This is a genomic window from Frankia alni ACN14a (genome assembly GCF_000058485.1).
GTDB lineage: Bacteria > Actinomycetota > Actinomycetes > Frankiales > Frankiaceae > Frankia > Frankia alni.
The window spans coordinates 1264113-2186858 of record NC_008278.1; the positions used below are offsets into that span (position 1 = coordinate 1264113).

Annotated in this window: 721 protein-coding genes, 7 tRNA genes, 1 other RNA gene, 3 pseudogenes and 1 CRISPR repeat array (2 of these 733 running past the window's edge); of the genes and pseudogenes, 416 read left to right on the forward strand and 316 right to left on the reverse strand. The window is 73.3% G+C overall.

Translation table 11 applies throughout. From position 1 onward, the window contains the following. Both FRAAL_RS05190 and FRAAL_RS05195 read right to left on the reverse strand, forming a co-directional pair. On the reverse strand, nt 1-1507 hold the 5' portion of the coding sequence (locus tag FRAAL_RS05190; protein WP_011602394.1) for a serine/threonine-protein kinase. The gene continues 518 nt to the left of window position 1, outside the view; the window shows 1507 of its 2025 coding nt (coding positions 1-1507); its start codon is at nt 1505-1507; its stop codon lies beyond the left edge, outside the window. A gap of 93 nt (nt 1508-1600) precedes the next feature. Continuing rightward, the gene (locus tag FRAAL_RS05195; protein WP_011602395.1) at nt 1601-5095 is read right to left on the reverse strand and encodes a serine/threonine-protein kinase; all 3495 of its coding nucleotides are present in this window, start codon (nt 5093-5095) and stop codon (nt 1601-1603) included. Nucleotides 5096-5331: 236 nt separating this feature from the next. Between FRAAL_RS05195 and FRAAL_RS05200 the strand changes: the two genes are divergently transcribed. The 4 genes from FRAAL_RS05200 to FRAAL_RS05215 all read left to right on the forward strand — a co-directional run bounded on the left by FRAAL_RS05200 (nt 5332) and on the right by FRAAL_RS05215 (nt 9086). Beyond that, nucleotides 5332-5883 carry a cytidine deaminase gene (locus tag FRAAL_RS05200; RefSeq protein ID WP_256788324.1) on the forward strand — a complete coding sequence of 184 codons (552 nt, stop codon included), beginning with the start codon at nt 5332-5334 and terminating at the stop codon, nt 5881-5883. Further along, nucleotides 5880-7223, forward strand: a complete 1344-nt coding sequence (locus tag FRAAL_RS05205) for a thymidine phosphorylase (RefSeq protein WP_011602397.1) — start codon at nt 5880-5882, stop codon at nt 7221-7223. The genes FRAAL_RS05200 and FRAAL_RS05205 overlap by 4 nt, the downstream gene beginning before the upstream one ends. A gap of 109 nt (nt 7224-7332) precedes the next feature. After that, nucleotides 7333-8436 (forward strand): adenosine deaminase, encoded by a 1104-nt coding sequence (locus FRAAL_RS05210; RefSeq protein WP_011602398.1) that lies wholly within the window; start codon nt 7333-7335, stop codon nt 8434-8436. 56 nt (nt 8437-8492) lie between these two features. Then, nucleotides 8493-9086, forward strand: a complete 594-nt coding sequence (locus FRAAL_RS05215) for a DNA-3-methyladenine glycosylase I (protein ID WP_041940183.1) — start codon at nt 8493-8495, stop codon at nt 9084-9086. A gap of 32 nt (nt 9087-9118) precedes the next feature. Here the strand turns inward: FRAAL_RS05215 and deoC are convergent, their stop codons facing one another. Next, nucleotides 9119-9898 (reverse strand): deoxyribose-phosphate aldolase, encoded by a 780-nt coding sequence (deoC, locus tag FRAAL_RS05220; protein WP_231861673.1) that lies wholly within the window; start codon nt 9896-9898, stop codon nt 9119-9121. Nucleotides 9899-9935: 37 nt separating this feature from the next. Here deoC and upp point away from each other — a divergent pair, with 37 nt between their 5' ends. Beyond that, nucleotides 9936-10574 (forward strand): uracil phosphoribosyltransferase, encoded by a 639-nt coding sequence (upp, locus tag FRAAL_RS05225; RefSeq protein ID WP_041938874.1) that lies wholly within the window; start codon nt 9936-9938, stop codon nt 10572-10574. Between the two features lie 86 nt (nt 10575-10660). On the opposite strand, the gene FRAAL_RS05230 is transcribed toward upp, so the two are convergent. Next, a complete protein-coding gene (locus FRAAL_RS05230) occupies nt 10661-12613 on the reverse strand; it encodes a phospho-sugar mutase (protein WP_011602402.1) in 1953 nt (650 codons plus the stop codon). Between the two features lie 39 nt (nt 12614-12652). Then, complete coding sequence (locus tag FRAAL_RS05235; protein WP_011602403.1) at nt 12653-13465, reverse strand: purine-nucleoside phosphorylase; 813 nt, start codon at nt 13463-13465, stop codon at nt 12653-12655. A gap of 39 nt (nt 13466-13504) precedes the next feature. On the opposite strand from FRAAL_RS05235, the gene FRAAL_RS05240 reads away from it, so the two are divergent. The 4 genes from FRAAL_RS05240 (at nt 13505) to FRAAL_RS05255 (ending at nt 18544) form a co-directional block, all read left to right on the forward strand. Beyond that, on the forward strand, nt 13505-13894 hold the full coding sequence (locus FRAAL_RS05240; protein WP_041938875.1) for a hypothetical protein: 390 nt from the start codon (nt 13505-13507) through the stop codon (nt 13892-13894). A gap of 238 nt (nt 13895-14132) precedes the next feature. Continuing rightward, nucleotides 14133-15989 (forward strand): aspartate--tRNA ligase, encoded by a 1857-nt coding sequence (gene aspS, locus FRAAL_RS05245; protein WP_011602405.1) that lies wholly within the window; start codon nt 14133-14135, stop codon nt 15987-15989. Between the two features lie 99 nt (nt 15990-16088). Beyond that, nucleotides 16089-17237 (forward strand): glutamate--cysteine ligase, encoded by a 1149-nt coding sequence (locus FRAAL_RS05250; protein WP_011602406.1) that lies wholly within the window; start codon nt 16089-16091, stop codon nt 17235-17237. A gap of 89 nt (nt 17238-17326) precedes the next feature. Continuing rightward, nucleotides 17327-18544 carry an amidohydrolase gene (locus FRAAL_RS05255; protein ID WP_011602407.1) on the forward strand — a complete coding sequence of 406 codons (1218 nt, stop codon included), beginning with the start codon at nt 17327-17329 and terminating at the stop codon, nt 18542-18544. Between the two features lie 19 nt (nt 18545-18563). On the opposite strand, the gene FRAAL_RS05260 is transcribed toward FRAAL_RS05255, so the two are convergent. Next, nucleotides 18564-19004 carry a gamma-glutamylcyclotransferase family protein gene (locus tag FRAAL_RS05260; protein WP_011602408.1) on the reverse strand — a complete coding sequence of 147 codons (441 nt, stop codon included), beginning with the start codon at nt 19002-19004 and terminating at the stop codon, nt 18564-18566. A gap of 190 nt (nt 19005-19194) precedes the next feature. Between FRAAL_RS05260 and FRAAL_RS05265 the strand changes: the two genes are divergently transcribed. Then, a complete protein-coding gene (locus FRAAL_RS05265; RefSeq protein ID WP_011602409.1) occupies nt 19195-20676 on the forward strand; it encodes an NAD(P)H-quinone dehydrogenase in 1482 nt (493 codons plus the stop codon). Between the two features lie 555 nt (nt 20677-21231). Beyond that, a complete protein-coding gene (locus FRAAL_RS05270; RefSeq protein ID WP_231861515.1) occupies nt 21232-22497 on the forward strand; it encodes an HNH endonuclease signature motif containing protein in 1266 nt (421 codons plus the stop codon). A 46-nt stretch (nt 22498-22543) separates the two neighbouring features. Here FRAAL_RS05270 and FRAAL_RS05275 read toward each other — a convergent pair whose 3' ends face one another. From FRAAL_RS05275 to FRAAL_RS05285, 4 genes are all read right to left on the reverse strand, one after another. Further along, nucleotides 22544-22942 carry a DUF5313 family protein gene (locus tag FRAAL_RS05275; RefSeq protein WP_041938876.1) on the reverse strand — a complete coding sequence of 133 codons (399 nt, stop codon included), beginning with the start codon at nt 22940-22942 and terminating at the stop codon, nt 22544-22546. A 61-nt stretch (nt 22943-23003) separates the two neighbouring features. Next, complete coding sequence (locus tag FRAAL_RS05280; protein WP_011602412.1) at nt 23004-24764, reverse strand: acetyl/propionyl/methylcrotonyl-CoA carboxylase subunit alpha; 1761 nt, start codon at nt 24762-24764, stop codon at nt 23004-23006. A 116-nt stretch (nt 24765-24880) separates the two neighbouring features. Next, entirely contained in the window at nt 24881-25186 is a 306-nt protein-coding gene (locus FRAAL_RS31335; RefSeq protein WP_306280639.1) for an acyl-CoA carboxylase subunit epsilon, read from the reverse strand. An 88-nt stretch (nt 25187-25274) separates the two neighbouring features. Continuing rightward, complete coding sequence (locus tag FRAAL_RS05285; protein WP_041938877.1) at nt 25275-26870, reverse strand: acyl-CoA carboxylase subunit beta; 1596 nt, start codon at nt 26868-26870, stop codon at nt 25275-25277. Nucleotides 26871-27171: 301 nt separating this feature from the next. On the opposite strand from FRAAL_RS05285, the gene FRAAL_RS05290 reads away from it, so the two are divergent. Continuing rightward, nucleotides 27172-28128: a biotin--[acetyl-CoA-carboxylase] ligase gene (locus FRAAL_RS05290; RefSeq protein ID WP_308204172.1), complete on the forward strand. Its 957-nt coding sequence runs from the start codon at nt 27172-27174 to the stop codon at nt 28126-28128. A 63-nt stretch (nt 28129-28191) separates the two neighbouring features. After that, nucleotides 28192-28725, forward strand: coding sequence for a PH domain-containing protein (locus FRAAL_RS05295; RefSeq protein ID WP_011602416.1), 534 nt, complete (start codon nt 28192-28194; stop codon nt 28723-28725). A gap of 31 nt (nt 28726-28756) precedes the next feature. Here FRAAL_RS05295 and FRAAL_RS05300 read toward each other — a convergent pair whose 3' ends face one another. The 5 genes from FRAAL_RS05300 to FRAAL_RS05325 form a co-directional block, all read right to left on the reverse strand. Then, nucleotides 28757-29470, reverse strand: coding sequence for a hypothetical protein (locus FRAAL_RS05300; protein WP_050997013.1), 714 nt, complete (start codon nt 29468-29470; stop codon nt 28757-28759). Nucleotides 29471-29498: 28 nt separating this feature from the next. Then, nucleotides 29499-30332, reverse strand: coding sequence for a hypothetical protein (locus FRAAL_RS05305; RefSeq protein ID WP_083866709.1), 834 nt, complete (start codon nt 30330-30332; stop codon nt 29499-29501). 1666 nt (nt 30333-31998) lie between these two features. Then, a complete protein-coding gene (locus FRAAL_RS05315; RefSeq protein WP_011602420.1) occupies nt 31999-33528 on the reverse strand; it encodes a hypothetical protein in 1530 nt (509 codons plus the stop codon). Between the two features lie 362 nt (nt 33529-33890). After that, nucleotides 33891-34613 (reverse strand): TetR/AcrR family transcriptional regulator, encoded by a 723-nt coding sequence (locus FRAAL_RS05320; RefSeq protein WP_231861516.1) that lies wholly within the window; start codon nt 34611-34613, stop codon nt 33891-33893. 390 nt (nt 34614-35003) lie between these two features. Then, on the reverse strand, nt 35004-35486 hold the full coding sequence (locus FRAAL_RS05325) for a GtrA family protein (protein ID WP_011602422.1): 483 nt from the start codon (nt 35484-35486) through the stop codon (nt 35004-35006). A 388-nt stretch (nt 35487-35874) separates the two neighbouring features. Here FRAAL_RS05325 and FRAAL_RS05330 point away from each other — a divergent pair, with 388 nt between their 5' ends. Further along, nucleotides 35875-36525 (forward strand): beta-class carbonic anhydrase, encoded by a 651-nt coding sequence (locus FRAAL_RS05330; RefSeq protein ID WP_173402677.1) that lies wholly within the window; start codon nt 35875-35877, stop codon nt 36523-36525. Nucleotides 36526-36553: 28 nt separating this feature from the next. On the opposite strand, the gene FRAAL_RS05335 is transcribed toward FRAAL_RS05330, so the two are convergent. The 3 genes from FRAAL_RS05335 to FRAAL_RS05345 all read right to left on the reverse strand — a co-directional run bounded on the left by FRAAL_RS05335 (nt 36554) and on the right by FRAAL_RS05345 (nt 40478). Continuing rightward, complete coding sequence (locus FRAAL_RS05335) at nt 36554-37897, reverse strand: UDP-glucose dehydrogenase family protein (protein WP_011602424.1); 1344 nt, start codon at nt 37895-37897, stop codon at nt 36554-36556. A 122-nt stretch (nt 37898-38019) separates the two neighbouring features. Next, nucleotides 38020-38961: a TIGR03089 family protein gene (locus FRAAL_RS05340; protein ID WP_011602425.1), complete on the reverse strand. Its 942-nt coding sequence runs from the start codon at nt 38959-38961 to the stop codon at nt 38020-38022. Further along, nucleotides 38958-40478, reverse strand: a complete 1521-nt coding sequence (locus FRAAL_RS05345; RefSeq protein ID WP_011602426.1) for an LCP family protein — start codon at nt 40476-40478, stop codon at nt 38958-38960. The genes FRAAL_RS05340 and FRAAL_RS05345 overlap by 4 nt, the downstream gene beginning before the upstream one ends. Nucleotides 40479-40540: 62 nt before the next feature. Between FRAAL_RS05345 and FRAAL_RS35740 the strand changes: the two genes are divergently transcribed. Continuing rightward, nucleotides 40541-40966, forward strand: coding sequence for a hypothetical protein (locus tag FRAAL_RS35740; protein WP_157734200.1), 426 nt, complete (start codon nt 40541-40543; stop codon nt 40964-40966). Between the two features lie 320 nt (nt 40967-41286). Beyond that, nucleotides 41287-43206, forward strand: a complete 1920-nt coding sequence (locus FRAAL_RS05355) for a glycosyltransferase family 39 protein (RefSeq protein WP_011602428.1) — start codon at nt 41287-41289, stop codon at nt 43204-43206. 126 nt (nt 43207-43332) lie between these two features. Here the strand turns inward: FRAAL_RS05355 and FRAAL_RS05360 are convergent, their stop codons facing one another. After that, nucleotides 43333-44409 (reverse strand): glucose-1-phosphate thymidylyltransferase, encoded by a 1077-nt coding sequence (locus FRAAL_RS05360; RefSeq protein WP_041938879.1) that lies wholly within the window; start codon nt 44407-44409, stop codon nt 43333-43335. A 424-nt stretch (nt 44410-44833) separates the two neighbouring features. On the opposite strand from FRAAL_RS05360, the gene FRAAL_RS05365 reads away from it, so the two are divergent. The 5 genes from FRAAL_RS05365 to FRAAL_RS05385 all read left to right on the forward strand — a co-directional run bounded on the left by FRAAL_RS05365 (nt 44834) and on the right by FRAAL_RS05385 (nt 52151). Beyond that, nucleotides 44834-46357, forward strand: coding sequence for an LCP family protein (locus FRAAL_RS05365; protein WP_011602430.1), 1524 nt, complete (start codon nt 44834-44836; stop codon nt 46355-46357). Between the two features lie 97 nt (nt 46358-46454). Next, a complete protein-coding gene (rfbD, locus tag FRAAL_RS05370) occupies nt 46455-47363 on the forward strand; it encodes a dTDP-4-dehydrorhamnose reductase (protein ID WP_011602431.1) in 909 nt (302 codons plus the stop codon). Between the two features lie 336 nt (nt 47364-47699). Continuing rightward, nucleotides 47700-48371, forward strand: coding sequence for an acyl-CoA-like ligand-binding transcription factor (locus FRAAL_RS05375; RefSeq protein WP_041938880.1), 672 nt, complete (start codon nt 47700-47702; stop codon nt 48369-48371). Between the two features lie 172 nt (nt 48372-48543). Beyond that, nucleotides 48544-50325, forward strand: a complete 1782-nt coding sequence (locus FRAAL_RS05380; RefSeq protein WP_011602433.1) for an MDR family MFS transporter — start codon at nt 48544-48546, stop codon at nt 50323-50325. Between the two features lie 380 nt (nt 50326-50705). Beyond that, the gene (locus FRAAL_RS05385; protein WP_011602434.1) at nt 50706-52151 is read left to right on the forward strand and encodes a hypothetical protein; all 1446 of its coding nucleotides are present in this window, start codon (nt 50706-50708) and stop codon (nt 52149-52151) included. Between the two features lie 1784 nt (nt 52152-53935). On the opposite strand, the gene FRAAL_RS31345 is transcribed toward FRAAL_RS05385, so the two are convergent. The 5 genes from FRAAL_RS31345 to FRAAL_RS05415 form a co-directional block, all read right to left on the reverse strand. Further along, nucleotides 53936-55072: a glycosyltransferase family 4 protein gene (locus tag FRAAL_RS31345; protein ID WP_083866712.1), complete on the reverse strand. Its 1137-nt coding sequence runs from the start codon at nt 55070-55072 to the stop codon at nt 53936-53938. A 50-nt stretch (nt 55073-55122) separates the two neighbouring features. Then, entirely contained in the window at nt 55123-56742 is a 1620-nt protein-coding gene (locus tag FRAAL_RS05400) for a glycosyltransferase family 4 protein (RefSeq protein WP_011602437.1), read from the reverse strand. Then, nucleotides 56739-58178 (reverse strand): glycosyltransferase family 2 protein, encoded by a 1440-nt coding sequence (locus FRAAL_RS05405; RefSeq protein ID WP_011602438.1) that lies wholly within the window; start codon nt 58176-58178, stop codon nt 56739-56741. The genes FRAAL_RS05400 and FRAAL_RS05405 overlap by 4 nt, the downstream gene beginning before the upstream one ends. After that, entirely contained in the window at nt 58175-59725 is a 1551-nt protein-coding gene (locus FRAAL_RS05410; protein WP_011602439.1) for an ABC transporter ATP-binding protein, read from the reverse strand. Before FRAAL_RS05410 ends, FRAAL_RS05405 begins: the two co-directional genes overlap by 4 nt. A gap of 116 nt (nt 59726-59841) precedes the next feature. Continuing rightward, complete coding sequence (locus FRAAL_RS05415) at nt 59842-60783, reverse strand: ABC transporter permease (protein WP_041940191.1); 942 nt, start codon at nt 60781-60783, stop codon at nt 59842-59844. A 490-nt stretch (nt 60784-61273) separates the two neighbouring features. Here FRAAL_RS05415 and FRAAL_RS05420 point away from each other — a divergent pair, with 490 nt between their 5' ends. From FRAAL_RS05420 to FRAAL_RS05430, 3 genes are all read left to right on the forward strand, one after another. Beyond that, the gene (locus tag FRAAL_RS05420) at nt 61274-63862 is read left to right on the forward strand and encodes an HAD family hydrolase (protein ID WP_011602441.1); all 2589 of its coding nucleotides are present in this window, start codon (nt 61274-61276) and stop codon (nt 63860-63862) included. After that, on the forward strand, nt 63859-65616 hold the full coding sequence (locus FRAAL_RS30205; RefSeq protein WP_157891991.1) for a class I SAM-dependent methyltransferase: 1758 nt from the start codon (nt 63859-63861) through the stop codon (nt 65614-65616). The genes FRAAL_RS05420 and FRAAL_RS30205 overlap by 4 nt, the downstream gene beginning before the upstream one ends. A 199-nt stretch (nt 65617-65815) precedes the next feature. Next, nucleotides 65816-66172 carry a VOC family protein gene (locus FRAAL_RS05430; RefSeq protein WP_011602444.1) on the forward strand — a complete coding sequence of 119 codons (357 nt, stop codon included), beginning with the start codon at nt 65816-65818 and terminating at the stop codon, nt 66170-66172. A 15-nt stretch (nt 66173-66187) separates the two neighbouring features. Here FRAAL_RS05430 and FRAAL_RS05435 read toward each other — a convergent pair whose 3' ends face one another. The 3 genes from FRAAL_RS05435 to FRAAL_RS05445 form a co-directional block, all read right to left on the reverse strand. Continuing rightward, entirely contained in the window at nt 66188-68662 is a 2475-nt protein-coding gene (locus FRAAL_RS05435; protein ID WP_011602445.1) for a WD40 repeat domain-containing serine/threonine protein kinase, read from the reverse strand. A gap of 745 nt (nt 68663-69407) precedes the next feature. Beyond that, nucleotides 69408-71720, reverse strand: a complete 2313-nt coding sequence (locus tag FRAAL_RS05440) for a DUF2142 domain-containing protein (protein WP_231861517.1) — start codon at nt 71718-71720, stop codon at nt 69408-69410. A gap of 308 nt (nt 71721-72028) precedes the next feature. Continuing rightward, complete coding sequence (locus tag FRAAL_RS05445) at nt 72029-72703, reverse strand: acyltransferase (protein ID WP_173402678.1); 675 nt, start codon at nt 72701-72703, stop codon at nt 72029-72031. Between the two features lie 222 nt (nt 72704-72925). Here FRAAL_RS05445 and FRAAL_RS05450 point away from each other — a divergent pair, with 222 nt between their 5' ends. The 10 genes from FRAAL_RS05450 (at nt 72926) to dnaN (ending at nt 85761) form a co-directional block, all read left to right on the forward strand. Further along, nucleotides 72926-73909 (forward strand): glycosyltransferase family 2 protein, encoded by a 984-nt coding sequence (locus tag FRAAL_RS05450; protein ID WP_011602449.1) that lies wholly within the window; start codon nt 72926-72928, stop codon nt 73907-73909. Nucleotides 73910-73911: 2 nt separating this feature from the next. Continuing rightward, nucleotides 73912-75105, forward strand: coding sequence for a glycosyltransferase family 4 protein (locus FRAAL_RS05455; RefSeq protein ID WP_011602450.1), 1194 nt, complete (start codon nt 73912-73914; stop codon nt 75103-75105). A 205-nt stretch (nt 75106-75310) separates the two neighbouring features. After that, the gene (locus FRAAL_RS05460; protein WP_011602451.1) at nt 75311-76024 is read left to right on the forward strand and encodes a class I SAM-dependent methyltransferase; all 714 of its coding nucleotides are present in this window, start codon (nt 75311-75313) and stop codon (nt 76022-76024) included. A gap of 4 nt (nt 76025-76028) precedes the next feature. After that, nucleotides 76029-76409, forward strand: coding sequence for a hypothetical protein (locus FRAAL_RS05465; protein WP_011602452.1), 381 nt, complete (start codon nt 76029-76031; stop codon nt 76407-76409). Between the two features lie 141 nt (nt 76410-76550). Continuing rightward, on the forward strand, nt 76551-78011 hold the full coding sequence (locus FRAAL_RS05470; protein WP_011602453.1) for a glycosyltransferase family 4 protein: 1461 nt from the start codon (nt 76551-76553) through the stop codon (nt 78009-78011). An 82-nt stretch (nt 78012-78093) separates the two neighbouring features. Then, nucleotides 78094-79224, forward strand: a complete 1131-nt coding sequence (locus FRAAL_RS05475; protein WP_041938882.1) for a glycosyltransferase family 4 protein — start codon at nt 78094-78096, stop codon at nt 79222-79224. Between the two features lie 328 nt (nt 79225-79552). Then, complete coding sequence (locus FRAAL_RS05480) at nt 79553-80473, forward strand: glycosyltransferase family 2 protein (protein WP_041940195.1); 921 nt, start codon at nt 79553-79555, stop codon at nt 80471-80473. Nucleotides 80474-80623: 150 nt separating this feature from the next. Next, nucleotides 80624-81685: a mannose-1-phosphate guanylyltransferase gene (gene manB / locus FRAAL_RS05485; RefSeq protein ID WP_505474304.1), complete on the forward strand. Its 1062-nt coding sequence runs from the start codon at nt 80624-80626 to the stop codon at nt 81683-81685. 67 nt (nt 81686-81752) lie between these two features. Beyond that, nucleotides 81753-84515 carry a sensor histidine kinase gene (locus FRAAL_RS05490; RefSeq protein ID WP_050997015.1) on the forward strand — a complete coding sequence of 921 codons (2763 nt, stop codon included), beginning with the start codon at nt 81753-81755 and terminating at the stop codon, nt 84513-84515. A 40-nt stretch (nt 84516-84555) separates the two neighbouring features. After that, on the forward strand, nt 84556-85761 hold the full coding sequence (dnaN, locus tag FRAAL_RS05495) for a DNA polymerase III subunit beta (protein ID WP_041938884.1): 1206 nt from the start codon (nt 84556-84558) through the stop codon (nt 85759-85761). A gap of 61 nt (nt 85762-85822) precedes the next feature. Here the strand turns inward: dnaN and FRAAL_RS05500 are convergent, their stop codons facing one another. From FRAAL_RS05500 to FRAAL_RS05515, 4 genes are all read right to left on the reverse strand, one after another. Beyond that, nucleotides 85823-86635 (reverse strand): thioredoxin-like domain-containing protein, encoded by an 813-nt coding sequence (locus FRAAL_RS05500; protein WP_011602459.1) that lies wholly within the window; start codon nt 86633-86635, stop codon nt 85823-85825. A gap of 162 nt (nt 86636-86797) precedes the next feature. Next, nucleotides 86798-88129, reverse strand: a complete 1332-nt coding sequence (locus FRAAL_RS05505; protein ID WP_083866980.1) for a coenzyme F420-0:L-glutamate ligase — start codon at nt 88127-88129, stop codon at nt 86798-86800. Between the two features lie 46 nt (nt 88130-88175). After that, nucleotides 88176-89246: a 2-phospho-L-lactate transferase gene (gene cofD / locus FRAAL_RS05510; RefSeq protein WP_041938885.1), complete on the reverse strand. Its 1071-nt coding sequence runs from the start codon at nt 89244-89246 to the stop codon at nt 88176-88178. A gap of 57 nt (nt 89247-89303) precedes the next feature. Beyond that, complete coding sequence (locus tag FRAAL_RS05515; protein WP_011602462.1) at nt 89304-89912, reverse strand: TetR/AcrR family transcriptional regulator; 609 nt, start codon at nt 89910-89912, stop codon at nt 89304-89306. Nucleotides 89913-90280: 368 nt separating this feature from the next. On the opposite strand from FRAAL_RS05515, the gene FRAAL_RS05520 reads away from it, so the two are divergent. From FRAAL_RS05520 to FRAAL_RS05540, 5 genes are all read left to right on the forward strand, one after another. Next, nucleotides 90281-90577, forward strand: a complete 297-nt coding sequence (locus FRAAL_RS05520) for a hypothetical protein (RefSeq protein ID WP_011602463.1) — start codon at nt 90281-90283, stop codon at nt 90575-90577. A gap of 309 nt (nt 90578-90886) precedes the next feature. Beyond that, complete coding sequence (locus FRAAL_RS05525) at nt 90887-93643, forward strand: bifunctional FO biosynthesis protein CofGH (RefSeq protein ID WP_011602464.1); 2757 nt, start codon at nt 90887-90889, stop codon at nt 93641-93643. A gap of 449 nt (nt 93644-94092) precedes the next feature. Continuing rightward, entirely contained in the window at nt 94093-94722 is a 630-nt protein-coding gene (locus FRAAL_RS36010) for a WhiB family transcriptional regulator (protein ID WP_041938886.1), read from the forward strand. A gap of 90 nt (nt 94723-94812) precedes the next feature. Then, the gene (locus tag FRAAL_RS05535; RefSeq protein WP_231861519.1) at nt 94813-98793 is read left to right on the forward strand and encodes a glycosyltransferase; all 3981 of its coding nucleotides are present in this window, start codon (nt 94813-94815) and stop codon (nt 98791-98793) included. Next, on the forward strand, nt 98790-100442 hold the full coding sequence (locus FRAAL_RS05540) for a DUF5719 family protein (protein ID WP_011602467.1): 1653 nt from the start codon (nt 98790-98792) through the stop codon (nt 100440-100442). Before FRAAL_RS05535 ends, FRAAL_RS05540 begins: the two co-directional genes overlap by 4 nt. Nucleotides 100443-100537: 95 nt before the next feature. On the opposite strand, the gene FRAAL_RS05545 is transcribed toward FRAAL_RS05540, so the two are convergent. Together FRAAL_RS05545 and FRAAL_RS05550 are read right to left on the reverse strand one after the other, a co-directional pair. Continuing rightward, nucleotides 100538-101914, reverse strand: a complete 1377-nt coding sequence (locus FRAAL_RS05545; protein WP_083866713.1) for a type I phosphomannose isomerase catalytic subunit — start codon at nt 101912-101914, stop codon at nt 100538-100540. A 74-nt stretch (nt 101915-101988) separates the two neighbouring features. Then, nucleotides 101989-102459, reverse strand: coding sequence for a metallopeptidase family protein (locus FRAAL_RS05550; RefSeq protein ID WP_231861520.1), 471 nt, complete (start codon nt 102457-102459; stop codon nt 101989-101991). Between the two features lie 363 nt (nt 102460-102822). On the opposite strand from FRAAL_RS05550, the gene FRAAL_RS05555 reads away from it, so the two are divergent. From FRAAL_RS05555 to FRAAL_RS05600, 10 genes are all read left to right on the forward strand, one after another. Next, complete coding sequence (locus FRAAL_RS05555; protein ID WP_011602470.1) at nt 102823-103224, forward strand: DUF3499 domain-containing protein; 402 nt, start codon at nt 102823-102825, stop codon at nt 103222-103224. A 283-nt stretch (nt 103225-103507) separates the two neighbouring features. Beyond that, nucleotides 103508-104866, forward strand: coding sequence for a phosphomannomutase/phosphoglucomutase (locus FRAAL_RS05560; protein WP_011602471.1), 1359 nt, complete (start codon nt 103508-103510; stop codon nt 104864-104866). Further along, entirely contained in the window at nt 104866-105069 is a 204-nt protein-coding gene (locus FRAAL_RS05565; RefSeq protein WP_011602472.1) for a Trm112 family protein, read from the forward strand. Before FRAAL_RS05560 ends, FRAAL_RS05565 begins: the two co-directional genes overlap by 1 nt. 16 nt (nt 105070-105085) lie before the next feature. After that, entirely contained in the window at nt 105086-106249 is a 1164-nt protein-coding gene (locus FRAAL_RS05570; RefSeq protein ID WP_011602473.1) for an SIS domain-containing protein, read from the forward strand. A gap of 241 nt (nt 106250-106490) precedes the next feature. Next, nucleotides 106491-107342 (forward strand): STAS domain-containing protein, encoded by an 852-nt coding sequence (locus FRAAL_RS05575; RefSeq protein WP_050997325.1) that lies wholly within the window; start codon nt 106491-106493, stop codon nt 107340-107342. Beyond that, a complete protein-coding gene (locus FRAAL_RS34630; RefSeq protein ID WP_050997016.1) occupies nt 107342-107857 on the forward strand; it encodes an STAS domain-containing protein in 516 nt (171 codons plus the stop codon). The genes FRAAL_RS05575 and FRAAL_RS34630 overlap by 1 nt, the downstream gene beginning before the upstream one ends. Then, on the forward strand, nt 107847-108293 hold the full coding sequence (locus FRAAL_RS05585) for an ATP-binding protein (protein WP_011602477.1): 447 nt from the start codon (nt 107847-107849) through the stop codon (nt 108291-108293). Before FRAAL_RS34630 ends, FRAAL_RS05585 begins: the two co-directional genes overlap by 11 nt. Further along, the gene (locus FRAAL_RS05590) at nt 108281-109390 is read left to right on the forward strand and encodes an ATP-binding protein (protein ID WP_157891993.1); all 1110 of its coding nucleotides are present in this window, start codon (nt 108281-108283) and stop codon (nt 109388-109390) included. The genes FRAAL_RS05585 and FRAAL_RS05590 overlap by 13 nt, the downstream gene beginning before the upstream one ends. Nucleotides 109391-109399: 9 nt before the next feature. Continuing rightward, nucleotides 109400-111256: an ATP-binding response regulator gene (locus FRAAL_RS05595; RefSeq protein ID WP_011602479.1), complete on the forward strand. Its 1857-nt coding sequence runs from the start codon at nt 109400-109402 to the stop codon at nt 111254-111256. Then, the gene (locus FRAAL_RS05600) at nt 111253-112386 is read left to right on the forward strand and encodes a PP2C family protein-serine/threonine phosphatase (RefSeq protein WP_011602480.1); all 1134 of its coding nucleotides are present in this window, start codon (nt 111253-111255) and stop codon (nt 112384-112386) included. Before FRAAL_RS05595 ends, FRAAL_RS05600 begins: the two co-directional genes overlap by 4 nt. A 75-nt stretch (nt 112387-112461) precedes the next feature. Here the strand turns inward: FRAAL_RS05600 and FRAAL_RS05605 are convergent, their stop codons facing one another. Beyond that, complete coding sequence (locus FRAAL_RS05605; RefSeq protein WP_231861676.1) at nt 112462-114753, reverse strand: transglycosylase domain-containing protein; 2292 nt, start codon at nt 114751-114753, stop codon at nt 112462-112464. An 88-nt stretch (nt 114754-114841) separates the two neighbouring features. Here FRAAL_RS05605 and FRAAL_RS33945 point away from each other — a divergent pair, with 88 nt between their 5' ends. Continuing rightward, a complete protein-coding gene (locus FRAAL_RS33945; RefSeq protein WP_193790340.1) occupies nt 114842-115081 on the forward strand; it encodes a hypothetical protein in 240 nt (79 codons plus the stop codon). Nucleotides 115082-115721: 640 nt separating this feature from the next. Here FRAAL_RS33945 and FRAAL_RS05610 read toward each other — a convergent pair. Next, nucleotides 115722-116240: a MerR family transcriptional regulator gene (locus FRAAL_RS05610; protein WP_011602482.1), complete on the reverse strand. Its 519-nt coding sequence runs from the start codon at nt 116238-116240 to the stop codon at nt 115722-115724. A 209-nt stretch (nt 116241-116449) separates the two neighbouring features. On the opposite strand from FRAAL_RS05610, the gene ahcY reads away from it, so the two are divergent. Then, complete coding sequence (ahcY, locus tag FRAAL_RS05615) at nt 116450-117775, forward strand: adenosylhomocysteinase (protein ID WP_011602483.1); 1326 nt, start codon at nt 116450-116452, stop codon at nt 117773-117775. A gap of 53 nt (nt 117776-117828) precedes the next feature. Here ahcY and FRAAL_RS05620 read toward each other — a convergent pair whose 3' ends face one another. Continuing rightward, nucleotides 117829-118893, reverse strand: coding sequence for an RDD family protein (locus FRAAL_RS05620; RefSeq protein WP_011602484.1), 1065 nt, complete (start codon nt 118891-118893; stop codon nt 117829-117831). 772 nt (nt 118894-119665) lie between these two features. Between FRAAL_RS05620 and FRAAL_RS05625 the strand changes: the two genes are divergently transcribed. The 5 genes from FRAAL_RS05625 (at nt 119666) to FRAAL_RS05645 (ending at nt 130550) form a co-directional block, all read left to right on the forward strand. Beyond that, the gene (locus FRAAL_RS05625) at nt 119666-120361 is read left to right on the forward strand and encodes a response regulator (RefSeq protein WP_011602486.1); all 696 of its coding nucleotides are present in this window, start codon (nt 119666-119668) and stop codon (nt 120359-120361) included. A 196-nt stretch (nt 120362-120557) separates the two neighbouring features. Continuing rightward, on the forward strand, nt 120558-121889 hold the full coding sequence (locus tag FRAAL_RS05630; RefSeq protein ID WP_041940204.1) for a beta-ketoacyl synthase N-terminal-like domain-containing protein: 1332 nt from the start codon (nt 120558-120560) through the stop codon (nt 121887-121889). Between the two features lie 199 nt (nt 121890-122088). Further along, entirely contained in the window at nt 122089-128934 is a 6846-nt protein-coding gene (locus tag FRAAL_RS35745) for an acyltransferase domain-containing protein (RefSeq protein WP_308205975.1), read from the forward strand. Nucleotides 128935-129050: 116 nt separating this feature from the next. After that, nucleotides 129051-130061: a stage II sporulation protein M gene (locus FRAAL_RS05640; RefSeq protein ID WP_011602489.1), complete on the forward strand. Its 1011-nt coding sequence runs from the start codon at nt 129051-129053 to the stop codon at nt 130059-130061. 9 nt (nt 130062-130070) lie between these two features. After that, entirely contained in the window at nt 130071-130550 is a 480-nt protein-coding gene (locus FRAAL_RS05645; protein WP_011602490.1) for a PPOX class F420-dependent oxidoreductase, read from the forward strand. On the opposite strand, the gene FRAAL_RS05650 is transcribed toward FRAAL_RS05645, so the two are convergent. Next, nucleotides 130551-131468, reverse strand: a complete 918-nt coding sequence (locus tag FRAAL_RS05650) for an alpha/beta fold hydrolase (RefSeq protein ID WP_011602491.1) — start codon at nt 131466-131468, stop codon at nt 130551-130553. A 68-nt stretch (nt 131469-131536) separates the two neighbouring features. Next, on the reverse strand, nt 131537-131917 hold the full coding sequence (locus FRAAL_RS05655) for a VOC family protein (RefSeq protein ID WP_011602492.1): 381 nt from the start codon (nt 131915-131917) through the stop codon (nt 131537-131539). 184 nt (nt 131918-132101) lie between these two features. Between FRAAL_RS05655 and FRAAL_RS05660 the strand changes: the two genes are divergently transcribed. The 3 genes from FRAAL_RS05660 (at nt 132102) to FRAAL_RS05670 (ending at nt 134302) form a co-directional block, all read left to right on the forward strand. Then, nucleotides 132102-133232 carry an alkene reductase gene (locus FRAAL_RS05660; protein ID WP_041938888.1) on the forward strand — a complete coding sequence of 377 codons (1131 nt, stop codon included), beginning with the start codon at nt 132102-132104 and terminating at the stop codon, nt 133230-133232. A 73-nt stretch (nt 133233-133305) separates the two neighbouring features. Further along, nucleotides 133306-133728 carry a nitroreductase family deazaflavin-dependent oxidoreductase gene (locus FRAAL_RS05665; RefSeq protein WP_041938889.1) on the forward strand — a complete coding sequence of 141 codons (423 nt, stop codon included), beginning with the start codon at nt 133306-133308 and terminating at the stop codon, nt 133726-133728. 97 nt (nt 133729-133825) lie between these two features. After that, nucleotides 133826-134302, forward strand: coding sequence for a DUF5990 family protein (locus FRAAL_RS05670; RefSeq protein WP_041940206.1), 477 nt, complete (start codon nt 133826-133828; stop codon nt 134300-134302). Here the strand turns inward: FRAAL_RS05670 and FRAAL_RS05675 are convergent. The 5 genes from FRAAL_RS05675 to FRAAL_RS05695 form a co-directional block, all read right to left on the reverse strand. Beyond that, nucleotides 134274-135569 carry a DUF58 domain-containing protein gene (locus FRAAL_RS05675; RefSeq protein WP_041938890.1) on the reverse strand — a complete coding sequence of 432 codons (1296 nt, stop codon included), beginning with the start codon at nt 135567-135569 and terminating at the stop codon, nt 134274-134276. The two genes, FRAAL_RS05670 and FRAAL_RS05675, sit on opposite strands and share 29 nt — an antisense overlap. Nucleotides 135570-135574: 5 nt before the next feature. After that, nucleotides 135575-136564 carry an AAA family ATPase gene (locus tag FRAAL_RS05680; RefSeq protein WP_011602497.1) on the reverse strand — a complete coding sequence of 330 codons (990 nt, stop codon included), beginning with the start codon at nt 136562-136564 and terminating at the stop codon, nt 135575-135577. Between the two features lie 227 nt (nt 136565-136791). Next, nucleotides 136792-138252, reverse strand: coding sequence for a DUF4350 domain-containing protein (locus tag FRAAL_RS05685; RefSeq protein ID WP_011602498.1), 1461 nt, complete (start codon nt 138250-138252; stop codon nt 136792-136794). Continuing rightward, on the reverse strand, nt 138249-139010 hold the full coding sequence (locus tag FRAAL_RS05690) for a DUF4129 domain-containing protein (protein WP_011602499.1): 762 nt from the start codon (nt 139008-139010) through the stop codon (nt 138249-138251). Before FRAAL_RS05690 ends, FRAAL_RS05685 begins: the two co-directional genes overlap by 4 nt. Continuing rightward, entirely contained in the window at nt 139007-140098 is a 1092-nt protein-coding gene (locus FRAAL_RS05695; RefSeq protein ID WP_011602500.1) for a hypothetical protein, read from the reverse strand. The genes FRAAL_RS05690 and FRAAL_RS05695 overlap by 4 nt, the downstream gene beginning before the upstream one ends. Nucleotides 140099-140550: 452 nt before the next feature. Here FRAAL_RS05695 and FRAAL_RS05700 point away from each other — a divergent pair, with 452 nt between their 5' ends. The 3 genes from FRAAL_RS05700 to FRAAL_RS05710 all read left to right on the forward strand — a co-directional run bounded on the left by FRAAL_RS05700 (nt 140551) and on the right by FRAAL_RS05710 (nt 143329). Then, complete coding sequence (locus FRAAL_RS05700; RefSeq protein ID WP_050997018.1) at nt 140551-141360, forward strand: ComF family protein; 810 nt, start codon at nt 140551-140553, stop codon at nt 141358-141360. Nucleotides 141361-141688: 328 nt separating this feature from the next. Then, a complete protein-coding gene (gene hpf, locus FRAAL_RS05705; RefSeq protein ID WP_041938891.1) occupies nt 141689-142483 on the forward strand; it encodes a ribosome hibernation-promoting factor, HPF/YfiA family in 795 nt (264 codons plus the stop codon). Nucleotides 142484-142615: 132 nt separating this feature from the next. After that, nucleotides 142616-143329, forward strand: a complete 714-nt coding sequence (locus FRAAL_RS05710) for a response regulator (RefSeq protein WP_009740324.1) — start codon at nt 142616-142618, stop codon at nt 143327-143329. 1 nt (nt 143330) lies between these two features. Here FRAAL_RS05710 and FRAAL_RS05715 read toward each other — a convergent pair whose 3' ends face one another. Then, nucleotides 143331-143903, reverse strand: a complete 573-nt coding sequence (locus FRAAL_RS05715) for a GNAT family N-acetyltransferase (protein WP_011602503.1) — start codon at nt 143901-143903, stop codon at nt 143331-143333. Nucleotides 143904-144222: 319 nt separating this feature from the next. Here FRAAL_RS05715 and secA point away from each other — a divergent pair, with 319 nt between their 5' ends. Continuing rightward, nucleotides 144223-147186 carry a preprotein translocase subunit SecA gene (gene secA, locus FRAAL_RS05720; RefSeq protein WP_011602504.1) on the forward strand — a complete coding sequence of 988 codons (2964 nt, stop codon included), beginning with the start codon at nt 144223-144225 and terminating at the stop codon, nt 147184-147186. Nucleotides 147187-147280: 94 nt separating this feature from the next. Here the strand turns inward: secA and FRAAL_RS05725 are convergent, their stop codons facing one another. Next, entirely contained in the window at nt 147281-148138 is an 858-nt protein-coding gene (locus FRAAL_RS05725; protein WP_011602505.1) for an Rv3235 family protein, read from the reverse strand. A gap of 27 nt (nt 148139-148165) precedes the next feature. Continuing rightward, the gene (locus FRAAL_RS05730) at nt 148166-149611 is read right to left on the reverse strand and encodes a LysM peptidoglycan-binding domain-containing protein (RefSeq protein WP_011602506.1); all 1446 of its coding nucleotides are present in this window, start codon (nt 149609-149611) and stop codon (nt 148166-148168) included. A gap of 160 nt (nt 149612-149771) precedes the next feature. Here FRAAL_RS05730 and FRAAL_RS05735 point away from each other — a divergent pair, with 160 nt between their 5' ends. Next, the gene (locus tag FRAAL_RS05735; protein ID WP_011602507.1) at nt 149772-150341 is read left to right on the forward strand and encodes a hypothetical protein; all 570 of its coding nucleotides are present in this window, start codon (nt 149772-149774) and stop codon (nt 150339-150341) included. Between the two features lie 65 nt (nt 150342-150406). Here FRAAL_RS05735 and FRAAL_RS05740 read toward each other — a convergent pair whose 3' ends face one another. Beyond that, nucleotides 150407-150643, reverse strand: a complete 237-nt coding sequence (locus tag FRAAL_RS05740) for a helix-turn-helix domain-containing protein (RefSeq protein ID WP_041938892.1) — start codon at nt 150641-150643, stop codon at nt 150407-150409. Nucleotides 150644-151147: 504 nt separating this feature from the next. Here FRAAL_RS05740 and FRAAL_RS05745 point away from each other — a divergent pair. From FRAAL_RS05745 to FRAAL_RS05770, 6 genes are all read left to right on the forward strand, one after another. Continuing rightward, nucleotides 151148-151930, forward strand: a complete 783-nt coding sequence (locus FRAAL_RS05745; protein ID WP_011602509.1) for an SAF domain-containing protein — start codon at nt 151148-151150, stop codon at nt 151928-151930. Continuing rightward, the gene (locus FRAAL_RS05750) at nt 151927-153258 is read left to right on the forward strand and encodes a CpaE/TadZ family protein (protein WP_011602510.1); all 1332 of its coding nucleotides are present in this window, start codon (nt 151927-151929) and stop codon (nt 153256-153258) included. Before FRAAL_RS05745 ends, FRAAL_RS05750 begins: the two co-directional genes overlap by 4 nt. A gap of 489 nt (nt 153259-153747) precedes the next feature. Next, entirely contained in the window at nt 153748-154248 is a 501-nt protein-coding gene (locus FRAAL_RS05755) for a transcriptional regulator (RefSeq protein ID WP_041938893.1), read from the forward strand. A 252-nt stretch (nt 154249-154500) separates the two neighbouring features. Then, on the forward strand, nt 154501-155679 hold the full coding sequence (locus FRAAL_RS05760; protein ID WP_041938894.1) for a patatin-like phospholipase family protein: 1179 nt from the start codon (nt 154501-154503) through the stop codon (nt 155677-155679). A gap of 136 nt (nt 155680-155815) precedes the next feature. Further along, the gene (locus FRAAL_RS05765) at nt 155816-156310 is read left to right on the forward strand and encodes a DUF6912 family protein (RefSeq protein WP_011602513.1); all 495 of its coding nucleotides are present in this window, start codon (nt 155816-155818) and stop codon (nt 156308-156310) included. 451 nt (nt 156311-156761) lie between these two features. Further along, the gene (locus FRAAL_RS05770; protein WP_011602514.1) at nt 156762-158750 is read left to right on the forward strand and encodes a helix-hairpin-helix domain-containing protein; all 1989 of its coding nucleotides are present in this window, start codon (nt 156762-156764) and stop codon (nt 158748-158750) included. A 211-nt stretch (nt 158751-158961) separates the two neighbouring features. Here the strand turns inward: FRAAL_RS05770 and FRAAL_RS05775 are convergent, their stop codons facing one another. Beyond that, on the reverse strand, nt 158962-160599 hold the full coding sequence (locus FRAAL_RS05775) for a PAS domain-containing protein (RefSeq protein ID WP_011602515.1): 1638 nt from the start codon (nt 160597-160599) through the stop codon (nt 158962-158964). Between the two features lie 592 nt (nt 160600-161191). Here FRAAL_RS05775 and FRAAL_RS05780 point away from each other — a divergent pair. From FRAAL_RS05780 to FRAAL_RS05805, 6 genes and pseudogenes are all read left to right on the forward strand, one after another. Continuing rightward, nucleotides 161192-162499, forward strand: coding sequence for a TadA family conjugal transfer-associated ATPase (locus FRAAL_RS05780; protein WP_041938895.1), 1308 nt, complete (start codon nt 161192-161194; stop codon nt 162497-162499). Continuing rightward, nucleotides 162499-163353: pseudogene (locus tag FRAAL_RS05785) on the forward strand (type II secretion system F family protein); the annotation flags it as partial. The gene FRAAL_RS05780 and the pseudogene FRAAL_RS05785, both read left to right, overlap by 1 nt. A gap of 215 nt (nt 163354-163568) precedes the next feature. Further along, nucleotides 163569-164519, forward strand: a complete 951-nt coding sequence (locus FRAAL_RS05790; RefSeq protein ID WP_011602519.1) for a type II secretion system F family protein — start codon at nt 163569-163571, stop codon at nt 164517-164519. Between the two features lie 166 nt (nt 164520-164685). Continuing rightward, nucleotides 164686-164946: a hypothetical protein gene (locus FRAAL_RS05795; RefSeq protein ID WP_011602520.1), complete on the forward strand. Its 261-nt coding sequence runs from the start codon at nt 164686-164688 to the stop codon at nt 164944-164946. 19 nt (nt 164947-164965) lie between these two features. Beyond that, entirely contained in the window at nt 164966-165448 is a 483-nt protein-coding gene (locus FRAAL_RS05800) for a TadE/TadG family type IV pilus assembly protein (protein WP_157734199.1), read from the forward strand. Further along, a complete protein-coding gene (locus FRAAL_RS05805; RefSeq protein WP_011602522.1) occupies nt 165445-166017 on the forward strand; it encodes a hypothetical protein in 573 nt (190 codons plus the stop codon). Before FRAAL_RS05800 ends, FRAAL_RS05805 begins: the two co-directional genes overlap by 4 nt. A 368-nt stretch (nt 166018-166385) precedes the next feature. On the opposite strand, the gene FRAAL_RS05810 is transcribed toward FRAAL_RS05805, so the two are convergent. Further along, nucleotides 166386-166739, reverse strand: coding sequence for an RDD family protein (locus tag FRAAL_RS05810; RefSeq protein ID WP_011602523.1), 354 nt, complete (start codon nt 166737-166739; stop codon nt 166386-166388). Between the two features lie 616 nt (nt 166740-167355). On the opposite strand from FRAAL_RS05810, the gene FRAAL_RS05815 reads away from it, so the two are divergent. The 4 genes from FRAAL_RS05815 to FRAAL_RS05830 all read left to right on the forward strand — a co-directional run bounded on the left by FRAAL_RS05815 (nt 167356) and on the right by FRAAL_RS05830 (nt 170078). Then, complete coding sequence (locus tag FRAAL_RS05815; protein WP_231861523.1) at nt 167356-168144, forward strand: MTB12 C-terminal domain-containing protein; 789 nt, start codon at nt 167356-167358, stop codon at nt 168142-168144. A 234-nt stretch (nt 168145-168378) separates the two neighbouring features. Beyond that, nucleotides 168379-168894 (forward strand): SigE family RNA polymerase sigma factor, encoded by a 516-nt coding sequence (locus tag FRAAL_RS05820; protein WP_041938896.1) that lies wholly within the window; start codon nt 168379-168381, stop codon nt 168892-168894. Nucleotides 168895-169133: 239 nt separating this feature from the next. Next, nucleotides 169134-169694: an MTB12 C-terminal domain-containing protein gene (locus tag FRAAL_RS05825; RefSeq protein ID WP_231861524.1), complete on the forward strand. Its 561-nt coding sequence runs from the start codon at nt 169134-169136 to the stop codon at nt 169692-169694. 159 nt (nt 169695-169853) lie between these two features. Beyond that, nucleotides 169854-170078, forward strand: coding sequence for a tautomerase family protein (locus FRAAL_RS05830; protein ID WP_041938897.1), 225 nt, complete (start codon nt 169854-169856; stop codon nt 170076-170078). A gap of 117 nt (nt 170079-170195) precedes the next feature. On the opposite strand, the gene FRAAL_RS05835 is transcribed toward FRAAL_RS05830, so the two are convergent. Then, nucleotides 170196-173561, reverse strand: a complete 3366-nt coding sequence (locus tag FRAAL_RS05835) for an aminoglycoside phosphotransferase family protein (protein ID WP_231861525.1) — start codon at nt 173559-173561, stop codon at nt 170196-170198. 493 nt (nt 173562-174054) lie between these two features. Between FRAAL_RS05835 and FRAAL_RS05840 the strand changes: the two genes are divergently transcribed. From FRAAL_RS05840 to FRAAL_RS30215, 3 genes are all read left to right on the forward strand, one after another. Then, nucleotides 174055-175281, forward strand: a complete 1227-nt coding sequence (locus FRAAL_RS05840) for an RCC1-like domain-containing protein (RefSeq protein WP_011602531.1) — start codon at nt 174055-174057, stop codon at nt 175279-175281. 433 nt (nt 175282-175714) lie between these two features. Next, on the forward strand, nt 175715-176026 hold the full coding sequence (locus FRAAL_RS05845) for a hypothetical protein (protein ID WP_011602532.1): 312 nt from the start codon (nt 175715-175717) through the stop codon (nt 176024-176026). 305 nt (nt 176027-176331) lie between these two features. After that, nucleotides 176332-177324: a terpene synthase family protein gene (locus FRAAL_RS30215; RefSeq protein ID WP_050997019.1), complete on the forward strand. Its 993-nt coding sequence runs from the start codon at nt 176332-176334 to the stop codon at nt 177322-177324. A 15-nt stretch (nt 177325-177339) separates the two neighbouring features. Here FRAAL_RS30215 and FRAAL_RS05855 read toward each other — a convergent pair whose 3' ends face one another. Then, a complete protein-coding gene (locus FRAAL_RS05855; protein ID WP_231861526.1) occupies nt 177340-179484 on the reverse strand; it encodes a serine/threonine-protein kinase in 2145 nt (714 codons plus the stop codon). Nucleotides 179485-179655: 171 nt separating this feature from the next. Then, nucleotides 179656-183708, reverse strand: a complete 4053-nt coding sequence (locus FRAAL_RS05860) for an NACHT and WD repeat domain-containing protein (protein ID WP_011602536.1) — start codon at nt 183706-183708, stop codon at nt 179656-179658. 134 nt (nt 183709-183842) lie between these two features. Between FRAAL_RS05860 and FRAAL_RS32770 the strand changes: the two genes are divergently transcribed. The 5 genes from FRAAL_RS32770 (at nt 183843) to FRAAL_RS32775 (ending at nt 187945) form a co-directional block, all read left to right on the forward strand. Then, on the forward strand, nt 183843-184094 hold the full coding sequence (locus FRAAL_RS32770; RefSeq protein WP_011602537.1) for a hypothetical protein: 252 nt from the start codon (nt 183843-183845) through the stop codon (nt 184092-184094). A 15-nt stretch (nt 184095-184109) separates the two neighbouring features. Then, nucleotides 184110-184772 carry a response regulator transcription factor gene (locus FRAAL_RS05865; RefSeq protein ID WP_011602538.1) on the forward strand — a complete coding sequence of 221 codons (663 nt, stop codon included), beginning with the start codon at nt 184110-184112 and terminating at the stop codon, nt 184770-184772. 1 nt (nt 184773) lies between these two features. Then, a complete protein-coding gene (locus FRAAL_RS05870) occupies nt 184774-186348 on the forward strand; it encodes a sensor histidine kinase (protein WP_041938898.1) in 1575 nt (524 codons plus the stop codon). Continuing rightward, nucleotides 186345-187280: a TAXI family TRAP transporter solute-binding subunit gene (locus FRAAL_RS05875; RefSeq protein ID WP_041938899.1), complete on the forward strand. Its 936-nt coding sequence runs from the start codon at nt 186345-186347 to the stop codon at nt 187278-187280. Before FRAAL_RS05870 ends, FRAAL_RS05875 begins: the two co-directional genes overlap by 4 nt. A 311-nt stretch (nt 187281-187591) precedes the next feature. Beyond that, nucleotides 187592-187945 carry a hypothetical protein gene (locus FRAAL_RS32775; protein ID WP_193790323.1) on the forward strand — a complete coding sequence of 118 codons (354 nt, stop codon included), beginning with the start codon at nt 187592-187594 and terminating at the stop codon, nt 187943-187945. A 140-nt stretch (nt 187946-188085) separates the two neighbouring features. Here FRAAL_RS32775 and FRAAL_RS05885 read toward each other — a convergent pair whose 3' ends face one another. Further along, nucleotides 188086-188895: an ABC transporter permease gene (locus FRAAL_RS05885; RefSeq protein ID WP_197537249.1), complete on the reverse strand. Its 810-nt coding sequence runs from the start codon at nt 188893-188895 to the stop codon at nt 188086-188088. Beyond that, the gene (locus FRAAL_RS05890; protein WP_011602543.1) at nt 188888-189901 is read right to left on the reverse strand and encodes an ATP-binding cassette domain-containing protein; all 1014 of its coding nucleotides are present in this window, start codon (nt 189899-189901) and stop codon (nt 188888-188890) included. Before FRAAL_RS05890 ends, FRAAL_RS05885 begins: the two co-directional genes overlap by 8 nt. 140 nt (nt 189902-190041) lie before the next feature. Here FRAAL_RS05890 and FRAAL_RS05895 point away from each other — a divergent pair, with 140 nt between their 5' ends. Next, nucleotides 190042-190914 (forward strand): TetR/AcrR family transcriptional regulator C-terminal domain-containing protein, encoded by an 873-nt coding sequence (locus FRAAL_RS05895; protein ID WP_231861527.1) that lies wholly within the window; start codon nt 190042-190044, stop codon nt 190912-190914. 235 nt (nt 190915-191149) lie between these two features. On the opposite strand, the gene FRAAL_RS05900 is transcribed toward FRAAL_RS05895, so the two are convergent. Further along, nucleotides 191150-192697: a serine/threonine-protein kinase gene (locus FRAAL_RS05900; RefSeq protein WP_011602545.1), complete on the reverse strand. Its 1548-nt coding sequence runs from the start codon at nt 192695-192697 to the stop codon at nt 191150-191152. Between the two features lie 70 nt (nt 192698-192767). Here FRAAL_RS05900 and FRAAL_RS05905 point away from each other — a divergent pair, with 70 nt between their 5' ends. Then, the gene (locus FRAAL_RS05905) at nt 192768-193352 is read left to right on the forward strand and encodes a pilus assembly protein TadG-related protein (RefSeq protein ID WP_231861528.1); all 585 of its coding nucleotides are present in this window, start codon (nt 192768-192770) and stop codon (nt 193350-193352) included. Here the strand turns inward: FRAAL_RS05905 and FRAAL_RS05910 are convergent. Then, the gene (locus FRAAL_RS05910; protein WP_011602547.1) at nt 193294-194412 is read right to left on the reverse strand and encodes a hypothetical protein; all 1119 of its coding nucleotides are present in this window, start codon (nt 194410-194412) and stop codon (nt 193294-193296) included. The two genes, FRAAL_RS05905 and FRAAL_RS05910, sit on opposite strands and share 59 nt — an antisense overlap. Nucleotides 194413-195192: 780 nt before the next feature. Here FRAAL_RS05910 and prfB point away from each other — a divergent pair. Together prfB and FRAAL_RS05920 are read left to right on the forward strand one after the other, a co-directional pair. After that, the gene (prfB, locus tag FRAAL_RS05915) at nt 195193-196293 is read left to right on the forward strand and encodes a peptide chain release factor 2 (protein WP_041940213.1); all 1101 of its coding nucleotides are present in this window, start codon (nt 195193-195195) and stop codon (nt 196291-196293) included. 569 nt (nt 196294-196862) lie between these two features. Further along, complete coding sequence (locus FRAAL_RS05920; protein WP_011602550.1) at nt 196863-197699, forward strand: polysaccharide deacetylase family protein; 837 nt, start codon at nt 196863-196865, stop codon at nt 197697-197699. 203 nt (nt 197700-197902) lie between these two features. Here FRAAL_RS05920 and FRAAL_RS05925 read toward each other — a convergent pair whose 3' ends face one another. Beyond that, on the reverse strand, nt 197903-199090 hold the full coding sequence (locus FRAAL_RS05925; RefSeq protein WP_011602551.1) for a uroporphyrinogen-III synthase: 1188 nt from the start codon (nt 199088-199090) through the stop codon (nt 197903-197905). Nucleotides 199091-199403: 313 nt separating this feature from the next. Between FRAAL_RS05925 and nirB the strand changes: the two genes are divergently transcribed. The 4 genes from nirB to FRAAL_RS05945 all read left to right on the forward strand — a co-directional run bounded on the left by nirB (nt 199404) and on the right by FRAAL_RS05945 (nt 204807). Then, on the forward strand, nt 199404-202064 hold the full coding sequence (gene nirB, locus FRAAL_RS05930; RefSeq protein ID WP_083866982.1) for a nitrite reductase large subunit NirB: 2661 nt from the start codon (nt 199404-199406) through the stop codon (nt 202062-202064). After that, nucleotides 202061-202402, forward strand: coding sequence for a nitrite reductase small subunit NirD (nirD, locus tag FRAAL_RS05935; RefSeq protein WP_011602553.1), 342 nt, complete (start codon nt 202061-202063; stop codon nt 202400-202402). The genes nirB and nirD overlap by 4 nt, the downstream gene beginning before the upstream one ends. A 234-nt stretch (nt 202403-202636) precedes the next feature. Further along, nucleotides 202637-203470 carry a uroporphyrinogen-III C-methyltransferase gene (cobA, locus tag FRAAL_RS05940; protein WP_011602554.1) on the forward strand — a complete coding sequence of 278 codons (834 nt, stop codon included), beginning with the start codon at nt 202637-202639 and terminating at the stop codon, nt 203468-203470. 308 nt (nt 203471-203778) lie between these two features. After that, entirely contained in the window at nt 203779-204807 is a 1029-nt protein-coding gene (locus tag FRAAL_RS05945) for a glycoside hydrolase family 26 protein (protein WP_011602555.1), read from the forward strand. A gap of 45 nt (nt 204808-204852) precedes the next feature. Here FRAAL_RS05945 and FRAAL_RS05950 read toward each other — a convergent pair whose 3' ends face one another. Beyond that, nucleotides 204853-206052: a PQQ-dependent sugar dehydrogenase gene (locus FRAAL_RS05950; RefSeq protein ID WP_231861529.1), complete on the reverse strand. Its 1200-nt coding sequence runs from the start codon at nt 206050-206052 to the stop codon at nt 204853-204855. Nucleotides 206053-206229: 177 nt separating this feature from the next. After that, entirely contained in the window at nt 206230-206415 is a 186-nt protein-coding gene (locus FRAAL_RS05955; RefSeq protein ID WP_011602557.1) for a hypothetical protein, read from the reverse strand. 307 nt (nt 206416-206722) lie between these two features. Here FRAAL_RS05955 and ftsE point away from each other — a divergent pair, with 307 nt between their 5' ends. The 4 genes from ftsE to FRAAL_RS05975 all read left to right on the forward strand — a co-directional run bounded on the left by ftsE (nt 206723) and on the right by FRAAL_RS05975 (nt 210512). After that, the gene (ftsE, locus tag FRAAL_RS05960) at nt 206723-207592 is read left to right on the forward strand and encodes a cell division ATP-binding protein FtsE (RefSeq protein WP_011602558.1); all 870 of its coding nucleotides are present in this window, start codon (nt 206723-206725) and stop codon (nt 207590-207592) included. Further along, on the forward strand, nt 207592-208464 hold the full coding sequence (ftsX, locus tag FRAAL_RS05965; RefSeq protein ID WP_041940216.1) for a permease-like cell division protein FtsX: 873 nt from the start codon (nt 207592-207594) through the stop codon (nt 208462-208464). Before ftsE ends, ftsX begins: the two co-directional genes overlap by 1 nt. Nucleotides 208465-208596: 132 nt before the next feature. Then, nucleotides 208597-209076 carry an SsrA-binding protein SmpB gene (smpB, locus tag FRAAL_RS05970; protein ID WP_011602560.1) on the forward strand — a complete coding sequence of 160 codons (480 nt, stop codon included), beginning with the start codon at nt 208597-208599 and terminating at the stop codon, nt 209074-209076. A 62-nt stretch (nt 209077-209138) separates the two neighbouring features. Beyond that, nucleotides 209139-210512, forward strand: coding sequence for a class I SAM-dependent methyltransferase (locus FRAAL_RS05975; RefSeq protein WP_011602561.1), 1374 nt, complete (start codon nt 209139-209141; stop codon nt 210510-210512). Nucleotides 210513-210689: 177 nt separating this feature from the next. Here FRAAL_RS05975 and FRAAL_RS05980 read toward each other — a convergent pair whose 3' ends face one another. Both FRAAL_RS05980 and FRAAL_RS05985 read right to left on the reverse strand, forming a co-directional pair. Further along, complete coding sequence (locus FRAAL_RS05980) at nt 210690-211430, reverse strand: YoaK family protein (RefSeq protein ID WP_083866714.1); 741 nt, start codon at nt 211428-211430, stop codon at nt 210690-210692. A gap of 154 nt (nt 211431-211584) precedes the next feature. Continuing rightward, entirely contained in the window at nt 211585-212058 is a 474-nt protein-coding gene (locus tag FRAAL_RS05985; RefSeq protein WP_011602563.1) for a VOC family protein, read from the reverse strand. A gap of 217 nt (nt 212059-212275) precedes the next feature. Between FRAAL_RS05985 and ssrA the strand changes: the two genes are divergently transcribed. From ssrA to FRAAL_RS33470, 3 genes are all read left to right on the forward strand, one after another. Next, nucleotides 212276-212646: a transfer-messenger RNA gene (gene ssrA / locus FRAAL_RS30920) on the forward strand. 213 nt (nt 212647-212859) lie between these two features. Next, complete coding sequence (locus tag FRAAL_RS32780; RefSeq protein WP_011602564.1) at nt 212860-213009, forward strand: hypothetical protein; 150 nt, start codon at nt 212860-212862, stop codon at nt 213007-213009. A gap of 216 nt (nt 213010-213225) precedes the next feature. Next, complete coding sequence (locus FRAAL_RS33470; protein WP_011602565.1) at nt 213226-213789, forward strand: hypothetical protein; 564 nt, start codon at nt 213226-213228, stop codon at nt 213787-213789. Between the two features lie 105 nt (nt 213790-213894). On the opposite strand, the gene FRAAL_RS32785 is transcribed toward FRAAL_RS33470, so the two are convergent. Further along, nucleotides 213895-214143, reverse strand: coding sequence for a hypothetical protein (locus FRAAL_RS32785; RefSeq protein ID WP_011602566.1), 249 nt, complete (start codon nt 214141-214143; stop codon nt 213895-213897). A gap of 923 nt (nt 214144-215066) precedes the next feature. On the opposite strand from FRAAL_RS32785, the gene FRAAL_RS36015 reads away from it, so the two are divergent. From FRAAL_RS36015 to FRAAL_RS06000, 3 genes are read left to right on the forward strand one after another with little or no spacing between them, the layout of a single operon-like run. Beyond that, nucleotides 215067-215276 carry an effector-associated constant component EACC1 gene (locus FRAAL_RS36015; RefSeq protein ID WP_372667006.1) on the forward strand — a complete coding sequence of 70 codons (210 nt, stop codon included), beginning with the start codon at nt 215067-215069 and terminating at the stop codon, nt 215274-215276. Beyond that, a complete protein-coding gene (locus FRAAL_RS05995) occupies nt 215234-215518 on the forward strand; it encodes an effector-associated constant component EACC1 (RefSeq protein ID WP_011602569.1) in 285 nt (94 codons plus the stop codon). The genes FRAAL_RS36015 and FRAAL_RS05995 overlap by 43 nt, the downstream gene beginning before the upstream one ends. A gap of 11 nt (nt 215519-215529) precedes the next feature. Next, entirely contained in the window at nt 215530-216105 is a 576-nt protein-coding gene (locus FRAAL_RS06000; protein ID WP_011602570.1) for a caspase, EACC1-associated type, read from the forward strand. Between the two features lie 5 nt (nt 216106-216110). On the opposite strand, the gene FRAAL_RS32790 is transcribed toward FRAAL_RS06000, so the two are convergent. Beyond that, nucleotides 216111-216425 carry a hypothetical protein gene (locus tag FRAAL_RS32790; protein WP_157891995.1) on the reverse strand — a complete coding sequence of 105 codons (315 nt, stop codon included), beginning with the start codon at nt 216423-216425 and terminating at the stop codon, nt 216111-216113. A gap of 24 nt (nt 216426-216449) precedes the next feature. Here FRAAL_RS32790 and FRAAL_RS36255 point away from each other — a divergent pair, with 24 nt between their 5' ends. Both FRAAL_RS36255 and FRAAL_RS32795 read left to right on the forward strand, forming a co-directional pair. After that, nucleotides 216450-217844 carry a zinc-ribbon domain-containing protein gene (locus tag FRAAL_RS36255; protein ID WP_306281658.1) on the forward strand — a complete coding sequence of 465 codons (1395 nt, stop codon included), beginning with the start codon at nt 216450-216452 and terminating at the stop codon, nt 217842-217844. Nucleotides 217845-218147: 303 nt separating this feature from the next. Next, nucleotides 218148-218713: pseudogene (locus FRAAL_RS32795) on the forward strand (type I restriction enzyme endonuclease domain-containing protein). Nucleotides 218714-218994: 281 nt separating this feature from the next. On the opposite strand, the gene FRAAL_RS30220 reads toward FRAAL_RS32795, so the two are convergent. The 7 genes from FRAAL_RS30220 to FRAAL_RS06035 form a co-directional block, all read right to left on the reverse strand. Further along, nucleotides 218995-219561: a hypothetical protein gene (locus tag FRAAL_RS30220; RefSeq protein ID WP_157891997.1), complete on the reverse strand. Its 567-nt coding sequence runs from the start codon at nt 219559-219561 to the stop codon at nt 218995-218997. 125 nt (nt 219562-219686) lie between these two features. Further along, the gene (locus tag FRAAL_RS36315) at nt 219687-220121 is read right to left on the reverse strand and encodes a type II CBASS E2 protein (protein ID WP_011602575.1); all 435 of its coding nucleotides are present in this window, start codon (nt 220119-220121) and stop codon (nt 219687-219689) included. Continuing rightward, entirely contained in the window at nt 220118-221143 is a 1026-nt protein-coding gene (locus tag FRAAL_RS06015; RefSeq protein WP_011602576.1) for a nucleotidyltransferase family protein, read from the reverse strand. The genes FRAAL_RS36315 and FRAAL_RS06015 overlap by 4 nt, the downstream gene beginning before the upstream one ends. A gap of 141 nt (nt 221144-221284) precedes the next feature. Further along, on the reverse strand, nt 221285-222151 hold the full coding sequence (locus FRAAL_RS06020) for an ImmA/IrrE family metallo-endopeptidase (RefSeq protein ID WP_157891998.1): 867 nt from the start codon (nt 222149-222151) through the stop codon (nt 221285-221287). Nucleotides 222152-222333: 182 nt separating this feature from the next. Next, nucleotides 222334-223293 (reverse strand): hypothetical protein, encoded by a 960-nt coding sequence (locus tag FRAAL_RS06025; protein WP_041938901.1) that lies wholly within the window; start codon nt 223291-223293, stop codon nt 222334-222336. Nucleotides 223294-223378: 85 nt separating this feature from the next. Next, on the reverse strand, nt 223379-224392 hold the full coding sequence (locus tag FRAAL_RS06030) for a hypothetical protein (RefSeq protein ID WP_157734383.1): 1014 nt from the start codon (nt 224390-224392) through the stop codon (nt 223379-223381). A 455-nt stretch (nt 224393-224847) separates the two neighbouring features. Then, on the reverse strand, nt 224848-225660 hold the full coding sequence (locus FRAAL_RS06035; RefSeq protein ID WP_011602580.1) for a hypothetical protein: 813 nt from the start codon (nt 225658-225660) through the stop codon (nt 224848-224850). A gap of 590 nt (nt 225661-226250) precedes the next feature. Here FRAAL_RS06035 and FRAAL_RS06040 point away from each other — a divergent pair. Together FRAAL_RS06040 and FRAAL_RS06045 are read left to right on the forward strand one after the other, a co-directional pair. Beyond that, nucleotides 226251-226538 (forward strand): DUF1330 domain-containing protein, encoded by a 288-nt coding sequence (locus FRAAL_RS06040; protein ID WP_011602581.1) that lies wholly within the window; start codon nt 226251-226253, stop codon nt 226536-226538. A gap of 113 nt (nt 226539-226651) precedes the next feature. After that, entirely contained in the window at nt 226652-227125 is a 474-nt protein-coding gene (locus FRAAL_RS06045) for a nuclear transport factor 2 family protein (RefSeq protein WP_231861530.1), read from the forward strand. Nucleotides 227126-227391: 266 nt separating this feature from the next. Here FRAAL_RS06045 and FRAAL_RS06050 read toward each other — a convergent pair whose 3' ends face one another. From FRAAL_RS06050 to FRAAL_RS06060, 3 genes are all read right to left on the reverse strand, one after another. Further along, nucleotides 227392-228213: a mycofactocin-coupled SDR family oxidoreductase gene (locus FRAAL_RS06050; RefSeq protein ID WP_011602583.1), complete on the reverse strand. Its 822-nt coding sequence runs from the start codon at nt 228211-228213 to the stop codon at nt 227392-227394. A gap of 62 nt (nt 228214-228275) precedes the next feature. Beyond that, nucleotides 228276-229733 carry an aldehyde dehydrogenase family protein gene (locus FRAAL_RS06055; protein WP_011602584.1) on the reverse strand — a complete coding sequence of 486 codons (1458 nt, stop codon included), beginning with the start codon at nt 229731-229733 and terminating at the stop codon, nt 228276-228278. Between the two features lie 114 nt (nt 229734-229847). After that, complete coding sequence (locus FRAAL_RS06060) at nt 229848-230549, reverse strand: response regulator (RefSeq protein ID WP_011602585.1); 702 nt, start codon at nt 230547-230549, stop codon at nt 229848-229850. A gap of 351 nt (nt 230550-230900) precedes the next feature. Between FRAAL_RS06060 and dctA the strand changes: the two genes are divergently transcribed. After that, nucleotides 230901-232418 carry a C4-dicarboxylate transporter DctA gene (gene dctA / locus FRAAL_RS06065; protein WP_050997022.1) on the forward strand — a complete coding sequence of 506 codons (1518 nt, stop codon included), beginning with the start codon at nt 230901-230903 and terminating at the stop codon, nt 232416-232418. A gap of 16 nt (nt 232419-232434) precedes the next feature. Here the strand turns inward: dctA and FRAAL_RS06070 are convergent, their stop codons facing one another. Both FRAAL_RS06070 and FRAAL_RS06075 read right to left on the reverse strand, forming a co-directional pair. Continuing rightward, nucleotides 232435-233313 carry an SAM-dependent methyltransferase gene (locus tag FRAAL_RS06070; RefSeq protein WP_041940220.1) on the reverse strand — a complete coding sequence of 293 codons (879 nt, stop codon included), beginning with the start codon at nt 233311-233313 and terminating at the stop codon, nt 232435-232437. A 103-nt stretch (nt 233314-233416) separates the two neighbouring features. Continuing rightward, nucleotides 233417-234454, reverse strand: a complete 1038-nt coding sequence (locus FRAAL_RS06075; RefSeq protein WP_083866717.1) for a DMT family transporter — start codon at nt 234452-234454, stop codon at nt 233417-233419. Nucleotides 234455-234528: 74 nt separating this feature from the next. Here FRAAL_RS06075 and FRAAL_RS06080 point away from each other — a divergent pair, with 74 nt between their 5' ends. Together FRAAL_RS06080 and FRAAL_RS06085 are read left to right on the forward strand one after the other, a co-directional pair. After that, nucleotides 234529-235434 carry a LysR family transcriptional regulator gene (locus tag FRAAL_RS06080; RefSeq protein ID WP_011602589.1) on the forward strand — a complete coding sequence of 302 codons (906 nt, stop codon included), beginning with the start codon at nt 234529-234531 and terminating at the stop codon, nt 235432-235434. 363 nt (nt 235435-235797) lie between these two features. Beyond that, entirely contained in the window at nt 235798-236058 is a 261-nt protein-coding gene (locus FRAAL_RS06085; protein WP_011602591.1) for a hypothetical protein, read from the forward strand. Between the two features lie 137 nt (nt 236059-236195). Here FRAAL_RS06085 and FRAAL_RS06090 read toward each other — a convergent pair whose 3' ends face one another. Continuing rightward, a complete protein-coding gene (locus FRAAL_RS06090) occupies nt 236196-236996 on the reverse strand; it encodes a DUF429 domain-containing protein (RefSeq protein WP_011602593.1) in 801 nt (266 codons plus the stop codon). A 12-nt stretch (nt 236997-237008) separates the two neighbouring features. Then, complete coding sequence (locus FRAAL_RS06095; RefSeq protein ID WP_041938904.1) at nt 237009-237671, reverse strand: hypothetical protein; 663 nt, start codon at nt 237669-237671, stop codon at nt 237009-237011. A gap of 89 nt (nt 237672-237760) precedes the next feature. On the opposite strand from FRAAL_RS06095, the gene FRAAL_RS06100 reads away from it, so the two are divergent. Continuing rightward, nucleotides 237761-238603 carry an NUDIX hydrolase gene (locus FRAAL_RS06100; protein WP_011602595.1) on the forward strand — a complete coding sequence of 281 codons (843 nt, stop codon included), beginning with the start codon at nt 237761-237763 and terminating at the stop codon, nt 238601-238603. A 35-nt stretch (nt 238604-238638) separates the two neighbouring features. On the opposite strand, the gene FRAAL_RS06105 is transcribed toward FRAAL_RS06100, so the two are convergent. The 5 genes from FRAAL_RS06105 to efeU all read right to left on the reverse strand — a co-directional run bounded on the left by FRAAL_RS06105 (nt 238639) and on the right by efeU (nt 243205). Then, the gene (locus FRAAL_RS06105; RefSeq protein ID WP_041938905.1) at nt 238639-239121 is read right to left on the reverse strand and encodes an HIT family protein; all 483 of its coding nucleotides are present in this window, start codon (nt 239119-239121) and stop codon (nt 238639-238641) included. Between the two features lie 237 nt (nt 239122-239358). Then, a complete protein-coding gene (locus FRAAL_RS33475) occupies nt 239359-239514 on the reverse strand; it encodes a hypothetical protein (protein WP_157734384.1) in 156 nt (51 codons plus the stop codon). Nucleotides 239515-239601: 87 nt separating this feature from the next. Continuing rightward, entirely contained in the window at nt 239602-240858 is a 1257-nt protein-coding gene (gene efeB / locus FRAAL_RS06110; RefSeq protein ID WP_041938906.1) for an iron uptake transporter deferrochelatase/peroxidase subunit, read from the reverse strand. Between the two features lie 161 nt (nt 240859-241019). Then, nucleotides 241020-242177, reverse strand: a complete 1158-nt coding sequence (gene efeO / locus FRAAL_RS06115) for an iron uptake system protein EfeO (protein ID WP_041938907.1) — start codon at nt 242175-242177, stop codon at nt 241020-241022. Nucleotides 242178-242296: 119 nt separating this feature from the next. Beyond that, nucleotides 242297-243205, reverse strand: a complete 909-nt coding sequence (gene efeU / locus FRAAL_RS06120) for an iron uptake transporter permease EfeU (RefSeq protein WP_011602600.1) — start codon at nt 243203-243205, stop codon at nt 242297-242299. Between the two features lie 1114 nt (nt 243206-244319). On the opposite strand from efeU, the gene FRAAL_RS06125 reads away from it, so the two are divergent. Then, entirely contained in the window at nt 244320-245057 is a 738-nt protein-coding gene (locus tag FRAAL_RS06125; protein WP_231861532.1) for an NUDIX domain-containing protein, read from the forward strand. Between the two features lie 119 nt (nt 245058-245176). On the opposite strand, the gene mtnC is transcribed toward FRAAL_RS06125, so the two are convergent. Both mtnC and FRAAL_RS06135 read right to left on the reverse strand, forming a co-directional pair. Then, complete coding sequence (gene mtnC / locus FRAAL_RS06130) at nt 245177-245887, reverse strand: acireductone synthase (protein WP_011602604.1); 711 nt, start codon at nt 245885-245887, stop codon at nt 245177-245179. Next, nucleotides 245884-246504, reverse strand: a complete 621-nt coding sequence (locus FRAAL_RS06135; RefSeq protein ID WP_041938908.1) for a 1,2-dihydroxy-3-keto-5-methylthiopentene dioxygenase — start codon at nt 246502-246504, stop codon at nt 245884-245886. The genes mtnC and FRAAL_RS06135 overlap by 4 nt, the downstream gene beginning before the upstream one ends. Nucleotides 246505-246628: 124 nt before the next feature. Here FRAAL_RS06135 and mtnA point away from each other — a divergent pair, with 124 nt between their 5' ends. After that, entirely contained in the window at nt 246629-247633 is a 1005-nt protein-coding gene (gene mtnA, locus FRAAL_RS06140; protein ID WP_041938909.1) for an S-methyl-5-thioribose-1-phosphate isomerase, read from the forward strand. A gap of 145 nt (nt 247634-247778) precedes the next feature. Here mtnA and FRAAL_RS06145 read toward each other — a convergent pair whose 3' ends face one another. Continuing rightward, on the reverse strand, nt 247779-248591 hold the full coding sequence (locus tag FRAAL_RS06145; protein ID WP_011602607.1) for a class II aldolase/adducin family protein: 813 nt from the start codon (nt 248589-248591) through the stop codon (nt 247779-247781). 181 nt (nt 248592-248772) lie between these two features. Here FRAAL_RS06145 and FRAAL_RS06150 point away from each other — a divergent pair, with 181 nt between their 5' ends. Further along, complete coding sequence (locus FRAAL_RS06150; RefSeq protein WP_041938910.1) at nt 248773-249549, forward strand: aquaporin; 777 nt, start codon at nt 248773-248775, stop codon at nt 249547-249549. Between the two features lie 90 nt (nt 249550-249639). Here FRAAL_RS06150 and FRAAL_RS06155 read toward each other — a convergent pair whose 3' ends face one another. Next, nucleotides 249640-250968 (reverse strand): aminotransferase-like domain-containing protein, encoded by a 1329-nt coding sequence (locus FRAAL_RS06155; protein ID WP_041938911.1) that lies wholly within the window; start codon nt 250966-250968, stop codon nt 249640-249642. 283 nt (nt 250969-251251) lie between these two features. Between FRAAL_RS06155 and FRAAL_RS06160 the strand changes: the two genes are divergently transcribed. The 9 genes from FRAAL_RS06160 (at nt 251252) to FRAAL_RS06200 (ending at nt 261948) form a co-directional block, all read left to right on the forward strand. Then, nucleotides 251252-252091, forward strand: coding sequence for a nitrilase-related carbon-nitrogen hydrolase (locus tag FRAAL_RS06160; RefSeq protein ID WP_041938912.1), 840 nt, complete (start codon nt 251252-251254; stop codon nt 252089-252091). A 27-nt stretch (nt 252092-252118) separates the two neighbouring features. Further along, complete coding sequence (gene hydA, locus FRAAL_RS06165; RefSeq protein WP_011602611.1) at nt 252119-253588, forward strand: dihydropyrimidinase; 1470 nt, start codon at nt 252119-252121, stop codon at nt 253586-253588. A gap of 77 nt (nt 253589-253665) precedes the next feature. Further along, a complete protein-coding gene (locus tag FRAAL_RS06170) occupies nt 253666-255156 on the forward strand; it encodes a CoA-acylating methylmalonate-semialdehyde dehydrogenase (RefSeq protein ID WP_011602612.1) in 1491 nt (496 codons plus the stop codon). 4 nt (nt 255157-255160) lie between these two features. Continuing rightward, a complete protein-coding gene (locus FRAAL_RS06175; protein WP_041938913.1) occupies nt 255161-256306 on the forward strand; it encodes a TIGR03842 family LLM class F420-dependent oxidoreductase in 1146 nt (381 codons plus the stop codon). Next, complete coding sequence (locus FRAAL_RS06180; protein ID WP_011602614.1) at nt 256303-257307, forward strand: ABC transporter permease; 1005 nt, start codon at nt 256303-256305, stop codon at nt 257305-257307. The genes FRAAL_RS06175 and FRAAL_RS06180 overlap by 4 nt, the downstream gene beginning before the upstream one ends. A gap of 40 nt (nt 257308-257347) precedes the next feature. Then, nucleotides 257348-258349, forward strand: coding sequence for an ABC transporter ATP-binding protein (locus FRAAL_RS06185; protein ID WP_083866718.1), 1002 nt, complete (start codon nt 257348-257350; stop codon nt 258347-258349). Next, on the forward strand, nt 258346-259140 hold the full coding sequence (locus FRAAL_RS06190; RefSeq protein ID WP_011602616.1) for an ABC transporter permease: 795 nt from the start codon (nt 258346-258348) through the stop codon (nt 259138-259140). Before FRAAL_RS06185 ends, FRAAL_RS06190 begins: the two co-directional genes overlap by 4 nt. Nucleotides 259141-259291: 151 nt before the next feature. Beyond that, on the forward strand, nt 259292-260434 hold the full coding sequence (locus tag FRAAL_RS06195; RefSeq protein ID WP_231861533.1) for an ABC transporter substrate-binding protein: 1143 nt from the start codon (nt 259292-259294) through the stop codon (nt 260432-260434). A 119-nt stretch (nt 260435-260553) separates the two neighbouring features. Continuing rightward, nucleotides 260554-261948, forward strand: a complete 1395-nt coding sequence (locus FRAAL_RS06200; protein WP_011602618.1) for an aspartate aminotransferase family protein — start codon at nt 260554-260556, stop codon at nt 261946-261948. A 90-nt stretch (nt 261949-262038) separates the two neighbouring features. Here the strand turns inward: FRAAL_RS06200 and FRAAL_RS06205 are convergent, their stop codons facing one another. Then, nucleotides 262039-264327, reverse strand: coding sequence for an MMPL family transporter (locus FRAAL_RS06205; RefSeq protein WP_011602619.1), 2289 nt, complete (start codon nt 264325-264327; stop codon nt 262039-262041). Between the two features lie 159 nt (nt 264328-264486). On the opposite strand from FRAAL_RS06205, the gene FRAAL_RS30225 reads away from it, so the two are divergent. The 10 genes from FRAAL_RS30225 to hpnH all read left to right on the forward strand — a co-directional run bounded on the left by FRAAL_RS30225 (nt 264487) and on the right by hpnH (nt 278823). Next, the gene (locus FRAAL_RS30225) at nt 264487-265452 is read left to right on the forward strand and encodes a TetR/AcrR family transcriptional regulator (RefSeq protein ID WP_011602620.1); all 966 of its coding nucleotides are present in this window, start codon (nt 264487-264489) and stop codon (nt 265450-265452) included. A 1052-nt stretch (nt 265453-266504) separates the two neighbouring features. Continuing rightward, on the forward strand, nt 266505-267341 hold the full coding sequence (locus FRAAL_RS06215) for an SDR family NAD(P)-dependent oxidoreductase (RefSeq protein WP_041938915.1): 837 nt from the start codon (nt 266505-266507) through the stop codon (nt 267339-267341). Between the two features lie 454 nt (nt 267342-267795). Next, nucleotides 267796-268794: a squalene synthase HpnC gene (gene hpnC / locus FRAAL_RS06220; protein ID WP_011602623.1), complete on the forward strand. Its 999-nt coding sequence runs from the start codon at nt 267796-267798 to the stop codon at nt 268792-268794. Then, nucleotides 268791-269702, forward strand: coding sequence for a presqualene diphosphate synthase HpnD (gene hpnD / locus FRAAL_RS06225; RefSeq protein WP_041938916.1), 912 nt, complete (start codon nt 268791-268793; stop codon nt 269700-269702). The genes hpnC and hpnD overlap by 4 nt, the downstream gene beginning before the upstream one ends. Next, nucleotides 269699-271477, forward strand: coding sequence for a hydroxysqualene dehydroxylase HpnE (hpnE, locus tag FRAAL_RS06230; RefSeq protein WP_041938917.1), 1779 nt, complete (start codon nt 269699-269701; stop codon nt 271475-271477). The genes hpnD and hpnE overlap by 4 nt, the downstream gene beginning before the upstream one ends. After that, the gene (locus FRAAL_RS06235; protein ID WP_011602626.1) at nt 271474-272490 is read left to right on the forward strand and encodes a polyprenyl synthetase family protein; all 1017 of its coding nucleotides are present in this window, start codon (nt 271474-271476) and stop codon (nt 272488-272490) included. Before hpnE ends, FRAAL_RS06235 begins: the two co-directional genes overlap by 4 nt. A 208-nt stretch (nt 272491-272698) precedes the next feature. After that, entirely contained in the window at nt 272699-274813 is a 2115-nt protein-coding gene (locus FRAAL_RS06240) for a terpene cyclase/mutase family protein (RefSeq protein WP_011602774.1), read from the forward strand. Further along, nucleotides 274810-276792 (forward strand): 4-hydroxy-3-methylbut-2-enyl diphosphate reductase, encoded by a 1983-nt coding sequence (gene ispH / locus FRAAL_RS06245; protein ID WP_050997023.1) that lies wholly within the window; start codon nt 274810-274812, stop codon nt 276790-276792. The genes FRAAL_RS06240 and ispH overlap by 4 nt, the downstream gene beginning before the upstream one ends. 94 nt (nt 276793-276886) lie before the next feature. Then, nucleotides 276887-277435, forward strand: a complete 549-nt coding sequence (locus tag FRAAL_RS06250; protein ID WP_041940225.1) for a PaaI family thioesterase — start codon at nt 276887-276889, stop codon at nt 277433-277435. 383 nt (nt 277436-277818) lie between these two features. After that, nucleotides 277819-278823 carry an adenosyl-hopene transferase HpnH gene (gene hpnH, locus FRAAL_RS06255; protein ID WP_009740212.1) on the forward strand — a complete coding sequence of 335 codons (1005 nt, stop codon included), beginning with the start codon at nt 277819-277821 and terminating at the stop codon, nt 278821-278823. Nucleotides 278824-279028: 205 nt separating this feature from the next. On the opposite strand, the gene FRAAL_RS06260 is transcribed toward hpnH, so the two are convergent. Continuing rightward, on the reverse strand, nt 279029-279703 hold the full coding sequence (locus FRAAL_RS06260) for a TetR/AcrR family transcriptional regulator (RefSeq protein WP_011602629.1): 675 nt from the start codon (nt 279701-279703) through the stop codon (nt 279029-279031). Nucleotides 279704-280091: 388 nt separating this feature from the next. Between FRAAL_RS06260 and FRAAL_RS06265 the strand changes: the two genes are divergently transcribed. Then, the gene (locus tag FRAAL_RS06265; protein WP_041938918.1) at nt 280092-281648 is read left to right on the forward strand and encodes a glycosyltransferase; all 1557 of its coding nucleotides are present in this window, start codon (nt 280092-280094) and stop codon (nt 281646-281648) included. A gap of 30 nt (nt 281649-281678) precedes the next feature. Here the strand turns inward: FRAAL_RS06265 and FRAAL_RS06270 are convergent, their stop codons facing one another. From FRAAL_RS06270 to FRAAL_RS06280, 3 genes are all read right to left on the reverse strand, one after another. Beyond that, a complete protein-coding gene (locus FRAAL_RS06270) occupies nt 281679-282575 on the reverse strand; it encodes an urease accessory protein UreD (protein WP_041938919.1) in 897 nt (298 codons plus the stop codon). A gap of 152 nt (nt 282576-282727) precedes the next feature. Next, nucleotides 282728-283582 (reverse strand): helix-turn-helix transcriptional regulator, encoded by an 855-nt coding sequence (locus FRAAL_RS06275; protein ID WP_041938920.1) that lies wholly within the window; start codon nt 283580-283582, stop codon nt 282728-282730. A 152-nt stretch (nt 283583-283734) separates the two neighbouring features. Next, on the reverse strand, nt 283735-284352 hold the full coding sequence (locus FRAAL_RS06280; RefSeq protein WP_011602634.1) for an urease accessory protein UreF: 618 nt from the start codon (nt 284350-284352) through the stop codon (nt 283735-283737). An 867-nt stretch (nt 284353-285219) separates the two neighbouring features. On the opposite strand from FRAAL_RS06280, the gene FRAAL_RS06285 reads away from it, so the two are divergent. Beyond that, entirely contained in the window at nt 285220-286254 is a 1035-nt protein-coding gene (locus tag FRAAL_RS06285) for a phytanoyl-CoA dioxygenase family protein (RefSeq protein WP_231861535.1), read from the forward strand. A gap of 7 nt (nt 286255-286261) precedes the next feature. Here FRAAL_RS06285 and FRAAL_RS06290 read toward each other — a convergent pair whose 3' ends face one another. Genes FRAAL_RS06290 through FRAAL_RS06300 form a run of 3 tightly spaced genes read right to left on the reverse strand, consistent with a single transcriptional unit; the run spans nt 286262 to nt 288737 of the window. Further along, entirely contained in the window at nt 286262-287989 is a 1728-nt protein-coding gene (locus FRAAL_RS06290; protein WP_011602637.1) for an urease subunit alpha, read from the reverse strand. Then, nucleotides 287986-288438, reverse strand: coding sequence for an urease subunit beta (locus tag FRAAL_RS06295; protein ID WP_011602638.1), 453 nt, complete (start codon nt 288436-288438; stop codon nt 287986-287988). Before FRAAL_RS06295 ends, FRAAL_RS06290 begins: the two co-directional genes overlap by 4 nt. After that, nucleotides 288435-288737 (reverse strand): urease subunit gamma, encoded by a 303-nt coding sequence (locus FRAAL_RS06300; RefSeq protein WP_011602639.1) that lies wholly within the window; start codon nt 288735-288737, stop codon nt 288435-288437. Before FRAAL_RS06300 ends, FRAAL_RS06295 begins: the two co-directional genes overlap by 4 nt. 406 nt (nt 288738-289143) lie before the next feature. Between FRAAL_RS06300 and FRAAL_RS06305 the strand changes: the two genes are divergently transcribed. The 5 genes from FRAAL_RS06305 (at nt 289144) to FRAAL_RS06325 (ending at nt 294967) form a co-directional block, all read left to right on the forward strand. Further along, complete coding sequence (locus tag FRAAL_RS06305; RefSeq protein WP_011602640.1) at nt 289144-290187, forward strand: ABC transporter substrate-binding protein; 1044 nt, start codon at nt 289144-289146, stop codon at nt 290185-290187. Beyond that, nucleotides 290184-291068, forward strand: coding sequence for an ABC transporter ATP-binding protein (locus tag FRAAL_RS06310; RefSeq protein WP_041938922.1), 885 nt, complete (start codon nt 290184-290186; stop codon nt 291066-291068). The genes FRAAL_RS06305 and FRAAL_RS06310 overlap by 4 nt, the downstream gene beginning before the upstream one ends. Further along, on the forward strand, nt 291065-291979 hold the full coding sequence (locus FRAAL_RS06315; protein WP_011602642.1) for an ABC transporter permease: 915 nt from the start codon (nt 291065-291067) through the stop codon (nt 291977-291979). The genes FRAAL_RS06310 and FRAAL_RS06315 overlap by 4 nt, the downstream gene beginning before the upstream one ends. Next, nucleotides 291976-292878: an ABC transporter permease gene (locus FRAAL_RS06320; protein WP_157891999.1), complete on the forward strand. Its 903-nt coding sequence runs from the start codon at nt 291976-291978 to the stop codon at nt 292876-292878. The genes FRAAL_RS06315 and FRAAL_RS06320 overlap by 4 nt, the downstream gene beginning before the upstream one ends. A gap of 388 nt (nt 292879-293266) precedes the next feature. Further along, nucleotides 293267-294967, forward strand: coding sequence for an adenine deaminase C-terminal domain-containing protein (locus FRAAL_RS06325; protein WP_041940228.1), 1701 nt, complete (start codon nt 293267-293269; stop codon nt 294965-294967). Nucleotides 294968-295074: 107 nt separating this feature from the next. Here the strand turns inward: FRAAL_RS06325 and FRAAL_RS06330 are convergent, their stop codons facing one another. After that, nucleotides 295075-296286, reverse strand: a complete 1212-nt coding sequence (locus FRAAL_RS06330; protein ID WP_063822599.1) for an ATP-binding protein — start codon at nt 296284-296286, stop codon at nt 295075-295077. 232 nt (nt 296287-296518) lie between these two features. Then, nucleotides 296519-297670 carry a Rieske 2Fe-2S domain-containing protein gene (locus FRAAL_RS06335; protein WP_011602646.1) on the reverse strand — a complete coding sequence of 384 codons (1152 nt, stop codon included), beginning with the start codon at nt 297668-297670 and terminating at the stop codon, nt 296519-296521. A gap of 587 nt (nt 297671-298257) precedes the next feature. Between FRAAL_RS06335 and FRAAL_RS06340 the strand changes: the two genes are divergently transcribed. The 6 genes from FRAAL_RS06340 (at nt 298258) to FRAAL_RS06365 (ending at nt 306062) form a co-directional block, all read left to right on the forward strand. Further along, nucleotides 298258-299184: an FAD binding domain-containing protein gene (locus tag FRAAL_RS06340; RefSeq protein ID WP_050997024.1), complete on the forward strand. Its 927-nt coding sequence runs from the start codon at nt 298258-298260 to the stop codon at nt 299182-299184. Then, entirely contained in the window at nt 299181-299882 is a 702-nt protein-coding gene (locus FRAAL_RS06345) for a (2Fe-2S)-binding protein (RefSeq protein WP_063822601.1), read from the forward strand. Before FRAAL_RS06340 ends, FRAAL_RS06345 begins: the two co-directional genes overlap by 4 nt. Then, nucleotides 299872-302304 (forward strand): xanthine dehydrogenase subunit D, encoded by a 2433-nt coding sequence (pucD, locus tag FRAAL_RS06350; RefSeq protein WP_011602649.1) that lies wholly within the window; start codon nt 299872-299874, stop codon nt 302302-302304. Before FRAAL_RS06345 ends, pucD begins: the two co-directional genes overlap by 11 nt. After that, nucleotides 302301-303671: an allantoinase AllB gene (gene allB, locus FRAAL_RS06355; protein ID WP_011602650.1), complete on the forward strand. Its 1371-nt coding sequence runs from the start codon at nt 302301-302303 to the stop codon at nt 303669-303671. Before pucD ends, allB begins: the two co-directional genes overlap by 4 nt. A gap of 276 nt (nt 303672-303947) precedes the next feature. Then, nucleotides 303948-305498, forward strand: coding sequence for an allantoicase (locus FRAAL_RS06360; protein ID WP_041940230.1), 1551 nt, complete (start codon nt 303948-303950; stop codon nt 305496-305498). Nucleotides 305499-305681: 183 nt separating this feature from the next. Then, on the forward strand, nt 305682-306062 hold the full coding sequence (locus FRAAL_RS06365; protein ID WP_041938923.1) for a hydroxyisourate hydrolase: 381 nt from the start codon (nt 305682-305684) through the stop codon (nt 306060-306062). A gap of 160 nt (nt 306063-306222) precedes the next feature. Here the strand turns inward: FRAAL_RS06365 and FRAAL_RS06370 are convergent, their stop codons facing one another. The 5 genes from FRAAL_RS06370 to FRAAL_RS06390 all read right to left on the reverse strand — a co-directional run bounded on the left by FRAAL_RS06370 (nt 306223) and on the right by FRAAL_RS06390 (nt 310554). Further along, nucleotides 306223-306540: a DUF3349 domain-containing protein gene (locus FRAAL_RS06370; RefSeq protein ID WP_041938924.1), complete on the reverse strand. Its 318-nt coding sequence runs from the start codon at nt 306538-306540 to the stop codon at nt 306223-306225. 132 nt (nt 306541-306672) lie between these two features. Next, nucleotides 306673-306936 (reverse strand): hypothetical protein, encoded by a 264-nt coding sequence (locus tag FRAAL_RS06375; protein ID WP_041940231.1) that lies wholly within the window; start codon nt 306934-306936, stop codon nt 306673-306675. A gap of 95 nt (nt 306937-307031) precedes the next feature. Continuing rightward, a complete protein-coding gene (locus FRAAL_RS06380) occupies nt 307032-308180 on the reverse strand; it encodes an inorganic phosphate transporter (RefSeq protein WP_041938925.1) in 1149 nt (382 codons plus the stop codon). 94 nt (nt 308181-308274) lie between these two features. Continuing rightward, nucleotides 308275-309609: a DUF6986 family protein gene (locus FRAAL_RS06385; protein ID WP_011602656.1), complete on the reverse strand. Its 1335-nt coding sequence runs from the start codon at nt 309607-309609 to the stop codon at nt 308275-308277. 111 nt (nt 309610-309720) lie between these two features. After that, nucleotides 309721-310554 carry a TetR/AcrR family transcriptional regulator gene (locus tag FRAAL_RS06390; protein WP_011602657.1) on the reverse strand — a complete coding sequence of 278 codons (834 nt, stop codon included), beginning with the start codon at nt 310552-310554 and terminating at the stop codon, nt 309721-309723. Between the two features lie 93 nt (nt 310555-310647). On the opposite strand from FRAAL_RS06390, the gene FRAAL_RS06395 reads away from it, so the two are divergent. Then, nucleotides 310648-311070, forward strand: coding sequence for a VOC family protein (locus tag FRAAL_RS06395; protein WP_011602658.1), 423 nt, complete (start codon nt 310648-310650; stop codon nt 311068-311070). 16 nt (nt 311071-311086) lie between these two features. On the opposite strand, the gene fdxA is transcribed toward FRAAL_RS06395, so the two are convergent. Both fdxA and FRAAL_RS06405 read right to left on the reverse strand, forming a co-directional pair. After that, a complete protein-coding gene (fdxA, locus tag FRAAL_RS06400) occupies nt 311087-311509 on the reverse strand; it encodes a ferredoxin (protein ID WP_011602659.1) in 423 nt (140 codons plus the stop codon). 8 nt (nt 311510-311517) lie between these two features. Beyond that, complete coding sequence (locus tag FRAAL_RS06405) at nt 311518-313167, reverse strand: amidohydrolase/deacetylase family metallohydrolase (protein ID WP_011602660.1); 1650 nt, start codon at nt 313165-313167, stop codon at nt 311518-311520. 210 nt (nt 313168-313377) lie between these two features. Between FRAAL_RS06405 and FRAAL_RS06410 the strand changes: the two genes are divergently transcribed. Together FRAAL_RS06410 and FRAAL_RS06415 are read left to right on the forward strand one after the other, a co-directional pair. After that, nucleotides 313378-314289, forward strand: a complete 912-nt coding sequence (locus tag FRAAL_RS06410; protein WP_011602661.1) for a LysR family transcriptional regulator — start codon at nt 313378-313380, stop codon at nt 314287-314289. Between the two features lie 127 nt (nt 314290-314416). Further along, the gene (locus FRAAL_RS06415) at nt 314417-314920 is read left to right on the forward strand and encodes a ferritin-like domain-containing protein (RefSeq protein WP_011602662.1); all 504 of its coding nucleotides are present in this window, start codon (nt 314417-314419) and stop codon (nt 314918-314920) included. Between the two features lie 38 nt (nt 314921-314958). Here FRAAL_RS06415 and add read toward each other — a convergent pair whose 3' ends face one another. Both add and FRAAL_RS06425 read right to left on the reverse strand, forming a co-directional pair. Next, the gene (gene add / locus FRAAL_RS06420) at nt 314959-316092 is read right to left on the reverse strand and encodes an adenosine deaminase (protein WP_231861538.1); all 1134 of its coding nucleotides are present in this window, start codon (nt 316090-316092) and stop codon (nt 314959-314961) included. Nucleotides 316093-316103: 11 nt separating this feature from the next. Beyond that, nucleotides 316104-317642: an 8-oxoguanine deaminase gene (locus FRAAL_RS06425; RefSeq protein WP_306282351.1), complete on the reverse strand. Its 1539-nt coding sequence runs from the start codon at nt 317640-317642 to the stop codon at nt 316104-316106. 107 nt (nt 317643-317749) lie between these two features. Between FRAAL_RS06425 and FRAAL_RS06430 the strand changes: the two genes are divergently transcribed. Next, nucleotides 317750-318670, forward strand: a complete 921-nt coding sequence (locus tag FRAAL_RS06430; RefSeq protein ID WP_041940236.1) for a TrmH family RNA methyltransferase — start codon at nt 317750-317752, stop codon at nt 318668-318670. Between the two features lie 76 nt (nt 318671-318746). On the opposite strand, the gene FRAAL_RS06435 is transcribed toward FRAAL_RS06430, so the two are convergent. From FRAAL_RS06435 to FRAAL_RS06450, 3 genes are all read right to left on the reverse strand, one after another. Further along, entirely contained in the window at nt 318747-319235 is a 489-nt protein-coding gene (locus FRAAL_RS06435; RefSeq protein WP_083866719.1) for a DUF2752 domain-containing protein, read from the reverse strand. Between the two features lie 103 nt (nt 319236-319338). Next, nucleotides 319339-319752 (reverse strand): hypothetical protein, encoded by a 414-nt coding sequence (locus FRAAL_RS06440; RefSeq protein ID WP_011602667.1) that lies wholly within the window; start codon nt 319750-319752, stop codon nt 319339-319341. 1551 nt (nt 319753-321303) lie between these two features. Then, on the reverse strand, nt 321304-322611 hold the full coding sequence (locus tag FRAAL_RS06450; protein WP_011602669.1) for an acyltransferase family protein: 1308 nt from the start codon (nt 322609-322611) through the stop codon (nt 321304-321306). A 700-nt stretch (nt 322612-323311) separates the two neighbouring features. On the opposite strand from FRAAL_RS06450, the gene FRAAL_RS06455 reads away from it, so the two are divergent. Together FRAAL_RS06455 and FRAAL_RS06460 are read left to right on the forward strand one after the other, a co-directional pair. Next, nucleotides 323312-324592, forward strand: coding sequence for a MarR family transcriptional regulator (locus FRAAL_RS06455; RefSeq protein WP_011602671.1), 1281 nt, complete (start codon nt 323312-323314; stop codon nt 324590-324592). Between the two features lie 115 nt (nt 324593-324707). After that, a complete protein-coding gene (locus FRAAL_RS06460; RefSeq protein WP_011602672.1) occupies nt 324708-326057 on the forward strand; it encodes an ABC transporter substrate-binding protein in 1350 nt (449 codons plus the stop codon). Between the two features lie 87 nt (nt 326058-326144). On the opposite strand, the gene FRAAL_RS06465 is transcribed toward FRAAL_RS06460, so the two are convergent. From FRAAL_RS06465 to FRAAL_RS33480, 8 genes are all read right to left on the reverse strand, one after another. Beyond that, nucleotides 326145-326843: an ABC transporter ATP-binding protein gene (locus tag FRAAL_RS06465; protein ID WP_011602673.1), complete on the reverse strand. Its 699-nt coding sequence runs from the start codon at nt 326841-326843 to the stop codon at nt 326145-326147. Then, the gene (locus FRAAL_RS06470; RefSeq protein ID WP_011602674.1) at nt 326840-327688 is read right to left on the reverse strand and encodes an ABC transporter ATP-binding protein; all 849 of its coding nucleotides are present in this window, start codon (nt 327686-327688) and stop codon (nt 326840-326842) included. The genes FRAAL_RS06465 and FRAAL_RS06470 overlap by 4 nt, the downstream gene beginning before the upstream one ends. Continuing rightward, nucleotides 327685-329976, reverse strand: a complete 2292-nt coding sequence (locus tag FRAAL_RS06475) for an ABC transporter permease (RefSeq protein WP_011602675.1) — start codon at nt 329974-329976, stop codon at nt 327685-327687. Before FRAAL_RS06475 ends, FRAAL_RS06470 begins: the two co-directional genes overlap by 4 nt. A 101-nt stretch (nt 329977-330077) precedes the next feature. Continuing rightward, nucleotides 330078-330566, reverse strand: a complete 489-nt coding sequence (locus FRAAL_RS06480; protein ID WP_041938927.1) for a hypothetical protein — start codon at nt 330564-330566, stop codon at nt 330078-330080. Between the two features lie 685 nt (nt 330567-331251). Then, nucleotides 331252-331713 carry a hypothetical protein gene (locus tag FRAAL_RS06485; protein ID WP_063822686.1) on the reverse strand — a complete coding sequence of 154 codons (462 nt, stop codon included), beginning with the start codon at nt 331711-331713 and terminating at the stop codon, nt 331252-331254. A gap of 290 nt (nt 331714-332003) precedes the next feature. Beyond that, complete coding sequence (locus FRAAL_RS06490; protein ID WP_011602679.1) at nt 332004-332999, reverse strand: NAD-dependent epimerase/dehydratase family protein; 996 nt, start codon at nt 332997-332999, stop codon at nt 332004-332006. Nucleotides 333000-333007: 8 nt separating this feature from the next. After that, nucleotides 333008-334504, reverse strand: a complete 1497-nt coding sequence (locus tag FRAAL_RS06495) for a helix-turn-helix domain-containing protein (protein ID WP_011602680.1) — start codon at nt 334502-334504, stop codon at nt 333008-333010. 169 nt (nt 334505-334673) lie between these two features. Further along, nucleotides 334674-334868, reverse strand: coding sequence for a hypothetical protein (locus FRAAL_RS33480; protein WP_041940238.1), 195 nt, complete (start codon nt 334866-334868; stop codon nt 334674-334676). A gap of 261 nt (nt 334869-335129) precedes the next feature. Between FRAAL_RS33480 and FRAAL_RS06505 the strand changes: the two genes are divergently transcribed. The 8 genes from FRAAL_RS06505 (at nt 335130) to FRAAL_RS06535 (ending at nt 341919) form a co-directional block, all read left to right on the forward strand. Beyond that, on the forward strand, nt 335130-336698 hold the full coding sequence (locus FRAAL_RS06505) for a nicotinate phosphoribosyltransferase (RefSeq protein WP_011602683.1): 1569 nt from the start codon (nt 335130-335132) through the stop codon (nt 336696-336698). An 82-nt stretch (nt 336699-336780) separates the two neighbouring features. Continuing rightward, nucleotides 336781-337545: an NUDIX hydrolase gene (locus tag FRAAL_RS06510; protein ID WP_372666580.1), complete on the forward strand. Its 765-nt coding sequence runs from the start codon at nt 336781-336783 to the stop codon at nt 337543-337545. Between the two features lie 141 nt (nt 337546-337686). Then, entirely contained in the window at nt 337687-337977 is a 291-nt protein-coding gene (clpS, locus tag FRAAL_RS06515; RefSeq protein WP_041938928.1) for an ATP-dependent Clp protease adapter ClpS, read from the forward strand. Between the two features lie 231 nt (nt 337978-338208). Beyond that, nucleotides 338209-338391 (forward strand): hypothetical protein, encoded by a 183-nt coding sequence (locus tag FRAAL_RS33485; RefSeq protein ID WP_055752057.1) that lies wholly within the window; start codon nt 338209-338211, stop codon nt 338389-338391. Nucleotides 338392-339243: 852 nt separating this feature from the next. Further along, nucleotides 339244-339783, forward strand: coding sequence for a DUF2017 domain-containing protein (locus tag FRAAL_RS06520; protein WP_011602687.1), 540 nt, complete (start codon nt 339244-339246; stop codon nt 339781-339783). Nucleotides 339784-339891: 108 nt separating this feature from the next. After that, nucleotides 339892-340296, forward strand: coding sequence for a M67 family metallopeptidase (locus tag FRAAL_RS06525; protein ID WP_011602688.1), 405 nt, complete (start codon nt 339892-339894; stop codon nt 340294-340296). 333 nt (nt 340297-340629) lie between these two features. Further along, nucleotides 340630-340950, forward strand: coding sequence for a MoaD/ThiS family protein (locus FRAAL_RS06530; RefSeq protein ID WP_011602689.1), 321 nt, complete (start codon nt 340630-340632; stop codon nt 340948-340950). Between the two features lie 21 nt (nt 340951-340971). After that, a complete protein-coding gene (locus tag FRAAL_RS06535; RefSeq protein ID WP_011602690.1) occupies nt 340972-341919 on the forward strand; it encodes a PLP-dependent cysteine synthase family protein in 948 nt (315 codons plus the stop codon). Between the two features lie 153 nt (nt 341920-342072). Here the strand turns inward: FRAAL_RS06535 and rdgB are convergent, their stop codons facing one another. The 4 genes from rdgB to murI are packed head-to-tail and all read right to left on the reverse strand — an operon-like array spanning nt 342073 to nt 345155. Beyond that, nucleotides 342073-342681: an RdgB/HAM1 family non-canonical purine NTP pyrophosphatase gene (gene rdgB / locus FRAAL_RS06540; protein ID WP_011602692.1), complete on the reverse strand. Its 609-nt coding sequence runs from the start codon at nt 342679-342681 to the stop codon at nt 342073-342075. A gap of 11 nt (nt 342682-342692) precedes the next feature. After that, the gene (gene rph, locus FRAAL_RS06545; RefSeq protein WP_041938930.1) at nt 342693-343436 is read right to left on the reverse strand and encodes a ribonuclease PH; all 744 of its coding nucleotides are present in this window, start codon (nt 343434-343436) and stop codon (nt 342693-342695) included. A gap of 55 nt (nt 343437-343491) precedes the next feature. Continuing rightward, the gene (locus tag FRAAL_RS06550; RefSeq protein ID WP_041938931.1) at nt 343492-344238 is read right to left on the reverse strand and encodes an MBL fold metallo-hydrolase; all 747 of its coding nucleotides are present in this window, start codon (nt 344236-344238) and stop codon (nt 343492-343494) included. Continuing rightward, nucleotides 344235-345155 carry a glutamate racemase gene (murI, locus tag FRAAL_RS06555; RefSeq protein WP_011602695.1) on the reverse strand — a complete coding sequence of 307 codons (921 nt, stop codon included), beginning with the start codon at nt 345153-345155 and terminating at the stop codon, nt 344235-344237. Before murI ends, FRAAL_RS06550 begins: the two co-directional genes overlap by 4 nt. A 927-nt stretch (nt 345156-346082) precedes the next feature. On the opposite strand from murI, the gene FRAAL_RS06560 reads away from it, so the two are divergent. After that, nucleotides 346083-346460, forward strand: coding sequence for a hypothetical protein (locus FRAAL_RS06560; RefSeq protein WP_011602697.1), 378 nt, complete (start codon nt 346083-346085; stop codon nt 346458-346460). A gap of 32 nt (nt 346461-346492) precedes the next feature. Here FRAAL_RS06560 and FRAAL_RS06565 read toward each other — a convergent pair whose 3' ends face one another. From FRAAL_RS06565 to FRAAL_RS06575, 3 genes are all read right to left on the reverse strand, one after another. After that, a complete protein-coding gene (locus FRAAL_RS06565) occupies nt 346493-346921 on the reverse strand; it encodes a DUF3307 domain-containing protein (RefSeq protein WP_011602698.1) in 429 nt (142 codons plus the stop codon). A 340-nt stretch (nt 346922-347261) separates the two neighbouring features. Further along, nucleotides 347262-348134 carry an NAD(P)-dependent oxidoreductase gene (locus FRAAL_RS06570; protein WP_011602699.1) on the reverse strand — a complete coding sequence of 291 codons (873 nt, stop codon included), beginning with the start codon at nt 348132-348134 and terminating at the stop codon, nt 347262-347264. Between the two features lie 101 nt (nt 348135-348235). Next, the gene (locus tag FRAAL_RS06575) at nt 348236-348556 is read right to left on the reverse strand and encodes a putative quinol monooxygenase (RefSeq protein WP_011602700.1); all 321 of its coding nucleotides are present in this window, start codon (nt 348554-348556) and stop codon (nt 348236-348238) included. Nucleotides 348557-348952: 396 nt separating this feature from the next. Between FRAAL_RS06575 and FRAAL_RS06580 the strand changes: the two genes are divergently transcribed. Beyond that, nucleotides 348953-349990 carry a hypothetical protein gene (locus tag FRAAL_RS06580; protein WP_041938932.1) on the forward strand — a complete coding sequence of 346 codons (1038 nt, stop codon included), beginning with the start codon at nt 348953-348955 and terminating at the stop codon, nt 349988-349990. Between the two features lie 49 nt (nt 349991-350039). On the opposite strand, the gene FRAAL_RS06585 is transcribed toward FRAAL_RS06580, so the two are convergent. Beyond that, on the reverse strand, nt 350040-350549 hold the full coding sequence (locus tag FRAAL_RS06585) for an NUDIX hydrolase (protein WP_041938933.1): 510 nt from the start codon (nt 350547-350549) through the stop codon (nt 350040-350042). A 232-nt stretch (nt 350550-350781) separates the two neighbouring features. Between FRAAL_RS06585 and FRAAL_RS06590 the strand changes: the two genes are divergently transcribed. Together FRAAL_RS06590 and FRAAL_RS34650 are read left to right on the forward strand one after the other, a co-directional pair. Then, nucleotides 350782-351228 (forward strand): winged helix-turn-helix transcriptional regulator, encoded by a 447-nt coding sequence (locus tag FRAAL_RS06590; RefSeq protein ID WP_011602703.1) that lies wholly within the window; start codon nt 350782-350784, stop codon nt 351226-351228. Nucleotides 351229-351342: 114 nt separating this feature from the next. Continuing rightward, on the forward strand, nt 351343-352719 hold the full coding sequence (locus FRAAL_RS34650; RefSeq protein ID WP_011602704.1) for a cytochrome P450 family protein: 1377 nt from the start codon (nt 351343-351345) through the stop codon (nt 352717-352719). Here the strand turns inward: FRAAL_RS34650 and FRAAL_RS06600 are convergent. The 3 genes from FRAAL_RS06600 to FRAAL_RS30235 all read right to left on the reverse strand — a co-directional run bounded on the left by FRAAL_RS06600 (nt 352700) and on the right by FRAAL_RS30235 (nt 354148). Then, nucleotides 352700-353290 (reverse strand): hypothetical protein, encoded by a 591-nt coding sequence (locus FRAAL_RS06600; protein ID WP_231861539.1) that lies wholly within the window; start codon nt 353288-353290, stop codon nt 352700-352702. The genes FRAAL_RS34650 and FRAAL_RS06600 overlap by 20 nt on opposite strands. A gap of 169 nt (nt 353291-353459) precedes the next feature. Continuing rightward, nucleotides 353460-353879 carry an RNA polymerase sigma factor gene (locus FRAAL_RS30230; protein ID WP_050997026.1) on the reverse strand — a complete coding sequence of 140 codons (420 nt, stop codon included), beginning with the start codon at nt 353877-353879 and terminating at the stop codon, nt 353460-353462. Next, on the reverse strand, nt 353864-354148 hold the full coding sequence (locus FRAAL_RS30235; protein ID WP_011602707.1) for an RNA polymerase sigma factor: 285 nt from the start codon (nt 354146-354148) through the stop codon (nt 353864-353866). Before FRAAL_RS30235 ends, FRAAL_RS30230 begins: the two co-directional genes overlap by 16 nt. Nucleotides 354149-354392: 244 nt before the next feature. On the opposite strand from FRAAL_RS30235, the gene FRAAL_RS06610 reads away from it, so the two are divergent. Both FRAAL_RS06610 and FRAAL_RS06620 read left to right on the forward strand, forming a co-directional pair. Next, the gene (locus FRAAL_RS06610) at nt 354393-355730 is read left to right on the forward strand and encodes an esterase-like activity of phytase family protein (protein ID WP_041938934.1); all 1338 of its coding nucleotides are present in this window, start codon (nt 354393-354395) and stop codon (nt 355728-355730) included. A gap of 520 nt (nt 355731-356250) precedes the next feature. Next, nucleotides 356251-357459, forward strand: a complete 1209-nt coding sequence (locus tag FRAAL_RS06620) for an RCC1 domain-containing protein (RefSeq protein ID WP_162137457.1) — start codon at nt 356251-356253, stop codon at nt 357457-357459. Between the two features lie 82 nt (nt 357460-357541). Here the strand turns inward: FRAAL_RS06620 and FRAAL_RS06625 are convergent. Next, nucleotides 357542-357622: transfer RNA gene (locus FRAAL_RS06625), tRNA-Leu, on the reverse strand. Between the two features lie 318 nt (nt 357623-357940). On the opposite strand from FRAAL_RS06625, the gene FRAAL_RS33950 reads away from it, so the two are divergent. Beyond that, entirely contained in the window at nt 357941-358669 is a 729-nt protein-coding gene (locus FRAAL_RS33950; protein ID WP_193790324.1) for a hypothetical protein, read from the forward strand. A 190-nt stretch (nt 358670-358859) separates the two neighbouring features. Here FRAAL_RS33950 and bcp read toward each other — a convergent pair whose 3' ends face one another. The 5 genes from bcp to FRAAL_RS06655 form a co-directional block, all read right to left on the reverse strand. Further along, the gene (gene bcp, locus FRAAL_RS06635) at nt 358860-359351 is read right to left on the reverse strand and encodes a thioredoxin-dependent thiol peroxidase (protein WP_011602713.1); all 492 of its coding nucleotides are present in this window, start codon (nt 359349-359351) and stop codon (nt 358860-358862) included. A 158-nt stretch (nt 359352-359509) separates the two neighbouring features. Then, the gene (locus FRAAL_RS06640) at nt 359510-360484 is read right to left on the reverse strand and encodes a DsbA family protein (protein WP_041938935.1); all 975 of its coding nucleotides are present in this window, start codon (nt 360482-360484) and stop codon (nt 359510-359512) included. Then, entirely contained in the window at nt 360468-361007 is a 540-nt protein-coding gene (locus FRAAL_RS06645; RefSeq protein WP_011602715.1) for a MauE/DoxX family redox-associated membrane protein, read from the reverse strand. Before FRAAL_RS06645 ends, FRAAL_RS06640 begins: the two co-directional genes overlap by 17 nt. Next, complete coding sequence (locus FRAAL_RS06650; RefSeq protein ID WP_231861540.1) at nt 361004-361909, reverse strand: SCO family protein; 906 nt, start codon at nt 361907-361909, stop codon at nt 361004-361006. The genes FRAAL_RS06645 and FRAAL_RS06650 overlap by 4 nt, the downstream gene beginning before the upstream one ends. Before the next feature lie 239 nt (nt 361910-362148). Further along, on the reverse strand, nt 362149-363066 hold the full coding sequence (locus tag FRAAL_RS06655) for a hypothetical protein (protein ID WP_231861541.1): 918 nt from the start codon (nt 363064-363066) through the stop codon (nt 362149-362151). 521 nt (nt 363067-363587) lie between these two features. Here FRAAL_RS06655 and FRAAL_RS06660 point away from each other — a divergent pair. Both FRAAL_RS06660 and FRAAL_RS06665 read left to right on the forward strand, forming a co-directional pair. After that, entirely contained in the window at nt 363588-364004 is a 417-nt protein-coding gene (locus tag FRAAL_RS06660; RefSeq protein WP_011602719.1) for a DUF3618 domain-containing protein, read from the forward strand. After that, nucleotides 364001-364603, forward strand: a complete 603-nt coding sequence (locus FRAAL_RS06665) for a histidine phosphatase family protein (RefSeq protein WP_011602720.1) — start codon at nt 364001-364003, stop codon at nt 364601-364603. Before FRAAL_RS06660 ends, FRAAL_RS06665 begins: the two co-directional genes overlap by 4 nt. A gap of 36 nt (nt 364604-364639) precedes the next feature. Here the strand turns inward: FRAAL_RS06665 and FRAAL_RS06670 are convergent, their stop codons facing one another. From FRAAL_RS06670 to FRAAL_RS06685, 4 genes are all read right to left on the reverse strand, one after another. Then, nucleotides 364640-365875, reverse strand: a complete 1236-nt coding sequence (locus FRAAL_RS06670) for a lysylphosphatidylglycerol synthase transmembrane domain-containing protein (protein ID WP_041938936.1) — start codon at nt 365873-365875, stop codon at nt 364640-364642. 181 nt (nt 365876-366056) lie between these two features. Then, nucleotides 366057-366503, reverse strand: a complete 447-nt coding sequence (locus FRAAL_RS06675; protein ID WP_011602723.1) for an ATP-binding protein — start codon at nt 366501-366503, stop codon at nt 366057-366059. A gap of 242 nt (nt 366504-366745) precedes the next feature. Next, nucleotides 366746-369505, reverse strand: a complete 2760-nt coding sequence (locus tag FRAAL_RS32805) for a hypothetical protein (protein ID WP_041938937.1) — start codon at nt 369503-369505, stop codon at nt 366746-366748. Between the two features lie 233 nt (nt 369506-369738). Further along, complete coding sequence (locus FRAAL_RS06685; protein ID WP_011602726.1) at nt 369739-370401, reverse strand: hypothetical protein; 663 nt, start codon at nt 370399-370401, stop codon at nt 369739-369741. Between the two features lie 468 nt (nt 370402-370869). Between FRAAL_RS06685 and FRAAL_RS06690 the strand changes: the two genes are divergently transcribed. From FRAAL_RS06690 to FRAAL_RS32810, 3 genes are all read left to right on the forward strand, one after another. Further along, entirely contained in the window at nt 370870-371262 is a 393-nt protein-coding gene (locus FRAAL_RS06690; RefSeq protein WP_011602728.1) for a GroES family chaperonin, read from the forward strand. 443 nt (nt 371263-371705) lie between these two features. Next, a complete protein-coding gene (locus FRAAL_RS06695) occupies nt 371706-372005 on the forward strand; it encodes a DUF4193 family protein (protein WP_009740125.1) in 300 nt (99 codons plus the stop codon). A gap of 922 nt (nt 372006-372927) precedes the next feature. Beyond that, nucleotides 372928-377022, forward strand: a complete 4095-nt coding sequence (locus FRAAL_RS32810; RefSeq protein WP_050997029.1) for a winged helix-turn-helix domain-containing protein — start codon at nt 372928-372930, stop codon at nt 377020-377022. 64 nt (nt 377023-377086) lie between these two features. Here the strand turns inward: FRAAL_RS32810 and FRAAL_RS06705 are convergent, their stop codons facing one another. Beyond that, nucleotides 377087-377596 carry a hypothetical protein gene (locus FRAAL_RS06705; protein WP_193790325.1) on the reverse strand — a complete coding sequence of 170 codons (510 nt, stop codon included), beginning with the start codon at nt 377594-377596 and terminating at the stop codon, nt 377087-377089. A 942-nt stretch (nt 377597-378538) separates the two neighbouring features. Here FRAAL_RS06705 and FRAAL_RS06710 point away from each other — a divergent pair. The 7 genes from FRAAL_RS06710 to FRAAL_RS06740 all read left to right on the forward strand — a co-directional run bounded on the left by FRAAL_RS06710 (nt 378539) and on the right by FRAAL_RS06740 (nt 399832). Further along, the gene (locus tag FRAAL_RS06710; protein ID WP_041938938.1) at nt 378539-379417 is read left to right on the forward strand and encodes a helix-turn-helix transcriptional regulator; all 879 of its coding nucleotides are present in this window, start codon (nt 378539-378541) and stop codon (nt 379415-379417) included. A 2056-nt stretch (nt 379418-381473) separates the two neighbouring features. Next, complete coding sequence (locus FRAAL_RS06715) at nt 381474-389933, forward strand: type I polyketide synthase (RefSeq protein ID WP_011602737.1); 8460 nt, start codon at nt 381474-381476, stop codon at nt 389931-389933. After that, on the forward strand, nt 389926-395364 hold the full coding sequence (locus tag FRAAL_RS06720) for a type I polyketide synthase (RefSeq protein WP_011602738.1): 5439 nt from the start codon (nt 389926-389928) through the stop codon (nt 395362-395364). The genes FRAAL_RS06715 and FRAAL_RS06720 overlap by 8 nt, the downstream gene beginning before the upstream one ends. 5 nt (nt 395365-395369) lie before the next feature. Further along, entirely contained in the window at nt 395370-395714 is a 345-nt protein-coding gene (locus FRAAL_RS06725; RefSeq protein WP_011602739.1) for a phosphopantetheine-binding protein, read from the forward strand. A gap of 99 nt (nt 395715-395813) precedes the next feature. Beyond that, on the forward strand, nt 395814-396716 hold the full coding sequence (locus FRAAL_RS06730; protein WP_011602740.1) for an alpha/beta fold hydrolase: 903 nt from the start codon (nt 395814-395816) through the stop codon (nt 396714-396716). Nucleotides 396717-396726: 10 nt separating this feature from the next. Continuing rightward, on the forward strand, nt 396727-397917 hold the full coding sequence (locus FRAAL_RS06735) for a glycosyltransferase (RefSeq protein ID WP_011602741.1): 1191 nt from the start codon (nt 396727-396729) through the stop codon (nt 397915-397917). Between the two features lie 52 nt (nt 397918-397969). Continuing rightward, nucleotides 397970-399832, forward strand: coding sequence for a class I SAM-dependent methyltransferase (locus tag FRAAL_RS06740; protein WP_041938939.1), 1863 nt, complete (start codon nt 397970-397972; stop codon nt 399830-399832). Between the two features lie 256 nt (nt 399833-400088). On the opposite strand, the gene tenA is transcribed toward FRAAL_RS06740, so the two are convergent. From tenA to FRAAL_RS06770, 6 genes are all read right to left on the reverse strand, one after another. Next, on the reverse strand, nt 400089-400805 hold the full coding sequence (gene tenA / locus FRAAL_RS06745; RefSeq protein ID WP_011602743.1) for a thiaminase II: 717 nt from the start codon (nt 400803-400805) through the stop codon (nt 400089-400091). Further along, nucleotides 400802-401818, reverse strand: coding sequence for an ABC transporter substrate-binding protein (locus tag FRAAL_RS06750; protein ID WP_041938940.1), 1017 nt, complete (start codon nt 401816-401818; stop codon nt 400802-400804). Before FRAAL_RS06750 ends, tenA begins: the two co-directional genes overlap by 4 nt. Further along, a complete protein-coding gene (locus FRAAL_RS06755; RefSeq protein ID WP_041938941.1) occupies nt 401815-402579 on the reverse strand; it encodes an ABC transporter permease in 765 nt (254 codons plus the stop codon). Before FRAAL_RS06755 ends, FRAAL_RS06750 begins: the two co-directional genes overlap by 4 nt. Nucleotides 402580-402584: 5 nt before the next feature. Continuing rightward, nucleotides 402585-403421 carry an ABC transporter ATP-binding protein gene (locus FRAAL_RS06760; protein WP_011602746.1) on the reverse strand — a complete coding sequence of 279 codons (837 nt, stop codon included), beginning with the start codon at nt 403419-403421 and terminating at the stop codon, nt 402585-402587. A 729-nt stretch (nt 403422-404150) separates the two neighbouring features. Continuing rightward, nucleotides 404151-405080 carry a type IV toxin-antitoxin system AbiEi family antitoxin domain-containing protein gene (locus tag FRAAL_RS06765; RefSeq protein WP_041938942.1) on the reverse strand — a complete coding sequence of 310 codons (930 nt, stop codon included), beginning with the start codon at nt 405078-405080 and terminating at the stop codon, nt 404151-404153. Nucleotides 405081-405178: 98 nt separating this feature from the next. Continuing rightward, complete coding sequence (locus FRAAL_RS06770; protein WP_231861543.1) at nt 405179-407590, reverse strand: hypothetical protein; 2412 nt, start codon at nt 407588-407590, stop codon at nt 405179-405181. Nucleotides 407591-408004: 414 nt separating this feature from the next. On the opposite strand from FRAAL_RS06770, the gene FRAAL_RS06775 reads away from it, so the two are divergent. Further along, entirely contained in the window at nt 408005-408988 is a 984-nt protein-coding gene (locus tag FRAAL_RS06775; RefSeq protein ID WP_041938944.1) for a hypothetical protein, read from the forward strand. Nucleotides 408989-409004: 16 nt separating this feature from the next. Here FRAAL_RS06775 and FRAAL_RS06780 read toward each other — a convergent pair whose 3' ends face one another. Continuing rightward, nucleotides 409005-412292: an ATP-binding protein gene (locus FRAAL_RS06780; protein ID WP_041938945.1), complete on the reverse strand. Its 3288-nt coding sequence runs from the start codon at nt 412290-412292 to the stop codon at nt 409005-409007. 658 nt (nt 412293-412950) lie between these two features. On the opposite strand from FRAAL_RS06780, the gene FRAAL_RS06790 reads away from it, so the two are divergent. Then, nucleotides 412951-413727, forward strand: a complete 777-nt coding sequence (locus tag FRAAL_RS06790) for a L,D-transpeptidase family protein (protein WP_083866984.1) — start codon at nt 412951-412953, stop codon at nt 413725-413727. 15 nt (nt 413728-413742) lie between these two features. Here FRAAL_RS06790 and gnd read toward each other — a convergent pair whose 3' ends face one another. Further along, nucleotides 413743-414768, reverse strand: coding sequence for a phosphogluconate dehydrogenase (NAD(+)-dependent, decarboxylating) (gene gnd, locus FRAAL_RS06795; RefSeq protein WP_011602754.1), 1026 nt, complete (start codon nt 414766-414768; stop codon nt 413743-413745). 311 nt (nt 414769-415079) lie between these two features. Between gnd and FRAAL_RS06800 the strand changes: the two genes are divergently transcribed. Then, the gene (locus tag FRAAL_RS06800; protein WP_231861544.1) at nt 415080-416717 is read left to right on the forward strand and encodes a dihydrolipoyl dehydrogenase family protein; all 1638 of its coding nucleotides are present in this window, start codon (nt 415080-415082) and stop codon (nt 416715-416717) included. Nucleotides 416718-416768: 51 nt separating this feature from the next. Here FRAAL_RS06800 and FRAAL_RS33690 read toward each other — a convergent pair whose 3' ends face one another. Both FRAAL_RS33690 and FRAAL_RS06805 read right to left on the reverse strand, forming a co-directional pair. Continuing rightward, complete coding sequence (locus tag FRAAL_RS33690) at nt 416769-416912, reverse strand: GPGG-motif small membrane protein (RefSeq protein WP_165699166.1); 144 nt, start codon at nt 416910-416912, stop codon at nt 416769-416771. A gap of 38 nt (nt 416913-416950) precedes the next feature. Then, nucleotides 416951-418729, reverse strand: a complete 1779-nt coding sequence (locus FRAAL_RS06805) for a glycerol-3-phosphate dehydrogenase/oxidase (RefSeq protein ID WP_011602756.1) — start codon at nt 418727-418729, stop codon at nt 416951-416953. 383 nt (nt 418730-419112) lie between these two features. On the opposite strand from FRAAL_RS06805, the gene FRAAL_RS06810 reads away from it, so the two are divergent. Together FRAAL_RS06810 and FRAAL_RS06815 are read left to right on the forward strand one after the other, a co-directional pair. Then, nucleotides 419113-420234, forward strand: a complete 1122-nt coding sequence (locus tag FRAAL_RS06810; RefSeq protein WP_231861680.1) for an acyl-CoA dehydrogenase family protein — start codon at nt 419113-419115, stop codon at nt 420232-420234. Nucleotides 420235-420382: 148 nt separating this feature from the next. After that, nucleotides 420383-421558 (forward strand): acyl-CoA dehydrogenase family protein, encoded by a 1176-nt coding sequence (locus tag FRAAL_RS06815; RefSeq protein ID WP_011602758.1) that lies wholly within the window; start codon nt 420383-420385, stop codon nt 421556-421558. Between the two features lie 2901 nt (nt 421559-424459). Here FRAAL_RS06815 and FRAAL_RS31395 read toward each other — a convergent pair. Both FRAAL_RS31395 and FRAAL_RS06825 read right to left on the reverse strand, forming a co-directional pair. Next, nucleotides 424460-426106, reverse strand: a complete 1647-nt coding sequence (locus FRAAL_RS31395) for a glycerol-3-phosphate dehydrogenase/oxidase (RefSeq protein WP_011602760.1) — start codon at nt 426104-426106, stop codon at nt 424460-424462. Continuing rightward, nucleotides 426103-426801, reverse strand: a complete 699-nt coding sequence (locus FRAAL_RS06825; protein WP_011602761.1) for a TetR/AcrR family transcriptional regulator — start codon at nt 426799-426801, stop codon at nt 426103-426105. Before FRAAL_RS06825 ends, FRAAL_RS31395 begins: the two co-directional genes overlap by 4 nt. Nucleotides 426802-427065: 264 nt before the next feature. Here FRAAL_RS06825 and FRAAL_RS06830 point away from each other — a divergent pair, with 264 nt between their 5' ends. The 5 genes from FRAAL_RS06830 (at nt 427066) to FRAAL_RS06845 (ending at nt 434855) form a co-directional block, all read left to right on the forward strand. After that, nucleotides 427066-428733, forward strand: coding sequence for an FAD-binding oxidoreductase (locus FRAAL_RS06830; protein ID WP_011602762.1), 1668 nt, complete (start codon nt 427066-427068; stop codon nt 428731-428733). Nucleotides 428734-428836: 103 nt separating this feature from the next. Beyond that, nucleotides 428837-428992, forward strand: coding sequence for a hypothetical protein (locus FRAAL_RS33695; RefSeq protein WP_011602763.1), 156 nt, complete (start codon nt 428837-428839; stop codon nt 428990-428992). A gap of 67 nt (nt 428993-429059) precedes the next feature. Continuing rightward, nucleotides 429060-429794 (forward strand): SDR family NAD(P)-dependent oxidoreductase, encoded by a 735-nt coding sequence (locus tag FRAAL_RS06835; protein WP_041938946.1) that lies wholly within the window; start codon nt 429060-429062, stop codon nt 429792-429794. Between the two features lie 589 nt (nt 429795-430383). Further along, on the forward strand, nt 430384-431493 hold the full coding sequence (locus tag FRAAL_RS31400) for an LmeA family phospholipid-binding protein (protein WP_231861545.1): 1110 nt from the start codon (nt 430384-430386) through the stop codon (nt 431491-431493). Nucleotides 431494-432299: 806 nt separating this feature from the next. Then, entirely contained in the window at nt 432300-434855 is a 2556-nt protein-coding gene (locus tag FRAAL_RS06845) for an FHA domain-containing protein (protein ID WP_011602768.1), read from the forward strand. A gap of 91 nt (nt 434856-434946) precedes the next feature. Here FRAAL_RS06845 and FRAAL_RS30245 read toward each other — a convergent pair whose 3' ends face one another. Further along, nucleotides 434947-435900: an endonuclease domain-containing protein gene (locus FRAAL_RS30245; RefSeq protein ID WP_050997032.1), complete on the reverse strand. Its 954-nt coding sequence runs from the start codon at nt 435898-435900 to the stop codon at nt 434947-434949. Nucleotides 435901-436067: 167 nt separating this feature from the next. Beyond that, nucleotides 436068-438401, reverse strand: a complete 2334-nt coding sequence (locus FRAAL_RS06855) for a protein kinase domain-containing protein (protein ID WP_041938947.1) — start codon at nt 438399-438401, stop codon at nt 436068-436070. Nucleotides 438402-438725: 324 nt separating this feature from the next. Here FRAAL_RS06855 and FRAAL_RS06860 point away from each other — a divergent pair, with 324 nt between their 5' ends. Then, the gene (locus tag FRAAL_RS06860) at nt 438726-440402 is read left to right on the forward strand and encodes a hypothetical protein (protein ID WP_231861546.1); all 1677 of its coding nucleotides are present in this window, start codon (nt 438726-438728) and stop codon (nt 440400-440402) included. 353 nt (nt 440403-440755) lie between these two features. Here the strand turns inward: FRAAL_RS06860 and FRAAL_RS06865 are convergent, their stop codons facing one another. Continuing rightward, nucleotides 440756-441973 carry an acyl-CoA dehydrogenase family protein gene (locus tag FRAAL_RS06865; RefSeq protein WP_011602772.1) on the reverse strand — a complete coding sequence of 406 codons (1218 nt, stop codon included), beginning with the start codon at nt 441971-441973 and terminating at the stop codon, nt 440756-440758. Between the two features lie 10 nt (nt 441974-441983). Then, nucleotides 441984-443018, reverse strand: a complete 1035-nt coding sequence (locus FRAAL_RS06870; protein WP_041938948.1) for an Acg family FMN-binding oxidoreductase — start codon at nt 443016-443018, stop codon at nt 441984-441986. A 247-nt stretch (nt 443019-443265) separates the two neighbouring features. On the opposite strand from FRAAL_RS06870, the gene FRAAL_RS06875 reads away from it, so the two are divergent. Both FRAAL_RS06875 and FRAAL_RS32350 read left to right on the forward strand, forming a co-directional pair. After that, nucleotides 443266-443928 carry an HhH-GDP family DNA glycosylase gene (locus tag FRAAL_RS06875; protein ID WP_011602778.1) on the forward strand — a complete coding sequence of 221 codons (663 nt, stop codon included), beginning with the start codon at nt 443266-443268 and terminating at the stop codon, nt 443926-443928. 540 nt (nt 443929-444468) lie between these two features. Then, a complete protein-coding gene (locus tag FRAAL_RS32350; protein WP_041938949.1) occupies nt 444469-447183 on the forward strand; it encodes a HelD family protein in 2715 nt (904 codons plus the stop codon). Nucleotides 447184-447240: 57 nt separating this feature from the next. On the opposite strand, the gene FRAAL_RS06885 is transcribed toward FRAAL_RS32350, so the two are convergent. Continuing rightward, nucleotides 447241-447705, reverse strand: coding sequence for a VOC family protein (locus tag FRAAL_RS06885; protein ID WP_011602780.1), 465 nt, complete (start codon nt 447703-447705; stop codon nt 447241-447243). Nucleotides 447706-447806: 101 nt separating this feature from the next. Here FRAAL_RS06885 and FRAAL_RS06890 point away from each other — a divergent pair, with 101 nt between their 5' ends. From FRAAL_RS06890 to FRAAL_RS06920, 7 genes are all read left to right on the forward strand, one after another. Further along, the gene (locus FRAAL_RS06890; RefSeq protein ID WP_231861547.1) at nt 447807-450950 is read left to right on the forward strand and encodes an FAD-binding and (Fe-S)-binding domain-containing protein; all 3144 of its coding nucleotides are present in this window, start codon (nt 447807-447809) and stop codon (nt 450948-450950) included. Nucleotides 450951-451469: 519 nt separating this feature from the next. Further along, nucleotides 451470-452918, forward strand: a complete 1449-nt coding sequence (locus tag FRAAL_RS06895) for a glycosyltransferase (RefSeq protein WP_011602782.1) — start codon at nt 451470-451472, stop codon at nt 452916-452918. After that, complete coding sequence (locus tag FRAAL_RS06900) at nt 452905-455763, forward strand: PA14 domain-containing protein (RefSeq protein ID WP_011602783.1); 2859 nt, start codon at nt 452905-452907, stop codon at nt 455761-455763. The genes FRAAL_RS06895 and FRAAL_RS06900 overlap by 14 nt, the downstream gene beginning before the upstream one ends. A 119-nt stretch (nt 455764-455882) precedes the next feature. Continuing rightward, the gene (locus FRAAL_RS06905; protein ID WP_173402679.1) at nt 455883-456395 is read left to right on the forward strand and encodes a hypothetical protein; all 513 of its coding nucleotides are present in this window, start codon (nt 455883-455885) and stop codon (nt 456393-456395) included. Nucleotides 456396-456453: 58 nt separating this feature from the next. Then, entirely contained in the window at nt 456454-457188 is a 735-nt protein-coding gene (locus tag FRAAL_RS06910; protein ID WP_011602785.1) for an SCO family protein, read from the forward strand. Nucleotides 457189-457279: 91 nt separating this feature from the next. Beyond that, nucleotides 457280-459331: a glycosyltransferase family 2 protein gene (locus tag FRAAL_RS06915; RefSeq protein WP_011602786.1), complete on the forward strand. Its 2052-nt coding sequence runs from the start codon at nt 457280-457282 to the stop codon at nt 459329-459331. Continuing rightward, on the forward strand, nt 459328-461298 hold the full coding sequence (locus FRAAL_RS06920) for an ArnT family glycosyltransferase (RefSeq protein ID WP_011602787.1): 1971 nt from the start codon (nt 459328-459330) through the stop codon (nt 461296-461298). The genes FRAAL_RS06915 and FRAAL_RS06920 overlap by 4 nt, the downstream gene beginning before the upstream one ends. A 128-nt stretch (nt 461299-461426) precedes the next feature. After that, a CRISPR array of direct repeats spans nt 461427-462846; the repeat unit is 30 nt; unit sequence GTCGCTGATCATCCCTGGAGGGATCGCAAC. 30 nt (nt 462847-462876) lie between these two features. On the opposite strand, the gene FRAAL_RS31415 is transcribed toward FRAAL_RS06920, so the two are convergent. The 7 genes from FRAAL_RS31415 to FRAAL_RS30930 form a co-directional block, all read right to left on the reverse strand. Beyond that, nucleotides 462877-463506: an FHA domain-containing protein gene (locus tag FRAAL_RS31415; protein WP_011602792.1), complete on the reverse strand. Its 630-nt coding sequence runs from the start codon at nt 463504-463506 to the stop codon at nt 462877-462879. Nucleotides 463507-463563: 57 nt separating this feature from the next. Continuing rightward, nucleotides 463564-464094, reverse strand: coding sequence for a Rieske (2Fe-2S) protein (locus FRAAL_RS06930; protein WP_011602793.1), 531 nt, complete (start codon nt 464092-464094; stop codon nt 463564-463566). A 36-nt stretch (nt 464095-464130) separates the two neighbouring features. Beyond that, entirely contained in the window at nt 464131-464703 is a 573-nt protein-coding gene (locus FRAAL_RS06935; protein ID WP_041938951.1) for a DUF6529 family protein, read from the reverse strand. Nucleotides 464704-464833: 130 nt separating this feature from the next. Then, nucleotides 464834-467443, reverse strand: a complete 2610-nt coding sequence (gene pepN / locus FRAAL_RS06940; RefSeq protein ID WP_011602795.1) for an aminopeptidase N — start codon at nt 467441-467443, stop codon at nt 464834-464836. 57 nt (nt 467444-467500) lie between these two features. Further along, a complete protein-coding gene (locus FRAAL_RS06945) occupies nt 467501-467977 on the reverse strand; it encodes a hypothetical protein (protein WP_041938952.1) in 477 nt (158 codons plus the stop codon). Then, nucleotides 467970-468347 carry a hypothetical protein gene (locus FRAAL_RS06950; RefSeq protein WP_011602797.1) on the reverse strand — a complete coding sequence of 126 codons (378 nt, stop codon included), beginning with the start codon at nt 468345-468347 and terminating at the stop codon, nt 467970-467972. The genes FRAAL_RS06945 and FRAAL_RS06950 overlap by 8 nt, the downstream gene beginning before the upstream one ends. A gap of 582 nt (nt 468348-468929) precedes the next feature. Next, complete coding sequence (locus FRAAL_RS30930) at nt 468930-469682, reverse strand: helix-turn-helix domain-containing protein (RefSeq protein WP_011602799.1); 753 nt, start codon at nt 469680-469682, stop codon at nt 468930-468932. Between the two features lie 58 nt (nt 469683-469740). On the opposite strand from FRAAL_RS30930, the gene FRAAL_RS06960 reads away from it, so the two are divergent. Both FRAAL_RS06960 and FRAAL_RS06965 read left to right on the forward strand, forming a co-directional pair. Next, complete coding sequence (locus tag FRAAL_RS06960; protein WP_050997033.1) at nt 469741-470688, forward strand: LLM class F420-dependent oxidoreductase; 948 nt, start codon at nt 469741-469743, stop codon at nt 470686-470688. A 140-nt stretch (nt 470689-470828) separates the two neighbouring features. After that, complete coding sequence (locus tag FRAAL_RS06965) at nt 470829-471695, forward strand: ABC transporter permease (protein WP_011602801.1); 867 nt, start codon at nt 470829-470831, stop codon at nt 471693-471695. A 94-nt stretch (nt 471696-471789) separates the two neighbouring features. Here FRAAL_RS06965 and FRAAL_RS06970 read toward each other — a convergent pair whose 3' ends face one another. Next, nucleotides 471790-472230, reverse strand: a complete 441-nt coding sequence (locus tag FRAAL_RS06970; RefSeq protein WP_011602802.1) for a nitroreductase family deazaflavin-dependent oxidoreductase — start codon at nt 472228-472230, stop codon at nt 471790-471792. A 66-nt stretch (nt 472231-472296) separates the two neighbouring features. Here FRAAL_RS06970 and FRAAL_RS06975 point away from each other — a divergent pair, with 66 nt between their 5' ends. Further along, nucleotides 472297-473364 carry a winged helix DNA-binding domain-containing protein gene (locus FRAAL_RS06975; RefSeq protein WP_011602803.1) on the forward strand — a complete coding sequence of 356 codons (1068 nt, stop codon included), beginning with the start codon at nt 472297-472299 and terminating at the stop codon, nt 473362-473364. Between the two features lie 29 nt (nt 473365-473393). Here FRAAL_RS06975 and FRAAL_RS06980 read toward each other — a convergent pair whose 3' ends face one another. The 6 genes from FRAAL_RS06980 to FRAAL_RS34655 all read right to left on the reverse strand — a co-directional run bounded on the left by FRAAL_RS06980 (nt 473394) and on the right by FRAAL_RS34655 (nt 478847). Beyond that, entirely contained in the window at nt 473394-473711 is a 318-nt protein-coding gene (locus FRAAL_RS06980; protein ID WP_011602804.1) for a TFIIB-type zinc ribbon-containing protein, read from the reverse strand. A 67-nt stretch (nt 473712-473778) separates the two neighbouring features. Then, nucleotides 473779-475101 carry a phosphotransferase family protein gene (locus tag FRAAL_RS33955; RefSeq protein ID WP_083866726.1) on the reverse strand — a complete coding sequence of 441 codons (1323 nt, stop codon included), beginning with the start codon at nt 475099-475101 and terminating at the stop codon, nt 473779-473781. 7 nt (nt 475102-475108) lie between these two features. Beyond that, on the reverse strand, nt 475109-475957 hold the full coding sequence (locus FRAAL_RS06990; RefSeq protein WP_011602806.1) for a class I SAM-dependent methyltransferase: 849 nt from the start codon (nt 475955-475957) through the stop codon (nt 475109-475111). Nucleotides 475958-476308: 351 nt separating this feature from the next. Further along, nucleotides 476309-476827 carry a DUF5666 domain-containing protein gene (locus FRAAL_RS06995; RefSeq protein ID WP_041938953.1) on the reverse strand — a complete coding sequence of 173 codons (519 nt, stop codon included), beginning with the start codon at nt 476825-476827 and terminating at the stop codon, nt 476309-476311. Nucleotides 476828-477050: 223 nt separating this feature from the next. Next, on the reverse strand, nt 477051-477440 hold the full coding sequence (locus tag FRAAL_RS07000; protein ID WP_011602808.1) for a PPOX class F420-dependent oxidoreductase: 390 nt from the start codon (nt 477438-477440) through the stop codon (nt 477051-477053). A gap of 570 nt (nt 477441-478010) precedes the next feature. After that, nucleotides 478011-478847, reverse strand: a complete 837-nt coding sequence (locus FRAAL_RS34655; protein ID WP_011602809.1) for a phosphatase domain-containing protein — start codon at nt 478845-478847, stop codon at nt 478011-478013. Between the two features lie 96 nt (nt 478848-478943). Between FRAAL_RS34655 and FRAAL_RS07010 the strand changes: the two genes are divergently transcribed. Next, nucleotides 478944-479405, forward strand: a complete 462-nt coding sequence (locus FRAAL_RS07010) for a MarR family winged helix-turn-helix transcriptional regulator (protein ID WP_011602810.1) — start codon at nt 478944-478946, stop codon at nt 479403-479405. Between the two features lie 188 nt (nt 479406-479593). Here the strand turns inward: FRAAL_RS07010 and FRAAL_RS07015 are convergent, their stop codons facing one another. Then, nucleotides 479594-481072 carry an NAD(P)/FAD-dependent oxidoreductase gene (locus FRAAL_RS07015; RefSeq protein WP_011602811.1) on the reverse strand — a complete coding sequence of 493 codons (1479 nt, stop codon included), beginning with the start codon at nt 481070-481072 and terminating at the stop codon, nt 479594-479596. 264 nt (nt 481073-481336) lie between these two features. Between FRAAL_RS07015 and FRAAL_RS07020 the strand changes: the two genes are divergently transcribed. Both FRAAL_RS07020 and FRAAL_RS07025 read left to right on the forward strand, forming a co-directional pair. Beyond that, nucleotides 481337-481951 (forward strand): pentapeptide repeat-containing protein, encoded by a 615-nt coding sequence (locus FRAAL_RS07020; RefSeq protein ID WP_011602813.1) that lies wholly within the window; start codon nt 481337-481339, stop codon nt 481949-481951. A 98-nt stretch (nt 481952-482049) separates the two neighbouring features. Then, the gene (locus FRAAL_RS07025) at nt 482050-483207 is read left to right on the forward strand and encodes a sulfite exporter TauE/SafE family protein (RefSeq protein ID WP_011602814.1); all 1158 of its coding nucleotides are present in this window, start codon (nt 482050-482052) and stop codon (nt 483205-483207) included. Here FRAAL_RS07025 and FRAAL_RS31430 read toward each other — a convergent pair. From FRAAL_RS31430 to FRAAL_RS07035, 3 genes are all read right to left on the reverse strand, one after another. Then, a complete protein-coding gene (locus tag FRAAL_RS31430) occupies nt 483112-484155 on the reverse strand; it encodes an NAD-dependent epimerase/dehydratase family protein (protein ID WP_011602815.1) in 1044 nt (347 codons plus the stop codon). The two genes, FRAAL_RS07025 and FRAAL_RS31430, sit on opposite strands and share 96 nt — an antisense overlap. A gap of 78 nt (nt 484156-484233) precedes the next feature. Then, on the reverse strand, nt 484234-485373 hold the full coding sequence (locus FRAAL_RS07030) for a sensor histidine kinase (protein WP_041938954.1): 1140 nt from the start codon (nt 485371-485373) through the stop codon (nt 484234-484236). A 31-nt stretch (nt 485374-485404) separates the two neighbouring features. Next, on the reverse strand, nt 485405-486139 hold the full coding sequence (locus tag FRAAL_RS07035) for a response regulator (protein ID WP_011602817.1): 735 nt from the start codon (nt 486137-486139) through the stop codon (nt 485405-485407). 243 nt (nt 486140-486382) lie between these two features. Between FRAAL_RS07035 and FRAAL_RS07040 the strand changes: the two genes are divergently transcribed. Genes FRAAL_RS07040 through FRAAL_RS07050 form a run of 3 tightly spaced genes read left to right on the forward strand, consistent with a single transcriptional unit; the run spans nt 486383 to nt 488621 of the window. Continuing rightward, entirely contained in the window at nt 486383-487084 is a 702-nt protein-coding gene (locus tag FRAAL_RS07040; protein ID WP_041938955.1) for a glycosyltransferase family 2 protein, read from the forward strand. 11 nt (nt 487085-487095) lie between these two features. After that, nucleotides 487096-487785, forward strand: a complete 690-nt coding sequence (locus tag FRAAL_RS07045; protein ID WP_011602819.1) for a TIGR04282 family arsenosugar biosynthesis glycosyltransferase — start codon at nt 487096-487098, stop codon at nt 487783-487785. Then, nucleotides 487782-488621, forward strand: coding sequence for a methyltransferase domain-containing protein (locus FRAAL_RS07050; RefSeq protein WP_231861549.1), 840 nt, complete (start codon nt 487782-487784; stop codon nt 488619-488621). The genes FRAAL_RS07045 and FRAAL_RS07050 overlap by 4 nt, the downstream gene beginning before the upstream one ends. Here FRAAL_RS07050 and FRAAL_RS07055 read toward each other — a convergent pair. Both FRAAL_RS07055 and FRAAL_RS07060 read right to left on the reverse strand, forming a co-directional pair. Next, nucleotides 488518-489081, reverse strand: a complete 564-nt coding sequence (locus tag FRAAL_RS07055; RefSeq protein WP_011602821.1) for a hypothetical protein — start codon at nt 489079-489081, stop codon at nt 488518-488520. The genes FRAAL_RS07050 and FRAAL_RS07055 overlap by 104 nt on opposite strands. Then, entirely contained in the window at nt 489078-490232 is a 1155-nt protein-coding gene (locus FRAAL_RS07060; protein WP_050997330.1) for a molybdopterin-dependent oxidoreductase, read from the reverse strand. Before FRAAL_RS07060 ends, FRAAL_RS07055 begins: the two co-directional genes overlap by 4 nt. 200 nt (nt 490233-490432) lie before the next feature. On the opposite strand from FRAAL_RS07060, the gene FRAAL_RS07065 reads away from it, so the two are divergent. The 7 genes from FRAAL_RS07065 (at nt 490433) to FRAAL_RS07095 (ending at nt 500085) form a co-directional block, all read left to right on the forward strand. Beyond that, nucleotides 490433-491962 carry a glycosyltransferase 87 family protein gene (locus FRAAL_RS07065; protein ID WP_011602823.1) on the forward strand — a complete coding sequence of 510 codons (1530 nt, stop codon included), beginning with the start codon at nt 490433-490435 and terminating at the stop codon, nt 491960-491962. Between the two features lie 9 nt (nt 491963-491971). Then, nucleotides 491972-492697 carry a TetR/AcrR family transcriptional regulator gene (locus FRAAL_RS07070; protein WP_011602824.1) on the forward strand — a complete coding sequence of 242 codons (726 nt, stop codon included), beginning with the start codon at nt 491972-491974 and terminating at the stop codon, nt 492695-492697. 84 nt (nt 492698-492781) lie between these two features. After that, nucleotides 492782-493582, forward strand: coding sequence for a DUF1918 domain-containing protein (locus tag FRAAL_RS07075; protein ID WP_011602825.1), 801 nt, complete (start codon nt 492782-492784; stop codon nt 493580-493582). 169 nt (nt 493583-493751) lie between these two features. Continuing rightward, nucleotides 493752-494837, forward strand: a complete 1086-nt coding sequence (locus FRAAL_RS07080) for an NAD(P)-dependent alcohol dehydrogenase (RefSeq protein WP_231861550.1) — start codon at nt 493752-493754, stop codon at nt 494835-494837. 318 nt (nt 494838-495155) lie between these two features. Then, entirely contained in the window at nt 495156-495977 is an 822-nt protein-coding gene (locus FRAAL_RS07085) for an SAM-dependent methyltransferase (protein ID WP_231861551.1), read from the forward strand. A 14-nt stretch (nt 495978-495991) separates the two neighbouring features. Next, nucleotides 495992-498436: a putative bifunctional diguanylate cyclase/phosphodiesterase gene (locus FRAAL_RS07090; RefSeq protein ID WP_011602828.1), complete on the forward strand. Its 2445-nt coding sequence runs from the start codon at nt 495992-495994 to the stop codon at nt 498434-498436. 101 nt (nt 498437-498537) lie between these two features. Next, nucleotides 498538-500085 (forward strand): acyl-CoA synthetase, encoded by a 1548-nt coding sequence (locus FRAAL_RS07095; RefSeq protein WP_011602829.1) that lies wholly within the window; start codon nt 498538-498540, stop codon nt 500083-500085. A 106-nt stretch (nt 500086-500191) separates the two neighbouring features. Here FRAAL_RS07095 and FRAAL_RS07100 read toward each other — a convergent pair whose 3' ends face one another. Next, entirely contained in the window at nt 500192-500971 is a 780-nt protein-coding gene (locus tag FRAAL_RS07100; protein WP_041938957.1) for an enoyl-CoA hydratase, read from the reverse strand. Nucleotides 500972-501203: 232 nt separating this feature from the next. Here FRAAL_RS07100 and FRAAL_RS07105 point away from each other — a divergent pair, with 232 nt between their 5' ends. Then, nucleotides 501204-501683 (forward strand): MOSC domain-containing protein, encoded by a 480-nt coding sequence (locus tag FRAAL_RS07105; RefSeq protein WP_041938958.1) that lies wholly within the window; start codon nt 501204-501206, stop codon nt 501681-501683. A 430-nt stretch (nt 501684-502113) separates the two neighbouring features. Here FRAAL_RS07105 and FRAAL_RS32815 read toward each other — a convergent pair whose 3' ends face one another. Beyond that, the gene (locus FRAAL_RS32815) at nt 502114-502353 is read right to left on the reverse strand and encodes a hypothetical protein (RefSeq protein WP_157892005.1); all 240 of its coding nucleotides are present in this window, start codon (nt 502351-502353) and stop codon (nt 502114-502116) included. A 92-nt stretch (nt 502354-502445) separates the two neighbouring features. Here FRAAL_RS32815 and FRAAL_RS07110 point away from each other — a divergent pair, with 92 nt between their 5' ends. From FRAAL_RS07110 to FRAAL_RS07135, 6 genes are all read left to right on the forward strand, one after another. Then, nucleotides 502446-502937: a hypothetical protein gene (locus FRAAL_RS07110; protein WP_011602834.1), complete on the forward strand. Its 492-nt coding sequence runs from the start codon at nt 502446-502448 to the stop codon at nt 502935-502937. A gap of 28 nt (nt 502938-502965) precedes the next feature. After that, entirely contained in the window at nt 502966-503310 is a 345-nt protein-coding gene (locus FRAAL_RS07115; protein WP_162137458.1) for a hypothetical protein, read from the forward strand. Continuing rightward, entirely contained in the window at nt 503307-504269 is a 963-nt protein-coding gene (locus tag FRAAL_RS07120) for an ATP-grasp domain-containing protein (protein WP_011602836.1), read from the forward strand. The genes FRAAL_RS07115 and FRAAL_RS07120 overlap by 4 nt, the downstream gene beginning before the upstream one ends. Next, nucleotides 504262-504954, forward strand: coding sequence for a hypothetical protein (locus FRAAL_RS07125; RefSeq protein ID WP_011602837.1), 693 nt, complete (start codon nt 504262-504264; stop codon nt 504952-504954). The genes FRAAL_RS07120 and FRAAL_RS07125 overlap by 8 nt, the downstream gene beginning before the upstream one ends. Before the next feature lie 218 nt (nt 504955-505172). Continuing rightward, a complete protein-coding gene (locus tag FRAAL_RS07130) occupies nt 505173-505622 on the forward strand; it encodes a hypothetical protein (RefSeq protein WP_157892006.1) in 450 nt (149 codons plus the stop codon). Between the two features lie 160 nt (nt 505623-505782). Beyond that, a complete protein-coding gene (locus FRAAL_RS07135) occupies nt 505783-506265 on the forward strand; it encodes an SRPBCC family protein (protein ID WP_041938960.1) in 483 nt (160 codons plus the stop codon). Here the strand turns inward: FRAAL_RS07135 and FRAAL_RS36320 are convergent. The 3 genes from FRAAL_RS36320 to FRAAL_RS07150 form a co-directional block, all read right to left on the reverse strand. Further along, on the reverse strand, nt 506183-507043 hold the full coding sequence (locus FRAAL_RS36320; protein WP_083866985.1) for an arsenate reductase ArsC: 861 nt from the start codon (nt 507041-507043) through the stop codon (nt 506183-506185). The two genes, FRAAL_RS07135 and FRAAL_RS36320, sit on opposite strands and share 83 nt — an antisense overlap. Nucleotides 507044-507420: 377 nt before the next feature. Continuing rightward, nucleotides 507421-508206, reverse strand: a complete 786-nt coding sequence (locus FRAAL_RS07145) for a TIGR01458 family HAD-type hydrolase (protein ID WP_011602841.1) — start codon at nt 508204-508206, stop codon at nt 507421-507423. A gap of 11 nt (nt 508207-508217) precedes the next feature. Beyond that, nucleotides 508218-508757, reverse strand: coding sequence for a nuclear transport factor 2 family protein (locus FRAAL_RS07150; RefSeq protein ID WP_041938961.1), 540 nt, complete (start codon nt 508755-508757; stop codon nt 508218-508220). Between the two features lie 109 nt (nt 508758-508866). On the opposite strand from FRAAL_RS07150, the gene FRAAL_RS07155 reads away from it, so the two are divergent. From FRAAL_RS07155 to FRAAL_RS07170, 4 genes are all read left to right on the forward strand, one after another. Beyond that, on the forward strand, nt 508867-509370 hold the full coding sequence (locus tag FRAAL_RS07155; RefSeq protein WP_011602843.1) for a winged helix-turn-helix transcriptional regulator: 504 nt from the start codon (nt 508867-508869) through the stop codon (nt 509368-509370). A 150-nt stretch (nt 509371-509520) separates the two neighbouring features. Then, complete coding sequence (locus tag FRAAL_RS07160) at nt 509521-510510, forward strand: enoyl-CoA hydratase/isomerase family protein (protein WP_231861552.1); 990 nt, start codon at nt 509521-509523, stop codon at nt 510508-510510. A gap of 438 nt (nt 510511-510948) precedes the next feature. After that, nucleotides 510949-512220: a helix-turn-helix transcriptional regulator gene (locus FRAAL_RS07165; RefSeq protein WP_041938962.1), complete on the forward strand. Its 1272-nt coding sequence runs from the start codon at nt 510949-510951 to the stop codon at nt 512218-512220. Then, nucleotides 512217-513488, forward strand: a complete 1272-nt coding sequence (locus FRAAL_RS07170) for a helix-turn-helix transcriptional regulator (RefSeq protein ID WP_011602847.1) — start codon at nt 512217-512219, stop codon at nt 513486-513488. Before FRAAL_RS07165 ends, FRAAL_RS07170 begins: the two co-directional genes overlap by 4 nt. Nucleotides 513489-513510: 22 nt before the next feature. Here FRAAL_RS07170 and FRAAL_RS07175 read toward each other — a convergent pair whose 3' ends face one another. Beyond that, entirely contained in the window at nt 513511-514728 is a 1218-nt protein-coding gene (locus FRAAL_RS07175; protein ID WP_050997035.1) for an acyl-CoA dehydrogenase family protein, read from the reverse strand. Between the two features lie 347 nt (nt 514729-515075). Here FRAAL_RS07175 and FRAAL_RS07180 point away from each other — a divergent pair, with 347 nt between their 5' ends. From FRAAL_RS07180 to FRAAL_RS07225, 10 genes are all read left to right on the forward strand, one after another. Beyond that, nucleotides 515076-515540 (forward strand): ketosteroid isomerase-related protein, encoded by a 465-nt coding sequence (locus tag FRAAL_RS07180; RefSeq protein ID WP_041938963.1) that lies wholly within the window; start codon nt 515076-515078, stop codon nt 515538-515540. Between the two features lie 48 nt (nt 515541-515588). Next, entirely contained in the window at nt 515589-516158 is a 570-nt protein-coding gene (locus FRAAL_RS07185) for a ketosteroid isomerase-related protein (RefSeq protein WP_011602850.1), read from the forward strand. A 101-nt stretch (nt 516159-516259) separates the two neighbouring features. After that, a complete protein-coding gene (locus FRAAL_RS07190) occupies nt 516260-517918 on the forward strand; it encodes an AMP-binding protein (protein WP_011602851.1) in 1659 nt (552 codons plus the stop codon). Nucleotides 517919-518043: 125 nt separating this feature from the next. Continuing rightward, nucleotides 518044-518529: a flavin reductase family protein gene (locus tag FRAAL_RS07195; protein ID WP_011602852.1), complete on the forward strand. Its 486-nt coding sequence runs from the start codon at nt 518044-518046 to the stop codon at nt 518527-518529. 52 nt (nt 518530-518581) lie between these two features. Then, complete coding sequence (locus FRAAL_RS07200) at nt 518582-520177, forward strand: aldehyde dehydrogenase family protein (protein ID WP_011602853.1); 1596 nt, start codon at nt 518582-518584, stop codon at nt 520175-520177. Further along, the gene (locus FRAAL_RS07205) at nt 520164-521318 is read left to right on the forward strand and encodes an acyl-CoA dehydrogenase family protein (protein ID WP_041938964.1); all 1155 of its coding nucleotides are present in this window, start codon (nt 520164-520166) and stop codon (nt 521316-521318) included. Before FRAAL_RS07200 ends, FRAAL_RS07205 begins: the two co-directional genes overlap by 14 nt. A gap of 12 nt (nt 521319-521330) precedes the next feature. Continuing rightward, nucleotides 521331-523088, forward strand: a complete 1758-nt coding sequence (locus tag FRAAL_RS07210) for an acyl-CoA carboxylase subunit beta (RefSeq protein ID WP_011602855.1) — start codon at nt 521331-521333, stop codon at nt 523086-523088. Between the two features lie 5 nt (nt 523089-523093). Further along, nucleotides 523094-525196, forward strand: a complete 2103-nt coding sequence (locus tag FRAAL_RS07215; protein WP_011602856.1) for an ATP-binding protein — start codon at nt 523094-523096, stop codon at nt 525194-525196. Then, nucleotides 525193-525960: an enoyl-CoA hydratase-related protein gene (locus FRAAL_RS07220; RefSeq protein WP_011602857.1), complete on the forward strand. Its 768-nt coding sequence runs from the start codon at nt 525193-525195 to the stop codon at nt 525958-525960. The genes FRAAL_RS07215 and FRAAL_RS07220 overlap by 4 nt, the downstream gene beginning before the upstream one ends. After that, nucleotides 525960-527765 carry an acyclic terpene utilization AtuA family protein gene (locus FRAAL_RS07225; protein ID WP_011602858.1) on the forward strand — a complete coding sequence of 602 codons (1806 nt, stop codon included), beginning with the start codon at nt 525960-525962 and terminating at the stop codon, nt 527763-527765. Before FRAAL_RS07220 ends, FRAAL_RS07225 begins: the two co-directional genes overlap by 1 nt. 262 nt (nt 527766-528027) lie before the next feature. Here the strand turns inward: FRAAL_RS07225 and FRAAL_RS07230 are convergent, their stop codons facing one another. After that, on the reverse strand, nt 528028-529233 hold the full coding sequence (locus FRAAL_RS07230) for an acyl-CoA dehydrogenase family protein (RefSeq protein WP_011602859.1): 1206 nt from the start codon (nt 529231-529233) through the stop codon (nt 528028-528030). Nucleotides 529234-529798: 565 nt separating this feature from the next. Between FRAAL_RS07230 and FRAAL_RS07235 the strand changes: the two genes are divergently transcribed. The 4 genes from FRAAL_RS07235 to FRAAL_RS34665 all read left to right on the forward strand — a co-directional run bounded on the left by FRAAL_RS07235 (nt 529799) and on the right by FRAAL_RS34665 (nt 541097). After that, nucleotides 529799-530221, forward strand: coding sequence for a TOBE domain-containing protein (locus tag FRAAL_RS07235; protein WP_011602860.1), 423 nt, complete (start codon nt 529799-529801; stop codon nt 530219-530221). 416 nt (nt 530222-530637) lie between these two features. Next, the gene (locus tag FRAAL_RS07240) at nt 530638-531999 is read left to right on the forward strand and encodes an SDR family oxidoreductase (protein ID WP_050997036.1); all 1362 of its coding nucleotides are present in this window, start codon (nt 530638-530640) and stop codon (nt 531997-531999) included. A 119-nt stretch (nt 532000-532118) separates the two neighbouring features. Next, the gene (locus FRAAL_RS07245) at nt 532119-533720 is read left to right on the forward strand and encodes a PfaD family polyunsaturated fatty acid/polyketide biosynthesis protein (RefSeq protein ID WP_041938965.1); all 1602 of its coding nucleotides are present in this window, start codon (nt 532119-532121) and stop codon (nt 533718-533720) included. Between the two features lie 57 nt (nt 533721-533777). After that, on the forward strand, nt 533778-541097 hold the full coding sequence (locus tag FRAAL_RS34665) for a type I polyketide synthase (RefSeq protein ID WP_011602863.1): 7320 nt from the start codon (nt 533778-533780) through the stop codon (nt 541095-541097). A gap of 168 nt (nt 541098-541265) precedes the next feature. Here the strand turns inward: FRAAL_RS34665 and FRAAL_RS07255 are convergent, their stop codons facing one another. After that, nucleotides 541266-541622: a hypothetical protein gene (locus FRAAL_RS07255; RefSeq protein ID WP_011602864.1), complete on the reverse strand. Its 357-nt coding sequence runs from the start codon at nt 541620-541622 to the stop codon at nt 541266-541268. A gap of 411 nt (nt 541623-542033) precedes the next feature. Between FRAAL_RS07255 and FRAAL_RS07260 the strand changes: the two genes are divergently transcribed. Further along, on the forward strand, nt 542034-542273 hold the full coding sequence (locus FRAAL_RS07260) for a hypothetical protein (protein ID WP_157892008.1): 240 nt from the start codon (nt 542034-542036) through the stop codon (nt 542271-542273). Between the two features lie 54 nt (nt 542274-542327). Here the strand turns inward: FRAAL_RS07260 and FRAAL_RS07265 are convergent, their stop codons facing one another. The 3 genes from FRAAL_RS07265 to FRAAL_RS07275 form a co-directional block, all read right to left on the reverse strand. Beyond that, on the reverse strand, nt 542328-543161 hold the full coding sequence (locus FRAAL_RS07265; RefSeq protein WP_231861553.1) for a YihY/virulence factor BrkB family protein: 834 nt from the start codon (nt 543159-543161) through the stop codon (nt 542328-542330). A 145-nt stretch (nt 543162-543306) separates the two neighbouring features. After that, nucleotides 543307-545805 carry an ABC transporter permease gene (locus tag FRAAL_RS07270; protein WP_011602867.1) on the reverse strand — a complete coding sequence of 833 codons (2499 nt, stop codon included), beginning with the start codon at nt 545803-545805 and terminating at the stop codon, nt 543307-543309. Between the two features lie 113 nt (nt 545806-545918). Next, nucleotides 545919-546767 carry an ABC transporter ATP-binding protein gene (locus tag FRAAL_RS07275; RefSeq protein ID WP_231861554.1) on the reverse strand — a complete coding sequence of 283 codons (849 nt, stop codon included), beginning with the start codon at nt 546765-546767 and terminating at the stop codon, nt 545919-545921. A gap of 303 nt (nt 546768-547070) precedes the next feature. On the opposite strand from FRAAL_RS07275, the gene FRAAL_RS33495 reads away from it, so the two are divergent. Beyond that, nucleotides 547071-547220, forward strand: coding sequence for a hypothetical protein (locus FRAAL_RS33495; RefSeq protein ID WP_157734413.1), 150 nt, complete (start codon nt 547071-547073; stop codon nt 547218-547220). 295 nt (nt 547221-547515) lie between these two features. On the opposite strand, the gene FRAAL_RS07280 is transcribed toward FRAAL_RS33495, so the two are convergent. Both FRAAL_RS07280 and FRAAL_RS07285 read right to left on the reverse strand, forming a co-directional pair. Beyond that, nucleotides 547516-548082: a hypothetical protein gene (locus FRAAL_RS07280; RefSeq protein WP_041938967.1), complete on the reverse strand. Its 567-nt coding sequence runs from the start codon at nt 548080-548082 to the stop codon at nt 547516-547518. A gap of 1104 nt (nt 548083-549186) precedes the next feature. Further along, nucleotides 549187-550125: a quinone oxidoreductase family protein gene (locus tag FRAAL_RS07285; protein ID WP_041938968.1), complete on the reverse strand. Its 939-nt coding sequence runs from the start codon at nt 550123-550125 to the stop codon at nt 549187-549189. 160 nt (nt 550126-550285) lie between these two features. Between FRAAL_RS07285 and FRAAL_RS07290 the strand changes: the two genes are divergently transcribed. The 3 genes from FRAAL_RS07290 to FRAAL_RS07300 all read left to right on the forward strand — a co-directional run bounded on the left by FRAAL_RS07290 (nt 550286) and on the right by FRAAL_RS07300 (nt 560728). Beyond that, a complete protein-coding gene (locus FRAAL_RS07290) occupies nt 550286-551875 on the forward strand; it encodes a hypothetical protein (RefSeq protein WP_041938969.1) in 1590 nt (529 codons plus the stop codon). Between the two features lie 136 nt (nt 551876-552011). Continuing rightward, on the forward strand, nt 552012-554606 hold the full coding sequence (locus FRAAL_RS07295) for a CHAT domain-containing protein (protein ID WP_231861555.1): 2595 nt from the start codon (nt 552012-552014) through the stop codon (nt 554604-554606). Next, nucleotides 554603-560728: a hypothetical protein gene (locus tag FRAAL_RS07300; protein WP_011602873.1), complete on the forward strand. Its 6126-nt coding sequence runs from the start codon at nt 554603-554605 to the stop codon at nt 560726-560728. Before FRAAL_RS07295 ends, FRAAL_RS07300 begins: the two co-directional genes overlap by 4 nt. 53 nt (nt 560729-560781) lie before the next feature. On the opposite strand, the gene FRAAL_RS07305 is transcribed toward FRAAL_RS07300, so the two are convergent. The 4 genes from FRAAL_RS07305 to FRAAL_RS07320 all read right to left on the reverse strand — a co-directional run bounded on the left by FRAAL_RS07305 (nt 560782) and on the right by FRAAL_RS07320 (nt 564838). After that, a complete protein-coding gene (locus tag FRAAL_RS07305; protein ID WP_011602874.1) occupies nt 560782-561849 on the reverse strand; it encodes a hypothetical protein in 1068 nt (355 codons plus the stop codon). A 75-nt stretch (nt 561850-561924) separates the two neighbouring features. Beyond that, nucleotides 561925-562386: a Zn-ribbon domain-containing OB-fold protein gene (locus FRAAL_RS07310; RefSeq protein ID WP_050997037.1), complete on the reverse strand. Its 462-nt coding sequence runs from the start codon at nt 562384-562386 to the stop codon at nt 561925-561927. Further along, the gene (locus FRAAL_RS07315) at nt 562383-563531 is read right to left on the reverse strand and encodes a thiolase C-terminal domain-containing protein (protein ID WP_157892009.1); all 1149 of its coding nucleotides are present in this window, start codon (nt 563529-563531) and stop codon (nt 562383-562385) included. Before FRAAL_RS07315 ends, FRAAL_RS07310 begins: the two co-directional genes overlap by 4 nt. A gap of 155 nt (nt 563532-563686) precedes the next feature. Continuing rightward, entirely contained in the window at nt 563687-564838 is a 1152-nt protein-coding gene (locus FRAAL_RS07320; RefSeq protein WP_011602877.1) for a phosphotransferase family protein, read from the reverse strand. 496 nt (nt 564839-565334) lie between these two features. Here FRAAL_RS07320 and FRAAL_RS07325 point away from each other — a divergent pair, with 496 nt between their 5' ends. Further along, complete coding sequence (locus FRAAL_RS07325) at nt 565335-566516, forward strand: epoxide hydrolase family protein (RefSeq protein ID WP_011602878.1); 1182 nt, start codon at nt 565335-565337, stop codon at nt 566514-566516. Here FRAAL_RS07325 and FRAAL_RS07330 read toward each other — a convergent pair. Further along, complete coding sequence (locus tag FRAAL_RS07330) at nt 566484-567122, reverse strand: TetR family transcriptional regulator (RefSeq protein WP_173402680.1); 639 nt, start codon at nt 567120-567122, stop codon at nt 566484-566486. The two genes, FRAAL_RS07325 and FRAAL_RS07330, sit on opposite strands and share 33 nt — an antisense overlap. Before the next feature lie 26 nt (nt 567123-567148). Then, entirely contained in the window at nt 567149-568189 is a 1041-nt protein-coding gene (locus FRAAL_RS07335) for a DUF7064 domain-containing protein (RefSeq protein WP_011602880.1), read from the reverse strand. Nucleotides 568190-568706: 517 nt separating this feature from the next. Between FRAAL_RS07335 and FRAAL_RS07340 the strand changes: the two genes are divergently transcribed. Together FRAAL_RS07340 and FRAAL_RS07345 are read left to right on the forward strand one after the other, a co-directional pair. Continuing rightward, nucleotides 568707-569573 carry an SAM-dependent methyltransferase gene (locus tag FRAAL_RS07340; protein WP_041938970.1) on the forward strand — a complete coding sequence of 289 codons (867 nt, stop codon included), beginning with the start codon at nt 568707-568709 and terminating at the stop codon, nt 569571-569573. 100 nt (nt 569574-569673) lie between these two features. Beyond that, nucleotides 569674-570159 (forward strand): universal stress protein, encoded by a 486-nt coding sequence (locus FRAAL_RS07345; RefSeq protein WP_041938971.1) that lies wholly within the window; start codon nt 569674-569676, stop codon nt 570157-570159. A gap of 111 nt (nt 570160-570270) precedes the next feature. On the opposite strand, the gene FRAAL_RS07350 is transcribed toward FRAAL_RS07345, so the two are convergent. Beyond that, nucleotides 570271-571323, reverse strand: a complete 1053-nt coding sequence (locus FRAAL_RS07350; RefSeq protein ID WP_011602884.1) for a cation diffusion facilitator family transporter — start codon at nt 571321-571323, stop codon at nt 570271-570273. 291 nt (nt 571324-571614) lie between these two features. Between FRAAL_RS07350 and groL the strand changes: the two genes are divergently transcribed. From groL to FRAAL_RS07370, 4 genes are all read left to right on the forward strand, one after another. Further along, nucleotides 571615-573243: a chaperonin GroEL gene (gene groL / locus FRAAL_RS07355; RefSeq protein ID WP_011602885.1), complete on the forward strand. Its 1629-nt coding sequence runs from the start codon at nt 571615-571617 to the stop codon at nt 573241-573243. A gap of 96 nt (nt 573244-573339) precedes the next feature. Further along, nucleotides 573340-574554: a glycosyltransferase gene (locus FRAAL_RS07360; RefSeq protein WP_011602886.1), complete on the forward strand. Its 1215-nt coding sequence runs from the start codon at nt 573340-573342 to the stop codon at nt 574552-574554. Further along, complete coding sequence (locus tag FRAAL_RS07365) at nt 574551-575570, forward strand: hypothetical protein (protein ID WP_011602887.1); 1020 nt, start codon at nt 574551-574553, stop codon at nt 575568-575570. The genes FRAAL_RS07360 and FRAAL_RS07365 overlap by 4 nt, the downstream gene beginning before the upstream one ends. Next, nucleotides 575558-577096: a glycoside hydrolase family 130 protein gene (locus FRAAL_RS07370; protein WP_231861556.1), complete on the forward strand. Its 1539-nt coding sequence runs from the start codon at nt 575558-575560 to the stop codon at nt 577094-577096. The genes FRAAL_RS07365 and FRAAL_RS07370 overlap by 13 nt, the downstream gene beginning before the upstream one ends. Nucleotides 577097-577168: 72 nt before the next feature. On the opposite strand, the gene FRAAL_RS07375 is transcribed toward FRAAL_RS07370, so the two are convergent. Continuing rightward, the gene (locus tag FRAAL_RS07375; RefSeq protein ID WP_041938972.1) at nt 577169-578170 is read right to left on the reverse strand and encodes a glycosyltransferase family 4 protein; all 1002 of its coding nucleotides are present in this window, start codon (nt 578168-578170) and stop codon (nt 577169-577171) included. 280 nt (nt 578171-578450) lie between these two features. Between FRAAL_RS07375 and FRAAL_RS07380 the strand changes: the two genes are divergently transcribed. After that, on the forward strand, nt 578451-579161 hold the full coding sequence (locus tag FRAAL_RS07380; RefSeq protein ID WP_041938973.1) for an effector-associated domain 2-containing protein: 711 nt from the start codon (nt 578451-578453) through the stop codon (nt 579159-579161). A gap of 71 nt (nt 579162-579232) precedes the next feature. On the opposite strand, the gene FRAAL_RS07385 is transcribed toward FRAAL_RS07380, so the two are convergent. Then, entirely contained in the window at nt 579233-580006 is a 774-nt protein-coding gene (locus FRAAL_RS07385) for a pirin family protein (protein WP_011602891.1), read from the reverse strand. A gap of 46 nt (nt 580007-580052) precedes the next feature. On the opposite strand from FRAAL_RS07385, the gene FRAAL_RS07390 reads away from it, so the two are divergent. Then, the gene (locus FRAAL_RS07390) at nt 580053-580541 is read left to right on the forward strand and encodes a MarR family winged helix-turn-helix transcriptional regulator (protein WP_050997038.1); all 489 of its coding nucleotides are present in this window, start codon (nt 580053-580055) and stop codon (nt 580539-580541) included. Nucleotides 580542-580662: 121 nt separating this feature from the next. Beyond that, the gene (locus tag FRAAL_RS07395; protein ID WP_041938974.1) at nt 580663-580866 is read left to right on the forward strand and encodes a hypervirulence associated TUDOR domain-containing protein; all 204 of its coding nucleotides are present in this window, start codon (nt 580663-580665) and stop codon (nt 580864-580866) included. Between the two features lie 43 nt (nt 580867-580909). Here the strand turns inward: FRAAL_RS07395 and FRAAL_RS07400 are convergent, their stop codons facing one another. Then, nucleotides 580910-581425 carry a DUF6328 family protein gene (locus FRAAL_RS07400; protein ID WP_011602894.1) on the reverse strand — a complete coding sequence of 172 codons (516 nt, stop codon included), beginning with the start codon at nt 581423-581425 and terminating at the stop codon, nt 580910-580912. A 214-nt stretch (nt 581426-581639) separates the two neighbouring features. On the opposite strand from FRAAL_RS07400, the gene FRAAL_RS07405 reads away from it, so the two are divergent. From FRAAL_RS07405 to FRAAL_RS07420, 5 genes are all read left to right on the forward strand, one after another. After that, nucleotides 581640-582362, forward strand: a complete 723-nt coding sequence (locus tag FRAAL_RS07405; RefSeq protein WP_011602895.1) for an HAD family hydrolase — start codon at nt 581640-581642, stop codon at nt 582360-582362. A 209-nt stretch (nt 582363-582571) separates the two neighbouring features. Then, nucleotides 582572-583825 (forward strand): ATP-binding protein, encoded by a 1254-nt coding sequence (locus tag FRAAL_RS07410; protein WP_011602896.1) that lies wholly within the window; start codon nt 582572-582574, stop codon nt 583823-583825. Between the two features lie 77 nt (nt 583826-583902). Next, nucleotides 583903-584217, forward strand: coding sequence for an antibiotic biosynthesis monooxygenase family protein (locus FRAAL_RS07415; RefSeq protein ID WP_011602898.1), 315 nt, complete (start codon nt 583903-583905; stop codon nt 584215-584217). 134 nt (nt 584218-584351) lie between these two features. Continuing rightward, complete coding sequence (locus FRAAL_RS32825; RefSeq protein ID WP_011602899.1) at nt 584352-584501, forward strand: hypothetical protein; 150 nt, start codon at nt 584352-584354, stop codon at nt 584499-584501. Nucleotides 584502-584721: 220 nt separating this feature from the next. Further along, nucleotides 584722-585924, forward strand: a complete 1203-nt coding sequence (locus FRAAL_RS07420) for a beta-1,3-glucanase family protein (RefSeq protein ID WP_041938976.1) — start codon at nt 584722-584724, stop codon at nt 585922-585924. On the opposite strand, the gene FRAAL_RS34670 is transcribed toward FRAAL_RS07420, so the two are convergent. After that, nucleotides 585870-586877 carry an NsdA family TPR-like regulatory protein gene (locus tag FRAAL_RS34670; protein ID WP_505474301.1) on the reverse strand — a complete coding sequence of 336 codons (1008 nt, stop codon included), beginning with the start codon at nt 586875-586877 and terminating at the stop codon, nt 585870-585872. The two genes, FRAAL_RS07420 and FRAAL_RS34670, sit on opposite strands and share 55 nt — an antisense overlap. Here FRAAL_RS34670 and FRAAL_RS07430 point away from each other — a divergent pair. Both FRAAL_RS07430 and FRAAL_RS32830 read left to right on the forward strand, forming a co-directional pair. Next, nucleotides 586822-587058: a hypothetical protein gene (locus tag FRAAL_RS07430; protein ID WP_505474302.1), complete on the forward strand. Its 237-nt coding sequence runs from the start codon at nt 586822-586824 to the stop codon at nt 587056-587058. The two genes, FRAAL_RS34670 and FRAAL_RS07430, sit on opposite strands and share 56 nt — an antisense overlap. Beyond that, nucleotides 587055-587222, forward strand: a complete 168-nt coding sequence (locus FRAAL_RS32830; RefSeq protein ID WP_157892011.1) for a hypothetical protein — start codon at nt 587055-587057, stop codon at nt 587220-587222. The genes FRAAL_RS07430 and FRAAL_RS32830 overlap by 4 nt, the downstream gene beginning before the upstream one ends. A gap of 2124 nt (nt 587223-589346) precedes the next feature. Here the strand turns inward: FRAAL_RS32830 and FRAAL_RS31445 are convergent. The 3 genes from FRAAL_RS31445 to FRAAL_RS07440 form a co-directional block, all read right to left on the reverse strand. Next, nucleotides 589347-590264 (reverse strand): hypothetical protein, encoded by a 918-nt coding sequence (locus FRAAL_RS31445; RefSeq protein ID WP_011602908.1) that lies wholly within the window; start codon nt 590262-590264, stop codon nt 589347-589349. After that, complete coding sequence (locus tag FRAAL_RS32835) at nt 590261-590917, reverse strand: Fe(II)-2OG oxygenase family protein (protein WP_011602909.1); 657 nt, start codon at nt 590915-590917, stop codon at nt 590261-590263. The genes FRAAL_RS31445 and FRAAL_RS32835 overlap by 4 nt, the downstream gene beginning before the upstream one ends. Nucleotides 590918-591446: 529 nt before the next feature. After that, the gene (locus FRAAL_RS07440; protein ID WP_050997039.1) at nt 591447-592550 is read right to left on the reverse strand and encodes a DUF1152 domain-containing protein; all 1104 of its coding nucleotides are present in this window, start codon (nt 592548-592550) and stop codon (nt 591447-591449) included. 93 nt (nt 592551-592643) lie between these two features. Between FRAAL_RS07440 and FRAAL_RS07445 the strand changes: the two genes are divergently transcribed. The 11 genes from FRAAL_RS07445 (at nt 592644) to FRAAL_RS34680 (ending at nt 600733) form a co-directional block, all read left to right on the forward strand. After that, nucleotides 592644-593396 (forward strand): GntR family transcriptional regulator, encoded by a 753-nt coding sequence (locus tag FRAAL_RS07445; RefSeq protein ID WP_041938977.1) that lies wholly within the window; start codon nt 592644-592646, stop codon nt 593394-593396. A gap of 74 nt (nt 593397-593470) precedes the next feature. Continuing rightward, complete coding sequence (locus FRAAL_RS07450; RefSeq protein WP_041938978.1) at nt 593471-593959, forward strand: hypothetical protein; 489 nt, start codon at nt 593471-593473, stop codon at nt 593957-593959. 324 nt (nt 593960-594283) lie between these two features. Beyond that, on the forward strand, nt 594284-594694 hold the full coding sequence (locus FRAAL_RS07455; protein ID WP_041938979.1) for a hypothetical protein: 411 nt from the start codon (nt 594284-594286) through the stop codon (nt 594692-594694). Next, the gene (locus FRAAL_RS07460) at nt 594691-595005 is read left to right on the forward strand and encodes a hypothetical protein (protein ID WP_011602916.1); all 315 of its coding nucleotides are present in this window, start codon (nt 594691-594693) and stop codon (nt 595003-595005) included. The genes FRAAL_RS07455 and FRAAL_RS07460 overlap by 4 nt, the downstream gene beginning before the upstream one ends. A 122-nt stretch (nt 595006-595127) precedes the next feature. Further along, complete coding sequence (locus tag FRAAL_RS07465; RefSeq protein ID WP_041938980.1) at nt 595128-596699, forward strand: FtsK/SpoIIIE domain-containing protein; 1572 nt, start codon at nt 595128-595130, stop codon at nt 596697-596699. Next, the gene (locus tag FRAAL_RS07470) at nt 596696-598399 is read left to right on the forward strand and encodes a replication initiator (RefSeq protein WP_011602918.1); all 1704 of its coding nucleotides are present in this window, start codon (nt 596696-596698) and stop codon (nt 598397-598399) included. The genes FRAAL_RS07465 and FRAAL_RS07470 overlap by 4 nt, the downstream gene beginning before the upstream one ends. 33 nt (nt 598400-598432) lie before the next feature. Next, nucleotides 598433-598618, forward strand: a complete 186-nt coding sequence (locus tag FRAAL_RS07475) for a helix-turn-helix domain-containing protein (RefSeq protein WP_011602919.1) — start codon at nt 598433-598435, stop codon at nt 598616-598618. A gap of 145 nt (nt 598619-598763) precedes the next feature. Further along, nucleotides 598764-599051, forward strand: coding sequence for a hypothetical protein (locus FRAAL_RS07480; protein WP_011602920.1), 288 nt, complete (start codon nt 598764-598766; stop codon nt 599049-599051). A gap of 246 nt (nt 599052-599297) precedes the next feature. After that, on the forward strand, nt 599298-599507 hold the full coding sequence (locus FRAAL_RS07485; RefSeq protein ID WP_041940273.1) for a hypothetical protein: 210 nt from the start codon (nt 599298-599300) through the stop codon (nt 599505-599507). After that, the gene (locus tag FRAAL_RS34675; RefSeq protein ID WP_231861559.1) at nt 599507-600241 is read left to right on the forward strand and encodes a site-specific integrase; all 735 of its coding nucleotides are present in this window, start codon (nt 599507-599509) and stop codon (nt 600239-600241) included. The genes FRAAL_RS07485 and FRAAL_RS34675 overlap by 1 nt, the downstream gene beginning before the upstream one ends. 3 nt (nt 600242-600244) lie before the next feature. Beyond that, a complete protein-coding gene (locus FRAAL_RS34680; RefSeq protein ID WP_231861560.1) occupies nt 600245-600733 on the forward strand; it encodes a tyrosine-type recombinase/integrase in 489 nt (162 codons plus the stop codon). 169 nt (nt 600734-600902) lie between these two features. Here FRAAL_RS34680 and FRAAL_RS07495 read toward each other — a convergent pair. Then, nucleotides 600903-600975: transfer RNA gene (locus tag FRAAL_RS07495), tRNA-Lys, on the reverse strand. Between the two features lie 647 nt (nt 600976-601622). Here FRAAL_RS07495 and FRAAL_RS07500 point away from each other — a divergent pair. Further along, on the forward strand, nt 601623-605609 hold the full coding sequence (locus tag FRAAL_RS07500) for an ABC transporter ATP-binding protein (RefSeq protein ID WP_011602925.1): 3987 nt from the start codon (nt 601623-601625) through the stop codon (nt 605607-605609). A gap of 109 nt (nt 605610-605718) precedes the next feature. Then, complete coding sequence (locus tag FRAAL_RS07505) at nt 605719-606036, forward strand: hypothetical protein (protein ID WP_041938981.1); 318 nt, start codon at nt 605719-605721, stop codon at nt 606034-606036. Nucleotides 606037-606056: 20 nt separating this feature from the next. Here the strand turns inward: FRAAL_RS07505 and FRAAL_RS07510 are convergent, their stop codons facing one another. The 3 genes from FRAAL_RS07510 to FRAAL_RS07520 all read right to left on the reverse strand — a co-directional run bounded on the left by FRAAL_RS07510 (nt 606057) and on the right by FRAAL_RS07520 (nt 611269). Continuing rightward, nucleotides 606057-606920, reverse strand: a complete 864-nt coding sequence (locus FRAAL_RS07510) for a DUF459 domain-containing protein (RefSeq protein WP_041938982.1) — start codon at nt 606918-606920, stop codon at nt 606057-606059. A gap of 329 nt (nt 606921-607249) precedes the next feature. After that, complete coding sequence (locus FRAAL_RS07515; RefSeq protein WP_085949664.1) at nt 607250-609145, reverse strand: phospholipase D family protein; 1896 nt, start codon at nt 609143-609145, stop codon at nt 607250-607252. A gap of 189 nt (nt 609146-609334) precedes the next feature. After that, complete coding sequence (locus FRAAL_RS07520; RefSeq protein WP_011602929.1) at nt 609335-611269, reverse strand: TerD family protein; 1935 nt, start codon at nt 611267-611269, stop codon at nt 609335-609337. Nucleotides 611270-611448: 179 nt separating this feature from the next. Between FRAAL_RS07520 and FRAAL_RS07525 the strand changes: the two genes are divergently transcribed. Next, entirely contained in the window at nt 611449-612210 is a 762-nt protein-coding gene (locus tag FRAAL_RS07525) for a polysaccharide deacetylase family protein (protein ID WP_041938983.1), read from the forward strand. A 112-nt stretch (nt 612211-612322) separates the two neighbouring features. Here FRAAL_RS07525 and FRAAL_RS07530 read toward each other — a convergent pair whose 3' ends face one another. Both FRAAL_RS07530 and FRAAL_RS07535 read right to left on the reverse strand, forming a co-directional pair. Continuing rightward, nucleotides 612323-613129 carry an isocitrate lyase/PEP mutase family protein gene (locus FRAAL_RS07530; protein WP_011602931.1) on the reverse strand — a complete coding sequence of 269 codons (807 nt, stop codon included), beginning with the start codon at nt 613127-613129 and terminating at the stop codon, nt 612323-612325. 327 nt (nt 613130-613456) lie between these two features. Further along, entirely contained in the window at nt 613457-615028 is a 1572-nt protein-coding gene (locus FRAAL_RS07535) for an aldehyde dehydrogenase family protein (RefSeq protein WP_041938984.1), read from the reverse strand. A gap of 465 nt (nt 615029-615493) precedes the next feature. Here FRAAL_RS07535 and FRAAL_RS07540 point away from each other — a divergent pair, with 465 nt between their 5' ends. Both FRAAL_RS07540 and FRAAL_RS07545 read left to right on the forward strand, forming a co-directional pair. Then, entirely contained in the window at nt 615494-616210 is a 717-nt protein-coding gene (locus tag FRAAL_RS07540; protein ID WP_041938985.1) for a response regulator, read from the forward strand. Nucleotides 616211-616250: 40 nt separating this feature from the next. Beyond that, a complete protein-coding gene (locus FRAAL_RS07545; RefSeq protein ID WP_256790121.1) occupies nt 616251-616460 on the forward strand; it encodes a GNAT family N-acetyltransferase in 210 nt (69 codons plus the stop codon). A 217-nt stretch (nt 616461-616677) separates the two neighbouring features. Here FRAAL_RS07545 and FRAAL_RS07550 read toward each other — a convergent pair whose 3' ends face one another. The 3 genes from FRAAL_RS07550 to FRAAL_RS07560 form a co-directional block, all read right to left on the reverse strand. Further along, complete coding sequence (locus FRAAL_RS07550; RefSeq protein ID WP_011602936.1) at nt 616678-618162, reverse strand: toll/interleukin-1 receptor domain-containing protein; 1485 nt, start codon at nt 618160-618162, stop codon at nt 616678-616680. Nucleotides 618163-619555: 1393 nt separating this feature from the next. Next, nucleotides 619556-621118 (reverse strand): toll/interleukin-1 receptor domain-containing protein, encoded by a 1563-nt coding sequence (locus FRAAL_RS07555; RefSeq protein ID WP_011602937.1) that lies wholly within the window; start codon nt 621116-621118, stop codon nt 619556-619558. A 310-nt stretch (nt 621119-621428) separates the two neighbouring features. Beyond that, nucleotides 621429-622886, reverse strand: coding sequence for an NsdA family TPR-like regulatory protein (locus tag FRAAL_RS07560; protein ID WP_011602938.1), 1458 nt, complete (start codon nt 622884-622886; stop codon nt 621429-621431). Between the two features lie 559 nt (nt 622887-623445). On the opposite strand from FRAAL_RS07560, the gene FRAAL_RS07570 reads away from it, so the two are divergent. The 3 genes from FRAAL_RS07570 (at nt 623446) to FRAAL_RS36025 (ending at nt 625414) form a co-directional block, all read left to right on the forward strand. Next, the gene (locus tag FRAAL_RS07570; protein ID WP_011602940.1) at nt 623446-623949 is read left to right on the forward strand and encodes a hypothetical protein; all 504 of its coding nucleotides are present in this window, start codon (nt 623446-623448) and stop codon (nt 623947-623949) included. Continuing rightward, nucleotides 623946-624305, forward strand: a complete 360-nt coding sequence (locus tag FRAAL_RS07575) for a hypothetical protein (RefSeq protein WP_011602941.1) — start codon at nt 623946-623948, stop codon at nt 624303-624305. Before FRAAL_RS07570 ends, FRAAL_RS07575 begins: the two co-directional genes overlap by 4 nt. Nucleotides 624306-625096: 791 nt before the next feature. Next, entirely contained in the window at nt 625097-625414 is a 318-nt protein-coding gene (locus FRAAL_RS36025) for a helix-turn-helix domain-containing protein (protein WP_011602942.1), read from the forward strand. On the opposite strand, the gene FRAAL_RS07580 is transcribed toward FRAAL_RS36025, so the two are convergent. From FRAAL_RS07580 to lon, 5 genes are all read right to left on the reverse strand, one after another. Then, the gene (locus FRAAL_RS07580) at nt 625403-626620 is read right to left on the reverse strand and encodes a tyrosine-type recombinase/integrase (RefSeq protein ID WP_011602943.1); all 1218 of its coding nucleotides are present in this window, start codon (nt 626618-626620) and stop codon (nt 625403-625405) included. The genes FRAAL_RS36025 and FRAAL_RS07580 overlap by 12 nt on opposite strands. Before the next feature lie 123 nt (nt 626621-626743). Continuing rightward, nucleotides 626744-626819, reverse strand: a tRNA-His gene (locus FRAAL_RS07585). Nucleotides 626820-626977: 158 nt separating this feature from the next. Then, nucleotides 626978-627706 (reverse strand): oligoribonuclease, encoded by a 729-nt coding sequence (orn, locus tag FRAAL_RS07590; protein ID WP_050997041.1) that lies wholly within the window; start codon nt 627704-627706, stop codon nt 626978-626980. A gap of 85 nt (nt 627707-627791) precedes the next feature. After that, nucleotides 627792-628268 (reverse strand): hypothetical protein, encoded by a 477-nt coding sequence (locus FRAAL_RS07595; protein WP_011602945.1) that lies wholly within the window; start codon nt 628266-628268, stop codon nt 627792-627794. Nucleotides 628269-628810: 542 nt separating this feature from the next. Further along, a complete protein-coding gene (gene lon / locus FRAAL_RS07600; protein ID WP_041938986.1) occupies nt 628811-631402 on the reverse strand; it encodes an endopeptidase La in 2592 nt (863 codons plus the stop codon). A gap of 377 nt (nt 631403-631779) precedes the next feature. Between lon and FRAAL_RS07605 the strand changes: the two genes are divergently transcribed. The 5 genes from FRAAL_RS07605 (at nt 631780) to FRAAL_RS07625 (ending at nt 636033) form a co-directional block, all read left to right on the forward strand. Next, nucleotides 631780-632748 (forward strand): pirin family protein, encoded by a 969-nt coding sequence (locus tag FRAAL_RS07605; protein ID WP_011602949.1) that lies wholly within the window; start codon nt 631780-631782, stop codon nt 632746-632748. A 383-nt stretch (nt 632749-633131) separates the two neighbouring features. Then, entirely contained in the window at nt 633132-633806 is a 675-nt protein-coding gene (locus tag FRAAL_RS07610; protein ID WP_011602951.1) for a Crp/Fnr family transcriptional regulator, read from the forward strand. Between the two features lie 71 nt (nt 633807-633877). Further along, nucleotides 633878-634642: a hypothetical protein gene (locus tag FRAAL_RS07615; RefSeq protein ID WP_011602952.1), complete on the forward strand. Its 765-nt coding sequence runs from the start codon at nt 633878-633880 to the stop codon at nt 634640-634642. Between the two features lie 37 nt (nt 634643-634679). Next, the gene (locus FRAAL_RS07620; protein WP_041938988.1) at nt 634680-635591 is read left to right on the forward strand and encodes a HipA family kinase; all 912 of its coding nucleotides are present in this window, start codon (nt 634680-634682) and stop codon (nt 635589-635591) included. Further along, entirely contained in the window at nt 635584-636033 is a 450-nt protein-coding gene (locus FRAAL_RS07625; RefSeq protein ID WP_011602954.1) for a DUF3037 domain-containing protein, read from the forward strand. The genes FRAAL_RS07620 and FRAAL_RS07625 overlap by 8 nt, the downstream gene beginning before the upstream one ends. Before the next feature lie 74 nt (nt 636034-636107). On the opposite strand, the gene FRAAL_RS07630 is transcribed toward FRAAL_RS07625, so the two are convergent. From FRAAL_RS07630 to FRAAL_RS07650, 5 genes are all read right to left on the reverse strand, one after another. Beyond that, complete coding sequence (locus tag FRAAL_RS07630) at nt 636108-640970, reverse strand: alpha-(1->3)-arabinofuranosyltransferase domain-containing protein (protein ID WP_011602955.1); 4863 nt, start codon at nt 640968-640970, stop codon at nt 636108-636110. A 25-nt stretch (nt 640971-640995) separates the two neighbouring features. Continuing rightward, nucleotides 640996-642360 carry a glycosyltransferase family 4 protein gene (locus tag FRAAL_RS07635; RefSeq protein WP_011602956.1) on the reverse strand — a complete coding sequence of 455 codons (1365 nt, stop codon included), beginning with the start codon at nt 642358-642360 and terminating at the stop codon, nt 640996-640998. After that, the gene (locus FRAAL_RS07640; protein ID WP_231861561.1) at nt 642357-644075 is read right to left on the reverse strand and encodes a polysaccharide biosynthesis protein; all 1719 of its coding nucleotides are present in this window, start codon (nt 644073-644075) and stop codon (nt 642357-642359) included. Before FRAAL_RS07640 ends, FRAAL_RS07635 begins: the two co-directional genes overlap by 4 nt. Nucleotides 644076-644196: 121 nt before the next feature. Continuing rightward, a complete protein-coding gene (locus FRAAL_RS07645) occupies nt 644197-645198 on the reverse strand; it encodes a GDP-mannose 4,6-dehydratase (protein ID WP_041938989.1) in 1002 nt (333 codons plus the stop codon). A gap of 63 nt (nt 645199-645261) precedes the next feature. Continuing rightward, a complete protein-coding gene (locus tag FRAAL_RS07650; protein WP_308204184.1) occupies nt 645262-647319 on the reverse strand; it encodes a DUF459 domain-containing protein in 2058 nt (685 codons plus the stop codon). 828 nt (nt 647320-648147) lie between these two features. Here FRAAL_RS07650 and FRAAL_RS07660 point away from each other — a divergent pair. The 3 genes from FRAAL_RS07660 (at nt 648148) to rpsA (ending at nt 653495) form a co-directional block, all read left to right on the forward strand. Then, nucleotides 648148-649485 (forward strand): ArnT family glycosyltransferase, encoded by a 1338-nt coding sequence (locus FRAAL_RS07660; protein WP_011602961.1) that lies wholly within the window; start codon nt 648148-648150, stop codon nt 649483-649485. Nucleotides 649486-649599: 114 nt separating this feature from the next. Further along, entirely contained in the window at nt 649600-651489 is a 1890-nt protein-coding gene (locus tag FRAAL_RS07665; RefSeq protein WP_011602962.1) for an acyltransferase, read from the forward strand. 524 nt (nt 651490-652013) lie between these two features. Next, complete coding sequence (gene rpsA, locus FRAAL_RS07670) at nt 652014-653495, forward strand: 30S ribosomal protein S1 (RefSeq protein ID WP_041938992.1); 1482 nt, start codon at nt 652014-652016, stop codon at nt 653493-653495. A gap of 87 nt (nt 653496-653582) precedes the next feature. Here the strand turns inward: rpsA and FRAAL_RS07675 are convergent, their stop codons facing one another. Then, nucleotides 653583-653765, reverse strand: coding sequence for a Trm112 family protein (locus tag FRAAL_RS07675; protein ID WP_009739962.1), 183 nt, complete (start codon nt 653763-653765; stop codon nt 653583-653585). 222 nt (nt 653766-653987) lie between these two features. Here FRAAL_RS07675 and FRAAL_RS07680 point away from each other — a divergent pair, with 222 nt between their 5' ends. Next, nucleotides 653988-654524 (forward strand): glutathione peroxidase, encoded by a 537-nt coding sequence (locus tag FRAAL_RS07680; RefSeq protein WP_011602965.1) that lies wholly within the window; start codon nt 653988-653990, stop codon nt 654522-654524. Between the two features lie 108 nt (nt 654525-654632). Here FRAAL_RS07680 and FRAAL_RS07685 read toward each other — a convergent pair whose 3' ends face one another. The 4 genes from FRAAL_RS07685 to FRAAL_RS07700 all read right to left on the reverse strand — a co-directional run bounded on the left by FRAAL_RS07685 (nt 654633) and on the right by FRAAL_RS07700 (nt 657742). Then, entirely contained in the window at nt 654633-654878 is a 246-nt protein-coding gene (locus FRAAL_RS07685; RefSeq protein ID WP_011602966.1) for a hypothetical protein, read from the reverse strand. A gap of 48 nt (nt 654879-654926) precedes the next feature. Continuing rightward, nucleotides 654927-655868, reverse strand: a complete 942-nt coding sequence (locus tag FRAAL_RS07690) for a transglutaminase-like domain-containing protein (RefSeq protein WP_083866729.1) — start codon at nt 655866-655868, stop codon at nt 654927-654929. A gap of 8 nt (nt 655869-655876) precedes the next feature. Continuing rightward, nucleotides 655877-656590, reverse strand: a complete 714-nt coding sequence (locus FRAAL_RS07695; protein ID WP_050997042.1) for a DUF5994 family protein — start codon at nt 656588-656590, stop codon at nt 655877-655879. A 141-nt stretch (nt 656591-656731) separates the two neighbouring features. Next, nucleotides 656732-657742 (reverse strand): NAD-dependent epimerase/dehydratase family protein, encoded by a 1011-nt coding sequence (locus FRAAL_RS07700; RefSeq protein WP_050997334.1) that lies wholly within the window; start codon nt 657740-657742, stop codon nt 656732-656734. A gap of 157 nt (nt 657743-657899) precedes the next feature. Between FRAAL_RS07700 and FRAAL_RS07705 the strand changes: the two genes are divergently transcribed. Beyond that, nucleotides 657900-658958: a GlxA family transcriptional regulator gene (locus FRAAL_RS07705; RefSeq protein ID WP_083866730.1), complete on the forward strand. Its 1059-nt coding sequence runs from the start codon at nt 657900-657902 to the stop codon at nt 658956-658958. Nucleotides 658959-659052: 94 nt separating this feature from the next. On the opposite strand, the gene FRAAL_RS07710 is transcribed toward FRAAL_RS07705, so the two are convergent. After that, the gene (locus FRAAL_RS07710) at nt 659053-659571 is read right to left on the reverse strand and encodes an anthrone oxygenase family protein (protein WP_041938993.1); all 519 of its coding nucleotides are present in this window, start codon (nt 659569-659571) and stop codon (nt 659053-659055) included. A gap of 151 nt (nt 659572-659722) precedes the next feature. Between FRAAL_RS07710 and FRAAL_RS07715 the strand changes: the two genes are divergently transcribed. After that, nucleotides 659723-660652 carry an AraC family transcriptional regulator gene (locus tag FRAAL_RS07715; protein ID WP_011602972.1) on the forward strand — a complete coding sequence of 310 codons (930 nt, stop codon included), beginning with the start codon at nt 659723-659725 and terminating at the stop codon, nt 660650-660652. Between the two features lie 100 nt (nt 660653-660752). Next, nucleotides 660753-662609: a lysine--tRNA ligase gene (gene lysS / locus FRAAL_RS07720; protein WP_050997043.1), complete on the forward strand. Its 1857-nt coding sequence runs from the start codon at nt 660753-660755 to the stop codon at nt 662607-662609. A gap of 173 nt (nt 662610-662782) precedes the next feature. Here the strand turns inward: lysS and FRAAL_RS07725 are convergent, their stop codons facing one another. The 3 genes from FRAAL_RS07725 to FRAAL_RS34685 all read right to left on the reverse strand — a co-directional run bounded on the left by FRAAL_RS07725 (nt 662783) and on the right by FRAAL_RS34685 (nt 666951). Further along, a complete protein-coding gene (locus FRAAL_RS07725) occupies nt 662783-663784 on the reverse strand; it encodes a glycoside hydrolase family 26 protein (RefSeq protein ID WP_011602974.1) in 1002 nt (333 codons plus the stop codon). Next, nucleotides 663781-665085 carry a hypothetical protein gene (locus FRAAL_RS07730; RefSeq protein WP_231861563.1) on the reverse strand — a complete coding sequence of 435 codons (1305 nt, stop codon included), beginning with the start codon at nt 665083-665085 and terminating at the stop codon, nt 663781-663783. The genes FRAAL_RS07725 and FRAAL_RS07730 overlap by 4 nt, the downstream gene beginning before the upstream one ends. 156 nt (nt 665086-665241) lie before the next feature. Then, entirely contained in the window at nt 665242-666951 is a 1710-nt protein-coding gene (locus FRAAL_RS34685; RefSeq protein WP_231861564.1) for an MATE family efflux transporter, read from the reverse strand. A 30-nt stretch (nt 666952-666981) separates the two neighbouring features. On the opposite strand from FRAAL_RS34685, the gene FRAAL_RS34690 reads away from it, so the two are divergent. Continuing rightward, nucleotides 666982-667617 carry a ribosomal eL19 family protein gene (locus FRAAL_RS34690; protein WP_231861565.1) on the forward strand — a complete coding sequence of 212 codons (636 nt, stop codon included), beginning with the start codon at nt 666982-666984 and terminating at the stop codon, nt 667615-667617. A 799-nt stretch (nt 667618-668416) separates the two neighbouring features. Here the strand turns inward: FRAAL_RS34690 and FRAAL_RS30945 are convergent. Then, nucleotides 668417-670132: an ABC transporter ATP-binding protein/permease gene (locus FRAAL_RS30945; RefSeq protein WP_011602977.1), complete on the reverse strand. Its 1716-nt coding sequence runs from the start codon at nt 670130-670132 to the stop codon at nt 668417-668419. 206 nt (nt 670133-670338) lie between these two features. Here FRAAL_RS30945 and FRAAL_RS07745 point away from each other — a divergent pair, with 206 nt between their 5' ends. Further along, nucleotides 670339-671298 (forward strand): LLM class F420-dependent oxidoreductase, encoded by a 960-nt coding sequence (locus FRAAL_RS07745; protein WP_231861566.1) that lies wholly within the window; start codon nt 670339-670341, stop codon nt 671296-671298. Nucleotides 671299-671328: 30 nt separating this feature from the next. Here the strand turns inward: FRAAL_RS07745 and FRAAL_RS07750 are convergent, their stop codons facing one another. Continuing rightward, nucleotides 671329-671571 carry a type II toxin-antitoxin system RelE family toxin gene (locus FRAAL_RS07750; protein ID WP_011602979.1) on the reverse strand — a complete coding sequence of 81 codons (243 nt, stop codon included), beginning with the start codon at nt 671569-671571 and terminating at the stop codon, nt 671329-671331. 68 nt (nt 671572-671639) lie between these two features. Further along, nucleotides 671640-672431: an AAA family ATPase gene (locus FRAAL_RS07755; protein ID WP_011602980.1), complete on the reverse strand. Its 792-nt coding sequence runs from the start codon at nt 672429-672431 to the stop codon at nt 671640-671642. Nucleotides 672432-672594: 163 nt separating this feature from the next. On the opposite strand from FRAAL_RS07755, the gene FRAAL_RS07760 reads away from it, so the two are divergent. Together FRAAL_RS07760 and FRAAL_RS07765 are read left to right on the forward strand one after the other, a co-directional pair. Then, nucleotides 672595-673128 carry a phosphotransferase gene (locus FRAAL_RS07760; RefSeq protein ID WP_011602981.1) on the forward strand — a complete coding sequence of 178 codons (534 nt, stop codon included), beginning with the start codon at nt 672595-672597 and terminating at the stop codon, nt 673126-673128. Further along, the gene (locus FRAAL_RS07765; RefSeq protein WP_011602982.1) at nt 673125-673757 is read left to right on the forward strand and encodes a class I SAM-dependent methyltransferase; all 633 of its coding nucleotides are present in this window, start codon (nt 673125-673127) and stop codon (nt 673755-673757) included. The genes FRAAL_RS07760 and FRAAL_RS07765 overlap by 4 nt, the downstream gene beginning before the upstream one ends. A gap of 59 nt (nt 673758-673816) precedes the next feature. Here the strand turns inward: FRAAL_RS07765 and FRAAL_RS07770 are convergent, their stop codons facing one another. After that, nucleotides 673817-675604, reverse strand: a complete 1788-nt coding sequence (locus FRAAL_RS07770; protein WP_011602983.1) for a thiamine pyrophosphate-requiring protein — start codon at nt 675602-675604, stop codon at nt 673817-673819. A gap of 313 nt (nt 675605-675917) precedes the next feature. On the opposite strand from FRAAL_RS07770, the gene FRAAL_RS07775 reads away from it, so the two are divergent. After that, complete coding sequence (locus tag FRAAL_RS07775; RefSeq protein WP_041938995.1) at nt 675918-676568, forward strand: DUF2461 domain-containing protein; 651 nt, start codon at nt 675918-675920, stop codon at nt 676566-676568. A 96-nt stretch (nt 676569-676664) separates the two neighbouring features. Here the strand turns inward: FRAAL_RS07775 and FRAAL_RS07780 are convergent, their stop codons facing one another. From FRAAL_RS07780 to FRAAL_RS07790, 3 genes are all read right to left on the reverse strand, one after another. Next, entirely contained in the window at nt 676665-678515 is a 1851-nt protein-coding gene (locus FRAAL_RS07780; RefSeq protein ID WP_011602985.1) for a choline/carnitine O-acyltransferase, read from the reverse strand. Nucleotides 678516-678849: 334 nt separating this feature from the next. Further along, on the reverse strand, nt 678850-679872 hold the full coding sequence (locus FRAAL_RS07785; protein ID WP_011602986.1) for a class I SAM-dependent methyltransferase: 1023 nt from the start codon (nt 679870-679872) through the stop codon (nt 678850-678852). A gap of 67 nt (nt 679873-679939) precedes the next feature. Then, nucleotides 679940-680809, reverse strand: a complete 870-nt coding sequence (locus FRAAL_RS07790; protein WP_041938996.1) for a HalD/BesD family halogenase — start codon at nt 680807-680809, stop codon at nt 679940-679942. Between the two features lie 568 nt (nt 680810-681377). On the opposite strand from FRAAL_RS07790, the gene FRAAL_RS07800 reads away from it, so the two are divergent. Further along, nucleotides 681378-682745, forward strand: a complete 1368-nt coding sequence (locus FRAAL_RS07800; protein ID WP_011602989.1) for a cation:proton antiporter — start codon at nt 681378-681380, stop codon at nt 682743-682745. Between the two features lie 161 nt (nt 682746-682906). On the opposite strand, the gene FRAAL_RS07805 is transcribed toward FRAAL_RS07800, so the two are convergent. From FRAAL_RS07805 to FRAAL_RS07825, 5 genes are all read right to left on the reverse strand, one after another. Further along, entirely contained in the window at nt 682907-684133 is a 1227-nt protein-coding gene (locus FRAAL_RS07805) for a styrene monooxygenase/indole monooxygenase family protein (RefSeq protein WP_011602990.1), read from the reverse strand. Between the two features lie 95 nt (nt 684134-684228). Next, on the reverse strand, nt 684229-684768 hold the full coding sequence (locus tag FRAAL_RS07810) for a GTP-binding protein (protein ID WP_011602991.1): 540 nt from the start codon (nt 684766-684768) through the stop codon (nt 684229-684231). A gap of 47 nt (nt 684769-684815) precedes the next feature. Then, nucleotides 684816-685187: a DUF742 domain-containing protein gene (locus FRAAL_RS07815; RefSeq protein WP_011602992.1), complete on the reverse strand. Its 372-nt coding sequence runs from the start codon at nt 685185-685187 to the stop codon at nt 684816-684818. After that, nucleotides 685184-685621, reverse strand: coding sequence for a roadblock/LC7 domain-containing protein (locus FRAAL_RS07820; protein ID WP_041938997.1), 438 nt, complete (start codon nt 685619-685621; stop codon nt 685184-685186). The genes FRAAL_RS07815 and FRAAL_RS07820 overlap by 4 nt, the downstream gene beginning before the upstream one ends. 8 nt (nt 685622-685629) lie before the next feature. After that, nucleotides 685630-687099 carry a sensor histidine kinase gene (locus tag FRAAL_RS07825; RefSeq protein WP_041938998.1) on the reverse strand — a complete coding sequence of 490 codons (1470 nt, stop codon included), beginning with the start codon at nt 687097-687099 and terminating at the stop codon, nt 685630-685632. A gap of 650 nt (nt 687100-687749) precedes the next feature. Here FRAAL_RS07825 and FRAAL_RS07830 point away from each other — a divergent pair. Then, nucleotides 687750-688190 (forward strand): hypothetical protein, encoded by a 441-nt coding sequence (locus tag FRAAL_RS07830; protein ID WP_041938999.1) that lies wholly within the window; start codon nt 687750-687752, stop codon nt 688188-688190. Nucleotides 688191-688207: 17 nt separating this feature from the next. On the opposite strand, the gene FRAAL_RS07835 is transcribed toward FRAAL_RS07830, so the two are convergent. Further along, nucleotides 688208-689809 carry a protein kinase family protein gene (locus FRAAL_RS07835; protein WP_041939000.1) on the reverse strand — a complete coding sequence of 534 codons (1602 nt, stop codon included), beginning with the start codon at nt 689807-689809 and terminating at the stop codon, nt 688208-688210. Between the two features lie 598 nt (nt 689810-690407). Continuing rightward, the gene (recQ, locus tag FRAAL_RS07840; RefSeq protein ID WP_011602998.1) at nt 690408-692381 is read right to left on the reverse strand and encodes a DNA helicase RecQ; all 1974 of its coding nucleotides are present in this window, start codon (nt 692379-692381) and stop codon (nt 690408-690410) included. A 237-nt stretch (nt 692382-692618) separates the two neighbouring features. Between recQ and FRAAL_RS34170 the strand changes: the two genes are divergently transcribed. Continuing rightward, nucleotides 692619-694406 (forward strand): serine/threonine-protein kinase, encoded by a 1788-nt coding sequence (locus FRAAL_RS34170; RefSeq protein ID WP_011602999.1) that lies wholly within the window; start codon nt 692619-692621, stop codon nt 694404-694406. A 93-nt stretch (nt 694407-694499) separates the two neighbouring features. Here FRAAL_RS34170 and FRAAL_RS31460 read toward each other — a convergent pair whose 3' ends face one another. The 10 genes from FRAAL_RS31460 to FRAAL_RS07890 all read right to left on the reverse strand — a co-directional run bounded on the left by FRAAL_RS31460 (nt 694500) and on the right by FRAAL_RS07890 (nt 705679). Beyond that, nucleotides 694500-694769 carry a hypothetical protein gene (locus FRAAL_RS31460; RefSeq protein WP_162137459.1) on the reverse strand — a complete coding sequence of 90 codons (270 nt, stop codon included), beginning with the start codon at nt 694767-694769 and terminating at the stop codon, nt 694500-694502. A gap of 188 nt (nt 694770-694957) precedes the next feature. Continuing rightward, entirely contained in the window at nt 694958-696073 is a 1116-nt protein-coding gene (gene hypE, locus FRAAL_RS07850; protein WP_041939001.1) for a hydrogenase expression/formation protein HypE, read from the reverse strand. Further along, nucleotides 696070-697215, reverse strand: a complete 1146-nt coding sequence (gene hypD / locus FRAAL_RS07855; protein WP_011603002.1) for a hydrogenase formation protein HypD — start codon at nt 697213-697215, stop codon at nt 696070-696072. The genes hypE and hypD overlap by 4 nt, the downstream gene beginning before the upstream one ends. Next, nucleotides 697212-697478 (reverse strand): HypC/HybG/HupF family hydrogenase formation chaperone, encoded by a 267-nt coding sequence (locus tag FRAAL_RS07860; RefSeq protein ID WP_011603003.1) that lies wholly within the window; start codon nt 697476-697478, stop codon nt 697212-697214. Before FRAAL_RS07860 ends, hypD begins: the two co-directional genes overlap by 4 nt. A gap of 4 nt (nt 697479-697482) precedes the next feature. Beyond that, nucleotides 697483-699957 (reverse strand): carbamoyltransferase HypF, encoded by a 2475-nt coding sequence (hypF, locus tag FRAAL_RS07865; protein ID WP_011603004.1) that lies wholly within the window; start codon nt 699955-699957, stop codon nt 697483-697485. Beyond that, nucleotides 699954-701135, reverse strand: coding sequence for an NHL repeat-containing protein (locus tag FRAAL_RS07870; RefSeq protein WP_083866732.1), 1182 nt, complete (start codon nt 701133-701135; stop codon nt 699954-699956). Before FRAAL_RS07870 ends, hypF begins: the two co-directional genes overlap by 4 nt. Then, a complete protein-coding gene (locus FRAAL_RS07875; RefSeq protein ID WP_011603006.1) occupies nt 701132-702451 on the reverse strand; it encodes a hypothetical protein in 1320 nt (439 codons plus the stop codon). The genes FRAAL_RS07870 and FRAAL_RS07875 overlap by 4 nt, the downstream gene beginning before the upstream one ends. After that, nucleotides 702444-703016 carry a hydrogenase maturation protease gene (locus FRAAL_RS07880; RefSeq protein ID WP_063822609.1) on the reverse strand — a complete coding sequence of 191 codons (573 nt, stop codon included), beginning with the start codon at nt 703014-703016 and terminating at the stop codon, nt 702444-702446. The genes FRAAL_RS07875 and FRAAL_RS07880 overlap by 8 nt, the downstream gene beginning before the upstream one ends. 14 nt (nt 703017-703030) lie before the next feature. Then, entirely contained in the window at nt 703031-704638 is a 1608-nt protein-coding gene (locus tag FRAAL_RS07885) for a nickel-dependent hydrogenase large subunit (RefSeq protein ID WP_041940290.1), read from the reverse strand. 69 nt (nt 704639-704707) lie between these two features. Next, nucleotides 704708-705679: an NADH-quinone oxidoreductase subunit B family protein gene (locus tag FRAAL_RS07890; RefSeq protein WP_041939002.1), complete on the reverse strand. Its 972-nt coding sequence runs from the start codon at nt 705677-705679 to the stop codon at nt 704708-704710. Nucleotides 705680-705887: 208 nt separating this feature from the next. On the opposite strand from FRAAL_RS07890, the gene FRAAL_RS07895 reads away from it, so the two are divergent. The 3 genes from FRAAL_RS07895 to FRAAL_RS30265 all read left to right on the forward strand — a co-directional run bounded on the left by FRAAL_RS07895 (nt 705888) and on the right by FRAAL_RS30265 (nt 712111). Then, the gene (locus FRAAL_RS07895) at nt 705888-706304 is read left to right on the forward strand and encodes a hydrogenase maturation nickel metallochaperone HypA (RefSeq protein WP_231861567.1); all 417 of its coding nucleotides are present in this window, start codon (nt 705888-705890) and stop codon (nt 706302-706304) included. A 138-nt stretch (nt 706305-706442) separates the two neighbouring features. Continuing rightward, the gene (gene hypB / locus FRAAL_RS07900) at nt 706443-707159 is read left to right on the forward strand and encodes a hydrogenase nickel incorporation protein HypB (RefSeq protein ID WP_011603011.1); all 717 of its coding nucleotides are present in this window, start codon (nt 706443-706445) and stop codon (nt 707157-707159) included. A 500-nt stretch (nt 707160-707659) separates the two neighbouring features. Beyond that, entirely contained in the window at nt 707660-712111 is a 4452-nt protein-coding gene (locus tag FRAAL_RS30265) for a toll/interleukin-1 receptor domain-containing protein (RefSeq protein WP_011603013.1), read from the forward strand. Between the two features lie 63 nt (nt 712112-712174). On the opposite strand, the gene FRAAL_RS07910 is transcribed toward FRAAL_RS30265, so the two are convergent. Then, the gene (locus FRAAL_RS07910; RefSeq protein WP_041939003.1) at nt 712175-712552 is read right to left on the reverse strand and encodes a hypothetical protein; all 378 of its coding nucleotides are present in this window, start codon (nt 712550-712552) and stop codon (nt 712175-712177) included. Between the two features lie 179 nt (nt 712553-712731). Here FRAAL_RS07910 and FRAAL_RS32845 point away from each other — a divergent pair, with 179 nt between their 5' ends. Then, nucleotides 712732-713490, forward strand: a complete 759-nt coding sequence (locus FRAAL_RS32845) for a hypothetical protein (protein ID WP_011603015.1) — start codon at nt 712732-712734, stop codon at nt 713488-713490. 390 nt (nt 713491-713880) lie between these two features. Beyond that, nucleotides 713881-715158 carry a glucans biosynthesis protein MdoC gene (gene mdoC, locus FRAAL_RS07920; RefSeq protein WP_011603016.1) on the forward strand — a complete coding sequence of 426 codons (1278 nt, stop codon included), beginning with the start codon at nt 713881-713883 and terminating at the stop codon, nt 715156-715158. Between the two features lie 159 nt (nt 715159-715317). Here the strand turns inward: mdoC and FRAAL_RS07925 are convergent. Together FRAAL_RS07925 and FRAAL_RS07930 are read right to left on the reverse strand one after the other, a co-directional pair. Next, nucleotides 715318-715390: transfer RNA gene (locus FRAAL_RS07925), tRNA-Arg, on the reverse strand. Between the two features lie 238 nt (nt 715391-715628). Continuing rightward, nucleotides 715629-716528, reverse strand: a complete 900-nt coding sequence (locus FRAAL_RS07930) for an aldo/keto reductase (protein ID WP_011603018.1) — start codon at nt 716526-716528, stop codon at nt 715629-715631. Nucleotides 716529-716927: 399 nt separating this feature from the next. On the opposite strand from FRAAL_RS07930, the gene FRAAL_RS07935 reads away from it, so the two are divergent. Further along, nucleotides 716928-717647 (forward strand): single-stranded DNA-binding protein, encoded by a 720-nt coding sequence (locus FRAAL_RS07935; protein ID WP_011603019.1) that lies wholly within the window; start codon nt 716928-716930, stop codon nt 717645-717647. An 89-nt stretch (nt 717648-717736) separates the two neighbouring features. Next, the gene (locus FRAAL_RS07940; RefSeq protein WP_231861568.1) at nt 717737-719989 is read left to right on the forward strand and encodes a DUF7846 domain-containing protein; all 2253 of its coding nucleotides are present in this window, start codon (nt 717737-717739) and stop codon (nt 719987-719989) included. Here the strand turns inward: FRAAL_RS07940 and FRAAL_RS07945 are convergent, their stop codons facing one another. After that, a complete protein-coding gene (locus FRAAL_RS07945) occupies nt 719990-721324 on the reverse strand; it encodes a DUF1254 domain-containing protein (protein WP_011603021.1) in 1335 nt (444 codons plus the stop codon). 195 nt (nt 721325-721519) lie between these two features. Between FRAAL_RS07945 and ettA the strand changes: the two genes are divergently transcribed. Beyond that, nucleotides 721520-723202 (forward strand): energy-dependent translational throttle protein EttA, encoded by a 1683-nt coding sequence (gene ettA, locus FRAAL_RS07950; protein ID WP_011603022.1) that lies wholly within the window; start codon nt 721520-721522, stop codon nt 723200-723202. 78 nt (nt 723203-723280) lie between these two features. Here the strand turns inward: ettA and FRAAL_RS07955 are convergent, their stop codons facing one another. Together FRAAL_RS07955 and FRAAL_RS07960 are read right to left on the reverse strand one after the other, a co-directional pair. Beyond that, nucleotides 723281-723718, reverse strand: a complete 438-nt coding sequence (locus FRAAL_RS07955; protein WP_041939005.1) for a globin — start codon at nt 723716-723718, stop codon at nt 723281-723283. 19 nt (nt 723719-723737) lie between these two features. Continuing rightward, the gene (locus FRAAL_RS07960; protein ID WP_011603024.1) at nt 723738-725528 is read right to left on the reverse strand and encodes an alpha-amylase family glycosyl hydrolase; all 1791 of its coding nucleotides are present in this window, start codon (nt 725526-725528) and stop codon (nt 723738-723740) included. Nucleotides 725529-726031: 503 nt separating this feature from the next. Between FRAAL_RS07960 and FRAAL_RS07965 the strand changes: the two genes are divergently transcribed. Then, nucleotides 726032-728293, forward strand: coding sequence for an ATP-binding SpoIIE family protein phosphatase (locus tag FRAAL_RS07965; RefSeq protein ID WP_011603025.1), 2262 nt, complete (start codon nt 726032-726034; stop codon nt 728291-728293). A 45-nt stretch (nt 728294-728338) separates the two neighbouring features. On the opposite strand, the gene FRAAL_RS07970 is transcribed toward FRAAL_RS07965, so the two are convergent. Both FRAAL_RS07970 and FRAAL_RS07975 read right to left on the reverse strand, forming a co-directional pair. Further along, a complete protein-coding gene (locus FRAAL_RS07970; RefSeq protein WP_011603026.1) occupies nt 728339-730006 on the reverse strand; it encodes a DUF2867 domain-containing protein in 1668 nt (555 codons plus the stop codon). 66 nt (nt 730007-730072) lie between these two features. Next, nucleotides 730073-730588 (reverse strand): HNH endonuclease, encoded by a 516-nt coding sequence (locus tag FRAAL_RS07975; RefSeq protein WP_009739884.1) that lies wholly within the window; start codon nt 730586-730588, stop codon nt 730073-730075. A gap of 475 nt (nt 730589-731063) precedes the next feature. Between FRAAL_RS07975 and FRAAL_RS07980 the strand changes: the two genes are divergently transcribed. From FRAAL_RS07980 to FRAAL_RS36030, 7 genes and pseudogenes are all read left to right on the forward strand, one after another. Further along, the gene (locus FRAAL_RS07980) at nt 731064-732356 is read left to right on the forward strand and encodes a mechanosensitive ion channel family protein (protein WP_011603027.1); all 1293 of its coding nucleotides are present in this window, start codon (nt 731064-731066) and stop codon (nt 732354-732356) included. A gap of 176 nt (nt 732357-732532) precedes the next feature. Further along, nucleotides 732533-733264, forward strand: a complete 732-nt coding sequence (locus FRAAL_RS07985; RefSeq protein ID WP_041939006.1) for a response regulator transcription factor — start codon at nt 732533-732535, stop codon at nt 733262-733264. A gap of 326 nt (nt 733265-733590) precedes the next feature. Beyond that, nucleotides 733591-735135, forward strand: coding sequence for a HAMP domain-containing sensor histidine kinase (locus FRAAL_RS07990; RefSeq protein ID WP_372667014.1), 1545 nt, complete (start codon nt 733591-733593; stop codon nt 735133-735135). A 104-nt stretch (nt 735136-735239) separates the two neighbouring features. Continuing rightward, nucleotides 735240-737618 (forward strand): 4-alpha-glucanotransferase, encoded by a 2379-nt coding sequence (gene malQ / locus FRAAL_RS07995; RefSeq protein WP_011603030.1) that lies wholly within the window; start codon nt 735240-735242, stop codon nt 737616-737618. 10 nt (nt 737619-737628) lie between these two features. Beyond that, a complete protein-coding gene (locus tag FRAAL_RS08000; RefSeq protein ID WP_231861569.1) occupies nt 737629-738069 on the forward strand; it encodes a hypothetical protein in 441 nt (146 codons plus the stop codon). Beyond that, nucleotides 738056-738487 carry a DUF5130 family protein gene (locus FRAAL_RS08005; protein WP_011603032.1) on the forward strand — a complete coding sequence of 144 codons (432 nt, stop codon included), beginning with the start codon at nt 738056-738058 and terminating at the stop codon, nt 738485-738487. Before FRAAL_RS08000 ends, FRAAL_RS08005 begins: the two co-directional genes overlap by 14 nt. A 259-nt stretch (nt 738488-738746) precedes the next feature. After that, nucleotides 738747-738896, forward strand: a pseudogene (locus tag FRAAL_RS36030) (flavin reductase family protein); the annotation flags it as partial. A gap of 42 nt (nt 738897-738938) precedes the next feature. Here the strand turns inward: FRAAL_RS36030 and FRAAL_RS08010 are convergent. Then, a complete protein-coding gene (locus tag FRAAL_RS08010) occupies nt 738939-739259 on the reverse strand; it encodes an ArsR/SmtB family transcription factor (RefSeq protein WP_011603033.1) in 321 nt (106 codons plus the stop codon). A gap of 192 nt (nt 739260-739451) precedes the next feature. On the opposite strand from FRAAL_RS08010, the gene FRAAL_RS08015 reads away from it, so the two are divergent. Then, the gene (locus FRAAL_RS08015) at nt 739452-740936 is read left to right on the forward strand and encodes an MFS transporter (protein WP_011603034.1); all 1485 of its coding nucleotides are present in this window, start codon (nt 739452-739454) and stop codon (nt 740934-740936) included. Between the two features lie 177 nt (nt 740937-741113). Here FRAAL_RS08015 and pepN (FRAAL_RS08020) read toward each other — a convergent pair whose 3' ends face one another. Then, the gene (pepN, locus tag FRAAL_RS08020; RefSeq protein WP_011603035.1) at nt 741114-743663 is read right to left on the reverse strand and encodes an aminopeptidase N; all 2550 of its coding nucleotides are present in this window, start codon (nt 743661-743663) and stop codon (nt 741114-741116) included. A gap of 1099 nt (nt 743664-744762) precedes the next feature. On the opposite strand from pepN (FRAAL_RS08020), the gene FRAAL_RS08030 reads away from it, so the two are divergent. The 3 genes from FRAAL_RS08030 to FRAAL_RS08040 are packed head-to-tail and all read left to right on the forward strand — an operon-like array spanning nt 744763 to nt 747170. Next, nucleotides 744763-745944, forward strand: coding sequence for an AI-2E family transporter (locus FRAAL_RS08030; protein ID WP_050997338.1), 1182 nt, complete (start codon nt 744763-744765; stop codon nt 745942-745944). Between the two features lie 46 nt (nt 745945-745990). After that, entirely contained in the window at nt 745991-746662 is a 672-nt protein-coding gene (locus FRAAL_RS08035) for a mycothiol-dependent nitroreductase Rv2466c family protein (RefSeq protein WP_011603038.1), read from the forward strand. A gap of 19 nt (nt 746663-746681) precedes the next feature. Then, a complete protein-coding gene (locus tag FRAAL_RS08040) occupies nt 746682-747170 on the forward strand; it encodes a ribose-5-phosphate isomerase (RefSeq protein WP_041939008.1) in 489 nt (162 codons plus the stop codon). On the opposite strand, the gene FRAAL_RS08045 is transcribed toward FRAAL_RS08040, so the two are convergent. Then, nucleotides 747113-747568, reverse strand: coding sequence for a hypothetical protein (locus FRAAL_RS08045; protein WP_041939009.1), 456 nt, complete (start codon nt 747566-747568; stop codon nt 747113-747115). The two genes, FRAAL_RS08040 and FRAAL_RS08045, sit on opposite strands and share 58 nt — an antisense overlap. 836 nt (nt 747569-748404) lie before the next feature. Here FRAAL_RS08045 and FRAAL_RS30270 point away from each other — a divergent pair. The 3 genes from FRAAL_RS30270 to FRAAL_RS08060 all read left to right on the forward strand — a co-directional run bounded on the left by FRAAL_RS30270 (nt 748405) and on the right by FRAAL_RS08060 (nt 754841). Beyond that, nucleotides 748405-749892 carry a glycosyltransferase gene (locus FRAAL_RS30270; RefSeq protein WP_231861687.1) on the forward strand — a complete coding sequence of 496 codons (1488 nt, stop codon included), beginning with the start codon at nt 748405-748407 and terminating at the stop codon, nt 749890-749892. 298 nt (nt 749893-750190) lie between these two features. Then, a complete protein-coding gene (locus FRAAL_RS35755) occupies nt 750191-754210 on the forward strand; it encodes a DUF3367 domain-containing protein (protein ID WP_011603042.1) in 4020 nt (1339 codons plus the stop codon). Nucleotides 754211-754274: 64 nt separating this feature from the next. Further along, entirely contained in the window at nt 754275-754841 is a 567-nt protein-coding gene (locus FRAAL_RS08060; RefSeq protein ID WP_050997045.1) for a RyR domain-containing protein, read from the forward strand. A gap of 24 nt (nt 754842-754865) precedes the next feature. On the opposite strand, the gene FRAAL_RS08065 is transcribed toward FRAAL_RS08060, so the two are convergent. Further along, nucleotides 754866-755381: a hypothetical protein gene (locus tag FRAAL_RS08065; protein ID WP_011603044.1), complete on the reverse strand. Its 516-nt coding sequence runs from the start codon at nt 755379-755381 to the stop codon at nt 754866-754868. Between the two features lie 767 nt (nt 755382-756148). Here FRAAL_RS08065 and FRAAL_RS08070 point away from each other — a divergent pair. Beyond that, on the forward strand, nt 756149-757579 hold the full coding sequence (locus FRAAL_RS08070; RefSeq protein WP_231861571.1) for a condensation domain-containing protein: 1431 nt from the start codon (nt 756149-756151) through the stop codon (nt 757577-757579). Nucleotides 757580-757632: 53 nt separating this feature from the next. On the opposite strand, the gene FRAAL_RS08075 is transcribed toward FRAAL_RS08070, so the two are convergent. Next, the gene (locus tag FRAAL_RS08075) at nt 757633-759462 is read right to left on the reverse strand and encodes a glycosyltransferase family 4 protein (RefSeq protein WP_011603047.1); all 1830 of its coding nucleotides are present in this window, start codon (nt 759460-759462) and stop codon (nt 757633-757635) included. Between the two features lie 143 nt (nt 759463-759605). Here FRAAL_RS08075 and FRAAL_RS08080 point away from each other — a divergent pair, with 143 nt between their 5' ends. Continuing rightward, nucleotides 759606-761051 carry a lipopolysaccharide biosynthesis protein gene (locus FRAAL_RS08080; protein ID WP_011603048.1) on the forward strand — a complete coding sequence of 482 codons (1446 nt, stop codon included), beginning with the start codon at nt 759606-759608 and terminating at the stop codon, nt 761049-761051. 142 nt (nt 761052-761193) lie between these two features. Further along, a complete protein-coding gene (locus FRAAL_RS08085; RefSeq protein ID WP_011603049.1) occupies nt 761194-763740 on the forward strand; it encodes a hypothetical protein in 2547 nt (848 codons plus the stop codon). Between the two features lie 13 nt (nt 763741-763753). Here the strand turns inward: FRAAL_RS08085 and FRAAL_RS08090 are convergent, their stop codons facing one another. Both FRAAL_RS08090 and FRAAL_RS08095 read right to left on the reverse strand, forming a co-directional pair. Further along, a complete protein-coding gene (locus FRAAL_RS08090) occupies nt 763754-764242 on the reverse strand; it encodes a GNAT family N-acetyltransferase (RefSeq protein WP_041939011.1) in 489 nt (162 codons plus the stop codon). Nucleotides 764243-764302: 60 nt separating this feature from the next. Then, nucleotides 764303-764572 carry a type II toxin-antitoxin system TacA family antitoxin gene (locus FRAAL_RS08095; RefSeq protein WP_041939012.1) on the reverse strand — a complete coding sequence of 90 codons (270 nt, stop codon included), beginning with the start codon at nt 764570-764572 and terminating at the stop codon, nt 764303-764305. A gap of 75 nt (nt 764573-764647) precedes the next feature. Here FRAAL_RS08095 and FRAAL_RS08100 point away from each other — a divergent pair, with 75 nt between their 5' ends. Then, the gene (locus FRAAL_RS08100) at nt 764648-765493 is read left to right on the forward strand and encodes an aldo/keto reductase (RefSeq protein ID WP_011603052.1); all 846 of its coding nucleotides are present in this window, start codon (nt 764648-764650) and stop codon (nt 765491-765493) included. A gap of 4 nt (nt 765494-765497) precedes the next feature. On the opposite strand, the gene FRAAL_RS08105 is transcribed toward FRAAL_RS08100, so the two are convergent. Both FRAAL_RS08105 and FRAAL_RS08110 read right to left on the reverse strand, forming a co-directional pair. Next, a complete protein-coding gene (locus FRAAL_RS08105) occupies nt 765498-766283 on the reverse strand; it encodes an ABC transporter permease subunit (RefSeq protein ID WP_011603053.1) in 786 nt (261 codons plus the stop codon). After that, entirely contained in the window at nt 766280-767479 is a 1200-nt protein-coding gene (locus FRAAL_RS08110) for an ABC transporter ATP-binding protein (protein WP_011603054.1), read from the reverse strand. The genes FRAAL_RS08105 and FRAAL_RS08110 overlap by 4 nt, the downstream gene beginning before the upstream one ends. A 510-nt stretch (nt 767480-767989) precedes the next feature. On the opposite strand from FRAAL_RS08110, the gene FRAAL_RS08115 reads away from it, so the two are divergent. Further along, on the forward strand, nt 767990-769939 hold the full coding sequence (locus FRAAL_RS08115; RefSeq protein ID WP_011603055.1) for a PP2C family protein-serine/threonine phosphatase: 1950 nt from the start codon (nt 767990-767992) through the stop codon (nt 769937-769939). Nucleotides 769940-769986: 47 nt separating this feature from the next. Continuing rightward, on the forward strand, nt 769987-770691 hold the full coding sequence (locus tag FRAAL_RS08120) for a DUF4230 domain-containing protein (protein ID WP_011603056.1): 705 nt from the start codon (nt 769987-769989) through the stop codon (nt 770689-770691). A gap of 87 nt (nt 770692-770778) precedes the next feature. Here FRAAL_RS08120 and FRAAL_RS08125 read toward each other — a convergent pair whose 3' ends face one another. Further along, on the reverse strand, nt 770779-773610 hold the full coding sequence (locus FRAAL_RS08125; RefSeq protein WP_231861572.1) for a non-ribosomal peptide synthetase: 2832 nt from the start codon (nt 773608-773610) through the stop codon (nt 770779-770781). Between the two features lie 1077 nt (nt 773611-774687). On the opposite strand from FRAAL_RS08125, the gene FRAAL_RS08130 reads away from it, so the two are divergent. After that, nucleotides 774688-775305 (forward strand): Hsp20/alpha crystallin family protein, encoded by a 618-nt coding sequence (locus FRAAL_RS08130; protein ID WP_050997046.1) that lies wholly within the window; start codon nt 774688-774690, stop codon nt 775303-775305. 160 nt (nt 775306-775465) lie between these two features. Here FRAAL_RS08130 and FRAAL_RS08135 read toward each other — a convergent pair whose 3' ends face one another. Next, nucleotides 775466-776362, reverse strand: a complete 897-nt coding sequence (locus FRAAL_RS08135; RefSeq protein ID WP_011603060.1) for an exodeoxyribonuclease III — start codon at nt 776360-776362, stop codon at nt 775466-775468. 59 nt (nt 776363-776421) lie between these two features. Between FRAAL_RS08135 and FRAAL_RS08140 the strand changes: the two genes are divergently transcribed. The 8 genes from FRAAL_RS08140 to FRAAL_RS08175 all read left to right on the forward strand — a co-directional run bounded on the left by FRAAL_RS08140 (nt 776422) and on the right by FRAAL_RS08175 (nt 785555). Further along, the gene (locus FRAAL_RS08140) at nt 776422-777159 is read left to right on the forward strand and encodes a RibD family protein (protein WP_011603061.1); all 738 of its coding nucleotides are present in this window, start codon (nt 776422-776424) and stop codon (nt 777157-777159) included. Between the two features lie 128 nt (nt 777160-777287). Further along, a complete protein-coding gene (locus tag FRAAL_RS08145; protein WP_041940298.1) occupies nt 777288-778157 on the forward strand; it encodes a DUF1206 domain-containing protein in 870 nt (289 codons plus the stop codon). Between the two features lie 171 nt (nt 778158-778328). Then, nucleotides 778329-779699 (forward strand): MFS transporter, encoded by a 1371-nt coding sequence (locus FRAAL_RS08150; RefSeq protein ID WP_011603063.1) that lies wholly within the window; start codon nt 778329-778331, stop codon nt 779697-779699. Between the two features lie 161 nt (nt 779700-779860). Then, complete coding sequence (gene glnT / locus FRAAL_RS08155) at nt 779861-781249, forward strand: type III glutamate--ammonia ligase (RefSeq protein ID WP_231861573.1); 1389 nt, start codon at nt 779861-779863, stop codon at nt 781247-781249. Between the two features lie 69 nt (nt 781250-781318). Further along, on the forward strand, nt 781319-782119 hold the full coding sequence (locus FRAAL_RS31470) for a class II glutamine amidotransferase domain-containing protein (protein WP_083866734.1): 801 nt from the start codon (nt 781319-781321) through the stop codon (nt 782117-782119). Further along, on the forward strand, nt 782107-782847 hold the full coding sequence (locus FRAAL_RS08165; RefSeq protein WP_197537254.1) for a glutamate synthase: 741 nt from the start codon (nt 782107-782109) through the stop codon (nt 782845-782847). Before FRAAL_RS31470 ends, FRAAL_RS08165 begins: the two co-directional genes overlap by 13 nt. A gap of 12 nt (nt 782848-782859) precedes the next feature. Continuing rightward, nucleotides 782860-784305 carry an FMN-binding glutamate synthase family protein gene (locus FRAAL_RS08170; protein WP_011603067.1) on the forward strand — a complete coding sequence of 482 codons (1446 nt, stop codon included), beginning with the start codon at nt 782860-782862 and terminating at the stop codon, nt 784303-784305. Further along, nucleotides 784302-785555: an NAD(P)/FAD-dependent oxidoreductase gene (locus FRAAL_RS08175; protein ID WP_041939013.1), complete on the forward strand. Its 1254-nt coding sequence runs from the start codon at nt 784302-784304 to the stop codon at nt 785553-785555. The genes FRAAL_RS08170 and FRAAL_RS08175 overlap by 4 nt, the downstream gene beginning before the upstream one ends. Before the next feature lie 29 nt (nt 785556-785584). Here FRAAL_RS08175 and FRAAL_RS08180 read toward each other — a convergent pair whose 3' ends face one another. Together FRAAL_RS08180 and FRAAL_RS08185 are read right to left on the reverse strand one after the other, a co-directional pair. After that, on the reverse strand, nt 785585-786181 hold the full coding sequence (locus tag FRAAL_RS08180) for a helix-turn-helix domain-containing protein (RefSeq protein ID WP_011603069.1): 597 nt from the start codon (nt 786179-786181) through the stop codon (nt 785585-785587). 1157 nt (nt 786182-787338) lie between these two features. Next, entirely contained in the window at nt 787339-788868 is a 1530-nt protein-coding gene (locus tag FRAAL_RS08185) for a hypothetical protein (RefSeq protein WP_231861574.1), read from the reverse strand. A 189-nt stretch (nt 788869-789057) separates the two neighbouring features. On the opposite strand from FRAAL_RS08185, the gene FRAAL_RS08190 reads away from it, so the two are divergent. Both FRAAL_RS08190 and FRAAL_RS08195 read left to right on the forward strand, forming a co-directional pair. Further along, entirely contained in the window at nt 789058-789807 is a 750-nt protein-coding gene (locus tag FRAAL_RS08190) for an Hsp20/alpha crystallin family protein (protein WP_041939014.1), read from the forward strand. A gap of 125 nt (nt 789808-789932) precedes the next feature. Further along, on the forward strand, nt 789933-792635 hold the full coding sequence (locus FRAAL_RS08195; RefSeq protein ID WP_085949707.1) for an ATP-binding cassette domain-containing protein: 2703 nt from the start codon (nt 789933-789935) through the stop codon (nt 792633-792635). Here the strand turns inward: FRAAL_RS08195 and FRAAL_RS08200 are convergent. Continuing rightward, entirely contained in the window at nt 792571-792999 is a 429-nt protein-coding gene (locus FRAAL_RS08200) for a DUF962 domain-containing protein (protein ID WP_050997047.1), read from the reverse strand. The two genes, FRAAL_RS08195 and FRAAL_RS08200, sit on opposite strands and share 65 nt — an antisense overlap. Nucleotides 793000-793136: 137 nt before the next feature. On the opposite strand from FRAAL_RS08200, the gene FRAAL_RS08205 reads away from it, so the two are divergent. Further along, the gene (locus FRAAL_RS08205; protein WP_011603075.1) at nt 793137-794513 is read left to right on the forward strand and encodes an MFS transporter; all 1377 of its coding nucleotides are present in this window, start codon (nt 793137-793139) and stop codon (nt 794511-794513) included. Between the two features lie 34 nt (nt 794514-794547). Here the strand turns inward: FRAAL_RS08205 and FRAAL_RS08210 are convergent, their stop codons facing one another. After that, entirely contained in the window at nt 794548-795960 is a 1413-nt protein-coding gene (locus FRAAL_RS08210) for an aminotransferase-like domain-containing protein (protein WP_011603076.1), read from the reverse strand. A 74-nt stretch (nt 795961-796034) separates the two neighbouring features. Here FRAAL_RS08210 and FRAAL_RS32850 point away from each other — a divergent pair, with 74 nt between their 5' ends. From FRAAL_RS32850 to FRAAL_RS08220, 3 genes are all read left to right on the forward strand, one after another. Then, nucleotides 796035-796211 carry a hypothetical protein gene (locus tag FRAAL_RS32850; protein WP_011603077.1) on the forward strand — a complete coding sequence of 59 codons (177 nt, stop codon included), beginning with the start codon at nt 796035-796037 and terminating at the stop codon, nt 796209-796211. Between the two features lie 393 nt (nt 796212-796604). Continuing rightward, nucleotides 796605-797852: a glycosyltransferase family 4 protein gene (locus FRAAL_RS08215; protein WP_041939015.1), complete on the forward strand. Its 1248-nt coding sequence runs from the start codon at nt 796605-796607 to the stop codon at nt 797850-797852. An 85-nt stretch (nt 797853-797937) separates the two neighbouring features. Next, nucleotides 797938-798894, forward strand: a complete 957-nt coding sequence (locus FRAAL_RS08220; RefSeq protein ID WP_011603079.1) for a beta/alpha barrel domain-containing protein — start codon at nt 797938-797940, stop codon at nt 798892-798894. Between the two features lie 17 nt (nt 798895-798911). Here the strand turns inward: FRAAL_RS08220 and FRAAL_RS08225 are convergent, their stop codons facing one another. Then, nucleotides 798912-799472, reverse strand: coding sequence for a DUF3291 domain-containing protein (locus FRAAL_RS08225; protein WP_011603080.1), 561 nt, complete (start codon nt 799470-799472; stop codon nt 798912-798914). Between the two features lie 49 nt (nt 799473-799521). After that, nucleotides 799522-800292 (reverse strand): L,D-transpeptidase, encoded by a 771-nt coding sequence (locus FRAAL_RS08230; protein ID WP_231861575.1) that lies wholly within the window; start codon nt 800290-800292, stop codon nt 799522-799524. Nucleotides 800293-800928: 636 nt separating this feature from the next. Between FRAAL_RS08230 and FRAAL_RS33500 the strand changes: the two genes are divergently transcribed. Then, nucleotides 800929-801420, forward strand: a complete 492-nt coding sequence (locus FRAAL_RS33500) for a peptidylprolyl isomerase (protein ID WP_162137460.1) — start codon at nt 800929-800931, stop codon at nt 801418-801420. A gap of 203 nt (nt 801421-801623) precedes the next feature. On the opposite strand, the gene FRAAL_RS08245 is transcribed toward FRAAL_RS33500, so the two are convergent. Continuing rightward, nucleotides 801624-803624, reverse strand: a complete 2001-nt coding sequence (locus FRAAL_RS08245; RefSeq protein WP_308204155.1) for a class I SAM-dependent methyltransferase — start codon at nt 803622-803624, stop codon at nt 801624-801626. A gap of 405 nt (nt 803625-804029) precedes the next feature. Further along, nucleotides 804030-804100: transfer RNA gene (locus FRAAL_RS08250), tRNA-Gly, on the reverse strand. Nucleotides 804101-804147: 47 nt separating this feature from the next. Here FRAAL_RS08250 and FRAAL_RS08255 point away from each other — a divergent pair. The 5 genes from FRAAL_RS08255 (at nt 804148) to clpX (ending at nt 809146) form a co-directional block, all read left to right on the forward strand. Continuing rightward, a tRNA-Pro gene (locus tag FRAAL_RS08255) sits at nt 804148-804220 on the forward strand. 55 nt (nt 804221-804275) lie between these two features. Then, on the forward strand, nt 804276-805757 hold the full coding sequence (gene tig / locus FRAAL_RS08260; RefSeq protein WP_011603084.1) for a trigger factor: 1482 nt from the start codon (nt 804276-804278) through the stop codon (nt 805755-805757). Between the two features lie 273 nt (nt 805758-806030). Continuing rightward, nucleotides 806031-806672, forward strand: a complete 642-nt coding sequence (locus FRAAL_RS08265; RefSeq protein WP_011603085.1) for an ATP-dependent Clp protease proteolytic subunit — start codon at nt 806031-806033, stop codon at nt 806670-806672. 55 nt (nt 806673-806727) lie between these two features. Beyond that, entirely contained in the window at nt 806728-807408 is a 681-nt protein-coding gene (locus tag FRAAL_RS08270; protein WP_011603086.1) for an ATP-dependent Clp protease proteolytic subunit, read from the forward strand. Between the two features lie 439 nt (nt 807409-807847). Then, on the forward strand, nt 807848-809146 hold the full coding sequence (gene clpX, locus FRAAL_RS08275) for an ATP-dependent Clp protease ATP-binding subunit ClpX (protein WP_011603087.1): 1299 nt from the start codon (nt 807848-807850) through the stop codon (nt 809144-809146). 81 nt (nt 809147-809227) lie between these two features. Here clpX and FRAAL_RS08280 read toward each other — a convergent pair whose 3' ends face one another. Beyond that, entirely contained in the window at nt 809228-810520 is a 1293-nt protein-coding gene (locus FRAAL_RS08280) for a bifunctional folylpolyglutamate synthase/dihydrofolate synthase (protein WP_011603088.1), read from the reverse strand. A gap of 154 nt (nt 810521-810674) precedes the next feature. Here FRAAL_RS08280 and FRAAL_RS08285 point away from each other — a divergent pair, with 154 nt between their 5' ends. From FRAAL_RS08285 to FRAAL_RS30280, 10 genes are all read left to right on the forward strand, one after another. Then, the gene (locus FRAAL_RS08285) at nt 810675-812192 is read left to right on the forward strand and encodes a folylpolyglutamate synthase/dihydrofolate synthase family protein (protein ID WP_011603089.1); all 1518 of its coding nucleotides are present in this window, start codon (nt 810675-810677) and stop codon (nt 812190-812192) included. Between the two features lie 104 nt (nt 812193-812296). Then, nucleotides 812297-812710, forward strand: a complete 414-nt coding sequence (gene ndk / locus FRAAL_RS08290; protein WP_011603090.1) for a nucleoside-diphosphate kinase — start codon at nt 812297-812299, stop codon at nt 812708-812710. Nucleotides 812711-813333: 623 nt separating this feature from the next. Beyond that, nucleotides 813334-814365, forward strand: coding sequence for a rod shape-determining protein (locus FRAAL_RS08295; RefSeq protein ID WP_009739818.1), 1032 nt, complete (start codon nt 813334-813336; stop codon nt 814363-814365). A 278-nt stretch (nt 814366-814643) separates the two neighbouring features. Next, nucleotides 814644-815639, forward strand: a complete 996-nt coding sequence (gene mreC, locus FRAAL_RS08300) for a rod shape-determining protein MreC (protein WP_050997048.1) — start codon at nt 814644-814646, stop codon at nt 815637-815639. Between the two features lie 6 nt (nt 815640-815645). After that, complete coding sequence (gene mreD, locus FRAAL_RS08305) at nt 815646-816188, forward strand: rod shape-determining protein MreD (RefSeq protein WP_011603092.1); 543 nt, start codon at nt 815646-815648, stop codon at nt 816186-816188. After that, nucleotides 816185-818602 carry a penicillin-binding protein 2 gene (gene mrdA / locus FRAAL_RS30275; protein ID WP_011603093.1) on the forward strand — a complete coding sequence of 806 codons (2418 nt, stop codon included), beginning with the start codon at nt 816185-816187 and terminating at the stop codon, nt 818600-818602. Before mreD ends, mrdA begins: the two co-directional genes overlap by 4 nt. Before the next feature lie 151 nt (nt 818603-818753). Beyond that, on the forward strand, nt 818754-819989 hold the full coding sequence (gene rodA / locus FRAAL_RS08315) for a rod shape-determining protein RodA (protein WP_041940304.1): 1236 nt from the start codon (nt 818754-818756) through the stop codon (nt 819987-819989). A gap of 187 nt (nt 819990-820176) precedes the next feature. Continuing rightward, a complete protein-coding gene (locus tag FRAAL_RS08320) occupies nt 820177-822258 on the forward strand; it encodes a TIGR03960 family B12-binding radical SAM protein (RefSeq protein WP_083866735.1) in 2082 nt (693 codons plus the stop codon). Beyond that, the gene (locus FRAAL_RS08325; protein WP_041939018.1) at nt 822242-823003 is read left to right on the forward strand and encodes a TIGR03936 family radical SAM-associated protein; all 762 of its coding nucleotides are present in this window, start codon (nt 822242-822244) and stop codon (nt 823001-823003) included. Before FRAAL_RS08320 ends, FRAAL_RS08325 begins: the two co-directional genes overlap by 17 nt. A 115-nt stretch (nt 823004-823118) precedes the next feature. Next, nucleotides 823119-827240: a ribonuclease E/G gene (locus tag FRAAL_RS30280; RefSeq protein WP_011603097.1), complete on the forward strand. Its 4122-nt coding sequence runs from the start codon at nt 823119-823121 to the stop codon at nt 827238-827240. 144 nt (nt 827241-827384) lie between these two features. Here FRAAL_RS30280 and FRAAL_RS08340 read toward each other — a convergent pair whose 3' ends face one another. After that, nucleotides 827385-827978: a hypothetical protein gene (locus FRAAL_RS08340; protein WP_011603098.1), complete on the reverse strand. Its 594-nt coding sequence runs from the start codon at nt 827976-827978 to the stop codon at nt 827385-827387. A gap of 468 nt (nt 827979-828446) precedes the next feature. On the opposite strand from FRAAL_RS08340, the gene rplU reads away from it, so the two are divergent. The 4 genes from rplU to proB all read left to right on the forward strand — a co-directional run bounded on the left by rplU (nt 828447) and on the right by proB (nt 832009). Beyond that, the gene (gene rplU / locus FRAAL_RS08345) at nt 828447-828764 is read left to right on the forward strand and encodes a 50S ribosomal protein L21 (RefSeq protein ID WP_041939020.1); all 318 of its coding nucleotides are present in this window, start codon (nt 828447-828449) and stop codon (nt 828762-828764) included. Nucleotides 828765-828769: 5 nt separating this feature from the next. Then, a complete protein-coding gene (rpmA, locus tag FRAAL_RS08350; RefSeq protein WP_009739808.1) occupies nt 828770-829039 on the forward strand; it encodes a 50S ribosomal protein L27 in 270 nt (89 codons plus the stop codon). 214 nt (nt 829040-829253) lie between these two features. After that, a complete protein-coding gene (gene obgE / locus FRAAL_RS08355; protein WP_011603100.1) occupies nt 829254-830888 on the forward strand; it encodes a GTPase ObgE in 1635 nt (544 codons plus the stop codon). Between the two features lie 8 nt (nt 830889-830896). Further along, nucleotides 830897-832009, forward strand: coding sequence for a glutamate 5-kinase (proB, locus tag FRAAL_RS08360; RefSeq protein ID WP_041939021.1), 1113 nt, complete (start codon nt 830897-830899; stop codon nt 832007-832009). 175 nt (nt 832010-832184) lie between these two features. Here the strand turns inward: proB and FRAAL_RS35530 are convergent, their stop codons facing one another. Together FRAAL_RS35530 and FRAAL_RS08370 are read right to left on the reverse strand one after the other, a co-directional pair. After that, a complete protein-coding gene (locus tag FRAAL_RS35530) occupies nt 832185-835391 on the reverse strand; it encodes an AAA family ATPase (RefSeq protein WP_011603102.1) in 3207 nt (1068 codons plus the stop codon). After that, nucleotides 835391-836614 carry an exonuclease SbcCD subunit D gene (locus tag FRAAL_RS08370; RefSeq protein ID WP_011603103.1) on the reverse strand — a complete coding sequence of 408 codons (1224 nt, stop codon included), beginning with the start codon at nt 836612-836614 and terminating at the stop codon, nt 835391-835393. Before FRAAL_RS08370 ends, FRAAL_RS35530 begins: the two co-directional genes overlap by 1 nt. Before the next feature lie 192 nt (nt 836615-836806). Between FRAAL_RS08370 and FRAAL_RS08375 the strand changes: the two genes are divergently transcribed. From FRAAL_RS08375 to FRAAL_RS08385, 3 genes are all read left to right on the forward strand, one after another. Next, the gene (locus tag FRAAL_RS08375; protein WP_041939022.1) at nt 836807-838066 is read left to right on the forward strand and encodes a glutamate-5-semialdehyde dehydrogenase; all 1260 of its coding nucleotides are present in this window, start codon (nt 836807-836809) and stop codon (nt 838064-838066) included. A gap of 163 nt (nt 838067-838229) precedes the next feature. Next, a complete protein-coding gene (locus FRAAL_RS08380; RefSeq protein ID WP_041939023.1) occupies nt 838230-839117 on the forward strand; it encodes an AAA family ATPase in 888 nt (295 codons plus the stop codon). A gap of 12 nt (nt 839118-839129) precedes the next feature. Then, on the forward strand, nt 839130-840560 hold the full coding sequence (locus FRAAL_RS08385) for a vWA domain-containing protein (protein WP_011603106.1): 1431 nt from the start codon (nt 839130-839132) through the stop codon (nt 840558-840560). Between the two features lie 144 nt (nt 840561-840704). Here FRAAL_RS08385 and FRAAL_RS08390 read toward each other — a convergent pair whose 3' ends face one another. Both FRAAL_RS08390 and pgm read right to left on the reverse strand, forming a co-directional pair. Then, nucleotides 840705-842036, reverse strand: coding sequence for an acyltransferase family protein (locus FRAAL_RS08390; protein ID WP_011603107.1), 1332 nt, complete (start codon nt 842034-842036; stop codon nt 840705-840707). Nucleotides 842037-842235: 199 nt separating this feature from the next. Next, the gene (pgm, locus tag FRAAL_RS08395) at nt 842236-843903 is read right to left on the reverse strand and encodes a phosphoglucomutase (alpha-D-glucose-1,6-bisphosphate-dependent) (RefSeq protein ID WP_011603108.1); all 1668 of its coding nucleotides are present in this window, start codon (nt 843901-843903) and stop codon (nt 842236-842238) included. Between the two features lie 250 nt (nt 843904-844153). Between pgm and nadD the strand changes: the two genes are divergently transcribed. From nadD to FRAAL_RS30285, 5 genes are all read left to right on the forward strand, one after another. Beyond that, complete coding sequence (gene nadD / locus FRAAL_RS08400; protein ID WP_173402737.1) at nt 844154-844726, forward strand: nicotinate-nucleotide adenylyltransferase; 573 nt, start codon at nt 844154-844156, stop codon at nt 844724-844726. Between the two features lie 277 nt (nt 844727-845003). Further along, the gene (gene rsfS, locus FRAAL_RS08405; protein ID WP_011603110.1) at nt 845004-845453 is read left to right on the forward strand and encodes a ribosome silencing factor; all 450 of its coding nucleotides are present in this window, start codon (nt 845004-845006) and stop codon (nt 845451-845453) included. Then, complete coding sequence (locus FRAAL_RS08410; protein WP_011603112.1) at nt 845450-846151, forward strand: histidine phosphatase family protein; 702 nt, start codon at nt 845450-845452, stop codon at nt 846149-846151. Before rsfS ends, FRAAL_RS08410 begins: the two co-directional genes overlap by 4 nt. Before the next feature lie 79 nt (nt 846152-846230). After that, nucleotides 846231-846304 (forward strand) — tRNA-Ala (locus FRAAL_RS08415). 827 nt (nt 846305-847131) lie between these two features. Continuing rightward, complete coding sequence (locus tag FRAAL_RS30285; protein ID WP_011603115.1) at nt 847132-848211, forward strand: ice-binding family protein; 1080 nt, start codon at nt 847132-847134, stop codon at nt 848209-848211. Nucleotides 848212-848292: 81 nt separating this feature from the next. Here FRAAL_RS30285 and FRAAL_RS31475 read toward each other — a convergent pair whose 3' ends face one another. Then, the gene (locus FRAAL_RS31475; RefSeq protein ID WP_197537255.1) at nt 848293-848901 is read right to left on the reverse strand and encodes an AraC family ligand binding domain-containing protein; all 609 of its coding nucleotides are present in this window, start codon (nt 848899-848901) and stop codon (nt 848293-848295) included. Nucleotides 848902-849152: 251 nt separating this feature from the next. Between FRAAL_RS31475 and FRAAL_RS08425 the strand changes: the two genes are divergently transcribed. The 5 genes from FRAAL_RS08425 to nhaA all read left to right on the forward strand — a co-directional run bounded on the left by FRAAL_RS08425 (nt 849153) and on the right by nhaA (nt 852693). Further along, a complete protein-coding gene (locus FRAAL_RS08425; RefSeq protein WP_011603117.1) occupies nt 849153-849638 on the forward strand; it encodes a class I SAM-dependent methyltransferase in 486 nt (161 codons plus the stop codon). 90 nt (nt 849639-849728) lie between these two features. Further along, a complete protein-coding gene (locus tag FRAAL_RS08430; protein WP_041939024.1) occupies nt 849729-850115 on the forward strand; it encodes a hypothetical protein in 387 nt (128 codons plus the stop codon). A gap of 530 nt (nt 850116-850645) precedes the next feature. After that, the gene (locus tag FRAAL_RS08435; RefSeq protein ID WP_011603119.1) at nt 850646-850948 is read left to right on the forward strand and encodes a hypothetical protein; all 303 of its coding nucleotides are present in this window, start codon (nt 850646-850648) and stop codon (nt 850946-850948) included. 148 nt (nt 850949-851096) lie between these two features. After that, nucleotides 851097-851321, forward strand: a complete 225-nt coding sequence (locus FRAAL_RS08440; RefSeq protein ID WP_041939025.1) for a hypothetical protein — start codon at nt 851097-851099, stop codon at nt 851319-851321. A gap of 82 nt (nt 851322-851403) precedes the next feature. Beyond that, nucleotides 851404-852693, forward strand: coding sequence for a Na+/H+ antiporter NhaA (gene nhaA / locus FRAAL_RS08445; RefSeq protein ID WP_011603121.1), 1290 nt, complete (start codon nt 851404-851406; stop codon nt 852691-852693). A gap of 14 nt (nt 852694-852707) precedes the next feature. Here the strand turns inward: nhaA and FRAAL_RS08450 are convergent, their stop codons facing one another. The 6 genes from FRAAL_RS08450 to FRAAL_RS08475 form a co-directional block, all read right to left on the reverse strand. Continuing rightward, a complete protein-coding gene (locus tag FRAAL_RS08450) occupies nt 852708-853652 on the reverse strand; it encodes an acyl-CoA thioesterase (RefSeq protein WP_011603122.1) in 945 nt (314 codons plus the stop codon). Between the two features lie 187 nt (nt 853653-853839). After that, entirely contained in the window at nt 853840-855339 is a 1500-nt protein-coding gene (locus FRAAL_RS08455) for a class I adenylate-forming enzyme family protein (RefSeq protein ID WP_011603123.1), read from the reverse strand. A gap of 12 nt (nt 855340-855351) precedes the next feature. Further along, on the reverse strand, nt 855352-855666 hold the full coding sequence (locus FRAAL_RS08460; RefSeq protein WP_011603124.1) for a hypothetical protein: 315 nt from the start codon (nt 855664-855666) through the stop codon (nt 855352-855354). A gap of 769 nt (nt 855667-856435) precedes the next feature. Further along, nucleotides 856436-858946 carry a sensor domain-containing protein gene (locus FRAAL_RS08465; RefSeq protein ID WP_011603127.1) on the reverse strand — a complete coding sequence of 837 codons (2511 nt, stop codon included), beginning with the start codon at nt 858944-858946 and terminating at the stop codon, nt 856436-856438. Between the two features lie 149 nt (nt 858947-859095). Next, entirely contained in the window at nt 859096-859749 is a 654-nt protein-coding gene (locus FRAAL_RS08470) for a TetR/AcrR family transcriptional regulator (protein WP_063822615.1), read from the reverse strand. Next, the gene (locus FRAAL_RS08475) at nt 859742-860791 is read right to left on the reverse strand and encodes an NADPH:quinone oxidoreductase family protein (RefSeq protein ID WP_050997049.1); all 1050 of its coding nucleotides are present in this window, start codon (nt 860789-860791) and stop codon (nt 859742-859744) included. The genes FRAAL_RS08470 and FRAAL_RS08475 overlap by 8 nt, the downstream gene beginning before the upstream one ends. 118 nt (nt 860792-860909) lie before the next feature. Between FRAAL_RS08475 and FRAAL_RS08480 the strand changes: the two genes are divergently transcribed. From FRAAL_RS08480 to FRAAL_RS08490, 3 genes are all read left to right on the forward strand, one after another. Continuing rightward, nucleotides 860910-861155, forward strand: a complete 246-nt coding sequence (locus tag FRAAL_RS08480; RefSeq protein ID WP_041939026.1) for a DUF2630 family protein — start codon at nt 860910-860912, stop codon at nt 861153-861155. Nucleotides 861156-861255: 100 nt separating this feature from the next. Continuing rightward, the gene (locus FRAAL_RS08485) at nt 861256-862053 is read left to right on the forward strand and encodes an SDR family oxidoreductase (RefSeq protein ID WP_041939027.1); all 798 of its coding nucleotides are present in this window, start codon (nt 861256-861258) and stop codon (nt 862051-862053) included. A 25-nt stretch (nt 862054-862078) separates the two neighbouring features. Beyond that, nucleotides 862079-863461 (forward strand): glycosyltransferase, encoded by a 1383-nt coding sequence (locus tag FRAAL_RS08490; RefSeq protein ID WP_011603132.1) that lies wholly within the window; start codon nt 862079-862081, stop codon nt 863459-863461. Nucleotides 863462-863649: 188 nt separating this feature from the next. Here FRAAL_RS08490 and FRAAL_RS08495 read toward each other — a convergent pair whose 3' ends face one another. Together FRAAL_RS08495 and FRAAL_RS08500 are read right to left on the reverse strand one after the other, a co-directional pair. Continuing rightward, nucleotides 863650-865128 (reverse strand): ATP-binding protein, encoded by a 1479-nt coding sequence (locus tag FRAAL_RS08495; RefSeq protein WP_011603133.1) that lies wholly within the window; start codon nt 865126-865128, stop codon nt 863650-863652. 43 nt (nt 865129-865171) lie between these two features. Then, nucleotides 865172-866890 (reverse strand): NAD(P)/FAD-dependent oxidoreductase, encoded by a 1719-nt coding sequence (locus tag FRAAL_RS08500; RefSeq protein WP_011603134.1) that lies wholly within the window; start codon nt 866888-866890, stop codon nt 865172-865174. A gap of 472 nt (nt 866891-867362) precedes the next feature. Between FRAAL_RS08500 and FRAAL_RS08505 the strand changes: the two genes are divergently transcribed. Further along, nucleotides 867363-868391 carry a CE1 family esterase gene (locus FRAAL_RS08505; protein ID WP_231861577.1) on the forward strand — a complete coding sequence of 343 codons (1029 nt, stop codon included), beginning with the start codon at nt 867363-867365 and terminating at the stop codon, nt 868389-868391. A gap of 53 nt (nt 868392-868444) precedes the next feature. Here FRAAL_RS08505 and FRAAL_RS08510 read toward each other — a convergent pair whose 3' ends face one another. Further along, nucleotides 868445-868741, reverse strand: coding sequence for a hypothetical protein (locus FRAAL_RS08510; protein WP_041939028.1), 297 nt, complete (start codon nt 868739-868741; stop codon nt 868445-868447). Nucleotides 868742-868962: 221 nt separating this feature from the next. Here FRAAL_RS08510 and FRAAL_RS32860 point away from each other — a divergent pair, with 221 nt between their 5' ends. Further along, complete coding sequence (locus tag FRAAL_RS32860; protein ID WP_011603138.1) at nt 868963-871188, forward strand: WD40 repeat domain-containing protein; 2226 nt, start codon at nt 868963-868965, stop codon at nt 871186-871188. An 18-nt stretch (nt 871189-871206) separates the two neighbouring features. On the opposite strand, the gene FRAAL_RS30295 is transcribed toward FRAAL_RS32860, so the two are convergent. Beyond that, nucleotides 871207-871773, reverse strand: coding sequence for a MerR family transcriptional regulator (locus FRAAL_RS30295; protein ID WP_157734320.1), 567 nt, complete (start codon nt 871771-871773; stop codon nt 871207-871209). 67 nt (nt 871774-871840) lie between these two features. Between FRAAL_RS30295 and FRAAL_RS08525 the strand changes: the two genes are divergently transcribed. Together FRAAL_RS08525 and FRAAL_RS08530 are read left to right on the forward strand one after the other, a co-directional pair. After that, on the forward strand, nt 871841-872554 hold the full coding sequence (locus FRAAL_RS08525) for an MBL fold metallo-hydrolase (RefSeq protein ID WP_011603140.1): 714 nt from the start codon (nt 871841-871843) through the stop codon (nt 872552-872554). A gap of 25 nt (nt 872555-872579) precedes the next feature. Beyond that, nucleotides 872580-873455: a carbon-nitrogen family hydrolase gene (locus tag FRAAL_RS08530; RefSeq protein ID WP_231861578.1), complete on the forward strand. Its 876-nt coding sequence runs from the start codon at nt 872580-872582 to the stop codon at nt 873453-873455. Here FRAAL_RS08530 and FRAAL_RS08535 read toward each other — a convergent pair. Beyond that, nucleotides 873440-874687 carry an ammonium transporter gene (locus tag FRAAL_RS08535; RefSeq protein WP_011603142.1) on the reverse strand — a complete coding sequence of 416 codons (1248 nt, stop codon included), beginning with the start codon at nt 874685-874687 and terminating at the stop codon, nt 873440-873442. The genes FRAAL_RS08530 and FRAAL_RS08535 overlap by 16 nt on opposite strands. 226 nt (nt 874688-874913) lie before the next feature. Here FRAAL_RS08535 and FRAAL_RS08540 point away from each other — a divergent pair, with 226 nt between their 5' ends. Beyond that, nucleotides 874914-875333, forward strand: coding sequence for a pyridoxamine 5'-phosphate oxidase family protein (locus FRAAL_RS08540; protein ID WP_011603144.1), 420 nt, complete (start codon nt 874914-874916; stop codon nt 875331-875333). Between the two features lie 85 nt (nt 875334-875418). Here FRAAL_RS08540 and FRAAL_RS08545 read toward each other — a convergent pair whose 3' ends face one another. Next, nucleotides 875419-876153 carry a TetR/AcrR family transcriptional regulator gene (locus tag FRAAL_RS08545; RefSeq protein WP_011603145.1) on the reverse strand — a complete coding sequence of 245 codons (735 nt, stop codon included), beginning with the start codon at nt 876151-876153 and terminating at the stop codon, nt 875419-875421. A gap of 407 nt (nt 876154-876560) precedes the next feature. On the opposite strand from FRAAL_RS08545, the gene FRAAL_RS08550 reads away from it, so the two are divergent. After that, nucleotides 876561-878135, forward strand: coding sequence for a DHA2 family efflux MFS transporter permease subunit (locus FRAAL_RS08550; RefSeq protein ID WP_041939029.1), 1575 nt, complete (start codon nt 876561-876563; stop codon nt 878133-878135). A 44-nt stretch (nt 878136-878179) separates the two neighbouring features. Here the strand turns inward: FRAAL_RS08550 and FRAAL_RS08555 are convergent, their stop codons facing one another. Next, entirely contained in the window at nt 878180-879406 is a 1227-nt protein-coding gene (locus tag FRAAL_RS08555; protein ID WP_041939030.1) for a sensor histidine kinase, read from the reverse strand. 204 nt (nt 879407-879610) lie between these two features. Between FRAAL_RS08555 and FRAAL_RS08560 the strand changes: the two genes are divergently transcribed. Next, nucleotides 879611-880024, forward strand: coding sequence for a DUF7715 family protein (locus FRAAL_RS08560; protein ID WP_041939031.1), 414 nt, complete (start codon nt 879611-879613; stop codon nt 880022-880024). A 290-nt stretch (nt 880025-880314) separates the two neighbouring features. On the opposite strand, the gene FRAAL_RS08565 is transcribed toward FRAAL_RS08560, so the two are convergent. After that, nucleotides 880315-881253 (reverse strand): PAC2 family protein, encoded by a 939-nt coding sequence (locus tag FRAAL_RS08565; protein ID WP_011603149.1) that lies wholly within the window; start codon nt 881251-881253, stop codon nt 880315-880317. 402 nt (nt 881254-881655) lie between these two features. On the opposite strand from FRAAL_RS08565, the gene FRAAL_RS08570 reads away from it, so the two are divergent. Together FRAAL_RS08570 and FRAAL_RS08575 are read left to right on the forward strand one after the other, a co-directional pair. Beyond that, nucleotides 881656-882831: a hypothetical protein gene (locus FRAAL_RS08570; protein WP_011603150.1), complete on the forward strand. Its 1176-nt coding sequence runs from the start codon at nt 881656-881658 to the stop codon at nt 882829-882831. A 10-nt stretch (nt 882832-882841) separates the two neighbouring features. Further along, the gene (locus tag FRAAL_RS08575) at nt 882842-883810 is read left to right on the forward strand and encodes an SDR family oxidoreductase (RefSeq protein ID WP_011603151.1); all 969 of its coding nucleotides are present in this window, start codon (nt 882842-882844) and stop codon (nt 883808-883810) included. Between the two features lie 106 nt (nt 883811-883916). On the opposite strand, the gene FRAAL_RS08580 is transcribed toward FRAAL_RS08575, so the two are convergent. Further along, on the reverse strand, nt 883917-884828 hold the full coding sequence (locus FRAAL_RS08580; RefSeq protein ID WP_011603152.1) for a 2-hydroxyacid dehydrogenase: 912 nt from the start codon (nt 884826-884828) through the stop codon (nt 883917-883919). Between the two features lie 538 nt (nt 884829-885366). Between FRAAL_RS08580 and FRAAL_RS08585 the strand changes: the two genes are divergently transcribed. Beyond that, entirely contained in the window at nt 885367-887010 is a 1644-nt protein-coding gene (locus FRAAL_RS08585) for an LCP family glycopolymer transferase (RefSeq protein ID WP_011603154.1), read from the forward strand. Nucleotides 887011-887154: 144 nt separating this feature from the next. Here FRAAL_RS08585 and FRAAL_RS08590 read toward each other — a convergent pair whose 3' ends face one another. The 4 genes from FRAAL_RS08590 to FRAAL_RS08605 all read right to left on the reverse strand — a co-directional run bounded on the left by FRAAL_RS08590 (nt 887155) and on the right by FRAAL_RS08605 (nt 890809). Next, the gene (locus FRAAL_RS08590; RefSeq protein ID WP_011603155.1) at nt 887155-888318 is read right to left on the reverse strand and encodes an acyl-CoA dehydrogenase family protein; all 1164 of its coding nucleotides are present in this window, start codon (nt 888316-888318) and stop codon (nt 887155-887157) included. Nucleotides 888319-888358: 40 nt separating this feature from the next. Next, entirely contained in the window at nt 888359-889261 is a 903-nt protein-coding gene (locus FRAAL_RS08595; RefSeq protein WP_041940316.1) for a 3-hydroxybutyryl-CoA dehydrogenase, read from the reverse strand. Between the two features lie 316 nt (nt 889262-889577). After that, nucleotides 889578-890480, reverse strand: coding sequence for an AEC family transporter (locus FRAAL_RS08600; protein WP_041940317.1), 903 nt, complete (start codon nt 890478-890480; stop codon nt 889578-889580). A gap of 104 nt (nt 890481-890584) precedes the next feature. Continuing rightward, on the reverse strand, nt 890585-890809 hold the full coding sequence (locus tag FRAAL_RS08605; RefSeq protein ID WP_011603158.1) for a hypothetical protein: 225 nt from the start codon (nt 890807-890809) through the stop codon (nt 890585-890587). A gap of 218 nt (nt 890810-891027) precedes the next feature. Here FRAAL_RS08605 and FRAAL_RS08610 point away from each other — a divergent pair, with 218 nt between their 5' ends. Continuing rightward, nucleotides 891028-892191 (forward strand): alkane 1-monooxygenase, encoded by a 1164-nt coding sequence (locus tag FRAAL_RS08610; RefSeq protein ID WP_041940318.1) that lies wholly within the window; start codon nt 891028-891030, stop codon nt 892189-892191. Here the strand turns inward: FRAAL_RS08610 and FRAAL_RS30300 are convergent. From FRAAL_RS30300 to FRAAL_RS08625, 3 genes are all read right to left on the reverse strand, one after another. After that, a complete protein-coding gene (locus FRAAL_RS30300; protein WP_011603160.1) occupies nt 892188-892736 on the reverse strand; it encodes a hypothetical protein in 549 nt (182 codons plus the stop codon). The genes FRAAL_RS08610 and FRAAL_RS30300 overlap by 4 nt on opposite strands. 126 nt (nt 892737-892862) lie before the next feature. Then, nucleotides 892863-893549 (reverse strand): hypothetical protein, encoded by a 687-nt coding sequence (locus FRAAL_RS32375; RefSeq protein WP_011603161.1) that lies wholly within the window; start codon nt 893547-893549, stop codon nt 892863-892865. A gap of 692 nt (nt 893550-894241) precedes the next feature. Continuing rightward, on the reverse strand, nt 894242-894973 hold the full coding sequence (locus FRAAL_RS08625) for a lysophospholipid acyltransferase family protein (protein ID WP_041939032.1): 732 nt from the start codon (nt 894971-894973) through the stop codon (nt 894242-894244). A gap of 255 nt (nt 894974-895228) precedes the next feature. Between FRAAL_RS08625 and FRAAL_RS08630 the strand changes: the two genes are divergently transcribed. The 3 genes from FRAAL_RS08630 (at nt 895229) to FRAAL_RS08640 (ending at nt 898015) form a co-directional block, all read left to right on the forward strand. Further along, entirely contained in the window at nt 895229-895942 is a 714-nt protein-coding gene (locus FRAAL_RS08630; protein WP_011603163.1) for a M50 family metallopeptidase, read from the forward strand. Nucleotides 895943-896038: 96 nt separating this feature from the next. Continuing rightward, nucleotides 896039-896992, forward strand: coding sequence for an SOS response-associated peptidase (locus tag FRAAL_RS08635; RefSeq protein ID WP_041939034.1), 954 nt, complete (start codon nt 896039-896041; stop codon nt 896990-896992). 228 nt (nt 896993-897220) lie between these two features. Further along, a complete protein-coding gene (locus tag FRAAL_RS08640; protein ID WP_011603165.1) occupies nt 897221-898015 on the forward strand; it encodes a tyrosine-protein phosphatase in 795 nt (264 codons plus the stop codon). Between the two features lie 128 nt (nt 898016-898143). On the opposite strand, the gene FRAAL_RS08645 is transcribed toward FRAAL_RS08640, so the two are convergent. The 3 genes from FRAAL_RS08645 to FRAAL_RS08655 all read right to left on the reverse strand — a co-directional run bounded on the left by FRAAL_RS08645 (nt 898144) and on the right by FRAAL_RS08655 (nt 899710). Next, complete coding sequence (locus tag FRAAL_RS08645; protein WP_041939035.1) at nt 898144-898707, reverse strand: HdeD family acid-resistance protein; 564 nt, start codon at nt 898705-898707, stop codon at nt 898144-898146. 122 nt (nt 898708-898829) lie between these two features. Then, complete coding sequence (locus FRAAL_RS08650; protein ID WP_041939036.1) at nt 898830-899024, reverse strand: ferredoxin; 195 nt, start codon at nt 899022-899024, stop codon at nt 898830-898832. Nucleotides 899025-899149: 125 nt separating this feature from the next. After that, nucleotides 899150-899710 (reverse strand): YceI family protein, encoded by a 561-nt coding sequence (locus tag FRAAL_RS08655; protein WP_011603168.1) that lies wholly within the window; start codon nt 899708-899710, stop codon nt 899150-899152. Nucleotides 899711-900369: 659 nt separating this feature from the next. On the opposite strand from FRAAL_RS08655, the gene FRAAL_RS08660 reads away from it, so the two are divergent. From FRAAL_RS08660 to FRAAL_RS08675, 4 genes are all read left to right on the forward strand, one after another. Next, nucleotides 900370-901203, forward strand: a complete 834-nt coding sequence (locus FRAAL_RS08660; RefSeq protein ID WP_157892017.1) for a ComEA family DNA-binding protein — start codon at nt 900370-900372, stop codon at nt 901201-901203. Between the two features lie 7 nt (nt 901204-901210). Beyond that, a complete protein-coding gene (locus tag FRAAL_RS08665) occupies nt 901211-903859 on the forward strand; it encodes a ComEC/Rec2 family competence protein (protein WP_011603170.1) in 2649 nt (882 codons plus the stop codon). 13 nt (nt 903860-903872) lie between these two features. Next, nucleotides 903873-904871 (forward strand): DNA polymerase III subunit delta, encoded by a 999-nt coding sequence (gene holA / locus FRAAL_RS08670; RefSeq protein WP_231861579.1) that lies wholly within the window; start codon nt 903873-903875, stop codon nt 904869-904871. Between the two features lie 65 nt (nt 904872-904936). After that, nucleotides 904937-905245: a hypothetical protein gene (locus tag FRAAL_RS08675; RefSeq protein WP_231861580.1), complete on the forward strand. Its 309-nt coding sequence runs from the start codon at nt 904937-904939 to the stop codon at nt 905243-905245. A gap of 168 nt (nt 905246-905413) precedes the next feature. On the opposite strand, the gene rpsT is transcribed toward FRAAL_RS08675, so the two are convergent. Further along, nucleotides 905414-905683 carry a 30S ribosomal protein S20 gene (gene rpsT, locus FRAAL_RS08680; protein WP_041939039.1) on the reverse strand — a complete coding sequence of 90 codons (270 nt, stop codon included), beginning with the start codon at nt 905681-905683 and terminating at the stop codon, nt 905414-905416. Nucleotides 905684-906010: 327 nt separating this feature from the next. Here rpsT and lepA point away from each other — a divergent pair, with 327 nt between their 5' ends. Further along, nucleotides 906011-907858, forward strand: coding sequence for a translation elongation factor 4 (lepA, locus tag FRAAL_RS08685; RefSeq protein ID WP_011603175.1), 1848 nt, complete (start codon nt 906011-906013; stop codon nt 907856-907858). Between the two features lie 84 nt (nt 907859-907942). Here lepA and FRAAL_RS33710 read toward each other — a convergent pair whose 3' ends face one another. After that, complete coding sequence (locus FRAAL_RS33710) at nt 907943-908107, reverse strand: hypothetical protein (RefSeq protein ID WP_173402681.1); 165 nt, start codon at nt 908105-908107, stop codon at nt 907943-907945. Nucleotides 908108-908336: 229 nt separating this feature from the next. Here FRAAL_RS33710 and hemW point away from each other — a divergent pair, with 229 nt between their 5' ends. The 9 genes from hemW to era all read left to right on the forward strand — a co-directional run bounded on the left by hemW (nt 908337) and on the right by era (nt 917406). After that, on the forward strand, nt 908337-909572 hold the full coding sequence (hemW, locus tag FRAAL_RS08695) for a radical SAM family heme chaperone HemW (protein ID WP_011603177.1): 1236 nt from the start codon (nt 908337-908339) through the stop codon (nt 909570-909572). Nucleotides 909573-909872: 300 nt separating this feature from the next. Further along, nucleotides 909873-910892 (forward strand): heat-inducible transcriptional repressor HrcA, encoded by a 1020-nt coding sequence (hrcA, locus tag FRAAL_RS08700; protein ID WP_011603178.1) that lies wholly within the window; start codon nt 909873-909875, stop codon nt 910890-910892. Beyond that, nucleotides 910892-912037, forward strand: coding sequence for a molecular chaperone DnaJ (gene dnaJ, locus FRAAL_RS08705; protein WP_011603179.1), 1146 nt, complete (start codon nt 910892-910894; stop codon nt 912035-912037). The genes hrcA and dnaJ overlap by 1 nt, the downstream gene beginning before the upstream one ends. A 101-nt stretch (nt 912038-912138) precedes the next feature. Next, nucleotides 912139-912906: a 16S rRNA (uracil(1498)-N(3))-methyltransferase gene (locus FRAAL_RS08710; RefSeq protein WP_011603180.1), complete on the forward strand. Its 768-nt coding sequence runs from the start codon at nt 912139-912141 to the stop codon at nt 912904-912906. 148 nt (nt 912907-913054) lie between these two features. After that, nucleotides 913055-914104 carry a PhoH family protein gene (locus FRAAL_RS08715; protein WP_011603181.1) on the forward strand — a complete coding sequence of 350 codons (1050 nt, stop codon included), beginning with the start codon at nt 913055-913057 and terminating at the stop codon, nt 914102-914104. Nucleotides 914105-914132: 28 nt separating this feature from the next. Next, nucleotides 914133-914678: an rRNA maturation RNase YbeY gene (gene ybeY / locus FRAAL_RS08720; RefSeq protein ID WP_011603182.1), complete on the forward strand. Its 546-nt coding sequence runs from the start codon at nt 914133-914135 to the stop codon at nt 914676-914678. 19 nt (nt 914679-914697) lie between these two features. Further along, the gene (locus FRAAL_RS08725; protein ID WP_041940321.1) at nt 914698-916059 is read left to right on the forward strand and encodes a hemolysin family protein; all 1362 of its coding nucleotides are present in this window, start codon (nt 914698-914700) and stop codon (nt 916057-916059) included. Further along, nucleotides 916056-916460, forward strand: a complete 405-nt coding sequence (locus FRAAL_RS08730; RefSeq protein WP_011603184.1) for a cytidine deaminase-like protein — start codon at nt 916056-916058, stop codon at nt 916458-916460. Before FRAAL_RS08725 ends, FRAAL_RS08730 begins: the two co-directional genes overlap by 4 nt. Nucleotide 916461: 1 nt before the next feature. After that, nucleotides 916462-917406: a GTPase Era gene (gene era, locus FRAAL_RS08735; protein ID WP_011603185.1), complete on the forward strand. Its 945-nt coding sequence runs from the start codon at nt 916462-916464 to the stop codon at nt 917404-917406. Nucleotides 917407-917601: 195 nt separating this feature from the next. Here era and FRAAL_RS08740 read toward each other — a convergent pair whose 3' ends face one another. Then, entirely contained in the window at nt 917602-918849 is a 1248-nt protein-coding gene (locus FRAAL_RS08740) for an NUDIX domain-containing protein (RefSeq protein WP_231861581.1), read from the reverse strand. A gap of 152 nt (nt 918850-919001) precedes the next feature. On the opposite strand from FRAAL_RS08740, the gene recO reads away from it, so the two are divergent. The 4 genes from recO to FRAAL_RS08760 all read left to right on the forward strand — a co-directional run. Next, nucleotides 919002-919781, forward strand: a complete 780-nt coding sequence (gene recO / locus FRAAL_RS08745) for a DNA repair protein RecO (RefSeq protein WP_173402682.1) — start codon at nt 919002-919004, stop codon at nt 919779-919781. 335 nt (nt 919782-920116) lie between these two features. After that, the gene (locus FRAAL_RS08750; protein ID WP_011603189.1) at nt 920117-920914 is read left to right on the forward strand and encodes an isoprenyl transferase; all 798 of its coding nucleotides are present in this window, start codon (nt 920117-920119) and stop codon (nt 920912-920914) included. After that, a complete protein-coding gene (locus FRAAL_RS08755; protein WP_011603190.1) occupies nt 920907-921506 on the forward strand; it encodes an antibiotic biosynthesis monooxygenase in 600 nt (199 codons plus the stop codon). The genes FRAAL_RS08750 and FRAAL_RS08755 overlap by 8 nt, the downstream gene beginning before the upstream one ends. 336 nt (nt 921507-921842) lie before the next feature. Beyond that, nucleotides 921843-922746 carry the beginning of a glycine--tRNA ligase gene (locus tag FRAAL_RS08760; protein ID WP_011603191.1) on the forward strand. It continues 2306 nt past the right edge of the window, so 904 of the gene's 3210 nt are visible here — the first part of the coding sequence; it begins with the start codon at nt 921843-921845; its stop codon lies beyond the right edge, outside the window.

Consider the following 922746-nt stretch of genomic DNA (forward strand, 5'->3'; position numbering starts at 1 on the left):
GACCACGCTGATGTGCGGCCTCGGAGCGTCGGCGGGCCTCGTCGAGCGGGACGAGCCCGGCGGCGTGATCGTCGTCGAACATCCCGAGGCTGGCCGTCGACGCCACGACGGGGACCACGCCGATGCGGGTCTCGTCATCGTCTCCACCGTGCGTCGGTCCTGTCGCCTGGGCGGGCGGCCCGATCCTCGTCTGCGCATCGTGATCGACCTGGGGCCGGGTCCGGTTCGGCGCGGTGGATCGGAGCGGTTCGTACCGGGGCGGCCGGGGACCGCCACCGGTGGCGGGCGAGATGGCGGTCTCGTCCAGCGCCCCGAGCACCGGATCCGCAGTGATCTCCGAGTCGGCGGACTCGGCTGGCCCGTCGGGCGAGACGGGGCCGCCGGGGGGCGGTACCAGACCACCCGTGGCGCGCGGGCCGGTGCCGCCGTGCTGGCCGGACGCCGCGGCACCCGTCATCGGCCCGCTCCACGCCGAAGGGCCGGTCCGGCCGGCGCTGCGACCCGCCGCCGATCCGCCGCCGCCGCCGTCGGTCGATGCCGACGGAGCCGCCGGTTCGTCGAGGTTCTCCAGACCGACGTCGGCGGCGCTCGCACCCGCGTCGTCGTCCTCGGAGCGCGGCCGGGCGTGCATGACGGAGGCCGGCACCGGGTTGGCGTTGCGGGCCACGGGAATCAGCCGCCGGCGGATCTCCGTGACGTCCGGGCGTTCCTCCGCCGGCCGGTCCATCAGATCGCTGAGCAGGTTGCGCAGGGGCCCCGCCAGCCGGAAGGCGCGGCGGCGGCCCTCGACCACGGCGGTCAGCACCGCGTAGGTCTCCGGGCCCTCGAACGGTGGCTGGCCCTCGACCGCCGAGTACAGGGTCGCGCCGAGGCCCCACAGGTCGCTCGCCGGGCTGCCCGAGGAGCCTCGGACCCGCTCGGGGGCGATGTAGGCAGGGGAGCCGACGAGTGCGCCGGTCCCCGTCAGGGTCACATCACCTTCGGTCGCGGCGATACCGAAGTCGGTGAGCCGAACCCGGCCGTCCCGGCCGAGCAGGACGTTGCCGGGCTTGACGTCGCGGTGCAGCACGCCGGCGGAGTGCGCCGCGGCGAGCGCGTCGGTCAGCGCCAGCCCGATCGCCGCGACCTGGTCGAAGGGCAGTGGGCCGTGGCTTCGAATCACGTCGCCGAGGCTGTCCGCGTCGACGAGTTCCATGATGATCCAGTGTCGCTGGTGCTCCTCGACCACGTCGTACACCGAGACGATGGCGGGGCTGTGCAGGCGGGCCAGCGCGCGGGCCTCCCGCAGCACCCGGGCCCGGATCGCGTCGCGCTCGTTCTGCGCCCCGGCCATCGGGACGAGAATCTCCTTGATGGCCACCGGGCGCTGGAGTAGTTCGTCCTCACCGCGCCAAACGACACCCGCTCCACCACGCCCGATGGGCGTGTCGAGACGGTAGCGCTGAGCTACGTAACGAGGCGTGCCGTGCCGAGAGGTGTCCGGGGGCACGCTTGCCGATTTGGCCATCGTGTCAAGTCTGACAGACGGATGGATCCGCGCGCCCGACGGCTGGCGTGTTTCCGGCCGCCGCGCGAGTCGGAAACCCGACGAATGCCGACATCACGGACCGGGCCGGAAGGTGCTGAAGAGCTGGTGCATCAATGCTTGATCCTGCAACCACAGATCCTCCCGGGTATGCCAGTAGAGGGCATATCCGTGGCCGTTGCGAATCGCGCCCCGGTTGAGCACATGCACCATGACCCCGTCCGACCTGCGGTACCCGAACTCCCAGTCGGCCTGCTCGGTGCCATCCCCACCGTCGCTGGGAGCCAGCCGTACGCGCCGATAGTCCTGCACACTCCGAACGAAACCGGCCTCGTTGTGTTGCCAGTCACCGATCGCGGAGGTGTTTGCCCGACTGACGCTACCGACCCGCAGGAACGCCCTGGTAGCCGGGTCCACGAAATCGACGTTTCCGGGGCCGCCGGGGCCCTGCTGGCGCTGCCAGGTCGACGGGTAGGCCACCGACCAGCCGGCATCGGGATCGACGTAGGAGACCCAGCCCGCAGGCGCGGTGACCGGGCTGGTGTCCCTGGCCACGGGATCGGCGGCTCCGGTCGGGGGATCGGCCGGACGGATGCTGGCCGCGCCGCTGACCGCCGCGGTCCCCCCGACTCCGGGCGTCCTGGCGGTGGCGCCGGAGCCTGGGCCGGTCGTTCCCGCGGGTGCGCCGGCTCCGTCGCGCCCGGCGGAGACACCGGCGGTCCCGGAGCTCCCCCCGCCGCTGATCAGGATCAGGACCGCGATGATGATCGCCGCGGCCAGCACGGCGAGCGCCGACACCGCGACGAGGCGGCGGCGCGGGTCGGCCTCGCGGTCCGCAGGCAGGCTGTCGTCCATCGGTCCTGCCGGCGTGGACGGCCTGCCGCTCGGACCGCCCGCCCGGCCCGCCGCGGTGCCGCCGGGAGGAGTCGGTGCCCCGGCAGCGGCCGGTCTGATCTGTTGTGGGACGCCACCGGCAGCCGAGCGGATCTCGCCCCCCTCCGCGGCGCCGGCCGGCTCCATCGGCATGACCGCAGCGGCGGGCCGAGCGGTCGTCGGGGTCGACTCGGCGGCGGGCCGAGTGGCCGTCGCGGGGAGCCCGGAATCGGTCGCCAGGGCGGCGGGTCCGGCGGCGGCCGCGGTGCGTGGTCGGGTCCACGGCTGGCCGAGCCGTCCGCGCCGCGCTGCAGCGGCGGGCGCGGCCGTCGCAGCCCGTCCCGCGCCGGCGTTCCCCGCAGCCGCGTCGCCGGACGCCGTCGCAGCTGCCAGGCCGGGGCCCGGGGTGGTCGGGAGCGGACCGTCGCTCGTGCCGGGTGCACCACTCGCGCGGCGTGCACCACCGGTTGCGGCCGTAGAGTCCCAGGACTCACCCTGCCGAGCCGCTACCCCGGCGCCGGACCCACCGCCAGCCCCGGCGCCGGACCCACCGCCGGTCCCGGCATCGGACCCGGTGCCGCGACCCACCAATCGCGCCCGCGCGGGAATCCCGCCGAGTGCCCGCATCCGGTCCATCGAACGCATGCGCTCGAGCGGGCTGGTGAGGCGAGTGCGCATCGGCTGCGCGCGCGGGGGCGCGGGGGGCGCGGCCGCCACAGGCCCAGCCGTCGGTTCCACCGACTGCGCAGGTTCCACCGACTGCGCAGGGGCCGCCGACTTCGCAGGGGCCGCCGCCGGTGGAGGGGCCGCGGGTGGCGGATTCTCGGCCGGACCCCGCGCCGGTGCCTGTCCGGCGGAGCCGGCCGGCGGTGCAACGGCTGCGCCCACTCGGTCCTCGTCGAGCTCAGGCCGGCTCGCCGGGGCCTCGGCCGGTTCGGCCCCGGCCGGTCCGGTCCCGTCGGCGTCGGTCTGTCCCCTGTCGGTCCATTGCGTGTCGGTCCGCTGCGTGTCGGTCCGCTGTGTGCGGGTCAAGGCCGCGCCGGTCGGGGTTGTCGCAGTCTCGGCTGTCCGGACCTCGGCGATGTTGGTGGCGACGGGATTCAGCCCGTGGGTCTCACGTGCACCGCTCTCACTCGCGACGGTCTCGTCTGTGTAGGCCTCGGCCGCAACGGTCTCCGTAGCTGTGCCGGGCGGGGCGGGGGCGCCGCCCGCAGACGCGGAGAGCGGCACGGCGGCCGATTCGATGTTTCCCGTTGGGGAGACCGTCGGTAGGCCGATCATCGGCGCCGGGGGCGCCCATGCCGTGACCGCCGGTTCGGAATACCCGGGGCCGGCGGCGCCCGCCGAGGAGCTCGCGGTCGAGGCGGGCGCGACGGATTCCGCGACGTCGGGGTGTTTCGTGGCCAGCGTCTCGCCACTGTCGTCCCGACGGCTTTCGACCGCGCCGCGTTGTTCGGCTGCACGGCTTTCATCGTCAGTGCTGTGCTCTTTGGTTGCCTTCGATCGCTGCCGAGGGTGAGCGGTGTCCCTGCCGTCAGGGTGGGGCGTGTCGTCGCCGGGAGCCTCGTCGAGCATCGGCCGCGGGCCGTGGCCGGTGGCATCGCCGCCCGGCTCGTCCAGGGCTGCTGCATCGTCTCCGCCGTGGGAGCGACCCGCGCCACCGGGATCGGCCTGGCGGTGCGGATCGTCCGTGCCCTGCGCAACGGTCCCCTCGGGGAGCTCGTCGACCGCCTCGACGGGATCGGGGCGGTCGGCCGCGTCGGGCGGCCCGGTGGAGATGCTGCGGGCAGACGGGCGCGGCCGGGTGGGGCGCGTCGGTCGGCCCGTCCGGGACGAGCGCCGCTCGCCGCCACGCTCCAGGATCTCACGCAGCCGCTTGCGCACGATGGACAGCGGGGGCCGGCTCAGCTCGTGCGGCGCCATCAGATCGTCGATCACCGGTGCCAGTGGGCCGGCGAGGCGGAAGGGCTGGCGCCGCCCCTGCATGAGTGCGGCGAGCACCGAGATCGGGTCGCTGCCGGCGAAGGGCGGGCAGCCCTCGACCGTGGTGAACAGCGTGGCGCCCAGCCCCCACCGGTCACCGGTGGCGCTGCCCGCGTCCCCGCGAGCTCGCTCGGGCGGCAGGTAGGCCGGCGAGCCGAGCACCATCCCGGTGCTGGTGAGCCGGGGATCACCGTGGCTGACCGCGATGCCGAAGTCCGTCAGCCGGGCCCGACCGTCGGGGGTGACCAGCACGTTGCTCGGCTTGACATCCCGGTGGACGATCCCGAGCCGGTGCGCCGCCTCCAGGGCGTAGGCGAGACTGATGCCGACGCGGCAGGTCTCGTCGACCGGCCGAGGGCCGAGATCCGCGATGATCCGCGACAGCGACTGCCCCTCGACGTACTCCATGACGATCCACGGCAGATCGCCGTCGTCGATGACGTCGAGCACGGCGACGGCTCCGGGATGGTGCAACCGCCCGGCGGCGCGCGCCTCGCGCAGGACCCGCTCCCGAGCCCGGTCGCGCTCCAGACCACTTTCGGTGATCGGCAGCCGCACCTCCTTGACGGCCACCACCCGCTGGAGCAGCTCGTCAGTGGCCCGGTGCACGACGCCGAAGCCGCCATGCCCGAGGACGCCGTCGAGCCGGTAGCGCCCTCCGACGAGGGCCACCGCCCCGGCCGGACCCGGGTTGTCCGGGGACTCGCCTGCCATCCCTTCGTCCCTTCCCGATCGCCAGTGAGGCTCGCGTCAATGGGATCACATCGTGGCCGGCCCGCGGAGGTCGGGCATGCTGGCGTCAGCGCCCGATCGGACCACGGACTCCGACGAGAACACGAGGTGGCAAGGCCGCGGGGTGTCGCGAGGCCGCGGAGTGTCGCGACGCCGCGGAGTGTCGCGAAGCCATGAAGTACGGCGGGACCAGGGGGTGCAGGAACATGGGGTGGAGTGTGGACGACAGAGACTGGGAACGGCTGCGGAACGCCGCTGTCCGTGTCGCGCAGAGTGCCTACGCGCCGTATTCGGGCCTCCGGGTCGGCGCGGCGGCGCTGGTCGTCGACCGTCCGGATGCCGAGGGCCGCACCACCGGGGACGAGCCGTGGATGGTCGTCGGCTGCAACGTCGAGAACGCCTCGTACGGCCTCGCGCTGTGCGCCGAGTGCGGCCTCGTCTCGGCGCTGCACGCCCGGGGAGGCGGCCGCCTGGTGGCGTTCGCGTGCGTCGACGCGGACGGACGGCCGCTGGCGCCCTGCGGCCGGTGCCGGCAGCTCCTCTACGAGCACGGCGGCCCCGACCTGCTCGTCGCGACCGCTGACGGCGTGCGGCGGTTGGCGGAGCTGCTGCCCGGCGCGTTCGGTCCGCTCGACCTGCCGGTCCCGCCGCGGCGGGCGGATCTTGCGGCGGTGGCGGCCGGCGATCCGCCCGTTCCGCCCGGCCCTCCCGTTCCGCCCGGCCCATCCCCCACCGGTGCTACCCCGTCCGGCGGATCGGGGGCGTCGTGAGCGCCGACTTCGACGTCGTCGATCTCATCCGCGCCAAGCGGGATGGCCGCTCGCTACCGCTGGCGGCCGTCGACTGGCTGGTCGACGCCTACACCCACGGCCGGGTCGCCGACGAGCAGATGTCGGCCTACCTGATGGCGGTGGTGTGGCGGGGAATGTCCCCGCCCGAGCTCGACCGCTGGACCGCGGCAATGATCGCCAGCGGCGAGCGGCTGGACCTGGCCGGAGTCGGCCGTCCGACCGTGGACAAGCACTCGACCGGCGGGGTCGGCGACAAGGTCTCGCTGGTGCTGGTGCCGCTGGTCGCCGCGTGCGGCGTCGCCGTCCCGCAGCTGTCGGGGCGGGGCCTCGGGCACACCGGCGGGACGCTGGACAAGATGGAGTCGATCCCGGGTTGGCGCGCCGACCTGCCGGTCGAACGGATGCGCCGTCAGCTTGCCGAGGTGGGCGCGGTGATCTGTGCCGCCGGGGCCGGACTGGCTCCCGCCGATCGCCGGCTCTACGCGCTGCGGGACGTCACCGGGACGGTCGAGTCGATCCCGCTCATCGCCTCGTCGATCATGAGCAAGAAGATCGCCGAGGGAACGTCCGCGCTGGTCCTCGACGTGAAGGTCGGCTCGGGGGCGTTCATGACCTCGCTGGACGACGCCCGGGAGCTGGCGCGGACCATGGTCGGGCTCGGCGCGGCCGCCGGTGTCCGGACCGAGGCGGTGCTGACCCGCATGGACCACCCGCTGGGGCGGACCGCCGGCAACGCGCTGGAGGTGGCCGAGGCGGTCGACACGCTGCGTGGCGGCGGGCCCAGGGACCTGGTCGAGGTCACCGTCGCCCTGGCTCGGGTGATGATCCAGCTGGCGGGCGCGGGGCGGGCGGTCGGCGCCGGCGGGGCGCCGGCGGCTCCGGACGCGGGCGGGCCGCGGGCGGTTCGTGATCCGGCCGAGGTGCTGGCGGCCGGGGACGCCTACCCGGTGTGGCGGGAGATGGTCGCGGCGCAGGGCGGCGATCCCGACGCGGTCCTGCCACGGGCGACCCACATCGAGACCGTGCCCGCCCCGGCGTCCGGCTACCTGGCGCATCTCGACGCCCGGGCGGTCGGCATCGCGGCCTGGCGGCTGGGCGCGGGGCGGGCTCGCAAGGAGGACGCGGTGTCCGCGACGGCGGGTGTGCGCTGGCGGGCGGGCATCGGCGACCGGGTCACGGCGGGGGAGCCGCTGCTGGAAATGCACACCGACGATCCGACGACCCTCGGCCGCGCGCTGGCCGCGCTCGCCGGCGCGGTGACGGTCACCCCGCAGCCGCCGCCGCCCACCCCGCTCGTCGGAGACCACATCCGCGCCTGATCTGCTCCTGAGCGCGTCCGCGGGGGAGGGAGACGGCCCGGCCGCCCTCGCGGCGTCGCGGTTCTGTCGGACCCGTGGCCTACGGTCTGCGCAGGAGACGGAGGAGCCGATGACGAACGACGCACCGCCCGGTCCGATCACGGTCGACGAGATCCGCCGGGTGCCGAAGGTCCTGCTGCACGACCATCTCGACGGCGGGCTGCGGCCGGCCACGGTGGTCGAGCTCGCCGACGAGACCGGTTACCGGGACCTGCCGTCCACGGACGCGAAGGCCCTGAGCACCTGGTTCCGCGGCGGGGCGCACAGCGGCTCGCTGGTGCGCTACCTGGAGACCTTCCGCCACACCGTCGGCGTGATGCAGACCCAGGAGGCGATCCGGCGGGTGGCGCGCGAGTGCGCCGAGGACCTCGCGGCCGACGGCGTGGTCTATGCCGAGGTGCGGTTCGCGCCCGAGCTGCACGTCGAGCGCGGCCTGTCGCTGGACGCGGTCGTCGAGGCCGTCCTCGACGGCTTCCGTGCTGGCTCGGCCGGCACGCCGCTGCGCATCCGCGCGCTGCTCACGGCCATGCGTCACCAGGCCCGCTCGCTGGAGATCGCGGAGCTGGCGGTGCGCTGGCGCGACGCCGGAGTGGTCGGTTTCGACATCGCCGGCGCCGAGGCGGGCAACCCGCCGACCCGGCACCTCGACGCCTTCCAGTACATCCAGCGGGCGAACGGGCACTACACCATCCATGCGGGAGAGGCGTTCGGGCTGCCGTCGATCTGGGAGGCGGTCCAGTGGTGCAACGCCGACCGGCTCGGCCACGGGGTGCGCATCGTCGACGACATCACGGTCGATCCGGACGGCAAGGCGACCCTCGGAGACCTCGCCAACTACGTGCGCGACGTCCGGGTGCCGCTGGAGATGTGCCCCACCTCGAACGTGCACACGGGTGCCGCGCCGAGCATCGAGCGCCATCCCATCGCCCTGCTGCGCCGGCTGCACTTCCGGGTCACCGTGAACACGGACAACCGGCTCATGAGCGACGTGTCGCTGTCGAGCGAGTTCGCGACGCTCGTCGACGTCCACGGCTACGACTGGTCGGACATCCGCTGGCTCAGCCTGAACGCGATGAAGTCGGCCTTCCTGCCCTTCGACGAGCGTCTCGACCTGATCAACGATGTCATCAAGCCGGGCTACGCGCCCTACGTCCGTGAGGAGCTCGCCCGATGAGCACGAGCGTGGCAGGAACCGAGCCCCTCGGCGCCCTGACGGTGCCCGCCGGCCCGATGCCGAACCGGCCCGCCCCCGCGGGCGCCGTGGTCGGAGCCGACGGGCGGGCGCGTTGCCCCTGGGGCCTGTCGGCGCCGGAATACGTCGAGTACCACGATGAGGAGTGGGGCCGCCCGGTCCGGGACGAGGTGAGTCTGTTCGAGCGCCTCACCCTCGAGGCGTTCCAGTCCGGGCTGTCGTGGTTGACGATCCTGCGCAAGCGACCGGCATTCCGGTCGGCCTTCGCCGGGTTCGACCCGAGTGTGGTCGCCGGGTTCGGGGCCGCCGACGTCGAGCGGCTGCTCGGCGACGCCGGCATCGTGCGTAACCGCCGCAAGATCGAGGCCACGATCGTCAACGCCCGGGCGGTGCTCGCCCTCGACCGGCCGCTGCCCGAGCTGATCTGGTCGCACCGGCCGCCGCAGCGGGCCAGGCCGGCCACCCTCGCCGACGTCCCGGCGAAGACCGCCGAGTCGGTGGCGCTGGCGAAGGGGCTGCGCGCGACCGGCTTCGTGTTCGTCGGCCCGACCACCGCGTACGCGCTCATGCAGGCCTGCGGTCTGGTCGACGATCATCTGGCGGCCTGCTGGGTTCCCCAGATGTCCGCGTAGCCGCGTCCCGGGGCGGGGACGCCGGGGTCGGATCAGGCGGGGAAGCCGGCGAGGACGTCGGCGGAGGCGGACAGCCCGAGGCGGGTTGCACCGGCCTCGAGCATGTCCTTCGCCTTCTCCGCGGTCCGGATGCCGCCGGAGGCCTTGATTCCGAGCCGTCCCCCCACCGCCTCGGCCATCGCCCGCACCGCTCGCACGCTGGCCCCCCCGGCAGGGTGGAATCCGGTGGACGTCTTGACGAACTCGGCGCCGCCGGCCTCCGCCGCCCGGCAGGCTGCGATGATGTTCGCGTCGGGCAGCAGGGCGGTCTCCAGGATCACCTTGAGGATCACATGCGGCGGCACCGACAGGCGGACCTCGGAGATCTCGGTCTCGATCGCCCGCCAGTTCTCGTCCAGCGCGTTGGCGATGTCGATGACCATGTCGATCTCCGTCGCGCCGTCCGCGACGGCCCGGCGGGCCTCCTCGGCCTTGATGACGGTGAGATGCGTGCCGTGCGGAAAGCCGATCACCGAGGCGACGGCGAAGGCGGGCTCGGCCTCGTGGCTGCTGCGGTACGTGCTCGCCGCGGCGAGGTAGACGTGGGTCGGGGCCACGCAGACCGCGCCGACGCCCAGCCTGGCGGCCTCGGCACACAGCGCGAGCACCTCCTCGTCGGTCGCGGCCGGGGCCAGCAGGGTGTGGTCGATCAGCCGGGCGACCTCGGCCCGCCGCAAGGTGGGCCGGGCGCCCTCGGCCGTGGTGGGGGCGCCGCCCGCCGCTTCCTCGGCGGGACGGTCGGGTCCGGCGGGGTCGGTTGTCATACGTTGCATCATTGCCGATCCCGTCCCGCGCTCGAGGAGTCAGTCCGTGCATCTGCACGTCGTGGACCATCCCCTGGCGGCCTCGTCGCTCACCGTGCTCCGCGACGAGCGCACGCCGCGCTCCCGTTTCCGGCCGACCCTGCACGACCTGGCGACGATGCTGGTCTACGAGGCGACCCGGGCGCTGCCGACCATGCCCGTGACGGTGACGACGCCGCTGGCGACGACGGCCGGGGTGCGACCGGCCGCCGAGGCGGTCGTCGCCCCGGTGCTGCGCGCCGGCCTCGGCATGCTGCCGGCGGCGCTCGGCCTGCTGCCGGACGCCCACACCGCCTTCATCGGCCTGGCCCGGGACGAGACCACGCACCGACCCACCGTCTACCTGGAGGCCGTGCCCGCCGATCTGACCGGCCGGCCCGTGCTGCTGCTCGACCCGATGCTCGCCACCGGTGGTTCGGCGTTGCACTGCCTGCGGTTGCTGCTCGACCGCGGGGCGCGGGGCATCACGGTCGTCGCGGTCGTCGCCGCGCCGGAGGGGCTGGCGGCGCTGGAGTCCGGCCTGCCGGTCGCGGCGGCGGCGGAGCTGACTGTGGTGGCCGCAGCCGTCGACGAGCGGTTGAACGACACCGCCTACATCGTCCCCGGGCTCGGCGACGCCGGCGACCGGATCTACGGGGAGATGTGATCCACGGGAAGATGTGCGGAGTGCGGAGTGCAGCGGTGCCGGCGGACGGCCTGGGCGTGCACGGTTGGCTGCGGGTCACGGGGCGGCTACCCGAGCTGGCCGAGTAGATCGTCGACGGCGGCGGTGAGCTCGGCCAGCCGGGACCGGGCTCGCTCGCGGGCCGCGGTGACGGCGCTGACCACCGTGTTCTCGGTGTTCTCGGTGTTCTCGGTGTCCTCGGTGTCCTCGGTGTCCTCGGTGTTCTGGGGGGTCGCTGTGTCGTCGACCGGCTCGACGACCTCGAGGTAGACCTTCAGCTTCGGCTCGGTCCCGCTCGGCCGGAAGGTCACCCGGTCGTCGCCGAGGAACAGGACGAGAATGTCGGCCGACGGCAGGGCATCCGCCGTCGGCAGGGCATCCGCCGTCGGCGGGACGCCGTCGTCGAGGAGATCGCGCCGGCCCGTCACCGCGCGGTCCGCGAGTCGAGGCGGGGGCTGGGCGCGCAGTCGCCGCATCGCCGTGGCGATCCGGGCGGCGTCGGCGAAGCGGACTGAGCGCTGCCCGGTCTCGTGTACGCCGATCCGCGCCGCCAACTCGTCGAGGAGATCCAGCAGGGTCCGGCCGCGCCGCTTCGCGGCGGCGGCGATGAGCGTGACGGCCAGCGCCGCGGTGATGCCGTCCTTGTCGCGCACCAGGTCCGGGACGAGGGCGTAGCCGAGCGCCTCCTCGTAACCGAAGACGAGTCCCGGATCCGCCCGCATGATCCACTTGAAGCCGGTGAGCGTCTCGCGGTATTCGACCCCCCAGCTCCGCGCCAGCGCGCGCAGGCCGGACGAGCTGACCAGGGTGGTCGCCACCGGGCCGGGCCGGTGGCGGAGCACCTGATCGGCGAGGAGCAGGCCGATCTCGTCGCCGGTGAGCAACCGCCCGCCCACCGCGACGGCGCAGCGGTCCGCGTCGGGATCGGTTGCCAGCACCAGATCCGCGCCGATGCGGTCTCCGAGAGCCAGCGCCCGGTCCATCGTGCCCGCCTCCTCGGGGTTCGGCCGGGAGACGGTCGGGAAGTCCGGATCGGGTTCGGCCTGCTCGTCGACGAGTGCCGGGGCCGCGAGCCCGGCGGCGGCGAAGACGGCGGCGAGAGTCCGGGCGCCGACCCCGTGCAGCGGGGTGTACGCGACGATCGCCGGCACGGGCACGGGCACGGGCTCGGGCTCGGGCTCATCCGGGCCGGCCGTCGGCGCAGGGTCGGCCGTCGGTGCCAGGTCGAGGACTGCCGCCACGGCGGCGTGGATGTAGTCCTCGACGAGCCGTCCGTCGAGCTGGCGCCAGGTCTCGGCCATCGGTATTGCGGCGGCCGGACCGGCGGCGGCGATGCGCCGTTCGATGTCGGCGTCGGCGGGGGCGACGAGTTGCGCACCGCGACCCGGGTCCGGCTCGGCGCCACCCAGGTAGACCTTGTAGCCGTTGTCGGTGGCCGGATTATGGCTGGCGGTGACCATCACGCCGGCGTCGGCGCGCAGGTGACGCACGGCGAAGGCCAGCACCGGCGTGGGCAGCGGCTCGGGCAGGACCAGGGCGCGCAGCCCGGCCCCGGCGAGGACCCGCGCGCTGTCCAGCGCGAACGCCTCGCTGCGGTGCCGAGCGTCGTAGCCGATGACGACCAGGGCAGGCGCGGCCGGGGTGCCACCCCCCGCTCCCGCCTGCGCTCCCGCCCGCGCCGTCGTGTCTGCCTGGGCGCCCGCCGGCGCGACCGCCTCTGCCGGCACCGTGGCGCGCAGCCAGGCGGCCAGGCCGGCGGCGGTACGGCGCACCACGGCCGTGTTCATCCCGCCGGGTCCGGCCCGCAGCGGCCCGCGCAGCCCCGCCGTCCCGAACCGCAACGGCGCCCGGAACCGGTCGGCGAGTTCGTCGAGCGCCGCCGGGTCGCGGACGGCCTCGGCGCACAGCCGGGTCAGCTCGGCCCGGTCCGCGTCGTCCGGGTCGTCGGCGAGCCAGGCCCGGACCCGTCCGGCCAGCGGATCGGGCAGCCCCGGCGGCAGGTCGGTGGCCGACGCCGTCATGGTCTCGCCGTGGCCGGTGCCGTCACGATCTCGCCGTCTCTAGAGCCGGGCGGCGACGTCGGCGAGCAGAACCCCCATGCGTTCCGCCGCGGCCGCCCCGGCGGCCAGCACTTCCAGGTGGTTCAACGGCTCGCCGGTCATGCCCGCCGCAAGGTTGGTCACCAGTGACACGCCCAGCACCTCGGCGCCGGCGGCCCGGGCGGCGATCGTCTCGTGCACCGTCGACATGCCCACCAGATCGGCGCCCAGCACCCGCAGCATCCTGATCTCCGCGGGCGTCTCGAAGTGCGGTCCGGGCAGGCCGGCGTAGACACCCTCCGACAGCGACGGGTCGACCTCGCGGGCCAGGGCGCGCAGCCGTGGCGAGTAGGCGTCGGTGAGATCGGTGAAGGCGGGTCCCACGAGCGGTGATCGTCCGGTCAGGTTGAGATGGTCGGAGATGAGGACCGGCTGGCCGATGGTCATGTCGGCGCGAAGCCCGCCGGCGGCGTTCGTCAGCACGACCGTCGACGCACCCGCGGCGCAGGCCAGCCGCACGGCGTGCACCACCTGTGACAGCGCGTGGCCCTCGTACGCGTGCACCCGGCCCAGGTAGACGAGCAGCCGGCGGTCCTCGAGGCGCAGCGACTGGGCGACCGGCCGATGACCGGGCACCTTGGTGCCCGGTGGAAAGCCCCCGAGCTCGGCGAAGGTGACTTCGGTGACCTCCCTGGCCCGTCGCGCGAGCACGTCCGCGGCCGGGCGCCACCCCGAGCCCAGCAGAATCGCCACGTCGTGCCGCCCGGCCCCGGTCAGCTCCGCCAGCCGCGCGGCCGAGGCCGCCGCATCCGGTTCCTCCGCCTGCTCTCGCACCCGGCGACTGTACGGGGTGCGTGGAGGAGACTGGCGTGCGTGCCCCTGTTGCCGTCCCACCGCCGGCTCCCGTCCGTGCCGCTGGAGTCCGGTGAGTTCACCGAGGTCGTGTTGCGGGGACGGCTGACCGATCCCGACGGGCCGGGACGGCTGACGTCGAAGGTGGAGACGTTCGTCGGCCATCGGGTCGGTGCCTCCCGGTGGATCGTGCTCACCGACAGACGGCTGCTCGTCGTCGCGCCGTTTCCCCGGGACGGCGACTGGTTCGACGTCGTGTTCGACCGTCGCGAGGTGAGCGCCTCCCGCGGGGTCAAGCACGGCGACGTCATCACGGTGGAACTCAGCACGCCGCGCGGACGCCAGGTCCTGCGCGTCCCGGCCCGGCTGCGCACCGAGGCCGGCCGCTTCATCCGCGCGCTGCGTCGCTAGGCGACCGGTCGGGCGCGCCGGACGGCGGACGACCGGGACCACCTTCTCGGGTGGGGGCGAGCCTCTCGCGTGGGTGCGCGACCTGACGCGAGGCGCGGCGGCCTGACCGGACCGTCCCGACGCAGCGGCCGATAAGGTCGGGACGGGATCCCGCGGCGGGCGTGACGATATCGCCACAGCACTGGCGTGACACCGCGCCCGGTGGGCCGAACCGGACAGCGATGGGAACAACGGACCGATGACTACAACCCAGCCGGCCACCGGCGAGCTACCGATCCCGGAGCCGGGGGTCTCCGCGGCCAGCGGGCAGCGTACGGCCATGCGCACGCATCTGTGCGCTGACCTGCGGGCCGATCACGTCGGCCGGACCGTGTCGGTGTGCGGCTGGGTGGCCCACCGCCGCCAGCACGGGCAGTCGCTGACCTTCGTCGACCTGCGGGACCACTCCGGCCTCCTGCAGGTCGTCGTCGACGGATCCGTCGACGTCCGCTCCGAGTACGTGTTGCGAGTCACCGGCACGGTGGCCATCCGGCCGGAGGGCACGGCGAACCCGGCGCTGGCGACGGGGGAGGTCGAGCTGCGCGACTGCGCTGTCGAGATCCTGTCGGTCGCCACCCCGCCGCCGTTCCCCCTCGACGACCGGGCCGACGCCGTCGACGAGTCCACCCGGCTGGCCTATCGCTACCTCGACCTGCGTCGGGAGCGGATGCAGCGCAACCTGCGGACCCGCTCCGCGGTGCTGGGCGCGATGCGCGCCGCCCTGGCGCCCCTCGACTTCGTCGAGGTGGAGACGCCGCTGCTGATGCCGTCGACGCCGGAGGGTGCCCGGGAGTTCATCGTCCCGTCCCGGCAGTTCCCGGGAAGCTTCTACGCCCTGCCGCAGTCGCCGCAGCTGTTCAAGCAGCTGCTCATGGTGGGCGGGACCGACCGCTACTTCCAGTTCGCGCGTTGCCTGCGGGACGAGGACCTGCGCGCTGACCGGCAGTACGAGTTCACCCAGCTCGACCTCGAGATGAGCTTCGTCGACCAGGACGACGTGCTCGACGTGATCTCCGCCGCGGTGCTGGCCGCGGCGCGGGCGGTGCGGACCGACACGGTGCCGCCGATCGAACGGATCACCTGGCACGAGTCGATGAACCGCTTCGGCGTCGACAAGCCGGACCTGCGATTCGGGATGGAGCTCGTCGAGCTCACCGCGATCTTCGCCGGCAGCGGCTTCAAGGCGTTCGCCGGCGCCGAGGCGATCAAGGGCATTCGGGTGCCCGGTGGCTCGGCCGCGCACAACCGGCGCCGGCTGGACGATCTCACCACGCGGGCCAAGGCACTGGGCGCCAAGGGCCTGGTGTGGATGCGGGTGGGCGCCGGTGGTGAGCTGGAGTCGCCGGTGGCGAAGTTCCTCTCGGCGGACGAACTCGCCGGGATCGTCGCCGCGACCGACGCCGTCGAGGGCGACCTGCTGCTGCTGGTCGCCGACGCGTGGGCGACCACCTGCGAGGTGCTCGGACAGCTCCGCAACGATCTCGGTCGCCCGCCGGCCGGCCAGGGGCCGCTGCGGTTCGTGTGGGTGGTGGACTTCCCGCTGTTCGTCGGCGTCGACCCGGCCACCGGGCGGCCCAAGCCCGGGCACCACCCCTTCACCCGCCCGCATCCCGACGACATCGCGAAGCTGGAGAGCGAACCGCTCGCGGTGCGCAGCCGCGCCTACGACCTGGTGCTCAACGGCTGGGAGCTCGGGTCCGGTTCGATCCGGATCCACGAGAGCGCCCTGCAGCAGCGCATCTTCGGCCTGCTCGGGATCACGCCCGACGAGGCGAACGCCCGGTTCGGCTTCTTCCTCACCCCGTTTGGCTACGGTGCGCCGCCGCATGGCGGTTTCGCGGTCGGCATCGACCGGTTGGTCGCCATCCTCGCGGGTGAGGAGAACATCCGTGAGGTCATCGCCTTCCCGAAGACCCAGTCCGGTCTCGACCCGCTGACGGGGGCGCCCACCCAGGTGACCGACCGTCAGCTTCGTGAACTGGGCGTACGAGTCATTGCCGCGGCCCCCCCGGCTACGGCGGCTGCGCCGGCCTCCGCGGGAGGGGAGCGGGGGTAGGAACGGCTCGAATGGGTACTCAGCTCCTGCTGTCCGTGAGCCGAGCGGAACGGTGACGGCCGCCCGACACCGGCATCGGCCCCGATCCGAGGAGCCCAGGTGCAGATTCCCTTCTCGTCCTCGACGAGCTCCAGTCTCGGCATCGAGTGGGAACTGCAGCTCGTCGACCAACAGTCCCGCGAGCTGCGCGGCGAGGCCACCCTCATCCTCGACGAGCTGCGGGCGAAGGTCGGCGAGCGGGAGGCGGCCAAGGCGAAACACGAGCTGTTCGAGTCGACCGTCGAGGTCATCACCGGGGTCTGCGGGTCGGTGGGGGAGGCGACCGCCGACCTGGCCGGCACGGTGTCGCTGCTGCGTGACCTGGCGGAGCGGCGCGGGGTCGGCCTGATGTGCAGCGGCACCCATCCCACCAGCGACTACGCCGGGCAGCGCATCACCGACGACAACCGGTACTCGCGGCTGGTCAGCCAGATGCAGTGGCTGGCCCGCCGGCTGCTCATCTTCGGCGTCCACGTGCACGTCGGGGTTCGTTCGCCGGACAAGGCGATGCCGATCATGAATGCCCTGATGGTGTACATCCCGCATTTCCTCGCCCTGTCCGCCTCGTCGCCGTTCTGGCTGGGCGGGGACACGGGCCTGGCCTCGTCGCGCTCCCAGGTGTTCGCCAGCCTGCCCACCGCGGGCCTGCCCTACCCGCTGGAGGACTGGCCGCGCTTCGAGTCCTTCATGGAGACGCTCATCGCGGCGGGCACGATCGAGACGATCCGGGAGGTCTGGTGGGACATCCGGCCTCATCCCAACTTCGGGACCGTGGAACTGCGGATCTGTGACGGGCTGCCGACGCTGCTGGAGGTCGGTGCGGTCGCCGCCCTCGCACAGTGTCTCGTCGACCGGATGAACACCCAGATCGACCGCGGATACCGGCTCCCGACACCGCAGCGGTGGCTGGTGCAGGAGAACAAGTGGCGGGCGGCCCGTTACGGCCTTGACGCGCAGATCCTGATCGACGACCGCGGCGGGGTGCGATCGGTCCGCGACGACCTCGTGGACCTCGTGGAGGATCTGCTTCCGGTCGCCCACCGGCTGGACTGCGCGCAGCAGCTCGCCGACGTCCTGGTGATCCTCGAGACCGGGGCGAGCTACACCCGGCAGCGGGCGGTGGCCCGGCGGGCCGATGGAGATCTCACCCGGGTCGTCGATACCCTGCTGGAAGAGATGAATACCGGCCGTCCGGTCGTTGCCGGATAGGTGCGTCGGCGCGCACCCGACGGTCCGGTATCCGAAACGGCGCGCGTCAGGGCCCGTGCGGCGCCCGCAGGGAGGAGCCCGGCCGGCAGATGGAGGCCAACGAGACCGCGGCCGTCGCCCGATGGGTGACCGCGCATGAATCCGAGCTGGTCGCGCTGCGCCGTGACCTGCACGCCCACCCCGAGCTCGGCCGGCAGGAACGGCGGACGGCCGGGCAGGTGGAGGCGAGGCTGCGCGCCGCGGGACTGTCCCCGCACCGGTTGCCGGACGTGCCGGGGCTGTGGTGTGACATCGGCGTCGGGGCGGATCGCGATCCGGCGGCCCCGGTGGTGGTCGTCCGGGCCGACATGGACGCGCTCCCGCTGCCGGACGGCAAGGACGTCGTGTATCGCTCGACGGTGCCCGGCGTGGCCCACGCCTGTGGGCATGACGTGCACACCACCGTGGTGCTGGGCGTCGGTCTGGCTCTCGCCGAGTACACGCGTACGGCGTCGCTGCCGGGGACCGTGCGTCTTGTCTTCCAGCCGGCCGAGGAGCTCATGCCCGGCGGGGCGCTGGACGTGATCGACGCCGGCGCGCTGAAGCCCGCCTCGGCGGCGATCGCCGTGCACTGCGATCCCGCGCTGGACGTGGGCACCATCGGGCTGCGGACCGGGCCGATCACCTCCGCGGCCGACGCCATCGAGATCACGATGGCGGGGCCGGGTGGCCACACCTCGCGACCACAGAACACGGTCGACCTGGTGTACGCGATCGTCCGGCTGGCCGCCGACCTGCCAGCCGCGCTTGGCCGGCTGGTCGATCCACGGTCGGCGTTGTCCCTGGTCTGGGGGCAGGTGCAGGCCGGCACCGTCGCCAACGCCATCCCCCGCACGGGGCAGCTGCGCGGGACCATCCGCACGCTGTCCCGAGAGACCTGGGAGTCCGTCCCCACCCTCGTGACCCGGGTCGCCGAGCAGCTCGTCGCCCCCTACGGCGCGCAGATCGTGGTCGACTACCGGCGCGGCGTGCCTCCCGTCGTCAACAGTGCGGAGGTCGTCGACGTGTTCCAGAGCGTCGTCGATCGCGCCCTTGGCCATGGCGCGTCCACCACGGTGGCGCAGTCCCTGGGCGGGGAGGACTTCGGCTGGTATCTCAACCACGTGCCCGGTGCGCTGGCCCGGTTGGGTACCCGCGTTCCGGGGGGTCCCACCTACGATCTGCACCAAGGGGCCTTCGACGTCGACGAGCGGGCCGTCGGCGTCGGGGTGCGGCTGCTGGCCGGCGCCGCCCTGGAGCTGCTGCGCCGCCCACCGGCCTCCCTCTGACCTGCGCTCGCCCGGCCGACTATGCCGTCGGCCGGGTGCGGAGCTCCTTGACGTAGTCGGCAGGAGCCCCTGCCTTCTCGGCGGAATCGGCGATCATGTCGAGGTACCACCGGGAGGGCAGGCCGCCCTCGTAGGAGTTCAGCACGTAGGTCCAGGCGAGAGCCTCGCCGTCCAGGGTGGACACCCTGACGCGGATGCGGGTGTACAGGCCGGTGTCCGCGCCTTCCCACACGTCGAGCCGCTCCAGGTCATAGCGGTCGAGGTCGTACAGCAGCACATACGCATGGTTGCCGGGTGACTCGACGATCGTGGCCAGCGCCCCGTCCCAGCCCACGTTCTCACCGCCGAAGGTCAGGCGCCAGCCGTTGATCCATCCAGTGCCGGTGACGGGCGAGTGGGGGGCCCGCTCCTTCATCTGCGCCGGGTCGAGATTGCCGGCGTACGCCGCGTACAAGGTCATCGTCGTCTCTCGGGGTGACGGTGCGTGGCTATAGCTGCTATTTCCGTCTCAAAGGTGGAAGAAGGATGTCTCGTGGACTTCGCGCATGGTGGCTTCCGCCTGTGATCCTACGGAGCTCTCCGCACCGGGAGGAGCGCAGCCGCCGAGGCAGGGGAAGATGAAAGGAGGAGATGTCAGATCGGGAGGGCACGTGACGCGCATCGTCATTCTCGGTGGAGGGCCTGGCGGCTATGAATCGGCGCTCGTGGCTGCGTCGCTGGGCGCGACGGTCACGGTCATCGACTCGGATGGGATCGGCGGCGCCTGTGTGCTCACCGACTGTGTTCCTTCCAAGACGCTGATCGCGACTTCGGAGACTATGACCAATATCGCACTGGCGCCGGGGCTCGGTATCCGCCCGCATGGACCGGGCGCGGGGACCGAAGCGGTGCTGCCCGCCGTGGCGTGGGGCATGCGAAGCGGTCTGGACGGGGGTGTTCCTCCGCTCACGCCGCCGGAGGTCGTCAGTGTGGATCCGGAGCAGGTGTACGAAAGGGTTCGGGAGCTTGCAAAGGCCCAGTCCCTGGACATCGAACGCCGACTCGAGCGAGAGAAGGTCGAGGTGGTCCACGCGGCGGGCCGACTGGTCGGGCCGCATGCGATCGAGACGAACACCGGCGAGACCTTCGTGGGTGACGTGATTCTCGTCGCCACCGGGGCGAGCCCGCGGGATCTTCCGACCGCCCGCCCGGACGGCGAACGCATACTCACCTGGCGCCATCTCTACGATCTCAAGGAGATTCCGGAGCATCTGGTCGTCGTCGGCTCCGGCGTCACCGGCGCCGAGTTCGCCAGCGCCTACCGGGCGATGGGCGCGGAGGTCACCCTCGTGTCGTCCCGCGAACGGGTCCTGCCCGGCGAGGACCCGGACGCCGCGCGCGTCATCGAGGATGTGTTCGTGCGGCGTGGCATCGAGGTGCTCAACCGCTCGCGCGCCGCCTCGGTCCGCCGCATCGGCGACGGCGTGATCGTCGAGCTCACCGACGGTCGCACCGTCACGGGGAGCCACGCTCTGATGGCGGTCGGATCCGTTCCCCGCACGAAGGGGCTCGGCCTGACCGAGGTCGGTGTTCGCCTCGGTCCCGGCGGGCACGTGAACGTCGATCGGATGTCGCGCACCTCCGTGCCCGGCGTGTATGCGGCCGGCGACTGCACCGGCGTTCTGCCGCTCGCTTCGGTGGCCGCCATGCAGGGCCGGATAGCAATGTGGCACGCCCTCGGGGAGGCGGTGAGCCCGCTGCGACTCGGGACCGTCTCCTCCAACATCTTCACCGAGCCGGAAATCGCCACGGTCGGAGTCACCCAGGTGATGAAGGACACGGGTGCCGTCGCGGCCGAGGTGACCACCGTGCCACTCTCGCGCAACCCTCGCGCGAAGATGATGGGGATTGAGGACGGTTTCGTCAAACTGTTCTGCCGGCCGGGCAGCGGCAGCGTGCTCGGTGGCGTGATTGTCGCCCCGCGCGCGTCGGAGCTCATCCTTTCTGTCTCGCTCGCGGTCGAACACGGTCTCACCGTCGATCAGATCGCGCACACCTTCTCCATCTACCCCTCGTTGTCCGGATCGATCACCGAGGCTGCCCGGGTTCTGCGCCCCCGGGACTTCTTCGCGGGCTTCGACAACGCGGGGTGAAATCGACTTCGGCCGGCGTCGACCTTCGGTGGAGTGATGGCGACGGCCGCGCCGGTCGGCGCGGCAGCGGTCGGTGCTCGCTCCTCGCCGCCGGGACTGGTTCGGATGACGGTGTGAGCATAGGCCGCTCCCGCCGCCGGATCCACCGCCCGCCGCGTTTTCGGCACCGTCTCTAGGTTGTGGTCGCCCGCTGGTCGGTCCCGAGTGCACTGGTCGAGCATCAATGATGGCTCGAGCATTTTCTAGGGGTTGTGGTCGTGCATCTCGCAGGGCGCTCGTCGTGGATGCGGAACCTGCTTGGCGGAGGCGGCCGGCATCGACTATGCTTGCGAACGTGTGTTCGATGGCTGGAGTCGATGCTCTCGCGCGACTCCCGGCCGCCGATCGCGCAGACATGGATCGGGCGTATCTTTTCCGGAGCCTGACCCTTCCGGCGATCTACCCGCGGCAGGTGGCGCAGTGTATTCATTTTCTGAATTCTGGAAAGCGAATGATCCGGGCGGAGGGTCCGGCGGGGAGAAAGACGCTGGTGCCCCGGATCCGCAAGCAGCGGCTGTGGACGAACGTGACGTGGCCGGCATACTGGAATCGCCGTTCGCGCAATGGGTGGAGAATCTCGACGCGAGCGCCTGTCTGCATCTCGACGTGCAGATCGAGCGGGAGATCGCGCGCTGGGAGGCCGCCCGGCTGGTTGTCCGGGCGAGGTTTGCTCGGCTACGGCCGCCCGAACTCGACGGCGGCGAACAGCGCTACCAGGCCTTCGACGAGTTCGCCGGGGACGAACTGGCTGCCGAGCTGAGGCTGTCGCCGGCGGCGGGCGGCAGGCGGCTGGCCTTCGCGGTCAGCGCGGTTCGCCGCATGCCCGCTGCGGTCAACGCTCTCGGCTTCGGATCCATCGACCTGGAGCGTCTGAGCGCGCTGGAGCGACTGACGGCGAACCTCACGGACGAACAGGCGGACGAGGTCGCCGGAGGAGTGCTGAGCAACGGCGGCGGCCGCCCCAGTCACAGCGCCTTCGCCGCCGCCGTGCGGCGCCGCGTCATCAAGGTGGACCCGGAGGGTGCCGAACGTCGGCGTCGAAAGGCGGCGAACGCACGTCGGGTGACGATCCGGGCCGAGGCCGACGCGATGGGACGCCTCTCGGCCCTGCTGCCCGCAGACCGCATGGTGGCGGCCTTCCAAAAGGTCGACGGGCTGGCGAAGAAGGCCGGAACGACGCAGGACGAGCGAGACCTCGACCAGCGGCGTGCCGACGTCCTCTACGACCTGATCATGGGAGATGACCGCGATCGCATCAATATCGAGATGCAGGTCATCGTGCCGGTGGAATCCCTGGCGGGCCTGTCGGAGAAGCCCGGCGAAATCCCGGGCTACGGGCCGATACCCGCCGAGATCGTCCGCGAGATGGCGGCCAACCCGCGATGCACCTGGCGGCGGATCCTCACCGACCCGGCGGAGGGACGGGTGGTGGAGACGGCGAGTCGGCGATTCCCATCCGCCGCGTTGGCCCGGTATATCCGGGCTCGTAATCCCACCTGTGTCTTTCCAGGTTGCGACAAACCGTCAGCCGCCTGCGATCTCGACCATACTCGGCCGCGCAGCCACAGCGGCAGGACGGAGGAAGGCAACCTTGGCCCGGCGTGCCGCCGCCATCACCGGCTCAAGCACGCCGCGGACCGGCCGCGCGGAGCCGCACCTTCCGCCACGACCAGCCCGGTGACGCGGTGGAAGGTTTGCCAGGTCAGACCCGGACACTTCATCTGGACGAGTCCGGAAGAGCGCACCTATCACGTCGGCCCGGTGCACCATGAGCAGGAATGATCATCCTTGGGCGCCGGTCAGGCCGGGGACGGCGTGGAGCCGACGGTTACTCGTCATCCTCGTCCTCGTGCGGCGGAATCACGGGTGGCAAGCCGTGTTGTTCAAGCCGCCGGTTCCGGAAGAAGCCGCTGGTGGCGAAGCCCAACCCCGCCCCGGCGACCAGGAGGAACGCGACCGTCGCCGCGCGAACGGCCAGCTCGCCCGGAAGCAGAGCGAAGACCACGGCAAACGGCAGCATCAGAACGAAGGGGCGTGCCGCCTGCCGCGTCCGCCAGCCTGGGGCGGTCAAATCCTGGGAGATCCACGCGTTGTAGGTCGGAGGAAGTGTCCCGCCGAGGAGATAGTGGACACGGCCGGTCAGCGGTGGCCGTCGCGCCACCGCCGGCGGGGCTGTCGCCCCCGTGTCCTGCCCGCGCACCGTCGCGCTGTCTTCGCCGCCGTCCATACCCCGCAGCTTATGAAGTGGACGGCCGGCAGGAAGACAGCGCGGCGGGCGGAGAGGCAGATCAGTCCTTGATCTCACAGAGAACGGCACCACTGGTGACCACCGCGCCCACGGCTGCGGTCAGACCGGTGACGGTGCCGCCGCGATGAGCATTGATCGGCTGCTCCATCTTCATCGCTTCCAGCACGATGATGAGGTCGCCGGCGGCGACCGTGTCGCCGTCGTTGACAGCAACCTTCACGATGGTGCCCTGCATGGGACTGGTCAGGGCGTCACCGGTCACCTTGGTGGCCGCCGCGCCGCGGGAAGACCGCTTGGGCGCGGCACCACGCGACGCGGACGAGGTCGAGGTGGCGCCGAGCCCCGCCGGCAGCACGACCTCGAGACGCTTGCCGCCCACCTCGACGATGACCGACTCCCGGGGCTCGGGCGTGGTGTCGGCGTCCGTGCCACCGCTGAAGGCCGGGATGGTGTTGTCGAACTCGGTCTCGATCCACCGGTTGTGGATGCGGAACGGCTCCGCGGCGTCCTCGGGAGCGAAGGCCGGGTCCCGCACGACCGCACGATGGAACGGCAGTGCTGTGGCCATGCCGTCGACAACCATCTCGTCCAGCGCACGCCGGGCACGCTCCAGCGCCTCCTGGCGGGTCGCACCGGTGATGATGAGCTTGGCGAGCAGGGAGTCGAAGGCGCCCCCGATCACGCTGCCGCTCTCGACTCCGGTGTCGAGACGTACGCCCGGACCGGCCGGCGAGACGAACGTGGTCACTGTTCCCGGAGCGGGAAGGAAGTTGCGGCCGGGGTCCTCCCCGTTGATCCGGAACTCGATGGCGTGGCCGCGGGGAGCGGGGTCGGTGAAGTCGAGCGCCTCACCCTCCGCGATCCGGAACTGGGCGCGGACGAGGTCCACGCCGGACACCTCTTCGGTCACCGGGTGCTCGACCTGGAGCCGGGTGTTCACCTCGAGGAAGCTGATCATGCCGTCGCGGGCGACCAGGAATTCCACGGTGCCAGCGCCGACGTAGCCGGCCTTCTTGCAGATCGCCTTGGACGCCTCGTAGAGCTCGGTGAGCTGCTCCGCGGAGAGGAACGGCGCCGGCGCCTCCTCGACGAGCTTCTGGTAGCGCCGCTGCAGCGAGCAGTCCCGGGTGCCGACGACGACGACGTTGCCGTGGCTGTCGGCGAGGACCTGCGTCTCCACGTGCCGGGGCTGGTCGAGGTAGCGCTCCACGAAGCATTCGCCCCGGCCGAAGGCGGCGACCGCCTCTCGGACCGCGCTGTCGAACAGTTCGGGCAGTTCCTCCGCGGTCCAGGCGACCTTGAGCCCGCGGCCACCGCCACCGAACGCGGCCTTGATGGCGACCGGCAGGCCGTACTGCTCGGCGAAGGCGACGACTTCATCGACGCCGGCAACGGGATCGGCGGTGCCCGGCGCGAGCGGCGCGCCGACGGCCAGTGCGATGTGGCGGGCCGCCGTCTTGTCTCCGAGGCGGCGAATGGCCTCGGGCGGCGGACCGATCCAGGTAAGGCCGGCACCGATCACAGCCTCGGCGAAATCCGCGTTCTCCGAGAGGAAGCCGTATCCAGGATGAACAGCATCCGCTCCGGACGACTTGCAGGCATCGAGTATCTTGTCGATGCGTAGATAGGAGTCGCCAGGGGTCGTACCACCCAGCGCGAATGCCTCGTCGGCGACGCGCACGTGCAGTGCGTCGATGTCCGGTTCGGCGTATACCGCAACGCTCGTGTATCCGGCGTCGCGGCATGCGCGGGCCACCCGAACCGCAATCTCTCCCCGGTTAGCAATGAGGATCTTACGCACGTTGCTCCCGTCCTCGTCCGGCCTGCCTGAAGTCTAGGCGAGTCGGGCCGCACAGTTCGCTCTTGTTGTGCCTGGATGTGATGCCACCGACATCCCGGCGTCACCTGTCGGTTCGGTTACCAACCAGCTCGGGTGCGTACACCCGGGCTCATCCCGGAGCGTCGCCACGAACCTGCTCCGGTAGCGAGTGGGGCACGCAGCGCCTGAGCCGGATCCGCCCAGGCGGAGCGCACGGGAGACGGACCTTCCACCGGAACCGCGCGCGCCGCCAGAAGCGCGACCACCGCGGCAATCTCTTCGGGTGTCGCGTTCCCACGGATCAGACGTAGCCGGGGCCGGCTGGTCTGTCCGTCGTCGTCCTGGGCCACGGTCCTCTCCTCACTCGACCTCCGGCCGCGCACCGTGCGCAGCCTGCCGTCCATCGTCGTCCCTCGTCGCGTGTTCGCTCGTCCAGCGGGTGCGCGCGTGGGAAGCGGACCGGCTGCGTGCCGGCGAAAGTCCGGGGCCGAACTACAGCGGGATGTTGCCGTGCTTCTTCGGCGGCAGGGACTCCCGCTTGGTACGCAGCAGGCGCAGGGCTCGAATGATCTCCCGGCGGGTCTCGGACGGGTTGATCACCGCGTCGAGGTACCCGCGTTCCGCCGCGATGTACGGGGTCGCGAAGTGATCGTTGTAGTCCTCGATGAGCTCCGCCCGGCGGCTGTCCGGAGACTCTGCCTTGGCCAGATCGCGCCGGTAGATGATGTTCACAGCGCCCCGGGCACCCATGACGGCGATCTCGGCGGTCGGCCAGGCGAGGTTGATGTCGGCCCGCAGGTGCTTCGACCCCATCACGTCGTACGCGCCGCCATACGCCTTCCTGGTGATGACGGTGACCTTGGGGACGGTCGCCTCGGCGTAGGCGTAGATCAGCTTGGCGCCTCGCCGGATGATCCCGTTCCATTCCTGGGAGGTACCGGGCAGGAAGCCGGGCACATCGACCAGGGTCAGCACCGGAATGTTGAAGGCGTCGCAGGTCCGGACGAAGCGTGCGGCCTTCTCGCTGGCGTCGATGTCGAGGGTGCCGGCGAACTGCATCGGCTGGTTCGCCACGACCCCGACCGATCGGCCGTCCACTCGCCCGAAGCCGACGATCAGGTTCTGGGCGAACTGGGCGTGGACCTCGAGGAAGTCCCCGTCGTCGACCAGGCGCTCGATGATCTGATGCATGTCATACGGCGTGTTCGGCGAGTCCGGGATGAAGGTGTCGAGCTCGGGATCGATCTCGGCGCCCGGGTCGTCCACCGCGTCGTAACTCGGGGTCTCGTCGAGGTTGTTCGACGGCAGGAACGACAGCAGTGCCCGCGCGAGCTCCAGGCACTCCGTCTCGTCGGCGGCCTGGAAGTGCGCGACCCCGCTGCGCGAGTTGTGGGTGGCGGCACCACCCAGCTCCTCCATCCCGACGTCCTCGCCGGTGACCTCTTTGATGACGTCCGGGCCGGTGATGAACATGTGGCTGGTCTGATCGACCATCAGCGTGAAGTCCGTGATCGCCGGGGAGTACACGGCGCCGCCGGCGCACGGCCCCATGATCAGGGAAAGCTGTGGGACGACACCGGAGGCCATGACGTTGCGGTAGAAGATCTCGCCGTACAGGCCGAGCGAGACGACACCCTCCTGGATGCGGGCCCCGCCGGAGTCGTTGATACCGACGACCGGGCAGCCGGTCTTCAGCGCCAGATCCATGATCTTGACGATCTTCTCGCCGAAGACCTCGCCGAGGCTCCCCCCGAAGACCGTGAAGTCCTGGCTGAACACGCAGACCTGGCGGCCGTCGACGGTGCCGTACCCCGTCACCACGCCGTCGCCGTACGGGCGGTTGGCCTGGACGCCGAAGTCGTGCGCCCGGTGCCGCGCGAACGCGTCGGTCTCGACGAACGAGCCCGGGTCGAGGAAGGCCTCGATCCGCTCACGCGCGGTCATCTTGCCCTTGGCGTGCTGGGCGTCTACCGCCCGCTGCGACCCGGCGTGGACCGCGTCTTCGTTCACGCGCCGCAGTTGGGCAAGTCGCCCTGCGGTGGTGTGCGGGTCGGGAGCAGAATCCTCGGCGGACGCGGGAAGAGCCATAGGCCGCAGCGTACGACCCCTGTGGGCTCACGTGCGCGACTGTTGTGGAGTTGATCTCATCGATTGACCGGAATCTGGGGCTCGCCTCCGGTGGGCCGTATCGAAGGTCACAGCATCCCACTTCTGGTATCCCCGGTCGGGTACCAGGAGCGCTCTGCACGTCGGCGCACTGGCCGACTCGTGGCATCCGGCACAGATCGGACGACGTGAGGTTGGTCTCGTATCGCCCGGACCATCGGTGTGTCGATGCGCGCCCCGAGCCTGCGCTCGTGAGACGAACCGCTCTGGCAGGCTGTCTGCCGTGAGCTCGACGCCGGATTCCGCCCCTGCGGAACCGCTCCAGGATCCAGCTGCGCCCGCCGCCGCCGCCGCCGACGACGCCGCCGACGCCGGCCGAGGTCGGTCACCAGGCCCGGCCGGTGACCGGGGTCCCCTCGACGCCACGCGGCTGACGGCTGCCGCGGCGGCGGCCGGGATGGACCTGACCGTGATCCAGGAGATCGACTCGACGAACGCGGCCCTGGCCAGAATCGCGCGGGGGGAGACCGGCGATCCGGCTCTGGGCGGGCTCTCGCGACAGTGGCGCGAAGGCTCAGAGCCCGGGGTCGCCCCCCACGGCCGCGCTCTGGTCCTCGCCGCGGAACGGCAGACCGCCGGGCGTGGGCGGCTCGACCGCTCCTGGGAGTCCCGACCCGGGGCCGGCCTGACCGTGTCCCTGCTCATCCGACCGCGGACCGCGGTCTCCCGGCTCGGCTGGCTGCCGATGGTCGTCGGCACGTCGCTGGTCGCCACGGTGCGGGCCGTCGCCGGCGTGCCCGCGGTCCTCAAGTGGCCCAACGACGTCCTGGTCGAGGGCGGGAAGCTGGCCGGCATCCTGGTAGAGGTTGTTCCGGTGCCGGCGTCCGCGCCATCGGTGGTCATCGGCTTCGGGCTCAACGTCAACGCGGAACCGGACGAGTTGCCGGCCCGGTCCACGAGTCTGCTGCTCGCCGGCGCCCATCCGGTCGCCCTGGACCGCACCGAACTACTCGGACGGATCCTCACCGGGCTCGTCGACGCGCTTGCCGCCTGGGAGGCCGATCCTCAGGCGGCCCGCGCCGCCTATCTGGCGGTGTGCGCGACGATCGGTCGGGAGGTCCGCGTCGAGCTCCCGGACGGCTCGGCCGACATCGGCAGGGCGACGGATGTCGATCTCGAGGGGCGGCTCGTGGTGGCCGGTCGTGCTTACAGCGCCGGAGACGTCGTCCACCTGCGGTGACGGCGGGCAGGGCGGACTCCGCAAGCCGGCCCGCCACGCGACGGACCCGAATGTGGCCTGTCGGTGCCGGATGCGACGATCGTCACCGTGGCGTTCCCCGACGACATCCTCACCCAGGACGAAGAGGTTGTCCTGCATCTGCACCCGCACTGGGTCAGCCTGATCATTCCGGCGCTCTGGACGGTGGTGGCTCTCGTCCTCGCGGTGCTGGGCGTCTTCTTCGCGCCTGGTGGCGTGGTGCAGAAACCCGTCCAGTACCTGGTGCTGTTCCTCGCTCTCGGGGCGATCGCCTACCTCGGCGCGATGCCCTGGCTGCGCCAGCTCACGACCCACTACGTCGTCACCAGTCAGCGGCTCGTGATCAGAGAAGGCCTGATCACCCGTGCCGGCCGGGACATCCCGCTCGCCTGGCTGGTCGCAGCGACGGTGCGGCAGAACGCCATCGACCGCCTGCTGGGATCGGGCAGCCTGATCGTCGAGACGGCCGGTCAGCGCGGCCGGGTCGTTCTCTCGTGCATGCCGCACGCGCACAGGGTCCAGGAGACCCTCGCCGAGCTCTCGGCGCCGTACCGGCCGCGGGGCCGTCCCGACTACTGAGACCACCCCGTCGACCAGGTCAGGGCTCTGTTCAGAGCGGGTCGTACTCGCGCCACCAGGCCAGGAGCCGGCCTGCATCGGGATCCTCGGTGGCGAAGCCGACCAACTCGTCGTCCACGGTCCAGAACACCGCGAACCGGTCCGCCTCGGCCGTGCAGAGGAAGGTGCCGCGGCGCCGAGCGCTGTGGGCCCAACGCTCGATGCTGGTCTGACCCCGGGCGCAGTCCCCGGCGTCGGTGAGCTTCGCCGACCGGCGTTCGACGTCGCCTTGCAGCGCGGCAGCGTCCCGGTACCGCAGGACCGACAGCCGCGCCGGCGCCGGGGTCTCGGTCGAGACCCCGGGGGCGCAGGTCAACGCCGCCGCCACCCCGTCACCATCACGAGGGGCGGCCCGGCAGTCGGTGACCGCGAACGGCCGCAGCGAGGCCAGCAGCCGGGCATCGGCCGGATCGAACGTCACGCTCGGCGCCGGGCTCCCGACCGTGCGGCCGCCGCTGGAACGATCAGAACCCGAAACGGCGGTGCTCGGGGCGGGCCGCCCGGTGGAGGCCTGATCCGAACCGCCGCTCACCAGCAGCCCGACGGCGACGCCCGCACCGATGATGACCGCGCCGGCGAGGCCGGCCACAACGGCTCGCCGCCGTCCGCCGCCGGTGCCCGCAGCGCGGTGATCCCCGTCCCCGACCAGCGACCCCTCGGGGTCGTCGACCGGTTCCGGCGAGGTGGTCTCGTCGGGATCCTGCATGCCGTCCGCCCTCCCGAACGATTGTCACTCAGCGGCGCAGCGGGGTGAACGAGTGCCACCAGTCGTTGATGCGAGCAGCCGTCGGATCGTCGGCGGAGAAGGCGATCAGATGGTCGTCGTACGTCCAGAACTCGTAGAACCTGTTCGCGAAGAAGTAGCACAGGCGGCTGCCACCGGTAGCGTCGGCGGGCGAGCTCCACCGTTCCGAGCTCTGCTGCCCGTCGTCGCAGTTTCCTTCGTCGAAGTAGAACGTTTCCCGGGCGCCGATCTGTCGATCCAGTGCGGAACGGTTCGGGAAGTGGAACGCGCTGACCTCCATCCCCGACGGCGCTTTGCAGATGAGGGTGGCGTCGGCGTAGGCGCTGTCGCTGCGTGCCGGAGCAGTACAACCGGTCATGACGGCGGGATTGAGCAGAGATCGCAGGATCTCCCGCGGATCGCCCCCGGCCTCGGCCCCCGTGCCCGTGGTGGCCGTCCCGGCGCCCGCGGGGCGGCCCTGGGCGGCGGTGGTCGACTCACCGCCTCCGTTGCCCCCGGTGAACGCCAGGACTCCGAACACGATCACCAGGACCAGCAGCAACCCGCCGCACCCGATCAACAGGCGCCGGTCGACCAGCACCTTGTTCCGGTCGGCTGCGGGCCGGCGGGCGCCCTCCCGGGCTCCACCGGCCGTGGGCTCGGAGCCGTCGCCGGCCGGTGGCGGCAGTCCGGGCAACAGGCCCGGCAGGGACGCCGGGCGACCCCTGTCCGGGACGGGCGCGGTGGGGGCGGCGGGCAGGGGGAAGGCGTTGTCGCGGCCGGGTACCGCGCCCGGCGGGAACCCGTTCGGACCGGCCCCGGCCGGGAACGGGCCATAGGGCACGGGACGGTGCTCCGGCACCGCACGGGGACCGGCGCCGGCCGGCGGCGGGTACCCGCCGATCGGCCCGGGCGTGGGAAAGCCGGGCGGGGGAGCGCCGCCACCCCGGGCAGCGCCAGCGGCCCTCGCGGCGTCGAACGCGCCAACATCCGGGGTCACCGTTCCGGCGGCGCTGGACACTCCGGGGCCGGGGCCGGGGCCGGGGCCGGGGCCGGGGCCAGGGCCGGGGCCGGGGCCAGGGCCGGGGCCAGGGCCGGTGGGCGTGTCGCGCGCACCGCCGGCGGGTCCGGTGGCTCCACCGCGGGCCCCGAACGGTCCGAGGAAGGTCGTGTCGCCGTCGCCGTCGCCGTCGCCGACCAGGCTTCCCCTGGGCTCGTTCACCTGGTGGGCGGGTCCGGGCTGGGGACCGGCGGGCGGCCGGACACCCGGACGTCCGGGAACGGTCGAGCTGGGTGGGGTCAGCCGGTAGGTGAGGTCACCGTCACCCTCCCAGGGCGGGACCGTGCCGCTGGGACCAAGCCCTGGCGCAGCGCCGGGCGAGGCCGGTCCGCCGAGGTCGGAGCCTGGTGTGGGAGTGCCTCCGGGGCCGGCGGGGAGCGGTCGGGCGGTGAAGGCGGGGTCGGCCGGCGGGGTGAGGCTCCCGGGAAAGCCGACCGGCGGGGGGCCGGGCGTGGGTGTCCCGGGTGCCCCTGCTGCGCCGGGTGGGAGGGAACCGGGTCTGATCGGCGGAGCGTAGTAGAGCGGACCGGGCGGTCCGGCCAGTCCGCCGGGCGGACCCGGGGGAGCCGGTGGCCCGGGCGGACGCGGCTCCGAGCCGACGGCCCCGGGTAGACCGGTGATGGGCACCTGTCCAGGCTGCCCGGGCGGTCCGACGGACTCCCGTGGACCGCCGGGCCCGGTCGGGGAGCTCGATCCGGATCCAACGCCGGGCGTGGGCGCTGGGAAGCTCCCCGGCCCGACCGGCCCGACCGGCCCGACCGGCCCGACCGGCCCGACCGGCCCGACCGGCCCGACCGGCCCGACCGGCCCGGTCCGAGGCGGGGCGGCGGGCGGCGCCGGCGGTGACGGCCAGGCGGGTACTGCGGAGGCCAACGGGCCGGGTGGCCCGCCCGGACCGGTCAGGCCGCCGAACCGGGGCGGTGCCGACGGGATGGGCGGGCCGGGCGGGTAGGCCGGCCCGCGCGCGGCGGTGTCGGCTGCCGGGTCACCGAGCGGTGAGCCCGGTCCCGCGTAGGGCGGCGGCCATGAGACGTGCCCAGGCCCGGGGCCCTGGCGCAGCGGGTCCGGGGCCGCGCCCGCCCGGCCCGCGCCGCTCGCCGGGTCGGCCCCGAACCGGTCGCCGGGTCCTGCCGGGGCGGGTCCTGCCGGGGCGAGGCCCCCGGGAGGCATGGTGCGTTGGGCATCGTCGAGGTCCGAGCCCGAGTCCGGATCGTCGCCGAGGCGCGGCCCCGGTGGCGACTGCTCGGGTGAGCGCGACGTCTCGTCGTCGCCATAGCCGGGGCTCGGCACGGTTCCTCCCGAGATGGGTGACGGTTGCGGTCCCCAGAGTAGGCGCACCACCCTGCGAATACCGGTGGTATTGGGCTACTGCACAACAAATGCGGCCCTATCGCCACCCGCCCGGACGCGTGGCAGCAGGCTTGCGGCGCGACAGCGCGCCCCGGCCGGATCAGCTCTGCGGCACCGGATCGAACCCGCTCCACCATTCATACAAAGCGACGCCGTCGGTTCCGGTCGCCATGAACGAGACCAGCTTGTCGTCGTAGGACCAGAAGATGAAGTGACTGCTGTCCCGGACCGTGCAGACGGCGGTGCCCTGGGTCTTTCCCTGGTCGAAGTTCCAGGTGAAGACCTCGCTGCCGCCGGTCTTGCACGTGCCGCCCGGAGCGGTGGCCAAGGACTTGCGGACGTCGACGTCGCTGGTGAGGTCACCGGCGGTGGCGTAGGCGTAGGCGGCGACGACCTTGCCGTCGTCGGAGTCGCAGAAGAGCGCGGCCAGGATGTGGTCGCTCTCCGCATCCCTGTTGGGCTTGCAGTCGGTCATCGCCGACGAGTCCAGCTTGGCGACCAGCTCGTTCTCGGCCGGGGTGAGCGTCGAGGATGCGCTGGGTGACGCGCTCGGTGACGGGCTCGGTGAGGACGAGAGCGTGGCGGAGGGGCTCGCCGGCGCGGTCGGCGGCGCGCTGGGTGAGACCGAGTCGGCCGCCGCCGGCTTCCCGTCGTCGGACCCGCCGGTGAGCAGCACGACCGGGATGATGATGAGGAGCAGCACGACGACGACGGCCGCGCCGATGATGACCGCCCGTCGGCGACCGGAGCCGCCGGGCCGAGGCCCACCCGCGGGTCCGGTACCGGCCGGCGGGTACGCCCCGTACGCCCCGGCCGGCGGGTAGCCCTGCTGGTAGCCACCGGCCGCCGGATAGCCCTGCTGCTGGTAACCCTGCTGGTAGCCCTGCTCCTGATAGCCGGGCCCCGGGTACCCCTGCTGGTAGCCCTGCTGCTGGTAGCCCTGGTCGTAGCCCGCGGCCGGTTGCGCGTAGCCACCCGGCGGTGGGTATCCGGTGGGTGGGTAGCCGGGTGAGCCGCCGTAGCCGCCGCTGGCAGGACCGCTCGGGCCGCCGGCCCCCGACGCCGCGCCGTAGCCCCCTGCCGGCGGGTAGGCGGCGGTCGGCGGGTACTCCTCCGGAGCCGGGCTTCGACCCTGTCCGGCGGACGTTCCCGGCGGCCATCCACTGCCCGCGCCGTCAGGAAGTATCCGAGTCTGCGCCTCTTCGCCGTATTCGTCCTCGCCCTGTTGGGGCCCGCCACGACCGTAGGGATCCGGGCCACCTTGGGGATCGTCACGTCCGTAGGGATCCCGGTGGCCGCGGGGATCTGCCGGGCCGTAGGGCGCCGTCTGGCCGTAGGGGCTGGCCGGAGCGTGGGGCTCCGTCTGGCCGTAGGGATCGTTGCGCGGGCGGCCCGCCGCGACGGGCGGGAATCCCGGGCCCGCGGGCGGCTGGACGACCGTCGGCCAACCATCAGCCTGGCCCGGTCGTTGGCTGCCGGAATCCTCGCCGGCCAGACGAGTCCGCTCCGCGTCGTCGTACGGCGCGGCGCCGCCCGGGTCAGCCGGGTCCGGGTGGAAACCGGCCGGTGTGCCGTGTACCCGCTGGGTCTCGGCGTCCGGGTCCTGGGGGCCTAGGCCCGGTGACTGCATGAGATCCTCCTGTGCCGCGCGAAGGCGCCCCCGGCGTCGCGCCCCGTCCCTGCCCGCCAGCGGTCGGGGCAGCCCTGTGTTGGCCGGTCCCCTCGCTCCGCCCGCGCCCACCGCGGCTGGGACAGGATAAACCGCGACTTCCGCCCCAGATCGGGCCCGCTGCTGATGGTAGGGCCTTTGCTGCTGGAACGAAGGGGGGGTCGCCTTCTCGACAGGCCCACGGGGTCGGGTCGCCCCCTCCCGCCCTCGTGGAGGCGATCGCCGGCGGCGGTCCGCCCGACCGCGGGACTCACGCCGGTTCACGTGGGCCGGCCGGGGTGGACCGGTGGTGCCGGTGCAGTCCCCCGGCGCTGTGGATGGGATCAGGCGGCGTAACGGATGACGATGTCGTCCACGATCGATTCCAGGAACGGCCGGTCGACAGTCTCGCCGGTGAGGAGCACACGCTGCAGGATGATGGCGGTGCCGATCTCCATGAGTATCGCGTGATCGATGTCCGGGCGGAGTTCCCCGCGGGCGATCGCGTGCTCGACGATGGCGTGGGAACTCGCCTCGCGTTGTGTCCAGAGCCCGCCACGCAGCGCGTTTCGCAGATCGGGATTGCGGGGCATCTCCGAGATCAGTTCGGCGATGATCCGCCCGCGGCCGCCCCGGATGGCCTCGTGAAAGGAAGTCAGGAACTCGACGATGTCGAGGCGCAGTGAACCCGTGTCGGGAGTCGGCATGCGTTCCTCGGCGAAGGCGTTGATCGCGTCCATCACCATCGCCAGTTTCGACGGCCAGCGGCGATAGATCGTGGCCTTGCCGGCGCGGGCGCGGGCGGCCACCCGGTCCATCGTCACGCCGTCGTAACCGAGTTCGGCGAGCAGGTCCAGGGTGGCCGATCGGATCGCGTGGTCCCGGCTCTCGTCGCGAGGCCGGCCGCCCGGGCGCGGCGACGCGAGCGAGGACTGGGTCACGGCATGTTCTCCCGACGGCTGCGGGGCGGCCGGCGCCTGCCGCGTGCGTTCCGAGAGTCGAACAGTGACGCATGGTAGATGACCGCGAACGCGCAGCACCGGTTGGGCCCGCAGAGCGTAACTCACCAGGGATGCTTCGAGTACGGGTTGGCACGTGCGCGGATGGAGCTTCCCGGTGTCCGGACGGGACCAGACGTGCCCTTCAGTCGGGCGGCCGGCCTGCGACGTACAACCATTCGTGGTACCCACCGGACGTGCGGTGGGACGCGTCGAGGCCGAAGCGGCGGGTCCGGATTGGGGTGCCCATCGGTGGGCCGTCCCGAGCCGAGCCGGGAGCTCCGAGCCGAGCCGGGATTGTCCCGCCGCGGCCACGCCCGCCGGGCGGTAGGGCCTACAGGCATGATCAACTCTGGTGGGCGATGCCAGCTGACGGACCGCCCGTGCGGCATCGCGGTCCTGGATGGTGACGCACGGCAGTCGCCTCGGAGCAGGCCGGCTACCGGGGTGGGACGGCGGTCAGAGCCGGCCGGCGTGCTCCGGGATCGGACGGTGGTTCTCCTGGTCGGCGCCGGTGTTCACGACGGCCTTGGGGTGGTCGGGGTGTAGGAACACCCACTTCTTGTACGCCCAGAAGCGGAACACCGTGCCCAGGCCGGTGCCGATGACGTTGCCGAACAGGTTGAAGGCGAGCACGCCTCGCAGGTCCAGCACGTACCGGGCGAACCCGAGGCAGCCGAGCGCGATCAGCAGTCCGACGGTATTCAGGATCACGAAGAGGGTGTACTCGCGGCGCAGACCGGTCCGGGCGCGGTGGTTGAAAGACCACTGCCGGTTTCCGATGTACGAAAAGGTGGCCGCAACCACCGTGGAGACGGTCTTCGCGCTGAGTGGACCCATTCCGAGGAGCGTGTGACACAGGTTCGAAACCAGGAAGTCGATGGCATAGCAGACGCCGCCGACCAGCCCGAACTTGCCCATCTCGTGGATGAGTACCTGCATCGGCGAGCGTGACTGCCGGTGCCTCACCACACGCGACCTCGTTCGATTCTTACCACCCGAGGAGAGTACCGGCTGCCTCCCCCTGGGTTCGGGGCCACCCCCTCGGACGGGGTTGGCCCGGCGACCCTCGCCGGGACCGGGGCCGGGACCTCGACTGCGAGCGGTGACCGAAAACTTACCGAGGTGTGGTGGGGGCACTGAGGAGGTGTTCCCCGTCCTACGATGAGTGATGCGACCGTCTCGCTGCGACCGGCAACGTGAGTGGCGCAACCTAGCCGAATGTGGGGAACATCGACGAAGGTGGGTAGGTGGCCGGCATCCTGACAACACGGCAGTTGACAACACGGCAGTTGACAGCACGGGAGCACGGTCACCATCGATCGGGAGGATGGACCACCATGATCTCCTTCACCAGTCGGTCGCGCGGCTGATGACGACGTCGACCGAGTACCAGAGCCCAGCCGAGGCGGCCGAGGCGGCCGCCGACGCGCACGCCGACCGGGTCCGTCCGGCGGGACCGGTGGGCGGCACGGCCACCGTGACGGAGCTGCTGCTGACCCACGCGGCCGGGAATCCGGCCCGGCGCCAGGAGGCCGGGCTGCCCGCCTCCCCGGCAGCGCGTCCGCGCCTGGGCGTCGCGGTCGTCGCGTGCATGGATGCCCGGATCAACGTCGAGTCGCTGTTCGGCCTGACCGAGGGGGACGCGCACATCCTGCGCAACGCCGGCGGCGTCATCACCACGGACGTCGTGCGCTCGCTCGCGGTCAGCCAGAACGTGCTTGGCACCACGGAGATCATCCTCCTGCACCACACCGGGTGCGGCCTGGAGAAGATCACCGACGACGGCTTCCGGGACCAGTTGGAGCGGGACACCGGCGTGCGTCCCGAGTGGTCGGTCCAGGCGTTCGCCAACGTGGAGGACGACGTGCGCCTTTCGCTGCGCATCCTGCGCTCCTCGCCGTTCCTGCAGTCCACGACCTCGGTGCGCGGCTTCGTCTACCAGGTCGAGACGGGTGGGCTGGTGGAGGTCCCGGCCTGACCGCGCGGCGCGAGGTGATCGGTCACGGTCATCGTGGCGGCCGGCCCAGGGCCCGGTAGGTCCAGCCGGCTGCCCGCCACCGATGCGGATCGAGGGCGCCGCGCCCGTCGATGACGACGGGTCGCGCGACGTGTGGTCGCAGCACGGCCGGATCGAGCTCCCGGAACTCGTGCCACTCGGTGAGCACGAGCACGACCTCGGCACCGGCCACCGCGCCGACCACCGAGTCGGCGAAGCACAGGTTCGGGTGACAGGCCCGCCCGTTCTCCACCGCGGCCGGATCGTAGACCGACACGTGGGCTCCGGCCCGGCGCAGCGCCTCGGCCACCTCCAGGGCGGGCGAGTCGCGGATGTCGTCGGAGTTGGGTTTGAACGCGGCGCCGAGCACCCCCACCGTCCGGTTCGCCGGCGAGTCGCCCAGGACCTCCCGGGTCAGCGCCACCGCGCGTGCCCGCGCCCGGATGTTGACGGCGTCGACCTCGCCGAGGAATGCCAGGGCCCGGCCGACGCCCAGCTCGTCCGCGTGGGCCTGGAACGCCCGGATGTCCTTGGGCAGACAGCCGCCACCGAATCCGATGCCGGCCTGCAGGAAGCGGTGCCCGATCCGGGCGTCGTGCGCCAGTGCACCGGCCAGTTCGACGACATCGCCGCCGGTCGCCTCGCACACCTCGGCCATGGCGTTGATGAAGGAGATCTTGGTGGCGAGGAAGGCGTTCGCGGCGACCTTGACAAGCTCGGCGGTGGTGAGGTCGGTGACGACGACCGGGACATCGTCGCCGATCATCTGGGCGTAGACCGCTCGCAACCGTCGCTCCGCCATGCCCCGTGGGGCGACCCCGAAGACCAGCCGGTCCGGCCGTAGGGTGTCGTCGACGGCGAAGCCCTCCCGGAGGAACTCGGGATTCCAGGCGAGCTCGGCGCCGGGCGCGCCGGCCGCGAGCCTCGCCGCGAGGCGGGTGGCCGTTCCCGCGGGCACCGTCGACTTGCCGACCACGAGGTCGTCCGGACCGAGCCCCGCGGTGATCAGGCCGCTCACCGCCGCGTCGACGTGGCGCAGGTCCGCCGCGCCGCTGTCGGGCCGCTGGGGCGTGCCGACGCAGACGAAGTGCACGTCGGCCCGCTCGACCGCCTCGGCCAGCGAACCCGTGAACGTGAGCCGGCCGGCCTCGAGGTTCTTGCGCAGCAGCGCCTCGAGACCCGGCTCGTAGAACGGCACCTCCCCGGCGGACAACCGCCGGACCCGGCGGGTGTCGATGTCGACGCCGATGACGTCGAAGCCCAGCTCGGCCATGCACACGGCGTGGGTCGCACCGAGGTAACCCGTGCCGATGACGCTGATCCGCGGATCAGTGGACCTGCTCACGATCGGCACCTCCGCTGCGCAGGGGATCGGCGTGGATCCCCTGCGCCCCGCTGTCGCGCACCGGGAGCCACCGGCTGGCGAGAGTAGTCACTACCCTGCGGTGTCGGCGGCCACGTCGGCCCGAGCGGGCATCACCCGAGGTGGGGGAGCTGGAGTGTCCGCACGCCCGGGCCCGTGGGTGGGTTGGCCTCGGCGCCGGCCCCGTCCCCGGCGCCGGCCGCCCCCGGTCCGCCGATCGAGGCTGGTGCGGCGGCGATGGCGGTGATCCGCTCGCTGTCGATCCGACGGGTGAGCGCCGCGGGGTCGAGGTGGCGGCAGAGCACCATCGACGCGCCCGCCACCAGCGGGGCGAGCAGCCCGCCGAGGAGCCCCTCGGCCGTGGCCGGCGGCGCGGTGGACAGGACCCGGTCGGCGGGACCGAGTCCCCAGGCCGTCGCGACCCGCGCGCCGGCCCGCAGCAGTTCGGCCTGCTCCGGTGGGGGCGGCGGCGGAGCGAACCGGTCGCCGTGCGGGGGAACCTCGGCGGAGTAGTCCAGCACGCCGGGGACGGGTCGTAGCATCCGGCCGCCCAGCGGGCGCAGCGACAGGGCCACCGTCTCGTCGACCACCAGGCCTGCGGTCGCGTCGAGCCGGTCCTCGGCTACGAACAACGCGCCGAGGCGGGTCGCCGGTGGCAGCGACGCGTCCGCGGCCAGGGCACGCGCGCCGGCGTCGGCGAGGACGACCTCCAGCCCCGCCAGCCAGCCGGCGAGCGGGATGACCAGGCCCAACCAGTGGGTCGGCAGGTCGACGCCGATGCGGTCGCCGGCACCGAGGCCGAGGGTGTCGACGAGCATGTTCGCGGTCTTGGCGATCCAGTTGTCCAGGGTGATGGCGGAGAACTCCACCCGCTCGCCGGTCGCGTCGTCGTAGAAGGTCACCAGCGGCCGGGCCGGGTCGGTGGCGAGCCGATGGGCGAGCAGTCCGGCGATGCCCCGCACTCCCGCGGGAACGTCTCCGTCCGGCGTGCCGGCCGCGCCCGCCGATCCCAGCAGTCGGGCCGCGGGCACCAGCCGCGGTGGCGCCCCGGTCACGGCGTGCAGGAGGTGTTGACGGGCGCCGGCGTGGCCGTGCCGACCGTGCCGCTGCCCGTCGTCGTCGGGACGGCACCCGTCCCCACCGAGCCCGGAGCAGCCGGCGTGGCTGCCGCCAGCCCGGCGAACGCGGTGCCGAGGACGACGACGAGTCCGTCCCCGACCCGGGCGGGGTCCTCGACGGGCAGGGCGCCGGGCAGCCGGGCGGCCAGGGTGCGTGCCGCGGCCTGGTGGCCCGGAGGGTAGTGAATCTCGGTCGGTTCCTGACCGGTCGTCGTCGCCGTCGTCATCGCTCCAGTGAATCCGAGCGACCGCAGTGCGTCGACTGTGGCGGCGGCGAGCCCCGTCCGCCCCGAGGCGTTGCGGACGGCGGCGACGCTGACATCGGCGGGTCCGACGCTGACACCGGCGGGTCCGACGCTGACACCGGCGGAGCCGACGCTGACATCGGCGGGTCGGACGCCGATGTCGGCGGGGCTGATGGTGGTCCCTGCGGGGCCGGCGGCGGTCCCGGCTGGTTCGGGGGGCGGCGCCGTGGCCGGCCGGGTCGTACCCGCGGGCCGCAGCGGCGCCAGCACCTGGGCGAGGCCGGCCTGATCGGCGACCAGCACGGCGCCGTGTGGTGGGACGGTCCCCATCCCGTCGACGGCGCCGTCGGCCGGCAGGGCCACCCGGGTGGGGACCGTGACGAAGCGGACCCCGCCGGAGCTCAGCCCGCTGGCTCGCTTCGCGAGGGTGAGCAGAGCGGTCTGGTCGAGTCCCGCGTCCACCCTGAGCGCCCCGCCGACCGCGCCGAGCAGGGCGGTGATCTTCGCCGGGTTGGTGAGCACGCCCGCGCCGGTCGCCGTCGCCAGGAGCTTGGCGAGGAACTGCTGCTGGCGCAGGACTCGCAGCCGTTCGTCGCCGAGGGCGTAGCGGGTGCGGACGAAGGCGAGCGCCTGCTCGCCGTTCAGACGGTTCTCCCCGAGATGACCGTTCCAGCCGGACATCGCGTCATGCAGGTTGCGGGTGCTTCCGTCGGGCAACGGCGTCACGCAGACGGTGACGCCGCCCACCGCGTCGGTCATCGTGCGGAACCCGGCGAGATTGATCGAGATCGTGTGATCGATCTTCAGGCCGGTCAGCGACTCCAACGTGGTGACCAGGCCGGGCACGTCGGCGAGCTGGAGCACCTCGGTCAGCTTCGCTCGACCGTCCCGGGCCTCGGCCCGTTCGGGGGGCACGACGGGCACGAGCATGTCGCGGGGGAAGGACAGCAGGGTCGCGGAGCCGTCCCTGGCGAAATGGGCGATGATCGTCGTGTCCGACCGCACCCCGTCGACGACGCCGTACTCCCCGTCGGTGCCCTCCCGGCTGTCGTCGCCGAGCAGCAGGATGTTCTCCTCGCCGGCCGCGCCCGCCGGCCGGGCGCCGTCGATGTTCCAGTTGACCCGGGTGATGGCGCCGTCGAAGTGCCGGTAGGCGGCCCAGCCGAGCGAGCTCAGTGCCAGGACGAGCACGGACAGCAGCCCGGTCACGGTAAGCGACAGCCGGCGCAGGAACGAGCGGTGCCGGCGCGGGCGGCGGGGATCGAGCTCGGGTGGCAGCGGCAGTGGCCGTTGGCGTGCGGGCCGCCCGCGCGGGCTGCTCGGGCGGTACAGCCCAGCCGGCCGAGCTGGGCGGGGCTGCGATGGCTGGGGTGGTGCCGGGCGTGGTGGTGCTGGGCGTGGTGGTGCTGGGCGCGGGGGTGTTGGCCACCGGGGTGCTGGGCGCGAAGGTGCTGGCTGCGGAGGTGCTGGCTGCCGTGGTGCTGGGCGCGGCGGTGCCGGCCGTCGCGGCCGAGCGGGCGCCGCGGATGGATCCGGCGCCGGCGCTCCCTCGTGCCAGCGCCGCAGATCGGGCGGGGTACGCGGAGCAGGTGGCGGCGACGCCGGACGGGCGTGGGGGCTCACGGGGTCGCGGACCCTCCTCGGTCAGGCGGTCCTCGTCGTTGCTGCCGTCGGAACGCGCGCCGCGGCCGTTGTGATGATGACGTCGTGGCGATGAGGTTTAGGGACTGGTTCATCTATTAGACCGTTCCCGGTGGGTTGTGCGTTGGTGGGTGAGCACCAGTGGGCCTGGTGTGGGGGAGAGCTCGGGGTTGCGCGTTGCCCCGGGGCGCGCCCGCGGCGACCGGCGGTCAGCCGCGAGGCCGACCGGAGGATCCGCCCGCGGGGCAGGTGGCTGCGAAGTGGGACCCGGCGTGGCTCCGGCCGGTCCGACCGGGTTGCCGCATCGGGGGGCGAGGCGGCAGGAACGGCACTGTTCAGTGCACTCCTGCAGCAGTCGTTTACCCTGACGTCAACCATGGATGAACCGGAGACGACGCCCACCGAACGCACCGGCACCGCGGAACCGGCCGCTGCCGGCACGACCGGGCCGAGGCCGAGCCGCCTCGCGCGCCTCGCGCGGCGGGGGCCGCTGCTGCTGGTGCTCATCACCGCGGTCCACCTGGCGATGTTGCTCAGCTACGCCTTCGTGTACCCCACCTGGACGGGCTACGACGAGGCCCAGCACGTCGACATGGTCTACGGGCTGCAGCACGGAGCCGGCTGGCCCGCCCCCGGCGAGAAGATGATCGCCACCGGGGTGGCGGCGACCTCGGACGACTTCGACCGGGGCCGCTACCAGGACATGTTCCAGTCCGGGGGAAAGCGGCGCGGGGCCGCGCCGTTCGCGGAGATCGACCCGACACCGCGCGACCAGCGGAAGTCCTTCGACGCCCTCGGCGGCCCGACGCCGGTCGACGACGGGCGTCTGTCCAACCAGATGGTGCAGCATCCACCCCTGATCTACGCTGTGGGGGCGGTGGTGCTGCGCGCCCTGCCCGGCTCCGGCGACTGGGCCTATGACCAGCAGGTCTTCGTACTGCGTCTACTGAACATCCTGGTCGTCGCGCCGCTGCCGTTGCTGGCCTGGCTCGCCGCCCGCCGCTTCGGTCTCGGAGAGCCCTCGGCACTCGCCGCGGCCGCCCTCCCGCTGGCGATTCCGGGGTTCACCCGGGTCGGCGCCACCTTCAACAACGACGGCATCCTCATGCTCACCACCGGCGGGCTCACCGTGGTCCTGGCCGGGGTGCTGCGGGGCGACCTGCGTCGGCGCACCGCCCTGTGGGCCGGGCTGTGGCTGGGGCTCGCGCTGCTGTCCAAGGCGTTCGCGCTCACCCTGCCAGCCATGATCGTCGCGGCCTACCTGGTCGGATGGTGGCGCGGTCGGGCGGCGGGCGCGGCCGACGCGGCGGGCGCGGCGGAGACCGGCGTGCGCGGGTGGCGTCGGCTGCGGATCGTCGTCGGCTCCTTGCCATGGATTCCCGCGCTGCTGGCCGTCGGCCTCGGTCTCGCGCTCGGCGGTTGGTGGTGGGTCCGTAACTACCTGCTGTACGACGCCGTCCAGCCCAACGGCTGGGCGACCAACCCGCCGCGGCGGGAGCCGCTGCTGCTCCCCGACTCGTTCCTGACCTGGTTCTGGTACTTCTTCCGCACGATGATCTCGCGGTTCTGGGGCGGCCTGGGACTGTTCGAGCCGCCGCAGCTTTCCCCGATCGCGATCGTGCTCGCCACCGTCGCCGTCGTCGGGCTGAGCGTGACGGCGGTCGTCGGCCGTCGGCGATCCGCCCGGCCCGAGCGCCTGTCGCTCGCGGCCGGGGTGGTGGTCCTGCTGCTGCCGGTCGCGTTCGCGTACCTCGAGGTCGGCCAGCGCAGCTGGGCGGAGTACCAGCGGTACACCCGTGGGATCGCCGTCCAGGGCCGTTATCTCTACCTCGGTCTGGTCGGGCTGGGGGTCGTGGTCGCCCTCGGCCTGCGCCGGGCGTTGCCCGGCCGTGAACGGCTGGCCCCGCTGGTCCTGCTGGTCGGCGCGCTGCTCATGCAGGGCGCGGCGCTGCTCGCGATCTGCTCCTACTACTGGTTGCCGCGCCGGGTCTCGTTCACCCCGGCACGGATTCCGGACGTGGTGTCGGCGATCGGCCGGTGGGCGCCGTTCCCGGTTGGGGTGACGATCGCCGTGTTCGTTCTGGCCGCGCTGCTGTTCGCCGGCACGATCGCCGGCGCCGGCGCCGGCGCTTGGCAGCGACCGGCCGCCCCCGCCTCCGACTCCGCAGCCGGCCCTGACTCCGACTCCAAGGTCGCCGCGGTCACCCCCACGCAACCGTCGGCCGCCGCCGTCGACCCGACCGCGGCGACGTCCCCCGGCGGCCCCGTCACGGCGCGGTCGGGCCCGCAGGACTAGGACGGATGACGGCCAACGCGATGGCAGGAGGTTGTCGACCGGCTCCGACACCGCGGGCGCACCCAGCCTCCCGCAACCGGCCGCCGAGCCCGGACGATGCCACCAGGGTGTGAGACCGCGGCGGGGTCAGGTGCCCGTCGTGGCGACCGAGACACGGGAGTGGTCGCCCAGCATGAGCCGGTGCGCCTTGGGCAGGGCGGCCGAGGGCACGACCTCGACGTCCCGGCCGATCAGTGAGTCCTCGATCCGCCCGATTCCGCGGATGGTCGCCCGCTCCAGAACGATCGAGTACTCGATCTCGGTGCGTTCGATCGTGCACGAATGGAAGATCGAGGTAAACGGGCCCACGTACGTGTCGACCAGGGTGGTCCCACGCCCGATGATGGCCGGGCCGCGCACGGTGGAGCGGACGAGCGAGGCGCCGTCCTCGATCACGACCCGGCCCACGATCGAGCTGTCGGCGTCCACGGTGCCGTGGATCGCCGGCTCGATGGACTCCAGCAGGTGCCGGTTGGTCTCCAGCATGTCGGCCAGCCGGCCGGTGTCCTTCCAGTAGCCCTCGACGAGGTGGGAGGCGACCTCGTAGCCGCCGTCGACCAGCCACTGGATGGCCTCGGTGATCTCCAGCTCACCGCGGGCCGACGGTTTGATCGCGCGCACCGCCTCGTGCACGGCGGTACCGAACATGTAGACGCCGACGAGCGCGAGGTCGCTCGGCGGGACCAGCGGCTTCTCGACGAGCCGAACGATGCGGCCCTCCGCGCCGAGCTCCGCGACGCCGAAGGCGGAGGGATTGTCCACCTTCGTGAGGAGAATCAGCGCGTCCGGGGTGTTACGTCGGAACTCCGAGACCAGGCTGGCGATGCCGCCGATGATGAGGTTGTCCCCGAGGTACATGACGAACGGTTCGTCGGCGAGGAAGTCGCGGGCGATGAGAACCGCGTGCGCGAGTCCGAGGGGCGCGTCCTGGTGGATGTAGGTCACGCGGATCCCGAACGCCGCGCCGTCGCCGACCGCCGCCTCGATCTCGGCGGCGGTCTCGCCGACGATGATGCCGACGTCCACGATCCCGGCATCCCGGATGGCCTCAAGGCCGTAGAAGAGCACCGGTTTGTTCGCCACCGGGACCAACTGCTTGGCGGACGTGTGCGTGATCGGCCGCAGACGCGTTCCCGAGCCACCGGCGAGGACGAGGGCCTTCATGATCCGAAACCCTATCGCGTCGCCCCCGAAGTGACCGAAAGTAACAGCAGGTGTGGCGGCTGTCATCGGATGGGACTGATCCCCGTTGCCGGTCCCCTTTGCCCGGTTGGCGGGTCGTAGGTCCCCCGCGGTGGCCCGTCTTTCCTACGCAACGCGTTGGTGACGAGTGTGCGCCACCCGATACGGGTACGTTGAGTAGTCGAAGGGTTCGCTACGGCCAGCCTGGCCGGGACGCTGACCGGCCGGCTGATCGAGCCATGCCCGCGAGAAATCTCCGGCCGCCTGGGAGGGGGACACGGTGACCGAGGCGCCGCCGCGTCCACCGGGCGATCCGCGGGCGGAGGGTCGTGCCGCGCGGACCCGCCGGGGGTCCCGGGCTCGCCGATCCCCGGGCTCTCGCCGGGCCGCGTGGGCGGGACACATCGTGCACGACGCTCGGCGGGAGCGCTCACCGCTCGGTCGACTGGTCATCCTGCTCGCCGCCGCGCTTTCCGCCCTGATCCTGGTGACCACGGTGGGCGGCTGGACCGCCTACGAGTACTTCGGCGCGCAGATCCACCGTATCCGGCTCGGCCTCGGCGACGACCGGCCGGCGGACGCCGCCTCCGGTACCCGCAACTTCCTGCTGGTCGGTTCGGACAGCCGGGCCGGCACCGGCGGCGAGTACGAAAGCCAGGGTGCGGTGACCGACGAGCGGTCCGACACCACCATGCTGGCCCATCTCGACGCGAACGGTACGACGACGATGGTCTCGTTTCCCCGCGACACCCTGGTGCGCATCCCCGGGCACGGCCGCGGCAAGATCAACTCGGCGATCACCATCGGTGGCCCCAGTCTGTTGATCAGGACGATCGAGAACCTCACCGACATCAGGATCGACCATTACGTCTCGATCGACCTCGCCGGCTTCAAGGAGATGACCGACGCCGTCGGCGGGGTCACCGTGTGCGTCAAGCCGTTGCCCGGCGGGGGCCGGTCGAACCTGTACGACCCGTGGTCGCAGTGGCGTGGCCGGATCGGCGAGAACCGGCTCTCGGGGGAGCAGGCGCTGGCGTTCGTCCGGCAGCGCCACGGCCTGCCGGACAACGACTTCGACCGCATCCGCCGTCAGCAGCAGTTCATCGGCGCGGTGTTCACCCAGGCAACCTCCTCCGGCGTGCTCACCAACCCCGTGCGGCTGGAGAACCTGCTGCACGCGGCGACGAAGGCGCTCACCGTCGATGACGGGACGAGCATGAACGATCTGCGCGCGCTCGCGACGCGGCTGCGCGGCATGTCCGCCGACCAGATCCGGTTCGAGACGATCCCGGTGCACGCGCCCACCCCGGCCGAGGGTGGCAACGCCCTGGGCGAGCTGCCTCGCTTCGGCTCCGTGCAGCTTTACGAGCCCATCGCGCTGGAGAGGTTCCTCGCTCCGCTGCGCGGCCGGCCCGGCCGGACCGCGGCCCCGGCGGTGAGCCCGTCGCCGACGGTGCTCCCGGCGACGGTGCCCCGGGCGACGGTGACCGTCGACGTCTACAACGGCGCCGGGATCGGCGGCCTGGCCACCTCGGCCGCCGCCGCGCTGGACCGGGCCGGCTTCCAGGTCGGGCCGGCGCGAACCTGGCCCGCGGGCGTCCAGCGCATCACGCAGGTGCGGTACCACCCGGGTTCGGCGCAGGCCGCGCGGACGGTCCAGGCCGCCGTGCCCGGCAGCCGGCTACAGCAGGACGCCGCAGTTCCCGCCGGCCGGGTGCACCTCGTTCTCGGCACCTCCTTCGAGGTGGACACGATCACCGCTGCCCCGACGTCGGCCGCCGGCGGCACCGCGGGGCCGACCACTGCGGGCTCACCCGCGGGCGCGTCCGTGGGCGCCGCCTCCGGCGGGCCCACCGCGCCGGCCGACACCGCCCCCGCCTCGGCCCCCGTCTCGACCGCCGCGGAGCTCACCTCGCGGTGCACCTACTAGCCCGGCCTGATCGTCCAGACCCGGCCTGATCGTTTCCTGGCGCGGCGCGGCCGAGGTAGCCGCGAGGGACGCGGGTTGATCTGCCAGACTCGGGGCCGTGCGCGTTCTCGTGACCGGTGCCGCCGGACAACTCGGCGCCGACCTGTGCCGCCTGCTCGAGGCCCGAACGGCCGAACCGGATTCTCCCGTGCGGGCCTGGGCGGGGCTCGGCCGGGCCGAGCTGGACATCACCGACCCTGCGCGGGTCCGCGCCGTCCTGCGTGACCAGGCTCGGCCGGCGAAGATCCAGGGCGGTCTGGTTGTGATCAACACCGCCGCCTGGACCGACGTGGACGGTGCCGAGGCCGACGAGGCCGGGGCCTACGCCGTCAACGCCACCGGACCCGCCCACCTGGCCGCCACCTGTGCCGAGCTCGACGCCACACTGGTGCAGCTCTCGACCGACTACGTCTTCGACGGCCGGGCGACGAAGCCCTACGAGACCGGGGACGAGACCGACCCGGCCGGCGCATACGGCCGCACCAAGCTCGCGGGCGAGGAGGCCGTGCGGGCGCTGCTACCGGCGTCCTCGTACGTTGTCCGGACCGCCTGGGTATACGGCGCGACGGGTCGTAACTTCGTCAAGACGATCAGTCGGCTGGCCCGGGAGCGTGGCGCGGTCTCGGTCGTCGCCGACCAGACCGGTTCGCCGACCTGGTCGGCCGATCTGGCCGCCGGCCTGCTCGACCTCGTCGCCTCCCCGGCGCCGCCCGGGGTCTACCACTGCACGAACACCGGCGAGACGACCTGGTATGGATTCGCCCGTCGGATCATGACCGAGATCGGCCTGGACCCGGCCACGGTCAGCGCGACGACCACGGACGCCTTCCCTCGGGCCGCCGCGCGGCCGGCCTACTCCGTGCTGTCCACGCGGTCGTGGGCGGACGCGGGTCTCACCCCGCTGCGTCCCTGGCACCGGGCGTTGCAGGACGCCTTCGCCCGCTCCGGCGAGGACCTGCGCGGCTGAGTCGGCCCCTCGCCCCGTTCACGGGCGGACCCTGCCTCGTCGGGCCGACGTTCTCGTCCTGCATCGCTGCCGGACGCCGCTGTCATCCCGTATCGGCGACGGGCGCCGTCCCTGTCCTGCGCCGCTGACGGAACGCCTTGTCCTGCGCCGCTGACGGGACGCTGCGCGACTGATGGTGTGACCGGATCGGTCCGTCGACGGCTGATCCGCACGCTATGAGGCTCGTCTGTGTGCAGTCCGTCACTTCCAGAAAGAATTTTGCAGAGCAAGAATAATTCTAGGGACTACAAGGTTGTAGCTGCTGCAACGGTTTGACGACGGGTGAGGGAGAGGGCGATGGCGACCCAGGTGGGCACGGATCAGGCGCCCCTGCGGCCGTCGGCCGGGCCCCGGCCGGCAGAGCTGGGCCTGCGGGAACGCAAGAAGCTGCGGACCCGCCGGGCCCTGCGGATGGCGGCCATCCGGCTCGTCGCCGAGCGCGGCCTGGACGGCGTCTCGGTCGACGAGATCGCCGCCGCGGCGGAGGTCTCCACCCGGACGTTCTTCAACTACTTCCCCACCAAGGACGACGCGATCGTCGGCATCGACCCGGAGGACATTCGGGAGATCACCGAGGCGCTCGTGGCCCGCCCCCTCGGCGAGGAGCCGCTGGCCGCGGTGCGCGCGGTCATGTTGCAGCGCGCCGCGCTCATCGCGCCAGAGCAGGCCGACCTCTGGCGGGCCCGCCTTGCGATCATCCGCCGGCATCCGCACCTGATGACGGCCAGCGCGGCGAGCTGGAGTTCGTACGAGAACGCGCTCGCGGAGGCCGTCGGCAGCCGCTGCGGCCTCGACCCGGCCCGGGACCCGTATCCCGCCGTGCTGGTCGCCGCGGTCCTGGCGATCGTGCGCATCCTGTCGTTGCGCTGGCAGGAGTCCCCCGGTGCGCCGCTGGCCGACCTGCTCGGCCAGGCGTTCGACAGTCTGTCGCGGGGCCTGCCGCCCCCACCACGCAGGTCACCGGCCTGACCGGCGCGGCCCGCTCCGGCCCGCCCTGCTCCGGCCCGGGTGCCGAGACCGCGCCGTCCCCCCGAGACATTCCCGATCATGTCCGCCGCACCAGCACCCTCCCCGAGGAAGCCGACCCGATGAGAACGACGGAACTCTGTACCGACAGCCACGACCACGAGGGGAGCTGATCATGACCCAGGCTCAGGCGTCCACGCCCGGCGTCGAGGTCCCGGCCGACGCGTCCGCGGCGCAGGTCGCCGACAAGCGCCGGCTCTGGATCATCATGGGAGCCCTGCTCCTGGGGATCCTGCTGGCCTCGCTGGACCAGACGATCGTGTCCACGGCGCTGCCGACGATCGTCGGTGATCTCGGCGGGGCCACCCACCTGTCGTGGGTGGTCACCGCCTACCTGCTCGCCTCGACCGTGTCGACGCCGGTGTGGGGCAAGCTCGGTGACCTGTACGGGCGGAAGATCCTCTTTCAGGTGTCGATCGTGCTGTTCCTGGTGGGGTCCGTCCTCGCCGGCGCCTGCACGTCGATGGGTCAGCTCATCGGCTTCCGGGCCCTGCAGGGCCTCGGCGGCGGCGGCCTGATGATCGGCGCGATGACGATCATCAGCGACCTGGTGCCGCCCCGCGACCGTGGCCGCTACCAGGGACTGTTCGGCGCGGTGTTCGGCGTGTCCTCGGTGATCGGCCCGCTGCTCGGCGGCCTGTTCGTCGACCACCTGTCCTGGCGCTGGGTCTTCTACGTGAACCTGCCGGTCGGCGCGGTCGCCCTGGTGGTCACGGCGCTGGCCCTGCCGGCGACGACGAACCGCATCAAGCACGTGATCGACTATCTCGGCACCGTGCTGCTGGCCGGTGCCACCACCAGCCTGGTGCTGCTGACGAGCCTGGGCGGCACCACCTACGGCTGGGGCTCCCCGGAGATCATCGGCCTGGGGGTCGCGGGCGCCGTGCTGCTCGTCGCGTTCGTGTTCGCCGAGCGCCGGGCGGTCGAGCCGGTCCTGCCGCTGTCGCTGTTCCGCAACCGGGTGTTCTCGGCGGCCGGAGCGATCGGCTTCGTCGTCGGCTTCGCGATGTTCGGCGCGATCGTCTTCCTGCCGCTGTTCCTGCAGGTGGTCAAGGGCGTCGATCCGACCGAGTCCGGCCTGCAGATGCTGCCGGTCATGGGCGGACTGCTACTCAGCTCGATCATCTCCGGCCGGCTGATCAGCCAGTGGGGCCGGTACAAGGTCTTCCCGATCGTGGGCACCGCGGTGATGACGATCGGCCTGTTCCTGCTGTCGTTCATCAGCCCCGACATCGCCACCTGGCAGCTCGCGCTGTCGATGTTCGTGCTGGGTGTCGGGATCGGTTCGGTGATGCAGGTGCTCGTCATCGCCGTGCAGAACTCCGTCGACCACCGGCAGATGGGCGTGGCGACCTCGGGGGCGACCTTCTTCCGCTCCATCGGTGGATCGTTCGGTACCGCCGTCTTCGGCGCGATCTTCGCGAACGTGCTGGCCGGCAACATCAGTGAGCGCCTCGCGGGCCTGCCGCTGCCGCCCGGCCTCGCCGCCTCCGGAGCGAACATCAGCCCGAAGGTCATCGACGCCCTGCCGCCGGCCATCCGCGACGGCTTCGTCCAGGCCTTCTCGGACTCGATGCAGACGGTCTTCCTGGTCGCGGTGCCGATCGGCCTGGTCGCCTTCGCCCTGACCTGGCTGCTGCCGGAGATCCGCATGCGCCACACCGTCGACACCGTCTCCCCGGCCGTTGACGACGCCGCAGGCCCGGCCTCCCCGGCCCCTGTCCCCCCGGCCCCTGTCCCCCCGGCGCCTGCCTCCCCGGCGCCTGCCGCGCCCGAGTCCACCGCGACCGGCATCGCCGCCGCCGCCGCACTGACCGCTGCCGCGCCGACGGCCGTCGTGGTCGTCGACGAGGAGGCTGCGGACGGATCCTCCGGCGCGGCGAAACGTCTCCCGTAGCCGGACCTCGGGCACGGGCGGCCGTGCCCGACCTTCCTGCCCCCTCATCGGCTGACCAGGAGGTGCCCGCGCCCTGACGGCGCGGGCACCTCTGCTGCACGTCAGCGCCGGTCCGGTGAAGGGCGGCAGGTCGCGGTCCTGCGAGACTGGGGGCGATGGGTAGCGTCAGCCAGGTTCCCGGCGAGGCCGTGGACGCCGACAGTGGCAGCCCCGGCCCGCCGTCCGTCCATTCCGGGCAGCCCGCCACACCGTCATCGGTGCCAGCCCAACCCTCGTCGACACGGCCACGGTCGCGCCGGCCGGCCGGCGCTCCCTTCGCGGGGGCCGGCTCCGGGATGCGAGCGGCTTTCGGCCGAGGCCGGCGGGGCGTGCGCAGACACGTGGTTTTCGCCGTACTGGTCGTCGTCGCGGTCGCCGCGCGGGTGCTCGTGCTGGTCGCCTACCCGCCGGCGCTGATGTACCTCGGGGACTCCGCCGCCTATCTGGACCAGGCCTGGCGCGATCTGTGGCCGGGGGACTGGCGGCCGTCCGGCTATCCGATCTTCCTGCGAATCCTCGACGGCCCCAGCCACGTGACCCGGATCGTGGTCGTGCAGCACCTGCTCACCCTGGCCGTGGCGGTGGCGCTGTACGCGGTGGCGGTGCGGGCGGTCCGCCGGCCCTGGCTGGCCGCACTCGCCGCGGCCCCCGCGTTGCTTGCGCCGTGGGTGCTGGACCTGGGGCAGTTCGTGCTGGCGGACAGCCTGTTCGGGGTGCTCGTCTCGGCCGGCGTCGCGGTGCTGGCGGGCTGGCGGCGCCCGCGGGCCGTTGCGGCGGCGGGTGGCGGGCTGCTGCTGGGCGCGGCGCTGTGCGTGCGCACGGTGGGCTACGGGCCGCTGGCGGTCGCCGTCGTCGTGCTGGTGGCCGACGCGGTCGCCGCCCGCGGCGCGCCGGGTGCCCGCGGGCGGCGGGCGCCGCTGCGGGTGGTCGCCCCCGTCGCCGCGTTCGTGGTGGCGGCCGCCGTCCCGGTGGGTGCCTACGCCGGCTGGAGCGCGGCCGAGGGCAAGGGCTTCGCGGTGTCCGCCCATTCCGGCTTCTTCCTGTACGGGCGGGTGGCGACGTTCGCCGACTGCTCGACGATCTCCCGCGCGGACCTGCGTACCCTGTGCGACCCGCGGCCGGTGAACCAGCGCGGCGCCCCGGTCCGCTACCTGTGGCCCGCCGACTCGCCGCTGCGCCAGGGCCACCGGCAGATCCCGCCGGGCCGGGAGGACCTCGCGGGGACGTTCGCGCACGAGGTGGTGCGCGAACAGCCGTGGGCGCTCGTCACGTCCTCGGCCCGCTACCTCGCCGGCTACCTGGACCCGGTGCCGTACGAGACGCCGCAGACGTCCCGGGCGGACACCTGGGAGCTGCCGACCCGCACCACCAACGTGCTGCCCCCGGAGGACGCCCACGCCGACGACGGCTACTTCGTCGCCACGGCGGTGCATGCGCCACCGGCCGGTCTGCTCGCCGCCTGGTCCCGGCTGTCCTACGCGCCGATGCCGCTGGTCGGCCTGGGCCTGCTGGCAGGCCTGGCGGCGTCGCTGCTCACAGCGGGCCGGACGATCCGGGCCCGACGGTCGCCACGACGGGCGCCGCCACCCGACGACGCCGCCCCCGCCGGGGTCGGGCGGGTGTTCTGGCTGGCGGCCGGGTCCGGGGTGTCGACCCTCGTGCTGTCCTCGGTCACCTCCGGCTTCGACTACCGCTACCTCGGCGCGGTCATCGGGCCGATCGCCCTGGCCGCAGTCCTCGGTGTGGGCGCGTTCGCCGACGCGCTGCGGGGACGAACCGCCGGATAGCCGACGAGGACCGGGCGTTACCGTCGTATCGGCGGAGACGGTCGGGGGGCACCCGTGCGCCGCCGGTTGATCGGCGTGGGGGGTGCGAGATGGGACGGCACCGCTCGGATGACCCGGACGGCGACGCCGATCGCCCGGCCACCCTGGCAACCGCCCGGTGGCTTGTGCTGGGGGTCGCCGCGGCCGGGCTGATCTTCAGTTCGCTGGGGCTGCTGGTCGCCGCGGTGGTCCCGCCGTTCACCGGGGCCGACGAGGCGCAGCACACGGCGTACGCGCTCGAGCTCGCCCACGGCTCGCTGCCTCGGCTCGACACCCCGGTGCGCTCCCGGGTACCCGGCATGCCGGGCCTGCCGGCGAGCTGCCGGGCCGCACCCGCGCAGACCAGAGCCGCGGTCGACGCGCATGCCGACGGGCTGTGCGGGGTGCGCCTCGGTCGGGGACTGTCCAACTTCGACCTGGTCTACACCGCCAACCACCCGCCGTTGTTCTACGTGGTGGAGGCGGTGCCGCTGGGGGCCGGCGAGGCGGCGGGCCATCCGCTGGCCGGCTTTCGTGCCGCCCGCGCCGTCAACGTGCTGCTCGGTGTGGGCGTCGTCGTCGCGACGGCGGCGTTGTGCCGCGGGCTGCTGCCGGACCGGCCGGGCCTCGCGGTGGGGGCGGCGGCGGTCATCGGGGCCGTCGGGCTCGTCGTCGTCACCTCCGGACAGATCTACAACGACACCCTGGCGATGGCGACCGTGACGGGGCTGCTCGCGGTGACCGTCGCCCTCGCCCGCGGTGGGCCGCGCCCGCGGATCCTCGTGGGTCTCGCGATGCTCGGGCCGGCCGCGGCGGCCAGCCGCGCGAGCGGCGCGGTGGCGCTCGCCGCCGTGGTGCCCGCCGTCGCCGCCGCCGTGGCGCTGCACACCACGGGAAGCCGCACCCGCCGGGCCGGCCGGGGCCTGGCCACCGCTGGTGCGCTGCTCGCCCTCACCGTCGCCGCCGTCGGCTGGTTCTACCTGCGTAACCAGCGCCTTTACGGCGATCCCACCGCCTCCGGGCGGATCGCGCAGATGTTCCCGCTCGGCGGGGCGCACCCCTCGGTCTGGCAGGTGCTGCGCGACGGTGATCTGTGGTGGTACGTCTACCGCGGGTTCTTCGGCCGGCCCACACTCGTCACCGGTCACGCCGAGCAGGTCGCCGTCGGCGTCGCGGTGGTCACCGGCGCCGGTCTGGCCGCAGCGGCCCTGCGCGCGGCCACCCGGCGCCGGTCCGGAGAGGCTGCCCCCGGACCGTCCGCAGCCGGCCCGGGCGGCAGCAGCGAGAACGGCAGCAGCGGGAACGGCAGCAGCGGGAACGGCAGCAGCGGGAACGGCAGCAGCGGGAACGGCAGCAGCGGGAACGGCAGCAGCGGTGGCGTGGTCCTCGGGTGGCTCCTGGTGGCCGCGCACTGTTTGCTCGTCGTCGCCACCCTGGTGGGTTACGTGGCCGCGGGTGGGGCGTCGTTCACCCGTTACCTGCTGCCGATGGCACCGGTGCTCGCGATCGGTGTCGCCGCGTCCTGCCGAGCCCTGCCGCTGGGTCGGCGCGGGCTGCCGACGCTGGCCGTCGTCGCGGCGATGACGGCCTGCACGGTGGTGCTCGTCGGGCGGGAGCTGGCCTGGAAGCGGCCTGCGCTGGCGCCGCTCGCCCTGCCCGACCGGCTGCGCGCCGGCTGGGCGCTGGGCGGACCCGGCTCGGCGCGGGTGGGCCTGGTGGTCCTGGCGAGCTGCGCGGTCGCGGGCGGGGCGCTGCTCGCCGCCGCCCTAGGGAAGCTCGGCGACCCGGCGGTAGACGGCCGCGGTCAGCTCCGCGGTGCGCCGCCAGGTGAAGGTGCGGGCGTGGGCGCGGCCCGCCTCGACGTCGCCGGGGGAGGCGAGCAGGGCGAGGATCGCCTCGGCGAGCTCGTCGGCGAAGGAGTCCCGGCCGGCCTGACGGACCAGCCGCACCGGGCTGCCGACGGCCTCGACGAGGGCTCCGGTGACCTCGCGGACGGTCGGGATGTCGGCGGCGACGACGGGGGTACTGGCGGCGAGCGCCTCCAGGGGCGGTAGGCCGAAACCCTCGTAGCGGGAGGGGAAGCACAGCACGCCGGCGCCCGCGACCGTCGCCCGAAGCTGCTCGGCGTCGAGGTAGCCGGCGGTGACGACGCTGCCGGCAGGCAGTCCGGCGAGGTCGAGGGTCGGTCCCCACCCCGGCGGTCCCACGAGGACGAGCGGGGGAGCGCCGAGCTTCGCCGCGTGCAGCCGGCGGACGGCCTCCAGCAGGACCGGGAGGTTCTTGCGGGGCTCGACCGAGCCGACGAAGAGCAGGTACCGCTCGGGCAGGCCGTGGGCCCGCTTCCAGGCGGCCGTCGGCGCCGGGGTGGTGAACCAGGCGTCGTCGACGCCGAGCGGGGTGGGGGTGACCAGCGCCGGGTCCAGCCGGTAGGCGGTGATCACCTCGTCGGCGACGGCCCGGCTCGGCGTGAGCACGGCGTGGGCACGGCGCAGCCCGCGGGGAACGAGATCGCTGTAGCGGGCGGAGGCAGCCGTGACCGTGTCCGGGGTCCGCAGGTAGGACAGATCGTGGATGGTGAGCACGCCGCGGGCACGGCGCAGCGGCGGCAGCACGAAGTTGGTCCCGTGCACGACGTCCGCGGCGCCGGTCAGCCATTCCACTGGTGGCTGCTCGCCGCGGATCCAGGCGTCCTGGAGCAGCCGCGCCGGCGCCCGGCGGGCCGCGGGGCGCACCCCCGCCGGCAGGCTGGCGGCGAGCTCGTCGAGCCCGCGCCAGGTGAACGCCGTCGCCGCCAGCTCCCAGGACGCGTCGAGCCGGGCGAGGCCGGCCAGCAGGTGCTCGGTGTAGCGGCCGACGCCGGTGCGCCGCCCGAGCAGCGGCGTGCCGTCGAGCACGATCCTCATCCGCCCGCTCCCGCCGCCGTCACGTCGATGCCCGCACCTTCGCGTCCCGGTCAGCCCTGGTAGAGCCGGCGGCGCTCGGCGATGTCGCGCCACTGGTCGGCGAACGCGTCGTCCGAGAAGGTCTGGGCCCGCTCGACCGCCGCGGCCGCGAGCCGGCCGCGCAGGCCGTCCTCGGCGGCGAGCCGGCGGGTGAACGAGGCGACCTGCTCCGGTCCGGTCCACCGGTAGCCGTCGACGCCGTGGCGGACGATCTCCCGCTGCCCGGCGCGGTCGATGACGACGGGCACGCAGCCGCCGGCCATCGCCTCGACGGTGGTCATCCCGAAGTGCTCCGCCGTCCAGGGCCGGCGTCGGTCGTCCTCGCCGTACCCGGTCGCCGACCAGAACACGGAGCTGGTCGACAGCAGCTGCTCGACCTGAGCTCGCGGGGCGTTCGGGTGGACCTGCACCGGCAGGCCGGCCCCGGCGGCGCGGACCTGCTCCAGGTAGGGCCGCTGGGACTCCTCGCAGCCGCCGACGACGTGCATCGTCCAGCCCGGCAGGTCGCCGGCCCGGTAGAGCTCACCGAACCACTGCACCATCTCGAGCTGCCGCTTGGCGTGCCCGAGGCCCGGCATGAAGAACCGCCCGACGGTGACGACGGCCTTCTCCCGGGCCGGCGCCGGGTGCAGCCGCTGCACCTGGATCGGGGGGAAAAGCACGTCGGCGTCGCGCTTCCACAACCGCCGGATCCAGCCCCGGGTGAACTGCGAGTTGGCCATGACCACGTCGTAGCCGTCGAGGTAGGCCAGGTCCGCCGGGTCGCGCAGCAGCCAGGGGAAGCGCAGCGGCAGGCGGGCGATCGGTCCCTCGTCGCCGTCGGTGACCCGTGGCCGGCTCACCGCGACGCCGAGTTCGCGCACGTCCGCGGCACCCGGCGAGAACGCGTCGCTGACCAGGGTGAGCTCGGTGCCGTCGGTGGTCGGCGGCAGCGGCACCTCGAACGGGGCGAAGTCGGCGCCGATCTCCAGCTTGGCCAGCACCCCGCCGCCGGCGTCGAGGACCCGCAGCGACGTGCCGGCGGGCGCGCCCGGACGGCCGATGTCGGCGCGCAGGGTGCGCCGCTGACCCGGGCTGACGGCGAGGATGCCCGACCCGTTCGTCCAGGTCCACTGCCGGCGACGGCCGCCCTCCGGCGGGTACCAGCCCTGGCCGAAGCTGACCGCCGGGCGGACCCCGCGCAGCAGGGGGCCGGCGGTGCGCACCGCGGCCTTGCGCCAGGCCGCCATGTCGTGGTCGAACGGAGTCGGGAAGAAGCACAGGTACGCCGAGCGGCGGGACTGCGGCGCGATGCGGCTCATGTACGAGCCGTTGACGAACAGGTCGTAGCTCGCGGACAGTGCCGCGATGGCCTCCTCCCCGCGGTCGGGCAGCCGGACGTAGCGGCAGCCGGCGAGATCCAGGCCGAGATGGCTGCCGAGCTGGTCGAGGTCGACCTCGGAGTGCCCGAGGATGTCGACACTCGCGCCCTCGGCCGCCAGCACCTGGGCGATCATGCCGTTGTGGCGTTCCCCGCCGCCCATCGAGTGCCAGAACCGGTTGTAGACGGCGGCCCGCACCCCCCGCGCCGGCCGCTCGTCGGGGCCGACGGCCGCGGCGGGATCCGTGGCGCCGCTCGCGCGTTCGCTCATCGCGAGACCAGCCAGCTCTGCAGGCTCGAGCGCCGCTCGGCGGCGGTGCGGCCGATCTCGCGCCGGGCCCGCAGCATCGTGGGCAGCAGCCGCAGGTACGAGCCGCACACCCGCAGCCGCAGCAGCGTCGGGCGGATCGCCGGCCGGCTGCGGCCCCGCCACGCCTGGCGCAGGGTGCGCAGCGCGATGGAGGCGGTCGTTGCCGGGTAGCGCAGCACCGCGGACAGCGCCAGCGCCGCCGTCGCGTCCTTGGTGAGCATCAGCAGCCGGTTGCGGTCGGTGTGGAAGACGAACAGCGGCGACCACTCGACGCTCGACGCCGAATGGATGTGCCGCAGCACCGCGCCCGGCACGTAGCGGATCGTGTACCCGCGGGCCCGGATCCGCCACGACAGGTCGGTGTCCTCGTAGTAGAGGAAGAACGCGTCGTCGAACCAGCCGAGCTCGTGGCCCAGCGACGACCGGATGGCCATCCCGTTGCCGCAGGCGGTGAACACGTCCTCCGGCTGGTCGAACTGGCCGGTGTCGACCTGCTGGTAGCCCCGGTCCGCGCCGTAGCCGTCGGTCAGCACGATCCCACCGACGTTGTTGACCACGTCGACGCGCGGCGCCTCCCCGCCGACGGTGAGTGTCACCGTCGTCGACTCCGGGCCGACGGCCAGCTCGGCCCGGCCGCCGTCGGTGGAGCCGGTCGGGCCGTCCCAGCTCAGCACGACCTGCTTGCGCGACTCCGCCGCCCAGGTGAACCCGAGGGTGACCGGCCCGCCGTCCGGGATCGGGACGCACAGCTCGCCGTCGCCGCGGGTCCAGAAGTACGGGGCCTTCGCCGGCCCCTCGGCGCCGTAGGTCAGCTTCTCCCACAGCACCTCGCGCAGCGCCTCGCGCCCGTCCACGGTCACCGACGACACCCGCACGCCCAGCTCCCGGGAGTCGTGCGGGCCCGGCACGAAGGTGGGCGTGCTCAACCGCATCCGCAGGAAGCGGGGCAGGAACACGACCTTGCCGGTGGCGGCGCCGAGGTGCTGGCCACCGGGCTCGCCGAACGGCGCCAGCAGGGCCGCCAGCCAGCTTGGTTCGGGGACGGCGTCGTTGTTCACCAGCACCGCGTACGGCGTGGTGACCTGGCGCAGGGCGAGGTTGTTGCCCCCGGCGAAGCCGAGGTTGCGATCCGAGGGCACGACCCGCACCCAGGGGTATCGCTCGGCGAGCAGCTCCCGGGAGCCGTCCGCGGAGGCGTTGTCGACGACCCAGGTCTGGAAGGCGAAGCCGGCGTCCTGCTTGGCGATGCCGTCGAGGCAGGCAGGCAGCAGGTGTGCCCCGTTCCAGTTGACGATCACGATGGTCGCCAGCGGCTCGGCGGCCGCGCCGCCGCCCGGCCCGGCCGCGCCGCCGCCCGGCCCGGCGGCGGTGGTGCCCGTCTGCTTTCGCTCCGTCATCCGCGCAGCCTCGCCTCGTAGTCGACCTTGAGAAGCCCGTCCGCCTGCGGTCCGCTGACGCCGAACAGCTCCTCGAACCGGCGGGTCGTCACCGGGGCGCCGGTGGTGGCGTCCGAGACGTGCACCTTGACCGCGAACGCCCCGAGCAGTTCGGGCAGGTGCGGAACGGAGAAGTCCACGATGTGCCGGCCGGGGCCGACGGCGAGCCCGCCGGGGGGCGTCTCCATCATCCAGATGGGCACCTCGCTCTGCCCGACGATGTAGGTGTGCAGGTAGATCCGCTCCGGCGCGCCCTCGGTGACATCGAGCTCGACGCTGACCGTGAGCCGCTCGCCCGGGTCGTACTGCACCAGCGGCAGCCCGCCGGGATCCGGGCTGAAGGCCACCGACTGAGGGCGGACGGTGGCGTACTCCCACGACACCGGGCCCTCGGCCGGCAGGCTGCCCAGCTTCTGCCGCAGCAGCTTCGTGCCCACGGCGGGGTTGCCGTCGTAGATCAGCGAGCCCGACTCCAGCACCAGGATCCGGTCACACATGCTCTCGATGAGGTCGAGGGAGTGGGTGACGAACAGGATCGTGCGCCCCTGTGCCCGGAACTCGGCGATCTTGGCGAGGCACTTGCGCTGGAATGCCTCGTCACCGACGGCGAGCACCTCGTCGACGAGCAGTACGTCCGGATCGACGTGTACGGCCACGGCGAAGCCGAGGCGCACGTACTGGCCGGACGAGTAGTGCTTCACGTCATCGTCGATCTTGTGTCGCAGCTCGGAGAAGTCGACGATCGAGTCGAACAGGCGGTCGATCTCCCGCTTGGACAAGCCGAGCAGCGAGGCGTTGAGGTAGACGTTGTCCCGCCCGGACAGCTCGCCGTTGAACCCGGCGCCGAGCTCCAGCAGCGACGCGATCCGGCCCTGCACCGAGACCTCGCCGCTGGTCGGACGCAGGATGCCGGCGAGCACCTTGAGCAGGGTCGACTTCCCCGAGCCGTTCGCCCCGGCGAGCCCGACCGTCTGGCCGCGCCCGATCGTCACGTCGACGTCGCGCAGCGCCCAGAAGTCGTCCCCGGCGGGGCCGCCACGGCGGACGAACCGTTCCTTCAGGCTCGTCGCCCGGTTGCTGTACGAGACGAACCGCTTGCTCACCCCGGTCCCCTGGATCACCACCGCCGAGCCGGGGGCGACCTCCCCGGGACCAACCTGCTCGGGGGCGCCGAGGGAATCGGGCGCGCCGAAGGGATCGGGAGCGCCGAAGGGATCGACTGCCCCGAGCCTGCCGGCCGGCGCCGCACCGTCCGCGCCGGAATAGCCCCAGGAGTCCGACCGACCCGGCGCCGTGGCGGCGACCTCCGGGTAGGACGGCGTGACGGGGTCGAGCGTGGCGGGGTCGAGCGCTGTCGGATCGAGCGCGCTCGGGTCCGGCGCGGTCGGGTCGAGTGCGGCGGGGCCGGCTGGCGCGGCGCCGTCGACCGGGCCGCGCGGGGCCGCGGGACGCCGCCCCCACGGCGGGGAGGCCGCACCGCGCTGGTACGCGGACGAGTGTCGGGCCACTACAACTCCTTGCTGGCCGCCGGCGGACGTCTCACCATGATCGCACCGCGGTCGGCGTGCTGGCTCCAGGGCTCGCGGCGGCGGACGACGACGTCGCCGGGCCGCCGGGAGCCCACCTACAGATCCTCGGCGAAGTCCGCCTGCATGGTGCGGAACACGTGGAAACCCAGCCAGAGCAGGACGAGCGAGATCGCCCCTGCGACGGCGAGATGTTCCAGGTAGAACGTGTATCCCGGATCCGCCTGGACGGGGGTCGAGCCGGTGGAGCCACCCCCAGGATCGTAGATCGCGCGCTGGAACGTGATGACCACCACCGCCATCGGGTTGAGCAGGTACACCCAGGTCCACTCGTGCAGCCGGTTCTGGATGAGGCCGAAGGCGTAGACCATGGGGTTCAGCCAGAACCAGGCGAGCAGGGCGACGTCGAGCAGGTGGGAGGTGTCGCGGTAGCGCACGTTGAGGGCGCTGACCAGCAGCGACAGCGCGACCGTGAACGTGATGGCGACGGCCCCGGCGGGCACGAGCAGCAGCAGGTCGGCGCCGAGCAGGTTGTAGCCGAGGATCAGGATCACCACGAAAAGCACGAGCAGCTGGAGCAGGAAGTGCACGGCGGCGAACCCGACCGCCGACAGCGGGAGCACGGCGAGCGGGAACCGCACCTTCTTGACCAGGTTCGCGTTCGCGACGACGCTGCCGCACGCCGACGACACGCTGCCCGAGAAGGCGTTCCAGATCAGCAGCCCGGACATCAGGTAAATGCCGAACCGCGGAATTCCGGACTTGAGGACGATCTGGAAGACGAACGTGTAGACCACGAGCAGGAGCATCGGGTTCGCCAGCGACCAGGCGAAGCCCAGCGTGGAACCCTTGTACTTGACCTTCAGGTCCTTGCGGATGAGATTGCGCAGCAGTTCCCAACGCACCCGCGTCTGCGCCCGGCTGCGGCGGGCCAGCCGGCTCGGGTCCATCGCGTGCTGCCCAGGGCCGGGGCCCGTCGGCGGCGGGGACGGGGCCGTCGGAGCACCCGCCGGCAGCGGAGCGTCAGCCAGATGTGACACGGCCGGCCCTCCCCGTCCCCCGGAGATCAGGCCGCCGGTCCTCGGCACGGCGTGGCTGGAGCTGCACCTGTCCGCTCCTCACTCGACACGACAGAGATCTGACAGTACCGAGAACCGTCGCCGGCCCGGCACGCCCCCGGGCCGGGGCAGCGCCGGGACACGCCCGCCGGACGATGCGCCCACCGACGGTGATGCGCCCACCGAGGGGTGATGCGCCCCACCGGGGGTGTCGTCCCGGTCGCGGGTGAATGGCCGACGGAGCGCAACGGCGAACCGGACCGCTTCTCGGCAGAATCGTGACGGTACCGTGCCCGGACCGAGCCGGCGCCGCCACCCGGTCCGGTGGCCGGTGTCCGGAACGGGGTTCATAGTATCGACCCGTCCATCTGGCTTCGGCCGGCCGATGCCGCGTGGGGGATTCCCGACGTTTGGCGGCCGTCGGGGCCGACCCGGCGGAGGCGGCCATACCGGTCGCATGGAGAGGACGGCCGTGTTCACCGACGTCCGACTACGCGAAGTGTGGTCGCATCTGGAGTCGGGCGGGGCACAGGCCCTGACTCTCGATGTCTTCGACACCTTGTTGTGGCGCATGGTGCCCGAACCCACCCACGCGTTCGTGTTGCTGGGCCACCGGCTTGCCGACGCCGGCCACCTGCCGCCCAGCGTCTCGCCCGGGGAGTTCGCCCGGCTGCGCGTGCACGCCGAGCATGTGGCGCGGCTGCACGCCCACGACACCCGCGGCACCCACGAGGTGCGCCTGGACGAAATCTGGCAGGTGCTGGCGCCCGCGTTGCCGGGCACCGCCGGGGTGCAGGACCTGATCGACGCCGAGGTCGCGGTCGAACGCGAACTGTGCCGGGCCGACCTCGCCGTGGTCGAACTCGCCGAACTCGCCATGACCAAGCTCGGTCTGCCGGTGTACCTGCTGTCGGACACCTACTTCTCCGCCAGCCAGCTCGAACGGCTGCTGAACCGGCCGGAGCTCTCGGGGGTGCCGTTCACCCGGATCTTCACCTCCTCCGATGCCGGGACCTCGAAGAGCGACGGGCTGTTCCAGCACATGCTGGCCGCGTCCAACCTCCAGCCGTCCCGGGTGGTCCACCTCGGCGACCATCCCGTCGCCGACGTCGAGGGCGCCCGCGAGCACGGGCTCGTCGCCATCCATTACCCCAAGTACGCCGGATCGCTGCGGCAGACCCTCGACCTGGAGGGACTGCGCAACCAGCCCGGCGACGACGTCCCCATCGACCCGGTCGACGGCGACTTCGGGATGACGGCCCTGCGCGCCCGGACACTGCACCGCGCGGACGCCCTCGCCGTGCCCGCCGGGCTGCGCCGCTACTGGGAGACCGGGGCCACGGTGTTCGGCCCGGTCTTCGCCGGCTTCGCCGAATGGGCGGTGGAGCGGGCGCGGGACTTCGGCGCCGACCACATTTACTGCCTGATGCGGGAGGGGGACTTCCTGTCCCGCCTGCTCGTCGACCCGGGCGAGGACGTCGGCGTGTCCGTGTCGACGATGTGGGCGTCCCGGCAGGTGTGTGCGCTGTCCAACGTGTTCGAGGGCAGCCCGCAGGAGCTGAAGAGCTTCCTGGTCCGCCGGCACGCGCCGAGCGTCGGCCAGCTCCTGCGCCAGCTCGGCGTCCGGCTGGAGCACGTCGCCGGCATCTCCGCGCTGGCCGACCGGCGCCTCGACGTGCCGGGCCTGCTCGACGACACCCTCGAGGAGCTCTGCTCGGACGAGCGGATCCGCAGCGAGATCGTGCTGACCGCCACCCGGCTGCGCGAGCGCTACGTGCGCTACCTCGACAGCCAGCTGCCGGAGACCGGTCGGGTCGTCTTCCTCGACCTGGGCTGGGGCGGCACCATCCAGGCGCTGCTCACCCGGCTGCTGGCCTCCACCGGGCGCAAGCTGGACATCCTCGGCCTGTACCTGGCGACGAACCAGGCGGCGATGAGCCACCGGCTCGCCGGCATGGAGCTGGAGGGCTACGTGGCCTCCGGCGGGCAGCCGGAGACGATGGCCAACCAGCTCATGCGCAGCCCCGAGGTGCTCGAACAGCTCTGCATGCCCGACGTCGGGTCGCTGGTCTCGTTCGACGAGATGAGTAACCCGGTCCTCAGCATCGACCGGACCTCGCGCACCCAGGTCGCCCAGCGCGCCGCGGTGCAGGACGGCATCCTCGCCTTCCAGCGGGAATGGCTGCGCTACCGGCGCTCGGAGACCCCGATGCCGTCGCTGGCCTCCGCCGGGGCGCGCCGCGCCGGGCTGCGCATGCTGACCCGCTTCGTCGCCCGCCCCACCGCCGCCGAGGCCGCCGCGTTCGGCTCCTGGGCCCACGACGACAACTTCGGCTCCGACGCCACCGAGGGTCTGCTGCCGCCGGAGCTCGTGCGCCGGATGCCCTACCTCACCCCGGCCGACATCGACCGCATCTCCATGCGGGAGCTGTACTGGCCGGCGGGCGTCGCCGGCGTCGCCAACCGGCCGCTCGCGGTCATCAGCGGGCTGGCCGCGGCCGCCGGCGTCCCGCCCGAGGAGGTCTCGCCGGAGGCCGCGGCCGGGCCCGTCGAGGTCTACGTCGACACCGGGGCCGACTTCGTCAACGGGGTGAAGGAGACGGCGCTGACCCGGTCGGCCCGCGACGGGCTGTCGCTCGTCCGGCTCAGCGTGGAGGCCGTCGGCGCCCGCCGCATCCGCATCGACCCGGCCGGCCGGCGCGGGCTGCTGCGGCTGGACTGGCTGACGCTGTCGTTCCACATCAACAACATCGCCGAGCCCTACAAGGTGACCATCACCTCGCTGGACGACCCCGCCCAGCAGCTCGCGCTCGTCGGCCTGCGGCTGCTGCAGCCGAACCTGGTGGAGATCCTCGGCGACGACCCCCAGTTCGTCTACACGATCGACCTGGCCACCCAGCCGCACCTCGCCGGGGTCTACGCGCTCGAGGTCGAGATGGCGTTCGGCTGGATGGGTATCCGGGGTGACGCGCTGATCCTGCCGGCCGCCGGCCCGGCCCGGGACGGGCTTCCCGTCCGGGCGGCCCGCAAGATCCGGCGCGAGCTCGGAGGACTGCGGTGACCGACCAGCGGGACCCCGAACCCGCTGCCATCGGACCGCTGAACGGCGCTGATGCCCCGAGAGCCCGGGGCGTACGGGGCGAGGGTGCCGAGCCGGACGAGCCCGCGGTGCGGGGCCCGTTCGAGGTGCGCGGTGGTCCGTCCCGCCAGTCCAGCACAGCTCCGTCCGCGGCGCCCCCGGCGGGGATCTCCCCGGTGGCGTCCGCGACGGCGACCGACGTGGCGACACCCGCCGCGGCCGAGGCCGGCCCCGGTCCCGCGGCTGGCCCCGATCCTGCGGGCGGCCCCGATCCTGCGGGCGGCCCCGATCCTGCGGCTGGTACCGGTCCCGCGGCCGGGACCGGATCGGTGGATCCGGAGGAGCACGGCGCCGTTCGGGACAGCTTTGCCGAGCTCGCGGCCATCGCCGCCGGCCCCAACCGCGCCGGCGATGATCCTGCCGGGGCCGATCCTGCCGGGACCGATCTCGCCGGAAGCGATCGTGGCCGGACGGGGCCGGGGTCGGGCCTCGCCCGCAAGGACGATCATGCCCTCGACGTGGGCGACGCCGCCGAGCCGACGCTCGCGCCGTTGCTGCTGCACTCCCTGTCCGACCTGCGGGAGATCTGGGTTCCGCTGATCGAGGCCGCCGGCGCGCGCAGCGTGGCGGAGATCGGCTCGGAGAGCGGGGTGACCACCTCCCTGCTCGTCGACCTGCTCCGCCGCGGCGGCGGTGGTCGGCTCGTCGTCGTCGACCCGGACCCGGGGGTGGCGCCGACCTCCGGCGGCGGGCTCGACGTGCAGGTCATCCGCGGCTACAGCCCGCAGGCCCTCGACGGCCACGCGCCGACCGACGCCTACCTCATCGACGGGGATCACAACTACGCCACCGTGCACGGCGAGCTCACCGCGATCGCCGACGCGGTCGCCCGGTTCAGCCGCTCGTACTTCCCGCTGGTGGTCCTGCACGACGTCGGCTGGCCGGCGGGGCGGCGCGACCAGTACTACAACCCGGACCGGGTCCCCGCGGACGCTCGCCAGCCGCACTCGTGGGACGTCGGCGTCGAAATCGACGATCCCGGGGTGGTTCGCGGGGGCTTTCGCGGGATGGGGGCGTTCGCCTGGGCGCTGACCGAGGGCGGACCGCGCAACGGGGTGCGCACGGCGATCGAGGACTTCGTCGCAGAGCATTCCGACCTGCGGTTCTTCACGGTGGCGCCGATCTTCGGGCTGGGTGTGGTGGTCGACCGTCGGGCGCCGTGGGCCCGCCGGATCGCGGACCTGCTCACGCCGTGGGTCTCCAACCGACTGCTGTCCCGGATGGAGCGCAACCGCGTCGACCTGTACCTGCACGTGCTGCGGTTGCAGGACGCGGCGGCGGCGATGGCCCGCGCGCGCCAGCGGGAGTGGTCCCGGCTCGACGACGAGCGCAGCCGGCTCGCCGCCCTCGAACTGGAGCACCTGCACCGCATCGGCCAGTTGGAGCACGAGCTGGCCGCCCTGCGTCGGCGCGAGGCCGAGGACGCCGAGCGCGCTGTCCACGGCCACCGACCGGCCGCCGACGCCGACGAGCCGAGGCTCCGACAGGTCGCCCGGATCGCAGGCTCGGCGCTGCGGTCCCGACTGGGCCCGACCGGGCAGGAACGGCTGGCACGGGTGCAGACCCGGATCGCCGACACCGGCACCGCCCGCACCGCCCTGCCCGCCCTGCGCCGCCGGCCGAGTGCCCCGGCGCGGGGTGGCCCGAGCGATCCGGGCGCACCCCCGCCCGGGTAGGACCATGGCTCCTCGACCGACAACGGCTTCCCGATCCGGAACGGCCCCGGCCTCATGGCCGGCTCCGGCAGCGGCCGGTTCGCCGCTGGTGGAGCCGCGCTCGCCGGGGTGCTGGCCGTGCCGGTCCTGCTCGACCGGTCCGGGCGGCTCGCCGCCATCATGAGGCCGTCCGTATCGCCGCCGTCCCCTGAGGTGGATCATGGCTGTTCTCCGGATCGTCGCCGACCTGCCGTCCCGCTCCCTGCCGGCCGCCCGGCGCTTCTACGCGGCCGTTCTCGGGCTTGAGCCGATCATGGACCACGGCTGGGTCGTGACGCTGAGCGATCCCGATCGACCCGGCCCGCAGCTCACCCTGCTGACGCACGACCTCACCGCACCGGCCGTCCCGGCCGTCTCGGTCGAGGTCGACGACGTCGACGCCGCCCATGCCGCGGCTCTCGCCGCCGGTGCCGGCATCGTCCACCCGCTCACCGACGAGCCGTGGGGCGTGCGCCGATTCTTCGTCCGGGATCCGGACGGCAACGTCGTGAACGTCCTCGGCCACGCCCGGGCGTGACGACCGGCCCCGCGGTCAGCAGACCGGCTGGTAGGGGACATCGGCGATGTGCCGCTGCCATTCGGCGTCGTCGATCTGTTTCGACGGGTCGGCGCAGGCGGCGGCGATGAGGCTGGCGTCGTCGATGCGGCTGATCCGCACGGTGTAGTCGTCGCTGGCGGTGGCGATCCCGCTGCCGTCCGGTGTCCAGGCCAGGGCCTGGATCCAGTCGCCGTGCCCGTTGATCGTGCCGACCGACGCCGGTCGGCCGGTGCCGGAGACGTCCCACAGGTGCACGGTCGTGTCCCAGCCGGCGGTGGCCAGCGTCCTGCCGTCCGGGCTGAAGGCCAGGTCGAACACCCACTTCTCGTCGGCGGGGAAGGACGCGGTGGCCGCCGGGCGCGACGGGTTGGTGATGTCCCAGAGGCGGGCCGTGCCGTCGTAGGCGCCGGTGGCCAACCGCCGCCCGTCCGGACTGAACGCCACCGTCCAGACGTAGTCGGTGTGCGCGGTGATCGCCGCCAACGGCCGCGGCCGGCGCGGATCGGTGATGTCCCACAGCCGGGCGGTCCGGTCGGCGCTCGCGGTGGCCAGCAGGTGACCGTCGGGGCTGAAGGCGACCTCGTTGACCCAGCTCGTGTGCCGGTCGAGCACGGACAGCGCGGTGGGATGGCGCGGATCCGTCACGTCCCACAGCCGGGCGGTGTTGTCGTAGCCGGAGGTCGCCAGCGTCCGGCCGTCCGGACTGAACGCGGCGTCGAGGACCCAGCCGTTGTGCCCGTGGATCACGGCGAGCTCGGCGGGATGGCGGGGGTCGCTGATGTCCCACAGGATCGCCGACCGGTCGTAGCTGACCGTGGCCAGCGTCCGGCCGTCCGGGCTGAACGCCGCGTCGAGGACCCAGGATGTGTGCCGGGTCAGGGTCGACAGCTTCACCGGATGCGCTCGGTCGGAGATGTCCCACAGCTGGACGAGGTCGTCCGCGCCGGTCGAGGCGAGCAGCCGCCCGTTCGGGCTGATGTCGACGCCGAGCGCGGAGGCCGTGTGCCCCGTGAGGACGCTGGCGGTCGCCGCGGCGAAGGAGGTGCGCAGCGCGGCGCGGGCCTCGCGCACCGGGCTGATGCGGTAGGCGGCCAGCGACAGCCGGGCGGCGAGGTCCGCGTCGGAGTTGCGCACGGCCTCGGCGGCCAGCGCCACGCGGGCCGCGGTCTCCTCCCGGCTCGGCCGCTGGCCGCCGCCCGTGGTCAGCGCCAGCGGCATCAACGCCGCGATCAGCAGCACCGCAAGGATGGGCGCGGCGAGCAGCGCGATGCGCCGCCGGTCCCACCGGCCGCGGCGCCGGCTCGGCGCGCCGGGGTCGTCCGCGGCGCCCGCACCCGCCGGGCCGGCGTCGAGGCCGCCCCGCGCCGGATCGCCGACGGCCGGGCCACGGTGGCCAGGGCCGGCGGCGGATGGCGGGCCGCCCCGATCATCGGTTGGCGGCGGCCATCCTCCCGCGGCGCCGAGGTCCGCACGTGCGGCGGCGGGGTCGCCAGGCCAGCCCTGCGCCGCCGCGCCGGGGGAGCGGTCGGGCGTGTCGAGGGCGTGGTCGGGCGACGTGGCGGGGCGGGCCGGATCGGCAGGCCGAGGCCGCACCCGGCCGGTCGGCTTGGCGCCGAGCGACGATCCGCCGCCGTCGGTCCCGGCGCGCTGGGGCGGGGCCAGCATCGGCGCCGCGGACCGGATGACGCGGGTCACGTCGGGATCGGGATGGGTCGAGGGTCCCATCCCGACCAGGCGCAGGAACAGCTCCTGCGCGGTCGGCCGGGCGGCCGGGTCCTTGCGCATCGCCTCCTCGACGATCGGGCGAAGCGCCGGGTCGAGGCCGTCGAGCAGCGGCTCGCGATGCACGACCCGGTAGAGCTGAACCGGTGTCGGGCCGTCGCCGAAGGGGAACGACCCGGTCCCCGCGTAGGTGACCAGACCGCCCCAGGCGAACACGTCCGCCGCGGCCGACACGGGTTCGCCGTTGGCCTGCTCGGGCGCCATGAACGCCGGGGTGCCGACCCGTTGGATCTCCTGGCTCAGCATCGTCTGGGCGTCCAGCGCCCGCGCGATCCCGAAGTCGATCACCCGTGGGCCCAGGGAGGACAGCAGGACGTTGGACGGCTTGAGATCGCGGTGCACGAGACCCGCGCCGTGGATCGACGTCAGCGCCGCCGCGACGCTCACCGCGAGGCGTTCCAGGTCGGCCGAGCGCAGCGGGCCCTCCGCCGCCACGCTCTGGGCGAGGGTCAGTCCGTCGATGTACTCGGTGACGAGGTACGGCAGCCCGTCCGGGGGGTCGACGACATCGAGCACCTCCGCGGTGCAGAACCGGGCCACCCGGCGGGCGATGTCGGCCTCGCGGCGGAACCGGGCCCGGAACTCGGGCACCCGGGCCAGGTCCGGCCGGATCACCTTGACCGCGACGAGCCGGCCCGCGTACCCGGTCACACCGGGGCGGCCCCGCCCGAGGTAGACGGTGCCCATCCCGCCCTCACCGAGCCGGCCCAGCAGCTCGACGTGGACGAGTTCCCGCGGGTCGTCGCGGTCGAGGGGCGCGACCGGGCCGCCCGGTCCCGACCCGCCCGCGGCAGCCCCGTCGGCCGCCGACGGGAGGCTCACCGGGCCGCGTGGCGCGGCCTGCGCGCCACTCGGCGGCGAAGAAGGCGCCCCGGGTGGCGGGGACGACGCCCCGGGCGGTGGCGGGGACGCTACGCCGGACGCCCCGGCGGATCCCGCACCGGCGGCGCTCGCCAACCCGGTCGCGGCGGCCAGGGCGGCGTGCGGCAGCAGGTTCGGGGGTAGCGGTGGGCTCTGGGACGGCGAGGAACGGGGCACCGGCCTGGGGGCCGCCGGGGTGGCGGGCGCTACAGCCTGAGGCGGTGTTCCCCCGACGGGCGCGGGCGTTCCCTCGAGCGGTGGGGGCGGGAACGGCACCGCGGTGGGCTGCGGCGTGGCGGCCGGGCCCTGGCCGGGCGGCGGCGCGGGCTGGGGTGTCTCCCCCCGCGCCCTGCCCGTCTCCCGCTTGCGGCGCAAGATTCCCCCCGAGCTGAGATGGTCGACACCGCGGACCTCGTGTGCACGATCATCATCTCATGGTCCGTTGGGCCCGGCTGGTGCCGTCTCGGTCGGTCCGGGCTCCTTGCCAGTGTGCCGCTGCGCGCGTGAGCGCGCACGCTGTGCAGTGGATATCGGGTCCTATGCCGGCGGTCGCCGGTCCGCCGGTCGCGGGTCAGCGGGGCTGGGGATGGCGGGCGCCATCGACCTCGGCGGTCGCGGTGTTCAGCGGCGGTTCCGTCACCGACGGCGACATTGCTGCGGCTGCGGCTGCGGCTGCGGTCGGCGACGTGGACGTTGAGGTCGGTGCCGATCCTGGTTGGGCCACTGCGGGTGTTTGGTTCGTCGTGGCCGGGGTCTGTGGCTGGGGCCTGGCCGAGGACCGATCCGGCGGCGGCGGGTCGCCGTGCGCCGGCGGGGATGGCGGCTGCGCGCCCTCGGCGCCCTCGGGGCCGGTGGGGCCGGTGGGGGCGTCAGGGGCGTCGGCGCCCTCGGGCCGGGGCTGCCCGCTGGCCAGGGTGTCGCGGTGCAGCCGGGCGGCGCGGTTGTGGGCGGCCTGCCGTAGCCCCTGGCTCCGGGGGTCCGACAGGACGACCGCGCGGCCGGACCGGGACGGGCGGGCGTCGCGCTCGCCGATGACCAGCACCCACAGGCAGCCGGCCAGGGTCGTCACCGCGAGCGCGCACACCGCGACGGCGATGAAGACGAGCGTTCCCTCCGACCACGGCGACCAGGCCGTCATGTCGTCCCACGCGTCGCCGAGGTCACCGTCCCTGGGCCGCCAGAAGTGCGGGAACACCATGCTGATCGACCAGACCTGCAGGGTGACGGCGCCCGCGAGGAACAGCAGCGGCATGACTCGTGCCAGGTAACGACCGGTGGCCGCCGCCCCCAGCCCGATGCCGATCGCCAGCGCCACCAGCCCGGCGTACAGGTAGCGGCCAGAGATGCCGCTGACGTGGAACTGCTTGTCGAAGTTCTTGGCGGACTGCACCGTCATCAGCCCGAACAGGCCCCAGGTGACCCACAGCAGGAGCAGCAGGTCGACCCGGATGCGCCAGTTGCGGGCCCGGATGAGCGCGAGAGCGAAGAAGAAGACGACCAGGGCGGTGCCGGTGCGGACCGGGATGGTCGTGAGGTTGACCTCGAACCAGCCGAACGATCCCCACCAGCGCAGGATCGTCCCGTTGATCAGGATTTCCCAGTAGGCGTCCCAGTCGTCACCGAGGTACTGGCCCAGCGGGAAGCCGGGTGTCTCCGGCTGGAAGGCGCCCCAGCGCACCACGTTGACGATCCACCACCAGCCACCCAGGGCAACCATGAGCGCCCCGCCGAGCAGGATCTGGCGCCAGGGGGGTCGCTGGGCGGCGGCCGAGGGCCCGGCCGGTCCAGCGTCGGCGAGCCGAAACGGCCGGATGTCGGCCCGGCCGCCGCCCGATGGCAGCGCACCGCCCGCACCGCCCGCACCGCCTGCACCAGCCGCGTCATCGGTACTCGCCGCGTCATCGGTACTCGCCGTGCCGCCGCGGCCGGTGCTCGCCCCAGGTGGAGGTGTGCCGGCCGGGTCCGCCGCGGGCGCGCGCACCCGCAGCGCACGGGCATCCCGCCGGGCCCGGGACCAGGCCAGCACGTAGGCCAGCGCGGCCATCGGGACCAGCACGATCGCCAGCGATTTCGTCATCAGGGCGAGACCGACGAAGCCACCCGTCCACGCCGCCGTGCGCAGCGAGGTGTCCCCGCGCAGCACGTAGACGATGCTCACGGTCGCCAGCCCGCCGGTCAGGACCAGCAGGTTGTCGTTGTTGACGCTGGAGCCGATGTGGGCCAGCTCCGGGATGGCCAGCGGGACCAGCGCCGCGCAGGTCCCCGCCACCCGGCTGCCGTCGGACAGCCGGTGCGCCCCCGCCCAGGCCAGCAGCGGCAGCGGGGCGACCATCGCCACGCTGACCAGTCGAAGGATGCCGATGATCTCGTCCCAGCGCAGGTCGTCGCCCCCGCCCGGGATCGCCTTGAGGATCACCGCGTTGACCCAGTAGTACAGCGGCGGGTGCTGGACGATCTGCTGGATGCCGCCCCTGGGCGCGGGCGTCCGCTCCAGTTCCTCCCAGCTCGGCCGCTCGTCCCGGGGCATCGCCTGCGCGGCGGTGAAGGGCCCGGCGGACAGGTCCCGCGGCCGCTTGTCGGTGCCGTAGGGCGCGGCCATGATCGCGCCCACCCCGCCGCGGGTCACGATCACGTGCCCCGGGTGGGGCCAGCCCTTGCCTTCGACCAGGCGCATCACGGCGTCGACGTGGTTGGGCTCGTCGGGCGCGTGGTACTGCGGCATCATCACCGACCAGCCCGCCAGCACCGCCGTGAACAGCAGGGTGATCGCCCAGATGGTCGCAGGCGCGGTGCGCAGGATGCGCCACGGTCGAAAGCGGGTCCCGTCGGGGATCACTGCCGGGGCGGGCGTGGTGGCGGCGCGGGCCGCTGCGGTCGAATCCACGGAGTCACCCAAGCTCTGCACGGTCCCATCGGACGGAGGTGCTGTCATGTTACGGACACCCCCACTCGGTTGACTGTCCGGGTATCGGCGTATCGGCCCTGGTCGCGGACGGTGGCGAGGCGCTTCCCGGCATGGCGCAGCTCACCGTCCGCAGCATTCCCCCGAGACTGGCGTCGCAGACCGGTGGCCTCAGCGGTAGGTCCGCCCCTGGCCGCACGCCTCAGCCCGGAGCCCGCCCCTCAGCGCCGGGAGTTGCCCCAGCGCCGGGAGTGCCTCAGCGCCGGAGTTGCCTCAGCGCCGGGAGTGCCTCAGCGCCAGGAGTCGATGTGGCCGACGACCTTCGCCGGCGACCCGGCGACGACGGCCTTCGGCGGGACGTCGCGGGTGACCACCGAGCCCGCCGCCACCACCGCGCTCTCGCCGACGGTGACACCCTTGAGCACGATCGCGCCGGTGCCGATCCAGGCCCGGTCCTCCAGGATGATCGGCCCGCTCACCGGCTGCTCGACGCCGTCGACGACCATGGGATGGAAGTCGTTGTCGAGGAGCTGGGTGTTCCACGAGACGTTGCAGTAGGCCCCGATGGAGACCCGTTCCCGGACCAGGATCTTGGCGAACCCGTTGACGTTCGCGCCGGGGCCCAGCTCCAGCACGCCGGAGTCGACGACGATCCGCACGCCCCGCTGCAGCGAGACGACTCCCTCGCAGCGCAGCCGGCCCTCCGGATGCACCCGGATGATCGAGGTGTCGCGCTTCGTGGACAGGCCGAACCCGCCGAGGCCGACCCGCAGCGCCGCGCCCTCGGCGAACTCGATGCGCTCCCGGCCCTCGATGACGGTCGGCGAGCCGAGCCAGATCGGCTGCTTGTGGGCGAGCGGGTAACGCAGGCCCGCGACGAACGAACGGGCCGAGGTCTCCCGTGCGGCCCGCAGCGTCCGCACGTGCCGCACGTATTCACGTAGATCACTTCTGAACGCAGCCACGGTGCAAACAGTAGGCGCCGAGGTGGGCCGGTCGTCGGCCCGGTCGTCGGACCCCGGGGCGGGACGTGCCACTCTAGAACGGCGCGCCTGTATGGACGGACCGCGCATCACCGCCACGGACCGGCGATCGGAGTGGGGACGACGTCGGGCCGCGCCATGCACCGGCCCGCCGCCCCGCAGCGGCGATCACCGCCGGGAACGACGACCGGGAGCCACACCGACGTGAGTGTCAGCGCCATCCACAAGCCCGACCATCCGGAGGGCAGCACCCCGACGCAGCCCGCGGCCGGCGACGACTTCGTCGCGCTCGCACCCGACGTCCCCTATGTCACCATCGTCCTGCCCTGTTACAACGAGCAGGATCACGTGGTGCGCGAACTGGAGCGCATCACGGCGGCGATGGACGCCAGCGGGTACGCCTACGAGATCCTCGCGATCGACGACAAGTCGACCGACAACACCCTCGCCGTCCTGCGCGACGCGGCCCCCCGCTTCCCCCGGATGCGGATCATGCCGTTCCGCCGCAACGGCGGCTCGGGCACGGCCCGGCGCATCGGCACCCAGGAGGCCCGGGGAAAGATCGTCGTCTGGACCGACGCCGACATGACGTATCCGAACGAGCGCATCCCGGAGTTCGTCCGCTACCTGGACGACAACCTCGACGTCGACCAGGTCGTCGGGGCCCGGCTCACCGAGGAGGGGACCCACAAGTGGGCCCGGGTGCCGGCGAAGTGGCTCATCCGGATGATCGCCCAACGGCTGTCCGGGATGAAGATCCCGGACCTGAACTCCGGTCTGCGTGCCTTCCGCCGCGAGGTCTCCCTGCCCTACCTGCGGTTGCTTCCGCCCGGCTTCAGCTGCGTCACCACGATCACGATGTCGTTCCTGTCCAACCAGCACCCGGTCGACTACATCCCGATCGACTACGCGAAGCGCGCCGGGACGTCGAAGTTCCACCCCTTCCGCGACGCGCGCCGCTACATCCTCCAGGTGCTGCGGATGGTCATGTACTTCGACCCGCTCAAGGTGCTGATGCCGATAGCCCTGTGGATCATGGGGCTGGGCTTCGTCAAGCTGATCGTGGACCTCGTCCGCTACGACTTCCACGTGGCGACCTCGACCCTGCTCGCGATCCTCGTCGGCTTCCAGATCGCCGTGCTCGCCCTGATCGGTGACCTGGTCGCCCGTTCCCGCAGCAACACCTGACGATGCGTGTCGCGGTCATCGGCCCGACCCACCCCTACAAGGGCGGGATCGCCCAGCACACGACCGAGCTCGCGCACCGGCTGGCCGCCCGGGGGCACCAGGTCGTGATCGAGTCCTGGTCGGACCAGTACCCGGCGCGGCTCTACCCGGGCGTGCAGCGTGTCGCCGAGCCGGAGATGGAACCGTTCGGCGCGACCCGCTATCCGCTGTCCTGGCGTCGGCCCGACGGCTGGGTCCGGCTGGGCCGGCGGCTGGGGCGCGAGGCCGACGCGGTGGTGCTGGTCGTCGTCAGCCCGATCCAGGCGCCCGCCTACCTGGCCATCCTCGCCGCCCTGCGCGGCCGGGCCGGGGGTCGTGGCGGCGGCCCGCAGGTGCTGGCGCTGTGCCACAACGTCCTGCCACACGAGCGGCGCGCGGTGGACGAGCCGCTGATCCGGGCGGTGCTGCGGCGGGTGTCCGCGGTGCTCGTGCACACCCCGGCGCAGGCCGAGCTCGCCGCCACGCTCACCCCGGTGCCGGTGGTGGTGGCCGAGATGGCCCCGCACCTGTGGTCCTCGCCGACCCGGCGGCGCCCGGAGACACCCGAGCTCGCCGCCCAGGCCGAGTCCGCCGCCCAGGCCGCGGCCGGCACGCAGGCCGCGGCGGATGACCGGCCGCGACGCAGTCTGCTGTTCTTCGGGCTGGTCCGGCCCTACAAGGGGCTGGACGTGCTGCTGCGGGCGCTGGCCCGCGGCCCGGCGGACGTCCGGCTCACCGTCGCGGGGGAGTTCTGGGGCGACGCCGCGCAGACCACCCGCCTCATCGCCGAACTCGGCCTGACCGGCCGGGTCGACGTGCGGGCCGGTTACGTCGACGCCGCCGAGGTGCCCGGACTGTTCGCGGGTGCCGACGCCCTCGTGCTGCCCTACCGGGCGGGCACGGCGTCGCAGAACGTCGATCTCGCGCACCTGCACGGCCTGCCCGTGATCGCGACGACCGTGGGTACCCTGGCCGCAGCGGTCCGCGACGGAGTCGACGGCCTGCTGGTCCCGCCGGACGACGTCGACGCGCTCGCCGCGGCCCTGCGCCGCCTGTACGAGCCGGGCGTGCTCGCCGACCTCCGAGCGAAGGTCAGCCCGCCCGACCCGCAGGCGGCCTGGGGGAACTACCTCGACGCGGTATTCGGCGCGCTCGTCGCCGGATCCGGCGGCGGATGAGGCGTCCAGGCGGCTCCGGCCGGCGATCGGGCCCGATCGCCGGCCGGAGCCGACCCGGTCCGGCCGTGGTCCGGCCGGCAGCCCGGCTCGTCGCGTCGCGTCCGGCAACGACCACGCGAGGTATATCTGACGGGTCCAGGCGCGAACGCTGCCCACATGGCGGGCAGACTGTCCGTCAACAACGGCCGGAACGGAAGGCGGACTGGTGAGCCCCGTACGTGACGATGCCCTCGCCTTCGTGGGTCACCAGGTCCACGTGATGCGCCGCCGCGAGGTCGGCACCCTGCTGGAGTGGGCAGGCGAGCTGACCGGGCGCACGCTGCTCGACGTGGCCGGTGGTGACGGCTACTGGGCCGGGCAGGCCGCCCGCCGCGGGGCCCGGGCCGTCTGCCTCGACCTGGCACGGCACAAGCTGGAGTTCGGCCGCCGGCTGCGCGGTCATCCGGGACTCGTCGAGGGTGACGCGCTGGCGCTGCCCTTCGCGGCGACCACCTTCGACGTCGTCATGTCGGTGTGCGCGATCGAGCACTTCGACGACGGTCCGGCCGCGCTCGCCGAGATGGCCCGGGTGCTGCGGCCCGGCGGCGACCTGGTGATGTCCGCGGACGCGCTGACCCGGGCGACCGCCTGGCCGGACCTGTTCGACCGCCATCGCGCGCGCTACCACGTCAAGCACACCTATCCGGGTGAGCACCTCGCGAAGCTGCTCGACGACGCCGGGCTGGACGTCGTCCGCCAGACGTACATGTTCCGCAGCGAACGCGCCGAGCGGCTGTACCTCACGTTGTCCGCGAAGGGCGGCCGGGCCGGGTGGAACGCGGCGGCGGTGCTCTCTCCGGCCGTCGCGCTGGCCGACCGCCGCGCCCCCGACACGGCCGGCAGCGTGGTGCTCACCCACGCCCGCAAGCGGGGGAGCTGAGTCGATGGCCCGGCGCTCCCGGCCCGGTGAGGGGCCGCGTCGCACCCCGCCGCGCACCCCACCCCCGACCGGCACCACACCCCAGTCCGGAACCACACCCCCGTCCAGAACCACACCCCCGCCGGGCACCACGCCCCCGTCCCGTACCCCTCCCTCGCGCCGCACCCCACCCCCGCCCCGCACGGGCCCGCCCCCGCCGCCGAGCTCCCGCCTCGCCCAGCGGGCGGTCGCCGCGCTGCTCACGGTGCTGCTGTTCGGTCTGATCATTTTCGGCGGTGGCGCCGCGGCCGACGCCGCCGACGGGGAACGCTGGTGGGGGTATCTCCTCGGCGGGTTGTTCTGCCTGATCATGGTCGTCGCCGCCCTGCGCGGCCGGCAGCGCTAGCCGAGCGCCTCCGATCTGCTCGGGGTCGCTGCCGCCTGCCGGGCGCCGCCTGCCGGGTGGCCGGGGCTCGCCTCGTCTCGGTGTTCGGTCGACCGCCCCCCGAACCGGGCATCGCCGAAGGGCAGGGGCAGACTGTGACCCGTGCGTGTGGGCTTCCTGGTCGAGCAGTTGCTCGCGCCGGTTCCGGGTGGGACCGGCCGCTATTCCGCCGAGCTCGCGACCGCCCTCGCCCGTCGCGCCGCGCCGGGGGACGGGGTGGTCGGCTGGTGCGCCGCGCGGCGCGGCGTCGAGGGCGCGGGGCTGCCGGGCGTGCTCGGCCCGCTGCGCCTCGGCCTGCCCCGCCGGGCGTTGGCCGCGGCCTGGTCGCGTGGCGTCGGCCCGGCGCCGACCGGTGTGGACGTCATCCACGCGCCGACCCTCCTGCTTCCGCCCGCGGGCGGGACCGCCGGCCGGGTGACCGGCTCGGTGGTCGAGACCCTGCGCGGCTCGGGTCGAGCTGGCCCCTCCGACCGGTCGCGGTCCCTGCGCCGCGAGACCGACCCGCCCGGCTCCCGTGGCGACGGCTCCCTGGCCGACGGCTCCCTCGTGGGCTGGTCCGGCTCGTCCCCGGCCGACCAGCCTCGGTCGTGGCCCTCGTCGAACGACTCCACCGGCCGGCCGGCGGGAGGTCCGGCGCGGCCGCCCCTGGGCGCGTGGGCCGCGCACAGCGTCGCGCCGGCGCTCGGCGACGCCCTCGACCGACGCCGCCCTCGGCCGAAGCTGGTCGTGACCATCCACGACGCGGTCCCCTGGACCCATCCCGAGACGTTGACCCCACACGGAGCGCGCTGGCACCGGCTGATGGGTGAGCGCGCCGCCCGGCACGCCGACGCGGTGATCGTCCCCACCCTGGCCGTCGCCGCCGAGGTGGCCCGGCACCTGCCGATCCCCCCTGAACGGCTGCACGCCATCGGCGAAGGGGTGGCCGAGGCGGTCGTCCGCGTGCCGGCCGACGCCGATGCCCGCGCGGCCCGGCTGGGCCTGCCCCCGCCGGGTGGCTACCTGCTCACCCTGGCCACGCTGGAGCCGCGCAAGGGGCTGGACACCGCGCTCGCCGCGCTGCGGCGACCGGACGATCCGGGCCTGCCGCTGGTGCACGTCGGGGCGGCCGGGTGGGGCGGACTCGATGTGCGCACCGAGGCGGCACGGCACGGTCTGGACGGCTCCCGGGTCCGCACTCTTGGGCGGATCAGTGACGAGGATCTCGCGGTCGTGCTCTCGCGCGCCGGGGTGCTGCTGGCGCCGAGTCGGTCGGAGGGCTTCGGCCTGCCCGTGGTGGAGGCGATGGCGCACGGGGTGCCGGTGGTGATCTCCGACGCTCCGGCGCTGGTCGAGGTCGCGGGGGACGCGGCGCTGGTGGTCGGCGTCGGCGACGCCGCCGCGCTGGCGTCCGCGGTGGCCCGGATCGTCGGCGACGCGGACCTGCGGGGGCGGCTGTCGGCTGCCGGACGCACGCGTGCACAGGCATTTACCTGGAATGCGGCGGCGGAGGCGACGTGGGCGCTCTACCGTCGAGTCGGCGGCTCCCCTGCCGTGTCCGTCGCCGCTGACGGGCGGGCGTAGTGTTGCCCCCGTTGGGAAGCAAGCGGTCACCGTGAAGCAAGCGGCCACCCCTGCCAGGGTGGCGCGTCAGGGAAGGAGCGCCGTGGGACCCCGGGTGCTCGTCGACGCGACTTCGGTCCCGGCCGACCGTGGTGGCGTAGGGCGTTATGTCGACGGGCTGGTCGCGGCGCTGGGCGCGGCCGGTGCGGACATGGCGCTGGTCTGCCAGCGGTCGGACGAGGAACGCTACAGCCGGATGGCTCCACATGCCACCGTTCTGTCCGGGCCGGCGGCCATCGCCCACCGGCCGGCGCGGCTGGCGTGGGAGCAGACCGGACTGCCACTGGTCGCGGAGCAGGTGAATGCCGATGTCATCCATTCACCGCACTACACGATGCCGCTACGGGCCCAGCAGCCCGTCTGCGTGACCATCCACGACGTCACCTTCTTCACCGAGCCGGACATGCACACGGCCGTGAAGGGGACGTTCTTCCGCTCGGCGATGCGCACCGCGGTGCGCCGCGCCGCCCGGATCATCGTCCCGTCGAAGGCGACCCGGGACGAGCTCATCCGCGTGCTCGACGGGGAGTCGACCACCACCGACGTCGCCTACCACGGCGTCGACACGTCGACCTTCCACCCGCCGACCGAGGAGGACAAGCTGCGGGTGCGCCGCCGCCTCGGCCTGGGCGACGCGCGCTACGTGGCCTTCCTCGGGATGCTGGAGCCGCGCAAGAACGTCCCGAACCTGATCCGTGGCTGGGCCGAGGCGGTGCACTGGCGGGACGAGCCGCCCGCCCTCGTGCTGGCCGGCGGTTCGGGCTGGGACGACGACGTCGATGCGGCCGTCGCCTCGGTGCCCAGCCACCTGCGGGTGATCCGGCCCGGCTATCTGCGATTCTCCGACCTGCCGGGGTACCTGGGCGGGTCGTCGCTGGTGGCCTACCCCTCGCACGGCGAGGGTTTCGGGCTGCCCGTGCTGGAGGCGATGGCCTGCGGCGCGCCGGTGCTGACCACGCCGCGGCTGTCGCTGCCGGAGGTCGGCGGGGACGCCGTCGCCTACACCCAGCCGGACCCGGACTCCATCGCCCGCGAGATGGGCGCCCTGCTCGACGACGCCGAGCGGCGTGACCAGCTCGGGCAGGCGGGCCTCGCGCGGGCCCGGGAGTTCACCTGGGCGGCGAGCGCCGAGGCCCACCTGGCGAGCTACGCGCGGGCCGTCGCCGAGCGCTGAGCGGCCCGAGGGCGGCGCGCCCGGCCCACCGACCGCCGACCGACGGCGGCCCCTGGGCGCGAGCCTGCCCGTCGGCCCCGTGCCTCGTGATGGGCTTCTCGCGGGAAGCCGGCCCGGGGCGAAGACCGCCACAAAGGGCGCGCTACGGTTTCCTCGGCACCGATGCCGCTCGCCGTCACCACGGCGGCGCGGGCCGTGTCGGTCGGACGGATGGCGGGCCGGCGCGGTGAGCGGCCGGCTCGGCCGGCCAGGCCGGCGCGGCGGGCAGGCCGGCGGGCAGGGGTGGTCGGTGGAGTCGGGTGGGTCGGTGAGACGGGTGGGCGAGGACATGGGTGTGGAGCCGGAGATTCGGGTCGTCGTCGTGACCTTCCGGTCCGGGGAGATCATCGGAGCGTTCCTCGACTCCGTGGCCAAGGCGACGACCCGGGCCTACGAGGTCGTCATCGTCGACAACTCCCCGAAGCTCGACGCGGGCACCCGCGCGGCGGGGGAGCGCGCCGAGGCGCGGCTGCTGCGCCCGGGCCGCAACCTCGGCTACGGCAGCGCCGTCAACCGGGGTGCCGCCGGCGCCGCAGCGCCCTGGCTGGTGATCTCCAACGCCGACATCTCGTTCCAGCCGGGCGCGCTGGACGAGCTGATCGCCGCGGCGGGGCGCTGGCCCGGCGGCGGTGCCTTCGGCCCCGGGATCACCAACCCGGACGGCGCCCTCTACCCCTCGGCCCGCGACCTGCCCTCGTTGGGGCGGGGGATCGGCCACGCGCTGTTCGGCTGGTGCTGGCCGACGAACCCGTGGACGGCCTCCTACCGCCGGGAGCGGGGTGCCCCGCGGGAGATGACCGCCGGCTGGCTGTCCGGCTCCTGCCAGCTTCTGCGCCGGGAGGCGTTCGAGGCGGTCGGCGGTTTCGACGAGTCGTACTTCATGTTCATGGAGGATGTCGACCTGGGCCGGCGGATCGGGGCGGCGTCCTGGCAGTCGGTGTACGTGCCGTCGGCGGTCGTCGAGCATCTCGGCGGGCACTCGACGAAGCGGTCGTCCCGGCGGATGGTGGTGGCCCACCACCGCAGCATGTTCCGCTACCTGTCCCGGCAGTACCCGGGGCCGGCACGCGCGCCCCTGCGGCTGCTGCTCGGCGCCGGGCTCGGGGCCCGGTTGCTGCTCGCCCTCGCCTTCGCCAAGGACAGCGCCGGGGCCAGGGCGACCCGGTCGGCGGACCTGCTCACCGACCGCGGGACCACCGCCGGGGGGTGAGCCGCGGCGGCGGTCGGGCGCGCGCGGTGACGGTGGGCTAAACAGAAAGTATCGGGCCCATGGCGGCACGTTCGGGTAGTGGTCCCGCTGCCCATCCGTCTCCAAGGGCTACCCCATGCCCTGCGACACTGACTGTCCATGGACGCAGTGATGCTTGTCGGCGGTCAGGGGACCCGTCTACGACCACTCACGATGTCGGCCCCCAAGCCGATGTTGCCGGTCGCAGGGGTGCCGGTCACCGCGCACATGCTGGCCCGGGCGCGTGACGCCGGGATTGATCGGGTGGTGCTCGCCACCTCCTACCGCGCGGAGGTCTTCGAGGAGTACTTCGGGGACGGGTCCGCCCACGGCCTCGAGCTGGAGTACGTGACCGAGACGGAGCCGCTGGGCACGGGTGGCGCCATCCGCAACGTCGCGGGGAGGCTGCGCGGCGGCCCGGACGACCCGGTCGTGATCTTCAACGGTGACATCCTGTCCGGCCTGGACATCCAGGCCCTGATCCGCCGGCACGCCGCGGCGGACGCGGCGGTCACCCTGCACCTGACCGAGGTGTCCGATCCGCGGGCCTTCGGCGTGGTGCCGGTGGACGCCGACGGTCGCGTCACCGAGTTCCTGGAGAAGACGCCCGACCCGCCCACCAACCTGATCAACGCCGGCTGCTACGTGTTCCGTCGCTCGGTGATCGACAGCATCGCCGTGGGCCGGCCGGTGTCGGTCGAGCGGGAGACCTTCCCCGCCCTGCTGGCCGCCGGCACGCCGGTCATGGGCTACCCGGACAGCACCTACTGGCTCGACCTCGGCACGCCGGCGGCGTTCGTCCAGGGCAGCCGCGACCTGGTGACCGGCCGCATGGCCTCCTCGGCGCTGCCCGGACCGGTCGGGGACTGCCTGGTCCTGGCCGGAGCCGTCGTGGCCGCCGACGCCAAGATCGGCGGCGGCGCCACCGTGGGGGCGCGCGCCCGGGTGGGCGCGGGCGCCGCGGTCGACGGCGCCGTGCTCTTCGACGGTGCGGTCGTCGAGTCGGGAGCCACCGTGCGGGACAGCGTGATCGGCCGCGAAGCCGTCATCGGCCCCGGCGTCGTGCTCGACGGCGTGGTCGTCGGCGACGGCGCCGTCATCGAGCGGGGCAACGAGCTGCGGGCCGGGGCGCGGGTGTTCCCGGGCGCGGTCCTCACCGCCGGCGCGGTCCGGTTCAGCTCCGACCGCACCTGATCCGGGCGATCCCGGCCGATTATTGCGGCCGATCGTCGGATGGGTCCTGACTCGACGGGCCAGACTGATGTCCGTGCCGGTCAGCGCCTCACTCGGCGCCTCACTCAGCGCATCGGACGCGCTCACCGCCGTCGTCGTGCGCACCTTCGCCGTGCTGCGGGTGCTGAGCCTGCTCACCACGGCGCTGTACCTGGCGGTCTGGTGGTCCTGGTACGGCGGGCACCCGCTGGGGCTCGCCGCCGCGGTGCTGGAGCTCGCCTGGGGGCTCGGCTACGTGGCGCTGAGCCTTCGCCGCGGGCTCGGCCCCGGGCTCGTCCTCGGCAACGTCGGCGCGGGTGCGGCCGGGGCGCTCGCCGCCGGCGCCGCCGTTCCGGCGGTGTCCGTCGGCGGCGCGGGAACCTGGGTCTACCTCGGCTGCGCCCACGCCGCCCTGGTCGCGGGCGCGATGACCGGCCGGCGGAGGTTCGCCGTCGTCCTGATCGTGCTGTGCGCCGCCCTGGTCGGCGGGGTGGGCGTGGCCGATCGGCTCGCCGCGGCCATGCCCACCGGCGCGGGCTGGGCGGCGTCCACGGCGGCGGGCGCGGCCTCGGATCCCGGCGGCGCCTACCGCCGGGTCGCCGTCTCCGTCCTGCTCGTCACCTTCCTGTCCCTGCTCGTCCGGTTCGGGGTGGGGCGGCTGCGGGCGACCGCGGGAAGAGCCGACGGCCGGCTGCGCGCGGCGGCGGACCATGAGCGGGCCGAGACGGTCGCCGTGGCCCGTGCCCGGGCGGAGCGGGAGCGGGAACGCGTCCTGCACGACACCGTGCTCAACACCCTTGCCGGCATCGCCTGGGGCGGTGGCGACGACGCGCGGCTCGCTCGGACCCAGGCCGAGGACGCCATCGCCGCCGTGCAGGGGCTGCTCGACGGCCCGGCCGGCGCGGCCACCCGCAGCCTCGACGCGCGGCTCGACGCCGTCGCCGACGCCGCCCGGCTGCGCGGGCTGCGGGTGCGGCTCGGCCGGACCGGCACCGTCGGCATGCCCGGCTCGCCGCTTCCGGGCACCGCCAGTGGGCCGGACCTGCCGGCCGAGGTGGCGGCCGCGCTGGCCGCCGCGACCGCCGAGCTGCTGTCCAACGTCCGCCGGCACGCCGGCACCGGCCAGGCCTGGGTCACGGTGCACCGCACCCCGACAGCGGTCGGGGTGATGGTGCGCGACGAGGGGCGGGGTTTCGACCCGGCCGCCGTGCCCGTGGACCGGCTCGGGCTGAGCCGCTCGGTGCAGGCCCGGCTCGTCGAGGTCGGCGGCCACGTCCGGCTGTCCGCCGCCCCCGGCCGCGGCACCCGGGTCCTGCTGACCTGGGCGCGGACCGCGTCAGCCGCCGAGCCGCGCGCCGCGGGAGGGCCACCGGGACGCCCCCGGTCGGCCTCTGTCCGCCGGGCCCCGCTCGCCTGGCTGCCCCGGGCCCCGTCCGCCCGGCTGCCCGGGGCCCGGTCCGCCCGTCCGCCCGATGAACTCGCAGCCCGGTCGCCCGATGGCCGCTCCGCCCGGTCGTCCAACGAGGTGCCGGCTCGGGCGGCCGGGGAGGTGCCGGCTCGGGCGTTCACGGATGCCGGCGAGGCGGGGCCGGGCCTGGCGTCCGCCGAGGAGCTGCGCGGCGTCTACACCGCCAGCCTGCGCCGCGCCGTGGCCGTCGCGGCCGTGATCTGGTACCCGTTCACCGGGCCGGTGCTGCTCGTGCTGCCTGGCGGGCTGCGCACGTCGCCGGCCGCGATCGGGCTGTGGTTGCTACTCGGTGCCGCGGTCGTCGTGGTGACGCGGCGGATGCGCCGCCGGGCGGCCACCCGGCTCGAGTCCCTCGGCCTGGTGGCGTGCGGGCTCGCGGTGACGGTCGCCACCGCCGCGCTGGTCGGCACCGCCGATCCGGGGGCGAGTCGGGTCGCGGCCTGGCCGGTGCTGGTGTTGCCGCTGCTGCTCATGCAGGTCACGGTGTCCCGGCCGGCGGTCGAGTGGATCGCCGCCCTGGGGTGTGCGGCCGCCACGCTCACCGGCGTCGCCGTGTTCGGTGGCGTGCCGGGGCCGTTGCCGTTCGCCCAGCTTCTCTCGGCGCTCAACGCGCTGGCGGCGTTGCAGATCATGGCGGCGATGGGCGGTCCGGTGCTGCGCCGTTCGGCGGACGCGGCGGCCCGGGCGCTCGGGCGGGAGGCCCGCCTCGCGGCCGGCCGGGAGGCCGAGGTCCGGATCCGGACGGACCGGGCGCGGGCGCTCGCCATGATCGAAGGTGAGGTCCTGCCGCTGCTCGCGGCGGTACGCGACGGCCTGCTCGACCCGCGTGACCCGGCGGTGCGCGAGCGGTGCCGGCGGTTCGCCGCCATGATCCGCCGTACCCTCGTCGCCAGCCATGCCGCTGCCCTCGGTGACCTGGCGGCGGCGCTGTTCGATGCGGAGTCCCGGGGCGTCCGCATCGACGCCCAGGTCGCCGGGGATCTGCGGGTGGCCCCGGCGTCCGTGCGCGCCGGGATCGAGGCGCTGCTTCCGCGGGTGCTCCAGGCGATCCCGGGCCCTCGGGCGCTGCTCACCCTGATCTGCGACGCCACCGGAGGCAGCCTGACGCTCACCGCGGCGGGCACGGCGATCCCGCCGGACTGGGCACGCGCGATCACCGGCCCGCCAGCCCCCGCCGCCGCGCCCCGGCCGGGCGGGACGGTGGCCGTGGCGGTCAGCGCCGACGGCGACGACGGCCGGCTGTGCCTACAGATGAGCTGGGTGGTGACCGCCGGCGGCGACACCGACCCGGCGGCGGGCGTGCCGCGCGCCGCCAGTCGGGCGAAGGCGAACACCGATCGGTGAATGCGGCGATTTTCGGCCGTTGGCGGGGACAATCGGCCCCATGAGGTTCAGCGTGGAACGCGACGTGTTCGCCGACGCGACCGGCTGGGCCGCCCGGCATCTCCCGAGCCGGCCGGGGCTGACCCCGAGCGCGCTGACGGGCCTGCTGCTCGAGGCGGCGGCGCCGGCGGCTGGCCCGCAGCCGGGCGCCGGCCTGCTCGTCTGCGCCTTCGACTCCGAGGTGGCCGTGCGGGCGCCGGTGGCGGCGGCGGTCGAGGAGCCGGGCCGGGTTCTGGTGCCCGGGCGGCTGCTGGCGGACATCGTGCACAGCCTGCCCGCGACGACGGTCGAGGTCGCCGTCGACGGCGACCGGCTGGTGCTGCGCTGCGGCAGCGTGCGCTTCACCGTCCCGCTGATGGATCTCGCCGACTATCCCGAGCTGCCGCGTTTTCCCGCCCCCATCGGCGAGGTGAACACCCTCGGGTTCGCCGCGGCGGTCGGCCAGGTCGCCCCGGCGGCCGGTCGGGACGAGACGGTGCCGGTGCTGACCGCGGTCCGGCTGGAGATCTCCGGGCACGGCCTGATCCTCGCGGCCACCGACCGCTACCGGCTGGCGGTGCGCGCCATCCCCTGGCAGCCGACCGTCGATGATCCCTGGGCCCTGGCCCACGTGCCGGCGAAAGTGCTCGCCGAGGTGGCCCGCACGCCGACCTCGGCCTCCCGGATCGTGATCGGGCTCGACCTCGCCGACCCGGCGGGTGCCCGGCTGGGCCTGGCCGCGGCCGGGCGGCAGACCATCGTCCGGCTCATCGACGGCACGTTCCCCAACTACCGCAAGCTCCTGCCCGAGACGGCCGCGTACACGGTCACCGCGCAGACCGCCGCGCTCGCCGCCGCGGTCCGCCGGGTAGCCGTGGTCGCGACCCGGACCGCGCCGCTGCGTTTCACCTTCACCCGGGACCAGGTCGTCGCGGAGGCCGGCGACGGCAGCGGTGCCCAGGCCAGCGAGACGATCCCCGTCGAGTACTCCGGGCCCGAGCTGTCCGTGCTGTTCAACCCGTCGTACCTGCTGGACGGGCTCGGGGCGGTGGAGGACGACGAGGCGACCATCGGGTTCGTGGCTGCCGACCCGGCCGAGGCCACCGCCCGGCCGGCCGTGCTCACCGGCAAGGACAGCGGCGGGGTCCGCGGTCCCGGCGGCGGGCCCGTGGACGAGGGAGCATTCCGCTACCTGCTGATGCCGATCCGCACCGGCTCCGCCGCCTGAGCCGGGCCCGGGGCGCGGGCCTCGGTCAGGGGGCGGGCGTCGGTCAGGGGGCGGGCGTCGGTCAGGGGGCGGGCGTCGGGCTGGTGGGGGACAGCGACATGGTGCCCCCGCCCGGGGTGGGCGTGGCGGCGCTCGCGCCGGCCGGGGCGGTCAGCGGGCCGTCGGCCGACACGTCGAGGGTGCCGCCCTGCGCGCCCGACTCGGGGGCGGTCGGCGAGTCCCAGGTGGCCCCGGCCGGATCCGGGTTGGCGTGCTTGGCGACGAAGTCCTTGATGACGGCCTCGGAGACGGTGGTGCAGCGCTGGGTGCGGTCCCAGGCGGTCAGGACGAAGTGCTTGCCGTCCGGGAACGTGGACCGGGTCCAGGGGACGCCGATGAACCGCGGGCCGGCGTTGGCGGCCAGCGACCGCAGCTTCTCGACCTGAGCGGCCGGCAGGCTCTTGTCGTACCACCCGACGATGAAGCCGTGTTCGAGATTGTGCACGGCGCGCTCGACCGGGATGCCCGACGCCGGGTTGTAGAACGCGATGCCGTCGGGCAGCGGGTCCGGGTTGTGGCTGCCCGAGGACGGCGGCGACGCCTTGTAGCTCACCGCCGTGCTGATGTGCGTCGAGCCCTGGGAGGCGTCGTTGACGGTGCCGGTGCAGCCGGCCGCCGCCGCGGCCGTGGAGGCCGCCGCCACGTAGCCGACCTCACGCGTCTTGTTCTTCGAGTGGGTGTCGGCGACGCTGTAGATGATGATCCCGACCAGGAGCAGCACCACGACGAACCCGGACGTGCCATAGATGAGCAGCGCGCGACGACGTTCGGCGCGCTTCTGCTCGCGGCGCAACTGTTCGAGCCGGACGTTGCGCTCGGCGCTCTTCTTCCCCACGAAATCTGATCCTACGAAGTGTCAGGTCAGAACTGACGGGCAGGATGCGTTCGACCCGCCGACGGACACCCGGACCGCCCGGTTACGGCGCGCTGCGTCACCTCCATACCCCCACGTTCAGCCCGGTAACCGGGCGTAGCGGATGCTCGCGGTGCGGGGAGATCACCGGCGCAGGAGGAACGGCTCCGGGTCGCGGGGGGCGCGCGGGGTGGGCGGCGCGGCGGCGTGCCCGACGCCCACCGCGCCCATCGGCACCCAGCCGGCCGGCAGGTCGAGCACCGCCCCGACCACCTCGGCGCAGAACAGCGTCGAGGAGACCCAGCAGGAGCCGAGCCCCTCGGTGGCGAGCGCCACCAGCAGGTTCTGCACCCCGGCGCCGACGGCGACGGTGAACATCCGCTCCTCGGCGGCGGCCCGGCGGGCGTCGGGGTAGGGATGCGCCCCGTCGAGGACCATGACCGGAACGACGAGCAGGGGGGCCCGGCGCAGCACGTCCCCGCGCCGCAGCCGCCGGTCCACCGCGGCCTCGTCGAACCCGTCGCGGCGCAGGTCCTCGGCCCAGGCGGCGGCCATCGCGGCGAGCAGCTCGGCCCGGCGCTCGGTGACGAGTACGAAGCGCCACGGGGTGGTGTGGTGCGGGGCCGGGGCGGTCAGGGCTGCTGCGACGGCCCGCTCGACCGCGGCCGGGTCGACCGGGGCGGCGCTGAACTCGCGCACCGTGCGCCGCTCGCTCAGCGCCGCCCGCCGTGCCTCCAGCGAACCGAGGCGGAACATGTCCTCGCCGCTGGGCCGCAGCAGCGAGCGCGCCCCCGTCCCGTCGTCGGGCAGCCGGCCGTAGCCGCGCACGACCGCCACCGGGGTGGCGCCGAGCTTGCCCTTGACCAGGTCGGCCGCGGCCGCCAGCTCGTCGGCCTCGGCGACCTCGGTCATGCCCAGCTCGTTGCCGTACCCGTCGACGTCGCCGATGTGGCTGCGCAGCGCGGCCATGCCGGCGACGCCGATGGCCATGTCGGTCAGGCCGCGCCGCCACGGCCGTCCCGCGGTGTCGGTGACGACGACCGCCACGTCCACGCCGAGCAGCGCGGCGACGCCGGCCCGCAGCCGGGCGGCGCTGGCGTCCGGATCCACCGGGAGCAGGGCGAGGGAGTCCTTGGCGATGTTCGACGCGTCGACCCCGGCACTCGCCAGGACGAAGCCGTGATGCGTCTCGACGATCCGGGTCGGTCCGCGGCGGGCCACCTCGCGGACCGATTCGGCGTCGATCGCGGCCTGCCGGGCGGCCTCCCGATCGCCGGCCGCGGCGATCAGCCGTCCCTCGGCCTTGGACACGATCTTCGAGGTGACGACGAGGACGTCGCCGTCGGCGAGCGGCCGCCCGGTTGCGGCCGCCGCCGCGGCCACGGCGGCGGCGAGATCGTCCCCCGGCCGGATCTCCCCGATTCCGGTCAGCCCGAACACCGTCAGCGTCCCGCTGGGCGGCCGCCGCTCAGACACCTGCGACGGCTCAGACACCGGCGACGGCTCAGACACCGGCGACGGCTCAGACACCGGCAACCTCCAGCGCCGAGCGGACGATCGCCACCGTCGCTGCCAGGTCGGTCATCAGCAGGGGCCGCGCGAGCACGGTCGCCCCGGGCACGACCGCACCGGCGTCGACCGTGTCGACCAGCCAGCCGTCGAGCAGCCCCGCCGCCGCTGCGGCGAGTCCCTCCGCCGTCCCGGCGAGTCCTTCCGCCGTCCCGGCGAGTCCTTCCGCCGTCCCGGCCGGGCCCTCCACCGACCCGGCGCCGGCCTGCGCGGGTGTCGCCGCCGCGCGCCCGCGGCCCCCGTAGTGCACCCCCACGGCCTGCGCGGACGTCTCCACGCCGATGGCGGTCAGGCAGGCGTCGGCCATCCCGCGCACCGCCGCCCCGCCGATGATCGGCGAGACCCCGACCACCGGCGCCGCGGTCTCCCGCACGGCGTCCCGGATGCCCGGCACGGCGAGGATCGTGCCGATCGAGACGACCGGGTTCGAGGGTGGGAGCAGCACGACGTCGGCCTCGCCGATGGCGTCGAGCACCCCCGGCGCCGGCTTCGCCGTCTCGGCCCGCAGCGGCACGATCGCCTGGGCCGGCACGGCGGCGCGCAGCCGCAGCCACCATTCCTGGAAGTGCACGGCCCGCTGGCCGTCCTCGTCGGCGATGACCACGTGGGTCTCCACGCGGTCGTCCGTCATCGGCAGCAACCGCACCCCGGGCTTCCAGCGCTCACACAGCGCCCGCACCACGTCCGACAGGGGGTAGCCGGCGTCGAGCATCTCGGTGCGCACCAGGTGGGTGGCAAGGTCGCGGTCACCGAGCCCGAACCAGGCCGGTCCGACCCCGTAGGCGGCGAGCTCCTCGGCCACGACGAACGACTCGCCCTCCCGACCCCACCCCCGTTCGGCGGAGATCCCGCCGCCGAGGGTGTACATCACCGTGTCGAGGTCGGGGCAGATGCGCAGGCCGTGCAGGGTGATGTCGTCGCCGGTGTTGCCGATCACCGTCACCTCGGCGTCGGGCAGCGCCGCAAGCACGCCACGCAGGAAACGGGCGCCGCCGATCCCGCCGGCCAGGGCTGTCACTCTCACATCAAGCGATCCTGGCACCGACGCCCGCCGGGTGGGTCACCGGCCGGTCGGGACGGGTCAGCCGAGCCGGGGGCGGGCGAACAGCGGCGCGACCCAGCCGTTGAACTCCGGCCGGGCGGGCAGCGAGGTGTCCCGGCAGAACGAGGCCAGCAGGAAGTGCACGAGATGGCTGGTCGGCCGGCTGGGCGCGGGGTTGGCCAGGCCGCCCTCGATCGTGGCGACGACCGCGTCCGCGGCCAACGCCCGGTCGGCCTCGGGGACGTAGTCGTGCACCGCGGCCAGGGAGAGGCCGTGCAGCCAGGCGTGCAGCCGCTCGTGGTACTCCATCACCGGCTCGGCGTGCGGAGCGCGCTCGGCGACGCACGGATGCAGCGTGCGCCGGCGTTCCACCGAGTCGAGGGCGAGGAAGAGCTTGTCCGCCGGGTTTCCGGGCAGGCCCGCGATCCGTTCCACCTCGACGTCGAGCAGGCGGTTGAGCACGGCCGCGAACGCGTGGTCCTTCGACCGGAAGTACCAGTAGACGGACCCGGGCTCGATCCCGGCGGACCGGGCGATCTCCGCGATGGACGTCCCGGCGAAACCGCGGGCCAGGAACTGTTCCTCGGCGACGGCGAGCAGCGCGTCGATCCGTTCCTCGCGGGGAACCTCCTGGCGGTTTCGGGGCACCTGATCAGCGTAACGACTTCGGCTCCGGGGGAGGAGTGATTCGTATGGAAGCACACGTCGCCCGCGTGCGATACCCAGCCGGCTCCCGGTGTAAACGTCGGCACACGGCGAGTGGTGTACCTCACATTTTGGGTGCGCCGGCGGTCCGCCCTCGTTCAGTCGGAGGGTGTCCGGGCAGGTCAGGGGTCCTGCCGTGGGGGCGCTTCGCGGATAACCGGGCGGTCGTCCGGGGATGACCGGATCGTCATCCCGCCGCCGCGCCAGGGCGCCACCCGGGATGTGTCGTCCCTCACCCGGTTTCTCTTGATTCCGGTTAGAGAGAGCTGTGAGAGTGAACGTGAGCTCTCCACGTCGCTGGAAGGACCGTTATGTCCGACGTCAGGACCACCAAGAGCCTCGAAGCCCTGTCCGCCTCCCTCAACCGTGCGCTTGCGGGGGCGCGTGCCCCCCAGGTCGTCGCCGCCCGCCGGGCGCAGATGCGGCGATCCGCGGCGATGGCCGCCGAGCCCCCCGCCGCCGGCCGGGCCGACCAACCGCACCGCCGAGCCCAGGCCGAGACCGACGTCCTCGCCGCCCGCAGCCGGACCAACATGCTGATCGGCACGCTCGACCGGCTGCGCCGGCCGGGCACCGGCTGGCGGGCCGCCGGCCGCGCCACGCCCTGATCCTCAAGCCCTGATCCTCAAGCCCTGATCCGCGCAACTCCGTGATCCGTACGAACCCATGATCCGCGCGGGCTCCCCGAGCCGCCGACATCCCCCCGCTGCCGGCGACCGGGGGTCCGCCCCCGGATCCGCCCCCGCCCCCCGCGACTCCATCCCCGAGGTGCCCCAGGTTCCGGCTCCGCTGTGGTGTCGTCGCTTCTGCTGATTGTCCGCAACCCCGTGTCCCTTCGACACCGGTGGTGACGGGCCGGGCCCGTCGACCCACCGGGCGTCGGCCGACCCGGCGCCACCGGAGAGCCAGAGGAAGCAATGACCAGTACGGCGGCGACTCCCGACGGCGTGGGCGGCCAGGCGGCCGAGCCCGGCCACGACCCGGGCCTGCCCCAGCCGTCGCCGGGCGCCGACGTGCCCCAGCCGTCGCCGGGCGCCGACGCCGTGCCGTCCGCGTCGGCGATGCGCCGGGCGCTGCGGCGGGCCCGCGACGGCGCCACCCTCGATGCCGTGGAGGCGGCGGTCCTGTTGGCCGCCCGCGGCGAGGATCTCGCCGATCTGAGCGCGTCGGCGGGCCGGGTGCGCGACGCGGGCCTGGCCTCCCTCGGCCGTCCGGGTGTCGTCACGTATTCGCCGAAGGTGTTCATCCCGCTGACCCGGCTGTGCCGGGACCGCTGCCATTACTGCACGTTCGCCACCGTGCCCCACCGGCTGCCTGCGCCGTACCTCACCGTCGACGAGGTGCTCGACATCGCCCGGGCGGGCGCGGCGGCCGGCTGCGCCGAGGCGCTGTTCACCCTGGGCGATCGGCCCGAGGACCGCTGGCCCGCGGCCCGGGAGTGGCTCGACGCCCACGGCTACGACTCGACGCTGGGCTACCTGCGCGCCGTCGCGATCGCCGTGCTGGAGGAGACCGGGCTGCTGCCGCACCTGAACCCGGGCGTGCTGAGCTGGGCTGAGCTGGCCCGTCTCAAGCCCGTCGCCCCGTCGATGGGGATGATGCTGGAGACGACGGCGACCCGGCTGTGGTCGCAGCCGGGCGGCGCGCACTTCGGCTCGCCCGACAAGGAGCCGGCGGTCCGGCTGCGGGTGCTCACCGACGCCGGCCGGCTGTCGATCCCCTTCACCACCGGCCTGCTGCTCGGCATCGGCGAGACCCGGGCCGAGCGCGCCGAGACGATCTTCGAGCTGCGGGGGCTGGCCCGCCGGTACGGCTCCATCCAGGAAGTGATCGTTCAGAACTTCCGGGCCAAGGACGACACCGCGATGCGTTCCGCGCCCGACGTCGGCGCCGAGGAGCTGGCCGCGGCCGTCGCCGTGACCCGGCTCGTGCTCGGCCCGACGATGCGGGTGCAGGCCCCGCCGAACCTCGTCGACCCGGCCGAGTGCGCCCTGCTGCTGGCCGCCGGCATCGACGACTGGGGCGGCGTCTCGCCCGTCACCCCGGACCATGTCAACCCCGAGCGTCCCTGGCCGGATCTGGACGTGCTGCGCGAGGCGACGGCCCGGGCCGGCTTCGCGCTGCGCCCCCGGCTCACGGTGTACCCGTCGCACCTGGACGAGCCGTGGATCGATCCGCGCCTCGCCGGCCATGTGCGCGCGCTGGCCGGCCCGGACGGGCTGCTCGCCGAGGGCGCCCGGCCCGTCGGACGGCCCTGGCAGGAGCCCGACGGCGGTCTCGGTGACACCGGCCGCGTCGACCTGCACACCGCGGTCGACACCGTCGGACGCCACAGCGCCACCCGGGCCGACTTCGACACCGTCTACGGCGACTGGGAGTCGCTGCGGGCGGAGGTCAGCGCGGCCGGCACGGGAGTCGACGGCGTCGTGGGCACCGGCAGCCGCGCCGTCGCGGCCCGGGCCGCCGGCCTGGCCGCCGCCGGCGCCGGCGGCGGCCAGGCCGGCGCGCCGGAGCGGATCGACTCCGACGTGCGGGCCGCGTTGCGCCGCGCCGGCACCGATCCGGCCGGGATCACCGACGCCGAGGCCCTGACCCTGTTCGGGGCCGAGGGGGTGGCGCTGGAGGAGCTCTGCTCGCTCGCGGACGGGCTGCGCCGCGACGTGGTGGGCGACGACGTCACCTACATCGTCAATCGCAACATCAACTTCACGAACGTCTGCTACACCGGCTGCCGGTTCTGCGCGTTCGCGCAGCGCCGCGGGGACGCGGACGCGTACACGCTGTCGCTGTCGGAGGTGGGCAGCCGGGCCGCCGAGGCGTGGTCGGTCGGCGCCACCGAGGTCTGCGTGCAGGGCGGCATCCACCCGGACCTGCCCGGCACCGCCTACTTCGAGCTCGCCCGCGAGATCAAGCGGGCGGCCCCGGGGCTGCACCTGCACGCGTACTCCCCGATGGAGGTGCTCAACGGGGTCACCCGGACGGGGATGTCCGTCGAGGACTGGCTGGTGGCGGCGCGAGAGGCCGGCGTCGACTCGATCCCGGGCACGGCGGCGGAGATCCTCGACGACGAGGTCCGCTGGGTGCTGACCAAGGGCAAGCTGCCCACGGCGAGCTGGGTCGAGGTGGTCAGCACCGCGCACCGGGTGGGCCTGCGCTCGACGGCCACGATGATGTACGGCCACGTGGACACCCCGGCGCACTGGGTCGCGCACCTGCGGCTGCTGCGCCGCATCCAGGACTCCACGGGCGGCTTCACCGAGTTCGTCGCGCTGCCGTTCGTCCACCACAGCTCGCCGATCTACCTGGCCGGCGTGGCCCGGCCGGGCCCCACGGTGCAGGAGAACCGGGCGGTGCACGCGATGGCGCGGATCCTGCTGCACGGCGCGATCGACAACATCCAGTGCTCCTGGGTGAAGCTCGGCGTCGACGGCTGCCGCTCGGTGCTCGCCGGCGGGGTGAACGACATCGGCGGGACGTTGATGGAGGAGACGATCAGCCGGATGGCCGGCTCCCAGCACGGTTCGCGGCGATCCGTGGCCGAGTTGGAGGAGGTGGCCGCCGGGGCGGGTCGTCCCGCTCGGCAACGGACGACGACGTATGGGCGGGTGCCGGACGAGCGCTTTCACGCTGCCCGAGGCGGCCCCGTCCGGACCATGCTGCCGGTGGTGTCCTGACACCCGCCAAGTCGGCGCCATCAGAAACTACTCTAAGTAGTCGCGAGGGCCGGCTTGGCCGATGGCGATGCCGGGCCGGTATAGGTTTAAGACGCTTGTCTGATTGCGTCACTGCCCGTTTAGGCCCTTTATGTCCGTTAGCTTCGGGCGGCATAATGCGGTCATCGCCGTCGGACCGATTGCACACAGTTACTGATCGGAAGGCCGCCTGGACCCTCGGCGATGGTGTGCAGTGACTGTGAGCTATGGTCTCATCGCTGGTTGTAGAAGATGTTGCGCCGGTGGGGTTGACGCGACCGACTCGGGAGCGTGTAATTACCGGCGTGTCATTCCCCTCGCTGGCGGGGTTCGTGCGGTAGTGCGTCGCCTGACCGGTGTGGAACCAGTCACCTGCGCGCCGGCGCCCAGGGGGTGGCCGACCGCACCGCGACGGGTCTGGAGGAGTCCCCATGGAGCACACCGACGCGGGCGTCCACACCGTCCTCGCGGACGTCGAGCGTCCCGCTGAGCATGACCCGTTCGGTGACCACTCCGAGCGGGTGCTTGCCGAACGGCCCACCCAGGCCACACCTGAGCCGCGCCCGCGGCCGGCGCTGGCCGCGGCCGGCGTCCCACCGGCCAGGTCGGGCTCGCCCGATCTGGGTACCGGTGCCACCCCGTTCGCCCCCGGCCCGCGGGCCGGGGCGGACGTCGACGTCCTCGTGCGCGCGAGCGGCGAGACCGACGTCGACGACGATCCGGCCGTCGACGATCTCGACGTCGACGGCCCGGCCCTCGAGGCCGCCGACGACCCCGCCGTCGACCTGCCGGACACCCTCGCCCCAGTGATCGATCTGGGGCTGGGTGACCTGCTCGGCGAGGCGATGGAGTGGCAGGAGCGCGCCCTGTGCGCGCAGACCGATCCCGAGGCGTTCTTCCCCGAGAAGGGTGGTTCGACCCGGGAGGCCAAGCGCATCTGTTCGGGCTGCGAGGTCCGGGCCGAGTGCCTCGAGTACGCCCTGGAGAACGACGAGCGGTTCGGGATCTGGGGCGGCATGTCCGAACGGGAACGACGCAAACAACGGCGCCGAGCGGTCTGAACCCGGGCGGTGGGTGGCGTCCGGCGGGGTGCGGGCGGCCCGGCCGCGCCGCGCGCCCTCGCGGTTCTGCCCGGGCCACGCCCGTCGGCGGTGACGTCGCGGGTCGTGGTGGTCTGCGTGCAGGGCCGGCGGCCGGGTGCCGTGCAGGCCCTGCGGGCGGCGGTGTCGGCGCAGGCGCCGCCGCCCGATCAGGTCCTCGACCTGCAGGTCGTCGAGGTCCGCATCGGCGGCGGTGCCGCGGTTGCCCCATCGGCCGCCACTGCCGCCTCGGCCCCCTCGGCCCCCTCGGCCCCGGCCATCCCCCCGCTCACGACTGCGCCTTCGGTCGACGCCGCCCGTCCGGCCGACGCCTCCCCGAGGCCCGCCGTCCACCTCCCCCGGCCGCGCGACGCACCCCCGGCCGAGACGGTTGCGGTTCCCGCACGCCTCTCGGGTGACGGGACCGGCACGCCGTCGACGGCCGGGGTGGTCGACGGATCGGCGGAACCCGGCCCAGGGGGGTCCTCGGTAGTCCACCTGGCCGCCGGCACCCGCTTCGGCGTGGCGGTGGCCGCGGGCCTGGCACACCTCGGCGGGCCGCCGCGGGACGGCTACGTCTGGCTGCTCGACGACGGCGCCCTGCCCGCCCCCGACGCCCTGCGCACCCTGCTGGCCTGCGCGCGGCTCGATCCCGGCGCCGCCGTGTTCGGTCCCAAACTCCGTGCCGTCCTCCCGAGGCCGCCGGCGTCCGGGTCGCCGCCGGCGTCCGGCGCGCCGTCGCCGCCGCTCCTGCTCGAGGCGGGGGTGAGCGTCGACCGCGCGGGCCGCCGGTACACCGGTGTGCGGCCGGGTGAGATCGACCGGGGCCAGCGCGACGGGGTGCGCGACGTGCTCACCGTGGCCTGCTCCGGCATGCTCGTCCGGGCGGGCGCCTGGCGGCTGCTCGACGGCTTCGACCCCGAGCTCGACGGCGCCCACGACATCGACCTCGGCTGGCGGGCCGCCCGGGCCGGGTTGCGGGTCGTCGTCGTGCCCACGGCGACGATGACCGTCCCCGCCGACGCTCCCGTCCCCGCCGGTGCCCCCTTCCCCCCCGAGGTCACCGTCCCTGCGCAGGCGGAGGCGGCGGCGGAGGCGGCCGGGCCGGGGAGTCGTTCGGCGCGGGGCCCGCGGGACAGGAGGGGCTGGGTGCCGGCGGACCGCGCCGGCGCGCTTCGGGTCCGCCTGGCGAACACGGCGCGGCCGCTGCTGCCGGGGTCCGCCGCAGCCATCCTGGTCGGGGCGCTCCCGCGGATGCTGGGCCTGCTTGCGCGCGGGCACCTGCGGGCGGCGGCCACCGAGCTCGCGCTGCCCCTCGCCGTGCTGGGCCAGCCGCGCCTGCTGGCGCGGATGCGTCGGCGCGCCGCGCGTACCCGCGCCGTGTCGCACCACGCCATCCGCTCCCTGTTCCCCGCCCGGCTGCGCCGCCGGGCCGAGGCGCGGGTGGTTGCGGGCAGCGGGGCCGGCAGAGTCGGGGCGCACCGCCGCGGCTGCGCCGTGGACGACGTTTCGGCGGCTGCCCCGTCCGGCCGGCGATCGACCCGGGCGGCGGTCCTGCTCGCGGTCGTGCTCGGCGTCGTCGGCCTGGTCGCGCTGCGCGGGATGCCGGCCGACGTGCTCGGCGCGGGCCTGCCGCTGCCCGCCGGGGCCCACGACCTGTGGACGGCGGTCTGGTCCGGCCGGGTCGCCACCGCCGGCGCCCCACTCGACCCCGCGGGGCCGCCCCCGCCCTGGACCGCGCTGCTCGCGGCCGTCGCGAGCCTGCTCGGCGGCCGGCCGGGGGCGGCGGGCTGGCTCCTGCTCGCCGCCGGGCCGGCGCTTGCCGGCCTGACGGCCCACCGGGCGCTTGCCCGGCTCGGTCCTCGCCCGGCCGCCCGCTTCGGACTCGCCGCCGCCTACGGAGTGAGCCCGGCGATGACCGGCGCGGTCGCCGCCGGCCGCGGCGACACCGTCGCCGCTCTGATCCTGCTTCCGGCCGTGCTCGCCGCCACCGACTCGGCACTGCGTGGCCATGCGCGGCCGGCGGGCGGGCGCCCGCGGGCGATCTGGATACTGGCCGTCTGCCTGGTCGGATTCGTCGCCTGCGCGCCGTCGATGGCGCCGCTGGTGTGGATCGCCCTGCCGACCGCGGCGCTGCTCACCGCCCGACGGCGGCTGCTCGACGTCGCCGCCGCCCTCCCGGCGACGATCATTGCGTTGATCCCGGCGCTGCACGCGGGGGGCGCGGGGATCCGGGCCGAGCCGGCGGTGTCGCTCGCCCGGTTCCCGCAGGCCGCCGTGGCGCTGGTGGCGGGCGCGGGGGAGCGCCCGAAGGCCGCCGTCGTGGGATGCCTGGCCGGTTGCCTGGCCTGCTGGCTGCTGGGCCGATGGTCCGGCGGGGCCAGGACGGGGCGTGTCGGCCGGGTCGGCTGGTCGCTGGCAGCGCTGGGCCTGCTCGCCGTGCTGCTCACTCCGCGTCTGGCCGGCGATGCCGACCAGCGCGTCGCCGGCGGCGAGGGCTGGTGGGTCGGCCCGCAGTACGGCCTCGTCCTCGCCGGGGCACTGATCGCGGCGGCGGGCGCGTGCCGCCCGGTCCGCGGCACGCGCAGCGACCCGGGGGCCACCGGATCCGCGGCGGCACCTCGCCCTGGCCGGCTGGCCCGGATCGTCGCACTTCCGGCGACGGCGCTGGTCCTCGCCGGTGCCGCCGCGCTCACCGCCGGTCATCTCCTTGCCGGCCAGGGATGGCACGCCAACCCGACCGCATGGAACCGGGACTCCGCCACCTCCGCGGACCCGGCCACCTCCGCGGACCGGGCCACCTCGGCGAACGGGGCCATTCACGCCGACGGGGGCGTCCCTGCGGGCCGGGCCGACTCCCTGGACCAGGTCGGGGACCCCGGTGATGCCGGGGGAGCGATCGCGGGTGTCAGCGGCACCGCAGCCCCCTGGTCGGGCACCGGCGCGTCGGCGGTGGCGCGGGCGGTCAAGGCCGAGACCCGCACAGCGCCCGCCGGTTCCCGCCTCCTCGTGCTGTACCGGTCCGACCGGTCCGGCCTGATCCGGTACACCCTCGCCGCTGCCGGCGGGCCCCGTTTCCCGGCCGGCCAGGCCCGCCCGGCCCGGCGGGCCGCCACCTTCCTCGGTGACGTCGTCACCGATCTCGCGGTCGGCGGCGACCAGGCGGCCGGGTGGTTGCCGTTGCTCGGCGTCACCGCGGTCGCCGTCCCCGCCGCGGACGCGCCGGCGGATCTCGTCACCCGCCTCGACGCGACCCCGTCGCTGATGCGGGACCGAGCCCGACCGGGTGTGCTGCTCTGGCGCCCCGTGGTCCCCAACCAGGCAGGGCCGGCACCGCCGTCCCGTCCGGCCGCCGCCACCGGCCCGCCGGCCTACGTCATGGACTCGGACCTGCAAGCGGGGACGGCACCTCGCGATCCCGGTCCCTCGGGTCCCTCTCGGCGCAATGACGCCTCGCCCGACTCCGTGTCTGCCGACGCGCCTGCCGACGCGGCGGTTGCCCGCCGTCCCGGCTCCGCCCGAGGCCTCACGCCGCCGGGGACGGCGATACCGCTGGCGCTCACACCGCTGGCGATCGAACCCCTGCCCGCAGCACCGACCAGCGCTCGCCGGCTGCCGCCCGACGGGCACGTCGCGGCCCTGCCCGGCGCCACCCGGGCCCCGCGACGGGACCTGGTCCTCGCGGTACCGGCCGGGACCGGGTGGCGCGCGTGGCTGAACGGCCGGCCGCTGCGGCCGTTCGCCGCCTGGGGCTGGGCGACCGGCTTCCGGCTGCCGGCCGAGGGCGGCACGATTCGTCTTCACCGTGACGACGGCCCCGGACCCGAGCTGGCGCTCGGGCAGGCGGTGGCGCTGGGCGCACTGCTGCTGCTGGGCATCCCGGCCCTGCTGGGCGTGCCGGCCGCACGCCGGCCACGCCGCCCCCCGCTCGACACCCAGGCTCCACCCGCCGATGGCCCCTCCGGGCGTGAGATCGGCCCCCAGCGACGGCCCGCGGCCGGGTCGGCGGGCGGCCCAGCGGGTGGATCGGGATCGGTGGGGGAGGTGCCGTGACGACCGCAGCCAGACGGTCCGGGCTGACCAGCTCGCCGCTGCGGCGCCGGGCCGCCGCGCGGGTGCTCGCGTCGGTCGCCGTCGTCGGCATCGGCGGAGCCTTCCTCGCCGACGACGGCGCCAGTCCCGCGCCGGCCAAGAGCTGGCCCGTGTCGGCGGCGCTGCTGGCCTGCCCGGAGCTGACGACGACCCCGCCGGGCGCCCGTGATCCCGTGCTGGCCGGCCCCCTCGACCTCGCCGTGCGCACCGCGGGGACGGCCGACGGCCGGGTACGGGTCGCCAGTCGGGTCGCCGAGCTGCGCACCCGCCTCGGTGACGCGGCGCTGACCCTGCCGCCCCCCACGGCGAGGGGCGACCGCGGCTCGGTGCTCGTGTCCGCGCAGGGTGCCTCGGCGGCCGGGTTGTCCGCGATCGTGACGGTAGCCGGCGACGGCGCGGGCCCGGCGCGGGCGCGCTGCCTCCCGCCGCGGGCCCGTAGCTGGTTCGCCGGGCCGTCGACCACCGCCGGCCGGGACCCGATCGTGATCCTGTCGAATCTGGCCGACCAACCTGCCCAGGTCGGCGTCAGGGTGTTCACCGATGGCACGACCGGACCACCGCAGGACATCTCCGTGCCGCCCGGGGGGGTGGTGACCCGCCGGCTCGCCGCGCTTGCCCCGGAGGCCGCCGTGACGGCGCTCGACGTCGAGGTGCGGGCCGGCCGGGTGCTCGCCTGGATGGTGGACCGGTCGAGCCTCGGCGGCCCCTTCACCGCGCCCCGGCTGGTGCCGGTGACCGCCCCGCCGGCCCGCCGGCTGCTGCTCGGTGGGGTTTTCGTCCCGCCGGGACCGCCAGGCCCGGCGGCGCGCCTGGTGCTCGCCGCGCCGGGACGGGCGGCCACCGTGCGCGTCACCGTGTTGACCGGGTCCGGTCAGCACATCCCGGTCGGTCTGGAGGCGGTGCGCGTGCCGGCCACCGGCGCGATCAGCCTGCCGGTGGCGCTGCCGCCGGGTGGGGCGTCGGCGGTCCTCGTCGAGTCGACCGCCGGCGCCGCCGCGGTGGTCGCCGAACTGGGAGTGGCCTCGGGCTGGCCGGGAGTGTCGACCTGGGCAGGCGCCGTCCGGCTCGACGTCAGGTCGGGGCGCCGCGGCCTGGACGCGTTCGGTCAGGGCATCGGGCTGTCCGACCCGGTCGGCCCCACCGCCGGGGCCGGCACCGCGCCCGACGCGGCGGTCGGCGTGCCGGCACCACCGGCGGGCGCCGCCGGGGCCGTCGTGCTCGCCGCGCCGGCGGGACCCGTGACGGTCTGGCTCGACGGTGATCCCGTGCGGCTGCGGGCCGGCACGGTGGCGATGGTCCGCGGACCGTCGGGCCGGGCCGGGGGGCGCCTCGTCGCGATCGGCGGGCCGCTGGTCGCGACGGCGATCGTGGGCGCCGCGCAGGCACCGGTCCCGTCCGGGTTCGACGCCGAGCAGCCGTCGGTCCCGCCCGCCGCGCCGCCGTGGAACCCGCCGCCCGCCGGTGCCACCCCCACGGGTCCCGCCGGGGGTCCGGCGGCGTCCCCGTTGGTGCTGCCGAAGATCCTGTCCGCGGTCGTCCCGCTGGGGGGAGTGCCGCGCCGGCTCGATGCCCCGCCGGTGCTGCCGGATCCCGCGGTGCCGTACCGCTGAACGGGATTCGCCAACCGGTGGGCCGCCGACCCCGGGCGAGCGTAAGCCGCCGACCAGCCCCGATCCCCCGGATACGGGTCAGGCGGGTCAGGCGGTCAGGCGGGGCTGGCGCCCGGTGCGGCGAGGAAGACCCGGCCGGTTCCCGTCAGGGTGACTGCTGCCCGGCCCGCCACCAGCGCCGATCCGCCGCGGCGCAGCTGCAGCGGGGCGACGGCGGTCCCGTCGTCGGCCAAAGCGGTGACCTCGACCCGTCCCTCGACCGCGAGCAGCACGGTCGGGCGTCCCACCGGCACGCTGCCACCGGTGCAGACGGCCTCGGTGAGGGCGAAGTCGGCGACGGGGACGTCCCAGCCGCGCAGCAGGCCGCCGGGGGAGTCCGTGACGGTGCGGGGGCTGCGGACCGGTGCGTCGCTCGGCGTGGGATCGAAGATCCGCAGTAGCTCGTCCACGTCGATGTGCTTGGGCGTCAGGCCGCCGCGCAGCACGTTGTCCGAGGTGGCCATGATTTCGATGCCGAGCCCGGCGACGTAGGCGTGCAGCATCCGCGCTGGCTGGAACAGGCCCTCTCCGGGCCGCAGCGTCACGTCGTTGAGCAGCAGCGCCGCCGCGATGCCCACGTCACCCGGATGCGCCGCCGCGAGCCGCCCGATCAGGTCCACCGCCCGCGCGACGTCGCTACCGCCGCCGTCCACCGGGTCCTGGCGAGTCGATCCACCGCCGCTGTCGCCGCCGCCCCCGCCCGCATCGGCGTCGGCAGCCTCGGCGCCGGTCGGTCCCCGGCCGCGCGCGCGGCGCAGCTGGTCCGCCGCCGCGACGAGAGCGCCCACCAGCTCCCCGGCGGGGCCGGGGGGCATGGTCAGCAGAGTCCGCAGCACTGTGGCCGCCCCGGCGGCGGGATCGTCGACCAGGGGGCGGAAGGCGCCCAGGAGGGCCGGCACCTCCAGGGCCCGCGCGACCGCCAGGGTGCGCGCCGGGTCCCGGACGCCCGCGAGCGCCCGGAACGGCGAGAGGGCGACGATGAGCTCGGGCTTGTGGTTGCGGTCGCGGTAGCGCCGGCGGGAGTCGTCGACGGCGAGGCCGGCGGCGTCGTCCACGTCGAAGCCGGCGGCGGCCTGCGCCAGGTCTGGATGCACCTGCAGAGACAGGGCCTTGTCCGCCGCCAGCACCTTGAGCAGGAACGGCAGCGGGCCGACGAGGTCGGCGGCCGGGCGGCGGGCGCCGTCCGTCTCGGCGAGCGCCGGCGCCACGGGATGGGTCCCGAGCCACAGCTCCGCGACCGGGCCGCCGGCGGCGGGGGTGCCGAGCAGCTCGGGGATGGCGGTCGCCGAGCCCCACGCGTAGGGCTGCTCGGCCCCGTGCAGCGCGAGCAGACGGGGGGACCCCGCCGGCACCTGTGGGCCCGCGACGGGCAGTTCGCCGGCGGGCGGGGACGGCGTGCCGGCGGGTGGCGTGGGTGCGGGATTGCTGGTCACGGTCTCCTCGGACGGGCGTGCTCTCCGGGGGCGGGCGGTGGCCGCCGCCACGGTGTGGGCGGTGGGCGGCCGGGCTACTCCTCCTCGCCCCAGCCGTGACCTTCCGGGTCGATCACGGCCGGATCGACGCCCATCATCTCGGCCACCTCGTGGATGATCGCGTCCAGCACGAGTTCGGCCAGGTCCTCGCTGTCCACCGCTCTGGCCTCTATGGGCCGGCGATATACCACGATGCGGCGGGGGGTGCTCGAGCGGCCCTTTCCGGTAGCCGGCTGGAATCGGGCGAGCGGGATCTCCTCGTCGGTCACCGCCACCGGCGGCACGTCCTCGACGGCGAACTCGACGTCGGACAGCTCCGCCGACCACCGGTGGTCGAGATGCTCGACGGCATCCAGCACGAAGTCGTCGAAGCGATCCCCGCGGGTGGCGTAGGCCGGGACGTCGGGTGGCAGCAGCGCCCCGCGGATGCCCCGGCCCCGCCGATCGCGGCGCCGACGGGGGGGAATCGGCCGGGCCGCCGCCGGGAACCGCTCGAGCTCGGTCACCCCGTGAGCGTAGCGTTCGTGGCAGGGGCCTCGGCCGGCGATCGACGGGCGCGTGTCCACTCCGGCACCATCCGGGGTGCGGCGTGCCCGCCGTTGCCGGGTGTCGGTCCCGGCGGCCGTCGCGATCCGGCCGCCGCGCCAACCAACCCCGCCATCCGGCGACTGACCCCGAATCCCCCTCCCAGCCCGAGGAGGTTCCACGATCTTGATGATCTCGATGCCGTGCCGGATGCCGTTGCCGCGCACCAGTTTGAACGCGCGGCGCAACGATATGGTCGACAACGCGTGACGATTCAGCCTCGCGCCACGCGACACGACGATAGGTGGTGGCCGTCGCCCGTTCCGGGGGCTACCGTCCGGAACGTGAAGCCTCGGCGCTGCTCCCGCTCGGCCTGTTCCGCAGCCGCGGTCGCCACGCTCACGTATGCCTACGCCGAGTCGACAGCCGTACTGGGCCCGCTGTCCCCGTACGTCGAGCCGCACTCGTACGACCTGTGCGGCCCGCACGCCGACCGGCTCACCGTGCCGCTCGGCTGGGCGGTCGTCCGGCTCGAGGCCGAAGCGTCGCGTGAGGGTGGCCGTGAGGTGGCCGGGGATGACCTGGAGGCGCTGGCTGACGCCGTGCGCGAGGCCTCCCGGCGTGGTCCCGAGGCCCCCCGGCGTGGTCCGGAGCCGCCCCAGGGCCCCCAGGGTCCCCAGGGTGGGCCGCAGGCGCCTCCGGGCGGTCGGCGCGGTCACCTGCGGGCGGTACCCAGCCCGTCCTGAGGCGACCGGCGCCGGTAGCCTCCGCACGACCCGAGACTCGGGGCCGGTGGCGGGTCTGGCCGCCCGCCGCTCCCACGGTCCACCGGGGCCGCGCGGCCGCGGGAGCCGGTCCCGCAGGTGCGAGGCCGGCGCGGTGTGTCCCGCGTGGGCTTCCCCGGACGCGGTCCCGGGTCTGTCGGACCCTGCGGATAGGGTCGACCATGCACGGTCGCACTGGCGCCGTGCAGGCCCGGGGGACCGTTCACCCGGTGCGGGGGACACCAGGGAGAAGGGTGGGGACCGGATGCGCGACCTGTCGCGGATCTTCAAGGCGTACGACGTCCGGGGCGTCGTGCCGGCAGAGTTCGACGCCGAGATTGCCCGGCTGACCGGCGCCGCGTTCGTCCGGCTGCTCGACGCGGAGCGGATTGTCACCGCGCACGACATGCGCGAGTCGTCCATCCCGCTCGCCGCGGCCTTCGCCGAGGGTGCGGCGAGTCAGGGCGCCGATGTGGTCCTCGCCGGCCTCGGCTCGACGGACCTGCTCTACTTCGCCGCCGGCTCGCTTGACATCCCCGGCGCGATGTTCACCGCCTCGCACAACCCGGCGAAGTACAACGGCATCAAGCTGTGCCGGGCGGGCGCGGCGCCGATCGGCCAGGAGACCGGGCTCGCGGAGATCCGGGCGATGGTCGAGCAGGGCGTGCCCGCCGGCCCCGGTCGCGTCGGCACGGTCACCTCGAGTGATCTCCTCGCGGACTACGTGCGCCACCTGCACACGCTGGTCGACCTGTCCGGCATCCGGCCGCTCACCGTCGCGGTCGACGCCGGCAACGGCATGGGCGGGCTGACCGTCCCGGCGACCCTCGCCGGCCTGCCGCTGACGGTGGTCCCGCTCTACTTCGAGCTGGACGGCTCCTTCCCGAACCACGAGGCCAACCCGATCGAGCCGGCGAACCTGCGCGACCTGCAGGCCGCGGTCCGCGCCGCCGGGGCCGACATCGGGCTCGCCTTCGACGGCGACGCCGACCGCTGCTTCGTCGTCGACGAGCGCGGGGAGATCGTCTCTCCGTCCGTCATCACGGCGCTGGTGGCGGACCGTGAGCTCGCCCGCGAGCCGGGCGGGACGATCATCCACAACGTCATCGTCAGCAAGGGGGTGCCGGAGCTCGTCACCGAGCGTGGCGGCATCCCGGTCCGCACCCGCGTCGGCCACTCGTTCATCAAGGCCGAGATGGCCCGGACGGGCGCGATCTTCGGCGGCGAGCACTCCGGCCACTTCTACTTCCGGGACTTCTGGCGGGCGGACTCCGGCATGCTCGCCGCGCTGCACGTGCTCGCCGCGCTCGGCGGCCAGCCGCGGCCGCTGTCCGACCTGCTCGCCGGCTACGGCCGCTACAGCGCCTCCGGTGAGATCAACTCCGAGGTGGCGGATGTCGTCGCCGCGATGCAGGCGGTGGAGAAGGCCTACGCCCCGCACGCTGCCGATGTCGACCATCTCGACGGCCTGACCATCTCGTTCGCGGACGGGTCCTGGTTCAACCTGCGCCCGTCCAACACCGAGCCGCTGCTGCGGCTCAACGTCGAGGGCCCCGACGAGGCCGCGATGCGCCGGCTGCGCGACGAGGTCCTCGCGCGCGTCCGGGGCGGAAGGGAATCCTGATGAGTCTCGACCCGCTGCTGCTGGAGATCCTTGCCTGCCCGTGCAGCAAGCACGGTGAGCTGCGCCAGGACGAGCTGGACGGCGCGCCCGTGCTGGTCTGCCTCGCCTGCGACCTGGCCTTCCCGGTCCGTGACGACATTCCCGTGATGCTGCTCGACGAGGCCGTGCCGTTCTCCGGCCAGGCCGCGTCGGCATCGAGCTGACCCCCGCGGCGTCGGCGTGTACCTCGACGAGGCAATCCTCGACGACACGGCCAGGATCGACTCCGGCAGCGCCGCGGCCCTCCTGCCGCACGTCGCCTCGGCGGCTCTGCAGGTGCGCCAGAGCGTCGTCCTCGCCGAGGAGGCGGGGGTGGCGCGCCTCGGCGCCGACGGGCGGCCGCGTGCGGTCCTCGTCGCCGGGGTCGGCGGCTCGTCGCTGGCCGCCGGCGTCCTGGCCGCCGTCGCCGGGCCGGCGAGTCCCGTCCCGATCATCGGCCATCACGCCCACGGCCTGCCGGGGTGGGTCGGCGTGTCCGACGTCGTCCTCGCCGTGTCCGCCTCCGGCACCTCGGCGGAGACCTGTTCCGTGGTGGAGGAGGCCGACCGGCGCGGCGCGCGCATCGGCGTCGTCGCGCCGCCGGACACCCCGCTGGCTCACCTCGCCGCCCGCGCCGGAGCGCCGTTCGTTCCGCTCGTCGGGCAGCGGCCGGGCCGGGCCATGCTCTGGTCGCTGGCGGTGCCGCTGCTCGTCGCCGTTCGGGAGCTGGGCGTCATCCGGCTCGGTGCCGACGCCGTCGAGGCGGCCGCCGCCCGGCTGGAGGAGGTGGCGACCCGCTGCCGGTCGTCGAGCGAGTCCTTCGTCAACCCGGCGAAGACCCTGGCTCTGGAGCTGGCCGGCTCCCTGCCGCTCGTCTGGGGCACCTCGGCGGTGACCTCGGTCGCGGCCGAGCATGTCGCGGCCCAGCTGGCGGCGATCGCGAAGTACCCGGCCATCGTCGGGGCGCTGCCGCATCCAGGCCATCATCAGGTGGCTCTGTTCGACGGCCCGTTCGGCGCAGGCCTGACCGCCGGTTCGACCGCGGGTGGAACAGGTGCGCGCGACGACCTGGAGGACTTCTTCCGTGATCGGATCTCCGACGAGGAGGAGTCGATCCGGCTGCGACTGATCCTGCTGCGTGATCCCGACGTGGAACGGCCCGAGGTCGGCCGCCAGGCGGAGTCCGCCGTCGCCGTCGCCGCCGAGCGCGGGGTCGGCGTCACCGAGCTGCGGGCCGAGGGAGCCGGCCCCCTGGAGCGGCTCGCCTCCCTGATCGGCCTGTTCGACTTCACCGCCGTGTACGCGGCGCTGGCGCTCGGGATCGACCCGACCCAGGTACCCACCGTTCGCGATCTGGGGCGGTAGTCCCGCCCGCTCGGCGGAGAATGACCGTTTCGTACCCATTGGTCCGTCCTGCGCAGACCGAAGTCCGGCACAATGTCACGGGCCCGACGCTCGGATCGGTGACCGGCACGCCCCTCGAGATGCCCGCAACGGCGGTTGCGGACGCGGGCGCGGAGGTCAGAATCGGGCGGAGCGGGTCGGTCGGGGGACTCTGTATGGTCGTGCCTGGCCGGCATGGCTGACGGGCCGAGAGGATGTGTACGTGGAGGTCGGGGTCGGGGACGGCTGGATCGAGTCGCTGAGCCGCGAACGGGACGAGGTGCTGGCTCGCTGGGTGGAGCGGGTCGCCGGCGACCTGCGGGGGCGGTTGTCGTTGCCGGAGCTGCAGCGTGAGCTGGGCGAGATCTACACCGCGCTGACCACCGCCCTGGCCTCCGGCGGCACCGACCTGCGCGCCGAGCAGTTCGGCGAGCTGCGCGCACTGCTCGCGGACCTGTCCGGCGGCCGGGCCCGGCAGGGGTTCACCCCGCGGGAGACGGCCGGCACCGTGTTCGCGCTCAAGGAGGCGGCGGCCGCCGTCCTGGAGAAGCGCAGCGTCGGCTACCGCGACTACGTGCGGTTTTCCGAGTTCGTCGACGAGCTCGGGCTGTTCACCTTCGAGACCTATGTCCGGACCCGGGACCAGGTCATCGTCGAGCAGTCCAACCAGCTGCTGGAGCTGTCCACCCCGGTGATCAAGCTGTGGGAGGGGGTGCTGGCCGTGCCGCTGGTGGGCACCCTGGACTCCGCCCGCACCCAGCTCGTGATGGAGAGCCTGCTGGAGGCGCTCGTCAGCACCGGCTCCCGGCACGCCATCATCGACATCACCGGGGTCGGCGCGGTCGACACCCAGGTCGCCCAGCACCTGTTGAAGACGGTGATGGCCGCCCAGCTCATGGGGGCGGACTGCATCATCTCCGGCATCCGTCCGCAGATCGCCCAGACGGTCGTGAGCCTCGGCATCGAGTTCGGGGAGATCGTCACCAAGGCCACGCTGGCCGAGGCGCTCGCGCTCGCGCTGCGCCGGGACGGTTTCCGGTTCGTCCGCCGGGCGGCCGGGGCCGAGATCCGCTGATGGACCGCATCCCCATCCTGAAGATGGGAAACCTGCTGCTCGTGTCGATTCAGGTCGATCTGCACGATCAGCTCGCCCTCGACCTGCAGGACGACCTGTCCGAGCGGATCGTGGCGACCGGCGCCCGCGGCGTGCTGATCGACATCTCCGCTCTGGAGATCGTCGACAGCTTCATCGGCCGCATGCTGTCGACGATCGCGTCGCTGTCGCGGCTGCTCGACGCCGAGACCGTCGTGGTCGGCATGCGTCCCGCCGTCGCGATCACCCTCGTCGAGCTCGGGTTGTACATGCCCGGGGTGCGCACCGCGTTGACCCTGGAGCACGGGCTTGCCCTGCTCGGCGCCGAGGTTCGGGTGAGCCGCTCCGACGAGGACGAGGTCGACGACGCAGACGGAGAGGGTGAGCCCGGCGCGCTCGCCGGCCAGGCCGCGGCGCGGGCCGGGCTCGGCGGGGGGGAGCCGGCCGCGACCGGCGCCGCGCGCAGCGGCGACGGGGGCCGGACGGGTGACCGGTAACCCCGGTGGGAGCCTGCCCGGTCGCGAGCTGACGGGCACGGACTCGCAGCGCCATCCGATCGTCTCCGAGTCCGACGTCGTGCGCGTCCGCCAGGTGGTGCGGACGCTCGCCGTCGCTGCCAAGCTGTCCCTGGTGGACCAGACGAAGATGGTGACGGCGGCGAGCGAGCTGGCGCGCAACACGCTGGTCTACGGCGGCGGCGGTGAGATGATGATCGACCTTGTCGACAGCGGCCGGCGCCGCGGGGTGCGCGCGGTGTTCATCGACACGGGGCCGGGCATCCCCGATCTCGACCTGGCCCTGACCGAGGGGTGGACCAGCGGCTCCGGTCTCGGACTCGGGCTGACGGGCAGCCGACGCCTCGTCGACGAGTTCGCGATCGACAGCAGTCCGGGAGTGGGCACCACCGTGCGGGTCGTGAAGTGGTCGCGCTGACCACGCCCGGCGTGTTCCCGCGGGCGGAGGACGTCGCGTGGTTCGGCGCGACCGACCCGTCGGCGGCCGGGGCGGCCCGGCGGGCGGCCGTCACGCTGGCCGGCCGGCTGGGTTTCCCCGCGACCCGCGGTGCGGAGCTCGGGATCGCCGTCACCGAGACGATGACCAACCTGGTCCGCCACTCCGACGACGGCCGCCTGCTCCTGCGGGTGCTGCGCTGGGATGGCGACCGGACCGACCTGACCACGGCGGTGCAGTTCGTCGCGATCGACAGTGGACCGGGCATGGCCGACGTCTCGGCGGCGATGCGCGACGGGGCGACGTCCGCGGGAACCCTCGGCGTCGGGCTCGGGGCGATCGCCCGGCTCTCGGACGACCTGGACATCCACTCGACCCCGGGCCGCGGGACGGCCATGGTCGTCACCTTCCGTCCGACGGGCCGGCCCGGGCCGCGCCCCGGCACGCCCGGGCCGCCCGGGTTGCCGAGCGGCGGGCTCGGTGCCCCGCGGGTCGCCGGCCTGACCCGCCCGATCACCGGCGAGACCGTCTGCGGCGACGCCTACGCCGTGCGTGCCACCGACGCCGGCCTCGCGCTGCTGCTGTGCGACGGGCTCGGGCACGGGGAGCTCGCCGCGCGGGCCGCCAGGGAGGCGGTGCGGATCTTCCTCGCGGCCGCCGACCCGTCGGGCGGCCCGGTCGAGCTCGTGCGGCGCATCCATCAGGGGATCTCCCACACCCGTGGCGCCGCCGTCGCGGTCGCGGTGCTGGAACCGGCCGCGGAGGTCCTGCGGTTCGCCGGGCTCGGCAACGTCGCCGGGGTGATCCTCAGCGGGGCTCGCCGGTCGGGCCTGCTCAGCCGGCCGGGCATCGCGGGTCACCAGGCTCGGGGCCTGTCCGAGACGCGCCACCCCCTGCCGGGTGACGCGCTTGTCGTCCTGCACAGCGACGGGGTGGGCACCCGCTGGAACCTCGCCGACCATCCCGGCGTCGCCAGCCACGACCCGCTGCTCGTCGCGGCGACGATCCTGCGCGACGCGGGCCTGCGTCGCGACGACGCCTCCGTCGTCGTGGCCGGTCCACCGCAGGCGGCGGGGTAGGGGTAGGCCATGGGGGCGCGGCACCACGGCAGCCCGCTGCCGGAACTGGCCACCATGCGGCTGGACAGCGAACCGGACGTGTTCACCGCCCGCCAGCTCGCCCGGGCGGCAGGCGCCGCCGCCGGGCTCGACGGGCCGGACCAGGTCAGGTTCGCCACCGCGCTCAGCGAGATCGGTCGGGAGGCGCTGGCCGCGGGCGGCGCGCGGATCGACTTCGTCCTGCGTAACCCCCCGGCGCTGGCGGTCGTCCTGACGGCCGACCGGGTCATCCCGGCGGACGCGGCCGGCCTGGTCGCCGCCGGCCGCCTCGTCGATCTCACCGTCAGCCCGACCGGGCCCGCGGCGGGCGGTGCGGGCGGTGCGGGCGGTGCGGGCGGTGCGGGCGGCGCGGGCGGTGCCCCGACGGTCGTCACCCTCGCGAAGCCGCTCGCGCCGGGGGCCGTCGTCGACGACGCGCGGCGCACCCGACTACGGCAGATCCTCGCCGCCACCGTCCCGCTCTCCCCGGCCGACGAGCTGCGCGTGCAGAACAGCGAGCTGGTCAGCGCGCTGGCGGAGCTGCGGGACAACCAGAACGAGCTGCTCCGTCTGAACGCGGAGCTGGAGGAGACCAACCGCGGCGTCCTGGCGCTGTACAGCCAGCTCTCCGCCGAGCTGGAGGAAACCAACCGCGGGGTGGTCGCGCTCTACGGCGAGCTCGACGAGCGGGGCATCGCCCTCACCCGCGCGAACGAGGCCAAGACCCGGTTCCTGCGTAGTGTCAGCCACGAGCTGCGGGCCCCGGTCAACTCGGTGCTCGGCCTCGCCCGCCTGCTGCTCGACCCGGCCGGCGACTCCCTCACCGACGAGCAGCGCCGGCAGGTCGAGCTGATCCTCGCCAGCACGAAGGATCTGCTCACCCTGGTCAACGACCTGCTCGACCTGTCGAAGGCCGAGTCCGGCCGGCTCGAACCGGCCCTGGAGCAGGTGGACATCCGGGCCGTGCTCGCGCACCTCGACGGCTCGCTGCGGCCGCTGGCCACCCGGCCGGGCGTCGAACTCGTCATCGAGGAGGACGGTGAGGTCGGCCCGCTGTACACCGACGAGACGCTGCTCGGTCGGGTGCTGCGCAACCTCGTCGGCAACGCGCTGAAGTTCACCGAGCACGGCGAGGTGCGGGTAACCGCCGCGAGGACGGGTGACGCCGGGGACACCGTGACGTTCGTCGTGCGGGACACGGGGATCGGCATCTCGGCGGAGGACGTCGAGCAGGTGTTCGAGGAGTTCTACCAGGCACGCAGTCATCTGCACGCCCGTACGCGGGGCACGGGCCTGGGACTGCCCTACGCGCGCCGGGTGTGCGAGCTGTTGGGCGGGCGCCTGGACCTGGTCAGCGAGCTCGGCCGTGGCTCGACGTTCACCGTGACCCTGCCCCGCGACGCGGATGTCTGCCACCAGGCCGACGCAGAGGAGGGCGCGGACTCGCCGCTGACCCCTGGCGAGGCACCGGTCCGGGTGAGCACCGCCCTCGTGGTCGACGACGATCCGGCCTTTCGAATGACGATGCGCCGGCTGCTGGCCGACCGGGCGGATCGCGTCCTGGAGGCCGGCGACGGCCACGAGGCCCTCGCGGCGCTGCACGCGGACCCACCCGACGTCGTCTTCCTGGACCTGATGCTGCCGGGGCTGGACGGCGGCGAGGTGATGTCCACGATGGGCGCCGACCCGGCGTTGCGCGACATCCCGGTCGTCATCGTCACCTGGAGCGACCATGACACGCGCCGGGGTCGCGGTCCCGGCTCGGCCGTCGCCGTCCTGGCGAAGCTGACGCTGAGCCAGCGGGCCATCGACGCCGTGCTCGCCCGCGTCGACGCGCTGCGGCCGTGACCGTCGAGCGCGCCAGCGTCCTGGTCGTGGATGACAGTGTCAGCAAACGCTACGTGCTCGGCAGCTGGCTGCGTCGGGCCGGCTACGAGGTGTTCGAGGCATCCTCCGGCGAGGAGGCGCTGCGCGAGGTGCGCGACCACGTCCCGGATCTGGTCGTGCTCGACGTGCACCTGCCCGACCTCAGCGGCATCGAGGTCTGCCGGCGGATCAAACGGGACCGCGAGTCCGCCGGCGTTCCGGTGCTGCACGTGTCCGCGATCGCGGTCGACGCCGGCGACCGCAGCATCGGCCTGGACGAGGGTGCCGACGCCTACCTCGTCGACCCCATCGAGCCGCGCGAGTTCCTCTCCACCGTGGGCGCGCTGCTGCGCCAGTCCCGCCGCTACGCCGAGGAACATCGCATCGCGCTCACCCTGCAGCGCAGCCTGCTGCCGGCGACCCTGCCCGACCTCGCCGGCCTGCGGGTGGCGGCCCGCTACCACGCCTCCGCCGCCCAGGCCGAGGTCGGCGGGGACTTCTTCGACGCCTTCGACACGCCCGACGGCGAGGCCTTCGTCGTCATCGGCGACGTCCAGGGCCATTCGTTGGGTGCGGCGATCATCATGGCCGAGCTGCGCTACGCGTTGCGGGCCTACGCGTTCGACGGACACCGGCCGGCGGCGGTGCTGGACCGGCTCAACCGGCTGATGCTCCTGTCTCACCCCGAGGCGACGGCGACCGTGTGCATCCTCACCTTCCCGCCCGACCGGTCCCGGGTGACGATCGTCAACGCCGGGCACCTCCCCCCGCTGCTGATCGGACCGGATCGGCTGTCCTACTGGGAGGCCGGCGCCGGGGTCCTGCTCGGCGTCGACGCCGGCGCCCAGATCGCGGACACCATGCCCCTGCCCGCCGGTAGCCGCCTGCTGCTGTTCACCGACGGCCTGGTGGAACGGCGCTCGGAGCCGATCGAGGTCAGCCTCGCCACGCTCGCGAGCTCCGTCGCGGCGGCGCACGGCCTCGGTGGCGGCACCGGGCCGCGCCGCGCCCGGCGGTCCATCACCGACGTCGCCGACGGCCTGCTCGCCGCCGCCGACGGCGCCGCCGACGACGTCGCGCTCGTCCTCGTGGAAGCCATCGGCCCCGACTGAGCCGTCCGGCTCACCCTCCCGGTCGTGCCGCGAGCGCTGCCGCTCTCCCACGCACCGCAAAGCCTCCCGTCACCGCTAGCGGCCGCCCCGATTCTGACCGTTCTGGGGTCCACCGTTCTGGGGCCCGCCGTTCGGCTGCCCGCCGTTCGGCTGCCCGCCGTTCGGCTGGCCGGCGCCGTTGTCCCGGCCGTTCGGGCCTGCCTGCTGCGTGCCGTTCTGGCCGAGCGGGGCGCTGCGGGCCTGCGGCTGACCGAAGACGCCCGGCATGACCTGCTGGCCGAGGTTCTGGAGCAGGTCGCCGAGGCCCTGGCCCGGCGCCGGTGCGGGCGGGGGCGGCGGGGTGTTCTGCAGACCGCCCTTGGTGCCGTGGGCCACCGTCGGATCGGCGCCGGGCAGCGCGACCACCGGCTGGTTGGCCAGTGCCGCCCGCATCGACTTGCCCCAGATGATCGCCGGCAGGTCACCACCAAAGACCCGTGACCAGGTCCGACCGTCCGCGACGACGTTGCGCAGCGGGTGGGACTCGGCGCCGGTGGGGTCGCCGACGGACACCGCCGCGGTCATCTGCGGGGTGAAACCGACGTACCAGGCGGCGGAGAACTCGTCGGTGGTGCCGGTCTTGCCGGCCGAGGGACGGCCGATCGCGGCGTTGGTCCCCGTGCCGTTGATCGGAACGCCGGCCAGCACGCTGGTCACCGTGTCGGCGACCCCCTTCGCCAGCACCTGCTCGCACTGCGGCGGGCGGGCGACGTCGATCGGGTCCTTGCTGGAGTCCACGGCCCCGGTGGCGAACCGCGGCGCGCAGCGCAGGCCGCCGCCGGCGATCGTCGCGTAGGCGTCGGCCATCTGCAGCGGCGAGACGTACATGTACCGACCGCCGCCGATGGCGGTCGCCCCGTCCGTCGGCCCGATCTTGTCGGCCTCCGGGGGAGCGACGCCGAGCCGCTTGGCCATCTCCATCACCGGGCCGATGCCGGTCTTCTCCGCGAGCTGCACGTAGAAGGTGTTCACCGAGTCCCAGGTGCCACGGGGGATGTCGTAGATGCCGGCCTCGGCCGGGTCGGAGTTCGAGAAACCCTTGGCGCAGTCGCCCTCGCCGCGGTCGAGCGGGAACTTCGGGCTGACGTAGCAGGCCGGCGAGTAGAAGGCCGTCGACGTGCCGTAGCCCTGCTCCAGGGCGGCGGCGAGCACGAACGTCTTGAACGTCGACCCGGGCTGGAACGTCGCGTTCGTGGGCAGCGGCACCACCGTCTGGTTGAGGCCGGCGTTCGACCCGTACACCCGGTTGACCGCCATCGCGAGGATGTTGCCGGTGCCCGGCTGGATGACCACCTCGGTCGCCGACACCCGGTTGTCCGGGGCGATCGTCGAGTTCACCGCGTCCTGCGCCGCCTGCTGGACCAGCGGGTCCAGGGTGGTGCGGATCACCAGGCCGCCCTCGTAGATGCGCCGGTTGCGTTCCTCGACGGTGGTGCCGAGCGCCGGGCTGGCCCGCAGCTGCGCGCGGACGTAGTCGCAGAAGAACGGCGCGGTGGACGTCTCGCAGGAGTCCGCGGCCGGCGGTGGGGCCGGCACCACGTTCAGGGGCATCTGCTTCGCCGCGTCCGCCTGTGTCGGCGAGACGTACTTGTTCTCCGCCATCTTGTCGAGCACGGTGTTGCGCCGGACCAGCGCCGCCTGCGGGTGCGCGGCCGGGTTGTACCGCGACGGGCTCTGCACCAGCCCGGCGAGCAGGGCCGCCTGCTCGAGGGTGACCTGGGAGATGGGCACCCCGAAGTAGTGTTCGGCGGCCGTGCCGACGCCGTAGGCGCCGTCGCCGAAGTAGGCGATGTTCAGGTAGCGCTCGAGGATCTCGTCCTTGGAGAATCGCTTCTCGATGTCGAGGGCGTAGCGGAGCTCCTGGATCTTGCGGTCCAGTGAGTCGCCGGCGGCCACCTCACGCTCCTGGGTCGTGCGGGCGTTCTGCAACAGCACGTTCTTGACGTACTGCTGGGTCAGCGTCGATCCACCCTGGGCGACCCCGCCGGCTTCGCTGTTGCGCAGTGCCGCCCGCACGACGCCCTGCGGGTCGACCCCGCCGTGCTCGTAGAAGCGGGCGTCCTCGATGGAGACGATCGCCTCACGCATGATCTTCGGGATGGCGCTGCCCGGGACGACGATGCGGTTCTCGGCGCCCCGCAGCGTCGCGATCACCGAGCCGTCGCTGGCGAGGATCGTCGAACTCTGCGGCAGCGGCGGGGTGACCAGTTCGCTCGGCAGCCCGAGAAAGTGGTCCGCGCTGCCCTTGGCGAACAGGCCGACCGCCCCCACGAACGGCAGCGACAGCAGGGCGACGACCACGCCGAGCGCGCCTGCCGTCAGCGCCATCTTCTTCAGCACGCGGCGCCGGTCGACGGGCGGCCGTGTCAGAATGCGGCCGCCCGGCCCGTCCCCGGCCGGAGCCTGGGAGTCGAGGGTGTCGCCGCGTCCCGGTCCGCTCGGGGGCCCGTCCTGGCCGCGGGTGGCGGTGTCGGTCGGTGCCGCCGGGGTTGTGCCGACTGGTGCCCCCGGAGCCGTGCCGGGCGCCGGGCGGACCGTCGTCGCGGTCGCGGTCGATGCGGTTCCGGCCCGCTCCGAACGCGCCGTCGCGCGGCCACGGATCTTTGCGCCGACGCCCGCCGGCCTGGCCCGGGCCGCCGGTCTCGCCGTGCCCTGAGGCCCCGCGTCACCCGCCGGCCCCGCGTCACCTGCCGGCCCCGCGTCACCTGCCGGCCCCGCGTCACCTGCCGGTCCCGCGTCACCCGCCGGTCCCGCCTTGGGCGTCGCTCCTCCCGCCCTTCCCGCCCTGGGTGCCGTCGGTCCCGTCTTGGGCGTCGGTCCGGCCTTCGGCGTCGCCGGTCCCGGCTTCGGCGTCGCCGATCGTGGTGGTGCCGCCGATCTCGGCGGGGTGGCCGCGCGTTCGGCGGGGACTCCGCGGGGCGTGCCGTCGGCGCGGGTCGGCACCCCGGCGGATCCCCCTCGCGACGAACCACCCGCCGGTGCGGGCGGGCTGGGTCGGGATGGAGTGCTCGACTCCCGTCCGCCAGACGTCGACGTCACCCCCTCGGTGGGCCGGCGGAACCGCCGGGATCTTCGTGGGACCTCAACCAGCATGCGTGACCCGGCGCTTGGTCGCTCATCGGCACCCGGGTGCTCGCGGGCTGACCGAACAGTTCGGGCGAAGCGAACCTGGCTGCGGACGGGCGCCGATTCACGGCAGTTGGCATGGACGGTCCGATACCGCTGGTAACGGTAGACGAGCGTTTCCCGCGGGGGCGACCCGGCGGGCCAGGTGTGTGCGGTACGCCTCGGATTGTTTAGCGACCGTTAAGGGAGTGGGGCTCCCATGGTCCGGGTCCGCCGGGTCCGCCGGGTCCGCCGGGTCCGGCCGGGCCCGGCATGCGCAGCAGCCGGCGGCCCTTCTGCGCCTCGAAGTCGAGGGCGGCGACCGGCGGGGACGGCGGGATGCGCCGGGTGAGCTGCCCGAGCCGGCGGACGTCGGCGGCGACCTCCGCCTCGGCCAGCACCCGCACGGCGAAGGCCAGGTCGCTGGGGCTCACCTGGTAGCGCCGCTCCAGCTCGTCGGCGTAGGCGGCGGCGAGCAGCTCGCGCTCGCCGTACTCGCGGTGACCGCCGGGGGAGCGGGCGGGCACGAGCAGGCCCAGCGACTCGCGGTAGCGCAGCATGCGCGGTGTGGTGTCCAACACCGCCGCGGCCCGCGCGATGGGGAGCCGCTGCTCGGGCCGGAGCTGGACCCGCTGACGTAGTCGCTCCAGCACGTGCCGCACGAACGAGTCCTCCCGGCGGGGTGGGGCGGCACCCTCCCGGCCTCTCACGTCGATCCGATCATGCGACGAAGAGTACGGGCGAGGCGCCATGCAGGGCCCCGATTCTAACAGCGAGTTGTCAGCTTCTTTGACATCGTCTCGGCGGCCTTGCCATCGTTCGAGGTGCCGGACCGTCGAGTTGCCGCAACCGCGCCGGTGAGTCCGGTCGCCGCCACGGCGTCGCCGGCCACGGCGCCCCCTCCCACGACAGGAGCACCATGTCCGATCTGGCCGACCTCCCCGAGCTGCTGCCCGAACCCTCCGACCGTCCCGACGCCGGGCTGCCGCGCCACGACGTCGCCGACCTGGCCCTCGCCGCCCAGGGCCGATCCCGGATCGACTGGGCCGATCGGGCGATGCCCGTGCTGCGCCAGATCCGGGAGCGCTTCGCCGCCGAACGCCCCTTCGCCGGGGTGCGCATCGCGGCCTGCATGCACGTCACCACGGAGTCGGCGAACCTCATGCGGGCGCTGGCGGCCGGCGGCGCGCAGGTCACGCTGTGCGCGTCGAATCCGCTGTCCACCCAGGACGACACGGCCGCGGCGCTCGTCGCCGAGTACGGCATCGCCACGTTCGCCCGCAACGGCATCGACCGCGACGGTTACTACGCCCACATCGGTGCCGCCCTCGACGCCGCGCCGCACTACGTCTTCGACGACGGCTGCGACCTGGTCAACATCCTGCACACCGAGCGCACCGACGTGCTCGCCGGCGTCCGCGCCGGCTGCGAGGAGACGACCACCGGGGTGATCCGGCTGCGGCAGATGGCCGCCGCCGGAGCGCTGCGCTTCCCCATGGTGGCGGTCAACGACACCGACACCAAACACATGTTCGACAACCGCTACGGCACCGGTCAGTCGACCCTGGACGCGATCTTCCGGGCGACGAACACGCTGCTGGCCGGCCGTACGGTCGTGGTGGCCGGCTACGGCTACTGCGGCCGGGGGGTGGCATCGCGGGCCAAGGGCCTCGGCGCCGCGGTGATCGTGACCGAGATCGACCCGACCAAGGCGCTGGACGCGGCCATGGACGGCTTCCGGGTCATGCCGATGGGCGCGGCGGCCCCCCTGGGCGACGTCTTCATCACCGTCACCGGCAACCGGGACGTCGTGCGCCGGGAGCACTTCGCGGTGATGCGCGACGGCGCGATCCTCGCGAACTCCGGCCACTTCGACATCGAGATCGACATCGTCGCCCTCGCCGAGCTCGCCGTCGAGGTGCCACGTCGGGTGCGACCCTCGACCGACGAGTACGTCCTCGCCGACGGGCGCCGGCTGCTGCTGCTCGCCGAGGGTCGCCTGGTGAACCTGGCCGCTGCCGAGGGGCACCCCGCCGCGGTGATGGACATGTCCTTCGCCGACCAGGCGCTGACCGCGGAGTGGCTGCACACCGCCGGGCGGGAACTCACGCCGGGCGTCTACGACGTCCCCACCGCGATCGACAAGGACGTCGCCCGGATGAAGATCGAAACGATGGGCATCGGGATCGACACCCTGACTCCGGCGCAGGTCGAGTACCTGAGCTCCTGGGAGCATGGATCCTGACAAACCGATGTGAGGCTCTTGGTTTCTGGGAGGCCATATCTGACACTTTGATGTCAGGGCCGAGACCGGCCGTTCGACGGAGGTGCCTGCTCGGGCCAGGCGGAGACCGGCCCGGTCGTGGGCGGCCTGGGCGTGCGCGGCCCGGCACCCGTCCATGAAGCGCCTGGCGGCGGGGGGGCTGGAACCCATGCGGGAGCCGCGTTCGAACCGAACCCGCCCGGGGGAGCTGTGGGCGGGCGCTGCGCGGCGAGGCGGGCGTAGGCCCGGCGGGTGCGTTCGGCGAGCACCGCCGACAGGTAGGCCCACCCCGGCGTGCCCGGGGGCGGCGGCGGCGTGACCACCGCGCGCACCTCGTCGACCAGGCCGCACCCAAGGCGGTCCAGCGCCTGCGGCGACAGGGTGTGCGCACGGCTCAGGAACTGGCGGGCGCGCAGGGCGAGACCGTCGTCGAGCCCGGTCAGGTCGAGCAGGGCCGCCCACCCGAGCAGGGGCGACGGCACGAAGGGCGCGGCGCCGACGGTGCGTGGAACGCTCACCTGCAGCACCACCGTCCCGGCGAACACGTCGCCCAGGCGCTTGCTGTGCCGGGAGGAGATCATGCTCACGATGGCGGGCAGACCGAGCAGGGCCCCGGGGCGTTCGATGACCGCGCCGATGAGGCCCCGGGTGAAGGCGTGCCGGAAGCGGATGGGCCCGCCGTCGTCGCGAACCACCCGCAGGCCCAACGCCATCTTCCCGAGGGTCCGTCCGCGGCTCAGCGTCTCGCACGCCACCGGGTAGCCGAGCACCATGGCGACGTAGATCAGCAGAAAGATGGCGGCGACCAGCGCGTCGTCCTCGGGTCGCACGACGAGCACGACCAGGGCGCCGAGGATGTTCAGGATGTAGAACTCGGCGAGCAGGTCGATCAGCCCGGCCACCAGCCGTGATCCCAGCCTGGCCACCCGCAGGTCGATGGCGACCGCTTCACCGGTGACGATCGCTTCAGCTGGGGCGATCGCTTCACCGATGGCGACCGCTTCACCGGTGACGATCGCCCCGCCGGGGCGGTTCGCCTGTGCGCCCGGCGCGCCGGCGCGGCTCGCCCCGTGGGGACCGCTCCGGACGACCTGGTTCATGGGGCCCCCGGGAATCTCGGTGTGCGTGCGGATCTCACCCTATGGTCTCCGGCGGGCACCGAGGACTGCCCGTCCAGGTGCGCCAGGACGGCTCGGTGGCTCCCCGCCGGCTGTCAAAACGGTTCGCATCGGCATACTACCGTCACTTACCGCACGCCCGGACTAATCGCGCAGATATCCAAATCCTGGCTCGGAATTGGGCGGTGCGGGCACATTCGGTGCCGGCCGTCGCCTTCTCCGAGCAGTCGGGCCGGCCCGGCATGCCGGCTCTTGACGGTGCCGCGGAAATCCCCCCATGATGCAGGGGTGATCTCTGTTCCGTAGTGCCGAGAGAAGATTGGCCGACGGTGTGTTCGGCAGATTTTCTGGATCCTGGCCGGCGAGGGACGTGGCGGTGGATGTGGCCGTGGTGCCCTCGGCCCGATCGGAATCCAGCATTGCAAGAACCGTGGCTCGGGCGGAGCTGGGTTGCCGGCTGTCGGCGGGCCGGATGGCGTGGTTCCGATGAGCGAGGATGAGAACCAGGCTGGCGCCGGACCGAAACGCCGAGTGGTCACCGGCGGCCACCGACAACCCGCGGCTCGTTCTGTGTCGAACATCGGTCGATCATGGCCGCATCTCTGTGACCCTGTGACCCGTAAGTGTTCGGCCGGCCTTCGAGTACGGATTCTTGTGCCAGGTGTGAAGCCATCCGCTGCGCTGTCCGCGCGGAAGAAGGACGGCAGCCCGCCCGCGGCATCTGCGCCGCGCCCTATCGTCCGGAGCTGACAGCATGGCCGACCAACCGGTCCGCACATTGATCGTGGCGGCCGAACCCGTCCTCGCCGCCAGGCTGCGCGGCTACGTCGCCGGTGTTCCAGGGTTCGTCGTCAGCGGGGTGGCCAGCAGCGGGGAGCAGGCGCTGTCACCCGCCCTGCGCGGTCGGCTCGACCTGATCCTGCTGGACTTCTTCCTGCCGGACATGAGCGGGCTGGACGTGTGTCGGGCCCTGCGCGCCCGCGGCTCGGCCCTCGACATCATCGCCGTCTCCCTCGTCCGGGATCTGGCCATGGTGCAGGCGGCGATGTCCTACGGCGTCATCCAGTACGTCGTGAAGCCGTTCACCGCCATCGCGTTCCGGCGCTGCCTGGAGCGGTACTCGGCCTTCCGGCGGCAGATCGCGGCCGGCGCCGGCGGGCTCGTGCGCCAGCGTGACGTGGACCTCGCCCTGTCCCGGCTGCGGCTCGACGGCTCCGGCGTGACACTGCCCAAGGGGCTGTCCGCCCCCACTCTCGACACCGTGGTCGGCCACCTGCGCGGGGCGGTGGGGCCGTTGTCCGCGGACGAGGTCGCCGGGGGCCTCGGGCTGGCCCGGGTGACGGCGCGCCGCTATCTCGAATGGCTGGCCGCGCAGCGCCTGGCGATCCGGACCATGAGCTACGGCCACACCGGCCGACCGCGCCACCTGTACCTGTGGCGTCGGACGTGACACTCGCCGCCGGATCGGGCCCGGGCAGACCACTATGACCTAAACGGCGACAGCGCCCCGGTCGCGCGCAAAGGTAGCTGTTGGCGGCCTCGCCGGCCGGTCCGTGACCTCGCCGCCGGCGACTTCCGCCCCCATCGCCGCCGAACCCGTGCGTCCACATTCTGCTCTGCCGACCGGACCACCTGGAGTGACCGCGATGGCCGACGACCGCACTGCCGCCGCGCCCACAGAACGAGACGTGCTGCTGACCGGGATGGGATTCTGCCTGCCTGGTCTCGAACGTCCCAGCCTCACCGCGGACGACGTCTGGGCGGTGGCGTCGAAAGGGATTTCCTGCCTGACGCGGGGCGACATCTACTACGGCTCTGTCGCACTCACCGAGGAGATGTTCGACGAACGGCTGCCCGACATCCCGGCGCTCTACCGCCAGCAGCTCACCCGATCGCACCGGCTCGGAATGATCTCCTTCGTCCAGGCGTGCGCGGACGGCGGGCTGGACTTCCGCGCCGGCGATCTCACCGAGGCTGCCATCCTCACCGGCCGCGGCAGTGTCGACGACAACGTCCGGGTCCACCGGGACCTCCTGGACGCACGCCCCGAGGGCCTCACCCCGGACGCCGCCGTCGGGCTGTTCATCCAGACCCAGCTCGGGGCCACCCCGTACGACGTCGCGTTGCTGCAGGCGTCCCTCGCCCGCACCCGCGGGCCGAGCTTCTCGGTCACCTGCGGCTGCTCGTCCTCGACGATCCAGCTCGGGAACGCGCTGCGCATGATCCAGGCCGGTGAGGTGGAGATCGCGCTCGTCACCGGCGTCGACTCCGGCAGCGCGGATCTCGCCCGCCAGGGACAGGAAGTCCTGCGCGCCGCCGAGCGGGGCGGGCCGGCGGGCGCCCCGGGCTTCGTCCCGGACGAGCCTCCCTCCACCGACCACCGCATGCACCCCTACGACGAGCGCGCGGGCAGCGTCGGGTACGGCGAGGGGTCGGCGACGGTGGTGCTGGAGAGCCGCGCCCATGCCGAACGCCGCGGCGCCCGCCCCCACGGCCGCCTTCTCGCGCAGGCCACGACCCGCGACGGCCTGTTCAGCCCGCTGTCGGTCGACATCACCGGAACGGCGCTGGTGACCGGGGTCCGCCGCTGCCTGGGCGAGCGGTGGAGCATCGACCAGGTCCCCTACATCAACGGGGGCAGCGACGGCGACCCGAACGTGACGAACGTCGAGGTCAACGCCGTGCGGGAGCTGTACGGGCCGAGGGTGCCGGCGGTGCTGCTCAGCTCCCAGGAGGCGTGCTTCGGCCACAGCGGCGGGCAGGCCGGTGCGCTGGGCGCGGCGCTGACGACGCTGATGATCGCCCGAGGCGAGGTGTGTCCCACCGCCGGCTGCGAGCGGCCGGCCGCGGACCTCAGCTTCGACCCGATTCCGGGGACGAGCTCGCGCCCGCTCGGCTTCGACTACGCGCTCAGCTTCACCTACCAGACAGGCGGCCTCAAGGCCGTGATCCTGCTGGGCTCCCCGGACGCGACCTGACGCCCTTCCCCCGACTCCCTGACGCCCTTCCCCCGACTCCCTGTTCCCTGCCGTCGGCGTTCCCTTCCCCAGTGTTCCCTCCCGTCAGGCCGCACCCCGTGGCCGGGTCCGACGGCCTCCGGCGCGGCTCCGCTGGTTTCAGCGTGTCCCTGTGCTGCCCGATGCCGGGTGCGCCCGCGAGAAAGGAACCGCACCCGCCATGAGTGAGGCACCCGCCATGAGTGATGACGTGGTCACCCGGCCCGAGGAGCGGCCGGCGTCCGCGATGGGCCATGCCGAGGACGCCGTCGCCGTGATCGGGATGGGCTGCCGGTTGCCCGGGGGAGTGGACTCCCCGGCGTCCCTGTGGGAGCTGCTGGTCTCCCGGCGCGACGCCGTCGGCGAGCCACCGCCCGGTCGCTGGGTGGCCGAGGAGTACCTCGACCCGACTCTGACGGCGCTCGGCCGGTCGGTGCCGCGCCAGGCCGGCTTCCTGGCGGACATCGCCGGCTTCGACGCGGACTTCTTCGGTGTCTCCCAGCGGGAGGCCGACGTGCTGGACCCGCAGCACCGGCTGCTGCTGGAGGTGGCGTGGGAGGCGTTCGACCACGCCGGCCTGCCGGCGGAACGGCTCGCCGACACCGCCACCGGCGTGTTCATCGGGCTCAACGGCTCCGACTACGCCGAGCGGCTCGTCGGGCGGCCCGAGGAGCTGGAGGGATCGCTGCTCGTCAACGGGCCGTGCGTGGCCAGCGGCCGCATCGCCTACCTGCTCGGCCTGCACGGGCCGTGCCTGACGGTGGACACGGCCTGCTCCTCCTCGCTCGTCGGCGTGCATCTGGCCTGCCGCAGCCTGGCGGGCGGCGAGTGCGACGTCGCGATCGCCGGGGGTGTGGCGTTGATGCTTTCTCCTCGGGTGTCGAAGTCGCTGGTCCGGATGAGCATGCTGTCGCCGACGAGCCGCTGCCACGCCTTCGACGCCGCCGCCGACGGCTTCGGCCGCGGCGAGGGCGCCGGCCTGGTCGTGCTCAAGCGCCTGGCCGACGCCCGGCGTGACGGCGACCGGGTACTCGCGGTGATCCGCGGCACGGCGGTCAACCAGGACGGCCGCACCGACGGGCTGAGCGTCCCCTCCGAGCAGGCGCAGTACGCCGTGGCGAAGGCCGCGCTGCGCCGGGCCGGCGTCGACCCGGCGGACGTCGGCCTGGTCGAGGCACACGGCACCGGGACGACGGTGGGCGATCCGGTCGAGTTCCAGGCCCTGTCGCGGGCCTACGGCGGAGGGACCCAGCGGTGTGCCCTGGGATCGGTGAAGACGAATCTCGGCCATCTCGAGCCCGCCTCCGGCGTCACCAGCCTGATCAAGACCGTGCTCTGCCTTCAGCACGCGCAGATCCCGGCGAACCTGCACTTCCACGAGTGGAACCCGGCGATCGCGGGCGTCGAGTCCCGGTTCTTCGTGCCCACCGACCTGGTCGACTGGCCCGTGCGGGGCACGGGCCGGGTCGCGGCCGTGTCCTCCTTCGGGTTCTCCGGCACCAACGCGCACGTCGTCGTCGCGCAGGCGCCGTCGGCTGCCGACCGGCTGTCGGCTACCGACCCGTGGGCGGCCCGTGCCGCGTCGGGGGCGAGCGGCCCGGACGTGGTCGTCGTCCCGGCCGGCTCGGCCGAGGTGCTGCCGGCCGCCGCAACCCGCCTCGCCGACTGGTTGGCCGCCGGCGCTGACTCGGCCGCCGGCACTGGTTCGGCTGCCGGCGCGGTGCGCGACGTCGCGTACACGCTGGCCCGGCGGCGCGCGACGGGGCGCGGCCGGCTCGGGGTGGTCGCCTTCTCCCGGCAGGAGCTGGTCGCGGGCCTGCGCGCGTTCGCCGCCGGTCGCCCCGCGCCGAACGTGGTGGCGGGCACCGCCGTCGCCGGTGTGCCGCGGGACACGGTCTGGGTGTTCTCCGGACAGGGGTCGCAGTGGGCCGGCATGGGCCGCGACCTGCTGGTCGTGGAGCCGGCGTTCGCCGCGGCCATCGCCGAGGTCGACCCGCTCATCCGGGCGGAGACGGGGATCTCGGTCCTCGACGCGTTGCGGGCCGGCGAGGAGCTGGTGGGCTGCGACCGCGTCCAGCCGGTCCTGTTCGCGGTGCAGCTCGGGCTGGCGGCGCTGTGGCGGGCGCACGGCGTGCGGCCCGCCGCTGTGATCGGGCACTCCATGGGAGAGGTCGCGGCGGCCGTCGTCGCGGGCGCGTTGAGCGTCGCCGACGGCGCCCGGGTGATCTGCCGCCGGTCGCGGTTGCTCACCCGCATCGCCGGGGCCGGCGCGATGGCGACCGTCGGTCTCGATCGGCGCGCGGTGGCGGCCGATCTCACCGCGACCGGTGCCGACCGGGAGGTCTCGGTGGCCGTGCTGGCCGCGCCGGGCTCGACGGTCGTCGCCGGAGCCGCCGGCCGGATCGACGAACTCGTCGCGCACTGGACCGCCCGCGGCATCCCGGCCCACCCGGTCGCCGTCGACGTCGCCTCCCACTCACCGCAGGTCGACCCGCTGCTCGGCGAGCTCGCCGAGCAGCTCGCCGAGCTCGACCCGCGTCGGCCCGAGACCGGCTTCTACGGCACGGTCGAGGACTCCCCGCGTGCCGCGCCCGCCTTCGACGCCGCGTACTGGTGCGCGAACCTGCGCCGCCCTGTCCGGTTCACCGACGCCGTCGCGGCAGCCGCCGCCGACGGGCACCGCGTCTTCCTCGAGATCTCGCCGAACCCGGTGGTGGCCCACGCGATCGCCGGCAGCCTGGCCGGGGGCAGCCGCACCCCGGTGGTACTGCCGACGCTGCGCCGGGACGGCGACGGTCAGGCGGAGTTCCGGATCGCGCTCGCGGCGGCCCACTGCGCCGGCGTGCCCGTCGACTGGTCGGTCCTCTACCCCGACGGGGTGATCGTCGACGTTCCCCCGCTGGTGTTCGACCGCCGCCGCCACTGGATCGACGCCCCCCTGCCCGGCCCGCGGACCCCCGCGGCGACCCCCGGCCACGGGGCTGCCGCGGCACCGCTGCCGGGCCTGCACTCCGAGGTGCCGAGCGGGCCGGTGCGCCACCTGTGGCGCTGCGACGTCGGCACCGCGGCCGTCGGCTGGCTCGCCGACCACCGGGTGCACGGCCGGGCGGTGCTGCCCGGCGCCGCCTACTGCGCGTTCGCGCTCAGCGCCGCGGCGGAGGTGTTCCCCGACGCCGCGCCGGCTGAGGTCGTCCTGACCGAGACCGCGTTCGAGGAACTGCTCGACCTCGACGACCACACCGACGCGCTGATGACCGCGACACCCAAGGATCCGGACCGAACCCTGATCGAGATCTTCGCCCGCAGCGACGGCACCGAGAACGGCTGGAGCCGGCGCATGTCCGGCGTGCTGCGACGGACCACCGCGCCCGCGCCGGACGGCGGGGCGGCGCTGCTCGACCTCGCCGTCGCGCACCCTCGCCGCGTCGGGCCGAGCGAGGTGTACCGCAACCTGCGTGGCCGCGGGATCGACCACGGACCCGCCTTCGCCGCCATCACCGACCTGCACGCGGGGGCGGACAACCACGGAGTCTGGGCGACCGTGACCGTCCCGCCGTTCGCCGCCGCCGGGGCCCAGGAGCTGCCCATCCATCCCGTGCTCCTCGACGCCTGCGCGCAGGCACTCGTCGTCAGCCTGCCGGCCGCGACCGAGCAGGGTCTGGTCCTGCCCGCCGGCATCGACGAGATCCGGGTGTTCGGGGACACCACGACCGTGCGGTACGTCCACGGCTGGATGGAGTTCCCGGACGCCGGCGGCGTCGGCAGTCCCGCCGGGCACGTCCGCCTGCTCGACGCCGCCGGCACGCTCGTCGCCGCCCTCGACGGGATGCGCTACGTCCACCACAGCACGGCCGACTCCGCCACCGCGGGCACGGCGCCGACGGAGCTCGCCGCACGGATCGACGACTGGCTGTACGGGGTCGCGTGGCAACCGCAGCCGCGTCCCCCGGCCGCCGGGCCCGGCCGGCCGGGCCGCTGGCTCGTGCTCGGCGAGCTCACCGGCTCCGCGCGCGACCTTGCCGCCGCGCTCGCCGCCGCCGGGGCGGACGCCGAGTTCGCGCTGCTGCCCGGCGCCGCCGACGACCCCCGGCGGTGGGCGCGCGGCACCGGGCCGGCGTGGGCCACCGCGGGCCGACCGGAGCGGGTCGTGGTCGTCCTCGACGGCCCGGCCGCGGCATCCGAGGCGGCTTACTCATCCGGTGGATCTGACTTATCTGGTGAAGCTGACTCATCCGGCGGATCCGGCGCGGCCGGTGGGGCTGACGCGGCTGACGCGGCTGACGCGGTCGGTGGGGCTGACGCGGTCGGGGCGCGCGCTGTTGCACCGGACTACGGCTTCGCCGACGCGCCGCTGGATCCGCCGGCCGACCCGCTGGCGCTGTCCCCGGTCGCCGCCGAACGGGCCACCCGGGCGCTGCTGACGGTGGTGCAGACCCTCGCCGGGTTGTCGGGCGCCGCGCCGCGGCTGTTCACCGTCACCCGCGGCGCGCGGGCCCTGACACCGGGTGCCGTGCCCGACGCCCACCGGGGTGGGGTGCGCGGCCTGCTGCGGGTACTCGCCCACGAGCACCCCGAGTACCGCATGCTCCACCTCGACGCCGATCCGGCCGGGGTCCTGCCCGCGGGGGCCGGTGCCATCGCCGCCCCCGGCGGTACCGTTCCTGGCGGATCTCCTGCTCCTGGCGGCACCGGGCCCGGTGGTGCAGGCACCGGGCGCGGCCCGTCGTTCGCCGCCGACGCCGACGATCTCGCCGACGAGCTGCTCGCCGACGACGCCCTCGCCCCGCCCGGCACCCCCGACCCCGTCGCCATCGCCGTCGACGATGAGATCGCTCTGCGCAGCGGGATCAGGTTCGTCGCCCGCGTGGTGCTGACGCCGGTGACGGCCGCCGAACGGCACGACGCCGGCCACCAGCGCGTGCGCTACGGCCGCGACGGCTTCGCGCTGCGCACCCCCGAGTCCGGCGACCTCGACGACCTGCGCGTCGCCGTCGCCGAGCGGCGCCGGCCGGGCCCTGGGCAGGTGGAGGTGCGGGTGCGCGCCGCCGGAGTGAACTTCCGCGACGTACTGCTCGCTCTCGGCGTGCTGCCGCCGTCGCCGATCGGGTTCGAGTGCGCTGGCGTCGTCACCGCCGTGGGCCCGGACGTCACCGCCCCGCGCCCCGGCGACGAGGTCGTCGCGGTCGACCTGCTCGGCGGCGGGGCGTTCGGCTCCTTCCTGACGACCGACGCCGACCTGACCATGCCGATCCCCGCCGGGATGGACGCGGCGGCGGCAGCCGGCCTCCCCGTCGCCTTCGCGACCGCCTGGTACGCCCTGCGAGAGGTCGCCGACCTGCGCGCGGGCGAGTCGGTCCTCATCCACTCGGCCACCGGCGGGACCGGGCTCGCAGCGATCGCCGTCGCGCGGCTGCTCGGCGCCGAGGTCCTCGCCACCGCCGGCACCCCGGAGAAACGGGCCTACCTGCGCGGCATCGGCGTGCGCCACGTCATGGACTCCCGCTCGCTGGACTTCGCCGCGCAGGCGCGCGCGGCGACGGGCGGCCGGGGCGTCGACGTCGTGCTGAACTCCCTGACGGGCCCGGCGATCCGCGCGGGGCTGGAGACCCTGGCGCCCTTCGGCCGGTTCATCGAGCTGGGGTTGCGCGACATCCTCGCCGACAGTCCCCTCGGCCTGCTGCCGTTCCGCAACAGCATCACGCTGGCCAGCGTCAACGCGATCGAGCTCTGCCGCGAGCAGCGGCACCGGGTGGTGGCCCTGCTTCGCGAGCTGTCCGCTGCCTTCGCCGCCGGCGATCTCGTCCCGCTGCCCGTGCAGAGCTTCCCGCTCGCCTCGGCCGCCGAGGCGTTCCGGTTCATGGCCGGCGCCCGTCATATCGGCAAGATTGTGCTGACCGTCCCGGACGACGGGCAGGCCATGGCGATCCGGCCCGGCGGCGCCCCGTCCCCGGTGCGACCCGGCGCGGCATACATCATCACGGGGGGTCTCGGCGGGGTGGGCCTGGCGACCGCCGCCTGGCTGACCGCCCACCGGGCCGGCCGCGTGGTGCTGTGCGGCCGGTCGGCACCGAGCCCGGAGATCGACAGGCGGCTCACCGAGCTCGCCGCCCAGGGCACCGACGTCCGGGTGGTCCTCGGCGACGTCGCCGAGCCGGGGGTCGCCGAGCGGCTCGTCGCGGCCGCCACCGCCGACGACGTCGCTCTGCGCGGCGTCGTGCACTCGGCGATGGTGCTCCGGGATGCGGCGCTGACCACCATCACCGCCGAGCAGCTGCACGGCGTCTGGCATCCCAAGGTGTTCGGGGCCGCCCGGCTGCACGCGGCGACCGAGGGCCGTCCGCTGGACTGGTTCGTGCTCTACTCGTCCATCTCGTCGCTGTTCGGCATCCCCGGCCAGGGCTCCTACGCCTCGGCGAACTCCTGGCTCGACGGCTTCGCCGACTGGCGCAGCGCCCAGGGGCTGCCGACCACCTCGATCAACTGGGGGGTCTGGGGCGAGATCGGCGGCGGCACGATCTTCGGGGAGCGGGGTTACGAGACCATACCGACCCGCGACGGCCTGTACGCCCTGGAGACGGTCCTCGCGCACGGCCGACGGCACGCCGGCCTGCTGCCCGGGGACCCGATCGCCTGGATACCGCCGGCCGGTCGCCCGCTGCCGGTGTTCTCCGCCGTCATCCGGGCCGGTGGCGTCCAGGCGGCCGAGCAGGACGGTCCGACCGACATCCGGGCACGCCTGCGGGCCGCGGCGGCGGGGGAGCCCCGGCGGGCGCTGTTCGAGGAGTACCTGGGGGAGCATCTGCGGGTGGTGCTGCGGCTGAGCCAGAGCACGCTCGACCCGGACACGTTGCTGCGGTCGTTCGGCTTCGACTCGCTGCTCGCCCTCGAGCTGCGCTCCCGGTTGGAGCCCGCACTCGGTATCACCCTGCCCGGCAACTTCGTCTGGAGGTACCCGACGATCGCGGCGCTCGCCACCGGCCTGGCGGACTTCGCCGGCCTGGCCCTCGATGGCGGCGACGGGTCCTGACGGGTCCTGACGGACCTGGCATCTCCTTGACGGGACAGCTGCGCCACGGGTGATGCCACGGCCGGTGGTGGCGGGGAGTCCCGGCGCCACCACCCGTCTGCGAGGATGAGAGCGCCATGGATCTCGATGCGTTCGTCGCCGTGCACCGCCCGGAATGGATCCGGCTCGGCCGGCTTGTCGACCGGGCCGGCCGGCCGCGCCGGATGAGCGGCGACGAGCTCGACGAACTGGTCGAGCTCTACCAGCGGACCGCGACCCACCTGTCGGTGATCCGCACCCGTTCCTACGACACCAGTCTCGTCGACGACCTCACCATCCTGGTGACCCGCGCCCGCGCGGCGGTGGGCGGGGCGCCCGACCCCGGGTGGCACGTCGTCGGCCGGTTCTTCGCCGTGACCTTCCCGCTGGCCGTCTACGAGCGACGCCGCTGGGTGCTCGCGACCGCGCTCGGCTCGGTGCTGGTAGCGCTGGCCATCGGGCTCTGGATCGCCAACGACGCCGAGGCACAGGCCAACCTGGCGCCGCCGAGCGCGGTCGCCAAGCTGTGCCGCTCCGACTTCGCCTCGTACTACACGGAGAACCCGGCTCCTTCGTTCGCCAGCCAGGTCTGGACGAACAACGCCTGGGTGTCGGCGACGGCGGTCGCCGCCGGCGCGCTGCTCGGCCTGCCGACCCTGCTGGTGCTGCTGGTGAACGCGGTGAACACCGGGGTGGTCGGCGGGTACATGACCAGCTGCGGGCAGAGCGGCCAGTTCTGGAGCCTGATCCTCCCGCACGGCATGCTGGAGCTGACGGTCGTGTTCCTCGCGGGCGCGGTGGGCCTGCGCCTGGGCTGGTCGATCATCGCGCCGGGCCCGCGGCGTCGGGTCGAGGCGCTGGCTGCCGAGGGGCGGGCGGCGGTGACGATCACGCTCGGCGCCGCGGTGGCCCTCGCGGTCTCCGGTTTCATCGAGGCGTTCGTGACGCCCTCCGGGCTGCCGACGGCGGTGCGGATCGGGATCGGCGCACTGGCCTGGGCCGGCTTCGTCGCCTACACGTGGGGCTACGGCTCGCGCGCGGCCGCCGCCGGTCAGACGGCCGACCTCGATGCCGCCCACGGCGCCGCCGACCTGGCCCCCGTGGCCTAGGCTGCCAGGATGAGTCCGACCGCAGCCAGGGATGTCAGCGTCGACCGCGCGGGCCTGCTCGACTTCGTCCGCCCCCGCCACCGCGGCATCCTCGTCACCACCCGCCGCGACGGCGCCCCGCAGCTCTCCCCGGTGACGATGGGCGTCGACACCGCGGGTGACATCGTCGTGTCGACCTACCCGGAACGGGCGAAGACCCGCAACGCGCGCCGCGACCCGCGGGCGTCGATGTGCGTGCTGTCCGACGAGTTCAGCGGCGACTGGGTCCAGGTTGACGGCACGATCACCGTGGTCGACCAGCCCGCCGCGGTCGAGGAGCTGGTGGAGTACTTCCGCTGCATCAGCGGCGAGCACCCCGACTGGGACGAGTACCGCGAGGCCATGCGCCGCCAGGAGAAGGTGCTGCTCCGGCTGCGGATCGACCGGTGGGGGCCGATCAGCCGCGGCGGCTTCCCCGCCCGCCTGCTCGCCCCGGCCGACGAGAGCTAGCTAACCCGGGCCGCTGGCCCGCGCGCGGCCGTCCGCCACCGAGAGATGGTCGGCGACCAGGTCCGCCACCGCCGCGGTGGCCTCGCGGTGGGGGAAGTGGCCCACGCCGTCGAGGACGACCCGGCGGTACCCGCCGGTGAAGTATGCCGCCTGGCCCGCGGACGCGGCCGGTGAGTCGCAGCGGTCGTCGCCGCCCTGGATCATCAGGGTGGGCACCCCGAGCCGCTCGACCTCGGCGAGGCGACGGCGCAGGTCGTCGTAGCGCGGGTCGCGCGGCTCGTTCGCATGGAACCGTGCCCGGTAGGCGTTCAGGGTGATCGCCGCCCAGTCCGGACGGGTGAACGCCGGCGCGGTGGCGGCGAACTCGTCGTCGTCGAACCAGCCGGGCGGGCTCCAGGTGTCCCACTGGATGCGGGCGAAGCCGACGGGATCCTCGCGGACCGCCCGCGCCCCGGCATCGACGAACATCAGCCACTGGTACCAGAACGCCCTGGCCTGCTCGAAGCCCGGCATGGTGAAGCTCCCCCGCGGCTGGTAGGCCAGGGCGAGCGCGGCGATGGCCGTGAGACGGCGCGGCGCCAGGGCGGCGAGGGTGTAGGCGGCGCGGGCGCCCCAGTCGTGGCCGACCACGGCAATCCGCCCCAACCCGAGGGCGTCGGCGAGGTCGAGCGCGTCCTGGGCCAGCGCGACGGCCTGACCGTCGCGCGGCGTGCCGGCGTCGCGGAACCTGGTCGCGCCGCTGCCTCGCAGGTCCGGGACGATCGTGCGCCAACCCCGTTCGTTCAGCCCGGCCTGCACCCCGTGCCAGCCACGGGCGGCGTCCGGCCAGCCGTGCAGCAGAACGACCGGCGGCCCATCGGCGGGCCCCGTCACCTCGACAGAGATGTCGAGCACCTCGGTGCGGACGGTGGTGGGCATCGCCGATCTCCCTGCCTTCCTGGGATCCGTGCGTTCCTGGGAGCCGCGCCTTTCCCGGATCCGTGTTCCTAGAACCCGTGATGGACGGCCTCGACGTTGTGGCCGTCGGGATCGCGCAGGAAGACGCCGTAGTAGGTGGGGTGGTATTCGGGCCAGACGCGTGGCGCGTGCAGCACCTCGACGCCGTCGCGCACTGCGGCCTCGTGCACCGCGTCGACGGCGGCCCGGTCCGGGGCCCGAAAGGCCACGTGTAGCTCCCGGGTCTCGGCGCCGGCCGCGGGGCTGAGCCAGAACGACGCCTTCCCGTCCGGCCCGGACAGGCCGACCACCACGGAATCGCCGGCTGGGAAGCGTTTCGCCTCGCGGATGCCGATGGCCGCGAAGGTACGCAGGTAAAAGGCGAGCGATGCCTCGACGTCGGCCGCCTGGACACCTATGTGATCAAGCATGGCCGCATGCTAGCGCCACCCTCCGACAGTCCGGTCACGATCGGACGCTGCGACCACCTTCCTGTCCGGGTGACGCGTCTCACACTCGATGCCACCGGGAAGGGGCGTCGGCGGGCTTGAGGTTCGGACTGGGTAGTCCGCGACCGCGCTCGGCGGGGGCGTGACGGTGACGAGAGGGAGTCCGATGACCACCGCCTTCGACCCGATCGACCTGGCCGGCCTGCACCTGGCGAACCGCATCGCGATGGCGCCGATGACCCGCAACCGGGCCTTCGGCCCCGGCGCCACCCCGACGCCGTCGATGGCGACCTACTACGCCCAGCGGGCCGGCGCCGGCCTGATCATCACCGAGGGCGTCCAGCCCTCCGCCGTCGGCCAGGGCTACCCGAACACCCCTGGCCTGCACAGCGCCGAGCAGGTTCAGGCCTGGCGGGCGGTCACCGCCGCCGTGCACGACGCCGGCGGAGTGATCTTCGCCCAGCTCATGCACGCCGGGCGGATCAGCCACCCGAGCCTGCTGCCCGCGGGCGCGATCCCACTCGCCCCGTCCGCGGTCCGTCCCGCCGGCCAGACGTTCAGCGCCACGGGCATGGCGGACTTCGAGACCCCGGCCGAACTGACCGAGGTGCAGATTTCCGAGATCATCGCGGAGTTCGCCGAGGCGGCCAGCAACGCCGTCGCCGCCGGCTTCGACGGCGTCGAGGTGCACGGCGCGAACGGTTACCTCATCAACCAGTTCCTGGCCACGAACGCCAACCGCCGCACCGATGGCTGGGGCGGCTCGGTCGCCGGCCGGATCCGGTTCGCCGTCGAGGTCACCCGGGCCGTGGTCGAGGCGATCGGCGCGAACCGGGTGGGGCTGCGGATCTCGCCCGGTGGCAGCTTCAACGACATCGTCGTCGACGACGTGCCCGCCACGTACACCGCGCTGGTGGACGCGGTGCGCCCGCTCGGACTGGCCTACCTGCACATCGCCGAGAACGCCGAGCGGTCGCTGACCGTGGAGCTGCGCCGCCGCTTCGGCGGCACGCTGATCCTCAACCCGGCCACGGGTGACCAGCCGACCGGGCTCGCGGACCTTCCCCTTGTCGAGGACGGCACCACCGACCTGCTCAGCTTCGGGGCCGCCTTCCTCGCCAACCCGGACCTGCCGGCCCGGCTCGCGGCCGGCGGACCGTTCAACCCGGGCGACCGAGCGACCCTCTACGGCGGCGACGACCGTGGCTACCTGGACTACCCGACGCTTCTCCCGGTGGCGACCGGGGCTCCCGCCGTGCCCGCCCAGCAGCCAACCGCCGCAGCCCTGCCCGCCTGAGCCATGGCGAAGGTCGTGAACTCGTATACCGTCCGGACCCGACCAGATGGTTCGACGAGGGGAGTGCCCACCCATGGCAGACACGGACGACTTCAACGCCCGGATCATCGCTGACTTCCGGGCCACCGGGGGGCACCCCGATGGTCAGTTCGCGGGAACTCCGATCCTGCTGCTGCACACCACCGGGGCCCGCACCGGCGCCCCGCGGATCAACCCGCTGGTGTACGCCGAGGACGGCGACCGCTACCTGGTGTTCGCCTCCAACGGCGGGGCGCCCAGGGATCCGGCCTGGTACCACAACCTGAAGGCGCACCCCGGGGTCAAGATCGAGATCGACACTCGGGTCCTGGACGTGCATGTCGACGAGGTCACCGGGGCCGAGCGGGACGCCGTCTACGCCCGGCATGCCGCGAACTACCCGGCTTTTGCCGAGTATGAGGCGAAGGCCGGCCGGAAGATCCCCGTCGTCGCGCTGACCCCCGTCCCCGCGAGCTGACGGTTGCGCCGCGACGATCGCGGCGGAGCCCACCTGTCGCGGCGGTGTGTCGGTGCCGCCAGCCCCGGCGGGCGACCGGGCGGAGGATGATGGGCCGGTGCGCATCCGCATCGAGGGCGTCGACCTGCCGGGATCGCGATGCGCTCCGGCCGGCGACGCGCATCGCCACGTCAACGTCCACGTCGGGGTGCAGGCCCGCGGCCGGCAGGACGACCTGCTGGGCCTGCACCGCGGCGATGCCCCCCGAGCGGACTGGACGATCGACTGCACCGTGACGCAAGGGCCCGCCGGTCTCGACCTGCGTGGCCGCCACATCCAGGGTCGACCCGGCGCGCGTTTCCTCTACCTGTCCTGGGGCGACGTCGACGACGCCGGCACCTTCGCCATGTTCCGGCGGGCGAAGCTGATGCTCGACGCCGTCGACCCGGACGTCCTCGCCGCGGCGGTCGGCACCGGGGAGCTGGTCGGCCGGCTCGGCCTGACCGACGCCCGCGGCCAGCCGCGGTGCGCGGCGGTCCGGCCGCCGGCGATCACCTGGTCGGCGGTCAGAGCCGACCGAGGGACTTCAGGGTGAGGTAGGCGTCGGTGACGGCCGCGGCATAGCCGGCCGGCGGCGCGTCGACGACCTCGACGCCGCGGCGGCGCAGCGTCTCGGTGAGCTCGCGGCGGCGCATCAGGGTCTGTTCGGCCGCCGCGGCGGCGTACACGGCGCGGACGTCGCCGCGGCCGGCGGCGAGCTCGTCGACGCGGGGGTCACGCAGCGCCGCGACCACGACGGTGTGCCGCGCGGTCAACGTCCCCAGCGCGGGCAGCAGCCCCTCCTCGATCACGGCCGGCGCCAGCTCGGTGAACAGCACGACCAGGGATCGGCGCGAGGTCTCCCGCAGCACCGTCGAGACGATCCCGGCGTGGTCCGCCTCGACGATGGCCGGTTCCAGCCGGGCCATGGCGTCGGTCACCCGGGCCAGGAACGCGTGGTCGTGCGAACCGGGCAGCGTCACGCGAGGCACGCTGTCGTGCGCGACGAGACCGACCCGGTCGCCGGCGCGCAGTGCGACCGCGGTGAGCAGCAGCGCGGCGTCGAGCGCATGGTCCAGCCGGGGGACGTCGCCGACGCGTCCGGCGGAGGTCCGCCCGGTGTCGAGCACGCAGACCACTCGCCGGTCCCGCTCCGGCCGGAAGGTGCGGACGACCACCGCTCCGCGTCGGGCGGTGCCCCTCCAGTCGATCAGGCGGACGTCGTCGCCGATCACGTAGTCGCGCAGGCTGTCGAACTCCGAGCCGGCGCCGGCCCCGCGGATCGCGACCTCGCCCTCGACCTCCCGCAGCCGGGCCAGCGCCGCGGGCAGGTGCCGGCGCGACGTGAACGGCGGCAGCACGCGGACCCGCCACGGGCTGCGGTGGCGGCCCTGCCGGCCGGCGAGGCCGAGCGGGCCGAGGGAACGCACCGTGATGCGGAACGGCTCCCGGTCGCCGCGCCGCGTCGGGTACAGCGTCGTCTCCAGGAAGCGCCGTTCCCCGGCGGGGACGACCACCTGATGCTCTCGCGGCCGGGCGCCCGCGGACGGCGGCCAGGCGTCGCGGACCCGGGCCCGCACGGGCCGGTCACCGTCGTTGGCGATCCCGAGCACGAGGGGGACGGGCTGGCCCAGCCGGGCGGACGTCGGCCCCGACCGGGTGAACGCCAGCGTGCGGACCCCGCCGGCCAGCGTCAGGTCGACCCCGAGGAGGGCCACGATCACCAGGTCGACGACCAGCATCGTCAGGCCGGGCGCGGGAGACAGCAGGACGACCAGCACCCCGAACAGGGCCAGCGCGACGGCACGCCCGGTGATCGCCACCGGACCTACCGGGGAACCGGGACGGTGGCCAGCACCTGTTCCAACACCACGTCCGCGGTGACGCCGTCGAGCTCGGCCTCGGGCCGCAGGCTGATCCGGTGACGCAGCGTGGCCCGTGCCAGGGCCTTGACGTCGTCGGGGGTCGCGTAGCCGCGTCCCGACAGCCACGCCCAGGCCCGGGTGGTAGCCAGCAGCGCGGTCGCCCCGCGCGGCGACACCCCGAGCTGCACGCTCGGCGCCACCCGGGTCGCCCGCGCCAGGTCGACGATGTATGCCAGCACCTCCGGGTGCACCGCGACGGCGAGCACCGCCGCGCGCGCCGCGGCCAGGTCCGCCGGGCCCGCGACCGGCCGCACGCCGGCCGCGGCCAGGTCCGTCGGGTCGAAGCCGCCGGCGTGGTGGGCCAGCACCCGGATCTCGTCGTCGCGCGGCGGCAGCGGCAGTGTCACCTTCACCAGGAACCGGTCGAGCTGCGCCTCGGGCAGCGGGTAGGTGCCCTCGTGTTCGATGGGGTTCTGGGTCGCCAGTACGGCGAACGGGGTGGGTAGCGGACGGGGCGTCCCCTCCACGCTGACCTGCCGCTCCTCCATCACCTCCAGCAGGGCGGCCTGGGTCTTCGGCGGCGTCCGGTTGATCTCGTCGGCGAGCAGCAGGTTCGTGAAGACCGGACCCTCGCGGAAGGTGAACGCGGAGCTGCGGTTGTCGTAGACGAGCGAGCCGGTGACGTCACCCGGCATCAGATCCGGAGTGAACTGCAGCCGCTTGGTGTCCAGTGACAGTGCGGTCGCCAGGGTGCGTACGAGCAGGGTCTTCGCGACGCCCGGCACGCCTTCGAGCAGTGCGTGCCCGCGGCAGAGCAGGGCGACGACCAGCCCGCTGACGGCGGCGTCCTGACCGATCACGGCCTTGGCAACCTCGCCGCGCAGCGCGATCAGCGCCCGACGGGCGGCGTCGGCGTCGGGTGGCGCGGGCCAACCGCCCGACTGGGCGGCCACCGGCTTCGGCGGGCCAGGCGGTGCGGACGGTGCTGGCGGTGCGGACGGTGCTGGCGGTGCGGATGGTGCAGGCCGTGCGGACGGTGCTGGCTGTGCGGATGGGGATGGCGGGGCAGTCGGGATCTGGTGGGTCGGTGCGGCGCCCGGCCGGCGGAGAGTCTCCTCGGCCGGCGCGTCATCCCGGGCCGGTCCCGCGGCCGTCGGCTCCGCGTCGATGTTCGGGGAGGTCACCGTCCACCTGCCTGTCGGTCGAGTTCGTCGAGCGCGCGGGCCAGTGCAACCAGCGCGGCGTCCCGCTCGCCGGGCCGCCCGGCGCCGCCGGTGCCGCGCCGGGCGCCGGGCCCGTCGACCGCCGCCGCCGGCCCCGTCGGCGCGGCGGCGTCCGGCGGGAGATGACGCGACTGGTAGCGGTCCCGGGCCCGCCCACGTGGGCTGGGCGCGCCGGTGGTCTGCGGCGGCATGCCCGAACCGTACAGGAGCGATCCGATTTCCGAGGGTGACCGCCCGGTGCGTTCGCTGACGGAGGCCACGAGGGCTACGGGATCGGGTCCGGCTGTCCTGCCCGGTCCGGCCAGTACGGGCAGCCCCGTGCGTTCCGCCAGCCGAACCCGGATGCCGGCCCGCAGGGCGTCGGCCGCCCGGTCACGGGCGTGGGCGGCGGCGTAGAGCCGGCCGCGACCCTCCACGGTCTCCGCGGCCCGCACGATCACGGGCAGCGGCTCGGGCACCGGCGGTCCCAGCCGCCGCCCCCGCCACAGGGCCAGGAGCACCAGGACGACGAGGGCCTGCAGGCACGCCCACCGGACCCCGGCGGGCAGCAGGTCGGCGACGCCGCGGGTGCCGACCCCGCCGGCGGAGTCCGCGGCCGGGGTGATCCAGGACAGCGTGGGGTGCCGGGCGAGCAGGCCGAGCGCGAGCGCCGCGTTGCCCGCCCGGTCCAGCTCCCCGTTCGTGAGGAAGTCCGCGGAGCCGAGCAGCACCAGCCGCCCGGCCGCCGGCGCCGCCTCGGTCCGGCCGGGGTTGAGCACCGCGAGTTCGGCCGCGTCGGGCGGGTCGCCGTAGCAGAGCGTCGGACGCATGTCGCCGAGATCGGCGCCGTCCGCCGGGGTGAAGGCGCGGCCCGTGCCGATCGTGACGCGGCCCGCCACCGCCGCCTCGGGGAGCGCGCACCGCGGGCCGGACTCGCCGCTGTCCGGCTGCGGGTCGGCCGTGACGACGCCCACGTCGATGGCGTCGAGGACAGCGTCACCCGGCGCCACCAGGACGACGTCGGAGCCCCGCCAGACGCGGCCGAGCAGGTCGGTGAGCGCGTCGTGGGTCAGCCGCCCGGGCCGGACGACGACGAGGGTGCCCGGACGGCTGACCGATACTGCGGGCACGGCGTCGGCGGCGGTCACCGCCACGCCGCGGGCGCGCAGGATCTGGGCCAGGGCACGGGTTCCGTCGGACTCGGGCGAGGCCACATCCAGCGCCTGCCGTCCGGTAGGGCGGGTGGCCAGGGCGGTGATCACGAGGAAGCCGAGCACGATGGCGCCGACGACGGCCGTCACCAGGGTCCCGCGGCGCACCACCGGCGGGCGGGGGCCGCTGCGCACAGCGCTCGACGAGGCGCCGCCCGAGCCGGTGCCGCCCGAGCCGGTGCCGCCCGGGCTCGTGTCGCCCGGCGTCAGGGTGCCGTTGGCCGTCATGCCGGCACCGCGAGGCTGTCCGCCGCGCCGTCCCGTCCGCCCGCGCCGCGCCGCAGCCGCGACAGTGCGCTGTCCGCGTCGACGAGCACCTGGTAGCCGGCCGCGGTGGCCGGGCGGCCGCCGTACCAGATCTCGCTGAAGACCTCCACGGCGGCGGCGAGGGCAGCCCGCCCGTCCCCGGCCGGGCTCGCGCCGGCCAGATCATGGTCGGTGGCTGGCATGCCGGGGACGGTGGCGGCCGGCCCGGCCGGCCCGCGATCGGCGGCCGGGGTGATCCGGGCGACCTCGGCGACGAGCTCCCCGGCGGTGCGTCCGGGGCGTGGGTCGAGCACGCCCTTCTCCTCGAGCATCCGCACGATCGCCCGCAGCCGGGAGCGAACCGCCCGCGCGTAGTCCCCGCCGGTTGCGTATCGGTCGGCCTCGGCCCGCAGCTGCGCGGCGGTCAACGGGCTGGACAGGTCGTCCGCGGCCGCCTGCCGCGCCCGCGCGGTCCGCCGGACCGGGCCCAGCCACCACCGCAGCGCGACCGCTCCGACGACGAGCACCACCACGAACGCGAGGACCCCGAGGCCGCGGGAGCCACCGCCCGACCCGCTGTGCGGAAGGATCCAGTCGAAGAAGTCCGCGATCCGATCACCGATCCAGCTCAGCAGCCGGTTCCACCAGTGCGGCCGGCTGTTGCCGTAGATGCTGTCCGACAGCTCGCGGTGTGCCTCCTCCCGGGCGCCGTCGCGGGTGACCGGGCCGCCCAGCGTCATCCGGGCATCCCCACCCCGGCCCCGCGGGCCCGGGCGGCCTGGGCGAGGGTGACGTCCAACCCCTCCCGCCGAATCCGCAGGTCGATGTACAGCAGCACGACGGTGCCGGAGACGATCGGCGTGGAGATCGTCGTGGCCAGCAGCTGGCCGATTCCCTGGACGATGTGGCCGGTGATCGTGAGATCGCCGCCCAGGAAGTCGCCGAACACGTCCGACGACCCCAGGATTACCGCGGTGATGATGGTGAGCACCGCGCTGAGCATGAACGCGACGAGTGTCGAGAGCACCAGGATGCCGAGGCAGCGCCACCAGGAGCCGCGCACGATCGTCACAGAGCGGCGCAGTGCGTGGCGGACGCCCCCGCCCTCGAGGATGTATGCGGGCGTCGCCAGTCCCAGATAGATGCCCACGACGACCGCGCCGACCAGCAGGGCGACCAGCCCCAGTGCTACCGCCGCCGTGACGACGACCGTGAGGGCGAACAGGCCGCCGAGACGTGGGGCGACCCGTTTGACGGCCTCGGTCGGGCCGATGCGACTACCCAGCGTCGCCTCGCTCACGACCACGCTGAGCACACCGGACAGGAACAGCCCGAGGACGAGGTCGAGTGCGAAGGTCGCGAGGATGCCCAGTGCCGACACGGCGGTCGAGGCGTTCTCCGTGGTGATCGCCACCACTGTGGAGATCGTCTCTACGACGGCCGCGGACGCGACGGTGACCCCGATCGTCGCGCCCGGATTCGCCCGGATCGTGGCGAAGGTGCCGTCCAGGATTTCGCCGAGGGCCAGCGGACGCAGCGGGATGATCCCCGGCTTGGGCGCCGCCGCACCCCAGCGCCACGGGCCCGGCGGTCCGGGCGGTCCAGATGGGGGCCCGTAGCGCCCGGGCGGTCCGCTCTGGGGAGGTCCGTGCCATCCGGGCGGTCCGCCCGGCGGGGGCGCGCCGACGGGCGCCGGCGGCTGACCGGCGGGCTGGTCGGGATGCCCCCACCCGTCGTGGGGCAGCGGCTCGCCCCACGACGGCCCGGCGGAACCGCCGCCCGGAGGCGACGATGTGCCGGGCGCGGCCCAGCCGGGACCGTCGGTCATCGGTGTGTCTCCACTCGTCGTTCGGGCGTCGCACGTGGGCCGGGCGCCGCTCATCGGTCCTGCCGTCTCGCGGTCGGGGGTATCTGTCCGGCGGCGGGTCGCCGCGCGGGGCTGTTCCCCGTTGCCAGGATTCTGTGCCCTGGGGCGGGGGTGTGCCGAGGTTGGCGCGCGGATTTCGCCGGCCATGGCCGGGATCGCCTGCCCGGATGTGCTCCCGGCCGGCTGTACGCACGCGGTCCGCTGCACGGAGATGATCCGTCCAGCGTCGATCGTCTCAGACGGCGTCCCACCGCCCTCCGAGGCCCTACTCGTCCCGGGGGAGTGGGGCCGGACTGCCCTTCCGTAGGCATCCATCGTGTGTCCACAGCCCGGCCGGAGCTCGGGGGGTGCGTTGTCCACAGATCGTCCGTGGGGGCTGGCGAACGCCTCGGCGGGCGGTGATCCTTCCTTCCATGGCCCGCGCCCTGCTGCCCCTGCTCATCCGGAACCTGGCAATCCTCACCGACCTGGTCGTGCCGCTGGCGTGCGCCGGCTGCGGCGGTCGGGGGGCGTCGGTGTGCCCGGCGTGCGCTGCGGAGCTGCGCGGTCCAGCCTTCCTCGCCGCCGCGGGTCCCATGGCCACCCCGCGGCGGCGAGGGCTGCCGCCGTGCCTGGCGGTGGCTCGCTACGGCGGCCGGGTCCGGTCGCTTCTGCTGGCCTACAAGGAGCGCGGCCGGGTGGATGCCGCTCGGCCGCTGGGAGGCGCGCTGGCCCGCGCGATCGCGCGGGCCTTGCCCGCCGCCCCGGGCGCGCCCGCCGAAGCTTCCGTGACGCCGGCGCCGCTGCCGGCGTGCCTGCTGGTGCCGGTGCCGTCGACCGCGGCGGCGCGTCGTCGGCGCGGCTTCGACCATCTGGCAGTGCTGTGCTCCGCGGCGGCCACCGTGCTGCGCCGCCATGGTCACCGGGTGCACGTCGCGCCCATCCTGCGGCCGGTGCGCCGGCTCGCCGATCAGGCCGGGCTGGGCGTCGCGGCGCGGGCAGCGAATCTCGCCGGTGCCTTCGAGCTGGCGAAGCCGGCGCGCGTGGGCCGACGTGCGCCATTGCCGGCGGGCGCGCGGGTCATCGTCGTCGACGACGTGCTGACGACGGGGGCGACGCTGGCGGAGGCGGTGCGGGCGCTGCGGGCCGCCTGCGTGCGGACCACCGCCGTCGCCGTGGTCGCCGTCACCGATCCGACGCGCGGAAGAGCAGCCCTACCCGCAATCCACGGTCCGCCGGGGTGAAACTGCCGGTACGCACCGACCGTGTCAGCCCGCAAGGGACGAACGAACGGGCGGCGGCGGGCCCTGATGCCTGCCGGGCGTAGCGCACACGTCGTGCGGATGCTGGGCTGACGGGCGGAGTAGGCCCGCCGCAGTGGGGAAGGAGGCGAACGCGGGCGACCGACCGCAAACGGCACGACGGGAAGGTGCGACAACCGTGGACAGGGCGTCCGTGGATCGTCTCGGCCCGAGGCCGGGCGTGTCCCGGAGGACGCCACAACATACCGGCGCACGGCCGGCCGCTGGCGCGGGTCGCGTCGCCGGGACTGGCGAACGGGAGGTGGATCGCGTGGACATCGTGGTCAAGGGCAGGCACACCGCGGTTCCGGAACGGTTCCGCAATCATGTCGAGGCCAAGCTCGCCAAGTTGGAGCGGCTGGACTCCAACATCATCAGCGTCGACGTCGAGCTGTCGAAGGAGCACAACCCCCGGCTCTCCGACGTCTGTGACCGGGTTGAGCTCACCGTGTACTCGCGGGGCCCGGTGATCCGGGCCGAGGCCGCCGCCGCCGACTGCTATGCCGCCCTCGACCTGGCCACCGGCAAGCTCGCCGAGCGCCTGCGCCGGGCCGCCGACCGACGGGTCCGTCACCACGCCAACCACGCCGGTGCCAAGCAGTCCGGTATCACCTCCGTGCCACTGGAGAGCCTGATGCCACTGGAGGGCACGCGGCCGGCCGACCTGCGTCCCGTCGCCGAGGCGGCACCGTCCGGGGGAAACGCGGCGCGCCCGGTCGTCGCCGCCCCCGCGGACTCGCTCACCGCAGCCCACAGCCCTGCCGGCCAGGGCGAGGGGGCGGAGCAGGAGCCGCTGGTCGTGCGGGAGAAGACGCACGAGGCCGAACCGATGACGCTCGAGGACGCCCTGTCCAACATGGAGCTGGTCGGCCATGACTTCTACCTGTTCCTGGACGTCGACCTCGGCCTGCCCAGCGTCGTCTACCGCCGCGTCGGCTACGACTACGGCGTGATCAGGCTCTCGGGTTCGGCTGGTGCGGTAGCCGCCGCATCGCTGGACGCGCACCATGACGTGGACCGATCCGCGCAGGATCGCGGCGCGTTCGCGAGCTCGGCCGCTCTTTAGACGATCTGCAGGTCACGCCCACCGACTGACGTGGGACCATTTGCCTCGGGTGTCGGAGTGCACGGCACGCCACCCCGCGCGCAGGCGCGTGGGGTGGCGTGACCGGGGTGAAAGTGGTCCTAAGGAGGTCAGATGACGGTGGAGGAGCAGCGCTCTGAGGAGGTGCTGCCGACGCCATCGGAGGCGAACCCCATCCGGGTGCTCATCGTCGACGACCATGCACTGTTCCGGCGCGGGTTGGAGATGGTGCTGGGCCAGGAGGTCGACATCGAGGTCGTCGGGGAGGCCGCGGACGGGTCCGAGGCCGTGACGATGGCGAAGGAGATGGCTCCCGACATCGTGCTCATGGACGTGCGGATGCCGCGCCGCGGCGGCATCGACGCCACGAGCGCCATCAAGGAGGCGGTACCAAGCGCGAAGATCGTCATGTTGACGATCAGTGACGAGGAGGCCGACCTCTACGACGCGATCAAGGCGGGCGCCATGGGCTACCTGCTCAAGGAGATCTCCATCGACGAGGTCGCGGCCGACATTCGTGCCGTCTACGGCGGCCAGAGTCTGATCAGCCCGTCGATGGCGTCGAAGCTGCTCAGCGAGTTCGCGGCGATGATCAAGAACAAGGACGACCGGCCGCAGCTCCCCACCCCCCGGCTCACCGACCGGGAGATGGAGGTGCTTCGCCTCGTCGCCAAGGGCATGAACAACCGCGACATCGCCAAGCAGCTCTACATCAGCGAAAATACCGTGAAGAACCATATCCGCAACATTCTGGAGAAGCTGCAGTTGCATTCCAGGATGGAAGCGGTGGTCTACGCGGTTCGGGAGAAACTACTCGAGATTACCTGAGTCATCGCCGCGGGTCGTCGGGCGGCGGCGGGTCGTCCGCAAGTCGCGAGCCGACCCAGCAGTCGAGTCGCCGACCGTCGGCTGACACCACGGCGTGTCGCAGGGTCCCTTCCAGCGTGAATCCGCATTTCTCGGCCACCCGGAGGGACGCGGTGTTGCCGACCAGGGCCCGCCAGCCGATCCGGTCCAGTCCCAGGGCCCCGAAGCCCCAGCGGGTCACGGTCGCCACCGCCTGTGAGGTCACGCCCTGCCCGCGGGCCGGCGCCGCGCACCAGTAGCCGAGTTCGGCGTCGCCCTGCTCGGTGATGTCCACCAGGGCGACAGAGGCGAGCAGCTGCTCGGTCGTGGCGTCGACGACTGCGAACGACGCGCCGGTCCCGTTCGCCCAGGCGGCGGGGGCCTGCCTGGCCACGAAGTCCTCTGCGTGCTGGTGTCCGTAGGGCGTGGGCACCCGCGTCCATCGCCCGATCTCGGGATCCTGGCAGGCCTCGTACACGGCGTCGATGTCATACGGGCGCCACGGGCGCAGATGCAGGCGGCCGGCGGTGATCTCCGCTGGTTCGAGAGACGGCATGTCTCTCCTTTTACCGGCTCCCGGTTCACCGCCGGCACGCGGCGTACCCCCGTCCACCCGCCCGGGCACCCCGCGGGGCCCCCGGACGTTGGAGTGGATGACGCCATCGCGGGGCGCCGGGCCATCGCCCCGTTGTCCTGCTCGTTTGTGTCCACGCAATCCCCGTGCCCGGGCGTCGGCACCCGTCCCCACCTCGTACAGCCCGTTGCCGACCGCGGCTGGAGGAACCGCGTCCGGATGGATGTTGTGGGGGACGGTCCAGGGGCTAGCATCGTGGGGTCGGTGCCTCGCCGACATGCCTGCCGGAGGAGTTTCGCCCGTGGTTCTAGACAAGATCTTGCGTGCCGGCGAGGGCCGGATTCTGCGCAAGCTCAAGGCGATCGCCGAGCAGGTGAACCTGATCGAGGACGACTTCACCGGGCTGTCCGACGGTGAGCTGCGCGGCATGACCGACGAGTTCCGCCAGCGCGTCGCGGAGGGCAAGGAGTCCCTCGACGACCTGCTGCCCGAGGCATTCGCCGCCGTCCGCGAGGCGGCCCGGCGCACGCTCGGCCAGCGGCACTTCGACGTGCAGATCATGGGCGGCGCGGCGCTTCATCTCGGCAACATCGCCGAGATGAAGACCGGTGAGGGCAAGACGCTGGTCTCCACCCTGCCCGCCTACCTGAACGCCCTGGCGGGCAAGGGCGTGCACATCGTCACGGTCAACGACTACCTCGCCCAGCGTGACGCCGAGAACATGGGTCGCGTCCACCGTTTCCTCGGCCTCACCGTCGGGGTGATCCACCCGCAGATGCCGCCCCCGGTCCGTCGCGCCCAGTACGCCTGCGACATCACCTACGGCACGAACAACGAGTTCGGGTTCGACTATCTGCGCGACAACATGGCCTGGAGCGCCGACGAGCTGGTCCAGCGCGGCCACAACTTCGCGGTGGTCGACGAGGTCGACTCGATCCTCATCGACGAGGCCCGCACGCCGTTGATCATCAGTGGCCCGGCGGACAACCCGACCCGCTGGTACACGGAGTTTGCCCGGATCGCCCCCCTGCTGGAGCGCGACGTCGACTACGAGGTCGAAGAGGGCAAGCGGACGGTGGCCATCACCGAGTCCGGCGTGGAGAAGGTCGAGGACCAGCTCGGCATCGAGAATCTGTACGAGTCGGTGAACACGCCGCTCGTGGGCTACCTGAACAACTCGCTGAAGGCCAAGGAGCTCTACAAGCGGGACAAGGACTACATCGTCACCGACGGCGAGGTCCTCATCGTCGACGAGTTCACCGGTCGGGTGCTGCACGGGCGGCGCTACAGCGAGGGAATGCACCAGGCGATCGAGGCCAAGGAAAAGGTCGAGATCAAGCAGGAGAACCAGACCCTCGCGACGATCACCCTGCAGAACTACTTCCGGCTCTACGACAAGCTTTCCGGAATGACCGGTACCGCCATGACCGAGGCGGCCGAGTTCCACCAGATCTACGCCCTCGGCGTGGTGCCGATCCCGACGAACAAGCCGATGATCCGTAACGACCAGCCGGACGTCGTCTACAAGACCGAGATCGCGAAGTTCGACGCCGTGGTCGAGGACATCGCCGAGCGGCACGAGAAGGGCCAGCCGGTCCTGGTCGGCACCACGAGCGTGGAGAAGTCCGAGTACCTGTCCAAGCAGCTCACCAAGCGGGGCGTGCCGCACGAGGTCCTCAACGCCAAGCACCACGAGCGGGAGGCGACCATCATCGCCGAGGCGGGCCGCAAGGGCGCCGTCACGGTGGCGACGAACATGGCCGGCCGCGGTACCGACATCATGCTCGGCGGGAACCCGGAGTTCATCGCCCAGGCCGAGCTGCGTCAGCGCGGGCTCTCGCCGATCGAGACCCCCGAGGACTACGAGGCGGCCTGGCAGGAGGCGCTGGAGAAGGCCCGCCAGTCGGTGAAGACCGAACACGAGGACGTGGTCGAGGCCGGCGGTCTCTACGTGCTCGGCACCGAGCGGCACGAGTCCCGGCGCATCGACAACCAGCTACGTGGTCGTGCCGGCCGGCAGGGCGACCACGGCGAGTCGCGGTTCTACCTCTCCCTGGGCGACGATCTCATGCGGCTGTTCAACGCGGCCGCCGTCGAGGGGATCATGGATCGCCTCAACATCCCCGAGGACGTCCCGATCGAGTCGAAGATCGTGACGCGGGCGATCCGGTCGGCTCAGACCCAGGTCGAGGGCCAGAACTTCGAGATCCGCAAGAACGTCCTCAAGTACGACGAGGTCATGAACAAGCAGCGCACCGTCATCTACGAGGAGCGCCGCAAGGTCCTCGACGGTGCCGACCTGCACGAGCAGGTGCGGCACTTCGTCGACGACACCGTCGAGGGGTACGTGCGCGGTGCCACCGCCGACGGCTACCCGGAGGAGTGGGACCTCGACACCCTGTGGACCGCGCTCGGCCAGCTCTACCCGGTCGGCGTGGAGGCACCGGACACCGACGACCGCGACGGGCTGACCACCGATCACCTGCTGGAGGATGTGCAGGCCGACGCGCAGGAGGCCTACGACCGCCGCGAGCTCGACCTCGGCGAAGGTGCAGACGGCGAGCCGATCATGCGTGAGCTGGAGCGGCGAGTCGTGCTCGCCGTGCTGGACCGCAAGTGGCGCGAGCACCTGTACGAGATGGACTACCTGCAGGAGGGCATCGGCCTGCGGGCGATGGGACAACGCGACCCGCTGGTGGAGTACCAGCGCGAGGGTTTCGACATGTTCCAGACGATGATGGAGGGCATCAAGGAGGAGTCCGTCCGCCTCCTGTTCAACGTCGAGGTCCAGATCGCCGGCCAGGAGACCGAGGCGGCGCCCGCGGAGAACGTCGCCGTCGCTCCGGCGCCCCCCGCGGGAGCCGCCGCCCTGCCCGCCGCGGTCGCGCCCCTGGCCCTGCCGGATGCTGCCGAGGACGACCGGGCGGCCGCGCGCCGGACTCCACCAGAGGTCCCGGCCGCGCCGGCGCCGCCTGCCGCGCCGCCGGTCTTCGTCAAGGGCCTGGAGCCGCGCCGTCCGACCGGCGGGCTCCGTTACACCGCGCCGTCGGTCGACGGCGGCGCCGGACCAGTCACCATCCTGGACTCGGGTGCCGAGTCGCCAGTCGCTGGCGGTGCGGCTCGAGCGGCCCGTGGGCCCGCCGGTGGGTCGGCGGCGGGGGCGAGCGCCCGCCCCGCTCGCAACGCGCCCTGCCCGTGCGGCTCGGGTCGCAAGTACAAGCGGTGCCACGGCGATCCCGCACGGCGCAACGCCGAGGCCGAGTAGGAAACGCGCTACCAGCACTTTCGGTCTCGGCCGTCGGACGGCGGGCAACCCCGCTGCCCGACGGCCGACAAGCCGGCGCCGGGTCGCCGCGCGGTCAGCCGACCTGCAGAGTCGTGACCCGCCACCGGCCGCCGGCGGCCTCCATCCGCAGTGCCAGCGCCGCCGCCCGCGCGCCGCGGCTGATCACCGCCGACACCTCGGCCACGCCGGGTCGCGGTTCGCTCACCCGCACACTGCGCACCTGGCCGCGGCGGCGGCGGTCGCCGAGCTGTGCGGCGATGCGCTCGAGATCGTGCTGAAGTCTGGGCGTCGTCCATCCGGCGAGGTGGGCCACGGGACGCACGCCGCCGAGCGCCTCGACGATGGCCCGGACGACGATCACCGCGGCCTCCCGCGCGGGCGCGGCCGGCCGGCCGGCCGCCGGGCTGCGAGCCGCCCGGCGTCCCGTCGCGGGCAGATCGCTCGAGGGCGGTCCCTGCGCCGGGCCGGCCTCGGTGAAGACCTGCTCCGGCACGGTGAGCTGCCGGGGCGAGCGGTCCACGCCCGCGGAGCCGCCACCGGCCCGCTCCTCGGCGCCGTGAGGGCCGATCGAGCCATCAACGGCCGCGTCGGGGACAGCCGTGTCCGGCCGGTCGATGCCCGGATGGTCGGTGTCCGGATGGTCGGGGGCCCGGCCTGCGGGGGGAGGGGCTGAACGTCCGCCTCCGCCGCCGCCGGAGCCGCGGCGGTGACCGCTCCCGCCGGGAGCCGGCGCCGGCCGGCCTGACCGGTCGGTGGCACCGCCGGCTCGCCGGGCGGGTCGGATCCGAGCGTGAGCCGGTCGGCCGCCTGCGGCGGCGGGCTCGATCTCGTCGTCGTAGGGGGGTTCGTTCGGGGCGACGGGGAGCAGCCGCATGCCGGGGACCGAGTGGTGTGGTCGCCGGGGCAGGGGCAGGGCACAGGTGGCGGTCACGGCAGGCTCCGATGGTGGCGGGCGGGGTCAGGGCCCGGATGGCGGTCTGAGTCGTTGGCCGGGAAGTATCACGTTCGGGTCGTGGCCGATCACGTCGGAGTTCGCGGCCCACCAGCGGGGCCATTCGGCCGCGATCTGCTCGTGCGTGGCGGTGGGGCCGAGATGACGGGCGGCGATCGTCCACAGGTTGTCCCCGCGCAGGACGACGACCTCCTCGGCCTCACCGGCGCGGGCCGACTGGCCGGTGCCCGACGGGCTGGCCGGAACGCCGGTTCCGCGATGGGAGGACGGGACGAGCGGGTCGCGTGCCGGTGCTGAGGAGGCGGGTCGTGGCTCGGGCGCCGTCGAGGCACCGCCGGCGGGGGCCGGGCCGGTCGGTGCCGTCGACGGCGCCGCGGTGAGCGGCGGATCGGTGGCCGGGCGCTCGAGATCCGGCCAGCTCACCGACGTGCGTGCCGCGGTGAGCCGGACGGGGGGGCCGGGGTCAGGGGCCGCCGGAGCGCCGCTGTGGGCGGCGTCCGGAGAGGGAGGCGGCGTCGAGGAGGTCGACGCCGGTGTGGTTGCGTGCAGGTCGACGACGGGGATGGCCTCACCCAGGCCCGGCACGGAGATCGTCGGGCTGACGTCCGTGCCCCGGGTGGGGTCCGGGGCGGCGGCGGTCGGGCGGCCGAGATCGGGCAGCTCGGGTGTGGCCGGGGACGGGCGATCGAGGGCGGGGCGCTCGAGATCGGGCAGCTCGGATGTGGCCGGGGCCGGGGCCGGGTCCGGGGCCGGACGGTCGAGGTCGGGCAGCCCGGCCGCGCCGGGCGAGGCCGACGCCGGACGGGCCGCCTCGCCGTGGTAGGCCACGCCCTGCACCTGAGGCCCGGAGCCGGCGGATCGGGCGCCGACCACGCCGGGCGGGGCGGCGCCGGGCGGGGCCGCGACGGGCGCCGTCGCGGCCGGGCGGTCCAGGGCCGGCAGGCCGGTCGCGTGACCCGAGGCCGGCGCCGCCGCACTGGCGAGACCGATCGCCGCCGGGCGGCCGAGATCGGGGAAGGTCGCCGGTGCCGTGACGCCGACCCCGATCGCCGGGTGGCCGCCGGCGGCCGCGGCGGGCATCGCCGCCATCACCGGCGCGACGCCGGCGACCAGGGTGACGCCGAGACCAAGTTCGATCATCCGGCGCATTGCGCGGGGCAGGACCAGGCGGGCCAGCGCCGCGCTGAGCCGGCCGACGCCGCCCGGGATCGCGGCGGCCACGCCGAGCAGGACGCCCAGGCACAGCCAGAGCAGGCACAGCCACGCCACCGCGCCGACGACCGTGACGAGGGCCTGCTCGGGCGCCGCGGTGAACCAGTCCGGCACGTCGCCGACGCCGGCCGGCAGGTCCGCGAGCCGGGGGCCGAAGACGATCAATATGATCGCCGTGCCCGCGGCTCCGGCCGCGCCGGCGAACAGCGCCAGCGTCCGCCGAGCCGCTCCCGCGATCATCGTCGCTGCTCCTGTCTGCCGGATGTCGTCGAACGACTTCGTTTGCCTATGTTTGGTTGTGTAAACCTCTGGCGTCCCACTGTCAATCCCGCTTGCGTCGTGCGTGAGGGATCGGGTCGCCCGGTGTGCAGCGGAACGTACCCGTACGGGAGGAGACCCGATGCGTTGGGAGGACCTGTTCGCGGACCTCGAGCTGCAGTGGGAGGCGAACGAGGCCGCCGAGCTCGCCGCCGAGCTCGCCGACCGCAGCCGCCGAGAGGCCGCCTACCTGCGGCTGATCGATCGTCTGCGGCCGGTCGTGGGACACCCGGCGCGTTGCCGGGTGCTGGGCGGGCAACGGGCGCCGGAGACGCTGCACGGCACGCTGTCCGCGCTGGGGATGGACTGGTTCCTGCTCGCGGAGCCCGGCGCGACGGAGGTGCTGGTGCCGATGCGCTCGCTGCTCGCGGTCGAGAACCTGCCGGTCGTCTCCGCCCAGCCGGGGCACGAGGGGCCGCTGGCCGCGAAGCTGGACCTGCGGTACGTGCTGCGGGGGCTCGTCCGGGACCGTTCCGTGTGCACGCTGCTGTTCGTGGACGGGACGAGCCTGCACGGCACGCCGGTCCGGGTGGGGGCGGACTTCCTGGAGGTCGCCGAGCACGCGGTGGGCGAGTTCGCCCGCCGCGGCCGGGTCCGATCGGGGTGGACGATGCCGCTCGACGCGATCGCCTACGTGCGCCGCGTTCCCTGACCGGCCCGGTGCATGACCCGGTGCATGACCCGGTGCGCGGTCCGCTGCGCGGCACGGCAGCGGACTCAGTCCTCCGGCACGGCCTCGTTGCGGCTCATGGGATTGGCCGCGACGAAGGCCCGGGTCTGCTCATAGGCACGCTGGATGTACGCCTCCAGCTCCGCGCGCTCCACCCGCCACTGCCCCCGGCCACCGATCTTGATGGCGGGAAGCTCGCCCGAGCGGACGAGGGCGTAGGTCTGGCTGGACGAGATGTTGAGGATGTCCGCCACGTCGCTCAGCTGAAGGAAGCGGTCGTTCATCAAAGTCCTCCTACTGAGGGCGGATGTCTCTCCTCACGTGTGTATCAGAGATTCCACTGTTCATCGCCTCCAGATGCCTCAGCTTGTGGATAACTGCGCCCGGACGCCGCCGAAAGCTCTCGCTCGCGGCTGTTCTGGTCCGCTACCACCCGGGCTTGGCGTCGCCGGCCGACCGTCGGGCTCGCCGGCCCCCTGAGCTGCGACGCCACCGGTGCGAAGCGGCGAAGTACGCCGGGGCGCTCGGATCCCGCGACGCGAAATTCGCGTGGCTTCGTCCCGGCGCGCATCGCACCGGGCCGGCTGCGCGTCCAACAGGTGAGCTCAGGACACCCGGGATGTCGCTGCGCGCGGGCGGTCGATGGACACCGACCGTCGACGGTGGCGTTCCGCAGCGGAATCCTCGCCGGTTTCGGTGGGTTCGGGGCCTTCGACCGCGTACGCTCTGCGACCGAAAGGTGTGAACGTGCACCCATGGTCCGGCCAGGAGAAAAGGGAGGTCTCCCGGTGACCGAGCTCGCCGCGGCGCCGGTCCGTTCCGAGGCGCCCCCGCCGGGCTCGCCTCCCGCCCGCCGGCTGACCCGGCGGCGCTGGCGGGACTCCCGGCTGCTCGTCGGGGTGCTGCTCGTACTCGTCTCGGTCGTCGTGGGAGCGCGGCTGTTCGCGTCGGCGGACGCGACCCGGCAGTGGGTGGTGGCGAAGGGCAGCCTGCCCGCCGGGCACGTCATCGTGGCGGGGGACCTGACCACGGTGTCCGCTCGGCTCGATGCCCGGACGTCCGGGCGCTACTACCCGGGCGGCCGGCTGCGGGACCTGACCGGTGCCACCCTCGCCCGGCCCGTCGACGCCGGGGAGCTGGTCAGCGGGGCCGACTTCGCCGGGCGGAACACGCAGTCCACCAGGCTGGTCCCTGTCATCGTCAAGGCGGGCCGGCTGCCCGCCCTCGAGCCCGGCGACCACGTCGACGTGTACGTGTTCTCCGCCGGGTCCGCGGCGGCCACCGGCTCCGGCGACCAGACCGGCGACCAGACCGGCGATCGCACGAACCAGCCGGCGCCGGCCGTGGGGGCCGGCGCCGAGTCGCTGGTCCTGCACGACGTCGAGTTCGTCGGGCTGGAGAAGCTGGCCAGCGGTGACCGGTCGCTGACGTTGCGCGTGCCGATTGACAATGCGATCCAGGCCGTCGCGGCGTCCCAGAGCGAGCGGGTCGACGTCGTGAAGCTCGAACGGGACTCCCGCGGCGGCGTCGGCTCGACCGGACCGACCTCCGTGGCGGGGTACGGCCGGTGAGTCTGCCGATCCTGACCGCGGTGACCGACTCCGAGGTCGAGGCCGGCCTGGTCTCGGCCTTCGATCGCCGCGATCTCGGCGTCACCGTCGTCCGCCGCTGCGTCGACCTGCCGGACCTGCTCGCCGCGGCGACGACCGGAGCGGCGCGTGCGGCGCTGCTGTCGGCCGATCTGCGCCGGCTGGACCGCGATGCGCTGACCCGGCTGGCCATGGCGGGCATCGCGGTGGTCGGCCTGATCGCGCCGGGGGACGAGGATGCGGACCGCCGTCTGCGCCAGCTCGGCGTCGCCGCGGTCATCCCCGCCGACGCCACCGCCGAGGTGGTCGCCGGCGCCGTCGTCGAGGCCTCCCGAGCCCTGGCGTCCCACGCCGCCGCCCCGGCGGCCTGGCCCGCAGCCTCCTCCTACAGCGAGCCGATGCTGGGCTTCGGGCAGCTCGCCCCGGCCGGCACCGGCACCGACGGCCTCGGCCTCGCCGAGGCCGGTGACGGCCGGGTGATCGCGGTCTGGGGGCCGGCCGGAGCGCCGGGGCGCACGACGATCGCGCTGTGCCTCGCCGCCGAGATCGCGGCACTGGGAGCCTCGACGCTGCTGGTGGACGCCGACTCCTATGGCGGGGCGATCGGCCAGCTCGTCGGCCTGCTGGAGGAGGCGCCGGGCCTGGCCGCCGCGGCTCGGTCCGCCAACCAGGGCCTGCTCGACGTGCCGCGACTGGCGGTGCTGTGCCGGGATCTGGGCGAGGGCCTGCGGGTGCTGCCCGGCATCTCCCGGCCGTCGCGGTGGCCCGAGCTGCGTCCGGCGTCCATCGAGACGGTGCTGTCGATGTCCCGGCGGCTGGCGTCCTACGTGGTGGTGGACTGCGGCTTCTGCCTGGAGACGGACGAGGAGTTGTCGTTCGACACCGCGGCGCCGCGGCGCAACGGCGCGACGCTCGCTGTGCTCGAGGCGGCCGACATCGTCCTCGCGGTCGCTTCGGCGGAGCCGGTCGGTCTGGTCCGGTTCGTCCGCGGACTGGCCGATCTGCGGGAGACGGTCCCGGCGGCCGATCCGCTCGTGGTGGTCAACCGGCTGCGGGCCTCGGTCGTCGGCGGCGACCCCTCCCGGGAGGTCGGCCGGGCGATCCTGCGCCACACCGGAACCGAGCCGGTCGCGCTCGTGCCCTATGACCTCGCCGGGCTGGACGCGGCACAGGTCGCCGGTCAGCTCCTGCGGGACATCGCCCCCACCTCCCCGGCCCGGCTGGCGATCCGGGATCTGGCCGCCCGGCTGGCCGGGCGGCCCGCGGTCGGCCGTCGGCGCCGCAGCGGGTTCCGGCGCCAGCCGCGCTAGGTGATCGTCGGCCGGTGAGTGCCAGTGAGTGCCAGTGAGTGCCGGTGGGTGCCTTGGGTGCCGATGAGCGTGGCCGGCTGGACCGGACTGTGGCAACGCACCGTTACGCCCTCGGCATAACCGTGACATAAAGTATTCGTCTCGTCATGAATGTGTAGCGGGCGTGGTTACAGCGAGCGATTCGTGGGCATCGCTGTGTGGAACGGTTCTGGTCAAGAAGTGAAGGGGATCTTACTCAATGCTTCTAGTGGCAGCAGATCGGCCACGAAAAGGCATCAGTATGATGCGCTGTGAAGTAAGAACCAAAAGAACGACGCAGTTATGCTGCATAGCGTGATGCAATGTATGTCTGCGTGAGGGTCCCCTTTCGGCAACGTTACGTTAGTGTTGAGCAGGCCTCGAAGGTGCCATCCGGAGCGCGGCCGCAACCGTGTCCGGGGAACCGGAGGCACGGGGATGCTCGGGCGAGACGGCTAGGGGGTGTGTCGGGTGAGCCGGGAGTACGCGAAGGCGGTGGGCGCCCGCCTGCGGGCGATACGGATACAGCAGGGGCTGTCGCTCCAGGGGGTCGAGCAGAAGTCGCGGGGCCGCTGGAAGACCGCCGCCGTCGGCTCCTATGAGCGCGGGGACCGCATGATCAGCGTTCACCAGCTCTCCGAGCTCGCCGGGTTCTACGGCGTGCCGGTGTCGGCGCTGCTGCCCAGCGAGGACCAGCTTCCCCCGCGTGAGCGTCGTCCGCGCACGGTCCTGAACCTGGAGAAGCTCAGCGAGGCGCCGCCCGACACCTCCGCGCTCGTCCGGCGGTGGGTGGCGCAGATCCAGCGCCAGCGCGACGACTACGCCGGGCACGTGCTGTCCATCCGCGACGGCGATGTGCGTGCACTCGCCCTGCTGCACGACACCACGCCGCAGGAGTTCGCCGAGCGCCTGCGCAACTGGGGCGTCCTGGAGACGACCTTTCCCGAGGAGAGCGAGGAACCGCCGGAGTAGGCGGTGCGGAACCACCGGCGTCGTCCGGTGGCCCGTCCGGGCGCGTCATGCGCCGCAGGTGACAAACGGTCGACGCGGACCGTGGACTGTGACTGGCCCCATCCCCGGGAGGCCCCACGCGGCGCAACCGCCGCTGACGGCAACCCGGTCCAGGTGCGACCGGGCGGCCCACATGGCAGCGGGCGGACCGGGGCGGCAGGTGCCCCGCGCAGGGCGCATCCCCTCCCGACCGCCGCGCCGGGAGGTGGACAAATGACCAGAAGGCGGGCCCCGCGCAGGGGTTTGGTCCTCGGGGCGGGCGGAGTCCTCGGCTCCGCCTGGATGATCGGCGCCATGCGGGCCGTCGAGACCGAGACGGGCCGCGACCTGGGCAGTAGCGACCTGGTGGTCGGCACCTCGGCCGGCTCCGTCGTCGCGGCCCTGCTCAGCCTCGGCGTCGGCATCGACGTGATGGCCAACTCCGAACGCGGTCTCTACGAGGTGGGCGACCCCGTCCTCGACTACCGAGACCTCGGCGCCTCCCTGCCTCCGCGGCCCCGGATGCGGATGGGCTCGCCCCGGCTGCTCACGGCCAGCGCGCTGCACCCCCGGCACGCCTCACCGATGGTCACCCTCGCGGCGATCCTGCCGCAGGGCCGCGGGAAGATCTCCGCGGTGGGCGACCTGGTCTCCGCCGCGATGGACCGCCAGGGACTTGACCTCGCCGAATGGCCCGCCCCGCCGATCCTGCGGGTCGTCGCGATGAACTTCGACACCGGTCACCGGGTGCTGTTCGGCTCGCCCGACGCACCCCGGGTGACGTTGCCCGAGGCGGTCATGGCGTCCTGCGCGATCCCCGGCTGGTACGCCCCGATCGAGTCGGGCGGCCAGCGCTTCGTCGACGGCGGGACCCGCTCGCCCACGTCGGTCGACCTGCTCGCCGACGCCGGGCTCGAGGAGGTGCTCGTGCTCGCGCCGGCCTGCTCGTTGGCCAGCGACCGCCCCCGTGGCGCGGTGGCCATGGTCGAACGGCAGGTCCGGCGTGCCGCGACCCGCCGGTTGCTGCGGGAGGTCGAGCTGGTCGAGGCCGCGGGCACCCGGGTGACGGTGCTGTCTCCCGGACCGGAGGACCTCGCGGTGATGGGCGGCAACCTGATGGACCTGACCCGCCGCGCGGAGGTGTTCGAGACCAGCCTGCGAACCACGCGCGCGGCCCTGCGCGCGAGTGCCCGCTCGCGCCCCCGACCCCGGCCGGCCCGCGCCGCTGACGCCGCTGTCGCCACCGGTGCCCGCGCGACCTCCGCCGACCGTGCGGTCGCCGCCGCGGCCACCACTGCCACGTCCAGGGCCAGGACCGGCACCCGCGGCGGTGCCGGCGTCGAGGGGGGCGCCGGCACCGGCGAGGGCGCCGGTCCGCCGAAGGGCCGGCTCGGCCTGGACCTGGCCGGCTGACCGGGCGGATCCACGCATGGCATCGGCCCGTTTCCGCCCGCCGCGCTCGGAGGGCGCGGTCGAGGCCGTGCCCGTGGTGCCCGTCGGGTGGGACCCTCGTTGGTCGTCCGGCGCGGCCGGTTGCGAGACTGGCAGGGTGCGCATCTACCTGCCGTCCACGCTCAACGCCGCGCGATCGGTGTGGGAGTCCGGGCAGGTGCCGGCCGGGACGGGCTTTGCGGTCACGCCGGCGCTGCGAGAGTGGTACGCCCAGTCGGAATCCGAGGAGGAGCTGGAGTACGCGGTGCTGCACGACGCGGCACGCGCCAGCCTGCGCCTGCTCGACGCCGACCCGGCGGCCCCACGGCGGCGCCTGGTCTTCGTCGCGGACCTGGCCGACGGCGACGTCCGGGTCCGGGACGACCTTGAACGAGGCGCCGTCGAGGTCGACTTCCCGGTGCCCTGGTCGGCCGTGGGAGCGATCCACGTCGACGACGGCGACGACGACGAGGTCCTCGACGCGGTGGCCGAGGCGGCGGACCACATCGTCGAGGCCGACCTCGGCGGCGAGGACGCGGCCTTCACCGTCGACAGCGTCGAGGGCTTCGAACTGCTCTGGTTCGCTCCGCAGGAGCTGCCCGACCTGCTGTGAGCCCGGCCGCCCTCGTCGTCGGCGGGCCGGCCGGGCGCCTGGACGACGGTTCGGCGCGCTGCCCGGCGTTCGGTGCGAGGCAGACCACACCCATTGATGGTTCGTTGGGGTGCGATGCCTGGACCGGTGCTCACCCGGCGTGAAATGTTGGCGTCGGACGGCGTTTGCGGTGGCCATCCGGTTCCGTCGCGGTGGTCTGCCTCGTCGACCGGCGTCGATGGCCCGCTTTTCTCCACGCAAACCGGTCCAGATGGCCAACGGTTGTGCCTCCCCGGGGTACAGCCGCTGTCGTGTGTTGCGAATAATGCGTAGGCAGGCCGGGAGGCGCCGGCCGGGTTGCCGCCCGGTTGGCATCGATCGTCCGTTTTTCTCCCACCACCTGTCGTGCCGGGATGCCGGCCCGGGCGGGCGTGGATCTCGGTAATCCACCGCGTAAGGAGGCTGGCAGCCGATGCTGTACCTCGCCGGGCAGATCCTGGCGTATGTGCTGGTGGCGATGGTCATCGGCGCCGCGCTGGCGTGGGTGTTCCTGATCGCCCCGCTGCGCCGGCAGGTGCGCCAGACCCGCGATGCCCAGCCGGATCCGACGGTCGACGGCGCCGAGCCGGCGCCCGCCGCCGACGCCGTCGAGGCCGACGCCGTCGAGGCCGATGGGACCGACGCCGGGCGGACCGAGGCCTGGGGGATCGAGGCTCGGGAGACCGACGCCCGGGAGACCGACCCGCGGTCGGCCGATCGTGCTGGGACGGCGCTCGCGCTCCTGCCGAGCCCCGGGGAGCCTTACCCCAGGGAGCTCGGCGGCGAGATCGCGGTCGGGGGCGACTCCGGGCGCGTCCCGGAGTCTGCCGGGTCCAGCGAGCGTGCGGGAGCGCCGGCGACCGTCGGCGACCGGCTCGGGCAGGACGCGGACTCCCGTGCCTTCGTGCCCGACACGGTGGGAGCGGAACTCGCCACCACCGGGCCGATCCCGTTGCCGATCAACGCCGTGCGCGTCGGGGAACCCGTCGCCGAGCTCGTCGCCCTGCTGCGCCGCCAGCGGGACGACGCCGCCCTGGAGAAGGCCGACCTCACGGCCCGGCTCGCCGTGGCCGAACAGCGGGCGGCAGAATCGGAGCAGCGGATCGGGGCCGCGGAGCGGCATGCCATGACGGCGAGCGCCCGGGTCGAGGAGATCGAATCCACGCTGCGCGCCAGGGTCGAGGCCGCGACGAGTGCCGCCGGCGGCGGCACGCGGGCGGTGGACGCCCCGTCCCCGACCGGCCCCGACACCACCGCGGCCGACACCGGGCTCACCGTCGCGGAGCTGGCGCGCGAGGCGGAGCTGCTGCGCCAGCAGCTTGTCGAGGCGGAGGGCCGGGCCGCGAAGTTCTCCTCCCGGCTGGCGATGGCGCGGACCGAGGCGGAGGACGCCCAGCGTCTCGTCGCGACCATGACCACCCGGCTTGACCGCCACCAGGCCGAATGGGCGGCCGAGCGCCTCAGCCTGCTGGGCCGGATCGAACGGACCGAGGCCTCCCTGGAACGCGGCACCGAGGCCGCCTCCGCCGCCAACCCGGTGGCGGAGCCTGCCTCCGCCGCCGTCGAGTACGCCGAGCTTGTCGGTACGGCGAAGGCGCTGGCCTCGGCGCGCGCCGTCCGCTCGACCCGGGCCGCCGTTCCTCTCTTCGCCGCAGAGCCGGCGGAAGTCGCAGAGCCGGCGGAAGTCGCCGAGCCGGTAGACGCCGACGAGCCGGTCGACGTTGCCGAGCCGGGCGGCACGCCAGAGCCGGTCGATCGCGCTGAGCCGGTCGATCGCGCTGAGCCGGTCGATGGTGCCGAGTCGGTAGACGCGGTCGTGTCGCCGGGGGTCGCGGGGCCGGGACGCGAGGACGAGCCGGCCGTGGGCGAGGAGTCCGCGCGGCTCGACGAGTCGGTGCGACCGCACTCGGACGGCGCCGCCCTCGCCGCGGCGGCTTCGGTCGAGTCCGGGACGGCTGCGCCCGCCGGGAGCGAACCGGTTCGCGCGGGCGCGCTGGGTGTGGCGGGCATGAGGGCCCGGACCTCCGGTGTCACCAAGGAGCGACCGGCGGCGGTGGCCGGGGTTCCGGCTCCGACGGGCAGCGGGTCTGTCACCGCGCCGGGGGTGCGGTCGGGCGCCACGGGCGAGCAGGCCGCGGGCGGTCGGGTCGTCCAGGAGGCCGCGCCGCGCTGGAACGGACTGCTCGATCCGGGCGGCGCCGTCGGCGACAACCTCAAGGAGATCGTCGGCATCGGCCCGGTGATCGAATCGCGGTTGCGGACGCTGGGCATAACGACCTTCAGCCAGCTCGCCGAGATGGGCGACACCGACGTCGACCGGCTGGCCCACAAGCTCGACGGTTTCGGCGATCGGATCATCTCCGACGACTGGGTGGGCCAGGCCCAGGATCTCCAGGTGCGCCACTACGGCGGCGTCTTCTAGAGACGACCACGTCCGCCCCAGGGCGGCCCGGTTCCGGCCCGGTTCCGGCCAGAACAGGGCCAGATCGTGCCGAGGCCTGGGTGCGTCGACCGGTGGCACCCCGAGCATCGCGGCATCGAGGTAACCCCGCCGCGTCGCCCGATTGGACGGCCGGCGTCACGCCCGTGGCCGGCCGGGCGTCGCCAGGGCACGGCAACGCCCGGTCCGCGGCTCACAGCCCGGAGATGAGTCCCTCGATCTCGGCCTCGAGGATCCGGCGGTCGGTGACGTCGCTGTAGAGCCACAGGTGGCCGCGGTAGCCGTCCGCCGCGGCCAGCGCGATGTGGCTGCGTTCGAAGACCCGGCCGTCGGCGAACATGACCGGCTCGCGTCGCAGTGTCCGGCGCCGGCGCAGCAAGGTGTCCAGGCGGGCGGCGAAGCCGGAGGGGTCGTCGACGAGCCCGGCCCGCGGCCGCAGATGCCGGCGGCAGTCCGTGCCGACCACGTCGACGGGCGAGTCCGCCAGGTCGAACAGGTCGCAGTACATCTGGTTGACGGCGACGACGCTGCCGTCGCGATCGGCGATGAGGACCGCGGTCGTGAGCTCGGCGAGCAGGGTCGTCAACCAGCGCTCCCGGTCGCGGCAGGCCTCCTCGATCCGGCGCATCTCGGCGAACAGGCAGCCGCACCCCTCGGCCGGGTGGCCGCCGTCGGCGTGCGCGGGGCGCGGATGCAGGTCGCCATCCTCGTCGCGATGCAGGACGACCGCGGCGCGCCACTCGGCGCCGGGGGGGAGCGCGCCGCGCGGGTAGCTCGCGGATCGCTCCTCCGGGGTCTCCCGGGGGGCCGACCGGCCGGGCGTGGGCTCCCCGGGGACCGGCCGGCGGGGCAGCGGGACCGTCCAGCGCCTCGTCACGGCGTCGTCCGCTTCGGGCCACCGCGGCGGGGGCCCGGCCAGGGGGTACCCGGTTCCCGCGGGATGTCCGAGCACCGGGCCGTCGGGGGCCGACGTGGGATCGGCCGAGCGGTCCGCGGACCGGTCTGCTCCGGCGACGTGATCCGGACTTTCCGGATCGCCGGGGCCTGCCGGCGCGTCGGTCCAGCGCAACGGGTCGTCGGCGGACTCGCGGAAGGCACGGGCGGCGTCGTCGAACGGGTCGTAGCCGCCCAGCCCGTCGAACAGCCCGTATCGGTCGGGCCCGCCCGGCAGGATGCCCTCCGGTCCGATCTCCTCCGCTCCGACATCCTCCCGGCCGAACAGCTCGTGACCCAGCAGCTGCTCGTCGAGGAAGTCCGCGTCGAAGGCGGTGAAATCAAGTGCCGCCTCCTCGGACGCGAGGGGCGCGCCGGCGTGTTCGGCGTCGTCGGCGCCCGGGCGCCCGGCCTGGCCTTGCGGATGCGTGTGGCTGTCGGGGTGTGCCGGGAGGTCCAGGTCGGGGATGTCGCGGCTGGCGGCGTCCCCGGCGGTGGGTGCGCCGATCGGGGCAGGCGTGAGCGTACCGACGAAGCGGCGCCGCCCGTCGCCGGCGGACGTCGCCACCGTCTGGATGATCGCCCGCCGGGCCGCGCCGCCAGGTAGCACCAGCCGGACCTGTACGGCGAATCCGTCGCCATGCGTGACCAGGCGCCGCCAGTGGTTGCCCACGGTGGCGACGTCGTCGGGATGGACGACCCGGTCCCATCCCCAGCCGACCGCCTCGTCACGGGGAAGCCCGGTCAGTTCGGACCACGGCCGGTTCACAAAGAGATGGCGGCCGACCGCGTCGGTGGCGAATACGGCCACCGGGCAGTTCTCGACAATTCGCCAGAACATTTTCCAAGCGGTCTTGTCGAACATGTCCGAAGGCTGGAAATCTCGGTTTCCACTCATCGGGTCGCCCCTTTCGAGCCGCGCGTAGCGGGCCGCAGGCAGGTCCTGGGCAGCGTCGCCGTGGTGGGCAGACGAGCTTCTCGCAAGCGGTTGCTGAGCCCGCGGATCGATGGCTGACCGGACACGGAAGGGACCCCCGAGGCAGGCGTTGGTGGCTTACCGGGGGAGATCGGCGGGGTGGGGGAGGCTCCACCGGTCGACCCAGCAAGCGATTGTGGCTTCACGGATGAGCGGGTTAGGGACCGCCGCGAGGCTACCGCCTCCGGGGCGATTCGGCGGCGAAATCCTGCGGGCGTTTCCAGGGCGGTCGGCGCACTGCCGACCCGCGGGATGTACGCGCGCAGCGATCGTCGTCCCCCGATCCGTGGCCGCGCTGCTGATGCGGAGAGTAACTAAATGGGTGGTCAAGGTGGGACCCTGTGCGGACCGTGACCTGCCTGTGTCCTACCCGGCCCACACCCCCGTAGGGGGTTGTGCGAACGTTGTTGCGTCCGCCCCGATGGTCGGGGCTTGATAAGCGGTGACCTTCTTCCTACGCTTCGTAGCAATTGTCGGGGCGGGAAGAGGCGGAGCTGGAGGAACGGCGGTTTTCGTGGCGGTGGCACGTGGCGGTTGGTTGGACGCCACCTCGTTCGTGGAGGACGAGGTCCGGGAGCTCGTTCGGCGGCGTTCCCTGGATCCCGTGCGCGATCCGGCCCTGGTCCGCCAGCTCGTTCAGGAGGTGCTCGCCGACTATGAGGAACGCGTTCTCGTCAGCGACCTTCCGCCTGTCGTCGACCGGGATGTCACCGCCCGTCTGGTCTACGACGCGGTCGCCGGCTTCGGGCCGCTGCAGCGCCATCTCGACGACCCCACCGTCGAAGAGGTCTGGATCAACGAGCCGGGTCGGGTATTCGTCGCGCGGGCCGGTCGCAGTGAGCTGACGACGACCATTCTCACCGCCGACCAGGTGCAGGATCTGGTCGAACGGATGCTCAAATCGTCCGGCCGGCGGGTGGACCTGTCGACCCCCTTCGTCGACGCCATGCTCCCCGACGGTTCCCGTCTGCACGTGGTGATTCCCGACGTGACCCGGGTGCACTGGTCGATCAACATCCGCAAGTTCGTGCTGAGCGCGGGCAGCATGGACGAGCTGGTCGGGCTCGGCACGATCACCTCCGCGGCGGCGGCGTTCCTGGAGGCCGCCGTCGTCTCCGGGCTCAACATCATCGTCGCCGGTGGCACCCAGGCCGGGAAGACGACGCTGCTCAACTGCCTCGGTTCGGCGATTCCCGCCCGCGAGCGGGTGATCTCGTGCGAGGAGGTCTTCGAGCTGAAGCTGCGCGCCCCGGACTGGGTCGCGATGCAGACCCGGCAGGCCAACCTGGAGGGCAGCGGGGAGATCCGGCTGCGCCGGCTGGTCAAGGAGGCGCTGCGGATGCGCCCGGACCGCCTGCTGGTTGGCGAGGTCCGCCAGGAGGAGGCGCTGGATCTGCTCATCGCGCTGAACTCCGGCCTGCCCGGCATGTGCAGTCTGCACGCCAACTCGGCCCGCGAGGCGGTGACCAAGCTGTGCACGCTGCCGCTGCTCGCCGGGGAGAACGTCAGCCACGCCTTCGTCGTGCCGACCGTGGCCGCCAGCGTCGATCTCGTCGTCCACCTGGAGAAGGACGTCTCGGGTCGCCGGCGCGTCACCGAGATCGTCGCGCTGCCCGGCCGGGCCGAGGGCGACATCGTGGAGATCGCCCAGATCTACCGCTCCCGCGCCGAGGGCCTGGTCCGCGCCGACGGCTTCCCCCCGCACGTCGACCGTTTCACCCGAGCCGGCTACGACCTGCCCACCCTGCTTGCGCAGGGGGAACGTGACCATCCCCAGCGCCGGCCCGGTGGGGGCTGGCCCGAGATCGCCGTGGAGCGCTGATGGGTATCTTCCTCGGCCTGCTGTGCGGGCTCGGCCTGTTCCTCATCATCACCAGCGGCCGGCCCCGCGCGTCCCGCGGCCCGACGACGATGCGCTGGGAGCACACCACCGCGGAGCTGCTCGCCCAGGCCGGCATCCGCGGCCTGAGCCCCCGTCAGTTCGTCGCGATCAGCGTCGCGCTCGGGCTGCTCGTCGGTCTCGTCGTGCTGGCGTTCACCGGGACCCTGTCGCTTGCCGGCGCGTTCGCGGTCTTCGCGAGCCTGCTGCCGCGGGCGCTGGTCGTCCGTCGTCGCCACGGCCGCATCCACGACCTGCGGGAGCTGTGGCCGGACGTCGTCGACAACCTTGCCAGCGCCGTGCGCGCCGGGATGTCGCTGCCCGAGGGCCTGGCCGCCGTCGGGGTGCGCGGGCCGGTGCAGCTGCGTCCGGCGTTCACCCGCTTCGGCGAGGACTACAGCGCCACCGGATCGTTCTCGACCTGCCTGGACCGGCTCGCCGACGAACTCGCCGACCCGGTCGCCGACCGGATCATCGAGTCGCTGCGGATGGCGCGGGAGGTCGGCGGCACCGATCTCGGCCGGCTCCTGCGCACCCTGTCGACCTTCCTGCGCGAGGACGCGCGGACCCGGGCCGAGCTGGAGACCCGCCAGGGCTGGACGGTCAACGCCGCCCGCCTCGCGCTCGCCGCCCCCTGGATCGTGCTTCTCCTGCTGGCCACCCGCGGCCAGAACGTGCAGGCGTACGACAGCCCGACCGGCGTGCTGGTGCTGGTCGTCGGCGGCGGTGTGTCGGCCCTCGCGTACCTGCTGATGAAACGGATCGGCCGGCTGCCCGAGGAGGGCCGGGTGCTGCGTGGCGGCGCCGCCGCCGCTCAGGCCGCGGCCGCCGCCACTCCCGCCGGGCGCGGCTCGGGATCACGCCCGGACGGTCCCGCGGCCGCCCGCCCGACGATCGCCGCTCCCGACCTCGACGGGCCCGGAGGATTCGACGGCCTCGGAGGTTTCGACGGGCCTGGGGGCTTCGACGGGCCTGGGGGCTTCGGGGTGGGGCCCGATCGGGGGATGCAACCATGACGATGGTCGCCGCGGGGGCGCTGCTCGGCCTGCTCGCCGGGCTCGGTCTGGTCATCGTCGTCTACCGCTCGCCCCGGGCTCGGCGCATCCAGCTCGCCGACCGGATCGACCCCTACCTGCGCGACACGCCCAGCCCGTCCCGGCTGCTCGCCGACCGGCCGCGGGCGTCGTCCCGCCCGGGCCTCGCCGCCGTCGAGGCGCTCGTGCGGCCGTTGCTCTCCGACGTCGCCGGCCGCCTCGACCGCTTCCTCGGTGGTCGGGCGGCGTTGCAGCGCCGGCTGACCCAGGCGGGCGGGCGGACCAGCATCGAGGAGTTCCGGGTCCAGCAGGTGATCTGTGCGGTCAGCGGCGCGCTGGTCGGCGCGTTCCTGCTGGCGCTGCGGGCGCTGCTCGGCGTCGGCCCGCCGGCGCTGGTCAGCGTCGCCCTCGTCGTCGCCGGCGCGGCCGGTGGGGTGGTCGGCCGCGAGTACTGGCTGACCCGGGCGATCGGCGAGCGCGAGGACCGGATGCTGCTGGAGTTCCCCACGGTCGCCGAACTGCTGGCGCTGGCGGTCACCGCGGGGGAGTCCGCCATCGGCGCGTTGGAGCGGGTCAGCCGCCTCACCCACGGCGAGCTGGGCCGCGAGCTGCGCCTGGCCCTCGCCGACGCCCGCGCCGGCGCCACCCTCGTGCAGGCCCTGGAGGGCATCGCCGCCCGCACGGCGCTCGCGCCGCTGACCCGGTTCGTCGACGGCATGGCCGTCGCGATCGAACGCGGCACGCCGCTGGCCGACATCCTGCGCGCCCAGGCGATGGACGTCCGCGAGGCCGGCAAGCGCCAGCTGCTGGAGGCCGGCGGCCGCAAGGAGATCGCAATGATGATCCCGGTCGTCTTCCTTGTCCTGCCGACGACCGTGATCTTCGCCTTCTACCCCGCCCTGGTGAGCTTCACCGTGATCGCCCAGTGATCGCGGCGGCCCCCGGGGAGGGACGCGGCCTTGGTCCGACTCGGACCCAACCGACATGGCACAACGCGGTGCTCGACGCGGATGCGCAGGGTGCGCGGCACGGACGACGTGGGCGCACGGCTCCTGGCCGGGCGCATGGCCCAGGCCAGACGGTGATGGAGGAGACATGGGACGACGTATCGGGCAGACCCTGAAGGCGAGGTGGCTGGCCTGGCGGTCGGCCACCGACACGACCGGCGACGGCCGTGACGGCGATGACGGCCGTGACGGCCGCGACCGGGGGGACGTTCCCGGCTGGGTCATGATCACGGTGATGACGGCGGCACTCGTCGTGGCCATCGCCACGCTGGCGACGCCGGCGCTGCAGAACCTCTTCACCTCGGCGATCAACTCGGTGTCGGGCGTCGGCGGCGGTGGCGGCGGCTGACCTCCCGGCCACGCCGGCCATGGCCGCGCGAGACGGTGCAGACCCGGTCGAGCCCGACGGCGAGGCCGCGCCGGGCGAGGCCAGCACGGCGGCCGGCAGCTCCGTGCCCGGCGAAGACGCCCCGCCGGGCGACGAAGGGTCCGCCGTCGTCGAGTTCATCCTGGTGGGGACGTTGCTGCTGTTCCTGTTCCTAGGGATCCTGCAGGTCGGCCTGATCCTGCACATCCGCAACACGCTCGCGGCGGACGCGGCGGAGGGCGCCCGGCACGCGGCCAACCTCGGCGTCCCGGCCGCGGACGGTGGCCCGTACGCGCAGGCGCTGATCGCCCGGACGATTCCCGGCCGCGCCGACACCGTCTGCACCGGCACCGACGTCGAGGGTCCCGGCGGCACCCCACTCGTCCAGGTCACCTGCAAGGTCGCCGTCCCGCTCGTCCTCGTCCCGCTCGGCGACGGCGTGACGATCACCGTCACCGGCCACGCGGTCAAGGAGCAGCCATGACGCCTCGGCGGCTGCGTACCGTCCACGCGATCTGGGCGCGGGTGGTGTGGGGGAAGGGGCAGGCGCGCGGCGTCGGGGGCGCGGCGCACCGCGTCGGACGGGGGGCAACCGACGACGGCTCGGCGATGATCGAGTTCGTCGGGCTGTCCGTCGTGCTGCTCGTCCCGTTCGTGTACCTGTTCCTGTGCGTGTTCGCGGTGCAGAAGTCGGCGTTCGGCGTCACCCAGGCGGCCCGCGAGGCCGGCCGCGCGTTCGCCACCGCCGACAGCGAGACCCAGGGCGCCGACCGCGCCCGCCTCGCCGCCGCCCTCTCCCTACAGGATCAGGGCGTCTCCGGCCAACCACAGGTCCACTTCGCCCCGGCCGGTGCGAACTGCGGCGCCGGCAATCCCGGCGACGGCGCCCAGACCCTGGAACCGGGCGCGTCGTTCGTCATCTGCGTCCGGACGGTCGTCGCCCTGCCCGGCACGGGCGCCCTGTTCGCCGGCATCACCGACGTCACCGTCAATGGCCAGTTCACCGTCGTCATCGACCAGTTCCGCGCCGACAGACGAGAAGCCCAGCCGTAGCTGGGGTTTCATGCGTTCACGGTGTTATGTGGGATCGCGCGGTTTTACCACATCATGCGGATCTTTTGCAGACTGTGATCTTGCCTCGGACGCACACCGGCGGGGCACTCGGTTCGACGCCTGGCGGCTCCGGCAACCGTGTCGAGCCCTGTCGAGTCCCGTCGAGCCCAGACACGACGACGGCCCTGGGCGCGAGGGTGCGTCCGGGGCTGTCGTTACGCTCTGCTGTAGGGCCGGGTGGCGCCTAATCTACGAAGATCGATAAAAGGCCCTTTCATGCACGCCTCGAAGGCGCCCAGGTGTTATTCGGGGGCAGGGTCAAACCCGCTTGGTCAGGGTCACTCGCGAGGGCAGCGGCAGCGCCATCATCAGATCAGCGCCGGCTTCAGCCCGCGCTTCGGTGCCCGGACAACGCTGGTGCCGGCGGCGCGGTCGTGGAGAGCACGGCGCTTGTCGTCGCAGGCTGCGACGATGGCGTTCACGGGGATGATCAGCAGGGTGTAGGTCGGCAGCAGCATAAGGATCATCCGGGTGAACGCCGACGCCCGCGGAAGCATGGCGGCGCGCTTGTCCTCCCGGATCACCCGAAGACCCATGAGACCCCTACCCAGAGTCTGGCCGTCTCGCCGGACAAGAAGCAGGACCTCGATGCCAATGAAGGCGAAGAGAATGATCGCCGTGGTGTCGGCGGCTAACCCAGCCTCGTATCCGGTACCACCCAATGCCCTTCCCGGGCCTGACCTCCCTCCTGCTCGCCTGGGTTACTCCGCGTCCCGCAGTCCCGCAGTCCGGCCATCGGCGGGATCAGCCAGGTCGTGTTGCGGCGAGCACGGCGACAAGACCCGCCGTAGGCGAGGAGGGTTGAACCGCGCGTAACGCGGAGTGCCCTCCTGGTTGTCACACCGTTGCGTGGCGACTCCGGATGTTGGGGAAAGATTTGGTCGGACACGTCAACCCGAATGCGCCAACGCCGCTCTTAGGAGGTGGAAAACATTCGAACGGCTGCTGAGCTGTCTCGGTGTGTGGAGTCACCGTGGCCAGCGCCTACCAGCGCAGGAGGCGACAATGGCGGATTGTTCTGACGGCCCTTCCGGCATCGGATGGGGGCGAACAGGCCCTCCGGACGGGGCGAGGCGACGGCTTCACCAGGGAGGATCCCATCCGGCCCGACGACGGCGGCGGCGGCACCTCCCAGGACGTCGGCTGACCCGCGCCCTCGGCAGCCTGACCGCCCTGGCCCTGACCGGCCTGGTGACCGTGGCAGCCGCCGGCCCGGCGACGGCCGCCGGCCCGGGCGGCGGGGGCCCGGGAGGTGGGGGCTGGAGGCCGGCTCCGAGCGTGGACGGGGTGCAGGTCGGCTGGCTACCCCGCGGCGTCAGCCTCACCGGCGCGGAGCCGACCACCCGGATCGGCCGCAACGTCGTCGTCGGCACGTTCGAGGGCGGCGACACCCGCGTTCAGCTCACGGTCCAGCGGGGCACGCCCGAGGCGACGCTCGAGGACGTTGCCCGCGCCTATGCGCAGTACTACCCCGGCTCCCAGTCTGGCCGGCTCGCCCTGCGGGGCACCGAGGCCGTCACGCTGCGGACGGGCGGTGCCGGCATCCACGAGCTGACCTGGGTCGAAGGTCACCCGTCCGTCGTACTGACGATCGGCGGCCAGGTCGGCGGGCACGCGACCACCCCGCCGAGCCCGCTGCCCGAGGCCGACCTGCTCCGTATCGCCGAGTCGCTCACCGTCGGCGCGGCGCCGGCACCGACGGTCTGGCAGAAGGTGTCGGAGCCGCTGATCGGCGCTGCGTTCGCGGTCGGTCTCAACAGCTCGCAGGCTCCTCCACAGGTGCCGCTGGCCGCCGTGGAGAACGGCCAGCGCCTGGTCGGCCTGCTGGCGAAGTTCCGCGCCACCTACCCGGGCCTGAGCGCGCGGATCACCGTGAACCAGGTCTACCTCTGGGCGCACGACAACGCCAGCGTCAGGTTCACCATCGCCTATACGTACAAGGGCCAGTCCGGTTCCCTGGGCAGTGGCGGGCGGGCCGTCTTCACGCACGGCGGGTGGAAGGTCTCGGAACAGACCTATCGCGACGTGCTGGGGTTGGCATCGCTGCTCGGTAGCGGTCGGGCGTAGTCCGTCGGCCGGGTGGCTTCCCGGAATCCGCGCGGCCAGGGTGCCGCGACGCCTGAGCCAGGGCCTGCCAGCCCGGCCGCACGCGGCGGCGCGATGGTTGCGTCGCGCCGCCGATGACCGACAGTCGGCTCGACTCGCCCGGCGGGGCGGCGGTTCGCGTCACGACGAACCGCCGCCTCCTTCACGTCTACGCAGCCGTCCTTGGCGGCGCGGGCCAATCGAGGGGGGCACTCGATGGACGAGGCGTCCTACGAGTCGTTCGAGGATTTCGTCACCGCTTCGGCCGACCGTTTGATGAGGACGGCCTTTCTGTTGACCGGTAACCGCCACGCAGCCGAGGACCTGCTGCAGGGTGCTCTGGAACGCACCTACCGACGATGGGGCAGGGAACGGATCATCACGCCGGAGGCCTACGTCCGCCGTGCGCTGGTGAACGCGGCCTCACGCCGGTGGCGGTCGCGCCAGTTCCGCGAGGAACCGCTGGACGCGGCGGCCGAACGGGCCAGCGCGGACGGCGAACCGGACCTGGCGCTGCGGGACCAGGTGCTCCGGGCACTGCAGGAACTACCGAACCGGCAACGTGCCGTGGTCGTCCTGCGTTACTACGACGATCTGCCGGAAGCCGCGGTGGCCGAGATCCTCGGCTGCAGCGTCGGCTCGGTGAAGTCCCACGCGTCGCGGGCTTTGGCCCGGCTGCGTCTGAGTCAGCATCTGGGTGATGCCCGCATCCGAAGCGAGAGGGGGCTCTGATGCCTTCCAAACACGCTCACCCCGGCTCCGGCTCCGGCTCGCGCTCCGGGTCCGGCTCGCGCTCCGGGTCCGGCTCGCGTTCCGGCTCCGGACCCGCCTCCGCATCTGACCTGGCCTTCGAGCAGACGCTGCGCGAACTGCTCGATCGGGCCACCGGGTCCGTCACGGCACCGGCCGACCTGGTCGCCAGAACATGCACGTCGGCGCCGCCGCGTCAGCGAGGGCGGCGCAGGGCGCTCGTGCTCGCAGCGGCGGCGCTGGCCACGAGTTCTGTGATCATCGGCGGCCTGACCGTAGACCGGCATATTGCTTCCGACAACGGCGTGAACGTCATCGCGCCGGCGGTGGGAAGCTCGCTTCCCACCAGGCCGGCCACCGGCGCGACGGTGCATTCGGGTGTTTCACCGACCGGCCGGGCACTCTTCCCGGCACCCGCCGGGGCGAAGCCGGACCGGGCCACCGTCGACGAGATCACGACGGCGTTCACCGAGGCCTTCGACGCGGACAACAACATCGACGACGGGTTGGCCTACGTCCAGAACGGTCAGCGGTACCGTGACATCACACAGCGTTTCCTTCAGCATTATCCAGGTGTCGTCGGTAACCTCAGGGTAAGACTCGAGAACATCACGCTGATCGGCAGTGACCAGGCCACGGCGACCATCATCATCACCCATAGCGACCCCGAGCTCGGCGCGCAGTGGGGGTACGAGATCAGGCAGGAGGCGAAAGCCGTCCGGATCAACGGCCGCTGGTTGGTGAGTGCCAGCACGTACTCGTTCCTCGTCGGCACCTCCTGATCGGAAGTTCTGGATCAGCGGCGCGCTGTATGAACCGACCGCGGCCGTGACCGCGACAGGAAGGCGCCCGACTTTCGTCGGCCTGCCTGGGTACACCGTGGTCAGCCCGGCTGCCGGACGGCGGCTGGGGTCAGGGGTACAGCGTTGGAGGTAACGGACATGCCGTTCGTCGACGTGAAAGTGATCGAGGGCGTATTCACCCCACAGCAGAAGCAGGAGATGATCACCAAGTTGACCGAGGTCATGGTCGGCATCGAGGGCGAGGCGATGCGATCGGTGACCCATGTCGTCGTCGAGGAGGTCCGCAGCGGGGACTGGGGCATCGGAGGACGGTGCATGACCGCCGAGGACGTGCAGAAACTCCAGGTCAGCGGGAGCACCTGAGAAGCCGCCGACTACTCGCCGAGGAATTCCGAACATCTTGGTCGGAATCGACGCCCGATGGGCAGGTGCGACTCGTCGTTGACCGTGACACCCCCCTATCGTTGACCGTGAAACCCCCTATCTGCGCCGGTCGATCCATTGCTGGATATGGATGGTGGCGGTGGCGTGGTCGATGCCGGGGTGGTGGCCGAGGACGGCGTGGGCGGCGGCGAGTTTGCCGACGAGTTTGTCGATGAAGGTGTTGCGGCTGTCGGGGGTGAGGTTTCCGTCGGCGATGAGCTTGGTGTAGCGGACGGTGTCGACGATGGCGGATTTCACCCGCTCGTGGGCGAGGTAGGTGTCGAGGTCGGGTTGCCATCCCTCGGCGGCGGCGCCGCCCACGACCGTGCTCCACCCGGTGACGACGGCGATGGATTCGTCGGGCTGGTAGCTCATCTTGTGAAGGTGGACGGCGAGGTCGTAGACGGGGTCACCCCAGAGGGCGAGTTCCCAGTCGAGGAAGTGGGCGCGCCCGTCGGAGACGATGATGTTCTTGCGGTGAATGTCGGTATGTAGCAGCCGGAAGGGCCGGGGGTGCAGGGTCGCCCATCGTTGTTCGATGGGGGCGAGGGCGTCGGCGGGTATTCCGAACCGGGTGTACAGGTCACCGAACTCGGGCAGGAAACGGGAGTGCACGCCGGCGGTGACGGCGGACAGTCGGCGGGCGAAGTCGGCGGTCCGGCGGTCTTCGGGCCAGTCGGTGGCAAGGCTCGGGAGGTGCTCCCGCGGGACGAGGCCAAGCTGGCCGAACAGTTCGACGACGTCGTCGAGGAGGTGCCCGGGCACACGGGTGCCGCGGGGGGCGGCGTTGTCGAGGAGCTGGCCGCGGAGGAACTCGACGATCTGGTAGCGGGGCTGGGTGCGGGCGTAGAGCAGGCGGGGGGCGTGGGTGACGGTCCCGCGGATGGCCCGCAGCACGTCGGCCTCCGGCCAGATCATCAGATCCATGATGTCGCTGCCGGGGATCGGGATGCGGACGATCACGTCGCCGGTGGGGGTGCCCATCCGGATGTTGTGGTTGTAGAAGCCGGACGCGGCGTCGGGGCGGCCGATCGCCTGCCGGTACAGCTCGTCGGGCTGCCAGGCGTACCCGTCGAGGAGGTCGGTGACGAAGTCGCGGATGCGGGCGTCGAGATCGGCGTGGGTGCCGAACGGCTGGATACCCGCCCGTGCCCGCCGGGCGGCGGCGGTCACCCGGTCGTCGTCGACGCCGAGGACTGCCAGGGCGTGCGCCGCGCTGACGATGATGGTCGGGTAGACGTCGGCCGCTTCCAGCTCGTGGACAGCCCAGCGCAGGGCGGTGACCGCCTCGTCGAGCCGGCCGCGGCGGGCATGGACGGCCGCCCGGTAGAACTCGGCGCGGGCCCGTCCGGACCGGTAGCCGACTCCGTCCAGGGCGTCGCAGGCGGCTCGAAGAGAGTTCTCGGCCTCGTCGAGCTGACCGCAGCGCAGCTGCCCGACGGCGAGGGCGGTATACGCCTTGCCGAGTTCGTGGTGGGCGCCGATCTCCCGTTGGATCTCGATGGCCTGCCCGGCCTCGATGATCGCCTCGGCAGGTCGGGTGAAGGCGAGGAGCTCGGCCCGGTTGGTCTGGATGTTGGCCGCGCCCAGGACGCTGCCGGCTTCGGCGTAGCGGGCGGCGGCCTCGTCGAGGAAGCGGGCGGCGGCGTCGAAGTCGAAGGCGAACCGGTGGGCGAGGTGTCTCAGCCGGGCCACGTCACCGCAGAACTCGGCGTCCTCGGCCGGGCAGGACTCGTCGAGCTCGGCGGCGAGGGTCTCGCAGTCGCGGAACCTGCCCTGCGCCATGTGGAGGTCGGCCGCCCACAGGCCCGCGGTCCGCCGCGGCGATCCGGTGGCCCGGTCCCAGACATGGGTGAAGATGGTGAGCGCCGCGCTGGTCTCACCGGCGATGCGTCGACCGTTCCCGGCGGCGACGGCGAGCCGCGCTCCGACGACGGTGTCGACGGCGAGCGTGGTGATGGGCCCGGGGGTGAGGGCGATGACAGTGGCGGCGTCGCCGAGGCGGACCGCGGCCTCCGCGTCGAGGCATCGCAACGCCTCGGGAAGGTCCCTGCCGGCGGGCTGATGGGGCAGTTGGGTGCGCAGGTCGTCGGTGATGCCGCGGGCGGCACCGTGCCCGCCGCCGCGCACGGCCCGGTCCGCATAGTCGAGGATCGCGGTGCCGCCGGCGTGGTGACCCTGCAGCGCGTGGTAGGCGGCCTCGCGCAGGGCTCGGGCGGACAGGCTGCCGCTGTCGCGGCCCGTCGCCAGATCGGCGCGGTTCTCCCACAACCCCCGCAGCAGCGCGTGAATGTCCGCGGTGGTGGTGGCGGACAGGCGCTCGCGCAGCGCGGACGCCATGAGCTGGTGGAAACGCAGCGCGGTGTTCGCCGGATAGACGAAGGAATACGCCGTCAGGGATTCCCAGGCGATCCGGTGCGCGGGGAGGTTGAAGGTGCTGGCCAGGAGCTGGAAGATTCCGTAGTCGAAGATCCGCGCCGGGCTCAGAACCTCCAGGGACCGGATTTCCTCCGGTGCGACGTGTTGCAGGAAACGTGCCAGGATCTCCTGCTGGGAGACCAGGTCGCCGCTGACCCGCCCGCCGGTCTGCTGGTGCGTGTCGACGGCCAGATTCAGGTAGAAGGGGAGCCCGGCGCTGGCGTCGGCGATCGTCCGGCGCTGGAACGGATCCGCGATCCCGCCGGCGTCGAGGAGTTCCAGCCGGGCTTCCATCGGCAGCCCACCGATGTCGCTCACCCGGATCAGGCCATCCCAGTCGGGATCGGTGAGCTCCCAGCGCAGGGGCTCTCGGCTGGCGATGACGACCAGGCCGCGGTCGAGCTGCGCCACGAGGTCGCGCAGCCACGCGTCCGCGAGCTGGGTCCGCCCCGAGCGCACCGGGCTGGGTACCAGCGCCTCGTGGCTGTCGATGACGATGACGTACGGCCTGTCCTGGCTGGCGGCCCGCAGGTCCTCGGCGAACAGGTAGGTGACGGCGTCGGCGAGTTCGCTGATCGGCAGGTCGTCGAGTGTCGCGAGTGTCGGGTCGCGGCGCAGACGCATCCGGCGGCGCACGTCGGACGTGCCGCGTTCCAGCAGCCTGACCAGTCCGCGGGCGGTGCCGAACACCGGCAGCCCGGCCACCGCGTCGACGATGTCGGTCAGGATCGAACTGTCGTCGACGAAGGCCAGGTCCGACCGGTTCAGCCGGAGATGCGGGTGGAGCCGCTGCCAGAGCACGGCATAGGCGATGTCGAACCGGTCGAAAGGAACGCCCTGGGATCCCAGCTCGTTACGGAGCACCGCCAGCGCCTCCTCCTGCTGGCGCATCGAGTGAATCTGAAGGTCGAGGGAGGCGGTGCGGCCCTGGCTCGCGGCCCGGTCGGTCAACTCACGCAGCAGGCGCGACTTGCCGATGCCGCCGACACCGATCGCATTGAACACGCGCGGTCCCGCGCCGATGCGCGCCATTTCCTCGGTGAAAGCCGCCAGTACCGGTTCGCGGTCGACGAAAGGACGCTGCAGGGCCGCCACCCGACGAAAACGTGGCGCTGGCGCCATGTAAACCTCCGACCATCACAGACCGCAATGCCACCGAGGACGATGCAATCATAGTCGTGGCCGGCATGCCGGTTGATTCCCGCGCTCGACCGGTCCCGATCGCTGCGGGCTCCCCGTCGTCCGCGCAGCGATGGCCCGTCGGCCGGCGTCAGTGAAGGCGCGGATCGGCCTACCCGGGCGATCCGCCGGGGGTGGGTCGGACCTTTGCCGGTCGGCCGCGCATTCACGCCAGCGCTCGGCGGCCGTATGTCCAGGAGTGTGAGCAACACGCAGCGCAACGAATATATCACGCAGGTAACGGCGTAGTGGCTCCGCGTGATTACTCTTCGTGTCCAGCGGGTGTCGATGACGGCACCTATGGTTCTGAGGAGCGGACATGCTTCGTCGAGGACGGCTGGGGACGGGGGCGGTGGCGCTGGCCGCCGCCGGCATCGTGGCCCTGCCGGCAGCGGCCACAGCGGCCCCCGCACGGGGGACGCCCTCCAGGCAGCACCTAGCCGTCGCGGGGTCCGGCACCGAATGGTCCTGGGGTTACAACGGCCTCGGGCAGCTGGGCAACGGCACGATCACCAACAGCGCGGTGCCGGTCCGGGTCAGCGGCCTGACCGGCCTGACCGACGTGGTCGGCGTCGCCGCGGGCAGGTACGCCGCGTACGCGGTGCGCCGGGACGGCACCGCCTGGTCCTGGGGTTACAACGCCTACGGGCAGTTGGGCAATGGCAGGATCACGAACAGCACGGTGCCCGTCCGGGTCAGCGGCCTGACCCGGGTCGTCGCCCTCGCCGGCGGCGCCGTCAACGGGTATGCGCTGCGCCAGGACGGCACCGTCTGGGCCTGGGGCTACAACAACTACGGGCAGCTGGGCAACGGCACGATCACCAACAGCCGGGTACCCGTCCGGGTCCTCGGCCTGTCCCGGGTCGTCGCCATCGCCGGCGGGGGCACGACCGCGTACGCGGTGCGCCAGGACGGCACCGTCTGGGCCTGGGGTGACAACGACGAGGGGCAGCTCGGCAACGGCACCACCGCCAACAGCCCGTTCCCCGTTCGGGTCACCGGCCTCAGCGCAGTGATCGCGATCGCCGGCGGCCAGGAGACCGGGTACGCGCTGCGCCGGGACGGCACCGTCTGGGCCTGGGGCGCGAACGACGAAGGGCAGCTGGGCAACGGTACCACCGTGTCCAGCACGGTACCGGTCGCGATCCGCAACCTCACCGGGGTGACCGCCATCGCCGCCAGCAGCGAGGGTAACAGCGGGTACGCGCTGCGCGGGGACGGCACCGCCTGGGCCTGGGGCCTCAACAACACCGGGCAGCTTGGCAACGGCACCGACGACACCTCCCTGGTACCCGTCCAGGTCAGCGGCAGCACCGGCCTCGTCGGGGTCACCGCGATCTCCGCGGGCAGCTTCAGCGGGTACGCGCTGCGCCGGGACGGCACCGTGTGGGCCTGGGGTAGCAACTTCTTCGGGCAGCTCGGCAACGGCACCACCACTCCCGCCTTCAGCCTGCGTCCCGTCCAGGTCAGCGGCATCGCCCGGGCCGACGCCATCGCCGGTGGTGGCTTCAGCGGGTACACGCTCGTCAACACCTCGATCAGATGACCGGGGCCGACCGCCAGATCACGGACCCGACCGCCCTGGCCCCCTTCGTGGGAACGGACCGCGGACTGCAGCCACCGCCACCCACGACGACGCCACAGAACCTGATCGACGACGGGCGGGGAACCTGACCCCGCCCGATCCCCGCGGCCCCGGCTCGGCATCCTCGCCGGCCGGGGCCGCGGCACGTCCCCATCCGCGGCGTCACCAACGTCGCGGCGTCACCAACGTCGCGGCGTCACCAACGTCGCGGCGTCACCAGCGTCTGGCGTCACCGCGGCGAGCCGGGCCGGCACGGCGGGCACGCCTGCGGGAACGTGTCCTCACCCGTCGGGCGTTGCGGTGGGTGCGTGCCGCAGGGCCGCCCGAGCCGTGACCGCTCGCCGCTCCCCACCCCTGGCCCCGCCGAGACCAAGACCCACTGGGAGGACTCACGATGATCCCCGCCCACGGCTACACCGCCTTGTTCAGGCCCAACTCCGAAGGCGGCGACAAGAACATCGTGGGCGGGCTGCCCGCCAGCACGCGTGACGGGGAGAAGCTCGTCTGCCAGGTGCCGGTCGTCGCCTGGGGCAACAACGGCGAGGCCCTGGTTGCGGACATGGCAGACGGCTGCCTACGCAGTGTTCGGGGTGCCGAGGGGTTCATCCGCCTCACCCGGGCTGCGAGCGAGACCCGGGCTGCGAGCGAGACCCGGGCCACGAGCGAGGCGGTCGGCCTCGGCGACGAACCCCGGTTGCTCGCCTGATCGCCGACTGCGGTGAGTGGTGATTTGACGAGATCCACGCCGGAGCCAGAGTCGGAGTTGAGTCGCCTTTCACAGTCGCAGGTGCCTGGAAGTTCGGCCGAATGCCTCCTCCGCGCCACCTGGCGGCGCCATAATTCCGGATAGACGGTTCTGGCCCGCCTGCTTTCGACGGCGCATGGGCTGGTCTCCGGTGTACTTCGGCTCGCCCTACCGCAACGTCGTCTTCGCCATGTAGGCACGTCAGTCGGCGGACTCCGCCCCCTCCCTGCACCGAGGCCATCATGTGTCAGCTCTGTCCCGCCGGCGTGCCCAGACCCGATTTTGGGATCCGCATTCCCGAGCGGCTGCATCCCGCGGCCGACCGCATCGGCGAAAACCTTCTGTCCTGGGCCGCCGAGTTCGGCCTGGCCACCGATGCCGCCGCGCGCGCCCGGTTGGACGCCGCCGGATTCCATCTCGCGGCCGCCCGGAGCCTGCCCGACGCCCGGCAGGACGACGTCGAGCTCTTCGCCCAGTGGGTGGTGTGGCTGTTCCACCTCGATGACGAGCAGGACGAAGGGCCCATGGGCCGCGACGCCGCGATCGTGCGTGAGACCTATGCGTCGATCACCTCGATCGTCGAGGGTCAACCCGCGCCCGCCACCGCGCCTCCCTCGGTGACCGCCCTGGCCGACCTGTGGCCCCGCACCGCCCGGGGAATGTCCGCACCGTGGCGCCGCCGCATCCTCCAGCACATCCACGACCACCGCGACGCCTTCCTCACCCAGATCGCCCACCGGCAGGGCGGCACGGTGGCGACCCCGGAGGAATACCCGGCGTTGCGCCGGAACGACAACGCCATGTTCATGTACGACCTGGTGGAAGTCGTCTACCGGACGGAAATCCCCCCGGACCTCGCCGCCACGGAGAGCTGGACCGAGCTGTGCGCGGCGTCGAGTGACATCATTGCCTGGACCAACGACGTGGTGTCCCTGCCGCGGGAAGCCGCCCTCGGCGAGACCACCAATTACGTCATCGTGCTCCAGCGCGCCACGGGGTGCGACGAACTCACCGCGCTCGAACAGGTACAGGCGCAGATAACCCGACGGCTGCGCGCTCTCGACGACGCCGAACGCGCCTTCCACACCGAGCGCGCCCTTGCCGCCTCACGTGCCCTTCCCGCCGACACGCGGAGCCCGGCGGCCACGGCACACCTCGACCAGCGTGACCCGGATCGGCTGGCCCCGGTCGTCCGCGCCGTCCGCGACATGCCGGGCGCCCACCTGGCCTGGATGTTCACCTCCGGCCGCCACCGGTAGGGGCCCGCGCAACCGTCATCCAGGGATGATCGTGATGCGGTGGCGACCCGGCTGCGCGATGTACACGGTCCCGTCCGGCCCGACGGCCACCTGGCGCGGATCGGCCACCACCACCGGTCCGGACCTGCTGGCGACCACGCGCAGGGTGCTGTCGCCCTGCAGGGCGAGTACCTGGTTGTTCGCAGAATCGGCAACGTAGACGATGCCGTCGGGGCCGACGGCCAGGCTGGTCGGCGCGCCGATATCCGTGGCGCGCGCCGGCCCGCCAGCCGTCGCCGGGCGACCCCCGTAGGCGGTGCCGGCGATGGTCTCGATCCGTCCGGCGGCGTCGACCCGCCGGACGCGGCGGTGCTCCTGGTCCGCGACGAGCAGTCGGCCCTGGGCGTCGACGGCGACCGCCTGCGGGCCCCTCAGCGAGGCGTGGATCGCCAGACCTCCGTCCCCGGAGTGCCCAGGGGTGCCGGAGCCGGCGACGACCCGGGCCGTGCCGTCCGGGTCGAGCCGCCAGACCCGGTGGTTGCCGGTATCGGCGAGATGGATGACACCGTCCCCGTCCACCGTCACCGACCTCGGGCGACGCAGACCGGACACGACGGTCACGGTCTCGATCCGGCCCTCGGGTGAGACCCGGCAGAGCCGATCGTTGAGGCTGTCGGTGATGAGCAGGGACCCGTCCGGCCCCACGGCGATGCCGGCGGGACTGTCCAGTTCGGCGTCGGACGCGGGGCCGCCGTCGCCGGTGCGGCCAGCCTTCCCGGTGCCGGCGACGACGCTCAGGCCCCCGCCTCGGCCGTGGGGAGGCACGCCGGTAGGGGCCAGGTCGAGGAGGAACTCCGGGTCGACCCTGCTGATGCGGTGCAGGAGCGGCTGGGAGACGATCAGCGCCCTGTCCGGGGCCACGGCCACGCCGAACGGGCTGTCGATCCGGTAGTCGACCGGCCGCCCGGCCGATCGGGCGGCCGGCTTCCGCGTCGACCTGCGTCGGCTCGGCCACCATCCGCGCGTGCCGCCGGCCGGGGGGGTTCCGCGTCCGGGCGGCGAGTCCGCCACCGGGGCGGGGGGAGCCAAATCGGTGGGGGACGGTGCGCGGACAGTGGCTGGTGCCTGCGCCGCTGCGGGGACGTCGTCTGCCGGCGTACCCGACTCCGGGGGGCTGTCTGTCGCCGTGTACCCGACCGTCTCGACGGCGTCCGGGACGGCGGGCCGGCGCGGCGCGGTGGGCCGGCCCTGCGGTACCGACGGCGGGGCGGTGGCTGTCCGGCCACCACGACCTGCCGACGCGCGGATCTCGTCGGGAAGATGGAGAGGGATGGTGCAGCCCTGTAACCAGCCTGGTCCGAACACGCGGGTCGTGGCGGTGACGAGGTCGTTCGCGAAGTCCGCGGCCGTGGGAGGCCGGCGGGCCGGATCGGCGTCGAGGGCTCGCATCACGACCGAGGCGATCGCGGGCGGGGTGGGGGCGCCCAACGGCGGCGGCGGTTCGTGCAGGTGCCGTTGGGTGAGGTAGGTGGCGATGCCCCGGCCGGAGTACGGGGTGCGGCCCGAGAGCAGCTCGTAGAGAACGATGCCGAGGGAGTACAGGTCGGTCGCCGGCCGCAGGGCCGTGCCGGTGAACTGTTCCGGAGCCATGTAGGCGGGGGTGCCGATCACGGTGTTCGTGGGGTTGCCGCTGAAGGCCACGATCTTGGCGATGCCGAAGTCGGAGACCTTCGGGGTTCCGTCGCCGGCGAACAGGACGTTCTCCGGCTTGATGTCGCGGTGGATCACCTGTTGGCGGTGCGCCAGGTCGAGCGCGGCGGCGACGGCGAGCCCGATGCCGACCGCGGTCACGACCGTCGGTCGGTGCCGTACCCACCGGCGCAGCGTCCCCCCGCCACAGTACTCCATGATGATCATGGAAAGATCGTCGCGTTCGACGAAGTCATGCACCCGCACGATGTGGGGGTGGGCAAGGCGTTCCAGCAGGCGCGCCTCGGCGGCGAAGGTGTCGCGGGCCGCAGCCGCGCCGTCCGCTCCCGGGAGCAGGATCTTGATGGCCACCGGTCGGTCCAGGCGCAGGTGCTGGCCGGCGAAGACGAGCCCGAACCCGCCGCCGGCGATGAGCCGGGTGACCGTGTAGCCGGGGAGAGCCGCCTCCAGATTCGCGCGGTCGAGGTTCACGCGGCCGGCCCGACACGCCGGCACCGCCGTCCGTGTGCCCGCCGCCCGCCCGCCCTCCGCCGGCCGGTGCCTAGACCGTGCGTCCCCCGTTCGCGCCGGTCCGAAGGGGACGGCGCGATCGGCGCGAACAGGGGAATTTTCGCGAAAGGCTGGATTGTCGCAAAGGCCAGGTCAGTCACACGGCGGATCGTAGGCCTGGTCTGGCAGGAAGCGTGCCCACTCCGCCCTGGTGATGCCGACTCCCGCCTGGGTGCAGACGCGTTGCGCGACCCGCTTCACGTCCAGGTCCCACAGCGTCGCGGGCTGGGAGAACACCGTGCCGATCAGGGTCGACCCGTCCCGGGAGAAGTCGATCGTTCCGATCCCGGTGTCGGTTCCGCCGGAGCGGCTCAACCGTTCGACCAGCTTCGGATGCGCCAGGCGCTGGACGTCCCAGACCCGCACCGAGTTGTCCAGGCTGCCGGTCACCAACGTGCGGCCGTCGGGGCTGAACGTGACGGTGTTCACCTGACTGACGTGGCCGGACAGCGAGGTGATCAGCGCCGGTCGGGACGGGTCGGCGACGTTCCACAGGGTGGCGTGGGGGCCGCCACCGCCGACCGCGAGAGTTCGGCCGTCCGGGGAGAACGCAGCGCGCAGCGCCTCGCCGGGGAAGTCCGGCAACGTCGCTTGGGGGACGATCCGGCGCGGGTCGCGGACGTCCCACAGTCGCACACTGCGATCGGCGACGGACACCATGATCCGGCCGTCCTGGCTGAACTTGATGTCACGGACGTTGTCGCGGTGGGCGGTGACGGCGGCGAGCCTGGCCGGATGCCGCGGGTCGCGCACGTCCCAGGTCTGCAGCTCGGTGGAGAAGCTCGACGCTGGTGGCGCGCCCAAGCCGCCGAGGACGAGGGTTCGGCCGTCCGGGCTGAAGCGGAGCGTGAACACCCCGCCGACCGGTCCGGCAAAGGTGCTGATCATGGATGGTCGCCGCGGGTCGGTGATGTCGTAGAGGCAGACCCGCTTGGCCGTCCCGACGGCCAGCAACTGACCGTCGGGACGGAACGCCGCGCCGTTCGTGACGTCGCCGTCGTCGGCCAGATCGTCGGTGATGGCCGACAGTGACGCGGGATGGTACGGGTCGGCGATGTTCCAGAGTTCCGCCGCCCGGTAGGACACCGTGACGACGTCACCGGTGCGCGGGTTGACCTCGGACGACTGCTGCTCGCCGTGGCGGCCGATGAGCGCGGGCCCAGGGATCTCCCAGACGCGCAGGGCGCCGTCGGCGGATCCGCTGGCGAGATGGCGCCCGTCGGGGCTGAAGGCGACGGTCCAGGTCACCGCGCCCTCGTCGAGGAAGGTGAGGGGCCTCTCCCCGTCCGAGGTATCGGTGAATGCGGTGCTGGACGTGGTGGCGGCCGGGTCGTACAGCGGGACGCCGTCGAACAGGTTGCCGCCGGCGGCGACCAGACCGCCCCTCGGGGCAACGGCGAGCGTGGTCATCGGGTCGTTGCCGACGCCCAGGGTCGCGGTGTGGGTCAGGTGCAGCAGGTTCGGCCCGCTGAACACCCGGATGCGGCCCGCGGCACCGGCGGTGTAGACGCTGTGGCCGTCGGGACCGAACGCCACGGCCCGGATCGCGCCGACCCTGGGCGACGTGGGGTCGCCGGCGGGGGCGTTGAGCAGGCCGACCGGGCCGATGCGCAACCCGGGGCCCACCCACCACAGCACCGCGGAGGCGGCATCGTCGCCGGCGGCGAGAAAGGTGCCGTCCGGGCTGAAGGCGAGGGCGTCGATCGGCCCCCGGTGCAGGGGTTCCCGATTGTTGATCAGTAGCGCACCCTGCAGGGTCGGTCGGGCCGGGTCGGAGACGTCGTAGATCCGCGCCGAGTTGCCGTAACCGCCGACGGCGAGCCGGTCCGCGGCGGGGCTGAACGCCAACCCGTACACATCCCCGGTGGCCTCCGGCAGGGTCGCCAGAAGGCGGGGACGGCTTGGTGTCGAGACGTCCCAGATCTTGGCGGTCCGGTCGCCGCTGCCGGTGGCGAGCAGGGTCGAGTCGCGGCTGAAAGCCACCGACTTCACCGCCCGCGTGTGGCCGCCGTCGCGCGGGCCCGGCAGGACGGCGAGCGGCGTCGACCTGCGCGGATCGGCCGCGTCCCAGATGGCCGTGGCCCAGTCGTCACTGCCCGTCGCGATCAGTTTCCCGTTCGGGCTGTAGGTCACCGCCCCCACGGCGTTGCGGTGGAACAGGTAGCGGGTCGGCACTCCGGAACCGCCGTTGAACGACGACAGCACGCTGCCCCGTGCCTCCGGCGTGTCGGCCTTCCGGTAGGCGACCAGGCTGAGCTGCGCCGCGATCGCCGGATTCGGCCCTCGGACAAGGTCGGCCTGGTTCGCGATCCGCTGGGACAACGCGCGGTCGCGGGCGGCCGCCGCCGTGCGGCCCTGCCGGTAGGCGAGCCCTGCCAGCGACGCCGCCACCAGCGCGAGGACGGTCGTGACGGCGACGAGTCGCCGCAGCCGACGGGTCCGCCGGACCGCCGCCTGCTGCGCGGCGAGATCGACGCGCAGGCTCTCGTCGTAGAAGGCCCGGGCGACCGGGGAGAGGGGCGCCTGGTCCGGTTGCGACTCCACCCATTCCCGGGCCGCCGCCAACCGGGTCCCACCGAACAGGTACGACGGATCGCGCGCGCCGCGATCCCACGTCTCGGCAGCGTCGCCGAGCTGCTGCAACGCGATCGCGGCGGCCCGGTCGACGTCCATCCACTCCCGCAGCCGCGGCCACGATCGCAGCAGGGCCTCGTGCGCGATCTGCAGGCTGTCGCCGTCGCCTTCGGTGTCGGCTTCGACGAGCCTGGCCGCGACCAGCGCGTCGAGCACGGCCTCGGCTTCGCGCGCGGGCACCGCGGCGAGCAGGTCCGCCCGTCGCACCCGCCGCCTGCTGTCCTGCTCACCCTCGCCCAGGCGGACCATCCGCATGAGCAGCGGACGGGCAGCCTGCTGCGCGCCGGCCGCCAACCCCGTGTAGGCGCCCTCGGCCGTCTGCGCGATCGCGCCGGTCAGGCCACCGATCCGCAGATAGGCCCCCACCGTCAGCGGCGACGAGTTCCCGCCGAGCGACGATTCCCGAGCGAACCAGGTCGAGCGCAGGGCGTGGGCGAGCAACGGCAGCGAGCCGGGATCGGCCACGACTCCCGCCCCGCTCACGGCGCCCTGGGCAGGGGCCGCCGTCGCCGCTCCCAGGTCGCGCAGCAGCAACTCGACCAGACCGGGTTCCACGTCGACGCCCACCGTCCGCGCCGGTTTGACGACGATGTCGCGGATCTCCCCGGCCGTCATCGGGCCGACCACCACCTGGCCGGTCTGGAGCGCCTCGACCAGCTCTGGGTAGGCCGCGCAGCGGGCATAGAAATCGGCCCGCAGACCGAGGACGACCGCGGCCGCCGGACCCCGGTCGTTGCGGGCTGCCGCCGCCGCGCACAGAGCCCGGACGAAGGTCTCCCGTTCGGAAGGATCGTCGCAGCTGGTGAAGATCTCCTCGAACTGGTCGACGGCGATCACCACCCCTCCGCCGGGGTGGGACGCGAGGATCTCGGTGAGCCGCTGGGGGAGCTCGGCGTCCGTACCCGACACCGCCGCCGCGATCCCGACCCCCGCGATCTGATCGAGCAGGCTTCGCACGGGATGCTCACCCGGTGTCATCAGCACCTGTGGCCACGTGTCCGACCCTGGGACCGCCCCGCGGGCCAGCACCGGCAGCAGACCCGCGCGCAACAGCGACGACTTTCCCGATCCGGATGCTCCCACCAGGACCAGCGGACCGCCCGCGGTCAGCCGCGTCCGCACCTGGACGACCAGGTCGATGACCATTCGCTCCCGGCCGAAAAACCACCGCTCGCTGGCGGCGTCGAACCCGGCGAGGCCCGGATAGGGGCAGCCGGTGCCCCCGGCCGGATCGTCGATGCCACCGGGGGCGGGAGGCTCGCGCGAGGAGTCCGGACCGGCTCGGCCCGGCGGCGGGACGGGCGATACAACCCGGGGGGGCGGCGGTGAGGCCGCGGGACCGTCGAGGACGCGGGTGGGTACCGGCTCCGGATCGACGGGCGCCGACCCGCGCGTCTCGCCGGGCTGCGCGGGAACCGCGGGGATCGCGGGAACCGCGGGGACGACGCCCCGCGCCTGCCCGGACTCCTCGCCGCTCGACCGGTCAGGGCCAGAGGGTGTGGCTGATGACACAAATCACCGACTTAGGTGCAGAACGGACGGAATGGGTGACCACGCGCCATCATGGCGTGACGCTGTGAACCACACGGCGCCCGGTCGTCCAGGCGACACCACCGGCAGACCGCGGGCGCAACCGATCGCCCTCGGTGGCCGTGATCCAGAAGGGCGGTCGGGATGCCATCGCTCGATGCCGGGTGGCCGAAGCCGGGCGGGTCCGGCGCCGGCGGCGAGGAATCGTCGAACGACGTGTCGCCGGGGCCGCATCGCCGCCGAACGTGTCCAACCGGCCCGAACGTGCCGCCCAGAAGCCGTTTTCGGGCTACTACCCGGGGGCCTGCCTGCTGGTGTCGTTGCTGATCCACGTATCGATGGAGGAGACCTCACCAGTCGGGGCTTGAAGATCGGGGCTGACAATGCGTGTGTTGCTGGTCGAGGACGACCACGGCGTCGGCGGCGCGATCAAGGACGTCCTGGACGCGCGCGGCCACCCGGTCGAGTGGGTGACCCGGGGAGCGGACGCCCTGCTCCGTCATCGCAACGCTGACCTGCTGCTCCTTGACCTCGGGCTGCCGGACATCAGCGGGCTGGAGGTGCTGCGTCGCCTGCGCCGGCTGGCCGCGACCCCGGTCCTCGTCCTGACCGCGATGGGCACCCACGAGCGCGACATCGTGCGCGGCCTGCGTCTCGGCGCCGACGATTACCTGATCAAGCCGGTGCGGATGGACGAGCTGCTCGCCCGCATGGAGGCCATCCTGCGCCGCACCGAGCGCGGCGGTGCCACCCCGGTCGGGCGAGTGCAGGTCAACGACATCGCCATCGACCTCGACACCCATCTGGTGACGGTCGCCGGCGAGGAGGTCGTGCTGACGCGGATCGAGTTCGAGATCCTCGCCGTGCTCGCCCGCAAGGCGGGCGCGGCCGTCAGCCGCGAGCAGTTGCTCGACGAGGTGTGGGGCGACGCCTACGTGGCAGTGTCGCGGACGTTCGACGTGCACCTGTCGAAGCTGCGCAAGAAGCTTGGCCGGCCCAGCCCGCTGCACAACATCCGCGGCTTCGGCTACCGGCTGGGCGACTGAGATGCGCCGGCGGCTGCTGATCGTCCTCATCGTGGCCGGTCTCGGTGCGCTCGCCGCGTTCGCCGTTCCGCTGCTCTACACCACCTCCGCGGAACGCTCCGACCGGTTCGTCAGCCGGCGCACCGCCGACATCAACCGGTTCGCCGAGCTCGCGCTCACCGGCTCCGACCAGCTCGAACCGGAAATTGACGCGCACGCCGACCTCTACGGCGACGCCGTGGCCGTCGTCGACGCGGCGGGCCATCCCATCGTCTCCCGCGGCGACCTCGGCGACCTCGCAAGCGGCGGGCAGGTCGCCCAGGCGATCGACGCGGCGCTGCGCAACCAGCGCCAGGCCAGCCTGCCCGACATCCGGCCCTGGTCGTCCGGGCGGGTCCTGTTCGCCCGGCCGGTGGGCAACGGCGTCGAGGTGAGCGGTGCGGTGGTGCTGGTGTCGAGCCGGGACCGCGCCGCGGCGGACGTCGGGCGGGTGTGGGGGCACGTCCTGCTCGGCGTGCTCGCCGTCGCCGCGGTGTTCGCGACGGTGATCCTGCTGATCGTGCGTTGGGTGCTGCGACCCATCACCCAGCTCGAGCACGGCCTGCGGGCGGTCGGCAAGGGGGTGGTGGCGGCGCACGTGCCGCCGCAGCAGGGGCCGTCGGAGGTACGCACGCTGCTCACGTCGTTCAACCGGATGTCGGACGCGGTCGCCGACTCCGCGCGCCGTCAGCGGGCGCTCATCGACGACACCTCTCACCAGCTGCGCAACCCGCTGATGGCGATGCGGCTGCGGATGGACATGCTGGCCGGCTCGTTGCCGGACGAGGCGCGCGACACCTATGCCTCCATGGTCGCCCAGGCCGGGCGGCTGCAGGTCCTGCTCGACGGCATGCGCGCGCTCGCGGTCGCCGACGCGGCCGCGACCGAGCTCGCCGCCCATCCCGCGACTCCGGCCGCCTGCGACGCGAGCGCGACGGTGCTCGAGCGGATCGACTTCTGGCTGCCCGCCGCCGCCGCCCGGGACGTGACGCTGGTCGATCGCGTCCCGGCGGAACCCATCCCGCTGCTGTGCGCCGACACCGACCTGGAGCAGATCGTCGACGTGCTGATAGACAACGCCATCAAGTACGCCCCCGGCAGCACGGTGACCGTGACGGTGACCGCCCGCTGGCCGTCTGGGCGGGGCCGGGTGACCGTGGCCGACGACGGCGTCGGCGTGCCGCCCGGCGAGCTGCCGCACCTGACCGAACGGTTCCGCCGCGGCAACCACGACCTGTCCGGCTCCGGGCTCGGCCTGGCGATCGCCGAGCGGCTGGTGACCAACAACGGCGGGCGACTCATCCTGGAGACGGTGACGCCGCACGGGCTGTCCGTGGCCGCCGAGCTGCCCGTCGGGGAGCGGCCCACGTCCCCGCCGGCCGACTCCGCGCCCGCGGGCACGCCGGCGAACGGCGGGCGCGGCTCGGGGTTGCCCGGCTTCTCGCGGTCAGGCGGGGCCGACACGATGCCGACGATCTGGCTGCCCAGGTCCCAGCGCCGCCGGGCCCGACGGCGCGACGACCCGGCGAGGGCGACGACGCCCGGAGCCGCCTCGTGACCGCCTCTCGCCGCGCGGTGCTGCTCGGCACCCTGGCAGTCGGGGCCACCGCCGTCACCGTCGCCAGTGCCGGCGGCTGCTCGTCGGACGACCCCACGGTCTCGATCGCGGCCGGGGAACCCGACGGCTTCTACATCGAGTTCGCGAACCTGCTCCGCCCGTTGCTGCACGCCCAGGTGGTTCCGACGCTCGGCAGCGTGCAGAACATCCGCAGCGTCTCGGCCGGCACGGCGGACCTCGGGCTCGCCCTCGCCGACGCCCTCGATGCCGCGCAGAAGGGTCTGCCCGCCTTCGGCCGCCCGGTGCGGCTCTCCGCGCTCGGCCGGGTCTACGAGAACTACATGCAGCTCGTCGTGCGCGCCGACAGTCCGGTGCGGGCCGTGCCCGACCTGGCCGGCCGGGCCGTGTCGCTGGGTGCCAACGGCTCCGGCGCCGCACTGTTCGGCGAGCGCCTGTTCGCCACGGCGGGGGTGATGCTCGGCCAGGCGCGCCACCTGTCCCTCAAGGACGCCGTGGGCGCGCTGCGCGAGGACATGATCGACGCCATGCTGTGGTCGGGCGGCGTTCCGACGGAGGTCCTGGCCCAGGCGGACCGGGAGTGGGGCATCCGGCTGCTGGAGCTCGGCGCCTACGTCCCCGAACTGCGCCGCCGCTACGGCCGGTACTACAACGAGGTCGCCCTGCCCGCCGGCACCTACCGGGCGGCGGGCGCCGTGCATACGGTCGGCGTTCCGAACCTGCTGGTCACCGGGCCGCACTGCCCGGATCGGGTGGTCCGCAACACCGTGCGGGTGCTGGTCGAGCACGCCGGGCAGCTCGTGCCGAAGCAGGCCCGGGGCACCCAGTACCTCGACGTCGGCAACCTCATCAACACCGAGCCGCTGCCGCTGCACCCGGCCGCCGCCGAGACCTATCGGGCGCTGCGGGGATAGCCCGGCCTGGGCGCCGCGCGGCGAGCGGCTGTCCGCGGCCCGGGCGGTGTGAGTAGACGGGCACCGGGCGCGCCCGCCCACGTCCATGCCGTTCGGATGCCTCACACCACGTCGGCACCGAGGGTGAGCCGTGCTGAGTTCCACGACAGAACGTCACGTAATACCCGAGACGTAGTAACCTCCCCCATGGGAGACTCGGGGCGCTCCAGCGCCTCGGAGGGTCCTCAGTCAGGCAGCGGGAGGAAGTCTTTATGCAGCGTTGAGCCGGTTGTTCACCCTTCGATGCCTACTCGGAAAGGTTGGACGTTCACGTGCGCAAATCACGTCTGGCGGGCCTGGGGCTCGCGTTCACGCTCTCGGCGGCGGCGGTGGCGGGAGTGGCGACGCCGGCCAGCGCCGGGACGGAGTCCGGCAACGCAGGCAATGCAAGCGACGCGGACAACGCGTCCCTGGCCGCGCTGGTCGACTGGCTGTCCACCCACGAACTGCAGGACTGGCTGAACTTTCTCGCGCTGACCAACCCGCCGCCGCCGAACGCTGGCAACGCGGCCAACGCGGGCGGGAAGGGTGTGACGCATCCGTCCGCCCCCTTCTCTGGCAACGCGGCCAACGCGGGTGGAAATGGTGCAGCCCATCCGTCCGCCGGCAACGCGGCGGACAGGTGAACCGCGCCGCCCAGGCGCCGGCGCCCGCGCCGCTCGACCGGGCGACCTGACCAACGCGGGCGATCCGCGACCAGGCTAAGGGCCACCCCCGGGCCCCGTGACGGGCCCGGCGGCGGCCTGGGCGGTCGCCGAGCTGCCCGTCAGCGGATCCGGCGGTTGAACAACACGCTCGAAGCCACGACTGACACCGCGATGATGCCCAGGCTCCACGCCACCGCGTGCCAGGCGATGGAGCCGACCGGCTCGCCGGTGAGCGCCGCGCGGGTCGTCTCGACCACGGTGTTCACCGGCTGGTCGCGAGCGAAGCCCCGCAGCCAGGACGGCATCGTGTCGACCGGGACGAACGCGCTGCTCGGGTAGGCCAGGAAGCTGACGAAGAAGGTGAACCCGTTCGCCGCCTCCGGTGAACCGGCGACGATCCCGATCGTCGCCGACAGCCAGGACAGCGCCAGCACGAACAGCGCCAGCACGCCCCCGGCCACCAGCCAGCCGCCGACCCCGGCGGACGGGCGGAAGCCGATCGCGAGGGCCACGGCGACCACCAGCGCGGTGGAGACGAGGTTGCGCACCACGCTCGCCACCACGTGCCCCGAGATCAGCGCGGCGCCGGAGACGTCCATCGATCGGAACCGGTCGATCACGCCGGTGGTCAGATCGCTGGTTACGGTGACAGCGGTGGTCGCCGCCCCGAAGCCGGCGCAGACCAGCAGCACGCCGGGCACGACGTAGTCCACGTAGTCGATGCCGGTCCGCAGCGCCCCGCCGAACAGGTAGACGAACATCAGCATCAGCATGATCGGGAGTGCGAGTGCGGTGATCATGCCGTCGACGCTGCGCGCGGACAGCCGCAGGCTGCGGCCGATCATCGTCGCCGCGTGGCCGGCGGCGTCGACGAACGCCGGCCGGGGCGTGGGGCGGACGGTCGCTTGGGCCAAGGTCAGCTCAGACACGAGTGCTTCCCTTCTCGATGGCGGTCGGGCGGATCTCGGTGGGCGTCGGGCGGGTCTCAGTGGGCGCCGGGCGGGCGGTGAGGGCGAGGAAGACGTCGTCCAGGGTGGTGCCGTGCACGTCGAAGCGGGCGACGCGGTCACGGCCGGCGTCGATCTCGTCGAGTAGGGCGCGCACGTGGGCCGCCGTGCCGTCGGTGGCGATGCCGAGGGTGCGCCGGGCCGGATCGGCGGTGACGGCGCGCGAGCCGAGCTGGTGCACGACCGTCGCGAACGCCTCGGGCCCGGCGGCGGCCGTCAGTTCCACGTCGAGGCGGCGCCCGCCGACCTGCTCCTTGAGCTGCGCCGCGGACCCCTCGGCGACCACCCGCCCGCCGTCGACGACCGCGATGCGGTCGGCGAGCCGGTCGGCCTCGTCCAGGTACTGCGTGGTGAGGAAGACGGTGACGCCGGCGGTCGCAAGCTCGCTGACGATCTCCCACATCGCGGCCCGGCTGCGCGGGTCCAGCCCGGTCGTCGGCTCGTCCAGGAAGATGATCTCTGGCTCGCCGACGAGGCTTGCCGCCAAGTCCAGCCGGCGGCGCATCCCGCCGGAGTAGGTCTCGACCCGGCGCCGGCCGGCGGCGGTCAGGTCGAACCGTTCCAGCAGCTCCGCGGCGCGCCGGCGGGCCAGGTGGGGCGGCAGGTGCAGCAGCCGGCCCATCATCCGCAGGTTCTGCTCGCCGGTCTGCGCCTCGTCGAGGGCCGCGTACTGGCCGGTCAGACTGATCCGCCGCCGGACCTCGCGACGCTGGGTGCCGACGTCGTGGCCGGCGACCCGGACGCGGCCGGCGTCGGCGCGCGTGAGCGTGCCCAGGATCCGCACGGTGGTGGTCTTGCCCGCGCCGTTCGGGCCGAGCAGCGCGAACACGCCGCCGCGGGACACCCGCAGGTCGACATGGTCGAGCACGGAGGTCGAGCCGTAGGACTTGGCCAGCCCGACGGCCTCGATCGCCAGGTCAGTGGACATCGTGAGGGTACTCCTCGCCGCGAGGTCGAACTGCGTATGACGTACGTTGAATAGCGTAGATGGTACGCAGATCTAGGATGGCGTCAACGGCGGTGCGGCGAAGGGCGGCTGTCGGATCCCTGACGTGCGCGGAGGTGACGATGGCCGGCAGCCCCGGACCGGGAGGCGACCCGGCCAGCGCGCCCGCGGCATCCGGCGTCGCGCCCGCGGCATCCGCCGGCGTGCCCTCGGGCTCGGGCAGCGTGCCCGCGGCCTCCGCTGTGGGCGCCAGGCCGCAGGCGCCCGGCGTCTTCGCCCTTCCGCCGGCCGTCGAGATGCTCTGGGGGATCAGGGAGCGGCCGAGCCGCGGACCCCGCCGAGGGCTCAGCCTGGAGCGCATCGTCGCCGCGGCGGTCGACGTCGCCCAGGCCGACGGCATCGGCGCGCTGTCGATGAGCCGCGTCGCCGCGGAGCTCGGCGCCGCGACCATGTCGCTCTACCGGTACGTCGCCGCCAAGGACGAACTGCTGCTGCTGATGGTGGACGCTGCGATGGGCAGCCCGCCCGGCCCGCGCGAGCCCGACGACGGCTGGCGGGCGGGTCTGAGTCGCTGGGCGCAGGGCGCGCGGGCGGCGTACGACCGTCATCCCTGGGCCCTGCGCGTCCCGATCAGCACCCCGCCGCTCGGCCCGAACATGGTCGCCTGGATGGACGACGGCCTGCGATGCCTGGCGCACACCCCCCTGACGGAGCAGCAGAAACTGTCCTCGGTGCTGCTGCTGAGCGGTTTCGTCCGCAACGAGGCCACGCTGTCTGCCGACCTGAAAGCGGCCTCCGGCGGGGAGAAGATGATGCCGGGCTACGGCGCGCTACTCTCGCGGCTCATCGATCCCGCGGTGTTCCCCTCGTTGCAACGCGCGATCGATTCCGGCTCGCTCGACGATGACGACGACATGGACGGCGAGTTCGACTTCGGCCTCGCCCGCCTGCTTGACGGCATCGCCGTGCTCGTCGACCGCCTCGCCACGCCCTGAAGGTCCCGGCAGACGCCCCAGGCCGGCAGATGCGTCACGCGATCATGGATAGTTGCGCCATGAGCTGCGTCGATGTTGTTTTCGATGATCGAACTTCAAGGTCCGATGGGGCGGTGTCGCTGTTCCGCGACCGGGACCGCGGTCGCAGCGAGGTCGTCGCCGTGCTGGAGCGGGCCTCCGACGGTGAGCGACTCGACCGGCGGAATCGTGACGCCGCTGCCTTGAGGGTTGATCGTCAGACGTGCGGCCAGGCGGTGGCGTCGAGAGCCGCGGAGACCGCCGCCGGGGTGGCGCCCCGGAAACGGGAGAGCCGGCAGACGGTGAGCACGCCGGTGCGGGCGTTGTAGCGCGGCAGCGGCCAGATCCGCTCGTACTGGGAAGTCTGTACGGGTATGTCCCCTTCCATCAGGGTGACGGCGAGCTTTCCGGCTGCCACCCGAGCCGTGTCAATCCGGCTCCAGTGAATGGTGAAGTGGTACCACCCGCGTTCCGTCGAGATCCGATCCGCGTCGATCGCGAGATGTCCCGTGGGCTGCGCGGCCCGCCAGAACAACGCGAACGCGGCGACGACCGGCACCGCGACCGAGAGCAGATGCCAGGGATCCCAGAGGTTGAAACCACCGCCGAGACCGGCAGGCACGATTCCGGACGCGAACAGCAGGATCAGGCCCACCGCGAGCAGCGCGACCCGCGACAGGCGCCGCTCGGGAAAACTCGCCGCACCCTCGCCCAGCCCCTGCAGCGCCCGCCCTTTCGTGGCCTCCCTCCTATCGAGGTCGCCCGTCCCGGCAGGGTCTTCCGTGAAGCCGAGGTCTTCCGCGGCCCCCGTTCCGTCGAGGTCGTCCGTTCCGTCCGTTCCATCCGGGTCTTCCGCCTGGCCGAGGTCCTCTGTGCTGTCGAGGGTCTCCGTGCTGTCGAGGGTCTCTGTGGCGAACGGGTCTGCGGTCACGTCGCCGGCGGCGCCGTCGAGGAACTCCCAGATCGCGGCGAGCGCCTGTTCCGCGGTGGGCCGCGCGGCCGGGTCGGGCATGAGCATCCGGTCGAACAGCGGGCCGAGCGGGCCGGACCGGGCCGTCGTCGCCGCCGCCCGTCCGGGCTGGGCCGACGCGGCCTCGGCCCAGGTCACGGAGTCGAAAGGCGGCCGGCCCTCGGCGGCGGTGAACAGCGTGACCCCGAGCGCGAACACGTCGGCGACGGGCTGCGGGGAGCGCCCGGTCAGCACCTCCGGCGCGACGAAGCCGGGCACGCCGAGAGCGCCGACGGTGATCCGCTGATCGGTCGTGCGCAACGCCGCCCCGAAGTCGGTCAGCCGCGCCGAGCCGTCCGTACCCAGCAGGATGTTCGCCGGGGTGACGTCGCGGTGCACGACCCCCGCCGCGTGCGTGGCCACAAGGGCCGCCAGTACACACGTTCCGATGGCCGCGGTCTCGGCCAGCGCCAGCCGCCCCTCCCGGTCGAGCACCGCCCGTAACGACTGGGAAGGGTAATAGTCCATGACAATCCACGGATCGTCATCCACATCCCGGACGACATCGAGGGTCGTGACGACATGCGGGCATTTCCGCAGCGCGGCGGAGATCTGGCATTCTCTTTCCAGCCGGGTCTCGATCTCGTCCCGTTCGGCCTCGGACAGGTCGGCTGGGCGCCGAATTCCCTTCAGGGCGACGTCCGCCCGCAGCTTTTCGTCGAATGCCCGCCACACGGTCCCGAACCCGCCCCGGCCGAGCATCTCGACCAGCCGGAAACGCTCCGCGACGAGCGCCCCCGGTGACCCTTCAGTCATGATCCTTCCCCCCCGGGGAGGTATGCGCGCCGCATGATCCGTACGTGGCGCATTCTCCTATAATGCGGGGATGCCGGGCGGCGGATCGGCGAAGGACGCCGGTGCGGGGTGCCCGGCGATCCCGGACGGGGAGAAGCACATGCCTGGTGACCTGCGGCGGAACCCGGCGACCGGTGAGCGGGCCGGCATCGGTGAGCGGGCCGCGACCGGTGAGCGGGCCGCGACCGGCGGCGCCGACGGCGGGACGATCCTCATCCTCACGCTCGGCTACCTGATGGTCGCCGCGATGCTGGTTGTCGTCGTGACCGACGTGTCCGCCGTCTACCTGGCTCGCCGGTCGGTCGCCTCGGCCGCGGACGGCGCGGCGCTCGCGGCCGCGCAGCGCATCGACGAGAACGCGATCTACACGGCGAGGGACGCCTTCCAGGAACTCCCGCTCGCGGACATCAACGCGACCGTCGCGCAGTACCAGCAGCAGTCCGACCCGAGCGGCCGCACGACCCTCACCTCCAACCTCGTCGACGCGACGACGGTGGAGGTGGAGGGTTCGCGCCTGGTCGACCTGCCGGTCGTGGGCTACCTCGGGGTCGGGCCGGTCACCGTGCGGGCCGGGGCACAGGCACAGTCGGTGGTCCGCCAGCCCGCTGCACCATGACGCCGCTCGGGCCGGGGGCGCCGAAACGCGCCGCCGGCCGCTGGGGATCCCGGTCGGCCTCCCAGCTCTCGCGCAGCCAGGGCGTGGTGGCGTCGACGAGATCGTCCAGGCCCTGCCCGGTGCGCAGGTCGGCCAGCTCGGAGACGTCACGCACGAGCCGGGCCAGCCACTGCGCCGGCCGGTCCGCCGACAGGGTCACCGCCTGGCCGGCGTAGGCGGCGGCCTCGTCCCGGTCGGGGATCTCCCGGGCGAGCGCGGCGCGGGCCTGCGCCATCCGGACCGAGACCACCATTCCGGTCTGGCCGGAGCCGGCGATGAGCGTCTCGGCCCGCTCCAGGTGCGGCGTGGCCTCGTCCGCGGCGCCCACGGTGGTCAGCGCCTCGGCACAGGCCAACGCGAGGTCCGCCGGGGAGTACGTCTCCAGGGCGAACCCGGGGGAGCCGAAGTCGTCGTCGCCGAGGCGTTCCATCGTCTGCCAGGCACGGGCCACCGCGTCGCGTACTCCGGGGGTGTCGCCGGTGGCCGCGCAGGCGCTCGTGACGACCTTGCCGGCGATGAGCGCGCGGGTGGGGCTGAACCCGGCGATCCGCGCGGCCACCCCGGCGATCTGCAGGGCGACCGCCGGGCTGTGCGGGCGGACCATCCGTGCGCGCAGGGCCAGCGCCCGCGCGGCGAGTGGTCCGTCGCCGGCGGCGCGGGCGAGGGCGGCGGCGCGGTCCGCCCGGGTGGCGGCGTCGGCGTGCTGGCCGCGGTCGTAGGCCACGGCCGCCGCGGCGGTCGTCACGGCGGCGTGCAGGCGCATCCAGTCCAGGGCGGCCCGCCCGCGCAGCCGGTGCTCGCGCGGCACCGTCCTGGTCGTGCGTTCGAGGGGGACGAGGGCGGCGGCGGTCGCGCCGAGATCGGTGGTCTCATAGGCGTCCACCGCAGCGTCCAGCGCGGCGGCGCAGGCGTCATGCAGTCCGGCGGCGTCCGCGGCGGCGTCGGCTCCCAGGCTCATGGAGCCCACCGCCGCGAGGCCGGTAGCGACCAGGACGGACCGCCGGTTCGAGGCTTCGGACACGGTGGCACCCTTCGTGCTCGGGTGGGGGTGATCGCGCCGCCGTCTGCCTGCCGGCGAAGCGCGACGGGACGGTGAACCGCCAGGTCTAACTGCGCGCCCCGGTCGGTCTGCTGACTGAGCTGGGTTCCCATGGCGGCCTCCCTCGCTTTCCCTGTCACGCGGCCCGGCACTGACTGTTCCGCCCCCTGGCGGCCCGCATTAACCGTGTGTCCGTGTTCGTTGGTCTCCTGACCATGACCTGGTGGCAGCCCGGCAGCCGGCGGGACCACGTTGCCCCGCGGAGCCAGATGCCCGGCGAATTCGCCGGCGAAGCGCCGCGGTCAAAGATATCGTTCGGGGGCGACGAACGCGCGGGATCGTGTGCGCTCAGCGATGTGGGACAGGTCTCTTCGTGGATTGGCGTCGATCGACGTCCGGGCGGTGGCCTGCCCGGGTAGGTGGTGCGGTTACCGTTCGGATTGTCCGCGGTGCGGGTGTCGGTTGGCCGGATATTCGCGAGCCCGCATCCCGTGTTTCAGGCTGATGTCTCCATGCCTTTGCATGTTTCATCGACGTGGCTTTTCACGACCGCAGCCCGGTGTCGGCGCGACGGCGGCGGACGGTGTCGGACGTGGCCGCCGACCGTCCTCGGCGGCCGGTTGGTTCGTAGGCGGACGACCTCCCGCCGCCCCGGTCGGCCCCGCGCCGGGGGACGGCCAGCCCGGCCGCTGTGGTCCGTCGCGCGTCGGGTCAAGATCAGTCCTGCCCGTGGTCGCGGGAGGCGCCGGTAAGGTGAACACCATGGCCGTCGACCTGTCCGAGGAGATCAAGCAGCTCGATGCCACGCTGAGCGGCATCGAGTCCGTTCTCGACGTGGAGGGGCTGCGCCGTCGCGCCGAGGAGCTGGAGCGGCAGGCCGCGGACCCCGACCTGTGGTCTGACCAGGACCGGGCGCAGGTCGTCACCCGGCGCCTGTCGTCGACCCGCGGCGACATCTCCCGCGTGGAGGGGCTGCGCCGCCGGCTCGACGACATCGCCGCCGCCGCGGATCTCGGCGACGACGACCTGCTTGCCGAGGCTGCGGCCGATCTGCCGGCGCTCAACGGCGACATCTCCGCGCTGGAGGTGCGCACGCTGCTGTCCGGCGAGTTCGACGAGCGGGACGCGATCGTGCAGCTCTCCGCGGGTGCCGGCGGCGTCGACGCCGCCGACTGGACGGCGATGCTGCTGCGGATGTACCTGCGCTGGGCCGAGCGCCACGGCTACCCCACCGAGGTCTTCGACACCTCCGAGGCCGAGGAGGCGGGCCTGAAATCCGCCACCTTCCAGGTCAAGGCCCCCTATGCCTACGGGACGCTGCGCAGCGAGCACGGAGTGCACCGGCTCGTGCGCATCTCGCCGTTCGACAACCAGAACCGGCGGCAGACCTCCTTCGCCGGTGTCGAGGTGACCCCGGTCGTCGAGCTGTCCGACCACGTCGACATCGACGACAAGGACCTGCGGATCGACATCTTCCGGTCCTCCGGCCCGGGCGGCCAGGGGGTCAACACGACCGACTCGGCGGTCCGTATCACCCACCTGCCCACCAACATCGTGGTCACCTGCCAGAACGAGCGCAGCCAGCTCCAGAACAAGGCCGCCGCGATGATCGTGTTGCAGGCGAAGCTCCTGGAGCGGCGTCGCGCCGAGGAGGCCGCGGCCAAGCAGCGCATCACCGGCGGCCCTCAGGACGTCTCCTTCGGATCGCAGATCCGCAACTACGTCCTGCACCCCTACCAGCTCGTGAAGGACCTGCGTACCGACACCGAGACCTCGAACACCGGCGGTGTGCTCGACGGCGAGCTCGACAATTTCATCGATGCCGAGATTCGGTGGCGGCGGGCCGTCGAGAACCAGGCGTGAGGGCGCCAGCCCCGTCGCCCGGTGCTGTTCGGCGTCGGTTCTCCGCGCCTGCGCGGATCGATCGATCGAAAGACCTGTTCTCCGCCGTGGCCGGCGGCCTTCACGTTTGTCGTTCATGCCTTCCGCGGGGCTACCCATCCGTGTTCCCCCGATTTACCGGACGATTTTGAATTCGACCGTATCCGCGGTGAACGCCCGGTGAAATGGCAGTGATCCGGCCGGCGGCCTGATCCGGACCGTCCGGCGAGTGGGTCGGGACCGTGTAGACCACCCCTGGGTGACGTCTCCGGCGGATCTCCCGATGCCATTGGCACGCCCGGTATGCGCGTGTAGAGTCCCGGGTAGTTCGCGGACCGTTCGATGTTTTAGTTTCGGCCTCCTGAGCTGGTTCGCGCACTACTTCACTCGATGGGATGTTCGCCCGTGTCACCTGTTCGTCCACGATTGCGCACCGTCGTCGCGGAGGGAGTACGGCCTGTGTCCCTGCAGATGAATGCACACAGGTATATGCACGGAAATTTCCGGCTCGATCCGGGCATGACGGCGATCGTCGCGGGTACGGGAACGAGGTGACCACCCTGGCGACCGCGCTGCCCGGTGCCGCCTCCGGCGTGCTGGACGAAGCGCCTCCGATGCCCCTGCCCGTCCTGATGTACCACAGCGTGGGTGACTCCGTGAGTGCCGACTTCCGGCGCTGGGAGGTCCCGCCGGGCCTGTTCGCCGAGCAGCTCGGCGCGCTCGCGGCCAGCGGTTACCACCTCACCGGGCTCACCGACGCGCTCGCGCATCCGCACCGCCGGCAGGTGGCCATCACCTTCGACGACGGCTTCGAGGACTTCGTGACGACGGCCCTGCCGGCCCTGCAGACGGCCGACGCCGGGGCCACCCTCTACATCCCGACCGCCTACGCCGGCCGGCGCGCCACCTGGTTGGACGACTACACCGAACGAAATCTCCCCCTGCTGGGCTGGTCCGACCTGGCCGACCTCGCGGGGGAGGGCATCGAACTGGGCTCGCACGGTCATCGCCATCTCGAACTGGACGTGGTGCCCACGGCGCTGGCCCGCTATGACGTGACCGCCAGCCGGCGCATGATCGAGGAGAAGACCGGGCGCAGCCCGGACAGCTTTTCCTACCCCTTCGGATACCACTGCGCGTCGGTTCGGCACGTGGTCGCGGCGGCGGGATTCGATTCGGCCTGCGAGGTCGGTTACCGGCTGCATCAGCCGACCCAGTCCCGTTTCGGCATCAGCCGGCTGGTGGTGGACCGGGCGGCCGGGGCGGCCGACATCCTGCGCCTGGTTTCCCTCGGGCACCGCGATGCGCTCACGAGTGCCCGGCGCGGGTTGCGGTCCGGCTGGCGGGCATATCGCGCGGCGCGCTGGCGGCTCGGCCGGGACGGCTGACCGCGGGTCCGCAACGGCGCGGCGAAAACGCGCCCGTGCGCAGGCGCGCGCCACCATTCCCGGATGACGTCGTCGGACGAGGTGTCCGACGCTGTCGTGCGCTGTTGTCCCTTGTTGTCGGATGGCGTCGTCCGGCGGGGGCGTCCGATGACGTCGGGGCGACGGTGGTCAGGCAGAGGAATCGGAGAAGGTCGCGCTCCGGCTCAGGCGATCGCCAGCCGGTAGCCCCGCTTGATGACGGTCTCCACTGCGCGGCCGGCCGGGCCGAGCGCTGTGCGCAGGCGGGCGACGGTCATCTCCACCGCGTGCTCGTCCGTCAGCCCCGCGGTGCCCGTGCGGCGCAGCAGCTCCGCGCGGGACAGCACCCGGCCGGGACGCTCGGCGAGTGCGTCGAGCACCGCCGCCGTCTTCGGCGCCAGCATCACCGGCTCCCCGTTGACGATCACCGCCGCGCCCTGCACCCGCAGTACGTGCCCGGCGGCCTCGACGGTGCGCACCCGCCGGCGCGGCAGCTCGTCGGACAGCGTGCGCACCAGCGCCCCCAGACGGTAACGCTCCGGCGTCACGACGGGGATCCCCGCGCGGACGAGGGGCGCGGCGCACACCGGTCCCACGCAGGCGGCCAGCACGTCGGCGCGCAGCGCGGCCAGCGTCTCGTCGAGACGGCCGGCCTCCCGCGCGGTCCCCAGCAGGCTCAGCACGGCCGGCGCGCTGGTGAAGGTCACCGCGGACACCCCGCCGGTGACGATCAGCTCCACCATCCGCCCGACCGGGCGCAGGTCCTCGGGCGGCTCCCACCGGTACACCGGGATCTCGACCACCTCCGCCCCGGCGGCGCGCAACCCCTCGACCATGTCCGGCAGCGGTTCGCCGTGCAGCTGCACGGCGATGCGCAGGCCGGCGAGGTCGGTGCCGAGGAGATGGGCCATGAGCTCCGCGCCCGACTCCGAGTGGGGCGACCAGCACTCGGTCAGCCCCGCCGCCCGGACCGCGCCGGTCACCTTCGGCCCGCGGGTGAACAGCCGGGCCTGCGCCAGGCGGTCGCGCAGACCGTCGCCGAGACCCCAGCCCTCGGCGGCTTCCAGCCAGCCACGGAAGCCGATCGCGGTCGTGGCGATCACGACGTCGAGGCGCTCGGTGAGGCAGGCCCGGGTGGCGGCGAGCAGCTTCCCGTCGTCGGCAAGCGGGACGATGCGCAGCGCCGGTGCCTGCACCACCCGGGCGCCTCGCCGTTCGAGCAGGCTGGCGAGCTCCTCGCGGCGCCGGGCCGCAGTGATCCCGACGGTGAACCCGAGCAGCGGAGGCAGCTCCGTCACCGGCATCCGTTCCGTCACCGACGCACCGTCGGCGATCTCGCCGGATTCGGGCCGCGCGGAACTGGGGGTTGGCAAGATGACGACCTCCTGGCCTGTGGACCCACGCCGATCTCAGGTCCCTGGAAGGATCAGGCACCCCGATGTCCGGGCGCTTACCGGTTGGCAACGGCGCGGTTAACCGGCGTCGTTTCGGTCCTGTGAGGCCTGTCCGGTCCGGGCCGACGGAGTCTCACATCGGGCCGCGGCCGAGGGTGCGTGCCTTGTTTCCGCGACGACGTCGACCTGAGTCGGCGGCGACATCCACCGCTCGTACGGTCAGCCACCGTAGCGGGTTCCCTCCGACGGTGGCGGATCCCTGGATCGGATATGGGACATGGGTGGTGCGCGGATGTCTGCTCGGTCGCTGGTGGTCGTCGGTCACGGCATGGTCGGCCACCGGCTGTGCGAGGCGCTGCGGGAACGGGACGCCGGGCAGGTCTGGGACGTCACCGTCCTGGCCGAGGAGCCACGGCCGGCCTACGACCGGGTCGGCCTGTCGGCGTACTTCACCGGGTCGACGGCGGACGACCTGAGCCTGGTCGCGGCCGGTTTCCTCGACCATCCCCGGCTGCGGGTCCGGCTCGGTGAACCCGTCGTCGCCGTCGACCGGGCCACCCGCACGGTGCGCACCGCCCCCGGGCACAGCTACCGGTACGACGCCCTGGTGCTCGCCACCGGCTCCTCGCCGTTCGTGCCGCCGGTCCCCGGGCGCGAGGCCGCCGGCTGCCACGTGTACCGCACCATCGAGGACCTGGACGCGATCAGCGCGTCGGCGCGGTCGAGCCGCACCGGCACCGGCGTCGTCATCGGCGGCGGCCTGCTCGGCCTGGAGGCGGCGAACGCCCTGCGCAGCCTGGGCCTGACCACCCACGTCGTCGAGTTCGCCCCCCGGCTGATGCCCGCGCAGGTCGACGATGCCGGCGGCCAGACGCTGCGCGCCCACATCACCGGGCTCGGGATCGGCGTGCACACCGACACCGCCACCGAGCGGATCGAGGCCGACGCCGACGGCCGGGTCGCCCGGCTCGTCTTCGGTCGCCACCCCGAGGGCCTGGCCGGCCTTGACGCCGACGTCGTCGTGTTCTCCGCGGGTATCCGCCCCCGCGACGAGCTGGCCCGCGCGTGCGGCCTGCCCGTCGGCGAGCGGGGCGGCGTCGTCGTCGACGAGGGCTGCCGCACCGGCGACGAGCACGTCTACGCGATCGGCGAGTGTGCGGCGGCCGGCGGGCGGGTCTACGGGCTGGTCGCCCCCGGCTACGCGATGGCCGAGGTCGTCGCCGACCGGCTCCTCGGCGGCGCGGCGACCTTCACCGGCGCGGACCTGTCCACCAAGCTCAAGCTGCTCGGCGTGGACGTGGCGAGCTTCGGCGACGCCTTCGCCGCGACGCCCGGTGCGCTGCCGATCACCTTCGCGGACCCGGTCACCGGGGTCTACAAGAAGCTGGTGCTCTCCGACGATGCGGCCAGCGTGCTCGGCGGCATCCTCGTCGGCGACGCCGGCGAGTACGGCACCCTGCGGGCGCTGGTCGGCGCCGCCGGTGCGGTCCCGGACGACCCGGCGCGGCTGATCCTGCCGGCCGGCGACGGCGACGGTGCCGGCGTGGCGCTGCCCGCCGAGGCGCAGATCTGCTCCTGCAACAACGTCACCCACGGCCAGATCTGCGCGGCGATCGGCGACCACGGGCTGACCGACGTCGCCGGCCTCAAGGGCTGCACGAACGCGGGCACGAGCTGCGGAAGCTGCGTGCCGATGCTGAAGACGATCCTCGGCCAGCAGCTCGCCGCCGCCGGCATCGCGGTCTCCACGGCCCTGTGCGAGCACTTCGACCACAGCCGGGCCGAGCTGTTCGAGCTCGTCCGCGTCCGCGGGATCACGACGTTCTCCCAGCTCATCGGCGAGCACGGGCGGGGCCGGGGCTGCGAGGTCTGCCGGCCGGTGGTCGCGTCGATCCTCGCCTCGATCCACAACGGCTACATCCTCGACGGCGAGCGGGCCGCGCTGCAGGACACCAACGACCACCTGCTGGCGAACATGCAGAAGGACGGGACGTATTCGGTCATCCCCCGGCTGCCGGGCGGCGAGGTCACCCCCGAGGCGCTCATCCTCATCGGCGAGGTGGCCCGCGACTTCCACCTCTACACCAAGATCACTGGTGGTCAGCGCATCGACCTGCTCGGCGCCCGTGCCGAGGACCTGCCGAAGATCTGGAAGCGGCTCACCGATGCCGGGCTGGAGTCCGGGCACGCCTACGGCAAGTCGCTGCGCACGGTGAAGTCCTGCGTGGGGGAGACCTGGTGCCGCTACGGCGTGCAGGACTCCACCACCCTCGCCATCGACCTGGAGCTGCGCTACCGCGGGCTGCGCTCCCCCCACAAGATCAAGATGGCGGTTTCCGGCTGTGCCCGCGAATGCGCCGAGGCGCGTTCCAAGGACGTCGGCGTGATCGCCACGGAGCTCGGCTGGAACCTCTACCTGGGCGGCAACGGCGGTCACCGGCCGCGGCACGCGGAGCTGTTCGCCGCCGACCTCGACACCGAGACCCTCGTGCGCTACATCGACCGGTTCCTCATGTTCTATGTGCGCACCGCCGACCGCCTGCAGCGCACCGCGCCGTGGGTGGAGGGCCTCGACGGCGGCCTGGCGCACGTCCGCGAGGTGATCGTCGAGGACTCGCTGGGCATCTGCGCCGAGCTGGACGCGGCCATGGAGCACCACGTCGACACCTACCAGGACGAATGGAAGGCGACGCTGGCCGATCCGGTGGCGCTGCGCCGGTTCACCTCGTTCGTCAACGCCCCCGACACGCCCGACCCGGACATCCTCCACGTGCTCGACCGTGGCCAGCCCCGGCCGGCCCGCGACGCCGAGCGGGTGGCGCTGATCGCCGGGACGACCCTGCCGGTCGTGCGCCAGCCCGGCCCGCCCGAGTCCGCCGCCGCCCCCGCCCCCGCCGCGACGCCGGCACTCGCTCTGCCGGACCCCGCCGAGACCACCTGGAGGTCAGCGTGAACTGGACCGATGTCTGTGCCCTGGAGGATCTCACCCCGGACCGGGGGGCCGGCGCGCTCGTCGACGGCGCGCAGGTCGCCGTGTTCCGGCTCAGCGACGGGCCGGTCGTCGCGGTCGGGAACACCGACCCGATCTCCCGGGCCAACGTGCTCTGCCGCGGTCTCGTCGGATCCCGTGGCGAGCGCGCCGTCGTCTTCTCCCCGCTGCACAAGCAGGCGTTCGACCTGGTCACCGGTGTCTGCCTGGACGCCGAGGGCGTGTGCATCCCGGTCCACCCGGTCGAGGTGCGGGCCGGTCGCGTCCTTGTCGGCCCGGCGGCGGACCGGCGCGATGGCTGAGCCTGCCCGGTCTGGGCCTGCCCGGTCTGGGCCTGCCGACCTGGGCCTGCCGGTCTGAGCACGTCCGGTCTGGCCGCATCCGGTCTGGTCGCGTCCGTCCGGCCTGGGCAGGTCCAGACGGACCGCGCGATCCGCCCCGAACGGGCTGGTCAGGCCGCACACTGGGAGAGTCGTCGCGCCCGGGGCTCGCGCGCCGGCAGCCGAGACGGGCCCGGCAGGGCGACAGCGACGGAGGTGATCGGCGTGGACAGACCCTCCGAGGGTTGGGTGGCGCTCGTCGGCGGCGGGCCCGGCCGGGCGGATCTCATCACCGTGCGCGGCCTGCGTCTGCTGCGGATCGCGGACGTCGTGGTGGTCGACCGCCTCGCCCCCCGCGAGCTGCTGGCCGAGACCCGCCCCGACGCCGAGATCATCGACGCCGGCAAGGCCCCGCATGGCCACAACCTGACCCAGGACGAGATCAACACGGTGATCGTCGACCGTGGCCGGCGCGGACTCGGAGTCGTGCGGCTCAAGGGCGGCGACCCGTTCGTCTTCGGCCGCGGCGGCGAGGAGGCCCTGGCCTGCGCCGCGGCCGGACTGCCGTGCGAGATCGTCCCCGGGGTGACGAGCGCGGTCGCCGTCCCGGCGCTCGCCGGCATCCCGGTCACCCACCGTGGCATCACGCAGGACGTGTCCTTCGTCAGCGGGCACGTCGATCCCTCCCATCCCGGCTCCACCGTCGACTGGGACGCGCTGGCCACCGGGCCGGGGACGGTCGTCGTGCTGATGGGGGTGGCGGCGCTGGCGGGGATCAGCCGGGAGCTGGTCAAGCGCGGCCGGCGCCCGGACACGCCGGCCGCGGTCATCCACGCCGGGGGCACCGCCGACGAGGTCGTCCTGACCGGCGCGCTGTCGGACATCGCCGAGCAGGCCGCCGAGGCCGGCATCGGCTCGCCCGCCGTCATCGTCGTGGGCGACGTGGTGGGCCTGCGCGAACAGATCGTCGGCGTCAGGTCGGCCCGGCGCGGTGCGGACCACCCGGCTGATCCACCCGGCCTGATCCACCCGGCCGACGAGCGGAGCTGACCGCCGCCTCGTCCAGCTTGCCGGTCCACCCCCGGGACGGGGCAGCCTCTGTCCGAGCCCGGCGTCCCGCCGGGTAAGGGTGATCATCGGGGATCCGGACAAGCCGGAAATTGACCCTTACGTTAGGGTTTACCCTTCGAGGTGGTGTGCCGGGGCGCGGCCAGCAGGACGTGGGCCGCTTCCGATCGAGGGGGGTGTGCGGTCGTGGAGACCACACGGGGGGCCGTCAGATGATCATCTGCGGGAGGTCCTCCTGCCCGACGGGGGGACCCTGCTCCCGGATCCTCTGCGCGCGGGGCGGCCGGGCAGTGGCGCCAGGCCCGCATCTGCGGGGCCGCGACCGGCGCTTCCGCCGGCCGCGCCCGCCGCTGCCGCTGATCCTCGGGCTGCTGATCCTCGGGCTGCTGGCCGAGGGGCTCGGTGCCTGCTCCGGCTCGTCGGAACCGGCGCCGGAGCCGAAGCCGGCGGGAGTGCACTGGGTGTCTGGCACCAATGGCAACTACCCGGCCGACGTGAACGCCTGGTCCACGTTCACCGGCCGCGGGATCGGGCTGGCGGTCGTCTTCACCAGCCGCAAGGACTGGTACAACCTTGTCTCGGCGGACTGGCCGACGGCGGCCTTCACCCGGGACAGGTTCCCCGGCGCACTGTCGATCGCGCAGCCGCCGTTCCCCGAGGACGGCGACGAGGCCACCTGCGCCGGCGGCGCCTACGACGGCTACTGGCGCACCTTCGGCGAGACGCTGACGAAGTTCGGTCGGGCCGACGCCTACGTCCGCCTCGGCTGGGAGTTCAACGGCGCCTTCAACTACTGGCACGTGCGCGACGTCGAGACCTGGAAGACATGCTTCCGTCGAACGGTGACCGCGATCCGGTCGACCGCGCCGGAAGTCAGAATCGACTGGAACATGAACGCCCACGCCGACAGGCTGCCTGGTAGCGGGCGGGACGTGTGGGATGCGTATCCGGGTGACCGGTACGTCGACGTCGTCAGCATCGACGCGTACGACTTCTACCCCCCGTCGGTCGACCAGAAAAGCTGGGACCTGCAGTGCCACCAGCGGTCCGGGCTGTGCACGGTGATCCGGTTCGCCCGTGATCACGGGAAGAAGTTCGCCGTCCCGGAGTGGGGGGTGGCCTGGTCGAACGGCGGTGGGAAGGACAACCCCTTCTACATCGGCAAGATGCACGAGACGTTCGTGGCGCATGCGGCGGACCTGGCCTACGAGGCCTACTTCAACACCTCCGAGCCGGCGAACGTCCGGTCGTCGCTGTATCGACCGGATCTGAATCCGAACTCCTCGAAGCGTTACCGAGAGCTGTTCGGCAGCCGCTGAGTGGCCCCGCGTGCCGGGGTCGCCGGCTCGACGATGCCGCGGCGGCTAGCGCAGGGCGACGATGCGGTCGTCGCCCTGCTTCGGGGCGCCGCGGCCGTCGGTGTTGTTGGTGAGCAGCCACACCGAGCCGTCGGGAGCGGCCACCGCCGCGCGCAGCCGGCCCAGCTCGCCGGTGAACAGCGCCCGCGGTCGGCCCTGCACACTCGCCCCGGCCAGGGTGAGCTCCCACAGCCGCTGCCCGCGCAGCGCCGCCACGTAGAGGGTGTTGCCGCGGATGGCGATCCCGCTCGGGGACGCCTGCGCGGTGGGCCAGGTGACCAGCGGGTTGCGCAACCGGCCGCCGTCGGTGTCGCCGACGCCCTCGACGCCGGGCCAGCCGTAGTTCCCGCCCGCAACGATCAGGTTGATCTCGTCGAGCCGGTCCTGGCCGAACTCGGACGCCCATAGTCGGCCGGCGGAGTCCCAGGCGAGGCCCTGGACGTTGCGATGGCCGAGGCTGTAGACGAGGGAGCCGGGGAACGGGTTGCCCGGCGGGACGCCGCCGTCGGGTCGCATCCGCAGGATCTTGCCGTTGAGACTCGACCGGTCCTGCGCGCGCGTGCGCACCGTGGCGTCCCCGACGCTGGCGTAGAGCAGGCCGTCGGGTCCGAACCGAATCCGGCCGCCGTTGTGGAACGTGGCGTCGGCGAGCCCGGTGAGGATCGGGGTGGGCGCCTCGGCGTGGTCGCCGGACAGCCGGAAGCGCACGATCCGGTTGTCGGTGGCCGAGGTGTAGTAGGCGTACACGAGCCGGTCGGTCGCGAAGGCCGGGGAGACCGCGAGCCCCAGCAGCCCCGACTCGCCGTGGTGGACCACGCCGGGCAGCCTCGTCACCTCGGTCGCCCGCCCGCCGCCCGCCGGCAGCCGCAGGATCCGCCCGCTGTCGCGTTCGCTGATCAGAGCCTCGCCGGACGGCAGGAAGGCGACGTCCCACGGCGCGGCGAGCCCCGTGACCACGGTGCGCAGCCCTGCCGCGGCCCCTGCACCGGTCGCCCCCGGACGGGTGCTCGCCGCATCACCGGCCGACGGACCTGCGGCCGGCGCCGCGAGGGCGGACGCACCGGCGGCGGAGGGCTGGGAGCCACCGCCGCACGCGACCACCCCGACCGCGGCCACGGCGAGTGCCGTGGTGAGCAGGATCAGCCGGCGCAACCACTCTCGGCCACCGCGGCGTGGGCCGACTCGCCCGGGGCGCCGGACGGGCACAGCTGGGACCATCGACGCTCCAGGCGGCAGGTTGCGGGCATCGACGGAGACAGTACGCCCGGACTTCCTCAAGGCCAACGATCGCCGGGTCACCTGGGCGCCCGGCCCGGCCGCCTTCGGACGAGGGTGCGCCATGGCCGGAAGGTGGACGTGTCGTGGCCCGCCCGGGCCTCAGGTTCAGGTGGCGTGGCGGACGGCCAGGGCCGCGAGCATCATGACGATCGCAATGATCGCGAGAATGAGCTGCGGGGAGATCGTGACGGAGTTCCGGCGCAGGTACTCGCGCGACGCGCGGCAGGTGGGGCACCGACCCTCGATCACCAGACCCGAGCAGCGCGCGCAGACCAGATCCTCGCTGCCCATGCCGCCTCCTTCCCGCTTCCCGCCGCGGCACGTCGACCGCGGATCTGAGGGATCGTCCCCACAGTCCCTCCGGGGAGCCGGGCCCGGCGCCGTGCCGGTCGTCCCCCGCTCGCCCGCCGGAACGGGATCCGGACGATCGACTCCCTCTTACGGTACGCCCGCGGGCGCCCCTTCGCCCTGCCGACGGACGGTGGGTAGCCGGGCTGGCGCGGCTCGCCCTCGCGTGCGGCGCCGTGCGGCTCCGGTCACGTCCTACCATCTCTGTCACGGAATGTAGATGACCTGGTGCTCGACGTGAGGATGTGCGGTGATCGTCCTGAGCTCGGTGAGCAAGTGGTACCCCAACGGCGCCCGGCCCGCCCTGATCGACGTCAGCGCCGAAATCGGTGCCGGAGAGTTCGTGTTCCTGGTGGGGCCGTCCGGATCCGGCAAGTCGACGCTGCTGCGGCTGCTGCTGCGGGAGGACCGCGCGACCAGCGGGCAGGTCGTCGTCGCCGGCCGGGACGTCGCCCGGATTCCGGATCGGCGGGTTCCGCAGCTGCGCCGGATCGTCGGCTGCGTGTTCCAGGACTTCCGGCTGCTGCCGAACCGGACCGTGGCGGCCAATGTCGCGTTCGCCCTCGACGTGGTCGGCCGTCCCCGACATGTCGTGCGCAGCGTCGTCCCCGAAGTGCTGGAGCTGGTCGGCTTGGGGGAGAAGGCGGACCGCTATCCCGACGAGCTGTCCGGCGGCGAGCAGCAACGGGTCGCGATCGCCCGGGCGTTCGTCGGTCGGCCGCGGGTGCTGCTGGCCGACGAGCCGACCGGGAACCTCGACCCGGCCACCAGCATCGAGATCATGAGCCTGCTCGACGCCGTCCACCGCGCCGGCACGACCGTCGTCATGGCCACCCACAACGCGTCCCTGGTCGACGCGATGCGGCGCCGGGTGCTCGAGCTCGGCGACGGCGCACTGATCCGCGACGAGGCCGACGGCCGCTACGACCAGACCGCGCCGCAGCCCCTGCCGCCGTCCGAGCCAGCGCCGTCCGAGCCAGCGCCGTCCGAGCCAGCGCCGCTGGTGCCTGCGATGGTGGTGCCTGCGATGGTGGTGCCCGCCCAGCCGACCGGGGGGGCGCCCGACGGCGGCCCCCGCAGCCCGTGGGCGGCGCCGACGCGCAACGGCCCGGTCGGCTGATGCGCCCGGGCCCGCTGGCCTCGTTGCTGTGGACGGGGCTGCGCCGCAACCTCGCGATGACCGGGGCGGTGATCGTCACGGTGACGATCTGCCTGGCGATGCTCGGCGCGGGCCTGCTGCTGCGGGCCCAGGTGCACACCATCGACGGCTTCCTGCTCGACCAGATCGAGGTCGTCGTCGACCTCTCCGACGGCATCACCCCCGCCGAGCGGTCCGCACTGGAGGCGGAGATGCGCCGTGACCCGCTGATCGTCGGTGTGCACTACGAGACGAAGAAGCAGGTGTACGAGCGGTTCCGCCGCGACTTCCGGGGCTCGCCCGACGTCGTCGCCGGGGTCGGCCCCGAGGATCTGCCCGCGGCCCTGCGGCTGACCCTGGCCGATCCTCGGGCGTCGCGCGACATCGTCGTCACCTACACCGGGCTCGACGGGGTGGAGGCGGTCCGGGACCAGCGTGCCCTGCTCGATCCGCTCTACCGCTTCCTCGACGCCTTCACCGTCGGCGCCTTCACCCTGGCCGCCGTGCAGGCGCTCGCCTCGTTCGCGCTGATCTACACGATGATCCGGATCTCCGCGCACGGCCGCCGCCGGGAGACGGCGATCATGAAGCTGGTCGGGGCATCGAACGGGACGATCCGGGCGCCGTTCGTGCTGGAGAGCGCCGTCGCGGGGCTGGCCGGTGGGCTGCTCGCCGCCGGCGTGCTGGTCGCGGCGAAGGTGTTCCTGGTCGACGGCCAGTTCGCGCGGCAGACGATGTTCCCGCTGTTCGGCTGGTCCGCGGTCTGGGAGTCGGCGGTCGTGGTCCTCGCCGCCGGCGTGGTGGCCGCCGCGGTGATGGCGTCGATCGCACTGCGCCGCCACCTGCGCGTCTGAGCCGCCCCCGCATGATCGATACAATGGTGGATGGCTGCCGGCCCAGCGCCGTGCGGGCGTGGGGCGCAGCCAGGACGTAGGTTCGGGGACGTTCGCGCGAACGTGTGGCAAGTGGGAAGAGGGTCGCAGACGGTGCCGAAGGAGACGGGGCGCAAGTCCATCGCGCAGAACAAGCGTGCCCGGCATGACTACGACATCCTCGACACGTACGAGGCCGGGCTCGTGCTGCGCGGCACCGAGGTCAAGGCGCTGCGGGCCGGGCGGGCCTCCCTGGTCGACGGGTTCGCCCAGGTCAGCGACGGCGAGATCTGGCTGCACAACGTGCACATCCCCGAGTACACCGAGGGGACCTGGACGAACCACGCCCCGCGGCGCAAGCGCAAGATGCTGCTGCACCGGGCCGAGATCGAGAAGCTGATCGGCCAGACCCAGGAGGGCGGCCTCACCCTCGTGCCGCTCGCCCTCTACTGGAAGGATGGCCGCGCAAAGATCGAGATCGCCCTGGCCCGCGGTCGCAAGTCCTACGACAAGCGGCACGCCCTCGCCGAGCGGGATGCCGCCCGCGAGATCAGCCGGGAGATGGGCCGCCGCGTCAAGGGCCGCTACCGCTGACCGGCACCGATACCGAGCGCCTGGCCCAGCTCGACGCCCTGCTGACCGCCGACGGCGGCGCGGTGCTCGCCGCCGCTGCCGCGGTGTACACCGGCGGTGACGGCCCCGGCGGGAGCGGCTCCGGGGCAGGCGGTCCCGGCCGGAGCACGTCTGGCACGGGCGGGTCCGGTAGGGGCGGGTCCGGCGGGAGCGCGGCGCGGGAGCTCGCCGTCGGCGCGCGGCTGCGGGCCGAGGGTGTGCCCGCCGAGCTGGTCGCCGCCGCCTTCACGCAGGCGGAGCTGCGGCATCGGGCGGCGGCCAAGTTCGCCCGTGCCGAGGAGATGTTCTTCACCCGTGCCGGGCTGGAGCAGGCGTCCTCCCAGGCCGCGGCCGAACACCGGGCGGCGCGGTTCGCCGGCCGCAGCCGCCTGGCCGACCTGTGCACCGGGATCGGCGGGGACGCCCTCGCCCTGGCCCCGGGCCGGGAGATCCTGCTCGTCGACCGGGACCCGGTCCACCTGCGGATGGCGGCGCTGAACGTCGCAGTCCACGGGGCGCACCGGGTCGACACGCTGCTCGCCGACGTCCGCGCGGCCGACCTGACCGGCTACGACGGAGTTTTCGTCGACCCGGCCCGGCGCACCGGGGACCGCCGGCTGGCCTCGCGGGCCAGCGAGCCGCCGCTGCCCTGGTGCTTCGCCCTCGCCGACCGAGTCGCGGCGGTGGCGGTGAAGGCGGCCCCGGGCCTCGCGACAGACCAGGTCCCGCAGGGTTGGGAGATCGAGTTCGTCGCCGACGGCCGCGACCTCAAGGAGGCCGTGTTGTTCTCCCCGGCGCTGGCCACGACCGAGCGCCGCGCGACCGTGCTTCACCCCGCATCGTCGGCGCACCCCGCGTCGGGGGCGCATCTCGGGTCGCCGGCGCATCTCGCGGCGCTCGGGTCGGCTGAGGCCGGCATCGCCTTCCCCGACGGGCCGGTCAGCCTGGTGGGCGTTGCGGACCCGGCGGAGCCCGATGGCCCGGTCGCCGCCCCTGGGCGGTACCTCTACGACCCGAGCCCGGCCGTGACCCGGGCCGGCCTGGTAGGCGAGCTCGCGCGCCAGCTCGGTGCCTGGCAGCTCGACCCGATGATCGCCTTCCTCAGTTCGGACACGCCCGTCGCCACCCCGTTCGCCCGGCTGCTGCAGATCTCCGCGAGTCTGCCGTTCGATGTCCGCCGGCTCGCCGCCGAGCTACGCGGGCGCGGGATCGGAGCGTTGGAGATCCGTCGTCGTGGGCTCGCGGGCGACGTCGACGAGCTGCGCCGCCGCCTGCTGCCACGCCGCCGCGATCTGGTCGCCGGCGGTCCGGCCATCACCCTGGTGATGACCAGGGTGCGGGACGAGCCCTGGGCCTTCCTCTGCACGAACTGGCCTGCGGACGACCACACCCCGCCGCGCCCGTCCGTCATCGAATGAACCCGATTCCGGTCCCAACCTGTGCGTCACAGCCCTCGGCACGATCTGACCGCAATCTGGCCGCGGGACGACAGCCGGAGGTCCGGCTGGTGATGAGGCGGTCCTCGCGGAGGAAGCCCGAAGGCGGGTGCGGAGCCGGGTCGACCATCGACGATCGGTTGGGCGTGGAGCGGATCGTCAAGGCGCGATGAGCAGGCCCGCGGCGGCGGCGGTGAGACAGCCGGCGGCGATGGCGGCGGCCAGGGCGAGCGGCACGATCCGGTCGACGTGCAGCAGAAGCGCGCCGCCGACCAGCGCGCCGATGAACATGGCCAGGGGCGCGGCCAACCGGCGCGGGGCGTGGAAGCCGGGGCCGCCGGCCAGCCGTGAGTCGATGACCAGCCCCGTGAGGGTAGTGGTCAGCACATTGGTCGGGACCTCCGGGACAGCCACCCGCCGTGCCGTCGCGTGCTGCAGCCCCATGGCGCCGGCCAGCGGCACGATGATCGCATAAGGCCGGTCCGTGTCGCCGGTGACCGAGGCGGCGGCCAGCGCCGCGATGATCAGCCCGGTCTGGAGGGCCAGCGCGACCGTCAGCCAGCGGGGTCCGCGCCCCTGGCGCAGCCCCGGGGCCCTGCCGGTCCGCCCGGCGAGGACCGCGCCGGTCAGGAAGCCGGTCAACGCGAGTGCGGACAGGTCCGCGGACAACCCGGGCGCCCCCGCCAGCGCGAACGCGAGCAACACGACGTTGCCGGTCATGTTCGCCACGAACACCCGGCCGAGCCCGAGGAAGCTGGTCGCGTCGACCAGCCCCGTCAGGCTCGCCATCGCGAGCAGCAACGCCACCTCCCGCCGATCCCACCCCGTCGACGGCGCGGGCGGCCGCGGGGGCGGGGGCGGGGGACCGGCCGACGGCAGGGGTGGCGTCGACGGCGTCATCGGCTCAGTGTCACCGATGCCGAGTCGCGGGCCTCGCAACCCTTGGCCACCGGACGACCACCCGAGCCGGTGGGTGCCGCAGCGAGGGGGCCGCGGGGGAGGCGGGGGCCGCGGGGAGGTGGGGTGCGGCTCGCGGTGCCGGCGACGGGTGCCGTTACAGGCGCAGGGGGCGGATCGGGGCGGCGATCAGGTGCGGCTGCGACTGCCAGTCGACGCCCGCCACGTCGATGTAGAGCTCGATCTCGTTGCCGTCCGGGTCGAGGATGTAGAGGCTGTGGGTGATCGTGTGATCCGACGCCCCGACGATGTCGACGCCAGCCTCCCGGATGCGGGCGAGGACCTCGCGCAACTCGTCGTCGGTGTCGCCGACCTTCAGCCCGAAGTGGTAGAGCCCGATCCGCCGGCCGGCCGGCACCGCCGCCGCGTCCTCGCCGACCTCGATGAGCAGCAGTTCGTGATGCGTGCGGCCGGCGGAGAAGCCGGCCGCGGGCACCCGCAGCGGACCGTCGGCGGAGGCCGCCGGGTCCGGGAACACCTGCCGCCAGCCGAGGACGTCCCGGTAGAACGCGACCGAACGTTCGATGTTGCGGACGTAGAGGACGAGATGTCCCAGTTCCTTGATCTCCACAGTGGTCTCCCCGGGGCTGGCGGACGGGATGCCGTTGTACGTACAACTACCACGCGGGGCCCGGCATGCCCGCCTTCGCTCCTCGATTCCGCGTCTGTCGGGCCGGGCGCCGACGCCCTCCGCTGCCGACGCGGACCGGGTCCGCCGGCCGCGGCGCATCGCTCCGATCGCCCGCGTCCTGCGGTAGCATGAGACGGTAGGCAAGACAACCGTACCTGGGGGTGATCGGTTTCGACTTCGGACGTCGAGGCAGGGGAAGCGGGCCGAGGATGAACGGTTATCTCGTTAACGATCCGTTCAAAAAAATAGCTGCCAACAAGACGCAGCCTGTTACCCCCCTGTACGCCCTCGCGGCGTAGGGACTAGGTAACCGTCAGCCTGGGAGTGCCTCCGGCCCAGGATCTGACGTCGCTAGGAGGATCACCGACTGACCCGGTCGCGGGGCCAGTTGGAAAATCAAACAGCGACTGAGCCTACGTCGGCTTGCCTGTGGGTCCGACGGGGCTGAGAAACAAGTAGCAGGCTCCGCCCGGAGAAGCCCTGTGTCGGTGCCGGAGGACGCGGGTTCGATTCCCGCCACCTCCACCCCGCAGCGTGACGAACCGCCTGACCTGCAGAAACAGGTTGGTTCGCACGTTGCGGACGTGCTCGTGCCCGCCGAAACTGCAGGTCGGCGGGCCGGGCAGGTGGTTCGAGCCTCCTTTGGCTCTGTAGCAGTCGACTCCTGTCGGTAGTCGCCGCGGCTGGGATGGGTCAGCGTGCGGGTCGTTCGCGGCCCTCGCTGCGAGAGTTGGCAGGTCCGTGGTCGGGCTCCTGCTTACCGGAGCTCGTCCGCACGGCCCCGACCTGCGCCGCTGGGCGGTGCAGTCGGCGAATATCGCCCGGATGCTGGACCAGCGGAGGTTCGTCGCGGACGAGCTGGAGGAGCCGCGACGACGCTGGGACACCTGACGGCCCGAGGCCAGGCTCGATGCCGCGCCGCCGACAGCCCCTCCCGCTAGTCGGGTGGAGGCGACGGCGGGGCGGCCTAGGGGACGGGCGCGGGGAACCGAGATGACCCATCCGCCGATCGACGTCCGGCGCGAGGGTCACCTGTATCGCCCTCACGCGGAGACAGTACGAATCGGGCCCAGACGCCCACGGACTGTCGATACCGTGTGGGCGAAATTGGTTGCGCGGGCGAGCGATAGACAGTCGGGGGCGTCGGTGGCGATGAAGGTACGGGTGGGCAAGTATGCCTACCTGTGGGAGGGCGCCGAGCCGCTCGTCCCGGGCGACCGCGTGCTCCTGCCCGAGAACTGGCTCAGTCGTACGATCCACGGCCCCGGGCCCTTCGAGGACACCGTGACCGCCGTCGGAAGCGACTACGACGGGCCGATGTCGCGGGTCATTGCCAAGATCGGACGGGATCCGGACTGGAGACCGCCGGAGCCGGACACACTACCCGCGCCCCGCGTCTCCCTCGTCCACGAAGGCCGGTACCAGCAGGCGCTGGCCGAATACGACCGCCAGGTCGAGGAGTGGCGTCGGCGTGCCGGTGGCACGGCTTCCGATCCGGTGACCGTCGGGCGGGCCAGGCTCGTCACGTGCCCGAAGTGCGGTGCCCCTGAATCAAGCCCGTGTACGGATGCTGCGAGGCCCCGGAAGGCGAATCATCAGGAGCGGCTCCGGCGGTTCCGTGCGTGGATGCAGGAGACCCATCCCCGGTACCCTCGGCGCGAGACGCTCTGATCATGTCGGTGTGACCGGTCCGGCCGGGGCGCGCCAGCGGGCGGGCACCGAGGGCGCGATGTCGCTGAGGGCGATGCGGAACGTCAGCCGGAGCGGCGGCCGGGCCTACGGGTGTTCCTCCGCGTTGGTGGCGGCTGCGGTGGTGTGCTCCCAGTGCAGGATCAGCTCGGCGAGCGCCTCGACTGCTCTTCGCCGTTCCTCGGCCGTCATGGGTATGGTCTCGACCCGCTCGATGACCATGTGGCGGGCGACGGGTTGTCGTCGTGTTTTCCGGGACGGTTCCGCGCCAGCTTGGTTGCCGGCTTCCGTGTTCTCCGTGCGGGGATCGTCCTGGGCGTGGTCGGGACCGGCCATCGGTAGGGTGCCCCCTTGCGGCTCTCTGGCCTGTATCGGCTGTCGGGGCACTCTATTGCTGCTGGGAGCGGTTCCTGGGCGACCACGGCGTCGCCCTTCGTCGCCTCCGATGGCTTGTTCTGGTGCCGGGTTGTCCCAGCGCTCGCGCGGTTCGTCCGCGTTTGCCTGTTCCCGGTCCGGGTAAGCGCGTTTCCGGTTCGGCCGGTTGGGGGTCGCGGTTGTCGAGACCCACCAGCTGTCTCCGCTGGCTGTTGGCGTATGAGGTCGATCGCCCGACAGGCTGGTTGATCGGGTGAGATCATGATGGGTCGTGTGGAGGAGCCGGAACTCACGCGGTTGTGAGTCAGAAGATCGCGGGATGACGGTGCGCGAGTTCTTCGCGGCGCTTGCCTTCATCGCGCGGGACGCGTGGAGCCCTACGCCCCGGTCAGATCTCTACTTGCACTGTGATGTCTGCGGTGGTCCGACCCCGCACTCCAGCTATCGGCGGATCATCTCCGCGACCGAGGTGAATCCGACGCTCGTTGCCGCGCCCCCGGAGCCGGTCTGCGCGGTGTGCCGTGACGCGCATCCGCGCACTCTCGGCGACGAACCGCCTTGCGACACGGCCATGGTGTGTATCGGCCAGCGACGGCGCCGCTGGCGCGCGGGGAGGTCCCGGCGGCCGTGTGGCGCGCGATTTGAGGTTCCCGCGTCCGCGCCGACCGTGATCTGCGCGTGGTGCAGCACGCAGCAGGACGGACCGGTCAGGCAGCAATGACCACGTCGCGGGACTGACATCAACACTCCCAGGAATCCGAAGATCTTGGTGCTGTCACAGCCGACCCAAGTGACGCCGCTTGGTCACTCTTCGCGTAGGGCGCGGTAAGATCTCAATCGGTGTGGGCTGGCCGTCGGGGGGCGTCGTGGATCTGATCGTGCAGATGTCCGGTGGCACGTCGGGGGATGATCTGGGTCGTTTGCGGGGCTGGTTGTTGGACGAGCCGCTGCTGCGAGGCAGGGTCCGGCTACAACCCGCGGCGGCGCCGCCGGGCGCGATGCCCGGTGGAGTGATCGAGGCGCTGGTGGTCCTGGCGGCCGGTGGTGGGCGGTGGCGACGGCGGCCCGGGTGCGTACCGCGGGCAGTGTGCTGATCACCTGGTTGAAGGGCCGGCGGGGTGATGTGCAGGCGACGGTGACCACCGCGCAGGGCGCGTCGGTGTCGCTGTCCGCGTCGCTGTCCGCGACAAACGTGCGCAGCCTGACGAGCGCGGAGGTCAGCGCCCTGCTCGACAAGCTGGGCGTCGTGGCCACGGGCGAGTCGGAGCAGACCGGTGAGGGCGAGGGCTCCGGTCCGCCGGCTGAGCCGGACGGATCGTCACAGGCGGCGGGCTGAGGCGAGGGGCCGTGGTGTTCTCGGATCTCGCCGGGCCGGGAAGCCGGATTCTGCTGATCGGTTCCGGCCGGCATGTGACCGGTTCTCTCCTGCCGGACCTGCCGTCGGTAGCCAGCACTCTTACCGATCTCGCCGAGGTGCTGGCCGGCCGGTGTGGTATGCCCGCCGGGCAGGTCACGACGGTGATGGATCCGGCGAACCCGATCGAGCTTGCCAATGCGATCGAGCGGGCGGCGGAGCAGGCCGGCGACGTGTTCCTGCTCTACTACGCCGGCCACGGCGTTCTCGATGCCGAGGGGGCGTTGCACCTCGCGACCCAGGCAACCATCGACCTGGGTCGTGGCCGGGTGGGGCATCAGGCGCTGGCTTTTGCGGACGTCAATGACCTGCTGCGGGAACACTGCCAGGCCGCCCGAGTTGTGGCCGTCCTTGATGCCTGTCACGCCGGGCGGGCTTCCACCCCCTCGGCGGGAAGTCTGCATGCCGCGTTCGAGCGTGCCGGGCAGGGGAGCTGCCTGCTGGCCGCGGCCTCGCGGGACGAGCATGCCCTGGCGCCGGTCGGAGCGGTGCCCACGAGGCTTCATTGAGTAGTTCAAGTCGAAACAAAGGTGACGTCGAGACCATGGATTGCGAGCTCATTCTTCCTCCGCCTCCCCTTGATTCGGGAGAAGGAACGGATGTCGATCGCCTGAGGATGCTCCAATGCCAGCGGGGACGGTGGGCTGAAGAATGGGCCCACTATCGCGTGCGCCTCGCCGCTGACCTCGCTCGGATCGAGCAGCGCTCTCGCGACCGCACGAGGTACTGGGATGCCTGGCGAGATCGCGCGATCGAGTCCTGGAGGACGCGGCACGATTTTCGGCGTACAAGTGTCGCCGACTTCCCGATGCTGCGTGAGCAATGGCATCGAGATAATCCTCCGCCCTGGACGATGCCCGCAGGATTTGCCAACAGGCAGGAATCTGGTCGTCCAAGATGGGTCTGCCCGCTCGATGATCACCATACTTGGGAGGTCTGGCCAAAAGATCGCATTTCACGCGGCACACGATGCCCCGCGTGTCAGAAGAAGGGCGTGATTGCCGATGTTGCGCTTCTACTGGACCAGTGGGACGACGAGGCTTCTCCAGATGAGGTGACCTTGGGTTCGAATCGCGAGGTTTCCTGGAAACACGAGACGTGGACTGTCGTGCCCGAGACCGGAGAATGGAGGAAGGTGACGCACCATTGGCGCACCGAACCCAAGGTCCGGACGGGCCAGCTCGACGCCTGCCTCGTGTGCGCTGGACATCAAGTGGACGAGACGACGAGTCTCAAGACCTGGTTCCCGACTCTGGCTAGAGAACTGGTCAGCTCGGTCGACGCGGCGACCTTGTCACCCGGTAGCCATGATGGCGGAACTGCGCGATATGAGTGGCGATGCCTCACGAATGAGAAACATCCGAACTGGCGGTCGACTATCCTCAACCGGGTTAACGACACGGGCTGTCCACGGTGTCGTCGCCGAGGTGTCTCCGACCGTCAAGCGCGTATCGCCGCCGAAATCGATAGCCTCGGCGCCCTGATTCCACCGGACGACCGGCTAGGTGGTCTCCCTGGTGGCGTACCCGACCTCTGTTCGTATCAGCTCGACATCCCGTCCGACGTCCGAGAGCGCTATCAGTGGAGATACTCAAAGATCGAAATCGACATGCTCATCGATGCGGGTGGACGACGGATAGCAGTGGAATATGACGGCGCCGCCTACCACGCGAGCCGGTTCCGTGATGATGATGAGATCGAACGGCGAAAAGACGGTATTCTGCGAGCGCTCGGTCTACCCGTAATTCGGGTGCGGGAGCAGGGGCTGACTACGCCGGTTCGTAAGGGCCTGTGGGTGATCGAGATCAATCGGGACGAACCCTGGAGTGTAGCGGTCAAGATCTTCGACACCGTGAGGAAGATCACTGGATGGATGCCTACGGGCTTGCGCTCTTACCGCCTAGGCCAGGCTAACCAGGGGGAAGTCAACGCGGGAAATTTTCTGGCCGCGTACCGGGAACCGCGGGAGAGGGGGCCTCGTCCGCCACGGTCAGTCTCTGTTCCGCGACCGCGTCGGCCGCGCTCGACCATTCCTGCTGGCACCAAGATTGGACATCTCACAGTACGGTCGGATGCCATTTTTGACAAGAATTCTCCCCCGCGTTCAACCCAACGATGGAATTATAAAGTTGACTGCGCCTGTGGCGCAACCAATGTTTCCAAGACGCACGCGGATCTCACGCGAAACGATGGGAGGCGGGCCAAATTCTGCTCTCGTCAATGCCCCCTCATTACGGCGAGCGTCTGAAGGATGAGCGATCCACCAAAGCGAAGTGGTCGAGGCACCTCTACCGTTTCCGACCGAGTTCATCCCGGCGTTCACCAGAGATCAAATATAGTCCCATCTGATTCTAGTCCATAACGCAGCAACTGGGGTCACGGAGCGACTGAAGCCAAAGATTCCGCGAGTTGTTGAGGCGTAGCCCATCCGTGATGACGTGGCCTTCTTTGACACGGTGCGCCAGCAGATCGCGAAGCTGGAAGCCGCGGACCGGGAGGGCACGACACCGCCGCCCTGGACACGGCCGTCCGGCAGATCATCAGCCAGCACATGACCGGCACCGGCGTCATCGACATCTTCGCCGAGGCCGGCCTGGGCAAGCCCGGCGTCTCCGTGATCGACGGCGAGTTCCGCAAGAGGTTCGAGACCTCCGACCGCCAGCACCTACAGCTGGAGGCAGTCCGGCGGCTCATCGCCAACGAGGTCAGGCTCATCAGCCGGCGCAACATCGCCGCGGGTCGCAAGTTCTCCGAGAGCTCAACGACGCGCTCAACCGGTACCAGAACCGGGCGATTATCTCGTCCCAGGTAATCGCCGCGCTCGTCGAACTCGCCAAAGCGATCCAGGAGCAGCGGAAGCGCGGCGAGGACACCGGGCTTTCCGAGAACGAGCTGGCCTTCTACGACGCGCTGGCGAACAACGAGTCCGCCCGTGACGTCATGCAGGACGAGACGATGCGGAAGATTGCGCACGAGCCGACCGGCATCGTCCGCCGCGACGCGAAGACGGACTGGCAGGTCAAGGCGTCGGTGCGGGCCAAGCTCCGCACCAGCGTCAAGCACCTTCTACTCCTCACGGGTACCCACTCGACCAGGAACCCGGCGCGACCGAGCTGATCATTCGTCAGGCCGAACTCTTCGCCGAGGAGGAAGTGGCGTAGTCCGGATCGGATGAAGGCCGGCTCATGCCGTAGTCCTGATTGGTACAATCGGACGACTACGGGTGCTGCAAGTGGGCCATCTTGTGCGCTGTCCTTCCCGTGTCGTGCTGGGCATCGGTCGTCAAAACCTGACCACGCTCCCGTCTGGCGGGCGCGCGGCTCGATACCCTCACTGCCCGTAACGCGACAGGCTGTCTCGCAGTCGCCAAGTGCCGTCGCCGACCGAAAGATTCCGTCTCATCTGGCCCACCAAGGGGTTCGCGCATCCAGATGGGCACGCACCGCTTTCATGAATGACATTTCAAACGGCGTTAGAGATCTGAGATCTATTATGGCTGTCGGGATAATCATGTCCGCGTCTGATGTTGTTGCCGGCCCCCTCCAAGCATCTTTCATCGCGGTCCCCGCGATCTCGCGGGCCTGCTGAACGAGGTCGGCGTACGCGGCTCCGACGGTTTCGGATTCCGCCGCCGTCCAGGCAACGTGGTAGGCGAGCCTGGCTTGAATATCCCGAAGCGCCTCGGAAAGCCGAACCCTCTCGTCCGGCGCTGCATCGGTCCGCCTGCGGCGGATGGCGTAAGGGAACTCCTTGTAGGCCGCGTACGTCGCGAATGCTTCAGCGAACGCTGTGCGCAGGCGGTTGCACTGCTCTTCCCGGCTGCGTCGATGGGCAAGCCAGATGTTGATCGCCGCCGCGATTATGCCAGCGAGAAATGCGCCGGAGAGCACTGCGGTCGCCAGGAGATCCGGTCCGCCGGTTGTCCCTCCTTGTGCGCCCGGGGTGGGTGCGGGCGTCCGTGTCACCGTAGCGGTAGTCGTGGCGCTGGTTTGAATCGACGGCAATGGTGCAACGGCGGATCCAGACGTAGTGGCGGTTGGCATTGGCGCTTTCTCTGTTCATTGTTGATATTGGCTGACAGTCGTCGATGTCAGGCATGGATGACCTCGCACCCCGGCCATTCTCCTGTAAGGCGCCACCATTCTTCGCGAAGCAAGTGAGCGACGATGTAGCCGAGAAGGGCAGGCGGGCCGTCGGAACGGCTCCAGCGTCGTTCTATAGGATCGGCGGGGTACCACATGCACAGCGCGCCGCCAGAATAGCGATGTGGCGAGTCGGATGGTCCGTCCGTGTAGACGTGCGGGGACTCGGGAGACGCCAGGCTGAAGACGATCGTGATTGTCTGGACAGGCAGGTCCGCGACGTCGAGCCTGATCTCGACGGCGAAGCCACCTCTGTATCGCCGGAAGGGAAACCGCACCTCCCGGATCTGAAGGCCACAGTCGGCGAGCCGGCGCAGGAACAGGATGCGGGGCGCCGGCCTGGCGAACCAGGCCGGCTCCCGCCATGGTGCTCGGCGGGTCACGCGCTGTGGAGCGGGGTACCGTAGGCGCGGGTAGGCCGGACGAGTGCCGGCCTACCCGAGAGGCCCAATGCGGCGGTCGAGACTGGGTTTGGTCGCCTCAACATCGCTGCCTTGCCCGCCAGCCCGGACGGTGTCGGGTCTTCCAGATACTTCCAGTAGACCCGCGAGAGCACCGAGAGCACCGCTTCGCGGTCGTCGTCGTGTTCGAGGGCCTCGCTGACGGCATCGGCCGCTGTGCGCAGTCGCCGGGCGGCGATCGAGCGGTCGATCAGGGGCTTCACATTGGGCGATACCCCTGCCGGATCCTTCGTCGCGTATCCCGCCTCCAGCCGGGTCGATGCCTTGTCCAGCACGGAGAAGAGGGCGGTCGGGAGCCCCATCCCTTCCGTGATGAATTCCCATGCCCAGACGGACAAGTTGTGGGATGAGAACCCGACGGTGGTGTACTGCCGGTTCCATGCCTTGAGCAGACGGATGGTGCGGCGACGGGTCTGGGCGCGCGACTTGCCGCCAGACGTGAACAGCGTAGCGTGCTGCTCGGGGTCCGAGGCTTCCCACTTGCTCTTCTTGAGGTCGGGGATCCAAAGCCCATTGCCGTCGCGGCGGGTGAGCGCCATGACGAGGTCGATGGTCGGGTCCTGACCGTCCACCGGACGGACGAAGTAGATCTTCGGTCCTCGCCTCGACGTGCAGCAACGGGCCTTCGGGTAGACGTTTCGGATACTCGGCCCGAGCAGGGAGCACAGCGCCTCGATAGTCTCTTCAGGAGACTCGTCAGCGCCATCCGGACCGAGCGCCGGGTAGACACGGCGGTCCAGGACGACACCGCCGTCCCCGTCCGCCACTGGATGAATGAAGGTGTGCTGCGCCAGCGAACCGCTGGGGTACGTGCGCAACGCGCCCCGGAAACCGATCGCGACGTCCCGGCTGAGTCTTAGCCGGCCACGTGCCTCCGCGAGCGGTTCAGCGTGCGCGTCGATCCGACCGCGGACGTCGTTGAGGATGTCGTTTGTCTGTCCCATTCGAGTGCTTCGTTCGGTAGGGGTGCGGGCTGCACCTGGGCGCCCGGCCTGGGCGGAGCTGCTTGATGGCCGCTCACCCTTACTGACGTCGGACCGTGAGGCAGCTCCCGCCCGAGGCGGTCGACGCCCCCCAGCTCTTGTTCATTCGGCGCAGCTGCGGCAGATCGAGCGGCCTGGATCGAACTGCGTAGCCGCCAGCACGAGGAAGCAGCGATCACACCGCTGCTCTGCTCTGGCTCCCGCGGGGGCGCAGCCGCAGTGGCCGTTGCCGCATTTCGGCTGCCCGCAGCGCTGGCACGGCGGGCCGAAGACCTCGAACGGGTCGGCATCCGGGCAGATCTCGCAGATCCACCATCGCTCCGCAGGATAGGCCGCGCTGGCGGATCGGGGCGGCGCGAAGCGGCGCCACGCAACGTTGTCCGGCGCGAGTACCGCAATCATGTACTGCTTGTCGCACCAAGCCGCCTGCCCGTACAGCGGGTCGCTCCGGCCCCCATTGCGGTAGGCCACGAAGGTGTTGTCGTGCTCGACCGTGGCATCTCCACGAAGCGCGGCCCGGATCAGTGGCGTGTCGGATTGGTCAGAGCCCCGCGCCGGTGGGACGACCCCCCGTGGTGACGCGAACACCACCCGGCCTGCCGCGTCGAGGAGAACGACGACGCCTCCGCCGCTCAGCAGTTCGGAGGCCCGTACGCAGCACGCTTCGCGAGATGCCTGGGAGTTCTGGAACATGTCGACGATCTCTGTGGCGGTCGGACCTCGTAGGTCGACGCGATCGCGGACCCACCCATCCGGCAGGAGCACCCGGGCGGCGAAGGCATCGCACGCCGCCTCCTCGAAGTTCTCGGAGTCCACGCGGGTGAAGACGCGCTGTCCAAGCTCTGGATCCGTCTGCTGGAGGTGATGACCCAGTTCGTGGAGCACGGTGAACCCGCGGCGCCGGCGCGATCGCGATGCGGCGATGCGGAGGGTCGGAGGCTGGGTATGGTCCAAGTAGCTGCCAGACACCGAGCATCCGTCACCATCACCTGATTCGGGTACGACGGACACTTGGACGTCGGGCCACGACGAGATCGTGGCCAAAGGGTCGGCGCAGAGAGCCGCGAGCGATCCCGGATGACGCTCCTCGACAACGCGCAAGATCGCCTCGGCCTGGCGAGGAGCGTCAGCGAAGAGCGGTCTCGCCCGCACTATGCATCCTCCTCGCCCGCGGCGCTACTGTTGAGGAACTGCCGAAGCCGCGAGTCCCAGTCAGGCTCGCCGCCGCCGGTTTCTCGCGCGGCAAGGCTAAAGGCGCCATAGCTGCCGTCTAGACGTGCTCGTTCCTCAGCGATACCCAACCGGCGCGCACGTCGAGTCCACGTTGATCTCCACCGTGGATGCTCCATCCGGATGACAAGCCCGGCCGGGAGTGGGCGAACCGAACTCGCGATCTCCCCGGAGGTGACGCCAGTCACCTTCGCCACGAGGTCGATCTGCTCCATCGTCATCGGGACCTTGCCACGGAGAAGGCGCATGGCCTCGGCTTGGCTCACGTTCAGCGAAGCGCAGAATGCGCCAAGATCAAGACCCGATCCCAGGATCGCTGCAAGGGTGCGTGGCTCGATTCCCGGGACGGCAACCGGCAGCCCGGGTGCCTGCCTCAACAGCTCCAAGTCGTCGGTGAGCTCTGCGCGGAGCATAGCCGAAGGGTCCATAGGGGACGTGATCTTGCGGCCCCGTCTCACGACTGCTGGCAATGGGGCTGGCTTCTGCACGCTCGCGGCAGCGATGCATCGGACCAGCGAGTCGCTCCAGACATCCACCAGTTGATCGAGGACCCGGTTCGGCACCGTCGCCGTAAGCCCCGCCCATACTGTGACGGCCACGCCGAACGCGGTCGCCGTCTCACCGACCACGATGCCATGGTCATCCTCCCTGGACGGGTCGATGGTCACCGGCGCACCTTGCACCTCGCGGTCTCGTACAGCCAGTACCACCAGCAACATGACGGTCTCGTCCCAGCGGGCGCGCCACACTTGCCCGACGCGGACCTCGACATCCGTCGAAGCGCCGAACCGTTCCTCTAGCCCCGGCTGGGTTAGTTGGTGCATGTCTGGTACCTGTGCCGCAAGATCGAGAAGATGCTGGGCAGTCCGCTGGTCGCTCACGGTGTCCTCCGGCGGGGGGTGGGCCGAGTATGCCGGCACCTAGATCTGACGTCAGAACTCCCGCCGCGCTCCATCGGGCGCACGGTCAGCCCAGGGCGGTCGTGGTGCCACACAGCCGGATCACCTCCTTGGCCACTGCCTCTCGGTCTTCGCCTTCGCCGACAAGCTGCCTGAGCTTCTCAGCCACCCTGTCGGCATGCAGGCGCGCCTGCGCCAGGCCGCACGCCAGGAGCACCCGGATGTCGGCCGGCGATGCCAGGTACAGGACGATCCGCCGCTCCACCGGCGACAACATCCCCACGATGCCCGCAGCCGTGGCCGCAGCACTCAGTTCTTCATCGGCGGCAACGACGAGATCCTCGGGAGTCGGCTCATCCGCGTCGGCACGGTTCTCAGCGCCCTCGGGCAGGTAGACGATGTCGGGGTCCAGCACGACCGGGAACCGAGCCGCGAACACGTCGACAAGCTGAGCTTCCTCAAGCGACCCGCTCGCCGCCGTGAAAGCCGCCTGGGCTACGGCGATGATCGATGCCCGGTCCGCGATCGGTGGCCGGCGGGTCGTGCTCGACCACTTCGGGATCCTCACGTTCGGGACTTCACGAGCCGCCCGCGCCAGGTCATCGATGGGGCCAGCCCACGGCGGAACCGGTGTGCCCGTGAGCCTCCAACGGCCGGCGCCCGGCTCGCCAGCAGGCACCTTTTCGAAGGCGTCATCTCCCGACAGGACCTCCACGAGCCGGCGCCGCAACGCCCCCCGTGATGTCTTGCGCACGCTGTCGATCAGCCAGTTGCGGACGGACCTGCGGAGGAGACGTCCGACGGACGCGTCATCGGTCGCCTGCGCAAGGAGGCTCGTGGTTACGGGCCCGATCCGGTCCACCAGAAATTCTTCGACAAGATCGTCGAGATCCCGGGCGCTGTCACGCCGAATTTCCGGGAAACGTCGGGCTTCCTCCTCGACCAACCTGGTGACCAGGTGGAGGCAATCCTGACCGGGATGCCCAAGACGGTGCAGCTCTTCAAACGCGGAGATGACCAACCTCCCTGAGGGCCGCGTCAACGGCGTCGGTGACGCGAATTTTTGATTGTCGAGAAACACGGACGCTGACGCGACCAGCGCCCACAATTTCTTCGGTCCGAGCGCCACTTGGCCTAATGACGGTCTAGGCCACCAGACCGCCGCCGAGCCTCGTCGTCTCACGGTTGGTCGCCGGGAGGGTGCTGGCCGTCGAATATACAGGCCTCGTGCGGGCCGCGACCGAAACCGGCCTTCACCGCACCAGCGTCCCGACTGCGGGGCCAAGGACGTCACGATCGCGATCCGGGCCTCACCAGCGTGACTGGACGGATCCCCGCGGAGTACGACGCGGCGAGTTCCTCACCGGCGTAGGCGGTGTCCGCAACAGTAGCGGTCACCGTCGGGACACGGCGGCCCGCCAACTACCCACCCACCTCCACATCGGCCGTGGCGGGGGCGTACGCGAGAGAGCCGTTCGACGGTTCGTCCATCGGGATACGCATCCTCGTGGTCAGCCTGTGGCGGCGTCGCAGGTGTCAGGCTGCCCCGTTTGGGACTGGAGCTGACGCCGACCTGCCGAACGTGGCCTTGGTGTCGCTGCGTAGCTGCGCGACGAGGCTGCGTGCGGTGCCTGCGCCGATGTGAAGGCGTTTGCGGAGGTTCTCGGCGGAGATCGGGCGGTGATGGAACTGCCAGTGCAGAACGTCCTCGGCGCGTGCCCGGTGGAGCAGGTCCTGCTCCCGTGTGCCCGATCCGTCTCCCCGAGACGTCGCCTCGACCGCAGGCGCTCCCATCCCTACCGGGCCAGGAACCTGCGGCACTTCCGGTCGGTCAGCCGCGATCGGCTCGGTCGGGTCGTCCGCGGCCTGCCTGCCCAGTGCAGCCATGGACGCTGTGGTGGTCTGCATCGCCTGGAGCAGGCTGGGGCCGACCTCCGACCAGCCGATAAGCAGGAGCGGTCCGACGGCGTCGAACGCGGCTTTGCCGTAGTGGCCGGCGATGAGGGGTTCCGCGATGTTCAGGGCCAGCGTTACCGTGCTGGAGAAGATGAGCAGACGCCGCGCCGCCCGAACCACCTCCACCGGCCCTCCGTGCAGGACGAGGTGCCGTGTGCCGACCAGAAGCGCTACGACCGACAGATCAACTGCCGGTGCGGCGAGGATCGCGACGTACGTCGGCACCCCCAGGCGGATACCGAGCGTCGCCACGTTCCCGAACGCGAACAGGAACGTCAACCCGACCACGGTCCCCACGATCGCGGTCACCAGACGGACCGCGACGTCCGGACCCGCCAGACCTGCGGAACGTACGTTCGATTCGATCGATGTTGTTGCAAGGCGGGCGCTCACTCTGCATCGCCCCTGGTCAGGAGCCTCGCGGAGACCGGGCGGACGGTGATCTCGGGACCCTGAACCAAGATCGAACGGTTCTTATTGTGGTGCGTTAGGTCCACGAGCTGGCCCGCCGTGGTCGCTGACCTTTGGTCAGCTTCCCGGCGGGCCGCGATGTTTTCGGGGGGACGACCCACCGAACCCCCCGAGTGCCGAGCTTCGCTCGGCCGGGCATCGGGTTCGAGGAGCGATGGTGACGTCCACGGCCGGCCCGAGGCCGTCCGCCGCGGGCAGGCACAGTCGGGTTCAGCGGCACCTGGAAGTCAGTTGCGGCGCTGGTGTTCGTCGAGGCCGGTCATCTTCTGCCGGATGGAAGTTCCTCTCACGGGCCCGGCCGGGAAAATGTCGGTCTAGTACTACAGCGGTAGCGATCTTTATAGACCCGATCGCCGGGGCCGCCCCGAAGCTCGGCCAGCATCCCGGCGACGAGGGTGGCGACCGAGGTGCAGGACAGGTGAGTGCCGTCCGCCGCCGTCCTGATGATCACTGAGCATGATCGTCCTGGGGTTGAGGCCCGTCTGCGTGGCGTCCTCGGGCACGATGGCCTCATGACTGCCTACTGGATCAGTGTCTACAAGGAGATCGTCGATGAGAGCAAGGTGGCGGCGTACGCCGAGCTGGCCGGCCCGGCGCTGCGTGCGGCCGGCGGCACCTTCGTAGCCCGGGGTCTTCCGGAGCAGACCTACGAGGCCGGGGAGAAGACCCGCACCGTGCTCATCGAGTTCGATTCGGTCGAGGCCGCCCGGACCGCGCACGACAGCCCCGCCTACCAGAAGGCCCTGGCCGTCCTCGACGGCGGCGCCGTTCGTGACATGCGCATCGTGCCGGGCGTGTGACGAGTCGGGACGATCTGGTTCCGGGGGGCGGCGCACACGATCTCAGGAGACGCTGCACCCGGCGATGCGACGCTGATGATGGTCAGCGCTGCTCAGACGTTTCGACAGTGGAGGTGACCGTGGAAAGTGCCGAGGACCGTCTTCAACGGCTCGAGGACCGCGATGCGATCCATCAGTTGTTCGTCGATTATGGCCGGCATCTTGATCAGGGCAACTGGGAGCGGTTGGCGGCCCTGTTCGCCGAGGACGGTGAGGTCCTCCTGGGACCGATGGGGCGGGCCAAGGGCCCCGAGGCCATCCAGGAACTCATGGCCCGGACCCTCACGGCCGGGCTCGGCACCTCGTTCCACATCATTTCCAGCCCCGACGTGACCCTCGCCGGAGACACCGCGACGGCGGAGGTCATGTGGACGGTGGTGGAACGACGCCCCGATGGCGGCCTGGGGATATCCCTGCTCGGGCGGCACCTGGACCGACTGTCCCGGACGCCCGAGGGCTGGCGCATCCAGCGTCGGAAGGGCGATCTCCACCTGGTCGCGAAGCCACCGGCAGCGGGGGCCGCCCAACCCTCGTCGAGCGGGCCGTGAGCGGGCCGAAAGCCCGCCCGCGGTAAGACCAGGCTCCCGACGCTGAAGCGGCGCTCGGCGAAGAACCCGATATCGAGCATCGGGTGCGCGCAACGCCGTTCCCACCCCACGAAGGCGACAGGACCGGCGAGGCCGACGGCAAAGGCGGCCAGGATCGAGGGAGACGTCCAGCCGTCGTCGGGCGCCTGGATGAACCCATAGAGCAGTCCGGTCACGCCGACCACCGAAAGGAAAGGACCATCCCCGCCGACCGGTGGGTCCGGTGATCAGGGGCGGGCCATCGAGCCGGCGTCGACGGCGATGGTCGAACCGGTGATCATACGGGCCTCGTCGGAGACGAGGAAGGCGACGACGTCGCTGACGTCGCGGGGTTCGATCAGCTCGACGGGAAGCGCGTTCTGCATCGCGGCCGCGAGGTGCGGCAGGCTGGCGATGCTCGCGAACAGCGCGGGGTTCTCCACCACCATCGCGGTGTTCACGCCGGTCGGGGCGACGGCGTTGACGCGGACGTTGTCCGGGCCCAGCAGGGCGGCGTAGGCCTTGACCAGGGCGACCACCGCGGTCTTGGCGGCGGTGTAGGCGTCGGCGCCGGCCGTGCCGTCGGTGAACGCCTTCAGCCCCGCGACCGAGCTCGTCACGATGATGGTGCCGGTCCGGCGTTCGCGCATGTGGGCGGCGGCGAGCTGAAGGGTGTGCCAGGCGCCGGTGAGCATCGTCCCGAGCGCGTCGTCCCACACCTGCTGCATGTCCGGGTGGTCGCTGCCGGAGATGATCACGCCGGCGTTGGCGATCGCGATGTCGACGTGCCCGAGCTGGGCGACCCCGGCGTCGAAGGCGATCTGCTGGTCGGCCCGGGAACGCACGTCACCCTTACGCAGCACCGCCGTCCGGCCGAGCTGTTCGATGAGCCGGCCGGTCTCGGCGAGATCCTCCTCCGTCGCCATCGGGTAGGGCACCGTGTCGAGCTGGGCGCACAGATCGAGACCGACGATGTCGGCCCCCTGTTCGGCCAGCCGTAACGCGTGCGAGCGGCCCTGGCCCCGCGCGACCCCGGTGATGTAGGCGACCCTGCCGTCGAACTTACCCACGTCGCTACCTGCGCCTTCTCATCACGAGTGAACTGGACGTCGGCCCCGGCACGCGGCTCGCATCAGGCCGGCGGGTACCCGATCGTCTTGATCTCCAGGAAGGACTCGAAGCCGGGGATGCCGTTCTCCCGGCCGAGACCGCTCTGCTTGTAGCCGCCGAACGGCGAGTCCGGGGCGAGCCAGTGGGCGTTGTTGATCGCGACCGTCCCGGTCCGCAGCCGGCGGGCCACGGCCATGGCCCGCTCGACGCTGCCGCTGGAGACCACGCCCGACAGGCCGTAGATACTGTTGTTGGCGATCGCGACCGCGTCGTCGTCATCGTCGAACGGGAGCACCGTCACCACCGGGCCGAAGATTTCCTCCTGGGCGATGCGGGCATCGGGATCGACGTCGACGAACAGCGTCGGCTCGACGTAGAACCCGCGGTCGTGCCGCGGCGAGCGGTCGCCGCCGCAGACGAGCTTCGCCTCGGACCGGCCGACGTTGATGTAGTCGAGCACCCGGGCCCGCTGCCGATCGCTGATGAGCGGCCCCATCATGTTCGCCGGGTCCATCGGGTCGCCGTACGGGAAGGCGCGCACGGCGGCCTCGGCCGCGTCGACCGCCTCGGTGTAGCGGGAGCGCGGGACGAGGATGCGGGTGGCCAGCGCGCAGCCCTGCCCGGCGTGGAAGCAGATGTGCGAGGCGGCGAGGCCGACGACCGCGCCGAGGTCGGCGTCGTCGAGCACGATGGAGGCCGACTTCCCGCCGAGTTCGAGGAAGGTCCGCTTCACCGTCCCGGCCGCCGAGGCCATCACCGCCCGGCCCGTCGAGGTCGAGCCGGTGAACGTGATGAGGTCGACGTCGCGGTGCGCGGTGAGCTGGGCGCCGATCCCGTGGTCGGCGGAGGTGACGACGTTGAACACGCCCGGGGGCAGGTCGGTGTCCTCCAGCGCGATCCGGCCGAGCAGCGCGGCGGTCCACGGGGTGTCCGGGGCCGGCTTGAGCACCACCGTGTTCCCCGCGGCGAGCGCGCCGGTGACCTTGACCAGGTTCAGCATCAGCGGGAAGTTCCACGGGGTGATGGCACCGACGACGCCGACCGGCTCGCGGCGCACGATCCGGCTCGCCGGGCCCATGAGGGTCGTCGTGTCGGGCAGGGCCTGCTCGTACTCGTAGGACTCCGCGAGGTCGGCGACGTAGGCGATGTCGGCGATCACCGGCTCGACCTGCATGAGCCGGCTCAGCGAGAGCGTGCAGCCGGTCTCGGCGATGAGGACCTCCCGGACCTGTTCGATCCGGGCCTGCAGCGCGGTCTGGAGTTGACGCAGGCAGTGCGCCCGAAACGCCGGGTCGGCGCTCCACGCGCCCTCGTCGAACCGGTGCCGGGCCGCCGCGACCGCCGCGTCGAGGTCGACCGGTCCCGCGTCGGCGGCGACGCCGAGGAGCTCCTCCGTGGCGGGGTTGGCGTTGTCGAACGTCCGCCCGGAGCGGGCGGCGACGAGCTCCCCGTTGATGATCAGTTCTGACTGGTCGATCATCGACCCTCCTGTCGCCGGGAGCGGCGGTGATCCCGCGCTGCCGTGACATTGGTAACAATCTCGCAGATTATTGTCAACCGCGGGGTCGGTGAAATTGGAGTCGAGGATGGTCCCCTACGCTCCCTGCCAGCGGTACAGGTTCCCGGGGCGGCCGCACCGGCCGTAGCGATGGGAACGGATGGCCAGCCGGTGGACGGCCAGGTGCTCCAGGTAGCGGCGGGCCGTGGCGCGGGACACCCCGATCGCGGCGGCGATGTCCTCGGCGGAGGCCGGCCGCCCGGCCCTGGCCCGTAACTGGGCCACGACGGAGTCGAGGGTCGTCGCGGACACGCCCTTGGGCTGGTCCGCGATCGGGGCGACCGCGGGCCGGAGCGCGGCCAGAGCGCGATCGACCTCCCCCTGGCTGAGGTGGTGCGGGGTAGCGGTCGCCAGCTGGCGGTGCGCCGCCGCGAACCGGTGGAGACGGTCGCGCAGCGTCGCGGCGCTGAGCGGTTTCACCAGGTACTGGGCGACCCCGTACGACAGCGCGGCCCGGACCGTCGCCAGGTCGCTGGCCGAGGTCACGGCGATGATGTCGAGCGCGGCGCCCCGGGACCGCAGCGTGCGGCAGACCTCCACGCCCGTCGTGTCGGGCAGGAGGAGATCGAGCAGGACGAGCTGCGGATGACCACGGGAGACGAACTCCAGCGCCTCGGCGCCGCTGTGGACGATGCCGACGACGGTGAATCCCGGAATCTGGTCGACAATGCCGCCCTCCTGCTCGGCCAGTCGCGCGTCACCGTCGACGATCAGGGTGCGGATCGGCTCGTCAGGCATGCGTCGCGGCTCCGGACGGTCTGGTAGGAGAAACAGTAGGAGGCGTATCGGGTTGATGGTCTGTCTGATTTTCCCGTCTCGGGTGGTGCGTATTTTCACAGCGTACGTCCAGGAATGCATCCGCCACCTGTCGGAAATGCACCCCGGTTCGCCCGACGTTCGTGCAGAAACGGCGGTCGGTGCCCCGGCGTCGCGGCCGTGTCGGCACCGTCCGCCTGCAGATCACCGGCACTATGGTGCCGTGTCTGGAGAATATGAGCAGAACCGTGACACGGGGGCCGGTGCTGAGCAGTGTGGTCGCGAACAGCGACACCACCGGGAAAGGTTTTCCCGCCCGGCGAGGAGGCATCCATGACCGCGCCCGCTCCACCGGCCCCGCGGACCCGCCGTCCGTGGTACCGCCAGTTGTACGTGTGGGTCCTCGCCGGTATCGCCGCGGGCATTGTCGTGGGTCAGCTCGCCCCGGATTTCGCGGTCCGCCTCCAGCCGCTGGGCACGACCTTCGTCGACGCCATCAAAATGGTCATCGCGCCCATCGTGTTCTGCACCGTCGTCGGTGGCATCGCGCAGGTCGACAACCTGCGCAAGGTGGGCCGCGTCGGCCTGAAGTCCATCGTCTACTTCGAGGCCGTCACCAGCATCGCGCTCCTGCTCGGCCTGGTCGTGATGAACGTGTTCCGGCCCGGGGACGGAGTGCATGCCAACCCCGGCGGCCTCGTCGTCAACGACACCGTCGGCGGCTACATCAAGCAGGGTAGAAGCGAGGGCTGGGGCCACTACCTGTCCGACATCGTGCCGAACAGCGTGATCGGCGCCTTCGCCGACGGTGACATCCTGCAGGTGCTGTTCTTCGCGGTGCTGTTCGGGATCGCCCTGAACCTCATCGGGCCCGCCGGCGCCGGGCTCGCCGCCGGGGTGGAGCGGGTCGGCACCGCCATGTTCCAGGTGATGCGGATCGTCATGTACGCGGCCCCCGTCGGCGCGTTCGGGGCCATGGCCTTCACCATCGGCAAGTACGGCGTCGACACCCTGACCAGCCTCGGCAAGCTCATCGGCATCTTCTATGGCACCTCGGTGTTCTTCGTCCTCGTCGTTCTGGGCGCGATCGCCGCCGCCATCGGCGTCAACATCCTGCGGCTGCTGCGCTATATCCGCGAGGAACTGCTCATCGTCCTGGGCACCTCCTCCTCGGAACCGGTGCTGCCCCAGCTCATGCGCAAGCTCGAGGCGCTCGGCGCCCCCCGCCAGGTCGTCGGGCTGACCGTGCCGACCGGGTACTCGTTCAATCTGGACGGAACCTGTATCTACCTGACCCTCTCCGCCCTTTACCTCGCCCAGGCCGTCGACGCCGACCTGTCGATCGGCCAGCAGCTTGCCATCGTCGGTGTGCTCCTGCTGACCTCGAAGGGCGCCGCGGGCGTCACCGGCTCCGGATTCATCGTCCTCGCCGCCACCCTCTCCACCGTCGACACCATTCCGGTGGCCGCCATCATGCTCATCTTCGGCATCGACAAGTTCATGTCCGAATGCCGGGCACTGACGAACGTCTGCGGGAACACCCTCGCCACCCTCGTCGTGGCCCGCTGGGAAGGCGTCCTCGACACCGAACGCCTGCGCCAGGTCCTCGTCCACGGCTCCACCGAACCGCCAGTCCTCGTCGAGGCAGCGCGGGACGCGGCACCTCGAGACGCGGCACCGCGAGACGTCGCCGACCGCCAGGAGGCGGGCCGCCCCGCCATCGAGGCGAACAGCCCGGAGGACCCGGACGACCCGAACGTCCCGGCCGCCGCGGGCGGCCCACACGACGCGGAACTGACGGGTGCGGTTGCCGTCCCCGCACCCCTGACCAGGCAGGGACCCAAACGTTGAGGGAGGCCCGGAGCCGCTACCGTTTGACGGCGACACCGCCGTAGCCGGCGACCTGGACGTCGGGCAGGTCCGTCGCGGTGCCGTCGGGACGCCAGCGGTGCACGATCTGCACGCCGGGGTCGATCAGGTCCAGGCCGGCGAACAGCCCCTCGACCTCCGCGCGGCTGCGCAGCTGCAGCGGGATGCCCTGCCGGTGGTAGGTGTCCATGAGCCTCGACGCGGCAGGAGGATCGAAGTCGGCGGACAGATGGGTGAGGACGAGGTGGCTGCCGGGCGCCAGGGCGTCGAGGAGCCGGCGCAGGATGCCGTGCGGATCGTCGGCGTCCGGAATGAACGGGAAGATCGAGATCAGGGACAGGGCGACCGGGCGGGACAGGTCGAGCGTGCTGCGCAGCTCCGGGGCGTCGAGGATGTGGCCGGTGTCGTGCAGGTCGGCGTCGATGTAGGCGGTCCGCCCCGCCGGGGTGCCGGTGAGCAGGGCCCGGGCGTGGGTCAGGACGATCGGATCGTTGTCGGCGTAGACGACCCGCGCGTCCGGCGCGATGCTCTGCGCGGCCTCGTGCAGGTTCGGGCTGGTGGGAATGCCCGTTCCGATGTCGAGGAACTGGCGGATCCCGACCTCACCGGCCAGGTACCGGGTTGCCCGGATCATGAACTCCCGGTTCTGGCGGGCGGCGATGCGCGCGTTCGGGAACACCGACAGGGCCTGCTCGGCGGCCTCCCGGTCAGCGGGGAAATTGTCCTTCCCGCCGAGGTAGTAGTCGTACATCCGGGCTGAGTGCGGTTGGTCGGTCTTCAGCGCCACCGGGATGCGTTCGTCCGCGAGGGACTTCCACCACTGTCGGTCCTCCGTGGCCCGGTCAGCTGTAGCCTGGTCCGCCGCGGCCCTGTCGATGGTGGCCCCGCCCTTCGGCTGCCCGCCCACCGGGTCGGGTAGATCCGCGCTCGACACCACAACCAGCCCCCTCACCTTTTGTGACGATCCCGCCTGATTGACCCTAATAGGTGGCTGTGCGCTGCGTGTCGGTTTGGTGTGATTGCGTGACCGTCCTCGTCGCGGCGACCCCGAGCTGGGACAGCGCGGCGCCGACGAGGATCACCACCGTGCCGGCCGGCTCGTTCCACGACAGGCTCTCGCCGAGGATCAGGACGCCGGCGAGCGTCGACACGACGGGCACGACGTAGGTGACCGTCGCCGCGACCGTCGCGCCCGCGTCCCGGACGAGCCCGTACTGGATCAGGAACGCCCCGCCGGTGCCGAGGACGCCGAGAACCAGCACCGCGAGCAGGGGCCGGAGCGGGAAGCTGGCGGGCGGATTCGAGAAGGCGGCGGTGACGATCGCGAGTTCCACCGCCCCGGCGACGAGCTGACCGGTCGAGAGCGCCAGGCTCGAACACCCCGAACCGGTCAGAAAACGCCGCACGTACACCCAGCCGACGCCCATGCTCGCCGCCGCGGCCAGGGCCAGGAGCATGCCGGTGATGCTCTGCCCCGTCGCGCCGTCCCAGACGCCGAACACGACCAGGACGCCGAGAAAGCCGATCAGCAGGCCGGCGAGCTGGCGCCGGGCGGGCCGCTCACCCGGGAGGGCGACGAGTGTGCCGAGCGTCGTGAACAGCGGCGTGGTCGCGTTGCAGATCCCGGTGAGCGCTGAGGGGATCCGCTGCGCGGAGAAGGCGAACAGGGCGAACGAGGCCGCGTTGAGGAACATCGCCGCCACCGCGAGATGCGCCCACAGCCCGAGCCCGCGCGGCAGCCGGTCGCGCCTGAGCGCGACGACGCCGGCAAGGGCGACCGCCCCGAAGACGACCCGGCCGAACGCGACCTGCAGGGCGGGAAATCCCTGCGTGCCGACCTTGACCAGGAGAAAGCTGAGTCCCCAGATCGTCGCGAGCAGACCGAAACGCACCCGCCAGTCGACCCCGGGCAGGGCTCGGCCGGAGACGTTCGACGGCGAGGAATCATCCTCGGTCGAGCCACGACTCCCGGCGGCCGAGTTCGATTCCCGCGGGCTACGAAGGAATGAAGGTGGCATTGGGCCATCATTCGCGCTCTCCGGCGCCGAGAACAAGGTGAACCTGCTAATGAGCACCGCGTAGCATTGCTTACATGTTGAACCTGGAACGATTGCGGGTCCTGTGTCTGGTCGCCAGGTACGGATCGGTCGGCGCAGCCGCGGACAGGCTGCATGTCACCGCGTCGTCGGTCTCCCAGCAGATTGCGAAACTGGAGCGGGAGACAGGTGCTGAGCTGCTGTTCCGGCAGGGCCGGGGGGTCCGGCTCACGGATGCGGCGACCCTGCTGGTGGACCACGCCGAGCGCATTCTGTCGATGATGGGCGAGGCGGAGGCGCACCTGCATGCGCAGCTCGGAAAGGTGGTCGGCACGCTGACGGTCGGCGCGTTCCCGACCGCTGCCCGGGGATTGTTGCCGGCCGCGTTGCGCCTGTTGGGGGAGCGGCATCCCGATCTGGCCGTCCGGGTCGAGGAGATGGACTTCGCCAGTCCTCTCGTGCGGGTCGGCCGGGGTGAGCTGGACCTGGGGCTGGTCCAGGACTGGGAGAACGCGCCCCTGACCCTGCCGACCGGGGTCCACCGCGCCACGCTGATGGCAGACGTCGCGCAGGTCGCGCTGCCGGCCGACCATCCGCTTGCCGGACCCGGCCGGGACTGGGTCGCCATCGACGAGGTACTCGGCGAGCGCTGGATCAGCCGGACCATGGGATCCACCTGCCACGACTGGCTCGTGCACACGATGCGGGCCCATGGCGCCCAGCCCCGGATCGAGCACACCGTGATCGAGTACCCGACCCAGCTCGCGATGGTCGCCGCGGGCATGGGGCTCGCCATGGTCCCGCGGCTCGGCCAGGGTCCGCTGCCCGCCGGGGTCCGCGTGCTCCCGCTGCGCCCGGTCCTGGGCCGGAGCATCCACGCGGTCTGGCGCGCCGACAACGCCGGTCGGCCGGCCGTGCGGCACGCGGTCGCGGCGCTGCGGGCCGTGGCCCGGTCCGCGTGACGATTCCCGGCGAGACCGAGAGTCGAGGGGCCGTGCCCACGCACGGGTGGTTCTTTCTGAGTGGCGTCGTCGGCGGGGCAATACGGGCATAGCGGGTCGCGGCCGCCCGGCATCGTACTTTTGCTGCACTCGGGTGTTGTCACCAGGTTCCGGGATCGTTACGCTTCACCTGCGCCGGTTCACGATCCGCCCTTTCGGGTAGCCGGCGTAATCACGGGGGTTCACGTTTCTGTGCCGGCGCCTGGGTTGCCGGCCATTGTGGACTGTCTCGCGGTCGGGTCCGGCCGGCCGTTTCCGTCTCTTTCCCTGGCCGGATTCCTGCATGGCCGAGATACGGCTGTGCGGATTACGAAAGGTGGGAACATGTCCCTTTACCACACCGAAATCCAGTGGGGCGGTCCGGGTGCGGCCTGGAACAAGGACAGCGACCTGCAGATTGTCATCAGCAACCGCAACGGGGTCGTTCCGCCGTCGGGCCGGCCCGCCACGGGCACCCAGGTGTCCTGGTCCGGCCCGCACGGCAGCGGCAGCGTGACCTTCTTCGACGACGGCGCCTCGTTCCAGGGCGCGGCCCAGTTCCCGGGCGAAGGCCCGGTGGGCTACCGCGGCACGGCCGCGTCGTAGGAGATCGCGGGGCCGGTACGCCGTCAACGTCGCGTTGACGGCGTGCCGCCTATCATCGGGCGTGCTCAGCGGCCTCGGTGTCACCAAGGCCGCCGCGCAGGCGCACGTCACCGCCGCGCTGGTCGATTCTCCGGCGGTTACTCCACCGGCCGCCGGCCCGCCGGGCGCTCCCGAGGCGCCCAGACGCAGCCCTCGATGAGCTGCGGCGTGCCGGGGGCGAAGCGCGGCAGGTCGATCAGGCTCGGCAGGTCGGCCGCCATGGCCAGGGCACTGACCGCCGCGTCGAAGGCGTCCTCGCAGCCGGCCGCCCGCTCGAGCAGCACCGCATCCTGCTCCGGGAATCGGGCGTGCAGATGGTCGCGCCGGCTGCGGTGGCGGCTCTTGACCACGCCCGCGGGCGTGCACAGCCGCGGGTAGACCTCGACGACGCGGGGCCAGCCCGGTTCGTCGAACGGCCAGATGGTGAAGCCGGCCGCGGAGAGCTGGGCGAGGTGGCCCATGCCGCGCAGCGAACCCGTGCCGACCGCGCCGGCCCCGCCGATCTGGAAGGTGCTCTTCGGCCGTCGTTCGAGATCCTTCTCGGTCTGGCGGAACGGATCGCCGAGGCGCTGCGCCACGGTCCCCGGCCGGCCCCAGAACGGCGGCTCGCCGTCGGCGAGCAGCTGCTCGGCCTGCGCCCCGATCGCCGACCAGACCTCGCGGCCGCTGCGCCAGCCCTGCCGGGCGCAGAACCATGCGGGAAACGAGAAGGAGAAGTCCAGCCCGACGACGGTCCGCGGTTCCCGGCGGCCGCGGTCGACGAGGGCGGCCACGACGGCCTCCCGGTCGAGCCCGTTGTCCAGCTCGACGAGCCGCCCGGCGACCACCCGGGCCAGCCAGATCGACTCGGCCGCGCCCTTCGCCCGCCCCGACCAGTCCACCGCGATCACCTGCGTCACGAGCTGGAGACGCTATGCCTGCCCCGGGTCGGCGTCGACCGCCGGATCTGCCGGCCACAGCTCGATCGCCCGTTTCACGGCGCTGCGGATGAGCGCGCCGTCGACGGTCAGCGTGGACTCGGCCAGGTCCCGGGCCGCCAGCGAGGTCGTGAAGGTGACCGGACCCGCCGGCGGCAGCGGTCGCAGCCAGTAGCGCAGCCGGGTCCGGCCCGGGACGCTCGACGAGCCGCCGAAGCTGAGCGTCGCCGCGGGTGGGGGGCCGATCGCGGCCGGGCCGAACCCCGGGGGCAGCGCGACAGGCGTGTCCGGACCGGTCGCCTCGGTCCCGTCGGCGAACCGCACCCGCAGTGGCACCCGCACCGGGGCCCCGTGCAGCCAGCCCCGGTTGGGTGAGAGCTTGGCCGCGCCGGGATTCCCCCGCCGCAACACCACGTCGACGGATACCGCGACCCCGTCCGCGCAGGCGGCCAGCCCGGCGAGCACCACGGCGGTGTCGGCCGTCCGACCGATGACCGCCGTGACCGGAACGATGCCTGGAACCACGTTCTCCGGGGGGCCGTCCGACCAGGCCTCGGCGGCCCAGGCATGGAAGGCCGAGAACGGCTCGTCCGCAAAGGAGCTCACCCCCCGAGGATCGCCGATCATCGCGGTGGACACGCCGATATCGGCACGCATCGCCGGAAACCTTGACACCGCGTTCCCGATGCGCCGAGATTCCCGTGGGCCGGCCTCGCCGCGGCCGCACCGGGCGAGAGGATCAGCCCATGACCCAGGACGCCGCATCGCCGCACCCCGCGCCCGCGGGGCCCGTCCAGTCCGAGCCGACCGTCCAGTCCGAGCCGACCGTCCAGTCCGAGCCGACCGTCCAGTCCGAGCCGGCCGCGGAGCCCGAGCCGGCCGCGGAGCCCGAGCCGGCCGCGGAGCCCGAGCCGGCCGCGGAGCCTGAACCGCCCGTCCTCGCCGAGCCGTCGTGGCGGCAGGTGGGAGCGCGCAACCCCGAGTGGCTGCCGTGGGTGCGCGAGCTGCACTCCATCGCCCAGGCCGGGCTCGCCTACTCCCAGGACCCGTACGACCTGGAGCGATTCGAGCAGCTCCGACGGCTCAGCTACGAGATCGCGGCGCACTGCACCGTCGTCACCGTCGAGGCGGCGGAGGGCCTTTTCGGCGGCGAGGTGGGCTACCAGACGCCGAAGGTCGACGTGCGCGGGGTGCTGTTCGACGACGATCGGATCCTGCTCGTTCGCGAGAAGGAGGACGGCGGCTGGTCGCTGCCGGGCGGCTGGGCCGACGTGGGCCTCACTCCGGCCGAGGTCGTCGTCAAGGAGATCTTCGAGGAGGCCGGCCTGCGCGCCGAGCCGGAACGCCTGCTCGCGGTCCTCGACAAGCGCCGTCACGGCCACCCGCCGTACCCGAACGACACCTACAAGATCTTCATCCGGTGCCGGGTCGTCGGCGGGATCGCCGGGGGCGGGCTGGAGACCTCCGAGGTCGGCTGGTTTCCGCGCGACGCCCTGCCGCCGCTGTCCGAGAAGCGCAACACCGCCGGCCAGCTCGCCCTGATGTTCGGCTACCTGGACGATCCCACCGCCCCGGCCGTCGTCGACTGAACCGGTCGTCCAGGCCGCTCCGGCAGCCAGGGGCGTCAGCGCTCGTTGTCGAGTGCCGCGGCGAGCCTGGCGGCAAGGTCGTCCATCACCCCGGGCGGCACCCATTCGGCCTCCGGACGGCGCAGGAACGTGAAGACGTCCGGGCCCTGGGCCGCCGCGGGTAGATCCCCGGCCCGCGGTACGACGTGGACGTGCAGATGCTCGAACCCGGCGGCCTCCGAGAACGCGGCCACGTAGGTCTTCACGCAGCCGGTCACCTCGACCAGTGCCCGGCTCAGTCGCCAGGTCAGCACCCCGAGCTCGGCGGCCTCGGCCTCGGTGAGCTCCGCCGGGGAGGTGAGGTGCCGCCGGCTGACCAGGACCAGCCACCCCGGCAGCGCCGTCCGGATCGCGTGCGCCGCCCGCCACCCCGTCCCGACCACCACCCGCTCTCGCGGCGGCAGCCCGGCCAGCGCCGCATTACCCGCACACGAATAGCAGCCTTCCTCTCCCTCGGCCGGTGCCACACCGATGCCCATCGTCGTCCCGCCTTCCCGGTGAAGAATGCTCCACGCCTCGCCTGACGATGCGTCGCTGTCGGGCCGCAGAATGCGATCCAGGTGGCCGGGCTGACACGGACGAATCATCTGGAGGCCCTCGGTGGAACTGATCTCCGCCTGACGTGGCCTGCCCGGCACGCGGCTGCGCTCGCGTGTGAATGGCCAGTCCTCACGGTCGACGCAGATCGCTACCGGCGGGTTCCTGTCGACGTCCTGTCACTCTGACCGCCAGCGCCCGCCATGCAACGCCAGATGCTGGGCGGGACCGACGGCTGCCGCCGCGACGGCGCTGGCATGGTCCTGACGGTTCCGCGGAACCGCGCCGGCGCCGTCGGCGGCGAGCCCGACGTCACCGACGACCCCGACGCCCATGACCAGACGGTCCCACGGCGATGCCTCGACGGTCCGGGTCAGGTGGCGCCGACACGCCGCCTGATCACAACCACCTACGGGACCCCTCTAGGCGGTGAAAAGGCCGCTGGCCCAGAAGTCCTTGGGGTCGCGGACGCCGGGGGGGATCGCGAAGACGGCGCTGCTGGTGTGGACGATGTACTCGTTGAGCGCGTCCGACGCGGCGAGCCGGCGCTGGATCGGGAGGAAGCCGGTGCGGGGGTCGCGCTGGAACGCGATGAAGAACAGGCCCGCATCGAGCTGCCCGGTCTCCTGGTTGACGCCGTCGGTGTAGGAGTAGCCGCGGCGCAGGATCGTCGCGCCGCCGTTGGTCGACGCGGCCGCGAGCCGGATGTGGGCGTCCGCGGGGATGACCGGCTCGCCGTCGGCCCCCCTGGTGGTCAGCGGGACCGGGTCGAACTCCTCGGCCGCGCCCAGCGGCGCGCCGCTCGTCTTCGTCCGCCCGAAGACCTGCTCCTGGTCCAGCAGGAAGTCGCGGTCCCAGGACTCCAGCAGCATCCGGATGCGGCGGGTGACGACGTAGGTGCCGCCGCGCATCCACGCCTGGTCGCCGTCCGCGCCGACCCAGACGTGCTTGTCCAGCGACGCGGTGTCCTCGCGCTTGACGTTGTTCGTGCCATCCTTGAAGCCCATCAGGTTTCGGGGGGTGTCCTGGCTGCTGCTGGTCGTGCTGGTCCGGCCGAAGCCGAGCTGGAACCAGCGCAGGACGGCGGTGCCCTGGGCGAGGCGGCGCAGGTTGCGCACGGCGTGGAAGGCGACCTGCGGATCGTCGGCGCAGGCCTGGACGCACAGGTCGCCGCGGCTGCGCAGCGGGTCGAGGTTGTCGCCGGGCAGCGGCGGGATGTCGGCGAGCGCCGCGGGCCTGCGCCCGGCCAGGCCGAAGCGGCCGTCGAACAGGCTCGGCCCGAGGCCGAAGGTGATGGTCAGGTTGCCGGCGGTCAGCCCGATCGCCTCGCCGGTGTCCCGCGGCGGAGAGTGCGGCGCGGCGGCGTCGTCGGCGACGGCCTGCCCGGCGGCCATCCGGGCGGCGGCCGCGGTCCAGCCGACGAGCAGCTCGCGTAGCTGGTCCCGGCTCACCCCGGCGGAGACGTCAAAGGCGGCGAAGGCGAGTCGGTCCTGGGCGTCGGTGGTGATCCCGGCCTGTTGCGCACCGTGGAACGGCACGACCCCGCGGGGCGCCGCGGCGGTCGCGGGCGACGAGTCGTCCGAACACCCCGCGGCGGTGGCCGCCACCACGCCCGCCCCGGCGAGGCCCGCGGCGCCGAACAGCGCCCGCCGGCGCGACAACGCGACTCGCTCGGCCATGTAGACACCCCTTCTCCCGTGGGTCAGGGGGTTCTCCCACGGGTCGAGAGGGCGGGCGATCGCCCGCCCCCTCGACTCCTCTGACCTGGTCGTTCGCGGTGCACGGCCGCCCGTGCACCGCCCTGCCCTGGTGCGCCGCCCGGCTCCCGCCGGGGGCCGGACTAGCTGACGACGACGCCGGCGACCTGCGACAGCGGCTCGGCCAGGGCGTCGACCGCCTGGGACAGGCCGCGGCGCTGGTCCTGCGTCACCTTGTCGTAGCTGACGTAGCCGGTGCCCTCCTTGTACGGGGCCAGGGCCTTGTCCATCGCGGTGAAGCGGGTGCGCACCGTGCTGGCGAGCGTCGGGTCCAGCGACTTCAGCGCCGGCTCCAGCAGGGTGAAGGCCTTGTCCGCACCCTCGATGTTGCCCTGTATGTCGAGGAGGTCGAGCTTGCTGTACCGCTCCTCCTCGCCGGTGATCTTCGTCTTGCCGACCTCGTCGAGCAGCTCGGTGGCGCCGTTGGCGATCTGCGCCGGCTGGAAGGTCGCCTTGGCCACGAGCGTGTTCAGCTTGCCGACGTCGGTGTTGAGCTTGTCGGCGATCGGCGCGGTGCCCGCCAGCGAGCGGTCGGCGAAGATGGCCTTCTCCAGCCGGTGGAAGCCGGTCCAGCTCGCCTCGTCGGGTGCGTCGTCGACGCGGGCGTCGATCGCGGGGTCGAGGTCGCCGAACGACTCGGCGACCGGCTCGATCCGCTCGTAGTCCAGGCGGGGGGCGCCGTAGAGCTTCGCGGCCTGGTCGAGGTCGCCGGCCTTGACCGCGGTCACGAACGCGCCGGTGGTGGTGACCAGGTCCGCGACCTGCTGACGGACGTAGGTGGCGTAGCCGGTGGTCGCGGCGGTCAGCGCCGTGGTGACCTCGGCGCTGCGGGTTGCGGCGGCGGTCGCGCCGGTGGCCTGGGTGACGGTGAAGTCGACCTTTTCCGTGTCCGCGCCGGGGCAGTAGAGCTGGTACTTGCCGGCCTTCACATTCAGCGAGAACGTCCCGGACAGGCCCGGGGTGAGATTCTCCTTCTCGCCGAGAATGGTGTCGCCGTCGACCAGCTCGGCTTCGGTGACGGCATCCGCGCCCTTGTTGACCACCTTGAACATGGTCGGGCCCGACGGAATCGTCGAAACGTCCGGCGTGCACGCCTTCGACGTGATTGTGACGTTCACGATCTGTTTCGCTCCGGCGGCGCCCGAGCCGCCGGAGCCGCCCGAGTCGCTTCCCCCGCAGGCGACGGCGCCCGTCGCGATCACAACGGCGATGGCGCTATACGCGACAGGTGCGCGGCGCACGTGTGCCCCCAAAATCCTAGTTTCTGCTTTCGGCGAGATGGATACCTGGTGCGGCTGTCCGCGTGCGACTGTCCGCGCGCGGTCGTGCCTGACAGGTCTGCGTTGCGGGCCCGGGTTGGTTACTGGGTGATGGGTGCCGGGTCGGTGGCGGCGGCGCCCGCGGGGTCGCGTTGGGTGGTGTCGGTGGTGTTGGTGGTGCTGGTGGTCCGGGGGGCGCCGGGCGGACGACGGCGGGCCGGCCAGGCGACGTAGGCGGCCAGCGGGATCAGGTACACCAGCCAGGCGACGACCTCGGCGACCACGGGCCGGGGCTGCAACCCCAGCACCCCGGTCAGCACGCTCGCCAGCGGCGTACCCGGGCGGACCAGCCACGACAGGTCGAACGTCCGCTGCTGGCCAGCATTGAGCCAGCCCGCCTCGTGCGCCGTGTGCGCCGCCATCGCCAGCAGGCCGGCCGCGATCAGGACGAGGACGAAGCCCGTGACGCGGAAGAAGCGCGCCAGGTTGAGGTGGACGCCGCCGCGGTAGATGCCGAAGCCGACCACCGTGGCCACCAGCACGCCGAGCAGCGCGCCGCCGCCCGCGGTGCCCGGCGAGCTGCTCGCGTTGAACGCGGCGATGAGGAACACGGCCGTCTCGAATCCCTCGCGCAGCACGGCCAGGAAGGCCATGAGCACCAGCGCCCGGGTCGAGCCGGTCTCCAGTGCCGACGCCGTGGCCGACTCCAACGACCCCCGCAGGTCGCGGGAGTGACGGCGCATCCAGACCACCATGTAGGTCACCATGGCCACCGCGATGAGTCCGATGACCGTCTCGAGCCCCTCCTGCTTGCGCTGGGGCAGCTCGCGGTCCAGGACGTGCAGCGCGATGCCGATGCCCAGGCAGAGCAGGAGTGCGAGCGAGACGCCGAGCCACACCTGGCGCAGGGCGTCCCGGCGGTCGCGCTGCCGGAGGAAGGCCGCGACGATGCCGACGATCAGCGACGCCTCAAGGCCCTCCCGAAGGCCGATCACAAACGTGGGAAGCAAACCCTGCCTCCGTCTCTGGTCACCCGCGGCTTCCGGCTCTGCATGTGCGGCCCGTCACCTGCGGTTAGCCTAAGCTAAGTTAGGGCAACCTAATGGCGTTGGCAAGAGAACCGTGACGGAAGGTGCGGGCCGGGGCATCGCGGCCGCCGGCTCCGCTCGACATGCCCGCGACCTGCCCGCGACCTGCCCGAACGATGGTCATGCTCCGCCGCGGCGCCGCCGGTCCGCCGCCATCCGTCCGCTCCGTGCCGCGACGTGCAGCCATCCGCCCACCCTTCGCGTCGGGTAGTCACCGGTGGTGCGCAGATGAATCGCCGTGGTGGCATTCTGGAGTGTTTTCCGATCCCTCGGCTGCTCGGGCGGACGTGACCTGCGCGTATACCGGAGCAGTGAGGTGCTCCCGGGCAACCTTCATCAGCTCGACCGAAAAGTGAGGGAATGGCCGCCGATCGGCGGAGATGACAGGAATCACACCGCCGCCGCCGTCGGCGCCGAACGGCGGGGCAGGCTGTTACTCACGGTAGTTGGCCCCGAGGTGTGCGCGGTGTCTGCGGTGGTGGGGCGGTCGTGCCTGCATCGGCCTGCGACCGGGGGGGATGCGGACGGGCGGGCGAGGCGGTCCCGGGCACTCGGGTGGTCCAGTCGCATGTTCGTATCCGCAGATACGGTCGATATCGGCTTGGGTGGACGTATGTGCGCAGATTTGGAGGGATTCACTCCGCGTTCGCGGTTCTGTAATCAACAATTCCCGGCGGTGCGCGAGGATCCCGGCTGGACTGCTCCGTTCACCTCGGTCCGGTCGGAAGGAGGGATCCTTCCGTATCGTCGACACTGCCCGCCTTAGTTGGCAGAACAGCTCGTCCCGGATGCTCGGGGCGCCGCAGATGTCAACGAAATGAACGCGCGATCTCGTGGATTATGCTCGCCTGGAAGTTCATGCTTCCGGCGCGTGGTCTTCCTCGTGGTCGCCGCGAATCGCTGGCGAGGCCGGCCATTTCGTGGTCGGGTATCGGTGATGCGGCTGCGCAGGCGGTCCGCTTCGTGGCTGCCGGCCTGATCGTCAGTCCTGCGCCAGATGGGGACGGACATGAATGAAGATCGTGAGAGTTCCAGTATGACGGACGGAAGCGGATCTCATAACGGAGCGCATTTCACCGGACGCGAACAGCGCTCGCCGGAGGGGGCGGCGGACTACGTGGTGGACGGTGGAGTGCCCACCGTGACCCGATCGGCGGCCAGCGGCGAGATCCCGCCGATGGCGCAGCCCTATGTAGCCGCCGGCGCGCTGTTCTTCGACGACGACGGCCGGGTCATGCTCGTCGAGCCCTCCTACAAGCCCGGGTGGGACATTCCGGGCGGGTTTGTCGAACCAGGGGAATCTCCGTACTCCGCCTGCGTGCGCGAGGTGGAGGAGGAACTCGGCATCACTCCGCCGATCGGAGAGCTCCTCGCGGTCGACTGGGCCCCGCGTCCCAAGGACGGCTGGCTGGAGGGGGAGATGCTGCTGTTCGTCTTCGACGGCGGCCTGCTGCCCGCCGCCTGGCGCGAGCGCATCCGGCTCGACATGGATGAGCTCGTCAACTTCGCCTTCGTGGCGGTGGACGAGGTCGACCGGTTGCTCCCGCCGTTGCACGCCCGCCGGGTCGCCGCGGCCGCCCGGCTGCGGCGCACCCCGCACCGGGCCGGCTATCTGGAGCACGGCGAGCAGATTCCCGTCCAGTCCGTGGGGCGTGCGACGGTCGGGCGAGGCGCGGTGCGTCGTCCTCCCGGCCCCGCGCCCGGCCCCGATCTCGCCGACTGGCCAGCCGATCTCGGCGCGCTGTCCGCCAACGCCCAGGAGAGCCACGGCTGACCGCGTCGTGAGCTCAGCCTGGGCCTGCAGCCGCCTGGAGCAGTGGCCGGTGCCGAGCCGTGGCCGGTGCCGAGCCGGCGACGAGCCGGTGGCGAGTCGGAGTCGGGGTCGGCGGCACGTCAGGCTGCGTCGACGGCCATCTCGGCGAAGGACGCGACGCAGGGATGATTGCCGGCGAGGTGGTGGGGCTCGCCCGGGCGAAGGACGGCGACGGTGGCGAAACCGGCGGCCGACGCGGCGTCGAGTTCGGCGGACACGTCGGACAGGAACACCGCGCGCCGCGGTGTTACGGCGAGCTCGGTGGCGATCCGGCGGTAGGCGGCCGGATCGCGTTTGGGCCCGGCGCTGTCGATGTCGAAGTACCCGTCGAACAGACCGGTCAGATCGCCTGCCGGGGTCGCGGCGAACCAGGCTCGCTGGGCCAGGACCGAACCCGACGAGAACACCGCCAGCCGGACCCCCGCCGCGTGCCAGCGCCGCAACGCGGGGGCGACGTCGTCGAACAGCTCGCCGGTGAGCTCCCCGGCCGCGAAACCCGCCGCCCAGATCAGCCCCTGCAGCGCCTTCAGCGGCGCCACCTTGCGGTCGTCGTCGCTCCACCGGGTGAGCGCGGCGACAACCCGCTGCACCGGCGCATCGGCCTCACCGAGCAGTGACCGCGCCTCGGCGACGATCCGGCGCACCTCGGGATCGTCACCGTGGTCGCGAACCCATGGCCCCAGCCGCGCCCGGGCATACGGAAACAGGCTGCTCAGCACGGCGGCGGTGGGGCTGGTCGTCCCCTCGATGTCGAGCAGGGCGAGCTCGGCGCTCGGGCGTGGCGAGCTCACGAGGCCGCGGCCGGCGCTTCCGCCTGCGGCTGGGCGGCGCTCGAGGACCGCCGGGCGAGGGCGTCGAAATCCGGGATCCGGGTGGCGATGTCGCTGCCGGTGAACGCGCCGACCCAGCCGTCCTCGGCACGGAAGAAGCGGACGGCGGCGAAATCGGGTTCGACACCCATGTCGAACCAGTGGGTCGTGCCCTTCGGCACGCTGATCAGATCGCCGGCCTCGCAGCGCACCGCCTGCACTCGCTCGTCGACGTGCAGGTAGAACACGCCGCTGCCGGCCGCGAAGAACCGGATTTCGTCGTCGTCATGGGTGTGCTCGGCCAGGAAGCGCGCTCGGGCGGCGGCCGCCACCTCGCGCCAGTCCGCCGCCGCGCTCGGGTGCAGCGCCGCGACGTCGACGAGCACGAATCCCTCCGCGGCGCTCAGCGCGTCAATCCGTGAGCGGTAGGCGGCGAGAATGTCCTCGGCTTCGGCCCCGGCCGGCAGCCCGGGGGCCAGCGGCCAACGCTCGAAACGCACGGCTATTGCGGCCAGTACCGCCGCGATCCGCGCGGGATCGGTGGTTTCCTCGAGAAGGCGCGGCCGGGCATCGGCCGTCCACGTCGTGAGATAGGTCATCGCCCTTCGATGGTCCGTCGGTCCGGGATGCGGGTCAAGGCCGGAGTCCGGCGCCTGCCGCCGGTTGCGCGCATCCCGGTCGTTTCGCCGGGCGCAATCCACGGTCATCGGTTACGGTCCGATCATGGCGGAGACCGGCGACCCCGAGCCGCGGCCGCTCGTCTGGACGGGCACCTCGCTGCGCCTGCTCGACCAGACTGCGCTGCCCGCGGCGCTGGTCCACCTGGAGGTGGACGACCCGGACGAGCTGGTCGCCGCGATCCGCCGGCTGGCCGTGCGCGGAGCACCCGCGCTCGGCGTCGCCGGGGCGTTCGGCGTCGCGCTCGCGCTGCGCAGGGCCGAGCGCGACGGCTGGGAGCCCGGGCGGCTCGACGCGGCGCTGGGCCGCCTGCGGGGCGCCCGGCCGACCGCGCTGGCGCTGGCCGCCGGCGTCGACGCGGCTGCCGCGTGCATCCCCGACGGCCTGGCGGCGGTGCTGGCGGTGGCCGAGCGGCTGGCCGCCGAGGACGAGGCCGCCAACCGGGCGATCGGCCGCCACGGCGCCGACGGCGTGCTCGCCCGCACGACCCGGCGCCCCCTGCGCGTGCTGACCCACTGCAACACCGGCTCGCTGGCCACCGCCGGGTGGGGGACCGCGCTCGGCGTCATCCGCGAGCTGCACGCCCGCGGCGCGGTCGAGGTCGTCCACGTCGACGAGACGCGCCCGCTGCTGCAGGGCAGCCGGTTGACCGCCTGGGAGCTGGCCCGGGCCGGCATCGACTGTCGGATCCAGGCCGACGGCGCCGCCGCGGGCGCCATCCTGCGCGGCCTCGTCGACGTCGCGCTGGTCGGCGCGGACCGGATCGCCGCCAACGGGGACGTCGCGAACAAGGTCGGCACGGTCGGGATCGCGCTGGCCTGCGCCTACGCGGACATCCCGTTCGTCGTCGCCGCCTCGCGCTCGACGATCGACCCGGACACCCCGGCCGGGGCGGACATCCCGATCGAGGAGCGCGACGGCGCGGAGGTGCTCGCGCTGGCCGGCCACCCGATCGCGCCGCCGGGTGTGCGCGGCTTCAATCCCGCGTTCGATGTCACCCCCGCCCACCTGGTCACCCTCCTCGTCACCGAAGACGGCATCGTCACCTGACGACGGCATCGTCACCTGAAGTCGTCGTCACCTGAGGACGGCATCGTCCCTGACAACGACATCGTCACCTGGCTCCCGCTTGTCCGGAGGCCTCGGTGTCCGAAATATCCCTCTGGACAAGCAGGGTGCCGGGCGGTCTCGGGGGCTAGCCGATCGTCCGCTCGGCGGTGCGCACCGCCCACTCGCACAGCCACTCCACCGCCTCGGCCCGGTGCCGGGCGGCGAGCAGGTCGGCGCCCCAGACGTACATCCCGTGCCGGGCGACGAGGACCGCGGGCGTCAACGGTTCCCACGCCGCGGCCACCCGGCCGGCGAGCACGGCCATGTCCTGGCTGTTCGCGACGACCGGCAGCCGAACCAGATCCCCGTCGGCCGCGCGGCCGAGCGCCTTGAGCATCTCGTGGTCGCGCAGGACCAGCCCGGTCGGGAACCGGTCGGCGGCCAGCACGGAGGCGACCGTGTGCAGGTGGACGACCGCGCCGGCCCCGGTCAGACCGATCAGCCGGGCGTGCAGGACGGCCTCCGCCGACGGTCGCCGCGGTGCCCCGCCCGTCGCCCGCGTCCCGCCCGCGTCCGTCGGCGTCCCGCCCGCGTCCGTCGGCGATCCGCCCGCGTCAGTCGGTGCGCCGCCCACATGTGTCGGCGCGCCGGCATCGTCCACCTCGACGGCGTCGGCGGCGGTGAGGGCGCCCTTGTCCAGGCCGCTCGCGGTGACGAGGATCCGCAGGGGATCCCTTCCCACGACCACCGAGAGGTTGCCGGAGGTCGCCCGCATCCAGCCGAGCCGCGCGAAGCGCGCCGCCTCCCCGGCAAGCGCGGCGCCCGGTCCGAACCCACCGCCGTCACCGCGGCTGGTGCCGTCCCTGCCGCCGTCGCTGCTGCCGCTGTCACTGCTGGCACCGCTGCCGCCGGGGTCGGTGCGGCTGTCGTCGCCGGGCGCCGCCGGTGCCGTGGACATGGCGCGAGTATGGCCGCGCCGACGGGACTTCGCGGCACATCCGGCCCGTTCCGCGATGGCGGGTGAGTGATCATCTGGCGGGGTCGAAAACCCTGTGGAACGATTCAGGCGCTTGGAGTAACTAGGTGGACGTGCCGCCCGGCTGCTGCCGGGGCGGTCCCGGCGGCGGAGGGGGTGCCGAGTGCGCAGGTACCTGGTCGAAGGTCTCGGAACATTCGTGCTGGTCCTCGGCGGAGTGGGGACGGCGGTGCTGGCCCGCGACGCCGTGGGCGTGCTCGGGGTCGCGCTGGCGTTCGGGCTTGCGCTGCTGGTGTTGGTGTACGTGATCGGGCCGATCTCCGGCTGTCACGTGAACCCGGCGGTGACCCTCGGGCTGTTGCTGTGTCGGAAGATCGAACCGAGGCATGCGTTCGGCTACGTCGCGGCACAGTGCGTGGGTGCGATCGTCGCCGCGGGCACGGTCTGGCTGCTCGCCGACGCGGGGCCGTTCGGATACTCGCCCGGCCTGGAGGGACTCGGTGCCAATGGCTACGGCGTGCACTCACCGGGCGGTTTCGGCCTCGGCGGCGTCTTCCTCGTCGAGGTCCTGCTCACCGCGCTGCTGGTGGGCACGGTGCTCGGCGCGACCGACGTCCGGGCGCCGTTCGGCTTCGCGGGCCTCGCGATCGGGCTGGTCCTCGTCCTGTGCAACCTGATCAGCATACCGCTCGACGGCACCTCGGTGAACCCGGCCCGCTCGCTGGGACCGGCCGTCTTCGTCGGGAGCTGGGCACTGGGGCAGCTCTGGCTGTTCATCCTGGCGCCGGCGATCGGCGCCGGGCTCGCCGCGGCCGTCTATCTCGGCCTGCAACCGGGGTCGCAGGTCAGCGCGTCGACCGCCGAGGCCGAGCTGCCGCAGGAGTCGCTGACCCGGATCGCCCGGGAGACCGCCCGGCTCATCCGCGGCGGCGTCGAGTAGGCCGGCCGTCGAGTCAGCCAGGCGCGGTGCGGCATGCCGTGCCGTGGCGGGGCGGGGCGTGGCGTGGTGCGGTTCGGCGGCTGGGGGGCGTCAGACCTGGGCGGCGTCGGCGAGCGCGTCGGCGGTCGCCTCGATGAGCTCGTCGGCGACGAGCCCGACGGTGACGCGCAGGTGGTCGCCGTCGAGCGGGGCCGCCTCGAAGGGCGTGCCGGGCGCGGCCCCGATGCCGCGGGCGGCGAGCGCGACCAGGGCGACCTGTTCGTCGGCGACGTCGATCCACAGGTTGATGCCGTCCGCGCCGACCGCCCGCACCCCGCGCGCGTCGAGCGCGTCGAGCATCCGTTCCCGGCGCGCGCAGTAGCGGGCGCGGGCGTCGGCGAGGGTGCGTTCGGTGGCCGGGTCCTCCAGCAGCTCGGCGAGGACGGCCTGCAGCAGCCGGCTCGACCAGCCCGGGCCGAGCAGCCGGCGGGTGGCCACCGCCTCGACGGTGGCGGCGACTCCGCCGACGGCGGCCAGGCGCAGGTCCGGCCCGTGACTCTTGGAGAAGCTGCGGATGTGCACGCAGGACGCCGGCAGGTGGCGGCCGAGGCTCACCGGTGCCGCGAGGGCCACGTCGCCGGCGTGGTCGTCCTCGATCACGGTCACCCCGGTGCCGGCGAGCAGCTCGGCGAGTTCGCGGGCGCGGTGCTCGGTCATGCTCACCCCGGTCGGGTTCTGCGCCCGCGGCTGCAGGTACAGCGCGACCGGGTGGGTGGCCAGGGCCTCGCGCACCGCGTCGGGACGCACCCCGGCGGCGTCCGAGGGCAGCGCGACGACCTCCGCGCCGACCAGTTCCAGCAGGTCGAGCAGCGGCGGGAAGCAGGGGTTCTCCACCATCACCCGGCTGCCGTAGCCGACCAGCGCACCGGTCACCCGGTCGAGGGCGTCCATGGCCCCGTCGACCACCGTGATCGCCTCGGGAGAGAACGGCCAGCGGGCCCGAAGCGCTGATTCCAGCCCGGGCAGCACGGGGTCGTCGAGGTAGCTGGTGGTCAGGTTGCCGCGGGCGATCCGGGCCAGCACGGGGGCCAGGTCGGGCAGCAGCGCCGGGTCGGGGGTGCCGGTGGAGTAGTCCCGCCCGATCCGGCCGGGGCTGCGGGTGACCCGCCGGTAGCGCCGCGCCCCGCCGACGGTGGGCGCGGCGCCCTCCAGCACGAAGGTCCCCGCCCGCCCGCGCGGCACGATGACCCCGGCGCGGGCCAGCGTGCGCCAGGCCTGGCTCACCGTGGTCGGGCTCGTGCCGAGGATCGCGGCCAGTTCCCGCACGGTGGGCAGCCGGGTCCCGCCGGGCAGGCTCCCCGCGGAGACCAGCCGGCTCACCGCCCCGGCGATGCCTCGCGCGGAGCGGTCGTCCACCGCGGCGGCGATCAGTTCGAGCATGGCGTTCGTCCCCCGCCTGTAACAAATGGTAACAACAGGACGATTGTCCGGGTTGAAGTGTGACAGTAGTCTGCGGTCACGCAAAACCGATCCTCCGGCGTGTGCGGACCGGCGTGCGTGGACCGGCGACGGGGTACGGCGAACAGCGCCGGACCGGTCCGCGGCGGTGCGCGGCGGTGCGTGGAAGCGGTACACGGCGAATCTGACACAACAGATTTCTACGGCAGACCGTCGGGGCGAACGCGCGGTGGCCCGGCGGGCCGGCGACAGGGGTGGTGCAGGCATGTCCAGGGTGATTCGAGCCGCTCTCGTCCAGGCCCGCTGGACCGGCGACAAGGAAACCATGACCAAGGCGCACGAGGAGTACGCCCGATCCGCCGCCGCCGCCGGGGCGAAGGCGATCTGCTTCCAGGAGCTGTTCTACGGCCCGTACTTCTGCCAGGTGCAGGATCCGGCCTACTACGCCTACGCCGAGTCGGTCCCCGGGCCCACGACCGAGCGTTTCCAGACGTTGGCCGCCGAACTCGGCATGGTGATGGTGCTGCCGATGTACGAGCAGGAGCAGCCCGGCGTGCTGTACAACACCGCGGCCGTCGTCGACGCCGACGGCCGCTATCTCGGCAAGTATCGGAAGACCCACATCCCGCACGTGACCGGGTTCTGGGAAAAGTTCTACTTCCGGCCGGGAAACCTGGGATTCCCGGTCTTCGACACCGCGATCGGGCGGGTCGGCGTCTACATCTGCTACGACCGGCACTTCCCCGAGGGCTGGCGGGCCCTCGGCCTGAACGGCGCCGAAATCGTGTTCAACCCGTCGGCGACGTCCCGCGGCCTGTCCAACTATCTGTGGAAACTTGAGCAGCCGGCCGCGGCGGTCGCCAACGAGTACTTCATCGGCGCGATCAACCGGGTCGGGATCGAGGATCTCGGCGACGACGACTTCTACGGCACGTCCTATTTCGTCGACCCCGAGGGCACCTTCGTCGACGGCACCGGCGACGCGCACGAGCCCGAGCTGCTGGTCCGCGACCTCGACCTCGACCTGCTGGCCGAGGTGCGCAACCGCTGGGCCTTCTACCGGGACCGCCGCCCGGACGCCTACGGCGACCTCACCGCCCCCTGACCGCCCACCGCAAGGAGGAGCTGACCGATGAGGACGCTCATCACGGGTGGGACGCTGGTCGGACCGCTCGGCGCGACCCCGACCGACGTGCTCGTCGACGGCGAGACGGTGGCCGCCCTGCTCGCCCCGCCGGTCCCGATCGACCCGTCCGCCCGGGGCGCGGCCGGCGCCGCGACGGCGGCAGCGAGCGGCACCGGCCGGCCGGTGGTCGACGCCGATCGGGTCATCGACGCCACCGGCAAGTACGTCATCCCGGGCGGGGTCGACGTGCACACCCACATGGAGCTGCCGTTCGGCGGCACAGCGGCCTCCGACACGTTCGCCACCGGCTCGGCCGCCGCGGCCTGGGGCGGCACGACCACGATCGTCGACTTCGCCGTGCAGCGCACCGGCGAGGTCGTCGAGGAGGGCCTGACCGCCTGGCACGCCAAGGCCGCCGGGCAGTGCGCGATCGACTACGGCTTCCACATGATCATGGGTGGGGTCGACGAGGCCGCGCTCAAGGCGATGGACTCCCTCGTCGCCCACGAGGGCGTCACCAGCTTCAAGCTGTTCATGGCCTACCCGGGCGTGTTCTTCAGCGACGACGGCCAGATCCTGCGGGCGATGCAGCGCGCCGCCGAGTCCGGCGCCACGATCATGATGCACGCGGAGAACGGCCTGGCCATCGACGTCCTCGTCGCCCAGGCGCTGGCCCGCGGCGACACCGATCCGATCCACCACGGCCTGACCAGACCGCCGGCGCTGGAGGGCGAGGCCACCCACCGGGCGTCCGTGCTCGCCCAGGTCGCCGGCAACCCCCCGCTGTACTTCGTGCACCTGTCCGCCTCCGAGGCCCTCGGAGTGATCAGCGCCGCCCGCACCGCCGGGCGCAACGTGTTCGCCGAGACCTGCCCGCAGTACCTGTACCTCAGCCTGGAGGAGCATCTCGGCGCCCCCGGCTTCGAGGGCGCCAGGTACGTCGCCTCCCCGCCGCTGCGGACGAACACCGCCCCGCACGCCGACGACCTGTGGCGCGGCCTGCGCACCGACGACCTCGCCGTCGTCTCCACCGACCACTGCCCGTTCTGCCTCAAGGAGCAGAAGGAGCTCGGCCGCGGCGACTTCTCGAAGATCCCCAACGGGATCGGGACCGTCGAGCACCGCATCGACCTGATCTACCAGGGAGTCGTCACCGGGAAGATCTCGCTGCAGCGGTGGGTCGAGACCTGCGCGACCACCCCGGCGCGGATGTTCGGCCTCTACCCGCGCAAGGGTGTCGTCGCCCCCGGCTCGGACGCGGACATCGTCGTCTACGACCCGAACGCGACGACGACGATCAGCGCCGCCACCCACCACATGAACCTCGACCACTCGGCCTGGGAGGGCTTCGAGATCGCCGGGAAGGTCGACACGGTGCTCTCCCGCGGATCCGTCGTGGTCTCCGACGGCCAGTTCCACGGCCGCGCCGGCCACGGCCGCTACGTTCCCCGCGGCCTGTCCCAGTACCTGCGGTGACCTGCTCTGACCTGCACTGCTCTGACCTGCCCTGACCTGCACTGACCTGCGTTGACACGGAAGAGGGAGGTGCGGCGATGCGGACGATCGGCCATCTCATCGGTGGGGCCGAGGTGGCGGACGCCGCCGGTCGCTACGCGCCGGTGTGGAATCCGGCGACCGGCGAGCAACAGGCCCGCGTCGCGCTCGCCTCGGCGCAGGAGGTGCGCGCCGCGGTCGCCGCCGCCCGCACGGCGGCCCCGGGCTGGCGGGCGACGCCGCTCGGCCGCCGCGCCGAGGTGATGTTCCGCTTCCGCGACCTGCTCGACGCCGGCCGCAAGGAGGTCGCCCGGCTGCTGACCGCCGAGCACGGCAAGACCCTCGACGACGCGCTCGGCGAGATCGCCCGCGGCCTGGAGAACGTCGAGTTCGCCTGCGGCGCCCCGCACCTGCTGCGCGGCGGCTACTCGGAGCAGGTCTCCGCCGGCGTCGACGTCCACGAGGTGCGTCAACCGCTCGGCGTCGTCGCCGGCATCACCCCGTTCAACTTCCCGGCGATGGTGCCGCTGTGGATGCTCGCGAACGCGCTGGTCTGCGGCAACGCGTTCGTGCTCAAGCCCAGTGAGCGCGACCCGTCCCCGGCGCTGTTCCTCGCCGAGCTGCTCGGGCGTGCCGGGCTGCCGGCGGGCGTGCTCAACGTGGTGCAGGGCGACAAGGTCGCCGTCGACGCGCTGCTCGACCATCCCGACGTCGCCGCGGTGAGCTTCGTCGGCTCCACCCCGATCGCCCGCTACGTCTACGAACGCGCCACCGCCGCCGGCAAGCGGGTGCAGGCCCTCGGCGGGGCGAAGAACCACCTGGTCGTCCTGCCCGACGCCGAGATCGCCGCGGCCGCGGACGCCGCGGTGTCGGCCGCCTACGGCTCGGCCGGTGAACGCTGCATGGCGGTGTCGGTGGTCGTGGCGGTCGGGGAGGTCGCCGACCCGCTGGTCGAGGCGATCGCCGCGCGGGTCCGCGGCATCCGGGTGGGACCCGGCTACGACGAGGCCAGCGAGATGGGACCGCTGATCACCGCGGCGCACCGGGACCGGGTCGCCGGCTACCTCGACGTCGCCACCGCCCAGGGGGCGAGCGTCGTCGTCGACGGCCGTACCGACCCCGCGACCAGCGGCCCCGGCTTCTTCCTCGGCGCGAGCCTCGTCGACCACGTGCGGCCGACCAGCGCCGTCTACACCGACGAGATCTTCGGCCCGGTGCTCGCCGTCGTCCGGGTCGCCGGCTACGACGAGGCGCTGCGGTTGATCGAGGACAACCCCTACGGCAACGGCGCGGCGATCTTCACTCGCGACGGCGGGGCCGCCCGGCGGTTCACCGCCGACGTCGAGGCCGGGATGGTCGGCGTCAACGTGCCGATCCCGGTGCCGGTCGCCTACTACAGCTTCGGTGGCTGGAAGGGTTCGCTGTTCGGCGACCTGCACATGTACGGCCCGGACGGGATCCGCTTCTACACCCGGACCAAGGTCGTCACCTCCCGCTGGCCCGACCCGGCGACGAGCGCGGTCGACCTCGGCTTCCCCCGGACGAGGTGACCCGGTGGACGTCGGAGTGGTGCTGCAGACGAACCCGCCCGCCTCCCGGGTGGTCGACCTCGCCCGGCAGGCGGAGAACCTGGGCTTCAGCCACATCTGGACCTTCGACTCCCACCTGCTGTGGGAGGAGCCGTTCGTCATCTACAGCCAGATCCTCGCCGCGACCCGCAAGGTGCTCGTCGGGCCGATGGTGACGAACCCGGCGACGCGGGACTGGACGGTCACGGCGTCGCTGTTCGCCACCCTCAACGAGATGTTCGGCAACCGGACGATCTGCGGGATCGGCCGGGGCGACTCGGCCGTGCGGGTCCTCAACGGCAAACCCGTGTCGCTGGCGACGCTGCGCGAGTGCGTCGGCGTCGTGCGGGAGCTCGCGAACGGGCGTAGCGCGCAGGTCGGCGGCAGCACCGTGCGTTTCCCGTGGGGCGCGGCGAGCCGGCTCGACATCTGGATCGCCGCCTACGGGCCGAAGGCGCTGGCGCTGACCGGGGAGATCGGCGACGGGTTCATCCTCCAGCTCGCCGACCCCGACATCGCCGCCTGGACCATCCGGGCGGTGCGCCGGGCCGCCGAACAGGCCGGGCGAGACCCGGCGGCGGTGAGGTTCTGCGTCGCCGCCCCCGCCTACGTCGGCGCCGCGGACCCGCTGTCGCTGGCCCACCAGCGCGACCAGTGCCGCTGGTTCGGCGGGATGGTCGGCAACCACGTCGCCGACCTCGTCGCCCGCTACGGCGCGAACGGCTCCGTGCCGACCGCGCTGACCAGCTACATCGCCGGGCGCACGGGCTACGACTACAACGAGCACGGCCGGGCCGGCAACGCCCACACCACGTTCGTCCCCGACGAGATCGTCGACCGGTTCTGCCTGCTCGGCCCGCCCGAGGCCCACATCGAGCGGCTGGCGCAGCTCGCCGAGCTCGGTGTCGACCAGTTCGCCGTCTACCTGCAGCACGACGCCAAGGTCGCGACCCTGGAGGCCTACGGCGAGACGGTGATCCCCGCCGTCGCCGGGACGGTCCGCGCGACCAGCGCCGGCACCCAGCCTCCCGCCCCGATCGCCCCGGCGACCTCGGCGCCGTCGGCGACGCCGCCCGCGGTGCCGCCCGCCGTAGTGTCGACAGACGACCCGACTGAGGCGGCGGGCGGATGACCGACGCCGCCCTGTCGACGGCCGCGGCGGCGACCGCGGCCGGTCCCGCCACCGGGTCCCCGCCCGCCGGCGACCTCGCGGGCCCCGACCCGTTCGGCCTGCCGCCGCGACGGCAGGCCTCGGCCGCGGCCGCGGTGCGGGACCGACTGCGCCGGGGTGTCCTCGCGCTCGTCGCGATCGTGCTGCTGTGCGCCGTGTGGGAGGGCTACAAGGCGATCGGGTCGCCGCAGGGCACCCGGCTGTTCGGCGCTCCGGTGCTGCCGCGGACCACGGACACGGCCATGCCGCACGTCTGGTCGGTGCTGGCCGAGCTGGGCCGGCCCGAGCTCAGCCTGCGCGACGACCGCACCGTCGGGGAGTCGGTGCTGCGCGGCATGTGGTTCTCGTTGCGGGTGGCGCTCGCCGGCTTCGGGGTCGGGGTCGCCGTCGGCGTGCTGCTCGCCGTCGCGATGGCCCGCCTGCGGGTGCTGGAACGCGGGCTGCTGCCGTACGTGATCGCCAGCCAGACCGTCCCGCTGGTCGCGCTCGCCCCGCTGGTGGCCGGCTGGGGCGGCCGGCTGCACCTGGGCGGCCTGGAATGGCAGCGCTGGATGTCGGTGGCGCTGATCGCCGCCTACCTGGCGTTCTTCCCCGTCGCCGTCGGGATGCTGCGCGGGTTGCAGGCGCCGGCGGCGGAGTCGGTGGAGCTGATGCGCAGCTACGCGGCGTCGTGGTGGCAGACGCTGATCCGGCTGCGGCTGCCGGCCTCGGTGCCGTACCTGATGCCGGCGCTGCGGCTCGCGGCCGCCTCGGCGGTGATCGGCACGGTCGTCGCCGAGATCTCCACCGGCACCCGCGGCGGCGTCGGGCGACTGATCATCGACTACTCCATGTCGGCGAGCAGCGACGCGACCCGGCTGTACGACGCGGTGCTCGGCGCCGCGGTCACCGGGCTGGTCATGGCCGCCGCGGTGGCGTTGCTGGAAGCGGCGGTCGGCCGCCGGTGGGGTCGTCATGCCTGACGGCCCGCGCGGGCGGCGCACGGAAGCGAGGACGAGCGGCATGACGGCGCAGCCCATCCCGGCGGCGGGCACGGCCGAGGCGGCGGGCACGGCCGAGGCGGCGGACGCGGCGCCGGCCACCCCGGCCACCCCGGCCACCCCGGCCACCCCGGCCACCCCGGCCACCCCGGCCACCCCGGCCACCCCGGCCACCCCGGCCACCCCGGCCACCCCGGCCGCAACAGCCACCCCGGACGCGGCGGTGGTGGTGCGCGGGGTGACGAAGGCGTTCGACGTCGCCGGGGCGGCGCCCACCGTGGCGCTGACGGACATCGACCTGACGGTCACCCGCGGCGAGTTCGTCTCGCTGATCGGACCGTCCGGCTGCGGGAAGTCGACGCTGCTGCGGCTGGTCGCCGACCTGATCCCGCCGACCCGCGGGGAGATCCTCGTCGGCGGCCGGCCGGCGCGTCAGGCCCGCCTCGACCAGGACTACGGCATCGCCTTCCAACAGGCCGGCCTGTTCGGCTGGCGCACCGTGCTCGGCAACGTCGAACTGCCGCTGCAGGTCCACGGGATGCGCAAGGCCGAGCGCCGCGCCCGCGCCCGGGAGCTGCTCGACCTGGTCGGGCTCGCGGACTTCGCCGGCCACTGGCCCGACCAGCTCTCCGGCGGCATGCAGCAACGGGTGGCCATCGCCCGCGCGCTGGCCGAGCGGCCCCGGCTGCTGCTGCTCGACGAGCCGTTCGGCGCCCTCGACGAGATGACCCGCGAGCGCATGCAGGCCGAACTCGCCCGCATCCGGCGGGAGACCGGGACCACCGTCATCCTCGTCACCCACTCGATCCCCGAGGCGGTGTTCCTCTCCGACCGGGTGGCGGTGATGTCGGCGCGGCCGGGGCGGATCACGGCCATGGTTGCGGTGGAGCTGGCGGCGCGGACCGGCGCGGGCCGCGGCGTCGACAGCACCGACCTGCGGGAGCAGCCCGAGTTCTTCGCCGCGGTCACCGCCGTGCGCGAGGCGCTGCGCGCCGGCGACTCCAGCGGGGTCGGGGTCTCGTGAGCGGGGTTCGGCTGCCCGCCCGGGTGCTGGCCCGCGGCCGGGTGTTCCTGCCACCGCTCGTCGTCGCGGTCGTCGTCCTCGGCGCCTGGCAGGCGTTCGTCGACCTGGGCGACGTGCAGCCCTACCTGCTGCCGAGCCCGTCGGCGATCGCCCACCAGTTCCGCGAGCACACCGGTCCGATCCGGTCGGCGGCGTGGGTCAGCGGGGTCAACGCGGCGGTGGGGTTGGCCCTTGGCGCGATCGCGGGGCTGGTCGCGGCGGTCGTGGCGGCGCGCTCCCGGTTGATCGACGGAATGCTCGCCCCGGTCGCCGCCGCGATGAACGCCATTCCGATCATCGTGCTGGCCCCGCTGTTCAACGCGATGTTCTCGACGACGTCGTCGGTGCCGCGGCGTGCGGTGGTCGCGGTCGTCGTGTTCTTCCCGGTGTTCGTCAACACCGCCCGCGGGCTGCGTGAGGTCGCCCCGGTGCACCGCGAGCTCATGCGCAGCCTCGCGGTCGGGCCCTGGCGGTTCGCCCGGACCGTGTCGCTGCCCGGGGCGCTGCCGTTCTTCTTCACCGGGCTGCGGCTGGCCTCGTCGCTCGCGGTCATCGCCGCGGTCGTCGCCGAGTACTTCGGCGGCCGGCAGAACGGCCTCGGATCGCGGATCACCTCGGCGGCGGCGAACAGCGCCTACCCCCGGGCCTGGGCGTTCGTCGTCGCGGCCTGCCTGCTCGGCCTGCTGTTCTACCTGGTCGTCCTGGCGGTGGAGCGGGCGGCGACGCCCTGGCGCCGGCATGGCGGCCGATAACTCCACCTACCACGAACCGGGAATCCGGCGTACCTACCCGACCCGGCATTCACGCACGAGGGCCGGCACTCATCGACGAGGGCCTGCATTTGTTCACGGGCGCCTGCACTTATTCACGAGGGACAGTGGGAGCGACATGAGAAGGAAAAGGATGCTGGGCGGGCTCGCGGCCGGGTTGGCCGCGGTGCTGGCCCTGGCCGCCTGCGGCTCGGACGGGGGCAGCAGCGGCTCGGCCGCGTCGACGACCGGCACCGGGGCGAAGCTCACCCCGGTGAAGCTGCAGTTGCAGTGGTTCACCCAGGCGCAGTTCGCCGGCTACATCGCGGCGAAGGAGAAGGGCTTCTACCGCGACGCCGGTCTTGACGTCAGCCTGCTGGAGGGCGGCACGGACATCGTGCCGCAGACGGTGCTGGCGCAGGGGCAGGCCGACTTCGCCGTCGCCTGGGTGCCGAAGGCGCTGGCCTCCCGTGAGCAGGGCGCGCAGATCACCGACATCGCGCAGATCTTTCAGCGCTCCGGCACCCGGCAGGTCAGCTTCGCCGACGCCGGCATCGGCGGGCCGGCCGACCTCAAGGGCAAGAAGGTCGGCAACTGGGGCTTCGGCAACGAGTACGAGCTGTTCGCCGGCATGACGAAGGCCGGGCTCGACCCCGGCGGGGACGTCACCCTCGTCCAGCAGCAGTTCGACATGAACGCGCTGCTCTCCGGCGACATCGACGCCGCCCAGGCGATGAGCTACAACGAGTACGCCCAGGTGCTGGAGGCGAAGAACCCGAAGACCGGCGAGCTGTACAAGCCGTCGGACTTCACCGTCGTCGACTGGAACGACGTCGGCACCGCCATGCTCCAGGACGCGGTGTGGGCGTCCACCGACAAGCTCCAGAAGGACCCGGCGTACCAGCAGACCGCGACGAAGTTCCTGACCGGTTCGCTGCGCGGCTGGATCTACTGCCGCGACCACGCCCAGGAATGCCGCGACCTGGTCGTCGCCGCCGGCTCCAAGCTCGGCGCCAGCCACCAGCTCTGGCAGACCAACGAGGTCAACAAGCTGGTCTGGCCGTCACCGGGCGGCATCGGGATGGTCGACAAGGCGGCCTGGGACCGGACCGTCCAGATCGCCAGGGCGACGAAGAACGCCGACGGCCAGACCGTCCTCACCAAGGCCCCCGAGGGCCTCGCCTACACCAACCAGTACGTCCAGCAGGCGCTGGCGTCGCTCAGGGCGGACGGCGTCGACGTCACCGGGTCGAGTTTCAAGCCGCTGACCGTCACCCTGAACCCGGGCGGCGGCTGACCCGTCCCACCGCCGCGCGCCCGCCGGCCCGAACCCGGGTCGGCGGGCGCGCGGCGCGTCCGCCCGGACCGGGCGGTCCCACCCGCGGGACGCCGACGACGAGGAGAGGACCCGATCCCTTGACGACCACCCCGGCCACCCCCGCCACCCCCGCCACCCCCGCCAGCCCCGACGTCGCCGGCCGCAGCGAGGCGTACGCCGACGATCGTCGGCACGTGTTCCACTCCTGGTCGGCCCAGGCCAGCCTCGACCCGGTGGTCGTCGCCGGCGCCGAGGGAAGCTGGTTCTGGGACGAGTCCGGCCGCCGCTACCTGGACTTCTCCTCGCAGCTGGTCAACGCCAACATCGGCCACCAGCACCCGGCGGTGGTCGAGGCGATCGCCGCGCAGGCCCGTTCGCTGACGACCGTCGCGCCGTTCCACGCCCACGAGGTGCGTTCCCGCGCCGCGCGCCTCATCGCCGAACGCGCGCCGGGCGACCTCGACCGCGTCTTCTTCACCAATGGCGGGGCCGAGGCCACCGAGAACGCGGTGCGCATCGCCCGGCTCGCCACCGGCCGCCACAAGATCCTCGCCGCCTACCGCTCGTACCACGGCGCGACCGGCGGCTCGATCACCCTGACCGGGGAGCCGCGACGCTGGCCCAGCGAACCGGGGATCCCCGGCGTGGTGCACTTCTTCGGGCCCTACCCGTACCGCTCGCCGTTCCACGCCGTCGACGCCGCCGAGGAGTCCGACCGCGCGCTCGCCCACCTCGCGGAGGTGATCGCGCTGGAGGGCCCCGCGACGATCGCGGCGATCATCGTCGAGCCGGTCGTCGGCACGAACGGGATCCTGGTGCCGCCGCCGGGGTACCTCGCCGGGGTGCGTGAGCTGTGCGACACCCACGGCATCGTGTTCATCGCCGACGAGGTGATGTCCGGCTTCGGCCGGTGCGGCGAGTGGTTCGCCGTCGACCACTGGGGGGTCGTCCCGGATCTGATCTGCTTCGCCAAGGGCGTGAACTCCGGCTACGTCCCGCTTGGCGGGGTGATCCTCGCCCCGCATCTCGCCGACGCCTTCGCCGAGCGCCCCTACCCGGGCGGGCTGACCTACTCGGGGCACCTGCTGGGCTGCGCCGCGGCGGTCGCCTCGATCGAGGCGTTCGAGGCGGAGGGGATCCTCGACCACGTGCGGATGCTCGGCACCGAGGTCATCGGGCCGGGGCTGGCGAAGCTGGCGGCGAACCATCCGTCGGTCGGCGAGGTCCGCGGGCTCGGGGTGTTCTGGGCGCTGGAGCTGGTCCGCGACGGCGCCACCCGCGAGCCGCTCGTGCCGTTCAACGCCGCGGGCCCGGCCGCGGCCCCGATGGGTGCGGTCGCCGCGGCCTGCCGCGAGCGCGGCCTGTGGCCGTTCACCCACTTCAACCGGGTGCACGTGGTCCCGCCGTGCACCATCTCCGTGGCGGACGCGCGGACCGGTCTGGCCATCCTCGACGAGGCGCTGACAATCGCCGACGGCTTCACCACGGCCTGACCCCGCACATGCCGGAGCCCCGGCGGGGACCTACCCGCCGGGGCTCCGGGTGGTGCAGGTGGTGCGAGTGGTGCGAGTCGGAAAGTCCGCTCAGTGGGTGGGTTCCCCCGTCCGGGGACTGTCCTGCTCCCGCGCCGGCTGGCCGGGGACCTGTCGGACGTGACCGCCGGTGCCGACCGGCTGGCCGGCGGAGGTCAGCGCGTCCGCGGGCAGCGGGGTGTGCGCCAACTCCTCGATGTCATCGGCGGACTCGACGGAGATCCGCGGCAGGATCCGGTCGAGCCAGGCCGGCACCCACCAGTTCGCCTTGCCGAAGATGTGCATGAGCGAGGGCACGAGGATGGTTCGGATGATGAACGCGTCGATCACGATCGCGCTCGCGAGCCCGAGCCCCATCAACTTGATGACGCGTTCGTCGCCGAGGATGAACGAGGCGAACACCAGGGTCATGATGGCGCCGGCGGCGGAGATGACCCGGCCGGTCTCGGCCTGCCCGAGCGAGACGGCGAGCCGGTTGTCCCGGCGCGCGGTCCACTCCTCGTGCATCCGGCTGACCAGGAACACCTCGTAGTCCATGGACAGGCCGAACAGGATCGCGAACAGGATGACCGGGATGAACGCCTCGACCGGGCCGCCGCTGATGCTGAACACCGACGATCCCCAGCCCCACTGGAACACCGCGACGACGACGCCGAAGGCCGCGCCGACGGCGAGCAGGTTCATCACGGACGCCGTCAAGGGGACCAGCAGGCTGCGGAAGACCGCGACCAGCAGCAGGAAGGCGAGCACGACCACGATGCCGATGAACAGCGGCAGCTTGCTCGACAGCGTGCTGGAGAAGTCCTCGAAGATCGCCGTGATACCGCCGACGTAGATCCCGGTGCCGGACCGGTTGGCCTGCGGGACGACGTCGTCGCGCAGCTTCTTCAGCAGCTTCGAGGTGTCCTCGGCCTGCGGGCTCGTCGTCGGGTACAGGGAGACGATCGCCGCCTGGCCGTTCGGGCTCGGCCGTGGCTCCGACACCGACGCGACGCCCGGGGTGGCGCGGGCCGCCTTCACCACGGCGTTGAGGTTGGCGGTGTCCTGCGGGGACTTGATCTCCGCGACGATCGTGAACGGGCCGTTGAAGCCGGGGCCGAACCCGTCGGCGAGCAGGTCGTACCCGCGCTTGGTGGTCTTCGAGGTGTCGCCGTTGCCGAGGTCGGAGGAGCCGAGCCGCAGCGAGAAGAACGGGATCGCGATGACGAGGATCACCACGGCGCTGATGACGGCGAACAACTGGGGCCGGCGCTCGATGCCCTTGGCCCAGCGCCACCAGAAGCCCCCGGTGTTCTCGTACTCCGGGCCGCTGTCGGCGAGCTTGCGTCGGTCGCGCTTGTTCAGCACCCGCATGCCGTAGAAGCCCAGCAGGGCGGGCAGCAGCGTGACGGCCGCCGCCATGGTCATCGCGACGGCCACCGCCGCCGAGATCGCCACGCCGTACAGGAAGCTCACCCCGAGGGCGAACATGCCGAGCAGCGCGATGCAGACCGTGATGCCGGCGAACAGCACGGCGCGGCCCGAGGTGTTCACCGCGGTGACCGCGGCCTCCTCGGGCGACTTGCCGGCCCGCAGGCCGATGCGGTGCCGGTTGACGATGAACAGCGCGTAGTCGATCCCCACGCCGAGGCCGATCAGGGTCGCCAGGATCGGGCTGAACTCGGCGATGGTGAGCACGTGCGAGAGCAGGATGATCAGCAGGCTGCCGACCCCGAGCGCGACGATGGCGGTGATCAGCGGCAGCGTCATGGCCAGCAGCGAGCCGAAGGCGATGAACAGGATGATCGCCGCGGCGACGATGCCGATGAGCTCGCTGTAGCTCTGCTGCTGCTGCTCGGTGATCGACACGACCTGACCGGTGGCCTCGACCTGCAGGGTGCTGGAGCCGTAGCCGCGGGCGGTGTCGACGAGCTGCTGGATGTCGTCCTTGGGCAGGTCGATGCCCTGCTCGTCGAAGTCGATCGTGGCGAAGGCGGTGAGCCCGTCCTTGCTGACCTGCGAGGCCCCGCGCGGGCCGTAGGGGCTGCCGACGTCCGAGACGTGCGGGACCTTGGCCAGCTTGTCGAGCATCTCCGCCACCGGCGCCTTCAGGGCCGGGTCGGTGATGGGGGCGCCGTTCTTGCTGTGCAGCACGATGGTGGCGCTGTCTCCCGAAGCGGCCGGGAAGTCGCGCTGCAGCAGGTCGATCGCCTTCTGCGAGTCGGTGCCGGGCAGGGAGAAGGCGTCCTTGTAGTCGCTTCCGGCCGCCTGGCTGATCCCCCCGAGGCCGATGATTGCGACGATCCACAGGAGTAGTACGAGCCAGCGGTGCCTGAAGCACCATCGGGCGAGCGAAGCCACGGTTTCCCCTCGAGCGTTGATGATCGGTCGGTGTCGTCACCTGCGACGTCTTGATCGGCAGCGATTGTTGCCTGCTACCTGGGAACTTACCGGTCGTTTAGTAGGTAAGGTTGAGGGTAACATTCGTCGCGGACTCGATCGGAGGGGTGCAGGGCTGCCATGGTCGAGTCGACGTCACCCGGGTCAGCGAGCGATACCAGGTCGCGGATCCTCGCCGCGGCGGTGAGCCTCTTCGGAGAGCAAGGGTATGCCGGCACGTCTGTGAGGGACATCTCCGAGCGACTCGGCGTGACGAAGGCGGCACTCTATTACCACTTCCCGTCGAAGGAGACCATCCTCGACGCGCTGCTGGAGCCCTTCGTCTCCGAGCTGGGCCGGCTGGTCGAGCTGGTCCACCAGTCGCCGGCGCCGAGCGCCCGGGTCCTGCTGGAGCGGATGGTCGACATCATGGCCGGCCCCGGCGGCGTCCTGCTCGCCTTCGTCAACGATCCCTCGGTGATTCACCGCAAGATCGGCAAGAGTGACATGCTCTCCCTGCAGCAGGCCCTGGTCGGGGCGCTCGCCGGTCCGGCGCCGTCGGACCTGCGGCTGCTGCGGGCGCACTGCGCGGTCGGCGCGCTGCGCGCGGGGATCCTCGGGATGGCGCTCGAGCGCGCCCACGCCCAGGCCCGCGCCGAGGACGCCGACGGCGCCGGGGCTGTCAGGGGCGGGGGTGTCGCCGGGGTGGGTCCCGGCGACGCGCTGGCCGCCTTCGGTGGGTCCGGCCCGATCGGGGCGGCCGGCCGCGGGGAGCCGCTCTGCTCGGCGGCGCTGCGCAGCGTGGCGGCCCGGCTGCCGCAGAGCATGCGGCCGCTGGTCTCTGCCGCCGAGCGTCGCGAGATCGTGGCCGCCGCGCTCGCCGCCCTCGGCGCCGAGGAACCGGTGCCCTGGCCGCCGGGAACCGCCTGCCGACCGGGCGGGGGCGAGGGCGCCCGGTCCACCGGGACCACCGGATCGTGCGTGGAATCCGCGACATCCGGGGCGCTGTCCGCGTCGGTTTCTTCCGCATCCTCGCTTCCCGGTGTGCGGGGAGTCGGGGTCACCCGGATCGGTGGGCCGAATCCGTCGGGCATCCACCCGGGGTAGTCCATCCGCTGGATGGATGAGTGGATTGAACCGGCATTCGTGCGGGTGATCGACTGGTGCGGTTGAGTGTCCGATTGGGGTAGTCAGCACCCCCGGCGGCCACCGAACGTGCCTCCGTCGTCGTGCCGGCGACCACTGTCGGACCTCCCGTGATGCAACTTCGGGGCACATGTGTCGGATGTCACCGTGGCGGGTGATATCCACGCCCGGCGGTCCGTCCATTAGGTTCGGAGAAATGCCGCTTTCGATCACGTTTGTCGAAGGCGGTAGGGTGGTCGTCGTGTGGAGGATGGATCAGTGCTCGGACGATGCCCCACCAGCCTGTCCGGCGTACGTCGCGGACCGGCCCGACCCGGCGCGGGAACGATCCACGGATGAACCTGGGCGCCGACGTGGCTGCTCCGGTGGCGACCCGATCGGACTGCCGGCAGGGTACTGACGGCAGAGGTGACGGGCCTGCGCCCGCCGGTTGTGATGTCGTGGTGACAGCCCTGCCGCGGATCGTCGCCGGGTAATTCCGGCGTAGGCAATGCGGTGGGAAATCGCCCCAATACCCGGGCCGGCCGTGGGAAGCGGTTCGCGCGTCCCAGCAGAAGATCCCGAATCCATCGTACGACCGTCAAATCGGACCGCACCCGCGGCCGGCGATAGCGGGCGGCCCTGATAGCGGGGACCGTGGCGATAGAGGGAGTGTGATAGGGAGTCCGGAGCCGCGCATGTGATCCGCCCGCCCCGATGTCGCCCATCTGACCATGGACGATCCGACGGCGGGACGGTGAAATGGTGGGAGTCGTGGACCCGGTGGCGCTCGCGCGCCCGGGGTCCTGAAGTCCGACGCTTGAGAAGCAGTAGCTGTCCGGATCGGCACGGCCATCGAGTGTGGTCGAAGCGGTGGTCCGACGGGAGAGCTCGTGCCATCGGACCATGCCGATCACGCTGGGTCGGGCCACCTCGCGACGCGGGGCGAGATGAGTGGGGAAAGTAGCAGGTGACGTGCAACCAGTGCCCGCGGGGGAGAACTGCGTGAAAGGAACGACCGGAAGTGGTGTGTCATGAGCACACGGTCCCGGCCTGCTTTCCGTGAGGGAGGGTTGACCGTCCTCACCAACCGGACCGCGCGAACGGGCACAGCCCCCGCCACCTGGCCGCCTCGAACGGCCGTCGTGACCGGCGCATCCAGTGGCATCGGGCGAGAAGCAGCCCTGCTGCTGGCCGCCGGCGGCTGTCGCTCGCTGCTGGTCGGCCGCAACGGTGCGGCGCTGGACGAGGTCGCTGCCGCCACGGAGGGTCACCGCATCTCCGTCGACCTGTCGGCCGCCGGTTCGGAGGTGGCGGTCGCCTCCCGGGCCAGTGAGCTGCTCGGCGATGTCGACCTGCTGGTGTGCTCGGCGGGGCTCGGCGCCGCCGGCCCGTTCGACATGATGTCGCCGGAGGCGATCGCGGAACTCGTCGCGGTCAACGTCCTGTCGCCGATGGCGCTCGTCCGGGCCATGCTGCCGGCCATGCTGGATCGTGGGCAGGGGCGCATCCTGATCGTCGGCAGCATCGCCGGTGCGCTCGGCGTGCGCGGCGAGGTGGCCTACTCCGCGACGAAGGCGGCGATGGTCGGCTTCGCTGACGCACTGCGGGCCGAAGTCGCCGGACGCGGCATCACGGTGACGTTGTGTTTACCTGGCGTCGTCGACACCCCGTTCTTCCACCGCCGCGGTGCGCCGTACGTGCGGCGATGGCCGCGGCCGATCCCGGCCGCGCTGGTCGCCGAGCGCATGCTGGCGGCGGCGGGACGGGGTAGCGCGGAGGTCTGGGTCCCAGGGTGGCTGCTCGGCGCGGTGCGGGTCCACGGCGCGGTGCCGTCGCTGTACCGCAGGTTGGCGGGTGTCTTCGGATGATCCGGTACCGGGGGCGTGCTGCCGGCTGGCCCGTGTCGCCCATTGGGGGTGAGTGACACCGACCACAGCTGCGGCGGCCTTCGGGCCGCCGGCGGCAGACGCGCAGGGTGGGGCCGAGGGCGCAGGGCGCCGTCGGCCCCGCGCCGCCGGAACCCGGGCGGCACCACGGCGCGCCTGCCAGGACCGGTCACCTGTGTCGGTCCGTCCGGACCTGCGCAGCAGGTCCCGCGTGAGGCGCGCCCATGACCTCCGGTGCGATCGGGCGCCCTGGTCCGTCGGCGGACCGGGTCGTCGCCAGCGCAGAACCCGCCGAACCTCGGCGCTGCCCAAGGCCGCGGCGCCGGCCAGGATCCGGCTCCGGCCAGGATCCCGGGCGCCGGCCGCGGCCTGGCGCAGGGACCCCCATCCCGGCACACCGCGCCCGGAGTGCAGACCGTCATCGAAGGAGAGGCGTATGACCGCCATCGACGCCCCAACCGGCCCACCACGCACGCCTGCGCTGTCGGGCGCGACGGGCCTGTCCACTCCCGCCGAACAGCTCCTGCGCGCCGCGCCGGCGGAGAACTTCCCGGTCTCGCCGATCGTGCTGCCCGCGGCCGTGCGCGCCCACTTCAACGCCCTGTACGCCTTCAGCCGGTTCGTCGACAACCTCGGCGACGAGGCCGCGGGCGATCGGCTCGCCCTGCTCGACCGCGTCTCCGCGGATCTGTCGGTGATCTGGGCCGGCGGTGAGCCGGAACTCGGCGTCCTGCGCCTGCTCGCGCCCACCGTGCGCGCCTGCGACCTGCCCGCCGAGCCCTTCGAGCGGCTCGTCGAGGCCAACCGTCAGGACCAGCGGGTCACCCGCTACGACACGTTCGACGACCTGGTCCGCTACTGCACCCTGTCGGCCGATCCGATCGGACGGATGGTGCTCGGCGTGTTCGGGCTCGCCACCCCCGACCGGGTCGTGCTCTCCGACAAGGTGTGCACCGCGCTGCAGCTCGCCGAGCACTGGCAGGACGTCGCCGAGGACCTCGCCGCCGGGCGCATCTACCTGCCGCGGGAGGACCTCGACACCTTCGGGGTCACCGAGGACGACCTGCGGGCGAAGGCGGCGAGCCCCGCGGTGCGCCACCTGATGGCCTTCGAGGTCAGCCGCGCCCGCACCGTGATGGACCAGGGCGCGCCGCTGGTCGCGACCGTGCCGGGCCGGCTGCGGCTGGCCCTGGCCGGCTTCGTCGGCGGCGGCCGGGCGGCGCTCGACGCGATCCGCCGCGCCGACTACGACGTGCTCGGCGGTCCACCCAAGGCACCCAAGCCGCGGATGGCGCGCTTCGCACTGGTGGCGCTCGCGCAGTCGGCGGCCCCGGGAGCGCCGGCGGCGGCCCGCACCGCCGCGGCGGTGGCGACCGCGACCGGCACGGCCGGCGTCGCGGCCAAGCGCGAGCGCGCTGCGGGGGAGGGCCGATGACCAGCCCGGTGCCGAACCCGACGAGCCGGCCCACCGTGGCCGAGGCCTACGCCGCCTGCGAGGCCCTCACGAAGGAGGCGGCGCGGAACTTCTCCTACGGCATCCGGCTGCTGCCCCCGGAGAAACGGGGGGCGCTCAGCGCCGTCTACGCGCTGGCCCGCCACCTGGACGACATCGGTGACGGGGATCTGCCGCCCGAGGAGAAGCTTGCCGGGCTCGCCCAGGTCCGAGCCGAGGTCAACAACCTGGGCGCGGGCAGCTCCGACCCGATGTACGTCGCCCTCGACGACGCCGCCCGGCGCTTCCCGATCCCGCTGGAGGCGTTCATCGAACTCGCCGACGGCGTCGAGAGTGACGTGCACGGCACCACGTACGACACGTTCGACGACATGGTCGGCTACTGCCGGCTCGTCGCCGGCACGATCGGCCGGCTCTCGCTGGGCATCTTCGGCACCGAGCAGGCGGCCTCCGACCGCTCGGCGCCGGCCATCGCCGACGCCCTCGGCGTGGCCCTGCAGCAGACGAACATCCTTCGTGACGTCCGCGAGGACCTGCTCGGCGGGCGCATCTACCTGCCGGCGCAGGAGCTCAAGGCCGCCGGGATCGAGCTCGCCGTGGACGCCAGCGGTCGACTCGGCGGACCGCCGACGGCACTGCTGGGCTACCTGCGGTCCTCGGCGCAGCGGGCCGAGGAGTGGTACGACCGCGGCATGGTGCTGCTCGACCTGCTCGACCGGCGCAGCGCGGCCTGTTGCGGCGCGATGGCCGGCATCTACCTGCGGCTCAATCGGCGGATCAAGAACGAACCGGCCGCCGTGCTGGACCGTCGGCTGGCGCTGCCCGGGTGGCAGAAGGCGGTCGTCGCCGCCCGCAGCCTCGCCGGGCGACCGGAGACGAGCGCCGCATGACCGCCGGGGTGAGTGAGGCCACCGAGGCCGCCGGCGCGACCGTGGCAGGTCGGGACGGGTCCCGACCGCACCTGGTCGTCGTCGGCGGAGGTCTCGCCGGGATGGCCGCGGCGCTGCTCGCCGTGGACAGCGGCGCGCGGGTGACGCTGCTGGAGGCCCGGCCGCGCCTGGGCGGCCAGACGACGTCGTTCCGACGGGGAGACCTGTGGATCGACACCGGTCAGCACGTGTTCATGCGCTGCTGCACCGCCTACCGCGGACTGCTGGCGCGCCTCGGGGTGGAGCACCTGACCACCCTGCAGCCCCGCCTGGACGTCCCGGTGCTCCTCGGGGACTCGCTCACCCGGACCCGACTGCGGCGCACCAGCGTGCGCCTGCCCGCGCCGCTGCACCTGGCCCCGGCGCTGCTGGGCTACCGGGCGCTGCCGCTCGCCGAGCGGCTGCGCGCCGGGCTCGCGGCCTTCCAGCTCGGTCGCCTCGACCAGCGGTCCGCGGCGGTGGACGAACGGTCGTTCGGCGCGTGGCTGGCCAGCCACGGCCAGGGCCCGGCGGCGACGAAGGCGCTGTGGGAGCTGCTGACCGTGGCGACGCTGAACGCGCCGGCCGCCGAGGCCTCGCTGGGCCTGGCGGCCAAGGTCGTGCGTACGGGCCTGCTGGACGGCGCCGACGCCGGCGACCTCGGCTGGGCGGAGGTCCCGCTGTCCCGGCTGCACGGCGACGCGGCGATGGCCGCCCTGACCGCGGCCGGCGCCGACGTCCACCTGGGGGCCAAGGTCCGCGCCATCACCGCCGCGGGCGGCGGCTGGGAGCTCGCGGTCACCGCGGGCGGGACCAGCCGCGGCGAGGCGGTGCCCGGCACCGACGCCGCGGGCCGGCTGCACGCCGACGCCGTGGTCCTCGCGGTGCCGCCACCGGCGGCGGCGGACCTGCTGCCGGCCGGGGCCGGCCCGCGACCCGAGCGGCTGCGTGAGCTGGGCGACTCGCCGATCATCAACGTGCACATGATCTATCCACGGCAGGTGATCGAGGGGCCGTTCCTGGCCGTCGTCGACTCGCCGATCCAGTGGATCTTCGACCGGACGATCTCCTCCGGCCTGGCCGCCTCGGGTCCGCCGGGAGCCCAGTACCTGGCGCTGTCCCAGTCGGCCGCCGAGCCGTGGATCGACCGGTCGGCGAACGAGCTGCGCACGTTGTTCGTCGACGAGATGGCCCGGCTGTTCCCGGCCGCCCGCGCGGCCGCGCCGATCGAGGTCTTCGTGACCCGGGAGCGCACGGCCACCTTCCGGCAGGCGCCCGGTTCGCTCGCGTTGCGCCCGGGTACCTCGACCGGACTGCCCGGCTTTGCCCTGGCCGGCACCTGGACCGACACCGGATGGCCCGCGACCATGGAATCTGCTGTGCGTAGCGGACTCGCTGCAACCCGTGAGAGCCTGGCCGGTATGGGGGTCGTCGTCAACGGGTTGGCCGGGTCCGCCGGGGGAGTCCGGGGGGCCGCCGGTCGACCACCGGCGCCGGCTCGGAGACTCCCACGGCAGGGCGCCGACGGGGCGCCCGCCACGAGCACCACACCTGCGTCAGACCCGTCAGAACCTACGTCAGTCCCATCAGACCCATCGCTTGTGCTGGATACAGCGGTTGCACCGAATGCATCGGATTCGTCGGATTCTCCGGATCCACGGGGGGAGAACGCGGTGACCGCCGCAACGAAGGCGGTCACCGGGCCGGTGCCCACCGGCCAGCCAGGGCACTCATCCACAGGGGGATTCCCGGTATGACCATGACGGTTCCGGATGCGATCGAGCGGGGGCGGACCCTCACCGTGCCGGCGCTGCGCGCCGTGGTGGACCGCCTGCACCCGCGCCTTCGCCACGTCGTCGCCTACCACCGCGGCTGGGTGGACGCCGCCGGCGAACCGCTGCCCGGTGGCGGTGGCAAGCTCGTCCGCCCGGCGTTGGCGCTGCTGTCCGCCGAGGCGGCCGGCGCGCCGGCGGAGGTCGGCCTGCCGGCCGCGGTCGCCGTCGAGCTCGTGCACGACTTCTCGCTGCTGCACGACGACCTGATGGACGGCGACACCGAGCGCCGCCACCGGCCGACGGCCTGGACGGTCTTCGGCGCCGACGGCGCGATCCTGGCCGGCGACGCCCTGCTGGGGCTCGCCACCCAGGTCCTGCTGGAGGTCGAGGGCGACGCCGCGCGGCGCGCGGCGCTGATCCTCGGCGCCGGCGTCCAGGATCTGGTCCGCGGCCAGGCCGAGGACCTGATGTTCGAAAGCCGTTCCGACGTCACCGTGGCCGACACGCTGCGGATGGAGGACGGCAAGACCGGCGCGCTGCTGGCCTGTTCGGCGTCGCTGGGCGCCGTGCTCGCCGGTGCCGGCGACGAGATGGTCGACGCGCTCGCCGAGTACGGCTCCCGCCTCGGCACGGCCTTCCAGCTCATCGACGACCTGCTCGGCATCTGGGGCGACCCGGCGGTCACCGGCAAGCCGGTGCTGTCGGACCTGCGTTCCCGCAAGAAGTCCGTGCCGGTGGTGGTCGCGCTGGAGGCCGGCGGCGCCGCCGCCGAGGAGCTGCGTGCCTTCCTCGTCGGCACCGGCGAGTCGAGCGAGGCGGAACTCGCGCACATCGCCGAACTGGTCGAACAGGCGGGCGGGCGGGACTGGACCACCGCCGAGGCCGACCGGCAGCTCAAGGCGTGCGAGAACGTGCTGCGCTCGCTGTCGATGCCGGCCGCGGTCGAGGCGGAGCTGCTCGCCCTCGCCCGCTTCGTGACCGAGCGCGATCGCTGAGGAGGCCGCAGGTGAGCACAGGCGCCCATGCCGCCTGGTCCACCCGCCGCCCCGAACCAGGCCGGGGTGATGCCGGGAGGCCGGGCGGCGCCCCGCCACGGCTCGACCGGCGGGCGGCCCCACCGGGCCGCCGCGACACCGGACAGACCGGCGATCAGCCTGGCGATCGCACGCTTGACCATCGCACGTACGACGAGGGGAGTCGTCGATGAGCCTGACCTCGGACCCGTCCCCGGCTGCTCCGACTGCCGAGAAGAGCCCGAAGCGGCCCACCATCCCGGTGCCCGCCACGGCCGACGCCTACGGGATCTCCCGGTCCTCACCGCCGCTGCCCGCCGCCACCGGCCGGCCGCAGGCGGCCGGCCCGGCCAGCGCGGGCGTCGCCACGGCGCGCGCCCGGGACCATCTCCTCGCGCTGCAGTCGGAGGAGGGCTGGTGGAAGGGCGACCTCGAGACGAACGTCACGATGGACGCCGAGGACCTGTTCATGAAGCAGTTCCTCGGCATCCGCGGTGACGACGAGACCGAGCAGACCGCCCGCTGGATCCGTTCCCAGCAGCTCGCGGACGGCGGCTGGCCCACTTTCTACGGCGGCCCGGCCGACCTGTCCACCACCATCGAGGCCTACATCGCGCTGCGCCTCGCCGGCGACGCGGTCGACGCCCCGCACATGGCCCGGGCCGCGGAGCTCGTGCGCGCCCAGGGCGGGGTGGCCGCCTCGCGGGTGTTCACCCGAATCTGGCTGGCGGCGCTCGGCCAGTGGTCCTGGGACGACGTGCCGGTCATCCCGCCGGAGTTGATCTTCCTGCCGTCGTGGATCCCGCTGAACGTCTACGACTTCGCCTGCTGGGCGCGCCAGACGATCGTCGCGTTGACGATCGTCGGGTCACTGCGGCCGTCGCACGACCTCGGCTTCTCCATCGACGAGCTCAAGGTGCCGGCAGCGGCGCGCAAGCCGGCCGCGCTGCGCAGCTGGGAGGGCGCCTTCGAGCGGCTCGACAAGCTGCTGCACCGCTACGAGAAGCGGCCGATCAAGCTCCTGCGCACCCTGGCGCTGCGGCGGGCCACCGAGTGGGTCGTCGCCCGGCAGGAGGCCGACGGGTGCTGGGGCGGCATCCAGCCGCCCTGGGTCTACTCCGTCATGGCGCTGCACCTGATGGGGTACCCGCTGAACCACCCGGTGATCGCCACGGCGTTCCGCGGGATGGAGCGGTACGTGATCCGCCGGGACACCCCGCAGGGCCCGATCCGCCAGATCGAGGCCTGCCAGTCGCCGGTCTGGGACACCGCGCTCGCGGTCGTCGCGCTCGCCGACGCCGGCGTCCCCGGCGACCATCCGGCGATGGTGAAGGCCGGCCGCTGGCTGGTCGACGAGGAGGTCCGGGTCGCCGGGGACTGGGCGGTGCGCCGCCCCGAGCTCGCCCCCGGCGGCTGGGCGTTCGAGTTCGACAACGACTTCTACCCGGACGTCGACGACACCGCCGAGGTGGTGCTGGCGCTGCGGCGGTTGCTCGGCGCGGGGCACGTCGCCCCGCCGGCCTCCCGGCAGGGCCGCGCGGAGGCCCCCCCGGTGAACACCGTCGAGGACGCGGACCCGCGGCTGGCCGCGGCGATGCGCGCGGCGGCGGCCCGCGGGGTCGACTGGAGCGTCGGGATGCGCTCGTCGAACGGCGCCTGGGGCGCCTTCGACGCCGACAACGTCCGGACGCTCACCACGAAGATCCCGTTCTGCGACTTCGGCGAGGTGGTCGACCCGCCGTCGGCGGACGTCACCGCGCACATCGTCGAGATGCTGGCCGACCTCGGCCGCTCCGACCACCCGATCACCCAGCGGGCGGTGCAGTGGCTGCTGGACAACCAGGAGCCGGGCGGGTCCTGGTTCGGCCGGTGGGGCGTCAACCACCTCTACGGCACCGGGGCGGTCGTGCCGGCGCTGATCGGCGCCGGGGTGCCCACCGACCACCCGGCGATCACCGCCGCGGTCCGGTGGCTGCTCGAGCACCAGTCGCCCGAGGGCGGCTGGGGCGAGGACCTGCGCTCCTACACCGACCCCGCCTGGATCGGCCGAGGCGAGCTCACCGCGTCGCAGACGGCGTGGGCGCTGCTCGCGCTGCTGGCGGTGGACCCGCACAGCCTGGCCGTGAAGCGTGGGGTGCGCTGGTTGTGCGAGACCCAGCGGCCGGACGGCACCTGGGACGAGCCCTACTTCACCGGCACCGGTTTCCCCGGCGACTTCTCTCTGAACTACCATCTGTACCGGCTGGTCTTCCCGCTGACCGCGCTCGGCCGGTACGTGAGCCTCACCGGGGTGGCCACACCATGAGCACCTCCCCATCCCCGGGCGGCGACGGGACCGCTCCCGACGCTGTCGTGACCCCCGCCGACCGCACGGCCCCGGCGGCCGCGGCGGGGGGACCCGCCGTGATCCCCTCCCAGGACCCGGCGTCGCCGTCCGTTCCCTCGTCCGCCGCGGCACGCCGGCTCAGCGCGGTGGGTTCGCCTGTCGCGGTGGGTTCGTCCAGCGCGGTCGGTTCGCCTGTCGAGGCGGGTTCGCCTGTCGACGCGGGTTCGCCCGCCGAGGCGGGTTCGCCGGTCGAGCCGGGCTCGTCCACCGAGGCGGGCTCGGCCGCGGAGGCGTCGGTCGGTGGCGGGCAGGCGCAGGCGCCACCGCGGCCCGCGGAGCCGGCTGCGACCGTGGCCCGGCCCCGCCGACGCGCGCGGCTCGTGGTCGCGACAGCGCTGCGCTTCGAGGCGATGGCGGCCGGCCGCTCCGGCCTGCCGTCGGACACCGTCATGGTGCGCACCGGTATGGGCCCCGACAAGGCGGGCCGAGCCGCTCGGGTGGTCCGTCAGGCGCGCCCCGACGCCGTCGCCATCGTGGGCCTGTCCGGCGGCCTCGCCCCCGGGATCAGGCCCGGGGACATCGTCGTCGCCAGCGAGGTCCGCGGCGTCGACGGTTCCGTCGCCGCCCGCTGTGCGTCCGCCCCGCTGCTGGCCGGTGACCTGCGCAGGCTCGGCCTGACCGTCCACGTCGGCCCGATCGTCACCGCGGCCAAGGTCGCCACCGGCGACGAGCGCACGCGGCTGGCCGCCACCGGCGCCATCGCGGTGGACATGGAGAGCGCCCCGATCGCCGCGGGGGTCGGGGATGTCCCGTTCGCCGCGGTGCGGGTCATCGTCGACACCGCCGACGAGCCGCTCGGCCGCCTCGACCTGGTCCGCCGCGGCGTGCTGGGCCTGCGCACGATGCGCCGGCTCGGCCTGCCCATCGGCGCCTGGGCGGCGGCGGTGGGCCGGCGCACCGTGCTGCTCGCCGAACCGCGGGCGTTCTGCGCCGGGGTCGAGCGCGCCATCGAGGTCGTCGAACGCGCCCTGGAGCTCCACGGCGCGCCGGTCTACGTCCGCAAGCAGATCGTGCACAACTCCCACGTGGTGGCCGACCTCGCCGCCCGAGGGGCGGTCTTCGTCGAGGAACTCGACGAGGTGCCCGCCGGCGCGACCGTGGTCTTCTCCGCGCACGGGGTGGCCCCGGCGGTGTGGAACCAGGCCGACGGGCGCCAGCTCTCCGTCATCGACGCGACCTGCCCGCTGGTCGAGAAGGTGCACGCCGAGGCCCGCCGGTTCACCTCCCGCGGCGACACCGTGCTGCTCATCGGCCACTCCGGTCACGAGGAGGTCGACGGCACGCTGGGCGAGGCGCCTGGGCGCATCCGGCTGGTGCAGTCGCCCGAGGAGGTCGACGCCCTCGACGTCCCCGACCCCGAGCGGGTCACCTACCTCATGCAGACCACGCTGGCGATGGACGAGGCCGAGGAGGTCGTCGACGCGCTCAAGGAGCGCTTCCCGGCGATCGTCGGCCCCGGGTCCGCCGACATCTGCTACGCCACCTCGAACCGGCAGAACGCGGTGCGCAAGGTCGCCCAGGAGGCGCAGCTCGTCCTCGTCGTCGGGTCGGCCAACAGCGCGAACTCGGTGCGGCTGGTGGAGGTCAGCCGCCGCGACGGGGTGGCCTCCCACCTCGTCGAGAACGTCGGCGACGTGGAACTGTCCTGGCTGGACGGGGTGGAGACGGTCGGCATCTCCGCCGGCGCCTCGGCTCCGCCGTCACTGGTGGAGGAGCTCACCGCCGCGCTGTCCGGCCTCGGGGCGACGGACGTGACCACCCGATCCGTCGGTACCGAGACGGTCGCCTTCCACCTGCCCAAGGAGCTGCGCCGCGCGGGCGCCATCGCGGCCGGTGCCGCCGCGGCTGGTACCTCCGCGGCTGGTGCCGCGCCGGCGCACGTGTCCGGCCCGTCGTAGCCCGACTCGCGGTCCCGACCGCCGGTCGCCCGACCGTTCGGCGGGGATCGCCGTGCGCGATCCCCGCCACGGCCTCGTCTCTAGGCTGCTGACCATGACCGCGATGGAATCCGCACCCGGCGTTCCCGAGCTCGACCCCGCGCTCTGGGGCGAGCCCCGCAGCAAGTCCGTCACCTGGCACGACCCGATCCCGGTCGCGTCGGCCGCGGCCACCCTGAGCGGCCTGGAGTTCCTGACCGCGATGCGCGACGGCCGGATCCCGCCGCCGCCCATCTCCCGGCTGTTCGACTTCCGGCCGGTCGAGGTCTCGCGCGGCGACGTGGTGTTCACCTGTCAGCCCGACGAGTCGGCGTACAACCCGATCGGGATGGTCCACGGCGGCCTGCTCTGCACGATCCTCGACACCGCGGCCGCCTGTGCGGTGCAGACCACCCTCGACGCCGGCGTCGCCTACACCTCGATCGAGATCAAGGTGAACTACCTGCGGCCGGTGCGCATCGCGGCGGGCCGGCCCCAGCGGCTGACGGCGCACGGCTGGACCACCAGGCCGGGGCGCCGGGTGGCCTTCGCCGAGGCGGACGTCCGCGACGACGACGGCAAGGTCGTCGCCACGGCCAGCAGCAGCTGCCTGATCCTCGACTGAGACCGGCTCCGGTCGCCGGGAACCCCAGGACGTGTAACTCTGAGTAATGAGTCGGCGTCGTTGCCGGCATCGGCGTCGCCCGGCCAGCGGAACCCGCGGGCCGGCGCGCCGGAGGTCGTCCCCACACCTCCGACGCCTCGTCGAAGGTTGACGATGCGAGGCCGGCGGAGGCCGCAATCGGCGTCCTTTGGCCGTCGCGCGAGGCCCTGACCTGGCCGGATACCCTCCGCGACCGGTTGCTCGGACGAGCGGGTCGGCCACCGGACACAGCTGTGCGACAGTTCATCGCTCGATCCACATGCAGCCTGTACGTACAGGCTGTATGGTCAGTGCAGAGATCATCGGTCATCCCACCGGCGACCTGAGGAGAGGGGAGCTACGCCGTGGCGGTCGAGTGGCGGTACCAGCTCCGTATCGGTACCTACCTGGCGAAGCAGAAACTGCGGCGCCGCAAGCACTTCCCGCTCGTGCTGGAGCTGGAGCCACTGTTTGCCTGCAACCTGTCGTGCACGGGCTGTGGGAAGATCCAGCATCCGGCGTCCGTCCTGAAGCAGCGGATGAGCCCCGAGGACGCGCTCGCCGCGGTCAAGGAGTGTGGCGCTCCGGTCGTGGCGATCGCGGGCGGTGAGCCGCTCATGCACCCGCAGATCCACGAGATCGTGAACGAGCTGGTCAAGCGCAAGAAGTTCGTGATCCTGTGCACGAACGGCCTGCTGCTGCAGAAGAAGCTCAAGAACTTCACGCCGTCGCCCTACTTCACCTTCGTGCTGCACATCGACGGGCTGCGCGAGCGGCACGACTCGGTGGTGGAGAAGGAGGGCACGTTCGACGAGTGCGTGCGGGCCTTCCACGCGGCGAAGGCGGCCGGCTTCCGGGTCGGCACCAACTCCACGTTCTTCAACAACGACAGCCCGCAGGACGTCATCGACATCCTGACCTTCCTCAACGACGACCTCAAGGTCGACCAGATCCAGCTCTCGCCGGGTTACGCGTACGAGAAGGCTCCGGACCAGGAGCACTTCCTCGCCGTCCAGGAGACCCGCGAGATGTTCGGGAAGGTCTTCGCGGAGGGTCGCCGCAAGAAGTTCCGGCTCAACCACTCGCCCATCTTCCTGGACTTCCTCGAGGGGAAGAAGGAGCTCGACTGCACCGCCTGGGGCATCCCGAGCTACTCGCTGTTCGGCTGGCAGAAGCCCTGCTACCTGATGAGCGACGGGTACGTCTCCTCGTACAAGGAGCTCGTCGAGACCACCGACTGGGACTCCTACGGTCGCGGCAAGGACCCTCGGTGCGCGAACTGCATGGCGCACTGCGGCTACGAGACCTCGGCCGTGCTGGCGACGATGGGTTCCCTGAAGGAGTCCATTCGCGCCGTCCGCCAGGTCTGACAGTCTGACGATCTGACGGTCCGACCCGGCGGCGGCCCTCCCGCCGCCGTTCGGCCGGCTTCACCCCGAACGCCGTCCCGACCGCTCGCCGCGGCCGGGGCGGCGTTCGTCGTTCTCGGGCCCGATGCCTACCTCGCCCTTCCAGAGGGTTCCCCGTCCGTTTGGTCCCTCCGGAAAGGCAGGCCTGGCGAGCAGATCGGTGTGGCTAGTGGGCGTGGCGGGGTCCGGCGGCGCTGTCGACGCTGACCGGCGGCTGCTCGGCGAGGTCGCCGCCCCGGCCCAGCCCACGCAGCAGCCGGTCGAGCACGATGCCGATCTCGATGCGGGCGGTGTCCGGATCGGCCGCGCCCGCCGTGTAGATGCTCGCCTCCGACAGCAGGGCGGCGACCAGCCTGGTCAGCGGGCCGACGGGGAGCGGATCGATGCGCTCCTCGGCCATCGCCCGTTCCAGCCATTCGGACAGCAGCCGGTAGCCGTGCCGCTCGACGAGGGCGTCCCACGCCTGGTTGCCGAGGACGGCGGGACCGTCGATCAGCACGATGCGCTGGAAGTCGCTGTCCGCGGTGGAGATGTCGAGCAGGGACTGGAACCCCTGGCGCAGCTGCGTCCAGGCGTCGCTGGGCAGCTCGGCGTCGCGCGCGAGCTCGCCCGCGACGAGCTGCTCGGCCACCTCGGTGGCGACCTGCTCCATCACGGTGCGGAACAGTTCGGCCTTGTCGCGGAAGTGGTGGTACAACGCGCCGCGGGTGACCTGGGCGTCGGCGACGATCTCCTCGGTTCCCGTGGCGGCGAAGCCCTGCTCGGCGAACCGGCGGCGGGCTGCCGAGATCAGGGCCTGACGGGTGTCAGCCGTCTGCTCGGTACGACGGCTTCTGGTCACCCCCTGATTATGGTGCAGTCGGCGCCTTCGGAGGTGGCTCTGCCGAGCCAGGATCGTCCGGAGCGCCCGAGGCCCCGTTCGGCGGGGGTACACACAGGACGATGTGATGGCACCGCGGAATTAACCCCGGTCGTCCCGGGCGGCGCGGGGTGGGAGCACCCGGATGGTCGACGGGCCGGGCCCGACTGCGTCCGCAGGGCACCGGGTGCTCCATGGCGGATGGGCATCGTTCCTGCTCAGCGGCTCTTTTCCGGGGTGCGTCCGGGGGCCGGCACCGGCGGCGGGGCCGTCGCGATCGCGGCGGACCTGCCGGGGGCGGAAAGTTCTTAACACACAATTACCGCGCTCGTCCGACGTCCGTACGACGCACGTGGCAGCATCACTCTCTGTGACTGTGCTGCAGTGGATAGCCCTCGCCTCCTTGCTCGCCTGGTTGTATCTGGCCGTCGGTCATGGTTTCTTCTGGCGCACCGACCAACGGCTCCCCGCGCGGCAGGCGCCGCCGTCGTGGCCCAGCGTAGCGATCATCATCCCGGCGCGGGACGAGGCCGACGTGCTGCCCGTGACCCTCCCGACCCTGCTCGCCCAGGACTATCCCGGTCCGGTCCGCCTGATCCTCGTCGACGACGGCTCCACCGACGGGACCACGGAGGTCGCCCGAGCCCTCGCGGAGCAGGCCGCGCGTAACGGGCACACGGGCGTCACCGCCGCGGTCACCGCCTCCACGGAGCCCCCACCCGGGTGGACCGGCAAGCTGTGGGCCCTGCGCCGCGGCGTCGACTGCGCCGGCGACGCCGAGTTCCTGCTGCTCACCGACGCCGACATCGCCCACGACCCGGGCTCGCTGACCAGCCTGGTGGCCTCCGCGCGCACGCATGGGCTGGACATGGTTTCGCAGATGGCCGTGCTGCGGGCCGAGACCGTCTGGGAACGGGTCATCGTGCCGGCGTTCGTCTACTTCTTCGCGATGCTGTATCCGTTCCGCTGGTCGAACCGCCCGCGTTCGCGGGTGGCGGCCGCCGCCGGGGGTTGTTCGCTGGTCCGCCGGGAGGCCCTCCTGGCGGCCGGTGGGCTCGCCGAGGTCCGCGGGGCGGTCATCGACGACGTCGCGATCGCCCGGATCATCAAGCGCTCCGGCGGACGGACCTGGCTGGGGCTCGCCGAGCAGGTCCACAGTCGGCGCCCGTACCCGCGGCTGGCGGACCTGTGGAAGATGGTGTCCCGCAGCGCCTACGCCCAGCTTCGGCACTCGCCGCTGCTGCTGCTCGGCACCGTGCTCGGGATGTCGCTCGTCTTCGTCGTCCCCGTGGTCGCCACCATCGCGGGCCTCGCGGCCGGCGACGGCACGACCGCGATCCTCGGCGCCGTCGCCTGGGTGATCATGACCTTGTCGTACGTGCCGATGATCCGGTACTACCGCCAGCCGGTTCCCGCCGCCCTGCTGCTGCCCGGCGTCGCCGTGCTCTACCTCGGGATGACGCTGGACTCGGCGCGGCTCAAGTGGGCCGGCCGCGGCGCCGCCTGGAAGGGCCGCACCTACGACGATCACGGGACACCGTCGGCCGAGCGGCACTCGTCGGCCGCGACGACGCCGGCCACGGCGCCTTCCGTCCCGGCGCCTTCCGAGTCGGTGCCGTCCGAGTCGGTGCCTTCCGCCGTCGCCCAGCCCACCGCTACGGTGGCCCCGTCCGAGGCGAGTCCGGCCGGGGCCGGTCCGGTGGCCGCCGCGGCATCCGCCGGCCCAGGGGTGGTGACGATCCCGGCGGCTGCCGGCCCGGTCGAGCCGCCGCATGACCCGTGGAACGACGGCTTCTCCCGCCCCAGCCCCAGGCCCGGGCGGACCGACGCGCCGCGCCGCGAGGACGCCGCACGCGCAGTGCCCGCGTCCGGCCGGGCTCAGTCCCAAGCCCGGGCGGACGACCGTCAGCCCGGCGCCGGACGCTGACCCAGCCCTGCGCCGGAGGCCGACGGCGCCTCATCCCGTGGGGTCGGCCAGTGCTGTCAGCCGGCGGCGCAGGGTGACGGCATCGTCGGCCAACGCCGACACCAGGTAGCCCGGACCGGTCAGGGGCAGCCGGGCCACCCCCTCGGCAACGGCGGCGTCGGGTCCGGCCCCGGCCCATGCGGGGGCCACGACGAGCAGCGAGCCGACCGCGCGGGCACCGCCCAACTGGGCCGGACCCCGCAGCCCGGGCACCTGTGGCCCGAGCAGCAGCTCCTGGCGCAGCAGGGGCACCCATCCGAACGGCCCACCCGCCAGGTCGGCACCTGGACCCTCGGCACCGCCCGCCACATCGACGCGCAGCGTGCTGAGGATGGACCCGCCGGGCTCGCCGAACCGTCCGAGCAGGATCTCCTCACGCAGCCGCAGCCGAGCCGTCGCGGCCAACCGGACATCCGTGCTGATCTGGTGATCGGCCCCGTCGGCAACCACGGTCGGTTCCGGACCGAGGTCGAGTTCACCGCCGTCCGCGACCTCCGCAGTGACGGTCAGCCGGGACGGTCCGGGGCCGCGACCTGGCAGCGCGACGGTCGCGGCCACCGAGCGCAGGACCAGGCGCACCCCGCCCCCGACGGAGATGTCCAGCCGCAGGTCGTCGCCGGCCAGCGGACCAGCGGCCCCGTTGACCAGGTGGACCGTCATCGTCGGCAGCGGCCCCGGGTCCGCGCGTGCCCCGGCGCCCGCGCGCGCCCCGGTCCGAACGGGTGACACGCCGGTCATGCGCAGGACGATCGGCACGTCCGAGCGCAGCTCGGCGAGTCGGGGAGCGCCCTGCGGTCCCCGCTCCACCCGCACCGAGGCGTGCGCCCGGACAGCCGTACGGCCCGTCCGGGGCCTGGCTGGCGACGCGGCGTCGGTGGTCGTGGGCATCGGGTGCAGCTCCTCGCGGCCAGGTGCCGGCCGGGCGACGGGTGTCCCGGCCAGGCGGGGCCGCGGGGCCGGGTCAGTGTGATCGGTCTGTGTGATCGGGTTTGTGGGAGCGGGGTAGCGGAGCGGGGGCGGGGGCGGGGGAGTGCCCGCGATTATCCGGAGACGGCGCGCAGAGCGCCGGGGCGGCGGCCGGTGAGTCGGTCGAGTGCGGCCGCGGTCGCCTCGTCTGCTGGCAGGAGGACGAGAAGACACTGTTCGTCGTCGGCCGGTAGATCGAGCCGTTCGAAGGCCAGCCGCAGTTCGCCGACTTCGGGGTGGACCAGGCTGGTGATCCCGTTTGCCGGCGGCAGGCCCGTCAGCCTCGTCACCCGCTCGGTGAACGCCGCCCCGGCGGTGCGGGTCAGCTCGTCGGCGAGGGCCGCGACGAAGGGGTCCACCCGGAACGGGCCCTGTTTGAGCGCGGCCACCTGGGAGTCGGCCGCCTGGTCCCAGTCCGGCAGGGCTGCTCGGGCCCGGTCGTCGGTGAGGACAAAGCGGGCCAGGTTCGGCAGTTGGTCGTCGAGTAGTCCGATCGGACCAGCGATCCGGGCGTATCCCTCGGTGTGAGCCAGGATGTCGGTGAGCCGGTTGAGGAGCACGGCCGGACCCGGCTCGAGCCCGTCCAGCAGCCGCTGCACGGTCGGACGCACCGTCCGGCCGGGTGGTATCCCCGCCATGCAGGTAAAGCCCCCGTCAGCCGCCTTGACCAGGCGTTGCAGGTGAACCCGCTCGTTCGCGGTCAGCCGGAGGGCCTCGGCGAGGACGCCCAGCACGGCCATGGACGGCCGGCGGTCGCGGCCCTGCTCCAATCGGGTCACATACTCGACGCTCACCCCGGCGAGCGCGGCGACCTCCGAGCGGCGCAGCCCACGGGCGCGACGCCGGGGCCCGCTGGGCAGCCCCACGTCGGCGGGCGTGAGGGCCTCCCGACGGACCCGCAGGAACAGCCCCAGCTCGTTGTCGCCCACGGGGGGACCGTAACAGCCCACCCAGCACGGATCATGGCCCTGCGGCTACCAGTCTTCGGCCGGTGCGGCCCACCCTCCCGGATCCGCAGCGGCGCGAGCGGCGGCCTTCCTACGACCGAGCGGTGACGACCCGTCGACAGATTCGTGGCCTTCTAGGAGGTGAACATCCGCAGCGCTGCGAGCCGGTGCTGCTCGGCCAGCAGGTCCAGGCGGACGCCGGTGAGCGCCGGAAGCTCCCGCGGGGGCAGGGCGGCCGCCTCCTCGCCCGCACGGGCGGTCGCCTCCACGTCGTCGGCGAGGCCGGCCAGCACCCCGGTGACGGCCAGCGGGTCCAGCCCGATCAGGCGGGTCGCGGCCGTCGCCGGCCCGGTGACCGTGGTGTGTGCCGCGGCGAGGGCCGCGTCTGCGGGCAGCAGCCCCGCGCCGGCGGCCACCATGCCCAGCGCGATCGGGTGGTGCGGAGCACGAGGACCGGCGGGCACCGGCCACGCGGCCCGGCCGGCGCGCAGCAGGGTACGGCCCTGCGCCCGGCTGGCCGCTCGCTGTGCCGGGGCGGGCGTGCGGGCGTCGAGCTCGGCGTCGAGTTCGGCGACGTCGGTCCGGCCGGTCGCGATGGCGTGGCAGGTGGCCGCGGCGAAGGCGGCGGCGACCAGGCCGGCGGTGTGCAGCCGGCCGAGCAGGAACGCCGCCAGGTCGGTCAGGCTCGCCAGGCTGCCGTCGGTGACCGCGGCCTCCACCCCGCCCGAATGGGCGTGCCCCCCGGTCGGCATGCGGCCGTCCGCGAGCACCAACAACGTTGCCCGTCGCCCGGACCGCCCGATCGAACCACGCCCGTCCCCGTCGCCGTGGCCCGGCTGGTCGGTGTGGTGACGCTGGCCGCCGCCGAGGAGGGCGCCCCTGTCGTCACCGGACTTCACCACGCCCACTTCACCAGGTTTTCCTGCTCGGTGGCCGTCTTCGGCCAGGTGGCACCCTCCGTCATCCGGCCGACAAACCGGTCACGCCGCCCGTCTACCTGTGGAAGAGTTCGCGACCGGTGGCCGTTGTCCGGCCCGGCCGGGCGGCATGGCGGCACTCGTGCTGACTGGCCGCGCGCCGCGCCGGCCCCGCCTGCCGGGCGAGGCCTGCCACCGGAGGCGACGACTGTGAAGAACCGGGACGAGGGACGAGATGTCATTGCGGTCGACAGGGCGCGGACCGCGGGTCCGCCTGACCGGGCTGCTGGTGGCGGCGGTGGCGCTGGCACCCGTGCTCACCTCCTGCAGCGATGATCGCCCGCCGAAACCCCGTTGCCAAACGGGCTACCAGGCTGACTGGGACGACGACGACCACGAGTGGGAATGCGAGCGCAAGGGCTCCCACTCGTCGCACAGCACCCGTCACCGTACCCGCACCCGACACTAGACGAGCAGGTCCGTAGGCCGGCCGACTGTCAGCCAGGCGTCCTGGCCGTGCCGGCGGATGACCGTGTCGGCGGATGACCGTGTCGGCGGATGGCCGTGCGCAGGGCCCGGCATCCGCCGGATTGCTGCTGGTCAGCAACGGCGCCGAAACCCGCTCGCCGTAGCGTGATGAACCGACTGGTCCGGTCGGGGGCCACCCGGGCCGGTGGGGACGTCGAGGGTGGAGGAACGACCATGGGCAGCCCGACTTTCGTCCCGGCCCCGGCGGGCGTGACCTGCGGGGCGCCGTCGATGCCAGCGGTGGCCGAGGTCGGGGTGTTTGCCGTGGACCCGACCCTGCCGGACCCGCTGGCCGCGCCGGCGCTGGCCGGCCTCGACGACTTCTACCACCGCCATGGCTTCGTCGTGCTCCGCGGCCTGCACTCCGCCGAGTTCCTCGACCGGGTCGAGCGGGAGTGCGGCGCGGCGCAGCAGGCCGTCCTCGCCGGGACCGTGTCGGAGCGCTACGGCTCCACGCAGTACCTGGACGCCCGTCACCTGGACCGAGCGGGCCTGGATCGGGCAGGCCAGCCAGAGGGTGCGGCGGACCCGTCCGGAGGGGCCTCGAACGGAACGGCCCCCGCCACTGCCAAGATCAAGGCCGGCGTCGAAGCGTATGTGAACTACGTCGAGCACGTCGAGGAGCTCGCCCCGGCCGTCCGGGCGGTGGCGACCCATCCGCTCATGGTCGCCCTGCTGCGTCGCCTGCTCGGCGCGGACGTGTGGATGAGCCCCAGCGAGAACGCCGGCGTGGTCTACCAGGACGCCCGGCCCGGCCGCGAGTCCGGCTACAGCCGGATCGGCTGGCACTCGGACTGGCAGGCGATGCCGAGCCTCGACGTGTGGCCCGGCTGCGCGTTCACCCTCCACGTGGACGCGACCAGTCCGGCCAACGGCTTCCTGCGGGTGGTGCCGGGATCCCACCGCTGGGCCACGCCGGCCCCCTACCGCAACATCAACAACGTCGCCGTGCCGGCGGACGCCCGCCCGAGCGGGGGATACACCGACGCCGAGCCGCCCTACGAGATGCCGCTGGGATTCGAGAAGGTCCCGGGGGAGATCGCCGTCTACGCCGAGCGCGGCGACCTGCTGCTGCACGACGCCTACCTGTGGCACTCGGCGGCCCGCGCGACGGAGAACGCCACGACCCGCCGGCATGTGCGGGCCGGCTACTACAGCGGCGACCCGGCCTCCTACCGCGACCAGTTCATCAAGAACGCCGCTCGCTGACCCGCCGTCAGAACAGGAAGTACCGCTGGGCCATCGGCAGCTCGCGCACCGGGTCGGCCTCGACGGCCTCGCCGTCGATCGAGACCGTGAACGTGTCCGGGTCGACGCGGATGTCCGGCGTCGCGGTGTTCTCCGGCAGGTCGGCCTTGCCGCGCCGGCGCACGTCCTCCACCGGAACCACGGGCGTGGCCAGGCCCAGCCGCTCGGGCAACCCGTCGGAGATCGCGGCGGGCGAGACGAAGGTCAGCGACGAGGCGGCGGCCGGACCCCGCGCGGCCCCCCACATCGGGCGGGGCAGCACCGGCTGCGGGGTGGGGATGGAGGCGTTGGCGTCGCCCATGGCCGCCCAGGCGACGAACCCACCCTTGAGTACCAGCGACGGCCGCACCCCGAAGAACGCGGGATCGTAGACCACCAGGTCCGCGAGCTTGCCGGGCTCGACCGAGCCGATCTGCGCGTCCAGCCCGTGCGCCACCGCCGGGCAGATCGTGTACTTGGCGACGTACCGCCGGGCCCGCGCGTTGTCGGCCGGGCCGTCCCCCGGCAGGGCCCCACGGCGCCGCTTCATCACGTGCGCCGTCTGCCAGGTGCGCAGCACGACCTCGCCGATCCGGCCCATCGCCTGCGAGTCCGAACCGATCATCGAGATGGCGCCGAGGTCGTGCAGGATGTCCTCGGCGGCGATCGTCGACGGCCGGATCCGGCTCTCGGCGAAGGCCAGGTCCTCGGGCACGCTCGGGTTGAGATGGTGGCAGACCATCAGCATGTCGAGGTGTTCGTCGAGGGTGTTGACGGTGTGCGGGCGGGTCGGGTTCGTCGACGACGGCAGCACGTTGGCGGCGGCCGCGACGGTGATGATGTCCGGGGCGTGGCCGCCGCCGGCGCCCTCGGTGTGGTAGGCGTGGATGGCCCGGCCGGCGATGGCGGCGAGGGTGTCCTCGACGAAGCCGGCCTCGTTGAGCGTGTCCGAGTGCAGCGCCACCTGGACGCCGGCGGCGTCGGCGACGCGCAGGCAGGCGTCGATCGCGGCGGGCGTCGTGCCCCAGTCCTCGTGCAGCTTGAACCCGGCGGCGCCGGCCCGGAGCTGTTCCCACATCGACTCGTCGTTGACCGTGTTGCCCTTGCCGAGCAGGACGATGTTCACCGGCCAGTCGTCCATCGCGGACAGCATCCGCGCGAGGTTCCACGAGCCCGGCGTCACGGTGGTCGCCTTCGTGCCCTCGGCCGGGCCGGTGCCGCCGCCGATGAGGGTCGTGATCCCGGCCCCGAGGGCCTCGGGGACCTGCTGCGGGCAGATCAGGTGCACGTGGCAGTCGACCGCGCCCGCGGTGAGGATCTTCCCGTTCCCGGCGATGATCTCGGTGCCGGGCCCGATGACCAGGTCGGGGTGGACGCCGTCCATCGTGTCCGGGTTGCCGGCCTTGCCGAGGGCGACGATCCGCCCGTCGCGGATGCCGACGTCCGCCTTGATCACGCCCCAGTGGTCGAGGACGACGGCGCCGGTGATGACGAGATCGGGCGCGCCCTGCGCGCGGGTCGCCCGCGACTGGCCCATGGACTCGCGGATGACCTTGCCACCGCCGAAGACCGCCTCGTCGCCGCTGCCGGCGAGCCCCGGACCGCGGCTGCGGTCCTCGGTCACCTCGATGAACAGGTCGGTGTCGGCGAGGCGGATGCGGTCGCCGACCGTCGGTCCATAGAGCGACGCGTAGCGGGATCGGTCCAGGCGGCTCATGAGCCCTCTCCGAGATAGCCCGGCAGGTCGCCGGTCGCGCCCGTCGTGCCTGGCGTCGCTGCGGGACTGTCGCCGACGACCGCACCCCCGGCGCGGACCGCACCCCCGGCGCGGACCGCACCCCCGGCGCGGACCGCGCGCCCGTCGAGCGGGCCGGCCGACTCCGGGCGCAGGCCGGGCACGATGCGGGCCCCGGTCAGCGGGACGAGGTCGACCTCGCGTTCCACCCCGGGCTCGAAGCGGACCGCGGTGCCGGCGGGCACCGCCAGCCGGTGCCCCCAGGCGAGGTCGCGATCGAAGTCGAGCGCCGGGTTGGCCGCGGCGAAATGGTAGTGCGATCCGACCTGCACCGGACGATCGCCGGTGTTGCGGACCAGTACCGTCCGCACGGGCCGCCCCGGGTTGATCTCGACGGGGTCCTCGCCCGGCAGGATCTCGCCGGGAATCACGCGATCGGCTGGTGCACGGTGACCAGCTTGGTGCCGTCCGGGAACGTCGCCTCGACCTGGACCTCGGCGAGCATCTCCGGCACCCCCTCCATGACGTCGTCCCGGGTGAGCACGCCGCGCCCGGCGGTCATCAGGTCGGCGACGCTGCGGCCGTCGCGGGCGCCCTCCAGCAGGAACGAGGTGAGGAGGGCGGTCGCCTCAGGATGGTTCAGCCGCAGCCCGCGGGCGCGTCGTTCCCGGGCGAGTCCGGCCGCCACATGGATGAGCAGCCGTTCCTGTTCATGGGGGCTCAGCAGCACGAACGCGAAGCCTAGCAGGCGCGGCCAATGATGCCGGCGTCGCCGCGGCCCGGACGGCCGGTCGGCGCGCGAGTTCCGCGGCACTCCGCACGTTCGTCTTTCGGCCGTCGCCCGATGTCGGGCAGGTGAACGTTGAACCGCTTTCGGGGCATCCAGGTTTCGGTGACGTTTCGGTCGACGGGAATCCCGGGGGCGGTGGTGGAGCGCGACCGGCCTGGCGGCCAGAATGGAGTTACTGGCAATTCACACAGGTGCGATGAGACGGATACGCCTCCTTCCTAGCGTCCGGGAGACCGCTCGGGCAGGTCGGATCGACCGGCCGACGGGGTGTGCCCGGGACGAGTGTGATGGGGGTTTGGTGACAACAGGTCTGGATCGGCGGGGTTTTCTCCGCCGGGGCGTGGGAGTGACCGCGGGAGCGACTCTGCTCACCGCCGGCGGGGGCGGCCTGCTCGCCGCGTGCGGCAGCGACGACAGCGACGCCAGCGACGACTCGGGCTCGGGCGGCTCCGGCGCCGCGTCGTTCGGGACGCTCGCCGTCCGCCTGTCGTGGATCAAGAATGCGGAGTTTGCCGGGGAGTACGTCGCCGACCAGCGCGGTTACTACAAGGCGGCCGGATTCTCCGGCGTCAACCTGATCGCGGGTGGCCCGTCGGCGACGCCGCAGGACACCGACGTCGCCACGGGTAAGGCCTTCATCGGAATCTCCTCCCCGGACATCACCGGGACCGCGATCGCCCAGGGCGCCCCCCTGAAGATCATCGGGGCGCAGTACCAGAAGAACCCGTTCGCCATCCTGTCCATGGCCAAGAGCCCCCTCAGGACGCCTCAGGACATGGTCGGCAAGAAGATCGGCGTGCAGGCGACCAACGAGTCGGTCTGGTCGGCGTTCCTGAAGGCCAACAAGCTCGACCCTTCGTCCATCACGAAGGTGCCCGTGGAGTTCGACCCGCTGCCGCTGACCACCGGAACGGTCGACGGTTGGTTCGCGTTCGTGACGAACGAGCCGAACCTGCTGCGGGTCAAGGGTTTCGACGTCACCACCTTCCTGCTGGCCGACCACAACTATCCGCTCGTCTCGGAGACCTTCATGGTCACCGACGAGTCGATCGCGAAGAACCGCGACAAGGTGAAGGCGGCGCTGACCGCCGAGATCCGCGGCTGGAAGGACGCCACCTCCGACGCCGCGCTCGGTGCCAAGCTCGCCGCCACCGTCTACGGCAAGGATCTCGGCCTGGACGAGAAGGAACAGGGCCTGGAGAGCGCCGACCAGAACAAGCTCATCCTCACCGAGGAGACGAAGAAGAACGGGCTGTTCACACTCACCGACACGCTGGTCGAGGAGAACATCGCCACCCTCAAGCTCGCCGGCGTCGACATCACTGCCGACAAGCTGTTCGACCTGTCCATCATCCGAGAGCTGTACAAGGAGAAGCCGGAACTCATATGAGCGCAGCCGCCACGTCCATGCCAGAGCCGGCCCCGGGACCGTCGGCTCCCTCCGCTGCTGTTCCTGGTTCCGGCGTGAGCGTGGTGGGCCTGCGCAAGGAGTTCCGCCTCGGCCGTTCGTCGATTCTGGCCCTCGACGACGTCAACCTCGCCACCGAGGAGGGCTCGTTCCTGACGCTCATCGGGCCGTCGGGCTGCGGGAAGTCGACGGTGCTGCGCATCCTCGCCGATCTCGACGCGCCCAGCGCCGGTGAGGTGCTGGTGCACGGGGAGCCTCCGGCGACCGCCCGACGTGGCCATCACCTCGGCATCGCCTTCCAGGACGCGGCGCTGCTGCCGTGGCGCTCGGTCGAGGCCAACATCCGGCTGCCGCTGGAGGTCGCCGGGGTGAAGGCGAACCGGGCGGTGATCGCGGACCTGATCCGGCTGGTGGGGCTCACCGGCTTCGAGAAGGCCCGCCCGGCGCAGCTCTCCGGCGGGATGCGCCAGCGGGTCGCGATCGCGCGCGCCCTCGTCGTCGAGCCCCGCATCCTGCTGCTCGACGAGCCGTTCGGCGCCCTCGACGACATGACCCGCCAACGGCTGAACTTCGAGCTGCTGCGGATCTGGGGCGAACGGGCCACGACGACCCTGCTCGTGACCCACTCCATCCCCGAGGCGGTGATCCTCTCCGACACCGTCGCGGTGATGAGCGCCCGACCGGGCCGCATCTCCTCGCTCGTCGACATCGACCTGCCCCGACCGCGCACCCCGGAGATGCTGCGCTCGGCGCGGTTCCACGAGCTGCACGACGAGCTGTCGGCGCTGCTGTTCTCCGGCGGCGAGACGGCGTCGGCCTCGGCGGGGACGCCGGCGGCCGACCCCGCCCGGAGCGGCGCATGACGACCCTGCAGGACGCCGCCTTCGGCGCCACCGGCGGTGGTCCGGGCCGGCCACCCGGGGGGCCGGGGGGATCCTCCGGCCCGAGTGGGTCGGGCGGGTCGGACGGTCGCGGCACGGGACGCCGCCGCGGCGGGGCCGGGACGGGCGCCGACCTGCCGGCCTGGATCGGTGGCGCGGCCGGGATCGTCGGGCTCCTCGCGCTGTGGTGGGTGCTCGCGGTCACCGTCCTGGACAACGGCGGGGTGGTGCCCACCCCGTGGGAGGTCGTGCGGGCGCTGTGGGATGACCACCGGCTCATGTGGACGTCGGTGACCTCGACGGTCCAGATCGCGGCGAAGGGCTGGCTGATCGGCAACGGCCTGGCCATCGGCCTCGCCGTGGTGTTCTTCGGCGTGCCGGTGGTGGAGCGGGTGCTGCTGCAGATCGGCGTGGCGTCCTACTGCCTGCCGATCATCGCGATCGGCCCGATCCTCACCACCGTGTTCGACGGCAGCACCCCGCAGATCGCCCTGGCCGGCATCTCCGTGTTCTTCACGACGATGGTCGGCACCCTGCTCGGCCTGCGGGCCGCGGACCCGGCGAGCCTCGACGTGGTGCGGGCCAGCGGGGGCGGCGCCTGGAAGCAGATGCGGTACATCCGGTTGCGGGCCGCCCTGCCGAGCACCTTCGCCGGGCTGCAGATCGCCGCGCCGGCGGCCGTCCTCGGCGCGATCATCGGCGAGTTCCTCGGCGCCGACCGGGGGCTCGGCGTGGCCATGGTCCACTCCCAGCAGGCCCTGGAGGTCCCGCGGACGTGGGCGCTGGCCGTGGTCGCCTCCGCGGTCGCCGGACTGGGCTACGCGCTGACCGCGCTCGTCGCCCGCCTGCTCACCCCGTGGGCACCGCGCGGGAACCCGGGAGGCGGGCTGTGACGGCCGGCGCCCCGCCGGCGACCGCCGCGGCACCGGCCACGGGCGGCTCCGCGCCTTCGGCTTCGGCGGCGGCCGCGGGGCATGGCACGCACGTGCTGCTCACGGCGATCCTGCTGCGGGTCGGGCGCACGCTGCTGTCCGTCGTCGCGTCGGCCGCCGTGATCGTCGGTCTGTGGTACGCGTTCATCGCCGTGTTCGACCTCAACCCGCTGGTCGCCAAGGATCCGCAGGCGGTGTGGACGTACCTGTTCACGGCCGACAAGGCCGCCGAGAGCCGGCGGGCGATCCTCGACGGGCTGTGGCACACCCTCGGCGACGCCGGGGTCGGGTACGCGGCGGGCACCGTTGCCGCGATCGTCGTCGCCGTGACCTTCGTGCTGTTCCGCTCGGTGGAACGGGCGCTGATGCCGGTGGCGATGATGCTGCGGTCGGTGCCGCTCGTGGCGATGATCCCGCTGCTCACCCTGATCTTCGGGCGGGGTCTGACCGCGGTCGGGGTCATCGCCGGGATCATCGTGTTCTTCCCGTCGCTGGTCAACCTGGTCTTCGGACTGAGGTCCGGCCCGCCGGCCGCCGCCGACCTGGTCCTCGCCTACGGGGGTGGTCCCGCGACCGTGCTGCGCAAGGTCGCGCTGCCCAGCGCCCTGCCGGCGCTGTTCGTCTCCGCGCGCATCGCCGTCCCGGGCGCGGTCATCGGTGCGCTGCTCGCCGAGTGGCTGGCGACCGGCGAGTGGCTCGGCTACTACATGCAACGCGCGCAGCAGACGTTCAACTACGGCGGGGTGTGGGCCTCGGTGGTCGTGATCACGGTGGCGAGCATCGCGCTGTACGCCGTCGTCGGCTTCGTCGAGGCGATCGTCCTGGCGCGGTACGGGCCGAACTCGGGTCGTGGCAGGTAGCGATGACTGTGATGCCCGCAATGGTGCCGTCGATCGCACCCGCCGCCTCGTCCGGACGGGCCATCCTGGGGCGGTCGGCTCTCTGCCGTGCACGTCGTCGCCCCCCGGCCTGCCCTCCCGCGGCGTATCTCGCGATTCCCCTGCGATATAACAAAAATCGGCGCGAATTACGCGATGTTCCCGGGCGGCCGCCTTCCCTGCCTGCCGTCTTCGGATGTAGATGCGCCGCCGGCGCCGGCCGGCGGACGAAGGGCTGCCTTTGAACGTCGAATGCACCAGCCTCGGACCCCGGCTGATGGCGGCGCACGGCCGGGTGGTCCGGCCGACGCGGATGGTTTCCGCCGGTTCGGCCACATACCCGCGGGCGCCAGCCCGCACGGAGTCGCCCGTGGTGATCCCCCGCCTGGACCGGCACGAACCCGCGCCGGAACCGGCCGGTCCGATCGGGCGCCTCCCGGTGACCGGCGCGGACCGGTTGCCCCCCTCGGCCGCCGAGCTGGCCCGCCTGCGCCGGGTCGCCGACGGCGAGGAGGACGCCGACCTGATCGTGCGGGGCGGCCTGGTCGTCGTCGTGCACGACGGCACGGTGGTCAGCCGCGACATCCTCATCGTCGGGCGGTACATCGCCGCCGTGACCAGGCCCGGAATGCTCAGCGGCCGGCGCTCTCTCGACGCCGCCGGCCGTTACGTCGTACCCGCCTACGTCGACGCCGGGCTGCGGGTCGAGGAGACACTGCTCAGCGCGGGCGAGCTGGCCCGTCTGCTCATCCCGCGCGGGACGGTGACGCTGCTGAGCGACCCGGCGGCGCTGCTCGCGCTCGGCGGGGCCCGGGGCTCGGAGCTCGCCACGGGCTCCGCGACGCCGCTGCGGGTACTGCTCCGTTCGGGCGGTGTCCTGCCTGCCGACGCCGACCTGACGCTTGCCGCGTCGCCCCCGCCCATCGCACCGGTCACCGGTCCCGGGGCGATCCCTCCCACCTCGCCCACCACCACCTCGGTGGTCGAGGTGAGCCCGGCACCGCCGGGGGCCGGGGTGAGCGGCCTGTCCGCGCTGGGTGCGGGGCCGGTGGCGGACGCCGCCGGACTGCGCTGGGCGCTGGACTACCCGAGCCCGGCGAGGTACCGCACGGTCACCGAACTCGCCACCCACGGCCATCTCGACCACGACGTGCGGCTCGCCGTCGGCCAGGGCATGGGGCCCATCGACGCCATCCGGCATGCCACCCTGCTCCCGGCCCGGTCGTACGGCCTGGACTCGGCGTTGGGCTCCATCGCCCCCGCCCGGCTGGCCGACCTGCAGGTGGTGACCACGCTCGCCGGCACCGCCCCGCCCGACGTGGTGGTGGCGGGCGGCCGGATCGCCGCAGAGCATGGCCGCCCACTGTTCGACAACCACGATGTGGCGCCGGCCTGGGCCGTCGGCCGGATCCGGCTGCCGGCGAACCTGCATGCCGGCTCCTTCGCCGGCCCCGGGCTGAGCCGGGCGGGCCGGCAGGACGTCAGCGTCGCGGCGGTGAGCATCGACGTGCCCCGCGAGCCGGCCGCCCATCCGGTTGCGGGCGGGTCCGGACGCAGCCCCCTGGGCGGTGCGGGGCCCGAGCCGGTGACGACGACGGCCCGTCGGCACGGCGTGCGCACGGTGCGGGTGCAGCCGACGGTGCACGGCGGGTACGCCGTCGCCGATCCCACCCGCGACCTGCACAAGGTCGCGGTCTTCGAGCGCGACGGCGGCGGCGCACCGATCGACGTCGGGCTGATCCGCGGCTGCGGGCTCACCCGCGGCGCGCTCGGGGTGTCGACGCTCCACGCGCCCGGCCACGTGGTCGTGGTCGGCGCCCGCGACGACGACATGTTGACCGCCGCTCGAGCGGTCGAGGGCATGGGTGGCGGGTTCGTCGTGGTGGACCAGGGCTGGGTGCGGGCGGCCTGCCCGCTGCCGTTGCTGGGCCTGATGAGCGATGCCCCGTGGGAGGCGGTGCTCGGCGAGCTCGCCGCCGTCGACACCGCCGCGGCCGATCTCGGCTGCCGGCTGCCGTTCCCGCTTCGGACCCTGGCGACCCTCGGCCGGCTGCTCTACACCCGCCCCTGATATCCCCGACGCCTCGTGCCCGCGTGGTCGCGTGGTCGCCGGCCACCGATCCCGACCGGCTCTCCCCTGGGATCTGTCGCCGGACGGGTGAGGTGCCTCGGTTTCCGTCAGCCCCCGTCAGCCGCCCGCGGCCGGTGGGGCAGGGCGGGACCCCCACCGGGGATGGCCCATCCAGGCGGTGCGGGTGACAGCGGCGATGCTGGTGGGGGCGGCGCGGGCGGCGCCGGTGTCGTCGGATGGCCGACGGCGGTCTGGGCCCGGACGTGCGCCGCGCACTCGCGCAGGTCGCGGTGCACCTGATCGGTCAGATGCCAGGTGCGGCCCGCGCTGTCACCCCCCACCTGGACCAGACCGGCGTGGAGCAGGCGGATGAGGTGGGCGCGTGCCTGCGAACGATCCACGCCCAGCAGGGTGGCCGCCTGCGCCGTGCGTAGCCGCGGAGTCTGCCGTAGCGCGGTGATGAGCTGAAGGTCGGCTCGACCCAACGGCCGGCCGAGCCGCTCGCGGGCCGCGACGTACCGGGCGAAGGCCAGGTCCGCGGGGACGGCGGGCAGGGTGGCGACGATCGTCCGTTCGGCCGGATGATCGAAGTGGGGAGCCGCGAGACCGTGCCGGAGCTGGTCGGCGACGGCGCGGCTGATCCCGTGCCCCGTGCGCTGGGCGATCCCGGCCCGCCGGAAGGCGTCGGCGAGCAGGGGGTTGCGCGGGCGGGGCGGCCCCGCGAGCGCGGCCGCGGGTGGCCCTCCGGCGCCCGGCGCCACGGGATTGGTGATCTCGATGCGATCGTCCGCCCATCGCACGTGGACGGCGCCGGGAACCTCATAGTCCCGATGGGTCAGCGCGTTGGTGATCAGCTCCCGGAACGCCTGCTCCGAAAAGGCGGGAACGTGTACCCGCAGGAGTTCGAACCGGATCACCTGCTCGGTGTTGCGGGCGCGGAAGCGGGCGAGCAGCTCCTCGGCGAGCCGGAACAGCGGCCAGTGAAAGAAGTCGTTCACCACCGCCGTGTCGGCCCGCAGGACCTGCATCGCCGCCTCGTGCCAGGGCAGGAACCAGCGGATCGCCTCCGGCCGGCCGAACAGCAACAGGGCCTCGGGCAGCAGGACCGGCTCCGAGCTGTCTGCCGTCGACGTCGACGGAGCGCCCGGGCGGGCCACCCCGAGGGCGGCGGCCAGCTCAAGGTCCGCCAGCCCGGCGAGGCCGACGTCGGCGCGTGATCCTGAGGCGCTCACCAGCCGGCGGAACCGCTCGAATTCGCGGGGATCGAGATCCGCCCATCCAGGGTCGACGATCGGCCGCGCCCGATCATGCTCCGTCATTGGTTGGCAGGTCGGCTGCCGTGTACGAGATGAAGAAGTCCCAGTGAAGTGCCACTGTCTCGGGCCCCGGCTCCGGGCAAGTCCACGATTGACAGCATGCCAGATCGCGCCGTCGTATCGGGCTGAAACTGACTCGTCCGGGGACAGTGCTTTGGACTGTCGTTTCGCCGGGCCGCCGGATGCGACTCCGTCGGCCGGCTCGGTCACCCGCCTTCTTCGCTCGCCTTCTTCGCTAACGGATCGGTGTGTGCCGGAACTCGGTGCGGCGGGCGGTGGTGCGGGGCCGGTCCCGGCCGTCGGAGGGTTGCCCGGAGCCGCTCGTCGGCAGCCGGGCCGCCCGCTCGACGAGGGAGGCCAGCGACCGACGCAGTGCGACTCCCGCGGCGTCGGCCCGGACACTCACCTCCTCGGTGAGGTCGGCATCGTCGCCCCGCAGCGGTTCGCCTCCCGGCGGGTCGCCGAGCAGGGGCAGGCCGTCGAGGTCGAAACGCTCCTGCAGTGCGAGGTCCTCGTCGAGCACCGCCTGTTCGAAGCGGGCGGCCTCGGCCATCAGCGCGGCGTCCCCGCCCAGGTCGTCGCGCAGCAGCCTCGTGTAGATCCGGGTGGATCCGGCGTCCTCCGGTTGCAGGCAGAACTGGATCGTGTTGATCATCCCGGCGTCGGGGTAGTCCAGGCGCAGGCGCAGCATGAACGGTGGCCGGTACACGTAGGTCGACCAGCGGCGCTGAACGAGCGGATGCTCGCCGGTGGCGACCTTGGGGTCCTCCGGGTTGGCGACCCGCTGTTCCATCTGCACGACGAATCCGTCGCCGTCCGGTGTCACCCGGTAGGGCGCGACCACGGTGGCCTCGCCGGCGCCGATCGTGCCGGCGTGCACGAACGGGAAGTGCGCCGTGTCCAGGAAGTTGTCGGCGAGCAGGCCGGCGCAGGCGGAGGACCGCGACGGCTCGAGCCAGACCGAGTCGAAACCCGGCTCGTCCGCCTCGGGGATCTCGATCAGGTCGGTGAACGGTTCCTCCGGCGCGATCCAGATCAGGCCGTGCCGCTCCACCACACCCCACGGTGGGGCGGCCCTGGCCCGTCTGGGGGGCGGCACCCCGGGGCCCAGGGCGGGAACCGCGGTGCACTCGCCGGAGGCGACAAAGCGCCAGCCGTGATAGCCGCAGACGAGCTCGCGCGCATCGACCCGGCCGGCCGACAGCGGGGCGAGCCGGTGCGGGCACCGGTCGGCGAACGCCGCCAGGCCATCGTCCAGGCGGGCGAGGACCCACGGTTCACCCAGCAGCCGGACCGTCACCGGCTCGTCGGCGACCTCCTCGGAGCGCGCCACCGGATGCCAGCCGTGGCGCAGTGCGGTGGTGGTGTTCTTCAGACGACGTGACATGCCCACCTCGCTCGCGTGCCGCCGGCGGCGATCGGGCCGCCGGCCCGGTGCGGTGTCCGGACGACCTCGCGATCTGGCCGGAGCCGTTACCGGGCGGACCATCCTTTCCAGGAGGCCATCCTCCCGGTCGGACCCTCATGACACGCGAGGACGGAGGAGAACCGCGCGTTCCGGCCACAGAGGGGACAAAGGTCCCATTTAAGGAGGGAAACGGCTCGGTATCTCGACTCGACATCGTGCATGTAACACTCGGTGAGGGAGTGCTGGCCGGCCGGTGAGGGTTCGGGCCGGCCGGATGCGGCGACTGTCCCCGGTGGGGCTGGTGCAACGGCCCCCGGCCCGGTCGGGGTGGCCTCACGGAGCGTCCGCATGGTCGAACATCATTGTAACTTTTCGCCTCTAGGGTCGGTTTCCATGCACCGTTCGTCCGCCTGCCCCGCCGCCCCCGGGCGTGCCCGCCGATCCCGCCCGTCCGGCCCCCCCGGATTCTCCGCCGCGGGCCCGAGGGGGCGAGTGCGGTCCAGGACTCTCCTGGCGCGGTCCTGGCGGTCGGGTTCCGGTCGGCGTCGGTTCCGGCGGAAGTGGGCATGGTGATGACCGGGGGAACGACGTCCGCGATGTTCCGGCCACGCACCGTCGGTGAGGCGGTGGAGATGCTCGCCGCCGCGCACGACTCCGGTGCCGCGGTGGCGCTGCTGGGCGGCGGCACCGATCTGGTCCCGGCACTGCGCTCCGGGGAGCGGGCCGCGGAGGTGGTCGTCGCGCTGCGCCGGGTGCTCGAACTGCGGGTACGCGGTGCCGGGGCGGACAGTCTGACCGTCGGCGCGGGGGTGACCTACACGGACCTGGCGGGCTGGTCGCTCTCGCCCGGCCTGGCGCGGGCTGCCCGGGTCGTCGGCTCCGTCCAGATCCGCAACACCGGCACGGTCGGCGGTGCGCTGGGGTCGGCGCGGCCCGCCGGCGACCTGCTCACCTTCCTGACGGCCGCCGACGCCGAGGTGCTCACCACCTCGCCCCGAGGAGCGGACCGGCTGCCGTTGCCACGCTTCCTCGCCGACGGGTTGGCCCCCGACGCCCTCGTCACGGCGGTCCGACTGGCTCGTCCGGGCGGCCCGCAGGTCTACCTCAAGATCGGTGATCGGCAGGCCGCGTATCCCGCGGTCGTCTCGTGCGCTGTGCTCGTGGACCGGGTCCGCCACCGGCTGACGTGCGCGATCGGGGGAGTGGGTCTGCTGCCGGCCCGGATGGGGGCGGCCGAGAGCTACGCAGGCGACGAGGTCGACTGGTCGACCGGGACGGTGTCCCCGGCGGCGGCCCGGCGTTTCGGCGACCTGGTCGTCGAGGCGGCTGCCCGGATCACTCCCGCCCTGCCCGTGGGCCCTCGTGGCTCCGCGGAGTACCGCTGGCACGCGGCCGGGGTGCTCGCCGGCCGGGCGCTCGCCCGCTGCCTGCACGTGACCACACCCCCGGCGACCGGCCCCGCCGGGGACCCCGCCACCGGGGGGATGTCGTGACCGCCGCGTCCGCGGACGGCCCCGACCCGTGGGCGGACGGGGTGAGCGCTGCCGGCGGTGAGGCAGACCGTGCCGGCGGTGGGGCAGATCGTGTCGGCGGTGGGGCAAGGGATGCCGGCGATGGGGAGGTCGGCGGTGGGGATGGCGGGGCGGACGGCGGCGAGAACTACCGGCTGAACGTCGACGGTTTCCTGCGCACGGTGAACGGTGCGCGGATCGGCGATTCGCTGCTCACCGTGTTGCGGGACACCCTTGGGGTGACGGCGGTGAAGGACGCGTGCGAACAGGGTCGGTGTGGGGCCTGCTCGGTGCTGCTGGACGGCCGGCTCGCGGCGTCCTGCACGGTGCTCGCCGCGGACGCCGACGGCACCCGGGTGGTCACCGTCGCCGGGTTGGGCGGTGTGGGGCTGGCCCGGGCGATCCGGGCGATGTTCCTGGCCGAGGGGGCGGTGCAGTGTGGCTTCTGCACCCCGGGCTTCGTGGTCGCGGTGACGGATCTGCTTACCCGCCATCCGGACGCCGACGAGCAGGAAATCCGCGAGGCGCTGGCCGGCAACATCTGCCGGTGCACCGGCTATGGCCGCATCCTCGCCGCCGTGCGGGCGGTCCAGGCTGAGCGCGGCGTCCTCCGCTCGGGGGATGCTGACGCGCCTGAGGGGATCCACCGTCGTCTGGATGGGGGTGCGGATGGGGGGTGAGGTCGTGCGAGGTGGGATCGGGCGGGCGGTGCATCGCCCGGACGGACCAGACAAGGCGAGCGGAACATTCCGGTACGCCGGCGACCTGCGGATGCCGTCGATGCTGCACGCGCGCACGCTGCGCTCGCCGCATCCACGGGCCCGCCTCGGGCGCGTCGACGCCGCGGCGGCCCGCCGCCTGCCCGGGGTGGCCGCCGTGGTCACGGCCGCCGACGTCCCGGGCGTGGCCACCTACGGGCTGATCGTCGCCGACCAGCCGGTCTTCGCCGCGACGGAGGTGCGCTACGCCGGGGAGCCGGTCGCCGCCGTGGCCGCGGTCGACGCCGCGACCGCCCGCCGCGCGCTCGCCGCGATCGAGGTGGACTACGAGCCGCTGCCCCCCTCGACCGACCCGGATCGGGTGCTGGCCGCGGACGCGGAAGCCCTGCATCCTGCCGGCAACCTGTTCCGCGAGATCGACATCCGGCACGGCGAGCCCGGGGTTGACGGTCCCGTCGTCGTCGAGGACCGCTATGTGGTCGGCATGCAGGACCAGGCGTTCCTGGCACCGGAGGCGGCCCTGGTCGTCCCGGCGGCCGACGGCGGGGTGGACCTGCACGTCGCGACCCAGTGGCTGCACTCGGACCGCGAGCAGCTCGCCGCCTGTCTGGGCATCCCGGAGAACCTCGTCCGCCTCACCCTGGCGGGCGTGGGGGGTGCGTTCGGGGGGCGCGAGGACGTCACCCTCCAGATCCACGGCGCGTTGCTGGCCCGGGCGGCGGGCGCGCCGGTGCGGATCGCCTACGACCGGGTCGAGTCCTTCCTCGGTCATCCGCACCGCCATCCCGCCCGGATGTGGTTCCGCCACACCGCGACCGCCGACGGCGAGCTGGTCAGCGTCCAGGCCAACGTGGTTCTCGACGGCGGTGCCTACGCGTCGTCCTCCCCCGCGGTGCTCGCGAACGCGGTCACCCACGCCGCCGGCCCCTACCGGGTTCCGCATGCGCGGCTGCGCGGGGTGGCCGTGCGGACCAACAACCCGCCCTGCGGGGCCATGCGGGGTTTCGGCGTGCCACAGGTGACCATCGGCCACGAGGCCCAGATGGACCGGTTGGCGGACGCGCTCGGCATGGACCCCGTCGAGCTGCGGATCCGCAACGCCGTCCGACCGGGGGATGTCCTGCCGACGGGGCAGGTGCTCGGCGCCCCGCTGCCGGCGCGTGAGCTCATCCAGCTCGTCGCCGCCCGTCCGCTGCCCCCGGCGCCGCCGGCCGCGGACGTCACCGGCCTCGCCCTGCCCGGCGGTCTGCCCGCCGCCGCGGAGCCGGGCCGGGTGCGCCGCGGCGTCGGCTACGCCCTGGCCTACAAGAACCTCCTCTTCTCGGAGGGCATGGACGACTCGTCGGCCGCTCGCGTTCGGCTGGACCTGACCGACGACGGCACGCCGCGTGTCCGCGTGCACAGCGCCTGCGCCGAGGTCGGCCAGGGCTTCGTCACCATCGCCGGCCAGATCGCCCGCACCGAGCTCGGTGTCGAACAGGTCGTCCTCGCCCCCGCGGACACCGCGGTCGGCAGCGCCGGCTCCACCAGTGCCTCCCGCCAGACCTGGATGAGCGGCGGCGCGGTGCGCGGTGCCTGTCTCGCGGTCGCCGACCGGCTGCTCGCCCGGGTCGCACGGGCCGCCGACCTGCCGGCCGAGGTCGTCGAGGCCCCCCGGCGCACTCTGCGGATCGCCGCCGGACAGATCGTCGGCGTGGAGGCCGGGCTGCGCATCGACATCGCCGACGCCCTGGCCGAAGGTCCGATCGAGGCCGACTACACCTTCCACCACCGGCGGACGACCGCGCTGGACGCCGAGGGCCAGGGAGATCCGCACGTGGCGTTCGCCGGCGCGGCCCACCGGGCGGTCGTCGACGTGGACATCGATCTCGGCCTGGTCCGGGTCGTGTCGATGGCCCTGGCCCAGGACTGCGGCACCGTGCTCAACCCCCTGTCCCTGCGTGGGCAGGTCGAGGGGGGCACCGCCCAGGGGCTGGGCCTCGCGTTGATGGAGGAGCTGGTCACCGTCGACGGGGTGGTGGTCAACCCGACCTTCCACGACTATCTTCTGCCGACCACCGCGGACGTCCCCGACCTGGACTTCGTCGCCGTCACCGAGCCGCAGCCCGAGGCGCCCTACGGGGTCAAGGGCGTCGGGGAGGCGCCGACCTGCACCGCCACCCCCGCGATCGTCGCCGCGATCCGGGCGGCGGTCGGGCGGGACCTGCGGCGGGTCCCGGTGCGCCCCCAGGACCTCGTCGACCTCCCGACCCGCCCCGACGTCCCGACCCGCCCCGACGTCCCGACCCGCCCCGACGTCCCGATCGGCGTCGACATCTTGATCCGCCCCGACGTCCCGACCGACGCCGGCGTCGACCCGGCTGGAGGTGCTTCGACGGCATGAGTGAGTACCCCCCAGGCGCGCCGGCGCGCCTGCCGGAGCGGCCGCAGGTGCTGCGATCCAGTCGGGTAGTCCTGCCCGACGGCGAGCGGCCGGCGGCGGTACACCTCGCCGACGGCCGGATCGCCGCGATCACCGAGCCCACCGAGGTGCCGGCGGACGTCCAGGTCACCGACCTCGGCGACCTGGCGTTGCTACCCGGTGTGGTCGACAGCCATGTGCACGTCAACGAGCCGGGTCGGACGGAGTGGGAGGGCTTCGCGACCGCGACCCGCGCCGCGGCGGCGGGCGGCGTCACCACGATCATCGACATGCCGTTGAACGCGATTCCGCCGACGACCTCGCTGGCGGCGCTGGCGATCAAGCGGGCGGTGGCCGAGGGGCAGATCGCCGTCGACGTCGGGTTCTGGGGCGGCATCATCGGTGCCGACACCCGCAGTCTCGCCGATCTGGCCGCCCTGCACGACGCCGGCGTCTTCGGCTTCAAGGCTTTTCTGGCCCCGTCGGGGGTCGAGGAGTTCCCGCACGTCTCGATGGAGGTGCTGGCTGCCGCCGCCCGGCACACCGCCCGGATGGGCGCCCTGACCGTCGTGCACGCCGAGTCGCCCGCCGTCCTCGCGGCGGCGCCGCCGGTCGCCGGGCGGGCCTTCGCGAGCTGGCTGGCCTCCCGGCCCGCGGCGGCGGAGACGCAGGCGGTGGCGGGGCTGGCGGCGCTGTCCGCGGCGACGGGCGCGCGGCTGCACGTGCTGCACCTGTCCGCCGTCGAGGCGCTCGACGAAATCCTCGCCGCCCGCGCGGAGGGGCTTGCGCTGACCGCCGAGACCTGCCCGCACTACCTGACATTCACAGCGGAGGAGGTCCCCGAAGGGGCCACGGTGTTCAAGTGCGCCCCGCCCATCCGGGGCAGATCGAACCTGGACCGGTTGTGGGACGCGATGCCGGCGGGATTGCTCACCGGGATTGTCAGCGACCACTCGCCGTCGACGCCGGAGGTCAAGCACATCGACAGCGGCGACTTCGCGGCCGCCTGGGGCGGCATCGCGTCCGTGCAGATCGGGCTACCCGCGGTGTGGACCCAGGCCCGCGCCCGCGGGCACACCCTCGCCGAGGTGGTCGCCTGGATGTGCGCGGGGCCAGCCGACCTCGCCGGGCTGCGCGGCAAGGGCCGGCTCGCCGTCGGTGCGGACGCCGACCTCGTCGTCTTCGACCCGGATGCGTCGTTCCTGGTCGAGCCGTCCATGCTGCGGCATCGCCACCCGCTCACCCCCTACGCTGGACGCAGCCTCGACGGAGTCGTCCGGGCAACCTATCTGCGGGGGGTGCGTGCGGACGGTGACCGCCCGCCGCGGGGACGCCTGCTGGCACGGTGAGGTTGCCACCTCACCCGATCGGGCCAGGACCCCTCCTGCCTGCCGGGGCCCGGGTCCATGGCTGGCGCGGATGGGCCCCCACGTCCGGCCGTGCGATGCCGACCCGGACCAGCCGCAGGCGTCGTCGGGACGTACCCTTTGCGTCCCGCAAACGTGCCGACCCAGCCTGCCCGCACCGGAGCGCCACCGAGCCCGGTGGCGACCCGGCGGCCGCCCGACCAGCGGCGCAGCAGCCGGTTGCCGCAGGTGACACCGCTCGACCGAGAGAAGGATCCGATGAGTGACGAGCCCGACCTGACCAATCTCGTCGACCTGGCGGCAGCCCGTTCCGGCGGCACGGTCGTGGCCGTCAACGACGAGTTCTTCGCGTTCGCGGAGCGGATGTTGCTGCCCGAGCCGCCGGTCGTGCGCCCCGGCGTGTTCACCGAACGGGGCCAGTGGACCGACGGCTGGGAGACCCGCCGCCGCCGCGATCTGCCGGGGGCCGACTGGGCCATCGTCCGTCTCGGCGCGCCCGGGATCGCCCACGCGATCACCGTCGACACCACCCACTTCACCGGCAACGCACCGGAGGCCGTCGAGATCCACGGCGCGACGGTCGCCGGGTACCCGTCCGCCGCGGAGGTCGCCGATGACGCCGTCGACTGGGTGGAGCTGGTCCCGCGCACGCCGATCACCGCCGACGCGGTCAACGTGCTTCCCGTGGCGGAGGCGGGCCGGCTGCGCATCACCCACCTGCGGCTGACCATCCATCCGGACGGCGGAGTCGCCCGGCTGCGCGTGCATGGCACGGTCGTGCCAGATCCGCGCCTGCTCGACCGGGTCACCTCCGATCTTGCCGCCGCCTACCTGGGCGGGGTGGTGGTGGCCGCCAGCGACATGCACTACGGCGACCGGCACAACCTCAACGCCTCCGGCGACGCCCGGGCGATGGGAGAGGGCTGGGAGACCCGGCGCCGCCGTGGCACCGGGCACGACTGGGCGGCGGTCCGCCTGACGACGCAGGGTCTGATCGTGCGGGCCGAGGTCGACACCCGCCACTTCCGCGGCAACGCCCCCCGGGCCGTCGAGCTGTGGGCGGCGGACTACCCGGACCTGCTCGACCCGGATGACATCGACGCCATCACCGAGTGGGTACCGCTGCTGCCGCGCACGCGGGTGCAGCCCAACACCCGGCACCTGTTCGACCTGGAGGTGCCCGTCCAGGCCACCCATGTTCGCGTCGACGCGATCCCCGACGGGGGCCTGGCCCGGCTGCGGCTCACCGGCGTCCCGACGGCCACCGGGCGCGAGGCACTGGCCATGCGCTGGTTCGACGCACTCTCCCCTGACGCGGCCCGCGAGGAGCTGCTGGCCTGCTGCGAGTCCGAAGACTGGGCCGAGGCGGTGGTGGCCCGCCGCCCGTTCGGCACCCTGGCCGCTCTGCTTCCCGCCGCCGAGCAGGAATGGTGGCGGTTGCCGGAATCGGCCTGGTTCGAGGCGTTCACCGCGCATCCCCGGATCGGGGAGCGCCCGACCGGCATCCCCGCGCCACCGACGACGTCACGCGCATCGGTGGTCTCCCTCGACGCCCCCCGGCGGGAGCAGGCGGCGATGGACGAGGCCCCCGAGGCGATCAAGGCGGCGTTCGTCTCCGGCAACGCCGCCTACGAGGAGCGCTTCGGCTACATCTTCCTGGTCCGCGCGGCGGGACGCGGCGCCGAGGAGATGCTCGCCCTGCTGCAGGAGCGGATGGCCCACGAGCCCGACGAGGAGCTGCGCATCGCCGCCGGCCAGCAGGCGGAGATCACCGCCCTGCGGATCCGGCACCTGATCACCGGAGCGTAGCCCGCCGGCGGTGACGACGGACGACGATCGGGGCCCGGCCGGCCGAAGGGCGGCCGGGTTGGCGAAGGCGCGGGTTGGCGAAGGCGCGGGTTGGCGAAGGCGCGGGTTGGCGAAGGCGCGGGGCGGGGGAGGACCGGCGACGCAGGCTGGTCGCGACGGGGCCGGGGACTGGACGGAGGCGCGATGGGACTGTCCACACACGTCCTGGACACGGCGCAGGGGCGGCCCGCAGTGGGGGTGCCGGTTCGGCTCGAACGGGGGAAATCCGGCCCGAAGTCCGACGGCACCGGCGAGACAAGCCGGAGCGGCACCGGCCGGAGCGGCACCGGCCAGACCGGTGCCGACTGGACCGTGGTCGCCGAGGCGGTCACCGACGCCGACGGCCGGGTCGGCGACCTGCCGCTGACCATGCCCGGCCGCTGGCGGCTCGTCTTCGACACAAGCGCCCGCTCGACCTTCTTCCCCGAGGTGAGCATCGCGTTCCACGTCACGGACCCGGCGGAGCACCATCACGTCCCGCTCCTGCTGGCGCCGTTCGGCTACTCGACCTATCGCGGCAGCTGACCCGATACCGCACGCCGGGTGGACGACCCGGGGCGAGTCAACGGGGAATGACCTAGCCGTGGGTTGACGGGGGCCGTGACCTGGGCTGTGGGTGGACGGGGGCCTTGGCCGACCGACCGCGACCTGGGGGAGAACCGCTCGGCGCAGCGGTGCCGAGCCGTCAGGTCTCGGTGGCGGGCCGTGGGCGGGACGGGGAGGCCAGCGGCCACCCGCCGGCTGCCAGCCGGGCGCTGACTCGGGCGATGTCGCCCTCCAACGGGGTGTCGTGGGTGACGTCGGCGATCGCCGTGCGGATCGCCAGGGCCGAGGCGGAGTCACCGTTCGTGGTCAGCGCGTCGGCGATCGCAGTCACCTCGTCCCCGGTCAGCTTGCGCCGCAGCAGCGCGAACAACGGCAGGTAGTCCCGCTCCGGGACGCCGTCGGGATATCCGGCCCGCAGCCACTGGATGATGGATGCCAGCAACGGAGGCAACGCCACGCCACTCACCTTTCCTTCACCTCCCGGGCGACTCCGGGAACCGACCAATGACGTTCCCTGTCGGCACCGTCACGTTCCCTGTCGGCACCGTCCCGTTCCCTGTCGGCACCGTCCCGTTCCCTGTCGGCACCGTCACGTTCCTGCGACAACGGAGTAGATACCCCAGCCGATCGCGGCCAGCACCACGGCGAAGCACGCCGCGCCGGCGGCGATCCCGAGCGGATTCGTCCCGATGACGCGGTCGCCGCCCGCCTCGTCGACGGCGGGCACGCCGCCCCGACCCGGCAGGCTCACCGCGCGCAGCCCGACCGCGAACAGCGCGGGCAGCCCCGCCCCGGCGAGCAGGCCGATGACGACGATCTTCCACAGGGCGTCCAGGTCGATCCAGGAATCCATGCCCGCCTCTCCCTTCGTCACGTCCACCGGTCGTCACCAGGATCCGTCCGACGGGCGACCGGCCGTCTCGTCCGAAACCGCTGTGCGCGCGTACCTCAGGCCGCGACCGACTCCTTGGCGTCCGCGGGGGCGGTCGCGCCGTCCCACTCGTCGTTGACGTTGTGGTGGCTGACCGGTGTCCGGCGGGCTCGCAGGTACAGCAGGACGGACGCGATCACCAGCAGCACGAAGACGATCACCACGCCGGGGGTGCCGCCGATGCCCTGGGCGATCCCGTAGCATCCGGCGCCGACGAGCCCGGCGGCCGGCAGGGTGAACAGCCACGCGGTCGCCATCCGACCGGCGACGCTCCACCGCACCTCGGCGCCCTTGCGGCCCAGGCCGGTGCCGAGGATCGAGCCCGTCGCCACGTGCGTCGTCGACAGGGAGTACCCGAAGTGGCTGGAAAGCAGGATCGTCGCGGCCGAGGACGACTCGGCGGCCATGCCCTGCGGGGAGTCGATCTCGACCAGTCCCTTGCCGAGGGTCCGGATCACCCGCCAACCACCGAGGTAGGTACCGAGGCTGATCGCGAGCGCGCAGCTCAGGATCACCCAGAACGGGGCCTTGGAGCCGGCGTCCACCGTGCCGTTGGCGATGAGGGCCAGGGTGATGACGCCCATCGTCTTCTGCGCGTCGTTCGTGCCGTGCGCGAGCGAGACGAGCGACGCCGAGCCGATCTGGCCGATCCGGAATCCGTGGCTGCGCGTCCGGTCCGGGACACCGCGACTGAGCCGGTAGATCAGGTAGGTTCCCACGGTCGCGATGAGGGCGGCGATCACCGGGGAAAGGCCGGCCGGAATGATTACCTTCGACACGACGCCATGCCATTTGACGCCGTCCGTGCCGGCGGCGGCCATGGTCGCCCCGATGACCCCGCCGATGAGGGCGTGAGATGAACTCGACGGTATTCCGAAGAACCAGGTCAGCAAATTCCAGGTAATGCCGCCCACCAGGCCCGCGAAGACCACCGTCAGCGTGACGATATGGGTGTTGACCAGGCCACTTGCGATCGTCGCGGCCACGCTGAGCGACAGGAACGCGCCGACGAGATTCAGTGCCCCGGACAGGGCGACGGCGACCTTCGGGGGCAGCGCCCGCGTCGCGATCGAGGTCGCCATCGCGTTGCCGGTATCATGGAACCCGTTTGTGAAGTCGAAGGCCAGCGCGGTCAGGACCACCAAAACCAGGATGCCGTCGTTCACGCTGTCTGTTGTAGACCTCAACTGGGCTCATGTCGACCCGTCGGGAACATCCAGAACGGGGTATCGAACGATGTTCGCCGCCGTTCACCTATTATTAATGCAAAGAACTACCGCTGTTTGGTTTATCGAGTGACGCCTGGCCGGCGGGGGTGGTCGTGTTGGATTTCCGCCGGCCACCCAGGCGGGTGACCGTCGCCCGGTCGAGGCCCGCGGCGGCGAGGCGCGGGTCGTCCAGCAGGCCCGCGTCCAGCGCCCGCAGGACGTGCCCGGCCAGGGCCCGCCCCGTCGCCGGTTCGTCGGCGACCGCGCCGGACTGCCGGGCGGCGGCGTGGTCGGCCAGCCGGGTCAGCGCCTCGTCGAGCCCGGCCAGCAGGCAGCCGGCCACCGTCGCGTGCCGGCTCACCAACTGCCCGGGATGCAGGTCCCAGCCCTGGTAGAGGCCACGGTGCCAGGCACGGCGGACCAGCTCCGCGTGCCGGTGCCAGGCGCGGCGCACGTCGTCGCCGGAGGCGCCTGGCCGCTCGTCGCCGTCGACGGGCAGCAGGTTCGACGAACCGTCCGCGACGTCGACGCCGGTGCCGGCCGCGGCGAGCTGCATCATCGTCGTGGCGAACTCCACCGCCGGGTGGTCGCTGGCCTGGTGCGCGGCCGTGATCCCGAGCGCCGCCGAGTAGTCGTAGGTGCCGACATGCAGCCCGACGAGGCGGCCGGGGCCCAGGTCGAGGCCGGAGCGCACCAGTTCGGGCAGGGCGAGCACCGCGGCCGGCGTCTCGACCTGCACCTCAAGACCGATCGGGTCGAGCCCCAGCCGCCGCTCCAGCTCGCCGAGGACGTCGGCGAAGACCCGCAGGTGCCGTGGGTCGCTGACCTTCGGCAGGGTCACCACCAGGCCGGGCGGCGGGGAGTCGTCGCCGACGAGCGCGGTGAGGAACAGGTCGAGGCTGCGCAGCCCGCGGACGCGGACCAGCGGATCGAGTGACTTGGGCCGCAGCCCGTAGCGGGCGGGCAGGGCCCCGGCGGCCGACGCGGCGCGCAGTGCCTCGGCCGCGCGCACGGCGTCGGCGTCCTCGACGTCGTCCGGCCGCAGGCCGTAGCCGTCCTCCAGGTCGACCCGCAGGTCCTGGATCGGCTCGACGGCGAGCGCGCGCCGGGTGTGGGCGTGGACGGCCGCGGCGACCTGCGGCCGCGGGTCGCCACCGGTCGCCGCGGCGAGTGTCGCCGGGTCGGCGCCGTACGTCGCGAGCAGGGCGCTTGCCCGGGCGCCCCAGGCCGGCACGACGTCGGGGACCATCTGATCTGCGGGCAGGTAGCAGGTGTGGACGGGCTGGCGGGCGCCGGTGTCGCCCGGATGGCGGGCGGCGAGGTCCGCGTCGACGAGGTCGAGGGCGGCGGTCAGTCGGGCGACGACATCGGGCGGCAGCGTCGGCATACGCCCAGTCTCCGGCCTTCGCCGGTCCGGTCGCCGGCCGGGGCGCTACTCGGAGCGTCACTCGGGGCGCCTACTCGGGGCGGCTACTCGGGGCGCTGGTCAGGGCGCTGGTCAGGGCGCTGGTGAAGGTGCCGAGTCGGGCGTCGGGTCGGGCCCCGGTGGACGCTCACCGGTATCCACGGCGCGGGCGGGTTCGATGAGCGCGGCCAACCCGTCGAGGACCCTGGCCAGGCCGAAGCGGAAGGCGTGTCCGGGGTCGTGCGCGCTGCCGCGGGCCGCCCCGGCCGCGCTGCCGACCCGGACGGCCAGCGGGAAGGCATCCGGGTCGAGGACTCGGGCCAGCAGTGGGCCGGCCCGGTCCCACCACTGCTGGTCGGACAGGCCGTCGGCCGCCCGCGTCTCGTTCGCGTCGATCGCGGCCCGCGCGTTCGCCTGGACGAAGGACAGCAGGTGGGTGAGGCAGTCATCCATCTCGGTGTCACTGAGCCCGAGGCCGTCGAGCGCGGCGAGTTCGTGCTCGTACTTGGCGATCGAGCCCGGCCCCAGCGACGGGCGCAGCGTGGAGACGGCGGCGGCCCAGGGATGGGCCTCGAACAGGGCCCTGTTCTCCCTGGCGATCGCGGCCAGCCGCTTCCGCCAGGGTTCGCCGGTGCTGTCTGCGCGCTCCATCCGGGCGTAGGTCGCGTCGAGCATGAGGTCGAGCAGCTCGGCCTTGCCAGGGACGTAGGTGTACAGCGTCATCGGGACGACCTCCAGCGCCTGCGCGACGCGGCGCATCGTCACCGCCGCCAGACCCTCCCCATCCGCCAGGGTGACGGCGGCGTCGACGACCGCGTCGACGCTGAGCCCGCGGGCGGGTCCTCGGCGCGGGGTCGCCGAGGGGTCGCGCCAGAGCAGGGCGAGGGTCCTGACGGGGTCGCCGGCGCTGGTCCGGTCGCTGGGCATGGATCTCCGTTCTTACTTCATACGGCGTACTATGTACCTCGTACAAGATTCTCGTGCGATCAGGCCGCCCGCACGCACCTCGGGAGCGCAGTCATGAAGATCACCTCCTCCGCCGTGTCGCTCAATGTCGAGGATGTCGCCGCGTCCAGCGCCTTCCTCGCCGAGCACTTCGCCTTCGCCGAGCAGATGGCCGCGGACGGCTTCGCCTCGCTGGCGCGCGAGGACGCCGGCATGAACGTCGTGTTCCTGCGGCGCGGTCTCGCAACGCTGCCCGCCGATCAGCGCGACGAGCACGCCGCCGGCCTCATCCTCGCCTTCGTCGTCGACGACCTGGAAGGGGAGTTGGCCCGGTTGCAGGCCGAGGGGGTCGCCATCACGATGCCGCTGACCGTGGAGGAGTGGGGCGAGCGGGCGTTCCAGGTCCGGGACCCCAACGGGGTGATCGTCCAGCTCGTCGACTGGAACGGCTCCGAGGCGGCGGGGCAGGCCGCGCCGGCCGGGGACGCCGACCGGTAGGTAGGGCCCGCTCGGCTCAGGCCAGCGGGGGGACCGCCTGCGCCTGCGCTTCCGGCGCCGGCGCCGCCGGGTCCGTCGATCGGTTCGTCGCCGGGTCGCCGACCGCGGGTCGAGCGGCCGTCACCAGGTCGGTGTCGACTCCGACCGGCCCGAGCATGCCCGCGCCACCCGGGGCGCCGATCGGCTTCGGCCGACCGGACAGGGGGCGGTAGAAGAACGCGTGCGCGTCGCCGAGGTGTGCGTGGCCGTCGCCGTCGAGGTCGCGCTCCCACACGATCGCGTCGACGGGGCAGACCCGCGCGCAGGCGCCGCAGTCGATGCACTCCTCCGGATGGATGTACAGCTTGCGCCGGCCCTCGTAGACGCAGTCGACCGGGCACTCGTCGACGCAGGACCGGTCGGTGACGTCGAGGCAGGCCGCGGTGATGACGTAGACCATCCGCGCGCTCAGCCCCGGCCCGCGGTCGGCACGGGAACATCCGGCGAACCTGTGGTGCCCGTGGTGCCCGTGGTGCCCGTGGTGCCCGGGGTGTTCGGGGAGGTCGCGACGGCCGGGAAAACGGGGGCGGCCGGGGGTGAAGCCGCCGCCGGCGCTGGGCGCACCGATCGGGGGGGTCGATGCGCGGCACCGGCGGCGGCGGTCTCGGTGGGGGGCGTCCGGCTTCCCGTGCCCGGACCATCATCGCTCAGGTCGCCAGAGTCGAGGGAGTCAACTCGGTAACCCGGTCCGAACTGCCCTGTTGCTTTGTACCAAACGCCCCCTCGGAGGCAGCCGACCGGGGTCAGCCGGCGCGGGTGGGAGATGGTCTCGAACCCGTCCGTGAACGAGCACTCGCCCGTCTCCACCCGCAGGACGCTGACCTCGGCGTCGCGCCCGACGTCGAGGGAACCGAGCTGCGCCGAGCGCCCGATCGCCGCCGCGGTGTTGGCCGTCGCCATCGCGATGACGTCGACGAGGTCGACCCCGAGCGCCCAGATCTTCGACATCGTCTCGGGCAGTGACCAGACCGGGCCGGCGGTGTTGAACAGGTTCAGGTCGGTGCTGATCGTCGTGGGCAGGTAGCCGAGGTCGAACAGCGCCCGGGCCGCAGCGAAACGGAAGTCCGAACCGGAATGCCCGACGTCGAGGCGCAGGCCCGCCTCGACCGCGGCGGCAAAGCGCCCGTCGACGGCGGTGTCGTCGTCGACGAGGATCCCGGAGTGGCCGCGGAAGGCGTGCGTGACGATGTCGCCGGGGCGCAGGGCGGCGATCGCGTCCAGGTTGGCCAGGCTCGGCGTGTAGGGGTAGCGGCCGAGATGCACCATGATCGGCAGATTGCCGGCGATGGACTTCGCACCCTCCAGGAACGGGGAGGTCCGGGGGTCGTCGGTGACGGTGGCCCGCACCTTGAAGCCGACAATCATGTCCTGGTGCGCCTCGACGGTCGCGGCGGTGGCGTCGAGGTCGAGGTTGCGGGGATCGGCTGCGATCTCCAGCCGGTGCGCGAGGAAGTCCTTCGTCGCCAGGTACAGCAGGCACGGGTCGAGGAAGGCGAGCACCCGGGTCCGCACGGTGGGGCCCTCGACGAAGGCCCGGGCCAGGCCGAAGGTCCGCACGCCGGAGGTGCCGCCGTCGACGACGACCGGGACGCCCACGTCGACGCCGGCCCGGTCCGGGTGCACGCAGAAGTCGCCGAGCCCCGGGTAGACGTGGGTGTGCAGATCGATCAGCCCCGGCGTCACGATCAGGCCCCGACAGTCGACGATGACCGTCGCCCCGCCCTCGACCCTGCCGCCCGCGGCGCCCGAGCCGACCGCGCCGCTTGCCAGGACCGCGCCGCTCGCCAGGACCGCGCCGCTCGCCAGGACCGCGCCGCTCGCCAGGACCGCGCCGCTCGCCAGGACCGCGCCGCTCGCCAGGACCGCGCCGCTCGCGCCGGCTCGATGCGCGTCCGCCTCGTCGGCGGGCACGACGGCGCTGATCCGGCCGTCGACGCAGAACACGTCCGCGATCCGGTCGACGCCGTTCGCCGGGTCGATCACCCGGCCGCCCGCGAGCACGGTCACCGGCCGACCCGCGCCGGCTGCCACCCCGTCCCATGCGCTGCCCTCGGACATGCTCCTCCGCGTCCCGTGCGCCAGGACGCCGCCCGTCGGGCGGCGCCGCGGCCGACACCGTCGTCGGCGAGCCGAACCGTTCCGCCCGATCGTCCGTCACCGCCGCCGGAGCCGTCCAAGACGCAAACGGCCGATGGGCGATAGTGGTTCACCTATGGGCCTCCCGGCGGCCAAGGGTTCCGGAGATCGACGGGGGATACAACGACAGACATGCGGGGATGGCTGAACCTTCGCCAGGCGGCCTATTTCATCGTGGTCGCCGAGGAGGAGTCGTTCACCCGGGCCGCGGCCCGCCTGCACATCGCCCAGCCCTCGCTGTCCCAGCAGATCCGCGCGCTCGAACGCCAGCTCGACGTGGTCCTGCTGGAGCGGACGTCGCGCGGGGTGCGTCCCACCGCGGCCGGGCGGGTGTTCCTCGACGGCGCGCGTTCGGCGCTCGCCGCGGCGGAGGGTGCCGTGGCCCGCGCCCGAGCCACCGCCGGCCACGGCGGCGGGGCGCTGCACGTCGCGACCGTGACGTCGCTGGCGACCTGGGTCCTGCCGCGGGCGGTCGCGCGCTGGCGGCCCGGCCATCCCGACATCACCCTGCGTATCACCGAGTTTCCCGACCGCCGCACGCTGGAGGCGTTCATGGCGGGCGGTGAGGCCGACGTCGGCATCGGCCCGCGCCCGGCGACCTGGTCGGGGCCGGTCCGCGGGCTTGGCCACGAGCGCTTCGTCGTCGTGGTCCCCGCGGCCGATCCGCGTGCCGGGCGGGCCGGGATCGAGCTCCAGGCGTTCGCCGACCAGGACTGGGTCCTCTACGCCCCGGACCACGGCCTGTCCGAGCTGGTACGCGAGGCGTGCGCGGCCGCCGGCTTCACCCCGCGCGGCGTCGTGGAGACGCGCCAGGTCGACGCCGCGGCCCGGCTCGCCGCCGCCGGGCTCGGCGCCGCCCTGGTCCCCGAGCCCGCCGTCCCGAACGATCTCGCCGCGAACCGGGTCGACCTCGCCGCACCACCGCTGCGCGAGGTCGTCGCCTACGCCCGCGCCGCCTTCACCCCCGCCGCCTTCGGCTTCGTCGACCTGCTCGCCGCCCTCGACGTCGGCCTCACCCGTCCCGGCGGCGCCGTCCTGACCTGATCACTCGCAAATGATCATCATGGGAGTTCCCCGGTTTATGTGCCTAGTCCGGTGACATATAGTCGACGATGGCGCCGTGCCCGGCTGGTGCCGGTGCGCCTCGCCGGGTCAGTGGAGGGACGGACACATGGCTGACACGCAGACCACCCCGGTCACCGAGCTGTTGAACGAGCTGCTCGGCAGCTACTGGGCGGGCTACGCCCAGCACCGCACCCATCTGGTCCTCGTCGAGTCCTGGGGTCTGCACGGTCTGGCCGCGGGCATGGCCCAGCGGATCGCCGACGAGCCGGTCACCATCGCCGCGGTGCTGAACCGGCTGCTCGACCTCGGCGGCCGACCGGACTTCGTGGTGGCCAAGCCGGCCATCGGGACGACCCTGCGCGAGGTGCTGGAGAACGACCTGGCGGCACAGCGCGGCGCCCGTCCCGGCCTGAACCAGGCGGCGGAGGTCGCCGCCGCCGAGCACGACGCGACCACCCGCATCCTGATCGAGACCGTTCTCGCCGACGAGGAACGGCACCTGTCCTGGCTCGACACCGAGCTGTCGCTCTACCACCGGCTCGGCGAGCCGCTCTACACCGCGCAGCGCCTCGCCGTGGCCACCGCCGACGCCTCCCCGTCGCCGGCCTGAGCCACGCCCCCGTCTGTCCGGAGGCCTCGGCGCCCGATTTATCCCTCTGGATAGACGGGGGAGGCGGCGAGGCGGGGGCGCAGGGTGTCGGCGGCGGTGTGGATGCGGGCGCGCAGGGCGCGGGCGTCGTCGTCGGGAAGCCAGCTTGCGGTGACGCCGTCGAGGGCGATCGCGACCATGTCGTCGAACGAGTAGTCGAACGCGGTGGCCACGGAGGCGTATTCGTAGCCGAGATCCAGGTCGGTCAGGGCCGGGTCGTCGGTGTTGAGGGTGGCGAGCAGGCCGCCGGCACGCATGGCGGGGTAGGGATGGTCGGCGAGCGCCGGGAAGGCGTTGGCGATGCGGATGTTGGAGTTCGGGCAGACGGTCAACGGGATCCGCTCGGCGGCAAACCGTGTCATCAGCTCGGGGTCGTCAACCAGGGACAGGCCGTGGTCGACCCGCTCGGCGCCGAGCACGTCGACGAGCGTCGCGATGGCCGTCGGCGGGCTGTTCTCGCCCTGGTGGCCGGTGCGCCGCAGGCCGTGCCGGGCGGCGAGCCGGTAGGCGTCGGCGAAGGAGGCCGGGTCCACCCCCCGCTCGGTGGAGTCCATCCCGACGCCGAGCACCCGTTCGACGCCGGGCGCCCCGGCCCGGCGCAGCCGGACCAGGTCCTCGACCATCGCGACGCCGGCGGACGGCCCGAAGGCCCGGTCGACGTCCGCGATGAGCATCGCGACCGAGCCGGTCTCGGTCTCGGCCGCCGCCAGGCCCTCGCTGAGCCCGGCGACGATGTCACCCAGCGCCGAGCCCGCGGCCAGGTGACGGGCGGGGGTGAAGAACAGCTCGGCGTAGACCCGGCCGTGCGCCGCCGCGTCGAGCACGCTCTCGTAGCCGAGCCGCGCCCAGTCGTCCCGCGTGGTCAAGGTCGACTGGACCAGCCAGAACACCGTGAGGAACTCGTCGAGGGAGTTGTAGGTGTACAGCTCGGTGACATCCGTCGTGGGCAGCGGGAGGCCGGCTCGGGTGGCGAGTTCGACCACGGTCGCCGGGCGCATCGTTCCCTCGACGTGACAGTGCAGCTCGACCTTCGGTAGCGCGTCGAGGGCTTCGGTGAGGGTCAGCGGTCTGATGTCGCGGGCGGGTTCGTGACCGCCGCTCACCGAACCGCCGCTCATCGGACCGCCGCTCATCGGACCGCCGCTCATCGGACCGCCGTGCCCGCGCCGGCCTGGGGGATGGTGGCGGGATCGATGCCGGCGTCGTCGAAGGCGCCCTGGATGCCGGCGGCCAGCGTGCGGTGCCGGTCGAGCATCGCGGGCAGGTCGGGGTGCACGGGCCGGCCGTCCTCGACGACGAGCCGGCCGGCCACGACGGTGTGCCGCGCGGCCACCGGGCCGCAGCGCAGCCAGGCGTCGATCGGATCGGACAGCGCCCCGGCGAAGGCGACCCCGTCCAGGGGCCAGACGACCAGGTCGCCGACCGCCCCGACGGACAGCTCGCCGATCTCACCCACCCGGCCGAGGCAGCCCGCGCCGCCGCGGGTGGCGATCTCCAGCGCGTCGCGGGCCGACATCGCGGCGGAGCCGTGCCGCAGCCGGCCGAGCAGCATCGCCGTGCGGGCCTCCAACCACAGCGACGCCGAGTCCGCCGACGACGAACCGTCGCAGCCGAGACCCACCGGGACACCGGCCGCCCGCAGTTCGGCGACCGGCGCGAGCCCGCCACCGAGGATCATGTTGCTGCTCGGGCAGTGCGCCACCCCGGTGCCCCAGGCGCCCAGCCGGGCGACCTCCTCGGGGTTCGGGCAGATGCAGTGCGCCACCCACGCCCGATCCCCGGCCCAGCCGACCTCGGCGAACTGGTCGATGGGCCGGCGGCCGAACACCGCCAGGCAGTACTCGTCCTCCTCGGGATCCTCGGCCAGATGGGTGTGCAGGCGCACGTCGAGCCGCTCGGCCAGCTCGGCGGTGGTGCGCATGAGCGCCGGGCTGACCGAGAACGGTGAGCAGGGCGCGAGCGCCACGCGCACCATCGCGCCCCACGACCGGTCGTGGTGGCGGGCGACCAGCCGGGCCGACTCGGCGAGGATCTCGTCGTCGTCCTGAACCACCGAGTCGGGCGGCAGGCCCCCGTCCTTCACCGACAGCGACATCGATCCGCGCGTCGGGTGGAACCGCACGCCGAGGGCCGTCGCTGCGGCGATCTCGGCCGAGATCAGGTCCCCGCCGCCGCGTGGATGCACGTAAAGGTGGTCGGTGGTCGTGGTGCAGCCGCCGAGCGCCAGCTCGGTGAGCCCGACGTAGGCCGAGACGTGCACCGCCTCCTCGTCCAGCCGTGACCAGAGCGGGTACAGCGTCGACAGCCAGGTGAACAGGGTGCCGCCCAGGGCCGGAGCGAAGGCACGGGTGAGGTTCTGGTAAATGTGATGGTGCGTGTTCACCAGGCCGGGCGTGACGAGTGCGCCGTCGGCCCGCAGGGTGCGTCCGGCCGCCGGCGGCGGGTCGGCCGGGCCGCCGATTGCGCTGACCAGGCCGTCTGTCACCGCGACCCACCCGCCGCGGATCTCCCGGCGGTCGGCGTCCACGGTCGCGACCAGCTCGGCGCCGACGACGAGCAGATCGGCGGGAACGGGAGCGGTGATGGGACGGGAGACGGCGGGCCCCGGCGTGGATGCCGGCGTCGGTGTCGGTGTCGGCGTTGCGGCCGGTGCCGGTGGGGGCGTGGGGTGCGGCTCGGTCATGGGCGCCGATTCTGCGTCCCGCTCATTACGCCCGGGTGTCACCGGCCGCGTCCGGAGGTTCCGGCGTGCCCGCTGACCTGCCCGGATCCGCCGCGGCGCAGGTCTCGATGCCGGCCTCGACGCGGATCGTGGCAATCGACGACCCGGCGGATTCCCGCGTCGACGACTACGTCGCCCTCACCGATGTCGCCCTGCGCCGGCGCCGGGAGCCAGCCGACGGGCTGTTCATCGCCGAGGGCGAGCGGGTCATCACCCGGGCGCTGCGGGCCGGCTACCGGCCCCGCTCGGTCCTGGTCTCCCCGGCCCGGCTGGGCGCGGTGCCGGCGGACCTGCCGGCGGATGTCCCCGTCTACGTGGCCGGGGCCGACGTGCTCGCCGCCATCACCGGCTTCGAGGTGCACCGCGGCGCGCTCGCGTCGATGTGCCGACGCCCACCGCTGGCCCCGGCGGACGTGCTCGCCGCCGCGAGGCGGGTCCTCGTCTGCGAGGACATCGTGAGCCACACCAACCTGGGGGCGATCTTCCGCTCGGCCGCCGGTCTCGGGATGGATGCGGTGCTGCTCAGCCCCCGCTGCGCCGACCCGCTCTACCGCCGCTCCGTACGGGTCTCGATGGGCGAGGTCTTCGCCGTGCCCTACGCCCGGCTTGATCCGTGGCCGGGTGCGCTGGGCCTACTCCGCGACGCCGGATTCACCCTGCTGGCGCTGACCCCCGCCGCCGACGCCGCCGATCTCGGCGAGTTCGCCGCCCAGCTCGCCACCGTGGACCCGGTCGGCTCCGGTCCGCCCGGCTCCGGTCCGCCCGACTCCGGCACGGCCGCCCCCGGGTCGACCGTGGATCCGGCGGACCCGGCGGCTGGGGCGCCGGCGCGCGTCGCGCTCCTGCTCGGCACCGAGGGGGCCGGTCTGTCCGAGCCCACGCAGGCGGCGGCGACCGCGCGGGCCCGCATCCCGATGGCGCACGGCGTCGACTCGCTCAACGTCGCCGCCACCGCCGCCATCGCCTGCTACCTGCTGGGCCGGCGCTGACCAGTGCCCGAGCCGGACTCTCGGTGATCCACTGTGCCGCGAAGCCGGGCCGCGACGGGGATCTCTGGGCGCTGCGCTACGACGCGAGCCACGTGCAGCCGGGTAACGGCAGATTGCGCAGCACCCAGAAGGCGATGACCAGTACCGGGATGATCGGCAGCAGCCGGGCGGGGACGCGGGGCAGCGGGTGTTGCCAGCCGGTGGCCCGCGCCACCGCCACCGTCCAGCCGACGACCAGCATCGGCGCGGCGACGACGAAGAACAGGTTGTAGTCCGCGGCCGCGCCGGGATGGCCGTGCAGGAGCTGGTGCAGTCCGCGCAGCGTGCCGCACCCCGGGCAGTCCATCGACGTCGCCCAGCGGAACGGACAGGTGGGGTAGTGGCCGGGCTGAGCCGGGTCGACGAGGTACACCCGCACGGCGGCGGCGGCCGCGATCGCGCCCACCGCGGCGAACCCGCCCAAGCGGGCCCGAGGCGACCAGACCCGAGGCGACCAGACCCTTGGCCCGGCCGCCACGACCGGCGCGGGCGGGCGCTGGTCCGGATGCGGGATCGCGGCCGTCACCCGAGCAGCGTAGCCGTAGCAGGCAGCGGTCCGCGCCTGACGACGCCGATCATGTCGGCGCCCGGCTCGCCGCCCGATGCCCGGGGTGTGGCGTCACGGGCGGTCACTCCAGGTGCAGGGCGCTCTCCTCGGCCGCGGAATTCCTGGTCGCTGCGTTCTCGTCGCCATCGAAGGCGGAGTCCTCGAAGTCGGTGTCCTCGAAGGCGGAGGTGTCCTCGCCGTTGACGTCAGCCCGCAGGACCCGGCCCGACTCCCGGCGCTCGGCCTCCAGGTAGGGGTCGGTGTCCGGCTGCTCGGCCGCGAGCTGCTCCGCGAAGGACGAGCCCTCGCGTTCCTCCCGCGGCGTGTGCGGGTACCGGACACTCGCGCTCGGTCGGTCCGGAGCCTCCCAGCTGTCGTCGAGCGGGTCTCGGCCGGCGTCGGTCGAGCCGAGGTCATCGCTGTCGAACGTCTCGGCGGGTTCCAGGGGCGAGTCCTCGCGGTTCCACGAGTCGGAATCCGAGGCTGGTTGTGTCACGGGGGCCTCCCCGACCGCTTCCCGCTGAGCGGCGGTCGTCCGGGACGTGCACCTGGACGGATCGTCGGCGGGTTCGGTCGCTGTCGACATCGGTGCGTCCCGGGCTGTTCCCGGCACGCCTTGACGTTGGACCTTCCCTGGCCCGGCGGTGCTAAGCCCACACGGCGCCGCGCCTTGTGCGACGACGCGCCACCGCCGGCCGCACTGATCCGCAGCCGGCCGGGGTCCGTGTCGACGGGCTCGGTCGAGGTCTGGCCGGACCGCCGGTGGCCTCGGCCGGAAACCGGTGCGGCCAAGGTCCTCTTTCCGTGGCGGTCGACCAAACAATCGCGCGGAGGCGGCTTGGTCGTGTGCCATGATGCGACGGTGTCTCCACCTGAAAAAGTCGCTCCGAGGCCTGGCGCCACCATCTGGCTGAGTTTGGCTGTCGTGGCAGGATTCGGGCCGTATGTGGTGAGCGGAATACGGACGGAGCAGGTGGTCGTCTACGGTGGCCTGCTCCTCGCCCTGCCGTTCGGCGGGATCTTCCGTGGACTGGGGCCGCGGCATCTTCTGGTGGCGCTGATCTGGACCTTCTTCGCTTTCTACGTGGTGTTGGACTCGATTGGCGTGACGGTTTCTGGGGATTTCTTTCCCGGCTCCCTCCAGGCCGGAGTGGACAACTACGTCTATCCCGCGGCGGTGCTTTTCATGGTCGGTCGGTGGTTGGCGGCGGGCTATACCAGACAGGCCGCACTCGACCGGTTCTGCCAGATCTTCGTACCGATGATGATGTTCAACGGTGTGATCGCGGTGCTGGGTTTGTTCGCCGACCTCTCGCCCGTTCTCTCCGCCTTCTGGGGTGGTGTCGCCCTGGACGGGCAGAGTGTGGCCGTGCTGGCGGCGAACAACGGTCGACTGTCCGGGATCTTCAACCAGCCGGTGGAGGCGGGAGTCGCCTACTCCCTTGCCCTGTTCGCGGCCGTCCACCTGTTCGCCCGACCCGAACGCGGTCGCGACCGGCCGGTCGTCCTCGCGCTCGCCGTGCTGCCGATCCTCGTCGGCGGCCTGCTGTGCGTCTCCAAGATCTTCCTGCTGTGCGGGCTGCCGCTGGCGCTGTGGCAGGCGGCCAGGCTCGGGCGTCCGCTGCGCCGGTTGTCGACCGTCGGCGGTGGGCTGGCCCTGGGCGGCGTCCTGGGCGGCGAGCTGGGGCTCGCGCGATGGAACGGCTCCTGGATGCTGCGGATGCTGATCCCCGGGGCGGGCTCCAACGGCCTGTTCGCCCAGTACACCGCCGACCGGTTCCGGCCGCTCGGAGCCTCCGCGCGGGCCTGGAACTTCGTCCTCGACACCCGGCCCTGGCTCGGCTACGGCGCCGGCGGCCTCGCCGTCCCCTACGACAGCGCCTGGGCCGAGGCCATGGTCGCGGGCGGTCTGCTCGGCGTCGCCCTGCTCGCCGGTGTCCTGCTGCTCGTGGCCGTCACCTGGTGGCGCACCCGGGCGCGGCGCGAGCCGGCGGAACAGCGCTTCGCCACCTGCGTGACCGTGCTGTGCCTGGCAAGCACGCTCGGCCTACCGGTGCTGACCGCCAACCGCGTCGCCCTCTTCCTGTGGATCCTGCTCGCCCTGTTGCTGTTCGCCGACGACGGCGTGCCCAGCCGGATCCTCATCGGCCCCGGCCGCCCGTTCGCCCCCGCCGCGACGCTGAGCGGGGATCGCCGACACGCGGGCGACAGACGATCCCCGGCGCCGATGCCGCGTCCGCGCGAAGATCGCCCGACTACCCGGACCGGGCAGGGATCGGTTCTTCAGGCCTAGCGCCGGCCGCTCGACGAGCCGCCAGCTCGCCAGCGCCAGCAGGGTCGTGGCGGCCAGGCAGGCGAGGAAGTAGGCCACCAGGCCGAGGCGGTGCAGGCCGTAGACGGCGAGGAGTTGCTGCACCGGCGCCGAGTAGATGTACGTGCCGTAGGACAGGTCGTTGCGGGCGGCGATCTTCCACAGTGGCAGCCGCAGCGCCGCCCACACGCACACGTAGGCCAGCGGAAGGCTGATCACTGTGTGCCCGTCCGGACACAGCAGTCCCGCAGCGGTCAGCGCGACCGCGAGCAGGGCCAGCCGCGAGGAGAACGGCACCCGGTCGGCATACAGGAACAGCAGCGCGCCCGCGAGGAACAGCGAGCCCAGGCGCACCGAGGCGCCGACCAGGTCGCCGGCGAGCAGCGCGGGCAGACGCCCCGGGACCAGCCAGCGCAGCACCCACACCACCCACACCGCCACGGTGAGGCCGCCGACCACCGCCCGTCGGCGGCGCAGCAGGCCGTACGCGCCCAGCGCGGCGATGCCGAGGTAGCACAGCGCCTCCCAGAACAGGGTCCACAGCGAGCCGTCCCACGCGACCGGCCCCCCGGGCACCTCGGCGATGGGCACCTGCCGCGGGGTGCCGGCGATGTCGTAGAAGCGCATCACCAGCAGGCTGTTCGCGATCAGGTAGGTGAAGGGGCCGTGCGGGTGGGAGCCGAAGTAGCCGGCCAGCGTCCGGTGCTCGTGCAGCCAGCCGAGCGGGGCGACGACCATCGCGACGACGACGAGGCACATCCAGAACCCGGGCAGGACGCGCAGGAACCGGTGCCACAGGAACCGGGGGGTGGACCTGACCTGTACGCGGCTGCGGGTGATGAGGAAGCCGCTGATGGCGAAGAAGCAGTCGACGGCGAGTACGGCCGGGTCGTACTGGGCGGTGGGCGCGGAGGCGAATCCCCCGGCAGCCAGGCCATGCTGGACGAAGACGACCATTGCCAGCCCGATCCGCAGGAAACCGAAACTGTTCCGGCGCGGGTCGAACGCCGATTCCAGCGTCTGTCGCGGTTGCGCATGTCTCATCCGGTCACCACGGTTTCGACATGGATGCCCCGGCCTGACCGGCAATGCAGCCAGGAACACGGCAGCCAGGAACAATGCAGCCGGGAACACGGCAGCCGGGAACACGGCAGCCGGGAACACCGCCGCGGGACGCGGGGTGGCTGCACGGGCAGGACCGGCACCGGCTGAACCGGCGAATCGCGAACCTCAGCACGACGCGCCTGCCTTCCCGGTGGGTGTGAAGGTGGACCCTCGCCCCCAGGCGGGGAAAGACGTCGACCCGTTCCGTGCTGGACGGGCCGGACGGCCATGGCAGTCCGGCAGTCCGGCGGAGTGGGTCCGAACCCTGGCCTCGCCGCGACTCTCCGGCGAAATATAGTCAGCCGTCATTGACGAGTCATTCATGGTGACGCGCCGTGCGTGGCGGAACCGGCTCTGCGGGCTCGACTCCGTCCTGCGGTCGTCCACGCCCATGGGGACAACGCCGGCTACACCGGTCGCCGCTGGCGCTGCGCGGGCATCGGTGGGCATCGGTGGGCGACGGTGGTCCGGGGGATCGCCGTGTCTCGTGCGGATCCGCCCAGGTGGGGATCTACCGAGCGGGGTCGCGGGCGGGCGCGACCGACTGCGCGGATGCCAACGGCAGCAGTATGGACACGATTACCGCGTGGGACGACCCCGCTTGCCACCGGGCAGCAGTTAGCGTATAGCGTCCCGCTTTGTGGCTACTGTTGCTGAGCGGATACTCGACCAGCTCGCCAAGGTTCCCGATGGATTGGACGACGGCAGGCTGGCGGCGGCGATCGGGGCGAGCCGGGGCACGGTGAACCAGGTCTGCCGTCGGCTCGCCCAGACCGGACAGGTGCGCCGCGCGCAGGGCCCCGGCGGCCTCATCCTCAATCGGCTGCCGCAGCCTGCTGCCACGATCCCCGAGATCCCGGGCGACTCCGTACCCGTCACGGAGGCGGCCGTCGAGCCGGTGCCGGCGACCGAGCCGGTCGCCGAGGCCGCCCCGGTGCCGCTCGCGGAGATCCCGCCGACCGGCGAGCCCGAGGCGGCCGCTCTGCCCGAGCCGACCGTTGTGCCCGAGCCGACCGTCGTCTCCGAGTCGACCGTTGTGCCCGAGCCGGTCGCGGAGCTGGAGCCGGTCGCGGAGTCCGGACCGGTTGTCGTGTCCGAGCCGGCCGTCGTGTCCGAGCCGGCCGTCGTGTCCGAGCCGGCCGTCGTCGCCGAGTCGACCGTTGTGCCCGAGCCGGTCGCGGAGCTGGAGCCGGTCGCGGAGTCCGGACCGGTTGTCGTGTCCGAGCCGGCCGTCGTGTCCGAGCCGGTCGTCGTGTCCGAGCCGGCCGTCGTGCCCGAGCTGGCCGTCGAGCCGGTGGGGGCGGGGGAGCCGGCCCCGGAAGGGGAAGCGGCCGCGGAGCGGGTCGAAGAGTCCGAGCCGGTCGCAGAGTCCGAGCCGGCTGCGGAGGCGGCGCGGGGCGCCGTGCCGGCGCAGCCGCCTGTACAGGTTGCGCAGAAGGTGCCGGCCGAACCGGCCGCCACGCCCGGAACCGGGACCGGGCTGACCTCGGCCCCCAGCGTGGCGGAGGACCCGGTGGCCACGCTCGGGCAGGTTCTGGCAGCCCTTGACGAGGCGATGGCCCGGCTGGGGAGCACGATCCCGTCGGCGTCGGCGAAGGCCCCGGGCGATGCCACGCCGGTGGCGGAGCTGGCGGGCGGTACGGTAGCCGAGCCCTCCGGGACGGAGGCGGTCCTCGCGGCGGCTCCGGCCACCGACGGGGGCGGCAGCCGGACGGGGACCGGCGTTCTCCCATCCGCAGCTCCGGCCACCGACAGCGACGTCGTGGCGCCAGGGGGCGCGGGAACGGGTGACGGGGAGGGCGGTAAGGGCGTGGGCGGGGACAGCTCCCCGACCGCGGAGGAGGCACCGGTGGAGCGCGCGAGCGTGCCTGCGGTGCGTCGAAGCTGGTGGCGCCGCATGTTTGTACGCAACGCTGGTTGATGTAACGGTACGTGGTCAGCGGCGGCTGGTTGGCTGTCGTCAGCCTGACGTATCGAGGACGTCGATCCGGCCGTACCGTGCGAGCGTCACCGATCTACCAGGGGAGAGCATGTCCATGCGAGCGAAATCGCTCGTCGCCGCCGTCGTGCTGTCGTCGCTGGCGCTCGTCGCCTGCGGCAGCCGTGCGGGCAACACCGGGCCGACCACGGCCGCCAGCACGCAGGCCGGCGCCTCGAACAACACCGCCTCCGACGTCGGGGTCACCCCCACCGAGATCAAGATCGGGACGATCGCCGGTCTGAGTAGCGGATTCGGCCCCGACACGTTCTCCGCCTCGTTGTACGGGGCGCGGGCCTACTTCAAGGCGCTCAACGCGGCGGGCGGCGTGAACGGCCGAAGCGTGAACCTCGCCGAGTGCGACGACAAGGGCAGCCCCGACGGGAACGTGAGCTGCGCGCACAAACTCGTCGACGACCAGAAGGTCTTCGCGCTCGCCGGCGTGACCGCCTTCAACTACGCGGGCGCCCAGTACATCAACTCGAAGGGCGTGCCCGACATCGGCGGTCAGCCCGTCGGCACCGAGTACGACCAGTACCCGCACCTGTACTCGATCTACGGCAGCTACTACCCGCGCAACGGCGACCGCCCCGGCTACAACGGCACGCTGTACGCGGGGACCGAGATCTACCGCTGGTTCAAGCAGAACCTGCACACCAACGTCGCCGGGGTCGTGTACTACAACGTGGCCCCGTCCCAGCGCTACGCCAAGTCGGTGGCCGACGGCCTGCGCAAGGAGGGCTACAGCGTCGTCGAGGAGCAGATCAACCTCGGGGCGCCGAACTGGGACTCCGCCGTGCTCGACCTCAAGCGGCGCGGTGTGCAGATCGTCTTCGACGCGATGGACGACGGTGGCAACGCGCAGCTCTGCAACTCCATCGAGAGCCAGAAGCTGGGCCTGCAGGCCAAGGTGACCACGCCGCAGGGCTGGGCGAACAACATCGGCCAGGTGTACAGCGCATCGCCGAACTGCCGGAACACGATCTACTCGACCAGCGGCTCGGCCAACTACCAGGACACCTCGATCCCCGCGGTGGCACAGTTCCAGAAGGATCTCCAGGCGGCGGCGCCCGACCGGGTGGCCAAGGAGAACCTCTGGACGCTGGAGGGCTACGCCTCCGCGCAGTGGCTGACCGACGCGATCCGCTCCTGCGGCGCCAACGTGACCCGCACCTGCGTCGAGGCGTTCATGAACAGCGGCAAGGACTATGACGGCCATGGGCTGCTCATCCCGACCGGTCGCAATTTCACGAAGGCCGCGCAGCCACCCGCCGAGGACAAGAACTGCCTGAACGTCGCCCGCTGGAAGGACTCGGCGAACGGCGGCAAGGGCGGCTGGGAGTCCCAGGTCAAGGACATGAACACCAACTGCTTCACCGTCCCGAACCTGCCCTACCCGGCGGGCTGACGGCCGGCGGCCCCGCCCGTGGACAGGAGGACTGTCGACGGGCGGTGGCCGCCGAGGCTGGGGAGTAGTGGTTCAGGCTGAGGTGGTTCAGGCTGAGGCGCCGGCGGGCGTGCCGCCGGCGAACTCGGCGGGCGTGCCGACGAAGGACCGTTCCCCCCGGTGCAGGACGTAGACCAGGTCGGCCATGGCCAGCGCCTGCTCGGTGTACTGGTCCGCGAGCAGGACCGTGGTGCCGGAGGCGGCCACGGTCGCCAGCCAGCCGAACAGGTCCGCGGCGACCTTCGGGGACAGGCCGAGCGACAGCTCGTCGACCATGAGCACCGAGGGGCGGGCGAGCAGGGCCCTGGCCAGGGCCAGCATCCGGCGCTCGCCGCCGGACATCGAACCGGCCCGTTGGGTGAGCCGCTCGCGCAGCCGGGGGAACGAATCCAGCGCCGGGGTGATGTCGGGATGCCCGCTCGCCTCGGCGATGATCTGCAGGTTGTCCCGGACCGACAGGGTGGCGAACACGGCCCGCTCGTCCGGCACCAGCATCAGGCCACGGCGTGCCCGGTCGACGGTGGACAGCCGGGTGATGTCCTCGCCGCGCCAGGTCAGGGTGCCCGCCCGCAGCGGGATCAGCCCGGACAGCACCCGCAGCGTGGTCGACTTGCCCGCGCCGTTCGCCCCCAGCAGGGCGGTCACCTTCCCGGCCGGGATGGCGAGGTCGAGGCCGTGCAGGACCTCGACCGTGCCGTAGCCGGCGCGGGCCCCCGTCAGTGCGAGCTCGGCGGTTGCCGTCGTCACCGTGCCTCCCCGGACTGCCCCGCCGCGGCGAGGGGTGCCTGCGCCAGGTACACCGACCGCACGGTCGGGTCGTTGCGGACCGTCTGCGGGTCGCCGGACGCGACGACCCGGCCGCCGACCATCGCGTACACCTGGTCGACGACGGAGAACACGAGGTCGACGTCGTGGTCGACGATGACGATGCCGACCCCGCCGGCGGCGGTCCGCCGCAGCAACTGCGACAGCTTGGCGGTCTCCTCGCTGTCCAGGCCGCTGGCGGGCTCGTCGAGCAGCAGGATGTCCGGGCGCGCGCACAGCGCCCGCGCGAACTCGACCAGCCGCAGCGCCCCGGTGGGCAGCGTGCCGGCGATCGTGTCACGCACGTCGGACAGGCCGAGGGAGTCCAGGACCTCCTCGACGATCTGGGTCACCGGCCCCTTCGGCGCGAGCCCCAGCCGTTCGAGCCCGCGCTCGATGCTGTGGCTCACCCGGCCCCGGCCCTGGGCGGACAGGCCCAGTAGGCCGCCGGCGTAGTCCCGGCGTCGGTTCTCCGCGCCGACGAGCAGGTTGTCCGCGACGGTGAGGGTGGGGAACAGCGAGGGGACCTGGAAGGTCTGGACCAGGCCGCGGCGCGACCGGATGTCCGGCCGCATCCGGGTGATGTCGGTGCTGCCGAGCACGACCTTGCCCTCGTCGGGCTGCTCGACGCCGGTGAGCAGGCTGAACAGCGTCGACTTGCCGGCGCCGTTCGGCCCGATGAGACCGGTGATCATGCCCGGTGGGGCGACGAGGTCGACGTGGTCGACCGCGGTGAGGCCGCCGTAGCGGCGCACCAGGCCCACGGCCTGCAGCACGTGCCGGCTCATGCCCGGCCTCCCTCGGCTGGGTGGGTCCCGGTTCCAGCCCCAGTGCCGGCGCCGGCGCTGGACGGCTGCGGCACCGTCGGGCGCGGGGCGCCGTCCGTGCCCGTGGCCTGCCGCTGACGGGCCACCGCGGTCTGGCCGGCGGCGTACTGCTGGACCATCGCCACCAGGCTGGCGCCGAACGGCGTGAGGTGGGGAGCGTCCGCGGGCAGGCCGAGCTGGTTACCGGACAGCGGCCAGCGGGCGTAGTGCCCGGCACGGGCCGCCCCCAGAGTCGAGCCGACCCCGGGGATGCCGGTGCTGCCGGTGATGCCCGTCGTGGCCGGCAGGTGGCCCACCGCGGAGATGCGCACCGGCACCGGCCGCGGGGCCCGCTGGTTGGGGTCGACGAAGCTGTCGGCGAGGTACTGGGCGAGCAGCCGGAGCCCCCCGCGCACGGCAGAGGCGAGCCCGCCGGGCATCCAACCCAGCGCGAGGGCCAGGATGCCGATGGCCAGCGTCGACGATCCGGCCGGGGCCAGCACGTCGATCGTGACCATGAACGCCGCGGCCACGATCGCGCCGGCCGCGCTGTCCGCGCCGAACACGATGACCGCCGTGAACCACAGCAGGCTCTGTAGCGGGGCGAAGTCGTCGGCGGAGAACGAGTAGCTGCTGTGCACCAGCAGCGTCCCGCCCAGGCCGGCGACGACGGAGGAGACGGTGAATGCCAGCAGCTTGAGGTTGCGCACGTCGACGCCGACCGCGGCCGCGCCCTCGGAGTGGTCGCGCAGGGCGAGCAGGGCCCGGCCGAGCCGGCCGTGGTGCAGGTTGCGCACCACGAGCAGGCCGATCCCCAGGCAGATCAGCTCGAAGACGTAGAAGGCCTTCTCGGACAGCTCCCAGCCGAACAGCGACAGCGGGTCGAGGTACAGCCCGGTGGCGAAGGTGGGCTGCTCGAAGACGAACCGGCTCACGACCGCGCCGACCGCGAAGGTCGTCAGGGCCAGGGTCAGCCCGCGGCGCCGGATCGCCGGGTAACCGGTGATCAGGCCGATGGGGGCGACGAACAGCGCACCGACGAACATCGACGCGATCCCGGGGATCGCCGGCAGGCCGAACAGGTCGCCGTTGGCGAGCTTGAGCGACAGCAGCGCGCCGAGACCCGCGAAGCCGGCGGAGCCGAGGGAGAGCTGCCCGCTGTAGCCGGTGACGATCACCATCGACAGGAAGATCAGGGCCAGCGCCGGGACCATGAACGCCGAGCGCAGGTCGGAGGGCGCGAAGGTGAGCGGTGCGAGCAGCAGCGCCGTGCCGCCCAGCTTGCCGAGGTAGTCCCGCCGGAAACGGGCGCCGCTGACTCGCCCGGACGGTGGCGCGCCGCGGCTGGAGAAGCTGGCCGTCGCGCCGGAGTCGCCCGAGCCCAGCTCCCGCAGCTTGGGGACGGCCAGCAGCAGGACCAGCAGGGCGACGATGAACAGGTTCGACTGGAGCACGGTCAGGATCTGGCCGGCGTCGCCGTGCAGGGTGAACTGCTTGAGCTCGCTCTGCAGGATGGCGATGCCCAGGGCGGTGAGGACCGCGACCGGCATGCTCGACAGCCGGGCGGCCACGACCACCGCGAAGGTCTCCAGGACCAGCAGGGTCAGGCCGTAGGGGGTGAGCTGGAAGCGGGGGGCGAGCAGGATGCCGGTCAGGCCCGCCATCGTGGTGCCGGCGGCCCAGCCGGCGGCCGCCACCTTGTCCGCGGGCACGCCGGACAGCTCGGCGAGCTGGCGGTCGTCGACGACGGCCCGGATCTGGCGGCCGAAGGCGGTGCGGGCGGCGATGATGCCGATGACCGCCGCGAACACCACGACCATGATCAGCTCGGCCAGCGCGTCGACGCCGACCCGGGAATCGCCGAACAGCCGTACCGACGAGTTCGGGAAGATGCTGGGAGCGTCGCTGCGCGCCCCCAGCCCCCAGATGCCCGCGGTGATGCCGAGGCTGAGCACCAGCACACCGAGGCTGGCGACGAGGGATTCGGCGGCCGACGCCCGCCGGCGAGCCAGCGGCCGGAACACCAGCCGTTCGAGCAGCAGCCCGATGCCGGGGGACACCACGGCGAGGGCTACCACGGCGGCCAGCCAGATCGGCAGGTCCCACTCGACGACCATCTCGCGGAAGACGTAGGCCACCAGGGTGGCGATCCCGCCCTGGGCGAGGTTGAGCACGCCGTTGGTGCGATAGGTGACCAGCAGGCCGATGCCGGACAGGGCGGCGATCGCGCCCAGTGAGAGCCCGGCCAGCGCCAGATCGATGCTGGTCATCGGCCACCCCCTCGGCGTGGTCCGGCGCCGGCCGGGTCAAGTGTGATCACGGGAACGTGTGCCTTCCGGAACGCCGTCGCGATGCGGGCAGTCGCCGGCGGTCAGGCGCGCGGGCCGGGGGCGCTGACGCCCGCCGGGCGGGTCGATCCGCCCGGCGCGGAGTCACCGGCTGTGTTGTAGTAGGCGTTCTGCGGTGGGGCAGCGGGCTGCTGCTGGTAGGCCGCCTGGGCCGGGGTGGTGGGCAGCGCGCCGCCGGCCTGCTCACCCACGGTCGCGGCCGCGATGATCAGCGAGTGCAGATCGTCGACCTGGCCGACGGTGCGGGCCTGCGCGGCCTGGGCCGCATCGAAGCGGTCGGCCACCAGCAACGCGCTGCCGATCAGGACGAGCGCCAACCCGCCGAAACCGCCGGACACCACGTACGGTAGCTGCAGCGCGACGTCCGTCTCCTTGGAGACGCCCAGGTAGCAGCCGAGAAGCAGGACGCCGCCGGCTGCCGCCACCACCCATCCACGCAGCGCACGGACCACGTCGACCACCAGGCGCGCGGTGGGCCGGGGGTTACCGGTCCCAGCGGTCTGCTCGTCCACTTTCGTCTCCCCCATGGAGCGTCTCGTCGTCGGTCGTTCGGGCGGAGTCCCGTATGGCGCCCGTCCCGGGTGATGATCCGGGCCACGACAGACGTCAGATTAGTGCGCGGAGCTGACCAGGTGCTCTGTCGGGTGGCCCACGGATGTTCCCGGCGAGCTCCGGCGGCACGGGAGGCTTCGTCGCATTCGGTATACGAGGATAGGCCAACGTCCGCCAAGGTCGGTCAAGTATGTCCGCTCACGGACAGTCTGGGCCTTATGTCGGCGCCCGTCGACCCCAGGACGATCGGTTTGCCCCGCCCGATGCGCGCGAGGCCGCGAACCGACACCGGCGGGCGCCGCTGCGGCGCAGGCCGCCGCCCGCATCCGGCGGCGCCCCGCCCGTCCGGTCGGCGCCGCGGGTGGGCCTCGCCCGACGCGACCAGACCGGAGTGCCGCGGTGCGAGCCGGACCGACGGCCCGTCCCGCACCTGCCGGCCGGCCCGGCGGATTCGGGCCGGTCGGCGGACCTGCCTGCCGGCCGGCCCGTGCGTTCGCGGGCGGTGGTGATGTGTTGGGGTTCTCGTGCCGGGAAGTCGCCCTTTCGGGCCACCGGCGATGTTTCTGGGTGTGGATTGCGGAACCGGTGACTACCCGTCGTCGTCCGGGGGACGCGGCTCGCCCGGCGGACCCGCGGCCCCGCGGATCAGTCCGACCGGCGAGGCTGCGCGGGGATGACGGTCGGAGCGTCGAGGACGTCGCAGAGCACGGCGACGCCGAGTGCCGCGGCGATCGCGCCGTGTTCGGCGACGGCCCCGCCCGTCGCGTCGTGCTCCCGGGTGAGCGCCCCGGGCCCGGCGTCGCCGGCCCGCGGGGCGTGGGCGGCTCCGGCCGGCGTCTCCGCCGCGCTGGGCTGCTCGGTCGCGCCGGGGCCCTCGGTCGCCGTGGGCGGGGTGGGGAGCAGGTCCGCGCAGCGGTCCACCCAGACGCGTCGACGCTGCCCGAGCTGCCGGTCCTCGACCTCCAACGGCCCGGGGACGCCACCCATCGCGGCCTGCAGGTGGGCCCACGCGTGCGCCGCCGACCAGCTGGTGAAGGAGCCCAGGTACTCGCCGTCGTAGTCGTAGACGTGACAGGGCCGCAGGCCCAGGTGTCGGTCCGCCACCATCACAGCCAGCCCTTCGGGGTCGGGAAAGCCTGTCAGGATCCATCGTCGCGCGGGTCGGAACTCTCTGCCGACGGAACCGACCGGGTCGGTCCGACCAGTTCGCCGAACCCCGTCGTCCGGGATGTGACTCCGAGCCGGCCGCGCCGGAAGCGCTGGTCTCGAGCCCAGAGGTCACACTTCGCTACAGGTTACGGGGTGTGCACCGTGGGCGGTAGCCCGGGATGTCCGCCGCGGGACGACGCCGGACACCTCCGGACACCGCCGGACGCTGTCGGGGACGCCGCGCGGCGTCAGGTGATGATCGGTACGTTGCGCTGGCGCGGCGGCACGCCGGTCCCGCCGGACGCCCGGCCGTACCGCCAGGCGTCCGCGACGATCTGGTCGATGCTCGACTGGGGTGAGCCCCAGCCCAGCTCGGTGCGGATCCGCCGGCTGTCCCCGATGAGGGCCTTGGGCTCGAGGACGGGCGGGCAGTGGATGCGCCGCACCGGGCGTCCGCTGGCCCGGCCGACGGCCGCCAGCACGTCGATGATGCTCACCCCGACGCCGCTGCCCACGTTGAACACCGAGCAGCGTCCCGGCGTGGCCGCCGTCAGCGCCGCGTGGTAGGCGGCCGCCATGTCCCGGACGTGGACGTACTCCCGCAGCGCCTGCCCGTCCCCGTTGACCCGGAAGACGTCGCGGCGCCCGGAGGCCACCGCGATCGCCGCCGGGATGATCCGGCTGTCGTCCCGGTCGTAGTGCCCCTCGACGGCGCCCGCGACGTTGAACGAGCGCAGGATGACCGCGCCGACCAGGCCGGTGCCGGCCTGGTGGCTCAGCAGGCGCTCGGCGGCGAGCTTGGACGCGCCGTAGGGGTTGGACGGGTCCGGCGGGCGGCTCTCCGGGACGCCGGTGAGATCGACGTCGCCGTAGACGGCGCAACTGGAGCCGAACACGAACGCGGGCGCGACTCCGGTCCGCTCCGTGCCGATCTCCAGCGCCGTGAGCAGGTTGACGGTGCCTGTGAGGTTGGCCTGGAAGTAGCGCAGGGGAGCCATCCGCGACTCCCTGACCCGGGTCAGGGCCGCGAGATGGCACACCCCGTCGAAGCCCCGGTCCACCCCCGCGGCGGTGAGCTGCCGCGGGTCGAGCAGGTCCGCGGCCACCACCTCGACGCCGGGGGCGAAGGCCGGCGCCGAGGTGCGGTCGCGGACCATCGCGGTCACCGCGTGGCCGTCGGCCGCGAGCGCGTCCGTGACCACTCCGCCGATGAATCCGGACGCACCGGTGACCAGAACGCGCATGTCCCGGATCAGGACGCCGTCCGGGCGCGCACGCCGGGCAGCAGCGTCTCGCGGTGGCGCCAGGCGAGCTCGAGGCACGCCGCCGCCGACGGAGCGATGGGCTCGGTGTCGACGAGCCGGCGCAGCGCGGTGTGGGTGAACGGGATGCCCTCGGTCACCGCCCGGTTGGGGCCGGCCGTGACGACGGATCCCTCGGCGTTGCTCTGCACCATCCCGCCGAACAGTTTGTCGAAGGCGTCCGCATCGATGACCACGACGGTGAGTATCTCGCCGAACAAGGTCAACGCGTCGAGGCCGATGCCGAAGTACGACACCCGCACCGAGCCCGCCCGCCGCGCCTGCTCGAAGGAGCGGAACGGCTCGTCGGTGTCGTAGTCGATCGGGCGCGACGAGCTGCCGTCGTGCTCGGGGTTGCCGAGCAGTTCCTCGCTGAGTTCCCGCATGATGTTGCGCCACAGGTCGAAGTCGGCCTCGTGGTGGAACGCGGTGATCCCCGACGGCTGGAACACCCCGGCGGGGATCACGTGGTAGACCCCGCCGGCGGTCGCCACCGAGCCCGCGCTGCGCCGGTGCAGGAAGAAACTCGCCTGACCGCCCCGATCGTGCCGGATCGTCAGGGTGTTGATCGACGGCAGGGCCACCCGGCGGCCGAAGTCGAACGGGTTGCCGATGCGCGCCCGGAACGGCAGCGCCGGCCAGGACAGCCCGGTGCCGGCCATCGCGGCGGCCGCCTCGTGGGCCACCGTCTCGCACACGTCGACAGCGTCGAAGTAGGTCGTGTGGCCGAAGTTCAGCGTCGGCCGGTTGTCCGCCGTCGCCGGCGCCGTGCCGTCGCCGCCGATGTCCAGCAGCCGGAAGCTCAGCCGGTTCTCGAACAGCGTCGGCCGGTCGAGGTCGCGCATCGCCCGGGTGTAACGCTGGTACCGGGTCTGCGCGCTGCCACCGCCGAGCAGCGGGCGGCTGCCGGCCGTCTCCGGCTCGTCCCCGCGGATCAGCGGCGGTTCGACCTTGTCCTGCCAGTGCAGGGCGACCTCGTCGATGTCCACCGGCCGGTCCCAGACCCAGCCCGGCCGGGCCAGCAGCCCGCTGCCGAGCCGGTCGGTCTCGGGGTAGAGCCGCACCGCGGCCCGGGCCAGGCTGATCCGGTGGTGGTTGAGGTGGTCGCGGGTCAGCCGCCAGGCGCGCTGGCTGGCGGCGACCTGTTCGGCCGCGGGACTGCGTGGGCCGGTGTCCCGTCGGCGGTCCGCCATCGCGCCGGGCGCCAGGCCCACGTCCTCCGGGGACAGCGCGAGGTTGCGGGCGATGTGGCGCAGCGTCGAGATGTCGTGGATGGCCCGGCGGCCGCTTTCCACCTTCGAGACATAGGACTGGTCGAAGCCGAGTCGATCGGCGAGTTGCTGCTGCGTCAGGCCGTGTGCCTGCCGGTAAGCCCTCAGGAGCTGGCCGACGCCGACGCTGGCTGGAGTGGCCCGCGGCGGCGTCCAGAGCCAGGTGTGACCAGTCACCCGCTGTCCTCTCGTCCGACAATCGTGTTACGCGAAGTGAGCATAACGAGTCGGGCATCTGAGAGCGCAGTGACATAAATCGACCACCCCATACGGAGGTGGCCCGGTGGCATCCTGCAACATCTTCGCTGCCAAGCGTTATGCGGTGCTGTTCCTGTCATCCCGGCGTTCATTGGTTGGGCAACCCGTCGGACAGATCGAGGACGACCACGACAATGATCGCGACGAGTATCCAGCGGAAGAAGCCGATGCGGCTCCACACGTCGCGGGCGATGCTCCGGCCGGCTCGACCGCCGAGTACGAGCAGAGCGAGCAACGCGCCGCCGACGACGACGACGAAGATGCCGGCATTACTCTGGTCCACGCTCAAGACGATCGCATGACGGCGTCGGACGACTACGGAGGTCCTGTCCCATTGCCGCCGATCGGCCCCGAACCGCGCCATCCTGTGCGCGCACCCGGCCGGCACGAGGTCGATCGCGGGCGTGGTCACGGCGAGGCACTCCGGTCGGTGGCGGCGTGGGGCGGCAGGGTGTGAGGGACATCATGCAGGACTGCGTCCGCCCCACCGTCGGATCAACACACCTCCCGGCACGCCGACCCCTCCCCTTCCGCCACCCGCGGGATGTCGTCAGGCGCGCATCTGAACGGGCTCGTCCCTAGCCTGTTCCGGATGTCCACGGCACTTATGACCGATCACTATGAGTTGACCATGCTGCGGGCGGCGCTCCGCTCCGGAGCGGCCAACCGTCGCGTGGTCTTCGAGGTCTTCACCCGCTCGCTGCCGCCCGGCCGCCGCTTCGGCGTGTTCGCCGGCACCGGCCGGCTGCTCGACGCCCTGGCGGACTTCCGTTTCGCCCCGCCCGAACTCGCCGCGCTGCGTGCCGCCGGCGTGGTCGACGACGACACCGCGGCCTGGCTGGCCGACTACCGCTTCCGCGGCGACATCCGCGCCTTCGCCGAGGGCGAGCCGTTCTTCCCCGGCGCGCCGGTCCTCGCCGTCGAGGGGACGTTCGCCGAGTCGGTGCTGCTGGAGACGCTCGTGCTGTCGATCCTCAACCACGACAGCGCGATCGCCGCGGCCGCCGCCCGGATGGTCGCCGCGGCAGGCTCGCGGCCCTGCCTGGAGATGGGCTCGCGGCGCACCCACGAGGCGGCGGCCGTCGCGGCGGCGCGGGCCGCCTACCTGGCGGGCTTCGCGGCCAGCTCCAACCTGGAGGCGGCGCGGACCTACGCCGTGCCCAGCGTGGGGACCAGCGCGCACGCGTTCACCCTCGTCCATCCCACCGAGGCCGAGGCGTTCGCCGCCCAGGTGGCCGCCCTGGGCCGCGACACGACACTGCTCGTCGACACCTACGACGTCCCCGCGGGCATCGCCGCGGCGGTGGCCGCCGCCGGGCCGGAGCTCGGCGCCATCCGGATCGACAGCGGTGATCTGGGCGGGCTGGCCACCGCCGCCCGGGCGCAACTCGACGCACTCGGCGCGCCCGACACCCGGATCATCGCCACCGGGGACCTGGACGAGCACGCCATCGCCCGGCTGGGCGAGGCACCCGTCGACGGTTACGGCGTAGGGACCAGCCTGGTCACCGGGTCCGGCGCGCCGACAGCCGGGTTCGTCTACAAGCTCGTCGAGGTCGACGGCGTCGCCGTCGCCAAGAAGTCGGTGGGCAAGTCCAGCCGCGGTGGACGCAAGCGGGTCGTGCGCCGCCACGACCCCAGCGGCCGCGCCGTCGCCGACGTCGTCCTGCCCGCCACGGCTGCGGCCGTCACCGCCGCTCCCGCCATCGTCCCCACCGCCAACGCCAACGCCACCGCCAACGCCACCGCCAACGCCACCGCCACCGCCAACGCCACCGCCAACGCCACCGCCAACGCCGCAGCGGTGGCTGCGGCTGGGGCGCCGTCCGCCGGCACCTCGTCCGCCGGCACCTCGTCCGCCGGCCGGACCCTCGCCGCCGTGCCGGTGACAGCGGCGGATGCCGGGATCCGGTCCGGCGAGTCCCGGGACCGTGAGCTGCTCCAGTCGATCGTCGTGGGGGGCGAACTCGTCGACAACGACCTGGTCGGGCCCGCCGGCACCCGACGGGCCCGTGAGCACCACGGTCGGGCGTTCGCCGCGCTGCCCCCGACGGCGCGCGACGTGCGCTTCGGTCAGCCGTGCCTGCCCGTCGTGCACACCACCCACGCCTGACGCCGCGCCGCCGCGCCCGCCGCGGCCCCGCTGGCGGGGAGGGGGCCGTGTGCGGTGGGGTGGGCATGGCCAGACTGGAGGGGTGCCGCCCGCCTCGCCGCCGAATCAGGTCCGCGGTCCGCGTGACGGCGACGACGGGCGGCGCCGTGGTGACGCCGTCACGCCGCCGGTCGTCGCCGTCAGCGTGGACCTGGTTCTGCTGACCCTGCGCGGCGGCCGGCTCTGCGTCCTGCTGATCCGCCGGGACCCGCCATTCGACGCCGCCTGGGCACTGCCCGGCGGCTTCGTCGACGGCGACGAGGACCTCGACACCTCGGCATCACGCCAGTTGTGGGCCGAGACCGGGGTGACCACGACCGGCCATCTCGAACAGCTGCGCACCTACGGCGGCCCGCACCGAGACCCGCGGGCCCCAGGGGTCAGCGTCGCCTACCTGGCCCTGCTGCCGAACCTGCCGCAGCCGGCGCCCGGCCGGGACGGCCCCCGTGCCCGGTGGTGGCCGGTGGCGGATCTGGACTCTCCGGACGGCCCCACCCTGGCCTTCGACCATCCACGGATCGTCGCCGACGGGGTCGAGCGGGCGCGCGCGAAGCTGGAATACACCCCGCTGGCCGCCGCCTTCTGCGAGGACCAGTTCACCCTCGCCGACCTGCGTCGTGTCTACGAGGCCGCCTGGGACGTCGCACTGGATCCGCCGAACTTCCGGCGCAAGGTGCTGTCCACGCCCGGGTTCGTCGTCCCGCTCGGCCGGCGCACCTCTCCGCGCGGGGGCGGGCGGCCCGCCGAGCTGTACCGGCGCGGCTCGGCCACCGCGCTGCATCCGCCGCTGCTACGCCGCTCCGTCTGACCGCCGCTGCTACGCCCGCTGCTTCTGACCGTCGCCGCCTCGTCGCCGCCCCGTGGCGGGACGTGAGCGGGGGGTGCGCCGTCGCATCTCACCGTGCCCGGTGACGGGTCAGGGCGCGGGAATGGCGTAACAATAGGCCTCGTGTCTGTCACCGCCGTGTCGCCTGTCGACGTCGAGGAAGCCGACGAGACCCTCGACGACGATCGGCCGTGGGTCACGATCGTCTGGAACGATCCGATCAATCTCATGTCGTACGTGACCTACGTCTTTCAGAAGTTGTTCGGCTACACCAAGTCAAAGGCCACCGAGCTGATGCTCGACGTCCATCACAAGGGCCGGGCCTCGGTCGCCACCGGTACCCGGGAGGAGATGGAGGCCGACGCGGAGCGCCTGCACGCCTACGGTCTGTGGGCGACGATCGCGCAGGACTGACCAGCCTGGGCGAGCGGCGCCCGGCTCGGCGGCTGCGGGCGAGCGATCGGGTTGCCGACGGTCGCCACGAGGTTCGGTGCGCCCGTCGACGGCTCCTCGTCCTTGCCTCGTCCTTGCCCTCATCCCTGCCTACGTCCGTCGGTGACCAGGCGTGCACGGAGCCGTGCCGAGGTTTGGGCACGCTTTCGCGCCGAAGACCGTGCCCAAACCTCGGCATACTGTGGCCGCAATATGGCAGGAACCGGGTTGGTCGAGGCGGGGCTGGCCGGCGTCGGGGTGGGCGCAGCGGGCTGGCCCGCGTCGGGCTGGGCGGCGTGGGGACGGGCGGTGTGGGCTGGGCGGCGTCGGGCTGGCCGGGACGGGCTGGGCGGCAACGGCCGCCGGTGGCTGCCGATCGGTCTCGTGGCGACGTAAGGTTGCCCAACTCTGCAGCTCCGTCGTGACAACGAGGCCACAAAGGGCTAGCTGGATCGGGTCTAGCTGGCCGAGGTCGGCCGCCGGTGGCAGGCGCGGCGCCGGCGTGCGCCCGCCGCCCGGGGCGACGGGCGGCGGGTGAATCTGTCCGGGGCGGAGCGAATGCCGGAGGCCGGTCGGCCAGGCTGTGGGCCGGTGCTCGACAATGTGCTCGGCGGGTCGAGAAGGCGCGGGCGGGATTCGTCCGGACAGGTCCCGGCAGAGTCCCACGGGGGGCGATTCCGAAAAAGCCGAGGGAATCCGGATTCCCCGTTTTCTGGTGGAACGGCCCGTTCCGTAATTCGGTCCTGCTGGACTGCGGGGATGAATCCGGGCTGTGCGTATCGGGCGTCGAGGAAAATTCGACCCTGCCGTCCGGAATATTCGGGTAGTCGGGCTCGGGCTTCTCGCGTTGGCGTCGCGCGGCCACCGCACGACTCCGCTCGGTGCCGGGTTCAACGGCGTCCGTATCGCAAAGTTGGCCAGATTCCGGGTGGGACGACCGCGCTACCCCTTCCCGGGGATCCACCCCGAGAACGCCTCCCTCCCGGGCGTCCCGAGGCCCGGGCGCCCTGGGCCCGACGCCCCGAAGCGGCATGCGGGGCCGCTGTGCCGGCTCGACTAGGCTGGCGATGGTCAACCGCCGGACGTCCGCCGTGGCCCGCACTGCGCGCCCGCTTCCGTCTGCAGGCGATGGCGTCGGCGCGTCGGGACCCGTCGCGCCGACGGTCGAGGCGCGCCGGCGTCGGCGGTGACCGACGAGACTTCCGCGGGCAGGCGCCGCGGACGAGCGGTGATGGAGGGCACGACGTCGTGGCTGCTGACGGTTTCCGTCGCACCCGGTCCGGGATCGAGCTGCGGCTGCCGCAGTGGGAGTCGGCGCTGCTGTCCCAGCTCGTCGGCCAGATCGAGGCGTTGCTCGAACCGCCGCCCGTGGAGGACCCGCTGGAGGCGATGGTCGGCCTGCGCGACACCGCCCCGCCCCCGCCCGAGGACCCGGCGATGGCCCGGCTGCTTCCCGACCCGTATCCGGACGACCCGATGGCCTCCGGGGACTTCCGCCGTCGCCGCACCGACGACCTGCTCGCCCGCAAGCGCGACGCCGCCCGTCGCGTGCTGGCCGCCATGCCCGCTCCCGGGTCCGTACTCGTCCTCGACGAGGACGCCGCTCAGGACTGGCTGACCACCCTGAACGACCTGCGGCTGTTCCTGGGCACCCGCCTCGCACTGACCGACGACGACTCCACCGACGAGCTGGAGCGGATGGATCCGGAGGATCCGCGCTACCCGCTGGTGGCGACGTACGTCTTTCTGACCGGGCTGCTCGACGAGCTGACCCGGGCACTGGACTAGGCCTGGACCACGTCTGGACCAGACCGCCGGGACGATCCGGGGCGCGACCGGGACGGTCTCGTCGCCAGGACCGCCCAGACCGCCCCTTCCACGTCGTACGGTGGGCCAGTGCTGCGCATCGACCGTGCCTTCTACGAGGCGATCGTCGCCCATGCCCGCCGTGATCATCCCGACGAGGCGTGCGGAGTCGTCGCCGGCCCGGTGGGTTCGGATCGGCCGGAGCGGTTCATCCCGATGGAGAACGCCGAGCGTTCGCCCACGTTCTACCGCTTCGATTCGAAGGAGCAACTCCGGGTCTGGCGGGAGATGGACGACCGCGACGAGGAACCCGTCGTCATCTACCACTCGCACACCGCGACCGAGGCGTTCCCGTCCCGCACCGACATCTCCCTGGCCGCCGAGCCCGGTGCACACTACGTGCTGGCCTCCACCCGGGAGTCCGATCACACCGAGTTCCGGTCCTTCCGGATCGTCGACGGCACGGTCACCGAGGAGCCGGTGGAAATCGTCTGAGGGCCTGGGACGTTGCAGTGGCGGAGCCGGCGTGCGACGGCGCGCGTTGAGGGGGGTGGCGGCGTGACCGGTTCCGGTGGCGGTGGTGCGCGAGCGAGGCGGTCCGGGACACCGTCCCCGCCTGCGCGAGCTGAATCGCGGACAGCCGCGCCGTCGTCGGGGCATCCTGGGCCTGCGAGTGGCGAAGTCCCCGCCCCGGCGCGTCCCGGCCCTCTGTCCTGACACCCCGCAGACTGTCCTGACACCCCGCAGACCCCCGCCCGCGTCATCATCCCGCCCGTCCGGGCGGCGCCTCGGTCGAGCCCGACCGCTGGCACCCGCGAAAGGAGCACCATGGCAGTCCAGGTCCGAGTGCCGACGATCCTGCGTAGCTACACGGGAGGTTCGAAGCTGGTCGAGGGCACCGGCGACACCGTCGCCGCGCTCTTCCTCGACCTCGACTCCCGGCACTCCGGGCTGCGTGGCCGGCTGGTGACCGGTGAGGACGGAGCCGAGCTGCACCGGTTCGTCAACATCTACGTCAACGACGAGGACGTGCGCTTCCTCGGCGGGCTCGACGCCAAGCTCAACGACGGCGACGAGGTCACCATCCTGCCCGCGGTCGCCGGCGGCTCCACCGCCAGTTCGCCCCGCGTGCCCGCCGGTCAGCACTGAGCCGAGCGGCAGGTCCGACTCATGCGATTCGACTCCCTGGCCGACTCGGTCGGCCGGACCCCGCTGGTCGGGCTTCCGCGACTGTCCCCGTCGCCGGAGGTCCGGCTGTGGGCGAAGCTGGAGCAGGACAACCCGACCGGTTCGATCAAGGACCGGGCGGCGCTGTGGATGATCGCCGACGGCGAGAAGCGCGGCCTGCTCACCCCCGGCGCGACCGTCCTGGAACCGACCTCCGGCAACACCGGCATCTCGCTGGCCATGGTCTGCCGCCAGCGGGGTTACCGGCTCGTCTGCGTCATGCCGGAGAACACCTCGGTGGAACGCCGCCAGCTCCTGCAGATGTGGGGCGCCGAGATCCGGTACTCGCCCGCCGCCGGGGGCTCCAACGAGGCGGTCGCCGTCGCGAAGCGGCTCGCCGCCGAGAACCCCGACTGGGTCATGCTCTACCAGTACGGCAACCCGGCGAACGCCCAGGCGCACTACGAGACGACCGGCCCGGAGATCCTCGAGGACCTGCCCGCCATCACCCACTTCGTCGCCGGCCTCGGGACGACCGGCACCTTGATGGGCACCGGCCGCTACCTCAGGGAGCGGGTGCCGGACATCACGATCGTTGCCGCCGAGCCCCGCTACGGCGAGCTGGTGTACGGCCTGCGCAACATCGACGAGGGCTTCGTGCCCGAGCTGTATGACCCGTCGGTGCTCACCTCGCGCTACTCCGTCGGTCCGCGCGAGGCCCTGCGGCGCACCCGGGAGCTCGTCCAGGAGGAGGGCATCTTCGCCGGGATCTCCACCGGAGCCATCCTGCACGCCGCGTTGGCCCAGGCCGAGCGGGCGGTCCGGGAAGGCCGGCGGGCCGACATCGCCCTCATCGTCTGCGACGGCGGCTGGAAGTACCTGTCCACCGGCGCCTACGCCGGCACCCTCGAGGAGGCCGAGGCCGCACTCGAAGGTCAACTATGGGCGTGACCCCACAGATCGCCTTCGGCGATCTGTGGGGACCCCTCGCCCAGGGCGCCGTCTGGGGTTTCCGTCAGATCGCCTTCGGCGATCTTCCTGGGGGAGCCGTTGGGGCCTTCGGCGATCTGTGGGGACCCCTCGCCCAGGGCGCCGTTCGGTGGGTTACGAGGTGAGGACCTCGCGCAGAAGGGTGGCCAGGTCGCGGAAGGCCAGGCCGCGGTGGCTGATCGCGTCCTTCTCGGCCGCGGTCAGCTCGGCGTTGGTCCGGGTCTGGCCGTCGGCGAGGAACAGCGGGTCGTAGCCGAAGCCGGCCTGGCCGCGGGGCTCGGTCAGTAGGACGCCCCGCAGCTCCCCGTGCGTCACCCGCTCCACGCCGGCGGGGGTGACCAGGGCCGCCGCGCAGACGAAGGCGGCGCCGCGGCGCTCGGGTGGCACGTCGTCGAGCTGGGCCAGGAGCAGGGCGTTGTTCGCCTCGTCGCGCTCGACGCGGGTGCCGTCCCGGCGTCCGGACCAGCGGGCCGAGCGCACGCCGGGCATGCCGGACAGTTCGTCGACCGCGAGCCCGGAGTCGTCGGCCACGGCGGGCAGGCCGGTCTGGTCGGCCGCCGCCCGCGCCTTGATCAGGGCGTTCTCGGCGAAGGTTGTCCCGGTCTCGGCGACCTCCTCGCCGTCGGGGAGAGCCACCAGCTCCACCGACAGGCCGCTGGCCGCCAGGATGCGGCGCAGCTCCGTCAGCTTCGCCTCGTTGCGGCTGGCGAGGACCACCCGCACCGGCTTCGCGGTCACCGTGCCCCCTCCGGTCGGGCGGGACCCGCCGGCGCCGGACCCTGCAGCGCCTCGGCCTGGATCTCCGCGAGCTGGGCGCAGCCGAACACGGCGAGGTCGAGCAGGTTGTCGAGCATCGCCCGGTCGAACGGGACGCCCTCGGCGGTGCCCTGTACCTCGACGAACCCGTCCGCGCCGGTGCAGACCACGTTCATGTCGGTGTCCGCGGTGGAGTCCTCGGTGTAGGCGAGGTCGAGCATCGGCTCGCCTCGCACGACCCCGACGCTCACCGCGGCGACGCTCGTCGTGATCGCCGCCGGCCGGCCGAGCCAGCGGGCGGCATCGACCAGCGCGACGTAGGCGCCGGTGATCGCGGCAGTGCGGGTGCCGCCATCGGCGAGCAGCACGTCGCAGTCGATGGCGATGGTGTTCTCGCCAAGCGCGGCCAGGTCGATGCAGGCCCGCAGGCTGCGCCCGATCAACCGGGAGATCTCGTGCGTGCGCCCCCCGATCCGGCCACGCACCGACTCGCGGTCGTTGCGGGTGTTGGTGGCCCGCGGCAGCATCGAGTACTCGGCTGTCACCCAGCCCAGGCCGCTGCCCTTGCGCCAGCGCGGGACGCCGGTGGTCACGGAGGCGGCGCACAGCACCCTGGTCCTGCCGGCGCTGATCAGCGCCGATCCCTCGGCGTGCTCCTGCCAGCCCCGCTGGATCGTCACCTGCCGGAGATCGTCCGGTTTCCTGCCATCGACTCGTGTCACGCCCGCGACACTATCGGCCCGCCCCGGACCGGCCGCCCGGCCCCGCCCGAGCCGGTCAGATCTCGTAGGTGGCCCCGGGCGCGGCGATGGTCAGGTTCCCGTCGAACGCCCCGGCCGCCTCCTCCTCCGAACGGGCGGCGTTGCCCCAGGGGACGAGATGGGTCAGCACCAGCCGCCCCACACCGGCCTTCTGCGCGTGCTCGCCGGCCTCCCGGCCGGTGAGGTGCAGGTCGGGCGGGTTGTCCTCGTCGTCGAGGAAGGATGCCTCGCACAGGAACAGGTCGCTGTCGCGGGCGAGCCGGACGAGCCGGTCACAGGCGCCGGTGTCGCCCGAGTAGGTGAGCACCCGATCCTCCGCCGTGACCCGGACGCCGTATGCCTCGACCGGGTGCGCCACCCGGGTGAGGTCGATGCGGAACGGCCCGACGTGCAGGCAGCCGGCGCCGATGGTGCGGAAGTCGTAGATGTCGGCGAGGCTGTCGTCCGGCCACTTCTCGAACGCGCCGCACAGCCGTTCCTGGGTGTTGATCGGGCCGTAGACGGGCAGCTTGGGCGGCATGCCCTCGGGGTGGTAGCGCCGCGCGTAGGAGTTTGCCACCAGGTCCAGGCAGTGGTCGCCGTGCAGGTGGCTGAGCAGGACCGCGTCGATGTCGCGCAGGTCGCAGTGCCGCTGCAGTTCGCCCATCGACCCGTTGCCCGCGTCGAGGACGAGACGGAACCCGTCCGACTCCACCAGGTACGACGAGCAGGCGGAGGCCGGCCCCGGGTACGTGCCGGAACATCCGAGAATGGTCAGTTTCACCGTGGCACCACCGGGCTCTGCTGGGAGGAATCCTGATCCGCCGCGGGTCGGGCGGTCCAGACGGCTGCGGTCGAGGTCCTGGTGGCGGGTGGCGGGGACGGCACCGGAAGGGACGGCTCCCCGGAGGCCACGGCCGAGACCTGGACGAGTTCGGGCCCTAGGAACCTGCGCCCCACCCGGGTGAACAGCGTGGGGTCACCCGTGGTCAGGAAGCGGTGGCTGGGTGGCGGTAGGTCAGGGTCACGGAACAGCCCGTCCCGCGCGAGCACCCGGTAGGTGTCCTTCGCCGTCTCCTCGGCACTGCTCACCAATGTCACGCCCTCTCCCATCACGAGGCCGATCACCCCGGTCAGCAGCGGGTAATGGGTGCATCCGAGTATCACCGTGTCGACGTCGGCTTCCTGCAACGGTGCGAGATATGCCTCGGTCAGTCCGAGTAGCTGCCGCCCAGAGGTGATACCCCGCTCGACGAAGTCCACGAACGCGGGGCAGGCGACGCCGGTCAGGTCGACGCCCGCGGCGGCGGTGAACGCGTCGTCGTAGGCGCGGCTGCCGATCGTGGCCACCGTGCCGATGACGCCCACCCGACCGCTGCGGGTGGCCGCCACCGCGCGTCTGGTCGCCGGCATGATCACTTCAACGACCGGGACGCTGTAGCGTTCCCGCGCGTCGCGCAGGCACGCCGCGCTGGCCGTGTTGCAGGCGATCACGAGCAGCTTCACCCCCTCGTCGACCAGACGATCAAGACACTCGAGGGCGTAGCGGCGTACCTCGGCGATGGGGCGTGGTCCGTAGGGTGCCCGTCCGGTGTCGCCGAGATAGACCAACGGCTCATGCGGAAGCTGGTCCAGAATGGCGCGCGCCACCGTGAGACCGCCTACTCCGCTGTCGAACACCCCGACCGGCGCGCCGCTCATGAGCGATCAGACTAAGCCGGAAACCCGATGCTCACCCTGTGGCTGTCATCACGAAACCTTTGTCCAATACGGGACAGCATGCGCAAGTCGCACATCGTGGCGATCTGTCCGGCGCTTCGGGTTGCCTCGCCGCGTGTCATACGTCGTTGCTACCCATGCTCCGGCCCCGGTGTGCCGGGGCCGGACGATGTGTGGCGGGGTCGACATCCCCTCGGTGGCCCCTGGCCGCAGGGGAATTCGCAAATTCCGGCCGATCGGGTCGGGAACGATCCGGTGCGGGCTCGTCCTCCCGCGACGAAAGGTGCCCGACTGGCAGCGGCATACGGGTACAGGGACCTCAAACGGGGTGTACGCTAGAACTGCCTGTAATCGATCAGTGACTAAAAGCTATCGACCAGGTAGGTTGAGGACGCGGCTGAGGTGTCCGGGTCGTTCCCATCCGTCCCCGAACCGCGATGCCCCAGTCGCATCCTCGAGCTCGGCGGCGTCCGGTCGAGGCATCCAGGGAGATGCCCTGACCGGCACCGTCGGGCCAATGTCCGTGCCGCGCGGGCAGCGGCGCCGGAGTGCCCCCGTCCGGCCGCCCGGTCGGGTCGCGGGTCGGTCCGCAGCGCCGCGCCGGTGGGCGCGATCCGTCCGCGTTTCAGGTTGTGGGTCGTTCCCCGCTGTCCCCCAGTGCCCCTACCATGACGAGATGCTGTGATTGTCGCTGCCGTGGGCGGGCAGGTCATCGAGCGCCAGTGGGAGATTTCGGGGCGTCACCAGCGCCGCTGCCAGGGTCGGGTGCCGCCGCTGACCGCGGCGTCGCGGCCGCCGCCCCAGGACGGACGGAGCAAGCGGGATGATCACTGTCAAACCGCCCTCCCAGCTTGTCGGGTTGGCGTCGATCGAGGTCGTAGCCCTGTCGAGGGCGATAGGAACATGGCTATGGCACGGTTCCTCGCTGCAGGCGCCGCGGGCGTCGCCCTTCTGGTGGCAGGGTTGGTCACCGTGGCGCTCGTGCTCCCACCCGCATACAGCTACCTGGTCCCGCTCGTCATCATCCTCGTCGTCGTGGGGGTCAACATCACTGCCTGGCTCGTGATCCCGCATGTTGTCGGCTCGGCGTTCGCTTCGGCGTCCGGGGCCGCCGAGCGGTCGGAGCCCGCGCACTCCGACTCCGCCGGTGGCTCGTCGTCGTTCGGCTTCGCCCCGGTCGGGTTCGACTGGCCGAGCGGTGACCTCGCCGCCGAACCCAGCGCTGACGAGTGGTCGTCATGCTGGGACTACGCCGGCCGCGACGGTGCCGACGACGATCGCTGGTAGGACGGGTCTGCCCAGGTCGGCGGGCGCACGGCTCACAGCAGCACGGTGACCAGCGCGGCCAGCCACAGCGAGGCCGCGTGTAGCGACTGGTCGGCCAGGTACATGCCGTTCATGCCGTTGTCGGCGAGCTCGGCGAAGTCGCCGCCACCCGTCCTGGTCAGCAGCCAGCGCACCGCGGCCCGGCGGTCCCACAGCGCGTGGCTGACCACCGAGATCACCAGCCCGGCGACAGCCCCGAACGCGGACAGCCGTAGGTCGAGCCCGACCGCCGCCACCGTCACCATCACCACGACGACCGCGTGATACGCGGCCAGATGGCGTCCCAACGCCGCCCAGCCGGCCGGGCCCGGCGTCGTCTTCAACCGGGCCTGGGCGTCGGTCTGGCCCAGCACGTGATCGGCGAGCTGGTGGGCCGCGAACAGGGTCACCACCAGGACCGCGAAGGTGACGGCCCTGGTCATGAGGTCGGGGCGGGACGTCGGGACGGAGCTGCGCTCATCGTCATTCCTGCTCTGCGCCCAGCGCCCGGGCGGGCCGGGCGGGCCGGGGACGGCTCGGGGCCGCTCACCGGTGCTCCGTCGGCGGGCGGCACGCGGCGGGCGGCGCCCGCCGACGCGCACCGGCGGAGTCGGCCGGGACGGCGGGTGCGAGTGCGCACCCGGACTTCCGTCGGGCCGACCGGGTGGACTCGTCGCCGTTCAGCCTGCGACCCGGCGGGCTGCGACACCGCATCCTGGGACGGCTTTCGCCGGGCCTCGCGTAGTCGGCGGCCACCCGAGCGCCCGACCCGCCGGAGTCGGGTCAGACGAGCCCGGCGCGGCGGCGGGAGGTCTCGGCGACCGCCGACCAGTCCTGTTCGCCCTGGCCGTGCGCGAGTGCCTCGATGAACGCGTCACGCAGCACGCCGCCGAAGGGCAGGGGGACGTTGCGCTCCTGGCCCGCGGCCAGCGCGAGGCCGACGTCCTTGAATCCCAGCGGCAGCCGGAAGTTGACCGGCTCGTAGCTCCTCTTCCCGATCATGCCGCCGTAGCCGGCGAAGACCGGGCCGGCAAACAGGTTGTCGGTCAGCACCTCGATGAACAGGGCCGGGTCCAACCCGCCCGCCTCGATCACGGTCGTCGCCTCGGCCATCGCCTCGATGGAGCATGCGATCAGGTAGTTGCCGAGGATCTTGACCAGGTTGGCGTGCGCCGGCGCCTCGCCGACCGTCCAGGTGCGCCGGCCGAGGACGTCGAAGAGCGGCTGCACCTTGGCGATCGTCGCCGGCTCCCCGGCGGTCACGATGGTGAGGTTGCCCGCGGCCGCGGCCTCCGTCCGGCCGAACACCGGCGCGGCGAGATAGCGCAGCCCCCGTTCGGCGTACTCGCGCGCGGCGCGTTCTGCCAGGGCAGTGCTGATCGTCGCCATGTTCACGTGCAGGGCGCCGGCGGGCGCCGCGGCCAGCACTGTGGGGTCGAGCAGGCGCTCCGTCACGGCCTGGTCGTCGGCCAGCATGCTCAGCACGGTCCCGGTCGCGAACGCCTCCTCGATGCTCGCGGCGACGGCGCCGGCCGCGGCCAGCTCGGCCGCGGGCCCGGGGGAGCGGTTCCAGACCAGCACGGTGTGGCCCGCAGCGACCAGGTTGCGGGCCATGGCGACGCCCATCCCGCCCAGGCCGATGAATCCGATCCTCATCCGTCACGCTCCTGACTGCCGGAATTCGGACGCTTCTGTCGGTGACACACCGCAGTCTGGCCCGCCACCGACAGGCAGAGTGGCCGGGGGTCGCCGGGCCGTCAGGCGTCGGTGGCGACGGGAACGCCGGTGCCGGCGGTGAAGGTGATGAACTCGATGCGCGGCGGTCCGGTCAGCAGCGACTGCCGGCCGGCGGCGAAGCGGTGCATGTGTGGCTGGTTCTCGTGCTCCTCGAAGGCATCGCGGTCCCGGTAGAGCTCGTAGAACAGCCGGGCGTTCGGGTCGCCGGCGACGCGGTGCGTCGTGTAGATCAACGTGCGGGGCTCCCGTTCCGCGATGAGGGGCACCGTCTGCGCCACCAGGGCGTCGAACGCGTCCGCAGTGTCCGGGCGAACCTCGAAGCGCACCGTCAGACCGAACATGGCTCCACCTCCGCGACGCAGTCATCGGCAGCGAAGTTCTCACCGTCGCCACATTGTGAGTGACACTGTGTGACCTCACTATAGATCACTGTAATGCGTCTCGCGAGACTCGCGTCACATCGCCGCGGCCCAACCTCGGCAGCCTTGAGTAGTCACCGGGTAGGGCCGTCCGGACCTTGACGCGGGCGGTTGCGGCGGGGTCGCACGGAACGAGTCGAATCGCTCACCTGATGCAATGAAATGATTACAATTCATCGAGTAGTCGTTCATTGGTAGATCCTCTGGTGAGGCGGCGGCGTTTCGATGCTCGCTCCTCGTCCGCCCGGATCGGCGGCGGCTTTCCACCCGGTCCCCGACGGATCAGTTCTGCCTTACCTCACCGACAGTGGCCTCTCCTTGCTGGACGAGGCCCTGATGATCGTCGGCGGCGCGGTTGTCGCCGGCCGATCCGACCGCTCCGTGATCGGCATCCGGTACCGGAACCAGCCTGTGCTCGTCGATCCCGCCACGTACCGCACGGCCGAGCAGGCCGCCGCGGAGGGGGACGGGGCCAGCACACCGCCGGGTCTGGACCTGACCGGCGGCGTCGCGGCTGATCTGCCGGGTGTCGGCGCGTGGCCGGGCTCGTCCGCCAGCCCGGTTCGGCTGCTGGGCGGCCCGGTCATCGCCGTGGCGGACCGGGACGCCCTTGTCCTGGCGCTGGGTGCCCCGGAGCCGGGTGTCGTGGTGCTTGCGCTGCCGCTCGGTTGGCTGCTGTCGGGAGGCCTGGACACCCTCATCAAGGAGATCATCGCGGCAGACCGGCCGGTCGCCATCGTCCTCGCCCACCGGAGCAATCCGCTCGATCGCGCCGGGACCGTGGCCGGCCTGGTGGCCCTGCTGCGGGAGACGCGACCGGTCCCGATCGGCCTCATCCGCTGCGACGTCTCGGCCATCGGCGCGGTGGCCCACGGCGCGGCTCTCGGAGCGGTGGGGCTTCTCCCCTCGACGCGGCACCAGTCGTGGCCCGGGGGTGGAGGACGAGCCTCCTCCGATCCCCACCTGTTCGTCCCGGACCTGCTCACGTACGTCCCGGCTGGGCGGCTGCGGGAACTGGCAGACGACCATCAGGATCGGCTGCTCGTCTGCGAGTGCCAGGCATGCGACGGCCGCAGTCTGCTGCGCTTCGCCGGCGGGCCGGGGACGATCGCCGAGCCCTCGCCCGGCAGCCGCGCGGACGGTGGGACCGGGCTGGCGGCGGCGCTGCACAATCTGCACGCCACCGAGGAGATCTCGATCCCGGTGATCGAGTCCTCGCCGGAGAAACGAGCCGCCTGCTGGAAGCGGATGTGCCTTCAGGCGGTCGACAGGCTGGTGACGGTGCGCGAACGGCGTGGTGACGGGGCCCCGGCGGTGGGGGCCTGGCTGAGGCAGTGGTGTGACCTGCCGGCGTGAGCCTGCACGGGAGGCCAACGCGTTTGGCCACCCGTCCGGCCGGTCCTGGTCAGGGGGCGGGGAGGGCGGCGAGGGCGGTGGTCACGAGGTGGCGCATGAGCGCCGGGTCCCCGCCGCGGTAGCGCCGCAGGAAGTCCTCGGGTTCGATCAGCATCCGGCCGGCGGACTCGTGGGTGGTCTCCCACGGGCCGAGCTCGGTGACCCGGGCGGTGCGGATCACCATGTAGGTCCAGTCGTCGGCGCCGAAGTAGTCGGACTCGATCACCTCGACCGGGTGCAGGACGCCGAGCCGGGCCCGGACCTCCTCCCACGCCTCCCGCCGCACGGTCTCGTCGATCGACGACTCGCCGCGCTGGACATGCCCGCCGGGTATGTCCAGTCCGCGGGTCAGCTCGGCGACGACCAGTCGGCCGTCGTCGGCGACCGCCACCACCGACGCGCTCGTCACCCGCTCGAACGGCGGGTCCGGCGACGGCCCGAGGCACCTCAGCGTCGTTGGCGTCGTTGGGCCGTCCCGCCGGCTCCGCACCGGTCGCCGGTCCTCTCCCGCGGTGGTCATGGCAGGACTCCTTCGGTGGCTGGTGGCTCCACGGTCCTGTCTACCGCGAGGTGCGGGGCGCCGTTGACGTTTCGGCTCATCGCGCACGGTGACTGCGTTACTGGTCGCTGTTACTGGTCGCTGGCCCGTCGGGAGGTGATAAGTTTGATTACCGGACCGACACCTTCCGCCGGTTGCCCGGGAGATTCGGGCGGCGGGGCCGGGTCGGACTGCGGAGCGTGCGGTCGAGGGGATGGTCACCATGGCCGGTGCCGGGCGGGACTGTTCGATCGCCAACGCGCTCGGAGTCGTCGGGGAGCGGTGGAGCCTGCTCGCGCTGCGCGAGGTGCTGCTCGGTGAGCGCCGTTTCGACCAGATCGCCCGCAACACGGGGGCGAGCCGGGACATCCTCGCGGCGCGGCTGCGCACCCTCGTCGAGCGCGGGGTGCTGGCCAAGGTGCGGTACCAGGAGCATCCGCCGCGCTACGAGTACGTCCCCACCGAGGCCGGCCGCGCGCTGCGGCCGATCCTGCTCGGACTGATGGAGTGGGGCGACCGCTACGTCACCGACGGCCCGGGGCCTACCAGGTGGGAGCACGACTGCGGCGCCGAGCTCCATCCCGAGATGGTGTGCGGGCACTGCCACGCGCCGGTGCTGCCCGGGACGACGACCCTGGTCCGGCTCGGCCAGGTGCGCTGACCGCCACCGGCGGGCATCACCCCGTGGTCGGGGATCGCGGACATCGGTGCGCGACGCCCGCCGGGTGCCGTCCCGGCCGGCCGCGCGCATCCGACCAGAGGCGGGGGGATCGGCGTGGTTCACGTCCAGCCGCTGTCCGTCGCCGCAGCGGGGCCGAGCCTCGTCGCGGAGGCCGCCGCCCTGCGTGCCCGCGGGCCGGTCGCCGAGGTGACCCTGCCCGGCGGCATCCCTGCGTACGCCGTCAACGAGCACGCGCTGCTGCGCGCGTTGCTGCTCGATCCGCGCGTCAGCAAGGACCCTCGCCGTCACTGGGCGCAGTGGGACGAGGCGTGCCGCCGGCCCGAATGGGGCTGGGTCCTGCAATGGGTGGGCGTGGTGAACATGCTCAGCACCTACGGTGTCGATCATGCCCGGCTGCGCCGGCTGGTCGCGCCGAGTTTCAGCGCCCGGCGCACCGAGCTGCTGCGTCCCGCCGTGGTGGCGGTCACCGAGCGGCTGCTCGACGACCTGGCCGCCGGGTCAGCCCGGGCCGCCGGGTCCGCCGGGTCGGTCGGGTCGGTCGGGTCGGTCGGGTCCGCCGGGTCGGTCGGGTCCGCCGGGTCGGTCGGGTCCGCCCGGTCGGTCGGGTCCGCCGGGTCCGCCGGGTCGGTCGTCGACCTGGTGGGCACCTTCGCGCAGCCGCTGCCGCTGGCGGTGATCAGCGGGTTGTTCGGCATCCCGGACCGGATGCGCCCGGACTTCGCCCACGTCGTCGAGCAGATCATGAACACGACGGTGAGCTCGGAGCAGGCCGCCGCGAACCTCGGCCGTACCCGGTCGGTCCTGGCGACCCTCGTCGAGAGGAAGGTGCGCGAACCCGGTGACGATCTGACCAGCGAGCTCATCGGTGTGCGGGACGCGGTCACCGGCGACCGGCTGGCGCACCGGGAGCTGCTCGACACCCTGCTCCTGCTCATCAGCGCCGGTCACGAGACCACCCGGCATCTGCTCGGCAACGCCGTGCACGCGCTGCTGACCCACGATCGCCAGCTCCGTCGGCTGCGCGCCGGGGAGATCACCTGGGATCAGGTCGTCGAGGAGACGCTGCGGTGGGCGCCCAGCATCGCCAACATCCCGCTGCGCTTCGCCGTGACGGACATCGACACCGGCGCGGTGACCATCCCCGCCGGGGCGGCGATCGTCGCGGGCATCCTCGCCGCCGGGCACGACCCCGGCCACCACGGCCCCGGGGCCAGCCGGTTCGAGCCCGGCCGGGACGCGGCCGACCACCTCGCGTTCGGGGTCGGCGTCCACCGGTGTCTGGGCGCCCCGCTGGCACGGCTGGAGGCCGGGTACGCCCTGCCCGCCCTGTTCGCCCGCTTTCCCGGCCTCGCCCTCGCCACGCCGGCGGATGACCTGCCGCAGGCCCCCTCCTTCATCGTCCACGGCTGGCAGGCCCTGCCCGTCCGGCTCGCGCCGCCCGCCCCACTGGTCACGGCATCGGCACGATGACCACGCGCGACCGATCGTGGTCGACCGCGAGCCCGGCGCAGGGCCGGCCCCGTGCCCACGGCTGACCGAATCCGCTGTCGTCGATCGACCAGGTACGCAGCCCGTAGTCGTCCAACTTCTGCCGCAGGACCGCGACGATCTGCCCACGGGGGCGGCAGTGGTCGGCGGCGACGATGTCGACCGCCTCGCGCTGGAACGCCGCGAACCGCCGCGCGGCGTCGGACACCCCCGCGAACGGGCGGAGTTCCAGCGACGCGCAGGCATCTGTCGCGGGAAAGACGGCGATGCTCCCGTCCGCACGAAGGCAGGCCGCCGCCGGCGTGTTCGGACCCAGCCTCGAGCCGGCACCCGCCCCTGCGCCCGTGCCCGGCCCCGGCCGTCGCCAGATGTCCCGACATGCCGCGACCGGGTCTGCCGCCGCCTGCCCACCGAGGACGGCGGTGTCGCTGGTCAGGCTGACCGCCGAGTAGCAGCCGACTGCGGTGGCCCGGGTGGCCAGCCCAGCGGGCCGCAGCCCCCAGCCGGCGGCGGCGAGGCAGCAGACGGCCAGGGCCACGGCCGGCACCAGCACCCTTCTCCGCCGCCACCAGACCCGCGAGCGCCGCAAGTACCGGGGTGGCCACGGCCACCGCGGTGCGGGTTCCTGGGACGCGCGAACGTGACGTTCGAGCAGCGCCGACCGCTGCTCCAGGCGCCGCGTGGGAATCGACCGCGGCAGCGGTGGCCGCATGCGTCCCGGATCAGACATCTCGCACCGCCTTCGGGCCCGGCCGATTCTTGATTGCCGTCCGATCCCAGGGCTCCGGCATGGAACCGGTCACGGCGTCGTCGGATGCCCTCGCCACCGTCGGCACGCCGTGCCGCAACCGCCTGCGGGCCCGGGCCACCCGCGAACGCACCGTCCCCACCGGAACGCCGAGGGCCACCGCCGCCTCCGGGTAGGTCAGGCCCTCCAACGCGACCAGGACGATCGCCTCCCGCGCACCGCGGTCCAGCGTCGCGAGCTCGCGAAGGATCTCCCGCATCCGCCGCTCGTCGTCCAGCCTGGCCGCGACCTCGTCGGCGTGATCCGGCTCCGCGGACGACGGTGGCAGCCGGTACAACGCCGCGTCGTACCGGTGGGCCGCCCGCCGCTGGTTGCGCATCACGTTCGTGGCCACCCCGAGCAGCCAGGGCCGCAGCGACCCGTCCCCGACCCCGACACCGACACCGTCACCACGTCGGCGCGCCGTCGCCAGGCCTCCAGGAAGACGACCGACGTCGCGTCCTCTGCGGCGCTCCACGTCCCGAGCCGGTGGAAGCAGTAAGCGTAGACCGCGTCCGCGTGCGCGCGGAACAGCCGCCCGAAGGCGGCTCCGTCCCCTCGCCCGGCCTGCTCCAGGAGGGCCTCGTCCCCGTCCCCATCGGCCTCATCCCCCGCACCCGTCATCGTCGCCCCATGCCGGGTAATGTCCGCGCCCCTCGTTCCGGTTCTCGGATGCATCCCCGCGTGCGTCTGCGCGGCGTGTGACAAGGGCGTTTCCGTCCGTTGGTCGTAGTGCGGAGGGTCGCCGGACGGCTGCGGTTCATCGGATGTCCATCGCCGGGCCCTAGCGTCCGTTGTCGGCCGTGTCGACGGTCGGTACCTGGGGAAACGACGGGAGATTCCGATGCGGGAATCAGGGGGGAGTGTCGTGGCATCGAGACGACTTCGTGGATGGGCGGTCGCGGGCCTGGCACTGACGGTGCCGCTCGGCCTCGTCGCGGGGCAGGGAATCGCGTCGGCCGCTTCGGCGAGCAGCGGGTCGACCGTGCCGACGGTGGTGGCGACAGGAACACTGCCGGACACCCGACTGGCCGAGTTCTCCAACGGGCTGATCCCCGGTTCGGTGGACACCGACCGCGGCGTCAACCTCGGCGGCATCGGCAGTGATCTGTACCCGGCCGGTCGGCCGAACGAGTTCTGGACCGTCACCGACCGCGGTCCGAACGGGCAGATCAAGGTGGCCGGCAAGAACCGGCGTACCTTCCCGGTCCCCGGTTTCGACCCGGCCATCCTCAAGGTCCGTGTCGACGGATCGACCATCAAGGTCCTGGCATCCCTGCCGATCACCACCGCGCACGGAGCACCCGTCACCGGCCTGTCGAACATCGACGGCTTCGACGAGACCCCGTACACCTGGGACGCCCAGACGAAGCTCCCGTTCAACCCGAACGGTCTGGACACGGAGGGACTCGTCCGCACGCGCAGCGGCGAGTTCTGGCTGGTGGACGAGTACAGCCCGTCCCTGCTGCGGATCAGCGCCCGCGGAAAGGTGCTGGCCCGGTACGTCCCCGCCGGCCTGAAGCTGACCGGGACGGACTATCCCGTCATCCCGTCGCTGCCCGCGATTCTCGCCAATCGTAAGATCAACCGCGGTTTCGAGGGCATCGCGCTGGCGCCCGACGGCCGGACGCTCTACCTGGCCGTGCAGAGCCCGCTGCTGGTGCCGGACACCGATACCGGCGAGGCGTCCCGCACCACCCGGATCTTCCGGTTCGACACCGCGAAGAACACGGTGACCGGCGAGTTCGTCTACCGCCTCGAGGACGTCAGGACCTTCGACCCGAGCGCCGACGGCGACCCGTCCGCGATGAAGATCTCCTCGCTCGCAGCGGTCGACGAGCACACCCTGCTCGTCGACGAGCGCACCGACCCCGTCGCCCGCCTCTACACCGTCGACCTGCGTAAGGCCACGAACATCCTCGGCACCACGTGGGACAGCGCCGCGACCTCGCCGTCGCTGGAGTCCCTCGCCGACCCGGCCACGGCCGGCGTCACGGTCCTGCCCAAGCGCCTCGCCGTCGACCTCGAGGCCGTCCCCGGCATGCCCGACAAGATCGAGGGCGTCGCCGTCCTCGGCCCCCGCACCATCGCCGTCGCCAACGACAACGACTTCGGCCTCGGCACCTTCGACACCTCCGGCCAGCTCAAGGATTCCGGCGTCAAGAGCAAGATCCTCCTCCTCCGCCTGAACCACCCGCTGTCCTGACCGGTACCTGACCGGTACCTGACGGGTACCTGACCGGAATCGGTCCGGCCTGGCGACGAACTCGTCGACGTCAGGCCGGACCTGGTCCGGTGCTGAGCGCCAGATGTCGCCCGCCGCTCCGGCTAGTCGCCGATGTCCTCACTCCACAGGGTCGGCTCCGCCTCGATGAACTCTTTCATCAGGCTGCGGCACTCCTCGTCGTCCTCGCCAATGCGGCAGACCCCGCGCCCACCGGTGGCGGGGATTGACCGTGGCGGGGTTTTCCGCGCATCACGGCGGCACAGGGGCGTCACAGCTACGTCACGGCTCACCCAGGAGGACCCAACCCAGGCTGAATCCGTGCGGATTATGCCCGCCCGGACCGCAGCCGTGGGTCTGGCTCCGCCGCCGGGCGGTGGTGGAAGGGCTACGTCGAGGGAGGATCATGGTGAGCGCGGTAGGTGTTCGTTCGGACTCGCCGGTGCACGACGGGCGGTCGGCTGGCAGATGGCCACGCAGGCGTGGGCGCGCCATCCGGGCGGTGGCGGTGGCAGTGGGGGCCACGGCGTTGTTCGCGCCGGTGGGGCCGGCTGTGGCCGCGTCCACCGCCGCCGACCACATCGGTGCTGCGGCCTGGGGTTTCAACCCCGACGGGGCGCTGGGCGACGGGAGCACGACAACGCGCCTCACGCCCGTGCAGGTGGTCGGACTGACTGACGGCGTCACCCAGGTCGCCGCCGGCGGCTATCACAGTGTGGTGCTGCGCTCGGACGGCACGGTGTGGACCTCGGGCCTCAACCTCAACGGGGAGTTGGGTGATGGAACCACGACGGACCGCCGCACGCCGGGACCGGTGTCCGGGCTGACCGGCATCACCCAGATCGCCGCGAACAGCCATTTCACGCTCGCCCTGCGGTCCGACGGCACGGTCTGGGCCTGGGGTGCAAACAGCTACGGACAGCTGGGCGACGGCAGCACCAGGGGCCGCAACACACCGGTACAGGTCTCGGGACTGGCCGGCATCACCCAGGTGGACGCCGGCGCGGCGCATGGCCTCGCGCTACGCAACGACGGCACCGTGTGGGCCTGGGGCGACAACGAGTTCGGGCAGGTGGGCGACGGCAGCACCACCAGCCGTTCCACGCCGACGCAGGTTTCGGGGCTGACCGGCGTCACCCAGATCGCTGCCGGCGGTGGTCACAGTCTGGTGGTGCGCGGCGATGGCGCCGTCTGGGGCTGGGGCTTGAACCGGAACGGGCAGCTGGGTGACGGGACCACGAGGGACTCCACCACGGCGGTGCGAGCTGCCGGGCTGACCGGGGTCGCTCGGATTGCTGCCGGTGAGACCCACAGCCTGGCGTTGCTCGGCGGCGCCGGCCTCTCCTCCGGTCAGGTGTTCGCGTGGGGTGACAACAGCAGCGGACAACTGGGGGACCGCACGAGGACGGACCGCGTGACGCCGGTGCGGATACCCGGACTACCGCCGGCGGGCGCCACGACCTCCGCCGCTCAGGGGTCCGGGGCCGCTCAGGGACCCAGGTCGGTCACCCAGATTGCTACCGGAAACCTCCACAGCCTGGCGCTGCTCTCGGATGGCACGGTATGGGCGTGGGGCCGTTACCCGTTGGGAGACGGCACCGAAACCACCCGCGAATCACCGGTGAAGGTGCTCGCACTGTCCGGGGTCCGTCAGGTCTCCGGCGGTGGGTTCTTCAGCATGGCGGTGCGGCTGCTACCACCCGCGAACTAGTCGCGCTACTTGTCCACTGCTCGCGGTCGTCGCGTGGCGCCGACCGCGAGCTAGCGACAATCCGTAGACGCTCTGGAGCGGGTGCGGGAGGGGGGACTTGAACCCCCACGCCCTAGGGCGGCAGGACCTAAACCTGCTGCGTCTGCCATTCCGCCACTCCCGCGTGGCTTCCAGGGTAGCGAGGACCGGCACCACGGTGGCATGGCGGCCCTCCGAAGCGTCGATCGGCGGTCACCGTGCGCTGCGAGGTCCGTCCAGATGCGTCTCGTTCTGTTTCGCGGGGTTTGAGGGGATGGGAGCCGGACACATACCGGGCCGTCAACAGGGTTCGCGTCGTCGGCCGCCATCGTTGGTCCGACGGTCGCCTTGCCGACAGGCGCGGCGGTCTCGCTGTCGCCAGCCCGACCCGCACGGGTGGTAGTCCGGCGGCAGGCTGGTGCGTGCGCCGGTCCGCGCGAGGACGACTGGGAGACGACAACAAATGACCACGACGGAGGCCCCGGGTACCGGCGGCGCGTCCACCGACACCGCCGTGCCCACCGACACCGCCGTGCCCACCGCGGACTCGACCGGCGCTGCACCCATCGACATCCCGTCCACCTCCGTCGGCCGTGTCGTCGTCGACGTCGTTGGCGACGGGTCTGACTCGGACGACCCACCGGCCGATTCCGCTGGTATTACGGTCGCCGAGGGGCAGTCGGGCTCGGACGGTGTGCCCGCGGGTGCCGTCGACGATGACCTCGACGAGGGCGACAGAACCCGAGGTGCCCGGCGGCATCTCGCGGCGGCGGCTCCTCCTGGCGCGCACCAGACGGTGGCGGACGCGGCGGCGGCCGACGGGGCCGCGCGGATCGTGTCGCGCATGGGGCGGTCCGGGCCCCGGCACGCCGCCCAGCGTGCCCTGCTGGAGCGCAACCGGGCGCTGACGCTGATCCACTCCGGGCAGGCCACCACCGCGACCGTGGACACGCTGTGTGACACAGGCGTGCGGGTGAACGGCCGGGCCGTCGCCGAGGTGCACCTGCTCGTCGATCGGCCGGGGGGCGCGCCGTATCCGGTGGTGCGCAGCGCGGTGGTGCCCGACGCGGACATGGATCTCAGCCGCGCGGCGATCGCCTCCTCCGGTCGGCCACGGCGCATCCCGGTGCTGGTCGACCCGCGGCGGCCGGAGAACGTGCTGCTGCGCTGGGATCTGCGGCCGGCGAGCTAGAACCCCGCGGGCCAACCCCGGCGCGCTGCGTGCACCTCCCTGCTTATCCAGAGGGTTCCGTGTCCGACTTATCCCTCTGGATATGCAGGCGGCGAGCGGCGGCGCGGCGCGGCGGCGGCCGGGCGGGTGGCGGCGGCGGCCGGGCAGGTGGCGGCGGCGGGTGGCGGGCGAGGGGAGCGGCGCGGGTTGGTCAGGCGGTGGCGAGGTTGAGGTCGCGCAGGAGCTTGGCGACGTGGCCGGTCGCGCGGACGTTGTACTGCGCCACCTCGATCCGGCCGTCGGCGCCGATGACGAACGTCGAGCGGATCACGCCGACGGTCTTCTTGCCGTACATCGTCTTCTCGCCGAACGCGCCGTAGGACTTCAGGACGCTGCGCTCCGGGTCGGACAGCAGCGGGAACGTCAGCGACTCGTTGTCGCGGAACTTCACCAGCTTCGCCGGCTTGTCGGGGGAGATCCCGAGGACGTCGATGCCGGCGTCGTTGAGCTGGGCGAGGCTGTCCCGGAAGTCGCACGCCTGCTTGGTGCAGCCCGGCGTCGACGCGGCCGGGTAGAAGTAGACGACGACGCGGCGGCCCCGCAACGACGACAGCGACACCTCGTTGCCGTCGGCGTCGGGCAGGGTGAAGTCTGGAGCGGGGTCGCCGGGGGCGAGACGGGCGGCGCTGGCGGTCTCAGTCATGGCCCGAAAAGTAGTCGTGGCCTGCGCGGAACGGCAAACCGCCCCCGTCCCCCGAGGCCAGGGAGCAGCACGCGCGGCCGCGGCCGGCCGTTCCTTCCAGGGGGAAGGAGACGGCCGGCGCGGCGCGGGCTGGCCGTTCGCCCTGGCCGGGGACCCGGTCAGCTCGCGGCGGTGACGGCGGCGCGGAAGCCGTCGGGGGTGAGCTGGGTGCCGGAGAGCTGCTTGCCGCCGATTTCGACGGTCGGCGTCTGCGCGACGCCGGCCTTCGACGCGTCGCTGTCGACCTTGGCGACGTAGCCGTCGTAGGTGCCGTTGTTGACGGCGTCCTTGTAGGCCTGCGAGGTCAGGCCGGCCTTGGCACCGAGCGTGAGCAGGGTGTCGTTGGTGAAGCCGCCGGTCTTCTCCTCCGGCTGGTTGGCGTACAGAACGTCGTGAAGCTGGCGGAACCTGCCCTCGTTCGCCGCGGCGGCCGCCGCGTTCGCCGCCCGCTTCGACTCGGGACCGAGGAACGACATCATGTGATAGTCAATCTTGATCTTGCCCTGATCGAGCAGGGCGCGGATCGTCGGGCCGGTCTGCGTCTCCAGCGCCCCGCAGGCGGGGCACTGGAAGTCCTCGTACAGGTCCACCGTCACGGGGGCGGACGCCTGGCCGACGATGATGCCGTTGTCGCGCCCGGTGGCCGTGGCCGGCAGCACGACCGGCTTCGACTCCTCCCGCGAGTTCTGCACGGCAAAGCCGATCACGCCGGCGACGATGAGCACCACGACGACCACCCCGGCGACGATCAGATTGCGCCGGCGCCGTTCCTGAGCCGCCGCCGCAGCCCGGGCGGCCGCGGCCTTGGCCCGCCGGTCCTCGGCGCCCGCCTTGCCCCGCCGAGCCGGACCCGATCCGCCACCGGCTGCCCCCGCGGAGCTCGGCCCTGCCGCCGCTCTCGTCCCGGCACCGCCGCGGGCGCCGGCACTGCCTTCGGAGCTGACAGCGCCTCCGGAGCTGACAGCGTCTCCGGAGCTGGCGCCGCCTTCGGAGCCGGCCGCGGAGCTGGCGGCGGATCGGCCGGCGGACCTGGTCGCGGTCGGGACGTTGCGGCCGTTCCCGCCCTTGCCGCGGGTCTTAGAACTCGAAGCCATCTGTGTCACTCCTGGAACGGTCGTTGACCGGCTTGTCGAGGATGCGGTCCACGGCGAGGTAGCCGCCGGGCCGCCAGGCGAGCAGCGCGGCCGCGGCGAGCAGCAGGCTGTCGCGGACCAGCTCGGAGGTGTAGTGCGTGGGGGCGTCGGCCGTCAGGTCGCCGCCGGAGGAGAAGCAGCCGCAGTCGATGCGCAGGCCGCGGGCCGCCGCCGAGGCGATGGCCGCGATGTAGACGGCGAACATCAGCGCCGACACCAGCGCGGTCACCCGCACCGCGAGTCCCACGACGAGCAGCACGCCGAGGGCGATCTCCAGAAACGGCACGCCGTAGGCCACCGGCTGCACCAGCGCCTCGGGCAGGATGCGAAACGCCCGCACCGAGCGCAGCATGCCGTCCGGATCGTTGACCTTCAGCAGGCCGGCGACGAGCCAGACGGCGCCGAGGGCCAGACGCAGGACGGTGGAGATGCCCCGGCTCGCCGGCTGCGTCGGCGTGGTGAGGCGGTAGGCAATCGTGTTCATGACCGGGCTTCTGGTCCGGACCGCTCGGCGGTCAGCTTGGGCAGGTCGTCGATGTAGGCCTGGACGCCCGTGCCCGCCAGGTACAGCGCGCGGATCCGGTCGTCCCGGGAGAAGGCGATCACCTGGGAGCCGTGGGTGACCAGAACGGAACCGTCGGCCTGGACCTCGGGCTTCTCCAGGGGGACGCCCAGGGCCTCGGCCTCGGTCTGGATCCGGTCGAACGTGCCACGGACACCGATGAAGGTCGCGTCGAACTGCCTAAGCCAACGACTGAGAACCGGCCCGGTATCCCGATCAGGATCGGACGTCACGAAAACGACCGCGATCTGCTGCCGTACGTCCGGTTTGACCTCGGTGAGTGCCGAGGAGATGTCCGCCATCGTCGTCGGGCAGACGTCGGGGCAGTGCGTGTAGCCGAAGAACAGCAGGGTGACCTTTCCCTTCGTCCGTTCCCGCAGGTCGAAGGGACGTCCGTCGGTATCGGTCAGATTCAGGGCGGGTTTGGCCAGCCGCTGCGCCGGAACGGTGCCGTGCAGACCGTCATCGCCCCCGTCGCCCGCGTCGACGACGGTCACCCCGTTGTTCGTTCCGGAACCGGCGCAGGCGGTGACCAGCAACAGCGACGAGACGGCCAACGCCGACCCGAGGATGGCGAACAGTCGCCGCGGCCGTCGCCGACCGGCCGCCGGCGACGGCTGGGCGAGCAGCGACGGCTGAACGGCCGCGGCGGCCGAGCCGGCAGAGGAGGGCTGGCCGGCCGGGGAGGGCTGGCCGGCCGGGGAGGGCTGGGTGGCCGGGGGCGGCCCGATCGGGGGGGACAGGGGAACGGGTGGGACCGCGTGGCGGGAGGTGGACCGGCCGAGGCGGACGGGGACCTCGCGACGGGGACGGATCAGGGACATGACACTCCAGGAGCGGGCGCCGCAGGCGCGCGGGATCGCCACCGGCCGGCGGCGGGCGTGATCAAAGATGATCGACGTACAAGCCGTGGGTGACGGGCTGACGGACTGATGAGGCAAAGCGGGACGCGCGGCGACGCCACAGACGGCCCGTGCAGGCAACAGACGGCCCGCACAGGTAGCCAGACGGCGGCACAGGCAACGCAGCGATGCCCCACCGCCCGGCCCGCGGCGCAGCGCAGCTAGACCGCGGCGACCCGCCACGCATCCCGGAACGATCTGATGGCGAGCGGCACCGGCGGGCCGCGCCGAGCGACGGCATGACGCAGCAACAGCAGGCGCGGGCGCCCCCTCGATCCCGCTCGCCCGATCGGCGCGAACCGCAGGGCCGGCGCCGCACGCGGCGAGGTCGCCTGGAGGGTGGGCAGCCGGCACGCCAGCAGCCGACCGGCGGCCACCAACACCTCCGCGCCGCGTCGGGCCCACCAGAACATCAGCGCCGCGGCCAGGGCGTGGGCGAGCAGCATCGCCAGGGCGGCCGCGCCGGCCGAGGCGGACGCGGGAACGAACGCAGCCAGGCCGTCGACGTGACGGTGGCCCGCGGCCGACGCGTCGGCTGAACCGGTCCCGGCCGCGACCCGACGGGCGGCCGCCAGCAGCGCCGGATCGACGTGCGCCAGCCCGGAACCGGCCTCCTGCGCGGGAGCAGTTGGCCCGGGGCGCAGCGCCGAGCCGACCACTGCCCTGGCGGCCTGCACCGCCGATGCGGCGCCGGCGCGGCCATCGTGGCAGAGGAGCACGCCGAGCAGGCGATCGCCGCGCGCAGCCTGTGGCGCGGCCCCGCAGCCGACCGCGGCGAGCGCCGCGTGCAGGAGGCCCTGGACGGCGAGCAGGCCGCCGAAGGTCCGCGGCCCGCCGATCCGTCGGCGCGGGCCGTGCTGGTGCCGGGCCGCGGGTGCGGCCCGGCGGCCGGCCAGGACCGGTCGGACGATCTCGGCCGCGATGGCGAGCAGGACGGCGACCAGCGCGACGAGGAACAGCCGGCGGGTCGGCGGCGCCTGGCCGGTCAGCGGAAGGTGAGCGAGCAGTGCCCAGGCCACCGCCGGCACCGCGAACGCGGCTCCGGCGAGAGCGCCGCGAGGGACCACGGCGCAGAGCACGCCGCCGCGCTGTGGGCGGTGCGGGCGGTGCGGGCGGTGTGGGCGCGGTTGATGCCGCGGGTGCGGGGGGTCAGGACTGGGCGGCCCGGGGCGATGCCCTCCCGGGTCAGACCGTTGCCGACCGCCGCGCACAGCCCTCAGCGTAATGTCCGGCGCCTCGCGATCCCCGGTCAGTCCGGCCCGCCGTCGGCGAGCCGGTCGACGGCCTGGGCTGATCCACGGACGCGGGCCGGGGGCGACAGGTCGGAGGCAGGCGCCGAAGTGGGGGCAAGCCGGCACGCGGGGGCAAACGTGAGAGACCTCCTGGCGACCACTCGACGTTTCGCCTCGCCGGGGGGTGGTCGGTCTGGCACGATCAGAACAGGCCGGCCGCACCCGAGGGGGTCGCACCTGGCAGGGGCGCACCCGGCAGGGCCGCGCCCAGCAGGGCCGCACCTGACGGGGTCGTCCGCGGTGCGGCGTCGAGCGATCGGCGCGCACCGTGACCGCCGCCATCCGCACCGGACGAGAGGGCAACATTCGTGCCGCAGGACCCGGCCGTCATCCAGCGGCAGATCGAGGAGACCCGCGCCGAACTGGCCGAGACGATCGACTCGATCGCCGAGATCGTCAGTCCACGCCGGATCGCCGAGCGCACGCAGGAGCAGCTCCGGATCAGGGCTGCCGAGCTGCGGCAGCGCTACGGCCCCGCGCTCGGGCTCGGCCCGGGCCCGGACGCGCCGCAACTACCCGCGGGTCCCGGCACGACGGCCGGCGGGGTGCTGGTCCCCGGCGGGGGCCGGGCCGGCGGGTCCGGGGTGAACCGGCTGTCCCAGAGCGGCGGCGTGACCCTCGTGCGGGTCGTGCGGTGGGATCGGGTGGCCCTGGTCGGCGGGGGTCTGCTGCTGTTCGCCGGCGGGGTACGGCGCCGGCGGCGGCGGTCCTCCCGCCGCGCATGACCGCACAGGTCCCGCCGGGCCGGGTGGTGCTGCTGCGCCACGGGGAGACCGAGTGGAGCCGGCTCGGTCGGCACACGGGCCGCACGGACGTCGAGCTCACCGCCGAGGGGGAACGCCAGGCCGCCGGGCAGGCCGCTCGGCTGTCGACGTGGTCCTTCGGGCTCGTCGCAACCAGCCCGCGGCTGCGGGCTCGACGCACCGCCGACCTCGCCGGCCTCGTCACCACCTCCGAGACCGCGCGGGAGTGCTGGGACGACCTGGCCGAATGGGACTACGGCGACTACGAGGGAATCACCACGGCGACGATCCGTGAGACGGTGCCCGGCTGGACGGTGTGGACCGCGCCGGTGCCCGGTGGTGAGACCGCCGAGCAGGTCGGCGCGCGGGCCGACGCGGTGCTGGACCGGCTGCGCCCCTGGCTGGGGCGCGGCGACGTCGCGCTCGTCGGGCACGGGCACATGCTGCGGGTGCTCGCCGCCCGCTGGCTCGGTCTGCCGCCCCGGGCAGGGGCGTACTTCGTGCTGAACGCGGGTGGGCTGTCGGTGCTCGGTCACGAGCACGAGGCGCCGGTGGTCGAGGCCCTCAACCTGCCGGCCTGACCCCGTGCCGCGTCGGCCCCCGCCGCCGGGCGTGCGCTACAGGTTCCCGCTGCGCCGCAGGCCGGCCAGGGCGACGATCCCGGGCAGGACCGGCAGCCAGAAGCTGATCACCCGGTAGACGAGGACGGCGGCAAGCATGGTCGCGGCGTCGCCGCCGGCGGCCGCCAGCCCGAAGGCCAGCGCGGGTTCGAGCGCGCCCACCCCGCCGGCCGTCGGCGCCGCGCCGGCCACCATGGAGCCGACGAGGTAGACGGTGGCCACCGACATCACCGAGATGCTGGCCCCGAAGGCCCAGACCGTGCAGGCCAGCGCCAGGATCTGGAACAGGCGGGTGCCGGCCTGGGACAGCAGCAGGACCGTGGCGCGTCCGGGGGAGTGCGCGAGGACCGACAGATGAGCGCGGAAGGCCCGGACGGCGGGACGCGCCATCGCCCGCACCCGCGGATGGGCGACGGTCCCGGTCACGAGCGCGCAGACGACCACGCAGCCGAGCAGCACCGGGCCCGCGCCGATCCCCTCGAGGGTGGACCGGACCGGGCTGACCACCGCCGCGCCGATCCCCGAATCGCTGAGCGTCCCGGCCACGATGACGATGCCGGCCAGGTGGGAGACCGCGCCCGCGGCCTTGATCGACGCGACGGCGGCGAGCGCCGCGGGCCGGGTCATCCCGCGCTTCTCCAGGAACCGCAGGTGGACCGCGATGGCGCCGAGGCCGGCGGGGACGATCCGGTTCGCCGCCGCGGCGGCCACCTGGACGCCCGTCACCGTGCGCAGCTGCACTCGCAGGCCGCTGGCCGCGCGCATGGACAGGCCGTTGGCGACGTAGAACAGCGCCGTGCAGCAGGCACACGCGGCGAGCCAGTGCCATCGCGGGGCGGGCACCCCGGACAGCCGGGAGACGGCGTCCCCGCGGAAGCGCACCGCCAGCACGACCAGCAGCGCCGCGACGACGATCCCGCACAGCAGGGGCCGGCGCCGGGACCGCGCCAGGCCGACGGCGAGGGGCTCGTCGAAGACGTGCCGGTCGGGGTCGACGGCACCGGCCGGGTGTTCCGCCGGCACGGCCCCGACGTTCTCGGGCCTGGCCGGGCGGCGGCGCTGGCGGGGCAGCGTCTCGGGCGGGTCGGTCGGTACGGGGGCGCTCTCCGCGCCGAGCAGGACCGGGATCTCTATGACAACCCCCGTAGGGCCGGAGCAGTGGTCACGGTCGTGACGATGGAGACGCAGGTCACGGTACGCGAGTTGGCTGAACAACACCTGAAGCATCCGCATTGTCGGCCTGACTAACTCCGGTCGTCGGCGCAGGGAGCGGACAAATCATCCGATGGTGCCGGTGCGGGCCACGAGGTCGGCCGCCACGGCTTCGCGGTAGGAAACATGTGGGAGATATGTGCAGAAATGCCGCTTTAACACTTCTTCGGCTGGTCGATGCCGGGCGGCGTTCGAAGCTCCGTCAGGAGCCGCAGGCTACCTCCAGCGAATCCTCCTGACGTGGCGGATCCGGCTGGCGGGGAAGATCGAACCAGACCTGCTTGCCCGGCCCCTGGCCGTCCAGGATGTCGACGACACCCCACTGCAGGGCCAGCGCGGCGACCAGGTGCATGCCCCGGCCGGACTCGTCGTCCTCGCCGGCGGGCTTCAGCGCCGGATGCTGCGCGGTCCCGTCGTCGACGGCGATGCGGATCCGGTCGGCCTGCAGCTCGACGCTCAGGCACAGCGCGCTGCGGTCGCCGACGAACCGCACGGCGTTTGTCACGACCTCGCTGACGAGGAGCTGCGCGACGTCGACGGTCTCGGGGCGGCTCCAGGCGGCGAGCAGTTCGGCGACCAGGCGGCGGGCCCGTCCGGCGGCCCGGGGATCGGCGGGCAGGTCGAAGCGTGCGGTCAGTGCCTCGGCCACGCCTCACCTTCCGTGGAATCGGGCGGGACGGTTCCGTCGTCCGTTGCCGTCCTCGCGCCAGGCGAGCTGCCCGGCGACGCGTACCTGCCACACCGCTCGCCACCTCAAACCTGCACCGTCCGTGGCCCTCGGTCGCCTTGACGACCACGTGCCGCATCTGGATACCGCGCGACGGGACCTTCCGCGGCACGACGCGCCGCGGGCACGGCTCGGCATGCGGCGCAGCGGGGTCCACCGGGGGCTCAGATGACGTCGATGCCGTCCAGCACGGATTCGCGGCGTGCCAACCAGGCCTGGGTGACCTCGTCCACCTGCGCCTGGTCGATGCGCGCGGCCGCCGCGGACAGCTCGGCCTCCCGGCCTGACGCGGTCTCCGACCGGTCCGGGAGCCTGTCCGGCCGGTCCGGGAGGTCACCCGGCCGGCGCGGCGGTTCCGCCCGCCCCGGGCGCCCCGGGCGGGGGTCCGGCCCGCGGCCCGGCGGATTCGGCGTGCCGGACCCGCCCGCCCCGATCGGACGGTCGCGGCCGGGACTCCCCGGGCGTGGCTCGCCCATCGCCGCACCTACCGGGCCCGCGGCGGGCGCCGGGTAGGACGATCGGCCGTTCGGTGGGGGCGCGCCGGTGGGGGGCCCGGCCCGGTCCGGCGCAGGTGCCTGCCCTCGACCCCACCGCTCCCGCGGGTCCGGGGCCGCCCATCCCTGGCCGTCCTGGCCGGGACGACCGGGCAGATCGCCGTCCGCGTGCCCGCCCGCGGGCCGACGCTCGAGGGGGACGTCGCCGTGGTGCGACGGCGGGCCACCGCCGAGCGTGGCAGACCGTTCTCGGTCGGCCCCCGGCGGCAGGGGGTGGCGGCGGGGGGTGGCCGTACCACCGCCCCCGGCGCGGCCGGGCGAGAGCCGCGATCCGTCCTGGTTCGGGCCGCCTCCCGGATTGGCCCGCATGCGTGGCCCCTCCGCTCGGCCGGGCCCGCCCGGTCCGTCCGGGCGTCCCGGGCCGCCCGAAGCATCGGACCGGCCCATTCCCGCCGGGCCGGCGGCGTCGCGTCCTCGAGGCGGGCCGGGCACGTCGCCGGCCGGGTCCGCCGGGCCACGGGCCGCCGGGCCGCCGGCGCGGGTCGGCTGCGCGTGCTGGCCGGGCGACCAGGTGCCGCTCGCCCGCGCCGCCGCCATCTCGACCGGGCCGGAGATCGGCGGTGCGGGGCGGGACGCCGGCACTGCCACCCGATCGGGATATCCGGGCGGCGCGCTGTGATCGACCGGCCGGGCCTGGCTCGGGAAGGCGTCCGGCGGTCCGTCCGGCCGCTGGCCGGCTACGCCGCCGCCCGCCAACCGGGGCTGAGCGCCGGTCGGGCGCGCCGGGACGTCGAGCGGTGGGACCGGTCGGCCGGCGGCGGGCACGGGCGGTGCCAGGCCCGGCAGCGCCGAGCCGTATCCGTCCGGCCGCTCCCGGCCGGCATCCCCCACGATCGGAACCGCGCCCGTGGCCCGCGGCTGCGCCGAGGACGGCCTGCCCGTCGCCGTGGGCGCCGGCGCGAAGCCGGATGCCCCGGGTTGGCGCGTTCCCGGTGAGGGCGGTGTGGTGCCGGGCAGGTTCGGCGGCCCGGCCGCCGGCCGGGCCGCCGTGCCGTTCGGGTGGGCCGCCGTGCCGTTCGGGTGGGCCGCCGTGCCGTTCGGGTGGGCCGCCGTGCCGTTCGGGTGGGCCGCCGTGCCGTTCGGGTGGGCCGCCGTGCCGTTCGGGTGGGCCGCGTAGTGGCGTCCCGAAACCGTGTCGTCGCGGCCGGCATCCGCGGCCGGTCGCCGGCCCACCTCGGCGATCCCGGGCAGCCTGGGCGTCGCGCCGGTCGGGTGGGGCAGGCCGGGTGGTGCCGGGATCCGCGGTGTCGCGCCTGTCGGCCGGGCCGGGGTCGGCTGCCCGGGCGCGACCGCCGACGGGTAGCCGGCATAGCCGTCACGGGCGTGGTCCGGCGAATACCCGTCACGGGCTCGGTCCGGGGACCGGTCGGCGTCGCCGGGCATGGTCCCGCCGTACGCCGCGACCGCCGGCAGCGTGCCGCCGGGCCGACCCGGCGCGGAGAGCGGCGGCGAGGGCGGGGGCGATGGCGGCGGCGTGGGCGGGCCAGGGCGGGCGGGTGGCGGCGGGCCGGCGGGTCGGGTGCCCGGCAGGCGCGACGGCGCCGCGACCTCGGCCGGGGAACGGCCCGGACCAGGCGGCGGGACGGAGCCGCGGTCCCGTCCGGCATCCGGATGGGTGTCGATGCCGCGATCGTCGCGGCCCCGCCCGGCGCGCGGTCGACTCTCCTGGTACGGCCCGCCCGCATCGTGATCGTCGAAGCGCCGGTCGTCGGGTCGCCGGTCGTCGAAGCGCCGGTCGTCGAAGGCGCGGTCGTCGGGCCGCGGGTTGTCGAAGTTCGGGTCGTGGAAGCTCTGGTCGCTGACGCTGCGGGGGCCGAACCGCCGGTCGTCCGACCGTTGGTCGTCGAACTCCGGCTCGCCGGACCGCGGCTCGCTGAACTGCGGCTCGCTGAACCGCGGCTCGTCGAACCGCGGCTCGTCGAAGCGCTGGTCCTCGGCTCCGCGATCGGAGCGGCCGTCTCGGCTCTGTTCCCGGTCGTCGTACCCGGCAGCCGGGTAGCCGGCAGCCGACGGGGACGAGGGGCGGCCAGCGGCGGGCGCGGTGGCATGGGCGACCGCGAGGGTGCCGCGCTCGGCGCTCTGGGCCTCGGTCTCGTCGTAGCCCGGCTCGGTCTCGCCGTTCTGGCCGCCGTCCCCGGCGTCCTGCGAGATGCCGGTGATGGCCATGATCGAGGCGCAGGGCCAGAGCCGGTCGCAGCTCAGACAGAGATCAAACTCGTTCGGTTGATGTAGATCGATGAGCGTGATCAGAGAGTGGATGTGCTCTATGATCTTCGGTCCGACCAGAACGGGCCCACGCGCGATGACGTCGAGCTCGGAGCGCAAACGCCCGTGATATTGCTCGACGTCGGCAAGGCGCGGATCGTCCATCACAGGCAGCATGCACCATAGCGGGCGAGAGGGTGCGAACGGCGTAGAACCATGGGGGGTGCCGTCACGGCTGACTCACGGTCCGCGTCCGACGAACGGTGCGGGGCGACGCTGACGGTCTTCTCCTCCTCACCTGCCGTGAGCGTGATGGCGGGCCACCTGGTCGAGGGATGCGCGGTCACGTCCCGCCCGAGGCCCGGGAGTCGCAGCGGCGCGGCGCGGCTAATCGCTGATCAGGAGCGGTCCGGCCGGACCTCGTCGGTGCGCCGAACCTGGCGCATCAGACCCTCCTGTAGACGGGCGAATTCCTCTATGTAGGGACTTTCGACCTGTCCGGGGGCACCTCCGGGCTCCTTGCCCGGTCCGGATCGATCAAATGGCTCGAATCCCGCGAACTGACCGCCACCGTTCGGTGACATCCGGTCGGGCTGACCGTCGAAGGCGGGGTAATGGCCGCCGGGCGCGGGACCGCCCCGGTCGGTCGGCGCGTCGTAGCCGGGACCGTACGGAGGCAGGCTGCCGCCGCCTGGCGCGCCGGCGCGATCCTGGCCGTTGTCGAACGCGGGGTAATGCGTGCCGTTCTGGGCGGCGTTCCGCTCGGCGGAACCGCCGTCGTAGGCGAATCCCGAGCCATTGGGGGTGGCGCTACCAGGGGCGATCGAGAGTGGTGCACCGCGCAGACCATCACCGGACGCCTCCGGCTGCTCCGAGGCCATAAAGCTCTCGGTCGCCGGGTAGATGCGGGCGGAGAGGCTGACCGACATCGGGTCGCTGCCGTAGGTGATGACGTCGACCTGATCCTCCGCGCTGATCCCGCCGTTACGGGCCAGATCGACGAAGCGGAACAGATCGGCCCAGCGCAGACCATCGAGATCGACACTGATGCGCAATGCCATGGTGGTGCCCCATCCCTGAGGTTCGTGACGTGCCGACGGTTACCTGGGCGCCAACGGACGATCGAGAGGTGCCACGGCACGCCGCCCGTCAGCGCCAGCCCGGGCAGCGATGGGCGGCAGCTTATACCGCGTTGGGGGACCATTCCCCATCCGGGGAGGTTTCGCAGGGCTCTGCGCCGAAAGCGCTCGATGCCGGCAACGCCGATTGAGTGCATCACCTCGTTACCCCAGGTCAATCGGTCGCACGATGGCGATCCGGATGGGTGTGCGGCGATCCGGATCGGTGTGCGGCGATCCGGGTCGGTGCGCCGACACCGCGGACGCCGAACCGGGGCGGCGCGGCGCCGGGCCGTACGCCCGAGATGGACGGCGACCGGATCCGTCGGACGCACCCACGGTGCGCCGTCCGCACGCAAAGACCGCCGGGGGGTGCCGCGAGCCCGGCGCGGGCGGGTAGTGTCCGACCCTGTGAGCGTTGTGTCCGGCGGTGTCAACGGGGGCGGCGGCGCGGCCGGGGCGGGCACGCAGGCGGGTGTCATGCAGGCCGGCGCGCTGCCGATCAGGCTTCTTCATGACCGGGTGCTCGTCGAGCCCCGGGAGGACGCGGTGGACCGGCGGTCGAAGGCCGGCATCGTCATCCCGCCCACGGCGCACATGGGCAAGCGGTTGTCGTGGGCCGACGTCGTCGGGGTGGGGACCGCGGTGCGGACCATCCAGGTCGGCGACCGGGTGCTGTTCGATCCCGAGGACCGCGCCGAGGTCGAGCTGCACTCGACCACCTACGTCCTGCTGCGGGAGCGGGACGTGCACGCCGTCGCGGCCGAGCGGCTCGACGACGGGCTCGCCGGTCTCTATCTCTGAGTCCTCGCCCCGGGGCGAGGGCAACCCGGCCGGGTGTGCAGGCGCCATCCGCCGACCACCCGGCGCTGCCCCCGGGCCCGAGTGGTGTACGGTGCCGCATCGATCGGGATGGAGGCGATCCGCCCGGGTCGTGACGTCCGGTCGTGAATGTGGTGGGAGCGACACCGCGCCGACGGCCCCCTGTCTGGCCTGACGCGGTTGCGCCCCGTATCCTTCGCTCGGCTTTGGAGATCCGCGTTCCGGCCGGGACCCTTGGATGTGGCGGAGGCACCGGGAATGCGGACATAAGGCACTGCATCCCCCATCCTCGGGGTCATTGCGTACCGTAGCCAGCCGATGTCCCGGGGTGCCGTGTTGAATGGCTCCCCGTGTTCGGCGGGAACCATCACCCGCGGGTTGGCATAACCCCTGGGTGAACGACGGCAGGGAAAGGAAGGAGACGCATGGCTCGTGACTTCGACGCTCGGCGAAGCACGGATGTCGAGGAGGACGAGCTCCAGGAGCAGAGCCTGGAGACGCTCAAGGCGCAGCGCGCGGGCGCCGCGGCGGACCTCGGGGACGACATGGACGCCCTCGAGGCCGAACTGGACCTGCCCGACGCCGAGGTCCGCGACGAGGAACTGTCGCTGCGGGTGCTTCCTCGGCAGGCGGACGAGTTCACCTGCACCCAGTGCTTTCTGGTGCAGCACCGCAGTCAGCTTGCGGATCCGCGCCGTATCGTCTGCTCGGACTGCGCGGCCTGACAGGGCCGGGGGATCGGCGGTCGGCACGGTGCAACGCCAGTTGCGGCGGCCGACACGGCGGGCGTCACGACCGATCCGACGCCCCCGGTCGGCCCGCCGCGGCCCCCGTCCGGTCCGCCAGTACCAGTGACGCCGGCACCGCCCTGATCACCAGCACTGCCCTGATCACCAGCACTGCCCTGATCACCAGCACCGCCAGCACCGGGGGAGGGCCGCGACGGGGATGACCCCGGCGGGGCGCGAACCCACGCCGGGCGGCGTGCCGCGACCGCGTTCGTGACCGTGGCCGCCGTCCTGCTCGTCTACTGTCGTCTGCCGATCGACGAGGCGGCCCGGGGCGTGGCGCTCGCCGGCCGCCTCGTGATCCTCGCTGTCGGTCTCGGCCTGCCGGGGTGGCTGATCCTGGGCCAGCTCGCCGCCGGCCGGCAGGGCACCCCCTACCAGCGGCGCGGCACCTGGTTGTTCGTCAACATCTGCCGTGCTGTTCGCCGCCGCCGGCGCCGCGCTACGGGCATCGAGAGCCGTCCGGCGCGAGTCGCGGGGCTGATCGGTACACCCGAACGCGGGTCCCTGACCTGGTGCCCCCGCTCCTCGTCGGCTCGCCGCCGAGCTGTCCACCGTTGGCGGCGTCGCGGATGTCGGCTCGGGGAACGGTCACACGCCGAGTTGTCCGGGCCCGTCCGGCCTGCCCAGTGCTTGGCCCGCGATGGTGTCACCGCCGGTGGACAACAGGTTGCCCATACGGCTGAGTAGCTGTACCACTACCAAGGGTAACTTGCCGTGGGGGTGGTGTGGAATGCTCGACGAACAGTCACGGGTGCCCGGTGCTGTCCCGCCCCGTCCCGTTGCAGCCGCCCACCGGGCCCCTCTCGGCTCGGCCGAGGGCGCCCCCGGTCTGGGCCCTGTGCCTGGTCTGGGCCCGGTGCCCGGTCGGGACTCCCTGCCCGGTCGGGACTCCCTGCCCGGACCGAGCGGCGTCATCCCCGATCCGGATCAGGACGGGGCTCGTCCGGACGAGACCGTGAGCCGTCCGGGCGGCCGTGCGGCGCCCCGGCCCGTCGTGACCGCCGGCCTGCCCCTGGTACGCGGTCACTTCGTCGTGCCGACACCCCCGCCCGACTGCCTCGACCGGCCCCGACTGCGCCAGGCACTCGACGAGGCCGTGAGGCGTCCGCTCACCGTGGTCCGGGCCCCGGTCGGGTGGGGCAAGACGACGCTGCTCGCCGGTTGGGCCGCCGCTCGGCCCGCGCAGCCACCGCTCGTCTGGATCCGGGTTGATCCGGCGGCGACGCCGGCCGTTCCCGGCGGTCCGACTGTGCCGTTGTGGCCGCAGCTGCTGCACGGTCTCGGCCGCGCCGGGCTCATCCCGGCCGGCGCCGACCTCGCCCGTCCCGGCGCCGCCGCGGCGCACCACCCGTCCGACCACGGCTACCGGCAGCTCGCCAACCTGCTCGCGGACCTGCCGGCGCCGTTCGTGCTCGTCCTCGACGACGTCCACCTCCTGCGCGGGGGCAGCGACCTCGACGGGCTGGAGCTCCTGGTCAACGAGGCCGGTGAGCGTGCCCGGACGATCCTGGTGGGTCGGACGGTGCCGGTGGCGCTGCACCGGCTGCGCGCCGCCGGGCACGTCACCGAGATCGATGCCGACGCGCTGGCGTTCACCCGGTCCGAGGCCGCGGATCTCCTGCGGGCGCAGGGGGTGTCGGCGACGGCGGCGCTGGTCGGCGGCCTGCTGCACGCCACCGAAGGATGGCCGGCCGGCGTGCGCCTGGCGGCGGGCGCCCTGGGGCGCGGGGCGGCAGCCCGACTCGGCGGCGCGCTCGGCGCAGAGCGCGCCGGTGGCCGGGCCGGAGCGTCCTCGCCGTGGGCGTCGTCGGCCTCCGCGCCGCAGTGGGCGCCGTTCGGGGGGCGGCTGCGGGCTGCGGATCCGGATCCGCCGTCGGCCTCGCTGGTCGCGATACCGGAGATCGCCGAGTTCCTGCGCGCCGAACTGCTCGCCCGCCAACCCCCGGCGGTCCACCGCTTTCTGCTGCGTACCAGCGTGCTGGAGTCGATGACCGGTCCGCTCGCCGACGCCGTGGTGGGCGAGGCGGACCTTGCCATCCCGTCGCAGGTCCTCGCGGAGATCGAGCAACAGTCGGGCTTCGTGGTGGCGCACCGCGACGGGATCCGGTTCCGATACCACCGGCTGTTCGCCGCGCTGCTGCGCGCCGAGCTGACCCGGGACCGCACGGAGGACGTCGACGAGCTGCATCTGCGAGCGGCGCTGTGGTTCGCCGCGCACCGCCGGCCGGCCGAGGCGGTGCGGCATGCGGCGTGGGCCGGGGACTGGTGGTACGCGTCCTGCCTGCTCGTCGACGGCGTCGGGGTGGTGGACGCGCTGTCCGGCGGCGCGCTCGGGCTCGAACCGACCCTCGCGACGATGCCGGCGTCGTGGGCATCGTGGGCGCCCGAATGCGCGCTGGTCGCCGCGGTCGGGCATCTCCGTCACGGCCGGGTGGCGAAGGCGACCCGGTGCCTGGAGATGGCGCGCGCGGCGATCGCGGCGGCGGCGGTTCCCCGGCGTCGTTCGCTGTCCACCCAGGCTGATCTCGTCGAGCTGCGTCGGGCCGAGTTGGCGGGAGCGGGCGAGGAGATGCTCGGGGTGGCGCGTCGCCTGCTGCGCGGCGGCCCGGAAGGCGGCGCCGGCCAGCGGCGGGGTGCCGGCCGGCGGGTGGGCGTGCCCTCGCGCGCCGGCGACCCCGCCCGCAGCGACGGGCAGGCCACCGGCCCCGCCGATCGGCCCGCCGGGCGTGGCGACCTGCCGTCATCCGCTCGCGTCGCACCGACCCTGGCCCGTGGTGAGGGTGGTCGGCCGGACCGCCGGGGCCCGGCGTGGCCGCTCGGCTCGTCCGACCTGGACGACGATCGTCTCGGCGGGATCGTCACGGCGCTGGCCTGGTGCGGGCGGGGGCGGGCAGAGCTGTGGCTCGGCCGGGCCGAGCCTGCGGTGGACGCGTTGACCGAGGCGGTCGAGACGGCCCGGCTGGCGGGCGCCCGGATGGTCGAGATGTCCGCGGCCGGCGCGTTGGCACTCGCCTACGCGCTGCGAGGCCGGCTTCGTCTGGCCGAGTCGGCGGCCGCGGTGGTCTTCGCCGCGGTCGGAGAGCCGAGCGACCGCCCCGCCGAGGCGACCCGTCCCGTGACCACGGTGGGAGGGGGCGACGTGACGACTGGTTCCGTCTCCGTGCTCGCCGAGGAGCTCTGCGCGACCGAAGGTGATGGGGTCGTCGCCTGTCCGCCGGGAGTGACCGGTGTGGTCGAGGCACATCTCGCGATGGCGATGGTGGCCATCGCCCGGGCCGACGGGGAGCGGGCGGTCGGCCATCTCCAGGCTGCCCGGTCCGGGCTGGGGCCTGGGCACCCGCCGCATCTGTTCGATCTCGTGGTCGTGCTGGACGCGCGGTCACGGTGCCGGCGGGGTCGTCCGGACGACGTTCGTGCCGCCCGCCGCCTGCTCGGCGGGCGGGGCCATCCGGCCGGGCCGCCGCTGTGTGTGTCGCTGTGGCAGGCCGTCGAGGTCGACCTGCTGCTCGCGGTCGGCAACGCCCAGGCCGCGCGGCAGGTGCTGGGGCGCCCCGTCGACGGCCGGCGCCCGGACCACGTCCTGGCGCTGGCCATGGCACGGGCTGATCTTGGGTGCGCGGATCTGGACGCGGCCGAGAACGCGGTCGCCGGCCTGCTGCGCGCCGACGGCGGCGGGGGCGGTCCGGTCGTCGCCGCCTGCGCGCTCGCGGCCGTCGCGGCTGCCCGCCGAAACGATCATGCTCGGGCAACCGGGCTGCTCGCCCGGGCCCTGATCCTCGCCGAGGACGAGGGACTGGCCGCGCCTTTTCTCGATCTTGGCGATGAACTGCTGGCGCTGCTCGACGCGCATCCGGGGCTGGCCGCCGCCCATCCCGAGTTCGTCGACACCCTGCGTGCCGCGGCCGCGTCGGCCGCGAGTGCCGCGGCATGGCGGGCGGCGCCCGGCGACCGACCGGGCGGTGGAGCGATGTCGGCAGGCGGAGCCGCTTCGGCAGGCGGAGCCCCTTCGGGAGGCGGAGCCCCTTCGGCAGGCGGAGTTTCTGCGACGGGCGGAGTCGCCGCGCCCAGTGGACCTGCCGCGCTCGGCGGGCTCGGCCGGGCAGGCGCAGGTGGCCTGGTGGGTGCAGATGGCCTGGTGGGTGCAGATGGTCTGGTGGGCGGAGCCGGCCGGGCGAGCGGAGGTGGGCCGGCCGGCGGGCCCGGTGCGGGCGGCACCTGGGTGGTCGCGGAGGCCGAGATCCCCCCGAGGCCCGGCGTCGACCAGCGCCGGATCGCGCCGGAGACCGGGACACGGGGTTCGAGCGTGCTGGTGCCCGCTCCAGCCCGGTCGGTCCCGCCGGCCCGGCCCGCGGCCGCGGGCGGTCGGCTGCCCTGGCCGGCATCCGGCGACACGCCGCCGGGGCGAGCCGGCGCCGGCCACGGTGGCGGTTCCCGGCCGAGCGGGGGGTACGCGCCGCCGCCCGGCCGGTCGGAGCCCGAGCGGGGGACGCCCGTCGTCGGCTCGCCCAAGGCACCGGGCGTCGGTGGCCCGCCGGCGGTGGGAGCGGGCTCGCCCCACCTCCGGGGCGGTGCGCGCGGCAGCACGGGCGCCCCCGACTGGCGCCGCCCGCCGCCGCCCGGGTCCCCCGGCGGCGCGTATCCGGGTCCGCACCTGGGCCCGGTCCGTGGAACGCCACCGCGCGCGTCAGCGCCCGAGGCGTCGGACCGGTGGTCCCGGGAACCGGCCCGGCGGCGGCCCGGCGGGGGCCCGGCGGCCGGCGACCGCCTCAGCGATCGGGAGCTCGCGGTTCTCAGTTATCTGCCGACGATGCTGACGACCGCCGAGATCGCAGCCGAGCTCTACGTTTCGGTGAACACCGTCAAGACGCACCTGAAGAGCATTTACCGCAAGCTCGACGTGCCGCGGCGCCGGGACGCGGTGCACCGCGCCCGCGAACTCCACCTGCTCTGAGCCGGTCCTGGGCCTGCCGCGAGCCGGTCCAGGACCTGACGCGCTGAAGACGGCCTCGGTCGACTCAGATCCCGGCTTCGTCGCGGTGCTCGACCGGCTCGTCGGCTTCGGCCCGGTCGCCGAACACGTGTTGTTCCAGCCTGAGATACGGGTGTCGCGCAAGGTCCGGATACGGCTCCGAGAATGCGTCCGCGTCCGCAGCCGAGACGGGGAACGAGGCGGCGACGCCGGGCGCATCTGGAACGGTCAGGGAATCGACGGGTGCGGGCCGCACGATTCCCCCCTGTCGGCCGTCGGCCATCGGGATCGTCCGACGCGGCGGCCGACCGCCCGCCGGGCCCCGGCCGTCGGCGTCGGCGGGCCAACTGCGCAGGCCGGCGCCGCGTTCGCGAGTCGCGGCCCGCGTCGGGAGTGGCACGACGGCGCGGAGCACGCAGATGACCGAGATGACGATCCCCGCGACCATCAGAATCAGCCCCAGAACCGGGAGATCTACCCCGACTACTCGCCATGTCAGGGCATATCGCAACGTGGCACCCACCACAACCAGGAAGACCGACAGACCCAGGGTCATCAGTTGTTCACCTCGTTCGTCCCGCGCGCGGGGCGGTGGCGGACCGGGATGGTCGCCGGTCGCCCGGCTTCGGCGGGAGGGCATCGGTGGCGCGAGACCGTACCGGGTCTTCGCGAATGCGGCGGGATGCGTCGTGGGCGTGGGACCTCGCGGGGGACCGGCGGAGGTGCACCTGCCGAAACGGTGGGACGCTTATATCAATACCCTCGGTGACGATGGCCCATGCTGGCGAGGCACTTAGTGGGTGGGTGGTCACCCATTGTGGAGGGTGACGGGCAGCGGGAACGTTTCGCGTCCGTGGCGCCGTCTGCCCGTCGACGGGCTGGATCCCGGCCTGGGCGGGGCGAGCGGGGGGCCGCAGGGCCCGCATACCGCTAGCGAGGTGGCCCGTTTAGGGGATGGTTCCGGGAGGGAAAAATCACGCGAAGTGGTCGCTTCACGCGCGAGGGTGGCGGCCCGGGAAATATATGGCCGGGTTGGGGGCGCGATTCTCCCACCGAAGCGGTGGGTTTGGCTCGAGCGCGCATGAGGGGCGCGGGCAACTGGTGGCGTAGCGAGGGAGGTGGGCCCTACGCTTGCCGAACATGTCCATCTTCACCGGAAATTCACCCGGTGGCATCGCCACAGCCGGGCTACCGCCCGGTTTGATTCTGAGTCTGACCCCCGGAGGCACGCGTGACCGACCGAGTTCCCCGCTCGACCGATGCTATCGGCGAGGACGCGCCCCATCGGCCGCGAATCGGCGTGACCGTGGACACATCCACCGAGATAGGCATGGCGGGTCACATCGCCAGGCGAGCCTCGGCGAGCTCACCCGCTCCGCCGACGACCCCACATCGCGCGGCGCCAGCACGGCACCCCGCACCGACCACGAGCACGGGAAGCGCTGCTGCTCGTCAATTGTCGCATCCCCGCTCCGGGCCCCCGTTGACCGGGTCCCCCATGGGACGCGGTGAGGTCCCGGGCGCGCCCGCCGCCCGGACCGCTCCGGGTGCGCCGATGCGCCCCGGCATGGCCGCCCGCGCGGGCGCCCCGATGCCGCGGGACCTCGCACTCGGCGCGGCCGAGCTGCGCGGCATCCTGCGCGTCGTGGAGGACTGCGAGCGTGCCTCCTCGCTCGCCTCCTTCCGTGAACTGGCCCTCGACGGCATGGCCCGCCACCTGGGCTATCGCCATTCGGCCTTCTTCCTGGGCTCCTCGATCGAGACGGCGTTCCAGGACGCCCGGCCCACCGGCCGGGGCCTCGCCCTGCGCCTCGCCGGCCCGTACATGGAGCGTTACCGGGAGCTGGAGGCGCTGAGCAACCCGGAAAGCCTGCGTTCGGTCCGCGAGCGTGGCCTCGCCACCCTCGACGACCTGGGCGTTCCGGAGCGTCCCGAGGTGCGGATGCGCCTCGAGCGCTTCCTGCGCGCGCACGGCATCCACGCCAAGCTGCTCGTGCGCCTGTTCGGCCCGTCGAACGTGGGCGCGCTTATTTCCCTGCTGGACTCGCGGCCGGGCGCGTTCGGCCCGCGGGACCGGGCGGTCGGCGCCGTCCTCGGCCGCCATCTCGGCAACCTGCTGCGCTTCTACATCCGTACCGATCCCGGCCCGTCCGTCGCGGGACGGCTGTCCGCCCGCGAGCGGGACGTGGTGCGACTCGTCGCCGAGGGCCGGTCCAACCGGCAGGTCGCCGAGGCGCTGTGCATCAGCATCGACACGGTCAAGCACCACCTCACCCACGCTCTCGTGGCGACGGGATGCTCGAACCGCACGCAGCTCGCCATCGCCTGGCAACGCGAGACCAGCGCGTTCGCGCCCCCCAGCCCGCCCCGGCCCTGACTCGCCGGTTGAGGAACTGACCCGACCGTCGGAGCTCCCCGACAGCGTCCGGACGCGGCGGGTCACGGTTCGAGGTCGCGCGTCCGCGGCCCGCTGCCGCCCCGGCACCCTGCCCCCGCCCCTTGCCGCCGCTCCCACCCCGGACTCTGGATGTCGGACCTCGGAGGTCGGGCTCCGATGTCGGACCTCGGAGGTCGGGCTCCAAGTCGGACCTCGGAGGCCGGTGCTTGGCTGCGGCGGCGGTCCTCATGCCGGCCGGTCGTCCACCGGTCGGCACAACGCCGGGCCTGCCCGGCAGCCTTACCAGGCCGGACATGCCCGGCGAGGAGACCGGCCCGTGCCGCGACGGCGTGGGCGCCAGGTGCCCATCGACCCATGGGGCCCGCAGGCCGGTCGGCCCGCCCACAGGGCGGAAGTCCGGCGCACCGACGCGACGCGACGCGCCACGGGCGCGCCTCGACAACTGAGTTCCGACGAACCGCGGGTGGCGCGGGCCGAGACCGGCCGCGCCACCCGCGGTCGCGTCATGTCCGGGGTTCGCCCGGCCCGGGCGGCCCCGGTGTCCCGCTCCACGCGCGGCGCCGCGCCCTGTCTGCTGCCGCCGACCCTTCCGGTCGTCCTGAGTTCCCGCGCAGCGCCGTCGGCGGCCGCCCGTTCCTGTCCGCTGCCGTTCGTACCGCCTGTCACTGCGGTCGCGCCGCCAATGCCCAGAACGAAGCCCGAGCCGAGCCGAGCTGTGGCGTGGCGGGTGGCGGACTGCGGTGCGTTCTGCACGGTCTGAGCCTGAGGATCGTGCGGAACGCACCGCAACGCGCTTCCCGCGCGCAGCTCGGGTAACCGCCCGTGGTGGATCGCCGCCGCGCCTTGCCCGGGTGGGGGCCTCGGATACCGTCCGCCCCGCCCCGAGAACCGGGGCCGCCGAGGAAGCGCTGGCCGGGGCCCCATCGGCGGGCTCGGCCGGTTCCATCTCGCCCGATTGGCGTAGATCATTATTTTTGTGGCTTCTGCGTAAGATGCGCGTCATGCCCCATCTGTGGGATGCTGGTCCTCGCTGGTCGTAGCAGGCAGGTCCGGTTGGGTGGCACGGTGATGAGCGCCGACATCTTTCCGCTCGGCCTCGCTTGCGGCTGATGGCACACTGTGACTAGGTTGACCCGTGTCCCTCGCTAGCCGGGTGGGGCCCGAAGGGGCCACCCGACCGCCGGTGACTGACCCGGCCGGCGGTTACCACGATCGATTTCCGGATGCTCCACACCCGTGGTTCGATACCTCCCGCGGTGCCAGTCTCGCTTCCGTTTTTTTGTGGGCTTGCGAGTGCCGGTACCTGTCCGCGGAATGTGGCCTCGACTGTTCATCACCCCTTTAGCCGACCGAAGTCGAATGGAAACCGCCGGGTTCGGCGGTCCGGGATACCGCCCTGCGTGCTACCAATTTGTGACCTCCGCCGATCGTCACCGGGATTGATGAGGTCGCCCGGTGCACATCCGCGCGGGCTCTGCGTAATCCCGATCCGCGACATCACCGGCGATGTCCGGCGGCGAGGGAACCGCTGGGCCGAAGGGGTCCCGACCAGGTCACGGCGATCACGGCCGCTCTCCAACGCGTGTGTGATCGCGACTTTGGCCTGCCACCGTGCAGTGCTCCGGACCGAGCCGACTAGTATTCCGCGCACGTTGACGGTGTCGGATCGGCTAAGCAGGTCGGTCGCCCCGACGGTCCGGCGCATCAGTTCCGCGAGAGTTGTTGGGGGTCCGTTCGCTTTCCGCGTAGTCAGTGCAGATGTAGCTTCCCCGGGACGTCTGTCGCCCAGCGGCACCGGCCAGGAGGTCACCGATGATGTGGACGATCCCGTCGTCCGGAACGTGTCCATCACGTTGGTTTGGTGGGTGTGCCTCTTGTCCTGGATATGGCCTTGTGGTGACTCGGGGACGGGCCGCGCGTCGGGAGCGCGGGACCGGTCGGACGATCGGACGGCCTCGGCGGGCCCTGTGACCCGGACTAGTTCGTCCCCCTCATCACCCTGCCCCCGGCCGCGACCTGCCAGGAGGACCTGCCGATGACCACCGCACCCCGCGTGTCACCCGAGGCCTCCCCGGCCGGCTCCGACGCGCTTGACCCCCTCGACCCCCTCGACGCACGCGAGCTTGTCGTCGTGATCACACCGTTCGCCGAGCCCGCCGCCGCTCTCGTCGCCGCCGTCACGCGGGCCGGAGGTCTCGGCGTCCTCGACCTGGGGCGCTCGGCGCGGGTGGCGCGCGCCGCCCTGCGGGATGCGATCCGCTGGACGCCGGGACACTTCGGGGTGCGGGTCGCCGCCGACTGCCCGGTCGACCCGGACGAGCTGCCCGACGCGGTGGATCTCGTGGTGCTCGCCCCCCGACCGGACGGTTCCTCGGCCGGCGATCCCGCCGCGGCGGGCGGCCCGGGAACCGACCGGCGCTGGGAGCCGGCGGAGCTGATCCGGCGGGGCCGGCGGGTGTGGGCGGAGGTGACCTCGGTCGCGCAGGCCCGGGGCGCGGTCGCGGCCGGCGCGGTCGGGCTCGTCGCGCGGGGCAACGAGTCCGGCGGTGTCGTCGGTGACCTGACCACGTTCACCCTGCTGCAGCACCTGCTTGCTGCCGGGCTGCGGGACGGCGCGGGCGGCGCGGTGCCCGTCTTCGCCGCCGGGGGGATCGGCCCCGCGACGGCCGCGGCGGCGGTGGCGGGCGGTGCGGCGGGGGTCGTGCTCGACTCCCAGCTAGCCCTGGTCCGCGAGGTGGAGCTGCCCGAGCAGGTGGCCGCCGCCGTGCGGGCCATGGACGGCAGCGAGACGATCCTGCACGCCGGGCACCGGCTCTACGTCCGGCCCGATCTGCCCATCGCCGCCCTCGCCGGCCGGCTGGAGCGGCCCGCCGCGGACCTGCGGGACACCGGCGGCGAACTCGCCTCGGACGGCGCTGTCACCGCCGCCGCGGTCACTGCTCCCGCGGCCGCCGCGGTCGCGGCCCGGCTTGGCGCCCGGGACCTGGTCGAACAGTTCCTCCCGATCGGCCAGGACGGCGCCTTCGCCGCCACGCTGGCCGACCGGCACGTCAGCGCCGCCGGGGTGGTGCGGGCGGTGCGCGAGGGCATCCGGGACGGCATCGCGGCCGCCACCCGCACCCGGCCGCTGGCCGTCGGCGCGCCGTTCGCGGCCGCGCGGGGGCTGCGGCATCCCGTCGCGCAGGGACCGATGACCCGGGTCAGCGACCGGGCGGCGTTCGCCCGCGCGATCGCCGACGAGGGCGGCCTGCCGTTCCTCGCCCTGGCGCTCATGAGCGGCGAGGACTGCCGCACGCTGCTGACGGAGACCGCCGAGCTGCTCCAGGACGCGCCGTGGGGGGTGGGCGTGCTCGGTTTCGCCCCGGCGGCCCTGCGCAACGCACAGCTCGCCGCCGTGCGCGACATCCGCCCGCCGTGCGCGATCGTGGCCGGCGGCCGGCCGGCGCAGGCGGCGCCGCTGGAGGCGGCCGGTATCGACACGTTCCTGCACGTGCCGTCCCCGGGCCTGCTGCACCGGTTCCTGGCCGACGGGGCCCGAAAGTTCGTCTTCGAGGGGCGGGAGTGCGGCGGCCACGTCGGGCCGCGGGCGAGCTTCCCCCTGTGGGAGGCGCAGATCGCGGGGCTGCTCGCGTTCGGTGAGAGCGACCAGGCCGGCCCGGACTTCTTCGCCGGCCTGCACCTGCTGTTCGCCGGCGGGGTGCACGACGCCCGTTCGGCGGCCATGGTCGCCGCCGCGGCGGCCCCGCTCGCCGAACGGGGCGCCGGCATCGGCGTGCTGATGGGCACGGCGTACCTGTTCACCGACGAGGCCGTCGCCTCCGGCGCGATCCTGCCCGGCTTCCAACAGGCCGCCCTCGACTGCGAGCGCACGGTGCTGCTGGAGACCTCTCCGGGGCACGCCACCCGGTGCGTCGAGTCCGCCTACGTCCACACCTTCCTCGACCGCCGCCGTGAGCTGCTCGCCGCCGCCACCCCCCGCCAGCAGATGTGGGAGGAGCTGGAGGCGCTCAACCTCGGCCGGCTGCGGGTGGCCAGCAAGGGGTTGCTCCGCGACGGCGCCGAGGTCGTCCAGGTCGACCCGGCGGTGCAGGCTCGGGACGGCATGTTCATGATCGGCCAGGTGGCGGCCCTGCGCTCGGACCGCACGAGCGTCGCCGCCCTGCACGACGAGGTGACCACGCGGGCCACCGCCGGTCTCGCCGACCGGGCCGCCGAACTCGGCGTGCCGGCCGGGCAGGAGCCCGCGGTCGGGTCGGCCGACGGCACGCGACGCCCGGCGGGCGGCGAGGGAGACGAGGCGGACATGGCGGGTGAGGGTACCGGTGCGGGCGTGGATGCGGGTGTGGGTGTGGCGGCTACGGTGGCGACGGTGACGGCGACGGCGACGGCGGGCTCCCGTCCCGCCGGCCAGCCTCTCGACATCGCGATCGTCGGGATGTCCGCGATCTTCCCCGACGCTCCCGACCTCGCCACGTTCTGGGCGAACGTCGTCGCCGGCAACGACGCGATTCGCGAGGTGTCCGCCGATCGCTGGGATCCCGAGGTGTACTACTCCGCCGACGCGGTGGTGAAGGACGCCGGGCGCCGCACCCCGTCGAAGTGGGGCGGTTTCCTCCCGCAGGTCCCGTTCGACGCGCTGGCCTACGGCATCCCGCCGCGGTCGCTGCGCAGCATCGAGACCAGCCAGCTGCTCGCCCTCGAGGTCGCCACCCGCGCGCTGCGTAGCGCCGGCTACGACACCGGGCAGAAGGCGGCCGGCGAGGGTCGGCCGTTCGACCGCTCCCGCGCCTCGGTCGTCTTCGGCACCGAGGCCGGCACCGACCTGTCCGGCGCCTACGGGCTGCGCTCGCTGTGGCCGGGCCTGCTCGGGCAGTTGCCCGCCGAGCTCGAGGAGTTCCTGCCGGAGCTGGACGAGGACTCCTTCCCCGGCATGCTGGCGAACGTCATCGCCGGGCGGGTGGCCAACCGGCTCGACCTCGGCGGGGTGAACTTCACCGTCGACGCGGCGTGCGCCTCGTCGCTGGCCGCGCTCGACGCCGGCTGCAAGGAGCTGCTCGCCGGCAGCTCCGACCTGGTGCTCTGCGGCGGGGTGGACACTCACGCCGGCGCCCACGACTTCCTGCTGTTCTCCTCGGTGCACGCGCTGTCGCCGCAGGGTCGCTGCCGCAGCTTCGACTCCGGCGCGGACGGGACCAGCCTGGGCGAGGGCGTCGCCGTCGTCGTGCTCAAGCGGCTCGCCGACGCCGAGCGCGACGGCGACCGCATCCACGCGGTCATCCGGGCCGTCGCCGGCTCCTCCGACGGCCGCGCGCTCGGGCTGACCGCGCCACGCAAGGCCGGCCAGGTGCTCTCCCTGGAACGGGCCTACGCGCGGGCCGGCATCTCGCCGAGGGACGTCGGCCTGCTGGAGGCGCATGCCACCGGTACGGTCGTCGGCGACCGTACCGAGCTCGCCACCCTCACCGAGGTGTTCACCGACCACGGCGCCACCCCCGGCCAGTGCGCGGTCGGCTCGGTGAAGTCGCAGATCGGGCACACCAAGTGCGCCGCCGGCCTGGCCGGGCTGATCAAGGTGGCGAAGGCGGTCGAGACCGGCGTGCGCCCGCCGACCCTGCACATCGACACCCCCAACGCCTTCTGGGACGGCGAGACCAGCCCGTTCTACTTCGACGAGACCGCCAAGCCCTGGGCGGCACCCGCCGGCCAGCGCCACGCCGGGGTGTCGGCGTTCGGTTTCGGTGGGACCAACTTCCACGTCGTGCTGTCCGCCTATGACGGCGGCCCGGAACCCGCCCACGGCCTGGACCACTGGCCCGCGGAGCTGTTCGCGGTGCGCGGCGCCGACCGGGCGGCCGCCGGCCGGGCGCTGGATCGCCTCGCCGCCCTGGTCACGACGAACGACGGTGCCGGGCGGCCGTTCCGCCTGCGGGACCTGGCCCGCACCACCTGCGCGGCCGGTGGCGGCCCGGTGCAGGTCGCGTTCGTCGCCGAGGATCTCGACGGGTTGCCCGCCGCCATCGAGGCGGCGCGGACGTTCACGGCGAACCCGCGCGCCGGGCTGTTCGTCCGCGACGACGCCGAGCCGGGCGAGACCGCCTTCCTGTTCCCCGGCCAGGGCAGCCAGCGGCCGGGCATGCTCGCGGATCTGTTCGTCGCCTTCCCCCGGCTGCGTGCCGTGCTCGACCTGGCCCCCCAGTGGGCCGACACGATGTTCCCGCCGGCCGCGTTCACCCGGGAGCAGAAGGCCGAGCAGGCGGCGGCGATCACCGACACGCGGGCGGCCCAGCCGACGCTCGGCCTCGCCGGCCTGGCCGTGCACGATCTGCTCACCGGGCTCGGTGTCCGTCCGGACCACGTTGGCGGGCACTCCTACGGTGAACTGGTCGCCCTGTGCGCCGCCGGCGCCCTCGACCGAGCCGACCTCGTCGGCCTGAGCGAGGCGCGGGCCGCCGCGATCCTCGCCGCGGCGGGGGACGACCCGGGCACGATGGCCGCCGTCCAGGCGTCCGTCGAACGCGTGCGCGAGGCGCTCGACGGCGTCGCGGCCGACGCCGTCGTCGCGAACCACAACGCCCCGCGGCAGAGCGTGATCTCCGGGCCGACCGCCGCCGTGGCCGAGGCCGTGGCCGCCCTCGGCCGCGCCGGCCTCACCGCCCGGCCGATCCCGGTGGCCTGCGCGTTCCACAGCCCGGTCGTGGCCGCGGCCGCCGGGGCGCTCGCCGACCGCCTCGACGCCCTCGACGTCGCCGCGCCGGCGCTGCCGGTGTGGTCCAACACGACCGCCCAGCCGTATCCGACGGCACCGGAGCAGGTGCGGGCGACGCTCGCCGGCCAGGTGGCGGCACCGGTGCGGTTCGTCGAGCAGATCGAGGCGATGTACGCGGCCGGCGTGCGGACCTTCGTCGAAGCCGGCCCCGGTCGGGTGCTCTCGCAGCTCGTCGGCAAGATCCTCGCCGGGCGGCCGCACCGGGTCGTGGCCACCGACGTCGCGGGGGAGCCGGGGCTGCGCCGGTTGCTGCTCGCGCTCGCCGAGCTCGCCGCGGCCGGCGTCGGTGTCGACCCGGCGCCCCTGTTCACCGGTCGCGACGCCCGGGTGGTGAGCGACGCGGAGGTGCCGCGCCGGCCCGGCTGGCTGATCGACGGGGCCTACGTGCGCACCGCCGACGGCCGCTTCCTGCCGGGCGCCCTGCGACCGCCGACCCGACTGGCCCTCGCCGCCGGCCCAGAGGCGGCCGCCGCGGTGGCCTCCGCGGGGCCCGGCCTCGCGGCGCCGTCGGAGATCCCTGCGGCAGGCTCCCAGGCGGCAGCGTCCCCCGCGGTGGCGTCCCCCGCGACGGTGGCACGGACCGCTGCGGCGGTGTCCGAAACGGCGGTGTCCGAAACGGCGGTGTCCGAAACGGCGGCGTCCGGAGCGGCGGTGGCCGGCGCGGCCCGTCCGGCTCCGGCGGCGCGGGCAGCTCCTGGCGGGGAGCGTCCGGAGATCGCGGGCGTGCGCGGATTCGTCCCGCAGGACCCGGCGCCACCGTTCGTTCCCGTTGACCCGACAGACGATGCGGCGGTCCTCGCCGCCGCACTGCCCGAGCTTGGAGGTGGCGGCCCGGTGGACGCCGTGGTGTTGGAGTTCCTGCGGACCACCCGAGAGCTGGTCGCGGCGCAGCGCGACGTGGTGCTGGGCTACCTGGGCTACGACCCGACCGGTGCCGGCCGCCAGGCGTCGCGTGACGGCGTCGACGGCGTCGACCGCTTCGTGGCCACCTCCGCGGTCCCCCGCCAGGCCCAGCCGGAGCAGGCGCGAAGCACCGCCGCGCCGGTGACTCCCGCGGTGCCCAGGCCGGCCTCCGCGCCGGACGCGGCGGACGCGGCGCTGCCCCCGGTCGGCGCCCCCGCGGCAGGCGGCGTCCCCGCGGCAGGCGGCGTCCCCGCGGCGTCGGCGGCGCGGTCGGCGGTGGTGGAGCGGTCGGCGGTGTCGGATGCGGTGGTGGGGGTGATCGGGGAGCAGACGGGTTATCCGGTGGAGATGTTGGAGCCGGATCTGGATCTGGAGGCTGATCTGTCGATCGACTCGATCAAGCGGACGGAGATCCTGGGGGAGTTGGCGCAGCGGTTGGGGCTGGTGGAGGCGGGTTCGGGGGAGTTGGACGAGGAGGTCGTCGAGGAGCTGGCGGCGATCAAGACCGTCCGCGGCATCGTCGACTGGGTGATGGACCGCTTCGCCGCCGCCGGCGGCTCCGCGGCTCCGGCGGCGTCGTCCGGCCCGGCCACGTCGAACGGAACCCACGTCGGTGCGGTGACGGGCTGGTCCGCCTCGGCGGCCTCGAGCGCCGCCCATGCCGGGGCAGGCGGTGGTGCCACGGCATCCACGGTCCGGGTCGGTTCGAACGGCACGCACACCTCGGCCGCTGTGGCGCCGGTGGTCCGCTCCGCGCCGGTGGTCCGCTCCGCGCCGGTGGTCCACTCCGCGCCGGTGGTCCACTCCGCGCCGCCGGCGCGGTCGGCGGTGGTGGAGCGGTCGGCGGTGTCGGATGCGGTGGTGGGGGTGATCGGGGAGCAGACGGGTTATCCGGTGGAGATGTTGGAGCCGGATCTGGATCTTGAGGCTGATCTGTCGATCGACTCGATCAAGCGGACGGAGATCCTGGGGGAGTTGGCGCAGCGGTTGGGGCTGGTGGAGGCGGGCTCGGGGGAGTTGGACGAGGAGGTCGTCGAGGAGCTGGCGGCGATCAAGACCGTCCGCGGCATCGTCGACTGGATCGTCGGTTCGACCACCGGCGGGACCGAGCCCGGCGCCTCCACCACCGACGAGTCCGTCGGATCTCCCGAGTCCGTCGGATCTCCCGAGTCCGTCGGGTCTTCTGCGTCCGAGGGATCTCGCGTGTCCGCCGGGAGATCCCCGGGCGCCGGGTCCGACGGGGTCGGCGACCCGCTCGGGGCGATGGCGCTGCGGCGCTTCGTCGTCGAGCCGGAGATCCTGCCCGCGCCGGCCGGCACGGCGCCGGCCGACCTCGCCGGCTCCCGCTTCCTCCTGGTGGAGGGTGGTCTCGGGGTCGGCCTGGCGCTCGCCACCCGGTTGGAGCAGGCAGGCGCCGAGGCACGGATTCTCGCCGCCGCCGACGCCGGCCTCGTCGACCAGATCCGGGCCGGTGCCGGCGCCGACGGTCTCGTCTGGATCGCGTCGGCCGACCCTGGCGCGGACGAGCACGCGATCCTGCCCGGCGCGTTCCCCGCCCTACGGGCCGCGGCCCTGGGCGGCAGCCGGCGGGTGCTCGTCGTCACCGGCAACGGCGGTCGGTTCGGCCGGTCCCGCGCCGCCGCCCCCGGCGCGACGGCCAACCCGAGCGCGGTCGACGCCCTGGAGTTCGCCCGTCGGGCCGACGCCGGGGAGTTCGTCGTCCGTCCGACGCCGGGTGCGGGGCTCGCCGGCCTCGTCCGCACGATCGCCCGGGAGGTCCCCGGCCTGGCGCTGCGTCTGGTCGACGTCGAGCCGAAGGACGAGCCCCGCCGGATCGCGGACAGCCTGCTCGTCGAGCTGCTCACCCCGGGCGGGCCGCTGGTCGTGGGTTACCGGGACGGGGCGCGCGCCACCCTGCGGGTGCGGCCCGCGCCTGCCGATGGGGCCGGCGAGCTGCCCGTCGGGCTGGGCCCGTCCTCCGTCGTGCTGCTCACCGGCGGCGCCCGGGGCATCACCGCGGCGGTCGCCGTCGAGCTCGCCCGGCGCAGCGGGTGCGCCGTCGAGCTGGTCGGGCGCACCGCGGCGCCCACGGGGCCGGAGGACCCCGCCACCGCGGGCGCGGCCGACGCCCCGGCGCTGCGCCGCGCGCTGATCGAGACCGGCGTGCGCCGCCCGGCCGAGATCGAGGCCCGGGTCTCCCGGCTGCTCGCCGAGCGGGAGGTGCGGGCGACGTTGGCGACCCTGCAAAGCCTCGCGTCCTCGGTGCGTTACCACGCGGTGGACGTGCGCGACGGCGCGGCCGTCGCCGCCGTGGTGGCCGACGTCTACGCCCGCCACGGTCGCCTCGACGGGCTGGTGCACGGCGCGGGCGTCCTCGCCGACCGGCTGTTGCGCGACAAGACGCCCGAGTCGTTCGACCGGGTCTACCGGACGAAGGTCGACGGCGCCCGGGCCCTGCTCGCCGCGGTGCGCGACGACGTCGGCTTCGTCGCCCTGTTCGGCAGCGTGGCGGGCGTGTTCGGCAACCGCGGCCAGGCCGACTACGCCGCCGCGAACGACGCCCTCGACACGCTCGCGGGGGCGGCGGCCGGCCGCTTCGCCGGCCGGGTCGTCAGCGTCGACTGGGGCCCCTGGGCGTCGCCGGCCACCGCCGCGGGTGGCGGGATGGTCTCCGCGGAGCTCGCCCGCGAGTACGCCCGCCGCGGCATCGGCCTGATCGACCCGGCCGACGGCGTCGCCGCGCTGCTGCGCGAGCTGGCCGGCCCGCCCGACGGACCGGCGCAGGTCGTCTACATGTGCGCCGAGGCGGAGGCGTTCGATGCGTGACCCCGGGGGCGGGTCCGGGGCACCGCCGATCGCCGTGGTGGGGATGTCCGCGCTGTTCCCGGGCGCCGGCGATCTCGACACGTTCTGGCGCAACATCGTCGGCGGGGTCGACGCGATCCAGGCGCTCCCGCCGGATCGCTTCGACGTCGACGACTACTTCCCGCCCGAGCGGCCGCCCGCCGCGCCGGGCACGCGGCGGGACGCGGGCACGGAGGCGGGCCCGGGACCGATCGGTGCCGCGGACGGCTTCTACTGCCGGCGCGGCGGCTTCGTCGACGAGTTCGCGACGTTCGACCCGACGGCGTTCGGCATCGTGCCCAACGCCGTCGACTGGGCCGAGCCGGACCAGCTGCTGGCGCTGCGCCTCGCCGCCGAGGCGATCACGGACGCCGGTGGGCCCGACGGGCTCGGCGACGCCGAGCGGGTGGGCGTGGTGCTGGGTCGCGGGGGCTACGTGGGATCCGGGGTGGCCCGGCTCGAACAGCGGGTGCGCACCTCCCGCCAGCTCGTCACCACCCTGCGTGAGGTCCTGCCGGACCTGCCCGCCGACGCGGTCGAACGCGTCCGCGAGGCGTTCGTCGCCCAGCTCGGCCCGGCCCGGCCCGAGGCGTCGATCGGTCTGGTGCCCAACCTCGCCGCGTCCCGCATCGCCAACCGGCTCGACCTGCGCGGTCCCGCCTACACCGTGGACGCGGCCTGCGCGTCGTCGCTCATCGCCGTCGAGATGGCGATGCGTGATCTCGGCTCCGGCCGCACCGACACGATGATCGTCGGCGGCGCCCACCTCGTCCACGAACCGTCGTTCTGGAGCGTGTTCTCCCTGCTGCGGGCGCTGTCGCCGAGCGAGGCGATCCGCCCGTTCGACCGGCGGGCGGACGGCATCCTCATCGGCGAGGGCGTCGGCATGCTCGTGCTGCGCCGGCTGGCCGACGCCCGCCGCGACGGCGACCGCATCTACGCGGTGCTGCGCGGGGCCGGCACGTCGAGCGACGGCCGCTCCGCCTCCCTGATGGCCCCCGCCGCCGACGGGCAGACCCTCGCCGTGCGACGCGCCTGGGCGGACGCCGGGCTCGACCCGACGGCACCCGGCGCGATCGGCCTGGTCGAAGCGCACGGCACGGCCACCCCGACCGGCGACGCGGTGGAGCTCGCCACCCTGGGCCGGATCTTCGGCACGGCGGCCAACGCCGGCACGGGCGGCGCGGGGCGGGCGGACATCGGCATCGGCTCGGTCAAGTCCATGATCGGCCATGCGATGCCGGCGGCGGGCGCGGCCGGCCTGATCAAGACGGCACTCGCCCTGCACCACCGGGTGCTGCCGCCGACCCTGCACTGCGACGAGCCGCACGCCGCCTTCGCCGGCAGCCGGTTCGCGCCGGTGCGGGCGGCGACCGACTGGGACACCCCGGCGGGCGGCGGTCCCCGTCGCGCCGGCGTGAACGCCTTCGGCTTCGGCGGCATCAACGCCCATCTCGTCGTCGAGGAGGCGCCGCCGACCGCCCCGGCGACCCCGGCCCGCACCTTCCCCGCTGCCACCCCGGCTGCCACTCCCGCCGTCACCTCTGTCGCCGCCCCGGCGGGTTCGCCAGACGCGACCGCGCCGGTGGCGACCGTCACGCCGGTGGCGACTGCCGCGTCGGTGGCGGCGGCGCGGGTGGTCGATCCGGACGCGGAGGCGGTCCTGTTGCTCGCCGGGAGCAGCCCGGCGCAGCTGCTCGCCCAGCTCGACGTCGACGACGCGCAGCTGCTCGACCGGGACGACGCGGCGAACCCGCCCGCCGGCGGCCCCTGGCGGCTCGCCCTGGTGGCGCCGAACCCGCGCCGGCTCGCCCTGGCCCGCACGGTCGTGGGGCGGGGCAACCCGTGGCGAGGGCGCAACGACCTGTGGTTCACCCCGGCCGGCCTGCTCGACCCCGCCCGGGCCGACGGGACGCCCGTCGGGCGCACGGCGTTCCTGTTCTGCGGCCTGGAGGACAAGTTCTCCCCGCGCATCGACGACGTCTGCGCGCACTTCGGGCTGGCCCGCCCGGCCCTCGACGACACCGGGATGCTCGGCCGGCACGGCGTCGCGAGCGTCGAGGTGGGGCGGATCCTCGACGAGGCGCTGCGGCGCCTCGGGATCGTCCCGGACCTCGTCGGCGGGCACAGCATCGGCGAGTGGAACGCGATGATCAGCGGGGGGCTCATCACCGGCGAGTCCACCGACGCGTTCATCGCCGGCTTCGACCCGGCCGTGCTGGAGGTGCCCGGGGTCGTCTTCGGGGCTCTGGGCTGCGGCGCCGCGCGTGCCGCGGAGGTCATCGCCGACCTCGGTGAGGTCGTCGTCTCCCACGACAACTGCCCGCACCAGTCGATCATCTGCGGACGTGAGGCGAGCGTGCGCACGGCCCTGGAGCGGCTGCGCCGCGACGGCGTGCTCGGGCAGGTCCTGCCGTTCCGCTCCGGCTTCCACTCCCCGTTCCTGAAGCCCTACCTGGACCGGCTGCGGACCAACCTCGCCGGCGTCACCCTCGTCGAGGCGACGGTCCCGATCTGGTCGGCGACGACGGTCGCGCCCTACCCGCGCGACCACGACGCCGTCCGGGCGCTCGCGCTGCGCCACCTCGTCGAGCCCGTACGGTTCCGGGAACTCGTCCGCCGGCTGCACGACACCGGCGTGCGCGCCTTCGTCCAGGTCGGCGTGGGCAGCGTCGCCGGGTTCGTCGACAACACGCTGCCCGGACACGACCACATCGCGCTGGTCACGAACTCCCCGAAACGGTCCGGTCTGGACCAGTTGCGCCGGGTGGCCGCCGCGCTGTGGGTGGAGGGCGCGGCCCCGCGGCTCGACCTGCTGCCCTGCCGCACCCGCCCGGAGCCACCCGCCACCCCGGCGACGGCGCCGGCCGGCGAGCCGACCCTGGGCCCGGTTCAGGCCCCCGTTCTGGTTCCGACTCCGGCCGCGGCCTCGCAAGCGGCCCCGACGCCCGCCGCCGGGAGGCCCATCGAGCTGCCGCGGCGCCGGGGCACCCCCGTGCGGCTCACCCTCGGCACGCCGTTGGTGCGTCTTGGACCCGCGGCCGCGGACCTCCTCGCACCGGATCTCCATGCCCGGGATCTCCATGCCCGGGATCTCCTCGTCCCGGATCTCCCTGCCCCGGATCTCCCTGGATCCGCGGGCCCGGCCCTCCGCGGACCGGTGGGCGCCGATCTCCCCGGCCCGGACCTTCCGAGTCCGGACCACGCGGATCCGGCTCTGCCTGTTCTGCGCGCCGCCGGTAGCCATCCGGTTCTCGACGAGCTGCGGGCGGCGCTTGCCGACGCCGGTGCGGTGATGTCCGCGGTCGTCGACCGGTGGGCGCTCGGCCCCACCGCCCCGCCGGGCTCGCCGCCACGACGCCGTGGTGGGCCCGCGGCCGGCGCAGTGGGCACCGTGCCCGCAGCCGGTGGGTCCGGCGGCGTGCCGGCGCCCCGGGGAGCCGGCACAACCGCCTCCCGGGGACCCGGCGCGGCCGCACCCGCCCGTCGTGCCGAGCCCGCCGGCCGTGCCGAGCCCGCCGGCCGTGCCGAGCTCGCCGGCCGCGCCGCGGCCGGAGCCGGCGCGGCTGCCGCGGTCGAGTCCGGTGGTGGTTCGGCACCCGGGCCGCGGACGGTCCGTCGCCGGTTGTCGCTGGCATCGATGCCGCACATCATCGACCACTGCTTCTACCGGCAGCCGCCGGGTTGGCGCGACCTGTCCGACCTGTTCCCGGTCGTGCCGATGACCGAGGTACTCGAACTCATGATCGCGCACGCCGCGGCGCTGATGCCGGGCCGGGTGCCGATCGGCATGCGGGACGTCCGGGCGCTGCGTTGGCTCGCGATCGAGCCCGCCGTGGAGGTGGCGGTCACCCTCACCCCGGCGGGGGCGGACGCGGTCCGGGTGACCATCGAGGGGTACGCCCGTGGGACGGTCGTGTTCGCCGACGGCTATCCGCCGTCCCCGCGGACGACCGCGGCCACCGCGGACCTGCCGGTGGGCCCGACCGGGCCGATCCTCCCCGGCGAGCAGCCCTCCCGCCACCAGGGCAGCGACCTCTACGGCGGTCACTTCCTCTTCCACGGCCCCGGATACCAGGGCATCCACCGCATCGAGGGGATCGGCGCGACCGGGATCCGCGGACGGCTGCGGGTGCCGGCCGCCTCCGGTGCGCTGCTGGACAACGCCGGGCAGCTCTTCGGCTACTGGGCGATGGAGAACCTGCCCGAGGATTCGCTGCTGCTCCCGCAGTCGGTGTCCGACCTGCGCTTCTACGGCCCGGCGCCGGTGGCGGGCGACCTGGTCGACTGCGTCGTGCGGATCCGGCAGGTCGCCGACCGCACGGTGACCGCCGACCTCGAACTGCGTCGCCTGGACGGGTCGCTGTGGGCGGTGGTGTCGGCCTGGACCGATCGGCGGTTCGCCAACGACGACGTGCTCTGGGCGATGGTCCGCGCCCCGGAGCTGCACACCGTGGCCCAGCCCTCGGGCGAGGGCTGGGTGGTCGCGCTCGACCGCTGGTCCGATTCGGCCTCACGCGAGCTGATCGTGCGTCACTATGCCGACTCCGCCGACCGGGCCCGGCTCGCGGGACTCAACCCGCGGGCGGCGCGCGGCTGGCTGCTGGGGCGCATCGCCGTCCAGGACGCCGTGCGGCGCTGGCTGTGGGCGCGCGGCGCGGGGCCCGTCTGGGGGATCGAGGTCCGGATCGAGCACGACGAGCTGGGCGCCCCCCTGGTCGGCGCCCTGCCGGCGCGGCCGGGCATCCCGGCCGGCGACCCCCCGCGGGTGTCGCTGGCCCACAAACCGGAACTGGCGGTGGCGCTGGTGTCCGCGGACGGGCCGGTCGGCATCGACATCGAGCAGATCGTCGCCCGGGCGCCCGGCGTCGAGCTGGCGGCCCTCGCCCCCGTCGAACGCGACCTGCTCGACCGGGTCGCCGGCGACGATCCGGGACGCCGGGCGCTGTGGTTCACCCGGCTGTGGGCGGCGAAGGAGGCGGCGGCGAAGGCCGAGGGCACCGGGCTCGCGGGCCGGCCGCGCCAGTTCGTCGTCGACGGTCCGCACCGGCCCGGACGGGCCTGGGCGGCGACCGACTGGGCCGGGCAGGCTCCGCCCGAACTGGTCCGGGTCACCGTCTACGGGGAGGGTCCCGACGGGCCGCTCCCGCGGGGCTCCCGGTGGGTGGCATTGCGTACGGTGGACGCCTCCGGCCGGATCCGGCCGGACGGCGGCGAACCCGGGGCCCCCGATCCGGACCCGGGCGGCGTCGGCGGCCGGGCCGTGGCGAGGGACGTGCGTTCCGCCACCGTCATCGGTCAGGATGCTGCGCGTGACGGCGCCCCCGCCCGGCGGGCCGGTGCCGCGACCTATGTCGTCGCCTGGACCTCACCCGAGGTCGAGGCGAACGGCCTTCCCAGCGAGAAGGAGTAGCGATCATGTCTGTTCAGGGGACGGCGGGACCGGTCGGCGCGGGCCGGGCGCAGACCGAGACGCGGGTGCTCGGCGAGGTCACCGAGGACCTGCGCGAGGTCATCGGCGAGGAGTACGTGATCGACATGGACATCACCATGGAGACCACGTTCAGCCAGGACCTGGAGCTGGAGAGCATCGAGTTCGTGGCGCTCGCCGACCGGCTGCGGGAGCGCTACGGCGAGGCCGTCGACTTCGTCGGCTTCCTCGCCAGGATGGACGTCGACCAGGTGATCAACATGCGGGTCGGTGAGGTCGTCCGGTTCATCGTCGACAGCCTGCCGGCGCCCGCGACCGCCGGATCCGCCTGACGGCCGCTCGGCGCATCCGGTCCCGACCGACCGGCATCCCGCATACGACTGGCATCCCGCATACGACTGGCATCCCACATCGACAAGGAGGCAAGGACCGTGGCTGAGGTCATCGCGAACGGCGTCCGCCTGCACGTGCAGCGGCTCGAACCCCGCGGGGGCGCGTCCGCGGACTCGCCGATCGTCGTCATGGTGCACGGCATGGTGATGGACAACATCTCCAGCTTCTACTTCTCGCTGGGCACCTGCCTGGCCGACGCCGGCTGCGACGTCATCTGCTACGACCTGCGCGGTCACGGCCGCAGCGAGCGCACCCCCGGCGGCTACCGCCTCGCCGACTCGATGGCCGACCTTGCCGGGCTGCTCGACGTCCTCGGGGTGGACCGCCCGGTGCACGTCGTCGGCAACAGCTACGGCGCGACGCTGGCCCTGGCGTTCGGGTTGGAGTTCACCGCCCGCGTCGCGAGCCTGACGCTCATCGAGCCGCCGTTCCTCATCGAGGGCCTGGGCGAGGAGATGGCCCGGTCGCTGAGCCAGATCCTCGTCGCGATGACCGACGACGAGGTCGAGGAGTGGCTCGACAACGGCGCCGGCCGGGCGATCACCAAGGCCACCCGGGCCGCCCAGCGGCTGCTGTCCGACACGACGATCGCCACCGACATGCTGGCGACGCCGGCGTTCTCCGCCGAGGCGCTCGCCGCGCTGCCGATTCCGGTGCTCGCCGTCTACGGGGAGAACTCCGACATCATCGGGCAGGCCGCCGGGCTCGCCGCCCTCGTCCCCGAGTGCACCCTGATCGTGCTGGAGCACCACACCCACATGGTGCTGCGCGAGGCCACCGGCTACCTGCGCAGCCTGCTGGCCTGGTGGCTGTTCGACCGGCGCACGCCCCCGCCGCCCTACGTCCGTGACACCGAACGGCGCTTCGCCACGCCCGAGTGGGTGACACAGATGGTGCCGCCGCCCGACCTGAACGCCGGGCGCCGCCCGGCGGTGGGCTGAGGAGCCGGCCGTGAGCCGCGTCCTGTTCGTCGTGCCGCCGCTGACCGGGCACGTGAACCCGGCCGTGGGGATCGCCGGAGAGCTCGCCGACCGCGGTCACGCCGTCGCCGTCGCCGGTCACGCGGGCGTGATCGGCGGGCTGGTCCCGCCGGGGCTGCCGCTGCTGGCGCTGCCGGAGACGCTCAGCGAGGCCGACCGCGCCGACATCGTCACCCGCTCCCGGGCGCTGCGCGGCCCGGCGTCGCTGAAGTTCCTGTGGGAGGACTTCCTGCTGCCGCTGGCCGCGGCGATGGAGCCGGCCGTGGACGCGGCCATCGACGCGTTCCGCCCGGATGTGCTGGTCATCGACCAGCAGGCGGTCGGCGCGGCGCTGGTCGCCCGCCGTCGGCGGCTGCACTGGGCCACCCTCGCCACGACGTCCGCCGAGTTCGACGACCCGTACGGGGTGCTGGCCGGGCTCGGCCAGTGGGTCGCCGACCTGCTGCAGGAGTTTCAGCTCGCCCACGGCGTGCCCGTCGGCGAGGCCTCCGCCGTCGACCTGCGGTTCTCCGACGAGCTCACCCTCGTCGCGTCCGTGCGGGAGCTGCTGCGTACCCCCGAGATGCCCCGCCACGTCGCCTTCGTCGGCAGCCTGGTCGGCCGGCGGGCGCAGACCTCCTCCTTCCCCTGGGAGTGGCTCGACCCGGACCGTGACGCGGTGCTCGTCTCCCTCGGCACGGTGACCCGGGAAGCCGGCGGGCGGTTCCTGCGGGCCGCCGCGGAGGGCCTGCTGGGCCTGGCGGGACGGGCACAGGCCGTCATCGTCGCCCCGCCCGGCCTCGTCGACGACCTGGCCGCCGCCGCCCCCGACGACCTGCTCGTCGCCCCGTTCGTGCCGCAGGTCGAGCTGATGCCGAAGCTGGCCGCGGTGGTCTGCCACGCCGGCAACAACACGGTCTGCGAGGCGCTGTCCCGCGGAGTTCCGCTGGTCGTCGCCCCGGTCCGCGACGACCAACCGATCATCGGCGAGCAGGTCGTGCGCAGCGGCGCGGGCTTACGGATCAAGTTCGGCCGGGCCGGACCGGCGGCCGTGCGCGGCGCGGTGACGTCTCTGCTCGACGAGCCCGGCCACCGTCAGGCCGCCGGGCGGCTGCGCGACGCCTTCGCCGCGGCGGGAGGGGTTGCGGCCGCCGCCGACCGGCTTGAGAAACTCGCCGCATGACGTTTCGCCGGCGTGGTGGCGCCGCGGTCGGGCCGGTACGGGGCTGACCGCCGTGCTCGACTGGCTGCCGGTCCTGGTCTGCGTCGGCCTGCTCATCAACGGGGTGCGGCTGCGTGGCCGGCTGCGCCGCCTGGAGACCGTGCCCGCCTCCGGCCGGCCGGTGGACCCGTCGCACGAGTTCCTCGTCGCCGACGGGGTGCAGCTGACCGACAGCGGGCGGCGCGCGGCCAGCTACCACGCCAGCCGGGACAAACTCGACGTCCTCGATCTCGTGCCCGCGGACCTCACCGTCGAACGTGCCCTCGACCTGGCCCGCATGGTCGACACCCGCACCTACCGCACCGACCGGTGCGTGCCCGGCCGCGGCGCCTTCCAGGCGCTGCTGGTCCGCTCGGAGATCCTCGACCGGGCCGGCATCACCCGCCGCGACGGCTTCGACCCGGTGGAACTCGTCGACATCACCGAACGGCTGAAGACCTTCGCGTCCGGGTCGACCGACCTCGCCGTCCTCCCGGGGCTGCGCGCGGCCCGGGAGGACGCCGCGATGCGCGTGCGGGTCCAGCAGCGGGCCTATCGGTTCACCCGGCGCAACCAGCTCTTCCCGTTCGTGCCGCAGCTTGCCACCGCCATCGGCGTGCACGTCAACCGGCCGTGGGGACTCGCGGCCACGGCGCTGTTCTGGTTCCAGCCGTTCTTCGTCTGCGCCGGCCGGGTGCCGCTGTCCCCCCGCGACCTGATCCGCTCCCCGATCGTGCGCATCCTCAGCGGGCTGCTGTTCGTCATCGACTCGGTGCGCGCCGGTCGCGCGCAGGCCGCGCGGGCCGCCGAGGCCAAGGCCGCCGGGCTGCCCGCCGATCCGGTCAAGCACGCGGCGAAGCAGCGTACGGCGGCCAGCCGGGCCTCCTACGGCCGCGACGTCCGCGCCGGCCTGGCCCGGTTCCTGCGCCGCGCCCGGGCGGACTGCCCGTGGTGCGGTTCGGTGGAGCTGGCCACCCGGCTCGACTCGCCCGACATGTTCCTGCGCAAACCCGGCCGGTTCCGCCTCGACGGCTGCCGGCGCTGCGGGCACGTGTTCCTCAACCCGGGGCTGAGTCCCGCCGGCCGCGAGTTCTACGACCGGGACCGGTACGACGGCCTGCGCACCGGCATCGCCGAGCAGGCCCTGGCGGTGATCGCCCGCGACCGCCGCGGGCAGGCCGCCGCCGTGCGCCCGTTCACCGTCCCGCGCACCTGGCTGGACGTCGGCTCCCGCTACGGCCACTTCCCCAACGCGGCCCGCGAGGTGTGGCCGGCGACGGTGTTCGACGGGGTCGACACGTTCGCCGGGTTGGACGAGGGCCTGCGGCGCGGCTGGCTCGACCATGCCCACCACGGCCGGCTGCCCGACGTCGTCGAGGCGGTCGCCGGCCGCTACGACGTCATCAGCATGTTCGGCTACCTGGAACGCGCCGACGACCCGTCCGCGGAGCTCGACGCCGTCGCCAAGGCGTTACCGCCCGGCGGCCACATGCTGTGCGAGCTGGCGAACCCCGAGTGCCACCAGGCCCGCTGGCTCGGCCGGTTCTGGGCCGGCTGGGCGGTGCCGGAGCGGGCGCATCTCATCCCCGTCGACAACCTGCTCGCGGCGCTGGAGGACCGGGGGCTGCGGCCCGTGCTGGTGCGGTTCGCCGCCAGCCGTGGCCTCGGCGACCTCTCCGCCGCCCTGCTGCTCGTCGTCGCCGCCATCGCGCCGCGTCCCATGCCCTGGCTGCGCCAGGCCGCCGGGCCCGCCCACCTGGTGGCCTGGGGCGCCATGATGGCGGTGGTCAGCCCCCTGCTGATCACCGCCCGGCTCCTCGACCGGCTCGCCCGCCGTTACGTCCACGGCGCCGGCTTCGCGGGCACCTACCTGGTGATCGCCCGCAAGGAGGTCTGAACCTCCGCTGGCCGACCCGTCGCGGCCGACGGCATCAGCGTGACAACCACACGACCGCGTGCCGAGCCCGGGCCGGGGCCGATTGCGGTGCGTTGTGCACGGTCGGAGCCCGCGAATCGTGCACATCGCACCGCAATGCTGCCCGCGCACCGCAATGCTGCCCGCGCACCGCATGCGGCCGCCGAGGGAAGGCGGCAGGGCGGCACCCGCGCTGCTCGCCGCCGGAGCCGGGCTTCCGCCGCGCGGCCGGGGCCGGTCAGATCGGCCAGGTCTCGCGGCGCCAGGCGGCGTCCCAGAACATCCACTCGTAGCGTGCCGTCACCGCGAAGTGGTCCGCGGCCCGCACCAGTTCCGGCTCCGACGCGAATGCGCCGACCCGGTCGGTGAGGGCGACGACCCGGTCCGCCACCGCCTGGAACGCCGGATCACCGTAGGCGGCGATCCACCGCGCGTACACCGGGTCGGGGGAGGAGTCGGCGAGCAGCCGCGCGCCGACCCGGGCGTAGATCCAGTAACACGGCAGCACCGCGGCGAGCCCCTCCAGGAACGAGCCGCCGTAGACGGTCGCGAGCAGGTAGCTGGTGTACGCGCGGGTCGTCGGCGCCACCGTCGCCACGCCGCCCGGCGGGGTGCCACCCGGCGCGGGGTCACCGGGCGCGGGGCCGCCGAGCGCGTCGAGGAGGTCGACGTGCATGGCCTGCTCGGCGGCGACCGCCTCGGCGGCGTCGTTCGCGAGTGCCCGCACGTCGTCCTCGGTGGGCGCCTTGGCCGCGCAGACGGCCAGGGCCCGGGCGTAGTCCCGCAGGTAGTGCGCGTCCTGGATGACGAAGTGCGCGAACGCGGCCCGCGGCAGGGTGCCGTCCGTGAGGCCGGTGAGGAACGGATGGCGCAGGATCGCCTCGTAGACGGGCTCGGTGGACGCCCACAGTCGCGCGCTGAACAGCGGCGAGGGCGTGCCCTGCGCCGCGGTCACGGCTTGGGCAGGTAGTCGTTGGTGACGACGTCCGCCGTCGGGACCGTGGCCTTGATCAGTCCCTCGGAGTGCATCCAGCGGATGAACGACGTCCAGGCGCCCGTGTCCATCCGGCCGAAGCCGGCCGGGTTGCGCAGCAGCGGGGCCGTCGCCTGGACCATCTTCGGCAGCAGCTTGGGGTCGTACCCGTCGGCGACGCCCGACAACGTCTTCTCCGCCTTCGCCGGGTCGTCGAGGGCTCGCGCGTTGCCCGCCGCGGTCGCGCGCAGGAAGTCGCGGACGAGGGTCGCGTACGCCGGGTCGCTGGCGAGCCGGCTGCGCCGGGCGACGACGACCAGCTCGTCGTACTGCGGCACCCCGGCCTCGGTCACCGGGATGATCTTCGGGGCCAGGCCGCGGTCGGCGAGGGTGACGCCCTCGACGTTGCGGTAGGCACCGAGGGTGGCCTGCACCTTTTTGGAGATCATGGCGGGCAGCAGGTCGGCGCCGACGTCGACGCGGTGGATCGCAGCGGGGTCGAAGTGGTTGGCCTTCGCGATCGCGTCGAGAAAGGCCTCGTCGGTGCGCAGCCCCGAGGTGCCGACCGTGGCCCCGGCCAGGTCGGCCGGCTTCGTGATGCCGGCCGAACCCACGGCCATGATTGAGTTCAGGGCGGTGGGGATGAGGGCGCCGACGGCGACGACGTCGAGCTTCTCGACCCCGGCGATGACCACTTCGGGTTCGTAGGAGATGCCCAGGTCGACGGTGCCGGTGCTGACGAGCTTGAGCGGGTCGGACGGATCCGACGGCGAACGCAGGGTGACGTTCAGCCCGGCGTCGGTGTAGTCGCCGGCGTCCTGCGCCGAGTACAGCGCGAGGTGGTCCGGGTTGGGCTCCCAGTCGAGCAGCACCGTGGTGGCCCGGCGCTGGGCGCCGGACGAGCCGTCGGAGCCGCAGGCCGTGACGGCCGCGAGCGTGACGGCGGCGAGTGCGGCCGCCATCATGGTCAGCCGGCGGGAGCTCGGCGAGATCATCGGTGGTTCCCTTCTCGGGTGGGACTGCGGTGCCAGGGGACGAGCAGCCGTTCGGCGCCGTTCACGATCGCGAACAGGGCCACGGACATCGCGGTGAGCAGCACGATCGCGGCGAACACCAGCGCGGACTGGAGCTGGGGGACACCCTGGCGCATCACGTGGCCCAGCCCGTCGGAGGCGCCCGAGTACTCGCCGAACACCGCGCCGGTCGCCGCGTAGGCGGCGGCGAGGCGCAGGCCGGTGAACACCGAGGGCAGCGCCGCCGGGAACTCCACCCGGGTGAAGATGGCGACCCGTCGACCGTGCAGCGTCCGCATCATCCGGACGAGCTCCGGATCCACCGAGGCGAGGCCGTCGAGGGTGCCGACCACCACCGGGAAGAAGCAGATGAGCGCCACCAGGATGAGCTTCGGGGTGATGCTGTAGCCGAAGATGATCGCCAGGATCGGGGCGAGGACGACGACGGGGACCGTCTGGGAGCCGATGAGCAACGGGTACAGCGCTCGGCGGGCCGCGGCGGAGAAGTGCAGCGCGCAGCCGAGCGCGAGCCCGCCGGCGACCGAGAGGGCGAAGCCGAGGACGATCTCCGTCCCGGTGACCCAGGTGGCGCTGCGCAGGGTGCTGTCCCACCGGTCGGCCAGCGTCGTCGCCACCTGGTCCGGCGCCGGCAGGATGTACTCCTCGACGTGCAGCACCCGGGTGACGAACTCCCAGGCGCCGAGCAGCACGATGCCGACGAGGACGCTCGGCCACAACCGCATCGCGGTCAACGGGCGCTCTCCAGGTGGGCGAGGACGCTGTCGCGCAACGCGATGAATGCGGGGTCCGCGAGCCGGGCCCGCCGCGCCGCGGCGCCGGTGCCGGCGTAGGGCGGCACGTCGACGGAGGCGACGATCCGGCCGGGGCGGGCCGACATCACCACCACCCGGTCGCACAGCAGCAGCGCCTCCTCGACGTCGTGGGTGACGAGCACGACGGTGCGGGGCTCGTCGGCGAGCATCGCGCGCAGCCAGTCCTGCAGGTCCGCCCGGGTGATCGAGTCGAGGGCGCCGAACGGCTCGTCGAGCAGCAGCACCGGCTTGTCCGCGGCCACCGTGCGCAGGAACGAGACCCGCTGGCGCATCCCGCCGGAGAGCTGCGCCGGCCGGTGGTCGGCGAACTCGGCGAGGCCGAACCGGTCGAGCAGCGGCCTGACCCGTTGCGACGCCTCCCGGCGGGTCAGGCCCTGGTTCTCCAGCGGGATGCGCGCGTTGGCGAGCACCCCGCGCCAGGGCAGCAACAGGTCGCGCTGGGGCATCCAGGCGCAGCGGGCCAGCCGCCCCGGCGCGTCCGCGGCGCCGAGCACGTCGATGGTGCCGGCATCCGGGCCGGTCAGCCCACAGATCATCGACAGCAGCGTCGACTTGCCGCACCCGCTCGGGCCGACGACGCCCAGGCGGCCGTTGGGGGGAACGGACAGGTCCGCGCCGGCCACCGCGGTGATGTCGCCGAATCGCTTGGCGACCCCACGCAGCTCCACACCCGGCCCCGCCGGCCGGCGGGGATCGCCCGGCGCCGGCTCCGGCGCCGGGGCCGTCGGCGGGACCGATCGGCGTGCGAACACGACATCTCCTCTCTGCTGCGGTGCTGCTGTCCTACGGCGGCTGCCAGCAGGTGCGTGTCGGTGCACTCGGGGCCACTCGTGGACCGGCCCCGAGTGTCGGGCGGCGGGCGCCTGGACGAGCGCCGCGGCGAACCGTCCGCGCGGCAACCGGTCCGACGCGGCCGGCCCGGAGGCAACCGGTCCGCGGCGATCGGTGGATTGCGGACCGGCCGGGCGGCGACCAACCGGTGAGGCGGGCCTGTCCTGCACGGAGCCGGTGACCGCCGACGGCCCCGGCTGCCTGCACCCGGCCGGGCGCTGCCACGCCGGCGCGGGCCGCCGCTGCGCGCCGCCCGGTGGCGGGAAGGGGACGGGGTGCCCCCGGCGCCCGGTCGGACCGCGAGAGCGCCCCCGCCGGCGGAGCGGGACCCTAGCGCGCCGTCGGGCCGCCCGGGTCGATGGCGCCGGGGGGCGGTGCCGGGGGACGGTGCGGCGGCGCGGGGCGGGTGAACATGGGCGGGCACGGCAGCGGCCGCCCGCGACGGATGGAGACGATCCGAGCCCGACGCGCCACGGCCATCACTCCCTACGCCGGAATTACCCGGACAGGTTCAGGCGGTCGGCGGCGCCGGGCTTCTGCCCAGCCGCCCTCTCAGCCTCCTCGGGTGGAAGCTCCCGCAACGTTCGCTCAAAGTTACGGCAAGATCAGGCCGCCGCCAACCCCTCCGCCTGCGGGCGGTGGCCGCCTCGTCAGGAGGCCAGGGCCCGCTGGGGGCGATCCGTCGGCGGCACCCAGCCCCGCTCGCGCAGGGCCCCGGCGACGATCTCGGCCGCGTCGTCCGGTGCGGTCCGCAGCAGGTGCGCCGGCAGCCGGATCAGGGTGTCCTGACCGGAACCACACTGGGTGACCGGCTGCTTCGCGGTCGGTTCGACCGCGACCTCGACGCGCACCCGCCACGGCTCATAACGCACGGTGAGCCGTGAGGTCGGCTCGTCCGCCGGACCCTCGACCCGGTAGCCCGCGGGGGGCAGCTCGCGCCGCCGCTCGATCCGGCGGAACATGATCTCGGTGAGGTGCGGCGCGTCCGCACCGAGTCGATCCAGCGTCTCGGCGATCAGCGTGCGGCGGCTGATCGGGCCGCGCCGCGACAACGCCTCGCGCAGGCCGCGGACGGTGACGATCTGCTGGTGCACGGCGTCGGCGAGGACATCCTGCGCCAGGCTCCGGGACGCGGCCCACTCCGCCATGTCGATCAGGGAGCGGGCCGGGGTGGTCCGCGGGGGCAGTCGGAGCGGGTCGATCTCGCTGGATCTCAGGCGCGCGCTGTGCCGCAGCAGCACCCCCGGCGGAGCGCTGACGCGGCGGTCGGTCGGGACGAGCACGGTCACCGGCTGGGGGTCATGGCCGACCAGCCCGGCGAGCGCCGCCGCGCATCCGCCCGCCAGCACCGCCTCCGGCCCGATGGCCTGCACCGCGGCCCACAGGTGCTGCGGGCCGGCGGTGGGGGTGACGTCGGTGATCAGGACGCCGCGGAAGGGCTGCCGCCAGCGGCCGTCGTCGAGGCGCCGGCGGATCTCGGTGCGGGGGAGGCCGGCGGCGACCGCGTCGCGGATCGTGATCACGCCGGCCTGCGGTGTGGCGATCTCCTGCCAGGAGAGTCGGCCAGGGTTATGGGCCATGAGAAGACGATGACGGTTGTTCTTCTGTTGGGCCAGCGTCTTTTTCCAATTGTGGATAACTACTTGAAGCACCTAGCTGTTCACGGAATGTCGACTATTCACGCAGGGTTCGGCGGCTGCTCGCCGAGGCGCCGCCGGCCCCTGCGCGGCGGCCGCCCGTCGTCGCGCGGCCGCCCGTCGGCCGGTGGGTCCGCCACGGGCCGCCCGTACCCGCCAGCCGGCGGGTACGGGCCTGGCGCCGGCTGCTCGCCGATCGGCACCCAGCCGCCGGTCATCCTCCCGGGGCCGGGGCCGGCGGGTGCGGGGCCGGTGGGGGGGCCGGGCCGCGGGGACGGTGGGGCCAGCCGGTAGGCCGACTCCTGCGCGGCCGCAGCGAGGTCCGGGTAGGTCCCGGACGTCGCGGTGGCGATTGGACGCGGCCGGGCCCCGTCCGTCCGGCCCGCCCACCCCCCGACCGGAAGCTGCGCCGACGGGGCGGCGGGCACGGCGAGGCGAACCGCACCCGGCGCCCGGCCGGCCGGCTGCGCCCCCGCGGCCCCGGCCGCACCCCGGGCCGACCAGCGGTCCACCGGTGAGACCCGGGGCAGCAGCACCGTGCCGGGATTGCAGTCGCCCGGAGTCACCCGGCCCGGCCCGTCGACCGGGCTGATGAGCAGGAAGGCGGTGGTCGGCAGGGTCTGCACGGTGGTGGGCTCGATGAGGAACTCGTACACCCGCTGGGTGGTGCTGCCGTCGTTCGTCGAGTCGCTGACCGACGTGTTCGTCGTGCGCTGCCAGGTCTGCGAGCGTGACGTCGTCACGGACTCCTGCCAGCCGGTGTTCGTCGAGGTGTTCTGCAGCCAGGGCAGCAGGCGGGTGCGGTCGTAGGTCCGGCTCGACCCGCCGCTGGTGCCGGTGGTGTCCGAGGTGCCGTCGGAGTAGCCGACGCTGTCGCTGTCGCCGGTGGTGAAGCTCCGCCCGACCTGCGTGGTCACCTGGGACATGACGAACCTGTGACCGCGGCCGATGAACTCCGCCGCGGTCGTCGCGTCCTTGCCGTTGCCGAGCCGCATGATGATCGTTGACCCGCCCTGGCTGCCCAGGACCCGTTCGGCGTCGTCGGCGAGGCGCTCGAAGAGGAGCACGAGGCGCACCCCGGCGATCTCGGCGTGCCGGGCGAGGCCGCCCAGCACCGGTCGACCGAGATGGTCCGCGCCGGCGACGACGAGCATGTCCCGCCCGGCGGCGGGGGCGAGCTCGCGGCGGCGGAGCTGGTGGAGCACCGCCTGGATGACCAGCCGGTCGGCGAGCTCCTTGTGGTGCGTCGACGACGTGCGGCTGGAGGTCGCCAGCACCCGCAGCCCCTGGACCGGCCACCAGGTGGCCAGCCGGCGCAGACCCCCGGCACCCCGGCCGCCGCCCACAGCCGCCCGCGCGGCGGCCGCGGCCGAGGCGTCCGGCGGGCAGAGTGCCTCCAGCGAGGAACGCAGGTACCGCAGCTCGTCGGGGATCCGTTCGCCGCGGCCGAAGGCGTTCATCCGGCCGACGAGCGCGCCGGCCTCGGCCGTCGACAACGCCGCGGCCGCCGTGCCGTCGTCGAGACCCTCCAGCACGCGCAGGCCCTCGGCCAGCCGGCGGAAGGTCAGCCGCTCGCCGAGGACCTGACCCACCGTGGTCACCAGGTCGGCGTGCAGCGCCCGCCGGTGATGGTCCTGATCGCCCTCGCGGGTCGGGCCGAAGGCGTCCGCGACGAGCTCACCGGCCTCCCGCGGGCCGAGCCCGTCGAGCAGCGCGACCTCGTCGAGCTGGCCGGGCAGGTCCCAGGACTCGACCGGCCAGCGGGCCTGCCCGGCCAGCCGCGCCAACCCGCCGCCGACCGTCCGCTCGCTCAGGTCCACCAGCAGGATGCCGGTGCCGCCGGTGAGCACCGAGCAGCCGGCGGTGGCCAACAGACTGGCCCAGCCGTTGCCGTCACCGCCGAAGACGTCGACCCGCGGGGTCGCGGCCGGCGTCACGATGGGGAAGAAGGCGCTGGCGGCCTCCCGGCGCCGCTCGTCGGCCCGGATGTGCGCGTCGATCTCGGCCTGCCAGGAGACCACCGCCTGCTCGTGGGCGGCGCGAGCGCTCGCCGTCGCCGTCACCGTCCGGCGGCGGGCGCGCACCAACTGGCGATGGCGCACCAGTGGAGCCAGGCCGGCGAGCAGCGCGAGGGCGAACCCGGCCGGCACGAAGAACAGCCCGCCCTCGGACGCCAGCAGAAGCCCAAGGACGACGAAGGCCCCGGGCACCGGCAGCCGCTTCCACAGCGCCCGGATCGACCGGCTCCGCCGGGCGGCCAGCTCGGCCAGGTCGGGCAGCGCCGGTGGCGTCCAGACGGGGCGATCGTCGGCGAGCGGGCTCGGCGTCGCCGGGCCGCCGTCGACGAACTCCCACCCCCAGCGTTCCCGCGGGACGAACAGCCCCTGGATGAGCTGGGCCTCCGCCGCCGTCAGGGCTGCGCCCCCCATCGTGACCCCCGCCAGTCGCGTCATCGTCGGACCTGGCCCGCCAGCCCGACGCCGCCCGGCCTGCGGCGGCGCCGTCGACGGCGAGCACAGCGCGTGGCGAACCTCGGTCCCTCCGTCTCCAGTATGGCGCCTGGTGTCCACTCTGTCGCGTTCTGCGCCGGCCCTCGCCGGAGGGCCGGTCGGTCGCCCGCGTGCCTAGACCGGCTGGTTCGTACGCCCCAGGGAACGGCCGGCGCGAAGCGGCCCGCGGCCCGCGGCCCGCGGCCCGCGGGCTGTCGGCTTCCCGACAGCCCGTCGCCGGCTCGGAGCCGTTGCCGCAGGCCACCTGGTGCCAGCCCGGTCGGGCCCGGCGTGGGGCGTCGGTGAGATCCGCCGATGCGGCCAGCCACGAGCGCGAACCTTTCTAGGCTCGCCTCGACATCGAACGGGGGATGGCTGATGGTGCGGGACGGCCGGCGGGTTGTCGGGATCGGTGTCGTCGTGGTGGCGCTGCTGGGGACGGCAGCCGCCTGCGGAGGGGGCGACGGGGCCACGGGCGTACCGACCGCCTCCGCCGGCACGATCGCGCCCGCGCCGCTACCGCGCCCCGCGCCCACGCCGACCGGCGTCGCCCCCGAGGCCTACCAGCAGGTGCTGACGGGCGTGGACGCCGCGCTCACCCCGGATCTCGCCGCGGTGTCGGGCGCCCAGACGCCGACCGATCTGGCCGGGGCGCTGCGCACGGCCGAGACGGACCTGACGACCCAGCGCACGACCCTGGCCGGCACCGACCCGCCGGTGCCGGCGCGCGCCGCGCACGGGCAGCTCGTCGCCGCACTGGTCGCGCTCGGCGCCGACCTGGACAGCCTGCGCGCCGACGCCGACCGGCAGGTGGTGTGCACCGGCAGCTCGGGCGGGCGGCGAGCGTCGGCCGGCAACGGCGCGCACCTGACCCGGCTGGCCGTCGCGGCGCTCGCGGCGGCGGACCCGGCCCACCCGTACCGGGTCGGCGCGTTCCTGCCGACCGGCGAGCCGGACCAGACCCGGCGGCCGGACAACGGCAGCGTCGGCCCCGGCCGGCGCGGCGGCTACGGCAAGGTCACCGTCGAGGCGCCGCCGTCCCAGGACGCCGTGGTCAAGCTGACCGAGGGCGGCGCGAGGGTGCGCAACATCTTCGTACGGGCCGGCAGCAGCACGACCGTCGACGGGCTGCCCGACGGTCACTTCGACGTCTTCTACACCCTCGGCGAGGACTGGGACACCGACGCCGCCCGGTTCACCCGCAGGTGCTCGTTCAACAAGTTCGACAGCGGCGTGGACTTCTCGACCCGGCACCTGTCGACGTCGATCGAGTACACGACGTACCAGCTCACCCTGTTCGACGTGGCCGGAGGCAACGCCACGAGCGTGCCGGTCCCGGTGGCGGACTTCCCCGGCTCCTGATGACCCGGCCACGCGCTCACCGGCCGGCCGCGGCTGATTCCGGCGCCTCGGGCCCGGCCAGCGGCCCGCCGGGGCCCGTCTCGACGAGGTTGGCGATCTGGTCGACCAGGTCCGTCAGGCCGGGCCCGGCGCAGGCGTGCTCCAGCGCGATCGCGACGGCCCCGGCGTCCGTCCCGCCGGCGAGTTCGCGCACCGCGTCGACCAGCCCGCTCGCCGTCACGTCGCCGACGCTGACCTGGTCCTCGCCGCCCGCGTACACCGGGCTGGCGCGCAGCCAGGCGAGCTGCTCGCCGATCGTGGCGCCGGCGACGGCCAGGCCGCGGTCCTGCCAGGACGCGGTCAGCGGATGCGGGCCCGCGTCCGGACCCTGCCGGCGCACGGCCTCGCCGAGCGCCAGCCGGACGTCCTGCCAGCGGTAGACGCCCGCGGTGAACCGCCGGGAGTCCACCGGTGCGTCGGCGGACGCGGACGGCCCGACCAGCAGTCGGCGCAGCGTGGCGCGCAGCGCGGCGGCGAAGTCGTCCGCGTCGACGGACGGGCGCAACAGCCGGGCGCGGGCGTCGGTGGCCCGGTCGGTGGCGTGCGCGAGCAGGCAGTCGAGCCGCCGCGGCGGCTGCGCGGCCAGCATCGCGCGCAGCGCCGGCGAGGGGGCGAACGGCGCGAGTCCCAGCACGTGCGCGAAGCCCATCACCTGGTGGGCCGCGACCGCCTCGACCCAGAGCACCAGCCGGGCGTCGTCGGCGGCCAGGGCCGCGGTCTCGGTCTCCTCCAGGGTGCACGCCCGCCCGACGGCGCACGCCGCGCCGCAGTGCAGGCTGCGCCGGCCGGCCAGCGGGACCCGGTCGTACCGGGCGAGGTGCGGCGACTCCCGGGCGTCGCCGGCGACCATCCGGGCCAGCACCGGGCGGTCCATGCCGTCCACGCTGACGGCGGCCACCCCGGCCGGCAGCGCCACGACGGCCTCGGACTGCTCCGGGCGCAGGTTCATCGTGGCACCGACGGCCTCTCGGTCGTCGGCGGCGGGCAGCCGGTGCATCACCTTCAGCGCGGTGTTCTTGATGACGTCGGGCAGGATCTTCGCCGGGATCTGCTCCACGACGACGAGGCCCTCGCCGTAGGCGCGGATCTCGGCGAGCAGGGAGGCGAACAGCTCCACCGCGGCCGCGGCCGGCCCGTCGGTGACGTTCTTGAGCAGCCGGTGCGCCTCCTCGACGACGAGGACGTGGCGCAGCCCGCCGGCGCCGGCCGCCCCGAACCGCACCCGCAGGTGCTCGACGATGCGGATGAGCACCGCCCCGAGCAGGAACGCCTTGTCCTGGTCGCTGGTGATGTCCTCAAGCTCGATGACGACGTTGCGGGTCAGCAGGGCGCCGATGTCGATGGGATGGCCGCCCTCGAAGAACCGCCCCGGGCTGCCCTCCCGCAGGCTGCCGATGCGGACGTCGACGAACCCGCGGACGTCGGCAGTGACCTCCGCCCCGTAGCCGATGTTCTCGACCACCCTGGCGGCGGTTCGCTGCAGGTCGCCGAGGGTCGGGTAGCGCCGCCGAACCTCGACGGGGTCGTCCGCGTCCGGCCCGTAGACGCGAAACCGCGGCCGGTACGGCGGCTCGGGCCGGTCGAGTACCAGGTTCCACCCCAGGTCCCGGTAGCAGACGGTGAGCGCCCGGGCCAGGACCTGGGGGAACGGCTCGTGCGCCTCGAACGCGGCGAGGAACAGCGCGCGGACCAGGTCGAGGTGGCTCTGCAGCGGGAAGCCGGCCTCCGGCTCCAACGGGTTCAGCGACGCCGGCGCCGCGTCCAGCCGGCCCGGCCGGATGACGAGCACCTCACCCGGCCGCGCGGCATCCCCGACGTCCGGCGGTCCGGCCAGGTCGGCCAGCCGGCCCGCCATCCGCGCGTACTCCGCCTTCGCCGGCTCCAGCACCAGCCACGGCACCGGCGCCGGGGCGCGGGCCAACGACTCCAACAGCGACCGGACGGTCTGCGACTTGCCGGAGCCGGTGGCTCCGCAGACGAACGCGTGCCGGTTGAGCGTGGACCGGGGGACGGCGAGCGTGCCGGCCGGCGACCAGCCGGCGTCGAGGACGTCACCGAGCCGCACCGCCCCGGGGGCGCCGCGGGGATCCGCGGGCCCGCTGCCGTCCGGGCCCTCCGGCGTCACGTCGAACGTGTGCGGGGTGATGAGCGTGATGCCCGGAAGTTCCCGGCCGGGCGGTCGGGCCAGCGCCGCGAGCAGCTCGGCGCCGGCCCGGAACGGGCTGCGCTCCGCCCCGTCCGCGGGATCCGCCGGCCGCGGCGCCCGGGCGCCGGCGAACGACGTCGCGGGGCCCAGCGGGCGCAGCGTGTAGGGCAGCTCGTCGAGATCGCTGGAGCTGCACAGCAGCGCCGCCAGGGAGAACGCGCCGGCCCTGCTGGCCCCGCCGACGAGGATCTCGACGTCCCACATCCCGCTGGCCGCGGCGCGGCCGAGTTCCCGGTGGCGGCGCTCGGCCCGTTCCAGGTCGAGCCGGGCGTCCTGGTCGTGCTCGCGCAGGCGCAGCGCGGGGATGCTCCGGGCGAGGGCGTCGCGTTCCTCGGCGAGGCGGTGCGGTGTGACCGGCCAGGCGAGCACCAGCCAGGCGAACGGGCCGACGAGATGGGCGGCGTAGTCGTCGAACGAGCCGCGCCGCGCGCCGGCCGGAGGCTGGCTGCCGCCCTCCCCGCCCGGTCCGGGCGCCCACAACGCGTCCGGGCTGCCGCCGCAGCGCAGCCAGTACGGGAAACGGGCGAGGTCGTCGAGGACGGCACCGGGCGCCAGCGCGACGGCCGTCGACCCGGGTGGATACAACAGCGGGGCCGGTCCGGCCGCCCGCGGCGCCGACGCGGGCCGGGGGCGGGCGGACCGAGGCGGCCGGGGAAGCGGCGGGAGTGGCGGCAGCCCGCCGTCCTGCGAGCCCGGCCATGCGTCGCCCGGCGGCAGGCCGCCGCCCTCGGGCCATCCGTCGGGGCCGTCGAGGGGCGGCGGGCCGATCGGGGATGGCGGGCCGATCGGGGATGGCGGGGCGGCCGCGGCCGCCGGGATGGTGCCCGGGGGAAAGTAGGGCCGGCCGCCGGCGAGGAAGCGGATGTGGGCCTCGCCCGGCCCGCGCAGCCAGGCGACGGCGACGCCCGGCGCGGCCGGGCTGGGGCCGAGCGAGGTCAGCTCGGCGTGCGCGCCCACGAGCGCGGCGAACAGCGCGGGCGGGACGGGATCGGGACGGTCGGTCCCCTCCGGGCGCCGCGGAGTGGCCAGGATGCGGTGGAACTGGAAGCCGTCGAGCACGATCGTCGGGCCTGATTCGGTGGGGGCCCGAGCGATGGCGGGCCGGGTCGGTGGCTGCCGAGGGCGGTGCCGCGAGCTGATGCGCGCACTGCGGTGCGGTGCGGTGCGCACGCTTTGTCGCGGTGGAATGACCAGAACGTACCGCAATCGACTCTGCGCATCTCGGAGCCGCGTCTATCGGCGACGGGCGTAACCCGGTCGGGCGTGATCCAACGCTCGTCGTGGCCGTGGGGGGCGCGTGGATCGGCGGGTCCGTCCGGTGCTCTGCCTGCGTTCCGGGTGGGTTCGGGACCGCCCCGTGGGGGCGGCGTGGAGCAGTGCGTCGCGGATACGGACGATCCGTCCGGGGTGCATTCCCGATGTCACCCAGCGTTCGGGTGTTGTGGCTGGATGACGGGGGCAGTCCACCGGGGTACCCCACCGAAGCGCGGGAGGCGATCCGTATCGTCGTGACCGGTGCGCCCTGGTCGCACCCCGGTGGCGCGGGCGCGGTCGCCGCCGGGAGCGTCGGCTCTCGACAGCGCGACGCCGTCCCGCCCGCGGCGTCGTTCCGGAGGCCGCAGACATGGCCGATCACCGCAGCAGGCCTCACCGAATCCGGCCGCGCGCGGGCTCCGTGCGCGGCCGGTCGGTCGCCGTCGGCGTCGCGGCTGCCGGCGTGACTCTGGTCGTGGGCGCCGCGGGCGCCGTCCACTTCGGCGGTCCCGGCTCGGAGCGGGACGCGGGGTCGTCGGCGTCGGCCACCGCCTCGGCCGGGTCGACGCCCCTGGCGGCGGGCGCGCAGCCGGTGCGGCCGAGCCGGGTCGAGGGCGCGAACGGCGCGGCGGGGGCCCCGGGCGCGATCCCCGGTATCGGGCCGGTGATGTCGGCGAAGATTCCCCGGGACGCCCTTCAGGTGATCGTCGCCACCGGTGCCGACCGGGACGCGAACACCAACAACGTGACGCTGTGGCAGCGTGCGGACCCGGATGCCCCCTGGGAGCCGTTCGGTGCCCCGCTGACCGGGCGTAACGGCGCCAACGGGTGGACCTTCACCCACCGTGAGGGCGACCTGCGCAGCCCCATCGGGGTGTTCAGCCTGACGGCGGCCGGCGGCCGGTTGCCCGATCCGGGCACCGGCATGCCCTACGAGTACCGGCCGGCGTTCTACCGGACGGCGGCGCCGCAGGGGCAGCCGATGGCCGACGCTTTCAACTACGTCGTCGCCATCGACTACAACCGGCTGCCCGGGCTGCCCCCGTCGGACCCGACCCGGCCGTTGGGCGACCAGGTCGGCGGCGACATCTGGCTGCACGTCGACCATCGGTCGCCGACCCGGGGCTGCGTCGCCGTCGAGCAGGACGCGCTGACGTCGATCCTGCGCTGGCTGAAGCCCACCGCCCACCCCATGATCGTCATGGGTGACGTGGGTGATCTCGCCGCCGACACCACCTGATCCGACCGGCCGGCCTCAGCCGGCCTTCGGAGCGTGCTGCTCCGCATGGCCGCCGAACTGCTTGCGCATCGCGGAGAGCAGCTTGTCCGCGAACAGGCCCTCGCCGCGGGAGCTGAACCGCTCGTACAGGGAGGCGGTCAGCACGTGCGCGGGCACGCCCTCCTCCACCGCGGCGAGCACCGTCCAGCGGCCCTCGCCCGAGTCGGAGACCCGGCCGCTGAACTCGGCGAGTTCGGGGTCCTCCTGCAGGGCGGTGGCGGTGAGGTCGAGCAGCCAGGAGCTGACGACGCTGCCGCGGCGCCAGACCTCCGCGATCGCGGCGGTGTCGAAGTCGTACTGGTAGTACTGCGGGTCGCCCAGCGGGGCCGTCTCGGCGTTGTGCTCCAGGGCTTCCCGGCCGATGTTCGCCTTGTCGAGGATGGCGAGTCCCTCGGCGAACGCGGCCATCATGCCGTACTCGATGCCGTTGTGGACCATCTTGACGAAGTGCCCGGCGCCGTTCGGCCCGCAGTACAGGTAGCCCTTCTCGGCCTGCACCGGCTCGCCGGCGCGGCCGGGGGTGCGGGGGACGGCGCCGACGCCGGGGGCGATCGTCTCGAACAGCGGCTCCAGCCGGGCCACGACCGCCGGCTCGCCGCCGATCATCAGGCAGTAGCCGCGCTCCAGGCCGAACACGCCACCGGAGGTGCCGACGTCGACGTAGTGGATGCCCTTGGTGGCGAGTTCGGCCGCCTTGTGGATGTCGTCGCGGTAGTACGAGTTGCCGCCGTCGATGATGACGTCGTCCGGCGCGAAGTGCTCGGCGACGGCGTCGACGGTCTGCCCGGTCAACCCGGCCGGCACCATGATCCAGGCGGTGCGCGGGGGACGCAGCGCCGCGGCGAACTCGGCGAGCGTCCCCGCTCCCGTGGCGCCCTCGGCCTCCAGGGCCTTGATGGCCTCGGCGTTCACGTCGTAGACCACGCACTCGTGGCCGTCGCGGATCAGCCGGCGAACCAGGTTGGCGCCCATCCGGCCGAGGCCGACCATCCCGAGCTGCATCTTGTCTCCCCGCTCGTTTCGTCACGGCGGCCCGGTGCGGGCGGCTTTGCGCGCACCGGGCCCTGCTTCACGCTCCGACGCCATTGTTCCCTTGACACCCCGCGGCTCCCGGTCACGGGCGGCGCGCCGTCCGTTCGGGCCGGGTGCTTCTCGTCACCGTCGGCGCGCGTACGGTACGACCGGGCCGTCCCCCGCCATGCTGCCGGCGGCAGATGACGGTTCGGGGTCGAGGGAATAGCGGGCCCCTTACCACCGCCCGGCCAGCCCCCCCGGCTGCGGTGATCCTGGCTGCGACGGTGGGAGGCACGGACATGGATCCGGACACGCAGGCGGGGGGCACACAGGCGGGGGACACACGGGCGCGGGACGCCCAGGCGCTGGCTGTGCACGCGCTGGAGGCGCGGGTGGATGTGATCGTGATCGGCGCGGGTCCCGCCGGGGAGAACGTCGCCGGCCGGTGCGCCGACGCGGGGCTCGCCGTGACGATCGTCGAACGGGAGCTCGTCGGCGGTGAGTGCAGCTACTGGGGCTGCATCCCGAGCAAGACCCTCATCCGGCCGGGGGAGGTGCTGGCCGCGGCGCGGCGGGTGCCCGGCGCCGCTGCGGCCGTCACCGGCGCGCTGGACCCCGCGGCGGTGTTCGCGCGGCGTGACCGGCTGGTCGGTGGCTTCTCGGACGACTCCCAGGTGCCGTGGCTGACCGACAAGGGCGTGACGCTCGTGCGCGGAACCGGCCGGCTGACCGGCCGGCCGCGTCAGGTCGAGGTCACCGGCGCCGACGGTGATCGTCGGGTGCTGACCGCCTCGCGGGCGGTGGTCGTGGCCACCGGCAGCCGGGCGACGGTCCCGCCGATCCCGGGTCTCGCCGACGCCGAACCCTGGGACAACCGCTCGGCGACCGCCGCCACCGCGGTGCCGCGCCGCCTGGTGGTGCTCGGCGGCGGGGCCGTCGGCGCGGAGCTCGCCCAGGCGTTCCGCCGGCTCGGCAGCGCGGAGGTCACCGTCGTCGAGGGTTCGCCGCGACTGCTCGCCCGGGAGGAGGAGTTCGCCGGGGAGCAGGTACGCGCGGCCTTCGAGGCGGACGGCATCACGGTGCGCCTCGGCACCCGGGCCGTCGACGTACGACGCGGCCGCCCCGACTCCGCGACGTCGCGCGGCCCCGTGACCGTCACCCTCGCCGCCGGGGCGGGGCCGCACTCCGCGGACGATCACGCCGGCAGCGATCGCAGCGGGAGGAGTCACGCTGAGGGCGATCACGCTGAGGGCGATGACTCCGTACGTGATGACTCCATGGGCGATGACTCCGTGGGCGACACCGTCGTGGCGGACGAGATCCTGGTGGCGGTCGGGCGCACCCCGGCGACCGGGGACCTGGGCCTGGCCGCCGTCGGCCTGCAACCCGGCACGTTCATCGAGGTCGACGACCGTCTCCTGGCGGTCGGGGTGGACGGCGGCTGGCTGTACGCGGTCGGCGACGTCTGCGGCCGGGCCCTGCTCACCCACATGGCCAAGTACCAGGCGCGGATCGTCGCCGACGTCATCACCGGCCGCCGGGACGCCGCGGGTGAGCCCGCCCGGGACGTGGCCGACGGCCTCGCCATCCCGCGGGTGACCTTCACCGATCCCCAGGCCAGTGCGGTCGGGCTGACCGAGCGGGCCGCGCGGGAGGCGGGCCTGACGGTTCGGGCGGTCAGCGTCGCGACCGGTGGGGTGGCCGGCGCGTCGGTGCGCGGCGAAGGGATCATCGGTACCTCGAAGATCGTCGTCGACGAGTCCCGGCGGGTCCTCGTGGGCGCGACGTTCACCGGCCCGGATACCCAGGAGATGGTGCACGCGGCGACGATCGCGATCGTCGCCGCGGTGCCGGTCGAGCGGCTGTGGCACGCGGTGCCCTCGTTTCCGACGGTGTGCGAGGTGTGGCTACGCCTGCTGGAGGAATACGGCCTCTGATCCCGCCTTTCGGGCCGCAGACATCCGCCCCGAAGGGCGTAACCACGGGCCTCAACTGAACACCGAAACACCACCCGGGCCGATGAGCAGGCCGACGACGATGAGCACAATGCCGTAGATGAGACCCCCGCGCACGATTGTGACGACCCCCGCGATGACGAAGATCGCCGCGATGATCCAAAGAATGGTGTCCATGCAGGCGTCGTTCCTCGCGTCGGCCCAGTAAAACCCGCTCAGCCGGCTGCCGGCGCGGGGGTGCGGCGTTCGGCCCGACCCAGGCGCACGTCGGGCGCGCCGAGCCGGGCCGCGTCCGCGGTGGCGTCGTCGGCCTGCCGCTGCGAGGCTCGTTCGGCCTGCACCCGGGCCAGGTAGTGCTCGACCTCGCGGTCGCGGGCGGTGACGTCCCAGCCGAGCGTGGGGGCGATGAGCTCGGCGACGTGGCGGGCCGCCTCCACCCCGCGGTCGGGGGTCTCGATCGAGATGCGGGTCCGCCGGGTCAGCACGTCCTCCAGGTGCAGCGCCCCCTCGTGGGTGACCGCGTACACCGCCTCGGCGGCCAGGTACGTCGACGCCCCGGTCAACGGCCGGGCGAGCTCCGCGCGGGACCCGGCGAGCTCCAGCACCTCCTCCGCGAGGGTGCCGTAGCGGTGCAGCAGGTGTTCGATCCACCCGACGTGCAGCCCGGCGCGCCGGGCGAGGCTCTCCCGGGCGTTCCACAGGGCGGGGAAGCCGTCGGCCCCGAGCAGTGGGATCTTCTCGGTGCACGACGCCGGCACCGCCCGGTTCATCCCGCCCACCGCCGCGTCGACGGCGTCGGCGGCCATCACCCGGTAGGTCGTGTACTTGCCGCCGGCGACCATCGTCAGGCCGGGCACGGGGGTGACGACGGCGTGCTCGCGGGACAGCTGCGAGGTGTCCTCGGACTCGCCGGCCAGCAGCGGCCGCAGGCCTGCGTACACGCCGGTGATGTCGTCCGCGGTCAGCGGGGTGCGCAGCACCCGGTTGACGGTGGTGAGCAGGTAGTCGATGTCAGCGCTGCTCGCCGCCGGGTGGGCGAGGTCGAGGTTCCAGTCCGTGTCGGTGGTGCCGATGATCCAGTGGCTGCCCCAGGGGATGACGAACAGCACGCTCTTCTCGGTGCGCAGGATCAGCCCCGTCTCGCCGTGGATGCGGTCGCGGGGGACGACGATGTGCACCCCCTTCGACGCCCGGACCGACAGCCGCCCCCGGCCGCCCACCATCGACTGGATCTCGTCGGTCCACACCCCGGCGGCGTTGATGGTCTGCCGGGCACGCAGCGCGATCTCGTCGCCGGACTCCAGGTCGCTCACGGTGACGCCGGCGACCCGGTCGCCCTCCCGGAGCAGGCCGGTGACCCGCGCGCTGGTCGCGAGCAGCGCCCCGTAGCGCACCGCGGTCCGCGCCACGAACAGGGTGTGCCGGGCGTCGTCGACCTGGCCGTCCCAGTACTGGATGGCGCCGACGAGGGCGTCGGAGCGCAGGGACGGGAAGACCCGCAGCGCCGCCTTGCGGCTCAGGTGCCGGTGGTGGGGCATGGTCCCGTCGCTGCCCGGCGCGATGCGGGCCAGGCCCTGACCGAGGGTGTCGTAGAGCAGCACGCCGCTGCCGATGTAGGCGCGTTCCCAGCCGTGGTGGGTCAGCGGCAGCAGGAACGGGACGCTGTGGACGAGGTGCGGGGCGAGAGTGTCCAGCATGAGGGATCGTTCCCGCAGGGCCTCGCGGACCAGCGGGGCGTTGAGCTGTTCGAGGTAACGAAGCCCCCCGTGGATCAGCTTGCTGGAGCGGCTGGAGGTGCCGGCGGCGAGGTCGCGGGCCTCGACGAGGGCCACCGACAGGCCGCGGGTGGCGGCGTCCAGCGCGACTCCCGCGCCGGTCACCCCGCCGCCGATCACGGCGACGTCCATCATCTCGGTGCGCATCCGGCGCAGCGCCTCGGCCCGGCGGGCGGGATCGAGGCCCGCGGTCGGCGCTGCGAGCCTGGTCGGCGTCATGCGGGTGTCCTCCTTCGGGCGGATCGGGCGGATCGGGCGGATCGGGCGGGTCGGGCGGGCCGGGCGGGTTCGGGCCGGGTGGGCGGGTCCCGGCTTCGTACGGGCGGGTCGGGGCGGTACCGCGGCGACCGCATCCCCATGGTGCCGGCTGGCGGTGACCGGCGCCTGTGCGCGGGTGAACGGCGGGCGTCCGGCGGGGGACGCCGAGGCGTCGCCGGGTTCGGCCGGATCGGCGACCGGCACACCACGCGGTTATCGAGTACTACGGTCTGGACTGAGCCCGGCTCCCGTGGCGGGCACACGCCGACGAGATGGACTGGACCACGTGGATCTGAGCTTATCCCCCGGAGGCGGAGAAGTTCCGCGTCGAGCTGCGCGCCTGGCTGACCGCGAACATCCCCGCCGCCTGGACCGCACCCGGCTTCTGGGCCACCCTCGGCGAGGACGAGGCGTTCGACCTGCGCCGGGACTGGGAGCGGCGCAAGGCGCTGGCCGGGTTCGCCGGGATCGACTGGCCGCTCGAGTACGGCGGGCGCGGCGGCACCCCGGCGATGCGGGCGATCCACGACGCGGAGCTGGTGCGCGCCCGCGCCCCCCGCTCGGTGAACAGCCTCGGCCTGGTCTTCCTCGCGCCGACCGTCATGGCGGTGGGCACCTCGGAGCAGCGGGCCGACATCATCGGGCCGATGCTGCGCAACGAGGTCATCTGGTGCCAGGGCTTTTCGGAGCCGGGCGCGGGGTCCGACCTCGCCGCCCTGCGCACCCACGGGGTGCTCGACGGCGACGAGTTCGTCGTCAACGGCCAGAAGGTGTGGACGACGTTCGCCAGCCGCGGCGACCGGATGTTCACGATGGTCCGCACGGAGCCCGGCAGCAGCCGTCACCGCGGCCTGTCGCTGCTGCTCATCGACATGCACGCCCCCGGGGTCGAGGTGCGTCCGATCCGTCAGATGAGCGGGGTCAGCGAGTTCGGCGAGGTCTTCCTCACCGACGTGCGGGTGCCGGCGTCGCAGTGCCTGGGCGGGGTCGGCAATGGCTGGGCGACGGCGATGCTGCTGCTGTCGTTCGAGCGCGGCGCGGCCGGGATCAGCCAGTACACCGCTTACCAGCAGGCCTACGACGAGATCGTGCGGGTGGCGCGGGCGCTGGGCCGGGCCGGTGACCCGGTGCTGCGTCAGGAGCTCGCCCGCCGCCGGGTCGAGCTGGAATGCCTGCGCTATCAGGCCATGCACGTGCTCACCGAGGTCGAGCGGGGCCGCGACCTGGGGGCGTCGTCGTCGGTGACGAAGCTGCAGTGGTCGCAGGCCTACCAGGGACTGTTCGAGACGTTCGATGAGCTGCTCGGCGCCGACGTCGCCCTGCTGCGGCCGACCGCGGACCTCGACCTGACCGCGCTGCGCCAGGAGAGCTTCTGGACCCGCTCGGTCACGATCTGGGGTGGCTCGTCGCAGGTGCAGCGCACGATCGTCGCCGAACGCGTGCTGGGCCTGCCCCGCGGGTCATAGGCTGCCCGCCCCGCCCCGCCCCGTCCTGCCCGCCCCGTCCTGCCCTCACCTTGCCCTGCTCGTCCCGTCCCGTCCCGTCCTGCCCTCGTCCTCGTCCGTCCCGCCCGGCCCTCGCCCGCCTCGCCCGGCCGTCAGGAGAACCGCGCCCGTGTACTTCGCCCTCACCGACGAGCAGCGTGCCCTCGCCGAGACCGTCCGCGCCTTCCTGGCCGACCGCTTCGATCTTCGGGCGGTTCGGGCGGTCGTCGACGACGAGCAGGGCGACGGCCATCCCGCCGACCTGTGGCGCGCGATCGGGGAGCAGGGCTGGCTGTCGGTGTGCGTGCCGGCGGTGCACGGCGGCCTCGACCTCGGCCTGCTCGACGCCCAGGTGATCGTGCGGGAGTTCGGCGCCGGGGTGGTCCCCGGACCGTGGGCGGCGACCGTGCTCGCCGGGGCGGCCATCCGGCGGGACGGCTCGCCGGAGCAGGCCGCGGCCGTGCTCGGGCCGCTCGGCGCGGGCGAACTCGTCGCCACCGTGGCGCTGCGTGGCCCGGGCGGGCACCTCGGTCGCGGCGGGATCGCCGTGCGCGCCGACGCTGCGGGCCGCCTCGACGGTGCCGCCTCCGGTGTCGAGTACGCCCACGTCGCCGACGTCATCGTGGTCGCGGCCATCGAGCCGGGTGTGTCCGCCGAGCTGGGTGTGTCCGCCGAGCCGGAGGGGCCGACGGGTGCCGGTCATGGCGACGGAGGCGTGGGTCTGTACCTGCTGGAGCGGGGGGCCGCCGGTGTGCGGGTCGACCGGCAGGCGAGCATCGACGCCACCACCCGGCTCGCCGCGGTGACGTTGACCGGGGCGCCGGCCGCCCGCCTGCCGGGCTCGGACGCGGCGGGGCTGGCGGACCTGCTGCGCCGCGGCGCGGTGCTGGCCGCCGCGGACCTCGCCGGCGTCGCCCGGGCGGCGTTGACCCGCACCGTCGCCTACGACACCGCGCGGGTCCAGTTCGGCCGGCCGGTCGGATCGTTCCAGGCGCTGGCCCACCATCTCGCCGACCTGCACGTCGCCGTGACCATGGCGGAGCATGCCGTGCTGTACGCGGCGCACGCCCTCGACGAGGGTGCCCCGGACGCCGACCTCGCCGTCGCCGTGGCCAAGAGCAAGGCGAACCAGGCCGCCGTCGACGCCACTGCCGCGATGGTCCAGTACCACGGCGGGATCGGCTACACCTGGGAGCACGACACCCATTTCTTCTACAAACGCGCGAAACGTCTCGCCGCCGCTTTCGGTGACAGCCGCCAACATCTGGAACACCTCGCCCGGCTCACCGTCGACACCGTGGAGTGAACGGTGCCTCTCGTGTCGAGTGCTCCGGGAAGGCCGGCATCCGCGAAAGGCGGGGCCGGGATGGCCCGGGCCGCTGAAGCCGGTTCGGCCAAAGCCGGTTCGGCCGAAGCCGGTTCGGCGGAAGCCGGGAATGGTGGGATTCCGATTGCGGGCCGACCCGCGGCCCCCGGCGCCACACGGGGGATACCTGCCCCTTGGGTCGGGGGCGATGGCCTTGTCGTCCACACTTGTGCGACATGAACGGACGCTCGGTGCAGGCGCTGTCCACGGTGATGATCCGCTGCACCGCTCGGCTGCGGCTCGCCCAGCTGGGCTACCTGCTGGTCTTCGTCGCCGCCTGGGCCGACTGGTACCGCGCGCACCCGGCGGCGCTGGCCGGCCCGGTGGTCGTGCTGGCGTGGGGCGTGCTGTTCGTCGTGCACCTGCGCCGCCGGCCGTGCCGGGCCATGGCGGTCGCCGACGTGGCCGTGGCGGCCCTCGTCGCGCTGGCCACGGACTGGCTGACGCCTGACCCGTCGCGGGGCGACCCCGCCTCCTTCGCCTTCGTCGGCCTGCTCACCGCCGTGGTGGTGGCGGCGTTCGCCCTGCCGGCGCGGGGGTTCGCCGTGGCCACGGCGGTGCTGGCGGGCGGGCAGCTCGCCGGCGCCACCGACCACCGACCCCAGGTGTTCGCCGCGACGGCGATCCTTCTCGTCGTCGGCGCCCTGCTGCATCACGCCGCCGGGCGGCTGCGCCGGGTCGCGGTGGACGCGGACCTCCAACACCGCGACGTGACCGTCCGGCGGCGCCGGCAGCTCGTCGCCGAGGGACGCGAGCAGGACTCCCGCGAGCAGGAGCGGCTCCTGCACGACACGATCCTCAACACGCTCACCGGCCTGGGCATGAGCGAGGACCAGCCGGCCGGCGACCTGCGCCGCCAGTGCGCGGACAGCGTGCGCGCCGTCGAGGAGCACCTGGCCAGCCGGTCGGGCGTGGGTCCGACCCTCGCGGACCGCATCGACCAGGCCGTCGGCAGCGCGCGCCGCGCCGGCCTGCGGGTCGTGCTGGATGCGGACGCGCCGCAGGACGGGCCGGAGCCGACGGACGAGTGGGTGCCCGACGAGGTCGGTGCCGCCGTGGCCGCCGCGATGGGCGAGGCGCTGCGCAACGTCCGGGCTCATGCCGGCACCGACGACGCCCGGGTGCTCGCCCAGGTCGGCCCCGGCCGGCTGGAGGTGTCCATCGTCGACCGGGGACGCGGGTTCCGGCTGGCGGAGCTGGCCGCGGACAGCCGCCGCCTCGGGTTGCGGCACTCGGTCTTCGCCCGGATGGCGGCCGTGGGCGGCTCCGCCGACCTCTGGTCCGATCCCGGGCAGGGGACGCGGATCACGCTGCGGTGGGAGCTGCCGCAGCCGGTCGCCGCCGAGACGACGTGCGCCGACCGGCTGGAGGAGCAGTTCGCGGCGGCGGCGCGGCGGGCGTTCGCCCTCGCGGTGGTCGTGGGCTGGCTCGCCGCGCTCATCCCGGTGGTCGTGCACCGCGACGAGACCCGGTCGATGCCGGCCGGCGTGGCGATCTGGCTCGCGACGGCCGTGGTCATCGGACTGACCGCCCGGATCGTCGCCCGCCGGCCGCTGGGCCGCCGCGAGTCGGCCGCCGTGCTGCTGACGGCCGTGGCCTCGGCGGTCGCCGGCGCGGTCAACACGGCGGAACCTCCCGGCGAACTGGTCGTGAGCTGGTGCACCACCATGATCAACCCGCTGCTCGTGGCGCTGGCGGTGCTGTCCCGGCCCCAGCGGGAGCGCTACGCCGCCGCCGGGTTCGCGACGGTGGCCATGGTCGGGATCGTCGTCGGCCTCGGCTGTCGGGATGACCCGCTCGTGCTCGCCAGGCTGGCCGCCGCGGTGTATGCGCAGTGGATCATGCAGGTGTTGGTCACGATGTTCGGGCCGGTCCTGCGGGCCAGCGCGCAGGAGCGGGCGCGGGCCGACGACCTGGAGGCCGATCTGACCAGCCGGCGAGTGCTGGACCGCACCGTCCGCCGGGACCGGCGCCGGCGGCTCGACGAGCTGGACGCGCGATTCCTGCCGCTGTTACGCGACATCGCCGCCGGGCGGAGCGATCCAGGCCGGCCGGAGGTGCGTGCCCTGTGCACGGCACGCGCCCGGGCGCTGCGCCGAGATCTCGTCGGCGCCGGCCTCGCCGCGCTGCGCGACCTGGCCGGTCCGATCGAGCAGGCCGAGGCTCGGGGCATCGCCGTCACCGTCCAGATGGACGGCGACCTGTCCGGCCTGCCCGAGCCGGTGCAGCGGGAGTTCTTCGCCCGGATCTCGGCGGTGCTGGCGGCCGTCCGGCAGGGTCCCGTGGTGCTCACCGGCTACCTCGGTGCCGCACAGGCGAGCCTCTACCTGACGTACCCGGCTCGCCGCACCCCGTCCTCGACCGTCCCACCGGCCCCGGCCCCCGCCCCGGCCGCGGCCGCCCGGACAGTTCCGGATGTCCGGCCAGCTCCGGGGGCGGCGGAGCAGGCGACGGTCGACGTTCGGGTGGTCGGGCGGTTCGAGGGGCGGCGGGCCGGGGTGCCGGCGGCGCCGGGCCGTCCCGTTCTCGCCGGGCCGACCCTGGCCGAGTTCGGCCGGGCGGGCGAGTTCGGACCCGGCGGCTCGGGGCTGGTTCGCGCCGGCGGGACGATCGGCGAGGGCGTCGCCTGCATCGAGGTGCACTGGTCCGCGCCCGCCGCGGCCGGCCCCGCCGCCAGTCCGGCCGGGCCCTCGCCCGCCGGCCCGGACGACCAGGCGACGGCGGTCTGCGAGCAACCCGGGTCTTCCGGCGGGTCCGGGCCGGGGGAGGGGCTCGACGGGTACGGCGGTGCCGGCGGATCCGGGGGATCCGGGGGGCTCGGTGGATCCGGTGAGGAGACGGTCAGCGCGCCGTCGCGTGGTCGAACAGCCGGGTGGCGGCGGCGAGCGCCGCGCGGCGCTCGGCGGGAACGAGGCCGATCCGCGAACGGCGGTCCAGCAGGTCCGCCGGATCGAGCGCTCCCTCATGGCGTACCGCGAACACCAGCTCCGCCCCCGTGACCGGCACCCCGTCGACGATCGGCGCGAGCAGCCCGGGATCGTCGTCGGCGACCGCGAGCACGCGCGGCGCCTCCGTGCCGTACCGCTCCACCAGCCGGCGCGGTGCCGCCACCGCGGCGAGCACCGATCGCGGCGCGGCGCCGACGAGCCCGAGCCGACGGGTCCGGCAGGGACCGGCGGCCAGCTCGCCGGCCGCGATCGCCGCGTCCACGGCGTCGGCGGCCATCCGCCGGTAGGTCGTGAGCTTCCCGCCGACGACGGTGACCAGGCCGCCCGGATCGGTGCGGACGAGATGGCGCCGGGACAGGTCCGCGGTGCGCCCCCGGAAGGCGCCGTCGGGCTGGTGGCGGTCGTCGGGCCGGGGGCGGTCGTCGAGAAGTGGGCGCAGCCCGGCGAACGCGCCGAGCAGGTCGGCGCGGTCCAGGGGTGCGGCGAGCACGCTCGACACGACGTCGACGAGCTCGGTGATCTCGCTGTCGTCGGGCTCGGGAACGTCGGTGATCCGATCGACCGGGACGTCGGTCAGCCCGACGTAGACCCGGCCGTCACCCTGCGGGAGTACCAGCGCGAACCGGTTGCGCTCACCCGGCATCGGCACGGACAGCGCCCCGCGGGCGCCGGCCAGGGCGTCCGAGCGCAGGACCAGATGGGTGCCGCGGCTCGGCCGCAGCGCGATGCCGGGCGTCAGGGCCGGGGCCCAGACGCCGGTGGCGTTGACGACGGTCCGGGCCCGCAGCCGGATCTCGTCTCCGGTGCGCTGGTCCCGGGCCGTCACCTCGAAGCCGCGGTGCCGGGCGGCCGCCGGGGCGCCGCCGCCCGTCGCGGCGGGTCCGTCGATGTGCTCGACCCGAAGGCGGGTGAGGATGCGGGCGCCGTGGCCGGCGGCGGTGCGGGCCAGGGCGACGACCAGCCGCGCGTCGTCGACGAGCTGGCCGTCCCAGTACACCAGGCCGCCGCGCAGCCCGGTCTCCCGCAGGGCGGGGGCGAGGCCGAGGGTCTCCACCGCCGTCAGCCGACGCGGCCCCGGCAGCACGGTGTGCGGGGTGCCGGCGGCGCGGCGCAGCACGTCGCCGATCCGCAGCCCGGTGTGCACCAGCGCGGCCCCCGAGCGGGACACCTGGGGCGTCAGCGGGGTCACGATCGGTAGCGCGCGGACGAGGTGGGGCGCGGTGTGCCGCATCAGGATGTCGCGCTCCACCGCGCTCTCCCACGCCACCGCGACGTCGCCGCCGGCGAGGTAACGCAGCCCGCCGTGGACGAGCTTGGAGCTCCACCGGCTGGTGCCGAAGGCAAGGTCGTGCGCCTCGGCGAGGGCGACCGACAGGCCGCGCGACGCGGCGTCCAGGGCGACCCCCGTGCCGGTGACGCCGCCGCCGACCACCAGCACGTCGACCGGATCACCCTCGACGGTGGCGGCCAGCTCCCGGTCGCGCCGCCGCGCGTCCAGGGAGGTGTTGCCCGGCGGGGCCGGCCAGCCGGCGGCCGTCACGGCGTCCCCTCCCGGCCCGGCCCGGCGGCGCCTTCGGCGCTCGCGGGTGGCGCGTGCTTGGCGTCGGGAGCGAGGTAGCCGCGCAGCAGGCGCCGCAGCTCGGCCGCCAGCGTCGCGGCCGGCACCGGCCCGGCGAGGGCGTCGGCCGACAGCACGAACGACTGCACGACGAGCAGCACCATGACCGCCAGCGCCGCCGGCTCCACCGGGCGCACCGTCCCGCTGCGCGCGGCGGCGTCGAGCTGCCCGGCCAGCAGATCGATGATCATCTGCTGGGTGGCGCCGCGCCGCTCGGTCAGGTAGGGCAGCAGCAACTCCGGGTCGGTCTCGATGATCCGCAGGTAGACCGGGTTCGTCCGGAACGCCTCCACGGTCGCGATGATGTGGTCGACGAGGTCGTCCAGGTCGCCACCGGACCGATCGGGGGCGGTCGGGCGCGCCGCCGCCGCGGTGACCACGCGGGTCCACTCCCGGGTCATCACGTCGCCGACCAGCGAGCGCAGGTCCGGCCAGCGCCGGTAGAGGGTCATCCGGCTCACCCCGGCGCGGCGGGCGACCTCGGTCAGCGTCGTGCGGCGAACCCCGACCGCCAGCAGCGACGCCTTCGCCGCGTCGAGGACGGCGTCCTCGCCCGACCAGCGCACGGGACGCCCCGGGGCCGCGGCGGCGTCGAGCCGCCGGTCGGTGTCGAGCATCGTGCGGCCACCCTCCTGGGTCGACTGGCCCCTCGGGCCGACTGCCACTCCTGGGTCGGCTGCCCCTCCTGGGTCGACGCCCTTGCTGGGCCACTGCCGCACCCAGGTCGACGCCGCGATCGTGCACCGGGCGCCGCGCAGAGCGCACCCGCCGCGAGCGTGCCATCGTGGAGGCGAGGCCTTGTGACAATGTTACTTCGACTGTCACACTGTCTCGTGCCGAAGTCCAGCGAGCCGGATCGAGCGGGCGAACCGAGGTGGGCGATGACGAGCACCGGCCAGGCGCGCAGGACCGGCTCGACCGAACCCGTCTGGTGGGGCTGGGGGCCTGCGTCCGCGCACGAGCCACTGCCCGACGAGGTTCGCGGGCTGCTGGCCCGGCTGGGCATCCCCGCGCGGCCCACCGCGCCGGTCCCGCTCGACCAGGTGCGCCTGCCGCCGGCCCGGCTGCCCGTGGTGGCCCGCGAGGCGCTGGCGACGATCGTCGGCTCGGGCCACGTCCACACGCACGACGAGGCGCGCATCCGGCACTGCCGCGGGCGGTCCACGACCGATCTGCTGCGCCTGCGTGCCGGCGACGCCGGGGCCGCGCCTGACGCGGTCGTGCTGCCCGCGGACCACGACGAGGTGCTCGCGGTGCTGCGCCTGGCCAGCCGGGAGCGCATCGTCGTCGTGCCCTTCGGCGGGGGCACCTCCGTCGTCGGCGGCCTCGAACCCGCAAGGCCCGCCGAACGGCCCGTGGTCGCCCTCGACCTGGCCAGGCTGGACGCGTTGGGCCGGGTGGACCGGGAGTCCGGCACCGCCGAGCTCGGCGCCGGGCTGCGCGGCCCGCGGGCCGAGGCGCTGCTCGCCGAGCACGGACTGAGCCTCGGGCACGTCCCGCAGTCCTGGGAGTACGCCACCATCGGCGGGTTCGCCGCCACGCGGTCCAGCGGCCAGGCGTCGGCGGGCTACGGCCGCTTCGACGAGCTGGTCGTCGGGCTGCGGGTGGCGACCCCGGTCGGATCCTGGGAGCTCGGCCGGGCGCCGGCCTCGGCGGCCGGGCCGGACCTGCGCGAGCTGCTGCTCGGCTCCGAGGGCGCCTTCGGCGTCATCACCCAGGTGGTGGCGCGGGTCCGGCCGTTGCCGGCGCGGCGGATCTTCGAGGGCTGGTCGGTGCCGGACTTCGCGACCGGGACGCGGCTGCTGCGCACCCTCGCGGCGGGTGACCTGCGGCCCACCGTATGCCGCCTGTCCGACGAGACCGAGACGGTGGGCGGCCTCGCCCGTCCGCCGCGCCCGGGTGGCCCGGCGGCAGCGACCGGGTCCGGGTCCGGGACCGGGACCGATCTGGCGGATGGTCTGACGGGCGGCTGCCACCTCGTCACCGGGTACGAGGGGGCCGCCCCGGCGGTCGAGCGGCGCGCCGCCGAGGTCGCGGGGGTGCTGCTGGCCGGCGGCGCGCGGCGGCTGGACGCCGCGGCCGGTCCCGACTGGGAACGGGGCCGGTTTCGGGCGCCCTACCTGCGCGACGCCCTGCTCGACCAGGGGATCTTCGCCGAGACGCTGGAAACCGCGGGGTTCTGGGCCACCCTGCCGGCGCTCTACGCGGGTGTGCGGGCGGCGCTGATCGGCTCGCTCGGCGCGGCGCAGCTGTCGCCGGTGGTGATGTGCCATATCTCCCACCTGTATGCGACGGGAGCCTCGCTCTACTTCACCGTGGTGTGCGCGCAGGGCGTGGACCCGATCGGGAGCTGGCGGGCGGCGAAGACGGCGGCCGGCGATGCGATCGTCGCCGCGGGTGGCACGATCACCCATCACCACGCCGTCGGCACCGAACACCGCCCCTGGCTCGATGCCGAGATCGGCGGCCTCGGCGTCGACGTGCTGCGCGCGGTGAAGCGCACCCTCGACCCCGCCGGCATTCTCAACCCGGGGATCCTCGTCGCCTGACCCACAGCCACGCGGCCGCGCCGCCCGCCGGCTCGACCCCCGCCGGCTCGACTCGTGCGTCACACCCGGCTGGGCTACCCCCGATGGTGGGTAGGCAGAGGGCATGGAGACCTTCGGCGCGGTCGTCATCGCTCTGCTGCTCCTGCTGATCCCGGTGATCATCGTCAGTGCCGCCCTCGGGTGGGCCTACGTGCGCTGCGCTCCCCTGCGGGCGGCCAACGCGGTGCAGGCCGCCCGGGACGAGCGCGCGCGAACCTGACCGTCCCGCCGCGGCCGATCTGGCCATCCCCGACGTCTCCTGCCGTCGCCTCGGCCAGGATGTGGGCATGAGCTGCACGGCGCCGCGCGAGCCGGACGCGTCCGAGCCGCCGACGCGTGGCCTCGTCGTGATCGGGCCGGGCACGAGTTTCGGCGTCGAGCTGGTGCGCCGGTACGGGCGGGAGGGCTTCGCGCTCGGAGTCGTCTCCCGCTCCGCCGACACCCTCACCCGGGTGCGCGACGCGCTGGCGGCGGAGGGGCTGACGGTGGCCGGCGCGGTCGCGGACGTCACCGACTCCGCGGCGCTCGCCGGCGCGGTCGAGCGGGTGTCCGCCGAGATCGGCGGGCTCACCGTGCTCGTCTACAACGCCAAGCTCAGCATCCGCGGGGCCGCGCTCACGGTGGCGGCCGAGACGATGAACCAGACCCTCGCGGTGAACGTCACCGGGGCGCTGGCCGCCGTGCAGGTGGCCGCCGGGCTGCTCGACGACCGGGCGGCCGCGACGATCCTGCTCACCACGGCGGGCCCGCGTACCGAACCGGTGGCCGGCCGTTTCGCCCTGGCCGTCGGCAAGGCGGGGCTGGCCGCGCTCGCCGAGGCGCTGCGCCCGACGCTGGCCGCCCGCGGGATCCGGCTGCGCACGGTCGTCCTCGACGGACGGGTGGGCCCGGCGGGCCCGCTTCGTCCCGCGCAGGTCGCGGACCACTTCTGGCAGGCGTTCGCGGCGCCGCGCGGCGACGTGTTCCGGCTGGCACCGGTCAGACGGGACACCGCGGTGGCGCAGCTTCCGCTGGAGGTGTGAGCTGTGCGTGCCGGACCGTGCCGGACCAGCACCGAAGGTGCCTGTTCCGGCTCGATTCGGGTGAGGGTCGGTAATCCGACAAGCCTGATCCGGGATGATCGGACCCGTGGGCCTGCCAGACGCACGTAACGTGCGACGATCCGGCAGAACCTGGTGCATGACAGCCACCAGGCGCAAGACCACACAGCGACGGCGTGCTCCGGCGCGGTACTGGCAGGAGATGGTCCGGTGAACGACGGACGCGACGGTGACGGGCAGGCGGCGGACAGCACGCGCGTGGTGCCCTCCGACGGTGAGGGGACGCGGTCGGCGGGCGCGGCGCCGGCGGCGGGGCAGCGCGCTGTCCGACCGGGGGCGCCGTCCGGGCCGCCCCCGCCCGCCGAGTCGTTCCGTCCGTCGGGCCCGCCCCCGCCGGCCGAGTCGTTCCGGCCGGTGCGCCCGATGGACGCCGCCGGCTCCGGACCCCACGACCGGCCCGTCGCACCGACGACGAGCACGGCGGCCGTGCGCCGTCGAGGCGAGGCCGCGCCCGGCTGGGCCGATCCCGAGGACGGCACCGACGGCACCGACGGCACCATGATCATTGACCGTGGCGGTGTCGCGGCCGCCGGCCAGCCCCTGGCCGGGTTCGACCCGACCCGAGGATCCGCAGCCCGGCTACCCGCAGCCCGGCTACCCGCAGCCCGGGAGTCCGCAGCCCGGGAGTCCGCAGCCCGGCTACCCGCGGTCCGAGCACCAGCAGTCCGGGTACGCGCAGCCTGGCCCTGCTCCGACTGCCTACGACCAGTCCGGCTACGGGCAGCAGCCTGCCCGTGACCCGGGATTCGGGGCGGCGATCGGCCAGGACGGCCCCGCCGGCGCTGGCTTGGACGGGTACGGCGCCGGCGGGGCCGGCCGGGAGGGGTACGGCCCCGGCGGGCCGCCGGCCGATGCCGCTGCCGCCGCGAAGCCGCCACGGCGGCGCCGGCGCGGCCGCCTGCTGGCGATCGTGCTGGTCGTGCTGGTCGTGTTGTTCGTCGTGGGCGACCGGGTCGGCGTGGTGATCGCCAAGGGGCAGATGCGCAAGCAGGTCGAGGCGTCCGTCGCCGAGAACCTCAAGCCCGGCGACCCGGTGCCGAAGGTGACCAGCGTGAGCATCGGCGGGTTCCCCTTCATCACGCAGGTGCTGTTCGGCAAGTTCGACGACATCGGCGTCGGCATCGACGGCATCCCCACTCCCGGGCCGAAGATCTCCTCGGTGAAGGCGCACCTCAAGGGCGTGCACGTCCCCCTCGGGGACGCGCTCACCGACAACGTGGGGCAGGTCCCCGTCGACGACGTGCGGGCCACCGTCGGCATCACCTATGCCGACCTGAACGCCTTCCTCGCGAAGCAGGCGGTCAAGTTCCAGGTCAAGCCGGTGGACGGCGGGAAGAAGGTCGAGCTGAGCGGCACCACCGACGCCCTGTTCGGGCTGGGCAGCACGCAGATCGCCGGTATCACCACGTTCGAGGTCAACGACAACCAGCTCACCCTGGTCCCGTCCGGGCTGTCGATCGCGGGCGGTCTGAACTTCAGCATCCCCTTCCAGTTCAAGGTCCCGATCCCGATCCCGGTGTCCGGGCTGCCATTCCACCTGCAGATAGTCAAGGCGTCGACGAACGCCACCGGGCTGTCGCTCACCGCGACGGCCAAGGACGTCGTTCTCCCGGCATCCTGACCGGCCTGCCGATGACCATGCCCGCCCGTGACCCGATCTTCCCCGGGCGGGCATGATTCCGGTCACATTCTCGGGGTGTCCCGGGGGGCGTCACCTGCCCGAGCGTTCGGGCGCCTCCCGCCTCGACGCCGCCGCGGGCGTCGGCCCGGACCGTCCGCGGTCGTTCGGCCGCCCGTCGCAGCCGGCTGGGCGCAGGCCGGCCTTGCGCCGGTGCAGGGCGCGCACCCAGGCATTTCCCGGACGCGAAGCGAGTGGCCGCGGTCCTGGTGGGCTCGCCATGTGCATCGGTTGGGTACGGACGGTCAGGCGCCCGAATCCGTCCGGCGTCCCCCTCGGTCGGATCTGCGACAGATGCCACTGTCGAGGCTCATCGACCGGCATTCTCATAGGGTGCCGCACGGGAGTCGCGCGTCGTCACCCTCGTCCCCGTGGCACGGCCGCCGCGGTGGCGGCCCGACCTGGGCCGACAGCGGAGAAGGTCCGTGCAGGCAGCCGGCATATCGAAGGATCAAGAGGCGGCAGGAAACCGAGACATGTCCAGAGGTCGAATGCGACGGCGGGAACGCCGTACGGCTGGCCGGTCAACCGTCACCCGGGGTGGATCAAGGTCATCCCACGACGCTACGATCGGACATCCGGCATGATCGGTCAACCCGCGTGACCGCTCGGCGTGGCGTCATCGGTCACCCCGGTGGCGCCGCTCGAAACGGTGACATCGCTCGGCTTGGTGACACGACCTGGCGTAGTTACAAGGTGGAGTTCGGCGGGACAACCCGGCCAGCGTCCCGTCGCGAAGGGGGAAACACGTGCAGACGACCTTCCTGAGAGTCGTCACCGAGGCCGGTGCGGCCACCGTGCCCGCCGAGGCCCAGTTCATCATCGGCCGTGCCCGGACCGCCGACTACGTCATCGCCGACAGCCGGGTCTCTCGCCGTCACCTCCTCCTCGAACAGGCCGGCAGCGGCTGGGTCGTCCGGGACATCAGCTCCAACGGCACCTGGATCGACGGGCAGCGGATGCCCGAGTCGGTGCCGGTGCACGACGAGGTGCGGCTGCGGCTGGGGACCCCCACGGGGCCCGAGGTCGTCGTCCACCCCGAGTTCCCGCAGGGGCGCGGCCCGATCGACGAGCCGGCCTACGACCCCGGCTACGACATGCAGACGATGCTGCCCAACGCCGCCGGCTACAGCCCGCCGCGGCCCACCTCGGGGCGGGGCAGCCGCGGCCACCAGGGGCCGACGAGCCCGGCGCAGCGCGGGCGCGACTACGACGACTACGACGACCGCCGCCGCGGTGAGCGTTCCAGCGGCTCGACCAGCCTCGAGCAGGAGCACGAGCGGCGCACCACCTACCGCCTGCGCCAGGGCACGATGTCGATCGGCCGCGCCCGGGACAACGACATCGTCATCACCGACCTGCTCGCCTCCCGCCGGCACGCCGAGCTCTACATCGGCCGGTCGGGCCTGCAGATCGCCGACCTCGACTCGGCCAACGGCGTGTTCGTCAACGGCCGCCGGATCAACCGGACGGAGGTCGGCCAGGGCGACGTCATCGCCGTCGGTCACCACGTCTTCCAGCTCGAGGGCGACCAGCTCGTCGAGTACATCGACTCCGGCGACGTCAGCTTCGAGGCCGACGCCCTGAACGTCTGGGCCGGCCAGAAGCAGCTCATGCACGACATGACCTTCAAGCTGCCCGGCCGGGCGCTGCTCGGCGTCGTCGGGCCCTCGGGCGCCGGCAAGTCGACCCTGCTCAACGCCCTGACCGGGTTCCGGCCCGCGGACAAGGGGACCGTCCGCTACGCCGGCCGTGACCTGTACTCCGAGTACGACGAGCTGCGGCGCCGCATCGGCTACGTGCCGCAGGAGGACCTGCTGCACACCTCGCTCACCGTGCGCAAGGCCCTGGAGTACGGCGCCGAGCTGCGCTTCCCGCCGGACGTCACGAAGGCGGAGCGGCGCACCCGCGTCGACGAGGTCCTCGCCGAGCTCGGCCTCACCCAGCACGCGAACACCCAGGTGTCGAGGCTGTCCGGTGGCCAGCGCAAGCGGACCTCGGTGGCGCTGGAGCTGCTGACCCGGCCGACCCTGCTCTACTTGGACGAGCCGACCTCCGGTCTCGACCCGGGCATGGACAAGAACGTCATGGAGTCGCTGCGCAAGCTGGCGGACGACGGCCGGACGGTCATCGTGGTCACCCACAGCGTGGCCCAGCTCGACCTGTGCGACTACATCCTGGTGCTGGCGCCGGGCGGGTATGTCGCCTACTTCGGACCGCCCCAGGACGCGCTGACCTTCTTCGGCAAGCGGGACTACCCGGACGTCTTCCTCAACCTGGAGGCGACGCCGGGCGCCGAGTCGGCGGCCCGCTTCCGCAACTCGCGGTACTACGTGCCGGCGTCGATCACCGCGCCGTCGGCGCGGCCGGCGCCGGAGGAACTGCCCTCGCTGCGCCAGCAGTCGGTGGCCTCCCAGCTGGTCACGCTGAGTCGCCGAACCATGGCCGTCGTGGCGTCGGACAAGTCCTACCTGCGGCTGATCATCGCGTTCCCGTTCCTGTTGGGGCTGATACCCAGAGCCATCGGCGGGAACTTCGACCTGACGGCCGAGCAGGCCAAACAGTTCTCGCCGAACTCCGACGGCCCGACGATCCTGCTGATCATGGTGCTCTGTGCCTGTTTCATGGGCATGGCGAACTCGGTCCGCGAGATCGTCAAGGAAAGGGCGATCTATCGCCGGGAGAGAGCCATCGGCCTGTCCCGCACGGCGTACATCGGGTCGAAGGTCCTCGTCCTGATCGTGATCACGGTGGCGCAGTCGATCCCGTTCACGTTGATCGGACTGGCCGGGCGAACGCCCAAGGCCGGGCTCATCCTCGGCAACTCGCTGCTGGAGATGCTGATCGCGGTGATCGTGGTGTCGCTGGCCTCGGCGATGCTCGGCCTGGTGATCTCGGCGCTGGTCGACAACGCCGACAAGACGATGCCCCTGCTCGTCCTGATCACGATGGCCCAGCTGATCTTCAGCGGTGGCATCGTGCCGGTCAAGGGCACCGCGGGCCTGGAGCAGGTCAGCTACATCGCGCCGGCCCGCTGGGGGTTCGCGTCGATGTCGTCGATCGCGGACATGAACCGCATCACCCTCGCCGGCGTGCTGCGCCCCGACAACCACAAGCCGATCAACCCGAAGGTCGTCGTCGACCCCTTCTACAACCACACGGCGTCGGCCTACCTCACCGACATCGTCGCGGGCGCCGTGATCGGCATCCTGTTCATCATCTTCACCTCCCTGCTGATCCGCCGCATGGACCCCAAGACCGTCAAGCGCGCCCCCGCCGCCCCCGTCAGCGGCCCCCCGCGCTAGCCACGGCCCCTTCTCCTGCTTGTCCGGAGGGATAATTCGGACGCCGATGCCCTCCGGACAAGCAGGAAGGTCCACCGGCGGCTGGCTCACCTCAGGCGTAGCCGCCGCCCGCCGCCGGGAGACGCGTCGACGCAGCCCGACGGAGGGCGGCGCGTACGGTCTCCCGGAGCCCCCGCGCCTCATAGATCGCATCCCGCCAGGTGAAGCGCAGAACGTTCCAGCCGAGGCGAACCAACGCGTTCTGCCGGGTCCGGTCCCGGTACAGCGCCGTGGGCTCATCGTGCGGTCCGGCGCCGTCCGTCTCGATCGCCACGCGCAGCGACGGCCAGGCGAAGTCGAGCCTGGCCAGCGGCAGCCCCGACGAGGGATCGCGGACCAGCCACTGAAGCTCGTCGGGTAGCAGGCCAGCATCATCGAGCAACAGCCGGACTCGCGTTTCCAGCGGAGACTCTGCTCGCCCGTCGATCTGCGACCACCAGCGTTCCGCGCGGTCGCCATGGCGACGTGCTGTCACCCGCACGCGCAGGTCGAGGATCTCGTCGCGGGTCAGGTGCTCCTGCTGGAGCATGGCGTCGAGGACGCCGACGAACACGTCGCGATCGCACAGCAACGCCAGATCCTCAAGAGTGCGCCGGATCGTGCTCGTTCGAATGCCGGCGAGATCGACGGTCTCCGCGTCGGGCGTCGTCATCCAGTGCCGGAGGTAGCCGCGCCGCTGCCGATTGTCTCCCTCTCCGGGCAGTGCGATGTCGACCGGCTCGTGGGGCCGTCGCAGCAGGAGCCCGGGCAGCCCGTGCAGCCGGGCGGCGGTGCGCCCGCAAATCGTGCCACCGGCGATGGCGAGGGCCGCCCGAGCATGGGCTCGCAGCTCGTCGCGAACGGGCGGCACGAACAGCGTGCCGCGGATGGGCGACGTCCAGCCGTGCCGCCGTCGCCGCAGCTTGATCGCCTCGTCGGACATGCCGAGCCGGCGAGCATCTCGGCGCAGGACCATGTCGTCCTGCCGGCGGGCCAGCGCGATGACCTTCTCGTAGGACTGGGCCACGTCCCGAGTGTGGGCTCGGACGCGCCCCCGCGGAACCCACCTGTACGCCATCTGTGGACAACTCGCCGGCCTGTGGACAGGCTCTACCGCTTATCCAGAGGCTTAGGTGTCCGAAAAATCCCTCTGGATAAGCAGGACGGGCCGGCCGGCGGTGGGCGCGGGCTGGGTCAGCCGGCGTTCCAGCGGGCGTGGCCGTTGAAGCCGCCGAGGGTGGTGAGCTGGCGGTCGCCGGCGGCGGGGTCGTTCGGGTTGAGGACGAACAGCTGGCGGGCGTTGGGGTTGGCGGGGTCGCGCTGGCCGGAGAAGACGATGCGGCCGTCGGGGCCGAAGGCGGGGTCCTGGTCGTCGCCGCGCGCGTGGGTGAGCTGGCGGACGTCGGAGCCGTCCGAGCCCATCTCGAAGATCTCCAGGTCGCCGTTCTGCTCTCGAGTGAAAGCGATCTTGTCGCCGTTCGGTGACCAGACCGGGTCGGAGTCGGTGGTCAGCTTGTCATTGATCACCGGCTGTGCGACGGCGTCGGGTTCGACGGAGATGACCACGACGAAGCCCCGATCGCCGCCGGCGTTGTTGGACCAGTAGGCGATGCGCTCGCCGTCCGGCGACCAGGCCGGATCGGTCGCCTGCGGCTTCGTCTTGAGTCTGCGCACGCTCGACCCGTCGAGCCGGACGATGTAGAGGCCTGGATTCTGGTCGCGCTTCTCGTCGGTACTTGACCGGACGACGAGGAACTCACCGTCGGGGGAGAGGGACGGCCGGGCATCGTTGGCGATCGTCAGGTTGGCCGCCGGGCCGGAGGTGAACAGTTGCACGGGCTTGCCGGTGCCGTCGGCGGCGATCGCCTGCAGCGTGTTCGGGCTGCCCTTCTTGAAGAAGACGACCGTCTTCCGGTCACCGGAGATCGCCGGCAGCATGTCGTTGTCCGGGCCGGTGAGCAGCGGCTTGTCGTTCTGGAGGCCGCCGTCGCCGGTGACGTCGCCGCGGAACAGGTCGTAGTTGCCGTTGCGGTTGGAGGCGTAGACGACGGTGTCGCGGCCCAGCGGCTCGGGCGAGCGGGGCAGCGTGAACGCGCCGGGCTGCGCGGACGGGGCCCCGGTGGACGCGGCCCCTGCGGAGGCGGCGGGCCTGGGACTGCTGCCCGTTGCGGCGGAGTTGCCGCCGTCGCTGCCGCCGGAGGTCAGGGCGAGGATGCCGGCGAGGATCGCGCCGACCACGACGACGCCGCCGCCGACGAGCAGCGGCACGCGGTTTCTGTGGCCGCGTGCACCCGCGCCGCCGGGCGGCGACGCCGCACCGCCGCTTCCTCCGGGCCCGCCTGGCCAGGACGGCCCGCCGGCCTCGGCGCCGACCCGGGTGGGGGACTGGCCGGCGACGGTCCCGTCGCCCGCCGTCCGCGGCGGCACCGGCGCGCCGAGGCCGGTCGGCAGCCTGGTCGGGGCGTCGGGGTCGGCGGTGTACCCGGCGGCGGCGCCCGTCCCGGCACCCGCCGCCGCGGCGGCCACCCCGCGCCCGCCGACGTCCGCCGCCGGTCCGGTGCCCACGGCGCCCGCGGTCGGGCCGCTGGTGCCAGGGCCGGCCGGGGATGGGGCGGGCAGGTTCCAGCCCTGCAGGACGTTGGTGACGTCCTGCGGGTCGACGGCGGCGGCGGCGTCCGGGCCGGTGCCAGACGGGTCGCCGAGCAGGCGCAGCATGAGCTGCTGCGCGGTGGGCCGGGTGGCCGGGTCCTTGCGCATCGCGAGCCAGACGATCGGGCGCAGGGCCGGGTCCACGTCGTCGAGGCGCGGTTCCTCGTGCAGTGCCCGGTAGAGCAGCACCTGGGCGGAGGCGTCGCCGAACGGGTAGTGGCCGGTGGCCGCGAAGGCGACCAGCCCGCCCCACGCCCAGATGTCCACCGCGGAGGAGATCGGCTGGCTCTCGATCTGCTCGGGGGACATGAACGCGGGCGTGCCGAGCTGCTGCAGGTCGCCGGTCAGGCCGCTGCCGGCGTCGACGGCCCGGGCGATCCCGAAGTCGATCACCCTGGGGCCGAAGGGGGAGAGGATGACGTTGGCCGGCTTGAGGTCGCGGTGCACGATTCCGGCGCTGTGGATGGCGGTGAGGGCCGCGGCGACGCCGACCGCGAGCTGTTCCAGGTTGGCGTCGGCGAGCGGGCCGTTGCGCTGGACGTAGCGCGCCAGCGTCTCGCCCTCGATGAACTCGGTGACGAGGTAGGGCCATTCGGCGTCGGGGTCGGCGTCGAGGACCTCGGCGGTGCACACCCGGGCGACGCGCCGGGCCGTCTCCGCCTCCAGCCGGAACCGGGCCCGGAACTCGGGGTTGCCGACCGCCTCCGTCCGGATCACCTTGATCGCGACGAGCCGGCCCTTCTCCGAGCGTCCCAGGTAGACCATGCCCATGCCGCCCTGGCCGAGCTTGCCCAGCAGCGTGTACGAGCCGAGCTCGCGGGGGTCGTCCGGGCCGAGAGGAACGGCGCGCGCCGCCACACCAGCATCCGATGACGCCATCGACCTGTACCCCTGCCTGCCGCGTGCCGACCGCGGTCCGGGCGGGGCGCCGCGCCGGGCGCGGACCCGCCGGTGTCGCGCACCGACCCTTGATCGATCATGGTGTCCCGACCCGCCGACGCGGCGGATCACATGGGAAAAGCTTAGGGGAGTGTCCCCTGTTGCAGGACTGTCGGGGCTCCGACTGCCCTTCCGACCTGGTTGTCAGCGGATTGACAGGGTTCGGGCCGGTCTCGGGCGGCTCCCTACGCCCGGGATGTGCCATTGTCGTGGCAACGAGATCTGGACGCGAGAGCGAGATCTGGACGCGAGGAAAGGCACCGCATGGCGAGGATGGCCGCCCAGTCCGCCCAGTCCGCCCAGTCCGGCCAGTCCGGCCGGGTCGGCCAGACCGCCCAGTCCGGCCAGTCCGCCCGGGTCGGCCAGTCCGGCCAGACCGTCTTGGTCGCGCGGGCAGCCCGGGCAGCCGTGGCTCAGGCAGCTCGGGCAGCTCGGGTGACCAGGGCGGCGCGGGTGACGCGGGTCGCCGGCGCACTGGGCTGCGCGGCGGCGCTGTTCGCCCTGGCCGCCTGCTCGGACGATGGCCACCGCGGCGACGGCCGGTCCCGGGATGCGGCCCGTACGGCGAAATCCGACTCGGAGCGCCTCCGCGGCGCCGCGCAGTCCCCTTCGACCACGCCGACCGGCAGCGCCGGGGCGGCCTCGGCGCCGGTCTGGGGCTTCGCCAGCGTCACACCCGCCGGCGCCCCGGGGACCGCGCCGACCGCGGCCGGGCCGGCGGGGACCGCGCCCACGGCGGTCCCGCCGGCGCGGAGCGCCGGGAGTTGGCGCACCGCCGGGGGGTCGGGCGCCGCCGCGCAGGTCACGGTCGCGCGGCGGCAGACCGGCGGCTACCGGGTCACCTTTCCCGGTATCGCCGTGGCCGCCGGGCGCGGCGCGGCGATCGTGACCGCGCTGGACCCGGCCGGGGCCGCCGCGACGACCACCACGCCGGTCGTCTCCTGCCACGTCGTGCGCTGGGGCGCCGCCGGCCGGGACGAGCAGGTCGACCTGACCTGCCGCGACGCCGCCGGGGCGCCGGCCGACTCCGCCTTCACCGCGCTGTTCACCCACGTGCCGGACACCGCATCGGTGACCCCGATCCCGACCCGGCCCGCGTCCCCGGTCAGCCCGGCGCCCCTGGCCAGCGCGGCAACCCCGGTCACCGCGTCGTCCTCCGACACCGCGTCGTCCTCCGACACCGCGTCGTCCTCCGACACCGCGTCCCCGCAGCCGTCGTCGGTCGGGGCGTACGCCTATCTCCGGTCCGACTCCGCGTCGGCCGCCACCTCCCGCCCGACGAACGCCTACAGCGTCAGCGGGCCGGGCACGATCGAGGTCCACCGGGTCGACGCCGGGCACTACACGGTCGACCTGACCGGGCCGGCGTTCGCGAAAAACGGCAACAACCTGCAGGTCAACGCGCTCGGTGACGGTCCTGTCGGGTGCAACGCCCTCGGTCGGGTGGTGAAGACGGACCGCCAGTCGGTGTTCGTCGGCTGCGCGCACGGGTCGGTCTGGACGGACAGCCCGTTCGTGCTGCTCTACACCAGCGGCCACGCGCTCATTCCGACCGGTGCGGCCAGCTTCGGCCACGCGTTCACGGGCATCACCCGTCCCGGCGGGCCGATCCAGCAGGTCCCGCCGGGCCCGCCGGTGAACGCCTGGGCCTGGTACTCGGCGAACAGCACCGGCGCCACGAACCAGATCAGCCGGCTCGGGGTCGGCCGCTACCAGGTGACCTTCCCCGGGATCTCGCGGACCCCGAGCTCGCTCCAGGTGACCCCGTACGGCGAGCCCACCGCCCGCTGCGCCGCGGCCGAACTCCCGGCCGCCGCGGCCGCCGGCGGCGCGCCCACGCCCGTCACGGTGGCCGTGCGCTGCGTCGACGCCGCCGGGCGCCCCGCCGACAGCTACGCCAGCGTCGCCTACGTCAGCGCCCCCGGCCCCGCGACCCCCTGACGGACCCGCCCCGCCCGAACCGCTGCGCCCAGCCCGAAGCCGCCGTCGCTGTCGCCGTCCTCCCGCCTATCCAGAGGGATAAACCGGACACGAAAGCCTCCGGACAAGCAGAGGCCGCGGACGATCTCGGCGGGGGGCCGGAGTCCCCGGCGTCTTCGGAGTCCCCGGGGACCCCGTGGTGGTCGGCGCCCCCGGGACCCCCCGGGTTGGGACCGGGCCGCCGCCGGCGGGCCAGCGACGCCCCCGAACGTCGGGCGCCGCCGTGAGCGACCCGGTCTGGTGCGATCAAACCGCCACGTGACCGTGCAGACCCCGTATCTCGGCGGCTTTCGGAGAAATACCCCGGTGCGACGTCAGGCGATGTGCAGGCCGGAGATCGCCCGGGCGATGACGAGCCGCTGGATCTCGGACGTGCCCTCGAAGATTGTGTAGATCTTGGAGTCGCGGAACATCCGCTCGACGGGATGGTCACGGCTGTAGCCGGCTCCGCCCAGGATCTGCACCGCCTTCTCCGTCGCCCACACCGCGACCTCGCTGGCCTTGAGCTTGCTCATCGATCCCTCGCCGGCCTCGAACGGCCGGCCGCTGTGACCCATCCAGGCGGCCCGCCAGATGAGCAGCCGGGCCGCGTCGATCTCCATCCGCATGTCGGCGAGCGCGAAGGCGATCGCCTGGTTGGTGATGATCGGCCGGCCGAACTGCTCGCGCCCGCGGGCGTAGTCCAGGGCGTACTCGTACGCGGCGCGCGCGATGCCGATGGCCTGGGCGCCGACGATCGGCCGGGTGACCTCGAAGGTCGCCAGCGCCGCCTGGCCGGAGGCGCGCCGGCCGGCGCGGGCGGCGGCGAGGCGCTCGTCGAGCCGCTCCCGGCCACCCAGCAGGCAGCGGCCCGGGACGCGGACGTCGTCGAGGAAGACGTCCGCGGTGTGCGAAGCCCGAAGACCCAGCTTGCGGATCTTGCGGGACGCGGTGAGCCCGGGGGTGCCCGGCGGGACGACGAATGCCGCCTGCCCGCGCGAGCCCAACTCCGGGTCCACGGACGCGACGACGACGTGGACGGCGGCGATGCCGCCGTTGGTGATCCAGGCCTTCTGGCCGCTGAGGATCCATTCGTCGGTGGCGGGGTCGTGGCGGGCCCGGACCCGCAGGGCCGACACGTCCGAGCCGGCGCCCGGCTCCGAGACGCAGAACGCCGCCACCTTCGGGTCGCTCGCATCGCCGAAGCACTGCGGCGCCCACTCGCCGATCTGTTCCGGGGTGCCGGCGGAGACGATGCCGGCGACACCGAGCGTCGTGCCCATGATCGACATACCGATCCCGGCGTCGCCCCAGAACAGCTCCTCGGACACCAGGGGCAGCGACAGCCCGGTGGGATCCGCCCACAGCGTGGCCAGTGCGTCGAAGTCGTACAGACCGATCTTGGCCGCCTCCTGGATGATCGGCCAGGGCGTCTGCTCGCGTTCGTCCCAGTCCGGCGCCGCGGGGCGGACCACGTCGGCGGCGAAGCCGTGCACCCAGGAACGCAGCTGGCGCTGCTCGTCGCTCAGATCGAGCCCGAACCCCCCACTCATCGGCGCCGCGTCAGGCGCGCTCGTCGGAGCCGGCGACGTCGAGGACGTCGTCGACCCGCCGCCGCGGGGTCGGGCCGAGCGGCTCGGTATCCGAGGGCAGGTAGCCGGCTCGCAGGATCATCTGGACGTGCCCCAGCCCGCCGGTGGCCGCGCGGAACTGCTCGCGCATGCCCTCGACGTCGATCGCCTGCGACATGGGCGACGTCGCGAGGCCGAGCGCCGTGGCGGTGAGCAGCACCCGCTGCATCGCCTCGCCGGCCCGCAGCCGGTCGGCGGTGGTGTCCGCCTCGGTTCCGATCAGCAGGATGCCGGGACGCTCGACGTCGGGATCCCGCAGCAGTGTGCCGGCCTCGCCGACGACGTCGAGGTCACGCATCGGGAACTCGGACTGGCGAGGCGCGTCGGAGTGGACCACCGCGCTGCGCGGGATGCCGTCGGCGGCCGGCGCCGTCCGGCTCCACGACGCCAGCTCCTTGCGGTAGTCGTCGTTGTGCTCCTCGATCCAGTCGGCCCGCGAGAGCAGGACGCTGACCTGCACCCGCAGGTCCGGATCGGTCGGCGCGGTGAGCCAGGCGCCGTGCGCCTCGGCGGCCTCGCGCAGCCGGGCGACGGCCTCGTCGGGCAACGGGCGCTCGGCGAAGGGACGGCGGTCGGTGTACCGGCGGGGGATGGCCTCGACGAGGGCCCGCTCGGTGTCGGTCGCCGGCCGCTGGCCGACGACCGTGACCGTGGCCAGGCGGCTCGACCGGAAGTCGCCGCCGTCCGGCAGGAGCTCGACGGCCGGTTCCAGGCCGCGGACCCGCAGCGCCAGCTGGGCGTTGCACAGCGCCGCGCCGCAGCTCAGCAGGAGCTGACGCCCCTCGGGGTCGGCGATGTCGAGCTGACGGGAGCTGTCGGCGATGAGGGTGAGCCCGTCCCCCTCGAGCCGCCACAGCCAGGGCTGGGTGTTGTGGATCGAGGGCGCCGCGGCGGCCGCCGCGACCACCTCTCGGGCCAGGCCGGGCGACAACGGCAGCGATGCGGACCGCTCTGCATCGGTGGGCATGTCAGCCTCCCTTCTCCTCAAGTATCTACCCCCAGCCTGCGGGACGATCGCGTTCGGGGCATGCGCCGACCGGAACCCACAGGTCGGGACCGACGGCCGGGCCGCGGGAGCCGAGTGGCACGTGCGCGGGGCCTGCCTCGCCTGCTGGTACCGACGAAAGGAGACGAAAGGTTCTCCCAGGTGGCAGCGGGTGGCCGCCGGCCGGCGGCGGCGGAGTGGGCGCGGGTAGCGCGGGTAGTCCCTCTGCATGGTTGCAACTGACCCCGAGGCGGTGGTCGCCGAGCTGCTCACCCGCCACGGGCGGACGTACGCCGACGAGATCGGTGCCGACGTGCCGGCCGACACCGCCGAGGCGATGTTCCGGCTGACCGTCTTCGCCCTGCTCGCCAGCGCCCGCATCCGGACCGCGGCGGCGGTCCAGGCCACCTGCGCGCTCATGGACGCAGGCTGGACCGACGCCGCGTCGATGGCCGAGGCGACCTGGGAGGAACGCACGGGCGTCCTGCACCGCAACGGCTACGCCCGCTACGACGAGAGCGCCTCTCGCCAGCTCGCGGACGCCAGCCGCTATCTGTCAGACACCTATGACGGCGACATCCGGCACCTGCGTGAGGCCGCGGACCACTTCCCGGACCGCGAGCGCGCGATGCTCCAGAAGATCAAGGGCATCGGCCCGGTGGGGGCCGACATCTTCCTGCGCGAGGCCCAGGCCGGCTGGGACGAGCTCGTCCCCTACCTCGACGAACGGGTGCGCCGCACCGCCGGCGAGCTCGGGCTGCCGACCAGCCCGCAACGGTTCCTGGAGCTGGTCGACCGCGGCGATCTGCCCCGGCTGGTCGCGGCGCTGGTCCGGGTGCGGCAGGAGCGCGACGTCGGCGACCTGCGCGAGTCGGCCACCGACCGCTCCTAGCTGGCCGGATGCGTGTCCCAGCCGGATGCGTGTCCCAGCCGGGTGCGTGCGCGTGTCTGCGGTAGCCCGGACGGATGGGTGCCCGGACGTTCGGGCCTGACGTCCGGGCCTGACGTCCGTAATCTGTAACACGCGTTGGTGCGGCGTTGCGGCCACCGTGCCCCGGGTACGGTTCGGGACGTCGTCGCCGACGTGGTCGTCTGCCCATCCGATCCACGCCGATCCACCCGATCCGCCGTCCGACCGGCAGGACACAGGTCTGCGCGGCGGGCCGGGAAGGTTCGCGGCGAAGGTGCTGTTACCTTCCTGGCTCACCGGTCCGCGCCTGGCCGGTAGGTGCGGGCCGTGGTCGGCGGCCGGTGATCGCGGCGGCCTGGCCGGCCCGGCTGTCGTGCCGGCTGCGCACCGGGGCGCCGCGGGCTACGCCGGGGCGCCATGGGCGTCTCGGCGCAGCGGCATGCGCCTTCGCGGGCCGACCACCGGCGTAGCCGGCCCGCGCCGATCAGCCATCGAACCCGATCCGACCCGGGAGGAGCGCCGGTGCCGACCATGCAGGATGTCGAGCGCGCCCGCGAGCAGGCGTACCTGGACACGCTGTACACCCGCCTGGACGAGGTCCGGGAGATCACCCGGGAGCAGCTGCGCGGGGTGCTGCTCAACGTCGGCACCGGCACCCCGCAGTCGATCGTCGAGCGGGACGTGTTCGCGGCGGCGCACGCCGACCGGCTCGCCCGCCTCGACGCCGCCGAGGGCCGGCTCTGCTTCGGCGCGATGGACCACGACGACGGCCGGCGCACCTACATCGGGCGCATCGGCCTGTCCGACAGCGAGCAGGAGCCCATCCTCGTCGACTGGCGCGCCCCCGTCGCCACGGCCTTCTACCGGGCGACCCTCGCCGACCCGCAGGGCCTCGTCCGCCGCCGGCACCTGCGCACCCGGGGGCGGGAGGTCACCGGGATCGCGGACGACCCGCTGGGGCCGCTCGGGTCGGCGCCGGACGGCGCGGTGGCGCAGTCCGGCGACTCGATGCTGCTGGAGACCCTCGCGGCGCCGCGCACCGGTCGCATGCACGACATCATCGCCACCCTGCAGGCCGAGCAGGACCGCATCATCCGGGCCCGGGCGAACGGCATCCTCGTCGTCGACGGTGGCCCCGGGACCGGCAAGACGGCGGTGGCGCTGCACCGCGCGGCCTACCTGCTCTACAACGACCGGGCCCGGCTCGACCAGTCCGGCGTGCTGATCGTGGGGCCGAGCCCGGTGTTCCTGCGGTACATCGACCAGGTGCTGCCGTCCCTCGGCGAGACCGGCGTGGTCTTCGCGACCCCCGGGCGGCTGTTTCCCGGGGTGGACGCCACCGCCGACGAACCGGTCGAGGTCGCCACCCTCAAGGGCGACCCGCGGATGGCCGAGGTCGTCGCCGGGGCGGTGCGGGACCGCCAGCGCCTGCCCCGGCAGGAGCTGGTGATCAACTATGACGACCATGTGCTGCGGCTCGGTCAGGAGACCGTCGCCCGGGCCCGCACCCGGGCCCGCCGCAGCCGCCGCCCGCACAACTCGGCCCGGCGGGTCTTCCTGCGCGAGCTGCTGGCCGAGCTCACCACCCAGGTGGTCCGGCAGATCCGTGGCGGCCTGCTCGACGCCGACGAGCGTGGGCAGATCACCCGCGACCTGTGGGCGGAGGAGGAGATCCGGGCGGTCCTCGACGGGCTGTGGCCGCTGCTGACGCCGCAGCAGCTCATCGGCGACCTGTTCAGCGACTCGGCCGCGCTGGCCCGGGCGGCGGGCAACCGGCTGACACCGGGCGAACGCGCCCTGCTGCAGGATCTGCCCCCGGCCGCCGCCCCGGCCCGCCCCGGCCGGGCGGCGCCCGGTGCCGACGCGCCGCGGCCGTTGCGGTCCGGCGGCGCCGCCGGCTCGCGGACGGCGGGCGAGGACGATGCCGACGACCTGTTCGCCGCGGCCAACCTGCTCCCGACCGCCGCCGGCGCCGCCCCGACCGCCGCCCAGCCGGATGATCGGGTGGGTGGGGGCTCCGGCGGCGGTTCCGCGGGCGCGGCCCGCATTCCGGTTCCGCGGACCGGCGGCCCGGCTGGCGGCGCTGACCCGGCTGGCGGCGCTGACCCGGCTGGCGGCGCTGACCCGGCCGCCGCTGGGTGGGCCTCTGGCGGTCGGGGCGCCGGCGGTCGGGGCGCCGGCGGGGGGCGCCGCTGGACGCCGGCGGACGTGCCGCTGCTCGACGAGGCGGCCGAACTGCTCGGCGACCCCGAGGAGGAGGCGGGCCTCGAGGCCGCCCGGCGCGCCGAGCGGGAACGGGCGGAGGAACGTGAGTACGCCCGCGGCGTGGTCGACATGCTGGGCCTGGACGGGCAGGTCGACGCGGCCGCGCTCGCCGACCGGTGGTCCGGTCCGCGGGTGCGGCGCAGCGCCGCCGAGCATGCCCGGGAGGACCGTGGCTGGGCGTTCGGCCATCTGATCGTCGACGAGGCGCAGGAGGTCTCGCCGATGCTGTGGCGGCTGCTGTGGCGTCGCTGCCCCGGACGGACGGCCACCCTCGTCGGCGATCTCGCCCAGACCGCCCGACCGGGCGCGCCGACGAGCTGGGCGCAACTGCTGGCGCCGGTCGTCGACGAACGGTTCACGGTGGAACGGCTCAGCGTCAACTACCGCACCCCGCAGGAGATCATGGACGTGGCCGCGGAGGTTCTGCGCGCGCAGAACCCGAGCCTGACCGCGCCGGTGTCCGTCCGCGCGGTGGGCCACCGCCCCACGGCGGTGCGGGTCGGCGAGGTCGCCGTCGAGGACGTCCCCGGACTCGCCCGGCTGCTGGGGGACGCGCCGTCTCCCGCGAACGAGCCGTCCGCGCCGTTGCTGGCCGCCGTCGCGCATGCCGCCAGACGGGAGGCGGCGGCCGGTTCCGGCCGGGTGGCCGTGATCGCCCGGCCTCGCGACGTGCTGGCGCTGCGGGCGGCGCTGATGGCCCTGCTGCCCGACCTGGCCGTCGTCCCGGACTCGGTCGATCCGGCGAGCGCGGCCGGCAACGCGTTGGACGCGCCGGTCGCGGTGCTCAGCGTGGCGGAGACCAAGGGCCTGGAGTTCGACGCGGTGGTACTCGTCGAACCGGCCGCGCTGCTCACCGAGCCGACCCGGGGCCTCGCCGACCTGTACGTCGCGCTGACGCGGGCCACCCGCTCGCTCAGCGTCGTCTACTCCGGCGAGCTCCCGCCGGTGCTGGGCGCCCTCGACCAGGAATGACCGTGCCGAGGGCGCCGGGGCGGCGACCGTCGGGTCGGGAACCCGGGCCCGGGGCGGTCAGTCGCCGCCCATCGCCGACATCCGGGCCGCCATCTCCTGCGGGGGCACCTGCTCGACCCGGGAGGCGATGCTCCAGCGATGCCCGAACGGGTCGGTGAACTGGCCGGACCGGTCGCCGTAGAACTGGTCTGCCACCGGCCGCACCGCGGTGGCGCCGGCGGCGAGGGCGCGGTCGTAGGTGGCGTCGACGTCCTCGACGTACAGCGAGATCGTCACCGGGGACCCGCCGACCGAGGCGGGGCTCACGGCACCCATCTCGGGAAACTCGTCGGAGAGCATGAGCACCGAGTCGCCGAGGGCGAGCTCGGCGTGGGCCACCGTGCCGCCGGGGCCCGCCAGGCGCATCCGCTCGGTGGCACCGAGCACGGACGCGTAGAACTCGATCGCGGCGGCCGCGCCGTCGACGCACAGGTAGGGACAGAGCCGGGGGTAGTCGTCGGGGATGGGGGAGATGTCGCTCATCGTGACCTCCTGGGGTCGGACTGGCTTGAACGGACTGGGCTGATCCCGGCGAACGGGCCGATCCCGTGCGGGAGGCGCCGTCCGGCAGCAAGGATGGTGGGGTGACGCGGGACGGGGACAGGTCGCGGGGCCGGGCGCTGACGGGGGCAGGACGGGACCATCGTCCCGCCCGGGTCCGACAGTTTCCGGCCGCCGGCCGGGCGGACACCATCGACCCCGACCCCGACCCCGGCGCCGCGGACCGGGCGGATCTGGTCGCCCGGCTGCGGGCGGCGCTGGGCGAGCGGCCGGGCGCCGCCTTCGCCGTCGGGATGTCCGCCGTCGGGATGTCCGCCGTCGGGGTGTCCGCCGTCGACGCGTCCGCGCGGCGTCGGGCGGAGTACTCCTCGGACGCGTCGAACTACCGGGTGCCGCCCGCGGTGGTGGTGTTCCCGCGGGAGGTCGACGACATCGCGGCGGTCGTCGAGGTCTGCCGGGCCAGTGGCACCCCGCTGACGACCCGCGGCGCCGGCACCTCGATCGCCGGCAACGCGGTCGGCCCGGGCGTCGTGATGGACGTCAGCCGGCACCTCGACCGCATCGTCGCACTGGACCCCGTCGCACGCACCGCCACCGTGCAACCCGGGGTCGTCCTCGACCGGCTGCAGGCCGCCGCCGGCCGCCACGGCCTGCGCTTCGGCCCGGACCCGTCCACCCACGCCCGCTGCACCGTCGGCGGGATGATCGGCAACAACGCCTGCGGCTCGCGCGCGATCGCCTACGGCCGCACCGCCGACAACGTGCTGTCCCTCGACGTGCTCGACGGCACCGGTCGCCGGCTGCGCGTCGGCGCCGGGGAACGCACCGACGTCCCCGGGCTCGACGCGTTCGTGCGGGCCAACCTGGCGACCCTGCGCACGGAGCTCGGCCGGTTCGGCCGCCAGGTGTCCGGCTACTCCCTGGAGCACCTGCTCCCAGAGCGGGGTGCGGACCTGGCCAGGGCGCTGGTGGGCACCGAGGGGACCTGCGTGGTCGTGCTCGGCGCAACGGTGCGGCTGGTGGCACCGCCGCTCGCGACCGCCATGGTCGTGCTCGGCTACCCGGACATGCCGGCCGCCGCGGACGCGGTGCCGCCCCTGCGCGCCCACGCGCCCCTGGCGATGGAGGGGATGGACGCCCGGCTGGTCGACATCGTCCGCCGCCACCGCGGGGCGGGCGCGGTGCCGGCGTTGCCGGCGGGCACCGGCTGGCTGTTCGTCGAGGTCGGTGGGGACACGCCGCAGCAGGCCCTGGCGGCCGGCCGGGCGCTGGCGGCCGACGCGGGGACGGCGGCGGTGCGCGTGCTGGCAACCGGGCCCGAGAGCCGTGCGCTGTGGCGGATCAGGGAGGACGGCGCGGGCCTGGCCGGGCGCACCGCCGACGGCGAGCCGGCCTGGCCCGGCTGGGAGGACGCGGCCGTGCCGCCCGAGCGGCTCGGCGCCTACCTGTGCGACTTCGAGGAGCTGCTGCGCGCCCACCGGCTGGCGGGGGTGCCCTACGGCCACTTCGGCGACGGCTGTGTCCACGTCCGGCTCGATCTGCCGCTCGGGGTCGCGACCGGCCGGCTGCGGACCTTCCTCGGCGAGGCCGCCGATCTGGTCGCCGCGCACGGTGGGTCGCTGTCGGGCGAGCACGGCGACGGCCGCGCCCGCAGCGAGCTGCTGCCCCGGATGTACTCGCCGGCCGCGATCACCGCCTTCGCCGGGTTCAAGCACCTGTTCGACCCCGCGGACCTGCTCAATCCGGGGGTGCTCGTCCGGCCCCGGCCCGTCGACGCCGACCTGCGCCTGCCCGCCGCCCGCCCGTTGCCCCGCGTCGCCGGCGGCTTCGCCTTCGGCACCGACGCCGGGGACTTCGGGCGGGCCGTGCACCGCTGCGTCGGGCTCGGCACCTGCCGGGCCGACTCGTCGGCGGCAGGCGGGTTCATGTGCCCGTCGTTCCTGGCCACCCGGGACGAGAAGGACTCCACCCGCGGGCGGGCCCGGGTGCTGCAGGAGATGGCGAACGGGACGCTGGTTCGCGGTGGACCCGCGTCCAGGGAGGTCGCCGAGGCGCTGGACCTGTGCCTGTCCTGCAAGGCCTGCGCCCACGACTGCGCGGCCGGGGTGGACATGGCGACCTACAAGTCCGAGGTGTTGCACCGGGCGTACCGTCGCCGGCTCCGGCCGGTCGGCCACTACGTCCTCGGCTGGCTGCCGCGCTGGGCCCGCCTCGCCGGCCGGGCGCCGGCGCTGGTCAACGCGGTGCTGTCCCGGCCCGCGGCGCGGCGTGCCCTGCTGCGTCTGGGTGGCATGGATCCCCGCCGCGACGTTCCCGCGTTCGCGGACGAGCCGTTCAGCCGCTGGTGGCAGGCGCGGGTCCGGCGAGACGCCGGGCCGGGCGGTGACGGTGCTCCGGCCGCGGCGGGCGGCCAGGCGGCGGACGGCGCCCGGGTCGGAGGCGACGGCTACGGCGGAGGCGGAGGTTACGGCGGGGGCGGGGGCGGGGACGGGGCCGGGGGCCGGGATGTGGTGCTCTGGATCGACTCGTTCACCGAGTCGTTCTCGCCCGAGGTCGGCCGGGCGGCGGTGGAGGTGCTGACCGCGGCCGGCTACCGGGTGGTCGTGCCGCCCGGCCCGGTGTGCTGCGGGCTGACCTGGATCACCACCGGCCAGCTCGACGGGGCACGCCGGCGGCTGCGGGCTACCGTGGCCAGCCTGGCGCCGTACGCCCGCGCGGGCACGCCCATCGTCGGCCTGGAACCGTCCTGCACCGCGGTGCTGCGCGGCGACCTGACCGAGCTGCTTGCCGACGACCCGGCCGCGGCCCTGGTGGCGGGCGGGGTCCGCACGCTCGCCGAGCTGCTGACGGCCACTCCCGGCTGGGTGCCCCCCCGCCTCGACGGGGTGCGGGTGCTCGCCCAACCGCACTGCCACCAGCACGCGGTCATGGGTTTCACGGCCGATCGTGACCTGCTCTCGACGGCCGGCGCCCGGTTGGAGGTGCTGGCCGGCTGCTGCGGCCTCGCCGGCAACTTCGGGATGGAGGCCGGGCACTACGACGTCTCCATCGCGATCGCGCAGCGTGGCATCGGCCGGGCGGCCGCGACGGCGCCCGCGGACGCGGTGCTGCTCGCCGACGGGTTCTCCTGCCGCACCCAGGCCGCGCACGTCACGACCCGGCACGGCCGCCACCTTGCCGAGCTGCTCGCCGCGCCCCCGGCCGCCGCGCCCCCGGCCGTCACCTGACCTGACCGGCGGTCCGGACTCACTCCATCCCGGGCATAGACGTTCTTGTCCGGCATCAGACGTATGCGATGAACCGCATTCTCCGGCGGCGTCGTGGCCGTGGGAGTAGGCGGTCGTCGACTCCGCCAAAGATGCGCAGGATTACCGCGGAGAATGTCACGGATTTCCAGGCTGGTTGGGCATGCCGACGGGTCGTGTAGCGACTTCGGTTGTGTCTCGGAGTGTGCCAGGTGGGCAATTGTGCCCACCTGTCGCGGCCGTACGGTAATTTTTCGCTCGGCCTCGGGACCTGTCAGGCCGAGATTCGGGCCGGGGGTGTCACGAAATTGGCCCGAACCGCTGTTTCTTTTCCGGCTCCAGCTGGGGGAAATTCGTCATGCTCCTTGCCACAACCATGCCCGACAGACGCCGTGTCGTATTGCCGGCGGCGGCGCCCGGGAACGGGAACCATCCGGCGTCGGTTCGCCTCCTGTGGGTCCGCCGACTGATGGCGCGCGGACCGGGCGGAGGCCAGCCGCGATGACGCCGACGAGTACAGGTGATCTTCCCGACGACCGCACCGGTCTCCTGCGCCGGCCGACCCTGCCACAACCCCGCACCCCCCTGGACAGCCGGTCCGCCGAGGCAGATCGCGCCGCCGACGCCGATCGCGCCGCCGACGCTGGCCGCGTCCCCGACGCCGGCCGCGCCCTCGACCGCGACCTCGACCTCGACCCGCCGACGACCGCCCATCGCCTCGCGCCGGTGGCGCCGCAGCTGTCGGTCGTGGTGCCGACCCGCAACGAGGCGCACAACATCGAGCCCCTGCTGCGCCGGCTCGACGACGCGTTGCGGGGCCTGGCCGGCGAGGTCATCTTCGTCGACGACTCCGACGACGGGACACCCGAGGCGATCGCCCGGGTCCGGCCGACGGTGAGCCTGCCGGTGCGGGTGCACCACCGTGCGCCGCGGGCCCGGGTGGGCGGTCTCGGCGGTGCGGTCAGCGAGGGATTCGCCCTGTGCGCCGCGCCCTACGCCGTGATCATCGACGGTGACCTGCAGCATCCGCCGGAGACGATTCCCGCCCTGCTCGCCGCGGCTCTGCACGAGGCCGCCGACGTGGTCATCGGCAGCAGGTACGTGTCCGGCGGCAGCGCCTCCGGTCTCGCCGGCACCACCCGTCACCTCGTCTCCACCGGCTCGAACCTGCTCTGCCGGCTGGCGTTCCCGCGCCGGCTGCGCGGGGTGTCCGACGTGATGAGCGGCTTCTTCCTCGTCCGGGTGGCCGCGGTCGACCGGGCGGGGCTGCGGCCCGACGGCTACAAGATCCTGCTGGAGCTGCTGGCCACCGCCGGTCCGCTGCGCATCCGGGAGGTCGGGTACGCGTTCGCCGAGCGGCATGCCGGCGCCTCGAACGCCTCGATGTCCGAGGGGGGACGGTTCGTCCGGCGGCTGTTCTCGCTGCGGGTGCCCCGACCGGCCCGGTTCGCCCTGGTCGGGGCATCCGGCACCGTCCCGAACCTGGTCGGTACCGCCGCCCTGCACCACCTTGGCCTGCACTACCTGGCCGCGGCGATCCTCGCCACGCAGGTCGCGATCGCCTGGAACTTCGTCGGCTGCGAGCTGCTGGTCTGGGACCGCCAGGCCGGTTCCCGGCTCCGCCGCTACCCGGCGTTCGCGATCATCAACAACCTCGACCTGGTCGTCCGGCTGCCACTGCTCGCGCTGCTCGTCGGCCGGTGGGGGTTCGGCGTCGGCACGGCGACGCTGCTGTCGCTGGCCGCCGCGGTGATCATCCGCTACCTGGTGGTGGAGCGGCTGGTCTACCGCCGCCGGCCGGCGCCCGCACCCGCGCCGACCCCGGCGAACGGGCCAGCGGGACCGTCACGATCACTCGGGCGCGGCCGGGCCCGGGGCGCGGGTCGACCGGCTGGCCTGTCCTGGCCGGCGGGCGCGCCGGGGGAGGAGGCCACCGATGCGGCCACGTGAGCTGCGGTCGCGCCATCTTGCCCACCCGATCCGTCTTGCCCACCCGATCCGTCTTGCCCACCCGATCCGGCGCGCCCGTCCGGTCCGGCTCGCCCGCCCCGTCCGGCCCGGTCGGGCACTGGTCGCCGTGGTGCTGGCCTCGGCGGTCGGGCAGCTGGTCCTGGTGGTCGCGGGTTCGCCGGCGGCCTCGGCGCAGGCCTGTACGGCCGACCAGTGGAACGCCGAGTTCCACGCCGGGACCGATCTGGGCGGTGACCCGGTCGGGCAGCGCTGCGACGCCGCCATCGACTTCGACTGGTCGGCGAACGGCCCCGGCGTCACCGGCATCGGCACCACCGGCTACTCGGTGCGCTGGACCCGCCGGCTCACCCTCGCCGCCGGCGCCTACACGGCGAGCGTGACCGGCGACGACGGCGTCCGGGTGCTCATCGACGGGCAGTCCGTCGCCGACGGCTGGGGCGACCACGGCCCGCAGACGTTCACCGGCACCCGCACCCTGGCCGCGGGTGCCCACACGATCGTCGTCGAGTACTACCAGAGCGCCGGCGGCGCCATGGTCGAGTTCGACCTCGGCGGCGGGCCGGCGGACCAGGGCGGCGCCGGGCCCGACTGCGCGGCGGACGAGTGGGCGGGCACCTACTTCCCGAACCGGACGCTGAGCGGCACCGGGGTGCCCCGCTGCTCGGCGGGCCTCGACTACGCCTGGGGCGACGACGGTCCCGGCCTGGCCGGCATCGGCGCCGACAACTTCTCCGCCCGCTGGACGCGGACGGCGACCGTCGCCGCCGGCAGCCTGGCGTTCACCGTCACGGCCGACGACGGGATCCGGGTCTACCTCGACGACCAGCCGATCATCGACCGGTGGCGCGACCAGGGCCCCACCACCTACACGGCGAGCACGGAGGTCACCGCCGGCAGCCATGCCATCCGGGTGGAGTACTACGAGCACGCCGGGGGCGCGACCGCGCGGGTCGGCTACACCCTCACGCCCGCGGCCGCGTGCAACGGCCTGCAGTGGTCGGCCCAGTACTTCGCCAACGTCACGCTCGCCGGCACGCCGACGCCGGCGCGCTGCGAGACCGGCCTGCACCACGACTACGGCGACGGCAGCCCGGGTGTGGCCGGCATCGGCGCGGACGCCTTTTCCGCCCGCTGGACCCGGGTCGACCGCTTCGCCGCCGGTCCGACCACGATCACCGCGACCGCCGACGACGGGGTGCGCGTCTTCGTCGACGGCACCCGGGTGATCGACGGCTGGAACGACCAGGGCCCGACCACCTTCACCGCCACCCCGACGGTGACCGCGGGCACCCACACGATCATCACCGAGTACTACGACCGGGCCGGCGGGGCGCAGATCCGCGTCGACTACACCGGCGGCGGCGACCCCGGCCCCGTCCCGCCCCCGCCGCCGGGCGGGTGCGCGTCCGACTGCGGCGGATCCTGGCAGACGCTCAGCTATCCGAGTTCCGTGCGGTCCGTGCACGCCAGCGTCCTGCACACCGGGAACGTGCTGCTCGTCGCCGGCTCCGGAAACGACCTGGCCGCCTTCGACGCGCACACCTTCAAGTCGACCGTGTGGAATCCGAATACGGGTCGGTTCAAAGATGTTCCTGTAGCGGACGACCTATTCTGCTCCGGCCATGTCCAACTCCCGGACGGTCGAATCCTGCTGGCCGGTGGAACGTCCGCCTACTCCACCGCGACGGCCAACTACAAGGGCCTGGACAAGAGTTACGTCTTCGATCCCGTCGCCGACACGTACACCGCGACGAACGACCTGCCGGGCGGCGGCCACTGGTATCCCAGCCTGACCGAGCTGGGCGACGGCAACGTCCTCGCCGTGGGCGGCCTGGACCAGAACGCGGCCGGCAGCGTCGCGACCGAGATGTTCGACAGCTCCCGGCAGGCCTGGCTCCCCGGCTCCCAGGTGCCGCAGACGTACTTCTTCTGGGGCCTCTACCCGGAGCTGAAGCTGATGACGGACGGGCGGCTGTTCTACGCCGGCGTCCACACCTTCGGCAACGCGCCGACCGACGCCGGCTCGAACATCTACGACCCGGCCACGGCGACGGTCAACGACGTGCCGGGCCTGCGCCACGTGAACCTGCGCGACCAGGGCGCCTCGGTGCTGCTCCCGCCGGCCCAGGCCGGGCGGGTGCTGACCCTGGGTGGCGGCAACGGTGACGCCGGGGCGGACGCCATCGCCGCCACCGACCTCATCGATTTGCGCCAGCCCGACCCGCACTGGCAGGCCGGCCCGGACCTGCCCGCGGCGAAGATGTACGTCAGCGCCGTGATCCTGCCCGACGGGAAGGTTCTGGAGACCGGCGGCGGACGGCACCTGCGCTCCGACCCGGTGCACGAGGCGTCGATCTACGACCCGGTCGCGAACACCTTCACCTCCGTCCCGCCGGACCCCCAGGACCGGACCTACCACTCGCAGGCGTTCCTGCTGCCCGACGGCAGCGTCGCCGCGCTCGGGAACAACCCGCTCGACGGATCGTTCAGCCAGGCGATCTCGGTCTACCGGCCCTGGTACATGAGCCGCCAACGGCCCGCGATCACCCAGGCGGCCGACACGTTCGGCTACGGCTCGCGGCAGGCGCTGACGGTCGACGGCGACATCGGCCGGGTCACGCTGCTGCGGCCCGCGTCGGTGACCCACCAGGCCGATCCCAACCAGCGCAGCGTCGATCTGCCGGTCTCGGCCGGCAGCCAGGGCGGCCAGGTCTCGGTCGACGTCCCCGACAATCCGAACCTGCTTCCGCCGGGGTACTACATGATGTTCGCCCAGAACACCGCCGGGGTCCCCTCGGTGGCCCGATGGGTGCGGGTCCGATGAGCGCGCACCTGGACGGACCGCCCGTGGCCTCGATGCCGCGCCTTGTCCCTGTCTCGGGTGTCGCCCCTGTCTCGGGTGTCGCCCCTGTCCCGGGTGTCGCCGGGGCCGGGCGGCGGCGGGTGCTGGTGACGATCGCCCTCGCGGTGATGCTCGTCAACGGCGCCGCCGAGGTGATCGGTCATGGTGGGTGGCCCGGCGGCGGCCCCGGCCGTTCCGGCCCGCCCGGCCACGATTCCGCCGGCCACGATTCCGCCGGCCACGATTCCGCCGGCCACGATTCCGCCGACCAGGACACCGCCGACCAGGACACCGCCGACCACGATTCCGCCGCTCGGGACGTTGTCGCCGCGGTCGCGCCGGCCGCCGCGCTGTCCGGTCGGGTCGTGCCTCGGGGCAACGGCAGCCCGTCCCCGGTCCCGGCCGGCCTGGACGGCTGCGACTACAACTATGTTGCGGCGGACACCGGCCGGCGGATCTGCGTGCCGCGCACCCCGCCGCCCGGCCGGCGCCTCGACTGCGCCTACCTCAGGGAACAGGGAATCGGCACGGTCCGGGTCACCGGTCAGGACACCCGGCGACTCGCCGGCGCGGCGCCCGCGGCCGCACGGGGCACGGTGCTCTGTGCTCCCTGACCACATCCTCGTGGCCGCCGCCATTCCTGTGGCCGCAAACCGGCCGCGCAGCGGCGGGATGGCGGCAGGGCCGGTGCGGCGGGGGCTGGCGGCGCTGGTCGCCGCCGTCGTCGGGATCGGTGCGTTCGTCGCCTGCGGCGGCGACGGGTCCGCGGATGGCGCGTCCGCGGGTGACGCGTCGACGGCGGTGGCCGGCGGGCCGCCGTCCGGTTCCGGTGTGGCGGCGACCGCCGGCGGCGGCTGGCACGGCACCGTGCCCGGAGTCGCCGTGCCCCGCCCGTCGTTCGTCCTGACCGACACCGCCGGGCACCGCTTCGACTTCGCCCGCGCCACCGCCGGCCGCGCCACGCTGCTGTTCTTCGGGTACACGCACTGCCCCGACGTGTGCCCGACGACGATGGCGGACCTTGCGGCGGCCCGCCAGGTCGCCGGGCCCGTGACCGCGGCGAGGGTGACGGTCGTCTTCGTCACGACCGACCCGGCGCGGGACACCCCGGCGGTGTTGCGCCACTGGCTCGCCCAGTTCGACGCCGGGTTCATCGGGCTGACCGGCACCCCGGCGCAGATCGACGCGGCGCAGCGGGCGGTCGGCGTGCCGGTGGCCCTCGCGGACCCGGCCACCCGCGCCAGCGCCGGTACCGGTACCGGTGACGACCGCCCGGCCTACCTGGTCGGTCACGCCTCGCAGGTCCTCGGGATCGGACCGGACGACCGCATCCGCGTGCGCTACTTCGCCGACACGACGGTCGCCGAGTACGTCGCCGATCTGCCGAGGCTTGTCGCCGCCCTCTGATCCGACCCCAGTCGCCGCGGCGCGCGATCCCGGATCGCGCGCGCCAGGCGCCATGCCGCGGCGTCCCCCTTCCCGTCAGGCAGGTACTTCAGTGGCATCCGACTTCGAAGCACCGCGGCCCCGCGCGGTCCCGTCTGACCCGTCCCGGCTCCCACCGGCTCGCAACCACCGCAGCCACCGCAACCACCGCAGCCACCGCAGCCACCGCGACCCGCAGGCATCAGCCCGTCGCCGGCGGCTGGCCACGGCGAGCTGGGGGATCGCGCTGCACGTTGCGCTCGCCGCCCTCGTCGCCGGCCCGCTGGCCGTCGAGGCCGGCCTGGCCTACCTGGTCCCGGCCGCACTCGCCGTCCTCGCGCCCCGCACGTTCGGTCGTGCCGGGCCTCGCCGCCCGGCCGCGGACTGGCCACGATCGGCCGGCGCCGGCGGCGGCCTCGCCGTCGTCCCTGCCGTCGTCCCTGCCGTCGGGCGGGTCGCCGGGCGGGTCGATCACCGCGGCGCCCGGCTGCCGCGCATCGTCCAGCTCGCCTGCGAGTCCGCCGGCTGGTACGTGTTCACGGTCGCCGGCTCCTCGGATCTGCGGGTGGCTCCGGTCGAGGGCCCCGACCTGCCCGGCTTGCTCGCCGCGACGCTGGGGGCGGCGGCCGCGGTGGGTGGCACGCTGCTGCTGTCCCGGCGCGAGCCGGCCCTCCCCGCGGCGCGCCACCGCCGTCGCGCGGTGGCCGTCCTCGCCGCCGCGCCGCTCGGCGTGGCGCTGGCCGTCCGCGCGGCGCAGCATCACCACGCGGTGCTGCTCGCCGCGTGGACGGGGGTGTCGTTGCTGATGCTGCTCGTCGCCGTCCTCACCCTGGTCCGCGGCCAGTACAGCTGGCAGCTGCCCGAGCGGGTGCACCACGTCGACCTCGCCGACCTCCAGGCGCCGCGGCACCGGTTCTCACTGATCATCCCCGCCCGCGACGAACCGATCCTCGGCCGGACCCTGACCCAGATCCTCGCCGGTGACTACCCGGCCGACCTGGTGGAACTGGTCGTGATGGTCTCCCACGACGAGGTCGACCGGCCGACCCGGCGCATCGCCGAGCAGATCGCCGCCCGCCATCCCAACGTCCGCGTCATCGCCCCGCAGGGCAGCCAGCGCAGCAAGCCGCTGTCCCTGGAGGACGCCCGCCGCCACTGCACCGGCGACATCGTCGGCATCGTCGACGCCGAGTCGCTCATCGCGGGCGGACTGCTCACCTACGTCAACACCCTGGCGCTGCGCCAGGCCGACGTCGGCATCTTCCAGGGCGGCGTCCAGCTCATGAACGTGCGCGGCCCGGGGCGCCCGGCGCGGCCCGCCGGCGTCGGCCGGCTGCGCGCCGCGCTGCGCCGGTGGAACACCGCAACGTCCTGGTGGCGGGCCCGCAACTGCCTGGAGTACTACGTCTGGTTCATGTCCCGCCTGCGCTTCCAGGCCCGGGCGCGCTTCATCCCTCTCGGCGGGAACACCGTGTTCATCCGCCGGTCCGTGCTGGAGCGGCTCGGCGGCTGGGACGTCGCCTGCCTCACCGAGGACTGCGACCTGGGCGTGCGGGCCTCGGTCGCCGGCATCCGCACGACGGTCTTCTACCACCCGGACCTGACGACCCGGGAGGAGACGCCGGAGAGCCTGACGAAGCTCGTCGTTCAGCGCACCCGCTGGATGATGGGGTTCATGCAGGTCCTGTTCAAGGGGGACTGGCGCCTGCTGCCGGGGGGCCGGCAGCGGATGATGGCGGCGGAGATGCTGGCCATGCCGTTCTTCCAGGCGATGGCCGGGGTGCTGCTCCCCGTCTCCGGAGTCCTGACGCTGTTCCTCACGGCGCCGACGGGCCTCGTCATCGTCTTCTGGCTGCCGCTGGCCGCCTCCGTCATGACCGTCTTCTCGGAACAGGCGGCGTTCCGGGAGTTCACCGACGCCTACGATCTCGCCGTCGGTCGGTGGGACAGCGTCCGGCTCATCCTCAGCGCGCCGTTCTACCAGCTCGCACTGTCGATCGCCGCGGTGCGGGCCACCGCCCGCCTGGTGCGCGGCCGGTTGGAGTGGGAGAAGACGTCGCACTCCGGCGCCCATCACGGTGCCGGCGCCGGGGCGGGTCGTCTCGGGCTGGAGGCGGCGTCGTGACCGTCCACGAGTTCGTCGACGTTCTCGACGAGACCCTGCCGCAGCCGGTGGGTTCCCGGCCCGCCGCCTGGGCCGCCGACCGGGCCCGGCTGCTGGGCGCGCGGGTGGCCGCCGGCGCCCGGGCCCACCGGCACAGCCTCGCCCTGCTCGCGGTGCTCCTGCCGGTCGTCGCACTGGTGCACGGGGTCAACTTCGACGGTTGGCCCGGGCGGGTCACCGACGACGAGGGCACCTACGCCGCCCAGGCCTACTCGATGCAGTACTGGAACCGCATCGCCCACTACACCTACTGGTACGACCATCCGTTCGGCGGCTGGCTGCTCATCGCGATCTACACCAAGCTCACCGACGGCTTCCACCGGGCGGCGACCGCGGTCACCGCCGCCCGCGAGCTGATGTTCCTGCTCCACCTGGCGAGCTGCGTGCTGTTGTACCGGTTCGGCCGGCTGCTGGGCCTGCGCCGGTTCTTCGCCGGCCTGGCGCTGCTGGTGTTCTCGCTGTCGCCGCTGGCGCTGTGGTACCAGCGGATGGCGTTCCTGGACAACATCGCGGTGATGTGGCTGCTGGCGGCGTTCGTCTGCGCGGCGTCCCCGCGGCGCAGCGTGGCCGCGGCGGCGCTCGCCGGGACGTTCATGGCGTTCTCGTTCTGGTCCAAGGAGACGACGCTGCTGTTCCTGCCCGGGCTGTACGTGCTGCTCTGGCAGCACCGGGACCCGCGGAACTGGCGGTTCGTGCGGCGCAACTTCCTCGGCTGCCTGATCGGGATCTGCGGTATCTACATCCTGTACGCGGCGGCGAAGAACGAGCTGTTCGAGGGGCCCGGCCACGTCTCCCTGGAGTGGGCGGTGCGCTGGCAGCTGTTCGACCGGGCGCCGAGCGGCAGCGTGCTCGACACCGGCAGCGACACGTACAACGTCGTCCGCTCCTGGCTCGACCTGGACCCGTACCTGGTGCTGGCGGGCATCGCCGCGGCCGTGCCGCTGCTTGCCCTGCGCCGGCTGCGGGTGGTCTCGGCGCTGCTGCTGATCCAGTTCGGTTTCATCTTCCGCAACGGCTACCTGCCCAACCCGTACGTCACCGCAATGCTGCCCTTCGCCGCCCTCTGCGCCGCCGGCCTCCTCGACGCGGCGCTGCCTCGCGCCCTGCCCCGGGCTGGCGGTGCCGACGGCGAACGCGACGGCGACGGGAACGCCGGCGGTGGCGCGCTGGGCGTCCCGGGATGGCTCACTGCGGTGTGGACGGGCCTGCGTCGGGGCGCGGTGGCCGCAGCCGTGATCGGGTCGGTGGTGGCGCTGGCCTGGGACTGGACGCCGAAGATCCACACGGCGCTGACGATGGACGCGAGCGCGCCGAGCCGGGACGCCACCCGCTGGTTCCTCGCCCACATCCGCGACGACGGCACCGTCATCACCGACGACATCGCCTGGACCGACCTCACCATCCACGGCCGCCGCCCGCTGCCGGTGTGGTTCTACAAGCTCGACCTCGACCCGCAGGTCCGGGGCCACTTCCCGCACGGCTGGAAGGACGTCGACTACCTGATGATGGGCAAGCCCCCGGACTCGGTGCTCGCCGAGGTCCCGATCGTCGCCGAGGCGCTGCACCACTCGGTGGTCCTCAAGTCCTTCGGCAACGGCGAGATCGAAATCCGCCGGGTCCTCCCTCCCGGCTGCCGCATCGACATCCCACCCGCCCGCTGCGGCCCCGACGCGTCCGAGCGGACGATTCCGTCCGCCGGGGCGGGTAACCATGGTTCTGACTACGGATACGTTCCCGCCGCCAGCGGTCAAGGCCCGGCTGCCCGAGTTGGTGACCTGAATTCAACAACACCACGACCAGGTGACGGCGATGCGCAACGAGCGGCCAGCGGCAGCGGTCGTTCCGGTGGAGGAGCGGGAGAGCCTGCACGAGAATCCGGAGATTCCGCCAGACACCAGGACGGTGTCCTCTCTCCCGGCGGCGGCTGAGGCGATTCCCCGGAACCCCTTCCTGGATCATGCCTCTGACCTGCGCAGTTGCATTACCGCCGAACCGCTGCAAGATCTCCGTTTGCCCCCTGGTCCGCAACACCCTTGACCTGCACCTTTACTATGGGGTCGCTGATCATCCCTGGAGGGATCGCAACTGCAGACGCCCTTGCGTGGGCAACAGCACACATCCTGACAGTCGCTGATCATCCCTGGAGGGATCGCAACAGGGCCGTTTCGATGTGACTGTTGGTGGCGCTGTGCAGGTCGCTGATCATCCCTGGAGGGATCGCAACTTCGGCTACCTGCACGGCGCGCCTCCGCCGGCCCACGTCGCTGATCATCCCTGGAGGGATCGCAACTTGGGTAGCTGGTTGATACCCGGGATGATGGCATCCCCGGTCGCTGATCATCCCTGGAGGGATCGCAACGGCATCTCCGTGTGGACGTAGTGCGGCCGTACGAGGTCGCTGATCATCCCTGGAGGGATCGCAACAAGGGACGCCCGAGGCGCCTCGACGCGTTCGCCTGGGGGGTCGCTGATCATCCCTGGAGGGATCGCAACTACAGACCACGTTCAGGGCCGAGCGTGATGAGTGCGCGGTCGCTGATCATCCCTGGAGGGACCGCAACAGACGCAGATGTGGGAGCTCCCGGAAGTCGTCCGCGGTCGCTGATCATCCCTGGAGGGATCGCAACATGACACGCGTACGCTCCACCACCGGTTCACCAGGTCGCTGATCATCCCTGGAGGGATCGCAACATCGGCCCGTAGCGGGCGATGCTTTCCTCATTGGTCGCTGATCATCCCTGGAGGGATCGCAACTCAACGCCGAGCAGGCCCACGGCGACGACGGGTCGGGTCGGTCGCTGATCATCCCTGGAGGGATCGCAACTGTCGACGACGAAGCCGCCGCCGGTCCAGCGCAGGTCGCTGATCATCCCTGGAGGGATCGCAACCGGTGAGCTCACCGACGACCAGATCGCCGAACTCGACGTCGCTGATCATCCCTGGAGGGATCGCAACCTGCTCACCGCGACGGCAAACAGCGGCGCCACGTGTCGCTGATCATCCCTGGAGGGATCGCAACTCTTTCCCGAGCCGGTGCCCGCGACAACCGCGAAATGCGGTCGCTGATCATCCCTGGAGGGATCGCAACCAGAGCTGATCATGCAGGAGACGCTGCCCGACGTACCCGTCGCTGATCATCCCTGGAGGGATCGCAACTCGGGCGTCAGGAGGTCGGCGGAGCGGCCTTGCGCGTCGCTGATCATCCCTGGAGGGATCGCAACGCTATTTCCGCCTATTCTTGACCTACCGGCGGGTCGCTGATCATCCCTGGAGGGATCGCAACATCGCGAGCATGTTGACCAGCCCGACGTCGAGCAGGTCGCTGATCATCCCTGGAGCGATCGCAACGCCGGCGAACGGCGCCGGGCCCGACCCGCGCGAGTCGCTGATCATCCCTGGAGGGATCGCAACAAATCGTCACGCGGCGGAGACGACACCGCGCCGGGGTCGCTGATCATTCCAGGAGGGATCGCAATCTCGCTGGCCGGGCTGGAGGAATCTCACTTTCAGGTAAGCGCGAGCAGTGCTCCGAGGGCAAAACCGACCGCCCCGAGCCAGACGAGGGTCGGTAGCGCGTGCAGCCAGCGCGCGAGTGGTCGCGGTCCGGACCTCCCAGCAGCCCCGGCCGGCGGTCCAGGCTGGGCAGGCACCGAGTGTTGGGGCGTGAGTGCCTGGCCGGGCGGCGCGGGGGGACGGCCTGCTGCCGGCGCCCCCGGCGGCGGGGCTGCGGGGCGGGGGAGGATCGCGGATGGCGGTGGGGGGGTGGCCTGGCCGGCGAGGATCGTTTCCTGGTCGGCGAGGTCTGGGTCGGCGGGTGGGACGGGCGGCCGGGGTGCCGGGGGTGGGGGGATCAGGACGACGAGCGGGCCGTTGGCGGCGCCGAGGTGTACTCGAATCTCGCCGCCGACGAGGGGGACGCTGACCCTGCGGCTGCCGTCGACCCAGATGCCGTTGGAGCTGATATCGCGGGCGAGCCAGCCGTCGGCGCCGGGTTCGAGCCGCAGGTGGCGGCGGGAGACGCGGCCGTCGGCGAGGACGACGTCGCAGTCGCGGCCGCGGCCGACGACGTGCGCGCGGTCGGGCGGTAGGACGGTTTCGCCGGCCGGGGTGACGATCCGCAGCCCTGTCGGGTCCACTGCTTGTCCTCTCGAAACGGGCCGCCCGGTGGCGGGGCGGGTTGCCGACGGGGGCGGTCAGGCGGGGAAGACCTCGTCGCCGCGGACGGTCACCGCTACGCCGGGCAGGGGCGCCTTGGCCGGGCCGGCGACGGGTTGGCCGGTGCGGGTGTCGAACGCGCTGCCGTGGCAGGGGCAGCGGATCCGGCCCTTCGACACCGCGTTCACCGTGCAGCCCTGGTGGGTGCAGACGTTCGAGAAGCCCTGGACCGCGCCGGCGGCGTCCCTGGTCAGGACGATGCCGGCGTCGTCGAGGATGAGTCCGCCGTCCGCCGGCACGTCGCCGACCCGGGCCAGCGCCGCCTTGCCGCCCGAACCGCCCGAGCCCGAACCGCCCGAGCCCGCGCCCTTGCCGTCGGCGTCGTCGGCGCTCCCCGAGCCGCCGGAGCTGCCGGCGGCGGCCGGCGTCCGGCCGTGGTCGCCGGACCGGCCGGACGAGGACTTCGCCGCGTCACTGCTGTCTGCCACGACGTAGCCGACCGCCCCGGCGGCGACGGTCACGGCGATTCCCGGAACCACGGTCCGCCGGCTCGGCGCTTCCTGGGTCATCTTTTCTTCCTCGAAGTCGGGCCCGGGAGCGTCGGCTCAGACATGGGGAATTCCGGACTGGGTGAAGAACCACAGTGAGGCGCTTAACCACAGCACGACAAGTGACGCCAACACCGTGGAACCGAGCACCGGCAGCGCCCACCCGGGCAGGCCGCGCACCCGCAGGCCGAGCATTTTCGCCGCATAGGCGCCGTAGAAGAGGCAGCCGACCACGCTGTGCACCAGAACGCGGGCGTCGGTGTCGGCGAAACCGAGCGCCCAGATGCAGTGGAAGGCGACCGGCAGAGTAAGGACGAAGGCGGCCGTGCCGCTCCATCGATGCAGCGGAGCGGCCCAGGAGGGGGCCGGACCCGCGGCGGGCAGCCGGCCCCACATCCACAGTGCCGTGATGAGCTGGACGATCAGGAGAAGGGTGGCCGCCGTCGTCAGCCAGGCTTTCATCGGCAGCATTCCGGAAAAGCCGAGAGTGAACACGGGCCGGCCGGCCGGGTCGTGAACTTTCGCATACACGCCCATCGACACGGCGACGGCGGCGCCGAGCAGAAGAACGCCGGCCACCGGCACGCCCCGACCGGTCGACCTGTTGGGCGCCTGTGCGCCGACTGCCATGCCGCCCCCATCCCGCCGACCATTGTTTCTGCGGCAACTATGCCCGAAGGACTCGGTTCGCGCAGGCAAACGTCGGCGGGATGACAAATTCTTTGCGGACCATTCGGGTCCGCTTGTCGTGCCGGTCGGGTCAGGCGCGGGTGCGGGCGCGGACGGCGCGGCGGAGCTCGTCGGTCGCGTCGACGACGACCCGGCGCAGCACCGGGTCGAGGCCGCCCCGGTCGAGCAGGGCGTCGGCGTCCCGCAGCGTCCCGGCGGACACCGCGTACTGCGGGTAGGCGAAGGTGGCGATCTGGCGGGCGGCGTGCGGGGTGCGCCGCGCGCTCATCGCGGGCATCTGCTCGAAGTAGCGGGAGACGTACGCGGCGGTGAGGTCGTCCTGCTCGGGCTGCCAGAAGCCCTCGGCGGTCGCCCCGATCAGCCGCGCGGACACGCTGTCGTCAGCCACGATCATCTCCCAGGCGCGCGCCTTGGCCGCGGCGTCCGCGATGGCCGCGCGGGCCCGAGCCGCGTGTTCGGCGGCGCGGGCGCTGCGGTCGCGCCGGCCCTCCGCGGCGATCTCGGCCTCGCCGGCGCGGCCGAGCACGACCAGGCGGTGCAGCAGCGTCCAGCGCAGCTCGGGGTCGATGAGCAGCCCGGCGGGCACGTCGACCCCGGCGAGCCAGGCGGCGAGGGCGTCAACCTCGTCCGGTCCGCTGCATCCGATGACGCCGCGTGCGGCCGAGAGCTGGCGGCCGCTGCCCGGGGCGGCGTCCGCCAGCGCCCGCAGGCAGGCGGCGTGCAGCCGCGCGCCCGCGCCCGGCCGGGCCGACGGGGCGAGGTAGCGGGTGAGCGCGGTGGCGCGGGCGAAGCGCAGGGCGTCCTCGAAGACGGCGAGCTGGGTCTCCGACGGCAGGGCGGAGGCGGCGAGCGCCAGGTAGTCGGCCGCGGGCCACTGCGCATCGCGGGTCGCGTCGGCTGCCGCCGCCCAGATCACCGCGCGGGCCAGCGGATCGGTCACCCGGGGCAGCGCGGCCGGCAGGGCCGCCAGGTCCGCGGGCGTGAACCGCACCTTCGCGTAGGTCAGGTCGCCGTCGTTGACCAGCAGCAGCCGGCCGGCCGCGGTGCCGGTCAGCGCGGCGACCGCGGTGCGCCCGTCCGCCGCGGCCGGGTCGATGTCGACCTCGACCCGGCGCAGCAGCTCGATCGGCGCGGCGTCGGCGCCGTCCGCGTGACCGTCCGCGGGGCCGTAGATGCCGATGCCGAGGCGGTGCGGGCGCAGCGTCGGGTACGCCGCCGGCGCCGTCTGGACGACGGTGACCTGCTCGTAGCGGTCCTGGGCGTCGACGGTGACCTGCGGGCGCAGGGTGTTGACCTGCTCGCGGCGCAGCCACAGCTCCGCCCAGCCGGTGAGGTCGCGCCCGCTCGCCTCGGTCAGCGCGGCCAGCAGGTCGGCCAGGGTCGCGTTGCCGTAGGCGTTGCGGGTGAAGTAGGCGCGCAGCCCCGTCAGGAACGCCTCGTCGCCCACCCAGGCGACGAGCTGGCGCAGCACGGAGGCACCCTTGGCGTAGGAGATCCCGTCGAAGTTCAGCAGCGCGAGCGCGGTGTCGTCGACGTCCGCCGGCGCGACGGGATGCGTCGAGGGCCGCTGGTCGGCGGCGTAGCCCCAGCCCTTGCGGCCGACGGCGAAGCTGGTCCACGCCTCGGTGAACCGGGTCGCCTCGGCGGTCACCCGGTAGCCCATGTACTCGGCGAACGACTCGTTCAGCCACAGGTCGTCCCACCAGCGCATGGTGACCAGGTCGCCGAACCACATGTGCGCCATCTCGTGGGCGATCACGACGGCGCGCAGCTCGCGCTCGGTGTCGGTCACCGCCGAGCGGTAGACGAACTCGTCGCGGAACGTCACGCAGCCCGGGTTCTCCATCGCGCCGGCGTTGAACTCCGGCACGAACGCCTGGTCATAGGTGCCGAACGGGTAGCGGTCGGCGAACAGCTCGTGGTAGCGGTCGAGGCACGCCCGGGTGACGTCGAAGATCTCCGCGGCGTCGGCGTCCAGGTAGGGCGCGAGCGAGCGGCGGCAGACCAGCCCGAGCGGGATGCCGTCGTGATGGTCCTCGACGAGGTGGTACGGCCCGGCGACCACCGTCACGAAGTAGGTGGCCAGCGGCGGGGTCTCGGTGAACTCCCAGCGGCCCGCGGCGGTCTGCCGGCCCGCCCCGTTGGCCCGCACCACCCAGTCGGGGGGTGCCAGGACGGTCAGCCGGACCGGTGCCTTGAGGTCGGGCTGGTCGAAGCAGGCGAACATCCGCTGGGCGTCGTCGAGGAACGTCTGGGCGTACAGGTACACCTCGCCGTCCTCGGGATCGGTGAACCGGTGCAGGCCCTCGCCCGTGTTCGAATAGCGCATCGTCGCCGTCACCGTGAGCTCGTTCGACCCGGCGAGGTCGGTGAGCGGGAGCCGGTTGCCGTCGAGCGTCGCCGGGTCCAGGACTCGGTCGTTGAGCCGCAGCAGATGCGCGGTCACCGGCTTGACCTCGGCGAACGTCGCCGGGCTGCCGTCGCTCGAAGTCGAGGTCGAGGTCGAGGTCGGGGTCGGAGCCGGGGTCGCCGCTGGTTCGCGCAGGCTGAAGCGCACCCTGGTCGTCGAGCCGAACTCCGTCGACGTGCGGGCCGCCGTCAGGTCCAGCTCGATGTCGTAGCCGTCGACGCGCAGCAGGTTCGCGCGCGTCACGGCCTCGTCCCGGGTGAGGGTGTGCATACCGCGAACCTACGAGATGGCCGGCCCGGGGGAACGGCGATCCCGCCGGACGTCGGCTCAGGGGTTGGCCGACTCCTGCGCCGGTCGACCCGCGGCCCGCGCCCGCGACGCGGATCCGCGCAGCCAGGTCAGGCCGAGAACGGGCAGGATGACCGGGATGAACAGGTAGCCGCTGCCGTAGTTCGACCAGACCGCCTGGTCGGGGAAGGCCGCCGAGTCCACGACGCTCGCGGTGCCCACGGCGAGCACGCCGGCCAGCTCGGTCGCGCAGGCGGCGACGGCGACCCGATGCCAGGACGCGCCGGGGCGGGCCAGCGCCACCGTCGCGACGACGTAGACCACGGCTGCGAACGCCGAGAGCAGGTAGGCCAGCCGGGCGTGGTCGAACTCGGTGGAGATCTGGACCGCCGACCGGGAGCAGGCGGCCACCGCGAAGATCGCGTAGACCGTGACGAGGATCCGCCCCGGCCCGCCCGCCGTCCGCGAGCCGCCGCGGCCACGCTCTGCCGGGCCCGCCGGCCTTGTCTCATCCACCTGTGCCTCCACCCGTGCTCTCCCAGACCTGACCGAGCCGGACGACGATGATGGCGACGGCGAGGCACGCGATGCCCAGCACCCCGCTGCCCCACCGGGACCGATCGCCCAGGGACCACCACACGCCCACGGGCAGCGCGACGACCGAGGCGATCAGGTACAGCACGAAGTTCACCGGCTGGTCGGCGTGCGAACCCCCCGCCACGACGACGATCGCGGCGATCACCTGGGCGATCAGGACGGCCTCGACCACCCCGGCCGCGGCCAGCAGCCCCACCCCGACGGCCCGGTCGCGCCAGGTCTGCAGCAGGCAGGCCACCCCGGCCACGAGCGCGCAGGCGATGGATGCGGCCGCCAGTCCGTCGATCATCGGCCGTGCCCCGGCCCGCCGTCCACCCGCATCCGTCCGCCCCTTCCGAGCTTGCCGCGCGTCCTGCCGCACGATCGTCCGCGCGCCTGTCTACGACGGATGGTAGAAGATTGCCGTCGAACCCGTCGGGCGGAACATCGTGCGTGGCGCCATGCCATGCCGCGCCGGGCCCGGCCCGGCTCAGCCCGGCGATCGTGCGGTTCCGCGGAACCGCGGTTCCGCGGAACCGCGCCGAGCCCGTCGCCCCCGCCCCCGGCCCCGGCCCTTGCCCCTGGCCCCTGGCCCCGGTGGTGCATGACCGCACGGATGACGGGAATACCGTCCGCTACCGACATCACATCGTGTCACAACCGTCACACCCCGGATGTCGGCGCGCGTCGGAGGTGGATTGACCGGGCGCTCTCGGCTTTGTCTCTGCGGATCGGTCGATCGCGGCTCTGCTGTCGCGGCCGGGAAATACCGCCATCCAGCTCGCGCTGTTCCGGGACATCGTCCGCCGTTTCCTGAGCCGGGTGAACGGTGGCCACGGGGTTCCGTGATCGTGCCTTCTGTCCGGTGAGAGGTGAAATCCGGGGAAGCGGCTCAACCCGGCGGACGGGGATGATCAAGGACGTAGCAGCGGATGGCGGCGATGAACCCGTCCCGTACATCGGTGACGAGCGCGGCCGGCAGGGCAGGCCAGGCCGACCCGTCCGGGACACGGCCCAGCAGCGTGCATTCGGTGACGACGGACCCCTCTCCGGCGACATGCAGCCGAGCGTCGCCGGCGATCACCCGCAACCCCGCCTCGCGCAGATCCCGCAGCCGGTCGGCGATCTCGTCGCGTCCGCGCAGCAGACGCGGGAGCGGGCCGGCCGGATCGGCGAGGGGGAATTCCACGACCGCGTCCCGGGCGAACAGTGCCGCGAGCTCGACCCAGCGACCGCCGCCGGCTCCGGCCAGTATCCGTTCGACCGCTTCCTGACCGGTCATGGTGGTGCCCTGAGTGCCCTGGGTGCCCTGGGTGCCCTGGGTGCCCTGGGTGGCGTGGGTGCTGGCGCCCTGGTTGGTGAGGGCGTCGAGCAGGCCGGGGAAGCGGGCGTCGACGTCGGCGGCGCGCAGCCGCATGCGCCGCTGCCGGCCCTCGACGGTCGTCGAGGTCAGGCCGGCCTCGCGCAGGACCCGCCAGTGGTTCGACAGCGTCGACTTCGGGATGTCCAGGCCCGCCGGGGCGCAGGTGACGTCGGACTGGGTGCGCAGGCGTCGGACGATCTCCAGCCGGACCGGGTCGCCGAGCGCGTGCAGGATCACCGCGAGGTCGAGATCCGCGGTGGCCGGGTGGGGCAGGCGTCGCACGGCGCCAGCATACGACGGACAGTTTGATAGTTCGGAAATATCGAACTATCTTTCCGGCATGATCCCCATCGGTCTCGTTCTCGAACCGCCCGCTCCCGACGTTCCCAACGCCGTCGACGACCTCGTCGCGCGGGCCCGGTGGGCGGCCGGCACCGGCCTGGCGTCGCTGTGGCTGGGGCAGGGGTACGGTCTCGACGCGCTGACCGCGCTCGCCCTGCTCGGCCGGGAGATCCCCGAGACCGCGCTGGGCACCGCGGTGACGATCATCCCTGGACGGCATCCGATCGCATTGTCCAGCCAGGCTCGGACGACGCAGGCGGCGACCGGCGGGCGGCTACGGCTCGGCCTCGGCAGCGGGCACCGCGCGTCCGTGGAACAACGTTACGGGCTGCCGTTCGACCGCCCGGCGCTGCGGCTGCGGGAGTACCTGGCGGCGCTGCTCCCGCTGCTGCGCGAGGGCGCCGCCGACGTCCGCGGCGAGACCGTCACCGCGGTCACCGGCGGCGTGGACGCGCGGGTGGCCGGGGCCGCGCCGCCGCCGGTCCTGGTCGCCGCGCTCGGCCCCGCCATGCTGCGCGTCGCCGGCGAGGTGGCGGACGGCACGGTGACCTGGCTGGCGGGGGCGCGGACCGTCGGCGAGTACATCGTCCCGGCGATCACCGACGCCGCCGCGGGCCGGGCCGCTCCCGAGGTCGCCGTGGGCCTGCCCGTCTGTGTCACCGACCATCCGGACGAGGTGCGCGAGCGTGCGGCCGGGGCGCTGGCGCTGTTCGACTCCATCCCCTCCTACCGGGCGGTACTGGACCGGGAGGGGGTCGTCACCGCGGCGGAGGTGGCGATCATCGGCGACGAACGGCAGGTCGAGCGGGAACTCGGCCGGCTCGCCGCCGCTGGAGCGACCCACCTCCTGGCCAACCTGCAGATCGCCGGTGCAGCGGAGCGGGCCCGCACGGTCGAGCTGCTCGGCGCGCTCTCGCAACCCAGGGCCGCGAACCCGCACCGGTAGCGGCCGGGTGCGAGGGCGCGGGAAGCGCAGGCGGCCCCGCCCCGGTTCGGCTGGATGCGCGGAAGCGGGTCGGCCGGTGCGGTAGCGTCGGCGTCCCGTTTGGGCAGGGGGCGACGGCCGAGGACCGGAATCGGGGCGGCGTGGATGTCGGAGCGAACCTGCGGCTCGTCGTGGGCCTCGCGTTGCTGCTCGCCGCGGCGGTCGCCTGCCTGACCTGGGCGCGGGTGCCGCGGCGCCGGGACGTGCTGACCGCGTCGGCCCGCGCGGTGGCCCAGCTCGCGCTCATCGGCCTCGCGTTGCGGGGGGTGTTCGCCGCGCCGGCGGCCGCGGCCGCCGTGCTCGCCGTCATGCTGGCGGCGGCGGTGGGGACCGCGTCGCGCCGGCTGGTCGGCTTCCCGGCGATCGTCCGCCGGGTCGGCGTGTCCTGCCTGCTGGGCGCGACGGTCGCCCTGGGACTGGTCTTCGCCGCCGGGGCGGTGGAGGCGACCGTGCGCAACCTCGTCGCCCTCGCCGGCAGCGTGGTCGGCGGGACGATGACGGCCTGCACGCTGACCGGGCGCCGGCTCGCCGACGGGTTGCGCCGCCGCCGTGACGAGGTGGAGGCGTGGCTGGCGCTCGGCGCGACGCCGCGGCGGGCCGTCGCCGACATCGCCCGCGAGAGCGTCGCCGAGGCACTCGTCCCGCCGCTCGACCAGACCCGCACCGTCGGGCTCGTCTCGCTGCCCGGGACGTTCGTCGGCGCGCTGCTCGGCGGCGCCTCCCCGGCCGCCGCCGCCCGCTTCCAGGTGATCATCCTGGTGGCCATGCTGACCGCGCAGAGCATCGCGGCGGTGTCGTTGTCCTACCTGCTCGGCGCGCCGACGCAGCTTCCGCCGACGGCGCCGGAACCGACCCCGCGGCGCTCGACTGGCAGGCCGAGCAGGCTGGGCGGGCTGGGGCGGAGGGGCACGCGCCTGTCCCGTCGATTCCGCCGGCCGGACGCGCCTCGACGAGGACGGCTGCCGTGACGGGCAGATGGCCTGACGGACGGATGGCCTGACGGACGGCTGGCCTGACGGACGGCTACCGTGGCCCGCGGGCGCGCCGGCCGGCGGGCGCGGGTCAGTCCGCGGTGGGCTCCAGCACGAAGACCGGGATCTCGCGCTCGGTCTTGCGCTGGTACTCGGCGTAGTTCGGGAAGGCGGCGACGGCGCGCTCCCACCACTGCGCCTTCTCGTCACCCGTGACCTCGCGGGCGACGTAGTCGCGCCGGACCGGGCCGTCCTGGAGCTCGACGTGCGGGTCGCTGAGGATGTTGAAGTACCAGACGGGGTGCTTGGGCGCGCCGCCGAGGGAGGCGACCGCCGCATAGGCGCCCTCGTGCTCGACCCGCATCAGCGGCGTCTTGCGGATCTTGCCGGACTTCGCGCCGCGGGTGGTCAGGACGATGACGGGCAGGCCCTGCAAGGAGGTGCCCCGGGTACCGCCGGAGCTCTCGATCTCCTCGACCTGGTCACGGACCCACTGCGCGGGACTTGGCTCGTACTCTCCGGTGAGTGGCATGCGTACCAGTCAACACCACCGGGTACTGACCGGCCGGGCGGACAGGCCGGCTGGCAGGCTGGACGGATGACCGGCGCACACACCACGGACGGCGGCGAGCTCGCCGCGGCCCGGCTGGCTGCTCAGGGGTTGGCGGGGACGCCGGCGCGGGACCCCGTCGACGTCGTCGGACGCCTGCTCGCCGTCCAGGCTCAGGATCCCCGCGGCCTGCGGCTGGCGATCCGGTCCCGGACCCGTGGGTTACACGCCGCCGACGTCCACCGGGCCCTGACCGACGACCGGTCGCTCGTCGTGACCTGGCTCAACCGCGGCACCCTGCACCTCGTCCGGGCCGAGGACTACTGGTGGCTGCGGGAGCTGACCGCGCCGACCATGGCCGCGCAGATCCGTCGCCGGCTGGCGCAGGAGGGCGTCTCGTCGGACGCCGCGGAGCGGGGCGTGTCCCGGATCGAACGCGCGCTGACCGACGACGGCCCCCTGTCACGCGACGAGCTTCGGAAACGGGTCGAGGCGGCCGGGGTTCCGACGGCCGGGCAGGCCATGATCTACCTGCTCATCGTCGCGGCGACGCGGGGCCTCGTGGTGCGCGGCCCCGTCGTCGGCACCGAGCAGAACTACGTGCTGGTCCGCGACTGGCTCGGCGCGCCGCCGCGGGAGTTCGACCGGGACGCCGCCCTCGCCGAGCTGGCCCGCCGCTACCTCGCCGGGCACGGCCCGGCCGACGATCGCGACCTGTCCCGCTGGGCGGGCCTGCCGCTGCGGGACGCCCGCCGCGGTCTCGCCGCCGTGGCCGACCTGGTGACGCGTGCGGACGGCCGGCTCGACCTGCCCCGAGGCGACGGGCCGGCGCCGGGCCTGCCGGCGCCACGCCTGCTCGGCCCGTTCGACCCGGTGCTGCACGGCTGGGACCGGCGGGACTGGTTGGGCGCGGCCGGGCGGGCCGTCACCGTCAACGGCATCTTCCGCCCGGTGATCCTCGTCGACGGTCGGGCGGCGGGAACCTGGTCGATGCCCGCCAGTCGCGTCGAGCTCGCGCCGTTCACCGACCCGCCGGACTGGGGGCCGGCGGTGGCGGAGGCGCTGCGCGCGGAGGCCGCGGACGTCCGGCGCTTCCTGGCGTCCCGCCCCGACTGAGCCCGGCGGGGCGGAGCTGGGGAGGACGCTCAGGAGGAGAACAGCATCCGGGCGAAGCCGCCGTGCTTGTGGTGGCCGTGACCGTGGCCGCCATGGCCGCCGTGACCCCACGCCGGCTGGGCGTATCCGGGCTGGGCGAAGTGGCCGGGCTGCGCGTACGGTGCCGGCGCGGGCGGCGGGGGCGGCGCGGGCTGGGACCACTGCGCCTCGAGCCGGGTGAGCGCCTCCAGCTCGCCGTAGTCCAGGAAGATGCCGCGGCAGCCGTCGCACTGCTCGATCTGGATGCCATTGCGGTTGTAGGTCCGCATCATCGCGTGGCACTTGGGACACTGCAGCGTGTAACTCACGGGCGCAACCTGCCGTTCGATGCGGGAGACATCCGACGTCGCCGGTAGCGTACCGACCGCCGCCAGATCATCCGCCGCACAGTCGGGATCGCGACGCGTCGCCAGCCGTCCCCGCGATGCGCGCGCAGGCGTCGACGAAGGCCAGTCCGACCTCGTCCAGCTCGGTCTCCCAGGCGGCGTCGGGGCGGTCGGCGGCACGGGCGTCCACACCGCGGTGGCGGTCGTCGCGGTGGCGGTCGTTGAGGTGGGCGGCGTTGAGGTGGGCGGCGACGGCGGTGGCGGCGTACTCGACCGTGAGGGCACGCGCGGGCAGGTCGAGCGCCGCCCAGGGATCGCCCCGGTCCGTCACCGCCGGGCCGCCGCACGCCGCGTAGGCGTCGAGAAAGCGCGCCCAGATCTCCACCGGCAGCAGGCCGGTCGCGAACCAGGCCGCGGGCCGGGCCAGGTCCCAGGCCGGATCCCCGAGACCGAGGTCGTCCACGTCGATGATCCGCCAGCCGGCCGCGGGCAGGGCGACAAGCTGCCCGAAGTGCCAGTCACCGTGGATCACCGTGGTGGGCCGCCCGGCCCGGATCGCGGCCGGCGGCGACGGCAGCGGGGACAGCGGCGTTGCTGAGGTGAGCGCGGGCGATGCGGTCGGCGCGGGCCGTGCGGTGGGCGGTGTGGTGGACGGGAGCGGTGCGGCGTGCGGGAGCGGTGCGGCGTGCGGGAGCGGTGCGGCGTGCGGGGGCGGCGCGGTCGACGGGGGCGGCGGTGGTGAGGGTTCTGTCAGCGTGGTCCAGGCGGCGAGGACGGGATCGACCAGCGGGTGACCGGCGTGGCCGCGCAACCGGTTCACCCGGTCGGTGAGCCGGCGCAGCACGGTGGCCGGCGGCAGCTCGGTCAGGTCCGCCGGGCTCACCGGGACGCGGTGCAGCCGGGCCAGCAGCGCCGCGGACTGCTCCCAGGGGGCGTCGTCGGCGTCTTCCGTCCCCAGATTCGCCCCGGCTGGCCAGGCGCTGACCTGGTGCGCGCCGACTCGGACCGCGTATGTCCCCGGCACGGCCGCCAGCTCCAGCGGGGTCAGCAGCACGGGGCGCAGGGCGGGCCGGGCGGCGAAGCGCAGCCGGGCAGCGAGATGCTCTGGATCGACGGTGTCGGCGTGTGCCTTGAGAATCACCTCGCCGCAGCGCACGATCAGCCGGTCGTCGCGCCGCGACACCACGGCGGGCGGGCCGCCGGCCTGGTCCGGGCGCAGCCGGCCGGCGAGCCGCGCCATGCCCGCGAGCAGCGCGGCCTCGGCGACGTCCGGCCCGGTCTGCGCAGGCCCAGCCACGTCCGGCCCGGCCTGCGCTGGACCGGTTTCCGCCGCGTCGGGCACGCCTGGGTGGGTCGCCTGCGGGTCGGTCACCGCGGGCTCAGCGGGCGGGTTTGCGCAGGCGCCAGATGCACTCGGACGGCCAGCGCCGGGCCCACGCCTCGTCCCCCCGCTCGGGCTGCTCGGGCTGCGTGGCCCGCTCCCGGGTCGACCCGCCCGCGGCCTCCACGTCGTACACCTGCTGCCCGCCGCGGTCGTCGTGGGCCGGCGCCGGCGGGCGCGGCTCCAGCAGGTCCTCGATGACGAGGCCGCAGTCCCGGAACAGCCTGATCCACGCGCCGTAGGGCAGGTTCGCGCTGACCAGGCCGTCCGCCTCGGGTAGCAGGCGCAGCGCGAAGTAGTCCCGGGTGAGGCGGGTGCCGGGGGTGTCCCGGCCCGGCCGCACGGTGATCTCGTAGATCGGGCTGACGTGGCTGAAGGCCAGCAGGCCACCCGGGCGCAGCACCCGGGCCGCCTCTGGCATCGCCCGCAGCGGGTCGGCGAAGCAGAACGCGCCGTGATCGGCGAAGACGATGTCGAACGACTCGTCGGCGAAGGGCACCGACTCCGCGCTCGCCTGCACCAGCGGGAAGGTCAGCCCGGTGTCCGCGGCGAGCTTGCGGCTGTGCAGGAGTTGCCGCTCCGACAGATCGAGCCCGACCGCGCGGGCGCCCCGGCGGACCAGCGCCGTCGACCACTGCCCCCCGCCGCACCCCATCTCCAGCACGTCCCGCCCGGCGACCTCGCCCAGCACGCCCAGGCTGGACTCCGGGATCGCCCACAACCCCCAGGAGATGTCGCCGGTGAACGCCTGCCGGCGGATCTGCGGGGCGTTCAGACGCTGGTAGTCGTCGGAGATCTCGTTCCACCGAGCCCGGTTGGTGCGTACGTGGGCGTCGCCGTCGATCATCCTGGCCTCGTCCTTCTCCCGGCGGACGCGGCTCGGCGTTCCACCCGCGCCGCCGCAGGGCGGGCTCGGGTCAGGACGGGGCGGACCGGGATGCCGGGTCGCCGGGCGGGGATCATCCCGATCGGCGGCTGTCGTGATGGATCAGATCGCTCGATCGGCCATCGTATGAGACCGGGACGAACGGGTACGTCCGGCGTCCGTTCGTATCGGGTGCTCGACGGCGTGGTGCAGACACCGACCGCCACGCTTGAGTCCCGTTCCCAGTGGGGAGGCATCTGTTGGTAAGGCGGGAACCCCCTGTCGCGAGATGCGGGAATCCTCGGCCTTCAGGCCGAGGAGGACGTCGAGAGTTCAGTCCTTGGGGTCGGCGACGGCCGTCGCGGTGCGCGTGTTGCCGGCGACCGTGGCGCGGACGGTGACGGTCGCGCCCGGGTGGATGTCGGTGGCCTTCGCGGGCTTCCCGTCGGCGCGGAACCTCGTGTCGCCGTCGATGACGTACGTGGCCGCGTAGCCGTCCTCGCTGGTCAGGCTGATGGCGGTCGCGCTGATTGCGGTCACCTTCCCCCGCTGCCCCGCGACGACCTGGAAGCCCTTGGCCGTCTTGATGGTCGCCTCGCCGTGCAGGCCGTGCTCGGCCAGCCGGTACTCGCGCCGCAGCCGGCGTGCCTCGGCCGGCTTCGGGTGGTCCTCGGTGGTCGGTGATGCCGCCGCGGTGGTCGGAGCCGCCGCGGCGGTCTGCGCTGCCGATGCCGGTGCCGGCGCGGCGGATGCGGCCGTGCCGCTGAACCCGAGGCCGACCCCCAGCCCGAGCCCGAGCAGCCCCGCCGCCGCCACGGCCGCACCCCGTCGTCCCGTCAGGAACCTGCCCATCTCTGCCGTCCTCTCCCGATGGCGCCCGCACGCCGTACCTGGACCGGGCGACCCGCGCTCGGTCGCCCGACCGATCGGCGTCGCGCGCCGCTGCGGCGCGCTGGCAGACCCACAATGCGACAGCAGCATGTGAGCGGGATGCGAACGCGGTCGGGAACGGATCTCAGCCGGCGGGCACCGGTGTCGGGAGGTCGGACCGGCGCCGGCTCTTCCGGCGGACGGGTTACTGGAAGCTGACCGCGGTCGGCCGGACCGCGTAGGCCACCCTGTGCGGCGCATCCGCGGGCGGCCCGTCGAGCTTCATCGCATAGCGGTCGGCGAGCCGCATGAAGAACTCGGCGAGCGGATCGGGGTCGATCCGCTCGACGACGCCGCGGATCTCCAGGTACCGGTAGGGCGCCTCCGGATCGTTGACGGACACCGCCACCTGCGGCGTCGCCGTGACGTTGCGGTACTTCTGCCGTGTCGTGGTGTTCGTGAACCACAGGAACGTGCCGTCCCAGAGCATCCACATCGGGTTCACCTGGGGGGTACCGTCCGGCCGGATCGTCGCGAGGTGCCCGAACAGCGGCCGCTCCAGCAGATCACGATGACTCTCGGGAATGACTGTCATATCCCGACGATATATCAGTACCTTGATGGTGGGCCCTGCCGACCCGGCGGCCTGGACCGCACGGGGAAGTGAGACCGAACGCGCGAGGTCGGGGAAAGCGCCTCCTTGCACCCTCGAGGATCAATGCCCTGACCTGGGCAGTTGCATCACTGCCGGACCGCTGCAACGATCATGTCGCACGCCCCGCAGGTATCCTCTCCGACCTGCGGCTTTACCATGGGGTTCGTGATCATCCCTGGAGGGATCGCAACGCGATCAGGTCTATGAGCTGTCCACGGAGGTCGGTTCGTGATCATCCCTGGAGGGATCGCAACCCGACCGTCGGCCCGCTCACAGCGCACCATCCGGTTCGTGATCATTCCTGGAGGGATCGCAACCCGCCTGTCGTGTCTGCGGGCGTCGGCAGGTCAGGCCGCGTAGTGGTCGTGGGGGCGGGGGCATCGCGAGGTCGGGCTCGCTTTCGATGGCGCAGCGCGGTTCCGCGGAACACCTTGATCGCCGGGCGAGCCGGTTCGGGCTGAGCTGGAGGGGGTGCGATGCGCCGAGGCGGGGGGCGATCGGCTGGAACTGTCAGAGGGTGGGGAAGCGCTCGATCCAGCGGCGTTGCCAGGGGGTCTCGACAGCCCGCGGGTGATGGTGCGCCCGGGTCCAGGTGACGGCGTCCGCGGGGGAGAGGCCGGCCAGCACGGCGAGGCAGGCGAGCACGGTTCCGGTGCGGCCGACGCCGCCGCCGCAGGCGAGCTCGATGCGGTCGGACGTCTGCGTGTGCGCGTGCAGCGCGCGGATGCGGGCGGCGGCCGTCGCGGGATTGCGCGGGAGGAGAAAGTCCGGCCAGTCGATCCACTCGTGCGGCCAGGTCAGCTGACCGTCATGCCGCCGCCGCAGCCGGGCGCCGCCCAGGTAGAGGCCGCGCTCGGGGTGAGGGCCGGGCGGCGGGGGGTGACGCAGCCCGCGCGGTCGGATCCAGCCTCCGTCCGGCAGCCGGATCGCCCCGGGTAGCGTGCTCGCCGCGGACGGGTCGCGAGCCGTGGACGGGTCGCTCGCCCCGAGCGGGTCGCTCGCCCCGGCCAGTTCGATGGTGGCGGGCCGTTCGAGGGCGGCGGAAGGCGCGGCGCTGTCCTCGGCGGGGCGGGCGGCGGGGTCGCCGGATCGGATCGGTCCGGACGACGCGCGTGCGGCCGAGGCCGGTGCGGGGGACTGCGGGCCGCCGTCCGTCGGATGGGCCGGCGGAACATCGGCACTGGCGGGGGGTGCGCCGGCTCCCTCGGAGGTGGGGGCCGGGGATTCGGGTCGCCGGATGGTGGCCGGCCCGACGGTGCCCGGCGACGCATCCGCGCCGACCGAGGCGCTGGGGATGCGGGGGATGGCGGGGATGGCGGGGATGCTGCCTGGCTCGGTGGCGGTCATGGGTCCTCCGATCCGCGGTAGCCTCGGATCAGTATGGCCGTCCCGGCCATCCGTGGGTCGCCCACCCCAGCGAGTCGAGCGGGCGCAGTGAGGGCCGTGGCCGCCAGATCCCGCCCGGTCGACGCGAGGGCCGAGCGGCTCGGCCTGGCGATCAAGCGGGCCGAGCAGGTGCTGATCGCGGAGAAGGCCAGGGTGCTGCGGCCATTGGGCCTCACCGTCGCGCAGTACGTGGCGATGGCCGCGATTGCCGAGACTCCGGGCATCTCGGGTGCGCGGGTCGCCCGGCAGAGCAACGTCACGCCGCAGACGATGGCCGTGGTGCTGGCCGGTCTGGAGGCGAAGGGGCTGATCGAGCGGCAGCCGTCCGGCGACCACGCGCAGGTCCTCGTCACCCGCCTGACCCGGGCGGGCCAGGCGCTGTTCCGGCGCGCCGACGCCGCGGCACTCGAGGTCGAGGAGCGGCTCGCCGCCGCGTTCAGTGACGCCGAGCTTGCCACCCTGCGGGAGCTGCTCGCCCGGGCGACGGCGGCGATCCCCGCCCCGGCCGCGGCCAGCTGACGTCCCCACTCGCGGGAAGGCGGGTGTCATCCCGCCTCGCTGCATTGTCATCGCGCCTTGCGGCCGACTGTTGGCCCAGGTCACGGTACGGACGACGACCGCCCGGCGGGAGCTCGTCCGACCGGGCGGTCGTGTGGTGGTGCGTGCGGCTGCGGACTGCGCGGCCTGTGCCGTGCGACGCGAGTGGTCTAGACCCGGGTGGGTTCCCGGCTCTCGGTGCCCTGGGGCGGGACCTGGGTGCGGGCCGCGCCCGTCCAGGACGGTGCCTCGTCGGCCTTCGGCGGCAGCGACGGGGCGAAGTTCTCCCCGAGGCGTTCCAACGCCGCGCGGGCGAAGATCTGCTGCTGGGTGACCGTGCGCTCCGAGCGGCCCCGGCCGATGAAGCTGACCGTCCAGTGCAGCAGGGTGGTCAGGCGGTGCTTGAAGCCGATGATGTAGACGAGGTGCACGGCCAGCCAGACCAGCCAGGCGAAGAAGCCGCTGAACTGGATGTTGCCGATCTTGGCCACCGCGCTGAACCGCGAGATGGTGGCCATGCTGCCCTTGTCGTTGTACTTGAACGGGTGCCCGGTCTGCTTACCGGCGACCCAGGCCTTGATCTCCTTGGCCGCGTGCCGGCCGCCCTGGATCGCGACCTGGGCGACACCCGGCAGCCGGTTGAGGCTCATCATGTCGCCGATGACGTAGATCTCCGGGTGGCCCGGGAGGGTGAGGTCGGGGAGTACCTCGACGCGGCCGGCGCGGTCGATGCCGGCGCCGGTCTGCTCGGCGAGCTGCTTGCCGAGCGGGCTCGCGGCGACGCCGGCGGCCCAGACCTTGCAGACCGAGTCGATCCGGCGACGGGTGCCGTCGCTGTCCTCGACCTCGATGCCGGTGGCGTCGACGTCGATGACCTTGGCCCCGAGCTGCACCTCGACGCCGATCTTCTCCAGCTTGTCGGCGGCCTTCGCGCCGAGCCGCTCCCCGAAGGGGGGGAGCACGGCGGGCGCGGCGTCGAGCAGGATGACCCGGGCCTTGGTGGGGTCGATGCTGCGGAAGTCGCGGCGCAGCGTGCGGCGCGACAGCTCGGCGATCTGGCCGGCCATCTCCACGCCGGTGGGGCCGGCGCCGACGACGACGAAGGTCAGCAGCCGCTCGATGTCGGCCGGGTCGGTCGAGCCCTCGGCGAGCTCGAACATGCCGAAGATCCGGCCGCGCAGCTCGAGGGCGTCGTCGATGCTCTTCATGCCCGGGGCGTGCGTGGCGAACTGGTCGTTGCCGAAGTACGACTGCCCGGCGCCGGCAGCGACGACGAGGCTGTCGTAGGGGTGGACCGTCGTCCGGCCGAGCAGCTGCGACGTGACGGTCTTCGCGTTCACGTCGATCGTGGTCACGTCGCCCAGGACGACCTGGGCGTTCTCCTGGCGGCTGAGCACCTCGCGGGTGGTCGGGGCGATCTCGCCCTCCGACAGGATGCCGGTCGCCACCTGGTAGAGCAGCGGCTGGAACAGGTGATGGGTGGTCTTTGCGACGAGGGTGATCTCGACGGGCGCCTTGCGAAGAGCCTGCGCGGTGAACAGGCCCCCGAAGCCCGAGCCAATGATCACTACGCGGTGCGGGGAGCTCTGCCGCCCCTCGAGCCGTTCCGGTTCGTCGGCATGCCCTGTGCGGGCGCTGTCCGTGCTCACGATCCTTCTCCGCTCAACCTTTGACTCCCAGCGGTGCCCGTTGGCGCCGCGGAGACCTTATCCCCGATAGCACGTCGGTCTCCACCAACTATTTTCCGCCGTATACCGGCCGGTGGATCGTGTTCATCGTCACCTCCGAGTCGGAAACATCGACCACGGACTATGTGGCGTGGAACACACTCTCGGCGGCGGGCGGTAGGCTTAGCCCGGACCTTGATCGACGCGTGCGGCCGGTCCCACTACCGGTCGCTGGGGAGGTGCCGCGTGCCGGCTCGGAAATACGGCCCGACGGCGCCCGCGGTCGACCATACCGTCCGCAGCCTGGCCGAGGTCGGCGGGGATCTGTCTGGGCAGGAGCATGATCACGTCGCCTTCGTCGACCTCGACCTGACCGAGGTGCCGACCACGGGCGCGGTTCTGGACTCCTGCACCTTCCGCGGGGTCCGGTTCAACGCATCGGGTTATTCAGATACCGCTTTCATCAACTGCGTCTTCGTCCGGTGCTCCTTCTTCGACACGAGCTTCGACGCGTGCAAGTTCACCGGCAGCCTGTTCGACGGATGCACGCACGACCTCATGAAGGTCGGCGGCGGGGATTGGTCCTTTGTTGGTCTGTCGCGGGCAAAACTGAGTCGCGCGTCCTTCGTCGGGGTCCGGATGCGGGAGGCGGACCTGACGGGTGCGCGCTGCGATGGCGCCACACTGCGTGACAATGATCTTTCCGGTGCGCTGTGGGAGGGGGCCGACCTGTCCGGGGCAGACCTGCGCGGCAGCGACCTGTCCGCGCTGGATCCGCTGGCCGTCACGCTGCGGGGTGCCCGCATCGATCCCTGGCAGGCCATCGTCGTCGCGACCGCGCTCGGCCTCGCGGTGGACTGACCCCGGGGTCGTCCCGAGCGCCCCTGGCCGCGGGCCGCCGTCCCCTCGCGGGAATTGCTCACGATGCCTATCGTGCAGGTAGGGAAGGTGGGCGTCGTATGGATCTCGATCCCCTGATCACCCTCGCGGGGTTCGTCGTCGGCGCGGTCGTCGGGATGACCGGCATGGGCGGTGGCGCCCTGATGACGCCGGTGCTGGTGTTGGTGTTCGGCGTCCACCCGCTCGCCGCGGTGTCCAGCGACCTGGTCGCCTCGGCCGTGATGAAGCCGGTCGGCGCCACCGTCCACCTCCGTCGCGGCACGGTCCACCGGGGCCTGGTCGGCTGGCTGTGCCTGGGCTCGGTGCCGGCCGCCTTCAGCGGCGTGCTCGTCCTGCGGGCGCTGGGCGACTCCGACGCCGTCCAGGAACGGATCAAGGTCGCCATGGGGGCGCTGCTCGTCCTCGCGGCGGCGGGGATGCTGGCGAAGTCCCTGGTCGACCGCGGCCGGCCGCCGGCGCCCGCGGGCGAGGTCGTCATCCGGCCCCGCCCGCTGCCGACCGTCCTGATCGGCGCCATCGGCGGGCTGGTCGTCGGGCTGACCTCGGTGGGCTCCGGCTCGCTCATCGTCGTGCTGCTGCTCGGCCTCTACCCGCGCATCCGGTCCTCCCAGCTCATCGGCAGCGACCTCACCCAGGCGGTCCCCCTGGTGGCCGCCGCGGCGCTGGGGCACCTGCTGTTCGGGGACTTCCAGCTCGGCCTGACCGGTTCGCTGCTGCTCGGCTCCCTGCCCGGGGTCTATCTGGGAGCGCGGATCTCCGCCGGAGCGGCGACGAGCCGGATCATCCGGCCCGCGCTCGTCGTCGTGATCTCGCTCAGCGGCCTGAAGCTGGTCGGCGTGCCGACGGTCTGGCTCGGCGGGATCCTGTTCGCGATGCTCGGCACGGCGATGGTCGTCCTGGCGCTGCGCCGCCATGCCCGGGCCGCCGCCGACGCCGATGTCGCCGCCGGCCCAGCCGATGGTCCCGTCGGGGTGGCCGTGGCCGCGGGGATCGGGCCCGGCGCGTGGCCGACCGGAGCGTCCCCGGTGAGGGCCGTCGCCCGAGATCGCTGGGAGATCACCGACGTGCGGGTGCTCGTCGCGTCCACGGCCGGGAGCCCGGCCGGGATGGCGGTGGGGATCTCAGCCGCGCAGCGGGTCGCGGGCGAACGCCGCCATCCCCGCGGCGAAACCTACCCGCGCCCGGTAGCCGAGCAGCTCGGCGGCGCCCACCGATGAGGCGACGATGTGCCGCACGTCGCCGATCCGGTAGCCGCCGGTCACGACGGGCGACGGGCCGCCGACGGCACGGGCCAGCGCGTCGGCCATGTCCCCGACGGTGCGCGGTGTCCCCGAGCCGATGTTCAGGGCCGTGAGGCGGCCGGGCCGGTCCGGGCGGCGTGCCGCCAGCAGGTTGGCGTGCGCAACGTCGTGGACGTGGACGAAGTCCCGCAGCTGGCCGCCGTCCTCGAACACCCGGGGTGCACGTCCGGCCGCCAGGGCGCTGCGGAAGATCGACGCGACCCCCGCGTACGGGGTGTCCCGGGGCATCCGCGGGCCGTAGACGTTGTGGTAGCGCAGGGCGATCACGGTGCCCCCGGTTGCGGCCGCCCAGGCGGCGGCCAGGTGCTCCTGGGCCACCTTGGTCGCCGCGTACACGTTGCGAGGATCGATCGGAGCGTCCTCGCGGACGGGGACGGACGCGAGCTGCCGGTGGCAGTGCGGGCAGGGCGGTTCGAATCGCCCGGCGTCCAGGTCGGCGCGCACCCGCGGGCCGGGGCGCACCGCTGCGTGCTCGGCGCAGCGGTAGCCGCCCTCGCCGTAGACGACCATGGAGCTGGCCAGCACGAGGCGCCCGATCCCGGCACGGGCCATCGCGGCGAGCAGCACGGCCGTTCCAAGATCGTTGTTTGCGGCGTACGCCGGCAGGTCGTCGAGGTCCACCCCCAGGCCCACCATCGCGGCCTCGTGGTACACCACGTCGATCCCGTCGAGCGCGGCCTCGACCTGGCCGCGGTCGGTGACATTGCCGACGACGAGTTCGGCGCCGCCGTTCACCGCGGGGGCGACCCGGTGCACCGCCGGCAGCAGGGCGTCGAGGATCCTGACCTCGTCGCCGGCCGCGACGGCCGCGTCCACGATGTGGGAGCCGATGAAGCCGGCGCCGCCGGTGACGAGAACCCGCATGGAGCCGACGCTATCCGCGCCGGCCGCCGCCGGATCTTACGATCCGCGGACGGCGCTGCATCCCGCCCGCTGCGGCGGTCAGGACGTCGGGAGGGCGACGACGAAGCGGCAACCCCCCGGCTGGTTGTGCACGCTGACGGCGCCGCCGTGCGCCTCGATGATCCCGCGCACGATCGCCAGGCCGATGCCCGAGCGCATCCGCGGCTGCCCGGGCCCGTCGTCGCCCTCCGGTGTTCGCGCGGGCTCCCCGCGGAAGCCCAGGTCGAACACCCGGGGGAGGTCCTGCGGCGGGATACCGCCGCAGCGGTCCGCCACGGCGAACAACGCGCGGTCCGCGGCCATGGTGGCGCTGACCTCCACCGTTCCGTCGTCCGGGGTGTGCCGGATGGCGTTGACCAGCAGGTTCGTCAAGGCCCGCCCAACCTCGACGGCGTCGGCGTCGACGCAGCCGGAGTCGTCGGCACTGCCACGCACGACGACCCCGCGCGCCCGCGCGATCGGATCGACGGCCGCGACCGCGTCCGACACCACGTCCGCGACGCGCACCTTTGCCAGGCTCAGCCGCAGCGCCCCGGCCTGCAGGCGGGCCAGCTCGAACAGGTCGTCGACCATCCCGGTGAGCCGCTCGGCCTCGGTGAGCACCCGGCGGTGGTAGCGGTCCGTGGTCTCGGGATCGGTGATCAGGCCGTCCTGGAACGCCTCGGCCATCGCCCGGATCCCCGCCAGCGGGGTCCGCAGGTCGTGGCTGATCCAGGCGACGAGCTCCCGGCGGCTCGCCTCCAGGGCCCGTTCGCGGGCGAGCGACTCGACCAGCCGGGTGTTCGTGGCGTCGAGCGTGGCGGCGAGCGTGGCGAGTTCCGTCGTCGGGACGCGCCCCGCGCCACGGTAGCCGGGATCGCCGAGGCTCGCCGCCGCCCGGGTGAGGGCACCGGTCCCGGCCACAACCGGACGCCCGACGCGCAGCGCGAAGGCGGAGGCGACCACCGCCGAGACCACGACGACGATCAGGACTACGCGCAGGTCGTGATCGGAGAGGAACATCATCCGTGCCGTCACGGCGACACCCACGACGACGGCGACGATCGGCCACACGCACAGCGCCGCGGCCATCGCCCACAGCGGCCGGCGGCGCAGCGTGAGCAGCAGCGGCACGCCGCTGACGGCCGCGGCCGTCGAGCAGCCCAGCGCGATCCCCGCGACCTCCAACTCGGCGATCATCGCATCCCCGCGATCCCTGGACCGCCGCCGTTCATCCCGCCTGCCGTGGGTCGCCCGGCGACGCCTCCGCTCCGGCCACCGCCGGCGGGGCGTCGTAGCGGTAGCCAACGCCCCACACGGTGACGAGCAGGCGGGGGGCGGTCGGATCGTCCTCGATCTTCTCCCGTAGCCGGCGGATGTGCACGGTCACCGTCGACGGGTCGCCGTAGCTCCAACCCCACACCTGTTCGAGCAGCTCGACCCGGGTGAAGGCGTGGCCGGGCCGGCGCAGCAGGAAGGCCAGCAGGTCGAACTCGCGGACGGTGAGCCCGAGTGGCACCTCGTGGCGGGTCGCGGTCCGCGCCGCCGGGTCGACGACCAGGGCGCCGGCCCGCAGGACGCCGGGCTCCGGGGCCGCGGCGGCTTCGGCCGCCCGCCGCAGCACCGACCGCACCCGCAGGGTCAGCTCCCGCGGGGAGAACGGTTTGGTCACGTAGTCGTCGGCGCCGACCTCCAGGCCGGTGATCCGGTCCGCCTCGTCGGCACGCGCGGTGAGCATGATGACCGGGACGGGTCGGCGGGCCGTCAGCCGGCGGAAGACTTCGAGGCCGTCGAGGCCGGGCAGCATCAGGTCGAGGACGACGAGGTCGGGCGGCCGGGCCTCGGCGGTGCGCAGGGCGCTCGGGCCGTCCGCGGCGCGGTCGACGTCGAAGCCGGCGTTGCGCAGGTAGCGGTCGACGACCTCGGCGACGAGGGCGTCGTCGTCGACGACGAGGACGCGGGCCATGCGGCCACGATAGGCAGCCCGGGCCGCCCTCGCCCCGCCTGGCGCGGATGTTCCCCGCTTCGTAATGTCCCGCGGACGGTGGGGATGGCCGGGTGTCCGCACGGGGGCCGACCAGTCGCCGTCGGCGGCGCTCCCGACCGCCTCCGTCGCACCGATGAGCCAGGTCAGCGGGCCGACGTTCGCCGAGGGCCGTCCTCGTTCCGTAATGATCGATCATGGTTGCCCGGCACTACAGTCCTGATCATGTTTACGGAAAGTGATGGTGGCCGGACGTCGGTGGACGTCGTCCTGCCCTGCCTGGACGAGGCCGGGGCGCTGCCCTGGGTACTCGACCGGATCCCGGCGGGCTACCGGGCGATCGTGGCCGACAACGGGTCGCGCGACGGATCCGCCGAGGTTGCCCGTGGCCGGGGCGCGACGGTCGTCGCCGTGCCCGAGCGCGGCTACGGGGCGGCCGTGCACGCCGGCCTGCTGGCCGCGGACGCCGACGTCGTCTGCGTGTGCGACGCCGACGCCTCGCTCGACCCGGCCCGGCTGCCCGACCTCGTCGCCCTGCTCGCCTCCGACCTGGTCGACCCGACCGCCGGCCGCGCCGATCTGGTCCTCGGCCGGCGCCGCCCGACCTCGCTGCGGGCCTGGCCGCCGCCCGCCCGGCTCGGCAACGCCGCCGTCGCCCGCCGCCTGCGCCGCCGCGGCGTGCCGGTGCGCGACCTGGGGCCGATGCGGGCCGCCCGACGCGCCGATCTGCTCGGCCTGTCGATCGCGGACCGTCGCTTCGGCTACCCGCTGGAGCTGCTGCTGCGCGCCACCCAGGCGGGCTGGCGCATCGCCGAGACGGACGTCGCCTACACCCCCCGGATCGGCCGGTCCAAGGTCACCGGGACGCCGCTCGGTGCCGCCCGCGCGGCCCGGGACATGTCGGCGCTGCTGGCGAGCATCCGGTGAGGCTGCTCGTGATGGCGAAGGAGCCGGTGCCCGGTCGGGTGAAGACCCGGCTCACCCCGCCGCTGCGCCCGGAGCAGGCCGCGGCCGTCGCGGCGGCGGCGCTCGCCGACACCCTCGCCGCCGTCGCGGCGGTCACCGTCCGGCCCGGATTCGCCGACCTGCGTCCCGTGCTCGTCCTCGAGGGCGCCGCCGGCCCGTGGCTGGCCACGGCCGGCGGCTTCGGCGGGCTGGCGGTGGCGGCCCAGACGACCGGCCCGTTCGACGCCCGCCTGGCCGCCGCCTTCGCTGCCGAGACCGGCCCGGCGCTGCTCATCGGCATGGACACGCCGCAGCTCACCGCCGACCTGCTGGCCGCCTCCTGCCAGGCACTGCGTTCGGCTGACGCGGTGTTCGGCCCCGCGGCCGACGGCGGCTGGTGGGCCCTGGGCCTCGCCCGACCCGACGGCGACCTCCTGCGCGGCGTGCCCACGTCCCGCCCCGACACCGGCGCCCGCCAGCGTGCCCGACTTGGCGCCGCCGGCCTCGACGTGACGGTGCTGCCGACGCTGCGGGACGTCGACACCGCGGCCGACGCGACGGCGGTCGCCCGGCTTGTCCCCGGTGGCCGGTTCGCCGCGGCATGGCGCGCGGCGGACACCCGCGCCGATCTGGACGCTCGGCAGGCACCCGGCGCGTCCGCGACCGCTGCCGCGACACGGTGACCGCGGAAAAGGCGACCGCGGAAAAGGCGACCGCGGGAACGGCGACCGCGGGAACGGCGACCGCGGAAAAGGCGACCGCGGGAATGGTGACCGCGGCGGGCGATGGATGGGAACCGACTGACATCTACGAGGCGGGACTGCGCTCCACCGCCGGCCGGCTATGGGCGCACCATCCGGACGGGCGGCGCATCCCGCTGCCGGTGCACCGGTGGCGGGGCACCCTCCCGCCGCGTTCCGAGCCCGAGGCAGTGGCCGCCCTGAGCGGTGTCACTGTCGGGGGTGTTGCCGGAGCCGGTGCCGCTGGTGGTGGTGGGGCGCTGGCGGCCGGGGATCTGTCCCTGCTGTGGCGCTGCGCGGGGCCGACCCTCGACGTGGGCTGCGGGCCCGGACGGCTGGCCGCGGCGCTCGCCGCCCGCGGGGTGCCGGCGCTCGGCATCGACGTCGCGCCGCTCGCCGTGCGGCTGAGCCGGCAGGCCGGGGCCGTCGCGTTGCGGCGCGACGTGTTCGGCCGGCTGCCGGCCGAGGGTCGCTGGGTCGCGCTGCTGCTGGCCGACGGAAACATCGGCATCGGCGGGGATCCGGTGCGCCTGCTGCGCCGCGCCGGGCAGTTGCTCGCCCCGACCGGCCAGGTGCTCGTCGAGGTCGAGCCGCCGGGAACTCCGACCGGGCCCGTCCGGCTCCGGCTGGAGGACGCCACCGGTCGCATCTCCAAGCCCTTCGCCTGGTGTCTGGTCAGCCTGGACGAGCTGGCCGTTCTCGCGCCGGCCGCCGGCCTGCTCGTCGCCGGGTCCTGGCAGAGCGCCGGTCGCCACTTCGCCGCCCTGGGCCACGGCTGACGCCCGGACGCCCGCGCCGCGCCGCCACCGCCCGGACGGCCATGATGAGCGCGGCGCCGGCCCAGACCGCGCCGAGGACGATGGCGAGGTTGCGGCCGTAGGCCAGCGGGTTCACCGAGGGGTTGTCCGCGGATCCGCCGTAGCCACGCCACAGCGGCAGCGACGCCAGCGCCACCGATCCGCTGACGACAAGCGCGCCCTGCACGACGGCGCGGTAGGGCGCCGGGACGAGTCGGCTGAGCGCGAAGCCCACGATCATCGTTGCTGGCACCAACAGCGCGTCGTGGACGACGATCCCGCCGATCAGCCAGGCACCGGCGTTCGTCGGGCGCGTCGCCCGGGACATCGACAGCAGACCGTCGACGCCGTAGCCCAGGGCCGCGAGCCCCGCCGCCGCGAGCACCACCCGCAGGGCGAGCCCGCCGACGCTCGGCCCGCTCCTGCCGCCGCCGCTCGTCACAGCATCACCACCCGGTGCACCCACTTCGTCTGCAGGACGCCGGGCCGGTCGGGCGCGATGAGCCGGGCCGGGTAGCCGTGGTCGAGGTCGAGGTCGGCGCCGTCGAGGCCGGTGGCCAACAGGGTCAGCGGATCCCGGGCGTGAGCGGGGCGCACCTCGCTGGCGCGGTAGCCGCCGCGCGCCTCCAGCGACTCGACCCGGACGGTGGCGTCGACGGGGATGAGCGCCGCGTCGAGCAGGTCGCGCAGCCGGGGGCCGTGCCAGGTCGCGTCCGCCGACCAGCCCTCGACACAGGTGATCGGCAACCGCACGGTGTGGCGGGGCAGCGCGTGCACCTCGGCGAGGTGGTAGACGACCCGCCGGACGCCGACGACCTCCAACCGGTACTCCGGATCGCGGGCCGCGGCGGCGACCCGGGCGGCCCGCGCGGTCCGGTTCACCGGGAGCCCCTGCGGGCCGAGGTCGGGCCGGCGGGGGGCGAGCAGGTCGAGCGGTGCCAGCGCCGGAACCGACTGGCCGGCCGTCGTCGCGACGATGACGGCCGCCGCGGTGCCGGTCGCCACCGCCAGCCCGCGGCGGGTGAGCCCGCCGGTCGGCGGGCCAGCGTCCTGCATGCCTGCGTGGGGAAGGTCCTCGTATCGATTCCGGCCCACGTTCGCGCGCACGACGGTCAGTTTCGCGGCTATATGCACGACCAGGGCGCCGATGATGATCCAGGCGACCCAGTAATGGGTCACGGTGAAGAAGAAACGGAACCGGTACCACTGTGCGATGTTCGCGATTCCGGACGCGAGCTGGAATATGGCACCGGCGATCAGCGGCACGATCGTGAGTCGTTCAAGGGCATGCCCGACGGATCGCAGCGGCGGCCATTCCCACAGCCGCGGATACACCGTCCACAGCTTCACTAGCAGCAACGGGACGCTGGCGAGACCGGTCGTGACGTGCAGACCCTGCGTGACCCGGTACAGCCAGACCGGCCGGGAGGGCCATTGCAGCCAGTCCGGCGGATGTTGCATGAAATGTGACACGAGCCCAGTCAGGAAACAGGTTCCGAAGGTGATCCCGAGCGCGATGCCCAGCAGCGACGCCACTCGCGGATCATGCAGCGTGCTCGGGAACGCCCCAGCCCGCAGCGGGCCGCGGCGCATCGCCTCCGGTGGTTCCGGCAGTCTTGTGGAAAGCAGGCGGGCCCCATCGGTCGGCCGGCCGACGAACACGCGGGAAAACCGTTGCACGAGAGGCAACGTAGGTCGCCGCAACCGGAATCCGGCCTGATCGTCGCCTTACGGAACGAGGAACCGCGCCTCGACACCCGGGCATCCCGCCGCTGTCCTGCGAGGCTCGGCGCATGCCGTCAGCCGCCGCCGTGTCGCGAAGCCGCCCGGACCGTGCCCTGATCGGTGCGGGCGTCGGGCTGGCGGGGGTGCTCGCCACGCAGCTCGCCGTCCGCGCGGTCCCCGGCTACCTGCCCGGCCGGGCCGGTGTGTTGCCCGGGGTGCTGGTGTGGTGGGTCCTCGGAATCGCGACGGCCGCGTCACTGGTGCGGACGGCGAACCGGCGGGCCGCCGCCGGCATGCTGCTGGCCGGGATCCTCGCCGTGCACGCGGTCGCGGCGACCGGACCGCCCCAGCTCTCCGACGACCTGTACCGCTACGCCTGGGACGGCCGGGTGCAGGCCGCCGGCGTCGACCCCTACCGCTACGGCCCCCTGGACCCGCACCTGGCCGGGCTGCGCGACCAGTGGCTGTTCCCCGATGCCGCCGGCTGCGCGGCGATCGAGCGGGGCCCGCACTGCATCCGCCTCAACTACCCGCGGGCGCACACCATCTACCCGCCGGTGGCGCAGGCGTACTTCACCGCCGTGCACTACCTGCCCGGCCCGCCGCGGGAGCACAAGCTCCAGCTCTACGGCTCGCTGCTGTCGCTGGCGTTGACCGGTCTGGTGATGCGGATGCTCACCACCCGCGGTCGGGATCCCCGGTACGCGGCGTTCTACGCGCTGTCGCCCCTCGCCGGCCTGGAGGTCGGCTCGGACGCGCACGTCGACGTCCTCGGGGCCCTGCTCGCGCTGGCCGGCCTCGCCGTGCTCACCCGCCGCTCCGCCCGCCCGCCGGCGGCACCCTCGTCCTCGCCGCAGCCGTCCTCGCCGCAGCCGTCCTCGCCGCAGCCGGCGTCGCCGTCACGGTGGCGGGCGGCGGCGGCCGGGGCGCTGCTCGGCGCCGCGGTGGCGGTGAAGCTGTACCCGGCGCTGCTGCTGCCGGCCGCCGCCCGGCGTCGCCCGGTGGCGCTGGTCGGTGCCGCGGCCGGGGTCGTCGGGCTGGCGTATCTGCCGCACCTGCTCGCCGTCGGCACCGGCGTGCTCGGCTTCCTCCCGCAGTACCTCGACGTCGAGGGCTACGGCCAGGGCGCGCGGTTCCTGCTGCTCGTCGGCGTGCTGCACCTCGGCGGGTCGGCCGCGAAGGCGGTGGCGGTGGCGGTGCTCGCGGCGGTGACGGTGGCGGTGTGGCGTACCGACCCCGACCGGGTGCCCCCCGAACGGGCCGCACTGTGGACGGTGGGTGCGGCGTTCCTCGTCGCCACGCCGGTGCAGCCCTGGTATGGCGTGCTGCTGGCGGCGCTCGCCGTCGTCGCCGGGCGGCTGGAGTGGCTCGCCGTGGCCGCCGCCGCCCATCCCGTCTACCTCTCGCTGTTCACCGATCTACCCGGCGATGCCTGGACCTTGCGGGTGACCTCCTACGCGATGGCCGCCGCGATCGTCCTCGCCGCGACCGGCCTGCGTCACCGACTCACCGTCCCCGGCCGCCAGGTGGACCGGGACGCGGAACCGACGCTCCTCGCCCTGCCGCTGGATTCTGGAGTGAGGGCTCCAGAGAGGTAGGGTTCGTCGATGAACCCACCCGTCCCCGGCGGTGCCGGCGGTGCCGGCGGCCAGGACGGTCGCCGGATCACCCGCAAGGGCCAGGCCACCCGGGCGCGGATCGTCGCGGCCGCCGCCGAGCTCATGTACGCCCGGGGCGTCGCCGGCACCAGCACCGAGGACGTCCGCGTCGCCGCCTCGGTGAGCAGCTCGCAGCTCTACCACTACTTCGAGGACAAGAACGCGCTGGTCCGCGCCGTGGTCGCCTACCAGACCGAGGCCGTGCTCGCCTTCCAGCAGCCGCTGTTCAGCCGGCTGGACAGCCTGGCGGGGCTGGCGGCCTGGGCGGACACGCTCGTCGACTTTCACCTCGGTCTGCATCTGCGCGGCGGCTGCCCGCTGGGGTCGCTGGCCAGCGAGCTCGCCGATGCGGATCCGGTCGCCCGCGAGGCCCTGGCGGCGGCGTTCGCCCGCTGGGAGGCCGCCATCCGGGAGGGTCTGGCGGCCATGCGCGCCCGGGGCGAGCTGCGGGACGAGGCGGATCCGGACCGTCTCGCCCTCACCCTGCTCGCCGCGGTGCAGGGCGGTCTGCTGCTCGCCCGGACCCGCCGCGAGGTGGCGCCGCTGCGGGTCGCTCTCGACACCGTGCTGGACCACATCCGCTCCCTCGTTTCCGACGTCGTCCGTCCGTATCCGGTCGGGTCGGCCTCGGTCGTGGTGACCTCCGGCGTCCCGGTTCGGGTCGAACGGCACTGACCTGGGCGTTGTTCATGCCGGAGGCTGGAGCCAGCCAACAGCCGAACACGACTGCGCACAGGCGCGCAGGGCGGAGGAGGAGCAATGGCCGGTGTGCGGTTTCCCCGTCACAAGCCCGTCACGGTGCCCCGCGAGATGACCATCGTCGAGGCCGCCCGGTGGATGGACGTGCAGGGGGTGGGATCACTGCTGGTCATGGACGGCGAGGACCTCGTCGGGATCGTCACCGATCGGGACCTGGCGCTGCGGTCGCTGCGGCGGCGCATCCCCTTCGACGGCCGGGTCGAGGCCGTGATGACCCGCGGCGTCGTCACCCTGGACGTGGACGCCGACCCCGCCGACGTGGTCCGCATGTTTCGCGAGCACACCGTCCGGCGACTGCCGCTCACCGACAACGGCCGGGTGGTCGGCCTGATCGCGCTCGACGATGTCGTCGCGGCCCCGGCGTTCGCCGCGGTGCCGGCCGGTCGGGCCGCCGGTGGCTCCGGAATGGGCGCGCCCACGCCGGTCGCCGCGGCCGGCCCTGAGCCGACCGCCGAACTCGCGGACCTGCCGGGACTGGCCGATCTCGCCGCGGCGGTGGCCGCCGAGACCCCGCGCTCCCTGCACGAGGGCGGGCTGCCCGGCCCGAAGACCGTCACCTGGCTACCCGAGCCCCGGCTCGGCCGCTGGCGGGCAGCCGTCGGCGACCGGCTGGTCGTGTCGCCGCCCAACCCCGGCCGGCCGCCGTGCGGCGGGGAGATCCTGGAGGTCCACTCGCCTGCCGGTGACCCGCCCTACCTGGTCCGATGGGGCGACGGCGGCCACGCCACCTTTGTCTACCCTGGCCCGGACGCCGAGGTGCAGCCTCTGGGCGGCAACGCCGGGCCGGTGGCCCCGGTCTGACGGCTCGAGCCCGGCGTCCCCCAGCCGGCGCTCCCCAGCGTCGCAGCGGCCTCGGCTCGGCGGCGGGCGTCTGGCCGGGGCGCGCGTCTGGCCTTCGGGTCTGGCCATCGCGTCTGGCCATCGGGTCTGGCCATCGCGTCTGGCCATCGGTGGGACGAGGATGGGCTTGGTGCTCGCGAGGGCCGCGGGCCAGGGCGAGGGGGGCTCGTTGCGCGCGCTGCGGATGACCCGTCACCAGTCGGCTCCCGAGCTCGTCGAGGTGCCCGACCCCGTCCCCGGGCCGGGTCAGGTGCGGCTGCGGGTGGCCGCCGCCGGTGCCTGCCACAGCGACCTGCACCTGATGGAATGGCCGGCGGAGCAGATGGTCGGGCAGGGTCTGCGCCTGCCGTTCACCCTCGGCCACGAGTCCGCCGGCTGGGTCGACGCCGTGGGCGCCGGGGTCAGCGCGGTGCGGGTGGGTGACGCCTGCGCCGTCTACGGGCCCTGGGGCTGCGGGCACTGCCGAGCGTGCGCCCGCGGCGCCGAACAGTACTGCGAGGTCACCCACGGGATGGGTGGCCCGGGCCTCGGTGGGGACGGCGGTATGGCCGAGTACCTGCTCGTCGACGACGTGCGCCACCTCGTCCCGCTCGGCGACCTCGACCCGGTGGCCGCCGCGCCGCTCACCGACGCCGGGCTCACCCCGTATCACGCGATCCGCAAGGCGCTGCCGCTGCTCGGGCCGGGCTCGACCGCGGTGGTGATCGGGGCCGGCGGCCTCGGTCACCTCGGCATCCAGATCCTGCGGGCGATCACCTCGGCCCGCGTCGTCGCCGTCGACGTCGCCCCGGGCAAGCTCGTCCAGGCGCTGGCTCTCGGCGCGCACGCGGCGGTGCCGGCGGGCGAGGACGCGGCCGCCGCGATCCGGGCGCAGACCGTCGGCGGACTGGGCGCGCAGGCCGTGTTCGACATGGTCGGCAGCGCCGCGACGATGGCCACCGCCGCGGCTGCCGTCGGGGCCGAGGGACGGATCACCGTCGTGGGCCTGGCCGGCGGGGCGCTGCCGTTCCGGTTCGGGACGGTGCCGTTCGACGTTGACGTCTCGCTGCCGTACTGGGGCACCCGCGGCGAACTGTTCGAGGTCCTCGACCTCGCCCGCGCCGGCCTGATCCGCGCCCACGTCGAGACCGTCCCGCTGGCCGGCATGCCCGCCGCCTACGACCGCCTGCGCGCGGGCGACGTCTCCGGCCGCATCGTCATGGTCCCCTCGGCCTGAGCGGGACGTGGCGGGCCCGGGTTCAGGTCACGGGGTTGATTCCAGCGATCGCCTGCGCGCGAGCTCGTTCTGACCGAAGCCGAACCCTCGATGCTCGGGACGAGCGCGCACATCGTGGGCGTGGCGCGCAGGCCGTCGGGGCTCGATGTCTGCTTCGCGCAGGTGAGTGCACCTGTGGGTGGGGTGACGGGCCGGGCGATCCGGACGTGAGGTGTCCGTTCTGCGTAATCGGCAATACCCCGCGTGGTGACGAAGGCTGCGGTGGTGGACAATTCACTCACGTTAGGTCGTCGATCGGACCGGGCAGGGGATGAGCGGATGATGGATGAAACGCCCGGGTGGGCCGCGGGTGTCGACGTCGATCGGCCGAGCGCCGCGCGGATGTACGACTACGCGCTCGGCGGGTCGCACAACTTCGCCGCGGACCGGGAGGCCACCCAGGCGGTGATCGCCGCGTTCCCGGACGGCCCGCTGGTGGCGCGGTCGAACCGGCTGTTCCTGCACCGGGCGGTCCGCTTCCTCACCGCCGAGGCGGGGATCACCCAGTTCCTCGACCTCGGCTCGGGCGTGCCGACCGTCGGCAACGTGCACGAGGTCGCCCAGGGGATCAACCCGCAGGCGCGGGTCGTCTACGTGGACATCGACCCGGTGGCGGTCGTCCACTCCCGGATGCTGCTCGCCGACAACCCGCTGGCCACGGTGCTGCAGGCGGACATCCGCGAGCCGGCCTCCATCCTCGGGTCGAGCGAGGTCACCGGGCTGCTCGACCTCTCCCGGCCGGTCGCGGTGCTGATGGTCACCGTGCTGCACTTCGTCGCCGACGGCGACGACCCGGCCGGGATCATCGAAGCCTTCCGGGCGGCGACGGTGCCCGGCAGCTACCTGGCGGTGTCCCACGTGACCGCCGACGAGCGGGCCGAGCAGGTGCACGGCGCGGGCAAGGTGTACGAGTCGACGCCGACCGGGGTCACCCCGCGGTCCCGGGCGACGATCGCCGCCCTGCTCGCCGGCTACGACCTGGTCGAGCCGGGGCTGGTCTACCTGCCGTCCTGGCGGCCGGACGAGGCGCACGGCGGGCGCGACCCGCTGGCCGCCGATCCGAGCCGGGCCGTGGCGCTGGCCGCCGTCGGCCGTCGGTAGTCCATCCGACAGGCGTGGAGAAGAGGTACCTGTCCCCGGCTGCCCGCAGCCGCGGGGTGGTGCGTTTCGCGCGGGTGTGGGCGCGTGCCATCGTCGGTGCGAGCTACCCGGCCACCGGCCTGCTCGCCGTGGAGGAGCGGCTGCTCGGCCTGACCGAGCGGCTCGTCGATGCCCTGCTCGACGAGCCCTGGGCTCACGAGCCGCCCACTGATGAGCCGCCCACTGACGAGCCGTTCGCTGACGAGCCGTTCGCTCAGGAGCCGTTCGCTGACGAACCGCTTGCCGGGGAGCCGGCCGCGGTCGGGGCCGCCATCGCGGACTACACCTTCGGCGCCGCGGACGCGCTGGCCGCCACGATCCGCGTCTGCGGCGCCCGGCTGCTTCCCGAGCTGGGCCTCGACGCGGATGGCGAGCTCACCGGCCGCGTCGCCGCCCTGCAGGGAGCCCTGGCGCACGGATACACCCGCGCCCTGCGCGAGCGAATCCTCGCCGGCCAGGACTCGATCCACCGCGCCGCCCACCTGGCCACCGACGCCCGGTTCCAGATGATCTTCAACGGGGCCGCGATCGGGATCGTGCTCGCCGACGCCGCCGGGCGGATCGTCGACGCCAACGACGCCTTCCTGCAGATGCTCGCCGTCGCCCCGCACCGGGTGCACGGTCGGGCGCTGCACGAGTTCGCGCATCCCGACGACGCCGCCGGTCTGCGCGACGCCCACGCTGCCCAGCGGCTCGCCGGACCGGCGCACCTGCGCACGGAGCTGCGCTTCGCCGGGCCCGTCGGCGCCACGGTGCGGGCCGAGCTGACCACCACCTGCCTGCGCCAGGCCGACGGACGTGGCGAGATCCAGCTCTCGATGATTGTGGACGTCACCGAACGTCACCGGTTACAGGGCCGCTTACACCGGCAGGCCCGGCACGACCCGCTGACCGGGTTGCCCAACCGGACGGTGCTCGCCGAACGGGTCACCGAGTTGATGGCCGCCGAGCCGGACCGACGCCTCGGGCTGTGCTTCATCGACCTCGACGGGTTCAAGGCGGTCAACGACAGCCTCGGGCACGACGCCGGCGACCGGCTGCTCGTCGCGGTCGCCGGGCGGCTCACCGCGGCGCTGCCCCCGGGCCAGCTGCTCGTCCGGATGGGTGGGGACGAGTTCGTCGTCCTCCTCGCCGACACGGCCGGCATCGACGACGTCACCGCCACCGCCCGCGCCGTGCTCGCGGCGCTGGCGGAGCCCGTCCGGGTCGGCGACCAGTCGTTGTCGATCGGCGCGAGCATGGGCCTGGTCGAGCGACCCGCGGCCGACGGCGACCTCGCCGATCTGCTGCGCGCCGCGGACATCACCCTGTACCAGGCGAAGGACGCCGGGCGGGGGCGGTGGGCCGTCTTCGACGCGGAGCGCAACGCGCGCCAGGTGACCCGGCACACCCTGTCGACGATGCTGCCCGGCGCCGTGGAGCGGGACCAGTTCATCGTCGTCTACCAGCCGATCGTCACCCTCGGCGAACAGTCTGGCCGCGTTCGGGCCGGCTGGGCTGGAGTGGCCGGCGGGGCTGGGGTGGCCGGCGGGTCCGGCGGGTCCGGCTGGGCTGGCGGGGTGATGATCGGGGTGGAGGCGCTGGTCCGCTGGCGGCATCCCCGGTTCGGGCTGCTCGGTCCGGAGGCGTTCATCGGCCTGGCCGAGGAGACGGGCCAGATCGTCCCGCTGGGCCGTCGGGTGCTGGAGCTGGCCTGCCGGCAGGCGGCCCGCTGGCGTGAGCTGCGTCCGGACGGCGCGGGCGCGCCCTTTGTCAGCGTGAACCTCACCGCTCGCCAGACCCACGAGACCGACTTGGTCGACCAGGTCGGGCGAATCCTCGACGAGACCGGGCTGCCGCCCGAACTGCTCCAGCTCGAACTCACCGAGAGCGCGTTGATGGGCACGGCCGGCGAGCCTGCGCGGGCCCTGGACGGTCTCGCGGCGATGGGCGTGCGCATCGCCATCGACGACTTCGGCACCGGCTACTCCAACCTCGCCTACCTGCGCCGGCTGCCGGTGCACACGCTCAAGCTTGCCGGGCCGTTCGTCGACGGCTTCGCCTCCGCGCGCGGGCACGACCCCGACGGCGAGAAGATCGTGCGGATGCTCGTCGAGCTCGCCCACTCGCTGCGCCTGACGGTGACGGCCGAGGGCGTCGAGACCGCCGCCCAGGCCGAGGGGCTGGGGCAGGTCGAATGCGACAGTGCCCAGGGCTACCTGTTCGCGCCGCCGCTGCCGCCCGGTGAGATCACCCGCTGGCTGCGTGCCGCTCCCGCCGACGCACCGCCCGCCGACGCACCGCTCGGCGGTGCCCGGCCCGGCGGTGCCCGGCCCGGCGTCGACCCGCCCGCCGGGGGACGGCCCGCCGAGTCCTCGGCCGTCTCGGTGCTGCCTGTGCCGCGGGCCTGTGGTGCTCCTACCTCCGGATATGTCGGGTGAGCAGACCCGCTTGACTTGGCATGTGACCGCCCTAACATCGTTTACTACGTAAAGGGCGCATTGCGGTCCGTGCCAGCGGGACGGTCGACAGGGAGGGTCACATGCCAGAGGCTGCGGCGATGCTCGGCGAGCCGTCCCGGCATCCGGCGGACCGGCTGGCCGTCGTGATGGCCGACGGCAGCGCGCAGCTCACCTTCGGCGAGCTGGAAAGCCGCAGCCGGCAGGTCGCGCACCTGCTCGCCGGCTATGGTCTGCGTCCCGGCGATCACGTGGCGATCCTGCTACCGAACCGGCCCGAGTACTTCGAGGTCGCCTGGGGCGCGCAGCGCAGCGGCCTGTACTGGACGCCGGTCAACTGGCACCTCACCGCCGAGGAGACCGCCCACATCGTCGACGACTGCGGGGCGCGGGTGCTGTTCACCTCCGCCGAGCTGGCCCCGATCGTCAAGCGCGTCCGGGAGTCGGCCACGCGGCTGGAGCACATCGTCATGATCGACGCCGGCCCGGCCGAGCTCGCCGAGGGCATCCTCGACCACCGCGCCACCCTCGCCGGCCAGCCGGACGCCGAGCCCGCCGGCCAGGTCGAGGGCATCTACATGTTCTACTCGTCGGGCACGACGGGCCGCCCCAAGGGCATCGAGCCGGCGTTGCCGCTCGACCCGTTCGGCACCGGCCTGGCCATCGACCGCGCGATGGTCGGCTCGTTCGGCTTCGGCCCGGACAGCGTCTACCTGTGCCCGGCGCCGCTCTACCATGCGGCGCCGACGGGCTGGAGCACCGCGACCCAGCGCCTGGGCGGCACGGTCGTCCTCATGGAGCGCTTCGACCCCGTCGAGGCCTTGCGGGCCATCGAGCGCTACCGGGTCACCCACGTCCAGGTCGTGCCGACGATGTTCGTCCGCCTGCTCAAGCTGCCCGCCGCGCAGCGCACCGCCTTCGACCTGGCCAGCCTGCGCCTGGTTGTGCACGCCGCCGCCCCCTGCCCGCCGGAGGTCAAGCAGCGGGTGATCGACTGGCTCGGGCCGATCGTCTTCGAGTACTACGCCGGCAGCGAGGGCGGCGGCATGTGCGCGATCACCTCGCAGGAGTGGCTCACCCACCGCGGTTCGGTGGGGCGGGCCGTCATCGGCGTCGTGCACATCGTCGACGACGACGGCGCGCAGCTGCCCGTGGGCGAGATCGGGCGGGTCTTCTTCGAGAGCCCGACCCGGATGGAGTACCACAACGACCCGGAGAAGACCGCCGCCGCCTACAACGACCGTGGCTGGCTGACCCTCGGCGACCTCGGCCATCTCGACGCCGACGGCTATCTCTACCTGGCCGATCGCCGCACCGACCTGGTCATCTCCGGCGGGGTCAACATCTATCCGCAGGAGATCGAGAACGTGCTGATCCTGCACCCCGCCGTCGCCGACGTCGCGGTGATCGGCGTGCCGGACGCGGAGATGGGGCAGCGGCTGCTCGCCGTGGTCCAACCGACTGCCGAGGCGGTCGTCGGGGCGGAGCTCGCGGCCGTGCTGCAGGCGTTCGGCCGCGAGCGGCTCGCCGGTTTCAAGGTGCCGCGCACGATCGAGTTCGTCGAGGAACTGCCGCGGCTGCCCACCGGCAAGCTGCAGCGCGTCCGGCTGCGCGAGCGCTACGTCGGCTGACGGGCGCCCGGCGCCGCGCGGCCGGCCGACCGGCGTCGCCTGCGCCCCAGGGCCGTGGCCGGCCGGCGTCGCCTGCGCCGCTGCGCTGCGGCCGGCCGGCGTCGCCTCAGCCGCGGTCGGCGCCCAGACGCGCCCGGTTGCCGGCCATCACCTCGACCCGGCGCTGCTCGATCTCGGCGAACGCCGGTGGCGTCTCGATCGCGCCGCGTGCCTCGGCGGCGCTCGCCGGGCCGGTGTAGGTGGCGATGCCGTCGCCGTAGACCTTCTTCAGCCCGCGCGTCATCCGCGGGTCGACCTCGCCCACGGACGCCGCCACCGCCAGCGCCCGCTCGCGCAGCTCCGCGTGCGGCACGACCTCGGTGACCAGCCCGATGCGCAGCGCCTCGGCGGCGTCGACGAGCGCGCCCGTCATCGACATCCGCCGGGCGTTGCCGACGCCGACGAACAGCGGCAGGTGCGCGGTCAGCCCGCCGCCGGGCAACACCCCGACGCGCGCGTGCGTGTCGGCGAACACGGCACGCTCGGAGGCGATGAGGAAGTCGCAGCCCAGTGCGATCTCCAGTCCGCCGGTGAACGCCGGCCCGTTGACGGCACCGATGACCGGGGTCCGCATCCGCGCGACCTGACCGACGCAGTTGGTGCCCTCGAACTGGTCGAAGTACTTCTTGCCGTCCCGCGCGGCCTCCTTGAGGTCGACGCCGGCGCAGAACGCCGGGTCGGCGCCGGTGAGGACGACCACATGCACGTCCGGGTCCTCGTCCGCGGCGACTAACGCCGAATACAGCGCGGTGACGAGCCCGCCGCCGAGCGCGTTGCGGGCCTGGGGCCGGTTCATGGTGATCAGGCGCGTGGTGCCGAGCGTCTCGGCAATCAGGATCTCACTCATTCGAGGAGTATTTCCCAGCCCCGTCACAGCCGCGACCCTTCCCACCTGCGGCGGTTGTGGTGGCAGAGATGGGGGCTGAAGCAGCGGCCCGAGGCGGCAGCAGTTGCGGTGGTAGTTGTGGTGGCAGTGGCAGTGGCAGTGGCAGTGGCAGTGGCAGTGGCCGGTGGTGGTGATGGTGGTGGCCGCCGCGAGGGGCGGCCGCGAGGATATCCGGTGGGGTAGCGTCGCCAGCATGGACCGCGGCGGTCGCCTGGTCGGCATCTACACCGCGGCCGGCCGCGGCGCGGCGATGCGGGCCCGCTCCCGGGCACGGGTGATCGAGGGCCGCGGCCTGGCCGGGGACCGGTACGCGGCGGGCGCCGGGACCTACTCCGCGTGGAGCGGCTCCGGGCGGGCGGTGACGCTGATCGCCCGGGAGGCGGTCCGTGCCCTGGTCGACGAGGGCCGGGTCACGCTCGCCGAACACGAGACGCGCCGCAACCTGGTCACCGAGGGGATCGACCTGCCGGATCTGATCGGTCGGGCGTTCCGCGTGGGGGACGTGGTGCTGTACGGCGCGCGGCCGTGCCCGCCGTGCGGCTACCTGGAACGTCTGCTCGACCGCCCGGGGCTGTGGCGGGCCCTCGCCGAGCGAGGCGGCCTGCGGGCGGACGTCGTGCGCGGCGGCACGGTCGAGCTCGGCGCCGCCATCGTCCCGCTGACCACTTCCTGACCCGGCGGACCGGCCTCGGCGCTGTATCACAGTAAATCACCACCGGCGACGGTTTGCTTCTCGTCTCATTCTTTACAATCGGCAAGCACGCCCATCGAATTGAAGGTCTGTCGGGGCGCTTCGCATTCCCCGGTCGGTTCACCGGCGGGTGTTGCGTTCCGGCAGGTCACGGGTGTTCCCTGTGGGTCGGGTCGCGAACGCGCGCCGGAAACGCGTGACACCGGGCGTGCCGACTGGTTAGTCTAAGCGCGACGATAATTCCACTGCCGGGGGCGGCGATGGTGCGCGCGGGTGCGTCGGCAGGTCCCGTTCGGAGTGCATCCACGGCAATGACGGGCGCGGCCGGCAGCCGGGGCGCCCTTTGCTGTCCAGTCGTGCGCGGGGCAAGGCCGGCAGGAATCGACCTCCGCGGCGATCCGCCGACCGGGCGTCAGGCTGCGGGCGGGCGCTGGGTGTCGCCGGAACGACGGGAGGCCAGGTCGCCGTTCGCCGACCGGTGGCACCGGCAGCCGTGCCAGACCTCGGCGAGGACCGTCAGCAGCTGCAACGCGAACAGGAGGTAGAACGATGAACCGGAGCTCGGGCCGCCCGTCGGCACGGCGACCAGAAAGACGAGTATCGGTCGTGAACGGGCGCGTCGGGCGGCCTCGTCGGGAAGAGTTAGTCGCATACCAGTATGGTGCGCGGCCGTGCGGGAAAGTGGCGACCATCTGACGGCGCATCTTCCTGCGTGGTGGTTTCGCAGTTCTTTCGGGGGAGGTTGTGAACGAGGAGTTGCTCGCCGTGCTGCGGGGAAGGTGCCTGGCGGCGTCGCTGAATGACGCACCCCACTTCGTCGGCTGGCTGAAGACCAACTGGCCGCCGCTGGCCGGCTGCCAGCCGGCTGATGCGCCTCGACTGGTGCGTCAGCTTCTGGTTGACGCGGCGACGGCGAGTCTCGATCCGCCGAATCTGCTGCCCGTCGTCAAGATCATGATTGGTGCCTCGGTTGCGGACCCGGCCCGGACCACCCGGCAGCGCATTCTGGGGCTCATGGCAGAGGCGATGCCCAGGCATCGGTCCGGTGCGCCGGGTCTCGCCTACAGCCCCCGCCGGATGGAACAGTTGGAGCGAGAAGTGATCTGTCCTGCGGTTGAGACGGCACTGCGCCTCTTTCTCGGCAAGACGTCACTGCCGGGCACACAGCCCTGGCTGGACTACGACCTGACGATCACACTGCGCGGGCATCACGCGAACCGCGAACTGATCGCGTGAGGTGGAAGCCGAGAAAGTGCGCGAGCGCATGGAGACGACGGGGGACGTGGCCGACGACCTGCGGATCTACGCCAGTGCCGAGAATACCGACGCCAGCCCGACCCGCTGGCGCATCATCTCCGACCAGGAGATCACCCGGGCGACACGCTACTGCTACTGGAGCGCCGCTCGGCCGCTGTTCCTGCGTAGGGCGCAGTTCGACTACTCCGCCTTCCCCGACGTCGAGCGGCTGGCGTTCGAACTCAAGCCGCGCCTTGGCCGGCGGATGACGGTCGGGCGGCATGACGACCTCGGCGTGATCGAGTTGGAGGTCGGCTCCTGGGTCAGTCCGGGCAACGCCGTTGAACTCACCTGGCAGGAACGCGCGGGATGACCGCGGAGGTGCTGGTCATCGGCCGGCATGACGACCAGCATGTGGCGCGATGTGCCGCGGTGCTGGGCGCGGCCGGCCGGACCTGCGAGGTGCTGTGGCTCGGACTCGCCCGCCAGCGATACCGGATTCACGGAGATCTCGCCTCGATGGAGCTGGGGCTCGACGGCCGCCGCTACCCGCTCGCCGACTACCGGCACGTGCTCTGCCTGCCCATGGCGGTCAACCGACCGAGCATGGTCGACACCGACGGCGACGAGTTCGGGGAGCGTGAGTGGAACGCCCTGCTCCGATCGGTGCTCGTCCGATCGGCGGCGCACAGTCCGGCCGCGTGGCTGATTCATCCCGATGCCGACCTTCTTCAGGATCGCAAGATCGCTCTCCTGCAGTGCGCCGCGCGCGCCTGTCCAGAACTCGCGATACCGCCGACCGTCATCACCAACGAGCTGCTCGACGCCGACGTCGCGTTGCTCGGCGATCGAATCGTGGTGAAACCGATCAATGCCTGGCAGGAGGTCTCGCCGGGCCGGTATTTCAACACCACCCTGCTGACCGATGCGGCGTTGGCGAAGATTCGTCAGGTCGGGCCGCTCGACACTCTCACTATTTTCCAGCGTTTTCTTCCGCATTCGATTGAGTACCGGTGTTACTGCGTCCACAACGCCGTTCTGACGGTTCGACTTCAGGTGGCGCCTGGATCGGCGGACTCCCGGCTTCCCGGAGCGTCCCAGGGGGCCACCGTCACAACCGACGAACAGGATTTCGCGCCGGCCCTGCGAGAGATCACCCGAAGTCTTCGGGTCCATTACTGCTGCTTCGACATGGTGATGGACGGAAGTGGAAGGAGCTGGCTGACCGATATCAATCCGACCGGATCGTGGCGGTATCTCGAGAACCAGTTCGATTGTGACCTCACGTCCTGGATCCTGGCGACCTGGCTAGGCAGGAGTACTGATGGATAGCCCCTTCGCGATTCGTCGCCATGTCCCGAACTCGCCCGACGCGTTGCACTGCGCGCAGGCGAGTCTGATCAGGACTCTGGAGACTCTCGGTCATGCCGAGCAGATGACCCTCGACCAGGCAGATGAGATCACCGGATTCCGGGAGGGAGTGGAGACCTGGCCGTACTCGATGCTCGCGTGGCTCGGGGAGAACGGCTATGAGGTTCGACACGAGGATGCACTCGATGCAGTCGCGCTGATGCGGGACGCGGAGACGGAGCTGCGGCGCTCCGGGCTGGACGACGAGACGTTGGAGTACTTCCTCGACATCAGCGACTTCTCGCGCGAGGGCGCTGCGATCGCTCGATGTCTCGCGAGCGGTAATCTCACCTTTGTGCCCGGAATCCCCGACCCGAGGCGTCTGACGGACCGCATCGATGCACGGTGGCTTCCGCTGCTGAGTCTGGACGCGGCGGTGCTGGCCGAGCGTGAACGCGACGGTTTCGAGGGGCACATGGTGCTGGTCACCGGCTTTGTCGGGCAGTGTGCCGTGATCCAGGATCCGGGACCGCCGAGCAGGTGGGACTGGGTGGTTCCGCTGTCGCGTGTTTCGGTGGCCCTGAGATCTCCGGCGGATACCTCGGGTACGATCACCTACATTCGAAGAAAAGCAGGGCGGGGAGGAATTCCACATGTCAGTACATGATCTTGTTGCGCAGGAGACCAGCGCTCAGCAGACGGATTCCGAGGACGGCCAGCCGGTAGGTTGACGACCTTGTTCCGGTGGTGTCGGCACCGTCGTCGTCGGTGCGGCGGGCGCTGACGACCGGACCGCTTCGTCGGCCGCTCGGACAGTCCGGGAGGCGACAGGTGGGGAACCTGCCGCGGCCCGTTCGCCGCGGAGAGGGGCCGTAGGCTTAGCCGGTGTCGTCTTCACAGATATGCGGCGTTCCGTGGTCGGAGGACGGCCCGTCCCCCCGCCCCGTCCGGCCCGCCCGGGCGCGCGGACGGGTGCTGGCCAGTGGGCTCGCGCTCGGGCTCGCCGTCGGGTTGGGGGCGGCGGCGGGGTGCTCCTCCGACGGGTCCCGCGCGGCGGCGGACGTGCGGATCACCGACTGCGTGCGCGACCCCGACAACCACCGGGCGGTGGTGACGGGCGAGGTGCTCAACGGCTCGTCCAAGCGGTCGAACTACGTCATCCAGGTCGACGTCAAGGCCAACGACAGCAAGATCGAAAGCGGGTTGGCGTCCCTGTTCAGGGTGGACTCGGGTGCCCGCAAGACGTTCACCATCCGGCCGGTGGGCGCGGACGTCCCCAGCGACACCACGCTGACCTGCACCGTCGCCCACGTCGGGCGGATCGCCGCCGAGTAGCGGTCGGTCGGGTGGCGGTGGCGCGGGCCGAACGGCCGGAGCCGAGGCGCCGGCAATCGCTTGTCCCCGGGCGTCGTGGCGGCATAGACAGGGAACGGCGCTGGACCAGCGTCACCAGCAGCGAGCAGTCGCTGGCCCGGGTGATCCGTGGAGGATGCCGATGTCCGACTCCGAGCGTGTGTCCGTCCAGCGGCGGGTACCGGCCGCCGCGAGCGAGATCTTCGCGCTCATCACGGACCCGCACGGCCATGTGCGCATCGACGGCTCCGGGATGCTCGTCGCCCCGGTCGACGCGAAGCGCCTCGAGCGGGTCGGTGACTCCTTCGAGATGGACATGGACCGCGAGCCGCTCGGCGACGTCCCCCTCGGCCGCTACAAGGTGATCAACACGGTCACCAGGTTCAGCCGGGACGCGCACCTCGAATGGGGGGTCGCGGGGGTCGGCATGCCGAACGTCGGTCACGTCTACGGTTACCTGCTCGACCCCGTCGACGCGACCACCACCGACGTGACGTCCTACTGCGACTGGAGCGGCTCGCCCGAGCGGTGGAAGGCCCGGATCACCTGGCCGGTCGTCCCGGTGGCGTCCCTGGAGAAGTCGTTGGAGAACCTGGCCCGCGTCGTCGCGGCGTCGGCCGGCTGACCCCCGACGCCGCGCGGTCGGGACCGGGCGGCGTCGGCTGGCCGGCCGAGGCTGTCCGCAGCGGGCGCGGCCGGGGCGGGGCGGCGGGCAGGCGGCGGGGGCCGGTCTGGCTGCCGGGTGGCTGGTGCTCGCCCCGACCCGGCTGGCTGCGGTACCACTGGTCGTGGTCCCACTGGTCATCGTCCCACTGGTCACGGTCCCGCTGGTAAAGGTCCAGCCGGACGACGTCGGCGCGATCGAGGTCAGGGGAGTCGAGCCGGTCGGGGTCGGGCCGGTCGCGCAGCAGGCCGACCCGGGCGGCGACTCCGAGGCTGTAGAGCAGGGAGCGCACCCGGGAGTCGATCTCGTCCCGGATCGGCCGGACGTCCTCGAGCGGCTTCTCGGCCGGGTCGTCGAGTTCCCAGGCCAGGTACCGGGTGTGTGGATAGATCGGGACGGTGTCGCCGCAGCCCATGGTGATGACGACCGACGCGGCGCGCACGGCGTCGTCGGTGAGCCGGGTCGGGCAGGCGCCGGACAGGTCGATGCCGACCTCGGCCATGGCCGCGACCACAGGTAGATGCAGGGTCGCCGCGGGCGCGGGGCCGGCGGAGCGGGCCTGAACCCGACCACGGCCGTGCTGGTCGAGCAGCGCGGCGCCCATCTGCGAGCGCCCCGCGTTGTGCGCGCACACGAACAGCACCTCGGGTGGTCGCTGCACGGGCACCACGGGCTGGGCGGGCCGCAGCGGGGCGGGGTCGACGGACGTCGAGTGGACGGACGTCGCATCAATGGACATCGCATCGATGGGCGTCGAGCCGATGGGCGTCGAGTCGAGGGACAACGAGTCGGACGGCGAGCGCCCGGTCATCGGGGCCACGGCGTCAGACGACGCGGGGCGCACCGGGAACGGCGCCGCCGATCGGCCCGGGAGAACTCTCCCCAGGCTGGGCCGACGGTGACGGCGCCCCTGCCGCCGGCCGCATGGACGGGTGTCTCGCCCGGTGCTGAGCCGCGCCGCCCGAGGGCGTCCGCGCGCTGTTGCCGGTCCGTGGTGTCCACGCATGAATTTCAGGCATTCATCCCATCTTACAGGGACGGCCCGGGCCGTCATCGGCGAATCCCCGCGGTCGAGGCGGTCGAGGCGGTACGGCCGACGAACTGCGCGGGCCGGTCTCAGTCGAGGCCGTCGAGCAGCGCGGGGAGGTCGGCGAAGGAGTCGATGACGTGGTCGGGACGCCCGGATGCCGCCGCGAGGGAGTCGGGCCGGAACTTGCCGGTGCGGACCAGCACCCCGGTCAGGCCGTGGCGGGCGGCGGCGAGCACGTCGTGCTCGACGTCGTCACCGATCATCACCGCCGCCTCGGCCCGCGAATCGAGCGCCCGCAGCGCGGTGGCGAAGAACTCCGCCGCCGGCTTGCCGACGACGACCGCCGGCCGGTCGAGCGCCTGCTCCAGACCGTGCAGGTAGGCGCCGGTGTCGAGCTGGAGGCCGCCGTCGGTGCGCCAGAACAGGTTGCGGTGCAGCGCGACGAGGGGCACGCCGTCCGTCGCCCAGGCGAAGACCTGGTTGACCGCCTCGTAGCTGAACTCCGGCCCGGCGCCGCCCAGCACGATGACGTCCGGCCGTTCGCCGGGCGCGCTGAACGCCACCCCGTCGAGATCGGCGCGGATGTCGCCGCTGTTGAGCACGTGGCAGCGGGCGGCCGGGTGGTGCTGGCGCAGGTAGGACGCGGCCATCGCGGGTGCGGTGAACACCTCGCCGGGATCGACCGTGAAGCCCGCGGCCACGAGCGCCGCCGCGATCGACGCCCGGTCCCGGGAGGTGGTGTTGGTGACGAACGCAACGCCGAGCCCCGCCGCCCGCAGCCGCTCCAGCGCCTGGGGCGCGCCGGGCAGTGCCTGCCAGGACACCGTCAGCACGCCGTCGATGTCGATGAGCACGGTCCGGATGCGCGCCATGGGCCGAGACGCTACCGAGTCCGCCGCCCCCGCCCCGTCGGCGTGGCGGTGGCCGGGTCGGTGGTCGACGCGTCGGTGGTCGACGGGTAGGTGGTCGACGCGTCGGTGATCGGGGCCGCGTGTGCTTCGGCGAGGCCGGCGGCGGCCAGCCGGTCGAGGGCGCGGGCCAGGACCGCGGTGTCCTCCAGGGTCCGCACCTCGGTGATCTTTCCCCAGCGCATCCGCATGAACTGCATGACGACGTTGTCGTAGCGGGAGCCGTCCGGCAGGCCGGCGTCGACCGTGACGCGGGTGGCGACGCGGGTCGACCACGGCCAGCCGGCGACGAGCACGTCGTCGACTCGGAAGACCGTGCCGGGCAGCAGCCGCTCGGTGCGTTGCCACCACAGCCGCAGCGCGGCCGAGGTGTGGCGCTCGCCGGACAGCGCGTGGTCCCCGTAGAAGCGGTAGGTGAACGTCGGCGCCATCCCAGCGATCATCGACTCCCAGTCGCCGGCGTTGATGGCGGCGAAGGCGGCGCGCACCCTGCCCGCCACGATGCGGTGGTACATCGGCCCTCCTGCTTTCGCTGGACCCGCGGGGCCCGGCGCTGGCGCCGGCCGCGGCGAGATGCACGCTAGCCGCAGTAAGTTCAATAGTGCAACCCGTTAGGCTCGGGCCATGCGGCAGACGAGTTTCGCGACCATGCAGTGTTCCCTCGCCCGGACCCTGGAGGTGGTGGGCGACTGGTGGTCCCCGTTGGTGCTGCGCGACCTCTACCTGGGTATTCGTCGCTTCGACGAGCTGGTCACGGATCTGGGGATCTCCCGTAACCTGCTGACCTCCCGGCTGGCCGAGCTGGTCGCCGGCGGAGTGGTCCGGCGGGTGCGGTATGCCGATCGCCCGCCGCGGTTCGAGTACGAGCTGACCGACGCCGGTCGCGACCTCGTCCCGGTGCTCCTCGCGATGACCGCTTGGGGGGACCGCTGGGCGACGCCCGAGGGTGGGCCGCCGATCCGGTTCGAGCACGACCGGTGCGGCCAGGAGTTCGTTCCCACGGTGCACTGTTCCGCCTGCGGCGAGCCCGTCACCGCTGACGCCGTGCAACCCCGGCCCGGCCCCGGCGGCCGGCGGGCGCCGGGAACGATGGTGCTCCCCGACCTCCTCGCGGATCGTCCGAGCTGACCCGGCCGCCATCGGAGGCGACCGTCGCGGGTGGATCCCCCGGACGGCGGGTTGATCCCCGGACGGCGGGTTGATCCCCCAAAGGGAGGGTGGACAGGGTCCGCGGGGGTGATGCGGGACCCGGGGGCTACCGGGCATCCTCGACGAGCGGTGGTCGAGCTGCCGATGATGGGGGAAGCGGTGACCGAGGAGACGGTGAGCGAGGAGGCGGCCGTCGGTGCGGCGGTGAGCAGGCAGGCGGCGGTCGAGGCGGCGGCCGTCGAGGCGGCGGCGGTCGAGGCGGCGGTCGACGGGTCGGCGTCCGGGGAGCACCGGAGCGGTGGACCGCATCCCGACCTGGCGCAGTTGTCGACCGTGCGGGTGGACCGGCCGCGACCCGGGGTCGCGCTGGTGCGGCTGCACCGTCCCGAGCGGCTCAACGCGCTGGACCGGCGGATGCTCGGCGAGCTGCGTACCGTCGCCGAGCGGCTCGCCGAGGACAGCTCGGTGCGGGCGGTCGTGCTCACCGGCACCGGCCGGGGCTTCTGCTCCGGGTACGACCTCGACGGCGCCGCCGAGTTCCCGGCGCTCGGCGCCACCGGCGGGCTGGCGCTGCAGGACCTGGCCAACCGGATGCTGCTGGCGTTGCACACGCTGCCGCAGCCGCTGCTCGCGGCGGTCGGCGGTCCGGCGATCGGCGGTGGCGTGAGCCTCGCCCTGGTCGCCGACATCCGGACCGTGGCCCTCGATGCGTACTTCCAGGTCGCCTTCGTGCGCATCGGCATGTCGGGCGGGGACCTGGGAGCCTCCTGGCTGCTGCCGCGCATCGTCGGGCGCGGCCTCGCCGCCGAGCTGATGTACACGGCGCGGCCCGTCGGCGCCGAGGAGGCCGTTCGCATCGGGCTCGCCAACCGGGCCGTGCCCGCCGACCGCCTGCTGGCGGAGACGCTCGACCTCGCCGGACAGATCGCCGCCCACCCGCCGCTGGGTGTGCAGTTGTCCAAACGAGCGCTCGCGGCCAGCACGGACGCCCCGTCGCTGTGGTCGGCGCTGGAGACGGAGGCCCGCGGTCAGGCGCTGCTGATGGGCCATCCCGACACCGCCGCCGCCGTGGCGTCCCTGCGGGCGAGCCTGGCCGCGACCCGCGCCGCGGGAACCTGACGGCCGGAGCAGCGGCGCCCCGTCGTCCTTCCTCGGCACTCGGTATTCGGAATTCGGCGTCCATCGTCCGGCCGACGGCCCGGCGGGACCGAGCACGGGCTGTGTGTATCCGAGCGTATTCACCAGCCGGCCGCAATGCGGAGCCGCCCGGCGGCGAGCCCGGGCCGACCGTTTCGCCGACCGGCCGAGCCGCTCATCTCGGCGTGCCGACGCGGTCCCTTCCTCAGGAGTCCGGCGAAATCACGGCGGTACCTCGGCATTTGCCGTGGACGCCATTCGCCTTGACGGCGTGAGCTGCGTCACCTAGTCTTTTGCCGGTAAATCCGACGGCTTGCGTCCACGCTTTCCGACCGACCTTTCGGCGGGGTTGTTCGGCGACGTCGAGGAAGCGGCGCAGAGGCGGCCGGCGGGTCTCGCGGACCGGGGAGGTACACCGCTTTGACATCGCCCGCTCCCTCGCTCGTGTCCATGCAGCAGGAGATCCGGCGGCGGCGCGGGGATCTGGTCTGCGCGCTGCGCTCCGCCGCAGCAGGCGGCGCGTCGCCGGCGCTGACGGCCCGGCTCGATCGCCTGGCCGTTGCGGGCGCCGACGCCGAACTGCGTGCGGAACTCGCCGCAGGCCGTTTTCGGCGGGTCGGCGAGCTGCTGGCCGAGCTCGGTCCGGCCCAGTCGGCGCTGGGCGCGCAGATGGCGGCGCACCCGGTCGCGGTCCGGCGGCGCATCGACGAGAGCCTCGCCGCGCTGCGCCGCGAGCCGAGTGCCGCGCGGGTGACCGGGGCCGCGCCGTCGGCGCTGTGCGCGGCTGCCGGGTTCGACCGCGCGTTGATCTCCGGCGTGCGCGGGTCGAGCTGGCTGCCGATCGCGCTGCACGTGGCGGCGCCCAGCGGCGGCGCGGTGCCGGGCGAGTTTCTGCGGGACGCGGAGGTGACCCTGACGGCCGCGATGCCGGAGGCCGAGCTCGTTCGCCGGCGGTCGGCTGTGCTCGTGCACCATGCCCGCTCGCCGTGTAGCCGGATCCTGCGGCTGCCCGTCGAGCTCGCCGGGAGCGACGAGGAGTACGTCGCCGCGCCGATCGTCGCGGGCGGTGCCGTCCTCGGCCTGCTGCACGCCGACGTCCAGCACTCGGGTCGGCCGCTGCGCCCCGCCGACCGCGACCACGTGCAGGTCTTCGCCGACGGCCTCGGCCTGCTCCTTGAACGGATCACTCTGATGGAGCGCGCGTACCTGCAGCAGGATCGGATCGCGCAGGCCCTGCGCGCCGTCCGCGCGACGACCGCGGGGCTCGGCTCCGCGCCGGTGCGCCTGGGCCGCGCGCCCGCGCCCGCGACGCCGCCGACGCTGCCGGCGCCGTCCCACGGGCTCGGCGCCGTCCGGGCGGGCGCCGTCTCGGCCGGCGCCGTCCCTGGCGGTGCCGTCCCTGGCGGTGCCGACCTGGCCGGCGTTGCCGCGGCGGCCGGCGTCGCACCGGCGCGGCTGGACGCGGTGGACGCCGCGGCCGGACCCGCCGGGCTTACCCCGCGCGAGCGGGAGGTGCTGCGCATTCTTGCCGGCGGAGCGACCAACGCCCAGATCGCCGCCGCGCTCACCGTCTCCGAGACCACCGTGAAGTCCCACGTCAAGCACATCCTGCGCAAGCTGCGGGCGACGAACCGCTCCGAGGCGGTCGCCCGTTACCTGCATCTGGCCCGCATCGCGCAGCGGGCGCTGTGAGCGCGTCCGCCGGCGTCCGCCGGCAGCTCGTCTTCGCCGCGGGCGCCGCCGATCGTGAGCGCCGGCGGCGTGGGCGGGAGCTCGCCGCCCGCTTCGCCGCGGTGTCCGGGCGGGTGCATGAGGCCCTCGACGTCGAGCCGCCCGCCGCGGCGGCCGTCCCGGCCACCCCCGCGGTGCCGGCGGTCGAGGACGCCGTCGACCTGGCCGAGCACTGCCTGGCGCGGTTACGCGACCTGGGCGACCCCACCGCCGAAGCCATCGCCGACGCCCCCGTGCACGGATCGTCCGCGGGGGCCGCCGGCAGCGGCATGCCCGCGGAGGGCGGCCTGCGGTTGTGCCTGCTCGTCCTCGAGCTGCACGAGCTCGCCTTCGACCTCGGGCAGTTCGAGCGGGACGCGCGCCACCACCGGCTCGGCGCCGTCTCGGCGGGGTTGGCGCGGTTGCGCTCGCTGCCCGGCTCGACGCCGCTGCTGGACGAGGCGTGCGGGGAGCTGGTCCGGCGCTGCGGATTCGGCCGGGCGGTGCTGTCCCGGGTCGAGGACGACGCCTGGTGGCCGTGGATGGCGTACTTCAGCAACGGTGACGAGTTCGAGTCGTGGTTCGCCGGCTGGGTGGACCGACCGATCCCGCTGCGCGGACGCACCCCGGAGGCCGGGCTGCTGACCGACGGCCAGCCTGTCGCCGTCCTCGACACGGCGCGCGCGGTCGTCCATCGGCCGATCATCGTGGAGTCGGGCCGGTCCGCGTCCTACGTCGTCGCCCCGCTGCTGCAGGGCACATCCGTCGTCGGGTTCCTGCACGCCGACCATCATCCCGCCGGCCGGCGGGTCGACGCCTTCGACCGTGATGTCCTGTGGGCCTTCGCCGACGGGTTCAGCCACCTCTACGAGCGGGCCGTGCTCGCCGAGCGGTTGCGGGCCGGCCGGGATCAGGCCCGGACGATCCTGTCGTCGGCGGTGGAGTCGATGAGCGCGTTCTGCGACGCGGGCCTCGACCTGTCGCCCCGGGCCGCACTCGGGGCGATGCCCCCCGTCGCGGGCCCGCCGGCGCCCGCCCGCCCGGGCGACGGCCTCACGGCCCGGGAGTCACAGGTGCTCGACCTGATGGTGGCGGGGGCGGCGAACGCCGCGATCGCCGCCGCCCTGGTCATCACCGAGGACACCGTGAAGTCGCATGTGAAGCACATCCTGCGCAAGCTCGGTGCGGTGAACCGCGCGCAGGCGATCGCGACGGCGCTCGGGCTCGCCGGGCCCGGCCCGCGCGGCTGAGCCCGGCGACGCCCCGTGCGCGTCAGGCGCCGTCGAGCAGCCCCAGCTCCGCGCGCCCGAGCAGGTCGTACGCCTGGTCGGTGGTGAGGGGGTGGAAGGGCCCGCCGCGGGCGTCGCGGTACAGGCGCTCCAGGACGTGGCCACGTCGAAACGCCGACCCGCCGACCAGGCGCAGCGCCGTGTCGGTCACCCGGATCGCTGCCTCCGTGGTGGCGACCTTCGTGACGTCGAGCAACCCCGTGCGGGCGAGCGGATTCCACTCGGCGTCCCGGCCGTCGAGCAGAATGCGCCCCGTCGTCTCCAGTGCGCGGGCCGCCGTCTCCGTGTCGACCAGCATCCGGCCGAGCCCGTGCTGGATGTAGCCGATGCCCTTCAACGCGACGTCGGAGCCCTCCATCGTGGCGCCCAGGGACTTCTTGCGCAGGATCTCCCGAGTCGCCGCGTACGCCTTCTCGGCCAGGCCGCAGTAGACCCCGGCGAAGCTCATCGACGCCCATTCGAACTCGCCGAACAACCCGTTGCGGAAGTTGCCGCCGTAGGCGTCCGCCGGGGCGGCGACACCGTCGAACACGAGGGTGTGGGTGCCGGTCGCGCGCATGCCCATCGTGTCCCATGTCTCGACCACGCTGATGCCGGGGCTGTCGATCGGCAGCACGAACACCGCCTCGCGCGCGGCGTGGTCGGTGAACTCCGTGGGCAGCTCGCCGGACGGGTCGGTGATCGTCGCGTTGAACGCGACGAGATCGGCGCCGAGGCAGAGGGTGGCCCAGGTCTTGCGCCCGGTGACCCGCCAGCCGCCGGAACCGTCGGGAACCGCCTTCGTGTCGGCGAGACCGGTCAGGCCGGCCCGATCCTCGCTGAACGGTCCGCACACGATCTTCTGTTCGTCGACGACCTCGGCGAACACCCGTTCGCGCATCGGCTCGTCCAGCAGTCCGCGGAAGATCCCGATCATCGTCTGGTGCATGTTGAAGGCGAGCGCGATGGCCGGGTCGCCCTTGGCGAGCTCCTTCGACACCAGGGTGGTCGTCCAGATGTCCGCGCCCAGCCCCCCGTACTTCTTCGGCACCGAGAGGGCGACCAGGCCGCTGTCCCGGTAACGGGGAACGAGTTCGGTGGGGAACCGGTTGTCGGCGTCGGCCGCCGGCCCGGCGGCGGCGAACTCCTCGGCCAGCGCGCGGGCCGTCGCGAGCACGTCGGCCTGTTCGTCCGGCGTCATCTCCACGTGGTGCTTTCCCATACCGCAGCACACTCCTCGTCGTCGACGGTGTCCCGGTGAACACGCCCCCGCTGAATGCGTCCCGGTCGAGCGAAACGTAGCTCGGCCGGCGCGGGGCGGAATCTCCCTGCGGGAGAACTTCCGCCCTTCATCGGGGTGACATCGGCACCGCACCGACCCGCTCTCACCGGGCGGAGCCGGCCGGCCCCGTCGCATTCACCCCAAGGAGCAGGGTCTTTACCCCCGGGGGATGACGCGGTGCCGCCGGCGACGGACCTAACCTGGTGGCCACCGAACCACGGGATTCCCTCGGACCGCCGTCGGGAACCGTCGACCCGGCAGGAAGCGCCGACAGGGAGCGTTGTCCGATGTCCTCCTACCGTTTCGCCGTACAGTGGCTCAAGGCATTCCGCGAGAGCGCGGAGAAGGTGTGCGCGCTGTATGCCGACGAGTTCCTCTTCGAGGACCTGATTCTCGACCAGTCCATCACCGACAAGGCGGAGCTGCACCGGGTCTTCGCCCCGTACGCCAACGCGGACCGGGACAACGGCATCGGTATCAACCTGTTCCGCATCGACGAGTACCTCGGCGACGCCCGCAGCGGTCTCATCCGCTGGACCTGGGAACCCGACGGAGCCGCGGCCTTTCTTGGGGTTCCCACCGGCGGGCGGCCCTTCGCCACCTCCGGCCAGACCTTCCACGTCTACGACGCCGACGGGCGCATCCGGCGCGAGTCGACCTACTGGGACGCCGTGGCGCCGCTGCACACCCTGGGACTGCCGGTGTCGGCCCACGGCGGGATCACCGCCCCGGTCCTCGCCGCCACCCACTGATCCGCCGCCCGCCGAGCCGCCGCCCAGCCGGCGCGAGAGGAGAACCCGATGAGCCAGGCGACCGAGCACGCCGAGCGGTGGGCGCGGGCGATCACCGCCGACACCGACGCCGCCGTCGCGCTCTACGCCGACGCGGTCCTCTACGACGACCGCCGGGCGGTCGACCACGTCGTGGACACGGCCACCGACCGCACGCAGGTGCGCGAGCGCCTCGCCCCCTTCGCGAACCAGGATCCGGCCAACGGCCTCGGCATCCACCGCTTCGACGTCCTGGAGGCCATCGAGACCACGGGCGGGGCCGGCGCCCGCGCCGTGACGATCCTGTGGCGGTGGACGGGCGAACATCTCGCCGGCTTCCGCGGAGTGCCGACCGGCGGGCGCTCCCTGGCCACCCGCGGCCAGACCTGGCATCAGCTCGACGCGGACGGCCGCATCGACCGTGAGCTGACCAACTGGAACGACACCCCGGTGCTCCAGCAGCTTGGCCTGCCGGTGCTCACCCCCCACTACTGGGTCGCCGACGCCGACGCCGACGCCGGCGCCATCGCGGTCTCGGGCGCGGCCCCGGGCGTCGGCACCCCCACCGCCTCAGCCACCGCCGACGGCGCCGGTGGCTGAGGCGGCCGGGCAGACGGCGGCCGGGCAGACGGCGGCCGGGCAGACGGCGGCCGGGCAGACGGCGGCCGGGCGACAGCGAGTCGGCGAGGAGGGGATCGGTCATGTGGGGCACCCTGCCCGAGGTCTTCGACCGGGCGTGCCTTTACCACGCGGGAGCGACGGCGCTCGTCGACGGCGAGCGGCGGCTCACCTACCGGCAGATGCGGGAGTACGCGAACCGGGTGGCGCACGGCCTGGCCGCGCTCGGCGTCGGCCGCGGGGACCGGGTGGGTCTGCTGCTGCCCAACGTGCTGGAGTTCATCCCGACCCAGCACGGCATCTGGAAGGCCGGGGCGGCGCTCGTGCAGATGCCGGCGCGGGCCGCGGCCGCCGGGCATCGGGCCACGCTGCGCCAGACCGGGGCGACCACGCTGATCTACCACGAACGGTTCGACGACGTCGTCGCCGAGGCCCTCGCCGGCGTGCCGCAGCGGCCCCGGCTGATCCGGCTCGCCGCGAGCACACCGTCACCGGCTGGACCGGGCGGTCTGGCCGATTCGGCTGGTTCGGCTGGTTCGGCTGATTCGGTGCGCCGCGGCGGTCCCGTCGAGGCGGTGGACTCCGCCGGGCTCGGCCGCCTCGACTACGCGGCGTACTTCGGTGCCCAGCTCGACGGCCCGCCCGCGACGGTGCCACGCGAGGACGACGAGGCGTATGTGCTGTTCACCTCCGGCAGCACCGGCGAGCCGAAGGGCGTCGTCACCTCCCATGAGACCTGGGCGCACTACAGCATCACGGCCGGCCTGGAGATCGGCGACATCCGTCCGGGGGAGGTGTTCGCGCACGGCGCCCCGCTCACCCACTTCACCCAGATCTTCGTCATGCCGACGTTCCTGCGCGGTGGGACGAACGTGATGCTGCCGGGGCTCGACGTCGACCTGCTGCTGGGCACGGTGCAGCGGGAGCGTGTCACCGCCACGGCCGTGGTGCCGACGATCGTGTACCTGCTGCTCGACCATCCCGACCGGGCGTCCTACGACCTCTCCTCGCTGCACACGATGATCTACGCCGGGGCGCCGATCGCCCCGGAGCGCCTGCGCGAGGCCCTCGCCGTGTTCGGCCCGATCTTCGTGCAGACCTACGCGGGTACCGAGCCCGGCTACGTGTCCTGCCTGCGCAAGGAGGACCACCGGGTCGACAGCGAGCCCGGCCTGCGCCGGCTGGCCTCGGCCGGACGCCCGATCCCGTACGTGCGGGTGAGCATCCAGGACGAGGCCGACCGCCCGCTGCCGATCGGCGAGACCGGGGAGATCTGTTCGCGCCAGCTCGGGCAGATGCTGACCTACCTCGACCCCACCCGCAACGCCGAGGCGCTGCGCGACGGCTGGGTCCACACCGGCGACATCGGCCGCCTGGACGACGACGGCTTCCTCTACCTCGTCGACCGCAAGAAGGACATGGTGGTCAGCGGCGGGTTCAACGTCTTCCCACGCCAGGTGGAGGACGTGCTGCTCACCCATCCCGCGGTCGCGCAGGCCGCCGTCATCGGCGTGCCGCACGCGAAGTGGGGCGAGGCCGTGCACGCGGTCGTCGTCGCCCGGGCCGGGGCCGAGGTGACCGAGGCCGACCTGATCGCCCACGTCCGCCGGGAGCTGGGCGGGGTGCCCGCGCCCAAGTCGATCGAGTTCCGCGCCGGCCTGCCGCTCAACGCGGCCGGCAAGGTCGACAAACGGGCGATCCGCGAGCCGCACTGGGCCGGCCGCGGTCGCCGGATCGGTTGACCGCCGTGCCGAGCCCCGCCTGGGCCCCGTCGGGAGGAGACCACACCGTGCCTGTGCGTACGCGTAGGACCGGACCCGGACCGGCTCACAAACCCGGACCCGGACCCGGCCATGGATCCGGATCGGTGGCCGGGCCGGATGCCGCCAGCTTCCGGGACGTGCTGTCCCGGTTCGCCACCGGCGTGGTGGTGGTGACGGCGCTGGCCGGCGACCGGCCGGTCGGGCTGACCTGCCAGTCGTTCACCGCGCTGTCACTGGACCCGCCGATGATCCTGTTCTGCCCGGGCCGGTCGTCGACCTCGTGGCCGGCGGTGGCGGGCGCGGGCCGGCTGTGCGTCAACATCCTCAGCGCCGACCAGGATCTGCTCAGCGCGGGCTTCGCGCGCAGCGGGGCGGACAAGTTCGCCGGCGTCGCGTGGACGCCGCTGCCGGGCGGCGCACCCGCCCTGGACGGCGCCGCCGCCCACATCGGCGCGCACATCGCCGCCATCCACGACGGCGGCGACCACCACATCGTCACCTGTCACGTCGAGAGCGTCCGCGCCGGCGAGCACGACGGCCCGCTCGTCTACTACCGCAGCCGCTACCGGCGGCTGCTGCCGGCCGACTGATCTGTACCGGCACGGCCCGCCGGACCGGACCGGACCGAGGAGGGGAGGCACGATGGGCGTACCGCACCACCCGCTGTTCATCGCCGGACGATGGGTCGACACCGCCGACCGGTACGACCTGCGCAGCCCCGCGACGGGCGAGCTCGTCGCGACCGCCGCGCGGGGCGGGATCACGCACGTCGACCAGGCGGTCGACGCCGCCGCGGCGGCGCACGCGGCGGGGGACTGGCGACGTACCCCCCCGGCCGAGCGGGCGGCGCTGCTGCACCGCGTCGCCGACCGGCTGCAGGCGCGGCTGCCCGAGCTCGCGGCGCTGCAGAGCCGGGAGAACGGCGCCACGATCCGGGTGAGCACCGCCCTGCACCTGGGCCTGTCGATCGCGCACCTGCGCTACCTTGCCGACCTCGCCGGCTCGTACGCGTTCGAGCGGCCCGGCCCGGCGATGGACCCGCTGCCCACCGCGGGCCTGCTGCGGCGCGAACCGCTCGGCGTCGTCGCCGCGATCGTGCCCTGGAACATCCCGCTGCTGGTGACGATCTGGAAGGTCGCCCCGGCGCTGGCCGCGGGCAACACCGTCGTGCTCAAGCCCGACGAGCACGCTCCGCTGCTGCCGCTGGAGCTGGCCGCCGAGTTCGCGGCGGCCGGCCTGCCGGCGGGCGTCCTCAACGTCGTCACCGGCGACGGCGACCCGGTCGGCGCCCACCTCGCCGCGCACCCGACGGTGCGCAAGGTGGCGTTCACCGGCTCCACCGAGGTGGGGCGCGCCATCCTGCGCGCGGCCGCCGGCACGGTGAAGCGGGTGACCCTGGAGCTGGGCGGCAAGGGTCCGAACATCATCCTGGCCGACGCCGACCTGCCGCTGGTGGTGGACGGTGCCCTGTACGCGGCGCTGGCGAACAACGGGCAGGCGTGTGAGGCCGGCACCCGCCTGCTCGTGCCGGCGGCCCGGCAGGCGGAGATCGTCGAGGCCCTGGTGGACCGCGCCAAGGGCCTGCGCCTGGGCGACCCGCTGGACCCGGCGACCGACGTCGGACCGGTGATCAGCGCCGGCCAGCGGGACCGGATCCTCGGCCGCCTGGCCGCCGCCCGCGCCGAGGGGGCCACGATCGCCCTCGGCGGGGCGACGCCGACCGGACCCGGCTTCGACGTCGGGTACTGGGTCGAACCCACCGTGGTCACCGGCGCCGCCGCCACCGCGCGGATCGCCCGCGAGGAGGTCTTCGGCCCGGTGCTGACCGTGCTGTCGTACGACTCCGTCGACGAGGCGGTGGCGCTGGCCAACGACAGCGACTACGGCCTGTCCGCCGGGGTGTGGAGCGCCGACGAGGCCCGCGCGCTCGACGTGGCCCGCCGGCTCGACGCCGGGATGGTCTACGTCAACGACTGGCACGTCATCCACCCCGCCTACCCGTTCGGCGGGACCAAGCAGAGCGGCCTGGGCCGCGAGGGTGGACCGGACGCGCTCGACGCCTACACCGAGCAGAAGATCATCACACTCGACCGGGCCGGCGGCCTGGCGAACCGGCCGGCGTTCGGGCTGGTGCTCGGCGCGCCACCAGAAGGGCTCGGCGCGCCACCGGCAGGGCTTGACGCGTCACCGGCAGGGCTTGGCGCGTCACCAGAAGGGAACCACGGTGGACTTCGCTGAGACCGCGGAGCTGACGGCCCTGCGCGAGACCGTCGCCGCGATCATCAAACCGTTCGGTGGCGCCTACTACACCGAGCGGTCGGCGACCCGGACGCCGACCGCCGAGGCGTGGGGCGCACTGGCCGAGGCCGGCTACCTCGGCGTGAACCTGCCCGAGCGCTACGGCGGGGGCGGCGGCGGCATCGTGGAGCTCGCCGCCGTGTGCGAGGAGAGCGCCGCGGCGGGCTGCCCGCTGCTGCTCCTGCTGGTCTCGGCGGCGATCTCCGGGGAGGTGATCGCCCGGTTCGGCGACGAGGGCCAGCGGGAACGCTGGCTGCCCGGCCTCGCCGACGGCAGCCACAAGATCGTCTTTGCGATCACCGAGCCGGGCGCCGGGTCGAACACCCACCGCCTGGCCACGAGCGCGCGCCGCGCCGGCGACGACTGGCTGCTCAGCGGCCAGAAGTACTACATCTCCGGGTTCGACGAGGCCGCCGCCGTCCTCGTGGTGGCGCGCACCGGCGTCGACGAGGGCACCGGGCGGGCCCGGCTGTCGCTGTTCGTCGTCCCGACCCGCACCCCCGGGCTGACCGCGCACCCGCTGCCGGTCGCGGCCCAGCTGCCCGAACGACAGTTCACCCTGTTCCTCGACGACGTGCGGGTGCCGGCCGACGCGCTGGTCGGCACCGAGGGCGACGGCCTGCGCCAGGTGTTCCACGGGCTGAACCCGGAACGGATCACCGGTGCCGCGCTGTGCGTCGGCATCGCCCGGTACGCCCTCGACCGCGCCGTGGCCTACGCCCGCGACCGGCGGGTCTGGGACCAGCCCATCGGCGCCTACCAGGGCATCGCGCACCCGCTCGCCAAGGCGCGGATCGAGACCTCGCTGGCCGCCCTGATGACACGCCGCGCCGCGTGGGCGCACGACCGGGGGCTGCCCGCCGGCGAGCCGTCCAACACGGCCAAGTACGCGGCGGCCGAGGCGGCGCTGGCCGCCGTCGACCAGGCCATCCAGACCCACGGTGGCAACGGGATGTCGGCCGAGTACGGCCTGGTGCCGCTGTGGGGGCTGGCCCGCACGCTGCGGATCGCGCCGGTGAGCCGGGAGATGATCCTGAACTACGTCGCCCAGCACGGTCTCGGCCTGCCCCGCTCGTACTGAGGAGACGACACCTTGACGACCACCATCCGCGGGACGACCACCGTCGGCGGGACGACCACCGTCGGCGGGACGACCACCGTCGGCGGGACGACCACCGTCGGCGGGACGACCACCGTCGGCGGGACGACCACGACGCCCGGCCCGGGCGCGGCGCACCCCCGCGTCGCCGAGGGGACGGTCCTGCGCTCCCGCCTGGACACCGGCTCCGGGCAGTACCGGACCAACCGGCGCACGCAGCTCGGACTCCTGGCCGACCTGTCCGAGCAGCTCGCCGCCGCCCGCGACGGTGGCGGCGAGCGCTACCGCGACCGGCACCGTCGCCGCGGCCGGCTGCTGGTCCGGGAGCGCATCGAGCTGCTGCTCGACCGGGACTCGGCGTTCCTCGAACTGTCCCCGCTCGCCGCCTGGGGCAGCGGGTTCGCCGTCGGGGCGAGCGTCGTCACCGGGATCGGCGTGGTGTCCGGGGTCGAGGTGGTCGTCATCGGCCACGACCCGACGGTCCGCGGCGGCGCGATGAACCCGCACTCGCTGCGCAAGACGCTGCGCGCGCTGGAGATCGCGCGGCGCAACCGGCTGCCCGTGGTGAACCTCGTCGAGTCCGGTGGTGCGGACCTGCCCAGCCAGGCCGACCTGTTCGTCGGGGCCGGGCGGATCTTCCACGACCTGTCCGCGCTGTCGGCGGCCGGCGTCCCCACGATCGCCCTGGTCTTCGGCACCGCGACGGCCGGCGGCGCCTACGTGCCCGGGATGTGCGACTACGCCGTCCTCGTCGACGGCCAGGCGAAGGTGTTCCTCGGCGGCCCGCCGCTGGTGCGGATGGCCACCGGCGAGCAGGCCGACGACGAGGAGCTCGGCGGGGCGGCGATGCACGGGCGGGTGTCCGGGCTCGCCGACCACGTCGCCGTCGACGAGCGCGACGCGATCCGCATCGGCCGCCGGATCCTGTCCGAGATCAACTGGCGCAAGCTTGGTCGCGGGCCCGAACTGCCCGCCGACCCGCCGCTCTACGACCCCGACGAGCTGCTCGGCATCGCCCCGGCCGACCTGCGGCTGCCGTTCGACCCCCGGGAGGTGCTCGCCCGCGTCGTCGACGGCTCCCGGTTCGGCGAGTACAAGCCGGAGTTCGGCACCCGCCTGGTGACGGGCTGGGCGTCGGTGCACGGGTTCGCCGTCGGGGTGCTGGCCAACGCGGGCGGCATCCTGTTCAGCGCCGAGGCGTGCAAGGCCGCCGAGTTCATCCAGCTCGCCAACCAGGTCGACACCCCGCTGCTGTTCCTGCAGAACACCACCGGCTTCATGGTGGGCACCGCCTACGAACGCGGCGGCATCATCTCCGACGGCGCCAAGATGATCAATGCCGTGACGAACAGCAGCGTCCCGCACCTGACCATCACCATGGCGGCGTCGTTCGGCGCCGGCAACTACGGCATGTCCGGGCGGGCCTTCGACCCGCGGCTGATGTTCGCCTGGGCCGGCGCCCGCTGCGCCGTCATGGGCGCCGCCCAGCTCGCGGGCGTGCTGTCGATCGTCGGGCAGTCCGCCGCCGAGGCCGCCGGCCGGCCTTTCGACGCCGCCGCGGACGCCGAGCGGCGGGCGGCGATCGAACGCCAGATCGAGGCCGAGTCGCACGCGTTCTTCATGAGCGGGCGGCTCTACGACGACGGCGTGCTCGACCCACGGGACACCCGCACCGTGCTCGGCATCGCCCTGTCCGCCGCGCACTCCGCGCCGATCGAGGGACGCCGTGGCTACGGCGTCTTCAGGATGTGACCGCCGTGAGTCCCACCGACCCCCCAGCGCCCATCGGCCCCCCAGCACCCACCGGCCCGACGCGCCCGATCCGCCGGCTGCTCGTCGCCAACCGGGGCGAGATCGCCGCGCGGATCATCCGGACCGCGCACGCGATGGACATCGCCACCGTCGCCGTCCACGCCGATCCGGACGCCGACGCCCCGTACGTCGCCGCCGCGGACGAGGCCGTCGCGCTGCCCGGCGCGACGCCGGCCGAGACCTACCTGCGCGCCGACCTGCTCGTCGAGGCCGCCCTGCGCACCGGGGCCGACGCCGTCCACCCCGGCTATGGCTTCCTCGCCGAGAACGCCGCGTTCGCCCGGGCCTGCGCCGCCGCCGGCCTGACGTTCGTCGGACCGCCGCCGGCGGCGATCGAGGCGATGGGGTCGAAGACCCGGGCGAAAGAGCTGATGGCCGCCGCCGGGGTGCCGGTCCTGCCCGGCCTGGTCGTCGACGAGGCCCTGCTCGCCGGCCGCGACGGCGGGACCGTCGCCGCCGAGGCGGGCCTGACATTCCCGCTGCTGGTCAAGGCCGTCTTCGGCGGCGGCGGGCGGGGGATGCGCATCGCCCGGGACGCCGCGGAACTCGCCGCGGCGGTGGCGGCGGCCCGGCGCGAGGCGGCGTCGGCGTTCGGCGACCCGACGGTGTTCCTGGAGCATCTCGTCGACCGGCCCCGCCACATCGAGGTGCAGGTCTTCGCGGATTCCCACGGCGAGGTGGTGCACCTGTTCGAGCGGGAGTGCTCGATCCAACGGCGCTACCAGAAGATCATCGAGGAGGCGCCGTCCGCCGTGGTCGACGCCGGGCTGCGCGAGCGGCTCGGCGCCGCCGCCGTCGCCGCCGCCGCCGCGATCGGGTACGTCGGCGCGGGCACGGTCGAGTTCGTGCTCGACCGTGCCGGGCGCTTCTTCTTTCTGGAGGTCAACACCCGCCTGCAGGTCGAGCACCCGGTGACCGAGCAGATCACCGGCCTGGACCTGGTCCGCGCCCAGCTCCTGGTCGCCGAGGGCGCCCCGCTGCCGGCCGAGGTACGCACCGCCCGGATCACCGGCCATGCCGTCGAGGCCCGGCTGTGCGCCGAGGACGTCGGCGCCGGGTTCCTGCCGGCCGCCGGGACGATCCACCGCTTCGAGGTTCCGACCGATCCGGGCATCCGCGTCGACAGCGGCGTCGCGGCGGGGTCCGTCGTCGGCGTCCACTACGACTCGATGATCGCGAAGGTCGTCGCGCACGGGGCGACCCGTGACGAGGCGCTGCGCCGGCTCGCCCGGGCGCTGTCGCGGACCCGGGTGCACGGGATCGCCACCAACCGCGACCTGCTCGTGGCCGTGCTGCGCGACCCGCGGTTTCGGGCCGGCGAGTTCGACACGGGCTTCCTCGACCGGTGGGACCTCGTCGGGCTCGGCGCGCCCGCGGTGGGCGGGGACGTGCTGGCCACGCATCTCATCGCGGCCACCGTCGCCGCCTCGTCGCAGCGCCGGGCGGCGGCGGTCCTGCCGGGCCTGCCCCCCGGCTGGCGCAACGTTCCCGGCGAGCCGCAACGCGCCGTGTACACGGTGACGGGCGGCGGGACGGCCGGTGGCACGGCCGGTGAGGTCGAGGTGCTCTACCGGTGGCGGGGCCGGGGTCTCGACGTCAGCGTCGGCGGGCGGGCGCACGACGTCGGTGTTCACCGGGTCGGACCGGACGGGGTCGATCTCACCGTCGACGGCGTCCGGGCCACGGTGGCGGTGCACCGGGTCGGGTCGCGGGTCTACCTCGACGGCCGCGGCGCGTCGACGGCCGTCGACGAGATCCCCCGGTTCGTCGAGCCGGGTGCCGCCGCGGCGGCGGGGTCGCTGGCCGCTCCCATGCCGGGCACCGTCGTGCGCGTCGCGGTGGCGCGGGACGCGGCGGTGGCCGCCGGTGACGTCGTGGTCGTCCTGGAGGCGATGAAGATGGAACATCCGGTGGTCGCGCCGCACGACGGGGTGGTGAGCACGCTGGACGTCCGGCGCGGGCAGGCCGTCGGCGGCGGTGACATCCTCGCGGTCATCAGCCCGGTCGAGCCGGTCGGCGCCGTCGTGGCCGGGGCGGTGGCGCCGTGACGTCCACGGCGGTCGGCTACCGCCGCGAGGGACCCGTCGCGTGGCTGACGATCGACCGCCCCGAGACCCGCAACGCCCTGTCCGCCGAGGTGCGTGCCGGGCTGTGGGAGGCGTTCACCCGGCTCGGCGCGGACGCCGACGCCGCTGTCGGCGTGCTCACGGCCAGCGGGGACCGGGCCTTCTGCGCCGGCGGCGACCTGCGGGAGATGGCGGGGGAGGGGCTGCGGGTGCCGCCGCCGGACTACCTGCCGCAGCTCGGCCGCAACATCGACGTCGACAAGCCGGTGATCGCCGCCGTCAACGGGGCCGCCTACGCCGGCGGGTTCCTGCTGACGCAGTGCTGCGATCTCGTGGTCGCCGCCGAGACCGCCCGGTTCGCCGTCACCGAGGCCCGGGTCGGCCGCGGCGCCCCCTGGGCCGCGCCGCTGCCCTACCTGCTGGCGCCGCGGATCGCGATGCAGATGCTGCTGACCGGTCAGCCGCTGACCGCGCGGCGCGCCCACGAACTCGGCCTGGTCAACGAGGTCGTCCCCGGCCCGGAGCTGGCCGGCCGGGCCGGCGAGCTCGCGGCGACGATCGCGGCGAACGCGCCGCTGTCGGTGCGCGCGGCCCGGCGCACGGTCGGACTGCTCGCCGAACTCCCGCTGTCGGCGGCGTACCGGGAGGCGGAGCGGCTCTGGGAACCGGTCTACCTCAGCGACGACGCGCAGGAGGGCCCGCGGGCGTTCCGCGACGGCCGCCCGCCGGTGTGGACCGGCCGCTGATGACCCCCGAGACGCCGCGGCGGGCGGTGCGCATCGCGAACTGCTCGGGGTTCTACGGTGACCGGATCGACGCCGCCCGGCTCATGGTCGACGGCGGCCCGGTGGACGTGCTCACCGGCGACTACCTGGCCGAACTCACGATGCTGATCCTGTGGAAGGCGCGCCGGCGCGACCCCGACGCCGGCTACGCGCGGACCTTCCTCGTCCAGCTCGAACAGGTGCTCGGCACCTGCCTGGACCGCGGGATCCGGATCGTGGTCAACGCCGGCGGGCTCAACCCCGCCGGGCTCGCCGCGCAGGTCGCCGCGGTCGCGGGGCGCCTCGGCCTGGCCCCGCGGGTCGCCCACATCACCGGCGACGACCTCGTCGGCCGGCTCGACGAGCTGCGAGCGGCCGGCGAGCCGCTCACCCACCTCGACACCGGGCGGCCGTTCGCCGGGCTCGCCGCGGACGGCGGGCCGCCGGTGACCGCCAACGCCTACCTCGGCGGGTGGGGCATCGCCGCCGCGCTGGCCGCGGGCGCCGACGTCGTGGTGGCGCCGCGGGTGACCGACGCCTCCCTCGTCGTCGGGCCGGCGGCCTGGTGGCACGGCTGGGCCCGCGACGACTGGGACCGCCTCGCCGGCGCCGTCGCGGCCGGGCACGTGATCGAATGCGGGCCGCAGGCGTGCGGTGGGAACTACCCCTTCCTGGCCGAGATCACCGACCGGCGCTATCCCGGGTTCCCGATCGCGGAGGTCGCCGCCGACGGCTCCAGCGTCATCACGAAGCATCCCGGCACCGGCGGGCTGGTCTCCGTCGGGACCGTCACCGCCCAGCTGCTCTACGAGATCGCGCAGCCGGCGTACCCGAATCCGGACGTCGTCGCCCACTTCGACACGATCCGGCTGGTCGAGCAGGGCCCGGACCGGGTGCGGCTGTCCGGCACCCGGGGCAGCCCGCCGCCGGACACGCTGAAGGTCGCCATGACCTGCCTCGGTGGGTACCGCAACACGATGACGCTCGTCCTCACCGGCCTCGACATCGAGGAGAAGGCCACCTGGGCCCGCCGGGAGCTGTTCGACCTGCTCGGCGGCGAGGGCGCCGTCGACGAGGCGGACGTGCGGCTGCTGCGGTTCGACCGGCCCGACGCCGACGACAACGCCCTGGCCACGGCGCACCTGCGGATCACGGTGAAGGACCGCGACCCGGCCCGGGTCGGCCGGCGGTTCTCGGACGCGACGACGGCGCTGGCCCTCGGCGGCTACGCGGGCTTCCACACGACCACCCCGCCGACCGAGGCCAGCGCCTACGGCGTGTACTGGCCGACGCTGGTGCACCGCGACGCCGTCGAGCAGCGCGTGGTCCTCGACGACGGCCGGCAGATCGTCGTCCCGCACAGCCCGTCGGCGCCGCCCGCCGTCGGCATCCCACCGCTGCCGAGGCCGTCGGCCGTCGCGGGGCGGGGCGCCGTCGCGGGGGGCGATCGGTTGGTCCGGGTGCCGCTGGGGCTGCTCGCGGGGGCGCGGTCCGGGGACAAGGGCGGCAACGCCAACGTCGGGCTCTGGGCCCGCGACGACGCCGCCTACGCCTGGCTCGCCGCCGAGCTGACCGCGGCGCGTTTCGCCGAGCTGGTCCCGGAGGCGCGGGGGCTGACGATCCACCGCTACGAGCTGGCGAACCTGCGGGCGCTCAACGTCGTCGTGGTCGGCCTGCTCGGCGACGGCGTGGCCGCGGCGACCAGGCCCGACCCGCAGGCCAAGGGGCTCGGCGAGTATGTCCGCTCACGGCTGGTCGACGTGCCGGCCCGGCTCCTGCCGCGTTGAGGTGGCCGGACTACGGACGCCGCCGCCGAGTGGCATCGCGCCGTCCCCGGCCGCGACCACTCGGGCCGGTGGGCCGGCTCGGGAGCTCCCGGCGCCGTCGCGGCGTGAGCCCCGGCCGAGCCGGCGGGCTCTGGGTCATCGGGAATCTGACCATTGCGCACCTCTCCCTCGCAGTGGACGTCTCGCAGTGGACGTGTAGGACCCTCGCGGTGAAGTGCAGGACTCGCGGTCCCCTGCCCGCAGCCTCGGGCGGGGGAGGACGTCAACGCCGCATGAGCAGCGAGCCGCCCAGCAGGTAGGCGCCGACCATCTCGAAGTTCGTCGGCGACAGGGTGATGTGCGCGGCCGCGCTGTGGACGTCGCGCAGGCAGCGGTCGAGCCGCCCGCCCGCGCCCAGCGCGCGGGTGCCGGCCATGCTGTGCAGGCTGTCCACGGCCTTGACCGTGTTCTCGCCGACGGTGGCGGCGGCCAGTCTGATCAGCGCGGACAGCTCCTCCCCGCCGATCAGGCAGCGCAGGCTGGCATGGTGGGCGGCGTCCTCCAACAGCAGCTCGGCGGAGCGGACCAGTGCCGCGGCGCGGGCGAGGCCGGCCTGGACGGTGTGGCTGGTGCCCAGGGTCTGCGTCCCCCGGGCGGGGACCGTGCCCACGGCGATGCCCGGGAAGGCGCTCAACGCGTCCTGGGCGATGCCGAGAATCGTCGACGCCGTGGTGAACGGCCCGAAGTCGTAGTAGGCGATGGGGTAGCCGCGGGAGGGGCGGGCGGCCGGTGGGCGGCGCAGCAGCCCGCCGTCGACGGTGAACTCCTCGGGCACGAACTGGTCGTCGACGGTGAAGCTGACACTTCCCGTCCCTCGCAGGCCCGTCGTGTGCCAGTCGTCGTCGAAGCGGACCACGCCGGCGGGCACGAACAGCATCCGGGTCGGCGCGGTCGCCGCCGGCGCGCAATCGCCCCCCGCGAGGCCGTCGGCCGGGGAGTCGCCCTCCGTGACCAGGGAGGCGCAGACGAGCCAGTCGGCGTGGGTGGATCCGCTCGCGAACGACCAGCGACCCCGCAGCCGGTAGCCGCCGGGCACCGGCTCGGCCTGACCGGAGGGGTTGATCCCGCCGACCACGAGCCCGTCGCTGTCCTGGAAGAGCTGGCAGGCGACCTGCTCCGGCAGATAGTCCGACATCCGGGAGATGACCCCCTGGACCCCCATCTGCCAGGCGACCGAGGCGTCGACACGGGCGAGCGCCTGCAGGACGGCGGAGCCGGTCCGGACGCTGACTCCGCCGCCACCGAAGGACGGGGACACCCACATGCGGTGGATGTTCTGATCCCGTAGCGCGGCGATGACGGCGGCCGGCGTCACCCTTTCCCGCTCGGCCTGCTCGCGGTGCCGAACCAGGACGGGAGTGACCTTCTCGACTCGCGAGAGCCACTCGGTCGTCTCTTCATGGGAGTGCGCGGAGCCGCTCCAGGACACGTCAGATACCTACTCTGCTCGGAATGCGCGTCGGGTCTGCGGGCAAAGGCTGGAACGGAGGTGCCGGTAGGCTCTTGACCGGCAGGTTTCCGGCTCTTTGCGGGGACCGGCGGCTGCTTGTCATTCGTGTTGACGGCTCGATACGGGCCCGCGCCGGGCGGCCCGAAGGTGGCGGGCGGCGGGCGGCGTCCCGGCGGGGTGGGACGCGCGACGAGGTGGTGCGCCGCGGTCGTAGCGGCGCTGAGCTGCGCGGACATCCGCCGCCCCTTCCTCGTCGGGGCCAGGCGACCACGGGTTGAGGCCACCCGGCGGCCCGGCGTTCAGCCGCATCTACGGTTGGATCCTAGCAATTTAAACGCAGATGCGGTCCGATATGGGAAGAAGGGTCCGTGGGCGCGGTCCGGTTGGCCGGGACGGACGGTCCGATGGACCCCAGTGTGACCCCGGGGTTCGAGGGTATTCGCCGGTCGCGACGTTGTCCGAACGGTCGGAAGACGGTCGGGTGACTCGGGTAACACCGTCGTCATGCAACTCGTCCGATACATGGGCTAGATAAGGTCGATTCATGATCCTTAGTATTCGTAACCGATTCACCGGAATTATTACCGAGATAGTCAGCGGCTCGGTCATGGGAACCGTCACCATGGAGATTCCCGGCGGCCTGTCGCTCGCGGCCACGGTCACGATGGACGCGATCAAGGATCTTGGTATCGGCATCGGCACCGCCGTGGAGGCACTCATCAAGTCGACCGACATCGCGGTGGCGACCACCGAGGTGTCGGGGCTGAGTATCCGGAACAAGCTGGCGGGTACGCTCGTCGGGCTCGACTCCGGCGGAGCGATGTCGGTCGCGAGGATCAAGGTCGGCAAGGATGTGGAGCTCACGGCGGCGATCACTCGGGCGGCGGCCGAGGAGCTCAAGCTCGAGCCCGGCACGCCGGTCACCGCACTGATCAAGTCCACCGAGGTCTCCTTCTCCGCGGTCTGACGCACCCTCCGCGCCGACCGGCCCACCCGCCGGTCGGCGCGCGGCGCCCCGCGCAGGCCCCGCAGCGTTCGCCGGCCCGTCTGCCCGTCTGCCCGTGAGCGCCTGCCTGCCACCGGCCGCCTGCCTGCCGCCGTCTGGCGAAGTCACCCGATCCGGGTGTCCGGTGCGGTTCGGAAAAGGACGCACTGTTATCGCGACTCAGGGTGGGTACCCCGTAACGCAGGGCCTGACCACCCGCTGTGCGGTGGATCGCATCGGCATGTCCCCCGGCGGTCGCGATACGCGTCCCTGACGTCGACGCACTGTCACCAAATTCCGGGTGACCGCTTTCGCGTCGCACGTTCCATCAGCGGTCCGACGTGTGCGGAGGATGCGCGGTGTCCCGGTCCGGCCGCGGTGCCTCGCGGACAGGCCGGATGGACGCCGTCGACCAGGAGGCGGGAATTCTCGTGGAGATCGCAATCACCGGGGCAACCGGATTTCTGGGTGTGCATCTGGTGCGGGAACTTCTCGAGCGGAATGCGTCGCTGACGGTGCTGGCCCATGCGGGCTCCGGGGACGCCGCGGACCGGCTCGCCAGGTTCCTGCGGGCCACCGGAGCCAGTCCTCGGCTGATCGACGACCTTCCCCGCCGGATCTCGGTGGTCGACGTGGACGTGGCCGAGCCGTTTCTCGGCCTCGACCGTGCCGACTTCCGACGGATCGCGGACGGCGTCGACGCCGTCTGGCACAGCGCCGCCCAGACGAAGCTCGCCGGTGATCTCGCCGAGTTGCGGCACGTCAACGTCGACGGCACCCGGAACATGCTGGCGCTGGCGGCGGCGGGCGGACGTCGGCCGCGCTTCTACCACGTGAGCACGGCGTTCGTGGCCGGCCTGCGACCCGACCCGGTCGTCTACGAGGACCAGCTCGACGCCTCGCGGGGCTTCGCCAGCCCGTACGAGCAGTCGAAGTACGAGGCGGAGGTCGCGGTCCGGGAGTGGTCGGCCGGCAGCGGCCGGCCGGTCGTGGTGTTCCGCCCGAGCGTCCTGGTCAGCCATCGCCCGCCGCACCCCGACCGGCCCTCGGACACGATGGAGGCGGTCGCCCGCTTCATGCTCACGATCGCCTCGATGGCCGTGGAGAGCGGTCTGGCCGACGCCGAGGAGCCGGTCGTGCAGACCGTGCGGGTCGTCGGCGACCCACAGGCTCGCTGGAACGTGATGGCCGTCGAGGACGCCGTGCGGGACATGGTGCGCCTCGCCGAGCGCCCGCCGCCCGGCGCGACGGCCACCTATCACATCGTCAGCACCCGCGACCTGCCCGTGTCGCTGCCCGTCGACCTGCTGGAGAGCTTCCTGCCGGTGCGCGTGGAGCTCGTCGATCAGCCCCCGGCCGATCCGACGCCACTGGAACGGATCATCGGCGCGGTGCCCGGGTTCCTCATGTACCTGCGTCACCGCCACGTCTTCGACGACACCCGCACCCGCACGGCGCTGGGCGAGCGGCTCGCCGAGACGCTCGTGGACCGGGACTACCTGCTCTCCGGCCTGGGCATCGCGGAGATGGACCTGGCCCCGGGCGATGTGCTCGCCGCCGACCTGCTGTCCCGTGCCCTGTCCGCCTACGACCCGACGACCCGCCTCGCCCCCGCCGCTCGGCCCGATCCCGCCGCTAGGTCCGATCCCGCCGCGCCGCTCGGTCCCGCCGGGCGGACCTACCCGGCCGCGCGAACAGACCCGGCGCCGCGGGTCGAAGCCGCCCAGGTCAGGTCCGCCCTGGGTGGGGGCGCACGATGACCGTCACCCCTCGACCGGCCCGCGTCGCGCGCCCGCCGCAGCGCGGCCGCGTTCCCGTGCCGGCGCTGCGCCGGCCGCCTGCGCGCCAGCCCCGGTCGGGTGCATCCGACGGTGGGCCGATGTCGGTGCCGACCTGGCGGGCGGGCCCGCACCCGGCGGCCTTCACCGGACCGGAGCTGGCCGCCTGCGTGCGCGCGGTGCGGGAGCCGGTGCACCTGCTGGCCGTGCCCGGCCGGGGCGTCGGCCTCGGTCTCGGCGGCGACGTCGGCGCGGGGGACCCCGCGGCCCCGGTGGTGGTGGGCACCCTGCCCGCCCTGTACCCGGAGTGGCTCGGCGACCGTTCGTTCGCGGCGGCGCACGGGGTGCGTTTCCCGTACATCGCCGGGGAGATGGCGACCGGCATCGCCACGACCGCGATGGTGACCGCGATGGCCCGCGCCCGGATGCTCGGCTTCTTCGGCTCGGGCGGCCTGGGGCTCGACCGGATCGAGCAGGCCGTCGTCACCCTCGCCGGCACGCTCGCCGGCCAGCCGAACTGGGGGGTCAACCTGCTGCACTCGCCGGGCGACCCGGCGCTGGAGGACACCACCGCCGCCCTGCTGCTGCGCCACGGGGTGCCGTGCGTGTCGGCGTCGGCGTTCATGTCGATCACACCGGCGGTGGTCCGCTGCGCGGCGTCGGGGTTGCGCCGCACGCCCGACGGCCGGGTCGAGCGCCGCACCCGGGTGTTCGCGAAGATCTCCCGGCCCGAGGTGGCCGAACAGTTCATGTCGCCGCCGCCGGGAGAGATCCTGCGGGCGCTGGTCGACGGCGGGCAGATCACCGCGGCGGAGGCGGAGCTCGCCGCCGGTCTGCCGATCGCCGAGGACATCACCGTCGAGGCCGACAGTGCGGGGCACACCGACGGCCGGCCGATGGCCGTCGTGGTCCCGGCCGTGCAGGCCGTGCGGGACCGGGTCGTCGCCCGGTTCGACTACCCGCGGCCGGTGCGGGTCGGCGCGGCCGGCGGTCTCGGCACGCCGGCGGCGGTCGCGGCGGCCTTCGCGCTCGGGGCCGCCTACGTGCTCACCGGCTCGGTGAACCAGGTCAGCGTCGAGTCCGGCCAGTCCGCGGACGCCAAGGCGATGCTCGCCGGCGCCGACCTGGCCGACGTGGCGCTCGCGCCGGCCGCGGACATGTTCGAGCTCGGCGCCAAGGTGCAGGTGCTGCGCCGCGGGTCGATGTTCGCACCGCGTGCCGGGCTGCTGTTCGAGGCCTACCGCCGGCACGACAGCCTGGACCAGCTCGCCCCCGAGCTGCGCGCGAAGCTGGAGCGCGACCTGTTCGGCATGTCCCTGGACGACGTGTGGGCCCGAACCGCGGCGTACTGGGTCGAACGCGACCCCGTGCAGGTGGAGCGGGCGCTGCACGACGCCAAGCACCGGATGGCGCTGGTGTTCCGGTGGTACCTGGGGAACTCCGGCCGGTGGGCGCTCGCCGGCGAGCGCAGCCGGCGCACCGACTACCAGATCTGGTGCGGCCCGGCGATGGGCGCGTTCAACCGGTGGATCAGCGGCAGCTTCCTCGCGCAGGCGGCGGAGCGCGGCGTCGTCCAGATCGCCCTGAACCTTCTCGAAGGAGCGGCGGTGGTCACCCGCGCCCATCAGGTGCGCAGCTTCGGGGTGCCGGTGGGTGTCGCTCAGTTCCCCCCACGGCGGCTGGCGCTCGGCGCCGACGGCTGACCTCGCGGCCGGTAGACCCGGAAAGGGCCGGCCGGTCCGGAAGGAGACACGGACACCATGCGACGAACGGACTCCCCGCCCCAACCGCCGATCGCGGTCGTCGGAGTGGGCGCCATCATGCCGGGCTCAACCGATGCCGCCGGGTTCTGGAACTCCATCGTCGGCGGCGAGGATCTGATCACCGAGGTGCCGCGTTCCCACTGGCTGGTCGAGGACTACTACGACCCGGACCCGGCCGCGATCGACAAGACGTACGTGCGTCGCGGCTCGTTCCTGCCGACGATCGACTTCGACCCGGCCGAGTTCGGCATCCCGCCGAGCACCGTCCCGGCCACCGACACGGCGCAGCTGTTCGCGCTGCAGGTCGCCGACCAGACCCTGCGCGACGCCCTGGGCGACGAGTACGACACCGCCGACCGCGGCGGCATCGGCTGCATCCTCGGCAGCGGCAACCTGGAACTGCTCAGCGAGATCGACCTGCGCCTGGGCCGGCCGATGTGGTTCAAGGCGCTGCGTGAACTCGGCTACTCCGACACCGACGCCCGCGGCATCTGCGACCACGTGCTCAAGGACTATCCGCAGTGGCAGGAGGCCACCCTGCCCGGTGGCCTGGGCAACATCGTCGCCGGCCGGGTCGCGAACCGGCTCAACCTGCACGCGGTGAACTACACCGTGGACGCCGCCTGCGCGAGCTCCCTGGCCGCGGTGTCGGCGGGCGTGAACGAACTCGTCCTCGGTCGCGCCGACATGATCATCAGTGGTGGCGTCGACGCCCTGAACAACCCGTGCACGTTCGTCAGCTTCTGCAAGACGCCGGCCCTGTCGCCGACGGAGGACTGCCGGCCCTTCTCCGCACAGGCCGACGGCACGCTGCTCGGCGAGGGCGTCGCGATGGTCGCGCTCAAGCGCCTCGACGACGCCCGCCGGGACGGCAACAAGATCTACGCGGTGATCCGCGGGATCGGGTCGTCCTCGGACGGCCGCGGCGCGGCGATCTACGCCCCGGCGCCGGGCGGCCAGGTCAGGGCGGTGCGCGCCGCCTACGCCGACGCCGGCTACGGGCCGGAGACGGTCGGGCTCGTTGAGGCCCACGGCACCGGCACCGTCGTCGGGGACCGCACCGAGGTCACCGCGCTGACCGAGGTTTTCGGCGACGCCGAACGCACCGGCGACCGCTGGTGCGCGCTGGGTTCGGTCAAGTCGCAGGTCGGGCACACGAAGTCGGCGGCTGGCGCGGCCGGGCTGCTCAAGGCCGTGCTCGCCCTGCACCACCACACCCTGCCGCCGACGATCAAGGTGACGGAACCGAACGCCGACCTCTCGCTCGATTCCAGCCCCTTCTACCTCAACACCGTCTGCCGCCCCTGGGTGCGCCCCGCGGACCACCCGCGGCGGGCCTCGGTGTCGAGCTTCGGCTTCGGCGGCATCAACTTCCACATCGCGCTGGAGGAGGCCCCCGCCGCCGTCATCAGCGGCTCCGGTGGCAACGGCGCGTCCGCGGCGTCCGGTGAATCCGGAGCCGGCCGCGTCCGGCGGCATCGCCTGGCGCGGGCCGCCGGCAGCGAACTGGTCCTGTTCGGCGCCGACACACCCGAGCAGATCGTCGCCGCGCTGCGGGCGATCGACACCTCCCGGCCCACCGCGGGGATCGCGCGGGCCAGCCGGCGCGCGTTCGACGCTCGCCGCCCGGTCCGCCTCGCCCTGGTCGCGGACTCCGCCGAGCAGCTCGGCACCCGGATCGACCAGGCCGCCAACCTGATCGGCCAGCGGCCGCGGGAGCCGTTCACCAATCCCCGCGGCCTGCACTACGCAGTCCCGACCGGCGCAGTCCCGACCGGCGCAGCCACGACCGGCGCAGCCACGACCGGCGCAGCCACGACCGGCGCAGCCACGACCGGCGCGGCCACGACCGGCGCAGCCACGACCGGCGAGTCCGGCACCGGCATCCCGCCCGTGCCGCCGCCGCCCGCGGCCCCGCCGGCGTTCCTCTTCCCGGGCCAGGGCAGCCAGTACGTCGGGATGGGCACGGACGTGGCGCTGCGCTATCCCGCCGCGCAGGAGATCTGGGACCGTTTCGGTGGCCTGCGGTTCGGCGGCACGGCGCTGCACGAGGTGGTGTTCCCACCGCCGACCTTCGACGAGGCCGAGCGCGCCGCCCGGCAGAACACGCTGACCGCCGCCGAATGGGCGCAGCCGGCGATCGCGCTGCACTCGCTCGCCCTGCTCGCCGTCCTCGCCGGCTACGGGGTGCGCCCGCGCTGCGTGGCCGGACACAGCTTCGGCGAGCTGACGGCCCTGTGCGCCGCCGGTGTCCTCGACGCCGAGTCGCTGATCGTCCTCGCCCGCCGGCGCGGCGAGCTGCTGCGCACCACCACCGAGCGGGCTGGCGGGCGGATGCTCGCCGCCGTCGCCGCCCAGGACGACGTCGCGGCGGCCCTCGACGGGCTGCCCGACCGGGATGTCTGGGTGGCCAACCACAACGCCCCGAGGCAACTCGTGCTGTCCGGCACCGCGGCGGCGCTGGAGACCGTCCAGGGCAAGCTCGCCGCCGAGGGCATCGCCACCCGGTGGTTGGAGACGGCCACCGCCTTCCACTGCCCCCTGGTCGCGGCGGCCCGCGATCCGCTGCGCGAGGTGCTCGCGGGCATCGAGATCCACCCGGCGCGCTGCGAGGTCGTCGCGGGCTCCGACGGCCGGCCCTACCCGACCGACCCGGCGCTGATCCGGGAGCGGATCGTCGACCAGCTCACCGCGCAGGTGTTGTTCGTCGACCAGATCGAAACGATGTACGCCGACGGCGTGCGGACCTTCGTCGAGGTGGGCCCCGGCGGGACCCTCACCGGCCTGGTCAACCAGATCCTCGACGGCCGGGAGCACCTCGCGATCAGCCTGGACCGCCGGGGCCAGGACGGCGACGCCATGCTGCAGTCCGCGCTCGGTCAGCTCGCCGTCCAGGGCGCCCGGCTGACCTTCGACGACCCGCCGCCCGCCCCCACCGGTGGGCGGCGCCGGAAGCCGGTGATGACCATGCGGATCGACGGATCCAACTACGGCCGCAACTACCCGCCGCCCCTGGACGAGCCCTCGCCCAACGGCGAACACCCGGTGCGGTCCGCCGCGACCACCCTCCCGGCGGCCGCGTCTGCGGCGACCATCGCCGCGGTGGCCGCCCCGGCGGTGCCGGCCCCGGCTGCGGCCGACGACACTGCCGCCCCGCCGCGTCCCACCGTCCCCGCCGTGCATCCAGCCACGGCGCCGGTCGACGGCGCGATCCCGACCGCGCCGACCGCACCGTCGCCATCGACCGCACCGTCGCCATCGACCGCATCGACCGCACCGACGGCACCGACTGCACCGACGGCACCGACGGCACCGATCGCAGGACCGCCGCAGCAAGCCGGTGCGCCGTCGTGGGCCACGCAGACCCCGGCGGCACCGCCGGCGTCCGCGCCGCCGGCCGCGGGTTCGACACCCGCACCACCGCCCGCGGAGCCGACGCCCCCGCCTCCGCTCGCTCCTCCGCCCGCGGAGCCGATGCCGGCCGCGGCGGCTGCCGAGCCGTCGCCCGCGGAGCCGATGCCGGCCGCGACGGCCGCGGAGCCGATGGCAGCGCCCCCGGCCGCGGGGTCGGTGCCCATGGCGCCCTCCGCCGGCGTGCCGGTCGGCACTGCGCAGGGGCCGACGGTCGCGCCGTCGCCCGAGCCGGCGCTGGTGGGCGACGTCGTCGCCGGGCCGGGCTGGTGGACCGCCTTCGTCGAGGCACACCGGCAGACCGCCCAGGTCCAGGCCGCGTACCAGCATCTGATGACCGAGGCGCAGGTGGAGTTCCTGCGCACGACGGAGGCCATCTGCGCGCAGCTGGCCGGCGCACCCGCCATGGACGTTCCCTCGACCGCCGGATACCTGCCGGCCGTCCCGACGGCGAACCCCGCGGCGCTGGCACCGGTGGCCCCGCCGGTGCCAACCGTGACCGCCGCCCCGACTGCGACCGCCGCCCCGACCGCGACCGCCGCCCCGACCGCGACCGCGACCGCCGCCCCGACCGCGACCGCAACCGCGGCCCCGGCCCCGGCACCGGCAACGACGCCCCCGGCACCGGAAGCGCCGACGGGCACCCCGTTCCAGCCGGCCGAACCGGCCCAGGCTGTTCAGGCCCTGACGGCGCCGCCCGCGGTGCCGGCGGCAGACTCGACGGCTGCGCCTCCCGCCTCCGCCACGGAGGCTGTGCCACCGGTGGTGGCACAGGGCATCCGCGCGTCCGTTGCGCCAGCTCCTGGCGTTGCCGATCAGCCGGCCGGCGGCTCACCTGCCGACGACCCGGCCCCGGCCGGCGGCGAGACCGCGCCGGCGTCGGCGCCACGCAGTGTCGAGGAGCTGGAGGCCCTGCTGCTCGACGTCGTCGCGGAGCGCACCGGATACCCCGTCTCCGCGCTGGCGATGGACATGGAGCTGGAGGGCGACCTCGGCATCGACTCGCTGAAGAAGGTCGAGATCCTCTCCGCGCTGCGCCAGCACGTCGGCGAGATCGCGGTCGACATCAGCGAGGGCGACGCCCTGGCCCAGCTCACCGCGCTGCGCACCCTCGGCGAGGTCGTCGACCTCATGCGCAACCGGGCAGACGAGCCGCCACCGGCGGCGGGAGCACCGACCGGGCCGGATCCGACCGGGCCCGGCACGGCGGCGGCCGCGGCCATCCCGGACCTCGCCGAGCACCCCTCCGAGCGCCCCGCGGAGCATCCCACCGGGGACTCGCCGGGAGCTGCGGCGGCCACCCCGGCTCCGGGCTCGACGGGTGTGGCGGCCGATGCCCCCTTTCCGGCCGACTCCGCACGTGGGGCCACCGGCTGGCCGCCGCTGACCCGGCTCGTGCCGGCCGTCAGGCCGGTCCCGGCCGCGGGGCTCGCTCCCCTGGGGCTGGGCGCGCGGCCGCTGACGATCCTCGACGGCGGCAGCGGGCTCGGGGCCGCGCTCGGCGCCGAGCTCGACCGACACGGCATCGGCGCGGTCGTCACCGACGGCCCGCCGAACGCCGGGCCGGACGGGGCGCCGGGTGGGCTGCCCGCCGACGCCGGCGGGGTGATTCTGCTCGGGGGACTGGCGGCCGCCGACTCCGTCGACCAGGCCCTCGACCGGCAACGCGACGCCTTCCGCTGGGCGCGGGCCATGGCCTTGTCGCCGGCGGTGCACGGCGGGCTGTTCGTCACCGTGCAGGACACCGGCGGCGACCTCGGCCTCGACGGTCGGCAGGGGGCGCGGGCCTGGCTCGGCGGGCTGGCCGCGCTGGCCAGCACCGCGGCCGCGGAATGGCCGGACGCCGCGGTCCGGGCGATCGACTGCGAACGGGCCGGGCGGGACCCGGCGTCGCTCGCCGCCGCCGTCGCCCACGAGTTGCGGCAGGGCGGGATGACCCCGGTCGTCGGCCTGCGCGCCGACGGCACCCGCCTCGTCGCGGGGGTGGCGCCGGCCCCGCCGGAGCCGGCGGACGCGCACCCGCTGCGGCTCGCGCCCGGAGCGGTGATCGTCGCGACGGGCGGCGCCCGCGGCGTGACGGCTGCGTCCCTGATCGAGCTGGCCCGGACCTGCCAGCCGCGGCTGGTCCTGCTGGGCCGCACGCCCCTGCTCGACGAGCCGCCCGGGCTCGTGGCCGCGACCGACGAGCCGTCGCTGGTGCGACTGCTGGCCGAGCACGACGACGCGGCGAGCGGCCCGGCTCGGCTGCGGGCGCAGGCGCGCGAGATCCTGGCCGCGCGGGAGGTGCACGCGACTCTCGCCGCCCTCCGGCGCGCCGGTTCGCAGGCCCGTTACCTGCCGGTGGACGTCCGTGACCGCGACGCGGTCGCCCGCGCCCTGGAGGAGGTCCGGGCGGACTGGGGGCCGGTCAGCGGGCTCGTCCATGGTGCCGGCACGCTCGCCGACAAGCTGCTCGCCGACAAGACCGACGACGCCTTCGACCGGGTGTTCGACACGAAGGTGCGGGGCCTGCGGACGATGCTGGACGCGCTCGCCGACGACCCCGTGGAGCTGCTGTGCCTGTTCTCCTCGGTGGCGGGCTGGTTCGGCAACGCCGGGCAGGCCGACTACGCCATGGCGAACGCGACCCTGGACCAGGTCGCGGGCGCCTACCGGGCTGCGCATCCGGACTGCCTGGTGCGCTCGATCGCCTGGGGCCCCTGGGCCGGTGGGATGGTCGGGCCGCTGCTCGCCGAGGTCTTCGCCAGCCGCGGGGTGCCGGCGCTCCCGCTCGCCCAGGGCGCGGCGGCGTTCGTCGACGAGATCACCGGTGCACACAGCGCCGGGACCCAGCCACGGATCCTGCTCGGCGCAGGCGGCCCGGAAGCACTCGGCGCCTCCGCCGACGGCCGTTCCGGTTCGTCCGGCCCAGGGACGTCCGGCCCAGGGACGTCCGGCCCAGGGACGTCCGGCCCAGGGACGTCCGGCGTCGGGACGTCCGGGGGCAGCCTCGCGGGCGCCGAGTCCGGGCCGGCGGGCGGGGGGTCCGGGCCGGCGGGCGCCCGGCGGGTTCTCGGCCAGCTCTCGGTGCACGAGCGCACCCACCCCTGGCTGACCGACCACAGTCCCGCCGACATCGCGGTGCTTCCGCTCGCGATGGCGCTGGACTGGCTCGCCCGCGGCGCCCGCGCGTTGCGCGGCGACGGCGAGGCCGGGATGGTGCTGCGCGACCTGCGGGTCCTACGCAAGATCGCCTTCCCGCGCCTGGCCGACACCGGGCACGAGCTGTACGTCAGCGTGACCGAGGCCGAGGCCCCACGCCGCGGCGACGACCCGCCGAATCCCGGGGCCGGGGCCGCGGCGGCGCCGCTACCCGTCCTGCGCCTGGACGACGCCGACGGCATGCCCCACTACCAGGCGAAACTGGATCCCGCGCAGCCGCAGCCCGTGCCGTCGTCGGCGTGGCCGACGCCGGACGGCCTCGCCGAGAAGGCGGCCGAGGTGTCGAAGTGCCGGGACCTGATCTACCGCAGCGACGCGCTGTTCCACGGCCCGCGTTTCCAGGCGATTCAGTGGCTCAAGGGGATGTCGGAACACGGCGCCGAGGGGTCCGTCGTCGGCGTGACCGAGCTGGCCTGGGGCCTCGACGACTGGTACTTCGACGTCGCCGGCCTCGACGGCGGCATGCAGCTCGCCGGGCTGTGGGCCTGGCGGGTGCTCGGCGGCGCGCTGCCCGTCGCCGTCCGCGAGTGCCGCATCCACCGGCCGGGCCTGATGACCGGCGAGGCCCGCAGCGTCGTCACCGCCAGGGAGATCGACAACATCCACGCCCTGTGCGACGTGGTGGTCCTGGACGACGACGCCGCCCGGATCGAACTGATCGGGGTGGAACTGGTCCGCCGCCCCGACTGGATGCCCTCGTCCTGACCCGAAATGGCAATCACCCGAACGGTCGCGGACGAAGACGTGCGACCCCGGGCCGGTAGCAGGAGCCGCCCACCGGCCCGGGGCCTGTCTTTCGTCCCCGAAAGGCCAGCTCGTGCCACCCCCGTCCCCGGCTCGCCGGGGATGCGGTCTCGTTCGCTCCGAGAGGTCTCAGCTCAGGACCGCTTCGTCCTGGGGGTCGTAAACGACCAGGCCGAGGGAACGAGCGATGCCGGCGATGAATCTGACCACGTCCGGCCCACCGTCCCAGGACATCGTGATGTAGATGAACTCGCCGTCGGCCTGGCTGGCCAGATCGCCATCAGCCGGGCCCTCCCAGATCGGCTCCTGCTGGGGGAACTCGGCGCGCATGCGCCGAATTAGTTCGACCAGCTCGGGGCAGGCCGGTTCGAGGGCATCCGCCTCCCATCGCTGCTCGGACTGGTTGCACCGGCGTTCGTACTCGGCCGCAGCCTCCTCGTCGGTTGGGGAACCGGCATGCCGCCAAACAGCTACGTCGTAGGTCACAGCCACATCATGGTGTGCGGCGCAGCCGCGCCGCGTGCCGCGTGCCGGGGTCCGGGGTCCGGCGAGAGTCCACCGCCAGCTCGTCCGTCCGCGTTGTGATTGATATCTCCGCCGCGATGGTGAACGAGAACGCGCTGCGGGGATGCCCGCCTGATTTCGGCTGGTCAGGGGTATCGGAATGTGTTGGACGGTGCCCTCGACCGCCGGTGAAGAGTCCTTCCGGGCGGGGATTGATGCCCTTGTTGCGGCACTTTCTGGTAGCACCCGGCGGGGAGCGATGGCGCTAGTCTTCGGGTCGTCGCGAAGCGCGACGGCAAACATTCCCGGTTGCTTTCCGGATTGCCGACTGTTTGTCCATCCGGTCCAGGTGTTATGTCGTCTGTGGTTATCCATCGACGGAAAGGTGTGAGGATGCGTATCGTAGCTTTGCGAAGGATCCAGTTGGCCGTGGCGGCCGCCGGTCTGCTCGTTCTCGCTTTCGGGATCGGCAGCATCACCCCGGGGAGGATCTCCGCGCCCATCGGTCAGTCGCACGCGAGACACGGAGCCGTGAATATCTTCGCCGGCGGCGGCAACGGTATCGACAACGGAAACGGTGCCGACCACGGTAACGGTATCGACCATGGCAACGGCGTGGACCACGGGCGTTAGAGTGCGTAGCTGATCCGGATCATGGGGCTCGGTTATGTTCCTTGATCCGGATCGTCAGCGCTGCGCGTCCGCCCAGGGGACGCCGTCGCGTTCGTCGAGGCGCAGGGCGAGGCCGTAGCCGACGAGCACGATCAGGTGCAGCAGGAACAGCCAGAAGCCGACGGCGACGGCCGCACCGATGGCGCGGAAACCGCCGAACGGCAGGCCCAGGTCCAGGTGGAACGACAGGAACAGCACGAACCCCTGGACGAAGCCGGCGACGAACGACCCGGTCGACGCCGCCGCCCACAGCGTCGCCGCCCAGCCCGGCCGCCCCGGTCCCACCACCCGGTAGACGATCACGAGCGTCGCGGTCAGCGCCAGCCAGTCGACCGCGAACGCGACGATCACGCCCAGCCCCGCCGAGACGCCGCGCTCGGCGAACAGCCGGGCCAGCGTCGGCGTCACGAGCAGGACCGGCAGCAGCAGGACCGGGGCGGCGGCGAGCAGCGGCAGGACGCCGAGGCGACCCCGCCACCCGACGAGGCCCTCGCTGGTGCCGGCGAGCCGGACGAAGGCCCGCCGCAGCCCCTCGCCGTAGAACGAGGCGGGCACCGCGGCGGCCACGACGACCAGCGGCGACATCGTCAGCGCCGCGTCGAACGCGGCGAGCACGACCGCCGGGGCGCCGAGACCGTCCGGCAGCGCGTCGGCCAGGGAATCGCCGAGCTCCGCCGCGCGCGGGCGTCCCAGCAGCAGGCCGAGCAGGTTGACGGCCACCAGCACGCAGGGCACGACCGCGATCGCCGCGTAGTAGGTGACGCCCGCCGCGAGCAGCGCGAGGTCGTGGCCGCGCAGCGCGCCGACCACGTCCCGCCCGAGCGTCGTCACCCATCGCAGCCTCGTCACCCCGCACACCTCACCAGACCCGCACACCTCACCAGACCCGCACACCTCACCAGACCCGCACACCTCACCAGACCTGTGCACCCCGCCAGCCGGGGGCAACCGCCAGGTAGCGGTCCTCATCCTGCCCGCACCGGTCCCGCGGTGGTTACTCGATGACCCGAAGGGTGGAGGGAACGTCCATCCGGCGGATCCGGCGGGCCGCGGCCAGCGGGGCGACCGCCACCGCGCCGACGCCGAGCACCAGGATGACGGTCAGGGTGCGACCGGACAGAATCGCCTGCACGCCGAGGTCGGGAAGCGTCCTGGCGAGCAGCACCTCCACGGTGTAGCGCAGCGCCCAGTAGCCGGCGGCGATCCCCAGCAGCGTCCCGACCAGGCCCATCGCCGCGCTCTCGGCGACGGTCAGGCCGAGCACGGTGCGGGTGGACAACCCGTAGGCGAGCATCGTCGCGTGCTCGCGGCGCCGCTCGTCCACGGCGATGCTCATCGCGTTGTAGGCGATGAGCACGGCCAGCAGGAGCACCACCACCTCGCCGATGCGCAGAATCCCGACGAAACTGCGCAGCAGGGCCCGGATCTCCTCGATACTCGCCGTCGCCGACACCACCGACGCCACCCCCGGGATGGCGGCCAGCGTCCGGGTGGCCGCGTCCCGCCCGTACCCGGCCGCCGGCTGCACGACGACCACGTTGGTGGTTCCGGCGAGCCGGAACGCGCCGGCGTCGTTGTTGTCGAGGAACACCACCGAGCGCACCGGGAAGTCGTGGATGCCGGCGATCCGCAGGGGCGTGTCGATGGTCCGGTAGCCGGTGCCGACCCGCTGCGGATGGCGCAGCGTGATCGTGTCGCCGGGGTGGACGCCCAGGTCCCGGGCGGCCTTCTCGGAGATCAGCAGCCCTCCGGTCGGGGACCCGGAGACGACCGACGGCGACCACAGCCCGTGCCCGATGTCGAGGATGTAGGTGAGGACGTCGATCGGCGCGGCCGAGGCGTCGCCGCCGGGCCCGGCCCCGGCCCCGGCGCTGCCGCCGCCGCCGGGGGGAGCGTGGGCGGGGGAGATGCGGCCGGGCAGCGCCAGCGTGGGGTCGGTCTCGGCGACGGCGGGGGAACGGCGCACGGCGTCCACCGTCGGGGAGTTCACCGGTTCGACCCGGGGCAGCATCACCCGCAGCCGGTCGGGGGCGCTGGTCGTCAGGTCCGCCTCGGCCCGGTTCGTGGTGCGGGTGAACGTGTCCAGCTCGCCGGTGAAGACCACCAGGGCGGTGATCACCGCGGCGATCGCGACGGCGGTGAGCAGTAGCCGACGCGGGGCGCGTGCCAGGTTGCGCAGCGGCATCTGGGTGAGGCTGCCCCCGGGCAGCCGGGCCCGGCCCAGCAGTCGGACCAGCGGGCCCGTCCCCCCGGCCACGGCGCTGGCCCGGATCGCCCGCACCGGCTCCACCCGCACCGCCCGCCACACCGGCGGCAGGGCGGCGAGCACCGGCAGGACCAGACCCACGGCCGCGGCCCGGGCGAACACACCGACCTGGAAGTTCGTGTGCCACACCGGCAGCGGCCACACCCCGCGCAGCAGCCTGCCCATCGCGGCACCCACGACGAGACCCACCAGGACGCCGGCGACCACGCCGAGCACCCCGACCTGGGCGCCCAGCAGCAGCGGGCGCAGCGCGAGCCGGCGCGGTGCCACCCCGAGCGCCATCCCGATGCCGATCTCCCGGCGCTGCGCGTCGACGACCCGTCCGACCAGGTTGAACGCAGCGAAGACCGCCCCGACCAGGACGAGGACGGCCAGCACGTCCCACAGCCGCTGATCGCTGTTCACGTCGTCGTAGAGGATTTGCCGGGTCTGGATGTCGTCCCGGTCGGTGACCGTCACGCTGGTGCCCGGCAGCGCCGCGGCCAGGGCCCGGGACAGCTCGGCGGCGAACGCGCCGGTGTCCGTGCCCGGGCGCAGGGTGAGCACCAGGTCGTTGACGGCGCCGGGCTGCCCGGTGAGCCGCTGCGCGGTCGGCAGCGACGTGTAGAGCACCCCGAACCCGGACTGGGTGACCAGGCCCGGCTGCTCGCCGGGCAGGAGGAAGTACTCCGGCGACTGGCCCTGCCCGACGTAGCGCACCTCGCCGCCGCCGCTGGTCCGCACGGTGCCGGTTGGCGGGAGATGGTTCGCGTTGGCGAAGGTGCGGTCCAGCACGCCGACGTCGCGCCCGCTGTCGGCGGGCACGAGCCCCCGCCCCCGCGCCACCGACACCGCGTCGACCGGCGGCCGGGCGGTCAGGTCGATGCCGACCAGCTCGCCGCGGGCGAGCACGGTGTGCCCGGGGCGGGAGGCGTCGATCTCGGTGGGCAGGACCAGCCGTTCGGCGTCGGCGCTGACGGCCGCCGCGGCCGGCAGCGACCGGACCACCGCCGCGAGACGCCCCTGCGCCACCGTGGCCCCGGCCTCGACGGCGACGCGCAGATCGTGCACGTTCAGCCGGGCGTAGCTGGCGTCGTAGGACTGCCGCCGCCAGTGCGAGGAGCTGGTCAGGCCGGCGTAGAGCCCCGTGCCGAGGCCGATCATCACGGCGATCGCGACCACGAGCAGCAGCCGCTGGCGCAGCTCGCGCAGCGACCATCGCCACCACAGCCCCGTCGTCGATGCCATCCGTGCGCCGCCCGACTACCCGTCCGCCGGCGCGTACCCGGTCACCGGCCCGTACCCGGTCACCAGCGCGCACCCGCGCGCCAGCGCGCACCCGTGCGCCAGCGCGTGCCCGGTCACCAGCGCAGCTCCGCCACCGGCACCTGGCCGCCGGGCGGCGGTCCGTCGTGGACGATCCGCCCGCCGGACAGCTCGATCACCCGGTCCGCGATCCGGGCGATCTCCCGGTTGTGGGTGACGACGAGAACGGTCCGGCCCTGGGCGGACTGGCCGCGCAGCAGCTCCAGGATGCGCACGCCGGTGGCGACGTCCAGCTCGCCGGTCGGCTCGTCGGCCAGCAGGATCGGGTTGCCGGTGGCGATGGCGCGGGCGATCGCCACCCGCTGCTGCTCCCCGCCCGAGAGCTGGTGGGGGAAGTGCGCGGCGCGCTCGGCGAGCCCCACCCCGGCGAGCACCTCGTCGGTGACCTCGCCGGCCCGGTCCCGCCCGGCGACGTCCGCGCCGAAGCGGACGTTCTCCCGCGCGGTGAGCGCCGGGAACAGGTTGAACGACTGGAACACGAAGCTGACCGCCTCGCGGCGTGCCTCCCGCCGGATCCGCCGGGACGCGCGGGTGACGTCGACGCCATCCAGCCGCACCGTCCCGGTGGTGGGGGTGTCCAGCGTGCCGATCAGGTTGAGCAGCGTCGTCTTGCCGCAGCCCGACGGCCCGAGGATGACCAGCAGGCAGCGGGCGCCGACCCGCAGGGTGACGTCCGCGAGCGCCGTGACGCCGGTCGCCCGGCCGTCGTACCGCTTCCCGACGCCGACCAGGTCGATGCGCACCGCCTCGGCCGTCCCGGTCCTGTCGGCCGACTCGCTTCCGTCGGCCGACCCGGTTCCCTCGGCCGTGCCGGTTCCCTCGGCCGTGCCGGTCCTGTCGGCCGTCCCGGGTTCCCGATCCGCCGGGCCGCCGGGCAACGCCACGCTCGGCCCCCTGTCGTCGCGATCCGGCGGGCTCCGGTCGCGCCGGGCCCGGGTCAGTATCGGCACGGCCGGGACGGCACCGGGGGAACCGGCGGGCGGCCGGATTACGCGCGCCGCCGGGCAACGCCCCACGAATGCGGTGGCATCCACCGGGGCCCGCCGTCGGGCACGGCGGACCCCGGTGGATGGTGGTCCGGCGGCGGCGCCGCACATCCGCCGGCGCCCCTGGCGGATGGGGGTGACGCGGCGGCCGCCACCGGTGGGGGAGTGGTCAGCGGACGGTGATCGTCGGAGCGGGACGTCGTGGAACGGGACGTGGTCGGGGCGGGGGTCGTCGGGACGAGGGAAGTGGACGGCTGCCCGCCGGTGGGCGCCATGGCGGACCCGCTCGCCGGTGGGGGTTACCGGGGGGTCGGACGCCGGCGCTGGGATGTCGGCGGGCAGCCGGTCTGAGGGGCAGCCGGTCTGAGGGGCGGCCGGTCTGCCGGTGGGGGCCTGGTCTGCTGGTGGGAGGTCGATCCTGTGGGGACGGCTGGTCTGGCGATCGGCTGGTCTGGCGATCGGGTGGGATGGCGATCGGGTGGGATGGCCGTTGCGGTGGGGATGGTGGATCGGGCGGGCTGCCCGCCGTGAGGGGTGCGGCGGGCAGCCCGCAGGTCCGACGCGGTGGGACCGGCGTTGGTCCGGCCCGCGCGGCCGTCGTGCGAGCCCGCCGCGGTCCGCCCTCCGCGGACCGCGGCGGGCCCGGCTATCGGGCGGGGTGGCTGTGGTGGGAGCGCGGTTGCGTACCGCGGAACCGTTCGGAGCCGCCCTCGCGCTGGCGGACCAGTGGCAGAGCGCTGCCGTGCACTGTGCGGAAGCCGGTCGGGCGCCGGTCGGCGGCCGCCTCGTCGCCGCCGGCGTCCAGGTCGTCGATGGCGTGGGCGCGGACGGCCACCAGGATCTGGTCCCAGATGGTCTGCGGCAGCCGGTTCTCCCGCATGGTCCCGAGGTGGCGGATCCGGACGATCACCTCGTCCGGCAGGCCGCGGGCGACCTGGCCGCTGCCGGCGCCCCAGGAGGTCCAGCCGAGGGGTCCGTCGTGCGGGGTCAACCGGTCGAACACGCCGGTGCGGACGTCGTGGACGAACGGCGCCCACAGCGCGACGGGAATCCGGACCTCGCGGATCCGCCCGGCGTAGCGGTACCGGACGACGACGTCCGTGTGCTGGCTGGCGAACTTCAGCCCGGGGGCGCAGGCCGGCCGCCGCCAACGCAGCGGCGGTTCCCCCGCGGTCCTGCCCGTACAGTCGCCCTGGCCCACCCGACCGTCCATGGGTTCGTCTCCCGTCCTGGCCAGTCCGCCCGCGGCAACGGTCCACCGAGGGCCGCACGCGGCCCATCGGGAGCCCGCTGCGGGGGTGGGAGATGTGATGGTCGGGCCCGTGCCGGTGGCGAACCGGCGTACGCAGACCCGGTGCGTGCGCTCGATGCTGGTGCCCGGAGTGCGGGCAGGGTCCGGGAGAGGACCGGTGCGTGCGGTGCCCGTGGTCCTCTCCCGGTGTGCCTCACCGCCCATGAAGACCCGCGCGGCGATCCGCCCATCGCAGTGGGTGATCGAGTGCGGGCGGGGCAGCCACCCTCGGCGGAATCCGACATCCCAGGAGGAGGATCCCGTCGACATCATCAGGTGTCCTCCTCGCCTCGGTAGCTGGGAAGCGGGCTGCGCGTCCGCCGGTGGACACATCACACCGTGCTGGGCGTATCTGGGACAGAGTGCAACGAGCCGTTGCGGACGCGCGCACATTCGTTGCGCCTGATCGGCGGCTTCGGGCCTCGCCGACGACGGAAGCGCCGTGTCCGGCCGGTGATTACACACCGTCGTTGCCGGGCCGACTGTCGCCGGGGTCCTCCCGCCGCTGGCGGAGAGGATCGCCGATCAGCTCCGCCTACCTGTGGCGGCATTGCTGATGCCTGCCTGCGCGCATCCCAGCCTACGAGAGTTCCGCGCAATTGGCATTGATCAAAGATGGTCCGTTTTGTTGGCCGGCGAGAATTGACTACCCGTGTCGCCGCCGTTGCGCGTGGGCAGTGGAAGTCAACGTGGCCTGATCGCCGGTAGGTTCGGGTGTGGGTGAAGGTTGGGCTGTGGTTCACCCGGTGTGTTTCCGGGAAACCGCCCCTCCTGCCATGCCGGTGACCGTCCGCCGGAACCCGTCGGACCTCCCTGCCCGTCCTCGACGGCCGCCGCCGGCAGCACCCCCGCGGCGCCCGACCGCCGGTGTCGCGGCCTGCCGGAAACACTACCTCGAAAGGGCGGCCACTTCCGGGGAGCCGAACCGCCGTCACCGCAGCTCGGCGTCATCCCCCGGGCGTCGAGAGAAAGAACGGCGGCGGGCAGGCTGACGGGTCCGGCGGGGATGCGCGCCGAATCCGCGGTTCACCAGGTCAGCACGAGCCGGCCGCGGATGCCGCCCTTCTCCAGCAGACGGTGGGCCTCGGCGGCCTGCTCGACCGGAATGGTCTTCGCCACCCGCAGGGTGAGGGCGCCCTCCTCGACGAGCTGGCGCAGCCGGTCGAGCTTGGCCTGCTCACGCGCGTAGGTACGCACCCACACCTGGTGGATCGTGATACCGCGTTCGGTCTCGCCCTGGAACGGGCGGACGGCGACGAACCCGCCGCCGTCGCGAATCGCGCCGAGCAGGGCGTCGTTCTGGATCGAACCGTCCGCCAGCCCGTCCACCCCGCCGGGCACCGCCGCCCGGATCCGCTGCGCGACGTCGTCGCCGCGGCGCACCACGATGTCGGCGCCGAGCTCTCGGACGAGCTCGGTGTCCGCCTCGGAGGCGTCGGCGACGACCCGCAACCCGTCGGCCTTGGCGAGCTGGACGGTGTAGCCGCCGAAGCAGCCGGCCGCCCCCGTCACCGCCAGCGTCTGGCCGGGGGCGAGGCCAAGCAGGTCGAGCGCCAGCCGTGCGGTGAGGCCGTTCATCGGCAGCGTCGAGGCGGCCACGTCGCCGACGCCTGCGGGAACCCGCGCGACGGACTCGGCCGGCACCACCACCTGCTCGGCGTAACCGCCGTTCGACGCGGCGGGGACGACGATCGCCATCACGTGGTCGCCGATCGCGAGATCGGTCGCCACCCCCTCGCCGATCTCGTCGAGGACGCCGGCGACGTCCATTCCCGGCACGTAGGGCGGCGCCCATTTCGACAGCCATTTCGCCCGGTCGCCGCTGCGGGTGAAGGTGTCCGTCGGACTCACGGTGGCGGCGGCGGACCGGATCCGGACCTCGCCGGGACCGGCGTGCCGCTCGGGCACGTCCACGATGCGCAGGGCCTCCGGCCCGCCGAACTCGACCACTCCCACGGCTCTCATGACAGACGACCCTAACGCCGCCCACCTCCGCCGCGCAGGGAATGCGATCGGCGGAGCCGCGTGCGGCGGCCGCAGTCGGGCCGGCGCATTCCGCCGCAGAAAGGGGCGGATGAACAACCTAGGCAAGACGCATTGTGGTCGACTCGGTACTCTTGCCGACATGGGGGTGGATCTCGGCTCCGATCGGTCGCGGCTCCGGATCGACCGGACCGCGGGAGCGGTGCTGCAGGCGCAGCGGGATATCTCCGGATGGCTGGACGCCCGCCGCGGAGATGACCGGTTCCTCCGCTTTGGAAATCATTTCCGGGTACTCGGCGAGGTGTTGGGCGGGATGCTCGCCGCTCTGGCCGGCCGGGTCGCCTCCCTGCGGGAGCTGGGTGACAGCGGCGCGCGCTACGACGGCTGCCGGTCGGTGGAGACGCTGCTGACCGTCGTGCGGCGCACGTTCGACTGGTATCGCGAACGCTATGACCAGCGGCTCGACGAGCGGCTGGGCCCGATTCTGCTGGCCGCCGACGAACTCGTCCGGTCGTGCTGGTCGCAGCCGTTCGCGGCAGTCGGACGGCCCGCACCGACCGGTCCGCTCGCCTATGTCGACCCGCGCTTCAACGCCTTCGCCGTCACCCGGTCGAGCGTGCCGGTGCCGCTGCGCCCGCCGGCCCGCACCGACGCGGTGGACGAGGCCGTCCGCGCCCTGCTGCGCGAGTTGCCGATCCCGGCGATCGCCCTGCCGGAATGGGCCACGCGCCAGGCGTGGTGGCTGGCCCCCGCGGCCCACGAGACCGGCCACCACGTCCAGCGGGACCTGATGCCGGGTCTGCCCGACCGGACCCGCGCCGCGCTGGACGACGCGGTGCGCGCCGCCTCGGGCGGCGACGCGGAGCTCGCCGCCCGGTGGTCGGGCTGGCAGGCGGAGCTCTTCGCCGACGCCTTCTCCGCCGTCATGATCGCCGACGCGGCGGCGTGGGCGGTCGACGAGCTCGAACACGCCGCCCCCGCCCGCCTGGCCGGGCTGTCGCCGCCCGGCCACCCGTACCCGCCGCCGCTGGTCCGCCGCGCGCTGCTCGGCGAGCTGGTCCGCCGCGTCCGGCGCGAGCACGGGGCCGCGCACCAGCCCGCCCCCGCGGCCGCCCCAGCCCCAGCCGTCGCCGTCCCACCGGCCGTCGCCGTCCCACCGGCCGTCGCCGTCCCACCGGCCGTCGCTGTACCGCCGGTGACCCGTCCCACGGGCGAGCTGACGACGGTCGCGGCGGCCGAGGCCTGGCTGGCGGCCACGAACGCCGCCGGGCCGACCGCGGCCGAGCTGCGCCGGCACCTGGCCGTCGTGCCCGCCGTCGCCGAGGCACTGCTCGCCCTGCCGATCGGCCCCACCACGCTGCTCGCCGCGGCAGGCGTCGACCCGGCCTGGTTCGACCCCGGCGGGCGGATCGCGAGCTGGACGACGTCCCTGCGCAGCGACCCGGTGCCGATCAGCCCGCACGCCCGCCGGACGCGCCCGGCAGCGCGCCTGGCCGTGCAGGCCGGCGTCGCCGCGCACCTCGTCGTCGCCGAGGGGCAGTCTGACGGCCTGCACCGCCGGCTTGCCGCGTTGCTGCGTACCTGCGGCGAGCCGGGGGTGCTCGCTGGCCCGCCCCCGCCCGGCGACGTGGCCGCCATCGCCACCCGCCTCACCACGTGGCTGCTCGACCGCGGCGACACGCTGTCCGCCGAGGCCGACCTGTCCGCCGAGGCCGAGATGAAGGTTCGTTGACGATGACGGGATCTCGGCGAGGTCAACTGACGAACGGGTGGTCCGCCGCGTCGCCCGGAACTCCGGTGGGCGGCGGATTCGCCGTCGGAGGCGCGAGCGTGACGACCTTGACATCCTCGACCCTGGCCGAGGGGCGGTGAGGATCCCACGGGTCCTCGTCGACGTCGAGGACCGTGGGGACGAATGGACCGTGCACGTACGGGGCGTGGGGATCACGGCTCGGTACGGGATGGCCGCGGTAGTGGTCACCGACGTCGACGGACTGCCGCGACGGGTGCCGACCTGGTGGGTCGGGCCCCCGGGTCCGCCCGCGCCGCCCATGCCCGACTACCCCGAGGGGACCATCGCGCCCGACGGTGCCGCCGCGCCCGACGGTGGCGCCGCATGGGATCCGCTGGCCGACGCTGATCTCGTGGCGGGGCCGCAGCTCGCCGCGGGGCTGGGGCCCGGTCCCGGGTCGTCCCGTCCGTGGCGGGGCGGGAAGAGGGGGCTGTGGGCGGGCGCGCGTCAGGATCATCCGCCCGGTCACGGTCACCCTGCGGGTCACACCGTCCGTTCGGGCGGCTCGATGCCCCCGGCGCGGCCCGCGCCCGATGCCGGCCCGTCGTTCGGGCCGGAAGGGGCCGATCCGACACTGGCCGCGGTGTGCGCCGGCGACCAGGGCGAGATCTCCGGCCTGTTGGCCCGGATCGCCGGCCGGGAGCTGCGCGACAACGACGCCGAGCTGTACGGCCGGTGGCTGTTCGAGTGCCTGCTCGCGCCGGTGTGGAGACGCCTGCTCGCCGCGCCCGCGGTGCACGCCGCCCGGGGGGTGGAGCTCGCGCTGCGCTGGCCGGCGGACGACACGGCGCTGGCCGGCCTGGTGTGGGAGGCGATGCACGACGGGGAGGCGCCGCTTGCCGGGCATCCCCGGGCGCTCGTCGCCGTCACCCGGGTGGTGCCGACCGCGACCCCGGCGCCGGCGACGATCCGGCGGGTGCCGCGGGTGCTGTTCGTCGCCGGCTCCGCCCTCGACGACGCGGTGATCCGCCCGGGGGCGATGTTCATGGGCCTGATGCGCGCCTTCGAGGCGGAGGGCCTGTGCGTCTCGCGGGCGATGACCAACGCGACGCTCGCCGACCTCGGCGAGGTCTGCGCGCGGTTCGAGCCGGACGTCGTTCACCTGGTCGCGCACGGTGACGTCGACGAGCACCGGGCGGTCCTCCGCGTCTGCGACCCAGGCGAACCGGACGGGTTCCGCTTCGTCGACGGCGAGACCCTGGCGCTCGCACTGCGTGGCCCGGCGGGCATGCCGGTGGCGGTCATCCTGAGCGCCTGCGGCAGCGCCCGCCCCGGTGGCCAGGACGCGGACGACCCCGGCGACGGGCCAGCGGGAAACCCCGACGCGCCCCCGGACGCGGCCCGGGCCGCCGGGCGGTCGCTCGCGGCCGAGCTCGCCGTGCGCGGCGTGCCGATCGTGGTCGCGATGTCCGGTGAGGTCAGCGAGCAGGCGAGTCGGTTGTTCACCCGCCGGTTCGTGCGGGCGGTGCAGCAGGGCGCTTCGGTGGTCGACGCCGCCGCGGCTGGGCGGCGCGCGGCGCTGCTGCACGGTGACCCGCCGAGCCGGTATCTCGACTGGGCGATGCCGACCCTCGTCCTGGCCGAGAACGTCCCGCCGGATCTGCGGGTGGTCGACCCGGCGCCGCTGCTCGGGCTGCGCCAGGCCGCCGAGAGCCTGGGGCTGCGCCAGGCGCCGGTGTTCATCGGCCATGACCGGGTGCTCGCGGCGACCGACGCGCTGGCCGCTCCGGCGGCGGAAGCCCGCCCCGGGTTTGTCGCCGCGGTCGCCAGGGATTCGATGAGTGGCCTGGGTGGCAGCCGGTTGCTGCGCGAGGTCGGGTTGCGCCTGCTGCGGACGGGGCATCTGCCGCTGCTCATCGGCCCCTTCGGCGCCGGCGCCGCGCCGTCTGACCTGCGTGCGGTCGTCAGTCAGGTTCTCGAGAAGGCGATCATGATCGCCGAGGTGCTGGGGATCGACCCGCCGCCGCTGACCGTCCTCGACGCCGATCCCGACTCGCGGCTCGCGGGCACCGTCAGCCCGGAGGCGTTGCGCGGCGTCGGCGCCGAGGCGCGGTTCGACCTGCTCTACGACGCGGTCGCGGAGTTCACTGCCGGGACGGCCCCGCTGCCCGGACCGGGGCTGCGCCACCGCCTCGCCCGCGACCTGGGAGCGCTCGCCGACGCGGCCGGGGCCGCCGGCGAACCGTTTGGCGCGGCGACGCGGGTGGTCGTGCTCGGCGACGAGGTACATCGGTGGGTTGGTGGGCTGCGGCCGCTGCTGGCGATGATCCGACGCGACGGGCTGGGCGGCCCGGACCGGCCGATCCCCGTGGTCGTCACCGCCTCCCTGGTGGAGCAGGAGGGGGTGTTTCTCAAGGACTTCCGGGACGGCCAGGCCGGCCAGCCCGGCTTCGTCTTCCCGGAGCTGGCCCCGATGTCCCCGGCGAGCGCCATACTGGGATATCAGTGGGTGCTTCTCCACCCGTGGCATCCGAGTTATCCGTTCGTCTACACCGCCGCGCGGAACGCATCACGGGCGAGAATCGAGAAGACTCTGGGGCGCCTGCAGGGCAAACCGACCGCCGTTGGCGAGCGCCTGTATTTCGTCGCCGCGATTCTCGCCGATTACGAGGCCTTCGTGGCCGCCGACGACGAGGCCGCCATGCGAGCCTACGAGGAGCAGGTCCGGTGAGATCGTCGCCGCCCCCGCCCACCGGACGCCCCGCCGGGACGACCGGTCCCGGCAGCGATCCCCCCGAGGACCCGCAGCCGGACGTCGACACGTTGCTGGCGCGGGCACGCACGGCCACCCTGGCGGCGTTCGCGCCGAGCGGACTGTGCCGGCTGGCGCTGGTGCCCGAGTGGACGGACGGCACCGCCGCCTTGTTCGGCCTTGTGGCCGCCGACGAGCTGGCGGCGCTGCTCACGCGACTCGACGAGGCCGGTCTGATCGAGCGGCGGCGTGCCCTCGGCCCCCGCCGGACGGTCCGTCAGGTGTTCTGGCTGCGGTCGTCCCGGCGCGACGAGGTCGGCCGCCACCTGCGCGGCCAGGGTTTCGACGTCGACGCCGAGGTCGACGCGCTCAGTGAGGTGATCGCGGCGGCGGCCGAGGCGTCGGCGGGGGAGCTCGCCCGCGAGTTCGCGCCCTGGCTGGAGGTCGCCGTCCAGCACCGCCGCGACCGTTCCGGGTCCAGCCTGTTCCAGCGGGTCGACAGCCTCGTCACCGCCGCCGGAGCCGGCCCGGGCAGCCGCGTCGAACCGCCTGCGGGGTTGGCCGCCGCAGCCCGGCTCGTGGCCGCGGCGGGAACGATCGGCGCGGTCTGCGGGGGCACACTCGCCGAGGCGGCCCGCCGCGCCGGCTGGCGGCTCGACCGCGCCCACCGCGACGCCCAGGACGCCGAATACCTGCGCGACTACCAGAACCGGGCCGAGGTCGAGGAACCGCTCGGCGAGCTGCTCGCCGAGGATGGGCCGGGCACGCAGTGGGCCGTCCACCTGCTCGGGACCGGCGGCATCGGCAAGACGATGGTGCTGCGCTACCTCGCCTCGGGCGCGTACGCGGCCGCGCGGGACATCGCGCCGTTCCCCGTCGCGCGCGTCGACTTCGACCATCTCGACCCCCGCTACCCCGAGCACCGGCCCGCGGAGGTGCTGCTCGCCCTCGCCGACGAGCTCGCCGGCTACGGACCCAGCCGCGGCTGGTACCACTCCTACCGGCGCTTCCGCGACGCGGCCAACGCGCTGCACGAGCAGCTCGGCCGTACCGGCCCCGAACCCTCAGCCGCGGAGCAGGCCGCGGAGCAGGTCTATGGCTCGGCGGTCTACCCGGACCACGGCCCGGTCCGGTCGACCGCGAGCGCGCTGCGGGCCGCCGCCGCACAGACGATCCGGGCCCTGTTCGACGAGGTCGTCCGCGCGTTCGCCCGGGTGCTGCGGGAACTGGGCCGCCCGCGCGTCGTCCTCGTGCTCGACACCTGCGAGGAACTCGCCAAGCTATACGCGCCGGGCACCGCGGCCCCGGCCATCGACCGCACCTTCGACCTGCTGGAACGGCTGCACGCCGAGCTCCCGGGCGTCCGGGTCGTCCTGGCCGGGCGCCGTCCGCTCGTCCCCCCACCCGACAGGAAGCAACGCGCCGGTGGGCCCGTCCTGCTGGCCCGCGAGTACGTCCGGGTGGTCCCGGTCGCCGGTTTCACCGCAGACGAGGCCCACCGCTACCTCGACGCCCCGCGCCCCGAGCCGGACGCAGGGCTCGACGACAGGGATCTGGACCCCGTCTCCCAGGAGGCCAGCACCGCGACCGTCCTGCCCGGTCGCCGGCGCGGCGGCGCGTTGCGCACCGCGCTGCTGGAACGGGCCCGCATGCCGCCCTCACTGGCCGGCGACGTCCGCTACAACCCGTTCGAGCTGGCCGCCTACCGGGAGTGGATCGCCCGCGAGCCCGACCTCGACCCGGCCGTGCTGCGCGCCGCCGGCGACCCGCTGGTGGAACGGCGCATCATCGCCCGCCTCGCCGACGACAACGCCCGCGGCGCCCTCGCCATCGCCGCCGAGCTCGGCCGCTTCGACCTCGGCATGATCAGCCCCGCGCTGCGCCGGGCCGGCCTCGATCCGCAGGCCGCCTTCGACGGTCTTGCCGCCCAGGAATGGATCCACGTCCGCGCGCTGGGCCCCCAGGGCGAACCGCTGGTGATCGAGGTCGACGAGCACCTGCGCGACCGCATTCGGGTCGCCGTCGCCGCCGCCGCCGAGCCCGAGCGGTACCCGCTCGACCGGGCCCGCCTCGGCCGGGACGCGGCCGCACTGGTCACCGCCGGCCCGCTGGCGACAGTCACCGCCGAGGCCGTCGAGACCGCGGTGCGACTGCTGCCGCTCGCGGACGCCGCCGCCTTCTGGGTCGACCTGGAGGACCGGATCGTCGCGTCCGGCGCCTGGGCCTGGGCCGCGCAGGTCTGCGTGCGCGCCGCCGCCGTCGAACGCCTGCGTGCCGACGGCCTCGCGCCCTACCCGTTGCCGCTCTCGTCTCATCCGCCGCGTCCGGCCGACTCGCCGCTCCCGTCGGGTCCGCCGCTCCCGTCGGGTCCGCCGCATCCGGCCGGCCCGGCGCCGCGTCCGCCCAACCCGACGATCCTGGCGGCGATCCTTGCCACCCAGGCCGCCGCGCGCCTCCACGTCGGGGAGCCCGCCGAGGCCCCGGCACTGTGGGCCGCCGTGCTCGACCAGGCGCCCCGCCATCCTCTGGCCGAGCACGGTGACCTTCTGCGCGCCAGGGCTGTGCTCGGCCTGCTCGCCTCGGGCGGGAGTGCGTTCGCGCCGTTAGGCCCGGTCGCGGCGACGACAGTCGTCGACGCCCTCGACGACGTGACTGCCGTCGACGACGTGCCGGCCGGGTCGCTTCTCGCGGCCGCGGAGGCCCTCGCGGAGGGCACACTGCCCGACGTCGGTCCGGTCAGGAGCGGGGGCCGGCCCGGTGTCAGCCTCGTTCGGCCCGATCATCCGTCGGTCTGGCGCGGGGCGCTGGCGGGCTCCGTTCGAAACATGGCGTCCGGGACGGCCATCGTCGGAGTTCAGTCGGGCCGGCCCGCCACGGTGGGGCGGGACGTCCGGTGGGAGGTCGACGAGCTGCTCGGCGCCGCGCGCGGCGCGCCGGGAGCGGACGATCCGGGGGTCGTGCTGGCCGCCGAGGTCGCCGAGGCCATCCTGGCGTTGCGCCTGCCTGCCGCGCCCGAGATCTCGCCGGACAGGCTGCTCGCGACCGTCGAGCGGTTCGAGCCGGCGACCGCCCGGCCCTGGGCCGACTGGGTGGTGCCCCCCGGGCTGGTCGACCGCGCCCACCTTGCCGTGTTGCTGCTGCGCGCCCGCCGGGTTCCTCCGGCCGAGCCGCCTGAGTTGTCCGCACCCTGGCTGGATGACATCCTTCGGCGCACCGGCGACATTGACGCCGAGCGACGCGTCGCCGCGGCTGTCCGCCTCTCCCTCGACCACCACGTGATCCCCCGTGGCGTGCTCGAACGTTTCGACGATCATCTCGGGTACGTGGCCGGGCGGCATCCGACGAGCTGGCTGCACCGTCAGGTCCGCCCGCTGGCGGTCGAGGTCGCCGATGCCTGGATGCTGCTCGACGAGCCGCACCGGGCCGCCGAGATCATCACCAGGTACCGCGAGGCAGCCCGGGCGGACGGCGACGACCTCGCCGCCGTCGAGCAGTGCGAGCTCGCCCTGCTCGCGCTGTGCCGCCGCTACCGGACCACCGAGTTCAGCCCGTCGATCCGCCAGCTCGCACGGGCAGGTTCCGTACCGGTGCGGGCCGAGGCCTGGCTGGTGCTGGCCCTGGTCCGCGGGCAACGGCCGGACGGTCCGGCGGAGGCGGGTAGCTGGCACGCCTGGTGGCGCTGCCAGGACCACGAGTCGCTGACCCGCGGGACGCCGCCGGGCCCGCCGGTCGTCCCGCCGCTCCCGCCGCCGGTCGATGAGCTGGGCCTGCCCTCGGGGACGGCCGCGGTGGACCGCCTCGAGTGGCGGACTCTGGGCCTTGGACCGCTTGGGACGGCCGACGCCAGTCCTGGGGATTCCGCCGGCTTCAGTGACTCCGCCGACTTCGGTGACTCCGCCGGCTTCAGTGACCTCGGCGACCCGGGGGGCCTCACCGACCCGCAGACGCGGCTGCGCGGTGCCGCGCTGCTGCGGGACCCGCGCCGCCTGCCCGGCTCAGCTCGGCGCGCCCTACGGTCGCCGTCGGGCGGCGACCCGGTGGCTCTCACCCTGTCCGCGCTGCCGCCGCTGGCCGGCGCCCGCGATGCGATGGCGGTCGCGGAGGTCCTCGCCCCACGGCTGCCCGCGCAGGCCGCCGCCCTGCTGGACGACCCGTTCGAGCTCGCGCCGCCCGCAGCGGCGGAACGGATGCCGGAACATCCTTCCGATCTCGCGCCGCGGCCCGTGGCGGACCTGCTGCGGAACGCCGGCGACGAGTTCGGCGCCCAGGCCGCGGTCGTGCTCGCCGCCCGCTTGCGCCAACGTGCCGGGCAGGCACCCGTCCCGCAGACGGCTCCGCCGTCCTCGTCGCGGCTGGCTCCCTGGCCGGGCTGGCTCGAACGCCTCGACCTGGTGCGGACCGGGTCGCATCCGGGGCCGGCCGGGCGGGAGCACCGACCCGCTGACGGCCCGCCGGACGCGACTGCGCCATCCCCACCGCCCGAACTGTCCGCCGCCGTGGTGCCGCCGCCCCCCTGGCGCTACTGGGCATGGGCTCAGCCCGCTCCGTCTGTCCGGTCCGCCGCCGCTGCAGATCCAGCCGATCCAGCCGATCCGACCGATCCAGCCGATCCAGCCGCACCGACCGGTCCGGCCGATCCGGCCGCCCTGGGCGACCTGGATGGCCCCGACGGCGATCTCGGGCCCACAAGATCGGACGCCGCGGGGCGGCGGTCCGAACCGGCCACTGCGCGTCGCCGTCCCCGGCGACGGACGCGCATCACTGTCTCGGCGGTCGCTGTGGTGCTTCTCGCCGCGGCCGTGACGGGGCTGATCGTCGTGTTCTCGCGGTCCGGGGACGCGGTCAGGACGGGCGAGGGCACCTCCTGGCGGGACGGAGACGTGGTGCTGCCCGCCCTCCTGATCCCCGGCGTCCTGCTCGTGCTCGCGTCGGTGGCGACACTGGCCGCCTGGGCCGCCGGCAGCCTCCGGAACATGCCGGCGACGCTGTTCCCGGGGCGCGGCCGTTCGCCACGGGCCGGGCGTCGCAGCCCCGCCTGCGTCTCACCCGACCGCCTGCGCCTGCGCGTCGGCTCGCCGATCCGGATCCGGGACGGCCAGTACACGGCCATTGCCGTGCCCCGGCGCCTGATGGCGCCGGTTGTCACCTCGGAACCGACCTCAAGCTGGCCGTTGTGGGCGGACAGGCCGTGGCCCCTCGTCGACCGTGTCCTGTCCGCCCGGCCGCTGTGGCGGCTGGACGGGCAGCGGGCGACGTTCGTGCGCCGGCGCCGCTGGCGCGCCTGGGAGCGCCGACGCCTGTGGATGATCCCGCTCGTGGTCGAGGACGAGGCCCGGGGCGAGGACTGGGAACGGCGGCTCGCCGCGACCGCACCCCCGCGGTCCGCCCGCACGATCGTCTTCGCGCGCTTCGGGTCCAGAGGCTTCCAGCCGGTCGGCAACCAGCCTGCCCGATCGGGGTCGACGGGTACCTTTCGCGGTCCGCGGCACCTGCGGCCCGACGGCGACCTGGCCGCCTCGACGGTCATCGCGCAGGTGATCGGCACCCCCGTGCACACCATGTCGGGGGTGCGGCTGCGGGTCAGCGACGACGGGTCCTCCTCGTCCGCCGCGGAGCAGGAGAACCTGCTGGGGATCGAGGACCTCGACGTCGGCGACGTCCACCTGGCCGTGCTCCAGGCCGATCCGATGGACGGCGCGGCGGCGCCCCTGGGTGAGGATCGCGCGGGCTTCGTCGACCTGGCCATCGCCGCGCTCGACGCGGGGGCTCCGGCGGTGCTGGTGATCCCACCCCTGCCCGACGAGCTTGCGGCCGCGGTCGGCGCCCTGACGCGCGAGACGGTCGATCTCGCGATGCGGGGCGGGCTCGGCCCCACCGGACCGCTCCTGGCGCCGGTCTACGCCGCCCGGCGGGTCAAGGACCTGATCTACGAGGCCGAGGCCGCCTCCGGCGACGGGCCGGCGCCCACGGGCGTCGCCGTGGCGGTCGATCCTTCTGCTGGTGACGGTCCCCTTCCGACTGGCGGTCCGCGTCCGGGTCACAGTCCGCGTCCGGGGGACAGTCCGCGTCCGGGTGACGATGTCCTGCTGCTGTTGCCCTGACGGCACCCCCTCGGCCCGGTGGGACGTGCCCGCGCCGAGGGGCGTCGCCGCTGTCAGCCGGCGAGCAGATCGGCGAGGGTGAGGGCGGCGAGGGCGGGGTCGTCGCGGGCGGGCAGCAGGGCGATCACCTCGTCGGCGACGGTGGCGTCCGGGTCGGCGAAGGCCGCCTGCTCGGGGCCGGCGTCCAGGGCGGCGGCGATCGCGGCGGCGATCCGGGGGCGGTCGGACTCGACGTAGTCGGCGGACGTCCAGGCCAGGGTGACGGCCTCGGCGCGGTGGTCGGCGAACGCCCCTGCCCGTCCGTGCGCCCGTGCCAGCCGGGCCTGCGTGATCAGCGTCGTCATGGCCGGCGACAGCCAGACGTCGTGCTCGGTGCGGGTCTCCACCCGCACGACGAGGTAGTCGAACCCGGTCAGCCGCCGCTCCCCGCCGCCGGCACCGCCTGACCCGCCGGCAACGGTCGGGTCGCCGCGGACGGCGAGCCGGCCGTCGGCGCCGATCGTGAGCTCACCGGGCAGCGAGCCGGGCGGGGCGTTCACGACGGCGAGATGGCCGGCCTGCACCGGCTGGCCGCCGCCACCGGGGCTGATCATCGCGTAGTGGACGCCGAGGACCGGTTCGTCGCCGGACGCGCCGATCAGTGAGTCCAGGCCGGTGGAGATGGCGTTCGCCACCGACGCCGCGGTCGCCAGGGGCGGCCCGAGCAGCTCGGCGAACCCGGCGACGAACGAGGCCGCCGTGCCCAGCGGACCCGTCTGAGCGGCCTGGTAAACCGCCGCCTCGATCTCCACGGTGCCGCCGTTGAACGGCAGCAGCGGAGTGATGGGGAAGTCAAACTGGTCGCCGGGCACCGCCCAGGCGGCGGCCGGCCGCGAGAAGGTCGTGAACGCGACCGGCGCGCCGGCACCGAACGTCAGCGACGCGCCGGCATGCAGCACCGGAAAGCGGTCGTTTCCCCAGTTCCGCGCCCTGGCGAGGAAACCCTCGGCGAGCCACAGCCGCAGATATCCCTGCGCCGGCCAGATCGGCGCCGATCCAGGCGCCGGCAGAAAGCACGTGGTCACATGCTCTGCGTCCGCGGCGAGGCCGCCTTTTATCCGAGCCCACAATCCCCCCGACACGACGCACAGCCTATCGTGGGCGGAAATCCCGCGGGCCGGAGGCGGAATCGGCGCGACACGCCGGACCGGTCGCCGTCATGACTCGTCCAACGGGCGGAAGAGCGCGACGGTGAAGTCGCCGCCGGGCAGGTCGGCGAACTCGGCCCGCACCCGCAGGCCACAGCGCACCTCCGCCGGGTCGACGCCGACGATCCGGGCGGGCAGGCGCAGGCCTGCCTGCTCGTCGAGCTCGACCAGGGCCACCACGTAGGGCAGGTCGTCGAGGTAGCCGGGCACGGTCGCCCGGTGCTGGACGATGAACGAGTAGACGGTGCCGGTGCCGGCGACGTCGGTGAACCGGGTCGGCCCGGCGCACCGGCGGCACCGCTCGAGCGGCGGTTGCATCCACAGCCCGCAGTGCCCGCAGCGGCACATGGCCAGCCGGCCCTCGGCCAGGGCCGCCCAGAAGGGCGCGGTCACCGCGTCCGGCACCGGCTGCGGCGGGAGGCTGAGCGGATCGGCCGCCACGGTCGCGCGCTCCTCGTGCGTCGTGGTCATGCCTCCGCCGTTCCGTAGACGAGGGCGCCGCCGAAGGGGCCGGCACCGGACGTGACCAGCGCCGTCTCGGCGCCGCTCACCTGCCGGTCGCCGGCGTCGCCGCGCAGTTGCAGCACCGCCTCGTAATGGTGGTTCAGGCCGTGGATGTAGCCCTCGGACAGCAGCCCGCCGTGCGGGTTGACGACGACGTCGCCGCCGTAGGTGGCCCGCCCGGCCCGGAAGTAGTCGCCGACCTCGCCCTTGGCGCAGAACCCGAAGTCCTCGAAGGTCGCCATCACGGTGAAGGTGAAGCAGTCGTACATGCAGGCGACGTCGATGTCGGCGGGACGCAGCCCGGTGCGCGACCACAGCCGGGGCGCGGTGTCCCGGGAGTACATGCAGCTCAGGTCGTCCCACTGGTCGACCGAGCCGCCGAAGCGGTTGCTGTCGGCCGCGCCGAGCAGGTGGACGGGACGGTGCGGCAGATCCGCGGCCCGCTCGGCGCTCGTGACCACGATCGCCACCGCGCCGTCGATCTCGTAGCAGCAGTCGAACAGTCGGAACGGCTCGCTGATCCACCGACTGTTCAGGTAGTCGTCGAGGGTGATGGGAGACCGGGCCACCGCGTGCGGGTTGCGCACCGCGTGGTCGCGTTCCTGCACCGCGATGGCACCCAGGTCCGCCGCGGTGGATCCGTACTCGTACTGGTGGCGGCGGCAGAACATCGCGAACCACTGGGGCGGCACGAGGTACCCGTGCGGCCCCGCGAACTGCCCCTCGCCGTCGACCTCGACCCGCTCCAGCGCCCGGCCGTACCGGGTCTGCGAGCCGAGCACCCGGTAGACGACAACCACCTCGGCCTGGCCGGTCAGCACCGCCGCGGCGGCCCCCGCCACGGTCGAGGTGACGATGTTGCCGCCGCCCAGGACGCTCAGGCTCCACCCGAGGTCGTCGACTCCGATGGCGTGGGCGACCTGGCTCGGACCGGCGCTGTCGCCCGTCGAGTAACAGGTGAAGCCGTCGACGTCGGCGGCGGTGAGCCCGCAGTCGGCGAGCGCCTCCCGGGCGGCCTGCGCGGCCATCGACAGCGTGGTGCGCCCCGACGAGCGCACGAACGGCGACCGCCCGATCCCGACGACGGCCGCGCCCCCTAACGAACGACTCACGTCACTGCCCTTCCCGCCGCGTACCCACGCCCCGACGCGGCGTCGACGCCCAGACCTGATGCCGCCGCCTCGCCGCGAGTTTCTGACATTTGACTGCCAGAATCGTAACCGGAGACGCCGACGAGGTCCAGCCCCCCGGCGTCGTCGCGCCCGGCTCAGAGCTCCAGGCCCGGCCAGGTCATGGTGACCGGGTGCGAGTGGGGAAGGTCGAGGATCTGGACGAGGTACTGCTGCCCGAAGTTGTTGGTGCGCAACTCCTCGATCGTCTCCGGGGCCATCGCACCCGTCGCCCCGTACAGGTCGCCGAGGCGCCGCAGGATGACCGCCAGCCGGTAGGACGCGAACACGAGGTGGAAGTCCAGGTTCGCGGCCTCCCGGCCGACGAGCTCCTGCCATCGGCGCACGGTCTGCGCCGGGCTGCCGATGCCCGGTAATCGCTCGACGCCGACCGACTCCGTGCTGCTGTAGTCCATGACCGTCCACCAGGCGAGGTCCGATTCGGCGCCGGCCAGGCACACCATGTCCCAGTCGAACACCGCCGCCACGTCGAGCCCACGGAACATCAGGTTCGGCAACCGGGAGTCGCCCCAGGCCAGGGCGGTGACGCCGAGGGGCGGGACGTGCGCGCGCAGCCACCGCTCGGCCGCGGCGATCACCGGATCGGTGCGCCCCCGCGCCACCCAGGCCGCCACGTCGATCCAGTGCGCGAGATCCTGCCGCAGGCCGTCCGGCCCGAGGTGCGGACGGTCGAGGAACGCCACCTTCGCCGGATCGACCTGGTGCAGTCGGGCCATGACCTCGACCGCGTTGTGCCACAGCACGGCGCGATCGCCCGGGACCAGGTCATGCACCCAGCCGGTGGTGTGGAACGGCGGGGTGTCCCCGGGCACGCGACCCTCGACGCGTTCCATGACGAAAAACGCCTCGCCGAGAACGCCGGTGTCCGTCTCCAGGCCGACGACCGCGGGGACCGGAATGCCCGGCTCGCGGCCCAGCACCCGGTACATCTCGGCGTGGACGGTGAGGTCGGCGTCCTTGTACAGGAAGTCGGGGGAGTTGACCCGCACGACGTAGCCCGCCGAGCGGGTCACCCCGGCCTCGGTCCAGTTCGTCTCGCAGAGCAACGTCTCGTTGGCCACCCCGCCGGTCCGGGGCAGCGTCACCTCGGTAACGCGCAGATCGGCCCGGTGCGGCAGGGCCGCGCAGAACCACGATTCGAGGGCCTGCCGTGTCGTTTCCGGATCGCGTTGACGATCCCGGGTCGGCAGCCCGGATTCGATGTAGGTGGAGTTCGTCAACTCCGGCAACGTGTCCTCCTCGCGGTGGGACGAATACGTGCCCGGCGGAATTTCTCGCCGAACACCACAAAGGAGCCACCGGCGCCCGCAGCGGTCGCGCCGGACGCGGAACGTCCGCTGTTCGACTGGCCGCGGGAACGGTCATCACCTGCGCCGACCGGCGGGCGGCGGGATCGTGGCGAACCCGACGGTCGGCGATGATGCCGACGCACTGTATGGCAGTGAACTGTCAGAGTCAACGCCTGATCGTCGATGCCCCAGGGTTCGCCCTATTCGGCTCTGACCTCGACCGAGAGCGTCCAGGCCGAGCACTTGCGCGAAGTGCTGGAATGATCCATAGTCTGCTCAGCCCGAGTCCGATCAGTTCACCGGCGATGGCAGGCTGCTGCCAGAAAGAGATCGGCGACGGGTGGTGGTCCGGCATGCCTGCACGGCTGGCCGGTGGTGCCGGCGGTGCGGTGTTCGGGAAAAGGCAAGTATTCGGGGAAACAGGAGGTGCGCCGCGATGCCGCAGACCGATTTCTCGCCGCAGCCGTTCACGGTCCGCACGGATCAGGCCGTTCTCGACGACCTGGGTGACCGGTTGCGACGCACCCGCTGGACCGATCAGATTCCCGGGACGCAGTGGGAGTACGGCACCGACCTGGCCTACCTGCGGGACCTCTGCGAATACTGGGCGGACGGTTTCGACTGGCGGGCCGCCGAGGTCCGGATCAATCGATGGCCGCACGTTCTCACCACGGTCGACGGGACACCCGTCCACGCCATTCACGCCCGGTCGCCGCATCCCGGCGCCGTTCCGCTGCTGCTCATCCACGGCTGGCCCGGATCGGTCATCGAGTTTCTCGACGTCATCGACCGGCTGGTCGACCCACCCGCCCACGGCGGTGACCCCGGCGAGGCGTTCCACGTCGTCTGCCCGTCCCTGCCGGGATACGGCTGGTCCGGGCCGACCCGCGAGGGCGGCTGGCACATCCGCCGGGTGGCCGACGCCCTCGTCGAGCTGATGGCCCAACTGGGCTACCCGCGCTTCGCCGCCCAGGGCGGCGACTGGGGTGGGATCGCCGCGAGCCTCCTCGGCGCGCACCATCCGGACCGGCTGCTGGCCATCCACCTCAACCTGGTCCTGGCGCCGCCGCCCGACGAGGCCACCATGGCGGTGCTGAGCGCCCCCGAACGCGCCGCGCTGGAGAAGGTTGTGCGGTTCACCGAGACCGAGACCGGTTATCAGGCCATTCAGGGCACCAAGCCGCAGACGCTCGCCCACGGCCTGGCCGACTCGCCCGCGGGCCTGGCCGGCTGGATCGTCGAGAAGTTCCGGGCGTGGAGCGACTGCGACGGCGACGTGGAGAAGGCGATCAGCCGCGACGATCTGCTCACCAACATCACCACCTACTGGGTCACCGGAACGATCGGCTCGTCGGTGCGCCTCTACCGCGAGTCGATGCGGGCCGGCCTGTTCGGCCCCCCGGACCGGCCGGTCACGGTGCCGACCGGGGTCGCGGTCTTCCCGCGGGAGATCGTGACACCGCCCCGGCGCTGCGTCGAGGCGCACTACGACCTGCGCTACTGGAACGAACTGCCGCGCGGCGGCCACTTCGCCGCGCTGGAGCAACCGGAGCTGTTTGCCGAGGACGTCCGAGCGTTCTTCCGCCTACTGCGCGGCGGGGCCCATGAGCTCGGCTAGCGTGGCGAACTCGGCGGTGACGTAGGACCCGAGGCTGCGCGACGGCGCACCCTGCAGCCATCGCTGCATCGCGCGCTGTTCGGCCAGGATCCCGATCGCGGCCACCAGCTCGCAGCTCTCGTCGGGCTGCGCGAGGCCGCGCCGCGTGGCGACCGCCCGGGCGACGAGCGCCCGATTGCCCTGCTGGTTGTCGTGTTCCTTGCCGCGGAGCAGGAACGACGAGGCGACGGCGACGTGGTAGAGCCTGATCCGTTCCCGCAGGCGGGCCACGCCGGGTGCGAGCGTGACGAAGGCCGCCCGCATCGCCTGGAACTCGCTCAGCGACTCCGGCTGGGCCAGGTACACCCCGACGAAGGATCGGATGTAGTCGTCCTCGCCGAAGAAGAGCACGGACTCCTTCGTCGCGAAGTAACGGAAGAAGGTGCGGGGCGAGACGCCGGCACGCGCGGCGACCTGCTCGGTGGAGGTGGATTCGTAGCCCTGCTCGGCGAACAGTTCCAGCGCGGCGTCGACGAGCGCCTGCCGAACCCGGGCCTTGTGCTCGGACCACGCGGCGGGGCGGGCCCGCACCGGCTGCGCGGCGCCACGCACCGGCGTGCCGTCCACCGGGCGCCCCCTCGTCTCCGCGCGGGCTAGCCGGCCCGCAGGTCCGAACGTTCGACGTAGACGTGGCCCACGTCGCCATCCCAGTCGCAGGACGCCCAGTTGAGAGCGTACGCCTGGCCGGGGGACGCGACGCCGTAGGGAAGGCCGCCGGCGAACGTGGTCCACAGCCCGGTCCGGGTGGTCGCGGTCAGCTCCAGCCGCCGGTCCTGCCAGGCCAGGCCGAACGGCAGCACCTCCCCGGCGGCGATCAGCGCGTCGAGCCGGGGCACGTCGACGACCCGGACGTGCCTGAGCACGCCGTCCTCGACCACGTAGCCGCCCTCCAGCGTCACCGTGCCGTCGGTCGACCAGTAGCGGGACAGCCCGAAGGCGCGCCCGCTGCCCGGGAACAGGCAGCCGGCGATGACGTGCCCGCCCCAGCCGTTGACCGAGTCGTCCCCCCGGGGACCGCGGGAATGGTCACGCCAGCCGGTGCCGTCGAAGGCGACCTCGCGCCGGCCCCACCGCACCGTGCCGCGGGCCCGGTAGAGCTGTTCGTAGTGCTCCTTCGCCCACTGCTGCTGGTCCATGCCGCCGCGGCCGGTCGCCGCCTCGGCCGCGGTGTGCGCGTCCCACACCGGCGTCGCGCACTCGATGTCCAGGTCGAGCTGCAGGCGGACCTTCTCCCCGTCACGGACCAGGCCGGTACGCATGCTCTCCTGCGGCGTGCGCAGGCAGAAGCCGTCGAAGGTGACCCGCCAGCGCCGAAACGGCTCCAGGCACTCGAAGCGCAGGTTGGCGCCGGCCGGGCGGCGGGCCGGATCGGTGCGGTGGTAAGCCCACATCGACAACACGCCCTCGTCGTCCGGCAGCGTGACGAGCGCGCGGTCCTCCCACAGCTCCCAGGCGTCGGCCACGGTGCCCAGATGCAGCCACATGCCGATGTTGTGGGTCGGGTCGTAGGGGGTGAACAGCATGTTCTCGGTCCAGGCCGGCACGGGCGGGCAGCTCGTGACGATCTGCTCGCGCTCCGGCGGCAGACCGGCGGACAGATCCGCGACGCGCGGCTCGCCGCGCAGGGTGCTCATCGGGAACCTCGGGTGCTCATCGGTTGCCTCGGGTGCTCACGGTTGCCTCGGGTGCTCACGGTTGCCTCGGGCGAAAGCGCGGGGCGCCGGGGGAGGTGTGGGGGCCACGGGTCCGCACGCTATCCGTTCGCCTGGGCGCAGTCAGCCTAATTCTGACATGACACTGCCAGATTCGGCTCGCGTGGGCCCTGATGCCTCGGGTGAGGCCGGCCAGCCCGGCCGACCCGCCGTCGCGCTCCGGCGGCACTTCCGTGCCGGCTTGGGGGATGGCCATCACACGCCGGAGTGACACGATGACGGGTGCACGCCGCCGGTGGGGCTGCCGATGCGCCCGGGGGTCGCTGGGGCCGCAGGAGTCGCTGGGACCGCAGGGAGTTCGGTGGGACCGCAGGGAGTCGGTGGGACCACAGAAAGCCGCCGCGACCGCCGACCGGGACCGGCTCATCCTTGGACGCGGGCGAACCTCGCCGAGACTAGGGTGATTCGTAGGGATAATTCCGATTTGGGGGGGCTGGTGATGGTGGAACCGGACGCGGGTGGCGGGGAGTTCGAGGTCGGGCAGTGGTGGAGGTCCCTGGCCGAGGAACATCCGTCGATCGACCTGAGGACGGACAGGCCGCACACGGCCCGCATCTACGACTACTTTCTCGGCGGGAAGGACAACTTCCCCGCCGACCGGGTGGCCGCGGAGCAGGCGAGCGCCGCGTTCCCGAACGCCTCCCTGGCGGCCCGGCAGAACCGCGCGTTCATGGTGCGGGCGATCCGCCACCTCGCCGGCGAGGCCGGGATCCGCCAGTTCCTCGACATCGGCACCGGCATCCCCACCAGCCCGAACGTGCACGAGATCGCCCAGGCCGTCACCCCGCAGGCCCGGGTCGTCTACACGGACAACGATCCGATCGTCCTGGCCCACGCCCGCGCGCTGCTGGCCAGCACCCCCCAGGGCCGGACCGCCTACCTCGACGCCGATCTCCACGACCCGCAGGCCATCCTGACGGCGCCCGAGCTGCGCGAGACCCTCGACCTGAGCCTGCCCGTGGCCCTGTCGATGATCGCGGTGTTCCACTTCGTCCCGGACTCGGATGATCCGCACGGCATCATCCGCCGCCTCGTCGACGCGCTGCCGTCCGGCAGTTACCTGATCCTCACCAACGGCACCGCCGACTACGACCCGGCCACGCAGGACCTCGCCGTCGCCTACGAAAAGCAGGGGATCACCGTGCGGCTGCGCAGCCGCGCCGAGGTCGAGAGCCTGTTCGGCGGGCTGGAGCTGATCGATCCGGGCGTCGAGCTGGTCCACCGCTGGCGCCCGGACGCTCCCGACCCGCCCGGCCTCACCGACGCCCAGGTCAGCGTGTACGGCGGAATCGCCAGAAAGCCCTAGTTCCGCCTCGGTCCTGGAGTGGCGCTCGGGGTGATTGGTTCGGGGTGATTGGTGGGGCGGTCGGGGCCTGAGCCGCACCGCTGGGGGAATCCCCGTAGGTATGCAGCACGTCGTGGTCGGGGTCGACAACGGACAGGCCGCTCCCGCCGCGCTCGGCTGGGCCGCCGACCTCGCCGCGCGGCTGGGCGCCGAACTCGACGTCGTCCACGTCCAGCCCCTCAGCCCCGCGCAGATCCGCACGATGGTCTCCACGGTGCCCGGCCGGCGCGCGTGCGAGCGCTTCCTCCGGTTCGAGGAGGACGCCGAGTCCAGAGCTGCCGGCGCCGTAGCGGACCGCACGCTCGCGGCGATCCCCGTGCGCTGGCGGTTCCACGTCCGGGCCGGCGAGCCCGCGACCGAGCTGCTCGCCGTCGCCGACAGCGTAGACGCCTACGCGATCGTCCTCGGCACTCGCCACGGCGGCGTCGGAGTCGCGCTGGAACGGCTGCTCACCGGCTCGGTCTCCCACCGGACGCTGCACCGGACGCGCCGACCCGTCCTGATCGTCCCCACCGATGTCGACGACCAACCCGTCAGGGACGCCTGACCGCGCCCCGGTGCGTAGCCCCGCCGCCCCGCCGCCCCGTCAGCTGGCGGCCCGTTCCGCCCCCAGCGCCGGTCAGAGCCGAGCTGCTAGGACCACTCGGGACGCAGGCGTCTAGCCGGTGGTGACCGCGGGGTGGTGGCGGGCGGGGCTGGTGTGGATCGTGGCGGCGGACAGGCGGCGGATGTGGCGCAGCAGGTGCGCCTCGGCGGCGTGGGCGACGTCATGGGCCTCGGTGAGGGTGAGGTCCGCGTCGACGGTGATGTCGGCCTCGGCGCGCAGGGTGTGCCCAATCCAGCGCAGCCGGAGCTCGCGGACGGCCTCGACACCCGCGGTGTGCAGCAGGGTGTCGGTCGCCTCGGCGACCGTGTCCGGGTCGACGGCGTCCATGAGCCGGGCGCCGACGACCCGGGCGGCGGACCGCAGGACCCCGAGGATCGCCACGGTGATCGCCAGGCCGACCACGGGGTCGGCCCAGCGCCATCCCGCGGCGGCGCCGGCGGCACCGAGCAGCACCGCGAGGCTGGTGAAGCCGTCGGTGCGGGCGTGCAGCCCGTCGGCGACGAGCGCGGCGGAACCGATCTGGTGACCGACGCGGATGCGGTAACGGGCCACGATCTCGTTGCCGACGAAGCCGACGACCGCGGCCGCGGCGACCACCCCCAGCCGGTCGACCTGCTCGGGGTGGACCAGGCGATCGATCGACGCCCAGGCCGCGAGCGCACACGACAGCATGATCATCGCCAGGACGGCGAGGCCGGCGAGATCCTCGGCGCGGCCGAAGCCGTAGGTGAACCGGGTCGTGGCCGGGCGGCGAGCGAGGGCGAACGCGATGAGCAGCGGAACGGCGGTGAGCGCGTCGGCGACGTTGTGCAGCGTGTCGCCGAGCAGTGCCACCGACCCTGACAGCGCCACCACCACGGCCTGTCCGACCGCGGTCGCACCGAGCCCGGCCAGGCTGATCAGCAGGGCGCGCCGGCCAGCGGCGTCCGCTTCCAGCGCATCGTCGATCTGGTCGGCGCTGTCGTGGCTGTGTCCACCGACGAGTCCCGAGATGCCATGGCCAAGCCGCGCCCACCGCCCGACCGCGCGATGCTCGTGATCGTGGCGATGTCCGCCGTTGTCATGGCCGCGCCCACCGTGGTCATGGCGCTGATCGACTCCCATGCCCGCACCGTAGCCAAAAACGATCAATGCGGCACGGTCGCACCTGCCACCTCGTCGCACCGGCCGTGGCGGGTCGCCCCAGAGCGGTGCGACGACCTCACGCTGTGGTAGCGCCGTTGCATTGCGAGACGCCGAGGGCTATACAGGGGTTAGCACTCGGTATGGTCGAGTGCCAACCTCTGGCGCGACGGGTGCCTGGGCCCACGACGTGGCCCATCGTTTTCGTTGCTAGGCCCCGCTGGCGGCCGGCACTCCTCCCCGCAGGCATGAGCCGCAGGAGGATTTATCCGCATGGCAAAGATGATCGCCTTCGACGAGGAGGCTCGGCGCGGCCTGGAGCGCGGCATGAACCAGCTGGCCGATGCGGTCAGGGTCACGCTCGGTCCGAAGGGTCGCAACGTCGTTCTGGAGAAGAAGTGGGGCGTCCCCACGATCACCAACGACGGTGTGAGCATCGCCAAGGAGATCGAGCTCGAGGACCCGTACGAGAAGATCGGTGCGGAGCTCGTCAAGGAAGTCGCGAAGAAGACCAACGACGTCGCGGGTGACGGCACCACCACCGCGACGATCCTGGCCCAGGCCCTGGTGCGTGAGGGTCTGCGCAACGTGGCCGCCGGCGCGAACCCCCTGGGCCTGAAGAAGGGCATCGAGGTCGCCGTCGAGCGGGTCTCCGAGGAGCTCTCGAAGCAGGCCAAGGAGGTCGAGACCAAGGAGCAGATCGCCTCGACCGCCTCGATCTCCGCCGGTGACTCCGCGATCGGCGGTCTGATCGCCGAGGCGCTGGACAAGGTCGGCAAGGAAGGCGTCGTCACCGTCGAGGAAAGCAACACCTTCGGCCTCGAACTCGAGCTCACCGAGGGCATGCGCTTCGACAAGGGCTACATCTCCCCCTACTTCGTCACCGACGCCGACCGTCAGGAAGCCGTCCTCGACGACCCCTACATCCTCATCGTCAACAGCAAGATCGCCGCGGTGAAGGACCTCCTCCCCCTGCTGGAGAAGGTCATGCAGACCAGCAAGCCGCTGGTCATCATCTCCGAGGACGTCGAGGGTGAGGCGTTGGCGACCCTGGTCGTCAACAAGATCCGCGGCACGTTCAAGAGCGTCGCGGTCAAGGCCCCCGGCTTCGGGGACCGCCGCAAGGCGATCCTCGGTGACATCGCGATCCTCACCGGCGGTCAGGTCATCTCCGAAGACGTCGGTCTGAAGCTGGAGAGCACCTCCCTGGACCTCCTCGGCCGCGCCCGGAAGATCGTGGTGACGAAGGACGAGACGACGGTCGTCGAGGGCTCCGGTGACCCCGACCAGATCGCCGGTCGGGTCAGCCAGATCCGCAACGAGATCGACAAGTCCGACTCCGACTACGACCGGGAGAAGCTCCAGGAGCGGCTGGCGAAGCTCGCCGGTGGTGTCGCGGTCATCAAGGTCGGCGCGGCCACCGAGGTCGAGCTGAAGGAGAAGAAGCACCGCATCGAGGACGCGGTGTCCAACGCCAAGGCCGCCGTCGAGGAAGGCATCGTCGCCGGCGGTGGCGTCGCGCTGCTCCAGGCCTCGATCACCGCCTTCGAGAAGCTCGACCTCTCCGGCGACGAGGCCACCGGCGCGAGGATCGTGGCACTGGCGCTGGCCGCCCCGCTCCGCCAGATCGCGAGCAACGCCGGCTTCGAGGGTGGTGTCGTCGTAGAGAAGGTTCGGGACCTGCCGGTCGGGCATGGCCTGAACGCGGCCACCGGCGAGTACGTCGACCTCATCGCCACCGGCATCATCGACCCGGTGAAAGTCACCCGCTCGGCGCTGCAGAACGCCGCGTCGATCGCCGGCCTGTTCCTCACCGTCGAGGTCGTCGTGGCGGACCGTCCGTCGGCCGGTGCCGCCGAGGGCGGGGACGGCGCGGGTGCCATGGCGGGTATGGGTTTCTGACGCGCCGGCAGCCGCACCGCGCATCCCCGCCGAGCACAGCGCTCGCGTGCCCGCCGGCCGACTCGGTGTCGGCATCTGACCGGAAGGTGGGCCTTCGTGCCCCTCCGCTACGGCTTTCTCAGCACCTACCCCCCGACGCAGTGCGGCCTCGCCACCTTCACGGCGGCCCTTCTGGACGAGCTGGCCAGCCCGGTGCCCGGCGCCTCCAGCGGGGTGGTCCGGCTGCTCGACGCGCCCGCGGGGCCCGGCCCAGCGCCGGCCGCCGTCGTCGGGGACCTGGTGGCCGGGACCCAGGGCGGCCCGCGCCGCGCGGCGCGGCTCCTGAACGGTTTCGACGTCGTGGTCGTGCAACACGAGTACGGGGTCTACGGCGGCCCGGACGGCGACGAGGTGATCGAGGTGCTCGACAACCTTGAGGTGCCGGTGGTGGTCGTCCTGCACACCGTGCTCGTGCACCCGACCCCGCACCAGCGCGAGGTCCTGGAGGCGCTGGTCGCGTCCGCGGACGCAGTTGTCGTGATGGCCGAGACCGCGCGGGTCCGGCTGGTCGACGGGTACCGGGCCCACCCGCAGCGGGTCTCGGTCATCCCCCACGGCGCAGCCGAGAACCGCCGCGCCGCGCCCGCGCGCTCCGTCCGGCCGACTGTCCTCACCTGGGGCCTGCTCGGCCCGGGTAAGGGCATCGAATGGGGCATCGCGGCGATGGCGGAGCTGGCCGACCTCGACCCGGCTCCGCGCTATCTCGTTGCTGGCCTGACCCATCCCAAGGTGCTCGCCCGGGAGGGCGAGGCCTACCGCGAGGGACTTGCGGCGCTGGCCGGTCGGCTCGGCGTGACCGATGCGATCGCCTTCGACCACCGCTACCTCGACTCGGGATCACTCGCCGAGCTCGTGAGCGGCGCCGACGTCGTCCTGCTCCCCTACGACTCCGTCGACCAGGTCACCTCCGGCATCCTCATCGAGGCGGTCGCGGCGCTGCGGCCCGTCGTCGCCACCCGCTTCCCGCACGCGGTCGAGCTGCTCGGCGACGGCACCGGCCTGCTCGTGCCCCACGGTGACGTGGCGGCGATCGCGGCGGCGGTGCGCAGCATCATCACCGACGACGGCGTCGTGCGCGGGCTGGCGAGCGCCACCGCCGCCCACGCACCCGAGCTGCTGTGGCCCGCGGTGGCACAGCGCTACCACCGGCTGGCTGCCGGGCTGGCCGCCCGCACCGGGAGCAGGCCCCGAGTCGTGCCTGCGTCCCAGCGAGCCCCGGCCACGGCGACAGCGCCCGTGACGGCAACGGCACCCGCCACGGCGGCCCGGTGACGACCACGGTCTCGTTCAACCACCTACTCCGGCTCAGCGACGACATCGGTCTGTTCGAGCACGCCCTCGGCTCAGTTCCACGCCGGGAGTACGGGTACTGCGTGGATGACGTCGCTCGCGGACTCGTCGTCCTCTCCCGCGAGCCGTCGCCACCGCTGGAGCTCGTCCGGCTGCTCGAGCGTTATCTCACCTTCGTGCTGGCGGCGCAGGCGCCGGACGGGACGATCGTCAACCGGCGGGGCACCGACGGTCGCTGGCTGGACAACCCCGAGGTCGGCGACTGCTGGGGCCGCGCCCTGTGGGGGCTGGGTACCGCGGCGGCCCTGGCACCCACCGCGCGGCTGCGGGCGCTGGCCCGCGAGGCGTTTCATGCCAGCGCCGCCCGACGTTCCCCCTGGCCGCGGGCCATGACGTTCGCCGCCCTCGGCGCCGGCGAGATGCTGCTCGCCCACCCGGACGACACCGCGGCCCGTGCCCTGCTCACGGACGCCGTCGCCGCGATCGGCCCGATCGGGGACGATCCCGCGTGGCCGTGGCCCGAGCCCACACTGCGCTACGCCAACGCGGCGGTGCCGGAGGCGCTGATCCTCGCCGGCATCTGCCTGCCCGACCCCGCGGCGCTCGCGAACGGACTGCGGCTGCTGGCCTGGCTGCTCCACGTGGAGACCCGGGGCGGGACGCTGTCCCCGACCCCCGTCGCCGGCCGGAGCCCCCGCGGTGATCGCCGGCCCGGCTTCGACCAGCAGCCCATCGAGGCCGCGGCCATCGCGGACGCCTGCGCGCGGGCCCATGCGGCGACCGGCCGGAATCGGTGGCTCACCGGTCTCGGGCGGGCGCACGGATGGTTCTTCGGCGAGAACGACAACGGCACCCCGCTGATCGACGTCGCGACCGGCGGTTGCCACGACGGCCTCGAACCCGAGGGGTGCAACGCCAACCAGGGCGCGGAGTCCACCCTCGCCCTGCTCTCGACTGCGCAGCACGCGCGTCGCCTGCTCGCGCCGTGGACGCCGTGACCGTCGGGTCGGACGCGGTCGGGTCGGACGCCGGCGAAGCCGACACGGTGACCTTCGAGTCCGAGCTGGTTACCCGGCATCCACTGACGCTGACCGCGGACCCCGGCAGGGTCATCGCGAAGCTCTTCCTGCCCGGTGAGGAGGGCAGCGAGGGGCATTCCCGGGCCGCGGGCATCGTGGCCAGAGTGCTCGCGCTGAGCGACGGCGAGGTCGCCGGACTCGTCGCCGCGCTGCTCGACCGGTTCGGACCCCGGCACCGGGACTACCGAGACCTCCTGACGCGGCACGCCGCGATCGTGGCTCCTCGGGTCCGTACCCCGGCAGAGCTGTCGCCGGCGCGCACGCTGCTGCTCGGCGCGTGCTTCACCGCCGAGTACGCGGTGGAGGGCGCGGCCGTCACCAATCCCTCGGCGGTCCGGCACCCCGACCAGTCGGGGCTGCCGGCCGGCGCGCTGCGGCTGGCGCTCAGCCTGCGCGCCGTCGGCGAGGGGCATCTGTCCTCGATCGGCTTCGCGGTCGCCGTGATCGGCCCGGGCCCGGCGATGCGACTGGAGCCGAGAACCGGCCCGCTCACCACCGGCCTGGCCGTGCCGGTCACCTGGGAGCACGCTCGGCTGCGCGCCCTGCTCACCGACCACGGCCTCGACGACGAGGTGACGCGTTCGGTCCTCGACTCCCTCGACCGGAGCCCGGCGGACGGTGATCTCGAACAGGCCTTCGCCGGCATGCCCGCGGATCTCCTGCGTCGTCCCCAGGCCGCCGGCATCCTGGCCGGGATCCGCTCCGTCGCCGGCACGCTGCGGAAAATCGAGTTCCCGGCGGACAGCGGTCTCGCGGAGCGGGTGCTGTGGCCCACCGTCGCCAGCGAGAGCAAGGGAATGGAGGACGCGCGGTTCGTCCGTTTCACCGCACCGGACGGGACCGTCGACTACCGGGCGACCTACACCGCCTATGACGGCACCGAGATCCGACCGAGGCTGCTCACCAGCCCCGATCTGCGGACGTTCACGACGGCCCCGCTCATCGGCCCGGCCGCGCGGAACAAGGGGATGGCGTTGTTCCCCCGGCTCGTCGGCGGCCGCCATCTCGCGCTCTGCCGATCCGATGGGCAGACCACCGGTCTGACGGCCTCCTCGGACGGGTTGGTCTGGGAGCCGTTCCGTCAGGTCCACGAGCCGAGGGCGACCTTCGAACTCATCCAGGTCGGCAACTGCGGTTCACCCATCGAGACGGCGGCGGGCTGGCTCGTCCTCACCCACGGGGTCGGGCCGATGCGCACCTACTCGGTGGGAGCGATCCTGCTCGATCTGGCGGACCCGGCCACCGTGATCGCGGCATTACCCGAGCCGCTGCTCACCCCGATCGCGACCGAGGCCGAGGGCTACGTCCCCAACGTCGTCTACTCCTGCGGCGGCCTGGTCCACGACGGCCGGCTGTGGCTACCGCACGGGATCGGTGACTCCCGGGTCGGGATGGCGAGCGTGCCCGTCGATGCCCTGCTCGCACGGATGACTCCCCGGACCTGACACTGCGAGCCCGACCCCCGGCCCGCCCTTCGAGCCCGGCCCTTCGAGCCCGACTCCGAACCGGGGAACCTGTCAGCCGAGGATGCGTTCATAGACGGCGAGGTAGTCGGTGACCATCCGAGCCGTCGAGAACCGTCGGCTCGCCATCGCCCGGCAGGCGGCCCGGTCGAGGCCGGCAGCCCGATCCACCGCGGCCGCCGCCGTCGCCGGGCCGTCGACGAGGAATCCGGTCACCGCCTCGTCGACGATCTCCGGCATGGCCCCGCGTGGGTAGGTGACGACCGGCGTACCGCAGGCCATCGACTCCACGACCGCGAGGCCGAACGGTTCGTCGAACGCGATCGGATGGAGCAGCGCAGCGGCGGAACCCAGCACCTCTGCCCGCCGCGACGGCCCCACCGGCCCGAGGTAGCTCACGGCGTCTCCGTCGACGTGGGGCAGCACCTGCTCGGCGAAATAGCGTTCGTCCTGGACAATCCCGCAGATCGCCAGCCGCCGGCCGGCCATCCGCGCGATCTCGATGGCCGCGGCGGTGCCCTTGTCGGGATGGATCCGGCCGAGTGTCACCAGATCCTCCCCGCCGGCTGCCGAGAACGGCAGGGCCTCCAGATCGATCCCGTGGTACACCGTCGCGACATAGTCCAGTTCCGGGCTGCGATCGGCGTCGGAGATGGAAACGTAGGCGGAGGCCGCCCGGCGGTAGGCGGGGAGGATGCGCGGGTCCGAGAATCCGTGGACCGTCGTGACCATCGGGGCCCGGACATGTGCCGCGAACGCCAACGGCAGCCAGTCGAGATGACTGTGCACGAGGTCGAACTCGGCGGAGCGGGCCAGCGCATGGGCCACGTGCAACGCCTCCCACACCCGCCCGTCGAGCGCCGGGTCCTCGGCGTACCCGTGCGGGCACACGCCATCCAGCTTCCCGGCCGTGCGCGAGTCCAACGTCGCGAACAGGGTGACATCGACGCCGCGCGCCACCAGGCCCTCCGCGAGGTGGCTGGCGATCTGTTCCCACGGGCCGTAGTGCCGCGGCGGGGTGCGCCACGCCACCGGCGCCAGCATCGCGACCTTCATCCCGCGACCCACGTCACCATGTCGATCATCATGCTCAGCCGCCTCGACTCCGGAAGTGCCCGCGGACCGTCCGCGAGCAGTATGGGCCTGGCCCCACGCCCACAGGACCGGTGCGGACGCCGCCGCCGACCGCGGTGCCCGCGCATCGCAGGCATTGATCGTCCAGGGTTCCCTGATCGCAGAGAGTAATATCAATGCCGTGCGGCGTGGGTCGCCGTGTCGGCGGCGGCCGGGGCGGTCCGGGCGGGGGCGGTGGACGCCCGGTGGCAGACTGATCGATGTGCAGGACGGGGACGCCGGGGCGGTGGCGGGGCCGGGCCGCGCCGAGCGCGACGGGATCGACGGGGGCGACGGGATCGTCGAGGCTGTCGTGGACATCCTGGACGCCGAGCCGCTGTTCGCCGAGCCCGCGAGCCTGAGCATGCTCGCCCGGATGACGGGAAAGCGGCTCGGGTTCCCGCTGCAGGTGCCGAGTGTGCCGTTTCGTCGGCAGTGGCTGCTTGCCTTCGTCGCGGAGTGTGCCGCCAACGACGGCGGCCTTGTTGCCCTGGCGACGGTCGTCGGGCAGATGGATGGTCGAGGGCGGGTGTCCCGAGCGGTCGACCGGCTTGTGCGCGGCACCGGCAAGCGGACCGCGGCGGCGGACGGGCGGTTCGCGGCGGCGGACGAGCCGGCCGCGGCCGGGCGGCGGCCGAAGCCCCCGTTCCCCGGGCCTGCGCTCCCCGGGCCCGCCCCCGAGGCGACGGGCCTGACCGTCGACGAGGCGACCGCCCTCGCCGACGTCTACAGCGATCCGGGCGCCGCGCGCCGGCTGTTGACGCGCGCCGGGCTTCCGGACCGGCACCAGCCCAGGCCCCAGCAGAGCAGCCAGGCCTTCTGGTGGGAGGTGAACCGGTTGGTCACCAATGGCGCGTTCCCGGCCGGCCGGGCGCGCATCCTGCGGGAAGCCGCGGCCGACTACCCGGCCAATCCCTGGTTCTCCGCCCGCTGAACCCGGCCGTTCCCCGCGGGCGTCGGCGGCGTGCGGGCGTCGGCGGCGTGGGTGGTTGGGCGGGGCCGGACTCAGCGGGACAGGGCGGCGTGCATCTCCCAGACCAGGACCTCGGCGGGCTCGACGCCGGTGACCCGCTGGCCGCCGGTGCCGGTGAACCGGACCGCGTCACCGGAGTGCAGCGGGCCGGCCCCCTCCAGCGTGACCTCGCCGCGGGCGACGAACAGGTGCAGGTACGGGGCGTCGGGGAGCTGGACGCTCTGCCCGGTGCCGAGCCGGGCGACGTGCAGCGCCGCATACCGGTTGCGGATCCGGATCGCGCTGGCGCCGTCGTGGCGGGCCATCCCGGAGGCGACCGGGACGAGGCCGCCGCCGAGCAACTCGCCGTCGATCTCGAGCTGCTCGTACCCCGGGGTGATGCCCTGCTCGTCGGGCACGACCCACATCTGGACGAAGTGCACCGGCTCGTCGTGCGGCTCGCCGCCGCCGGCGAGGCGCCAGGCGTCGTTCTTCTCCGAGTGCAGGATGCCCCGCCCGGCGCTCATCCGCTGCGCGAGCCCCGGGTAGATCACCCCGGAGTTCCCGGTCGAGTCCTGGTGGACCAGCGAGCCACGCAGCACCCAGGTGACGATCTCCATGTCCCGGTGCGGGTGGGTCTCGAAGCCGGCGCCCGCGCGCACCGTGTCGTCGTTGCTGACCAGCAGCAGGCCGTGGTGGGTGTTGGCCGGGTCGTAGTGGTGGCCGAAGGAGAAGGAGTGCTTCGAGTCGAGCCAGTCGATCGTCGTCGTCGGGCGCTCGGCGGCGCGACGGATGTCGAGGTCTCGCTGCGGTGTCACGCTGGCCATGATGGACCCTTCCCATCTTCATGACGTGTCATCTAAGCTGGCGGACATGTCAAGCGGATCTGGGGGCGGCACATTCCCGGCGAAGCCCGTGCGGTGGCTCGACGAGCGCGAGCAGCGGGTCTGGCGTCGGTACCTGCTCCTGTCCAGCCAGCTCACCGCGCGGATGAACCGTCAGCTCGCCGCCGACGCCGGGCTCTCGCTGGCCGACTACGAGGTCCTCGTCCGCCTCACCGACGTCCCGGCGGGGCGTCTGCGGGTGACCAGGCTCGCCCGCGAACTGTCCTGGGAGCAGAGCCGGCTGTCCCACCACGTCTCCCGGATGGCGCGCCGCGGCCTGGTCGCGCGGGAGGAGTGCGCCGACGACGGCCGCGGCGCCCTGGTGGCGCTGACCGAGCAGGGGCGGGCCGCGATCGAGCGCGCCGCCCCGGCGCACGTCGCCTTCGTCCGCGCCAGCGTCTTCGACGCCCTCACCGACGCCCAGCTGGACGCCCTCGACACCATCTTCGGGTCGATCCTGACGGGTCTCGCCCAGTAACGGATCGGAAATCCTCGCAGGTCGTGGTCGTGGTCGTGGTCGTGGTCGTGCTCGTGCCGTCGCGTGCCGGCAGGGGTTCGGGGTAGTGCCCGGGTGAAGGTCCCGAGGCGAGGGGGGAATCATGACGGAGTTCACCAAGGGCGAGCGGGTGCGCTGGTCGAGCCATGGCGGCACCGCGACAGGTGAGGTCGTCCGCCGGATCACCGGCGACACCGAGGCGGGCGGCCGGACCGTCCGGGCCAGCGGGGACGAACCGCAGTATCTCGTCCGTAGTGACAACGGCGGCGAAGCCGTGCACAAGCCCGACGCGCTGACGAAGATCTGACCCGCGGAGCCCCTGGCCCCCGCCCCTGGCCCCCGCTGCCTGGCTAGCGACCCACATCCCGGCGGCCGCGCAGCCGGACGGCCGCCGGGACGATCGCCCAGAGGATCACCAGCAGAGTGAAGGTCGCAGTACCGGCAGTGACTCCGGCCACGCGCCCTTCGACGACATCGAAGATCAACGCTATGGCGCCGGCGACGGCCAGCGCGAGCAGCGCGAGTCCTGCCTGGGCGACCCGGCTGGCTACGCGGACCAGTGCCTCCTTCTCCCGGTGACGGAAGACGGCCCGGTGGATGCTGACCGGCATCACCAGCACGCCGGTGGCACCCACCGACAGCGCGACGACGGCCAGGTACAGCCAACGCTGCTCGTGTTCCAGTGCTGCGAAGCGCTGCTGGAACGGCAGCGAGAGCAGAAAGGCGGTCAGCAGCTGGACCCCTGTCTGGGCGACACGCAACTCCTGGAGCAGCTCGCTCCAGTTACGGTCGGCCCGTTCGGCCGCGGTCTCGTTCCTGGCCTGCGCGGCGCCGCCGTCGTCCTCGCCGGCCCGGTCTTCCGTCACCGCCGCACGGTAACCGCCGGACCCGGGACCTCCGGCCCCGACAGGGACCCGGCCGCGTCACGGGCACCTCGCGGCACCGGCGCAGACCTCGACCGGGCAGAACCTCGACCGGACAGAGCAGAGTCTGTCCCGCGCCGCGGGGGAGGGCGAACGACAACGGCGGCCCAGAACCGTTTACCCGGGTAAGGCGATCGGTCCGGGGTAGGAGCGGACGGTGACCGAATCCGCTCCCGCCGTCCTGTTCGACCTCGACGGCACCCTGGTCGACACCAACTACGCCCACGTGCTGGCCTGGTTCCGGGCGTTCCGCCAGGAGCGACACGCGGTCACGATGGTCGCCGTCCACCGCCATGTCGGGATGGGCTCCGACAGGCTCCTGGACGCGCTGGCGCCGGACCGGGACCGCCGCCGCGACGACATCCTGACCGCCGCCCACACCGAGCACTACGCCGGTTTCCTCGGCCTCGTCCAGCCGCTGCCCGGCGCCCGGGAGCTGGTGCGGGAGGTGGCCCGCCGCGGCGGCCAGGTCGTGCTGGCCACCTCGGCGCCGGCCGACGAGCTGCGGGCGCTGCGCGAGGCCCTCGACGTCGACGACTGCCTGAGCGCGGTGACCTCCTCCGCCGACGCCGAGACGTCGAAGCCGGCGCCGGACATCGTCCAGATCGCGCTGGAACGTTCCGGCGTCGACCCGGCCGACGCCGTGATGGTCGGCGACACCCGCTGGGACGTCCTGGCGGCGGCCCGCGCCGGAATACCCTGCGTGACGGTCCTGTCCGGCGGCATTGGCCGCGACGAGCTGCGCGAGGCCGGCGCCGTCGCCCTCTACACCGGACCGGACGACCTGCTGGCCCACCTCGACGACTCCCCGATCGGCCGACTCCTGCGCGGCGGTGCTGTCAGCGCCGGCGGTCGGCGAGGAACGTTCCGCTCATCGTGACGGTCACCCGGTCACCCGCCGGTTCACGGGAGTTACGCCGTCCGCCTGATCGAGCCGTCCCGGACGGTAATCGCCATCTCGACCCCGGCCAGAGGGCAGCCACGGGCCTCGGCGGCCGGCAAATCATGTATTACACGCCCCGCAGAATGTGTACTGGCAGGCCCGCAGAATATGTACTGTCGGCTTCGCGGTTCGTGTAGCGTCGCCGTATGGCGACGTCAGGGTATGTGTCTCGGATCGCCGACGGGCCGCTGGCCAGCCTGCTCGCCGAGCTGCCCGCGGTCATGGTCACGGGCCCGCGCGCGGCGGGGAAGACGACCTCGGCTCGGCGGATCGCCGGCGACATCCTGCGGCTCGATGACCCCGCGGTGGCCGCGGCGGTGGCCGCGAGTCCGGACGCCGCCCTGCGCCGTGCGCGGGAACCCGTCCTTCTCGACGAGTGGCAGGAGGTGCCGGCGATCCTGGGCGCGGTCAAGCGCGCGGTCGACGACGATCCCCGCCCCGGTCGCTTTCTCCTCACCGGCAGCGTCGAAGCCGACTTCACCACCCGCCAGTGGCCCGGAACAGGTCGCGTCGTCCGATTGGTACTGCATGGGCTCACCGAGCGGGAGATCTCCGGTTCCGCCGACCAGCCGAGCCTGCTCGACCTGCTCCTGCACTCGGACCTCTCCCGACTGCGTGTCTCCGGCCCGCCTCCGAGCCTGGACGACTACGTCGACCTGGCGCTGCGCAGCGGTTTCCCCGAGGCCGCGCTGAACCTGAGCACACCCGGACGGCTCGCCTGGCTGGACGCGTACATCGATCATGTCGTCACCCGGGACGTGATGGCCGCGGGGGAGCAGCGGGATCCCGTCCGGCTGCGCCGCTACCTGGAGGTTCTCGGGCTCTCGACGGCCGGGCTCCCCGCCGACGGCACGGTCTACCAGGCCGCCGGCATCAACCAGCGGACCGCGGATGCCTACGACCGGATTCTGGCTGCCCTTTATCTGATCGATCTCGTCCCGGCGTGGTCGACGAACCGGCTGAGCAGACTGACCAAGCGAGCGAAGCGATACCTGACCGATCCCGCGCTCGCGCTGGCCGCCGCCCGGGTGGACGAGCGCAGCGTCCTGCGGGACGGGGATCTGCTCGGCCGGATGCTCGACACCTTCGTCGTCGCCCAACTGCGGCCGGAGGTGACGCTTCTGCATCCGCGGGCCCGGCTGCATCACCTGCGTTCCCGCGACCAGCAGGAGGTCGATGTCATCATCGATCTCGGCGGAGGGCAGGTGATCGCCATGGAAATCAAGGCCTCGTCGGCGCCGTCCGCTCGGGACGCCCGCCACCTCGTGTGGCTGCGTGATCAACTCGGCGAGGATTTCCGCGTCGGAGTCGTGTTCCACACCGGCCCGATGCCCTTCGACCTCGACGACCGCATCTGGGCGCTGCCCATCAGCGCCCTGTGGGCAGCCCGGATCGATTAGCGCCGAAGCGGACCCGCGTCCTGGTCGACGTCGCCGTGCCCTGCAACGGCTGCCCGGAATGGGCCTAGGCTGAACGGGTGACCGTTGTGAAGATCAATGCCATCGAGGTTCCCGAGGGCGCCGGCCCCGAGTTGGAGAAGCGGTTCGCCAACCGCCTGCACGCGGTGGACGGCCAGCCCGGCTTCGTCTCGTTCGAGCTGCTGCGTCCGGTGAAGGGCGACGACCGGTACTTCGTCGTGACCCACTGGGACAGCGAGGAGTCCTTCCAGGCCTGGCTCACGGGCCCGGCCATGGAGGCGCACTCCGGCGAGCGCGCCCGTCCCGTGGCCTCCGGCTCCGCCCTACTGGAGTTCGAAGTCGTCCAGCGATCGGTAGCGGGCGACTCCGCGTAGCGCTGACCGCGCATCCCCGGGTCTGGTCGACCAAAGATCGGCTTCGAGAGGCCCCGCGTCCCGGTGAGGGTGGCCTACACCGCCGAACTGTCCTGCCGAGACCAGACAACCCGCGGATTGAAGGCAACAGAGTCATGTACGCCACCAAACGCGCCGGTCCGGGCCGCCGCCTGGCCTACGACACCTTGATGCGCACCCCGATCGCCGGGGCCACGTCCGCGACGACGCCGCTCGACCGCCGGACCACCGTCCGTGCCCTCGGCCCGATGGCGAGCCTGCGGTAGGCGTCCCGCCCGACGACCGTCCGCGGCGATGACTCGCCGCACGTGGGGCCGCCCCGACTCGTCACGGCGAGCGCGGCGGCCGTCACACCCGCGAATACGCAAATCGGTGCGCGGCTCATCGCACTGCGATACCGTCGCCCCCGAATATCCGATATATCCGGCGCATGATGGGATCCCGGTCTCGCCGCGGTGGCACCCCCTCCTCCGAGGAGTCCTCCACATGCCGAATCGACGTTCATTCCTGCTCGGCACGTCCGCCACGATGGTCGGCGGCGCCGCCGCGCTCGTTGCCGGCGGCGGTAGTGGCCCCACCGCGCTGGCGGCCACCCGCGCGGCCGCGCAGACCTCTCCGGCCGCCAGCGGCGCCCTGCCGCTGACCATCGTCAACCACACCTACCGCTACGCCAACGACCAGATCTGGATCTACCTCGTAGGTACCGACCTGAACACCGGCCAACAGATCTTCGTCCGCCCGGACGGCACCGTCGCCCGGCTCTCGCTGGCCGCTAACGGGCCGGACGGCTTCGCCGACCTGTCCATCCCGCTTGTGGCGGACGGCGACACGCCCTTCGCCATTCCCGCCGACATGTCCGGACGGGTCTACGTCTCGACCGGTTCCAAGCTGAGGTTCCGGGTCGTCACCGACGCCGCCGGCAACGCGGCCCTGCAACACCCGGCCGGCTGGGTGCGCGACGATCCGAGCTACGCCGTGATACACGACTTCATGGAGTTCACCCACAACGCGACCGGCATGTTCTGCAACACCACCATGGTCGACATGTTCAGTGTCCCGCTGTCGATCCGGCTGCGCGGCACGGCCGACCAGAGCACCGGCCAGCTCACCGCCGGCGGGCGGGCCGCGATCCTCGCCGCGCTCCGGGCCGACGCCACGTTCGCCCCGCTGGTGGTTGACGACGTCCGGGTGATCGCGCCCGGGCACGGCATCGACGCCGGAATCTTTCCAGAGACCTACTACGACTCCTACATCGACGCGGTGTGGAATGCCTACGCCTCGCGTCCGCTCACCGTCGCCGCCGGCCCGCGCACCGTCACCGGGTCGGTGACCGGCGACCTGCTGCGCTTCGACGGCGGGGTGGCGCCGTTCGCCCGGCCGAGCACCCGCGACGTTCTGTACTGTGCCGGTGCGCTCGCGGCCCCGAACGACGGGGGCACCGGGCCGGTCGCCGCCGTGCTCGGCGCGGCCTTCAACCGTTCGACGCTGCTGACGCAGCCGTCCCAGCCGGCAACCGATCCGGCCACATTCTACCGTGATCCGGTTACCAATCACTACGCGCGGGTCATGCACGAGAACACCGCGGACGGGAAGGCGTACGGATTCCCCTTCGACGATGTCGCAGGCCTGGCGTCCTATGTCCAGGACACCGCGCCGACCTCGGTCACGCTGTCCCTCACTCCGTTCTGAACCGACACCGTCGCCCGCGGCCGGGCCAGGGTGGCCGGCGGGAACGTGCTGTGGCCGCCGAAGGTGGGCACCTGGTCCAGCCACTCGTCCCGGGTGTAGGACTGCTCACGGTCGAACAGCCACTGCTCCGGCTCGCCGAACGCGCCCGACCGGCGGATCCCGTCGGCGGCCCTGGCGAGCAACGTCGAGTGCCCGTCCAGGCCGGGCATCGCCCGGTGGTAGAGCGACGCGTCGGGCAGCACCCGGCGGTAGACCGCGGAGAAGGCTTCCGCCAGGCCGGGCGGCGGCTGGCCCACGTTCCAGAACACGGCCAGCCGGCCACCGGGCCGCAGCACCTGCGCAGCCATCCCGCGGGGCCAACATCGTCGTATCGTGGCGCGCCGAATTATGGGTGCAAAATTTCCGGCTTCGGGCACCCCACGGTTTGCGCGAAGCTGAAGAGCGACCGTGCCATTCAAATGACCGTCGCACCCACGGGCTTCGCGGTAGCGGCCGCCGTAGTAGGCGATGAAGCTTTGGGTTCCGCGGATCCAGGCGGCGAGGTCGCCGTGTCCGGCGGCCTTGGCCAGGCTGATGGCCTCGTTGCAGTAGGCGCGGGCCACCAGCTCGTTGCCGAGGTCGAGCGCGAGATAGCCGAGTAGGCCGGAGAGTTGTCCGCCGACGAGGTAGAGGTGTCGGCGTTGGGCGGGGTGCTGGTGTCCGGTCATGAGTTTGGCAACCCACCGGCGCTGCTTCAACGCGATCGGGTAGACCGTGGCCGCGTTGCTGGTCTCGTACCGGCGGCCGACGACCTCGATGCTTGCTTCCAACTGCTCCAAGGACGAGATGACGACGGATGTGAGACCTGTGGAGGTCCGGGCGGCGGAGCCGTCGGGGAACCGCGACGACGCGAACGCGGTGGCGTTCGGCGTGGTGCGGTTCGAGTCGGGTGGGGGTGGGCTGGTTCGGGACACGGTGCTGACGTTCCCGTCGGCGGCGGATGCCGACCGGTTCGCCTCCGATCGGGGCTGGTCGGATTACCAGGTGTGCCCGTTGCGGTTCCTGACCGAGTCAGCCGCCGAGTCGGCCGCGGGGTGGATGGTGCCCGGTGGACCGTTGGAGCACCTGGTGGCCCGGCGGCGGCGGGTTCGGTGAGGCAGCAGCCGGCCTCTGCCCGAGAGGAGGAGACGGAGGCGCCGTCTCGGCGGGATCTGGTGGCGCTGCTTGGTTCGGCGATGCCGATGCCGATGCCGGACGCGGTGCCGGACCGGGCGCGGTGGATGATGTCCGGTGAGCAGGAGGCGTACGAGGCCGGTTAAGCCGAGGCGCTGAGCGCGGTGCGTCTGTTGCTGAGCCGTCTCATCGCGGCCGACTCGAAGCCGGAGGCGCGTGGTGCTTCGGCTGCGTCGTGAGGAATGATGTGACGTGTACCCGTAGCTACTGATTCGGCGAGCCAGAGAACTCCGGCGGACCGGCCGGAGTGGCTGAAATGCCTGGTGGGAGCGGGTGCGCCGTCAGGGACTTGAACCCCGAACCCGCGGATTAAGAGTAGCGGGCGCTTCGTCCACGGACGTCCACTGGTGCCCACCGGATCGGCGCGACCTGGGCCGCAGCGCCCTTGGGCGTCCCCAGATGTCCACCGACGTCTGCCGGCTCGGGTACAGCGATGGGTACACGACTGTCGGGCTCCGCCGTGAGGGCCGAGAACCCAAGCAGGGCAGGCACGCCGGGCCCCAACCTGGCCCGACCCGAACGGGCTGGCCTCCTCCACAACGGACTGGCGAGCGGGGGTGGCGCCCACCGACCGACGTAGACCCAAGGGCAGGAACGCGGCTGATCGATGCAGACGACTGTTGGCCAGCCGCCTTGGGCGATGAATCTCAAGCCAGTCATCAGCTACCCAGATCAAATTCATTGAATCGATTCTGTGAATGTTTCAGATCTGACTATCAATCATTTGCTGAGCGCGTAGATGGCGGGACGGTTGGGAGTGTATGATCGCCGTGCACAGTTCCAAGCTTCGGATGCTGGTGCTGCCCCTAAAGTAATGGAGAGTGCGTGGTAGGCAAGGTGCTCCCGCCCAGTTCGGAGCGAGCGTGGAAGGAGTTCCAAGATGCAGTAGAGCGACACGGAGGAAAGGTCCTAGAGGAGTCCTGGATGGGTAGTGCAACGCCCCACCGGATCCGATGCCACGAGGGCCATAGCGTTCGGCCAACTCCGAACGCCGTGCAGCGAGGGCAGGGTATCTGCTGGTCCTGCAGCGGCAGTAATCCGGAGGCGGCTTGGCGAGATTTTAGAGAAAATGTGAAAAGGCAGGGCGGTAACGTAGTTGAGCCGTATTGGCTAGGTAAGGATAAGCGTCATCGCGTAATATGTTCCAACGGACATCTTTGCGATCCACGACCAGGGTACGTCCGGAGCGGCGGGGGCATCTGTCGGGTCTGTTCCCGTACCGATTCGGCGACAGCATGGAAGGAATTTAAACAAAAGACTAAAGCGACTGGCGGTGCGGTTATTGAGCCGCGGTGGCTTGGAAAAGCGGCGCCACACCGAGCCATTTGTCCGAATGGCCACCAATATTCGCCGACCCCCAATAATGTTCGCGATGGTACGGGGCTTTGCCGGGTGTGTGTTGGCAGCGATCCTGAGACCGCATGGCGCAAATTTAGAGAGAGGGTCGAGGAGCTCGGCGGGGAAGTTGTTGAGTCGGCATGGTTCGGCGTCGACATGCCGCATCGAGTCACCTGCAGAGATGGTCATCTAGTAACTCCACGGCCGACCAGCGTGCAGCAGGGCCAGGGTATCTGCCGCGAATGTGCGGGCAAGATTTGGGACGCATTCTATATCGTCCAGGATGAGTCAGCGATGATTGTGAAGGTGGGTATTACATCGGGTTCCCCCCGCCCCCGTTTGATGCTCCATGCTCGTGATGGATTTACTAAGGTTCTACTCACCGCAACAGGCCTTCCTAGTAAAGTAGCGCCTGAGCTGGAGACCGCAGTCCTACGGGCGCTTACGCAGGCAGGAATTTCACCCGTACGCGGGCGAGAATATTTCGATATGACTGCGAAAGACTTGATTCTTGAGATTGTCGACCGGCGGCTACTAAAAAGAAACTAACTTACTAGAATTCTGCGGGGCGCCTGACCTGCGCCGATGCAGCCATCGGAGTCCAGTAGTCGAGTTCCCGATTAGTAATAAGCGAGATGGATAATATCAATTTCGACAGCAGAAGGAACTTGATAGATAGATTCAGAGAAATGCTGTCAAGAAAGACTGAAGCTGCAGATCAAGAGATCATCGGTGATTCGTCCGCTGGTGCCGGTCATGGGGCTCGACGTCGTCTGCCGAGTCCGTGACCGCCCACTGCCGTTCACGGGCTTGGCTGCCGCTCTGGCTGCCCCTGCAGCTTGGACTCCGCGGCGAACAGAAACTCCCCGAGTCTAATCGTTTCCGTACTCGGCCTCCTCCGGAGGGTCGTCATCAAAAGCCTCGAAAGTTTCGGGAAGGCCTGCTTGTTGAATTAGTTCGTATCGGTCTAGTACGAGATGACATGTTGGACAGCTGAAATAATCGGACGGTACCTTCACCGTAGCGGTGGCGTAGACCGGATCTTCTACATCACCATCGAAATGGTATTCGTAAGTCATGTCGCTCGAATCGTATCCCTCCAATTCTCCGATACCTCCACACGCCGGACACCCCTGAGTGGTCGCGTATGTTAAGCCCGCAGTCAGATCCGGGTTTGCTCGCCACTCCGCCTGGATCTTGGCTGGCAACGTCCCCGCCCGGTACTGATTTATGCGCTGCTTGGCTCTTTCGATGAGCGATTCCGTCCGATGTTCGATATTATGAGAATTCTGCTCAAGGTATGATTCAACAACTTTGACTCTTGTAGATCCAACCAATTCGTCGATATCGTGATCTTGTGCGTTAACGAGAATTGATGCCAGTGTCCAGAACCTTGGCCAGTAGGCCTGGGGCGGCAGGGCCATAAATGCCACCGTAGACCCGTGAAGATATTCATTTCTTGCGTCAGCGAACCGCTGGGCATCCGCGGCGTTGAACGGTCGAAACGCTCTTTGGCACCGCTTGAAGATTGTTGACGCAGTTACTGACGTAAACTTCGCAGTCCCTTCGATCAGGCCGGTTGCAATTAGAATGTTCAATCCGTCTTCTGTCGGGTCTGCAATCAGAAGAGGCGACACTCGCGCGAGTGCGGCCTTTCCCAGCAGCTCGAGTGAAGCGGCCGCCCAGAATGCCTGCTCATCAAATGAGCGCTCCGGATTATTGTCCATAGCTCGGTTAAGAAAGACTTTCGCCTTGGACCACATCGCCTGGTGGTCGTAGGGCGTGATCACGCATCCCCTCCCGTCCGGTAGGCAATGCGTGTCAGTTCCCTTCCATCGTCACCTTCCGCAACTTGAGAACGCGCATGAAGCGTGCGACGGTTATCAATGATGAGAATCTTCTTCTCGGATGACCAGTCGAATGCAGTGGCTTCGGACTGTGCCTCTTCGAAATAGTTTACTACTTTTAATGCGCGCGAATCGCACGGCGTCATACATCCGGGGTCATAGCGACAATTTTGCCCTTCTACAGTCGGAGCGTAGAAGCTATCTCTACCGTTTTGAACGAGAAACATCCCGTGATGCAGCGCCTCGAATGGCGTGCCAATTCGCGTTTCCCGCAGCGTTGGATTCTTCCAGAGCAGAGTGGGCGTGGAGTTGATGTCTTCCGACATTAGAATTACCAGATCCGGGGGTTTCGATAGATGGGCGCCGTCGGTATGAAGCGGCTGCAGTCCTTTGCCGTACACGGCGCTGAGCGATCTAGGGTTTGCTTCACTCGTCTCTACAGGTCGAAGCGTCGAAACAGGTGGTCCACTGCGGCGGATACGGATCTCCTCCCAGTCCAGTGCGTCCGCCGCATTCCGTACATCATCAATCTCACCCAAGCCTGAGGCCCAACCATCTTTGCGGGCGGTCACTAAGAGTGCTCGAAGGTCGATCATATTTCTTACTCTAGCGTCCGCCTGTCTGTTGCCTACATACTGCTGTCAGATCAAGTGGCGCTTCGCCCTGGTAGCGGCTCCAGAGATTGTCGATCTTGCTTGCCGCCGCCTGGATGCTTCCCTACCGCCCTATCTGATACCGACTGCAGGCCGGCCGCAGAAAGGCGCCGCGGCTGGCCATTGGGTCGGGTCGGGCTGTCCGGTGAGCGAAGCGCCCTGGCACTGGTGATGGAGCTGTCGGCTGGCGTGCCCTCTGATCATTTTTCGGCTGCCCACCGGCGTGCGCGACGAACGTTCGCAGAACCGTGCACCGTGCCTCGGCTGATTCTCACCACGCGGACGACCGGCAGCATTCGTCGAACATCTCGAATGGTCAACGCGGTGTGGGGTGCGACGGGCCCGGCGAGCACGGCCGTTCACGGCCGCGCGCAGGCGGTTGCGCGGCGCGGCCCGCACCGCTGCTTGATCTCAAAACGAGGGTTTCGGCAGTGCGCCAGTCTGGTGCTCCGGCGGGATGTGTGGCGTTCGGTCAGCGTTGGCCTTGGACTGGCCAGAGGGGGAAGCGTTCGTCGGTGGCCTGGTCCTGGCGGAGCTCGGCGCGTAGCCGGTCCAGCTTGCCGGGGCTGACGTCCAATGCCTCGGCGAGACGACGGAAGGTCAGGTAGTCGATGCCTCGGGTTCGGGCGTCGGCGGTGTAGGCGTCGGCGTCGTGCCGTAGCTCGTTGGCGGGCCGTTCGGGTCGGTCCTCGCTGAGCCGGGCGGACTTCTGCCGTTCATAGTCGATTTCCGAGGAGCCGCACAGGCGGCGGATCACCTCTTCGGCCTGGGTCAGCGTCTCGGTTTCGGCAAGGGCTCGGACGTGCAGCGTGTTGCCGGTGAGACCGTTCACGCGAACGCCGTAGATGTCGGCGCTGTGGTCGGTCAGGTCGATGGGTGTGCCGTTGTCACGGATCTCGACCCGGCCCCGTACGCCCATGGCTGCCGCGGTGAGCAGGGCTGTTGCCTCGGAGGGATGCCAGACAAGCACATCGGCCGCTGGGGTGGCCTGCTCGCCGGTGAGCCGGCCCCACAGATGCCCGCCGAGCTCCTCGACACGGGCGATCACCTCCGCTTCCGGCAACTCCCCGTCCAGCCCGGGGCCGGCGATCAGTACCTCGACCGGGACCGGCAGACCGACGCATGCCGCGAGCGCCAGTCCGTCGGCGAACGGGCTACGAAGCCCCGGTTCGTCGCCGCGGGCCACCACATCCCCGCCGACATCGACCACCCACACCGCGTCGGCACCTGTCATCGTCACCTGCTCGGCAAGCTGCCGGTGCATGCCGCGCGCTCCCCCGGTCGGGTCGATCAGCAGCAGGCGGGCGGGAACCTCGGCGGCCAGCCGCGGCAGCATCGACAGACCCGACGGGACCGTGTCGCTTCCCGGGGTGATCTGCCAGGTGAACCGGCCCGCCGGCACCAGGCCCACGAACCCGTCCGGGCCGCGCGGACCCGGCAACGGATCGACACGCAACCGCTCCCACGCATAGGTGAGCACCGTCGGCGGGGCATCCTCCGGGCGGAGCGCACGGTGGATCACCACTGCGGCCAGGGCATCACCGCCACCACCGGCCGCGACCAGAAGGACACCCACCGGTCGAAGCCTACGGACTCGGAACTGTTTGATAGAGCGCAATCATGGCGTATCGTCTTAGTGGACTTGACCACTAGCCGAAAGTCGCCACTGATGCCGGAGATCCAACAGGCGCTGCCGAAGTACCTCCAGATCGCGAACCACATCCGGGACCAGATCCTGGCCGGTGACCTGCGCCCCGGTGACGAGGTTCCCTCGGAACGGGCACTCGCGGCCGGCTGGAACGTCAGCCGTCCCACAGCGACGAAGGCCCTGGAGGCTCTGCGTAGTCAGGGGCTCGTCGGGTCCCGGCAGGGATCGGGCACGTATGTCCTCGATCAGGTGCGGTTGCATCGGCGAGCGCGGGACCGATACCGGCATTCCCGGGAGACGGGAAAGATCTACACGGCTGGCGAGTGGGCGGAACTCGTCGTGGCCGAGGTCACCGACCTTCCCGAGGACGCGGCGGTGGCGCTCGAAGTTCCCTTCCCGGGGCAGGGCATCCGGCGGCGACGGATCACCCACGCCGAGGACGGGTCACGCTCGGAGGTGTCCACCTCCTGGTACCCCGCTGCCCTTGCCGATGCCGCGCCGCTGCTGATCTCCCGCGAACGCATCCGTCAGGGCACCCTCGCCTACGTCGAAGAGGCAACCGGCCGGCGAGGCAAGTTCGCCCGGGACACCATCGCCGCACGCCTGGCCACCGATATCGAACGGCGGGAACTCGACCTCGGCGACAGCCCGGCCGCGGTCCTCGTCGTTCACCACACCGTCTACGACGCCCAGCAGCAACCGATCGAGTTCGCCGAAGCCGTCTACCCGCCCAACAAGTGGACCTTCGAACAGGGTTACTCCGTGCTCGACTGAGCCACCGACGCTCATCGGAGTGAGAACCGAAGGTCCCCATGAACCGGCCTTTTCCCAACCGAAAGGAGCCGCCGGTGACCGCATCCGATCACGAGACCGTCGTAGAGCTGGGGATGACGAAACACGAGATCATCCGCGTACTGGAAAGTGAGGCGCCCGAACACGGCAGGCTCACGGATTTCTCCGGAGACGTGGACCTGGTCCTGGTCTGGCGAGTCCGGGAGCGCAGACCAACGGCCGTTCCAGACGTCACCGAACGCCTGGCCAGGGCCGAGGATGACGCTTGGCAAGCCTGGATCGAGGCCGACAGTCGCGCGCGTTCGACAGCCGAGGCGGAACGGCAGGCGTTCGCGGACGTCTGCGCGGCGCGGGAGACCTGGCGCCAGGCAATCCGCGACCTCGCGCAGGAAGCCGCCCAACGCCCCCCGCGCCAGACGGTCCCCGCAGACACCCCGACTCATGGCACCGGCAATCCGGCCCACCGGGCCGCAGCCGACCCGCCTGCCTCCGGCGCACCTGCATCCGTCCCCCTGGCCAACCCGTCAGAGGCCCCCCGTGCCTGACGGCAAGCCACCCCGACCCGCCCGCGCGCCTCCTGGCCTCCGAGCTCCGCCGGTTGCACCCGACGTCGCGGTGACGCTCTCGCCCCCTGCCGAGGCCGGACTCGCGCGCCTCCTACCAGGACCTTTCCAACTACCGGACGACCTCAGTGATCGTCATCGCACAACCCGCCACCGCCTCCGGCTGACCCCCACCCAAAAGATCTTCGTAAAAGATTTGCTCGATCCGACTGGCATATGCCACTCTGTTGGACAGTGGACTTATCCACTTATCCAACAGAGTGGCACGGCGGCCAAACCGCCGCGCCAGACGGAACGGGTGATCACATGGCGGTACCGTCACGCATCCCAGTGCGCTTCGAGGATGTCTTCCCGGCGGGTGCGTTTGTGCTGGGGGTGGAGGCGTCGAACGACTACGACAAGGTGAAGGCGAACCTGTCGGATGTGCAGGCGCGGGACAAGGACACCGGCGAGCGGGTGTGGGTGGTGCGGGTGCTGGACGCGGACCCGACGGCCCGGCAGGCCGAGGTGAAGGTGAAGATCACGGGTGAGGTGCAGCCGGTTCCGCCGGAGGTGATGCCGGGGACGCCGTTTCGGCCGGTGGTGTTCGAGGGTTTGACGGTGACGCCGTGGGTGGACACCAACGGGTCCCGTCCGCGGCAGGGTTTCGCGTTTCGGGCGGCGGCGATGGTGGCCGTGGGCCAGTCGGGCCGGCGGGCTGCGGCGGTGGCGGCATGAGCGGCGAGGAACGGACGCCGTCGTACCTGTCGGTGGGTCTGTCCGTCGGCGGGGACTGGCGGGTGACCTGCCATACCTACCCGGACCGCGGGCCGATCCTGACCGTCGATGCCGCCGGGATGTCGCTGGTCGTCTCGGCTAAGCAGAGCACCCCGGACGCCAATCACCTCGATTTCGCGTACGCGCTGCTGGCCGCGGTGAACGACTATCTCATCGCCTGCGAAACCCACCGGTTCGATGCCGAGGAAGCAGCGAACGCTTCGACTGACGTTACCGAAACGGCGGCCGCGGTAGAGAACCGCGCCGCATAGCACCACCCTTCCCCTTCCGGCCGGCGGCCCGGACCTTCTTTTTTCGCTCCGGGCCCGCCCGCCGTTTTCCCCATTCGCATATCCCTGTGGTTCCTTGCGCTCGAAAACAGGTGGTATTTGTCATGTCCAGAATCAGCGGTGACAAGGCGTCGCCGCGCATTCCCACCCGCAACGACAAGATGCGGGTGCCGTTGTGGATGCTGCTCCTCGCCGTCGCCGGGAAGGGCCTGTGGCTCGTCGTCCGCTGGGGCTTCCGCCACCGGGTCGCGGTCGCCGTCGTGGTCGGCCTGCTGCTGTTCGTCCACCGCTTCGGACCGCTCGGTCTCGCCGCGCTGGCCGGCGGGCTGTTCCTGGTGACCGTGGTGTGGTCGCGGCTGCACCCGCGGTCGTGCGCCTGGGCGGGCCGCTGGCTGTGGGGCCGGACCCGACTCGCGTTCATCTACCGCTGGCGGTGGCGGGCGGCGATGGTCCACACCGACCTGGCCATCCGCATGCCGATGTCGACCGGCGACCAGGTGACGTTCGACGAGTACTTCCCGCGTATCCGCACGATCCGTTCCACGCGGGCTGTGGACACCCTGCGGGTGGAACTGCTGCCCGGTCAGACCCCCGAGCAGTGGGCCGGGCAGGGCGAGGCGCTGCGGCATGTCTTCCGGGCCCGGCGCTGCCAGGTGCAGGCCGAGACGTTCCGCTTCGTCCGGCTGCACTTCCACCGCCGCGACACCCTCACCCGTCCCGTCACCCCCGCGGACCTCGACAGCACGGATGCCGGTCCGGGCGACGCCGACCCTGACCCGGCCGACGTCGACTCGGACCGCGCACCCGTCCACGCCGCTTACGCCCGGCTCGTCGCCGGTCTGTCGGCGGTCCCGGTGGGCCGCTGTGAGGACGGATCGGCCTGGACGCTGCCCGTGCGTGGGACGCATGTCCTCGTCGCCGGTGCCACCGGCGCGGGGAAGGGTTCAGTGCTGTGGTCGCTGCTGCGCGGCCTCGGACCGGCGGTGCGCGCGGGGCTGGTGGAGCTGTGGGTGTGCGATCCGAAGGGCGGGATGGAACTCGCCTTCGGCCGGGCGATGTTCAGCCGGTTCGCCACCACCACGGACACCATCGCCGATCTTCTCGATGACGCCGTGCCGGTGATGCAGGACCGGACGGCGCGGCTGTCCGGTGTGACCCGGCTGCACACCCCGACCGTCGGCGAACCGTTGATCGTCCTGGTCGTCGACGAGATCGCCTCGCTGACCGCGTACGTGACCGACCGGGAGCTGAAGAAGCGGATCGGTGCGGCGCTGCCGCTGCTGCTGTCGCAGGGCCGGGCGCCCGGTGTGGTGGTCCTGGCGGCGGTGCAGGACCCGCGCAAGGAGGTGCTTCCGTTCCGGGACCTGTTCCCGGTCCGGGTGGCGCTGCGGATGACCGAACCCGACCAGGCCGACCTCGTTCTTGGCTCCGGTGCCCGGGACCGGGGCGCCCGCGCCGAGGAGATCCCGCTGTCGCTGCCCGGGGTCGGCTACGTCCTGCGCGACGGCAACCCCGACCCGATCCGGGTCCGGGCCGCGTTCATCGACGACGACGAGATCACCCGCACCGTGCACACCTACCGACCCGCAGCCCCTGGCGGCTGGGTGCCTGACCTTGATGCCTTCACCGGCCACGACCCCGACGACGTCCCCGACCGGCTCGACGATGCCGCGTGACCGCGCCACTCCTCGGACCTGACCCGGCCGCTCCCGTCCCGTCCCCGGGGGGCGGTGAGCGTCCGGGTTCCCGGGCCGCCCGGATGCGGATGCCCCTGGCTCGTCATGTCGTCGAGGCCGTCGCGGTGGAGAACGGGGTGTGTATCCGGCCGATGCCGATGCGCCGGACCAACCTGGACACCGGCGAAACACAGATCATTCCCGTGCCCTGCGGCGCCACGTTGGCATCGACATGTCCTCCGTGTGCGGAGAAAGCGCGTCGGCTGCGGATGGCGCAGTGCAAGACCGGCTGGCACCTCGACGACGAACCGGTCCCCGACCCCGACCCGCCGTCTGACGACGCCAAGGCCCTGGCGACCCTGCGCGCGGATCTCGAAGCGGCCCGCGCCGATGTCCTGGCGGCCGGCGACACCGGGCAGGCCGGGGAGATCGACGAGCTGATCGGCCAGGTCGACGACGAACTCGCCGCGCTCGGCGTCCGCGGCAAAGCTGCACCCGACAACCGGGACCGGCCACGCCGCGTCCGCTCGACCCGGCGGCGTCAGGACGCCCCCGATCTGCCTCGGCTCCCTGTCGACCGGCGCACCGTCGGGCGGACCTTCACCGCGGCGGACGGGACGGTGTGGCGGCCGTCGATGTTCCTCACCCTGACCTGCGACACCTACGGACGGGTACACAAGGACGGAACCCCGGTCGACCCGGCGTCCTACGACTACCGGCGGGCGGCGCGGGACGCCATCCACTTCCCGAAGCTGATCGACCGGTTCTGGCAGAACCTACGCCGCGCCGTCGGCTGGGACGTCCAGTACTTCGCCGCGTTGGAACCACAGAAGCGCCTTGCGCCGCACCTGCACGCGGCGATCCGCGGCACCATCCCTCGGATGATGCTGCGCCTGGTCGCAGCAGCGACCTACCACCAGGTCTGGTGGCCGTCGGCCGACCGGCCGGTCTACGACGACCACCGGCTACCCGCCTGGAACGAGAATGCCGGCGGCTACGTCGACCCCGACACCGGCACGCCGCTGCTGTCCTGGGATGACGCACTCGACAGCATCGGCGAGGACGACGAACCCGCCCACGTCGTCCGCTTCGGCCCCCAACTCCGCGCCGACGGGGTCACCGCGAACACGGCCACCACCGGCCGGATGATCGGCTACCTCACCAAATACCTGACCAAAAGCCTCGACGCCTGCCACGACATCGCCAGCGACCCACAACGACGCCACGTCGACCGACTCGCCGACGCCCTACGCCACGAACCCTGCTCCCCGACCTGCGCGAACTGGCTGCGCTACGGCATCCAACCCCGCAACACCCGCCCCGGACTGGTACCCGGACGGTGCAAGGGCAAGGTCCACCGGCGGGAAACCCTCGGCTTCGGCGGCCGACGCGTCCTGGTCTCGCGACGCTGGTCCGGCAAGACCCTCACCGACCACCGACACGACCGGGTCGCCTTCATCCGCCAGCAACTCGAAACCCTCGGCCACACCGGCGACGGACCGGCCGGCGAACCGGCCACGGACCGCACCGCCTGGCAGCTCCTGCGCCCCGGCGACCCTGCCGCACCCCGCCGCGAACACCTCCTGTTGCACGCCGTCGCCCAGCGCCACGCCTGGAGGGCCCAACTCGACGCCGCCCGTGCCGCGGCCGGCGGCGGCCTGCTTCCGGCAACCGGCCCACCACTGCCCGACGCCGCCTGAACCCCACCCCCTGGACATCCACGGAGAGGACCCGTGACCAAGCTCCTGCTCACCCCCACCGAGGCAGCGGAACTCCTCGGCGTCAGCCGCAGCACCGTCTACGAACTCATGAACTCCGGCGACATCGAATCCGTGCGCATCGGCCGGGCACGGCGCATCCCCTCCGCCGCGCTGCACGCCTTCGTCACCCGGCTGCGCGGCGAAGGACACGCCGCATGACCGGCAGACGGTCCCACGCCCCGGCCCGCGGACCACCGGCGGCGGGCACGGCTTCTCGGCAAACCCAAAGACGGTCCCGGCGGGTGCTGGAACACCCCGCCGGGACCTGAGCCCCACCCCTTGGCCTTAACAAGGAGAGAGACCTGTGCCCATCTTCTCGTCCGACGCACACGGCGCATGGCGCACCCCCGGCGACGACCACCCGATGCTCCTCGCCCGAGTCGACCACAACGGCGACCACGAACTCACCCTCCGCCCCGGCGCGGACATCGGCGACCTGGTCGCCCTGCTCGCCACCCTGCCGCCGGACGCCTTCTTCACCGAACACTACGGCGACGTCGACGCCACCCTGATCTTCCGACCGGTCCCCGGACGTCCGGCAACCACCCCGGCCGGCGGGAACCCAGCGGCGGCAAGCGTCATCCGCCCGTAGCGGCACCTGTCGCCCCACCCATTTTTCTTCCGTTCTCTGGTGGCGCCTGAAGCTGTCGGGGTGTCGGACGGGTCCAGGGTCGGCCGCAGGCCGATCGCGCAGCGACGCGCAGCGCCCTGGATGCGGCCGGCGCCCCGGCAGACCATTCCTGCGCCAGAGAACCGGAACCCCACCGGCACCGGGCAATCCCACCCGCGGCCCGCGGTCCTGTTCCCGTTCTTCTTCCGGCAAGGAGCTGTGCTCACCATGCCCACCCACCCCCCGGCGGCGCCCAGGATGGCCCTCGTTCAGGCGCTGACCGACCACCTCGACCGGGCCGCCCGCGGCCAGGGACGCGCCTACCCACAGGCCGACGGAGAGACCAAGTTCGCCTGCGACATGGAAGCCAGCCCCTACGGCTGCCCTTGGTGCGACGCGGTCGAATGGCCGGGCGGCAACCCGCTGGACGTGGCCTGATGGCCGCGCGGTCCGCCGGTGCAGACGACCGGCAGAAGCGGCGACGCTCACAGGGCGAGGGCGCCTTGTTCCAGCGGTCCAGCGATGGCATGTGGGTCGGTCGCCTGGATCTCGGCTGGGAGGGCGGTAAACGCGTCCGGAAGACGGTCTACGCCAAGACCGAGAAGGAATGCCGGCAGAAGCTCGACAAGGTCAAGCGCGCGGCGGAACTCGGCGTCAACGTCACCGCCGAGCGCCGGACGACGGCGGTATGGCTGGGGGAGTGGCTGGAAATCAAGGAAGGGGATGGAACCCGGGCCTCTACGCTCCGCGCCTACCGGTGGCTGATCAACACGCACATCATCCCGGTGATCGGCCGTGTCCAGCTCGACAAGCTAACCCCGCTGGACGTGCGGCGGCTCGTCAGCACGGCGAGGAAGACCGGCCTGTCCGCCGGAAGTATCCGGCACGTGCACAGCCTGATCCGCAACGCCCTGGCGGGAGCCGAACGGCTCGACCTGGTCGCGCGCAACGTGGCGAAGGCGGTCAAGGCGCCCCCCGTGCCCCGTCATGAGGTGCGCGCGCTGCGGCCGGAAGAGGCACGCCGGCTCGTCGAGGTCCTCCGCGGCGAACGGCTCGAAGCAGTCTTCGCCTGCGGCCTGATGCTCGGGCTCCGGCGTGGCGAAATTCTCGGCCTGCGCTGGACGGATGTGGACCTGGGCGGCGCCACGCTCCACGTCCGGCAGACGCTGTAACGGGTGGACGGCTCGTTGCGGTTCGTCCCGGCGAAGACGGACCGTTCACACCGGAAGCTGCCGATCCCACCCCGGCTGGTGACGATCCTGCGGCGACACCGCGCCACGCAGACCGCGGAACGGACGGGACTCGGCGACGCGTGGACGGAAACCGGCCTGGTGTTCACCTCGTCGGTCGGGACGCCCCTGGAGCCGCGCAACGTCAACCGGCGGTTCGAGGTCCTGCGCCGTCAGGCCGACCTGCCGTGGCTTCGGCTGCATGACCTTCGCCACGCGTTCGCGTCGATGCTCTTCGCCGAGGGGGTGCCGGCCCGGACGGTGATGGAGCTGCTCGGGCACTCCACGATCCAGCTCACCATGAACACCTACACCCACGTGATGCCCGAAACGCAGCGCGACGCGGTCGACCGACTTGACCGGATCTTCGGCGAACCGACGCACAGCGACGACAACGAACCCGACGAGAACGACGGCGAGGGACTGGCGGGCTGACGCTGTACCCAAGGAACCAGGGGCGCCCCGGATGGCTGTGTACCTCGCGCAGCGGTCCGGGGCCGTCTGCCGTCTCTGGCGCCGAGGCGCGAAGAGCTAGGGTACAAACTTGGGTACAGAGATCACTCTAAATACATCACCGAAAGTCATATGACCTGGTGGGAGCGGGTGCGCCGTCAGGGACTTGAACCCCGAACCCGCGGATTAAGAGTCCGCTGCTCTGCCAATTGAGCTAACGGCGCGTTGCCTTCGCGTTCCCTGGCGGTTCCCGCGTCGACATGGAGAACTCTACCAGGCATCGCGGGCGTGTGGATGAGGGGGGTGGGTCGGACCTGCGGGGCGAGGCGCTGGGGCGGCGGGCGTCGACGTGCCTGTGGGACCGGCGTGGACGGGCGGATCCGGGGCAAGGTGTGGTCCGGGCCCGGAGCGGTCCGGGCATCAACCGGGTTCCGGGGATGTTTCGCTGATAGACATAGCTGACCGCGATCGGATGCCGTGCGACGTACGGTCGAGGTGGGGCTGCCGATCGGCGTCGCGGCCTGATGTGGCGTCTTCGCCGTCGCCCGCGGCCCGCGCGTCCGGGACCGGTGCCCGCGCCCCGCCCGTGCATGGCCGGATCCATCGGAACCTGCTGACCTGGAGGTCCACCGCGAGCCCCGAAGCATCCTCAGCCGAGACGCCCCGCTTCGCCGGCGAGCCGTCTCGCTCCGCGCATCCCGTTGCCGATCCGGCCCAACCAGGGGGATCGGAGCTTCCGCACCAGGACCGCCGACGCGGCGCAACGACGGACCCGCCGCCGAGCGAGATCGCGCCGCCGAACAAGGGCCCTGCGACGGGCGGGAGCGGGGCTCGGGCGGACGGCCCGCAGCGTGACGAGGCGGATCGGTGGTTGCGGCGGCTGGGGCGGCAGGTCCTGGTCTACCGCCGCAACGTCATCCTCGCGTTCGGCGCGGCGCTGCTCGGCACGCTCGTCACCGCCGCCGTCCCGCTGGTCGAGCGGCAGGTCATCGACAACGTCGTCGTCACCCACCGGCACTCGCTGACCCCGTACCTGGTCGTCCTGCTCGCCGCGGGTGTGGCCATCTTCGCCACCGCGTTCGTGCGGCGGTATGTGGGCGGACGGCTGTCGCTGGACGTCCAGTACGACCTGCGTGACGAGGTCTTCAGCACCATCGAGCGGCTCGACGGGGCCCGGCAGGACCAGGTCCAGACCGGGCAGGTGGTCAGCCGGGCGATCTCGGACGTCGGCGCCATTCAGGGACTGCTGTCGTACCTGCCGATGGTCGTCGGCAACCTGGTGCTGTTCATCGCCTCCCTGGTGGCGATGGCGTGGCTGTCGCCGCTGTTGACCCTCATCGCCCTCGCCATGGGGCCGGCGCTGTTCCTGCTCGGCCTGCGGGCTCGCAAGACCGTGTTTCCCGCCACCTGGGCGGCCCAGCAGCAGGCCGGGGAGGTCGCGGGGGCCGTCGAGGAGGCGGTCGCCGGGGTTCGGGTGGTGAAGGGCTTCGGGCAGGAGGACCGGGAGCTCGGGCGGCTCGCCGGGCACGCCCGGACGCTGTTCGCGCTGCGGATGCGGGCCGTGAGGATCACCAGCCGGTTCGGCGCGGCGATGCAGGCGGTGCCGGCACTCGGGCAGGTCGCGGTGCTGGCGCTCGGCGGCTGGCTGGCGCTGACCGACCGGATCACCCTCGGCACCTTCCTCGCGTTCAGCACCTACCTCGGGGCGCTCATCGGCCCGACCCGTACCCTCGCCGGGTTGCTCACCGTCGGCCAGCAGGCCAAGGCCAGCACGGTGCGCATCTTCGAGATCATCGACTCCCATCCGGCGATCACCGACGCGCCGGACGCCACCGTCCTCGACACCGCCCGTGGGCTGATCGAGCTGGACGGGGTGACCTTCGGCTACCTCCCGTCGCGGCCGGTGCTGCGCGACATCAGCCTGCGCATCTCCCCGGGCGAGACGGTGGCCCTCGTCGGCACCTCCGGCTCCGGCAAGTCGACGATCTCCCAGCTCCTGCCCCGCTTCTACGACCCGCAGGGCGGCACGGTCCGCCTCGACGGCCACGACGTCCGCACGCTGACGCTGGCCTCGCTGCGTGACCAGATCGGGGTGGTGTTCGAGGACAGCTTCCTGTTCTCCGACACGGTCCGGGCGAACATCTCCTACGGCCGACCCGACGCCACCGACGACCAGATCGTCGCCGCGGCCCGGGCCGCGCAGGCCGACGGCTTCATCCGCGACCTGCCGAACGGCTACAACACCGTCGTCGGCGAGCAGGGCCTGACCCTCTCCGGGGGCCAGCGCCAGCGGGTCGCGCTCGCCCGCGCGCTGCTGACCGACCCGCGGGTGCTGCTCCTCGACGACGCCACCTCCGCGATCGACGCGCGGATCGAGGCCGAGATCCACGCCACGCTGCGTGAGGTCATGCGGGGACGCACCACGCTGCTCATCGCGCACCGCCGCTCCACCCTGCACCTCGCCGACCGGATCGCCGTGCTCGACGCCGGCCGGATCGTCGACATCGGCACCGAGGACGAGCTGGCCGTCCGCAGCCCCCTGTTCCGCCGCCTGCTCGCCGGCCCCGGCGACACCCTCGCCGAGGACGCCGAGGACATCGAGGACATCGAGTCCGGCCAGAAGGAGCAGCTCGTCCCGCCGCCCGGCTCGGTGGTGACAGGAGCGGGGGGCAGGCCACCGTCCGGCGGGGCGTTCGGCGCGGCGCGGTCGGGGCCTCCGTCCGGCGCCGTGCCGTCCGGCGCCGTGCCGTCGGGCTCGGGGCTCGGGGGGGTGCCGTCGGGGCGTGGGTTCGGTTCCGTTCCGGGGGGACGGGGGTTCGGCGGGGGACGATCGGGACGGGTGCTCAGCGGCGGCGGGGCGTTCGGGGACGTGCCGGCGACGCCGGAGCTGCTCGCCCGGGTCGACGCCCTGCCGCCGGCCCGCGACGACCCGCAGGTCGACCAGGCCGCCGCCGCGGCGCCCGACCCGGATTTCACGCTGCGCCGGCTGCTGTCCTGGGTACGCGTCCCGCTCGTGGTGGGACTGCTGCTGGTCGCCCTCGACGCCGTCGCCGGCCTCGCCGTGCCGGCGCTGGTGCGCCACGCGGTCGACGCGGGCGTGAGCGCGCAGGCGCGTGGCGTGCTGTTCGCCACCGCGGGCGTCGCGCTCGCCGTCACCCTCGCCGACTGGCTCGTCCAGATCTGGCAGACCCGGGTCACCGGACGGATGGGCGAGCGGCTGCTCTACGTGCTGCGGGTCAAGACGTTCGCCCAGTTGCAGCGGCTCGGGCTCGACTACTACGAGCGCGAGCTCGCCGGGCGGATCATGACCCGGATGACGACCGACGTCGACGCCCTGTCGACGTTCCTTCAGACCGGCCTGGTCACCGCGATCGTCAGCCTGCTGTCCTTCTTCGGCGTGCTGATCGCGCTGCTGCTGCTCGACGCCCAGCTCGCCCTCGTGGTCATCGCGGTGCTGCCGGTGCTGATCGGGGTGACGGTGGTGTTCCGGCGCCGCTCGTCGGTCGCCTACACCGAGTCCCGGGAGCGGGTCAGCGCGGTCAACGCCTCCCTGCAGGAGAACCTGACGGGGCTGCGCGTCGCGCAGGCGTTCGGGCGGGAGCAGGTCAACCAGGAGCGGTTCCGCGGGCTCGCCGACTCCTATCGGCGTTCCCGGATGCGGGCACAACGGATGATCGCGCTCTACTTCCCCTTCGTGGAGTTCCTCTCCCGTGTCGCGGGTGCCCTCGTGCTGGGCATCGGCGCGCATCTCGCCGTGCACGGATCGCTCTCGGCGGGTGCATTGCTCGCCTTCCTGCTGTACGTCAACCTGTTCTTCTCGCCGGTGCAGCAGCTTTCCCAGGTGTTCGACGGTTACCAGCAGGCGATGGTCGGCCTGCGCCGGCTGTCCGACCTGCTGCGCACCCCGACGTCGACGCCGCCGGACGAGCACCCCCGCCCGGTCGGCCGCCTGTCCGGCGAGGTGGTGCTGGACGACGTGCACTTCGCCTACACCATCGCCGACGGCAGGGCGGCCAACGCCGTCGACGGGGTGAGCCTGCGCATCGCCCCCGGTGAGACGGTCGCGTTCGTCGGCGAGACGGGCGCGGGCAAGTCCACGGTGGTCAAGCTCATCGCCCGGTACTACGACGTCACCGGCGGGGCGATCCGGATCGACGGCGTCGACGTGCGCGAGTTCGACCTGTCGGCGTATCGCCGCCGGCTCGGCGTCGTCCCGCAGGAGCCGTTCGTGTTCTCCGGCTCGATCCGCGACGCCATCGCCTACGCCCGGCCCGACGCCGCCGACGACGAGGTGCGCGCCGCGGCCCGCGCGGTCGGCGCCGACACGTTCATCGACGCCCTGCCCGACGGCTACGACCATGCCGTCGGCGAGCGGGGCCGCGGCCTGTCCGCCGGGCAGCGCCAGCTGCTGGCGCTCGCCCGAGCCGAGCTCGCCGACCCCGACATCCTGCTGTTCGACGAGGCGACCGCCGCCCTGGACCTCGCCACCGAGGCCGCGGTCACCGCCGCCGCCGAGGCGGTCACCACCCGGCGGACCACGATCGTCATCGCCCACCGGCTCACCACCGCCGCCCGCGCCGACCGGGTGGTGGTGATGGCCGACGGCCGCGTCGCCGAGCAGGGGACGCATGCCGATCTCGTCCACGCCGGCGGCCCGTACTCCCGCCTGTGGGCGGCCTTCACGGCCGACACCGAACCCGCCGACCCTGAGCCACCGGGCGACCCTGAGCCACCCGCCGACCCTGAGCCACCGGGCAAGGCTGAGGCGCCAGGCGGCGCTGGGCCCTCCGGGGGCGACCACCAGGTCGGCGAAGCGCCGGAGGAGTCCGGGCTGGCGGACCATTCCGTGATGTCATGATTCGACGCTCCGCCGGTGGGGGAGGCCCTTGGCAGGGCGGACGGAAGTCCGCCGGTGCCGGTCCCGCCGCTGCGGCCGGGACGGCGGCGTCCATCGGAGGAGGGGACTCATGACCACGAACGGTCTGGTGGTTGACGTCGCATGGCCGGAGCTGCCCCGCGGCATCGCGGGCCCGGACGAGCTCGCCGATCAGCTCGATGCCAGCCTGCGCGACCGGGCCGGGATCACCTCCGTCGACCAGCACGGTCTCGCCGTGCGCGTCTACCACCCGCAGGAGGTCGAGGCGCTCGCCGCGGACCTGGCCGACAGGCTGTCGGTCATCGGCATGTCCGACCGCACCTACCTGTCCTGGCGCGATGACCTGGGCGTGCACCGCCGCTCGGTGACCGGGCGGCGGATGGCGACGACCGGCCGCCGAGTGGCCTGAGCCGCTGGACGCGACGAGTCCTAGGTCCGTGGTGAGCGGCCGCCTGGCGGGCCGGCCACTCGCTGCCCGTCGCCGGAGCCGGTGCCGGGGCTCACGGTGCCGCCTCGGTCGGGACTGTCGCCGGGGTCGGAGTCACCGCCGTCACCGGTGTCGTCGGGCTGGCTGAGGGCCTCCCGGGCGATCGCGGTGCCGTAGCGGACCGCGCCGGGGGAGGGCACCGGGCAGGCGGTCATCGGCGGTTGGACCAGCGGGCAGAAGTGGGTGCCGTCCGGGCTGCGCACCGTGACCATCCCACCGGGGCCGCAGGTTTCCCCGACGGCGCAGGGCAGCGTCGCGGCATAGCGCCCGTCAGCGGTGATCGCCCGGCCGGCGGGGGCGACGCGGGTGCGCTGGTGGGTCGCGGCGATCTGCCGCCACACCCGGTCCAGCGGGGTGAGCCCGGCGGCGTCGACCGGCTGGTCGCGCCGGGGCGGGGCGTCGACGAGGACGACCTCGGTGCCCCGGCCGGTCAACACCTCGACCGCCTGCGTGACGTCCTCCCGGTAGGCGGTCACCAGGTCCCGTCCCCGCATGCACGCCGTGCCCTGGTTACCGGAGAAGGCCAGCGCGGCCACGGTCGGCCGCCATCGTCGGGACTGGTCGCGGATGTCGGTCAGCCAGTCGCAGGGCGCGGTGCCGCCCCAGGTGCGCACCAGGACCTGGCTGTGCCCATCGGCGCGCACCGTCCGGCTGAACGACGCACCCGCCTCCCAGGCCAACGAGTCACCCCACATCGCCACCCGCGGGTGGTCGTGGGACGTGCGGTTGACGGCCACCGTTCCCGCCACGAGCACGACCGCGACGACGAACAACCAGCCGATCGGGCCCAGCCGTCCGATCCGCACCCTCCGCCCTTCCTCGACGCGCCCCACCCACGGCGCCCTCTCGACAGCGGCCTTCCGACGACGCCCTCCCGACGGCGCCCTCTCGACAGCGCCCTCTCGACAGCGGCCTCTCGGCGGCGCCCGCCCCTGTGCGCCCGGCCGGGCGGCAGGCGCACAACCCATGCCCATGCCGGGCGGGCATCGACCGGTATCCCTCCATGGTGCCTACGGGTCGGTGCGATCGAGGCACTACCCGCCTATCTCCCCACCCGTTGGGTGTGCTCTGGGTGGCACGTGGGTGGTGTGGGCCGTGGCCGGACCCCCGTGGGCGCGGGTGACGCGGGTCTCCGTCACCACTCGCCGGCGGCGCGCAGCCGGTGCGGCCGACCGTCGGGATCGTAGATCGAGCGGTAAACCGGTGCCGACCAGGCCCGACGCAACCGGCTCAGCCGGGCCGGGCGGTGCGGGCGGACGCGCCCCGGCGGCCGGTCCCCGACCCGTCCGCCGTCGTGCCAGGCGGCCAGGTCCTCGGCGCGGGCGCGGAACGCCGCGAAGCCCGTCGCCGGGTCGAGCAGCTCGTCGTCCGGGCCCTCCCAGTCGAGATGCTCGCGCCACAGCCCCAGCCGCAGGTCGCGGGCAAACACCCGGGCGCCGTCGCCCAGCCCGGCCGGATCACGCGGCTCGCGTGGATCCAGCGTGTCGTCGATCGTCGCGACGGCCAGTTCGCTGTCGTGCGTCCACGATCGGCGGTTGAGGTTGTCCGACCCCACCGACGCCCACACGTCGTCGACCGTCACCGCCTTGGCATGCACGTACACGGGGGTTCCGGCGTGGTTCTCGACGTCGTAGACGCCGACCCGGTCGCCGCCGGCCGCCCGGCACAGCTCCAGCGCCTGCTCGCGGCCGACCAGGTTCGGCGGCAGCGAGAACCGCCCGCCCTGGGTCGGATGGCGCGGCACCACGATGATCAGGTGCAGCTCCGGGGAGCGGCGCAGCGCGTCGGCGAACAGGCGGGCCACCTCTGCGGACCACATGTACTGGTCCTCCAGATAGATCAACCGACGGGCGCGGCGGAGCACCTTCTGGTAGGCGCGGGCGATCGAGCGTTCGCCCGCGCGGGCGAACGGGTACGCCGGGTGCAGCTTGCGGGGGTAGGTCCGCAGGACCTGGACGTTGTGCGGGCCGGCCGCCGGCGGATCGGGCTGCTGGGCGGGCAGCTCGTCGGTCCGGGTCGCCACCGGGCGGATCCGGTAGAACAGCCGCCGCAACGGGTTCGGGTTGTCCAGGCTCGACGGGTCGTCCCATCGCTCGCGGAAGGTGTGCTCCAGATCGCCGACGGCCGGGCCGCGCACCTCCACCTGGATGTCGTGCCAGGGCGGGGCGTCACCGTAGGGAGCGGCCATCGGCTGGCTCTGCGGATCGCCCGCGTGGGCCGCGTCGTCGCGCCGGTTGTAGCACAGGTCGATCCCACCGGCGAAGGCCACGCCGGCCGCCGGGTCGCCCGCGGGGCGCGCGACCACCAGCTTCTGGTGGTGGGAGCCGCCGCGGCGCACCCGCTGATCCAGCACGACCCGTGCCCCGGAACTCGTGAGCTTCTCGGCGAGCAGCCGGTTCGGTTTCGAGCTGAACGACAGCAGCTCCAGATGGGACCGCCACATCAGGCCGCGGACCGCCACGCCGCGCCGGGCCGCCCGGCCCAGCACCTCGCCGACCTCGGAGCCGGCGCCGTCCAGGCGCTGGTCGAGATCCCCGCGCCAGTCGGTGAACAGCAGCAGGTCGCCGTCACCGAGTCCCTCGACGACCGCCAGCAGGCGGGTGAAGTAGTCCCGGCCGTGCACGAGGGGCACGACGAGGTTGCCGGCGGTCCACGGTCGGCCGTCGGGATGGCGCCGGTCGAGGTCGGTGCTCGGGTTTCCACGCTCGGCGGCCGTCAGGAACCAGACGGCGAGCACCGCCGCGCCGTCCGGACCGGCGGCGGCCGTCCCACCGTCCGGCTCGCGGGCGGGTGGGGCAGCCGGCGTCGGCTGCGACGGCGGGGTCCGCGGTACCGGCGGGGCGGCCGGAACCGGTAACACGTCCGCAGCCGTGGCCCTCCCATCGCCCGGCACCGTCACCTCACTCGCCACCGGGTCACCCGTCGTCACCTCGCCCGTCGTAACCTCGCCGGTCGTCATCTCGCCCGTCACCGCGTCACCCGTCACCGCGTCACTCGCCCCCACCGCCGACGCATCTCCCGCCTGTGCCATGGACCAGATCACCGATCCCTTCCCCGGGGATGCAACCACCATTCCCTGCTGGTCACCCGATTCCTCGTCGCTCGTCACCCTTTGTCCGTCACGCGCTGACCGACAGTGGTTGTCCGACAGTCGGGAGCCGGGCGGCTGTTCGCGGCGTTCCGCCGCCGTCCGCCGGGTCCTGCACGCCACCGCCCGCGGTCAGATCCGGGCACCCTTGGAGCGGTTGCACCGCCGGCACAGCAGCTGCAGGTTGTTGACGCTGGACGCGCCGCCGCGGCTGAACGGGATCACGTGGTCGAACTCCAGGTGCTCGCCGCCCCCGCACTCGACGCACACCCCGCCGTCGCGCCGCCACACCTCCGCCTTCACCGCCTGCGGGATCGCCCGGCTGGCCCGGCTGCCCGGCGCGATGACCTGCCGCCGGGCGACCCGCAGGATCCCGGCCAGCACCGCGGCGACGTACTGCGGGTCGTCCACGAGGTAGCTGCCCGAGCCACGGGTGGTGGTGGCGGCGATGTCGACGCATCCGCCCCGTGCCTCCACCTCGACGATCTTCGGCAGGCCGAGCTCGGCGCCCCGCCCGGTCTCGCCGAGGAAGCGCAGCTTGCGGTTGGTGGCGAGTAGCCGACCCGGGGCGTGGCGGGGACCGGCCGCGGCCTGCTGGACCAGGGTGGCCGACACGTCGAGGTGCACGATCTCGTCGAGGTCGAGGTGCAGGGAACCCGCGGGCAGCCGGGGCAGCTCACCGGCGCCGATCCGGGCCAACTCCAGGCCACGGGCGAGGCGCTGGCGCAGCGCGTCGAGATCCGGGCCGGCCAGGTGCAGCCGCGCGGCCGCCGCCTCGATGCGGTCGACCTCGGCCGGCTCGATCACCCCGTCGGCGAACGCGAACGCCGCCAGCCGCTCCAGGTGCGCCGGCCCGACCGCCTGGACGATCTCCCAGCCCGCCGACTCCGGGATCCGCTGGTAGCGCAGGTCGGCCCACAGCGGTTCGAGGTCGGCCCCGGTCGGGTCGTCGCGCGTCAGCGACGACACCACGCGGGCCCGCCAGTCCCACAGGTACGCCCGGATCGCCTGCGCGCACTCCTCGCAGGCCGGCGGCCCGCCGAGTAACCGCCACCGTTTGCGAGCGCCGCACCGACCGCAGCTCGCGTCCGACTCCGTGAGGATCGGCGTGGGCGGACCCTGCCAACGCTCCCCGTCCCACCAGCGCATGAGGTCCGGGCGCACCGGATCGGGGTACCAGTCCGCCCGAATCCGCTCCTCCCCGCCACCGCCATCTTCCTCGGTCCCGCCTGCTGCCTCTGCGCCGCCGTCCTCCGCGCCGCCGCCGTCCTCCGCGCCGCCGCCGTCCTCGGCGCCGCCGCCGTCCTCGGCGCCGCCGCCGTCCTCCGCGCCGGCCTCGGACTCGTCGGCTGCGAGGGCGTCCGCGACCTCGGGAAGCACCCGCGTGGGCTCCGCGCCGGTCGACTCTTCACCGATCGGCTCGTCGCCGGTGACATCGTCGCTGGTGACGTCGTCGCTGGTCGGGTAGGTGCTCGTCGGGTAGGTGGCGGTCGGGGCGTCGCCGTCGGGGTCGTCGACGGGGTCATCGGCGCGGTCGTCGGCGGCGCGGTCGTCGGCGCGGACGGCGATGCCGAAACCGCGAGCCAGGCCGGCGAGGCCGCTGTTCCAGCCCTGGGCGACGGCGCGGAACCGCCAGCCGCCCGCCCGGCGGTAGAGCTCCCCGAGCACCAGCGCGTTGACCGGCTCGTCGGGTTCCGCAACGAACCGGCCCACCGGCCGGCCCGCCCGGTCGGTCAGCTCGACGGTGAGGTCGGCCAGCTCGGCGAAGTTTCCCACGTCGACGGACCCGGCGATCACGATCCGGCTCACCGCCGGCTCCACCCGGGGCAGCGTCACCACGAGGCCGGCCGTCCCGGGGCCCGCGGCCGTCAGGGCGACCGCACCCGAGGAGTGGCTCGGCGCGTTGAAGAACACGAAGTCGCCGTCGGAACGAACCCGCTCCTCCTCGGTGACGAGGACGGCGCTGACGTCCACCACCCGGCCTGGCGTCCAGCCGACCGCGACGCGCAGAACCCCGGCGGGAACGGGGATGTTGGCGCCCTTCTGCAGGGCCGGGGCCAGGGTCATGCGGCCTTCCGCGGGTCGGGGCGGGCGACGGCTCACCGCCACCGGCGGCTGCGGCGTCGACACGTCTACGTGGAAGGAATGTATGCCGATCGGCCCGGACGGCGGTCGGTCCTGACATATCGGGCCGGCCGCCGGGTCGCGCTGGGGGCGCGGCGGCACGTGTGGCAGAGTTTGGCGCCATGACGCGGTCCGTCACGACGCGCGGGTCCACCGTGGGACGCCGCGCCGCCCGCACGGCGGTGGCGCTGAGTGCCACGGCAGGTCTCACCTACGGCCTGCCCTCGCTGGCGACGCTGCGCCGGCTGAGGCTGCGGGTCACCCCGGCGCTCGCCGGGGTCGGCGCCGGCGACCACGTCGCGCTCACCTTCGACGACGGGCCCGACCCCGCCTCGACCCCGCAGTTCCTCGACGTGCTCGCCGAGCTCGACGTCCGCTCGACGTTCTTCGTCCTCGGCAGCCTGCTGGAGCGCTCGCCGAGCCTGGCCCGGGAGATGGTCGCCGCCGGTCACGAGCTCGCCGTGCACGGCTGGGACCACCGCCCGATGCTGCTGCGCGGCCCGCGGTCGACCCGCGACCAGCTCGTGCGCACCCGCGACCTGGTCGCCGAGGTCACCGGGCGCACCCCGCGCTTCGTCCGGCCGCCGCACGGCATCCTCTCCGCCGGACTGCTCGTCGCCGCCCGTGACCTGGAACTGACGCCGGTGCTGTGGTCGGCGTGGGGCCGGGACTGGACGGCGGAGGCGACCCCGCGCAGCGTCCTGGACACCCTCGCGCCCGACCTGCGCGGCGGGGCCACCGTGCTGCTGCACGACTGCGACTGCACCTCGGCGCCCGGCGCCTGGCGCAGCGCGCTCGGCGCCCTGCCGGAGCTCGCCGCCCGCTGCGACGACGCCGGCCTGCGCCTGGGCCCCCTCGCCGAGCACGGCCTGCGCGGCCGCTGACCGGCCCCGCCCGCTACCGGCCGGCCCGCTACCGGGCTCCCGCTGCCGGGCTCCCGCTGCCGGGCTCCCGTTACCGGGCTCCCGTTACCGGGCTCCCGTTACCGGTCTCCTGTTACCAGGCGCGGACGATGTCGCGCCCGGCCCCGGCGTCCGGCCAGAACGACGGGGCCGCCCCGTCGAGCAGCTCCCGGACCGACCGGCCGAGCGCGCCCAACGCGGCGAAGGCGAGCGCGCCACCGGTCGAGATCCGCGCGACGCCGAGCTCGGCCAGCTCCGCCACGCCCGGTCCGCCCGGCACCAGCAGGACGTTGACCGGGCGCTCCAGCTCCGCCAGCAGGCTGCGGACGTCCGCCGCGCGGCGCAGCCCCGGGGCGTAGAGGACGTCCGCGCCGGCCTGCTGGTAGCGCTGCAACCGGTCGATCGTGTCGGCGAGGTCGTCCCGGCCGTGGAGGTGGTTCTCGGCGCGGGCGGTGAGGACGAGCCGCCCGGCCGCCGCCTCGACCGCGGCGGTGATCCGCGCGGTGGCCAGGCCGACGTCGTGGATCGGGGCCTGCGGGTCGCCGGTGAAGTCCTCGATCGAGCACCCGGCGAGCCCCGTGGCCACCGCGGCCCGCACCGTCGCCGCGACCTCGGCCGGCTCGGCGCCGTAGCCGCTCTCCAGGTCGGCGGAGACCGGCACCTCCACGGCGGCGACGAGCGCGGCGGCATGCCCGAGCGCCTCCTCGCGGGTCACCGACCGGTCGAGCCGGCCGAGCGTGCCAGCGAACCCGCTGCTCGTCGTCCCCACCGCCAGGCAGCCGACCGCGGCGAGCACCCGCGCCGTCCCCGCGTCCCACGCGTTCGGCATGACCAGCGGCACCCCGGGCCGGTGCAGCTCCCGAAACCGCTCGGTCCGTCCAGCTGCGGCCGTGGCCGTCACGGCGCGGCCACCCGCCGTCCACCGGCCCGCCCCCGGGCCGACCGGACGGTGGGGACCGGCTGCCAGGAATAGATCATCACAGTACGAAGCCTAGACGGAAGCGGCGGTGCTGCCCTGCCTTCCGATCGGCCATCGGGCCGCGAAGCCGCACCGACACCCGCCGGGGCGGTGCGTGGGACGGCAGGCGCGGTACGTGAGATGGCAGGTGCGGTGCGCTGTGCACGGTCTGCCGGCTCGGACCATACACAGCGTGCCGCACTCGCCTGCCCGGATCGGCTTGGGACGGCCCGGGACATCGAGAGCCGTCTCGTGGAAGAAGGAAGGCGGTCAGACCTCGGGGTACAGGGAGTAGCTGGGGAAGTTGCCGACCAGGCGTTCGTTCGGGTCGGGGCCGACGGTGACGGCCCGGGCGAGGTGGGCGCCGCCGACGAACGCGCCCTTCCAGGACGCGCCGCGCCCGCCGAACGGCTCGTCGCGGTCGCCGCGCGAACGCGGCTTGTTGACGCCGACCTTGAACGCCTGCAGCTCCCCGGCGAGGCGGCGGGCGTACGACTCGTCGTCGCAGGCCAGGGAGGCGACCAGCGCGCCGTTGGAGGCGTTCATCGCTGCCAGCAGCTCGGCCTCGGAGTCGACGACGATGATCGTGTCGACCGGCCCGAACGGCTCGGCGTGGTGCAGCGCGCTGGAGGCGGGCGGGTGCAGGATCGCCACCGGTGGGACGTAGGCGGAGGTGTCCTGCCCGGGGATGAACCGGCCGTCGGCGATGTCACCGCGGTAGAGCGGCACACCGCCCTTCGTGATCGCCTCGTCGACCTTCGCGGCGAGTTCGGTGGCCTTGTCGGCGGTGATGACCGGGCCGTAGTCCAGCTCGGGCAGCGGGTCGTCGTCGGCGGCGACGGCCAGCGGATGGCCGAACCGGACCCCGGCGACCACCGGCAGGTACATCGCGAGGAAGCGGTCGAACAACTGGCGCTGGACGACGTAGCGCGGGTAGGCGGTGCAGCGCTGCTTGCCGTACTCGAAGCCCTTCTTCAGGTGGGCGGCGAGGGTGTCCCACTGGGAGAAGTCCCAGATGCCCCAGGCGTTGAGCCCCTCCTGCTCGAGGAAGTGGCGCTTGCCGGTGTCGACGAGGGCGGCGGCGACCTGCCCGCCGGCGGAGCGGCCGCCGACGAACGCCAGGCAGCCGATCTCCGGGGCGCGCACCAGCGCCGAGGACAGCCGCGAACCCGACCCGCTCACCAGCGAGACCGGCAGACCCTCCCGGCGGGCCAGGGCGCTGGCCAGGGTCAGGCAGGCGGCGCCGCCGTCGGTGGGGGTCTTCGCGATCGTGCCGTTGCCGGCCAGCATCTGGACCAGCATGGCGTGCATGAGCACGCTCATCGGGTAGTTCCAGCTCGCGATGTTGCTGACGGGGCCCGGCAGCGGGCCGCGGCCGGCGATCATGCCGTCGATCTCGTCGAGGTACCAGCGGACGCCGTCGAGGGCGCGGTCGACGTCGGTGAGGGCGAGGCGCCAGGGCTTGCCGATCTCCCAGACGAGCAGCAGCGCGAGCAGCTCGCGGTGGGCGTCCATCGCGTCGACCGCGGCGCGGACGCGGGCCTTGCGCTCGGCCAGCGCCACGTCGCGCCACTGCTTGTGGTCGTCGAGGGCGGCCCTGATCGCCTCGTGCGCCTCGTCCTGGCCCAGCATGGGCGGCCCGGCGATCGGCGAACCGTCGACGGGGGAGTGGCTGTGCAGGGGACTGCCGGTGCGGCGCCACTGGCCGCCCCACAGGTTGCGCAGGCGGTCGGCGTCGAACGCCTCCGGGACGATCTCGTGGCATCGGGCGAACGCGTCGGACCAGGTCGTGCCCGGCTTGATGTGGAGTCGCGGCTGGGGGGTGCTGGTGGTCGCGGCCATACACATGAGATTGACGGTCAACCGCCAGATGCGCCACCAGTCGAGTGCCATATATCGCACATCCGATAATTCGATCGCGCGCAGAGATCGGGGCCGACTGATTGAGGGACGGTTAATTGACGCGACAACCCCTCATTAGACGATCGGACGCGGATCGTCCGATTTTGGCGAGGCCCGGGCCCCGGGTCGGCCGTGGCGCCCCGATCGGGGGCCGACGCCCCTGACCGGCCGAAACCGCTGCCGTTCCGGTGCCGAAGCCGGCGATCCGGGTGGGCGGAGACCGTCCACCGCGTACTATTTCCGGCATGTCGGATGCGTTAATGGGGGAAGACGCGGGCGTCACTCGGACGCTGTCACGACCTCTGGTGTGTACTTCATCACGTAGAGTGGAAGGGTGTCCGAACCATCTTTCGTTCGCGTCCGCGTCGTCGCCCGGACGATTCGATCCTGATTCCCGGATGTGTGATGACGGCCAGTGTCATGCCGCCGTCGGCTGCTGAAGCCGACTCCATCGAGGGCTCCGCACCGATCCGGGTCCTCGTGGTAGACGATCATGAGCTTTTTCTGCAGGGCCTCCAGACGGTCCTGGAGATCGAGGAGGACATCAGCGTCGTCGGCCGTGCCGGTGACGGCCAGGAGGCGCTGACCCTGGCCTCCGGCACATCGCCGGACATCGTTCTGATGGACGTCCGCATGCCCGGCCGGGACGGGATCGCCGCGGCCGGGGCGATCAAGCGGGCGGTCCCGCGCACCCGGATCGTGATGCTCACCGTGTCGGACGAGGAGTCCGATCTGTTCGAGGCGATCAAGGCGGGTGCCGTCGGGTACCTGCTCAAGTCGATCCCGCCGCACGAGGTGGCGGACGCCGTGCGGGCCGTGCACAACGGGCAGAGCCTGATCAGCCCGTCGATGGCGTCGAAGCTGATGGTCGAGTTCGCCACGATGGCCCGCGGCACCGAGGACCGCCCCCGCGTCAACGCCCCGCACCTGACCGCCCGCGAGCTCGAGGTGCTCAAGCTCGTCGCGGAGGGCCGCGCGAACCGCGAGATCGCCCGCAAGCTGTTCATCAGCGAGAACACGGTCAAGAACCACGTGCGCAACATCCTGGACAAGCTGCAGCTGCACTCGCGGATGGAGGCCGTGATGTACGCCGTGCGCCAGGGCCTGTTCGACATCGAGTGATCGTCCTGGCGGCTCGACGCGCGGCCCCGACCGGGGCACCTTGATCCCGGGCTGTGGGGACGGCCAGGATCGATGCCGTGGACACGGCATCGGCCAGGAGCTGATGACCGATGTCGTCCGCGCCGCGCGATCTGCCAACTGCTACAAGGTCCAGCTCCTGTCCCGCAACGACCGCAGCGAGGCGCACCTCTTCTACGAGGCGACCGGCTTTGCCCCCTCGGCAGCCGGCGTCCGGATGTACCTGGACTGACTCAGGCTTCGGCGTCCGCAACGGGCGCGGGCCGAGGTTCCGACGCGCGCGGGTTGACGGGTTCTGGCCGTGCGGCGGCACGACGCGCGTCCCGAAGGAGTGCCTTGAAACTGTGTAGAAGGCATGCGAAAAACCTTGGATGGGCCTGTTCGTCCTGGTCGGAGATCTGCCGTGTCGGTGACGCTTTGGAGGTGTTCGGACGGCAACCGGGGGCAGTTCAGCTCAGCCGCCACAAGTGGACCGTCCCGTCGCCGCTGCCGGTGGCGAGAGTTCGGCTGTCTGGCGCGAACACCACCGAGAGCACGGCGTCGCTGTGACTGGTGAGGGGGGCCCCGATCGGCCGGGGGTGGTGCGGATCTGCTACGTCCCACAACTGCATGATCCCATCGTTGAACCCCGCGGCGATGGTGCGGCCGTTCGGCGCAAACGTGAACGATTCCGGCATATGGCCGTCGGTGAACGGCTCGCCAAGCGGCTGGAGGTGATGCGGGTCGGCTATGTCCCACACCCACAGTGTCTGACTGCCGTTACCGACAGCGAGGGTACGGCCGTCTGATGCGAACGCCAGCGATCCCGCCGTGTAGCGGCCGATGAGGGGATCACCCAGTGGGTGGGGGGCGTGTGGGTCGGCGACGTCCCACAGCCGGACTGTTCCGTCGCTGCCGCCGACGGCGAGGGTGCGGCCGTCTGGTGCGAACACCATTGAATCCACCTCATGGCTGCCTGTGAGGACGCCAATGGGGTCGGGGTGGTGTGGGTCGGCCAGGTTCCATAGTCGGACTGTTCCGTCGCTGCCGCCGATGGCGAGGGTGCGGCCGTCTGGTGCCAGCATCAGTGAATCCATCGCGCGGCTGTCGGGGAGGGGGCCGCCAATGGGGTGGGGGTGGTGTGGGTCGGCCAGGTTCCATAGTCGGACTGTTCCATCGCTGCCGCCGATGGCGAGGGTGCGGCGGTCTGGAACGAACGTCACTGACCACACCACGTCGTCGTCTGCAGCGAGGGGGCCGCTGAGCCGTTGGGGGCGGAGTGGGTCGGTCACGTCCCACAGCCAGACTGTCCCATCGTCAAGGCCGACGGCCAGGGTGCGGCTGTCTGGAGTGAAGGCCATTGACCACACCGCGTCCCGGTGACCAAAGAAGGAAACGCCGAGTGGCCTGGGTCGGAACGACCCTGGACTAGGGGCGAGGGCGGCCTCGGGAAACGCGGGCGGTGGGATAGCCATCGCCTGGCGTGGCCGGACGGGGAATGCTGGCTCCACTTCGGGCTTCACCCGGCCCGCCAACGCCCCCCGCACCTGCGTGAGCAGGCGATCGCGAGCATCATCGACAGGGAGATCGAACAGGTCGATCGACACCACCGCGCCCAGCAAACCCGGCCTGGCGCAGTCTTCGATGCGAACGGGTAGCAGCTTGCGTTCGAGACCATGGGGGTCGCTGGCCTGCACAGCTCCCCACTCCTCCTGCCCATACACAGAAGTCAGATATGCGGTAGACAAGACGGCAACCATGCGTGTCGAGTGCATTACTCCTTGTTGCATTTTGAAGCGCCAGTTCGACCCGGGCACGAAATCCCACGCCTGGATCAACACTCGGTAATCTGCACTCTCCAGCTGCCAAGCCAGCCACTCCGCCCAAGGACTGTCCACTGCCGTGTAGGAGATGAAGAAGTCCCATCCCGCCACACTGTTACCGAGCGCCCCCATAGCGCAACATCTTCTACCCTCGTTGTAGTAGCTAGAGCATCGCCTCCGGCAAGTGCGCGGCGCCCTACTGGCTCAAGGGGTTTGACGCTCCAGCGGGGCCCGATGAGGCGACGCCTCCACGAGTTGCTGGCCGGAGATGGGCGGGCCATTCGGGTCGTTGCCGCGCGACGCGGCTGCCATGTCTCTCGGTTGGGCCGGAAGGGCGGCTTTACGGCAGCGCAGAACTCTCGTCGCCGATCTTGGTTGGCTGCTGCCGTTACGAGTGCAGGACGGCGCCGTGACCTGCTCTTCAAGCAGGTGAACGGGTCCGATGCCTGCGCAGCATGGCTCCGACCTGAGTACCTGGTCGGAGATGATGACCTGGGGTGGGTGACGGGACTTGAACCCGATCGGGACACTCCTCCGACCTGCACCTTTCACATATGGCCTGGTCAGAGGGTCAGGTTCGGTGAGTCCCGGTGAGCTTCCGTCGGGTTGCACCGGTGCGTGTTACCGCTGGTGCAACCTTCCGATCATGGTTGTGGGGCCGGCTGCTCCGTGCTGCTCTCGGGTGGACAGTAGAACTACTGCCACAGTAGCCCGCCCGCGCGCACCCGAGCCGAACCACCGGGACGGCTTCGTTGTCCGGTCGCATCCGGACCTTCGGGGGCGCGCTGCGGCTGGTTCTCTCTGTCTGTGTCCCTGCTCCGGTGCGCGTGGGGTGCACGGGTTGGCGGGCGCTGCCTTGCCTGGCCGGTGGGTCGTTGCCGGCGGCGGGGGCCTGGCGGTCGTCGCTGCGGGGAGCTGCATGCCTCGGCCGGCGAGTGGGTCCGCTGTCGGCCTTGTCCGGGGTCGTCGGAAGTAGTGCGCTCGGGCGGTCTGGGGCTGCCGGTAGGGCCTGGAGGCGCCGGAGGTGTGGCGCCCACTACTCCGAATCGCCACTTCCGTTTCGTCGCATGACAAACGATACGTTGCGACGAAACGATAGAGCGTGAGTGTTCCGGTGAGGCTGCGGTCGTCTGACCAGGAAGAATACCTGTGCGCCTGGTTCCCAGGGCTCTTGGTCGGCGGGGCGCGGGGGTTCCGGTGCCTCGGCGGGGGTGGCGTGGTCGGTCGGGTCGGCGGCGGCCAGCGCAGGCCGAGAACAGCGCGGTCTGTCGGCCCCTCCATTTTTTCGCCCTTGCCCGACGGTGCCTCGCCTTAGCGGAGCGGTGGGCACGTCAAGGGTCATCCGAAGGATGATCGCTTGCGACGCGTAGCGTCCTTGACGTGTCCGCCGGTCCGTTAAACGATCCGGCGCCAGCGGAAAAGGGGGAAACCTGCCGCCGGCGACCGTTCGGTCTCAGCCGTAGGACTGCCGGTGTCCACCCGGCTGGTAGTAGGACATCCCCCGGGAACAGGAGACCCTGCGGGTTCAGTCAGCCCACACGTCCCAGAGCCGGACCGTCTGATCGGTGCTGGCGGTGGCCAGGGTCTGCCCGTCCGGCGCGAACACCACCGACCACACCCCCTTGGTGTGGCCGGTGAGGGGGTTGCCGATCGGTCGGGCGTGGGACGGGTCGGCGACGTCCCAGAGCCGGACCGTCTGATCGACGCTGGCGGTGGCCAGGGTCTGCCCGTCCGGCGCGAATACCACCGACACCACCCAACTGGTGTGGCCGGTGAGGGGGTTGCCGATCGGTCGGGCGTGGGACGGGTCGGCGACGTCCCAGAGCCGGACCGTCTGATCGTTGCTGGCGGTGGCCAGGGTCTGCCCGTCCGGCGCGAACGCCACCGACCGCACCCTGTTGGTGTGGCCGGTGAGGGGGTTGCCGATCGGTCGGGCGTGGGACGGGTCGGCGACGTCCCAGAGCCGCACCGTCTGATCGTTGCTGGCGGTGGCCAGGGTCTGCCCGTCCGGCGCGAACGCCACCGACTCCACCCCCTTGGTGTGGCCGGTGAGGGGGTTGCCGATCGGTCGGGCGTGGGACGGGTCGGCGACGTCCCAGAGCCGGACCGTCTGATCGGTGCTGGCGGTGGCCAGGGTCTGCCCGTCCGGCGCGAATACCACCGGCCACACCCCCTTGGTGTGGCCGGTGAGGGGGTTGCCGATCGGTCGGGCGTGGGACGGGTCGGCGACGTCCCAGAGCCGCACCGTCTGATCGGCGCTGGCGGTGGCCAGGGTCTGCCCGTCCGGCGCGAACACCACCGACCACACCCCCTTGGTGTGGCCGGTGAGGGGGTTGCCGATCGGTCGGGCGTGGGACGGGTCGGCGACGTCCCAGAGCCGGACCGTCTGATCGACGCTGGCGGTGGCCAGGGTCTGCCCGTCCGGCGCGAATACCACCGACCGCACCCCCTTGGTGTGGCCGGTGAGGGGGTTGCCGATCGGCCGGGGGGTGAGAGGCCGTGGCGATGAGGGGTGCGGGTCGGGGAAGGCGGCCGGTTGGGACGGTGGCATCCGGCCGGGATGGACGGGGATCCCCGCGGGCCTTCGCCTCCTGTTCGATCTCCGTGGCATCCGGCCGGGACCGACGGGGAACTCCGGCTCGGCCTCGGGTTTCACCCGGCCGTTTAACGCCCCGCGTACACCCGCGAGCAGACGGAGCCGCGCTGTGTGAGGAGCGACGCCGAACAGGTCCACGGAGACCACCGTCCGCAGAACCCCAGGACGATCACAGTTCTCCACCCGGACGGGAAGCAGCTTACGGGCGAGTCCTTCCGGGTCCGCGGCCCGCGCAGCCCGCCACTCTTCCCCGCCGTAGACCGACGAAAGATACGTCTTCGACAGGACCGCGATCGTCCGCGCCGCCTGGGTGACGCCCTGTTCCATCTTGAATCGCCAGTCCGACCCGGGCACGAAATCCCACGCCTGGATCAACACCCGGTAATCGGCGGCCTCGAGCTGCCAGGCCACCCACTCCGCCCACCGTTGATCAGCCTTGGTGTAGGAGATGAAGAAGTCCCACCCGGCCGCGCCGTCGCCAACCCCCGACATAGAGCAACATCTTTCACCATGGGCACCGTCCACGGCACATCGCGTCAGACCTTGGCATTGCTGATCGTCGCGGGGGTTGTGACGCTCCGAGGTGCCCGACGGGTCGACGCGCCCGCGGGGACGACGCCCCGATGGGGTGCCGACCGGAGGGAGGCGGGGCCCCGTCGTGGCGCGGCGGCACCGCGCAGGCGCGGCGCGCACGGCGGGGGCGCGGCGTGTGCGGCACGGCCCCCGCGGCGGCCCGAAGGGCCGCCCTTGAAACCCATAAAGAAAGTTCGCGACAGACTCTGCTATGACGTGTTGGTGCTGGTCAGAGGTCGGCGGCTCCGGTGATGGTGTGCAGGTGGTCGGCGAGGTTGCTGGCTCCTGGGTGGCCGGTGGCCTTGATCTCGCGGTAGACCTCGGTGAAGCTGTCGGCGATCATCGCGGATGCGGTCAGGGGTGTTGCGTCGATCGCCTGGTGTGCCAGCCGTAGGGCTGCGTCGGGGTCTCCGGTGCGGGCGTGGGCGACAGAGAGACTGGCCTGGAACTCCAGAAGATCGCGGGGCATGTTCGGGTCCGCGTTGTCGATGGCGGACTGAACGAGAGGGATTGCGGCGGCGGAATCACCGCCGAAGATCATCGAAACGCCATTGAGATAGAAGATCACTTCGGGGGTCACGAAATAGGCATAAGGGGGTGCGTCGTCCGGCGCGGCCTCGCCTATGTGTCGTTGGGCTTCGTCGGCGGCGGCTCGGGCGGCTTCACGGTCTCCGGCTCGGCCGTGGGCGACGGCAAGTTGTCCGGCGAGGATGGCGTTTTCGGTGGTGGTGAGCCGTCCGCGGCTTCCGGCTCGCGCGGATCGTAGAAGATCGATGCCGGTGCGGGGGTCTGCCTGTCCGCATGCCTGAACGGCCATGCAGCGCAGGATGTTCGCGGCGATGCCGGGGTTGTCGGCTTCGTGGGCGGCACGCAGTCCGACGAGGTAGAGGCGTTGGGCGGTGCCGTGCTGGCCGCTGTCCTGCGCGGTCCAGGCGGCCATGCGGGCGAGTTCGGCGGCGATGCCGTGGAGTGCCTGGCCGTCGGTCTGGGTATAGCTGGCGTTGCGTAGGACGCGGACGACGAGTTGTAGCTGTTCGAGGATCATGCCGTTGACGGCTTGTCCGCCTAGCTTGTCGTCGAGGCGGCGCAGCGCGTCCATGGTGGTGGTGAGGTCGACGATGACGGATGCGTCGGCACGTCGTCCGGAGAGCGCAGCAGCGATGCGGGCGGGATCGGCGACGAGCCATTCATGGGCGGCGCCGATGAGGGTCACGCCGGTAAGGGCGGTGAACTGGCGGCGATCGATGGCCGTCACCTCCTCCCATGCGTTGGACAGCCCGGAGGTTGTCCAGAGTTGCCGGACCCACTCATCGTGTGCGCCTGGCGGGCCGCTGGGCAAGGTGTGGCGGGTAACGATGGTGGGGCGTTCGGTTTCGCGCGTGCAAAATCCCAGGTCGACGCGGCTCGTGGCCATGACGTGGGCGTAGGCGGATTGCCAGTCCTCGCCGGGATACGCCCATCCTCGTTCATGTCTCATGATCGTCTGCTCCGAGGCGATCGGCGGGGAGAACGGCACGTCGACAGGTCGGATGGCGCGGACCTTGCGGGCGAGGGTGGCGCGGCTCCAGCCAAGGGCGTGGCGGGCGGCGGTGAGGCGTTCGGGTTCCCATCCGGGGTGACGGGCGCGCAGTATCCGGCCGCGTTCCTGTTCGGACTCGACGGATCGGGACCGTGAGAGGGCGGGCATCGGCTCTCCGAGCGCAGGCAGACGAGGGCAGAAAAAGGGTAACCGTCCGGTGACGCATTCTTTCGCGGTTCGTCTGTGGTCCGCCGGGCTGGCGGCCCTAACACTTTCCTAACCCGGCCGTGCGGGATGACGTCGAGGGCACCGGTATGTGTTGGGTGCCGGGCGGCAGATGCGTTTACGTGCCCCATCGACGGGATAGCCGCATCGGGTCCTTCCCCGTCACTCTGAAAGCACCAGCGCGAGCAAAGCCGCAGGTAGCGGACGCCGCGGTGTGCCTGCCGCCTGGCGGGGCGCTGGTCGTCAGGTTCGCCGGAAGGGGGCTGGCCATGGCTGGGTGCGAGGAACGGGCCGGGATCGGCGGGTCGGGAGACCGCGTGCCGGTCGGGTCGGTCGTCCAATGGGGGCTGGCGACCTTCGGTTCGGGGCGGCAGTTGGAGGGGCTGATTGGCCCGTTCGAATCGCCGGCGGCGGCGGAGGGGCACGCGCGGGAGCGGTGCTATGGGGATTGGACGGTGGCGCCGATGTTGTGCGTGACCACGCCGGAGGGGGTAGCGGTCCTGTGAGTCTGATCGAGGGTGACGGTCCGGACGACTCCCGGTATCGCTGGTTGCCGGAGGTGGTGTTACCCGACACGGATGGTCTGCTCGTCTGCGCGGAACCGGTGTGGGACGGGCAGGCCGGGCGGCCGAAGATGGAAGCGGACTTCTGGCCGGTCGCGGCTGGGGTGCTGCTGGAGGCTGCGTTCGGTGCGGCCGGGCGGCCGGGGGTGATGGCGGTGGTCGTGCACCGCGGCAGTCGGGATCTGGTCGCGTCGCGGTTGGCGATGGTGGTGGGCCTGCGGCTGGCGGTGCGCTCCGCCCGGCGGGGGCTGGTGCTGTGCGGCGGCCCGTTGAACGGGTTGGATGCCACGTTTCAGGGGCGGCGGCCGGTGGCGCATGAGGTGCTCGTGTGGGAGTCGGGGGATGTGTGGGTGCCCCGGCGGGTGTGGGAGGTCATGGCACCGGACCGGTATGAGCAGTGGGTGAGCCGGCGGCAGATCCTCGGCCTGGACCGGCGGCCGTGACCGCGTCCGGCGGCCAGACCGGTGACGGGCCGCCGTCGTTGGTGGAACGGCTCGGGCTGGTGTTGTCCGCGCGGATCGCCGGGGAGCTGCCCGACGCGGACCGCGACATGGTGGAGGTGGTGGTGGGTCGGGTGTTGGAGCTGCTGGCCCGGTCGGCGGCGGTGAACCGGTCGCATCCGCTGGCGGACGCGACGTTGTATCTGATGGCGCATGCGTTGGAAGACCAGGATCTGCACCGGTCGTTGGCCGGTATCCGGTTGCAGCTTCCGGGGCTGACCGTGGACACCGCGGCGTTTCACCGCGAGGCGGAGTTGCTCCGCTGGCTGGGCCGACGCGGGGGACCTTCGCAGGATTGATCGCGGCATTGTGAGCCGGTGACGGGTCAGAGGTCACGCCTTCCTGCCACCGGGGGAGGGCCTCGTGCGTCTCGTCCACACGGCGGGGTCCGCTCCCCTCGTGATCGGCACGCCGGCCGGTCACGGAAGTCGGCCCCGGACTGGTAGGCGCCCCCTCGCCACCGGTCCGGGGCCGCACTCGTGCCCAGACGAACGCCTGTTTCTCGAGCACGGTGGGGTGGCGGCGGGGCGGGCGGGGTGCGCCCCGGGGGTTCTCCGGGTCGCCTCCGGGTCTGGTCCGGGCTTTCTCCGCGTGCACTCCGGGCCGTCCACTCCGTGTCGGCTCCGGGCTGACGCGCGGTGTACTCCGCGTCTGCGCCGGCGGAATTCCGTGGAATAACCGAATCTGCACTGTTCCAAACCGGTATGCGCGGCGGCAGGGTAGGTGGAGCGGGAACCATTCCGGTTTCCGCTTCTCCCCTTCCTGACCCCCGGGGTTTTCCTGTGCGCTGCCGCATTCTTTGCCGATCACGTGAACGGTCCCAGTGGGCACCGGCCGTCGATCCCACCCCACCCGATGGGAACATGCGTTCGATTTTGGTCGTTGGGTGGGGTGCGGGTGGGGCCTTGATCGTCCTGCCGCTGGTTGCGTGTGCTGTGACGCCAGGTGGACGGGCTACCTCGTGGGGCCGCGGTGGCGGTCCGGGTCGGGCTCGGGGCGTGTCTCTGACTGCTGCCCTGTTCCTGTTGACCCTCGTTGCCGGGCCCGTGCGGCCGGCGGGAGGGGTCCGCCTGGAAGCGGTGTTCGTCTGATGCAAGCTCGACGTGACGGCGGGAACGGCCCCGACGGTGAGCCGAGGACGGATCCGGACGATGATGTTCGTCTTTACGATCCGGAAGAGGCTGCGACGTTGCTACGGGTGCGGGAGTCGACGTTGCGGGAATGGGTGCGCCGTCGCAAGATCCCACACCGACGGTTGGGGCGGGCCATCCGGTTCTCTGCCGATGACCTCCGGAAGATCATTGCCGGGTCGGGGGTGGGGCCGGTGACGGGTACCGCCGCTGCCGGGCTCGTGCCGGCCTCGGTGGTACCCGTCCCGCTACCGAAACGGCGCCGATCAGGCCGATAGCTTCTCGTCCCGGCCGGCGTCGGCGGCGCTCGTGACCCCGGTGGCGCCCATCGCCTCGGCGGCGTTCGTGACCTCGGCGGCGTCCGCGTCGCCGGTGATGAACGCGGCCTGTAGCGCGTCCAGGTCGCCCCGGTCGACTTCGGGCAACAGGTGGCCGTACCGGTCGATCGTGGTTGTGATCGACCGGTGGCCCAACCGGCGCTGGATGCTGGGCAACGGCCGTCCGGCGGAAATGAGCCAGGCGGCGTGCGTGTGCCGAAGATCATGGATGCGGAGCCCTGGGACCAACCCGGCTCGGAGGACTGCGGGCCTCCACACCCGGTTGTAGAAGTGGGAGTGACGCACGAGGGAGCCGCGCTGCGTCGTGAACACCATCTCGTCGCCCTCCTTGCCGCTCCACACCGGAATGAGCACGTCGACCAACTTCGCGGGCAGCGTGACGGTCCGCCGTGACGTGCGGGTCTTCGGCGGGCCCAACTGGAGAGATCCGTCGGCCTGGCGTTGCAGCGACTGCCGGACGGCGGTCGTCCCGGGGGTACCGAGAAGATCGACGTTCCGGGCGGTGAGGCCGGTGGCTTCCCCCCATCGCAACCCGGTCAGGGCCAACGTGGTCACCAGCGGCCGATAGTGCGGGGGCAGGGCGGCCAACAGCCGTTCCAGCTCGGCGGGGGTCAGGAAGTGCATCTCCTCCCCGCTCGCCTCCGGCAGTCGGGTCCGCGCGCACGGGTTCCCAGGGCGCATCGCCTGCGGCTCGTGGTCCACGGCGGCCTGGAACAGAACGGACAGCAACCCGTGCTGGTTGCGGATCGTCTTCGGGGCCAACCCCCGTTCCTGCAGGCCCTTCACCCACTGGCCGACGTCGGTGCTGGACACGGCGGTGAGTTCCAGGCCACCCAACAAGGGCAACACGTGGTTGCGGAGGTCGCGTTCGTAGTCCTTCGCGGTGCGGCCGCGCACCCCGGACAGACCCGACAGCCAGTACGTCGCCCACGTCTCGACGGTGCAGGGCAGACCGGCGATCGGACGCGGCGGGCGGCCGTCCTCCACCACGGGCGTCGGGCGGCGGTTGCCGGCGGCTTCGACCAGCGTCTTGTAGACCTCGGCCTCGGTACGGGAGGCGAACTTCTCGTACTCCGGGGTACTGCCTCGGCCACCCTCACGCCACATGACACGGACGTGGTTCGCGCGCTCCTGAATCCAGGCCACGCGGCCCTCCTCTCGGCAAGACCCGAGAGACAGCCTAGATCAGCGTGCTACCCGATGACCATGATCGGTGCTACCCGCACCGTGCTACCCGACCCGAAACACCTGGTAGAACGGCTGGAACTCTGGGGTGGGTGACGGGACTTGAACCCGCGACCACCGGGACCACAACCCGGTGCTCTACCAGCTGAGCTACACCCACCATGATCAATGATCGCGCCGCCGTGACCGACCGGGCCGCGCCGGCAATCCCTTACCGGTACGGATCCCGAGTGCGTCGCCTGGGGCGTCTCACCGAGCGAAGCCATCGTACCGGGCGAGGTCCCCTCGTGGGCAAGGGGGTCACGGGTGACGTGGGCGTCACGTTGCGTTCGCGCGGTCCGGGGTGGTCGACGGGGTGCCCTTCGGCGCGGCGCCCCCGCTCGGGGCGGCAGGCGCGGTCGGGGCGGTCGGGGCGGAGGCGCCGGCGGGGAGCGCGGCGAGGATGGCGTCGGTCTGGGCGCGGACCTCGGCCGCGATCGTCCGCGCCTGCTCGGTGCCGGGGCCGGGTGGCGGCACGAACAGGGCCTGCCGGTAGTAGCGCAGCTCCTCGATGCTCTCCTGGATGTCGGCCAGCGCCCGGTGGCCACCACGCTTGACCGGCGCCGCGTAGTACGTCCGCACGTACCAACGCCGGGCCAGTTCCTTGATCGACGAAACGTCGATCATGCGGTAGTGGAGGTGGGCGTCCAGCGCCGGCATGTAGCGGGCGAGGAAGGTGCGGTCGGTGGCGATCGAGTTGCCGCACAGCGGCGCCTTGCGCACCTCCGGCACGCGGGCGCGGACGTAGTCGAGGACCTGTGCCTGCGCGTCCGCCAGGGTCAGGGTGGAGGCGCGGACGGCGGCGGTCAGGCCCGAGCTCTGGTGCATCTCGCGCACGACGGGCACCATCGCCTCGAGCGCCTCGTCCGGCGCCGAGATGACCAGGTCGATGCCCTCATCGAGGATGTTCAGCTCACTGTCCGTAACCAGGCAGGCCACTTCCAGCAGCAGATCCGACGCGGCATCCAGGCCCGTCATCTCGCAGTCGATCCACACCAGACGATCCATCCCGTTGACACTAGGGTCTACGGCTCGCAACGTCACGCGCACCCCCGGGAGGTGGACGGTGTGGTCGGGCTGACGACGGTGGATGTCAGCCGTTCACACCCGTGTCGTTACTCACAGTAAACGTTATGGAGGTGTGATCGTTGGCCACCTGGGTCGGGATGGCGGTCAGCGTGTACTCCCCGTTCGGTACCTCACTGGTCTGCCAGCCCCCGACGTGCGGGTTGAACACGTAGGGGGGCTGGCCCAGATCCAGCCGATACGGGGCGATGGGCCCGTTGAGCACGAATTCCAGCGGGCCGCTGTACCCGGTTGACACCACGCGGATGGTCCGGAAACCGGAGATCCGCTCGCCCGGGCGGATGCCGGTGAAGGCCAGCGGTGTGGCCGCCGGCGGCGGGGCGGGGGCCGCGGTGACGACACGATCGGTGGCGGTGAGGGTCGCCGTGGCCGCAGCGTGCTGCTGTGGCTGGTTCTTGTCGTACCCGAAGACCAGGATCGGCATGAGTATCAGCGCCGCGAAGAACAGCGCCAGGCCGATCCAACCTCGTCTGAGGGCGTCCACGTCGTCCGGGTCCCTCCGCCATGCCGGCCCAAGGGGGATCCGATCACTCTAATGGGCCGGTTCGCGGTGCTGACCAGCGCCCTCGTCTCGGACCGGTCATGCTCGGGCCGGCATCCTCGTCTCTGGACGGGCAGCGGGGCGGGTGCCGTCAGCGGGTGCGCCGCCGCCGGCCGGGTGGCCGGCTTGGCGGGTGCGCCGGGCCGCGGTTGTCGCGCGGTCGTTGGCGCACCCCTTGTCGGCTGAGCCCCAGGATGCGCTGCTGTGCGATGCGCTCCTGCCGAAGACAGCGGCCACTATCCACGCCCCGACCGTAGCCGTGTTCGGGGCTCTGCGCGGCCGGCGTCACATGGTGTTTACCTCGCCCACGGCGTGTCGCTTGCAAACCGTATGCGGTCTTGTCCGGCCACGCCGGTCCCGTCGGTTCGATCCGCCCAGCTCACGGCGCTCGGGGCGGCTCGCGGCGGGGCGGATGGCCGCCGCGCCGCCGTCCGGCCGGTGTCCGGGGACACCGGCCGGACCAGCGGGAGAGCGCCAGGGCGTGATCAGGCCGCCAGGGCGGTGGGGGAGTGCCCGGCGCGCCCCGGTGACCGGCCGCCGTGGTCGGCGTCGAACGCGGGCTCCAGCGCCAGGTCCAGCACCTCCCGGACGTCGGTCACCAGGTGCACGGTGAGCGCGTCGCGCACCGGGGCGGGCACGTCGTCGAGGTCCGGCCCGTTGCGCTGGGGCAGCAGCACGGTGGTCAGGCCGGCCCGGTGCGCGGCGAGCAGCTTCTGCTTCACCCCGCCGATCGGCAGCACCCGCCCGGTCAGCGACACCTCGCCGGTCATCGCCACGTCGGCCCGGACCGGCCGGCCCGACAGCAGCGACGCGAGCGCCGTCGTCATCGTCACCCCGGCGCTGGGCCCGTCCTTCGGCACGGCACCCGCGGGGACGTGCACATGGACGCCGCGGTCGGCGAGGTCGCCGACGGGCAGCTCCAGCTCCACCCCGTGCGAGCGCAGGTAGGACAGGGCGATCTGGGCCGACTCCTTCATCACGTCACCGAGCTGACCGGTCAGCGTGATGCCGCCGCCGCCGGTCTCCGCGTCGGCCAGGGAGGCCTCGACGAACAGCACGTCGCCGCCGGCGCCGGTGACCGCCAGGCCGGTGGCGACCCCGGGCAGGGCCGTGCGCTCCGCCGACTCCGGGGTGTGCCGGGGCCGGCCGAGGTAGCCGGTGAGGTCCCCGGCGTCGATCGTGACCGGCAGGGCGGCCGCGCCGAGCGCCACCTGGGCGACGACCTTGCGCAGCAGCCGGGCGATCGAGCGCTCCAGGTCGCGCACCCCGGCCTCGCGGGTGTACTCCCCGGCCAGCGCGTGCAGGGCGTCGTCGCCGACGCTCACATCGCCCTCGGCGAGCCCCGCCCGGTCGAGCTGGCGGTGCAGCAGGTGGTCGCGGGCGATGACGACCTTCTCGTCCTCGGTGTAGCCGTCGAGGCGAATCAGCTCCATCCGGTCCAGCAGCGGCGCCGGGATGGCCTCCAGCACGTTCGCCGTGGCCAGGAACAGCACGTCGGACAGGTCCAGCTCCACCTCGAGGTAGTGGTCGCGGAAGGTGTGGTTCTGCTCGGGGTCGAGCACCTCCAGCAGCGCCGCCGTCGGGTCGCCCCGGTAGTCCGCACCGAGCTTGTCGACCTCGTCCAGCAGCACCACCGGGTTCATCGAGCCGGCCTCGCGGATCGCCCGCACGATGCGGCCGGGCAGCGCCCCGACGTAGGTGCGCCGGTGGCCGCGGATCTCGGCCTCGTCGCGCACGCCGCCGAGCGCCACCCGGACGAACGAGCGGCCCATGGCCCGCGCGATCGACTCGCCGAGCGACGTCTTGCCGACCCCGGGTGGGCCGGCCAGCGCCAGCACCGCACCGCCACGCCGGCCGCCGACGACCCCGAGACCGGCGTCCGCGCGCCGCCGGCGCACGGCGAGGTGCTCGATGATGCGGTCCTTGACGTCGTCGAGGCCGGCATGGTCGGCGTCGAGCACCGCGCGGGCGGCGATGATGTCGTAGGAGTCCTCGGCGCGGACGTTCCACGGCAGGTCGAGGACGGTGTCGAGCCAGGTGCGGATCCAGCCGCCCTCGGGCGAGGAGTCGGAGGTGCGCTCCAGCTTGTCGACCTCCTTGAGCGCCGCCGCCCGCACCTTCTCGGGCAGGTCCGCGGCCTCGACGCGGGCCCGGTAGTCGGCCGGCTCCGAGCCGCTCGCGCCGTCGGCCCCGCCCCCCGAGCCGTCGAGCTCGGACAGCTCCTTGCGGACGGCCTCGAGCTGGCGGCGCAGCAGGAACTCGCGCTGCTGGCGGTCCATACCCTCCTGGACGTCGCGGCGGATCGTCTCGGCGACGTCCTGCTCGGCCAGGTGCTCCTTCGTCCAGGTCAGCAGCCGCTCCAGGCGGGTGCCGACCGCCGGCGTGCCGAGCAGCTCGATCTTCTGCGCGGTCGTCAGATAGGAGGAGTAGCCGGCCGTGTCGGCGAGCGTGCCAGGATCGGTGATCGCGGACACCGAGTCGACGACCTGCCAGGCGCCGCGCTGGCGCAGCAGGTCCGTGACCAGCGCTCGGTACTCCTTGGCGAGCTTGTCCACCCGGGCGGCCTCGTCGGCCGGGGAGCCGGCACGGGTGCCGGCCGGGTCGTCGAGCGCGCCGAACGGAGTGGCCGCACTGTCGTCGAGGACGACCGCGTCCACCCACTGCACGCCCGCGCCGCTGCCAGCGCCGGAGGTGGCGTCGGCAGTGCCGGTGCCGGTGGTGTCGGTGCCGGCGGGGGCAGGCCGCACGCCGCCGACCTGGGCCCGCGCCGTGCCACGCACGACCGCCGCCGAGCCGCCGCGCGGCAACCGGCCGACCTGCTCGATCACCCCGACCGTGGCGACCTCGGCGAGCTCGCCGCCGACGCGGGGGACGAGCAGCACCTCGGCCGGCCGACCGGCGGCCCGACTGGAGATCCCCGGCGCGCGGGCGTCGGAGGAGCCGGCTGACCCGCCGGTACGGGCGGCGTCCACGGCGGCTCGGGTCTGCTCGTCGGACATGTCGAGGGACACGACCATGCCGGGCAGAACAACAGCGTCGTCGAGCGGCAGGACGGGCAACACCCGGATCTGTGGCATGTGGTCCACCCTCACGTGAGGAAGTTGAGTCACCTGGACTGAAGTCCCATCAGCCTACCGTTGTTCCCGACGTTGCTCGCCCAGAGCGAACATCTGCGGCCGCCCGCCGCCCGCCGCCCGCCGCCGCCCGCGAGCACCCCTGCTTATCCGGAGGGTGCTGTGACCGATATATCCCTCTGGATAAGCGGGAGGGCGCGCCGCTACGGGGTGGGTCGGGTGAGGGGCGCGGGTCGGGCGAGGATGTCGGGGGCGGGAAGGATTGCGGCGGGGGCGTGGTTGTGGGGTCAGGTAGTTGCATGTACAACTGTCTAGGACGCTGGGACGGGCCCGCCAGGGCCGGCCCGCCGGGCGGCCGCTAGCACAGCCAGGAGGACGACATGCCCGCCGTCACCGCCGACACCGTCCGGCTGCCCCGGCTGGCCGAGCCCGCGCTCGGCGCCGTCGACCGCCCGGTGCGCACGATCACGACCGCGCCCAGCGGCTTCGAGGGCGAGGGGTTCCCGGTCCTGCGCGCCTTCGCCGGCGTCCGGCTCACCGACCTCGATCCGTTCATCCACATGGACGAGATGGGCGCGGTGGACTACGGACCCGGCGAGCCCAAGGGCACTCCGTGGCATCCGCACCGCGGCTTCGAGACCGTCACCTACATGATCGACGGCACCTTCCAGCACCAGGACTCCCACGGCGGCGGCGGCCTCATCACGGACGGTGCGACGCAGTGGATGACCGCCGGCGCGGGCATTCTGCACATCGAGACGCCGCCGGAGGAGTTGGTCGTGCGCGGCGGCCTGTTCCACGGCATCCAGCTGTGGGTCAACCTCCCGGCCCGGGACAAGTTCACCCCGCCGCGCTACCAGAACCTCGAGGCCGGGCAGGTGGAACTGGTCGCCTCGCCGGACGGCGGCGCGCTGCTGCGCGTCATCGCGGGCGAGGTGGGCGAGCACCGGGGCCCGGGTTCGACGCACACGCCGATCTCCGTCGTCCACGCGACGGTGAGTCCCGGGGCGCGGGTGCACGTCCCCTGGAACCCGGAGTTCAACGCGCTCGCCTACGTCCTCGGTGGCCGCGGCACGGTCGGCCCGGCGGGGCGGCCGATCGAGGCCGGGCAGCTCGCCGTCCTCGGCGCCGGGGACCTGGTGACGGTGGCGGCCGACGCGCGCCAGGACGCGGCGACGCCGGGGCTGGAGGTCCTGCTCCTGGGCGGGCGTCCGATCCGCGAGCACGTCGAGGCGTACGGGCCGTTCGTCATGAACACCCGGGCGGAACTGATCCAGGCCGTCGAGGACTTCCAGGCCGGCAAGCTCGGCGTCATCCCGGCCAACGCCCTCATGCCGCACCGCGGCTGAGATCGGTCGCGGTCCGGGTCGCTCGTGGTGCGGGTCGCTCGCGGTCCTGGCCGGTGGCGTGATCCAGTCCGGTGGTGTGATCCGGGCCGGACCGTCTCTGCGCGATTCGGACGATCTGCATCGTCGCGTTCCCGGAATGACTCGTTCGGGCAATTGTCTCGGTATGCTGGATCAGCATCCGGATGACGGGATCGGACGTCCGGTGACGAAATGCCCGCAAACGGCCGCCGGGGCTTGATGCCGGCGGCCCGCGCGCCTACGTGGATGCGCGTGGCGTCCATACCGTCGCTGGCCGGCCGTGCTGGCATGGGCGAGGGGGCGTCGTGTGGCAGGAGCCTGAACCGACGGGAGGCGGGCCCGACCGGGATCCGCGGCCGCGCCGGATGGAATGGCCGGCGGCGAGCGTCCTCGGTCGGATGGCAGCGGAAAGTCGCGCGGAGATCCTGCGGCTCGGTACGTATCGTGAATACGCGAGCGAAGAGATCGTCATGCACGAGGGCGACCGCACGAACTTCGTCGTCCTGTTGCTCAACGGCTGGGTGAAGGTCACCGCCGCCACCGAGAACGGCGGGTTCGCCCTGCTCGCGATCCGGCACGGGGGCGACCTCGTCGGTGAGCTCGCCGGGCTCGACTCCGAACCGCGGGTCGCGACCGTGACCGCGGCCGGTGCCGTGCTCGCGAAGGTCGTGCGGGCGGACGCCTTCGTCGCGTTCCTGCGCCGCCAGCCCGACGTGCACCAGGTGCTGAGCAGCACGATCGCGGCGAAACTGCGCTCGGCGACCCGGCGGCGGGTCGAGTTCGGTGGCTGCTCGGTCGCGGTACGGGTGGCGCGGGTGATCCTGGAGCTGGAACGGGCCTACGGCGGCTCGTCGCCGGACGGGCGCCGATCCGTCGGGGTCTCGCTCACCCAGCCGGAGCTCGCCGCCCTCGTGGGCGCTGCCGAGCCGACGGTCCACAAGGTGCTCCGGGACCTACGCCAGCGCGGCGTCCTCGCCACCGGCTACCGGGCCGTGGTGATCCAGGATCTCGACGCGCTGCGGCTCGCCGCAAACCCGTGAGAATACGGGGCGGCCGTCCTCGTTGCCGGTGACACTGAAACTCCCCCGGCTCCGACCCGCGGAGGTTCAGCGTGAGTGAAAGGCCACCGGGTATCCGGCGGTTGTGTGTCGCGATGGAGATCGACGGGGATGCCGGCGAGATACCCGGCGTGGTACGGCCGCGGCGGTGGCGGCGGGATCTCGGCGCCGTCATCGAGGAACTCGGCCGTGTCGACGCTCTGGACCGGGCGCACTGGAACCCGCCCGCGGTGGGAGGCGGGGAAATCGCCTTCCTGCCGCCCGGAATCGACGAGGGGTGTTTCGTCGCGGAATTCGTCACCACGCTGCGTTCCGCCCTCGTCCGGTTGAACGGCGGCGTGCCGCGGACGGAGCGGGTTCGCCTGCGGGTGGCGCTGCACCAGGGAATCACCTTCCTCGACGGTTCGGGCTTTATCGGGCGGGCGGTGGTGAAGGTCGCCGCGCTGCGCGACTGCGCCGCGTTACGAGCCGAGTTGCGGTGCCATCCGAGTGTCGATCTTGCCCTGGCGGTGTCCGGCGATCTCTTTGACGACGTGGTCGAGCACGACTATCCGGGGTTACGCGGCCGCGACTTTCGGTCGGAGCAGGTGCGGCTGGGGTCGGGGCCCGACGCCGATGCCTGGTTGCTCACGCCCGTCCTCACCGGGGCGACCGCCCGGCCCGCCGCCGCGACGGCCCCCCGGGACCCGGCCGCCGCGGCGGCCTCGCGGGGCCAGGCCGTCGCCCGCCGCCCGGAACAGCCCCGGCGGACGGCGGGACCCCCGCTGTCCGCCGTCATCGCGGCGCCCGCCGAGGCCTGGCCGGTCCGCGCCCGCTGAGCCCTCGGGGCCGTGCCGGCTCGGGCAGACTGGCGGGATGTTGCGACACGTCACGGCGGTGCGTTATGCGACGCCGCTGCGGGAGGGTGGGAGCCTGCCCGGCCTGATGGAGGGCGACGACCTCGGCACGTGGGTCGTCAAGTTCAGCGGCGCCGGGCAGGGACCGAAGGCGCTGGTCGCCGAGGTGATCGTCGGCGAGCTCGCCCGCGAGCTCGGGCTGGCGGTGCCCGAGCTCGTCGGCATCGACGTCGACCCCGAGCTCGGCCGCACCGAGCCGGACCAGGAGGTCCAGGATCTGCTGCGGGCCAGCGCCGGGCTCAACCTCGGCATGGACTACCTGCCCGGGTCCATCACCTACGATCCGCTGGCTTTCGACGTCGCCCCCGAGACCGCCGCCCAGGTGCTCTGGCTCGACGCCCTGACGCTCAACGTCGACAGGTCCTGGCGCAACCCGAACCTGCTGGTCTGGGGCGGGCGGCTCTGGCTCATCGACCACGGTGCCGCCCTGTACCCCCATCACGACTGGGCGAGCGCGGCCTCGGCGGCCGGCCGGGTCCTGCCCGGCATCGCCGACCACGTGCTCCTGCCGGCGGTGGCCGCGCATCCCGCGACGTTCACCGCCGCCGACGCCGCGCTGGCCCCGCGGATCGACGCGCAGCTGCTGACCGCGGTTCTCGATCGGGTGCCCGACGCCTGGTTGGATGTCCCGCGCGCCGACTACGTCCACTGGCTGCTGGCGCGGCTGGAGGCCCGGACGACCACGCGTGACGCGGTCACCGCGGCGCTGGCGCAGGCACGCCCGGCCACCGAGGTGGCGCCGGGCGCCCGAGTGGCGGCCGCCATGGTCGCGAGCCGCCGACGCGACGCGACGGGGCGGCCGGACTGGCTGCGGGCCGGGGACTGGCTGCGGACCGGCGGGACGGCGCCGACGGAGAGCCGCGATGCGTGAGCTGTTCGAGTACGCGGTGATCCGGATCGTCCCGCGGGTGGAGCGGGGCGAGTTCGTCAACGTCGGCGTGATGCTGTACTGCCAGCGCTCCCGCTACCTGGATCTGCGCTGCCGGCTCGACGAGGGGCGCCTGGGCGTCCTCGACCCCTACCTCGACCCGGCCGTCGTCGTCGCCCATCTGGCCGCGTTTCACGCCGTCTGCTGCGGCGGCGAGCAGGCCGGCCCGGCCGGGCGGCTCACCGCCGGCGAGCGGTTCCGTTGGCTGACCGCGCCGCGCAGCACCGTCGTGCAGACCTCGCCCGTCCACACCGGCCTGACTGCAGACCCGGCTGCCGAGCTGGACCGCCTTGCTTCCCTCCTGGTCGACCCCCCGGGCCCCCCGTCGGCCCCCGACACCACGACTCCTGACCGGCCGCGTCCCTCGACAGGCCGCGCCCCTTGATCGGGCGGTGCCCCCTTGACCGGCGGCGACTCCGCGACGGCGGGTAATGGTCGTCCCGACAGGTAGCGCCTGCCTCAGCGGGTGTCGGCGGTCGGCTCCGTCCCGCTCGGCCCGGCGAGCGGCGGCCCGGACGGCTCGGACGGCTCGGACGCGGACCGGCGACGCCCCTGGAGCACCGCGACGAGCTGGTCCGTGGCCAGCAGCAGCACCGTGAGCCACGACACCGTCGCGACCCGGCCGAACGCCTCCACCCAGTCGCCGTTCGTCGGCAGCGAATGGCGGGCCTGCACCTCCAGCACGTACAGGGCGCTGACCGCCAGGCAGGCCGCCGGGCCGATCCGGGTCAACCACCTGCCCCGCGGGGCGAGCAGCGCGATCACGGTGGCCAGGGCGACGACGATCCCGGCGGCCACCGAGACGAGGACCGTGGCGAGCAGCCCGGCCCCCACCGCCGCGTACGCCGTCGTCCGCCCGTCGATCCGCGCCGGACGGATCGACCAGGGGTCGACCGTCGGCAGGTCCGCAACCGCTCCGGGCCCGGCCGCGCCCGCCGCCGCGCGCCGCCGCCGCGTGCGGCGGGTGGTGAGCAGCAGCAGGGCCAGGAAGAACACGACCGTCACCGCGGACAGCACCAGGGAATAGCGGACGATCTGCTGCGGCGCCCAGGTCAGGGTGACGGTGAACGCCGCGGCCGTCGGGTTGATGCGCCAGCCGTTGGCGTAGCCGTCGACCAGCCGCGGCTGGCCCGCGTCGGCGCCGTTCACCGTCGCCTTCCAGCCCCGCGACAGGCTCTCGCCGAGCACCAGCCAGAACGGCGTCCCCGGCTGGGCCCCCGTGACCTGCGCGGTGAACGACGTGGCGTCCGAGGACTGGACGGTGATCCGCGGTGCCGACCCCGCGGTCGAGGTGCCGGCCGCCGTGCCAGCAGTGGCAGTGCCAGCGTCGGGGGTGCCAGTAGCGGCGGTGGTGCTTGCGGCGGGGGTGCCGGCGTCGCCGGCGCCCAGCCAGGGGCCGCCGCCGGCGTCGGAGGCGAGCAGGAGGCGGTCGATGTCCACGCCCAGCTTGGCGCCGTCCCCGGTCTTGATCACGTGCTCTCCGGGGCCGAGGGTGAGTGCCCCGCCGCAGGTGGACACCCGCAGGCCGAGGCGGTTCACCGCGTCGGAGGTGGAACCGTCGATGCGCACGCCGACCGGGTGGCCGTCGATGCTCAGCAGATCGTCCCGGCAGGTCCCCGCAAGCTGCGCCGGGAGCAGGCCGGTGGCGCCCTGGCCCGCGCTCGGGGCCTCGGTGGCTCCGCTGGCCAGGCCCGGCAGCCCGATTTCGGCGATGCCCACCGGCATCGACAGGGGCGACCGGCTGATCGGGTCGATGCTCTTGACCGTCCGCGCGTCGTCGACGACGAACCGCCAGGTGCTGCCGGTGACGGCAGGGAAGGTCAGGGTCACCTGTCGGGTGCCGCCACGCTGGGCGGTGTCGGTGACCGGCGGCACCGGCACCGAGCCGACGACCCGGCCGTCGACCACCAGCCCGATCCGGGTCGGCACCGAGTGCCGGCCGTCGGCGACGAGCGACATCGTGACCGAGGAGGCGGTGATCGGGGTCGGCGAGGCGACCTGGAGCCAGCCGCCCTCGGGGTCACCGATGCCGGGGCTCCACGCGGTGGTGACGTCGCCGTCGAAGGCGCTCGACGACCGGGCCGCGAGCGAACCGGGCAGACGGCCGGACGAGGACACGACGGGCAGGTTCGCCGGCCGGCCGAGCAGGCGGTCGATGTGGTCGTCGGCGGCGTACGCGGAGATCCGCGCCGTGCCGGTCAGCGCGAACGTCCGCGCCGTCGGCAGGGCGAACGACCGACTGATGATCTCCTCGGTGTCCTGCTTGAACGGCTCGGCCGGGTTGGCCCGGTCCCGCGACATCTGCAGGGCCAGGCGGTGGCCGAGGGAGGAGGCCCCGGCGGCGTCGAGGCTGTCGCTCGGCATCCGCAGCACCTCGTCGGCGGTCAGCGCCCTGCCGTCGGCACCGGGGATCTCGACCTCGGCGAAGCCGACGGCGGAGACGTTGTCATAGGTGCGCTGGCGGCCGTAGTTCGTCGCGTCGACCCGGATGTGCAGGGTGCGGAACGTGCGGGTCGGGAAGCTGACGACCTGGCCGACCTGGGTGCGCGACGACGGGGTGAGGTCGACGGTGACGGGGGAGCCGCCGTCGAAGGTCAGCGTCGCCCGGGTGATGTACCGGTTGCGGGGCCCGGACAGCGGCTGGGTGAGCCGGACGTGGTCGGTCGTCGTCGGCGCGGCCAGCGTCGTCTGCCACGCCTCACCGGTCGGGTCGGTGAAGGCGCCGACCCGCCAGGCGGTGTTGATGTCGCCGTCGATGCCGCGCACCGGCCGGTCCCATGGGCCGTAGGCGAAGGAGTTGCCGTAGGCCGACGCCGTCACCGCGGCGATCTTCGCCGGGGTGCCGGGGGCGTGCAGGGCCGCCGTCGTCTCGTCGGCGGTCGTCTCGTTCTCGAACAGCGGCAGCCGGTTGTCGTTCGGGTCCTTCACCAGGGGGGCGACGCCGGGCTGCTCGACGTAGCCGAAGTTCTCCCGGACCCCCGTCCAGCGCTCGGCCCGCAGCCGGTTGGTGTCGCTGACGAGCAGGTCGGCGCCGTCGTCGAGGGCCTGGGCGAGCTCGCCCGGCTTGCCGGCCAGCTCGGGGGCGTAAAGAATCGCCCGCCCGGACGCGACAGGCTCGGCGAGCAGCCCGGAGGCGGCCGCGTCGACGAGCGCCTCGCCGTTGCCGCTGACCAGCAGCGGCCGGGCGGTGGTGGCGGTGCGCACGATCGGCTGGGTGTTCGACACGCCGAAGACGGCCAGCGCCGGGGGATCGGGCACCGAGGCCTTCGTGCCGAGCGTGATCTCGTCGGTGAAGGGGATCCCCGGATCCTCGGCCACCGGCGGTCCGTAGGTCTGCGGCGCGCCGAGCCCGGCCGGCCGGGTGGAGGTGAACAGGTCCCACGTCGAGCGGGGTCGCGGAGTGCGGTAACGCTCGTAGGCGAGGTTGCTGCGCAGCATCACGTCGCCGACGCCCATCAGCCGCGCCAGGTCCGGCACGGCGGAGGTCTCCAGCACGCCCTCCTGCATCCGCCGGTCCAGCGAACGGACCAGGTCGACGGTGCCGGCCTCGCCGTACGGGATCAGCTCCCGCAGGACCAGCGGCCGGTCCATCAGGCCCTCGGTGACCGGGTCGAGGGTGCTGCCCCAGCGGTAGTGCGAGAAGTCCGCGCCGGGCAGCTCCAGCACCCGCGAGCCGTCGTCGCCGGCGTCGAGCGCTTTGGCGACCTGCGTCTCGTACGCGGGCACCTGCTCGGGCCGCTTCAGCAGCGGCTCGACGAACTCGCCGCGGAACAGCGGGGACATGTCCGCGGCGATGAGGACCAGCACCAGTCCCATCGCGAGCTGGGGAACCCCCGGCCGCCAGCCCCGCGCGCCACCGCCGGCGGTGGTGGCGCGCGCGCCGCGCCCGCGGCCGCCGCCCGGACCGGACCCGGCCGCCGCGCGTGCCGCGTACCGCTCCTCCAGGGCGGCCAGGCCGCCGGCGAGCAGCACCGACAGGCCGAGGGCGACCATCGGGACCGCGCGCGGCAGCGAGCGCAGCGCGAGTCCGGCCGTCGACCCCTCCGCGAAGTCCTTGAACAACCGACCCCAGGGGGAGGGATCGTCGTAGGGGTAGACGCCGACGGCGATCGTGGTGCCCAGCAGGATGAGCGCGACGAAGTAGCCGCGGTGCCCCCAGCGGATCGCCGAGGCCGCCGCGAGCGCGAGGATCGGCAGCGCGAAGCTGACGACGATCAGCCACAGGTCGTGCGTGTAGTGGGTGGCCGGCCCGATCCACGGGCCGAGCGCGTCCTGACCGTAGAAGAACCAGTTGCCCAGGCCCCGCAGCACCTCGGACGCCTGCGAGCTGCTGGCGACCGTCTCGATCGTCTCGGTGAAGGCGAGCACGTTCAGCCCGTAGCCCGCCTGTGTGTACAGCCCGGCGATCCACCACGCCGAGGTGACGACGACGGCCAGCACCGCCCGGGTGCACATGCCGGTGGCGGCGCCGAGGCGGACCTCCCGCGTGCCCCACACGGCGAACGGCACCCACAGCAACGGCGCGAACAGGATGAAGATGAGGCTGGAGGCGTTGATGCTGCCGATCGTGGTGACGACCAGCGCGAACGCGGCGGGGAAGCGCCAGCCCGCCGGCCGCCAGCCGGCGCGGCCCGGCTCGGCCTCCCGCAGGCCACGCACGGTGATGCCGATCAGCCAGCCCAGCCCGGCGTAGGGCAGCAGGATCGCCGAGATCCGCGCCTCGTACTCCAGGATGTAGGGCGAGAGCATGTAGCCGGCGGCGGCCACGAACGCGAACCGGTCCGGCCAGCGGAACGAGCGCAGCAGGAAGAGCACACCGGTGCCCGCGCCGAACAGGATCGAGCCCGTCCACAGCCGCTGCGCCACCCAGTCGGGCAGGCCCGCGGTGTCCAGCAGCCAGTAGAACAGCCCCTGCGGGTACAGGTAGCCGATGTTCTGGTGGGTGACCGTGCCCATGCCGATCGCGGGGTCCCACATGGAGACCGCCCGGCGCAGCATCCGGCCCGGATCGAGGTAGAGGTACGCCTTCGTGTCCGCGCCGATCCTGCCGGGCGCGGTGGCCAGCAACGGCAGGTAGGCCACGGCGGCCAGTACCAGCGTGGGCCAGGACGGCAGCAGCCGGCGGCCGCGCGGCACCGCCGCCTCGGCCCGACCGGCCGGGCCCGGCCGGCCACCGGTCCGCGGGTCCGGGCGTCGCCCGGCCGGGGTCGCCGGGTCCGCGGTGCGCGGGTCCGCGGTGCGCGGGGACGGGGTCTCGGCGGGGCCGCCCGGCGACTGGGGGCGACCCCCGTCGGCACCGGACGGTGACGTGGTCAGGGTCACCGGATCACCGGGGTGGTCGCCAGGGTCACCGGCGCTGGCCGATCACGTTCGCGGCGCGGGCCGCGGGCGAGGCGGACCCGCGCTGGCGGGCCGCCTCCCGCACGAGCGCGGCGAACGTGGCACGGGCCGTCTCCGCCCAGGTGAACGTCGCGGCGTGGGCGAGGGCACCGGCGGACAGCCGGGCCCGCAGGTCGTCGTCGGAGAGCACGCCGGCCAGTGTCTTGCCCAGATCGGCCGGGTCCTCCACCAACACGCCGGTCTCACCGTCGACGACCGCGTCGGTGTGCCCGGCGATGCGGGTGGCCACCGACGGCGTTCCGCAGGCCGCCGCCTCGGTGATCGTCATTCCCCAGCCCTCGCGGGCGGACGCCGAGGTGAGCACCCAGGCGCGCCGGTAGAGCGAGAGCAGCTCGTCGTCGTCGACGCGCCCGACGAGGCGCAGCCACGCGCCCGCCCCGGCGGCCCGGATCTTCTTCTCCAGCTCCGGCCGCTCGTAGCCCTCGCCGACGATCACCGCCTCCATCGTCGGGTGTTCGTCGTGGGCCCGTAGCAGGCCGTCGATGAGGACGTCGAAGCGCTTGACCGGCACCAGCCGGCCGACGGCGACGACGAGGGGATGCGGGGACCGCTCGCCGGCCGGGGTGAACGCCGGGTCGATCCCCGGCGGCACGACGGAGATGTTGCGCGGCGGCAGGCCGAGCAGCTCGATGATCTCGTGCCGGGACGACTGGGACAGCGTCAGGATCCGGGTGCGCCGGTAGAACGGCGGGGCGACCTTGAACTCCACCGTCTCGCCGACCTTCGCCAGCTTCGGCGAGAGCACCATCCGCCACATCTCGGCGTGCACGTGGTGCAGGAACACCACGCGCGGGCAGCGGGCCCAGACGGGGGAGAAGAACGGCATGCCGTTCCAGATCTCCACCAGGCCGTCCCACGGGCCGGTGCGGCCCAGCGCGCCGGACAGGGCGGTGCGCGGGAAGACCGAGTAGCGCCCCGCCTTGCGCACCACCGCGTAGCCGTGGCGGCGGACCGACTCCGGATGGCCGGGGGCGAAGGCGGTGCGCAGGCTCACGTCGATGCCCGCCTGCGCCCAGCGCTCGGCGACCTTGTCGGCGTGCAGCTCCGAGCCGCCGGACTCGGGGTCGTCGAGGTCGCGCCAGGCCAGCACGTGCACGCGGCGCAGGCCGGAGGTCTCGACGAGCTCGGCGAGCGAGGGGGGCCGGGGGACGTCCTCGATGCCCGGCGCGCCGAGCTGCGGGGCCAGGATTCCCGGCGGCACCGCGGTGCCGGCGCCGGCCTGGGGCAGGATCAGGCCCGCGGGCGTCGGCGGGATCGTCGCGCCGGGGCCGGGGCCGGGGCCGGGGCCACGGCCGTTGCTCGGCGCGGTCATGCCCGGGCCGTCCGACGGGCCGCGGCAAGCACCGACAGGCCGGTGACGACGGCCAACGCCGCCTGGCAGGCGAGATCGGCCCGGGCGGTCGCCGTCGGTGAACCGTCAGCCCACAGCAGCAGGGGGACGGCCGCCGCGGCGGCGAGGCCCAGGGCCAGCAGGACGCCTCGCTCTCCGAGAGCGAGCAGGTAATGGGTGAACAGCACGGTAGCTCCGAGACAGGTCATCGCTGCGGCCAGGGGGAGGAGCGCGCCGGAGGCGTCGGTGAAACGGGGGCCGAAGGCCAGGGAAAGCAGTTTCTCCGGTGCGATGAGAGCGGCGGAGAGCAACCCCATCGCCGGCACGAGGAGTATCGCGATCGTCGCGCCGAGTTGATGCAGAGCATGCTGCCCGAGATGCCGGCGGTCCGCCGCCTCCGGGAGCAGGAATCCGGCCAGCACCACCGCGGCCAGCACGATCACCTTGCTGGCGACGGAGACGGCCGCGTAGGAGCCCGAGAGGTCCGGGGCGAGCCGGCCCTGCAGCAGCACGTCGACGTTCTGCAGCAGCCCGAGCAGCGCCAGCGCGACCAGCGCGGCGCCGACCTCCACCGCCAGCCGGGTCGGCGCCTTGACAGCCACCGAGGCGGGTGCGGCCAGGACGGGCGGAGCCGAGGGCGCGGCGGGGGACGGCTGCGCGCCGCGGCCCATGGTTTCCGGGCTTCGGTAGAGAGTCCACCGCACGTGGGCGAGGGCCGCGAGCACACCGAGCAGGACGCCGATCGCCGCGCCGGACTCGTCGAGGCCGACGAGCACCAGGCCGATCGTGAACACGGTCTTCACCGCGGCGTCGACGAGCAGGTTCGTGGCCAGCGCCGAGTACTGCCGGGCGCACTGGAGCAAGCCCCGGTCGACGCACAGCAGGCACCACGCGGCCCCCGCCGTGATGATCTCTGCGACGCCGCCGGGGCCGGGCAGCGACAGTTCGCGCGCCACGTACCCCCGCCCGATGATCGCGAGCACCGCGACGACCAGCACGGTCGCGACGCCCACCCGGCGGACCCGGTTCACCCAGTCGGCCATGAGGTGCAGCCGGCCGCTGTGCTGCCAGGTGGTGACCCGCCGGACCACCCCGACGAGCAGCGCGCTGCCCGGCATCGACACGACGAAGAAGATCGCGATGAGCTGGGCCACCGCGCCGTAGGACCGGGTGCTCATCGCGCGGGCGATGATCAGGGTCACGCCCATGTTCGCGGCGTTGGCGAGCAGGCCGGCGAGGGCCAGGGGGACGGCGCCGCGCAGCGCACCGCGCAGCCGGGTGCCGCGGGTCTGCCGCAGCCGCTTGCGCAGCGTCCAGCCGTCCGCGGCCTCACCGGCGCGCTGCGCCGGCGCGGCGTCGGCGGGAACAGGTCCGGCGACCATCGCCCCTGTCGCCGCCATCGCCCCTGTCGCCATCGCCCCTGTCGCCATCGCCCCTGTCGCCAGCGGCCCTGTCGCCAGCGGCCCGGCGGTGAGCGGGCTCACCGCGATGGGTCCGGTGGTGCTCGAGCCGACGGCGGCGGACCCGGAGCCGGTGGGGAGCGGCCCGGTGGTCGCCGGGCGGTTCAGCGCCGGCCGCACCGCCATCGGGCCGGTCGAGGCGGGATCCGAGGCGGCCGGCCCGGGTCTCGGTCGGTGCGCCGCCGCGCGCCGGACAGTGGGCGAGAGGTCCCCCGGCGGGACGGCGTTGCGGTTCATCAGCGTCCTCCCCGACGACACACGCAGGCGTCATCCCCGGCGCGCGCCGGGGAATGCCCGTGCGTGGCCGGTTCACCCGCGGCGGGGCGGCCGGCCGCGCGTTTCGTCCGGGGAAGGGCGTTCACCTGATCGTCAACGCCTTGCCTGTTGACTCCGCCTCAAGGGCCAGGTCGGCGTCGACCATCATCGCGATCAGCTCCTCGAACCCCACCCGCGGGGTCCACCCCAACACCTCCCGCGCCTTCGACGGATCCCCCACCAGCACATCCACCTCCGCCGGCCGGAAAAACCGCGGATCCTGCTTCACCAACCCCGACCAGTCCCCGATCCCCACCCGCCCGAACGCCGCATCCAACAACTCCCGAATACTGTGCGTCACCCCCGTCGCCACCACATAGTCATCCGGCGTCTCCTGCTGCAACATCCGCCACATCGCCTCCACATAATCCCCCGCAAAACCCCAGTCCCGCCGCGACTCAAGATTCCCCAACGTCAACGAGTCCTGCAACCCCAACGAAATCCGCGCCACCGCCCGCGTGATCTTCCGCGTCACGAACTCGATCCCCCGCCGCGGCGACTCGTGATTGAACAACAACCCCGAACACGCAAACGCCCCGTACGACTCCCGATAATTCACCGTCAAATAATGCCCGAACGTCTTCGCCACCCCATACGGCGACCGCGGATGAAACGGCGTCGTCTCCCGCTGCGGCGTCTCCCGCACCTTCCCGAACATCTCCGACGACGACGCCTGATAGAACCGCACCCGCGACATGTCGTTACCACCCGCGATCCGCAACGCCTCCAACACCCGCAACACCCCCATCCCCGTCGTCTCCCCCGTCAGCTCCGCCTGCTTCCACGACAGCCCGACGAACGAGATCGCCCCCAGGTTGTACACCTCGTCCGGCTGCGAGATCTCCACCGCACCGATCAACGACGGAAGATCCGTCAGATCACCCTCCAACAACACCACACCCGGCACCAACCGCTCCACCACCGCCACCTTCGGGTTGGACTGCCCCCGAATCAACCCGAACACCTCATAACCCTTCGCGGTCAACAACTCACCCAGATACAACCCGTCCTGACCGGTAATCCCGGTAATCAGCGCACGCGGCACGTCGATCCTCCTGTTGACCACCCGGTACTGGGCGGAAGGTTAGCGTCAGGTAAACCGGGCCGGTCAGCCGGGTCCCGCTCCCACGGTCTGCGGGGCCGCGGCGTCGGCCGCCGACCCCTGGGCGATCCGAAGAAGCTGAGGAATGATCGCGGCCCCGATCCGTCGGGCGCCGCCATTCGAGATGTGCACCCCGTCGTCGTCACGCAGCCGGACGCCGTCCAGCTCGTCGACGTACTTGTTGCCCGGCGTGAGAACGGAGGTAATGTCGATCACGCTCGTGCCGGGGTGGCGGGCCGCGGCCTCGCGCAGGAGCACGTTGAAGCGCTCGACCCGCGTGGCCTTCGTCTCCGGGTAGATGCTGCCGTCCGGGGCCTCGGTCGGCTTGAAGATCGGGGTGGTGAGGAGCGCCACTTTCGCGCCTTTGGCGCCGAGCGTGGTGATCGCGAGATCCAGCTCGCGGCCGAGGTAGGCGTCGAACGCCGGGTCGCCGATGTGCGTCCAACGGCCGTCGCGCAACTGGTCGGTGACCTCCCAGCGGCCGACGAGCAGCAGCGCCAGCGCCGGATCGACCTCGTCGACGCGCTGGGCGAAGCGCTGCGGCCACTGGTCGCAGCCGTCGGTGGTCGGTCCGGCCTCACCGAGGACGCGCCGCTCCATGCCGCGGGCGACCCCGCAGCCGAGCTTGGAGAAGTCGTGGATCTCGATGCCCTTGGCGGCGGCCATCGTGGAGAAGTCGCTGAAGCCCAGCGTGAGCGCCACCGAGTCGCCGCCGAGCAGCACCTTGATCGGTGCGCCGGTGCCGGGGCGCACGGTCACGGCCGGCTGCGGGGAGGCGGCCGCCCGCTTGGCCAGCGCCTCCAGCTGAGCGGGGGTGCGCACGGACGCCGACGTGCCCGCCGTGGCCACCAGGATGACCGCCAGGACCCCGCCGAAGGCGGCGGGCACGGTGAGCCGCGGGTTCGGCAGCCGGATCCGGCGGCGGCGGATCGGGTCCTCCACGAGGTGGAACGACGCGAGCGTGATCGCCAGCGTGACGCCGAGCCGCAGCAGCAGCAGGACCACGCCGTCGGTGCCGGTCCGGGTGGCCGTCAGGGTGAGGAACACCGGCCAGTGCCACAGGTACAGGCCGTAGGAGATCCGTCCGATGAACGTCAGCGGGGCCAGGGCGAGCACCTTCGACACCGGCCCCTCGGGCGCCTCGACGAGCGAGGCGACGAGCAGCATCACGACGACGGCGACCCCGAGGAACCCGCCGGCGTAGAGCGCGCGGTTCTCGCCGCTCACCGTGGTCCAGATGACGATCATCGCCACGCCCGCCAGGCAGCCGACGACCGACATGACCGACCGGGCCCGGGCCGAGATCGGTCGCGTCCGCTGCCCCCGCCACACCGCGAGCGCGGCGCCGACCAGCAGCGCCTGGGCACGGCTGTCGGTGCCATAGTAGATCCGGGACGGATCAGTGCCGAGCAGGAGCAGGGCGAGGCCGACCAGCGCCGACGCCTCCGCGCCGAGCACGGCCACCGTCAGCGCGAGGGACTGGGCCTTCTGGCGCTGGCGGCGCCAGCGGTCCACCGTGCGGGCGCTGTGCCGCATGAGCAGGAACACGACCAGCGGCCACAGGACGTAGAACTGCTCCTCGACCGACAGCGACCAGGTGTGCAGCAGCGGCGACGGCGCCGAGAAGTGGTTGAAGTAGCTCTGGTCGGACAGGGCGAAGCGCCAGTTCGCCACGTACAGCAGCGTGGACAGGGCGTCCAGGCGCAGCGTGCCGACGTCGCCGGGGGAGGCGATCCACCGTGCGTACGCCGCCACCCCGATCAACAGGACCAGCAGCGCCGGCATCAGCCGGCGGGACCGGCGGACCCAGAAGCTGCGCAGGTCGATGCGCCGGGTGTTGCGGTACTCGGTGATGAGCAACCCGGTGATCAGAAAGCCCGAGAGCACGAAGAAGGTGTCCACCCCGAGCAGACCGCCGGGCATCCACGAGATGCCGGCGTGGTAGGCGATGACGGCCATGACCGCAAACGCGCGCAGCCCGTCGAGGGCCGGCAGGTGCCCCAGCGGGGCGAGCACCGGGCCGGTGGCGTCGAGGTCGTCCTCGGGCCGGGTCGGCGGCCGCACCGGGTCGCGACCGGCCGCCGGCCGCTGGGGCGTCGGAACGGGAACGCGGGCCTCATCCCGACGGACGCGGGCCTCGTCGCGGCGGACATGTGCCTCGTCGCGGCGGACACGGTGCTCGGCCCGCTGGGTCCGGGGCTCGGGGCGAGGGGCGGGCGGCTCGGGCCGGCGCTCGGTCGCGGTCCGCTCGTGGCGGCGGGGAGCCTGATCCCGCAGCCTGCGGTCGGCACCGCCCCGACCGTCACCAAAGTGCCCCTCACGCTCCGTTGTCGAGCGTCGGGGCTGTGGGCCCCCGGCCGGGCTACGCGGCCCGCCCAGACGGGTGCCGATCGGGGTCGTGTCGGCCTGCTGCTCGGCGGACGACCGCCGCTGTCGATCCCCGGACGCCAGCGGGACGGTGTCGGCGTCGTTGCTGGTCAGCCTGGTCCCTCCTCGTCGTCGCCGGGGCGCCATCGGGCCGTGGAACCGGGCGGCGGCTGCCGTGCGGACTCGGCCGGCTCCGCACCGGGTCCGCCACCGCGGCTCGCCGAACCCGATCGCATCAGGACGTCCGAGCGGCAAGGCTAATCGCAACTGCGTCACGCCGTGCACGCGCGGTATGTTTGCGGCCTTGATGCCGGACGCGTTGTCTGCCCCGAACCAGCAGGTTGGTACCTTCCGCGCGTGTCTGAGACCACGGCGGGGCAGCCACGGACGGTGGGGTCGGCGCCGGTGTCGCCGGGCGTCCCCGAACCGGCTCCCGCGCCCGGCGGGGCCCCCGCGTCCGCGGTGGAGGTCGGGCCCGCGGCGCAGGTCGTGTCGGCGGTGGCGGCTGAACCCGGCGAAGAACCGGTGCGTGCCCGGCTCGGGCGACCGCGACGCTGGTACCTCGGGCTGGCGGCGATCTGCCTGATCGGCCTCGGGATCCGGCTGTTCTACCTGTTTCACTGGCTGCATCCGGCGGCGGTCCAGGGTGATCCGTTCTACTACCACGAGGCGGCGAACCTCTTCGCCGACGGCCGCGGCTGGCCCGACCCGTACGAGCTGCGTCTGTCCGGGCGCTACGTCGCCGACGCCCAGCACCCCCCGCTGACCAGCCTCCTGCTGGCCGTCCCGTCGGTGCTGGGCTTCACCAGCTTCCTGTCCCACCAGCTCTTCTCCTGCCTGCTGGGGGTCGGCGCGATCGTGCTGGTCGCCCTCGCCGGGCGCCGGGTGGCCGGCCCCGCCACCGGCCTGGTGGCCGGCGGGATTGCGGCGGTCTACCCCGGCATGTGGCTCAACGACCCGCTGGTGATGTCCGAGACGACGGGCATTCTCACCTGCGCCTGGATCATCCTGGCCGCCTACCGCTTCGTCGACCGTCGAGGGTTCGCCGAGGCCGGCTGGCTCGGGCTGGCGCTGGCGGCGGTGATGCTAGCGCGGGCCGAACTGGCGCTGCTGGCCCTGGTGCTCGTCGTGCCGCTCGTCGCGACGGCCCCCGGCGTCGCCTGGCGTCGCCGCGCCGCACTGCTGGCCGTGGCGGCCGTGACGAGCGTCGCCGGCATCGCGCCCTGGGCCGCCTACAACCTGGCGCGGTTCCACGAGCCGGAGTACCTGTCCACCGGCCTCGGCTCCACCCTGGCCGTCACCCACTGCCCGGCGACGTACTCCGGGCGCGACCTGGGTTGGTGGTCGTTCGACTGCGTGCTGGCGCTCCCGCCACCGCCCGTGGAACGTTCCGAGCGCGACGCCTTCTACCGCCACGCCGCCTTCGACTACATCCGCGATCACTCCGACCGGCTGCCCACGGTGGCCGCCGCCCGCCTCGGCCGCACCTGGGGCGTCTACCACCCGTGGCAGCAGGTCCGCCTCGACACGATCGAGCTGCGGCCGCTGAGCCTGAGCCGGCTCGGGATGGTGACGCTGTGGGTGCTGGAGGTGGCCGCGGTCGGCGGGGTGGTCGTGCTGCGCCGCCGCCGAACCCCGCTGCTGCCCCTGCTCGCGGTGCCCGTGACGCTGAGCCTGGCGACGGTGGTGGTCTACGGCACCACCCGCTTCCGGGCCGCCGCGGAGCCCGCGGTGGTGCTGCTCGCGGCGGTCGCGATCACGGCCGCCGCCGGCCGGCTCGCCGGGCCGGCGCGTTCCCGGGTCAGGCGGATCGCGGGCGGGCGGCCGATGCGATCCGAAACCGACCAGGGTTACCCGACCTGACTACGCCAGCGGGTGGAAAAGGCCGATATGTTCGGGGTGTGCTAGCTCCATAATCCGCCGTGCTGGTACGTTTTCCAGCGTGCCGGACATTGCGTATCTCGTGGCAGACACGCGGTGACCGACCCCGTCCGCCCCCTTCCGGTCGTCGTCACCGTCGTGTCCGCCGCCGGTTCGGCCGGTTCGGCCGGTTCCGCCGGTTCGGCCGGTTCCGCCGGCTCGGCCGGTTCGGCCGGTTCGGCCGCCATCCCCGATCCGCGCCGTCCTCCCGGCACCCGCCCGCCCAAGGTCGTCTTTCCGGGTTTCGACGGTCTGCGCGCGATCGCCGCGCTGCTCGTCGTCGTGGTGCACACATCGTTCCCGGCGGGGTTCACCACCAGCAGCGGGCTCGGTCCCTACACCGCGCGTGGTGAGGCCGGGGTCGCGGTGTTCTTCCTGATCTCGGGATTCCTGCTCTACCGCCCGTTCGTCGCGGCCCGGCTCGCGGACGTTCCCGCCGCCACCGCGCCGGGTTACCTGGTGCGGCGGTTCCTGCGGATCGTCCCCCTCTACTGGGTGGCGCTCGCCGTCACCCTCAACGTCGTCAGCGACGACCGGGTGGGCGTGCACGGGCTCGCCGGGATCTTCCAGACCGCGTTCTTTCTGCAGGGCTACCAGGATCACTGGGCCATCCAGGGCCTCACCCAGGCCTGGACGCTCGATATCGAGGTCGCGTTCTACCTCGCCGTGCCCGTCTACGCCTGGCTGCTCGGCCGGCGTCGCCGCTCGCCCGCGGCCCAGGTCCGGGTGGAACTGACCGCGCTGGCGGTGACCTTCCTGGCCGCGAAGGTCGTCCATTTCCTCGTCATCCCGAGCACGGCGGCCTGGATGTCCGGCTGGAACGCCTGGCTGCCCGTCTGGTGGGACCTGTTCGCCATGGGGATGGCGCTCGCGGTGGTCTCCGCTCGGTACGCCCAGCTCGGCCGTCAGCCCCGCTGGGCGAGCCTGCCCGGCTCGGGAACGGCCTGCTGGGCCGTGGCGGCGGTGATCTACTGGGTGGCGAGCCGGCACGCCGGCCTGCCGCTGGTGCCGATCTTCGATCCGGACCGGGCGCAGGACCTGAACCGGCACCTGCTGTACGGGCTGTTCGGGTTCTTCCTGCTGCTGCCGGCCGTCTTCGGGCGCCAGGACCGCGGTGCGGTGCGGCCGTTGCTGGCCAGCCGGCCGCTGGCGTTCCTCGGGGCGATCTCGTACGGCATCTACCTGTGGCACTCCACCGTCATCGACCTCGTGCTGGAACACAGCGGCTGGCGACTGTGGAAGATTCCCTACGGGCCGTTCCTGGGGGTCGTCGTCGTGCTGACGGTGGCCGTCGCGACCGCGACGCACCACCTCGTCGAGCGGCCCTGCATCCGGCTGTCCCACGGCTGGGCCCGGCGCGCGGACGCCTGGGTGGCGCGCCGCCGCGGGCGGGTGGCTCCGGGCGTGGGCACCGCGCCCGGCGGCGTTGCGCACCCGCAGGGCCCGACCGGTGGGTTCCCGGCGGTGGTGCCGGGGGCCCGGACGGCGGTCGCGGTCGCCGGCGTGCCCGGGGATAGCCCGACAGTGCCACTGACGACCGGGTCGTCCGGCCGCCCTGGCGGGCGACAGCGGCCGGCGGGGGTGGGCGCGGCGGAGGCCGACGCGCGGGAGACCGCGGATGGCTGGGTGCCGCGGGCCTGGCGTGGACAGCCCGGCGTCGCGTCCCGTACGGACCGCCCGGCCCGGCCCGACCTGGCCCGGACCGACCCGGTCCGGTCCGGTCCCGACTCGCCGGCACGGCACGACCCGGACCGGCCGGTGCGGCCCGGTTCCGACCGGCTGGTGCGGCCCATCGCCGACCGGCCCGGGCGGCCCGGTGCCGACCAGACGGCACGGCCCGATCCCGACCGGCCGATCCACTCCGGCCCGGACGAGCCGGAGTGGATCGGCCCCGGCGGGCGCCCGGGGTCGGGCGGCGCCGAGCGCGGCCCGGCCGGCCGGGCCTGACCAGTCACCCGACCTCGCATCCGCCGTCCCGGCGCCCCGCGTCCGGGGAGGGCACCGCGAACTTTCCGCCTCCGCATGACCTCGTTGCCAGATCGCCCCATGTGCCGATTTTGCGATGATTTTTCCTTTGATCCTGCCGTGCTGTGTGCGCCCGTCCGGGGGAGTGGGTGCGGCGGAGATCGGCTCGCCGCGCGGACGGCGGACGGGCTGGCCGCGGCCGTCGTCCGCGAGCGTGGCGGGGCGGCAGCAGATAGCTACATATTGCCGGCTTGTGTCTGCGTAGCGTGACCGCAGTCCCGGCTCGGGAGCGTCCGTGCGCCGGCTCCCGTTGACCACTCCGGACACCCATCCCTAGACTTGGGTCTGTGCACGAGGGTCCGTGGGTCTCAGACCGAGCGGATCCACTCGAGCGTCGCTATCGGTTCTGACAGTTTCTTCGTTTTCTGGCGTTGTCTCTGTCCCTCGGTCCCGGCGGTTCGATCCGGCCCTCGCGCGGACGACCACCCCTAGTCGGAGCCGACCCCTTGACGAGCACCACCGACGTACGACCCGTGGAGACCGTGACCACCGCGCACAGCCCGACCACACCACAGGTAGCGGTCAACGACATCGGCTCGGCCGAAGACTTCCTTGCGGCAGTCGACAAGACGATCAAGTTCTTCAACGATGGGGACATCGTCGACGGCATCATCGTCAAGGTTGATCGCGACGAGGTCCTGCTCGACATCGGTTACAAGACCGAGGGCGTGATCCCGTCCCGAGAGCTGTCGATCAAGCACGATGTCGACCCGCACGAGGTCGTGAGTGTCGGCGACCACGTCGAGGCCCTTGTCCTCCAGAAGGAGGACAAAGAAGGCCGCCTGATCCTGTCCAAGAAGCGCGCCCAGTACGAGCGCGCCTGGGGCACGATCGAGAAGCTGAAGGACGAGGACGGCGTCGTCACCGGCACCGTCATCGAGGTTGTCAAGGGTGGTCTCATCCTCGACATCGGCCTCCGTGGCTTCCTGCCGGCTTCCCTCGTGGAGATGCGCCGAGTCCGCGACCTGCAGCCCTACGTGGGGCGCGAGCTCGAAGCGAAGATCATCGAGCTCGACAAGAACCGTAACAACGTTGTGCTCTCGCGGCGGGCATGGCTGGAGCAGACCCAGAGTGAGGTCCGCTCCGAGTTCCTCGCCCAGCTGGCCAAGGGTCAGATCCGCAAGGGCGTCGTCAGCTCGATCGTCAACTTCGGTGCCTTCGTGGACCTGGGTGGCGTCGACGGGCTGGTGCACGTCTCGGAGCTGTCCTGGAAGCACATCGATCACCCGTCCGAGGTGGTCGAGGTCGGCCAGGAGGTCACCGTCGAGGTTCTCGACGTCGACCTGGACCGCGAGCGGGTCTCGCTGTCGCTGAAGGCGACGCAGGAAGACCCGTGGCGTCAGTTCGCCCGTACGCACGCGATCGGCCAGGTCGTGCCCGGCCGGGTCACGAAGCTGGTGCCGTTCGGTGCGTTCGTCCGCGTGGACGAGGGCATTGAGGGTCTGGTCCACATCTCCGAGCTCGCCGAGCGGCACGTGGAGATTCCGGAGCAGGTCGTCAACGTCGGTGACGAGATCCTCGTCAAGGTGATCGACATCGACCTCGACCGGCGCCGGATCAGCCTGTCGCTCAAGCAGGCGAACGAGGCGTCGGGGCTGGCCGTCGACGGCGAGGCGTTCGACCCGAGCCAGTACGGCATGGAAGCCAAGTACGACGAGCAGGGCAACTACGTCTACCCCGAGGGCTTCGACCCGGAGACCGGGGAGTGGCTGGAAGGCTACGAGGAGCAGCAGGCGGAGTGGGAGCGGCAGTACGCCGAGGCCCAGGCCCGCTTCGAGGCGCACCAGGTCCAGATCCGGGCCGCGCAGGAGGCGGACGCTGCGGCGGCCGCACCCTCCTCCTACACCTCCTCCCAGTCCGACCAGCCCGCGTCGGCTATCGACGAGGAAGCGCTGCGTCGCCTGCGGGAGCAGTTCGGCCGGGAGTAGACGACCCAGCCGCGTACGTGACAGCGGGGCCCGAGGGAATCTTCCTCGGGCCCCGCTGTCGTGTTCTGTCCGCAGGAGAAGGGGCGGTCAGCGCTGGGCGCGGGCCACCGCGGGGTCGACGTGGTCCGGCCGCAGCAGGATCGGGACCTCGTCGCGGATCTCGTACCGGTGGCCGAGCCGCGGGTTGACCAGCCAGCCGTCGACCAGCTCCAGCGGCCCCTTGTCGACCGGGCAGGCAAGGATCTTCAGCAGGTCGGGTTCGATGCTCATGTGGGGCGTTCCTGTTCGTTCGTGGCCGTCGGTCGCTGCCGTCGGTCGCTGCCGTCGGACCCCCTGAGCATCCCAGACGGCCGCTCCCGCCGAAACGGCGCACGATTATGCACCCGGCATGGTGACATAATGCCATCGGGCGGAGTAGCGTCAGGATTGTTCAGCGGCCGAACCATCGGCCGTGAGGATCGCCGATCACCCGTCACGAGAGTCAGGTTCACCATGACTGTCCACGATTTCACCGTCGACACCCCCGACGGCAGCAGCCGCTCGCTGGGCGACTACGCCGGCCAGACGCTTCTGATCGTCAATGTTGCCAGCAAGTGCGGCCTGACGCCGCAGTACGAGGGGCTCGAGTCGATCTACCAGGAGCTGCACGGCCGCGGCCTGGAGATCCTCGGCTTCCCGTGCAACCAGTTCGGTGGCCAGGAGCCGGGCACCGACGAGGAGATCCAGAACTTCTGCTCGACCAACTACAACGTCACCTTCCCGGTGCTGAGCAAGGTCGAGGTGAACGGCGACGGCGCCGCGCCGCTGTTCAAGTACCTGCGCGCCGAGGCGCCCGGGGACTTCGGGCCCGAGTCCGGCTTCCTCTACGAGCACGTCTCGAAGACCCGGCCCGAGGCGATCGGCACCGACGAGGTCAAGTGGAACTTCACCAAGTTCCTCGTCGACGGCGAGGGTAACGTCGTGCGCCGCTACGAGCCGACGGTCACCCCCGAGGAGATCCGCAAGGACCTCGACGCCGTGCTGGCGTAGCGTCTCGGGGGCCCCGCTCACCGGCGTGTCCGGCCGGTGAGCGGTCGTCCGGGGCGCCTCTGCGCGTGCCACGCTTTCGCCCGGGGAGGCCCGGCGGGCCGGTGCCGGTCAGGTGCGATCGAGCTGGGCCGCGAGGTACACGATGTCCTCGGTGTTGCCGCTGGCGAGGATCGCGTGCACCTCGCGGTAGGCCGCGCGGAACTCGGCGAGGACCGCGCTGACGCCCGCCGCGTCGACCGGTTCGCCGATCTCGACGGCGGCGTTGGCCAGCCGGCGGATGCCCCGGCTGGCCCGCTGCGCGGTGAGCAGGTGGAATGCGATCTCGTCCAGGCGGGCGGGGTCGGTGTCACTCATGGCGGCCTTCCATTCCTTCGAGTTCGTGCGCAGGTCGGGCCGCGGGGATCAGGCGAGGACGGCCTCGGCCCGGTGGTCGTCGGCCGGCAGGAGTCCGGTCACCGTGGCGGTGACCTCGACCGACAGCAGAGTGGCGATGCCGCCCAGGACCGCGGCGAACGCGGTGTCGGCGGCGTCCCGGCCGGTGGCGATCCGAACCAGGCCGTCGCGCGGAACCCGCCGGGTCGGGTCGTGGACGTGCCAGGCGCCGTCGGTCCAGGCCTCGAAGACGGCGTGAAAGTCCATCGGGGTCAGCCCGGGCGCGTAGACCGCGGTGAACCTGGCCGGTATCCCCAGCGCCCGGCACAGGGTGACGCCCAGGTGCGCGAAGTCGCGGCACACCCCCTGCCCGGTCAGCAGGGTGTCCTCGGCGGTGTCGTGGACCGTGCTGGCGCCGGCGACATAGCCGATCCGGTGGTGGATCCAGTCCACGACGGCGTCGACCCGGCGCCGGCCCTGGGGCAGGGCGGCGAACTCGGCCACGGCGAGTCCGACGACATGGTCCGACGGGCAGTAGCGGCTCGGGCGCAGGTAGGTCAGCCGTTGCAGGTCGAGCGGTTCCTCGCCCGTTGCCGTTGCCGTTGCCGTTGCCGTAGCCGTAGCCGTTCCCGGGCGCGGGGCGAGGTGTGGGCGGTCGAGGTGCGCCCGATAGGACGCGGTGAACAGGCCGGGGGCTGCCCGCAGGAGGTGAATCCGCCCGCCGTGGGGCGCGGCCAGCTCGACCTGCGGGGCGAGGGGGGCGCCGTCGACCGCCAGGTCCAGGCGTTCCTCGTGCATGCGGCCGCCGCGCGCGGCGGGGGCGATCTGCAACGCGATGTCGGCGGGCTCCTGGACGTCGAAGGCCAGGTCACAGGTCACCACCCGGCCCGTGCCGGTGAGCCGGCCCGGATCGTCAGCGCCGGCCGGCCAGGATGTCTCCCGGCCGCTCGACGCGGTGGTGTCGCCCGCCATGCGCGTGGTCAGGGCGACGCCACGAGCGCCACGGCCGACGACTCCGGCGCCGCGACACCGGTCGGTGCGTCGCGGGTCGGTGCGTCGTCGGTCGGTGCGTCCTCGTCCGCCTGAGCCTCGGCGTGGGTCGGTCCGTCGTTCTTCGCCGGCGCCTCGGCGCCGGCCTGCCGCAGGATCTCGCCGGGCGAGCCGGTCAACGCGCCGGCAGCGGCCGCCCGCAGCAGCACCCGGGCCGGCCCGGCCGCAGCCTCGGGCGGGATCACCAGCAGGCGCAGCCTGGGCAGGCCACCGTCGCTGCCTGCGGTGACCACCCGCCGATCGAGGGTTCGGAACCAGTCCACCCGGGCCCGGGGCAGCCCCGACCCTCCGGCCAGGCTCGGAATCGCCGTCCAGGCGTCGCCGTTCACGCAGACCCGGCGGACGCTTTCGTCGGCGCCCGCCAGCGCGGTGAGAAGGCCGGGCAGCTCGTCGGTGAGGCGCATCGTCCGCGGCCACCAGCCGCCGTCGAAGGAGCCCTCGCCGCGGTCCGGGGACAACGTCAGGCGGGGCGCGGCCCCGGCCACCCCACCCCCGGCGTCCGCGCCGCCCGGCTCGGCGGGCGATGCGGTGGCCGGAGGTGCCGCGGGACGCGGGACCGAGGACTGGGACGGAGCGCCACCGTCGTCATCGAACCGGGCGATGTCGACGCGGTCGGCGGGAGGGATGTGCTGGCTCGTCGTCATGACGGCCGCCTTACTCCGATGACGATGACCATCGGATGGCTGCGACCGGTGGCTGGGTCGGCCTGCTGGTCGACGCTCGCGATAGACCCGGTCAACAGCCATTCTACGCCCGGCGACCACACCGGCCCGGCACAACCGAGGTCATCGAGCCGTCTGCTCCTCGCCGCGGACGCCGGCCCGACCGCTGTCAGGGCCGGCTCCGGCGGTCTCGGCCAGCGCGACGTCGAGGCGGCCCGGGGACAGCGCGAACGTCTTCTCGGTGCTGGTCGAGTCCAGTACGCAGGGCCGCTCGTACAGGTAGAGCATCTCCACCACCTCGGCGGTCACCGGGTCGGCGGCGCCGGCCGCGGCGAGTTCCGCCGCGGTCAGCCGGACCAGCTCCGGCTCCAGAGCCTGGGCGGCGCCGGGGGCGCCGGCGGCGCCGGGGGAGGCGGCGGTGTCGGGGAACCTGGCGGCCACGAGCCGCCGGGACAGCTCACGCACCGACAGCGGCACGCTCGGCGCGTGCCAGGTCCGTCCCCAGGCGCGGTCATCCTGGCTGATCGCGACGAGGGCGCGGGCGACGTCGCCGACGTAGGCCCAGCTGTGGGCGGCGTCGAGGTCCCCGGGGAAGGCGGCGGGCGCACCGGCGAGGATCTTCGGGGTGACCAGCTGGTTGTAGAGCGAGTAGGCGCCGGCGCCGAGGAAGTCCGCCGCGCGCACCTCGCTCGCCCGGATCCGGCCGGCGCGGTGGGCGGCCAGGGCGTCGTGCCACATCGCGGCCCGCACCCGCCCCTTGACCGTGATCGGTGCCAGTGGCTGGTCCTCGGTGATCGGCCCGTCGACCGGGCCGTAGCCGTAGGTGTTGCCGAGCATGACGTAGGCGGCGCCGGTGCGCTCGGCGGCCGCCAGCAGCGCGGCGGCCAGCGGCGGGAACAGCGCCGGCCACCGGTCGTAGGCGGGCGCGGCGCAGCCGAACAGGGTTCGTGCGCCGGTGGTCAGCTCGGTCAGCCGGTCGGCGTCGGTGGCGTCGGCCGCCACCAGGTCGATCCCCGGACGGTGGGGGCCGCGGCCCCCACGGCTCACCAGCCTGACCTGATCCCCCGCGTCGGCGAGCAGGTGGGCGGTGGCGACGCCGGTCGCGCCGGCCCCGACGATCACGTGCAGGGTCATCGCTGGCTCCTCGTGGTTGGGCGCCCGGTGTGGACCGGGCTCGTCGGGATCACCCTCGTCGGGCCCGCGCCTGCGCGGCAGCCCTTCGGGCGCCAGATGTCCGGAGGTTCCCGCCATGATCGGATCGGGCCGCGCTGCCGCAGCGATGATGGGAGGCATGCCCGCGGCGATCACCACCCCCGGCACCCCCGGCCCGCCTGGCCCGTCCGGCCCGTCCGGCCCGTCCGGCCCGTCCGGCCCGTCCGGCTCGCCGCACCGGGTCGCGGTGATCGCCGTGCCGCCGGTGACGATGTTCGACCTGTCCATCCCCCAGCTCGTCCTCGGCGCCACGTTCGTCGAGGACCGGCCCGGCTACGAGGTGGCCGTCTGCGCGGCCGACCCCGGGCCGGTCGCCGTCGAGGGGGACGGCGGGGGGATGGGCCTCACCGTCAGCCGGGGGCTCGACGCCGTCGCCTGCGCGGACACCGTCATCGTCACCGGCACGGGTGCCCGGGTCGACGCCGATCCGCGGGTGCTGGTGGCGCTGCGGGCGGCGGCGGCCGCCGGCCGCCGGATCGCCTCGATCTGCACCGGCGCGTTCGTCCTGGCCCAGGCCGGCCTGCTCGACGGCCGGCAGGCGACCACGTACTGGGTGCAGGCCGGGGCGTTGAGCAGCCGCTTCCCCGCCGTCGACGTCCGCGCGGACGTGCTGTTCGTCGAGGACGGCCAGATCGTGACCTCGGCCGGGCTCGCCGCGGGCATCGACCTGTGCCTGCACCTGGTGCGCAGCGACTACGGCAGCGCGGTCGCGAACGCGGCGGCCCGCCTCGCGGTGGCGGCCCCCGCGCGCGCCGGCGACCAGAACCAACTCATCCCGACCCCGCTGCCCGGCCTGGACGGGACCGGCCTGGCCCGCACCCGGGACTGGGCGCTGGCGCGCCTCGACGAGCCGCTCACCCTCGCCGACCTCGCCGCGCACGCGCACGTCAGCGAGCGGACGCTCGGGCGGCGCTTCCGCGCCCAGACGGGCCTCAGCCCGCTGCAGTGGCTGCTGCACAAGCGCATCGAGCGGGCCCGCGAGCTGCTGGAGACCACCGACCTGCCGATGGACCACGTCGCCCGGCGAAGCGGGCTGGGCTCGGCGGACTCGTTGCGCCAGCACCTGCTGCGCCGCACCGGACTCACCCCGACCGCCTACCGGGCGGCCTTCGCCCGTCCCCGCGACGGCGTTGCCTGACGGTCCCGCTCCGCCTCACCTCGCCGCTCACCTCGCCGCTCACCTCGCCGCTCACCTCGCGGTTCACCGTTCACTTCGCCGCACACCTGGTCGCTCACCTGGTCGGCACCGGGAGCATCGCGGCCGCGCGGTCGCCGACGCGCACCGCGGCGACGAGGACGACCGCGCCGGCGACCGAGAGCAGCGTCCGGACGTGGTTCCAGGCCGTCCAGTCGCCCGCGTAGCGCAGCCAGGACCCGTCGGCGCCGGCGGCGGTCGGGTCCACCCGGGCGAGGGCGTCGTTGTGGGGCACGTGGTAGGCGATCGTGAGCAGCACCCCGAACAGGTAGAGCGCAGCCCCGGCCAGGCGGTACCAGGCCCCCGGCTCGTCCGGATCACGCACCGACGCGACGCCGAGCACGACGCACGCGGCGGCCGTGCCGAACATGACCAGCATGAGGGCGGCGGTCGGGGCCTGCCGGTTGACGCTCTGCATCGCGGCGAGGCCCTGGTCGGGCGGCAGCTGGCGCAGTGCGGTCATCACGAAGGCGGAGAAGGCGAAGAACACCCCGCCGACGACCGCCGCCCCGACGGCGGTGATCAACGTGAGCGTGGGCAGAACCCTGGAGGTCATGTGCGCCGTCCTGTCTGGCCGGGCCGGAAGCTGTCGTGATCCAGTGAAACGCGCGTGATCGGGACGAGCCATGGCCCGGACGCTCGGCTGCATACGCGAGCGTCCATCGATCCGGTGCGGTGCGGGCCGGACCGCCGTTACGATCTCCCGCATGGACGCGATCGCCGGGTTGCTCGACGGCCCCCGGGCGCGCGGCGCCTTCCTGCTGCGCCTGACCATGAGCCCGCCCTGGTCGATGCGCATCCAGGACGAGGCGCCGCTGGCCATCGTCGCGATCGTGCGCGGGCATGCCTGGGTGGTCCCCGACGACCGGCCCGCGGTGCGCCTGGGCGCCGGGGACGTCATCGTCATCCGCGGGCCCGAGCCGTACCGGGTGGCCGACGACCCGGCGACCCCGACCCAGATCGTCATTCATCCCGGCCAGGTCTGCACCACCCCGTCGGGGGAGCGCCTGGACCTGGCCATGAAGCTCGGGTCACGCGCCTGGGGTAACAGCCCCGACGGCGCGGCCGAGCTGGTGACCGGCGTCTACCAGTTGCGCACCGAGGTCAGCCGCCGGCTGCTCACCGCGCTGCCGGCGCTCGCCGTGGTCCGGGCCGGCGACTGGGACTCCCCGCTCGTGGACCTGCTCGCCCGCGAGATCGGCCGGGACGATCCCGGCCAGGAGATCGTGCTGGACCGGTTGCTCGACCTGCTCGTCGTCGCGGTCGTGCGCACCTGGTTCGCCCGGGCCGAGGGGGCCGCCCCGGCGTGGTGGCGGGCGAACGACGACCCGGTCGTGGGCCCGGCGCTGCGCCTGGTGCACCACACGCCCCAGCACCCGTGGACGGTCGCGGAGCTGGCCGCCGCCTGCGGGGCCTCCCGGGCCGCCTTCGCCCGCCGGTTCACCGACCTCGTCGGCGAGCCCCCGATCGCCTACCTGACCGGCTGGCGCCTGGCGCTGGCCGCCGACCTGCTGCGCGAACCGGACGCCTCCGTCGGATCGGTGGCCCGCCGGGTCGGCTACGGCAGCCCCTTCGCGCTGAGCACCGCCTTCCGCCGCCACTTCGGCGTCAGCCCCCGCGAGCACCGCGCACGGTGAGCAGGCCGCCGGGGCGGGGGCTCGGTGCGAGACCGTTAGGGTTGCTGTCAAGGGTTCGACATCGGGATGTGGTGGGACTGTGGTTGATCGCCGGGACTGGATGACCAGGGCCGCGGACGAAGCGATCGAGCGGGCGCAGCAGCGCCCCGGGGGCGCAAAGGTCGTCTGCGCGTCGGGGATCAGCCCGTCGGGGCCCATTCACCTCGGCAACCTGCGAGAGATCCTCGTCCCGCATCTCGTCGCCGAGGAGATCCGCTCGCGCGGAGTGCCCTGTGAGCACATCCTGTCCTGGGACGACTACGACCGGCTGCGCAAGGTGCCCGCCGGGGTGCCCGCGGACTTCGCCGAGCACGTCGGCCGGCCGCTGACGGCCGTTCCCGATCCGTGGGGCGAGTTCCCGAGCTGGGCGGAGCGGTTCAAGGCTCCGTTCCGCGACGCGTTGCGTCGCCTCGGCATCGAGGTGCGCGAGATCAGCCAGACCGAGATGTACCGCTCGGGCGCCTACGCCGACGGCATCGCCCGGGCGATCGCCGCCGCCCCCACCATCGACGGCATCCTCGGCCGTTACCGCACGCTGCAGCCGTCGCCTACCGCGGCACCCGCCGGCTCCGGCCCGGATGGTTCTGGGCTGGATGGCTCGGGGCCGAGGGCCTCCGGCGCCGGTGGTTCCGGTCCCGGCGGCCGGGCCGGGCGCGGCGGGCGGCGGGCAGGCGCGGCGCCGGGTGGGGCCGACGACGTTCCCCCGGCGGACGTCGACGTCGCCGCCGACGAGGGGGCCGCCGACGACGAGGGTTCGGCGTCGGCGTCGGCCTACTTCCCGTTCCGGCCCTACTGCGAGGTCTGCGGCCGTGACACGACGGTGGTGGCGTCCTTCGACCCGGCGGCCGGCCAGGGCGACTACTCCTGCTCCGCGTGCGGCAACCACGGCCGGTTCGACGTGCGGGGGCCGGCGAACGGCAAGCTGGTGTGGAAGGTCGACTGGCCGATGCGCTGGGCCTTCGAGAACGTCGCCTTCGAGGCCGGCGGGGTCGACCACTCCTCGCCCGGGTCGAGCTTCACCGTCGGGGGCAGCATCGTCCGCGAGGTGTTCGGCGGCGAGCCGCCGGTGTACCTGCCGTACTCCTTCGTCGGGGTCCGCGGGCGGGCCAAGCTCTCCGGTTCGGCGGGCGGCGCCCCCACCCCGGCGGACGCGCTGCACATCCTGGAGCCGGCGATCGTGCGCTGGATCTACGCCCGGCGCCGGCCGAACCAGGCCATCACCGTCGACTTCGGGGCGGAGGTGCTGCGCGTCTACGACGAGTGGGACGCGCTGAACCGGCGGGTCGGCGACGGCGCGGCCGAGCCCGCGGAGAACACCGTGGTGGCGCGCTCGCGGGGAACCGTCGAGGGCGGCCCGGTCGACGCGCCGCGCACGGTGTTCCCGTTCCGCCTGCTGTCGTCGATCTGCGACATCACCGCCGACGACCCGACCCAGATCCTGCGGATCCTGCGTCAGGCTCGCGGCAGCGACGCGGCCGGCGGGAGCGGCGCCGACGCCGCCGGGCAGGCGCCGTTCTCGCTCGACGACCTCCAGCCACGGCTGGACGCCGCCCGCGCCTGGACCCGCGAGCACGTGCCCGCGGAGCAGCGCACCATCGTGCGGACCGAGCCGGACCGGGCGGCGCTGGCCGGGCTGAGCGCCGACGAGACCAAGGCCCTCGCCATCCTCGTCGACGGCCTCGAGGAGGACTGGTCGCTGGACGGGCTCACCACGCTGACCTACGCCGTGCCCAAGCTGCTGCGCGGGCTGCCCGCCGACGCACCCGCCACCACCGAGCTCAAGCAGGCCCAGCGTGCGTTCTTCGTCCTGATCTACCGCCTGTTGGTCGGCCGCGACACCGGCCCGCGCCTGCCCACCCTGCTGCTGGCGGTCGGCCCCGAGCGCATCCGAACCCTGCTCGCCGCCACCGCCGAGTAGCGCGCCTGCTGGACATCGCGCAGATCGAGGATGTCCTCCGCCACCGGTTCCGAGCGCGGGGCGCGCACGGGGACGCGTCCTCGCCGTGGGGCGGAGGGTCGCCGTGGGGCGGAGGGTCGCCGCGAGAGTAGCCGAGGTATCAACCGGGGGCCTGGCGCCGGGGACTGCGTGGTTCAGCCGGCGCCGGGCGAGGCGGGGCCGAACAACCGCAGGTAACGCTTCGACGACTTGGGATTCAGATCCGGCTTGTACAGCGAGGAGCGGACGTTCTTCGCCTCGGAGTTGTTGTAGTACGCCTCGTATGCGAGGTGTTCGGCATTGGCGGCGAACGTCTCGTACATCTTCTGGACGTAGAAGGGGTTGTCGCCGCCGCCGCCCTCCGACCGGACCACCCCCCACTCCGGGACGGCGAACTTCTTACCGTGATCACGGGCGAACTGGATCACCGTGCACAGTCCGGACCGCTGGTGACACTGCCGGTCCCAGCTCTTCTCGCTGACCGACGTGGGGAAGAAGTCGTAGGAGTCGATGCTGACGACGTCGACGTACTGGTCACCGGGATAGGCGTCCCACACGTCCCGCCCGCTGCCGGGCAGCTTGTCGGTGTGGGCGTTCATGTTCCAGTCGATCTGCACGGCCGGCGCGGTCGAGCGCAGCGCGGTCACGGTCCGGCGAAAGCACGCCTTCCAGGTCTCGACATTGCGCACGTGCCAGTACATGTAATCGCCGTTGAACTCCCAGCCGAGCCGGATGTAGGCGTCCGCGCGGCCGAACTTCGTCAGCGTCGCGCCGAACGTCCGCCAGTAGTTGTCGTAGGCACCGCTCGCGCAGGCCGCCTCGTTGCCGTCGCGGGGGAACGGCGGCTGCGCGATCGACAGCTCACCCGGGAACTTGTCCCGGGTGAAGGCCGCCGTCGGCCAGTCCGCCGAAACCATGTTGTACCAGTCCTTGCGTTCGGTGAAGACGATCGCGAGGCCGACCTTGCGGCCGGTGAACGCACCCCAGGCGTTGACGTCGGCGGGATAGTTGCCGTTGGCGCCGGACACCCAGTGCACCCCGACGGGGCCGGGAGTGGGTTTCGACGAACCGGAGCACGCCGCGAGCCCGGCGGTCAGCAGCACTGTGACCAGCAGCAGCGACAGCGCGACCAGCCGCGAGCGGCGTCCCGCCCTCACGCTACGGAGGGCCTGCGGAGAACCGGCGCCGCGGTGGGCGAGGCCTCGCCGGCACCCGGTGCCGGCAACTGATCGGCCGCCGCCAGCGGCGACAGCCCGGCGGCCGGCGACGCGGAGGTGGCCGCTGCGCCCGTGGGAACGGCCCGCGAGGTGATGCCGGACACCAGAACGCCCGGCACGGTCGTGCCCGCGGCCGTCCCGCCCGTCGCGGCAGCCGGCGTCGGCCCTCCCGCGGTGGTCGGCTTTCCGTTCGCCCCGGCGGTGTTCGGCCGCGCGCCCGCCGAGGAGGTCGCCCGCGCCTGGGCCGTCTGTGCCTGGTGCAGTTGAGCTGGCTGTGCCTGCGCCGGCTGTGCCTGGGCCGGCTGTGCCTGGGCCGGCTGTGCCGGGCTCGGTTGCGTCGGGTCAGCGCTGCGGGACTGCAGCCAGGCCAGGACGCCGTCGGCCTCCGCCGGCCAGTCGTGGCCGGGGACGAGTGCGGCGCCCAGCTCCATGTGCGTGGCCAGGGAGGGCGCGGGGACGAGCAGGGTTCGCCGCCGTCGTTCGGGTCGGGCCAGCGCCACCGCGTTCAGGGTGGCCCGCAGCCCGGTCAGCGCCGCCCGGCGGGCGATCCGCGCGGCGACCGTCGAGGGCGCCACCAGCGGTGGCTCACCGCCCAGTTCCGGCAGCCGGAAGGGCTGGAAACCCTGCAGTGTCAGGCACGTCGCGCGGTCGAAGGCGCCACCGACGAAGGGGATCGAGCGCAGCAGCAGCTCGTCCTCGACGAGGGTGCCGACGCGCAGGCCGAAGGTGCTGGTGGTGGTCGCGGTGCGAGCCCAGGTCACCCCCCCGATCACCGGGGCGTGCTCGTGGATGCCGCCGTCGTCGGTGACCTGCGGGCGTCGCCGGGTGGAGGTGGCGGACAGCCGCGAGGTGCCGTACAGCGTGAAGTATTCGACGTCCGGACGGGCGGCGGCGGCGGTGACCAGGGCGGAGAGCGAGTTCTCCGTGTACAGATAGTCGTCTTCCGCGAGCCAGACGAGATCGTCGGCTGCCCAGCGGCGAAGCCTGGGCATGCGAAGGACGTGGCGATACGACGCGCGATTACTGCCGCACGTGACCGGGACGATCTCGCCGGCCTCTTCCATCATCGAAAGGCGATCCGCCGGCATCGGACCATCGTTGACGAAGACGATCCTCGTCGGGATCTCGACTTTCTCGACGGCGCGCAGGAGGGACGCGAGCGCCAGCCGCTTGCTGTAGAAGGCCGGTCGGTTCTTCGCGTTCTCCGAACCAACGGATCGATACAGGATGCGCAGAATCATCTCAACCCCCCCGCCTGGCCCGGGTCCAGGCGGCATTCACCGGAACGGTCTCGACGCCGGTCGAGATCCTACCTATATGGTCGCCGCCCCCCGACGGGCCGGCCGTGATCGGAGAACTTTCCTGACCCTGGTCGGCGGGGCCGGACACGATGCGGCTCATCCAGGCTCGATCGATCCGGCCGGCCCCGATCCGGCCGACTCCGATCCCGCCGGCCCCGATCCGGCCGACTCCGATGCGGCCCGAGCCGCACCGGTCGGCTCCGTTCCGGTCGGCTCCGTTCCGGTTGACTCCGCTCCGACTGACCCCGCTCCGACTGACCCCGCCGCCGCGATGCTCGTGGTGCCGTCCTGTTCCATGTCGCGGGCGACCCGGCGGACCAGCAGGAACCAGAACGGCACCGTGATCCAGAACGCCGCGATGTAGCCGACGACCGCCCCGGACGCCCCGCCGAGCTCCAGCCCGATGATCGGGTAGAGCAGCAGCTGTGGGGCCAGGATCGCGTTGGCGCGGAAGGTGAGTTTGGCCTGCCCCATCGCGTAGAGCATGCAGGCCGGTCCCACCGTCGCCGCCGGCCCCGTCTGCTGGATGATCGACAGCGCCAGCAGATGGTGGGTCTGCCCCCAGGTGTCGCCGAGCAGGGAGTGACCGATGCTCGTCGGCAGGAACAGGAAGATCGTTCCCCAGATCACGCCGACGGCGACGATCACTCCCGACAGAGCGTAGGCGGCCCGCAGCCGCTCCCCTGCCGACATGTCCTTGCGGCGAGAGAATTCCGGGACGGCCCAGCTCACGATCCCTACGGCGAGGATCGTCGTCGGTCCGAGCAGGGTCTGCACCCCGCGCAGCGCGCCGACGAGGTCGATCGCTCCCAGGGTGCCGAGCAGCAGCGTCGACGCCTGCTGAGCGCCCTGGACGGTGAGGTACTCCGCACTCATGTAGCCGTTGATGTCACGATGCTCGGCGATCCAGGACCGGACCTGGTTCGTCGCGGGCCGGAAGCCGGCCTGGTAGATCCCGATGACGGCCGCGACGGCCGCCGCCCCGCCCCAGGCCAGCAGCATCGCCCACGAGGTCGACACATCGCGGACGATCAGCAGGAAGATGGCTGCGAACTGGACGATCGCCCAGACTCCGTCGTTGGCCGCGGCGGCCGCCGGTCGACCCTCGGCGAAGAACACCTGCCGCCAGGCATCCTGGAGCAGCAGGGCCGGGAACACCAGGCCCATCGCGATCAGAGAGTTGCCGACGCCGCCGCCGAGCGCGAGGCCGACGACCAGCGTCACCGCCCCGGAGAGCAGTCCGATGACGAAGGCCGTGCCGGTGCCCGCGGCACCCGCCGCCCGGAACACCCGGGGCGACACGTCCGCGAACTTGATGCCCAGGGGCGCGGTGCCTGCGGCCTTCGAGAAGCCGATCATGAGGGAGAAGATCGCGAACGCCACGCCGAACGCGCCGAACTCCGACGAGCTCACGCTGCGGGCGATGATGAACGACATCACGGCGTTCGTGCCGCTGGAGAGCACCTGGTCGACGAGGGTCCAGATCGCCCGGGACCGGCTCGATCCGCGGGTCGTCCGTTCGACCCGGTGCCGCCCGCCCACGCCGACGTCCTCGCTGAGGTCCGCGAGGCCGTAGTCGACCGGTTCGGGACGGTGGTCCGCGTCGGCCGTCCCGGCGGGCGCGTACACCGTCCCGCCGACCGCTCCGCCCGCGCCGGCACCGCCGCGGCCGTCGATCGCCGGATCCAGCCGGTTGAGGCCGCCGAGGAAGAACTCACCGGTCATCGTGCCGGACATCGGGATCAGGCCCTCGGCCGTGGGCGCGTGGGTGGGACGGAAGGTGTCCGCCCCGGGCACCCGACGCACGCGCAGCCCACGGATGATCTGTGTCCGCTCGTGGTCGAACGGTTCGACCCGACGCGCCGGGTCCGGCGCGGCCCCGCCGCGCTCACGTGCACCGCGCTCGCCCCCGCCGCGCTCGCCCCGTCCGAAGCCGTTGCCGTAGCCGAACTCGCGGCCGTGGCCGTATCCGTGCCCTTGGCGGTGGCCGGTGGCGGCCTCCGACTCCTCGAGGCGCCCGCGCCGCGGCCCGCTCTCGGTGACCCGACCGCGATCGGCGCTCTGGCTGTGGTCGTTGTGCTGGCGATGGTCCCCGGTCCGCTGGGTCCGGCCGATGGGATACAGGGCCGGATCCCGGTCACGTTCGCGGCCACGGTGGCGTTCTCGACCGGGGCCGGGGCCCTCGGCGGGACCGCCATCGTGCCGGGCCGAGCCGTCGTCATGCCGGGCCGCAGCCGCGCCGCGCCGGACCGGACCGTCGCCGCGCCGAGCCGGACCGTCGCCGCGCCCGGCGACGCCGTCGCCGCGCCGGGCCGGGCCGTCGTGCTGCCGGGCGGAGCCGTCGTCCCGAGCGGCCCGGCGTTCGCGTTCGGCCCGGCGGGCCTCGGCCACCTCGGGCATGCCGAGACGGCGGCGCAACGCGGCCAGCTCGGTCGTCGACGTGAACTCCGCCGGGCCCGCCGGACCCGCTGAACTGGACGGGAGCGGCGGGGCGGAGGGCTGCTGCTCTGTCCTCCGCTGTTGCTCTGTTCTCCGCTGTTGCTCTGTCCGCCGGTGCTGGTCTGCGGACCGTTCCCCGTCTGTCGGCTGCGTCTGGCCGGCGGACGGGTCCTGACCAGCGGGCAGATCCTGCTGGGTGAGCCGGTCCTGGTCGCGGGGCGCGGTGCTCGGGTCCGAAGGGGGCGCGTCCGAGCGGCGCGGGCGCGGCGCGGTGAGGTGCTGGGTCGCCTGCGTGGTCGCGGGACCCGGCTCGACGCGGGTCACCGGGGGTCGCCCGCCCGGCCGCCCCGGCAGGCGGGTGGCCGGCGGGCCACCCTGATCGTCGTCGGATGGGAATCCGTGGCCGGACTCATCCATCCACCGCCGACCGTCCTCTCATGCCGCATCAGCCCGACCTTGACCGGCGCATCTCGCCGGGGGCCACCGGAGCTCGTGCCCGGCGAGCCCCGCAGGGGCCCGCCGCGGCGCCGCACGCCCGGCAGCCAGCAGGTCGATGGTAGCCCGATATGGGTGGCTCGCCCGGGCCGGGCGGGCTGGATGTGCCTTACCCGACCGCTGCCACGTCCGACCGATACGGCCTACCACACCGGGGTTGCGGCGAGTGGAGGCGGTCTCGCCGCCCGGTGCCTGCCTGGCCGGCGACCGGCGAGCTCCGCCCGCATCCCTCCGCATCGACGACGGCGCCGCACCTCGCGGACGACGGTGACGATCGTAACAACCAGGGATGGGACGGCAGGGTGTGGACGGCGTCGTCCCGCTGTCCGCCCTGGATCTACGGGTGCCGGCGGCGCAGGGTCACCGCGGCGAGGCCGAGGGTGGCCAGCGTGCAGCCGGTGACGATCAGGATGTCGCGGGACAGCCATCGGTCGACGTGCCGCGAGGTCGACAGCCGGGCCATGGCGTCGACGACGTACGTCATCGGCATGACGGTGCTGATCGCGTCGAGCGCCGGCAGCATGCCGTGCCGCGGCACGAGGATGCCGCACAGCATGAACTGCGGGATCAGCGCGGCCGGGATGAGCTGCACGGCTTCGAACTCGGTGCGGGCGAACACGCTCATCCAGAGGCCGAGCGCGGTGCCGAGGAAGGAGCTGAGGATGGCCGCCACGAAAAGCATGGGGGCCGATCCCCGCACGGTCAGGCCGAGCGCGCCGACGGTCAGCGCGGTGGCGAACGCGGCCTGGGCCGCGGCGAGCACGGCGAACGCCAACCCGTAGCCGACGAGCAGGTCCCCGCGGCCGACCGGGCTGGTCAGCAGCCGCTCCAGGGTGCCGGACGTGCGCTCGCGCAGCATCGCGACGGAGGTGACGAAGAACATCGTCATGAGTGGGAAGATCCCGAGTAGCGCGGGGCCCACTCGGTTGAAGGTGTCGGGGGACCGGTGGAACAGCAGGCGCAACGTCAACAGCAGCACCGGCGGCAGCAACAGGACCAGGGCGAGGGTGCGGTGGTCGCGGCCGAGCTGGCGCAGCACCCGCGCGGCCGTGGCCCCGGTACGCAACCCGTCGATGGCCCTGCGGCGCGGGCAGGGCGCGACGCCGGGGGGATGATCCGCCGCGCGGGGCGCGGCGCGGGTCGGCGGCGCGGTCGCGGCGCTCGGCGCCTCGGCGGCGCTCCCGGTGGGGATGGCCGGCGCTGGTCGGGCCCGCGGACCGGTCCGGTCGCCGCCCTCGACCGGCCGGTTCGGCGCCTCGACGAGGCGCAGGAAGCCCTCCTCCAGATCGCCGCAGTCGGTGGCGGCGAGCAGGTCCGCCGGGGTGCCCTGCGCCAGCAGCCTGCCCTGGTAGAGCAGCAGCAGGCGGTCACAGCGGATCGCCTCGTCCATCACGTGCGAGCTGACCAGGATCGTCGTGCCGCGCTCGGCGAGCTGGCGGAAGTCGGCCCACAGCCGCCGGCGCAGCAGGGGGTCGGCCCCGACGGTGGGTTCGTCGAGGACGAGCAGGTCGGTGCCGCCGATCATCGCGACGGCCAGCGACACCCGCGAGCGCTGGCCGCCCGAGAGGTGGTCGACCAGCCGGGGCGCCTGCTCGGTGAGGCCGACGTGGGCCAGCAGCGCGTCGAGATAGCCGGGCGCGCGGGTCGGGTCGTCGGGGTCGTCGGCCTGGGCGAGCGCGGCGAAGTAGCGCAGGTTCTCCCGCACGGTCAGGTCGCCGTACACCGACGCGGCCTGGGTGGCGTAGCCGACCCGCCGGCGTAGGCAGGCGTCGCCGGCAGCGTGGCCGAGAACGCGCAGGTCCCCGTCGACGCTGCTCTGCACCCCGACGATCGCCCGCATCAGCGTGGTCTTGCCGCCGCCGCTCGGCCCGATCACCCCGGTCACGCTGCCGCGGGGCACGGTGAACGTGACGCCGTGGATGACTACATGACCTCCGCGTCCGCGCCGGTGGGCCCCGCGCCGGATCCGCACGTCGGTCGCGGCGACCGCCGCCACGTCCATATGCGCGCCGGGCGGGGCGCGCCGAGCGGCGGCGCCGGCCGCGTTGGTCACGCTCGGTGTCGTTTCCGGTCCTGGGGGCACCCACCGCATCCTGCCAAGCCCGTGCCCCGATCCGGGCGACCGTGCGTCCGGGCGAGTTCCGCGGCGTCCCCACGCGCCCGCGTCGCGTCCGGCCGTCGGATGTTTGGCGGCGTGCGGTGGCGGCACCCCCAGGGGCGGACGGGTCGAGCTGTCGACAAGCAGAAGCCGAGGTGAGAATGATGTCGTTCGTCGGGTACGCGCTGTCCTGCGAGGAGCACGGCGCCCGGGCGTTGGTCGAGCAGGCCCAGGCGGCCGAACAGGCCGGCTTCGACGGTCTGTGGATCTCCGACCACTTCCACCCCTGGAACGACGCGCAGGGGCAGGCACCGTTCGTCTGGTCGGTCATCGGCGCCATCGCGCAGGTCACCGAGCATGTTCCGCTGACCACCGCGGTGACCTGCCCGACCGTGCGGATCCATCCGGCGATCATCGCCCAGGCCGCGGCGACCTCCGCGACGATGCTGCCCGGCCGCTTCCAGCTCGGCGTGGGTTCCGGGGAGGCGCTCAACGAGCACGTGCTCGGCGACGGCTGGCCGGCCACCGAGGTCCGCCTGGAGATGCTGGAGGAGGCCGTCGCCGTCATCCGCGAGCTGTGGCGCGGCGGGACGGTCAACCACCGCGGCCGGCACTACACCGTCGACCGGGCGCGGCTGTACTCGCTGCCGGCCGAGCCGCCGCCGGTGTACGTCTCCGGGTTCGGCCCGGCCGCGGTCCGCCTGGCGGCGCGCATCGGCGACGGCTACTGCGGGGTCGCTCCGGACGCCGACCTGCTGCACCTGTTCGACGAGGCGGGCGGCGCCGACCGGCCCAAGCAGGGCTCGCTGAAGGTCTGCTGGGCCGAGGACGAGGCCGACGCCCGCAAGACCGTCCACGCGCTGTGGCCGAACAGCGCGCTGCCGGGCGAACTGTCCCAGGAGCTGCCCACGCCGACGCACTTCGAGCAGGCCAGCGCGCTCGTCACGGAGGAGATGGCCGCGGCGTCGGCGGTCTGCGGGCCGGACGTCGAGCGGCACGTCCGCGCGATCCAGGAGTACTTCGACGCCGGCTACACCGAGGTCTTCGTGACCCAGATCGGCTCCGACCAGTCCGGCTTCTTCGACTTCTACCGCCGCGAGATCCTCCCCCGCTTCCGCTGAGCGGAGCGGCTCTGCCCGCCAGCGGCAGGCTCAGCGGTGGTGGACGTCGCGACGGTGGTCGATGTCCACGACCGCCACAGTCCTGGCTGCGTCGTCAACGCGGTAGATGATCCGATAGGTGCCGCGGCGGGCGCTGAACCGATCGTCCAGCGGCGGCATCAGCCGTTTCCCCACGCGGTGGGGCGCCTGCACGAGCGGACTGGTGATGAACTCGTAGGCCGCTGCGGCAACCGCCTGGGGCAGGCGTTCGCCGCTCAACGGCAAGCGGGACATGGCCCTGATCAGCCGGTGCCCTCATGAGGGTGGGCGGAAATGAGGGTGGGCGGAATGAGGGTGGCCGGTCAGGGGATCAGGTGGCGCAGGTAGCGCTCGGGGCCGTTGAGGTACTGGCGCCAGTTCGCGACGAGGTCGAGGTCGTCCCAGGTGGTCCTGCGCAGGCCGTGTGCGCCGACCTCGACGATGTCGGCGCCGGGCGTCGCGGCGAGGATCGGGGAGTGGGTGGCGCAGACGATCTGCGCTCCGGTCGTCCCCAGTTCGTGCAGCAGGGCGACCAGGTGCAGGTTGGCCGTGAAGGACAGGGCAGCCTCGGGCTCGTCGAGGACGTAGAACCCGGGGGCGTCGAACATCGACCGGAGGATGGCGAGGAAACCCTCGCCATGGCTCATCCTGCGGGTGTCTTCCTCCCAGTAGCCGGGCACGCCGGCGAGGTTCTCGGTCAGGGTGAACGCCGTCTCCGCCCGCAGGAAGAAGCCCTTCTTCCGGGCGCGCGGGCCGCCGAGCATCCGGGCCCCGGCCGCGGTCACGTCGAGGCGGAGCACCTCGCCGAGCGGGGTCTTCTCCGGGTTCGGCCGGCCGCGGCGGGTGCCGAGCCGGCCTCCGTGGGAATCCAGTCCGAAGCCCTCGGCGATCGCCTCCACCAGCGTCGACTTGCCCGACCCGTTGTCGCCCACCAGAAACGTCACCGGTCGGGTCAGCGCCAGCCCGCCGTCGAGGATGGCGGCGACGGCCGGCACGGTGAACGGCCACCGCCCCCGGCCCTCCGCCTGCGGGGCGAGCCCGTCGGGCACGAAGACGCGGTCCACGAACACGGGCGAGCTCCCCATCGTCGGCGCGACGTCCAGCGGATCGTCCATCGACCCTACGAAGCAGGCCCCAGCCGCCCGCGCCAGTCCGGCCGGCGGGGTTCGATTCCTGTCGGGACCACCACGATGCGTAACAATGCCCTGACCTGGGCAAATAGGTAAAAGCTATGAGAACCACGGAGGCTTCTTCAACGAGTACCGGCGGCTCACCTCCGTGAAGGCGCATGCCGCCCTCGCGCGGCTGGAGGAGCTGCGGGCCGCGGGACGATGGATGGACAGCACCGATCTGGACGGGCCGTTGGCACGGCTTGCCGACCATGCCGATCGGCTCGCCGACGGCGCCGAACTGGCTCCGTTCGGGCTGTGCCACAGCGAGTTACACCCGACCAGCCTGCACGTCCGCGAGGACGGATGGCACCTGCTGGACTGGGCGCGGTCCTTCACCGGCGCAGGCCTTCTCGACCTGGCCTCCTGGCAGGGAACCCAGCAGCCGGCCGATCCGGTGAGCCTGCGACGGCTGATCTGGGCCTACATCAGGACCGGCGGGGCGCCGGAGACATCCCGCCTCCGCGCGGGCCTGCCGGCGGAACAGTGGGCGCTGGGCTGGCACCGGCTGTGGATCATCGTCTGGTACCTGGAACAGGCCACCACATGGATGCCGAACCCGGACCAGGACGCCTTCACCGCCACCGTCATCCGACGGCACCTCCGCGAAGCAGACACCTTCCTGTGGACCCCGTCCCGATGAACGCCGCCATCTGGGAGCGTCACGCCCGCGCCCGCATCGCGGCCGGTGACCTCCACCGGTCGCCCGGTCCTTCTCGCTTCGTCTGGACCTGCAGCGACACAGGCGACCCGGGCCCGGCGCTGCTCGGCGACATCGCCGGACGGCGCGTCGTCGAACTCGGCTGCGGCACCGGCGACAACCTCGCCCACCTCGTCGACCACTGCGGAGCCCGCGGCCTCGGCATCGACGCCGCCCCCTCCCAGATCCGCCGAGCACAGGCCCGCTGGCCACACCTCGATGTTCAGGTCACCGGCGCGGCCCGCTACCTTCTCACCGCGGCAGAACCCATCGACGTCTGCTACTCCGTCTTCGGCGCAGTCGGCCTCACCCCCGCCCTACCCCTGATCGCCCTGATCCGACGCAGGCTCACCCCCGGCGGACTGCTCGCCTTCTCCGTCCGCAGCACCGACCGGCAGCGCGCCACCCCGGCGACACCAGAGGCATGCATCCACTGGCACGCCCACCCCCCAGCGACCTGGACCCGACTGCTGAGCCGTCACGGTTTCGTGGACATCCGCGTCCGCCATGCCGACTCCGACCTGTCACCACACACGCTCATCATCACGGCGCGGGCCGACCCCGACTGGTGACACAACGCCAGCGCCGATGTGGAGGCCCAGGCCGGATCCCCGACGGAGCTTCTGGTGCGTCAGCCGCGGTGGGGGAGGAGTTCCTGGACCTTGGTGCGCAGGCCGGCGGAGATGATGCCCCAGCGGTTCTCGTCGCCCTTGAGCAGGGCCTCGGCGGCGTCCTTGGCCTGCTCGAAGGTGGTGTGTGGCGGGATCGGGGGGAAGTTTGGGTCGGTGCGGACGTCGAGGACCGTCGGGCGGTCGGCGGCGAGTGCCCGGTCCCAGGCGGGGCCGAGCTGGCCGGGCTCGTCGACGGCGACCCCGTGCAGGCCGACCGCGCGGGCGAAGTCGGCGTAGGACACCTCGGGCAGCGTCTGCGACTCGGTGAACTTCGGTGCGCCCTGCATCGCCCGCATCTCCCAGGTGACCTGGTTGAGGTCGTTGTTGTGCAGCACGGCGACGACGAACCGGGGGTCGGCCCACTCGTGCCAGTAGCGGGCGATGGTGAGCAGTTCGGCCAGGCCGTTCATCTGCATCGCGCCGTCGCCCTCGAACACGATGACCGGCCGGTCCGAGTGGGCGAACTTCGCGCCGATCCCGTACGGCACGCCGGGGCCCATCGTGGCGAGCGTTCCCGACAGCGAGCCGCGCATGTCCCCGCGCAGGCGCAGGTCGCGGGCATACCAGTTCGCCGCCGACCCGGAGTCCGCGGCCAGGATGGCGTTGTCGGGCAGCCGGGCGGAGGCCTCCCAGAACAGCCGCATCGGGTTGATCGGCCTGCCCTCGACGTGCGCCTCCCGTTCGACGGTCTCCCACCAGCGGGCCACGTTGCGTTCGACCGTCTCCCGCCAGGAGCGGTCCTCCTTGCGGTCGAGCAGGGGCAGCAACGCCCGCAGGGTCGCCGCCGCGTCCCCGACCAGGTTGATCTCGTACGGGTAACGCATGCCGATGTAGCGGGCGTCGATGTCGATCTGCACGGCGCGGGCCTGGTGCAGATCGGGCAGGAACTGGCTGTAGGGGAAGCTTGAACCGATGGTGAGTAGCGTGTCGCAGTCCCGCATGAGCTCGTAGCTCGGCCGGGTGCCCAGCAGGCCGATGGCGCCGGTGACGAAGGGCAGGTCGTCGGGCAGCACGTCCTTGCCGAGCAGCGCCTTCGCGACGCCGGCGCCGAGCCGGTCGGCGACCTCGATCAGCTCCGCCCGCGCGCCGCGGGCGCCCTGGCCGGCGAGGATCGCGACCTTTTTCCCGGCGTTGAGCAGCTCGGCGGCGGCGCGCACGCCGGCGTCGTCGGGGGACACCGCCGGCCAGCGCACCCCGAGGCTGGACGGCACCATCTTGAACGCGTGCGTCGGCGGAGAGTAGTCGAGCTCCTGCACGTCCGCGGGCAGGATGACGCAGGTCGGGGCCCGCTCGGCGAGCGCGACCCGCAGGGCCCGGTCCAGGACGTTGGGCAGCTGCTCGGGGACGTTGACGACCTGCACGTACTCGCTGGCCACATCCTTGAACAGGCTGAGCAGGTCGACCTCCTGCTGGTAGGAGCCGCCCATCGCGCTGCGGTTGGTCTGGCCGACGATCGCGACCACCGGGACGTGGTCGAGCTTGGCGTCGTACAGCCCGTTGAGCAGGTGGATCGCGCCCGGCCCCGAGGTCGCCGCGCAGACCCCGACTTTCCCGGAGAACTTCGCGTACCCCACCGCCGCGAACGCGGCCATCTCCTCGTGCCGCGCCTGGATGAACCGAGGCCGGTTCTCGGCGCGCCCCCAGGCGGCGAGCAGTCCGTTGATGCCGTCGCCGGGATAGCCGAACACGTGCTCGACGCCCCAGTCGCGCAGCCGGGCCAGGATGAAGTCGCCCACGGTCTGGCTCATGACGCCGTTCCTCTCGTCGCGCGTCGCCGGTGCCCATGCCGGCCGGTGCCCATGCCGGTATGCCGGGTGCTCTACCCGCGGCCGGCGTCTGAAACCGGCGGCGTTCCCACCCGGCCGTGCACGGCGTCGAACGCAGCGTCGAACGCAGCTTCGAACGCGGCACCGCATGGATGGCGCACGCGGCGGGGAGGCCGCGGTCCGCGGGGTCCCGGCCGATTCTGTCGGTGGCCGGTCATAGGCTGCGCCCGAACGCAAACCGCCGTCGCTCGGCTGGAGCGGCCCATCTCCGTCCGTCGCCGTGAATGGAGGACCGATGTCGGAGTTCACCGGTTTCCCCCCAGAGGCCCTGGTCTTCTACGACGGGCTGGAGGCCGACAACAGCAAGGCCTACTGGACGGACCATCGCGAGATGTACGCCAACGCCGTGCGCGGCCCGATGCTCGCCCTGCTCGACGCCCTGGAACCGGAGTTCGGTGAGCCGCACGTGTTCCGGCCGAACCGCGACGTCCGCTTCTCGAAGGACAAGTCGCCGTACAAGACGGCGATCGGCGCCCACAACGAGCACGGCGGCTACGTCCAGGTGTCCGCGGCCGGGCTGATGGTGGCCACCGGCTACTGGCAGACCGCGCCGGACCAGGTGGAGCGGCTGCGCGCGGCGGTCGCCGACGACGTCACCGGCCCCCAGCTCGAAGCCGTCGTCGCGGGCCTGCGCAAGGACGGTTACGAGATCTCGGGCAACCGGCTGAAGACCCACCCGCGCGGCTACGACGCCGACCATCCGCGCATCGAGCTGCTGCGCCACCGCACGATGACCGCCCACCGCGAGTTCGGCGAACCGTCCTGGCTCGCCGAGCCCGCATGCGCCGAGCGCGTCGCCGCTGCCTGGCGCGACATGCGGGTCCTGCGCGACTGGCTCGACCGCCACGTCGGTCCCACCCGCCTGCCCCAGGACCGTCGCCGCTGACCGGCGGGTCACGAGGGCAGGGCCGGGGTTGCCCACCCCTCCGCGGGGTCCCGCCCGGCCTGGCAACCGAGGCGGGGCCGGGCCGGGCGGGAGGTTCTACTGCGCGGGCGGCTCGTCGGCGAGGAGGTCCTGCAGCTCGCGCAGCGCCAGGGCCAGCTGCTCGGCGAAGGCGTACAGGCCGCCGGCGACCGCGCGCGGGGTGCTCAGGTAGAGGTTGAACCGATCCGGCAGCAGCACGTAGGCGACGCCGATGCACTGGCTGCTCGTCGAGCCGAAGCCGAAGAACTCGACGTTGACCGACGGCGCCGAGCTGGTGCTCAGGAAGTCGTCACGCGTCTTCACCCAGCCGGGGGAGTCGTAGAGCGCAATCGGCTCCCGCACCCCGAGCTCGGCGCCCTGGCGGCGGGCGATGAACTGCAGCTCCCACAGGTGCTGCTCCGGGGCGCGTCCGGCCTGGCAGTCCTTCGCGCGGCGCACGTGCGCGTCGGCGGCGGCGCGGAACGCGGCCCGCTTCGTCGCCGGGTCGGCGGCCGGGTCCTGCATCGCCGCGACGAACTGGTGGATCTGCGGAGTGACGACCCGCATCGCCTCGGTGCGTCCGCGCCGCCACTGCCGGGTCGCGATCGACTCGTAGGTGGCACCCACGTGCCCCTTGGCGCGGACGTGCGCAAGCTGGTAGGCGAGCTGGACGAAGGCATCCGGCGAGGTCCGCAGGGCCTTGGCCTGCTGCTGGCCGATGTCGTCGAAGGACAGCACGGTCGACGCGGTCGCCGCGGCGAAGTCGGTGAACGAGGCCCCGGCCTCGGCGATGTCCGCGCGCAGGTCGGCGTCGAGGACGAACTCGACGGGCTCGACGGCGGGCAGGCCCTGCGGCTGGGCGCCGGAGCTCGCCGAGTGCTCCTGCGGTGAGGTGGACAGCAGGTCGTCGACGAAGCTGAGGATCGTCGTGCCGTCCAGACCGCAGTGCTCCACGTTGATGCCCGCCCGGCCGTCCGGGAACACGATCAGCGAGACCGCCTTGTCGAACCAGCGGTTGCCGGCGTCGCCGTGCAGGAGCTGGTCGCAGGCGGCGAGGTTGTCGGCCGGCGTGGCCTCCTCCAGGCAGAGGCAGAACAACGCGGTCTCGATGGTGTCGAGCGCGGCGGCATTCGCCGGGTCGAGGGCGGACAGCCGCTCCCGGCTCTGCGCCCAGGCGGCGCGCGCCTTCGTGGTGAGCTGGCCGACGGCGGCGTCGGCCGGCGCCCGGGTCGGTGCCGCCTTGAGCGCGGCGGTGAGGCCCGCGGTGAGGTCGTCGAGCGTGTACGGTTGCCCGTCCGGGCCGACCACGTCGAGGCGGATGATGTTCCCGCGGTGGAAGACCACGATGTGGCGGGCCGGGGAGGGGCCGGGCCAGGCCTCGCTGTACGGGGTGCGCACGGTGTCCTGCACGGCACCGGGGATCCGGGTGGTGGAGAACAGGTAGGTGTTCTGCGCCATCGACAGCACCTGACCGCGCTGGCGGACCGGTTCGATCCGCTCGTCGTCGAGGCGCAGCTTGTAGTCGACGGCCGCCGCGATCAGGCCCGCGGCCCGCTCGACCTGCGGCTGCTCCGCCGCACGGGCGGCGGCGTTGTCGGCGAACAGGAAGATGTAGTTGGCGTTGAGCGCGATACGGTCCCGCCGGCCGAGGTAGCGGGAGTCCCAGAAGTCGTCCAGCCAGCTCCGCACGCCCTCGGTCGCCTCGTAGCGCTCCAGCGCGGCGTGCAGGACCGGGCCGGGGCCGTCGGAGCCCTGGAAGGCGGTCACGGCCGCCGCGGTCGCCGCGCGCTCGGCCGGGGTGAGCAGGGGGGCGGACCACTCGAGGAAACGCTCACAGCTCGCCGCGAGCGTGGGCAGCGGCACCCGGGGCAGCAGGTCGTCGTAGGCGAAGGTTCCGGTGGTGCGCTGGTCGGATGGGGTCGCGTTCATCCTGGGCCTCGGTTTGTCTCAGGGGGGCTCGGCTGGTCTCAGGGGCTCGGCTGGTCTTGGCGGCTCGGCTGGTCTCGGGGCTCGGCTGGTCTTGGCGGCTCGGCTGGTCTCGGTGTGTCTGCTGGTCTTGGTGTGTCTCGGCCGGAGCTAGAGGGTCCCATGAGGCGAGCGCATCGTGCGGGTCGTCGCCACCCCTGGGCGGTGCCGACTGGCTCACCAGGGCTCGCGGGTTCGCGGCCGCGGCCCTCGGATCAGCCGCCACCGTCCTCAGGCTTGCCGCCACCGTCCTCAGGCTTGCCGTCGCGGTCCTTCCTCAGGCTCGCCGTCACGGTCCTCAGACTCGCCGGCCAGTAAGGGTGCCGGCCGGCTGCTGGCCGAAGACGGGGCGGTTCGCCCCGCGTCCGGCGGCACCGCGCGGCCGGGAAACGTGCAGCTGGGCGTAGAGCCAGCCCTCGGTCTCCAGCCCGCGGGGATCCACGCCCACCGAGGCCAGCGTGTCGAGGACCTGCTCCTGCTCCTGGGCGGAGGCGAAGCGCCGCTGCGGGAACACCCCGTCGACATGGACGGTCTCGTAGCCGAGCTCGTCGAGGGCCTCGGTGAACGGCGCGAAGGGGAACATCCGCAGCACGAAGTGGGCCATCCAGGGCCGCCGGTCACCGGCCGCGCGGGCAACCCGGGTAAGGGTTCGTTCGCTGACGTATCCGATGCAGCCCGTGGAGATGACGAGGTCGGCGCCGTCGAGACGGGCGCGTTCGGCCTCGGTGGGATCCCGCTGCTCCAGGTCCGCGCAGACGGCCTCGTCGAGGAAACCCGCGGCCACCGCGTAGGAGATCGCCGGCTCGGAGGTGTCCAGGCCGACGAAGCGGGTCCCGCTCGGCCGGCGGTGGGCGCGGACGAGCTCGCGGTCGCGGTCCAGCAGGGCGTCCCGACCTGGGCCGGGCTCGGCGCCGTACCGCTCGAACAGGTCGTCCATCGTCAGGTCGCAGCGCAGCAGCGCGGCGTTGATTCCATAGGAGCAGCCGATGTCCAGCACGGTCGGAGGGAGTCGACGCTGGGCCCGGCACTCGTCGATGAGCCGGCTGAAGAACGGCTTGGCGAGCTGGGGAATGTGGTAGCCGAGCCTGCGCAGGGTGCTGAAGTAGGCCTGCGGGTCGGGCTGGGTGTAGATGTGGTCGAGGGCGACCTTGCCGGTGTCGTCGAACCGCAGTTCGTCGTCGAGCGGGCCGGCCGGATCGGCATCGGCATCGAGGTCGACGTCGATGGTGCGGACGTCGATGGGATGGGCGCCGAGGGGATGGACGTCGGTGGGTCGGGCGTCGGTGGGGTTGGCGTCGGTGGGGTCGGCGTCGGAATGCACGCGGGACGCTCCTCCTCGAACGGCGGGGCGGCTGTCGGGACCGGCGGGGGCTCGACGAGGGCGGGTTTCAGTCCAGCAGCGCGTCGACGCGCACGGCGCTCGCCTCCGCGGCCAGGTGGCCGGGCAGGACGCGACCGAAGAGCTGGCGGGTGCGGGCGACGCTGCCGAGCACTCCCGGCCTTTCGGTGTAGGCGAAGATCGCCGAATGGCGGGCGATCCCGCCCTGGACGGGGCTGACCCGGTGCATGGAATAACGCCCGAGAAAGAGCTGCAGGTCGCCGGGGCGAAGGACCAGGCGCCGGACGAGATGAGCGCCCTCGCCGGCCAGCACGGCCCGGACGGCGGGAAAGTTCTCCGCCTGCGCCGTGCGGATGTTCGGGCAGAACTCGAACTCGCCGCCGCACTCCGGCTCCTGGGTCAGCATGCTGACCGCGAACTCGTTGGTGTCGAAGTGCCAGGGGTGCTCCAGCCCCGGGCTGATCACGTTCAGACAGAGCCCGGCCAGCGGATCGGCCAGTTCGTGCACCTGGACGAGCCCGAAGCACGCCGCGACGAAGCGCTGGAACGGTTCGCTGCGGTAGAGCCGGTGGATGGCGAAGTCGGCGGGAATCTGGTCCCGGGCGACGAAGGCGTTACCCCGGCGCATGGCGATCCGGCCGGGGTGGTCGGGCGGCAGCGCGGCGTCGGTCGCAATGTTGTAGGCGTTGACGGTCTCGATCTCGTCGTAGGCCAGCGGGGCCACGGTGGCGCATTCTCGAGCCAGGGCAGGAAACACGGTGGGATGGATGAATCCTGGTAGCACGCAACAACCGTCTGTACGCAGATCGTGCCGCGCGCGGGAGACGGCGGTCCACCACAGCGGGTTGGCCGGGTCGGCGAGGGGATAACTCGTAGTGTCGACCAACTCGCTGATTGATCGAGCGTCCGCCGCACTCATGACACTCCTCTCCACCACCCGTTCACGGTGTCCCCGGCAACGTGAACCACTCGTGACCGGAACGGGAATTACCCCATGTTGACCTGGAAGTCACGATGGTGATGGTTAGTGTGAGATGGGACACGATCGGTGGTATGCCCGGTCGGAACTGTTGGCGTGTACCGCAGCGCGGCTGCTAAGACCAGGCTCGATCAGCGCTTTCCATCGGGACCTTAAAGGCCGGTGACCTGCATCTTTACCGCTGGCTGCGGGCGGTGGGCCGACGCTGGGCCAGCCCGTGCCTGCTCGCGTCGACCGAGTTCACCTACCCGATCGTGCCACGAATCCGGCGGAACACCGCGTGCCCGGCCGCGCGCCCGGAGCGCGTCGACCAGCACGGGACCGACTCGGCGCCTGCGGAGCCTGCCCGCACGCTGACCGCAGAGCGCCGCGGCCTGCGATCGAGATTCTCCGAACTGGCGAATCGGTGAGCGGATCTGATTACCATCTGTGCCAGCCCGATTCCGATTCCGCTTCCGGTGACGGCCGTGGCAATCGCGGCCGGGGGAGAATCGAGAGGACGCCAGCAGTGGCCTCGCATGCGGATCATGTCGTCGCCGTCGTCTTCGCGGACGCGGCGCTCATCATCGCGCTGAGCGCGCTGTTCGCGCAGGTGGCCCGCCGATGCCGCCAGCCCGTGGTGATCGGCGAGATCCTCGCGGGCCTCGCCCTCGGCCCGAGCCTGCTCGGCCTGTTACCGGGTGATCTTCCGCGGACGCTGTTCCCTCCGGACACCCGCCCCTCTCTGAACATCCTGTCCCAGCTCGGCCTGGTGCTGTTCATGTTCGTCGTCGGCTACGACCACGACCTCGGTGACGTCCGCCGCCGGGGAGGGCTGACGGTCGCCCTGACGGCGGCGTCGATCCTGGTGCCGTTCGGCAGCGGCATCGGCGTCGGCGTCGTCCTGCATCCGTGGCATCGCAGCGTCGACGGAAAGGCGGTCGACCTCCTGCCGTTCGCGCTGTTCCTCGGCACCGCCATGTCCATCACCGCGTTGCCGGTGCTCGCCCGCATTCTCACCGAGCGGCGCATGGCCGGCGACGCGGTCGGGAAGATGGCGCTGACCTGTGCGGTCATCGGGGACGCCATCGGCTGGTGCACGCTCGCGGTGGTCGTCGCCGTGGTGCACGCGAGTGGCCCGTGGGGGTTCCTGCGCATGGTCGGTGAACTCGCCGGCCTCGTCGCCGCGCTGGCGATCGTCGTGGCGCCGCTGGCCCGGGTGCTGGCACAACGGGCGGCCGCGCGGGCGGATCCGCGCAGCGTCGGTCCGGCCCTGCTCACCTTCGCCGTCGTCGGCCTGCTTCTCTGCTCGTGGGCGACCGCCGAGATCGGCCTGCACCCGGTGTTCGGGGCGTTCGCGTTCGGCACCGCGCTGCCCCGGTCGAGTCTCGGCCGGCTCGCGCCGGACCTGGGGGCGAACATCGAGCGGTTCGGGGCGATCCTGCTGCCGGTCTTCTTCGTCGCGGCGGGCCTGTCGGTGGACCTGGGCGCCGTGGACGGGCGTGGCCTGCTGGAGATCCTGCTGATCGTGGTGGTGGCCTTCGCGGCGAAGATCATCGGTGCGGGCGGTGCCGCCGCACTGTTCGGGCTGGGCCGCCGAGGAGCGACGACCTTCGCCGTGCTGATGAACACCCGCGGACTCACCGAGATCGTCATGGCCCAGATCGGCCTGGACATGGGCGTACTCGACCAGACGACCTTCACCGCGCTGGTCGTGATGGCGCTGCTCACCACCGCGGCGACCGGCCCGCTGCTCGACCGCCTCGGCATCCCCGTGCCGCCCCCGGTCAGCGTCCGGTTCCCGCGTGGCGAGGAGCCGGTCGGTGTCCCCGCGGCCCGCGGCGGCGGCCCGCCGGGGGACGGATTCCCCGCCGGCCACGCCGGTCCGCCGAGCTAGACGGGTGGTCCTGTCGGCTCGTTCCCCGACGAGGGGCGGATGCGGTGCGCCGGAGCAACCGCGGTGCGGTGGTTACGATTCTCGGGGCTGGACCGTACAGAACGCACCGCAATCGGCCCCGCCCGGGTTCGGCGAGAGGCCGGCGGGCAGTCCGGGTGACGTCAGAGCGCGGCGAGGTAGGCGGCGGTCTTCGTCGGGTCGAGGAACCAGTGCTGGAAGTCGCTGGGGTCGTCGAAGCCGTTGACGAAGCGGCGGGCGACGGCGTCGTGTGCCCCCGCCGCGCCGAGGATCTGCTGGACGTGCTCCGGCGGCGGGGCGAGCAGCGCGTTGGTCCAGGTGGTGACGTGCTGGGCGTAGTCCCAGTACTGGTCGAAGGCGCCCTGCATCCAGGCGCGGTCGAACGGCCTGTCGCCGTGGGCGAGGATGCTGTCCAGGTAGGAGGCGGCACACTTCGCGGCGTTGTTCGCGCCCTGCCCGGTGATCGGGTCGTTGGCGACGACGACGTCGGCCATCCCCAGCACCGCCCGGCCCGACGGCAGCTCGCCGACCGGCCGGCGCACGACCGGCGTGTAGCCGCCGGCCAGCGTGGCCTGGGCGTCGGTGAGCTCCACGTCGGCGCAGCGCTCGTACTCCCACGGCACGTACGTCCGGGTCAGCTCAAGGATGCGGCGCAGGTGCTCGGCGGGCTCGGGGTGGTCGTCCCAGCAGTCCAGCGGGCCGCCGGGGATCCCCTCGAAGAACAGGATGTCGCAGTTCCCGCTGAGCGTGTACGCCGGGATGACGAACAGTTCCCCGACCCCGGGGGCGATGTTGAAGCGGACGCCGGGGGCGTCGGGGTGCTCGGGGCGCGGCGCGAGCCCGTGCACATACGCCAGCGACAGCACCCGCTGCGGCGCGGTGTACGGCGAGCGGGCGGGGTCCCGGTCGAACAGGCCGACCAGCTCGCCCTTGCCCGCCGCCACGATGACGAGGTCGTACAGCTCGGCGAGGGAGTTCAGGTCGGAGGTGGTGACCCCGGAGATGATGAGCTTGCCGCCGCGCTCCTCGAACAGCTCCGACCAGCCGGCCATCTTCACCCGCTGGTCAATCGACTGGGCGGGATGGTCGAGCCGGCCGAACCAGTCCAGCGCCCGGGTGCCGTCCGGCGCCGCCAGCGACACGCCCAGCCCCTGGATCCCGACCGCGTCGGCCTCCCACAGGTTCAGTCCGTGGTCGCGCTCGTGCTGCAGCGCCGTGTGGAACATGGCCTGGGTGGACATCACCCGGCCGGTGCGGATCTCCTCGGGGGTGCGTGCCGACATCATCGTGACGTCGTAGTCGTGCTCCCGCAGGGTGAGGGCGAGCTGCAGGCCCGACTGGCCGGCGCCGACGATCAGGATCTTGCGCATGAGTGCGTCCTCCTCGGGGTCAGGCCAGGAACGGTGGGTCAGGCCGGGGACGTTGGGTCAGGCCGGGGACGTTGGGTCAGGCCGGGGCTGGTGGGTCAGGCCAGGGACATGGCGTAGCGGACCAGTTCGCGCAGGGCCTCGGCGGTCGACGCCGGGTCCCGCGCGTCGCAGGTGATCAGCGGGATGCCCGGCCGTAACGCGAGGGCGTCCCGCACCTCGTCGAGGTCGTGCCACAGCCGGCCGTCGAACAGGTTGACCGCGACGACGAAGGGCACCGTCGAATCATGCTCGAAGTAGTTGACCGCGGCGAAGGACTGGTCGAGCCGGCGGGTGTCGGCGAGGACGATCGCGCCCAGCGCGCCGCGGGAAAGGTCGTCCCACAGGAACCAGAACCGCGCCTGGCCCGGCGTGCCGAACAGGTAGAGCACCAGGTCGGAGTCCAGCGAGATCCGGCCGAAGTCCATGGCCACCGTCGTGGTGGTCTTCTCGCCGTGCGGGGGCAGGTCGTCGACGCCCTCGCTGGCCTCGGTCATCCATGCCTCGGTGTTGATCGGCGGCACCTCCGACACCGAGCCGACCATCGTCGTCTTGCCGACGCCGAACCCTCCGGCGATCACGATCTTCGCCGAGATCATCAGCCGGTCCGGGTCGGCGCCGGCGACCTGCCCCGCCGCGTTCCCGCTCAGACCGGCAGCTCCCGCAGGCCGCTGAGGATCCGCTCCAGCACACCGCGGTCATGGGAGTAGGCGTGCGCCGTCGGATGGATGAACACCGCGCCCTGGGTGGCGAGATCACTGATCAGCACACGGACGACGCCGAGGGGGATCGACAGGAGCGCCGACAGCTCGGCGATCGAGAGCTGCGTCCGGGCCCGTTCGTAGAGCGCCTTCGACTCGGGCATCAGCGACTCGCTCAGCGCCGGGTCGTAGCTGGGAACCGAGACCAGCGTCTCCACCAGCAGGTGGTGACGGGTCCTGGTGCGTCCCCCGGTGAGCGTGTACGGGCGGATGCGCCGGCTGCGCGTACGCGGCAGAGCCGGCGGTCCCGGCGTCACAGCTGCCGGCCGGAGAGGACGCGGCGCAGGTCCGCTCGGGTCTGCGGGGTCAGCGCGTGGCCGGCGTGCTGCACGAACTGGGTCATCTCGTAGGCCACGACCTTCATGTCGCAGTCGGCGTCGGTGAGCACCGCGAGGCCCGCGCCCGCATCGATGCCCATGAACAGCAGGTAGCCCGACGACAGCCGGACGATGATCTGCTCGCAGGTCCCCTTGTCGAACAGCGCGGCGCTGTTGCGGGCGAGGCTCAGCATCCCGCTGGCGATCGCGGCGAGCTGCTCACCCTCGACGGTGCTGACCGAGTCCGACGAGGTGAGCGACAGCCCGTCGGAGGACAGGATCAGGGCGTGGGAGACCCCGTGCACCCTGGCGACGAAGTCGTTGATGAGCCAGGTGAAGTCGTCGCGTCCCTGGCGGTTGGTCGTGTCCGTCACGGCTTCCCTCACGCCCCTCGCTGCTCGTCACGGGCGGCCCGTTCACCCTCGGTGAACGCACCGAGATCGGCGAGCAGCCGCTCGTGGTCCGTCACCTGGGCCACCCCCGCCGCGGGCGCGGCCGGCGGGGAGGCCGCGAGCGGGCCGGTGCCGCTCTTCAGACTGCGCGACACCCGGCGGGGCAGGCCGCTGGCGGTGGTCTCGACGGCGGCCGGGCTCGGTGGCGGGTTCGAGGACGGGTTCGGTACGGGCCGCAGCGCGGGGGAGGCGGTGGGCCGCGTGGAGTGGGCCGCGGGCGCGGCCGGGCGCGGGCGGGCCAGGTGCGCGGCCCGGCGTCCCGGCAGCCCGGCGGCCGTCGCGACGTGCGCCGCGGGGCCGACGGTACGCACGGCGGGAGCGACGGTGACGGTCTGTGCACCCGACCAGCTCGCCTCGGGCAGCTCGCAGATCAGCGCCGCGGGCAGCAGCACCGAGGCGGTCGTCCCGTGCGGGTGGCGCCGGTCGAGCCAGGTGCGCATCTCGTGCCGGGCCGCGATCCGCCCGACCACGGCCAACCCCATGTGCCGCACGGCGTCATCGTCGAGGGTCGGACCGGCGCGCAATCGCTCGTTGAGCCGGCGCATCCGCTCCGCGGGCAGGCCGATGCCCTCGTCCTCGACCCGCAGCAGCGCGCTGCCCTGCTCGGTCAGGTGCACGCCGACGCGCACCGGCGCGCTTGGCGGAGACGACTTGGTGGCGTTGTCGAGCAGTTCCGCCAGCAGTCGGCCGACGTCCTCGGCGGCGAACCCGACCACACCGAGCGAGACGACCCGGCCGATGGTGACGCGGGAGTAGTGGTCGATGGAGGACATGGCCGCGCGGATCACGTCGACCATCGCCGCGGTCTCCGACGCCGTCTCGTTGGCGTCCCGCCCGGCGAGGATGCGCAGGTTCTCCGCGTTACGGCGCAGCCGGGCGGCGAGATGGTCGAGCTGGTAGAGCTCGTCGAGCCGCTCGGCATCCTCCTCGCGGGCCTCCATCTCCTCGAGCTGGGAGAGCAGGGAGTCGACCAGGTTCAGGTCGCGCAGGGCGACGTCGGCGCAGATCGCCGACAGCGTCTGCGCGTCCGCCGTGGGCGCGGGCAGGGTCGCGGCAGGGGCGCTGTCCGCCGAGACGGCGCTCCCCGCGGACAGGGCGCTACCCGCCGACAGGGCGCTACCCACCAACAGGGCAGTGTCCGCAGCCGGGGCGCTTCGCGCAGCCGGGGTGCTGCCTGCCGCCGGGGCGGTGCCCGTGGCCTGGGCGGTGGTGGCCGACGGGGTGATGGAATGCGTTGGCATGGGTGCGGAGCCCGGTGTGGGCCTCGACGGCGCCGCGGTGGGCGGGACCGCCGGGCGGGCGTGCGCCCCGGACGAAGCGAAGAGCTGCGCGGCGACCTCGCGGGAGTTTCCGAGCAGGGCGCGCGATCGTTGGAACAGTTCTCGGGCTCGTGTCGTCATCCCGTCCTTACTGCTCTCTCTCGTGCGGGTCCCTCCCGCCTTCGGCACCCCCGTCAGGCTGGTATGCAATCAGACGCCCGCGGGCCTCGTCCAACCGACTTGCCCGATCCCGGGGTGACATGTCCCTAGTTGTTCCGATCGATGCTGGGAATGAGCGAGGCCAACCGCCGCAGTGGCGCCGGTAACACCGGACGAAGGCGGCGGGCAGGCGGCTGGCCTGCGGCTACGGCGGGAACCTCGGGTTCGTCGGGTCAACCGTGCCCGGCACAACCCGCGGACAGCGCATTGCGCGGACACGCTCCCCGAGGTGGCGGCAATGCGCCCACCGGGATGCCCATGGGGGCGCGCAATGCTGCCCGGCGCAGCGGTGGCGCGGCACATTTTCCGTTACCCGGAACGCTAGGTGCGACCAACGGGGTCGCTACGGCGTGGATCGGCGCGGGCGGGGTCCGTGGTTCGACCGGCGCCGCCGGCCACGCCACGACGCGCGCGGACGTCGCCCGCGCGCCCCCCGCCGGCGGGGCACCCGTCCGCGCCGGCTAGCCTCTGCTCCTTCCACGAGCAAAGGGATCTTTCCGCGTGCAGGGATCCTCCGACGAACCTCGGATCCTCCGACGGGCAGAGGATCCTTCGACGAGCAAGGGGAGCCGATGAAGAACTGGCGGGCGCTCGCCCTGACCGCCGTCGTGGCCGTTCTCGCAGCCTGCGGCGGTTCCGGTGGCACTGGCGCTGCTGGCGGCGCCGGGGCATCCGGCGGGCCGCCGCCCGGGACCACGCCCAGCGCCGGCGCGTCGACCGCGGGCCGGGTGAGCGACTTCGACCTGGTTCACGACTCCGAGGCGGCGGCGACGTTCGTGACGGCCTTCCGCGCGCAGTTCCCCGCCCTCGCCGCCGGCCGCAGCGATACCGCCCTGCGCGACGACGGCACCCACATCTGCGTCGACGACCTCCCCGAGGGCGGCGATCGCCTCGCGCTGACCCGCATCCCGGCCCGGTTCGCCGACGGTGGCGTCACCCCCGACCAGCCGACCGCCGGCGCCATCCTGGCGCTGGCCCGGTCGACGGTCTGCGCCGCCGCCTCAACGCCGTAGCGAGCGCCGGGAAGCCGTCAGTAGCCGCAGCGGGTCAGGTGGTCGGCGCCGACCCGGAAGGCGTCGGCGAGGACGCGGATGCGGGCGGGCCGGCGCGCCGGATCCGAGTCGAGCGCCCGGACCAGCACCTCGTCGAGGGTGTCCGGCACCGGAAACGGCAGCGGTAGCCCGCGCAGCGGCGCCGGCCCGCCGCGCGCCGGCGTGACGCCGGTCAGGCAGTGATAGGCCATGGCCGCCAGCCGGAACACGTCCGTGCGCACCCCGATGCGGGGTCTGTGCAGCCCGAGGCGCTCCTGCTCGGGGGCCCGGTACTCGGCCGGCCCCTCCTCGGCATGGCGGGCGACCGTGGCGAGCCCCAGGTCACGCAGCGCCGGCGGGCCCGGCTGCGGACCGGTTCCCGGCAGGATCAGGCCGTCGGGGGTCAGAGCCCGATGGCTGTGTCCCGCCTCGTGCAGGGCCGCAAGGACGTCAGCCGCGTCCGCGGCGGCGCGCAGCAGGGCGACGGCGGTCGACGGGTTCGGCGCCCAGGTACGGCCCGGCGGCACCCGCCCCTCGCCCGGCAGCGCGCCCCACGGCCTCGGGCCCGCCGGCGGGCGCGGGGACGGGTGGCCGGGTCCGGGCAGCCGCACCGGATGGACACGGGGCCGGACCGACCCCCGGTCGGCGCGGCGCGGGGGGCCGAAGACCTCCCGCCAGGTCGGACCCGCCAGCCGGCCGGCGACCAGACCCGCCTCCACCGGCGTCACCTGGCCCTCGATCAGGTCGGGCAGGCCAGGCCGCCCGCCGATCTCGGCGAGCAGGCGGATCTGACTGTCCACGGTCGCGAGCTTCGCGTCCGCCGCGAACCCCGGCCGGCGCACGAGGACGTGGCGGAACCACACCGGGCGCGCCGGCGGACCAGGCAACGAGGCGGTTCCCTCCCGCAGCACCCACGATCCGTCGCCGCCGCGCCGCTCCCGCGGATTGCCTTCCAGCAGGCAGGCGCGGGCCGCCACCCGCACCGTCTCACCGCCCGACCAGGACACGTCCGCGGGCGCGGTGCGGCGGGCGGGCGGGGGATCCGGGACCGGCGTCGGGCCGTCCGCCCTGCCGGACCAGGCATAGCCGGCCGCGCGGGGCCACGCGTAGAAGGCGGCGCGCACGTGCGCGGCCACCGGCCGGCCGAGCCGGGCCCGCAGACCGCTCTCGTCCCACAGTTCGATGCGGATCGAGGTCGCCGCCTGCTGCTCGCGCCGCCAGCGGTCCCACCACATCGCCGTCGGCTGGTCCAGCGAGCCGGGAACGCAGAGAATCCATCGGTCGATTCCGTGGCCGTGCTCGCGGGCATTTCGCACCGCGGCTCGGAACGAGTCCCTGATCTGCGCGCGATGGCTCTCCCGCACCAATGGCAGGAGGTATTGCGCCTGCCAGGCGATGATCCGGTCATCGAGGTGGCCGAGGAACACATCGATCCCGGCGTCCCCGGGGTTGGCGCCTATCAGCCGGAAGCCCGGATGCAGCGCATCGACGAGCTGGGAGATCATCTGTTTGAAATCATCCCGCGCGCCGGCCTCGCTGTGCGTGCGCAGGCCGTGCACGCGAAAGTCGACGGGGAACGGGTCAAGGCGCGGATCCGGCATGCGAGATCGCTCTTCCCGGGGCAGCGGAGGGAGACATCGGCCGACCGATCCTAGCTGATTCGTCCTGCTCCGGCTCGCTCCGGACGTTCCGTCCGGCCCGCCGCCGCAGCGCGCGGGGCGTTCCGCGGACGCCGCCGCGAGCGGCCCCGCGCGGCGCCGGCGACATTTCCCGCCGTGCCTCGCCGCTGCGACCGCCGACGTCCGCGTGGTTTCCCGAATCGAGCCCGATATTCGAGATAACTTCGCGCCCCTACCCGGTCCTCTGTTCATCCGTTCATCTGTTCATCCGTTCATCGCTCCCGAGGAGCAGGCCCTGCAGCGGTTTTCCCGCCGTGGGCGGCCCGCCCGGCCCGTGCCGCCCGCGGTGGCTGCGGCCGCACCCGAGGTTCGGGCCGCCGCGGAAGCCTACGGCTGGGCGGCCCTCACGTTCTATGACCTCTCGGTGACCTGGTTGAACAACCGGTATGTGTGGCATTGTCCGGCTGCCGTGATCCCCTGGAACAGGTTGGCGAGGCGGCCCTGTTCGCCGGCCGCACGGCGGCCCCCGACGGGAGCTGACCCGTGCCCCCGCCGGCGGCAGCCGCGGGGGATCGGGGGTTCAGTCCGGTTCGGGCGGTTCGGCGGACGCGGCGAGGACGTCGAGAAGCTGCTCGCCGTACTTGGCCAGCTTGTTCTCGCCGACGCCGCTGATCGTGGCGAGGTCGGCGAGACTCGTCGGCATCCGCGTGGCGATCTCGCGCAGCGTCGCGTCGTGGAAGATCACGTAGGCGGGGACGCCCTGCTCCTTCGCGGTGGCGCCGCGCCACGCCCGCAGCCTCTCGAACACGGGCGCGGCCTGCGCCGGCAGGTCCACCGGCGCGGCGCGCCGGGCCCGGCCCGCGCCGGCCGAGGCGTCGCCGCCGCCGGATCGGACGCTCGACCGCGCGACCCGCTCGGGCTCGCGGCGCAGCGCCACCGTGCGCGTCCCGCGCAGCACGTCCGCGCTGGCCTCGGTGAGTGCCAGGGTGCCGTGTTCGCCCTGGACGGCGAGCAGCCCCTGGGCCAGCAGCTGGCGCACGACCCCGCGCCACTCGAGCTCGCGCAGATCCTCGCCGACGCCGAAGACGGTCAGGGTCTCGTGGCGGTGCTGGGCGACCTTGGGCGTGGACCGGCCCAGCAGGATGTCGATGACGTGGCCGGCGCCGAAGCGCTGGTGGCGCTCCCGGTCGAGGCGCAGCACGGCGGAGAGCAGCTTCTGGGCGGCGACCGTGCCGTCCCAGGACTGCGGTGGCTCGAGGCAGGTGTCGCAGTTGCCGCAGGCCGCGGTGCCGCGCTGACCGAAGTAGGCGAGCAGGCCGACGCGGCGGCATTCGACCGTCTCGCACAGGGCGAGCATGGCGTCGAGGTGGGTTCCCAACCGGCGGCGGTGCGCCGCGTCGCCGGGGGAGGCGTCGATGAGCCGGCGCTGCTGGACGACGTCCTGCAGGCCGTAGGCCAGCCAGGCGGTGGAGCGCTGACCGTCCCGGCCGGCGCGGCCGGTCTCCTGGTAGTAGCCTTCGACGGACTTCGGCAGGTCGAGGTGGGCGACGAAGCGGACGTCCGGTTTGTCGATGCCCATGCCGAAGGCGATCGTCGCGACCATGACGATGCCGTCCTCGCGCAGGAAGCGGGCCTGGTTCTCGGCCCGGACGAGGTTGTCGAGCCCCGCGTGGTACGGCAGCGCGGGAATCCCCTGACCGGCCAGGAACTCGGCGATCTTGTCGACCGACGCCCGGGACAGGCAGTAGACGATGCCCGCATCGCCGGGGTGCTCGGTGCGCAGCAGGTGTAGCAGCTGCGCCTTCGGCTCCTTCTTCGGCACGATGCGGTACTGGATGTTCGGCCGGTCGAAGTCGGCGACGTGGTGGTAGGCGTCCGCCAGGCCCAGCCGGGTGGTGATCTCCTTGTGCGTCTCCGGCGTCGCGGTGGCGGTGAGCGCGACGCGCGGGACGCCCGGCCAGCGTTCGTGCAGCATCGACAGCATCAGGTAGTCGGGCCGGAAATCATGCCCCCACTGCGCGACACAGTGCGCCTCGTCGATCGCGAACAGCGAGATCGTGCCCCGGTCGAGCAGGCGCAACGTCGCCTCGACGCGCAGCCGCTCCGGCGCGAGGTAGAGCAGGTCGAGCTCGCCGGCGAGGAAGGCGGCCTCGACCGCGCGCCGCTGGTCGAGATCCTGGCTGGAGTTGAGGAAGCCGGCCCGCACGCCGAGCGCCCGCAGCGCGTCGACCTGGTCCTGCATGAGAGCGATGAGCGGGGACACCACGACCCCGGTGCCCGGGCGGACCAGCGCCGGGATCTGGTAGCACAGCGACTTGCCGCCGCCGGTGGGCATGAGGACCAGCGCGTCGCCGCCGTCGACGACATGATCGATGATCTCCCGCTGGCCCGACCGGAACGACTCGTAGCCGAAGACCCGCCGCAGGACCTGTGCGGCGGCGCCGGTGACCATCCCGGCACCGGCGCCCCCCGCGGCACCGGCGCCCCCGGCGGCGCCGGCGGAGGTGCCCGACGGGTCGGCGAGGTGCTCCGGGGGGCCGGGCGGCAAGGTCATCTGGCCACCTTACGGCCATCCGACCGGGTCGGTGGGCCCGTGGTCCGCGGCTGTGGACAACCGCCGTGGTCCACAGCCCGGGACGTTCGGCGAGGTCGGAAAGCCGACGACCATGGGCGGGCAGGGGCAGGCTCGCTACCATCCAGGTGATTTGTCACCGCGACGCCAGTACCCGTGGGAGTCGTCCACCCGTGGGCTCGGCGCGGCCGCGGTCCGGGCCGAGGAGAAGATCGCGTCATGCCAACCGACCCGGAGCAGGTCGCGGTCGCGGCCCTGCGTCTCACCGATCCCGTCCAGGTCGGGCCCCACCGCCTACTCGGCCGGCTCGGCGGCGGCGGGATGGGCGTGGTCTACCTCGGCGACGGCCCGCTCGGCCGGGTCGCCGTAAAGATCATCAGATCCGAACTGGCCGACAACCCCAGCTTCCGGGTCCGCTTCCAACGGGAGCTACAGGCCTGCTTCCGGGTCCGCGGCCGGCACACCGCCCAGCTGCTCGACTTCGACATCACCGCCGAGCCGCCGTGGCTGGCCACCGAGTTCCTCCCCGCGCCCACTCTGGGCCAGCACATCACCCGCCACGGCCCCCTCGACGAGGCCGACCAGGTGCGGCTGGCGGCCGGGCTCGCCGACGCGCTCGTCTCGATTCACGCGGCCGGCCTCATCCACCGCGACCTCAAGCCGTCCAACGTGATGTGGACGGCCACCGGGCCGATCGTGATCGACTTCGGGGTCGCCGCCGTACGCGACGCCGACCAGCTCACCGCGACCGGAGTGCTGATCGGCACGCCGGCCTGGTTGGCCCCCGAACAGGTCACCGTCGGTGAGGCGGCGGTGGCCTCCGACGTGTTCGCCTGGGGTGGCCTGGTGGGCTACGGCGCCACCGGGCAGCCGCCGTACGGGGAGGGGCCGTCCGACGCGGTGACCTACCGCATCGTCCACGAGGAACCCCGGCTGGACTACGCGCGGATCGCGCCGTCGCTGCGCGAGCTGGTCCGCCGATCGATGGCCCGTCAACCCACCGACCGGCCGACGGCCGCGGAGCTGCGCGCCGCCCTCGCGGACGCGGCCGGCCTCGACGCCGCGTCAGGCTCGGGCGGCGGGTCGGGTCCGGGCGGCGGGTCGGGTCACGGTGGAGGGTCGGGTCCGGGTGGCGCGGCGGGCCGAGGCGGCCCGATGGACGACGGCGGGTCGAACGAGTCGGATCGTCCGGTCGGGTTCGGTCCGAACCGGGACGTCACGCTGACCGTCCACGCCCCCACACCGCCCAGCGGGCCGCCGCCGACGATCCCGTCGCCGCCGCTGCCCGTCGGTGGCCCGGCAGGCGTCGGCGCGTCCGGCGGCACACCGCCGTGGAACGTCTCGGGCGTGGTCGGTGCCGCGGCGGGCACGCGGCCAGGAGACACCTCCGCGGATGGGCCGAGGCGCCGGCGCGGCCGGTTGCTCGGGATCGGTGTCGCGGTCGTCGTGCTCGCGGCGGCCGCCGTCACAGCCGTGCTGCTCACCCTCGGGGGTGGCGGCACCGACGCGCCGACGACCTTCAGCTACACCGCGACCGGGCCCTGGCGACTGGTCGTCGCCGACCGCCAGTCCGGCGACGACGTGGGCTGCACCGTCACTCCGCACGGCGCCAACCCGTCCGGACTGGCAGGGTCGGAGACCGTCTACGGGGACAGGACCTTCCAGGTCCACCAGACCGGGCGAATCGAGCTCGACGTCACGCCGTCCCCGCCCGGCTGCCGGCTCACCGCGCAGGCCGGCGGCGGCGACGCGACCCTGCCGTTCACCGTCCAGCAGACCGGCGACAGCAGTGCCTTCCACGCCCCCAGCGCCGTCGAGGTCCAGGTCAAGGACTTCAACGGCAGCGAGACGTGCGAGTTCGTGCTGCGCGATCTCGCCAGCGGGGAGAACGTCGACTTCGCCACCGCCACGAAGGACGCGCCGACCGTCCGACTCGACCCCGGCGGCCGCAGCCAGGTCTACCTGGCCGCCAGCGACTGCGCGGTGCGGATCGGCGCAGCCGGCTGAGCCCGGCCGCATGGGCAGGGACTTGGACGAGTAGGCCCGAATCGCTTTCGAGACGCCAGGCAGTCGCTCACCAACTCTGCTGGCGCCGTACGGTCACGAGCGTGTCTCTGGGGGTGTGTCCGTAATCTTCGCCTTCCCTGAGGGGGCTCGCCGACGAGGGGGGCGGTCGACGAGGAACAGCACCAGCAGCAGCCCCGCGCTGATGGCCGCATAGGTGAATCCCCAGAAGACTGCGATCCACACGGTGAGCACGCTGCCGATCGCTGTGCCGGCGCGACGCCTGAAGGTGCGCGCTGCCGTGTCACCGAACCGTCGGCGGACGGCTGCGGGCACCAAGGTTCCCGCGACAAGGTTGACCGTCATGAATCCGAAGATCCAAATTTGTTCACCCGAGGTCGCTGTGTCCACGTATCAAGATAGGGCGACAGAATCGCATACGAGGACGAATTTCGGCGCGTGGGCGTGGGCCGTGGGAGTGGGCGGGAGTCGCGTACGGCTGGAGTGGGCGCCGAGCGTGTCCACCGCTCGGACGGTTGCGCTCGGGCGATGCATCAGCAGATGCGGGGGAGCTGCTCGCCGAGCGGCCGGTCGACGATGCGGGTCCCGCCGAAGGCCGTGCGGGCGACGACGACGCCCGGATGCTCCGCGGTGACGGAGCCGATCATCACCGCGTCGCGTCCGGCCGGATGCGCCCGCATCGCGGCGAGCACCGCGTCCGTATCGGCCTCGGCGACGAACGCGACGAGCCGGCCCTCGCAGGCCACGTGCAGCGGGTCGAGACCGAGGAAGCCACAGGCCGCCTCGACCACGGGCGGCACCGGCACCGTGGACTCGGTGAACTCGACGCCGGCCCCGGCCGCCGCGGCGATCTCGCACAGCGCGGTCGCCAGACCGCCGCGGGTCGGGTCGCGCAGCGCGTGCACCCCGGGCATGGTCGCGGCCAGCATGGCGGCCACCAGCCCGTGCAGCGCCGCGGTGTCGGAGCGGACGTCCCCGCCGAACTCCAACCCCTCGCGGACGCTGAGCACCGCGATCCCGTGCTCGCCGATCGGCCCGGAAACGATGATCCGGTCTCCGGGCACCGCCCGGTCGGGCCGGACATCCACGCCGGGCGGGACGAGCCCGATGCCGCTGGTGTTGACGTACAGGCCGTCGGCGAGGCCGCGCTCGACGACCTTGGTGTCGCCGGTGGCCAGCCGTACCCCCGCCGCGGCGGCGGCGCGGCCCATCGCCTGCGCCACCCGGCCGAGGACGGCGAGCTCCAGCCCCTCCTCCAGGATGAACCCGGCCGACAGCGCCAGCGGGACCGCGCCGCGGCAGGCCAGGTCGTTGACGGTGCCGTGGACGGCGAGCTCGCCGATCGAACCGCCGGGGAAGAACAGCGGCCGCACGACGTAGGAATCCGTCGTGAAGGCCAGCCTGAGCCCGCCGACAGCCAGGACCGCCGCGTCCGCCAGCGCCCCGGCTGGCAGTGCCGTGTCCGTCGGCGCCGTGTCCGTCGGCGCCGCGTCCACCGGTGTCCCGCCGCCGGCGAACGCCGGGAGGAACAGGTGCTCGATCAGCTCGCTGGTCAGCACGCCGCCGCCGCCGTGGCCCAGCACGACCCGCGCATAGTCGCGCAGCGGAGCCGGGCAGGCCCAGCCCGTCATGTCCGCAAGGTCGGTCATGCCTGCATCGCCGCCGCCGGCCCGGTGGAGTCCGGCGAGTGGGCGCTGCCGGCCGGGGTGAGGCGCCGGTACTGGAAGTAGGCGGCGCACGCCCCCTCCGCCGAGACCATCGTCGCTCCCAGCGGGCGGCGCGGCGTGCAGGTCGTGCCGAACGCCGCGCAGTCAGGCGGCCGGAGCAGCCCCTGCAGCACCGCGCCGCTGCGGCACGCCGCCGGTTCGGCGACGGTGAGGCCGCCGACGTCGAACCGGATCTCCGCGTCGAAGTCGCGCCACGCGTCCGCGAGCCGCCAGCCCGAGTCCGGGATCGTCCCGATGCCCCGCCAGGCCCGGTCGCACACCGTGAAGACCTCGGCCAGGATCGCCCGGGCGGCCGGGTTGCCCTCGGGCTGCACCGCCCGCTGGTAGGCGTTGGCGAGCTCGGCCCGGCCGGCCTCGAGCTGCGCGACGGCGTGGCGTACCCCGTCGAGGAGGTCCAGCGGCTCGAACCCGGTGACGACGATCGGCATCCGGTGCGCGGCGACCAGCGGTTCGTACTGCTCGGTGCCCATCACCGTGCACACGTGGCCGGCCGCGAGGAACGCCTCCACCCGGTTGCCCGGGGCGGTGGCGACCGCGCTCATCGCCGGCGGGACCAGCACGTGGCTGACGAGCATCGAGAAGTTCGCCAGGCGGCGGCGGCGCGCCGTCACCGCCGCCAGCGCGTTGGCCGGCGCGGTCGTCTCGAAGCCGACCGCGAAGAACACGACCTGGCGGTCGGGATGGGCCTCGGCGAGGCTGACGGCGTCCAGCGGCGAGTACACCACCCGGACGTCCCCGCCGCGGGCCTTCACGGTGAACAGGTCGGTGTCGCTGCCCGGCACCCGCAGCATGTCCCCGAACGAGCAGAAGATCACCTCGGGCCGGGCGGCGATCGCCAGCGCCCGGTCGATCGTCTCCAGGGGCGTCACGCAGACCGGGCAGCCGGGTCCGTGGATGAACTCGACCTGGTCGGCGAGGAGCTGGTCGAGCCCATGCCGGATGATCGCGTGGGTCTGGCCGCCGCAGACCTCCATCAGCGTCCAGCGCCGGCTCGCGGTGGCGGCGATCGCGTCCAGCAGCCAGCGGGCCAGGTCCGGGTCGCGGAACTCCGTCAGGTACTTCACCGGCTCGCCTCGACTTCGGCCGCGCCGAGTTCGGTGTCGAGCAGCCCGAGGTCGCGGAACATCGCCAGCGTCTGGCGCGCCGCGTCCTCGTCCACGCTCGTCAACGCGAAACCGGCATGGATGATCGTGTACTGCCCGACGGTGGCGTCGGGCAGGTAGGCCAGGCACACGGTCCTGGTGACGCCGCCGAAGTCGACGAGCGCCATCCGGGTGCCGCGGTCATCCCAGATCTCGGTGATCCGGCCGGGTATCCCCAGGCACATCGCGTCACATGTCCTTCCTGTCGGCGACCGGCGCCGGATCCTGGTCGCCGGCCAGCGCCGCGACGACGGCCTGGCCGAGAGCCAGTCCGCCGTCGCCCGCCGGCACCTCCTGATGAACGAGTACGTCGAAACCGGCGGCGGCCAGCCGTGCCCGGCAGGCCCGCAGCAGCACGACGTTGGCGAAGACCCCGCCGGTCAACCCGACCAGGCCGACGCCGTGCCGCCGCCGCGCCACCTCGGCGACACGGGTCACCGCGTCCGCGACGGCGACATGGAACGCGCCGGCCAGCGTGCCCGCGGCCATCCCCGCCCGCAGGCCGTCGACGAGGCCCGCGAGCACCGGCGCCGGCTCCAGGACGCCGTCCGCCAGTCCGAAGACCAGCGGCCACGCGCCCACGCCGGCAGCGGCCCTGCCGGCAGCGGCCGTGCCGGCGGACGGCCCGCCCGTATCACCCGACCGGCCGGCGGCGAGACCTTCGGCGGTGGGTGCCTCGGCGGCGAGGGCCTCCAGCTCGACGGCGGCCTGCGCGGCATAGGTGGTCCGCTGGCGCACCCCGAGCAGCGCCGCCACCGCGTCGAACAGCCGACCCATGCTGCTGCTGGGCGTGCAGGCCACGCCCCGGTCCAGGGCGGTGCGCACTGTGCTCAACTCCGCGGCGGAGCAGGCCCGCACCGGGGCGAGATCCGCCGACCAGGCCAGGCCCGCCGCGGCCAGGTGGGCCAGCGCCACCCGGCACGGGTTGCGCACCGCGGCGTCGCCGCCGGGCAGGCCGACCGGGCGCAGGTGGGCGACGCGTTCGGCGCGGGTGACGTCGGAGCCGACGAGGAGCACCTCGCCGCCCCAGATCGTGCCGTCGTCGCCGTAACCGGTGCCGTCGAAGGCGACGCCGACGACGGGCTCGCCGAGCCGGCCGTGCTCGGCGAGCAGCGCCGCCACGTGGGCGTGGTGGTGCTGCACCAGCCGCAGGGGGCGCTCGGCGCCGGCGGTCCGCCGCGCCCAGGCCCGGGTGGCGTAGCCCGGGTGGGGGTCGGCGGCGAGGACCGCGGGTTCGATGCCGTACAGGCGCGCCAGCCGCGCGCCGGATCGCTCGAACGCCGCCATCGCCGCGAGGCTGCCCAGGTCGCCGTGGTGCTGGGACAGGATGGCGCGGCGCCCGGTCGTCAGGCAGAGCGTGTTCTTCAGCTCGCCGCCGACGGCGAGCACCGGCCCGACCGGGCGGGGAAGATCCACCGGCAGCGGGACGTGGCCGCGGGCGCGGCGTAGCGGCACGACCTGCTCGGCGTCACAGCGCAGCACCGAGTCGTCGCACGGCGCCAGGATCGGCCGGTCGTGGGTGAGGAAGGCGTCGGCGAGTCCGGCGAGGCGGGTGCGGGCCTCGCGGTCGTCGAAGCAGATCGGCTCGCCGGAGCGGTTGGCACTGGTCATCACGAGCAGTCGCGGCGGCGGGCCGCCGCCGGGGGCCGGCGCGAACAGCAGGTGGTGGAGCGGCGTGTACGGCAGCAGCAGCCCGACGAGTGGGCTGCCCGGCGCGACCAGGGCCGACAGCGGCGCCCCCGGGGCGCGGCCGGTGAGCACGATCGGCGCGGCCGGCCCGCTCAGCAGCGCCGCCACCGCCGGCGAGACGGTGCCGACCCGGGCGGCCGTGGCCAGGTCGCGGGCCATGACCGCGAACGGCTGGTCCGGTCGGTTCTTGCGCCCGCGCAGCCTGGTCAGGCCCTCGTCGTCCTCGGCGCGGCAGGCCAGGTGGTAGCCGCCGACACCCTTGACCGCCACGACCGCGCCGGCCGCCAGCGCCCGCTGAGCGGCCGCGAGCGCCGCGTCGGTGCCGGTCACCGCCGGCCCGTCGAGCGGGCTGAACCACAGCCGCGGCCCGCAGTCCGGGCAGGCGATGGGCTCGGCGTGGAAGCGGCGGTCGGCGGGGTCGGTGTACTCGGCCGTGCAGCGCGCGCACATCGGAAAGCGCGCCATCGTCGTCGCCGCCCGGTCATACGGCAGCGCCTCGATGATCGTGAACCTGGGGCCGCAGTTCGTGCAGGTGATGAACGGATGGCGGTGGCGTCGGTCCGCCGGGTCGAACAGTTCCCGCAGGCAGTCCGCGCACACCGCCGCGTCCGGGGGCACCAGGGTACGGGCGCCGGCCGCGGCCCTGCTCGCCACGATCCGGAACCCGGCCCCGCCCGGGCGGGGGGTGCCGGGAACGTCGGTCACCGTGATCCCGTCGATGCGGGCGAGGGGCGGCGCGGACGGCGCCAACCGGCGCAGGAACTCGGCGACGTCGGCGGGGTCGCCGTCGACCTCCGCGAAGACCGAGGCCGAGTCGTTGCCGACGAAGCCGGTGAGCCCGAGGCCGCTGGCCAGCCGGTGGACGTGGGGCCGGAACCCGACGCCCTGCACGATGCCCTCGACGACGACCCGCCGGCGCACCCGCCCGTCCGGCGGGCGCGTCGCGGACCGTTCGACGGCGCGCGGGGGGATCATGGCCGCCGCTCCCAGATCACGACCCGGTTGTTGCCGGAGTCGGCCACGGCGAGCCGGCCGTCGGACAGGGACAGGCCATACGGCCAGCAGAACGTGTCGGCGGTCACGCCCGACCAGCGGTTCTCGCCCGTGTCGGCGAACGACGGCTGGCCGAGGACGGCGGTGGCCGCCGTGCCGGTGACCTGCGGCAGGCCGTCCCAGAGCAGGATCCGGTTGTCGGCGGTGTCCGCGACGGCCAGCAGGTCGCCGTCGCAGTCGGCGGCGTAGGGGAACCGCAGCGTGCCGGCCTGGCCGGGGGCGTAGGGGGATTCGCCGCAGCCGGTCAGGTCGGTCTGGCCGAGGGCGAGGTCGGCGGCGGTGTCGGCGTCGGGATGGGGCGACCAGCCGAGCAGCCGGTGGTTGCCGGCGTCGGCGACGAGCAGCCGCTCGGCGTTCCCGGTGATGTCATGCGGCCACCGGAAGGTGGCGGGCCCGGCCGGGCCGCCGCGGTTGTCCTCCCGGCTGGTCGGATCGGGCTGGCCCAGGATCAGGTCGGGGGCCCGATCGGGGGAGGTTGGCAGGCCGCCCGACCAGCCCAGCACCCGCCGGTTACCGGTGTCGGCGACGTAGAAGCGCCCGCCGATCACGGCCACGCCGAACGGCCAGTAGAAGGTGGTCGGCCCGCACGACCCGCCCCGGTTCTCCCGCACGCTCGTCGCATCCGGCTGGCCGAGGACCAGGTCGGGAGGGGTGTCGGTGGTCACCGGGACGGTGTCCCAGACGAGGACCCGGTGGTGCCAGGCGTCGGCGACGACGAGCCGGCCGTCCGTGACGGCGATTCCGGTCGGCAGGTGCATCCCCCGTTCGGGCCCGCGCCCGCCGGCCGCCGGGCCCTCGCTGCTTGCGTCGGCCTGGCCGAGCACGACGTCGGCGGGGGCACCGTCGCGGGCCGGTCGACCGTGCCAGATCAGCACCCGGTGGTTGCCCGAGTCGGCCACCACGAGCAGGTCGTCGCCGAGCCACACCCCGCGCGGCGCGTACAGCCAGGACGACGACGGCTGCGCCGCGGGCAGCGCCAGCCCCCCCGGCGCCGGCGCCCCCAGCCACACCGACGGCTCCCAACCCGCCGCCGGGTCGTCCGCGGCGGCGGTGACCGGCCCGGTGCCTCGGACGGCGGCCGCCGACCGGGGGGAACTCATGCGGGTCCGGGCGCGCCGCGGCGGCGGGTGATCTCGTCGAGCACGCCGCGCACCGCCAGCGCCGCGTCGTCCGCCCCGGACTCCTCGAAGATCGTTTGCGCCTCGCGCAGCACCGCGGTCGCCTGGTCGTAGGCGCCGAGATGGGCCAGGGCGTTGCCCTGGTTGGCCAGCGCGCGGGCGTGGCCGAGCGGATCGGTGTTCCGATCGCGGGCGACGATGACCTGCTGGTAACGGGCCGCCGCCTCGATCAGGTTGTCCTTCTGGTGCGCCGACGGCGCGTAGACCAGGGCGTTGGCCAGGTTGAGCTGGGTGCTGGCCCACTGCTCGGGGTGGGTCTCGGGGGTGTAGACGGTGAGCGCCGTGCGCAGGCCCTGGATCGCGACGCCGATGCGAAGCTGGTCGGACGCCTGGCTCATCGGCATCGCCAGGTAGGCGGTGGCCAGGTTGACCTGCACCGCGGCGAACAACTCCGGCGAGCTGTCCAAACTGATCAGCCGCAGCGCGGCCAGATAGTGTTCCACCGCGGTGCGCAGGGCCGCCGCATCGTCGCGGGCGCGCTCCTGGTGGGCCGCGCCGAGGGCCAGGCGCAGCTCGGCGCGGGCGACCACGAGATCGGTGGCGTCGAGGGCGGCGAGCGCCGTGGTCAGGTCGGCGAGGACGGCGTCGGTCGGCCCCTCGATGCTGCGGCGCAGGTCGGCCGCGGTCGACAACAGCTGCGCGGTCAGGCCCGGGGACGCCCCCCACGCCGCGGCGACGGCCCGGCCCAGCGCCCCCGCCGCCTCCCCGGTCCGCCCGGCGGCCATGGCGTGGGCGGCGTGCGCCGAGTGCACCAGCGCCGCGATCTCGCCGGTCTCCCCGGCCAGCGGCGGGGGCTCGGCCAGATCGCCGAGGGCGAAGCGGACCACGTCGACGAGGATCCCGAGCTCGGCCCCCAGCGCCTGGCGAAGCTGCGCGGGATCCTCGACCGGGGGGCCGCCCGGACGCAGGACGAACCGGTTGTACCGGTCGATCGGATCGTCGCCGTCAACCTGGGTCGCGGCGCCGACGACGTCCCCGCCGTAGGCCAGCTCCAACGCGAGCAGCCGCGTCGGCCAGGCGTCCGGGCGGCGCCCGGCGGCGAGCGTGCGGCGCAGCTCGGCCGTGTCGTCGCCGCCCGGCACCAGCAGGAAGCCGGCGGGCAGGGGAAACACCCCGACCGGCTGCGGCCGGGCGCAGTGCGCCGCCGACTCGGTGGCGGCTGGGTCCGTGTCCGTGTCGGGGTCCGTGTCGGGGTCCGTGTCGGTCTCGGTGTCGGTCGCGGTGTCGCGGTCAGCCATGTGAGTCTTCCTCGCTGTGCGGGTCGGAAAGATCTGCGAGGATCAGCCGCTGCATCCGTTCCATCGCGCGGCGCACGGCCGGGGTGAGGTCGGCACCGGGCTCCAGCCCGCCGGCCTCGACGAGGTAGACGGTGACGTCGGTCGGGTAGTCGTCGCCGAGCAGCCACCGGCCGAAGGCGAGTGCCTGGTCCCAGCGCACCGCATGGGGGTGTGGCAGGTGCAGGGGAAGATCCGCAAGTTCCGCGGCCGGCACCCGGTAGACGGTGCCCGGCGCGGCGCCGGTGCGGGCGGCGTCGACGATCACGACCCGGCGCGCGCCGCGCATCGCGAAGGCCGTGTCCATCCCGGCCGTGCCGCCGTCGACCAGGCGCACCCCGGCCGGCACGCCCGCCTCGGCGAGGCGGCGGATCAGGATCGGTCCCACCCCGTCGTCGCCGCGCAGCAGGTTCCCGCAGCCGATGACCACCGTGTCGCAGCGCGGCGGCTCGAAGCCGGGCGGGTCGACCTGCACCCGCGGGCTGGCGGGCACCGGCTGTGCGGCGGGCACCGGCTGTGCGGCGGGCACCGGTCGTCCGGCGTTCAAAGGTCCCCGTTGATGACGAACCTGCTCAGTTCCCTGCCGGTCCGCCCGTCGTAGGCGTGGACCGTGCAGACCAGGCAGGAGTCGAAGCTGCGGGCCACGTGGCCGAGCTCCACCGGGTCGGCCGGGTCGGCGACCGGCGTGCCGACGAGCGCGGCCTCGATCGGGCCGGGTGTGCCGTCACCGTCGCGGGGCCCGATGTTCCAGGCCGTCGGCGTGACCACCTGGTAGTTCGCAATCTTGCCGTTCTCCAGAACGATCCAGTCGGACAGCGAGCCGCGGGCCGCCTCCGTCGAGCCGAAGCCACGCCCGTCGGCGCGCTGCACCGGCGTGGCGTGGAAGGGCTCGTGCAGGTCGATCTGGTCCAGCCAGGCGCGTACCCACTGGTAGTACTTGGCCGCCTCGTGCATCCGGGCGAGCAGGCGCACCATCACCGACGGGCCGATCGCGTCGAGGATGTCCCCGAACAGCGGGTCGTCGTCCTGGTGGTCGGCCGCGCCCGGGGCGGCGGCGGCGATTCGGCGGGCCAGCGGCCCGGCCTCCAGCGGCACGTACCCGAGGTTCGGCACGTCGTAGCGGGGGGACTTGGCCCAGCTGTACTTGCCCTGCTCGCGGCCGCGGACCGGGTCGATCGGGTTGGTCTCCCCGTCGAACGGGTGGCGCGCCGAGGTGCCCGCGTAGAACGAGTGGGTGACGTCCTCGCGCACCCGGGCCTGGTCGAACGCGCTGTAGGAGCCGCCGGCGTACACCCCGGAGCGGCCGATGAGCGCCGCGTTGCGGCCCTCGATCGTCGGCCGGGCGTACTTCTCGGGGGAGAAGTACGTGCCGGTCGCCAGGTAGTTGCCGATGCCCTGGCCGTAGCCGTCGAGGCCGATGTCGAGGCAGTAGCGCAGGAAGAAGCCGCAGTCGCTGTCGTGCTGGGCCTCGTTCTCGTAGATCCAGGCGAGCACGTCCGCCCAGGTGCGGTTGGCCAGCCAGCGATCCACCGAGCAGCCCAGCCACTGCTTCTCGAGCCACTCGGTCTTCCAGTGCTCCAGGATCGCGATGGAACGGGTCACGTCCGCGAGCGTCGGCGCGCACATCACCCCGCCGGGCACCATGAAGCTGGAATGCGGCCACTGCCCGCCGAAGATGGCGTACACCTCGATCGGCTTGGCGGACAGCACCACCCCCGGGCCGTAGCTGGACCCGGTGAACGGGGCGAACCGGCGCACCGCCTCCGGGTAGAGCTGCGAGGAGGCGTACCTGGGGTTGGTCAGGTCGATGGCGAACAGCGCGTAGAAGCACCGCGGGATGCTCTGCAGCGTCTCGCATGCCTGCGCGATGTTGCGGATCAGCGTCGCGTTCGGCGGCAGCTCGGTCTGCCACGCCACGTCCAGCGCGTACGCCGACTTGTACAGGTGGCTGCCGCCGCAGATCCCGCAGATGCGCGGGGTCACGATCAGGCCGGCCTGCGGGTCCTTGCCCCGCAGGATGATCTCGAAGCCGCGGAACATCGCCGCCTCGGTCCAGGCCGAGGCCACCACCCCGTCGTCGATCGTGACCCGGACGTCGAGGTCACCCTCGACGCGCCCCATCGGGCTGACGTTGAGATCGACGGTCGTCATCGACATCGCTTCTTTCCGTGTGCGTTCCTCGCGGGGCCCCGGGCGGGACGCGCGCGCCGTGGCGGCGGATCAGACGACGAACATGTCTTTCTTCGACCACTTCGGGGCCGCCGCCCGGGCGGCCGCCGCCTGGGCCAGATAGGTCAGGTGGCCGCTGCCCTCGGGGACCTCGCGCGGGATGACCCCGGCGACCTTCTGGGTCTGGAAGACCGTGCCGGGGGCGAGGTCGAAGAACGGGAACTCCGGCTCGGTGCAGCCGATGCACGGCATCCCGGCCCGGGTCTTCGACGACTGCCGGTTCCACAGGATCCGGTTGCACGGAGAGTGCGTCATCGGCCCGCGGCAGCCGAACTCGTAGAACAGGCAGCCCTGCCGCGTCCCGTCGCCGAAGGTCAGCGTCGACTGCTTGTACTCGAAGTACTGGTTACGGGTGCAGCCGGTGTGGGTGAACGTGGTGAAGAACGTCTGCGGCCGGTGGAGCTCGTCGAGCGCGATGTCGGCGGCCCGGCCGGTGGCCAGCGCCACCAGGATCTGCGTGATCCAGTCCGGATGGGCGGGGCAGCCCGGCACGTTGATGACGGGCAACCCGCCCCGCGAACGGAAGTCCGAGCCGAGGAACCCGCCCGGGGCGCGCTTGTGGAACTGCAACCCGGTGGAGTCGGTCGGGTTCGGCGCCGTCGCCGGGACCCCGCCCCAGCAGGCGCAGTCCCCGATCGCCACGACCACCTGGGCCTGGCCGGCAAGGTCGCGCACCCAGTCCTGCATCGGCCGGTCGGCGAACACGTCGAAGCGGCCGCTGCCGTCCGGGCCGCGCATCACCGAGCCCTCGAAGACGAAGATGTCGACCGGCCGCTGTCCCCGGGCGCAGTCCCAGAACAGCTCCCGCGCCTGCCCTCCGGTGGCCAGGCCCAGCGACGGATGCCAGAGCAGATCCAGACCGAAGTCGGTGATCAGGTCGATGACGGTGGGTTCCTCGGCGTTCAGGAACGACATCGTGTTGCCGCTGCACGCCCCGCCCTGAAACCAGAGCACGGATGACATCGGTGGTCCCTTCGTCGGATGGCCGGCAACCGGTGGGGCGGCGGGTCGCGACCGGTCGCCGCGCGCCTCGCGTCGCATGGCTCAGGCCGCACGAGGACTGCCGGCACAGCGACGCTACGTGCCCGGGAAGGGGACGCCGATGCGTCGTGTGCGGAGGCTGCCACCAAGGCGTGGTGGCGTTTGCCGCTGCGTGCTCGGCGGGACCACAGTGAGCCCGGCTGGGCGTCGGGGAGCCCGGCTGGGCGTCGGGGAGGGCGAGGCGGTGCACGAGCTGTCGATCTGCCGCTCCGTCGCGGGCATCGTCGCCCGCCACGCGGCCGGCCGGCGGGTGACCCGGGTGCACCTGCGGGTGGGGGCGCTGCGGCAGGTGGTGCCGGACACCCTCGTCTACTGCTGGGGACTGGCGCATGCCGACGCGGTCGGGGCCGAGGCACTGGCCGGGTCGGAGCTGGTGGTCGAGTCGGTCCCGGCCGGGGTGCGCTGCCGTCCGTGCGGCGCGTACAGCGAGCTGGCCGTGCCGGTTCTGCGCTGCGCCGCCTGTGGCACCGCCGACGTCGTCCTGGTCAGCGGCGAGGAATTTCTCGTCACCTCCTTCGAGGTGGCGACCGACGCCGTGGAGGCGTGACGAACAATGGGCAGATTCCATCCGCACTCGAACAGCCACCCGCACTCGAACAGCCACCCGCACTCGAACAGCCACCCGCACTCGAGCAGCCACCCACACGACGATCCGCTCGAGGACGGTCATTCCCGGGCCGGTTCGGTGGGGGACCATTCTGGCTATCGCACCGGCGCGGAAAGGGTCGAGGTGCTGGAGCGGATTCTCGGGGAGAACGAAAAGGTTGCGCGGGCCAACCGGGCGGCATTCGACGCGGCCGGCGTCACCGTGGTGAACCTGATGTCCGCGCCCGGCGCCGGTAAGACGACCCTGCTCGTCGAGACGCTGCGCCGCCTCGCGCCGCACCGGCGGATCGGCGTCATCGAGGGGGACATCGAGACCAGCCTGGACGCCGACCGCCTCGACGGGTTCGGCGCGTCGATCGCCCTGGTCAACACCGGCGACGGCTTCGGCGGGGAATGCCACCTGGATGCGCCGATGGTCGCCTCCGCGCTGCCCCGGCTGCCGCTCGCCGCACTCGACCTCGTCATCATCGAGAACGTCGGCAATCTGGTGTGCCCCGCCGAGTTCACCGTCGGGGAGGACCGGCGCGCCATGGTGTTCGCCGTCACCGAGGGCGAGGAGAAACCACTCAAGTATCCGGTGATGTTCCGCTCCGCGGATCTCGTGCTGGTCAACAAGACGGATCTGCTACCCCATCTCGACTTCGACGTCGAGGCGTTCCGGCGCAACCTCGACGCCGTCCATCCGGGGGTGGCGGTGCTCGCCGTGAGCGCCCGTACCGGTGCTGGCGTCAACGCCTGGTGCGACTGGCTCGCGGACCACGCCGGAGCGTGTGGCGCGACTCCGGCCCGGCGTTAGGCCGTGCCCTGATTTACTTGACATTTCGGCGTCGGCGGGAAATTCGGTGTTCCGTCTCCGGTGAGTCGGCGATCCCGAGAAGATCGAATATTGAGATCAGGGGGTGCTCGGCGCGTCGCGTCCGGTGATTGTGTCCGATCCGGTAGAAAGTCAGTGGTCGGGAATGCGGAACGCGGAAAGGTCGAGACATGCGCCCATCCAGCGGCAGTCGCAGGCATACACGTACCGCGGGTAAACGCCGGGCACTGGCCGCCGTCGCGGTGGCGGCCGCCTTCGGCTTCCTCACCACGGGCGCCGGCTGCCCGCCGCCCGGACAGCCCTGCCAACCCTATCCGCCGTCGTCGGCTGTCTGCTGATCCCGGCTGGAGTGGGAATCGACCGGGGCGGCCCGGGACCCGCGGTCGTCGGCGCACTGCCGATCCGGGCGCCACCGGGCACGTCCCGCCCGTGTTCCGACACGGCGTGAGGTAGCCGACACGGCCGTCTGAGATGCTGTCCGGGTGGATTCGGGGGAACGGGCCTGCGACATCTTCGTCTCCAACCTGCCGCAGGACAACGAGTGGGCCGCGTGGATTGCCTGGCAGCTCGAGGACATAGCCGGCTACAGCGTTCTGCTACCGGAGTGGGATGATGTGCCCGGCTCCCGTCGGATCGCCACGTTGGAGACCGGCCTGCGGACGGCGTCCCGTTTCCTCGCCGTCGTCTCCGCGCAATACCTGGATTCGCCCGTCGCGCAGACGGTGTGGCGGAAGGCGTGGGAGCTGGATCCCCACGGGGACCGTCGACAGCTCATTCCGGTTCGCATCGAGCCCTGTTCGCTGCCCGGCCTGATGAACGACGTCGTCCCGTGCGACCTGTTCGGGCTTTCGTCCGAGGTGGCGAAGGAGACGCTGGTGGCCGCGGTGCAGGCGGCGATGGTCGGACGGGCCCGGCCGAGCGCCGAGCCGGCGTTCCCGTGGGCTCGCGCCTCCCAGCACCGCCCTGGGTCGGGCGAGCCGGTGTTCCCGGGCGTGCCGGGGCTGCGCGGCCACGGTGACGCCGATCCGGCCCCGGTCGATCCGGTCCTGGCGGAGGCGGCCAACGAACTCGCCGAGAAGGTGGGCGTCCAGTGGAACGAGGAGTTCCGCCGCCGCCGCCTCAACGAGACGCTGCTACCGGTGCGCTGGGTGCCGGCGGATCCCGACCTCGTGACCGACTGGCCGACCCTGGTCGGCCTGGCCACCTCCGACAGCGCCGGCTGGCCGCCGCCGTCACCCGGTCGGTGGGCCGCACATCCCGGCGAGCTGGCCGGCGGTGGCAGCGACCTCGCCGATGTCCTCGACCGGGTCCCGACGGGCCGACTGCTCGTCCTCGGTGAACCCGGTGCCGGCAAGTCGGTGCTCCTGGTCCGCCTGGTACTCGATCTGCTCCGACGCCGCCGGCGATCCGGCCCGGTGCCGGTGCTGCTGTCGCTGGCGTCGTGGAATCCGGTCCTCCCGGACGGTGACGGGCGTTCGCGGGTGGGGGAGAGCTTCGACGACTGGGTGCGGGCCCGCCTGCGCGAGTACGGCCTGGGGACCTCGCCGGCAGGGCGGTCCGGCCCGGACCCGGTCGTCCGACGGCTGCTCGACGAGGGACTCGTGACCCTCCTGCTCGACGGGCTGGACGAGATCCCGGGCGACGTCCGCGGTGTGGTCCTCGGGCAGATCAACGACGGGCTGCGCAACGGCCTGCGGATGGTGGTGACCGCGCGCGTCCGGCAGTACCGGGAGGCGGTCCGGCTCTCGGCGGGCACCGAGATCCGGCTGACCGGAACCGCCGGGATCGAAATGTGTCCGCTGGAGCCGGGAGCCGTCGCCCGCTACCTGCGGGCCACCGCGGCGGGCCCGCAGACCCGCCGGCGATGGGAGTCGGTTCTACGGGTCATCAGCCCGGAAGGCGACGGACGCACGGATGGTCGTGCCACCGATCGGACGGCTGATCGGACCGCTGATCGGACCGCCGGACGCACCGTCGAGCCGGGCGACGATCCCCTCGCGGAGCCGGCCGACGAACCCGACCCGGCCGACGGAAGGGCTGCCGCCACCCTGCGGGGGGCCCTGTCGACCCCGCTGATGACCGCGCTGGCCCGAGCGGTCTACAGCCCACGCCCCGGGGAGCACAGCGGTGCTCCGCCGAACCCGGCGGACCTGCTCGCCCTCGGCCGGACCGGCGATCCGGCCGCGGTCGGCCGGCATCTGCTGGACCGGTTCATCCCGGCCGCCTATCGCGACTCGCCCCGCTGGCGGCCGGCGCAGGCCGAGCACTGGCTGACCTTCCTCGCCCGCCACCTCGAGCACACCCGTGGTGGCAGCCCTGATCTCGCCTGGTGGGAGCTCCCGCAGGCCGTGCCCGCGCGGCACCGGTACTGGTACGGATGTCTCGGTGGGCTGGCGATCTGGGCCGTCCTGATGCTGGGTCTGCTGGCCACGACCGGGGCGGCGCAGCTCGTCCGGCTGTGGCCGGGAGTCAGCGGCCCGCAACCGGGTCGCCTGGTTCTCCTGGCCTGGCCCCTCGGCCCGGTCTGGGCCGGCCTGCTGGTCTGGTGCCTGTTGGTGTCGGGAATCGCGTTCAGCTCCGTCGGCGGGGTGCGCCGCTGGGGCGTCAGGCCGCCGGCGCGGGCCGTGCGGTTCCGGCTTCGGCAGGCGAGTCCCCAGGTCGTCGCCTACAGCGCGCTGCTCGTGGTCGTGGCGATCGTGGCGAAGATGGCCACGGCAACCGGAGCCACGGCTCTCCTCGATCGGCACGGCCTGCCGGCCACCGTCGCGATCACGGCCATGGCGGTCCTGCTCGCGGGCCTGACCGGTGTCCTGCTGAGCGCGACCAGGACGCAGACGGCCGACCTCACGACGGCCTCGGACCCGCGCCGGCTGATGGCGGACGACCGCCGGGTCTTCGGCACCCTTCTCGCCGTCATGGTGCTGGGCACGTTCCTCGGCACGGGCGCGTGCCTCAGCCTGATCTGGACCGTGACGTCCACGATCCCGACCGGAGCGGCTGTCGCAGTCGCGGCCTTCCTGGCCGCCCTGTTTGCGCTCCCCGCCGGTCTGGCGGTGGCGATGGGGCGGACGGCCTGGGCTCCCTACACGGTCGTGCGGTGGCGCCTCGCCCGACGGGGGGTTCTTCCCCGACAGCTCGTGGAGTTCCTCGACGACGCGCACCTGCACCGGGAGGTGCTGCGCAGGGTCGGCGCGCTCTACCAGTTCCGACACCTGGAGCTCCAACGCCGCCTTGCCGGCGTCGCCGAGGATCCGGTGACCGCCCACTTCGCCGCGCAGACCCGCGCGCAGGAACAGGCGCGGCTGGGCGACCTCGCCGCGATCATGCCGGTGCTCACCGAGCGCGACGCGCGTCCCGAGGGGAGCATCCCGCCCTCGAACAACCTCGTTCTCGGCGAGGTGGCCGACAGCATGCTGGCGGGACACCGGGCAGGCCTGATCCTGCTCGGTGACGCGGGCGCGGGTCGTGTGACCGTGCTGACCGGCCTGGTGAACGTCCTGCATGCCCGACGCGAGCCCGGCGGACCGGTGCCGGTTCTGCTGCCCGTGACCTCCTGGCAACCCGAGCGGATGGGCTTCCCCGACTGGCTCGAGCTCGAGCTCAGGCGGCGCCATCCCTGGCTGACGTCGTTCGAGGCCGAGGTCAGCCGCGCTCGCTCGCTCGTCGACAACCGGCGCGTCCTGCCGGTCCTCGACGGTCTGGAAGCACTGCCCGCGCAGAGCCGCGTCGCCGCACTCACCTCGATCCAGCAGTGGCTGGGCGACACGCTGCCGCTCGTCCTCGGAGCCGACGAGGAGTGCCTCGCCGCACAGGGAGGATGGTGCCCGCCGGCCGGGGCCTGGGTGATCGACGTGCACCGGCCCGGGCCGGTCGCCGTCGCCCGCTTCCTGGCCAGGACGTCGATCGCGCCTGCCGCGGCTGTCGCCCCCGTCGCCCACCTGCCGGCGCGGTGGGCGGAGATCGTCGCGATGCTCGCCGAGGAGCCCGCGTCGGCGGTGGCCATGGGGTTGCGGGACCCGGCCGCAGTCGACCTCCTCCGATCGGGCTACGGACCGCGGATCGGTGAGCCGCGGTTCGAACCGTCCGATCCCGCCGAGCTGCTCGACCGCGACCGGTTTCCATCAGCGGCGGCGGTACGGATGCGGTGCGCGCACCAGTTCCTGCGGGCGACCTGCCGCGGCGGTGATGGCGTGCCCGACGTGGCTCGCCGTGGCGGGGATGACCTGACCCAGGCCCGCATGCACACGCTGCGCTTCCTGGCCGGGCGCCTGGCCGCGGACCGACGCGTGGCCCTGGGCTGGTGGGATCTGCAGCGGGCCGTGCCAGCAGCGATCCGGCTGCTGCCTTCGCTCGCCTTCGGTCTTGTCCTCGGGATCGAGGTGTCATGTCTGAGCGGCTTCGCAGTCGGCCTGCCGATGGGTGTCCTCTGCGGTCTGGTGTTGGCGTGGGTGCGGCGTCGGGACGCGTCACAGCCCCGTTCCCAGACTCTCAAGATGGTGACGTTCTGGACGCCGTGGCAGTCCCGTCCGCGGCGTCCGTCACCGACCGATCGTGCGCCCGCCGGAACCGTGGGCGACGATCCGTGGACGTCGTTACGCCAGGACCGGCGCTACGCGCTCTACGTCGTCGTGCCCGGCGGGATCCTCCTCGCCGGATGGAGTGGCTACTTCGCCCTGTTGTTCACGTCCGTCCATGTGTCGACAGCAGTACTGCTGCTCGGCTCGGTCGGCGGCGCGGTCGCCGCGCTGGACACCCCCTGGGGCCAGTTCGAACTCGCGCGCCACTGGCTCGCCTGGCGCCACGCGCTGCCGGTCGACATCCTCGGTTTCCTCGAGGACGCCTGCGAGCGCGGAGTGCTGATCCAGACCGGCGGCGTGTGGGAGTTCCGCCATCGGGATGTCGCGGCCTACCTGGCTTCCCCGGCGGCGGACTGAGCCGTGCCCGAAACACGGCGCAGTTCTTGCGACGTGTCCGCACCGCGGCGTTCGGGCGGCCGGTCAGAAGTCCTGTCCGTCGGGATCCCGCGTGGCGGCGGGGGCGTCGCCGCTGGTCACGGCGGCCGGCGCGCCGGTGAGCTCCGGCCTGCCCGGCAGGTTCGGCTGTGGTCCGGCCCAGGTGCCCCGCAGCACGGCCACGGCGTGGTCGTAGGCATCGTGGGTCGGCAGCAGCCGGCGGATGTTCAGGGGCAGCAGGTCCTCGCGGTTCGTCCGGCCGCACCGGGGGCAGGTCTGCTGGTTCAGCGGGAGCAGCACGCCGCAGCCGCCCTCCTGCGCTCCGCAGCGTCGCCAGTCCCGGCCGACCTCGATGTGTCCGACCGGCTGCCAGCGGCGCGACGCCGTGGCTGGCCCGATCGTGGTGGTCGCGCCGGTTTCCACCAGGGCGGACGCCCCCGGGCGGAACCATCGTGCGCTCCTCCTCGCGGTCCATCGCGATGACAAGGCGCAGCGCCTCCCTAATTGTCCGGGTACTACCTATCTTGCGGTGGTTCCCTGGCCTCTCCGAGGGAATCGCCTGGCGACGCTGGAGGCAAGCGAATGGCACTTTCGGGTGATGCGTGGCCTCCGCGCACCTGCGCAATCCGGCTGGGCCGCCGAAACCCGGCAACCCCTGTGATCTGCGCGATCACCGCCGCTACCGCGTGGGCGATGCGTGCGTCGCCGCCGTGGCCGCCGAGGGACTGCGCTTTCGGCTAACCCCGATGCCGCGCCGGGGCAGCGCCCGTCATCCCAGCGGCGCGGACGCCCGCCGCACCGAAATCCTCGGCTATCACCCGTGGAATGTCGATCCCTCGCGGTGCGCCGTCCCTGAGGTCGGCGCCCACAGCGTCACGGCGCGCTCGGATGCCGGCCTGTCCGCTCGAGCGCGGTCCGGCGACCCTTCGCCGGTGGGTTCGAGGCGCATCCGGGGCCCGGATGGCGCTGCGCCGCCATACTTGTTCCGGGTCTGTGAGCGCGCACGACGACTGCACGATGACGAGTCCGACGGGGGTTCGATGGGGATGTCCGGCCACATCTTTCTGATGGCGCTCACGGTTTCGAACATGCTCGTCCAAGGTCCGTTGGCCAAGCTTGTGCGTTCCCGGTATGGCCAGGGCGGCGCAACCAGGATGCTCGATGGTGCTAGTGGCGTCTATGGATTGATCTTCACTGTCTGGGCGTCGGTCGCCTGGGGCTTCCCCTGGCCGGGCGCCGGCGTCGGCGCGGGAATGCTCCTGATCGTGCTGGGAACGTGGCTGTACCGGCGCCGCGAGGCGGGGAGGCTCCGGGCATCGGCCGGGCAACAGACTGTGCCCGGCCCGCGCGAGCCGGCATAGGCAGCCGTCGCGCGAGGCGGCCGCGAAGAAGAGCAACCACAGCGCCTGCGTTGTCCTGGGGTGAGAGGGCCGAGCCGACATCGCGGTGTCCACCGGTGTCCACCGTCGGTCCGTAACAACCAGATACATCCCCAGATCTTCCTCGACGCAACAGGTGGACAACACCGGGAAAACGCCGAGCTCCGGGCTGGAGTCGCTAGTGTGCCTGGTCGTATCCGTTCGACACTCCCGCCCCCCGGCGCCTGGGACGGCCTTCGCTTTTCATACGATATGAGCACAAGGTTGTCCGCCTGCGTCTTCATCGGAGGGCGTCGGCCTGGGGGGATGCCGGATCGGTCCGGTGGTCTTGGTGGAGGCATCGTGGGGGGAAAAGCGGCACCGTCCGGAAAGGTGGCACGGTCCGCGCCGGACGACCATTACCATCACCTGGACGCGTTACGCGGCATCTTCATGCTGGGCGGAGTCTTCGTCCACGCCTCGACGCTCGGTGACGATCCGGTCTTCCACGGGATTGCCTATGCCTCCGGTCTCTTCCGGATGGCGGACTTCTTTCTGATTTCCGGATTTCTTTCCGCGATGCTCGTCGGGAAGTACGGACCCGCGCGCACGGTGCGCCGCAGGCTCGCCAGCGTGGGAGTGCCCTTCCTGTGCACCCTGGTTCTGTTGAATCCCACCGCCCTGTGGCTGAGTTACAACTTCCACAACCCGGACGTCTCGTTCCTGGACTTCCTGCACGGCCGCACCGTCCCCGAACCCGCGGGTGAGCTGCGCTGGCTTCTGCAGCTGTGGTTTCTCGTGGCGCTGCTCGTCTACGCGCTGTGCACCCCGGCGGCCGTGAGCCTGCTGTCCCGCGTCGTGTCCAGCCCCGTCTACCGGCGGGCAACCACCGGTCGACCACGCGTCATGGCCACGATCATCGTGTCGGTCATGGTGAGCACCATCGTCATGCGCGGGGGGTACCGGGCCGCCGTCGTGCCCGCGATCGGCTCCGATCCCCTCGACCTCCCGGTCGAGGAGACACTGGACTATCTGCCGTTCTTCCTTCTCGGGGTGCTTCTCCACCTGGATCGGCGGCGACTCCTGCCGGCCTTCCAGCGGCCGGCGCCGATCCTGCTCGCCGTGGCCGGTGTCCTGCTGCTGGCGTCCACCCGGGGCTGGGTGGGCGGGCTGGCCTCGTCCACCGGCGTGGTACTCAGCCGGACCCTGTTCACCGTCGCGATCACCGTCAACCTGTTCGCCGTGGCGAGCCGGCTCGTTCCCGGCCCCCGGCCGGCCGTCCGCTACCTTTCCGACGCCTCCTACACGGTCTACCTCTTTCACTACTTCTGGATCTACGTCATCGCCACGCTTCTGTCGTTCGACCCGAGCCTGCGCTGGCCGCAGATGCTTCTGGTCACGGCCCTGACCTTCGGCGTGACCTTCGCCCTCCACCACTTCGTCATTCTGCGGTCGCCCTTTCTCCGCAAGATCTTCAACGGAAAGTTCCCCGCCGGTCGCCGTCAGGGAGGCCGCCACGGCGACCGCCGGCCCGCTGCGGCGTCCGCCGCCAGGACTGCGACCGTCACGGCCGCAGGGTCGGAGTCCGAGCGGACCCAGCCGCTGCGCTGGCTTCCCTCGGCCCCCCACCTGGACCCGGAACGGACCCAGCAGCTCCACTGGATTCTCTGATGTCCTGGCCGACAGTCGAACCTGAGATGTAGCAGCAGCGTGACGACCGCGCGCAGGCGGGCGTGGGAGATTTGCCATCCGGTCTGAGGACTCCGCGGACCCGACCTTTTGGATCATGGTCCGCGAACCGCAGGCCAGGGGTACCGACACCCTGCTGGGTGCGCCCGGCAGGGATCGAACCTGCGACCTGGTGCTTAGAAGGCACTCGCTCTATCCACTGAGCTACGGGCGCGTTGGTACAGGAGGGGCCTACCGGGAAGCTCCGCCCAGCGTAGCAAGCCCTGACCAGGTACTGGACACGCGGGGACGCGTCGCCGGCCGGTGAGTCGGGGCGACCACGTGGAGGTGCGGGGGAACGGCGAGGGACTGGGCGCGCCCCGGTTCTCTGGTCCGACCGGGCGATACCGAGGACGAGAGGCCGGGGCGCGGAAGGTTGAGGTCCGGGAGGTTGAGGCGCGGGTGGCCGAGGGTCAGGAGGCCAGGCGGGACAGGTCCTCGAATTCGACATCGGTGAGTTCGACGCCGGCAGCGGCGATGTTCTCCTCCAGATGGGCCACCGACGACGTGCCCGGAATGGGCAGCATCACGGGGGAGCGGCGCAGCAGCCAGGCGAGGGCGAGCTGGGCGGGGCTGGCGCTGTGGTGCTTGGCGGCGGCGTCGAGAACGCTGCCGGGAAGGGCGAGCCGGCCGGTGTCGACCGGGTTCCACGGAATGAAGCCGATGCCCTCGCGGTCGGAGTAGTCGAGGACGTCCTCGGCGGTCCGGAAGGCGAGGTTGTAGCGGTTCTGCACGCTGACGATCGGAACCAGGGTGCGGGCGTGGGCCAGCTCGGCGACGCTGACCTCGGACAGGCCGATATGGCGGATCTTCCCCTCCTGCTGCAGCGCGCGCAGTTCACCGAGGGAGTCCTCGACGGGGGTGTCGGGGTCGATGCGGTGGAGCTGGTAGAGGTCGATCCGCTCCAGCTTCAGCCGGCGCAGCGACATCTCCACCTGCTGGCGCAGGTAGGCGGGGCGAGCGACGGGAGCCCACCGGTTCGGACCCTGCCGGGTCAGGCCGCCCTTGGTCGCGATGACCAACCCCTCGGGGTAGGGGTGCAGCGCCTCGGCGATCAGCTCCTCGCTGACGTGCGGGCCGTAGGAGTCGGCGGTGTCGATGAAGTTCACGCCGAGCTCCACCGCCCGCCGCAGCACGGCGCGGGCCTCGGCCGGATTGGCGGGGGGACCCCAGATGCCGGGGCCGGTGATGCGCATGGCGCCGAACCCGAGCCGGGTGATCGGCAGGTCGCCGCCGAGCAGGAAGGTGCCGCTGCCGGCAGCCGTGGGGGCGCCGTCCGGGCTCGTGGTCGAGCTGGTCGTGGTCGTCGACATCGCTGTCCTCCGGATACGACGGTGCTGGTGGGGAACCGCCTCGGCGAGAGGTGACCGCCGGGCGTCGGGTGGGGCGGGTGAGCGCCGGGTCAGGCGCCGCATCGTCCGATCGGGCCATGGCCGGGCATCTCGCCGACCTACGGATCGGCAACCGGGCGTCCAGGAACGGTGTTCCCGCTCCGGTCGTCCCTACTGCTCGTCTGGCCCGGGCGGGTCCGGGCGACCGCGGGCGCAGTGGCCCGAAGCGGGGATACGCGGGGGATGGCGGGGTGTGGACGGTCGCCGGTTATCCACAGCCCGACGGTCGGGGCTTCCGGGGTCGCTCCTGGCGGCCCACAGTGGAACGACGCCGGCGCGACGCAGCGCCGGCACCTTCCTCCCTGATCCGAGGAGCACACCATGCTCGACACGACCATCACCCTCGTCGGCAACCTCGTCGAGGACCCGGAGCACCGGACGACGACGAACGGTGCGTCGGTGTGCAGCTTCCGCCTGGCCTCCACGCCGCGCCGCTTCGACCGATCCGAGAACCGGTGGGTCGACGGCGCCACCCTGTTCCTTCGGGTGTCCTGCTGGCGGCAGCTTGCCGACAACGTCGCCGCGAGCCTCGTGCGCGGGGACCGGGCGCTGGTCTACGGCCGGCTGCGGCAGCGCTCGTTCGAGACGAGCGAGGGCGAGCGGCGCGTCAGCTACGAGATCGACGCCGACGCCGTCGGCACGGAGCTGACCTGGCACGCGGCGCGCTCGCAACGGCTTGCCCGGCGGCCGGCGACGCCCGCGGCCGCACCGGTCGAGGCCACCGGGCTCAGCCTGCCCGGCGGCGGTCCGCTGGTCGACCTGCGCGAGTCGGCCGAGATCGGCCTGCCGCAGCCGGAGCCCGTCGCCTCGGTCGCGGGCACCGGCGGAGGGCAGGGCCTGGTGCCCGCCCTGACGAGGGACGTGCAGCCGATCGGGGTCGCCGCGATCGGGTCGTCGGCGGTCGGCCTGGTGCCGGGGGCGGCGGCACCACGGGCCGATGCCCTGAGCGGGGGAGGAACGGGAGCGACGCCCTTCCCGTCCGGCTCGGGAGTGGATGGCTCCCCCTGGCGCGCGTACTCCGCCGTCGCTGAGCAGCGCTAATCACTTTAAGTCCGATTGTGACTCCAATAAGTATTGGTGGGGTGGACCTGCCTCCGGCGCCGTCGGCGGCGCTGGGTACCGTGCCGGGAGTGAGCAGCCCGCACGAGAGCAGGCGGCCCGCACCCGCGCCCGCCGAGCCGGACTCCGGTCTGGTGCCGCCGGCCGTCCCGGCGCAGCGGGCGGTTCGGGGAAGGGTGCCCGCGGGCGGTGGCGGAGGGCCGGGCGGGGACGCCCTCGGCCGGCGCCTGTGGGGGCGCCTCGCCGTCGCTCCGGCCGCGGCACGGTACGTCGCGGTGCTCGCCGTGCTGAGCGCCGTCGCGGCCGTCGTGCTGCGGCACACCGTCTTCCCGCTGCTGTCGGTCAACAACGACGAGGGCATCTACCTGTTGCACGCCCGGACGCTGGCCGAGGGCAGGCTGTTCCCGCCCGCGCCCCGTCCCGCGCAGTCCTACCTGCCGTGGCTCGGCACCGTCGTCGACGACCACTACGTCCTGAAGTACACGCCCTTCGTGCCCGCAGTCTTCGCGGCCAGCCTGTTCGTCGCCGGCAGCATCGACCCGGCGCTGGCCGTCATCGCCGCGGCGGCGGTCGTCGTCACCTACCTGCTCGGCGTCGAGCTGTCGGGCAGCCGCAGGGTCGCGGCGCTGGCCGCGACCCTGCTCGCCCTGTCCCCGCTGGTGCTCCTGCAGAGCGCCATGGTGCTCAGCTATCTGCCGGCGCTGGTCCTGCTCCAGGCGACCGTGCTCGGAGTGCTCCGAGGCCGGCGGTCACACCGTGCGCCTCCCGTGGTGGGCGCCGGGGTCGCGCTGGGCGTCGCCGCGGCGGTGCGGCCGTACGACGTCGTGCTGCTGCTGGCACCCCTCGCGGTCTGGCTGCTGGTGGCCTCGGCCGGGCGGCGCTGGTGGCTGCTGCGCTGGCTGATGTGCGGCCTGGCCGCGCCGGTGGTGATCGTGCTGCTCACGAACGCGGCGGCGACCGGGAACCCGTTGCGCCTGCCGTTCGCGCTGCTCGAACCCGACGATCGGATCGGCTTCGGGCTGCGCAAGCTCTACCCGGCCGACGGGCGGCACGACTTCGGCCTCACCGACGGCCTGAGCTCCGTCGGTGACCATCTGTGGCTGCTCGGCGGCTGGGCCTTCGGCGGCGTCGTGCTTGCGGCGGCGTCGCTCGCCGCCGCAGCGCGGCGGCGGCTGTCCGCGCCGGCCGCGATGCTCGGCCTCGGCGGCCTGGTGTTCCTGATCGGGTACGTCGGCTTCTGGGGAGCGTGGAACGCCGCCGAGCTGTGGGGCGGCATCCGCTTCGTCGGCCCGTTCTACATGGTCGCCGTCCTCGTCCCGCTCGTGCACCTCGGGGCGATCGGATGCGCGTGGGGCGCGGCTGCCCTGGTCGCCCGTGGACGCCGGCTCGGGTTCGCCGCGTTCGTCCCGGTGGTGGCGGCCGTCGTCGCCCTGACGATCGTGGTCCTCACGGGGGCGGTGCGCGACAATCTGGCGTTGACCGGCAACGACCGGGACCTGCGCGCCATGCTGCGCCGGCTGCCGGATCGGCCGCTGGTGTTCGTCGCGGCGAACCCGGCGTTCCTCGGTCATCCCACCCCCGTGACGGCCAACGGCCCGGATCTCGACGACCCGGTGCTCTACGCGATCGCCCGTGGCGTCGACGACCTGACCGTGGTCGCGGACCACCCCGAGCGGCCGGCCTACCTGCTGCGCCTTGCCCCTGCGTACGACCGATCGCCCGGGTCGCCGTCCACGGCGCGGGTCGAGCGACTCGCTGTCCGCGCCGGGGATCGGGTGGCGGCGACCGTCGCCGTCGCGGCCGGCGCCGCGCCCCCCCGCAGTCGGTCCGCCCGGCTCGTGCTCACCGCCGGCCGTGACCGCCTGTCCCTCCCGGTCGACCCGCGGACGGCGACGTCGCTGACGTTCACCATCGACGACGACGGCCTCGACGTGAACGACCTTGCCGTGAACAACGCTGCCGTGAACGACCCCGCCGTCGATGACCACGACACGGGCTCGGCCCGCGCGGGTGCGGCGCGCAGACCGCCCGCTCGCCCGACGGCGACGGTGGTGCGCGGCGGTCGCGGCACCTCCGTCACCGTGACGCTGTACGCGACGGACCGCCTGGGGCGCGAGCGCACCGTCGACCAGCAGATCCTCCCCGTGCGGCTCGCCGCGGGCCGCGGCGCGCCGGACCGGGACGAGCCCGCGGTCACGGTGCTCGGGTCGGTGGGGCAGGTCGACGAGGTCGGCACGGGTGCCCGGCCACCGCTGCGGGTCACCCTCGCCGACGCCGGTGGCGCCCGAGGGGCGAAGCCACGGACAGGCGGGAGAGCCGAGTGATCAGTGGACGCGGCGGATCGGTGGCGGCGCGTACGTGCCGTCGAGCACGTCCTCGCCGGGGCTGTGGATCCGCAGCGTGGGACGGAAGTCGCCGGTCGCCGCGGGCAGCCAGTTGGCCTGCTCGGCCTCGTCGGACGGGGGGTCGCTCTGGATGAGGACACGGACCGAGCCGTCCGGGCCGCGGCGCAGGTCGCGGGTGCGACTGCCCAGGGAGTACCGGTGCAGGGGATTGTCCACCAGATAGTAGTCGGGGGCGTCGTACATCGTCACCGACCATTCCGCCGCCGGGGGCGGCGGCGCCAGATCGAGGACGTAACGGTGGGCGCCCGTCAGCCGGCGGCCCTCGACGTCCACGAGGCAGGTCGCCTCGATGCTCTCGTAGCCGTGGGTCGCGCCGATCGGCTGACGGGCCGCCATCGCCCGGGCCAGTCGCGCCTGGTCGCGGTCGGTCATCCGCCAGGCCGACTCGTCGCGGGTGCCCGGGCCCAGGCGGTCCAGGTTGAAGTCGAGGGCATGCGGGGTGCTCGACCAGCCGTTGCTCAGCGCCCGCCCGGCCTGGGCGACGCGCTCGAGCCCGTCGCGGCCGGCGCGCAGCCCGCCGCGCAGCGACCAGGTGAGCGCCGGATCGGGATCGACGTACGGCGAGGGATCATCAAAGATCCCGAGCGGGGCGAAGCGGCGCGCGTAGTCGGCCTCGGCCGGCGGCGGCGGACAGGCCCGCAGCCAGATCCGCAGCTCCTCCCAGAACCGCAGGTCGTCGCAGACGCTCTTCGAATGCTCCGGCGGTCCCTCCGCTCGGCGCGCGTCCGGGTCCAGGGAACGCAGCCGGAGCTCGTCCTGGAGCCGGTGGACCGGGCGGGCGTCGGCAGGGTCGTCGAGGCCGAAGCGGCCGATCACGGTCAGCAGCCGGGTGGGCGCCTCGAGGCGGATCAGGTCCGGTGGCGTCGGCTCCGTCCAGCCGGGCGGCACGAGCACGTAGGACCCACCGCGCCCGGCGCCGGTCCGTCGCCCCGCGTAGGCGAAGTTGTTGCGCCAGGCGTCGACGAACAGCAGCAGGCTGTACCGGTCACCGCTGTCCGGGACGGACAGGACCAGCGGGCCCGGGGCGAGGTCGACCTGGGCCAACGAGTGCAGCACGCCCGCGTTGATGCCGACGAACGCCGAGCGCGGGCCCGGAAGGTCACGCACGTGGGCGAAGGCGTTGAACCCGGCGGGTGCGAGCAGCCCGATCCCCTCGGCGGCGAACAGCCCGATCAGCCGGACGTTGCTCACCAGCGGGTAGCCGAAGACGTACGCCTCGGCCGCCAGCCCGAACCGGTGGTCATCCGCCCGCATACCTGCCCGCCCGCCGCCTCTCGCCGTCCGGTGTCGGCTCTCGTACCGTCCGTGCCCGCAATCGGGTGGCGGTATCCCACCGAGGCCGCGAGTCCGGCGGCAGCGGGCGGGAACGGGCTGCGAATCGGCGGCGGGCGGTCACGCCACCGATCACCGCCGCGAGGATGGTCGCCGCGATGCCCTAGGGTTGACGACATGGCGCAGTACGTCTTCCAGTTGCGCAAAGCGCGCAAGGCCCACGGTGACAAGGTCATCCTCGATGACGTGACCCTGGCATTCCTGCCCGGAGCGAAGATCGGGGTGGTCGGTCCGAACGGGGCGGGGAAGTCGTCCCTGCTCAAGATCATGGCTGGGCTCGACCAACCGAGCAACGGCGAGGCGATCCTCAGCCCCAGCTACTCCGTGGGCATGCTCGCCCAGGAGCCGGCGCTCGACGAGACCAAGGACGTTCGCGGCAACGTCGAGGACGGGGTGCGCGAGATCCGTCGGGTGCTCGCCCGCTACGAGGAGATCAACGAGAAGATGTCCGCGCCCGACGCGGACTTCGACTCGCTGCTCACCGAGCAGGCCGAGCTCATCGACAAGATCGAGGCCGCCAACGCCTGGGAGCTCGACAGCCAGCTCGACCAGGCGATGGACGCGCTGCGGCTGCCCCCGGGCGACGCCGACGTGTCGCTGCTGTCCGGCGGTGAACGGCGTCGGGTCGCCCTGTGCAAGCTGCTGCTCGAGGCGCCCGACCTGCTGCTGCTCGACGAACCGACCAACCATCTCGACGCGGAGAGCGTCGCCTGGCTCGAGCAGCACCTGGCCCGCTACGCCGGCGCCGTGCTCGCCGTCACCCACGACCGGTACTTCCTCGACAACGTCGCCGGCTGGATTCTCGAGCTCGACCGGGGCCGTGCCCACGCCTACGAGGGCAACTACACCACCTACCTGGAGGCCAAGGCCGCTCGGCTCAAGGTCGAGGGCCAGAAGGACGCCAAGCGGCGCCGGGTCCTCGCCCAGGAACTCGAGTGGGTCCGCTCCAACCCGAAGGCCCGCCAGACCAAGAGCAAGTCACGTCTGTCCCGCTACGAGGAGTTGGCCGCCGAGGCGGACCGGGCTCGTCCGCGCGACTTCGAGGACATCCAGATCCCGCCCGGCCCGCGGCTGGGCAACCAGGTCATCGAGGCCAAGGGCCTGGCCAAGGGGTTCGACGGCCGTCCGCTCATCGAGGACCTGTCGTTCACCCTGCCGCGTGGTGGCATCGTCGGCGTGATCGGCCCCAACGGGGTCGGCAAGACCACGCTGTTCACGATGATCACCGGGCAGGCGACCCCCGACGCGGGCAGCCTCGTCATCGGTGACACCGTCGACATCGCCTACGTCGACCAGTCCCGGGCCGGTCTCGACCCGAAGAAGAACGTCTGGCAGGTCGTCTCCGACGGCCTCGACCACATCGTCGTCGGCAAGGTCGACTTCCCCAGCCGGGCGTATGTGTCGTCGTTCGGATTCAAGGGCCCGGACCAGCAGAAGCCCGTCGGCGTGCTGTCCGGTGGCGAGCGCAACCGGCTCAACCTCGCCCTGACCCTCAAGCGCGGCGGCAACGTGCTGCTCCTCGACGAGCCCACCAACGACCTCGACGTGGAGACCCTGCGTTCGCTGGAGGACGCGCTGCTGGAGTTCGCCGGCTGCGCCGTGGTCGTCTCCCACGACCGCTGGTTCCTCGACCGGGTCGCCACCCACATCCTCGCCTGGGAGGGCACCGACGAGGACCCGGCCCGCTGGTTCTGGTTCGAGGGCAACTTCGCCGACTACGAGACAAACAAGATCGAGCGGCTCGGCCAGGAGGCCGCCCGCCCGCACCGCGTCACCTACCGCAAGCTCACGCGCGACTGACGCCTCGCCGCCACCCGGGCCGGGAAAGCAGCCCGGGTGGCGGCGGTGCTGTCGTCGGCGGTGCCGTCGTCGGCGGGCTCAGTCGGCGCGGTTCTGCAGCGAGTTCGCCGCCATCTGCAGGTAGTCCCAGAGCGTCTTGTACTGGTCGGGCGGCAGGCCCAGGGAGTCGACCGCCGCGCGCATCACGACGAGCCACGCGTCGCGCTGCGCCGGGCCGATCGCGAACGGCACGTGCCGCATCCGCAGCCGCGGGTGGCCCCGCAGCTCCTGGTAGTCGCTCGGGCCGCCCCAGTACTGGATGAGGAACAGGCGCAGGCGATCCTCCGCCCCCGCCAGGTCGTCCTCCGGATACAGCGGACGCAGCACCGGATCGTTCGCCACCCCCTGATAGAACCGCGCGACCAGCCTGCGGAACGTCGGTTCACCACCGACCGCGTCGAAGAAGGTCGTGGTGGTGGGCTGGGCCGGTGTGGGGGGCTGGCTCACGCCTCCATTGTGCGTCACATCGGCGCGCATCCGGCCCGCCGCTGCGCTCTCAGCCCGCACGGGGCGCGACCCACGCCGTGGTGTCCGGTGGCAGCGTCAGCGTCGCGCCGTCGTAAGCCACAGGTCCGCTCGCAAGCACCAGCCGGCCGCTCAGGTCGATCGTCACCTCCCGCCCCATCGCCGTCACACACGTCATACGCGCCGCCCCCACCGAGGTGGGCGACCCCGGGGTCGCCCGTTCGGCGGTCGCCCGTTCGGCGGTCGCCCGTTCGGCGGTCTCCCGGTCGGCGGTCGTCCGGTCGAAGGCGAGGCAGCCCGCGGGTGCGTCGTCGCGCCAGCGCAGCTCGTCGCCGCGCAGATGCGGCAGGGCCCGGCGCAGCGCGAGCGCCCCGCGCGTGAGCAGCCATGTCGACAGCGGATCCGCGGCCTGGGCGAGCACCGCGAACCCGGCCCAGTCGGCCGGCTGCGGCAGCCACGGCTCGACGCCGTCCACGGTGAACCCGTACGGCGGCGCGTCGCCGGACCAGGGCAGCGGCACGCGGGCGCCGTCCCGGCCCGCCACCGTGCCCCCCGAGCGGGTCCACGCCGGGTCCTGGCGGGCCGCCGGCGGCACGTCGGCCTGCGGCAGCGCCAGCTCGTCGCCCTGGTAGAGCACGGCGACGCCGGGCAGCGCGAGCAGGGTCAGCAGTGCGGCCCGGGCGCGGCGGGTGCCGACCTCCCCGCCCCCGTAGCGGGTCACCGGACGCACCACGTCGTGGTTGGCCAGCACCCAGGTGGCCGGCGCGCCGACCGCCGCAAGCGCCGCGCGTTCGGCGTCGATCACCGTCCGCCAGTCCGCCGCCGACCACGGGACGGTCAGCAGGGAGAACGAGAACGTCAGGTGCAGCTCGTCGGGGCGGACGTAGCGGGCCAGGCGCGCCGGGTCGCGCACCCAGGTCTCGCCGATCAGCACCCGGGGCCGGCCGTCCCGGGCGGCGTACTCGTCGGTGATCGTCCGCCAGGTCCGGTAGATCTCGTGCACGCCGTCCTGGTCCCAGACCCGCGGTTCGCCCTCCTCCCGGAACCCGCTGCCGTCGATCACCGGGCCGGGTGGGTTGTCGCGCAGCTCGCCGTCCTTGACCAGGCCGTGGCTGACGTCGATGCGGAAGCCGTCGACGCCCCGGTCGAGCCAGAAGCGCAGGGTCGCCTCGTGATCGGCCCGCACGGCGGGATGGTCCCAGTTCCAGTCGGGTTGCTCGGCGTCGAACAGGTGCAGGTACCACTGGCCGTCGCCGACCCGGGTCCAGGCCGGACCGCCGAAGACGGACACCCAGTTGTTCGGGGGCTCGCCGCCGTCCGCTCCCCGCCCGTCCCGGAAGATGTACAGCTCCCGCTCGGGTCCGCCCGCCGGGGCCGCCAGCGCCGCCTGGAAGGCCGGATGCGCCGAGCTGGAATGGTTCGGGACCAGATCGACGAGGACGGCGAGACCGGCGTCGGCGGCGTCGGCGAGCAGCGCGTCGAGATCGGCGAGGCTGCCGAACAGCGGGTCGACCTCGCGGTGGTCGGCGACGTCGTAGCCGTGGTCGGCCATCGGCGACGGGTAGAAGGGTGTGATCCACAGGGCGTCGACGCCCAGCTCGGCGAGGACCGGCAGGTGCTGGCGCAGGCCGGTGAGGTCCCCGACGCCGTCGCCGTCCGAGTCGGCGAAGCTGCGCAGGTAGACCTCGTACAGCACCGCCCGCCGCCACCACTCGGCATTCCGGTTGCCGACACCGGCCGGAGCCGAACGGGGGGTTTCCCCCCTGTTACCAGAACTCGATCCAATCGTGGAATAGTCAGTACTGGAATGATGTATCCCCATGTGATCCTTCCTGATGCCCTTGGTCCTGCGGGGACCGATACCCACCCGGGCGCCGTCGCCGACGCCGGGACGCCGACGGACCCGCCGTCCCTCCTGGCCTCCGGCGGCGCACCGAGCACCCCGGGCCCGCCGGGCCTGCCCCGCCCGGACCCGCCGCCCCGCCCGTACGCGGGGCCCTGTCCGGGCCGGCGGCCCCGGGCTGTCCCACCGCCGCGACCTTCCGGGTGCGGTCGGTCGGACGGCCGTCCTGGTGCGACACATGCTCCTCCGGTGGCGGCTCGGCGGCGGCAAACCCGGTCTGAGCGCGCGAAGGGATGGCGATGGGGTACTGCTCCCGGCTCGGGTCGACGTTCTCGCGATGCGCGATATCCGGTTACCGAACTAGACTTCCGCGGGTGGACGAGGTGACTGGCCGTTACGGCACAGTCCCGGGAGTCGGATTCGGTCGGGGGCGGGGGGATCCAGCCCCGACGTCCGAACCCGTCACTGGGAGTTCGTCCGGCATGTCCGCAATCACCGCCGCGGCGGATGCCGGGATCGCCCTGGGTTCGCAGGCGGCCGCCCGGATGTCGCAGCAGGTGCGCCGCTCGGCGTCCGCGGGCCTGCGCGGCGCCCGGGGGATCGTCCGCGTCCTGTGGGGCGGGCCGAGCAGCGACGGCCGGGACGGGCCGGAGGGCTCGCCGGCGTCGTTCCTGGCCGACGCCGGGCTCGTCCTTGGCGGCACCCTCGATCCGGAGCACGTCCCCGACCTGCTCGCCGGGCTCGCGGTGCCCCGCTTCGGCACCGGCGCGATGGTCTGGGTCCGCGACGGCGACGACGTGCGGCTGGGTGCCACCGTCTTCGTCGACCCGAAGGTCGACAAGATCATGCGGGCGATCGTCGCCACCCGCCCGCCCAGGCTCGCCGACGAGTTCCCGCCCGGCGTCGTGCTGCGCAACGGGCAGACCTACTGCCTGCCCGATTTCGACGATCTACGAGCCAAGATGTCGTTCCCGCACGAGCTCGCCTACCAGCAGTTCCGTCGCATCCAGGGCGGCCCGACGGTGAACGTGCCGCTGTCGGTGCACGGGCGGATCCTCGGCGCCATCACCGTCGGCCGGCGCGAGGGCTTCTACACCAACGCCGAGGTCACCCTGCTGGAGGATCTGGCCCGCCGCGGCGCCCTGGCGCTGGAGAACGCCCTGCGCTTCAAGGAGGCCCAGGAGTCGGCGTTGACCCTGCAGCGCTCGCTGCTGCCGGCCCATCCACCCGCCCTCGAGGGTGTCGAGATCGCCATGGAGTACCGGCCGGGGACGGCGGGCACCGAGGTCGGCGGCGACCTCTACGACGTGATCCCGCTGTCCGGCGGCCGGGTGGGGGTCGCCATCGGCGACGTGATGGGCCGCGGGCTGCGGGCCGCCGCGGTGATGGGCCAGCTCCGCGCGGCGCTGCGGGCCTACGCGCTGGAGGACTGGTGCCCCGCGGAGGTCCTCACCCGGCTGGACCGGGTCGTCGGCCTGCTGCCCGGCCTGCAGCTCGCCACCTGCATCTACGCGGTCTACGACCGGCACACCGGCCGGGCGACCATCGCCAGCGCCGGGCATCCGGCCCCGCTGGTGATCCTGCCCGACGAGGACCCGGACTATCTGGTGCTCGACCCCGGCCTGCCGCTCGGCGTCGGCGAGGGCGGCGGCTTCAGCGAGACGACGGTGACCCTGCCGCCGGGTTCGGCGCTGGTGATGTTCACCGACGGGCTGGTGGAGTCGCGGCGCCGGCCGCTGGTCGACGGCCTGGAGAACCTGCGCCGCGGGTTGATCGAGCAGCGTGCCCGGGTGGCCGCCGCGCGGGCCGGCCAGGCCGCGGCGAACGGCAACGCCGCGGACGCCGCAGGGGGGGACGCGTCGGGCGGCACCCTGGCCGGCGGCTCCGGCAGGCCCGGCGAGGCGTCGACCGGCGCCTGGGTCGATCGGCGGGCGCCCGGACCCTCCCTCGGCCCGCCGCCGGGCATGGCCGACCGTCGCAGCGGCCGGGACCGGCGCACCGGCCCGGATCGCCGTGTCGGGGGCGAACGCCGCGCCGGGGCGGATCGGCGCCGCCGCGCCCGCGGCGACAGCTTCGCCGCGCGGAGCTGGTTCGGCCCGGACACGGTCGCCGGCACGGGCGAGGGTCCGGCCGAGGAGACGGCCCGCTCGCTGCTCGAACGGTGCTTGATCGCCGCCGACCTGCCGGCCCGCACCGACGACGACACGGCCATGGTGGTGCTGACCACCCAGGCGGTGAACCCGCCGCTGCTCGAGCTGGCGCTGCCCGCGGTGGCCGCCTCGGCCGGCCAGGCTCGGATGGCGATGCGCGACGTGATGCTCGACTACGGCATCACCTCGGTCGAGGACGCGACCCTGCTGGTCAGCGAGGTGGTGACGAACGCGGTTCTGCACGCGCGCAGCGACCTGGTGCTGCGGGCGTCGCTGGAGCCGGGCCGGCTGCGGATCAGCGTCGAGGACCGCGAGGGCGGCCACCTGCCGCGTCCGGGTGCGGCGGCGGCGAACAAGCCCGACCCCGAGTCGGGCTGGGGCCTGCTGCTGGTGGAGGCGCTGTCGCTGGCCTGGGGCGTCGAGACGACCCCGGGCGGTAAGCGCGTCTGGTTCGACATCGAGATTCCCGACGGGCCGGGACGTGGCATCGGGGGCCGGCTGCCGGCCGGCTCCGAACCGCCGCCGATGTCGGGCCCCCCGGGGCTCGGGCCGTTGCCCCCCGACCCGCCGGCCCAGGGCCGGGGCTGGAGCTGACCACCGGGCCCTCAGCGCCGCCCGGCCCTCAGCGCCGTCCGTCTCTCAGCGGCGAGCGGTCGCTGCGGGGGACACCCGGGTCGCCTCGGCGGTACGCACGATGTTGCGCAGCATGCCGCCGAACACGGCCGCGTGGAAGGGGCTGACCGCCCACCAGTAGAGCTGGCCGGGCAGCCCGCGGGGCAGGAAGATGGCCCGCTGCCGGTAGACCGTGCCGCCGTCGTCGCCGACGGCGGCACGCAGCTCCAGCCAGCCGTCGCCGGGCATCTTCATCTCCGCCCGCAACCGCAGCAGCCGGCCGGGCTCGATCTCCTCGACGCGCCAGAAGTCCAGCGCCTCGCCGACGCGCACCCGCTGCGGGTCCCGCCGGCCGCGGCGCAGGCCGACGCCCCCCAGCACGGTGTCCAGCCAGCCGCGGGCCGACCAGGCCAGCGGCCACGAGTACCAGCCGTTCTCGCCGCCGATGCCCTCGATGACCCGCCAGAGCCGGTTTGGCGGGGCGGCCACCGGCATGCTGCGCTCGTCGACGTAGAGCGCCCCGCCGGTCCAGTGCGGATCCGTGAAGGTCGGCTCGCCGGGCGGGCGGGGGGCGCAGGTCACGCTGCCGCGGCCGGCCGCGGTCCCCAGGATCGACGGCGACAGGGTCCCGGCGGTCCGCACGGTCCCTGCCGGCTCTGCGGTCCCGGCCGCCTTCGCGGTGGTCCCCACCGGCTTCGGCCGCGCGGCCCGCCGCGCGGTCCGGGTGGGCGAGCGGGTCGGCCAGACCGCCGTCGACCAGCGGGTCTCGACGCCGCGTTCGCGGACGCGGGCGAGCGCGTAGGCGGCCGCGGTGTCGAAGGGCATCAGCCCGTCCGGCGGGTCCGGGATCCACCGACGTACCGCGTGCCCGTCGCGGACCACGACCTCGGTGCGCAGCGACCGGACCAGGGGCTTTGCGATGGCCTTGGGCACCGGGGTGACGACGCCGACCCACAGCGACGACAGCCCGGGCGACAGCACCGGCACCGGGATGATGATCCGCCTGCGCAGCCCCTCCACCGCCGCGAAACGCTGCATCATCTCCGCGTAGGTCAGGATGTCCGGGCCGCCCACGTCGAACGACCGGTTGACCTCCGTGGGCACCCCCAGCGCGCCGATCAGGTAGTACAGCACGTCGCGGACCGCGATCGGCTGGATGCGGGTGCGCACCCAGCGGGGGGTCAGCATCACCGGCAGCCGTTCGGTGAGGTAGCGCAGCATCTCGAACGACGCACTGCCGCTGCCGATGATGACCGCCGCCCGCAGCACGATGGTGGGGACCCCGGAGTCCAGCAGGATCCTCGCGACCTCCTGGCGGGAGCTCAGATGCGCGGACAGGCCCTCCTCGCCGCCCGCCGGGCTCAGCCCGCCGAGGTAGACGATGCGCCGCACCCCGGCCGAGCGGGCGGCGGCGGCGAAGGCGCTCGCCGCCTGGCGGTCCACCGCGGAGAAGTCCCCGCCCGCGTCGATGGAGTGGATGAGGTAGTAGGCGACGTCGACACCGGACATCGCCGCCGGCAGGGAGGCCGGGTCGCGGGCGTCGGCCTGGACCACCTGCGCCCGGGCCGCCCAGGGGACGCCGCGCAGGCGGGCCGGATCGCGGGTCATCGCCCGCACGTCGTACCCCTGGTCGAGCAGGCGGGGGGCGAGCCGGCCACCGATGTAGCCGGTCGCCCCGGTGACGAGGATGCGCACACCGCCTACCTGCCCAGCGCCGACGGCGCGTACCCGGGACCGGTCGGGCCAGGTGCCGCCGGTGCCTCAGGCGGAGGCGGCCTCGGTCACGTCCGTGCTCAGGTAGGCCGACCAGCGCGGATCCATCCGTCGGGACCCCAGAATGCGCCAGGCGGCTCCGCTCGGCGCTCGGGGGGCCGTGCGGAGCCGCCAGCCAAGATCAGCCACGGCGCGGTCGGCTTTGACATGGTTGCAGCGACCGCAGGCCGCCACGACGTTCTCCCACACGTGCGCGCCCCCACGGGAGCGTGGAATGACGTGGTCCAGCGATGTTGCCGGCGCATTGCAGTACACGCACCGGTGATGATCGCGCGCCAGCACACCCTTGCGGGTCAGCGGGACCTGCGAGCGGTATGGCACCCGGACGAAACGCGCTAACCGGACCACGATCGGGACGTCGACGGACGTCGTCGAGGACCGAAGAACCTGGCCCGCCGATTCGACCATCACGGCCTTGTCGGTCAGGACCAGGACAAGCGCGCGCCTTTGCGACACCACGCACAGAGGCTCGTACGTGGCATTGAGAACCAGCGCCTCCGCCACGCGCCGACCTCCTGCCCACCGAGGGCCCTTTGCGGGCCGTTCTGCCCAAGCGTCTCCGGTGACAATGGACAGTCAACCGTCTTCGGCGGCAGAACGCGAGCCTGTTTGCATGGTCATCGGCTTTTGTGCCGTGGCGCTGCACATATCTGGTGGCCTTTGTCACTCTCCGCCCATCAATCGGTGAGCTTTTGGCCACTCTCCGTCGATCCAGTGTGAGCGGGGTCATCATGGCGGCGCGTGGTCGCCCGTTGGCCTGCTCCGGGGGTGGGCACCGATGGGCCGTCCCCATGGGCGAGACTGATCTCGATCGTCGCCCCCCGAGCATGGGCGCGCCATGCCGCGGATCGGCCGCCCCGGTGGTGTCGCGACCGCCAGGGCCGCCACGACCGCCGCCCGCGGTCGCCCTGACCGCCCACGGCAGCCGACACCGCCGTGACCGCCGATGCCGCCATGACCGACGGAACCAACAGGAAGGATGACCGACGTCGTGACGCCCGCCCCGTCCCTGCTGGCCCAACCGCTCATCCCCGGCCTGGGGATGCTGCTGTCCGCCTCGCCGTCGCCCGCCGCGTCGGCGGGCCCGCTGTCCGCCGCCGCGACGGCAACCCCGTCACCCTCGCCGAGTCCGTCGGCGACGACCGATCCGCTGGTCTCGCTCGAGGGGGTCGCCAACGCCCTGCGCGACGCCTGCGGGACCAGTCCCGGCCTGCTCTGTCGGACCGTCTACAACGCTACGCACAGTAACTATCTTGCCTCCGGCGCCGAGGTGTTCCTGGGCACCCCGATCAGGATCATCCTCATCCTGCTGATCGCCCTCGTGGTGCGGGCGCTGCTGCACAGGTTCATCCGACGGACCACGGAACGGGCCGGCTCCGGGGGCGGCGGCGGGCTCTTCCGTGGTTCCCGTGCCGGGACGCTGCTGGGCGCGTTCGGGGATCCGACGGTACTGATGGAAAGGCGCCGGCAGCGGGCCGCGACGGTCGGTTCGCTGCTGCGCAGCGTGACCTCCATCTTCGTCTTCGGCCTGGCATTCCTGAGCATCCTGGGTGAGCTGGGCATCAATCTCGCGCCCATCGTCGCGAGTGCCGGCGTCCTGGGAATCGCCGTCGGTTTCGGCGCGCAGAACCTCGTCCGCGACTTCCTGTCCGGGATGTTCATGCTGCTCGAAGACCAGTACGGCGTGGGTGACGTCATCGACGTCGGCGCCGTCTCGGGCACCGTCGAGGCGGTGAGCCTGCGGATGACGAGGCTGCGGGATGTCGAGGGAACCGTCTGGTACGTCCGTAATGGTGAGATCACCCGGATCGGTAACAAGAGTCAGCAATGGGCGAGGACCGTGCTTGATGTCCCGCTCGACTACGACACCGAGGTCGGCGAGGCCAAGCGGGTGCTCGGCCGCACCGCCGACGAGTTGTGGGCGGACCCCCGATGGAGCAGCCTCATCCTCGCCGAGCCGGAGGTGTGGGGCATGGAGACCATGACCGCCGACGGCTACTCCCTGCGCCTCGCGATCAAGACCCAGCCGCTGAAACAGTGGGAGGTGGCCCGCGAGCTGCGGGAGCGGGTGCGCACGGCGCTCAGCGACGCCGGCATCGCCCTCGGCACCGTCCAGCGCAGCGAGGTGACCGTGGTCGACGACGACGAGGAGGAGCGCGACGACGACGAGACCGAGGACGACGGCTCGGGGGCGGGGCTGCCGGGCGGCTCGATCACCGAGGACCTGCCGCGGCCGCGGCTGGACCCGCCGAGCCCGTCGCGTTCCGGGTGAGCCCGTCCGGGGCCTCGCCGTGCGCCGCCGGACCGCCGCGCCACCGGCGGATCCCCGTCGCAGCCGGGGATCCGGGCCGGCGGGCCGGCTGAAGCCGGCCTGAAGATCGCGGTAGGTGTTCCTGAGACGGGCCGGCAGCCGGCCACCTGCCCCTCGTGCCCAGGCAGACTGGAACCGTGCGGGTACTGGTGGTGGACGACGACGCGGCTGTCCGGGAGTCCCTGGAGCGCTCGCTCCGGTTCGAGGGTTATGAGGTGACGACCGCGGTCGACGGCGCGGACGCCCTCGACGCGGTGTGCCGTGACCAGCCGGACATCGTGGTCCTCGACGTGATGATGCCTCGCATCGACGGGCTGGAGACCTGCCGCCAGTTGCGGGCCCGCGGCGACGACGTCCCGGTGCTCATGCTGACCGCGCGGGACGGCCTGGCCGATCGGGTCAGCGGTCTCGACGTCGGCGCCGACGACTACCTGGTCAAACCGTTCGCGCTGGAGGAGTTGTTCGCCCGGCTGCGGGCGCTGACCCGCCGGGCGGCGCTCGCCGCCCGGGCCGCCGGGGCGGGCGGCGCCGGCGGGCCGGGTGCGCTCGCCGACTCGGTGCTGCGCTACGGCGGCGTGAGCCTGGATCAGGCCAGCCGGCAGGTGACCCGGGGCGAGCGGGAACTGACCCTGACCAAGACCGAGTTCGAACTGCTGGAGCTGTTCCTCAGCCATCCGCGGCAGGTGCTGTCCCGCTCAATGATCATGGAGAGGGTCTGGGGCTACGACTTCGGCCCCACCTCCAACTCGCTGGAGGTCTTCGTGAGCTACCTGCGACGCAAGCTCGAAGCGGGCGGCGAACCGCGGCTGCTGCACACCGTGCGCGGTGTCGGTTACGTGCTGCGTGAGCCGGCGGGGGACCGCGGGTGACGCGAGCCGGCGGCGGTTCGCCGGCACGCGGTGCGGCGCCGCCGTCCTGGGGGCGGCCGTTGCCCGCCTTTCCGGCGCCCGCCGGTGCCGGCGGACCGGTCGGTGGTGCCGGCGGACCGGCCGGTGGTGCCGGCGGACCGGTCGGTGGTGCCGGCGGACCGGTCGGTGGTGGTGCGCCCGCCGGGGGTGAGTCCGGCCTGCCGGGGGGCGCCGCCCCGCGAGCCGGGTTCGCCGCCCGGGTCGGGCCGAAGCAGCGATCCCGGCTCAGGTTCTCCTCGCCGTTGGGCCGGCTCACCCTGCGGGCGCGGCTCGCACTGCTCGTGGGCATGGCGGTGGCCGCCGCCGTCGCGGTGGTCGCCGGGGTCTCCCTCGGCGCCACCAGCATCGTGCTCAACCAGGCCATCGACGACCAGCTCATCGAGCAGGCGGAGGCGTCCGCGGACACCATCCAGACCAACTCGCTGGGCCTGGGACTCGGCCTGCAGGCGTTCAGCTTCGGCCTGGAGGGCCAGTTCCTCGACGCCGGCGGCAACCCGCTGCAGAACGCCGTGTCGTCCTGGAACAGCGTGCGGATCCCGGTCGACGCCGCCGACGCCGAGGTCGCCCGCCGGGAACGGACCCAGAACCTGCGCACGATCACCGTCGACGGCCAGTCCTACCGGCTGGTCACGGTCCCGCTGCAGCGCCCGGCGTCCGGCGGGGCACTCCAACTCGCCCGTCCGACCACCGATGTCGACCGGACACTGCGCGATCTCGGGCTGGTGCTGCTCGTCGTCGGGGTCGTCGGGGTCGTCGGGGTCGTCGGCTCGGCGCTGGCCGGGCGGATCGTGGCCCGGGCGGCCCTGAAACCCGTCGACGCCGCCGCCGCGGCCGCCGAGGAGGTGGCCCGCACCCAGGACCTCTCGGCGCTGATCCCCGTCACCGGGGCCGACGAGATCACCCGGCTCGCGGAGAGTCTCAACAGCATGCTGCGGGCCCTGGAGGCCTCCAGGGCCCGCCAGCGCCAGCTCGTCGACGACGCCAGCCACGAGCTGCGCACCCCCCTGACCAGCCTGCGGACCAACATCGAGCTGTTGCTGCGCGCCGAGGCGAACCCGCACCGTGCGCTGCCCGCGGCCGACCGCGCGGCTCTGCTGCGCGATGTGGACGCCCAGATGCGCGAGCTGTCCGGGCTGGTCAGCGAGCTCGTCGAGCTCGCCCGGGACGAGGTGCCCACCGAGGATGTGGAGCGGCTCGACCTGGCCGAGATCGTCGCCGCCGCCGCGGAACGCGTGCGTCGACGCGCCACCGGCAAGGGCATCCGCATCGAGGTCGACGCCGCGAGCTCCCCGGTCGACGGCCGGGCGAACATGCTCGAACGAGCCGTCACCAACCTGCTCGACAACGCGGTGAAGTTCTCGCCGCCGGCGTCGGTCGTGCGGGTGCGCACCCGCGACGGCGAGGTCACCGTCGCCGACGACGGCCCGGGCATCGCCCCGCAGGAGCGGGCTCAGGTCTTCGATCGGTTCTACCGGGCCACCTCGGCGCGTGGGCTGCCGGGATCCGGGCTCGGCCTCGCGATCGTCGCCGACGCCGTGCAGACCCACGGCGGCACCGTGGTCGCGGAGGGCTCACCGAGCGGCGGGGCCCTGCTACGGATGCGGCTGCCGCCGGCGATCCCCGACCCCTCGGACCCCCGAGACGCGCTGACCCTCGCGGGCGGCCTCTCGGCCACGGATGCCGATCTGGCGTGGCGGCCGCCGCCGTCTCCCGACCCGGTCTCCTCGCCCTGGAGCCGCACCGGCGCCGCTCCTACCACAGGCTCGCCGGCCCCGACGCCGGCGGACGGTGCGTCCCGGCCGGGTCCCGCGGCGGAGAATCCTGGTCCGTGAGCCCAGACGATTCCGCCCGGTCCGTGCCGCCCGACCATTCCGTGCCCGTGCGGTCACGTGCGGCACCTGGCCCGGGAGCACCTGGGCCGGCGGTGGCCGGTCCGGTGGCACCGGCCCCGGCGGCCCTGGGTGTCGATGCGGCGGTGGCGCAGCCCGCGGATCCGGCCGAGGAGTGGACGGCACCGGCCGTCCGGGAGCTCGCCGAGCTTGCCGAGGTGGCCGGAGTCGCGACCTCGTACCGCGACGCCGAGGGGGCGCTCGTGCGGGTCGCGCCGCAGACCGTACGGGCGGTCCTGCGTCTGCTGGGGATCGACCCGAGCGACCCGGCGGCGGCCCTCGCCGAGGCCCGGGAGGCGCCCTGGCGGCGCCGGCTGCCGGCCTGCGCCGTGGTGTCGGCCGCCGCGCCGCGCCCGATCGTCGTGCACCTGCCCGCGGGCGCCGTGGCACGGGCCGAACTGGAACTCGACACCGGCCGGCGGATCCCCCTCGACCCGCCGGGCGAGCCCACCGAACGCCGCAGCCTCGACGGCGAGTCGTGGGAGGCCCGGCCGCTCGCCCTGCCCGCCGGGCTGCCGCTGGGCGACCACGTGCTGCACGTCGCGGTGGGGGCGCGGCGTCTGCGCTGTGCGCTCGTCGCCGTGCCGGACGCGGTGCCCGGGCCCTCGGCGCTCGCCGAGCCGGCGCGGGCCTGGGGCTGGATGATCCAGCTCTACGCGCTGCGGTCGGCGTCCTCCTGGGGCATGGGTGACTACGCCGACCTCGCCGACCTCGCCGACTGGTCCGGCCGGGCGGGTGCGGACGTGCTGCTCGTCAATCCCCTGCATGCCGCCGCCCCGACCCTGCCGGTCGCCGCGTCGCCCTACTCACCGGTCAGTCGCCGCTTCGCCGCGCCGCTCTACCTGCGACCCGAGGCGACGCCCGAGTACGCGCGGGTCGACGAGCAGACCCGGGCCGCCGTCGACGAGCTCGCCCGTGCGGCCCGCCGGGACGGTCGCCCGGACGGCCTGCTCGACCGCGACGCCGTCTGGCGGGCGAAGTCCACCGCGCTGGAGCTGCTGTTCCGGGCCGCGCGCGGCGCCGCCGACCCCGACGCCGTCGACCCGCAGGCCGTCGACCCGCAGGCCGTCGACCCGCAGGCCGCCGACACGGATGCTGCCGTTGCGGGGCTGGCCGACTTCGCGACCTGGTGCGCGCTGGCCGAGCGGCACGGGCCGGACTGGCGGGCGTGGCCCGCGCAGCTCGCGCATCCCGGCACACCCGCCGTCGCGGCCGCCCGCGTCGAGCTGGCCGACCGCATCGCCTTCCACGCCTGGCTGCAGCGGCGCTGCGACGACCAGCTCGCCGCGGCGCAGGCCGCCGCCCGCGGCACCGGGATGGCCGCGGGGATCGTGCACGATCTCGCGGTCGGGGTCGATCCGGGCGGGGCGGACGCCTGGGCCCTGCAGGACGTCCTCGCCGTCGACGCCACGGTGGGGGCCCCACCCGACACGTTCAACCAGCAGGGCCAGGACTGGGGACTGCCGCCCTGGCGACCGCAGGCGCTGGCCGACACCGGGTACGCACCGTTCCGGCAGATGGTGGCGGCGGTGCTGCGCCGCGGCGGGGGGCTGCGGGTGGACCACATCCTCGGCCTGTTCCGGCTGTGGTGGATCCCGTCGGGGGCCGGAGCGGCGAACGGCACCTACGTCCGGTACGACGCCGAGGCGATGCTCGGGCTGGTTGCCCTGGAGGCCGCGCGGACCGGTGCCGTCGTCGTGGGCGAGGATCTGGGCACCGTCGAACCGTCCGTGGCGACCACGCTGGCGCGTACGGGGGTGCTCGGGTCCACGGTGCTGTGGTTCGAGCAGGACGACGCCGGCCGCCCGCTGCCGCCGGCGCGGTACCGGGCGGCGACGATGGCCAGCGTCACCACGCACGACCTGCCCACCGCGGCGGGCTATCTCGAAGGTGAGCACGTGCGGCTTCGGGCCGGGCTGGGCCTGCTCGGACGGTCCGAGCAGGCGGAGACCGCCGGCTGGCGCGCCGAGCGGGACGCGTTGCTCGACCTGCTGCAGGCCGAGGGGCTGACGGGGCTGGCCGAGGTGACGGGGCCGGCCAAGGTGACGGGGCCGGCCGAGGTGACCGGGGGCGGGGCGCAGTTCACGACAGCGGCCCGTACCGAACTCGCCTTCGCCCTGCACCGGCTGCTGGTGCGCTCACCGTGCCGCATCGTGCTGGCCGCCCCCGGCGACGCCCTCGGCGACCTGCACCAGCCCAACCTGCCCGGGACGGTCGACGCCTACCCCAACTGGCGGCTGCCCGTGCGCGACGCCGACGGCGAGGAGGTCACGGTGGAACGCCTGCGCACCGACCCCGCGGTGGCGCGACTCGGCGCGTTGCTGGCCGAGGTCCGCGGCGCATCCGGTACCGGTGGGGCCTTTCTCACCCCCGGGCGGGGACCGTCGGCACCCCTGAAAGAGGACCCTCGACCCACTTCCCGGTAACCTTCGCTGCGTGACTCCACGCCAACCGCGCTGGTCCCGCTGGCTGCCCCTCGCCGGTATGTTCCATTCGCCGCGAGGGTCGGGCGGCCGCCCGGCGTCGCGTCGCGGCACCGCCCTGCGCCGGGTGTTGACCATCGGCGGCCTGTCGCTGTTCGCGCTGCCGGTCTTCGCGGCCACCGCCTCCGCGGGGGAGATCGGAACCAAGTACAACCCCGACCCGCTCACCGCCCTGCAGACCTGGGGGATCTACGGTGGCGCGATCGTCGGCGGGTTCCTGGTCGCGATCCTGCTCGCCGCCTGGTCCAGCCGCAAGAGCGGGCCGACGCGCTACCGGCCGGGTCAGCCCTGGGAGCACGACGAGGTCTGGATCGGCACCAAGCCGGAGGAGATCGAGGGCGAGCGGACCCCCAGGGCCGTCCCCGGCGCGGGTGGTGCCAGTGGCAACTGGTGAGGCGTTCACCTCGGAGCAGCTCGAGCGGCTGAACCGGGCGCTGGAACTCGCCCAGAAGCACAGCGGCGTCCGCTTCGGCGTCCGGCTCGGGTCGGTGCGCGGCGACGTGCGGCTCGCCGCGGAGCGGATCCTGTCGACCCTCGTCGAGGACCCGGCCCGGGATCCCGCCGTGCTCATCCTCGTCTCGCCGGGGCAGTGCTTCGTGCGGGTCGCCACCACGCCGGCCGCCCGCAAGCGCATCAGCGACTCCGCCTCCGGGCTCGCCGCGCTCACGATGACGTCCAGCTTCTCCCTGGGAGACCTGGTAGGCGGCCTCACGACCGGCATCCGCCAGCTCGGCGAGGCGGCCGGCCCGGCCGCCCCCGCCCACGCAGCCCCCATCTCGTCCCCCGCCGCCGGCAGCCCGGCGGCCCACTGACGCGGCGAGTCGCGCCGGGCCCACCGCCCGGCGACTCGCTCGTCCGCACCTGACACGCGCGACGACCGTCCCGCCTGCCACGCGCCGCGATCGCCGCGTCGGCCTCGCGGTCGTCCCGGGCCGGTGCACCACCGCGGGTTTCTCGGACCCGCTGGATTGCTGTGCCCTCCGGAGTGACCATCGTCGACGCTGGCGGTGTACTCCCTGGGGCTTCGCCGCCAGTTCCTTCTGCTCGCTGTCCGCCGATCCGCCACTGGCGCTGGTCTGCCTGACCAGGACCGCACAGTGCCACGTCGCCTTCGCCACCGCGACCCAGTGGGCCAGCCAGGTGCTGGCAGACCGGCATGCCGGCATGCTTCGACGGTGCGCGACCCGGGATGCGGACAAGTCCGCCGGCGTTGAGTTCCGGCTGGACGGACGCGGGGTGCCGGTCCTACCGGGCGCCGTGGTCCTACTGGCCGGCGCCGTCGGAGCGCAACACGGCCTCGAGCAGACCTGGAAACCTGACGGCGAGATCTTCCCGACGCAGAGAGAGCAGGTTCTCCCGGCCGGCGGGGCGCTGCCAGATCACGCCGCTGTCGCGGAGCACCCGCCAGTGATGGGTCAGGGTGGACTTGGAGATCTCGGTGCGCAGGCTCGCCCCGACGGTGCCGCAGGAACGCTCGCCCTCCTCGTCGAGGATGCGGACGATCTCCAGCCTGATCGAGTTGCCCAGCGCCGTCAGGACGCTCTCCAGCCGGATCTGCTCACGGAGCGGGTGCTGGCTCAGCATGACGGCCAGCGTAGTCGAACGATACGACGGTACGCGAACGGCAGGACTGCAGGGAAGCGGTCGCGGCGCGGACAGATCGCCGTCCGAGGACACTGCGTCGACATCGACCTGCGTCACGGTCCGGTCAACTGTACGTTTGAACTCGTACAGTCGTACTGACAACGGATCTCGTCGAACAGGGGTGCCCGCGACATGTCCACGCCCTCGACCGCGCCGGCCGGCTCGCCCACGACCGGTCATCGCCATCTCGGCCTGAGCCTCGCGCTGTTGGCCCTCGCGCAACTGATCTTCTCGCTGGACCTGAACATCGTCTTCGTGGCCCTGCCCGACATCAAGGAGACCCTGCACTTCTCGGGGCAGACGGAGCAGTGGGTGGTCAGCGCCTACGCCGTGTTCGCCGGGGGGTTCCTGCTGCTGGGGGGTCGGGCGGCCGACCTGCTGGGCCGGCGTCGCATGTTCGTGCTGGCCCTGGCCATCTACGCCGTCTCCTCCTTCGTCGGCGGCCTGGCGGGCGCGCCGGCGGTGCTCGTCGTCGCCCGCGCGGTGCAGGGAATCGGCGCCGCGTTGCTGCTTCCGTCGACGCTGTCCCTCATCAACACCCTGTTCGAGGAGGGTCCGCGGCGAAACCGGGCGCTCGCGGTCTGGGGCGGCGCCGGAGCAAGTGGCCTGACGGTCGGCGCGCTGCTCGGCGGCGTCCTCACCCAGGCGTTCGGGTGGTCCGCCGTCTTCTTCGTCAACGTGCCGCTTGCGGTCCTCGTCGCCCTGGCGGCCCTCGCCGTCATCCCCGCCGACGCGCCGCGTCACGCCGCCCGGCGCTTCGACCTGCCCGGGGCTCTGACGGTGACGGCGGGCGCGACGATGCTGGTCTTCGTGCTCGTCCAGGGCCCGGAGTCGGGCTGGACCTCGGGTGGCGTCGTCGCCGGCGTCGTCGCCGCCGCGATCCTGCTGCCCGCATTCATCGTGCTGGAGGCCCGCACTGCGGATCCCCTGCTGGCGCTCCGGTTGCTGCGCAACCGCCCGCTGACGGTCGCCATCACGGTGACCTTCATCTACATGGCCACGTTCGGTACGTTGCCCTACTTCCTGACGCTGCTGCTGCAGGAGGTGCACGGCTACAACGCGCTGCGCACCGGCCTGGCCTTCCTCATCCCGTCCGTCGCGATCGCCACGGGCACCCAGGTGGGCGAACGGATGACGAACGCCGTCGGCGCCCGCCTCACCCTGCTGGCCGGGTTCGCCTTCGGCGCGGTGGGAACCGCCGTGCTCGCGCTGGGCTTCGACAGCGCGCGGTCGTTCTCCGTCCTGCTGCCCGGGCTGATCCTTTCCGGCATCGCCCAAGGCGTGGTCTGGACGGCGATGTGGATCGCGGCCGCCTCGGGAGTGGCAGCGCGGGAACAGGGCGTCGCCTCCGGCATGGCCTCCACCACCCTGAACATCGGCAACGCCGTCGGGCTCGCCGTCCTCGTCGCCGTCGCCACCGCGGACATAGCCGACCAGCAGGGAGATCGCCTGCGCGCCGATCTCGCCGACGGTGCGTTCACCGCGGTCCTGCTCACGGCCGCCGGTATGGTCATCGGCCTGCTCCTGGTCGCGTTCGCTCTGCCGCGGACACCGGCGGCGGCGACCGTGCCGGCGCTCGACCTCGACGAGCCGGTCCCGGTCACGGAGGCGAGGTGACCCCAGCGGTGGGACACGCCGGCGGGGCGGACCCCCCGACCCTGCGGATCGCCCTCCTCGGCCGCCCGGCTTCCGTACGCCCGCGCGGCGGGCACGCACGATCGGTTCCGGCCCGCTCGACGTCGGCCGAGACGCCTGCTACGGCGTCTCGGCCGACGTGGGCCGAGTCGCGGTCGCCTACGCCCCGGCGGCGGCGTCCTTGGCGCGGGCGGCCAGCGCCCGGACGAGGCCGTCGCGGCCCTCGAGCAGGGCGCGGCGCAGCGGCGGTGTCGGGTTGCGGTCGGCGAGGTACGCGTCGACCCTGGCCACCGTCTCCGGCTCGATGACGGAGGACGGGAAGAGCATCTGGGTGATGGTCGAGGCCGTGTCGAAGCTGCGGGTCTCCCAGATCCCGCCGATCTCGTCGAAGTAGCGGTCGACGTACGGCCGGGTCACCTCGAGCTGGTCGGAGATCCAGAAGCCGCTCATCGTCGCGACGGCCAGGTGGTTGGACAGCTCGTCAGAGTCCATCACCGCGGACCACGCGGCGGCCTTCGCCTCGGCGCTCGGGCGGGCGGCCCGCGCGGTGGCCGCGCGCTTCTCGCCGGTGGCGGTGCGGTCGCGGGCGAGCTCGGCGTCGATCTCGGCGTCGCCGTAGACGCCGCGGGCCACGAGCTGGGTCAGCAGCGTCCAGCGCAGCTCGGTGTCCAGGACGAGACCCTCGATGACGTCGGTGCCCTCGAACAGTGCCCGCACCCGGGCCACCTGGTCGGCGTCCTCGGCGCGGGCGAACGTGGTCGTGTAGACGAGCTGCACGTCGCTGCCGGGCGGCGCGGACCGGGCCAGCTCCTCGGCCCGCTCGGTCAGCGCCCGCAGGGCCGGCGTCCGGTTCGCCGGCTCGCCGTAGGCGTCGATGGTGAGGTCGGCCTTGGCAAGCAGCGACTGCACCACGCCGATGTCGTCCTCGGCGGTCACCCCGGACAGCACGAGCCGGACGTAGTCGCGCGCGGCGAGCTCCGCGTCGCGCGTCATGTCCCACGCCGCCGCCCAGCACAGCGTCCGCGGCAGCGACTGGGAGATCGCGCCGATCGACTCGACGAGGGTGGCCAGCGAGCGCTCGTCGAGCCGGACCTTGGCGTAGGTGAGGTCGTCGTCGTTGAGCAGGATGAGATCCGGCTGGCGGGCACCGACGAGCTTGGGCACCTCGGTCAGCTCGCCGGTCACGTCCAGCTCGACCCGTTCGCGGCGGACGAGCGCACCGGTGGTGTCGCGGTCGTACAGGCCGATCGCGAGCCGGTGGGGACGCAGCGCCTTCGACGCGGTCGGCGGGGCGCTCGGGGGCTCCTGCACCACGTCGAACGAGGTGAACAGGCCCGAGGAGTCGGTGAAGAAGCGCGGGCGCAGCGTGTTGACGCCCGTCGTCTCCAGCCACTCGGCGGACCAGCTCGTCAGCTCCCGGCCGCTGGCGTTCTCCAGCTCGTCGAGCAGGTCGCGCAGGGAGGTGTTCGCGTACTCGTAGCGGCGGAAGTACGTCCGCAGCCCGGACAGGAACTCCTCCTGCCCGACCCAGGCGACGAGCTGCTTGAGCACCGAGGCGCCCTTGGCGTACGTGATGCCGTCGAAGTTCGTGCGCACCGCGTCCATGTCGGGGGCGTCGGCGACGATCGGGTGGGTGGAGGAGAGCTGGTCCTGCCGGTAGGCCCAGCCCTTCTCCGCATTGGCGAAGGTCGTCCAGCCGTTGGTGAACCGCGTGGAGCTCACCTGCGCCAGCACCGACATGTAGGTGGCGAACGACTCGTTGAGCCACAGGTCGTCCCACCAGCGCATGGTGACCAGGTCGCCGAACCACATGTGCGCCATCTCGTGCAGAATCGTCTCCGCGCGGCGCTCGCGGCGGGCCTCGGTGACCTTGGCCCGGAAGACGTACTCCTCCAGGAACGTCACGCAGCCGGCGTTCTCCATCGCACCGGCGTTGAACTCCGGCACGAAGAGCTGGTCGTACTTGCCGAACGGGTACCGGTAGTCGAACACGCGGTGGTAGAAGTCGAAGCCGGCCTTGGTGATCTCGAAGATCTCCGCCGGGTCGAGGAACTCGGCCAGCGAGCGCCGGCAGTACAACCCGAGGTCGATGCCGTCGTGGCGGTCGCGGACCTCGTGGTAGGGACCGGCGACGAGCGCGGTGATGTACGTCGAGATCACCGGCGTCGGGAGGAACCGGATGGTGCGCACGCCGATCGCGGCCTCCGCGACCGCCGCGACCGCGCTGTTGGAGATGGCCGACCACTCGGCCGGCACCGTCACCGTCAGCGTGAACGTCGCCTTCAGGTCGGGCTGGTCGAAGCAGGCGTACATCCGGTGCGCGTCGTACGTCTCGAACTGGGTGTACAGGTAGACGGCCTCGTCGACCGGGTCGACGAAGCGGTGCAGCCCCTCCCCGGTGCGCGAGTACACGCCGTCGCCCACCACGGTGAGCCGGTTGGACTCGGCGAGGTCGTCGAGCCGGATGCGCTCGCCGTCGAACACGGCGGCGGGGTCCAGCGACCTGCCGTTGAGCACGACCTCGTCGACCTTGGCGGCGGCGAGCTCGACGAACGTCGACGCCCCCGGCTCGCGGGCGGTGAAGGTGACCGCGGTCGACGTGCGGAAGGTCCCGGGGCCGGTCGTCAGGTCGAGTTCGACGTCGTAGGACGCCACGTTGAGCAGGCGGGCGCGCTCGCGCGCCTCGTCGCGGGTGAGATTGTTGGGCACCCGGTTCCTCTCGGCAGGCACGGACTTCTCGGCTGGCACTGCATTCCCGCGAAACGTACCCGCGAACGGGCGCGTTCGGCGTGTTGTCGGGCACGCGACCGCGCCGGCCGGGGCGACCCGCCGCGGCGGCCCGTGGCCCCGGACCCGCACTCCCGCGCCCTGGACCCGCGTGTTCCCCCGCGGCGCGCCGCCACGCGGAACCTTGCCGCCACGTGGAACACCTGCCGCCGCACGGACCCGCCGCCGCACGGACCCGCCGCCGCACGGACCCGCCGCCGCACGGACCCGTCGCCACACGGACTCGCCGGCGTCGGTCGGCCCAGGTGGCCGCGGCACGGTCGTTGCCGTCGGCCCAGTCTCCCACGCGACGGGCAGGGTCTCCCGTGTGACGGGCGGGGCCGGCCACGTGACGGGCGGGGTCGGCGGGGTGACGGACGGGGTCGCTCACGTGCCGGGCCGGTCCGGATGCCGCCGGTGGAGGTGGTCCGCCGGGGCCACGCCGGGCGGCGGTGCGCCGGGGCAAGCTCCGGATTGTGGCGATTCACGCGGGGTAGGTCCTCCGTCCCCGGGCCCGGTGCGGCACCATGGCGACATGTCCCGCACGCGCGGGGCGCTGTGGGTACGGGAGCCGGAGGGGGCGCGGGTGAGGCGGGTGGCCGGGCTGGGCCGCGTGCCCGTGCGTCGGCGTTCGGACGGGTCCGGGACGGGTGCCGGGGGAGCGCCGGCCGGCCGACCGGACCCGGGCACCGGCGGCGCGCCACCGGACTCGCGTGGGAATGCAGGTGCCGCAGCGGGCGGCGGTCCGGGCACCGGCGGCGGGCCCGATTCGGCCCCCGGCGGTGGTACTGCTGTCGGCGGTGGTACTGCTGCTGGCGGTACTGCTGCTGGCGGTGCGGCTGCCGGCGGTGCGGCGGCGGAGGATCCCGCGCGTTCCACGGCGCACACGAGCTCCGGGGCGCATTCGATGAGCTCTGGGGCGCATTCGGCGAGCTCTGGGACGCATCTGGCGACCGAGGCCGCGGGCGATCCCGGGTCCGGGGCCACCGTGGCCGGGGTGGGCAGCGGCCTGCGGCAGGGGATCGTCCCGCGCCGGCTGCGGATGCTGCGGGCCGCTCGGGCGGCCCGGCTGGACGAGTCGGGCGAGACCGGGTCGTCGGCCGCCATCAGCTCCGCACAGGGCGCCGCCGCCATCGGCTCCGACTCGTCACCGTCGACCGCCGCTCGCGCCGAGGAGCACATCCCGGTCTCGCTGCGGGTGTCGGCCGGCTGGTCGTGGCGCCTGATCATCATCGGCGCGGCCGTCTACATCCTGCTGATGGCGATCGGCCGGGTCCGGGTCGTGGTCATCCCGATCATCGCCGGGCTGCTCATCGCGGCGCTCATCCACCCGCTGGCACATCGGTTCCAGCGGCTCGGCCTGCCGCGGCTCGGTGCGGCGTTCGCCGCGCTGTTCGTCTTCTTCGCCGTGCTCGCGGGGGCCGCCGTCGCCGTCGGGTTCAACGCCGCTAACGAGATCCCGACGGTCAGCGACCAGGTCAGCGAGGGCGTCGAGCAGATCCGCGGCTACCTGACCAACGGGCCGTTCCACCTGTCCCAGAGCCAGATCGACGATCTCGTCGACGACATCCGTCGCAACCTGGCGAACAACCGGGGACGGCTGGTCTCCGGGGTGATCTCCGGCGCGTCGGTCGCGGCCGAGGTGATCACCGGTCTGCTCGTCGCGCTGTTCTCGACGTTCTTCTTCCTCTACGACGGCGATCGGATCTGGGACTGGATAGTCACCCGCTTCCCCGCGGGGGCGGAGGACCGGGTGCGCGGTGCCGGCCGGGAGGCCTGGCTCACGATCACCGGCTACATCCGCGGGACCGTCTTCGTCGCCGCCGTCGACGCCTTCGGCATCGCGATGGGGCTGGTCGGTGTCGGCGTGCCGCTCGTCGCGCCGCTGGCGCTGCTGACCTTCTTCGGCGGTTTCGTGCCGATCATCGGGGCGACGGTGGCCGGCGTGGCGGCGGTCCTGGTCACGCTCGTCTCGGGCGGGGTGACCGACGCCTTGATCATTCTGGCCGTCGTGCTGGCCGTGCAGCAGATCGAGGGGCACCTGCTGCAGCCGCTGGTCATGCGCCGGGCCGTGCGGCTGCATCCGCTCGCGATCGTGATCGCGCTGTCCGCCGGCGGCGTGCTGGCGGGCATCCCCGGGGCGATCGCCGCCGTGCCGTTCGTCGCCGTGGTGAACCGGGTGGCCGGATATCTCGCGGCGACCGGGAAGCGTCCACCGCCCTGACCGGTTCTACCCCGGCGAGCGCAGTCGTCGATCGAGGAGGCCTTCCATGACCACCGAGACCCTGTCCACCCCGGCGCCCGCACCGGGAGCGGCGGCAGCCGAGGACGATCCCGGCACGGTTGTCGCCGACCTCTGGTTCGACCCGCTGTGCCCGTGGGCGTGGTTGACGTCGCGCTGGCTGCTGGAGGTGGAGAAGGTCCGCCCGGTCCGGGTCCGCTGGCACGTGATGAGCCTCTCCGTGCTCAACGAGGGGCGCGACGACCTGCCCGAGCAGTACCGGGAGTTGCTGGCGAAGGGGTGGGGCCCGGTGCGGATCTGCATCGCCGCCGCCGAGCGGCACGGTGAGGGCGTCCTCGCCGCGCTGTACACCGCGCTCGGCCGCCGCCGGCACGTGGAGAAGGCCGAGTTCGACGAGGCGACCTTCGTCGCCGCCCTGACGGAGGCGGGCGCGGATCCCGCGCTCGCCGCCGCGGCGAGCTCGACCGAGTGGGACGCGAAGGTGCGGGCCAGCCACGCCGACGGCATCGGCCGCGTCGGCATGGACGTCGGCACCCCGGTCGTCGCGGTCGGCGAGAACGCGTTCTTCGGGCCGGTCATCACCCCGGCACCCAAGGGCGCCGACGCCGGCCGGCTGTGGGACGGAGTGCTGCTGGTCGCAGGCACGCCCGGCTTCTTCGAGCTCAAGCGCTCCCGGGACGTGGCACCGATCTTCACGTGATCAGGCATGATGACGCATCATGCGCGTCCATCTAGGTTCCGACCATGCAGGATTCCACCTGAAGGCGGCGCTCGCCGAGCGCCTGGTGGAGCTGGGCCATGCGCCTGTCGACCATGGTCCCGTCGAGTACGACCCCGACGATGACTACCCGCCGTTCGTCCTGGCGGCGGCGCGGGCCACCGCGGCCGAGCCGGACAGCCTCGGCATCGTCATCGGCGGTTCCGGCAACGGCGAGGCGATCGCGGCGAACAAGGTCGTGGGGGTGCGCGCGGCGCTGGTCTGGAGTGAGCAGACCGCGACGCTGGCCCGTCAGCACAACGACGCCAACGTGCTCAGCCTCGGTGCCCGCATGCACACCGTCTCCGAGGCGCTGGCGTTCGCGGAGGTCTTCCTCACGACGCCGTTCAGCGGCGAGCAGCGGCACGTGCGCCGGCTGCGGATGCTCTCCGCCTACGAGCGCACGGGCGAGGTCCCCTCGGCGTCCGGCACCGCCTCCTCGGCGTCCTGACCGGCCGGCCGACCCGGCGGGGCGGGGGCCGGCGGGCGGGGCGCGGGCGCGGGCCGGCGAGGTCCGGCGGACCGCCCATCGGGTCGCCGCGGTGGCCGCGGTCGGCGGCCTTCGCCCCGTCCGTCCGCCGCAGCCTGCCCGTCCGCCGCGGCTGGCCCGGCGGCCGTCGCCTGCCCGGCGGCTACCGGGGTGGTGCGCTGGCCACGGCGCAGCACGACCACCCGCTCCGCCTCGGCGAGGTCGTCCTCGCTGGGCTGGGCGGCGTCGCGCGCCCGCATCGCCGTCGCCGGGGGCAGCCGCGAGCGTCCGGCGCCGACCAGGCCGCGTAGCTGCGCGTCGGAATCGCCGACCTGGGGCGAGCGCACGCGCGGGCGGCCGGCGCGTTCCGACTGCGGCATGGACCCTCCTTCGGCTGCCGCCCCGCGGCGCCACCGGGCGGGCGCGGCCACCTCGACGAGTCTCGCGCCGGCCGCCGGCGACGTGATCGTAGCCCGCGGCCGTGTGATACGCCGGTCACATGAGCGGAATCGGGGTCCGATATGGCGCCCCGCGCTGATGACGCTGATGACGCTGATGACGCAGTGCGATGCCAGCTGCCGTTCTCGTGCCTCGTCGGAGGTCCCGCCCTCGCTCGCGGGCACCCGGACGCCGGGGCGGGAGACCGCGTCGAGCTCGGTGCGGCCGCTGTGATCGGGCTCGAGCGGCGTGGGTGACGTGGTCGTCCACGGCGGGCGTCGGCCCTGGCGGCGTCGGTCTGCCGGCAGTCGGGACGCCCCTGCCGCGGTGGGAGGCCGTGGGAGCGGCGGATTCCACCAGCCCCGTGGCCGTGGTGAATCGGCGCGAGGAATGCCTGCATAGTGCTCCAGGTGGTCATTCCTTGTTGGTGGGGAGACCGGGCGGATATCTGACCGTCGGGAGTTCGTCGCTTTCCGTGATTGATCATTCTCGTCCGCCCGCCCTGGCGCCGTCCACCCGCTGTCCGATCTGTTCTTCGGTGTCCGTATGCTGGGCGCCGCTGGGACGCCCGATAAGCAATGTATGGCCGATAAGTGCCTGTCGCGGAGCGAAGGGGACGAAGGTCGGGATGGTGGACTTTGGTGCTCATACATTGACACTCTTGGTGAATCGTCTGAAACTGCATGCTGATCTCGTCCAGCCGTCACCAATCGCTGCGCCCTCGTCGGCGTCTGTCACCGGTCCGCCGTCGCAGCCTAGGAGTTGAGTCTTGGACAGCGTGCCCGTCAGCGTCATCATCCCGGCCTACAACGAGGCGATGCGCCTGCCCGGTTTGCTGGCCGAGCTGGTGTCGGTGATGCGCAAGATTCCCGACGCCGAAGTGATCTTGGTTGACGATGGGAGTACCGACGGCACCGCCGCCGTCGCGGAGGGGTATCTCGCCGAGGTGCCGGGTGGCCGGGTGCTACGGCTACCGTGGAACTCGGGCAAGGGTGCGGCGGTGCGCGCCGGTGTGTCGGTTGCGCACGGTGCCTCGATCGTCTTCATGGACGCCGACGGCGCCTCGGACGTCAACGACCTGCCGTTGTTGCTGGCCGCTCTGGAACATGCCGAGGTGGCGCTCGGCTCGCGCCGCATCGGCGCCGGCGCGGTGCGTAGCAGCGGTCGCCGGGTCGGTAGCTGGGCCTTCAACCAGATCACCCGGTCGCTGGCGAGCCTGGATGTCGCCGATACCCAGTGCGGATTCAAGGCGTTCCGGGGGCAGGAGGCGAAGCTGCTGTTCAGCCTCGCCCGCTCGACGGGATTCGGCTTCGACGTCGAGGTGCTCTCGATCGCCCGCTCGATCGGCTACCGCATCGCCGAGGTCCCGATCCACTGGGCGGAGATCCCCGGCGGCACGTTCCGGGTGACCCGGCACACGCCGGCGATGATCGTCGACGTGGTGCGGGCCCGCCGCTACCTGGGCCGCGCCGCGCCCGGCCTCGTGGTGCCCGCCAACCCTGTGTCGACCGTCCAGCCCGTCCCGACCGTCCAGCCGGTCCGGCCCGAGTCGGCCGTCCAGCTCGGTGCGGCCGGCCAGAGCCACTCGCCTGCCCAGCCCGCTACGGCCGCTCAGCCTGCCTCCGCTGTCCCGCCCGTCTCCCGTGACCCAGCCGTGTCGCGTGGCCCGTCGGTCCCGTCCGACTCGTCCGCTGCGCCGGCGCGCGGGGGCGCGGCGCGGCGCGGGGCCCCGGCGGCGCGTCCCGACCGTGCCGATGGGCTCGGTCGGCCGGTTGTCGGCGCGGTTGCGCGTGGCCCGCTGTCGCCGCCGCGCCGCCCGAGGCCCGAGACGGTCCAGCCGGCGGCGGCGCGCCGGGGGGACCCGCCTGCGGGCGTTGCGGGCTCCGATCGCTCCGCGGCGGACCGCTCTCCGGCGGACCGCTCTCCGGCGGACCGCTCTCCGGCGGACCCGGTCGTGCTCGGCTCGGCCGCCGAGCCCGCCGGCGCGGGCCGCACGTCGGACGCCGGGGGTGCCGCGTTGGTGCTTCCGAGTGCCACGATGAGCCTCCCGAGCGCGGGTGTGAGCCGGCTCGCTGGCTCGAGGGTCGCCCTCGCGCACCCCGGGGAGACCGTCGAGGAGCCCGTCGTGACCATCCCGACGCCGGGCGGGGAGCCGACGACCGCCGCCACGGCCGCGCTGGCCGCGGTGCTGGCGACGACGGTGGGCCGCGGCGAGCTGTCGGTGCGTCCCGCGCCCGAGCGGGACGGCGCGGCCCGCTCGTCGTAGCGGTCGCCCCACCGGCCGCCCGACCGTCGTCGCCGTCGTTGCGGCCGTTGTTGCTTCCACGCCGGGACGAGATGCCATCGGGTGTTATCGGCCGGGGAGGGGCGAGACATCCCGGTTCCGGTGCCCTGGGTAGGGTCGGGCATACCTGTTCTCGACCCTGGAGTCAGCGATTCTCTCCCCCGCCCGCGGTCCCGTCGCGACGGCGACCGGCCCGCGCGCGTACCGGTCATCCGCCGCCTTCACCTCCGCCGCCTCGTCGCCGCGCGCCCGCCGGACCTCGCGGTGGCCGCTGCTCGGGATGGCGGTGGGGTTCGCGGTGCTCTACCTGCTCCAGGCGCCCGGCCGGCTGACCGCGGACACCAAGCTGGACGTCCCCCTCGACCCGTGGGGCTTCATGGGCCGGGCCACCCATCTGTGGAACTCCCTCGCCGAGTTCGGGTACCTGCCGAACCAGTACGTCGGCTACCTGTTCCCGATGGGGCCCTTCTTCGGCCTGGGCAAGCTGGTCGGCCTGCCGCCCTGGGCGACGCAGCGGCTGTGGATGGCGCTGCTGCTCACCGTCTCGTCGTGGGGCGTCGTGCGCCTCGCCGACGCGCTGCGCCTCGGCGTGCCCGCCACCCGGGTGCTGGCGGGGCTCGCCTACACGCTGTCGCCGATGTTCCTCGGCAAGATCGGGGCGACCTCCGTCGCGCTCGCGGGCGCGGCGATGCTGCCCTGGATCACCCTGCCGCTGATCCTCGCGCTGCGCCCCGACGGCGCCCTCGGCGCGGACACCGGCACGGCCGCGGCCCCCGGCCCGCCGGACGGCTACGGGTATCCCGACGGGCAGGATCCGGCCGCCGACCCGGCGCGGCGACTGTCCCCGCGGCGCGCCGCGGCGCTGTCGGGCCTCGCCGTCGTGGGGACCGGTGGCACCAACGCCACCGTCACCCTGTGCGTGCTGCTCTGTCCGGCGGTGGTGCTCGCGTTCGCGGGCGGGACCCGCCGGGCCTGGGCGCTGCGGGCCTGGTGGGTGGTCGCGGTCATCCTCGCCACGATGTGGTGGCTGCTGGCGCTGATGGTGCAGGGCCGCTACGGGCTGAACTTCCTGCCGTACACCGAGACCGTCCAGACGACGACGGCGACCACGTCGGTCGCCGAGACGCTGCGCGGCGCGACGGACTGGATGGCCTACCTCCAGCTTCCGCGTCCCTGGCTGCCCGCGGCGACCGAGTACGTCTCCCGACCGGTGCCGATCGTCGGCTCCGCCGCCGTCGCCGCGATCGGGTTGTGGGGCCTGTCCCGGCCGGACCTGCCGGCCCGCCGGTTCCTGCTGGTGACGCTCGCCGTCGGCACCGTCTCCGTCGCCGCCGCCTACCCGGGCGACCCGGGCAGCCCGCTGTCGGGCGTGGCGCGCGACCTGCTCGGCAACCAGCTCGGCTTCCTGCGCAACGTCTACAAGTTCCAGCCGGTGGTGCGGCTGCCGATCGCGCTGGGCGTCGGGCACGCGCTGGTAGCCCTGCCCGTCCGGGTCCGCCGCGCGCCCACGCGGCTGCGCCGCGCCGCCGGCCGGCGGGGCTGGGCGCGCCCACGGGCCGGCGTCACGACGGCTGCCGCCGCGGTGACGGTGGCCGCGCTCGTCTGCGGCATGACTCCCGCGCTGTCCGGCCGCGCGTTGCAGCCCCGCCCGTTCACGCAGGTGCCCGACTACTGGGTGCAGGCCGCCGACTGGCTCGGCGGGAACCCGCAGGGCGGCCGGGCGCTGGTGCTGCCCGGTTCGCCGTTCGCCGAGTACGACTGGGGCCGCCCCCTCGACGAGCCGCTGCAGTGGCTGGCGAAGACACCCTGGGGGGTTCGCAGCCTCATCCCGCTCGGCGGAGCCGGGGTGACCCGGCTGATGGACGGCATCGAACGCGAACTGGCCGCGGGCTCCGCGCCGGGGCTCGCCGACGCCCTGGCCCGGGCCGGCATCGGGCAGATCCTGCTGCGCAACGACCTGGAGCAGAAGGACTGGGACATCCCCCCGTCCACCGACGAGCTGCACCGGGCGCTGCGTTCCTCCGGACTGACGCTGGCCGCCTCCTTCGGCCCGCAGGTGCCGGCACGCGCCTCGGCGAAGGAACGGCTCGTGCCGGAGCTGCGCAACCCGAAGCAGAAGGTGCCGGCGCTGGAGATCTGGACGGTGCCGACGGGCGCGAAGCTTGTCCAGTCCTACGCCGCCGACAGCGCCGTCGTCGTCTCCGGCGGACCCGAGGCGACGGTGCAGCTCGCCGCGCAGGGCCTGCTCGGCGCGGACCGGCCCGTCGTGCTCGCCGCCGACCTCGCCGGCCCGTCGGCCGCGGCGACGGCGCCGACGAGCCCGAACGCGATCAAGGTTGCGCCGGGGGAGGTGATCGGCCCGTCGACCGCCTGGGTCGACACGGACACCCTGACCCGCCGGGACAGCACGTTCGGCATCGTCCACGACGCCACCTCCTACCTGCTCGGGCCGACCGGCAACGCCGTGGGCAGGACCGGGGAGCCCAACCAGTGGGCCGAGGACGACGTGGCCGGTCACCAGACCGTCGCCGGCTTCGTCGGTGGCATGTCGGTCACGGCCTCCTCCTACGGCTACGACCTGCTCGCCGCGCCGGATCTCGCGCCGCCGGCCGCCGTCGACGGGTTCACCGCGACAGCCTGGACGGCGATGCGCAAGAAGGGCACCACCTCCGCCGGCCAGTGGATCCAGCTCGACGTCGGTCACCGGATGGCCGTGCCCTACATCGACATCCGGCTGCTGTCGGAGGGCCCCTGGCGACCGGCCGTGCGGGCGATGCGGGTGACCAGCGAGTCCGGTGCGGTCGTGACCGAGGTGTCCCCGGTGGAGGACGTCCAGCGCCTCGCCGTCCCGCCGGGGGAGAGCCGCTGGTACCGGATCACGTTCGAGCGGGTCGACCGGGAGAACGACGACACCCTCGGCGCCGGCATCCGGGAGATCACCATCCCCGGGGTCACGTTCGAGCACTACGCGCAGCTCCCCGACGACGTCGGCCGGCTGTTCGCCGGGGCCGACCAGGGGACCGTCGCCTTCTCGCTGGCGCGGGAGCGGGTCGACCCGGCGCAGCCGTTCGGTGGTTCGGAGGAGCTGGCGCTGTCCCGCCGCTTCGACGTGCCCCGTGAGATGACGTTCACCGTGAACGGTACGGCGAGCTTCCTGCCGCCCCCCCGGGGGACCCCGCCCGCCGACGACGAGCCGCTGGTCGTGCCCTGCGGTAGTGGTCCCAGCCTGATCGCCGACGGGAAGCGTTACCCGTTGCGGATCACCGGGCGCAACAGCGACGTCACCTCGGTGCTGCCGGTGAAGGTCTCGCTGTGTACCGACGGGGGCCGCCTCGCGCTGCCTGCCGGGACCCACCAGCTGCGCGTCGACCAGGGCCCGACCTCGATCCTCGTCGACTCGCTGGCGCTGGTCGGCGCCGGGCGCCAGCCGGATGGGCAGGCGGCCCGCGCGACGCAGGTGCGCCAGTGGGGCGCGGAACACCGCAGCGTCCAGATCGGGGCGGGTGAGCGGGCGTTCCTGGCCGTGCGGGAGAACGCGAACACCTCGTGGACCGCGAAGCTCGACGGCACCACGCTGACGCCGGTGCGTCTCGACGGCTGGCAGCAGGGCTGGATCGTGCCGGCCGGCGCCGGCGGCACCGTCGTCATCGACAACGTCCCCGGCACCGAGTACCGGCGCAACCTGATCGTCGGGCTGCTGCTGCTCCTGGTGCTCGTCGGGCTCGCCGTGCTGCCGGAGCGGTTCCGGCTGCGGCGCCGCTCCAACGAGAACGGGTACCCGGCCTTTCCCCCGCTGCCGCGGGCGACCCGGCTGCCGGGGGCAGCGTCGCCGGGCCGTGCCGTGCGGGTGCTGTGGACGGGGCTGGCGATGGTCGCGCTGGCCCTGGTGGCCGGCCCGGTCGCCCTGGCGGTGCCGGTGCTCGTCTGGTTCGGGCGGTCGCGTCCGCAGGTGCTGGGGTGGCTTGCCGCGATCGCGATGCTCGGCGCGGGCATCGGCGTCGCGGCGGAACCGAACAGTCAGCCGGGGGCGGGGCACGGGGCGTTCGGGGTGCCCGTGCAGGTGCTCGGCGCGCTGGCGTTCGCCGCGGCGCTCGCCGCGCTGGTCGTCTGGGTCTGGCAACGGCCCACGGACCCGGACGTTACCGAGGCCGGCGGTGGCGGTGGCGACGGTGCTGGTCTCGGGGGTGCTGGTCTCGGGGGTGCTGGTTACGACGGTGGGGGTTTCGTCGCTCGGGCTGGCCGTGTCGGGCGGCGGACTTCCGGTGGCGGCCCATGGTCGGCAAGCAAGAGACTGGACTAGCGGCGCCGCAACACCGGCAGTTCGAACCTCGGCCGCCATCCGTTTCAGAAGGAGTCACCGGGCCATGACAGTGGTTGTGAGCGGATCCTCGACCCGGCAGTCCGCAACGGCCCCCGCATCCGTGGCGGCCACCCCACCGCTGTTCGACGTGGGGTGCGTCGAGCGGATGGCGCAGGCGATCCACCGCCGCTACCTCGACCATGAGCTCGGCAAGCGGCACGAGGCGGGTTCACGCCCGGGCCTACGACCGTGGGCGGAGCTGGCCGAGCCGCTGCGGGAGGCCAATCGCGCGCAGGCCGCCCAGTACGCGGCGATCGCGCAGGCCCGTGACTGGTCGATCGTCTCCGCCGCGGCGGACGGCGACCCGTTCACCTTCACCGACGCCGAGATCGAGGAACTCGCCCGCGACGAGCACGTGCGGTGGCGCCGCCACAAGGAGCGCCAGGGCTACTCCTACGGACCGCTGCGCAGCGACGCCGGGCCGGACAAGCGACACCCGTCGATGGTGGACTGGGAGGAGCTCACCGAGGAGGACCGCGACCGCGACCGTGACGTGATCCGCAACATGCCCGCCGTGCTGGCACACGCGCGGCTGCGGGTGACCCGCCGACCGGAGGCCGACGCGGGCTGAGCCGCCTCGAGTCGGTCGGCTGAGTCAGTCGAAGCCGTTCGCGCGCAGCCACCGGCGCCGCCGGCGGGCGAGCAGGAGCCGGATGACGCGGGGCCGGCGGGCGTGGTCCTCCTCGAGGATGCGACGGACGACGGTCGCGTCGCTGACATAGCGGAAGCCGTCCTCGTCCGCCGATTCACCAAACCCCATCTCGGCCAGATCCTGCCGGTCCGGGGTCCTGTCCACCCAGCCCAGCAGGAACTCGGCGGCGGCGGGGAGTTCCACCGCCGCGGCGGTGAACTCGTGGGAGGGCTCAAGACGCAGCAGGCTCGCCGTCCGCCAGAGCGGGGCGAGCGCGCCTAAGTCGTCGCGGCGGTCCATGCTGCGCAGGCTGGCGAGGGCGACGGCGAGCAGCCCGAGGCGCAGCAGGTCGGGGTCGCCACGGCGGACCGCGAGCGAGGCCATCCGGATCCCGAAGGCCCGCAGGGTCTCCGCCTCCACCTCCGGGCGGATCAGGTCCAGTAACTGCTCGAGACCGCCACCGCGCCGTACCTTGCGCAACAGTGTGACGATAGCGAGGTCGCGTTCATGGGGGATTGTTTGGTCGGCGTAGTGCGCCGATGATTCTCCAGTGAGGCAGACGAGGTCCGCGAGCTCAATCCGGCCCGACGGGCACCTCTCGTCCCCGGTCATGGCGCTCCTCTCCGCAATGGGTCGGTCGGCGCTCGCGCCAACCCTGGACGCCCCAGCCTGCGATGGCGGCGACCGGCGCCCACCCGAACGGCCGCCACCGGTCCGTGCCCGGGCGGGCTCGCCGGTGCGGTCCTGCGACCCGGTGGCCGAGCGCCCCGATCGCGCAGAGTGTCGCCACGATGACCGGGAGGATCATGGGGGCATCCTCTCAGGTCCCGCCGGAGACGACCAGTAGGTAGCACTGGGTGACAGGGTGCCCGTTTCGGTACGGGGGGTAGGACGACGGTGCGGGCCGCACGCGACCTTTGGGATCTGTTACGCCCACATATTGGCTACTTTGCGTGAGTGGCGGCCCGGCGTGCGGAGGGGACATGCGTCCTGCTCGGCGCCGTTTTTGTGGCCTCTGCCTGCCATGTCCCGGTTCGGGGTCACCTTCCGGGGGCGGGTCCGGATGGTCCGGCGGTGGGTGACCTCGGCCCCGAGCGGGCGATTTCTCCTGGTTACGCTTGACCTGCTCCTCGACGGCGACGCGCGCCATCGCCGTGAAATCGCGAAATCCCCTGCAGAGAGGCCGGCCTACGACAATGGGATTGGCGCAGGACGGCGGGGCTCCGGCACCGCCGATACCCGATCGGGTGTTGACTCCCGGTGAGCAGATTCTCGCCGCGTCGGACCGGGCGAGTGCGCCGCTGACCTGCGGGCTGTTCGTCCAGTCGACGGGGCGGCTGGACCCGGCGCGGCTGCGGGCCGCGGTGTGGACGGTGATCCGTCGTCATCCGATGGCCCGCGCTGTGCTCTACGGATCCCGCCAGCACGCCTGGCGGTTCCCCGCCGAACCGACGGCAGATCCGGTCGGTTTCGTCGACGACGGAACCGACGGGTGGCGCATCCACGAAATCCTGTCCTCGGCGCCGTTCGACCTGCACCGCTACCCGCCGATCCGGGTGGCGCTGATCCGGCGGGCCGACGGCGACCAGCTCAGCGTGGTGGCCCACCACCTCGCCTTCGACGGCCTGCGGCTCGCCGCGCTCGTCGCCGAGATCCTCGACCACTACCGGGAGGCGGCCTACGACGCCGACCGCGACGGCGCCGTCGCGTCGGGCGAGGGACACCGCGGCGTGCCGGCGGGCGTGGCGCCGCTGGCCCGGGCCGGGGTGCCCGGCTGGGCCGCGCTCGTCCGCCGGTCCGGGCGCTACATCACGCCGCTGGCGGTGGGGGGCGACGGCTACGGCTTCCACCCGCTGATCCTGGCGGCGCCGGACGAGCGGCGGACGTTGCCGGACGGCCGGCGGATGACCATCAACGACCTGCTGATCGGCGCGGCGCACCTCGCGATCGACCGGTGGAACTCCCGCCGGGGCGGCGAGTCCAGCCGGCTGCGGATCCGGATGCCGATCGACCTGGGGTCGGCGTCGTCGTTCGCCGCGGTGCCGTCCTCGTCGTCCTTCCCCGCGGCGTCCGAGATCAGCGGCAACCGGACCGGTCAGACGATCATTTCGAGCGAGGTCGCCGACCGGGTGGACTCGCTGCAGCTCGCCGTGCGCGTGGTGGACCAGACCGACCTGGCCAAGCAGGTCGTCCCGCCGGCCGTGCCGGGGCTCTCCGGCGCGCTGGGGATCGCCGCGGCCCGGTTCGTGCCCGGCCCGTGGCGCAGCACGCTGCTGCGCTGCGGGGTCGCCGCGGGGCGCCCGGTGCTTGCCCCGACCGCCGCGGTCAGCAACCTCGGTCGCTTCGACGAGCTGGCTGGCGCCGCCGGGCGGCCGATCAGCGCCGTGTACTTCACCGGGACGGCCGGGATGCCGCAGGGGTTGTTCATCGGCGTGCTCGGGATGGGCGACAGCCTGCACGTCACGTTCGGCTACCACCGTCACCTTCTCGGCCCGGGCTCGGTGCCGACCTTCGCGGATCTGTACCGGGCCGCCTTCGTCGAGCTGAGCGACACCGGTGCGGCCGTGCCGGCGGCGGCGACCGCGCCGACCCCCGCCGTGGCCAGGGCCCCGCGGCCGGACCGCGCGGCGGCCCCCGCGGTGACCACCCGCCGCGGCGGGGCCGTCCCGTCGCGTTGAGGCGAGGCCGGGCGGCGCGCCGACGGGCCGCAGGCGCCGCCCGGCCGGGCCGCTCACCCGCGGCCGGCGGACGCCCCCCGGCCGTCGGACACTCCGCCGCCGGCGGACACCCTGCGGCTGGTGGGCACTCGGGCGGCCGGCGGGAAACCGGAGGCCGGCGGTGCGTCGGCCCCCGACGCCAGCTCGCGGCTCGCGGCGAGCAGCAGGTCCTCCCCGGTGCCGGGACGCAGCCGAGGCTCGGCGGACACCCCGGCCCGGGCCAGCGCCGCCCGCGCGGCGGCCTCGCCGGCGCCGTAGAGGACGGCGACCGCCTCGGCCCCGTCGGGATCCGGCCGGTACACCAGGTCGGTGCGGCGCAGGGCGGGGCGGGGCGCGCCGGCCGGCAGCGTGAACGTGGCGTGGGTGAGCTCGTCGTCGACCCGGCGGCGATCGCGTGCCACCCTCCGCCCCCGGCCCGCGCTCGACGGCCGCGCCTGCCGGTCGATCTCCGCGGTGACCACCCGGGCGAGCAGCTCGGCGCCGGCGTCCCAGGTGAAGCCGGCCGCCCAGGCGCGCGCGGCCGCGCGCAGCCGGGCCGCGGCGGGTGGATCGGCCAGCGTCCGCAGCGCGGTGCCGATCGTGCCCGCCAGCGGCACGCCCTCGTCGACGAGCCAGCCCGTCGTCCCGTCCCGGACCGCGTCGCGCAGCCCCGGCACCCGGAACGCCACCGCCGGCACCCCGAGGGCGGCCGCCTCCAGCACCGACAGCCCCCAGCCCTCCCCGTGCGAGGGGTTCACCGTCAGCCAGGCCGAGGCCAGCAGCCGGTCGCGGGTGGCCGCGTCGGTGTAACCATGCCACCGAACAACGTCGCCGCCGGGGGAGTCGCCGCCGGGGGAGTCGCCGCCAGGGGAGTCGCCGCCGGGGGAGTCGCCGCCGCGGGCGTGGCCCTCCCCGAGGGCGCCGCCGGCGGAGGCGGTCGTCAGCCCGAGCGCGACCGCGCGGGCGACCAGTCGCTGCCGGTCGGGGCCGTCGCCGACGACGTGGACGGTCAGACCCGGATGGGCGGCGACCAGCGCCGGCAGCGCGTCGAGGAGCAGGTGCAGCCGCTTGTGCGGCACGAGCCGACCGACGCACACGATCGTCGGCTCCGCGGCGGGACGCCCCGTCCCCCGGTCCGCCCCATCCGCCGAGGACGCCAGTCCGCCGGTGGTCATGGGGGAGGGGACGGAGGCGGTCATGGGGGAGGGGACGGAGGTGGTCATGGGGGAGGGGACGGAGGCGGTCACGCCGTTGGGGACGAGGAAGCGCGGGCCGGGCAGGCCCAGCACCTCGCGCGCCTCCATCCGGGTCGAGGGGGAGACGACGACCACCGGGCGACGGCGGTAGACCAGCCGGCTGCCCGGCGCCTCCAGCACCTGCCCGACCCTGGCCACCGGACCCGGGAAGTACAGCGGGAACTGCTTCTGGTGGACATGGTGCAGCACCTGGACGATCGGCGTGGACGCCGGCAGGACCAGCGGGCTGAAGAACGGGATCCCGTTCTGACAGTCGACGACCGCGTCGACCCGGTGGCCACCCCGGCCGAGGCCCGCCAGCCGGCCCAGCACGGACGGATAGACCCCGAAGGTGCCACCGCCCCGGCGGACGTCCACCCCGGCCACGTGCTCGGCCACCGGGAGCGACTGCCCCTCGCCCCCGGCCGGCCGGGAGGTCAGCAGCGTCACCCGCGCGCCGGCCGCGGCGAACCGCTCGGCGATCGACTGGCAGAACAGCTCGGCCCCCCCGGCCTGCGGGTGGTCCTGATCACGCCAGTTGAGGAAGACGACATGCCGGCCGGCGAGGGTGGGCAGGTACCGGTGCTCCCCGAGCCTGGCGGGATGCGGCGTGCTGGGGCTTCCGATCACCGGTGGCGTTCCTCTCGGTCCGATCGACAGGGCTTAGCATGTTCGCCTGCAACCTACAGATGTCGGAAAAATCGGCGGGCACATACCATTGCCGGTGTTCCGCCACGGGTGATCGACGTGTTCCGTTCCCGATGGGGAGACTGATGGCGAAGCCCTCGCGAGAGGCTGTGTCCGGCCTGTTGGCCGGCCCGGCAGCCCTGGCGGTCGCCGGCATGCTCGTCAACGGCTGCAACCTGCTGATGAACCTGATCGTCGCGCGCGCCCTGGACTCCGATTCCTACGGCGCCGTGTCCGTTCAGGTGAGCATCTTCCTGATCCTGTCGGTCGCCGGAAATGCCCTGCTCATCGCCGTTGTGCAGCACGAGACGTCCGGAACCGGTGACACTCGCCGCGAGCAGTGGTCCTGGATCCGCCGGCTGCGCGGGGCCTGCGGCGTCGCGATCGTCGTCGCCACCGTCGCCGCCCTGGCGCTGTCCCGTCCGGCGGCGGCGCTGATGTCCTACCCCCACCCGGTGGCGATCGCCGAGGCCACGATCGGGGCCGCGTTGTGGACGCTGCTGTGCGTCGAGCGCGGCCTGATGCAGGCCCGCGGCGCCTATCCGCGGCTGGCCGTGAACTTCGTGGTCGAGGGCTTCGTCCGGATCGGTCTGGTGATCGCCTTCGTGGTCTCGGGCATGGGGGTCAACGGCGCGGGGCTCGGCATCGTCATCGGCGTGATCGTGGGCGCCGAGCATGCCCGCTGGGCGGTCGCCCGCACCCCGCGGCTACCCCGTCCGGCGACCGTGCGCACGTGGTCGGCGCCGCTGCCCGACGACGGCACCGCGGCGGCCACCGGCCCGATTCCGATGCCGATTCCGGCCCCGCGGGCCAGCGCCCGCCAGAGTGTCATCGCCGACACCACCGTGGCGCTCGGTGCGCTCATCCCGCTGGCCCTGCTGCAGAACATGGACGTCGTCATCGTCGGTTGGCTGGGTACGGACGGGGTGGGCGGCTACGCGGCGATCTCGACGGCCTGCAAGGTGCCGGTCTTCATCGGGCTGGCGGTGGCCAACTTCCTGCTGCCCGAGGCGGCCCGGCGGCGCAAGGAGGGCCGTCCGGCCGGGGCGACCCTGGCCGTGGCCCTCGCGTTCGTCGTCACGCCCGGCCTGTTTCTCGCCGCGATCGGTCTGGTCGGGGCGAAGTGGCTGCTGGGCCTGGTGTTCGGGCCCCACCTGACCGGCGCGGCCCCCGCCCTGTGGGTGTTGGCGCTGAGCATGACGCTGTTGGCCGTCACGCTCATGTTCACCACCTACCTGCTCGGCGCGGGGGTGCGCCGGGTGGTCGGGGTGCTGGCGGTCGCCACGGTGGCGACGGCGGGAGCGCTGGTCTCGGCCGGCGGCGGCTCGATGGCGACGGCGACGGCGGCGCTCGCCGCCGAGTCGGTGACCGCACTCGCGGTCGGGCTGCTCGTGGTCCAGCTCCATCACGCCGACCGGCAGGCGGCGGGCAGGCAGGCTAGTGAGGCCGGGCGCGGCGGCGAGGACGCGCCGCTCGGCGCCGTCTCGATCAGCGACGCGCGGCCCGAGGAAGGCTTCCCCGCGCCGGTCTAGGCGCCCCCGGACGGGCGTGGTCCAAAGACCATGTCCGATATGTCGTCCTGATCTGTCGGGTACGGTCGTCCTACTCGGCCGGGGCCCCCCACCCTCCGGCCTCGAGAGGGCCCACCGGCGTTGAGAGGCGAGGCCACCGTACATGCCAGCCAAGATCCGTTCGGATGCCGACGGCGGTGAGCGCGGGCGCACCACAGTCGGCAGATCTGGCCGCCGTCGCGGCAGGGACACCCACGACGGCCATGACCGAGCAAGCCGTCCCGACGCCGCTTCTGCGGACGCCCCTGACCCGGACGCCGTTGCTTCGAATGCCCCTGACCCGGATGCCCCTGACCCGGACAACCCTGACCCGGACAACCCCGGCCTGAACAACCCTGGCTCGGACGCGCGCGATGCGGACCCCGCGGCCCGGGATCGTGACCCCACTCGCCGCAGCGCCACCCCCGGCGACGGCAACCACGACCACGACACCCTGCCCGGCCGCGGCAAGCAGGTCCGGATCGGCAGGCAGGTCCGCTTCGGGAAGGGCCACGCCTCCGCCAGCGGCCAGGCCTCCCACGACCGCCCTGGCTCCCACGACCGTCATGCGCCCGGCGACCGCGCCGCCGGCGACCGTCATGCCGCCGGCGACCGTCATGCCGCCGGCGGCGGCCGCGCCATCCACGGCGGCCACAGTGCCAAGGACGGCGCCGACGGCGGTGCGAGCAGCGATGATCACGACACGCTGCCGGGTCGTACCGGTGCCTTCGTCCTCGCCGACACCGACCAGAACGAACACGGTCGCCGGGCCCGTCGCCGGGCCCGCGCCGGTCGGCGGGACCGTGCCACCGAGGCCACCTGGATCGGGGCCGCGGACCTGCCCGGCGCCGACCAGCCGGAGAGCTCCGCCAAGCCGGCCGCGGCCGCGGCCCCGGCTCCGGCCGCGCCGGGCGACGGGGCGGGCGAGCAGGCCGGGGCGGGCGACAGGGCCGCGGGTGCGGAGCACGCCCGGCTCAGCCGCCGGCGGCTGCTCGTGACCGCCGTGGGGCTCGGCGCCGCCGCGGGTGGCGGGCTCATCGCCGGGCGGCTGCTGTCGTCGGATGGGTCGGTGCCCGGCGGCCTGCCCCGGGGCCAGCCGTCCACTCCGGTCGGCGGGGTCACGGCCGGCCCCTCGGTGCAGGCCGGCTCGGTGACGAAGCTGCCCGAGAACCTGCTGACCATCTACGGCGCGCCCGGCAGCTTCGGCAACTTCGACGGCGGCCAGACGACGGTCCGGGTCACCGAGGTGCCCGGGTGGGGCTTCGGCCCCGGTCAGGCCGCGTTCATGTCCGCGGTGTCGGCCGACGGGACCGTGTTCGTGACGACCACGCCGTTCTCCGACGACCAGTCGAAGCTGACCGGTACCGACATGGAGATCGAGGTCTTCGAGCCGGACATCGAGCGGTTCACCCGGCTGGTGATCCCCTCGACGAAGGGCCGGCTGAGCCTGCCCCGGCTCGATCCGAACTACCGCGGCGTCGGCGGCGGGGACACCTCCGACGTGATCGTCGTGCCCGGCCCGGACGGCGCCCAACGGGTGCTGTTCACCTCGCTGATGCCCTACTTCGGCTGGAACACGGCCGTCGACGGGGAGCTGCCGAGCGTCGGCCAGCTCCGCCGGGACCAGCCGACCGCACGATGGGTCTACGACCCGCAGGAGTCCTGGACGGCGCAGCAGCTCGCCACCGCGACCTCGCCGTCCCTCGCCGCCCGGGCCTTCCCGGTGCTCGGCCCGCTGCAGCCGCGTTCCTCGCGCGGCCCGGCGTCCATCGCCCGCCTGCCCCGCAGCGGGCACCTGGTCATCGCCCAGTACCTGGGTGCCGGCGGCGGCGGAACCGACAACGGGGCGCTGCTCGTCGTCGACGTGGCCGGCCGGGTCCTGGCGCACTGGCAGTATCCGCAGGTCCGGCCCCTGGGCATCGCCCTGGTCGTCAACCCGCGAGAGGTTGTCGCCGACCCGACCAGCGAACCGGACGACGAGCGGTTCGTCCTCATCAGCGACGTGCGGGGCCTGGACTACAGCACCCAGCCGTTCCCGATCCAGGAGTTCTCCTACTCGGCGTCCCGCGGCACCATCACCCCGTGCAGCACCGCGGTGCGGGCCGTGCAGGACGGGTCCCGGATGGAGTCGGCCGTGTTCGGCGCGGACGGCACGCTCTACGTGGCGCGGACGAAGAGTGACGGCCTGCGCGCCGAGACCGTGGCCGTCTACCCGAAGCTCGGCCGCGAGCGCGGCCTGGTGACCCGCGCGCCGGCGACCGGCAACTGGCCGACGGACACCTGGGGCATCGCGAACCAGCCCGACTACCTGGTGGCCGGCACCGACCAGGGCGGGCTGGTCCGCAGCATCACCCTCGATCCGCGGACCGGCGCGATCCTGCTTGCCGGCCTCGACGGGCTGGTGCAGGTCGTGCGGCCGGCGGGGCGCGGCGCACGGATGACCTTCCGCACCGAGCCGCCCATCGACGTGGGCCTGAACATGCTGCGCGGTCCGTCGACCCGCTACGTCGGGGTGCGCCGCGGCGCGGTCGACCCGTTGCGGCGCAGCCTGTGGCTGCCCGTCAACCAGATGGTGCTCGACGGCCTGCCCTGGCCGTACCCGCCGTTCAAGCTCGACCAGTGGCTGATGCGGGTCGACCTCGACGTCCTGCTCGGCGACGACCAGGGGTGACGGCTGCGCGGGCTCAGCCGCCGGCCACGGCGCGCAGCGGCAGCGCCAGCAGGTGGGGATCGAACCGGGCGTCCCGGAAGCCGACATGGCGGTAGAAGGCGCGCCCGGGCTCCCGCATCGCATGGGCGAGCAGCAGGGGTAGCCCGACCATCCGATGCACGGTGAGGGAGCGCATCACCGCGTCGCGGACGAGTCGGGCGCCGATCCCGCGGCCCTGGTGGCGCAGATCGACGGCGAGCCGGCCGACGAACATGGCCGCGACCGGCTCGGTCGGCCGCCGCGAGCGCCGGCGCGAGCCGGGGATGCGTTCCACGGCGGCCGTCGCCAGGCAGTAGTAGCCGGCGATCCGGTCGGCGTCGAGGATCACGAACGTGTTCGTGGTCCTTTCCTGCTGGTGTTCGAGGGCGTGGTGGCGCAGCCAACCGTCGAGCAGGTCGTCCCCGCTGTTGAAGGTCGTGCGATCCATGGCCTCGGTCAGGGCCGCGGGTTTGGTCAGGGGCACTGCGTGACATCCTTCTTGCCGGGTCGGGGACGCGGTCGGGAGGCGGTGGGCGGTGGCGGACTACTCCGCGCCCGGCTCGTCGTCCAGCAGCCGGCGCAGCCGGGGGGTGTCCGCCGGTGGCCCGTCGAGCAGCGCCTCGAACGCGCCCCAGTCCGTGTCCGCCACGCGAAACAGCCGACGGTCGGCCAGGACCTCCTGGGCGTACCGCTTCATCGCCTCGACGGCGAAGTCCTCAAGCGACAGGCCCTCACCCTCCGCGGCGGACCGGATGACGTCCGCCGAGTCCGCGGGTAGCTGCACGGCGAGTCTGTCGTCCCTGGCGGCACTCATGCTGGCAGTCTGCTCCCCGCGCGTCCGGGCTCGCTCGCTGGGTCTGCCTCACCGTGACAGAAAGGTCTGCGCGCCGTGCCGCCTTCGCCCGTTCCCACCGTCCCCCTCGCGCACGGCGCCCGGATGCCCCAGCTCGGGCTCGGGACCTGGCCGCTGGACGACCACGCGGTCCAGGGCGTCGTGGAGCAGGCGATCGGGCTGGGCTACCGGCTGATCGACACCGCCCACAACTACGGCAACGAGAAGGGGGTCGGCGCCGGTCTGCGCGCCGCGGGGGTGGCCCGCGAGGAGCTGTTCGTCACCACGAAGTTCAACAAGCGCTCACACAGCGTGCGGGGGGTGCGTCGGGCAGCCGCGGAGAGCACCCGGCGCATGGGCCTCGACTACGTCGACCTGTTGCTCATCCACTGGCCCAACCCGTGGCGGGACCGGTACGTCGCCGCCTGGAAGGGCCTCGTCGACCTGGTGAAGGACGGTCAGGTGCGGGCCATCGGCGTGTCGAACTTCAAGACGACCCACCTGGACCGGCTGCTGGCCGAGACCGGGGTCGCCCCGGACGTCAACCAGATCCAGCTCGATCCGCGGCTCGGCCGGGGCGCGATCCGCGCCTACCACGCCGAGCACGGCATCGTCACCGAGGCCTGGAGTCCGCTGGGTGCCGGCACCGGCCTGCTCGACGAACCCGTCATCGCCCGGATCGCCGCCGCGCACGGCCGCACACCCGCGCAGGTCGTGCTGCGATGGCACGTCGAGCTCGGCGTGGTGGCAGTGCCGAAGTCGGCCAGCCCCGCCCGGCTGGCCGAGAACATCGACGTGTTCGACTTCAGCCTGACCGCGGCGGAGATCACAGCCATCTCCGACCTCGACCGCGGGGCCGCCGGCGAGGCCGACGCCCTGGACTCCGACGTCTTCGGCCACTGATTGATCAGGCGGTCATGTCCCGCCGCCGGAAGACCACCAGGGCGAGCAGCACCATGGCGCCGGCGTAGACCACCCCGCGCAGCAGGGCGTCGGCGTAGGGCGTGGGGTCGGCGGCGCCGCCGGTGGCGATCTCCTGCATGAGCTGCACCGGCAACCAGGAGCGCGCCGGGTGGTAGATGCGCGCGATCAGCATCTCCACCGGAAGCGCGTAGGCGAGCGCGACGGCGATCGCGGCCGCGGGCCCGCGCAGCAGGATCGCGGCCAACGCCCCGATCGCCGCGTAACCCAGCGAGCCGAGGCACAGGTTGACGAAGCCGGTGCCGAGATCGGCCAGCCCCGCCCCACTGCTCCAGGCCGCGGTGGACACCCCCCGGGCCGGCGCCAGCAGGAACGACAGCCCCACGGAGACGGCCGTGGCCGCGCCGACGACCAGGACGACGAAGGCCGCCAGGGCGAGCAGCTTGCCGGTGAGCAGCCGGGCCCGGTGGGGTTGGGCGACGAGCTGGTTGCGCAGGGTGCCGTGACTGTAGTCGCCAGCCAGGGCGGCGGCGACCACCGACAGCGCCACCACCCCCAGCAGGATGCTGACGGCCTGCACGCCCTGGATCAGGCCGTCCGACCGGGACAGGGCGACGGCGGTGACGGGATCGCCGTCGAAGTCCCGGTGCCCGACCGAGAAGAAGGTCAGCACGGTGCCAAGGAGGGCACACGCGATGACGGCGCCGAGCGTGCCCAGCAGGAACCGGGGCCGCAGCAGGGGCACCCATTCGGCCCGGAACGCCGTGATCACGTGGCGCCCCCGCGGCTGTGGGCCGGGTCGAGCCCGGCGCCCGCGGGCGGCGGCACGCTCCCGTCCGGCGCCTGCCCGGCCTGGGCGGTACGGACCAGGTCGCCGTCGATCTCTCCGGTGACGCGCAGGAAGGTCTCCTCCAGGTTGGGGCGATGGGTGCGCAGCGAGCGCAGGGTGATACCGGCGTGCATCGCGAGCCGGTTGAGGTGGGCGGCCAGCCCCTCCGGGGCGTGCGCGGTCACGACCGGCAGGCGACCCCGGGTGGCCGAGGCGTTCGGGGGGCCGGTGCGCAGATCGATCTCGACGCGCAGGCCCTTGTCACCGAGCAGCCCGGCGAGCCGGCGCGCGTCGCCGTCGTGCTCGGGGATCATCAGGATGCGGGGGTCCTCGGCCGCGAGCAGGTCGGTGACGTGGCCCTGGAACAACATCCGCCCGCCATTGATCATGACGAGGTGGTCGCAGATCTGCTCGACCTCGGTGAGCAGGTGGCTGGAGACGAAGATGGTCATCCCCCCGCCGGCGAGCTGGCCGAGCAGCGCCCGGATCTCCCGGATGCCCGCCGGGTCCAGACCGTTGGTCGGCTCGTCCAGGATGAGCAGGCACGGGTCGGGCAGCAGGGCGGCGGCGATGCCGAGGCGCTGCTTCATGCCGAGGGAGTAGGTGCTGAACCGGTCGTCGGCCCGTTCGCCCAGTCCCACCTGCCCCAGCACTTCCTCGACGCGGCGCTGCCGGCGGGCCCGGTGCCAGCCCCCGATCCCGCGCAGGACCGCGAGCTGATCGAGGTTGCGCCGGCCCGACAGGCCCGGGTGGAACGTCGGGCCCTCGATCATCGCGCCGACCCGGTGCAGGTAGCGGTCCGGCTCGGTGATCGGCTCACCCAGGACGTGGCCGTGGCCGGCCGACGGTCGGATGAGGCCCAGCAGCATCCGCAGGGTGGTGGACTTGCCGGCGCCGTTGGGCCCGACGAAGCCGGACAGCGCCCCGCGGGGCACCTGGAGGTCGAGATGGTCCACGGCGCGCCGGGCGCCGTAGCGCTTGGTCAGCCCGCGGGTCCAGATCGCCGTGTCGACGTGGGCCAGGCCCGCCGACCCGGCCGAGACGGCCGGCGAGGCGGCCCTCCCGTGGGCCGGGTCGTGGTGCGAAGGGGCCGGGTCGTGGTGTGCGTGGGCCGGGTCGGTGGCCGAACCGGAAGTCATCGTGGTGCTGCTCCCACCCTGTGTGTCGGATGCCCGCCGCAGGGGCGCCCCGCGACGGCGAGCGTCGGGGAGTGCGACCGGGGCGGCCCAGGAGCGCTCGTGGCCCGGTCGAGTGGCGTGCACCCGCGAAAGTCAGGGGGCGGCACGTCCACGGATGTCAACGACCAGCCCGCGGGCCGGGTTCCGGCTCCACGGCGTCACCTGTTGTTTTCCCGCCGGTTGACCTCGTCACGCGCCGAGGTTCGGCGGAGAAGAGTAAATCGGCCATTTGGCTGCATTGCCTGACCGACTTCGTTTTTCGTACCACCGATGACTCGGCTGCCTTTCTGGACGCGATCTGGCGGTACCGCCGGGCATGTTCCCGGTCGCCCGGTCCGCATTCCTCGGCCGTCGGGTGCTCCGGACCCGTCGGGTTGCACGTCGGGACTGCCCGCCGGACGGCCGCCGGGTCAACCGGGACGCCCGTCACCCGGCACAACCCGCCCCCGACGGGTGGACGACAATCCTGGCGTGGGCGAAACGGCTGGCCTCCGGCGCGGCATCCGGACGCTGACGCTGCTCGCCAGCGTCGCGATCATTGTGATGCTGGTGCTGGCCGTGGCCTCCGCCCTGCGGTCGCAGCACGCCGCCACCGAGCGGGGCAAGCACCTCGACCCCGCGGCCACGACCACCGCGATGCTCCTCGCGGACATCGTCGATCAGGAAAGCGCGCTGCGCGGCTACATCGTCACCCGCGACCGCGGCTTCCTGAAGCCGTTCGACGACTCCCGGCGTTCGGTCCCCGCGCTCAACGCGCGGCTGGACGACCTGCTGGCCGACTTCCCCGACCTGCGGGCGCAGCGGACCCGGGTGGACGTCGCCTACGGGACCTGGCGGCGCGAGGTCGTCGAGCCGGAGCTGGCCGCGATGGCCCGCGGCGACGTGGCCGGGGCCGCCGGCATCGTCCGCGCGAACGCCCGCCGGGACTTCGACGAGCTGCGCCGCCAGACCGCCCGCCTCGCCGGACAGATCGACCGCGAGCAGGTCGAGGCGTCCGGGCGGGTCGAGAGCTCCTCCGTGCTGCTGCTGAGCTCGCTGGCCAGCGCGATGTTCGTCATCCTCGGCGTCCTGGTGACGATCATGATCGTGCTGCGCCGCTGGCTGCTGCGCCCGATCGGCGCCCTGCAACGGTCGGTCAACTCCGTGGCGGCCGGGCGTTACGACACGCGGATCCCCTCGGTGGGCCCGGCGGAGATCGTGGCGCTGGCGGCCGACGTCGAGACGATGCGCGCCCAGCTCGTGCGCCTCGTGCGGCAGAACGAGCGGTCCTGGGAGGCGCTGGCGCAGCAGGGGCCCGCCGTCATCGCCCTGCGTGACGCGCTCACCCCCTCCCTGCTGCGCGCCCGCGGGCTGATGCTGCACGGGCGGGTCGACCCGGCCCAGGGGGAGCTCGCGGGGGACTGGTACGACGCCTTCGAACTGCCCGACGGGCGCGTCGCCGTGGTCGTGGGCGACGTCTCGGGCCACGGCGCCGCGGCGGGCGTCTTCGCCCTGCGGCTCAAGCAGCTCCTCGACGCCGCACTGTCCACCGGCGCCGGGCCGGCCGCCGCGGTGGAATGGGCGGTGGAGAACCTCGGCGAGACCGAGGAGATGTTCGCCACCGCCATCATCGCCGTCGTCGATCCACGCAGTGGGGAGCTGCACTACGTCAACGCCGGCCACCCGGACGCGCTGCTGCTGCGCCGGGCCGGGCCGGCCTGGGCGATGGCCGCGCCGACGACACCGCCGACGACACCGCCGGCCATCGGTCTGGTCACGGCGCCGGCGACACCGCCGTTCGGCGCGGCCCGCCCGGCCGCGCCGCCGGCCATTCCCCGCCCGGCCGCGCCGGCCGACCCGACGCCCGTCTCCGCGGCCGACGCCAGGGCCGACGCCGCGGTGGACGTCCCGGTCGACGTCTCGGCTGACGCCGCGGAGCCGGCCCGCAGGCGGCCGGCCGGCGGCGCGGCGGGCAACGCCGGCGCCGGTGGAACCCGGCCGTCGGCGAACATCAGCGCGATCGTGGGGCCGGCGGCCGGTGCACGCCGCGGGCCGGCGAACCCGCCGCCCGCGCCGAAGGGGGGCCGCCGGCACGCCGCCGCCCAGATCGTGCGGCTGCCGCCGACGGGTCCGCTGATGTCGGGACTGCTCGCCGCGCCCGGCGCGTGGGAGATCCGGACGTTGCACCTCGAACCGGGGGACGTGCTCATCGCCTACACCGACGGGCTGGTGGAGGCACGCGACGCCGCCGGGAGCCAGTTCGGCGCGCACCGGCTGATCGCGGAGATCCTGCGTGACCCCGGCCGCACCCCGGTGGGCCTGCTCGACGACGCCTTCGACGCCGTGCGCCGGCATGCCCCGGGCCGGCAGGGCGACGACCGCACCGCGATCATCCTGGCTCGCACCAGCGAGCCGGCGACGATCACCGACGGGCGGTCGTGACGCCGACAATGGCGTGGTTACCGCGGTTTTCGGGTACATCAACGACTATGAACGACGAGCCCGGCACGGACCGGCCCACCCGCTCGAACCGGACCCTGCGCTCCCTGCCGACCCGCTTCAGCCCGCTGCGGCTGATCGCCACCATCCTGCTCGCCGTGCTCGTCGTCGGGCTGATCGCGGTGGTGGCCGGGTGGCGGCCCAGCCTCAACCCGTTCAAGGAGCGGACGATCGACCGCAGCTCGCCGGCGGTGCTGCGTTCCCTGGAGGACCTCAGCTCGTACCATGCCGCCGGCGCCCACTTCGAGGTCGTCGTCGATCTCGAGGACGACACCAAGTGGATCCCGGCGGCACTCAAGGGCGAGCGCACGCTGTTCGTGGGGGTCGGCACGGTCGACTCGACGGTCGACTTCGGTCACCTCGACGCCGATGCCGTCACGGTCTCACCGGACCGCCGATCGGTGACCATCGAGCTGCCCAACCCGACCCTGTCCACGCCGGTGCTGGACCTCGACCACAGCTACGTCGTCGCCCGCCAGCGCGGCGCGCTGGACCGGGTCGGCGGCCTGCTCGGCGGGGTCAGCAGCGACAAGGCGCTGTACCAGAAGGCCTCGTCGAAGATGACCGACGCGGCCAGGACCGACGGCCAGGTCATCGAGCTGGGCAAGAAGAACACGACCGCCATGCTGCGCGGTCTGCTGGGCGCGCTGGGCTTCACCGACGTCCGCGTGACCTACGCCGCCGACCGCCGCTAGCCACGCGGCGTCCCGGCACCGCCCGATCGCCGGGCGGTGCCGGGACTCGGCCGCCGAACCCGGCTACCGAACGCGGCTACCGAACGCTCAGCGCCGAGCCGCCTGCTCGGCCACCACCCGGTCGATCTCCGCCTGGAAATGCTCGGAGATCTTTATGACGTGCGGTTCCCGAAGCAGATAAAAATGTTCACAAGGGACGTAGTGCGTGTCGTGGCTGCCGGTGAGGAAGGCCGACCACGCGTCCGCCGAGTCCGGATTCTCGGCCGATCGGTAGACGAGGGTCCGGCCGGCCCACGGCTGCGGCCGGTAGAACCGCTCGAGCAGCCTGCCGTGATTGAAGAAGACGTCAAACTGCTCCATTCCGCCAAACTGCACCACGCCGGTCAGCGGAATCTGCACCATTTTTTTGAGCGTCGCGATGTTGGTGAAGTTCGCCCGCTGTTCCGGCAGCAGCCGCTGGGTGAAGCGGGCCAGGCGGTGGCGGTAGGCGCGGGCGTGCTCCTGCGCTCCTCCGGGCGCCGTCGGCGCGTCGACCGCGGTCGCGGTCTCGGCGGCCGGCACCGCGCCGTCCTCCTCACCGGGCGCGATCCGTAGGGAGGACGGCATGTAGGTGTCCATGATCGACAGGAAACCGACCTCGTCGCCGGCCGCAGCGAGCTGCTGGGCGATCTCCATTGCGATCAGACCGCCGAGGGAGTGCCCGGCCAGCAGGTAAGGGCCCCGCGGCGCGATGATCCGGATGATCTCCAGATGGCGGCGGGCGGTCTTCGCCACGCTCCAGTCGGGGAAGCCACGCCGTTCCAGCCCGTGCGCCTGGAAGGCGTAGACCGGCTGGTCGTCGCCGAGCCGGCGGGCCAGCGAGTGGAAACCGAGCGCGAGCGCGCCGGCTCCGGCGAAGCAGAACAGCGGCGGGCGCGAGCCGGTGGTGCGCAGCGGCACAACGGTCGGGTGGCGGGGGCCGGCCTGCTGGGCCAGCGAGACCGTCCGGGCGAAGGCGCCGAGCGTGGGGGAGTCGACCAGGGCCGACGAGGGCAGGGACACCCCAAGCTTCTCGCCGACGAGGGTGAGCAGCTCGTTGGCGGCCAGGGAGTCGCCGCCGAGCTCCATGAAGTCGTCCTCGATCCCCACCTCCTCGAGGTCCAGGACCCGGGTCCAGATGTCGGCGACGACGATCTCCCACTGGGTCCGCGGCCGGGCGGAGCCGGCGGGGGCCGCGGGCGGGGGCGGCAGGGCACCGCGGTCGACCTTGCCGCGCTCGTTGCGGGGCATCTCCGCCAGCGCCACGATCGTCGTGGGCACCATCCACACCGGCAGCCGTTCGCGCAGCGCCCGGCGGATGCGCACCGGGGACAGCGTGTTGCCGTGCACCGCCGGGACGACGTAGGCGACCAGGCGGTTCTGTGACCCGGTGGTCACCGCGGTGACCACCGCCTCGGCGATCTCCGGGGAGTTCAGCAGGGCCGCCTCGACCTCGCTCGGCTCCACCAGGTACCCGCGGATCTTCACCGCGGCGTCGCGCCGGCCGAGCAGCACCACCGTGCCGTCGGGCTCGAAGCGGCCGAGGTCGCCGGTGCGGCAGGTGGTCCGGCCGTCCGCGCGCGGGGTGAACTTCTCCGCCGTCAGCTCCGGGCTGCCCCAGTAGCCCGCGGACAGGTACGCCGAGGTCACCTCGACGTCGCCCGACTCGCCGGGCCCGGCGATGGAGCCGTCCTCACGGCGGAACACCACCTCCTTGCCCGGTGCGGGCAGCCCCGCCGGCACGGTGCCCGCGGGCACCGGCGCGTCGGGGGGGATCTCGAAGAAGCCCAGCGAGGCGATCTCGGAGGCACCCGACCAGTTCACGTAGGTACACGACGGCGGCACGTGCGGGCGCAGCGCGGCGATGTCGCGGCCGTACGCGGCCTCCCCGCAGGTGGTGACGATCCGCAGGTCGGCGAGGACCTCGTCCGGTCCGAGCGCGCCGAGCAGCGCCCGCAGCAGCGACGGGGTGGTCTGCAACGCCGTCAGCTGCTGGGAGTTGATCCAGTCGCCGAGACCGGCCAGCCCCGCCGACCGCGGGTCGTAGGCGTAGAGGCCCGCGCCGTTGAGCAGGCCGAACACGACGACGGTGATCCCCGCCGCGAACGAGTACGGCAGCACCAGCGCCAACCGGTCGCCGGGCGCGAAGCCGAGGCGCTGCGCGCCGGCATAGGCGTCGCACAGGAATGTGCCGTGGCTCCACACGACGCCCTTGGGTGCGCCGGTGGAGCCGGAGGTGAACACGATGCAGGCCGGGTCGGTGAGCTGCGGCTCGGGCCACCAGACCGCGTCGGCTCCGTTGGCGGCGATCCACTCGGCGCCGTCGCTGGCCGCGGCCGCGAGGTCCAGCACCAGCCGGGGACCGTCGCCGGCCAGCAGCTCCAGCAGCGGCTTCGGGTCGACCGACGCCGCGGCGCTCGCCTGCGCATCCGACGATCCCACCGGCCGCAGGCCCACCGCGGAGCGGGCCACGGAGCCGTCGCTCAGGTCGGTGATCAGCGCGACGCAGCCGGCCTGACGGATGATCTGAGCCATCCGTCCCGCCGGCACCATCGGATCGAGCGGGACGACGGGCCGGCCGGTCTTCATCGCCGCCAGGACGCCGAGCAGCCCCGGGACCCCGTGCGGCAGCAGCGTCGCCACCGGGCCGTCCTCGGTTGCGTCGAGGCGCCCCAGCACGGCCACCGCGATGTCGTCCGTGCGGCGGTCGGCCTCGGCGAACGTCATCGCGACGCCCGGGGACACCACCGCCGGGGTGTCGGGCAGGTGCGCGGCGACCTCGCGGAACCGGCTGACCACCGAAGCCGGTAGATCATCGAAGTCCAACGCGGGGAAGGGGATGTCACCCCCGGGCGTCGCGACCGCCAGAGCCGCGCGCCGATCGCTCTCGTTCAATGCCACTCCTTGTCCTCTGTGCTGCCGGCGCCATCGATCCGTGACAGATGACCCTCGACCACGTGCACTCGCCGATCGTGGGATCGTCAGTCGCGCGCGATCGGGCGGTCCGTCGGAAACGCCCCGAGGGGCCGTCGCCGCGGCGACGGACGGGCGGGGCTGTCGGCGGGATGCCGCCTGACGGGAGTGGGTCGTTCTGGGCGACCCCGCCAAGGAAACACGTGCGGCGCTGCAACCGTTCGCTCGAGGTACACGAACAGCCTCCCCAGCATGCAGTCCGGTATAGCGTGGGACTTTATACCACGATGGTGTGGCTTACTTGTCGTCACCCCTCGTAACCTTGACGGAAGTGTCGGTTTACCCGCTCGTAATCGGGGCCGACCTTTCTCCACTCCGTAAGGATTTGCTGGTCTTGCCGGGTATTCCGGCTACGGCGCGAACCGGTCACCCGGTGCTGATCTGCGCTCCTCGGGCATTCTCCCGTCGGGCGCGTCGCGGCCCCCGGGGCCGCCATCCCCGGAGCTGGCGCTCCGGCGGTCGGCGTGTCCATCGGTCGCCGGCGGGTCGCCCCCGACCGCTCCCGGCCGTCCGAACGCCCCTCGAAAGCTCCCGAACGTCCCCGAACGTCCCCCGAACGCCCCAGGCACCACCGGCGGCCGGCGGCGGGTGGCTGACTCCCGCGCCCGCCCGGAGGTGCGGGTCGTTCCGGGTACGCGGGCCGCGCGGGCGTTCCCTCGTGGACCTGCCCCGGTCGGGGGAGGGGTGAGCCCTTCTCGGGTCAGCCCGAACGGGCCGGGCGCGGTGCCGCGGCGGCGGGGTTCGGGTACCCCCGCGGACGATCGTGGAGGTCGCCCCGGCGTCCGTGGGGCCGCGGGATCGCGACCTCGGTGTCACCTGGGTCACTCTCCACCAGAAGTGCTGCCGAGGCTTGCATCCCGAAGATTGAGCGTCCTAGACTCATGAACTGTGAACGACGGACGGGCTGAAAGCGAAGGCGGCTCGGCGAAGGATCGCCGGGATGCGCCTCGAGGCGGCCCGGTCCGCCGTGGCACCCAGAGATCGATCGAGACGAGGGAGGCCCTTGTGAGCACCTACCTGTGGGACCCGTTCGCGGCGCTGGGGCGGATGGACCGGGAGTTCGACGAGATCGTTCGGCGCGCGTGGGGCACCCGCCGCCCGGCGCTCGCCGGCCGCTCCTCGAGCGCGGAGCTCGCCGTTCCCTCGGCCGACGTCGTCACCGAGGGCGAGGATGTGCTGATCAACCTCGAGCTGCCCGGGGTCGACGTGGAGCGTGACGTGGTCGTCGAGATCGACCGCGGCCGCCTGGTCGTCCGCGGTCAGCGCGGCGGGCAGCGCGAGCAGGAGCGCGCCGGTCGTGTCCACCGCGAGAGCTGGTCCGGCAGCTTCCGCCGGGAGTTCCGGCTCCCCGAGCGGGTCGACGCCTCGCGGATCTCCGCGGGCTACGACCGGGGCGTGCTGACCGTCCGGCTCGCGGGCGCTGCGGCCGAGCCGAAGGCGACCCGCATCGCCGTCACCGCGGCGAGCGGCGACCACAAGCCGACCTCCGTGGTGCAGCCGACCTCCGTGGTGCAGCCGGTCGACGCGGCGAAGGCGGTCGACGCGGCGAAGCCGGCCGGCGTCGCGAAGCCGGCCGAGGTCGCGCCGACCCAGCCCGGCGAGGTTCCGACCGCGTCGGCGTAGCCCGCGGCGCAGCGCGAGAGTGGGCGGCCCGAGTCCGCGGACCCGCCGTCCGCGTGGCGGCGCGCCCGGGGTGCGAGTCCCTCCGCACCCCGGGCCGCCGCACCCCGGGCCGCCGCGGTATCGGGCCCGGGTCGGGTGACCTCCCGGGCCCGCGTCGGCGTCAGCGGCGGCGCAGCGAGTCGCCGGTGGCGGACGACGACCGGCCGCCGCTCGCCCGGCCCGTCGAGCCGCGGCTCGACGGCGGCGGCACCATGGGGCCGACGTCCCCGTCCGGCGCGACGTCCAGGTCGACGATCACCGGCGCGTGGTCGCTGGTGCCGGTTCCCTTGCGGGCCGCCCGGTCCACCCACACCGCGCGCACCCTGTCCGCCACGTCGGCGGACGCCAGCGTCAGGTCGATGCGCATGCCGAAGTTCTTCGGGAAGCAGAGCTGGCGGTAATCCCAGTAGGTGTAGACGACGTCGTCGGGCCAGCGGGTCCGCAGGACGTCGACGAGACCGGCGTCGACGAGCTCGCCGAGGGCGGCGCGTTCGGCCGGGGTGACGTGCGTGGCGCCCTCGAACTGCGCGACGTCCCACACGTCGGCGTCCGTCGGGGCGATGTTGAAGTCGCCGAGGGTCATCAGGGGGCCCCGGGTCACCTCCGCGGCGACGACGTCGCGCAGGGCGGCGAGCCAGGACAGCTTGTAGGCGTAGTGCGGGTCGTCGACGGTGCGCCCGTTCGGCACGTACAGCGACCAGACCCGAACGCCGTCGCAGGTCGCGGCGATCGCGCGGGGTTCGGGATCGGGGAAACCCGGGCCGCCCGGCAGGCCCCGTACGACGTCGTCGAGGCTGCCTCGCGACAGGATCGCCACGCCGTTCCACCGGCCGTCGCCGTGATGGGCGACCCGGTAGCCACGCCGGAACAGGTCCTCGTCGAACAGCTCGAGGAAGGCGTCGTCCGACAGCTTCGTCTCCTGCAGGCACACCACGTCCGGTCCGGCGCGGTCCAGCCACTCGATCAGCCGGGCCTGCCTGGCCTTCGCGGAGTTGATGTTCCACGTCGCGATCCGCACAGCAGGTCACGGTAGTCCCGTGCCGCGGCGGCCCCGCGGCCGCTCCCGATCGGCATGCCATGCTGACGCGCGTGGACGGCGTACGCACGGTGGTGGGGCGCCCCCCGGCGCTGCGCCCCTACGTGATCTGTAGCTGCGCGATGTCGCTGGACGGCCGGATCGACGACTGCTCGCAGGCGCGGCTGATCCTCTCCGGCCCGGCGGACCTCGAACGGGTCGACGAGGTGCGCGCCGGGTGCGACGCGATCCTCGTCGGAGCCGAGACCGTCCGGCGGGACGACCCTCGTCTCGCGGTGCGCGCCGAGCATCGTCGTGCCGCGCGGGTCGCCGCGGGCCTGCCGCCGACGCCGGTCAAGGTGGTGCTCTCCGGCGGCGGCGACCTCGATCCGCGGTCCCGCGTGTTCGGCACCGACCCGGTCGACACGCTCGTCTACCGGCGCGCCGGCAGCGCCGCCCCGCCGCCGTCCTGGTCCGCGGCGCCGCGGGTGAGCGTCGTCGACCTGCCCGGTCGGCCGTGGGTGGACGTCGCCGCGGTGCTCGCCGACCTCGACCGCCGGGGAGTGCGCCGCCTGCTGGTCGAGGGGGGAACCTCGGTGCACACCGCCTTCCTCACCGCCGGCCTCGTCGACGAGCTGCACCTGGCGGTTGCCCCGTTCTTCGTCGGCGAGCGGGACGCGCCGGCATTCGTCGGCCCCGGCGCGTTTCCCCAGGACGTCCGCTCCCCGCTGCGGCTGGCCGAGGTCCGACAACTCGACGATGTGGTGCTGCTTCGGTATCTGGCGCCGACGTCGGCCTGACCGGGCCTCGTCCGGTCGTCTCGTCCGGTCGCCTCGTCCGGTTTTGGGCGGCCCCGGTTTTGCGGGTCCCCGGCCGGGCATCGCTTCCTCCGGATCAACCGATCCCATGGTCCGAGGGAGTGATCACTGTGTCGGTGCAGACCGGCGGCCGGCTGCGGCACGCCGTCACCAGCGGCGGCGACGCTGGCAGCCAGGCGAAGGGCGCGGCGCGCCAGGCTCGCCACAGCCGGACGGTCGACCTCACCGCCCGCATCGGACTCGCCGGACGGGGCCTGGTCTACGTCCTCATCGGCGTGCTCGCCCTCCAGGTCGCCTTCGGCCTGAGCAACGCCCAGACGAACCGCAACGGTGCGCTCGGGGAGATCAAGGACAAGCCGTTCGGGTCCGCGGTGCTGGTCATCATGGTCATCGGCTTCCTGGGGTACGCGGCCTGGCGGCTGCTCGAGGCCGCGGTCGGCGTGCAGGACGAAAGCGACGAGAAGAAGCGGACCGCGAAGCGGGTGGTCTCCGCGGCGCGTGGCGTCGTCTACCTGGTGATCGCCGGCAGCACGATCAGCTTCCTCGTCTCGGGCGGCGGCGGGTCCGGCGAGCCGGCGCCCTGGACCGCGCGGGTCATGCGCAACGACGCCGGCCGGGTGCTCGTGGGGATCGTCGGCCTCGTGGTCGTCGGCATCGGCATCGGCATGATCATCCGTGGGGCGAAGCGGAAGTTCGAGGAGAAGCTGAAGATCGGCCAGATGGGCTCCCTCGCCCGGAAGATCGCCAAGCCCGCGGGTCTGGTCGGGTACATCGTGCGCGGCGTCGTGTTCGGGCTGGCCGGGGTGTTCGTGACCAAGGCGGCGATCGAGTTCGACCCGAAGGAGGCCAAGGGCCTCGACGGCACGCTGAAGACCCTCGCCGGGCAGGCGTACGGCCAGTGGCTGCTCACCGTCTGCGCGATCGGCCTGGTGCTGTTCGGTGTCTACTCCTTCTTCGAAGCCCGTTACCGCAAGCTCTGAGCGGCGGCGGTCCGCGCGGCGGCGGCCCCGATCGGTGCCCACGGGTGCCGGCCGGGGCCGCCGTCGTGTGCCCGGGACCACGGGCGGATGTCCGGTTGGGCGCGGTAGCGTGCGTGCTGCCCGGGACCGGCGACCGCCGAGCCGTGGATCGGCTGAGCGGAGGGGACGCGGGTGCGCGCAGGCCGGTCGCCGGACGGGGCATCCCCGCGACGGCGCCCGCGCCCGGCCGCGCTGCTCGCCGACCTCTCCCCGCTGCGGGAGCACCCGGCCTACCGCCGGCTGTGGGTCGGAGAGACGATCTCCGCCCTCGGCTCCCAGATCACTGCCACCGCGGTGCTGCTGCAGGTCTTCGCCGTCACCCGCTCGTCGTTTCAGGTCGGCCTGGTCAGCCTGGTGGCGCTGGTGCCGCTCGTCGCCGGCGGGCTGTTCGGCGGCGCCATCGTGGACGCGGTCGACCGCCGCCGCCTCGCCATGATCACCTCTGGTGGCCTGGCAGTGGTCTCGGCGGCGTTCCTGCTGCTGACACTCGCCGGCGCCGTCGACGACGTCGCCTGGCCGCTGATGTGCCTGGTCGCCGTGCAGTCCGCGCTGCTGGCCGCCGACCAACCGGCCCGCCGGGCGATGACGCCCAACCTGATCCCGCTCGAGCACCTGCCGGCCGCCAGCGCCCTGGCCCAGATCGGTGGCACGGCCGCCGGGGTGTTCGGCCCGCTCATCGCCGGCGTGTCCGTGGCCGCCGGCGGCTTCTCGATTGCCTACGCGATCGACCTGGTCACCTTCGCCGCCCCGCTGTACGGGCTGGCCCGGCTGCCGGCGATGCCGCCGCGCGGCGGCGGGCGCGGCGCGGGGGTGGCCAGCGTCGCCGAGGGACTGCGGTTCCTGCGCGGGCAGCCGGTGCTGTTGATGACCTTCGTGGTCGACATCATCGCGATGGTGTTCGGGATGCCGCGGGCGTTGTTCCCGGCGCTCGCCGAGGGCCGCTTCGGCGGGGGGAGCGCGACGGCGGGCGCGATGTACTCGGCGGTCGCGGTCGGCTCCCTGCTCGCCGCCGGGCTGTCCGGCCCGCTCGGCGGAGTCCGCCGCCAGGGGCTCGCGGTGGTGGTCTCGATCGTGCTGTGGGGCGGGGCGATCGCCGGCTTCGGCCTGGCCCACGACATCGCGCTCGGCCTGGCGCTGCTGGCGCTTGCGGGCGCCGCCGACATGGTCAGTGCCATCCTGCGCAACGCGATCCTCAACGTCGCGACCCCCGACGAGATGCGCGGGCGGCTGCAGGGCGTGTTCCTCGTCGTGGTCACCGGCGGGCCCCGGCTGGGGGACCTGGAGGCCGGCAGTGTCGCGGCGGTCACCTCACCGGCGTTCTCCGTGGTCAGCGGGGGGCTGGCCGGCATCGGCTGCCTGCTGCTGGCGACAGCCGCGGTACCCGCGCTGATCCGCTACGACGCGAGGGCCGCGGTCGCGCAGGCACGGGCGCGGTCCTCGCCGCCGCAGGTGCCCCGTCCGTCCGAGGGCGGCGCGCGGGACGCCCTCGATCCAAGCGCCTGACCCTTCGCGCGGACGAGGGCTCCGGGCCGTGGCGACACGCGGGGCGACGCAGCGCAACGTTACGGAATCGTTACTGTGGCGCCGTTCCGCCGACATGGTCCTCTCGTCGAATGTCAGTTGACGATGGTTCATGTGGGGAGACATGTCGGGGGTGGTCGACCGTGGCCGGCACGTCGGGCTCCCCGGGCGTGTCCCGCTCTGCGGGCGTGTCCCGCTCTGCGGGCGTGTCGCTGGCGGAGCGGGCCGCCGCCGACGGCACGACCTTCGTCCTGGCGACCTTCGTCGACCTCGACGGCAAGCCGTGCGCCAAGCTGGTCCCGGCCGCGGCGCTCGACCGCGCCCAGGCCGACGGGGTGGGGTTCGCCGGCTTCGCGGCCGGTGGCACCGGCCAGGTGCCGAGTGATCCGGACATCATCGCGATGCCCGATCCGGACTCGTACGTGGCACTGCCGACCGTCCGGCCGGGGCTGGCGATGGTGCAGTGCGACCCGCACGTCGACGGCGCGCCGTGGCCGTTCGCGCCGCGGATCATCCTGCGTCGGCTGCGCGAGCGCCTCGCCGGCGCCGGGATGTCGATGCAGGTCGGCGCCGAGTGCGAGTACTTCCTCGTCCGCCGCGGACCCGACGGGACGATCGTTCCCGCCGACGCCGAGGACGCCGCCGCGAAGCCCTGCTACGACGCCCGCGACCTCACCCGGATGTACGACCACCTCACCGAGGTCTCCGCCGCGCTGAACTCCCTGGGCTGGGACAACTACGCCAACGACCACGAGGACGGCAACGGCCAGTTCGAGCAGAACTTCGGCCACGCCGACGCTCTCACCACGGCCGACCGGGTCATCGCGTTCCGTTACCTGGTCCGGATGACGGCCGAGCGGCGCGGGATGATCGCCACCTTCATGCCCAAGCCGTTCACCGGGCTGACCGGCAGCGGCATGCACCTGCACGTCTCCCTGTGGGCAGGCGAGCAGGCGCTGTTCCCGGACGACTCCGACCCGCGCGGCCTGGGACTGTCCACGCTCGCCTACTCCTTCGTCGGCGGGGTGCTCAGCCACGTGCCGGCCCTGCTCGCGCTGCTCACCCCGACGGTGAACTCCTTCAAGCGGACGGGCGCGCCGCCGCCGAACTCCGGCGCCACCTGGACACCGAGCCGGGCGACCTACGGCGGCAACGACCGGACCCACCTGATCCGGGTACCGGACGGGGATCGGGTGGAGATCCGGGTGGTCGACGGCGCGGCGAATCCCTACCTGGCGATCGCCGGGCTCATCGCGGCGGGCCTCGACGGCATCGACGCCGGGCTCGACCCGGGCCCGGTCGGCGGACTCGCCGGGCCGGGCCGCGCCGCCGCCGTGGCCGCGGAACTGCCGCCGACGCTGCTACATGCCGTGGAGGCGTTCGTGGCCGATCCGGTGATCACCGGGGTGCTCGCGGCCGCGGGCGGCGCCGGCGTCCCGGCGTACTACGCCGCGCGGCGGCGGGCGGAGTTTCTGGACTGGCACAGCCGGGTGGGTTCCTGGGAGACCAGGCGTTACCTCACGGCGTTCTGACGGGCGTTGCGCCGGTCGCGACGTCGGCGGGCGACGGGAGTGTCCGCGGGCGAGAGGAGAGGCGTCGGCATGTGTGGCATCGCGGGCCTGCACCTGAAGGACGACACCTACCGGCATCGGCTCGGCGCCATGATCGCGGGCATGCTGCGCGGTGTCGCCGAACGCGGCCCGGACTCGGCGGGGGTCGCCATCCACTCCGACGGGCTGGAGGTCCTCAAGGCGGTCGGTGACCCGGTCGCGTTCGCCACCCGGATCGGCCTCGCCGGCCGGTCCGGGGTCCGCGCGCTTGCGCACACCCGGATGGCGACCGAATCCGCGGTCACCGCCGCGCACTGCCACCCGTTCGCGGTCCGTCCACCCGCGCCCGCCTGCGGCGCACGGGCGACCATCCCGGCGACGCCGATCGGCCCCGCCTCCGGTGCCGCGACGCCGATCGTCCCCGCCGCCGTGCCGGGGCTGGGAGCGACGCCGGTGGACACGACGCTCTGCCTGGTCCACAACGGGTCGTTCGCCAACCACGCCACCATCCGGCGCCGGCTCGCCGAGGCGGGCGTGACCACCGAGACCGACAACGACTCCGAGGTCGCCGCCCACTACCTCGCCGCGCGGCTGGCCGCCGGCGACGACCTGGCCGCGGCCCTGCGCCGGCTCACCGCGACCTTCGACGGCTTCTTCACCCTCGCCGTGACCACCGCGGACAGTTTCGCGGTCGTCCGCGACCCGATCGCGTGCAAGCCGGCGATCATCGCCGAGACCGACCGGTGGGTGGCGATGGTGTCGGAGTACCGGGCCCTGCTCGGCCTGCCGGGACTCGCCGACGCGGCGGTGTACGAACCCGAGCCGGAGGAGGTCTACCTGTGGGCGAACTGACCGGCGCCACCGGTGCTGGCGCCGAAACGGCCGAGAGGGCGGCGCCCGCAGAGCTCGTCCTCGACCTGGCCGAGATGGCGACCCGGCACGTCAACGCGGCGCTGCGGTCGCTGCCGGACGGCGCGCGGGCCCGGCTGGTCAACCCCGCCGGCCGGCACAACCTGGCGGTGGGGCTCACCCGGGCGGTCCGGGTGACGATCGCGGGACCCGCCGGCTACTACGTCGGCGGCCTCGGCGAGGCGGCCGAGGTGACCGTGGACGGTCCGGTCGGCTGGGGCGCGGGGGAGAACCTGATGTCCGGCACCGTGCGGGTCCGGGGCGCGGCCAGCCAGAGCGCGGCCGCGTCCGCGCACGGCGGGCTCGTCGTCGTCGAGGGCGACGCGTCGCTGCGCGCCGGGATCTCGCTCAAGGGCGGGCGGCTCGCGGTCGCCGGGGACGTCGGCCGGTACTGCGCGTTCCTGGCCCAGGCAGGAACGATCCTCGTCGGCGGCGACGCGGGCGAGGCCCTCGGCGACTCCCTCTACGAGGCGGTGATCTACGTGGCCGGGCGCGTGCGCAGCCTCGGCACCGACGCCCGGATCTGCGACCTCACCGCCGCCGACGTCGCCGCGGTGCGGGTCCTGGCGGCGCAGGCCGGCTTCGACCACGTCGATCCGGAGAACGTCACCCGGGTGGCGTCGGCCCGCCGGCTCTACCACTTCGACACCGCCCATCACGGCGCCTACTGATCGGAGTCGACGATGCCCCACCCCGACACGATCGACGGTCGGCACCCGCAGCCGCACCCGCAGCCGCCGCCCGCGGACGAGCGGTACCCGCCGCACCACACCTTCGGCCCCCCGGTGCTCGCCGAAATCCGCGAGCGGGCGGAGCTGGGGCGCTACCCGATCCGCGGCTGGGGCGCGCGACGCGCCGTCCCGGACTTCGACGACCTGCTGCTGCTCACCGCCAGCGCCTCGCGCTACCCGCTGGAGGGCTACCGGGAGCGCTGCGACACGCGGACCGTCCTCGGCGCCCGCCGCGCCGCCCGCCCGGTGGTCCTCGACATCCCGATCACCATCGCGGGGATGTCGTTCGGCTCGCTGTCGGCGCAGGCGAAGGAGGCGTTGGGCCGCGCGGCTTCGTTGGTCGGCACGTCCACGACGACGGGCGACGGCGGAATGACGCCGGAGGAGCGGTCGGCCTCGACGACTCTGGTGTACCAGTGCCTGCCCTCGCGCTACGGCTTCAACCCGGCGGATCTGCGCGCCGCCGACGCGGTGGAGATCGTGCTCGGTCAGGGGGCGAAGCCGGGCGGCGGCGGGATGTTGCTCGGGCAGAAGGTCGGTGCCCGGGTGGCGGGAATGCGCACCCTGCCCGAGGGGGTCGACCAACGCTCGGCCAGCCGGCACCCGGACTGGACGGGGCCCGACGACCTCAAGATCAAGATTGAGGAGATCCGCGAGGTCACCGACTGGCAGGTGCCCGTCTACGTCAAGATCGGCGCGACCAGGGTGGACCACGACGTGCGCCTCGCCGTCGCCGCCGGGGCCGACGTCGTCGTCGTCGACGGGATGCAGGGCGGCACCGGTGCCACCCAGGACGCCTTCATCGAGCACACCGGGATCCCCACCCTCGCCGCGGTGCGCCTCGCCGCCGCGGCCCTGGCCGACCTGCGGCTCACCGGCGAGGTGGGACTGATCATCTCGGGTGGCATCCGCACCGGCGCCGACGTCGCCAAGGCGCTCGCGCTCGGCGCGGACGCCGTCTCCCTCGGCGTCGCCCCCCTCGTCGCACTGGGCTGCAACGCCCCGACCTACCGCCGCCTCGACGACCCGGACGAGACCCCGGCCGACGCGACCCTCGCCGGTGTGCCCTTCCCCGGCGTGGAGGTCGACGTGACGCCGGAGTACGCCGCGCTCGGCACCGCGCCGGGCCACTGCACGCACTGCCACACCGGCCGTTGCCCGGTCGGCGTCGCCACCCAGGACGACGAGCTGACCGCCCGCCTCGACCCGCGGCTCGGCGCCCATCGGGTGGCCAACTACCTGCGGGCGCTGGCGATGGAGACGACGATGCTGGCCCGCGCCTGCGGCAAGAGCGACGTGCACCGCCTCGAACCCGAGGATCTCGTCGCGCTCACCGTCGAGGCGGCGGCGATGGCCGGGGTGCCGCTGGCCGGAACCGACTGGATTCCCGGCCGATGACCGTGCAGGGGAGCGCCGACGTCGTCATCGTCGGCGGCGGCATCGAGGGGGCCGCGGCCGCCTGGGCGCTGACGCGCAAGGGCGTGTGCAACGTGCTGGTCCTCGAACGGGCCACCGTCGGCTCCGGGGGGACGGGCCGGTCCAGCGGCATCGTCCGCTGCCACTACGGGGTGCGTTCGCTCGCCGTGATGGCCTGGCACGGCGTGCAGCTGTTCACCCACGCCGCCGAGATCCTCGGGGTGGCCGACGGGGTCGGCTTCGAGCAGGTCGGCTATGTCGTCGGGGTCGGGCCGGGGGACGCCGCGGCGCTGGCGGCCAACGTCGAGGCGGCGGCGGCGGTCGGCATCGACACCCGCCTCGCCGATCCCGCGGAGGTCGCCGAGCTGTGGCCGGCGGCGAACCTCGCCGACTTCGCCGCGTTCGCCTACGAGCCGCGCGGCGGCTACGGCGACGCCTACCGGACCTGCCACGCCTATCTGGCCGCGGCCCGCCAGGGCGGGGTCCGGGTCCGCCAGGGCGCCCCGGTGACACGCATCCTGACCTCGGGTGAAGGCAGGGGCGAAGGCGGGGATGGGGACGGGGGCGCCGGCGTGGGCGAGAGCGGGCGAGTGGTCGGGGTCGAGCTCGCCGACGGCAGCCGGATCGCCGCCGGCGCGGTCGTGCTCGCGGCGGGCGTGTGGTCGGCGGCGCTGGCCGCCGGGGTCGGCATCGACCTGCCGTTGCGGGCCCAGCGGGAGCAGATCCTGATGGTGGCGCCGGGCGCGCCGGTCGGGCCCGTGCCGGTGCTGTCCGACCTGGTCGGCCTGCAGTACGTGCGCCCGGAACCCTCCGGCGACCTGCTGGTCGGCAACAGCGACCACAGCCGCCCGCAGTGGGTCGACCCCGACGCCTACCCGGGTGTCGCGGACCCGCAGTACGTGGAGCGTGCCGTCGGCCGGTTCGCCCATCGCTTCCCAGGCCTGCCCGAGGTGGCGCTGTCGTCGTCCTACGCCGGGTGCTACGACGTCACCCCCGACTACAACCCGATCATCTCGGCGACGCCGGTCGACGGACTGTTCGTCGCGGCGGGGTTCAGCGGCCACGGGTTCAAGATTTCGGTCGCGGTCGGTGAGCTCGTCGCGGATCTCGTCGTCGACGGGGACTCCAGTCATCCCCTCATCCCCGCCGCCGACTTCCGCCTCTCCCGCTTCGCGGAGAACGCCCCCCTGGTCAGCCCGCATCCCTACGCCTGCGCCGGCCAGATGCGCTGAACCGGCCGCGCGGTGCACGCGGCAGGGCGTCAGGCGACGTCGTGGGAGCCGTAGGCGGTGACCGACAGGAAGCGGATCGGGAGCTTCAGCAGGCGGACCGGGCCGTGCGGGCCCTGGCCGTCGAACATCAGCGCGTCGCCGGGGTGCAGCACGTAGCGAGCCTCGCCGTGGCCGTACTCCAGCACGCCGTCGAGGACGTAGAGGAACTCGGTGCCCTCGTGCTGGAACAGCGGGAAGACCTCGCTGGCCTCGGTCAGGGTGACCAGCAGGGGCTCCATCCGCCTGCTTCCTTCGCGCAGGGTGCCCAGCAGCTCGTAGAGGTGGCCGACCCGGCTGCCGCGGCGCACGATCCGGGCGCCGTGCCCGGCGGGCACGAACACCGCCTCCCGCTCGTCGTCGACGCCGCGGAACAGCGCCGTCACGGGGACGCCGAGTCCGGCGGCGAGCCGGCCCAGGGTGGACAGGCTGCAGGACGTCTGGGCATTCTCGATCTTCGAGAGCATCGCCTTGGACATCTCGGTGCGCCGCGCGAGCTCCGCGACCGACAGCGCGGCGGCGAGGCGGTACTCGCGGACCCGGGCGGCGATGACCTGTTCGAGGGCCTGCTCGCCCGGCTCGGTGGACACAGCATGCAGCGTAGGGCGTGGCGACGTGCGCGTGGCCGGCCCGGCATCGCTGCGCGGCCACGCGAGGCGGGCCGGCCGGGATCGCGCGCGGGCGGCCCGGCCCGCGGCCGGTGCTCGGACTGGCCGATGTGGCCGAGGCTGGGACTGGCAGAATCTGCCGGCCGCACCGGTCAACTCGGCACTTCGCGGGAGTCCGTGAGCGTGGCTGAGCCGGCACGCTCGGAACATATGGAACAGATGACGTTCGCGGCCGCCGTCCGCGCGGTCAACGACACCCTGTCCCGCCGGTCGGCGCGCCACGGCGGGACGCCCTGTCCCGCCGGGCCGCGAGCGGTCCAGACCGGCGTCCTCGCCGCCTGCGACCTCGGCTGCTTCGACGACGCCGTGCCCCTGCTGGAAAGGGTCGTCGACCGTCTGGGCCGGCGGGATCCTGTCGTTGCGCACGGCTACCTCGTCCGGGTCGTGCGCTCGGCCCTCGGCGAGCTGCACCGCGACCGGCGGCGCGCCCACGGCCTGCAGCAGCGGCCCGAACGGGTGCCCGACGCGGCGTGGGCGCACGAGGCGCTGCCCGAGCCCGCCGACCGGGCCCTGCTGGCGCACCTGATGACGTGGCTGGGCAGCGATGTGCCCGCCGTCGACGGCACCGGCTGGCCCCTGTCCGCCTGGGCCGACCGCTACGGCACCACCCCGGCCGAGATGGCGGCCTGGATCCACCGGGTGACGGCGGCCGTCGAGGCGACCTCGCCCCGGCGCCACCGGCGCTACCTCGCGCGACCGCTGGCCGACAAGGCGCCCGTCGTGCCGCCGGTGAGCGCCTTCGCGGGCGGCGGCGCGCGGCTCGACGGGCGCACCCGGGAACCCGACCGGTGGGATGACCGATGGGGCGGCCGGTGGGATGGCGAGACTGACGGGCGCGCCGGGCTGGCGTCGGCCCGGGCGCTCTGGCCGGCGGACGGTGAAGCGGCGCCGGCCGCCGAGGCGGTGCGGCGGGAGGTCGCCGGCTACCGGATCGTCGGGCTCACGGCGACCGTCGCCGGCCTGCACGGCACGGGCGCCGTCGCGGTTCGCGCGCTGCGCGTGGCGCTGGTCGAGGCGTTCGGCCCGGCCGCCGCGCGGGCCGCCGACGACGACCTGGCCGACGCGCTGCGGCGCGCCGCTCAGCCCGCGGCGCCGATGGCCGAGGGCAACGGACCCGCTGACAGCGGTGTCGCCGGAGATGCCGGTGCGGCCGGTGCTGCTGAGGTCACCGGTGCTGCTGAGGTCACCGGAGAGGCCGAGGTCACCGGTGCTGCCGGCGGCCGTGGCGTGGGATCGTTGCTGCTCGCGGCCTGAGCGCCGCCCGTGACCAGAGCCGCGAAAGGGTCGCTCAGCCGAGCCTGCGCCGGGACGAGCGTGCTGACCGGCCGGTCGCCCGCGAGCTGGCGCAGGGCGTCGAACGCCGCGTCGACGGAGGCGTCGAAGTAGGCGTCGAGGAAGCGGGGATCACCGGCCCGCAGCACCGAGCCGTCGGGCGCGCGCGGGGCGGGCGCGGGCACGTGCAGCAGTCGGGGATGCGGCGCGAGCAGCTCACCCCAGGCCCTGCACTGCGCGGCCAGCTCCGCCGGAGCACTACCCGACAGCGCCGCGATGATCTCGATGAGCTCCGGCTCCGGCACCACCATGACCACCCGCACGTCGGGCCCGGCATCCCCGAGCAGCCGCGCGCTCGGCGCGCTCGGCTGCGGTGGCTCGGTGAGCACGTGTGCCCAGACCCGGCGCGGGGAGTTGTCCGGGCGGCGCAGCCAGTCCTGCATGATCTCGTCGGCGAGGGCGAAGTCGAGCTGCGCCCCGCCGTGCACCGACCGGGCCGCCCGGGCGAAGCTGCCCAGGCCCCAGCCGAGCGCCTTGGCCAGCAGCGCCGCGACCGTGTAGGAGCCGGTCCACTGCAGGCCGGTGACGACGATGCCCTGCGCGCCGACCCCGGACGCATCGGTGGGGGCGTGGTGGGCCGTGGGCTCGTGCGGCGCCGTGAAGCGGTGGACGATCAGCGGCGGCAGTGGGCCCGCGGGCAACCCCTCGACCAGCAGCGGCGTGGCATCCCAGCTCGCCGCGGTCCGCTCGAAGACCTCGGCGAAGTCCCGCTCGGCGTCGGCCCGCTCGCTGATCGCGTCGACGCGTTCGAGCAGGACGTGATCGGCGAAGTGGCAGCGGTGGCGCCGTCCTCGCCAGTGTGGCCGCACGGTCACCGACCATCGCCCGTCCGCCGCCGCCGCTGCCGCGAACAGCGCGCCGCCGGTGGTCCGGCCCTCCTGAGCGGCCCGGACGCGAAGCTGCCGCTCCCGCTCCTCGGCCTCCTCGGCCCGGCGGACGAGTTTGCTGATGGAGGGGCTGCGCAGGCCGTAGGAGGCGAGCATGTCGCTCTCGTGGCCGCCCACCGCCCGGGCAAGCTCGATGATCGCGTGCGCCGGAACGGTCGTCTCGTTGCTCAGCCAACGGCGCAGCTTGTGGGTGCCCTGCAGATCAAGCGGGCCGGCCACCCGTTCGGCGAGCGCGGGCAGGCTGATCTGCTCGAGGTTGAGCACCGTCTTCATCGCGTCTGCCCAGCGGGCCTGCCGCGGATCGTCGCCGATCCGGGTCGGCAGACTGTGCGGCTGGAACCGGCGCGCCTGTCGGGCGGAGCCGCGCTGCGGCGACCCCCTGCCGCTCACCGACTCCGCCCCACCGCTCCCAGCCCTCTCACCGCTTCCGGCCACCCCGCCCATCTCCGGCCACACCTCACTCCCCGGCCACGCCACCATCGTGACTGATACCACCGGTTTGCCGGCCCAGAGTCGCCGGGTATCGACCCGAAGGTAGTTACCCATTCACATTCTGTGATCATGATGGAGGTGGGAGTGATGGCACTCTCCACCCGAGGCACGCCCGACAGCGGGGCCACCCTGGGCCGCTGGGATCCCTTCCGCGAGATCGAGGAGGCCTGGAGCCGGATGGGCAGCCTGCTCGGTGACGTCGCGGGCGGCTCCGGCCGGCCGCTGGGCGTGCTGGCGGGGGCGGCGCTGCCGGTCGACATCGAGGAGACCGACGACGCCTACGTCGTCGAGCTGGAGCTGCCCGGCGTCCGCCGCGAGGATGTCTCGATCGATCTGCGCGACGACGAGCTCCACGTCACCGGAGAGATCGGCGAGCGTGAGCGGACCGGTGTCGTGCGCCGCCGGTCCCGCCGTGTCGGCCGCTTCGAGCATCGGATCGCCCTGCCCGGCGAGGTCGACATCGAGGGTGTCTCGGCCAACCTGGCCGACGGGATCCTCACGGTGACCCTGCCCAAGGCGCGCCGCAGCCGGCCACGACACATCGAGATCACTGTGGGTGACCGCGATGAGATCGGGGCGGGCAGCCGGCGCCCCGCCGAGTTCTCGGAGGGCGCGACGCCGACGGCGTCCGGACGCGTCGGTCAGGGCGGTCTGACCACCGGTGACGAAGGCGTCGACCGCGGGCAGGCAGGCGGTCAGGAGACCGGGTCGGACGCCCGGTTCGCCGGTTCGACGGGCCGGGAGGCCGAAGCGCCTGGCCGGGGGGCTGGGGCAGCCGGTCGGGAGCCCGGAACTCCTGGTCGGGAGGCTGGTTCCGGGGGGCGGGAGTTCCGCTGATCCGCCGCTTGGCGGCCCTGCCGGGTGGATGACGGTCGGCTTTCGGACATGTAGCGGAAGGAGGCCAGAAAACGACCCTCGCGCAGGCACACTATGGTGCGTCTGGCGATCGAGGGAGAGTGCTGGTGTCTGGGACCCCGTTGCGCGTCCACACCCCGGCCGGGGAGGTGACGCTCACCGGCGACGTGTCCGCCGTGGTGGGGCGGGCCCGGTCGGCGGACATTGTCATCAACGACGGGCGGGTGTCGCGGCGGCATCTGGTGCTGCACCCGACGGCGGTCGGCTGGCGGGTCGAGGACATCAGCGCCAACGGGCTGTGGTGCGAAGGTCGCCGGCTGGGCAACGTCGACATCGTCGGTGAGCTGCGGCTACGCCTCGGCGCCGCGGATGGCCCGGAGGTGGTGCTCCTGCCCCAGCCGGTCCGGCCGGTCATCCCCCCGACGGCCCCGACCCGCGGGCCGGACGCGGCACCCATCTCCATCGAGGGCCTGGCGGCCTTCGCGCCCACCCCGGTGACATCCGCGCCGGTGGGATCGGTCGGTCCCGGCGGGAACAGCGGCGGGCCCGGGGACGGCGGCGTGGGGGGAGACGCGGTGCCGGTCGGGGCCGGGGTGCCGGTGGCGGCGGGCGTGCCGGGGCAGCCGTCGGGTCCGGGCGGCGTCGCGCCGGGGGTCTCGGGGGGCCTGTCGATCGATCAGGCGACCGCGCAGAGCGCGGTGGTGCACGATCGTCGCCGCGTGCATCCGCTCCGTCCCGGCCGGATGCGGATGGGGCGCTCCCGCGACAACGAGATCAACGTCGGGGACCTGCTCGCCTCCCGTCACCATGCCGAGCTGCACATCTCACTCGGCGGGGTGGAGCTGGTCGACCTCGCCTCGGCGAACGGCACGTTCGTCAACGGCCACCGGATCGGCCGCGCCCCGGTGATGCAGCGAGACGTCATCGCCATCGGCCATCACCTGTTCCAGCTCGAGGGCAGCTCGCTCGTCGAGTACGTCGACTCCGGGGACGTCGCCTTCGAGGTCCAGGACGTCTCCGTCTTCGCCGGCACCAAGCAGCTCATGCACGACATGACCTTCCGGCTGCCCGGCCGGTCCCTGCTCGGCGTGGTCGGCCCCAGCGGTGCCGGCAAGTCGACCCTGCTCAACGCGCTCACCGGCTTCCGGCCCGCCGACCGCGGCTCGGTGCGCTACGCCGGCCGGGACCTCTACGCCGAGTACGACGAGCTGCGCCGCCGCATCGGCTACGTGCCCCAGGCCGACCCCCTGCACGACCAGCTCACCGTGCGCGAGGCCCTGCTCTACGGCTCGGAGCTGCGCTTCCCGGCCGACACGACCGCGGACGAGCGGCGCGCCCGGGTCGAGGAGGTCATCGGCCAGCTCGGGCTGTCCGCGCACGCCGACACCCGGGTCTCCCGGCTCTCCGGCGGCCAGAAGAAGCGCACCAGCGTCGCGCTCGAACTGCTCACCCGACCGTCGCTGCTCTTCCTCGACGAGCCGACCTCCGGCCTCGACCCGGCCAACGACCAGTCGGTGATGGAGACGCTGCGCGGCCTCGCGAAGGGCGGCGGCGCCGGGTCCACCGACGAGAGCGGCCGGACCGTCATCGTCGTCACCCACAGCGTGCTGTTCCTGGACCTGTGTGACTTCATCCTGGTGCTTGCGCCCGGCGGTCACGTCGCCTACTTCGGCCCGGCCGACGGGGCGCTACGCTTCTTCGGCAAGCAGGACTTCCGCGAGTTCGCCGCAGTGTTCCGGGAACTGGAGGCCACCCCGGGCGAGGAGATGGCCGCCCGCTTCCGGGCGTCGGAGTTCTTCGTGCCCTCCGCGGTCGTGGCGCCGGCGGTGCGCAAGGCGCCACCGGAGCTGCCCAGCGTCCGCCAGCAGCCGGTGACCGCGCAGCTGTCGACGCTGACCCGCCGGTACTGGCGGGTCGTCCTCGCCGACCGGTCCTACCTGCGACTGATCATCGCCTACCCGTTCCTGCTCGGCATCGTGCCGCGGGTGCTCAAGGCTCCCGACGGCCTGGGGCCGCTACCGCAGTCACCGAACCCCGACGCCACCAAGGTGCTCGTCGTGCTGGTGCTGTGCGCCTGCTTCATGGGGATGGCCAACTCGATCAGGGAGATCGTCAAGGAACGCGCGATCTACCGGCGGGAGCGGACGATCGGGCTGTCCCGCACCGCCTACCTCGGCTCGAAGATCATCCTGATGACCGCCATCACGACCGCGCAGTGCCTGGTCTTCACGCTCATCGCCGTGGTGGGTCGTACTCCGCCGCAGGCCGCCGCCCTCGGCTCGCCGCTGCTGGAGTGCCTGCTGGCGGTGATCGTCGCTGCGCTGGCGTCGATGATGATCGGCCTGTTCGTCTCCACCCTGATCGACAACGCGGACAAGGCGATGCCGATCCTGGTCCTGGTCACGATGGGGCAGCTCGTGTTCTCCGGCGGGCTGACCTCCATGACCGGGCGGCTCGTGCTGGAGCAGATCAGCTACCTCGTCCCGGCCCGGTGGGGGTTCGCGGCGCTGGCGTCCACCGACGACATCAACGTGGTGAGCAAGCTCGGCAACCCGACCCTGCGCACCGATCGTCCCGACCGGCTCTGGGAACACACCGCGGGTACCTGGGCGCTCGACATCGTGATCGGCATCGGCATCGGCGTGATCGCGCTGCTACTCACCACGGTCATGCTGCGCCGGATCGAGCCCAAGGTCACCCGGGCGGCGGAGGCCGCGCCGGCGGAGGGCACGGGGCCGCCCGGGTTCAGGCCTGGTCCGATCCGCGGCCAGTCGCAGCCGCCCACGGGTCGGCTGCCCCTGCGCGGCTGACCAGATCGGCTGCCCCAGCGCGGCCGACCAGGTCGGCCACCTCCTCGCACCAGTTGGCCAGACCGCAGAGCTGGTAGGTCAGGGGGCCGTCGGCGAGCGCGGGACGGTTGTGCTCGAACAGCACGTGCCCGGCGATCTGCACGGCCCAGCTCGCCGCGAACACCGGCAGGCCGATCCGGGGCCGGGCGAACACGACCGGCAGCGCGAAGGCCACCCCCGGGATGCCGACCAGGTGGGTCAGCCGGATGGCCCGACCGGTGTGCTGGGACCGGTAGTACGCCATCTTCTCGGCGAACGGCGCCGAACGGTCGGGCACCGCCCTGCCGGCCGGCCCGGATCCGTGCGTCCCGCGTCGCATGGTCATAACCGCTACCTCCCACGTCTCGCCGGCCGTGGCACCGAGGTCAGGTCCCCGCCGGGCCCGGACCGGCTCGCCCGCCGGTCTCTCGCCCGGCCGTATCCACGTTGCCAGGTGCCGCGCCCGCGGGGTAGGACCCAGAGATGGACAAGGCGAGCGCATCGGCGCAGGCGGGTCCGTCCCGCCCGGGCCGCCTGCTCGCCGTCCTGACGGCCGCGACGCTGCTGCAGTGGCTCGGTTCCTTCGCCATCGCCCCGCTGCTGCCGCTCTACCTGGCCGACCGGCACATCTCCGCCGCCGGCGTCGGGGTCGTGATGGCGGCGTTCTTCCTTGGGGCTCTGCTGTCGCAGTACGCCGCCGGGCGGGCGGCGGCGGCCCGCGGCCACCGCGGGGTGCTGCTCGTCGGGCTCGCCGCCTACGGCGCGGGCTGCCTCGGCCTGTTCGCCTCGACGGGGATCGGGATGGACGCGGCCATGCGCGTGCTGCAGGGCGCCGGCGCGGGCGCGTTCGAGGTCGCCGCGCTGACCGCGGTCGCCGCGACGGTCGCCCCCGGCGCGCAGGGCCGCGCGTTCAGCGCCATCTACACCGGGCAGCTTCTCGGCGTCGCACTCGGTCCGCTGCTCGGCGGATTCGCGGGCGAGCACCGGATGGACCTGGTGTTTCTGGGCAGCGGCGCGGCCGCGGTGCTGGCGTCGCTGCCGGTGCTGTGGCTCCTGCCCGCGACCGTCCGCGCCCGATCGGTTCCCGCCGTTGCCACGGCTCCTGCGCCCGCCCCGGTTACGGGTGAACCCACGATCTCGACTGCCGCCGCGGGGAGCAGCACCTCGCCGGGTTCGCAGGGCGGTGCCCCGCCGGCCCGGCTGCTGCTGCGCCGCGGCGTCCTCGGGCTGCTGCTGGTCGCCGGGTGCGACGGGTTGATCAGCGGGGTCTACGAGACCTGCTGGAGCCTGCTGATGGAGCGCGACGGCGCGTCCACCACGCTGATCGGCCTCACCTTCACCCTGTTCGCGCTGCCCTACCTCGTCTTCGCCTGGCCCGCCGGCTGGCTCGCCGACCGGTGTGACCGGCGCCGGCTGATCGGGGTGACCACGCTCGTCCTGTCGGTGACGGTCGCCAGCTACCCGTTCCTGCACTCGATCCCGCTCATCATCCTGCTGAGCTGCGTGGAGGCGGTGGCCCTCGCCGTTGCCTACCCCGCGGCCCAGTCCCTGCTCGCCCAGGAGAGTGCCGCGGGGGACGGTACCGGCCGCGGCCAGGGTCTGTTCGCGACGACGCAGACCGCCACAACCGTGTTCGCGGCGCTGGCCTCCGGGGCGCTGTTCGCGGCCGATCCGCGGCTGCCGTTCGTGCTGGCCGCGATCGCGGCGCTGGTCACCGCCGCCCTGCTGCCGCCGCTGTGGCGGGAGGTCGCCGGCACCGTGGCCCAGATCCAGGTCCAGGTCGGATCTACGGCCCGGGGGGCGCGTCCGGCCGGGACGGCCCCGGGTCGGGAGGCCGCGGCGACGCCCGGCCGGCCGTAGGCCCCGGGTCGGTCCCGGCGGCGGCGTTCGTGGATCAGTTCGCGAATCCGGGCGTCCGTTCGGCCACCGCGTGCACGGCCTGCGCGAGCAGGCTGACGGCGGTCGGGATGTCCTCGCTGCGGATGCCCGCATAGGACAGGCGAAGGTGGCCCGACTCCTGCTCGCCGATGGTGAAGAACCGGCCCGGGGCCACCGCCACCCCGAGCCGCCCGGCGCTGGTTGCCACCGCGAGGTCGTCGATCCCGCGGGGCAGGCGCAGGAAGAGGTTCACCCCGCCGCGCGGCGGGGCGAAGGAGCACTCGGGCAGCTCGCGGGCGAGCGCCGCGCCCAGGGCCGCGGCCCGCTCCCGCAGGGCGCCGCCCACCGCCCGGACCTGCGCCGCCCAGGCGGGCCCGCTGACCAGCTCGATCGCCGTGTGCTGAACCGGGCGGGCGACGAAGGAGTCGTCGACGATCCGCATGGCCGCGATCCGGCTCATCACCGGTCCGCGGGCGATGACCGCGCCGACCCGCAGGCTCGGGGCGAGCACCTTGGTCAGGGAGAGGATCGTGATGACCTGCCCGTGGTCGTCGTCCTGCCACAGCGGGGGCGGCGGCGTCACGGCGGCGAAGCCGAGCCAGCGGGCGAAGTCGTCCTCGACGATGAACGCCCCGGCCCGCCGGCAGATGTCGAGCACCTCGCCGCGGCGCTGCGCCGCGAGCACGCTGCCGTCCGGGTTGGCGTAGGTGGGCTGGATGACCAGCAGCCGGGCCGACGTCCGCGCGAACGCCTCGCGCAGCAGCTCGGGCCGGATTCCGTCCCGGTCGCCGGGTACCGGGATGGGGATGTGCCCGGCGCTGCGGGCGACGGCGAGCGCGCCGGGGTAGGTGGGGGTGGCGAACAGGACGGGATGGCCGGCGGGCAGGATCGCGCGGAACGTCGCCGACAGCGCGCCCTGGCTGCCCGGGGTGATCAGCACGTTCTCCGGCTCGGCGCCGATCTGCCGGCCGAACCAGCTCCGCAGCTCCGGGATGCCGGCCGTGGGGGAGCTGGCCCACGCGTCCGGCCGCCGCGCCGCCCGGCTGGCGGCGGCGGCCAGCCGGGTGTCCGCCCGCAACCCGGGATCGAGGTAGCCGGCTCCCAGCTGGAATCCCGGGCTGCCCATGAGTTGGAACAGCACGTCGAGGCCGGAGGTCTGCACGGGGCTCGGACCGAGTGCGACCTGCTGCCAGTCGGTGTCGCTGGCCTGGACGGTGCGTCGCGCCGAGACGAACGTGCCCGCGCCGGGCCGGGTCACCAGCCGGCCCTCGGCGACCAGCCGGCCCAGCGCCCGCTGCACGGTCACCGGGCCGACGCCGAGCCGTTGCTGCAGCGTCCGCGTGCTGGGCAGCTTCTCGCCGACGGCCCCGTCGTCCGCGAGTCGGCGAAGCTCTCCCACGACCCGATCGATACTGCTATCGTTGACCATGACAATGGACAATAGCGCTATCGTCTGCCGGCTCGGGGTGCTTTCGCATCTCGACCATCTCGGGCGGGTCCACGATGCCTGAACTCCTGCTGCTGGGGCTGTTCGCGGCGCTTGTCGGACTGGCCGCGATGTACGGGCCGGACACCCGGGACCGGGGCTACGGCCTGCCCGCCCCGCGGCCCCGCCGTCGGGTGTTGCGGCCGGGTTCCGACCGCCGGGCTGCCGGTCTCCGGCTGGTGTCGTCCCGCTGACCCGCCGCTGTCCGGCCGGTATCCACCGCTGTCCGGCCGGTGTCGGCCGGTTTCGTTCGGTGTCCGTCGCCGTACGGTCGGTCTCGGCGCCATCCGGGGAAAGCCGTGGTTGTCCGGGGAGCTGTGCCTGTTCGGGGTGTGCCGTGGCTGTCCGGACGGTGTCGCCTGCGTGTCTGTGTGCGTCCGGTCGACCCGGAGGGGAAGGCATTCCGGCCTGGTGGCCCCTGGTTGGGCCGCGGGCTGAACGCGCAGGTCAGACCGTGTCCGAGCGTTGCTTCTCTTACGTCAATGTTAAGATCCTCAGCGTTTGCTAATGGCCGAAACCCCCCGCGGGCGCTCGATAAGCTGGCGCTATGGTGAGCCGTCCGGAGTTCGCCGCCGTGGGGGATGGGTATGGAGATCGTCTTCTTGTGCGAGCAGTATCCGCCGATCATTTGGGATGGGGCGGGTGTCTACACGCACGACATCGCTCACGCGCTGGCCGCGCTCGGTCATCAGGTCCATATAGTCTGTGCACAGGGGCGTCGCCGCACCGACGAGGACCATGACGGCGTCAAGGTGTACCGGCGTCCGTTGCTCCGTTTGCCGGTGAGCAGATATCTGGGCCCGCTGGGCCGGTCGTTTCAGGGCAAGAACCATCCGCGCGATTCCCTGTCCCTGCGTGTGGTCCTCGCCGTCTCCTACGCTTTCTGGCTGCGCCGCCTCGGACTGCACCCCGACGTCATCGAGACTCAGGACGGCGAGACCCGCGGCCTGCGCACCGCGGTGCGCCGCGACGTCCCCCTCGTGATCCACCTGCACACACCGACGATGATGGACGTCCGCCTGCGTGAGGGTGAGCTGCACGGCAGGGGCGCGCTGGCGGACCGGATCGACCGGTTCTCCGCGCTGCGCGCCGACGCGCGGACGGCTCCGTCCGAGCTGATCGTCACCACCCTGCGCGGCTTCGGTTGGCTGAAGAAGAACACCGACGCCGACGTGATCCCCTACCCGTTCGACCGCTCCTCGTACGTCGCCGTGCCGCCGCCGCAGCAGACCGACCCGACGCTGCTCGTCGTCGGCCGGCTCGAATGGCGCAAGGGCCTCGACGTGCTGATCGAGGCCGCCGCGCTGCTCGGCGAGCGCGGCGTCAAGCCGACGGTGGTCTTCGCGGGCCAGTCGTCCGGACTCATCGACGACATCCCGACCGGCACCTGGCTGGCGCGTCGCGCCGCCGAGCTCGGCGTCACCTGCCGCTTCGCGGGCCACCTCACCCGGCCCGAGCTCGTCAAGGCGTACGAGGAGGCACGGGCGGTCGTCGTCCCGAGCCGGTTCGAAAGCTTCTCCATCGCCGGCCTGGAGGGTATGGCCTCGGGTCGGCCGGTCGTCGCGACCGCGACCACGGGCGTCGCGACCTGGGTGGCGAAGTGGGAGGGCGGCACGGTCGTCCCGCCGGAGGACGCACCCGCCCTGGCCGACGCGCTGGAGCCCTTCCTCACCGACCCGGAACTCGCCGCCGCGGTGGGCGCCCGTGGCCGGGTCGGCACCGAGGAACTGGAACCGAAGCGGATCGCCGCCCTGCGCGTCGCGGTCTACCAGAAGGCCATCGACCGCCACCGCACGCGTCGCCGCTTCGGCCGCAGGTCGACGGCTGTGGCCTGACCGGCTGTGGCCTGACCGGTGTGGCCCGCGACCGGTGTGGCCTGAGAGCGGCGGGCGTCGCGGAGGCGCCCCTAGGCTGGCGGGCATGAGTGCTCTGGCGGGCGTCGCCCTGGAACACCCGGTCATGAACGCGGCCGGCACGTGCAAGTCGGTGGAGGAGGTCGACTCCTTCGCCCGGTCCGCGGTCGCGGCGATCGTCGTCGGCTCGATCACCCGCCAGCCGCGGACCGGCAACACCGGCAATGTCTACTGGCCCGGGCGGGTCTACTCGATCAACGCGCTCGGTTTGCCCAACCGCGGCCTGGCCTACTACGGCGAGCACCTACCCGGGATGGTCGAGCGGGCGCACGAGGCGGGCAAGCCGCTGATCGTCAGCGTCGCCGGGTTCGACGTCGGGGAGTACCAGGAGATCGCCGAGGTTGTCGCCGACGCCGGCGTCGATCTCGTCGAACTCAACCTGGCCTGCCCCAACGTCTGGGACGGCGGCGCCCAGAAGCGCATCGCCTGTTTCGACCCCGGCCAGACCGCGGCGATCTGCACCGCGGTCGGCGACGCACTGCTCGCGCGGGCCGGCGGTGATCAGGCCGGCCGCGTCCCCTACGGCGTCAAGATCTCGCCCTTCTCCGATCCGGCGGCGCTCGCCGAGCTCGCCGCGGTGCTCGCCGAGCTCGCCGGGCGCCCCGGTGGTCCGCGCTTCGTCACCGCGGTGAACACCTTCCCCAACGCCCTGGTCGTCGACGCCGACCACCGTCCCGTCGTCGACGTGGAACTCGCCGGGATGAGCGGACCCGCGCTCAAGCCGGTCGGTCTCGGCCAGGTGCGCCAGCTACGCCGGCTGCTGCCGGACACCGTCGACATCGTCGGGGTCGGTGGGGTCGGCGAGGGACGGGACGTCGCCGAGTACCTGCGGGCGGGGGCGGCGGCCGTCCAGGCGGCGACGGCGTTCTGGAATCGCGGCGAGGACCCGTCGGTGTTCGGGTCGATCCTCGCCAGCTGGATCGACGCCGGTGGGATCGATCCGGTGGACTCGGCGATCCGCTGACCCGCCGCGGGCGGCACTCAGCCGCCGGCGGCCAGGCTTCTCGGCAGCTCGACGTCGGTGGAACTCGCGGGCTCGGCGGCCGGCTCCGGACCGCTGCCCGGCACCAGGGAGATCCGCCGATCCGGCGGGGGGAACGTCAGCCGGAAGGTGAACGCGGTCGCGGTCGGCCCGTGCGTGCGCAGATGCCGAACCCGTTCCTCGGCCTCCGGCGTGCCGGGACGGTGCCCGGCGGGCACCCACCACAGGGCGTTGGTGGCCCGGGCGGTCGGATGGAACCACTCCCGCCGGCGCCGCAGGAACGCGCCCTGATCGTGGCGGAAGACGAAGTCGGCGAGGGCGTCCGCCGACTCCCAGACCGTCAGGTTCACGATGACGGTGAGGTCGGCCTCGGCGTCGAGCCGGAACGTGTGCACGGCCGCGGTGCCCTGCGCGGGCTGCAGCCGCCAGACGAAGCCGGGCTGCCCGTCGCCGAGGTCGCTCACCGGCGCGAGGCCGGCCAGGATGTCATCCGGCGCGGGGGAGTCGAGCGGGGCGAGTACCCGGGCGATGTTGACCTGGGCCAGATGGTAACCCGTCATGAAAGTAGCCTAGGGACGTCGCCCCGCATCCGCCAGGAATGACCCGCACTCACCCCCTGATGGAGACCGGCGTGCCGACGGGGAGGATTCCCGCAAGTTTTTCGATGTCGGCGTTGCGTAGCCGGATGCAGCCGTGGCTGGCGTCGGTACCGACCAGGTCGGGGCGGTTCGTGCCGTGCAGCCCGATGATCCCGTCGGCGCCGTTGAAGCGGGTAATCACGTCCGAGAAGCCCGACAGGCCGAAGGCGTAAGGGCCCCACGGCCCGTTCGGATCGGCGGGTCGCAGCAGTTCGGTGAGGTAGAACCGGCCGGACGGCGTGGGGGTACCGCCCGCTCCGATACCCACCGGCAGGCGAGCGATGACCGCGCCCTCCCGCAGCACGGTGAGCCGATGCGCGGAGCGGTCGACCTGTAGGTCGTACGGGGTCTCGGTGACCCGGGTGTCCTCGGCCCGTAGCCATCCCCGCGACCCGTTGGGTCGCACGGGCAACTGGACCAGCAACCAGTGGGCCCGGCGTTGCTCCACCGCGAACACCAGCGGCACGCCCTCCCGGTTGGGGTTGGCGAGCCGCCCCTGCGGCGCGCCGGTGTCCGGGGACGCGAACCAGGTGATCTCGGGGACGACGGCCTGGGCGACGAGGTGCCGCCCCGCCGCGAGGCCGGCCGGTTCGGTGCCGGCCGGTTCGGTGCCGGCCGGGGGAGGCGTCGCCCGGGCCTGCGACGCCGGGGCGGCGGGTCGCGCCGGGGCGGCCGGTCCGGAACAGGCGCCGAGCAGGCAGCCCGCGGCCAGCAGCGCCGCCGCCAGCAGCGCCGCCGCCACGGATGGGCTGCCGCCCCGGGGCGGGATGCGGGTCGGGAGCGCGACGCGGGTCGGGAGCGGCCTGTCGACTGGGGGCGGGATGCGGGTCGAGGGCGACCTGTCGGCAGGGAAGAGGAGGCCGGCCAGGCGCCGGACCGTGCGGCGCCGAAGCGACCTGCCGAGGCCCGGCGTCGGCGGACGGCTCGTGTCGGTGCTGCGCATCCAAACCCCCTCGGCCATCGTGCGATTACTTTACGTAGCCATCCGGGTGCCTGCACTCGCGCCGGCCGAGAGGGCTTCGACGGAGTCGCCGATCATGTCCGGCGGACCGGGCCGGACGAGGCCGGATCGGGCCGGACCGGGGTGGGTCGGGACGGGGCGGCCGAATACGCCGGACGACTGCCGCCCCCGCCGCGCACTGCGCGCGGGTGCCAGCCGGTCGTCGCGGGGCCACGTGGTCGACACGCATTTCCGCTCATTCTCCGGTCATCTGTCGGTGCGCGTGAAAATGAGGACGGAAAGCTGAAAAAGACCGATGGCGCGCCGCCGAGTTTGCGCTTCCCGGCGAGCTGGATACGCTTCCCGCGGCCTTGGTTGGTTGCTTTTCCGAAACCGTGGGGGAGAACTGTGCGGAGATCGATGAGGACCCGGGCGGCAGTGGTCGCGCTGTCGAGCATGGCCACTATTTTCGTCGCGCTGGGACCAGCCGCCTCGAGTGCCTGGGCGTCCGGCGAGGGAGACACGGTCAAGCAGGCCCAGAGCTGGGGCGGCGACGACTGGCGCAAGGACGACTGGCGTAAGGACGACTGGCGTAAGGACGACTGGCGCAAGAACGACTGGCGCAAGGACGACAAGCGCAAGGATGACTGGTTCAAGGACGACTGGTTCAAGGACGACAAGCGCAAGGACGACTGGCGTCACGACGACTGGCGTAAGGACGACAAGCGTAAGGACGACTGGCGTCACGACGACTGGCGTAAGGACGACAAGCGTCACGACGACTGGCGCAAGGACGACTGGCGTAAGGATGACTGGTTCAAGGATGACAAGCGCAAGGACAACTGGCGTCACGATGACTGGCGTAAGGACGACTGGTTCAAGGACGACAAGCGCAACGACCGGTGGAAGGACGACGACTGGGACTGGTGAGGCCAACCGCCGCGTCGGTCCGCTCCACTCGACAGTGCGCCGACCGATAGACGGGTGAGCTGATCGCGTTGCGGTGACATGCTGGTCGCGAATCCGTTCAGCGAGACCGGCAATCACCCGCCGGGCGGCCTGGCCGCGTGGCCGGGCCCGCAGGAGATGGTGTCGGTCGTCCGTCCCGACGGCCGACACCATCGACCGGTCCCCTAGAGCCGGCGGGCGAGGATCCGGTAGGCGTTCGCGCGCGAGCCCGACGTCAGGTAGGGCCGGCTCACCTCGTCCAGGACCAGGCCGCCCGCGAAGGCCGGCACCAGCGCCGCCGCGGTCAGGGCCCGCACGGCCCGTGCCCGGCGGGGAACTGCGGTGGTGCGCCAGGCGGCCGACGGCGACGGCGCGAGCCGTTGCAACAGGCCGTACAGGGCCATCACCGGGTCACCCTTCTGGTGCACCTCGCCGAAGCGGGTCTCCTGCACGGCGAAACCACGTTCCTGCAGTGCCGCAGCCACGTTGGCGGCGGGCATCAGGTGCTGGTGCTGCGGGATCAGCCAGCCCGGCCACAGCGCGCCGTACAGCCGGGCCGCCGGACTGTCGGGATTCGGCACCTCGATGAGCAGATGACCGCCCGGTTCCAGCACGGCGGCGGCCGCGTCCAGTTCGGCCCGCGGATCCCTCGTGTGCTCCAGGTAGTGGAACATGCTGATGATGTCGTAGCGCCCCTTGACCTCGGCGGCGAGCTCGGGGAAGAAACCGCGGTAGGCGTGGTCCACCCAACGCCGCCGGGCGGCCTCCTCGATGCCGGCGCCGATGTCCAGGGCGTCGAACCGGGTGCCGGGCCAGACGGTTCTCGCCACATTGCAGAAATGCCCGTGGCCGCCCCCTACGTCCAACCAGTTCCGGGGAGTCGGGATGGCCTGGCGGGCGCGGTCGAGGTAGGGCTCCGGGCTGAATCCGAACACCTCCTCCAGCGCCGTCGCGCCGAGCCCGTCGTAGAAGTCCCGGTAGTAGAACTCCAGCCCGTCGAGCGACAGGCGCGGATTCTGGAAGACATGGCCACAACCCGCGCACCGGTCGTACCGGAACTCGCCGGGTTTGCCCTGCGCCACATCGCGGCCGAGCAGGCGCGTGCTGAGCTCGCCGCCGCCGCACCATGGGCACGTGCTGCGCGGCCGCTCGAAGAAACGGTCGAGACCGTCGGCGAGATCCGCCCGGTAGGCGGCGCGCCGGCGGGCAAGCTCGGCCGGGTCCGGCCGCCCGGCCGGGCGGCCTACCAGAGTGGCCGCGCAGTCGACGGTGGCCGCGGAGCCGAGGGTGGCCGCGGAGTCCGGGGCGGCCGGGGGAGCGTTGAGCTGTTCCCGCAGGCTGCCGACCGATCCCCGCACCTGCGCGGCGGCGATCCGGCGACGGGCGAGGGCGCTGCGGCGCAGGGTTCCCGAGGACACCCGCACCCGGCCCCCACCGACGATCACCGGTTGCAGCCAGGACATCCCCAGCGCGGCGAGAGCAGCCGGCGGATTGCTCGCCGCGCCGAGCAGGATCGCGCCGTCACGCAACGCGGGCAGGAAGAGCCGGGCGGGTTCCCAGGCGTAGGCGGCCCGCTGGACGGGCAGTCGGGTGGCACCGTCGTCCGGCGTCCGCCCGGCCAGCCCGGGCAGGACCGCGAGGTCGGTGCTGGCGGCGGCGTGCCGCTTGCAGACCTGGATCACCGCGACCAGTTCGGCGTCGGCGAGGTCGGTGAGTTCCGAGCGCTCGACGAGGCGGGGGTCGGCCGCGGCCGGGAGCCCGGTGCGCGCAAGCACCCCGCGGTCGACGAGGACCGCCTGGAACGCCCCGCGACCACGGGCGAGACGGGCCGTCCGGTAGGTCGCCGGCTCCACCATCCTTGCCAGGTCGAGGATCCGGTGCGCGGCCAGTTCCGCCGGGACCAGGTCGAGCACCTCCAGCCCGTGTCGGTGGGCGTGCGCCTCGGCGGCGCGGCGCTGGCCCGGGGTGAGCGTCAGTCCGGGGACGGAGAGCAGGACATAAGGGGAGCTCCGCCCGGTGCCGGGCGCCTGGGGCGCGGCCTGCTCGCCCGCTCCGGTCTCGCCCGCTCCGGTCTCGCCTGTCTCGATCACCTCGAGGGCGTGTAGGCGGGCGTGCAGGCGGATGGTGTTCAGCCCGATCCCGATCCCGACCACCACCGGTAGCCAGCCGCGGCGCGTCATCACCATGTGCACTCCTTCTGGCGGTCCGGTGGTGGTCACGGGCCGGTGTCGGGGGAGAAGCTCCCGAAAATACGCCCGGCCATCCGGCGGACCTCGGCGCGACCCGGGGTTGATCCGTCGGCGGACGATGACCGCCGACATCGTCCCCGGCCACGCGACATGCCGGCGACGAGCGAACCGACATGCCAGCCCGGCATGTCGGTGGGCGCGGGCCGAGCCGGCCTCGACGCCGACTCCGGCCGGGTGCGCGGGGGTGATCGTCGTCGAACCGGCGCGGGGGACTCACGGGTGGGGATCCGACCTCGGACACCCGCGTGTGGGTGGATTGAGGGGGATCTCGGCCTGTGCCGTTCGCCGCGGCACAGCGGCCCGGCGCGGTGCCGAACCCCGCCGGGGCAGGGAGAGCTGAAGAGCGGGTGACCGGGATCGAACCGGCATGGCCAGCTTGGAAGGCTGGGGCTCTGCCATTGAGCTACACCCGCGAGGTGATCGAGGCGAGCTTACCCCGTAGGATAAGCGTGCAACGCCTCGGGGCGTAGCGTAGTGGCTAGCGCGCCTGCTTTGGGTGCAGGAGATCGGGAGTTCGAGTCTCCCCGCCCCGACCGATAGCCTCGGCGTGTCACCCCGTCCAACGTCGTACCAGGAGACCGCCGCGCCGTGAAGGCCACCAAGGAGACCCTCAGCCCGACCCGGGTCAAGCTCACCGTCGAGGTGCCCTTCGACGAGCTCAAGCCCTCGCTCGACGCCACCTACCGCAAGCTGGCCCGCCAGGTCCGCGTCTCCGGCTTCCGGCCGGGCAAGGTTCCACCGCGGATCCTCGACCAGCGGCTCGGTCGCGGCGTGATCCTGGACGAGGCCGTCCAGGAGGCGCTGCCGCAGCTCTACTCCGAGGCCGTGCAGGCCGAGGAGGTCGACGTGCTGTCGCGGCCCGAGGTGGACATCACCGAGTTCGCCGACGGCGGCCAGCTCGTGTTCACCGCCGAGGTGGACGTCCGTCCCGAAGTGGCGCTGCCGGAGTTCGCCGACCTGTCGGTCACGGTGGACGCCGTCGAGGTCACCGACGAGCAGGTCGAGGAGCAGCTCGGCGCGCTACGCGACCGGTTCGCCCAGCTTCAGCCGGTCGAGCGGGCGGTGCAGACGGGCGACTTCGTCTCGCTCGACCTGTCCGCGCAGGCCGACGGCAAGCCGATCGAGGGCGCCGAGGCGACGGGGCTGTCCTACGAGGTCGGCAGCGGCAACCTCATCGAGGGTCTGGACGAGGCGATCGTCGGTGCCGCCGACGGCGAGTCCCGCACGTTCACCACGGAGCTGCTGGCGGGCGACCAGGCGGGCCAGCAGGCCGAGGTGACCGCGACGGTCCGCGGGGTCAAGGAGAAGGAGCTTCCCGCCCTCGACGACGACTTCGCCACCACCGCCAGCGAGTTCGACACGCTCGACGACCTGCGCGGGGACGTACGCAGTCGGCTGGAGCAGTCGCGGCGCACCGAGCAGGTCGGGCAGGCCCGGGAGAAGCTGCTGGAGAGCCTGCTGGAGCGGGTGGATGTGCCCGTTCCGGACTCCCTGCTCGCAGGTGAGATCGAGGCCCGGGAGCACCGGCTGTCCCACGAGCTGGAGAACATCGGCACCGACCGCGCGACCTACCTGGAGACGCTCGGCCAGACCGCCGAGGAGTTCGACGCCGAGGTCCGCGAGACCGCGGGCAAGGCGATTCGCTCCCAGTTCATCCTCGACGCGGTCATCGACGCCGAGTCGATCGGCATCGACCAGGGCGAGCTCATGGAGCAGGTGATCTACCGCGCCCAGCGCTCCGGCCTGCAGCCCGACGTCTACGCCCAGCAGCTCGCCCAGGGCGAGGGGCTGCAGGCGCTGATGGCCGACGTCCTGCGGACCAAGGCGCTGTTCCTGTTGCTCGAGAACGCCAAGGTCGTCGACGGGGAGGGCAACCCGGTGGAGCTCGCGCTCCCGGCCCGCCCGGCGCCGGACGCCGACGAGGACGACGACCACGCCGGCCACGATCACGAGGGCCACGACCACGCCGACCACGCCGGTCACGACCACGCTGGCGACGACGCGGCAGCGGAGCCGGCCGAGGCACCGGCCGCGACCGCGGCGGTCGACAGCGGAGACCGCGACATCTGACCCTCGTGGCAGGCCGCGGGGCGGCTCGCGCCGCGGCGATCTCGGCTCTTCAGGCGGCCTCCGGACTCTGTCCGGGGGCCGTCTGGCGTTGCCGTCGGGCCCCCGGCGGACCCTCGCCGGTGCCCGGCGGGCGGGGTCGCGCGGGCGTCCGGACTGGCCGGTCCTCACGCCCAGCGCGAACATCGAGCCTGAAGGGCATGAACTTGCGCGTGTCACAGATAGTGTCGAGCCGGTCAATCAGCCGCCCCATGTGAGGAAGCCGAGGAGCTGACCGTGAGTAACCTCGCAGTTCCGCGCCTACCAGTTCCGGGTCCGGAGCTCCGTTCGCCCGGCCAGGGTGGACCCGCCTTCGACGACCAGGTGTTCAACCGCCTGCTGGCCAACCGGATCGTCTTCCTCGGATCGGTGGTCGAGGACTCGATCGCCAACGCGATCTGCGCGCAGCTCCTGCTGCTCAACGCGGAGGATCCGACCCGGGACATCTTCCTCTACATCAACTCGCCGGGTGGGTCCGTGAGCGCCGGCATGGCGATCTACGACACCATGCAGTTCGTCGAGAACGATGTCGCGACCGTGTCGCTCGGCCTCGCCGCGTCGATGGGCCAGTTCCTGCTCTGCGCCGGGGCGCCGGGCAAGCGCTACTCGTTGCCGCACGCGCGGATCATGATGCACCAGCCGTCGGGAGGGATCGGGGGCACCGCCTCCGACATCGCCATCCAGGCGGAGCAGATGCTCTACACCAAGCGGATGATGCAGGAGCGCATCGCGTTCCACACCGGGCAGCCGATCGAGCAGATCGAGCGCGACTCCGACCGGGACCGGTGGTTCACCGCCGAGGAGGCCAAGGACTACGGGTTCGTCGACCACGTGGTCCAGCAGGCCCGCCAGGTTCCCAGCGAGGGGCCGGTGAGCTGAGCGGGCACCCCGCTCACCGGACCGAACCCGTCATCCGTCCCCGGAGGCAGCCATCATGTTCCACGAGACGCTCTACCAGCAGATGAGGTCCGACCAGGCCCGTCAGGCCGCCGGCCAGCCGCAGGGCCGCTACGTCCTGCCGAACATCATCGAGAAGACCTCCCGCGGCGAGTACGGCATGGACCCGTACTCGAAGCTACTCAAGGAGCGGATCGTCTTCCTCGGCGTGCAGATCGACGATGTGTCGGCGAACGACGTGATGGCGCAGTTGCTGTTCCTGGAGTCGGAGGATCCGGACCGGGACATCTCGATCTACATCAACTCGCCGGGTGGGTCGTTCACGTCGTTGACGGCGATCTACGACACGATGCAGTTCGTGCGGCCGGACATCTCGACGATCTGCATGGGGCAGGCGGCGTCGGCGGCGGCGGTGCTGCTGGCGGCGGGGACGCCGGGCAAGCGGTTCGCGCTGGAGAACAGCCGGATCCTGATCCACCAGCCGTCGGCGCAGGGGGAGGGCCAGTCCAGCGACATCGAGATCCAGGCCCGCGAGATCCTGCGGATGCGGTCGCTGCTGGAGCGGATGCTTGCCACCCACACCGGCAGGAAGGAAGAGGACATCCGCAAGGACATCGAGCGGGACAAGATCTTCAGCGCCGACGAGGCCAAGGAGTACGGCCTGATCGACGAGGTCATCAAGACCCGCAAGTCCTCCCGGCTCGCGACCACGCGCTAGCGGCGGGTCCCGGACGCGGTGCCGGACGACAGGCCGGACGACGGGCACTCACCGGACTCCCGGCGCAGGTCGGGGCGCCGGTCGGGTGCCTCGCGCGCCCCGCGGCCGACGCCTCGCGCGGCACGATGCCGCGCGAGGTCGCCGGCGCGGCGCGGGGCGGTCGGGGGCCGGCCTGCGCGACGCGCCGACGGGTCGAAAGTGGTCGGCCGCTCGATGTCCGTGACGCGTTGGCCTTATGGGACTGCGCGGACGCGCGAGGACGGCCATGGTGACCGTAGGCTGACCGGTATGAGCCGAGCGATAGGGCACTCACCGGGCCGCTCGGCGGGGTACCGTCCCCACGGGGATGGTTGCAGGCAGACACGCGACGACCGGGCGGTGTCAACCGCCCCTGACACGCAGGCGACACCATCGTCTGGACGAAGGGACTGAGTCCTCGGTGGCACGCATCGGTGATGGCGGTGACCTGCTCAAGTGCTCGTTCTGCGGTAAGTCGCAGAAGCAGGTGAAAAAGCTCATCGCCGGCCCTGGCGTCTACATCTGTGACGAGTGCATCGATCTGTGTAACGAGATCATCGAGGAGGAGCTCTCCGAGTCCTCCGAGCTCAAGTGGGACGAGCTCCCCAAGCCTCGCGAGATCTACGAGTTCCTCGACAGCTACGTGGTGGGGCAGGAGACGGCGAAGAAGACCCTCTCCGTCGCGGTCTACAACCACTACAAGCGGGTGCAGGCCGGTGGCTCGGGCGGGGGCGGTGGTGCCGAGGGCGCCAAGGCCGAGGTCGAGCTCGCCAAGAGCAACATCCTGCTGCTCGGCCCGACCGGCTGTGGCAAGACGCTGCTGGCCCAGACGCTGGCGCGGATGCTCAACGTCCCGTTCGCCATCGCCGACGCGACCGCGCTGACCGAGGCGGGCTACGTCGGCGAGGACGTCGAGAACATTCTGCTCAAGCTGATCCAGGCCGCCGACTACGACGTCAAAAAGGCCGAAACCGGGATTATCTATATCGACGAGGTCGACAAGATCGCCCGCAAGTCGGAGAATCCCAGCATCACCCGGGACGTGTCCGGCGAGGGCGTCCAGCAGGCCCTGCTGAAGATCCTGGAGGGCACCACCGCGAGCGTGCCGCCGCAGGGTGGGCGCAAGCACCCGCACCAGGAGTTCATCCAGATCGACACGACGAACGTCCTGTTCATCGTGGGCGGGGCCTTCGCCGGGCTGGACCGGATCATCGAGTCGCGGATCGGCAAGAAGTCGCTGGGCTTCCGTGCCGTGCTGCACGGCAAGGACGACCCGGACGCCTCCGACGTGTTCGGCGACATCATGCCCGAGGACCTGCTCAAGTACGGCATGATCCCGGAGTTCATCGGCCGGCTGCCGGTCATCACCAGCGTGTCCAACCTGGACCGCGAGGCGCTGATCCGGATCCTCACCGAGCCGAAGAACGCCCTGGTCCGGCAGTACAAGCGGCTGTTCGAGCTGGACAGCGTCGATCTCGACTTCACCTCCGACGCGCTGGAGGCCATCGCCGACCAGGCGATCCTGCGCGGCACCGGCGCCCGCGGCCTGCGGGCGATCATGGAGGAGGTGCTGCTGTCGGTGATGTACGACATCCCGAGCCGCAAGGACGTCGCCCGGGTCGTCGTCACCCGCGAGGTCGTCCTGGAGCACGTCAACCCCACGCTCGTGCCGCGGGACGTCGCCTCGAAGCGGGCGCCCCGCCAGGAGAAGTCGGCCTGAGGCCGCAGCCGGGCCGGGGCGGGACGGGATCCCACTGCCCGCTCCGCCCCGCCCCGTCCCGGCTCCGAATCAGCTCCCCGGCTACTCCGCCAGCGCCCGTCGCGCCTCGGTGAGGTGGTAGAACGACCCGGTCACCAGGATCGCGCCGGTCGTCCCCGCCCGTCGCCGGGCGAGCCGTACCGCGGCCGCGACCCCCGGGGCGCTCTGCGCGGGGATCGCCCACCGACGCGCCGCCTCGACGACCTGCTCGGCCGGGATCGCCCGAGGGGACGCCGGTTCGCACGCCACCAGCGAGTCGATCGGCTGGCCGCGAAGCTCCGCCAGGGTGGCGGCGAAGTCGTGGCCGCGCAGCGCGCCGTAGACGAGCGTCCAACGCCGCCCCGGGAACTCCTCGGCGAGCGAGCGGGCCAGCGCCGCCGCCGCCGCCGGGTTGTGGGCGCCGTCGAGCACGCGCAGCGGAGCCGTCCCGACGATCTCCAGCCGGCCGGGCGCCCGCACCGAGCCGAGCCCGGCCCGGACCGCCTCGGCGGGCAGCGGCCGGCCGAGGAACGCCTCCACCGCCGCCAGCGCGCACGCGGCGTTGGCCTCCTGGTAGGCGCCGTGCAGGGACAGCAGGACGTCGTCGTGACGGCCGGCGGGGGTGCGCAGATCGCCGCGGCGCCCCGCGGGGTCGGGACGGCCGCCGGACATGGCGAAGTCCCGGCCCAGGCGCAGGACCCGGGCCGCCGGCGTCCGCGTGAAGACGTCGTCGAAGCGGGCGTCGACCTCGCCGAGCACGAGGTCCGCGCCGGGCTTGACGATGCCGGCCTTCTCCCGGGCCACCCCGGCCAGGCTTCCCGCGTAGTCGAGATGGTCCGCGCCGATGCCGGTGACGACCGCGACGCGGCCATCGGCGATGTTCGTGGCGTCCCACCGGCCGAGCAGCCCGACCTCGACCACCGCGGCGTCGACGGCCCGGTCGGCGAACCAGTAAAACGCCGCGGCCGTCAGCAGTTCGAAGAAGGTCGGCCGGTCCGCCATCGGCGCGGCCGCGTCCACCGCCGCGCCGACGCAGCGGGCGAACTCGGCGTCGTCGATCGGCCGGCCGTCGACGACCAGCCGCTCGTTCGTCCGCTCCAGGTGCGGGCTGGTGTACTGGCCGACCCGCAGGCCCGCGGCGCCGAGCAGGGCCGAGGTGATCCGCGCCGTCGACGTCTTGCCGTTCGTGCCGGTCAGATGGATCATCGCGGCCCGGTTCTGCGGGTCGCCGAGCCGGCGGGCCAGCTCCCGCATCCGGTCCAGGCTCGGCACCGGCGGCTCGGCCGTGATCGCCTGCTTCTCCAGGTCCACCGAGCTGGCCAGCGCGGCGCATGCCGCCTCATAGGTCCACGTCACCTGCTGTTCCCGCCTCCTTCACCCGAGCTCGACAGTAGCGACCCGCGCAACCCGGACGAGTCGGCCGTGCTGCCGGCGGCGGTCGACGGGCAGGTCGGCGGGCCGCCGCGGTGCCCGGGGACCGCCGGTCGTCCGGACTCGTAGGATCGGGGCCGTGACAGGCGCCGCGGCGAACGCCGGCACCACCTCGACATCCGGATCGACATCGGGATCGACATCCAGATCGACGTCGGGATCGGCATCCGGCGGTGACGCCTGGGCGGGTCCCGCCCCGTTCGCGGCCGCGTACGCGCAGCGTGCCGCCGTCGCGGTCCCGCCGGGGCTGGCGCGGCTGCGCCGCCTGCTGGACCTGCTCGGTCAGCCGCAGCGGGCCTTCCCCAGCATCGTGGTCGCGGGGTCCGTGGGAAAGAGCTCCACCGTGGCCGCCATCAGCGCGCTGCTCGACGCCTTCGGCATCCGCGCGGGCTGCCTGCGCTCGCCCGGCTGGCTCGGCAGCGCCCAGCAGGTGGGCCTGGCCGGCGCGGCGATCTCGCCCGACGTGCTCGGGGCGGCCTTCGACGACATCGCGCCGTACCTGCCGCTGATCGAGGATGACGGCCCGCTGAGCGCCGTCGAGCTGCTCGCCGCCGTGGCCTTCGCCGCGTTCGCGGACGCCCCGGTCGACGTGGCCGTCGTCGAGTCGGGCTGGGACGGTTCGGTGGTGCTCGGCGACCTGGCCGACCTGCTCGACGCGCCCGTGGCCGCGATCACCCCGGTGGCGGTCACCGGCCCGGACGGCGTCGCCGGGGTGAACCCGCTCGACGCCGTCGACGCCTTCGGCAGCGCGGCCGACGCCGTCGACGCCGCCGTGCTCGCCGGGGACACCGACGCCGCCGAGGCGGAGCTCGCCCGGATCGCCGCGCGGGTCGGCTCGGCCATCCGGGCGGACACCCTCGTCGTGCTCGCCCAGCAGGCCCTGCCGGCCGCGCAGGCGCTGCTGCGGCGGGCGGCCGGCAGCGGGGCGACGGTGGCCCGGGAGGGCATGGAGTTCGGCGTGCTCGGCCGCCGCATCGCCGTCGGCGGGCAGGTGATCACGCTGAAGGGGCTCGGCGGCACGTACGACGAGCTCTTCCTGCCTCTGCACGGCGCCCATCAGGCGCATGACGCGGCGGTCGCCCTCGCCGCGGTCGAGGCGTTCCTGGGCGGCGGCCGCAGCGCGCTCGACCTCGACGCCGTCCGGGCGGGGCTCGCCCAGGTCGACGTCCGGGGCCGGCTGGAGGTCGTGCGCCGCTCACCGACGATCGTGCTCGACGTCGCCCAGGACCCGCTCGGCGCGGCGGCCCTCGCGGGCGCGGTCGAGGAGGCGTTCGGCTTCGACGTGCTCGTCGGCGTGGTCGCCGTCGACGGCGACGAGGCGCTCGCCGCCCGGATCCTGGCCGCGCTCGAGCCGGTCCTCGCCCACGTGGTCGTCACGAGCGGGGCGACGGCGGCGGCGCTGGGCGTCGACGATCTCGCGGCCGTGGCGACGGGTGTGTTCGGCGCCGACCGGGTCGAGGTCGCCCCCCGGCTCGACGACGCGGTCGACGACGCGGTGCGGCTCGCCGAGGAGGACGCCGACCTCGGCGGAGCCGGGGTGCTGGTGACGGGTTCGGCCCCCGTTGTGGGTCGGGCGCGGGCGTTGCTGCGGTCCTGAGGTGGCCCGGTTCGGCCATGGTGATGGCGCGGGCACCCTGTAAGTTGACACCGGGCCCGCGGGCCCGTCGAGGACGACGAAGTCGATGATCGAGAAGGAGTACCGTGTCCGCCGAGCGCACCCTCATCCTGGTCAAGCCCGATGGCGTCAGCCGTGGCCTCGTCGGTGAGGTGGTCGGCCGGCTGGAGCGCAAGGGGCTCACCCTGGTGGCCCTGGAGCTGCGTACGCTGGAGCGCTCCGTCGCCGAGACGCACTACGGCGAACACGCCAGCAAGCCCTTCTTCGGCGAGCTGGTCGACTTCATCGTCTCCGGCCCGCTGGTCGCGCTGGTCGCCGAGGGTCCGCGGGCCGTCGAGGCGTCGCGTGGGCTGATCGGCGCCACCGACCCGGTGAAGGCCGCCCCCGGCTCGCTGCGCGGCGACTACGCGCTGGAAATCGGCCAGAACCTCGTGCACGGCTCCGACTCGCCGGAGTCCGCCAAGCGCGAGATCGACCTGTTCTTCCCCGGCCTGAGCTGACCTGCGCCGGCTCGTCCGTCCTCGTCCGTCCTCGTCCGTCCTCGTCCGTTCGGCGGGTGCGGACGGACGGGCACCCATCCCCGCTGGCACGGATGGGTGAGTGGTCGCGGCGTGGTCCCGGGCGGACCGGACGACGCCGTGCGCTCACCGGATTCGGGTGAGTTCCCCGGCGCCGCGTGGCCCCCGGGAGTCCTCGTCCGCGCAGCTGTGGACGCACTCTGCTGATCGCAGCCGGCTGTTTCGTGCCTGCATCGCGTCTTCGTCCGTCCGTCGGGGCCTCGTTGAGACGCGTTGCGTAGGGGGGCTGTCACCCGTTGATGGTCGTTGGGTCGGTCTGACCCAAGGGTGACACGAGCCGTCCCGTGACCGGCCGGGGCGGCGGGGGGCTGCCCGGCGGTCTACCCTTCAAGTACTTGCCCGGAGCGTGTCCGGTGGGTCGCAGTGACCGGCTGTGACGGTTGGTTGCCGCGGTCGTTTCCGCGTGGGGCGCTCCGGGTCGTCCTGCCCGATCTACGAACCCTGTACGTGTTCCACGCGCTTCTCCGGCTCCCTGGCTGGCCGTGCCGTCGGCCGCGCCGGAGGCGGCCAGGACCGCATCCCCCCGGGAAGGTCGGTACCCGACGATGTCCAGTTCGCTGTCGTTCCTCGGTCGTGACATGGCCGTCGATCTCGGTACCGCCAACACCCTGGTGTACGTGCGCGGCCGCGGGATCGTGCTCAACGAGCCGAGCGTGGTCGCCATCAACACCACGACCTCCGGCATCCTCGCGGTCGGTACGGACGCCAAGCGGATGATCGGCCGAACCCCGGGGAACGTCGTGGCCGTGCGCCCCCTGAAGGACGGCGTCATCGCCGACTTCGAGACCACCGAGCGGATGCTGCGGTACTTCATCCAGAAGGTGCACCGGCGGCGCCATTTCGCCAAGCCGCGGCTGGTCGTCTGCGTGCCGTCGGGGATCACCGGGGTGGAGCAGCGGGCCGTAAAGGACGCCGGCTACCAGGCCGGCGCCCGCAAGGTGTACATCATCGAGGAGCCGATGGCCGCCGCCATCGGCGCGGGCCTGCCGGTGCACGAGCCGACCGGCAACATGGTCGTCGACATCGGCGGCGGGACGACCGAGGTCGCCGTGATCTCGCTGGGGGGCATCGTCACCAGCCAGTCGATCCGCACCGCCGGCGACGAGCTGGACGTCGCGATCATCTCCTATGTGAAGAAGGAGTACTCGTTGATGCTCGGCGAGCGCACCGCCGAGGAGATCAAGATGGCGATCGGCTCGGCGCACAAGGTGCCCGACGAGCCCAGCGCCGAGATCCGCGGGCGCGACCTCGTCACCGGCCTGCCCAAGACGATCGTGGTGACCGCGGAGGAGATCCGCAAGGCGATCGAGGAGCCGGTCAACGCCGTGATCGACGCGGTGAAGGTGACGCTGGACCGCTGCCCGCCGGAGCTGTCCGGCGACATCATGGACCGCGGCATCGTCCTGACCGGCGGCGGTGCCCTGCTGCGCGGGCTCGACGAGCGGTTGCGGCACGAGACCGGCATGCCCATTCACATCGCCGAGAACCCGCTGCACTCGGTGGCCATGGGCTCGGGCAAGTGCGTCGAGGAGTTCGAGGCGCTCCAGCAGGTACTGATCTCGGAGCCGCGGCGGTAACGGGCCGCGGTCGCACCCCCCGGCGCGTCCCTGCGGGCGCTGTCCAGGACGTCCCCACCGGTGGGGAGTTTCGTGTCAGATCCGGGAACGTCGCGGCGATGTGGATCGTCCGACCTCAGCGACGGACCGCGCGCGGCGGCCGGCTCCGGCCGGCGCCGCCGGCCCGTCGCCACCCGGCCGGTGCCGTGCCCGCCCCGCGGTGAGCGGGCAGGTGCCCCGTGCCGCCCGGCGCCTGCCGTGCGGCGGCGCGGGGCCTGAGAGCTTGTTCGGAGGCTGCTGTGGGGCGTGACACGAGGCGATCCCGCCTGGTGATCGTCGCCTTGCTCATCGCCGCCTTCACCCTGATCACCCTCGACTACAAGACCGGCCGCTCCGCCAGCGGAGCCCGCGGGGTCGTGCACTCCGTCCTCGGCGGCGTCGAGGACGGCGTGACCGCGGTGACCCGGCCGATCGGCCGGACCGCCTCGTCGCTGGGCCATCCGAACCGTTACCACGACCGTGCCGACCGGCTGGCCCAGGAGAACGCCGGGCTGCGCCGCCAGCTCGCCGACAACGCCGAGATCGGCCGGATGTCCAAGCAGCTCGGCGACCTGCGGCTGATCGCGGACAAGGGCCGGTACTCGATCGTGCCGGCCAAGGTCATCGCGGTCGGCGACGTGACGGGCACGGACTGGACCGTCACCATCAACGCCGGCCGGGACGACGGCGTCGACGTCGACAAGACCGTCCTCAACGCCGACGGGCTCGTCGGCACCGTCTCCTCGGCCACGGCCCACACCGCCGTGGTCCGCCTCGCCTGCGACCCGGGCAGCCGGGTCGGCGCCCGCCTGGAACGCACTCAGCTGCTCGGCGCCGTGGCCGGCGGCCAGGGGCCGAGCACGCTGACCTTCACCCTGTACGACGCCTCCTATCGGGTGCAGAAGGGCGACCGGCTGGTGACCTTCGGCAGCATGGACTACGTCGCCGGCGTGCCCATCGGCGTCGTCACCAAGGTCACCGACGTCGGCGGCCTGTCCCGGACGGCGGAGGTCAGGCCGTACGTGTCGGTCGGGACGCTCGACCTCGTCGGCGTGGTCGTCGGCCGGCCGGCGACGGACCCGGGTGACCGTCTGCTGGCGCCGCAGCCGGTGCCGACCCCGCCGGCCGCGCAGCCGCCCGCGTCCGGCCCGGCCAGTCCCGGCACGACGACCTCCGGCACGACGACCTCCGGCACGACCGGGCCCGGCTCGACCACCTCCGGGACGATCCAGCCCGGCCAGGGCGGGGCGGGCTGACTGGGCATGTGGGACATCGCCGGCTCCGCGGACACCCTGCGCGCCCGCACCTTCGTCGCCGCAGTCGCGCTGCTGTCGGTCGCGCTCGTCGTGCAGGTCTCGATCGTCGCCCGGTTGGGCCTGCCCGGCGGCCGGCTGGACCTCGTGCTCATCCTGCTGGCCGCGATCTCGCTGCTGGAGGGTCCGCTGGTCGGAGCGGTCAGCGGGTTTGTGGTCGGGGTGTTGGCCGATCTGGCGTCAAGTCACGTTCTCGGCCAGTCTGCTCTCGTTATGTGTCTGGTCGGTTACGCTGTCGGCCTGGTGATGGATGCGGCGGAGCGGTCGGTGGCGGTGCCCCTCGCGGTGATCGCCGGAGCCTGCGTGGCGGGCACCCTGGGCTACGCGGCGACGACCTCGATCTTTGGTGAGGCGGCGCTGACCGGCGGCGAGGCGGTCGTCCGCGCGCTGGCCGCCGGCGTCTACGCGGTGCTGCTGACCCCGTTCCTGTTCCCGTTGCTGGCCGCGGGCTCCCGGCGGTTGTCCGGCCGCTCCCGGCGGGGCGGCCGATGAACGATCGGATGCGCATCCGCGTCCTGCTGCTGCGGGTGCTGGTCCTGTCGCTGCTGGCGACCCTGGGTGCGCGGCTGTGGGTGCTGCAGGTTCTCGACGGGGACCACTACCGCCAGGTCGCCGAGACGAACCGGGTGCGCGAGGTGGTGACCCCCGCGACCCGCGGGATGATCCTCGACGACCGTGGCCAGCCCCTGGTCCGCAACCGCACCTCGCTGGTCATCTCGGTGAACCGGTCCGCGACGGACCGGCAGGCCGACCACGGCAAGGCGGTCCTCGCCCGGCTCGCCGGGGTGATCAACACCCCGGCCGACGAGCTGACCAGGCGGATCAGGTTCTGCACCGCCCAGGTGAAGCCGCCGTGCTGGAACGGCTCGCCCTACCAACCGGTTCCGGTCGCCAAGGACGTCAGCCCCCAGCAGGCGCTCGCCGTCATCGAGCATCCTGACCGCTTCCCCGGCGTGTCGGCGGATCTGCAGGCCGTGCGCGAGTACCCGCACGGCTCGCTGGCCGCGCACGAGCTGGGGTACCTCGCCCCGGTCACCCAGGACCAGCTCGACAAGCAGGGCGACGAGAAGGGCTACCACCTCAACAGCCTGATCGGCGTCGCCGGTCTGGAGAGCACCTACGACGACGAGCTGCGCGGCACCGACGGGGTGGAGCGCCTGGAGGTGGACCGCTTCGGCCGGGTGGCCGGCACCGCGTCGACCACGGCGCCGATCAGCGGCGACCACCTCGTGCTCAACCTCGACCTCGGCGTCCAGCAGGCGACCGAGCAGGCACTGCAGGACACCATCAACCAGCTCGGCGGCGGCAACCGGACCGCCTCGGCGGTCGTGCTCGACGTGCGCACCGGCGGCGTCGTCGCGATGGCCAGCCTGCCGTCGTACAACCCGTCGGTGTTCGTCGGCGGCGTTTCCGAGCAGGACTACCGGGCCCTGTCGGACCCGGCCAACGGCATCCCCCTGCTCTCGCGGGCCTACCAGGGCTCGGGGGCGGCCGGCTCGACGTTCAAGGCCGTCTCCACCGCCGTCGCGATGCAGAACCTGGGCGCCAGGGGCGACCAGCGCTTCGACTGTGCCCCGGCGCTGCAGATCGGCGACCAGGTCTTCCACAACTTCGACGGCGAGTCGGCCGGGCCGATCACCCTGCACCAGGCGCTCGTCATCTCCTGTGACGTCATCTTCGACCAGTTCGCCTACGATTCGTGGCTCGCCGACGGCGGCCTGCGCAATGGCCGTGGGCCCTACGCGCCGCCGAAGGAGTACTTCGTCCGGATGGCCCAGGCCATGGGCTTCGGCAAGGCCACCGGCCTGGACCTGCCCGGGGAGGCCAAGGGGTCCGTGGTCGACCGCGCCGGCGCGAAGGCGATCTGGGAGGAGCTGAAGGACTCCTACTGCCGGCGGGCGAAGAACGGCTACCCGGAGGAGCACGACCCGGTCAAGGCGGAGCGGTTCCGCAAGTACGCGGCCGAGGCGTGCGTGGACGGCTACCTCTACAACGCCGGCGCGGCCACCCAGTTCGCGATCGGCCAGGGGCAGTACCTGTCGCTGAGCCCGCTGCAGCTCGCCACGGCCTACGCCGCGATCGCCAACGGCGGCACCCTGTGGAAGCCCACACTGGCCAAGGCTGCGGTCGCCCCGGACGGCCGGGTGGTGCAGACCTTCCCGCCGCGCAGGGCCGGGACGCTGCCGGTCTCCCCGGAGATCCTCGCCTACATCCGCGGCGGCCTGGCCGGCGTCACCACCGAGGGCGGCGGCACGGCGACCGGCGTCTTCGCGGACTGGCCGAGCACCATCGTCCCGATCGCCGCCAAGACGGGCACCGCCGAGGTCGAGGGCAAGGGCGACACCTCCTGGTTCGCCTCCTTCGCCCCGGCGAACGACCCACGCTTCGCCGTCGTGGTGACGATCCCGGATTCCGGCACCGGCGCCGAGTACGCCGCCCCGGTCGCCAAACGGATCTACCAGGCCATCTACGGCGTCGGGCAGGCGGCGGCGATGCCGGGCGGCCAGCCCCCGGGCGCCCTGCCGAAGATCAACCGGGACGGGACGATCGCGGCGACGTCCGCCGCGGCGGCGTTCCCGTCGATCATCCCGTCCCCGGCGGGATCCGTGCCGGCGTCGCAGGCGGCGTCGCAGGCGGCGCCGCCGGTCGGGACCGTCGTGGCGCAGCCGGTGTCGGCGCCGGGACGGGGGCCGGTCGCCGGAGCGCCGGTCGGTGGTCCGCTTGCGGTGCTGCCCGCGCTGTCGACGGCCGTCGACGCCGCCCGCACCGGCCCCGCAGTGGCGACCGGTGGGACCGGCCCGGCCGGCTGGCACCGGCCGGCCGGGATCGCGGGGCCGCCCGCCGCCGTCGGCGTCCTGTCGTCGGCGCCGAGCCGGGCCCCGCCCGCGGGCACCCCGCGCCCGTGACCCGCCCCGCCGGACCACCCGGTGTCGGCGTGGTCCCGGGCGCGCACGGACGGCCGGGCCGATGTTCAGGAGCACGACGTCCCCGGTCCGGTGATGTCCGGCCGGCCCCGTGCCGGCCGGGCGATGAAGGCGACGTGTGGGAGGAGGCGTGGTGAACCAGGAGGCGGGACCGACCGCGCTGCGTTCGTCCCCGGTACCCGTCCGAGGGCGGATCGGGCAGCTGCGGGACCGCGCCTCCGGGCGCCACTCGCCGCTGCGGCGGCTCGACTGGACGTTGCAGCTCTGCGTCATCGGCCTGTCCGTCGTGGGCGCGTTGCTGGTGTGGTCGGCGACCCGCCAGCGCCTCGGCGAGGCCGGCGCTGATCCGCAGACGTTCCTCAAGCGCCATCTGCTGAACCTCGCCATCGGGCTGGTGCTCGGTGCCATCGCGACCGTCGTCGACTACCGGGTGCTGCGCGCGTACGCGCCGTTCGTCTACCTCGGCTCGCTCGTCGGGCTCGTGGCGGTGCTGCTGTTCGGATCGACGATCAATGGCGCGCACTCGTGGATCGTGCTGCCGGCCGGCTTCCAGCTGCAGCCGTCGGAGTTCGCCAAGGTGGCGCTGGTCGTCGGCGCGGCGATGCTCCTGGGGGAGCAGCACGAGGACCGCCAGACCGGGATCCGGCGCAGCGCCCCCGGCCACGGCGACGTCCTGCTCGTGCTCGGACTGACCGTGGTCCCGATTGCGCTGATCATGCTTCAGCCGGACTTCGGCACGGTCATGGTGCTGGTCTTCACCACCCTCGGCATGCTGGCGGTCAGCGGGGCGCCGCGGCGGTGGGTGCTGGGGCTGATCCTCTGCGGGGTGCTGTTCGGCAGCGCGATCCTGCAGTTCCATCTGCTCCAGCCGTACCAGGAGGCCCGGCTCACCTCGTTCGTCTCCGAGAACAAGGCCTCCTCCGGCACCGGCTACAACGTCGCCCAGGCCATGATCGCGATTGCCAACGGCGGCGTGACCGGCCGCGGCCTGCTGCACGGCCAGCAGACCCAGGGGCAGTTCGTCCCCGAGCAGCAGACCGACTTCGTGTTCAGTGTGGCCGGCGAGGAGCTGGGCTATCTCGGCGCGGGCGGGATCATCGTGCTGCTCGGCGTGGTGCTGTGGCGGGCGCTGTCGATCGGTTTCGCCTCCCAGGACTCCTTCGGCGCGCTGATCGCGACCGGCGTGGTCTGTTGGTTCACCTTCCAGTCGTTCGTCAACGTCGGCATGTGCCTGGGGATCATGCCGGTCACCGGCTTGCCGCTGCCGTTTCTGTCCTACGGCGGCTCGTCGATGTTCGCCAACATGATCGCCGTCGGACTGCTTCAGAACGTCCGCCTACGCTCGCGCTCCGACCCCTACGCCCTGTAGCCGCCGCCCGGCCTCCCCTGCTTGTCCAGAGGGATGAATCGGGCGCGGAAGCCTCCGGACAAGCAGGGAGCCTCACCTGGAGGGACGGGTCGGGCGGGCGGTGGGCGTGGATGGTCGGGAGTGTCCCGAGCTTCGGCTGATCGCTCGGACGCCTGGTGGGGTGCGCCCGTGCCGTAGGCTCGCCTGCATGTCCGGACAGTCGCTGTTCGCTCGCCTGGAGCCGCTGCTCCCGCGGGTGCGAAGGCCCGTGCAATACGTCGGTGGCGAGGGGAACTCCATCGTCAAACCCTGGGACGCCGCCGCGGTGCGCTGGGCCCTGATGTATCCGGACGCCTACGAGGTCGGCCTGCCCAACCAGGGGCTGCAGATCCTCTACGAGATCCTCAACGAGCAGCCGGACGTGCTCGCCGAGCGGACCTACTCGGTGTGGCCCGACCTGGAGGCGCTGCTGCGCGAGCACGGCCTGCCGCAGTTCACCGTGGACGGCCACCGGCCGGTCGGCGACTTCGACGTGCTCGGCGTCAGCTTCTCCACCGAGCTCGGCTACACCAACATGCTCACCGCGCTCGACCTCGCCGGGATCCCGCTGTACGCCGAGCGCCGTGGCGAGTCCGACCCGCTGGTCGTCGCCGGCGGGCACGCCGCGTTCAACCCCGAGCCCATCGCCGGGTTCGTCGACGCCGTGGTGCTCGGCGACGGCGAGCAGGCCGTGCTCGGCATCACCGACGTGATCCGCGCCTGGAAGGCGGCCGGCGCCCCCGGCGGGCGCACCGAGCTGCTCGCCCGGCTCGCCCGGCGGCGGCTGGTCTACGTGCCGGCGTTCTATGACGTCGCCTACCGGCCCGACGGCCGCATCCAGGCGGTCACCGCCAACCGCGACGACATCCCGGCCCGGCCGACCAAGCACACACTGTCTGACCTCGACTCCTGGCCGTACCCGAAGGCGCCGCTGGTCCCGCTCGCCGAGACGGTGCACGAGCGGATGAGCGTGGAGATCTTCCGCGGTTGCACCAGGGGCTGCCGGTTCTGCCAGGCCGGGATGATCACCAGGCCGGTGCGGGAACGGAACATCGAGACCATCGGCGCCATGGTCGAGGCGGGGCTGCGGGCCACCGGCTTCAACGAGGTCGGCCTGTTGTCGCTGTCCAGCGCCGACCACACCGAGATCGGGGAGATCGCGACCGGCCTCGCCGACCGCTACGACGGCGGCAACGTCTCGCTGAGCCTGCCCTCGACCCGGGTCGACGCCTTCAACGTGACGCTCGCCAACGAGTTCTCCCGCAACGGCCGGCGCAGCGGGCTGACGTTCGCCCCGGAGGGCGGTTCCGAGCGGCTGCGCAAGGTCATCAACAAGATGGTCAGCGCCGAGGACCTGGTGCGCACCGTCAGCACGGCCTACGCCCACGGCTGGCGCCAGGTGAAGCTCTACTTCATGTGCGGCCTGCCGACCGAGACCGACCAGGACGTGCTGGAGATCGCCGATCTTGCCCGGGAGGTGATCCGGGCCGGTCGACGCGCCAGCGGCCACCGCGACATCCGCTGCACGGTCTCGATCGGCGGCTTCGTCCCGAAGCCGCACACCCCGTTCCAGTGGGTGGGTCAGGCGTCGCACGAGGTCACCGACGCGCGCTTGAAGCTGCTGCGGGACACCGTGCGGGCCGACAAGGAGATCGCCCGCGCCGTCGGGTTCCGCTACCACGACGGCCGTCCCGGCATCATCGAGGGCCTGCTGGCCCGCGGCGACCGTCGGGTCGGCGCGGTGATCGAGCGGGTCTGGCGCGAGGGCGGTCGCTTCGACGGCTGGAACGAGCACTTCTCGTTCGAACGCTGGGAGTCGGCGTGCGCCGCCGAGCTCGAACCGCTCGGGGTCTCCCTCGACTGGTTCACGACCCGCGAGCGCGACGAGCGCGAGGTGCTGGCGTGGGACCACCTCGACGCGGGCCTCGACCGGGACTGGCTGTGGGCCGACTGGCAGGAGGCGCTGCGCGAGACCGAGCTCGACGACTGCCGGTGGACCCCCTGCTACGACTGCGGCGTCTGCCCCACGATGGGGACGGACACCCAGATCGGCCCGACCGGCCGGTCGTTGCTGCCGGTGGTGGGCGTGTCGGCGGGTTCGCCGGTGGTCGCCTCCCGGGTCGAGGTCGCCGAGGTCGTCGAGTCGGCCGACTCGGCCGAGTCGGCCGGGGCCGGCAGCGGTGCCGGCGACGGGCCGGCCGGCGACGTCCGGCTCGACCCCGCTGCGGTGGGTAGTGGCACGCCGGCCTGAGGGGCCGCCGCCCCCGCCGGTGGTCCAGCGGGTTCGCCTGCGCTTTGCGAAGCGAGGCAGGCTGCGATTCCTGTCACATCGGGATGTGGCCCGTACCTTCGAGCGGGGGCTGCGCCGGGCGGCGGTGCCGATGGCGTATTCGGCGGGTTTCAGCCCGCATCCCCGGATCTCCTGGGTGGGTGCCGCGCCCACCGGCGCCGCGAGCGAGGCCGAGTACGTCGAGCTGGCGCTGGCCGTGACGGTGGAGCCGGCGCTGCTGCGGGCCGCCCTGGACGCGGCGCTGCCGCCCGGACTGGACGTGGTGGGCGCCGTGGCGGCCGAGGGCGCCGGACTCGCCGAGCGGATCGACGCCTCCCGGTGGGTGGTGCGGCTGCCGGGGGTCGCGGAGCCCGAGCTGCGCGGCGCGGTGGCCGAGTTGCTGCGCCGTGATGTCGTCGAGGTCGAGCGCGCGACCAAGGACGGCCGGCGCCGATTCGATGTGCGTGCGGCCATGGTCTTGGCCGTTTGTCGTGCAGAGAACGACACGTGTGCGATACTGGAGATGGTCGTGCGGCACACGACGCCCGCTGTGCGACCAGACGACGTGCTGACCGCCCTTGGCGTGGTAGCCGGTCTGCGCCCGTCGGTGCCGCCCGAGCCAACCCGGCTGGAGCAGGGCCGACTGCGCGAGGATAGGACGCTGGCGGACCCGCTGGCGCCGGACCGCAACGACGCTGGCCGGCTGGCAGGTCGGTCATCAGCGTGATGCAGGGCGTCGCAGGCTTTCCCGGTGGCACCCTAGCCGGACCGAGACATTGGCTTCTGCGCGGCCGCGACTGCACGAGGCAGCGCGCCCGGGAGCCCGAGAGGCTTCTTAACCCGTGCCCGACGATGATCTGACCACTCAGACCGAATCCGAATCCACTCGCCCAGCGCCGCGTCGGCGCAGGGCCGCAGGGCGGGCCGCCGGTCCGCCCCCCGAGCACCCGGACGGGTCCGCTCCCGACGGCGCCGTGGCAACCGCCGCCCCGAGCGTGACCAGCGACGCGGCCGGCTCCCCGGCCCCCGCGGCCGGTTCCGGCGACGACGCCGTACCGCCCGGCGAGCCGGCGTCCGCCGACGCAGCGCCCGCCCGCCGGCGAACGAGGACCAGCTCCACGACGCGCACCCGCTCGACCCGGGCGAAGGCGGCCGACACGAGCGTTGCGGCCACCTCCGACCCGACCGAGGCGCAGGTGGCTGCCACGGCCGAGCCGGCCGTCTCCGGGGCCGTCCCGCCCGACGACCCGGCCACGTCGTCTGGCGTCACGTCGCCGGCCGTCACGCTGCCGGCCGTCACCGCCTCGTCCGAGACCGCCACGCCCGCCGGTGGCAGCGCCGCTGCCGGTGACGTCACCGGCGAGGGTGCCGAGCCGGCCGCGCCGGCCCGTCGTACCCGGGCGACCCGCAGCCGCCGCGCCGTCCGTGACGTCGCCGCGGCGGAGATCCCGACCCCGGAGATCCCGACCCCGGCCGAACCCGTGGCCGAAGCCGACGCGACAGCTCTGCCTGTCGCCGGAGCGCCGTCCAGGGAGACCGCGGCCACGCCGCCTGTCGAGGACACGCCGAAGCCCAAGCGGACCCGTGCCCGGCGGGCCACGTCCGGCCCGGTGACGGCACCTGCCGTACCCCCCGCCGCCGAGGCCACCGCCGCTGCGACGGAACCCGCCGCCCCTGGCGCTGCCACGGAATCCGCGGCGGCCGAGGCCCCTGCCTCCGAGCCGTCGGCTGCCGAACCGGCGCCGGTGGCCGCCACCGAGCCCACCGAGGCCGGAAGCGGGGAGCCCACCAGGACTCGAGCCACCCGTACCCGGACCACCAGGCGTCGCGCGACGGCCGCGAAGGGCGCCCCCGAGGCCGCATCCGGTTCCGCGCCGGCGGCGGAGGCGCCGGTCGCCGGATCTTCGGCTGCCGACGTTCCCCCCGGCCCGGTCCCGGCGAGCGAGGTTTCGGCCGAGGAGAACCCCACGGTCGCCGTCGCCGAGCCGTCCGCGGTCGCTGGATCGTCGGCCGTCGCCGAGCCACCCGCAGTCGAGTCGCCCGCCGTCCAGCCGTCCGCCGTCCAGCCGTCCGTCGTCGACGCCGTCCAGCCGCTCGGGGTCTTCGAGGCCCCGGCCACGGGCACGCCGTTCGGTTCGGCTCCCGTGTCCACACCCGCCACAGGTTCTGCACCCGCCGAGGGACAGGCACCCGCCGAGGGACAGGCACCGGCCGAGGACGAGCCGGCGCAGCCCGAACCGGCCGCCGCCGAATCGGCGCCGGCCGGCACCCGCACCCGGACGAGGACCCGGCGGGTCACCGCCCCGACCTGGGCCGGCATCGGCGACGAGCCGCCCGCCGAGCCCGTCTCCCGCCCGGCGGCCCGCCGTCCGGTGGCGATGGTGACCTTCCAGGCGCCGGAGCCGGCGGCCGCCGAGGCGCCGCGCTGGCGGCGTGCCGACGCCGTCGGTGCGGACGAGGCGGGACCCGCCGTCGAGCCGGCGCCGACCGCCGCCGCCGAGCGGCCCGTCGAGGCGGAGCCTGCCGACGATGACATCGACATCGACACCGTCGTCGAGGAACTCGCCGCCGTCGACGAGGACGGCGAGTTCGACGAGGATGACCAGGCCGGCGGGTCGGGTTCCACCCGCCGCCGGCGGCGTGGCCGGCGGGGTCGTGGCCGGGCCCGCGGCGACGAGGACGGCACCGAGACCGACGTCGAGGACGGCGCCGGCGAGACCGACGAGGCCCCGCACGCCGCGGCGGCCGCGGACGCCGCCGATCGTCCCGGGCGGGGCGGCGAGCTGGAGCCCGCCGCCGCGGACGGCGGCGAGGCTGCGGAGCGCGCCGAGGACGGCGACGACGACGACGAGGACGATCGCGCGGGCGGTTCCCGCCGGCGTCGGCGGCGGCGTCGGCGTGCCGGCGGCGACGAGCCGGCGGTGGTCGACGACCCGCCGAACACGGTCGTGCACGTTCGGGAGGTCCGCCGGGACGAGGACCTGGTCCGCGGCCTGAGCGGCTCGACCCGGCTGGAGGCCAAGCGCCAGCGGCGCCGTGAGGGCCGCGACAGCGGCCGGCGCCGCCCGCCGATCGTCACCGAGGCCGAGTTCCTCGCCCGCCGCGAGGCGGTCGAGCGTCGCATGATCGTGCGCCACGCCGGCGACCGCACCCAGATCGCCGTCCTCGAGGACAGCGTGCTGGTCGAACACTTCGTCACCCGGGCGAGCTCGGCGTCGTACGCGGGCAACGTCTACCTCGGCCGGGTGCAGAACGTGCTGGCCAGCATGGAGGCGGCGTTCGTCGACATCGGCAAGGGCCGCAACGCCGTCCTGTACGCCGGCGAGGTCAACTACGACGCCTCCGGGCTCGACGGCCGTCCCCGCAAGATCGAGCAGGTGCTCAAGTCGGGGCAGTCGGTCCTGGTCCAGGTCTCCAAGGACCCGATCGGCCACAAGGGCGCCCGGCTCACCAGCCAGATCAGCCTGCCGGGGCGCTACCTCGTGTACGTCCCGGACGGGCAGAACGCCGGCATCAGCCGCAAGCTGCCCGACACCGAGCGGGCGCGGCTCAAGAGCATCCTCAAGAAGATCACACCCGAGGACGGCGGCGTCATCGTGCGTACCGCCGCCGAGGGTGCCAGCGAGGCCGAGCTCGAGCGTGACATCGAACGGCTGGCCGCGCAGTGGGAGGACATCCAGCGCCGCGCCAAGAAGGCATCCGCGCCGTCGCTGCTCTACGGCGAGCCGGACCTCGTCGTGCGCGTGATCCGCGACATCTTCAACGAGGACTTCACCGAGTTGGTCGTCCAGGGCTCCGGCGAGGCCGCGACGATCGAGGAGTACATCGACGCCGTCGCCCCCGACCTGCGCCCGCGCATCCGCCGCTACACCGGGTCCGGGGACGTCTTCGTCGACTACCGGGTGGACGAGCAGCTCGCCAAGGCGCTGGACCGCAAGGTCTGGCTGCCGTCGGGCGGATCGCTGGTCATCGACCGCACCGAGGCGATGACGGTCATCGACGTCAACACCGGCAAGTTCACCGGCAAGGGCGGCAACCTCGAGGAGACCGTCACCAAGAACAACCTGGAGGCCGCGGAGGAGATCGTCCGCCAGCTCCGGCTGCGGGACATCGGCGGGATCATCGTCATCGACTTCATCGACATGGTCCTGGAGAGCAACCGGGAGCTGGTCCTGCGCCGGCTCACCGAGTGCCTCGGGCGCGACCGCACGCGCCACCAGGTCGCGGAGGTGACGAGCCTCGGGCTGGTCCAGATGACCCGCAAGCGGGTGGGCCAGGGCCTGCTGGAGGCATACAGCGAGCCGTGCGTGCACTGCAACGGCCGCGGCGTGCTCATCCACCTCAACGGCGGCGGGCACGCCCACCAGCCGGCCGCCTCCGCCGCCTCCGCCGGCTCCGGCGCGGGCCAGTCCGAACCGGCCGCGGTCGGATCCGGGTCCGGCGGGTCGGGCCGGCGCTCGCGCGGCGCCGCCACCCGTGCCGCCGGGGGCCCCGCGCTCGTCGCGGCCGCCTCGGTCGGTGCTGCCGTCGGGGCCGCCGAGGTGGCAGACGGCGTCGTGTCGGCGGCGGACCTCGGCCAGCCGGCCGCGGCGGGCAACGACGACGCCGGCGTGGTGGCCGGCGCTGCCGGGGGTGCCCCCGACTCGCCGTCGGCGCCCACCGGCGCGGTGGCGGACGCCAGCGCTGTCGGACCGATCGTGACGGCGAACGGCAACGGCCACGTTCCCGCGGGAGCGGTGACGGTGGCCGCCCCGGCGGCCCCCCTCGCACAGAGCGGTGGTGGGGCCGCGACACCGCCTGTGTACGCGAATACCGACGACCCCGACAGCCTCGCCACCGCCGACAGCGGTGGGGCCGCCGGCAAGCCCGTCCGGAGCCGGCGGCGCCGGGCGTCCCGTCCGGTGTCGAAGCCAGCCGAGTCGCTGGAGTCCGTGCCGCCCTCGGCGGAGTCCACCGGCGCCTGACCGGCCGCGGCAGGCACTGCGCGTGCCCGCCGCGCCGAGCGGCGCGGGCACGCGAGCCCAGGTAGGTCGCCCCGTCCCGTCCGGATTCCTTCGGACGGGACGGGGGGGCGGCCGACCGGGAGGCGCGGTCGGGCTGAGGCGGCCTCAGGCGGCGGTCGGACCGGCCGGAGTCTGCGACGTGGCCGGGCCGGAGCGGACGAACCCGCGGCCCGGGTTCTCGCGCATCAGCAGGTCCAGGGTGGCCCGGGAGCGCGACAGCGCGACCTCGACGGCCTGGTGGGCCCGCCCCGCGTCGCCCATCTGCAACGCGTATGACGCGATCGTCAGCGACTGGACGAGATCGTCCTGATCGGCGAGGTCCGGGCTCATCCGCTGACGCGGCGAACCGTCCTGCCCCGCATCCCCGCTCACCGGCTGCGTCGCGGGCACCCCCCAGGCGGCCGGATCCCGACGCCGCAGGGCGATCCATCCCGCCGCCATCGCGGTCCCCACGAGCCAGCAGGCGCCCGCCCACGGCGGCACACCGGCGAAGGCCGTCAGGGCCAGGCCGACCACGACCAGGGCTGCCAGCGCGCCGGTCGCGGCCGGCACCGTACCGGGAACCGAGCCGTGGCGGCGGGCCGCCTCGGCCGCTGGGCGGCATGCCACGACGAGCGCCATGGCGGTCCCGGCGCCCGCGGTCCAGACGAGCAGTTGCCAGACCATCCCCATCACCCCCGACGCGACGTTGCTTCCCACGATGCTGTCTGCGGCGTCGAAGCCTCACGATCCATCGTGGAACTGCGCCATGTGGACGTTCCATGCTTCTCCTTCCCCGGCCGGCTCCACCATGGCCCGTCCGGGTCATCCGGAGATATGGCCCGCATGCGGGGGGACAGCGGGACGCGACCGGGGGTGACCGGTCCGCCTGCGGTTCGGCGGGTCCCGGCCGGCTGGCGCCCGCCTCGGCGTCTGGCGCACGCCTCGGCGTCTGTCGTCGCCCCGGGCGGCCGTCGGCGGGGACCACCGGCGCGGCTCCCGATCGTCACCCCCGCGGCGATGACCTGTAAGGTGGAGTCCGCGCGTTCATCCGGACTGGGCCCGGCCCACCGGAGGAGCCGCTCGACGGCTGCTGTGCGGCCGGCGGCGGCGGGGGGCGCACCCAAAGCTCCGCGGGGAACGTGGTTCCGTGCGGTCACAGCGGTTCAACAACAGCAGGGAGATCTGGTGTACGCGGTCGTTGCCAGCGGCGGCAAGCAGCACAGGGTCGCCGTCGGCGATGTCGTCGACGTCGAACTCCTTTCCGGGAAGCCGGGCGCGGCCGTGAACCTTCCGGCGCTCCTGCTCGTCGACGGCGACTCGGTCACCCACGAAGCCGGCGCGCTTGCGTCCGTCGAGGTGACCGCCGAGGTGGTCGGCGTCGTCAAGGGTCCGAAGATCCGGATCCACAAGTTCAAGAACAAGACCGGCTACCACAAGCGTCAGGGCCACCGCCAGAAGCTGACGCGTCTCAAGGTGACCGGCATCGAGACCGGGAAGGCCTGAGCGAGATGGCGCATAAGAAGGGCGCGAGCTCCTCGCGCAACGGTCGGGACTCCAACGCCCAGCGGCTGGGCGTGAAGCGTTTCGGTGGGCAGTTCGTCAAGGCCGGCGAGATCATCGTCCGCCAGCGCGGCACCCACTTCCACCCCGGTGAGCTGGTCGGCCGAGGCAAGGACGACACGCTGTTCGCACTGTCGGCCGGGCACGTGCAGTTCGGCCACCGGCGCGGCCGCCGCGTCGTGAACGTGGTCGAGCAGGTGGCGGCGCCCGCCGCCTGACTTGCCCGGGCGGTGATGCCGGCCGGCGGAGCCAGACCTGGCTCCGCCACCACAGCGCCGCCCCGACGCCACGCACACAGCCGCGCGCATCATCCCGCCTGGGTTTGGTGCGCGCGGTTTTGGCATGTACGTACGCACGACGGGGATGAGGCGGGCCGCCGGCTGACGGCGGCACGCGGACCGTACGAGACGGACCAGGGAAGAGGGGGCAGCGATGCCGACCTTCGTCGACCGGGTGGTGTTGCACGCGGCGGCCGGCGACGGCGGCCACGGCTGTGCCTCCATCCACCGGGAGAAGTTCAAGCCGCTGGGCGGTCCGGACGGCGGTGACGGCGGCCGCGGCGGCGACGTGCGCCTCGTCGTGGACCCGAGCGTCACCACGCTGCTCGACTTCCACTTCCATCCGCACCAGCGGGCCTCGCGCGGCCGGCCCGGGCAGGGCTCGAACCGCAGCGGCGCGGACGGGGAGGACCTCATCCTCCCCGTGCCCGACGGCACGGTCGTCCTCACCGGCGACGGCGAGCAGCTCATCGACCTGGTCGGGGCGGGCAGCGCGTTCGTCCTCGCCCGAGGCGGTCGCGGTGGTCGGGGGAACGCGGCGCTGGCCTCCGCCCGGCGCAAGGCCCCCGGATTCGCCGAGCTCGGCGAGCCCGGCGAGTTGCTCGACGCCGTCCTGGAGCTCAAGACGGTGGCCGACGTCGCGCTCGTCGGCTTCCCCAGCGCGGGGAAATCGTCCCTGGTGTCGGTGCTGAGCGCCGCCAAGCCCAAGATCGCCGACTACCCCTTCACCACCCTCGTGCCCAACCTCGGAGTGGCCCGGGCGGGGGATCATCCGCCGTACACGGTGGCGGACGTCCCGGGTCTCATTCCCGGCGCGAGCGAGGGGCGTGGCCTGGGCCTGGAGTTCCTCCGGCACATCGAGCGCTGCTCGCTGATCGTGCACGTGCTGGACTGCGCGACCCTCGAACCGGGACGCGACCCGCTGACCGATCTCGACGTCATCGAGGCCGAGCTCGCGGCGTACTCCGCCGATCTGTCCGACCGTCCCCGGCTCGTCGTCCTCAACAAGATCGACGTGCCCGACGCCGCCGACCTCGCCGACCTGGTCACCGCCGATCTGCGAGCCCGTGGGCTCGACGTGTTCGCGGTGAGCAGCGCCACCCGGCGGGGGGTGCACGCGCTGTCGCTGGCGTTGGCGGAGCGGGTCGCGGCGCTGCGGGCGGCGGCGCCGAGCCGCGCGGCGACCCGCGTCGTCCTGCGCCCGCGGGCGGTGAACGAACCCGACTTCACCGTGACGTCGCACGGCGATGGTTTCCTCATCTCCGGGGCGAAGCCGCAGCGGTGGGTGCGCCAGACCGACTTCACCAACGACGAGGCCATCGGCTTCCTCGCCGACCGGCTCGCCCGGCTCGGGGTGGAGAAGGAGCTCGCCCGCCTCGGCGCGACCGCGGGCGTCGAGGTCACGATCGGCGACGTCACCTTCGAGTGGGAGCCGACCCTCAGCGGCGGCGGGCTGGGCGGCGCTGGGCTGGCCGGCGATGGCACCGCCGTGGATCTTCTCGGCGCCGACGAGCCGGGAGCGGGTGCCCAGGCCGCCGCGGCGGGGGAGCGGAGCCCGGGCGTCCCGACGGCCGCGCCGCCGCGTCCCGCGGGTCGCGCGGTGGCCGCGACGGCCTCCCTGGGGCCCCGGGGCAGCGACGACCGGCTCAGCGGCTCGGTCCGGCTCACCCGGGCCGAGCGGATGGCCCGGGCGCGGCGCGCCCGCCTGTCCGACGCCGACGCCGACGCCGACATCGACGCCTCGGGCGCCGACGCCCGGACGGGCGGCGCCGTCGACGCGGACGCGTAGGCGTCGGCATGCGGGCGTTCGTGGCCGACGCGCAACGGGTCGTCGTCAAGGTCGGGTCGTCGTCGCTGACGACGGCGGCGGGCGGACTCGACGTCGCCCGCCTGGAGGGGCTCGTGTCCGCGCTGCTGCCCCGGGCGGGGCAGCTCGTGCTCGTCTCCTCCGGGGCGATCGCCGCCGGTCTCGCCCCGCTGGGGTTGGCCCGCCGGCCGCGTGACCTCGCCACCCAGCAGGCCGCGGCCAGCGTGGGGCAGAGCTCCCTGGTCCACAGCTACGCCGCGGCCTTCGGCCGGGCGGGCTTCCGCGTCGGCCAGGTGCTGCTGACCGCCACCGACGTCATCCGCCGCACCCACTACCGCAACGCGCGGACCGCGCTCGACCGGCTCCTCGAGCTCGGCGTCGTGCCGATCGTCAACGAGAACGACGCGGTGGCAACCCAGGAGATCCGCTTCGGCGACAACGACCGCCTCGCCGCGATCGTCGCCCACCTGGTGTCCGCCGACCTGCTGGTGCTGCTGTCGGACGTGGACGGCCTCTACGACGCCAACCCCCGCCACGGGCCGGCGAACCTGCTGCGCGAGGTCCGCTCGGATGCGGATCTCGCCGGGCTCACCGCCCGCGGGACGGGTACCGCCGGCGTCGGCGTCGGCGGCATGGCCACCAAGATCGAGGCTGCCCGGATGGCCGCGTCCGGCGGCGTCACCGCAATCATCACCTCGGCGGCGAACGCCGCGCCGGTGCTGCGCGGCGAGGAGGTCGGGACGGTGTTCCACCCCACCGGCCCGCGCCGGGCCTCCCGGCTGCTGTGGCTGGCGCACGCCACCGCGCCGGAGGGGCTGCTGCGCCTGGACGACGGAGCCGTCGCGGCCGTCGTGCGGCGGCGGGCGTCGTTGCTGCCGGCCGGGGTCACCGGCATCGAGGGCGACTTCTCCGCGGGCGACCCCGTCGATCTCGTCGATCCGGGCGGTCGCCCGGTGGCCAGGGGGCTGGTGGCGTTCGACGCGGCGGAGCTGCCGGCGATGCTGGGGCGGTCCACCGCCGAGCTCGCCGCCGAACTGGGCCCCTCCTACGAACGGGAGATCGTGCACCGGGACGACCTCGTCCTGCTGCTGCCGACCCGCTGATCTTCCTCGCCGCCCCTTCGTACCCGCCGTCCCTACCGCCCCCTCGTTCCCTCGCCGCCGTGGCGAGCCCCTGCGGTGCGTTCTGGACGGTGTCGGCCCGCGGACCGCGCAGAACGCACCGCGGTCCGCGCGGTCGCGCCGTCGGGCCGTCGGGGCGGGGGGCGGGGGTTGCGGGTCAGGGGGTGGTCTCGACCCGGCTGCCGTTCGTGCCCTTGACGACCTGGATCTGGTTCGGGATGCGCTGGCGCAGGTCGGCGACGTGGCTGACGACCCCGACGAGCCGGCCGCCGGAGCGCAGCTCGTCGAGCACGCCCATCACCTCGTCCAGGCTGTCGGGATCCAGCGTCCCGAAGCCCTCGTCGATGAACAGCGCGTCCATCCGCCGCCCGCCGGCCTCGGCGGTCACGACGTCGGCGAGGCCGAGGGCCAGCGACAGCGCGGCCTGGAAGGTCTCGCCGCCGGACAGCGTCCTGGTGTTGCGCCGCCGGCCCGTCCACGCGTCCTCGACGAGCAGACCCAGCCCCGCCCGTCGACGCCGGTCGCGTCGCTCCTCGGTGTCGTGGACGAGGGTGAAGCGCCCGCCGCTCATCGCGGCGAACCGCCGGCTGGCCGCGGCCGCCACCTCCTCCAGCCGGGCCGCGAGCACGAAGCTCGACAGCGGCATTCCCTCGGTGTTGCCGCCGCGGCCCGCGGCGAGCTCGGCGAGCTGATGCAGCTCGTCGGCCTCGGCGCGCAGGGGACCCAGCGCGGTGAGATCCGCGGTGAAGGTGGTGTGGAGGGCGGCGAGCTCGGCGGCCCGCCCGCTCGCCCGCGCGAGCGTCGCGACGGCCGACTCATGTGCCTGGCGAGCCTCCTCGGCGGCCGCGGCGTGCTCGGCGAGGGGCACCGTGATGTCGGGGTCGACGGCGAGATCGTCACCGGCCAGCGCCGCGGCGACCGCGGCGGTCTCCTCCCGGTACTCCAGGACCTCCTGCTCGGCGGTGCGTCTCCAGGGCTCGTCGCGGACGGCGGCGGCGGCGTCGTCCAGGTCGACGAAGCCGGCCTGGCGCACGAGGTCGAGCGCGGTGAGGCCGGCCCGGACGTGCTCCGCGCGGGCCCGTTCGGCCGCCAGCTCCGCCTCGTGCGTGGCCTCCTGGTCGGCGGCGAGCGTCGTCACCGCGTTCAGCCGGGCCGCCAGGGCCTCGGCGTCGCGCAGGTCGGCGGGAACCGCGGTAAGCCTCGTCGCGGCCAGCCGGCGCATCTGCGCGGCGCGCAACCGGGCCGCCTGCTCGCTGGACCGAGCGGCCGCCAGGCGGGCGGCGGCGTCCTTCTCCTCCTCGTACACGGCGAGCGTCGCGGCCTCGGCGGGGGTCAGATCCGCGGCGGCCCGGGTGCGGGCCGCCACCAGGTCGTCCACTCGGGCGGCGAGCTCGGCGAGCCGGTGTGCGGACGCGGGCGCCCGGTCGTCGAGCAGTTCCACGACCTGGAAGCGCCGGACCTGCGACAGCGGGTCGGGCGGTTCGTCCGCGCCTGCGCCGGGCGGGACCGGCGGGACCGGCGGGACCGGCGGGACTGGCGGGACTGGCGGTTCCACGGAGTCGGACGGCTCGCGGGCCAGCTCGGCATGCAGCGTGCGGATCTGCGTCTCCCACCGGTCGGCGGCGCGCAGCGCGGCCGCCGCGTCGGCGCCGAGGCGGTCCGCCGCCTGCTCGGCGGCGGTCTCCTCGTCCTTGCTCACATGATCGGCACGGACCTCCGCCGGATCGGGGTGTTCGCACGCGCCGCAGACCGGACAGGGCGTGTCGTCGACGAGCGCGGCGGCGAGTTCCGCGGTGATTGCGTCGAAGCGCTGCCGACGCACGTCCCCGGCGTGCGCCCGGGCTGCGGCGGCGCGGTCGCGGGCGGCGTCGACGTCGGCACGGGCGCGGTGCTGCTCGGCGACCGCGTCGGCCAGTTCGCGGGTCCACCGGGCCCGTTCGGTCAGGGCCGGCAGCGCGGCGCCGGCGCGGCGTGCCGTGGCCACCCGGGACTCGGCCGCCGCCCGGACCGCCGGCAGCTGCGCGTCGATCCGGCCGGTGAGCGCCTCGGCGTCGCGCCGATGCTCCTCGGCCTCGCGCTCGGCCTCCCTCGCGGCCGCGTCGTCGTCCTCGGCCTCCGCCAGGGTCCGCGTCAGACCTTCCAGCCGGCCGACCTCGACGTGGGCGAGCCGAATGAGGCCGGCGAGCTCCTCGACGCCTTCGGGCTCCCTCGGATCGTCGCGCTGATGGGCGGGGAGCGTGCCGGCGGGCAGCGTGCCGGCAGCGAGGGTGCCGGCAGCGAGGGTGCCGGCGGCGAGGGTGCCGGCGGGGAGCAGGCCCGGGGGGTGCTCGGCCAGGCGCTGCCGGGCGGCGTCGGCGGCCGCCCGGGTCTGCTGGGCGGTTGCGGTGCGCCGGCGCAGCTCGGTCAGCGCGGGGGAGACGACCGCGGCCCGCCGAGCCGCGTCGGCGTCGTCGGCGAGCCGATCGACGGCGACCCGGCGGTCGTCCAGCTCGTCGCGGCGTGCCGTGAGCGCCCGGCGCCGGTCGATGCGGCGGACGAGATCGCGGGCGTCGGCGAGCGCGGCGTCGGCGGCGGCGCGGGCCTGGCCGGCCGTCCGGTGCGCGGCCTCGGCCGCGGCAGCCGACGCGTCTGCCTGGCGGGCCAGCTCGGTGGCCCAGCCGGGGTCGTGCGTCGGGTCGGTGGGCTCGGCCACCCCGGCGACCTGGGCGATTCGCGCGGCCACCCGACCGAGCTCGGCCGTGGCGACCGCCAGCCCGTCGCGGCCGGTCTTGGCCCGGTCGCGCAGCCACTGCTCGGTGAACTCGAAGCGGCCGACGCCGAACAGGGTCTTGAGCAGCTTCTCCCGGTCGTCGTGCCCGGCCTGGAGGAAGTCGGCGAATCGTCCCTGCGGCAGCATGATGACCTGGAAGAACTGGTCGTGGGTCATCCCCAGCAGCAGGCCGATCTCGTGGCCGACGTCCTGGGGGCGGGTGGCGAGGGTGTCCCAGCCGTCGGCGGTGTGCCGGTCCAGCCGGGCGGTGGGATGGGTCCGGGTGGTGCCGCCGCCGCGCCTGGGCCGGTCCCAGGCCGGGCTGCGGGTGATGCGGTAGCGCCCGGCCGAGACCGAGAACTCCAGGCTCACCTCCGGTCGGGCCGAGGCGTCGGCGTGATGGGACCGCAGGTCCGGGCCGCCGGCGATCTTTCCCCGCAGGCCGGGGACCTCGCCGAACAGCGCGAAGCCGATCGCGTCGAGCAGCGTCGTCTTGCCCCCGCCGGTCTCGCCGCACAGCAGCAGCAGGCCGCCGCCGCTCACCCGGTCGACATCGACGTCGACCTGCCCGGGGAAGGCCCCGAACGCCGCCAGGCGCAGCCGGTGGGGGCGCATCAGGCCGCCTCCTCGGCGATCCGGGCCGCGTCGAGGGCCTCGGCGAGCAGCGTCCGCTCCCGCGGCGACGGATCGCTGCGCACGTGCGCCACGAACGCCGTGGCGATCTCCAGGTCGCTCCGGCCGCGGGTCCGTTCGCCGAAGCTGCGCTCGTCGGCCGCGCCGGCCGGCGGTTCGTGGGCGAGGCGCAGCGCGTGGGGGAAGCGCCGTTGCAGCGTCGCCATCGCGTCACCCGGCCGCACCGGATCGGTCAGCACCGCCGCGACGAAGTCCCGTTCGTGGGCGGCGAAGGCCGCGGCGGTCAGCAGCTCGTGCAGGGTGCCGCGCAGCACCGCCATCCGCCGTTCGGTGGGCACCTCCACGTCGCGGACCGTCCGGATCCCGTCGCGGCCGATGTCCACCAGCAGGGAGGTCTTGCGGTCGGCGGCCTCCGAGAAGGAGAAGGCCAGCGGCGAGCCGCTGTAGCGCACGGCCGGGGTGATCGCCTGGGGGCGGTGCAGATGACCGAGCGCGGTGTACGTGATGCCGTCGAACAGGCTCGACGGCACATTGCCGACCCCGCCGACGGAGATGTCGCGTTCGCTGTCGCTGCCCGCGCCGCCGGTGACCCAGGCGTGCGCGAGGACGACGCTGCGGGCGCCCGGGTGGCCGGCGAGGTCCGCCCGCACGGCGCGCATCGCGCGGCGCATCGTCGCGGCCTGCGAGTACGCCGCCGCGCCGGCCGTGTCTGCGCCGGCCCTGTCTGCGCCGTACGGGTCCGTGTCCGGGTTCGCGTCGGTGGGCTTGCCGGCCTGCGGTGCCGGCAGCAGGGCGTTGGCGGTCGTCGGCTCCAGATAGGGGATCGCGTAGATCCGCACGGGGCCGTCGCCGTCCTCGACGACGACGGGGACGCCCACCGCGGCCGGGTCCGTCCTGAGCCGGATCCGCGGGTCGAGCAGGCCGGACTTGTCCCCCAGGCGGCGGGCGGCGTCGTGGTTGCCGCTGATGGCCACGACCCGGGTGCCCGCGTCGCGCAGCCGGGACAGCGCCTCGTCGAACAGTTCCAGCGCGCGCACCGGCGGGATGGCGCGGTCATGCACGTCGCCGCCGACGAGGACCACGTCGACGGACTCCGCCCGGACGACCTCGACGAGATGGTCGACGAACGCGGCCTGGGCCGGCAGCAGGTCGTGGCCGTGCAGGCCGCGGCCGAGATGCCAGTCGGAGGTGTGCAGGGCGAGCATGTGAGCACGGTAGGCAGGCGCCCGCGGCCGCTCGGCACGGGGGTCCGGCGTGGTCGTGGCACCGAGCCGGTGGGCAGCCAGAACGCCGAATCGTCACCCGCTCGGCGCGAGCGGCCGCGAGTGTCGCCCGGCGCCGGTAGCCTCGGGACAGTGGGTTGCGCCGCGGCGCCCGCACATACGGAGGATCCGGAAATGATCACCTCTGCGGAGGCTGTCCGAGACGTGGCAGTGCGCGCGAAGGCGGCGGCGGCCCTGCTGGCCCCGGTCAGCCGCGGCGAGAAGGACCGGGTGCTGCTCGCGATGGCCGAGGCGCTCCTGGCCCGGTCCGCGGGGATTCTCGCGGCCAACGCCGAGGACGTCGCGGCGGCAAGGGCGGCGGGAACGCCCGGTGCCATGGTCGACCGGCTCACCCTCACCGAGGCCCGCCTGGCGGGCATGGCCGACGGTCTGCGTCAGGTCGCCACGCTGGACGACCCGGTCGGCGAGGTCGTGCGCGGGCGGGTGCTGCCCAACGGCATGGAGCTGCGGCAGGTCCGCGTCCCGCTCGGCGTCGTGGGGATCATTTACGAGGCGCGGCCGAACGTCACCGTCGATGCCGCGGGCCTGTGTCTCAAAAGCGGCAACGCGGTGCTGCTGCGCGGCAGCGCCTCCGCGGTGCGGTCCAACACCGCTCTGGTGGAGGTCCTGCGCGACGTCGCCGCGGCGGGCGGTCTGCCGGCCGACGTGGTCCAGCTCGTCCCCGGCCTCGACCACGATTCCGTCAAGCACCTGATGCGGCTGCGGGGTCTCGTCGACGTGCTCATCCCCCGCGGCGGAGCCGGGCTCATCCGGGCGGTGGTGGAGGAGTCGACCGTGCCGGTGATCGAGACCGGGGTCGGCAACTGCCACGTCTACGTCGACGTCGACGCCGATCTCGACCAGGCGCTCGCGATCACCGTCAACGCCAAGACCCACCGGGTCTCGGTCTGCAACGCGGCGGAGACGCTGCTGGTGCACCGTGGGGTGGCGCAGCGGTTCCTGCCGCGGGTGCTGGCCGCGCTGCACGACGCCGGCGTCGCCGTGCACGGCGACGAGGCCGTGTGCGCGGTGGACCCGCGTGCCGTGCCCGCCACCGACGACGACTGGGCGGCCGAGTACCTGTCGCTCGACATGGCCGTGCGCGTCGTGGACTCGCTCGACGACGCGGTGGCGCACATCCGCCGGTGGGGCAGTGGGCACACCGAGGCGATCGTCACCCGCTCGCTCGGCGCGTCCCGGCGCTTCATCACGAGCTGCGACTCGGCCGCGGTGATGGTGAACGCCTCGACCCGGTTCACCGACGGGGAGCGGTTCGGCATGGGCGCCGAGATCGGCATCTCCACCCAGAAGCTGCACGCGCGGGGGCCGATGGGCCTGCCCGAGCTGACCTCGACGACGTGGGTCGGCGTCGGCGACGGTCATCTCGTGAGCTGAGGCGATCCCGGCGGCGGCCGGGGGTGCTGCGGCCCCGGTGCGCACGCACGGTATCGCCCGTCAGGGCCGGACCAAAGCCGCGGGCGGGGCGTAGTCGCCCGTCTGGGGCTTCATCCTGGCACTATGGACGTGGCGATGCTTGACACGGGGACGGAAGGTGGCCATGTCGCTTCAGGAACACGCTTTCGCCGACGTCGCGGACGTGCGGGAACGCCTCCGCGGGACCGGATACCTCGCGGACGAGGCGATCGCCACCACGGTCTTCCTTGCCGACCGGCTGCGTAAGCCGCTGCTCGTGGAGGGCCCCGCGGGGGTCGGCAAGACCGAACTCGCCAAGGCCCTGGCCACCTCCGTCGGTGCCGAGCTGATCCGCCTGCAGTGCTACGAGGGCCTCGACGAGGCCCGCGCCCTGTACGAATGGAACTACAAGAAGCAGCTGCTGCGCATCCAGGCCGGTTCCGGCGACGGCGGCACGGAGGGCTGGCAGCAGGCCCACGACGACATCTTCAGCGAGGAGTTCCTGCTCTCCCGGCCGTTGCTGACGGCGATCCGTCGCGAGGAGCCGACGGTGCTGCTCATCGACGAGACCGACAAGGCCGACGTCGAGGTGGAGGGCCTGCTGCTGGAGGTGCTGTCGGACTTCCAGGTGACGATTCCCGAGCTCGGGACGATCAGCGCGACCCAGCGCCCGTTCGTCATCCTCACCTCGAACGCGACCCGGGAGCTGTCCGAGGCGCTCAAGCGGCGCTGCCTCTACCTGAACCTGGACTATCCCTCGGCCGAGCGGGAGAAGGAGATCGTGCTCTCCCGGGTCCCGGAGCTGCCGGAGCAGCTCGCCGAGTCGCTGGTTCGGATCGTGCGCGCGCTGCGCGCGATGGAGCTGAAGAAGGCACCGTCCATCGCCGAGACCATCGACTGGGCGCAGACGGTGCTCGCGCTCGGGTTCGACACCTTCGACGAGGCGGCCGTCGCCTCCACCCTCGGTGTGGTGCTCAAGCACGCCAGCGACCAGGCCCGCGCCATCGGCCACCTCAAGCTCACCGCGAACTAAGGGGGCGCCGGCATGAACCTGCTGGACCGCACCGTCGAGTTCACCGCCGCCCTGCGCCGGGCCGGCGTCCCGGTCAGCAGCGCCGAGACGGTGGACGCGGCCCGCGCCGTCGGGGCCCTCGGCTGGGCCGACCGCGACGGCGTGCGGGCGTCGTTCGCCGCGACCCTGTGCAAACGACCGGTGTACCGGCCCGCCTTCGACACCCTGTTCGACCTGTACTTCCCGCCGCGCATCGGTGACGGCGTCTCGCTGGACGACCTCGCTGACGACCCGGCGGCCGCCGGCGACGGCGCGGCCGGCGACGGCGAGCCGGATCCCGGCGACCTGACGCCGGAGGAGCTCGAGGCGCTGCGCCAGGCGCTGCGCGACAAGCTGCTCGACGCCCTGCGCGACGGCGACGACGAGGCGCTGCGTCAGCTCGCCCGCCAGGCGGTGAGCGCGTTCGGGTCGGCGCGGGGCAGCGCCGGGCGCTCCTGGTTCCTGTACCGGGTGCTGCGCGCGATGTCCGCGGAGACGCTCATCTCCGACCTGCTCTCGGCGCTGCTGGGCGAGCAGGAACGCGGGGGCCTCGCCGAACGGGCCGCCCGGCAGACCATCACCGACCGGATCCGCGAGTTCGAGGAGCTGGTGGGCGCGGAGGTGCGCCGCCGGATGGCCGAGGAGCGCGGCATCGAGGCCGTCGAGCGCAGCGCGGTCAAGCCGCTCAGCGACCAGGTCGAGTTCCTGCGCGCCTCCCAGCGTGACCTCGTCGAGCTGCGCCGGCAGGTTCACCCGCTCGCCCGCCGCCTCGCGACCCGGCTGACCGCGCGGCGCCGCCTCGGGCGCACCGGCCGGCTGGACTTCCGGCGCACCGTCCGCGCCTCGCTGGCCACCGGTGGCGTGCCGGTCGACACCAAGCACCGTCCGCACAAGCCGCACAAGCCCGAGCTCGTCGTGCTGTGCGACGTCTCCGGTTCGGTCGCGTCGTTCGCCCACTTCACCCTGATGCTGACCCACGCGCTGCGCGAGCAGTTCTCCAAGGTTCGCGCGTTCGCCTTCATCGACACCACCGACGAGGTGACCCGCTTCCTGCGCGGCCTCGACCTCGGCGACATGATGGCGCGGATCTCCGGCGAGGCCGACCTGGTCTGGTTTGATGGGCACAGCGACTACGGCCACGCCATCGAGGTCTTCGCCGAGAAGTACCCGGAGGCGGTGGGCCCGAAGACGTCGCTGCTCATCCTCGGCGACGCGCGCAACAACTACCGGCCGACGTCGGCGACGGTGTTCCGGCGGCTGTGCGCGCAGGCCCGGCACTCCTACTGGCTCAACCCGGAGCCACGCACCTACTGGGGCTCGGGCGACTCGGCGACCGACGTCTACGCCGAGCTGGTCGACGAGATGGTCGAGTGCCGCAACATCGACCAGCTCCAGGTCTTCATCGAGCGCCTCCTGCCCTCCTGACCCGTTAGCCCCGGCTGTCGCCGTCGAGGTCCCGGCTGCTTATCCAGAGGGATAAATCGGGCGCGGAACCCTCTGGATAAGCAGAGCCCGACGCGGCGGCCGTCCCGCGGCGCGGTTCGGCGGCCGGTCGGGGCCGGACCGGGGTCAGTCGGCGGGGACGGGTGCGATGCCGCCGACGGGGCCCGTGGGGGTCGCGGTGGCCGGCATGACGGCGCCGGGGACGCCGGCGACACCCACGCCGCCGGCGGGCGCCGCGTCGGTGCGTTGGCGCGGGACGCGGCCCGTCCCCGGGTTCGTCCAGGCGGGCCGGCGCCGTTGCACCGGCCGTTCGACGAGGTAGTACGACGCGCTCGCCAGACCCATGCTGATGACGAGCGCCACGCCCGCCGCGGGCACCCGCCCGACCCGGGGCATCAGCTTGTCCAGGGCCGTCCCGGTGACCGGGAAGTGCCACAAGTAGAAGCTGTAGGAGATCCGGCCGATCCAGCTCATCACCCGGGTGCTGAGGAAACCGGCGAGCCAGGCGGGGCGCTGCTGGTCCGCGGCGAGGACCGCGACGGCGGCGACCGCGGCGACCGCCGTGTAGCCCCCGTAGGCCAGCCAGTTCGGCCGGCCGTGCAGGTCCGGGCCGAACACGAACAGGGCGACCAGGGCCATCAGCGCCGCCGGTCCCAGCCGGGCGATGTCGCGCAGGATCGCCGCCTGGCGGGGGCCGCGGGAGCTCCAGCCCAGCGCCGGGGGCGCGACGGCCTGATGCCGCCACACCCCGAGCAGGCAGCCGACCAGCAACGAGTCGACGCGACCGTCGGGCCCGAAGTAGATGCGCAGGTTCTCCTGACCGTCCACGATGAGGATCTCCCGCCAGATCACCACCAGCAGGATCGCGCCGATCAGCAGGGTCGGCAGCCGTCGCCGCAGCCGAGAACGGCCGCAGATCACCACCAGCGCCAGCGGCCAGAGCAGGTAGAACTGCTCCTCCATGGACAGCGTCCAGGTGTGGCCGAACCACGAGTCGCCGCCGGGTGGGTCGAACGTCCGCTGGATGTTCGCCACGTAGAACACCGAGGCCAGCCCGTTCCAGAGGAACTGGACCTGGTCGCTGTGGCTCTTGAGCAGCAGTACCAGCGGCACGCCGACGACGGCGAAGACGTAGAAGGCGGGTAGCAGCCGGAAGGCGCGCCGTCCCCAGAAGGCGCGCAGCGAGATCCGGCCGGTGCGGTCGCGTTCGGCGAGCAGCAGGCCGGTGATGAGAAAGCCGCTGAGGACGAGGAACAGGTCGACGCCCAGGTACCCGCCCGGCAGCAGGCCCATGTGATGGACGAAGACGGCCAGCACGGCGATCGCCCGCAGCCCGTCGAGGGCGGGGTTGTGCGGCTTCGCCGTGGCGGGCGGTAACGCGGTGGAGGCTTCGTCCCCCGTACCGGGCGGGGCCGCGGAGGTGTTGTCCGGCGGGGCGTTCTCGGGTGTGGGCGTCATGGTCTCCCCCCAAGGATCCACACGGCGAGTGCGCTGAGCACCGTTGCACGGTAGTCGTCCGCGGAGGGGGAGCGCGGTCACCTTTGCCGGATCGGTACCGGATGAGGTCCTGGCGGGCCGACCTCGGGGGCCTTGGCGGGCATTAGCGGTCCCGCCGGGATCCTGGGGGTCCCGCCGGGGTCCTGGGGGTGGAGCCGGGTCACCCGCGAAGCAGGGCGGCGTCCACGATCGCCTGGGCCTGTGTGATCACCTCCTCGAGGTGCTCCGGCCCGCGGAAGCTCTCCGCGTAGATCTTGTAGACGTCCTCGGTGCCGGACGGGCGGGCCGCGAACCAGGCGTCGGCGGTGACGACCTTCACCCCGCCGATCGCCGCGCCGTTGCCGGGCGCCTGTGCGAGCGCGGCGGTCACCGGGGAACCGGCCAGCGTGGTCGCGGCCAGGCTCGCCGGGGTGAGGGCGGCCAGGATCTTCTTCTGCGCCGCCGTGGCGGGCGCGTCGACCCGCCGGTACGCCGGCGCGCCGTGCAGCTCGGTCAGCTCCTGGTAGAGCGCCCCGGGATCGCGGCCGGTCACCGCCGTCATCTCCGCGGCGAGCAGGCAGGCGATGAGGCCGTCCTTGTCCGTCGTCCACACCCCGCCGCCGCGGCGCAGGAACGACGCGCCCGCGCTCTCCTCCCCGCCGAAGCCGAGGGTGCCGTCGGTGAGGCCGTCGACGAACCACTTGAAGCCGACCGGTACCTCGACGACGGCGCGGCCGATGCCCGCACCGACCCGGTCGATCATGCTGGAGCTCACCAGGGTCTTGCCGATCGCCGTGCCCGCGGGCCAACCGGTGCGGTGGCCGAACAGGTAGGCGATCGCCGCGGACAGGTAGTGGTTCGGGTTCAGCAGCCCGGCGCCGGGGGTGACGATGCCGTGCCGGTCGGCGTCGGCGTCGTTGGCCACCGCCACGTCGAAGGAGCCGGCGTGGCGCAGCAGGGAGGCCATCGCGTAGGGCGACGACGGGTCCATCCGGATCTTGCCGTCCCAGTCCGTCGTCATGAACGAGAAGGTCGGATCGACGGTGGTGTTGACCACGTCCAGATCGAGCTTGTACCGCTCGGCGAGGGCCTGCCAGTAGACCAGGCTCGCGCCGCCGAGCGGATCGACGCCGATGCGGACGCCGGCGGCGCGGATCGCGTCGAGGTCGACGACGTCGCCCAGGTCGGCGACATACGCGCCGACGTAGTCGTGCACCGCCGCGGCCGCCCGCGCCTGCGCGTAGGGCACCCGGGCGACGCCGGCGAGACCCGCTTCGAGCAGCGCGTTCGCCCGGTCCTGGATGACCTTGGTGACGGCGGTGTCGGCCGGTCCGCCGTGGGTCGGGTTGTACTTGAAGCCGCCGTCGGCCGGCGGGTTGTGCGACGGCGTCACCACGATCCCGTCGGCGAGCCCGCGCCCGGACGCCCCGCCCGCCGCGGTGGCGCCACGGTCACGGTTGTGCCCCAGGATGGCGTGCGAGATCACCGGGGTCGGCGTCGCCTCGCCGTCCGGCGCGATGCGCACTGCCACGCCGTTCGCGACGAGCACCTCCAGGGCGCTGGCCAGCGCGGGGGCGGACAGGGCGTGGGTGTCGATCCCGAGGAACAGCGGGCCGTCGACCCCCGCCGCGGCCCGGAAGTCGCAGATCGCCTGGGTGGTGGCGAGGATGTGGTCGGCGTTGAAGGAGCCGCGCAGCGCCGATCCGCGGTGCCCGGAGGTCCCGAACGACACCCGCTGAGCGGGGTCCGCGGGATCGGGATGGACGTCCTGGTACGCGGCGAGCAGAGCGTCGACGTCGATGAGGTCCTCGGGGGCGGCGGGCTGGCCCGCGCGTGGGCTGATCGGCATGGGCGGCGCCTCCTCGCGGTGGGACGGGGGTGGCCGGCGGCCTGCCGTCAGCCTAGTCGGGTCGTCCCCCGCGGGGCTGGTTCGTCCCAGGCTCGACTGCGGTGCGCTGTGCACGCTCCGGGCCCCAGAACCGGGCACAGCGCACCGCACCTCTGGTGGGGGGCTTTGTGGGACATCTCCCGTCCGGCCCGGCGCCGCGCGCGTGTGCCGGGCCTGCGGCGTTACTGTCGGCGTCGTGCGTCTCGGCGTGATGGGTGGGACCTTCGATCCCGTCCACAACGGGCACCTCGTCGCCGCGAGCGAGGTGGCCGCCCTGTTCGACCTCGACGAGGTCGTCTTCGTGCCGAGCGGGCAGCCCTGGCAGAAGGTCCACCGCGTGGTCTCGGACCCCGAGGACCGCTACCTGATGACGTTCCTCGCCACCGCGGAGAACCCGCAGTTCACCGTCAGCCGGGTCGAGATCGACCGGGGTGGGGCGACCTACACCATCGACACCCTGCGCGATCTGCGCGGAGCCCGACCGGACGACGAGCTGTTCTTCATCACCGGCGCCGACGCCCTCGCCCAGATCTTCACCTGGCGGGACCATCGTGAGCTGTTCGAGCTGGCGCACTTCGTCGGCGTCAGCCGCCCCGGCTACCAGCTCGCCCTGGACGCCGCGCTGCCGGCGAACTCGGTGAGCCTGCTGGAGGTGCCGGCGCTGGCGATCTCGTCCTCCGACATCCGTCAGCGGGTCGGCCGCGGCGCCCCGATCTGGTACCTCACGCCGGACGGCGTGGTGCGCTACATCGCCAAGCGGCACCTCTACCAGTCGAGGGCCTGACGACGGCCTGACGACGGCCCCGACGCTCCGGTGCACCCACCGGTGCCCGGCCGGTAGATGGCAACGACGCCGACGGCCGTCGGCCTGACGCGGTGCGGGACCGTCCCGAACCGTGGTGGTCCGGCAATATCACGATTTTCGGGCCGTCGCCGGCCTGATGGCTGCCCTGACCGGGCGGGGATGTGTCACGCTGGACTAAGCCGCCCGACCCCGGGCGGCGCGCGGGGCGACCGGTGGTGGCCGTCCCGCGGACGTCGCCACCCTGGAGACCCTCAGCGTGACCGCTTCCCCGCGAGCCGTCGAACTTGCCCTCGCCGCTGCCCAGGCGGCGGCCGACAAGCTCGGCCACGACCTGCTCATCCTCGACGTGAGTGAGCGGCTGGCCATCACCGACTGCTTCGTCATCGCCTCCGCGGGCAACGAGCGGCAGGTCAAGGGCATCGTCGACGAGGTGGAGGAGAAGCTGCGCCGGCTCGGGGCCAAGCCCGTCCGGCGCGAGGGAGAGCGAGAGGGCCACTGGGTCCTGCTCGACTTCGTCGACGTCGTCGTGCACGTCCAGCGCGACGAAGAGCGCGTCTTCTACGCCCTGGAACGGCTGTGGAAGGACTGCCCGGTGATTCCGTTCACCGACGCGACCGTCGGGGTCGCGGCCGGGGCGGGAACCTCGGCGGCCGGGGCCTCCTCGGCGTCCGGCCCGCTCGGTGGCGGCCCGGCGAACGCCCTGTGAGGCTGCTGCTCTGGCGGCACGGTCGGACCACCTGGAACGACGTCGGCCGCTTCCAGGGGCATGCGGATCCGCCCCTGGACGCCACCGGCCGGGCCCAGGTCGCCGCCGTGGCCCCGATCATCCGGGCGATGCGTCCGGAGTTGGTCGTCTCGTCCGATCTGCAGCGCTGTCGGGACACCGCGGCCGGGCTCGACCTGCCGTTTCGCTCCGACGCACGCCTGCGCGAAATCGATCTCGGGTTGTGGTCCGGACTCACCGGTGCCGAGGCGGCCGACCGCTTCCCCGAGGAGGACCGGGCCTGGCGCCGGGGCGACGACGTCCGCCGCGGCGGCGGTGAGACCTACCGCGAGGTCGCCCGGCGCGCCGGGGAGGTCTTCGACGAGATCCGCGCCGAAGGGCAGCCGTCCGGGCCGGCGGGTCTCGTCGTGTTCGTGCTGCACGGCGGCACGGCGCGCTCGCTGATCGGCCACGTGCTCGGCCTGCCGCCGGAGCTGTGGTGGCACTTCGGGCCGCTGGCGAACTGCCGGTGGTCGGTCCTGCGCCAGGTCGAGGGCGGGTACCGGCTCGCCGAGCACAACGCGGGTCCGCTGCTGACTGGTAAGGTCGGCGTCGCCGGATCGGGTCTGTCCGAGTCCCTCCTGCCGAGCCAGGGGGCCCCGACGGAGTCCGACACGGAGCCTGTACACTTGCCGAAGTAGCCCACCAGGCGCGGCGGTATCGGTGCCAGGGGGGCAACACACCGAGGTCCACTCGGTCTGATATAAATGAACAGCAGTTGGGGCTGTGGCGCAGTCTGGTAGCGCATCACACTGGCAGTGTGAGGGTCAGGGGTTCGAATCCCCTCAGCTCCACGAGACTTTGGGCGTCTTGTTTTCTCCCTTTCTGGGGAGAAACAGGGCGCCTCTTTATTTTGTCGGGGGGGCCGAGCCCCCCCGAAACCCCCCCACGAACTTGCCCGTGGGTGGGGTGAGTGGGGGTGGGTGACCTTTCGCGCTTGGGGCGAGAAGAGGGTGCGGCGGTGGACGAGCCGGCACCGGGCGTCACTCTCCAGAGCCTGCGCCGGCGGCGGGGCCTGACCCAGGAAGCACGTGCGGAAAGCGGCCGACCTCGGTGTCTCCACGATTCGTGAGACTGAACAGGGCGGAAGTGCCCGGATCGAAACGCTTCACGTCCTACGCCGGACAGCCCTCGGGTGAGGTGCGGGAGGCAGACCTGCGCGGCGGCACTGTCGGAAGCCGATCGCCTTTACCACGCTGACGGCGCCGAGGCTGTCGCGGCAGTGTTCCCGCGACAGCCGGCAGGGCCGGCTCGCCGGACACGGAATACGCAACAACTGGTGTGACTCTTCCCAGCGGCCAAGCAGTCATGATCGCGGGTGACGCGCGGGGTGTGCTGAGACTCGCGGAGACAGTCCCACAGCCCCGTACCAGCCGATTTCGGTCCGACAACCTGAGTCGTCACAGCCGACTCCTGGACATTTCGGCGTACATTTCCTGATCGCCCCCGTGGAGTTCGACGCCGGTAGGCCGCGCGCCAGCGAACCCCGGGGAACGACCGCTGCGCGCGAGGACAGGCGACTGGGAAACTACAACAGCTTACCTAAAGTATCCATATGGATGCCCTAAGCTACGGAGCGGTCGAAAGATCGGCCATGCTGTAGGCCTTCCTAAGGAAACCCATGGTGACTACCCGCCTCCCAGGCGCCATCCACCGCGCTACCACCCACCGAGCCACAACCCACCGCAAGACCGCCCGATCCCGGTACACCAAGACCCTCACCGTCGTCGGCGCGACAACCATCCTGATCGGGCTGGTCGGCGCCACGGGTGCCCACGCGGCCACCCCGACGGTCAACCTCGGCACCGCCGCCGGCTACGCGACTCTCGCTGGGTCCACGATCACGAACACCGGCATCACCACCGTCGACGGCGATCTCGGGCTCAGTCCGGGCACCGCGGTCACCGGATTCCCGCCCGGCCGGGTAACCGGCACCGTTCACGCCGCCGACAGCGCCGCGATCCAGGCCAAGAACGACCTCGCTGCCGCCTACGACGCCGCCGCGGCGACCCCCACCACCGCCACGATTCCCGTGGAACTCGGCGGGACCACTGAAACCCCCGGTGTGTACGATTCCCCGGCCGGCACGTTCGGCATCACCGGAACCCTGACCCTCGATGCCCAGGGCGACCCGAACGCCGTCTTCATCTTCAAGGCCGCGTCCACCCTGATAACCGCATCCGCCAGCAATGTGACCCTCCTCAACGGCGCCCAGTCATCCAACGTCTTCTGGGTGGTCGGCAGCTCCGCGACCCTTGGCACCTACTCCATTCTCAGGGGCACCGTCCTCGCCCTCACCTCCATCACCGTCACCACCGGCGTGACCGTGGACGGCCGCATTCTGGCCCGCAACGGCGCAGTCACCCTCGACACCGACACGATCACCCGCCCGGTCGGCGTCCAGGGCCCCGTCAGCACCACCACCGGCCTCGTCTCCACCCGCAACCCTGCCCCGACGGCGCAGCCCGTCACCTTCACCGCCACCGTCGTGGCCGGCACCGGCACAACCGTCCCCACCGGCCTCGTCGCGTTCGTCGACGGGCCCGCGCTTCGCAACGTCGCCACCCTCGACAACACCGGCCACGCGGCGTTCACCGCCCCCCTCACCGCAGGCCTACACCGGATCAAGGCGATCTACATCGGTACCACCGGTTTCACCGCCAGCGTCTCACCGACCCTCTACGAGCTCGTCGGCTTCTGACCTCCGATTCCGCCCTGAGAGTGCACAGGGCCCCCGGCCGTGTTTCACGGTCGGGGGCCCTGCGGCATTCCGGGGCTGCTGTCACCGGAGGTCGCAGGGGAAAGACCGAATACTCCTGCCGTTCGCCCGGAGAGCCCGAGATCCTCCCGTCTGCGCTGGGCGGAGAAACGGGTCGTCTTCATTGTTGTGTGTGGGGCTGAGCTCCCCGAACCCCGAGGGCGGGTCCCCGGGGATGCGGGTGGCGTGGGTCAGGTGGGCTGGTCGTCGTGTTTGCCGGGCGGGTGGTGCCGGGCGGGGTGGTGGGCGAAGTAGACGCCGGGCGGGACGCCGATCGTGCGGCGGAAGGCGGCGACGAAGGCGCTCGGGGTCGCATAGCCGGCGCGGCGGGCGGCGGTGCTGATCGGACACGGCGAGATGGTCGAGGAGTTCGCGCAGCAGCGGCCCGACGGCGACCACCGTCGCCGACGACCAGGGGATCGGGCAGCGCGTGGGCAGGAAGTACGGACTGCGCATCCAGGCGTCGTCCGCGCTGCGTGTCAGGTGGGCCAGCCCGGCGGGGATCCACAGGGCGAGCGTCGGCGGCAGGAACCACGCCTCCGCCTCGACCTGGACCGTCAGCACCCCGCGACGCGCCCAGACCAGTTGATGGACGAGATGGCGATGCTGGCCGAATCGGTGCCTCGGCGACATCTGAAAGTCCGCGATCGCGACGGCACCAGGGCCGCCGCCGTGAAGCCGGCCGTCGGTGATCCCGGGAAGGTGACCGCTGCTCCACATACATTGGCAGGCTAGTGGATGGCCGTCGCGAACGGGCGGATCTAGGGTCCGAACATGGCGATGAATCTGGTGCACCGAAAGCTGTGCGCGTCCGGACGATGGGCCGACGCGGCGGCGAAGAATTCCTCCCGTAGGCGCTTGAGGACGTCTCCCTGGGAAAGGACGTGCTGGAACTCGGGCCCGGTTTCGGCGCGACCACCCGAGTGCTCGTGAACCTCACGCCGTCGCTGACCGCGCTGGAGATAGACGAGAAGTCGGCGCGCCTGCTCGACGGCAGCCTCGGCGAGCGGGTGCGCATCCTGCACGGTGACGCCACCCGGATTCCGGCGGAGGACTGCTCCTTCGACACGGTGGTGGCCTTCACGATGCTGCATCACGTGCCCTCACCGGCGAAACAGGATCAGCTCTTCGCCGAGACCTTCCGGGTGCTGCGGCCGGGCGGGGTCTTCGCGGGCAGCGACAGCCTGACGAGCCTCGGCTTCCGCCTCATCCACCTCGGCGACACCTCGGTCACGGTCGACCCAGGTCGGTTGCCCGACCGGCTCGCCGCAGCCGGGTTCGAGCGGACGCGCATCGCCACGACGGCGGCCAGCTTCCGTTTCCAGGGGACCCGGCCCCTGGTCGATTCCACGGTGGCGCCGGCCGGCTGACGACCCGGGCGAACACCCCCGACGGACCGCGGTGGTGTTCACCTCACGGTCCGGTCGGCCCGGGCCTTCCCGCTGGTCTAGCCTGTGCGCATGGCCACCCTCGAGCACCGGCGCCTGCGCGCCGCCTGGGTGGCCCCGCTGCTGTTGCTCACGGGCCTCCTTACCTCCGGCGTCGGCGGTCGGCCGGCGGGCCTGCAGGCGGCTGAGCGGGCGCTGCCGGCGGTCACCGCGGTTGCCGTCCCGGTCGGTCCCGCGGAGACCACCTCCCCCCGCCAGGATGCGCGAGCCCTGGTGACGGGGCCCTGGTCGGCGGGCCATCCCAGCACCTTCGTCCTCGCCGCGGCCGCCGTCGCCCTCGCCCTTCCTCGGTTTGGCCGCTGGCGGCGCACCATGCGCCGCAGCGGCCGTCCCGACGGCCCCGCCGAGCGCCGGACCGCTCGCGGCCCGCCGCGGCCGTCCCGCCCACTCTCGAGGTAGGCCCGCGCCGGGGACCGCCCGGCGCCCGCTGAGCCCGCGGCGCGCCTGTTTGGCGCTTGCGAGGCCTGTGCAGCGACTGCCTGGTGTTCGCGACGCCTGTGCAGCGACCGACCGGCGTCTGCGAGACCTCGGTCTTGTTGCCACCGGTCGTCCTGGGATCGGCCCGGGGCCGCGGCCGAGTGCCGGGTTGGCCGGGGACAGGTGTTCCGCGCGCTGACGCCGCGGGGACGCGCGCCCCGAATCGGCCACCCGCCGTGTCGCGTTTCGCGAGCCGGCAGGGCGCTGCCCACCTGCCCACCTGCGGACCTGCGCCGGCGGCGCGGAAGGCCGCTAGTGGTGCGTGCCCGCTGGCACGCGTTCTCGCTGCACCCGCTGGTCCGCACTCGTTGGCCGCCTTCGGCGTTTTCGGACATCCGTCCGGTGGATGCGGCTCCCGGTGGCGCTGCGGTGGCGGCAGAGGACCGGCCTCGGAGTTCGGGCTTTTCGGAGACTGCTCGCCGGAAGACGCTCATCGACCGAAGGGGTAACCGGTGGAATCCGAGTTCGAATGGGGTCGAATACTTCTCGCCGTCGCATTGTTGACCGTGATGTTCCTCCTGCCCGCCCTGGTGATCTGGCGTGACCAGGTCCGGGACCGGCGCCGTTTCGGGGCGTCGGCGCTGTGCCGACCCGTCCGTTACGGACCTGACGGTGCGGCCTACCGGGAGGGGGTGGCGCCCGCAGTCAACCTCGCCGGCCGGAGGGAGCGGAACGGCCGGGAGGAGCGGAACGGCCGGGACGGGCGCAACGATTCGGGCGCATTTCTGACGATGGCGGGAACACCCGGTCGGTGAGGCCGGTGCGCGGCGGGCCGGGCGGTTCGGCGGCGGCGACGGTGTCGGTCCTGCTGCGCGTGGCCGTGGGCGCGACCTTCGTCGCCGCTCTGCTCGCTGTGGAATGTGGCGACCGCTGGGGGACACTCGCTCCGATTCGCTGCCCGCGGTGCTGATCGGGCCGATGCTGCCCGGGCGAGCCGCGGCCCGGCTGGCCGGGTTCACGGCCGTGGCCACGGCGCTGGTCGGCTGGGTCGGTGCTGGGAGCGTCGATGTCGGGAGTGCGGGGGAGGACGGCTGGTGGCGGTGCGGGCAGCCGATGATGCTCGCGATGGTCAGCGCGGGGGCGGCGGCTGTGCGTGGGTGGGCCGCCAGGCGGCACGCGGCCAGGTGAGCGGCGCTCGGCTACGATCGACCATGGTGTGCCGGGAAGTCTGGTCGGCGATGATCGGCCCGACCCGGGACGCTGGGAGACCGTGCTGAACCCGCAGACGCGACGTGTCCGCCTGTTCGCCCGCGGTTCCTGGGCGGAGACCCGGCGGATCGCGGGGATCCTGCGCGACGAGACGATCAGCGGGGGGCTGCTGCTCGCCGCCACCGTCCTTGCCCTCGGCTGGGCGAACTCACCCTGGTCGGGCACCTACGATTCGCTGTTGGCCACCGACTTCGGCCCGGCGGCGCTGCACCTGGACCTCTCGGTCCAGCAGTGGGCGGCCGACGGGCTGCTGGCGATCTTCTTCTTCGTCGCCGGTCTCGAACTCAAGCGTGAGTTCGTCGCCGGAGACCTGCGCGACCCGAGCCGCGCGGTGGTGCCGGTGGCCGCCGCCGCGGGCGGAGTCGCCGTCCCGGCCGTGCTGTACTCGCTGCTGAACCTGCACAGCGGGGCGTTGCGGGGATGGGCGATCCCGACCGCCACCGACATCGCCTTCGCCCTGTCGGTGCTCGCTGTCGTCGGCCGGTGCCTGCCCACGGCGCTGCGCACCTTCCTGTTGACCCTCGCCGTGGTCGACGACCTGCTGGCCATCGTGATCATTGCCGTCGCCTACACGGGTGAGCTGTCCGTGGTGCCGCTGGTCGCCGCCGTCGTCCCGTTGGCGGCGTTCACGCTGCTGGTGCAGCGGCGGGTGCGGGCGTGGTGGCTGCTGCTGCCGCTCGCGGTCCTCACCTGGGCGCTCGTACACGCCTCCGGGGTGCATGCCACGGTCGCCGGGGTGCTGCTCGCCTTCGCCGTGCCGGTGCTGCGCAGCGAGGGGGCCGGGGGACCGCAGGCGGGACCGGGGCTCGCGGAGCATTTCGAGCACCGGTGGCGGCCGCTGTCGGCGGCCGTGGCCGTGCCGGTGTTCGCCTTCTGCTCGGCGGGGGTGACGGTCGGCGGGCTCGGCGGACTCGGCGACGCGCTGTCCGACCGGGCCGCCCTCGGCGTCGTCGTCGGCCTGGTCGTCGGCAAGGCGATCGGGATCTTCACGACGACCTGGCTCGTCGCCCGCTTCACCGGGGCGAGCCTCGAGCGCGGCCTGGCCTGGGTCGACGTCGCCGGGCTCGCGCTGCTCGGCGGGGTCGGGTTCACGGTGTCGCTGCTCATCGGGGAGCTGGCGTTCGGGCCCGGCAGCGCCCGCGACGATCACGTCAAGGTGGGGGTGCTGACCGCTTCGGTCACCGCAGCCCTGCTGGCGACGGTGGTGCTGCGGCTGCGCAACCGCGCCTACGCGCGGATCCACGAACTCGAGACCGCCGACGACGACCACGAGGACGGCCCGGACGCCTGACGCGCGGGGCAGTCCTAGCGCGTCGGCGGGCGCTGCTCGCCGACGGCGCCGGCTGGCGGGCGGATGAAGCCCTGCTGGGCGGTCGTCGCGACCAGGGTGCCGTCCCGCCGGAAGATCTTTCCGGTCGAGTACCCGCGGCCGGCGGAGGCGGTCGGGGAGTGCTGGTCGTGCAGCAGCCACTCGTCGGCGCGGAACGGGCGGTGGAACCAGATCGCGTGGTCGAGGCTGGCGAACGACACCCCGGGGCTCGCCGACGCGATGCCGTGCGGTCGCAGCGAGGTGGCCAGCAGATACAGATCGGATGCGTAGGTGATCGCCTGCAGGTGGACGCGGGGATCGTCTCCCAGCGCGGTCCTGACCCGGAACCAGACCTGCTGGCTGGGGGGATACGCCCGCGGCGCGAGCGGAGACACGACACTGACCGGCCGGAAGTCCAGCACCGCGAAGTGCGGGGGCAGCGGGCCGCCGAAACCCCAGGCGGCGAGATGGCTGGGCAGGTCGGCGACCGACTCGGGATCGGGCACGTCGGGCGGGGCCGGATCGGCGTGGTCGAGCCCGTCCCGGGGGATCGTGAACGACGCCATCACCTCGAACAGCCGGCGGTCCTGCTGGCGGGCGACCACCCGGCGCACCGCCGACGAGCGACCGTCGCGCAGGCGTTCGACGTGGTAGCTCACCGGGATCTCCGGGTCGCCGGACTGCAGGAAGTAGCCGTGCAGCGAGTGCGCCGGGAACTCGGCGGTCTGCTGGGCCGCCGCGAGTGCCTGGCCGGCGAGCTGCCCGCCGAAGATGCCGGCGCGGGCGCGCGCCCCCCGGGCACCGACGAACACGTCCGGCTCGGACTCCCGGACCCCGAGAACATCCTGCAGCGGCAGGGCGACATCGGCGGCCGCGGCGGCGGACGGGGCGCCGAGGGCCGGCTCCCCGACGGGACCGGGGCCGGTGGGAACGACAGTCATGATCAGCTCATCCTCGCCTCGTCGTCCTCGCCGGCGCGCGTCACCGAACAGCGGTCAGTCCCCGGCACGCCCGAGGGGCCGGCCGTCCGTGGCAGGCCCGCAAGCTGACGGGACGCGGCCGCGCGCCCCGTCCGCGTCCCGCGCCCGCCGGTCGCAGCCGACCGGCGGGCGCGCGATGCGGAACCGATCAGGTGAAGGCCTCGGACAGCTCGGTCCGAAGCACCCGGCGCAGCAGCTTGCCGCTCTCGTTGAACGGCAGCTCCTCGCGGAACTGGATGTGGTCTGGCGTCCGGCTGGAGCGCAGCCGGGTGCGGACGTGCGCCTTGAGGTCCTCCTCCGTCACCCCACCGGAGGTGACGACGGCGGCGACGACCTGCTCGCCCCACTCCTTGTTCGGGATCCCGACGACCGCGGCCTCGAGCACGCCCGGGTGCTCCAGCAGCACCGCCTCGATCTCGCCCGGCGACAGGTTCTCGCCGCCGCGCACGATCACGTCGTCGAGCCGGCCGTGGACGAACAGGTAACCGGCCTCGTCGAGGTGGCCCTCGTCGCGGGTCGGGAACCAGCCGTCGGAGTCCAGCGTCGTGCCCCGGCCGAGGTACTCGCCGGACACCTGGCCGCCGCGCACGTAGATCTCTCCGCGCTCGCCGACGGGCACCTCGATGCCGACCGCGTCGCGGATCGACACCTCGAGCGTCGGCAGCGGCTTGCCGACGGAGGCGAGCCGGGCGCGGACCGCCGGGTCGTCGCTGGCGAACGCCGCCTGGTGGTCGTCGGGACCCAGCACCGCGATGGTGCTGGAGGTCTCGGTCAGGCCGTAGGCGTTGACGAACCCGACGTTCGGCAGCAGGCCGACCGCGCGCTCGATGACCGGCAGGGGCATCGGGCCGCCGCCGTAGGACAGCGAGCGCAGCGACGGCAGACCCAGGCCGTCGGCCTCCACGATGTCCAGGATGCGGCCGAGCATCGTCGGGACGACCATCGCGTGGGTGATCGACTCCTCCCGGACGATGGTGACCCAGGCGGTCGGGTCGAACGCCTCGAGCTGGACCACCCGGCGCCCGGAATAGGTCGACGACAGCACCGCCGAGATGCCCGCGATGTGGTATGGCGGCACGCTGACGATCGCGGCCTCGTCCTCGGCCGAGCCGGCGTACTCGACGGTGGAGATGATGTACTCGGTCAGGTTGCTGTGCCGCAGCACGGCGGCCTTCGGCTCGCCCGTGGTGCCGCTGGTGAACAGCAGGACGGCGATGTCGTCGGCGTCGCCGCCCCAGCCGTCCTTCTCCTTGCCCTCGGGGTCCTCCGCGAGCGCCAGGGCCTCGGCCCGGCTGAGGAACTCGACGCCGTCGACTGGCCCGACCCGCTCGACGACACCCTCACCCACGATGATCGTCGCCGGGGCGGTGCGGGCGACGATGGCGCGCAGCTGCGGATCCGCCAGGCGGTAGTTGATCGGCACGAACGGCTTGCCGGCGATCGCCGAGCCGAACAGGGTCAGGGGAACCGCGGGGGAGTTCAGGTCGATCAGCCCGACCCGCTCGCCCGGCCGCGCCTCGAGCGCGGCACCCAGGCGCCGGGCCCGGCTGGCCAGCTCGGCGAACGTCAGACCGGAGGCCAACGGGCCGAGCGCGACCCGGTCGGCCATGCCGTCCGCGGCCATTTCGAGAAGCATCCCGAGGTGCATCGTGGCTACCCGTCAGTCAGAGGAGGGCAGGGGCTTGGCGTCCTTCTGGGCGAGGATGACCTCCCCGATGGACAGGGAACCGGTGCCGCCCTTGGTGCACAGCAGCTCGAGGCCGGTGTCGGTGTCGGCGAACCGCTTGCCCAGCGGCGTGCCGGCGGAGAAGGCGGGGTCCAGGGTGAGCCCGGTGGGGGCCTCGGTGCCGATCGCCACGACCGGATGGCCGCCACACCGCAGATCGATCGGTCCCTTCGCGGGTTTCACCACGATGATCTCCGTCTGGTCGACGGCGGACCGGTAGCGGGTACCGGGCTTGGTGACAAGGCTCACGTTCTCGACCTCCTCGCTCGCGCGTGTTCCTCTCGCGGAGCGGAGGGAGCCACGCCTTTCCTGATTTCTACTGCCCGGGGGGATGAGGCGCCACCGCCCCGGGCGGAAGCGACATCGCCGCCCATACGTGGATCGAGGTGAACGCCGACGGGCCCCGGCGGGATCTCGCCCGCGGGCCGGTCGGCCGACGGCCGCCGGGCGAGCACGCCCATGCCGGCCACCGCAGCCGCCGCCGGGGCGGCTGCCCGCACGCGGCGACGTCTCACCCAAGCATACGAGGCTACCTCGATTTCTAACAACGATGTCACGTGACGCCGGGTGTGGGCAGGCCCCGTTTGCAGGTGTATGTCCGCGGCGTGATCCCGGTCGTGCCGGAACCCGGCCGTACATCTCATGTGCGAAGTTAGACGTTTCATCGCTCATTGAACCTCAGATTCGGACTGGGGGCAGCCGATGCGCCGGCGCCCGGCCGGAACGGCCATCACCTGCTGCCCGGTCCGGTTCTGCCCGCCGTGGCGAGGCCGTCGGGCCGCCGCGGCGCGCGGCCGCCCCCGACGGACGCCGGCCCGGCGCCGCCGGTGATCCGCCGGATCCGTCGGGTGGGAGGTCCTCGCAGCGTGCCGCGGCGGTCGTCGCGGCGGGCGAGCAGGTGACGCCGGGCTGCTCGCGGCGCCCCGTGACCGAGGCAGGTCTGACAGCATCGTCACCACCTTGCCGGGGTGGTGGTCGCTGGCCGTCACCGCTGGGAGTCGGCCGCCGGGCGAGGTCGTCACCGTTCGCGCGACGGGGGCGCGGGGCGGTGGGCGAGGTCCGGCGCGTCCCCGCGTCCGGCCAGCCGGGGCAGCCGCGCCGTGCTCGGGCCGATCACCGGGCCGAGAAAGAGGTCGCAGCGCAGCGCCCGGAGTGCGTCCAGCTGCGAGGCCGTCCCGACGTCGCCGGCCATCGCCCGGATGCCGAGCGCGTGCGCGAAGTGCATGAGGGCGCCCGAGGCGGCGTGGCGCACCGGGCTGGAGTCGACGCCGTCGACGAACGTCCCGTTGAGCCGGATGTAGCCGAAGGGCACCCGGTTCATGGCGGAGGCCATCGTCCGGGCCGACCCGTAGTCGTCGACGCAGAGGTCGACTCCCAGCCGGCGCAGCTCGCCGAAGGCCGCCGACAGCGCCGTCTCGTCATCGGCGACCTCCCGTTCGGTGATCTGGAGGCACAGCCGGTAGCGGCGGTCGGCACCGGTGGCGGCCAGCAGCACGTCCAGCTCGGGAACGAACCGCGCCTCGACGAGGCAGCGGCTGGAGACGGCCACGGTCAGCAGCGGCGGCGGCGTGCCGTCAGGGCGTCCGTCCGCCCACGCGGCGGCGGCGGCGCGGCAGGCCCGGCCCACGGCCCAGCGGTCGATCGGCACCCGCAGGCCGACCTGCGCGGGATCGGGCAGGAACTGTGCGGGCGGCACCAGCCCCCGGCGTGGATGTCGCCAGTGCGGCAGCGCCTCCGCGCCGGCCATCAGCCGGTCGAGGTCCTGGATCGGCTGGTAGCGCATGACCAGCTCGTCGGCGGTCACGGCCCGGCGCAGCTCGTCGTTCTCGGTGATCTGGGCCATCAGCCGGGTGCGCATCACCTCGTCGAACGCCAGCCGCCGCCCCGGCCCGCGGCGCTTCGCGGCGTACATCGCGATGTCGGCGGCGTTGAGCAGATCCTCGCCGTCGGCGGTCTCCGGCTCGGACAGGGCGATGCCGACGCTGGCTGACAGCAGGACCGTGCGTTCGCGCAGCACGCAGGGGGTGTCCAGGGTGGCGAGCACCCGGTCGGCGATCGCCTCGATGGCCGCGGGGGAGTCGACGTCCTCGCAGAGCACGGCGAACTCGTCGCCGGAGAGCCGCCCGACGACGTCGGCGGGCCGCACGGCGTGCTCGAGCCGGTCCGCCGTCAGTCGCAGCAGGTGGTCGCCGGCCTGGTGGCCCAGGGTGTCGTTGATCGTCTTGAAGCCGTCGAGGTCGATGAACAGCACGCCGATGCGGGTCCCGTCCCCGCGCGCCCGCCGCAGTGCCCGGTCCAGCCGGTCGAGCAGCGCCGTCCGGTTGGGTAGCCCGGTGAGCCCGTCGTGCAGGGACCGACGGCGGATCTCGTCCTCCATCCGCAGGCGCACCGCCGCCGCTCCCAGCACGGCGCCGACCGAGCGGACGAACTGCACGTCCTGCTCGCTGAACGCCGGTGCGGGTGGGCGGCGGCTCACCTCGATCACCGCCGACGGACGATCACCCCGGCCGGCCGCGACGACGAGCTCGTGACCGCCCATGACGGTCCCGGCAGAAATCTGTGACGGGCACGATGCCTCGTCGGCCCCGCCGCCGGCTTGGGCCGGGTCGTCGACGGAGACGCCGTCGGGGGAGACGCCGTCCGGGGAGACGTCGGCGAGGGTGCGGGTGCGCCGGCCGGCGTCGTCGAGTTCGTGAATCCTGACGGTGCCGGCCGCGAGGTGTTCGGCGAGGGTCCGGGCGGCGCGGGTCCACATGGAGGCGGCGTCGCGGCTCTCCAGCGCCTGTTGGCCCAGGTCGGCCACCATGGCCTGTTCGACCGAGCGGGTCCGCAGGGTGGCCAGCGCCTGCTGGTGTTCGGTGACGTCCGTCGCCACGCAGGTCAGGTAGCTCACCTCGCCCTCGGGCCCCTCGATCGGCATGAGGTGCAGGTCGAAGCAGCGGCCGAACGCCTCGATGACGTGGTGCAGCGGACGCCCGGCGAGCGCGGCCTGCAGCAGGCCGAGGGCGTCGGGCAGGTCCTCGAAGAGCGTGAACACCGAGACGTCGGGGTGCTCGGCGAGACGCGACAGCGTCGCGTCCATGAGGCCCTCGCTGGCGAGCACGAATCCCGACCGGTCCACGAGGAACATCGACACCGGCGTGTTGTCCAGGATCAGGCGCAGCCGGTCGTTCGCGGTGATCTCGTCGGAGACGTCCTGAAGCTGGCTGAGGATCTGCCGTCCCGCCGGTCCGGGCACCGTCGCCGAGGTGACGAGGACGTGTACGGTGCTGTGGTCCGGGCGCCACAGGCGGACCAGCCGCCGGGACGGCGGGTCGTGCCGTCCGGGCCGGTGGATCTCCTCGTGCCACAGCGCCCGCTCCTCGGGCACCGTGACGTCCTGCCAGTACGTGCCGACCAGCTCGTCCTCGGAACGGCCGAGCAGGTCGCAGGCCGCCGCGTTGGCCCGGCGCAGGCGTCCGGTGCGAAGATCCGTCACGGTCACCGCAAGGTTCAGGAGCTCGAAGAGGTCCGCACGCTCCTGTACCAAGACTCCTCACCCACCCCGTGCGGCCCGACCCACCCCTGCGGCCCGGCCTTGTCCATACCCGGGCGGCCGCGCCCCCATGCGGGCCGCCACCAGCGAATGGTGACGCAACGTGGTCGTCTGCTCCGCAGTGACGGGAGGTGGTCGTGGCCTCAGCGGGCGTCGACCGGCGCCCGTACCCCGGCCAGGCAGTAGGCGGCGACCTCCTCCGCCCGCGACGACCGCTCGTGGCGACCCCAGAGCACGTCCTGCACGGCACCGGACAGCGTGATGGCGACCAGCCGAGCCTTGTCCCGCGGACGCTCCACGCCCAGCTCGGCCAGCGGGTCGGCCGCCAGTCCGGCGATCATGTCCAGTGCGGCCCGCGCGGCGCTGCCGGCGACGTCCCGGGACCGCTCCGACTGCGCCAGCACGGCCCGCGTCGCCGCGCCGATGACGGGGTCCGTCGCCTGGCGGAGAAAGCCCGCGATCATCGCCCGGAGCCGGCGTTCCGGCGAGGTCTCCCGGTCCATCAGATGCCGCAGGTAGGACTCGGCTCGCCGCATCCCGTCGTCCACGATCGCGGCGACCAGGTCGTCCTTGCTGGCGAAGTAGCGGTAGAACGCCCTGTTGGACAGTCCCGCGGCCGCGACGATGTCCGCGACCCGCACCGCCTCCGAGGTGCCCCGATCGATCAGCAGGGTGAGCCCCGCGTCGAGCAGCCGCCGCACCTGCGCCTGCGTGACGTCCCCGGGCGGGCCGGGCGGGCCGGGCTGGCCGGTTCGGTCAACCTGGTCGGACGCCGCGGCGACGGCCGCCTCAGCCATCGATCTCGCCCGCCGACCCCGGCCGCCGGTCCTGGTCTTCGCCGGCGGTGTCGTCCCCGGTGTCGTCGCCGGCCGTCATCTCCAGGACGACCTTTCCGATCGCCTGCCGTTCGGCGACGTGGGTCAGGGCGGCGCCGGTGTCGGCCAGCGGGAAGCGGGCGCCGATAAGCGGGGCGACCCGGCCGGTGTCGAGCAGCTCGGCGAGCTCGGCCCGGTCCCGCGCCGCGAGCTCCGGCTCGAACCGGGGGAAGGTGCGCAGCTCGAAGCCGCGCACGATCATGCCCTTCAACAGCAGCAGATTGAGGGGGATGCGCGGGATCTCCCCGCTGGCATAGCCGACCGTGATGAACCGCCCGCCCCAGCCCAGGGTGCGCAGCGCCGCCTCGGCGAAGCGTCCGCCGACGGGGTCGACGACCACGTCCGCGCCGCCGGCCGCCGCCCGGATCGCGTCGCGCAACGGCGTGCGCTCGTAGTCGATCAGGTGCTCGGCGCCGCGCTCCTTGCAGGCCGCGAGCTTCTCCGGGCTGGACGCCGCGGCGATCACCCGTGCGCCGAGCAGCGCGCCCAGCTCCACCGTGGCGAGCCCGACGCCGCCGGCGGCCCCCAGCACGACCAGCCGCTCGCCGGGCGCGATGGCTGCGATCGAGCGCAGCGCGTGGTAGGCGGTGAGGTGGCAGACCCAGCTCGCCGCGGCGGTGGCGAGATCCACCCCGGCCGGCACCGGGATGAGCGACTCCGCCGGGGCGGCGACGTACTCGGCGAACGCGCCGCTCATCGCCGCGCCGGCCACCCGGTCACCGACCCGGACGCCCGTCACCTGTGGCCCGACGCCGACGACGACGCCCGCGAACTCGCTGCCGGGGGTGAACGGCGGCGGCACCGGCACCTGGTAGCGGCCGGCGGCGATGAGCACGTCGGGCAGGTTCACCGCCGCCGCGTGTACCCTGATCAACGCCTCGCCAGGCCCCGGTTCGGGCCTGGGTACCAGCTCGGTCGTGATCTCGTCCGGTGTGCCCAGCCGATGACACACCGCGGCTCGCATCCTCGCGATTTCCACGCGAGCAGTATGCCAGCTCACATTCCGAGAATCACGTTCCGCGAAGGTCGTCCGCTTTGTGGTCCGGTCCCACGGCCTCGGGTCGGCGTGATTGAGTGGGCGGGTGGACGACGAGCGGATCTACGCCCAGGTCAGCGCCCTCGTGGCCGAGGAGCACGAGCTGCGGGGCCGCCGCGCCCGCGGCGAGATCGACGCCGAGACCGAGCACGAGCGCCTCGAGCGCCTCGAGCAGGCGCTGGACCAGTGCTGGGATCTGCTGCGCCGCCGCCGCGCCCGGCGCGACGCCGGCCAGGATCCGCAGGGCGCCGAGCCGGGCAGCGTCTCCCAGGTCGAGCACTACCTTCAGTAGGGACAGAGGGACGGCGGTCTTCGTCGGCGGCCGGCGTCAGCGGGACGGCCGGCGTCAGCGGGGTGGCTGGCAGGACGGCGGCCGCGAACAGAGGAGCGGGATGGATCTGCAGCTTGCGGGCCGGGTCGTGCTGGTGACCGGCGGCTCGGACGGCCTCGGCGCCGCCTTGGTGCGGACGCTGGCCGCCGAGGGGGCCAGGGTGGCCTTCTGCGGTCGGGACGAGGCGCGGCTGCGGTCGGTCGCCGAGGCGGCGGGCGATGCTGGCCGTGCGGGCGGTGCGGGCGGGGAGGTCCTGCCGGTGGTCGCCGACGTCCGCGAACCGGCCGACCTCGAACGGTTCGTCGCCGCCGCCACCGAGCGGTGGGACGCCGTCGACGCCCTGGTCAACAACGCCGGGGCCAGCTCCGCGGGGCCGTTCGAACGCCAGACCGACGAGGTCTGGCAGGGCGACCTCGACCTGAAGCTGCACGCGGCGGTCCGGGCGTCCCGGCTCGTGCTGCCGCACCTGCGCCGGGCGGGCGGCGGCAGCATCGTGAACTCGCTGTCGATCACCGCCCGGACGCCGGGGGCGGGCTCCATGCCGACGTCGGTCACCCGGGCCGCCGGGCTCGCGCTCACCAAGGCCCTGTCCAAGGAGTTCGGCCCGGACAACGTGCGGGTCAACGCGATCCTCATCGGCATGGTCGAGAGCGGTCAGTGGGACCGGGCTGCGGCCGCGCAGGGCATCGGGATCGACGAGCTCTACGCGCGGATGGGCCGCGACTCCAACATCCCGCTGGGCCGGGTGGGCCGGGCGCAGGAGTTCGCCGACCTCGTCGCCTTCCTGCTCTCCGCGCGGGCCGCCTACATCACCGGCACGGCCGTCAACCTCGACGGTGGCCTGAGCCCGGTCGCCTGACGGTCCATCCGAAAGGTGAACCTCCGTGGCCCGTTTTCTGTTCGCCACCACTCCCGGCGTAGGCCATACCGCCCCGGCCTACCCGGTCGCCCGGGCTCTGGTGGGACGCGGCCACAGCGTCCGGTGGTACGGCGGTGCGGCATTCGCCGACGCCATCACGGCCACCGGCGCCGCCTTTCATCCCATCAGCGAACACCACAACGACTTCAGCGTCCTCGACCTGAACGAGCGGTTCCCCGGCCACCAGAGGCGCACCGGACTGCGCAGGCTGCAGTTCGAGATGGTTCATGGGTTCGCCCTTCCCCTGCCCGGACACGTCCGGGATCTGCGCGCGCTGCTGGAGCGGGAACCCGCGGACGTCATCGTCGGCGACACCGCCTTCCTCGCCGCCGCGCTGATCCAGGAACTCGGCGGCCCGGCGTTCGCCGGGTTCGGCATCACCGTGCTCGGCTTTCCGAGCCGGGAGTTGGCGCCCTTCGGCCTCGGGCTCGCCCCGTCCGCCGGCCCGCTCGGACGGCTGCGCAACCGCGCGCTCGACCAGCTGATGCGCCGGGTCGTGTACCGGCCGATGACCGCCGCGGTCAACGACGTCCGCCGGCAGCTCGGCCTGGCGCCCACCGCCCAGATGGTGTTCGAGTATCCGCTGGTCTGCCAGACCTACCTGCAGTTCAGCCCGCCCGGCTTCGAGTATCCCGTCTCGGATCTGCCGCCCCAGGTGCGCTTTGTCGGGCCGCCGCGCCCGCTGGCCGACCCGGCCTGGCAGCCGCCGGCCTGGTGGCCCGAACTGACGGCGGCCCGCCGGGTCGTGCTGGTCAACCAGGGCACCGTCGCGACCGACGCGGATCAGCTGATCCGCCCCGCACTGGAGGCGCTCGCCGGCGCGGACGTCCTGGTGGTCGCCGTGACCGGCGGCGCCGACCCGGCCGGGCTCGGGACGCTGCCGGGCAACGCCCGGGTCGAACGCTTCATCCCCTTCGAGGAGCTTCTGCCGCACGTCGACGTCTTCCTCACCAACGGCGGCTACGGCGGGACGCAGCTCGCGCTCTCGCACGGCGTGCCGATCGTCGGCGCCGGTCGCACCGAGGACAAGAACGAGGTCAACACCCGGGTGGCGTGGTCCGGTGTCGGCATCGACCTGCGTACCCAGACGCCGACCGCGCAGCAGATCCGCACGGCCGTCCGTCAGGTGCTCGCCGACCCCCGCTATGCGACGGGGGCGCGCCGCCTGCAGGCCGAGATCGCGCGCGCCGGCCGTGAGGAGAAGGCCGCCGACCTGCTGGAGCAGCTCGCGGACGCGGCCACGTCGACCAGCGACACCCGGCTCGGCACCCTCCTGCCGCCCCAACCCACTCGCGGACGATTCCCTCGCGGCCCCAACCGGACCGAGCGCCTTCCCACCCGACCCTGACCGGCCGGGTCATCACGTCACACGTTGCAGGACTGCCATCACCTCGGGGGCCTCGAAGATCCGCCCGTACTGCCGGCCGGTTCGCTCCCGAAGGATGGCGAGTTCCGCCAGCTTGCCGATCGCGTTGCTCGCGGCCTGGTAGGTGCGTCCAGTTTAGGGCCGGAAACTTGAAATCTTGGTGGGCGGATTCAAGTCTGCTTGGACTGTGGCGGGCTGGCGGGCGGGCCCTCGGGTGGTCCGTCGGTGGCGGTGGGGGTGGGGGTGAGGGGGAGGCGGACCTGGAAGCGGGTGTCGCCGGGGGTGGAGGTGACCCGCAGGTCGCCGTGGTGCTTCTTCACCACGATGCGCCAGGAGATGTCCAGGCCGAGGCCGGTGCCCTCGCCGACGGCCTTCGTCGTGAAGAACGGCTCGAAGATCCGGTCCCGGATGGCGGGGTCGATGCCGGGACCGGAGTCGCCGATCTCGACGACGCCGAAGTCGTGGTCCGCGAAGGTCCGCACCGTCAGCGTGCCGCGGTGGTCCATCGCCGCGACGGCGTTGTCGATCAGGTTCGTCCAGACCTGGTTGAGCTCGGCGGCGTAGGCGGGGATCGCGGGCAGGGAGCGGTCGTAGTCCCGGCGGATCTCGACGTCGTCGCCGATCTTGCGGCCCAGCATGATCAGGGTGCTGTCGAGCAGCTCGTGGATGTCGACGGTCTGGTACGGCGCCCGGTCCATCTGGGAGTACTGCTTGGCGGCGGTGACCAGGGTCGAGATCCGGGTGGTGGAGTCCTCGATCTCCCGCATGAGCATTTCGCTCTCGACGGTGTAGGTCAGCCAGCGCACGGCGCCGTCGAGCACACCCGCCGGCACCGAGCCGGCCACGTGGTCGAGCCAGGCGACGTCCAGGCCGGCCTGCACGAAGATCGGCGCGACGTCCCAGGCGTCGCCGATGTCGCGTTCGTCCAGCCAGTCGCCGATGAGATCCTCGCGGTCCGAGACCTCGATCGGGGTGAGCGCCGGTGCCTTCGCCACCCGCTCCACCGCCTCCTCCTGCAGGCGGATGAGCACCTCCAGCTCGGTGCGTTCGTACGGGCCTGCGGCGATCATGCCGAGCTTGTGCCGCATGCCGGCGACCCGCTCGCGCAGCGCCGAGGTGGCCCGCACGGCCGCGGCCGCCGGGTTGTTCAGCTCGTGGGTCAGCCCCGCGGACAGCGAACCCAGCGCGAGCAGCCGCTCCCGCTGGCCGACGACCTGCTGGGTGTTCTGCATGCCGAAGAACAGGCCCTCGAGCATGTGCAGGGCCATCGGGAACCACTCGCGCATCACGGTGGCCACGTCGTCGGCGTCGAGGACGAAGAACCGGCTGGGCTCGGTGACCCGCATCGAGTTCTTGTAGACCTGGGGCACCCGGTCGCCGAGGTAGGCATGCCAGGCCCCGGCGTACACCCCCCGCTGGGAGGAGCGCACGACCTCGACGTCGTCCGCACCCACTCGGGTGGACATCACCAGCGCACCCTCGATGAGCACGTAGAAGCAGCTCGCCGGCGCGCCCTCGGTGTAGACCGGGCCCGGCTCGAGCAGCTCGGCGTGCCCGCGTTCGCACAGCCAGGTCAGCTGGTCGTCGGTGAGCTTCTCGAACAGGAACAGGGTGCGCAGCTCGTCGACGTCGCAGGGAACCGGTGTCATGATCGCCCTCTCGGTGTCGCCGTCAACGCTGTGGCGAGGTCGTTCAGCGCTTTTCCAGGTAGCGGTGGACGAGCGCGATGGCCATGGCGCCCTCACCGACCGCCGAGGCCACCCGCTTGACCGACTCGGCGCGGGCGTCGCCGGCGACGAAGACCCCCGGCACCGACGTCTCCAGGTGGTAGGGGTCGCGGTCGAGTGACCAGCCCGGCGGGCGGCGGCCGTCGACGACGAGGTCCGGCCCGGCCAGGACGAACCCGCGCTCGTCGCGGGTCAGCACGCCGTCGAGCCAGCCCGTGCGCGGCGCGGCGCCGATGAAGATGAACAGCCACTGGGTGTCGACCGTCTCGGTCTCGCCGCTGGCGTTGTCGCGCAGCGTGAGCCGCTCGAGGTGACCGTCGCCCTCCGCCGAGACGACCTCGGTGCAGGTCCGCACGGTGATCGCCTCGACCCCGGCGATCTGCTGGATCAGGTAGTGCGACATCGACGCCTCCAGCGACGACCCGCGCACCACCATGGTGACCCGCCGGGCGTCCCGGGCGAAGTGCATCGCCGCCTGGCCGGCGGAGTTCGCCCCCCCGACGATGTAGACGTCCTGCCCGGCGCAGGAGGGCGCCTCGGTGAGCGCCGAGCCGTAGAACACCCCGCGACCGGTGAACTCGTCCAGGCCGGGGGCGGCGAGCTGCCGGTAGGACACGCCGGTGGCGAGGACGACGGCGTGGGCGGAGATCTGCCGGCCGTCGTCGAAGTGGACCGTGCGCGCCGGGCCGCTGACCTCCAGCGTGACGGCGTCGCGCGCGGTGAGGACCTCCGCGCCGAACTTGACCGCCTGCCGCCGAGCCCGGTCGGTGAGCTGGGCGCCGGACACGCCGTCCGGGAAGCCCAGGTAGTTCTCGATTCGCGAGCTCTGGCCGGCCTGCCCGCCGGTGGCCGTGCGCTCGACCAGGACGGTGCGCAGCCCCTCCGAGGCCGCGTACACCGCCGAGCCCAGGCCCGCCGGGCCGCCGCCGATCACCACCACGTCGTAGAACTCCGCGGCGGGGGAGGTGGTCAGCCCGACCCGGCCGGCGAGCTCGGCGTCGGTGGGATCGGTCAGCGTCACCCCGTCGGGGGTGATCACGACCGGCAGGGTGTCCGGGGACGCCTCGGCCGCGGCCAGCAGCCGCGCGCCCTCCGGCTCCTCGGACAGGTACCAGCGATACGGCACCTGGTTGCGGGCGAGGAAGTCGCGTACCTCGTAGGAACGCGCCGACCAGCGGTGCCCGACCACGCGCGTTTCGGTGACCGGGGTGTGGTCGGCGGCGAGCCAGGCGTCGAGCAGACCGTCGACGACCGGGTAGAGCTTCTCCTGCGGCGGGTCCCACGGCTTGAGCAGGTAGTGGTCGAGATCGACGATGTTGATGGCGTCGATCGCCGCGGTGGTGTCGGCGTACGCCGTGAGCAGCACGCGGCGCGCCGTCGGGTACAGGTCCATCGCCTGCTCGAGGAACTCGATGCCGTTCATCGCCGGCATCCGGAAGTCCGCGAGCAGCACGGCGACCCGGTCGCCGCGCAGCTTCATCTCCCGCAGCGCGTCGAGCGCCTGCGACCCGGACTCGGCACGCACGATCCGATAGCGCTCCCCGTACTGGCGCCGCAGGTCGCGGGCGACCGCGCGGGAGACGCTCGGGTCGTCGTCGACGGTGAGGATCGCCGGCCGGGCCGGCGGCCTCGAACCGGGCGCCGCCGCGGCGCCGGGCGTGGGCGGAGCCGATGCGGACGTCATGGGTGCCCCCCGGGGAGATCGGTGGCTGGCGCGGTGCCGGTGGGTCGGTTGCGAAGCGATCGAGCCCGGCTCACGGGCCGTCAGACGACGGGCAGACGGGACCTGACCGCGTTTCTGGTGGAGGTCGATCGGGCGATCGAGTCGCCGACGGCCGGCCGGTCGCGGACACAGGGTGACCCCTCGGCGAGGAGGCGGATCCGGTGTCGTCCGGGCACCACCGCATTCCACCAGTCTAGGGTTTCGCCTGCCGGTGCGTTAGCTCGTGCGGATACTCGCCGCTTACCGCCCGATCCCCCACGATTTCGGACCGTGCGGATCACAGGTTGCCCTACGATCTCCGGATCGAAAAGCCGTAGGCCAGCAGTCCCTGCTCGCGGGCGTGCTCGAGATGTCGGCCGTCCGCGTCCGGCTGTCGGGCAGATGTCCATGGCTGATCGGCGCATCCGTCCGGCCTCGTTCGTACCGTGGTCTGATGATCCGGACAGCGACGGTGGGTAGATGGCCGCATGCCGTGATGGGCGTCGCGATCGTGGCGGCGGTCCTGTCGGTGGCCGTGGCGGTGTTGCCCGACCGCCCCGGCGTCGCCGTCGGTCCGGTCGGCGGTGTGCCGCCACTGCGGCTGGCCGCGGGCCTCGCCGGCCGGGCCGCTGGCGGCGCGTGCCCGGCGTCCACCGGCCGCGTTCCGCTGCCCGGCGGGGTGCACGTTCTCGTTCACGACGGGGTTCGGCGCTCCTACCGGTTGGCGGTGCCCGCGGATTACGACGGGCGGTTCGCCTATCCGGTCGTGTTCGACTTCCACGGATTCAAGGCGGACGCGGCGCTGGAGGAACAGCGGTCGCGGATGGGCGTCGTCGGCGCCGGGCGCGGCTTCGTCGTGGTGACCCCGGACGCGCTCGGCGCGCCGCGCCGATGGAACACCCTGGGCGAACCGGGCAAGGCCGACGATGTCGGCTTCGTCGGCGCCCTGCTGACCGATCTGTCGTCCCGGTTCTGCGTCGATGGCCGGCGGGTGTACGCCACCGGGCATTCCAACGGCGCCGAGTTCGCCGCCGCGCTGGTCTGCCGGTCCGCCCGGTTCGCCGCGGTGGCCATGGTCTCGTCGACCTTCGAGGCCCGCTGCCCCGCCGGTCGTGCGCCGGCGACGATGGCCGTGCACGGCACCGCCGACCCGTCGGTGCCCTACGGCGGCGGCGTGGTGGTGGGCTCCTCGACCCGCGTACCCGCGGCTTCGGAGGTGGTCCGCGGCTACGCCGACCGCTACGACTGCAACCCGGCCCCCCTGACCACACAGCCCGCCCCCGGGATCGTCACCCGCCGCTACGTCGACTGCGTGGGCGGTAGCGAGGTGCTGTTCGACACCGTCGTCGGCGGCACCCACCTGTGGCCGGCAAGCCCCGAGGCCCGGCGCGACCCGCGCGACTCACCCGCGGGGCAGACCTTCGACGCCACCGGCGCAATCCTCGACTTCTTCACCGCCCACCGCGCCGCCCCACCCACCTGACGGCGGCCCCGGCCCGTCCACCCGAACCGGCGCCCCGGCTGGTCCGGACGCCATCAGCGGCCGCTGGTCGCGCCGGCGTCCGGCGGCTCGATCTGCGGTGGCCGGCGGAAGGAAAGGCGTTCCTCGGCCACGCGCACTGTGAGGTTCGCCCACACCGCGGTGAGCAGGTCGCCGGTCGGAACCAGGCCGAGGCGAACCAGGAACATCCCCGCGACGACCACGACCGTCACCACGGCGGCCCCGTGCATCGCGAGCACCGCCGGATGGCGTGCCCGGGTCCCGCGCGTCCGGGTGCAGGCCAGCCCGATCGTCATGGACATCGTGACGATGAGCAGCAGTTCGGGCATCATGGCGAGGTCCTTCCGTGTCCGCGGCCGAGGTGGGGTCGTCTCGGTCCGACGCGTCGAGCGCCGGGCGATTCTTTTCTCAGGCGAAAACCGCTCGCGAGAAAGAAAGAACGAGGCTCGCCCGGCCGACCTCCAGGTCATCACAGATTATTTTTCGAGCTGGCTGCGAAAATTTTTCGCTGTGAGAATCCTGTGAAAATCCCGGATTTTCGCGGAGGGCGGCGGTGGTGGTGGGACCCGGCAGCAAGGGCTCGGTGCGGCGGGCCAGACGCGGCGCGCCCCCGAAGACGAGCAGCGATCCGCAGGTGAGCCCCGCTGTGCGGGCCCTGGTGGAGCGGCTGGATGAGCTGATCAGCTCGGCGCACGGTTCGCGTACGAACCTCTTCTCGCACGTTCGGGAGGTCCATCCGGAGCTCTCACTGGCCACGCTGGACGACAAGAAGCTGTCCCGGCAGTTCCGGGGGCGTCCGCCCTATGCCCGGGGCCCGGAGTGGCCCTACGTGCGGGACGTCGCGCATGCCTGCCTCCCCGCGGACGAGGTGGCGGAGGAGGTGGCCCACCTGGCCGGGTTGTGGCGGGCCGCCCGCGGGGGTAGTCCGCCACCGAGGTATCGCGGTCACATCCGGGATGTCCGGGTGCCCACCCCGCTCGAGGAGATCGACGACCTGACCGATGTCCGCCAGCAGAACGCCCGGTATCGGATGACCCTCGAACAGCTCGGCCACGAGCTTCGAGACGCGGTCCGGGGTGAGCAGGAGGCGCTCCGCCGCTGCGACCAGCTCACCGAGGACCGGGACGCCGCCCTCACGGAGCTCGCCCGGCTGCGGGCACGTGCCACGGATCAGAGCCACGAAGTGGTCGAGCTGCAGATGCATCTGTTCCGCGAGCAGGAACGGACCCGGGAACTGGAGGACCAGGCCCGCCGGCTGGACGCCGCCGTCGAACGCCTGCTCGACGCCTACGTGCCGACCGAGACAGCCCGAGCCACGATCCGCGCGGCGATCGCCTCCTCCGCGCGGCCGGCACCCACGCAGCCCGCGCCCTCCGCCTGCCCCCCGCCCTCCGCCAGCCCGGTGTCCGCCGCCAGCCCGGTGTCCGCCGCCAGCCCGGTGTCCGCCGCGCCCGACCGACCCGGGGAGCGACGGGGCGCCGGGGCCGGGGCCGACGCCAGCGGCGATGAACCACGGCCGGCCGGACTGGGCCCGGCACCCCCGGCCCGGGACGAGTCGCTCGTCGAGCGCGGTGCGACGACCACGGAAGCGGTGGCCCGGCAACGGCCGCCGTCGCGCTCACTGCTGTTCCTGGCTGTGATCCTCGTTGTCCTGATGCCGGTGGCCGCCGGCCTCTGGCAGATCGGTCTGCTGCGTGCCGACCACCGGGCGGCCGCCCCCGCCATCGCGCTGGAGCGGGCCGCCGAGATCGGCTCTACCCCGGTTGCGGCGGCGCCGATCACCGATCCCGGGACATACGGAACAGACGGGCGCAACGGTAGCTCGACACGCTTCGACGTTTTGCCGCCGGCGCCGGCCGGCGGCGCGGTGACGCTCGTCCCGAGCGGCCCGGTGCGATCCGCCTCGTACTCCGCCGACGGGCGGATGGTGGCGACCGTCGGCACACGTGGAGGACTTGCCGTGTGGGACGTGGCGGAGGGAGGGCGACCCACCCGACTGGGTCAGGTCGACAACGGCCGTGCCCTGGACGTCGCGTTCATCCGCAGCGGGTCCCTGATCACCATCAGCTCGGACTCCGCCATCCGCCTCTGGGACGTCCGCGATCCCCACCGGCCACGGGCCGTCAGCCGCCAGGTCACACCGAGCCCGCCGCACTCACTGGCGATCTCCCCGGACGGGGAGGTCGCCGCGATCGGCGCCGCCAACGACGAGGTGTGGTTGTGGGACATCGCGGACGTGTCCGCGCCCCGTCGGCTCGGCGTGGTGCTGACCGGTCATGCCGGTGCGGTGTCCTCGGTCGCCTTCAGCCCGGACGGGCGGACCCTCGCCAGCGGCTCCACCGACCACACCGTGCGGCTGTGGGATGTCGCCACGCCCGCGCGGCCTCGTCAGGTCGGCGTGGCGCTGACCGGTCATGCCGGTGCGGTGTCCTCGGTCGCGTTCAGCCCGGACGGGCGAATACTCGCCAGCGGCGCCGAGGACACCCTGCGGCTCTGGAACGTCGGTGACGCGGCGCATCCACAGGCGCTCGGTGCCCCACTGGCCATCCGGTCCGGGGAGTTGCTCTCGCTGGCTTTCGGTCCGGACAACCGCACCCTTGCCACGGGGGGGACGGAGGGATCAGTCGGGTTCTGGGACGTGTCGGATCCTGCCCTGCCTCGTACGCTTGGCGCGTCCCCAGCGCACGGTGGGCCGGTGTTCTCGGTCTCCTTCAGTCCCGACGGACGCAGGGTCGCCAGCGCCGGCGGCGACCAGACCCGGCTGTGGACGGTGACCTGACGACCGGTCCGCCCGGGATCACTGCGGTCGCTCGACGTGGTCCTGGATGGCGAGGAAGCGCCGGATCGCCTCGACATCGGCCGGAACGATCGGCTTCGCCGCAGCGATCGGGTCCACCGGAGCGATCCGGCCGAGCGAACGGACGGGAGGCGCCGAGCGGGTGACCGTGGAGCGCGCCGAGCGGGCGGATGGCGCCGACACGAGTGCGACGTCGATCGGGCGCAGGGGCAGCATCCCGTCGAGGACGAGCTGGCCCGGGCGGCGGTCGCCCTCCCAGCTTCCGTCGGCGTGCTGGATGTACAGCTCGTCCGCATACACGGCGTAACGCCGGACGTCGTATCCGGAGCCGCGCGTCGCGGCGTCGGTACGCGTGGCCGCGCGGTCGAGGGCGGCGCGGATGCGGCCCAGGCTGATCCCGGCCCGCCGCAGCGTCCCGATCATTCGGAGCTGAGCCAGGTCACGACCGCCGTCGCGGACCAGACCGGAACGACGCCAGCGCGCCACCTGGCGGGGAGTGACCCGGGCGTCGGGCGGCTGCGGGGGGCCGGCTGCGGGTGGTCGCGACGTGGGCTGGTCCCCCGTCATGTCGCCGAATGTAGCCCCACGGGGCCGCCTCGCCGCACCTCGGGGCGGACCTTCGTACGCTGAACGGATGACCGAGCGTCTGTACTTCCGCCAGCTTCTGTCCGGTCGTGACTTCGCCGTCGGCGACCCGGTCGGCACCCAGATGGTCAACTTCGTCTACCTCGTCGGAGACCGGGAGACCGGCGAGGCGGTGGTCGTCGACCCCGCCTACAAGGTGGACGACCTGCTCGCCCTGGTCGCCGCCGACGGCATGCGGCTCACCGGCGCGCTCGTCAGCCACTACCATGCCGATCACGTGGGCGGCTCCGCGTTCGGCATCGAGATCGAGGGCATCCGCGAGCTGCTCACCCGCGTGCCCGTGCCCATCCACGTCAACCGGGCCGAGGCCGAGTGGGTGCGCCGGGCCACCGAGGTCTCCGCCGCCGACCTCGTCGAGCACGACGACGCCGACGTGGTCACCGTCGGGGAGATCCCGATCCAGCTTCTGCACACCCCGGGCCACACGCCCGGCAGCCAGTGTTTCGTCGTCGACAACCGGCTCGTCGCGGGCGACACCCTGTTCCTGGAGGGCTGCGGCCGGATGGACCTGCCCGGCGGCGATGCCGGGCTGATGTACGACAGCCTGCGCCGACTGGCCACCCTGCCGGACACCACCACCGTCTTCCCCGGTCACCAGTACTCCCCGCAGTCGTCCGAGGACCTGTCGGTCGTCAAGCGGATGAACCACGTCTTCCGCCCGACGAGTGCCCAGCAGTGGAAGTCGATGCTCGGACTCGGCTGATCGACGACGACCTGGAGTTCCGCGCATGAGCCCGACGACTCCGACTCCGACTCCGACCCCGACCCCGGCCTCGGCGCCGACGACCGCACCGGCGCCCGGCCGGATCCGCACGGTGTGCCTGCAGATCGACTGCCCGGACGGTGAGAGCGTGGCGGACCGGGTGCGCCGGGTGCTGGCCGACCTGCGCAGCACCGACGCCGACCTCGTCGTGCTCCCCGAACTGTGGGCCACCGGCTACTTCCGTTTCGATGCCTACCAGGCGCAGGCGGAGCCGCTGACCGGTCCGACGCTGACCGCGTTGCGGGAGGTGGCCCGGGAACGCCGGTTCCACCTGGTCGCGGGCAGCCTGGTGGAGCGCGCCGACGACGGCCGGCTGCACAACACGACCGCCCTGATCGGTCCCGGCGGCGACATCCTGCATACCTATCGGAAGATTCACCTGTTCGGTTACGGCTCCGACGAGGCCCGGCTGCTCACGCCGGGAACGACCGTCGACGCCGTGCGCACCGAGCTCGGCTGCATCGGCCTGGCCACCTGCTACGACCTCCGCTTCCCCGAGTTGTTCCGGCTGCTCGGCGACGCGGGTGCCGACCTCGTCGCGGTCGTGTCGGCGTGGCCCGCGGCCCGGCTGGAGCACTGGCGCGTGCTCACCCGGGCCCGCGCGATCGAGAACCAGGTCCACCTCGTCGCCTGCAACGTCGCGGGCCGGCACGCGGGCCGCGACCTGGCCGGGGCGAGCGTCGTCGTCGACCCGTGGGGGGTGGTGCTGGCCGAGGGCGGCCAGGGCCCCGCTCGGGTCCGCGCCGAGCTCGACCCGGCCCTCCCGGCCGCCGTCCGTGCCGAGTTCCCGGTGCTCACCCACCGCCGGCTGCCGCCGTCCGGAGGTCACCAGAGCCGGTAGGCGACCTCGCCGTGCTGGGTGATGTCGAGACCCTTGGCCTCCTCGTCCGGCGTCACCCGCAGCCGGTGGACCAGCCGCACCGCCCCGGCGATGATCAGGGAGACGACGAACGAGTAGGCCACCACCGCCGCCACGGCGACGATCTGCTCGCGCAGCAGGCTGCTGCCGCCGCCGTAGAACAGCCCGTCCCGGCCGCCGATGTCGCTGCTGCCCAGCAGGCCGATGAGCAGGGCGCCCAGCGCGCCGCCGACGAGGTGCACGGCGCCGACGTCCAGGGCGTCGTCGATGCCGACCTTGCCCTTGATGGCGGTGGCCAGGGCGCACACGCCGCCGGCGAGCAGGCCGATGACGATCGAGCCGACCGGGGTGACGTACCCGGCCGCGGGGGTGATCGCCACCAGGCCGGCGACGGCGCCGGAGGCGGCGCCGAGCGTGGAGGCCATCCCGTCACGCAGGCGCTCCACGAGAATCCAGCCCAGCATGGCGCAGGCGGCCGCGGTGTTGGTGTTCACGAACGCGCTGCCGGCCAGCTCGTTGGCGTGCAGCGCGGAGCCGGCGTTGAAGCCGAACCAGCCGAACCACAGCAGGCCCGCGCCGAGCAGGACGAACGGGACGTTGTGCGGGCGGAAGTCGCCGCTGGGCCAGCCGCGGCGGGGACCCAGCACGATCGCCACCGCGAGGGCGGCGGCGCCGGCGTTGGCGTGGACGACGGTTCCCCCGGCGAAGTCCTCGGCGCCGTGCTCGTAGAGCCAGCCGGCGGGGGAGAAGACCCAGTGCGCGACCGGGCCGTAGACCAGCACCGACCACAGCGCGATGAACAGCGCGAAGGCGCTGAACCGGAATCGGTCCGCGCTGGCCCCCGTGATGAGCGCCGGCGTGATGACCGCGAACATGAGCTGGAAGCAGACGAACACGACCGGCGGGATGGTCTGCCCCGCCGCGCCCGTGTACCCGGCGACCTGGACGTCCATGTGGGCGAGCCCGACGTGGTCGAAGCCGCCGACGAACCCGTTGGCCCCCCCGAAGGCCAGGCTGTAGGTCACCAGGACCCACAGCACGCTGACGATGCCCATGCAGAAGAAGTTCTGCATGATCATGCTCAGGACGTTCTCGACCCGGACCATCCCGCCGTAGAAGAACGCCAGGCCCGGCGTCATGAGCAGGACGAGGGCGGCGCTGGCCAGCACCCAGGCCGTGTCCCCTGTGTCGATCGTCCCGAAGTCGAACGGCATGTCGCTCCTGTCCCTGCGCCGCCGTTGTGCGTGTCCCGCGATCAGTGGGCGGGTGTCGGGCCGGCGAAGATGCGCGTCGTGCGACAGGCTCGGCAGCGGTGCTTTCCGACTCGTGTCATGCGCGTATCGGGTTGGTAAAGCCCCTGTTTTGGGTGCATATCGTGGCGAGGTTCTCCGGCTGGGTGGCCGCCGGACGGCCCCGTCCGCCGCATGGCAGGCTGACGGCATGTCGAACCAGTCCGCCCGGCCGCCCGACCTGACCGGTCGTGGCGGGGAGTTCCTCGACTTCTGGCGGGAGCGGCACCTGTGCAGCCTGACCACGGTGCGCGCCGACGGCAGCGCGCACGTGGTCGCCGTCGGCGCGACCCTCGACCCGGCGGCCGGGATCGCCCGCGTGATCACCTCCGGCCGGTCCCGCAAGGCGCGGCTGATCGCCGGGGGGCCCACCACGGGAACCGCCGTCGCGGTTTGCCAGATCGACGGGCGCCGATGGTCGACGCTGGAGGGGCTGGCCGTGGTGCGCGACGATCCGGCGAGCGTCGCGGAGGCGGAGCGGCGCTACGCGCAGCGTTATCGCGAGCCGCGGGCCAATCCGCTGCGGGTCGTCCTGGAGGTGCGGATCACCCGGGTGCTGGGCAGCGTCTGACCGCCGTGGGCGCCGGTGGGCGGGCTGGCCGGTGCCCGGTCAGGACGTGCCCGGTCAGGATGGTGCCCGGTCAGGACGTGCCCGGTCAGGATGGTGCCGCGCCGATGGCGGCCGCGATCCCGGCCAGCAGCCACTCCAGGCCCTCCGCGAAGCTGTCCCGGGCGTTCTCGCCGACCAGGACGAGGTCCTGGCTGTGGAACTGGGCCAGGTGCGGGTACTGGCCGCCGTCGAGCACGCCGGTCAGGTAGCGCTGCACCTCCGCCCGGTCGGCCCCACCGAGGTAGCCCTGGCGCTCCCGCAGCTCGGCGGTGACATGGCCGAGGGTGTACGTGTCGACCGCGCGCAGCATCGCGGCCCGCCGACGGGGCGGTAGCGGCAGGGCGGCCACCGCCGCCGCGGACTGCTCGGCGTGGCGCAGCCCGTTCGGGCCGAGGCGAGGATGGCAGGCGAGCGTCTGCAGGACCCAGGGGTGGCGCAGGCTGCTGTCCCGGGTGCGGTGGGCGATGGCACGCAGGGCGTCGCGCCAGTCCGTCGGCAACGGCTCGGGGACGATCACCTCGGCCGCCACCTGGTCGTTCATGAGCGCGAGCAGGTCGTCCTTGCGGTCGAAGTGGGAGTACAGGCTCATCGGCCGGGCGTCGAGCGCCGCGGCGACCCGGCGGATCGAGACCGCCTCGAGCCCCTCGGCGTCGGCCATCGCGACGGCCGCGTCGACGATCGCCTCGCGGGTCAGCCGCGGCCGGCGGCGTTCGGCCGTCCGGGCCCAGACGATGGCGGACGACCCCCCCGCCGGCGGCGGGCGGTCCGCAGCGCCGGGCACCTCGGCGAGCGTCGGGCTCGCGCGATCCGGGCCTGTCTGATCCGGGCCTGCCTGATCCGGGCCTGTGGAGGTCAGGCCTGCGGGCGTCAGGTTCGTGGGGGTGCGGTCCGTGGGGTTCGTGGAGGTGAGGTCCGTGGGCGTCGGGCCCGCGGGTGCGGCCGGGCGGCGTGCGGGTGCCGGGGGGGCGAAGGCCGTCGGTACCGCCGGGAGTCTCTCCGCGCGGGTGTGGTCACCCATACCTCGAGGTTACGTGGTCCGACGCAGACGTTACGGCGTACGGTCAACGATGCGCCGTAGCGGAACCGAGACGGTGTATCGTTCGGTCGTGCGGTGGCGAGAGCCGCTCATCCCACCGCGCTGGTGGCGCCGCCACGAGATCCCCTGAACCGTTTCGGAGGTGTGGGCCCATGGCTGTTCAGGCCAAGGCGTCGACGGTGGAGAGCACCGGCGGTGGGGGTGGCGGTGGCGACCGGTTGGAGCCCGCGCTCGTCCGCCTGGCGCTGGTCGTTCTCGTCGGAGCGGTCGTGGTGCAGCTCGACGCGACGATCGTGTCGGTCGCGCTCGACACGCTCGCGCGGTCGTTCGACGTCGGCGTGTCGACGATCCAGTGGGTCAGCACCGGCTACCTGCTGGCCCTCGCGGTGGTGATCCCGCTCACCGGCTGGTCGGTCGAGCGCTTCGGGGGCAAGCGCATGTGGCTGGCGTCGCTGACGCTGTTTCTGGTGGGCTCCGTGCTCTGCGGGATCGCCTGGTCCGCGGGCAGTCTGATCGCCTTCCGGGTCGTCCAGGGCGCGGGGGGCGGGCTGCTGCTGCCGCTGATGCAGACGATCCTCGCCCAGGCTGCCGGTCCCGCGCGCCTGGGTCGGCTCATGGCGACGGTGGCCGTCCCGGCCCTGCTCACCCCCGTGCTCGGCCCCGTCGTCGGCGGTGTGCTCATCGATGATCTCGGCTGGCGCTGGATCTTCCTCGTCAACGTGCCGGTCTGTGCCGTCGCCATCGCCCTGGCCTGGCGCCTGATGCCCGAGATGCGGGTGGCGCAGCGCCACCCGTTCGACGGGGTCGGGTTCGCCCTGCTCTCCCCGGGGCTCGCCGTGGCGATCTACGGCCTGTCCGAGGCGGGTCGGCGTGGCGACTTCGCCGACCCGAGGGCACTGGTTCCCATGATCGTCGGTCTCGCGATGATCGCCGTGTTTGCCTGGCACGCGCTGCGGACCAGGATCGTCCCGTTGATCGACCTGCGCCTGTTCCGCTTCGCGTCGTTCTGCGGCTCCGCGGGGATGATGTTCCTGTTCGGGCTCTCGCTGTATGGCGCGATGTTGTTGCTTCCGCTCTACGAGCAGCAGGTGCGGGGGCGCAGCGCCATCGAGGCCGGGCTGCTGCTCGCGCCGCAGGGACTGGGAATGATGCTCGCGATGATCGTGGTCGGCCGGCTGGTCGATCGGACCAGCCCGCGGCTGCTCGTCCTGATCGGGCTCGGGCTGAGCCTGCTGGGCTCGGTGGCCTACACCCAGGTCGGCGTGGACACGAGCGAGGTCCTTCTCGGTGGTTCCCTGGTTCTGCGGGGAATGGGCCTCGCGGCCGCGTCGATTCCCGTCATGTCGGCGGCCTACCACGGACTACGCCCCGCCGACATTCCCCGCGCCACCTCGGCGGTGCGCATCTTCCAGCAGATCGGCGGCTCCCTCGGCACCGCCGTGCTCGCGGTGGTCCTGGCCCATCAGCTACGTGGGACGACCCCGGGCGGCGCCGTGGCGGACCTCGGCACGCAGGCGCACGCCTACGCGGTGGCGTTCTGGTGGACGCTCGGACTCTCCCTGCTCGCCGTTCCGTTGGCCCTGCTGTTGCCGGGTCGAGCGGCGGGCAGCCCGCGGTCCGCGGCGCCACCGGACCGACTGGTCGCAGCGGAGACGGCTGCCGGATCCGACCCGGGCACGCCGGGTGTCGCACCCGCCGAGCCGGGACCGGTGGCGCGGCCGGTCTGACGGTCCCGCCCGAGGGGTGCCGCGGCGACCGGCGGCACCGAAGATCAGCGTCCGGAGTCGGGGTTGTCGGTGCCATTCCGCCAGGGCAGCGCGACGGTGACCAGTGTCGGGCCGCCGGGCGGGCTGACGACGACCAGGGTGCCGTCGATGGCGTCCAGGCGTCCGGTCAGACCGGCCAGACCCGTACCGCGGCGGGGATCCGCGCCGCCGACGCCGTCGTCGCTGACCCGCAGCAGCAGGCTGGCTCCGTCGGGGCGGCGCAGCTCGATCGTGGCGGCGCTGGCCCGACTGTGCTTGCTGATGTTGGTGAGCAGCTCCGATGCGGTGAAGTAGACGATGCCCTCCAGGGAGGCGGCCGGCCGGCTGCTCAGCTCGACGGCGGCCCGGGTGGGCACGGTGCACCGGGCGGCCAGCGAGGCCAGAGCGGCGGGCAGCCCGCGGTCGGTGAGGATCGCGGGATGGATGCCGCGGGCCAGGTCGCGCAGTTCCTGCAGGGCGAGTTTCGCCTCGCCGTGCGCCTCGGCGACCATGAGGGCGGCGGCGTCAGGATCGTCGGCGAGCTTCTCCTTCGCCAGCCCCAAGCCCATGGCCAGCGCGACGAGCCGGGCCTGCGCGCCGTCGTGCAGGTCGCGTTCGATCCGCCGCAGGTCGGCGGCGGCGGAGTCGGCGAGCGTGCCCCGGTCCGCCTCCAGTTCCCGGATGCGCCGCTCCACCTCCTCCGACGGGGAGAGCAGTCCGCGGATCATCGCTCGATCGACCGCGACGAGCCCGCGGGTGGCCGAGGGCAGCACCACCCAGCCCACCGTGAGCAGCAGCACCGCCGCCACAAAGCTGATGATGCTCCAGGGCAGGCGGATGAACAGATACAACGCGGTGCGCCAGGACACCGGATCGGCCAGCGCGGCGAACATCGAGCCGAGCCCGCCGGCCCGGCGGCGCGGTCGCCGCGACGGCGCGTCGATGCGCAGGCCGAGCAGCCACCGCGCCCGGACCCGCTCGATGGTGCCCAACACGCGGCACAACTGCAGGCCGAACGCGAGCACGGGTATCCCGATCACCGTGACCACCAGGCCGGCACCGAGGGCCAGCGCCGTCGTCACGCAGACGAAGCCGATAATGCCCAAAGGGAGGTTCAGCAGCAGGAACAGCACACCCCGCCAGGTTGCGGCGCCCGCGGCGAGCCGTTGCCTGCGGGGCTCGGCGGCCTCGGCGGATCCGGCACCTTCGGGGGCCGGGGTGGAGTCGGCCGTGGCGGCGACAGGCGCAGTCACCGGCTGCCGTCCTCCCACTGGATCTTCCCACCGGAATCGTCTCGGGCCGGTCCCCGCGGCCGGTCCGGGACGTGCGTCGAGAGTACCCCGATCATGGCTAAGCCGAGACTTTTGTCGGTGGGGGATGGTTGTCTTCTCGTAGATCCGGAGGGCATCCGCTTCCCACCCGGAAGCGGTCGGGCGACCACGAGGAGCTTGGGAGTCATGAAACTTCTCACGGCCACCGCGTACGCGCAGGGCCTGCGTGTCGACGATTTCCACTGGGCGGTGGAAGGTGAGCTCGTAACCCTGCGTGCATTCTGTGACATGCACCTGGACCGGCCGCACGGTCGGTGTGAATGTGGCCGGGTCTTCGTCGGCCTGGGTTCTTTCTACGGAACGACGACGGCGATGGTCCGAGACCTTCCTGGAATTACGGAAACGGAGTACCTGGAGGCGTTGCGTAACAGTCTGGACGCGCAGGGCTGGGACGCCCGCCACGCCGACGCGGAGGCATCGCGCCTGCTCACGGAGGTCGAACGCTGGCCTGTGGGGGCGATCGTCGAGCGGTTCGTCGACGGACTGTCGGTCCGGGCGCTGTCGGACGCCAGCATCGGCCGCGTGCCCGGCCGTCGCTGAACCTGCCTGGATCGGGTTGGGGTCTCCCGCCGTCGTGGCGGCGGGAGACCCACACACACCGTGCTTGTGACATAACGGCGATCGGGCGACTCCTGCCGGTGGCGAATCGCCAGTGGCGGCATTCTGGGCCGGCGCCAGGAAACAGCAGGCCAAGGCCGTGTGCACTCACGGATGGAGAGAGTTCCTGCGCCTTGGGTGACGCGCGGACAGCTGGTCGACACCGGGCCGATCGGTTTCGAGTGGCCAGTTCCGCGTTGTCGGTTCCCGGTGATTGGGTCCGGGTGTCGGATTCAGGACAGCGGGTTCGGACCGCCCGGCTCGGACTGCTCGGCGAGGAAACGCTCGAGTGCTTCCCCGAGCTCGTCGGCGGTCGGCAGCTTCTGCTCGGCGTCGATCGTGGGCAGGCTGGGGCCGCGCCGCCCCCGCTGGTAGGCGTCGTACTGCTCCTCCAACGCGTGGACGAGCGCCGCGGCCTCCCCGCCCTGGGCGATCTGGCTGTTGACCTCGTCCTGAACGGCGACCGCCGCGGAGCGCAGCCCGTCCAGCGGAAGCATGAGGCCGGTCGCCTTCGACACGGACGTCAACAGCACCTCGGTGGCCGCAGGGTAGGTCGTCTGGGCCAGGTAGTGCGGAACGTGGACGGCGAAGCCCATCGCATCCCGACCGTCGCGGCCCAGCTCGTACTCCAGCAGATGCCCGGCGCTGCCGGGAACCTGGAGGCGGCGCAGCCACGGCTCGTAGCCGACGACCAGCTCCTTGCTGCTCCCGTGGGCCGTGATCGTCGCGGGACGGGTGTGCGGAACCGCCATCGGCACGGCGTTGAGCCCGACGGTGAGGCGGACGCCGAGCCGGGCCACCAGCCCGCGAACGGCGGCCGTGAAGCGCTTCCACTGCAGGTCCGGCTCGGGGCCGGTGAGCAGGAGGAACGGCGTGTCCGACTCGTCGCGAAGCTGGTAGAGCGCGAGTACGGGATCCGTGTAGCTCTCCCAGTGGTCCTCGGAGAAGATCATGGTTGGCCGGCGGGACCGGTAGTCCAGCAACTGATCGACGTCGAACGTCGCGACGATGCGATGGTCGAGCGCGGTCAGCAGGTGCTCGCCGGCGAGGCTGACCGCGTTACCGGCGTCGACGACGCCGGTCAGCGCCTCCAGCATGATCGGGCGATGAGCGTCGATGGGGTCGTCGGACGCGTCCTCGGTGAGACTGTAAAGCTCCTGCGGATCAAGCACGATCGAGGTCCTCCTTACACCACCGGTCGCTTCCGTCACCTGAAAAGAAGCGCGGCAGGCGCCGCCGGCATTCCACCGGGGCCGGGGACCACCGGACGACGGGCGTCGCCCGCCTCGGCCGCGCACCGACTTGACGCCGCCCGGGTCTCATCCGCAATTTTACCCGCTACCCGCCTCCGGGAGTGGGCTGACAACGAAGCCGTTACACGCGGCCGCTAGGCTCCCGGAAAAGTTTCGGCGCCCACCCCGGATGCCTTTAGCCAGCCAGCCGGCTCGGTGTGGCGGCCCGGCCCTGTGGACCAGGACCGTGGCCGCCCCGCCGAGTCCCGGTCCGGGACCGGTCCGGGACCGGGACCGGCGCGCCCGATCGGGCCCGCGCCGCGTGGCGAGAGGCGGCACGCAATGACGGACACGCCGACGGGAACCGGGCCACTACGGGGGCCACTGCGAGACCCTCGGGAGGACGCCGTCGCCGGGCGAAGCACCGTCACGGCGATCAAGGACGTCACTGCCGTCGACGCTGTCACTGCCGTCGACGCTGTCGCGGACATCGATGCAGTCGCGGACATCGATGCAGTCGCGGCCATCGACGAGGTCGACGTCCGCCGCATCGAGGCCGTCTGCGCGCCGTTGCGGTCGTTGAACACCGAGGGGCTGCTTGCCGGCCTGTTCGACGGGATCGACGGTGCCGCCGAGCTGGTCGCGCTCGTCGCTACGTACTGCGTGCTCGACCACGCGGCGCTGCTGATCGCCGTCAACGACTTCGACGCCGCCCTGGCCGCGCTGGCCTCGCTCGGGCTCGAGCCCAGCCCGCTGGTCCCGAGCGTCATCGTGCGGGCCCGGCTGGGCGAACGCTACGGCGTGCGGCCGGACCTGCTCGACGTGCGCCTCACCCACGCGTCGCTGCGCTCCGACACCGGCGCCGGCCGCACGGTCGAGATCTTCATGGTGCGGCGCACCCCCGAACTGCCGCCCGGCCTCGTCGAGCAGGAGCGCGCCTTCGAGCTGGAACGGCACTTCGCGATGCGCCTGCCCGAGCCGAACCCGATCATCATCGAGGGGTTGCGCTGGGTGCTGCGGACCCGTGCGGAGTTCCACTGGGACGGCGGCGGTTACAACCCGCACGACCGCGCCGCCGCCGGCGGGACCAGCGTGCTGTACTTTCTGCGCCTCGTCCCGGACGGGGCGGGCAAGATCCGCCGAGAACGACTCGAAGTGAAGTTCTTCGGCGACTACGCGGCGATCGCCAGCACCCACACGACCATCCCGCCGGCGGGCGCGGACCTGCTGCTCGGCCTGCCCCGGCCGCGCACCGCGCAGGGCCGACCCGGCATCGACGACGACGCCGTGGTGCGCTCCGGCTGGTACCGCACCGGCTGGGACGTGGCGCGCGCGATGGTCGAGGCCAGGCGCGGCGCCGCCGGGCGTTCCCGGCTGCTCGGCCGGGGCCGGCGGGATCCGGCCGACGGCTCCCGAGGCGGCCGGAGCGGCCGAGGCGGCTGGAGCAGCGAGGCGGCTGGAGCAGCGGAGCAGCGGGGCAGCGGGTCGTGGCCCGGCCCGGGAGCTGACCCGACGTAGGCTCGCGCCGGTGAGGGTCCTGGTCACCGGCGCGACCGGCAAGGTCGGCGGGGCGGTCGTGCGGGCCGCGCTCGAGGCCGGCCACCAGGTGCGGGTTCTGGTCCGCGACCCGGCCCGGGTGCCCGGCCTGCCCCGGCCGGTCGAGGTCGTCGTGGGGGACGTCACCGATCCGGCGACGCTGCCGGCCGCCGTGGCCGGAACCGAGATCGTGTTCAACGCCATGGGCGTTCCCGAGCAGTGGCTGCCCGACGCCGCCGAGTTCGACCGGGTCAACGTGGCCGGCTCGGACAACGTCGCGCGGGCGGCCGCGCGGGCCGGCGTGCGCCGGCTGGTGCACACCAGCACGATCGACGTGTTCGACGCCCCACCGGGCGGCCGCTTCGACGAGACCGCCCTCGCCGCCGCCCCGAAGGGAACCCCGTACGAGCGATCCAAGCAGCGCGCGGAACGGGCGGTGCTCGCCGCCGCCGGTGGCATGCAGGTGGTCATCGTCAACCCGGCCACCGTCTACGGCTTCCCGCCCTACGGGCCGACCTCGATGGAAAGCCGGATGTTCCGCCCGGCGCTGCGCGGACTGCTGCCCGCCGTCCCCCCCGGCGGTTTCGGCCTGGTCTTCACCGAGGGACTGGCCCGCGGTCACCTCGCGGCCGCCCACGCGGGCCGTCCCGGCGCGCGGTACATCCTGTCCGACGCTCATGTCGGGCTGCGGGAGCTGACCGCGGCGGTCGTCGTCGCCGGGGGGCGGGGTCGCCCGCCGGTCGTCACCATCCCGGCCGTGGCGGCCTCGGTGCTCGCCGCGGGCGGCGAGGCGGTGGCCCGGCTGACCCGCCGCCCGCCGCCGCTTGCCCGCGGCCAGCTCCACTACCTGCGGTGGAACGCCATCCCGGACGCCACTCGGGCCCGGACCGAGCTCGGCTGGGAACCGACCCCGCTGGCCGAGGGCCTGCGCCGCACCCTCGCGGAGCTCGACCGCGCCTGACCGGGCCCGTGCCCACGGTGGCCGGCCGACGGGTTCTCCCGGCCCACCGGCGGGTTCTCCCGGCCCACCGGCGAGGTCTCCCGGCCTGGCGGCGAGGTTCTCGGGTTCAGCCGACGAGGTTCTCCGGTCGACCGTCGCGGACGTACTGGTCGAGCTGGCGGGCGATCACGCTCCAGATCCGCTGCGACACGCCGGTGGTCATGCCGCCCACGTGCGGAGTGAGCAGCAGGCCCGGGGCCCGCCACAGCGGATGGCCGGGCGGCAGCGGCTCCGGATCGGTGACGTCCAGTGCCGCCCGCAGCCGCCCGGACTCGAGCTCCGCCAGCAGCGCCGACGTCACGACATGGGGCCCCCGGGCGGCGTTGACCAGGATCGCGCCGTCGGGCATGCGGGCGAGGAAGGCGGCGTCGACCAGACCGCGCAGCTCGTCGGTGAGCGGCAGCATCACCACCACGGCATCGTGGTGGGGCAGCAGGTCCGCCACCTCGTCGAGGGTGTGCACGCCGGGCCGCGCCCGCCGGGCGACCATGCTGACCTCGGTCTCGAACGGTTCGAGCCGCCGGCGCAGCGCGGTGCCGAGATCGCCCGCGCCGAGGATGAGCACCCGCCGGCCGGCGAGCGTCCCGGTCTGACGCTGTTCCCAGCGGCCGGCGGCGGCGTCGGTGAGGAACTGCGGAATCTCGCGGTAGAGGGCCAGCAGCGCGCCCACTGCCCATTCGGCGGTGGAACCGCCGTGCGCGCCCCGGGCGTTCGACAGAGCCACCCCCGCCGGCAACCTGCCGTGCCACTGGTCGGTGCCGGCGCTGATGGTCTGCACCAGGCGCAGCTTCGGCAGCTCCCGCATCGCGTCGAGCTGGCGCTGCACCGCGAGCCCCGCCACGACCAGCACCTCGGCCTCGCGGGCCGCCGCCGGCAGGGGGGCGTCCGGGTCGTACCGCAGCGGCTCGATCCCGGGGACCGCCGACAGTGCCGTGACGCCGCCGTCGGTCGGGACGAGGACGAGGACGGGTCTGGACAAGAAGCCTCCCTGTACTGCGTCGTTTTGACCCTTCTGTCGTACCAGAGCCGCTGGCCGGACCCGTACCCGTGGCCGCGCGTTACGAGTGCGTACGTACCGGCTCGCCTTTTTCGCCCCAGGAAAGTCGCACCGCCTTGCTGGACAAAACGGACACGGAGGGGATGGCAGAGGGGGCGGACGGAGTTGAACGCCGATGTCCACACCGGCGGCCCCGGGGGGATCCGCCTGCGTGGCCGACATGGTGCGGCCGGTGCAGATCCGTCCTGGTAAGGGCGGTCGTCGTCACATAGCCCCGTCCGGGGCAGCGATGGCCGGGAAATACCGCCTATTGTGGTAGGTCTATCCGGTCAATTCGCCGGCATCATCGCGGGGGAGGGGCGCCGACGTGAAGCGACCGGTGCCCACCTCCGCCTCCCGGGACGTTCCGCCTGCCGAAGGTCGGTCCAGTCCGCCCGCTGGTCGCGGCAATGCCGAACCCGGCCCCGAAGGGGGGGACGGTCCTCGGACCGCCGCCGACCCGGGACCGCCGGCCACCGGCGTGGCGGTCGGCACCGGCGACGCCACGGCGCCGATCTACCGCGGACCGTCGGCCACGTCCACGCGGGCCGTCGCGTCGCCACTGTCCGCCGTCCCGGGCGGGCCGGTCGCCGGCGGGCCCGGCAGTCCGGTGGACGGTTCGGGGGACCCGGACGGCGGATCCGGGTCCGAGCCGGCCGCGCGGGGTCCCGGTCGCCGGCGCGGCCTGGGGTCCCGGATCACGCTCGTCCTCGCGGCCGTGCTGAGCGTCGCCGTCCTCGCCGCGACGGTGTCGGGCTGGGTGGTCCTCACCGTCTACGACCGCAAGATCGCACGTGCGAGCATCGCCCTGCCGCACGTCGACGTCTCCCGGCCCCCGGCGGTGCCGGCGGGGACGGAGAACTGGCTGCTCGTCGGCTCCGACGTGCGGACCGGCACGGACGCCGCGAAGGTCGGCGGGGCCCGCTCGGACACGATGATGATCGCGCACCTGTCGTCGGACGGCACGACCCAGATCGTCTCCATTCCGCGTGACCTCTACCTGCCGATCCCCGCCTACACCGACGGCGACGGCGGCACCCACCGGGCGCGCCGGGACCGGGTGAACAGCGCCTTCAACAGCGGCGGCCCGGCCCTGCTGGTCGCCACGCTGGAGCAGCTCACCGGCGTGCGCATCGACCACTACGCCGAAATCGACTTCGGCGGGTTCCAGCAGATGACGACCGCCATCGGCGGCGTCGACGTCTGCCTGACCGCCTCGCCCTACGTCGAGACGGTGATCCTCGACAACGGCCGGCTGGTTCACGCGACCAACCTCAACGATCCCAGCTCCGGCTTCGCCGGGCAGCCGGGCGCCAACCACCTCGTCGGCGCGCAGGCCCTCGCCTTCGTCCGCCAGCGGCACGGATTCATCGACGGCGACCTGTCGCGCATCCATCGCCAGCAGGCGTTCCTGGCCGCGGTGTTCCGCAAGGTGTCCTCCGGTGACGTGCTGCTGCGCCCCGCCAAACTCGCCGCGTTCCTGGGGGCCGTCACCCGGTCCACCGTCCTCGACGACGCCACCGACCTCGCCGACCTGCGCCGGCTCGCCACCCGGCTGCACGGCATGGACAGCGGGGCGGTGACCTTCGCGACGATTCCGGTCACCGGGCAGGTCGCCCATCCGGCGTTCTACTTCCTCTACGATCCCGACGCCGTGCGCGCCTTCTTCGCCCGCACGATGGGCGACGGCCACAGCGCGCCGGCCACCGCGGATCCCACCGCCTCACCGGGCACCGACCCCCTCGCCTCGCCCGGCGTCACTCGCCAGCCCGGGCCGAGCGCCTCGGCCACCGCCCGGGCCGACGGGCGGGACGTGGCCGCGCCGACCGCCACCGCCTCCCCGCAGGGGCCGGCGTCGGCATCGGCATCAGTGTCGGCATCGGTGTCGGCATCGGCATCGGTGTCGGCAACGGCTGGAGCCTCACGCGCCTCCGGCCGGGTCAGCCTCGCGCGCTCCGGCCTGATCGTCGCCGGGCCGTCCCTGCCGGGCGCCGCCATCACTCCCCAGATCACGACGCCGGGCTCCATTCCGAGCGCCAGCGCCGTCGAGCCGGAAGGCACGACCGCGACCGCCAGCCCGACGGCCGTGCCGACCACGACGGCCGTGGCCTCCTGCATCCAGTGACGCTGCCCGCCCCCCCAAGGTCCCCATGACGCCGGGCGGCCCGCTCCTGCCCGCGGGGCGCCGGCGCCCCGGCGCACCAGCGGTTCCCAGGTCGGGCCGAATGCTCCAGGTCGGGGCCCAGTGCTCCAGGTCGGGCCGAGGGATCTAGCCCTTGAGCAGGGCGCGGGACATGACGACGCGTTGGACCTGGTTGGTGCCCTCGTAGATTTGGGTGATCTTGGCGTCGCGCATCATCCGCTCGACCGGGAAGTCGCGGGTGTAGCCTGCCCCGCCGAACAGCTGCACCGCGTCGGTGGTGACCTCCATCGCCACGTCCGAGGCGAAGCACTTGGCGGCGGCGGAGACGAAGCCGAGGTTCGGTTCGCCGCGTTCGGCCCGCGCGGCCGAGACGTAGACGAGGTGGCGGGCCGCCTCGATCTTCATGCCCATGTCGGCGAGCATGAACTGGACGGCCTGGTTGTCGGCGATCGCCCGGCCGAACTGGCGGCGCTGCTTGACGTAGGCGAGGGCGGCGTCGAGCGCCCCCTGGGCGATGCCCACGGCCTGCGCGCCGATCGTCGGCCGGGTGTGGTCGAGGGTGGCGAGTGCCGTGCGCAGGCCGGTGCCCGGCTCGCCGATGATGCGGTCGGCGGGGATCGTGCAGCCGGTGAGGTGGATCTCCCGGGTGGGGGAGCCCTTGATGCCGAGCTTGCGTTCCTTCGAGCCGACCTCGAAGCCGGGGTCGTCGCGGTGCACGACGAAGGCGGAGATGCCGTCGGCCTTCTTCGTCGCGTGCGGGTCGGTCACGGCCATCACGGTGTACCAGGTCGACACGCCGGCGTTGGTGATCCAGGTCTTGGTGCCGTCGAGGACCCAGTGGTCGCCGTCGAGGCGGGCACGGGTGCGCATCGAGGCGGTGTCGGAACCCGCCTCCCGCTCGGAGAGCGCGTAGGAGATCATCGCCTCGCCGCTGGCCAGGGAGGGCAGCACGAGGCGCTTGAGCTCCTCGGATCCGGCGAGGATGATCGGCATGCTGCCGAGCTTGTTCACCGCGGGGATCAACGAGCTCGACGCGCAGACGCGGGCGACCTCCTCGATGACGATGCAGGTGGCCACCGAGTCCGCGCCCTGCCCGCCGTAGCTCTCCGGGACGTGCACCGCGGCGAAGCCGGCCCGGTCGAGCGCCTCGCGTGCCTGGTCCGGGAACCGTTCGTGCTCGTCGACTTCGGCGGCGAACGGCGCGATGTCCTTCTCGGCGAGGGTGCGGACCGCCTCCCGCAGCGCGGTGTGCTCCTCGGCGAGCTGGTAGAGGTCGAAGCTCGGGTTCACAACGGGCCGCCTTGGTCGTCGGGTCCGCGAAGGGCGGGGGTCAGGCCGTGTAGTTGTGGAAGCCGCGGCCGGTCTTCTTGCCGAGCAGTCCGGCGTCGACCATGCGCATGAGCAGCGGGGGCGGGGAGTACAGGGGCTCCTTGAACTCCTCGTACATCGACTCGGCCACCGCCTTGATCGTGTCGAGGCCGATGAGGTCGCACAGGCGCAGCGGGCCCATCGGGTGGGCGCAGCCGAGCACCATGCCGCGATCGATGTCGTCCGCGACGGCGAAGCCGGACTCCAGCATCCGCACCGCGGCCAGCAGGTAGGGGACGAGCAGCGAGTTCACCACGAAGCCGGCCCGGTCCTTCGAGCGGATGACCTCCTTGCCGAGCCGGCCGGTGACGAAGCCCTCGGCGGCGGTCTCGGTCGCCGGCGCCGTCAGCAGTGACGGGACGATCTCGACGAGCTTCTGGACGGGCACCGGGTTGAAGAAGTGGATGCCGACGACCTGCTCCGGCCTGGACGTCGCCATGCCCAGCTTCATGATCGGGATGGACGAGGTGTTGGAGGCGAAGATCGCGTCCGGGCGCGTCACAACCTTGTCGAGCGCCCCGAAGATGTCCGCCTTGAGCTGCTCGTTCTCGGCGACCGCCTCGATCACGACGTCGCGGTCGGCGAAGTCGCCGAGATCGGTGGTGAAGGTCAGCCGCGCGAGCACCGCGTCCCGGTCCGCCTCGGTCAGCTTGCCGCCGCGGACCCCGCGGTCCAGCGAGGACGTCAGCCGCTTGCGACCCGCGCTCAGGGCCGGCTCGTCGATCTCGCGGACGGCGACGTCCAGGCCCGCGCGGGCGGCGACCTCGGCGATCCCGGAGCCCATCAGCCCGCACCCGATCACGCCCAGGCGGGCGAACGGTGAACCCGAGCCGGCCTCGGCGGCGGCAGCCTCGGCGGCGGCCACCTGGGCGGCCGTCACCTCGGCGGCGGTCGCCTGGGCGACGGGGTCCGCTGTCTGCACCGCATCCACCGAAGTCACTCCTCGTGCTCGCCTGGTCCCGGATCTGCCTGGGGGCATCGACGGTGCCGGAGCCGCGGCAGCCACGACGATCGGCCACGCGGGCGCGGCACGTCAACCGCAGGCGGCGCGCGACGGATCTCGGCCCGCTTCCACGAGGCGTCGGGCGGCTGGGGCGACGGCTCCGGACACCACTTCCATGTCCGCACTCCAGCCTAGACCGTGCGCCTGTTCCGCTCATCAGATCAGACGTCGGTCCAGGTCAGGACTTCAACAGCAACGACCAGACCGGCAGCGTGGCGAACGACAGCGGCACCCCGACCCCCACCAGCAGACTGGGCAGCGGGGTGGCGAGGTCGTGCCGGGCGGCGATGAGCGCGCCCGCGACCATCGGTGGCATCGCCGCCTCGAACAGCGCGATCGTCACGTCGTGGTCGCCGAGCGTTCCGGTCAGCGCGTAGATCCCCACCACCAACGCGGGGGCGACGACCAGCTTCACGCCGAGGCCGAGCGCCAGCTCGCGCCACCACTGCCGGACGGCCCGCACCTCCAGCTGCAGGCCGATGGAGAACAGGGCGAGCGGCGTGAGGGTCGCGCCGAGCGAGGCAAGCGCCGAGTCCAGCCAGCCGGGGAAGGTCAACGGCCGCAGCACCAGCGCGGCCACCAGGGCGCACAGTGCCGGGGCGGTCAGGACGCGGCGAGCCAGCTCCGCACGCGGCAGCGACGACCCGGCGATGATCGTGACGGCGCCGAGCACCACGGTGTTGAGCAGCAGGAACGAACCGAGCTGGTCGACGAGGACGGCGATGGGCACCGACGACGCCCCGAAGAAGACCGTGACCATCGGGAAGCCGACAAAGCTGGTGTTGGCCACCGCCGTCGCGGCGACCAGGGCCGTCACCGTCTGGCGGGACAGCCCCATCGGCCGCGCCGCGAGCAGGTACAGCGCCGTGGACAGGGCGAACAGCAGGTAGGGCGCGGCCACCACGAGCGCGAGGTTGCCCGGGAAGGTCACGGTGTGCATGGCGCGCAGGACGAGCGCCGGCAGCGCGATGTCGAGCAGCCAGGTGTTGACGACCGCGGCGGCCTGGGCGGGCAGTCGCTGCCGCCGCCGGACCACGATGCCCGCGACCAGGCCGACGAGCAGGACGACCAGGGCGGACATCCGGCCATCGTGGCAGCCGACGCCACCGCGCAGGGCCACACGTGGGACACCCCACGTCGGCCGGCCCCGCGCAGCTCAACGGCCGGCCCGCGCAGCTCGACCGATCAGCGGCGGCGCTCCGTGCGGCGTCGCCGCGCCCGCCGCACCCGCCGCAGCAGCCGGGGGAACGCGATGTTCGCGGCGAACAGCGCCGCCGCGAGCAGGTAGTTGCCCTCGCCGAGCCGTTCCTGACCGGGCAGGGGCAGCAGCGTGTAGGTGATCAGGACGAGGGCCGCCAGCAGCAGCGTGCCCACCATCACCCCGCCGATCCAGGGCGGCGAGTCGCTCATCGAACGCGACCGCCGGCCCTCCGGCCGCAGCCGCGCACCGTCCATCGCCACTGCCGGGTTACTCCTCACGGGTCGTTGTGGCGGACATCCTGTTGTCATGGTGGAGGAACGGATGGCAGATTGGCGGGTCAGTTCTGCCGAACCGTCGGATGCCCGATTCGTGCCGCTACCGGCCCGCTCGGTGACCTGCCGGTCGGCCCGGCGGATCGGAGGTGCCGGTGGCGGCTCCCGTGCTCACCGCGCCCGGCGGGATTGCCTGGCGTGACGGTAAGCGGTACATGTGGCTGACCGCCGTCATCGTTCCACTGCTCGCCATCGTGAGCTATGGATTGTGGCACCGCACAGGTCTCGGGGTGCACTGGTGGATCACGCCGTTGTTCGTCTTCGTCGGTGTCCCGCTGCTGGACATATCGACGCCGGCGGATTCGGTGAATCCTCCCGAGGAGATCCGGGCCGCTCTGGAAGCGGATCCGTTCTATCGCCGTTGCACCTACCTCTATCTGCCGCTGGCCGGCATCGGTCTGGTCCTCGGCGCCGCGGCCTGGGCAGGCGGTGACCTGTCGCCGGCCGCCCGCGTCGGCGCGGTGATCTCGGTCGGCACGGTGACCGGGGTGGGGATCACGACGGCCCACGAACTGGGCCACAAGCGGGCTCGGCGCGAACGGTGGCTGGCGCGGCTGATGCTCGCGCCCACCTGCTACGGGCACTTCTACGTCGAACACAACCGGGGTCATCACGTGCGGGTCGCGACGCCGGCCGACCCGGCCAGCGCCCGCCTGGGGGAGGGCTTCTGGCGCTTCTGGCCGCGCACCGTGGTGGGCAGCCTGCGGTCGGCCTGGTCGTTGGAGAGCCGTCGGCTGCGGCTGCGCGGAGCGCGGGTGATCTCGCTGCGCAACGAGGTGATGCTCGGGTGGCTGCTCACCGCCGTCCTGTTCGGCTCGCTGGCCGTCGCCTTCGGGCCGTCGGTGCTTGTCTTCCTCGTCGCTCAGGCGGTGTTCGGATTCACCCTGCTCGAAGGCGTCAACTACATCGAGCACTACGGGTTGGCCCGGGCCCGCACCGCCGACGGGCGCCACGAGCCCGTCACCCCGCGACACAGCTGGAACAGCGACGCGGTGACCAGCAATCTGGCGCTCTACCAGCTCCAACGGCACAGCGATCATCACGCCCATCCCACCCGGCGCTACCAGGTCCTGCGGTCGTTCGAGGAGTCGCCTCAACTGCCGGCGGGATACGCCACGCTGCTGCTCGCCGCGTACCTGCCCCCGGTGTGGTTCCGGCTGATGGACGACCGCGTCCTCGCCCACTACGGCGGCGACCTGAGCCGGGCGAACGTCCATCCGCCGCGGCGGCGTGCTCTGGCAGCCCGCTACCGGGCCTAGCGGATCCCGTCCCACATCGCATTGGCCGGCGCGATCCGCGACCGGGACGGTTCCATCGGGATGGGCGTCCGGGGCCGCTCCTCGTCCGAGGCCGGCCGGGCCGGGGCGGCGGCGGACGGTCGGACGTCGGTGGAGGGCCTCGCGGCGGGATCGGCGGCACCGCTCGTCCCGGCGGCGGCCCGGCCCGCGTCCCGCGCCACCAGCGACGCCGACCCCGTCGGGGCGAAGCTGCGGGACTCCCCGCGGTCGTAGGCGAGCAGATCCTGGCAGAGATCGCGATAGCCGCGCAGGGCCATCCGCAGGTCCTCCGTCGACGCCTCGCCGCGGGAGCGCCATGCCTCGCGCAGGTCGCCGCGCTGCGCCTCGATCCGGTCCTGCAGGGCGCGTACCGCCTCGTCGACCAGGCGGTCGGCCTGCTCGACGGCGGCCCGAGGATCGTCGACGAAGCCGAGCAGGATCTCCCGCCACCGGTCGGCGTCGCGCCCCTGGCCGGGCCGGGAGTTCGCCGCGGGGCGGCGGTCGTGCCTGATGCCGTCGAGGCTCATGACGGTCCTTCCTGTCGTGCTACGAGGGGGCCGGCCACAGGGCGGCATGGGTGCCGTCGGCGCGGTGACCGCGGAGGTCACCCCGCCGAGAGAAGGGTTCTGGTGGACGGTTGTCAGCGCGCGGGTTCACGCCTCCCGCTGACCGGGGGTGGCGGCGAGGCCGGCGGCAGGCCGGTCCTGCCGGTCCGGCTTGGCTGCCTGGTCGTCGCTGGCGCTGGCGCTGGCGGCGGCGCTGGCGCCGGCGACGGCGTGGCTGCTGGCGCCGGCGGTCACGCCGACCAGTTGGTTGAACACCTCGCGGTAGCGCACGAAGGCCGAGCGCAGGCTCTCGGTGTCCCGCCGGCCCGCGGCGCCCTTCCCGTCCGGCTTGGCCGTGGTCCGCTGATGCGCCTCCCGGTAGCCGGCGACGACGCGCGGATGGTCGGCGGACAGCAGTTCGGTGCGTTCGGTGAAACTGCCGGCCGGGTATCCCCGGGCCCGCATCACCTCACCGACGAGGGCGTCCGCCAGGCTGGTCGCCTCGGCGGGATCGTCCACGAAACGGGTCTGCAGCGTCTCCCAGCGGGCCGTGTAGGTCTCCCGTTCGGCCTGGGTCAGCGGTGTGATGGTAAGCGCGTCGCGCCGGTCGGCAATCTGGCGGAGCTGGCGCTCCGCCGATCGCCGGTCCGAGTGCTCGGCGAGCACGCGGTCGTACTCGGGACCAAATCGCCGCTGCAGCCCCGCCCGTCGGCTGTCACGCTGCCCAAGGAGCATGACGCTGGCGAGGACGGCGACGGCGCAGATCACCAGTAAAATCCAGCCTACGGTGAGCACGGGAAAACCTCCGCCTGACGTCCCTCTTTCGCATCATGATCCGCCCGGTCGGGTACCCAGGTGCCTTCACGGTAAACGCGGGGAAAGCGGAACCGGGCATCCCAGGGCCCCGATAGTGCCGGCGGCGAGTGGCGACGTGCCTCGTTCCGCCTCGCCGCGTTCCAGGCCAGGGCTGTTCCGGCGTGCGGCGGTACACCCGGCGCCGAGGCCGGTCCCGATCCGGATGAACGGCTGCGCGGCCGAGAACCAGCGCGAGTTCCACCGTCCCCGGCCGCGCGCCGGCCGCGATCGAGGACGGCGGACAGGCCGCAGGTGCAATCCCCCGACGGAGGTAGATCCAGCAACGATGGTGGTTGCGGCACAGGGGCACCCGCTGATCGACCAGGCGCAGGGCCGTGCCATGAGCAGGGGAGGCGAAACACTCCTCGTCGCCGGTGGCCTTTCCCATGGCGGCGGGCTCCGGCCGGATCTGCAGATCAACGTCGGTCAGCGCGTCGGCGAACACTCCGTCATCGCCGGTCTGGAAACACCTCGCCGGTCTGGAAACACCTCGCCGGACGGGAAGATCTCGCGCCGGACTGGAACATCTCGCCGGTCTGGAAGGTCTCTGTCGACGTCGCGCCGCGGCGTCGTCCGCTCGGCGAGGGCAAGCCGCATTTCTCGGCGCGACACCTGCGGCGCCACCTGCCGGCTCACGACTCCGGGTCGTCCGGCTCGGTGGGCGGCGGGGGGGCCGACCCGCCGAGGTGCGCGGGCACCCACCAGTCGGCCTCGCCGGGCGCGGGACGCGGATAGCGTCGCTGCGCCTCGTCGAGCAGCTCGGTCATCACCTTGTGCAGGACGTCCGTCCCGGTCTGGCGGTCGGTGAGCTCGGCCGGGGGGACCGGCCGGCCCACCGTGATGGAGATCGGGGTGCCGATGGCGTCCCGAAGCTGGAACGGATGGCCCTTCGTGAGAACCCGCTGGCTGCCCCAGAGGATCACCGGGATCACCGGGACGTTCGTGTGCGCCGCCATCCGGGCCGCACCGGACTTGAAGGAGGCCAGGCAGAAACTCGGGCTGATCGTCGCCTCGGGGAAGACCCCGACGAACTCGCCGGCGCGCAGCGCCTTCAGCGCGTCCCGCAGCGACGCGGCCCCCGCCTGCCGGTCGACCGGGATGTGGTGCATCCCGCGCATCAGCGGACCGGAGATCCGATGGTCGAAGACCTCCTTCTTGGCCATGAAACGGACGAGCCGCCGCCGGGCGGTCCAGAACGGCAGGCCGGCGAGCGCGAAGTCGAGATAGGAGACGTGGTTGATCAGTACTATGCCGCCCCCGGAGGCGGGGATGTTCTCCGCACCCCGCACGTCGAGCCGCAGGCGCAGCGCGCCGAACAGCCCCCTCGCCACAGTGATAACCGGCCGGTAGACGTATTCCGCCACGACGGGCCACTCCTCAGCTTGTCCTCGCGGTCTCCCCCGGGCACCCAAACGCGTTCCCGACCCTACCGCCGCCCCCCGACCACGGGGGCGCCCGACAGGGGAGCGCACGCCCTTTCGAGGACCCCCGCCGGCACCTTCGCGCTCCCCTGGCCCGAGGATCGATGATGTCCGAACGGACGCCGTCGCCGGTGTCGGGCCGACGGCCGCGTATCGGGAGAGACGGCGCCGTAGCGGGCGACGCGTACATACGCGCAGTTGTCGGAGGGGAGCGGCCGGGTGGAGATCCTGCGGCGCAGCATCGAGGCGCAGGCGGCGCCGCCGCAGTGGGTCTTCGTCGTCGCCGCCGTCCTGGCGGCCGTGACGGTGCTCAGCGACCGACTGTGGCCCGTCGCCCGACACGTGATCACGATTGCGCACGAGGGCGGGCACGCCCTGGCCGCGGTCGCGAGCGGCCGGCGTCTGGCCGGCGTCCGCCTGCATTCGGACACCTCCGGGGTCACCGTCTCCTCCGGACGACCGACGGGCCCCGGTGTGATCGCCACGGTCGCCGCCGGCTACCCCACGCCCTCGCTGATCGGACTCGGCGCCGCCGCCCTGCTGGCCACCGGCCGCACGAGCCTGGTGCTCCAGCTCTGTGTGGCGATGCTGCTCGCGATGCTGGTGGTGATCCGCAACGGCTTCGGGGTGATGTCGCTGGTGGTCAGCACCGCGGCAATCCTCGCGGTCTCCTGGTTCGCGCCGCCCACCGCGCGCGCCGGGTTCGCCGCCTACGTCGCCTGCTTCCTGCTGCTGGGAGGGCTGCGGCCGGTGGTCGAGGTGCAGCGGCAGCGGCGCCGGCGCCGGGGGAGGGACTCGGATCCAGATCAGCTCGCCCGGCTGACCGGGCTGCCCCCGGGCTTCTGGGTGGGTCTGTTCGGCCTGACGGGGCTCGCCTGCCTCGCCGGCGGGGGCGGTCTGCTGTTCGGCTGAGCATCGGGCTTCGCCGAGCCGCTGCCGCGGGTCCCCCGCCGGGCGCCTGCCGGCAGCGACCGGGAATTGTCGGACTCGGCTGCCAGACTGGTCGCCATGTGCGGTCGTTACACGCAGAAGCTGAAGGCGGACGATCTGGTCGCCGCCATGTCCGCGCGCGACGAGACCGGCGGCGGGGTTGCGGAGAGCTACAACGTCGCCCCCACCTCGACGATGCCGATCGTCGTCGCCGAGCCGCCCGAGGCCGGCGGCGGACCGGGCGGCGCCGCCGGCGGCGATGCGGGCGGCGATGCGGGCGGCCCGTCGGGTGACGATCTGTCGGGGCGGGAGCCAGCCGGCCGGGTCCTGCGGCTGGCCACCTGGGGGCTGGTGCCGTCCTGGGCCAAGGACCGCGCCATCGGCGCCAAGATGATCAATGCCCGGGCGGAGACGGTGGCGACCAAGCCGGCGTTCCGCGCGGCCTTCGCGGCCCGGCGCTGCCTCGTGCCCGCCACCGGCTTCTACGAGTGGTTCCATCCGGGCGGCGGCTCCCGGCGCGGCCAGCCGTTCTACATCTACCCGGCGGGGCACCCGGCGGGCGAGGGGGTCCTTGCCTTCGCCGGCCTCTACGAGGTGTGGCGCAAGGGGGACGTACCGTTGGTGACCTTCACGATCCTGACCACCGGGGCGGCCGAGGGCCTGGCGTTCCTGCACGACCGATCGCCGGTGATCCTTCCCGCGGCGGCCTGGGACCGGTGGATCGACCCGGCGGCCGATCCCGCCGCGCTCGCCCCGCTGCTGCGGCCGGCGCCGGTCGGGGTGCTCGCCGCCCATCCGGTGGGCGCGGCGGTGGGCAACGTCCGCAACAAGGATCCCCGGCTGACCGACCCGGTCGACCTCGATCCGACGGTGGCGGACGCGGTGGAACTGGCGGGCGGCCCTGCGGTGGCGGCTGCGGATCTGGTCGCCGGCGGTGATGTCGCGCACCGCAGAGCAGGGTCCGCCAGGGCGCGCCCGGCGGGGGCTGCTGTGGACCTGTCGCTGTTCGAACTCGATCCAACCGAGCAGTGAGCGGCGACGTCATCGCCCGCGGCGGGCGGTAAGTGGCCGGACGCATCGTGTGATTGCGGGTTCATCCAGCGGAAATCCGCGAGGATGGGGGTCGCCGCCGGCGGCGGCGTCAGGGGCGGACGGGCCCGCCGTCCGGGTCCTAGCCGACTCGGACCGGCCGCGGTCCGGCCCGACCGGCGCCGATCGGCGCTGACCGTAACCAGGCACGCACGGCCGGAGGAGAACCCGATGACGTCAATCACCGATCCGACCGACGCGGCGGGCACAGGTTCCGCCCCACCGCTGGAGGCGCCGGCCCCGGCGGACATCGCCGGGCTGGTCAACCTCCGCGACGTCGGGGGCATGACGACCGCGGACGGCCGTCGCACCCGCCCCGGCGTGCTCTACCGCAGCGAGATGCCGAAGGCGGGGGACCGCCCGCCGCCGGAGTCGGTGACCTGGCCGCCGCGTACGGTGATCGACCTGCGCTCGGCCGTCGAGCGCGGGCCCGATCCGCATCCGCTCGCCGCCCTCGGCGCCGAGATCAGGGTGTTTCCGCTGCTCGGCGACGAGGCGGCACCGGGCCGCCACACCGCCGCCTCGGGTGCGATGGAGGGCGGCCTGCAGGCGCTCTACGTGGCGATGGTCGAGCACGCTGCCCCCCAGCTCGCCGCGATCGTCAAGGTCGTGGGGGAGGCGCCGGGTCCGGTGCTCGTGCACTGCGCCGCCGGCAAGGATCGCACCGGAGTCACGATCGCCGTGCTGCTGCGCCTCGCCGGCGTCGTCGAGGGAGACGTCCTTGCCGACTACGCGGCCACCGAGCAGAACATGCGTGGCGTGGTCAAGCGGCTCAAGGGGCACGCCCTGCTGCCGGGTGTGAGCGACCCGGAGCGGGGGCGTGAGCTGGTCAAGACGTCGCTCGCCGCCGCGGAGGCGGTCATCGCGACGACCGACGCCCATCCCGGCGGGGTGGCCGGCTGGGTTCGGGACCACGGTGCCGACGAGGAGTCGATCCGCCGCTGGCGCGACCGCATCCTCGCCTGAGCGAGTCCGTGACGCCGGCAGGGTACGGAGGTCCCGGGAGGGGGTCGCCTGCCTGCGTGGCGGGCGGGCGGCGGGCGGCCGGTGCCCAGGGCGGCGGACCGTCGGCGCCAGGCCGCCAGAACCCCGCGTCAGGCAGGCGTACGCGGCCGCAGCGACAGCCCCAGCGCGATCTCGGTGACTCCGGTGACGATGAGCTGGATCCCGAAGATCACCGCAAGCGCCACGATCGTCGCGTCCGGCCAGGCGAGGGCGAGCACGCCCAGTACCACGCTGAGCGCCGCCACCGCGTAGCTGGGCACCACGCCGCGGGCACCGGTCTCGGGCGATCGCAACGCCCGGGTCACCAGTGCCCGCGCGACGCCGGTGACGATCAGGATGGCGCCGACGAGCAGCGCCAGCACCCGCAACGTCACTCCCGGCCACAGGAGCACGACGACGCCGCCGAGGATGAGCAGGACCCCGAAGAAGGCGGTGCTGGCGGAGTTCTCAGCCCTGGCGGCGGCCAGCGTCTCACCGATCCCGGACAGGACCAGAGCCACCCCGGCAAGCACGGCCAGAGTGCCGGCCGTCGCGAACGGATTGAGGATCAGCAGAAGTCCCAACACCGTGACGGCCAGCCCGACGACGAGCATCGCCGACCACAGGGCGCTGGGCGTCTGCTGGTGTCGCTGCTGCCGATAGATCGTCGCCATCGAGGCACCCCCTGAGTGGATCCGCACCACCTGTGCGGATCCACACCCGAGTTCCTACCCGGTGTCGGTCGGACCGCACCGCTCGGCGGCCCTCGACCGTCCCGCGGTCCGTCGGCGCCCCGTCAGCCGTCGCTGATGCTGATCGCCTCCGTCGGGCAGGCGTCGGCTGCCTCCTGAAGGTCGTCCCACCGCGTGTCGTCCGGCTCCTCGCTCAGTAGATAGAGGTAACCGTCGTCCCGGATCTCGAAGACGTCCGGAACGAGCTGAACACACGTGCCGCTGCTGGCGCAACGGTCGAAGTTGACGGTCACGTGCATCGGCGCACCTCCCGTGGTGCTCCCAGAATGTCGGCGTCGCGTGGACCTTACCGCTGGGCCCGGCGGAGGAACAGAAGGGTCACCTCCGCGGGCCACAGTGGCAAGGCGCCGTTCCCGGAGAGCCGTCAGGACGCCTTGATCGCGGAGATGTCGAGCTCGACCTTGACCTTGTCGCTGATGAGGACGCCGCCGGTCTCCAGCACCGCGTTGAAGGTCAGGCCGAAGTCCTTGCGGTTGAGGGTCGTGGTGCCGGTGAAGCCGGCCCGGACGTTGCCGAACGGGTCCTTGGAGCTGCCCTCGAAGGCGATGTCGAGGTCGACCGGGTGGGTGACGCCGCGGATCGTCAGATCGCCGGTGAGCACGTACTCGTCGTCGCCCTTGCCGGCGACCGCGCCGGTGCTGACGAAGGTGATCGTCGGGTAGGTCGCGACGTCGAGCAGGTCGGCGGACTTCACGTGGCCGTCGCGGTCCGGCACGCCGGTGTCGAACGAGGCGGTCTTGATCGTTACGGTGGCGGTGGACGCCGTCGGCTCGGCACCGTCCAGGTTCAGGGCGCCCTCGACGGCGGTGAACTGCCCCCGCACGGTCGTGACCATGGCGTGCCGCGCGGCGAAGCCGATCCGCGAGTGGGCGGGGTCGATCGTCCAGGTGCCGGTCAGGTCGGTCAGGGCGGTGGTCGTGGTCATTGGGTCCTCCAGAGGGAGCCGCCGGATACGTCGGTCGCCCGGCGACGGAGCGGTGTGGCGGGCCCGACCAGGCGGCAGGGTCCGTCGCCAGGTCGTTGCATGCGCAACTTACAGCTCGGGTCAACGTCCCGGCCGGGGACGTATTCCGCGAGCCGTCCGCTGATCTGTGACGACCGTAACGAGACTTCGGTCCTGCGCCCAGGGCCGCCGACCGATCTGTGGACAACCACCCGTTGTCCACAGATCGCCATCTGGCTCGGCGAACGGACCGAACATCGATCTACGGTCCGGTCATGGTCACAACCACCCCCGGTCCCGGGTGCCCGCCCCCATCCCCCCAGCGCGCGGCTCGGCTCCCGGAGCCACTCCCGCCCGATCCGCCCCCACCGGTGTTCACCGGCGAGCCGCGTCCACCCGGCGGGGTGCGCGAGGGCGTCTTCGCCGATGACGAGGACTGGCTCGGCGCCACCGTCGGCGCGGCCGTCCAAGACTGGGGCGACCGCCGCGACGGCGATGCCGACCGGAGCCCCGGTCTGCCTGACACTGACGGTTACGGCATCGCCGCAGATGCGGACCTTGATGCCCGTCCGGGAGCCGGACACGGCGGCTCTTCGCGCTCCCTGGACAGATCGGCCGCCCGTCCGTCCACGGTTCCGGTCGTGGACGACGTGGCCGGTTGGGCGGAGCGCGGGGTGCCCACGGAGGGTGGCCGGCGGGCGGTTCGCGCGCGACTGAGCCGGCGGTTGCCGGCCAGCCTGCGCGGTGTGGTGACGGCGCCGGCCGCGAGCGCGACGCTGGTCCTGGCCCTGGTCGCGCTCGCCGCCGCGCTCCTGGCGACCTGGTTCGCCTGGCAGCACCGGCCGGTGGCGGTCGCCGCGCCGGTGGGCCGGCCCTCGGCGGTGGTCGCCCCGTCGAGGGCGACGGCGGACGGCGGTTCCGTCGACGCCGTCGGGACGGACGCCGGCCAGTCCGTCACGGCGGCCGTGGCCGCCGGCGTGGCGGCCACGCCGGCCCGCGCCGGCGCCGCCAGTGAGGTGGTGGTCGACGTCGCCGGCCGGGTGACGCGGCCCGGTGTGGTCCGGCTGCCTGCCGGTTCTCGGGTGGTCGACGCGATCGACCGGGTCGGTGGCGTGCTTGCCGGCACCGACACGACGGGCATCGGCCTGGCCCGGGTGCTGGTCGACGGCGAGCAGATCCTCGTAGACGGCCGCCCGGGGCCGCCGCCGGTCGTGGCCGCCCCGGCGCCCGGCACGGCCGGGTCCTCCCCCGCCGGTGGTGGTGGTGGCGGCGGCGCGCAGAGCGGTCCGATCGATCTCAACAGCGCCAGCTCCGAGCAGCTTGACGGCCTGCCCGGGGTCGGCCCGGTGCTCGCCGGGCGCATCGTTCAGTGGCGCACCGAGCACGGGCCCTTCCGCTCCCCGGAACAGCTTGGGGAGGTCACCGGCATGGGCGACAAGCGGCTGGCGGACCTGCTGCCGCTGGTGAAGGTGTGATGCGGCGATGGTCGCCGTGGGCATGGAGACCGGCCTCGCGCTGCCCCAGGGACCGTCGGCCGCAGTTGCGCCGGCCGACGCCCGGCTGGTCACGCCCGCGCTGGCGGCCTGGGTCGGCGCGGCGGTCGCGGTCCGCTGGTCGCTGCCGGACGCCGCACTCGTCCTCGCCGCCGCGGCAGTCCTGACGGTGCCGGCCGGCCTGCTGACCCGGGCCCGCCGCCGGCACCGGCGCGCTCCCGGCAGCGGGAGTGTCGCGGCGCCGTCTTCGATGGACGACGGCGGCGACGGCGATAGCCATGGCTATGGCGATCACGACGGCTTTCTGCCCGCGGCTGCCCGGGTGGCCCTGACGGCCGTGGTGTTCCTCGCCGCCGGAGTCCTCGCCGGCGGGCTGGCGGCGCGTCCCGGCAACCGGGGCCCGCTTGCCGATCTGGTGCGGCGAGGGGTGTCGGTGAGCGCTCGGGCCGTCGTCACGGACGATCCGCGGCCGGCCGCCACGGCCACGCCCCGAGTCGGTCCGCCAACGGCCACCGCCACGACGTTCGTCGTACCCGTCCGATTGGAGCGCGTCACCGCCGGGTCCGTCGTGGTGCGGCTGCGTGCCTCGGCCATCCTGCTCGGACGGGGGGTCGGCTGGAGTGGTCTGCTACCCAGCCAGCATCTCGACGTCGCGGGCCGGCTCGCCGCCCCTCGGGCAGGCGACACCGTCGCCGCGGTCGTGCTGGCCATCAGAGCGCCGCGCCTGCGGGGCGATCCTGATGCGGTGCAGCGCTTCGCCGGGCGGCTGCGGGTCGGCCTGCGCGAAGCCGCCGCAGGCCTGCCCGAGCCGCGGCGTGGTCTGCTGCCGGCGCTCGTCGTCGGGGACGTCTCCGGACTCGACGGGGACCTCCGCGCCGACTTCCGCCGGGCCGGGATGTCGCATCTGACCGCGGTCTCCGGCGGCAACGTCGCCATCGTGACCGCGGCTGCTCTGGTCGTGGCGGCACGGGCGCGGCGTGGTCTGCGTGGGCGGGCGGTGGTTGGTGTGGCCGCCCTGGTCGGGTTCGTCGTCCTCGCCCGACCCTCCGCCAGCGTCCTGCGTGCCGCGGTGATGGGGCTCATCGGGCTGGCCGCGTTCGCCGCCGGCCGACCTCGCGCGGTCCTGCCAGCCCTGGCGGCGAGCGTCACCGTGCTCGTCCTCGCGCGGCCCGCCCTCGCGGTCTCCGTCGGCTTCGCCCTGTCCGTGCAGGCCACCGCCGGGATGATCGTCTTTGCGCCGGCCTGGCACACCGCCCTCGCGCGGCGGCTGCCCGATCGGCTCGCCGAGGTGCTCGCGGTGGCGGCGGCCGCCCAGCTGGCCTGCACGCCGCTGCTGGCGTGGATCGGCGGGGGCCTGAGCCTGGTCGCGATCGGCGCGAACGTCCTCGCCGTGGTGGCGGTGCCCGTGGCGACCGTGCTGGGCGTCCTGGTCCTGGTCGTCGCCGCCGTGTCGCCCCCGCTGGCCCGGATGCTGGCGCACGTTGCGGACCTGCCCTGCTGGTGGCTGGTGACGGTCGCGCACCGCTGCGCGCACCTTCCGGCGGCCACGGTCGGCTGGCCCGCCGGGGTCCTGGGAGCCGGCGCGGCAGCCTTCGCCGCCCTCGTCGCGGTGGCGGTACTGCGCCGGCGGTGGGGGCGCCGGGTGGCCGCCGCGGCCGTCGTCGGCCTGCTTCTGGCGCGCTGCGCCGTCGTCGAGCGGTTCGCCTCCTGGCCGCCTGCCGGCTGGCGGCTGGTGGCCTGCGACGTCGGGCAGGGGGATGCGCTGGTGCTGTCGGCCGGGCCCGGCAGTGCGGTGCTGGTCGACGCGGGACCCGATCCGGACCTGCTGGCCCGCTGCCTCGACGAGCTCGGCGTGCGGCGCCTACCCGTGATCGTCCTGAGTCACCTGCACGCGGATCACGTCGACGGGCTCCCCGGTGTGCTCGGCCGGCTGCCGGTGGGGGAGGTGCTGGTCGGTCCGCTGCGGGAGCCGGCGGGTCAGTGGCGATCAGTCCGTCGGTGGGCAGACCGGGCGCGCGTGCCGCTGCGCACCATCACCGCCGGTTCCCGGGGTCAGGTGGGCGCGGTCTGTTGGACGGTGCTGGCGCCACAGATCATCCTGCATGGCACCGACAGCGATCCCAACAACGACAGCGTCGTGCTGTCCGCCCGGGTCGGCCCCGTGACCATCCTGCTCACGGGGGACGTGGAGGCGACCGCCCAACGGCTGTCACTCGGCCGTCCGCAGGATCGGGCCGGGCTGCGGGCGGACGTCCTCAAGGTTCCGCACCACGGGTCCGCCAACCAGGACCCCGGATTCCTCGCCGCGAGCGGGGCCCGCTTCGCGTTGATCAGCGTCGGGACGGGCAACGACTACGGTCACCCGGCAGCATCGACGCTGCGCGCGCTGCGCCGGGCGGGGATGGCCGTCGCCCGGACCGACCGCGACGGGGCACTCGCCGTCGTCGCGCCGAGGTCGCCCGCCGGGGCGGGCCGGCCCGGCGAGTCCGGGCAGCCCGGTCGGCCCGGCGAGTCCGGCGAGTCCGGTCAGTCCGGCGAGGGGTGTCCCCGGCCCGGGGTGGATCCCTCGGCCCGGCTCTCGGTGTCGGACCGTGACGAGATCTCGGTGGTGCGTCGCCGAGCAGGGGAGGGATCGTGACATGCTCACCCGCGTGCCAGCTTCTCCAGCGCCCCCGCTCGTTCTCGTCTCCGGTGACGAGGACCTGCTCGTCGGGCGAGCCGTCCGCGAGGTCCTCGACGCGGCCCGGGCCCGCGACCCCGAGGTGGAGGTCGTCGACCGGGCGGCCGCCGAGTTCACCGAGGCGGACATGGTGGACCTCGGCGCCACGTCGATGTTCGGCGGTGGCCGGGCGGTCGTCGTCCGGGGGGTGCAGGACCTCGGGGAGGAACTGCGCGACGCGCTGCTGGCCTACATCAGCCATCCCCTCGACGACGTCGTGCTCGTGCTCGTGCACAGCGGAGCGGTGAAGAACCGCAAGCTGGCCGACGCCATGAAGGCGGCGGGCGCCCGCGTCGTGCCCGCCGCGAAGATCACCAAGCCCCGGGAGCGGCACGACTTCGTGGTCGCCGAGGTCCGTCGCCTCGGCGGGCGTGTCAGCGACGGCGCGGTGCGGGCCCTGCTCGATGCCGTCGGGGGCGATCTGCGCGAGCTCGCAGCGGTGTGTGACCAGCTCGTCGCCGACACCGAGGGCGGCATGTTGGACGAGGCCGCGGTGGCCCGGTTCCATCGGGGACGCGCCGAGGCCACCGGGTTCGCCGTCGCCGACGCGATCATCGGAGGTGACCTGCCGCAGGCGCTGACGCTGCTGCGCCAGGCGGTCGAAGGGGGGACCGCGGCCGTGTTGATCACTAGTGCCGTCGCCGGCGGGCTGCGGGATCTCGCCCGGGTGTCCTCGGCGGGCCCGGGGACGAAGTGGGATCTCGCCCGCGCCCTCGGCATGCCCGACTGGAAGGTCGAGAAGGCGCAGCGTTCGGCGCGTGCCTGGTCCGATCCGGGCCTGGCGCTCGCGCTGCGCGCGTCGGCGACGGCGGATGCCGGCGTGAAGGGGGCGTCCGTGGACGCGGGCTATGCGCTGGAGAAGCTCCTGCGCGAGGTGGCCGCAGCGCGGTCGTTCCCCCGGGATCGGGCCCACCGCGGCGGGCGTCGATGACCGGGGCGCCGCGGCCGGAGGGATCGTCCGCGACGGGCGGCCCGGGCGCGCGGCCGGGGCCGGCCATGGGGCACGACGCCGTGGATCCCGGCGAGACCGACGCGCCGCCACCGGGAGGCTGGTTCGGGCTGCGAGTCCTGCCCGCCGGCTGGATGCGCGGGCTGCTCACGACCGTCACGGGGCTGGTCACGGTGGTCGTCGCGCTGGGAGACCTCGCGAGCGCCTGGGTGGTCGGCGTCCTGCCGGTGACCGTCGGCGCGATGGTCGCCTACCACGAGGTGCTCGAACGGCTGATCCATCCGGCGGGCAACGAGACGCTGGTCGGCGGTCCGGCGAGTGCGCAGAACCCGCCGGGCGATCAGGCAGTCCGCTAGGACCGCTCCGACTGCCGACTGCCGACTGCTACCCGCGCCCGCGGCGGCGAGAGGGTGTGGCTCGCGGGCAGGGCAATCCACGGGCTGGCGATCGCGCAGGGCCGGCCAGGGGCGCGGACACGCAGAAAAGCCGGAGCACCCCTGGTGCCCCGGCTCCGCCGCGCGGTGTCAGCTGGCCGTCAGGCTCGCGTGCGCGCGGGCCAGCGCCGACTTCTTGTTGGCGGCCTGGTTCGGGTGGATGACACCCTTGCTGACAGCCTTGTCCAGCTTGCGGGAGGCGACCCGTAGGGTCTCGCCGGCGCGCTCGGCGTCGCCCGCCTCGACCGCGTCGCGGAACCGGCGCACGTGGGTCTTGAGCTCGGACTTGACAGCCTTGTTGCGCAGCCGCCGCTTCTCGTTGGTGAGGTTGCGCTTGATCTGCGACTTGATGTTGGCCACGCGGAGGAACCTCTGGTTGTCGAGTCGGGATGGTGCGGACACGTCATCATACGGACGCCGGCCGCGCGCGGCGGCCCGGCGTACCGACGCCTCGGAGGCCGGCCGGCCACCTGCACCGAAATCGGTGTGACGCGGAGTCGGAGACGGCCGGACCGCTCGGGACGACGACGCGGCCCACCAAGGCGGCGCCCAGAATATCAAACCGCTGCCGGCCGGTGCACCGGCGCAACCACCGCGCCGCCTCCTGGCACGATGAAGGGAGGTCGACCCAGATCCCGGCACGGGACGGCTCCCGTGACCACCGCGAGCGAAACGAGAACTCTCCGCGTGTCCGCAGCCCCGCACCTGGCGCCCGGCGCCGACCCCGCGATGATCCGCAACTTCTGCATCATCGCCCACATCGACCACGGCAAGTCGACCCTTGCCGACCGGATGCTCGGTGTGACCGGAGTGGTGGAGGCGCGCAACATGCGCGCCCAGTACCTCGACCGGATGGACATCGAGCGCGAGCGTGGGATCACGATCAAGGCCCAGAACGTGCGGTTGCCCTGGCGGGCGCAGGACGGGCAGGACTACATCCTGCATCTCATCGACACGCCCGGCCATGTCGACTTCAGCTACGAGGTGAGCCGGTCGCTGGCCGCCTGCGAGGGCGCGGTGCTGCTGGTCGACGCCGCACAGGGGATCGAGGCCCAGACGTTGGCGAACCTCTACCTCGCGATCGAGAACGACCTGACCATCGTCCCCGTCCTGAACAAGATCGACCTGCCGGCCGCCCAGCCGGAGAAGTACGCCGAGGAGATCGCGGCGATCATCGGCTGCGACCCGGGTGACGTACTGCGCGTGTCGGGCAAGACCGGCCAGGGCGTGCCGGAGCTGCTCAACGAGATCGTTCGGCAGGTGCCCGCGCCGGTCGGCAACCCCGCCGGACCCGCCCGCGCCATGATCTTCGACAGCGTCTACGACATCTACCGCGGCGTCATCACCTACGTCCGGGTCATCGATGGCACCCTCACCACCAGGGACCGCTGCCTGATGATGTCGACGGGCGCCAGCCACGAGACCCTCGAGGTGGGGGTGATCTCGCCGGACCCGCATCCGACGGGCTCGCTGTCGGTCGGTGAGGTCGGCTATGTCATCCCCGGGGTCAAGGACGTCCGCCAGGCCCGCGTGGGCGACACCGTCACCACCACCCGCAATCCGGCCACGGAGATGCTCGGCGGCTACCGCGACCCGCTGCCCATGGTGTATTCGGGGCTGTATCCGATCGACGGCAGCGAGTACCCGGCGTTGCGCGAGGCGCTCGACAAGCTCCAGCTCAACGACGCCGCCCTGACCTACGAGCCGGAGACGTCGGCGGCGCTCGGCTTCGGCTTCCGCTGCGGCTTCCTCGGCCTGCTGCACCTGGAGATCGTCCGGGAGCGCCTCGAGCGCGAGTTCAACCTGACGCTGATCTCCACCGCGCCGAACGTCGTCTACCGGGTGGTGATGGAGGACCTCTCCGAGGTCACCGTGACCAACCCGAGCGACTGGCCCGGCGGGAAGATCGCCGAAGTGTACGAACCGGTCGTCGACGCGATGCTGCTGCTGCCCACCGACTTCGTCGGCGCGGTCATGGAGCTCTGCCAGGGCCGGCGCGGCGTGCTCAAGGGGATGGACTACCTGTCCACCGACCGGGTCGAGCTCAAGTACACCCTGCCGCTCGGTGAGATCATCTTCGACTTCTTCGACGCGTTGAAGTCCCGGACCCGGGGGTACGCGAGCCTCGACTACGAGCCGGCCGGTGAGCAGCTCGCCGACCTGGTCAAGGTCGACATCCTGCTACAGGGCGAGACGGTCGACGCCTTCTCGGCGATCGTGCACAAGGAGAAGGCCTACTCCTATGGCGTGGCGATGACGACCAAGCTGCGCGAGCTGATCCCACGCCAGCAGTTCGAGGTGCCGATCCAGGCGGCGATCGGCAGCCGGATCATCGCCCGGGAGAACATCCGGGCGATCCGCAAGGACGTGCTGGCCAAGTGCTATGGCGGTGACATCACCCGCAAGCGCAAGCTGCTGGAGAAGCAGAAGGAGGGCAAGAAGCGGATGAAGACCATCGGGCGCGTCGAGGTCCCGCAGGAGGCGTTCATCGCCGCGCTGTCCACCGACACCGGGAAGTCCGCGACGAGCAAGTGATCCACCCCCGGGCGGGGGAGATCGGGCGGGTCGACCCGGGGGAGACCGCCGATCACGGCCACCCCCCGGGAGGTCGGCGCGTCGTCAGCTCGTCGGCAGCGGGCTCGCGGGCAGGCGGATCGGCTCGGTCACCGGTTCGGCGAGGGAGAGATCACCGGCGGGCGCGGCGGCGCTGGAACGATACACGGTGGTTCGGGGCGGGAGCAGTTCGGAGATCTCCTCGAGAACGGCCCTGACGTCATCGTCCATGTCCGGATCTTTTCGCACCGGGCTCGACCGGTCGACGATGGTCCGCCCATATCTGATCTTTCGTCAACAACGGGGGCAAAACGTGCCCGACGTCTCGCCGGTGCCGAGGGGGACCCCCGTTTCCGGTGCTTATCCCGCCGTGGTCCTGTTGTGGCCATCTTCGGCCCGCTCGTGCGCTTGACAAACGTGGCGTTGCTGTAACCCCATCCGTTGGGGGCACACTGGGGGCATGCCACAAAAGCCTCCCGACGGGTCACCTCCGCCCGACGACGGCGCTCTCCCGCCGGCCGCTCTGGCCGAGCTGACCGAGCGCGCGCTCGGGGCGTACGTGCACGTGCCCTACTGCGCGGCACGCTGCGGCTACTGTGACTTCAACACCTACACGGCGGCGGATCTGGGCGGTGCCCTGGTCTCCTCGGTGGGCCTGACGACCTTCGTCGACATCGCCACGAAGGAGATCCGGCTGGCCCGGGCGGTGCTGGGCGACGCCGACCTGCCGATCTCCACCGTGTTCATCGGCGGCGGGACGCCGACCCTGCTCTCCGCGGGTGACCTCGCCCGCCTGCTGCACGCCCTCGACGCCGAGTTCGGGCTCGCCGCCGACGCGGAGGTCACCACCGAGGCGAACCCGGAGTCGGTCGACCCGGCCCAGCTCGAGCAGTTGCGGGCGGCCGGCTACACCAGGGTCTCGTTCGGCATGCAGAGCGACCGGCCGCACGTGCTGGCGGCGCTGGACCGCCGGCACACCCCCGGGCGGGTCTCCGAGGTGATGCGCTGGGCGCGCAAAGCCGGGTTCGAGCAGGTGAGCCTCGATCTGATCTACGGGGCGCCGGGCGAATCCGAGGCCGACTGGGCGGCGAGCCTGCGGGCCGCGGTGCAGTTGGGCCCGGACCACGTCAGCGCCTACGCGCTGACCGTCGAGGAGGGCACCAAGCTGTCGCGTCGGGTGCGCCGCGGCGAGCTGCTCGAGCCCGACGACGACCTGCTCGCCGACCGGTACCTGCTCGCCGACGAGATCCTCACCGCCGCCGGACTGACCAACTACGAGGTCAGCAACTGGTCGCGCGGTCCGGCCGCCCGTTGCCGCCACAATCTGGGCTACTGGCGGGGCGACCACTGGTGGGGCTTCGGCCCGGGCGCCCACAGCCACGTCGGCGGTGTGCGGTGGTGGAACGTGCGCCATCCGGCCGAGTACGCCGCCCGCCTCGGCGCGCAGCGCAGTCCGGCCTCGGCGCGCGAGGAACTCGACGCGTCCACCCGACGGGTCGAGCGGGTGATGCTGGGGGTACGGCTCGCCGAGGGGCTCGGCGTGGCCGAGCTCGACGAGGCCGGGCTGGCGGCGTGCGCGGATCTCGCTCGCTCGGGCCTGGTCGAACCGGGCGCGCTCGAGTCCGGCCGGGTGCGCCTGACCCGCCGCGGTCGCCTGCTCACCGACACGGTGGTCCGGGCTCTGCTGCCAGACTGATCCATGGCCGACCGGCTGATCCGTGGCCGACCGGCTGATCCCTGGCCGACGGGTCGGCTCACGCTCGATCGGGCGGGCCGCCATGGTGCGGAACCCGGGTGCCCCGATGGTCGTTCTGTTGGAAGGATGTCGCCGACTCCTCACCGGCCATTCGTGGAGCGGCTCATGTTGTGTGCTTCATGCTTGGCTGACGGCTACACTTGGCACTCACTGCGGCCGAGTGCCAGGCCTGGTGTCGTCGGTGCTGGTGCACGCACCGTGGCCCGGCCACGTCCCGCTTGGTGAAGGGGGTGCGACCGCGTGCTAGAGGAACGGCGGCTCGAAGTCCTGCGGGCGATCGTGGAGGACTTCGTCCTGAGCAACGAGCCGGTGGGCTCCAAGGCGCTGGCGGAGCGTCATAATCTCGGGGTCTCGCCGGCTACTGTCCGCAACGACATGTCCGCGTTGGAGGAAGAGGGCTACATCACGCAGCCCCACACCAGCGCCGGGCGGATTCCGACGGACAAGGGCTACCGGTTGTTCGTCGACCGGTTGTCCGGGGTCAAGCCGCTGTCCCGGGCCGAGCGCCGGGCCATCCAGAGCTTTCTGGAAGGCGCTGTCGACCTCGACGACGTCGTCCGCCGCTCGGTTCGCCTGCTCGCTCAGCTCACCCGCCAGGTTGCGGTGGTGCAGTACCCGTCGCTGTCGAGCAGCAGCGTCCGGCACATCGAGGTGGTGACCCTCGGCCCGCGGCGGATGCTCATGGTGATGATCACCGATACCGGTCGGGTGGAGCAGCGGATCATCGACAGTCTCACGCCGGTGGACGAGGAGATCGCGGGCGAGCTGCGGGCGACCCTCAACTGCGCGCTGGCCGGCCAGCGGCTGGTCGACGCCCCCGAGGTCGTCGCCACCCTGCCCGACCAGGCCCGCCCGGAGCTGCGGCCGTGCCTGGCGACGATGACCGGGGCGGTGCTGGAGTCCCTGGTGGATCGCCCGGAGGAGCGTCTCGCCATGGCCGGTACGGCGAACCTCACCAGGGCCTCGGTCGACTTCGCCGACTCGTTGCGGTCGATACTGGAGGCGCTCGAGGAGCAGGTCGTGTTGATGAAGCTCATCGGCTCGGCCCGCGAGACCGGTACTGTAACGGTACGCATCGGTCGAGAGACGGACGTGGACGCCCTGCGGTCGACCGCAGTGGTGGCCACCGGCTATGGCCGCGGTCCTTTCGCCCTGGGCGGAATGGGAGTGGTCGGTCCGATGCGCATGGACTATCCGTGGACGATGGCGGCCGTCCGGGCCGTCGCCAAATACGTGGGTGAACTCTTGGGTGCCGACTGATGGCCGTGGACTACTACGCAGTTCTCGGCGTGCGCCGAGACGCGTCGAACGACGAGATCAAACGGGCCTACCGCAAGCTCGCACGGGAGCTGCACCCTGATGTCAACCCCGACCCGGAGGCGCAGCAGCGTTTCCGCGGGGTGACCGCGGCCTACGAGGTGCTCTCGGACCCGGAGAAGCGCCAGATCGTCGACCTGGGCGGCGACCCGCTCGCGCCCGGTGGCGGTGGTGGGGGTGCCGGCTCGCCGTTCGGCGCCGGCTTCGGCGGGCTCGGCGACATCATGGACGCCTTCTTCGGCGGCGGGACGGCCCGCGGGCCCCGCTCCCGGGTCCGGCGCGGCAACGACGCGCTGCTGCGGATCGAGCTGGACCTGGCCGAGACCGCCTTCGGTGCCACCCGGGAGATCACCGTGGACACCGCGGCCGTGTGCTCGACCTGCACCGGCGCCGGGGCGGCTCCCGGCACCCATCCGGCGACCTGCGGCACCTGCGGCGGTCGTGGGGAGGTCCAGCAGGTGACCCGCTCCTTCCTGGGGCAGATGGTCACCTCTCGTCCGTGCCCGCGCTGCTCGGGTACCGGCACGGTGATCGAGCATCCCTGCCGCGACTGCGGGGGGGACGGCCGGGTCCGCAAGCGTCGCACCCTGACGGTGAAGATCCCCTCCGGGGTTGAGGACGGGATGCGCATCCGGCTGTCCGGGGAGGGCGAGGTCGGCCCCGGTGGCGGGCCGCCGGGCGACCTGTACGTCGAGGTCTCCGAACGCCAGCATCCGGTGTTCACCCGTGAGGGCGACGACCTGCACTGCGAGCTGCCGCTGCCGATGACCTCGGCGGCGCTGGGCACCTCCGCCACCCTGGAGACCCTCGACGGCACCGAGACGATCGCGGTGAAGCCGGGCACCCAGCCAGGCGAGGTCATCAAGCTTGCCGGGCGCGGCGTCCCGCACCTGCGGGCCGCCGGGCGGGGGCACCTGCACATCCACATCAACGTGGAGACGCCGACGAAGCTGGACGCGGAGCAGGAGCGGTTGCTCCGGGAGCTGGCGAAGATCCGGGACGAGGAGGCGCCCGCGGTCGTGGGCGGTTCCACCGGTGGCAGCGCGAGCGGGCTGTTCCGCCGGCGCGGGTCGCGGCGCGGGCGCTAGCCCGTCGGCGCGGCCGGTCCCGGTCTCCGGTCCGTACTCCGCCGAGAGGATCCCCACTGACCAGCGCGCTGTTTCGGCTGTCCCCGCTGCCCACCGCGGACGTGTTCACCCTGTCCGGACCGGAGGGGCGTCATGCGGCGACGGTGCGCCGGCTGCGCCCCGGCGAGCCGGTGGACGTCACCGACGGTCGCGGGGCGGCGTTGGAGTGCGCCGTCGTCGCCGTCCGGCGCGACGAGATCGACTGTGCGGTGCGCCGACGGGTCGACGCGGCGGTGCCACATCCCCGCCTCGTCGTCGTGCAGGCGCTGGCCAAGGGCGACCGCGGCGAGCGGGCGGTGGAAATGCTGACCGAGGTCGGTGTCGACGAGATCGTGCCGTGGTCGGCGGCGCGCTCGGTGGTCCGTTGGGACGGCGAGCGGGGCGGGCGGGCCCGGGAACGCTGGGTTCGGGCCGCGGCGGAGGCGTCGAAGCAGTCCCACCGCCTGCACTGGCCGGTGGTCGGCGACCTCGTCGGGACGGCGGAGCTGACCCGGCGTGTGGCGTCGGCGGCCCTCGCCGTGGTGCTGCACGAGCAGGCCGGCGACCCGCTGGTGGGCCTGGCCCGCCGCAGCGCCGCGGCCCTCGACGGGGTGACGGCGGTGGCATCGGTGGCATCCGCGGCTCAACCGAACCCGGCGGCGGAGATCCTGCTCGTCGTCGGCCCCGAGGGGGGCATCGCCGACGCCGAGGTGGACGCGCTGCATCAGGCCGGCGCCGTGGTGGCGCGCCTGGGTCCGACGGTGCTGCGCACCTCCACCGCCGGCGTGGTGGCGTCCTCGGTCGTTCTTGCGGATCTCGGCCGCTGGGACGCTCGACGTGTTGATGGATAGACTGGCGGGGTAGCGCCTGCGACTGGCGTTTGGTGGGTGGTTCCTGCCCCGGCAGGGTGCTGACCCGAGTGCCCGTCCTCCACGCGTCGCACCACCCACCACGGTCATCGATCCTGAGAGGTGCCGCGGCCGTAGCTGGCCGCTCTCTATGCCCGAATCCGTCACGCCACCCGTCGCGCCGGCCGCTGCGGCCACGACGCGCATCGTCGTCCCCGGCCCGCACAGCATGGTGAGCCTGCTGGGCCAGCAGGACGAACTGCTGCGTACCGTCGAGCGGGCCTTCTCCTCGGACATCCACGTGCGCGGCAACGAGATCACCATCACCGGCCCGCCGGCGGAGAACGAACTGGCCGCGCAGCTGTTCGCGGAGCTCATCGCCCTGCTCGACGCGGGCACCGAGCTCAGCCCGCAGCACGTCGACCACTCGCTGGCGATGCTGCGCAGCGGTTCGCAGGAGCGGCCCGCCGAGGTCCTCACCCTCAACATCCTGTCGAACCGGGGCCGGACGATCCGCCCCAAGACGCTCAATCAGAAGCGTTACGTCGACGCGATCGACCAGCACACGATCGTGTTCGGGATCGGGCCCGCCGGTACCGGCAAGACGTACCTGGCGATGGCGAAGGCGGTTCAGGCGCTGCAGGCCAAGAAGGTCAACCGGATCATCCTGACCCGGCCGGCGGTCGAGGCGGGGGAGCGGCTCGGCTTCCTGCCGGGCACCCTGTACGAGAAGATCGATCCCTACCTGCGCCCGCTCTACGACGCGCTGCACGACATGATCGACCCGGACTCGATCCCGCGGCTGATGCAGGCCGGGACGATCGAGGTCGCCCCGCTGGCCTACATGCGCGGCCGGACCCTGAACGACGCCTTCATCATCCTCGACGAGGCGCAGAACACCTCGCCCGAGCAGATGAAGATGTTCCTCACCCGGCTCGGCTTCGGAGCCAAGATCGTGGTGACGGGTGACGTCACCCAGGTCGACCTGCCCAGCGGTACCCGCAGCGGGCTGCGGGTCGTCCGGGAGATCCTCGACGGCGTCGAGGACGTGCACTTCGCGTCCCTGACCAGCTCCGACGTCGTCCGCCACCGGCTGGTGAGCGAGATCGTCGACGCGTACGCCCGCTGGGACGCCGCCGCGGACCATGCTGGTGCCGCGGCTGCGGCGCCCGCCCGCCCCGGCCGCCGCGAGCGACGGTGACCGTGTCGGGGCTCGGAGAGGACTGCTGATGGCCGTGTTCGTCGCCAACGAGTCGGGCGCGAACGACGTGGACGAGGTCCGGCTCACGGCCCTCGCCCGCTTCGTGCTCGACGCGATGAAGGTGAACCCGCTGGCGGAGCTGTCGGTGATGCTGGTCGAGGAGAAGGCCATGGCCGACCTGCACGTGCGGTACATGGGCGAGGAGGGCCCGACCGACGTGCTCTCCTTCGCGCAGGACGACGCGTTCGACGCCTCCTGGTCGGAGTCGGTCGACGACGATCCCACGACGCTGCTCGGAGATGTGGTCCTCTGCCCCGACGTCGCGCGCCGCCAGGCGGAGCAGGCGGGGCACTCCCACGAGCGCGAACTGCACCTGCTGTGCACCCACGGCATCCTGCACCTGCTCGGGTACGACCATGCCGAGCCGGACGAGGAACGCGAGATGTGGAAGATCCAGAACAAACTGTTGGCGTCCTGGGACACCGCGGTGAAGGCCGCCGGCGGGAAGCGTCCCGCCGGCGGTGCGGACGGTGCGGACGGAGCTGGAGAGCCCGGCCCCACCGCCGCGCGCTGACCCCGGTCGGGGGGAGCCGATGAGCTCCGGCGATCTTCTGCTTGTCTTCATCGCGGTGGTCGCGTCCCTCGCCGCCGCGGGTTTCGGCTGCGTGGACGCGGCCCTGACCCGGGTGTCGCGGGTGTCGGTGGACACCTTCGCGCGCCAGGGGCGTGCCGGTGCGGCGAACCTCGCGACCGTCGTCGCCGACCCCGGCCGCTTCCTCGCGTTGCTGCTGCTCCTGCGGGTGGTCGGCGAGATGCTCGCCGCAGCCTGCCTGACGATCCTGTTCGCGCACGCCTACGGGACGGGCTTCGCCGCCGTGGGGCTCGGCACCCTGGTGGCGACCCTGATCGCCTACATCCTCGTCGGGGTGATGTTCCGGACCCTCGGCCGCCAGCACGCCCCGGCGGTCGCGCTCGCCACCGCGGGGCTGACCGTTCGCCTCGCCCGGATCTTCGGGCCGCTGCCTCGGCTGCTCATCGCGTTGGGCAACGCCGTCACCCCGGGGCCCGGATTCCGGGACGGGCCCTTCGCCTCCGAGGCGGAGCTGCGCGACCTGGTCGACCTCGCCGAGGAGAACGAGGTCATCGAGCGCGAGGAACGCGACATGATCGCGTCGGTGTTCGAGCTGGGTGACACCCTCGTCCGGGAGGTGATGGTGCCACGACCGGACATGGTGTTCATCGAGTCGTCCAAGACCGTGCGCCAGGCTCTCTCGCTTGCCCTGCGCAGCGGTTTCTCCCGCGTCCCGGTGATCGGCGAGAGCGTCGACGACGTCGTGGGCATCGCCTTTCTCAAGGACATGGTCCGCCGCGAGCGCGACGGCGACGAGGACGGTCCCGTCGCCGAGATCATGCGCGCGCCCGTGCTCGTGCCGGAGAGCAAGCCCGCCGACGACCTGCTGCGGGAGATGCAGGCCTCGCGGACCCACATGGCGATCGTCATCGACGAGTACGGTGGGACCGCCGGGCTCGTGACCATCGAGGACATTCTCGAGGAGATCGTCGGCGAGATCACCGACGAGTACGACAGCGAGGTGGCACCGGTGGAGTGGCTCGATCCCGACACGGCTCGGGTCACCGCCCGGCTCGACGTGGACGATCTCGTCAAACTCTTCGACTTCGACGTCGACGAACTGCCCGGCGCGGACGACTCGGTGACCGTCGGCGGCCTGCTCGCCACGGCCCTGGGTCGGGTTCCCATCCCGGGCGCCACCGTGACGGTCGGCGGCCTGCGGCTGTCCGCGGAGCGGGCGGCCGGCCGGCGCAACCAGATCGGCACGATCGTCGTCAGCCGCCCGCCGCGCCCGCCGGGCGACGCCGACGACCCGGCCCCGGGCGGAGCAGACGGCGGTGAGCCGGCCGGGCGCTCACCCCAGGACGGAAAGGTAATCTCGTGACCGCTGACCCGACCCCGCAGGCGACGGCGCCCGCCGGGGCGGCCCTCGACCTGGCCGCGGAGGACGCGAAACTGCTCGTCCTGGCCCGCTCGGCGCGGCTGCGCGCCTACGTGCCCGACGGCAGGCCCGCCGAAGGTGCGGCCCTGCGTGACACCGACGGCCGCACCTACGCCGCCGCCACCGTCGGGCTGAGCCGGCCGGAGTTGGCGATCTCGGCGTTGCGGGCGGCCGTGGCCGCGGCGGTCTCCAGCGGGGCGCGCCGCTTCGAGGCCGCGGCCGTCGTCACGGAAAGTGATGAGGTCGCGGGCGACGATGTTGCCACCCTCGCCGAGTTCGGCGCCGGCGTCCCCGTCTTCCTCGGCGGCACCGACGGCGTGGCTCGCAGCAGGACGAACAGCTAGCGTGCCGACTCCGAGTCACGCCCCCGGCGGCACGACCCCGGCGGAGTTCAGGTCCGGGTTCGCCTGCCTCGTCGGCCGGCCCAACGCCGGCAAGTCGACGCTGACGAACGCGCTGGTCGGCACCAAGGTCGCCATCACCAGCGGCCGGCCGCAGACTACCCGGCACGCCATCCGGGGCATCGTGCACCGCACCGACGCCCAGCTCGTCCTCGTCGACACGCCCGGGCTGCACCGGCCGCGCACGCTGCTCGGCCAGCGTCTCAACGACGTCGTGCGCGCCACTCTGTCCGAGGTCGACGTCGTCGGCTTCTGCATGCCCGCCGACGAACCCGTGGGCCGGGGTGACCGCTTCATCGCCGAGGAGCTGTCCCGACTGCCGAAACGGACTCCGGTGGTGGCCATCCTGACCAAGACCGACAAGGTCGGCGACGCCGACAGGATCGGCGCGCGGCTGCTCGACGTGGCCGGCCTCGGCGACTTCAGTGACATCGTCCCGGTCAGCGCCATCCGCTCCTACCAGGTGGACGTGCTCGCCGACGTGCTGGCCGCCCGGCTGCCGACGGGCCCGGCACTCTACCCCGGCGGCGAGCTGACCGACGAGCCCGAGCAGGTCATGGTCGCCGAACTGGTCCGGGAGGCGGCGCTGGAGGGAGTCCGCGACGAGCTGCCGCATTCGCTGGCGGTGGTCGTCGAGGAGATGATCCCTCGGGAGGGTCGATCGCCCCAGAACCCGCTGCTGGACGTGCGGGTGAACGTCTTCGTCGAGCGACCCAGCCAGAAGGCGATCGTCATCGGCTCCGGCGGCTCCCGACTCAAGACGGTCGGCACCCGGGCCCGCGGGCAGATCGAGGCGCTGCTCGGCACGCCGGTCTTTCTGGACCTGCACGTCAAGGTCGCGAAGGACTGGCAGCGCGACCCCCGCCAGCTACGCCGCCTGGGCTTCTAGCCCGCGGCCGGGGCCGCCCGCCGCCGACCCGCGCGCACGGTCCGCGGGGGTGCGGTCACGCGCGGTGCGGTGCGCACGGCAAGTTGCGGTGCGTGCGGCGAGTTGCGGTGCGTGCGGCAAGTCGCGGTGCGACGGGCACGGTTTCGGGGGCTGAAGCGTACGGAACGCACCGCAGCCGCAGGGTGCCGGTGCCGATCAGCGGCCGAACGGCCACCGTGGCCACCGATGTCGGCGGGGAAGCGCCCGGGTCGGAGGGTCGGACCCGTCGTTGACGACCGCGCCGTCGACGATCTCCAGGATAGGTGGCATGGCCCGCCGCGGTCGCCGCTGCGCCGCCGCGGCGGCGTCCGCGGTCGCGGGGGAGGGGCTGGGGGTGGGGGCGTGGGATCCGTCGTTCGGTGTCCCGGCATCACCGGAACCGGTGCGCCGGGACACCGGGGCGTCACCGGCCGCCTCGTCCGGTTCCCTGGCGGTGACCTGCTCGGACTCGGTCTGCTTGCGCTTCCTGGCCGGGTCGGTGATCACGGTCTCGTCGGCCCTGGTGCTCGGGTCGGCCGCGAGGGTCTGGCCGGCCGTGAGGACCTCGTCGGGCGTGGAGGTCTGGTCGGGCGTGGTGGTCTGGTCGGGCCTGGGGGTCTGGTCGGGCGTGGTGGTCGGGTCGGTGGGGGTGGCCTTGTCGGTGGGCGTGACCTGGTCGGGGTGGGTGTCTTCGGCGGACTCCGGGGGCTCGCCGGACGTCCCGAGGGAGGCCGAGGATCGGTCGGATGACGGGGCCGGCTCGGCTGCGCCGGCATCGTCAGGTGCCGCGGGCCGGCCGGCTGCCGAGGGTGGGCCGGCTGCAGAGGTCTCGTCGGCTGCGGAGCTCCCGTCGGCTGCGGAGGTCTCGTCGGCGGCCGGTGTCACGGCGGAGCCGGGTGCCGCCGCGGCTCGCGCGGGTGGGACGGGGATGGCGGCGGCCGGGTCGTCAGCGAGGGTCAGCGGTGGTGCGTCGTCGGTGAGCGCGGCGTTCAGCAGCGCCTGGCGGTTGGCGAGGATGAAGGCCTTGGCCTCCGGGGGCTGCAGGGCGTAGCGGCTGAGCTTCTTGCCGCGCAGGTCTATCCGTTCGACGTCGTAGCGGCCCTTGGCGGGGTTCGTGAACTCCTCGCCGGTGCGCTTGCTCAGGTCCATGGAGACCAGGCGGCAGACGAAGAAGTGCGACACCGCGATCCCGTCGCCGCGTGGCGGGCTGGTGAGGAACACCTGCTGGACGCGGTCGACGGTCGCGCCGAGCTCCTCGGCGAGTTCGCGGTGCAGGGCCGCCTCCACCGAGCCGTCCTCGCGGTCCACCCCGCCGCCGGGGGTGGACCAGTAGGGCTTGCGCTTCGGCAGTGTTCGCCGGAAGACCACCAGCCGGCCGTTGCCGTCGATGAGGATCGCTCGCGCCGCCCGCCGTACCACCCGCACCAAGCCATCATCCGCAACCTGCGGGTTCCCCCGCGGAGGGAGTCCGGCTTCCATCGGCAAAGGTGACCATTTGTGTTCTCTCGTAGCCACTTGTGTTCTCTCGTATACGAGAGGTTGCGAAACGGGGCCGGTTCGTCGTGGCCATCTGCCGGATGACCTCGCCTTACCGCGCCGACCCCGGGTCGTGCAACCATGGGCGGGTGCCGGTGTATCGCGACGAAGGGGTCGTCCTGCGAACGACCCCTCTCGCCGAGGCTGACCGCATCATCACCGTGCTCACCCGGCGTGGCGGCCGGGTCCGGGCTGTTGCCAAGGGTGTGCGCAAGACATCCTCGCGGTTCGGCTCCCGGCTGGAGCCGGGCACCTACGTCGACCTGATGCTGCACTCCGGCCGGTCACTGGACACCGTCACCCAGGCCGACATCATCTCTCCCTACGGCACGACGATCGCGCTCGACTACGCCCGGCACACCGCCGCGGCCGTGATGCTCGAGACCGCCGAGCGGCTGACCAGCGAGGAGCGTCAGCCCGCGCTGCGGTTGTTCCTGCTGCTCGTCGGTGGTCTGCGCACGCTCGCCGCGGGGCAGCGACCGGCTCCGCTCGTGCTCGACGCGTACCTGCTCCGATCGCTGGCGGTGTCCGGCTACGGCATGGCCCTGGACGACTGTGCCCGGTGCGGGGAGCCGGGCCAGCACCTGTCGCTGTCCGTTGCCGGCGGCGGCGTAGTGTGCCCGCAATGTCGTCCGCACGGCGCGGCGTCGGTCTCGGCGGGTGCGGTGCGACTCCTCACCGACCTGTTGCGCGGCGACTGGGACGGCGCGCTGGCCAGCGAGGCGCGCGCCCGGCGGGAGGCCGGCGGCATCGTGGCCGCCTATCTCCAGTGGCATCTCGAACGGGGGCTGCGCGCGCTGCCGCATCTGGAACGGGCATGAGTGGCCGGGGCCTGGCGGGCACCGGACCGCGCCGTTCGATGACCACGCCGCGGCGGCGTCGCGTCGATCGATCCGCGGGTCGCTGGACGCGTTGGTCGGGGGGCGCACTGGTCGGGGGACGACGCGCTGGTCGGGTGGGATGCGCTGGTCGGTGGGATGCGCTGGTCGGTGGGATGCGCTGGGAGGGGATGAGGACGGACATGGTGAGGTGGATAGCGGCGGTGGGGGCTCCCGGCGCGATCCGGCGTCGGCAGGGGGACGGTGCGGCGATGGCAGATATCGGTACGACGGATGACGGCTCGGCGCTGCCCCGGCCGGTTCTGGGGAGGTAGGCAGTGACTTTGCGCAATGACGTGGGGACGCGGTTCCGTGATCCGCATCCCCATCCCTCGGGGGCCCGGCCCCCGGCGCTGCCGCGCAGCCTGGTTCCGCGGCACGTGGGCATCGTCATGGACGGCAACGGCCGCTGGGCCAAGCGGCGCGGGCTCGCCCGGACGAAGGGGCACGAGGCCGGGGAGGACGCGCTGTTCGACTGCGTCGAGGGGGCGATCGAACTCGGCGTGCGCTGGCTGTCGGTGTACGCCTTCTCGACGGAGAACTGGAAGCGCTCGCCGGACGAGGTGGCGTTCCTGATGCGCTTCACCGACGGAGTGTTCGGCCGACGGATCGCGGACATGGACGCGCTCGGGGTGCGGGTGCGGTGGGCGGGGCGTCGTCCCCGACTCTGGGGGAACGTGATCCGGCGCCTGGAGTCCTCGGAGGAGCGCACCCGCGACAACGACCGGCTCACGCTGGTGATGTGCGTGAACTACGGCGGCCGGGCCGAGATCGCGGACGCCGCGGCGGCGATCGCCCGGGACGTGCGTGAGGGGCGGCTGCGGGCCGACCGGATCGACGAGGCCACGGTGAGTCGCTACCTCGACGAGCCCGACATGCCCGACCTCGACCTGGTCATCCGGACGTCCGGCGAACAGCGGCTGAGCAACTTCTTGCTCTGGCAGGCGGCGTACGCCGAGTTCTCGTTCGTCGAGACGCTCTGGCCCGACTTCGACCGCCGCAACCTGTGGCAGGCCTGCGAGGAGTACGCCCGCCGGGACCGCCGCTACGGCGGGATCGTCGCCCATCGTGCCTGACCATCCCGCCGACGCCGACGCCGACGCCGACGCCGACGCCGACGCGCGCGCGTCGTCGGACGCGGCGCCGTCCGGCCCGGCGGTGGCTGGCGAGCCCGGGTCCGGGTGGCCCGGCGCCGGCGCCGGCTGGGCGAAGGCGGGTTCCGGCGCGCCGGTGGTCGCCGAGATCCGCTTCACGGTGCCGGCGACGGCCGCAGCCGGCTTCCCCGCGGCGGCGCGGGCCGCGCTCGACGCACTTGCCCGGGCCGCCGGTTTCCGGTCCGGCCGGCTCGCCCGGGCGCTCGACGAGCCGGCGTCCTGGCTGCTGACCAGCGAGTGGGACGGCCCCGGCCCGTGGCGTCGGGCCCTGTCCGCGTTCGAGGTGCGGTACGCCCTCACGCCGCTGCTCGTCCACGCCGTCGACGTGCCCGGCGCCTTCGAGGTGCTCGCCGCCCTCGATCCGCCCGGGGCTCGGGATGCCGGCGGCGACCGGCTCGGCGTCGATCCCGTCGATCCTGTCGAGACGGCCGGCGGGGACGTCGGTCGCCTCGCTCGGACCTACCATTCGGACCGCGCTGCGGACGCGGACACCGCCGCGCCCGGCTCGTCCTGACCGGCCTCGACCGTTCGGCGTCCCGTGATGCCCGCCGGCCGACGCCCGTCGGCGCGAATCCGGCCGCGTCCGGCCTGGCGCCGGATTGTCGGTGCCGACCGGTAGCCTCGACTCAGCATCAAGGACCCATGGATATCCGGGCTCCGACGCCTCGCGATGTCGGATCTCGGGGACCGGACCCAGGGCGACCGGGCGGGCCAGATCTTCGGGACTCCCATCCATGATCGTTGGAGGGCCTGTCCTCGGGAGGTCGCCGCGCGCGGCCCGGTGCCGGACCGTGGGTGGGGCGCCCCGCCCCGCTCGTGACCGTGACAGCGAAAAGCCGAGGCTCACCCGATGTTGACCATGCAGGACGCGTTGCTGGCGCTGACCCGCTACTGGACCGACCGCGGTTGCATGATCATGCAGCCGTTCAACACCGAGGTCGGCGCCGGTACGCTCAACCCGGCGACGGTGCTGCGGGTGCTCGGTCCGGAGCCGTGGCGGGTGGCCTACGTGGAGCCGTCGGTCCGCCCCGACGACTCCCGCTACGGGCAGAACCCCAACCGCCTGCAGACGCACACCCAGTTCCAGGTGATCCTCAAGCCCGATCCGGGCAACGCCCAGGAGCTCTATCTCGGCAGCCTGGCGGCGATCGGGGTCGACACCGCCGCCCACGACGTGCGCTTCGTCGAGGACAACTGGGCCTCGCCCGCGCTCGGCGCCTGGGGGCTCGGCTGGGAGGTGTGGCTCGACGGCCTGGAGATCACCCAGTTCACCTACTTCCAGCAGGCCGGCGGCCAGACTCTCGACACCATCAGTGTCGAGATCACCTACGGCATGGAACGCATCCTCATGGCGCTGCAGGGGGTCCGCCACTTCAGCGAGCTCGCCTACGCCCCGGGCATCTCCTACGGCGAGGTGTTCGGCCAGGCCGAGTACGAGATGTCGCGGTACTACCTCGACGACGCCGACATCGACACCGTGCGCCGCCTCTACGCCGACTACGCCGCCGAGGCCCGCCGGCTCGTCGATGCCCGCCTGCCGGTCCCGGCGCACTCCTACGTGCTGAAGTGCTCGCACGCGTTCAACATCCTCGACTCGCGCGGAGCCGTGTCGACCACCGAGCGGGCGACCTCCTTCGCCCAGATGCGCGGGCTGTCCCGCGAGGTCGCCGCCCTGTGGCGGGATCGTCGGGAGGAGCTCGGCCACCCGCTCGGCGTGGCGAGCCCGCCCCCGGCGGCCGTGCCGGTCGCCATGA

What these genes read in the sequence shown, in the direction of transcription:
- FRAAL_RS05195 (WP_011602395.1), bottom strand. Translation starts at nt 5,095, where the DNA reads ATGGCAGGCGAGTCCCCGGACAACCCGGGTCCGGCCGGGGCGGTGGCC.
- FRAAL_RS05210 (WP_011602398.1), top strand. Translation starts at nt 7,333, where the DNA reads ATGACGAACGACGCACCGCCCGGTCCGATCACGGTCGACGAGATCCGC.
- FRAAL_RS05215 (WP_041940183.1), top strand. Translation starts at nt 8,493, where the DNA reads ATGCCGAACCGGCCCGCCCCCGCGGGCGCCGTGGTCGGAGCCGACGGG.
- deoC (WP_231861673.1), bottom strand. Translation starts at nt 9,898, where the DNA reads ATGCAACGTATGACAACCGACCCCGCCGGACCCGACCGTCCCGCCGAG.
- FRAAL_RS05230 (WP_011602402.1), bottom strand. Translation starts at nt 12,613, where the DNA reads ATGACGGCGTCGGCCACCGACCTGCCGCCGGGGCTGCCCGATCCGCTG.
- aspS (WP_011602405.1), top strand. Translation starts at nt 14,133, where the DNA reads ATGACTACAACCCAGCCGGCCACCGGCGAGCTACCGATCCCGGAGCCG.
- FRAAL_RS05255 (WP_011602407.1), top strand. Translation starts at nt 17,327, where the DNA reads ATGGAGGCCAACGAGACCGCGGCCGTCGCCCGATGGGTGACCGCGCAT.
- FRAAL_RS05260 (WP_011602408.1), bottom strand. Translation starts at nt 19,004, where the DNA reads ATGACCTTGTACGCGGCGTACGCCGGCAATCTCGACCCGGCGCAGATG.
- FRAAL_RS05275 (WP_041938876.1), bottom strand. Translation starts at nt 22,942, where the DNA reads ATGGACGGCGGCGAAGACAGCGCGACGGTGCGCGGGCAGGACACGGGG.
- FRAAL_RS31335 (WP_306280639.1), bottom strand. Translation starts at nt 25,186, where the DNA reads ATGGACGGCAGGCTGCGCACGGTGCGCGGCCGGAGGTCGAGTGAGGAG.
- FRAAL_RS05285 (WP_041938877.1), bottom strand. Translation starts at nt 26,870, where the DNA reads ATGGCTCTTCCCGCGTCCGCCGAGGATTCTGCTCCCGACCCGCACACC.
- FRAAL_RS05300 (WP_050997013.1), bottom strand. Translation starts at nt 29,470, where the DNA reads ATGCAGGATCCCGACGAGACCACCTCGCCGGAACCGGTCGACGACCCC.
- FRAAL_RS05315 (WP_011602420.1), bottom strand. Translation starts at nt 33,528, where the DNA reads ATGCAGTCACCGGGCCTAGGCCCCCAGGACCCGGACGCCGAGACCCAG.
- FRAAL_RS05325 (WP_011602422.1), bottom strand. Translation starts at nt 35,486, where the DNA reads ATGCAGGTACTCATCCACGAGATGGGCAAGTTCGGGCTGGTCGGCGGC.
- FRAAL_RS05330 (WP_173402677.1), top strand. Translation starts at nt 35,875, where the DNA reads ATGGACCACCATGATCTCCTTCACCAGTCGGTCGCGCGGCTGATGACG.
- FRAAL_RS05355 (WP_011602428.1), top strand. Translation starts at nt 41,287, where the DNA reads ATGGATGAACCGGAGACGACGCCCACCGAACGCACCGGCACCGCGGAA.
- FRAAL_RS05360 (WP_041938879.1), bottom strand. Translation starts at nt 44,409, where the DNA reads ATGAAGGCCCTCGTCCTCGCCGGTGGCTCGGGAACGCGTCTGCGGCCG.
- FRAAL_RS05375 (WP_041938880.1), top strand. Translation starts at nt 47,700, where the DNA reads ATGGCGACCCAGGTGGGCACGGATCAGGCGCCCCTGCGGCCGTCGGCC.
- FRAAL_RS05380 (WP_011602433.1), top strand. Translation starts at nt 48,544, where the DNA reads ATGACCCAGGCTCAGGCGTCCACGCCCGGCGTCGAGGTCCCGGCCGAC.
- FRAAL_RS31345 (WP_083866712.1), bottom strand. Translation starts at nt 55,072, where the DNA reads ATGAGGATCGTGCTCGACGGCACGCCGCTGCTCGGGCGGCGCACCGGC.
- FRAAL_RS05400 (WP_011602437.1), bottom strand. Translation starts at nt 56,742, where the DNA reads ATGAGCGAACGCGCGAGCGGCGCCACGGATCCCGCCGCGGCCGTCGGC.
- FRAAL_RS05405 (WP_011602438.1), bottom strand. Translation starts at nt 58,178, where the DNA reads ATGACGGAGCGAAAGCAGACGGGCACCACCGCCGCCGGGCCGGGCGGC.
- FRAAL_RS05430 (WP_011602444.1), top strand. Translation starts at nt 65,816, where the DNA reads ATGGCTGTTCTCCGGATCGTCGCCGACCTGCCGTCCCGCTCCCTGCCG.
- FRAAL_RS05435 (WP_011602445.1), bottom strand. Translation starts at nt 68,662, where the DNA reads ATGGGCACCGTCTACCTCGGGCGGGGCCGCCCCGGTGTGACCGGGTAC.
- FRAAL_RS05455 (WP_011602450.1), top strand. Translation starts at nt 73,912, where the DNA reads ATGCGTGTCGCGGTCATCGGCCCGACCCACCCCTACAAGGGCGGGATC.
- FRAAL_RS05465 (WP_011602452.1), top strand. Translation starts at nt 76,029, where the DNA reads ATGGCCCGGCGCTCCCGGCCCGGTGAGGGGCCGCGTCGCACCCCGCCG.
- FRAAL_RS05480 (WP_041940195.1), top strand. Translation starts at nt 79,553, where the DNA reads ATGGGTGTGGAGCCGGAGATTCGGGTCGTCGTCGTGACCTTCCGGTCC.
- manB (WP_505474304.1), top strand. Translation starts at nt 80,624, where the DNA reads ATGCTTGTCGGCGGTCAGGGGACCCGTCTACGACCACTCACGATGTCG.
- FRAAL_RS05490 (WP_050997015.1), top strand. Translation starts at nt 81,753, where the DNA reads ATGTCCGTGCCGGTCAGCGCCTCACTCGGCGCCTCACTCAGCGCATCG.
- dnaN (WP_041938884.1), top strand. Translation starts at nt 84,556, where the DNA reads ATGAGGTTCAGCGTGGAACGCGACGTGTTCGCCGACGCGACCGGCTGG.
- FRAAL_RS05520 (WP_011602463.1), top strand. Translation starts at nt 90,281, where the DNA reads ATGTCCGACGTCAGGACCACCAAGAGCCTCGAAGCCCTGTCCGCCTCC.
- FRAAL_RS05525 (WP_011602464.1), top strand. Translation starts at nt 90,887, where the DNA reads ATGACCAGTACGGCGGCGACTCCCGACGGCGTGGGCGGCCAGGCGGCC.
- FRAAL_RS36010 (WP_041938886.1), top strand. Translation starts at nt 94,093, where the DNA reads ATGGAGCACACCGACGCGGGCGTCCACACCGTCCTCGCGGACGTCGAG.
- FRAAL_RS05560 (WP_011602471.1), top strand. Translation starts at nt 103,508, where the DNA reads ATGCGCGACCTGTCGCGGATCTTCAAGGCGTACGACGTCCGGGGCGTC.
- FRAAL_RS05565 (WP_011602472.1), top strand. Translation starts at nt 104,866, where the DNA reads ATGAGTCTCGACCCGCTGCTGCTGGAGATCCTTGCCTGCCCGTGCAGC.
- FRAAL_RS34630 (WP_050997016.1), top strand. Translation starts at nt 107,342, where the DNA reads ATGGACCGCATCCCCATCCTGAAGATGGGAAACCTGCTGCTCGTGTCG.
- FRAAL_RS05595 (WP_011602479.1), top strand. Translation starts at nt 109,400, where the DNA reads ATGGGGGCGCGGCACCACGGCAGCCCGCTGCCGGAACTGGCCACCATG.
- FRAAL_RS05605 (WP_231861676.1), bottom strand. Translation starts at nt 114,753, where the DNA reads ATGGCGCTGACGGCAGGCGCGCTCGGCGTGGTCGTCGCCCTGCTGTCG.
- ahcY (WP_011602483.1), top strand. Translation starts at nt 116,450, where the DNA reads ATGTCCGATCTGGCCGACCTCCCCGAGCTGCTGCCCGAACCCTCCGAC.
- FRAAL_RS05620 (WP_011602484.1), bottom strand. Translation starts at nt 118,893, where the DNA reads ATGAACCAGGTCGTCCGGAGCGGTCCCCACGGGGCGAGCCGCGCCGGC.
- FRAAL_RS05625 (WP_011602486.1), top strand. Translation starts at nt 119,666, where the DNA reads ATGGCCGACCAACCGGTCCGCACATTGATCGTGGCGGCCGAACCCGTC.
- FRAAL_RS05630 (WP_041940204.1), top strand. Translation starts at nt 120,558, where the DNA reads ATGGCCGACGACCGCACTGCCGCCGCGCCCACAGAACGAGACGTGCTG.
- FRAAL_RS35745 (WP_308205975.1), top strand. Translation starts at nt 122,089, where the DNA reads ATGAGTGAGGCACCCGCCATGAGTGATGACGTGGTCACCCGGCCCGAG.
- FRAAL_RS05640 (WP_011602489.1), top strand. Translation starts at nt 129,051, where the DNA reads ATGGATCTCGATGCGTTCGTCGCCGTGCACCGCCCGGAATGGATCCGG.
- FRAAL_RS05645 (WP_011602490.1), top strand. Translation starts at nt 130,071, where the DNA reads ATGAGTCCGACCGCAGCCAGGGATGTCAGCGTCGACCGCGCGGGCCTG.
- FRAAL_RS05650 (WP_011602491.1), bottom strand. Translation starts at nt 131,468, where the DNA reads ATGCCCACCACCGTCCGCACCGAGGTGCTCGACATCTCTGTCGAGGTG.
- FRAAL_RS05655 (WP_011602492.1), bottom strand. Translation starts at nt 131,917, where the DNA reads ATGCTTGATCACATAGGTGTCCAGGCGGCCGACGTCGAGGCATCGCTC.
- FRAAL_RS05660 (WP_041938888.1), top strand. Translation starts at nt 132,102, where the DNA reads ATGACCACCGCCTTCGACCCGATCGACCTGGCCGGCCTGCACCTGGCG.
- FRAAL_RS05665 (WP_041938889.1), top strand. Translation starts at nt 133,306, where the DNA reads ATGGCAGACACGGACGACTTCAACGCCCGGATCATCGCTGACTTCCGG.
- FRAAL_RS05685 (WP_011602498.1), bottom strand. Translation starts at nt 138,252, where the DNA reads ATGACGGCCAACGGCACCCTGACGCCGGGCGACACGAGCCCGGGCGGC.
- FRAAL_RS05690 (WP_011602499.1), bottom strand. Translation starts at nt 139,010, where the DNA reads ATGACGCTGGGCGGCCCGGTCACCCGCGACGGCGCCCGGGAGGAGGCA.
- FRAAL_RS05695 (WP_011602500.1), bottom strand. Translation starts at nt 140,098, where the DNA reads ATGACCGACGGTCCCGGCTGGGCCGCGCCCGGCACATCGTCGCCTCCG.
- FRAAL_RS05700 (WP_050997018.1), top strand. Translation starts at nt 140,551, where the DNA reads ATGGCCCGCGCCCTGCTGCCCCTGCTCATCCGGAACCTGGCAATCCTC.
- FRAAL_RS05710 (WP_009740324.1), top strand. Translation starts at nt 142,616, where the DNA reads ATGACGGTGGAGGAGCAGCGCTCTGAGGAGGTGCTGCCGACGCCATCG.
- FRAAL_RS05715 (WP_011602503.1), bottom strand. Translation starts at nt 143,903, where the DNA reads ATGCCGTCTCTCGAACCAGCGGAGATCACCGCCGGCCGCCTGCATCTG.
- FRAAL_RS05730 (WP_011602506.1), bottom strand. Translation starts at nt 149,611, where the DNA reads ATGATCGCGGGAGCGGCTCGGCGGACGCTGGCGCTGTTCGCCGGCGCG.
- FRAAL_RS05735 (WP_011602507.1), top strand. Translation starts at nt 149,772, where the DNA reads ATGCGTTGGGAGGACCTGTTCGCGGACCTCGAGCTGCAGTGGGAGGCG.
- FRAAL_RS05740 (WP_041938892.1), bottom strand. Translation starts at nt 150,643, where the DNA reads ATGAACGACCGCTTCCTTCAGCTGAGCGACGTGGCGGACATCCTCAAC.
- FRAAL_RS05760 (WP_041938894.1), top strand. Translation starts at nt 154,501, where the DNA reads ATGACCAGAAGGCGGGCCCCGCGCAGGGGTTTGGTCCTCGGGGCGGGC.
- FRAAL_RS05770 (WP_011602514.1), top strand. Translation starts at nt 156,762, where the DNA reads ATGCTGTACCTCGCCGGGCAGATCCTGGCGTATGTGCTGGTGGCGATG.
- FRAAL_RS05775 (WP_011602515.1), bottom strand. Translation starts at nt 160,599, where the DNA reads ATGAGTGGAAACCGAGATTTCCAGCCTTCGGACATGTTCGACAAGACC.
- FRAAL_RS05790 (WP_011602519.1), top strand. Translation starts at nt 163,569, where the DNA reads ATGACGATGGTCGCCGCGGGGGCGCTGCTCGGCCTGCTCGCCGGGCTC.
- FRAAL_RS05795 (WP_011602520.1), top strand. Translation starts at nt 164,686, where the DNA reads ATGGGACGACGTATCGGGCAGACCCTGAAGGCGAGGTGGCTGGCCTGG.
- FRAAL_RS05800 (WP_157734199.1), top strand. Translation starts at nt 164,966, where the DNA reads ATGGCCGCGCGAGACGGTGCAGACCCGGTCGAGCCCGACGGCGAGGCC.
- FRAAL_RS05805 (WP_011602522.1), top strand. Translation starts at nt 165,445, where the DNA reads ATGACGCCTCGGCGGCTGCGTACCGTCCACGCGATCTGGGCGCGGGTG.
- FRAAL_RS05820 (WP_041938896.1), top strand. Translation starts at nt 168,379, where the DNA reads ATGGACGAGGCGTCCTACGAGTCGTTCGAGGATTTCGTCACCGCTTCG.
- FRAAL_RS05830 (WP_041938897.1), top strand. Translation starts at nt 169,854, where the DNA reads ATGCCGTTCGTCGACGTGAAAGTGATCGAGGGCGTATTCACCCCACAG.
- FRAAL_RS05840 (WP_011602531.1), top strand. Translation starts at nt 174,055, where the DNA reads ATGCTTCGTCGAGGACGGCTGGGGACGGGGGCGGTGGCGCTGGCCGCC.
- FRAAL_RS05845 (WP_011602532.1), top strand. Translation starts at nt 175,715, where the DNA reads ATGATCCCCGCCCACGGCTACACCGCCTTGTTCAGGCCCAACTCCGAA.
- FRAAL_RS05865 (WP_011602538.1), top strand. Translation starts at nt 184,110, where the DNA reads ATGCGTGTGTTGCTGGTCGAGGACGACCACGGCGTCGGCGGCGCGATC.
- FRAAL_RS05870 (WP_041938898.1), top strand. Translation starts at nt 184,774, where the DNA reads ATGCGCCGGCGGCTGCTGATCGTCCTCATCGTGGCCGGTCTCGGTGCG.
- FRAAL_RS05890 (WP_011602543.1), bottom strand. Translation starts at nt 189,901, where the DNA reads ATGTCCACTGACCTGGCGATCGAGGCCGTCGGGCTGGCCAAGTCCTAC.
- FRAAL_RS05895 (WP_231861527.1), top strand. Translation starts at nt 190,042, where the DNA reads ATGGCCGGCAGCCCCGGACCGGGAGGCGACCCGGCCAGCGCGCCCGCG.
- FRAAL_RS05900 (WP_011602545.1), bottom strand. Translation starts at nt 192,697, where the DNA reads ATGACTGAAGGGTCACCGGGGGCGCTCGTCGCGGAGCGTTTCCGGCTG.
- FRAAL_RS05905 (WP_231861528.1), top strand. Translation starts at nt 192,768, where the DNA reads ATGCCGGGCGGCGGATCGGCGAAGGACGCCGGTGCGGGGTGCCCGGCG.
- prfB (WP_041940213.1), top strand. Translation starts at nt 195,193, where the DNA reads ATGGCCGTCGACCTGTCCGAGGAGATCAAGCAGCTCGATGCCACGCTG.
- nirB (WP_083866982.1), top strand. Translation starts at nt 199,404, where the DNA reads ATGTCTGCTCGGTCGCTGGTGGTCGTCGGTCACGGCATGGTCGGCCAC.
- FRAAL_RS05955 (WP_011602557.1), bottom strand. Translation starts at nt 206,415, where the DNA reads ATGGGCAGCGAGGATCTGGTCTGCGCGCGCTGCTCGGGTCTGGTGATC.
- ftsX (WP_041940216.1), top strand. Translation starts at nt 207,592, where the DNA reads ATGCGCCCGGGCCCGCTGGCCTCGTTGCTGTGGACGGGGCTGCGCCGC.
- FRAAL_RS05980 (WP_083866714.1), bottom strand. Translation starts at nt 211,430, where the DNA reads ATGACGCCGTCGACGCCACCCCTGCCGTCGGCCGGTCCCCCGCCCCCG.
- FRAAL_RS32785 (WP_011602566.1), bottom strand. Translation starts at nt 214,143, where the DNA reads ATGGCCGGTCCCGACCACGCCCAGGACGATCCCCGCACGGAGAACACG.
- FRAAL_RS36015 (WP_372667006.1), top strand. Translation starts at nt 215,067, where the DNA reads ATGTCCGGTGGCACGTCGGGGGATGATCTGGGTCGTTTGCGGGGCTGG.
- FRAAL_RS32790 (WP_157891995.1), bottom strand. Translation starts at nt 216,425, where the DNA reads ATGCCATTGCTCACGCAGCATCGGGAAGTCGGCGACACTTGTACGCCG.
- FRAAL_RS36255 (WP_306281658.1), top strand. Translation starts at nt 216,450, where the DNA reads ATGCCCGCAGGATTTGCCAACAGGCAGGAATCTGGTCGTCCAAGATGG.
- FRAAL_RS06015 (WP_011602576.1), bottom strand. Translation starts at nt 221,143, where the DNA reads ATGGGACAGACAAACGACATCCTCAACGACGTCCGCGGTCGGATCGAC.
- FRAAL_RS06040 (WP_011602581.1), top strand. Translation starts at nt 226,251, where the DNA reads ATGACTGCCTACTGGATCAGTGTCTACAAGGAGATCGTCGATGAGAGC.
- FRAAL_RS06055 (WP_011602584.1), bottom strand. Translation starts at nt 229,733, where the DNA reads ATGATCGACCAGTCAGAACTGATCATCAACGGGGAGCTCGTCGCCGCC.
- FRAAL_RS06060 (WP_011602585.1), bottom strand. Translation starts at nt 230,549, where the DNA reads ATGCCTGACGAGCCGATCCGCACCCTGATCGTCGACGGTGACGCGCGA.
- dctA (WP_050997022.1), top strand. Translation starts at nt 230,901, where the DNA reads ATGACCGCGCCCGCTCCACCGGCCCCGCGGACCCGCCGTCCGTGGTAC.
- FRAAL_RS06075 (WP_083866717.1), bottom strand. Translation starts at nt 234,454, where the DNA reads ATGCCACCTTCATTCCTTCGTAGCCCGCGGGAATCGAACTCGGCCGCC.
- FRAAL_RS06080 (WP_011602589.1), top strand. Translation starts at nt 234,529, where the DNA reads ATGTTGAACCTGGAACGATTGCGGGTCCTGTGTCTGGTCGCCAGGTAC.
- FRAAL_RS06085 (WP_011602591.1), top strand. Translation starts at nt 235,798, where the DNA reads ATGTCCCTTTACCACACCGAAATCCAGTGGGGCGGTCCGGGTGCGGCC.
- FRAAL_RS06095 (WP_041938904.1), bottom strand. Translation starts at nt 237,671, where the DNA reads ATGCGTGCCGATATCGGCGTGTCCACCGCGATGATCGGCGATCCTCGG.
- FRAAL_RS06100 (WP_011602595.1), top strand. Translation starts at nt 237,761, where the DNA reads ATGACCCAGGACGCCGCATCGCCGCACCCCGCGCCCGCGGGGCCCGTC.
- FRAAL_RS06105 (WP_041938905.1), bottom strand. Translation starts at nt 239,121, where the DNA reads ATGGGCATCGGTGTGGCACCGGCCGAGGGAGAGGAAGGCTGCTATTCG.
- FRAAL_RS33475 (WP_157734384.1), bottom strand. Translation starts at nt 239,514, where the DNA reads ATGGGCGTCGGGGTCGTCGGTGACGTCGGGCTCGCCGCCGACGGCGCC.
- efeB (WP_041938906.1), bottom strand. Translation starts at nt 240,858, where the DNA reads ATGGCCGAGCGAGTCGCGTTGTCGCGCCGGCGGGCGCTGTTCGGCGCC.
- FRAAL_RS06125 (WP_231861532.1), top strand. Translation starts at nt 244,320, where the DNA reads ATGACGGACGGAAGCGGATCTCATAACGGAGCGCATTTCACCGGACGC.
- FRAAL_RS06135 (WP_041938908.1), bottom strand. Translation starts at nt 246,504, where the DNA reads ATGACCTATCTCACGACGTGGACGGCCGATGCCCGGCCGCGCCTTCTC.
- mtnA (WP_041938909.1), top strand. Translation starts at nt 246,629, where the DNA reads ATGGCGGAGACCGGCGACCCCGAGCCGCGGCCGCTCGTCTGGACGGGC.
- FRAAL_RS06145 (WP_011602607.1), bottom strand. Translation starts at nt 248,591, where the DNA reads ATGTCCACGGCACCGGCGGCGCCCGGCGACGACAGCCGCACCGACCCC.
- FRAAL_RS06155 (WP_041938911.1), bottom strand. Translation starts at nt 250,968, where the DNA reads ATGCTCGAACTGATCGCCGCCGCGGTGGACGACCGCTCCGCGCGAGGC.
- FRAAL_RS06160 (WP_041938912.1), top strand. Translation starts at nt 251,252, where the DNA reads ATGTCCAGGGTGATTCGAGCCGCTCTCGTCCAGGCCCGCTGGACCGGC.
- hydA (WP_011602611.1), top strand. Translation starts at nt 252,119, where the DNA reads ATGAGGACGCTCATCACGGGTGGGACGCTGGTCGGACCGCTCGGCGCG.
- FRAAL_RS06170 (WP_011602612.1), top strand. Translation starts at nt 253,666, where the DNA reads ATGCGGACGATCGGCCATCTCATCGGTGGGGCCGAGGTGGCGGACGCC.
- FRAAL_RS06180 (WP_011602614.1), top strand. Translation starts at nt 256,303, where the DNA reads ATGACCGACGCCGCCCTGTCGACGGCCGCGGCGGCGACCGCGGCCGGT.
- FRAAL_RS06185 (WP_083866718.1), top strand. Translation starts at nt 257,348, where the DNA reads ATGACGGCGCAGCCCATCCCGGCGGCGGGCACGGCCGAGGCGGCGGGC.
- FRAAL_RS06195 (WP_231861533.1), top strand. Translation starts at nt 259,292, where the DNA reads ATGCTGGGCGGGCTCGCGGCCGGGTTGGCCGCGGTGCTGGCCCTGGCC.
- FRAAL_RS30225 (WP_011602620.1), top strand. Translation starts at nt 264,487, where the DNA reads ATGGTCGAGTCGACGTCACCCGGGTCAGCGAGCGATACCAGGTCGCGG.
- FRAAL_RS06215 (WP_041938915.1), top strand. Translation starts at nt 266,505, where the DNA reads ATGAGCACACGGTCCCGGCCTGCTTTCCGTGAGGGAGGGTTGACCGTC.
- hpnC (WP_011602623.1), top strand. Translation starts at nt 267,796, where the DNA reads ATGACCGCCATCGACGCCCCAACCGGCCCACCACGCACGCCTGCGCTG.
- hpnD (WP_041938916.1), top strand. Translation starts at nt 268,791, where the DNA reads ATGACCAGCCCGGTGCCGAACCCGACGAGCCGGCCCACCGTGGCCGAG.
- hpnE (WP_041938917.1), top strand. Translation starts at nt 269,699, where the DNA reads ATGACCGCCGGGGTGAGTGAGGCCACCGAGGCCGCCGGCGCGACCGTG.
- FRAAL_RS06235 (WP_011602626.1), top strand. Translation starts at nt 271,474, where the DNA reads ATGACCATGACGGTTCCGGATGCGATCGAGCGGGGGCGGACCCTCACC.
- FRAAL_RS06240 (WP_011602774.1), top strand. Translation starts at nt 272,699, where the DNA reads ATGAGCCTGACCTCGGACCCGTCCCCGGCTGCTCCGACTGCCGAGAAG.
- ispH (WP_050997023.1), top strand. Translation starts at nt 274,810, where the DNA reads ATGAGCACCTCCCCATCCCCGGGCGGCGACGGGACCGCTCCCGACGCT.
- FRAAL_RS06250 (WP_041940225.1), top strand. Translation starts at nt 276,887, where the DNA reads ATGACCGCGATGGAATCCGCACCCGGCGTTCCCGAGCTCGACCCCGCG.
- FRAAL_RS06270 (WP_041938919.1), bottom strand. Translation starts at nt 282,575, where the DNA reads ATGCCCACGACCACCGACGCCGCGTCGCCAGCCAGGCCCCGGACGGGC.
- FRAAL_RS06280 (WP_011602634.1), bottom strand. Translation starts at nt 284,352, where the DNA reads ATGCCGACCGGGGGGCACGCCCATTCGGGCGGGGTGGAGGCCGCGGTC.
- FRAAL_RS06285 (WP_231861535.1), top strand. Translation starts at nt 285,220, where the DNA reads ATGGGCAGCCCGACTTTCGTCCCGGCCCCGGCGGGCGTGACCTGCGGG.
- FRAAL_RS06290 (WP_011602637.1), bottom strand. Translation starts at nt 287,989, where the DNA reads ATGAGCCGCCTGGACCGATCCCGCTACGCGTCGCTCTATGGACCGACG.
- FRAAL_RS06310 (WP_041938922.1), top strand. Translation starts at nt 290,184, where the DNA reads ATGAGCGCAGCCGCCACGTCCATGCCAGAGCCGGCCCCGGGACCGTCG.
- FRAAL_RS06315 (WP_011602642.1), top strand. Translation starts at nt 291,065, where the DNA reads ATGACGACCCTGCAGGACGCCGCCTTCGGCGCCACCGGCGGTGGTCCG.
- FRAAL_RS06330 (WP_063822599.1), bottom strand. Translation starts at nt 296,286, where the DNA reads ATGACGGAGCATGATCGGGCGCGGCCGATCGTCGACCCTGGATGGGCG.
- FRAAL_RS06335 (WP_011602646.1), bottom strand. Translation starts at nt 297,670, where the DNA reads ATGTCACGTCGTCTGAAGAACACCACCACCGCACTGCGCCACGGCTGG.
- FRAAL_RS06340 (WP_050997024.1), top strand. Translation starts at nt 298,258, where the DNA reads ATGGTGATGACCGGGGGAACGACGTCCGCGATGTTCCGGCCACGCACC.
- pucD (WP_011602649.1), top strand. Translation starts at nt 299,872, where the DNA reads ATGGGGGGTGAGGTCGTGCGAGGTGGGATCGGGCGGGCGGTGCATCGC.
- allB (WP_011602650.1), top strand. Translation starts at nt 302,301, where the DNA reads ATGAGTGAGTACCCCCCAGGCGCGCCGGCGCGCCTGCCGGAGCGGCCG.
- FRAAL_RS06360 (WP_041940230.1), top strand. Translation starts at nt 303,948, where the DNA reads ATGAGTGACGAGCCCGACCTGACCAATCTCGTCGACCTGGCGGCAGCC.
- FRAAL_RS06365 (WP_041938923.1), top strand. Translation starts at nt 305,682, where the DNA reads ATGGGACTGTCCACACACGTCCTGGACACGGCGCAGGGGCGGCCCGCA.
- FRAAL_RS06375 (WP_041940231.1), bottom strand. Translation starts at nt 306,936, where the DNA reads ATGGATTCCTGGATCGACCTGGACGCCCTGTGGAAGATCGTCGTCATC.
- FRAAL_RS06385 (WP_011602656.1), bottom strand. Translation starts at nt 309,609, where the DNA reads ATGCCGACGCTGCCGCCCGATGTCGTCGCCCGACTGACCGCCGCCCTC.
- FRAAL_RS06390 (WP_011602657.1), bottom strand. Translation starts at nt 310,554, where the DNA reads ATGCCCAGCGACCGGACCAGCGCCGGCGACCCCGTCAGGACCCTCGCC.
- FRAAL_RS06395 (WP_011602658.1), top strand. Translation starts at nt 310,648, where the DNA reads ATGAAGATCACCTCCTCCGCCGTGTCGCTCAATGTCGAGGATGTCGCC.
- fdxA (WP_011602659.1), bottom strand. Translation starts at nt 311,509, where the DNA reads ATGGTCTACGTCATCACCGCGGCCTGCCTCGACGTCACCGACCGGTCC.
- FRAAL_RS06405 (WP_011602660.1), bottom strand. Translation starts at nt 313,167, where the DNA reads ATGTCCGAGGGCAGCGCATGGGACGGGGTGGCAGCCGGCGCGGGTCGG.
- FRAAL_RS06410 (WP_011602661.1), top strand. Translation starts at nt 313,378, where the DNA reads ATGCGGGGATGGCTGAACCTTCGCCAGGCGGCCTATTTCATCGTGGTC.
- FRAAL_RS06415 (WP_011602662.1), top strand. Translation starts at nt 314,417, where the DNA reads ATGGCTGACACGCAGACCACCCCGGTCACCGAGCTGTTGAACGAGCTG.
- add (WP_231861538.1), bottom strand. Translation starts at nt 316,092, where the DNA reads ATGAGCGGCGGTCCGATGAGCGGCGGTTCGGTGAGCGGCGGTCACGAA.
- FRAAL_RS06425 (WP_306282351.1), bottom strand. Translation starts at nt 317,642, where the DNA reads ATGACCGAGCCGCACCCCACGCCCCCACCGGCACCGGCCGCAACGCCG.
- FRAAL_RS06430 (WP_041940236.1), top strand. Translation starts at nt 317,750, where the DNA reads ATGCCGGCCTCGACGCGGATCGTGGCAATCGACGACCCGGCGGATTCC.
- FRAAL_RS06450 (WP_011602669.1), bottom strand. Translation starts at nt 322,611, where the DNA reads ATGAGACATGCGCAACCGCGACAGACGCTGGAATCGGCGTTCGACCCG.
- FRAAL_RS06460 (WP_011602672.1), top strand. Translation starts at nt 324,708, where the DNA reads ATGCGAGCGAAATCGCTCGTCGCCGCCGTCGTGCTGTCGTCGCTGGCG.
- FRAAL_RS06470 (WP_011602674.1), bottom strand. Translation starts at nt 327,688, where the DNA reads ATGAGCCGGCACGTGCTGCAGGCCGTGGGCCTGGTGCGCCGCTACGGC.
- FRAAL_RS06475 (WP_011602675.1), bottom strand. Translation starts at nt 329,976, where the DNA reads ATGACCAGCATCGATCTGGCGCTGGCCGGGCTCTCACTGGGCGCGATC.
- FRAAL_RS06485 (WP_063822686.1), bottom strand. Translation starts at nt 331,713, where the DNA reads ATGGTGGCGGACCGACACCTGGGCCTGCGGCCCTGTCACGTCTACGAC.
- FRAAL_RS06490 (WP_011602679.1), bottom strand. Translation starts at nt 332,999, where the DNA reads ATGCGCGTTCTGGTCACCGGTGCGTCCGGATTCATCGGCGGAGTGGTC.
- FRAAL_RS06505 (WP_011602683.1), top strand. Translation starts at nt 335,130, where the DNA reads ATGTCGTCAGGCGCGCATCTGAACGGGCTCGTCCCTAGCCTGTTCCGG.
- FRAAL_RS33485 (WP_055752057.1), top strand. Translation starts at nt 338,209, where the DNA reads ATGGCAGGAACCGGGTTGGTCGAGGCGGGGCTGGCCGGCGTCGGGGTG.
- FRAAL_RS06530 (WP_011602689.1), top strand. Translation starts at nt 340,630, where the DNA reads ATGGCAGTCCAGGTCCGAGTGCCGACGATCCTGCGTAGCTACACGGGA.
- FRAAL_RS06535 (WP_011602690.1), top strand. Translation starts at nt 340,972, where the DNA reads ATGCGATTCGACTCCCTGGCCGACTCGGTCGGCCGGACCCCGCTGGTC.
- murI (WP_011602695.1), bottom strand. Translation starts at nt 345,155, where the DNA reads ATGAGCGGCGCGCCGGTCGGGGTGTTCGACAGCGGAGTAGGCGGTCTC.
- FRAAL_RS06560 (WP_011602697.1), top strand. Translation starts at nt 346,083, where the DNA reads ATGGCACGGTTCCTCGCTGCAGGCGCCGCGGGCGTCGCCCTTCTGGTG.
- FRAAL_RS06565 (WP_011602698.1), bottom strand. Translation starts at nt 346,921, where the DNA reads ATGACCAGGGCCGTCACCTTCGCGGTCCTGGTGGTGACCCTGTTCGCG.
- FRAAL_RS06570 (WP_011602699.1), bottom strand. Translation starts at nt 348,134, where the DNA reads ATGAGGATCGGATTCATCGGCCTGGGCGGGATGGGCGTCGCCATGGCC.
- FRAAL_RS06575 (WP_011602700.1), bottom strand. Translation starts at nt 348,556, where the DNA reads ATGTTCGGTCTGACGGTGCGCTTCGAGGTTCGCCCGGACACTGCGGAC.
- FRAAL_RS06585 (WP_041938933.1), bottom strand. Translation starts at nt 350,549, where the DNA reads ATGACCACCGCGGGAGAGGACCGGCGACCGGTGCGGAGCCGGCGGGAC.
- FRAAL_RS06590 (WP_011602703.1), top strand. Translation starts at nt 350,782, where the DNA reads ATGGTCACCATGGCCGGTGCCGGGCGGGACTGTTCGATCGCCAACGCG.
- FRAAL_RS30235 (WP_011602707.1), bottom strand. Translation starts at nt 354,148, where the DNA reads ATGACGGGTGCGGGGGATGAGGCCGATGGGGACGGGGACGAGGCCCTC.
- FRAAL_RS33950 (WP_193790324.1), top strand. Translation starts at nt 357,941, where the DNA reads ATGACCACGACGGAGGCCCCGGGTACCGGCGGCGCGTCCACCGACACC.
- bcp (WP_011602713.1), bottom strand. Translation starts at nt 359,351, where the DNA reads ATGACTGAGACCGCCAGCGCCGCCCGTCTCGCCCCCGGCGACCCCGCT.
- FRAAL_RS06640 (WP_041938935.1), bottom strand. Translation starts at nt 360,484, where the DNA reads ATGGCTTCGAGTTCTAAGACCCGCGGCAAGGGCGGGAACGGCCGCAAC.
- FRAAL_RS06645 (WP_011602715.1), bottom strand. Translation starts at nt 361,007, where the DNA reads ATGAACACGATTGCCTACCGCCTCACCACGCCGACGCAGCCGGCGAGC.
- FRAAL_RS06650 (WP_231861540.1), bottom strand. Translation starts at nt 361,909, where the DNA reads ATGTCCCTGATCCGTCCCCGTCGCGAGGTCCCCGTCCGCCTCGGCCGG.
- FRAAL_RS06665 (WP_011602720.1), top strand. Translation starts at nt 364,001, where the DNA reads ATGACCGCACAGGTCCCGCCGGGCCGGGTGGTGCTGCTGCGCCACGGG.
- FRAAL_RS06670 (WP_041938936.1), bottom strand. Translation starts at nt 365,875, where the DNA reads ATGCGGATGCTTCAGGTGTTGTTCAGCCAACTCGCGTACCGTGACCTG.
- FRAAL_RS32805 (WP_041938937.1), bottom strand. Translation starts at nt 369,505, where the DNA reads ATGGACGATCCGCGCCTTGCCGACGTCGAGCAATATCACGGGCGTTTG.
- FRAAL_RS06685 (WP_011602726.1), bottom strand. Translation starts at nt 370,401, where the DNA reads ATGGCATTGCGCATCAGTGTCGATCTCGATGGTCTGCGCTGGGCCGAT.
- FRAAL_RS06695 (WP_009740125.1), top strand. Translation starts at nt 371,706, where the DNA reads ATGGCTCGTGACTTCGACGCTCGGCGAAGCACGGATGTCGAGGAGGAC.
- FRAAL_RS06705 (WP_193790325.1), bottom strand. Translation starts at nt 377,596, where the DNA reads ATGACCCTGGGTCTGTCGGTCTTCCTGGTTGTGGTGGGTGCCACGTTG.
- FRAAL_RS06710 (WP_041938938.1), top strand. Translation starts at nt 378,539, where the DNA reads ATGGGACGCGGTGAGGTCCCGGGCGCGCCCGCCGCCCGGACCGCTCCG.
- FRAAL_RS06715 (WP_011602737.1), top strand. Translation starts at nt 381,474, where the DNA reads ATGACCACCGCACCCCGCGTGTCACCCGAGGCCTCCCCGGCCGGCTCC.
- FRAAL_RS06720 (WP_011602738.1), top strand. Translation starts at nt 389,926, where the DNA reads ATGCGTGACCCCGGGGGCGGGTCCGGGGCACCGCCGATCGCCGTGGTG.
- FRAAL_RS06725 (WP_011602739.1), top strand. Translation starts at nt 395,370, where the DNA reads ATGTCTGTTCAGGGGACGGCGGGACCGGTCGGCGCGGGCCGGGCGCAG.
- FRAAL_RS06750 (WP_041938940.1), bottom strand. Translation starts at nt 401,818, where the DNA reads ATGATCTCGCCGAGCTCCCGCCGGCTGACCATGATGGCGGCCGCACTC.
- FRAAL_RS06755 (WP_041938941.1), bottom strand. Translation starts at nt 402,579, where the DNA reads ATGCGGTTGTGGCCGAGCGTCCTCGTCGGCATCGTGCTGCTCGGCGCC.
- FRAAL_RS06765 (WP_041938942.1), bottom strand. Translation starts at nt 405,080, where the DNA reads ATGGCCCATAACCCTGGCCGACTCTCCTGGCAGGAGATCGCCACACCG.
- FRAAL_RS06770 (WP_231861543.1), bottom strand. Translation starts at nt 407,590, where the DNA reads ATGACGCGACTGGCGGGGGTCACGATGGGGGGCGCAGCCCTGACGGCG.
- FRAAL_RS06775 (WP_041938944.1), top strand. Translation starts at nt 408,005, where the DNA reads ATGGTGCGGGACGGCCGGCGGGTTGTCGGGATCGGTGTCGTCGTGGTG.
- gnd (WP_011602754.1), bottom strand. Translation starts at nt 414,768, where the DNA reads ATGCAGCTCGGGATGGTCGGCCTCGGCCGGATGGGCGCCAACCTGGTT.
- FRAAL_RS06800 (WP_231861544.1), top strand. Translation starts at nt 415,080, where the DNA reads ATGGATCCGGACACGCAGGCGGGGGGCACACAGGCGGGGGACACACGG.
- FRAAL_RS33690 (WP_165699166.1), bottom strand. Translation starts at nt 416,912, where the DNA reads ATGGACACCATTCTTTGGATCATCGCGGCGATCTTCGTCATCGCGGGG.
- FRAAL_RS06805 (WP_011602756.1), bottom strand. Translation starts at nt 418,729, where the DNA reads ATGACGCCGACCAGGCTCGCAGCGCCGACCGCGGGCCTCGATCCCGCC.
- FRAAL_RS06825 (WP_011602761.1), bottom strand. Translation starts at nt 426,801, where the DNA reads ATGCTCGACACCGACCGGCGGCTCGACGCCGCCGCGGCCCCGGGGCGT.
- FRAAL_RS06830 (WP_011602762.1), top strand. Translation starts at nt 427,066, where the DNA reads ATGACGAGCACCGGCCAGGCGCGCAGGACCGGCTCGACCGAACCCGTC.
- FRAAL_RS33695 (WP_011602763.1), top strand. Translation starts at nt 428,837, where the DNA reads ATGGAGACCTTCGGCGCGGTCGTCATCGCTCTGCTGCTCCTGCTGATC.
- FRAAL_RS06835 (WP_041938946.1), top strand. Translation starts at nt 429,060, where the DNA reads ATGAGCTGCACGGCGCCGCGCGAGCCGGACGCGTCCGAGCCGCCGACG.
- FRAAL_RS06855 (WP_041938947.1), bottom strand. Translation starts at nt 438,401, where the DNA reads ATGGCGTCATCGGATGCTGGTGTGGCGGCGCGCGCCGTTCCTCTCGGC.
- FRAAL_RS06860 (WP_231861546.1), top strand. Translation starts at nt 438,726, where the DNA reads ATGGCGAGGATGGCCGCCCAGTCCGCCCAGTCCGCCCAGTCCGGCCAG.
- FRAAL_RS06865 (WP_011602772.1), bottom strand. Translation starts at nt 441,973, where the DNA reads ATGAGTGGGGGGTTCGGGCTCGATCTGAGCGACGAGCAGCGCCAGCTG.
- FRAAL_RS06870 (WP_041938948.1), bottom strand. Translation starts at nt 443,018, where the DNA reads ATGCCCACCGATGCAGAGCGGTCCGCATCGCTGCCGTTGTCGCCCGGC.
- FRAAL_RS06875 (WP_011602778.1), top strand. Translation starts at nt 443,266, where the DNA reads ATGGTTGCAACTGACCCCGAGGCGGTGGTCGCCGAGCTGCTCACCCGC.
- FRAAL_RS06885 (WP_011602780.1), bottom strand. Translation starts at nt 447,705, where the DNA reads ATGAGCGACATCTCCCCCATCCCCGACGACTACCCCCGGCTCTGTCCC.
- FRAAL_RS06895 (WP_011602782.1), top strand. Translation starts at nt 451,470, where the DNA reads ATGACGCCGACGAGTACAGGTGATCTTCCCGACGACCGCACCGGTCTC.
- FRAAL_RS06900 (WP_011602783.1), top strand. Translation starts at nt 452,905, where the DNA reads ATGCGGCCACGTGAGCTGCGGTCGCGCCATCTTGCCCACCCGATCCGT.
- FRAAL_RS06910 (WP_011602785.1), top strand. Translation starts at nt 456,454, where the DNA reads ATGGCGGCAGGGCCGGTGCGGCGGGGGCTGGCGGCGCTGGTCGCCGCC.
- FRAAL_RS06930 (WP_011602793.1), bottom strand. Translation starts at nt 464,094, where the DNA reads ATGACCCAGGAAGCGCCGAGCCGGCGGACCGTGGTTCCGGGAATCGCC.
- FRAAL_RS06935 (WP_041938951.1), bottom strand. Translation starts at nt 464,703, where the DNA reads ATGGCAGTCGGCGCACAGGCGCCCAACAGGTCGACCGGTCGGGGCGTG.
- pepN (WP_011602795.1), bottom strand. Translation starts at nt 467,443, where the DNA reads ATGCACACCCTCACCCGGGACGAGGCCGTGACGCGCGCGAACCTGCTG.
- FRAAL_RS06950 (WP_011602797.1), bottom strand. Translation starts at nt 468,347, where the DNA reads ATGATCGACGGACTGGCGGCCGCATCCATCGCCTGCGCGCTCGTGGCC.
- FRAAL_RS06960 (WP_050997033.1), top strand. Translation starts at nt 469,741, where the DNA reads ATGATCCCCATCGGTCTCGTTCTCGAACCGCCCGCTCCCGACGTTCCC.
- FRAAL_RS06970 (WP_011602802.1), bottom strand. Translation starts at nt 472,230, where the DNA reads ATGCCACTCACCGGAGAGTACGAGCCAAGTCCCGCGCAGTGGGTCCGT.
- FRAAL_RS06975 (WP_011602803.1), top strand. Translation starts at nt 472,297, where the DNA reads ATGACCGGCGCACACACCACGGACGGCGGCGAGCTCGCCGCGGCCCGG.
- FRAAL_RS06990 (WP_011602806.1), bottom strand. Translation starts at nt 475,957, where the DNA reads ATGATCGACGGCGACGCCCACGTACGCACCAACCGGGCTCGGTGGAAC.
- FRAAL_RS06995 (WP_041938953.1), bottom strand. Translation starts at nt 476,827, where the DNA reads ATGGGCAGGTTCCTGACGGGACGACGGGGTGCGGCCGTGGCGGCGGCG.
- FRAAL_RS07000 (WP_011602808.1), bottom strand. Translation starts at nt 477,440, where the DNA reads ATGACAGTCATTCCCGAGAGTCATCGTGATCTGCTGGAGCGGCCGCTG.
- FRAAL_RS34655 (WP_011602809.1), bottom strand. Translation starts at nt 478,847, where the DNA reads ATGACCGCCACCGAGCCAGGCAGCATCCCCGCCATCCCCGCCATCCCC.
- FRAAL_RS07025 (WP_011602814.1), top strand. Translation starts at nt 482,050, where the DNA reads ATGGATCTCGATCCCCTGATCACCCTCGCGGGGTTCGTCGTCGGCGCG.
- FRAAL_RS31430 (WP_011602815.1), bottom strand. Translation starts at nt 484,155, where the DNA reads ATGCGGGTTCTCGTCACCGGCGGCGCCGGCTTCATCGGCTCCCACATC.
- FRAAL_RS07030 (WP_041938954.1), bottom strand. Translation starts at nt 485,373, where the DNA reads ATGATCGCCGAGTTGGAGGTCGCGGGGATCGCGCTGGGCTGCTCGACG.
- FRAAL_RS07035 (WP_011602817.1), bottom strand. Translation starts at nt 486,139, where the DNA reads ATGGCCCGCGTCCTCGTCGTCGACGACGACGCCCTCGTCGCCGAGGTC.
- FRAAL_RS07040 (WP_041938955.1), top strand. Translation starts at nt 486,383, where the DNA reads ATGTTTACGGAAAGTGATGGTGGCCGGACGTCGGTGGACGTCGTCCTG.
- FRAAL_RS07045 (WP_011602819.1), top strand. Translation starts at nt 487,096, where the DNA reads ATGGCGAAGGAGCCGGTGCCCGGTCGGGTGAAGACCCGGCTCACCCCG.
- FRAAL_RS07060 (WP_050997330.1), bottom strand. Translation starts at nt 490,232, where the DNA reads ATGCGCCGCGGCCCGCTGCGGGCTGGGGCGTTCCCGAGCACGCTGCAT.
- FRAAL_RS07065 (WP_011602823.1), top strand. Translation starts at nt 490,433, where the DNA reads ATGCCGTCAGCCGCCGCCGTGTCGCGAAGCCGCCCGGACCGTGCCCTG.
- FRAAL_RS07070 (WP_011602824.1), top strand. Translation starts at nt 491,972, where the DNA reads ATGAACCCACCCGTCCCCGGCGGTGCCGGCGGTGCCGGCGGCCAGGAC.
- FRAAL_RS07075 (WP_011602825.1), top strand. Translation starts at nt 492,782, where the DNA reads ATGGCCGGTGTGCGGTTTCCCCGTCACAAGCCCGTCACGGTGCCCCGC.
- FRAAL_RS07085 (WP_231861551.1), top strand. Translation starts at nt 495,156, where the DNA reads ATGATGGATGAAACGCCCGGGTGGGCCGCGGGTGTCGACGTCGATCGG.
- FRAAL_RS07095 (WP_011602829.1), top strand. Translation starts at nt 498,538, where the DNA reads ATGCCAGAGGCTGCGGCGATGCTCGGCGAGCCGTCCCGGCATCCGGCG.
- FRAAL_RS07100 (WP_041938957.1), bottom strand. Translation starts at nt 500,971, where the DNA reads ATGAGTGAGATCCTGATTGCCGAGACGCTCGGCACCACGCGCCTGATC.
- FRAAL_RS07105 (WP_041938958.1), top strand. Translation starts at nt 501,204, where the DNA reads ATGGACCGCGGCGGTCGCCTGGTCGGCATCTACACCGCGGCCGGCCGC.
- FRAAL_RS32815 (WP_157892005.1), bottom strand. Translation starts at nt 502,353, where the DNA reads ATGCGACTAACTCTTCCCGACGAGGCCGCCCGACGCGCCCGTTCACGA.
- FRAAL_RS07115 (WP_162137458.1), top strand. Translation starts at nt 502,966, where the DNA reads ATGGAGACGACGGGGGACGTGGCCGACGACCTGCGGATCTACGCCAGT.
- FRAAL_RS07120 (WP_011602836.1), top strand. Translation starts at nt 503,307, where the DNA reads ATGACCGCGGAGGTGCTGGTCATCGGCCGGCATGACGACCAGCATGTG.
- FRAAL_RS07125 (WP_011602837.1), top strand. Translation starts at nt 504,262, where the DNA reads ATGGATAGCCCCTTCGCGATTCGTCGCCATGTCCCGAACTCGCCCGAC.
- FRAAL_RS07135 (WP_041938960.1), top strand. Translation starts at nt 505,783, where the DNA reads ATGTCCGACTCCGAGCGTGTGTCCGTCCAGCGGCGGGTACCGGCCGCC.
- FRAAL_RS36320 (WP_083866985.1), bottom strand. Translation starts at nt 507,043, where the DNA reads ATGTCCATTGATGCGACGTCCGTCCACTCGACGTCCGTCGACCCCGCC.
- FRAAL_RS07145 (WP_011602841.1), bottom strand. Translation starts at nt 508,206, where the DNA reads ATGGCGCGCATCCGGACCGTGCTCATCGACATCGACGGCGTGCTGACG.
- FRAAL_RS07150 (WP_041938961.1), bottom strand. Translation starts at nt 508,757, where the DNA reads ATGTACCACCGCATCGTGGCGGGCAGGGTGCGCGCCGCCTTCGCCGCC.
- FRAAL_RS07155 (WP_011602843.1), top strand. Translation starts at nt 508,867, where the DNA reads ATGCGGCAGACGAGTTTCGCGACCATGCAGTGTTCCCTCGCCCGGACC.
- FRAAL_RS07175 (WP_050997035.1), bottom strand. Translation starts at nt 514,728, where the DNA reads ATGGGAAAGCACCACGTGGAGATGACGCCGGACGAACAGGCCGACGTG.
- FRAAL_RS07180 (WP_041938963.1), top strand. Translation starts at nt 515,076, where the DNA reads ATGTCCTCCTACCGTTTCGCCGTACAGTGGCTCAAGGCATTCCGCGAG.
- FRAAL_RS07185 (WP_011602850.1), top strand. Translation starts at nt 515,589, where the DNA reads ATGAGCCAGGCGACCGAGCACGCCGAGCGGTGGGCGCGGGCGATCACC.
- FRAAL_RS07190 (WP_011602851.1), top strand. Translation starts at nt 516,260, where the DNA reads ATGTGGGGCACCCTGCCCGAGGTCTTCGACCGGGCGTGCCTTTACCAC.
- FRAAL_RS07200 (WP_011602853.1), top strand. Translation starts at nt 518,582, where the DNA reads ATGGGCGTACCGCACCACCCGCTGTTCATCGCCGGACGATGGGTCGAC.
- FRAAL_RS07225 (WP_011602858.1), top strand. Translation starts at nt 525,960, where the DNA reads ATGACCCCCGAGACGCCGCGGCGGGCGGTGCGCATCGCGAACTGCTCG.
- FRAAL_RS07235 (WP_011602860.1), top strand. Translation starts at nt 529,799, where the DNA reads ATGATCCTTAGTATTCGTAACCGATTCACCGGAATTATTACCGAGATA.
- FRAAL_RS07240 (WP_050997036.1), top strand. Translation starts at nt 530,638, where the DNA reads ATGGACGCCGTCGACCAGGAGGCGGGAATTCTCGTGGAGATCGCAATC.
- FRAAL_RS07245 (WP_041938965.1), top strand. Translation starts at nt 532,119, where the DNA reads ATGTCGGTGCCGACCTGGCGGGCGGGCCCGCACCCGGCGGCCTTCACC.
- FRAAL_RS34665 (WP_011602863.1), top strand. Translation starts at nt 533,778, where the DNA reads ATGCGACGAACGGACTCCCCGCCCCAACCGCCGATCGCGGTCGTCGGA.
- FRAAL_RS07260 (WP_157892008.1), top strand. Translation starts at nt 542,034, where the DNA reads ATGCGTATCGTAGCTTTGCGAAGGATCCAGTTGGCCGTGGCGGCCGCC.
- FRAAL_RS07270 (WP_011602867.1), bottom strand. Translation starts at nt 545,805, where the DNA reads ATGGCATCGACGACGGGGCTGTGGTGGCGATGGTCGCTGCGCGAGCTG.
- FRAAL_RS07280 (WP_041938967.1), bottom strand. Translation starts at nt 548,082, where the DNA reads ATGGACGGTCGGGTGGGCCAGGGCGACTGTACGGGCAGGACCGCGGGG.
- FRAAL_RS07285 (WP_041938968.1), bottom strand. Translation starts at nt 550,125, where the DNA reads ATGAGAGCCGTGGGAGTGGTCGAGTTCGGCGGGCCGGAGGCCCTGCGC.
- FRAAL_RS07290 (WP_041938969.1), top strand. Translation starts at nt 550,286, where the DNA reads ATGGGGGTGGATCTCGGCTCCGATCGGTCGCGGCTCCGGATCGACCGG.
- FRAAL_RS07310 (WP_050997037.1), bottom strand. Translation starts at nt 562,386, where the DNA reads ATGACCACGACGCACGAGGAGCGCGCGACCGTGGCGGCCGATCCGCTC.
- FRAAL_RS07325 (WP_011602878.1), top strand. Translation starts at nt 565,335, where the DNA reads ATGCCGCAGACCGATTTCTCGCCGCAGCCGTTCACGGTCCGCACGGAT.
- FRAAL_RS07335 (WP_011602880.1), bottom strand. Translation starts at nt 568,189, where the DNA reads ATGAGCACCCTGCGCGGCGAGCCGCGCGTCGCGGATCTGTCCGCCGGT.
- FRAAL_RS07340 (WP_041938970.1), top strand. Translation starts at nt 568,707, where the DNA reads ATGGTGGAACCGGACGCGGGTGGCGGGGAGTTCGAGGTCGGGCAGTGG.
- FRAAL_RS07345 (WP_041938971.1), top strand. Translation starts at nt 569,674, where the DNA reads ATGCAGCACGTCGTGGTCGGGGTCGACAACGGACAGGCCGCTCCCGCC.
- FRAAL_RS07350 (WP_011602884.1), bottom strand. Translation starts at nt 571,323, where the DNA reads ATGGGAGTCGATCAGCGCCATGACCACGGTGGGCGCGGCCATGACAAC.
- groL (WP_011602885.1), top strand. Translation starts at nt 571,615, where the DNA reads ATGGCAAAGATGATCGCCTTCGACGAGGAGGCTCGGCGCGGCCTGGAG.
- FRAAL_RS07375 (WP_041938972.1), bottom strand. Translation starts at nt 578,170, where the DNA reads ATGAAGGTCGCGATGCTGGCGCCGGTGGCGTGGCGCACCCCGCCGCGG.
- FRAAL_RS07385 (WP_011602891.1), bottom strand. Translation starts at nt 580,006, where the DNA reads ATGGCCAGCGTGACACCGCAGCGAGACCTCGACATCCGTCGCGCCGCC.
- FRAAL_RS07390 (WP_050997038.1), top strand. Translation starts at nt 580,053, where the DNA reads ATGTCAAGCGGATCTGGGGGCGGCACATTCCCGGCGAAGCCCGTGCGG.
- FRAAL_RS07395 (WP_041938974.1), top strand. Translation starts at nt 580,663, where the DNA reads ATGACGGAGTTCACCAAGGGCGAGCGGGTGCGCTGGTCGAGCCATGGC.
- FRAAL_RS07410 (WP_011602896.1), top strand. Translation starts at nt 582,572, where the DNA reads ATGGCGACGTCAGGGTATGTGTCTCGGATCGCCGACGGGCCGCTGGCC.
- FRAAL_RS32825 (WP_011602899.1), top strand. Translation starts at nt 584,352, where the DNA reads ATGTACGCCACCAAACGCGCCGGTCCGGGCCGCCGCCTGGCCTACGAC.
- FRAAL_RS07420 (WP_041938976.1), top strand. Translation starts at nt 584,722, where the DNA reads ATGCCGAATCGACGTTCATTCCTGCTCGGCACGTCCGCCACGATGGTC.
- FRAAL_RS32835 (WP_011602909.1), bottom strand. Translation starts at nt 590,917, where the DNA reads ATGATCGACCTTCGAGCACTCTTAGTGACCGCCCGCAAAGATGGTTGG.
- FRAAL_RS07445 (WP_041938977.1), top strand. Translation starts at nt 592,644, where the DNA reads ATGCCGGAGATCCAACAGGCGCTGCCGAAGTACCTCCAGATCGCGAAC.
- FRAAL_RS07455 (WP_041938979.1), top strand. Translation starts at nt 594,284, where the DNA reads ATGGCGGTACCGTCACGCATCCCAGTGCGCTTCGAGGATGTCTTCCCG.
- FRAAL_RS07460 (WP_011602916.1), top strand. Translation starts at nt 594,691, where the DNA reads ATGAGCGGCGAGGAACGGACGCCGTCGTACCTGTCGGTGGGTCTGTCC.
- FRAAL_RS07465 (WP_041938980.1), top strand. Translation starts at nt 595,128, where the DNA reads ATGTCCAGAATCAGCGGTGACAAGGCGTCGCCGCGCATTCCCACCCGC.
- FRAAL_RS07485 (WP_041940273.1), top strand. Translation starts at nt 599,298, where the DNA reads ATGCCCACCCACCCCCCGGCGGCGCCCAGGATGGCCCTCGTTCAGGCG.
- FRAAL_RS34675 (WP_231861559.1), top strand. Translation starts at nt 599,507, where the DNA reads ATGGCCGCGCGGTCCGCCGGTGCAGACGACCGGCAGAAGCGGCGACGC.
- FRAAL_RS07505 (WP_041938981.1), top strand. Translation starts at nt 605,719, where the DNA reads ATGACCACGAACGGTCTGGTGGTTGACGTCGCATGGCCGGAGCTGCCC.
- FRAAL_RS07515 (WP_085949664.1), bottom strand. Translation starts at nt 609,145, where the DNA reads ATGGCACAGGCGGGAGATGCGTCGGCGGTGGGGGCGAGTGACGCGGTG.
- FRAAL_RS07520 (WP_011602929.1), bottom strand. Translation starts at nt 611,269, where the DNA reads ATGACCCTGGCCCCGGCCCTGCAGAAGGGCGCCAACATCCCCGTTCCC.
- FRAAL_RS07525 (WP_041938983.1), top strand. Translation starts at nt 611,449, where the DNA reads ATGACGCGGTCCGTCACGACGCGCGGGTCCACCGTGGGACGCCGCGCC.
- FRAAL_RS07535 (WP_041938984.1), bottom strand. Translation starts at nt 615,028, where the DNA reads ATGGCCGCGACCACCAGCACCCCCCAGCCGCGACTCCACATCAAGCCG.
- FRAAL_RS07540 (WP_041938985.1), top strand. Translation starts at nt 615,494, where the DNA reads ATGACGGCCAGTGTCATGCCGCCGTCGGCTGCTGAAGCCGACTCCATC.
- FRAAL_RS07550 (WP_011602936.1), bottom strand. Translation starts at nt 618,162, where the DNA reads ATGGGGGCGCTCGGTAACAGTGTGGCGGGATGGGACTTCTTCATCTCC.
- FRAAL_RS07555 (WP_011602937.1), bottom strand. Translation starts at nt 621,118, where the DNA reads ATGTCGGGGGTTGGCGACGGCGCGGCCGGGTGGGACTTCTTCATCTCC.
- FRAAL_RS07560 (WP_011602938.1), bottom strand. Translation starts at nt 622,886, where the DNA reads ATGCCCGCCCTCTCACGGTCCCGATCCGTCGAGTCCGAACAGGAACGC.
- FRAAL_RS36025 (WP_011602942.1), top strand. Translation starts at nt 625,097, where the DNA reads ATGCAAGCTCGACGTGACGGCGGGAACGGCCCCGACGGTGAGCCGAGG.
- orn (WP_050997041.1), bottom strand. Translation starts at nt 627,706, where the DNA reads ATGGATCGTCTGGTGTGGATCGACTGCGAGATGACGGGCCTGGATGCC.
- lon (WP_041938986.1), bottom strand. Translation starts at nt 631,402, where the DNA reads ATGCCACAGATCCGGGTGTTGCCCGTCCTGCCGCTCGACGACGCTGTT.
- FRAAL_RS07605 (WP_011602949.1), top strand. Translation starts at nt 631,780, where the DNA reads ATGCCCGCCGTCACCGCCGACACCGTCCGGCTGCCCCGGCTGGCCGAG.
- FRAAL_RS07610 (WP_011602951.1), top strand. Translation starts at nt 633,132, where the DNA reads ATGGAATGGCCGGCGGCGAGCGTCCTCGGTCGGATGGCAGCGGAAAGT.
- FRAAL_RS07620 (WP_041938988.1), top strand. Translation starts at nt 634,680, where the DNA reads ATGTTGCGACACGTCACGGCGGTGCGTTATGCGACGCCGCTGCGGGAG.
- FRAAL_RS07625 (WP_011602954.1), top strand. Translation starts at nt 635,584, where the DNA reads ATGCGTGAGCTGTTCGAGTACGCGGTGATCCGGATCGTCCCGCGGGTG.
- FRAAL_RS07635 (WP_011602956.1), bottom strand. Translation starts at nt 642,360, where the DNA reads ATGACCGCGCCGAGCAACGGCCGTGGCCCCGGCCCCGGCCCCGGCCCC.
- FRAAL_RS07640 (WP_231861561.1), bottom strand. Translation starts at nt 644,075, where the DNA reads ATGAACCGCAACGCCGTCCCGCCGGGGGACCTCTCGCCCACTGTCCGG.
- FRAAL_RS07675 (WP_009739962.1), bottom strand. Translation starts at nt 653,765, where the DNA reads ATGAGCATCGAACCCGACCTGCTGAAGATCCTTGCCTGCCCGGTCGAC.
- FRAAL_RS07680 (WP_011602965.1), top strand. Translation starts at nt 653,988, where the DNA reads ATGACTGTCCACGATTTCACCGTCGACACCCCCGACGGCAGCAGCCGC.
- FRAAL_RS07685 (WP_011602966.1), bottom strand. Translation starts at nt 654,878, where the DNA reads ATGAGTGACACCGACCCCGCCCGCCTGGACGAGATCGCATTCCACCTG.
- FRAAL_RS07690 (WP_083866729.1), bottom strand. Translation starts at nt 655,868, where the DNA reads ATGGCGGGCGACACCACCGCGTCGAGCGGCCGGGAGACATCCTGGCCG.
- FRAAL_RS07695 (WP_050997042.1), bottom strand. Translation starts at nt 656,590, where the DNA reads ATGACGACGAGCCAGCACATCCCTCCCGCCGACCGCGTCGACATCGCC.
- FRAAL_RS07700 (WP_050997334.1), bottom strand. Translation starts at nt 657,742, where the DNA reads ATGACCCTGCACGTGATCGTCGGGGCCGGCGCGACCGGCGTCGCCACC.
- FRAAL_RS07705 (WP_083866730.1), top strand. Translation starts at nt 657,900, where the DNA reads ATGCCCGCGGCGATCACCACCCCCGGCACCCCCGGCCCGCCTGGCCCG.
- FRAAL_RS07710 (WP_041938993.1), bottom strand. Translation starts at nt 659,571, where the DNA reads ATGACCTCCAGGGTTCTGCCCACGCTCACGTTGATCACCGCCGTCGGG.
- FRAAL_RS07715 (WP_011602972.1), top strand. Translation starts at nt 659,723, where the DNA reads ATGGACGCGATCGCCGGGTTGCTCGACGGCCCCCGGGCGCGCGGCGCC.
- lysS (WP_050997043.1), top strand. Translation starts at nt 660,753, where the DNA reads ATGACCAGGGCCGCGGACGAAGCGATCGAGCGGGCGCAGCAGCGCCCC.
- FRAAL_RS07730 (WP_231861563.1), bottom strand. Translation starts at nt 665,085, where the DNA reads ATGATTCTGCGCATCCTGTATCGATCCGTTGGTTCGGAGAACGCGAAG.
- FRAAL_RS07745 (WP_231861566.1), top strand. Translation starts at nt 670,339, where the DNA reads ATGATGTCGTTCGTCGGGTACGCGCTGTCCTGCGAGGAGCACGGCGCC.
- FRAAL_RS07750 (WP_011602979.1), bottom strand. Translation starts at nt 671,571, where the DNA reads ATGTCCCGCTTGCCGTTGAGCGGCGAACGCCTGCCCCAGGCGGTTGCC.
- FRAAL_RS07755 (WP_011602980.1), bottom strand. Translation starts at nt 672,431, where the DNA reads ATGGACGATCCGCTGGACGTCGCGCCGACGATGGGGAGCTCGCCCGTG.
- FRAAL_RS07765 (WP_011602982.1), top strand. Translation starts at nt 673,125, where the DNA reads ATGAACGCCGCCATCTGGGAGCGTCACGCCCGCGCCCGCATCGCGGCC.
- FRAAL_RS07770 (WP_011602983.1), bottom strand. Translation starts at nt 675,604, where the DNA reads ATGAGCCAGACCGTGGGCGACTTCATCCTGGCCCGGCTGCGCGACTGG.
- FRAAL_RS07775 (WP_041938995.1), top strand. Translation starts at nt 675,918, where the DNA reads ATGTCGGAGTTCACCGGTTTCCCCCCAGAGGCCCTGGTCTTCTACGAC.
- FRAAL_RS07780 (WP_011602985.1), bottom strand. Translation starts at nt 678,515, where the DNA reads ATGAACGCGACCCCATCCGACCAGCGCACCACCGGAACCTTCGCCTAC.
- FRAAL_RS07790 (WP_041938996.1), bottom strand. Translation starts at nt 680,809, where the DNA reads ATGAGTGCGGCGGACGCTCGATCAATCAGCGAGTTGGTCGACACTACG.
- FRAAL_RS07805 (WP_011602990.1), bottom strand. Translation starts at nt 684,133, where the DNA reads ATGCGCAAGATCCTGATCGTCGGCGCCGGCCAGTCGGGCCTGCAGCTC.
- FRAAL_RS07810 (WP_011602991.1), bottom strand. Translation starts at nt 684,768, where the DNA reads ATGATCTCGGCGAAGATCGTGATCGCCGGAGGGTTCGGCGTCGGCAAG.
- FRAAL_RS07825 (WP_041938998.1), bottom strand. Translation starts at nt 687,099, where the DNA reads ATGACGACACGAGCCCGAGAACTGTTCCAACGATCGCGCGCCCTGCTC.
- FRAAL_RS07830 (WP_041938999.1), top strand. Translation starts at nt 687,750, where the DNA reads ATGAAGAACTGGCGGGCGCTCGCCCTGACCGCCGTCGTGGCCGTTCTC.
- FRAAL_RS07835 (WP_041939000.1), bottom strand. Translation starts at nt 689,809, where the DNA reads ATGCCGGATCCGCGCCTTGACCCGTTCCCCGTCGACTTTCGCGTGCAC.
- recQ (WP_011602998.1), bottom strand. Translation starts at nt 692,381, where the DNA reads ATGACCTTGCCGCCCGGCCCCCCGGAGCACCTCGCCGACCCGTCGGGC.
- FRAAL_RS34170 (WP_011602999.1), top strand. Translation starts at nt 692,619, where the DNA reads ATGCCAACCGACCCGGAGCAGGTCGCGGTCGCGGCCCTGCGTCTCACC.
- FRAAL_RS31460 (WP_162137459.1), bottom strand. Translation starts at nt 694,769, where the DNA reads ATGACGGTCAACCTTGTCGCGGGAACCTTGGTGCCCGCAGCCGTCCGC.
- hypE (WP_041939001.1), bottom strand. Translation starts at nt 696,073, where the DNA reads ATGACCGACCTTGCGGACATGACGGGCTGGGCCTGCCCGGCTCCGCTG.
- FRAAL_RS07860 (WP_011603003.1), bottom strand. Translation starts at nt 697,478, where the DNA reads ATGTGCCTGGGGATACCCGGCCGGATCACCGAGATCTGGGATGACCGC.
- hypF (WP_011603004.1), bottom strand. Translation starts at nt 699,957, where the DNA reads ATGATCCCCCCGCGCGCCGTCGAACGGTCCGCGACGCGCCCGCCGGAC.
- FRAAL_RS07870 (WP_083866732.1), bottom strand. Translation starts at nt 701,135, where the DNA reads ATGAGTTCCCCCCGGTCGGCGGCCGCCGTCCGAGGCACCGGGCCGGTC.
- FRAAL_RS07875 (WP_011603006.1), bottom strand. Translation starts at nt 702,451, where the DNA reads ATGGCTGACCGCGACACCGCGACCGACACCGAGACCGACACGGACCCC.
- FRAAL_RS07885 (WP_041940290.1), bottom strand. Translation starts at nt 704,638, where the DNA reads ATGACGACCGTCGATCTCAACGTCAGCCCGATGGGGCGCGTCGAGGGT.
- FRAAL_RS07890 (WP_041939002.1), bottom strand. Translation starts at nt 705,679, where the DNA reads ATGTCATCCGTGCTCTGGTTTCAGGGCGGGGCGTGCAGCGGCAACACG.
- FRAAL_RS07930 (WP_011603018.1), bottom strand. Translation starts at nt 716,528, where the DNA reads ATGTCGACGACCACGACCAGCTCGACCACGAGCCCGGACGGCGCCCCC.
- FRAAL_RS07935 (WP_011603019.1), top strand. Translation starts at nt 716,928, where the DNA reads ATGCTCGACACGACCATCACCCTCGTCGGCAACCTCGTCGAGGACCCG.
- FRAAL_RS07945 (WP_011603021.1), bottom strand. Translation starts at nt 721,324, where the DNA reads ATGCGGGCGGATGACCACCGGTTCGGGCTGGCGGCCGAGGCGTACGTC.
- ettA (WP_011603022.1), top strand. Translation starts at nt 721,520, where the DNA reads ATGGCGCAGTACGTCTTCCAGTTGCGCAAAGCGCGCAAGGCCCACGGT.
- FRAAL_RS07955 (WP_041939005.1), bottom strand. Translation starts at nt 723,718, where the DNA reads ATGCGCGCCGATGTGACGCACAATGGAGGCGTGAGCCAGCCCCCCACA.
- FRAAL_RS07960 (WP_011603024.1), bottom strand. Translation starts at nt 725,528, where the DNA reads ATGGGGATACATCATTCCAGTACTGACTATTCCACGATTGGATCGAGT.
- FRAAL_RS07965 (WP_011603025.1), top strand. Translation starts at nt 726,032, where the DNA reads ATGTCCGCAATCACCGCCGCGGCGGATGCCGGGATCGCCCTGGGTTCG.
- FRAAL_RS07980 (WP_011603027.1), top strand. Translation starts at nt 731,064, where the DNA reads ATGACCGACGTCGTGACGCCCGCCCCGTCCCTGCTGGCCCAACCGCTC.
- FRAAL_RS07990 (WP_372667014.1), top strand. Translation starts at nt 733,591, where the DNA reads ATGGCGGTGGCCGCCGCCGTCGCGGTGGTCGCCGGGGTCTCCCTCGGC.
- FRAAL_RS08010 (WP_011603033.1), bottom strand. Translation starts at nt 739,259, where the DNA reads ATGCTGAGCCAGCACCCGCTCCGTGAGCAGATCCGGCTGGAGAGCGTC.
- FRAAL_RS08015 (WP_011603034.1), top strand. Translation starts at nt 739,452, where the DNA reads ATGTCCACGCCCTCGACCGCGCCGGCCGGCTCGCCCACGACCGGTCAT.
- FRAAL_RS08030 (WP_050997338.1), top strand. Translation starts at nt 744,763, where the DNA reads ATGCTGCGGGCCGCTCGGGCGGCCCGGCTGGACGAGTCGGGCGAGACC.
- FRAAL_RS08035 (WP_011603038.1), top strand. Translation starts at nt 745,991, where the DNA reads ATGACCACCGAGACCCTGTCCACCCCGGCGCCCGCACCGGGAGCGGCG.
- FRAAL_RS08040 (WP_041939008.1), top strand. Translation starts at nt 746,682, where the DNA reads ATGCGCGTCCATCTAGGTTCCGACCATGCAGGATTCCACCTGAAGGCG.
- FRAAL_RS08045 (WP_041939009.1), bottom strand. Translation starts at nt 747,568, where the DNA reads ATGCCGCAGTCGGAACGCGCCGGCCGCCCGCGCGTGCGCTCGCCCCAG.
- FRAAL_RS35755 (WP_011603042.1), top strand. Translation starts at nt 750,191, where the DNA reads ATGGCGGTGGGGTTCGCGGTGCTCTACCTGCTCCAGGCGCCCGGCCGG.
- FRAAL_RS08060 (WP_050997045.1), top strand. Translation starts at nt 754,275, where the DNA reads ATGACAGTGGTTGTGAGCGGATCCTCGACCCGGCAGTCCGCAACGGCC.
- FRAAL_RS08080 (WP_011603048.1), top strand. Translation starts at nt 759,606, where the DNA reads ATGGCGAAGCCCTCGCGAGAGGCTGTGTCCGGCCTGTTGGCCGGCCCG.
- FRAAL_RS08085 (WP_011603049.1), top strand. Translation starts at nt 761,194, where the DNA reads ATGCCAGCCAAGATCCGTTCGGATGCCGACGGCGGTGAGCGCGGGCGC.
- FRAAL_RS08095 (WP_041939012.1), bottom strand. Translation starts at nt 764,572, where the DNA reads ATGAGTGCCGCCAGGGACGACAGACTCGCCGTGCAGCTACCCGCGGAC.
- FRAAL_RS08110 (WP_011603054.1), bottom strand. Translation starts at nt 767,479, where the DNA reads ATGACTTCCGGTTCGGCCACCGACCCGGCCCACGCACACCACGACCCG.
- FRAAL_RS08120 (WP_011603056.1), top strand. Translation starts at nt 769,987, where the DNA reads ATGAACGACGAGCCCGGCACGGACCGGCCCACCCGCTCGAACCGGACC.
- FRAAL_RS08140 (WP_011603061.1), top strand. Translation starts at nt 776,422, where the DNA reads ATGCTGACGCGCGTGGACGGCGTACGCACGGTGGTGGGGCGCCCCCCG.
- FRAAL_RS31470 (WP_083866734.1), top strand. Translation starts at nt 781,319, where the DNA reads ATGTGTGGCATCGCGGGCCTGCACCTGAAGGACGACACCTACCGGCAT.
- FRAAL_RS08170 (WP_011603067.1), top strand. Translation starts at nt 782,860, where the DNA reads ATGCCCCACCCCGACACGATCGACGGTCGGCACCCGCAGCCGCACCCG.
- FRAAL_RS08175 (WP_041939013.1), top strand. Translation starts at nt 784,302, where the DNA reads ATGACCGTGCAGGGGAGCGCCGACGTCGTCATCGTCGGCGGCGGCATC.
- FRAAL_RS08190 (WP_041939014.1), top strand. Translation starts at nt 789,058, where the DNA reads ATGGCACTCTCCACCCGAGGCACGCCCGACAGCGGGGCCACCCTGGGC.
- FRAAL_RS08200 (WP_050997047.1), bottom strand. Translation starts at nt 792,999, where the DNA reads ATGACCATGCGACGCGGGACGCACGGATCCGGGCCGGCCGGCAGGGCG.
- FRAAL_RS08205 (WP_011603075.1), top strand. Translation starts at nt 793,137, where the DNA reads ATGGACAAGGCGAGCGCATCGGCGCAGGCGGGTCCGTCCCGCCCGGGC.
- FRAAL_RS08210 (WP_011603076.1), bottom strand. Translation starts at nt 795,960, where the DNA reads ATGGTCAACGATAGCAGTATCGATCGGGTCGTGGGAGAGCTTCGCCGA.
- FRAAL_RS32850 (WP_011603077.1), top strand. Translation starts at nt 796,035, where the DNA reads ATGCCTGAACTCCTGCTGCTGGGGCTGTTCGCGGCGCTTGTCGGACTG.
- FRAAL_RS08215 (WP_041939015.1), top strand. Translation starts at nt 796,605, where the DNA reads ATGGAGATCGTCTTCTTGTGCGAGCAGTATCCGCCGATCATTTGGGAT.
- FRAAL_RS08220 (WP_011603079.1), top strand. Translation starts at nt 797,938, where the DNA reads ATGAGTGCTCTGGCGGGCGTCGCCCTGGAACACCCGGTCATGAACGCG.
- FRAAL_RS08225 (WP_011603080.1), bottom strand. Translation starts at nt 799,472, where the DNA reads ATGACGGGTTACCATCTGGCCCAGGTCAACATCGCCCGGGTACTCGCC.
- FRAAL_RS08245 (WP_308204155.1), bottom strand. Translation starts at nt 803,624, where the DNA reads ATGGTGATGACGCGCCGCGGCTGGCTACCGGTGGTGGTCGGGATCGGG.
- FRAAL_RS08270 (WP_011603086.1), top strand. Translation starts at nt 806,728, where the DNA reads ATGTTCCACGAGACGCTCTACCAGCAGATGAGGTCCGACCAGGCCCGT.
- FRAAL_RS08295 (WP_009739818.1), top strand. Translation starts at nt 813,334, where the DNA reads ATGTCCAGTTCGCTGTCGTTCCTCGGTCGTGACATGGCCGTCGATCTC.
- mreD (WP_011603092.1), top strand. Translation starts at nt 815,646, where the DNA reads ATGTGGGACATCGCCGGCTCCGCGGACACCCTGCGCGCCCGCACCTTC.
- mrdA (WP_011603093.1), top strand. Translation starts at nt 816,185, where the DNA reads ATGAACGATCGGATGCGCATCCGCGTCCTGCTGCTGCGGGTGCTGGTC.
- FRAAL_RS08320 (WP_083866735.1), top strand. Translation starts at nt 820,177, where the DNA reads ATGTCCGGACAGTCGCTGTTCGCTCGCCTGGAGCCGCTGCTCCCGCGG.
- rpmA (WP_009739808.1), top strand. Translation starts at nt 828,770, where the DNA reads ATGGCGCATAAGAAGGGCGCGAGCTCCTCGCGCAACGGTCGGGACTCC.
- obgE (WP_011603100.1), top strand. Translation starts at nt 829,254, where the DNA reads ATGCCGACCTTCGTCGACCGGGTGGTGTTGCACGCGGCGGCCGGCGAC.
- proB (WP_041939021.1), top strand. Translation starts at nt 830,897, where the DNA reads ATGCGGGCGTTCGTGGCCGACGCGCAACGGGTCGTCGTCAAGGTCGGG.
- FRAAL_RS35530 (WP_011603102.1), bottom strand. Translation starts at nt 835,391, where the DNA reads ATGCGCCCCCACCGGCTGCGCCTGGCGGCGTTCGGGGCCTTCCCCGGG.
- FRAAL_RS08370 (WP_011603103.1), bottom strand. Translation starts at nt 836,614, where the DNA reads ATGCTCGCCCTGCACACCTCCGACTGGCATCTCGGCCGCGGCCTGCAC.
- FRAAL_RS08375 (WP_041939022.1), top strand. Translation starts at nt 836,807, where the DNA reads ATGATCACCTCTGCGGAGGCTGTCCGAGACGTGGCAGTGCGCGCGAAG.
- FRAAL_RS08380 (WP_041939023.1), top strand. Translation starts at nt 838,230, where the DNA reads ATGTCGCTTCAGGAACACGCTTTCGCCGACGTCGCGGACGTGCGGGAA.
- FRAAL_RS08385 (WP_011603106.1), top strand. Translation starts at nt 839,130, where the DNA reads ATGAACCTGCTGGACCGCACCGTCGAGTTCACCGCCGCCCTGCGCCGG.
- FRAAL_RS08390 (WP_011603107.1), bottom strand. Translation starts at nt 842,036, where the DNA reads ATGACGCCCACACCCGAGAACGCCCCGCCGGACAACACCTCCGCGGCC.
- pgm (WP_011603108.1), bottom strand. Translation starts at nt 843,903, where the DNA reads ATGCCGATCAGCCCACGCGCGGGCCAGCCCGCCGCCCCCGAGGACCTC.
- nadD (WP_173402737.1), top strand. Translation starts at nt 844,154, where the DNA reads ATGGGTGGGACCTTCGATCCCGTCCACAACGGGCACCTCGTCGCCGCG.
- FRAAL_RS30285 (WP_011603115.1), top strand. Translation starts at nt 847,132, where the DNA reads ATGGTGACTACCCGCCTCCCAGGCGCCATCCACCGCGCTACCACCCAC.
- FRAAL_RS31475 (WP_197537255.1), bottom strand. Translation starts at nt 848,901, where the DNA reads ATGTCGCCGAGGCACCGATTCGGCCAGCATCGCCATCTCGTCCATCAA.
- FRAAL_RS08430 (WP_041939024.1), top strand. Translation starts at nt 849,729, where the DNA reads ATGGCCACCCTCGAGCACCGGCGCCTGCGCGCCGCCTGGGTGGCCCCG.
- FRAAL_RS08450 (WP_011603122.1), bottom strand. Translation starts at nt 853,652, where the DNA reads ATGACTGTCGTTCCCACCGGCCCCGGTCCCGTCGGGGAGCCGGCCCTC.
- FRAAL_RS08455 (WP_011603123.1), bottom strand. Translation starts at nt 855,339, where the DNA reads ATGCACCTCGGGATGCTTCTCGAAATGGCCGCGGACGGCATGGCCGAC.
- FRAAL_RS08470 (WP_063822615.1), bottom strand. Translation starts at nt 859,749, where the DNA reads ATGGCTGAGGCGGCCGTCGCCGCGGCGTCCGACCAGGTTGACCGAACC.
- FRAAL_RS08475 (WP_050997049.1), bottom strand. Translation starts at nt 860,791, where the DNA reads ATGCGAGCCGCGGTGTGTCATCGGCTGGGCACACCGGACGAGATCACG.
- FRAAL_RS08485 (WP_041939027.1), top strand. Translation starts at nt 861,256, where the DNA reads ATGGATCTGCAGCTTGCGGGCCGGGTCGTGCTGGTGACCGGCGGCTCG.
- FRAAL_RS08495 (WP_011603133.1), bottom strand. Translation starts at nt 865,128, where the DNA reads ATGACACCGGTTCCCTGCGACGTCGACGAGCTGCGCACCCTGTTCCTG.
- FRAAL_RS08500 (WP_011603134.1), bottom strand. Translation starts at nt 866,890, where the DNA reads ATGACGTCCGCATCGGCTCCGCCCACGCCCGGCGCCGCGGCGGCGCCC.
- FRAAL_RS08505 (WP_231861577.1), top strand. Translation starts at nt 867,363, where the DNA reads ATGATCCGGACAGCGACGGTGGGTAGATGGCCGCATGCCGTGATGGGC.
- FRAAL_RS08510 (WP_041939028.1), bottom strand. Translation starts at nt 868,741, where the DNA reads ATGATGCCCGAACTGCTGCTCATCGTCACGATGTCCATGACGATCGGG.
- FRAAL_RS30295 (WP_157734320.1), bottom strand. Translation starts at nt 871,773, where the DNA reads ATGACGGGGGACCAGCCCACGTCGCGACCACCCGCAGCCGGCCCCCCG.
- FRAAL_RS08525 (WP_011603140.1), top strand. Translation starts at nt 871,841, where the DNA reads ATGACCGAGCGTCTGTACTTCCGCCAGCTTCTGTCCGGTCGTGACTTC.
- FRAAL_RS08530 (WP_231861578.1), top strand. Translation starts at nt 872,580, where the DNA reads ATGAGCCCGACGACTCCGACTCCGACTCCGACCCCGACCCCGGCCTCG.
- FRAAL_RS08535 (WP_011603142.1), bottom strand. Translation starts at nt 874,687, where the DNA reads ATGCCGTTCGACTTCGGGACGATCGACACAGGGGACACGGCCTGGGTG.
- FRAAL_RS08540 (WP_011603144.1), top strand. Translation starts at nt 874,914, where the DNA reads ATGTCGAACCAGTCCGCCCGGCCGCCCGACCTGACCGGTCGTGGCGGG.
- FRAAL_RS08550 (WP_041939029.1), top strand. Translation starts at nt 876,561, where the DNA reads ATGGCTGTTCAGGCCAAGGCGTCGACGGTGGAGAGCACCGGCGGTGGG.
- FRAAL_RS08560 (WP_041939031.1), top strand. Translation starts at nt 879,611, where the DNA reads ATGAAACTTCTCACGGCCACCGCGTACGCGCAGGGCCTGCGTGTCGAC.
- FRAAL_RS08570 (WP_011603150.1), top strand. Translation starts at nt 881,656, where the DNA reads ATGACGGACACGCCGACGGGAACCGGGCCACTACGGGGGCCACTGCGA.
- FRAAL_RS08600 (WP_041940317.1), bottom strand. Translation starts at nt 890,480, where the DNA reads ATGTCCGCCCTGGTCGTCCTGCTCGTCGGCCTGGTCGCGGGCATCGTG.
- FRAAL_RS08605 (WP_011603158.1), bottom strand. Translation starts at nt 890,809, where the DNA reads ATGAGCGACTCGCCGCCCTGGATCGGCGGGGTGATGGTGGGCACGCTG.
- FRAAL_RS30300 (WP_011603160.1), bottom strand. Translation starts at nt 892,736, where the DNA reads ATGAGCCTCGACGGCATCAGGCACGACCGCCGCCCCGCGGCGAACTCC.
- FRAAL_RS08635 (WP_041939034.1), top strand. Translation starts at nt 896,039, where the DNA reads ATGTGCGGTCGTTACACGCAGAAGCTGAAGGCGGACGATCTGGTCGCC.
- FRAAL_RS08640 (WP_011603165.1), top strand. Translation starts at nt 897,221, where the DNA reads ATGACGTCAATCACCGATCCGACCGACGCGGCGGGCACAGGTTCCGCC.
- FRAAL_RS08645 (WP_041939035.1), bottom strand. Translation starts at nt 898,707, where the DNA reads ATGGCGACGATCTATCGGCAGCAGCGACACCAGCAGACGCCCAGCGCC.
- FRAAL_RS08650 (WP_041939036.1), bottom strand. Translation starts at nt 899,024, where the DNA reads ATGCACGTGACCGTCAACTTCGACCGTTGCGCCAGCAGCGGCACGTGT.
- FRAAL_RS08655 (WP_011603168.1), bottom strand. Translation starts at nt 899,710, where the DNA reads ATGACCACGACCACCGCCCTGACCGACCTGACCGGCACCTGGACGATC.
- FRAAL_RS08665 (WP_011603170.1), top strand. Translation starts at nt 901,211, where the DNA reads ATGGTCGCCGTGGGCATGGAGACCGGCCTCGCGCTGCCCCAGGGACCG.
- FRAAL_RS08675 (WP_231861580.1), top strand. Translation starts at nt 904,937, where the DNA reads ATGGGGCACGACGCCGTGGATCCCGGCGAGACCGACGCGCCGCCACCG.
- FRAAL_RS33710 (WP_173402681.1), bottom strand. Translation starts at nt 908,107, where the DNA reads ATGGACGATGACGTCAGGGCCGTTCTCGAGGAGATCTCCGAACTGCTC.
- hemW (WP_011603177.1), top strand. Translation starts at nt 908,337, where the DNA reads ATGCCACAAAAGCCTCCCGACGGGTCACCTCCGCCCGACGACGGCGCT.
- dnaJ (WP_011603179.1), top strand. Translation starts at nt 910,892, where the DNA reads ATGGCCGTGGACTACTACGCAGTTCTCGGCGTGCGCCGAGACGCGTCG.
- FRAAL_RS08715 (WP_011603181.1), top strand. Translation starts at nt 913,055, where the DNA reads ATGCCCGAATCCGTCACGCCACCCGTCGCGCCGGCCGCTGCGGCCACG.
- ybeY (WP_011603182.1), top strand. Translation starts at nt 914,133, where the DNA reads ATGGCCGTGTTCGTCGCCAACGAGTCGGGCGCGAACGACGTGGACGAG.
- FRAAL_RS08725 (WP_041940321.1), top strand. Translation starts at nt 914,698, where the DNA reads ATGAGCTCCGGCGATCTTCTGCTTGTCTTCATCGCGGTGGTCGCGTCC.
- recO (WP_173402682.1), top strand. Translation starts at nt 919,002, where the DNA reads ATGACCTCGCCTTACCGCGCCGACCCCGGGTCGTGCAACCATGGGCGG.